The 892,423-nt window shown below is 65.7% G+C and carries 879 protein-coding genes, 10 tRNA genes, 1 other RNA gene and 4 pseudogenes (2 of these 894 only partly in view); 495 read left to right on the top strand and 399 right to left on the bottom strand.

Translation table 11 applies throughout. The features are described from left to right. The 9 genes in view from H1S04_RS07220 to H1S04_RS07180 are tightly spaced (at most 56 nt apart) and all read left to right on the top strand, a layout consistent with a single transcriptional unit that may run on beyond the window. Window positions 1-887, top strand: the 3' portion of a protein-coding gene (locus H1S04_RS07220; protein ID WP_181744830.1) for a MalY/PatB family protein. The gene continues 295 nt to the left of window position 1, outside the view; 887 of the gene's 1,182 nt are visible here — the last part of the coding sequence; its start codon lies off the left edge, out of view; its stop codon occupies window positions 885-887. After that, entirely contained in the window at window positions 887-1,468 is a 582-nt protein-coding gene (locus H1S04_RS07215; protein WP_181744829.1) for a murein L,D-transpeptidase family protein, read from the top strand. Before H1S04_RS07220 ends, H1S04_RS07215 begins: the two co-directional genes overlap by 1 nt. A 19-nt stretch (window positions 1,469-1,487) precedes the next feature. Then, window positions 1,488-1,955, top strand: coding sequence for a GNAT family N-acetyltransferase (locus H1S04_RS07210; protein WP_220185102.1), 468 nt, complete (start codon window positions 1,488-1,490; stop codon window positions 1,953-1,955). Between the two features lie 40 nt (window positions 1,956-1,995). Continuing rightward, complete coding sequence (gene pgsA, locus H1S04_RS07205) at window positions 1,996-2,619, top strand: CDP-diacylglycerol--glycerol-3-phosphate 3-phosphatidyltransferase (protein ID WP_181744828.1); 624 nt, start codon at window positions 1,996-1,998, stop codon at window positions 2,617-2,619. Next, a complete protein-coding gene (gene moaD, locus H1S04_RS07200; RefSeq protein WP_181744827.1) occupies window positions 2,616-2,867 on the top strand; it encodes a molybdopterin converting factor subunit 1 in 252 nt (83 codons plus the stop codon). Before pgsA ends, moaD begins: the two co-directional genes overlap by 4 nt. After that, window positions 2,867-3,304 carry a molybdenum cofactor biosynthesis protein MoaE gene (locus H1S04_RS07195; protein WP_181744826.1) on the top strand — a complete coding sequence of 146 codons (438 nt, stop codon included), beginning with the start codon at window positions 2,867-2,869 and terminating at the stop codon, window positions 3,302-3,304. Before moaD ends, H1S04_RS07195 begins: the two co-directional genes overlap by 1 nt. Beyond that, complete coding sequence (locus tag H1S04_RS07190; protein WP_255435471.1) at window positions 3,295-3,822, top strand: hypothetical protein; 528 nt, start codon at window positions 3,295-3,297, stop codon at window positions 3,820-3,822. Before H1S04_RS07195 ends, H1S04_RS07190 begins: the two co-directional genes overlap by 10 nt. Before the next feature lie 56 nt (window positions 3,823-3,878). Next, window positions 3,879-5,249, top strand: a complete 1,371-nt coding sequence (locus H1S04_RS07185) for a glutamate--cysteine ligase (RefSeq protein ID WP_181744825.1) — start codon at window positions 3,879-3,881, stop codon at window positions 5,247-5,249. A gap of 7 nt (window positions 5,250-5,256) precedes the next feature. After that, entirely contained in the window at window positions 5,257-5,874 is a 618-nt protein-coding gene (locus tag H1S04_RS07180; protein ID WP_181744824.1) for a hypothetical protein, read from the top strand. Here H1S04_RS07180 and H1S04_RS07175 read toward each other — a convergent pair. Beyond that, complete coding sequence (locus tag H1S04_RS07175; RefSeq protein WP_181744823.1) at window positions 5,871-6,686, bottom strand: uracil-DNA glycosylase family protein; 816 nt, start codon at window positions 6,684-6,686, stop codon at window positions 5,871-5,873. The two genes, H1S04_RS07180 and H1S04_RS07175, sit on opposite strands and share 4 nt — an antisense overlap. A gap of 99 nt (window positions 6,687-6,785) precedes the next feature. Here H1S04_RS07175 and H1S04_RS07170 point away from each other — a divergent pair, with 99 nt between their 5' ends. The 5 genes from H1S04_RS07170 (at window position 6,786) to H1S04_RS07150 (ending at window position 10,949) form a co-directional block, all read left to right on the top strand. Further along, window positions 6,786-7,751 carry an aspartate carbamoyltransferase catalytic subunit gene (locus tag H1S04_RS07170; RefSeq protein WP_181744822.1) on the top strand — a complete coding sequence of 322 codons (966 nt, stop codon included), beginning with the start codon at window positions 6,786-6,788 and terminating at the stop codon, window positions 7,749-7,751. Beyond that, complete coding sequence (locus H1S04_RS07165) at window positions 7,744-8,313, top strand: aspartate carbamoyltransferase catalytic subunit (protein ID WP_181744821.1); 570 nt, start codon at window positions 7,744-7,746, stop codon at window positions 8,311-8,313. Before H1S04_RS07170 ends, H1S04_RS07165 begins: the two co-directional genes overlap by 8 nt. Beyond that, entirely contained in the window at window positions 8,310-9,572 is a 1,263-nt protein-coding gene (gene pyrC, locus H1S04_RS07160) for a dihydroorotase (RefSeq protein ID WP_181744820.1), read from the top strand. Before H1S04_RS07165 ends, pyrC (H1S04_RS07160) begins: the two co-directional genes overlap by 4 nt. Beyond that, window positions 9,569-10,153, top strand: a complete 585-nt coding sequence (plsY, locus tag H1S04_RS07155; RefSeq protein ID WP_181744819.1) for a glycerol-3-phosphate 1-O-acyltransferase PlsY — start codon at window positions 9,569-9,571, stop codon at window positions 10,151-10,153. Before pyrC (H1S04_RS07160) ends, plsY begins: the two co-directional genes overlap by 4 nt. A gap of 61 nt (window positions 10,154-10,214) precedes the next feature. Further along, complete coding sequence (locus H1S04_RS07150) at window positions 10,215-10,949, top strand: dienelactone hydrolase family protein (protein WP_181744818.1); 735 nt, start codon at window positions 10,215-10,217, stop codon at window positions 10,947-10,949. Window positions 10,950-11,609: 660 nt separating this feature from the next. On the opposite strand, the gene H1S04_RS07145 is transcribed toward H1S04_RS07150, so the two are convergent. Together H1S04_RS07145 and H1S04_RS07140 are read right to left on the bottom strand one after the other, a co-directional pair. Further along, entirely contained in the window at window positions 11,610-12,923 is a 1,314-nt protein-coding gene (locus tag H1S04_RS07145; RefSeq protein ID WP_181744817.1) for an HlyD family type I secretion periplasmic adaptor subunit, read from the bottom strand. Further along, window positions 12,923-14,662 (bottom strand): type I secretion system permease/ATPase, encoded by a 1,740-nt coding sequence (locus tag H1S04_RS07140; RefSeq protein WP_181744816.1) that lies wholly within the window; start codon window positions 14,660-14,662, stop codon window positions 12,923-12,925. Before H1S04_RS07140 ends, H1S04_RS07145 begins: the two co-directional genes overlap by 1 nt. Window positions 14,663-14,782: 120 nt before the next feature. On the opposite strand from H1S04_RS07140, the gene H1S04_RS07135 reads away from it, so the two are divergent. Together H1S04_RS07135 and H1S04_RS07130 are read left to right on the top strand one after the other, a co-directional pair. Further along, window positions 14,783-15,526, top strand: a complete 744-nt coding sequence (locus H1S04_RS07135) for a VacJ family lipoprotein (RefSeq protein ID WP_181744815.1) — start codon at window positions 14,783-14,785, stop codon at window positions 15,524-15,526. Then, entirely contained in the window at window positions 15,498-16,112 is a 615-nt protein-coding gene (locus tag H1S04_RS07130; RefSeq protein ID WP_255435470.1) for a phospholipid-binding protein MlaC, read from the top strand. The genes H1S04_RS07135 and H1S04_RS07130 overlap by 29 nt, the downstream gene beginning before the upstream one ends. An 82-nt stretch (window positions 16,113-16,194) precedes the next feature. Here the strand turns inward: H1S04_RS07130 and H1S04_RS07125 are convergent, their stop codons facing one another. Beyond that, window positions 16,195-18,579, bottom strand: a complete 2,385-nt coding sequence (locus H1S04_RS07125; protein WP_181744813.1) for a transglycosylase domain-containing protein — start codon at window positions 18,577-18,579, stop codon at window positions 16,195-16,197. Between the two features lie 264 nt (window positions 18,580-18,843). Here H1S04_RS07125 and H1S04_RS07120 point away from each other — a divergent pair, with 264 nt between their 5' ends. Further along, window positions 18,844-20,226 (top strand): ammonium transporter, encoded by a 1,383-nt coding sequence (locus H1S04_RS07120; protein WP_181744812.1) that lies wholly within the window; start codon window positions 18,844-18,846, stop codon window positions 20,224-20,226. 63 nt (window positions 20,227-20,289) lie between these two features. Here H1S04_RS07120 and H1S04_RS07115 read toward each other — a convergent pair whose 3' ends face one another. After that, on the bottom strand, window positions 20,290-21,288 hold the full coding sequence (locus tag H1S04_RS07115; protein WP_181744811.1) for a polyprenyl synthetase family protein: 999 nt from the start codon (window positions 21,286-21,288) through the stop codon (window positions 20,290-20,292). A 71-nt stretch (window positions 21,289-21,359) separates the two neighbouring features. Here H1S04_RS07115 and H1S04_RS07110 point away from each other — a divergent pair, with 71 nt between their 5' ends. From H1S04_RS07110 to H1S04_RS07100, 3 genes are read left to right on the top strand one after another with little or no spacing between them, the layout of a single operon-like run. Beyond that, on the top strand, window positions 21,360-21,569 hold the full coding sequence (locus tag H1S04_RS07110) for a DUF2007 domain-containing protein (protein ID WP_181744810.1): 210 nt from the start codon (window positions 21,360-21,362) through the stop codon (window positions 21,567-21,569). After that, a complete protein-coding gene (locus tag H1S04_RS07105) occupies window positions 21,562-22,320 on the top strand; it encodes a tRNA1(Val) (adenine(37)-N6)-methyltransferase (protein ID WP_181744809.1) in 759 nt (252 codons plus the stop codon). Before H1S04_RS07110 ends, H1S04_RS07105 begins: the two co-directional genes overlap by 8 nt. A gap of 59 nt (window positions 22,321-22,379) precedes the next feature. Next, entirely contained in the window at window positions 22,380-22,544 is a 165-nt protein-coding gene (locus H1S04_RS07100) for a YdcH family protein (protein ID WP_181744808.1), read from the top strand. 62 nt (window positions 22,545-22,606) lie between these two features. On the opposite strand, the gene gcvA is transcribed toward H1S04_RS07100, so the two are convergent. The 4 genes from gcvA to H1S04_RS07080 form a co-directional block, all read right to left on the bottom strand. Then, a complete protein-coding gene (gcvA, locus tag H1S04_RS07095) occupies window positions 22,607-23,536 on the bottom strand; it encodes a transcriptional regulator GcvA (RefSeq protein WP_181744807.1) in 930 nt (309 codons plus the stop codon). Between the two features lie 259 nt (window positions 23,537-23,795). Further along, window positions 23,796-24,521, bottom strand: coding sequence for an acetoacetyl-CoA reductase (gene phbB, locus H1S04_RS07090; protein ID WP_181744806.1), 726 nt, complete (start codon window positions 24,519-24,521; stop codon window positions 23,796-23,798). Window positions 24,522-24,611: 90 nt separating this feature from the next. Next, complete coding sequence (locus tag H1S04_RS07085; RefSeq protein ID WP_181744805.1) at window positions 24,612-25,784, bottom strand: acetyl-CoA C-acetyltransferase; 1,173 nt, start codon at window positions 25,782-25,784, stop codon at window positions 24,612-24,614. Between the two features lie 292 nt (window positions 25,785-26,076). Continuing rightward, the gene (locus H1S04_RS07080; protein ID WP_181744804.1) at window positions 26,077-26,901 is read right to left on the bottom strand and encodes an EAL domain-containing protein; all 825 of its coding nucleotides are present in this window, start codon (window positions 26,899-26,901) and stop codon (window positions 26,077-26,079) included. 91 nt (window positions 26,902-26,992) lie between these two features. On the opposite strand from H1S04_RS07080, the gene H1S04_RS07075 reads away from it, so the two are divergent. Beyond that, window positions 26,993-27,568 carry a DNA-3-methyladenine glycosylase I gene (locus H1S04_RS07075; RefSeq protein ID WP_181744803.1) on the top strand — a complete coding sequence of 192 codons (576 nt, stop codon included), beginning with the start codon at window positions 26,993-26,995 and terminating at the stop codon, window positions 27,566-27,568. On the opposite strand, the gene H1S04_RS07070 is transcribed toward H1S04_RS07075, so the two are convergent. Beyond that, the gene (locus H1S04_RS07070) at window positions 27,546-28,088 is read right to left on the bottom strand and encodes a TlpA disulfide reductase family protein (protein WP_181744802.1); all 543 of its coding nucleotides are present in this window, start codon (window positions 28,086-28,088) and stop codon (window positions 27,546-27,548) included. The two genes, H1S04_RS07075 and H1S04_RS07070, sit on opposite strands and share 23 nt — an antisense overlap. Before the next feature lie 23 nt (window positions 28,089-28,111). On the opposite strand from H1S04_RS07070, the gene argH reads away from it, so the two are divergent. The 5 genes from argH (at window position 28,112) to H1S04_RS07045 (ending at window position 33,897) form a co-directional block, all read left to right on the top strand. Continuing rightward, window positions 28,112-29,515: an argininosuccinate lyase gene (gene argH, locus H1S04_RS07065; RefSeq protein WP_181744801.1), complete on the top strand. Its 1,404-nt coding sequence runs from the start codon at window positions 28,112-28,114 to the stop codon at window positions 29,513-29,515. Continuing rightward, window positions 29,512-29,655 (top strand): hypothetical protein, encoded by a 144-nt coding sequence (locus H1S04_RS07060; RefSeq protein ID WP_181744800.1) that lies wholly within the window; start codon window positions 29,512-29,514, stop codon window positions 29,653-29,655. Before argH ends, H1S04_RS07060 begins: the two co-directional genes overlap by 4 nt. Beyond that, window positions 29,652-29,903: a DUF2834 domain-containing protein gene (locus H1S04_RS07055; protein ID WP_298946700.1), complete on the top strand. Its 252-nt coding sequence runs from the start codon at window positions 29,652-29,654 to the stop codon at window positions 29,901-29,903. Before H1S04_RS07060 ends, H1S04_RS07055 begins: the two co-directional genes overlap by 4 nt. After that, window positions 29,903-31,171 (top strand): diaminopimelate decarboxylase, encoded by a 1,269-nt coding sequence (gene lysA / locus H1S04_RS07050; RefSeq protein ID WP_181744799.1) that lies wholly within the window; start codon window positions 29,903-29,905, stop codon window positions 31,169-31,171. Before H1S04_RS07055 ends, lysA begins: the two co-directional genes overlap by 1 nt. Window positions 31,172-31,236: 65 nt before the next feature. Continuing rightward, window positions 31,237-33,897 carry a DUF4175 domain-containing protein gene (locus H1S04_RS07045; RefSeq protein WP_181744798.1) on the top strand — a complete coding sequence of 887 codons (2,661 nt, stop codon included), beginning with the start codon at window positions 31,237-31,239 and terminating at the stop codon, window positions 33,895-33,897. A 516-nt stretch (window positions 33,898-34,413) separates the two neighbouring features. Here the strand turns inward: H1S04_RS07045 and H1S04_RS07040 are convergent. Together H1S04_RS07040 and H1S04_RS07035 are read right to left on the bottom strand one after the other, a co-directional pair. Next, window positions 34,414-35,082: a DUF2459 domain-containing protein gene (locus H1S04_RS07040; protein ID WP_181744797.1), complete on the bottom strand. Its 669-nt coding sequence runs from the start codon at window positions 35,080-35,082 to the stop codon at window positions 34,414-34,416. A 13-nt stretch (window positions 35,083-35,095) separates the two neighbouring features. Continuing rightward, window positions 35,096-35,572 carry a hypothetical protein gene (locus H1S04_RS07035; protein WP_181744796.1) on the bottom strand — a complete coding sequence of 159 codons (477 nt, stop codon included), beginning with the start codon at window positions 35,570-35,572 and terminating at the stop codon, window positions 35,096-35,098. Between the two features lie 298 nt (window positions 35,573-35,870). Between H1S04_RS07035 and mscL the strand changes: the two genes are divergently transcribed. Further along, window positions 35,871-36,311, top strand: a complete 441-nt coding sequence (gene mscL / locus H1S04_RS07030) for a large conductance mechanosensitive channel protein MscL (protein ID WP_181744795.1) — start codon at window positions 35,871-35,873, stop codon at window positions 36,309-36,311. 78 nt (window positions 36,312-36,389) lie between these two features. On the opposite strand, the gene H1S04_RS07025 is transcribed toward mscL, so the two are convergent. Then, entirely contained in the window at window positions 36,390-36,947 is a 558-nt protein-coding gene (locus H1S04_RS07025; protein WP_181744794.1) for a hypothetical protein, read from the bottom strand. 203 nt (window positions 36,948-37,150) lie between these two features. Here H1S04_RS07025 and H1S04_RS07020 point away from each other — a divergent pair, with 203 nt between their 5' ends. Continuing rightward, window positions 37,151-37,627 carry an Lrp/AsnC family transcriptional regulator gene (locus tag H1S04_RS07020; RefSeq protein ID WP_181744793.1) on the top strand — a complete coding sequence of 159 codons (477 nt, stop codon included), beginning with the start codon at window positions 37,151-37,153 and terminating at the stop codon, window positions 37,625-37,627. A 19-nt stretch (window positions 37,628-37,646) separates the two neighbouring features. On the opposite strand, the gene ald is transcribed toward H1S04_RS07020, so the two are convergent. Beyond that, window positions 37,647-38,762 carry an alanine dehydrogenase gene (gene ald / locus H1S04_RS07015; protein ID WP_181744792.1) on the bottom strand — a complete coding sequence of 372 codons (1,116 nt, stop codon included), beginning with the start codon at window positions 38,760-38,762 and terminating at the stop codon, window positions 37,647-37,649. Between the two features lie 150 nt (window positions 38,763-38,912). On the opposite strand from ald, the gene H1S04_RS07010 reads away from it, so the two are divergent. Then, the gene (locus tag H1S04_RS07010) at window positions 38,913-39,374 is read left to right on the top strand and encodes an Lrp/AsnC family transcriptional regulator (RefSeq protein ID WP_181745426.1); all 462 of its coding nucleotides are present in this window, start codon (window positions 38,913-38,915) and stop codon (window positions 39,372-39,374) included. A gap of 1 nt (window position 39,375) precedes the next feature. Here the strand turns inward: H1S04_RS07010 and H1S04_RS07005 are convergent, their stop codons facing one another. Next, entirely contained in the window at window positions 39,376-39,849 is a 474-nt protein-coding gene (locus tag H1S04_RS07005) for an META domain-containing protein (RefSeq protein WP_181744791.1), read from the bottom strand. A 280-nt stretch (window positions 39,850-40,129) separates the two neighbouring features. Between H1S04_RS07005 and H1S04_RS07000 the strand changes: the two genes are divergently transcribed. The 4 genes from H1S04_RS07000 to rnr are packed head-to-tail and all read left to right on the top strand — an operon-like array spanning window position 40,130 to window position 44,791. Further along, on the top strand, window positions 40,130-40,897 hold the full coding sequence (locus tag H1S04_RS07000) for a sulfite exporter TauE/SafE family protein (protein WP_181744790.1): 768 nt from the start codon (window positions 40,130-40,132) through the stop codon (window positions 40,895-40,897). Window positions 40,898-40,928: 31 nt separating this feature from the next. Further along, window positions 40,929-42,074 (top strand): succinyl-diaminopimelate desuccinylase, encoded by a 1,146-nt coding sequence (dapE, locus tag H1S04_RS06995; RefSeq protein ID WP_181744789.1) that lies wholly within the window; start codon window positions 40,929-40,931, stop codon window positions 42,072-42,074. Then, on the top strand, window positions 42,071-42,484 hold the full coding sequence (locus H1S04_RS06990; protein WP_181744788.1) for a GNAT family N-acetyltransferase: 414 nt from the start codon (window positions 42,071-42,073) through the stop codon (window positions 42,482-42,484). Before dapE ends, H1S04_RS06990 begins: the two co-directional genes overlap by 4 nt. A gap of 51 nt (window positions 42,485-42,535) precedes the next feature. Then, entirely contained in the window at window positions 42,536-44,791 is a 2,256-nt protein-coding gene (gene rnr / locus H1S04_RS06985; RefSeq protein ID WP_181744787.1) for a ribonuclease R, read from the top strand. A 69-nt stretch (window positions 44,792-44,860) separates the two neighbouring features. On the opposite strand, the gene H1S04_RS06980 is transcribed toward rnr, so the two are convergent. Both H1S04_RS06980 and H1S04_RS06975 read right to left on the bottom strand, forming a co-directional pair. Beyond that, entirely contained in the window at window positions 44,861-45,184 is a 324-nt protein-coding gene (locus tag H1S04_RS06980) for a VOC family protein (RefSeq protein ID WP_181744786.1), read from the bottom strand. 43 nt (window positions 45,185-45,227) lie between these two features. After that, window positions 45,228-45,632 carry a group III truncated hemoglobin gene (locus H1S04_RS06975; protein WP_181744785.1) on the bottom strand — a complete coding sequence of 135 codons (405 nt, stop codon included), beginning with the start codon at window positions 45,630-45,632 and terminating at the stop codon, window positions 45,228-45,230. Window positions 45,633-45,707: 75 nt separating this feature from the next. Between H1S04_RS06975 and H1S04_RS06970 the strand changes: the two genes are divergently transcribed. Both H1S04_RS06970 and queF read left to right on the top strand, forming a co-directional pair. Then, complete coding sequence (locus H1S04_RS06970; RefSeq protein WP_181744784.1) at window positions 45,708-46,733, top strand: SRPBCC family protein; 1,026 nt, start codon at window positions 45,708-45,710, stop codon at window positions 46,731-46,733. Between the two features lie 254 nt (window positions 46,734-46,987). Beyond that, window positions 46,988-47,449: a preQ(1) synthase gene (gene queF, locus H1S04_RS06965; RefSeq protein WP_181744783.1), complete on the top strand. Its 462-nt coding sequence runs from the start codon at window positions 46,988-46,990 to the stop codon at window positions 47,447-47,449. 24 nt (window positions 47,450-47,473) lie between these two features. Here queF and H1S04_RS06960 read toward each other — a convergent pair whose 3' ends face one another. After that, window positions 47,474-48,304 carry a DUF6635 family protein gene (locus H1S04_RS06960; protein ID WP_181744782.1) on the bottom strand — a complete coding sequence of 277 codons (831 nt, stop codon included), beginning with the start codon at window positions 48,302-48,304 and terminating at the stop codon, window positions 47,474-47,476. Between the two features lie 215 nt (window positions 48,305-48,519). Between H1S04_RS06960 and ileS the strand changes: the two genes are divergently transcribed. Both ileS and H1S04_RS06950 read left to right on the top strand, forming a co-directional pair. Continuing rightward, entirely contained in the window at window positions 48,520-51,420 is a 2,901-nt protein-coding gene (gene ileS / locus H1S04_RS06955) for an isoleucine--tRNA ligase (RefSeq protein WP_181744781.1), read from the top strand. Between the two features lie 310 nt (window positions 51,421-51,730). Then, on the top strand, window positions 51,731-51,871 hold the full coding sequence (locus H1S04_RS06950) for a hypothetical protein (protein WP_181744780.1): 141 nt from the start codon (window positions 51,731-51,733) through the stop codon (window positions 51,869-51,871). Here the strand turns inward: H1S04_RS06950 and H1S04_RS06945 are convergent. Then, entirely contained in the window at window positions 51,843-52,709 is an 867-nt protein-coding gene (locus H1S04_RS06945; RefSeq protein ID WP_366521906.1) for a hypothetical protein, read from the bottom strand. The two genes, H1S04_RS06950 and H1S04_RS06945, sit on opposite strands and share 29 nt — an antisense overlap. Before the next feature lie 34 nt (window positions 52,710-52,743). Between H1S04_RS06945 and H1S04_RS06940 the strand changes: the two genes are divergently transcribed. Continuing rightward, window positions 52,744-53,100 carry a hypothetical protein gene (locus tag H1S04_RS06940; protein WP_181745477.1) on the top strand — a complete coding sequence of 119 codons (357 nt, stop codon included), beginning with the start codon at window positions 52,744-52,746 and terminating at the stop codon, window positions 53,098-53,100. 124 nt (window positions 53,101-53,224) lie between these two features. Here the strand turns inward: H1S04_RS06940 and H1S04_RS06935 are convergent, their stop codons facing one another. Further along, window positions 53,225-55,879 (bottom strand): trypsin-like peptidase domain-containing protein, encoded by a 2,655-nt coding sequence (locus H1S04_RS06935; protein WP_181744779.1) that lies wholly within the window; start codon window positions 55,877-55,879, stop codon window positions 53,225-53,227. A 362-nt stretch (window positions 55,880-56,241) separates the two neighbouring features. Between H1S04_RS06935 and H1S04_RS06930 the strand changes: the two genes are divergently transcribed. The 4 genes from H1S04_RS06930 to H1S04_RS06915 are packed head-to-tail and all read left to right on the top strand — an operon-like array spanning window position 56,242 to window position 66,761. Next, window positions 56,242-63,552 (top strand): hypothetical protein, encoded by a 7,311-nt coding sequence (locus H1S04_RS06930; RefSeq protein ID WP_181744778.1) that lies wholly within the window; start codon window positions 56,242-56,244, stop codon window positions 63,550-63,552. Further along, entirely contained in the window at window positions 63,549-65,270 is a 1,722-nt protein-coding gene (locus tag H1S04_RS06925; RefSeq protein WP_220185100.1) for a hypothetical protein, read from the top strand. The genes H1S04_RS06930 and H1S04_RS06925 overlap by 4 nt, the downstream gene beginning before the upstream one ends. Window positions 65,271-65,274: 4 nt before the next feature. Beyond that, a complete protein-coding gene (locus H1S04_RS06920; RefSeq protein WP_181744776.1) occupies window positions 65,275-65,850 on the top strand; it encodes an SCO family protein in 576 nt (191 codons plus the stop codon). Further along, entirely contained in the window at window positions 65,847-66,761 is a 915-nt protein-coding gene (locus H1S04_RS06915; protein ID WP_181744775.1) for a cytochrome c, read from the top strand. Before H1S04_RS06920 ends, H1S04_RS06915 begins: the two co-directional genes overlap by 4 nt. Before the next feature lie 20 nt (window positions 66,762-66,781). Here the strand turns inward: H1S04_RS06915 and H1S04_RS06910 are convergent. Beyond that, window positions 66,782-66,865, bottom strand: a tRNA-Tyr gene (locus H1S04_RS06910). 131 nt (window positions 66,866-66,996) lie between these two features. Here H1S04_RS06910 and rlmB point away from each other — a divergent pair. The 3 genes from rlmB to H1S04_RS06895 all read left to right on the top strand — a co-directional run bounded on the left by rlmB (window position 66,997) and on the right by H1S04_RS06895 (window position 68,897). Then, entirely contained in the window at window positions 66,997-67,797 is an 801-nt protein-coding gene (gene rlmB, locus H1S04_RS06905; protein WP_181744774.1) for a 23S rRNA (guanosine(2251)-2'-O)-methyltransferase RlmB, read from the top strand. 74 nt (window positions 67,798-67,871) lie between these two features. Continuing rightward, window positions 67,872-68,294: a YHS domain-containing (seleno)protein gene (locus H1S04_RS06900; RefSeq protein WP_181744773.1), complete on the top strand. Its 423-nt coding sequence runs from the start codon at window positions 67,872-67,874 to the stop codon at window positions 68,292-68,294. A gap of 183 nt (window positions 68,295-68,477) precedes the next feature. After that, window positions 68,478-68,897 carry a CoA-binding protein gene (locus H1S04_RS06895; RefSeq protein WP_181744772.1) on the top strand — a complete coding sequence of 140 codons (420 nt, stop codon included), beginning with the start codon at window positions 68,478-68,480 and terminating at the stop codon, window positions 68,895-68,897. 39 nt (window positions 68,898-68,936) lie between these two features. On the opposite strand, the gene H1S04_RS06890 is transcribed toward H1S04_RS06895, so the two are convergent. After that, on the bottom strand, window positions 68,937-70,247 hold the full coding sequence (locus H1S04_RS06890) for an FAD-binding oxidoreductase (RefSeq protein ID WP_181744771.1): 1,311 nt from the start codon (window positions 70,245-70,247) through the stop codon (window positions 68,937-68,939). 251 nt (window positions 70,248-70,498) lie between these two features. Between H1S04_RS06890 and H1S04_RS06885 the strand changes: the two genes are divergently transcribed. The 4 genes and pseudogenes from H1S04_RS06885 to trpS all read left to right on the top strand — a co-directional run bounded on the left by H1S04_RS06885 (window position 70,499) and on the right by trpS (window position 75,989). After that, complete coding sequence (locus H1S04_RS06885; RefSeq protein WP_181744770.1) at window positions 70,499-71,179, top strand: hydrolase; 681 nt, start codon at window positions 70,499-70,501, stop codon at window positions 71,177-71,179. Window positions 71,180-71,348: 169 nt separating this feature from the next. Continuing rightward, window positions 71,349-72,386 carry an LLM class flavin-dependent oxidoreductase gene (locus H1S04_RS06880; protein WP_181744769.1) on the top strand — a complete coding sequence of 346 codons (1,038 nt, stop codon included), beginning with the start codon at window positions 71,349-71,351 and terminating at the stop codon, window positions 72,384-72,386. Window positions 72,387-72,517: 131 nt separating this feature from the next. After that, window positions 72,518-74,782 (top strand): FdhF/YdeP family oxidoreductase, encoded by a 2,265-nt coding sequence (locus tag H1S04_RS06875; protein ID WP_181744768.1) that lies wholly within the window; start codon window positions 72,518-72,520, stop codon window positions 74,780-74,782. A 216-nt stretch (window positions 74,783-74,998) separates the two neighbouring features. Continuing rightward, a pseudogene (trpS, locus tag H1S04_RS18895) lies at window positions 74,999-75,989 on the top strand (tryptophan--tRNA ligase). A 38-nt stretch (window positions 75,990-76,027) separates the two neighbouring features. Here the strand turns inward: trpS and H1S04_RS06865 are convergent. From H1S04_RS06865 to H1S04_RS06855, 3 genes are read right to left on the bottom strand one after another with little or no spacing between them, the layout of a single operon-like run. After that, entirely contained in the window at window positions 76,028-77,386 is a 1,359-nt protein-coding gene (locus H1S04_RS06865; protein WP_181744767.1) for a glutamine synthetase family protein, read from the bottom strand. Then, window positions 77,383-77,997, bottom strand: a complete 615-nt coding sequence (locus H1S04_RS06860) for an FMN-binding negative transcriptional regulator (RefSeq protein WP_181744766.1) — start codon at window positions 77,995-77,997, stop codon at window positions 77,383-77,385. The genes H1S04_RS06865 and H1S04_RS06860 overlap by 4 nt, the downstream gene beginning before the upstream one ends. Beyond that, entirely contained in the window at window positions 77,997-78,710 is a 714-nt protein-coding gene (locus H1S04_RS06855) for a type 1 glutamine amidotransferase (protein ID WP_181744765.1), read from the bottom strand. The genes H1S04_RS06860 and H1S04_RS06855 overlap by 1 nt, the downstream gene beginning before the upstream one ends. Window positions 78,711-78,799: 89 nt before the next feature. On the opposite strand from H1S04_RS06855, the gene H1S04_RS06850 reads away from it, so the two are divergent. The 5 genes from H1S04_RS06850 to H1S04_RS06830 are packed head-to-tail and all read left to right on the top strand — an operon-like array spanning window position 78,800 to window position 83,466. After that, window positions 78,800-79,585, top strand: a complete 786-nt coding sequence (locus tag H1S04_RS06850; RefSeq protein ID WP_181744764.1) for an ABC transporter ATP-binding protein — start codon at window positions 78,800-78,802, stop codon at window positions 79,583-79,585. 20 nt (window positions 79,586-79,605) lie between these two features. Next, a complete protein-coding gene (locus tag H1S04_RS06845) occupies window positions 79,606-80,388 on the top strand; it encodes a transporter substrate-binding domain-containing protein (RefSeq protein ID WP_181744763.1) in 783 nt (260 codons plus the stop codon). A 43-nt stretch (window positions 80,389-80,431) separates the two neighbouring features. Then, window positions 80,432-81,310: an ABC transporter permease gene (locus tag H1S04_RS06840; protein WP_181744762.1), complete on the top strand. Its 879-nt coding sequence runs from the start codon at window positions 80,432-80,434 to the stop codon at window positions 81,308-81,310. Next, window positions 81,307-82,131 (top strand): ABC transporter permease, encoded by an 825-nt coding sequence (locus tag H1S04_RS06835; RefSeq protein ID WP_181744761.1) that lies wholly within the window; start codon window positions 81,307-81,309, stop codon window positions 82,129-82,131. The genes H1S04_RS06840 and H1S04_RS06835 overlap by 4 nt, the downstream gene beginning before the upstream one ends. Window positions 82,132-82,134: 3 nt before the next feature. After that, window positions 82,135-83,466 carry a glutamine synthetase family protein gene (locus tag H1S04_RS06830; RefSeq protein ID WP_181744760.1) on the top strand — a complete coding sequence of 444 codons (1,332 nt, stop codon included), beginning with the start codon at window positions 82,135-82,137 and terminating at the stop codon, window positions 83,464-83,466. Window positions 83,467-83,669: 203 nt separating this feature from the next. Here H1S04_RS06830 and H1S04_RS06825 read toward each other — a convergent pair whose 3' ends face one another. The 4 genes from H1S04_RS06825 to H1S04_RS06810 form a co-directional block, all read right to left on the bottom strand. Further along, window positions 83,670-83,891, bottom strand: a complete 222-nt coding sequence (locus H1S04_RS06825; RefSeq protein WP_181744759.1) for a hypothetical protein — start codon at window positions 83,889-83,891, stop codon at window positions 83,670-83,672. 128 nt (window positions 83,892-84,019) lie between these two features. After that, a complete protein-coding gene (locus H1S04_RS06820) occupies window positions 84,020-84,481 on the bottom strand; it encodes a TerB family tellurite resistance protein (protein WP_181744758.1) in 462 nt (153 codons plus the stop codon). Between the two features lie 110 nt (window positions 84,482-84,591). After that, window positions 84,592-85,497, bottom strand: coding sequence for a polyphosphate kinase 2 (gene ppk2, locus H1S04_RS06815; RefSeq protein ID WP_181744757.1), 906 nt, complete (start codon window positions 85,495-85,497; stop codon window positions 84,592-84,594). Between the two features lie 175 nt (window positions 85,498-85,672). Next, window positions 85,673-86,989 (bottom strand): methyl-accepting chemotaxis protein, encoded by a 1,317-nt coding sequence (locus H1S04_RS06810; protein WP_181744756.1) that lies wholly within the window; start codon window positions 86,987-86,989, stop codon window positions 85,673-85,675. Between the two features lie 169 nt (window positions 86,990-87,158). On the opposite strand from H1S04_RS06810, the gene H1S04_RS06805 reads away from it, so the two are divergent. The 4 genes from H1S04_RS06805 (at window position 87,159) to H1S04_RS06790 (ending at window position 91,104) form a co-directional block, all read left to right on the top strand. Then, window positions 87,159-87,989: a TIGR00282 family metallophosphoesterase gene (locus tag H1S04_RS06805; RefSeq protein ID WP_181744755.1), complete on the top strand. Its 831-nt coding sequence runs from the start codon at window positions 87,159-87,161 to the stop codon at window positions 87,987-87,989. Between the two features lie 86 nt (window positions 87,990-88,075). Further along, a complete protein-coding gene (locus tag H1S04_RS06800) occupies window positions 88,076-89,854 on the top strand; it encodes an SLC13 family permease (RefSeq protein ID WP_181744754.1) in 1,779 nt (592 codons plus the stop codon). A 17-nt stretch (window positions 89,855-89,871) separates the two neighbouring features. Beyond that, entirely contained in the window at window positions 89,872-90,228 is a 357-nt protein-coding gene (locus tag H1S04_RS06795; protein ID WP_181744753.1) for a hypothetical protein, read from the top strand. Window positions 90,229-90,360: 132 nt separating this feature from the next. Further along, a complete protein-coding gene (locus H1S04_RS06790) occupies window positions 90,361-91,104 on the top strand; it encodes a YebC/PmpR family DNA-binding transcriptional regulator (RefSeq protein WP_181744752.1) in 744 nt (247 codons plus the stop codon). Here the strand turns inward: H1S04_RS06790 and H1S04_RS06785 are convergent, their stop codons facing one another. After that, window positions 91,105-91,962 carry a LysR family transcriptional regulator ArgP gene (locus H1S04_RS06785; protein ID WP_181744751.1) on the bottom strand — a complete coding sequence of 286 codons (858 nt, stop codon included), beginning with the start codon at window positions 91,960-91,962 and terminating at the stop codon, window positions 91,105-91,107. 89 nt (window positions 91,963-92,051) lie between these two features. On the opposite strand from H1S04_RS06785, the gene H1S04_RS06780 reads away from it, so the two are divergent. Further along, window positions 92,052-92,645: a LysE/ArgO family amino acid transporter gene (locus H1S04_RS06780; protein WP_181744750.1), complete on the top strand. Its 594-nt coding sequence runs from the start codon at window positions 92,052-92,054 to the stop codon at window positions 92,643-92,645. Continuing rightward, complete coding sequence (locus H1S04_RS06775) at window positions 92,642-93,538, top strand: DMT family transporter (protein WP_298946637.1); 897 nt, start codon at window positions 92,642-92,644, stop codon at window positions 93,536-93,538. Before H1S04_RS06780 ends, H1S04_RS06775 begins: the two co-directional genes overlap by 4 nt. Here the strand turns inward: H1S04_RS06775 and H1S04_RS06770 are convergent. The 4 genes from H1S04_RS06770 to choX all read right to left on the bottom strand — a co-directional run bounded on the left by H1S04_RS06770 (window position 93,520) and on the right by choX (window position 96,900). Then, complete coding sequence (locus tag H1S04_RS06770; protein WP_181744749.1) at window positions 93,520-93,762, bottom strand: hypothetical protein; 243 nt, start codon at window positions 93,760-93,762, stop codon at window positions 93,520-93,522. The genes H1S04_RS06775 and H1S04_RS06770 overlap by 19 nt on opposite strands. Window positions 93,763-94,092: 330 nt before the next feature. Further along, complete coding sequence (locus H1S04_RS06765) at window positions 94,093-95,100, bottom strand: ATP-binding cassette domain-containing protein (protein WP_181744748.1); 1,008 nt, start codon at window positions 95,098-95,100, stop codon at window positions 94,093-94,095. Next, window positions 95,097-95,945, bottom strand: a complete 849-nt coding sequence (gene choW, locus H1S04_RS06760; protein ID WP_181744747.1) for a choline ABC transporter permease subunit — start codon at window positions 95,943-95,945, stop codon at window positions 95,097-95,099. The genes H1S04_RS06765 and choW overlap by 4 nt, the downstream gene beginning before the upstream one ends. Before the next feature lie 7 nt (window positions 95,946-95,952). Continuing rightward, window positions 95,953-96,900 (bottom strand): choline ABC transporter substrate-binding protein, encoded by a 948-nt coding sequence (gene choX, locus H1S04_RS06755; protein WP_181744746.1) that lies wholly within the window; start codon window positions 96,898-96,900, stop codon window positions 95,953-95,955. 81 nt (window positions 96,901-96,981) lie between these two features. Here choX and betI point away from each other — a divergent pair, with 81 nt between their 5' ends. Both betI and H1S04_RS06745 read left to right on the top strand, forming a co-directional pair. Next, window positions 96,982-97,554: a transcriptional regulator BetI gene (gene betI / locus H1S04_RS06750; RefSeq protein ID WP_181744745.1), complete on the top strand. Its 573-nt coding sequence runs from the start codon at window positions 96,982-96,984 to the stop codon at window positions 97,552-97,554. Window positions 97,555-97,644: 90 nt separating this feature from the next. Next, window positions 97,645-97,893: a hypothetical protein gene (locus H1S04_RS06745; protein WP_181744744.1), complete on the top strand. Its 249-nt coding sequence runs from the start codon at window positions 97,645-97,647 to the stop codon at window positions 97,891-97,893. A 60-nt stretch (window positions 97,894-97,953) separates the two neighbouring features. On the opposite strand, the gene H1S04_RS06740 is transcribed toward H1S04_RS06745, so the two are convergent. Genes H1S04_RS06740 through H1S04_RS06725 form a run of 4 tightly spaced genes read right to left on the bottom strand, consistent with a single transcriptional unit; the run spans window position 97,954 to window position 102,519 of the window. Further along, window positions 97,954-99,039, bottom strand: coding sequence for a BMP family ABC transporter substrate-binding protein (locus H1S04_RS06740; RefSeq protein ID WP_181744743.1), 1,086 nt, complete (start codon window positions 99,037-99,039; stop codon window positions 97,954-97,956). A 21-nt stretch (window positions 99,040-99,060) separates the two neighbouring features. Next, window positions 99,061-99,933, bottom strand: coding sequence for an ABC transporter permease (locus H1S04_RS06735; RefSeq protein ID WP_181744742.1), 873 nt, complete (start codon window positions 99,931-99,933; stop codon window positions 99,061-99,063). Beyond that, window positions 99,930-101,006: an ABC transporter permease gene (locus H1S04_RS06730; protein WP_181744741.1), complete on the bottom strand. Its 1,077-nt coding sequence runs from the start codon at window positions 101,004-101,006 to the stop codon at window positions 99,930-99,932. The genes H1S04_RS06735 and H1S04_RS06730 overlap by 4 nt, the downstream gene beginning before the upstream one ends. Next, the gene (locus H1S04_RS06725; protein WP_255435467.1) at window positions 100,993-102,519 is read right to left on the bottom strand and encodes an ABC transporter ATP-binding protein; all 1,527 of its coding nucleotides are present in this window, start codon (window positions 102,517-102,519) and stop codon (window positions 100,993-100,995) included. Before H1S04_RS06725 ends, H1S04_RS06730 begins: the two co-directional genes overlap by 14 nt. Before the next feature lie 93 nt (window positions 102,520-102,612). Here H1S04_RS06725 and dnaE point away from each other — a divergent pair, with 93 nt between their 5' ends. Next, entirely contained in the window at window positions 102,613-106,080 is a 3,468-nt protein-coding gene (dnaE, locus tag H1S04_RS06720; RefSeq protein WP_181744740.1) for a DNA polymerase III subunit alpha, read from the top strand. Here the strand turns inward: dnaE and H1S04_RS06715 are convergent, their stop codons facing one another. Then, window positions 106,081-107,541, bottom strand: coding sequence for an MATE family efflux transporter (locus tag H1S04_RS06715; RefSeq protein WP_181744739.1), 1,461 nt, complete (start codon window positions 107,539-107,541; stop codon window positions 106,081-106,083). It lies immediately after the preceding gene. A gap of 164 nt (window positions 107,542-107,705) precedes the next feature. Between H1S04_RS06715 and H1S04_RS06710 the strand changes: the two genes are divergently transcribed. Both H1S04_RS06710 and yghU read left to right on the top strand, forming a co-directional pair. Beyond that, a complete protein-coding gene (locus H1S04_RS06710; protein ID WP_255435466.1) occupies window positions 107,706-108,623 on the top strand; it encodes a DMT family transporter in 918 nt (305 codons plus the stop codon). A 59-nt stretch (window positions 108,624-108,682) separates the two neighbouring features. Then, window positions 108,683-109,555 carry a glutathione-dependent disulfide-bond oxidoreductase gene (gene yghU, locus H1S04_RS06705; RefSeq protein ID WP_181744738.1) on the top strand — a complete coding sequence of 291 codons (873 nt, stop codon included), beginning with the start codon at window positions 108,683-108,685 and terminating at the stop codon, window positions 109,553-109,555. Window positions 109,556-109,670: 115 nt separating this feature from the next. Here the strand turns inward: yghU and H1S04_RS06700 are convergent, their stop codons facing one another. After that, window positions 109,671-110,369: a hypothetical protein gene (locus H1S04_RS06700; protein WP_181744737.1), complete on the bottom strand. Its 699-nt coding sequence runs from the start codon at window positions 110,367-110,369 to the stop codon at window positions 109,671-109,673. A gap of 315 nt (window positions 110,370-110,684) precedes the next feature. Further along, complete coding sequence (gene ilvC / locus H1S04_RS06695; RefSeq protein WP_181744736.1) at window positions 110,685-111,707, bottom strand: ketol-acid reductoisomerase; 1,023 nt, start codon at window positions 111,705-111,707, stop codon at window positions 110,685-110,687. Between the two features lie 130 nt (window positions 111,708-111,837). On the opposite strand from ilvC, the gene H1S04_RS06690 reads away from it, so the two are divergent. Both H1S04_RS06690 and H1S04_RS06685 read left to right on the top strand, forming a co-directional pair. Further along, window positions 111,838-112,293, top strand: coding sequence for an Lrp/AsnC family transcriptional regulator (locus H1S04_RS06690; protein WP_181744735.1), 456 nt, complete (start codon window positions 111,838-111,840; stop codon window positions 112,291-112,293). Further along, window positions 112,290-112,769 carry an Lrp/AsnC family transcriptional regulator gene (locus H1S04_RS06685; protein ID WP_181744734.1) on the top strand — a complete coding sequence of 160 codons (480 nt, stop codon included), beginning with the start codon at window positions 112,290-112,292 and terminating at the stop codon, window positions 112,767-112,769. Before H1S04_RS06690 ends, H1S04_RS06685 begins: the two co-directional genes overlap by 4 nt. Here H1S04_RS06685 and H1S04_RS06680 read toward each other — a convergent pair. Further along, a complete protein-coding gene (locus H1S04_RS06680) occupies window positions 112,751-113,830 on the bottom strand; it encodes a PA0069 family radical SAM protein (RefSeq protein WP_181744733.1) in 1,080 nt (359 codons plus the stop codon). The two genes, H1S04_RS06685 and H1S04_RS06680, sit on opposite strands and share 19 nt — an antisense overlap. Before the next feature lie 114 nt (window positions 113,831-113,944). On the opposite strand from H1S04_RS06680, the gene H1S04_RS06675 reads away from it, so the two are divergent. Beyond that, window positions 113,945-114,109 (top strand): hypothetical protein, encoded by a 165-nt coding sequence (locus H1S04_RS06675; protein WP_181744732.1) that lies wholly within the window; start codon window positions 113,945-113,947, stop codon window positions 114,107-114,109. A gap of 18 nt (window positions 114,110-114,127) precedes the next feature. On the opposite strand, the gene H1S04_RS06670 is transcribed toward H1S04_RS06675, so the two are convergent. After that, entirely contained in the window at window positions 114,128-114,727 is a 600-nt protein-coding gene (locus tag H1S04_RS06670) for an HNH endonuclease (RefSeq protein WP_181744731.1), read from the bottom strand. 213 nt (window positions 114,728-114,940) lie between these two features. Between H1S04_RS06670 and H1S04_RS06665 the strand changes: the two genes are divergently transcribed. Then, window positions 114,941-115,522: a hypothetical protein gene (locus H1S04_RS06665; protein WP_181744730.1), complete on the top strand. Its 582-nt coding sequence runs from the start codon at window positions 114,941-114,943 to the stop codon at window positions 115,520-115,522. A gap of 51 nt (window positions 115,523-115,573) precedes the next feature. Here H1S04_RS06665 and H1S04_RS06660 read toward each other — a convergent pair whose 3' ends face one another. Then, on the bottom strand, window positions 115,574-116,230 hold the full coding sequence (locus H1S04_RS06660) for an alpha/beta hydrolase (RefSeq protein WP_181744729.1): 657 nt from the start codon (window positions 116,228-116,230) through the stop codon (window positions 115,574-115,576). Between the two features lie 199 nt (window positions 116,231-116,429). Here H1S04_RS06660 and H1S04_RS06655 point away from each other — a divergent pair, with 199 nt between their 5' ends. Both H1S04_RS06655 and H1S04_RS06650 read left to right on the top strand, forming a co-directional pair. Continuing rightward, a complete protein-coding gene (locus H1S04_RS06655; protein WP_181744728.1) occupies window positions 116,430-116,810 on the top strand; it encodes a zf-TFIIB domain-containing protein in 381 nt (126 codons plus the stop codon). 219 nt (window positions 116,811-117,029) lie between these two features. After that, on the top strand, window positions 117,030-117,386 hold the full coding sequence (locus tag H1S04_RS06650) for a DUF4123 domain-containing protein (protein WP_181744727.1): 357 nt from the start codon (window positions 117,030-117,032) through the stop codon (window positions 117,384-117,386). A 63-nt stretch (window positions 117,387-117,449) separates the two neighbouring features. On the opposite strand, the gene H1S04_RS06645 is transcribed toward H1S04_RS06650, so the two are convergent. The 5 genes from H1S04_RS06645 to purC all read right to left on the bottom strand — a co-directional run bounded on the left by H1S04_RS06645 (window position 117,450) and on the right by purC (window position 120,550). After that, entirely contained in the window at window positions 117,450-118,289 is an 840-nt protein-coding gene (locus H1S04_RS06645) for a hypothetical protein (protein WP_181744726.1), read from the bottom strand. A gap of 2 nt (window positions 118,290-118,291) precedes the next feature. Continuing rightward, on the bottom strand, window positions 118,292-119,077 hold the full coding sequence (locus H1S04_RS06640) for a hypothetical protein (RefSeq protein WP_181744725.1): 786 nt from the start codon (window positions 119,075-119,077) through the stop codon (window positions 118,292-118,294). A 211-nt stretch (window positions 119,078-119,288) separates the two neighbouring features. Further along, window positions 119,289-119,423 (bottom strand): hypothetical protein, encoded by a 135-nt coding sequence (locus tag H1S04_RS18620; RefSeq protein ID WP_255435464.1) that lies wholly within the window; start codon window positions 119,421-119,423, stop codon window positions 119,289-119,291. 111 nt (window positions 119,424-119,534) lie between these two features. Next, window positions 119,535-119,774 (bottom strand): phosphoribosylformylglycinamidine synthase subunit PurS, encoded by a 240-nt coding sequence (gene purS, locus H1S04_RS06635; RefSeq protein WP_181744724.1) that lies wholly within the window; start codon window positions 119,772-119,774, stop codon window positions 119,535-119,537. Between the two features lie 11 nt (window positions 119,775-119,785). After that, the gene (gene purC, locus H1S04_RS06630; RefSeq protein ID WP_181744723.1) at window positions 119,786-120,550 is read right to left on the bottom strand and encodes a phosphoribosylaminoimidazolesuccinocarboxamide synthase; all 765 of its coding nucleotides are present in this window, start codon (window positions 120,548-120,550) and stop codon (window positions 119,786-119,788) included. A gap of 151 nt (window positions 120,551-120,701) precedes the next feature. Here purC and H1S04_RS06625 point away from each other — a divergent pair, with 151 nt between their 5' ends. Continuing rightward, on the top strand, window positions 120,702-121,016 hold the full coding sequence (locus tag H1S04_RS06625; protein WP_181744722.1) for a DUF1476 domain-containing protein: 315 nt from the start codon (window positions 120,702-120,704) through the stop codon (window positions 121,014-121,016). Between the two features lie 64 nt (window positions 121,017-121,080). On the opposite strand, the gene H1S04_RS06620 is transcribed toward H1S04_RS06625, so the two are convergent. The 5 genes from H1S04_RS06620 to H1S04_RS06600 all read right to left on the bottom strand — a co-directional run bounded on the left by H1S04_RS06620 (window position 121,081) and on the right by H1S04_RS06600 (window position 124,138). After that, on the bottom strand, window positions 121,081-121,362 hold the full coding sequence (locus H1S04_RS06620) for a hypothetical protein (protein WP_181744721.1): 282 nt from the start codon (window positions 121,360-121,362) through the stop codon (window positions 121,081-121,083). Between the two features lie 113 nt (window positions 121,363-121,475). Continuing rightward, the gene (locus H1S04_RS06615; RefSeq protein WP_181744720.1) at window positions 121,476-121,982 is read right to left on the bottom strand and encodes a cell wall hydrolase; all 507 of its coding nucleotides are present in this window, start codon (window positions 121,980-121,982) and stop codon (window positions 121,476-121,478) included. Between the two features lie 34 nt (window positions 121,983-122,016). Continuing rightward, window positions 122,017-123,219 carry a UbiH/UbiF family hydroxylase gene (locus H1S04_RS06610; protein WP_181744719.1) on the bottom strand — a complete coding sequence of 401 codons (1,203 nt, stop codon included), beginning with the start codon at window positions 123,217-123,219 and terminating at the stop codon, window positions 122,017-122,019. Window positions 123,220-123,223: 4 nt separating this feature from the next. Further along, on the bottom strand, window positions 123,224-123,427 hold the full coding sequence (locus H1S04_RS06605; protein WP_181744718.1) for a hypothetical protein: 204 nt from the start codon (window positions 123,425-123,427) through the stop codon (window positions 123,224-123,226). A 48-nt stretch (window positions 123,428-123,475) separates the two neighbouring features. Beyond that, entirely contained in the window at window positions 123,476-124,138 is a 663-nt protein-coding gene (locus tag H1S04_RS06600) for a pyrimidine 5'-nucleotidase (protein ID WP_181744717.1), read from the bottom strand. Between the two features lie 346 nt (window positions 124,139-124,484). Between H1S04_RS06600 and H1S04_RS06595 the strand changes: the two genes are divergently transcribed. From H1S04_RS06595 to H1S04_RS06585, 3 genes are read left to right on the top strand one after another with little or no spacing between them, the layout of a single operon-like run. Then, window positions 124,485-125,108: a GntR family transcriptional regulator gene (locus H1S04_RS06595; RefSeq protein ID WP_181744716.1), complete on the top strand. Its 624-nt coding sequence runs from the start codon at window positions 124,485-124,487 to the stop codon at window positions 125,106-125,108. Next, window positions 125,105-125,728 (top strand): DNA-3-methyladenine glycosylase, encoded by a 624-nt coding sequence (locus H1S04_RS06590; protein WP_181744715.1) that lies wholly within the window; start codon window positions 125,105-125,107, stop codon window positions 125,726-125,728. Before H1S04_RS06595 ends, H1S04_RS06590 begins: the two co-directional genes overlap by 4 nt. 4 nt (window positions 125,729-125,732) lie before the next feature. Next, on the top strand, window positions 125,733-126,305 hold the full coding sequence (locus H1S04_RS06585; RefSeq protein ID WP_366521905.1) for a GNAT family N-acetyltransferase: 573 nt from the start codon (window positions 125,733-125,735) through the stop codon (window positions 126,303-126,305). 44 nt (window positions 126,306-126,349) lie between these two features. On the opposite strand, the gene H1S04_RS06580 is transcribed toward H1S04_RS06585, so the two are convergent. Continuing rightward, on the bottom strand, window positions 126,350-128,587 hold the full coding sequence (locus H1S04_RS06580; protein WP_220185098.1) for an OmpA family protein: 2,238 nt from the start codon (window positions 128,585-128,587) through the stop codon (window positions 126,350-126,352). A gap of 161 nt (window positions 128,588-128,748) precedes the next feature. Between H1S04_RS06580 and H1S04_RS06575 the strand changes: the two genes are divergently transcribed. Beyond that, entirely contained in the window at window positions 128,749-129,957 is a 1,209-nt protein-coding gene (locus H1S04_RS06575; RefSeq protein ID WP_370470466.1) for an acyl-CoA dehydrogenase, read from the top strand. A 181-nt stretch (window positions 129,958-130,138) separates the two neighbouring features. Here the strand turns inward: H1S04_RS06575 and H1S04_RS06570 are convergent, their stop codons facing one another. The 3 genes from H1S04_RS06570 to H1S04_RS06560 form a co-directional block, all read right to left on the bottom strand. Then, the gene (locus tag H1S04_RS06570) at window positions 130,139-131,182 is read right to left on the bottom strand and encodes an acyltransferase (protein WP_181744712.1); all 1,044 of its coding nucleotides are present in this window, start codon (window positions 131,180-131,182) and stop codon (window positions 130,139-130,141) included. Window positions 131,183-131,369: 187 nt separating this feature from the next. Then, a complete protein-coding gene (locus tag H1S04_RS06565; RefSeq protein ID WP_181744711.1) occupies window positions 131,370-132,218 on the bottom strand; it encodes a ferredoxin--NADP reductase in 849 nt (282 codons plus the stop codon). Window positions 132,219-132,446: 228 nt separating this feature from the next. Then, window positions 132,447-132,911, bottom strand: coding sequence for an Rrf2 family transcriptional regulator (locus H1S04_RS06560; RefSeq protein WP_181744710.1), 465 nt, complete (start codon window positions 132,909-132,911; stop codon window positions 132,447-132,449). A 193-nt stretch (window positions 132,912-133,104) separates the two neighbouring features. On the opposite strand from H1S04_RS06560, the gene H1S04_RS06555 reads away from it, so the two are divergent. The 12 genes from H1S04_RS06555 (at window position 133,105) to H1S04_RS06500 (ending at window position 146,058) form a co-directional block, all read left to right on the top strand. Continuing rightward, window positions 133,105-133,764 (top strand): alpha/beta hydrolase, encoded by a 660-nt coding sequence (locus H1S04_RS06555; protein ID WP_181744709.1) that lies wholly within the window; start codon window positions 133,105-133,107, stop codon window positions 133,762-133,764. A gap of 236 nt (window positions 133,765-134,000) precedes the next feature. Then, the gene (locus tag H1S04_RS06550; protein ID WP_181744708.1) at window positions 134,001-134,297 is read left to right on the top strand and encodes a PepSY domain-containing protein; all 297 of its coding nucleotides are present in this window, start codon (window positions 134,001-134,003) and stop codon (window positions 134,295-134,297) included. Between the two features lie 571 nt (window positions 134,298-134,868). After that, window positions 134,869-135,186, top strand: a complete 318-nt coding sequence (locus H1S04_RS06545) for a hypothetical protein (RefSeq protein ID WP_181744707.1) — start codon at window positions 134,869-134,871, stop codon at window positions 135,184-135,186. 24 nt (window positions 135,187-135,210) lie between these two features. After that, complete coding sequence (locus tag H1S04_RS06540; RefSeq protein ID WP_181744706.1) at window positions 135,211-135,804, top strand: HD family hydrolase; 594 nt, start codon at window positions 135,211-135,213, stop codon at window positions 135,802-135,804. A gap of 293 nt (window positions 135,805-136,097) precedes the next feature. After that, the gene (locus H1S04_RS06535) at window positions 136,098-137,309 is read left to right on the top strand and encodes an NADP-dependent isocitrate dehydrogenase (RefSeq protein WP_181744705.1); all 1,212 of its coding nucleotides are present in this window, start codon (window positions 136,098-136,100) and stop codon (window positions 137,307-137,309) included. 153 nt (window positions 137,310-137,462) lie between these two features. Next, complete coding sequence (gene purQ, locus H1S04_RS06530; protein ID WP_181744704.1) at window positions 137,463-138,131, top strand: phosphoribosylformylglycinamidine synthase subunit PurQ; 669 nt, start codon at window positions 137,463-137,465, stop codon at window positions 138,129-138,131. Between the two features lie 157 nt (window positions 138,132-138,288). Beyond that, on the top strand, window positions 138,289-140,013 hold the full coding sequence (locus H1S04_RS06525; protein WP_181745420.1) for an ATP-binding protein: 1,725 nt from the start codon (window positions 138,289-138,291) through the stop codon (window positions 140,011-140,013). 16 nt (window positions 140,014-140,029) lie between these two features. Beyond that, on the top strand, window positions 140,030-141,358 hold the full coding sequence (locus H1S04_RS06520) for a sigma-54 dependent transcriptional regulator (RefSeq protein ID WP_181744703.1): 1,329 nt from the start codon (window positions 140,030-140,032) through the stop codon (window positions 141,356-141,358). A gap of 24 nt (window positions 141,359-141,382) precedes the next feature. Then, window positions 141,383-141,619: a hypothetical protein gene (locus H1S04_RS06515; RefSeq protein ID WP_181744702.1), complete on the top strand. Its 237-nt coding sequence runs from the start codon at window positions 141,383-141,385 to the stop codon at window positions 141,617-141,619. Window positions 141,620-141,638: 19 nt separating this feature from the next. Then, entirely contained in the window at window positions 141,639-142,175 is a 537-nt protein-coding gene (locus H1S04_RS06510; protein WP_181744701.1) for a hypothetical protein, read from the top strand. Window positions 142,176-142,637: 462 nt separating this feature from the next. Next, a complete protein-coding gene (locus tag H1S04_RS06505) occupies window positions 142,638-145,193 on the top strand; it encodes a ribonuclease E/G (RefSeq protein ID WP_181744700.1) in 2,556 nt (851 codons plus the stop codon). A 121-nt stretch (window positions 145,194-145,314) separates the two neighbouring features. After that, window positions 145,315-146,058 carry a cytochrome c biogenesis CcdA family protein gene (locus H1S04_RS06500; protein WP_181744699.1) on the top strand — a complete coding sequence of 248 codons (744 nt, stop codon included), beginning with the start codon at window positions 145,315-145,317 and terminating at the stop codon, window positions 146,056-146,058. Here the strand turns inward: H1S04_RS06500 and murJ are convergent. Genes murJ through H1S04_RS18615 form a run of 3 tightly spaced genes read right to left on the bottom strand, consistent with a single transcriptional unit; the run spans window position 146,055 to window position 151,553 of the window. Next, entirely contained in the window at window positions 146,055-147,581 is a 1,527-nt protein-coding gene (gene murJ, locus H1S04_RS06495; protein WP_181744698.1) for a murein biosynthesis integral membrane protein MurJ, read from the bottom strand. The genes H1S04_RS06500 and murJ overlap by 4 nt on opposite strands. A 2-nt stretch (window positions 147,582-147,583) precedes the next feature. Then, complete coding sequence (locus H1S04_RS06490) at window positions 147,584-150,343, bottom strand: [protein-PII] uridylyltransferase (protein ID WP_255435537.1); 2,760 nt, start codon at window positions 150,341-150,343, stop codon at window positions 147,584-147,586. Window positions 150,344-150,362: 19 nt separating this feature from the next. Beyond that, on the bottom strand, window positions 150,363-151,553 hold the full coding sequence (locus H1S04_RS18615) for a penicillin-binding protein activator (protein ID WP_255435463.1): 1,191 nt from the start codon (window positions 151,551-151,553) through the stop codon (window positions 150,363-150,365). Window positions 151,554-151,652: 99 nt separating this feature from the next. Here H1S04_RS18615 and rsmI point away from each other — a divergent pair, with 99 nt between their 5' ends. The 3 genes from rsmI to gshB all read left to right on the top strand — a co-directional run bounded on the left by rsmI (window position 151,653) and on the right by gshB (window position 153,999). Next, window positions 151,653-152,546: a 16S rRNA (cytidine(1402)-2'-O)-methyltransferase gene (gene rsmI / locus H1S04_RS06485; protein WP_370470467.1), complete on the top strand. Its 894-nt coding sequence runs from the start codon at window positions 151,653-151,655 to the stop codon at window positions 152,544-152,546. Further along, window positions 152,546-152,983, top strand: a complete 438-nt coding sequence (locus tag H1S04_RS06480; protein ID WP_298946582.1) for a YraN family protein — start codon at window positions 152,546-152,548, stop codon at window positions 152,981-152,983. Before rsmI ends, H1S04_RS06480 begins: the two co-directional genes overlap by 1 nt. A gap of 62 nt (window positions 152,984-153,045) precedes the next feature. After that, window positions 153,046-153,999, top strand: coding sequence for a glutathione synthase (gene gshB, locus H1S04_RS06475; protein ID WP_181744696.1), 954 nt, complete (start codon window positions 153,046-153,048; stop codon window positions 153,997-153,999). An 815-nt stretch (window positions 154,000-154,814) separates the two neighbouring features. On the opposite strand, the gene H1S04_RS06470 is transcribed toward gshB, so the two are convergent. Next, window positions 154,815-156,341: a YifB family Mg chelatase-like AAA ATPase gene (locus tag H1S04_RS06470; RefSeq protein ID WP_181744695.1), complete on the bottom strand. Its 1,527-nt coding sequence runs from the start codon at window positions 156,339-156,341 to the stop codon at window positions 154,815-154,817. Window positions 156,342-156,473: 132 nt separating this feature from the next. Between H1S04_RS06470 and H1S04_RS06465 the strand changes: the two genes are divergently transcribed. From H1S04_RS06465 to H1S04_RS06410, 12 genes are all read left to right on the top strand, one after another. After that, entirely contained in the window at window positions 156,474-157,748 is a 1,275-nt protein-coding gene (locus H1S04_RS06465) for a phosphopantothenate--cysteine ligase family flavoprotein (RefSeq protein WP_181744694.1), read from the top strand. Continuing rightward, window positions 157,745-158,785, top strand: coding sequence for a cysteine desulfurase family protein (locus H1S04_RS06460; RefSeq protein WP_181744693.1), 1,041 nt, complete (start codon window positions 157,745-157,747; stop codon window positions 158,783-158,785). The genes H1S04_RS06465 and H1S04_RS06460 overlap by 4 nt, the downstream gene beginning before the upstream one ends. 30 nt (window positions 158,786-158,815) lie before the next feature. Beyond that, on the top strand, window positions 158,816-160,336 hold the full coding sequence (sufB, locus tag H1S04_RS06455; protein ID WP_181744692.1) for a Fe-S cluster assembly protein SufB: 1,521 nt from the start codon (window positions 158,816-158,818) through the stop codon (window positions 160,334-160,336). Then, a complete protein-coding gene (locus H1S04_RS06450; RefSeq protein WP_181744691.1) occupies window positions 160,333-160,644 on the top strand; it encodes a heavy metal-binding domain-containing protein in 312 nt (103 codons plus the stop codon). Before sufB ends, H1S04_RS06450 begins: the two co-directional genes overlap by 4 nt. Window positions 160,645-160,677: 33 nt before the next feature. Continuing rightward, complete coding sequence (locus H1S04_RS06445; RefSeq protein ID WP_181744690.1) at window positions 160,678-161,025, top strand: DMT family protein; 348 nt, start codon at window positions 160,678-160,680, stop codon at window positions 161,023-161,025. Window positions 161,026-161,029: 4 nt separating this feature from the next. After that, window positions 161,030-161,902 carry an FkbM family methyltransferase gene (locus H1S04_RS06440; RefSeq protein WP_181744689.1) on the top strand — a complete coding sequence of 291 codons (873 nt, stop codon included), beginning with the start codon at window positions 161,030-161,032 and terminating at the stop codon, window positions 161,900-161,902. Between the two features lie 134 nt (window positions 161,903-162,036). Then, complete coding sequence (sufC, locus tag H1S04_RS06435) at window positions 162,037-162,795, top strand: Fe-S cluster assembly ATPase SufC (protein WP_181744688.1); 759 nt, start codon at window positions 162,037-162,039, stop codon at window positions 162,793-162,795. Beyond that, window positions 162,795-164,108 carry a SufD family Fe-S cluster assembly protein gene (locus H1S04_RS06430; RefSeq protein WP_181744687.1) on the top strand — a complete coding sequence of 438 codons (1,314 nt, stop codon included), beginning with the start codon at window positions 162,795-162,797 and terminating at the stop codon, window positions 164,106-164,108. Before sufC ends, H1S04_RS06430 begins: the two co-directional genes overlap by 1 nt. After that, the gene (locus tag H1S04_RS06425) at window positions 164,087-164,590 is read left to right on the top strand and encodes a hypothetical protein (RefSeq protein ID WP_181744686.1); all 504 of its coding nucleotides are present in this window, start codon (window positions 164,087-164,089) and stop codon (window positions 164,588-164,590) included. The genes H1S04_RS06430 and H1S04_RS06425 overlap by 22 nt, the downstream gene beginning before the upstream one ends. A 2-nt stretch (window positions 164,591-164,592) precedes the next feature. Beyond that, window positions 164,593-165,186: a Yip1 family protein gene (locus tag H1S04_RS06420; protein WP_181744685.1), complete on the top strand. Its 594-nt coding sequence runs from the start codon at window positions 164,593-164,595 to the stop codon at window positions 165,184-165,186. Then, on the top strand, window positions 165,183-166,394 hold the full coding sequence (locus H1S04_RS06415) for a cysteine desulfurase (protein WP_181744684.1): 1,212 nt from the start codon (window positions 165,183-165,185) through the stop codon (window positions 166,392-166,394). The genes H1S04_RS06420 and H1S04_RS06415 overlap by 4 nt, the downstream gene beginning before the upstream one ends. 61 nt (window positions 166,395-166,455) lie before the next feature. After that, window positions 166,456-166,532, top strand: a tRNA-Arg gene (locus tag H1S04_RS06410). A 235-nt stretch (window positions 166,533-166,767) separates the two neighbouring features. Here the strand turns inward: H1S04_RS06410 and H1S04_RS06405 are convergent. From H1S04_RS06405 to H1S04_RS06385, 5 genes are all read right to left on the bottom strand, one after another. Then, window positions 166,768-167,385, bottom strand: coding sequence for an ABC-type transport auxiliary lipoprotein family protein (locus H1S04_RS06405; RefSeq protein ID WP_181744683.1), 618 nt, complete (start codon window positions 167,383-167,385; stop codon window positions 166,768-166,770). Between the two features lie 7 nt (window positions 167,386-167,392). Further along, on the bottom strand, window positions 167,393-168,607 hold the full coding sequence (locus H1S04_RS06400; RefSeq protein WP_181744682.1) for an MlaD family protein: 1,215 nt from the start codon (window positions 168,605-168,607) through the stop codon (window positions 167,393-167,395). A gap of 4 nt (window positions 168,608-168,611) precedes the next feature. Further along, window positions 168,612-169,388 (bottom strand): ABC transporter ATP-binding protein, encoded by a 777-nt coding sequence (locus tag H1S04_RS06395; protein ID WP_181744681.1) that lies wholly within the window; start codon window positions 169,386-169,388, stop codon window positions 168,612-168,614. Continuing rightward, on the bottom strand, window positions 169,385-170,413 hold the full coding sequence (locus H1S04_RS06390; protein ID WP_370470468.1) for an MlaE family ABC transporter permease: 1,029 nt from the start codon (window positions 170,411-170,413) through the stop codon (window positions 169,385-169,387). Before H1S04_RS06390 ends, H1S04_RS06395 begins: the two co-directional genes overlap by 4 nt. Window positions 170,414-170,650: 237 nt before the next feature. Further along, window positions 170,651-172,087 carry a short-chain fatty acyl-CoA regulator family protein gene (locus H1S04_RS06385; protein ID WP_181744680.1) on the bottom strand — a complete coding sequence of 479 codons (1,437 nt, stop codon included), beginning with the start codon at window positions 172,085-172,087 and terminating at the stop codon, window positions 170,651-170,653. Window positions 172,088-172,258: 171 nt separating this feature from the next. Between H1S04_RS06385 and aceB the strand changes: the two genes are divergently transcribed. The 3 genes from aceB (at window position 172,259) to H1S04_RS06370 (ending at window position 175,980) form a co-directional block, all read left to right on the top strand. Then, the gene (aceB, locus tag H1S04_RS06380; RefSeq protein ID WP_255435462.1) at window positions 172,259-173,890 is read left to right on the top strand and encodes a malate synthase A; all 1,632 of its coding nucleotides are present in this window, start codon (window positions 172,259-172,261) and stop codon (window positions 173,888-173,890) included. Between the two features lie 67 nt (window positions 173,891-173,957). Further along, a complete protein-coding gene (locus H1S04_RS06375; protein WP_181744679.1) occupies window positions 173,958-175,577 on the top strand; it encodes an isocitrate lyase in 1,620 nt (539 codons plus the stop codon). Between the two features lie 157 nt (window positions 175,578-175,734). After that, complete coding sequence (locus H1S04_RS06370; RefSeq protein WP_181744678.1) at window positions 175,735-175,980, top strand: hypothetical protein; 246 nt, start codon at window positions 175,735-175,737, stop codon at window positions 175,978-175,980. A gap of 62 nt (window positions 175,981-176,042) precedes the next feature. Here H1S04_RS06370 and H1S04_RS06365 read toward each other — a convergent pair whose 3' ends face one another. After that, complete coding sequence (locus H1S04_RS06365) at window positions 176,043-176,621, bottom strand: alkylhydroperoxidase (RefSeq protein WP_181744677.1); 579 nt, start codon at window positions 176,619-176,621, stop codon at window positions 176,043-176,045. Between the two features lie 146 nt (window positions 176,622-176,767). On the opposite strand from H1S04_RS06365, the gene H1S04_RS06360 reads away from it, so the two are divergent. Next, the gene (locus H1S04_RS06360; protein WP_181744676.1) at window positions 176,768-177,430 is read left to right on the top strand and encodes an epoxyqueuosine reductase QueH; all 663 of its coding nucleotides are present in this window, start codon (window positions 176,768-176,770) and stop codon (window positions 177,428-177,430) included. Here the strand turns inward: H1S04_RS06360 and H1S04_RS06355 are convergent. Then, on the bottom strand, window positions 177,406-178,803 hold the full coding sequence (locus H1S04_RS06355) for a short-chain fatty acyl-CoA regulator family protein (protein WP_181744675.1): 1,398 nt from the start codon (window positions 178,801-178,803) through the stop codon (window positions 177,406-177,408). The two genes, H1S04_RS06360 and H1S04_RS06355, sit on opposite strands and share 25 nt — an antisense overlap. A 122-nt stretch (window positions 178,804-178,925) precedes the next feature. Between H1S04_RS06355 and H1S04_RS06350 the strand changes: the two genes are divergently transcribed. From H1S04_RS06350 to prpB, 4 genes are read left to right on the top strand one after another with little or no spacing between them, the layout of a single operon-like run. After that, window positions 178,926-179,312, top strand: a complete 387-nt coding sequence (locus tag H1S04_RS06350) for an acyl-CoA thioesterase (RefSeq protein ID WP_220185097.1) — start codon at window positions 178,926-178,928, stop codon at window positions 179,310-179,312. Then, window positions 179,309-180,823: an MmgE/PrpD family protein gene (locus H1S04_RS06345; protein ID WP_181744673.1), complete on the top strand. Its 1,515-nt coding sequence runs from the start codon at window positions 179,309-179,311 to the stop codon at window positions 180,821-180,823. The genes H1S04_RS06350 and H1S04_RS06345 overlap by 4 nt, the downstream gene beginning before the upstream one ends. Before the next feature lie 10 nt (window positions 180,824-180,833). Then, complete coding sequence (gene prpC / locus H1S04_RS06340) at window positions 180,834-181,970, top strand: 2-methylcitrate synthase (RefSeq protein ID WP_181744672.1); 1,137 nt, start codon at window positions 180,834-180,836, stop codon at window positions 181,968-181,970. 12 nt (window positions 181,971-181,982) lie between these two features. Next, complete coding sequence (prpB, locus tag H1S04_RS06335) at window positions 181,983-182,897, top strand: methylisocitrate lyase (RefSeq protein ID WP_181744671.1); 915 nt, start codon at window positions 181,983-181,985, stop codon at window positions 182,895-182,897. Between the two features lie 191 nt (window positions 182,898-183,088). Here prpB and H1S04_RS06330 read toward each other — a convergent pair whose 3' ends face one another. Beyond that, on the bottom strand, window positions 183,089-184,045 hold the full coding sequence (locus tag H1S04_RS06330) for a hypothetical protein (protein WP_255435461.1): 957 nt from the start codon (window positions 184,043-184,045) through the stop codon (window positions 183,089-183,091). A 108-nt stretch (window positions 184,046-184,153) separates the two neighbouring features. Between H1S04_RS06330 and dusA the strand changes: the two genes are divergently transcribed. The 3 genes from dusA to aroA are packed head-to-tail and all read left to right on the top strand — an operon-like array spanning window position 184,154 to window position 187,314. After that, on the top strand, window positions 184,154-185,170 hold the full coding sequence (gene dusA, locus H1S04_RS06325; RefSeq protein ID WP_181745415.1) for a tRNA dihydrouridine(20/20a) synthase DusA: 1,017 nt from the start codon (window positions 184,154-184,156) through the stop codon (window positions 185,168-185,170). Continuing rightward, the gene (locus H1S04_RS06320) at window positions 185,167-185,973 is read left to right on the top strand and encodes a sulfite exporter TauE/SafE family protein (RefSeq protein WP_181744670.1); all 807 of its coding nucleotides are present in this window, start codon (window positions 185,167-185,169) and stop codon (window positions 185,971-185,973) included. The genes dusA and H1S04_RS06320 overlap by 4 nt, the downstream gene beginning before the upstream one ends. A gap of 9 nt (window positions 185,974-185,982) precedes the next feature. After that, on the top strand, window positions 185,983-187,314 hold the full coding sequence (gene aroA / locus H1S04_RS06315; RefSeq protein ID WP_181744669.1) for a 3-phosphoshikimate 1-carboxyvinyltransferase: 1,332 nt from the start codon (window positions 185,983-185,985) through the stop codon (window positions 187,312-187,314). On the opposite strand, the gene H1S04_RS06310 is transcribed toward aroA, so the two are convergent. Then, entirely contained in the window at window positions 187,311-187,724 is a 414-nt protein-coding gene (locus H1S04_RS06310; protein WP_181744668.1) for a VOC family protein, read from the bottom strand. The two genes, aroA and H1S04_RS06310, sit on opposite strands and share 4 nt — an antisense overlap. A gap of 110 nt (window positions 187,725-187,834) precedes the next feature. Between H1S04_RS06310 and H1S04_RS06305 the strand changes: the two genes are divergently transcribed. Genes H1S04_RS06305 through H1S04_RS06295 form a run of 3 tightly spaced genes read left to right on the top strand, consistent with a single transcriptional unit; the run spans window position 187,835 to window position 189,059 of the window. After that, window positions 187,835-188,212: an NADH:ubiquinone oxidoreductase subunit NDUFA12 gene (locus H1S04_RS06305; RefSeq protein ID WP_181744667.1), complete on the top strand. Its 378-nt coding sequence runs from the start codon at window positions 187,835-187,837 to the stop codon at window positions 188,210-188,212. Continuing rightward, window positions 188,209-188,691: an outer membrane lipid asymmetry maintenance protein MlaD gene (locus H1S04_RS06300; protein WP_181744666.1), complete on the top strand. Its 483-nt coding sequence runs from the start codon at window positions 188,209-188,211 to the stop codon at window positions 188,689-188,691. The genes H1S04_RS06305 and H1S04_RS06300 overlap by 4 nt, the downstream gene beginning before the upstream one ends. Further along, a complete protein-coding gene (locus H1S04_RS06295; protein WP_181744665.1) occupies window positions 188,688-189,059 on the top strand; it encodes a DUF2155 domain-containing protein in 372 nt (123 codons plus the stop codon). Before H1S04_RS06300 ends, H1S04_RS06295 begins: the two co-directional genes overlap by 4 nt. Here the strand turns inward: H1S04_RS06295 and aat are convergent. From aat to hisA, 7 genes are all read right to left on the bottom strand, one after another. Then, window positions 189,023-189,634, bottom strand: coding sequence for a leucyl/phenylalanyl-tRNA--protein transferase (gene aat, locus H1S04_RS06290; RefSeq protein WP_181745414.1), 612 nt, complete (start codon window positions 189,632-189,634; stop codon window positions 189,023-189,025). The two genes, H1S04_RS06295 and aat, sit on opposite strands and share 37 nt — an antisense overlap. A gap of 14 nt (window positions 189,635-189,648) precedes the next feature. After that, the gene (gene accC / locus H1S04_RS06285; RefSeq protein WP_181744664.1) at window positions 189,649-190,998 is read right to left on the bottom strand and encodes an acetyl-CoA carboxylase biotin carboxylase subunit; all 1,350 of its coding nucleotides are present in this window, start codon (window positions 190,996-190,998) and stop codon (window positions 189,649-189,651) included. Window positions 190,999-191,005: 7 nt separating this feature from the next. Further along, entirely contained in the window at window positions 191,006-191,530 is a 525-nt protein-coding gene (gene accB / locus H1S04_RS06280) for an acetyl-CoA carboxylase biotin carboxyl carrier protein (RefSeq protein ID WP_181744663.1), read from the bottom strand. Between the two features lie 296 nt (window positions 191,531-191,826). Then, window positions 191,827-192,144 carry a phosphoribosyl-ATP diphosphatase gene (locus tag H1S04_RS06275; RefSeq protein WP_181744662.1) on the bottom strand — a complete coding sequence of 106 codons (318 nt, stop codon included), beginning with the start codon at window positions 192,142-192,144 and terminating at the stop codon, window positions 191,827-191,829. Next, entirely contained in the window at window positions 192,141-192,902 is a 762-nt protein-coding gene (hisF, locus tag H1S04_RS06270; RefSeq protein ID WP_181744661.1) for an imidazole glycerol phosphate synthase subunit HisF, read from the bottom strand. The genes H1S04_RS06275 and hisF overlap by 4 nt, the downstream gene beginning before the upstream one ends. 39 nt (window positions 192,903-192,941) lie before the next feature. Then, window positions 192,942-193,127, bottom strand: a complete 186-nt coding sequence (locus H1S04_RS06265) for a hypothetical protein (protein WP_181744660.1) — start codon at window positions 193,125-193,127, stop codon at window positions 192,942-192,944. Window positions 193,128-193,217: 90 nt separating this feature from the next. After that, the gene (gene hisA, locus H1S04_RS06260) at window positions 193,218-193,934 is read right to left on the bottom strand and encodes a 1-(5-phosphoribosyl)-5-[(5-phosphoribosylamino)methylideneamino]imidazole-4-carboxamide isomerase (RefSeq protein ID WP_181744659.1); all 717 of its coding nucleotides are present in this window, start codon (window positions 193,932-193,934) and stop codon (window positions 193,218-193,220) included. 152 nt (window positions 193,935-194,086) lie between these two features. On the opposite strand from hisA, the gene H1S04_RS06255 reads away from it, so the two are divergent. Beyond that, the gene (locus tag H1S04_RS06255; protein WP_181744658.1) at window positions 194,087-194,470 is read left to right on the top strand and encodes a DUF2147 domain-containing protein; all 384 of its coding nucleotides are present in this window, start codon (window positions 194,087-194,089) and stop codon (window positions 194,468-194,470) included. A gap of 19 nt (window positions 194,471-194,489) precedes the next feature. On the opposite strand, the gene H1S04_RS06250 is transcribed toward H1S04_RS06255, so the two are convergent. Genes H1S04_RS06250 through hisB form a run of 3 tightly spaced genes read right to left on the bottom strand, consistent with a single transcriptional unit; the run spans window position 194,490 to window position 196,087 of the window. Continuing rightward, complete coding sequence (locus H1S04_RS06250; RefSeq protein WP_181744657.1) at window positions 194,490-194,858, bottom strand: VOC family protein; 369 nt, start codon at window positions 194,856-194,858, stop codon at window positions 194,490-194,492. Window positions 194,859-194,863: 5 nt separating this feature from the next. Then, window positions 194,864-195,499: an imidazole glycerol phosphate synthase subunit HisH gene (gene hisH, locus H1S04_RS06245; RefSeq protein WP_181744656.1), complete on the bottom strand. Its 636-nt coding sequence runs from the start codon at window positions 195,497-195,499 to the stop codon at window positions 194,864-194,866. After that, window positions 195,500-196,087, bottom strand: coding sequence for an imidazoleglycerol-phosphate dehydratase HisB (gene hisB / locus H1S04_RS06240; protein WP_181744655.1), 588 nt, complete (start codon window positions 196,085-196,087; stop codon window positions 195,500-195,502). Between the two features lie 172 nt (window positions 196,088-196,259). Between hisB and H1S04_RS06235 the strand changes: the two genes are divergently transcribed. The 3 genes from H1S04_RS06235 to zapA all read left to right on the top strand — a co-directional run bounded on the left by H1S04_RS06235 (window position 196,260) and on the right by zapA (window position 198,826). Next, window positions 196,260-197,999 carry a BCCT family transporter gene (locus H1S04_RS06235; protein WP_181744654.1) on the top strand — a complete coding sequence of 580 codons (1,740 nt, stop codon included), beginning with the start codon at window positions 196,260-196,262 and terminating at the stop codon, window positions 197,997-197,999. Window positions 198,000-198,092: 93 nt separating this feature from the next. Further along, window positions 198,093-198,482 (top strand): hypothetical protein, encoded by a 390-nt coding sequence (locus tag H1S04_RS06230; protein ID WP_181744653.1) that lies wholly within the window; start codon window positions 198,093-198,095, stop codon window positions 198,480-198,482. Window positions 198,483-198,484: 2 nt separating this feature from the next. After that, window positions 198,485-198,826 carry a cell division protein ZapA gene (zapA, locus tag H1S04_RS06225; RefSeq protein WP_181744652.1) on the top strand — a complete coding sequence of 114 codons (342 nt, stop codon included), beginning with the start codon at window positions 198,485-198,487 and terminating at the stop codon, window positions 198,824-198,826. A gap of 90 nt (window positions 198,827-198,916) precedes the next feature. Here zapA and purF read toward each other — a convergent pair whose 3' ends face one another. The 3 genes from purF to radA all read right to left on the bottom strand — a co-directional run bounded on the left by purF (window position 198,917) and on the right by radA (window position 202,579). Continuing rightward, complete coding sequence (gene purF / locus H1S04_RS06220) at window positions 198,917-200,404, bottom strand: amidophosphoribosyltransferase (RefSeq protein WP_181744651.1); 1,488 nt, start codon at window positions 200,402-200,404, stop codon at window positions 198,917-198,919. Between the two features lie 112 nt (window positions 200,405-200,516). Beyond that, complete coding sequence (locus H1S04_RS06215; protein ID WP_181744650.1) at window positions 200,517-201,170, bottom strand: CvpA family protein; 654 nt, start codon at window positions 201,168-201,170, stop codon at window positions 200,517-200,519. Window positions 201,171-201,214: 44 nt separating this feature from the next. Beyond that, window positions 201,215-202,579, bottom strand: a complete 1,365-nt coding sequence (gene radA, locus H1S04_RS06210) for a DNA repair protein RadA (RefSeq protein WP_181744649.1) — start codon at window positions 202,577-202,579, stop codon at window positions 201,215-201,217. 180 nt (window positions 202,580-202,759) lie between these two features. Between radA and H1S04_RS06205 the strand changes: the two genes are divergently transcribed. Together H1S04_RS06205 and H1S04_RS06200 are read left to right on the top strand one after the other, a co-directional pair. Next, window positions 202,760-204,046 carry an ABC transporter permease gene (locus H1S04_RS06205; protein ID WP_181744648.1) on the top strand — a complete coding sequence of 429 codons (1,287 nt, stop codon included), beginning with the start codon at window positions 202,760-202,762 and terminating at the stop codon, window positions 204,044-204,046. Further along, on the top strand, window positions 204,039-204,719 hold the full coding sequence (locus H1S04_RS06200) for an ABC transporter ATP-binding protein (protein ID WP_181744647.1): 681 nt from the start codon (window positions 204,039-204,041) through the stop codon (window positions 204,717-204,719). The genes H1S04_RS06205 and H1S04_RS06200 overlap by 8 nt, the downstream gene beginning before the upstream one ends. Here H1S04_RS06200 and H1S04_RS06195 read toward each other — a convergent pair. Then, window positions 204,716-206,458 carry a chloride channel protein gene (locus H1S04_RS06195; RefSeq protein ID WP_181744646.1) on the bottom strand — a complete coding sequence of 581 codons (1,743 nt, stop codon included), beginning with the start codon at window positions 206,456-206,458 and terminating at the stop codon, window positions 204,716-204,718. The genes H1S04_RS06200 and H1S04_RS06195 overlap by 4 nt on opposite strands. A 27-nt stretch (window positions 206,459-206,485) precedes the next feature. On the opposite strand from H1S04_RS06195, the gene H1S04_RS06190 reads away from it, so the two are divergent. The 3 genes from H1S04_RS06190 (at window position 206,486) to H1S04_RS06180 (ending at window position 209,813) form a co-directional block, all read left to right on the top strand. Then, complete coding sequence (locus H1S04_RS06190; protein WP_181744645.1) at window positions 206,486-207,865, top strand: FAD-binding oxidoreductase; 1,380 nt, start codon at window positions 206,486-206,488, stop codon at window positions 207,863-207,865. 479 nt (window positions 207,866-208,344) lie between these two features. Further along, on the top strand, window positions 208,345-209,142 hold the full coding sequence (locus H1S04_RS06185) for a GH25 family lysozyme (protein WP_181744644.1): 798 nt from the start codon (window positions 208,345-208,347) through the stop codon (window positions 209,140-209,142). Then, the gene (locus H1S04_RS06180) at window positions 209,115-209,813 is read left to right on the top strand and encodes a CPBP family intramembrane glutamic endopeptidase (RefSeq protein WP_181744643.1); all 699 of its coding nucleotides are present in this window, start codon (window positions 209,115-209,117) and stop codon (window positions 209,811-209,813) included. The genes H1S04_RS06185 and H1S04_RS06180 overlap by 28 nt, the downstream gene beginning before the upstream one ends. 6 nt (window positions 209,814-209,819) lie before the next feature. On the opposite strand, the gene H1S04_RS06175 is transcribed toward H1S04_RS06180, so the two are convergent. Continuing rightward, entirely contained in the window at window positions 209,820-210,158 is a 339-nt protein-coding gene (locus H1S04_RS06175) for a DUF3147 family protein (protein WP_181744642.1), read from the bottom strand. A 118-nt stretch (window positions 210,159-210,276) separates the two neighbouring features. Between H1S04_RS06175 and aspS the strand changes: the two genes are divergently transcribed. Beyond that, window positions 210,277-212,052: an aspartate--tRNA ligase gene (gene aspS / locus H1S04_RS06170; protein WP_181744641.1), complete on the top strand. Its 1,776-nt coding sequence runs from the start codon at window positions 210,277-210,279 to the stop codon at window positions 212,050-212,052. Window positions 212,053-212,651: 599 nt separating this feature from the next. After that, window positions 212,652-213,278, top strand: a complete 627-nt coding sequence (locus tag H1S04_RS06165) for a GNAT family N-acetyltransferase (RefSeq protein ID WP_255435460.1) — start codon at window positions 212,652-212,654, stop codon at window positions 213,276-213,278. Window positions 213,279-213,444: 166 nt separating this feature from the next. On the opposite strand, the gene H1S04_RS06160 is transcribed toward H1S04_RS06165, so the two are convergent. After that, window positions 213,445-214,092 (bottom strand): response regulator, encoded by a 648-nt coding sequence (locus tag H1S04_RS06160; protein ID WP_370521472.1) that lies wholly within the window; start codon window positions 214,090-214,092, stop codon window positions 213,445-213,447. Window positions 214,093-214,356: 264 nt separating this feature from the next. On the opposite strand from H1S04_RS06160, the gene H1S04_RS06155 reads away from it, so the two are divergent. Further along, entirely contained in the window at window positions 214,357-214,626 is a 270-nt protein-coding gene (locus H1S04_RS06155; RefSeq protein ID WP_181744638.1) for a DUF1467 family protein, read from the top strand. On the opposite strand, the gene H1S04_RS06150 is transcribed toward H1S04_RS06155, so the two are convergent. Both H1S04_RS06150 and H1S04_RS06145 read right to left on the bottom strand, forming a co-directional pair. Further along, window positions 214,598-215,299 carry an EI24 domain-containing protein gene (locus H1S04_RS06150; protein WP_181744637.1) on the bottom strand — a complete coding sequence of 234 codons (702 nt, stop codon included), beginning with the start codon at window positions 215,297-215,299 and terminating at the stop codon, window positions 214,598-214,600. The two genes, H1S04_RS06155 and H1S04_RS06150, sit on opposite strands and share 29 nt — an antisense overlap. After that, window positions 215,296-215,868, bottom strand: coding sequence for a nitroreductase family protein (locus tag H1S04_RS06145; protein WP_370470474.1), 573 nt, complete (start codon window positions 215,866-215,868; stop codon window positions 215,296-215,298). The genes H1S04_RS06150 and H1S04_RS06145 overlap by 4 nt, the downstream gene beginning before the upstream one ends. Window positions 215,869-215,970: 102 nt before the next feature. On the opposite strand from H1S04_RS06145, the gene H1S04_RS06140 reads away from it, so the two are divergent. Next, entirely contained in the window at window positions 215,971-216,237 is a 267-nt protein-coding gene (locus H1S04_RS06140) for a DUF167 domain-containing protein (protein WP_181744635.1), read from the top strand. A 10-nt stretch (window positions 216,238-216,247) separates the two neighbouring features. Here the strand turns inward: H1S04_RS06140 and H1S04_RS06135 are convergent, their stop codons facing one another. Further along, on the bottom strand, window positions 216,248-216,487 hold the full coding sequence (locus H1S04_RS06135) for a hypothetical protein (RefSeq protein ID WP_181744634.1): 240 nt from the start codon (window positions 216,485-216,487) through the stop codon (window positions 216,248-216,250). A 103-nt stretch (window positions 216,488-216,590) separates the two neighbouring features. Between H1S04_RS06135 and H1S04_RS06130 the strand changes: the two genes are divergently transcribed. From H1S04_RS06130 to H1S04_RS06120, 3 genes are all read left to right on the top strand, one after another. Next, the gene (locus H1S04_RS06130; protein ID WP_181744633.1) at window positions 216,591-217,367 is read left to right on the top strand and encodes a M48 family metalloprotease; all 777 of its coding nucleotides are present in this window, start codon (window positions 216,591-216,593) and stop codon (window positions 217,365-217,367) included. A 93-nt stretch (window positions 217,368-217,460) separates the two neighbouring features. Then, complete coding sequence (locus H1S04_RS06125; protein WP_181744632.1) at window positions 217,461-217,727, top strand: hypothetical protein; 267 nt, start codon at window positions 217,461-217,463, stop codon at window positions 217,725-217,727. Beyond that, entirely contained in the window at window positions 217,724-218,083 is a 360-nt protein-coding gene (locus H1S04_RS06120; protein WP_181744631.1) for a hypothetical protein, read from the top strand. Before H1S04_RS06125 ends, H1S04_RS06120 begins: the two co-directional genes overlap by 4 nt. A gap of 37 nt (window positions 218,084-218,120) precedes the next feature. Here the strand turns inward: H1S04_RS06120 and ilvN are convergent, their stop codons facing one another. The 3 genes from ilvN to H1S04_RS06105 all read right to left on the bottom strand — a co-directional run bounded on the left by ilvN (window position 218,121) and on the right by H1S04_RS06105 (window position 221,417). Beyond that, complete coding sequence (gene ilvN, locus H1S04_RS06115; RefSeq protein ID WP_181744630.1) at window positions 218,121-218,678, bottom strand: acetolactate synthase small subunit; 558 nt, start codon at window positions 218,676-218,678, stop codon at window positions 218,121-218,123. A gap of 12 nt (window positions 218,679-218,690) precedes the next feature. Continuing rightward, window positions 218,691-220,436, bottom strand: coding sequence for an acetolactate synthase 3 large subunit (locus H1S04_RS06110; RefSeq protein WP_181744629.1), 1,746 nt, complete (start codon window positions 220,434-220,436; stop codon window positions 218,691-218,693). Between the two features lie 162 nt (window positions 220,437-220,598). Then, window positions 220,599-221,417: an arginyltransferase gene (locus H1S04_RS06105; protein ID WP_181744628.1), complete on the bottom strand. Its 819-nt coding sequence runs from the start codon at window positions 221,415-221,417 to the stop codon at window positions 220,599-220,601. A gap of 196 nt (window positions 221,418-221,613) precedes the next feature. Here H1S04_RS06105 and H1S04_RS06100 point away from each other — a divergent pair, with 196 nt between their 5' ends. Next, a complete protein-coding gene (locus tag H1S04_RS06100; protein WP_181744627.1) occupies window positions 221,614-224,421 on the top strand; it encodes a glutamine-synthetase adenylyltransferase in 2,808 nt (935 codons plus the stop codon). 425 nt (window positions 224,422-224,846) lie between these two features. Here the strand turns inward: H1S04_RS06100 and H1S04_RS06095 are convergent, their stop codons facing one another. Both H1S04_RS06095 and carA read right to left on the bottom strand, forming a co-directional pair. Next, the gene (locus H1S04_RS06095) at window positions 224,847-227,006 is read right to left on the bottom strand and encodes a glycosyltransferase (RefSeq protein WP_181744626.1); all 2,160 of its coding nucleotides are present in this window, start codon (window positions 227,004-227,006) and stop codon (window positions 224,847-224,849) included. A 63-nt stretch (window positions 227,007-227,069) separates the two neighbouring features. Beyond that, the gene (carA, locus tag H1S04_RS06090) at window positions 227,070-228,230 is read right to left on the bottom strand and encodes a glutamine-hydrolyzing carbamoyl-phosphate synthase small subunit (RefSeq protein WP_181744625.1); all 1,161 of its coding nucleotides are present in this window, start codon (window positions 228,228-228,230) and stop codon (window positions 227,070-227,072) included. Window positions 228,231-228,357: 127 nt separating this feature from the next. Here carA and H1S04_RS06085 point away from each other — a divergent pair, with 127 nt between their 5' ends. Continuing rightward, window positions 228,358-228,819 (top strand): GatB/YqeY domain-containing protein, encoded by a 462-nt coding sequence (locus H1S04_RS06085; protein ID WP_181744624.1) that lies wholly within the window; start codon window positions 228,358-228,360, stop codon window positions 228,817-228,819. Window positions 228,820-228,959: 140 nt separating this feature from the next. After that, the gene (locus tag H1S04_RS06080; RefSeq protein ID WP_181744623.1) at window positions 228,960-229,511 is read left to right on the top strand and encodes a cytochrome b; all 552 of its coding nucleotides are present in this window, start codon (window positions 228,960-228,962) and stop codon (window positions 229,509-229,511) included. Here the strand turns inward: H1S04_RS06080 and H1S04_RS06075 are convergent. From H1S04_RS06075 to H1S04_RS06055, 5 genes are all read right to left on the bottom strand, one after another. Next, window positions 229,508-230,002, bottom strand: coding sequence for a DUF2244 domain-containing protein (locus H1S04_RS06075; protein ID WP_181744622.1), 495 nt, complete (start codon window positions 230,000-230,002; stop codon window positions 229,508-229,510). The genes H1S04_RS06080 and H1S04_RS06075 overlap by 4 nt on opposite strands. Window positions 230,003-230,066: 64 nt before the next feature. Further along, window positions 230,067-231,740, bottom strand: a complete 1,674-nt coding sequence (gene ctaD / locus H1S04_RS06070; RefSeq protein ID WP_181744621.1) for a cytochrome c oxidase subunit I — start codon at window positions 231,738-231,740, stop codon at window positions 230,067-230,069. 212 nt (window positions 231,741-231,952) lie between these two features. Next, window positions 231,953-232,423 (bottom strand): cytochrome c family protein, encoded by a 471-nt coding sequence (locus tag H1S04_RS06065; protein ID WP_181744620.1) that lies wholly within the window; start codon window positions 232,421-232,423, stop codon window positions 231,953-231,955. A gap of 168 nt (window positions 232,424-232,591) precedes the next feature. Further along, window positions 232,592-233,251 carry a lipoyl(octanoyl) transferase LipB gene (gene lipB / locus H1S04_RS06060; RefSeq protein ID WP_181744619.1) on the bottom strand — a complete coding sequence of 220 codons (660 nt, stop codon included), beginning with the start codon at window positions 233,249-233,251 and terminating at the stop codon, window positions 232,592-232,594. Between the two features lie 254 nt (window positions 233,252-233,505). Beyond that, window positions 233,506-233,592, bottom strand: a tRNA-Leu gene (locus tag H1S04_RS06055). A 177-nt stretch (window positions 233,593-233,769) separates the two neighbouring features. Here H1S04_RS06055 and H1S04_RS06050 point away from each other — a divergent pair. The 4 genes from H1S04_RS06050 to H1S04_RS06035 all read left to right on the top strand — a co-directional run bounded on the left by H1S04_RS06050 (window position 233,770) and on the right by H1S04_RS06035 (window position 238,414). Beyond that, window positions 233,770-234,873, top strand: coding sequence for an ABC transporter ATP-binding protein (locus tag H1S04_RS06050; RefSeq protein ID WP_181744618.1), 1,104 nt, complete (start codon window positions 233,770-233,772; stop codon window positions 234,871-234,873). A gap of 105 nt (window positions 234,874-234,978) precedes the next feature. Then, window positions 234,979-236,052, top strand: a complete 1,074-nt coding sequence (locus tag H1S04_RS06045) for an ABC transporter substrate-binding protein (RefSeq protein WP_181744617.1) — start codon at window positions 234,979-234,981, stop codon at window positions 236,050-236,052. 87 nt (window positions 236,053-236,139) lie between these two features. Beyond that, complete coding sequence (locus H1S04_RS06040) at window positions 236,140-237,438, top strand: ABC transporter permease (RefSeq protein WP_181744616.1); 1,299 nt, start codon at window positions 236,140-236,142, stop codon at window positions 237,436-237,438. Between the two features lie 4 nt (window positions 237,439-237,442). Beyond that, on the top strand, window positions 237,443-238,414 hold the full coding sequence (locus H1S04_RS06035; protein ID WP_181744615.1) for an ABC transporter permease: 972 nt from the start codon (window positions 237,443-237,445) through the stop codon (window positions 238,412-238,414). Here the strand turns inward: H1S04_RS06035 and H1S04_RS06030 are convergent. The 6 genes and pseudogenes from H1S04_RS06030 to H1S04_RS06005 form a co-directional block, all read right to left on the bottom strand. Continuing rightward, window positions 238,411-239,352 carry an AEC family transporter gene (locus H1S04_RS06030; RefSeq protein WP_181744614.1) on the bottom strand — a complete coding sequence of 314 codons (942 nt, stop codon included), beginning with the start codon at window positions 239,350-239,352 and terminating at the stop codon, window positions 238,411-238,413. The genes H1S04_RS06035 and H1S04_RS06030 overlap by 4 nt on opposite strands. Then, window positions 239,349-240,152 (bottom strand): MBL fold metallo-hydrolase, encoded by an 804-nt coding sequence (locus H1S04_RS06025; RefSeq protein ID WP_181744613.1) that lies wholly within the window; start codon window positions 240,150-240,152, stop codon window positions 239,349-239,351. Before H1S04_RS06025 ends, H1S04_RS06030 begins: the two co-directional genes overlap by 4 nt. Further along, on the bottom strand, window positions 240,149-240,955 hold the full coding sequence (locus tag H1S04_RS06020; RefSeq protein ID WP_181744612.1) for a TatD family hydrolase: 807 nt from the start codon (window positions 240,953-240,955) through the stop codon (window positions 240,149-240,151). Before H1S04_RS06020 ends, H1S04_RS06025 begins: the two co-directional genes overlap by 4 nt. Window positions 240,956-240,958: 3 nt before the next feature. Then, the gene (locus H1S04_RS06015; protein ID WP_181744611.1) at window positions 240,959-242,050 is read right to left on the bottom strand and encodes a DNA polymerase III subunit delta'; all 1,092 of its coding nucleotides are present in this window, start codon (window positions 242,048-242,050) and stop codon (window positions 240,959-240,961) included. A gap of 290 nt (window positions 242,051-242,340) precedes the next feature. Beyond that, window positions 242,341-242,784 (bottom strand): annotated as a pseudogene (gene tmk, locus H1S04_RS06010) (dTMP kinase); the annotation flags it as partial. Between the two features lie 7 nt (window positions 242,785-242,791). Then, window positions 242,792-243,934, bottom strand: coding sequence for a D-alanyl-D-alanine carboxypeptidase family protein (locus tag H1S04_RS06005; protein ID WP_181744610.1), 1,143 nt, complete (start codon window positions 243,932-243,934; stop codon window positions 242,792-242,794). A 116-nt stretch (window positions 243,935-244,050) separates the two neighbouring features. Here H1S04_RS06005 and H1S04_RS06000 point away from each other — a divergent pair, with 116 nt between their 5' ends. Then, on the top strand, window positions 244,051-244,509 hold the full coding sequence (locus H1S04_RS06000) for an SRPBCC domain-containing protein (RefSeq protein WP_181744609.1): 459 nt from the start codon (window positions 244,051-244,053) through the stop codon (window positions 244,507-244,509). Window positions 244,510-244,621: 112 nt separating this feature from the next. Here H1S04_RS06000 and H1S04_RS05995 read toward each other — a convergent pair. Both H1S04_RS05995 and H1S04_RS05990 read right to left on the bottom strand, forming a co-directional pair. After that, window positions 244,622-244,795: pseudogene (locus H1S04_RS05995) on the bottom strand (DUF2270 domain-containing protein); the annotation flags it as partial. 95 nt (window positions 244,796-244,890) lie between these two features. Next, window positions 244,891-245,463 carry a thymidine kinase gene (locus H1S04_RS05990; RefSeq protein WP_181745413.1) on the bottom strand — a complete coding sequence of 191 codons (573 nt, stop codon included), beginning with the start codon at window positions 245,461-245,463 and terminating at the stop codon, window positions 244,891-244,893. Window positions 245,464-245,746: 283 nt separating this feature from the next. Between H1S04_RS05990 and H1S04_RS05985 the strand changes: the two genes are divergently transcribed. After that, a complete protein-coding gene (locus tag H1S04_RS05985; protein ID WP_181744608.1) occupies window positions 245,747-246,940 on the top strand; it encodes a multidrug effflux MFS transporter in 1,194 nt (397 codons plus the stop codon). 56 nt (window positions 246,941-246,996) lie between these two features. Here H1S04_RS05985 and H1S04_RS05980 read toward each other — a convergent pair whose 3' ends face one another. Both H1S04_RS05980 and dtd read right to left on the bottom strand, forming a co-directional pair. Further along, window positions 246,997-248,373, bottom strand: a complete 1,377-nt coding sequence (locus H1S04_RS05980) for a DEAD/DEAH box helicase (protein ID WP_370470469.1) — start codon at window positions 248,371-248,373, stop codon at window positions 246,997-246,999. 311 nt (window positions 248,374-248,684) lie between these two features. After that, window positions 248,685-249,134, bottom strand: a complete 450-nt coding sequence (dtd, locus tag H1S04_RS05975; RefSeq protein ID WP_181744607.1) for a D-aminoacyl-tRNA deacylase — start codon at window positions 249,132-249,134, stop codon at window positions 248,685-248,687. Between the two features lie 188 nt (window positions 249,135-249,322). Between dtd and H1S04_RS05970 the strand changes: the two genes are divergently transcribed. After that, window positions 249,323-250,222, top strand: coding sequence for a cation diffusion facilitator family transporter (locus H1S04_RS05970; RefSeq protein WP_181744606.1), 900 nt, complete (start codon window positions 249,323-249,325; stop codon window positions 250,220-250,222). Window positions 250,223-250,243: 21 nt separating this feature from the next. Here the strand turns inward: H1S04_RS05970 and H1S04_RS05965 are convergent, their stop codons facing one another. Both H1S04_RS05965 and H1S04_RS05960 read right to left on the bottom strand, forming a co-directional pair. After that, a complete protein-coding gene (locus H1S04_RS05965) occupies window positions 250,244-251,194 on the bottom strand; it encodes a 1-phosphofructokinase family hexose kinase (RefSeq protein WP_181744605.1) in 951 nt (316 codons plus the stop codon). Further along, entirely contained in the window at window positions 251,191-251,598 is a 408-nt protein-coding gene (locus H1S04_RS05960; protein WP_181744604.1) for a metallopeptidase family protein, read from the bottom strand. Before H1S04_RS05960 ends, H1S04_RS05965 begins: the two co-directional genes overlap by 4 nt. Before the next feature lie 81 nt (window positions 251,599-251,679). Here H1S04_RS05960 and gltX (H1S04_RS05955) point away from each other — a divergent pair, with 81 nt between their 5' ends. Then, window positions 251,680-253,002: a glutamate--tRNA ligase gene (gene gltX, locus H1S04_RS05955; protein WP_181744603.1), complete on the top strand. Its 1,323-nt coding sequence runs from the start codon at window positions 251,680-251,682 to the stop codon at window positions 253,000-253,002. Between the two features lie 84 nt (window positions 253,003-253,086). Further along, window positions 253,087-254,484 carry a hypothetical protein gene (locus H1S04_RS05950; protein ID WP_181744602.1) on the top strand — a complete coding sequence of 466 codons (1,398 nt, stop codon included), beginning with the start codon at window positions 253,087-253,089 and terminating at the stop codon, window positions 254,482-254,484. A gap of 80 nt (window positions 254,485-254,564) precedes the next feature. On the opposite strand, the gene H1S04_RS05945 is transcribed toward H1S04_RS05950, so the two are convergent. Beyond that, window positions 254,565-255,008 (bottom strand): hypothetical protein, encoded by a 444-nt coding sequence (locus tag H1S04_RS05945; RefSeq protein ID WP_181744601.1) that lies wholly within the window; start codon window positions 255,006-255,008, stop codon window positions 254,565-254,567. A 2-nt stretch (window positions 255,009-255,010) separates the two neighbouring features. Continuing rightward, window positions 255,011-256,117 carry an agmatine/peptidylarginine deiminase gene (locus H1S04_RS05940; RefSeq protein WP_181744600.1) on the bottom strand — a complete coding sequence of 369 codons (1,107 nt, stop codon included), beginning with the start codon at window positions 256,115-256,117 and terminating at the stop codon, window positions 255,011-255,013. 222 nt (window positions 256,118-256,339) lie between these two features. Between H1S04_RS05940 and H1S04_RS05935 the strand changes: the two genes are divergently transcribed. Both H1S04_RS05935 and H1S04_RS05930 read left to right on the top strand, forming a co-directional pair. Further along, window positions 256,340-256,416, top strand: a tRNA-Met gene (locus H1S04_RS05935). Window positions 256,417-256,572: 156 nt separating this feature from the next. After that, window positions 256,573-257,460, top strand: a complete 888-nt coding sequence (locus H1S04_RS05930) for a hypothetical protein (RefSeq protein WP_181745411.1) — start codon at window positions 256,573-256,575, stop codon at window positions 257,458-257,460. 51 nt (window positions 257,461-257,511) lie between these two features. On the opposite strand, the gene H1S04_RS05925 is transcribed toward H1S04_RS05930, so the two are convergent. After that, window positions 257,512-259,674: an esterase-like activity of phytase family protein gene (locus tag H1S04_RS05925; RefSeq protein ID WP_181744599.1), complete on the bottom strand. Its 2,163-nt coding sequence runs from the start codon at window positions 259,672-259,674 to the stop codon at window positions 257,512-257,514. Between the two features lie 343 nt (window positions 259,675-260,017). Between H1S04_RS05925 and H1S04_RS05920 the strand changes: the two genes are divergently transcribed. Then, the gene (locus H1S04_RS05920) at window positions 260,018-260,509 is read left to right on the top strand and encodes a hypothetical protein (protein WP_181744598.1); all 492 of its coding nucleotides are present in this window, start codon (window positions 260,018-260,020) and stop codon (window positions 260,507-260,509) included. A 176-nt stretch (window positions 260,510-260,685) separates the two neighbouring features. Here H1S04_RS05920 and H1S04_RS05915 read toward each other — a convergent pair whose 3' ends face one another. Then, a complete protein-coding gene (locus H1S04_RS05915) occupies window positions 260,686-262,134 on the bottom strand; it encodes an aldehyde dehydrogenase (protein WP_181744597.1) in 1,449 nt (482 codons plus the stop codon). A 164-nt stretch (window positions 262,135-262,298) separates the two neighbouring features. On the opposite strand from H1S04_RS05915, the gene H1S04_RS05910 reads away from it, so the two are divergent. Further along, window positions 262,299-262,766 (top strand): hypothetical protein, encoded by a 468-nt coding sequence (locus H1S04_RS05910; RefSeq protein ID WP_181744596.1) that lies wholly within the window; start codon window positions 262,299-262,301, stop codon window positions 262,764-262,766. Beyond that, window positions 262,748-263,185: a helix-turn-helix domain-containing protein gene (locus H1S04_RS05905; protein ID WP_181744595.1), complete on the top strand. Its 438-nt coding sequence runs from the start codon at window positions 262,748-262,750 to the stop codon at window positions 263,183-263,185. Before H1S04_RS05910 ends, H1S04_RS05905 begins: the two co-directional genes overlap by 19 nt. Before the next feature lie 6 nt (window positions 263,186-263,191). Here H1S04_RS05905 and rhaI read toward each other — a convergent pair whose 3' ends face one another. Further along, window positions 263,192-264,466: an L-rhamnose catabolism isomerase gene (gene rhaI, locus H1S04_RS05900; RefSeq protein ID WP_181744594.1), complete on the bottom strand. Its 1,275-nt coding sequence runs from the start codon at window positions 264,464-264,466 to the stop codon at window positions 263,192-263,194. After that, window positions 264,463-266,565, bottom strand: coding sequence for a bifunctional rhamnulose-1-phosphate aldolase/short-chain dehydrogenase (locus tag H1S04_RS05895; RefSeq protein ID WP_181744593.1), 2,103 nt, complete (start codon window positions 266,563-266,565; stop codon window positions 264,463-264,465). The genes rhaI and H1S04_RS05895 overlap by 4 nt, the downstream gene beginning before the upstream one ends. Window positions 266,566-266,749: 184 nt before the next feature. On the opposite strand from H1S04_RS05895, the gene H1S04_RS05890 reads away from it, so the two are divergent. From H1S04_RS05890 to H1S04_RS05860, 7 genes are read left to right on the top strand one after another with little or no spacing between them, the layout of a single operon-like run. Further along, window positions 266,750-267,556 (top strand): DeoR/GlpR family DNA-binding transcription regulator, encoded by an 807-nt coding sequence (locus tag H1S04_RS05890; RefSeq protein WP_181744592.1) that lies wholly within the window; start codon window positions 266,750-266,752, stop codon window positions 267,554-267,556. A gap of 30 nt (window positions 267,557-267,586) precedes the next feature. Then, entirely contained in the window at window positions 267,587-268,585 is a 999-nt protein-coding gene (gene rhaS, locus H1S04_RS05885; RefSeq protein ID WP_181744591.1) for a rhamnose ABC transporter substrate-binding protein, read from the top strand. A 51-nt stretch (window positions 268,586-268,636) separates the two neighbouring features. Beyond that, complete coding sequence (locus H1S04_RS05880) at window positions 268,637-270,145, top strand: sugar ABC transporter ATP-binding protein (RefSeq protein ID WP_181744590.1); 1,509 nt, start codon at window positions 268,637-268,639, stop codon at window positions 270,143-270,145. Next, window positions 270,142-271,113 carry an ABC transporter permease gene (locus H1S04_RS05875; protein WP_181744589.1) on the top strand — a complete coding sequence of 324 codons (972 nt, stop codon included), beginning with the start codon at window positions 270,142-270,144 and terminating at the stop codon, window positions 271,111-271,113. Before H1S04_RS05880 ends, H1S04_RS05875 begins: the two co-directional genes overlap by 4 nt. Continuing rightward, a complete protein-coding gene (locus tag H1S04_RS05870; RefSeq protein ID WP_181744588.1) occupies window positions 271,110-272,096 on the top strand; it encodes an ABC transporter permease in 987 nt (328 codons plus the stop codon). Before H1S04_RS05875 ends, H1S04_RS05870 begins: the two co-directional genes overlap by 4 nt. Before the next feature lie 2 nt (window positions 272,097-272,098). After that, complete coding sequence (locus tag H1S04_RS05865; RefSeq protein WP_181744587.1) at window positions 272,099-272,413, top strand: L-rhamnose mutarotase; 315 nt, start codon at window positions 272,099-272,101, stop codon at window positions 272,411-272,413. Then, window positions 272,410-273,765: an FGGY-family carbohydrate kinase gene (locus H1S04_RS05860; RefSeq protein ID WP_181744586.1), complete on the top strand. Its 1,356-nt coding sequence runs from the start codon at window positions 272,410-272,412 to the stop codon at window positions 273,763-273,765. The genes H1S04_RS05865 and H1S04_RS05860 overlap by 4 nt, the downstream gene beginning before the upstream one ends. A gap of 5 nt (window positions 273,766-273,770) precedes the next feature. Here the strand turns inward: H1S04_RS05860 and H1S04_RS05855 are convergent, their stop codons facing one another. The 3 genes from H1S04_RS05855 to H1S04_RS05845 all read right to left on the bottom strand — a co-directional run bounded on the left by H1S04_RS05855 (window position 273,771) and on the right by H1S04_RS05845 (window position 278,102). Continuing rightward, window positions 273,771-275,741: a cation:proton antiporter gene (locus tag H1S04_RS05855; protein ID WP_181744585.1), complete on the bottom strand. Its 1,971-nt coding sequence runs from the start codon at window positions 275,739-275,741 to the stop codon at window positions 273,771-273,773. Window positions 275,742-275,849: 108 nt separating this feature from the next. Continuing rightward, window positions 275,850-276,884, bottom strand: coding sequence for a DUF475 domain-containing protein (locus H1S04_RS05850; protein ID WP_181744584.1), 1,035 nt, complete (start codon window positions 276,882-276,884; stop codon window positions 275,850-275,852). A gap of 84 nt (window positions 276,885-276,968) precedes the next feature. Beyond that, window positions 276,969-278,102 carry an alpha-D-ribose 1-methylphosphonate 5-triphosphate diphosphatase gene (locus tag H1S04_RS05845; RefSeq protein WP_181744583.1) on the bottom strand — a complete coding sequence of 378 codons (1,134 nt, stop codon included), beginning with the start codon at window positions 278,100-278,102 and terminating at the stop codon, window positions 276,969-276,971. 23 nt (window positions 278,103-278,125) lie between these two features. On the opposite strand from H1S04_RS05845, the gene H1S04_RS05840 reads away from it, so the two are divergent. Next, the gene (locus tag H1S04_RS05840; protein ID WP_181744582.1) at window positions 278,126-278,800 is read left to right on the top strand and encodes a DUF1045 domain-containing protein; all 675 of its coding nucleotides are present in this window, start codon (window positions 278,126-278,128) and stop codon (window positions 278,798-278,800) included. On the opposite strand, the gene H1S04_RS05835 is transcribed toward H1S04_RS05840, so the two are convergent. From H1S04_RS05835 to H1S04_RS05785, 11 genes are all read right to left on the bottom strand, one after another. Then, window positions 278,795-279,757 carry a magnesium transporter CorA family protein gene (locus H1S04_RS05835; protein ID WP_181744581.1) on the bottom strand — a complete coding sequence of 321 codons (963 nt, stop codon included), beginning with the start codon at window positions 279,755-279,757 and terminating at the stop codon, window positions 278,795-278,797. The two genes, H1S04_RS05840 and H1S04_RS05835, sit on opposite strands and share 6 nt — an antisense overlap. Window positions 279,758-280,233: 476 nt before the next feature. After that, on the bottom strand, window positions 280,234-280,431 hold the full coding sequence (locus H1S04_RS05830) for a CsbD family protein (protein WP_181744580.1): 198 nt from the start codon (window positions 280,429-280,431) through the stop codon (window positions 280,234-280,236). Between the two features lie 83 nt (window positions 280,432-280,514). Next, entirely contained in the window at window positions 280,515-281,468 is a 954-nt protein-coding gene (locus tag H1S04_RS05825) for a D-glycerate dehydrogenase (protein ID WP_181744579.1), read from the bottom strand. Beyond that, window positions 281,468-281,803, bottom strand: a complete 336-nt coding sequence (locus H1S04_RS05820) for a tRNA-binding protein (protein ID WP_181744578.1) — start codon at window positions 281,801-281,803, stop codon at window positions 281,468-281,470. The genes H1S04_RS05825 and H1S04_RS05820 overlap by 1 nt, the downstream gene beginning before the upstream one ends. Then, window positions 281,800-282,615: a pyrroline-5-carboxylate reductase gene (gene proC / locus H1S04_RS05815; RefSeq protein WP_181744577.1), complete on the bottom strand. Its 816-nt coding sequence runs from the start codon at window positions 282,613-282,615 to the stop codon at window positions 281,800-281,802. The genes H1S04_RS05820 and proC overlap by 4 nt, the downstream gene beginning before the upstream one ends. A gap of 41 nt (window positions 282,616-282,656) precedes the next feature. After that, window positions 282,657-283,160, bottom strand: a complete 504-nt coding sequence (locus H1S04_RS05810; RefSeq protein ID WP_181744576.1) for a YbjN domain-containing protein — start codon at window positions 283,158-283,160, stop codon at window positions 282,657-282,659. Window positions 283,161-283,357: 197 nt separating this feature from the next. Next, window positions 283,358-284,371, bottom strand: a complete 1,014-nt coding sequence (locus H1S04_RS05805; RefSeq protein ID WP_181744575.1) for a sn-glycerol-3-phosphate import ATP-binding protein UgpC — start codon at window positions 284,369-284,371, stop codon at window positions 283,358-283,360. Beyond that, window positions 284,371-285,219 carry a sn-glycerol-3-phosphate ABC transporter permease UgpE gene (gene ugpE, locus H1S04_RS05800; RefSeq protein ID WP_181744574.1) on the bottom strand — a complete coding sequence of 283 codons (849 nt, stop codon included), beginning with the start codon at window positions 285,217-285,219 and terminating at the stop codon, window positions 284,371-284,373. The genes H1S04_RS05805 and ugpE overlap by 1 nt, the downstream gene beginning before the upstream one ends. Beyond that, window positions 285,219-286,097, bottom strand: coding sequence for a sn-glycerol-3-phosphate ABC transporter permease UgpA (gene ugpA / locus H1S04_RS05795; RefSeq protein WP_181744573.1), 879 nt, complete (start codon window positions 286,095-286,097; stop codon window positions 285,219-285,221). The genes ugpE and ugpA overlap by 1 nt, the downstream gene beginning before the upstream one ends. A gap of 58 nt (window positions 286,098-286,155) precedes the next feature. Beyond that, window positions 286,156-287,475 (bottom strand): sn-glycerol-3-phosphate ABC transporter substrate-binding protein UgpB, encoded by a 1,320-nt coding sequence (gene ugpB / locus H1S04_RS05790; protein WP_181744572.1) that lies wholly within the window; start codon window positions 287,473-287,475, stop codon window positions 286,156-286,158. 166 nt (window positions 287,476-287,641) lie between these two features. Then, a complete protein-coding gene (locus H1S04_RS05785) occupies window positions 287,642-288,667 on the bottom strand; it encodes a DUF808 domain-containing protein (protein ID WP_181744571.1) in 1,026 nt (341 codons plus the stop codon). A gap of 124 nt (window positions 288,668-288,791) precedes the next feature. On the opposite strand from H1S04_RS05785, the gene cobS reads away from it, so the two are divergent. The 5 genes from cobS to H1S04_RS05760 are packed head-to-tail and all read left to right on the top strand — an operon-like array spanning window position 288,792 to window position 294,571. Continuing rightward, the gene (cobS, locus tag H1S04_RS05780) at window positions 288,792-289,769 is read left to right on the top strand and encodes a cobaltochelatase subunit CobS (RefSeq protein WP_181744570.1); all 978 of its coding nucleotides are present in this window, start codon (window positions 288,792-288,794) and stop codon (window positions 289,767-289,769) included. Beyond that, window positions 289,769-290,011, top strand: a complete 243-nt coding sequence (locus tag H1S04_RS05775) for a hypothetical protein (protein WP_181744569.1) — start codon at window positions 289,769-289,771, stop codon at window positions 290,009-290,011. Before cobS ends, H1S04_RS05775 begins: the two co-directional genes overlap by 1 nt. Before the next feature lie 3 nt (window positions 290,012-290,014). Next, window positions 290,015-291,883 (top strand): cobaltochelatase subunit CobT, encoded by a 1,869-nt coding sequence (gene cobT, locus H1S04_RS05770; RefSeq protein WP_181744568.1) that lies wholly within the window; start codon window positions 290,015-290,017, stop codon window positions 291,881-291,883. Between the two features lie 2 nt (window positions 291,884-291,885). After that, window positions 291,886-292,761 (top strand): hypothetical protein, encoded by an 876-nt coding sequence (locus tag H1S04_RS05765; RefSeq protein ID WP_181744567.1) that lies wholly within the window; start codon window positions 291,886-291,888, stop codon window positions 292,759-292,761. A 19-nt stretch (window positions 292,762-292,780) separates the two neighbouring features. Next, entirely contained in the window at window positions 292,781-294,571 is a 1,791-nt protein-coding gene (locus tag H1S04_RS05760) for an aminopeptidase P family protein (protein WP_181745410.1), read from the top strand. 50 nt (window positions 294,572-294,621) lie between these two features. Here the strand turns inward: H1S04_RS05760 and H1S04_RS05755 are convergent, their stop codons facing one another. Both H1S04_RS05755 and H1S04_RS05750 read right to left on the bottom strand, forming a co-directional pair. Then, a complete protein-coding gene (locus H1S04_RS05755; protein WP_181744566.1) occupies window positions 294,622-295,935 on the bottom strand; it encodes a short-chain fatty acid transporter in 1,314 nt (437 codons plus the stop codon). A gap of 125 nt (window positions 295,936-296,060) precedes the next feature. After that, complete coding sequence (locus H1S04_RS05750; protein ID WP_181744565.1) at window positions 296,061-297,659, bottom strand: phosphoenolpyruvate carboxykinase; 1,599 nt, start codon at window positions 297,657-297,659, stop codon at window positions 296,061-296,063. 159 nt (window positions 297,660-297,818) lie between these two features. Here H1S04_RS05750 and H1S04_RS05745 point away from each other — a divergent pair, with 159 nt between their 5' ends. The 6 genes from H1S04_RS05745 to H1S04_RS05720 all read left to right on the top strand — a co-directional run bounded on the left by H1S04_RS05745 (window position 297,819) and on the right by H1S04_RS05720 (window position 301,123). Further along, window positions 297,819-298,286: an HPr kinase/phosphorylase gene (locus H1S04_RS05745; RefSeq protein ID WP_181744564.1), complete on the top strand. Its 468-nt coding sequence runs from the start codon at window positions 297,819-297,821 to the stop codon at window positions 298,284-298,286. A 20-nt stretch (window positions 298,287-298,306) separates the two neighbouring features. Further along, window positions 298,307-299,248 carry an RNase adapter RapZ gene (gene rapZ / locus H1S04_RS05740; RefSeq protein WP_255435533.1) on the top strand — a complete coding sequence of 314 codons (942 nt, stop codon included), beginning with the start codon at window positions 298,307-298,309 and terminating at the stop codon, window positions 299,246-299,248. Beyond that, window positions 299,245-299,661 (top strand): PTS sugar transporter subunit IIA, encoded by a 417-nt coding sequence (locus tag H1S04_RS05735; protein WP_181744562.1) that lies wholly within the window; start codon window positions 299,245-299,247, stop codon window positions 299,659-299,661. The genes rapZ and H1S04_RS05735 overlap by 4 nt, the downstream gene beginning before the upstream one ends. Then, on the top strand, window positions 299,658-299,936 hold the full coding sequence (locus tag H1S04_RS05730) for an HPr family phosphocarrier protein (RefSeq protein ID WP_181744561.1): 279 nt from the start codon (window positions 299,658-299,660) through the stop codon (window positions 299,934-299,936). The genes H1S04_RS05735 and H1S04_RS05730 overlap by 4 nt, the downstream gene beginning before the upstream one ends. 3 nt (window positions 299,937-299,939) lie before the next feature. Continuing rightward, a complete protein-coding gene (locus H1S04_RS05725) occupies window positions 299,940-300,554 on the top strand; it encodes a TetR/AcrR family transcriptional regulator (RefSeq protein ID WP_181744560.1) in 615 nt (204 codons plus the stop codon). Between the two features lie 152 nt (window positions 300,555-300,706). Further along, window positions 300,707-301,123 (top strand): DUF2852 domain-containing protein, encoded by a 417-nt coding sequence (locus H1S04_RS05720; RefSeq protein ID WP_181745409.1) that lies wholly within the window; start codon window positions 300,707-300,709, stop codon window positions 301,121-301,123. Window positions 301,124-301,185: 62 nt separating this feature from the next. Here H1S04_RS05720 and H1S04_RS05715 read toward each other — a convergent pair whose 3' ends face one another. From H1S04_RS05715 to H1S04_RS05690, 6 genes are all read right to left on the bottom strand, one after another. Beyond that, the gene (locus tag H1S04_RS05715) at window positions 301,186-302,061 is read right to left on the bottom strand and encodes a 3-hydroxybutyryl-CoA dehydrogenase (RefSeq protein WP_181744559.1); all 876 of its coding nucleotides are present in this window, start codon (window positions 302,059-302,061) and stop codon (window positions 301,186-301,188) included. A gap of 88 nt (window positions 302,062-302,149) precedes the next feature. Continuing rightward, window positions 302,150-302,809: an NAD(P)H-binding protein gene (locus H1S04_RS05710; RefSeq protein ID WP_181744558.1), complete on the bottom strand. Its 660-nt coding sequence runs from the start codon at window positions 302,807-302,809 to the stop codon at window positions 302,150-302,152. A 111-nt stretch (window positions 302,810-302,920) separates the two neighbouring features. Beyond that, window positions 302,921-303,847, bottom strand: a complete 927-nt coding sequence (locus tag H1S04_RS05705) for an electron transfer flavoprotein subunit alpha/FixB family protein (RefSeq protein ID WP_181744557.1) — start codon at window positions 303,845-303,847, stop codon at window positions 302,921-302,923. Next, window positions 303,847-304,605 carry an electron transfer flavoprotein subunit beta/FixA family protein gene (locus tag H1S04_RS05700; protein ID WP_181744556.1) on the bottom strand — a complete coding sequence of 253 codons (759 nt, stop codon included), beginning with the start codon at window positions 304,603-304,605 and terminating at the stop codon, window positions 303,847-303,849. Before H1S04_RS05700 ends, H1S04_RS05705 begins: the two co-directional genes overlap by 1 nt. A 120-nt stretch (window positions 304,606-304,725) precedes the next feature. Beyond that, entirely contained in the window at window positions 304,726-305,298 is a 573-nt protein-coding gene (locus tag H1S04_RS05695; RefSeq protein WP_181744555.1) for a cob(I)yrinic acid a,c-diamide adenosyltransferase, read from the bottom strand. Further along, entirely contained in the window at window positions 305,298-305,498 is a 201-nt protein-coding gene (locus H1S04_RS05690; RefSeq protein ID WP_181744554.1) for a twin transmembrane helix small protein, read from the bottom strand. The genes H1S04_RS05695 and H1S04_RS05690 overlap by 1 nt, the downstream gene beginning before the upstream one ends. A gap of 186 nt (window positions 305,499-305,684) precedes the next feature. Between H1S04_RS05690 and ftsW the strand changes: the two genes are divergently transcribed. From ftsW to murB, 5 genes are all read left to right on the top strand, one after another. Continuing rightward, window positions 305,685-306,848: a putative lipid II flippase FtsW gene (gene ftsW, locus H1S04_RS05685; protein ID WP_181744553.1), complete on the top strand. Its 1,164-nt coding sequence runs from the start codon at window positions 305,685-305,687 to the stop codon at window positions 306,846-306,848. Continuing rightward, window positions 306,848-307,930, top strand: a complete 1,083-nt coding sequence (gene murG, locus H1S04_RS05680; RefSeq protein ID WP_181744552.1) for an undecaprenyldiphospho-muramoylpentapeptide beta-N-acetylglucosaminyltransferase — start codon at window positions 306,848-306,850, stop codon at window positions 307,928-307,930. The genes ftsW and murG overlap by 1 nt, the downstream gene beginning before the upstream one ends. After that, window positions 307,927-309,354 (top strand): UDP-N-acetylmuramate--L-alanine ligase, encoded by a 1,428-nt coding sequence (murC, locus tag H1S04_RS05675; protein ID WP_181744551.1) that lies wholly within the window; start codon window positions 307,927-307,929, stop codon window positions 309,352-309,354. The genes murG and murC overlap by 4 nt, the downstream gene beginning before the upstream one ends. 249 nt (window positions 309,355-309,603) lie before the next feature. Further along, the gene (locus tag H1S04_RS05670; protein ID WP_181744550.1) at window positions 309,604-310,815 is read left to right on the top strand and encodes a DUF4344 domain-containing metallopeptidase; all 1,212 of its coding nucleotides are present in this window, start codon (window positions 309,604-309,606) and stop codon (window positions 310,813-310,815) included. A gap of 169 nt (window positions 310,816-310,984) precedes the next feature. Next, on the top strand, window positions 310,985-311,896 hold the full coding sequence (gene murB, locus H1S04_RS05665) for a UDP-N-acetylmuramate dehydrogenase (RefSeq protein WP_181745408.1): 912 nt from the start codon (window positions 310,985-310,987) through the stop codon (window positions 311,894-311,896). A gap of 57 nt (window positions 311,897-311,953) precedes the next feature. Here the strand turns inward: murB and H1S04_RS05660 are convergent, their stop codons facing one another. Continuing rightward, window positions 311,954-312,619, bottom strand: coding sequence for a MarC family protein (locus H1S04_RS05660; RefSeq protein ID WP_220185096.1), 666 nt, complete (start codon window positions 312,617-312,619; stop codon window positions 311,954-311,956). 91 nt (window positions 312,620-312,710) lie between these two features. On the opposite strand from H1S04_RS05660, the gene H1S04_RS05655 reads away from it, so the two are divergent. The 9 genes from H1S04_RS05655 to recN all read left to right on the top strand — a co-directional run bounded on the left by H1S04_RS05655 (window position 312,711) and on the right by recN (window position 323,460). After that, the gene (locus tag H1S04_RS05655; RefSeq protein WP_181744548.1) at window positions 312,711-313,544 is read left to right on the top strand and encodes a glycosyltransferase family 8 protein; all 834 of its coding nucleotides are present in this window, start codon (window positions 312,711-312,713) and stop codon (window positions 313,542-313,544) included. Beyond that, window positions 313,541-314,413, top strand: a complete 873-nt coding sequence (locus H1S04_RS05650; protein WP_181744547.1) for an NAD(P)-dependent oxidoreductase — start codon at window positions 313,541-313,543, stop codon at window positions 314,411-314,413. Before H1S04_RS05655 ends, H1S04_RS05650 begins: the two co-directional genes overlap by 4 nt. A 107-nt stretch (window positions 314,414-314,520) precedes the next feature. Beyond that, the gene (locus H1S04_RS05645; RefSeq protein ID WP_181744546.1) at window positions 314,521-315,444 is read left to right on the top strand and encodes a D-alanine--D-alanine ligase; all 924 of its coding nucleotides are present in this window, start codon (window positions 314,521-314,523) and stop codon (window positions 315,442-315,444) included. After that, the gene (locus H1S04_RS05640) at window positions 315,432-316,418 is read left to right on the top strand and encodes a cell division protein FtsQ/DivIB (protein WP_298946423.1); all 987 of its coding nucleotides are present in this window, start codon (window positions 315,432-315,434) and stop codon (window positions 316,416-316,418) included. The genes H1S04_RS05645 and H1S04_RS05640 overlap by 13 nt, the downstream gene beginning before the upstream one ends. Window positions 316,419-316,434: 16 nt before the next feature. Further along, on the top strand, window positions 316,435-317,769 hold the full coding sequence (gene ftsA, locus H1S04_RS05635; protein ID WP_181744545.1) for a cell division protein FtsA: 1,335 nt from the start codon (window positions 316,435-316,437) through the stop codon (window positions 317,767-317,769). A gap of 225 nt (window positions 317,770-317,994) precedes the next feature. After that, a complete protein-coding gene (gene ftsZ / locus H1S04_RS05630; RefSeq protein WP_181744544.1) occupies window positions 317,995-319,617 on the top strand; it encodes a cell division protein FtsZ in 1,623 nt (540 codons plus the stop codon). A gap of 233 nt (window positions 319,618-319,850) precedes the next feature. Further along, window positions 319,851-320,789: a UDP-3-O-acyl-N-acetylglucosamine deacetylase gene (gene lpxC / locus H1S04_RS05625; protein WP_181744543.1), complete on the top strand. Its 939-nt coding sequence runs from the start codon at window positions 319,851-319,853 to the stop codon at window positions 320,787-320,789. A gap of 139 nt (window positions 320,790-320,928) precedes the next feature. Continuing rightward, window positions 320,929-321,780 (top strand): outer membrane protein assembly factor BamD, encoded by an 852-nt coding sequence (locus H1S04_RS05620; RefSeq protein WP_181744542.1) that lies wholly within the window; start codon window positions 320,929-320,931, stop codon window positions 321,778-321,780. Between the two features lie 24 nt (window positions 321,781-321,804). Further along, entirely contained in the window at window positions 321,805-323,460 is a 1,656-nt protein-coding gene (gene recN / locus H1S04_RS05615) for a DNA repair protein RecN (protein ID WP_181744541.1), read from the top strand. Here recN and H1S04_RS05610 read toward each other — a convergent pair. The 5 genes from H1S04_RS05610 to H1S04_RS05590 form a co-directional block, all read right to left on the bottom strand. Beyond that, complete coding sequence (locus H1S04_RS05610) at window positions 323,457-323,753, bottom strand: hypothetical protein (RefSeq protein ID WP_181744540.1); 297 nt, start codon at window positions 323,751-323,753, stop codon at window positions 323,457-323,459. The genes recN and H1S04_RS05610 overlap by 4 nt on opposite strands. A 91-nt stretch (window positions 323,754-323,844) precedes the next feature. Beyond that, entirely contained in the window at window positions 323,845-324,804 is a 960-nt protein-coding gene (gene mmsB, locus H1S04_RS05605; protein ID WP_255435456.1) for a 3-hydroxyisobutyrate dehydrogenase, read from the bottom strand. Next, window positions 324,734-325,735: an enoyl-CoA hydratase/isomerase family protein gene (locus H1S04_RS05600; RefSeq protein ID WP_181744538.1), complete on the bottom strand. Its 1,002-nt coding sequence runs from the start codon at window positions 325,733-325,735 to the stop codon at window positions 324,734-324,736. Before H1S04_RS05600 ends, mmsB begins: the two co-directional genes overlap by 71 nt. Next, a complete protein-coding gene (locus H1S04_RS05595) occupies window positions 325,735-326,880 on the bottom strand; it encodes an acyl-CoA dehydrogenase family protein (protein WP_181744537.1) in 1,146 nt (381 codons plus the stop codon). Before H1S04_RS05595 ends, H1S04_RS05600 begins: the two co-directional genes overlap by 1 nt. Before the next feature lie 84 nt (window positions 326,881-326,964). Next, complete coding sequence (locus H1S04_RS05590) at window positions 326,965-328,464, bottom strand: CoA-acylating methylmalonate-semialdehyde dehydrogenase (protein WP_181744536.1); 1,500 nt, start codon at window positions 328,462-328,464, stop codon at window positions 326,965-326,967. Between the two features lie 103 nt (window positions 328,465-328,567). Here H1S04_RS05590 and H1S04_RS05585 point away from each other — a divergent pair, with 103 nt between their 5' ends. The 3 genes from H1S04_RS05585 (at window position 328,568) to coaD (ending at window position 330,567) form a co-directional block, all read left to right on the top strand. Beyond that, a complete protein-coding gene (locus H1S04_RS05585; protein WP_181744535.1) occupies window positions 328,568-329,485 on the top strand; it encodes a LysR family transcriptional regulator in 918 nt (305 codons plus the stop codon). 50 nt (window positions 329,486-329,535) lie between these two features. After that, on the top strand, window positions 329,536-329,979 hold the full coding sequence (locus H1S04_RS05580; protein WP_181744534.1) for a CBS domain-containing protein: 444 nt from the start codon (window positions 329,536-329,538) through the stop codon (window positions 329,977-329,979). Window positions 329,980-330,060: 81 nt separating this feature from the next. After that, window positions 330,061-330,567 (top strand): pantetheine-phosphate adenylyltransferase, encoded by a 507-nt coding sequence (coaD, locus tag H1S04_RS05575; protein WP_181744533.1) that lies wholly within the window; start codon window positions 330,061-330,063, stop codon window positions 330,565-330,567. A 295-nt stretch (window positions 330,568-330,862) separates the two neighbouring features. Here coaD and H1S04_RS05570 read toward each other — a convergent pair whose 3' ends face one another. Beyond that, entirely contained in the window at window positions 330,863-331,372 is a 510-nt protein-coding gene (locus H1S04_RS05570; RefSeq protein ID WP_181744532.1) for a polymer-forming cytoskeletal protein, read from the bottom strand. Further along, entirely contained in the window at window positions 331,362-332,612 is a 1,251-nt protein-coding gene (locus tag H1S04_RS05565; protein WP_220185094.1) for a DUF5930 domain-containing protein, read from the bottom strand. The genes H1S04_RS05570 and H1S04_RS05565 overlap by 11 nt, the downstream gene beginning before the upstream one ends. A 284-nt stretch (window positions 332,613-332,896) precedes the next feature. On the opposite strand from H1S04_RS05565, the gene H1S04_RS05560 reads away from it, so the two are divergent. Beyond that, entirely contained in the window at window positions 332,897-333,040 is a 144-nt protein-coding gene (locus H1S04_RS05560) for a hypothetical protein (protein ID WP_181745476.1), read from the top strand. Window positions 333,041-333,117: 77 nt separating this feature from the next. Continuing rightward, window positions 333,118-334,119, top strand: coding sequence for a type I glyceraldehyde-3-phosphate dehydrogenase (gene gap, locus H1S04_RS05555; RefSeq protein WP_181744531.1), 1,002 nt, complete (start codon window positions 333,118-333,120; stop codon window positions 334,117-334,119). 93 nt (window positions 334,120-334,212) lie between these two features. Here the strand turns inward: gap and H1S04_RS05550 are convergent, their stop codons facing one another. Further along, complete coding sequence (locus H1S04_RS05550; RefSeq protein ID WP_181744530.1) at window positions 334,213-334,536, bottom strand: antibiotic ABC transporter; 324 nt, start codon at window positions 334,534-334,536, stop codon at window positions 334,213-334,215. A gap of 123 nt (window positions 334,537-334,659) precedes the next feature. On the opposite strand from H1S04_RS05550, the gene pyrC (H1S04_RS05545) reads away from it, so the two are divergent. The 4 genes from pyrC (H1S04_RS05545) (at window position 334,660) to H1S04_RS05530 (ending at window position 338,552) form a co-directional block, all read left to right on the top strand. Continuing rightward, on the top strand, window positions 334,660-335,703 hold the full coding sequence (pyrC, locus tag H1S04_RS05545) for a dihydroorotase (RefSeq protein ID WP_181744529.1): 1,044 nt from the start codon (window positions 334,660-334,662) through the stop codon (window positions 335,701-335,703). After that, complete coding sequence (locus H1S04_RS05540) at window positions 335,700-336,371, top strand: orotate phosphoribosyltransferase (protein WP_181744528.1); 672 nt, start codon at window positions 335,700-335,702, stop codon at window positions 336,369-336,371. Before pyrC (H1S04_RS05545) ends, H1S04_RS05540 begins: the two co-directional genes overlap by 4 nt. A 170-nt stretch (window positions 336,372-336,541) precedes the next feature. Continuing rightward, on the top strand, window positions 336,542-338,029 hold the full coding sequence (locus H1S04_RS05535; RefSeq protein ID WP_181744527.1) for a replicative DNA helicase: 1,488 nt from the start codon (window positions 336,542-336,544) through the stop codon (window positions 338,027-338,029). Between the two features lie 349 nt (window positions 338,030-338,378). Continuing rightward, window positions 338,379-338,552 (top strand): hypothetical protein, encoded by a 174-nt coding sequence (locus H1S04_RS05530; RefSeq protein ID WP_181744526.1) that lies wholly within the window; start codon window positions 338,379-338,381, stop codon window positions 338,550-338,552. A gap of 272 nt (window positions 338,553-338,824) precedes the next feature. Here H1S04_RS05530 and H1S04_RS05525 read toward each other — a convergent pair whose 3' ends face one another. The 4 genes from H1S04_RS05525 to H1S04_RS05510 form a co-directional block, all read right to left on the bottom strand. Continuing rightward, on the bottom strand, window positions 338,825-339,871 hold the full coding sequence (locus H1S04_RS05525) for a flagellar motor switch protein FliG (protein WP_255435455.1): 1,047 nt from the start codon (window positions 339,869-339,871) through the stop codon (window positions 338,825-338,827). A gap of 63 nt (window positions 339,872-339,934) precedes the next feature. Continuing rightward, entirely contained in the window at window positions 339,935-341,242 is a 1,308-nt protein-coding gene (gene purB, locus H1S04_RS05520) for an adenylosuccinate lyase (protein ID WP_181744524.1), read from the bottom strand. Between the two features lie 27 nt (window positions 341,243-341,269). Then, complete coding sequence (locus tag H1S04_RS05515; protein ID WP_181745405.1) at window positions 341,270-341,488, bottom strand: ribbon-helix-helix domain-containing protein; 219 nt, start codon at window positions 341,486-341,488, stop codon at window positions 341,270-341,272. A 10-nt stretch (window positions 341,489-341,498) separates the two neighbouring features. Further along, window positions 341,499-341,675 (bottom strand): DUF4169 family protein, encoded by a 177-nt coding sequence (locus tag H1S04_RS05510; protein WP_181744523.1) that lies wholly within the window; start codon window positions 341,673-341,675, stop codon window positions 341,499-341,501. A gap of 95 nt (window positions 341,676-341,770) precedes the next feature. On the opposite strand from H1S04_RS05510, the gene H1S04_RS05505 reads away from it, so the two are divergent. After that, on the top strand, window positions 341,771-342,025 hold the full coding sequence (locus H1S04_RS05505) for a hypothetical protein (protein WP_181744522.1): 255 nt from the start codon (window positions 341,771-341,773) through the stop codon (window positions 342,023-342,025). Window positions 342,026-342,378: 353 nt separating this feature from the next. Here H1S04_RS05505 and fumC read toward each other — a convergent pair whose 3' ends face one another. From fumC to H1S04_RS05480, 5 genes are all read right to left on the bottom strand, one after another. Beyond that, window positions 342,379-343,773 (bottom strand): class II fumarate hydratase, encoded by a 1,395-nt coding sequence (gene fumC, locus H1S04_RS05500; RefSeq protein WP_181744521.1) that lies wholly within the window; start codon window positions 343,771-343,773, stop codon window positions 342,379-342,381. A gap of 426 nt (window positions 343,774-344,199) precedes the next feature. After that, entirely contained in the window at window positions 344,200-344,667 is a 468-nt protein-coding gene (locus H1S04_RS05495) for an SspB family protein (RefSeq protein ID WP_181744520.1), read from the bottom strand. A 79-nt stretch (window positions 344,668-344,746) separates the two neighbouring features. Then, the gene (chrA, locus tag H1S04_RS05490; RefSeq protein WP_181744519.1) at window positions 344,747-345,979 is read right to left on the bottom strand and encodes a chromate efflux transporter; all 1,233 of its coding nucleotides are present in this window, start codon (window positions 345,977-345,979) and stop codon (window positions 344,747-344,749) included. Between the two features lie 59 nt (window positions 345,980-346,038). Next, window positions 346,039-346,395: a transfer-messenger RNA gene (gene ssrA / locus H1S04_RS05485) on the bottom strand. 2 nt (window positions 346,396-346,397) lie between these two features. Beyond that, window positions 346,398-346,772, bottom strand: coding sequence for a hypothetical protein (locus H1S04_RS05480; protein WP_181744518.1), 375 nt, complete (start codon window positions 346,770-346,772; stop codon window positions 346,398-346,400). A gap of 76 nt (window positions 346,773-346,848) precedes the next feature. On the opposite strand from H1S04_RS05480, the gene H1S04_RS05475 reads away from it, so the two are divergent. The 3 genes from H1S04_RS05475 to H1S04_RS18495 all read left to right on the top strand — a co-directional run bounded on the left by H1S04_RS05475 (window position 346,849) and on the right by H1S04_RS18495 (window position 348,394). Further along, on the top strand, window positions 346,849-347,457 hold the full coding sequence (locus tag H1S04_RS05475) for a nucleoside deaminase (RefSeq protein WP_220185093.1): 609 nt from the start codon (window positions 346,849-346,851) through the stop codon (window positions 347,455-347,457). Between the two features lie 79 nt (window positions 347,458-347,536). Next, a complete protein-coding gene (locus H1S04_RS18500) occupies window positions 347,537-347,911 on the top strand; it encodes an NAD(P)H-binding protein (RefSeq protein WP_220185092.1) in 375 nt (124 codons plus the stop codon). Further along, entirely contained in the window at window positions 347,912-348,394 is a 483-nt protein-coding gene (locus H1S04_RS18495; RefSeq protein WP_220185091.1) for a hypothetical protein, read from the top strand. Here the strand turns inward: H1S04_RS18495 and H1S04_RS05465 are convergent. From H1S04_RS05465 to H1S04_RS05430, 8 genes are all read right to left on the bottom strand, one after another. Further along, the gene (locus H1S04_RS05465) at window positions 348,391-349,653 is read right to left on the bottom strand and encodes a SulP family inorganic anion transporter (protein WP_181744517.1); all 1,263 of its coding nucleotides are present in this window, start codon (window positions 349,651-349,653) and stop codon (window positions 348,391-348,393) included. The genes H1S04_RS18495 and H1S04_RS05465 overlap by 4 nt on opposite strands. Window positions 349,654-349,770: 117 nt before the next feature. Next, the gene (locus tag H1S04_RS05460) at window positions 349,771-350,811 is read right to left on the bottom strand and encodes a PotD/PotF family extracellular solute-binding protein (protein ID WP_181744516.1); all 1,041 of its coding nucleotides are present in this window, start codon (window positions 350,809-350,811) and stop codon (window positions 349,771-349,773) included. A gap of 104 nt (window positions 350,812-350,915) precedes the next feature. Beyond that, on the bottom strand, window positions 350,916-351,659 hold the full coding sequence (locus H1S04_RS05455; protein ID WP_181744515.1) for an SDR family NAD(P)-dependent oxidoreductase: 744 nt from the start codon (window positions 351,657-351,659) through the stop codon (window positions 350,916-350,918). Between the two features lie 162 nt (window positions 351,660-351,821). Next, window positions 351,822-352,271 (bottom strand): hypothetical protein, encoded by a 450-nt coding sequence (locus H1S04_RS05450; RefSeq protein ID WP_181744514.1) that lies wholly within the window; start codon window positions 352,269-352,271, stop codon window positions 351,822-351,824. Window positions 352,272-352,381: 110 nt separating this feature from the next. Then, entirely contained in the window at window positions 352,382-353,272 is an 891-nt protein-coding gene (ppk2, locus tag H1S04_RS05445) for a polyphosphate kinase 2 (RefSeq protein ID WP_181744513.1), read from the bottom strand. Window positions 353,273-353,347: 75 nt separating this feature from the next. Continuing rightward, on the bottom strand, window positions 353,348-354,271 hold the full coding sequence (metA, locus tag H1S04_RS05440; RefSeq protein ID WP_181744512.1) for a homoserine O-succinyltransferase: 924 nt from the start codon (window positions 354,269-354,271) through the stop codon (window positions 353,348-353,350). 1 nt (window position 354,272) lies between these two features. Beyond that, window positions 354,273-355,160: an ATPase gene (locus tag H1S04_RS05435; RefSeq protein WP_181744511.1), complete on the bottom strand. Its 888-nt coding sequence runs from the start codon at window positions 355,158-355,160 to the stop codon at window positions 354,273-354,275. A gap of 93 nt (window positions 355,161-355,253) precedes the next feature. Next, a complete protein-coding gene (locus tag H1S04_RS05430) occupies window positions 355,254-356,387 on the bottom strand; it encodes an OmpP1/FadL family transporter (protein WP_181744510.1) in 1,134 nt (377 codons plus the stop codon). Between the two features lie 195 nt (window positions 356,388-356,582). Here H1S04_RS05430 and H1S04_RS05425 point away from each other — a divergent pair, with 195 nt between their 5' ends. The 16 genes from H1S04_RS05425 to paaZ all read left to right on the top strand — a co-directional run bounded on the left by H1S04_RS05425 (window position 356,583) and on the right by paaZ (window position 374,325). Then, window positions 356,583-357,575 (top strand): tellurium resistance protein, encoded by a 993-nt coding sequence (locus H1S04_RS05425; protein WP_181744509.1) that lies wholly within the window; start codon window positions 356,583-356,585, stop codon window positions 357,573-357,575. A 114-nt stretch (window positions 357,576-357,689) separates the two neighbouring features. After that, a complete protein-coding gene (gene guaB / locus H1S04_RS05420; RefSeq protein WP_181744508.1) occupies window positions 357,690-359,138 on the top strand; it encodes an IMP dehydrogenase in 1,449 nt (482 codons plus the stop codon). A 359-nt stretch (window positions 359,139-359,497) separates the two neighbouring features. After that, the gene (locus tag H1S04_RS05415; RefSeq protein ID WP_181744507.1) at window positions 359,498-360,556 is read left to right on the top strand and encodes an LLM class flavin-dependent oxidoreductase; all 1,059 of its coding nucleotides are present in this window, start codon (window positions 359,498-359,500) and stop codon (window positions 360,554-360,556) included. Between the two features lie 63 nt (window positions 360,557-360,619). Next, window positions 360,620-361,261, top strand: a complete 642-nt coding sequence (locus H1S04_RS05410; protein WP_181744506.1) for a hypothetical protein — start codon at window positions 360,620-360,622, stop codon at window positions 361,259-361,261. Next, window positions 361,252-361,497, top strand: a complete 246-nt coding sequence (locus H1S04_RS05405; RefSeq protein WP_181744505.1) for a hypothetical protein — start codon at window positions 361,252-361,254, stop codon at window positions 361,495-361,497. Before H1S04_RS05410 ends, H1S04_RS05405 begins: the two co-directional genes overlap by 10 nt. Before the next feature lie 144 nt (window positions 361,498-361,641). Next, entirely contained in the window at window positions 361,642-362,043 is a 402-nt protein-coding gene (locus tag H1S04_RS05400) for a hypothetical protein (RefSeq protein WP_181744504.1), read from the top strand. Continuing rightward, on the top strand, window positions 362,040-364,892 hold the full coding sequence (locus H1S04_RS05395) for a response regulator (RefSeq protein WP_181744503.1): 2,853 nt from the start codon (window positions 362,040-362,042) through the stop codon (window positions 364,890-364,892). The genes H1S04_RS05400 and H1S04_RS05395 overlap by 4 nt, the downstream gene beginning before the upstream one ends. Then, window positions 364,889-365,803, top strand: a complete 915-nt coding sequence (locus H1S04_RS05390; protein WP_181744502.1) for a diguanylate cyclase — start codon at window positions 364,889-364,891, stop codon at window positions 365,801-365,803. The genes H1S04_RS05395 and H1S04_RS05390 overlap by 4 nt, the downstream gene beginning before the upstream one ends. Window positions 365,804-366,509: 706 nt before the next feature. Beyond that, complete coding sequence (gene pcaF, locus H1S04_RS05385) at window positions 366,510-367,715, top strand: 3-oxoadipyl-CoA thiolase (RefSeq protein WP_181744501.1); 1,206 nt, start codon at window positions 366,510-366,512, stop codon at window positions 367,713-367,715. Between the two features lie 12 nt (window positions 367,716-367,727). Beyond that, complete coding sequence (paaA, locus tag H1S04_RS05380; RefSeq protein ID WP_181744500.1) at window positions 367,728-368,711, top strand: 1,2-phenylacetyl-CoA epoxidase subunit PaaA; 984 nt, start codon at window positions 367,728-367,730, stop codon at window positions 368,709-368,711. 64 nt (window positions 368,712-368,775) lie between these two features. Continuing rightward, window positions 368,776-369,060, top strand: coding sequence for a 1,2-phenylacetyl-CoA epoxidase subunit PaaB (gene paaB / locus H1S04_RS05375; protein WP_181744499.1), 285 nt, complete (start codon window positions 368,776-368,778; stop codon window positions 369,058-369,060). Beyond that, window positions 369,060-369,905: a 1,2-phenylacetyl-CoA epoxidase subunit PaaC gene (gene paaC / locus H1S04_RS05370; protein WP_181744498.1), complete on the top strand. Its 846-nt coding sequence runs from the start codon at window positions 369,060-369,062 to the stop codon at window positions 369,903-369,905. The genes paaB and paaC overlap by 1 nt, the downstream gene beginning before the upstream one ends. A gap of 1 nt (window position 369,906) precedes the next feature. Next, entirely contained in the window at window positions 369,907-370,416 is a 510-nt protein-coding gene (gene paaD, locus H1S04_RS05365) for a 1,2-phenylacetyl-CoA epoxidase subunit PaaD (RefSeq protein ID WP_181744497.1), read from the top strand. Between the two features lie 10 nt (window positions 370,417-370,426). Then, window positions 370,427-371,503 (top strand): 1,2-phenylacetyl-CoA epoxidase subunit PaaE, encoded by a 1,077-nt coding sequence (gene paaE, locus H1S04_RS05360; RefSeq protein ID WP_181744496.1) that lies wholly within the window; start codon window positions 370,427-370,429, stop codon window positions 371,501-371,503. 9 nt (window positions 371,504-371,512) lie between these two features. After that, window positions 371,513-372,265, top strand: coding sequence for a Phenylacetic acid catabolic protein (locus tag H1S04_RS05355; RefSeq protein ID WP_181744495.1), 753 nt, complete (start codon window positions 371,513-371,515; stop codon window positions 372,263-372,265). An 11-nt stretch (window positions 372,266-372,276) separates the two neighbouring features. Then, window positions 372,277-374,325, top strand: coding sequence for a phenylacetic acid degradation bifunctional protein PaaZ (gene paaZ, locus H1S04_RS05350; RefSeq protein ID WP_181744494.1), 2,049 nt, complete (start codon window positions 372,277-372,279; stop codon window positions 374,323-374,325). Between the two features lie 16 nt (window positions 374,326-374,341). On the opposite strand, the gene H1S04_RS05345 is transcribed toward paaZ, so the two are convergent. The 3 genes from H1S04_RS05345 to H1S04_RS05335 all read right to left on the bottom strand — a co-directional run bounded on the left by H1S04_RS05345 (window position 374,342) and on the right by H1S04_RS05335 (window position 376,767). Further along, complete coding sequence (locus H1S04_RS05345) at window positions 374,342-374,947, bottom strand: alpha-ketoglutarate-dependent dioxygenase AlkB (protein ID WP_181744493.1); 606 nt, start codon at window positions 374,945-374,947, stop codon at window positions 374,342-374,344. Window positions 374,948-375,002: 55 nt separating this feature from the next. Beyond that, a complete protein-coding gene (gene hchA / locus H1S04_RS05340) occupies window positions 375,003-375,863 on the bottom strand; it encodes a glyoxalase III HchA (protein WP_181744492.1) in 861 nt (286 codons plus the stop codon). Window positions 375,864-376,008: 145 nt separating this feature from the next. Then, window positions 376,009-376,767: a Bax inhibitor-1/YccA family protein gene (locus H1S04_RS05335; protein WP_181744491.1), complete on the bottom strand. Its 759-nt coding sequence runs from the start codon at window positions 376,765-376,767 to the stop codon at window positions 376,009-376,011. A gap of 502 nt (window positions 376,768-377,269) precedes the next feature. On the opposite strand from H1S04_RS05335, the gene H1S04_RS05330 reads away from it, so the two are divergent. The 3 genes from H1S04_RS05330 (at window position 377,270) to mgtE (ending at window position 380,027) form a co-directional block, all read left to right on the top strand. Continuing rightward, entirely contained in the window at window positions 377,270-377,629 is a 360-nt protein-coding gene (locus tag H1S04_RS05330) for a helix-turn-helix domain-containing protein (RefSeq protein ID WP_181744490.1), read from the top strand. A gap of 81 nt (window positions 377,630-377,710) precedes the next feature. Continuing rightward, window positions 377,711-378,493, top strand: coding sequence for a histidinol-phosphatase (gene hisN / locus H1S04_RS05325; RefSeq protein ID WP_181744489.1), 783 nt, complete (start codon window positions 377,711-377,713; stop codon window positions 378,491-378,493). A 91-nt stretch (window positions 378,494-378,584) separates the two neighbouring features. Then, window positions 378,585-380,027 (top strand): magnesium transporter, encoded by a 1,443-nt coding sequence (gene mgtE / locus H1S04_RS05320; protein ID WP_181744488.1) that lies wholly within the window; start codon window positions 378,585-378,587, stop codon window positions 380,025-380,027. Window positions 380,028-380,231: 204 nt separating this feature from the next. Here mgtE and H1S04_RS05315 read toward each other — a convergent pair whose 3' ends face one another. Continuing rightward, window positions 380,232-382,118 (bottom strand): propionyl-CoA synthetase, encoded by a 1,887-nt coding sequence (locus H1S04_RS05315; protein ID WP_181744487.1) that lies wholly within the window; start codon window positions 382,116-382,118, stop codon window positions 380,232-380,234. A 108-nt stretch (window positions 382,119-382,226) separates the two neighbouring features. Continuing rightward, the gene (locus H1S04_RS05310) at window positions 382,227-384,506 is read right to left on the bottom strand and encodes an NADP-dependent malic enzyme (RefSeq protein WP_181744486.1); all 2,280 of its coding nucleotides are present in this window, start codon (window positions 384,504-384,506) and stop codon (window positions 382,227-382,229) included. Between the two features lie 186 nt (window positions 384,507-384,692). Here H1S04_RS05310 and H1S04_RS05305 point away from each other — a divergent pair, with 186 nt between their 5' ends. The 6 genes from H1S04_RS05305 to H1S04_RS05280 all read left to right on the top strand — a co-directional run bounded on the left by H1S04_RS05305 (window position 384,693) and on the right by H1S04_RS05280 (window position 390,537). Further along, complete coding sequence (locus H1S04_RS05305; RefSeq protein WP_366521904.1) at window positions 384,693-385,142, top strand: cytidine deaminase; 450 nt, start codon at window positions 384,693-384,695, stop codon at window positions 385,140-385,142. Beyond that, the gene (locus H1S04_RS05300; RefSeq protein ID WP_181744484.1) at window positions 385,139-386,497 is read left to right on the top strand and encodes a thymidine phosphorylase; all 1,359 of its coding nucleotides are present in this window, start codon (window positions 385,139-385,141) and stop codon (window positions 386,495-386,497) included. Before H1S04_RS05305 ends, H1S04_RS05300 begins: the two co-directional genes overlap by 4 nt. A gap of 7 nt (window positions 386,498-386,504) precedes the next feature. Beyond that, window positions 386,505-387,683, top strand: coding sequence for a phosphopentomutase (locus H1S04_RS05295; RefSeq protein WP_181744483.1), 1,179 nt, complete (start codon window positions 386,505-386,507; stop codon window positions 387,681-387,683). A gap of 33 nt (window positions 387,684-387,716) precedes the next feature. Continuing rightward, window positions 387,717-388,697 (top strand): adenosine deaminase, encoded by a 981-nt coding sequence (locus tag H1S04_RS05290; RefSeq protein WP_181744482.1) that lies wholly within the window; start codon window positions 387,717-387,719, stop codon window positions 388,695-388,697. 64 nt (window positions 388,698-388,761) lie between these two features. Then, complete coding sequence (upp, locus tag H1S04_RS05285; protein WP_181744481.1) at window positions 388,762-389,397, top strand: uracil phosphoribosyltransferase; 636 nt, start codon at window positions 388,762-388,764, stop codon at window positions 389,395-389,397. A gap of 63 nt (window positions 389,398-389,460) precedes the next feature. Then, the gene (locus H1S04_RS05280; RefSeq protein ID WP_181744480.1) at window positions 389,461-390,537 is read left to right on the top strand and encodes an SPOR domain-containing protein; all 1,077 of its coding nucleotides are present in this window, start codon (window positions 389,461-389,463) and stop codon (window positions 390,535-390,537) included. Between the two features lie 320 nt (window positions 390,538-390,857). On the opposite strand, the gene kynU is transcribed toward H1S04_RS05280, so the two are convergent. From kynU to H1S04_RS05240, 8 genes are read right to left on the bottom strand one after another with little or no spacing between them, the layout of a single operon-like run. Further along, window positions 390,858-392,048 carry a kynureninase gene (gene kynU / locus H1S04_RS05275; RefSeq protein ID WP_181744479.1) on the bottom strand — a complete coding sequence of 397 codons (1,191 nt, stop codon included), beginning with the start codon at window positions 392,046-392,048 and terminating at the stop codon, window positions 390,858-390,860. Next, window positions 392,045-392,878, bottom strand: a complete 834-nt coding sequence (gene kynA, locus H1S04_RS05270; RefSeq protein WP_181744478.1) for a tryptophan 2,3-dioxygenase — start codon at window positions 392,876-392,878, stop codon at window positions 392,045-392,047. Before kynA ends, kynU begins: the two co-directional genes overlap by 4 nt. Before the next feature lie 41 nt (window positions 392,879-392,919). Further along, entirely contained in the window at window positions 392,920-393,606 is a 687-nt protein-coding gene (locus tag H1S04_RS05265) for an ABC transporter ATP-binding protein (protein WP_181744477.1), read from the bottom strand. Further along, window positions 393,603-394,352 (bottom strand): ABC transporter ATP-binding protein, encoded by a 750-nt coding sequence (locus H1S04_RS05260; protein ID WP_181744476.1) that lies wholly within the window; start codon window positions 394,350-394,352, stop codon window positions 393,603-393,605. Before H1S04_RS05260 ends, H1S04_RS05265 begins: the two co-directional genes overlap by 4 nt. Next, window positions 394,345-395,328, bottom strand: coding sequence for a branched-chain amino acid ABC transporter permease (locus tag H1S04_RS05255; RefSeq protein WP_181744475.1), 984 nt, complete (start codon window positions 395,326-395,328; stop codon window positions 394,345-394,347). The genes H1S04_RS05260 and H1S04_RS05255 overlap by 8 nt, the downstream gene beginning before the upstream one ends. After that, on the bottom strand, window positions 395,325-396,245 hold the full coding sequence (locus tag H1S04_RS05250; protein WP_181744474.1) for a branched-chain amino acid ABC transporter permease: 921 nt from the start codon (window positions 396,243-396,245) through the stop codon (window positions 395,325-395,327). The genes H1S04_RS05255 and H1S04_RS05250 overlap by 4 nt, the downstream gene beginning before the upstream one ends. 37 nt (window positions 396,246-396,282) lie before the next feature. After that, window positions 396,283-397,413, bottom strand: coding sequence for an ABC transporter substrate-binding protein (locus H1S04_RS05245; RefSeq protein ID WP_181744473.1), 1,131 nt, complete (start codon window positions 397,411-397,413; stop codon window positions 396,283-396,285). Between the two features lie 52 nt (window positions 397,414-397,465). Beyond that, complete coding sequence (locus tag H1S04_RS05240) at window positions 397,466-399,088, bottom strand: AMP-binding protein (RefSeq protein ID WP_181744472.1); 1,623 nt, start codon at window positions 399,086-399,088, stop codon at window positions 397,466-397,468. A 189-nt stretch (window positions 399,089-399,277) separates the two neighbouring features. Here H1S04_RS05240 and H1S04_RS05235 point away from each other — a divergent pair, with 189 nt between their 5' ends. Continuing rightward, window positions 399,278-400,093 carry an alpha/beta hydrolase gene (locus H1S04_RS05235; protein WP_181744471.1) on the top strand — a complete coding sequence of 272 codons (816 nt, stop codon included), beginning with the start codon at window positions 399,278-399,280 and terminating at the stop codon, window positions 400,091-400,093. On the opposite strand, the gene H1S04_RS05230 is transcribed toward H1S04_RS05235, so the two are convergent. Genes H1S04_RS05230 through H1S04_RS05220 form a run of 3 tightly spaced genes read right to left on the bottom strand, consistent with a single transcriptional unit; the run spans window position 400,090 to window position 403,156 of the window. Continuing rightward, window positions 400,090-401,133, bottom strand: coding sequence for a hypothetical protein (locus tag H1S04_RS05230; RefSeq protein WP_181744470.1), 1,044 nt, complete (start codon window positions 401,131-401,133; stop codon window positions 400,090-400,092). The genes H1S04_RS05235 and H1S04_RS05230 overlap by 4 nt on opposite strands. Window positions 401,134-401,184: 51 nt before the next feature. After that, window positions 401,185-402,090, bottom strand: a complete 906-nt coding sequence (gene rpoH, locus H1S04_RS05225; RefSeq protein ID WP_181744469.1) for an RNA polymerase sigma factor RpoH — start codon at window positions 402,088-402,090, stop codon at window positions 401,185-401,187. A 22-nt stretch (window positions 402,091-402,112) separates the two neighbouring features. Further along, window positions 402,113-403,156 (bottom strand): RluA family pseudouridine synthase, encoded by a 1,044-nt coding sequence (locus tag H1S04_RS05220; protein ID WP_181744468.1) that lies wholly within the window; start codon window positions 403,154-403,156, stop codon window positions 402,113-402,115. On the opposite strand from H1S04_RS05220, the gene H1S04_RS05215 reads away from it, so the two are divergent. Then, window positions 403,155-403,496, top strand: a complete 342-nt coding sequence (locus tag H1S04_RS05215) for a DUF6476 family protein (protein ID WP_220185090.1) — start codon at window positions 403,155-403,157, stop codon at window positions 403,494-403,496. The two genes, H1S04_RS05220 and H1S04_RS05215, sit on opposite strands and share 2 nt — an antisense overlap. A gap of 1 nt (window position 403,497) precedes the next feature. Here H1S04_RS05215 and H1S04_RS05210 read toward each other — a convergent pair whose 3' ends face one another. Further along, window positions 403,498-403,746 (bottom strand): accessory factor UbiK family protein, encoded by a 249-nt coding sequence (locus H1S04_RS05210; RefSeq protein ID WP_181744467.1) that lies wholly within the window; start codon window positions 403,744-403,746, stop codon window positions 403,498-403,500. 110 nt (window positions 403,747-403,856) lie between these two features. On the opposite strand from H1S04_RS05210, the gene lgt reads away from it, so the two are divergent. The 3 genes from lgt to pgeF are packed head-to-tail and all read left to right on the top strand — an operon-like array spanning window position 403,857 to window position 406,542. Continuing rightward, window positions 403,857-404,720, top strand: coding sequence for a prolipoprotein diacylglyceryl transferase (lgt, locus tag H1S04_RS05205; protein WP_181744466.1), 864 nt, complete (start codon window positions 403,857-403,859; stop codon window positions 404,718-404,720). Continuing rightward, window positions 404,717-405,781, top strand: coding sequence for a class I SAM-dependent methyltransferase (locus tag H1S04_RS05200; protein ID WP_181744465.1), 1,065 nt, complete (start codon window positions 404,717-404,719; stop codon window positions 405,779-405,781). The genes lgt and H1S04_RS05200 overlap by 4 nt, the downstream gene beginning before the upstream one ends. 2 nt (window positions 405,782-405,783) lie before the next feature. Continuing rightward, window positions 405,784-406,542: a peptidoglycan editing factor PgeF gene (gene pgeF, locus H1S04_RS05195; protein WP_181745402.1), complete on the top strand. Its 759-nt coding sequence runs from the start codon at window positions 405,784-405,786 to the stop codon at window positions 406,540-406,542. Window positions 406,543-406,646: 104 nt separating this feature from the next. On the opposite strand, the gene H1S04_RS05190 is transcribed toward pgeF, so the two are convergent. Both H1S04_RS05190 and H1S04_RS05185 read right to left on the bottom strand, forming a co-directional pair. Continuing rightward, window positions 406,647-406,787 carry a hypothetical protein gene (locus H1S04_RS05190; RefSeq protein ID WP_181744464.1) on the bottom strand — a complete coding sequence of 47 codons (141 nt, stop codon included), beginning with the start codon at window positions 406,785-406,787 and terminating at the stop codon, window positions 406,647-406,649. A gap of 221 nt (window positions 406,788-407,008) precedes the next feature. Next, entirely contained in the window at window positions 407,009-407,506 is a 498-nt protein-coding gene (locus H1S04_RS05185) for an Lrp/AsnC family transcriptional regulator (protein ID WP_181744463.1), read from the bottom strand. A gap of 151 nt (window positions 407,507-407,657) precedes the next feature. On the opposite strand from H1S04_RS05185, the gene trxB reads away from it, so the two are divergent. Both trxB and H1S04_RS05175 read left to right on the top strand, forming a co-directional pair. Continuing rightward, entirely contained in the window at window positions 407,658-408,647 is a 990-nt protein-coding gene (trxB, locus tag H1S04_RS05180; RefSeq protein WP_181744462.1) for a thioredoxin-disulfide reductase, read from the top strand. A gap of 1 nt (window position 408,648) precedes the next feature. After that, on the top strand, window positions 408,649-409,152 hold the full coding sequence (locus H1S04_RS05175; protein WP_181744461.1) for a hypothetical protein: 504 nt from the start codon (window positions 408,649-408,651) through the stop codon (window positions 409,150-409,152). 3 nt (window positions 409,153-409,155) lie between these two features. Here H1S04_RS05175 and H1S04_RS05170 read toward each other — a convergent pair whose 3' ends face one another. Together H1S04_RS05170 and H1S04_RS05165 are read right to left on the bottom strand one after the other, a co-directional pair. Continuing rightward, on the bottom strand, window positions 409,156-409,455 hold the full coding sequence (locus H1S04_RS05170; protein ID WP_181744460.1) for a hypothetical protein: 300 nt from the start codon (window positions 409,453-409,455) through the stop codon (window positions 409,156-409,158). Next, on the bottom strand, window positions 409,452-410,537 hold the full coding sequence (locus H1S04_RS05165; protein ID WP_181744459.1) for a hypothetical protein: 1,086 nt from the start codon (window positions 410,535-410,537) through the stop codon (window positions 409,452-409,454). The genes H1S04_RS05170 and H1S04_RS05165 overlap by 4 nt, the downstream gene beginning before the upstream one ends. A gap of 203 nt (window positions 410,538-410,740) precedes the next feature. Between H1S04_RS05165 and H1S04_RS05160 the strand changes: the two genes are divergently transcribed. From H1S04_RS05160 to H1S04_RS05150, 3 genes are all read left to right on the top strand, one after another. Further along, complete coding sequence (locus tag H1S04_RS05160) at window positions 410,741-412,456, top strand: bifunctional sulfate adenylyltransferase/adenylylsulfate kinase (RefSeq protein ID WP_181744458.1); 1,716 nt, start codon at window positions 410,741-410,743, stop codon at window positions 412,454-412,456. A 66-nt stretch (window positions 412,457-412,522) separates the two neighbouring features. Next, window positions 412,523-413,302, top strand: coding sequence for a hypothetical protein (locus H1S04_RS05155; RefSeq protein ID WP_181744457.1), 780 nt, complete (start codon window positions 412,523-412,525; stop codon window positions 413,300-413,302). After that, the gene (locus H1S04_RS05150) at window positions 413,290-414,111 is read left to right on the top strand and encodes a glycosyltransferase family 2 protein (protein WP_255435454.1); all 822 of its coding nucleotides are present in this window, start codon (window positions 413,290-413,292) and stop codon (window positions 414,109-414,111) included. The genes H1S04_RS05155 and H1S04_RS05150 overlap by 13 nt, the downstream gene beginning before the upstream one ends. Window positions 414,112-414,377: 266 nt before the next feature. Here the strand turns inward: H1S04_RS05150 and H1S04_RS05145 are convergent, their stop codons facing one another. Together H1S04_RS05145 and H1S04_RS05140 are read right to left on the bottom strand one after the other, a co-directional pair. Then, window positions 414,378-414,605 (bottom strand): DUF1150 domain-containing protein, encoded by a 228-nt coding sequence (locus H1S04_RS05145; protein WP_181744456.1) that lies wholly within the window; start codon window positions 414,603-414,605, stop codon window positions 414,378-414,380. 12 nt (window positions 414,606-414,617) lie between these two features. Then, window positions 414,618-415,028, bottom strand: a complete 411-nt coding sequence (locus tag H1S04_RS05140; RefSeq protein ID WP_181744455.1) for an Hsp20 family protein — start codon at window positions 415,026-415,028, stop codon at window positions 414,618-414,620. Between the two features lie 168 nt (window positions 415,029-415,196). Here H1S04_RS05140 and H1S04_RS05135 point away from each other — a divergent pair, with 168 nt between their 5' ends. The 4 genes from H1S04_RS05135 (at window position 415,197) to H1S04_RS05120 (ending at window position 417,501) form a co-directional block, all read left to right on the top strand. Then, entirely contained in the window at window positions 415,197-415,415 is a 219-nt protein-coding gene (locus H1S04_RS05135; RefSeq protein ID WP_181744454.1) for a YdcH family protein, read from the top strand. An 88-nt stretch (window positions 415,416-415,503) separates the two neighbouring features. Continuing rightward, complete coding sequence (gene purE, locus H1S04_RS05130) at window positions 415,504-416,007, top strand: 5-(carboxyamino)imidazole ribonucleotide mutase (RefSeq protein ID WP_181744453.1); 504 nt, start codon at window positions 415,504-415,506, stop codon at window positions 416,005-416,007. Continuing rightward, window positions 416,000-417,049, top strand: a complete 1,050-nt coding sequence (locus tag H1S04_RS05125; protein ID WP_181744452.1) for a 5-(carboxyamino)imidazole ribonucleotide synthase — start codon at window positions 416,000-416,002, stop codon at window positions 417,047-417,049. Before purE ends, H1S04_RS05125 begins: the two co-directional genes overlap by 8 nt. Window positions 417,050-417,051: 2 nt before the next feature. Continuing rightward, window positions 417,052-417,501, top strand: a complete 450-nt coding sequence (locus H1S04_RS05120) for an NUDIX domain-containing protein (protein WP_181744451.1) — start codon at window positions 417,052-417,054, stop codon at window positions 417,499-417,501. 68 nt (window positions 417,502-417,569) lie between these two features. On the opposite strand, the gene H1S04_RS05115 is transcribed toward H1S04_RS05120, so the two are convergent. The 6 genes from H1S04_RS05115 to H1S04_RS05090 form a co-directional block, all read right to left on the bottom strand. Continuing rightward, window positions 417,570-418,745, bottom strand: a complete 1,176-nt coding sequence (locus H1S04_RS05115; RefSeq protein WP_181744450.1) for a dipeptidase — start codon at window positions 418,743-418,745, stop codon at window positions 417,570-417,572. Next, window positions 418,709-419,224 carry a GNAT family N-acetyltransferase gene (locus H1S04_RS05110; RefSeq protein WP_181744449.1) on the bottom strand — a complete coding sequence of 172 codons (516 nt, stop codon included), beginning with the start codon at window positions 419,222-419,224 and terminating at the stop codon, window positions 418,709-418,711. Before H1S04_RS05110 ends, H1S04_RS05115 begins: the two co-directional genes overlap by 37 nt. A 65-nt stretch (window positions 419,225-419,289) precedes the next feature. Continuing rightward, window positions 419,290-420,045, bottom strand: a complete 756-nt coding sequence (locus H1S04_RS05105) for a hypothetical protein (protein ID WP_181744448.1) — start codon at window positions 420,043-420,045, stop codon at window positions 419,290-419,292. Then, entirely contained in the window at window positions 420,042-421,865 is a 1,824-nt protein-coding gene (locus H1S04_RS05100; protein ID WP_181744447.1) for a M3 family oligoendopeptidase, read from the bottom strand. Before H1S04_RS05100 ends, H1S04_RS05105 begins: the two co-directional genes overlap by 4 nt. 69 nt (window positions 421,866-421,934) lie before the next feature. Continuing rightward, on the bottom strand, window positions 421,935-422,876 hold the full coding sequence (locus H1S04_RS05095) for an alpha/beta fold hydrolase (RefSeq protein ID WP_181744446.1): 942 nt from the start codon (window positions 422,874-422,876) through the stop codon (window positions 421,935-421,937). Window positions 422,877-422,942: 66 nt separating this feature from the next. Beyond that, complete coding sequence (locus H1S04_RS05090) at window positions 422,943-423,230, bottom strand: SCP2 sterol-binding domain-containing protein (protein WP_181744445.1); 288 nt, start codon at window positions 423,228-423,230, stop codon at window positions 422,943-422,945. Between the two features lie 58 nt (window positions 423,231-423,288). Here H1S04_RS05090 and H1S04_RS05085 point away from each other — a divergent pair, with 58 nt between their 5' ends. Genes H1S04_RS05085 through H1S04_RS05075 form a run of 3 tightly spaced genes read left to right on the top strand, consistent with a single transcriptional unit; the run spans window position 423,289 to window position 427,371 of the window. Next, window positions 423,289-423,840, top strand: coding sequence for a tetratricopeptide repeat protein (locus H1S04_RS05085; protein ID WP_255435453.1), 552 nt, complete (start codon window positions 423,289-423,291; stop codon window positions 423,838-423,840). 23 nt (window positions 423,841-423,863) lie between these two features. After that, window positions 423,864-426,764, top strand: coding sequence for a helicase-related protein (locus tag H1S04_RS05080; protein ID WP_181744443.1), 2,901 nt, complete (start codon window positions 423,864-423,866; stop codon window positions 426,762-426,764). Between the two features lie 4 nt (window positions 426,765-426,768). Further along, window positions 426,769-427,371, top strand: coding sequence for a pyridoxamine 5'-phosphate oxidase family protein (locus tag H1S04_RS05075; RefSeq protein ID WP_181744442.1), 603 nt, complete (start codon window positions 426,769-426,771; stop codon window positions 427,369-427,371). Between the two features lie 117 nt (window positions 427,372-427,488). Here H1S04_RS05075 and rpsD read toward each other — a convergent pair whose 3' ends face one another. Beyond that, entirely contained in the window at window positions 427,489-428,109 is a 621-nt protein-coding gene (rpsD, locus tag H1S04_RS05070) for a 30S ribosomal protein S4 (RefSeq protein WP_181744441.1), read from the bottom strand. Between the two features lie 195 nt (window positions 428,110-428,304). Between rpsD and H1S04_RS05065 the strand changes: the two genes are divergently transcribed. Next, window positions 428,305-429,102, top strand: a complete 798-nt coding sequence (locus H1S04_RS05065) for a glycosyl transferase (RefSeq protein ID WP_181744440.1) — start codon at window positions 428,305-428,307, stop codon at window positions 429,100-429,102. Between the two features lies 1 nt (window position 429,103). Here H1S04_RS05065 and H1S04_RS05060 read toward each other — a convergent pair whose 3' ends face one another. Beyond that, window positions 429,104-430,063 (bottom strand): glycosyltransferase, encoded by a 960-nt coding sequence (locus H1S04_RS05060; RefSeq protein WP_181744439.1) that lies wholly within the window; start codon window positions 430,061-430,063, stop codon window positions 429,104-429,106. 73 nt (window positions 430,064-430,136) lie between these two features. On the opposite strand from H1S04_RS05060, the gene H1S04_RS05055 reads away from it, so the two are divergent. Then, on the top strand, window positions 430,137-430,505 hold the full coding sequence (locus H1S04_RS05055; RefSeq protein ID WP_181744438.1) for a DUF4260 domain-containing protein: 369 nt from the start codon (window positions 430,137-430,139) through the stop codon (window positions 430,503-430,505). Window positions 430,506-430,569: 64 nt separating this feature from the next. Then, entirely contained in the window at window positions 430,570-431,922 is a 1,353-nt protein-coding gene (gene proS / locus H1S04_RS05050) for a proline--tRNA ligase (RefSeq protein WP_181744437.1), read from the top strand. 300 nt (window positions 431,923-432,222) lie between these two features. Here the strand turns inward: proS and hisG are convergent, their stop codons facing one another. From hisG to hisS, 3 genes are read right to left on the bottom strand one after another with little or no spacing between them, the layout of a single operon-like run. Next, window positions 432,223-432,894 (bottom strand): ATP phosphoribosyltransferase, encoded by a 672-nt coding sequence (gene hisG / locus H1S04_RS05045; RefSeq protein WP_181744436.1) that lies wholly within the window; start codon window positions 432,892-432,894, stop codon window positions 432,223-432,225. After that, window positions 432,888-433,946 carry an ATP phosphoribosyltransferase regulatory subunit gene (locus H1S04_RS05040; protein ID WP_181745400.1) on the bottom strand — a complete coding sequence of 353 codons (1,059 nt, stop codon included), beginning with the start codon at window positions 433,944-433,946 and terminating at the stop codon, window positions 432,888-432,890. Before H1S04_RS05040 ends, hisG begins: the two co-directional genes overlap by 7 nt. Then, window positions 433,943-435,430 (bottom strand): histidine--tRNA ligase, encoded by a 1,488-nt coding sequence (hisS, locus tag H1S04_RS05035; RefSeq protein WP_181744435.1) that lies wholly within the window; start codon window positions 435,428-435,430, stop codon window positions 433,943-433,945. The genes H1S04_RS05040 and hisS overlap by 4 nt, the downstream gene beginning before the upstream one ends. Window positions 435,431-435,468: 38 nt before the next feature. Here hisS and H1S04_RS05030 point away from each other — a divergent pair, with 38 nt between their 5' ends. After that, window positions 435,469-435,678: a SlyX family protein gene (locus H1S04_RS05030; protein ID WP_181744434.1), complete on the top strand. Its 210-nt coding sequence runs from the start codon at window positions 435,469-435,471 to the stop codon at window positions 435,676-435,678. 75 nt (window positions 435,679-435,753) lie between these two features. Here H1S04_RS05030 and H1S04_RS05025 read toward each other — a convergent pair whose 3' ends face one another. Continuing rightward, window positions 435,754-436,110: an SUF system Fe-S cluster assembly protein gene (locus tag H1S04_RS05025; RefSeq protein WP_181744433.1), complete on the bottom strand. Its 357-nt coding sequence runs from the start codon at window positions 436,108-436,110 to the stop codon at window positions 435,754-435,756. Between the two features lie 84 nt (window positions 436,111-436,194). Between H1S04_RS05025 and arsC the strand changes: the two genes are divergently transcribed. Further along, window positions 436,195-436,542, top strand: coding sequence for an arsenate reductase (glutaredoxin) (gene arsC, locus H1S04_RS05020; protein WP_181744432.1), 348 nt, complete (start codon window positions 436,195-436,197; stop codon window positions 436,540-436,542). 156 nt (window positions 436,543-436,698) lie between these two features. Here the strand turns inward: arsC and H1S04_RS05015 are convergent, their stop codons facing one another. From H1S04_RS05015 to H1S04_RS05000, 4 genes are read right to left on the bottom strand one after another with little or no spacing between them, the layout of a single operon-like run. Further along, window positions 436,699-438,036: a mechanosensitive ion channel domain-containing protein gene (locus tag H1S04_RS05015; RefSeq protein ID WP_298946246.1), complete on the bottom strand. Its 1,338-nt coding sequence runs from the start codon at window positions 438,034-438,036 to the stop codon at window positions 436,699-436,701. Beyond that, window positions 438,033-438,869 (bottom strand): 3-deoxy-8-phosphooctulonate synthase, encoded by an 837-nt coding sequence (kdsA, locus tag H1S04_RS05010; RefSeq protein WP_181744431.1) that lies wholly within the window; start codon window positions 438,867-438,869, stop codon window positions 438,033-438,035. The genes H1S04_RS05015 and kdsA overlap by 4 nt, the downstream gene beginning before the upstream one ends. Then, entirely contained in the window at window positions 438,866-440,554 is a 1,689-nt protein-coding gene (locus H1S04_RS05005; protein ID WP_181744430.1) for a capsule biosynthesis protein, read from the bottom strand. The genes kdsA and H1S04_RS05005 overlap by 4 nt, the downstream gene beginning before the upstream one ends. Then, window positions 440,538-441,191 (bottom strand): ABC transporter ATP-binding protein, encoded by a 654-nt coding sequence (locus tag H1S04_RS05000; RefSeq protein ID WP_181744429.1) that lies wholly within the window; start codon window positions 441,189-441,191, stop codon window positions 440,538-440,540. Before H1S04_RS05000 ends, H1S04_RS05005 begins: the two co-directional genes overlap by 17 nt. A gap of 169 nt (window positions 441,192-441,360) precedes the next feature. Here H1S04_RS05000 and H1S04_RS04995 point away from each other — a divergent pair, with 169 nt between their 5' ends. Next, window positions 441,361-441,957 carry a uracil-DNA glycosylase family protein gene (locus H1S04_RS04995; RefSeq protein ID WP_181744428.1) on the top strand — a complete coding sequence of 199 codons (597 nt, stop codon included), beginning with the start codon at window positions 441,361-441,363 and terminating at the stop codon, window positions 441,955-441,957. Beyond that, a complete protein-coding gene (locus tag H1S04_RS04990) occupies window positions 441,944-442,711 on the top strand; it encodes an SseB family protein (RefSeq protein WP_181744427.1) in 768 nt (255 codons plus the stop codon). The genes H1S04_RS04995 and H1S04_RS04990 overlap by 14 nt, the downstream gene beginning before the upstream one ends. Here H1S04_RS04990 and H1S04_RS04985 read toward each other — a convergent pair. From H1S04_RS04985 to H1S04_RS04960, 6 genes are all read right to left on the bottom strand, one after another. Further along, entirely contained in the window at window positions 442,708-443,610 is a 903-nt protein-coding gene (locus tag H1S04_RS04985) for a glyoxylate/hydroxypyruvate reductase A (protein ID WP_181744426.1), read from the bottom strand. The genes H1S04_RS04990 and H1S04_RS04985 overlap by 4 nt on opposite strands. A gap of 309 nt (window positions 443,611-443,919) precedes the next feature. Further along, the gene (rodA, locus tag H1S04_RS04980) at window positions 443,920-445,059 is read right to left on the bottom strand and encodes a rod shape-determining protein RodA (protein ID WP_181744425.1); all 1,140 of its coding nucleotides are present in this window, start codon (window positions 445,057-445,059) and stop codon (window positions 443,920-443,922) included. Beyond that, window positions 445,056-447,002, bottom strand: coding sequence for a penicillin-binding protein 2 (mrdA, locus tag H1S04_RS04975; RefSeq protein ID WP_181744424.1), 1,947 nt, complete (start codon window positions 447,000-447,002; stop codon window positions 445,056-445,058). Before mrdA ends, rodA begins: the two co-directional genes overlap by 4 nt. Continuing rightward, window positions 447,002-447,532 (bottom strand): rod shape-determining protein MreD, encoded by a 531-nt coding sequence (locus H1S04_RS04970; protein WP_181744423.1) that lies wholly within the window; start codon window positions 447,530-447,532, stop codon window positions 447,002-447,004. Before H1S04_RS04970 ends, mrdA begins: the two co-directional genes overlap by 1 nt. Before the next feature lie 10 nt (window positions 447,533-447,542). Next, window positions 447,543-448,469, bottom strand: a complete 927-nt coding sequence (gene mreC, locus H1S04_RS04965; RefSeq protein WP_181744422.1) for a rod shape-determining protein MreC — start codon at window positions 448,467-448,469, stop codon at window positions 447,543-447,545. 15 nt (window positions 448,470-448,484) lie between these two features. Continuing rightward, window positions 448,485-449,519 carry a rod shape-determining protein gene (locus H1S04_RS04960; protein ID WP_181744421.1) on the bottom strand — a complete coding sequence of 345 codons (1,035 nt, stop codon included), beginning with the start codon at window positions 449,517-449,519 and terminating at the stop codon, window positions 448,485-448,487. A gap of 278 nt (window positions 449,520-449,797) precedes the next feature. Here H1S04_RS04960 and H1S04_RS04955 point away from each other — a divergent pair, with 278 nt between their 5' ends. Then, window positions 449,798-450,640, top strand: a complete 843-nt coding sequence (locus tag H1S04_RS04955; RefSeq protein ID WP_298946225.1) for a glycosyltransferase — start codon at window positions 449,798-449,800, stop codon at window positions 450,638-450,640. A 156-nt stretch (window positions 450,641-450,796) separates the two neighbouring features. Here H1S04_RS04955 and H1S04_RS04950 read toward each other — a convergent pair whose 3' ends face one another. The 5 genes from H1S04_RS04950 to folK form a co-directional block, all read right to left on the bottom strand. Then, on the bottom strand, window positions 450,797-452,359 hold the full coding sequence (locus H1S04_RS04950) for a 2-isopropylmalate synthase (RefSeq protein WP_181744419.1): 1,563 nt from the start codon (window positions 452,357-452,359) through the stop codon (window positions 450,797-450,799). A 221-nt stretch (window positions 452,360-452,580) separates the two neighbouring features. Further along, window positions 452,581-453,237: a DUF2062 domain-containing protein gene (locus H1S04_RS04945; RefSeq protein WP_181744418.1), complete on the bottom strand. Its 657-nt coding sequence runs from the start codon at window positions 453,235-453,237 to the stop codon at window positions 452,581-452,583. Between the two features lie 49 nt (window positions 453,238-453,286). After that, on the bottom strand, window positions 453,287-455,413 hold the full coding sequence (locus H1S04_RS04940; protein WP_181744417.1) for a bifunctional (p)ppGpp synthetase/guanosine-3',5'-bis(diphosphate) 3'-pyrophosphohydrolase: 2,127 nt from the start codon (window positions 455,411-455,413) through the stop codon (window positions 453,287-453,289). 19 nt (window positions 455,414-455,432) lie between these two features. Further along, window positions 455,433-455,789: a DNA-directed RNA polymerase subunit omega gene (gene rpoZ / locus H1S04_RS04935; protein ID WP_181744416.1), complete on the bottom strand. Its 357-nt coding sequence runs from the start codon at window positions 455,787-455,789 to the stop codon at window positions 455,433-455,435. A 3-nt stretch (window positions 455,790-455,792) separates the two neighbouring features. Beyond that, window positions 455,793-456,428 carry a 2-amino-4-hydroxy-6-hydroxymethyldihydropteridine diphosphokinase gene (gene folK, locus H1S04_RS04930; RefSeq protein ID WP_181744415.1) on the bottom strand — a complete coding sequence of 212 codons (636 nt, stop codon included), beginning with the start codon at window positions 456,426-456,428 and terminating at the stop codon, window positions 455,793-455,795. Between the two features lie 76 nt (window positions 456,429-456,504). Here folK and H1S04_RS04925 point away from each other — a divergent pair, with 76 nt between their 5' ends. Continuing rightward, complete coding sequence (locus H1S04_RS04925; protein WP_181744414.1) at window positions 456,505-457,080, top strand: NYN domain-containing protein; 576 nt, start codon at window positions 456,505-456,507, stop codon at window positions 457,078-457,080. Between the two features lie 102 nt (window positions 457,081-457,182). Here the strand turns inward: H1S04_RS04925 and H1S04_RS04920 are convergent, their stop codons facing one another. Beyond that, complete coding sequence (locus H1S04_RS04920) at window positions 457,183-458,364, bottom strand: PQQ-dependent sugar dehydrogenase (protein WP_181744413.1); 1,182 nt, start codon at window positions 458,362-458,364, stop codon at window positions 457,183-457,185. 95 nt (window positions 458,365-458,459) lie between these two features. Here H1S04_RS04920 and ispH point away from each other — a divergent pair, with 95 nt between their 5' ends. From ispH to rnhA, 5 genes are read left to right on the top strand one after another with little or no spacing between them, the layout of a single operon-like run. After that, a complete protein-coding gene (gene ispH / locus H1S04_RS04915; RefSeq protein ID WP_181744412.1) occupies window positions 458,460-459,416 on the top strand; it encodes a 4-hydroxy-3-methylbut-2-enyl diphosphate reductase in 957 nt (318 codons plus the stop codon). 54 nt (window positions 459,417-459,470) lie between these two features. After that, on the top strand, window positions 459,471-460,079 hold the full coding sequence (locus tag H1S04_RS04910; protein ID WP_181744411.1) for a glutathione S-transferase family protein: 609 nt from the start codon (window positions 459,471-459,473) through the stop codon (window positions 460,077-460,079). A 27-nt stretch (window positions 460,080-460,106) separates the two neighbouring features. Further along, the gene (locus tag H1S04_RS04905; protein ID WP_181744410.1) at window positions 460,107-460,709 is read left to right on the top strand and encodes a LysE family translocator; all 603 of its coding nucleotides are present in this window, start codon (window positions 460,107-460,109) and stop codon (window positions 460,707-460,709) included. Then, on the top strand, window positions 460,706-461,161 hold the full coding sequence (locus H1S04_RS04900; RefSeq protein ID WP_181744409.1) for a hypothetical protein: 456 nt from the start codon (window positions 460,706-460,708) through the stop codon (window positions 461,159-461,161). The genes H1S04_RS04905 and H1S04_RS04900 overlap by 4 nt, the downstream gene beginning before the upstream one ends. A 10-nt stretch (window positions 461,162-461,171) precedes the next feature. After that, the gene (gene rnhA, locus H1S04_RS04895) at window positions 461,172-461,624 is read left to right on the top strand and encodes a ribonuclease HI (RefSeq protein ID WP_181744408.1); all 453 of its coding nucleotides are present in this window, start codon (window positions 461,172-461,174) and stop codon (window positions 461,622-461,624) included. On the opposite strand, the gene H1S04_RS04890 is transcribed toward rnhA, so the two are convergent. Next, the gene (locus H1S04_RS04890) at window positions 461,612-462,151 is read right to left on the bottom strand and encodes a DUF177 domain-containing protein (RefSeq protein WP_181744407.1); all 540 of its coding nucleotides are present in this window, start codon (window positions 462,149-462,151) and stop codon (window positions 461,612-461,614) included. The genes rnhA and H1S04_RS04890 overlap by 13 nt on opposite strands. A gap of 174 nt (window positions 462,152-462,325) precedes the next feature. Between H1S04_RS04890 and H1S04_RS04885 the strand changes: the two genes are divergently transcribed. The 5 genes from H1S04_RS04885 (at window position 462,326) to H1S04_RS04865 (ending at window position 465,289) form a co-directional block, all read left to right on the top strand. Beyond that, entirely contained in the window at window positions 462,326-462,712 is a 387-nt protein-coding gene (locus H1S04_RS04885) for an outer membrane protein assembly factor BamE (protein WP_370470487.1), read from the top strand. A gap of 62 nt (window positions 462,713-462,774) precedes the next feature. Then, the gene (locus H1S04_RS04880; protein WP_181744405.1) at window positions 462,775-463,914 is read left to right on the top strand and encodes an AI-2E family transporter; all 1,140 of its coding nucleotides are present in this window, start codon (window positions 462,775-462,777) and stop codon (window positions 463,912-463,914) included. 161 nt (window positions 463,915-464,075) lie between these two features. After that, window positions 464,076-464,837 carry a GNAT family N-acetyltransferase gene (locus tag H1S04_RS04875; protein ID WP_181744404.1) on the top strand — a complete coding sequence of 254 codons (762 nt, stop codon included), beginning with the start codon at window positions 464,076-464,078 and terminating at the stop codon, window positions 464,835-464,837. Beyond that, a complete protein-coding gene (locus tag H1S04_RS04870) occupies window positions 464,837-465,109 on the top strand; it encodes a hypothetical protein (RefSeq protein ID WP_181744403.1) in 273 nt (90 codons plus the stop codon). The genes H1S04_RS04875 and H1S04_RS04870 overlap by 1 nt, the downstream gene beginning before the upstream one ends. 36 nt (window positions 465,110-465,145) lie before the next feature. Further along, window positions 465,146-465,289: a hypothetical protein gene (locus tag H1S04_RS04865; protein WP_181744402.1), complete on the top strand. Its 144-nt coding sequence runs from the start codon at window positions 465,146-465,148 to the stop codon at window positions 465,287-465,289. Between the two features lie 21 nt (window positions 465,290-465,310). On the opposite strand, the gene H1S04_RS04860 is transcribed toward H1S04_RS04865, so the two are convergent. Further along, on the bottom strand, window positions 465,311-466,057 hold the full coding sequence (locus tag H1S04_RS04860) for a MipA/OmpV family protein (protein WP_255435451.1): 747 nt from the start codon (window positions 466,055-466,057) through the stop codon (window positions 465,311-465,313). Between the two features lie 185 nt (window positions 466,058-466,242). Next, window positions 466,243-468,090 (bottom strand): ABC-F family ATP-binding cassette domain-containing protein, encoded by a 1,848-nt coding sequence (locus tag H1S04_RS04855; RefSeq protein WP_181744400.1) that lies wholly within the window; start codon window positions 468,088-468,090, stop codon window positions 466,243-466,245. Window positions 468,091-468,614: 524 nt separating this feature from the next. Here H1S04_RS04855 and ndk point away from each other — a divergent pair. The 7 genes from ndk (at window position 468,615) to H1S04_RS04820 (ending at window position 474,045) form a co-directional block, all read left to right on the top strand. Then, window positions 468,615-469,037 (top strand): nucleoside-diphosphate kinase, encoded by a 423-nt coding sequence (ndk, locus tag H1S04_RS04850; RefSeq protein WP_181744399.1) that lies wholly within the window; start codon window positions 468,615-468,617, stop codon window positions 469,035-469,037. A 113-nt stretch (window positions 469,038-469,150) separates the two neighbouring features. Then, on the top strand, window positions 469,151-470,077 hold the full coding sequence (gene fabD / locus H1S04_RS04845) for an ACP S-malonyltransferase (RefSeq protein WP_181744398.1): 927 nt from the start codon (window positions 469,151-469,153) through the stop codon (window positions 470,075-470,077). Window positions 470,078-470,082: 5 nt separating this feature from the next. Then, entirely contained in the window at window positions 470,083-470,793 is a 711-nt protein-coding gene (locus H1S04_RS04840; protein ID WP_181744397.1) for an aspartate/glutamate racemase family protein, read from the top strand. Continuing rightward, window positions 470,786-471,523, top strand: a complete 738-nt coding sequence (gene fabG / locus H1S04_RS04835) for a 3-oxoacyl-[acyl-carrier-protein] reductase (protein WP_181744396.1) — start codon at window positions 470,786-470,788, stop codon at window positions 471,521-471,523. The genes H1S04_RS04840 and fabG overlap by 8 nt, the downstream gene beginning before the upstream one ends. Before the next feature lie 159 nt (window positions 471,524-471,682). Then, window positions 471,683-471,916 carry an acyl carrier protein gene (locus H1S04_RS04830; RefSeq protein ID WP_101498706.1) on the top strand — a complete coding sequence of 78 codons (234 nt, stop codon included), beginning with the start codon at window positions 471,683-471,685 and terminating at the stop codon, window positions 471,914-471,916. Between the two features lie 228 nt (window positions 471,917-472,144). After that, entirely contained in the window at window positions 472,145-472,942 is a 798-nt protein-coding gene (locus H1S04_RS04825) for a hypothetical protein (RefSeq protein ID WP_181744395.1), read from the top strand. A 233-nt stretch (window positions 472,943-473,175) separates the two neighbouring features. Further along, window positions 473,176-474,045 carry a DMT family transporter gene (locus H1S04_RS04820; protein ID WP_181744394.1) on the top strand — a complete coding sequence of 290 codons (870 nt, stop codon included), beginning with the start codon at window positions 473,176-473,178 and terminating at the stop codon, window positions 474,043-474,045. On the opposite strand, the gene H1S04_RS04815 is transcribed toward H1S04_RS04820, so the two are convergent. Continuing rightward, entirely contained in the window at window positions 474,042-474,500 is a 459-nt protein-coding gene (locus H1S04_RS04815) for an Lrp/AsnC family transcriptional regulator (protein WP_220185087.1), read from the bottom strand. The two genes, H1S04_RS04820 and H1S04_RS04815, sit on opposite strands and share 4 nt — an antisense overlap. Window positions 474,501-474,595: 95 nt before the next feature. Here H1S04_RS04815 and H1S04_RS04810 point away from each other — a divergent pair, with 95 nt between their 5' ends. Further along, window positions 474,596-475,552, top strand: coding sequence for a nucleoside recognition domain-containing protein (locus tag H1S04_RS04810; protein ID WP_181744393.1), 957 nt, complete (start codon window positions 474,596-474,598; stop codon window positions 475,550-475,552). A gap of 40 nt (window positions 475,553-475,592) precedes the next feature. Here H1S04_RS04810 and H1S04_RS04805 read toward each other — a convergent pair whose 3' ends face one another. Beyond that, window positions 475,593-476,222 (bottom strand): DUF1190 domain-containing protein, encoded by a 630-nt coding sequence (locus H1S04_RS04805; protein WP_181744392.1) that lies wholly within the window; start codon window positions 476,220-476,222, stop codon window positions 475,593-475,595. Window positions 476,223-476,224: 2 nt separating this feature from the next. Then, window positions 476,225-477,448, bottom strand: coding sequence for a glutathionylspermidine synthase family protein (locus H1S04_RS04800; RefSeq protein WP_181744391.1), 1,224 nt, complete (start codon window positions 477,446-477,448; stop codon window positions 476,225-476,227). A gap of 144 nt (window positions 477,449-477,592) precedes the next feature. On the opposite strand from H1S04_RS04800, the gene H1S04_RS18875 reads away from it, so the two are divergent. Next, window positions 477,593-479,230 carry a M10 family metallopeptidase gene (locus tag H1S04_RS18875; protein ID WP_181744390.1) on the top strand — a complete coding sequence of 546 codons (1,638 nt, stop codon included), beginning with the start codon at window positions 477,593-477,595 and terminating at the stop codon, window positions 479,228-479,230. 12 nt (window positions 479,231-479,242) lie between these two features. Here the strand turns inward: H1S04_RS18875 and H1S04_RS04790 are convergent, their stop codons facing one another. Next, the gene (locus H1S04_RS04790; RefSeq protein ID WP_181744389.1) at window positions 479,243-479,896 is read right to left on the bottom strand and encodes a TetR/AcrR family transcriptional regulator; all 654 of its coding nucleotides are present in this window, start codon (window positions 479,894-479,896) and stop codon (window positions 479,243-479,245) included. Window positions 479,897-480,241: 345 nt separating this feature from the next. Here H1S04_RS04790 and H1S04_RS04785 point away from each other — a divergent pair, with 345 nt between their 5' ends. From H1S04_RS04785 to H1S04_RS04770, 4 genes are read left to right on the top strand one after another with little or no spacing between them, the layout of a single operon-like run. Then, window positions 480,242-481,489 carry an efflux RND transporter periplasmic adaptor subunit gene (locus tag H1S04_RS04785; protein WP_220185086.1) on the top strand — a complete coding sequence of 416 codons (1,248 nt, stop codon included), beginning with the start codon at window positions 480,242-480,244 and terminating at the stop codon, window positions 481,487-481,489. Next, entirely contained in the window at window positions 481,486-484,542 is a 3,057-nt protein-coding gene (locus H1S04_RS04780; protein WP_181744388.1) for an efflux RND transporter permease subunit, read from the top strand. Before H1S04_RS04785 ends, H1S04_RS04780 begins: the two co-directional genes overlap by 4 nt. After that, window positions 484,539-485,708, top strand: a complete 1,170-nt coding sequence (locus tag H1S04_RS04775; protein WP_181744387.1) for an RsmB/NOP family class I SAM-dependent RNA methyltransferase — start codon at window positions 484,539-484,541, stop codon at window positions 485,706-485,708. The genes H1S04_RS04780 and H1S04_RS04775 overlap by 4 nt, the downstream gene beginning before the upstream one ends. Window positions 485,709-485,764: 56 nt before the next feature. Further along, the gene (locus H1S04_RS04770; protein WP_181744386.1) at window positions 485,765-487,795 is read left to right on the top strand and encodes an ATP-binding protein; all 2,031 of its coding nucleotides are present in this window, start codon (window positions 485,765-485,767) and stop codon (window positions 487,793-487,795) included. A 4-nt stretch (window positions 487,796-487,799) separates the two neighbouring features. On the opposite strand, the gene H1S04_RS04765 is transcribed toward H1S04_RS04770, so the two are convergent. After that, window positions 487,800-488,381, bottom strand: a complete 582-nt coding sequence (locus tag H1S04_RS04765; RefSeq protein WP_181744385.1) for a sulfotransferase family 2 domain-containing protein — start codon at window positions 488,379-488,381, stop codon at window positions 487,800-487,802. A gap of 202 nt (window positions 488,382-488,583) precedes the next feature. Between H1S04_RS04765 and recA the strand changes: the two genes are divergently transcribed. Next, complete coding sequence (gene recA, locus H1S04_RS04760; RefSeq protein ID WP_181744384.1) at window positions 488,584-489,642, top strand: recombinase RecA; 1,059 nt, start codon at window positions 488,584-488,586, stop codon at window positions 489,640-489,642. A 1,232-nt stretch (window positions 489,643-490,874) separates the two neighbouring features. On the opposite strand, the gene H1S04_RS04755 is transcribed toward recA, so the two are convergent. Then, window positions 490,875-491,213, bottom strand: a complete 339-nt coding sequence (locus tag H1S04_RS04755; protein ID WP_181744383.1) for a hypothetical protein — start codon at window positions 491,211-491,213, stop codon at window positions 490,875-490,877. 84 nt (window positions 491,214-491,297) lie between these two features. Continuing rightward, the gene (locus H1S04_RS04750; RefSeq protein WP_255435450.1) at window positions 491,298-493,088 is read right to left on the bottom strand and encodes an extracellular solute-binding protein; all 1,791 of its coding nucleotides are present in this window, start codon (window positions 493,086-493,088) and stop codon (window positions 491,298-491,300) included. A gap of 610 nt (window positions 493,089-493,698) precedes the next feature. Here H1S04_RS04750 and H1S04_RS04745 point away from each other — a divergent pair. After that, complete coding sequence (locus H1S04_RS04745) at window positions 493,699-494,481, top strand: 3-hydroxybutyrate dehydrogenase (protein ID WP_181744381.1); 783 nt, start codon at window positions 493,699-493,701, stop codon at window positions 494,479-494,481. 21 nt (window positions 494,482-494,502) lie between these two features. On the opposite strand, the gene H1S04_RS04740 is transcribed toward H1S04_RS04745, so the two are convergent. Beyond that, entirely contained in the window at window positions 494,503-495,411 is a 909-nt protein-coding gene (locus tag H1S04_RS04740; RefSeq protein ID WP_181744380.1) for a LysR substrate-binding domain-containing protein, read from the bottom strand. Window positions 495,412-495,617: 206 nt separating this feature from the next. Between H1S04_RS04740 and H1S04_RS04735 the strand changes: the two genes are divergently transcribed. Beyond that, a complete protein-coding gene (locus tag H1S04_RS04735) occupies window positions 495,618-495,878 on the top strand; it encodes a hypothetical protein (RefSeq protein ID WP_181744379.1) in 261 nt (86 codons plus the stop codon). 57 nt (window positions 495,879-495,935) lie between these two features. On the opposite strand, the gene H1S04_RS04730 is transcribed toward H1S04_RS04735, so the two are convergent. After that, window positions 495,936-497,144 (bottom strand): pyridoxal phosphate-dependent aminotransferase, encoded by a 1,209-nt coding sequence (locus H1S04_RS04730; RefSeq protein WP_181744378.1) that lies wholly within the window; start codon window positions 497,142-497,144, stop codon window positions 495,936-495,938. Between the two features lie 70 nt (window positions 497,145-497,214). Here H1S04_RS04730 and H1S04_RS04725 point away from each other — a divergent pair, with 70 nt between their 5' ends. Continuing rightward, entirely contained in the window at window positions 497,215-497,538 is a 324-nt protein-coding gene (locus H1S04_RS04725; protein ID WP_181744377.1) for a succinate dehydrogenase assembly factor 2, read from the top strand. Window positions 497,539-497,590: 52 nt separating this feature from the next. Continuing rightward, on the top strand, window positions 497,591-498,091 hold the full coding sequence (locus H1S04_RS04720; protein WP_181744376.1) for a MarR family winged helix-turn-helix transcriptional regulator: 501 nt from the start codon (window positions 497,591-497,593) through the stop codon (window positions 498,089-498,091). A gap of 4 nt (window positions 498,092-498,095) precedes the next feature. On the opposite strand, the gene H1S04_RS04715 is transcribed toward H1S04_RS04720, so the two are convergent. Further along, on the bottom strand, window positions 498,096-498,839 hold the full coding sequence (locus tag H1S04_RS04715) for a DUF1287 domain-containing protein (protein ID WP_181744375.1): 744 nt from the start codon (window positions 498,837-498,839) through the stop codon (window positions 498,096-498,098). A gap of 13 nt (window positions 498,840-498,852) precedes the next feature. Further along, a complete protein-coding gene (locus H1S04_RS04710; RefSeq protein ID WP_181744374.1) occupies window positions 498,853-499,278 on the bottom strand; it encodes a VOC family protein in 426 nt (141 codons plus the stop codon). A 123-nt stretch (window positions 499,279-499,401) separates the two neighbouring features. Here H1S04_RS04710 and H1S04_RS04705 point away from each other — a divergent pair, with 123 nt between their 5' ends. From H1S04_RS04705 to H1S04_RS04695, 3 genes are all read left to right on the top strand, one after another. Further along, window positions 499,402-500,235, top strand: a complete 834-nt coding sequence (locus tag H1S04_RS04705) for a thymidylate synthase (RefSeq protein ID WP_181744373.1) — start codon at window positions 499,402-499,404, stop codon at window positions 500,233-500,235. Further along, on the top strand, window positions 500,235-500,717 hold the full coding sequence (locus H1S04_RS04700; protein WP_181744372.1) for a dihydrofolate reductase: 483 nt from the start codon (window positions 500,235-500,237) through the stop codon (window positions 500,715-500,717). Before H1S04_RS04705 ends, H1S04_RS04700 begins: the two co-directional genes overlap by 1 nt. 94 nt (window positions 500,718-500,811) lie before the next feature. Next, entirely contained in the window at window positions 500,812-501,657 is an 846-nt protein-coding gene (locus H1S04_RS04695) for a sulfotransferase domain-containing protein (protein WP_181744371.1), read from the top strand. A gap of 33 nt (window positions 501,658-501,690) precedes the next feature. Here the strand turns inward: H1S04_RS04695 and H1S04_RS04690 are convergent, their stop codons facing one another. From H1S04_RS04690 to fabB, 3 genes are read right to left on the bottom strand one after another with little or no spacing between them, the layout of a single operon-like run. Next, the gene (locus tag H1S04_RS04690; protein WP_181745396.1) at window positions 501,691-502,530 is read right to left on the bottom strand and encodes an alpha/beta fold hydrolase; all 840 of its coding nucleotides are present in this window, start codon (window positions 502,528-502,530) and stop codon (window positions 501,691-501,693) included. Window positions 502,531-502,582: 52 nt separating this feature from the next. Then, on the bottom strand, window positions 502,583-503,371 hold the full coding sequence (locus tag H1S04_RS04685) for an enoyl-ACP reductase (RefSeq protein WP_181744370.1): 789 nt from the start codon (window positions 503,369-503,371) through the stop codon (window positions 502,583-502,585). Between the two features lie 5 nt (window positions 503,372-503,376). Further along, on the bottom strand, window positions 503,377-504,606 hold the full coding sequence (gene fabB / locus H1S04_RS04680; protein ID WP_181744369.1) for a beta-ketoacyl-ACP synthase I: 1,230 nt from the start codon (window positions 504,604-504,606) through the stop codon (window positions 503,377-503,379). Between the two features lie 424 nt (window positions 504,607-505,030). Here fabB and H1S04_RS04675 point away from each other — a divergent pair, with 424 nt between their 5' ends. Next, window positions 505,031-505,375 carry a RidA family protein gene (locus tag H1S04_RS04675; protein ID WP_181744368.1) on the top strand — a complete coding sequence of 115 codons (345 nt, stop codon included), beginning with the start codon at window positions 505,031-505,033 and terminating at the stop codon, window positions 505,373-505,375. A 55-nt stretch (window positions 505,376-505,430) separates the two neighbouring features. Here the strand turns inward: H1S04_RS04675 and H1S04_RS04670 are convergent, their stop codons facing one another. Together H1S04_RS04670 and H1S04_RS04665 are read right to left on the bottom strand one after the other, a co-directional pair. Next, window positions 505,431-506,348 (bottom strand): SDR family NAD(P)-dependent oxidoreductase, encoded by a 918-nt coding sequence (locus H1S04_RS04670; protein ID WP_181744367.1) that lies wholly within the window; start codon window positions 506,346-506,348, stop codon window positions 505,431-505,433. A 10-nt stretch (window positions 506,349-506,358) separates the two neighbouring features. Next, on the bottom strand, window positions 506,359-507,147 hold the full coding sequence (locus H1S04_RS04665) for an IclR family transcriptional regulator (protein WP_181744366.1): 789 nt from the start codon (window positions 507,145-507,147) through the stop codon (window positions 506,359-506,361). Between the two features lie 70 nt (window positions 507,148-507,217). On the opposite strand from H1S04_RS04665, the gene H1S04_RS04660 reads away from it, so the two are divergent. The 6 genes from H1S04_RS04660 to H1S04_RS04635 are packed head-to-tail and all read left to right on the top strand — an operon-like array spanning window position 507,218 to window position 514,043. Continuing rightward, a complete protein-coding gene (locus H1S04_RS04660) occupies window positions 507,218-508,384 on the top strand; it encodes an acyl-CoA dehydrogenase family protein (RefSeq protein WP_181744365.1) in 1,167 nt (388 codons plus the stop codon). A 1-nt stretch (window position 508,385) separates the two neighbouring features. Continuing rightward, window positions 508,386-508,832 (top strand): PaaI family thioesterase, encoded by a 447-nt coding sequence (locus H1S04_RS04655; protein ID WP_181744364.1) that lies wholly within the window; start codon window positions 508,386-508,388, stop codon window positions 508,830-508,832. 43 nt (window positions 508,833-508,875) lie between these two features. Further along, a complete protein-coding gene (locus H1S04_RS04650) occupies window positions 508,876-510,999 on the top strand; it encodes an acetate--CoA ligase family protein (RefSeq protein ID WP_181744363.1) in 2,124 nt (707 codons plus the stop codon). Continuing rightward, window positions 510,989-511,852, top strand: coding sequence for a MaoC/PaaZ C-terminal domain-containing protein (locus H1S04_RS04645; protein ID WP_181744362.1), 864 nt, complete (start codon window positions 510,989-510,991; stop codon window positions 511,850-511,852). The genes H1S04_RS04650 and H1S04_RS04645 overlap by 11 nt, the downstream gene beginning before the upstream one ends. After that, entirely contained in the window at window positions 511,849-512,610 is a 762-nt protein-coding gene (locus tag H1S04_RS04640; RefSeq protein ID WP_181744361.1) for an enoyl-CoA hydratase/isomerase family protein, read from the top strand. The genes H1S04_RS04645 and H1S04_RS04640 overlap by 4 nt, the downstream gene beginning before the upstream one ends. Further along, on the top strand, window positions 512,604-514,043 hold the full coding sequence (locus H1S04_RS04635; protein WP_181744360.1) for a hypothetical protein: 1,440 nt from the start codon (window positions 512,604-512,606) through the stop codon (window positions 514,041-514,043). The genes H1S04_RS04640 and H1S04_RS04635 overlap by 7 nt, the downstream gene beginning before the upstream one ends. Here the strand turns inward: H1S04_RS04635 and H1S04_RS04630 are convergent. Together H1S04_RS04630 and H1S04_RS04625 are read right to left on the bottom strand one after the other, a co-directional pair. After that, entirely contained in the window at window positions 514,029-515,180 is a 1,152-nt protein-coding gene (locus H1S04_RS04630; protein WP_181744359.1) for a CaiB/BaiF CoA-transferase family protein, read from the bottom strand. The two genes, H1S04_RS04635 and H1S04_RS04630, sit on opposite strands and share 15 nt — an antisense overlap. Window positions 515,181-515,282: 102 nt before the next feature. After that, window positions 515,283-516,209 carry a LysR family transcriptional regulator gene (locus H1S04_RS04625; RefSeq protein WP_181744358.1) on the bottom strand — a complete coding sequence of 309 codons (927 nt, stop codon included), beginning with the start codon at window positions 516,207-516,209 and terminating at the stop codon, window positions 515,283-515,285. A gap of 159 nt (window positions 516,210-516,368) precedes the next feature. Between H1S04_RS04625 and H1S04_RS04620 the strand changes: the two genes are divergently transcribed. From H1S04_RS04620 to H1S04_RS18605, 15 genes are all read left to right on the top strand, one after another. Beyond that, complete coding sequence (locus H1S04_RS04620; protein ID WP_181744357.1) at window positions 516,369-517,493, top strand: TAXI family TRAP transporter solute-binding subunit; 1,125 nt, start codon at window positions 516,369-516,371, stop codon at window positions 517,491-517,493. A 105-nt stretch (window positions 517,494-517,598) separates the two neighbouring features. Continuing rightward, window positions 517,599-519,614, top strand: coding sequence for a TRAP transporter fused permease subunit (locus H1S04_RS04615; protein WP_181744356.1), 2,016 nt, complete (start codon window positions 517,599-517,601; stop codon window positions 519,612-519,614). Between the two features lie 11 nt (window positions 519,615-519,625). Continuing rightward, window positions 519,626-520,291, top strand: a complete 666-nt coding sequence (locus tag H1S04_RS04610; RefSeq protein WP_181744355.1) for a CoA transferase subunit A — start codon at window positions 519,626-519,628, stop codon at window positions 520,289-520,291. Then, window positions 520,288-520,935, top strand: coding sequence for a 3-oxoacid CoA-transferase subunit B (locus H1S04_RS04605; RefSeq protein ID WP_181744354.1), 648 nt, complete (start codon window positions 520,288-520,290; stop codon window positions 520,933-520,935). The genes H1S04_RS04610 and H1S04_RS04605 overlap by 4 nt, the downstream gene beginning before the upstream one ends. 32 nt (window positions 520,936-520,967) lie before the next feature. Then, window positions 520,968-521,759, top strand: a complete 792-nt coding sequence (locus H1S04_RS04600; protein WP_181744353.1) for a citryl-CoA lyase — start codon at window positions 520,968-520,970, stop codon at window positions 521,757-521,759. An 18-nt stretch (window positions 521,760-521,777) separates the two neighbouring features. Beyond that, window positions 521,778-522,941, top strand: coding sequence for an acyl-CoA dehydrogenase family protein (locus H1S04_RS04595; RefSeq protein WP_181744352.1), 1,164 nt, complete (start codon window positions 521,778-521,780; stop codon window positions 522,939-522,941). 8 nt (window positions 522,942-522,949) lie between these two features. Next, complete coding sequence (locus H1S04_RS04590; RefSeq protein WP_181744351.1) at window positions 522,950-523,777, top strand: CoA ester lyase; 828 nt, start codon at window positions 522,950-522,952, stop codon at window positions 523,775-523,777. Beyond that, window positions 523,774-524,607: a MaoC family dehydratase N-terminal domain-containing protein gene (locus H1S04_RS04585; protein ID WP_220185085.1), complete on the top strand. Its 834-nt coding sequence runs from the start codon at window positions 523,774-523,776 to the stop codon at window positions 524,605-524,607. Before H1S04_RS04590 ends, H1S04_RS04585 begins: the two co-directional genes overlap by 4 nt. Before the next feature lie 21 nt (window positions 524,608-524,628). After that, complete coding sequence (locus H1S04_RS04580; protein WP_181744350.1) at window positions 524,629-526,350, top strand: acyl-CoA dehydrogenase family protein; 1,722 nt, start codon at window positions 524,629-524,631, stop codon at window positions 526,348-526,350. After that, window positions 526,347-527,654 (top strand): MmgE/PrpD family protein, encoded by a 1,308-nt coding sequence (locus H1S04_RS04575; RefSeq protein ID WP_181744349.1) that lies wholly within the window; start codon window positions 526,347-526,349, stop codon window positions 527,652-527,654. The genes H1S04_RS04580 and H1S04_RS04575 overlap by 4 nt, the downstream gene beginning before the upstream one ends. 178 nt (window positions 527,655-527,832) lie before the next feature. After that, a complete protein-coding gene (locus tag H1S04_RS04570) occupies window positions 527,833-528,888 on the top strand; it encodes a TRAP transporter substrate-binding protein (protein WP_181744348.1) in 1,056 nt (351 codons plus the stop codon). Beyond that, entirely contained in the window at window positions 528,888-529,394 is a 507-nt protein-coding gene (locus H1S04_RS04565) for a TRAP transporter small permease (RefSeq protein ID WP_181744347.1), read from the top strand. The genes H1S04_RS04570 and H1S04_RS04565 overlap by 1 nt, the downstream gene beginning before the upstream one ends. Continuing rightward, window positions 529,391-530,755 (top strand): TRAP transporter large permease, encoded by a 1,365-nt coding sequence (locus tag H1S04_RS04560; protein ID WP_181744346.1) that lies wholly within the window; start codon window positions 529,391-529,393, stop codon window positions 530,753-530,755. Before H1S04_RS04565 ends, H1S04_RS04560 begins: the two co-directional genes overlap by 4 nt. Window positions 530,756-531,014: 259 nt before the next feature. Continuing rightward, a complete protein-coding gene (locus H1S04_RS18610) occupies window positions 531,015-531,164 on the top strand; it encodes a thiamine pyrophosphate-dependent enzyme (RefSeq protein ID WP_370470488.1) in 150 nt (49 codons plus the stop codon). Window positions 531,165-531,170: 6 nt separating this feature from the next. Further along, the gene (locus tag H1S04_RS18605) at window positions 531,171-531,404 is read left to right on the top strand and encodes a hypothetical protein (RefSeq protein WP_255435449.1); all 234 of its coding nucleotides are present in this window, start codon (window positions 531,171-531,173) and stop codon (window positions 531,402-531,404) included. A gap of 102 nt (window positions 531,405-531,506) precedes the next feature. On the opposite strand, the gene fabA is transcribed toward H1S04_RS18605, so the two are convergent. The 3 genes from fabA to H1S04_RS04540 form a co-directional block, all read right to left on the bottom strand. Continuing rightward, complete coding sequence (gene fabA / locus H1S04_RS04550; RefSeq protein WP_181744345.1) at window positions 531,507-532,016, bottom strand: bifunctional 3-hydroxydecanoyl-ACP dehydratase/trans-2-decenoyl-ACP isomerase; 510 nt, start codon at window positions 532,014-532,016, stop codon at window positions 531,507-531,509. A gap of 144 nt (window positions 532,017-532,160) precedes the next feature. Next, window positions 532,161-533,021, bottom strand: a complete 861-nt coding sequence (locus H1S04_RS04545) for a hypothetical protein (protein WP_181744344.1) — start codon at window positions 533,019-533,021, stop codon at window positions 532,161-532,163. Continuing rightward, window positions 533,018-533,752, bottom strand: coding sequence for a hypothetical protein (locus H1S04_RS04540; protein ID WP_181744343.1), 735 nt, complete (start codon window positions 533,750-533,752; stop codon window positions 533,018-533,020). The genes H1S04_RS04545 and H1S04_RS04540 overlap by 4 nt, the downstream gene beginning before the upstream one ends. A gap of 158 nt (window positions 533,753-533,910) precedes the next feature. Between H1S04_RS04540 and infC the strand changes: the two genes are divergently transcribed. From infC to H1S04_RS04515, 5 genes are all read left to right on the top strand, one after another. Then, the gene (gene infC / locus H1S04_RS04535; RefSeq protein ID WP_366521903.1) at window positions 533,911-534,453 is read left to right on the top strand and encodes a translation initiation factor IF-3; all 543 of its coding nucleotides are present in this window, start codon (window positions 533,911-533,913) and stop codon (window positions 534,451-534,453) included. 61 nt (window positions 534,454-534,514) lie between these two features. Next, window positions 534,515-534,970 carry a dUTP diphosphatase gene (gene dut / locus H1S04_RS04530; protein WP_181744342.1) on the top strand — a complete coding sequence of 152 codons (456 nt, stop codon included), beginning with the start codon at window positions 534,515-534,517 and terminating at the stop codon, window positions 534,968-534,970. A 3-nt stretch (window positions 534,971-534,973) separates the two neighbouring features. Continuing rightward, window positions 534,974-536,092: a HesA/MoeB/ThiF family protein gene (locus tag H1S04_RS04525; protein WP_181744341.1), complete on the top strand. Its 1,119-nt coding sequence runs from the start codon at window positions 534,974-534,976 to the stop codon at window positions 536,090-536,092. A gap of 23 nt (window positions 536,093-536,115) precedes the next feature. Continuing rightward, a complete protein-coding gene (locus H1S04_RS04520; protein ID WP_181744340.1) occupies window positions 536,116-538,140 on the top strand; it encodes a M3 family metallopeptidase in 2,025 nt (674 codons plus the stop codon). A 30-nt stretch (window positions 538,141-538,170) separates the two neighbouring features. Continuing rightward, window positions 538,171-538,620 carry a hypothetical protein gene (locus tag H1S04_RS04515; RefSeq protein WP_181744339.1) on the top strand — a complete coding sequence of 150 codons (450 nt, stop codon included), beginning with the start codon at window positions 538,171-538,173 and terminating at the stop codon, window positions 538,618-538,620. A 71-nt stretch (window positions 538,621-538,691) separates the two neighbouring features. On the opposite strand, the gene selD is transcribed toward H1S04_RS04515, so the two are convergent. After that, the gene (selD, locus tag H1S04_RS04510) at window positions 538,692-539,717 is read right to left on the bottom strand and encodes a selenide, water dikinase SelD (protein ID WP_220185084.1); all 1,026 of its coding nucleotides are present in this window, start codon (window positions 539,715-539,717) and stop codon (window positions 538,692-538,694) included. A 108-nt stretch (window positions 539,718-539,825) separates the two neighbouring features. On the opposite strand from selD, the gene H1S04_RS04505 reads away from it, so the two are divergent. From H1S04_RS04505 to glmM, 5 genes are all read left to right on the top strand, one after another. Continuing rightward, window positions 539,826-542,369, top strand: a complete 2,544-nt coding sequence (locus H1S04_RS04505; RefSeq protein WP_181744338.1) for a putative PEP-binding protein — start codon at window positions 539,826-539,828, stop codon at window positions 542,367-542,369. Between the two features lie 233 nt (window positions 542,370-542,602). Continuing rightward, on the top strand, window positions 542,603-543,106 hold the full coding sequence (locus tag H1S04_RS04500; protein ID WP_181744337.1) for a cell wall hydrolase: 504 nt from the start codon (window positions 542,603-542,605) through the stop codon (window positions 543,104-543,106). A gap of 108 nt (window positions 543,107-543,214) precedes the next feature. Beyond that, window positions 543,215-543,997, top strand: coding sequence for a dihydroneopterin aldolase (locus H1S04_RS04495; protein WP_181744336.1), 783 nt, complete (start codon window positions 543,215-543,217; stop codon window positions 543,995-543,997). Next, window positions 543,994-544,974, top strand: a complete 981-nt coding sequence (gene folP / locus H1S04_RS04490; protein ID WP_181744335.1) for a dihydropteroate synthase — start codon at window positions 543,994-543,996, stop codon at window positions 544,972-544,974. The genes H1S04_RS04495 and folP overlap by 4 nt, the downstream gene beginning before the upstream one ends. Next, entirely contained in the window at window positions 544,971-546,314 is a 1,344-nt protein-coding gene (gene glmM / locus H1S04_RS04485; RefSeq protein ID WP_181744334.1) for a phosphoglucosamine mutase, read from the top strand. The genes folP and glmM overlap by 4 nt, the downstream gene beginning before the upstream one ends. 83 nt (window positions 546,315-546,397) lie before the next feature. On the opposite strand, the gene H1S04_RS04480 is transcribed toward glmM, so the two are convergent. Together H1S04_RS04480 and dksA are read right to left on the bottom strand one after the other, a co-directional pair. Next, window positions 546,398-547,525 (bottom strand): FAD-dependent oxidoreductase, encoded by a 1,128-nt coding sequence (locus tag H1S04_RS04480; RefSeq protein ID WP_181744333.1) that lies wholly within the window; start codon window positions 547,523-547,525, stop codon window positions 546,398-546,400. A gap of 61 nt (window positions 547,526-547,586) precedes the next feature. After that, on the bottom strand, window positions 547,587-548,009 hold the full coding sequence (gene dksA / locus H1S04_RS04475; protein ID WP_181744332.1) for an RNA polymerase-binding protein DksA: 423 nt from the start codon (window positions 548,007-548,009) through the stop codon (window positions 547,587-547,589). Between the two features lie 164 nt (window positions 548,010-548,173). Between dksA and H1S04_RS04470 the strand changes: the two genes are divergently transcribed. Genes H1S04_RS04470 through aroQ form a run of 3 tightly spaced genes read left to right on the top strand, consistent with a single transcriptional unit; the run spans window position 548,174 to window position 549,958 of the window. Further along, the gene (locus H1S04_RS04470) at window positions 548,174-549,013 is read left to right on the top strand and encodes a MoxR family ATPase (protein WP_181744331.1); all 840 of its coding nucleotides are present in this window, start codon (window positions 548,174-548,176) and stop codon (window positions 549,011-549,013) included. 56 nt (window positions 549,014-549,069) lie between these two features. Then, a complete protein-coding gene (locus tag H1S04_RS04465) occupies window positions 549,070-549,516 on the top strand; it encodes a GNAT family N-acetyltransferase (RefSeq protein ID WP_181744330.1) in 447 nt (148 codons plus the stop codon). A gap of 10 nt (window positions 549,517-549,526) precedes the next feature. After that, window positions 549,527-549,958 carry a type II 3-dehydroquinate dehydratase gene (gene aroQ, locus H1S04_RS04460; RefSeq protein WP_181744329.1) on the top strand — a complete coding sequence of 144 codons (432 nt, stop codon included), beginning with the start codon at window positions 549,527-549,529 and terminating at the stop codon, window positions 549,956-549,958. Window positions 549,959-550,003: 45 nt separating this feature from the next. Here aroQ and H1S04_RS04455 read toward each other — a convergent pair whose 3' ends face one another. From H1S04_RS04455 to guaA, 5 genes are all read right to left on the bottom strand, one after another. Further along, the gene (locus H1S04_RS04455; protein ID WP_181744328.1) at window positions 550,004-550,339 is read right to left on the bottom strand and encodes a putative quinol monooxygenase; all 336 of its coding nucleotides are present in this window, start codon (window positions 550,337-550,339) and stop codon (window positions 550,004-550,006) included. 813 nt (window positions 550,340-551,152) lie between these two features. Further along, window positions 551,153-551,890 carry a DUF72 domain-containing protein gene (locus tag H1S04_RS04450; RefSeq protein ID WP_181744327.1) on the bottom strand — a complete coding sequence of 246 codons (738 nt, stop codon included), beginning with the start codon at window positions 551,888-551,890 and terminating at the stop codon, window positions 551,153-551,155. Between the two features lie 392 nt (window positions 551,891-552,282). Continuing rightward, complete coding sequence (locus H1S04_RS04445) at window positions 552,283-552,705, bottom strand: helix-turn-helix domain-containing protein (protein WP_181744326.1); 423 nt, start codon at window positions 552,703-552,705, stop codon at window positions 552,283-552,285. 376 nt (window positions 552,706-553,081) lie between these two features. Next, window positions 553,082-553,816: a CDGSH iron-sulfur domain-containing protein gene (locus H1S04_RS04440; RefSeq protein WP_181744325.1), complete on the bottom strand. Its 735-nt coding sequence runs from the start codon at window positions 553,814-553,816 to the stop codon at window positions 553,082-553,084. A 311-nt stretch (window positions 553,817-554,127) separates the two neighbouring features. After that, window positions 554,128-555,690 (bottom strand): glutamine-hydrolyzing GMP synthase, encoded by a 1,563-nt coding sequence (gene guaA / locus H1S04_RS04435; RefSeq protein WP_181744324.1) that lies wholly within the window; start codon window positions 555,688-555,690, stop codon window positions 554,128-554,130. A 155-nt stretch (window positions 555,691-555,845) separates the two neighbouring features. Between guaA and H1S04_RS04430 the strand changes: the two genes are divergently transcribed. After that, complete coding sequence (locus H1S04_RS04430) at window positions 555,846-556,421, top strand: CAP domain-containing protein (RefSeq protein WP_181744323.1); 576 nt, start codon at window positions 555,846-555,848, stop codon at window positions 556,419-556,421. A 1-nt stretch (window position 556,422) separates the two neighbouring features. On the opposite strand, the gene H1S04_RS04425 is transcribed toward H1S04_RS04430, so the two are convergent. From H1S04_RS04425 to H1S04_RS04390, 8 genes are all read right to left on the bottom strand, one after another. Continuing rightward, on the bottom strand, window positions 556,423-556,962 hold the full coding sequence (locus H1S04_RS04425) for a DUF1697 domain-containing protein (protein WP_181744322.1): 540 nt from the start codon (window positions 556,960-556,962) through the stop codon (window positions 556,423-556,425). A gap of 41 nt (window positions 556,963-557,003) precedes the next feature. After that, the gene (locus H1S04_RS04420) at window positions 557,004-557,429 is read right to left on the bottom strand and encodes a VOC family protein (protein WP_181744321.1); all 426 of its coding nucleotides are present in this window, start codon (window positions 557,427-557,429) and stop codon (window positions 557,004-557,006) included. A gap of 240 nt (window positions 557,430-557,669) precedes the next feature. Then, entirely contained in the window at window positions 557,670-559,010 is a 1,341-nt protein-coding gene (locus H1S04_RS04415) for a branched-chain amino acid ABC transporter permease (RefSeq protein ID WP_181744320.1), read from the bottom strand. 12 nt (window positions 559,011-559,022) lie between these two features. Next, a complete protein-coding gene (locus H1S04_RS04410) occupies window positions 559,023-560,027 on the bottom strand; it encodes a branched-chain amino acid ABC transporter permease (RefSeq protein ID WP_181744319.1) in 1,005 nt (334 codons plus the stop codon). Continuing rightward, entirely contained in the window at window positions 560,027-560,530 is a 504-nt protein-coding gene (locus tag H1S04_RS04405; protein ID WP_181744318.1) for a hypothetical protein, read from the bottom strand. Before H1S04_RS04405 ends, H1S04_RS04410 begins: the two co-directional genes overlap by 1 nt. A gap of 1 nt (window position 560,531) precedes the next feature. After that, window positions 560,532-561,362, bottom strand: coding sequence for an ABC transporter ATP-binding protein (locus H1S04_RS04400; RefSeq protein ID WP_181744317.1), 831 nt, complete (start codon window positions 561,360-561,362; stop codon window positions 560,532-560,534). Continuing rightward, window positions 561,359-562,141: an ABC transporter ATP-binding protein gene (locus H1S04_RS04395; protein WP_181744316.1), complete on the bottom strand. Its 783-nt coding sequence runs from the start codon at window positions 562,139-562,141 to the stop codon at window positions 561,359-561,361. The genes H1S04_RS04400 and H1S04_RS04395 overlap by 4 nt, the downstream gene beginning before the upstream one ends. Window positions 562,142-562,264: 123 nt before the next feature. Next, entirely contained in the window at window positions 562,265-563,446 is a 1,182-nt protein-coding gene (locus tag H1S04_RS04390; RefSeq protein WP_181744315.1) for an ABC transporter substrate-binding protein, read from the bottom strand. Window positions 563,447-563,644: 198 nt separating this feature from the next. Between H1S04_RS04390 and H1S04_RS04385 the strand changes: the two genes are divergently transcribed. Next, window positions 563,645-565,054: a class II 3-deoxy-7-phosphoheptulonate synthase gene (locus tag H1S04_RS04385; RefSeq protein WP_181744314.1), complete on the top strand. Its 1,410-nt coding sequence runs from the start codon at window positions 563,645-563,647 to the stop codon at window positions 565,052-565,054. A 53-nt stretch (window positions 565,055-565,107) separates the two neighbouring features. Here H1S04_RS04385 and H1S04_RS04380 read toward each other — a convergent pair whose 3' ends face one another. Further along, on the bottom strand, window positions 565,108-565,737 hold the full coding sequence (locus tag H1S04_RS04380) for a thiamine phosphate synthase (RefSeq protein WP_181744313.1): 630 nt from the start codon (window positions 565,735-565,737) through the stop codon (window positions 565,108-565,110). Window positions 565,738-565,834: 97 nt separating this feature from the next. Between H1S04_RS04380 and H1S04_RS04375 the strand changes: the two genes are divergently transcribed. The 9 genes from H1S04_RS04375 to H1S04_RS04335 are packed head-to-tail and all read left to right on the top strand — an operon-like array spanning window position 565,835 to window position 572,636. After that, window positions 565,835-566,575, top strand: coding sequence for an RNA methyltransferase (locus H1S04_RS04375; protein WP_181744312.1), 741 nt, complete (start codon window positions 565,835-565,837; stop codon window positions 566,573-566,575). A gap of 32 nt (window positions 566,576-566,607) precedes the next feature. Next, the gene (locus tag H1S04_RS04370) at window positions 566,608-566,784 is read left to right on the top strand and encodes a hypothetical protein (protein ID WP_181744311.1); all 177 of its coding nucleotides are present in this window, start codon (window positions 566,608-566,610) and stop codon (window positions 566,782-566,784) included. Next, entirely contained in the window at window positions 566,784-568,067 is a 1,284-nt protein-coding gene (gene murA / locus H1S04_RS04365; protein ID WP_181744310.1) for a UDP-N-acetylglucosamine 1-carboxyvinyltransferase, read from the top strand. Before H1S04_RS04370 ends, murA begins: the two co-directional genes overlap by 1 nt. Beyond that, window positions 568,060-568,539, top strand: coding sequence for a DUF2948 family protein (locus tag H1S04_RS04360; RefSeq protein WP_181744309.1), 480 nt, complete (start codon window positions 568,060-568,062; stop codon window positions 568,537-568,539). The genes murA and H1S04_RS04360 overlap by 8 nt, the downstream gene beginning before the upstream one ends. Next, a complete protein-coding gene (locus H1S04_RS04355) occupies window positions 568,536-569,096 on the top strand; it encodes an N-acetyltransferase (protein WP_181744308.1) in 561 nt (186 codons plus the stop codon). The genes H1S04_RS04360 and H1S04_RS04355 overlap by 4 nt, the downstream gene beginning before the upstream one ends. Window positions 569,097-569,143: 47 nt before the next feature. Next, complete coding sequence (gene hisD, locus H1S04_RS04350) at window positions 569,144-570,457, top strand: histidinol dehydrogenase (protein WP_181744307.1); 1,314 nt, start codon at window positions 569,144-569,146, stop codon at window positions 570,455-570,457. Beyond that, the gene (locus H1S04_RS04345; RefSeq protein WP_181744306.1) at window positions 570,454-570,939 is read left to right on the top strand and encodes a UPF0262 family protein; all 486 of its coding nucleotides are present in this window, start codon (window positions 570,454-570,456) and stop codon (window positions 570,937-570,939) included. Before hisD ends, H1S04_RS04345 begins: the two co-directional genes overlap by 4 nt. A gap of 1 nt (window position 570,940) precedes the next feature. After that, on the top strand, window positions 570,941-571,402 hold the full coding sequence (locus H1S04_RS04340) for a low molecular weight phosphatase family protein (protein WP_181744305.1): 462 nt from the start codon (window positions 570,941-570,943) through the stop codon (window positions 571,400-571,402). A gap of 40 nt (window positions 571,403-571,442) precedes the next feature. Further along, entirely contained in the window at window positions 571,443-572,636 is a 1,194-nt protein-coding gene (locus H1S04_RS04335) for an acetyl-CoA C-acetyltransferase (RefSeq protein ID WP_181744304.1), read from the top strand. A 275-nt stretch (window positions 572,637-572,911) separates the two neighbouring features. Here the strand turns inward: H1S04_RS04335 and H1S04_RS04330 are convergent, their stop codons facing one another. The 3 genes from H1S04_RS04330 to edd form a co-directional block, all read right to left on the bottom strand. Beyond that, entirely contained in the window at window positions 572,912-573,370 is a 459-nt protein-coding gene (locus tag H1S04_RS04330; RefSeq protein ID WP_181744303.1) for a hypothetical protein, read from the bottom strand. Further along, on the bottom strand, window positions 573,367-573,651 hold the full coding sequence (locus tag H1S04_RS04325; protein WP_181744302.1) for a hypothetical protein: 285 nt from the start codon (window positions 573,649-573,651) through the stop codon (window positions 573,367-573,369). The genes H1S04_RS04330 and H1S04_RS04325 overlap by 4 nt, the downstream gene beginning before the upstream one ends. 254 nt (window positions 573,652-573,905) lie before the next feature. After that, on the bottom strand, window positions 573,906-575,708 hold the full coding sequence (gene edd, locus H1S04_RS04320; protein WP_181744301.1) for a phosphogluconate dehydratase: 1,803 nt from the start codon (window positions 575,706-575,708) through the stop codon (window positions 573,906-573,908). A 124-nt stretch (window positions 575,709-575,832) separates the two neighbouring features. On the opposite strand from edd, the gene H1S04_RS04315 reads away from it, so the two are divergent. The 5 genes from H1S04_RS04315 to pgi all read left to right on the top strand — a co-directional run bounded on the left by H1S04_RS04315 (window position 575,833) and on the right by pgi (window position 581,397). Beyond that, a complete protein-coding gene (locus tag H1S04_RS04315; protein ID WP_181744300.1) occupies window positions 575,833-577,029 on the top strand; it encodes an RSP_2647 family RNA methyltransferase in 1,197 nt (398 codons plus the stop codon). Continuing rightward, a complete protein-coding gene (locus tag H1S04_RS04310; RefSeq protein WP_181744299.1) occupies window positions 577,029-577,580 on the top strand; it encodes an RSP_2648 family PIN domain-containing protein in 552 nt (183 codons plus the stop codon). The genes H1S04_RS04315 and H1S04_RS04310 overlap by 1 nt, the downstream gene beginning before the upstream one ends. Window positions 577,581-577,671: 91 nt before the next feature. Continuing rightward, window positions 577,672-579,117, top strand: coding sequence for a glucose-6-phosphate dehydrogenase (zwf, locus tag H1S04_RS04305; protein ID WP_181744298.1), 1,446 nt, complete (start codon window positions 577,672-577,674; stop codon window positions 579,115-579,117). Then, window positions 579,114-579,785, top strand: coding sequence for a 6-phosphogluconolactonase (gene pgl, locus H1S04_RS04300; protein WP_181744297.1), 672 nt, complete (start codon window positions 579,114-579,116; stop codon window positions 579,783-579,785). Before zwf ends, pgl begins: the two co-directional genes overlap by 4 nt. Further along, window positions 579,775-581,397, top strand: coding sequence for a glucose-6-phosphate isomerase (gene pgi / locus H1S04_RS04295; protein WP_181744296.1), 1,623 nt, complete (start codon window positions 579,775-579,777; stop codon window positions 581,395-581,397). Before pgl ends, pgi begins: the two co-directional genes overlap by 11 nt. 70 nt (window positions 581,398-581,467) lie before the next feature. On the opposite strand, the gene H1S04_RS04290 is transcribed toward pgi, so the two are convergent. The 18 genes from H1S04_RS04290 to sucC all read right to left on the bottom strand — a co-directional run bounded on the left by H1S04_RS04290 (window position 581,468) and on the right by sucC (window position 597,264). Further along, window positions 581,468-582,691, bottom strand: coding sequence for an MFS transporter (locus H1S04_RS04290; protein ID WP_181744295.1), 1,224 nt, complete (start codon window positions 582,689-582,691; stop codon window positions 581,468-581,470). Between the two features lies 1 nt (window position 582,692). Continuing rightward, complete coding sequence (eda, locus tag H1S04_RS04285) at window positions 582,693-583,334, bottom strand: bifunctional 4-hydroxy-2-oxoglutarate aldolase/2-dehydro-3-deoxy-phosphogluconate aldolase (RefSeq protein ID WP_181744294.1); 642 nt, start codon at window positions 583,332-583,334, stop codon at window positions 582,693-582,695. Window positions 583,335-583,402: 68 nt separating this feature from the next. Continuing rightward, a complete protein-coding gene (locus H1S04_RS04280; protein WP_181744293.1) occupies window positions 583,403-584,422 on the bottom strand; it encodes a TAXI family TRAP transporter solute-binding subunit in 1,020 nt (339 codons plus the stop codon). Next, window positions 584,422-584,892, bottom strand: coding sequence for a lytic transglycosylase domain-containing protein (locus H1S04_RS04275; protein ID WP_181744292.1), 471 nt, complete (start codon window positions 584,890-584,892; stop codon window positions 584,422-584,424). The genes H1S04_RS04280 and H1S04_RS04275 overlap by 1 nt, the downstream gene beginning before the upstream one ends. A gap of 67 nt (window positions 584,893-584,959) precedes the next feature. Continuing rightward, window positions 584,960-586,354: a dihydrolipoyl dehydrogenase gene (gene lpdA, locus H1S04_RS04270; protein WP_181744291.1), complete on the bottom strand. Its 1,395-nt coding sequence runs from the start codon at window positions 586,352-586,354 to the stop codon at window positions 584,960-584,962. A gap of 118 nt (window positions 586,355-586,472) precedes the next feature. Beyond that, window positions 586,473-586,862, bottom strand: a complete 390-nt coding sequence (locus H1S04_RS04265) for an MAPEG family protein (protein ID WP_181744290.1) — start codon at window positions 586,860-586,862, stop codon at window positions 586,473-586,475. After that, window positions 586,859-587,410 carry a murein L,D-transpeptidase family protein gene (locus H1S04_RS04260; protein ID WP_181744289.1) on the bottom strand — a complete coding sequence of 184 codons (552 nt, stop codon included), beginning with the start codon at window positions 587,408-587,410 and terminating at the stop codon, window positions 586,859-586,861. The genes H1S04_RS04265 and H1S04_RS04260 overlap by 4 nt, the downstream gene beginning before the upstream one ends. Continuing rightward, window positions 587,410-587,664, bottom strand: a complete 255-nt coding sequence (locus H1S04_RS04255; RefSeq protein ID WP_181744288.1) for a hypothetical protein — start codon at window positions 587,662-587,664, stop codon at window positions 587,410-587,412. The genes H1S04_RS04260 and H1S04_RS04255 overlap by 1 nt, the downstream gene beginning before the upstream one ends. A 3-nt stretch (window positions 587,665-587,667) precedes the next feature. Next, the gene (locus H1S04_RS04250; protein WP_220185083.1) at window positions 587,668-588,111 is read right to left on the bottom strand and encodes an EVE domain-containing protein; all 444 of its coding nucleotides are present in this window, start codon (window positions 588,109-588,111) and stop codon (window positions 587,668-587,670) included. Beyond that, complete coding sequence (locus tag H1S04_RS04245) at window positions 588,080-588,421, bottom strand: hypothetical protein (RefSeq protein ID WP_181744287.1); 342 nt, start codon at window positions 588,419-588,421, stop codon at window positions 588,080-588,082. Before H1S04_RS04245 ends, H1S04_RS04250 begins: the two co-directional genes overlap by 32 nt. 158 nt (window positions 588,422-588,579) lie before the next feature. Further along, window positions 588,580-590,199: a 2-oxoglutarate dehydrogenase complex dihydrolipoyllysine-residue succinyltransferase gene (gene odhB / locus H1S04_RS04240; RefSeq protein ID WP_181744286.1), complete on the bottom strand. Its 1,620-nt coding sequence runs from the start codon at window positions 590,197-590,199 to the stop codon at window positions 588,580-588,582. 3 nt (window positions 590,200-590,202) lie between these two features. Then, window positions 590,203-593,169: a 2-oxoglutarate dehydrogenase E1 component gene (locus tag H1S04_RS04235; protein ID WP_181744285.1), complete on the bottom strand. Its 2,967-nt coding sequence runs from the start codon at window positions 593,167-593,169 to the stop codon at window positions 590,203-590,205. 72 nt (window positions 593,170-593,241) lie between these two features. After that, window positions 593,242-593,646 (bottom strand): hypothetical protein, encoded by a 405-nt coding sequence (locus H1S04_RS04230; protein WP_181744284.1) that lies wholly within the window; start codon window positions 593,644-593,646, stop codon window positions 593,242-593,244. A gap of 49 nt (window positions 593,647-593,695) precedes the next feature. After that, a complete protein-coding gene (gene sucD / locus H1S04_RS04225) occupies window positions 593,696-594,580 on the bottom strand; it encodes a succinate--CoA ligase subunit alpha (RefSeq protein ID WP_181744283.1) in 885 nt (294 codons plus the stop codon). A 26-nt stretch (window positions 594,581-594,606) separates the two neighbouring features. Further along, window positions 594,607-595,152: a hypothetical protein gene (locus H1S04_RS04220; RefSeq protein WP_181744282.1), complete on the bottom strand. Its 546-nt coding sequence runs from the start codon at window positions 595,150-595,152 to the stop codon at window positions 594,607-594,609. Further along, on the bottom strand, window positions 595,152-595,274 hold the full coding sequence (locus H1S04_RS18600) for a hypothetical protein (protein ID WP_255435448.1): 123 nt from the start codon (window positions 595,272-595,274) through the stop codon (window positions 595,152-595,154). Before H1S04_RS18600 ends, H1S04_RS04220 begins: the two co-directional genes overlap by 1 nt. Window positions 595,275-595,327: 53 nt before the next feature. Continuing rightward, the gene (locus H1S04_RS04215; RefSeq protein WP_181744281.1) at window positions 595,328-596,065 is read right to left on the bottom strand and encodes a hypothetical protein; all 738 of its coding nucleotides are present in this window, start codon (window positions 596,063-596,065) and stop codon (window positions 595,328-595,330) included. A 5-nt stretch (window positions 596,066-596,070) separates the two neighbouring features. Continuing rightward, window positions 596,071-597,264: an ADP-forming succinate--CoA ligase subunit beta gene (gene sucC, locus H1S04_RS04210; protein WP_181744280.1), complete on the bottom strand. Its 1,194-nt coding sequence runs from the start codon at window positions 597,262-597,264 to the stop codon at window positions 596,071-596,073. Between the two features lie 300 nt (window positions 597,265-597,564). Between sucC and H1S04_RS04205 the strand changes: the two genes are divergently transcribed. The 4 genes and pseudogenes from H1S04_RS04205 to H1S04_RS04195 all read left to right on the top strand — a co-directional run bounded on the left by H1S04_RS04205 (window position 597,565) and on the right by H1S04_RS04195 (window position 602,222). After that, window positions 597,565-597,846 carry a hypothetical protein gene (locus tag H1S04_RS04205; RefSeq protein WP_181744279.1) on the top strand — a complete coding sequence of 94 codons (282 nt, stop codon included), beginning with the start codon at window positions 597,565-597,567 and terminating at the stop codon, window positions 597,844-597,846. Between the two features lie 796 nt (window positions 597,847-598,642). Then, window positions 598,643-598,702 (top strand): annotated as a pseudogene (locus tag H1S04_RS18890) (hypothetical protein); the annotation flags it as partial. 108 nt (window positions 598,703-598,810) lie between these two features. Continuing rightward, a complete protein-coding gene (locus H1S04_RS04200; protein WP_298946040.1) occupies window positions 598,811-599,542 on the top strand; it encodes a hypothetical protein in 732 nt (243 codons plus the stop codon). A gap of 454 nt (window positions 599,543-599,996) precedes the next feature. Then, window positions 599,997-602,222, top strand: a complete 2,226-nt coding sequence (locus H1S04_RS04195) for a pre-peptidase C-terminal domain-containing protein (RefSeq protein ID WP_181744277.1) — start codon at window positions 599,997-599,999, stop codon at window positions 602,220-602,222. Window positions 602,223-602,347: 125 nt separating this feature from the next. Here the strand turns inward: H1S04_RS04195 and mdh are convergent, their stop codons facing one another. Next, the gene (mdh, locus tag H1S04_RS04190; protein ID WP_181744276.1) at window positions 602,348-603,310 is read right to left on the bottom strand and encodes a malate dehydrogenase; all 963 of its coding nucleotides are present in this window, start codon (window positions 603,308-603,310) and stop codon (window positions 602,348-602,350) included. A gap of 94 nt (window positions 603,311-603,404) precedes the next feature. Here mdh and H1S04_RS04185 point away from each other — a divergent pair, with 94 nt between their 5' ends. The 12 genes from H1S04_RS04185 (at window position 603,405) to H1S04_RS04130 (ending at window position 611,014) form a co-directional block, all read left to right on the top strand. Continuing rightward, entirely contained in the window at window positions 603,405-604,157 is a 753-nt protein-coding gene (locus H1S04_RS04185; protein ID WP_298946035.1) for a sulfite exporter TauE/SafE family protein, read from the top strand. 2 nt (window positions 604,158-604,159) lie between these two features. Continuing rightward, window positions 604,160-604,930, top strand: a complete 771-nt coding sequence (locus tag H1S04_RS04180) for a DUF3667 domain-containing protein (RefSeq protein WP_181744275.1) — start codon at window positions 604,160-604,162, stop codon at window positions 604,928-604,930. A 43-nt stretch (window positions 604,931-604,973) separates the two neighbouring features. Continuing rightward, entirely contained in the window at window positions 604,974-605,528 is a 555-nt protein-coding gene (locus H1S04_RS04175; protein WP_181744274.1) for an NnrU family protein, read from the top strand. 1 nt (window position 605,529) lies between these two features. Continuing rightward, on the top strand, window positions 605,530-605,736 hold the full coding sequence (locus H1S04_RS04170; protein ID WP_181744273.1) for a DUF1737 domain-containing protein: 207 nt from the start codon (window positions 605,530-605,532) through the stop codon (window positions 605,734-605,736). Between the two features lie 12 nt (window positions 605,737-605,748). Beyond that, window positions 605,749-606,345: a hypothetical protein gene (locus H1S04_RS04165; RefSeq protein ID WP_220185082.1), complete on the top strand. Its 597-nt coding sequence runs from the start codon at window positions 605,749-605,751 to the stop codon at window positions 606,343-606,345. A gap of 211 nt (window positions 606,346-606,556) precedes the next feature. Then, window positions 606,557-606,946, top strand: coding sequence for a succinate dehydrogenase, cytochrome b556 subunit (gene sdhC, locus H1S04_RS04160; protein WP_181744272.1), 390 nt, complete (start codon window positions 606,557-606,559; stop codon window positions 606,944-606,946). Between the two features lie 9 nt (window positions 606,947-606,955). After that, the gene (locus H1S04_RS04155; RefSeq protein WP_181744271.1) at window positions 606,956-607,345 is read left to right on the top strand and encodes a succinate dehydrogenase, hydrophobic membrane anchor protein; all 390 of its coding nucleotides are present in this window, start codon (window positions 606,956-606,958) and stop codon (window positions 607,343-607,345) included. Window positions 607,346-607,352: 7 nt separating this feature from the next. Beyond that, window positions 607,353-609,197 (top strand): succinate dehydrogenase flavoprotein subunit, encoded by a 1,845-nt coding sequence (gene sdhA / locus H1S04_RS04150; protein WP_181744270.1) that lies wholly within the window; start codon window positions 607,353-607,355, stop codon window positions 609,195-609,197. Further along, window positions 609,197-609,562 carry a hypothetical protein gene (locus H1S04_RS04145; RefSeq protein WP_181744269.1) on the top strand — a complete coding sequence of 122 codons (366 nt, stop codon included), beginning with the start codon at window positions 609,197-609,199 and terminating at the stop codon, window positions 609,560-609,562. The genes sdhA and H1S04_RS04145 overlap by 1 nt, the downstream gene beginning before the upstream one ends. Then, entirely contained in the window at window positions 609,532-609,891 is a 360-nt protein-coding gene (locus H1S04_RS04140; protein ID WP_255435446.1) for a hypothetical protein, read from the top strand. The genes H1S04_RS04145 and H1S04_RS04140 overlap by 31 nt, the downstream gene beginning before the upstream one ends. 92 nt (window positions 609,892-609,983) lie before the next feature. Next, window positions 609,984-610,763, top strand: coding sequence for a succinate dehydrogenase iron-sulfur subunit (locus H1S04_RS04135; RefSeq protein WP_181744267.1), 780 nt, complete (start codon window positions 609,984-609,986; stop codon window positions 610,761-610,763). A gap of 101 nt (window positions 610,764-610,864) precedes the next feature. Further along, entirely contained in the window at window positions 610,865-611,014 is a 150-nt protein-coding gene (locus H1S04_RS04130) for a hypothetical protein (RefSeq protein WP_181744266.1), read from the top strand. 253 nt (window positions 611,015-611,267) lie between these two features. Here H1S04_RS04130 and H1S04_RS04125 read toward each other — a convergent pair whose 3' ends face one another. After that, window positions 611,268-611,612 carry a helix-turn-helix transcriptional regulator gene (locus H1S04_RS04125; protein WP_181744265.1) on the bottom strand — a complete coding sequence of 115 codons (345 nt, stop codon included), beginning with the start codon at window positions 611,610-611,612 and terminating at the stop codon, window positions 611,268-611,270. 196 nt (window positions 611,613-611,808) lie between these two features. On the opposite strand from H1S04_RS04125, the gene H1S04_RS04120 reads away from it, so the two are divergent. The 5 genes from H1S04_RS04120 (at window position 611,809) to H1S04_RS04100 (ending at window position 614,481) form a co-directional block, all read left to right on the top strand. After that, entirely contained in the window at window positions 611,809-612,174 is a 366-nt protein-coding gene (locus H1S04_RS04120; protein ID WP_181744264.1) for an AtpZ/AtpI family protein, read from the top strand. Further along, complete coding sequence (locus H1S04_RS04115; protein ID WP_370521459.1) at window positions 612,158-612,904, top strand: F0F1 ATP synthase subunit A; 747 nt, start codon at window positions 612,158-612,160, stop codon at window positions 612,902-612,904. Before H1S04_RS04120 ends, H1S04_RS04115 begins: the two co-directional genes overlap by 17 nt. A gap of 59 nt (window positions 612,905-612,963) precedes the next feature. After that, window positions 612,964-613,188 (top strand): F0F1 ATP synthase subunit C, encoded by a 225-nt coding sequence (locus H1S04_RS04110; RefSeq protein WP_101498791.1) that lies wholly within the window; start codon window positions 612,964-612,966, stop codon window positions 613,186-613,188. 73 nt (window positions 613,189-613,261) lie between these two features. Next, window positions 613,262-613,927 (top strand): F0F1 ATP synthase subunit B', encoded by a 666-nt coding sequence (locus H1S04_RS04105; RefSeq protein WP_181744262.1) that lies wholly within the window; start codon window positions 613,262-613,264, stop codon window positions 613,925-613,927. Beyond that, the gene (locus H1S04_RS04100; protein ID WP_181744261.1) at window positions 613,927-614,481 is read left to right on the top strand and encodes a F0F1 ATP synthase subunit B; all 555 of its coding nucleotides are present in this window, start codon (window positions 613,927-613,929) and stop codon (window positions 614,479-614,481) included. The genes H1S04_RS04105 and H1S04_RS04100 overlap by 1 nt, the downstream gene beginning before the upstream one ends. Window positions 614,482-614,555: 74 nt before the next feature. On the opposite strand, the gene H1S04_RS04095 is transcribed toward H1S04_RS04100, so the two are convergent. Continuing rightward, the gene (locus H1S04_RS04095) at window positions 614,556-614,912 is read right to left on the bottom strand and encodes a helix-turn-helix domain-containing protein (protein WP_255435445.1); all 357 of its coding nucleotides are present in this window, start codon (window positions 614,910-614,912) and stop codon (window positions 614,556-614,558) included. A 120-nt stretch (window positions 614,913-615,032) separates the two neighbouring features. Here H1S04_RS04095 and H1S04_RS04090 point away from each other — a divergent pair, with 120 nt between their 5' ends. After that, window positions 615,033-615,881 (top strand): SDR family oxidoreductase, encoded by an 849-nt coding sequence (locus H1S04_RS04090; protein ID WP_181744259.1) that lies wholly within the window; start codon window positions 615,033-615,035, stop codon window positions 615,879-615,881. A gap of 66 nt (window positions 615,882-615,947) precedes the next feature. Here H1S04_RS04090 and H1S04_RS04085 read toward each other — a convergent pair whose 3' ends face one another. Then, complete coding sequence (locus H1S04_RS04085; RefSeq protein WP_181744258.1) at window positions 615,948-616,613, bottom strand: OmpA family protein; 666 nt, start codon at window positions 616,611-616,613, stop codon at window positions 615,948-615,950. Window positions 616,614-616,830: 217 nt separating this feature from the next. Between H1S04_RS04085 and nth the strand changes: the two genes are divergently transcribed. Together nth and H1S04_RS04075 are read left to right on the top strand one after the other, a co-directional pair. After that, a complete protein-coding gene (gene nth / locus H1S04_RS04080) occupies window positions 616,831-617,484 on the top strand; it encodes an endonuclease III (protein WP_181744257.1) in 654 nt (217 codons plus the stop codon). Further along, on the top strand, window positions 617,481-618,476 hold the full coding sequence (locus H1S04_RS04075; protein WP_181744256.1) for an adenosine kinase: 996 nt from the start codon (window positions 617,481-617,483) through the stop codon (window positions 618,474-618,476). Before nth ends, H1S04_RS04075 begins: the two co-directional genes overlap by 4 nt. A gap of 103 nt (window positions 618,477-618,579) precedes the next feature. Here the strand turns inward: H1S04_RS04075 and H1S04_RS04070 are convergent, their stop codons facing one another. The 3 genes from H1S04_RS04070 to H1S04_RS04060 all read right to left on the bottom strand — a co-directional run bounded on the left by H1S04_RS04070 (window position 618,580) and on the right by H1S04_RS04060 (window position 621,242). Further along, a complete protein-coding gene (locus H1S04_RS04070) occupies window positions 618,580-619,500 on the bottom strand; it encodes a prephenate/arogenate dehydrogenase family protein (RefSeq protein ID WP_181744255.1) in 921 nt (306 codons plus the stop codon). After that, on the bottom strand, window positions 619,497-620,600 hold the full coding sequence (gene hisC / locus H1S04_RS04065; RefSeq protein ID WP_181744254.1) for a histidinol-phosphate transaminase: 1,104 nt from the start codon (window positions 620,598-620,600) through the stop codon (window positions 619,497-619,499). Before hisC ends, H1S04_RS04070 begins: the two co-directional genes overlap by 4 nt. Window positions 620,601-620,693: 93 nt before the next feature. Further along, window positions 620,694-621,242 carry a nucleotidyltransferase family protein gene (locus H1S04_RS04060; RefSeq protein ID WP_181744253.1) on the bottom strand — a complete coding sequence of 183 codons (549 nt, stop codon included), beginning with the start codon at window positions 621,240-621,242 and terminating at the stop codon, window positions 620,694-620,696. Window positions 621,243-621,339: 97 nt separating this feature from the next. Here H1S04_RS04060 and H1S04_RS04055 point away from each other — a divergent pair, with 97 nt between their 5' ends. Then, on the top strand, window positions 621,340-622,626 hold the full coding sequence (locus H1S04_RS04055) for an O-acetylhomoserine aminocarboxypropyltransferase/cysteine synthase family protein (protein WP_181744252.1): 1,287 nt from the start codon (window positions 621,340-621,342) through the stop codon (window positions 622,624-622,626). A 115-nt stretch (window positions 622,627-622,741) separates the two neighbouring features. On the opposite strand, the gene H1S04_RS04050 is transcribed toward H1S04_RS04055, so the two are convergent. Further along, window positions 622,742-623,566, bottom strand: a complete 825-nt coding sequence (locus H1S04_RS04050; protein WP_181744251.1) for an SIMPL domain-containing protein — start codon at window positions 623,564-623,566, stop codon at window positions 622,742-622,744. Window positions 623,567-623,741: 175 nt separating this feature from the next. On the opposite strand from H1S04_RS04050, the gene H1S04_RS04045 reads away from it, so the two are divergent. Both H1S04_RS04045 and H1S04_RS04040 read left to right on the top strand, forming a co-directional pair. Next, on the top strand, window positions 623,742-626,828 hold the full coding sequence (locus tag H1S04_RS04045; RefSeq protein WP_181744250.1) for a hypothetical protein: 3,087 nt from the start codon (window positions 623,742-623,744) through the stop codon (window positions 626,826-626,828). 6 nt (window positions 626,829-626,834) lie between these two features. After that, window positions 626,835-628,727 (top strand): monovalent cation:proton antiporter-2 (CPA2) family protein, encoded by a 1,893-nt coding sequence (locus tag H1S04_RS04040; RefSeq protein WP_181744249.1) that lies wholly within the window; start codon window positions 626,835-626,837, stop codon window positions 628,725-628,727. A gap of 209 nt (window positions 628,728-628,936) precedes the next feature. Here H1S04_RS04040 and H1S04_RS04035 read toward each other — a convergent pair whose 3' ends face one another. From H1S04_RS04035 to H1S04_RS04015, 5 genes are all read right to left on the bottom strand, one after another. Continuing rightward, entirely contained in the window at window positions 628,937-629,446 is a 510-nt protein-coding gene (locus H1S04_RS04035; RefSeq protein ID WP_181744248.1) for a CarD family transcriptional regulator, read from the bottom strand. 324 nt (window positions 629,447-629,770) lie between these two features. Then, window positions 629,771-630,109: a ferredoxin FdxA gene (gene fdxA / locus H1S04_RS04030; RefSeq protein ID WP_181744247.1), complete on the bottom strand. Its 339-nt coding sequence runs from the start codon at window positions 630,107-630,109 to the stop codon at window positions 629,771-629,773. Window positions 630,110-630,216: 107 nt separating this feature from the next. Then, entirely contained in the window at window positions 630,217-631,059 is an 843-nt protein-coding gene (locus tag H1S04_RS04025; protein WP_181744246.1) for a 1-acyl-sn-glycerol-3-phosphate acyltransferase, read from the bottom strand. Next, the gene (locus H1S04_RS04020) at window positions 631,041-631,826 is read right to left on the bottom strand and encodes a GNAT family N-acetyltransferase (protein ID WP_181744245.1); all 786 of its coding nucleotides are present in this window, start codon (window positions 631,824-631,826) and stop codon (window positions 631,041-631,043) included. The genes H1S04_RS04025 and H1S04_RS04020 overlap by 19 nt, the downstream gene beginning before the upstream one ends. A gap of 148 nt (window positions 631,827-631,974) precedes the next feature. Next, window positions 631,975-632,154, bottom strand: coding sequence for a DUF3553 domain-containing protein (locus tag H1S04_RS04015; protein ID WP_181744244.1), 180 nt, complete (start codon window positions 632,152-632,154; stop codon window positions 631,975-631,977). Window positions 632,155-632,225: 71 nt separating this feature from the next. On the opposite strand from H1S04_RS04015, the gene H1S04_RS04010 reads away from it, so the two are divergent. Then, on the top strand, window positions 632,226-632,831 hold the full coding sequence (locus H1S04_RS04010) for a histidine phosphotransferase family protein (protein ID WP_255435444.1): 606 nt from the start codon (window positions 632,226-632,228) through the stop codon (window positions 632,829-632,831). 23 nt (window positions 632,832-632,854) lie between these two features. Here H1S04_RS04010 and H1S04_RS04005 read toward each other — a convergent pair whose 3' ends face one another. Further along, window positions 632,855-634,123 (bottom strand): glutamate-5-semialdehyde dehydrogenase, encoded by a 1,269-nt coding sequence (locus H1S04_RS04005; protein ID WP_181744242.1) that lies wholly within the window; start codon window positions 634,121-634,123, stop codon window positions 632,855-632,857. Between the two features lie 37 nt (window positions 634,124-634,160). Further along, window positions 634,161-635,360 (bottom strand): phosphoglycerate kinase, encoded by a 1,200-nt coding sequence (gene pgk, locus H1S04_RS04000; protein ID WP_181744241.1) that lies wholly within the window; start codon window positions 635,358-635,360, stop codon window positions 634,161-634,163. A gap of 152 nt (window positions 635,361-635,512) precedes the next feature. Between pgk and H1S04_RS03995 the strand changes: the two genes are divergently transcribed. Together H1S04_RS03995 and H1S04_RS03990 are read left to right on the top strand one after the other, a co-directional pair. Next, window positions 635,513-636,022 (top strand): peptidylprolyl isomerase, encoded by a 510-nt coding sequence (locus H1S04_RS03995; RefSeq protein WP_181744240.1) that lies wholly within the window; start codon window positions 635,513-635,515, stop codon window positions 636,020-636,022. Next, complete coding sequence (locus tag H1S04_RS03990) at window positions 636,012-636,605, top strand: peptidylprolyl isomerase (RefSeq protein ID WP_181744239.1); 594 nt, start codon at window positions 636,012-636,014, stop codon at window positions 636,603-636,605. The genes H1S04_RS03995 and H1S04_RS03990 overlap by 11 nt, the downstream gene beginning before the upstream one ends. 48 nt (window positions 636,606-636,653) lie before the next feature. Here H1S04_RS03990 and H1S04_RS03985 read toward each other — a convergent pair whose 3' ends face one another. Next, window positions 636,654-637,811: a 2-methylaconitate cis-trans isomerase PrpF family protein gene (locus H1S04_RS03985; RefSeq protein WP_181744238.1), complete on the bottom strand. Its 1,158-nt coding sequence runs from the start codon at window positions 637,809-637,811 to the stop codon at window positions 636,654-636,656. A 126-nt stretch (window positions 637,812-637,937) separates the two neighbouring features. Here H1S04_RS03985 and H1S04_RS03980 point away from each other — a divergent pair, with 126 nt between their 5' ends. Next, complete coding sequence (locus tag H1S04_RS03980; protein ID WP_181744237.1) at window positions 637,938-638,399, top strand: YaiI/YqxD family protein; 462 nt, start codon at window positions 637,938-637,940, stop codon at window positions 638,397-638,399. Between the two features lie 98 nt (window positions 638,400-638,497). Here H1S04_RS03980 and H1S04_RS03975 read toward each other — a convergent pair whose 3' ends face one another. The 3 genes from H1S04_RS03975 to tyrS form a co-directional block, all read right to left on the bottom strand. Beyond that, window positions 638,498-638,917 (bottom strand): GFA family protein, encoded by a 420-nt coding sequence (locus tag H1S04_RS03975; RefSeq protein ID WP_181744236.1) that lies wholly within the window; start codon window positions 638,915-638,917, stop codon window positions 638,498-638,500. Next, window positions 638,910-639,305: a cyclopropane-fatty-acyl-phospholipid synthase family protein gene (locus H1S04_RS03970; protein ID WP_298945973.1), complete on the bottom strand. Its 396-nt coding sequence runs from the start codon at window positions 639,303-639,305 to the stop codon at window positions 638,910-638,912. The genes H1S04_RS03975 and H1S04_RS03970 overlap by 8 nt, the downstream gene beginning before the upstream one ends. A 165-nt stretch (window positions 639,306-639,470) precedes the next feature. Continuing rightward, window positions 639,471-640,715: a tyrosine--tRNA ligase gene (gene tyrS / locus H1S04_RS03965; RefSeq protein WP_181744234.1), complete on the bottom strand. Its 1,245-nt coding sequence runs from the start codon at window positions 640,713-640,715 to the stop codon at window positions 639,471-639,473. 56 nt (window positions 640,716-640,771) lie between these two features. Here tyrS and H1S04_RS03960 point away from each other — a divergent pair, with 56 nt between their 5' ends. The 5 genes from H1S04_RS03960 (at window position 640,772) to H1S04_RS03940 (ending at window position 643,830) form a co-directional block, all read left to right on the top strand. Continuing rightward, on the top strand, window positions 640,772-641,899 hold the full coding sequence (locus H1S04_RS03960) for an anhydro-N-acetylmuramic acid kinase (protein ID WP_255435443.1): 1,128 nt from the start codon (window positions 640,772-640,774) through the stop codon (window positions 641,897-641,899). Beyond that, window positions 641,896-642,330 (top strand): PRC-barrel domain-containing protein, encoded by a 435-nt coding sequence (locus H1S04_RS03955; RefSeq protein WP_181744233.1) that lies wholly within the window; start codon window positions 641,896-641,898, stop codon window positions 642,328-642,330. The genes H1S04_RS03960 and H1S04_RS03955 overlap by 4 nt, the downstream gene beginning before the upstream one ends. A gap of 147 nt (window positions 642,331-642,477) precedes the next feature. Then, window positions 642,478-642,554, top strand: a tRNA-Asp gene (locus H1S04_RS03950). A gap of 24 nt (window positions 642,555-642,578) precedes the next feature. After that, window positions 642,579-642,655: transfer RNA gene (locus H1S04_RS03945), tRNA-Asp, on the top strand. 245 nt (window positions 642,656-642,900) lie between these two features. Beyond that, complete coding sequence (locus H1S04_RS03940) at window positions 642,901-643,830, top strand: class I fructose-bisphosphate aldolase (RefSeq protein ID WP_181744232.1); 930 nt, start codon at window positions 642,901-642,903, stop codon at window positions 643,828-643,830. A gap of 98 nt (window positions 643,831-643,928) precedes the next feature. Here H1S04_RS03940 and H1S04_RS03935 read toward each other — a convergent pair whose 3' ends face one another. Then, window positions 643,929-644,387 (bottom strand): isoprenylcysteine carboxylmethyltransferase family protein, encoded by a 459-nt coding sequence (locus H1S04_RS03935; protein ID WP_181744231.1) that lies wholly within the window; start codon window positions 644,385-644,387, stop codon window positions 643,929-643,931. A gap of 207 nt (window positions 644,388-644,594) precedes the next feature. On the opposite strand from H1S04_RS03935, the gene H1S04_RS03930 reads away from it, so the two are divergent. From H1S04_RS03930 to H1S04_RS03920, 3 genes are read left to right on the top strand one after another with little or no spacing between them, the layout of a single operon-like run. Continuing rightward, entirely contained in the window at window positions 644,595-645,854 is a 1,260-nt protein-coding gene (locus H1S04_RS03930; RefSeq protein ID WP_181744230.1) for an aspartate kinase, read from the top strand. 32 nt (window positions 645,855-645,886) lie between these two features. After that, on the top strand, window positions 645,887-648,130 hold the full coding sequence (ptsP, locus tag H1S04_RS03925; RefSeq protein WP_181744229.1) for a phosphoenolpyruvate--protein phosphotransferase: 2,244 nt from the start codon (window positions 645,887-645,889) through the stop codon (window positions 648,128-648,130). A 39-nt stretch (window positions 648,131-648,169) separates the two neighbouring features. Beyond that, window positions 648,170-648,868: a fumarylacetoacetate hydrolase family protein gene (locus H1S04_RS03920; protein ID WP_181744228.1), complete on the top strand. Its 699-nt coding sequence runs from the start codon at window positions 648,170-648,172 to the stop codon at window positions 648,866-648,868. 63 nt (window positions 648,869-648,931) lie between these two features. Here H1S04_RS03920 and H1S04_RS03915 read toward each other — a convergent pair whose 3' ends face one another. The 3 genes from H1S04_RS03915 to H1S04_RS03905 form a co-directional block, all read right to left on the bottom strand. Then, window positions 648,932-649,333 carry a DUF1178 family protein gene (locus H1S04_RS03915; RefSeq protein ID WP_181744227.1) on the bottom strand — a complete coding sequence of 134 codons (402 nt, stop codon included), beginning with the start codon at window positions 649,331-649,333 and terminating at the stop codon, window positions 648,932-648,934. A 13-nt stretch (window positions 649,334-649,346) separates the two neighbouring features. Continuing rightward, entirely contained in the window at window positions 649,347-650,672 is a 1,326-nt protein-coding gene (locus tag H1S04_RS03910) for a 3-deoxy-D-manno-octulosonic acid transferase (protein ID WP_298945963.1), read from the bottom strand. Then, window positions 650,639-650,712 (bottom strand) — tRNA-Cys (locus tag H1S04_RS03905). The genes H1S04_RS03910 and H1S04_RS03905 overlap by 34 nt, the downstream gene beginning before the upstream one ends. A gap of 657 nt (window positions 650,713-651,369) precedes the next feature. On the opposite strand from H1S04_RS03905, the gene H1S04_RS03900 reads away from it, so the two are divergent. The 3 genes from H1S04_RS03900 to H1S04_RS03890 are packed head-to-tail and all read left to right on the top strand — an operon-like array spanning window position 651,370 to window position 654,226. Continuing rightward, the gene (locus H1S04_RS03900; protein ID WP_181744226.1) at window positions 651,370-652,023 is read left to right on the top strand and encodes a protein-L-isoaspartate O-methyltransferase; all 654 of its coding nucleotides are present in this window, start codon (window positions 651,370-651,372) and stop codon (window positions 652,021-652,023) included. Window positions 652,024-652,034: 11 nt separating this feature from the next. Further along, window positions 652,035-653,408 (top strand): TolC family outer membrane protein, encoded by a 1,374-nt coding sequence (locus tag H1S04_RS03895; protein WP_370470456.1) that lies wholly within the window; start codon window positions 652,035-652,037, stop codon window positions 653,406-653,408. 29 nt (window positions 653,409-653,437) lie between these two features. Next, window positions 653,438-654,226, top strand: a complete 789-nt coding sequence (locus tag H1S04_RS03890) for a hypothetical protein (protein WP_181744224.1) — start codon at window positions 653,438-653,440, stop codon at window positions 654,224-654,226. A 685-nt stretch (window positions 654,227-654,911) separates the two neighbouring features. Here H1S04_RS03890 and H1S04_RS03885 read toward each other — a convergent pair. Genes H1S04_RS03885 through surE form a run of 3 tightly spaced genes read right to left on the bottom strand, consistent with a single transcriptional unit; the run spans window position 654,912 to window position 657,394 of the window. Continuing rightward, window positions 654,912-655,889 (bottom strand): M23 family metallopeptidase, encoded by a 978-nt coding sequence (locus tag H1S04_RS03885; RefSeq protein ID WP_181744223.1) that lies wholly within the window; start codon window positions 655,887-655,889, stop codon window positions 654,912-654,914. Window positions 655,890-655,949: 60 nt separating this feature from the next. Continuing rightward, window positions 655,950-656,606, bottom strand: a complete 657-nt coding sequence (locus tag H1S04_RS03880) for a protein-L-isoaspartate(D-aspartate) O-methyltransferase (protein ID WP_181744222.1) — start codon at window positions 656,604-656,606, stop codon at window positions 655,950-655,952. Further along, complete coding sequence (gene surE / locus H1S04_RS03875; protein WP_181744221.1) at window positions 656,603-657,394, bottom strand: 5'/3'-nucleotidase SurE; 792 nt, start codon at window positions 657,392-657,394, stop codon at window positions 656,603-656,605. The genes H1S04_RS03880 and surE overlap by 4 nt, the downstream gene beginning before the upstream one ends. Window positions 657,395-657,539: 145 nt before the next feature. Here surE and H1S04_RS03870 point away from each other — a divergent pair, with 145 nt between their 5' ends. From H1S04_RS03870 to H1S04_RS03845, 6 genes are all read left to right on the top strand, one after another. Beyond that, window positions 657,540-658,451, top strand: a complete 912-nt coding sequence (locus H1S04_RS03870) for a sulfite exporter TauE/SafE family protein (protein WP_181744220.1) — start codon at window positions 657,540-657,542, stop codon at window positions 658,449-658,451. Further along, window positions 658,451-659,398, top strand: a complete 948-nt coding sequence (locus H1S04_RS03865) for a TIGR02186 family protein (RefSeq protein ID WP_366521899.1) — start codon at window positions 658,451-658,453, stop codon at window positions 659,396-659,398. Before H1S04_RS03870 ends, H1S04_RS03865 begins: the two co-directional genes overlap by 1 nt. A 41-nt stretch (window positions 659,399-659,439) precedes the next feature. After that, a complete protein-coding gene (locus tag H1S04_RS03860) occupies window positions 659,440-661,179 on the top strand; it encodes an ABC transporter ATP-binding protein (protein ID WP_181744219.1) in 1,740 nt (579 codons plus the stop codon). Further along, on the top strand, window positions 661,176-661,901 hold the full coding sequence (locus tag H1S04_RS03855; protein ID WP_181744218.1) for a folate-binding protein YgfZ: 726 nt from the start codon (window positions 661,176-661,178) through the stop codon (window positions 661,899-661,901). Before H1S04_RS03860 ends, H1S04_RS03855 begins: the two co-directional genes overlap by 4 nt. Then, window positions 661,898-662,977, top strand: a complete 1,080-nt coding sequence (dinB, locus tag H1S04_RS03850; RefSeq protein WP_181744217.1) for a DNA polymerase IV — start codon at window positions 661,898-661,900, stop codon at window positions 662,975-662,977. Before H1S04_RS03855 ends, dinB begins: the two co-directional genes overlap by 4 nt. A 222-nt stretch (window positions 662,978-663,199) precedes the next feature. After that, entirely contained in the window at window positions 663,200-663,520 is a 321-nt protein-coding gene (locus H1S04_RS03845; protein WP_090524829.1) for a DUF6280 family protein, read from the top strand. Window positions 663,521-663,583: 63 nt separating this feature from the next. Here the strand turns inward: H1S04_RS03845 and H1S04_RS03840 are convergent, their stop codons facing one another. The 15 genes from H1S04_RS03840 to H1S04_RS03770 form a co-directional block, all read right to left on the bottom strand. Next, the gene (locus H1S04_RS03840) at window positions 663,584-663,748 is read right to left on the bottom strand and encodes a hypothetical protein (RefSeq protein ID WP_181744216.1); all 165 of its coding nucleotides are present in this window, start codon (window positions 663,746-663,748) and stop codon (window positions 663,584-663,586) included. After that, window positions 663,735-664,646, bottom strand: coding sequence for a carbohydrate kinase (locus H1S04_RS03835; protein WP_181744215.1), 912 nt, complete (start codon window positions 664,644-664,646; stop codon window positions 663,735-663,737). Before H1S04_RS03835 ends, H1S04_RS03840 begins: the two co-directional genes overlap by 14 nt. Next, a complete protein-coding gene (locus H1S04_RS03830; protein WP_181744214.1) occupies window positions 664,643-665,941 on the bottom strand; it encodes a zinc ribbon domain-containing protein in 1,299 nt (432 codons plus the stop codon). Before H1S04_RS03830 ends, H1S04_RS03835 begins: the two co-directional genes overlap by 4 nt. 48 nt (window positions 665,942-665,989) lie before the next feature. Continuing rightward, entirely contained in the window at window positions 665,990-667,132 is a 1,143-nt protein-coding gene (locus tag H1S04_RS03825; protein ID WP_181744213.1) for an SPFH domain-containing protein, read from the bottom strand. A 46-nt stretch (window positions 667,133-667,178) separates the two neighbouring features. Continuing rightward, window positions 667,179-667,844: a DUF4241 domain-containing protein gene (locus H1S04_RS03820; protein ID WP_181744212.1), complete on the bottom strand. Its 666-nt coding sequence runs from the start codon at window positions 667,842-667,844 to the stop codon at window positions 667,179-667,181. Further along, the gene (locus tag H1S04_RS03815; protein WP_298945941.1) at window positions 667,841-668,896 is read right to left on the bottom strand and encodes a DUF2927 domain-containing protein; all 1,056 of its coding nucleotides are present in this window, start codon (window positions 668,894-668,896) and stop codon (window positions 667,841-667,843) included. The genes H1S04_RS03820 and H1S04_RS03815 overlap by 4 nt, the downstream gene beginning before the upstream one ends. A gap of 2 nt (window positions 668,897-668,898) precedes the next feature. Next, complete coding sequence (locus H1S04_RS03810) at window positions 668,899-670,074, bottom strand: toxic anion resistance protein (RefSeq protein WP_181744210.1); 1,176 nt, start codon at window positions 670,072-670,074, stop codon at window positions 668,899-668,901. 169 nt (window positions 670,075-670,243) lie between these two features. Continuing rightward, window positions 670,244-672,430, bottom strand: coding sequence for a 3-hydroxyacyl-CoA dehydrogenase NAD-binding domain-containing protein (locus H1S04_RS03805; RefSeq protein WP_181744209.1), 2,187 nt, complete (start codon window positions 672,428-672,430; stop codon window positions 670,244-670,246). Next, window positions 672,427-672,756 carry a hypothetical protein gene (locus tag H1S04_RS03800; RefSeq protein ID WP_181744208.1) on the bottom strand — a complete coding sequence of 110 codons (330 nt, stop codon included), beginning with the start codon at window positions 672,754-672,756 and terminating at the stop codon, window positions 672,427-672,429. Before H1S04_RS03800 ends, H1S04_RS03805 begins: the two co-directional genes overlap by 4 nt. Next, window positions 672,756-673,967 (bottom strand): acetyl-CoA C-acetyltransferase, encoded by a 1,212-nt coding sequence (locus H1S04_RS03795; RefSeq protein ID WP_181744207.1) that lies wholly within the window; start codon window positions 673,965-673,967, stop codon window positions 672,756-672,758. Before H1S04_RS03795 ends, H1S04_RS03800 begins: the two co-directional genes overlap by 1 nt. An 11-nt stretch (window positions 673,968-673,978) precedes the next feature. Beyond that, complete coding sequence (locus H1S04_RS03790) at window positions 673,979-674,605, bottom strand: glutathione S-transferase family protein (protein ID WP_181744206.1); 627 nt, start codon at window positions 674,603-674,605, stop codon at window positions 673,979-673,981. Next, on the bottom strand, window positions 674,602-675,147 hold the full coding sequence (locus H1S04_RS03785) for a hypothetical protein (protein WP_181744205.1): 546 nt from the start codon (window positions 675,145-675,147) through the stop codon (window positions 674,602-674,604). The genes H1S04_RS03790 and H1S04_RS03785 overlap by 4 nt, the downstream gene beginning before the upstream one ends. Before the next feature lie 74 nt (window positions 675,148-675,221). Continuing rightward, window positions 675,222-676,997, bottom strand: coding sequence for an acyl-CoA dehydrogenase C-terminal domain-containing protein (locus tag H1S04_RS03780; RefSeq protein WP_181744204.1), 1,776 nt, complete (start codon window positions 676,995-676,997; stop codon window positions 675,222-675,224). Window positions 676,998-677,043: 46 nt separating this feature from the next. Continuing rightward, on the bottom strand, window positions 677,044-677,430 hold the full coding sequence (locus tag H1S04_RS03775; protein ID WP_181744203.1) for a MerR family DNA-binding transcriptional regulator: 387 nt from the start codon (window positions 677,428-677,430) through the stop codon (window positions 677,044-677,046). Window positions 677,431-677,570: 140 nt separating this feature from the next. Beyond that, window positions 677,571-677,918, bottom strand: coding sequence for a MerR family DNA-binding transcriptional regulator (locus H1S04_RS03770; protein WP_255435441.1), 348 nt, complete (start codon window positions 677,916-677,918; stop codon window positions 677,571-677,573). A gap of 212 nt (window positions 677,919-678,130) precedes the next feature. Between H1S04_RS03770 and H1S04_RS03765 the strand changes: the two genes are divergently transcribed. Genes H1S04_RS03765 through H1S04_RS03755 form a run of 3 tightly spaced genes read left to right on the top strand, consistent with a single transcriptional unit; the run spans window position 678,131 to window position 680,379 of the window. Beyond that, a complete protein-coding gene (locus H1S04_RS03765; protein WP_181744201.1) occupies window positions 678,131-678,571 on the top strand; it encodes a PaaI family thioesterase in 441 nt (146 codons plus the stop codon). Between the two features lies 1 nt (window position 678,572). After that, window positions 678,573-679,073, top strand: coding sequence for a PaaI family thioesterase (locus tag H1S04_RS03760; RefSeq protein WP_181744200.1), 501 nt, complete (start codon window positions 678,573-678,575; stop codon window positions 679,071-679,073). 1 nt (window position 679,074) lies between these two features. After that, window positions 679,075-680,379, top strand: coding sequence for an MATE family efflux transporter (locus H1S04_RS03755; protein ID WP_181744199.1), 1,305 nt, complete (start codon window positions 679,075-679,077; stop codon window positions 680,377-680,379). A gap of 4 nt (window positions 680,380-680,383) precedes the next feature. Here the strand turns inward: H1S04_RS03755 and hemF are convergent, their stop codons facing one another. After that, window positions 680,384-681,247, bottom strand: coding sequence for an oxygen-dependent coproporphyrinogen oxidase (hemF, locus tag H1S04_RS03750; RefSeq protein WP_181744198.1), 864 nt, complete (start codon window positions 681,245-681,247; stop codon window positions 680,384-680,386). A gap of 394 nt (window positions 681,248-681,641) precedes the next feature. On the opposite strand from hemF, the gene H1S04_RS03745 reads away from it, so the two are divergent. Next, complete coding sequence (locus H1S04_RS03745; RefSeq protein ID WP_181744197.1) at window positions 681,642-682,052, top strand: hypothetical protein; 411 nt, start codon at window positions 681,642-681,644, stop codon at window positions 682,050-682,052. Window positions 682,053-682,063: 11 nt separating this feature from the next. Here H1S04_RS03745 and H1S04_RS03740 read toward each other — a convergent pair whose 3' ends face one another. Genes H1S04_RS03740 through clpS form a run of 3 tightly spaced genes read right to left on the bottom strand, consistent with a single transcriptional unit; the run spans window position 682,064 to window position 684,174 of the window. Further along, window positions 682,064-682,867, bottom strand: coding sequence for an SDR family NAD(P)-dependent oxidoreductase (locus H1S04_RS03740; protein WP_181744196.1), 804 nt, complete (start codon window positions 682,865-682,867; stop codon window positions 682,064-682,066). Next, on the bottom strand, window positions 682,864-683,853 hold the full coding sequence (locus H1S04_RS03735; protein WP_181744195.1) for a class I SAM-dependent methyltransferase: 990 nt from the start codon (window positions 683,851-683,853) through the stop codon (window positions 682,864-682,866). The genes H1S04_RS03740 and H1S04_RS03735 overlap by 4 nt, the downstream gene beginning before the upstream one ends. Before the next feature lie 3 nt (window positions 683,854-683,856). Beyond that, entirely contained in the window at window positions 683,857-684,174 is a 318-nt protein-coding gene (gene clpS, locus H1S04_RS03730) for an ATP-dependent Clp protease adapter ClpS (protein ID WP_181744194.1), read from the bottom strand. Between the two features lie 228 nt (window positions 684,175-684,402). Here clpS and H1S04_RS03725 point away from each other — a divergent pair, with 228 nt between their 5' ends. Then, the gene (locus tag H1S04_RS03725) at window positions 684,403-686,049 is read left to right on the top strand and encodes a D-alanyl-D-alanine carboxypeptidase family protein (protein ID WP_298945907.1); all 1,647 of its coding nucleotides are present in this window, start codon (window positions 684,403-684,405) and stop codon (window positions 686,047-686,049) included. A 140-nt stretch (window positions 686,050-686,189) separates the two neighbouring features. Here H1S04_RS03725 and H1S04_RS03720 read toward each other — a convergent pair whose 3' ends face one another. Then, window positions 686,190-687,182 (bottom strand): D-glycerate dehydrogenase, encoded by a 993-nt coding sequence (locus tag H1S04_RS03720; protein WP_181744193.1) that lies wholly within the window; start codon window positions 687,180-687,182, stop codon window positions 686,190-686,192. A gap of 442 nt (window positions 687,183-687,624) precedes the next feature. Between H1S04_RS03720 and H1S04_RS03715 the strand changes: the two genes are divergently transcribed. The 9 genes from H1S04_RS03715 (at window position 687,625) to H1S04_RS03675 (ending at window position 696,261) form a co-directional block, all read left to right on the top strand. After that, window positions 687,625-688,131, top strand: a complete 507-nt coding sequence (locus tag H1S04_RS03715) for an SH3 domain-containing protein (protein WP_181745386.1) — start codon at window positions 687,625-687,627, stop codon at window positions 688,129-688,131. A 210-nt stretch (window positions 688,132-688,341) separates the two neighbouring features. After that, window positions 688,342-688,416 (top strand) — tRNA-Thr (locus tag H1S04_RS03710). 144 nt (window positions 688,417-688,560) lie between these two features. Further along, window positions 688,561-688,989, top strand: coding sequence for an ACT domain-containing protein (locus H1S04_RS03705; RefSeq protein ID WP_181744192.1), 429 nt, complete (start codon window positions 688,561-688,563; stop codon window positions 688,987-688,989). A 170-nt stretch (window positions 688,990-689,159) separates the two neighbouring features. Next, window positions 689,160-690,746, top strand: coding sequence for an ABC transporter substrate-binding protein (locus H1S04_RS03700; protein ID WP_181744191.1), 1,587 nt, complete (start codon window positions 689,160-689,162; stop codon window positions 690,744-690,746). An 84-nt stretch (window positions 690,747-690,830) separates the two neighbouring features. Further along, window positions 690,831-691,838, top strand: coding sequence for an ABC transporter permease subunit (locus H1S04_RS03695; protein WP_181744190.1), 1,008 nt, complete (start codon window positions 690,831-690,833; stop codon window positions 691,836-691,838). Window positions 691,839-691,841: 3 nt separating this feature from the next. Further along, window positions 691,842-692,753, top strand: coding sequence for an ABC transporter permease subunit (locus tag H1S04_RS03690; RefSeq protein WP_181744189.1), 912 nt, complete (start codon window positions 691,842-691,844; stop codon window positions 692,751-692,753). A gap of 3 nt (window positions 692,754-692,756) precedes the next feature. Beyond that, the gene (locus tag H1S04_RS03685) at window positions 692,757-693,746 is read left to right on the top strand and encodes an ABC transporter ATP-binding protein (protein ID WP_181744188.1); all 990 of its coding nucleotides are present in this window, start codon (window positions 692,757-692,759) and stop codon (window positions 693,744-693,746) included. Beyond that, entirely contained in the window at window positions 693,743-694,729 is a 987-nt protein-coding gene (locus H1S04_RS03680; protein WP_181744187.1) for an ABC transporter ATP-binding protein, read from the top strand. Before H1S04_RS03685 ends, H1S04_RS03680 begins: the two co-directional genes overlap by 4 nt. An 80-nt stretch (window positions 694,730-694,809) precedes the next feature. Beyond that, on the top strand, window positions 694,810-696,261 hold the full coding sequence (locus H1S04_RS03675; RefSeq protein ID WP_181744186.1) for a TrkH family potassium uptake protein: 1,452 nt from the start codon (window positions 694,810-694,812) through the stop codon (window positions 696,259-696,261). 76 nt (window positions 696,262-696,337) lie between these two features. Here the strand turns inward: H1S04_RS03675 and H1S04_RS03670 are convergent, their stop codons facing one another. Beyond that, on the bottom strand, window positions 696,338-697,798 hold the full coding sequence (locus tag H1S04_RS03670) for a peptidoglycan-binding domain-containing protein (RefSeq protein WP_181744185.1): 1,461 nt from the start codon (window positions 697,796-697,798) through the stop codon (window positions 696,338-696,340). Window positions 697,799-697,909: 111 nt separating this feature from the next. Between H1S04_RS03670 and H1S04_RS03665 the strand changes: the two genes are divergently transcribed. From H1S04_RS03665 to H1S04_RS03645, 5 genes are all read left to right on the top strand, one after another. Next, window positions 697,910-698,842 (top strand): glycine--tRNA ligase subunit alpha, encoded by a 933-nt coding sequence (locus H1S04_RS03665; protein ID WP_181744184.1) that lies wholly within the window; start codon window positions 697,910-697,912, stop codon window positions 698,840-698,842. Then, window positions 698,839-699,324 (top strand): DUF6446 family protein, encoded by a 486-nt coding sequence (locus tag H1S04_RS03660; protein ID WP_181744183.1) that lies wholly within the window; start codon window positions 698,839-698,841, stop codon window positions 699,322-699,324. The genes H1S04_RS03665 and H1S04_RS03660 overlap by 4 nt, the downstream gene beginning before the upstream one ends. Further along, entirely contained in the window at window positions 699,324-701,654 is a 2,331-nt protein-coding gene (gene glyS / locus H1S04_RS03655; protein ID WP_181744182.1) for a glycine--tRNA ligase subunit beta, read from the top strand. Before H1S04_RS03660 ends, glyS begins: the two co-directional genes overlap by 1 nt. An 84-nt stretch (window positions 701,655-701,738) precedes the next feature. Next, on the top strand, window positions 701,739-704,387 hold the full coding sequence (gene alaS, locus H1S04_RS03650; RefSeq protein WP_181744181.1) for an alanine--tRNA ligase: 2,649 nt from the start codon (window positions 701,739-701,741) through the stop codon (window positions 704,385-704,387). A gap of 116 nt (window positions 704,388-704,503) precedes the next feature. Next, a complete protein-coding gene (locus H1S04_RS03645) occupies window positions 704,504-705,295 on the top strand; it encodes a class II glutamine amidotransferase (protein ID WP_181744180.1) in 792 nt (263 codons plus the stop codon). Between the two features lie 150 nt (window positions 705,296-705,445). Here H1S04_RS03645 and H1S04_RS03640 read toward each other — a convergent pair whose 3' ends face one another. Beyond that, the gene (locus H1S04_RS03640; RefSeq protein ID WP_181744179.1) at window positions 705,446-705,676 is read right to left on the bottom strand and encodes a hypothetical protein; all 231 of its coding nucleotides are present in this window, start codon (window positions 705,674-705,676) and stop codon (window positions 705,446-705,448) included. 226 nt (window positions 705,677-705,902) lie between these two features. Here H1S04_RS03640 and H1S04_RS03635 point away from each other — a divergent pair, with 226 nt between their 5' ends. Genes H1S04_RS03635 through H1S04_RS03625 form a run of 3 tightly spaced genes read left to right on the top strand, consistent with a single transcriptional unit; the run spans window position 705,903 to window position 708,074 of the window. Further along, window positions 705,903-707,195, top strand: a complete 1,293-nt coding sequence (locus tag H1S04_RS03635) for an adenylosuccinate synthase (RefSeq protein ID WP_181744178.1) — start codon at window positions 705,903-705,905, stop codon at window positions 707,193-707,195. 4 nt (window positions 707,196-707,199) lie between these two features. Next, complete coding sequence (locus H1S04_RS03630; RefSeq protein ID WP_181744177.1) at window positions 707,200-707,415, top strand: DUF2842 domain-containing protein; 216 nt, start codon at window positions 707,200-707,202, stop codon at window positions 707,413-707,415. Then, complete coding sequence (locus tag H1S04_RS03625) at window positions 707,412-708,074, top strand: thiamine diphosphokinase (protein WP_181744176.1); 663 nt, start codon at window positions 707,412-707,414, stop codon at window positions 708,072-708,074. The genes H1S04_RS03630 and H1S04_RS03625 overlap by 4 nt, the downstream gene beginning before the upstream one ends. Here the strand turns inward: H1S04_RS03625 and H1S04_RS03620 are convergent. After that, window positions 708,071-709,120 carry a dipeptidase gene (locus H1S04_RS03620; protein WP_181744175.1) on the bottom strand — a complete coding sequence of 350 codons (1,050 nt, stop codon included), beginning with the start codon at window positions 709,118-709,120 and terminating at the stop codon, window positions 708,071-708,073. The genes H1S04_RS03625 and H1S04_RS03620 overlap by 4 nt on opposite strands. 118 nt (window positions 709,121-709,238) lie before the next feature. Between H1S04_RS03620 and H1S04_RS03615 the strand changes: the two genes are divergently transcribed. The 3 genes from H1S04_RS03615 (at window position 709,239) to H1S04_RS03605 (ending at window position 710,684) form a co-directional block, all read left to right on the top strand. Further along, on the top strand, window positions 709,239-709,562 hold the full coding sequence (locus H1S04_RS03615; RefSeq protein WP_181744174.1) for an antibiotic biosynthesis monooxygenase: 324 nt from the start codon (window positions 709,239-709,241) through the stop codon (window positions 709,560-709,562). 74 nt (window positions 709,563-709,636) lie between these two features. Beyond that, window positions 709,637-710,272 carry a ParA family partition ATPase gene (parA, locus tag H1S04_RS03610; protein ID WP_181744173.1) on the top strand — a complete coding sequence of 212 codons (636 nt, stop codon included), beginning with the start codon at window positions 709,637-709,639 and terminating at the stop codon, window positions 710,270-710,272. 106 nt (window positions 710,273-710,378) lie between these two features. Then, window positions 710,379-710,684, top strand: a complete 306-nt coding sequence (locus tag H1S04_RS03605) for an I78 family peptidase inhibitor (RefSeq protein WP_181744172.1) — start codon at window positions 710,379-710,381, stop codon at window positions 710,682-710,684. Window positions 710,685-710,724: 40 nt separating this feature from the next. Here the strand turns inward: H1S04_RS03605 and H1S04_RS03600 are convergent, their stop codons facing one another. After that, the gene (locus H1S04_RS03600) at window positions 710,725-711,036 is read right to left on the bottom strand and encodes a hypothetical protein (RefSeq protein WP_181744171.1); all 312 of its coding nucleotides are present in this window, start codon (window positions 711,034-711,036) and stop codon (window positions 710,725-710,727) included. Between the two features lie 137 nt (window positions 711,037-711,173). Between H1S04_RS03600 and H1S04_RS03595 the strand changes: the two genes are divergently transcribed. Next, a complete protein-coding gene (locus tag H1S04_RS03595) occupies window positions 711,174-711,446 on the top strand; it encodes an I78 family peptidase inhibitor (RefSeq protein ID WP_181744170.1) in 273 nt (90 codons plus the stop codon). Window positions 711,447-711,571: 125 nt separating this feature from the next. Here H1S04_RS03595 and uvrB read toward each other — a convergent pair whose 3' ends face one another. After that, on the bottom strand, window positions 711,572-713,758 hold the full coding sequence (gene uvrB / locus H1S04_RS03590) for an excinuclease ABC subunit UvrB (protein WP_181744169.1): 2,187 nt from the start codon (window positions 713,756-713,758) through the stop codon (window positions 711,572-711,574). A gap of 376 nt (window positions 713,759-714,134) precedes the next feature. Between uvrB and H1S04_RS03585 the strand changes: the two genes are divergently transcribed. The 12 genes from H1S04_RS03585 to H1S04_RS03530 all read left to right on the top strand — a co-directional run bounded on the left by H1S04_RS03585 (window position 714,135) and on the right by H1S04_RS03530 (window position 725,117). Then, window positions 714,135-714,446 (top strand): ETC complex I subunit, encoded by a 312-nt coding sequence (locus tag H1S04_RS03585; protein ID WP_181744168.1) that lies wholly within the window; start codon window positions 714,135-714,137, stop codon window positions 714,444-714,446. Window positions 714,447-714,459: 13 nt separating this feature from the next. Continuing rightward, complete coding sequence (locus H1S04_RS03580; RefSeq protein ID WP_181744167.1) at window positions 714,460-714,921, top strand: GNAT family N-acetyltransferase; 462 nt, start codon at window positions 714,460-714,462, stop codon at window positions 714,919-714,921. Window positions 714,922-715,308: 387 nt separating this feature from the next. Beyond that, window positions 715,309-716,940 carry a Hint domain-containing protein gene (locus tag H1S04_RS03575; protein ID WP_181744166.1) on the top strand — a complete coding sequence of 544 codons (1,632 nt, stop codon included), beginning with the start codon at window positions 715,309-715,311 and terminating at the stop codon, window positions 716,938-716,940. 86 nt (window positions 716,941-717,026) lie between these two features. Continuing rightward, window positions 717,027-717,103, top strand: a tRNA-Arg gene (locus H1S04_RS03570). A 287-nt stretch (window positions 717,104-717,390) separates the two neighbouring features. Further along, on the top strand, window positions 717,391-719,487 hold the full coding sequence (locus H1S04_RS03565) for a carbon starvation CstA family protein (protein ID WP_181744165.1): 2,097 nt from the start codon (window positions 717,391-717,393) through the stop codon (window positions 719,485-719,487). 11 nt (window positions 719,488-719,498) lie between these two features. Beyond that, entirely contained in the window at window positions 719,499-719,714 is a 216-nt protein-coding gene (locus H1S04_RS03560) for a CstA-like transporter-associated (seleno)protein (protein ID WP_181744164.1), read from the top strand. A 111-nt stretch (window positions 719,715-719,825) separates the two neighbouring features. Continuing rightward, the gene (locus H1S04_RS03555) at window positions 719,826-720,320 is read left to right on the top strand and encodes a peptide-methionine (S)-S-oxide reductase (protein WP_181744163.1); all 495 of its coding nucleotides are present in this window, start codon (window positions 719,826-719,828) and stop codon (window positions 720,318-720,320) included. 57 nt (window positions 720,321-720,377) lie between these two features. Next, window positions 720,378-722,684 carry a Tex family protein gene (locus H1S04_RS03550; RefSeq protein WP_181744162.1) on the top strand — a complete coding sequence of 769 codons (2,307 nt, stop codon included), beginning with the start codon at window positions 720,378-720,380 and terminating at the stop codon, window positions 722,682-722,684. A gap of 489 nt (window positions 722,685-723,173) precedes the next feature. Next, on the top strand, window positions 723,174-723,899 hold the full coding sequence (locus tag H1S04_RS03545) for an NAD(P)/FAD-dependent oxidoreductase (protein ID WP_181744161.1): 726 nt from the start codon (window positions 723,174-723,176) through the stop codon (window positions 723,897-723,899). Between the two features lie 3 nt (window positions 723,900-723,902). Beyond that, window positions 723,903-724,631: a cytochrome c3 family protein gene (locus H1S04_RS03540; RefSeq protein ID WP_181744160.1), complete on the top strand. Its 729-nt coding sequence runs from the start codon at window positions 723,903-723,905 to the stop codon at window positions 724,629-724,631. Window positions 724,632-724,647: 16 nt separating this feature from the next. After that, window positions 724,648-724,908, top strand: coding sequence for a hypothetical protein (locus tag H1S04_RS03535; protein ID WP_181744159.1), 261 nt, complete (start codon window positions 724,648-724,650; stop codon window positions 724,906-724,908). Continuing rightward, the gene (locus H1S04_RS03530; RefSeq protein ID WP_181744158.1) at window positions 724,902-725,117 is read left to right on the top strand and encodes a hypothetical protein; all 216 of its coding nucleotides are present in this window, start codon (window positions 724,902-724,904) and stop codon (window positions 725,115-725,117) included. The genes H1S04_RS03535 and H1S04_RS03530 overlap by 7 nt, the downstream gene beginning before the upstream one ends. A gap of 4 nt (window positions 725,118-725,121) precedes the next feature. Here H1S04_RS03530 and H1S04_RS03525 read toward each other — a convergent pair whose 3' ends face one another. The 11 genes from H1S04_RS03525 to H1S04_RS03475 all read right to left on the bottom strand — a co-directional run bounded on the left by H1S04_RS03525 (window position 725,122) and on the right by H1S04_RS03475 (window position 739,847). After that, window positions 725,122-727,377: a molybdopterin cofactor-binding domain-containing protein gene (locus tag H1S04_RS03525; protein WP_181744157.1), complete on the bottom strand. Its 2,256-nt coding sequence runs from the start codon at window positions 727,375-727,377 to the stop codon at window positions 725,122-725,124. A 2-nt stretch (window positions 727,378-727,379) separates the two neighbouring features. Further along, window positions 727,380-727,865: a (2Fe-2S)-binding protein gene (locus tag H1S04_RS03520; protein ID WP_181744156.1), complete on the bottom strand. Its 486-nt coding sequence runs from the start codon at window positions 727,863-727,865 to the stop codon at window positions 727,380-727,382. A gap of 3 nt (window positions 727,866-727,868) precedes the next feature. Beyond that, window positions 727,869-729,194 carry a cytochrome c gene (locus H1S04_RS03515; RefSeq protein WP_181744155.1) on the bottom strand — a complete coding sequence of 442 codons (1,326 nt, stop codon included), beginning with the start codon at window positions 729,192-729,194 and terminating at the stop codon, window positions 727,869-727,871. An 11-nt stretch (window positions 729,195-729,205) separates the two neighbouring features. Next, complete coding sequence (locus H1S04_RS03510; RefSeq protein WP_181744154.1) at window positions 729,206-730,216, bottom strand: amidohydrolase family protein; 1,011 nt, start codon at window positions 730,214-730,216, stop codon at window positions 729,206-729,208. Window positions 730,217-730,761: 545 nt separating this feature from the next. Then, window positions 730,762-731,523: a response regulator gene (locus tag H1S04_RS03505; protein WP_181744153.1), complete on the bottom strand. Its 762-nt coding sequence runs from the start codon at window positions 731,521-731,523 to the stop codon at window positions 730,762-730,764. Continuing rightward, on the bottom strand, window positions 731,516-734,224 hold the full coding sequence (locus H1S04_RS03500) for a sensor histidine kinase KdpD (RefSeq protein ID WP_181744152.1): 2,709 nt from the start codon (window positions 734,222-734,224) through the stop codon (window positions 731,516-731,518). Before H1S04_RS03500 ends, H1S04_RS03505 begins: the two co-directional genes overlap by 8 nt. A 9-nt stretch (window positions 734,225-734,233) precedes the next feature. Further along, window positions 734,234-734,782 carry a potassium-transporting ATPase subunit KdpC gene (gene kdpC / locus H1S04_RS03495; RefSeq protein ID WP_181744151.1) on the bottom strand — a complete coding sequence of 183 codons (549 nt, stop codon included), beginning with the start codon at window positions 734,780-734,782 and terminating at the stop codon, window positions 734,234-734,236. Between the two features lie 9 nt (window positions 734,783-734,791). Further along, entirely contained in the window at window positions 734,792-736,831 is a 2,040-nt protein-coding gene (kdpB, locus tag H1S04_RS03490) for a potassium-transporting ATPase subunit KdpB (RefSeq protein ID WP_181744150.1), read from the bottom strand. 8 nt (window positions 736,832-736,839) lie between these two features. After that, on the bottom strand, window positions 736,840-738,525 hold the full coding sequence (kdpA, locus tag H1S04_RS03485) for a potassium-transporting ATPase subunit KdpA (protein ID WP_181744149.1): 1,686 nt from the start codon (window positions 738,523-738,525) through the stop codon (window positions 736,840-736,842). 1 nt (window position 738,526) lies between these two features. Then, window positions 738,527-738,616, bottom strand: coding sequence for a potassium-transporting ATPase subunit F (locus tag H1S04_RS03480; RefSeq protein WP_181744148.1), 90 nt, complete (start codon window positions 738,614-738,616; stop codon window positions 738,527-738,529). Between the two features lie 340 nt (window positions 738,617-738,956). Next, on the bottom strand, window positions 738,957-739,847 hold the full coding sequence (locus tag H1S04_RS03475) for a dihydrodipicolinate synthase family protein (RefSeq protein WP_181744147.1): 891 nt from the start codon (window positions 739,845-739,847) through the stop codon (window positions 738,957-738,959). A gap of 111 nt (window positions 739,848-739,958) precedes the next feature. Between H1S04_RS03475 and H1S04_RS03470 the strand changes: the two genes are divergently transcribed. The 7 genes from H1S04_RS03470 to H1S04_RS18485 all read left to right on the top strand — a co-directional run bounded on the left by H1S04_RS03470 (window position 739,959) and on the right by H1S04_RS18485 (window position 745,512). Further along, window positions 739,959-740,672, top strand: coding sequence for an FCD domain-containing protein (locus H1S04_RS03470; RefSeq protein WP_298945846.1), 714 nt, complete (start codon window positions 739,959-739,961; stop codon window positions 740,670-740,672). Window positions 740,673-740,698: 26 nt separating this feature from the next. Then, the gene (locus H1S04_RS03465; protein ID WP_181744146.1) at window positions 740,699-741,655 is read left to right on the top strand and encodes a sialic acid TRAP transporter substrate-binding protein SiaP; all 957 of its coding nucleotides are present in this window, start codon (window positions 740,699-740,701) and stop codon (window positions 741,653-741,655) included. 34 nt (window positions 741,656-741,689) lie between these two features. After that, window positions 741,690-742,175, top strand: coding sequence for a TRAP transporter small permease (locus tag H1S04_RS03460; protein WP_181744145.1), 486 nt, complete (start codon window positions 741,690-741,692; stop codon window positions 742,173-742,175). Continuing rightward, window positions 742,172-743,446: a TRAP transporter large permease gene (locus tag H1S04_RS03455; RefSeq protein WP_181744144.1), complete on the top strand. Its 1,275-nt coding sequence runs from the start codon at window positions 742,172-742,174 to the stop codon at window positions 743,444-743,446. Before H1S04_RS03460 ends, H1S04_RS03455 begins: the two co-directional genes overlap by 4 nt. Next, entirely contained in the window at window positions 743,443-744,117 is a 675-nt protein-coding gene (locus H1S04_RS03450; protein ID WP_181744143.1) for an N-acetylmannosamine-6-phosphate 2-epimerase, read from the top strand. The genes H1S04_RS03455 and H1S04_RS03450 overlap by 4 nt, the downstream gene beginning before the upstream one ends. After that, on the top strand, window positions 744,114-744,980 hold the full coding sequence (locus H1S04_RS03445) for an ROK family protein (protein ID WP_181744142.1): 867 nt from the start codon (window positions 744,114-744,116) through the stop codon (window positions 744,978-744,980). Before H1S04_RS03450 ends, H1S04_RS03445 begins: the two co-directional genes overlap by 4 nt. A gap of 202 nt (window positions 744,981-745,182) precedes the next feature. Further along, on the top strand, window positions 745,183-745,512 hold the full coding sequence (locus H1S04_RS18485; RefSeq protein ID WP_220185080.1) for a hypothetical protein: 330 nt from the start codon (window positions 745,183-745,185) through the stop codon (window positions 745,510-745,512). A 2-nt stretch (window positions 745,513-745,514) separates the two neighbouring features. Here the strand turns inward: H1S04_RS18485 and H1S04_RS03435 are convergent, their stop codons facing one another. The 9 genes from H1S04_RS03435 to H1S04_RS03395 all read right to left on the bottom strand — a co-directional run bounded on the left by H1S04_RS03435 (window position 745,515) and on the right by H1S04_RS03395 (window position 752,061). Beyond that, window positions 745,515-746,156, bottom strand: a complete 642-nt coding sequence (locus H1S04_RS03435) for a hydrolase (protein ID WP_181744140.1) — start codon at window positions 746,154-746,156, stop codon at window positions 745,515-745,517. 194 nt (window positions 746,157-746,350) lie between these two features. After that, window positions 746,351-747,316 (bottom strand): VOC family protein, encoded by a 966-nt coding sequence (locus H1S04_RS03430; protein WP_181744139.1) that lies wholly within the window; start codon window positions 747,314-747,316, stop codon window positions 746,351-746,353. A gap of 12 nt (window positions 747,317-747,328) precedes the next feature. Beyond that, window positions 747,329-747,901 (bottom strand): NADPH-dependent FMN reductase, encoded by a 573-nt coding sequence (locus tag H1S04_RS03425; protein WP_181744138.1) that lies wholly within the window; start codon window positions 747,899-747,901, stop codon window positions 747,329-747,331. 11 nt (window positions 747,902-747,912) lie between these two features. Continuing rightward, window positions 747,913-748,710, bottom strand: coding sequence for an SDR family NAD(P)-dependent oxidoreductase (locus H1S04_RS03420; RefSeq protein WP_181744137.1), 798 nt, complete (start codon window positions 748,708-748,710; stop codon window positions 747,913-747,915). Window positions 748,711-748,741: 31 nt separating this feature from the next. Continuing rightward, window positions 748,742-749,086, bottom strand: a complete 345-nt coding sequence (locus tag H1S04_RS03415) for a DoxX family protein (RefSeq protein WP_181744136.1) — start codon at window positions 749,084-749,086, stop codon at window positions 748,742-748,744. Between the two features lie 29 nt (window positions 749,087-749,115). After that, complete coding sequence (locus H1S04_RS03410) at window positions 749,116-749,520, bottom strand: nuclear transport factor 2 family protein (protein ID WP_181744135.1); 405 nt, start codon at window positions 749,518-749,520, stop codon at window positions 749,116-749,118. Beyond that, window positions 749,517-750,419 carry a VOC family protein gene (locus tag H1S04_RS03405; protein WP_181744134.1) on the bottom strand — a complete coding sequence of 301 codons (903 nt, stop codon included), beginning with the start codon at window positions 750,417-750,419 and terminating at the stop codon, window positions 749,517-749,519. The genes H1S04_RS03410 and H1S04_RS03405 overlap by 4 nt, the downstream gene beginning before the upstream one ends. Window positions 750,420-750,446: 27 nt before the next feature. Further along, window positions 750,447-751,271 (bottom strand): fumarylacetoacetate hydrolase family protein, encoded by an 825-nt coding sequence (locus tag H1S04_RS03400; RefSeq protein ID WP_181744133.1) that lies wholly within the window; start codon window positions 751,269-751,271, stop codon window positions 750,447-750,449. Window positions 751,272-751,356: 85 nt separating this feature from the next. Further along, the gene (locus H1S04_RS03395; protein WP_220185079.1) at window positions 751,357-752,061 is read right to left on the bottom strand and encodes a GntR family transcriptional regulator; all 705 of its coding nucleotides are present in this window, start codon (window positions 752,059-752,061) and stop codon (window positions 751,357-751,359) included. A 212-nt stretch (window positions 752,062-752,273) separates the two neighbouring features. Between H1S04_RS03395 and H1S04_RS03390 the strand changes: the two genes are divergently transcribed. The 3 genes from H1S04_RS03390 (at window position 752,274) to H1S04_RS03380 (ending at window position 757,320) form a co-directional block, all read left to right on the top strand. Then, window positions 752,274-754,055 carry an FAD-dependent monooxygenase gene (locus H1S04_RS03390; RefSeq protein ID WP_181744131.1) on the top strand — a complete coding sequence of 594 codons (1,782 nt, stop codon included), beginning with the start codon at window positions 752,274-752,276 and terminating at the stop codon, window positions 754,053-754,055. A 221-nt stretch (window positions 754,056-754,276) separates the two neighbouring features. Continuing rightward, entirely contained in the window at window positions 754,277-755,323 is a 1,047-nt protein-coding gene (locus tag H1S04_RS03385) for a C4-dicarboxylate TRAP transporter substrate-binding protein (protein ID WP_181744130.1), read from the top strand. After that, complete coding sequence (locus H1S04_RS03380; protein WP_220185078.1) at window positions 755,320-757,320, top strand: TRAP transporter large permease subunit; 2,001 nt, start codon at window positions 755,320-755,322, stop codon at window positions 757,318-757,320. The genes H1S04_RS03385 and H1S04_RS03380 overlap by 4 nt, the downstream gene beginning before the upstream one ends. 99 nt (window positions 757,321-757,419) lie before the next feature. Here H1S04_RS03380 and H1S04_RS18480 read toward each other — a convergent pair whose 3' ends face one another. From H1S04_RS18480 to H1S04_RS03365, 4 genes are all read right to left on the bottom strand, one after another. Then, complete coding sequence (locus H1S04_RS18480; RefSeq protein ID WP_220185077.1) at window positions 757,420-757,560, bottom strand: hypothetical protein; 141 nt, start codon at window positions 757,558-757,560, stop codon at window positions 757,420-757,422. A 1,543-nt stretch (window positions 757,561-759,103) separates the two neighbouring features. Next, window positions 759,104-759,700 (bottom strand): NAD-binding protein, encoded by a 597-nt coding sequence (locus H1S04_RS03375; protein WP_220185076.1) that lies wholly within the window; start codon window positions 759,698-759,700, stop codon window positions 759,104-759,106. Between the two features lie 200 nt (window positions 759,701-759,900). Continuing rightward, window positions 759,901-760,341 (bottom strand): alpha/beta hydrolase, encoded by a 441-nt coding sequence (locus H1S04_RS03370; protein WP_181744129.1) that lies wholly within the window; start codon window positions 760,339-760,341, stop codon window positions 759,901-759,903. An 813-nt stretch (window positions 760,342-761,154) separates the two neighbouring features. Then, window positions 761,155-761,865 (bottom strand): FadR/GntR family transcriptional regulator, encoded by a 711-nt coding sequence (locus H1S04_RS03365; protein ID WP_181744128.1) that lies wholly within the window; start codon window positions 761,863-761,865, stop codon window positions 761,155-761,157. A gap of 156 nt (window positions 761,866-762,021) precedes the next feature. Here H1S04_RS03365 and H1S04_RS03360 point away from each other — a divergent pair, with 156 nt between their 5' ends. The 8 genes from H1S04_RS03360 (at window position 762,022) to H1S04_RS03325 (ending at window position 770,049) form a co-directional block, all read left to right on the top strand. Then, the gene (locus tag H1S04_RS03360) at window positions 762,022-762,999 is read left to right on the top strand and encodes a TRAP transporter substrate-binding protein (RefSeq protein ID WP_181744127.1); all 978 of its coding nucleotides are present in this window, start codon (window positions 762,022-762,024) and stop codon (window positions 762,997-762,999) included. A gap of 26 nt (window positions 763,000-763,025) precedes the next feature. Further along, entirely contained in the window at window positions 763,026-763,541 is a 516-nt protein-coding gene (locus H1S04_RS03355; protein ID WP_181744126.1) for a TRAP transporter small permease, read from the top strand. After that, a complete protein-coding gene (locus tag H1S04_RS03350) occupies window positions 763,538-764,830 on the top strand; it encodes a TRAP transporter large permease (protein ID WP_181744125.1) in 1,293 nt (430 codons plus the stop codon). Before H1S04_RS03355 ends, H1S04_RS03350 begins: the two co-directional genes overlap by 4 nt. A gap of 19 nt (window positions 764,831-764,849) precedes the next feature. Next, window positions 764,850-765,596 (top strand): SDR family NAD(P)-dependent oxidoreductase, encoded by a 747-nt coding sequence (locus H1S04_RS03345; protein WP_181744124.1) that lies wholly within the window; start codon window positions 764,850-764,852, stop codon window positions 765,594-765,596. A 3-nt stretch (window positions 765,597-765,599) separates the two neighbouring features. Further along, window positions 765,600-766,127 (top strand): gluconokinase, encoded by a 528-nt coding sequence (locus H1S04_RS03340; RefSeq protein ID WP_181744123.1) that lies wholly within the window; start codon window positions 765,600-765,602, stop codon window positions 766,125-766,127. Window positions 766,128-766,228: 101 nt separating this feature from the next. Then, entirely contained in the window at window positions 766,229-767,140 is a 912-nt protein-coding gene (locus H1S04_RS03335) for a LysR family transcriptional regulator (RefSeq protein ID WP_181744122.1), read from the top strand. A gap of 212 nt (window positions 767,141-767,352) precedes the next feature. Further along, window positions 767,353-768,141 carry an isochorismatase family protein gene (locus H1S04_RS03330; RefSeq protein WP_220185075.1) on the top strand — a complete coding sequence of 263 codons (789 nt, stop codon included), beginning with the start codon at window positions 767,353-767,355 and terminating at the stop codon, window positions 768,139-768,141. Window positions 768,142-768,237: 96 nt separating this feature from the next. Next, a complete protein-coding gene (locus H1S04_RS03325) occupies window positions 768,238-770,049 on the top strand; it encodes an amidohydrolase (RefSeq protein ID WP_220185074.1) in 1,812 nt (603 codons plus the stop codon). A gap of 38 nt (window positions 770,050-770,087) precedes the next feature. Here H1S04_RS03325 and H1S04_RS03320 read toward each other — a convergent pair whose 3' ends face one another. Further along, window positions 770,088-770,360 (bottom strand): hypothetical protein, encoded by a 273-nt coding sequence (locus H1S04_RS03320; protein WP_181744121.1) that lies wholly within the window; start codon window positions 770,358-770,360, stop codon window positions 770,088-770,090. Window positions 770,361-770,771: 411 nt separating this feature from the next. After that, window positions 770,772-770,846, bottom strand: a tRNA-Gln gene (locus H1S04_RS03315). A gap of 94 nt (window positions 770,847-770,940) precedes the next feature. On the opposite strand from H1S04_RS03315, the gene H1S04_RS03310 reads away from it, so the two are divergent. From H1S04_RS03310 to H1S04_RS03290, 5 genes are all read left to right on the top strand, one after another. Then, window positions 770,941-772,128, top strand: coding sequence for an NAD(P)/FAD-dependent oxidoreductase (locus H1S04_RS03310; protein ID WP_181744120.1), 1,188 nt, complete (start codon window positions 770,941-770,943; stop codon window positions 772,126-772,128). 31 nt (window positions 772,129-772,159) lie between these two features. Beyond that, window positions 772,160-773,287, top strand: a complete 1,128-nt coding sequence (gene tgt, locus H1S04_RS03305) for a tRNA guanosine(34) transglycosylase Tgt (protein ID WP_181744119.1) — start codon at window positions 772,160-772,162, stop codon at window positions 773,285-773,287. Window positions 773,288-773,338: 51 nt separating this feature from the next. Continuing rightward, a complete protein-coding gene (locus tag H1S04_RS03300; protein ID WP_181744118.1) occupies window positions 773,339-774,385 on the top strand; it encodes a glycosyltransferase in 1,047 nt (348 codons plus the stop codon). Between the two features lie 128 nt (window positions 774,386-774,513). Further along, window positions 774,514-775,692 (top strand): ribonuclease D, encoded by a 1,179-nt coding sequence (gene rnd / locus H1S04_RS03295; protein ID WP_181744117.1) that lies wholly within the window; start codon window positions 774,514-774,516, stop codon window positions 775,690-775,692. Continuing rightward, window positions 775,689-776,657 carry a GNAT family N-acetyltransferase gene (locus tag H1S04_RS03290; protein ID WP_181744116.1) on the top strand — a complete coding sequence of 323 codons (969 nt, stop codon included), beginning with the start codon at window positions 775,689-775,691 and terminating at the stop codon, window positions 776,655-776,657. Before rnd ends, H1S04_RS03290 begins: the two co-directional genes overlap by 4 nt. Here the strand turns inward: H1S04_RS03290 and H1S04_RS03285 are convergent, their stop codons facing one another. The 13 genes from H1S04_RS03285 to H1S04_RS03225 all read right to left on the bottom strand — a co-directional run bounded on the left by H1S04_RS03285 (window position 776,658) and on the right by H1S04_RS03225 (window position 790,479). Beyond that, on the bottom strand, window positions 776,658-777,617 hold the full coding sequence (locus tag H1S04_RS03285; RefSeq protein WP_181744115.1) for a beta-ketoacyl-ACP synthase III: 960 nt from the start codon (window positions 777,615-777,617) through the stop codon (window positions 776,658-776,660). Beyond that, entirely contained in the window at window positions 777,614-778,738 is a 1,125-nt protein-coding gene (plsX, locus tag H1S04_RS03280; RefSeq protein ID WP_181744114.1) for a phosphate acyltransferase PlsX, read from the bottom strand. Before plsX ends, H1S04_RS03285 begins: the two co-directional genes overlap by 4 nt. Window positions 778,739-778,753: 15 nt before the next feature. Then, a complete protein-coding gene (gene rpmF / locus H1S04_RS03275) occupies window positions 778,754-778,960 on the bottom strand; it encodes a 50S ribosomal protein L32 (RefSeq protein ID WP_181744113.1) in 207 nt (68 codons plus the stop codon). Between the two features lie 194 nt (window positions 778,961-779,154). After that, a complete protein-coding gene (gene mobA, locus H1S04_RS03270) occupies window positions 779,155-779,769 on the bottom strand; it encodes a molybdenum cofactor guanylyltransferase MobA (RefSeq protein WP_181744112.1) in 615 nt (204 codons plus the stop codon). Next, window positions 779,769-780,827 carry an Mrp/NBP35 family ATP-binding protein gene (locus H1S04_RS03265; protein ID WP_181744111.1) on the bottom strand — a complete coding sequence of 353 codons (1,059 nt, stop codon included), beginning with the start codon at window positions 780,825-780,827 and terminating at the stop codon, window positions 779,769-779,771. Before H1S04_RS03265 ends, mobA begins: the two co-directional genes overlap by 1 nt. 7 nt (window positions 780,828-780,834) lie before the next feature. After that, window positions 780,835-781,566, bottom strand: coding sequence for a triose-phosphate isomerase (tpiA, locus tag H1S04_RS03260; RefSeq protein WP_181744110.1), 732 nt, complete (start codon window positions 781,564-781,566; stop codon window positions 780,835-780,837). Window positions 781,567-781,616: 50 nt separating this feature from the next. Continuing rightward, a complete protein-coding gene (locus H1S04_RS03255) occupies window positions 781,617-781,985 on the bottom strand; it encodes an iron-sulfur cluster assembly accessory protein (RefSeq protein WP_181744109.1) in 369 nt (122 codons plus the stop codon). Between the two features lie 55 nt (window positions 781,986-782,040). Beyond that, window positions 782,041-784,218, bottom strand: a complete 2,178-nt coding sequence (gene purL, locus H1S04_RS03250; RefSeq protein ID WP_181744108.1) for a phosphoribosylformylglycinamidine synthase subunit PurL — start codon at window positions 784,216-784,218, stop codon at window positions 782,041-782,043. A 295-nt stretch (window positions 784,219-784,513) separates the two neighbouring features. Further along, complete coding sequence (locus H1S04_RS03245) at window positions 784,514-785,071, bottom strand: holin family protein (protein WP_181744107.1); 558 nt, start codon at window positions 785,069-785,071, stop codon at window positions 784,514-784,516. Beyond that, the gene (locus H1S04_RS03240) at window positions 785,062-785,673 is read right to left on the bottom strand and encodes a holin-associated N-acetylmuramidase (protein WP_181744106.1); all 612 of its coding nucleotides are present in this window, start codon (window positions 785,671-785,673) and stop codon (window positions 785,062-785,064) included. Before H1S04_RS03240 ends, H1S04_RS03245 begins: the two co-directional genes overlap by 10 nt. 79 nt (window positions 785,674-785,752) lie before the next feature. After that, window positions 785,753-786,196 (bottom strand): cytochrome c maturation protein CcmE, encoded by a 444-nt coding sequence (gene ccmE / locus H1S04_RS03235; RefSeq protein ID WP_181744105.1) that lies wholly within the window; start codon window positions 786,194-786,196, stop codon window positions 785,753-785,755. Continuing rightward, a complete protein-coding gene (gene murI, locus H1S04_RS03230) occupies window positions 786,193-787,017 on the bottom strand; it encodes a glutamate racemase (protein WP_181744104.1) in 825 nt (274 codons plus the stop codon). Before murI ends, ccmE begins: the two co-directional genes overlap by 4 nt. A gap of 63 nt (window positions 787,018-787,080) precedes the next feature. Then, complete coding sequence (locus H1S04_RS03225) at window positions 787,081-790,479, bottom strand: indolepyruvate ferredoxin oxidoreductase family protein (RefSeq protein ID WP_181744103.1); 3,399 nt, start codon at window positions 790,477-790,479, stop codon at window positions 787,081-787,083. A gap of 153 nt (window positions 790,480-790,632) precedes the next feature. On the opposite strand from H1S04_RS03225, the gene H1S04_RS03220 reads away from it, so the two are divergent. The 4 genes from H1S04_RS03220 (at window position 790,633) to H1S04_RS03205 (ending at window position 794,903) form a co-directional block, all read left to right on the top strand. Beyond that, window positions 790,633-791,532, top strand: coding sequence for a LysR family transcriptional regulator (locus H1S04_RS03220; RefSeq protein WP_181744102.1), 900 nt, complete (start codon window positions 790,633-790,635; stop codon window positions 791,530-791,532). A gap of 87 nt (window positions 791,533-791,619) precedes the next feature. Beyond that, complete coding sequence (locus tag H1S04_RS03215; protein WP_181744101.1) at window positions 791,620-793,578, top strand: heme lyase CcmF/NrfE family subunit; 1,959 nt, start codon at window positions 791,620-791,622, stop codon at window positions 793,576-793,578. Next, a complete protein-coding gene (locus H1S04_RS03210; protein WP_181744100.1) occupies window positions 793,575-794,033 on the top strand; it encodes a cytochrome c-type biogenesis protein in 459 nt (152 codons plus the stop codon). The genes H1S04_RS03215 and H1S04_RS03210 overlap by 4 nt, the downstream gene beginning before the upstream one ends. 99 nt (window positions 794,034-794,132) lie before the next feature. Beyond that, window positions 794,133-794,903, top strand: coding sequence for an enoyl-CoA hydratase-related protein (locus tag H1S04_RS03205; RefSeq protein ID WP_181744099.1), 771 nt, complete (start codon window positions 794,133-794,135; stop codon window positions 794,901-794,903). A 170-nt stretch (window positions 794,904-795,073) separates the two neighbouring features. Here H1S04_RS03205 and H1S04_RS03200 read toward each other — a convergent pair whose 3' ends face one another. The 4 genes from H1S04_RS03200 to H1S04_RS03185 all read right to left on the bottom strand — a co-directional run bounded on the left by H1S04_RS03200 (window position 795,074) and on the right by H1S04_RS03185 (window position 797,865). Then, window positions 795,074-795,700, bottom strand: a complete 627-nt coding sequence (locus tag H1S04_RS03200) for a nicotinate-nucleotide adenylyltransferase (RefSeq protein ID WP_181744098.1) — start codon at window positions 795,698-795,700, stop codon at window positions 795,074-795,076. 252 nt (window positions 795,701-795,952) lie between these two features. Next, a complete protein-coding gene (locus tag H1S04_RS03195; protein WP_181744097.1) occupies window positions 795,953-796,984 on the bottom strand; it encodes a GGDEF domain-containing protein in 1,032 nt (343 codons plus the stop codon). Further along, window positions 796,981-797,553, bottom strand: coding sequence for a heme NO-binding domain-containing protein (locus H1S04_RS03190; protein WP_181744096.1), 573 nt, complete (start codon window positions 797,551-797,553; stop codon window positions 796,981-796,983). Before H1S04_RS03190 ends, H1S04_RS03195 begins: the two co-directional genes overlap by 4 nt. A gap of 45 nt (window positions 797,554-797,598) precedes the next feature. Then, the gene (locus H1S04_RS03185; protein ID WP_181744095.1) at window positions 797,599-797,865 is read right to left on the bottom strand and encodes a DUF3572 family protein; all 267 of its coding nucleotides are present in this window, start codon (window positions 797,863-797,865) and stop codon (window positions 797,599-797,601) included. Between the two features lie 220 nt (window positions 797,866-798,085). On the opposite strand from H1S04_RS03185, the gene H1S04_RS03180 reads away from it, so the two are divergent. From H1S04_RS03180 to H1S04_RS03165, 4 genes are all read left to right on the top strand, one after another. Beyond that, window positions 798,086-799,273 (top strand): diguanylate cyclase, encoded by a 1,188-nt coding sequence (locus H1S04_RS03180; RefSeq protein ID WP_181744094.1) that lies wholly within the window; start codon window positions 798,086-798,088, stop codon window positions 799,271-799,273. Window positions 799,274-799,741: 468 nt separating this feature from the next. Then, entirely contained in the window at window positions 799,742-800,086 is a 345-nt protein-coding gene (locus H1S04_RS03175; RefSeq protein WP_370521458.1) for a DUF983 domain-containing protein, read from the top strand. Beyond that, window positions 800,083-800,778 carry an NUDIX hydrolase gene (locus H1S04_RS03170; RefSeq protein WP_181744092.1) on the top strand — a complete coding sequence of 232 codons (696 nt, stop codon included), beginning with the start codon at window positions 800,083-800,085 and terminating at the stop codon, window positions 800,776-800,778. Before H1S04_RS03175 ends, H1S04_RS03170 begins: the two co-directional genes overlap by 4 nt. Further along, window positions 800,775-802,196, top strand: coding sequence for a D-alanyl-D-alanine carboxypeptidase (locus tag H1S04_RS03165; protein ID WP_255435440.1), 1,422 nt, complete (start codon window positions 800,775-800,777; stop codon window positions 802,194-802,196). The genes H1S04_RS03170 and H1S04_RS03165 overlap by 4 nt, the downstream gene beginning before the upstream one ends. Here the strand turns inward: H1S04_RS03165 and H1S04_RS03160 are convergent. Next, window positions 802,187-802,615 carry a tellurite resistance TerB family protein gene (locus H1S04_RS03160; RefSeq protein ID WP_181744091.1) on the bottom strand — a complete coding sequence of 143 codons (429 nt, stop codon included), beginning with the start codon at window positions 802,613-802,615 and terminating at the stop codon, window positions 802,187-802,189. The two genes, H1S04_RS03165 and H1S04_RS03160, sit on opposite strands and share 10 nt — an antisense overlap. Window positions 802,616-802,701: 86 nt before the next feature. On the opposite strand from H1S04_RS03160, the gene H1S04_RS03155 reads away from it, so the two are divergent. Together H1S04_RS03155 and H1S04_RS03150 are read left to right on the top strand one after the other, a co-directional pair. Then, window positions 802,702-804,282 (top strand): lysine--tRNA ligase, encoded by a 1,581-nt coding sequence (locus tag H1S04_RS03155; protein WP_181744090.1) that lies wholly within the window; start codon window positions 802,702-802,704, stop codon window positions 804,280-804,282. 122 nt (window positions 804,283-804,404) lie between these two features. Then, on the top strand, window positions 804,405-806,699 hold the full coding sequence (locus H1S04_RS03150) for a glycosyl hydrolase family 28-related protein (RefSeq protein ID WP_181744089.1): 2,295 nt from the start codon (window positions 804,405-804,407) through the stop codon (window positions 806,697-806,699). A 36-nt stretch (window positions 806,700-806,735) separates the two neighbouring features. Here the strand turns inward: H1S04_RS03150 and H1S04_RS03145 are convergent, their stop codons facing one another. Beyond that, on the bottom strand, window positions 806,736-807,233 hold the full coding sequence (locus H1S04_RS03145; protein ID WP_181744088.1) for a pyridoxamine 5-phosphate oxidase: 498 nt from the start codon (window positions 807,231-807,233) through the stop codon (window positions 806,736-806,738). A 232-nt stretch (window positions 807,234-807,465) separates the two neighbouring features. Between H1S04_RS03145 and acs the strand changes: the two genes are divergently transcribed. The 9 genes from acs to H1S04_RS03100 all read left to right on the top strand — a co-directional run bounded on the left by acs (window position 807,466) and on the right by H1S04_RS03100 (window position 818,591). After that, complete coding sequence (acs, locus tag H1S04_RS03140; protein ID WP_181744087.1) at window positions 807,466-809,421, top strand: acetate--CoA ligase; 1,956 nt, start codon at window positions 807,466-807,468, stop codon at window positions 809,419-809,421. A gap of 213 nt (window positions 809,422-809,634) precedes the next feature. Next, window positions 809,635-809,943, top strand: coding sequence for a DUF485 domain-containing protein (locus H1S04_RS03135; RefSeq protein WP_181744086.1), 309 nt, complete (start codon window positions 809,635-809,637; stop codon window positions 809,941-809,943). Then, window positions 809,940-811,646 carry a cation acetate symporter gene (locus tag H1S04_RS03130; protein WP_181744085.1) on the top strand — a complete coding sequence of 569 codons (1,707 nt, stop codon included), beginning with the start codon at window positions 809,940-809,942 and terminating at the stop codon, window positions 811,644-811,646. The genes H1S04_RS03135 and H1S04_RS03130 overlap by 4 nt, the downstream gene beginning before the upstream one ends. Before the next feature lie 148 nt (window positions 811,647-811,794). Continuing rightward, a complete protein-coding gene (locus tag H1S04_RS03125) occupies window positions 811,795-812,052 on the top strand; it encodes a DUF4212 domain-containing protein (protein WP_181744084.1) in 258 nt (85 codons plus the stop codon). 3 nt (window positions 812,053-812,055) lie between these two features. Beyond that, window positions 812,056-813,879, top strand: coding sequence for a sodium:solute symporter family protein (locus H1S04_RS03120; protein WP_181744083.1), 1,824 nt, complete (start codon window positions 812,056-812,058; stop codon window positions 813,877-813,879). Between the two features lie 57 nt (window positions 813,880-813,936). After that, complete coding sequence (locus H1S04_RS03115) at window positions 813,937-815,751, top strand: DUF294 nucleotidyltransferase-like domain-containing protein (protein WP_181744082.1); 1,815 nt, start codon at window positions 813,937-813,939, stop codon at window positions 815,749-815,751. Continuing rightward, window positions 815,751-816,254 carry a hypothetical protein gene (locus tag H1S04_RS03110; RefSeq protein ID WP_181744081.1) on the top strand — a complete coding sequence of 168 codons (504 nt, stop codon included), beginning with the start codon at window positions 815,751-815,753 and terminating at the stop codon, window positions 816,252-816,254. The genes H1S04_RS03115 and H1S04_RS03110 overlap by 1 nt, the downstream gene beginning before the upstream one ends. A 1-nt stretch (window position 816,255) precedes the next feature. After that, window positions 816,256-816,627 carry a response regulator transcription factor gene (locus H1S04_RS03105; RefSeq protein WP_181744080.1) on the top strand — a complete coding sequence of 124 codons (372 nt, stop codon included), beginning with the start codon at window positions 816,256-816,258 and terminating at the stop codon, window positions 816,625-816,627. Then, entirely contained in the window at window positions 816,627-818,591 is a 1,965-nt protein-coding gene (locus H1S04_RS03100) for a 3'-5' exonuclease (protein ID WP_181744079.1), read from the top strand. The genes H1S04_RS03105 and H1S04_RS03100 overlap by 1 nt, the downstream gene beginning before the upstream one ends. A 63-nt stretch (window positions 818,592-818,654) precedes the next feature. Here the strand turns inward: H1S04_RS03100 and H1S04_RS03095 are convergent, their stop codons facing one another. Then, on the bottom strand, window positions 818,655-819,473 hold the full coding sequence (locus H1S04_RS03095; protein WP_181744078.1) for a sulfotransferase family protein: 819 nt from the start codon (window positions 819,471-819,473) through the stop codon (window positions 818,655-818,657). Between the two features lie 134 nt (window positions 819,474-819,607). Here H1S04_RS03095 and H1S04_RS03090 point away from each other — a divergent pair, with 134 nt between their 5' ends. Then, entirely contained in the window at window positions 819,608-821,185 is a 1,578-nt protein-coding gene (locus tag H1S04_RS03090; protein ID WP_181744077.1) for a DUF5928 domain-containing protein, read from the top strand. A gap of 20 nt (window positions 821,186-821,205) precedes the next feature. Then, on the top strand, window positions 821,206-821,589 hold the full coding sequence (locus H1S04_RS03085) for an HIT domain-containing protein (RefSeq protein WP_181744076.1): 384 nt from the start codon (window positions 821,206-821,208) through the stop codon (window positions 821,587-821,589). Between the two features lie 228 nt (window positions 821,590-821,817). Here the strand turns inward: H1S04_RS03085 and H1S04_RS03080 are convergent, their stop codons facing one another. Together H1S04_RS03080 and H1S04_RS03075 are read right to left on the bottom strand one after the other, a co-directional pair. Further along, the gene (locus tag H1S04_RS03080; protein WP_181744075.1) at window positions 821,818-822,270 is read right to left on the bottom strand and encodes a GFA family protein; all 453 of its coding nucleotides are present in this window, start codon (window positions 822,268-822,270) and stop codon (window positions 821,818-821,820) included. A 13-nt stretch (window positions 822,271-822,283) separates the two neighbouring features. Further along, window positions 822,284-823,213, bottom strand: coding sequence for an ABC transporter ATP-binding protein (locus tag H1S04_RS03075; RefSeq protein WP_181744074.1), 930 nt, complete (start codon window positions 823,211-823,213; stop codon window positions 822,284-822,286). A gap of 165 nt (window positions 823,214-823,378) precedes the next feature. On the opposite strand from H1S04_RS03075, the gene H1S04_RS03070 reads away from it, so the two are divergent. The 3 genes from H1S04_RS03070 to H1S04_RS03060 all read left to right on the top strand — a co-directional run bounded on the left by H1S04_RS03070 (window position 823,379) and on the right by H1S04_RS03060 (window position 827,425). After that, a complete protein-coding gene (locus H1S04_RS03070; RefSeq protein ID WP_255435519.1) occupies window positions 823,379-823,567 on the top strand; it encodes a zinc-finger domain-containing protein in 189 nt (62 codons plus the stop codon). Window positions 823,568-823,634: 67 nt separating this feature from the next. Next, entirely contained in the window at window positions 823,635-826,445 is a 2,811-nt protein-coding gene (gene polA, locus H1S04_RS03065; protein ID WP_181744072.1) for a DNA polymerase I, read from the top strand. Then, window positions 826,445-827,425 carry a cation diffusion facilitator family transporter gene (locus tag H1S04_RS03060; protein ID WP_181744071.1) on the top strand — a complete coding sequence of 327 codons (981 nt, stop codon included), beginning with the start codon at window positions 826,445-826,447 and terminating at the stop codon, window positions 827,423-827,425. The genes polA and H1S04_RS03060 overlap by 1 nt, the downstream gene beginning before the upstream one ends. Window positions 827,426-827,434: 9 nt before the next feature. Here the strand turns inward: H1S04_RS03060 and H1S04_RS03055 are convergent, their stop codons facing one another. After that, a complete protein-coding gene (locus H1S04_RS03055) occupies window positions 827,435-828,493 on the bottom strand; it encodes a DUF2125 domain-containing protein (RefSeq protein ID WP_181744070.1) in 1,059 nt (352 codons plus the stop codon). Between the two features lie 75 nt (window positions 828,494-828,568). On the opposite strand from H1S04_RS03055, the gene H1S04_RS03050 reads away from it, so the two are divergent. The 5 genes from H1S04_RS03050 to H1S04_RS03030 all read left to right on the top strand — a co-directional run bounded on the left by H1S04_RS03050 (window position 828,569) and on the right by H1S04_RS03030 (window position 833,888). Continuing rightward, the gene (locus H1S04_RS03050) at window positions 828,569-829,105 is read left to right on the top strand and encodes a gamma-glutamylcyclotransferase (protein ID WP_181744069.1); all 537 of its coding nucleotides are present in this window, start codon (window positions 828,569-828,571) and stop codon (window positions 829,103-829,105) included. A gap of 77 nt (window positions 829,106-829,182) precedes the next feature. Further along, on the top strand, window positions 829,183-830,610 hold the full coding sequence (locus H1S04_RS03045; RefSeq protein ID WP_255435438.1) for a hypothetical protein: 1,428 nt from the start codon (window positions 829,183-829,185) through the stop codon (window positions 830,608-830,610). After that, entirely contained in the window at window positions 830,610-832,067 is a 1,458-nt protein-coding gene (locus H1S04_RS03040; RefSeq protein ID WP_181744068.1) for a peptidoglycan -binding protein, read from the top strand. The genes H1S04_RS03045 and H1S04_RS03040 overlap by 1 nt, the downstream gene beginning before the upstream one ends. Further along, complete coding sequence (locus tag H1S04_RS03035; RefSeq protein ID WP_181744067.1) at window positions 832,067-832,810, top strand: carboxylesterase; 744 nt, start codon at window positions 832,067-832,069, stop codon at window positions 832,808-832,810. The genes H1S04_RS03040 and H1S04_RS03035 overlap by 1 nt, the downstream gene beginning before the upstream one ends. 112 nt (window positions 832,811-832,922) lie before the next feature. Further along, the gene (locus H1S04_RS03030) at window positions 832,923-833,888 is read left to right on the top strand and encodes a carboxylesterase (RefSeq protein WP_181744066.1); all 966 of its coding nucleotides are present in this window, start codon (window positions 832,923-832,925) and stop codon (window positions 833,886-833,888) included. A 177-nt stretch (window positions 833,889-834,065) separates the two neighbouring features. Here the strand turns inward: H1S04_RS03030 and typA are convergent, their stop codons facing one another. The 4 genes from typA to H1S04_RS03010 form a co-directional block, all read right to left on the bottom strand. Then, a complete protein-coding gene (typA, locus tag H1S04_RS03025) occupies window positions 834,066-835,883 on the bottom strand; it encodes a translational GTPase TypA (RefSeq protein WP_181744065.1) in 1,818 nt (605 codons plus the stop codon). A gap of 294 nt (window positions 835,884-836,177) precedes the next feature. Next, a complete protein-coding gene (locus tag H1S04_RS03020) occupies window positions 836,178-836,801 on the bottom strand; it encodes a YitT family protein (RefSeq protein ID WP_181744064.1) in 624 nt (207 codons plus the stop codon). A 196-nt stretch (window positions 836,802-836,997) separates the two neighbouring features. Next, window positions 836,998-837,432 carry a hypothetical protein gene (locus tag H1S04_RS03015; protein WP_181744063.1) on the bottom strand — a complete coding sequence of 145 codons (435 nt, stop codon included), beginning with the start codon at window positions 837,430-837,432 and terminating at the stop codon, window positions 836,998-837,000. Next, window positions 837,429-838,754 (bottom strand): aspartate aminotransferase family protein, encoded by a 1,326-nt coding sequence (locus H1S04_RS03010; RefSeq protein WP_181744062.1) that lies wholly within the window; start codon window positions 838,752-838,754, stop codon window positions 837,429-837,431. The genes H1S04_RS03015 and H1S04_RS03010 overlap by 4 nt, the downstream gene beginning before the upstream one ends. 167 nt (window positions 838,755-838,921) lie before the next feature. On the opposite strand from H1S04_RS03010, the gene H1S04_RS03005 reads away from it, so the two are divergent. The 8 genes from H1S04_RS03005 to H1S04_RS02970 all read left to right on the top strand — a co-directional run bounded on the left by H1S04_RS03005 (window position 838,922) and on the right by H1S04_RS02970 (window position 849,039). Further along, entirely contained in the window at window positions 838,922-840,850 is a 1,929-nt protein-coding gene (locus H1S04_RS03005) for a potassium transporter Kup (protein ID WP_181744061.1), read from the top strand. Between the two features lie 119 nt (window positions 840,851-840,969). Next, window positions 840,970-841,533 carry a ribosome recycling factor gene (gene frr, locus H1S04_RS03000; protein ID WP_181744060.1) on the top strand — a complete coding sequence of 188 codons (564 nt, stop codon included), beginning with the start codon at window positions 840,970-840,972 and terminating at the stop codon, window positions 841,531-841,533. 1 nt (window position 841,534) lies between these two features. After that, window positions 841,535-842,260 carry a polyprenyl diphosphate synthase gene (gene uppS / locus H1S04_RS02995; protein ID WP_181744059.1) on the top strand — a complete coding sequence of 242 codons (726 nt, stop codon included), beginning with the start codon at window positions 841,535-841,537 and terminating at the stop codon, window positions 842,258-842,260. Then, window positions 842,257-843,120: a phosphatidate cytidylyltransferase gene (locus H1S04_RS02990; protein WP_181744058.1), complete on the top strand. Its 864-nt coding sequence runs from the start codon at window positions 842,257-842,259 to the stop codon at window positions 843,118-843,120. The genes uppS and H1S04_RS02990 overlap by 4 nt, the downstream gene beginning before the upstream one ends. A gap of 4 nt (window positions 843,121-843,124) precedes the next feature. After that, a complete protein-coding gene (gene dxr / locus H1S04_RS02985) occupies window positions 843,125-844,303 on the top strand; it encodes a 1-deoxy-D-xylulose-5-phosphate reductoisomerase (RefSeq protein ID WP_181744057.1) in 1,179 nt (392 codons plus the stop codon). A 3-nt stretch (window positions 844,304-844,306) separates the two neighbouring features. Further along, window positions 844,307-845,626, top strand: a complete 1,320-nt coding sequence (rseP, locus tag H1S04_RS02980; protein WP_181744056.1) for an RIP metalloprotease RseP — start codon at window positions 844,307-844,309, stop codon at window positions 845,624-845,626. 102 nt (window positions 845,627-845,728) lie between these two features. Beyond that, window positions 845,729-848,131 (top strand): outer membrane protein assembly factor BamA, encoded by a 2,403-nt coding sequence (gene bamA / locus H1S04_RS02975; protein ID WP_181744055.1) that lies wholly within the window; start codon window positions 845,729-845,731, stop codon window positions 848,129-848,131. Next, window positions 848,131-849,039: an OmpH family outer membrane protein gene (locus tag H1S04_RS02970; protein ID WP_181744054.1), complete on the top strand. Its 909-nt coding sequence runs from the start codon at window positions 848,131-848,133 to the stop codon at window positions 849,037-849,039. Before bamA ends, H1S04_RS02970 begins: the two co-directional genes overlap by 1 nt. Before the next feature lies 1 nt (window position 849,040). On the opposite strand, the gene H1S04_RS02965 is transcribed toward H1S04_RS02970, so the two are convergent. After that, the gene (locus H1S04_RS02965; RefSeq protein ID WP_181744053.1) at window positions 849,041-849,976 is read right to left on the bottom strand and encodes a nucleoside hydrolase; all 936 of its coding nucleotides are present in this window, start codon (window positions 849,974-849,976) and stop codon (window positions 849,041-849,043) included. A gap of 283 nt (window positions 849,977-850,259) precedes the next feature. Here H1S04_RS02965 and H1S04_RS02960 point away from each other — a divergent pair, with 283 nt between their 5' ends. Then, a complete protein-coding gene (locus H1S04_RS02960) occupies window positions 850,260-852,071 on the top strand; it encodes an ABC-F family ATP-binding cassette domain-containing protein (protein ID WP_181744052.1) in 1,812 nt (603 codons plus the stop codon). A 24-nt stretch (window positions 852,072-852,095) separates the two neighbouring features. Further along, complete coding sequence (locus tag H1S04_RS02955; RefSeq protein ID WP_181744051.1) at window positions 852,096-853,760, top strand: hypothetical protein; 1,665 nt, start codon at window positions 852,096-852,098, stop codon at window positions 853,758-853,760. Here H1S04_RS02955 and H1S04_RS02950 read toward each other — a convergent pair. The 4 genes from H1S04_RS02950 to H1S04_RS02935 all read right to left on the bottom strand — a co-directional run bounded on the left by H1S04_RS02950 (window position 853,752) and on the right by H1S04_RS02935 (window position 857,920). Then, complete coding sequence (locus tag H1S04_RS02950; protein ID WP_181745379.1) at window positions 853,752-855,050, bottom strand: HlyC/CorC family transporter; 1,299 nt, start codon at window positions 855,048-855,050, stop codon at window positions 853,752-853,754. The genes H1S04_RS02955 and H1S04_RS02950 overlap by 9 nt on opposite strands. Before the next feature lie 86 nt (window positions 855,051-855,136). Then, complete coding sequence (locus H1S04_RS02945; protein ID WP_181744050.1) at window positions 855,137-856,072, bottom strand: tyrosine recombinase; 936 nt, start codon at window positions 856,070-856,072, stop codon at window positions 855,137-855,139. Next, complete coding sequence (locus H1S04_RS02940; protein ID WP_181744049.1) at window positions 856,069-857,670, bottom strand: hypothetical protein; 1,602 nt, start codon at window positions 857,668-857,670, stop codon at window positions 856,069-856,071. Before H1S04_RS02940 ends, H1S04_RS02945 begins: the two co-directional genes overlap by 4 nt. Then, window positions 857,657-857,920, bottom strand: a complete 264-nt coding sequence (locus tag H1S04_RS02935; RefSeq protein WP_181745475.1) for a hypothetical protein — start codon at window positions 857,918-857,920, stop codon at window positions 857,657-857,659. The genes H1S04_RS02940 and H1S04_RS02935 overlap by 14 nt, the downstream gene beginning before the upstream one ends. A 113-nt stretch (window positions 857,921-858,033) precedes the next feature. Between H1S04_RS02935 and H1S04_RS02930 the strand changes: the two genes are divergently transcribed. Both H1S04_RS02930 and aroB read left to right on the top strand, forming a co-directional pair. Further along, window positions 858,034-858,570, top strand: coding sequence for a shikimate kinase (locus H1S04_RS02930; protein ID WP_181744048.1), 537 nt, complete (start codon window positions 858,034-858,036; stop codon window positions 858,568-858,570). Next, entirely contained in the window at window positions 858,567-859,667 is a 1,101-nt protein-coding gene (gene aroB, locus H1S04_RS02925; protein WP_181744047.1) for a 3-dehydroquinate synthase, read from the top strand. The genes H1S04_RS02930 and aroB overlap by 4 nt, the downstream gene beginning before the upstream one ends. Window positions 859,668-859,702: 35 nt before the next feature. On the opposite strand, the gene ssb is transcribed toward aroB, so the two are convergent. Continuing rightward, complete coding sequence (gene ssb, locus H1S04_RS02920) at window positions 859,703-860,203, bottom strand: single-stranded DNA-binding protein (protein ID WP_181744046.1); 501 nt, start codon at window positions 860,201-860,203, stop codon at window positions 859,703-859,705. 184 nt (window positions 860,204-860,387) lie between these two features. Between ssb and H1S04_RS02915 the strand changes: the two genes are divergently transcribed. After that, complete coding sequence (locus tag H1S04_RS02915; protein WP_181744045.1) at window positions 860,388-861,038, top strand: lytic transglycosylase domain-containing protein; 651 nt, start codon at window positions 860,388-860,390, stop codon at window positions 861,036-861,038. Between the two features lie 98 nt (window positions 861,039-861,136). Here H1S04_RS02915 and H1S04_RS02910 read toward each other — a convergent pair whose 3' ends face one another. Then, window positions 861,137-861,733 (bottom strand): YSC84-related protein, encoded by a 597-nt coding sequence (locus H1S04_RS02910; RefSeq protein WP_181744044.1) that lies wholly within the window; start codon window positions 861,731-861,733, stop codon window positions 861,137-861,139. A 47-nt stretch (window positions 861,734-861,780) separates the two neighbouring features. Then, entirely contained in the window at window positions 861,781-862,779 is a 999-nt protein-coding gene (gene hemB, locus H1S04_RS02905) for a porphobilinogen synthase (RefSeq protein ID WP_181744043.1), read from the bottom strand. 71 nt (window positions 862,780-862,850) lie between these two features. On the opposite strand from hemB, the gene H1S04_RS02900 reads away from it, so the two are divergent. Both H1S04_RS02900 and mfd read left to right on the top strand, forming a co-directional pair. Further along, the gene (locus H1S04_RS02900) at window positions 862,851-863,420 is read left to right on the top strand and encodes a hypothetical protein (RefSeq protein ID WP_181744042.1); all 570 of its coding nucleotides are present in this window, start codon (window positions 862,851-862,853) and stop codon (window positions 863,418-863,420) included. A gap of 47 nt (window positions 863,421-863,467) precedes the next feature. Further along, window positions 863,468-866,902 carry a transcription-repair coupling factor gene (gene mfd / locus H1S04_RS02895; RefSeq protein WP_181744041.1) on the top strand — a complete coding sequence of 1,145 codons (3,435 nt, stop codon included), beginning with the start codon at window positions 863,468-863,470 and terminating at the stop codon, window positions 866,900-866,902. Window positions 866,903-868,313: 1,411 nt separating this feature from the next. Here the strand turns inward: mfd and clpA are convergent. Next, the gene (gene clpA / locus H1S04_RS02890; RefSeq protein ID WP_181744040.1) at window positions 868,314-870,635 is read right to left on the bottom strand and encodes an ATP-dependent Clp protease ATP-binding subunit ClpA; all 2,322 of its coding nucleotides are present in this window, start codon (window positions 870,633-870,635) and stop codon (window positions 868,314-868,316) included. Window positions 870,636-870,823: 188 nt separating this feature from the next. Next, the gene (gloB, locus tag H1S04_RS02885) at window positions 870,824-871,567 is read right to left on the bottom strand and encodes a hydroxyacylglutathione hydrolase (RefSeq protein WP_181744039.1); all 744 of its coding nucleotides are present in this window, start codon (window positions 871,565-871,567) and stop codon (window positions 870,824-870,826) included. 73 nt (window positions 871,568-871,640) lie between these two features. Between gloB and H1S04_RS02880 the strand changes: the two genes are divergently transcribed. The 7 genes from H1S04_RS02880 to H1S04_RS02850 all read left to right on the top strand — a co-directional run bounded on the left by H1S04_RS02880 (window position 871,641) and on the right by H1S04_RS02850 (window position 878,159). Further along, entirely contained in the window at window positions 871,641-872,486 is an 846-nt protein-coding gene (locus tag H1S04_RS02880) for a class I SAM-dependent methyltransferase (protein ID WP_181744038.1), read from the top strand. A 328-nt stretch (window positions 872,487-872,814) separates the two neighbouring features. Continuing rightward, window positions 872,815-873,381, top strand: coding sequence for a F0F1 ATP synthase subunit delta (locus H1S04_RS02875; protein WP_181744037.1), 567 nt, complete (start codon window positions 872,815-872,817; stop codon window positions 873,379-873,381). Continuing rightward, entirely contained in the window at window positions 873,381-874,916 is a 1,536-nt protein-coding gene (atpA, locus tag H1S04_RS02870) for a F0F1 ATP synthase subunit alpha (RefSeq protein WP_181744036.1), read from the top strand. Before H1S04_RS02875 ends, atpA begins: the two co-directional genes overlap by 1 nt. Before the next feature lie 12 nt (window positions 874,917-874,928). Further along, window positions 874,929-875,807 carry a F0F1 ATP synthase subunit gamma gene (locus tag H1S04_RS02865; protein WP_181744035.1) on the top strand — a complete coding sequence of 293 codons (879 nt, stop codon included), beginning with the start codon at window positions 874,929-874,931 and terminating at the stop codon, window positions 875,805-875,807. A gap of 18 nt (window positions 875,808-875,825) precedes the next feature. Beyond that, the gene (atpD, locus tag H1S04_RS02860; RefSeq protein ID WP_181744034.1) at window positions 875,826-877,256 is read left to right on the top strand and encodes a F0F1 ATP synthase subunit beta; all 1,431 of its coding nucleotides are present in this window, start codon (window positions 875,826-875,828) and stop codon (window positions 877,254-877,256) included. A gap of 9 nt (window positions 877,257-877,265) precedes the next feature. Beyond that, window positions 877,266-877,718, top strand: coding sequence for an ATP synthase F1 subunit epsilon (atpC, locus tag H1S04_RS02855; RefSeq protein ID WP_181744033.1), 453 nt, complete (start codon window positions 877,266-877,268; stop codon window positions 877,716-877,718). Window positions 877,719-877,811: 93 nt separating this feature from the next. Next, complete coding sequence (locus tag H1S04_RS02850) at window positions 877,812-878,159, top strand: H-type lectin domain-containing protein (RefSeq protein ID WP_181744032.1); 348 nt, start codon at window positions 877,812-877,814, stop codon at window positions 878,157-878,159. A gap of 63 nt (window positions 878,160-878,222) precedes the next feature. Here the strand turns inward: H1S04_RS02850 and H1S04_RS02845 are convergent, their stop codons facing one another. Further along, complete coding sequence (locus H1S04_RS02845; RefSeq protein WP_181744031.1) at window positions 878,223-878,897, bottom strand: SDR family oxidoreductase; 675 nt, start codon at window positions 878,895-878,897, stop codon at window positions 878,223-878,225. Between the two features lie 112 nt (window positions 878,898-879,009). Here H1S04_RS02845 and H1S04_RS02840 point away from each other — a divergent pair, with 112 nt between their 5' ends. Continuing rightward, entirely contained in the window at window positions 879,010-879,567 is a 558-nt protein-coding gene (locus H1S04_RS02840) for a biotin transporter BioY (RefSeq protein WP_181744030.1), read from the top strand. Window positions 879,568-879,615: 48 nt separating this feature from the next. Here H1S04_RS02840 and H1S04_RS02835 read toward each other — a convergent pair whose 3' ends face one another. The 3 genes from H1S04_RS02835 to gltX (H1S04_RS02825) are packed head-to-tail and all read right to left on the bottom strand — an operon-like array spanning window position 879,616 to window position 882,783. Continuing rightward, window positions 879,616-880,074, bottom strand: a complete 459-nt coding sequence (locus H1S04_RS02835; RefSeq protein ID WP_181744029.1) for a DUF1284 domain-containing protein — start codon at window positions 880,072-880,074, stop codon at window positions 879,616-879,618. Further along, window positions 880,052-881,344 carry a citrate synthase gene (locus H1S04_RS02830; RefSeq protein ID WP_181744028.1) on the bottom strand — a complete coding sequence of 431 codons (1,293 nt, stop codon included), beginning with the start codon at window positions 881,342-881,344 and terminating at the stop codon, window positions 880,052-880,054. Before H1S04_RS02830 ends, H1S04_RS02835 begins: the two co-directional genes overlap by 23 nt. 56 nt (window positions 881,345-881,400) lie before the next feature. Beyond that, entirely contained in the window at window positions 881,401-882,783 is a 1,383-nt protein-coding gene (gene gltX / locus H1S04_RS02825) for a glutamate--tRNA ligase (protein WP_181744027.1), read from the bottom strand. A 112-nt stretch (window positions 882,784-882,895) separates the two neighbouring features. Between gltX (H1S04_RS02825) and H1S04_RS02820 the strand changes: the two genes are divergently transcribed. Beyond that, on the top strand, window positions 882,896-885,031 hold the full coding sequence (locus tag H1S04_RS02820; RefSeq protein WP_181744026.1) for a ComEC/Rec2 family competence protein: 2,136 nt from the start codon (window positions 882,896-882,898) through the stop codon (window positions 885,029-885,031). Window positions 885,032-885,226: 195 nt separating this feature from the next. On the opposite strand, the gene H1S04_RS02815 is transcribed toward H1S04_RS02820, so the two are convergent. Further along, window positions 885,227-885,982, bottom strand: coding sequence for an NAD kinase (locus H1S04_RS02815; protein ID WP_181744025.1), 756 nt, complete (start codon window positions 885,980-885,982; stop codon window positions 885,227-885,229). A 170-nt stretch (window positions 885,983-886,152) separates the two neighbouring features. Here H1S04_RS02815 and glyA point away from each other — a divergent pair, with 170 nt between their 5' ends. Genes glyA through H1S04_RS02800 form a run of 3 tightly spaced genes read left to right on the top strand, consistent with a single transcriptional unit; the run spans window position 886,153 to window position 889,760 of the window. Beyond that, window positions 886,153-887,442, top strand: coding sequence for a serine hydroxymethyltransferase (gene glyA / locus H1S04_RS02810; protein ID WP_181744024.1), 1,290 nt, complete (start codon window positions 886,153-886,155; stop codon window positions 887,440-887,442). Further along, window positions 887,439-888,365 (top strand): DUF817 domain-containing protein, encoded by a 927-nt coding sequence (locus H1S04_RS02805; protein WP_366521896.1) that lies wholly within the window; start codon window positions 887,439-887,441, stop codon window positions 888,363-888,365. Before glyA ends, H1S04_RS02805 begins: the two co-directional genes overlap by 4 nt. A 30-nt stretch (window positions 888,366-888,395) precedes the next feature. Next, the gene (locus H1S04_RS02800) at window positions 888,396-889,760 is read left to right on the top strand and encodes an aminotransferase (RefSeq protein WP_181744023.1); all 1,365 of its coding nucleotides are present in this window, start codon (window positions 888,396-888,398) and stop codon (window positions 889,758-889,760) included. A gap of 70 nt (window positions 889,761-889,830) precedes the next feature. On the opposite strand, the gene H1S04_RS02795 is transcribed toward H1S04_RS02800, so the two are convergent. Beyond that, window positions 889,831-890,667 (bottom strand): universal stress protein, encoded by an 837-nt coding sequence (locus tag H1S04_RS02795; protein WP_181744022.1) that lies wholly within the window; start codon window positions 890,665-890,667, stop codon window positions 889,831-889,833. A gap of 239 nt (window positions 890,668-890,906) precedes the next feature. On the opposite strand from H1S04_RS02795, the gene ccoN reads away from it, so the two are divergent. Continuing rightward, a protein-coding gene (gene ccoN, locus H1S04_RS02790) for a cytochrome-c oxidase, cbb3-type subunit I (protein WP_181744021.1) crosses the window boundary here: on the top strand, window positions 890,907-892,423 show its 5' portion. 88 nt of this gene lie beyond the right edge of the window; only the first 1,517 of its 1,605 coding nucleotides appear in the window; the start codon lies at window positions 890,907-890,909; the stop codon falls past the right edge of the window.

The raw sequence follows: 892,423 nt of genomic DNA, 5'->3' as shown, positions 1-892,423 counted from the left end.
TGGTCAACGGCACGGCGCTGGCGGTACAGGCATTTACCCGTCCCGGCGACCGGGTGATCCTGATGACGCCCGTCTATCACGCCTTTTCGCGGGTTATCCGCGCGCAGGGCCGCGAGGTGGCCGAGTTTCCGCTGGCCACCGAGGATGGCCGCTATGTCATGGATTGGGACAGTTGGGCGGAACTGCTGACCGGGCGCGAGACGATGCTGATCCTGTGCAGCCCCCACAACCCCGGCGGTCGCGTGTGGACGCCGGAAGAACTGCGCCAGGTCGCGGATTTCTGCGCTCGGCACGAACTGATCCTCATCAGCGATGAGATCCACCACGATCTGGTCATGCCCGGCCACAGCCACACCGTCATGGCCAAGGCCGCACCCGAGATCGCCAACCGCCTGATCACCCTGACCGCCGCCACCAAGACCTTCAATATCGCCGGCGCCCATGTCGGCAATGCGATCATCGCCGATCCGGTTCTGCGCGCGGCCTACAAGGCGCAATTGCTGGGCCTTGGACTGTCGCCGGGGATGTTCGGCGTCGACATGGTCGCTGCCGCCTATTCGCCCGAAGGGGCGGCATGGGTCGATGCGCTCATCACCTATCTGGACGGCAACCGGCAGGTCTTCGATGCCGGGGTGAGCACCATTCCCGGCCTGCGCTCGATGCCGCTGGAGGCGACCTATCTGTCTTGGGTCGATCTGACGGGCACCGGCATGACCCCGGACGAGGTGAAGGCGCGTCTTGCGAAGGATGCGAAGATCGCTGCGAACGCGGGCGAGACCTTCGGCAAGGGCGGCGAGGGGCATATCCGCTTCAACCTCGCCACGCCGCGCGCAAATGTCGAAACTGCCGTGGCGCGGCTGCGGGCCGCTTTCGCTGACCTGCAATGATGAAAAAGCTCCTGCGCATCCTTCTGCTGCTGCTGGTCCTGTGGCTGCTGTGGTCGATGTTCGGGGGCGAACTGATCCGGCGCCCGGCCCCGCCTGTGGCGCCGGACCCGACGCCGCCGGTCGCGCGCCCGCAGCCGCCTGACCTCAGCCAGCCCTTGCGAGGCAAGATCGACCGCATCCTGATCGAAAAGGGCGCGCGCCGTCTGACCGCCTATCAGGACGGCAAGCGTGTGCGCGAATACCGCATCGCCCTGGGCTTTGCCCCCGCGGGAGACAAGGTGATGCAGGGCGACGGCAAGACGCCGGAGGGCGTATACAAGATCGACCGCCGAAACGACCGCAGCAAGTTTCACCTCTCGCTCGGCATCGACTATCCCCGGCCCGAGGATCGCGCCCGCGCGAAGAAGGGGGGCTACAACCCCGGCGGTGACATCTTCATCCACGGCCAGCCGAACCAGATCGCCGCGGGCTACCGCGTCAAGGGCGACTGGACCGAGGGCTGCGTCGCCATTGACAATCCCCAGATCGAGGAACTGTTCGCGGCGACCCCCCTCGGCACCGAGGTCGAAATCCGCCCCTGATTCCAAAAAGGCCGATGACATGGCAACAGAAGTGACATTGCGTCCCGCGACCCTCGCGGATGCCGAAGCCATGGCGGCTGTCCAGAACGCCATCTTCGCGGCCGGTCTGCGCAAGACGCCGGTCAATGCCGAACGCATGCGCGCGGTGTATCTGGCCCATCCGAACAGCATCACCACCACGCTGGCCGTGCAAGACGGCGCGGTTCTGGGTTTTCAATGGCTGGGCCATGCCTGGGCGGGCAATGAATACGGCGTGGAACCGGGCTGGGGCATGATCGGCACCCATATTCACCCGCAAGCCGGGCGCTTGGGCATCGGGCGGCGCTTGTTCGCGGAAACGCTGGCGGTGGCGCGGCGGGCGGGGCTGGCGCAGATCGATGCCTCGATCGGCGCGGATAACCCCGGCGGGCTGGCATATTATCGGGCGATGGGCTTTCGGCCCTACCGCAAAAGTGAAGGCCGCATCCCCCACCGCTTCGACCTGTGACCCCTTTCCGCCGCGCGGCTTAATCTTTAGGTTGTCAGGCATGACCTGGAACCTGCCGAATATCCTGACCATCCTGCGATTGCTGGCCGCGCCCGGCCTGCCGCTGATGTTTCTGTATTTCCACCGCCCCTGGGCCGATTGGGCAGCATTGGCCCTGTTCATTCTGGCAGCGGCGACGGACTGGTTCGACGGCTATATCGCGCGCGCCTGGAACCAGCAAAGCCGCTTTGGCGCGGCGATGGACCCGATCGCCGACAAGGCGATGGTCATCATCGCGCTGGTGGTCATCACCGGCTATTCCGGCATGAATCCGTGGCTGATCCTGCCCGTCACGGTGATCCTGTTCCGCGAGATCTTCGTCTCCGGCCTGCGGGAATCGCTGGGGGACAACGCGGCGAGACTGGCGGTGACCAAAGTGGCGAAGTGGAAAACCATGACCCAGATGGTCGCCATATCGGTGCTGTTTCTGGGCACCGGGCTGGCCTATGTCGAAAACGGCCGGCCGCCGCTGGTGGGCGAGGCCGTGCTGCCCGGCGAGCTGACCTGGTCCTCGATCGCGACCGGTCTGGGGCTGTTGCTGATCTGGATCGCGGCGGCGCTGACCGCCTGGACGGGCTGGGACTATTTCCGCAAGGCGATGCCTTATCTGCGGGGGCCGAAATGAAGATCGATGTGCTGTATTTCGCCTGGATCCGCGAACGCATCGGCGAACCGCGCGAGCGGATCGATACCGGCGCCAGCACCGTCAGGGGACTGGTGAACCAGCTGATCGCGCGCGATGAACGCTATGCCGCCGCCTTGTCGGACCTGTCGGCGATCCGCGTGGCCGCCGATCAGGTGTTGGTCGATTTCGACCACGAGCTTGAGCATGTGCGCGAAGTGGCCTTCTTCCCGCCCATGACCGGCGGCTGATGCTGATCCGCATCCAGCCCGAGCCCTTTGATCTGGGCGCCCTGCTGAACGGTTTTGGCGCGGGCGCCGGGGCGGTGGTGACGTTTTCAGGCCTCGTGCGCGACGACACCGGCACCATGCAGGCGCTGGAGCTGGAGCATTATCCCGGCATGACCGAAAAAGCCGTGGCCGCGATCGGCGCCCGCGCCAGCGACCGCTGGAACCTGACCGATCTGGCGGTGATCCACCGCTATGGCAGGCTCTCGGTGGGCGAAGCGATCATGTGCGTCGCCACCGCCGCCCGCCACCGGGCCGAGGCCTTTGAGGCCGCGGAATATCTGATGGATTACCTGAAATCCCGCGCTCCCTTCTGGAAGCGCGAGATCGGCGCGGATGGCCCCGGCGCATGGGTGGTCGCCAAGGACGCGGACGAAGACGCGCTGAGCCGATGGGACTGATCCGCCCCGAACTGGCCCGGTGGCTGGCCCCCCGGCGCGAGTTCTTCGCCGCCCTCGCGGGCATGGCCCTGGGTCTGTGGGTCGCCACGCGCGGCGGCTGGTTCCTTGGCGCCCTCGGCCTGATGCTGGGCGCGCTCTGCCTCGGCTGGGCGATCGACAGCCGGCGCCGGCTGGCATTTCGCCGCGACATCGCGGCCCCCGGTGTGCTGGACATCGATGAGGGCGAGATCCGCTATTTCGCCGCCCGCGCGCTTGGCGGCAGCGTCGCGCTGCGCGATCTGACCGAAATCCGGCTGCTCCGCCTGAACGGGCAGGACAATTGGCGGCTGAAGACCCGCGACGGGCAGGCCCTGCTGATCCCGGTCGAGGCGCGTGGCGCCGAACAGCTGGCCGATGCCTTCACCGCCCTTCCGGGGGTCGACATGGGCCGCATCACCGGCGCGCTGGCGCAGAAGGGCGGTCCGTCCCTGCGTGTCGTCTGGACCGCGCCGCAGGCTGGCCACGCAAAGCCGGGTTGACTCGGGGGCTGCGCCGCGCCACCTGTTCCCCGCGAACCGTGAAAAAGGGTCCCGAGATGTCCATTCCCCAGCAGGGCGGCGGCCCGATCGAGCGGCGCGAACAGCTTGCCGAATATATCGCCTCGGGCGAGAAGCCGCGCGAGGACTGGCGGATCGGCACCGAACACGAGAAATTCGGCTATACCAAACCCGAATATCTGCCGCTGCCCTATGACGGCGAACGCTCGATCAAGGCGATGCTGGAGGGGTTGCAGCAGCGTTTCGGCTGGGACCCGGTGTTCGAGCAGGACAAGATCATCGGCCTTCAGCGCAACGGCGCCAATGTCAGCCTGGAACCGGGCGGCCAGCTGGAGCTGTCCGGCGCGCCGCTGGAAACCATCCACCAGACCTGCGACGAGGTGAACCAGCACCTGACCGAGGTGCGCGAGATCGCCGACGGGATCGGCGCAGGGTTCATCGGGCTGGGCGCGGCCCCGATCTGGCGCGCCGACCAGATGCCGATGATGCCGAAAGGGCGGTACGCGCTGATGACGCCTTATATGCGCAAGGTCGGCACGCTGGGCACCGACATGATGTATCGGACCTGCACGGTGCAGGTGAACCTCGATTTCGCGTCCGAGGCCGACATGGTGCAGAAGCTGCGGGTGTCGCTGGCGCTGCAGCCGGTGGCGACAGCACTGTTTGCGAACTCGCCTTTCCTCGATGGCAAGGTCAACGGCTATAAAAGCTGGCGCGCCCATATCTGGCAGAATCTCGACGCGGCGCGGACGGGGATGCTGCCTTTCGTCTTCGAGGAGGGCTTCGGCTATGACCGTTGGGTCGACTATGTCCTCGATGTGCCGATGTATTTCGTCTATCGCGACGGCAAATATGTCGACGCCCTCGGGCAGAGCTTCCGCGATTTCATGAAGGGCCAACTGCCCGCGCTGCCGGGCGAGGTGCCGACCCTGTCCGACTGGGCGGATCACATGACCACGGTCTTCCCCGAGGCCCGCGTCAAGAAGTTCATCGAAATGCGCGGCGCCGATGGCGGCCCATGGCGCAGACTTTGCGCGCTGCCGGCGCTGTGGGTCGGGCTGCTTTACGATCAGTCCTCGCTGGATGCGGCGTGGGATCTGGTCAAGGGTCTGGACGCCGAAACCCGCGAGGGGCTGCGCCGCGCGGCAGCGAAGGACGGCTTGCAGGGGCAGGCGGGCGGCGTGAAGCTGCACGATCTGGCGCGCGAGGCGGTGGCGATCGCCGAGGCCGGCCTGAAGGCCCGCGCGCGGCCCGGCGCCGGCGGTCTGGTCCCGGACGAAACACATTTCCTGAACGCGCTCAAGGAAAGCGTCGAAAGCGGGCAGACCCCGGCTGACGAGCTGCTCGCGCAATATCACGGCCCATGGCACGGAGATTTGACTCGCATTTACGGCGAGTATTCGTACTGATCGCGCCATGACAGTGAATATCCGTTACCGCCTGATCCAGATCCTTGAAATCCTGTTGTGGCTGGGTGCTGTGGCCGGCATCGCCATGATCGGCCGCCGTGCCTGGGCCTTGCGCGAGGAGGGGGCTTCGGCGGTGCTGAATGCGGCCTCGCCCGGCCTTCTGGGCATTGGCGCGGTCATGGCCGCGCTGATCGTGATGATCGGGATCTATCACAATTCCCGCCGCAGCGCCGAGGCGATGGACCGCATGTCCCGCCAAAGCGCGGGCGGGATGCGCCGCCTGCCGGGCGTGGCGCGCGGCGATGTGCCCGTGCCTGTCGTCGTGCAATCGGCGCCCGTTGTCGCCGCGGCCGCCCCGGCACCGATGCCGGCTGCGGCGCCCGTGGCCGCTCCGGTGGCGCCGCCCGTCATGGTTGCCGCCCCGCCTCCGGTTGCCGCGCCCGCATCGGCGCCTGTCACGACCCCGCCACCGGTGTTCACCACCCCCGCAATGGGTGAGCCTGAACCAGCCCCGGTCATCCCGCATGTGGTCCCCGCAGCGCCGGCCGAGACCACCTTGCCCGAAAGCCGCCCCGCGCCGCAGCGCCTGCGCGCGGGGATCCGCAGGCTCGGCCCGGCGATCTAAAGCTTCAGCCGCTCGGCCAGCGACAGCAGGTCGGCCCAGGCCTCGCGCTTGGCGATGGGGTTGCGCAGCAGATAGGCCGGATGGGTCATCGGCAGGGCCGGGCGGTCAAAGGCCGTGGTCCAGGTGCCGCGCAGGCGCAGGATGCCTTCGCGGTTCAGCGCCGCCAGACATGGCGTATTGCCCATAAGGACCAGCAGTTCGGGATCGGCCAGTTCGACCTGACGGCGCAGGAAGGGCAGCGACAGCGCGATTTCGTCCGCGGTCGGGCGCCGGTTGCCGGGCGGACGCCATTTCAGCACATTGCCGATATAAATGGCGCGGGCCGCGTCGGGGGTGTCGCGCCCCATGCCGATGGCGGCGAACATCTGATCCAGCAATTGCCCGGCCCGGCCCACGAAGGGGCGCCCCTGGACGTCTTCCTCCTCGCCCGGTGCTTCGCCGATGATCATCACCCGCGCCTTGGGATTGCCGTCCGAAAAGACGAAATTCCGCGCACCGCGTTTCAGTTCGACCCCGTCGAAATCCTGCTGCGCCTCGGCCAGCTGATCCAGCGTCTGCGCGCCCGCCGCCAGCGATTCGGCATCCCTGAGGATCTCCGCATGGTCGGGCTCCGCCGCGATCATGGGCGCGGTGGCGCGGGCCGGTGGCGCGGGTCGCAGCGGTGCGGGTTTGGGCGGTGGCGGCAGGTCGGTCCGGTCCAGCGGCGCATCCAGCATCGGTTCATCGACGCCCAGCTCGCGCTGCCATTCCAACAGCGCCAACGCCGTCCAGCCGTCAATCGCGACGCCGCGCCATGTCAGATCCGATTCCATTGCCCGGAAGGTAGGCGTTGGCCGGCCTTGCGGCAAGCCCGGCCCTTGCCGCAGGGCCACCGGTTTGCGATAGAGGGCGCAGTCCGAAAGGGGTTCCCGATGACGTTCCGCGCCCGCCACCTGCTGGGGATCGAGCCCCTGTCGCCGCCCGAGATCACGGCGATTCTGGATCTGGCCGACAGCTATGTCGATCTGAACCGGCGCACGATCAAGCATTCCGATGCGCTGGAAGGCATGACCCAGATCAACATGTTCTTCGAGAACTCGACCCGCACCCAGTCCAGTTTCGAACTGGCGGGCAAACGGCTGGGGGCGGATGTGATGAACATGTCGATGCAGACCTCCAGCGTGAAGAAGGGCGAGACGCTGATCGACACCGCCTTGACGCTGAACGCCATGCGCCCCGATCTTCTGGTCGTGCGTCACCCCCATTCCGGGGCGGTCAACCTGCTGGCCGAAAAGGTGAATTGCGCGGTGCTGAACGCAGGCGACGGGCGTCACGAACACCCGACGCAGGCGCTGCTGGACGCGCTGACGATCCGGCGCGCCAAGGGGCGGCTGCACCGGCTGACGGTGGCGATCTGCGGTGACATCGCCCACAGTCGGGTGGCGCGCTCGAACCTGATCCTGCTCGGCAAGATGGAAAGCCGCATCCGCCTTGTCGGCCCGGCCACGCTGATGCCCGCCGGCGCCGCCGATTTCGGCTGCGAGGTCTACGAGGACATGCGCGAGGGCCTCGACGGGGCCGATGTGGTGATGATGCTGCGCCTTCAGAAGGAGCGCATGGATGGCGGCTTCATCCCCTCGGAACGCGAATATTATCATCGCTGGGGGCTGGACGCGGACAAGCTGGCCCATGCCAAGCCCGACGCCATCGTCATGCATCCGGGGCCGATGAACCGGGGCGTGGAAATCGACGGCACCATCGCCGACGACATCAACCGCTCGGTCATTCAGGATCAGGTGGAAATGGGTGTGGCCGTGCGCATGGCAGCGATGGACCTGCTGGCGCGCAACCTGCGCGCCGAACGCGGCCGCGCCCTGGCCGAGGGCACCTATGTCTGACGTCCCGGCAATTCCGGCCATCCCCGTGCCGCCCGGCTGGCAGGGCATTCTGGACGAAGGCGAACAGATCCTGTGGCAGGGCCAACCCGCCAAAGGCATCCGGTTCGAGGCGCCTGATCTGCGCCATATCGTACCTGCAATCTTCATCATCTGCTTCGGGCTGTTCTGGATGTCGCTGGCCGTGCAGGCCAACCTGTTCATGGCGGCCTTCGGGCTGTTTGTGGTGTCCTCGGCCCTCTGGCAGACGCTGGGGCCGATCGTGCGTCCCGCCTTCATCCGCGCGCGCAGCTTTTACACGCTGACCGATCGGCGGGCGATCATCGCCACCGACCTGCCGTATCAGGGGCGGCGGCTGACCAGCTATCCCATCGACCGTGCCACGCCGCTGGAATATCTGGCCAGCGATCCGCCCTCGATCCTGTTCGGGCCGCCGACGGGCGATAAAAGACCGCGTGCCGGTTTCAACTATATCGCCGATGCCGATCAGGTCATGGCCATGATGCGCAAGATCCAGCGCAGCCAGACACCCGACCAGCCCGCCCCAGAGGACGCCCAGCCATGATCCTGCATTTCGACAACGCCCGGCTGATCGACCCCGAGGCAGGCACCGACACCATCGGCAGCCTGACGGTTCAGGACGGCTTCATCGCCGCCCGTGACGGCGCCGCGCCCGAAGGCGCGACCGTGATCGATTGCGACGGCCGCTGTCTCGCCCCCGGCATCGTCGATTGGGGCGTGAAAGTGGGCGAGCCGGGCGAGCGGCACAAGGAATCCTATGCCAGCGCCGGGCGCGCCGCGGCGGCGGGGGGTGTCACCACCATGGTGGTGCGCCCCGATACGACGCCGCCCATTGACAGCCCCGAGAGCCTCGATTTCGTGATAAAGCGGGCGCAGGATTCGGTTGTCCGCGTGCGCCACATGGCCTCGCTGACCAAGGCCCGCGAGGGCCGCGAGATGGTCGAGATGGCCTTTCTGCGCGATGCCGGTGCGCTTGCCTTCACCGATGGCGTCCGCGTCGTCGCCGATGCCAAGCTGCTTGGGCGTTGCATGACCTATGCGCGCGGCCTGGGGGCGCTGATCGTCGGCCATCCGCAGGAGCCGGGCCTGTCGAAGGGCGCGGCGGCGACCAAGGGCAAATTCGCCTCGCTTTACGGAATCGCCGATGTCTCGCCCATCGCCGAGCTGATGGGACTGGAGCGTGATCTGGCCCTGGTCGCCATGACCGGCGGCCGCTATCACGCCGATCAGATCACCACTGCAGGTGCGCTGCCGCCCCTGCGCCGCGCACGCGCGGCCGGGCTGGACGTGACGGCGGGGATCTCGATCCACCACCTGACGCTGAACGAGTTTGACGTGGGTGGCTATCGCACCTTCTTCCGCTTCACCCCGCCGCTTCGGGCCGAGGATGACCGGCAGGCCATGGTTCAGGCCGTGGCCGATGGCGAGATCGACGTGATCGCGTCCTTCCACACCCCGCAGGACGAGGAATCGAAGCGCCTGCCCTTCACCGAGGCTGCCCCCGGCGCAGTGGGCCTGCAGACCCTGCTGCCCGCGGCGCTGCGCCTGTATCATCAGGGGGGCCTGACGCTGCCGCAACTGTTCCGCGCCATGTCGCTGAACCCGGCCCGGCGGCTGGGGCTGGATGCGGGGCGGCTGGCAGTGGATGCGCCTGCCGATCTGGTGCTGTTCGACGCCGATGCGCCTTTCGTGCTGGACCGCTTCGCGCTGCTGTCGAAATCGAAGAACACGCCCTTTGACGGCGCCCGGATGCAGGGGCGCGTGTTGGGCACATGGGTCGGCGGCGAAAGGGTGTACGGATGAGCGCGGTAATCTGGGCCGTTCTGGGCTATCTTCTGGGGTCGGTTCCCTTCGGGATCGTGATTACCCGCGCGCTCGGGTTGGGCGATCTGCGCCAGATCGGGTCGGGCAATATTGGCGCCACCAATGTGCTGCGCACCGGCCATAAGGGCGCGGCGCTGGCGACGCTGTTGCTGGACAGCGGCAAGGGCGCGATCGCGGTGCTGCTGGCCCGCTGGCTGGGCGGTGAAACGGCGGCTGTCGTAGCCGGGGCGGCAGCGCTGCTGGGCCATTGCTTCCCGGTCTGGCTGGGCTTCAGGGGCGGCAAGGGCGTGGCGACCTTTCTCGGCACGCTGATCGCCTTGTATTGGCCGCTGGGGCTGGCGGCCTGCGCAATCTGGCTGGCAACGGCGCTGGTGACGCGGATCAGTTCGCTTTCGGCGCTGGTGGCGGTGGGGACCTCGCCGCTGGTGGCGGCGCTGATGGGCAAGGGCCAGATCGCGGCGGCGGCGCTGTTCATGGCGGCGCTGATCTTCTGGCGGCACAAGGAAAACATCGCCCGCCTGCGGGCCGGGACCGAGCCGAAGATCGGCCGCAAGACCTGACCTTAGGGGAACTTTGCTGCCCCGGACCCGTTTCCTTCCGTCAGGGAAAGCGAGGTTCACCATGAGATTCATTGCAGCGACGGCGGCGATGGTGCTTTCGGGCGCGGCCTATGCCGGTGAAGCGGTAGATTACAGCGCCGGCGACCGCACCTTCGAGGGCTATGTCGCCAAGGCCGAAAACCCCAAGGGCGCGGTGGTATTGATCCACGATTGGGATGGGTTGACTGATTACGAAAAGAAGCGCGCCGACATGCTGGCCGAGCAGGGCTATAACGCCTTCGCCATCGACCTTTACGGCAAGGGCGTCCGTCCTGACACCATGGAGGGCAACCAGGCCGAGACCCAGAAGCTTTACAACGACCGCGAGACGATGCGCGCCCTGATGACCGCCGGGCTGGAGGCTGCCGCCGCCCAGGGGCTGGCCGCGCCCGTTGTCGCCGGCTATTGCTTCGGCGGTGCGGCGGCGCTGGAAATGGCCCGCGCGCAACCGCCCGAGGTGGTGGGTTATGCCATCTTCCACGGCGGGCTGGACACCCCCGAAGGCGAGGATTACAGCGCCGCCAAGGCGCCGATCCGAATCTATCACGGCGGTGCCGATACCGGCCCCGACATGACCACCTTCGCGGGCTTCATCGACCAACTGGAAGCGGCCGGGACGCCCTACAAGGCTGAGATCTATGCCGGGGCACCCCATGCCTTCACGGTCTTCGGCTCTGATCGCTATCGCGAGGAAGCAGATCAGCGCAGCTGGGCCGATTTCCTGGCCTTCCTGGGCGAGACCATGCCGGGCGTCTGATCGCACAGATGCTCGAGTCGGTCGCGCGACAGCCGCGACCGGCAAGGCGATATGCCCCTGCGATCGGGGTGACCTGCTGCCCGTGATTGGGGGGGCGGCCTTGAGCCAGATGCCCCGGCTTCCCGCATCCCCTCATCCGAGACTGCCCGCGTGATCCAGCGCGCAGATCGGCCTCCACGGCTTCGAACCTTTGGCACGCTCTCGCGGAAAGTCCGCGATACCGTCAGGGTTGCCTGCGCCGCGTCGTCGCCCCAGCGGAGAAGGCAATGCTGTCCTCCCGCGCGTTCCCGCGATTCGGATGGACGGCGAAGGCTGGGACTTGGCCCTAATGCGACGCCCTCTTGCGTTTCGCCGTTCGGCGCTGCTGTGATGGTCTCGCAGATCCGGCCCTCGCCAGTTCGGATCTGCGAGACGCGCCATCGCAATGTCCGCGGGTGCCGCACACGCGGCGTCGAGGCGCTTATTTGCCGGATCATACCAGCCGGATCATACCAGAGAGTATTCCGGCCCGTCCCACGCACCATATCTTCATTCGTCTTGCTCGGCCGTTCGGACCAAGTGGTCACGCGGCGCTCGGCGTGCCGGATGGGGCGGGGGGCCGAGATCGCTCGGGGCTCCCGCGTTCCCCCGCACCGTGCCCGGCGGGGCGCCGCCCCCCCGTCAGCTTTCGCGGAAGGCGCGGGTGAAGTAATCGGTGAAGGGCTTGATCAGATAGGCGGCGGGGCTGCGCTTGCCGGTCTGGATATAGACCTCGACCGGCATTCCCGGCACCAGCACCAATTCGCCCAGCTTGGCACGCTCCTCGGGCGGGATGGAGACCTCGGCGCGGTAATAGGAGGCGCGCGTGGCCTCGTCCACCAGCGCATCGGCCGAGACCCGGCTGAGCACGCCGTCGATTTCCGGCGTCGTGCGGCTGTTGAAGGCCGCGAAATGCAGCTTGACCGACTGGCCCGGACCGACCTCATCGATATTGATCGGCGCGATGCGGGCGGCGATCACCAGCGGGCGGTCCTGCGGAACGATATAGAGGATCGGCTCGGCCGCGCGGACGACCGAGCGGGGGGTGGTTACCTGCATCTGGTGGACGATGCCCGCGACCGGCGCGGTGATATCCAGTCGCGACAGCTGCTCGGTCAGTGAGCGGCGGCGCTCGGCCAGTTCCAGCTCGCGATAACCGAGATCGCGCAGTTCGGTCTCGGCCTGCTCGCGCCGTTCGCTTTTCTTCTGCAGCCGGGTGATGTTGATTTCGGTCTGGCGTGTCTCGGCCTGGGCGCGCATCGCCTGCAATTCGCCGATCTGCCCGTCGATGGCGGCCGCCTCGCGTTCCAGCGCCAGCACGCGCGGCGCCTGGGCCAGGCCCTTCTTCAGCAGCGAGCGCTGATCGGTCAGCTCCTGCCCGATCAGGGCGCGCTGGGATTCGGCGGCGATGGCCTGGGCGCTGATCCCGTCGATCTGGTTGTTGATCTGCTGGGTCTGCGTTGCCAGCTGGTCCAGCGATTGCTGAAGCGTGCTCCGGCGGGTCGCGAACAGGCTTTGTTGCGCGGCCATCAGCTGGCCCAGATTCTCGCGCCCCGCGGCGCTTTCCAGCAGCACTTGCGGAAAGGTGATGGTGTCGCTTTCGTCGCGCTCGGCCTCCAGCCGGCCGCGGCGGGCCAGGATTTCGTAATACTGCCCCTCGACGATGGCGAGTTCGGTGCTCAGCAGGTTGCCGTCCAGCTGGATCAGCACCTCGCCCGCGCGGACCTGCTGGCCGTCACGGACGAGGATCTTGTCGACCACGCCGCCGTCCGGGTGCTGGACGACCTGGCGGTGCTGCTCGACCTCGACCTGGCCGGGGGCGACGACGGCCCCGGCGATTCGGGTGCCGACCGCCCATGCCCCGAAGCCCGCGAACAGCACGAAAATCGCGATCAGCCCCAGCATCATCGGCGCGCGCGCCGACCAGACCTGTTCCTGTTTCGACGGACCGGCCATCAGGTCACCCCCCCTGCGCTGCGTGCGTTCTGGATCGCCTGCGCATTCTGCACCACGGATTTCAGCACTTCGTCGCGCGGCCCGAAGGCGCGCACGGCCCCGCGATCCAGCATCAGCAGCAATTCGCATTCGGCGATGGCTGCCGGACGGTGGGCCATGATGATGACCGCGCCGCCTTGCGACTTGATCCGGCGGATCGCCATGTTCAGCGCTTGCGAGCCTTCATTGTCGAGATTGGCGTTCGGTTCGTCCAGCACAAGCAGGACCGGATCGGTATAGAGCGCGCGGGCCAGTCCGATGCGCTGGATCTGCCCCCCTGAGAGCTGTCCGCCCGCCTGCGCCAGCGGCGTGTCGTAGCCCTTGGGCAGGTTCAGGATCATCTGATGGGCGGCGGCAGCGGTCGCCGCCTGCACGACGCGGCTGGAATCGGGCTGCCCGTCCAGCCGGGCGATGTTTTCGGCGACGGTGCCGTCAAACAGCGTCACCTGCTGGGGAAGATAACCGACCAGCCGGCCCAGTTCATCAAGCGGGAACTGATCCAGGGTGGCGCCCCCCAGCCGGATGCTTCCGGCGGCCGGCGGCCAGGCGCCGATCAGCGCGCGTGCCAGCGTGGATTTGCCGGCACCCGAAGCGCCGATCACCCCCAGCGCATTGCCCGGCGGCAGGGCGAAGCTGACACCGCGCAGCGTCGGCGCGCGTTCGCCCGGCGGCACCACGCTGAGCTGGCTGACATCCAGCTGCGCCGGAGGGCGGGGCAGGGCGGTGCGTTCAGCGACCTGCGGACGGCGCGCCAGCAGCGCGCCCAGTCGCCGCCAGCCGTCCTGCGCCCGCTGCACCAGCGACCACTGGCCGACAAGAACCTCGATCGGCTGCAGGGCGCGGCCCATCATGATCGAGGATGCAATCATTGCGCCCGGCGTCAGCTCCTGCCGGAGAACCAGCCAAGCCCCCGCCGCCAGCATCGCGCTTTGCAGGAACAGCCGGAAGCTGCGGGAAAACACCGTATAAAGCTGGGTGGAATCCGAACCTTCCAGCCCGGCTTCCGCGGCCTTGTTGCGCGCCCTGCTCCACCGTTCGAAAGTGGCGTTGCGCATGCCGAGCGCGCCGATCACCTCGCCCTCGTCGCGGAACATGTCGGACATGCGTTCCGCCGCCTGGCTGGCGACGGCGCTTTGCTGCAGCGCGCGCTTGCTCGATACCTGGTTCAGCACCGTGGTCAGGACCAGGATCAGGCCCCCAATCGTGGCCACGACGCCCAAGACCGGATGGAAGATATAGACCGCCGCCAGATAAAGCGGCGCGAAGGGCAGGTCGAACAGCGCCAGACTGACCGGAGAGGCGATCAGATTGCGCACCGCCTCCAGATCGCGCATGCCGCCGCGCGCCACCGCGTCAGAGCCGGTGGCAATGCCGTCTTCCAGCGAGGCGGCGAAAACCCGCCGTTCCAGCCGCTGCTGAAAGCGCAGGGCGACGCGCTGCATGATTCGGCCGCGCGCCAGATCGACGATGCCCATCACAGCAAAAAGGAACACCACCAGCAGGAACAACGCCACCAGCGTTTCGACCGAGCGCGAGCCCAGAACGCGGTCGTAGACCTGCAGCATGAACAGCGGCCCCGTGAGCATCAACAGATTGACGGCAAGGGAAAAAACCGCAACCGCCGCCAGCAGTCCGAAATTGCCGCCGCGGGCCGCGCGCAGTTCCGCAAATCCTCTGTCTTCGCTGGTCGAGCGTGCCATAGCGTTCCGATCATCTGACTGCCCGCCTTGCTGTAGCGGGCCGCATTCCTTATTCCCGTTTCGCCGGCCACCGGCAACGGGTCTCTCGAATTCGGTCTGTCTCAGGGATATACCAACGAAATGTTAGCAAAACCCTTCCGCCGCAGTTTTATTCCGGCCGTCCTGCTGCTGGCCGGCTGCGCCGCAGGCACGCCGGGGCAGATCAATGACCCCTATGAGGCGACCAACCGCCGTGTCCACGCCTTCAACAAAAGCATCGACGAGAATTTCGTCCGGCCGCTGACCTCGTCGTCGAAAGAGGGCGACGGCGCGGAGAAGCGCGAAAACGGCGTGCTGGTGGTGGTCGGAAATGTCGGCGGCAACCTCACGCTGCCCGGCAAGGTCGTCAACAGCCTGCTGCAGGGCCGCCCCGGCAAGGCCGCGCAGAATACCGGGCGCTTCCTCATCAATTCGACGCTGGGGCTGGGGGGGCTGCACGATCCCGCCGGCCGCGAATTCGGGCTGGAGGAGGTCGATACCGATTTCGGCGAGACGCTGCATGTCTGGGGCGCACCCGAAGGCGCCTATCTCGAACTGCCGCTGCTGGGACCATCGACCCAGCGCGATGCTTTCGGCAAGCTGCTCGATCTGTTCATCGACCCGCTGGATTACGTGATCGACGATCACGAGGCACTGGCGATCACTGGCGTCAAGCTGGCTTCAAAAATCGGTGACCGCGCGCGTTTTGGCGATACGGTCGATTCCATCCTGTATGACAGTGCGGATAGCTATGCGCAGACGCGGTTGTTGTATCTGAACCACCGCTGGTATGAACTTGGCATGGAAGGGGGCGAAATTGACCCTTACGATCCTTACGAAGAATAGCTCGCGCCGTGGCTTTCTGGGCCTGCTGGCCGGGGGTGCGGCCTTGGTGGGGCTGCCCGCATCTGCGCTGGATACCAATGAGGCGCGTGCGCTGATCCAGCAATCGCTGGGCGAGGTCTATGCCGTCATCAATTCCGGCCAGCCGCCCGCGCAGATGTATCAGCAGTTCGAGGCGATTTTCGCGCGCTATGCCGATGTCGACGTGATCGCGCGTTCGGCGCTTGGACCGGCGGCGCGCCAGATCAGCCCGCAGCAATTCGCCGCCTACAAGCAGGCGTTCCAGGGCTATATCGGGCGCAAATATGGGGCGCGGTTCCGGGAATTCATCGGTTCGCAGATCGAGGTGACGGGGGCCAGGCCGGTGAAATCCTTCTTCGTGGTGACCTCGGTCGCCAAGCTGAACGGGCGGGCGCCGATGCAGGTGGAATGGCATGTCTCGGATAAGTCGGGGCGCAGCAAGTATTTCAACATCGTCATCGAGGGCGTGAACATGCTCGCCTCCGAGCGCGCCGAGATCGGCGCCATGCTGGCCCAAAACAAGGGCGACGTGGCTGCGCTGACAGCAGCGCTGCAGCGCGCCGGCTGAGGTTTTCCCCACCGTCAATGAATAAGGCGCGCCCCGATCGGAGCGCGCCTTTCGCATGGGCGGGTTTCGTTGCGCGGCGGTGTCAGTTCAACCCCTCGATACCGCGCAGGACGTCGCTCAACGGGTCGCTTGCGGCTGATTCGGGGGCATTCGTGACGCCGCGCCCGTTTGAGCTGACAGTGTTGCCGGAAAAGACCGGCGGGGCGCCCGGCTGCTGGCTCTGGCCGCCGACCTGCGGGGCCGGTGCCGACTGGCCAAGCGCGGCAGACAGCGCATCGGCCAAAGGTTCGTTCGAACCGCTCACCATCGGCTGACCGGCGGGGGCGCCGGGCGAATCGCCGCCGCCCATATTGGTCAGCGCCGCGCTCAGCGCATCGGCAAGCGCGTCGTCGCCCCGGACCGACGGCGCCACGCCATCGCCGATACGCGACCCCTCGTCGCCGACGAAGCGGCCCAGCGGCTCGTTCGGCAGGCCTTCGTGGATTTCCATCATCACCGCCTGCCAGATCTCGGCCGGCAGACCGCCGCCGGTTACGCCTTTCAGCGGCGTATTGTCATCATAGCCCATCCACACGCCGGTCACGAACTGGTCGGTGAAGCCGATGAACCAGGCGTCGCGATAAGACGAAGTGGTCCCGGTCTTGCCCGCCGCCGGGCGGCCGTTCAGGCTGGCGCGCCGTCCGGTTCCGCTCTCGATCACCTGCTGCATCATGTAGATCAGGTTGGACGCCGCCTGTTGCGAGATCACCCGCTGCCCCATACCGCCGGTCTGGGCGATCATCGGGCTGTCCTCGCCTCGGATGCGCAGTTCGACCACGCCGTAGGGCCGCACGGCGCGGCCGCCATTGCGAATCCCGGCATAGGCGCCGGTCATTTCCAGCAGCGTCGAATCGAACACGCCCAGACCCAGCGAGGGCACGTTGGGCAGATCGGCGCCGACGCCGAATTCCTGGGCGATGCGACGCACCGAATCGCGGCCGGCCTTTTCCTGGATGCGGATGGTCGCTGTATTCAGCGACTGTTTCAGCGCCGTGGTCATGGTCACGTCGCCCGAGAAGCGGCGTGTATAGTTCTGCGGCGACCACGGCTTGCTGCCGCGGATATTGATGGTCAGCGGACCGTCCTGGACGATGCTGTCGGGGGTCATGCCCTGATCCAGCCCGGCCGCGAAGACGAAGGGCTTGAAGCTGGACCCGGTCTGCCGCTTGGCCTGAGTGGCGCGGTTGAACACGCCCGAAACCTTGTCGTCGCGGCCGCCGATCATCGCGCGCACCGCGCCATCGGCGGACAGAACCACCACGGCGGCCTCGGCCTTGGAGCCATCCCTGACCTTGGCGTCGAAGGTCGCCTTCAGCGCCCGTTCAGCCGCCTGCTGCACCTTCTGGTCGAAGGTTGTCAGGATGGTCACGTCTTCCGTGGTTTCGGTGGTCAGGAAGCCCGGCCCGGATTCCATCAGCCAGTCGGCGAAATAGCCGCCCGCCCGCGCTGCCGCCGCCTGCGACAGCACCGCCGGGTTGGCCTTGGCCTGTTCGAATTCCTGGTCGGTGATTCGGCCCTGTTCGTGCATCAGCGCCAGCACCACATTGGCGCGGTCCTGCGCCCGGTTGATGTTCGAGGTCGGCGCGAAATAGCTGGGCGCCTTCAGCAACCCCGCCAGCATTGCCGATTCGGCCACCGACACGTCGCTGGCATGCTTGCCGAAATACCGCTCGGCCGCGGCTTCGAACCCGCGTGCGCCGCCGCCCAGATAGGACCGGTTCATGTAGATGCCAAGGATCTCGTCCTTGGTGTATTTCAGCTCCATCGCAAAGGAGAAGGGCACTTCCTTGATCTTGCGCCAGAGCGAGGAGGTGCGGCACTCGGCCTCGTAAGCGGCCTCGTCTTCCCAGCGCGTAGGGTCGAAAGTCTCGCCCAGACAGAGCAGCTTGGAAACCTGCTGTGTGATGGTCGAGCCGCCATTGCCTTCCAGCGGGCCGCGCCCTTCGGCCATGTTGATCTTGATGGCGCTGGCGATGCCGCGCGGATCGATGCCCAGATGGCTGTAGAAACGCCTGTCTTCGGTCGCGACCACGGCGTTGCGCAGCGCAGGCGCGATCTTGTCGGGGCTGACCGAGCCGTAAGTCTCGCCCCGCCAGGCGAAGACCTTGCCTTCACGATCGAGCATTGTCACCCCGCCGCGCGCCCGGCCGTCGAACAGCGCCGAGGATTCGGGCAATTGCGAGTAGTAATAGAAAGTCGCCAGCCCGACGATGCCCACAACCGTCAGCACGGTGGCCCAGATGGTGCCGAAGATGGCGCGCCAGATCAGCCGGAAAAAGCCGCTGACCCCACGTGTGACGGCATTGCCGCGGCGCACGGGGGCGCGGCGGCCTGCCTTGCCGCGCGGCGTTTTGCCGGACGGTTGGGTCGGATTCGAATAACGCCGTTCGGCCACCACCTGGCGGCGCTTGCGGGGAGGTTCTGCCATTTGCCTGTATCCTGCGGGACCGGCTTCCCCGGCCTGATTGCGCGGCAGCATACACGAGGCGACAGCGGATGCGAAGTCCCCTGACCGGTATGTGATATGCCCACTAATTGGGCATTTGCATCAAACCCCGCCCATTTCCTGATCGCGGCACGTTTCCGCCCCCCGTCGCCCCTGCCAAAGACTTGAGCAGATGACGCCGTGCCGCCCTTCTGATGGCAAGAGCCGCCGGCGCGGTGGCGACCCAGAACGAAAAGGTGATGCCGAATGAGACAGATATTCCCCCTCGCCATCGCGCTGGCGCTTGCCGCCGGTGCTGCCCATGCGCAGGAGGCCGCCGTGCCGGTGCCCGACAAGGGCGACACCACCTGGATGCTGCTGTCGGGTATTCTGGTCATGATGATGACCATTCCCGGACTGGCGCTGTTCTATGGCGGCCTGGTGCGCGGCAAGAACGTGCTGTCGGTGCTGATGCAGGTGCTGACGACCTTCTGCGTGATGGCGCTGCTCTGGGTCGCGTTCGGCTATTCGCTGGCCTTTACCGGCGCGGGCGATGCCGCCTCGGCCGGTCCGCTGACGCCTTATATCGGCGGCCTGTCCAAGGCCTTCCTGACTGCGGTCGATGCGAATTCCATCGCCGAGACCTTTACCAAGGGCGTTTATATCCCCGAGCTGAGCTTTGTGATCTTCCAGCTGGCCTTCGCCTGCATCGCGCCGGCGCTGATCGTCGGCGCCACGGCAGAACGGCTGAAATTCTCCGCCATTCTGCTGTTCGTGGTGATCTGGTTCTTCCTCTCCTACCTGCCCATGGCGCATATGGTCTGGTGGTGGGGCGGACCGAGCGCTTATGACGCGCCCTCGGGTCTGCTGTTCGGCCACGGCGCGCTGGATTTCGCCGGTGGCACCGTCATCCACATCAATGCGGGCGTCGCGGGCCTGGTCGCTGCGTATGTCGCCGGCCCGCGCCTCGGCTACCGGCGCGAACTGATCGCCCCCCACAACCTGACCTTCACCCTGATCGGCGGCTGCCTGCTGTGGATCGGCTGGTTCGGCTTCAACGCCGGCTCCAATCTGGAATCGAATGGCGTGGCCGCGATGGCGCTGCTGAACACCGTCGTCGCCCCGGCCGCCGCAGCCCTGGGCTGGACCCTGGGCGAATGGATCCTGCGCGGCCACCCCTCGCTTCTGGGCGCCGTCTCGGGCGTGGTGGCCGGGCTGGTCGGGATCACCCCCGCGGCCGGGTTCGTCGGACCGATGGGTGCCATCGTGATCGGCTTCGTGGCGGGCATCGTCTGCCTCTGGGCGGTGGTCTGGCTGAAGGCGCGGCTGAACATCGACGACAGCCTCGATGTGTTCGGCATCCACGGTGTCGGCGGTATCGTGGGCGCGATCCTGACCGGGGTATTCGCCGCGCCGGCACTGGGCGGGGCCGGGGTCTTCGACTATGCGACCGGGCAGCCGGGCGCATTCTCGATCAGCCATCAGGTCTATGTGCAGACGCTGGGCGTGGTGATCTGCATCATCTGGTCGGGCATCGTCTCCTTCGCCGCCATCCATGTCGTGAAGGCGCTGATCGGCCTGCGGGTCGAGCAGAATGACGAACGTCAGGGCCTCGACATCACCACCCATGGCGAGAACGCCTATAACTGAGGCAGACAGGCAGAACGCAAAAGGCCCGGCGTAAGCCGGGCCTTTTCGCATCTTCCGCGCGACTCAGGCGATTCGCGACACCACGAAATCGGCCAGATCCTCCAGCATGTCGCGGATCGGCCCGGCGGGCAGGGGGGCCAGTGCCGTGCGCGCCTTTGCCGCCCAGCCGAGCGCATCGGCCCGCGCCGCCTCCAGCGCGCCATGGCGCGCCATGATCGCCAGCGCCTGTTCCAGATCGCCCTCGCGCTGATCGCCCTTTTCGATGGTGCGTTGCCAGAAGGCGCGTTCGGTCGCGTCGGCGGCGGCGATGGCCTTGATGACCGGCAGGGTCAGCTTGCGCTCGCGGAAATCGTCGCCGGTATTCTTGCCGATCACCGCGCTTGCGCCGCCGTAATCGAGGAGGTCGTCGGCGATCTGAAAGGCGATGCCAAGCGCGTCGCCGTAATCGAACAGCGCGCGGACCTGATCCTCGGGCGCGCGGGCGATCACCGCCCCCACCTCGGTCGCGGCGGAAAACAGCGCCGCCGTCTTGCCGCGCACGACCTGCAAATAGATCGATTCGTCCGTCGCCAGATCCTGCGCGGCGGTCAATTGCAGCACCTCGCCTTCGGAAATCGTGGCCGAGGCGTTCGACAGGATTTCCAGCACCCGCATGACGCCGGTATCGGTCATCAGCTGGAAGGCGCGGGCCAGCAGGTAATCGCCGACCAGAACGCTGGACTTGTTGTCCCACAGCAGGTTTGCCGTCGGGCGGCCGCGCCGCTGCTGGCTTTCGTCGACCACATCGTCATGCAGCAGGGTCGCGGTGTGAATGAACTCCACCGTCGCCGCCAGATGGATGTGATAGGGCCCGTCATATCCGCACAGTTTGGCGGCGGCCAGGGTCAGCATCGGGCGCAGGCGCTTGCCGCCGGCCTCGACCAGATGGGCGGTGACCTCGGGAATGCGCGGGGCGTGGCGCGAGGCCATGCGTTCGCGGATCAGCACATTGACCTGCGCCATTTCCGGGGCAAGTGTCTCGCCAAGGCGGTCCATCGGGGTCTGGGTAACAGCTGCGTCCATGGAATTCCCTTTCCTGGCATGCAATTGCCACGCGATGGACAGCGGTGCAACCGCCCGCTAGCGTTTGCACCATGAAAGAACTTCTGCGCACCACCGACCCGCTGCGACTGATGCGCGCCCAGGACGTCCTGCGCGCCGATGGAATCGAAAGCTTCGCGCTCGACCAGCATATGAGCGTGCTGGAAGGTTCGCTGGGAATTCTGCCGCGTCGGCTGATGGTCGCCGACCGCGACCTGTTCATGTCGCGCGCCATCCTGCGCGAGCATGGCCTGGATGACTGACACCCGAATCGATGACTTCCTGGACGGAAGGCTGCGGATCGAGCAGCCCGCGCAGGGCTATCGCGCCGGCGCCGACGCGGTGATGCTGGCCGCCGCCTGCCCGGCCCGGCCCGGCCAGTCCGTGCTGGAGCCGGGCTGCGGGGTCGGGACCGCCGCGCTGTGTCTCGCCGCGCGGGTGCCGGGCCTGCAACTGGCCGGGATCGAACGTGATCCCGGCTATGCCGCGCTTGCCCGCGCCAATGCGGTGCGCAACGCCGCCCCGCTGCAGGTGATCGAGGCCGATCTGGCGCAGCCGCCCCCTGAGCTGCGCGCCCGCAGCTTCGATCAGGTCATCATGAACCCGCCCTTCTTCCCGGATGGCACCCTGTCACCCGATGCCGGCCGCGCCGGCGCCCGGCACGAGGACACGCCGCTGGCCGCCTGGCTCGATGCCGGGCTGAAACGGTTGCAGCCGGGCGGCTGGCTGACCGTCATCCATCTGGCCCAGCGTCTGGACGGGCTGCTGGCCGGGCTGTCGGGCCGCGCCGGCGCGATCACCATCCTGCCGATTGCCGCCCGGACAGATCGCGATGCGGGCCGCGTCATCCTGCGGGCCCGCAAGGGGGCGCGGGCGCCCTTGCGGCTGCTGCCGCCCCTTGTCATGCATGACGGCCCTGCGCATACGGGCGATGCAGAAAATCTCAGCGAAAAGGCGCAGGCCATTCTGCGCCATGCTGTCGCGATACCGTTACCTGGTGCCGATAGAGGGTGACAGAATCGATCATCTGTGCTGCAATCCCCCCTGTTCGACAAGCGTACAGGAGGACGAATATGTCAGTCGATGCTCACATCGAGAAGCTCCGTGAAAAGCACGACAAAATCTCCAAAGCGGTAGAGCAGGCGCAGCGCGCGCCCGGCGTCACCGACTTTGAAATCGCCGAGATGAAAAAGGAAAAGCTGCGTCTCAAGGAAGAGATCACGCGCCTGAACGCCTGAACACCGAGTTCCGATCACGAAAGGCCCGCGGCATTTGCGCGGGCCTTTTCATATCTACCACTCTACCACGCGGTGCGGAAGATGCGCCCCTCGGTCATCGGGTCCATCTGTGCCACCTCGCCGTCCAGCCAGTCCAGGAAGGCGCGGATATGTGGCTGGGTCGCTGTCCCCGGACGCGACAGCACGCGGAACGCCGCCTTGGTGACCAGTGACAGCGGATAGGGGGCGATCAGCCGGCCCGAGGTCAGCAGGTCATGGGCGATCGACCAGCGGCCCATGATCACGCCTGCGCCGCCTATGGCCGCATCAAGCGCATGATCGTGATGGGAAAAATGCGCCCCGCCCGGCGGTGCGCTGCCCAGCTCGGCGGCGCGGAACCATCCGGCCCAATCGGGTGTGGGCTGGAGGAAATCGACATCGTGCAGATGCAGCAGCGGGGCATCGCGCAGCGCTTCGGGCGCTGGAAACCGCAGGGACAGTTCGGGCGACATCATCGGCGCATACCAGTCGCCCAGCATCAGGTCATGGCTGGTCAGATTGGCTGCGCCCGGTAGCCCGTATCGGATTGCCAGGTCGATGCCGTCTCGCTGCAGGTCCATCAGGCGCAGGCTGGCGACGAGGCGAAGCTCGATCTGTGGATGGGCGCGGGCAAAGCCGAACAGGCGCGGCGCCAGCCATTTGGCGGTGAAGGCCGGTCCCGCCGTGACCGTCAGGCTGGTCGCGGACAGGCTGCGCTGCGCCTCGCGCCAGGCGGCGCGGATCTGCTCGAAGCCGGCGCGGGCGCCGGGCAGTAGGGCCTGCCCGAGGGGCGTCAGGGACAGCTTGCGGTGTTGCCGTTGAAAGACCGGCTGGCCCAGCTGGTCCTCCAACTGCTTGATCTGGAAGGACAGGGCTGCCGGCGTCACGTGCAACTCCTCTGCGGCGCGACTGAAGGACAGGTGGCGCGCGGCCGCTTCAAAGGCGCGCAAGGCGGTCAGGGGCGGTTGGTCCATATTTTCAAGATATTCTTGAACAGAATGTCAGAGCAACTCGTTTGTCCGTTGAAGTTGAAGGGAGATATCATGACGGGGCAAGAAAAATTTAATCAAAGGTGCTTTGATGATCCAGATCCCCACCAATGCCCGCCAGCGGCTTGCCCATGCCGAGGCGCACCGCCTGCGCCGCGCCGCTTTTGCAAATCTGTTCCGCGCGCTGAAATGGAAAGGCCGGCCCCAGGACGGGACCGGCCGGAAGGCTCAGGTCCTTCCCCTATCAGGAGAAGTACTGCGCCCCGTTTGCGGAAATGGTTGAGCCGGTGATGAATCCGGACTGATCGTCCGCCAGGAAGACCACGCAGCGGGCGATTTCCTCGGGCTCGCCCAGCCGACCAACGGGGATCTGCGGGATGATCCGCTCGTTCAGCACCTTCTCGTCGATGGCGCGCACCATCTCGGTGCCGATATAGCCCGGCGCGATGGCGTTGACGGTGATGCCCGCGCGCGCGCCTTCCTGTGCCAGCGCGCGGGTGAAGCCGATATCGCCCGCCTTGGCCGCGGAATAGTTCGCCTGACCCGCCTGACCCTTCTGCCCGTTGATCGAGCTGATATTGACGATCCGCCCGAATTTGCGATCGCGCATGCCGTTCCAGACCCCATGGGTCATGTTGAACAGACCGGTCAGGTTGGTGTCGATCACCTCTTTCCACTGTTGCGGCGTCATCTTGTGGAACATCGCATCACGGGTGATGCCGGCATTGTTGACCAGAATGGCGACCGGACCCAGTTCGGCCTCGACCTGCTTGATGCCGGCCGCGCAGGCGTCGTAATCGGCGACGTCCCATTTATAGGTCTTGATACCGGTTTCGGCGGTGAAGGCCTTGGCGGCGTCGTCATTGCCGGCATAGCTTGCCGCGACGGTGTAACCTGCCTCTTTCAGCGCCTTGGAAATGGCTGCGCCGATCCCGCGCGAGCCTCCGGTGACGATGGCTACCTTTGACATGTTTCCCCCCCCCTTAACTGGAATAATCTGTGAAATATTACTAACCTTTGAAGTTGCAGCGCGCAAGATCATTGCGCGCTGCGGTGTCAATCAGCGCTCGAGGCACATGGCGACGCCCATACCGCCGCCGATGCAGAGGGTGGCGAGGCCTTTCTTGGCGTCGCGGCGCGCCATTTCGAACAGCAGCGTGTTCAGGATCCGCGCCCCCGAGGCGCCGATCGGGTGGCCAATGGCGATGGCGCCGCCGTTCACGTTCACGATCGACGGATCCCAGCCCATATCCTTGTTGACGGCGAGGGCCTGTGCGGCAAAAGCCTCGTTCGCCTCGATCAGGTCGAGGTCTTCGACCTTCCAGCCGGCCTTCTCCAGCGCGCGGCGGCTGGCCGGGATCGGGCCGGTGCCCATGATCGCCGGATCAAGCCCCGCCGTTGCGTAGGCGGCGATGCGGGCCAGCGGGGTCAGGCCGCGGCGCGCGGCCTCGTCCTCGGTCATGACCATGACGGCGGCGGCGCCGTCGTTCAGGCCCGAGGCATTGCCCGCGGTCACGGTGCCGTCTTTCATGAAGGCCGGTTTCAGCTTCTGCATCGCGTCCAGCGTGGCGCCGTCGCGGATATATTCGTCGTCGGAGATGATGACGTCACCCTTGCGGCCCTTGACCACGAAGGGGACGATCTCGTCCTTGAACCGGCCGGCCTTCTTGGCGGCTTCGGCCTTGTTCTGGCTGTTGACGGCGAATTCGTCCTGGGCTTCGCGGGTGATGCCCCAGCGTTCGGCGACGTTTTCGGCGGTCTGGCCCATGTGGTAATTGTTGAACGCGTCCCAGAGGCCGTCCTTGATCATGGTGTCGACCATCTTCATGTCGCCCATCTTCTGGCCGGCGCGCAGATGTGCCGCATGGCCCGAGAGCGACATCGATTCCTGGCCGCCCGCCAGCACCACCTGCGCGTCACCCAGCAGCACCTGCTGGGCCGCCAGCGCGACCGAGCGCAGGCCCGAGCCGCAGACCTGATTGATCAGCCAGGCGGCCGATTCCTTCGGCAGACCTGCGTTGATATGGGCCTGACGGCCGGGGTTCTGGCCCTGTCCGGCGGTCAGCACCTGGCCCAGGATGGTCTCGCTGATTTCGGCGGGGTCTACGCCCGCACGTTTGACAACCTCGGCCAGCACCGTGGCACCCAACTCGTGGGCGGGGATATTGGCGAAGGAGCCCATGAAACTGCCGACCGGCGTACGGGCGGCGGAGACGATTACGGCTTTGGTCATGAAAAGGGTCCTTTCGGGTGAGCAGGCTTGGCCGGCGCGAGGCCGTTCCGTTTACCATGCCCAACTGCAACCTAGCGTCAAGCGGCACTGGCAAGATGGAAAACCACGCAGCCGATCCGGCATGCCGTTCATCTGGGCATGCCGCCCTCTGTAGACAAGCCGCAACCGCGCATCGCCAGTCCGCAACTGCTGAGCGGCACCGTCCTGCATGACAACGCAGGCCTGATCGATTACCCTTCCGACCCCCGGCGTTCATGGCGTCTTGACGACGCGCCCGGTACTGCGCGGCCGGTCAGCGCGCCGCCGCTTTCGGCGTCTTCCAGGGGGGAGTGATCGTCGGGGCGCCGAAATAATAGCCCTGAAGGCAGTCGATCCCCATGTTGATCAGATACGCCGCCTCGTCGGCGGTCTCGACTGATTCGGCCACGGTGAACATGTCGAAATGATGCGCGATCGCCTGCAGCGCCGCCGCCAGCACCTGGTTGTCGGGCTGATGGGCGATCTTGCGGATGAACTGGCCGTCGATCTTGATCATGTCGAAATTGAATTCGCGCAGGTAACGGAACGAGGTGTGTCCGGCGCCGAAATCGTCAAGCGCGAAACTGGCGCCACGCCCCTGCAGGTCGCGCATGAAGGGAATGACCAGTTCGGGCATGGTCATGGCGGAGCTTTCCGTCACCTCAAGGATCAGCCGTTCGGCGATGCGTTCGTCGCGGGCGAGACCGCGGCGCAACGTCTCCGTCCAGACGGGATGACCGATCGAGCGCGCCGACATGTTCACCGACAGGCGCAGCGCCGAATCCTGCTGCAGGGCATGCAGCCCCAGGGCGATCGACGCGCAGTCGATCCGCCGCCCCAGTTCGGTGGTTTCGGCATCGGGCATGAAATCGCGCAGCGGAATGAAGCGCCCGGTATTGTCGACGATGCGGATCAGGCCCTCGTGGAAGGCGGAGAGGCTGGGACGGTCGGCCTGCACGATCGGCTGATAGGCCAGAACCGCGTCGCCGCGTGTCAGGGCGTCTTCGACCACCGCCATCGTCAGGCGTGTCTTGTGGTCGATTACATAATCCAGGGCCGAATCGACGCCATCATTTTCCCCGTGTCCTGCATCCGTCATGACCGAATCCTTGCTACCTACATGCATCATGGGGATGATGTCTTAACATGGGGTGAAACCCGAACATTTTCCGGGTTAAGGATTAATGACGATGACCGAGCGCTGCGGCTGGTGTGGGACCGAGCCGATCTATGTCGAATATCACGACAGCGAGTGGGGCGTGCCGGAACACGATCCGCGGGCGCTGTGGGAAAAGCTGGTGCTGGATGGGTTTCAGGCCGGGCTGAGCTGGATCACCATCCTGCGCAAGCGCGACGCCTTCCGCGCGGAATTTGAAGGCTTCGACCCCGAGCGCGTCGCCCGCTGGGACGAAAAAAATATTGAAAATGCTTTGCAAAATCCCGGAATCATCCGTCATCGCGGCAAGATCGAGGGCGCCGTCCGCAGCGCCCGGCTGTTTCTGGAGATCGAATCGGCCGAAGGCTTTGCCTCCTATCTGTGGGGCTTCGTGGGCGGCGCAGCGGTCCAGAACGGCTGGACCAGCATGGCGCAGGTGCCAACGGCCACCAAGGAATCGACTGACATGTCGAAATCGCTGAAGAAGCGGGGCTTCAATTTCTGCGGGCCGGTGATCTGTTACGCTTTCATGCAGGCGACCGGCATGGTCAATGACCACATCACCGCCTGCCATTGCCACGACCGGGTCAGGGCGCTTTCAGCTCCGTGATGACCCGTTTGGCGGCATCGGAAATCCAGTCCGCGGGACCCATCAGCCGGGCGACCTCGTTCCCCTCGGCGTCGATCAGGATCGTTGCGGGCAGGGCAACCACGCCGAATTCGCGGGCAAGTTTCTGACGCGGATCCAGAAGAACGGGCAGGGCATCGATTTCCGCTTCGGTCAGAAACTTGTCGATCGCCTTCGGCGGGTTGCGACCGGAGGCGATGGTCACCACCTCGAAATCCTCGCCGCCGAATTCCTTCTGAAGGCTGTTCAGCGCCGGCATTTCCTCGCGGCAGGGGGCGCACCAGGTGGCCCAGAAATTCACCAGCAGCGCCTTGCCTGCATAGTCGCCCAGCTTGTGCTCGCCGCCCTCGGGATCGGTGAAAACGGTCTGCGAAACCGGCTGGCCGTTGCCGCTTGCCAGTTCCAGGCCTCCGGCCTTGGCGGCGACGAAGTCGATCTCGCCCGCCAGGGCCGTGTTTGCACCGGCGGCGAGCGCCGTATAAAGGATCAGCATACGCAGCATCTTCAACCTTTCGGACCAGACGGATGACCGACGCCAAGACGCCCAGAAACACAGCAAATGCCATGTGGGGCGGGCGTTTCGCCGCTGGTCCCGACGCGATCATGACGGCGATCAACGCCTCGATCGGGTTTGACCGCAGACTTTACGCCCAGGACATCCGGGGCAGCCGGGCCCATGCCGCGATGCTCGCGGCGCAGGGCATCATCACCTCTAGCGACGCCGAGGCGATCCGGGAAGGGCTGCTCACCGTATTGTCAGAAATCGAGGCCGGCGATTTTCCCTTCAGCGAGGCGCTGGAGGATATTCACATGAATGTCGAAGCGCGCCTGAAGGATATCATAGGCGAGCCGGCGGGCCGGCTGCATACCGGCCGGTCGCGCAACGATCAGGTGGCGACCGATTTCCGGCTGTGGGTGCGCGACCAATGCGACGCGGCGATTGACGGGCTGCGGGCGCTGATCGGCGCCGCTTTGGCGCAGGCCGAGGTCGGGGCGGATTGGGTGATGCCGGGATTCACCCACCTTCAGACCGCGCAGCCGGTGACCTGGGGCCACCACATGATGGCCTATGTCGAGATGTTCGGTCGTGACCTCAGCCGCTTTCAGGATGCCCGCAAGCGGATGAACGAATCGCCCTTGGGCGCCGCCGCGCTGGCGGGCACGGGCTATCCCATCGACCGTTTCGCCACCGCTGCGGCGCTGGATTTCGACCGCCCGATGGCCAACAGCCTCGATGCCGTCAGCGACCGTGATTTCGCGCTGGAGTTCCTGTCGGCCGCCAGCATCTGCGCCGTCCACCTGTCGCGGCTGGCCGAGGAGCTGGTGATCTGGTCTTCGGCACAGTTCCGCTTCGTGTCGATGTCGGACAAATGGTCGACCGGGTCGTCGATCATGCCGCAGAAACGCAACCCCGACGCGGCCGAGCTGATCCGGGCCAAGATCGGCCGCATCCTTGGCGCGACGGTGGCGCTGTTCACGGTGATGAAGGGCCTGCCACTGGCCTATTCCAAGGACATGCAGGAAGACAAGGAACAGGTTTTTGACGCCGCCGACAGCCTGATGCTGGCGCTGGCGGCGATGACCGGGATGCTCTCCGACCTGACCGCCAACCGCGAGAAGATGGAGGCCGCGGCCTCGGCCGGCTTCTCGACCGCGACCGATCTGGCCGACTGGCTGGTGCGCGAGGCCGGGCTGCCCTTCCGTGACGCCCATCACGTCACCGGATCGCTGGTCGCCATGGCCGAAGCGAAGGGTGTCGATCTGCCCGACCTGACGCTGGAGGACATGCAGTCCGTCAATCCCGCCATCACCAATGACGTGTTCAACGTTCTGGGTGTGCATAACTCCGTCGCGTCGAGGCAAAGCTATGGCGGGACGGCCCCCGATCAGGTCCGCGCCCAGATCGCAAGGTGGAGGGATCTGCTGTGAAATACCTGCCCCTGATCGCACTTCTGGCGCTGACGGCCTGCGGGGTCGACGGGCCGCCGATCCGGCCCGAACCCGATGCGCCCAAGCCCGGCGTCACCGTCTCGGGGGACGCGCGCATCGGCATCGTGACCGCGTTGTGACCCTTGGCCTGACGCCTCTGCGCGGCTGCTGGCTGGCACTGGCGCTGATCGGCGCCTGGCTGGGCCGTCATCTGGATGCGCCCGATGCCAATGCCGTCGCGGCCCTGGCGACGCTGGCCATCTGGTGCCTGCTGGAGACCATGGTGCGCCGCAACTGGCTGGCGCTGCTGACGCTTCCGGCGATGGTGCTGGGCATCGGCTGCGCGCTGCCGCTTTATCTTTTCCTCCGCTCTCGCAGGATCGTCTGATGGACCATTTCAACTACCACAGGGGCGAGCTGTTCGCCGAAGACGTGCCGCTGTCGCGCATCGCCGCAGAGGTCGGAACCCCGGTCTATGTCTATTCCAGCGCCACCCTGACGCGACATTTCAATGTCTTCAAGGAGGCGCTGGCATGGGCGCCCGATCACCTGATCTGTTATGCGGTGAAGGCCAATTCCAACATCGCGGTGCTGAAATTGCTGGGCGATCTAGGGGCCGGAATGGATGTGGTGTCCATCGGCGAATATGCCCGCGCGCGCACCGCAGGCGTGCCGGGCGCGCGGATCGTGTTTTCCGGCGTCGGCAAGACGCGGGACGAGATGCGGCTGGCGCTGGAAGGCGGCATCCGCCAGTTCAATGTCGAGTCGGAGGCCGAACTGCGGGTCCTGTCCGAGGTCGCGGCTTCGCTGGGCGCGGTGGCCCCCATCGCCATCCGGGTCAACCCTGATGTGGACGCGAAAACCCACGAAAAGATCGCCACCGGCAAGTCCGAAAACAAATTCGGCATCCCCATCGCCCGCGCGCGCGAGGTTTACGCCGAAGCCGCCGGGCTGCCGGGGATCGAGGTCGTCGGCATCGACATGCATATCGGCAGCCAGCTGACCGATCTGGAGCCCTACCGGCAGGCCTATGCCAAGATGGCCGATCTGACCCGCGCCCTGCGCGCCGATGGCCACAATATCCGCCGGCTCGACATGGGCGGCGGCCTTGGGATTCCCTATGAGCGCAACAACTCGGCTCCGCCCCTGCCCATCGAATACGGGCAGGTGATCCGTGACGCCGTCGGCGATCTGGATTGCGAGATCGAGATCGAGCCGGGCCGCAATATCGCCGGCAATGCGGGGGTGCTGCTGAGTTCGGTGATCTATCTGAAGGAAGGCGAGGGGCGGGATTTCCTGATCCTCGATGCCGCCATGAACGACCTGATCCGGCCGGCCATGTATGGCGCCCATCACGATATCGTGCCGGTGCACGAGGGCCGGCCGGGCGCGCCGGTCAGCGCCTTCGACGTGGTCGGCCCGGTCTGCGAGACCGGCGATACCTTCGAGAAGGGCGTGGAACTGCCGGCGCTGGCGGCGGGGGATCTGGTCGCCTTCCGCTCGGCCGGGGCTTACGGGGCGGTGATGTCGTCGGAATATAACTCGCGTCCGCTGATCCCCGAGGTGTTGGTGGATGGCGACCGTTTCGCGGTAATCCGCGCGCGCCCGACCCTGCAGGAGATGCTGGCGCGCGAAGCTTTGCCGGACTGGCAGTAGAGGGCGCAGGATTAGCTTGCAGGGTCGCGCGGCGCGCCGCAGGATGGGGGCGGAAAAACGACCCGATGACCCAGGACTCCGATCTCGATAGCGAAGCGCATGACAGGGCTGACCCGGCAGATGATCTGACCGGGGCGCTGCCGCAATTGTCGCGCGCATTGCGCCTGACAGGGATCGGGCTGTGGTGGGAGGCCGTAGCCCGCGCCTTCTGGCCGGCAGCCAGCCTGCTGCTGCTGGCCCTGGCGGGGCTGAGCTTTGGGCTGCTGGACGGCTTGCCTGTCGCGCTGCGCCCCTATGCCGGGGTGGCCATTGGGCTGATCCTGCTGGGCGCGATGGTCTGGGGGGGGATCCGCTTTCGCAGACCCAGCCCCGGCGCGGCCGAGCGGCGGGTTGATGCGACGCTGGCTGGGCGGCCTTTGTCGGCGCTGCGCGATCAGCCTGCGCTCGGGGGCGACGGGGCGCTGTGGCGGGCGCATCGCGAACAGATGGCGACACGGGCCGCCACCGCGCGGGCTGTGGCTCCCGATGCCGGGCTGACCCGCCGCGATCCCTTTGGCCTGCGGCTGGCGGCGCTGACCGCCGTGGCGATGGCGCTGCTGTTCGGCAGCGCCGGCGATCTCGGGCAGGGGCTGGCGGCCTTGGCGCCGACGCGCCCGCAGTCGCGGCCCGACCAGCCGGCTGTGACCGGGCTCGGCTGGGAAGGCTGGGCGGAACCCCCGGCTTATACCCGCAAGCCCACGCTCTATCTGAACGACCAGCCCGAAGGCGCGGTGCTGGATCTGCCCGAAGGCAGCACGATCAGCCTGCGCCTTTACGGCGAGGGTGCCGTTATCGCGCAGGATATCGGCACCGCGCTGCCGGGAGATGACCCGAAAGCGCCCGAATTCCGCGTCGAGCGGGCCGGAACCCTGCAGATCGGCGCCCGCCGCTTTCAGCTTAGCGTCCAGCCGGACGAGCCGCCGCGCATCATGCTTGGCCCCGCGGCCGAGCGGCGCGCCGACGGGCGGCTGATCCAGTCCTTTTCCGCCAATGACGATTACGGCGTGACCGAGGGGCAGGCCGAGATCAACCTGGACCTTGCCAAGATCGACCGCCGCTATGGCCTCGGGGCCGACCCCGAACCACGCGAGGCGCTGACCCTGCGCCTGCCTCTGCGCGGCGCGCGCGCCCAGGTCGAAGGCCAGCTGACTGCCGATCTGAAAAAGCACGCTTGGGCAAACCTGCCGGTGCAGGTACGGCTGAACGTGCAGGACGGAATCGGCCAGCAGGGCCAGTCCGAAACGCTCGCGATGGACCTGCCGGGCCGGCGCTTCTTCGACCCGTTCGCCGCCGCCCTGATCGAGCTGCGCCGCGATCTGATGTGGTCGCGCCAGAACGCGCCCATGTCGGCGCAATGGCTGCGCGCGATCCTGTGGCAACCGGAGGGCTTCGTTGATCCGGGGGTCCTGCGCGACCTGCGCGCGGTGGTGGCGGGCCTGGAATCCGGCCCGCTGACCGACCTGCAGCGCGACGCCCTTGCCGAAGCGCTGTGGCGTGTGGCGGTCCAGCTGGAAGACGGCGGCCTCGCGGATGCGCTGGAACGGATGCAGCGCGCCCAGGAGAAGCTGGCGCAGGCGATGCGGCGCGGGGCGTCGCCCGACGAGATCCGGCAGCTGATGGATGAGTTGCGCAGGGCCACGGACGACTATCTGGAGCGGCTGGCCGAACAGGGCGAAAACAACCCCTCCGACCGGTTTGACCGCTCGCCCGCGGAGATGATGTCCGCCGACCAGATCCAGCAGATGATGGACGAGATCCAGCGCCTGATGAACGAAGGCAAGATGGCCGAGGCGCAGGCCCTGCTGGAACAGTTCAACCGGATGATGGAAAACATGCAGGTCCGGCGGAGCGAGGGGCAGGGCGAAGGGCGCGGCCAGGGCTCGACCGGGCGGCTGGCGCAGACCCTGCGCGAGCAGCAGGATCTGGCCGACCGTGCCTTCCGGCAGATGCAGGATGAATGGCTGGGGCTGGGGAACGAACCCGCACCGGAAGACAACCCGCAGGGGGCTGGTGAAGCCCAGCCCGGTGAAGATCAGCCCGGTGAAGGCCAGCCCGGTGAAGGCCAGCCCGGTGAGGGCCAGCCGGGTGAAGGCCAGCCGGGCGCGGGCCAGCCGGGCGCGGGCCAGCCGGGCGGAGGGCAGGGCGGCGATCTGGCCGATGAACAGCGGATATTGCGCGACGATCTGGGGATGCAACGCGGCCTTCTGCCCGAGCGCGGCACTGCCGAGGGCGATGCGGCGGCCGAGGCAATGGACCGCGCCGGCCGCGCCATGCAGGAGGCCGAGCAGGCCCTGCGCGAAGGCGACACCGCCGGCGCCATGGACCGCCAGGCCGAAGCGATCCAGGCCCTGCGCGACGGCATCCGCGCCCTTGGCCGTGGCGAGGATCAGCGCGCCGCCCCTTCCGAGGGCGAGCAGGGCGAAGGCCAGCAGGAAGCCGCGGGACCGGATGGCCAATCGCCCCGCGGCGAGGGGCAGGACGGCCGCATGACCCAGCGCCGCGACCCGCTTGGCCGCGCCCTGCAGGGCATGGGCGGCGGCGTCGCCACCGACGACCCGCTGGCTGAGGGCGAATCCGAGGATCATCGCGCCCGCGACCTTCAGGACGAGATCAGGCGCCGCTTGGGCGAACGCCAGCGCCCCGAGGCCGAGCGCGACTATCTGGATCGACTGATCGACCAGTTCTAGCGCCAGCCGCCGCAGATGCGGCGTCAAGACAGAAAGCTGCGGAAATCGACCAGAGCGGCGCGATGTGAAGCGCTGCACCTGCGCAGGTGGCTATCGGTGCTCCTCCTTTTGGTGAGCTGCCCGCTGGGCAGCTTCCGGGGACGCCCGCGCCGGGGGTGTCGCATCTCGGGCCGCGCATGGTCGGCCTGGGCGGGGTCTGGCCGATGCACCGAGAGCGCCAGCGGCGCGAATCATGCGCGGCGGCTGACAGGCCGGGAAGACAGACCGGTCAGGGCGATCCCGAGCGCTGTAACGGCAGCGCTGCTTTCGGTGACCGGCCCTTGAGGGTGGTGGCCGCTCTGATCCGGTTCCAATGGCATCTGCGCCGGGTCGCCCCCGAAACCGTGCCGCACGGTGCTATCGGCGACGCGTTCCGGCACCGCTGGTATCGATGGCATGGCGCGCGCCGGCTGGCGAGAGGAGTTGCATTGAGGAAGTGGCCCTGGTGTCCCGGCGGATGGATGCCGGGCGCTGTGGTCACGCGTCAGTGGCTTTCGCGCCGGGATATTGCCGCATCTCGCGTGGCGTGAGTTCGAACTGCCGCAGAGCCTGACGGATGGACCAGTTCGTGGGCGTCCAGATGGCAAAGCTGCGGTTGGCGCGCCGCAGCGCCCCGGCGATCCATTGGTTGCAGGGGTGCAGGATGTTGAAGCGCCCCTTCGCCGCGAAATAGCGGTCAGCCGGGGCCAAAAGCCCCTGGCCGACCGGCTGATCCCACAGCGTATCCGACAGGACCACCGCGCGCAGGCGCTGGTATTCCAGCCTGTCCATGGTGATCGACAGCTCGGGCACATAAGCGCCGACGGGCTCGAACCGCATCACCGCCGTATCGCCGATCAGGGCACGCAACACCGTCCCCGCCCGCAGGTCGCCATAGTCGCCGACCTGCGTGTAAAACCCGCGCGCGCCCCAGCCGACCTGCAACCACGCGGCGTCCTCGGGCAGATCAAGCCAGGCAAAATCGGCGCGGGTCTGCGGGTCCAGCGGCAGCAGGAAATCGGTATGGATGGGCCCCTGCACCAACCCGACCCGGACCGTGTCCGCCGACAGCGGCATCGACAGCCGCGGGGCCGGAAGCCGGGCGCCGGCCAACAGCGACAGGAATAGCAGCAGGCCAACCGCGCCAAGCGTCAGCAGGACCCTCATCCGTGCGGACCGTTCACGAAGACCCGCAAGCCGCCATCCGCAAACCGCGCTGCGCTGCGGGGCGGGCGAAGAAGGTCATGCAATGCCTTCCTGAACCCGCTGCGGTGGGTTCGTCCGTCGCGGCGTTATTCGCCTCGGGCGCGCGCGATCCGATGGTGGCGATGCCGGCGAGGGAGCATGTCGCGCTGCTTCGGTCGCGCCCTTCGATCTGGCGGTCCGGCATGCCCGGCAGGCGGCGGGTCTCGGCACAATGGCGTTCGCGCGGGCGGGGGGCTTCGATCTCTCGGCCGTCGAAGTGGTGGCCGAAGCCCAACTGTCCTAACATCGCCGCCACGCCGCCCATCTGCCACAGCAGCCGCCCGGTGAAGCGGTGACAGGCGCGCCCCCAGAGGGACAAAAATTTGCGGGTTTTGTCACCCAGATACAACAGGATCGCGCCGCTTCCGAAGATGCCGCTGGGGTCGCCTTTCGAACCGGCCGGATTTATCATCGCCAGGTCCCTGTTGTTGGATTCAGCGACAGGAACATAGGGTTAATCGGTCCTGCGGCCCCAAAATGCTGATCCTGTGGGCGCCACTGTCCAGCTCCGCCTGTTACAGCGCGATCGAGACCTTCCGGCCGAGCGCCGTCCTGCGCGGATGAAGTTCGATCACATCGGGGCGCACCGGTCGGCCTGCGATCTGCAGCCGGAAAATCGGAAAGCTTTGACATGATGATAAATCTTACCTGATATGCGCCGGGGATGTTATAAGCGCCCGCATCAGCGCGCGAATAAAAAGGTTATACGCATGATCAAAGAGTTCAAGGAGTTCATCGCCCGCGGCAATGTCATCGACATGGCCGTCGGTATCATCATCGGTGCGGCCTTCACGGCCATCGTGACGTCGCTGGTGTCGGACCTGATCAACCCGATCATCGGTCTGCTCACCGGGGGCACTGACTTCTCCAGCAAGTATTTCGTGATCTCGGGCACGGCGCCGGAAGGCGCCTCGCTGCAGGTGGCGCGGGATTCCGGGGCGAACGTCTTCGCCTATGGGGCGTTCTTCTCGGCCGTGATCAACTTCCTGATCATCGCCTTCGTGGTCTTCCTGCTAGTCAAGGCCGTGAACCGCGTGAAGGACGCGGCGGTCAAGCCCGCGCCCAAAGCGGAAGAAGTCCCGGCCGGTCCCACGGCCGAGCAACTGCTGGTCGAGATCCGCGACGAGCTGCGGGCGCGCCCGACCGTCTGATCAAGCCATATCGCTCTCATGGGAAAGGCGCGCCCGATCGGCGCGCCTTTTTCATGCTCATCTTGGTTTCACAGACCCTCAGGCCGGGGCCGGATCGCCGCCCTGCCGCCGCGCCGCGGCCAGAAGCGCGAAGCCGATATCAGGTTCCAGCCGCATCAGCATGGCCGCCAGCCAGCCCGGAATCCCGAAACGCCGGCCAAGCCCCAGCCGCTCGCAGAAACAGGTGATCGCCAGCAGGCTGAGGCCGCCATCGCGCGCATCGTCGCGCGTCACCGTCAGGCGGCGGCGGAAACGCAGCAGGTCGCGGGTCAGCGCTTCGATCTCGGGCCAGTGCCGCTTGGCGCGGCGGCGGCGGGCGAAGGCGGCATCGCCCTCGGTCAGGGCGGCATGGGCGCTCGCAGCGGTGGCGTGATAGCGCATTGCCTCGAACCGGCTGACGACCAGCCAGAACAGCTGACCCCGGCGGTCGATGGCGCGCCAGGCGACGATGCGGCCATCCTCGGCGGGAATGAAGTTTCCGCAATCGACGAGCGCGCCGACCCAGCGGTCGGCGCCGGGCTGGATCATGTCGGTCGCCAGCAGGATTTCCTTTTCCAGCAACGAGGTCATCGGCCGCGCCATGATGAGCCTCTCCATCCGCTGCCGGCGGTCGGGTCTTCGGCGTGCGTGCATTGGGGTCCTCCCTGGGCTGCCCGCACCGCCTGGTCGAATGCACCGGGGAAACATGGGTGGGCGGTGCAGGCAAGGACAGCATGACGCAGGACCCCGCGCGCTGTCCTTGCGTTTTTCGGCAGTCGGGATCAGGATTTTGGCACAGCGTTCCAAGGAGGGCTGTGAGAATGTCCAAACATGCCGAATTGGACGAATTCGACCGCCGAATCATCGCCGAGCTGCAGCGGGACGGCCGCATCAGCAATGTGGCCCTGGCCGGGAAGGTCGGGCTTTCGCCGTCGCCCTGCCTGCGGCGGGTGAAACTGCTGGAGGAGAGCGGGGTGATCCGCGGCTATCGTGCGGTTCTGGACCGTGTCGCGGTCGGGCTGGGCATGACGGTGTTCATCGAGATCACCATCGCCCGCCACAGCACCATCGCCGCCGAGATCCTGCAGCACCGGCTGGAGGCCCTGCCGGGCTGCGTGTCCTGCCACCTGGTTTCGGGGGCATCGGATTTCCTGGTCGAGATGGTCGTCCGCGATATGGAGGATTACGAGCGCACGATCACCACCCATCTGCTGGTCGGCCGGGAGATCGCCGCGATCCGGTCGAATTTCTCCATGCGGCACGTCCGCGTGGACGGACCGCTTTCGCTGCCCGTCTAGGCCGGGCGGCGATCCCGGATCAGGACAGCAACGCCTCGGGCAGGACGGTGGCGATGCCGAGTGCCGCCCCCACCGGGCCGGAGGTCAGCTGCCCCTCATGCGTCGACAGGCCCGCACGCAGATGCGCGTCGTCCCGCAGCGCCTGCCGCCAGCCCTTGTCGGCCAGTGCCAGCACGAAGGGCAGCGTGGCGTTGCCAAGCGCCTGGGTCGAGGTGCGCGGGACCGCGCCGGGCATGTTGGCAACGCAGTAATGCACGATGCCGTCGACCTCGTAGATCGGATCCTGATGGGTGGTCGGATGCGAGGTTTCGAAGCAGCCGCCCTGATCGATGGCGACATCGACCAGCACCGCGCCCGGTTTCATGATGCCAAGCTGGGCGCGGGTGATCAGCTTGGGCGCGGCCGCGCCGGGGATCAGCACCGCGCCGATCACCATGTCGGCGGTGGGCAGCAGATCGGCAATGGCGGCGGCGGTGGCATATTGGGTGGTCAGCCGGCCCATGAAGATGTCGTCCAAATAGGACAGCCGCGAAACGGAGCGGTCCAGCACGGTGACATGCGCGCCCATCCCGGCCGCCACGCGTGCCGCCGCTGCCCCGACCACGCCGCCGCCGATGATGACCACATTGGCCGGGCGCACGCCGGGGACGCCACCCAGCAGGACGCCTTCGCCGCCATTGGCCTTTTGCAGCGCCCAGGCGCCGGCCTGCGGGGCCAGCCGCCCCGCGACTTCCGACATCGGCGCCAGCAGCGGCAGGCCGCCGCGCGGGTCGGTGACGGTCTCATAGGCGATGGCGGTCACGCCGCTGTTCAGCAGGTCGCGGGTCTGATCGGGATCGGGGGCGAGGTGCAGATAGGTGAACAGCACCTGTCCCCGCCGCAGCATCGCGCGCTCGGCCGGCTGGGGTTCCTTCACCTTCACGATCATCTCGGCGCGGTCGAAGACAGTCTTTGCATCGGCGGCGATCTCGGCGCCGGCGGCCAGAAAATCGGCATCGGTGAAGCCTGCCCCCAGACCGGCGCCGGACTGGATCAGGACAGTGTGACCGCGATGGACAGCCTCGCGTGCGGCGCCGGGCGTCAGGCCGACGCGGTATTCCTGAGGTTTGATTTCGGTCGGGCATCCGATCAGCATGGCATCTCTCCGAGTTGGGGCGACCGCTCTGGGTCTTGCCACAAGGCTGACACGGAACCGCTGACACGTCCTGCGGAAGTTTCGCTTGCGTGGCCCAGGAATTCGAAGAAAATTGCGCGATCAGGTGCAATGATCGGAGAAAACTTCGAAATGGCGGAAATCGACGCGATGGATCGTCGTATTCTGGCGATTCTGCAGAAGGATGGCCGAATCACAAATGCCGATCTGGCGGCGGCGGTGAACCTGTCGGCCTCGGCCTGTCATCGGCGGGTGCAGCGGCTGGAGCTGGACGGGGTGATCCGCGCCTATGCGGCGCTGCTGGATCCCCGCCGGCTGGCACGGCACACCACGGTTTTCGTGGAGATCACCCTGTCCGGTCAGGCGACGGAACTGCTGGAAGCGTTCGAGCGCGCCGTTCGCGCCATCCCCGACCTGCTGGAATGTCACCTGATGGCGGGAACGGCCGATTATCTGCTGAAGCTGGCGGTCGAGGATACCGAGGATTTCGCCCGCATCCACCGCGAATATCTGACCCGCCTTCCCGGCGTGGCGCAGATGCATTCGTCCTTCGCGCTCAGGACCGTGGCGCAGACCACGGCCCTGTCGCTGTAGCTTACTGGCCGCCGGCCTTGGCGGTGTCGTTCGGGTTCAGGTTGCGCCCGATCGGGCCAGCCGGGGTCGCCAGACGGCCATATTCGAAGGTCAGCGTGTCCGGTCCGCCCGAGATGCGCAGAACGCCGTCTTCATAGCTGATCTTGTTGGCCTGACGCAGGGCGTTGAAGAACTTGGTTTCCTGCGCGCTCCAGCGGCAGGTCTGGCCTGCGGTCTGGATCTCGCCGGCGACGAATTCCGGCGGCGTGCCCGAGACCGGCATCACGAAGTTGTTGCAGCCGGTGCGGCCGGTCATCTGCGTGGGCGAGATTGTCATGGTGGTGTGGCGCACGCTGAGAACCTCGCCGCCGATATTGAACAGCACGTAATCGCCGGTCGGGATCGTCGAATAGGGATCGTTCGAGGTGGGCGTAGTCGGTTCGCAGGCAGCAAGCGCAAGCGTCGCAAGTGCGGCGGCGGTCAGTTGGCGGAACATGGCAGCGTCTCCGGGTTGACGAATCATAAACATTTCAGCGGGATTGCATCGGGGGCTTTTACCGTCAACTCACTGATATGTCAGCAAACGTGCCGCTTCGCAATGTTTCGCGTCGGCGATCGGCGTCGCCAGCGAGGATAATCAAGGCTCTGCGCGGGTTTTGCGATCCGTGATCGCGCGTGGGCCCGCGTTGCGGAATCGGCGCGCCTGTTGCGGACTTGTCACGAAATGGGGGGAAATCGGTGTTGCGGCGCCCCTGCGCGACGCTAGGCTGCGGGCCATGTTCGGCCTTGATTCCAGCACCTTCTGGTTCGTTTTCGCGGTCACGCTGTTTGCCGGCTTCGTCAAGGGTGCGGTGGGGTTCGCCATGCCGATGATCATGATGTCGGCCTTCGCATCCGTCCTGCCGCCGCAGGTCGCGCTGGCGGCGCTGATCCTGCCGACGCTGGTGACCAATGTGATGCAGGCCGGCCGGCAGGGCATGGGCGCGGCCTGGGGATCGGTGCGGCGCTATCGCTGGCATATCGCCATGGTCGGGCTGTTCATCCTGATCTCCGCGGCGTTTGTCACCGCGGTCCCGCAAAGCCTGATGTATCTGCTGCTGGGCGTCCCCATTGTTGCCTTTGCGATCTGGCAATTGTCCGGCCGCCCGCTGGTGCTGCCCATTCACCACGCCCGCCGGGCCGAGATCGTCACCGGCATCATCGGCGGCCTCTATGGCGGGATTTCGGGCATCTGGGGGCCGCCGCTGATCGTCTATCTGCTGTCCGTGGGGGCGCCCAAGGATGAACAGATGCGGGTGCAGGGCGTGGTGTTCCTGATGGGCGCGGTGGTTCTGACCTTCGCGCATCTGGGATCGGGGGTGCTGAACGCGCAGACGCTGCCTCTGTCGGCCGTGCTGGTGCTGCCCGGTGTGGTCGGCATGATCCTCGGCCTGCGCGTGCATGACCGGCTGGACGTCGCGCAGTTCCGTCGCTGGACGCTGGTGCTGCTGGTCTTCAGCGGGTTGAACCTGGTGCGGCGCGGGCTGGAACTTCTGGCGGGGTAACGATACCCCTTAACAAATCAAGGAGAAGGCGATGACCGATGCCGCAGAACTGACCGCCGAACTGATCCGCTGCCCCTCGGTCACGCCCGAGGAGGCGGGCGCGCTGACCCTGCTGGCCGACCGGCTGCTGGCGGCGGGCTTCGAGGTGGTGCGCGTCGACCGCAACGGGACCCCGAACCTGTTTGCCCGCTGGGGGGCGAAGGACGCGGCGCGCAGCTTCGGCTTCAACGGCCATACCGACGTAGTCCCGCCGGGTAATCTGGGCAGCTGGGCGCATCCGCCGTTTTCGGGCCATCTGGACGCCGACGGCATGATCTGGGGCCGGGGCGCCACCGACATGAAATCGGGGGTCGCGGCCTTCGTCGCCGCCGCCATCGATTTCGTGACCGAGACCCCGCCCGAAGACGGCGCCGTCATCCTGACCATCACCGGGGACGAGGAGGGTGATGCCCATGACGGCACGCTCGCCATCCTCGACTGGATGGCGGCCAATGGCGAGCGGATGGATGTCTGCATCGTGGGCGAGCCTTCGAACCCCGACACCTTCGGCGAGATGATGAAGATCGGGCGCCGCGGCTCGGTCACCTATCGCGTCACCGCGCATGGGGTGCAGGGCCACGTGGCCTATCCCGACCGGGTGCGCAACCCGCTCCATGCCCTGTGCTGGTTTCTGGACGAATTGGCCACGACTCCGCTGGACGAAGGGACGGAGCATTTCGGCCCGTCCAGCCTGCAGGTGACGACCATCGATTGCGGCAACAAGGCCAGCAATGTGGTGCCGGAACAGGCCACGGCGGTGTTCAACATCCGCTTCAACGACCTGCACACGCCGGAGGCGCTGGATGCCGATCTGCAGGCCCGCGCCGCCGCGATCAGCGCCGACAGCGGCGTCGCCATCGTGCTGACGCCGGACGTCTCGGGCATGGCATTCCTGACCGAGCCCGGTACGTTCGTCGATCTGGTCCGCGGCATTGTCGAAGCGGAGACCGGGATTCAGCCGGTGCTGTCAACCTCGGGCGGGACCTCGGACGCGCGCTTCGTTAAGGATCATTGCCCGGTGCTGGAATTCGGCCTTGTCGGCCGCTTCATGCACGAGGTCGACGAACGCGTTCCCGCCGATCAGGTGCACGCGCTGAAGCGCGTCTATCAGCGCGTGCTGGCCGAGTATTTCGCATGAGGGTCGAACTGACCGACGATCTGGACACCTGCCGCACCCTGCGCCGCGCCGTCTTCATCGACGAGCAGGGCGTGACCGAGGCCGAGGAATGGGACGGCCGCGACGACGAGGCTTTGCATGTTCTGGGCTGGCTGGACGGCACCCCCGTCGGCACCGCGCGGGTCTTCATCGAGGGCGATACCGGCAAGATCGGCCGTGTCTGTGTGCTCGCCTCGGCGCGCGGCACCGGGGCCGGAGCGGCGATCATGCGGGGCGCGCTCGATGCGTTGCGGGCGCGTGGCGTGGCCCGCGCCAAGCTGTCTTCGCAGACCCACGCCATCCCCTTCTATGAAAAGCTCGGCTTCCTCGCCTATGGGCCGGAATATCCCGATGCGGGGATTGCGCATCGCGACATGGTGCTGGAACTCTGATACCCCTTGGGGAAACGCGCAGTCCGGGCCCTGTCCGGTGAAAGGACCACCATGGCATTGCCGAGCAAACAGCAGATTCTGGACTGGGTGGCGGATCATCCCGACGCGGCCGCCAAGCGCGACATCGCCAAGGCCTTCGCCGTCAAGGGGGCCGAGAAGATCGAGCTGAAGCGCCTGCTGAAGGAACTGGCCGAGGAAGGCCGGCTGGAGCGCCGGCGCAAGTCCTTCCGCGATGCCGAACACCTGCCGCCGGTCACGGTGGTCGAGGTGCTGCCGCCTGACGCGCAGGGCGACCTTTTCGTCCGCCCGATGGAACTGCGGGGGGATGGCCCGGTGCCGCGCATCCTGTTCCACCCGCGCGAGGCCGATGGGGCGATGGGTGCGGGCGATCGTTTTCTGGCGCGGCTGACCGCCTCGCCCGGTGAGGATCATGACTATGTCGCTCGGCTCATCCGCCGCATTGGCGAGGCCCGGCACAAGATCGTGGGCATCTTCCGCAAGAATACCGAAGGCGGCCGGATCCTGCCTATCGACAAGGGCTCCGACCGCGAATGGCGCATCCGCGAGGGCGATACCCAAGGGGCGCAGGACGGCGAGTTGGTCGAGGCCGAACAGTTCGGCGGCAGGGGCCGACTGGGATTGCCCCAGGCGCGCATCACCGACCGGCTGGGCGATCCCTCGGCCCCGCGCGCGGTCAGCCTGATTGCCATTCACCAGCACAATATCCCCGACGATTTCCCCGATGATGTCATCGCCGAGGCCGATGCCAAGAAACCTGCCAGCATGAAGGGCCGCGAGGATCTGCGCGACCTGCCGCTGCTGACCATCGACCCCGCCGATGCGCGCGACCGCGACGATGCGGTGGCGGCGATGCCGGATACGGATCCGAACAATCCCGGCGGCATGATCCTGTGGGTGGCCATCGCCGATGTCGCCCATTACGTCACGCCCGGCAGCGCTCTGGACCGCGAGGCCCGCAAGCGCGGCAACTCGACCTATTTCCCCGACCGGGTGGTGCCGATGCTGCCCGATGTGCTGTCGGGCGATCTGTGCAGCCTGCATGAGGGCGTCGACCGTGCCGTGCTGGCGGTGCGGATGCGGCTGGACGCGCAGGGCAACAAGATCGGCCACAGCTTCCATCGCGGGATGATGCGCTCGCGCGCCAGCCTTGCTTACGAACAGGCACAGGCGGCGGCGGATGGCAACCCGGACCCGGCCACCGCACCTTGGGTGGACAACGCGATCCGGCCGCTGTGGCAGGCTTACGAACTGCTGAAGGGCGCGCGGGCGCGCCGTCAGCCGCTGGATCTGGACCTGCCGGAACGCAAGATCGTGATTGGCCCGGACGGGCGCGTCGCCTCGGTCAATTACAAGGAACGCTTCGACGCCCACAGGCTGATCGAGGAATTCATGGTGCTGGCCAACGTCGCCGCCGCCGAGGAACTGAACCGCCTGAAGCGCCCGCTGCTGTTCCGCGTCCACGAGGAGCCGACGCTGGAAAAGCTGGATGCCCTCCGCGAGGTGGCGCAGGCGTCGGGCTTCAACCTGGCCAAGGGGCAGGTGCTGCATACCAGCCACCTGAACCGGCTGCTGGCGCAGGCCGAGGGCACGGATTTCGATGAACTCATCAACATGTCCACGCTGCGCTCGATGACGCAGGCCTATTACAGCCCGGACAATTTCGGCCATTTCGGGCTGGCGCTGAAGAACTACGCCCATTTCACCAGCCCGATCCGGCGCTATTCCGACCTGATCGTGCATCGGGCGCTGATCTCGGGCCACGGCTGGGGCGATGACGGGCTGTCGGTCTGGGACATCGACAATCTGGGTGAAACCGCCACCCAGATCTCCAACACCGAACGCCGGTCGATGGAGGCCGAGCGCGACACCACCGACCGATATCTGGCCGCCTATCTGGCCGAGCGTGTGGGGTCGGAACTGACCGGGCGGATCAGCGGCGTGCAGAAATTCGGTGCCTTCGTGAAGCTGGACGAGACCGGGGCCGACGGGCTGATCCCGATCCGCGAGATCGGCCGGGAATACTTCCATTATGATCGCGATGCGCAGCAGCTGATTGGCGCGGAAACCGGCACCGAAATCGGCATTGGCCAGCGGGTGCTGGTGCGACTGGCCGAGGCGTCGCCCCTGACAGGCGGTTTGATTCTGGAACTGTTGGAACTGGAGGGCAACACCGTCGCTCAGGGTCCGAAAACCCGCGGCGGACGGGGCACGCGCCGCCGCCCCGGACAGCTGAAGTCAAAGGCGCGGGCCGATGCGAAGAAGGCCAAACGGCATCGCGCGCGGTGACGCGCCGGAGGCGGCGGACTGGGGCGCCCGTCCCGGCTGCCGCATCCGGCCGCTGCGGCTGACGAACCGTCAGGTTTCGGACCAGACGCCCATTTCGGTGCCCCCGGGCTCGCGGAACTGAAAGCGGCGGCCGCCGGGAAAGGCAAAGATCGGCCGGGTGATCTCGGCCCCGGCGGCGCTGACCCTGGCCAATGCGGCCTCCAGATCATCGGTCTTCAGGATCACCAGCGGCGGGGCCATCTCGCCCGAGGCGATGCCGCCGCCGATGCCGGCATCGGCCAGTTCCTGATAGTCGGGGCCGTAATCGTTGAAGCGCCACCCGAAAGCCTGCGCGAAGAAGGTCTTGGTGGCGGGCAGATCGGGCGAGGAAAATTCGAGATAGTCGATTTTCATGGGAACCTCCGAATGTTCCCGTCATGTTCGTCGTTCAGGCGACCTAGCGCAAGACTGGTGGACCGGGCGCGCGGTCGCGCAGATCCTCGACCCCCATGCGCAGGCCGGCGCCGATGCGATGCGCCAGCGCCGACCAGCCGGCGGCGGTTTCCGCCGGCAGCGTGCGGCGCAGGGTTTCGTCGAACAGCATCAGCCAGGGCGCGAAATGTTCGGCCATCACATCGCCCGCCTGCATATGGGCGCGCATCGGATTGCCGTCATAGCTGCGCTCGAACAGGATCGCGTTGCGCCAGAAACGGGCGATCTTTTCCTCATGCGCGGGCCAGTCGGCGACGTGGCGGGCGAAGACCGGCCCCAGCACCTCGTGCCGGCGAATGGCGGCATAGAAGACCGCGACCACATGGTCGATCTGCTCGGGCATGACATCGAAACGGGGCGGAATGCTCATGCCGCCTAGATGGCGTTGTCGCTGCGGTGCCGCAAGAGTATGCGTTGTCGCAGTTCGGTTGTTCACGAGGTCGCCATGAGCGAAGTTTCCCCGCGCCCGCCGCTGATCGGGCTGCGTGTTCTGCTGGCGTTGGCGGTCGCGGTGATCTACGGTCTCGCAATTTATGCGATAGCATGGCTGCCGCGCGGGGATGGCGCGATGGTGGTGATTTCGGGCGCGTTTCTGCTGGCGGCGGGGGTCGGCAGCCTGATGACGGTGCTGGTCGATCCGCGCGGCGAGAGATCTTTCGGGCAATTGCTGGGCTATGCCGCGGTTGCATTGCTGATCGTGGCGATCCTGACGATAATGCTGTTCATCGAAGGGATCATCTGCATCATCATGGCGATCCCGATCCTGCTGCCGGGCGTGTCGATCGGCATTGCATTCGCACAGATTGTCCTGGGGTGGTGGCAGAACCGCTATGGTGCGTTCATGATGGCGGCGCTGCCGCTTTTGGTCCTGCCGCTGGAGGTGCGGATGGACTGGCCGGATTATCAGGGCTTTGTCTCCACCGAGATCGTCATCGCCGCACCTCCCGAAACCGTCTGGGCGAATACGGTCGAGATCCGCGACATCGACCCCGCGACCCTGCGCTTCACCCCGAGCCATGGCCTGATGTTCTTCCCGCGCCCTCTTGATGCGCGTCTCGACCGCGCGGGCGCGGGCGCCACACGGTCGCTCGAATGGACCGGCGGCATCCGTTTTCGTGAGCATATCAACGTATGGGAGGAGAACCGCCGACTCGGCTGGACTTTCGGTTTCGATCCTCATTCCATCCCGGCCGAGATCGACAGCCACCTGCGCCCCGATACCGAAGCATCAGAGCTGCTGCGCGGGGATTATGTGCTGGAACCGCTGGCGGACGGCCGCACCCGGCTGGTGCTGACCACCTATTACAAGGTCTCGTTGCCGTGGAACGGCTATGGGCGCATTTGGGCGAACCGGCTGTTGACCGACTTTCACAGCGTTGTGCTGGATGTGGTCAGGCAGCGGTCAGAGGCGGCTGCGCAGGTCGCGGCAGCGCCAAGGCCGACCGCCAGAATACGATCTGGCCCTGCGTAACGCTGCCCGAGACCTCGCGCACCAGCGCCGACATGGCGGTAATCAGTAAGGCCGCAAGCAGTCGCAAGCCCACGTCGTCATAGACCGGGCGCTCCGCCATTCGCGTGTTGGAATTTTCAGCCATGCCTGACTCGGGAGTGTTCGCCTCCGTAACCGTCGACGGCGAAAGCGCTCGATCACTTTGACCTTCCCCGGCGCGGCTGCTATCCGGCCGCCACCGGTCGCAGCCCACCCGGCCAAAACAGGAGCCTGACATGAGCCACTATACAGATGGTCTGACCCAGCTTGGTCGGCCGACCCAGCAGCCAGCCCATCCCGATGAGGCAGTGCTGGAACGCGTCGCGAATCCGCAGACTGGCACGGCTTATGTCGTGCGCTTCACCCAGCCCGAATTCACCAGCCTCTGCCCGATGACCGGCCAGCCCGATTTCGCGCATCTGGTCATCGACTATGTGCCCGGCGACTGGCTGGTCGAATCGAAATCGCTGAAGCTGTTCCTGCAAAGTTTCCGCAACCACGGCGCCTTTCACGAAGACTGCACCGTCAGCATCGGCAAGCGGCTGGCGGATCTGCTGGCGCCGCGCTGGCTGCGGATCGGCGGTTACTGGTATCCGCGTGGCGGCATGCCGATCGACGTGTTCTGGCAGACCGGGGCAGCGCCAGGTGATGTCTGGATCCCCAATCAGGGTGTGCCGGGTTATCGCGGGCGCGGTTAGCTTGTCCGCCTGCGCCGCTGGCGGCTAACGCCAGACCCGCAGCAGGCTGATGGCGGCATCAAACAGGTCGCCCATGCGCGCCAGCACATGCTCGCGCGCCGGCCTGCCCGAGGCTTTGGCGTCGGGGCTGTCCAGCCGCGCCAGCATCCGCATCAAACGGCGGCGATGGGTGCCAAGGGCAAGCTGCATCGGGTCGGCAATCAGCCCTGCGAAGGTTGTGGCGAGGGATGCCAATACCGCCAGCACCACCCCGGTCGCGATCACCGTCCACGGCGACAGCGTCACCGGAAAGGCCCAATACCAGGCCCGGCCAAGGCTTTCGCCAAGCCAGAAATCCTGCACGGCGGTGGCGTGGGCGCGCAACTCGGCCAAGGGGCCGGCCAGCGAGATGATCCCCGGCGTGGCCCGGCTGAACAGAAAGAACCCGGCCGCGAGCACCAGCGCCGAGGTGGTGATCTCGGCCACCGCGTTGCGGGTCTCGGCATAGGCGGCGATCTCGTGGCGGACCACCTCGGGGGCGGCTTTGGGGCCGACGCCCTGCGCGGTCAGATCATCGGTCAGCCGGGTCAGATCGGCCTCGATCCGGCGGGCCACGTCCGAGGTCAGGAAGATCCGCCGCCCCGCCAGCCACGCGCCCGCGCGTCCGGCGCCGAGCGCGCCCAGCAGGGCGCCCGCCAGCCGCACCAGCAGAAACAGCGGCGACAGCGCCACATTGAGGGGTGCGCGCAGCAGGTCCCAGCCAAGCGCCTCGCGGTGCAGCGCCAGCGTGCCCCGCAGCCCGTAACGCGCGCGGGCGAAGCGGTTCACCGCGGTCTCGCGGGCCATATCGAAGCGGGCGGGGGCGGGTCGGGACATGCGGGCGGCTTGAAGCGGGATATTTGCCTTGCAGATAGGGCCTCGGCGCCCATCGGCAAGTGTCAAGTCCGCTTGCGGCCCCGCTTTGAGCTTTTTATATAGCGGCCAAGATGTTCAGCGCGGGCCGGATCATACGAATTATCCGCCCGGCGGCGTAGGGGTTCCGCGCCGCCGGGATTTCGCATGCCTGACCTATTCCCAAAGGACTCCCGCCGATGAGCGATACCCCCGACTACCGTGACACCGTTTTCCTGCCGCAGACCGATTTCCCGATGCGCGCGGGCCTGCCCCAGCGCGAACCTGAATGGCTGGACCGCTGGGCCCGGCTGGAGATCTATGACCGCCTGCGCGAGCGCGCCGCCGGCCGCAAGCCCTTCATCCTGCATGACGGCCCCCCCTATGCGAACGGGCATCTGCATATCGGCCACGCGCTGAACAAGGTGCTGAAGGATTTCATCACCCGGTCCCAGCAGATGATGGGCCGCGATGCGCGCTATGTCCCCGGCTGGGACTGCCACGGCCTGCCCATCGAATGGAAGATCGAGGAGCAGTATCGCCAGAAAGGCATCGACAAGGACAGCATCGACACGGTCGAATTCCGTCAGGAATGCCGCGCCTTTGCGCAGGGCTGGGTCGATATCCAGCGCGAGGAGTTCAAGCGCCTTGGCGTCACCGGCAAATGGGACGACCCCTATCTGACCATGAACTATCATGCCGAGGCGGTGATCGCGGCCGAGTTCATGAAACTTCTGATGAACGGCGCGCTTTATCAGGGGTCGAAGCCGGTGATGTGGTCGCCGGTCGAAAAGACCGCGCTGGCGGAAGCCGAGGTCGAATATCACGACCATACCAGCCATACGATCTGGGTGCGGTTTAAGCCTGTCGGCGACGCGCTGGAAGGCGCATCGGTCGTCATCTGGACGACGACGCCGTGGACGATCCCGCAGAACCGCGCGGTCGCCTATAACCCTGAAATCGCCTACGGCCTGTATGAGGTCGAGGCGCTGGCTGAGAACGCGACCGCCAAGCCCGGCGAGAAACTGGTGCTGGCCGATGCGCTGGCGGAAGGCGTCATGCAGTCGGCCAAAGTCGAAGGCTTCAAGCGGCTGCGCGACGTGCCCGTCTCGGAACTGGAAGGCGTTGTGCTGGCCCACCCCCTGCGCGGCGTGGAAGGCGGCAACGGCGAATGGGATTATGACGTTCCGCTGCTGCCCGGCGATCATGTCACCGATGATGCCGGCACCGGCTTCGTCCATACCGCGCCCAGCCACGGCGACGACGACTATCAGCTGGGGCTGAAATTCGGTCTGCCGATGACCTATAACGTCGAACCCGATGGCAGCTACCGCAAGGATCTGCCGATCTTCGGCGGCGAGGCGATCATTCAGCCCGATGGCAAGGATGGACCCGCGAATGTCAGCGTCATCAAGCAGCTGGCCTATGCCGGCGCGCTGCTGGCCAAGGGCAAGATCAAGCACAGCTATCCGCATAGCTGGCGATCCAAGGCGCCGCTGATCTATCGCAACACGCCGCAATGGTTCGCCGCCATCGACAAGGATCTGGACGATGGCATGGGCGAATATGGCAACACGATCCGGCAGCGCGCGCTGACCTCGATCGACCAGCTGGTAAAATGGACGCCGCAGACCGGGCGCAACCGCATCTTCTCGATGGTGGAAAACCGGCCCGACTGGGTGCTCTCGCGCCAGCGCGCCTGGGGCGTGCCGCTGACCACCTTCGTCAAACGGGGCGCGAAGCGCACCGATCCGGATTTCCTGCTGCGCGACAGCCGCGTCAATGACCGCATCACCGCCGCCTTCGAAAAGGACGGCGCCGATGCCTGGTATCGCCCAGGCTTCAAGGCCGAGGTTCTGGACGGGATCGTCAACCCTGACGATTACGATCAGGTAATGGATGTGCTGGATGTGTGGTTCGATTCCGGCTCGACCCATGCCTTCGTGCTGCGCGACCGCGCCGACGGCACGCCCGACGGCATCGCCGATCTGTATCTGGAAGGCACCGACCAGCATCGCGGCTGGTTCCAGTCCTCGCTGCTGCAAGCCTCGGCCACCAAGGGGCGCGCGCCTTATCGGGGCGTGCTGACGCATGGCTTCACGCTGGACGAGAAGGGCATGAAAATGTCCAAATCGCTGGGCAACACCATCGTCCCCGCCGAGGTGATCCGGCAATACGGCGCCGACATTCTGCGCCTGTGGGTGGCGCAGGCGGATTACACCGCCGATCAGCGCATCGGGCCCGAGATCCTGAAGGGCACCGCCGACAGCTATCGCCGGCTGCGCAACACGCTGCGCTTCATGCTCGGGGCGCTCGACGGCTTCACCGACGCGGAGCGCATCGACCCCGCCGAGATGCCCGAGCTGGAGCAATGGGTGCTGCAACGTCTGGCGCAGTTGGATCATCAGGTCCGGCTGGGCTATGACGCCTATGACTTCCAGGGCGTGTTCCAGGCGCTGTTCCAGTTCGCCACGGTGGATCTGTCGGCCTTCTATTTCGATATCCGCAAGGACGCGCTCTATTGCGACGGGCCGGACAGCCTGCGCCGCCGCTCGGCGCGGACGGTGCTGGACCTGCTGTTCCACCGTCTGGTGATGTGGCTGGCCCCGATCCTGCCCTTCACGATGGAGGATGTGTGGCTGTCGCGCTTCCTGTCCGACGATGACAGCGTGCATCTGCACGACTTCCCCGACACCCCGGCGGATTGGCTGAACGAGCCGCTGGCGCTCAAATGGGACGGCGTGCGCCGCGCCCGCCGGGTGGTGACGGCGGCGCTGGAGGTCAAGCGGGCCGACAAGACGATCGGCGCCAGCCTTGAAGCCGCACCCGTGGTCCATGTCGAGGAGCCGGAGGTTCTGGAGGCCTTGAAAACTGTCGATTTCGCCGATGTCTGCATCACTTCGGGGATCTCGCTGACCGCCGATCCGGCCCCGAACGAGGCGTTCCGCCTGTCCGAGGTTCTCGGCATCGGCGTGGTCTTCGAACTTGCCGATGGCGAGAAATGCGAGCGTTGCTGGAAGATCCTGCCGGACGTGGGCACCCATACGCATCCGGGCACCTGCGCGCGTTGTGATGCGGTGCTGACGGCGGCAGGGGCGTGAGCCTGCCAATCCTGATCGACAACCGCCTGCGCCGTTTCGGCGCGGCGGTGTGGGTATCTGGGGGCGGCCGCCTATGGCTGGGCCGTGACATGGGAGATCGGCGGTTGGCCAAGCAACCCGTTCAATCAGTCGAGCTGGCCGCTTATCTTGCTTCTGGCGTCGTTTGGCGCGGCTTCGGGCTGGTTGGTCATTGACCAGCTGGGCCGACCGGGCTGGAAGGGGCTATTGTGGGATATCGGCGCGGCCTTAGCGGCGCTGATGGTGACCCTGTCGGCGGCGGTCGTCGGGCTGTTCCCCCCCAATGGCACTGATGTCGATGCTGATCGTGCTGTTTGGCCTGTTCCAGCCGTTGATCGGACCGGTGACCGTCATCGGCTGCGCGATCCTGCTGGCCTATGCCCGCCTGACCGCCCCGAAAGCGCCTAAACCAACCACCAGCCCGCGCGCTTGATATCCTGCCGCAAGGCGCGTTCGCGCAGGGGCAGGTGGTCGCGGTCAATGGCCGCGCGCAGGGATTTGCGGCCGTTTTCCTGATAGATCAGGCGCGCTGCCGGTTCCCACGCTTCCAGCAGCGGCTTGATGTCGGGGGAATTGGCGGCGCGTTCCATCGCGTCAACCGCAGCATCACCTTCGCGGGCATACAGCAGCGGCAGGTTGCGCCAGTGGCAGGTGATATCGCCGTCCATCCCAGCCAGCGCCGGACCGGGACGCCCGCCGCCCAGGCTGTGGATGACCAGCGGCAGCGCGATCTGGTCCAGCCATGGGTGCAGCGATTGCGATGCCAGCGCATCGCCCGGCTCGTCCCGGATCGCCAAAGCCCAATCCAGAAAGCGCTGCCCGAAAATGGCCGGATCGGCCCCGAAGAACCAGCCGGCATTGAAATACAGATACCGCTCCCAATGCTCGTCGGGCTGCGCGAGGTCCAGGGACGAGGCGTAATCCAGCCCGAAGCGATCATAAAGGGACTTCCAGATATCGCCATAGCCCGGCCCGTAAAGCGGCGGCTCGGGCCAGGTGCCTTCGCGCCGCATCGATGCGGACGGGCGGTTGAAATCCAGCGCGATCTGATCCAGCGGCCCGGTAATCAGCGTGTCGGTGTCAAAGAAGATGAAATTCTCGTTTGGCGGCAGCAGCGAAAGCGCCTCGATCTTGTTGCCATAGGGATAAGCTGCACCGAAATGATGCGCGGTAAAAGGCAGGATTTCGGCCCCCCGCGCCTCGAGCGCGAGGCGAACCGGCGGCGACAATTGCGTCTGGTGACGGCCCCATGCGGCGTCTTCGCGTGGCACAGCGACAATCAGGCGCCCCTGCCAGCCCGGCGCGTTGCTGCGCAGCGATTCGGCGAAAAGAAGCGCCTCTTTTTCAAGCCGACCGGCCTGCGCGACAATCAGGATATTAAAGGGAATTTGTCTCGATTTGTTGTTAATGTCTGAATCCGCGCGTTTCAGCACGATTTTTGCGGGTTTTCCGCTGGCGGCTTTCGAATTTTTGCCCGCATTCGCCGTTTTTTCGCGATTTGCAAAAGTGCTCGGCGACTTTTTGCCCAATCTTGTGACGTCCGTGCGCTTTTTTGCGGCGTCCTTTTTCGGGGCATCTGGCGGCGGTGCTGCGGCGCCGCTTGCCTTTGCCGCGCGCTTGGCGCGGTTGGCGGCGTTCTTGGCGCGCCGCGCGGCCTTCTGAGCGGCGGTCAGGGCGGTTTTCGAAGGGCTGTCCTTGTCCATGGCTCCGGCCGGATCGGGGTGTTCGCGCAGGGTTTAACCTTATTACGCGCTGTGCAAAACCGCCAATTCGGCCAGTCGCATTGTTACAGGCGCTGCAGGAAGGCCCGGTCGATCAAGGCCGTCTCGATCCGCGACCATGGGCCCTGGCCGGTGCTGGGGTTGTAGATCGCGGCACGGGGAAAGGCGTTTTCGGCCAGCGTTACCGCCAGCAGATCGACCAGATCGCCGCCATAACCGGGAATACGGCTGGCGCCCGTGCGCGGGGCCAGCTGCACCCGTTCCCAGGCGGTGGGCACGGCCACGGGCGACGCCAGCGCGACGGCCTTACCGATGGGCGGTGGATTGCCCGCACGCTGCCAGATCGTCGCGGGCACCGTCCCTATCCCGGCAGCCAGGATCAGCGCGTCCCGCCGTCCGCGCGTGACCTCGGCCGCGCTCAGCGGGTCGAGCGCGGCGGCAAGCGCGCCCGCGCTGGCCGACAGGGTCGCGCCGTTGCGGTAATCGGCAATCTGGCGCTGCGCCGCCAAGGCCAGACGGCGCTCCAGCCAGGGACCCGGTTCGGCCAGAGAATTGGCGAAGCCCTGGGTGATTTCGGCGGCATCCGCCGCGATCCGCAGGGACAGGCTGCGCAATTCATCCGCGCCATAGATGATATGCAGCGGATAGATCTTGCGTGATTTCAGCACCGGAATCATCCGCGCCGCGATCCGCGCGATCATGTCGGCGCCCAGCATGGGGTCGTGGAAGATAAAGGCCAGCCGGGGGTAAGCGCGCCGCGCCTTGGCGCCGGCCAGATAGCGGGCGGTTTCCAGAATCGCCTGTTGGCCCAGACCAAAGGTGCCGCGTTCAACCACCCAGTCGCGCTCGATCTCGAGGATGTGGCCCAGAAGCGTCAGCCGACGGGGGCGGTGCAATCCGTCCTCGGCCCGATCGCCCCCCGCCAGATCAAAGCCTGACGGGGTCGAGGCCGAAAGCCGCAGCACCCAGGCGTCGATCACATTGTTGGCCCAGTCGGCATAGGACCAGATCGCGTGGCCGGGCAGCCGGTTCCAGCGCCCCCAGCCATTGCCCCAGGAATTGCGGATGATGAAGCCCTCATCGGTATAGCCCACGACCACGAAGGCATGCGCCCCCAGAAGATCCGGTGGGTCGTTGCCATCGAAGGCGATCCTCGTCATCCGGGTGGGGGTCTTGGGGCGCCAGCCTTCATGGATATGCGCCGAGACGATCACCGCGCCCGCCTCCTGCACCGCCATCTGCATATCGGGCAGGCTGGCCGCGACCCGGAAATAGGCGCCGAGCGTGGTGGTCCGCGCCTCCTCGGCGGCCTCCCTGGTCAGCAGGAATCGAGTCTCGCCGGGATGATAGGGGGCGGTCGCCGCGGCGCAGACACCGTTGTGGAAAAAGCCCTTCAGCACCGCGCGCAGGGTGGTCCCGTCCTGGGTATCGTCCAGAAACTCGTCCCGATCGCGCGCCATCGCGTCCAGCATCCGCACGCTGGCGGTCAGGGTCTGCCCATTGCGGCGCGCGGGCGGCAGCTGCATTTCGATCGCGGCGGCGACGGCGAAGGCGGCGCAACTGCCCTCGGTCCCCTGATCGCCGATCAGGCCGCCATCCTGCGGCAGCACCTGATCCTGCGGCAGCATCAGCGAAGGCGTATAGGCGCGGTCGCGGTCATCGGGCCGGTCGGGGGCGATCCCGCGGAACAACTGGCCTTCCTGTGCGGTGAAGCGCAGCCGGTCCACCACCGCCTGCAAATGGCGCCGCTCGGCCCCGCCAATATTGTCGCCGCCCTGCCAGCTGGGTTGCACGGCGCGCAAGGGCTGCGCGGGAGGCACCGCCGGCGCGGCAAGCACATGCAGCCACGCGGCCAGCCAGCCCTCATGCGCGACCGCCCACAGATCCACCGCGTCGTTGAAATCGAACCGGTCGGCCACGTCGGGGATCTGCGCGCTGCCCCAGACATGCAGACCGACCGCCGCGCCGGTATCGACATCGACCACCAGACCGCCCGAATGTCCCGGCAGTGTCGAGGCGTTATGCAGCAGCTGTCCATGGGACCGCCGGGGCAGATGCTCGCGCAGGGCATCCTCGGGGGTGGCGTTCTGCAGCAGGCTCTGCGCCAGCGGCGAGGGCGTGGTGATCTTGCCGAAAGAAAGATGGCGGATGCCCGCCCTGCGGAAGATCATGCCATCCGCATCGCCGGGAAAGCCCAGAACGGCGATAGCGCGATCGGCGACGATCTGACCGGGGTCGAGATCGGGCACCGGCGCGGCCGCCAGCCTGCCGCCGGGGTCGTCAAGGTGCAGGAAGGCAATGTCCCAGCGCGGATGGACCGCGGCATAGGCGGTGATGGCGAAGGCCTCGGCCGGGTCGCCGTCAGGGGCAAAGCTGATGGTCGCGCCCGGCAGCACCGCGCCGCCAAACCAGTTGCTGGCCGCGCCGGGCGGCAGCAGCCCGCACAGCACATGGCCCGCTGTCACCACCAGCCGGCCATCGCCCGGCACCCGCCAGCCCGTCGCAATTGCCTGTCCGCCGATATCGATGCGCCCGACATGGGGCGACCAGCGGTCCCAGACCCCCTGCAATTTCGAAAGAAGATGTTCCTGCCCGACCGGCATTTCCTGTGGCCGGTCGGCAAAAACCGGCAGCATCGAGGAAATGATGCTTTTCAGCCGGGGAACCGTCGCAGAGCCGGAACCCCGGCCCGCAGGGTCCCGGCCGGAATAAATGGGCATCGGAAAGCTCAGTCGCTGGAATGCAGGAATGCAATGCGTGCATCGATTATGCCCGAAATGTGCAATTCCAACAATAAATATTGGCTCGAATCGTTAACTTTTGTAAAGTCAAACAGGAACATCGCCGCCGCAGCAATATGCCTTCCCCGGATTGACGGGTAATCGCCGGAGGTGCGATTATGATGGTGCATTTATTCCGATTGAGTTCTGTATTCCGACTGTTTGCTTGTGTTTCTGCCTTAACGCTCGCCTGTTTGCCGGCATTATCTGCTGAGACCTCCGCCACGAACGAGGGGGACGATACGGCCGCCGACTCGGGCGGGTTCTGTGCGTCCGCTCCAGCGGATGAGAGTCGGCGGATCGTGTGCGCCGATATTGTCGCGCTGGACCAGACGCTGGTTTACAACCGCTTCGGTTCGTTCAATCCCTATGGGATGATTTTCGCGCTGGCACGGGATGTCGATCCGCTTGGCGGCGCGCAGGCGGGGGCGCCGGCCTGCGAAACCGATACCGCGACGCGCAAGCCTGGTGCGTTGCCCGGCGCGGGTGCGGCGCGGCTGCGCGATTGCAAACGCCCCCGCCCGCTGGTCCTGCGGGCGAATGTGGGCGATGTGCTGGTGGTGCGGGTCACCAACCTGCTGGCGCCCGCGCCCGGTCCCGACTTTTCCGAGGGGCTGTGCGGGGGCGCGCGCACCGCCGATCATGGCCGCGAGGCGGTGCGCAGCGCACTGTCCTCGGGCACGCGGCTCCGCGCGGGCCATGGCGAGGTGACCTGCTCCGATGGCTCTGGCAGCAGCCCCGCAGAAGCCGCCGAACCGGCCGGGGCGGACGCCAACTGGCCCCGCACCCGCAATCTGAACTTTGTGGCGCAGGGCCTGTTGCCGCTACCGGTCGATGGCGAGGTGCCGAAATTCTGCCTCGGCACCGACACCATCCCGCCGGGCGAGTCGTTCACCTGCCGTTTCCGCGTCGGGCAGGAGGGCACGCATTTCTTCGCCTCGCACGCGGCGCCTGCGGGCGGCAATGGCGATGGCGGCAGCATCACCCACGGGCTGTTCGGGGCGGTGCTGGCCGAACGCCCCGGCACGCGCTGGTATCGCAGCCAGGTTTCGGCCGCGGCGCTGGATGCGGCTTGGCCGGGCCGGTCCGATCAGCCCCGCCACGCCCGCAGCGGCATGCTGGATTACGAGGCCGCCGACCCCGTAACCGGCGTCCCCTATCTGAACCTCGCGCAGGCCGTCGACCGCCCGCAGGTCGACTTCGGCGCCGCGCGCGCGGTCGAGATCGTCCATAGCGATCTGAACGCCATTATCTTCTGCGACGATTCCCAGGTGGCCGCCAATGCCAGGCCGCCCGCAGATCCGCTTGGTTGCGCCATCCCCACGGCGACGGCGCTCGGCGATGCCGCCCCGCCGAGAACGAAAACCACCTCGACGGTGGAGCCGGACGTCCGCGCCTTCCGCGAGTTCACGGTGTTCTTCCATGACGAACTGAAGACCTTCTACACCCGCAATTTCGAAGAACTGGCCAGCTTCGGCCAATTGGCGGGCGTACGGGACGGCTTTGCCATCAATTACGGCGCCTCGGGGATGGGGACGCTGCTGCTGGCCAATCGCAAGGGGATCGGCCCCGCGGCCACCTGCGCCGAATGCCTGTATGAGGAATTTTTCCTCACCTCATGGGCCAATGGCGATCCGGCCCTGCTGGAATGGTTCGACGATGATCCGTCGAATGTGCACCACTCCTATCTGAATGACCCGGTGGTGTTTCGCAATTTCCATGCCGGGCCGAAGGAAACCCACGTCTTTCACCTGCATGCGCATCAATGGTTCGCGGGCAATGATCCGGGGCGCGGAAGCTATCTGGACAGCCAGACCGTCGCCCCCGCGCAGGGGTTCACCTATAACATCTACCACGGCGGCCGTAACGGCCAGCCCGGCAAATGGGCGACGGGCGGCTCGGGCAACCGCAACCGCACCGTTGGCGATTCCATCTTTCACTGCCATCTCTACCCGCATTTCGCCCAGGGCATGTGGGCCTTGTGGCGCGTCCATGACGTGCTGGAGGACGGCACCCGCCAGTTGCCAGACGGGCAGGCGCAGGCCGGCCTGTCCACCTATATCCGCAACCCGGACGAGGCGACGATGACCCGTCCCGGCAGCGTCGACCCGGTCACCGGTGCCTGGACCGGGGCAGAAGGCACGCCGATCCCCGCGCTGGTTCCTCTGCCGGGCGAGCCGCTGCCGCCGCTGCCGACCTACACGCCCGCCGCCAGCGCGCCCTCCGACAGCGCGGCGCTGAACCCGCCGATGCTGCGCAGATTCGCGCGCGATCTGCCCGCCCGCTTCGGCCCCCGCCGCCCCGCGCCCGAGGCCGGGCTTATGATCGCCGGCCCCGAACGCCTGCTGCGGACTCAGACCGCTGCGCCGGCGGCTGCCCCTGTGCAGGCAGTTCCTGCCGAGACACCGGCCGCTGAAGCCACCCCGGCTGGCGCCGCGCCCATCGGCATGCCGGGCTATCCGTTCTATATCGCCGGTCAGAGCGGACGGCGGCCGCCGCAAGCGCCGCTGGACATCGCCCGCGACAGCAGTGGCAAGTTGCTGTCGGGCGGGCTGGGACGCCATGTCGTGCGCTCTTCTGACCGGGCGATGGGGATCAGTCTGCCGCAGAAGGCGGCGCAGCAGGATGCGGCCATGGCTGCCACGCTGAACCCGGATCCCGCAAACCGCGATCGCGCGACGGAACGCCGTCTGGAACGGCTGCGCGCACAGATCGTCGCCAAGGCGGTCGCAATGGGCGATATGACCGCGCATCTGGAACGCGCGCATATCGAAACGCTGCCGCCCGACGGCACCCCGCTGGAACAGGCCGCGATGCGGTTTCACAATGACGGCGCGGCGCTGCAGATCCTGAACCCCTCGGGCATCGGGATCAGCCCTGCCATCGGCGGTTATGTGATGCCGCGTGCGCCGGTTCCCGCCGGGACGCCTCCGGCCGCTTACGGGTTGTATGAGGTGAACGGCTCGCCCCCCAAACCGGGCGCGCCCTTCGCCGATCCCTGTGGTGTGGCCGCGCGCGACGGTCGCGCGCCGGGCATCGATCCGCTGACCGGGCAGGGCGGATTTCTGGCCGACCGCAAGATGATCGGATTCCGCCGCTACGAGGCCTCGGCCGTGCAGCTCGATCTGGTGGTGAACAAGGCGGGATGGCACGATCCGCAGGCCCGCATCAACGTGCTGACGGCGAAATCGGATGATTACAAGAAGGGTGAGGGGATCATCTCGCCCAGGATCAGCGATCAGGACGAGCCGTTCTTTTTCCGCGCCCTGTCCGGCGAATGTCTGGAATTCCGCCATACCAACGAATTGCCGAAGGAACTGGCGCTGGATGATTTTCAGGTCCGCACCCCCACCGATACCATCGGGCAGCATATCCATCTGGTGAAATTCGATGTCACCTCCTCGGATGGGTCGGGAAATGGCTGGAACTATGAAGACGGCACCTTCGCCGCTGATGAGTTGATGTCGCGCCGCTGCGCGGCGGTCAGGCTGACCGGCTTTGGCGGCGGCGATCCCGCCCCTTGGGGCACCCGCGTGCCGGAGCCGGCGGAATGCGCGGCGCTGAACACCGGCCAGATCTGGCGGCGCCCGCTGGGCGCGGTCGGTCCGGCATTCGCGGGCAGCACGGTGACAAATCGCGACCTGTTCCAGACCACCGCGCAGCGCTGGTTTGCCGATCCCATCCTGACCAGGGACGGCGCGGGCAGGGATGTCGACCGCACGATGCGCACGGTGTTCAGCCATGACCATTTCGGTCCTTCCTCCATCCAGCAGCACGGCTTCTATACCGCGCTGCTGATCGAACCCTCGGGCGGGGACGGGATAACCCAGAAAGTCTGTTCGATGCTGCCCGAACCGAAGGGGACCTGCGCGGATCTGACCCCCGACATCGCCGGCGTGGCCAGCAGCCCCGAAGGGCTGGTCGGGGCCTCGAAGCTGATCGATATGGGCAAGCATGACCCGCTGCATCCCAATTACCGCGAATTCGCCCTCGCCATCGCAGACTTCGCGCTGCTTTACGATCCGCGCGACCGCAGCGCCGCGCCGCCCGTCGTGGGCGGCACGTGGGCAGCGGCGGATGCAGGCCTGAAAGGCCTCGGCCAGATCTATTGCGAGGCCGATTTCGGCACCCGCGGCAATGCCGCCGGGATGGAGCGGGCATGCGCCTCGGGCCTGATGCGTGACGGCAGCCGCTTCTCCGCCGCGGGCGAGGGCGTGCCACCCGCCTGGGTGGCGGCGGGCAGGCCGGGCGATTACGCGGCCCATCGCGGCGATCTGTGGGGGAACCTGTTCCTGCGGAAGGGCGAGTTGGGCGCCGACGGCCTGCCGGTGGAGCATGCCGACGCGCAGATCCTGCGTGACCGGCTGTATGATCACCGCTTTGCAGCCGCCTTCCCGACCGCGGCGGCTCGGCTCGTCGGCGCCACGCAGGCTGACCGTCTGGCGCAGCCGGTGGCGGGACCGCAGCGGCCCGAGGCGATCTCGGTCGATCACCATGATCCATATCTGGTGAATTACCGCATGGCCGCCGTGCCGCTGCGGCTGGGGACCAAGAACCGCGACGGCAGCCCGGATCAGGATTGTGCCATGTTCCCGATGTCGCCGCCCGGTCTGGCGGCCGCCGACAGCCCCGTGGTCGCGAAGCTGGCGGCGGGGGGCCTGCGCCCCTGCTCGTTCCGTTACCAGCTGGCGGGTGCGGCGGGGGACGCGGCCTTTGCCTTCAGTTCGCGCAACCCGGTCGCCGATCAGACGCAGGCGCATGCCTTCGATCCCGCTCGCGACCCCGAAACTCCGATACTCGAGGCCTATCAGAACGACCGACTGGTCTTCCGTCTGGTTCAGGGCGCGCAGGAGGTCCAGCACGTTTTCGGCGTTGCGGGACTGCCCTTCCGGCGCAATATCGACCAGATCTATCCGCAGGCGATGCGCCCGCTGGCCACCATCGCCGCGCCTGCGCGCGCCGCCTGCTTTGCCGCCCTGCGCCGCACACACCCCGAAGAATATGACGCATGGCTGGCGGGCGAGATCGCCGATCTGTCCGACCTGACGCCGGTCGAGGCCGCGGCCTATCTCGCGGGGGCTCCGGCTGCCGATCGGGCCAGGCTTGAACGCTGGCGCGCGATCGCCCAGGCGCTGGCGCGCTGCGACAATCTGGAAGGCATGGTCTATGCGCAGGAGGTCGGGATCTCCGAACATTTCGAAATGCGCGGCCGGCTGCGTCAGGATGTCGCCATTTCGCCCGAAAGGCTGATCCCGTCGCGGCCGGCGGGCGGCAGGACCGACCGGAGGTATCTGGGACGCAGCGATATTTCGGACTACCTTTACAGTTTCGGGACGCTGGATTCGCTGTGGAACGGCGATTGGGGGCTGGTTCGGATCTACCGCGACGGCAAGGTTTCCGACCCCCGGCTGCCGGCTTCGGACAGCCCGGTCCCGATCAGCAACCGTCTGCGCCCGCTGCGTCAATATGACGGCGAGTTGGCCGTGGTCCCGGCGATCGAAGACGCCGAAGCCGCCATGGCCCACATCATGCCGGGCGAGGGGACGGGAATGTCCTCGACCGGGTTGCCGACCTGCCCGATGGCGCTGCCTGGGCGTCAGCTGCGCTTCAGCACCGGCTTTGTGGTGGCCTTGCGCACGGGTGATCTGGCCGAAACACCGCAGGCCGCGAACCGGGGCACCGATTACGGCATGGGCCAGTACGACCGTGACGGGCTGATGCTGGCGCTGATGCCGGCGCTGCCGGGCGTGACGGCGGCGGCCGACCGCTGGGGCCAGATCGACCGCAACGCGGTGCTGGCTGCCGTGCGCGCGCAATATGCGCGGCCCGAGCCTTTCGTGATGCGCGTCAACGCGGGCGATTGCGTGCTGCTGCGGATCGTGAACACGCTGAGCGAGCCGGCGCCGGGGGCGGGCATCCGCGATGTGCTGGGCGATGCGCTGATGCCCCCCATCACCCCCCTGAACACCGACCCGGTTCTGGCCGCCAAACATGGCACCCGCGAGGGGCGGCTTAGCCCGGTCACGGTGCCGGAAACCGGGCTGCGCCCTTCGGCCCGGCTGGGACTGACCTTCGGATTGCCCGGCGGTGCCGCGGTCGAGGAACTGCCCTCGGGCTTTGGCCTGAACGCGCCGCCGATCGCGGCGGCTACGGCGACCATGGCGCCGATCTCGCCCGAATTCGGCTTCTATGCCGGTCGCGTGGCCTATCGCGGCTGGAAGGAGCCGGTTCTGGACTGCGTCGATCTGGAAGCCGCCCTGCCCGAGCAGATCGACGCCTGCGTCCTGCAGGCCGAAAGCGCCCGGCTGGCCGATCTGCGCACGGCGCTCGGGCTGAACGCGACCCCCGCGCTGCAGCTGCTGATGGAAAACGCCAATGCGCCGGACGCGATGGGGTTCACGTATCGCGCTGGGCCGAAAGCCAAACTGCTGGCGCTGACCGACATGAGCGCGACGCCGCCGGCGCAATGGCTGGTGCGCAACGATCTGGATGAGCCGTTCCAGCCCAAGGGTGCGGCGGCCGATCTGGCGGGGCTGCTGTGCCCGGCGGCGATGGCGGCCGGCGATTGCACGACGGCGCTGCGCAGGCTCGCGACCAGCATCGGCACTGAATCCGTGCAGGCGCATCGGGTGCTGTCGGATTCGCTGCTGCACTGGATTCCCTATGCTTACGGCCCGGTGCCGATCAAGGTGACGGGCGACATGATCTCGCAGCCCGCGCATGGGATGTTCGGAGTGATCGACGTGCTGCCGCAGCATTGGCCGCTGCCGGATGCGCAAAACCCGCTGACCGGCGCGGCCGATGATGCGGCGACGCGCGCCATCATGGCGCAACTGCACCTGCCGGTAAGCGCTGCGCAGGCCGCGAGCAGCACACGCGCGATTGCGCCGGTGCCGGGCTTCGGGCAGGGACAGGCCTATCAGGTCAGCACCTCGGCCGTTGAGGAGGGCGGCGGCGCGGCGCTGCCGATACGCGAATTCGTGCTGTTCTATCAGGACGGCCTGAACCTGCGCGACAGCCAGTCGCGGATGCGCTGGTGGCGTGACGGCGCGGGCGCCCCCCCGATGCGGTTTCAGGTCGGTCCGCCGGTGCCCGCCTGCGCGGTCTGCGACGACAGCTATGATCTGGGCGCGGCGGGCGTCAGCTATCGCTCGGCCGGGTATGTGCCGCGCCTGCGGGAAATGGGCGCTGCCGGGCTGGAGCGTCATCATGATCTGAACGCACAGGTCTTTCCGCCCGATTTCTTTCGCCTCAGCGGCGATGGCGGCCGGATGCCGCTGACGCTGCAGGCCTGTCAGGGCGAGCAGGTGGTGATCCGTGTCGTCCATCCGGGCGGTCGCGCAAGGCAGCGGGCCTTCGTGATGAACGGGCTTGGCTATGACGATCTGTTCCCCGGCTTTGGCTTCCCGAACGCCGCGCTGCTGGCGCCGGGCAAATCCGTGAGCGCCTGGCTGACGCCGCTGGAAACCCCTGTCAGCGATCAGCCGGTCAGCTATCTGTGGGGCGACGGGCCGGGCACGCTGATGGGCGGCGGCACCTGGGGTCTGCTGGAAATGCTGCCCGCAGGCTCCACCATCGGGACCGGCGCAGAGGCCCGGACGTGCGGCGGTTGATCGCAACGCTGCTGTGTCTGGGGCTGGCGCTTCCCGCCGGCGCCCAAACCGATGCGCGCCGGGCGGCCATGCAGGCGCAGGTGCGCTTTGCCGATCTGCGCGGGGGGGCACTGAACCAGGTCCTCCCCGGCCAGCCTTTCCGGGTCGAGGTGACGTTGACCTCGCTGACCGGGGGCCTGCCGCGCGGGTTGCAGCCGATGGGATGGATTCGCCCCGTGGCGCTTTCCGATCTGCCCTGCGCCGAGGCCGCCGCCGCCTTCCGCGCCACCGGGCGCGGCTCGGCTGGGACAGTCGATCTGAACGGGCTTCTGCTTGGGGTGCTGACGGAAGACGATGCGCTGACCATGCTCGATCCCGAGCGCAATCTGGGCACCGCCAATCTGATCGCCGCCGAGCGACTGCCCGAGCGGCCCGCCGCGATGGTCGCGGATAAGACAGCCGGGCGCTTCATCGTCAGCCTGCCCAAGGCGGGACAGGTGTTGGCGCTGCAACCGATGGCGGAGCCGGCGGTGCTAGGCCGGGGGCTGGATGCGCCCGGCGCGCTGGCGGCAAATCCCCTAGGTGGCACGTGGGTGATCGAGGGCGATGGCGATCTGCTGCTGCTGCAGGACGGCCCGGCCAGGCGTTTTGCGCGGGATGTGCGCGCCATGGATGCGGCGGGGGACCGGCTGGCGCTTCTCGGGCGGGACGTGATGCTGCTTGACCCCGCGGGCAAGGTGCTGATCCGTCACCCCGCCGCCTCTGCCCGCGCCGTCGCCGCATTGGCGGGGGATCAGGGGCGGGCGCTGATCTGGCTGAGTGGGCAGGATCTGGCGCTGACCTGGGAAGACGCGCCCGACCGGGTGATCCGTATTCCGCTGTGGCGCAGCCATGACGGGATCGCAGTCTCGCCAGCCGGACGGTTCGCCTTTGCCTTTGGGGGCGGGTCGGAGGTCTCGGTCGTGGATCTGGCGCTGGGGCGCGTGGTGCAGGTGGTGGGCAGCGCCTCGCCCGTGGCCGAAATCGCCTTTCTGCGGAACGCGGCGGTGATGCGCACGGCAGACGGGACTTTGGCGGGCGTCATGGACCTGCGCATGATAAAGCCGGGGACCGCACCGGTGGTGGGGCAGTTCCCGCTGGGCTCGGGACCTGCACCCTCGGCCGGGGCGCAGTTGCTGGTCCCTTTGGGGGCCGAGGATCAGGTGCTGGCCGTCCATGCCGCGGGCTTCACCGGTTTTGTGCTGAACGCCACGCATGGCACCAGCGGCAAGCCCCCGATGGAGGCGATCCCCCTGCGCGGGGGCATCCCCCGTATCGTCCGCGCGCTGGATCGCGGCCTGCGCGAAGACGCGCCGGGTCGTTTCGTCACCGTGGCGCGGCTGGATCAGGCCGCGCGCTATGAGCTTGTCATCAGCGCGGGGCTGGGCGAGGCCGCTTTCTGCGCGCCGCTGCCCATGCCGTTGCCCGCGCCATCGCCGCAGGACCTGCCCGGAACGATCAGCACCGAACCCGAGGACACCGGCATCCGTCTGCGCCTGTCGGATGCGGCAGGCCAGCCGGTTGCGCAGGCGCGGGGGCATCTGCTGGTCACCTCGCTGGTCGGCAACTGGCGCGACCGCATGGAATTTCAGACCGATTCGGATGGCCGCACGCGCGACAGCTATCCGCTTCCGGCGCCCCCCTTGGCGATCGTGGTGGAAAGCGACGCCGCGCGCTTCGATCCCCTCATTATGGAGTGATCCGATGAAGACACCGCTTTTCCTGCTGACGCTGGCCCTCGCAGCCCCGGCTTTGGCCCATGACGGGCCGCACAGCGCGCCCGCGCCGATGCAGGTCGGCCGCAGCACCGAAAAGATCGTGCTGCCCGATATCGCAGTGACCGATCAGACCGGCAAAGTGCAGGGCATCGTCAGCCGATATGCGGATGGCGCGCCGGTGATCGTGTCCTTTCTGTATACCAACTGCACCGAGGTCTGCCTGATGACCCAGGCGACGCTGAGCGTGGTGGACGAAGAACTGGCCGGGCAGAAGGCCGATCCGCTGAAGATCCTGTCGATCACCGTCGACCCCGCACGCGACACGCCCGAGGTTCTGGCCAAGGCCGCTGCGGATATCGCAGCCAGCCCCCGCTGGCACTGGCTGCGCGCAAATGCGGCCGAAACCCCGGTCCTGCTGTCGGCCTTCGGCATCGATGCAGGCCCGATCGAGACGCATGAGAACGTCTATTTCGTGGGCGACATGGCCAGCGGCGAATTCATCCGCGTGACCGGCGACGCCGACCCCGACGCGCTGATCGCGCTGGCTCGCGCCGTGCAATGATGGAACGGGCGGGGCTGCTGGCGCTGCTTGTGGCGTTGCCCTTTCCCTGCCTTGCGGATGACGGCACGGGCCGCGCGCTCTACCAGACCGGCGCGGGACTGGCGCCGGTCGTCGCCGGACGGTCGCGCCCCGCGCTGGCGGACCGCATGACCTGCGCGGGCTGTCACGGCATCGATGGGCGCGGCGGCTCCGAAGGCGGCGCCGCCCGTGCGCCCGCGATCAATTGGCAGACCCTGCGCCAACCGACGCAGACGCGCCCAGCCTATGACGCCCCGTCCTTGGCGCGGGCGATCCGGCAGGGCACCGCGCCCGACGGGCGGCTGCTGCAAATGCCGCAATTCGCCATGACCGACGCCCAGCTGGAAGCGCTCAGCGCGCATCTGCAAGACCTCGATACCAGCGCCTATCAGGGGCTTACGGCGGACAGCATCGCCGTGCAGCTGCCTGCCGATCCCGCCCAGGCCCGCGCTGCCGCCGCCGCCATCGCTGCCTTCAATGCCGAGGGCGGAAGCTTCGGGCGACAGGTGGTGGCAGACCGGGACGCCTTCGCCGATCTGGGGCCGCTGCTAGATCATCTGCGCGGCGCCCTGACCGGGGCCGAAGCGCGTCTGGCACAGTCGCGTCAGGCGGAGGGCTGGCAGGTCGATCGGCGCATCGATCCCCAGGCCTGGCTGGTCCTGCGCCGCGACGGCGCGCGCGCAATGATCGTGCCCGCACCCGCCAGCATGATCTGGGCACGGGAGAACGGCGAAAGTCTGGAGGCCGCGCGCGTGCACGCCTTGACCACGCTGATTCTGGAGGAACTGCGCCAATCCGGCCGCACCATTACCGCCAGCGCCTTCACCAACCGCGCCATGCGGATCGACCCGGCTGCGGCACTGTTCGTCTATGACGACCCGAAGGGTGAATGAACGATTATTTAACGGAGAAATGGTGGGCGACCCTGGAATCGAACCAGGCATGGGTCTCCCCGGCGGAGTTACAGTCCGCTGCCGCACCTTGCAGCACGTCGCCCGCCGAGCCTTCGGCGTGGGGCGTGGAATAAGCGGGCCGCGCGAGAGCGTCAAGCGGATTTCGGCAGAATTTCGGAGAGACTTGCGCGCAAGGGTCAGGATGGCGCAGAAGGGCAGGCAAAAGGGGATGCGCATGGCCGACAACAAAAGCCGCAAGCCGGATTGGGTAATCGCGAAGGAACGCGCGAAAAAGGCCTCGGCCGCCGAAACGATCTGGCTGTTCGGCCTGCATGCGGTGCGCGACGCCCTCGCCAACCCCGCCCGCGAAAAGCTGCGTCTGGTGGTGACCAAGAATGCGCTTGACCGGCTGGGCGATACCGCCGGAATGGAACCCGAGATCACCGATGCCCGCGTCTTCGACAAGACCGTCGGGCTGCCGCCTGACAGCGTCCATCAGGGCGCCGCGCTTGAGGTGCGGCCGCTCAATTGGGGGAAGCTGGAAGACGTGGCGATTACCGGCACGGGGCTACCGCTGATGGTCGCGCTTGACCGGGTGACCGATCCGCATAATGTCGGCGCCATCCTGCGTTCAGCCGAGGTTTTCGGTGCCCGTGCGGTGATCGCGCCCGCGCGCCATACCGCGCCCGAGACCGGGGCGCTGGCGAAAACCGCCTCGGGGGCGCTGGAACGCCAGCCTTATCTGCGCATCGGCAACCTCTCGGACGCGCTGGAAGAGTTGAAGGCGGCGGGTTTCGTCACCATCGGCCTTGCCGGCGAAACCGATGCCGAGCTGGAGGAGGTGCTGGACCTCGCCGAAGGGCGGCCCGTCTGCCTGGTGCTGGGCGCCGAGGGGCCGGGCCTGCGCGAAAAGACCCGCGAGACCTGCGATTATCTGGCCAGGATTCCCTTTGCGGGCCAGTTCGGGTCGCTGAACGTGTCGAACGCCGCGGCGGTAGCGCTCTATGCTGCAACACGTCGTTTCAAATCGGCTTGAGGCCGGGGTCCGAATCATGGACAGATCAGGGGTCGGATGCCATGTCGGTAAAACCCTGACACGACCGCCGAGCCATGATTGCAAACCGCATCAGATCCACGCTTCTTGCCCTGCTGCTGGCGCTGCCGCTGCCGACGCTGGCGGATGACTGGGCGATCGGCGGATTTGATCCGGTGGCCTATATCACCCAGGAACGCGCCGTGCCCGGTCGCGGCGACATCGTCACAACCTGGCGCGGCCGCCAATATCACTTCGCCTCCGAGGCCAACCGCGCCCTGTTCGAAGCCAATCCCCGCGCCTATACGCCCGGCTTCGACGGCCTCTGCGTGGTGGCCCTGACCGAGGGGCGGTCCGAACCGGGCGATCCCCGCCAGTTCGTGACCATCGGCCAGCGGGTCTATTTCGTCGGCAGCGAAGGCCGCCGGCGCGAGTTGCTGTCGCATCCGCGCGACACGCTGATGAAGGCCAAGGGGATGTTCCTGAAACTCAAGCCCTGACCGCGCGTCTTCACGAATACGAGAAGGGTCTTGGAATCGGCGAATCAGCGCCCATATTGGTTACACGGGCGCGTTGCCACGGAACGGCCGCGCTCAGATCACTGTCCCTCGTTCCGCGACTTGCGCCCGGTCTTCTGGACCGGGCGCTTTTTCTATGAAATGGTCGCAGCGGAGGAGAACCCCATGACCGAAGCAGAACTGTTCCGCCGCATCAAGGACGAGACCAAGGTGATCGCCATCGTCGGCCTGTCGCCGAAATCCGACCGCCCGAGCTGGGGCGTCGCGCGCTATCTGCAGGGGCTGGGCTATCGCATCATCCCCGTCAATCCCGGCCATGCGGGCGAGCAGATCCTGGGCGAGACGGTCTATGCCGATCTGGCCGGGCTTCCGGCCGACGCGCATGTGGATATGGTTGACATCTTCCGCCGCCCGGAGGCCGTCCCGGCCATTGTCGACGAGGCACTGACCTTTCTGCCCGATCTCAAGGTAATCTGGATGCAGTTGGGCGTCACCCATCCCGAGGCCGCTGCCAAGGCTGAAGCTGCCGGCAAGATCGTGGTGCAGGACCGCTGCCCGAAGATCGAGTTTCCGCGTCTGGACTGAGACCGCGCGGAGGGGCGGCCCCCGCACCCCCGGCCCGCCTCAGATGCCCAGCCGGTCGCGCAGGGCATACCAGCTCATCCCCGCGACCAGCAGCGGCCAACGCAGCATCGCGCCGCCCGGAAAGCGGGGGCTGGGCAGCGCCGCCATGGTGTCGAAACCCTGGCTCTGACCGGCGATGGCAAGGGCCATCTGCTTGCCCGCCAGTGTCGCCAGCGCCACGCCGTGGCCGGAAAAGCCGCTGGCGGACAATGTGTTGGGGGCAGGGCGGATAAAGCAGGGCAGGCGGTTCATGGTGATGGCCAGCGTGCCGCCCCAGGCGTGCGTGAAAGGAATGTCGGCCAGTTGCGGATAGATCTGTGCCAGCGGCTTGCGCACCTTGGCGGCAATATCGGCGGGAAAGCGGTAGCTGACATTTTCCCCGCCGCCGAAGATCAGCCGGCCCTCCGCGTCCAGCCGCCAGTAATTCACCACGAATTTCGTATCATGCACCGCAATGTCGCGGGTCAGCACCTGCGCAGCGCGGTCGCCCAGCGGAGCCGTCGCGACGATGAAATTGTTGATCGGCATCACCCGCGCCGCGACCTTGGCAGACAAATCGCCCAGATAGCCGTTCCCGGCGAGGATGACGTGATCGCAGATCACCCGGCCCTCATCGGTCCGAACGGTGCTTTTGCCATTGGCGGTGTCGGCATGGGAAATGCTTAGGACATGCGACATCTCGAAGATGCGCGCGCCCGCCGCCTGCGCCAGTCGCGCCATGCCGAGCGCCAGCGCCAGCGGGTTCAGGTGCCCCGCGCCGTGGTCCAATTCGCCCCCGCAATAGGCGGGCGAGGGGACAAGCGCCCGGAAGGCCTCTGCCTCGAAAGCTTCGATGCGGTTATAGCCGTAATGGCGGGCAAGGTGGTCGATATGGTGGCGCGCGGCGTCCATCTCGGCCGGTTTGCGGAAGGCATGCGCCACGCCGTCGCGGACCGGGACGCCCGCGCGGGCGGCCAGATCGCGGGTCAGCTGCTTGGCGTCTTCGGCCATCGCCCAGAGGCGCTGCGCGTCTTTGGTCCCGGCGATCCTTTCCAGATCCTCGACGTCCAGCCGCTGGCCTGATCCCAGCTGGCCGCCATTGCGCCCCGAGGCCCCGAACCCGACGCGATGCGCCTCCAGCAGGGCGACGGTGTAACCGGCCTCGGCCAGATGCAGGGCGGCGGATAGCCCAGTATAACCGCTGCCGACCACGCAGACATCGGTGCGGTATTCGCCCTGCAGCGGGGCGAAGGGCGGCAGCGGCGCGACCTGATCGGCATAGACCGAAGGCGGATAACTTCCTCGGCGGTCGTTTGAAAACAACAGGTTCATCTGGCCTTTCCTTGCTGCCTCGCGCGAAGCCAGCCTCTGTCATGCCAGAGCCGGGGCCAAAGCGCGAGATGGATTTCCGGCCGAGGGTGGCGAGGCCGGTTCCGGCGTCAAGCGCGGTTCCGAGAACTCGGTGTTCTGTATCGAAGAACAAATAACGCATTGAGCGTTCGTTGTTCTGAACTATCTTTCAAGCTGTGAAAGCGGCCGGACATGCAGATGGACGGCCAGAACACAGAAGAAAGGAACATCTCATGGTTACGCCTGCCAATTTTAACGGCGAGCTGCCGGTCATTGATCCCGATGACGCGGTGATGCTGCTGATCGACCATCAAAGCGGCCTGTTCCAGACCGTGAACGACATGCCCATGACGGCCCTGCGCCGTCACGCGGGTGCTTTGGCGTCGATGGCGACGCTGGCCAATATTCCGGTCATCACCACGGCCTCGGTGCCGCAGGGACCGAACGGCCCGCTGATCCCGGAAATCCACCAGAACGCGCCCCATGCCAAATACGTGGGTCGCAAGGGCGAGATCAACGCCTGGCATAATCCCGACTTCGTTCAGGCGGTGAAGGAGACCGGTCGGAAGACCCTGATCATTGCCGGCACCATCACCAGCGTCTGCATGGCCTTCCCGGCGATTTCGGCGATTGCCGAGGGCTACAAGGTTTTCGTGGTCATCGATGCCTCGGGCACCTATTCCAAGATGGCGCAGGAAATCACGCTGGCCCGCGTCGTGCAGGCCGGTGCGGTGCCGATGGATACGGCCGCCGTTGCCTCCGAGATCCAGAAGACCTGGCACCGCGACGATGCCGAGAAATGGGCCGAGATCTATATGCAGATCTTCCCGGAATACCGGTTGCTGGCGGAAAGCTATGCGAAGGCCCGCGAGGTCGAGCATGAGGGCGAGCAGCTGGATTCGATGCGCAGCTGATCCGCGCGGCAACCTCCATCGAACGGAAAATGCGAACCCCGGCGCCAGGTTGCGCCGGGGTTTTTGCGTCATCGCCCGATCCCTTCGCGGATGCTTGCGCCGCATGATCGAAACCTACTAGCCTTGCTGGACGGGAAACCTGCTCGTGCAGCCAATTCGTGGAGGGAAGATGGCGTCGGAAAATCTGCAGCTCGGCCTGGATACCTTCGGGGATGTGAATGCCCGGCCCGATGGCACGCTGGCGCCTTATGACGAAGTGCTGCGCAATGTGGTGGCGCAGGGCGTGCTGGCCGATCAGGTCGGCGTCGACGCCTTCGGCATTGGCGAACATCACCGTGACGACTTCGCCGTCTCCGCGCCCGACATGGTGCTGGCGACGATCGCGGCCAGGACCGACCGCATCCTGCTGGGCAGCGCGGTGACGGTGCTCAGCTCGGACGATCCGATCCGGGTCTATGAGCGCTTCGCCACGCTGGACGGCCTGTCGAACGGCCGGGCCGAGGTGACGCTGGGGCGCGGCTCGTTCACGGAATCCTTCCCGCTGTTCGGTTTTGATCTGGCCGATTACGAAACCCTGTTCAGCGAGAAGCTGGACCTGTTCGCGGCGCTGCGGGCCGAGGGCCCGGTGTCATGGTCGGGTTCGCACCGCGCACCGCTGGTGGACGCCGAGGTGTTTCCGAAAACCGCGCGGGGCACGCTGCCGGTCTGGGTCGGGGTGGGCGGATCGCCGGAATCGGTCGTGCGCGCGGCCCGCTATGGTTTTCCGCTGATGCTGGCGGTGATCGGCGGCGATCCGGCGCGGTTCCGGCCTTATGTCGATCTGTATCGCCGCTCGCTGTCGGAATTCGGGATGCCGGCGCTGCCCATCGGGGTTCACGCGCCGGGCTTTGTCGCCGATACCGACGAGGACGCGCGCGAGCAGCTTTTCCCGCATTTCAAGCGTTCCCGCGACCGGGTCGGACGGGATCGGGGCTGGGGGCCGGTCAGCAAGGAGCAGTATATCGCCGATATCGAATATGGGGCGATGCATGTCGGCGCGCCCGAGACCGTCGCCATCAAGATCGCCACCACGATGCGCACGCTGGATCTGGACCGCTTCGATCTGAAATACAGCTATGGCACCCTGCCGCATGAGATGTCGATGCGCGCAATCGAACTGTTCGGCACCAAGGTCGCGCCGCTGGTGCGCGAAATCCTCGCGGGGTGATCCGCGCTGATGCGTCGCGCATCCTTGCCAAGGCGGGACCTGCATGAGACCCTGAAACAACGGCCCCGCATATGCGGCCCTTGCCGGATCATGATCTGCCTTCCCGCATCCGATGCGCACAGGAGATACAGATGGACGATCGCAAACCGCGCTATCATCCCTATGACCATCCGGCGGGCGGATGGGGGGCGGCGGCCGCCACCGCCAAGGCACTGATGAAGCAGAGCGTGCTGGTGAAGGGCTCGCGCGCGCTGTTGTCGATGAACCAGCCGGGCGGGTTCAAATGCCCCAGTTGCGCCTTCCCCGATGCCTGCCATCGCGAGTTGCTGGAATTCTGCGAACAAGGTGCGAAGGCGCTGGCATTCGAGGCCACGCGCCACCGTGTCACCCGCGATTTCTTCGCCCGGCACACCGTCAGTGCGCTGCGCGAACAGTCCGATTACTGGCTGGAAATGCAGGGGCGCCTGACCGAGCCGATGCGCTATGACCCCGGAACCGACAGATATGTGCCGATCAGTTGGGACGATGCCTTCGCGCTGATCGGCAGGCATCTGCGCCGGCTGGAAAACCGCCGCCAGGCCGAGTTCTATACCTCGGGGCGGACGCCGAACGAGGTCGCCTTCCTGTGGTCGGTCTTCGTGCGCGAATATGGCACCAACAACTTTCCCGACTGCTCCAACATGTGCCACGAGCCGACCAGCCGGGGGCTGCCGCCCTCGATCGGGGTGGGCAAGGGCACCTGCAGGCTGGAGGATTTCGACAAGACCGAGGCGATTTTTATCTTTGGGCAGAATACCGGCAGCAACTCGCCCCGGATGATGACCAATCTGGCGCAGGCGCGGAAGCGCGGCATCCCGATCATTTCGATCAACCCCATGCCCGAACGGGCGATGATCGCCTATACCGCGCCGCAGAATATCCCGCAGATGATCACCTTCGGGCATTACGATATTGCCAGCGGCTTTCTGCATGTGAAGGCGGGCGGCGACCTGGCGGTGATGAAGGGGATGATGAAGGCGATCTTGGAACGCGAGGCGGCGGGCGAAGACGTGCTGGACCGGGCCTTCATCGACGAATACACGCTGGGCATCGATGCGGTGCGCGCCGATGCCATGGCGCAGGACTGGGCCGAGATCGTCGAAACCTCCGGCATCAGCGAGGAGCAGATCCGTCAATTCGCCGATATCTATATCCGCTCGAACGCGACGATGATCTGTTACGGCATGGGCCTGACCCAGCATCAGCGCGGCTCCGAGCTGCTGCAGCAGTTGTGCAATATCCTGTTCCTGCGTGGGAATTTCGGCAAGCCCGGCGCGGGAATCGTGCCGGTGCGCGGCCATTCCAATGTACAGGGCGACCGCACCTGCGGCATCAACGACCGCCCGCGCCAACAGATGCTGGACAACTATGAGCGTGTTTTCGGCTTTCCGGTCCCGCGCGAAGACGGCCATAACGTGCAGAAAGCCGTCGAGGCGATGATGACGGGCGAGGCGCGGATCTTCATCGGCATGGGCGGCAATTTCGTCCGCGCCGTGCCCGATACCGAGCGCAGCTATCAGGCGATGTCGCAACTTGACCTGACGGTCGGGATCAACACCAAGCTGAACCGGGGCCATGTGATCCATGGGCGCGAGGCGCTGATCCTGCCGGTCATCTCGCGGTCCGAGGTCATCCAGACCGAAAAGGGCGAACAGGCCCTGACCATCGAGGATATGGTGGCGCAGGTCACCGCCTCGCGCGGGACACTGGAGCCGGCCAGCCCCGACTGCATGGCCGAGGCCGAGATCGTCTGCCGCATCGCCATGGCGACGCTGCCGGATTCGCGCACGCCTTGGACGGAGTTCGCGCAGGATTACGCCCTGATCCGCGACTACATCGCCGATGTGTTTCCCGAGATTTACGCCGATTTCAACGAAAGGCTGAAGGCGCCGGACGGGTTCTTTCTGGATGTGCCGCCGCGCCAGCGGGTGTTCCCGACTGACACCGGCAAGGCGAATTTTCTGGTCCTCGACGGGCTGCATGCCGATGTGCCGGTCGACGACCCGCAGATGCTGCGGCTGTTGACCGTGCGCTCGCAGGATCAGTTCAACACCACGATCTACAGCACGAACGACCGCTATCGCGGGGTCTGGGGCAACCGGATGGTGCTGTTCATGAACCCCGAAGACCGCGAGGCGCGGGGGCTGCAGCAGGAACAGGTGGTCGGGCTGGAGACGATCTGTGACGATGGCCATAAGCGCATGGTCAGCGGCCTGACGGTGCTGGACTATCCGCTGCCGCGCGGGGCGGTTGCGGGTTATTATCCCGAACTAAACCCGCTGCTGCCGATCGAATTCGTCGACACGCTCAGCGGGACGCCGGCGGCGAAATCCATCCCGGTACGGGTCATTACCTGATGCGCTTGGGTCAGCGGTCATCCGGTTTCGTTTGATCCGAACGTGCGGCGAGGCTATCCTCTGCGGTCATGGAAAACCCGATGGTCCCCTCGCTACGCTTGTGGCTGGTCCCCTGACAGGGCGGCCGGATCAATTCACTTATCCATGGGGCCGCCGCTTGGGCGGCCTTTTGTTTTCCCGACCCCATGCGGCCCCTTTTTCCCAAAGGACTCGCATATGGACAAACCCGTCATCCTGACCGGCGACCGCACGACCGGCCCGCTGCATATCGGCCATTACGCCGGATCGCTGCGCAACCGGCTGCGCTTTCAGGGCGATCACGACCAGTTCCTGCTGCTGGCCGACGCGCAGGCGCTGACCGATAACGCGCATGACCCCGCCCGGCTGCGCCAGAACGTGATCGAGGTTGCGCTGGATTATCTGGCCGTGGGCATCGACCCCGACCAGACCACGATCTGCCTGCAATCGCATCTGCCGGCTCTGGCTGAACTGTCGATTTTATATCTGAATTTCGTCAGCGTGGCGCGGCTGGAGCGCAACCCGACCATCAAGGACGAGATCCGTGCCCGCGGCTTTGGCCGCGACATTCCGGCGGGCTTTCTGTGCTATCCCGCCGCGCAGGCGGCCGACATCACCGCCTTCAAGGTCACCGTGGTGCCGGTGGGCGAGGATCAGGCCCCGCTGATCGAGCAGACGAACGAGATCGTGCGCCGCATCAATGCCACCGCCGGAACCGCCATTCTGCCCGAAGCGCGCGCGGTCATTGCGGCTGCCGGGCATCGACGGCAAGGCCAAGATATCGAAGTCGGGGGGCAATGCGATTGCGCTGGATGCCTCGGCCGAGGTGATCCGGACCGCCGTCCGGGCCATGTCCACCGATCCGCAGCACCTGCATGTCAGCGATCCGGGCCGGGTCGAGGGGAACGTGGTCTTCAGCTATCTCGACACTTTCGACGATGACAAGGTCGGGCTGAACGAGATGAAGGCGCATTACCGGCGCGGCGGGTTGGGCGATGCGGTCATCAAGGCCCGGCTGGAGGGCATCTTGCAGGATCTGATCGCGCCGATCCGGGCGCGGCGGGCGGCACTGGGGAAGGATCGCGGCCATATCCTCGACGTGATCCGGCGCGGCACCGAAAGAGCGCGCGAACGGACCGAGGCGACCAGGCGCGAGGTCGTAAGGGGTCTGGGCCTGTTCACGATCTGAAAAGGAAAAGGCCCCGGCGTGAACCGGGGCCTGCATATTCAGACGTTCAGCAGCAGATGCTCGCGCTCCCATGGCGAGATGACCTGAAGGAACTCCTTGTATTCGTTGCGCTTCACGGATTCATAGACATTGATGAACTCCTCGCCCAGCACCTCGCGCATGGGGGCGCTTTCGACCATCAGATCCAGCGCATCGCCCAGCGTCAGCGGCAATTCGTCTTCCGAGATATAGGCGTCGCCGAGGCATTCCGGGCGCGGGTCTTTCCCCTCGATCAGGCCCAGATAGCCGCAGGCCAGTGACGCGGCGAGGCCCAGATAGGGGTTGCAATCCATCCCCGCCAGCCGGTTTTCGACGCGCCGCGCCTCGGGCCCGGAAATCGGCACCCGCAGACCGGTGGTGCGGTTGTCGCGGCCCCATTCAAGGTTGATGGGTGCGGCGAAATCGGGGACGTAACGGCGATAGCTGTTCACGTAAGGGGCGAGCAACGCCACGGCGGCGGGCAGGTGGTTCTGCATCCCGGCAATGAAATGCAGGAATTGCGGGGCCTCGGCGCCTTTGGGATCGGAGAAGATGTTCTGCCCCGTCGCCAGATCCACGACCGAGTGGTGGATATGCATGGCCGATCCCGGCTCGCCCTCGATCGGCTTGGCCATGAAGGTGGCATAGCAATCATGGCGCAGCGCGGCCTCGCGGATTAGGCGCTTGAAAAAGAAGATCTCGTCGGCCAGCCGCACCGGGTCGCCATGGGCGAGGTTGATCTCGATCTGGCCGGCGCCGCCTTCCTGCAGGATGCCGTCGATTTCGAATCCCTGCGCTTCGGCGAAATCATAGATGTCGTCGATGACCTTGCCATATTCATCCACCGCCGACAGCGAATAGGCCTGCTTGGCCGCCGCACGCCGGCCCGAGCGGCCCATGGGCGGGATGATCGGCTGGTTCGGGTCGATATTGCGGGCGACGAGGAAGAATTCCATCTCGGGCGCCACGATGGGCCGCCAACCCTTGGCCTCGAACAGCGAGACCACGCGTTTCAGCACGTTGCGCGGTGCGACCGGAACCGGCTGGCCCTGCTGGTCGTAAACGTCGTGGATGACCTGCAAGGTATAATCGGCGGTCCAGGGCGCGGCGGTGGTGGTGGAATAATCCGGGGTCAGGATCATGTCGGGTTCGGTGAACGCCCCCGAAGGGTTGTCAGCCCATTCCCCGGTTATCGTCTGCAGGAAGATCGAGTTCGGCAGGAAGAATTTCTCCTGACGGGCGAATTTCGATGCCGGCATCGCCTTGCCGCGGGCAACGCCCGCGATATCGGCGACGATGCATTCGATCTCGTCCAGGCGGCGCCCGGACACAAAGTTCTGCGCCGCTTTCGGGGTCTGTTCCAGCCAGTCGGGGGTCATGGGGATCCTGATGATAGGGCGGCATCGGCAAGTGCCGGATGGGTCGGGCCAAGGGCCGCGGCCATGCCGGATCGGTCGGCGGGCGCCTTGTTCTGGCCCGCCTTCCACTTGCCGCGCAGATCGGTGATGGCGATCTCCATCCCGATGATGCCGCGAAGTTGGGCATTGATATAGGTCTCCGGCGCGTCCGAGACTTGCCATGGCGCGTGCCGGTCGTTTTCCATCTGCCGGGTCAGATCATCGACCTGTCCGCGCAGCCAGCCCGCATCGGCGATCAGGCGCGGGGTGCCGCGCGCCTGCACCATCAGATAGTTCCAGGTCGGCACCACTTTGCCGCTGTCCTGCTTGGTCGGATACCATTCGGGCGAGATATAGCTTTGTTCGCCCTGAAACACGACCAGCACCGGGGCGCCGGTTTCCAGATCGCGGATCTGCGGATTGGCGCGCGCCAGATGGGCGCGCAGCCGGCCGTCTTCGGTCAGCTGCAGGGGCAGAGGATTGGCCACCGTGCCGTCCGTCCCAACCGTAATCAGCAGCCCCAGCGGATGGGCGCGGATCAGCGCGGCCAGCACCTCGGGGCGCGATTCGGCGAAGGCGGTCGGGCAATACATCAGGCCACGCCCTGCGTCCTGCTTTCCTGCCGCGCGTCTTCGGCGGCATGGAAGAAGGCGGCGATGCGGGCGGCCAGCACGTCGCTGTCGCGCTTGCCGCCCATGCGGGCATTGGCCCGGTCCAGCAGCGCATCGGGCACGATGCCGCGCGCGCGGGTGTCGATCAGGCCCTGCACGAAATCGTCGCGGAACTCGGGATGGGCCTGCACGGTGAAGGCACGTCCCGGATAGATCAGCGCCGCGTTTTCACAGAACCCGCTGGAGGCCGCGACCTCGGCACCATCGGGACGGGCGACCACCTGATCCTGATGCCAGGCATTCAGGGTCAGCTTCTCGTCGCCGAAATCATAGTCCTGCGCGCCGACCGACCAGCCGCCGTTGAATTTCTCGACCTTGCCGCCAAGGGCCTGGGCGATGATCTGATGGCCGAAACAGATGCCGACCATGGGCACGGCGGCGGCATAGGCGTCGCGGATGAAGGCCTCCAGCGGCGGGATGAAGGCATGATCCTCATAGGCGCCGTGGCGCGAGCCGGTAATCAGCCAGCCATCGGCCTCCCGGATCGAAGCGGGGAAATCCATCGCCTCGACGTGATAATTGCGGAAGCTGAAGCCCTGATTGGCCAGCAGTTGCGCGAACAGGTCCGGGTAATCGCCCAGAGCGCCCCGGATGGTTTCGGGTGCCTGCCCCGTTTGTAGAATGCCGATCTTCATGTCTCGCCATCGCTTGAGATTTGCCCAAATCTAGGCGTCGCATGAAAGCGTTGCAATCCGGCACGAAATCGCGCCACATACCGGTCACCATGAGCGACACTTCGACACCCACGCCCGTCATCGAGATCCGTGATCTGCACAAGTCCTACGGGCCGCTTGAGGTGCTGAAGGGTGTCTCGCTGACCGCCCCGCGCGGCCATGTGGTCAGCCTGATCGGATCGTCCGGGTCAGGCAAATCCACCTTGCTGCGCTGCTGCAACCTGCTGGAAAACAGTCAGCAGGGCGAGATCATGTTCATGGGCGAACCGGTGCGCTGGAAAGGACAGGGCCTGGCCCGGATGCCCGCCGACCGCGCCCAGGTCACCCGCATCCGCACCCAGCTGTCGATGGTCTTCCAGCAGTTCAACCTGTGGGCGCACATGACCATCCTGCAGAACGTGATGGAATCACCCATCACCGTGCTGGGCCAGAACCCGGCCGAGGTCGAGGCCCGCGCCCGCAAGCTGCTGGCCAAGGTGGGCATCGCCGACAAGGCCGATGCCTGGCCCGCGCAGCTGTCGGGGGGCCAGCAGCAGCGCGCCGCCATCGCCCGCGCGCTGTGCATGGAGCCGAAGGCACTGCTGTTCGACGAACCCACCAGCGCGCTGGATCCCGAATTGCAGCAGGAGGTGGTGAAGGTCATCAAGGATCTCGCCGCCGAGCATCGCACCATGATTCTGGTGACGCATGACATGCGGCTTGCCGCCGATGTCAGCGATCACGTCGTATTCCTGCATCAGGGACGGGTCGAAGAAGAAGGACCGCCCGATCAGGTATTTGGCGCCCCAAGGACGGAACGTCTGCGCCAATTCCTCAGCGCCACCATGGCGGTCTGACTTACCAACAGGAGAAAACAATGAAAAAACTCATGCTTGCAGCCGCCACTCTGGCGCTGACCGCCGGAATGGGGCTGGCCGCGCCGGTGCGGATCGCCTCGGAAGGGGCCTACCCTCCCTACAACCTCATCAATGACAAGGGCGATCTGGACGGCTTTGACATCGATGTCGGCAACGAGATCTGCAAGCGCGCCGAACTGGAATGCGTCTGGGTCAAGAATGACTGGGATTCGATCCTGCCGAACCTGAAGTCCTCGAACTATGACGCGATCATGGCCGGCATGTCGATCACCGATGAGCGCAAGCAGGAGATCGACTTTACCCAGAACTACCTGCCGCCGGCCGCTTCGGCCTATGCGGCGCTGTCGGCGGACACCAATGTCGGCGAAGGCGCGGTCGTGGCCGCCCAGACCGCGACGATCCAGGCGGCCCATGTCGCTGAATCCGGCGCTACCCTGCTGGAATTCGCCACCCCCGATGAAACCGTCGCTGCAGTCCGCAATGGCGAGGCGCAGGCCGCCTTCGCCGACAAGGACTTCCTGGAGCCGGTCGTCGCCGAATCGAATGGCGAACTGTCCTGGGTCGGCGAGGATGTGGCGCTGGGTGGTGGTCTCGGCGTCGGGATCCGCAAATCCGATACCGAATTGCGCGACAAGATGGACGCGGCGATCACCTCGATGAAGGAAGACGGCACCCTGAACGGGTTGATCGAGAAGTGGTTCAACGAGACCGGAATGTATTTCGGCCCGGACGGCACCGGCGTGCCCAAGGCCGAAGCCAAGATCACGCCTCCGGCAAGCTGATACGGCGCCCCGCCGCCGGTGACGGTGGCGGGGCGATGCAAAGATGTTCGAATATTGCGCTGATCCGAAATCGCTGGAAGGGCTGGTCTGGCTGTCATGCTATCTGACATCCGGGACGCATATGCAGTTCTACGCCAGCTTCGGCACCGTTCTTTTGCTGCTGGCGATCACCGCGCCGATCGCCCTTCTGTTCGGCTTCGGCGGCGCGCTGGCAGCGCGGTCGCAAGTGCCGCCCTTGCGCTGGTTCGGCAAGATCTACACCGCGATGGTGCGGGGCGTCCCCGATATCGTCTTCTTCATGTTCGTGCCGATCGCGCTGGATCAGCTGTTCGAATATCTGCGCAGCCGGGTCTATTGCGACACCTCGGTTCCGGTCCGGCAGGGCAGCGATTTCGTGGTCTGCGCCGCCGCCAAGCTGCCGCGCGCGACCAGCCCCGAATGGATGCATGACGCCTATGGCTTTTTCCTGGCCGTGCTGGCCTTTTCCATCGTCTTCGGCGCCTTCGCGGCCAATGTGCTCTATGGGGCGATGAACGCGGTGCCCGCCGCGCAACTGGAAACGGCCGAGGCTTACGGCATGACCCGCCGGCAGATGAACCGCCGTATTCTGATCCCGCAAATGTGGGCCTATGCGGTGCCGGGCCTGTCCAATCTGTGGATGATCCTGATCAAGGCGACGCCGCTGCTGTTCCTGCTGGGGGTCGAGGACATCGTCTACTGGGCGCGTCAGCTTGGGGCCTCGAAAACCTCGTCCTTCGCCTATCCCCATCCTGACTGGCGGCTCTATTACTTCCTGGCCATCCTGATCTTCTATCTGCTGATGACGGCGATTTCCGAGCGCGTGCTGCGCCGGCTGATGCGCCACCTGACCAAGGGGCAGGCCACGCTGGCCGGGGAAGCCATGCGAAAGGCGGCCGCATGAGCTGCGGACAAACCATCCTCGATTACGGGCTGCGTGCCATCGGCATCGGTGAAAAGCTGCTGCCCCGGACCGAGTTCGACCTGTGCACGCAGGTGACGCTGATCGGCTCGGGCCTGATCTGGAACCTGTATTTCGGCTTCTTCGCGCTGCTGTTCGGCTTCTTCCTGGCCAATGCGCTGGCGATGGCCAAGGCATCCGCCCGGCCGTGGATCCGCAAGCCGGCCGAGGGCTTCATCTTCCTGTTCCGCGGCAGCCCGCTGTTCATCCAGTTCTTCCTGGCCTACCAGCTGTTCGTACTGCTGCCCCGCGCCGGGATCGAGATCTTCGGCATCACCGTCGCCACCGGCTGGCTGACCAAGGCGTGGGCCGGCGCATTGATCGTGCTGATCCTGAACACCACCGCCTATTCGGCCGAGATCTTTTACGGCGCGCTGCAAACCGTGCCCAAGGGCGATCTGGAAGCTGCCGACGCTTACGGCATGACCGGCTGGAAGCGCTTCCGCAGGATCGTCTGGCCGACGATGATGCGGCTGGCCTGGCCGGCCTATACGAACGAGGCGATTTTCCTGTTCCACGCCACGACGCTGGTGTTCTTCTCCAGCTTCCCGGCCTTCGCGCAGCAGGGGGATGCGCTCTACTACGCGAATTACTTTGCCGACAAGACCTTCAATCCCTTTGTCGCCTATCCGATCGTGGCGGTTTATTTCATCCTGTTGACCTTGGTGCTGATCTCGCTGTTCGGACTGGTCAACAGGCGGCTGAACCGGCACCTTCCGGGGGCCGCAAAGCGGATCCGCTATCGGCCGCAACTGATCAGGTGACAAATGGACTGGCTTGCCGAACATCCCGAAGTGCGCACCATTCGCGTGGCCGCAGCCGATCTGAACGGCGTGCCGCGCGGCAAGCGTGTGCCCGCGCGCTTCGCCGGCAAACTGCAGACCGAGGGGACCAAGTTCCCCTATTCGGTCCTCAACATGGACATCTGGGGCGAGGATATCGAGAACTCGCCGCTGGTCTTCGAATCCGGTGATCCCGACGCGCTGCTGATGCCCACCGAACGCGGCTTCATGCCGATGCCGTGGCTGGACGCGCCCTCGGCGCTGCTGCCCTTGTGGATGTTCCACCCGGACGGGCGACCGTATGATGGCGATCCGCGTCAGGCACTGGCGCGCGTGGTCGACCGCTACACGGCGGCTGGTCTGACCCCGGTGGTGGCGACCGAGATGGAGTTTTTCGTCATCGACGATTCCGGCCACAAGTTGCGGGTGCCGCGCAGTCCGCGTTCCGGCAAGCGCCGCACCGGGGCCGAAACCCTCAGCCTGCGGGCGCTGGATGCCTTCGACCAGTTCTTTACCCGGCTTTACGATGCCTGCGAGCTGATGGACATTCCCGCCGATACCGCGATTTCCGAGGCCGCGCTGGGTCAGTTCGAGATCAACATGATGCACCAGCCCGACCCGCTGAAGGCGGCGGATGATGCGTGGCTTTTCAAGATGATGACCAAGGGCGTCGCGCGCGAATTCGGCTTTGCCGCAAGCTTCATGGCGAAGCCTTACGAAGTCTGGTCGGGCTCGGGGCTGCACATGCATTTCTCGATCCTCGACGCCGAGGGGCGCAATATCTTCGACAACGGGACCGAAAAGGGCTCGGACCTGCTGCGCCACGCGGTGGCGGGGCTGTTGCGGGCGATGCCCGGCTCGACCCTGATCTTCGCGCCGCATGAAAACAGCTATGACCGGCTGGTGCCCAACGCCCATGCGCCCACCGGCATCGGCTGGGCCTACGAAAACCGCACTGCCGCGATCCGCATTCCGTCCTCGCCGAATGCCGCGCGTCGGATCGAGCATCGCGTGGCCGGCGGCGACGTGAACCCCTATCTGATGATGGCCGCCATTCTGGGCGCGGCCCTGAACGGTATCGAGGACAAGCTGGACGCGCCGCCCCCCTTCGAGGGCAACGCCTATGACAAGAAGCTGGATCAACTGCCCGGCAGCTGGGGCGAGGCGATCGACGCCTTCGCCACCTGCCCCGAGATGAAGCGCATCTTCTCGCAGCACCTGATCGACAATTTCGTCATGACCAAGCGGCAGGAGCTGCATTACATGGCCGAGCTGACCGATGAGGAAACGATCGAACTGTATCTGGATACGGTCTGATTCGTGCCGACCAGGATAGAGCTGGCGTTGCGGGGACATGCCTTCTTTTTGGCAACCGCAACGCTGTCACTGGCGGCGGATCTTTGGAATTTATCAAATATAATTAAACAGATAACAGAATATCTGGAGACATCGCTTTCATGGTGGCGGTTCTGTCCTTCCTTTCGGGGCGGTATCGGTTCATCCCCGCAGCCAACCCGCGATCAGATTTCAACGCGCCGCCGGCGGCCTTTCTTCGTCCTGGTGTTGCCAAAACGGGGAATGCGAGAGTGTCCCAGAGCCCCTTCCTCGGGGCGCGGGTGTTCGACTTCCACGAATCGCGTGATCCCCTCCAGCATCGGTTCAGCGCATTCCGGCAAAAGCTGCGCGCGACCAGGCTGCAAGACCGGAAAACCTTCCACGGCCAAGCGGTCGAAACGCGCCATTTCGCCTTCCAGGCCAAGCCGGGGCCGTGCAGCCGCGATTCGCGCAGACCCCTTTCTGATGGACAACGATCCGAGAGTTGATTGGCCACTGGCGCGGGAAGATGGCTGCGGCTGCGCGCCTTCACATCCTAGCCCTGCGCCAGTCCGAGTTCCGCGATGACGCGCTGCCTGATCAGGCCGGAGTCGCGATCGTTTATGCCAAGAAGACCGGCGACCAGCCGCACCAGCGACTCCTCGTCGGGGGTGCGATTTCCATCGGCATAGGCGATTTCCCACAGCGCGGCGATAATATCGGTGCGGTCTTCCAGCGCAATGCGGTCCTTGATCAGGCGGGTGAAGCGCACCGTATCGGGGGCCTCGGCTTCGATCATCTCGGCGGCGACGCGGCGCTCGGCCGCCTCGTTCGCGTCCAGACCGCGACGTCGGGCCAGAATCTGGTCGATGCGGGCGGCCTCCTCACGGGTGTAGCGCTCATCCGCACGGGCGATGCGGACCAACAGCGCCGCCAACGCCACCTCGGCGTCCTGTCCCCTCAAGGGTGCGGACGGTGGATCCTGGCTGAAAAGGCGGGACATCAAATTTCGGAACATTCGCGGATAATACGCCATGTGCATGAAATAACAACACACTGCGCCTGTTGTTGCCCATGCGTCAAGAAAATAACTGCCGGTCCACGAAGGGCTGAAACCCGGGCGAACGTTCAGTATTTCTGCGGGACATAGAGGTCGCGCGGCAACACGTCGCGTTCGTAGTCCGGGTTGAACACGCGTTCCGGCAGGGCGATGTCCTCGTGCGGCACCTCGGTATAGGGCATCAGCGACAACAGGTGGTCGATACAGTTCAGCCGGGCGCGGCGCTTGTCATTGCCGGGAACGATATACCACGGGGCTTCGGGGATATTGGTGCGTTCGAACATCTCCTCCTTCGCCTTGGTATAGGCCTCCCAGCGGACGCGCGATTGCAGGTCCATGGGCGACAGCTTCCACTGCTTCATCGGGTCATGGATGCGCATCAGGAAGCGCATCTGCTGTTCCTCGTCGGTGACCGAAAACCAGTATTTCACCAGCCTGATGCCCGAGCGGACCAGCATGCGTTCGAATTCGGGCACGTCGTCGAAGAACTGCTCGACCTGTGGTTCAGTGGCGAAGCCCATGACCCTTTCGACCCCGGCGCGGTTGTACCAGCTGCGGTCGAACAGGACGATCTCACCGCCGGCGGGCAGGTGCGGGACATAGCGCTGGAAATACCATTGCGTCTTTTCCCGGTCGGAGGGGGCGGGCAGCGCCACCACGCGGGCCACGCGCGGGTTCAGGCGCTGGGTGATGCGCTTGATGGCGCCCCCTTTGCCGGCGCTGTCGCGGCCCTCGAAGATGACCACGACCTTTTCCTTGTAGTGGCTGACCCAATCCTGAAGCTTGATCAGTTCGGATTGCAGATGCAGGAGGTTCTTGAAATACTGCTTGCGATCCATCTGGTCGGGGTGGGTGTCACGATAGATCTGCTTGATCTCGCGGCTGAGGACGGCATCCTCGAGCTCCAGCTCGTAATCTTCGTCAAGCGAATCCTGCAGCTCTGCCTCGAGCCAGTCTTGCGGTTCGTTGGTCATGCGGCTCTCCCGGTCAGTCCAGCTGATATAGGCGCGGATTGTGACAGTTCTACAGGGGATGCACGGTTTACAGGGGGGTGCGCGGCCAAAACGCCCGATCCGGGCGTTCTGAACCCGTGGGAACAGGCAAAGCCCGCCCGACCTTTCCGGAGGGGGCGGGGCGCTGCGATATCCGTCAGGCGACCTGTCTTGGGAAGGACGTATGACCCTGAGGCACGGTTCCGGTTTCGAATTTCGCCAGCAGCTGGGTCAGTTCGTTCACCTGCGACGACAGCGATGAGGCCGCCGTCGCATAGCTTTCCGACATCGACAGATTGGCCTGGTTCACGCTGTCGAGATGCGAAAGCGCCGAAGACACCTCCTGCACGCCGGTCGACTGTTCGGCGGTGGCATGGGCAATCCCCGAGATATTGTCGACCACTCCGCGCACGGCGGTCTGGATGTTGTTCAGGGCGGAACCGGTCTGGCGCACCAGGGCCGCGCCCGACTGGACCTCGGCTTCGCTTTTGCCGATCAGCTCGGCGATGCTCTGCGAGGCCTTGCCCGATTGCTGCGCGAGGTTGCGCACCTCCTGCGCGACCACCGCGAAACCCCGGCCGACCTCGCCGGCGCGGGCCGCCTCGACGGCGGCGTTGATCGACAGCAGGTTGGTCTGGAAAGCGAAGTTCTCGATGACGCGGGTAAATTCGCCCATGCTTCTGGTGTGCTGCTCGATCCGCTCAATGGCGGCGACGGCGTCGGAGACAACGTCATTGCCGTGCTTGACGACCTTTTCAGCTTCCTGCGCGGCGCTGTTCACCTCGCGCGCGGCGGCGCTGGTCATGGTGGTGTTGCCCGAGATCTGCTCGACCGCGGCGGCCGTCTGTTCCAGCGAGGCGGCCTGGCTTTCCCCGCGGCGCGCCAGATCGTCAGCGCCTTGGGCGATCTGTGCGGCTTCCTGACGGATCATCTCGGCGCGGGCACGGATCTCGTTCACCATGGTGGCGAAATTGTCGAAGGTGCGATTCAGACATTCGCGCACGATATTGAATTCCGGCGGATAGTCCGGGCCCATGCGGAAGCCGAGCCGGCCTTCCGCCAGTTCACCCAGGCCGCGGATGATGGTTGCCCGCGCCGCCCGGTCGGCGGTGATGTCGGTCGCGATCTTCAGGACCCCCGCGACCCTGCCGTCATTGTCGAGAATTGGCATATAGCTGCCCCGGACCCACAGATTCCTGCCGGTGCGCGTGACCCGTTCGACATCGGAGCTGAAGGCCGCGCCAGCGCCGAGCTGCCGCCAGAAATCGGCATAATCGGCGCTGTTGGCAAATTCGGGCCTGGCGAAAATGCGGTGATGGCGGCCGATGATGTCTTCGCGTCGATAGTCCATCAGGTGCAGGAAGTTCTCGTTCACGTCCACGATCGTGCCATCCGGCGTAAATTCGATCATCGCCCGCGCGCGGCTGAGCGCCTTGATGCGATCACTGTCAGTCAGTCGGGTTGATTCGGTCATCGCCGTCCTCATAGCTGGTCCTGGCACGACCTATACGGCGCAAAGATTAAGAGCCGCTTGATGCCTCAGCATTTTCATTATTATTCCGAACAGGGCTGCGGCGCGGGGCGGACAGGTAGACGTGGACCCCGGCGGCCGGTTAAAGAGGCCAGATCTGAAGGGCGGTGCGATGCGGATTCTGTTTCTGGGCGACGTGATGGGGCGGGCAGGGCGCGCGGCGGTGGTTGAACGTCTGGCCCCGCTGAAGGCATCGCTGCGGGCCGATTTCTGCGTCGTGAACGGCGAAAACGCTTCGGGCGGAATGGGGCTTTCGGGTGGCCATGCCCAGCTTCTGCTGGCCGCGGGTGCCGATGTGGTGACGCTGGGCGATCACGCCTTTGACCAGAAGGACATGATCGGCTTCATCGAGAAGGAGCCGCGTGTCCTGCGCCCGATCAATTTCGCCAAGGACGCGCCGGGGCGCGGCGCAGGGGTATTCGAGGCGACGCGCGGGCGCAAGGTCATGGTCGCGCAGGTGCTGGGGAATGTTTTCATGAAGCGTGCCTTCGACGACCCGTTTTCGGCGCTGGATGGGGTTTTGCGCGCGCATCCGATGGGCGCGATGGCGGGCGTTCAGGCCGCGATGGTGGATTTCCATGCCGAGGCGAGTTCGGAGAAGATGGCGGCCGGGCATTTCTGTGACGGCCGCGCCAGCCTGGTCGTGGGCACGCATACCCATGTGCCGACGGCGGACGCGCAGATCCTCAATCGCGGCACGGCCTATCTGACCGATGCGGGGATGTGCGGCGACTATGACAGCGTCATCGGCATGGACAAGGCCGAGCCGATGCGCCGTTTCGTCACCGGCATGGCCCGCGACCGCTTCACCCCGGCCGAGGGGGCGGTGACGCTGGCGGGCGTCATGGTCGAGACCGACGACCGCACCGGCCTCGCCCGCCATGTCTGGCCCATCCGCGAGGGCGGTCGGCTGGCGCCCGCCATGCCGCCCGAGTCCATCTGAGACGCCTCCCCACCTTGCGCAGACTGTCCGGTTCGTCCAAAGATGCGCCGATTGGCCGGCGCACCGGCCGCCAGCTTGAGGACTGAATGTTCGGTATCGAACTGACCGGGAACGCCTCGGCCATCGCCACGATGTTTGTCATCGCCGGCATGCTGACCCTGTTCATCCGTGAAACCTACCCGCCCGAGGTCACCGCCATTCTGGGGGCGGTGGTGCTGATGGTGCTGGGCATCATGCCCATGGACAAAGTCAGCAGCGTTCTCGCCAACCCGGCGCCCTGGACCATTGCCTTCATGTTCATCATCGTCGGCGGCCTGGTGCGCACCGGCGCGCTCGACTGGATCGGCCAGCACGCGGCGCGTCATGCGCGCGAACGGCCCTTCGCCACCCTGGCGGGGGTGTCGGCCACGGTTCTGGCGATGTCGGCCTTCGTCAACAATACGCCTCTGGTGGTGGTGATGATGCCGATCTTCATGCAGCTCGCGCGCGAGATGAACCAGCCGCCGTCCAAGTTGCTGATGCCGCTGTCCTATCTGTCGATTCTGGGCGGCACGGTGACGATGATCGGCACCTCGACCAACCTGCTGGTCGACGGGGTGGCGCGTGCCGCCGGGCAGCCGGCCTTCGGGATCTTCGAAATCACCCCGGTCGGACTGGTGATGGCCGTTGTAGGGCTGCTGTATCTGCTGTTCGTGGCACCGCGCCTGCTGCCGTCGCGCGATTCCATGTCCTCGCTGATGTCCAACCGGTCGAAGATGAAATTCTTCACCGAGGTGGCAATCCCCGAGGATAGCGCGCTGCTCGGCAAGAAGCTGGACGAGGTCGATATCTTTACCCGCGAGAACGCCCGCGTCATCGATGTGCTGCGGGGCGATGCCTCGCTCAGGCGCGATCTGTCGGCGGTCACGCTGGAGGCCGGCGACCGCGTCGTGCTGCGCACTCCGATGTCCGAGGTTCTGGGCCTGCAGGGCAACAAGGACCTGCGCATGGTCGACAAGCTCAGCTCGGTTCAGACCTCGACGGTCGAGGTTCTGATCACGCCCGGCTGCCACATGATCGGGCGTTCGCTGGGGTCGATGCGGCTGCGGCGACGCTATGGCGTCTATGTGCTGGCCGCGCATCGCAAGAACCAGAATATCGGGCGTCAGCTGGACGATCTGGTCGTCCGCGTGGGCGATACACTGCTGCTGGAAGGCGCGCCCGCCGATATTCAGCGCCTGTCGGCCGATATGGAGATGGTCGAGGTCAGCGCGCCCTCCGACCGCGCATATCGGCGCAAACATGCGCCGATCGTGGTGGCGGTGCTGGCCGCCGTGGTGATCCTGTCGGCGCTGGATATCGCGCCGATCCTGGTCCTGTCCTTCATCGGCGTAGCGATCGTTCTGGGCACGCGCTGCATCGATGCCGACGAGGCGCTGAGCTTTGTCGACGGCCGCCTGATGGCCCTGATCTTCGCCATGCTGGCGGTGGGCGCCGGGCTGGAAAATTCCGGCGCGGTCGAACTGGTGGTGTCCTGGGTCGCCCCGTATCTGGCCGGTCTGCCCCATTGGGCGCTGGTGCTGGCGGTCTATCTGCTGGCGACGACGCTGACTGAACTGGTCACCAACAACGCAGTGGCGGTGATCGTCACCCCGGTCGCGATCAGCCTGGCGCTGTCGCTGGGGGTGGATCCGCGGCCGCTGATCATCGCGGTGATGATGGGGGCTTCGGCCAGCTTTGCCACCCCGATCGGCTATCAGACCAATACCTTGGTCTATGGCCCCGGCGGCTATCGCTTTGCCGATTTTATCCGTGTCGGGCTGCCGCTGAACCTGCTGATGGCGTTGACGGCGGCTGCGACGATCCCCATCTTCTGGCCTTTGTAGGGAGTGATATCATGGCCATGAAACAAGCAATCGCTGCCGGACTGACTGCCGCCGCTCTGGGCGGGTGCGCCATCACCCCCGAAAACGCGGTGGCTGACCGGGTGTTTCTGCTGAATGACCGCCTGACCGTGATCTTTTCCAACGGCATGCAGTGCCGGGTTGGGAATGTCTCGCAACGGCCGAGTGGTGATATGACCGGCTGCCCGGTCCCCGCACGTTACGATATCCAGATGGACCGACCCGGATACTTCCCCGATTCCCTCACCGAACCCTATGCCGATATCTATATCATCAAGCCCGATGGTTACGTGAAACGGTTCCAAAAGCCCGATTCGCGCAACTGGAAGGAAGTCTTCCACGAGCGTGAGAACTAGGGATATCAGAACGAGGGATATCGGGGCCGGGATGGTGACTTCATGGGGCGGCGCAGGCTTGCCTGACCTGCCCTCTGTGCCTATAGACACCCCGTCACGAGATATATCACGAAACTCCCCAAGGAGCACGCCATGGCTGGCCATTCCAAATGGGCGAACATCCAGCACCGCAAGGGTCGGCAGGATGCGATCCGCTCGAAGCTGTTTTCGAAGCTGGCGAAGGAAATCACCGTCGCTGCGAAGATGGGCGATCCCGATCCCGACAAGAACCCGCGGCTGCGTCTGGCGGTGAAGGAAGCGAAGTCGAACTCCGTCCCCAAGGACGTGATCGACCGCGCCATCAAGAAGGCCATCGGCGGCGACGCCGAGAACTATGACGAGATCCGCTACGAGGGCTATGGTCCGAACGGCATCGCCATCATGGTCGAGGCGATGACCGACAACCGCAACCGCACGGCGTCGAATGTGCGCAGCTATTTCACCAAGTCGGGCGGCGATATGGGCCAGACCGGCAGCGTGGCCTTCATGTTCGACCGCAAGGGCGAGATCATGTACAAGGCCAGCGTCGGTGATGCCGACAAGGTGATGATGGCCGCGATCGAAGCGGGCGCCGATGACGTGGAATCCGACGAGGAAGGCCACTGGATCTATTGCAGCGATACCGACCTGAACGAGGTCGCCGCGGCATTGGAGGCGGTTCTGGGGGAATCGGAAACCACCAAGCTGATTTGGAAGCCGCAGGCCCCGACCGAGATCACCGATCTGGATACTGCCCAGAAGCTGATGAAGCTGATCGACACGCTGGAAGACGACGATGACGTGCAGACCGTCACCGGCAATTTCGACCTGTCCGAAGACGTGGCTGCCCAGCTTTAATCACGCAATCAGCGCCGCCGCGGCGGCGCGCCGGATCGCCCGTGTCAGCGGCGCCAGCGCTGGCGCCATGATACGGGCGATCTGCCAATGCAGCCGCACGTCCAGCGGCGTGGGGTGAAGGGGCACCAACCGTCCGCAGCGCAGGTCCTCGGCGATAATCAGTTCGGCGTTCATGCCCCAGCCCATGCCCAGACGGGTTGCGGCGGCAAAGGCCTCGGCATTGGGGATCAGGTGGCAGGGCAGCGCGATATTGCGGCCGAAACGTTGGCGCACCCACAGATCCTGCAGCCCGTCCTTGCTGTTGAAAATCAGCGCGGGCGCCGTTCGCAGCGCCCTCGGCGTCACGCCATCCGGGAAGTGACGGGTGATGAAGTCGGGGCTCGCGCTGGCGACATAGCGCATCGCGCCCAGATCAAAACTGTCGCAGCCCGCCACCGGTCCGGCCTGCGCGGTAATTGCGGCGCTGACCAGCCCTGCGCGCAGCCAGCGCTCGGCATGGTCCTGATCGTCGATGACCAGATCCACCAGCCCCGGCGCCTGCGGCAGCGCTGACATTGCCCAACTGGCGAGACTGTCGCCGTTGACGGCGATGCGGACGGGAGGCAGCGCGGCAGGCGTCATCGCCAGACCCGCCTCCAGCAATTGCACCTGGCCCCAATGGGCGATCAGGCGTAGCCCGGCCTCGGTCGGGGTGACGGGGGGCCCCCGATCCAGAAGCACCTGCCCCATCTTCGCCTCCAGCGATTTGATCCGCTGGGAGACGGCGGGCTGGGTGATCCCCAAGGCCTGCGCGGCGCCCTCGAAAGAGCCGCGGCGCGCGATCTCGGCCAAGGCGGCGAGAGCGGGATAGTCGATCATTAGATATTCTTATCAGGATTAATGATAATGAATTTCCATTATGTCGCGGCGCAGGGCAAGACCTGAACCGATTTGCAGGGGCGTTGTGGATGCACACTTATCTTGTCGGGCTGGGCACGGGCCTGTCGCTGATCGTCGCCATTGGGGCGCAGAACGCGTTCGTACTGCGGCAGGGCCTGTTGCGCAGCCATGTCTTCGCGATCGGGCTGTTCTGCGCGCTGTCGGACGCGATCCTCGTCTGTCTGGGCGTCTTCGCGGCGGGCAAGCTGTCCCGGATCGCGCCCTGGTTCGCCGAGGCGATGCGCTGGTTCGGCGCTGCCTTTCTGATCCTGTACGGCCTGAAAGCCGCGCGTTCGGCGCTGGCGGGCGGCGACGCGCTGCGGGCGGCCGGGCAGGGGCAGGCCTTCTGGCCCGCCATGGGGACGGTTGCGGCGCTGACCTGGGCCAATCCGCATGTCTATCTGGATACGGTGGTGCTGCTGGGCGCGATCTCGGCCGAGTTCAGCGACAAGCAGGCCTTCGCCGCCGGGGCGATCACCGGCTCCTTCCTGTTCTTCTTCTCGCTGGGTTACGGGGCGCGGCTGCTGGCGCCGATCTTCGCCAGACCGCGTGCCTGGCAGATACTGGATATGGTCATCGCGCTGGTAATGTGGTCTATCGCGGCCAAGCTGATCTTGGGGTGACTTTGGCCGTCCAGTCGCGAAATGACCTTGCCGGCATCGCCTGGATGGTGGTGACGGGGCTGTGCTTCGTCGCCGTCAATGCGCTGGTGAAGGTCTACGGGCAGGGGCTGCCTTCAGCGCAATCGGCCTTCATCCGCTTTCTGTTCGGACTGGTCTTCCTGAGCCCGGTGCTGGTCCGCACCGCGCGGCGGGGGCTGCCGCCGGGGCTGATCGGGCCCTTCGCGCTGCGCGCGGCGCTGCATGTGCTGGCGGTGATCCTGTGGTTTTACGCCATGACCCGCCTGCCCATCGCCGAGGTGACGGCCATCGGGTTTCTGAACCCCATCGTGGCGACGCTCGGCGCGGCGGCCCTGCTGGGCGAGACGCTGTCATGGCGGCGCGGGCTGGCCATTGGCGTGGCCCTGCTGGGCGTATTGGTGGTGCTGCGTCCGGGGATGCGCGCGCTGGAGGTCGGACATCTGGCGCAGATCGGCGCGGCGGTGGCTTTCGGGCTGTCCTATCTGGTCGCGCGCCGGCTGGCGCAGCGCGCCCCCGCCGATGTGGTGGTGGCGATGATGGCGCTGACCGTTACCGTCGGGCTGGCGCCGCTGGCGTTCGCCGTCTGGGTGCCACCGAGCTGGGAGCAGGTTTTCGGCCTCGGGCTGGTCGCGGTTTTCGCGACCGCCGGGCATTACACCATGACCCGCGCTTTCGCGGTCGCGCCGCTGGCCGTTACCCAGCCGGTGACCTTCCTGCAACTGATCTGGGCCAGCCTGCTGGGGATGGCATTGTTCGCCGAACCTTTCGACCCGATGGTGCTGATCGGCGGCGGCATGATGATCGCCGCCATCAGCTATATCACCTGGCGTGAGGCGCGGCTGAACGCCGCGCCCCGTCAGCGCAGGTCCCAATAGCGCGGGCTCGGCATCTCGGGCGGCAGGCCGATATCGCGGCGCAGGTGGTCGGTCCGCGGCGCCTCGCCCAGGCGCGGGCGCGGCGCCGGCTTCAGCCCGATCCGCTTGCGGTGCAGCGCGTGCGACAGGAGCGCCAGCGCCATCCGCCGCCAGCCATAGCGGGCGACCAGCCATTCAACGTGATCTTGCGGGACGGACCGCCCCGGACGAATGATGATATTCATCGGTAACCTCTGGGCGCACCACACCGGAGGGTGCGGGCGTTGAAACAGGAAAAAATGCGCATGCGGACAGGCTGCGAAAACGGCCTTCAGCAGCGGGTCAGGTGTTGGGGATCAGTCCGAGGAACGGTTACGACGCGTGACGCGGCGAGGTTCCGATGACGTGCACCCAAAGAGCGCCTCGGCGGGCAGCGAACAGATTGGCCATATTCTCCCCCCTCCGTGCAGTATGGGTGTCACAACAAGGGCAAGCCTAGCGCAGACTGACCACCGATCAAGTCCAAAGATGGCGAAAAGTCGCATTGTGGCGCGCAGGCCACAGAAGCGGCTGGGTCACGCCGAGAGGCGCTGCAGCACCCGGTCGCGGGTGATGATGCCGCCGCTGGCGACGGGACGCGCATCCGCACCGCACAGCGCGGTCAGCACCTGTTTCAGCGGCAGATCGCCCGGCAGGGGCGGCCCGTCGGCCTGACCGGGGGCGGCCAGGTCGGATGCGGTCAGAACTTCCAGCGGGTTCAGATGGGCCACGAAATCAGCGACATAGGGGCTGGCGGGCCGGGCGAGGATCTCGCGCGCGGTCCCGGTCTGGACGATGCGGCCGCCCTCCATCAGGGCGATGCGGTTGCCCAGCTTGAAGGCCTCATCAAGGTCGTGGCTGACAAACAGGATCGTGCGGCGCGCGGCGCGCTGAAGCGCCAGCAGCTCGTCCTGCAGGCGGGTGCGGATCAGCGGATCGAGGGCGCTGAACGGCTCGTCCATCAGCAGGATCGGCGCTTCGGTCGCGAAGGCACGGGCAAGACCCACGCGCTGCTGCATGCCGCCCGACAGCTCACCCACCGGCCGGTCGGCCCAGCCGTCAAGGCCCACCATCTTCAGCTGCTGGGCGACACGGGCGCGCCGCGTCCCGGACGCGGCATGGCCCAGTTCCAGCCCCAGGCCGACATTTTCGGCAACGCTGCGCCAGGGCAGCAGGCCGAATTGCTGAAACACCATCGAGACATGGTTCAGCCGCAGCCGGCGCAGCGTTTGCGCATCGGCCTGCGGAACCGAGACCATGTGATCCCCCATCCGCACCCGCACATCCCCGCGCACGACCTTGTTCAGCCCGTTCACCGCCCGCAGCAGCGTCGACTTGCCCGAGCCGGACAGGCCCATCAGCACCACGATCTCGCCCTCGGCGACGATCAGGCTGGCGTCGTGGACACCCAGCACCTTGCCGGTTGCGCCCTCGATGGCGCCACGGTCCAGTCCCTCATCCGCGAGGCGAAGTGCATGGGCCGGCTTCTTGCCGAAGATGATCGAGCAGGCGTCGAATTCAATGGCGTTCCGGTTATCGGTCACGTTTTTCTCCTTACCCGTAAAAGCCGGTCCAGCATGACCGCCACCACGACCACCACCAGCCCGGATTCAAAGCCCAACGATGCGTTGACGGTGTTCAGGGCGCGCACCACCGGCACGCCAAGCCCGTCGGCGCCGACCAGCCCCGCGATGACGACCATCGACAGCGACAGCATGATGGTCTGGTTCAGCCCGGTCATGATCTGGGGCAGGGCGCTTGGCAGCTCGACCTTCCACAGCAATTGGCGCGGGGTGGCGCCGAAGGCCGTCGCGGCCTCGATCAGGGTGCGCGGGGTCGAGGCGATGCCGAGCTGGGTCAGCCGGATCGGCGCCGGCAGCACGAAGACCACGGTGGCGATCAGGCCCGCGACCATGCCGACGCCGAAAAAGACGATGACCGGGATCAGATAGACGTAGGTGGGCAACGTCTGCATCAGGTCCAGAAGCGGGCGCACCCATTCATAAAGGCGCGGCCGGTGCGCCAGCGCGATCCCGATGGGCACCCCGATCGCCATGCAGAAGACGCAGGCGGTCAGCACCAGCGTCAGCGATTCCATGGTCTCGGTCCAGTAACCCTGATTGAGGATGAACAGAAAGCCGGCAACGATCCCCAGCGTCGTCGGCCAGTTGCGCTGCAGCAGATGCGCCAATGCCGCAAAGGCCAGGACGATGACGAAAGGATGTGGCGTCAGCAGCACCCATTTCACCCCCTCGATCATGCCTTCCAGCCCCGAGGCCACGGCGTCGAAGAAGTCGCTGGCATGCAGCGTCAGCCAGTCGAAGGCCCGGCCCGCCTCGCGGCCGACCGGGATCTTCGTCTTGGTCACAAGATCAAGCAGTTGGTCCAAGGGACGATCAGTCTTCCAGCGCCGCGGTCAGCACCTCGACCGCGTCACGGCCGTCCTGCGCGGTCACCCCGTCCAGCCAGACCGTCGCCGCATCGGGATTGGCTTTCAGCCAGGCCTTGGCGGCATCGCCGGGATCGGCGCGGTCGTTCAGGATCGCGCCCATGATCTCGTTCTCCATCGCCAGCGTGAATTCCAGATTCTGCAGGAACTTGCCCACATTGGCGCAGTCGGCGACATAGCCCGCGCGGGTGGTCGTCTGCACCTCGGCACCGCCCAGATTGGGGCCGAAGATCTCGTCCCCGCCGGTCAGATAGGTCAGCTGAAAGGCGCTGTTCATCGGATGCGGCTCCCAGCCGAGGAAGACGATGGGCTTGTCGCCCTTGGTTTCGCGCGCGACCTGACCCAGCATCCCCTGTTCCGAGGATTCGACCACCTCGAACGTGCCCAGACCGAACTTGTCCTGCGCGATCATGTCGATCAGCAGGCGGTTGCCGTCATTGCCCGGCTCGATCCCGTAGATCTTGCCGCCGAGCGCATCCTTGTGTTCGGCGATCTTGGCGAAATCGGTGATGCCCAGATCGGCGCCGGCCTTGTTGGTGGCGAGCGTGTATTTCGCGCCGGTCAGGTTGGTGCGGACGATGTCGATGGTGCCCGAATCGCGATAGGGGGCGATATCGGCCTCCATCGTCGGCATCCAGAGGCCCAGGAACACATCCACATCGCCTTTCGCCATGGCGGTGAAGGTCACAGGCAGCGACAGCACCTTGATGTTGGACTCATAGCCGAGCGAATCAAGGATCGTCGTCGCCACCGCCGTGGTCGCGGTAATGTCGGTCCAACCCACATCCGAGAAGGTGATCTTCTTGCAGGTCGCGGGCTCCTGCGCGGCGGCGGCCAGCGGCATCAGGGGCAGGGCAAAGGCTGTGGCGGCCAGCAGCGCGGCGATACGGGTCATGTTGTCTCCTCAGTCATTTTATTGATTGACCAGTCAATCAACGCGGGTTATTAGTGGGCAAACCGACCGCGAGGTGCGCGGATGCGTAAGCGTGCCCGGCAGACTACAAGAAAATCCGAATTAATCAATGCGGCAATCCAGACGATTGCCCGCTCTGGCACGCTTGACGTGACGGTGGCCGATATCGCCCGGCAGGCGGGCATGTCACCGGCGCTGGCGCATCATTATTTCGGCTCCAAGGACCAGATGTTCCTGTCCGCCATGCGCGAGATCCTGCGCCGCTATGGGGTGACCGTGCGCGAGGCGCTGGCTGTCGCCGATGGCCCGCGCGCCCGGCTGCTGGCGGTGCTGGATTCCAGCCTCGGGCCACAGCATTTCGACGTCGAAACCATCGCAGCCTGGCTGAACTTCTATGCGCTCGCGCAGCAGAATGCGGAAGCGGCCCGGTTGCTGCGCATCTATCACCACCGGTTGCGATCGAACCTGCTGGCCGGTCTGCGGCCGCTGATCGGTGCGCGGGCCGAACGCGCGGCCGATACGCTGGGCGCGCTGATCGACGGCGTCTATCTGCGCCGCGCGCTTGAGGAGGGCGCCGGCCCCGAGCTCCTGGACCTGCCGCGCGACTATCTTCTTGCGGTGCTTGCCGAGGCGTGATCCGTTACGTCAAGGCCCGCGAGGGGCCGAGACCCGCAAGCGCCGCCGACCGGACAGGACGTCCAAGCGCATAGCCAGAGGAGCCCCCGCATGAAAAGATCCACCCGTGTCCTGATCCTTCTGGTCGTTTTCGAGGCGCTGGTGATCGGCGGCGGTTATTTCTCGATTACCCAGATCCGCTCCGGCGCATGGGATGGCGGCACCCAGCCGGAGGAATTGATCAAGGGCATCAGCGAGACGGTGACGATGCTGGTTCCGGTGATCGGCGGCATCTTCATCTTCCTGTTCCTGCTGCTGTGGACAGCCGAACGGCGCGCGCGCAAGGCCGGTTCAGAGTAAGCGCCAGCCATGAAAAAGCCGGGGCCGCGCTGACCCCGGCTTTCTGTCCTGTCGCCCGGCTTACTTCGGGATTTCAGCCGTGATGCCTTCGACGTAGAAGTTCATCTGCGATAGCTCCTCGTCGGTCGCGGTCTGACCCTCGGCCAGCCAGTCGCTGCCGTCCTGCTTCTTCAGCGGGCCGGTGAAGGGGTGGTATTCGCCCTTGGCGATCTTGTCCTTCAGGGCCTCGGCCTCGGCCTTCACCTCGGCCGGAACGGCGTCGGTGATCTCGCCGATCTCGACCTCGCCGTCGCCGATGCCCAGCCAGACGCCCTGCGATTCCCAGGTGCCGTCCAGAACCGCGCCGACGCGCTTGATGTAGTAGGGCGCCCAGTTGTCGATGATCGACGACACTCGCGGCGTGGGCTTGAAGGCCGCCATGTCCGATGCCTGACCGAAGCCGATGGCGCCCGCTTCCTGGGCCTTGGCCAGCGGCGCGGTGGAGTCGGTGTGCTGCAGGATCACGTCCACGCCCTCGGCGATCAGTGCGGCGGCGGCGTCGGCCTCTTTCGCCGGGTCGAACCAGCTATAGGCCCAGACCACCTTCATCTCGACATCCGGGTTCACCTTCTTCGCATGGATGAAGGACGAGTTGATGCCCTGAATCACCTCGGGAATCGGGAAGGAGCCGATATAGCCGATCTTGTTCGACTTGGTCATACGGCCCGCAATGGTGCCCATGACCGCGCGGCCTTCATAGAAGCGCGCGTCATAGGTCGAGACGTTGTCGGCGCGCTTGTAGCCGGTGGCGTGTTCGAATTTCACGTCGGGGAACTTGGCGGCGGTGGCCATGACCGCATCCATGAAGCCGAAGCTGGTGGCGAAGATCAGCTTGTTGCCCGCCAGCGCCAGTTGGGTCAGCGCGCGTTCGGCATCGGCGCCTTCGGGGACGCTTTCGATGAAGGTGGTTTCGATCCTGTCTCCATATTCGGCCTCGATCGCCTTGCGGCCCTGATCGTGCTGATAGGACCAGCCGCCATCGCCCACGGGGCCGACATAGATGAAGCCGACCTTCAGCTTCTCGCCGTCCTGCGCCAGTGCGGGCAGGCCCGCCAGCGACAGCGCCGAGACGGCCGCCGAGGTGATGAGGAATGTTCTGCGCTGCATGGAAGTGCTCCCTGTTATGTATCAGCTTGTTTCGTGGAAGATCTGGCCGAGCGATCCGGGCGCGGCGCTGCCGCGTCTGCGTGCCGAGATGAGGACGAGCGCCACGATGGTCGCCAGATAAGGCGCCATCGCCAGCAGTTGCACCGGCACCGCCACGCCCGCCGCCTGCAGGCGCAGTTGCAGAACGGCGACACCGCCGAACAGCCACGCGCCCGCCAGCACCCCGAAGGCGCGCCAGCCCGCGAAGACCACAAGCGCCAGCGCGATCCAGCCCGCGCCGGCGGTCATGCCCTCGGTCCATTGCAGGACGGTGGCGATGGAAATATAGGCCCCGCCGATGCCGGCCATCGCGCCGCCAAAGGCGATGGCCAACAGCCGCACGGTGCGGACCTTATGGCCAAGCGCATGGGCGGCGTGGTGGTTTTCGCCGATGCCGCGCAGGACCAGCCCCGCGCGCGTCCGGTTCAGGAACCACCACAGCAGCGGCACCATCAACAGCCCCAGCCAGACCACCCAGTTCAGCCCGAAGATGCCCGGCCCCATCGAGGGCGCTTTCACCCCCTCATAAGGTTTGCCGAACAGCGCCGTCAGCCCCAGCCCGAACAGCGTCAGCGCAAGGCCGGTGGCGACCTGATTGGTCAACAGGAACTGGGTCAGCAGCCCGAAGATCATCGACAGCGCGGCGCCCGCGACGGCCGCGACCGCAAAGCCCAAAGCCGGGCTGCCGCTGGCATGGGCGGCGGCGAAGCCCGCCAGCGCGCCGGCGATCATCATCCCCTCGACCCCGAGGTTCAGGACGCCCGCACGTTCGACGATCAGCTCGCCCAAGGCGGCGAACAGGATCGGCGTCGCGGCTGACAGGATCATCAGGATCAGGGTGGTCGGGTCGATCATGCGGTGACCCTCCGCCGGATGCGGTAGCGGGTCAGCAGATCGAAGCCCAGCAGATAGAAAAGCAGCATCCCCTGAAAGACCTGCACGGTGGCGGCGGGCATCTGCAGCATCAGTTGCGCGATGTCGCCGCCGATATAGGTCAGCGCCATCAGCAGGCCCGCCAGCACTATGCCGACCGGATGCAGGCGGCCCAGAAAGGCCACGATGATGGCGGTGAAGCCATAGCCCGATCCGAACCCGTCGGTGATCTGCCCCGCAGGGCCGGCGGCTTCGAACAGCCCGGCCATGCCCGCCAACGCCCCCGACAGGCCGAGGCAGAAGGACACCAGCGCCGCCGGGGCCACGCCAGCGAAGCGGGCGGCGCGCGGGGCCTCGCCCGCGGCGCGGATCTGCAGCCCCCGGATATGGCGCGACATCAGCACCCAGACGCCGAAGACGGCGAAGGCGGCGGCGATCACGCCCCAGTGGATACCGGTGCCGGGAAACATTTCAGGGTTCGCGGCGGAAGGATATTGGCCGAGGTTGCGCGATCCGGGCATCCCGAAACCTTCGGGGTTGCGCATCGGCCCGAAGGCCATCCATGCGGCGATCTTCTGCGCCACATAGACCAGCATCAACGAGACCAGGATCTCGGACGCGCCGAACCAGTTGCGCAGCACCGCCGGGATCATCCCCCAGACCCAGCCGCCGAAGGCGCCCGCGACGACCATGGCCGGGAAGATCCACCAGCCCTCGGCCGGATAGGCGGCAAGGGCCACGGCGGCGCCGGCGATGCCGCCCATGATGTATTGGCCCTCGGCCCCGATGTTCCAGATGCCGGCCCGGAACCCCACGGCGAGGCCGCAGGCGATCAGGATCAGCGGCCCGGCCTTGACCAGCAGTTGCGGGCGCGAATAGCCGGCCGAGGCCCCGAACAGCGGATCCCAGAAGATCGTGCGGATGGCGGCGACGGGGTCGTATCCCATCAGCCCGAACAGCAGCGCACCGGTCAGCATCGTGGCGATGACCGCCAGAACCGGGGTGGCGATCTGCCACGCCAGCGAGGCTTCGCTGCGGGTCTCAAGCCGCCACATGCGCGGCCTCCATTCCATGCGCCCCGCCCAGCAACAGGCCAATCTCATCCAGCGTTAGCCCTTCGGTGTCGCGCGGGGCAGACAGACGCCCCTCGTTCAGCGCGCTGAACCGGTCGCCCAGTTCCAGCAGCTCGTCCAGGTCCTGCGAGATGACGATGACGCCCGCCCCGGCGGCGGCAAGGTTCAGCAGCGCCTGCCGGATCGCAGCCGCAGCCCCGGCATCGACGCCCCAGGTCGGCTGGTTCACCACCAGCACGCGCGGGGCCTGCAGGACCTCGCGTCCGATCACGAATTTCTGCAGATTGCCCCCTGACAGTGCCGAAGCGGCCGTCTCTGGCCCCGGCGTGCGCACGTCGAACTGGGCGATCACCTGTCTGGTGAAATCGCGCGCCGCCCGGTGGCGGATCATGCCGCCGGGGGCCAGATCCTTCCGCACTACCGCCGTCAGCAAGGCATTGTCCGTCAAGGAAAATCCGGGGACGGCGGCATGGCCAAGCCGGTCCTCGGGCGCGCTCAGCAGGCCGGCGGCGCGGCGGGGCTGCGGGCCTTGCCGCGACAGGTCCAACCCCTCCAGAAACACCGTGCCGGGGGGCGAGGCGATCTCGCCCGACAGCGCTGACAACAGTTCCTCCTGCCCGTTTCCGGCGACGCCTCCGATGACCAGAACCTCGCCCGCGCGGACCTGCAGGCTGACGGACTTCAGCGCCGTTCCCTCCACCGATTGCGGCGCCAGGCTGAGGTTGCGCACCTCCAGCAGGGTCGCGCCCGGCTTGCGGCCCGAGCGGTCGACCAGCCGCATCTCGGTCCCGACCATCAGCGCTGCCAGCGCGCGGGCGGAATGGGCGCGGGGATCGAGATCGTCGATCACCCGGCCGCCGCGCAGGATGGTCGCGCGGTCGCAATGGGCGCGGATCTCCTCCAGTTTGTGACTGATATACAGGATCGAGGTGCCCTGCGCGGCCAGCTTGCCCAGGGTGGCGAACAGGATCTCGGCCTCCTGCGGGGTCAGCACAGACGTCGGTTCGTCCATGATCAGCAGGCGCGGATTGCCCAGCAGGGCGCGGATGATTTCCACCCGCTGCCGCTCGCCCGCCGACAGATCAGCGATACGGCGATTGGGTTTCAGCGGCAGGCCATATTCCTCGGACAGGGTGGCGATACGGGCCGACAGCTCGCGCCGGGGGGGCGGGTTGTCCAGACCGAGGGCGATATTCTCGGCCACGGTCATGGCGTCGAACAGGCTGAAATGCTGGAAGACCATGCCCACGCCCGCCGCCCGCGCGGCACTGGGGCTGGTCGGCGCGTGAGGCTGACCGGCCACCCACATCCGCCCCTCGTCGGGGCGCACCAGCCCGTAAATGGTCTTGACCAGCGTGGATTTGCCCGCGCCGTTCTCGCCCAGAAGGGCGTGGATGTCGCCCGCCTTCACCGTGAACGAAATGTCGTCATTGGCTTTGACGCCCGGATAGGTCTTGCTCAGACCCTCGGCGCGGAAAATGGCGTTATCGCTCAAGTCGCTATCCCTGTCGTTCTTGCCTGTGATTTAGACAGATTCTTGCCGGGCGGGCAATTGCGCTTTCGGACAGCAGGACATAGCTTCCGCCTCATGCCAGAAAATCAGCCACGATTCATCCACCTGCGCACCCATTCCGAGCATTCGTTGCTGGAAGGGGCGGTTCCGGTCAAGAAGCTGATCGGGCTGACCAGGGATGCGGGCATGCCCGCCGTCGCGCTGACCGACACCAATGCCATGTTCGCGGCGCTGGAATTCAGCGTCAAGGCGCTGGATGAGGGCATTCAGCCCATCATCGGCTGCCAGCTGACGCTGAATCTGGGGGGCGCCAAGGGCGGTGTGGTGGTGCTGGCGCAGAACAGGGCGGGCTGGCTGAACCTGATGGCGCTGTCCAGCTGCATGTATCTGCGCAAGGACGGTCAGCCGGTCCATGTCACGCTTGATGATCTGGCCGCGCGGTCCGAGGGGCTGATCCTGCTGACCGGAGGTGCGGAAGGCCCGGTCGGACGGCTGATCCGGGCGGGCGATACGGCCGGGGCGGAAGCGGCGCTGAAGGGCCTGTCCGCCCTTTTCGGCGACCGCCTTTATGTCGAGATCCAGCGCCACAAGGACGAATCAGGCCGGCTGATGGAGGCCGAGGCCGCCACAGAGGAGGAGATGATCCGTCTCGCCTATGCGCTGGCGCTGCCGCTGGTCGCGACCAATGATGTCTATTTCCCCAAGCCCGAGATGTTCGAGGCCCATGACGCGCTGATCTGCATCGCCGAGCGCGCCTATGTCGACCAGTCCCAGCCGCGCCGGCGCCTGACGCCCAACCATGATTTCAAATCGCCCGAGGAAATGGCGGTCCTGTTCGCGGATCTGCCCGAGGCGATCGAAAACACCGTCGAGATCGCGCGCCGCTGCGCCTTCGCGGTGTCGAAGCACAAGCCGATCCTGCCCCGCTTCGCTGATGACGAGGTGGAAGAATTGCGCCGCCAGGCCCGTGAGGGTCTGGCCGCCCGGCTGGCGATCATCCCCCATGCCGTATCGCTCGAGGAATATCAGGCGCGGCTGGATTTCGAGCTGGGCATCATCGAACAGATGGGCTTTCCGGGCTATTTCCTGATCGTTGCCGATTTCATCAAATGGGCCAAGGATCACGGGATTCCGGTCGGGCCTGGCCGTGGATCGGGCGCGGGGTCGCTGGTGGCCTATGCGCTGACCATTACCGACCTTGATCCCCTGCGCTACTCGCTGCTGTTCGAACGCTTCCTGAACCCCGAGCGCGTCAGCATGCCAGACTTCGACATCGACTTCTGTATGGACCGCCGCGAGGAGGTGATCCACTATGTGCAGGAGAAATACGGGGCCGAGAAGGTCGGCCAGATCATCACCTTCGGCGCGTTGTTGTCCAAGGCTGCCGTGCGCGATGTGGGCCGGGTACTGCAACTGCCTTTCGGGCAGGTGGACCGGTTGTCGAAAATGATCCCGCTGGACGGGGTGAAGCCGGTCAGCGTGACCAAGGCGCTCGCCGAGGAACCCCGCCTGCGCGAGGCCCGCGATGCCGAGGAAGTCGTGGCCCGCCTGCTGGATTACGCCGAGAAGGTCGAGGGGCTGTATCGCAACGCCTCGACCCATGCCGCCGGTGTGGTGATCGGCGACCGGCCGCTGGACCAGCTGGTGCCGCTCTATCGCGATCCGGCCTCGGATATGCCGGCCACGCAGTTCAACATGAAATGGGTGGAACAGGCCGGGCTGGTGAAGTTCGACTTTCTGGGCCTGAAGACGCTGACGGTGATCCAGAACGCGGTCGATCTGATCCGGGGATCGGGCCGGCATCTGCATATCGGCCCCGACGGCCGCCAGCTTTACGACCCGCCCGAAGGCGCGGTCGACGAGATCAACGCCATCCCGCTGGACGACAAGCCCAGCTATGACCTGTTCGCCAGCGCGCGCACGGTGGCGGTGTTCCAGGTCGAAAGCTCGGGCATGATGGATGCGCTGCGGCGCATGAAGCCCACCTGTATCGAGGACATCGTGGCGCTGGTGGCCCTCTATCGTCCCGGGCCGATGGAAAACATTCCCACCTATTGCGAGGTGAAGAACGGCCTGCGGGAACTGGAATCGCTTCATCCCAGCATCGATCCCATTCTGGCCGAAACGCAGGGCATCATCGTCTATCAGGAACAGGTGATGCAGATCGCGCAGGTGATGGCGGGTTACAGCCTCGGGGGGGCTGACCTGCTGCGCCGCGCCATGGGCAAGAAGATCGCCGAGGAAATGGCCAAGGAACGCCCGAAATTCGTCGAAGGTGCGATGGCGAACGGCGTCGACAAGCAGAAGGCGGGCGAGGTTTTCGACCTGCTGGAGAAGTTTGCGAATTACGGCTTCAACAAATCCCACGCCGCCGCCTATGCCGTGGTCAGCTATCAGACCGCATGGCTGAAGGCCAACCATCCGGTCGAATTCATGGCCGCCGTGATGAACTGCGATATTCACCTGACCGACAAACTCGCCGTCTATAAGCGCGAGGTCGACCGGATGGGGATCGAGGTGGTGCCGCCTTGCGTCAACCGTTCCGGCGCGACCTTCACCGTGCACGGGGGCCGCATCCATTATGCGCTCGGCGCCCTGAAAGGCGTCGGCGTCGAGGCGATGCGCGCCATCGTCGCTGCGCGCGGCGACAAGGCTTTCGTCTCGCTGGTGGATTTCGCCCGTCGCGTCGATCTGCGCCGGGTCGGCAAGCGGGCGCTGGAGATGATGGCCAAGGCCGGGGCCTTTGATCTGCTGGACGACAATCGCGCCCGCGTGCTGGCCAGCCTTGACGGGCTGGTGGCGTTTTCGGCTGCGTCCCACGATCAGGCGGCCTCGAACCAGTCCTCGCTGTTCGGCGGGGGCGAGGATCTGCCGCCGCCGCGCCCGGTTCTGGCGCCGGTCTGGCTGCCGATGGAAAAGCTGGGACAGGAGCATCAGGCCATCGGCTTCTATCTGTCGGGCCATCCCATCGACGACTACCTGCCCGCGCTGCGCCGCATCGAATGCGCGACCCTGGCCGAGATCCGCGAGGCGGCCGCCGCGGGTCCGCTGGTCACCAGCATTGCCGGCACGATTTCGTCGCGGCAGGAAAAGAAATCCGCCAAGGGCAATCGCTTCGCCTTTGTCGGGGCGTCGGACCCCACCGGCCTTTACGAGGCGGTGGTGTTCTCGGACACGCTGGAGACCAGCCGCGCCCTGCTGGAATCGGGCAATAACGTCGTCATGCAGGTGCAGGTCGAACCGCAGGGCGATGAGGTCAAGATGCTGATCCGCTCGGTCAGGTCGCTGGAGGATGCGATCGCCAATGTCGGACCCGCGGTGCTGGCGATCTCGGTCGCCAATGGGGTCGATATCGCCGGCCTGTCCCAGACGGTCGAGAGCCTGCGCGCCGAACGCAAGGGGCGCCCCGGCAAGCTGGTCCTGCGCGTCCACGAGGGCGATGAGGTTTACGACATCGAAATCTGCGCCGATGCGCCTGTCGGCCCCGCCGCCCGCCAGCGCCTGCGAGTCGTGCCGGGCGTGCTGGACGTGACCGAGGAATAGCTATTCCCGCAAGGGCGGGGCCTGACCGGCGGTGGGGGTGCCGGGCGGCCCGGCCTCGGTATAAAGCGCGGCCGCCGGGGGATGGGCTTCGGGTGCGATATCCATCGCATGGGCCCCGCGCCAATTGCCAAAGCGATACAGCAGGAACGCCATCACCATGGTGGCGATCATGGCGGCGGGGAAGCTGTACCAGATCGCGTCGCTGCCCAGATAAGGCTGCAGCCCGTAAGCAAAGCCCAGCCGGATCCCGAACAGCGAGATGAACAGGATGATCAGCGGCCAGACCACCTGACCGTTCGCGCGCACGGTGGCGAACAGCACCATGGTCATGCCGAAGGGGATGAAGCCCCAGGTCGCCAGCCGCGCGATATGGGTGCCGATTTCAATGGCGGCGGGGCTGGCGCCGAGGAAGATCTGCATCGCCTGCCGGTCGGCGAGGATCAGCAGCCCGACCAGCACGCCGGTCAGCGCGACCGCATAGATCACGCCGACCTCGGTGATGCGGGTGACCCGGTCCCAACGGCCCGCGCCGATATTCTGCGCCGCCATCGCGCTGACCGCAGCACCTAGCGCCATCGCCGGCATCTGCACATAGGTCCACAGCTGCTGGGTCGCCCCGAAGGCGGCGGTGGTATCGACGCCAAGCCCGTTGATCATTCGCATCATCGCCAGCATCGAGCCCGAGACCACGATCATCTGGATCCCCATCGGCAGCCCCTTGCGCAGCATCAAGGGCAGGATCTGGCGGTCAGGGATCAGATAGCGCAGTTCGTCCCCGCGCAGCCGCAGGGGAAGGTCGCGCGCATAGATATAGGCCAGCATCGTCGCCAAGGCTGCATAGTTGGCAACCGCCATGGCAAAGGCAGAGCCGCCGATCCCCATCGCGGGGGCGGGGCCAAGGCCCAGGATGAAGACCGGGTTCAGCGCCACATCCAGCAGCGCCGCCAGCGCCATGAAGATCAGGGGCGTGATGGCATCGCCGCTGCCCCGCAGCGCCATCATCAGCATGGTCATCAACAGGATCGCGGGCAATGCGAGGAAGGTCAGCTTCAGAAACGCACGCGCCAGCGGCACGATCGCCGGATCGGTCCCGAGCGCGGCCAGCACATGCGGGGCCAGCACCCAACCCACCAACGCGAGAATCAGCGCCACAGGGACGAAGGTGCCCACCGCCGTGCCCACCACGCGCCGCGCGGAATCGAGATCGCCACGGCCGAAGGACTGCCCGACCAGAATCGTCGCCGCCATTCCGAAGCCGAAGACGAAGGCGGTCATCAGGAACATCACCAGGTTCCCGTTGGTGGTCGCCGCCACCGCATCCGGGCCGATCAACCGCCCCACCCAGACCGTGTCGATGGAGCCGTTGGCCGATTGCAGGACGCTCGACGCCAGCGTCGGCAGCGCGAATGCCAGCAAGGTCGAGGCGATGGGCGCCGTGACGAGGTTGTTGCCGGATCTCATGCGCCTATCCTTGCTGAAGAGCCGCTCGCCGGCGGCGCGGGATGTCTTCCGATTCTTAGTGCGCTGTCCGGCGGAAGTCAGGCCCCGATGTGGCGCCCGTTTTGCGGCTGCGCATGTCCTTGCCGGCTGCTAGCCATAGGCTGTTCCCGGAATGGAGCCGCGCCATGACCCAGATCACCAGCCGTTCGATGACCGCCCGCGAATGGGCGATGCTGCTGACTCTCTCGGTCGTCTGGGGCGGGTCGTTCTTCTTCAACGAGATCGCCGTGCGGCAATTGCCGGTCTTTACCGTGGTCGTCTGCCGGGTGGCGCTGGCGGCGGTGATCCTGCTGGGGGCGCTGCGCCTGACCGGGCAGCGCCTGCCCCGCGGCGGCAGGGTTTGGCAGGCCTTCTTCGGCATGGGGATGCTGAACAATGTCATCCCGTTCTCGCTGATCGTGGCCGGGCAGCAATCCGTGGCCTCGGGTGTGGCGTCGATCCTGAACGCGGCCACGCCGCTGTTCGGGGTGATCTTCGCCCACCTGCTGACAGGGGATGAAAAGCTGACGCGCGGCAAGCTTGCCGGGGTGATCGTGGGTTTTCTGGGGGTGGCGGTGATGGTCGGACCCGATACGTTCAGCAGGCTGGGCGGTCATCCGGGTGCACAGATGATGATCCTCGCCGGTGCGGCCTCCTACGCCTTCGCGGGAATTTTCGGGCGTCGGTTCAAGGCGATGGGGGTTTCGCCCATGGCTACCGCGACGGGGCAGGTGATTGCCTCCAGCGTCATTCTGCTGCCCCTGGTGCTGATCGTCGACCGGCCATGGACGCTCCCTACACCCGGCTGGGATGCGATTGCAGCGCTGATCGGCGTGGCCGCGATTTCGACCGCCTTTGCCTATTTCCTGTATTTCCGCATCCTCGCCACCGCCGGGGCCACCAACCTGCTGCTGGTCACCTTCCTGATCCCGATCAGCGCGATCCTGCTGGGCATCGCCTTCCTGTCCGAGGCGCTGCTGCCGCGCCAGATCGCCGGCATGGTGCTGATCGGTCTGGGCCTCGCGCTGATCGACGGGCGGCTGTGGCGCGGGCCTGGGGGTTGATTTTGCGCCGGAACGGCTACAGTTCGGTGTGACACAACCGGTTATGGACAGGACACGCCATGAGCGAAGAATACATCCCTCCGAAGGTCTGGACATGGGAGGCCCCGAATGGCGGCGAGTTCGCCAGCATCAACCGCCCCATCGCCGGGGCGACCCATGACAAGGCGCTCCCCATCGGCAAGCATCCGCTTCAGCTCTATTCGCTGGCCACGCCGAACGGGCAGAAGGTCACCATCATGCTGGAGGAGTTGCTGGCGGCCGGCCATACGGGCGCCGAATACGACGGCTGGCTGATCCGCATCGGCGATGGCGACCAGTTCGGCAGCGGCTTTGTCGAGGTGAACCCGAATTCGAAGATCCCTGCGCTGATGGACCATTCGGTGAGCCCGCCGCTGCGGGTGTTCGAATCGGGTTCGATCCTGCTCTATCTGGCCGAGAAATTCGGGGCGTTTCTGCCGAAGGAACTGGCGCCGCGCACGCAGGCGCTGAACTGGCTGTTCTGGCAGATGGGCGCCGCGCCCTTTCTTGGCGGCGGCTTCGGGCATTTCTTCCATTACGCGCCGGTGAAGATCAAATACGCCATCGATCGCTATACGATGGAGGTGAAGCGTCAGCTTGACGTGCTGGACCGCCATCTGGCCGGCAACCGCTTCATGGCGGGCGCGGAATATTCCATTGCCGATATGGCGATCTTCCCGTGGTATGGCCGCATCGCCACCGGCGGCGCCTACGGCGACGCCGCGACCTTCCTGGACGGTCAGAGCTATAAAAACGTGATCCGCTGGAATGATGAGGTGGCGGCCCGCCCGGCGGTGCAGCGCGGGCTGATGGTCAACCGGACTTCGGGCGATCCGTCAGGTCAGCTGTGGGAGCGGCATGACGCGTCGGATTTTGAGCTGCGGACGCAGGATAAGGTAGAGGCAGGCGGATAGGTGCTCTCGCCCCCCGTTAAGTACAATACACCTTGTGCGATCCAGCGAGTGAAGATCACAGGGCGGAAGTGTGGACCTCACTTTCCGCCCTGTCGACAGCTGGACTGGGGCAGTTTTACGCTCCCGTCCAAAGAGCTGCGATCATTTGGCAAGCGGCTGTAAGATCTGCAATGCGGCGGGCGTTCGAGTTCGGCGCCACGAATGCTTCGCCATGTTGAATATCTATGGACATACATAGTCGGTTTGCTGGGGTCCTGTTGGACGCAATGTTTTGGTCCACATGAAGTCTTGCCAAAGTGGCGACGTATAGACCCATAGTCCTCCGTTTCTCAATTGCGGCTGATGTTGCGGCGTCATCCTGCGTCATTCTCAGGACTGCCGCGCCGATCTGATCAACACCTTTCGATACCCCATGCACCAACATGTCTGCATAGACTGACACCTCGACCCCAGAGATCACCAACTTCTCTTGCTTGTATGGCGCTGCGACGAATTCATATGTTGCCAACTGGTTATGCATGCCCTGCACAGCATGAATAACCTCAATCGACTTCTTGGCGTCATCTTGCCTAAGCGACGACTCAGCCATATCGGCAGTCCGCTGCCGAAGCATCTGCTCAGCAGAGATAAGGGGATTCACGTTCCGGCCTGGATCTGTAAGATGGCTGACTATGGCGGGTCGGGCATCTTTGTAGCGAATGATTGGTGGCGTCTGCGGGCTTTTCGCCCGCTTTACAATCCCAAGCTGACCGGTAGTTGACGACACCATGAAGAGCGCAAGGTCGTTCACAGAAATTCTGGGAGATTTCGGCATGGATGAATTCCTCGCGACAAAACAAATAGGAAACGGACGTTCCTTGCATATCGCGAGTCTTTCGCGTGGCACAATCGAAGATTGTGGAGCGGCTCACATGGGGTATGAAGGCTACTTTGTGTTTGAGGCGACGGATCTGCCTAGCCAACGTGGAATTACTATCTTGGGAAAAGCGTTGTCATTCGAGTCCGCGATGACGCTAGCGGATCTGATTGTGACTCCTTAGACCAACTTCATGATATGTCGTTGCGGTGCCGTAATATATAAAAGGCCCGGGATTTCCCCGGGCCTTCCTGATTACTCAAACCGCAGAACTCAGTTCCGCGCCTTGTCCACCATCTTGCCCTTGGAAATCCACGGCATCATCTCGCGCAGCTTGGCGCCGACCTGCTCGATCTGGTGCTCGTCATTGATGCGGCGGGTGGCCTTGAAGAAGGGCTGGCCAACGGCGTTTTCCTGCATGAAGTCGCGCACGAACTTGCCGGTCTGGATGTCGGTCAGGACTTCTTTCATGCGCTTCTTGGTCTCGTCGTAAGGCAGGACGCGCGGGCCGGACACGTATTCGCCATATTCGGCCGTGTTCGAGATCGAGTAGTTCATGTTCGCGATGCCGCCTTCATAGATCAGGTCGACGATCAGCTTCACCTCGTGCAGGCATTCGAAATAGGCCATCTCGGGTTCGTAGCCGGCTTCCACCAGTGTCTCGAAGCCGGCGCGGATCAACTCGACCAGACCGCCGCACAGCACGGCCTGCTCGCCGAACAGGTCAGTCTCGCATTCCTCGCGGAAGTTGGTCTCGATGATGCCCGAACGGCCGCCGCCGATGGCCGAGCAATAGCTGAGCGCCAGATCCATCGCCTTGCCCGAGGCGTCCTGATGGACCGCCACCAGACAGGGCACGCCGCCGCCTTTCAGATATTCGCCGCGCACGGTATGGCCCGGACCCTTGGGGGCCATCATGATGACATCGACGCCCGGCTTCGGCTCGATCAGGCCGAAATGCACGTTCAAACCGTGGGCGAACGCGATGGCGGCGCCTTCGCGCAGGTTGTCATGGACGTATTTCTTGTAGGTTTCGGCCTGCAGCTCGTCGGGCATGGTGAACATGATCAGGTCGGCCCATTTGGCGGCCTCGGCGATGTCCATGACCTTCAGGCCTTCGGCTTCGGCCTTCTTGGCCGAGGGCGAGCCTTCGCGCAGCGCCACGACGACGTTCTTGGCGCCGGAATCGCGCAGGTTCAGCGCGTGGGCATGGCCCTGAGAGCCGTAGCCGAGAATGGCGACCTTCTTGTCCTTGATCAGGTTCACGTCGGCGTCGCGGTCGTAGTAAACGCGCATATCTGCGGTCCTTTCATTGTGTCTGAGAAGGTTGATACGAAAAATTATGCGGGTGATTCGTTCAATCATCTCAGTATTTACGCTAAAGTTGAAAAAATCATGCCGAACCTAGAAATAATTTGCGATTATCATGCCCGACGCCACCGACCGCCGAATCCTGCGTCAGCTTCTGGCCGACCCCGATCAGCCCGCCGCGCGCCTTGCCGAACGCGCAGGCGTCACGCCCGCAACCCTGTGGCGACGGCTGGAAAAGCTGCGCGCCAGCGGTGCCATCGTTGCGCAGGAAGCCCGCATCGACTGGCGCAAGCTGGGTTATGAGGTCGAGGTCAGCCTGCGCTTCACCCTCGACAAGACCAATCCGCGCGCCTTCGACGAATTCACCGCCGCCGCCCGCGCGGTGCCTGAGGTCATCGAGATCCAGACATTTCTGGGCAGTGTCGATTTCCGTCTGTCGGTGATCGCGCGGGATATGGCGCATTGGCAGCAGCTGTATCGCGAACGCATCCTGACGCTGCCTCAGGTCGAGACGAGTGAGGCGCTGATGCTGGTCTCGACCATCAAGAACAGCGTCGAGTTGCCGCTATGAGCTTCACACCCGACGCGACCGATCTGGCGATCCTGCGGCTGCTGTCGCGGGACGCAACCCAAGGCGCGGCCGAGATCGGGCGGGCGCTGAACATGACCCAACCCGCGACCTGGCGGCGGATCAGGCGGATGCAGGAGGAAGGCGTCATCGCCGGGCAGCACGTGGTGCTGGACAATGCCGCTGTGGGTTTTGGGGTCACCGTGTTTCTGGGCATCCGGCTGGCGACCAAGGGCCGCACCAGCCTCGAGGAATTCGAGCGCGCGGTGACCGCCATTCCCGAGGTTCAGCTGGTTCAGCACGTCCTTGGCCAGTTTGACTATCGCCTGCGCATCGTCGCCCGCGACATTGCCGATTTCGAACGCATCCTGCGCCGCCGGATCATGACGCTGCCGGGCCTCGGGCAGGTCGAGGCCAATGTGCTGCTGTCCGAGGAGCGTCGCCCCGGACCCCTGGGCGGTCAGAACAGCGACAGCTGATCGCCCGCACGGGGCGGCGGCCCGAAGCGCGAACAGTCCAACGGCGGGGTCGTTTCGGCATAACCCAGCCGCTTCTTCGCCAGCCGGAAACGCTTGCGCAGGAGCTCGGCCTCGATCCCCTCGCCGCGCATCCGGTTGCCGAAGCGCGGATCATTGTCGCGGCCGCCGCGCATCGCCTGCACCCGGTTCATCACATGCTTTGCGGCATCGGGCCGGTGGCGGTCCAGCCAGTCGCGGAACAGGGGCGCGACCTCGTTCGGCAGGCGCAGGGGGATGGAACTTGCATGGGTCGCCCCGGCCTCGCGCGCGGCGGTCATGATGCGCTCCAGCTCGGGCTCGGTCAGGACCGGGATGACGGGGGCGACCATGACGCGGACCTGAATGCCCGCCGCCGCCATCTCGCGGATCATCCGCAGCCGGGTGGCAGGCGCGGGCGCGCGCGGTTCGAGCGCGCGCGCCAGATCCGCATCCAGCGTGGTGATGGAAACGCCCACATGGATCAGCCGGCGCGCCGCCATTTCCGCCAGAAGCGGCAGGTCGCGCAGCACCGTCTGGCCGCGCGTCACCAGACTGGCAGGGTGGTTCCAGTCCAGCAGCACCTGCCACAGGCCGGGCATGATCCGACGCTTGGCCTCGATCGGCTGATAGGGGTCGGTATTGGTGCCGAAGGCGATGGGCGCGACTTTGTAGCGCGGCTTGGCGATTTCGGCGGCCAGCAGGCGCGCCGCCTCTGGCTTGGCCGTGATCCTGGTTTCAAAATCCAGTCCCGGAGACAGGCCCCAATAGGCGTGGCTGGGCCGGGCGAAGCAGTAGATGCAGCCATGCTCGCAACCGCGATAGGGGTTGATCGAGCGGTCGAAATGCACATCGGGCGAGGTGTTGCGGGTGATGATCGTGCGCGGGGTTTCGTCTGTCACCTCGGTCCGCAGCAGGTGGGTTTCCTCGGGGATATCCCAGCCGTCATGTTCGCGGATGGTCGCCAGACGGTCGAAGCGGTTCGCCGGCCGGGTATCGGCACCGCGCGCTTTCAGGATCTCATCGGGGTTACGGGGCGGCAACATCTGGACAGGGTAGAACAAAATAGGAACGTAATCCAGTTTCCGCTTCAGGCGTCATCGAGGGGTTCCGAATCGTGTTTTGCGGTCCCATATTGGGGGTGTAAGGGGGACCGCATCATGCCACTTCCGCAATTTCTCTGGCTGATGGCCGCTGTGATCGTGGCGGCGGCCGCAACGCTTTGGGTCAGCCTGTCGAACGGGGTGCCGATCGTGGCGCTGGCGCTGGCGGCGTTGATTGCCGCAGCCGTGGTTCATTACACCCGGCACGACAGCCAGCACTGAGGCGGCTTAAAGGAGGCGTCAGCTTTCCAGCTCGGCGTCCCAATACAGAAAATCCATCCAGGTCTGGTGCAGGTGGTTTGGCGGAAAACGTCGGCCCATGCTGTGCATGTCCTGAGGCGAGGGCTGTCGCGGCGCGCGCCGCAGGCTCAGCCCCGAATGGCGCAGCGAGCGGTTGGCCTTGCGCAGATTGCAGGGCGAGCAGGCCGCAACCACATTTTCCCAGCTGGTCACCCCGCCGCGGGATCGGGGCACCACGTGATCGAAGGTCAGATCGCCCTTTGATCCGCAGTACTGGCATTCGAAACCATCCCGCAGAAAAAGATTGAAGCGCGTGAATGCCACGCGCTTCTGAGGTTTGACATAATCTTTCAGCACCACCACCGAGGGGATTCGGAACGCCTGTCGCTGACTGCGCACCTCCTCGTCATATTCGGCGAGGATACTGACCCTGTCGAGGAAGACCGCCTTGATCGCCTCCTGCCAGGGCCAGAGCGACAGCGGATAATAGGACAACGGCCGGTAATCGGCGTTCAGCACCAGCGCCGGAAAGCGCCGCAACGCCGCCGGTTCGCGCACGAACTGCGTCCGAAATTCCGCGTGATGGTGGTCGTCGAGCATTCGCAACCCCGCCCTTCCGGTGATGAACCGGTTCGCCTTCAGCCGACTATATCTCGCGGTCGGGATCAGGCAAGTCCCAGAATATGGCGAATGCCTAGCGCCAGCAGGTGACATCGGCATGACAACGCGGCGATGCGCGCGATTTTAGACATTATCTGCTCGGTGTTCCGGGGGACCGTGGCTATCGTGGGGGAGAAAGGATCGGAGGTTGCGATGACCCGCTTGGACCCGCTGACTCAGACAGTAACCCTCCCGACCGAACCAGCGCCGCCCCGCGTTACCCCAGCGCCCGACGGTGCCACCGCCCCTGCCGAAGGCATCAGCCGTTTCGTGCCCGCGATTGACCGCATGGGCGACATCAACCCGCTGGAAGCGGGCTATGCGGCGGTGCGTGTGCGGCGGCGGATGACCGGACGCATGGCCGGCCTGCAGGAGCTGGACACGCGGCTGTCGGGGGCGGCGGCCGGGCTGCGCATGTCGCCGGGTGGCGCTGGCGCGGCGGCGCCGGAGGAGGCGGCTGCGGCGGCCGCCGCCGCCGCAGCCGAGGCGCGGATGGCCGAATTGCGTGGCGCTGCGGCGGGTTTGAAGGTGGCAATCAGCGGCGCACGCGCCGATGTGGCGGCGGTGCTGCGCCAGATGCAGGCCGAACTGGTCGCCGCGATGGAGGCGCTGTCAAAGGGGCGCCCTGCCGCGTCGGACGGCAATGCCGCGGCGGCGCTGCCCGGCGCCTCCGGCCGCGGCGAGGCACTGGTCGATCAGGCCGCAGTGCTGGGCGCCCGGATTGGCCGCAACTGATCTGTCGTTTGACGGCCGTGCCGCGCGACAGGCGCGTGGCCGCTCGGAAGTTCAGGCGTTCAGGCGGTCGCGCAGGAATTGCAGGGTCGCCCCCAGCCCGTCCTGCGAAATCCCGTGACCGGTGCCCTTCATCACATAGGTGAAGACCTCGAACCCAGCGGCCGCCAGCGCATCTGCGGCGAGGGCCAGATCGGCAAAGGGCACCACCGGGTCCTCGTCGCCATGGATCAGCAGAACCGGCGGCTTGACGCGGGCCTCGGCGGCCAGAAGTTCGGGCACCAGCAACCGACCCGAGATGCCGACGATCCCCGCCACCGGCTTGTCGCGGCGGGGCAGCACATGCAGTGCCATCATTGTGCCCTGCGAGAAGCCGACCACCGCCAGCTGATCCGGCGTGATCCCCTCATCCGCGATGACCTTGTCGAGAAAGGCGTTCAGATCCTGCACCGATTGCGCCATCGAGGCCCGCGCCTGTTCCTCGCTGGAGCCGTCCAGCCAGGGGATCGGGAACCACTGGCGCCCAAATGGATTGCCGCTGCTGGGTTCCGGCGCATCAGGGGCGTAAAAGGCGGTGTCGGGCAGGTATTGGCCCAGCAGGTCGGCCAGCCCCAGCAGGTCGGCCCCATCGGCGCCATAGCCATGCAGGAAGACGACGACGCGGGCGGCTTTCTCGGGGCCTTTGCGGTCGGATTTCAGGGCGCGGGTCATGGCGGGGTCCTTTGCATCTGGGGCACGACCCCGAGTGATAAGGGTGTGGCACTCGGCCCGCAACACATTGCGGGCTATGGCCTGCGCGCCTGCACCAGCAACATCGCGCCGGCTGCGACAATTTGCCGCCGCCGCGACCTTGCCTTCGTGCCGGGGCGACCCATGTTGAGAAAGCACATGATTTGCCAAGGAGCCTGCGATGAAATGTCCGGTCGATGACGAGACCCTGCTGATGACCCAACGCGATGGGGTCGAGATCGACTATTGCCCCAAATGTCGCGGCGTATGGCTGGATCGGGGCGAACTGGACAAGATCATCGAGAAAAGCATCGGCACCGGCACCCCGGCCGTGCAGTTGACGCCGCTGGAGGCGCAGCCCGCCGCATTCAATCAGGCGCCGCCGCGGCCGCAATACCAGCAGCCGCAATATCAGGACCGGCGCGAGCCGCGTTATGACGACCGTCCCCGCTATGACGACCGTTCGCATTACGATGACCGGCGCCGTTATGACGATGACCACCATTACAAGGGCAAGCGCAAGAAGCGCGACAGCTTCCTGAGCGATCTGTTCGATTTCTGAGGACGTAGATTCCAGCGCAGCGTCTGCTATGATCATGGGAGGCCAATGCTGGTTTTCCCGCAATTAGACGTTGCTGCCCGGGCGTGAGTTCTGCCTTAATATGTTGTTTATCTTAAGAAATTTCAGGATTTCACACCGCTCACTAGTCAGTTTGGTGAAGGTGATAAGAAGTACTGTCCGGATCAGATAAGAGGTCCGCTGTTCGACAGTCCCGAGGCTATGAATGCTGAGGACTGGTATACGGCAGAGGAATCGGGCGGCGATCTGCCAAAATTTACCTATGCGGTTCTTGATGCCGCGAAGGTGCCCCACCTCATTGAAGTGTTGGAGGTCAGCAATCTCAGACACGAGTGCCTATTCTTAAATGACACCGGCGAGTCGCTGAAGGATGTGGCTCCCTTGCTGGTGGGGATTGAGGCCCAAAGCGGTTTGACCCGCCGCTTGTTTACCGGCGAGGAGGGGTTGGGTGGTCTGTGGCATCGCGAATGCGGAATATTTCTAAGAACATCAGCCACATTCGAGCAGATGTGGCGATATTTCAGAAAGTTCACTCGAATTCAGGACGAGACCGGATGAGGGTTCTATTTTCGCTTCTGGGAGTCGCGTTATATCGCGGCGAGCATTCGTGTGTTCAATGGCCTAGAAACCCCCGACCCAACCGGCCGGACGCCAATCAGGATCGTCCAGCCATATCCGGGCCGGTAGGTTTTCATATGCCGGGTCAATGCCTTCCGCTTCCCTGCGCGCCATGGCCAGAGCGCCGATCGACTTTCTCAGCTCGGCAGAAGCAACGCTGAAGCTCGCATAGATCAGGAACCGATCCTCCGCATCATCGCCGATGGGCGGGCTGAGAACGGCAGGCGGGATGAAGCTACCACTGGATTGAGAGTTGTAATGCTGAATTGTGACCTCTGCAAAGGCGGGACCGTCATTACACTCTGTCCATTGACCGACAAGCGCCTGTTTGGGTCCGGTGTCGGTGCCAAAATCTTCTGGGGTAATGGTGCCGGGAATTTTCCGGCCTGTCCGTGCCCAGCCAGCCGTATCGAAGGTGGTCACAATGTCGCGCATCATGACCTGCATTTCGTCCCATGACATCGGCTCCATTGGAAAAATCAATGAGGCGCTATCAATGACCGGTCCATACATTCCCGCCATGAACTGCCGCCCGGCGGGAAGGTCGAAACCGCAGCGCGGTGATGCATATCGAAGGATGATCGGGCCGCCGGTCATCGTGGGGCTGCGTTTTTCGTCCGAGGCAAATTCCGTCAGGTAAAATGGCGAATGATCCGTGTAATCCTCGCCGCGCGCCTGATCTCTATAATAAGCCATTGTCTGCTGCGCCAGAAATTCATTCACCGGCTGCATAATTGCGACAGAAACCACTCGCCGCTTGTTCTCAGTCATGGTTTCCCCCATCGTCTTCTGTGTGTTCAGCAGTATTACGGGTATTGCCAGCAGGAACGCGGCGCCAAACATGTTCACCATGAGCCACTTGCCCCTCCACCACCGTTCCGGCCGCCGCGCGCAGACGAATCCTGTTGCAACATCCTGCGCATGAGTCTGCCATAGTATTGAACGCGATCCTCAGGGTTAGTGATATCGAGATCGCCGATATCAACGAGCATGTCAGAATCGTGTGTACATTCCTTCGATATGGGAATGCTGGTCTGATCGCCCGGCAACATTGCCTCTCCCCGCATGAGACCATTAAAGCCTCCTGCATATTTTTCATAGACCGGCTGTACGATCTTGACCTGCTCGTATCTTGCGATGATGTCAGCCGCCGCGCCGAGTTCACCCGATTCAATATTATCCATCGCGACAAGTAGTTGACTGTCGACGGTAAAGGCACCGCTTTCGACACATTTTCTCAATTGCGCCGCTCCACATTTCTGCGCGAAACGCATCACCGGGTATATACTGGAGAAAATCGTACTGTTTGCGGCGGCTAAAGCCTCAAGCGCCGCTGGCTTGTTGATGACCCAGCGGCCCGGCGGATAGACCGAATACCATGACTGCACGCGCTGCATGGCGCAGCCGCCCTGTATGGAAACATAGCTCGCCAGTTTAACCCAAAGATTGCGCGAATCGGCCTTGGCGAGATCATTATATGCCTTAGTGATTCGCCGGTTCCGCTCCAACGGGTCGGCGCTGTCGAGGGCGCGATTGACTTCGTCCTGAACATCTTGCCAGCCGCGTTCGCAGCTGCATTCGCAACCCGCAACAGGATCGCAAGCGGCGCGTGTCGTGCTCAGATCATCCATCTGCCGTCCCGCTCTGTATCCTGCCCAGGTAATGCCGCCGCAAACGCCAGGCCTTTTCTTCCTGCGACCAAAAGCGCTTCGCCATAGCCTTACGATAATAGGGCTGATCGACCACGGCTGTACCGTGCCGCACCATGATTTCTAGATGATCAGTCAGGTGTCGCTGCGATATGACGCCTGTCTTTTCAAGGCGAAGCCGGTTCTGCGTGACCTATTCAAGCTGGTCCCCGTCGCTCACACCTTCTGAGGTGCCATAGCGCGCAGCCAAGCGTTCCACCATAAGCAGGTCAAATTGCTGACCACGGCTGGCGGTGAGGCTGTCGAGAAATTCCCTATCAAAACGCATAAACTAAACCTGTACGAACTTAAACGCATAGAGAAATTGCCGAACTAGCCCCCGCGAAGGCAGCATAAAATGATAGATCGTCGCGGCGCAAGCCGCGACGTCATGGTGTCGTTATACGATCTCGACCGAATATTTCTCGATCACCGTATTCGCCAGCAGGCTTTCGCACATGCGGGTGACCTCGGCCGTGGCGGCGTCGGGGTCAGTCGCGGTCAGGTCCAGCTCGATCACCTTGCCCTGACGGACGCCGTCCACGCCCTTGTGGCCGAGACCGGCAAGCGCATGGCGGATCGCCTCGCCCTGCGGGTCCAGAACGCCGTCCTTCAGCATGATGGTCACACGGGCTTTCATCGGACGGTCCTTCAGTTGATCAGGGTCGGTTTGTTCATCGGCGTCGCGTTTGCCGGCATCAGGCCAAGCCGGCGCGCAACCTCGGTATAGGCGTCGGTCAGGCTGCCCAGATCGCGGCGGAACACGTCCTTGTCCAGCTTCTGGCCGGTCTTGACGTCCCACAGGCGGCAGCTGTCGGGGCTGATTTCGTCGGCCACGATCAGGCGCATGAAATCGCCATCCCAGATCCGGCCGATTTCGATCTTGAAGTCGATCAGCTTGATGCCGACGCCGAAGAAGACGCCCGACAGGAAGTCGTTCACCCGCAGCGCCAGCGACACGATGTCGTCCAGATCCTGCTGCGACGCCCAGCCGAAGGCGATGATATATTCCTCGGACACCATCGGATCGCCGAGTTCGTCATTCTTGAACGAATATTCGACGATCGGGCGCGGCAGCTGGGTGCCTTCCTCCAGCCCGAGGCGCTTGGACAGCGAGCCGGCGGCGAAATTGCGCACGATCACTTCCAGCGGGATGATTTCCACCTGACGGATCAGCTGCTCGCGCATGTTGATGCGGCGGATGAAGTGATTGGGCACGCCGATATTGGTCAGCCCGTTCATGAAGAATTCCGACAGCCGGTTGTTCAGCACGCCCTTGCCTTCGATCGTCGCCTTTTTCTGGGCGTTGAAGGCAGTGGCATCATCCTTGAAATACTGGATCAGGGTGCCGGGCTCGGTGCCTTCATACAGGATCTTGGCCTTGCCTTCATAGATCTTCTTGCGCCGGGGTGCCATGGATTGCGCCGTCCTTTCAGGGCCGGATGGTTATGGAACGGCTATAGAGAAGATGCCGCCGCCCGGCAATACTGGGCAGGCGCCTCGCGATACAGGGTTGTGATATAAAGGTACTATGCTCATATTCGACACAGGGTTTCAGGAGACGTGAATGACCACCTTTGACGACCGCGAACGTTCTTACGAGGCGAAGTTTGCCCGTGACGCCGACCTGCAGTTCAAGGCCGAGGCGCGCCGCAACCGCCTGCTGGGCGAATGGGCCGCGGGCCTGCTGGGCAAATCCGGCGATGACGCCAAGTCCTATGCGCTGTCCGTCGTGACCTCGGATTTCGAAGAACCGGGTGACGAGGACGTGTTCCGCAAGATCGCCGCCGATCTGGAAGGCAAGGCCGACGAGGCCGCCATTCGCGCCAAGATGGCCGAACTGGTCGGTGTCGCCCGTCAGCAGCTGATCGACGAGCTCTGATCTGGCGGCAGCCCGGACAGGAAATGCCCGGCAGCGATGCCGGGCATTTTGTTGTCAGGACCGGTCAGCGCGGGTGGGAATAGCCCAGCACCCGCCCCGCGGCATCGACGCTGCACAGATGCCTGCGCCCGTTATCGAGCGTTTCGACTGTGGCGATGCCGCCGGTCTCGGACAGCCAGCGCGGTTCGACGGCGCTGAGCGGCTGGCCGATATGGCGGGCGATGGCGGCGCGGCACGCCGCCTCCTGCGCGGCAGCGGCAGCGGCGGTGGGGACGGGGCCGGGCGATGGCGGCGCCGCCTCCATGCAGGCGGCGAGCGGCAGCAGGGTCAGTAACGCAAGGCGCATGAGGGCGCTCCGTTCTCTGGGGGCGATGCAGCCATCATGACCCCACCGCCGGACCAGATCAATCGCGCGGTCGAGGAAACCGCGCGCGCGCCCCCTGCAGGTGCGGGCCCGGTCTACCAGCCGAAACTGCTGCTCGAGGGGGGCAGCGGATAGGGCTGCGTCACCAGATGCGGCTTGCGCTTTTCATAGAAGGCATTGCCGCCGGCGGTCACCACATAGTGCATGTTGTTGTAGCTGAAGCGATGCGTCGCGGCGTGGAAGAACTGCGCATTGCCGATCCGGGGGTGACGTTCGCCCCGCAGGACCGCGCGCGCGGCCTCCTGCACCTTGGGTGCGGTGCGCAGATCCATCTTCCTGGTCATCACGCCCGGCGCGAACTGGTTCTTCTGACCGACCACGCCACAGACGCTGTTGGGGAACTTGTCCGACTGCACCCGATTCATCACCACGCTGCCCACCGCGATCATTCCCTCGCGGCTGGAGCGGTTGGACTCGAAATACATCGCGCGCTCCATGCATTCCAATTCGGAATGCCGGCCTCCGAAACCGCAACCGGACAGGACCAGCAGGGCCGTTGCGCACAGGACCGCAACGGGTCGAAAAAGGCGGGGAAATGTCATCAATAGTCCTTCTGGATCATCGGCCCGGCGGGCGTCAATTGACGCCCAGCCCCGCCTTCATCATCAGGCGCCGCACCGGGGCGATGCCATAGATCGCGCCCAGTCCCGCCGCGCGCAGATCGCGCAAGGCACGCGGGGTAAGCATGCTGGCCCGGTTCAGCAGGTCGATGCCGGCGATGCGCAGTCGCGCCTCGCGCCAGCGGCGCCGCTGGAATGCCTCCAGCGAGGCACGGCTGCCCGGATCGTCGCGCGACAGATCCAGCAGCAGCCCAAGATCGGCGAGGCTCATGTTCAGGCCCTGCGCGCCGATGGGGGGCACGACATGGGCGGCCTCGGCGATCAGGGCGGTGCGGGGGCCGGTGAAGCGGTCGGCCAACTGGCTGATGATCGGCCAGGCGGTCAGCCGGGTGGCTGGCTTCAGATGGCCCAGAATGCGGGTCGAGCGGGCGTTCAGCGCCGCCGTGAAATCTTCGGGCGGCAGCGCCATCAGGCGCGCGACCTCGGGGCCGCGCTCCATCCACACCACGGCCGAGGAGGGCTTGCCCCCCCGATCCGGCAGCGGCACCAGCGTGAACGGGCCGCCCGAGCGGTGGATCTCGGTCGAGACATTCTCATGCGGGATCTCGTGGGTGACCGCGAAGGCAAGCGCTTTCTGACCGTAGCGGGTGGTCTTCACGCCGATTTCCAAGGCCTCGCGGATGACAGAGTTACGCCCATCCGCGCCCACCACCAGCCGCGCGGTCACCTGGGTACCGTCTGAAAGGGTGACCCGCGCCTCGTCCTCGCGCGCCGTCAGGGCGACGGTGGCGGTGCCGGGGCGAAAGGTGACATTCGGCATCTCGGCCAGCCGGGCCGCGATCTCGCGGCGCAGCAACCAGTTCTGCAGGTTCCAGCCGAAGGGCGCGTCGGAAATGTCCGAGGCATCGAAGTCGCGCACCAGCCGGGCGATCGGTTCGGCGCCGCCTGCATCGACGATCCGCATGATCTGCAAGGGGGTGGCATGGGGCGCCAGCAGGTCCCACAGCCCGGCCCGTTCCAGCAGCTGGATCGAGGGTTGCAGAAAGGCGGTGGTGCGCAGGTCCGAGCCGTCGGCGGCTTCCTCGGTCACCGGCGGGGCGGGGTCGACGCAGATCACCCGATGGCCGTCGGCCCCGAAGGCGGCCGCGGTGACAAGACCGGCGATGCCCCCGCCCGAGATCAGGATGTCGGTCTGCACCGCGCCGTCGGATGCGGCCATGGGGCTAGTTCCCCGCCATGATCGAAAGCAGCGCCGCCCAGATTACGGCAGTCCCGACCAGCCCCAGGATGCCAAGCGCGGGCAGGCCAAAGACGGCCACGATCACCGCGCATATCGCCAGCACCGCCGCCACCATCAGCAGAATGCGGGCGGCAAGGGCGTTTTCGGCGCGGGTGGCTTGCGGATCGTCGGTGAGTGCCTGGGCCATGTCACGTCTCCTGTCTGTGTTTCCCCGACTTTGCCAGAGCATGCCGGGTCAGACAAGCGAACGCAGGAAGCCCGTCAGGTCGTCGGTGCGGTGCTGGACATGCGGACCGAGAGTGAAATCGGCCGCCAACTCGTCCGGGCCGTGGCGGCCCCGGCCGACCAGAACCGTGCGCATGCCAAGCTTGGCCGGCACTTCGAGGTTGCGCGGGTCATCCTCGAACATGGCGGCCGTGGCGGGGTCGAAGCCGTGGGCGCCAATGACTGCGGCATAAGCGCGCGCATCGGGTTTGGGGTGAAAATCGACCTCCTGAATGCCATAGATAGCCTCGAACACCCGCAGGTCGCGATGGTGCAGGACGCGGTTGGCGTAAAGCGCATCGGCATTGGTGTGGATGATCTTGCGGCCGGGCAGCGCGGCGATGGCAGCGGCCAGATCGGGATCGGGGGTCAGCACCGACAGGTCGATGTCGTGGACATCATACAGATAGGCATCCGGGTCGATCCGGTGTTCGGCCATCAGCCCGGCCAGCGTCGTGCCGTATTGGCGCCAGTAATGCGCGCGCAGGCGGTCGGCCTCGGTCGCGTCCACGCCGAGCAGGTTCTGGACATGGGCGACCATGCGGGCCTCGATCTGGTCGAACAGCGCCGCCTCGGGCGGATACAGCGTGTTGTCGAGATCGAAGATCCAGGTGGTGATATGCGAGAAATCCATGCGCCCGTGATACGGGGACGGCACGTGGACCGCAACGGGCGGCGGGGTCGCGCCTTGCAACATCAGCCTGTCACGCCGAGGGGCAGGAGGGGCCGGCAGCAGCGCCTTTCGCGGCGGCGCGGCGCATGAATGGCGCATGAATCGGGCCGCTTCATGCCGGGCTTCATGCCGGGATGATCGCACCGCTGTCCCGATCTTTCCTTGGGCCTCTGCGCTGCCCCGCTTTGTCGGCGTCCGTTGCTGACGGGCCGGGATCATCATCGGACGGCCTTCCTGCGGCCGAGGGGTCGAGGCCGCCCCGGTCTTCGCGCTTGCATTCCGCGTCCGCATCGCGGCTACTGTGGCGATGAAAGACGCCTATTCCCTGATCGTCGAAGCCATTGACGACGGTATCTACAAGCCCGGTGCCCGGCTGGTCGAATCAGAACTGGCCGAACGTTTCGGCGTGTCGCGCACGCCCGTGCGCGAGGCGTTGCAGCGGCTGGAAACGCAAGCCATGGTGAAGCGCGACGGCCGCTCGTTGATCGTGGCCACCCTGGATCACAGCCAACTGGCCGAGCTTTACACCGTCCGCACCGAGTTGGAGGCGCTCGCCGCCCGCCTTGCCGCTCGCCACGCCACGCCCGAGGAGTTGCGTGTCCTGCAATCCATGATCGACGATGACCGCAAGGTGCTGGGCGATGCGCAGGCGCTGGCGCGGTCGAACTGGCGCTTTCACCGCCAGATCCATCTGGCCTCGCATAACCGCTATCTGGTGCAACAATTGAACATGGTGCACCGCAATATGGCGCTGATGGCGCGCACATCGCTGGCGGCCGAGGGGCGTGACCGCGCGGCGCTGGCGGAACATCAGGCGGTGGTCGACGCGCTCGTCTCGGGCGATGCCGGCGCGGCCGAGGCTGCGCTTCGGGCGCATATCTCGAAAGCCTTCGAGACCCGGCTGCGCGAGGATGCGCGGCGCGAGCCATGAGGATCATCGACACCCCGGAGGATCTGGCCGAAGGCCGCGCCCATCTGGCGCAGGTCTGCCCGGTCTGGGCCGGGGCGCTGCCTATGTTGGATCTGCCGCTGCGCCGGCACACGGATGGCTTCCCCGCGATCCTCGATGCGATCATCGGCCAGCAGATCTCCATCGCGGCTGCCGGCGCGATCATGGCGCGGCTGGCCGGGGCGGGCCTGACGGAGCCGGCCGCGATCCGCGGCGCGGGCGAGGAGGGGCTGCGCGCCTGCGGCGTCTCGCGGCCGAAGATCCGTTATCTTCTGGGCATCGTCGCTGCTGAGCCCGACTGGCAGGCGCTGCGCGCGGCGCCCGATGCCGAAGTCATCGCCCGGCTGACCGCGCTGCCCGGCATCGGCCAATGGACGGCCGAGATCTATCTGGCCTTCGCGCTTGGCCGGACCGATGCTTTTCCGGCCGGCGATCTGGCGCTGCAGGAATCCGCGCGGCTGCTTTACGGGCTGGCCGACCGACCGGGCCCCAAGGCGCTGTTGGAACTGGCCGAGCCGTGGCGCCCCTGGCGATCCGTCGCGGCGCGGGCGCTGTGGGCGCATTACCGGGTGGCGAAGGGGCGTGAAGGGGTGATGTCGTGAGGGGATGTCATCCGTGACATCGGCCCGTGGGAACGTGGAGGTCATGCTGCCAAGTTTCGAGACGGAGAGGCTTTTCCTGCGACCACGCATAATGGCTGATCTGAAGGCAAGCCTCGCCATGGACCGGAACGCCGAAGTCACGAGGTTCATTCCCGGTCCCTGGCAGGAGCCGGTGCAGCACGAGGCCTTCGTGCGCCAGCGGATCGAAGCGAAATATGGTAACGGACTCGGCTATTGGTCGATCTTCGCCAAGTCAGACCCGCAGCGCTTCGTGGGATGGGTGCTGCTGATCCCGCTGGATGCGGTCGGCCCCGACGTCGAGATCGGCTGGCGGTTGCAACGCTCGTCATGGGGGCGAGGCTATGCGACAGGGGCCACGGTGCGGATTGTCCGCCACGCGTTCACGACGGTACGGCTGCCCGGGATCGTGGCCGAAATCGACGCTGACAACCTGGCTTCGCGCCGCGTGGCAGAAAAGATCGGGATGGTGGTGGCCGGGCGAACCGATCATGGCGGCCGCAGCGGTCTGCGCTATCTCATGACGCAGAGCGACTATCTCGCAGTAACGAAAGAGTGACGCGCCGAAACCGACGCGCCACCCCGGTTGTTCCCCCTGTCCGTCTACCGTGCCGAGGCCAGCAGATCGGTGATCCGCCGGACCGAGGCGCGGCGGTTGTCGCGCTCCTCTCCCAGCGTGGGCACTTTCAGATATTCCTCACCGTAGCCCTGCACGACCAGGTTTTCCGGCGGCACGTCGAAATATTCAGCCAGCGCCAGCGCCACCGATTCCGCGCGTCGGTCCGACAGCGCCAGATTATAGGTCGCGCTGCCCACCGCGTCGGTATGCCCCTCGATCAGGAAGACCTCGCGCGGGTTGGCCTTGATCGCGTCCTCCAGCACCGTGCCCAGCGTCGCCAGCTGGCGCGCCTGATTGGGGTTGATGGCGGCCGATCCGGTGTCGAAGGTGATCGCATCGATATCGACCGGCGCGACGAGGTTGCGCACCTCGGGGATCGACCGGATCTGGTTCAGGGTGAAGCGGCGGCTGACGGCGGCTTCGCGCGCCAGCGCCTCGCGCAGCGCAGCCTCGGTCGTGGGCGCAGCGGTCGCGGGCTTCGGCGCCGGCGGCAGCTCCGAGACCTGCACCGGGGGCACCTCGACCGATTCGTCGATCAGCACCGTCTCGGTGCCGTTCGGGGCCACCAGCACCCGGCGCAGGACCGTCAGATCGGCGCCGCGAATGGTGATCACCTGCGAGCCGTCAGGCCTCACCACCACCGAACGCGAGGAGCCGTCGGCATAGTTTTCCGTCCGCACCTCGTTGCCGGGCTGGCGCAGCAGCATGTTGTCATCCTTCAACACCTGCTGGCTGCCGTCGCTGCGGGTGACGATCACCCGGTCACCGGTGTTCAGCGCCACTTCGCGGTTGCCCTGCAGCACCTGACCCACCGCCAGCGCGCCCAGACCCGCCAGCGCGACCTTCGCCAGATCGATGCCTCCATCGTCGCCGTCGTCGTCGTTCGAGGCTTGCGCGGCGCCGGCCTTCTTGATTGCATCGGCGATCCGGGTCTCGAAATCCTGGTCCGAACTGCGCACGCTGTTCTCGGTCACCGTCTCGGTGACCACCTTGCCCCCGGCCTTCTCCTTGTCCGACAGCGCGGCCGCGGTGGGCTTGGCGCCCTCGGCCGCTTCCTTGGCCGCAGCGGTGTTCGAGCCGCGCGCCCGCAGCTTGCCGTCCTCGCCCACCACATATTGCTGGCGCCCCAGGCCGCCGATGATGATCGTGCCCTTGTTGCTGACATTCACCGCCACGCCCTTGGGGCTGACCAGCGACGCCCCTTCGGCGCAGGGCCGAGCGGAGCCGTCGCTGCACAGCAGATCATCCGCGGTCAGCCCCCGCGCGATCTCGTCCTGAAGCACTGCGTTCAGGCCGGGCATGGTCTGGGCGCGTTCGGCATGAAGGGTCTTTGCATCGGCATCGGGGAAGCGCGGCTCATCCTTGGCGAACCGGTCCTTGACCGCGACCGGCGTGGCGGGCGGCTTCTGCGCGCCCCCCTGCGCGGCGGCGGTCAGCTGCCGGGTCAGCTCGTCCAACTGGGCGTCGTCGGTCTTGACGCCAGCCGCAGTCTTCGCATCGGCATCGGGCGTCGCTGCTGGCTTCACCTCTGCCGCACGCTTCTCCTCTGCGGCCTTTTCGGCCTCCGCTGCGCGCTTCTCCTCGGCGGCCTTTTCGGCCTCAGCCTGTTGCCTGGCCTCGGCCTTTGCCTTCGCCTCGGCGGCGGCCTTGGCCTCCCGTTCGGCCTTTTTCGCGGCTTCTTCAGCTGCGGCTTTGGCCTCCTCGCCGGCCCGGCCAGCGGCGAGCGCCGCGGCCAGAGCATCCTCGCCCTTGGCAGGTTTCGCCTTCTCGGCAGGGGCAGCCTCGCCGCCGCCGCCGCCGCCGATCAGCCGCCCAGCCTGCGCCTGCACCGCCTCCAGCCGCGCCTTGGCCAAGGGGGCATAGGCGCCATCACGCGCGGCTGGCCGGCCATCGACGATCTGGAAGGGCTGCAGGGCGGGAGGCGCCAGCACCATATCGCCGCCCTCGGACAGCTGTACCGCCACGCCGGCCGGCGTGACGAGCGGCATGTCGTCCGCGCAGGGCCGGGCCGAGCCGTCCAGGCACAGCAAGCTGCCCGCCTTCAGCCCGGCGCCGACTTCCGCCGTCAGCAGCGCATTCAATCCGGGCATCTGCTTTGCCCGCTCGGGGCGCAGGGTCGCAGCATCGTTGTTCGGCAGCACGACCTCGGCCTGCAGCGGCAGCCCGAGCCCGAGGGAGAGGAGCGCCGCAATCGCGGTCGAATTGGCAGTAAAGCGGGGCATATGATCCTCATAGCGGCTATGTCGCATTCAGGCAGGATAACGGACGGAGCGGTTCATCGTTCCATAAAACCCTGTGAAGGGACCGTGAACCGGCCGTGACGCTTGCACGCCACGGCGCGCCGTCCTATCCCCTGACAGACATGACGGAAGGGAGGCCGAAGATGGCACTGAAACCGAAGGACGCACCGGATCTGGGCCGCTTTGACTGGGAGGACCCGTTTCGCCTCGACGACCAGCTGACCGAGGAGGAGCGCGCCATCCGCGATGCCGCCCGCGCCTACGCGCAGGACCGCCTGCAGCCCCGCGTCATCGACGCCTTCCGCGAAGAGCAGACCGACCCCGAGATCTTCCGCGAAATGGGCGAGATGGGCCTGCTGGGCGTCACCATCCCCGAGGAATACGGTGGCATCGGCGCATCCTATGTGGCCTACGGTCTGGTCGCGCGCGAAGTCGAGCGCGTCGACAGCGGCTATCGCAGCATGATGTCGGTGCAGTCCTCGCTGGTGATGTATCCGATCTATGCCTATGGCTCGGAAGAGCAGCGGATGAAATACCTGCCGAAGCTGGCTTCGGGCGAATGGATCGGCTGCTTCGGCCTGACCGAACCCGATGCCGGATCAGACCCCGCCGGGATGAAGACGCGGGCGAAGAAGACCGCGAACGGCTATGTGCTGAACGGCTCGAAGATGTGGATCTCGAACTCGCCCATCGCCGATGTCTTCGTGGTCTGGGCCAAGTCCGAGGCCCATGGCGGCAAGATCCGCGGCTTCGTGCTGGAAAAGGGCATGAAGGGACTTTCGGCGCCGAAGATCGGCGGCAAGCTGTCCCTGCGCGCCTCGATCACCGGCGAGATCGTCATGGACAATGTCGAGGTGGGCGAGGACGCACTGCTGCCGAATGTCGAAGGTCTGAAAGGCCCGTTCGGCTGTCTGAACCGGGCACGCTATGGCATCAGTTGGGGCGCGCTTGGCGCGGCCGAGTTCTGCCTGCATGCCGCGCGCCAATACGGGCTGGATCGTCATCAGTTCGGCAAGCCGCTCGCGCAGACCCAGCTCCACCAGCTGAAGCTGGCCAATATGATGACCGAAATCGCGCTGGGTCTTCAAGGCAGCCTGCGGGTGGGCCGGCTGCTGGACGAGGCCGAGGCCGCGCCCGAGATGATCTCGATCATCAAGCGCAACAATTGCGGCAAGGCGCTGGAAATCGCCCGCTGGGCCCGCGACATGCATGGCGGCAACGGCATTTCCGAGGAATTCCAGGTCATGCGCCATATGGTGAACCTGGAAACGGTGAATACCTATGAGGGCACACATGACGTGCACGCCCTGATCCTCGGCCGCGCGATCACCGGGCTGCAGGCGTTCTTCTGACGACGCCCGCAAAGCCCCATGCCTGCCGACATGGCGGCCCCCAAAGCGGGGGCTGTCTGCCCCCGTCCTGCGGACTCCCCCGAGGATATTTCGGCCAGAATGAAAGCTGGCGCTTTCACTTTGGTCCAAATATCCTCGGGTGAATTGGCCGGAACGGCCAAGAGGGGCGAAGCCCCTGACTTCAGGCGGCCTGAGTGGCGGGTCTGCGTTTCCACAGGCCGATCAGCGGGCGCTCGATCAGCAGATACAGCACATAGGCGGCAAGGATGCAGATCAGCGTGGCCCACCAGACATAGGCCCAGGGATGCGCGCCCGCCGGGTCCAGCCGGGTCCAGATGATCTTGACGATGGCCAGGGTGAACGGGTGCGACAGATACAGCGTATAGGAGCTGTCGCCGCCGACCTTGGCGATGCCTTTCAGCGCGCCGCTCAGCCGGGCGGGCAGGAAGAAGATGAAGGCGCTGGCGAAGAAGGCGGCCGGGATGCCGAGGCGGATCAGCCGGCTGGGCGACGGCTGCAACAGCCAATAAGCCACGAAGGCCAGAGCGACGAAGGCGGCGAACAGGATCAGGTTGGGGCGGTGGCCGCCCTCGGTGTAAAGCCGGGCGAGAATCACGCCGATCAGGAATTCCAGGATGATCGGCCGCCCCCAGAACAGCACGGGACCGCTGGTGGTGACCGCCCAGAGCGCCACGAAGCCGAGAATCAGCGCGGCGAGGACCGCGAAGCCGAATTTGCGCGGGAATAACAGCGCGACAGCGAACAACGCGTAGAAGAACATCTCGTAGTTCAGCGTCCAGCCGAGGGCCAGGACCGGCGTATATTCCCCGATCATGTTCGGATAGGGGAAGAACAGGAAGGAGGACAGGATCATCGGCGCGCTGGCATCGGGGTTGTTCAGCTTGTCCGGCAGCAGCGCGATCGCCGCCAGCATCCCCAGCGTATACAGCCAATAGAGCGGGACGACGCGCTGGAACCGCTTCTTCAGGAAGGTGGCGGTACCGCCGGGTTGGCCGAAGAGATGCGCGCTCGACAGCCACATCACGAAGCCCGAGATGATGAAGAAGATGTCGACGCCGATGCCGAAATCGAAGGGGATATGCTCGAACCCCGCGACGGTCTGGCCGGCCTCGGCCTGGGCATGTTCGAAGACCACGGCGGCGGCGGCGATGGCGCGCAGCAGCTGCACGCTGACGAGATGCGGGGTGTGGGTCTGCGTGGACATCGGTGTCCCATCCTGAAAACAGCGCTCGGGCCTGCCGAGATTCCGGCCGGAGTGCCGGTCTGGAGGCGAGCAAAATCGTTAAAAATCTTCCGCGGCTGGTAGCAGCTTGGGCGCAAAAAGTTAACAGACCCGCCCGATCTGATCGGACGGGTCGGCCTTTCTCCGCCGAACGGGCGGATCTGCAGGTTCAGATGCCGTCGCCGACGAAGGCCTTTTCGACCACGAATTCGCGGGGTTCGGAATTGGCGCCCTCGCGCAGACCGAAGCCTTCCAGCACCGCCTTCACATCGACGTTGAAGGCCAGGCTGCCGCAGATCATGGCGCGGTCTTCCTCGGGGTTGATCGGCGGCAGGCCCAGATCGGCGAAGACCTTGCCCGAGGTCATGTTGTCGGTGATCCGGCCCATCAGGGGCGAATCCTCGCGCGTGGTGGTGGGGTAATAGAGCAGCCGGTCGGCGAATTCCGCGCCGAACATCTCGGTCAGCAGGGGGTCGTTGCGCAGGTTTTCGACCAGCTCGCGGCCATAGGTCAGCTCGTCCGCGCCGCGGCAGGTGTGCATCATGATGACCTGATCGAAGCGCTCGAAGGTTTCGGGGTCGCGCATCAGTGACGCGAAGGGCGCCAGCCCGGTGCCGGTGGCCAGAAACCACAACCGCTTGCCGGGCAGCAGCGCGTCCAGCACCAGCGTGCCCACGGGTTTCGGGCGCAGGATGATCTGATCGCCTTCCTTGATATGCTGCAGTTTCGAGGTCAGCGGGCCATCCGGCACCTTGATCGAATAGAATTCCAGTTCGTCATCCCAATTGGGCGAGGCGATGGAATAGGCGCGCAGGATCGGCTTGCCGTTATCGCCGGGCAGCCCGATCATCACGAATTCGCCCGAGCGGAAGCGCAGACTGGCCGGACGCGTCACCCGGAAGGAAAACAGCCGGTCGGTCCAATGCTTCACCGCCGTCACCGTCTGCGCATCGGGCAGGGTGGGCTTGTCGCGGTTCGGTTGGGCTTGGGTGTCGGTCACGGCGAGATCCAGTGTCATCAGAATTCCTGCAATGCTCTAGGCCAATGCGGCGCGTCGGTGAAGCCCATGCGGGGCGGCAAATTGTCCCGAGGGGGCGATTCTCGCGTTAGATTTAGAACAATTTCCGCATTTGTGGCAGGGGTGTGGGGTGGATAAGGATGTTTCCGCGTAGCACCCCTTTTGGGTAGAACTGTATTCCATGTTGGTCTGGTTGCTGCGGTCAGCGTCGGTGCTGGTCGGTGCCGATCAGGACTGATCGTCCACGACCGAGAGGAGATCGGGGACCGCCGGGCAGGGCAGCAGACGGTTATGGGCGACATCGGCCAGCGTGGCGTTGTGCAGAAACACATAGACATGAGCCGACAGGCTTTGCCACAGTCGGTTCGAAAGCGTCTGCGCGCGCGAGCCCGACACGCCCCCCGACACCCCCGCGCCCAGATGCAGGGCGCTGACGGTTTCATCGACGGCGGACAGGATTTCCGACACCCGGATCTCGGTGGCCGGGCGTGACAGCTTGTAGCCGCCGCCGGGGCCGCGCGCGGATTCGACCAGCCCCGCCCGGCGCAGCCGCACGAAAAGCTGTTCGAGATAGGGCAGCGACACGTCCTGCCGTTCGGCGATGTCGGCCAGCGAGGTCAGCGTATTGGCCGGCTGCAACGCCAGATCGACCAGTGCCACCATGCCGTAGCGGCCCTTGGTGGAAAGCTTCATGCGATAATCCTTCGCCCCAGTAACCGGCGCCCGGAAATCAGGCCGCCTTGAAATGTTGACGAGCGCGCGGGGCTTGGGCTAACTCCCCCCGTCCCGGCAGCCCTTGCGCAGGCCGTTCCCGGTCCACATCTTCTGGGCTTGGAATAGTTGTCGCCCCTGCTTGCGTCAAGAAAACCGTTTCGCGAAGGATCCCATGCCCGAACTGATCTTTGCCGGCCCCGATGGCCGTCTCGAAGGGCGCTATCACGCCCAAGCCAAACCCGATGCGCCGATTGCGATCATCCTGCATCCTCATCCCCAATATGGCGGCACGATGAACAATCGCGTCGTCTATAACCTGCATTACGCATTCCACAAGATCGGCTTCACGGTGATGCGGTTCAACTTCCGCGGCGTAGGCCGGAGCCAGGGAGAGTTCGACCAGGGCGTCGGCGAGTTGTCGGACGCGGCGGCCGCGCTGGATTATCTGCAGGCGATGAATCCCAACTCCAAGCATTGCTGGGTGGCGGGGTTCAGCTTTGGTGCCTGGATCGGCATGCAGCTGCTGATGCGGCGTCCCGAAATCACCGGCTTCATCAGCGTCTCGCCACAGGCCAATATCTATGATTTCAGCTTCCTTGCGCCGTGCCCGGCCTCGGGGCTGATCATCAACGGCTCGGCCGACCGTGTGGCGCCCCCGAAGGATACCGAGGGGTTGGTGTCGAAACTGCGCGAGCAGAAAGGTATCACCATCAGCCATGACGTGATCGAGGGCGCGGACCACTTCTTCCGCGACGACGAGGTGCATATGAACCCGATGATCGAGAAGGTGCAGACCTATGTGCGCCGGCGCCTGACCGAGGGGACGCGCTGACCTGACGCGGGACCGGCGCCCAGCAGGTGCCGGTCCGGGCGGAGGCTTGCCGATTTCGGCGCCCTCGGCCGACCGGGTCTTGGCGGGCAAGGCCCCGCCGACCCGCAGGGGTCCGGGTGGCTGCAACATGCCGAATTTGCCGCGGTTGCCATCGGTTGGCTTGTCCGTGCTGCGGCCGCGCGTTTCCTTCCGACCTGAAGCGGACCCGTGGCGGGTTCGCCAAGGCGGAGGATGCCATGACCAAGATTTCCCGAACCACGACGTTTGCCGCGGCGCTGGCGTTGATCTCGATGCCGGCGCTGGCGCAGGTGACGGCCGAGCAGGTGACCCAGTCGCTGGAAGGGCAGGGCTATACCGATATCCGGGTCTCGCCCGAGGTGGACGGCCATATCGCCACTACCGCGACCGATGCCGAAGGCGTCGAGGTGGTGATTGTCCACGACGCGAGCACCGGGCAGGTCGTTTCGGCGGCGGCAGCGGATGCGCAGCCGGCGCAAGGCGGCGCGACCCCGGCGCCGGCACCGGGCGGCTGAGATCGCGCAACCACGAGATGAGGGAGGGCGCGCGCGATCTCCCTTGTCTTGTATGTGCGGTTTGCTTGGATCGCGTGGTTGGCCGTCGCGGCGAAGCCTGTCCGGAATTGATGTGCGAAAATCCGCCGATCGTTTGGCGAAAATCCGCCCACATTGGACATTCCCGGAAAAATTTCCCTCTAAATCGCTGTAATGCGATTTGTTTTGAGAAAATTCAAAGAAAATCATATCCTTTTCCTTGGAGGCCGTCGACAAATCTGCCGGCGGTGAAAGGGGGGAGACATGCGTAGGATACCAAGTGCCGCACCAGCTGCTGTCGCGCTCGCCGTACTGGCGATGCCGGCGGGGGCAAGTGTTTCCAGCAATCAGGTCGGGAAAGCTCGGTTGGATGCCGGACACGCCCAGATCGAGCTTTCGGTCGGCGGAGACGGAGAGATCGTCATTGCCGATCGTGATCGTGCCCAGGGCGATCGCGAAGCCCGCGAGGGGCGTCGCCCCAACAGGGAAGGCAAGGCCGGAGATCGCGGCAAACGTGACCGGGATCGGGATCGCGACAAGGGCAAGAAGGGCCGTGAAGGCGGCGACCACGGCGGTGGAGACCATGGCGGCGGTGACCATGGCGGCGGCGATCCCGGCGGTGGAGACCATGGTGGCGGTGACCATGGCGGCGGTGACCATGGCGGCGGTGATCCGGGTGGTGGCGATCATGGCGGTGACGATCCCGGCGGTGGGGACCACGGGGGTGGCGATCACGGGGGTGGTGATCCGGGCGGCGACCACGGCTGACCCTTTCACAGGGCGGCAGAAGGGGGCCAGCAGGCCCCCTTCCGTTTGGCGCGCGGACCGGAAGGTTAAAACCGCGCTGGCGATCCGCGCCCGCGCAGGCTAACAGCCGGTGCAAAGGAGACCGCCGATGCCCCAGCCCGATCTCGACGCGCAACTGGCTTTTCTGGCCGAGGCGGACAAGCTGAAATCGGTCGACCGGGCCAATACGCTGAACGATCTGTCGCGGCAGGAAAACAGCGCCGAACATAGCTGGCATCTGACGCTTTACGCGATGGTTCTGGCCGGGCAGGCGGGGCCGGGGGTGGATATCGGCCGCGTCATCCGGATGCTGATCCTGCATGATCTGGTGGAAATCGACGTGGGCGATGTTCCGCTGCACTCGGCCGGCGGTCAGGCCCATGACTCGCCCGAGATCCAGCAGGCCGAGGCTGAGGCCGCGCGCCGCATCTTCGGGCTGCTGCCGCCCGCTCAGGCAGCGGAATTCCTGGCCCTCTGGCAGGAATTCGAAGCCAACCGGACCCCCGACGCCGTCTTCGCCAAATCGCTCGACCGCACGCAGCCGCTGGTCCAGAACCTCACCTCTGACGGCGCGGGCTGGGTGAAATACGGCGTCACCTACGACAATATCGTCAGCCGCGTCGGTGAGAAGGTGGCACGCGGCTTGCCCGCGGTCTGGGACGAACTGCATTGCCGCGTCCGCGCCTTCTTCGGCCTCGCCTGACCGCAGATGCCGACTCTCCGCCGATCAGCGGGCTGTCAGGTATCGGGCGACCGCGGTCCAGATCCTGCGCTGCGACAACGGCGCCCCGAGACCCTCGGCGAAGGTCAGGGGCACGGATCCGAATGGTCCGCCCCCCTTCGGTCTTCGAGGCGCTGTGCGGGCCGGTCACGAACAGGATGCAAGATCGGGAAAGGTGGCGGGCGGCGGCAGTATGCGATGGCATACCGCCTTCCTTTCCCTAGCGATAGCAGCTATACCGCCGCCAAATCGAAATCCAACTGAAGGGATGCCCCATGTCGAAGATCAAGGTAGACAACCCGGTCGTCGAGCTCGACGGCGACGAGATGACCCGGATCATCTGGGAATTCATCAAGAAAAAGCTGATCCTGCCTTACCTCGACATCGACCTGAAATATTACGACCTCGGCATCGAGGAGCGTGACCGCACCGAAGACCAGATCACCATCGACGCGGCCAATGCGATCAAGCAATACGGCGTCGGCGTGAAATGCGCGACCATCACCCCCGACGAGGCCCGCGTCGAGGAATTCGGCCTGAAGAAGATGTGGAAATCGCCCAACGGAACGATCCGCAACATCCTCGGCGGGGTGATCTTCCGCGAGCCGATCATCGCCCGAAACGTGCCGCGTCTGGTCCCGCACTGGACCAAGCCGATCATCGTCGGCCGCCATGCCTTCGGTGACCAGTACAAGGCCACCGATTTCCGCTTCCCCGGCACCGGCAAGCTGTCGATCAAATTCGTCGGCGACGACGGCCAGACCATCGAACACGAGGTCTTTCAGGCCCCCGGCGCCGGTGTCGCCATGGCGATGTATAACCTCGACGATTCGATCCGCGACTTCGCCCGCGCCTCGATGAACTATGCGCTGCAGCGCAACTATCCGCTCTATCTGTCGACCAAGAACACCATCCTGAAAGCCTATGACGGCCGTTTCAAGGATCTGTTCCAGCAGATCTTCGACGAAGAATTTGCCGACCGGTTCAAGAAGGCCGGCCTGACCTATGAACACCGCCTGATCGACGACATGGTGGCATCGTCGCTGAAATGGAACGGCGGCTATGTCTGGGCCTGCAAGAACTATGACGGCGATGTGCAGTCGGATACGGTGGCCCAGGGTTTCGGCTCGCTCGGGCTGATGACCTCGGTGCTGATGACCCCCGATGGCAAGACCGTCGAGGCCGAGGCCGCCCACGGCACCGTCACCCGCCACTACCGCGAGTATCAGAAGGGCAAGGAGACGTCGACCAACTCCATCGCCTCTATCTATGCCTGGACCGGCGGCCTGAAGCATCGCGCCAAACTGGACAATAACGAAGCGCTGATGAACTTCGCGCAGACGCTGGAACGCGTGACGGTGCAGGCGGTCGAGGACGGCTATATGACCAAGGACCTCGCCCTGCTGGTCGGCCCGGAACAGAAATGGCTGTCGACGATGGGCTATCTGGAAAAGGTCGACGAATATCTGAACAAGGCGCTCGCCTGATCCACGGACGAAAGCCGGGCCTCACCGCCCGGCTTTTTTCATTCTGGCCCAAATATCCCGGGGGAGTCCGCAGGACGGGGGCAGCGCCCCCCTTTCTTTACCGTCCGACAAGGGCTATCTGACCCCCATCCCAACCGGACCGGAGCCCGTGCCATGAAAGCCGCCGTCATCACCTTCCCCGGATCGAATTGCGACCGCGACCTGCGCGTGGCGCTGCGAGACGCGGGGGCCGAGGTCACACAGGTCTGGCACAAGGACGACGCCCTGCCGGCGGGCACCGATCTGGTCGCGGTGCCGGGCGGCTTTTCCTTCGGGGACTATCTGCGCTGCGGCGCCATTGCCGCCCAATCCCCCATCGCCCGTGCCCTCCGTGCCCATGCCGAGCGCGGCGGCTTCGTGCTGGGGGTCTGCAACGGCTTTCAGGTGCTGACCGAGCTTGGGCTGCTGCCCGGCGCGCTGATGCGCAATGCCGGCCTGACCTTCATCGCCAAGCCGGTGGCACTGGAAGTCGTCAGCGCCGACAGCGCCTTCACCAGCGGCTACAGCGTCGGTCAGATTCTGCAGATCCCCGTCGCCCATCATGACGGCAATTACCAGATCGACCCCGAGGGGCTGGCCGCGCTGCAGGCGCAGGACCGCATCGCCTTCCGCTATGCGCCGGCAATCAACGGCTCGGTCGCGGATATCGCCGGCGTGCTGTCGGAAAACCGTCGCGTGCTGGGGATGATGCCCCATCCCGAACGCGCCATCGACCCGGCCCATGGCGGCACCGATGGCAAGGCCATGTTCGCTGCTCTCGCCGGCGCGCTGCTTGCGGCGTGACGACGCGCGCCTTGGCAGAAGGCCGGGGCTTGCCTAGATTGGCGTGATCGGCAATCGCAGCGGAAACCGGCATTTGAACCTGATCACACCCGAAGACGACCGGCCCGCACACGCGGTCCGCTCGGTTGATGGCGACAAGGCCGTCAACCTGTGGGTGCTGCGCGCGGCCCTCGTCGCGCTGCTTGTGCTGGCAGGGGTGGTGCTATGGGCCACCAATACCTGGCTGTCAGAGCGGTTTTCCGAAAACACCCGCGTCCGGGCCGAACTGCGCGCCACGCTTTATTCCGGGCAGCTGCAGTCCGAACTGCAGCGCAATTCGGTCGTGCCGATGATGCTGGCGCGGGATCCGGCGCTGATCTCGGCGCTGTCTTCAGGCGATTTCGCCACTACCTCGGCGCGGCTCATCACGGCGCAGAAGGATATCGGCGCGGCCTCGATCCGGCTGCTCGATGCCTCGGGGCGCACGGTGGCGGCGACCGATCGCCAGCTTCTGGGCACGAATTACGTTGGCGCGCCCTATTTCGTCGACGCCATGCGGGCGCGCGACACGGTGTTCACCGTCGCGCCGTCGGAGCATGGCGGCTTCGAATTTGTCTATTCCCGCGTCATCGCCGACAGCACCCGCACCTTGGGCGTGATCGTGGTCGGCACCGACCTGACCCGGCTGGAGCAGAGCTGGGCGGGCATCAGCGACGCGGTCGCCGTGACCGATTCCACGGGCCAGGTGATCCTGACCACTGAAGGACGCTGGCGCAGCCTGCCTCTGGACGAGGCGCTGGCGATCCGGCCCGCGCCCTCGGCGATCGAGCGCGCCTTCCAGGTCACCACCGACTGGTCGAACACCCCCGCCGATGCCTGGGTCAAGGGCCGCGCGGTGATGCAGACCGAGACCCGCATCCCCTTCCGGGGCTGGCGGATGTACAATTTCACCACCTACGAATCCATCCGCGAACGGGTCTTCGCCGTCCTCGCTATGGAGGCCACGGTGTTCGCCGTGCTGGCCGCGGCTGTTTTCTATGTGCTGTCGCGCCGGGCGCAGCGCCGCACCGTCGCCTATATGCGCGAATCGGCGGACCTGCGGGCGCTGAATGCTCGCCTGACCCGCGAGATCGCCGAGCGCGAGCGGGTGCAGCGCGAATTGCGCGTGGCCGAGCAGACGGTGCAGCAATCCTCGAAACTGGCCGCCTTGGGCGAAATGTCGGCTGGTGTCAGCCACGAGTTGAATCAGCCGCTGGCGGCGATGAAGACCTATCTGGCGGGGGCGCGGCTGCTGCTGGATCGGGGCCGCTCGGACGAGGCGCTGTCCAGCTTCCAGCGCATCGACGACCTGGTCGACCGCATGGGCAGCATCACCCGGCAGCTGAAATCCTATGCCCGCAAGGGTGGCGAGGCGTTCGAGCCGGTGGACCTGCGCGCCGCCCTGTCCAGCGCCCTGACCATGATGGAGCCGCAGCTGCGCGCCCGCCCCGTGCGCATCATTCGCAACCTGCCCCGCAAGCCCGTCATGGTCTATTGTGACCGTATCCGGCTGGAGCAGGTGCTGATCAACCTGCTGCGCAACGCGATCGATGCCACGAAGACGGTGAAAGACCCACGGATCGAGATCGGGATCGAAACCGGCGCTCAAGCCGTTGTGACAGTACGTGACAACGGACCGGGTGTCAGCGATCTGGACAAACTCTTCGAACCGTTCTTCACCACCAAGAAGCCCGGCGAGGGCACCGGCCTGGGGCTGGCGATATCATCCGGTATCGTCGCAGATTTCGGCGGTCGACTGACCGCGCATAACGCCGAGGACGGCCCTGGCGCCGTGTTCGAGATGGCACTGCCGATTTACGATCCCGACGGTGGTCGCGCCGACGCGCCGCTGGCTGCGGAATGAGAAGGAATTGAGAAGCATGAGCAAGACGCTCCAAATCGCCATCGTCGACGACGAACCCGACATGCGCGAATCGATCAGCCAGTGGCTGGTCCTGTCGGGGTTCAACACGGTGACCTTCCCCTCGGCCGAGGATGCGCTGAAGGAAATCGGCCCCGACTGGCCGGGCGTCGTCATCAGCGACATCCGCATGCCCGGCATGGATGGCATGGCCTTCCTGAAACGCCTGATGAGTATCGACAGCGCGCTTCCGGTCATCATGATCACCGGCCATGGCGACGTGCCGATGGCGGTCGAGGCGATGCGGATGGGCGCCATGGACTTCATGGAAAAGCCCTTCAAGCCCGACCGCATGACCGAACTGGCCAAGAAGGCCACGCAGGCCCGGCGCATGACGCTGGACAATCGCGCCCTGCGCCGCGACCTGTCGGAAGGCCAGCAGGTGATGTCGAAGCTGGTCGGTCAGTCGGCGGCAATGGAGCGCCTGCGCGAGGATATTCTGGATCTGGGTCAGGCCGACGGCCACGTCCTGATCGACGGCGAGACCGGCACCGGCAAGACGCTGGTGGCCCATGCGCTGCATGCCGTGGGACCGCGCGCGTCGAAGAAATTCGTGCCCGTCGCCTGCGCCGCCTTCGATCCCGAAAAGCTGGGCGCGCGGCTGTTCGGCCCGCTGGAGGATGCCATTCCCGCGGTCGAGGAAGCGCGCGGCGGCACCCTGTGTCTTGAAGACATCGAGGCGCTGCCCGACGCCCTGCAGGCGCGGCTGCTGGGCTTCATCGCCGATCAGGGCAGCCCGGCCGAGACCCGCATCATCGCCATTTCCAATGCCCGCGGCGATGGGCGCCGCCCCGAGGATCTGCTGCGTCCCGACCTATTCTATCGCCTGTCCGCCCTGCAGATCACCGTGCCGCCCCTGCGCGCGCGCGGCGAGGATATCCTGGCCCTGTTCACCCGCATGACCGAGCAGTTCGCCGATGAATATGGCTGCGAGCCGCCGCAGGTGAATGCGCAGGAAGCGGCGCAGCTGCTGCAGGCACCGTGGCCGGGCAATGTCCGCCAGCTCATCAACGTGGCCGAGCGCGCGGTGCTGCAGAACCGGCGCGGTTCCGGCTCGATCACCTCGCTGCTGATGACCGAGGGCGACGAGGATCAGGCGCAGGCGACCACGACCGAGGGCAAGCCGCTGAAGGAATATGTCGAGAGTTTCGAGAAGATGCTGATCGACAACACCATGCGCCGGCATAAGGGCAGCATCGCGGCGGTGATGGACGAATTGTGCCTGCCGCGCCGGACCCTGAACGAGAAGATGGCGAAATACGGCCTGTCGCGGGGCGACTATCTTTAACAGGCGGCCGAGGGCGCGCGGTTGATGGATCAGCTGGAACTGGTCGTCGCGGCCCTGCGGGTGGCGGCTTGGCCGCTGCTGCTGCTCGGGCTGCTTCTGATTGGGCTGATCGCAGCATCGCGGCGGCGTTGGCGTCGTGCCGGGCTGGCATTGGCTGGGCAGACGGCGCTGCTGTTCTGGTCCTTAACCATGCCCGCTATTCACCGCCATCGCATGGGAAACCGCGCTGCAACGCGGCGGCCTGACTGGCGCCGTCCCTGAAGCGCTGCAGGGCACGCAGGTGCTGCTGTTTGGTGCCCCCGATGGGCGTCAGGACATATCGCCCTGCGCCAGTCTGTTTGGTGATGCCGGGGTGGGACGGCTGTGGCAGGCTGGCGCTTCGGGGGCTTGGACCGTGCCTGTTCAGTCGGTCATCACCGGTGTCTATGATCCCGGCGAGCCAGGTGAGATGTGCAGCATCCGCCAGCTTCAGCCGGGCGATGCGCCGCAGCCGGAATGGGCGCTGCTGCCCGAAGACCGCGGCGCTCTGCGCGGTGTCGATAACCCGGAATTTGATGCGATGATGGCGGCGCATCTGGGGAAATATGCCGCGCGCCGCGTGCGGCTAACCTATCTGTTGGCGCCGATGGATGGCGCCGGGCGGGTGCAGGCCGAACGGACCGCGCTGGTGGGCTTTCAGGCCGTGCTGAAAGACGCGCCATGGTGGTGGCCGCCCTATCTGCCCTTCCTGACCGAGGTGCTGCGCCCGGCCGAGGATCCCGCCTTGGACGGTCTGCGCAGGCTGAACTGTGGCGGGGACTGGCCCTGCGACTCCTGATGCAGGGGCGGCTGCGCGTTGCCTTGATGGTGCCGGGACGAGCCGCGTTAACCGTTTGATGATAATCCTGCGATATTCAGTTTCCCATTGAACTTTCGGCCCCGCCGCCCTTATGTTCAAAGCATGCGCGGTCATGCAACCATCGGTTGAAACGTATCTGGATGAACGCGCCATCAGTTTCGCAGCGGAGGCCGGCACACCCCGAGGTGGCCGCTGTCCGCCAAGAAAAACCGCCCTGCGGCGCTTCCCGCGCGAGGGCTGACATTCGCTGCCCCTCAGCCCATGGCGGGGGCCAAGAGGTAACAGACGCGATGCAACGCGCGCGACTCATCGGGGCGGAATTGCTGCGGGGCTCACCCTCCGCAGATGCCCCTGTCGCCGCGCCCGCGTCCCCATCAAGCCGCGTCCCGCAACGCATCCCGGCTGGAAGCCGGGGCGGGGGGCTGCGTGAAAGACATAACAATGGCAAAGAAAATGCTGATCGACGCGACGCATGCGGAAGAAACCCGCGTCGTCGTGGTGGATGGAACCAAGGTCGAGGAGTTTGATTTCGAGACCGTCAACAAGCGGCAGCTTGCTGGCAATATCTATCTGGCGAAGGTGACGCGGGTCGAACCCTCGCTTCAGGCCGCCTTCGTGGATTACGGCGGCAACCGCCACGGCTTCCTGGCCTTCGCCGAGATCCACCCGGATTACTACCAGATCCCTGCCGCCGACCGTCAGGCGCTGATGGAGGAAGAGCGCGCCTATGCCGAGGCCGTTGCCGCCGAGGAAGCCGCGCGCGAAAAATCCGGCGGCCGCAAGCCGCGTCGCCCGGCCCGTGCCGAAAAGGCCGAATCGGGCGATGTGGTGGCCGCCTCGGACGAAATTCCGGGCATGGAGGTCGTCGACCACGCCGAAGACGCCCCGGTCGAGGCGGAAGTCCTAGTCGAGGTCGAAACGGCTGCCTTTGAGGCGATGACCGAGACCGCCGATGAGGGCGCCGAGGCCGATGATAGCATCGAATCGGTCGCCGAGGAGGACGTGACCGAGGAAATCCGGGCGCCGAAAAAGCCGCGCGGCCGCCGCTACAAGATCCAGGAGGTGATCAAGGTCCGCCAGATCATGCTGGTTCAGGTCGTCAAGGAAGAACGCGGCAACAAGGGTGCGGCGCTGACCACCTATCTGTCGCTGGCAGGGCGCTATTGCGTGCTGATGCCCAACACCGCGCGCGGTGGCGGGATTTCCCGCAAGATCACCAATGCCGCCGACCGCAAGAAGCTGAAAGACATCGCCGGCGAGCTGAAGGTGCCGCAAGGCGCCGGGCTGATCATCCGCACCGCCGGCAGCCAGCGCACCCGGACCGAGATCAAGCGCGATTACGAATATCTGATGCGGCTGTGGGAGCAGATCCGCGAAGTGACCTTCGCCTCGGTCGCGCCCGCGCCGATTTATGAGGAAGGCGACCTGATCAAGCGCACGATCCGCGACCTCTACAGCCGCGAGATCGACGAGGTGCTGGTCGAGGGCGAGCGGGGTTATCGCACCGCCAAGGACTTCATGAAGATGATCATGCCGTCCCATGCCAAGAACGTGAAGCATTACACCGATCCCATGCCGCTGTTCGCGCGCTATCAGGTCGAAGGCTATCTGGGCGGCATGTTCAATCCGGTCGTGCAGCTGAAATCCGGCGGCTATATCGTCATCGGCGTGACCGAGGCGCTGGTGGCGATCGACGTGAACTCCGGCCGCGCGACCAAAGAAGGCTCGATCGAAGATACGGCGGTCAAGACCAACCTTGAAGCCTGCGACGAGGTGGCGCGCCAGCTGCGTCTGCGCGACCTCGCGGGCCTGATCGTCATCGACTTCATCGACATGGACGAGCGCAAGAACAACGCGGCCGTCGAGAAACGCCTGAAGGAAAAACTGAAAACGGATCGGGCGCGGATTCAGGTCGGCAAGATCTCGGGCTTCGGCCTGATGGAAATGAGCCGCCAGCGCCTGCGTCCGGGGATGCTGGAATCGACCACGCAGCCCTGCGCGCATTGCCATGGCACCGGTCTGATCCGGTCCGATGACAGCCTCGCGCTGACGATCCTGCGCGCGATCGAGGAGGAAGGCACCCGCAAACGCTCGCGCGAGGTGCTGGTCAAGGCGCCGATCGCGGTGGCGAACTTCCTGATGAACGCCAAGCGCGAGCATATCGCGATGATCGAGGGGCGTTACGGCATGTCGGTCCGGGTCGAGGCCGATCCGACGCTGATCTCGCCCGATTACGCGATTGAAAAGTTCAAGACCGCGACCCGTCTGGTGCCCGAGGTCGTGGCCCCGGTTCTGACCGTGGATGCGACGCTGATGGCGCAGATCGATGAGGATGACACCATCGTCGATGAGGCAGAGGACGCCGAACTGCTGATCGACCGCGAGATCGAGGCCGATGAAGCCGCCGATGCCCGCGCCGAGGACGATGCCGATGGCGAGGGCCGCGCCAAGCGCCGCCGCCGTCGCCGTCGCCGGGGCGGCAAGGATCGCGCCGAGGGACGCGATCAGAACGGCGAGGACGAGGCCGAAGACAACGACGAGGCGCCAATGATGGTCAAGACGGTCGAGGCCGAAGGAGCCGAGACCGAGGAGGCCGAGGCCGAGCCGGAGCAGCCGAAGACCCGCAGCCGTTCGCGCAGCCGCTCGCGCCGCAAGCCGGTGGAGGTCGCTGCGGCTGGGGAGATCGCCGATCCGGAGGCCGCCGACGCCTTGCTGGAAACCGAAGCCGGTCCGGTGAGCGAGGGTGACGCCGGTGAAGGCGCGGCGGATCAGGATGCGGTGCTGGCCGATGCCGCCGCTGCGGCCCGTGAGCAGGCCGATGTGCAGGCCGAAGACGCCGCTGCCGCAACCGAGGCCGCCGAAGTGGCGCCCGCGCCGGAAGTCGCGACCGCCGCAGCAACCGCTGCAACCCCAGCCCCCGCCGCCGAGGTGGTGACGGAAGTCGTGACCGAGGCCCCGGCGCGCCCCAAGCGGCGCGGCTGGTGGTCCATCGGCTGATCTGGCCGAAGGGCGATGACGAGAAAGGGCCCGCCGGACTGGCGGGCCCTTTTTCGTTCGTTTACGAGACTGTGACAGGCTGTCCTCTGGCGCGGGACGCGAAAATCTCTAGTCTCGCCGCATGTTTGGAATTGATCTGATCGACGCAGGCTTCCTGCCCGCCGCCCTTGTCGCCCTGCTGGCCGGGGTGGTGTCGTTTCTGTCGCCCTGCGTGCTGCCCATCGTGCCGCCTTATCTGGCCTATATGACCGGTGTCGGGGTGAACGGCCTGAAATCGGGCGAGCGCAGCGCCGTGCCCGCCGCCTTGATGTTCGTGCTGGGCCTGTCCACGGTGTTTCTGGTCATGGGCTTCGCGGCCTCGGCCCTGGGGCGGGCGTTTCTGGAATATCAGGTCTGGCTGGCGCGGATCGCCGGCGTCGCCGTGATTGTCATGGGCCTGCATTTCCTGCATGTCTTCCGCATTCCCCTGCTGGACCGCGAGGCGCGGCTGGACACCGGCGATCAGGGCGGATCCGCCTTTGGCGCCTACGTGCTGGGTCTGGCCTTTGCCTTTGGCTGGACGCCCTGCATCGGTCCCTTGCTCGGCACGATCCTGTCCTTGGCCGCGACCGATGCCGATGCCACGCGGGGCACCGTGCTGCTGGCGGTCTACGCCCTGGGGCTGGGCATTCCGTTCCTGCTTTCGGCCATTTTCATCAACCGCGCCATCGGCGTGATGAATCGCATCAAGCCCTATATGAAGACGATCGAGCGCGTCATGGGCGTGCTGCTGATCTTCGTCGGGCTGATGCTGATCAGCGGGCGAATGGCCGACCTGTCCTATTGGATGCTGGAAACCTTTCCCGGCCTCGCCAACCTCGGTTAACGCTTCACGTTCCGCTTCAGGTCGGCCAGCGTGATCGCGCCGGTCGCGAAGCTGAGCGCGAAATAGATCGTCGCCCCGCCAAAGACCAGCAAGGCCAGTTCGGGCAGGCGGTGCATCCCGATGCGGTCGGTCCACAGGTTGATCCCCCACAGCGCCGCCGCCATCAGCGCCGAGGACAGCGCGATCCGCGGCGCGGTCCGGCGGACCCGGGCATCGGCCCGCACCGACTGGCCCATATGGCGCGTCCCCCACCACAGTTGCCCGACCATGACCCATGCCGCGACCGAGGTCCCGATAGCGGCCGCCAGAAAGCCCAGCACGCCCATCAATCCAAAGGCCACCACGGCGTTCACAACCATGGAAATGACCGCGAAGCGGAAGGGGGTGCGGGTGTCCTCGCGGGCAAAATACAGCGGTTGCAGAATCTTTTGCAGCACGAAGGCGGGCAGGCCGAGCGCATAGACGATCAGCGCATTGGCGGTCTGGCGGGTGTCGAAGGCGGTGAACTCGCCCCGCTCGAACAGGGTCGAGACCATAGGCACCGCGATCACGCTGATCGCGAAGGCGGCGGGCAGGGTCAGGAACAGCCCGAATTCCAGCGCGCGCGAAAATGCGGCCTGCCCGCCGGCATGATCCTCGGCCCGCAGGCGTCGGGCCAGTTCAGGCAGCAGCACCACCGCCACCGCGGCGCCGACGACGCCGAGCGGCAGCTGATAGAGCCGGTCCGAATAGCTGAGCCACGCGATCGCGCCCTCGAAGAACGAGCCGACCTGACGGCCGACCAGCAGGTTGATCTGCACCACGCCGCCCGCGAACATGGCAGGCAGGGCAATGGCCAGCAGCCGCCGCAGATCCGGGGTCAGCCGGGGACGGCGGGGCCGAAAGCTCCACCCGTTGCGATGGGCGTCCCACCACACAAGGCCAAGCTGGGCAATGCCGGTCACCGGCGTGGCCCAGGCGAGTGTCAGGCCCAGATCCCAGCCGAACCAGCGGCCAAGATACATGGCGACGATGAACAGAAGGTTCAGCAGCACTGGGGCAGCAGCGGCGGCGGTGAAGCGGTGATTGGCGTTCAGCACGCCGCCGACCATCGAGGCCAGCGAGATCAGCAGGATATAGGGAAAAGTGATGCGCCCGTATTCGACGGCGAGGTCGAAACGCTCGTCGCCCACAAAACCGGCCGCCATCAGCCAGACCAGGCCCGGCATCAGGATCATGCCGAGCGCGGTAAAGACCAGCAGCACGAAGCTGAGCCCGGCGAAGGCGTCCTCGGCAAAGCCCTGCGGGTCATCGCCGCCTTCCAGCTTTTTGGAAAACATCGGGACGAAAGCGGTGTTGAAGGCACCTTCCGCGAAGAAGCGGCGGAACATATTGGGCAGCGAAAGGGCCACCAGAAACGCTTCGGCAACCGGGCCGGTGCCGAGCCAGGCGGCCATCAGGATGTCGCGGACAAAACCGGTGATGCGGGACAAAAACGTCCACAATCCGACCGAGATGAACCCGGCCACCATGGATTTCTTCATGCTTATGCTCCTGCCCGCTCGGCGCCTTCGCGGATCGCCTGACGCAGTTTCTTCTCAAGGGTCTCGCGACGGGCTGGCTGGTGCAGCTTCAGCCCGAAGGCGTCCTTGACGTAAAAGCTATCGACCACCTGCGCGCCGTAGGTGGCGATCACGGCGCTGGCGATCTGGATGTGATTGGCCGCCAGTGTCCGGGTCAGATCGTAAAGCAGACCGGGACGGTCGCGGGTGTCCACCTCGACGATGGTGTAGATTTCGGAGCCGTCATTGTCGAAGGTGATATGCGTCGGGAATTTGAAGGCGCGGTCGCGCTTCTTCATCTGGTCCTTGTCGGCGAAGGCGTCGCGGGCCACCACCTCGCCCTTCAGCGTCCGGTCGATCATCTTGGTCAGGCGCGGCAGGCGTTCGGCGTCATAGGGATGACCTTCGGAATCCTGCACCCAGAACACCGCCGTGGCATAGCCGTCCTTGGAGGTATAGGTGCGCGCATCGACCACATTGGCCCCCACCAGCGCCAATGCGCCTGCCAGCCGCGAGAAGATGCCGGGATGATCGGCCAGCACAAAGGCGGCGCGGGTGGCGTCGCGGTCGGCATCGGGATGCAGGTCGATGCGGATCTCGTTATCGGAAATACCGTTCAGCAGGCGGGCAAAGACGGCCTGCGTCTCGGTCGGCAGGCCCTGCCAGTAATTGGCGTAATGACGCGAGGTCTCGGCCCGGATCGCCTTGGCCTCCCAGCCCTGCGCGACCAGCAGATGACGCAGGGCGCGCTTGGCCTCGTCGCGGCGCTGATCGCGGTTCAGCGCCTCCATGCCGCTGTCGAGCACGGTGGCGGTCTGCTCGTAAAGCTGGCGCAGCAGCACCGCCTTCCAGTTGTTCCACGTCCCCGGCCCGACGCCGCGAATGTCGCAGACCGTCAACACCAGCAGCAGATCGAGCCTGCGGCGTGACTTCACCGCCTTGGCGAAGTCGCGGATCGTGCGTGGGTCCGAGATGTCACGCTTCTGCGCCACGTCCGACATGACAAGGTGATTCCGCACCAGCCATTCCACCGTTTCGACCTCGTCCGCCGAGAAGCCAAGCCGGGTGGTCACCCGCCGGGCGATCTGGGCGCCGATGATGGCGTGATCCTCGGGGCGGCCCTTGCCGATGTCATGCATCAGCACGGCCAGATACAGCACCCTACGGTTGATGTCGCCGGCCATGATGCGGCTGGCGATGGGCAGGTCCTCGACCTCGTGGCCCTGCTCGATCTCTGACAGGGCGACGATGCATTGAATGGTGTGCTCGTCCACCGTGTAGTGGTGGTAGACATTGAACTGCATCATCGCGACGATGGGTTCGAACTCGGGGATGAATGCGCCCAGAACACCCAGCTCGTTCATGCGGCGCAGCGCGCGTTCCGGATTGCCGTGTTTCAGCAGCAGGTCGAGGAAGATGCGCACCGCTTCGGGGTTTTCGCGCATGTCATCGTCGATCAGATCGAGGTTCGATGCGACCAGCCGCATCGCCTCGGGGTGGATAAGGACGCCGGTGCGCAGCGCTTCCTCATAGAGGCGCAGGATGTTCAGCGGGTCCTTCAGCGCCGTATCGGGGTCGGCGAAAGTCAGCCGCCCGGCGTTTTCGGCGAAACCGGGGCGCATCTTCTTGCGGCGGCGGAAGATCCGTTCCAGCAGCGGCTGCTGGAAAACGTGGCGGCTTTCCAGTGCGGTCAGGAAGACGCGGGTCAGGTCGCCCACGCGGGTGGCATGGCGGAAATAATCCTGCATGAACAGTTCCACCGCGCGTCGTCCTGGCCGGTCGTAATAGCCCATGCGCTTCGCCACCTCGACCTGCATGTCGAAGCTGAGCACGTCGACAGGCCGCCCGGCTATCAGGTGCAGATGACAGCGGACCGCCCAAAGGAAATCCTCGGCCTGCCAGAATGCCAGATGTTCCTCGCGCGAGAAGAAGCCCAGGTCGACCAGCTGCGCCGCGCGCTCGACCCGATGGATGTATTTGGCGATCCAGTAGAGCGTCTGCAGGTCGCGCAGCCCCCCCTTGCCTTCCTTGACATTGGGTTCGAGGACGTAACGCTGGCCGCCCTGACGGCTGTGGCGGCCGTCACGCTCGGCCAGCTTGGCCTCGATGAATTCGGGAACGGTGCGGTCGAACAGCTCGCCCCACAGGCGGTCGCGCAGGGTCTCGGCCAGGGTGACCTGGCCGGTGACGGGGCGATGTTCAACCAGCGAGGTGCGGATGGTCATGTCCTGCGCCGCCAGCCGCAGGCAATCATCGATGCTGCGGGTGGCGTGACCCACCTTCAGCTTCAGGTCCCACAGCATATACAGCATCGATTCGACGACGCTTTCCGCCCAGGCCGAGGTCTTGTAGGGGGTCAGGAACAGCAGGTCGACATCGGATTGCGGGGCCATTTCCGCCCGGCCATAGCCGCCAACGGCGAGAACGGCCAGCTGCTCGGCCTCGGTCGGCGAGCGGCGGGGGTGCAGATGGGTCGTCGCGACATGGTGGATGGTGATGACGGTGGCGTCGGTCAGGCTGGCGATGGCGCGCACGGTTTCGCGGGCGGCGCGGGGATGGCTGGAAAAGCCTGCAATGATGTCCTCCATGGCCGCGCTGCGTGCCGCTTGCAGCGTGGCGACCGTTTCGGCCCGGATCGCGCGGGCGTCCGGGGCGGCACGCAGCCGTGCGTCCAGTTCCGGCAGGAAGGTCGCGGGGTCGAAGATGGAATGCGCCCCGGGCAATGCCGGGGCGCTTTGGGGCAGGGTCTCGTCGGCGCTCAAGTCAGAACCCGAAGCCGCCGCCGAAGCTGCGCGGTGCCGGGTCGATGATGACCACCTTGCCGCCGTTGATCGTGGCGATCGACATGCCGCGCTCGTTGGTGCCGTTCGGGCGCAGGCGGAAGACACCATTGATGCCGGTGAAGCCGGCCGGACGGGTCAGCCCCACGGTGTTGACGGCGTTCTTGTTGCCCGAGCCGACGAGCGCCGCGATCGCCGCGACGCCGTCATAGCCCAGCGAGCCGAGGTCGTGGGGCGCCTCGCCGTAAGCGGCGCGGTAGCGGTTCATGAAATCCGCCTGCAGCGTGGTGTCGGGCAGGGCGAACCAGCCGCCCTGAACGCCCGGCAGGGACAGCCGCGCGGCGGGAATGTCCCAGCGGGTCAGCCCCATGAACTGCGTCTGGGCCGAGGTGACGCCCGCCGCGTTCAGCTTGTCAGTCAGATAGGGCAGAACAGCCTGCTGATTGGCGGTCATGAAGATGGCGTCGATGCGGCCCGATTTGGCGGCCTCGCTGACGGCCGGGATGATCGCGTCGATGCCGTCCTGCGACAGCGCGTGCTGCTGCTTGCCGGTCAGGGTGGCGCGGTTCTGGGCGATGGCGGTTTCGATCGCGCTGGCGCCGATCTGGCCGGCGGGGTCGTTTTCATAGACCATCAGGAAGCGGCGCAGCCCCTGCTTGACGCCATAGCGAACCAGCCGGTCGGCAACGTTCTGGAAGGTGTTGCCCAGCACGTATACGTTGCCGCCCGCGATTTCCGCGTTGTTCGAGAAGGACAGCACGTTGAGGTTGTTGTCCTTCATCGCATTGCCGACGGCATTGGCGGAATCGGCGAAAAGCGGGCCGAGAATGATTTTCGCCCCTTCGGCGGCGGCCTTTTCGGCGGCTTCGACGGCGGAGGCCTCGGCCGGGGTGGTGGTATAGACGCGCAGGTCGATGCGGGCGCCACGCGCATCCGCTGCCGCCATCCGCGCCGAGTTCGCGAGCGACCGGCCCAGCCAGTCGAGATCGGCATTGCCGGTGCCGCCGGGGACCAGCAGGGCCACCTGCACGGGCCGACTGGGATCGATCTGGGGTCCGATCGCGGGGCCGGACCGGCCAAGACTCGTCGGCTGGCAGGCGGCGACCGCAAGGCCCGCAGCCACGATGCCGGCCAGGGTGGCCCGGCGCGTGATTCGCTTGGCAATGGTGAACATCAGAATGATTCCCTATTGTCAGGTGGTGTGGCTTTGCGCCGCAGCCTATTCACAACACCCCGCCTTGGCAACGCGGGGTCACTTCTAAGCGAGCCTGACGTGACCGACCAAACCGATGTCCCCCGACCGCTGCCTGCCCGGATCGAGGCGCCCAGGCTCGATCCGGGCCTGTATCTGGTGGCGACGCCCATAGGAACCGCGCGCGACATCACCCTGCGCGCGCTGGATGTGCTGAATACGGCCGATGTGCTGGCCGCGGAAGACACGCGTACGCTGCGGCACTTGATGGATATCCATGGTGTGCCCCTGCGTGGCCGGCGAATCGTCGCCTATCACGATCACAACGAAGACCGGCAGGGCGTAACGCTGATCGAGGCGTTGGGCGCCGACAAATCGGTCGCCTATTGCTCGGATGCGGGAACGCCGCTCGTGGCCGATCCCGGCTTTCGGCTGGCACGCGAAACGGTCGCCGCGGGGGGCAAGGTCCATGCGGTTCCGGGCGCCTCGGCCGCGCTGGCGGCGCTGACGGTGGCGGGGCTTCCCAGCGACCGCTTCCTGTTCGCCGGATTCGCGCCGCAGGCGATGGGTGCAAGACGCACATGGCTGGCCGAGGTGGCCGCCACGGATGCCACCGCCATCATCTTCGAAAGCCCCCGGCGCGTTAAGCAAACATTGGGAATTTTGTGCGAGATTGACCCGAATCGTCTTACTGTTCTGTGCAGGGAACTGACCAAGAAGTTCGAAGAAGTCATGCGCGGCACGCCAGCTGAAATTGCCGCCCACATTCCTGATGGGGGTGTGAAGGGCGAAGTTGTCCTGCTGCTGGATCGCCCCGCTGCGCAGGCGGCTGATGCGGGCGATGTCGAAGCGGCGCTTTTGGCGTTGCTGGAGGAAATGTCGGTGCGCGATGCGGCTGCCGTGGTCGCGGACCAGTTCGGAATTGCGCGGCGGGATGCCTATCAAATGGCCCTGTCGCTGGGAAAGGATCGATAGTGCAGCTTTGTTTCGACTTTGATCGCGTCGCCGTCACGCCGGTCATCCTGCCGCAGCCGTCACCTGCCACCCCGCGTCAGATCCGTGGAAAGACCGCCTATCACGCCGGCCTCCTGGCCGAGGCTTCGGTCGCCGATCATTATCAGCGCGCAGGATACACATTGGTCGAAACCCGCTGGCGGGGAAAGGCGGGTGAAGTCGACATGATCCTGCGCAAGGGCGATCAGTATATTTTTGTCGAAGTGAAGGCGTCGAAGGATTTTTCGCGCGCTGCCGAACGGCTGTCTCGTCGGCAGATCGATCGGATCTGTCGCGCCGCCTGCGAATTTTGCGGGACGCTGCCGTCCGGGCAATTGACCGACATGCGCCTGGATGCGGCTTTGGTCGATCAATATGGCCGGATCGAGATCATCGAAAACGCCTTCTGGGAACAATGATCGTAACGGCTTGATCTGCGGCGCAGAACGTCTCACAACGCGGCAAAGCAGAGGATGCCGCCATGAGCCTTTATGTCGCCTTGCAGATGGACCCGATTGAAAATGTGGCCATCAACGCAGACAGCACTTTCCGGATCGGACTTGAGGCCGAGGCGCGGGGGCATCGGCTGTTTCAGTACACCGTGGACAGGCTGACCTATCGGGCGGGGCGTGTGTATGCGAAGGGGCGCCCGATCACGCTGCGGCGCGAGGCGGGCAATCACGTCGATTTCGGGGATTGGGCGACCGTGGATCTGCGCGAGTTTGACGTGGTCTGGCTGCGTCAGGATCCGCCTTTTGATATGGGCTATGTCACCTCGACGCATCTGCTGGACCGCGTCCGGGGCGATACGCTGGTCGTGAACGACCCCTTCTGGGTGCGCAACAGTCCCGAAAAGCTGATGGTGCTCGACTTCCCCGACCTGACGCCGGAGACGCTGATCACCCGTGACCTGGCCGAAATTCGCGCCTTCCGCGATGCGCATGGCGATATCATCATCAAGCCGCTTTACGGCAATGGTGGGGCGGGCGTCTTCCATCTGCGGCCGGACGATCCGAACCTGTCCTCGCTGATGGAGCAATTTGCAGGGATCAATCGGGAGCCGGTTATTGCGCAGCGCTATCTTCCAGCGGTTCAGAACGGCGACAAGCGGATCATTCTTGTCGATGGCGAACCGATTGGTGCGATCAATCGGGTGCCTGCCCTGGGTGAGGCGCGTTCGAACATGCATGTCGGGGGACGACCCGAAAAGACAGAGTTGACGGAACGCGAGCGTGAGATATGCGCGGCGATCGGACCGAGTCTGCGCGAAAAGGGGCTGCTGTTCACCGGGATCGACGTGATCGATGGCTGGTTGACGGAAATCAATGTGACCTCGCCTACGGGCCTGCAGGAGCTGGAGCGTTTTGACGGCGTGAACGGCGCGGCGGCGATCTGGGACGCGATCGAGCGCAGGATCACTGAACGGGTGGGTTAAACGCTCGGGTCAGATGGCCCGCGTCTCGGGCCGCAGCGAGGTGCGCAGAAGCAAGGCATCCCGGCTGGCATGGGTCGGCGGCTGACATGTCAGGAAAAGCTTTGGGGACCTGATGCTGGTCGCGCCCATCAGGCGCCCAAACGGCATTTGGTATGGATGCCGCGAACAGAATTGGTCACGGTTTTGGACTGTAAGGCCCGCTGCGGGTCAGCGCTGAAGCGCAAGTTGTCGCAATCGTCCGGGCTGGACGTTCGGTGAGGGGAGGACTTGGCGGGTCATCAGACAGATGTCTGAACCAAGCCGGAGTCATCGTCACCCTGGCAAACGGAAAACGGGAGAGAACCCGAGATCGTGGCCAGAAAAGGTGCGATTCGATAGATGCCGCGTTGAGTGCCGTGCGCAGGTAGCGGTCGGCCCCAGCCGGTCCGCGTTCCGGCGGGGCAGCTCGCGCTCTGCTTTGCATCTAGGCCGCGCACGACCGCAAAGGCCCATCCACTTCGCTTGAGGACAACGCCCCGCCTGGCCGCGATCACCTTGGGCAAACCGACTGGCAGAGCGTTCAATACAGCAGAGATGCTCTCATCGAGGCCATGTTGGGGCGTGTCTGCCGGATATGACACGCCGGCACCGTCACAATTGTGCGCCGGGTGAACGACCTCCGGAGGTCCAGCCATGTGTCTGAGAAGATCAACGTCTCTTGGTCCGCAGACGATGTTTCCAGGCGCTCGGCGAGGCGGTAATTTCAACGGCGATCTTCCGGAGAACTTCAAGCCCCTTCGGCAGCCGAACCGTATCGGCAGGTGCCTTTGCCCCGGTCATCCGCCGGCGATGAAGGGCAGGCGATAGCTGAGCGCTTCGGCGATGTGATTGGCATGGACATTGGTGCTTTCGTCCAGATCCGCGATGGTGCGGGCTGTGCGCAGCACCCGGTGATAGCCGCGTGCGGTCAGGCCCAGGCGGTCGGCGGCCCGGCGGATCAGATCGCGGCCTTCTGCATCCGGCTGGGCGACATGTTCCAGCAGGGCCGGTGGGGTTTCCGAATTGCAACGCGGGCCGCGTGGACCCGGATCGAAGCTGGCGAAACGCGCGGTCTGGCGGTCGCGGGCGTCGGCCACGCGGGCGGCGATTCGGGCCGAGCTATCGCCTGCGGGCGGCAAGTCAAGGTCGTCGAGGCTGACAGCGGGGACCTCGATCCGCAGATCGAAGCGGTCCATCAGCGGACCGGAGACCTTGCCCAGATAATCCTCTCCGCAGACCGGCACGCGGGCGCAGGCGCGGGCGGGGTCGGCCAGATGCCCGCAGCGGCAGGGATTGGCGGCGGCGACCAGCAGGAAGCGGCTGGGATAGCGGACATGGGCATTGGCGCGGGCGACGACGATCTCGCCCGTTTCGATGGGCTGGCGCAGCGTGTCCAGAACCTGCCGCGAGAATTCGGGGAACTCGTCCATGAACAGCACGCCGTTATGGGCGAGGCTGATCTCGCCCGGCTGCGCCCCGCGGCCGCCGCCGACGATTGCCGCCATCGAGGCGGTGTGATGGGGATCGCGATAGGGGACATGGCGCGGAATGCCGCCATTCTTCAGCAGTCCGGCGAGCGAATGGATCATCGAGGTTTCCAGCGCCTCGGCCGGGGTCAGGGGCGGCATCAGGCCGGGCAGGCGGGCGGCGAGCATGGATTTCCCCGCGCCCGGCGGTCCGACCATCAGCAGATGGTGACGACCGGCGGCGGCGATTTCCAGCGCGCGTTTGGCGCGTTCCTGCCCCTTCACGTCCTGCAGGTCGCCATGGCGGGGCGGGGCGGCAACCTCACCCGGCCGGGCGCGTGCCAGTGGCGTGCGCTCGGTCAGGTGGTCCAGCACCTGACGCAGGTGGGCTGCGGCGAAGACCGGGATCGCGCCGATCCAGGCGGCTTCGGCGCCGCTCACGGCGGGGCAGATCAGGGCGCGGTCATCCTCGGCCGCAGTCATCGCAGCGGGCAGGGCACCCGCAACCGGGACCAGGCGACCGTCGAGGGCCAGTTCGCCCAGAGCCACGGTCTCAGACAGCGATTCGGCGGGAACGAGTTCCAGCGCGGCAAGGACCGCCAGCGCGATGGGCAGGTCGAAATGCGAGCCCTCCTTTGGTAAGTCGGCGGGCGAGAGATTGACCGTGATGCGCTTGGACGGCAGCGCGATGGACAACGCGCCGAAGGCGGCGCGGACCCGCTCGCGCGCTTCCGAGACCGCCTTGTCGGGCAGGCCCACAATGGCAAAGCCGGGCAGACCCGCGCCCACCGAACACTGAACCTCGACCAGCCGGCCTTCGACCCCTTCGAAGGCGACCGTATAGGCAATCGCGACCATGCCCCACCCCTTTTTTCGCGGAGCGTAGGGCGGCAGGCTTAAGGAATGGTTAATGGGGCCTTTCCGGCAGGTTTCCTTGCTGTTCTGGCCCCGGTCGCATATCTGCGGAATGCAGCACTCAAGGAGGCGCCGATGCAGGGCAGCCGTATTCTTCTGGTCATCGGCGGCGGCATCGCCGCCTATAAATCGCTGACCCTGATCCGTGATCTGCGCAGGGAAGGCTATCGTGTTGTCCCGGTCCTGACCCGCGCGGCCGAGGAATTCGTGACCCCGCTCTCGGTCGCGGCGCTGGCGGCAGAGCCGGTTCATCGCGACCTGTTCGACCTGACGCGCGAGGCCGAGATGGGCCATATCCAGTTGTCGCGCGATGCCGATCTGGTCGTCGTCGCGCCCGCGACCGCCGATCTGATGGCGAAGATGGCGGGCGGCCATGCCGACGATCTCGCCTCGACCCTGCTGATGGCGACGGACAAGCGTGTGCTGATCGCGCCGGCGATGAATGTGCGCATGTGGCTGCATCCGGCGACGCAGCGCAACCTTGCGACCTTGAAACAGGACGGGGTTCTGGTCGTCGGCCCGGATGAGGGTGACATGGCCTGCGGCGAGTTCGGTCCGGGCCGCGCGGCCGAGCCGCCTGCGATCACCGCCGCGATCCGCGAGGCGCTTGCCGCGGCAGGCGGGCTTGCGCGCCCGCTGGAGATGCCGACGCCCGCGCGCCCGGCACCGCTGCGGCTGGGGCCCGAAAGCAAGGTCGGCGCGTTGAGCGGTCGGCATGTCATCGTCACCTCGGGTCCAACGCAGGAGGCGATCGATCCGGTGCGCTATATCTCGAACCGGTCTTCGGGCGCGCAGGGCGCCGCGATTGCTGCCGCGCTGCGCGATCTGGGCGCGCGGGTCAGTTTCGTCACCGGGCCGGCCAGCATGCCCGCGCCGGACGGGGTCGAGGTGATTCGGATCGAGACTGCCGACCAGATGCGCGCGGCGGTCGAGGAGGCGTTGCCGGCTGATGCCGCTGTCATGGCCGCGGCGGTGGCGGACTGGAAGATCGCCAATGCCGCCGGGACCAAGCTGAAAAAGGACGGCTCCGGCAAGATGCCAGTGCTGGAGTTTACCGAAAACCCGGACATTCTCGCCTGGGTGAGCAAGCTGAAGAAAGGCCGACCGAAGCTGGTCGTGGGCTTCGCGGCCGAGACCGAGAATGTCGTCGACAACGCCACCGCCAAGCGGAAGCGCAAGGGCAGCGACTGGATCGTGGCGAATGATGTCGGAACCGGCACCGATACCTTTGGTGGAAGTCAGAACACCGTCACGCTCATCACCGATGCTGGGGCGGAGGCTTGGCCCCGTATGGGCAAGGACGAGGTGGCGCAGAAACTCGCCACGCGGATCGCTGAGGCGTTGAAATGAGAGAATATCTGGACTGGAATGCCACCACGCCGCTTCGCCCCGAGGTCAAGGCCGCGATGATCGAGGCGATGGAGATGGCGGGCAACCCTTCCTCGGTTCACAGCGAGGGGCGCGCCGCCAAGATGGCGCTGGAACGCGCGCGCGAGCAGGTGGCGGTTGCGCTTGGCGCGGAAGGGGCGGATGTGATTTTCACCTCGGGCGCGACCGAGGCGGCGGCGATGGTATTGGCGGGGCAGGAAATTTCCTGCGCGCCGGTCGAACACAGCGCGGTCAAGGCATGGTGTGCCGAGGATCTGGCGGTGGACGGAAACGGTCTCGTCGCCGTGCCGGAACCGGCTCGGGCGAGCCTGCAACTGGCGAATAACGAAACCGGGGTGATCCAGACGCTGCCCGAAGGGCTGGCTTCCAGCGATCTGACCCAGGCATTCGGGAAAATTCCGTTTGCCTTCAACTGGCTGGGGATCACGGCCGGGTTTGTCAGCGCCCATAAACTGGGCGGCCCGAAGGGAATCGGCGCCCTGATCCTGAAGAAGGGCACCGAGATCGACGCCCGGATGCGCGGCGGTGGTCAGGAACAGGGCCGGCGCGGAGGCACCGAGAACCTGATCGGTATTCTCGGCTTCGCGGCGGCGGCCGGGGCCGCGCAGCGCGATCTGGAAGCGGGGCTTTGGGACGAGGTCGAGGCCCGGCGCGACGCGCTGGAGGCCCGGATGCTGGCCGCGGCGCCCGATGCAATAATTGCTGGAAAAGGCGCGCGCCGCTTGCCGAATACGACCTGCATTCTTACATCGGGCTGGAAGGGTGAAACGCAAGTCATGCAGATGGATCTGGCAGGGTTTGCGGTGTCAGCGGGATCTGCCTGTTCTTCGGGCAAGATCCGGGCCAGCGGCACGCTTCAGGCGATGGGTTTTGACGACAGCACCGCGCAATCGGCGATCCGCGTATCCATAAGCCCGGCTTTGGGTGACGATCAGATCAACCGATTTGCGGATGCGTGGGAAACCGCGTATTCACGCTGGCGCGGCAGGAATGGCTAGGCTGCGGCCCGGCCGAAGGAAGGACAAAGGATGAACGTGACCACCGATCTCGAGGTGCGCGAGGGTGTTGACCGTGAAACGGTCGAAACCGTCGCGAATATGGGCAGCTACAAGTATGGCTGGGACACGGAAATCGAGATGGACTACGCCCCCAAGGGCCTGTCCGAAGACATCGTCCGTCTGATCAGCCAGAAAAACGAAGAACCCGAATGGATGACCGAATGGCGTCTGGCGGCCTATCGCCGCTGGGTGACCATGGCGGAACCCAAATGGGCGATGCTGAACTATCCCGAAATCGATTTTCAGGATCAGTATTACTATGCCCGCCCGAAAAGCATGGCGGTGAAGCCGAAATCGCTGGACGAGGTCGACCCGAAGCTGCTGGCGACCTATGAAAAGCTGGGCATTCCGCTGAAGGAACAGATGATCCTCGCCGGCGTCGAAGGTGTTGGCGCAACCCCGGCCGAAGGCCGCAAGGTGGCCGTCGATGCCGTCTTCGATTCGGTCAGCGTCGGCACCACCTTCAAGGAGGAGCTGAAGAAGGCCGGCGTCATCTTCTGCTCGATCTCCGAGGCAATCCGTGAATATCCCGAGCTGGTGAAGAAATATCTCGGCTCGGTCGTGCCGCCGACCGACAATTTCTATGCGACGCTGAACAGCGCCGTCTTCTCGGATGGCAGCTTCGTCTATATCCCGCCGGGCGTCACCTGCCCGATGGAGCTGTCGACCTATTTCCGCATCAATGCGGAAAATACCGGCCAGTTCGAGCGCACGCTGATCATTGCGGACAGGAAATCCTATGTCAGCTATCTGGAAGGCTGCACCGCGCCCAAGCGCGACACGGCCCAACTGCATGCCGCCGTGGTGGAGATCGTGATTCTGGAAGATGCCGAGGTGAAATACTCGACCGTCCAGAACTGGTTCCCGGGCGACGAGGAGGGCAAGGGCGGCATCTACAACTTCGTGACCAAGCGCGCCGATTGCCGCGAGGCCCGCGCCAAGGTGATGTGGACGCAGGTGGAAACCGGCTCTGCGATCACCTGGAAATACCCCTCCTGCATCCTGCGGGGCGAGGAATCCTCGGGCGAGTTCTACTCGATCGCCATCGCCAACAATCACCAGCAGGCCGATACCGGCACCAAGATGATCCATCTGGGCAAGAACACGCGCTCGCGCATCGTCTCCAAGGGGATCTCGGCCGGCAAGGCGCAGAACACCTATCGCGGCCTTGTCAGCATGCATCCGCGCGCCACCAACAGCCGCAACTATACGCAATGCGACAGCCTGCTGATCGGCGATCAATGCGGCGCCCACACGGTGCCCTATATCGAGGTGAAGAACTCGTCCTCCCGCGTGGAACACGAGGCCACCACCTCGAAGGTGGATGACGACCAGCTGTTCTACTGCCGCCAGCGCGGCATGGACGAGGAACAGGCCGTGGCGGTCATCGTGAACGGTTTCGTGCGCGACGTGCTGCAGGCGTTGCCGATGGAGTTCGCCATGGAAGCGCAATCGCTGGTGGCGATCTCGTTGGAGGGTTCCGTCGGATGATCGTCACCACCACCCCCAGCGTCGAAGGCCGCCGGATCACCGCCTATCACGGCGTGGTGACAGGCGAGACGATCATCGGGGCGAATATCTTCCGCGATCTGTTCGCGGGAATCCGCGACATCGTCGGTGGACGGTCGGGCGCCTATGAAAAGGTGCTCGCCGAGGCCCGCGAGTCGGCGCTGCTCGAGATGCAGGACCGGGCGCGGGCCGGGGGCGGCAATGCCGTCGTCGGCGTCGATCTGGATTACGAGGTCATCAACAACATGCTGATGGTCTCGGCTTCGGGCACCTCGGTCACGGTGGAATAGGTGATGCCGTGCCCGTTTCCGATCGCGTGACCCATGGCGATCAATATGCAGGCGGTCATGCCGGTAGTGCTGCTGGCGGCGTCGAATGTCTTCATGACCTTCGCGTGGTACGGGCATCTGAAGTTCAAGTCGGCGCCCCTGTTTCTGGTCATCGTGGTCAGTTGGGGCATCGCCTTCTTCGAATACTGCCTTGCGGTCCCGGCGAACCGGATGGGCCACGGTACCTATTCGGCGGCGCAGCTGAAAACCATTCAGGAGGTCATGACACTGGCGGTATTCGTCGGGTTTTCATGGCTGTATCTGAAGGAAAGCATAAGCTGGACGACGCTGCTGGGCTTCGTCTTCATCGCCTTCGGCGCGGCATTGGTGTTCCGGGGATAGTGGCGTGGACCAGATAACCAAAACCACCGCTGCCGACCGGCTGGCCTATTTGCTTGAAGCGCTGAAGCCGGAACGGCGGACACGCGTGGTCGATATCGGGGCCAATCCGTTGACCGCACCACCCTATAAGCTGCTGATGGATCTGGATGGCTGCGATGTCTGGGGTTTCGAGCCGCAGCAAAGCGCCTATGAAGATTTGATCAAGCTGGCAGGTCCGCGTGAACATTACCTGCCACATGCGGTCGGTGATGGTGGCGACAGGGTGCTGAACGTCTGCAAGGCCTCTGGTTTCACCTCGATGTTGGAACCCAATGTGGCGGCGTTTGATTATCTGGGCCGTTTCCACCGTCAGGGGCGCGTGATACAGCGAATTCCGTTCTCGACCAGCCGCTTGGACGATCTGGACATGCCGCAGGTCGACCTGGTCAAGATCGACATTCAGGGCGGCGAACGCACGGTATTCGAGAACGGGCGTCGTATGCTGGGTGGGGCGGTCGCGGTCATCACCGAAGTGGCTGCGATCCCGCTTTACGTGGACCAGCCGCTTCTGGATGCGCAGATGGCCGAACTGCGTGAAAGCGGCTATCATCTGCACAAGTTCATGACCTTCTGGGCAAAGCCGCTCAAGAATATCGTGAGTGATGGCCGGGCACGTGCTGTGCGCAGTCAGTTGATTGACGGCGACGCCGTGTTTGTTCGGGCGCTGCTGGAACTGAATACGCAGGATACCGAGTGGTTGAAGCATCTTGCCGTGCTGTCGGACGGCGTATTCGCCAGCTTCGATCTGACGGTATTGGTGTTGCAGTTGCTTCTGGATCGCCGGGTGATCACGGAAGCTCAGCTCGATACCTATATGGCCAAGGTCGTGAACGGGTAGAAATTTCGGTCGCAGGCTTTTTGCCTGCGGTCCCATGATTGTGTCAGGTTCCGCCTCGTGGCAGTGACCGACCTAACGCAGGAACAGGATTTACCGACCGGACCGCCGGCCGGAGCCAGAATAAAGGAAACGCCATGCTGAAAATCGATAATCTCCACGCCAAGCTGGAAGACGAGGACAAGCAGATCCTCAAAGGGGTCAATCTGGAGGTTCCGGCCGGTCAGGTTCACGCGATCATGGGGCCGAACGGTTCGGGCAAGTCGACGCTGTCCTATGTGCTGTCGGGCCGCGACGGCTATGAGGTCACCGAAGGCAGCGCGTCCCTGAACGGCGACGACCTGCTGGCGCTGGAGCCTGAAGAACGCGCCGCGGCCGGCCTGTTTCTGGCCTTCCAGTATCCGGTGGAAATCCCCGGCGTCGGCAACCTGACCTTCCTGCGCACCGCGGTAAACGCGCAGCGCAAGGCGCGCGGCGAGGAGGAGCTTTCGGCCGCCGAATTCCTGAAGGTCGTCCGCGAGAAGGCGAAATCGCTGGACATCGACGCCGAGATGCTGAAGCGCCCGGTCAATGTCGGCTTCTCGGGCGGTGAGAAGAAGCGCAACGAGATCCTGCAGATGGCCATGCTGGAACCGAAGATGTGCATCATGGACGAGACCGATTCCGGTCTGGACGTGGATGCGATGCGGCTGGTCGCCAAGGGCGTGAACGCGCTCCGCGCGCCTGATCGCAGCTTCCTGGTCATCACCCATTATCAGCGCCTGCTGGACCACATCCAGCCGGACGTGGTGCATATCATGGCCGATGGCCGGATCATCCGCACCGGCGGCCCCGAACTGGCGCTGGAAGTCGAGAAGAACGGTTATGCCGACATTCTCGCGGCGGAGGTCGGCTGATGGCGGAGACTGCAGTTCTGACCCGCGAGGCGGGGGCCGCCGATCCGGGCCTCGCTGCCCGGCTCGGTGCGTTGGACCTGCCGGCGGGCGGCTTCACCGCTGCGGCCCGCAAGGCGGCACTGGCCCGGTTCGAAAAGATGGGCCTGCCGCGCGGGCGCGACGAATACTGGCGCTATACCGATCCCGCGGCCTTCAATGCCGCCGTGCCCGCGCCGCTCCAGATTGCCGATAGCGGCCCGGACGGCCCTCTGTTCGAGGATATCGACCGGTTGCGGCTGGTCTTCGTGGACGGGATTTTCGATGCCGAGGCCTCGGACGATCCGGCGCTGGAAGGCGTGCAGATCGACACGCTGGCCGCTGCCGAAGGGCAGGCGGACCACTGGGCGGCCCCGGTTTACGGCACGCTGGAGGCCGCCGGGCATGACCGCGTGGCGCGTCCCTTCGGGGCGCTGAACACGGCGGTGGCGCGGGACGGTGCGCTGATCCGGGTGAGCGGCAGGCCCGCGCGTCCCATCCATCTGATCCACCGCCGCGCCGACGACGGCGCCGATGTCTATTTCCACCATGTCATCGTGGTCGAGCCGGGGGCCGAGGTCACCGTGCTGGAAACCGGCATGACCGGCGCGCGCTCGAACTATGTGATCGAGGTGGACGTGATGGAGGGCGCGCGCTTCCACCACATCTCGGCCAAGCGCGCGGGCTATCAGAAGCTGGGCTGGGGCGGCATCTTCGCCCGCGTGGCCGCGAAGGCGCTGTTCAAATCCTTCAACCTGTCGCTGAACGGCACGCTGATGCGCCATGAGGCGGTGATCGATATCGTTGGCGACGATGCCGTGGCCCATATCGCCGGCGCGGTGCTGGGGGATGGCAAGAACGGCGATTTTGTCCATGACGACACCGTCTTCATCACCCATGGGGCCGAGCGGGGAGAGTCGCGTCAGGTCTACAAGAAGGTGCTGAAGAACGGCGCCAAGGGCGTTTTCCAGGGCAAGATTCTGGTCAAGCCGGGCGCGCAGAAGACCGACGGCTATCAGATCAGCCAGGCGCTGCTGCTGGACGAGAACAGCCAGTTTCTGGGCAAGCCCGAGCTGGAAATCTATGCCGATGACGTGAAATGCAGCCACGGCTCGACCACCGGCGCGATCGACGAGACGGTGCTGTTCTACCTGCGCTCGCGCGGGGTGCCGAAGGGGCGGGCCATCGTGCTGATGGTGCTGTCCTTCCTGGCTGACGCCCTGGCCGAGGTCGAGGATGAGGCCCTGCGCGAGCAGATCAGCGAACGTCTGGACGCATGGCTGACAAGGCACGCATAAGCGCGGGCGTCGCGCCGCGGGTGCTGGCCAGCTGGCGCCGGCCCGGTCGGGTCGTGGCTGGGCTGTCGCCAATGTCCGAAGGCGCGATGCTGGCCGTCCTGATGGGCGCGATGCTGGTCTTCCTGATCGCGCAGGCCCCCGGCCATGCGCGGGCGGCGGCGCTCGACCCCTCGGTGCCGCTGGGGGGGCGGATGGCGGGCGCGCTGACGGCGGTGCTGCTGATGATGCCGCTTCTCGCCTACGCCGTCGCCTCGCTGGTGGCGCTGGCGTCGCGGCTGACCCCGTGGCGGCTCGACGGAGAGGACTCGCGGCTGGCGCTGTTCTGGGCGCTGCTGGCGATTTCGCCCGCGATGCTGCTGGCCGGGCTGGTCGAGGGGATGATCGGTCCCAGCCCGGCGCTGAGCCTCACACGGCTGGTCGCCGGGATCGGTTTTCTGTTCATCTGGGGCGGCGGTCTCCGTGCCCTTGCAAGGCGGGGATGAGGATGGGCGATTTGGTTATCCTGACGCGAAATTCGCTGCGCGACCCCGCGCTTGCCGTGCGTCAGTTGCAAAAGCTGGACCTGCCCATGCAGGTGCGCTGGATGGCGCTGGCGCTGGTGGTGGTGCTGTCGGCCATTCTGGGCACGCTGGCGGTGAAGATCTTCCCCGAACTGGCGCAAGGCGGCCTTGGCATTCCCGAGCTGTCGCCCCTGGCCCGCGTGGCGCTGCAGACCGGCGGCATGGTGCTGACCGCGTGGCTCATCGCCGCCGTCGGCCGCGCCTTTGGCGGGCAGGGCGATTTTCCCGACGCGCTGCTGGTCGTCATCTGGCTGGAATTCCTGTTGCTGGCCGCACAGGCGGCGCAGGTGGTTCTGATGCTGGTCTTCCCCTTTCTCGGCAGCATTCTGGGCATTGCCGCGCTTGTGCTGATCGCGTGGCTCAGCGTGCAGATGATCAAGGCGCTGCACGGCTTTTCCAGCGCGGTTCTGGTTTTTCTGGGCCTGATCGGCGCCACGATGGTGACGCTGATCTTCCTGACCGTGCTGGCCGGCGCTTTCGGTCTGATGCCGGAACTTCCCGCAGAGGTGCAGCCATGAGCTTTGATGTCGAAACCGTCCGCGCCGATTTCCCGATCCTGTCGCGGCAGGTGAACAACCGCCCGCTGGTCTATCTGGACAATGGCGCCAGCGCCCAGAAGCCCAAGGTGGTGATCGACGCGATTTCCAACGCGTATGAGGGCGAATATGCCAACGTTCATCGCGGGCTGCATTACCTCTCGAATCTCGCGACCGAGAAATACGAGGGTGTGCGTGGCACCATCGCCCGCTTCCTGAACGCGCCGCACGAGGACGAGGTGATCTTCACCTCGGGCGCGACCGAGGCGATCAATCTGGTCAGCTATGGCTGGGCCGCGCCGCGCTTCCAGCCGGGCGATGAGATCGTGTTGTCGGTGCTGGAGCACCACGCGAATATCGTGCCCTGGCACTTCTTGCGCGAACGGCAGGGCGTGGTGTTGAAATGGGTCGAGCCTGAGGCCGACGGTTCGCTTCCGCCCGAAAAGGTGCTGGCGGCGGTCGGCCCGAAGACCAGGCTGATCGCGGTCACTCACATGTCGAACGTGACGGGCACCGTGGTCGATGTGGGCGCCATTGCGCGCGGCACCGATGTGCCAGTGCTGGCCGATGGCAGCCAGGCGGCGGTGCACTTGCCGGTGGATGTGGGCGCGCTCGGGGTCGATTTCTACTGCATCACCGGACACAAGCTTTACGGTCCGTCCGGCTCGGGCGCGATCTGGATTAGCCGCGAACGTCAGGCCGAGATGCGGCCTTTCATGGGCGGTGGCGACATGATCCGCACGGTGACACGCGACAGCGTGGACTATGCCGATGCGCCCCTGAAATTCGAGGCGGGGACGCCCGGCATCGTCAACCAGATCGGTCTGGGCGTGGCACTGGAATACATGATGGGTCTCGGGATGGAGAACATCGCCGCCCATGAAAAGATGCTGCGCGATTACGCGCGCGAGCGTCTGCGCGAGTTGAACTGGCTGCATATCCAGGGCGACGCGCCGGACAAGGGGGCGATCTTTTCGATGACCATGGACGGCGCCCATGCCCATGACATCGCCACCATTCTCGACAAGCGCGGCATCGCTGTGCGCGCGGGCAGCCATTGCGCCATGCCGCTGATGGATTTCTTCGGGGTGACGGCCACCGCACGGGCCAGCTTCGGCATGTATAACACCAGGGCAGAGGTCGACGCCCTGATCGACGGCCTGCAATTCAGCCGCGAGCTGTTCGCCTGAGCGCCGATTTTCGCAGCTGCCCATTGCGGGCGGCCGCGATTGCGGTTAGTCAGTCGCGCAGGCACCCGTAGCTCAGCTGGATAGAGCGCTGCCCTCCGAAGGCAGAGGCCAGAGGTTCGAATCCTCTCGGGTGCGCCAATCTTTTCAACTGCCTGTCGATATTATTCCTGCGCAATCCCTGATTTTGGCGCAGGTTCACGCACAGTTTCATGTTCCTGGCCGGTAATTTCACACAGCAATGTTGTGCGGTCGGCGTCTCTTTGACCAACCGACGGATCGATTCCATGTAAGCGTCTCGGACCTTTTTATATTCGCCGAGATTGCCCCCGGCATCGCGGCATCTGACGCGCCGGTCTGATCCTCCCTCGCAGGATCAATTGCAGCGGGCGCCGACCCGGCTGAGGGTCCAGGCGCTCATTTCCGTGATGAGTTGCAGGGCGGCGGCGTCGAAGGCCGGGATCAGGTCATTGGTCCTGGTGCTGGGCGATTCGGTCGTCACCTCGAACCGGCTGCGGCCGATGACGGCGGCGTCCATCTCGCGGACCAGCTGGGCATCGATGCTCAGCCGGATCAGCGCGCCTTTCTGCTGCAGTTCGGCGTTGAAATCGGTGATCTCGCTGATCATCGCATAGTCGCCGGCCAGTCCCAGCGGTTCACGCCCGACATGGCCGAAAGCGTCATAACTCCCCAGCGATTCGACCAGCAGGCGCTGCACGGTGGTGGGCACCGGATCGCCCCAGACGGCATCGGGCAGATATTGGGTCTGCAGTGCCGAAGGCCGGATCATGATGCGTTGCGAATCCAGCGTGCCGCGTGCTTTTGGCAGTTCCACCACCAGTTCATTCACCTTGGCGCCGCGGCATTGGCCGCCGCTGACGGGTGGGCCGCGCAGTTCGAAGACATTGCGGTTCGGTTCGCCCTGAAGGGCCGACAGCGCGCCGCAGCCGGGGATCAGCAGGATCAGCGCAAACAGGATGGCGGAACGATACATGGTGACCTCAGCGGCGGAATTCGGGGGTCGGCTGACCCCGGAGGATCTGCGAGGGGTTGCGTTTGATGGCGGTAACAAGCTGGTCCAGATTGGTGATCAGGCCGCGCGCCTCCTGCGCGAGGCGCGAATATTGGGGCAGGCCTTCGCGGGTGAAGGTCTGAAGCGGCCCGCGCGATCCGTCGAGGATCGATTCCAGCGAGGCGAAGGCGCTGGCGGCGCTGTCTGCGGCATTGCCGACATTGGTGGTGATGCGCGGCAGTTCATCGGGCAGGTTGGCGAGCGCGGTGCTGATGCTGCCAAGCGTGGTGCGCAGATCGGTGAAGACGGGGCCGACTTCGGCCACGACCGCGCGCGCCGCGTCCATGGTGCCGGTCACGGATTCCAGCGCCGCATCGGCTTTGTCCAGACTGGTCTGCGCGCGGGTGCCGAGGGTGCCCAGATCGGTTTTCAGCGTCGCGGCGGTCTGCTTCAGATCCTCGGCCATGACCTTCAGGTCGTCATTGACGAAGCCGTCGAGGCTGGCCAGCGTGGTTTCGGCCTGCGCCGATGCGCCCGAGAAATTGGTCAACGCCGTATCGGCCGTCCGGCTGAGCTGGTCCAGCTTCTCGCCGAAGGTCCCGATCGCGTCGGCGGCCTTGGACACATCGGCCATCGTCCTGTCGATATTCTGGGTCGAGCGTTCAAGATTGACCAGGATATTGCTGATCCGTTCCTGGTTCTGGTCGCCGAACAGCTGGGTCAGTTGCTGGGCCACGACATTGGCCCGGCTGAGCAGTTCGGGCGCCTGTTCGCCGATGGTCTGCAACGCGGTCTGGCTGGAGCGGATCACCGGCACCTCCTCGGTCGCGACGTCGCGCAGCAGCGGGCTGCCCGACAGGCCGGGGGTGATGGTGACCTGCGACACGCCCGTCACCGCCGATGTGTCGATTGAGGCGCGCGAATCGGTGCGGACCGGCGTTTCCTCGGCCAGTTCAAGCGTCACCCGCACCGCATCCGGGCTGTCGGGCGCCAGTTCGATGGCCGAGACGGTGCCGACATTCAGCCCCGCAAACAGCACCTGCGACGAGACGGAAAGCCCGGCGACTTCGGGGAAATAGGCCTCGTAATAAGCGAATTGCTGGTTTAGTTGCAGCCTGGCGAACCACATCAGAAATCCGAGAATCCCCAGCAGCCCGGCTATGGTGAACGCGCCGATCAGCGCATAATTCGCCTTGGTTTCCATTCGACTATGCGCCTCCCGAGGACGCCATGGCTGCGCGGGCGCGCGGACCGTGGAAATATTCGTGCACCCAAGGGTGGTCGACTTTCAACATCTCGGCCATGGTTCCGGTGGCCAGAACACGCTTTTCTGCCAGCACCGCGATGCGGTCGCAACAGGTATGCAGCGTGTCCAGATCATGGGTGACCAGAAACACCGACAGGTTCAACGCGTCCCGCAGCGTCAGGATCAGCCGATCGAAGGCGTCCGCCCCGATCGGGTCCAGCCCGGCGGTCGGCTCGTCCAGAAACAGAATCTCGGGATCCAGTGCAAGCGCGCGCGCCAGACCGGCGCGCTTGCGCATGCCCCCGGACAGATCCGAGGGGAATTTCGGGTTCGCATTGACCGGCAGCCCGGCCATCGAGACCTTCAGTCCCGCCAGTCTTTCACGGTCCTCGTCGCCGAGATGGGGCACCGCGCGCAGCGGCACCTCGACATTCTCGCGCACGGTCAGGGCGGAAAACAGCGCCCCGTCCTGAAAATTCACCCCCCAGCGGCGTTCGACCGATTCCCGCGCCGGTCCGGACAGCTTGCGGATGTCCTGCCCGAAGACACGGATTTCGCCGGCCTGCGGGGTGACGAGGCCCACGATGCTGCGCAGCAGCACCGATTTGCCGGTGCCCGAACCGCCGACCACGCCCAGAATCTCGCCCCGGCGCAGGTCCAGATCCAGATTGTCATGGACCACATGGTCGCCGAACTGGTTGCGCAGGCCGCGAACTTCGATGACGTTCTCGACGCTCATAGCCCGATCACCGAGAAGAAGACCGAGAAGAGCGCATCGGCGATGATGACGGCGAAAATCGCGTTCACCACCGATTTGGAGGTCATTTGCCCCAGCGATTCCGCGTCCTTGCCGACCCGCATCCCGCCGTGCACGCCGATGATGCCGATGATGACCGCGAAGAAGGGGGCCTTGGACAGGCCGACGATGACATGGCTGACGTCGATTTCCGACAGCCGCGTCAGGAACATCGGCGGCGAGATGCCAAGCGTGATCCAGGACATGACCGCCCCGCCCACCAGCCCGGCGACATCGGCGATCAATCCCAGGATGGGCAGCGTGATCACCAGCGCCAGCACCCGCGGCAGGGTCAGCACCATGTCGGGATCCATGCCGAAGGTGCGCATGGCGTCGATTTCCTCGCGCATCTTCATCGACCCGATCGAGGCTGTCAGCGCCGATGCGGTCCGTCCGGCCACCACGATGGCGGTCAGCAGGATCCCCAATTCGCGCAGCACGGCGATGGCGATCAGGTCAACCACGAAGACCTCGGCCCCGAAACGGCTGAGCTGGGCCGCGCCCTGAAAGGCCAGCACGACGCCGATCAGGAAGGACATGGTGAAGACGATGGGGATCGCGCGAACGCCGGTTTCCTGACAGTGGTAAACCAGCGAGGTCAGCCGGAATTGCGACGGATGGCGGATCGCCCGTATCCCGGCGGCGAGAAACCGGCCCAGATATTCGGAAAGCTCCTTGAAATACCCCAGTGCCTGCATGGTCCGCATACCGGTCCGGGTCAGAATCTGCTTCCAATGGGGCACGACCGGCGGCACCGGGTCGGGTTCGGGGATGGCGGTGGCGACGGTCTCCATCAGCTGGGCGTGATTGGGCTTCAGCCCCTCCAGCCGGGCGCCGCTGTGTTGCGCCTCGGCCAGGTACCACGCGCCTGCGGTGTCCATCTTGTCCAGCCCGGACAGGTCGATCCGGGGGGCGGCTTCGGTCGGCAGATGCGGCAGCGTCCAGACCACCAGCGCCCCGTCCAGCACCAGAAGATCACCGTCCCGCTTGCACGAGATGGTGGCCTTTTCGGGGTCGTCCTGGGCAAGCGTGTCGGTCAGATCAGCACCCGTTTCCTGCGATCAGGGCAGCCTTCTGCGGGGCAAAAACACGCGTCACCTTGACTGTCCCTTTTTGGCCCCGGTCCGTAACCGCCGGTTAATATACATATTCACATCATATTGATGCGCCGCAGGGCCAGTGTAAAGATGTCTCGTTAACGCCGGTCATTCGGCTTCAAAGCTGAACAGGGCGACGCTGCGTTCCAACTCGTTCACGGCGAGGTTGCGGTTGATCGGCGCCTGCGCGCGCGAGGCGCAGTTCTGCCGTTCGCACAGGAAGCAGTTCAGCCCGATCTCGGTCGGTTCGGTCCGCGCCTGGTCGATGGCGTCGGCATAGATCAGGCGCGGCGCGAAAGCCACATCGCAGCCCAGCCCCACCGCAAGGCGCGGGGCAGGGGACGAAAAGCTGCCCCCCGCCCGCGTCACCGTCCGCGCGACCGAGAAATAGCGCGCCCCTTCCGGCATCCGGATCAGCTGGGTCTGGATCTGGCCCGGCGTTTCAAACGCGCCGTGGATGTTCCACAGCGGGCAGGTGCCGCCGAAGCGCGAAAACGGAAAGCGCCCGGCGCTGAAGCGTTTGGAAACATTGCCCGCGCGGTCGACGCGGACGAAGAAGAAGGGGATGCCGCGCGCCTCCTGCCGTTGCAGGGTGGTCATGCGGTGGGCGGTCTGTTCGAAGCTGGTGCCGAAGCGGTGGCTGATCAGCTCGATGTCATAGCGTTCGGATTCGCAGGCCGCCAGGAAGGGGCGGTAAGGCATCAGCAGGGCGGCGGCGAAGTAATTCGCCAGGCTGACGCGGGCGAGGCTGCGGGTGGAATCGCCGTCAAAGGGCGCCTCGGCCAGCACCTGGTCGATCAGGTCTTCGTAATTCAGCCGCGCGATCAGCACCGCCATCTGGAACCGGCGGCTGGACGCGTCCAGCAGTTCCGACAGCAGCAATTCCTTGCGATGGGGGTCATAGCGGCGCAGCGATCCCCCCATGACCGACGCGGGCAGGCGGCGGACCCGGACGTTATGCGCCGCCAACAGCCCGTTCAGCGCCACATCCGAGGCATCGCGGTGGATCTTGTTCTCCTCGGCCAGCCCCTCGGCCACGCGGTCGAGCGCGTCGATATAGTTGCGGCTGTCATAGAACCAGTCGCGCACCTGTTCGACGGGCCGGGCGATCTGGGCCAGGGCCTCGACCTTGTTGCGGTCGGTCAGGGGGTTTTCCTCGGCCTGGTTGCGCATCAGCGCGTCGCCCAGGCGGCCTTGCAGCCGCACCAGCGCCGCCGCGATCCGGGGCGAGGCTTGCAGCACCGCCTCCATCTCGGCGCGGTTGACGCCCTCGACCTCCAGCGCGGGGTCTTTCAGGGCGGCTTCGAAATCGGCGGCCAGCTGGGCGTCAGTGTCGGGGGCCAGTTCCGCCACGTTCAGGTCGTAAACCTGCGCCAGCCGCATCAGCAGCTTGGCCGAAGCCGGACGCTGGTCGGATTCGATCAGCGTGATATAGCTGGCCGAAACATCCAGCTGCGCCGCCATCTGGGCCTGCGTCAGCCCCAGCGTGGTGCGCAGGATCTTCAGCCGCTGCCCGATGATCAGCTTGTCGCCGCGTGCCGCCATGATGCCCCCATTTCATTACAAACTTTACATTACAAAAGTAACGACCCTGACAAAAGTGACAGAGTGACCCCATTTATACACAAGCCTACTGCACTTGCGAGATGACATTACTAAAGTGACATTATGCAGATGCAGAATCACTGCCTGCCTTGAAGGTTGTCACGGAAGGCCATGCCCATGTCGCTCGATCAGCCCATCACCTCGCATCAGCTGCCGCTGGTTCTGCGCGCTGTCCGCGATGGCAACCGGGTGCTGACCGCCGATGCGCTTGGTTTTCTCGGCGAGTTGCAGCGCCGTTTCGGGATGAAGCTGCACGCGCTGATGGTCGCCCGCCAACGCCGGCAGGAAAAGATCGACGCCGGCCGCCTGCCCGAATATCTGGAAGACACCCGCCAGATCCGTCAAGGCATCTGGGAAGCGGCCCCGGTTCCAGAAGTCCTGTGGGATCGCCGTGTGGAAATCACCGGTCCGGTCGACCGCAAGATGATGATCAATGCGCTGAATTCCGGCGCCAAGGTCTTCATGGCGGATTTCGAAGACGCGACCGCGCCCAGCTTCCGCAACATCATTGCCGGGCACCTCAATGTCATCGACTATCGCGACGGCGCGCTGGAACATGAGGATGCGGAGAACGGCAGGTCCTACCGTGTCAGTGACCGGCCCGCCGTGCTGATCCTGCGCCCGCGCGGGCTGCACATGGCCGAGGCCAACGTGCTGATCGGCGGCCAGCCGATGTCGGCGGCGCTGTTCGATTTCGGTCTCAGCATCTTTCATTGCGGGCGGGCTTTCGCCGCCGATGGACGCGGGCCGTTCTATTACCTGCCGAAGCTGGAAAGCCACCGCGAAGCCGCCTTCTGGAACGAGGTCTTCACCTTCGCGCAGGACCGCGTGGGTCTGGCGCAGGGCACCATCAAGGCTACCGTCCTGATCGAGACCCTGCCGGCCGCCTTCGAAATGGACGAGATCGTCTGGGAACTGCGCGACCATATTGCCGGACTGAACTGCGGGCGCTGGGATTACATCTTCAGCTATATCAAGACGCTGCGCCAGCATTCGGCCTATGTCCTGCCCGACCGTGCGCAGGTCACCATGGACGAAGCGTTCCTGGCCACCTATGCCGCGCGGCTGATCAAGGTCTGCCACCGCCGGGGCATTCACGCCATGGGCGGCATGGCCGCGCAGATCCCGGTCAGGGGCGACGACGCCGCCAATGCCGAAGCCTTCGCCAAGGTCCGGGCCGACAAGCTGCGCGAGGTCAGCCTCGGCCATGACGGCACCTGGGTCGCCCATCCCGATCTGGTCCCTGTCGCGATGGAGGTTTTCGACGCCGAAATGCCCGGCCCCAACCAGATCCGCCTGCAACGCCAGACCTGCCGGATTGATCCGGCTAAGCTGCTGCAACCCCATCGCGGTCAGGTGACCGAGGCGGGCCTGCGCACCAATGTCGCGGTCGCGATCGAATATCTGGCCAACTGGCTGCAGGGCCGGGGCGCCGTCCCGATCCACAACCTGATGGAGGACGCGGCGACCGCCGAAATCAGCCGCGCCCAGATCTGGCAATGGATCCGCCACCATACCGATATCCGCCGGCCCGACGGGTCCAGCCGCCGCATGGATGCGGTCTGGCTGGGCGAGATGGTGCAGACGGAAATCGCCGCCATCCTCGACCGGCTTGGCCCGGCAGGCTTTCACCGCGGGCATTACGCCTCGGCCGCGCGCATCCTTCAGGATGCGGCGACTGCGGACACGATGCCCGATTTCATCACCACCCCCGCCTATGACGTGCTGAACGCGCTGGATTGAGGAGATCCGGCCCCGGCCCAAGGCGCGGCCCAACCAAACCTGAACCATTCTCTCGAAAGGAAAGATCATGGCAAACCGCAAAAGCTACGCCGAACTGCACGCCGAAGTTTCCAAGCGCTACCCCTCGGGTCAGACGCCGGGCGGGGTCAGTGTTGACGATATCGTCCAGCTGCGGCTGCAGAACAGCTATGACACCCATCTCGACATCGCCCGCGACATGGCGAAGGTGATGCGCGCCGACATGGCGGCCTATGACGCCGATCCGACGCTGTCGACGCAGTCGCTCGGCTGCTGGTCGGGCTTCCACGCCCAGCAGATGATCAAATCGGTGAAGCGCCTGCGCGGCACCACCAAGCGCGCTTATGTCTATCTGTCGGGCTGGATGGTTGCCGGTCTGCGCAACACCTGGGGCCACCTGCCGGACCAGTCGATGCACGAGAAAACCGCCGTCGCCGACCTGATCCGCGAGATCTATGTCTCGTTGCGTCAGGCCGACGAAGTGGCGATGAACGATCTGTTCAAGGATCTGAAGGCCGCGCGTGACGCCGGCGATGCGGCGGCCGAGAAGAAGGCGATCGAGGCCATCGACAATTTCGAAAGCCATGTCGTTCCGATCATCGCCGATATCGACGCGGGCTTCGGCAACGAACATGCGACCTATCTGCTGGCGAAGGAACTGATCCAGGCCGGCGCCTGCTGCCTGCAGATCGAGAATCAGGTCTCGGACGCGAAACAGTGCGGCCATCAGGACGGCAAGGTCACGGTCCCGCGCGAGGATTTCATCGAAAAGCTGCGCGCCTGCCGGCTGGCGCTGGAGGAACTGGGCGTTGACGAAGGCGTCATCGTCGCCCGCACCGACAGCCTTGGCGCCGGTCTGACCCAGAAGGTGCCGGTCAGCCAGCAGCCGGGCGATCTGGCCTCTGAATACATCAAATGGCTGGATACCGAGGCGATTTCGGATGCGAACCCGGTCCGCGACGGCGAACTCGCGATCATGCTGAACGGCGAATTCGTCAAGCCGAAGCGGCTGCCGAACGGGCTGTTCCCGTTCAAGAAAGGCTCGGGCCGCGCCCGCGTCGTCGAGGATTGCATCGCCAATCTGACGCAGGGCGGCGCCGACATGCTGTGGATCGAGACGGATACCCCCAACGTCTCCGAGATCGCCAGCATGGTGAACGAGGTTCGCGAGGCGGTTCCGAATGCCAAGCTGGTCTATAACAACTCGCCCTCGTTCAACTGGACCCTGAACCTGCGCAAGCAGGTCCGCGAGGAATGGCTGAAGGACGGCAAGATCGCCGCCGGCGACTACCCGGACGGCAACGAGCTGATGAAGGCGGAATACGACGCGACCGAACTCGGTCAGGAGGCCGATGCCCGTCTGCAGCGCTTCCAGCACGACATCTCGACGCTGGCGGGGGTGTTCCACAACCTGATCACGCTGCCGACCTTCCACCTGACCGCGAAGTCGATGGACGAACTGTCGCGCGGTTACTTCGGCGACGACAAGATGCTGGCTTACGTCAAGACCGTGCAGCGCGAGGAAATCCGTCGCGGCATCTCGGCGGTCAAGCACCAGCACGAGGTCGGTTCGGATCTGGGCGACACCTTCAAGGAAATGGTCGGCGGCGAGCGGGCGCTGAAAGCTGGCGGCCACGCCAACACCATGAACCAGTTCGCGGCCGAATAACGACTGCGAGCGGGCGAAGCCCGACGAACCCGGTCGCGGTCGAACAATGACCGCGAGCGGGCCAAGCCTAACGGACCGGTTCGCGGCCGATTAGCCCTGTAACCCCCCGGTTCCCGCCGCTAGAGTGGCGGGGACCGCCCAAAAGGAGGAGCGAGACATGACCGCAGATACCGAATTCCAGCGCATCGACCTTCCCGAAGGCGACCGCGAAACCCGCGCCATCCACCGTGTGGCCGAGGCCGTCCATCGCCTGAACGACGCCGTGCAGCGCGCCGTGGCCGAGGGCGTGTCGGTCGAGGTGATCCGCGTCTCGCGCATCCATAACGGCGCGGGCGCCTGGGGCGATCAGGTCGTGCCGACGATTCGCGGGACCGGCGCCAAGGCCGAAGACGCCAAGGGCTGAAACGCCTTCTCAGCACTGTCGGACGGCGGGCCCTGCGCCCGCCGTTTCGCGTTGGCGGACGCTTATTTGCGCCCGACCGCCAGCGTCGCCCGGATCTCGGGATCGTCGTCCAGAAATTCGACCTCGACCATGGCGCCCACGGCGTCGAAATAGCGGCTCATGAAGTGACGGAACGATGCCGCGAGCGCGATGTCGGCGATGTTCAGGTCGCTGAGGCCAAGGTCGCGCAGGCGCGCGATGTGGCCGGCCGTGATCTCGGACGCGTTGCGGCTGATCTGTGCGGCATAGTCCAGCATCGCCACCTGCTGATCGCTCAGTCCGGCATTGTGATAGTCGCGATGAACCGCCAGCGCCTGTGCGCGCCCGAGCATAGAGGAGAGGGCGCGGAAATAGACATGCGCGCAATAGCTGGACGGAACGAGGCGCGCGGCAACGAAGGTGATGAGCCGGAAATTCAGCAGCCCCAGCGAAAAGCCGTCCCGGATCTGGTGCAGCAGGCTTTCGACCGGCACGATGATGTCGGGTCGCGCCGACCAGCATTCCGTCGCCGCCATGACCCGCCCCATCGCGGCTATGTCCTCCGCGTAAAGTGCGGCCGTTTCGCCCGTCGCATCTTCGGGTATGACCGTCTTGACGAACATTTTTTCCTCCGCTGTCCGAACGCGGGTCAGAATATCACGCCCGCCGGCCGACACCTAAAGGATCCGGCGCCGACGCTGGCCTTTTCCCGCAGGCCGTTTCGCGCTAAAACACCTGCTTGACCCCGCATCCCGCAAGGCCGCCGCCCATGACCACCGATCTCGACCGTCCCGTTCTGACGCCGCCCAATGGCCAGAAAAAGGTGCTGCTGCATAGCTGCTGCGCCCCCTGTTCGGGCGAGGTGATGGAGGCGATGACCGCATCCGGCATCGACTACACGATCTTCTTCTACAACCCGAACATCCACCCGGAGAAGGAATATCTTCTGCGCAAGGATGAGAATATCCGCTTTGCCGAGACCCATAACGTCCCCTTCGTCGATGCCGATTACGACACCGAGAACTGGTATGCCCGTGCCAAGGGCATGGAATGGGAACCCGAACGCGGCATCCGCTGCACCATGTGCTTCGACATGCGGTTCGAGCGGACGGCGCTTTACGCCCATGAGCACGGCTTTCCGGTGATGACTTCCAGCCTCGGGATATCGCGCTGGAAGGACATGAAGCAGATCAACGGCTGCGGCGAACGCGCGGTGCGGCCCTATGACGGCCTCGAATACTGGGATTACAACTGGCGCAAGGGCGGCGGCTCCAGCCGCATGATCGAGATTTCCAAGCGCGAGGAATTCTACATGCAGGAATATTGCGGCTGCGTCTATTCGCTGCGCGACACCAACCGCCACCGCCGCGAGGTCGGCCGCGGCCAGATCGAGATCGGCACCATGTATTACGGCAAGGACTCGGACGAGTAAGGCGCGAAGCTGCTGCGCCCCGGCTCGGCCAGAACAGGGCGACCGATCATCGGGAAGGCGCGCTGCGGGCAGGCCTCGCGCTCGCACAGCTTGCAGCCGGGGCCGATGGGCGTGGCGGCTTCCGGCCCCAGCAGGTCCAATCCGCGCCCGTAGACCAGCCGGTCGGCATGGGCGATGTCGCAGCCAAGCGCCACGGCGAAATGTTTGACCGGGGTGCCGAAACCGCCGCGCCCATGGCTGACCGTGCGCGCGACCCACAGATAACGCCGCCCGTCGGGCATCTGCGCGACCTGCCGCAGGATTTCGCCCGGATGCGAAAACGCGTCATAGATCGTCCACAGGGGGCACGACCCGCCGAAGCGCGAGAAGTGGAAATCCGTCGCCGATTGCCGTTTCGAGATATTGCCGGCCCGGTCCACGCGGATGAAGAAGAACGGCACCCCCTGCGCGCCGGGGCGTTGCAGCGTCGACAGCCGGTGGCAGGCGGTTTCAAATCCCACATCGAAGCGTTGCGAAAGCAGCGCGATGTCGTACCGCTCGGTCTCGGCGGCGGTCAGGAAGGTCTCGTAGGGCAGGATCAGCGCGCCGGCATAGTAATTCGCCAGCCCGATCCGCAGCAAAGGCTGATCCTCGGGCGAAAGGCCGGATTTCCGGCACAGCCGGTTGATGGTCGCAGCTTCCTCGATCAGGCCCAGTTGCGTGCCTATCTGAAATGCCTGTTGCGATTCCGAAAGCTGGCCGTTGATGCGCAGCACCCGCGTCGCCGGATCGTATTGGCGCAGGGTGCCAGCTTCAGTCTTCGTCTCGACCCGGATCCTGTGGCGGTCGGCCAGATAGGTGGTCAGCGCGTCCGCGCGACCGATCACCGGCAGCAGCGTGCCCAGCGGTTCCGCCGCGCGGTCAAGTTCGGCAATGTGGTTGCGGCGGGTATAGAAATAATCGCGCACGGCCTCGAAGGCGGTCGGCGCCGCAGGCGCGCCCGCAGGACCCGAGATCTGCTCGGCCAGCAGATTCGCCCGTTCGGTTGCCGCCCGCAGGCGCCGGCGCATGTCCAGAATCACCTTGGCCAGTCCGGGCGAGTTGTCGGCCAGATCGTGCAGTTCCGACAGGCTCAACTGCGCGCCCTGATCGGCAAGTGCGGCCCGCAGCCGCGAGGCCAGCCGCCCGTCGCCCGCATCATGGAAGGGCTGCGCCTCGGCGCCGAACAGCTCATCAAGCTTGGCCAGCACGGCCAGCGTCAACGGCCGCTGGTTGCGTTCGATCTGGTTGAGGTAGCTGGGCGAGATCTCCAGACTGCGTGCCAGCGCCGCCTGCGTCATGGCGCGGGTTTCCCGTAACCGCTTCAGCTGTCCGCCAAGATAGGCATTCTTCATTCGCAACCCTTCGCAAGATTCGCAAAACCGCCACGGCGCTTTCGCAACTTGATGCAAGTCTGCTGTTTACCAGAGCTGCGCACGGGTGAAAACTGCCCATGCAAATCTTGCGAAGGACCGCCATGCAGGACGCCGCCATCACCGAACTGACCGAACTGGTCCTGCCTGCGCAGGCAAACCACTACGGCACCTTGTTCGCGGGGCAGGCGCTGTCGATGCTGGCGCAGGCCGCCTTTACCGCCGCCAGCCGCCACGCCCGCAGCAATGTGGTGCTGGCGGGCGTCGACAATCTGCGCTTCACCGCGCCGGTTCCGGTGGGTCAGCTGTTCATCATCCGCGCCCGCGTCACCAGCGCCGGGCGCAGCGCGATGATGATCGAGGTGGTGGCCGGGCGCGAGGATCCGCAGACCGGCGAGACGGGCCAGGTCGCGCAAGGACAGTTCCAGATGGTCGCCGTGAATGAACATGGCCGCCCGAAGAAAATCACCGCTCAGGAGATCAGCACATGAAGACCCACGACGTCCGCACCTATAAATCGGCCGAGAAGCTGGCCCGCGAAGACCAATTGGCGTGGAAAATCGCCGAGGTCGCCGCCGATCCCGTCGCGGTCGATGCCGATGTCACCGACATGATCATCAACCGGATCATCGACAATGCCTCGGTCGCGGCGGCTTCGGTGGCGCGCCGCCCGGTCGCCTCGGCCCGCGCGCAGGCGATGGCCCATCCGATGAAGCCCGGCGCGACCGTTTTCGGCGTCGACAGCGCCACCACCGTTTCGCCCGAATGGGCGGCTTACGCCAATGGCGTGGCGGTGCGCGAACTCGATTTCCACGACACCTATCTGGCGGCGGATTATTCGCATCCCGGCGACAATATCCCGCCGATCCTGGCCGTCGCCCAGCATACCGGCAAGTCGGGCGCTGACCTGATCCGGGGCCTCGCCACCGGCTATGAAATCCAGGTCGATCTGGTCACCGGCATCTGCCTGCACGAACACAAGATCGACCATATCGCCCATCTCGGCCCGTCGGCCGCCGCCGGCATCGGCACCCTGCTGGGCCTGCCGACCGAGGTGATCTATCAGGCCGTCCAGCAGGCGCTGCATGTCACCACCACCACGCGGCAGTCGCGCAAGGGCGAGATTTCCTCGTGGAAAGCCTATGCCCCCGCCTTCGCCGGCAAGATGGCGATCGAGGCAGTGGACCGGGTGATGCGCGGCGAAGGCGCGCCGTCGCCGGCATGGGAAGGCGAGGACGGCTTCATCGCCTATCTGCTGTCGGGTCCGTCCGCCCTTTACCGCGTGCCGCTGCCGGGCAAGGGCGAGGCCAAGCGTGCGATCCTCGACACCTATACCAAGGAACATTCGGCCGAATACCAGAGCCAGGCGCTGATCGACCTCGCCCGCCGCATGGGGCCGAAGATCGGTGATCTGTCCCAGATCGACAATATCGTCATCCATACCAGCCATCACACCCATTACGTGATCGGCACCGGCGCGAATGACCCGCAGAAGATGGACCCGAAGGCCTCGCGCGAGACGCTGGACCATTCGATCATGTATATCTTCGCGGTGGCGCTGGAAGACGGCGGCTGGCACCACGAGAAATCCTATGCGCCCGAGCGTGCGAACCGCCCGGAAACCGTCGCGCTCTGGCACAAGATCACCACGACCGAGGACCCGGAATGGACGCGCCGCTATCACTCGCAGGATCCCAAGGAAAAAGCCTTCGGTGGCCGCGTCGTGGTGACGCTGAAGAACGGCACCGTGATCGAGGATGAACTGGCGCTTGCCGACGCCCATCCCGATGGCGCCCGTCCCTTCGTGCGCGAGAATTACAAGCAGAAGTTCCTGACCCTGTCGGACGGCATCATCGCGCCCGCCGAACAGACCCGCTTCCTGCAGGCGGCGGAAGCCCTGGCCGATCTGAAGGCGGGCGATCTGGCGGCGCTGAACTTCGTCGTCGAACCCGGCAAGCTGGGTGGCGCGCGTCCGACGGGTATCTTCGACTTCAAGGGATAAGGAGGCCGACATGGCACCGACGCCGAAAAAATCCGTGGCCCTCTCGGGGGTCGAGGCGGGGAATACCGCGCTCTGCTCGGTCGGGCAGAGCGGGAATGACCTGCATTATCGCGGCTATGATATTCTCGACATCGCCGAGGCGGCGACCTTCGAGGAAATCGCGCATCTGCTGGTGCATGGCGAATTGCCGAACAAGGCCCAGCTTGCCACCTATGAAGCCAAGCTCGCGCGGTTGCGCGGGCTGCCGGCCCCGCTGATGGCCGCGCTGGAGCAGCTGCCGGCGGCGACCCATCCGATGGATGTGATGCGCACCGGCGTGTCGGTGCTGGGCAGTCTTCTGCCCGAAGCGCCCGACCACAACCCCGCCGGCGCGCGCGACATCACCGACCGGCTGATGGCCTCGCTGGGGTCGATGCTGCTTTACTGGTATCACTACAGCCATAATGGCCGGCGCATCGATGTCGAGGGCGATGACAGCTCGATCGCCGCGCATTTCCTGCGCCTGCTGCATGGCAAGAAGCCCTCGGCCGATCATGTCCGCGCGATGCAGACCTCGCTGATCCTCTATGCGGAACACGAGTTCAACGCGTCGACCTTCACGGCGCGGATGGTCGCGGGGACCGGCTCCGACATGTATTCGGCGGTGACGGCGGCCATCGGCGCGCTGCGCGGCCCGAAACATGGCGGCGCGAACGAGGTCGCCTATGAGATCCAGTCGCGCTATGCGACCCCGGATCAGGCGGCCGAGGATATCCGCGCCCGCGTAGCCGAAAAGCAGATCATCATCGGCTTCGGTCATCCGGTCTATACCATCGCCGATCCCCGCAACGTCGTCATCAAACGCGTCGCGAAGGAACTTTCGGATCTGGCCGGCGATACCCGGCTTTACGAAATCGCCGACCGGATCGAGACGGTGATGGACGAGGAACGCAAGATGTTCCCGAACCTCGACTGGTTCAGCGCGGTGTCCTATCACCGCATGGGGGTGCCCACCGCCATGTTCACGCCGCTTTTCGTCATCTCGCGGACCTCGGGCTGGGGCGCGCATGTGATCGAACAGCGCGAGGACGGCAAGATCATCCGCCCCTCGGCCCATTACATCGGGCCGGAGAACCGCAAATTCGTGCCGCTGGCGAAACGCGGCTAGAAAGGATCCGTCATGGTTTATCTCGTTGGGGCCGAGACCCCGGATCGTCCCGCCGGCCTGCGCTTTCAGGAACTTCTGGACGCGCCCGGCATCCTGCGTCTGCCCGGCGCGCATAACGGTCAGGCGGCGCTGCAGGCCAAGGCCGCCGGTTTCGACGCGCTGTATCTGTCCGGGGCGGCGATGACGGCCTCGATGGGGCTGCCGGATCTCGGCATCATCACCGTGGATGAGGTCGCCTTCTTCATCCGCCAGATCACCCGTGCCACCGGTCTGCCGCTGCTGGTTGATGGCGATACCGGTTATGGCGAGGCGCTGAACGTCATGCATATGGTCCGCACCTTCGAGGATGCGGGCGCGGGCGCGGTGCATCTGGAGGACCAGCTTCTGCCGAAGAAATGCGGCCACCTGAACGACAAGAAGCTGGCCACGGCGTCGGATATGGCCGCGAAGGTCGCGGCCGCTGCCAAGGCGCGCCGGCATCTGCGCATCATCGCCCGCACCGATGCCGCCGCCAGCGAGGGTCTGGAAGGCGCCATCGCCCGCGCAAAGCTCTATGTCGAGGCCGGGGCCGATGCGATCTTCCCCGAGGCGCTGACCTCGGTCGAGATGTTCAAGGAAGTGCGCGCCGCCCTCCCGGGCGTGAAGCTGCTGGCCAATATGACCGAGTTCGGCCGGACGCCGGCGCTGACCGCGCAGGAATTCGAGGATCTGGGCTATGACATGGTGATCTGGCCGGTGTCGTCGCTGCGGGTGGCGAACAAGGCGCAGGAAAAGCTGTATGCGGTGCTGGCGCGCGATGGCGCCACCACCGCCATGCTGCCCGAGATGCAGACCCGGTCCGAGCTTTACGCCACCATCGGCCTGCATGATTTCGAGGCGCTGGATGCCTCGATCGCGGCCTCGATTGCGCCCGACTGGAAGGTCTGAAAAAGCCGGATCTGCGATCACGGGGCGTCGCGGGAAGCGCGGCGCCCCGCGCGCGTGACCGGCATTCCCAAACACCCGGCGCTGCGCGATGGGCCGTCCCGGCGCCTGCGGGGGCGCCGGACTGCGTCCGGGACACCCAGCCCAGCGGGCCGAGGTATCTTTCACCGGAGGCGGCACCGGTGACAGAGGTGTCAAAGCAGTTCTTCGACCCCGGCGATTTCAAGATCGGCCGGTGCGTCGCCGGCGTCGGGCAATTCGGCTGCGTATTCGGCCAATGCCGGAGGGTTTGCGATCAACTCGCCTTCCGACAGATCGGTTGCCGCCTCGTTTCCGGGCGCGCGCCGACGTTGGCGGCGCTCCTCGGACGAGGATGGCGCGGCGGCACCCGGTCCGATCAGCGGGCCGCGCTGGCTGTCCAGCAGACCGCTCGTGCCGGGGGTGAGCAGCGCCACCCGCTCGCCGCCGATCACCGCGAGCGATCCGGGCATGCCGGTGGCCCGCGTCCCCAAGGGGGCCCCCAGCAGCATCCGCTTGTCGACGATCCGCGCCCTCCGCGACGGCTGGGGCAGCCGAGCGACCGCGCCGGGATCAGCCGAGGCGAAGCGGTTATAGGTCTCGGCCATGTCGGTCATGCCTTCAAAGCCGCCCGCGCGCAGGCCCGCACGCAATTCGTCAAACCGCGCGAGATAGCGCGTCGCATTGGCCTGCGTGCGCGAATGAAACGCCCCCGCCGCCTGACGCCAGTCTCCGGTCTCGGCATAAAGCTGGCTGACGAAGCGGGCTGCGTAACGGGCATTCGTCAGCGGATCGAACATCTCGGCGACAGAGCTGAAATTCTGACCGTGCCAGCGGTAGTTCAGCTGGAAGCACCCGATATCGAGATTGGTGCGGCCCTGGGCCAGACGCTCCTCCGCGAAGGCGAGCGCGCTGTTCGGGTCATCGAACCAGGTGCCCTGACCTTCGGAATTCGCGCTCCACGCCCAGGGGCGGACGATACCGTCGCGCCTTCTGCCGGTCTCGGTCAGGGTCAGGGCGCCGAGGATGTCGGGGGGCACGCCGGCCTCGGCCGCGGCGGTCTGGGCCGCCCATTCGCACAGCTGCGCCGGCTCCTCCGGCGCGGCATGGGCGGCGAGGGGCAGAAGCAGCATCAACAGGGCCAGCACGAATCGCATTGGCCCAGGCTAGGGACAAATGTTTAAGTCCAAGTTGACAGCGTGACTTGGTCCCCGGCTTTTGCTAGATCGCGCTGCATGTCGATGCCGCAAAACCCCATTTCGCCCGCGATCCGCGATGCTGCGCGCCTGTCCGTCGCCCCGATGATGGACTGGACCGACCGCTATTGCCGGGGCTTTCACCGCCTTCTGTCGCGGCGGGCGCTGCTGTTTACCGAGATGGTGACCGCGCCCGCGATCATCCACGGCCCCCGCGACCGGCTGCTGGGCAAGGAGACCGCCGAACATCCGGTCGCCTTGCAGATCGGCGGCTCGGACCCGGCGGAGCTGGCCCGCGCGACCGCTTTGGCCGCGCCCTTCGGCTATGACGAGATCAACCTGAATGTCGGTTGCCCCTCGGACCGGGTGCAATCGGGTTGCTTTGGTGCGGTGCTGATGAAAACGCCCGATCTGGTGGCCGATTGCGTGCGCGCGATGATCGCCGAAAGCCCGGTCGAGGTGACGGTGAAATGCCGCATCGGCGTGGACGATCAGGATCCCGAACAGGTGCTGCCCGACTTCCTGTCGCGGATGCGCGATGCGGGCGTCAGCCGCGTCACCGTTCATGCCCGCAAGGCGTGGCTGCAGGGTCTCAGCCCCAAGGACAACCGCGAGATTCCGCCGCTGGACTATCCGCTGGTTCACCGCATGAAGCGGGCCTTCCCCGATCTGCACCTGTCGATCAATGGCGGCATTCAGCCCGGCATGGTGGCCGATCAGCTTGCCCATATGGACGGGGTGATGGTCGGGCGCGCGGCCTATCACCAGCCCTGGGACGTTCTGGGTGATGCCGATGCGCTGTGGGGCCAGACCGCGCCCTTCGCGGAGCCGGCGCAGGCCGCCGAGGCGATGCGCCCGCAACTGGCCGCATGGCTGGCAGAGGGGGCGCGCATTCACCAGATCACCCGGCACATGCTGGGCCTGTTCCATGGCCGTGCCGGTGCGCGACTGTGGCGCCGGGTGCTCAGCGAAGGGGCGCACAAGGCGCAAAGCCCGGCCGAGGGGCTTGCGCTTTACGACGCCGCGTTGGATCAGGTGCGAAACGCTGTGGAGCCCGCATGACCGAGATGATCCTGCCCGCACTGACTCTCGCCCTCGTGGGGGCATTCGCCGGCATTCTGGCCGGGCTTCTGGGCGTGGGCGGCGGCATCGTCCTGGTCCCGGCCTTTTTCTATCTGTTCAGCGCGGCGGGTTACGGGTCGGACGATCTGATGCAGATCTGTCTGGCGACCTCGCTGGCGACGATCGTGGTCACCTCGGCCCGGTCGGTCATGGCGCATAACCGCAAGGGGGCGGTCGACTGGCAGATACTGAAGGATTGGGCCTTCGGCATCATGATCGGCGCGGTCTTTGGGGTGCTGACGGTGGCGCAGCTGCGCACGCAGACGCTGCAGATCATCTTCGGTGTGCTGGTGATGGTGATTGCGGCCTATATGCTGCTGGGGAAATCCAGCTGGCGGGTGGGTGACCGGATGCCGCAAGGGCCGGTGAAATATGTGCTCAGCTGGCTGACGGGGTTCATCTCGGTCCTGCTGGGGATCGGCGGCGGCTCCATCGGCGTACCGGTGATGACGCTGCACGGCGTGCCGATCCACCGGGCAGTGGCGACGGCGGCGGGGTTCGGGGGGCTGATCGCGGCGCCCTCGGCCCTGCTGTTTCTGTTCACCCCCGCCGAAGGCGCGCCGCCTTATACGGTCGGCTCCGTCAATATCCCCGCCTTCGTGATCGTGATCGCCATGACCATTCTGACCGCGCCTGTCGGGGCGGCGCTGGCGCATCGGACCGAACCGGCGCGGCTGAAGAAGATCTTTGCACTGTTTCTGGCGCTGGTGGCGCTGAACATGCTGCGCAAAACGCTGTTCTGAGGAAGTCCCATGTCGCACGCACCCGCCAAACCGATGTCTTCGCGCCGCACCGGCGCGCTGAGGGGGACGGCCTCGATCCCCGGCGACAAGTCGATCAGCCACCGGGCGCTGATCCTGGGCGCATTGGCGGTAGGACGCACGCATGTGACCGGGCTGCTGGAAGGGCAGGACGTGCTGGACACCGCCAAGGCCATGCAGGCCTTCGGTGCGACTGTCGAACGGCTTGGCCCTGGCGAATGGATCATTGACGGCGTGGGTGTCGGCGGCTTTGCCGAACCTGCGGGCGTGATCGACTGCGGCAATTCCGGGACCGGCGTGCGGCTGATCATGGGCGCGATGGCGACGACCCCGATCACCGCCACCTTCACCGGCGATGTCAGCCTTTCGCGCCGCCCGATGCGGCGCATCACCGACCCGCTGTCCCAGTTCGGGGCCGAGATCACCACCCGCGCGGGCGGCCTGCTGCCCGCGACCATCAAGGGGGCGCAGGACCCGGTGCCGGTGCGTTACCAGACGCCGGTGGCCTCGGCGCAGATCAAATCGGCGGTGCTGCTGGCGGGGCTGAACGCGCCCGGCCAGACCGTGGTGATCGAGAAGGAGCCGACCCGCGACCATTCCGAACGGATGCTGGTAGGCTTTGGCGCCACCATCACGACCGAGGAAACGCCTGAGGGCCGCGTCATCACCCTGACCGGGCGGCCGGAGCTGCGGGGACAGGCTGTGGCGGTGCCGCGCGATCCGTCCTCGGCGGCGTTTCCGGTGGCGGCGGCGCTGATCGTGCCGGGGTCTGAAATCCGGGTGCCCGGCATCAGCCGCAACCCGACGCGGGACGGCCTGTATGTGACGCTGGCCGAGATGGGCGCGGACCTGATCTGGGAAAACGATCGCGAGGAGGGGGGCGAGCCGGTGGCCGATCTGCTGGTGCGCCATTCCCGGCTGAAAGGCGTCAATGTCCCGGCCGAGCGCGCCGCCAGCATGATCGACGAATTCCCCATCCTGTCGGTGATTGCTACCATGGCCGAGGGCCCTACGGTGATGAACGGCGTGGCCGAATTGCGGGTGAAGGAATCCGATCGCATCGACGCCATGGCCAAAGGGCTGCGCGCCAACGGGGTCGAGGTGGAGGAGACCCGCGACAGCATGACCGTCCATGGCACGGGCCGCATTCCGGGTGGGGGGGAGCCGGTTGCGACGCATCTCGACCACCGGATCGCCATGTCGTTTCTGGTCGCCGGACTGACCGCAGATGCGGAGATCACCGTTGACGACGGGGCAGCGATTGCGACCTCATTCCCGGATTTTGTCGGGCTGATGCAGGGCTTGGGCGCCGATCTGGGTTAGGTCGTGATCTCGATCACCGGGGCCGAACGGGTCAGGGGGCGTTCGTCGAATTTCGCCTCGATATTGTTGCCGTCGGGGTCGAGCACGAAGGCCGCGTAATAGCCGGGGTGATAGTCGCGCAGCCCGGGCGCGCCGTAGTCGCGGCCCCCTGTCGCAAGCGCCGCCTCATAGAAGGCGTTCACCATCGCACGGTCGGCGGCCTGAAAACACAGGTGGATGCGGCTGGGCGTGTCACCCACATCCAGCTGGTCGAGGAACAGCTCATCGCAACACATCCAGTCGCGGCCGTGTTCGATATTGTCGCCCTGGCCAAGCGCCTCCAGTATGGCCTGATAGAAATCGCGCGATTTTTCGTAATTGGTGACCCGCATGTGCAGATGGTCGATCAATCGGCCCTGAAAATAACTCATCCTTCATCCTCCTCGGCTAAAACGCGCGGTTGATGCGGCAGTTCCGGTCCCACTGGACCCGGACGGCGCTTTGCGGCATAGACAAGGCGACAGACCCGAAGGAGCCGCCCATGTGGATCGTTGACCGTATTCTGACCTGGTGGAGAGGGCAGACACTGAACACGCAGGTCTGGACCGCGCTTTACGGCGAAAAGGTCGGCGAGGACGATCAGGGCAATATCTATTACCAGTCCAGGAAGGGCGACCGCCGCTGGGTCATCTATAACGGCGAATCCGAGGCGAGCCGGGTGCCGGTCGAATGGCATGGTTGGCTGCACCATACCTACAAGGAACCGCCGACCAAGGATCCCCTCCCGCGCCGGCCGTGGGAACTGCCCAGCCAGATGAACATGACCGGCACCCCGCAGGCCTATCGGCCCAAGGGTTCGATCTATCGCGCCAAGCCGGTCGAGCGCAGCGATTACGACGCGTGGCAACCCGATCAATGAGCGATGACAGCCGGGCAGAGCTGGTCGCCGGCACCGTCGTGCTGGCGGTTGCGGCGGGGTTTCTGGCTTTCGCCGCCGGTCCGCGCCTGATGCCCGGCGGCGGATATGACCTGATCGCGGCCTTTCCCAATGTGGAAGGCATCGAAAAGGGGTCCGAGATCCGCATGGCCGGCGTCCCCGTGGGCCGCGTGACCGAGATCAGCCTGAACCCCGCCACCTATCTGGCCGAGGCCCGCCTGCGCCTGCAGGACGGCGTGCTGCTGCCTGCCGATTCGGCGGCGATCATCCAGTCCGATGGCCTACTGGGGGGCGCCTATCTGGAACTTCAGCCGGGCGGCAGTCCCGAAAACCTCGCCCCCGGCGACGAGATCGAAGATGTGCAGGGCGCCGTCAGCCTGCTGTCCCTGATGATGAAGTTCGTCGATTCGCAGGCGGCCGAGACGCCCGGCGCCGACCCCGCCCCGGAGGATGCCCAATGATCCGTTACATCCTTCTGACCCTGTCGATGCTGGCGGCGACGACGCCGGTCTTGGCGCAGGACGATATCGAAACCACCCGCGGCACAGGCGCGGTGTTGCGTATGCTCGACAAGGTGTCCAGCGAGATCAGCGATGTGGAACTGGCGCCGGGCGAGTCGGCCGATATCGGCCGTTTGACGGTGCGGCTGGGCGAATGCCGCTATCCCTCCGCCGACCCAAATTCGGACGCCTTCGCGCAGATGGTCATCACCGACCGCAACAGCCGGGCGACACTGTTCGATGGCTGGATGGTGGCCTCCTCGCCGGCGCTCTCGGCGCTGGATGATGCGCGCTATGACGTCTGGGTCATGGCCTGCAAGACCGCCTGAAACGAGGGCAGCGGCCGCGCGGCGATGTCGGCCGGCCGCTGGATCGCTTCGGCCAGCCGGCGCCGGTATTCGCCGCGCGAGATGGTCTGACCACCCAATGACTGCAGGTGCGGGGTCGGATATTGGGTGTCGAACAGCGTGAAGCCGCTGGCCTTCAGATGGATCGACAGCACCAGCAGCGCGGTCTTCGATGCGTTGGTCCGGTGCGAGAACATGCTTTCGCCGAAAAACGCCGCCCCGATGGTCAGGCCGAAAACCGCGCCGACCAGCTCATCGCCGTCAAGAACCTCGATCGAATGGGCGCGGCCCATGTGGTGCAGGTCGCCATACACGCGGTGCAGATCGGCATTGATCCAGGTCTCGCTGCGTGCCGCGCAGGCCCGCACCACATCGCAGAAATGACTGTTCAGCGTCAGCCGCCAGGTGCAGCGCCGCAAATGCCGCCGCATCGAGGCCGAGGCATGGACCCCACCGACCGGCATGACGCCGCGCCGCGAGGGGTCGAGCCAATGAAGCGATGGGTCTTCGGCCGAGCCCGCCATGGGGAAAATGCCATTGGCATAGGCCCACAGCATCTGCTCGGCCGAGATCACGCCGGGACGTTCTCGCTCAGCCAGCGTTCCAGCCAGTGGATGGAATAATTGCCGTCCTGAATATCCGGCTCCTCCAGCAGGGCATCGAACAGCGGCGTGGTGGTGTCCACGCCATCGACGATCAGCTCGGACAGGGCGCGCTTCAGCCGCGCCAGCGCCTCGGGCCGGTCGCGGCCATGCACGATCAGCTTGGCGATCAGGCTGTCGTAATAGGGCGGGATGACATAGCCGTCATAAATCGCGCTGTCCATCCGCACCCCCAGCCCGCCGGGAGCGTGGAACTGGGTGATCTTGCCCGGCGAGGGGCTGAAATTCGGCAGCTTCTCGGCGTTGATGCGCACCTCGATGGCGTGGCCGTTGATCTTCAGATCCTCCTGCGCCAGCTCCATCGGCTCGTCGGCCGCGACACGGATCTGTTCGCGGACCAGATCGACGCCGTAAATCGCCTCGGTCACCGGATGCTCGACCTGCAGGCGGGTGTTCATCTCGATGAAATAGAACTCGCCGTCCTCATATAGGAACTCGATGGTGCCGGCGCCGATATAACCGAGCTTCTTCATCGCGTCGGCCGAGATCTTCCCGATCCGGGCGCGTTCTTCCTCGGTGATGGAGGGGCCGGGCGCTTCTTCCAGCACTTTCTGGTGGCGGCGTTGCAGCGAACAGTCGCGTTCGCCCAGATAGACCGCATTTCCCTTGCCGTCGCCGAAGACCTGAATTTCGATGTGGCGCGGCTTCTGCAGATATTTCTCGATATAGACATCGGGGTTGCCGAAGGCGGCCTTGGCTTCGGCACGGGCGGTGCGGAAGGCAACCTCCAGCCCCTTTTCGTCATGGGCGACCTTCATGCCGCGCCCGCCGCCGCCGGCGGTGGCCTTGATGATGACCGGATAGCCGATCTCGGCCGCGACCTTCTTGGCCTCATCCACGTCATTCACCCCGCCATCGGACCCCGGAACCACCGGGATGCCAAGCGCCTTGGCCGTGTCCTTGGCGGTGATCTTGTCGCCCATGATGCGGATATGTTCGGCCTTGGGTCCGATGAAGGTGATGCCGTGATCCTCCAGCATCTGCGCGAAATTGGCGTTTTCCGACAGGAAGCCATAGCCCGGATGAACGGCCTGCGCGCCGGTGATCTCGCAGGCGGCGATGATCGCTGCCGGGTTCAGATAGCTTTCGGACGAGGGCGGCGGCCCGATGGCGACCGATTCGTCGGCCATGCGGACATGCATTGCGTTGGCATCGGCGGTCGAGTGAACAGCCACCGTCTTGATGCCCATTTCGCGGGCGGCGCGGATGACGCGCAGCGCGATTTCGCCCCGGTTGGCAATCAGGATCTTGTCGAACATCCCGGCCTCATTCCACGATCATCAGGGGCGCGCCATATTCAACCGGGGTGCCGTCATCGACCAGGATGCGCTTGACCGTGCCCGATTTGGGCGAGGGGATGTGGTTCATGGTCTTCATCGCCTCGACGATCAGCAGCGTGTCGCCTTCGCTGACCTGCTGGCCGATGGTGACGAAGGGGGCCGCACCCGGTTCCGCGGACAGATAGGCGGTGCCGACCATGGGCGAGGTCACCGCGCCCGGCAGGTCCGCCGGATCACCCGAGGGGGCGCCGGGCGTGGCCGTCGGCGTCGACGGCGACACCGGGCCGGGCGTGGCCGCCATAGGGGCTGGCGCATAGGCGGCCGGGGCTGCAGCCTGCATGACCACCTGCTTGCCATGCTTGGACAGGCTGACGGTCAGCCGGTCGTTTTCGCCATATTCGCGCTTGACCGACAATTCGGACAGTTCGCTGCTGTTCAGAAGCTCGGCCAGCGACTGGATGAAAGCGACATCGCCGTCGTGATGCTTGCCGGATTTGGCGTCTGCGGTCATGAGGATCCTCTGCCTTGTGAAACCCGCGTCTGACGCGCGGTAGGAATTGCTGGCTTATACCGCGTCTTGTCACCCAAGGGAAAGCAATTTGCCTTGGATTTCTGCGGCTGCGCCCTCGGACTAGTCCGGTTTCATGCCCGACTATGGGGTCAAGGACCGCACAACCACAAGTAACAGCGGGGTGTGACAGATCTGTTCGGCCAGTTTCGGCGTACGGGCCGCTTCAGGGCGCGGAGGCGCGGGCGCAGGCCGCCGGAATTCCCTCCGCCAGCGGAACATTCCGGCGGGCGTGGCGGTCAGCCGCGGCTGGCCTTTTCGGCGATGCCCGACCGGCCCTCGCGCCGGGCCAGTTCGGCGGCCACATCGGCCAGCGTCAGGTCGCGCGCGGCCAGCATGACCGCAAGGTGAAAGATCGCGTCCGCCGCTTCAGAGACCAGCTTCTCGCGGTCGCCCTTCACCGCCTCGATGATGGCCTCGACGGCTTCCTCGCCGAATTTCTCAGCGCATTTTTCCGGGCCTTTGGACAGCAGCTTCGCGGTCCAGCTGGTCTCGGGATCGGCGCCCTTGCGCGCGGCGATGGTGGCGTCGAGGCGGGCGAAGGCGTCATCGCTCATGTCAACCTCACCGGGATGCCGGCGGCGGCCAGATGCGCCTTGGCCTCGCCCACCGTGAAGGTGCCGAAATGGAAGATCGAGGCGGCGAGCAGCGCGCTGGCATGGCCCTCGGTCACGCCCTCGACCAGATGGTCCAGCATGCCGACCCCGCCCGAGGCGATGACCGGAATGTCCACCGCATCGGCCACGGCGCGGGTGAGGGCGAGGTTGAAGCCGGCTTTGGTGCCGTCGCGATCCATCGAGGTCAGCAGGATTTCGCCCGCCCCCTTCGCCGCTACCAGGCCAGCGAATTCCACCGCGTCGATACCGGTGGGCTTGCGGCCGCCATGGGTGAAGATCTCCCATTTGCCGGGGGCGACGGTCTTGGCGTCGAGGGCGCAGACGATGCACTGGCTGCCGAAGCGGTCGGCGGCCTCCGACAGCACATTGGGATCGGCCACGGCGGCCGAGTTGAACGACACCTTGTCGGCCCCCGCCAGCAGCAGGGCGCGGACATCGTGATGCGTGCGCACGCCGCCGCCGACGGTCAGCGGCACGAAGCATTGCTCGGCCGTGCGGGTCACCACGTCGAACATGGTGCCGCGGTTTTCATGGGTGGCGTGGATGTCGAGAAAGCAGATTTCGTCGGCCCCGGCGGCGTCATAGGCCTTGGCGGCCTCGACCGGGTCGCCGGCATCCACCAGATCGACGAAATTCACGCCTTTCACGACCCGGCCATCGGCCACGTCAAGGCAAGGGATGATGCGAGTCTTCAGCATATGCGGGTGATAGCGCGGCCGGGCGTGCAGGGGAAGGGGTCAGCCTCGGTCCGGCCCGCGCAGGATCAGCGCATTGAACAGCACGCCGCCCGCGATCAGGAACAGGATCGCCCAGAACAGATTGCCGGTCGAGAATTCGAAGACCGCCCAGCCGAAGGGGAAGGCCGAGCAGAGGATGCGGACCCAGAGCGGGCGGAAAAACGGATGGTTGGGATCGACGATCATGTCGCCTGATAGCGCTTGGTGGCCGGTTGGGGAAGGGGGCGCTGCCCCCGGCCTTGCGGCCTCCCCCGGGATATTGGGGCCAAAGTGAAATCAGGCGAGCGCGTCGAGCGCGGCCTTAAGATCGAGCGCGCCATCATAAAGCGCCCGGCCCGAAATGGCGCCCGCGATCACGCCGGTATCGCGCAGGCGCAGAAGGTCCGCCATCGAGGAGACCCCGCCCGAGGCGATGACCGGGATGCTGACCGCGCGGGCGAGCGCCTCGGTCGCTTCGGTATTGGGGCCGGCCATGGCGCCGTCGCGGTCGATATCGGTGTAGATGATGGCGGCGACGCCCGCATCTTCGAAGCTGCGGGCGAGATCGGCGGCCTGAACGGTGGTTTCCTCGGCCCAGCCCTTGGTGGCGACGAAGCCCTTGCGGGCATCGATGCCGACCGCGACCTGACCGGGGAAGGCCGATGCGGCTTCGCGGACCAGATCCGGGTTTTCGACCGCGACGGTGCCGAGGATCACGCGTTTCAGGCCCTTCTCCAGCCACATGTCGATCGTCGCCATGTCGCGGATGCCGCCGCCGAGCTGGGCGGGGATCGAGGTGGCACGCAGGATCGCCTCGACCGCGGCGGCATTGACGGGCTGGCCGGCGAAGGCGCCGTTCAGGTCCACAAGGTGCAGCCATTCGGCGCCTGCATCCTGAAAGGCGCGGGCCTGCGCGGCCGGATCGGTGCCGAAGACGGTCGCGGCCTCCATGTCGCCGCGCAGCAGACGCACGCAATTGCCGTCCTTCAGGTCGATGGCGGGGTAGAGGATCATCCTGCGGCTCCTGACTTTTGTCCGGCTGGGCTTTGCCACAGGGGGGCGGGCGGAGCAAGCGGCGCGCTCGGCGCCGGGCGACCCCACGTCATGCTTGCGTGAATCGCGGCGCTGCCGTCAGATCGCCGCAAACGGATCTTTGGGAGGAGACCATGAAGACATTCGCACTCGCCGCCGCCTTCAGCCTGCTGGCCGGGGCCGCTTTCGCCGACCCGATCGAGGGGCTGTGGCAGACCCAGCCCGATGAGGGTGCCTTCGCCTATGTCCAGATCACCCCCTGCGGCGGGGCGTTCTGCGGCACCATCACCCGCACCTTCAAGGACAAGGCGGAATTCCAGTCGCCCAATATCGGCAAGCAGATCGTGATCGACATGACCCCGCAGGGCGATGGCAATTACAAGGGCAAGGTACTGCGCCCCGCCGATAACAAGATCTATAACGGCAAGGCGCAGGTCAGCGGCGACAGGATGCAGTTGGCGGGTTGCGTGGCCGGCGGACTGATCTGCAAGAACCAGACCTGGGCCAAGTTGCAGTAACTGACACGGCGGAGGGCCGTCATTGCGGCTCTCCGATCTCGACGATGTGGTCGTCGGGGTCGTGGAAGCGGAAGACGCGCTGCCCCCAGGGCTGACGCGAGACCGGATGGATCACCGCGACATGCGGGGCGATGCGGGCAAACGCGGCATCCAGATCCTCATCCTCGAAATAGAGCACCAGATTTGCGCGCCCGAACGGGGCGGCATAAATCGGGGTCTGGCCAAAGATCGTCTGATGCAGGTGCGCGCCGTCATGGATCGCGAAGCCATTTTGAAAGCGGATGAAGCCGCCTTCATCCTCAAGGACGACCAGCCCCATCACATCGTGGCAGAACCGGCGGGCGCGGTCCAGATCGGCCACGAAGGGCAGAGGATTGACGAAGCGCAAGGGCGTCAGGGCCGCCAGTTCAGGAAGTTCTCGATCAGGCGCAGCCCCACGGCCTGCGACTTTTCCGGGTGGAACTGGGTGCCGATGATGTTGTCGCGCCCGACGATGGCCGTCACCGGGCCGCCATAGTCGACATCGGCCAGAAGATGCGCCGGATCGGTCGGGTGGAACTGCCAGCTATGGACGAAATAGGCGTGATCGCCGCTGTTCAAACCGTCCAGAACCGGATGTGCGCCGCGCAGGCGCAGGTCGTTCCAGCCCATATGCGGCACTTTCAGGCCGGGAACCGAGGGGCGGATGGCGTCGATCTCGCCGCCGATCCAGCCGAGGCCCGGCGTGTCGCGATATTCATGCCCGAGATCGGCCAGCATCTGCATGCCGACGCAGATGCCCATGAAGGGGACGGCGCGGGTCTCGACCGCCTCGCGCAGCGCCTCGACCATACCCGGCACGGCCTCCAGCGCGGCTTTGCAGGCCGGAAAGGCGCCGTCGCCGGGCAGCACGATCCGGTCAGCGCGGGCCACCGCTTCGGGATCCGAAGTCACGATGATCTCGGCGCCGGCCTTCGCGCCCATCATCGCGAAGGCTTTCTGGGCGGAATGCAGGTTGCCGCTGTCGTAATCCACCAGCGCGACGCGCATCTAGAGCGCCCCCTTGGTCGAGGGCAGCACACCCGCCATGCGCGGGTCGGGTTCGACCGCTTCGCGCAGGGCGCGGGCGACGGATTTGAACGCGGCCTCGGCGAGGTGGTGGGAATTGAAGCCGTGCAGCGCATCGACATGCAACGTGATGCCGCCATGGGTGGACAGCGCCTGGAAGAATTCGCGCACCAGCTCGGTGTCGAATGTGCCGATCTTCTGGGTCGGGAAATCCACGTTCCAGATCAGGAAGGGACGCGCCGACAGATCCAGCGCCGTGCGCAGCTGCGCATCATCCATCGCCAGCAGGAACGACCCGTAACGCCGGATGCCCTTCTTGTCGCCAAGCGCTTGCGTCAGCGCCTGACCGAGGGCGATGCCCACATCCTCGACCGTGTGGTGATCGTCGATATGCAGGTCGCCCTTGGCGCGCACGCGGACGTCGATCAGCGAATGGCGGGCCAGCTGGTCCAGCATGTGATCGAAAAACCCGACCCCGGTCTGGTTGTCATAGACCCCGGTGCCGTCGAGATCGACGCGCACCACGATCTCGGTTTCCGCCGTCTTGCGGGTGATTTCAGCCTGCCGCATCGCTTGGACCTTTCCAGAATTCCGCCGTCTTATACGCCGCCTGCACCCAAAGCCCAATCCCCCCAGGCGACAGGTCCGGGACCCAAGGGTGGCATTCCTCGCGAGGATGTGACATAAGCGTCACCCTCAAGCCCACATCCATGGAAAACAAGCAACCCCGGAAAGGAAGCTCATGTCCCATTCGAACGATCCGCAGTCGCGGAACCCTGCGGATTCGCAGGGAAATCCGGTCGATACGGCGTTTGAAGGGCCGTCACCCGACGGCCTGCAGCAAGACGTCACGGCCAATGAGGCCGTCCCCGCCCCCGAAGGCACCACCGAAGTGATCGAGACCGATTACGAGATCGGTCAGGACAATATCAGTCACGCCATCACGCTTGAATTCGATGTCCACAAGCCAGTCTTCCTGTTTTCGTCGCTGGCGATCATCGCCTTCACATTGGCCGCGCTGATTTTCCAGCATCAGCTGGACCCGTTCTTCAACGGGCTGCGCGATTTCCTGACCGGCAAGCTGGACTGGTTCTTCCTGATCGCCGGCAACATCTTCGTGCTGCTCTGCCTCGGGCTGATCCTCTCGCCCCTGGGCGGCATCCGCCTTGGCGGACCGGAGGCCACGCCGGATTACTCGCTGTCGGGCTGGTTCGCGATGCTGTTCGCCGCCGGCATGGGCATCGGGCTGATGTTCTACGGCGTCTCCGAGCCGATGAGCCATTTCGACAGTTCGCTCGCGGGCGTGGTGATCGAGGACGGTGTGCGCACCGACTGGGCGCCGCTGCAGGGCGCCGAGGGCGACGCGCTGGCCGCGCGCCGGCTGGGCATGGCGGCGACGATCTTCCATTGGGGCCTGCACCCCTGGGCGATCTATGCAGTGGTGGCGCTGGCGCTGGCGCAGTTTTCCTTCAACAGGGGCCTGCCGCTGACGATGCGTTCGGTCTTCTACCCGATCCTCGGGGAACGTATCTGGGGCTGGCCCGGTCATGTCATCGATATCCTGGCGGTCTTCGCCACCATCTTCGGGTTGGCGACCTCGCTGGGTTTCGGGGCCGAGCAGGCCACCGCAGGGCTCAACTTCCTGTTCGACATCCCGGCCACCAACACCACCAAGATCCTGCTGATCCTGCTCATCACCGGCATCGCGACCTTCAGCGTCGTGGCGGGCGTCGACAAGGGCGTGAAGCGCCTGTCCGAGATCAACATGGTCCTCGCCTTCGGGCTGATGGTCTTCGTGATCCTGCTGGGGCCGACGATGTCGATCCTGACCGGCTTCTTCGCCAATCTGAAAGCCTACGCGCAGGAGATCATCCCGCTGTCGAACCCGTTCGGGCGCGATGACGACAATTTCCGCCATGGCTGGACGGCCTTCTACTGGGCCTGGTGGATCAGCTGGTCGCCCTTCGTGGGCATGTTCATCGCGCGGGTGTCGCGCGGGCGGACGGTGCGGCAGTTCCTGATCGCGGTGCTGGTGGTGCCGGCGCTGATCTCGGTCCTGTGGATGACCACCTTCGGAGGCACCGCGATCTCGCTGACGCAGGCGGGCTTCGCGGGCATCTCGGATGCCGCGCTGGAGTTGAAGCTGTTCCAGATGCTCTCGCAGCTGCCCTTCACCCAGATCACCAGCCTGATCGGCATTATCCTGGTGGTGGTCTTCTTCATCACCTCGTCGGATTCCGGTTCGCTGGTGATCGACACCATTGCGGCGGGGGGCAAGATCAACGCACCGACCCCGCAGCGGGTATTCTGGTGCACGTTCGAAGGGCTGGTGGCGATCGCACTCATGCTCTCGGGGGGACTGGCGGCGCTGCAGGCGATGGCGGTTTCGACCGGGCTTCCCTTCACCATCGTGTTGCTGGGCGCCTGCTGGGCCATCGTGAAGGGGCTGATGGGAGAAAGGCGCGAACTGCGCAGGCCATGATACGCTGAACGGGCGGCCCGCGCGGCCGCCCGTTCTTGTTTTTTATGACGAGTCCTGTCAGAAGACTCGTCAAGTTTCTTGTCAGGACGGCCAATGACCAGTTTTGCGGACAGTGAAAAGCGCCTGATCGCCGCCTTGGGCCGTATCGACCAAGCCCTTGATCGGGCCGCTCCGGCGGCGGATGCCGAACTTGCGGCGCTCAGGGCGGAAAACGCGGCGCTGAAACGCAGCCTCGCCGATGTCGAGGCCCAGCTGGCCCGCACCGAAACTCATGTCGCCGCGACGCAGGGCGATGCTGCGATTCGGGCCGAGCTGGACCTGCTGCGCAGCACCCGCGCGGCCGAGATCGCCGCCCTTGATGACATCATGTCCGGGCTGGAACAGCTGATCGCACGCGCGCCGCGCGCCTCGGATGCGCCCTATGCCGAAGATGTCACGCCCGCGCCGGGCGATGTGGTCGCATTTGACAAGAGCGAGGGCTGAACATGGACGTCACCTTCACCATCGGTCACAAGGAATACACGCTTCAGGCGCAGGACGGCGAGGAACGCCTGCTGCGCCGCGCCAGCGCCCTGCTGGATGAAGAAGCCCAGAAGATCATCGAGCAGGCGGGCCGGATGCCCGAACCCCGGCTGCTGCTGCTCGCCGGGCTGATGCTGGCGGATCGCCATAACAGCATGGAAGACCGCGCGCTGGCGGCGGAACGCGAACTGGCCCGGATGCGCCAGGCCGCGAGCGGGATGGTCGCCTCTGAAGTGCAGGACAGCATGGCGGAACTGGCGGCACGCGCGGAAGCACTGGCGCAGAAGGCCGAAGACAGGTCCTGATCCGGGATGGCGCGCGCTCCGCGGGGGATATTTGGTCCAGAGTGAATTTCACCCTGGTCTAAATATCCCCGCCGGAGGCTCTTTGGCGGCCTATTCGGCGGCGTGGCTCGGCGCCGATTCCGAGCCGTCCTTCATCTGGAAGCCGCGCTGCAGCTGATCGAAGGGCGCGACCGGATAATCGCCCGAGAAGCAGGCGTCGCAATATTGCGGGCAGGATTTGTTGCGGCCCTGCGCCTCGCCCGCCGCACGATACAGGCCGTCCAGCGAGACGAATGACAGGCTGTCGACCCCGATCCATTCGCGCATCTCCTCGACCGACATCTGCGCGGCCAGAAGCTTCTCGCGGTAGGGGGTGTCGACGCCGTAGAAGCAGGGCCAGGCGGTTGGCGGGCTGGCGATGCGGAAATGCACTTCCTTGGCGCCGGCATCCAGAATCATGTCCTTGATCTTGCGGCTGGTGGTCCCGCGCACGACCGAATCGTCGACCAGCACCACCCGCTTGCCGGCGATCAGCGAACGGTTGACGTTCAGCTTCAGGCGCACGCCCATGTTGCGGATCTGGTCGGTCGGTTCGATGAAGGTCCGGCCCATATACTGATTGCGAATGATCCCCATGCCGTAGGGGATGCCCGATTCCTGTGCATAGCCGATGGCGGCGGGGGTGCCCGAATCGGGAACCGGGCAGACCAGATCGGCCTCGACCGGGGCCTCGCGGGCCAGTTCCACCCCGATCTGGCGGCGGGTTTCATAGACCGAGCGGCCGCCGATGATCGAATCGGGGCGCGAGAAATAGACGTGTTCGAAGATGCAGAAGCGCGAGGGCGTCGGATGGAACGGGCGCGAGCTTTCGATATTGCCCTTGGAGATCACCACCATCTCACCCGGTTCGACCTCGCGCAGGAATTCGGCGCCGATGATGTCCAGCCCGCAGGTTTCCGAGGACAGCGCGAAGGCGCCATCGCCCAGCTTGCCGATCACCAGCGGACGCACGCCCAAGGGGTCGCGCACGCCGATCAGCTTGGTGCGGGTCATGGCGATGACCGAAAACGCGCCTTCGATCCGGCGCAGCGCGTCCTTCATCCGCTCGGGGATGTTGCGCTGGATGGACCGGGCCATCAGGTGGATGATGCATTCCGAATCGCTGCCCGACTGGAAGATGGACCCACGCTCGATCAGCTCGCGGCGCAGCGCGTCGGCATTGGTGATATTGCCGTTATGGGCCACCGCGCAGCCGCCCATCGAAAACTCGCCGAAGAAGGGCTGCACGTCGCGGATATGCGCGGCCTTGGCGCCCGCGGTGGAATAGCGGACATGCCCGATGGCCAGCGGCCCCGGCAGCGTTTCCATCAACGATTGCTTGGTGAAATTGTCGCGGACATAGCCGAAGCGATGGGCGCTGTTGAAGCCGCGCTCGGCATCGTGGCTGATGATGCCGCCGGCTTCCTGGCCGCGATGCTGCAGCGCGTGCAAGCCAAGCGCCACGAAATTCGCCGCCTCGGCGACGCCGGTCACGCCGAAGACGCCGCATTCTTCATGCAGGCGGTCGTCATCGAAGGGATGCGCGAGGAAGGGTTGCATGATGCTCACCTGCTGATCTGGGGTCGCGCAGTAGATAGGGGCTGATGCGCAGAAAGTCACGCCCTGCAAGGCAGGGCATGACGCAAAATCGTCACATCGCCGCGAACCGCGCTCAGTTCGCGGGCGGCGCGGCGGTCTCGGGGGTGGGGGCGGGCAGGTCCGTGGTCGCGGGTTCTGCGCCGGTCGGTGCGGCTTCGGGGGTGGTCACGGCGGTGCCGACGCAGCCCGAGACCAGCTCGTTATAGCGGTTGGTGATCCAGCCCGATCCGTCCTGCGGGATACGGGCGTCCAGCTGGCCGGTCATGCGGTTGAACACCTGGACCGAGCGCGAATTGTCCACCACCGCAACCGGGGTGGAGGCCATCACCCGGTCGTAGACGATGAAGGCGATGGCGACCAGCAGGATGCCGCGCGCCACCCCGAACAGAAAGCCCATGCCCTGATCGACGCCGCCAAGCGCCGAGCGCTGCACCACCGATGAAAACAGCGGCGTGATGATCGAAAACAGCACCAGCGCCAGCGCGAAGACGACGGCGAAAGCGGCGATGGTCGCCAGTTCGCAGCTTTCGCCCAGGAATTGTTCCAGCACCGGCACCTGCGCGATCATCGGCCGCACGGTGGCGGCGAACAGGAAGGCCAGCACCGCCGCCCCGATCCAGCCGAGGATCGCCAGCGATTCGCGCACGAAGCCGCGCGCATAGGCCAGGATCGCCGAGAGGATGATGACGGCGGCCACGATGCCGTCGATAATGGTGAAGCCGTCCATTGTGCCACCTTGTTCGCGGCCATTTCGGCCGCACTGTCCCATGTTCAGCCGGCGCCGAAGATCTCGCCGACAAAGCTTGTCAGGTCGGTGATGCGGTCCAGCCGCATCCCGCCTGCGCCCTCGATTTTCTGAGACGCAGGAATGATGGCCTGTGAAAAACCAAGTTTCTGCGCTTCTTTCAACCTGTTTTCGGCCTGCGCCACTGGACGAAGCGCGCCGGACAGGCTGATTTCACCAAAAGTGACGCAATCTGCGGGCAGGGCGCTGTCCTCGCGCGCGCTCAGCAGGGAGGCCGCGATCGCAAGGTCGGCAGCCGGTTCCTGCACCCGCATGCCTCCGGCGACGTTCAGGAAAACGTCCAGTCCGGCAAAGGGAATGCCGCAGCGTGCCTCCAGCACGGCCAGGATGGTGCTGACGCGCCCGCTGTCCAGTCCCACCACCGTCCGGCGCGGGCTGGCCAGCGTGGATGGCGCCACCAGCGCCTGAATTTCGGTCAGCACCGGGCGCGTGCCCTCGATCCCGGCAAAGACCGCGCTGCCGGGCGAGGGCTGGCCGCGTTCGGACAGAAACAGCGCCGAAGGGTTCGCGACTTCGGCCAGACCGCCGCCGGTCATCTCGAAGACGCCGATCTCGTCGGCGGGGCCGAAACGGTTCTTCACCGCGCGCAGGATGCGGAACTGATGGCCTCGCTCGCCTTCGAAATACAGCACCGTGTCGACCATGTGTTCGACCACCCGTGGCCCGGCGATCTGGCCGTCCTTGGTGACGTGACCCACGATCACGATGGCGACGCCGCGTTTCTTGGCAAAACTGACCAACTCATGCGCCGAGGCGCGGACCTGACTGACCGAACCGGGCGCGGCCTCGACGGTGTCCGACCACAGGGTCTGGATCGAATCGATGATGGCCAGATCGGGTTCTTCTGCATCGAGCGTGGTCAGGATGTCGCGCAGCGCGGTTTCGGCCCCCAGACGCACCGGCGCCTCGGCCAGGCCCAGCCGCTGCGCGCGCATGCGGACCTGCGCGGAAGCCTCCTCGCCCGAGATATAGATCGCATGCGAACCCTTCCGCGCGAAGGCGGCGGCGGCTTGCAGCAGCAGCGTCGATTTCCCGATGCCCGGATCGCCGCCGACCAGAATCGCCGATCCCGGCACCAGCCCGCCGCCGAGCACGCGGTCGAACTCGACCAGCCCGCAGGAGAGGCGGGGTGGCGGCGGCTCCTGCGTCGAGAGCGGCGTCAGCGGCACGGGCTTGCCCTTCGCAGCGCCCAGCCCGCGCCCCGGTCCCTGCGACAGCGGCGCTTCTTCTACGATGGTGTTCCACGCCCCGCAGGCATCGCAGCGCCCGGCCCATTTCTTGTGGGTCGCGCCGCAGTCCTGACAGATGAAACGGGTGACGGGTTTTGCCATGGCGGCCTTCATGGCAGACACGGACCGTTGCGGCAAGCATCCCGTCTTCAGCGCCCAAACCCCTTGGGGTGAGCCACGCAGGGGGAAGGTGCAGCGCCCCTCACGCAGCCTTCACAGCAAAGTCGGCTTGCGCTTTGCCCGGTTTCGCCGCAGTTTCCCGCCCGACCGGAAGGACCGCGCATGCCCAGCCCAAGACCTTTTTCCCGCTACGAATTCCTGATCGCCTGGCGCTATCTTCGCGCGCGCCGTGCCGAGGGCGGGGTGTCGGTGATGACCTGGATCAGCCTGATCGGCATCGCCCTCGGGGTGGCGGCGCTGATCGTGACGCTGGCCGTGCGCACCGGCTTTCGCGATGAGTTCGTCGATACCATCCTCGGCGCCAATGCCCATGCCTCGGTCTTCATGTCGCCGACCAGCTTCACGAATGAGCTGACCGACGAAGTCTATATGACCCCCGGCCGCATCACAGAATATACCGAGATGGCGGCGCGGCTGGCCGCCGTGCCGGGCGTCATTCGCACCGCCCCGGTGGTCAAGGGACAGGTGATGGCCACCGCCGCCGACCGCGCCAATGTGGCCGAGGTCTTCGGCACCACCGCCGAGGATTTCGCCAGGATCCCCCGCATCGCCGACCCCGCCACCGCGATCGGCGACATCGCCGATTTCGATCGCGGCATCGCCATCGGGTCGGGCATCGCGCGCGAGCTGGGCGTGGTCGTGGGCGACCGCATCCGCCTGATCGCGCCCGAAGGCGCGCAGACGGCCTTTGGCACCACGCCGCGCGTGAACGCATACGAGGTCACCTATATCTTCAGCGCCGGGCGTTATGACATCGACCGCACCCGCATCTACATGCCGCTGGCCGAGGCGCAGTCCTATTTCAACCGCGAAGGGGTGGCCGACGAGATCGAGGTCTATGTCGACGATCCCGAACGCATCGGCGACTGGACCCTGCCGCTGATCGAAGCCGCGGGCGAGGGCGCGCAGGTGTGGACCTGGAAGGACAGTTCGGGCAGCTTCCTCAGGGCGCTGGATATCGAGGATGACGTCATGTTCATCATCCTGTCGGTGCTGGTGCTGATCGCGACGATGAACATCACTTCGGGCCTCATCATGCTGGTCAAGAACAAGGGCCGCGACATCGGCATCCTGCGCACCATGGGCCTGACGCAGGGCGCCATCCTGCGGGTGTTCTTCCTGTGCGGCGCCTTCACCGGCATCATCGGCACCATCATCGGTGTGATGCTGGGGATCGTGGTGTCCCTGAATGTGGATCACATCATGGCGCTGATGAACGGGTCCTGGGACGCTTCGGTGCGCGGCATCTACGAGCTGCCGGCGAAACTGCGGCTGATCGATATTGCCAAGGCCGTGGGCCTGTCGCTGTTCCTGTCCTTCCTTGTCACCATCATCCCGGCCAGCCGGGCCGCCCGGATGAACCCTGTCGAGGCGCTGCGCTATGAGTGACATCCTGCACCTGCTAGGGATCGAGAAGGCATATAATCGCGGCCAGCCCGGTCAGATCGAGGTGCTGCGCGGGCTGGATCTGTCGGTCGCGCGTGGCGAGGTGGTGGCGCTGGTGGCGCCGTCCGGGGCGGGCAAATCAACGCTGCTGCACATCGCCGGATTGCTCGATACGCCCGACAGCGGGCATGTCACCCTGAACGGGGCGGATCTGACCGGGAAATCGGACCATCTGCGCACGACGGCGCGGCGCAACGATCTGGGCTTTGTCTATCAGTTCCATCACCTGCTGCCCGAATTCAGCGCGGCCGAGAATATCGTGCTGCCGCAACTGGCGAACGGCGTCGCGGCCCGCATGGCCAGGGCCCGCGCCGCCGATCTGCTGGACCGCGTAGGGCTGAGCGCGCGCGCCGATCACCGCCCGGCCGAGATGTCGGGGGGCGAGCAGCAGCGCGTGGCCTTCTGCCGGGCGCTCGCCAACCAACCCGCCCTGCTGCTGGCGGACGAGCCGACGGGGAACCTCGATCCCCAGACCTCGGACCGGGTCTTTGGGGTGCTGATGGATCTGGTGCGCGAGACCGGCATGTCGGCGTTGATCGCCACCCATAACCTCGATCTGGCGGCGCGCATGGACCGGGTGGTGCGGCTGGAATCCGGGCAGATCACCGCCCTTTAGGCGTGCTCCTCGGCGGCGGTGGCCGCCAGGGCCTGGTTCAGAGCCCGCAACGCATCGACGTGGTAGAGCGTGCCCAGAATCTCGGGCGGGGGCGGCGGCCCGATGGCGTCGGCGGCGCGCGGCACCGCAGGGCGGATCACCGGCAGGAAGGCCGCGCCGGTGCGCTCGAATTCCGACAGCGCCAGGCCCAACGGCGCGCCGTCCACCAGTGCCCGGCCCGACAGCGCCAGATTGCGCGCCAGATCGGGCGAGGGGGCATTTTCAGCGTCGGGCAGCCGCAGCAGCGAATTGATCCGCATCTGCTGCGGCAGCCAGACCTGCGGGCCTTCGGCGATGCGCACGCCGCGCAACTGCAGCTGGGTCAGGAAGAAACTGCGATGCAGCAGGCGCGACGCAAGCGCCGATGACATCGCCACCGCCACCATCACCGCGAGGCCGGTCTGATAGTCGCCGGTCATCTCGAACACGATCAGCGCGGTGGAAATCGGCGCGCCCAGCACCGCCGCGCCCACCGCGCCCATGCCCGCCAGCGCATAGACGGTGGTTCCGCCCGACAGGTGCGGCAGCAGCCATGTAGCGACCATCCCGAAGGCAAGCCCGGTCAGCGCCCCCAGCACCAACGCGGGCGAGAAGACCCCGCCACCCATCCGTCCGCCCAGCGTGACCGCCACCGCCACCACCTTCACCGCCGCGAAGATCAGCACCTCGTTCAGGGTGAACGCCCCGTTCAGCGCCGCGAAAGTGGTCTGATAGCCGACGCCGATGATATGCGGAAACGGGATCGCGAGGATCCCCAGCAGCGTGCCCGCCAGCATCGGGCGCATCCAGCGCGGCCAGCCGGTTCGCGCGAAGATCGCCGTCCCCGCCCCATCCGCGCGCAGGATCGCCCAGACCAGAACCGCCGCGACAAGCGCCGAGATCAGTCCCAGCACCGCGAAAGCCGGCAGCTCGGCATAGAAACCCAGGCCCGGATCATCCGTCAGCGCGAATTCGGTCGCGCCGCCGAAGGCCTGCCGGTTGATGACGGCGCCCGCCACTGCGGCGATGGCGATGGGGGCGAAGGCATGGGTGGCGAAATGGCGCAGGATGACTTCATGCGCGAACAGGGCACCGGCGATGGGGGCGTTGAAGCTGGCGGCCACCGCGCCCGCCACCGCGCAGCCCAGCAATTCGCGCCCGGCCATCGGGCTGGCATTGATGCGGTCGGAGATCCATGTCGAGATCACCCCGGCCATATGCACCACCGGCCCCTCGCGCCCGGACGATCCGCCCGTCCCCAGCGTGATCAGCGACGCGGCGGCCGAGGCCAGCCCCTCGCGCATCTCGACCCGGCCGCCCTCCAGCGCGGCGCCTTCGATCACGTCGGCGACCGTGCGAACGCGGCCATCGGGGGTGAAGCGGTTCAGGATCAGCCCCACCGCCAGCCCGCCCAGCGTCGGCACCGCGATCAGCCACCACCACGGCAGCATCCCCGCCGCGCTGGTCAGACGCTGGTCGTCGATACCGTAAGCGGCGCGTTGCAGCGCATTGATCCCAAGCCGGAAGAACAGCGCCGCCAGACCGGCGCCGATCCCGATCAGCAGGGCCAGCAGCCAGAATTGCACCTGGCTTGGCCCTTCGGCGCGGATGATCCGCAACGCGCGCCGCGCCTGCCGCCGCAACTGCTTCGGCCCTGCCACGGTCCAATGACGGGCGGGCGCGTCGTTCCGGGGCTTTCGCGGCGTTGCGGGTTGGGCCATGTTGCCATGAAGCAAAAGGGGGCGCGCATGGTCAACCACAAGCAGGCATTTGACGAAATTCGGGCGGTGATCGGGGACCGGCTGTCGCAGAAGGATGCCGATCGCGACCAGCACGGCCAGTCGGAAACCTGGCATCGCGCCCCCCCACCCGAGGCGGTCGCCTGGCCCGAAACCACCGCCGAGGTCAGCGCCATCATGGCGATCTGCAACCGCCACGGCGTGCCGGTGATCGGTTGGGGCACGGGCACCTCGCTGGAAGGGCACGCCCTTGCAACCCATGGCGGGCTGGTCATGGACCTGATGCGCATGAACCGGGTGCTGGACATCCGCCCCGAGGATCTGCTGGCCACCGTGCAGCCCGGAGTCACGCGCGAGGCGCTGAACACCGAACTGCGCGCCACCGGCCTGTTCTTCCCGATTGATCCCGGCGCGAATGCCTCGCTTGGCGGGATGGCGGCGACGCGGGCCTCCGGCACCATGGCGGTGCGCTACGGCACCATGCGCGACGCCGTTCTGGCGCTTGAGGTGGTGCTGGCCGACGGCACGGTGATCCGCACCGGCACGAAGGCGGCGAAATCCAGTGCGGGTTACGACCTGACCGCGCTGATGGTCGGGTCCGAGGGCACGCTGGGCATCATCACCGAACTGACCCTGCGTCTTTACGGTCAGCCCGAGGATGTGGCCGCCGCCGTCTGCGCCTTCGCCTCGATGGAGGATGCGGTGAACTGCGTGGCCATGACCATGCAGGCGGGTATTCCGATGGCGCGGATCGAATTCATGGACGCGGTCGCCATGCGGGCGGTGAACCTGAACTCCGGCACCTCATACCCCGAGCAGCCGCATCTGCTGGTCGAGTTCAACGGCGCGCCGGCGACTGTGTGCAACGATGCCGAGGCCTTTGGCGAGATCGCGGCCGAGCATGGCGGGCAGGGGTTCCAATGGGCATCCTCGGCTGAGGATCGCAAGAAGCTGTGGGAGGCGCGCCACGCCGCCTATTGGGCAACGCTGAAGCTGCGGCCGGGCGCGACGGGTGTCGTCACCGATGTCTGCGTGCCGATGTCGGAACTGCCCGGCGCGGTGGCGGCAGCAGCAGCGGACATGGCACAGGCTGGGATCCTCGGGAACATCGTGGGCCATGTCGGGGACGGGAATTTCCACACGCTGCTGCTGATCGAACCCGGCAATGCCGAGGAACTGGCCCGCGCGAAAGAGGTCGCCAATGCCATGGCGCGCCGGGCGATCGCGGTGGGCGGCACCGTCAGCGGCGAACATGGCATCGGCATCGGCAAGCGCGGGCTGATGGCCGAACAGCACGGGCAGGCCTGGCAGGTGATGGGGGCGATCAAGGCGGCGCTCGATCCGAACAATATCCTCAATCCGGGCAAGATGGTGCCGGACCGGAACTGAGGCTGCGCCGATGCCTTTGCGGATTGACCGGGTCGCATCGGTGCCAATCCGGGCAGCATGGCGGTGTCGTCACAGAGCTGCGTCGCCGCGCGCTAGACGATACCCGCATTGACGCGGAATTCGGCTCTCAACCGGCGGGCGTGCAAACCCGCCGCTGACGCCCGCAGTCCGCATCGTCGTCACGCGCATTCATCGTGGCCATGCCGGCTATGGTTTCATGCATGGCACCGATCGCCTTGGCGGAGGAGGGGCGCCTTAGCCGAAGGGCGGCTCCGACAAAGCGATCGTCATTATTCGGCTCTCGGTCTCTCTCGGGTTTTTCAGGGTGACACCTGTTTGGGCAATCGGCGCCACAGGCGCAACTTCGCGATGACCGGGGCCATGCGCCTGCTGTCCTGACGCCAATGTGACCAAAATGGCGTCGTGACTTTGCCACACGCCGCTGCGATAACGGCAAAAAACATAAACCGAGGGGCACCATGTCGCGCATTGTCACCATTCTTTCGGCCGTCGCCGTGCTGCTGCTGGCAGCCTGCGGCGCGCCCCGCACCGTTGTCGTGCCGAATGGCGGCGGCGGTTGGGTCGGCGGGACCGTGCCCCAGCTGGGCGACAACGCGCCCCATCAATGGGTCGGCGGCCATCCCTATGACAATCAGGTCCACGGCATCGACATTTCGCGCTGGCAGGGGATCATCGACTGGGATCGCGCCCGCACCTCGGGGATCAGCTTCGCCTTCCTGAAGGCGACCGAGGGCGCAGACCATGTCGACCCCGAATTCCGCCGCTACTGGCGCGAGGCCGGCAATGCCCGCATCCCGCGCGGGGCCTATCACTACTACTACTTCTGCCGTTCGGGCGCCGAGCAGGCCGCATGGTATATCCGCAACGTCCCGCGCGAGCCGGGCTCGCTGCCGCCGGTGCTGGACATCGAATGGACCAATTCGAAGACCTGCCCCCGCCGTCCCGGCTCGGCCGAGATCCTGCGCGAGGCCTCGAACTTCATCGCCATTCTGGAAAGCTATTACGGTCAGCGCCCGATCATCTACACCACGGTCGATTTCTACCGTGACACCGGCATCGGGCGGTTGAATGCAGAATTCTGGCTGCGTTCGGTCGCCGGCCACCCGCGCCTGGTCTATCCGGGCCAGCGTTGGACCTTCTGGCAATATACTGGCACCGGCAGTGTTCCGGGCATCCGCGGCAATGTCGATCTGAACACCTTTGCAGGCAATGCTAATGACTGGCGCGCATGGCTGAATCGCCGTCTGATCCGCTGACGCCGTCCCGCTTCACCTGGGCACAGCGCGGCCAGACCGGCCGGGCTGCGCTGGCGGTAGAATTCGCCGCGCTTTTCGTGGCCATCCCGGTTGCCATCGCGCTGTTCCTGCCGCCGACCCTGCTGTTTCCCGCGCTGTTCGCCTTTTCGGTGCTGGGCCTGATCCTGCTGTGGTGGACCGGCGGCTTCGACTTTCGCGGGCTTATCCGGGGCTGGGGCCGCTTCGACTGGCCGCTGTTCGCGGCCTTCGCGGTGCTGACGGCGCTCGTCTCCATCGCGGTGCTTTACGCCACCCGCCCCGAATCGCTGTTTTCCTTCCTGCGCCGCGACCCGCGCTTCCTGTTGCTGGTCTGGCTGCTCTACCCGCTGCTGTCGGCCCTGCCGCAGGAGCTTATCTTCCGTGTCCTGTTCTTCCACCGCTATAGCCGGCTGTTCAGCGGTCCGCGTCAGGGGGTGCTGGTGAATGCCGCGATCTTCAGCCTCGCGCATCTGATGTATTGGAACTGGATCGTCGCCATCTTCACCTTTGCGGGCGGTCTGGCCTTCTCGACCGGCTACCTGCGTCGGGGCTTCCCCTGGGCCTGGGCGCTGCACGCCATCGCCGGCAACATCCTGTTTGCGATCGGGATGGGGGTCTATTTCTACTCTGGCAACGTCGTGCGGCCGTTCTGAACGGCCTCAGCCGTTCCCTATCAGCACCACCGCCAGCAAATACAGCACCACCGTCAGCGCGCATCCTGCCCCAAGGCTGACCCAGAACCCCGCGCCCGTCCGCAGCATCACCGCGATCAGCGGAAACATCGGCAACGAGGGCAGCACATACCACAACGTCGCCTGGGCGTGATCGGCCAGCCGCTGCGGATCACCGGTATCGCGCCACAACCACATCATCCCCAGAACCGAGACCAGCGGCAGCGACGCGATCAACGCGCCAAAGCCCGCGTGACGCCGTGCAACCTCGGATGCCAGCGCAATCAGCATCCCCGAAATCGCTGCCTTCAGGATCAGATAGGCCATGGCGTCCCCCCCTTTCAGGCAGCCGTAGCTGGGCAGCGCTGTCAAGACAAATCACCGCCCCGCTTGACTTCCGCCCCCCCGCACTGTTCATGCGGAGGCTGAACGAAAGAGGTCCGCCATGCACGCCTATCGCAGCCATACCTGCGCCGATCTGACCGCCGCCCATGCCGGGGAAACCGTCCGCCTGTCGGGCTGGGTTCACCGCGTCCGTGACCACGGGGGCGTGCTGTTCGTCGATCTGCGCGATCATTACGGTATGACGCAGGTGCTGGCCGACAGCGACTCGCCGGCTTTTGCCGCGATGGAAAAGCTGAAGGCTGAAACCGTGATCCGCGTCGATGGCCGGGTGAAGCTGCGCGACCCCTCGCTGGTGAACCCCAAGCTTCCGACCGGCGAGATCGAGGTCTACGCAACCGAGATCGAGGTTCTCGGCCCGGCCGAGGAACTGCCGCTGCCGGTCTTCGGCGATCAGGAATATCCCGAGGAAACGCGCCTGACCTATCGCTTCCTCGACCTGCGCCGCGAGTCGCTGCACAACAACATCATGCTGCGGTCCAAGGTCGTGCGGTCCTTGCGCAACCGCATGTGGGACGAAGGCTTCACCGAGTTCCAGACCCCGATCATCACCGCGTCCAGCCCAGAAGGGGCGCGCGACTTTCTGGTGCCGTCGCGCCTGCATCCGGGCAAGTTCTACGCCCTGCCGCAGGCGCCGCAGCAGTTCAAGCAGCTGATCATGGTGGCGGGTTTCGACCGCTATTTCCAGATCGCACCCTGCTTCCGCGACGAGGATCCGCGCGCCGACCGCTCGCCCACGGACTTCTACCAGCTCGACATCGAGATGTCCTTCGTCGATCAGGAGGACGTGTTCAACACCGTCCAGCCAGTCATTCAGGGCCTGTTCGAGGAATTCGGCGGCGGCCGCCCGGTCGATCCGAACTGGCCGCGCATCCCTTACGCGGAATCGATGCTGAAATACGGCAGCGACAAGCCCGACCTGCGCAACCCGATCGAGATGCAGGTGGTCAGTGACCATTTCCGCGATTCCGGCTTCGCGATCTTCGCGAAACTGCTGGAACAGGACGGCACCGAGATCCGCGCCATCCCCGCGCCGACCGGCGGCAGCCGCAAATTCGCCGACCGCATGAACGCCTTCGCGCAACGCGAGGGCCTGCCGGGCATGGGCTATATCTTCTGGCGCAAGGCCGAGGATGGCTCGACCGAGGCTGCCGGCCCGATCGCCAAGGCCATCGGCCCCGAAAAGACCGAAGCCCTGCGCGTCCAGCTTGGTCTGGGCGAGGGCGACGCCGCCTTCTTCCTTGGCGGCAAGCCCGATGCCTTCGAGGCCGTGGCCGGCCGCGCGCGCAACGAGATCGGGCGCGAGCTTGGCCTGACCGACGAGAACCAGTTCAAATTCGCCTGGATCGTCGACTTCCCGATGTATGAGAAGAACGACGAGGGCCGGATCGACTTCAGCCACAACCCCTTCTCGATGCCGCAGGGCGGGTTGGAGGCGCTGTCGGGCGATCCGCTGAAGGTGAAGGGCTATCAGTATGACCTCGCCTGCAACGGCTACGAACTGGTCTCGGGGGCGATCCGCAACCACAAGCCGGAGATCATGTTCAAGGCCTTCGAACTGGCGGGCTATGGCCATGATGAGGTCGAAAAGCGTTTCGGCGGTATGGTCAAGGCGTTCAAATACGGCGCCCCCCCGCACGGCGGCTGCGCTGCCGGGATCGACCGCATCGTCATGCTGCTGGCGGATGAGCAGAATATCCGCGAGGTCATCATGTTCCCGATGAACCAGCGCGCCGAAGACCTGATGATGGGCGCGCCCAGCGAGCCGACCAACGAACAGCTCCGCGACCTGCGCCTGCGCGCGCTGCCGAAGGAATAAGGCCCCCGCCGGCCGCGCAAGCCGCCGGGCGGCGGTGTTCATTCCGGCAACCGACACTGCCTGCCGCGATTTTCCCCCTGCGGGCCGCTGCGCGGGCCTGGTCCCACGTCTCGCGCCTTCCCGCCGGCGCAACGGAGGTTTCGCCCGCGGTCTCGACCGGCTGCACCGGGCTTGAAGGCGTGGTAACGCTTCGGGCCATCGATCCTGCGCCGCAAAAACTGCGGAAGGAGGTTGTAACGCCATCCGCACGTCGAAGGGATGGTGAAAATCCCGGATTGAAACTCGATCCCGGCGAGCCGGTCCCGAAACGCCGCTGTCCGTGCAGCGCGGAACAATGCGCCAACCACCTAAGTGGCGGGTGTCGGAGAGGGATTGCACCGCGATCTGCGCCCGCTGCGACAGCCGGCCGGGTGGGTCCCGTTCCGCGCCAGCCAGTCCGGCCGCGCGGCCTCATGCGCCGGGGTTGCCGCAGGCGGTGCGCCCGATAGACTGCGGCCATGACAAACGAATTGCCCGCACACCGGCCTGGCGAACCGTTATCGGATTGGCATCCCCCGCCCCGGCCGGGCCCTGAGATCATTCCAGGCCGCTACGTCTGGTTGGAGAGACTGGATCCCGCGCGGCACGCCGATGCGATCTTTGCCGCGACCCGGCATGATCCGGCGGTCTGGGATTATATGAGCAACGGGCCCTTCGGTGATGCCGCAGCCTTGCGCGGCTGGATGGAGCAGGCGGTTGCAACGGGCGCGGTCTTTTATGCCTTTCTGCCAGCCGGGGGCGGGGATGCGTTCGGCTATGCCGCCTTCATGCGCATCGACGCCGCGAATGGCGTGGTCGAGATCGGCAATGTCGTCCTTTCACCCGCAGCGCAGCGCAGCCGGGCCGCGTCCGAGGCACTGATGGCCATGATCGACTGGGCTTTCACGGCCGGTTATCGCCGCGTCGAATGGAAGTGCAACGCGCGGAACGCGGCCTCGCGCCGTGCGGCCCGGCGCTACGGCTTCGCCTTCGAAGGCATCTTCCGCAGCCATATGATCATCAAGTCCCGCAATCGCGATACGGCCTGGTTCGCGATGATTGCCGACGAGTGGCCCGAGATCCGCGCGGCCCATCAGGCGTGGTTGGCGCCATCGAATTTCACCGAGGCCGGGCTGCAGACATTCAGCCTGTCGGCCATGACGGCCCCGATCGTCCGACGGGCCGAGGCGGTGATCCTGCACTTGTGAATCCGAAGCGTCATTGCGGGCGCGGGCTTGGGCTGCTGCGCATCGATCCATTGCGATGCCGGGGGCGGGTGCGCGGCCGACCGGCCGGTCCGCACCCCTCCCCGACAGGGGCCGGGCGACCCGCCATGGCGGAGCATTCCATGACGGGTCGCCCGGATGCGGCGGTTCATGCAGAGCCGACCGCCGTAAGACGTTCATGCAACAGGCCGCTGATCCGGGTCAGATCGGTGGCCACCGCGCGCCCGGCCTGATGGTCGCGGGCAAGCGCAGCCGCCGCTTCGGCCAGCGGGCCGTCATGCGCCGAACGGGCCACCCCGGTCAGAAAGCGGGCGATATAGTCGATGGCGGCACTGTCGCTGGCACCGGCGAGCACCTCGGCCACATGGGCCAGATCGTCGCGCAGTGCGCTGTCATCGGGGATGACGATATCATCTGGCAGCAGGCGGGGGCCGCGGGGTGCGGCCTCGGGCGGCAGTGATGACAGGATCGTCTGCTGAAACACCGCGAGGCTTTCGATCGGCTTTTCCAGAAAATCCGCCGCGCCCGCCCGCATCGCCTGATTCCGCATGTCGGGATCGCCCGAAATCGCCAGGATCATGGGTGCGCCGCTGCCCAGGGTGCGGATCTGGGCGATCAGCTCGGTTCCGCAGCCGTCGGGCAGGCCCATGTCGACGATGACCACTGTCGGGCGATAGGTCTGCAGATGCCGCATCGCCGTGCGCAGGCTGTCGGCGCGCCGGATCCGGGCGCCCGAGCGCAGGCAGAGAAGCCGCATCGCCTCGGACGCGAAGCGCGAATCCTCGACGACCAGCACGGTCAGTCCCGAAAGCGGGCGTCCCGGAAGCCGGGCCTGCCAAAAGGGCGGTGCCGATCCTGATGCGTTGGGTTCCGTCTGCATTCTTCCATCCCCTCATGGAATCACCTGATGTCCCACGCTAGAGCGCTAATGCCTAAGGGTCGGTTAATGCGCCGCCGGTTTTCCTTGGATTCTCCCCGAGAGCCGCATAAAAGGCCCGAACGTGGCGCAAATGCCTGAGGGTCGGCGCGGCGCAAGACCTCAGCAGCAGGAGTTGAACCGATGAATCTGACCGGCGGCATCGTCCTTTACGCGGTTCTGTGGTTCCTGACCCTGTTCGTGCTGCTGCCGATCGGCCAGGTCAGTCAGGCCGAGGCTGGCGAGGTGGTGCCCGGCACGCCGGCGGGGGCGCCGGCGAACCCGATGCTGGGCAGGAAAATGGCCTGGGCCACGGCGATTTCCGCCGTGCTCTGGGCCGGCTGCGCCTATCTCATTCTCGGCGGGGTGATCTCGCGCGAGGATATCATGCAGCTCGACCAGCTGGTCCGCTGAGCAGGTGGTAAAGATGGGTGAACGAGGCCACCGCCAGCACCGGCACGGCAATGTTCACCACCGGGATGGTCAGCGCGAAGGCGATCATCACCCCCAAAGCCGTTACCGTGACCGTGCGCGCGTTGCGCAGGCGCGTCGCCTCGGTTTCGGGCAGGTGGCGCCGGGCGGCCATCTGAAAGAATTCGCGCCCGAGCAGCCAGCCGTTCGCGATGTAGAACAGCACCGGCGCCAGCGGTCCCACAAAGGGCGTCAGCAACAGGCTGCAAAGTCCGACCAGTAACACCAGCCCCATCACCGCCAGCGATTCCAGCAGGCCGTCCCAGAAATCGGGCTCGGCCCCGCGGGCGTTGGGATAATGAATTTCCTCGACCCGGTTGGCCACCCGGTCGGAAAACAACCCGGCAAAAGCGGCCGCGACCGGGGCCATCAGGAAGAAGCCCAGCACTGGAAACATTGCCAGACTGCCCCAGCTGAGCGCCCCGCCGAGCGGGATCGCGCCCCAGAACGGCAGGGTGACGCTGTCGGGGCCGAACAGGCGCAGCGCCCAGAAAAGCCCGGCCTGAAGCGCCACGAAAAGCAGGATGGTCAGCGCGATGCCCAGCAGCACCAGCCTGAAGATGCGCGGACGCAGAAGGTCCGCCCAGCCCAGCAGCAGGGCGCGCGGCGCGGTCATTCCAGCACCGTGGTCTTGGCGGCGATGTCGGGCCGGGGACGGTCCGGCGGCGGGGCCTCGCGGCGATTGCCGATATGGATGAAGCCGGCGATGCGTTCGTCCCCGGTCAGGCCCAGATGGGTGCGGGCGAAGTCGGGCGCGCTGGCGACCCCGGTCAGCCAGCTAGCCCCATAGCCCGCCGCCAGCGCCGCATTGACCAGCCCCAGACTGACCGCGCCCGCCGACAGGAACTGTTCCCATTCCGGCACCTTGTCGCTGGCGACGGGGGCGAAGACGACTGCCACCACGACCGGCACGCGGAAGGCATCGCCGTGCTTCTGCGCCTTTTCGGGCGTGTTGCCTGCGGCGGCCGAAGCATCCGCGACCAGCGGGGCCAGCCGCGCCAGGGCGGCACCGCGCAGGACGATGAAGCGCCAGGGTTCCAGCTTACCATGGTCCGGCGCGCGGGCGGCGAGCGTCAGCAGCCCGGTCAGGGCGGCCTCGTCGGGTCCCGGCCCCGTCAGCAGCGCCGGCGGATGCGAGCGGCGGCCGCGCAGGAATTCAAGCGCCTCGGCATTGGCGGCTGGCAGGGGGGCACGGGTCATGGGCGTCTCCTTTGGCAGGTGATCTAATCGACCGTGGCGGGCGCGCCAAGGCTTGACGCGGACGCGGGGCAGCGTTTCAACGGTGCCATGTCGAAACCCGCCGCCGATCTGCGCCACCTGGCCTTGCCGGACACCCGCATCGAGGTGCGGGTCACGCCCAGGGCGGCGGCCAACCGCATCACGATGGACGCAGACGGCCTGATCCGCGTTTATGTCACGACCGTGCCGGAGGGCGGTAAGGCCACGGCGGCGGTGACACAGCTTCTGGCGAAGGCGATCGGGATCCCGAAAACGCGGCTGGAACTGATCCGGGGCGAGACCGCGCGCGAAAAGACCTTTCGCGTGCTCGGTTGACGACCCGCGGCTATTTCGGGCGGTCCAGCCGATAGCCGCCCTCGGGCAGGTTCAACGCCGCCCGCAATTCGTCCAGCTGCCGCAGGCTGAGCGTGATCTCGCTGTAGCGGTCGGTATCGGGTTCGTCCTGACGGACCACGACGCGGTCGTCGAAGGCGGTGATGACGATATCGCCCTGCAACGGGGCGCTTTCGGGCTCGTCGATCAGGGTGATGATGGTGGCGTCGAAATCGTGCTCGATGGTGAACATGGCATTCCCTGTCGTGATCTTGAAAACAGGGTGACCTGAAGTGGTTTGCCTCGCAAGAGGGGCTTGTCTATTCTGCGCTCCGACCCGTCAGCCGAGAGTGAACATGATCCGCAACCGCGCCCGTCTTGCCCTTCTGTCTGCAACCGCCGCGGCAGCCCTGTCAGCCTGTACGCCGGTGGTGGTGTCGGATACGCCCCGGATGCCCGAACCCACGCAGCGCACGGCGGAAACCACCGTGATCGCACCCTCGCGCACCACGCCGCTGTCGCCCCGGCAGGCGGCCAACAATTTCCTGAGCGTGATTCGCAAGATGGAGCCGGCGGTCGAGCGTGAATGCGCCGCGCGTCGGACCACGAACATCAATTGCGATTACCAGTTCGTGGTCGATGACCGGCTGGAGATGGAGCCGAACGCCTTCCAGACCCTCGACGATTCCGGGCGCCCGATCATCGGCTTCACCGTCTCGCTGATTGCGGCGGCGCAGAATGCCGACGAACTGGCCTTCGTCGTCGGTCACGAGGCCAGCCATCACATTCTGAACCATCTGGCGCGGAAGTCGAATTCCGCCACCGCCGGGGCGATCATCCTCGGCGGTCTGGCGGCCGCGGCTGGCGCCGATTCGACCACCATCAGCAGCGTTCAGCAGATGGGCGCCAGTGTCGGCTCGCGGGTCTATTCCAAGGAGTGGGAGCTGCAGGCGGATTATATGGGCGCGGTGGTGACACTGAATGCCGGATATGATCCGGTGAACGGCGCCGAGTTCTTCCGCCGCATGCCCGATCCGGGCAATCAGGTGCTCGGCTCTCACCCGTCGCGGACGGCGCGCATGGCGCAGGTGCAGAAGGCGGTGGCCGATGTGCGTGCGGGGCGCATCCGCTAGGCTTGGCTGGGCCGCGCAGCACCGCTCCAAGCCTGTACTTATATAGGTTACCCGGTATTTTTCCGAACTATTCCCGTTCGTCGGAAGGGGGAAATGGAAAATATTGTGGCATCAATGCTGCAGGACCGCAAATCCATGTTGTCGGGGCGAAACCCATTTGACTCGCCGCAGAGAAAAATGGTTCGTTTGCGCCACTGCAGGTTGAACATATTTTTTGAAATGACGTTACGTCACATTATGGAACCAAGTCATAACCTGCAAAAAATTGTCTTCCGGCAATGGGTCAATACAGTTATTAACGTTTCATATATGAACGGTGGATCAGATAAACATGATTCACTGGCGGGAGGTTGGAAATGATCGGTGTCGTGATCTGGAGCAGTGAGACCAGCCGCAAGGCTGTCATCTGGTGTGAAGATCAGGGCCCGCTGGCCTACCTCCGCGGCTGCGACAGTCTTCTGGATCAGGCGGACTGGCCGGTTCCCGGCGATCTGCTGCGGCTGGAATGCGAAACCATCGGCAATTTGCGACACGCCCGTGCGGTCAGCGTCATTGCGCCAAAGGTCTGCCCGCAACTGCCCGATGCGCTGCTGGGGCACACCAACCGCCCCGCCTCGCATCTGCATGTCGTTTCGCGTTGTGACACACCGCAAATGCGCGCCATGACCGCTGATCGCGAGGACGGTGAAGTCTATTCGCCGGCGATCAATCTTTAAGCAATATTAACGATTTGAAGGCCGCAATTGCGGGGCTTCATGCCCCGCGTGCCAGTGCAGCGACTCCGGTGCGCGCCTGATCGGACAGCCCCAGCGGGCGCATCAGATCGGCGAAAGCGTCCAGCTTTTCCGGCGTGCCTGTGATTTCGAAGACAAAGCTTTTCAGCGTCGAATCGACCACATTGGCGCGGAAGATCTCGGCGATGCGCAGGGCTTCGACGCGATGGTCGCCCGTGCCCGAGACCTTGAACAGGCCCAGTTCGCGTTCGACGCTGGGGCCTTCGGTGGTCAGGTCGTGGACCTCGTGCACGGGCACGATGCGGCCCAGCTGCGCCTTGATCTGCACGATCACCGAGGGCGTCCCGCGCGTCACGATGGTGATGCGCGAGCGATGGCCTTCGTGATCGGTTTCAGCCACGGTCAGGCTGTCGATGTTATAGCCGCGCCCCGAAAACAGTCCGATCACGCGGGCCAGCACGCCCGGCTCGTTCTCGACCAGCACGGCAAGGGTGTGGCGTTCCTCGATCTGCGCATTTGGATCGCGCAGGTCATAAGCCGAATGGCTGGTCGCGCCTTGTTGGATGTTCAGAACCATGTCGTTGCCCCCCTACACCAGCGCGCCGCCGCCGGTGAAGGCACCGGCCTCGGGCGATAGCAGCATTTCGTTATGCGGCTTGCCTGATGGGATCATCGGGAAGCAGTTTTCGTGTTTCTCGACCAGCACGTCCAGAATGAACGGCCCGTCATGATCGATCATCTCGCGGATGGCGTCGTCCAGTTCCGCCGGGTCGCTGACCTGTCGGCCCTTGCAGCCAAAGGCCTCGGCCAGCTTGACGAAATCGGGCAGGCTTTCCGACCAGCTCTGGCTATAGCGTTCGCCATGCAGCAATTGCTGCCACTGGCGCACCATGCCCAGACGTTCGTTGTTCAGGATGAACTGCTTGACCGGGGCGCGGAACTGCACCGCCGTGCCCATCTCCTGCATGTTCATCAGCCAGGACGCATCGCCAGCGACGTTGATCACCAGCGCATCCGGGTGCGCGACCTGCACGCCCACCGAGGCCGGCAGACCGTAACCCATCGTCCCCAGTCCGCCCGAGGTCATCCAGCGGTTCGGCTGGTCGAAATGCAGGAATTGCGCCGCCCACATCTGGTGCTGGCCAACCTCGGTGGTGATGTAACGGTCGCGGTCCTTGGTCAGCGCCTCCAGTCGTTCCAGCGCGTGCTGCGGTTTGATGATCGAGTCCGAATTGGTATAGGCGAGGCAGTTCGTCGCCTTCCACTGCTCGATCTGCGCCCACCATTTCCGCACCGCTTCCGCGTTCGTCTTGCGGCCCCGCGATTTCCAGATCTTCAGCAGGTCTTCCAGCACATGCCCGACATCGCCTTGGATCGGCAGGTCGACATGGATGATCTTGTTTATGCTTGACGGGTCGATGTCGATCTGCGCCTTCACAGAACCGGGGCTGAAATCGGCCACCCGCCCGGTGATGCGATCGTCGAACCGCGCGCCCACCGCAATCATCAGGTCGCAGCCATGCATGGCCAGATTGGCCTCGTAGGTGCCGTGCATCCCCAGCATTCCCAGCCATTTCTGGCCCGAGGCCGGATAGGCGCCAAGCCCCATCAGCGTCGAGGTTATCGGAAAACCCGTGGCTTCGGCCAGTTCAACCAGCAGCTGGCTGGCCGCGGGGCCTGAATTGATCACGCCGCCGCCGGTGTAGAAGATCGGGCGCTCGGCCTTCTCCATCAGTTCGGCCAGTCGGGTGATGGCGTCGATATCGCCCTTTTTCTTCGGCTGATAGGGGCTGGGGGGGATCTGCTTGGGGCCGACATATTCGGCCTCGGCGAACTGGACGTCCTTGGGGATGTCGATCAGCACCGGCCCCGGCCGCCCCGAGGTCGCGACATGAAACGCCTGGTGAATGGTCTGCGCCAGCGTGGCCGGATCCTTCACCAGCCAGTTATGCTTGGTGCAGGGGCGGGTGATGCCGATGGTATCGGCCTCCTGAAAGCCGTCGGTGCCGACAAGGAAGGTCGGCACCTGACCCGACAGAACGATCAGCGGGATCGAATCCAGCAGCGCATCTGTCAGGCCGGTGACGGCATTGGTGGCGCCCGGCCCCGAGGTCACCAGAACCACCCCCGGCTTGCCGGTCGAACGGGCATAGCCCTCGGCCATATGGACCGCGCCCTGTTCGTGACGGACCAGAATGTGCTTGATGTCGTTCTGCTGGAAAATCTCGTCATAGATCGGCAGCACCGCGCCGCCCGGATAGCCGAATACCGTATCCACACCCTGATCTTTCAGGGCTTCAACGATCATTTTCGCACCCGTCATCTTTCGGGACATCGGACCATCCTTCTACTGTAGTTGCGGCCCATGCCGCAGCGCAGGAATAACAGCGCGCTCGTGCCGCGCCGCCGCAAACTATTGGCGAGCCGCAGCAGCGTCAATGGGCGAAATTAACGAAAATGACGTAAATTTCACGCAACGCGCAATAATGTTGCGCGATCAGGGCAGGTCGATCCGCGCCACCTGTTCGACGATGGGATCAACGGCCAGCGGATGTGCCTCATCGGAATGGTCCTGCGGATTGCCGATATCCTGCCAGACCCCGCCTTTATAGATTTCCAGCGCGCCGAAGCGGGCCTTGTAATCCATCTTGCGGCTGCCGGGCACCCAATAGCCCAGATAGACATAGGGCAGCCCGGTTTCGCGCGCCAATTCGATATGGTCGAGGATGATATGCGTGCCCAGACTGCGCGCTTCCAGCCGGGGGTCGAAGAAACTGTAGACCAGCGACAGCCCGTCATCCAGCACATCGGTCAGGCAGACGGCGGCGAGGTCGGCGGTGCCATCGGTGCCGAAGATGTTTTCGCCACGGTATTCGATGACGCGGGTGCGCACCGGCGTTTCCTCGATCATGGCGGCGAATTCGAAGATATCCATATCGGCCATGCCACCATCGGCGTGCCGGCCGTCCAGATAGCGGCGGAACAGTTCGAACTGTTCTTCGGTGGCCCAGGCGCTGGTGGCTTGCCGGGTCAGGTCGGCGTTGCGGTTGCGCATCCGCCGCTGGGTGCGGCTGGGGGTAAAATCGCGCACCCGGATCCGCGCCGACATGCAGGCCACGCAGCTTTCGCAGCTGGGACGGTAAAGGACGTTCTGCGAGCGTCGGAAGCCCTGTCGCGACAGGGCATTGTTCAGCTCCTGCGCATTGCCGGGATGCAGCGCCGTGAACAGCTTGCGCTCGGCCCGGCCATGCAGATAGGGGCACGGCTGCGGTGCGGTGACATAGAATTGCGGTGCGTGCGTCAGCGTGTGCCGCATCACCGGAACCTATCCATTCCTGCGGCCGCCGCAGCGGCGCACAAGTCTATGCCCATGGTAGCAATCATGCGTTTCCGCCCGTGGCGCTCCTCAGCAGAACGGTAACAACAGAAGCTGAAAACGCCAAGCACAGAAGTTGCCCTCGCGGCGGGCTGGGCCGATTGACGCCGTGCCTGCGATGGCCCTAACTCTGCCCATGAAATTCAGCACCGCAATCACCCGCATGCCGATCCCCCACGACCCCGCCCGCGCCGCCGAGGCACGCGCGGCCTTTGCCGGTCTGGACATGGCAACGCTGGACCTGATCGGGGGCACGGCCGGGTGCAGCCCCTATCTGTGGTCGCTGATGCAGAAGGAAGCCGCCTGGCTGCCCGAGGCCCTGGCCGGTGCCGATGCCGGCCTGGTCGCAAAGGTGACGGCGGGGTTCGAGGATCTGGACGCAGAGACGCTCGGTCCCGCGCTGCGGCGCGCGAAACGGCGGGTGGCGCTGCTGGCGGGGCTGGCCGATCTGGGCGGGGTCTGGCGGCTGGAACAGGTTACCGGCGCGCTGACGGCACTGGCCGACCGGGCCACCGATCTGGCGCTGCGCGCCCATCTGCGCCCCGAGATCGCGCGCGGCAAGCTGCCCGACACTGATGCCGATGCGGGTGGCATCTTCGCCATGGCCATGGGCAAGATGGGCGCGGCAGAACTGAACTACAGCTCGGATATCGACCTGATCGTGCTCTATGACGACGAGGCCTATGCCCCCGCCGACCAGCACGAGGCCCGCGCCGCGCTGATCCGCGTCACCCGCAAGATGGCCGCGACGCTGTCGGACAACACCGATCACGGCTATGTCTTCCGCACCGATCTTCGGCTGCGCCCCGATGCCTCGGTCACGCCGGTCTGCATCTCGGCCTCGGCCGCGCTTGCCTATTACGAGGCCGAAGGCCGGACATGGGAGCGCGCCGCCTATATCAAGGCGCGGCCCTGCGCCGGGAACCTTGCGGCTGGCGAGCGTTTCCTGGCCGATCTGCGCCCCTTCGTCTGGCGCAAGCATCTGGATTTCGCCGCCATTCAGGACGCCCATGACATGCGGCTGCGTATCCGCGACCACAAGGGGCTGGGCGGCCGCATGACCATCCCCGGCCATAACATGAAGCTGGGGCAGGGCGGCATCCGCGAGATCGAATTCTTCACCCAGACCCGCCAGCTGATCGCCGGCGGCCGCGATCCCGCCCTGCGCGATCGCGGCACCGTGGCGGCCCTCGGCGCGTTGGCGCATGCGGGCTGGGTGCCCGAGGACATTGCGGCCGAACTTGCCGATCATTACCGCCAGCACCGCGAGATCGAGCATCGCATCCAGATGGTGAACGACGCCCAGACCCATGATCTGCCGAGGGACGGCGAGGGGCTTTTGAACATCGCCCAGATGATGGGCGAAAACGATCTGGACGCCTGGTCCGACCGCCTGCGCGTCCGGCTGGAACGGGTCGAGACGCTGACCGACGCCTTCTTTGCCCCTTCGGACAACGCACCCATGCCTGAGATATCGGCGCAGTCACAGGCGATCATCGACCGCTGGGACAACTATGCCGCGCTGCGGTCCAACCGGGCGCGGCAGATCTTCCAGCGCATCAAGCCCGACCTGCTGTCGCGCATGGCCCGCGCCGCCCACCCCGAGGAGGCACTATCCCGCTTCGACGGCTTTCTTCAGGGCCTGCCCGCTGGGGTGCAGCTGTTCTCGCTGTTCGAGGCGAACCCCTCGCTGATCGACCTGATCGTCGATATCTGCGCCACCGCCCCCGGCCTCGCCGCCTATCTGGGCCGCCACCCCGAGGTTCTGGACGCGGTTCTGGGCGGGTCCTTCTTCGCGCCATGGCCGGGCATGGCGGGCCTTCACGCCGACCTGGCGCAGCGTCTGGAGGCGCGGATGCAGGCCCGCGACGGCGGCTATGAACGCGCGCTCGACGATGCGCGGCGGTGGGCGCATGAATGGCAGTTCCGGGTCGGTGTTCACCATCTGCGCGGCCTGTCCGATGCGGCACAGGTCGGACAGGAATATGCCGATATCGCCGATGCGGCGATTGCCGCGCTGCTGCCGCTGGTGGTGGATCAGCTGGCCGAACGCCACGGGCCGCCTCCCGGTCGCGGCGCTGTGGTGATGGGAATGGGGTCACTGGGGGCGCGGCGGCTGAATGCGGCCTCCGATCTGGATCTGCTGGTCGTCTATGATGCGGCGGGGGTCGATGAATCCTCGGGTCGCAAGCCGCTGGCCCCGCGCGCCTGGTATGCGCGGCTGACACAGGCGCTGATTACGGCGCTGTCAGCCCAGACCTCGGCCGGGCGGCTGTTCGAGGTCGATATGCGGCTGCGCCCCTCCGGGCGGCAGGGGCCGGTGGCGACTTCGGTGCAGTCTTTCCGCGACTATCAGCTGACCGAGGCCTGGACATGGGAGCATCTGGCCCTGACCCGCGCCCGTGTCATCGCCGCCTGCGGGGCCGACGGCACCGCATTGAGCGATGAGGTCGAGGCCTTGCGGGTCAGCGTTCTGGCTGCCCGAGGCGGCGATCCGCGCGTGCTACCCGATCTGGCCGAGATGCGCGCCCGCATCTTCGCCGCCAAGGCCCCCGACGGCGCGTGGGAAGCCAAGATCGGCCGGGGTCGGTTGCAGGATATCGAGCTGCTGGCCCAAAGTTTCGCGCTGCGCGGCGCCGACCGTGCCCGCGGCCCCGAGGCGCAATTGCGCGCCGGCGCCCGCCACGGCCTGCTGCCCAAGCCCGAGGTCGAGCAGCTGCTATCGGCGCAGCGGTTCCTGTGGCGGCTGCAGGCGGCGGGGCGACTTCTCAGCGAAACGGCGCTGAACATGGAGGAATTGGGGGCCGGCGGTCAGGAATTCCTGCTGCGCGAGACGGGTTGCGCGAATTTGACCGATCTGGCCGCGCAACTGGATCGCACGATCCGCACCGCTGGCACCATTATCGACACCGTTCTGGAACAGACCCCTGCGAAGGGCGGCTGAGGGCAGCGCCTTGCGGGATCAGTGGATGCTGAAGCGGGGCTGGCCGCCAAACGCGCCCCCGCAATCCGGCATCGCCATTTGCGAGGTCTGGCGCCGCTTCGTAGGCTCACACCCGAAGCGGCAGGCCGCGGGAAACGGTGGCTGACCACTGCATGCGCTCGGCGGATCAGCCGGGTTGCCGCTGCACGCCCGCGGGCAACTCGACCAGGGCGTGGGCGGCTTGACCCACGACCGCCGCGAATAGCCTGAACCTGCCACAAGCGCTCGGCCAGAGGCGATCGGATACGGGCTGCGCGCAGAAAGCGCCCGCGCATCCGTGCTTCACCGCCGCGCCGGCCGCAAGTTTTGCCGCTGCCTTAAAGGAGGGGCTGTCCAGAAACGATTGTCCGTGTGCCAGCGGCTGTCTGCCCCACGGATTCCGGGGATCACCCCGATTGCCGCATCGTCGGGGCGGCGAATTCGACCAAGACCTGCGGGCCTTGACCCTCGGCCACCGCGAACGGGCCGGGGGTCCCGGCATCCGCCCGTCCGACGGCGATCGGATCGGGGCGGGGCTGGGCGGCCACATGGGTGCTGTCGATCCGCCCCAGCAGCGGCACCTTGGCCAGACCGGGTGCCAGCACCGGGACCGGCGGGGCCTCCTCGGCCTCGTCGAAGACGCCATGGGCGGTCTTGTCCCAATAGAAGGGATTCACGACGACCTCATAGATGGCCTTCCAGCCCGCCAGACAGCCGAGCGGATGATAGAAATGCATCAGCGGCACCCAGATTCTCAGGTGGCGGTGCTTCTCGCCGCGCACGGCCCACAGGTTCACCGTCATGCCGATCAGTTCCGAGGCGACGAAAAGGGTAAACAGGGCGGCCACTGCATTGCCATTCCAAAGCTGACCCAGCGGGTCGCGCAAAGGGTGCGGCAAGCCGAGGCTGAGCAGCCAGAAGCTCCACAGCACGGGGGCGAGCAGATATTGCGACATGGTGCCCAGAAACTGGATCTGGAAGGCGAGGAAGCGCTTCGGCCCGAGGTCACGCCACAGGGCTGCCGGATCGCGCATATGCACCGCCCAGGTCATCGCATAGCCCTTCAGCCAGCGCGAGCGCTGCTTGATCCAGGGCAGGGCGCGGCAGTTCGCCTCCTCGTCGGTGGTGGTCTCGATCAGCTCGGTCCGCCAGCCGCGACGCGTCAGGCGCACGCCCAGATCGGCGTCCTCGGTCACATTCCAGGCGTCCCAGCCGCCGAGGCTTTCCAGAATGTCGCGGCGGAAGAACAGGGTGGTGCCCCCCAGCGGCACGACCAGCCCCAGTCGGGCGATGCCGGGAAGGTTGGCGCGGAACCAGCTGGCATATTCGATGGTGAAACAACGGGCGAGCCAGTTGGTGCGCGGATTGAAATAATCCAGCTGGCCCTGCAGGCACGCCACATCAGGTGCGGCATGGGCGAAGCCGCGCGCGACCTTGTGCAACTGGTCGGGATCGGGGCGATCCTCGGCATCCCAGACGCCGACGATATCGCCACGGCAGAAATTCAGCGCATAGTTCAGCGCCCGCGGCTTGGTCTGAACCGGGCCGGGGGGCACAGTTACCACGCGGATCCAATGGGGCAGCGTCGCCCCTTCCAGCGCCGCGCGGGTGATCGGGTCGGCCGCCTCTACCACCAGCAGGATATCGGTCAGCTCGCGCGGGTAATCCAGCCGCGACAGGCGGCCGACCAGCTTGCCGGCCACATCGCTTTCGTGAAACAGCGGCACCATGACCGAGATCACCGGCAGCTGCGCCAGCATCTGCGGCGGAGTCTTCAGCCCCGCCGCGATCAGGCGCGCCTCCGCAGCTTCCTCGGTCCCCCGGCGCAGCACGGCCCGAAAGGCAGCCAGCTTCAGCACCGTTCCCGTGAGCAGCGTCAGCGCCGCCCATCCGGTCAGCAGCCCCAGCAGCAGAACCGGCGCAAGGGCCAGCCCTGCCACGGTGATGACCAGCAGCGCCAGCGCGATCTGGGTGGCACGACCCTCAATCCGGGTGCGGCAGCTGTGGGCAGCCGCGACACTGGTTTCGGCCTGCCGCGTCAGCGTGGTGCTGCGCAGCGCGATGATCGCCGTGTGGATGCTGCTTTCGCTGGCCAGCAGCATCCGCACCGGTCCGAAGGCCACCGGCAAGGCTGCGCGCAGGGCGTCGAAGTCCTCGGGGCGCGAGGTGGCCATGAAGGTGACCCCGCCGACGCGTCGCCAGGGCAGGACCGCATGTTTCAGACAGAACCCGGCGCCCAACTGGTCGATCAGCCGAGAATCGGGCGGCATCGCCACCGGGTCGACCGATGAGGTCCGCCATTGCCGGGTCAGCGCATGGGTCAGCGCGGCTTCCGTCACCCAGCCCTGCGCCAGCAGGATCTGCCCCAGCCGCACATTCTGGCGGCGGCGCATCACCGTGGCCTTCAGCAGATCGCCGTGCGTGACCGCGCCGTCTTCCAGCAGGATCTGGCCCAAGGGGCGCAGGTCGCGCGGCGCCATGGCGGGCGCGACGTCGGCCGCAGCGGAAACCCCGACGCCCGGCCGGATCGGCACCGGAGCACTTTTCGCAGCAGGCGTGGCGGTCATGGCGATTCCCCATTGGTTTCGCCATCCCTGTCACGCGGGATTTAATTTAGCGTTAATAGTGCGTTAGCCAGTTCGGCGGTTCCGCATCTGTTCCGCGAACCGCTCAAAAAGATAGGCCGAGTCCTGCGGGCCGGGGCTCGCCTCGGGGTGATATTGCACCGAAAACACCGGCCGCCCTTCCATCGCCAGCCCGCAATTGGAGCCGTCGAACAGGCTGACATGGGTTTCGCGCACGCCTTCGGGCAAGGTCTGCGCATCGACCGCAAAACCGTGGTTCATCGAGGTGATCTCGACCTTGCCGGTATCCACGTCGCGCACCGGGTGGTTGGCGCCGTGGTGGCCATGGCCCATCTTGACGGTCTTCGCGCCAAGCGCCAGCGCCAGCATCTGATGGCCAAGGCAGATCCCGAAGATCGGCAGATCGTGATCCAGCAAGGTGCGAATCATCGGCACCGCATAGCTACCGGTCGCGGCCGGGTCTCCGGGGCCGTTCGACAGGAAGACGCCCTCGGGTTCATGGGCCAGGACCTCCTCGGCGGTCGTGGTCGCGGGCAGCACGGTCACATCGGCACCGACCGCCACCAGCGATCGCAGGATGTTGCGCTTGGCGCCGTAATCCAGCGCGACGACCTTGAAGGGGCGGCCCTGCTGCTGGGGCGCGAATTCGCCCGGCCACTCCCAAAGACCGGCCTCCCAGTGATAGCTTTGGCGCGTGGTCACGTCCCTGGCCAGATCGAGACCGACCAGCCCCTTCCAGGCGCGCGCCTTGGCGACCATGGCGGGGATGTCGAAATTGCCGTCCGGGTCATGGCACAGCACCACATGCGGGCTGCCCTGCTGGCGGATCGCGCGGGTCAGGCGGCGGGTGTCGATGCCGCCCATGCCGATGCGGCCGCGGCGGGTCATCCAATCCTGCAATTCGGCGGTGGCACGCCAGTTCGACGGCTCGGTCGGATCCCATTTGACGACGATGCCGCTGGCCACCGGATCGGCGGATTCGTCGTCCTGCGCGGTCACGCCGGTATTGCCGATATGGGGGAAGGTGAAGGTCACGACCTGGCTGGCATAGCTGGGATCGGTCATGATCTCCTGATAGCCGGTCATGGCGGTGTTGAAGACCAGTTCGGCCACGACCTCGCCGGTGGCGCCAAAGCCACGGCCGGTAAAAATCGTTCCGTCTGCGAGGGCAAGGCAGGCGGTCGGCTTCGCGGCAGGCGCGGTCATGGGCTGGCTCCATCTGGTAATCGCGCGGAACCTAGTGAAACCTCGCTGCGTGGTCAAGCAAAGCCGGGCTTGATCGGGGCGTCATCGGGGCCTAGATGATGCGGCTTCTGCATCAGTGGGGATTGCCATGGACCTGAAGACGAAAATCCAGTCCGCGACCAAGGACGCCATGAAGGCGAAGGACGCCCCGCGGCTGTCGACGCTGCGCCTGATCTCGGCCGCGATCAAGGACCGCGAGATCGCCGCCCGCACCGGTGAGGGCGAAGGCGCGGGCCTGTCGGACAGCGATCTGATGGCGATATTGGCCAAGATGGTGAAGCAGCGACAGGAATCGGCCCGCGCTTACGAGGAAGGGGGCCGGCTGGAGCTGGCTGAAAAGGAAAACGCCGAGATCCTGGTGATCGAGGAGTTCCTGCCCCGCAAGATGAGCGCCGAGGAAACCCGCGCCGCCCTTGACGAGGTTGTGACCGCGCTTGGCGCGACCTCGGTGCGCGACATGGGCCGCGTCATGGCGGAACTGAAGGCCCGTTACACCGGCCAGATGGATTTCGGCGCCGTGGGCCAGATGGTCAAGGAAAAGCTGCTCTGATCGGCGGGGTGCCTGATCGCGCCCTGTCCTGACCGCGTGTTCTCATGCGGGGCGCGCGGAACCCGCACCCGTTTGGTTTCTGTTTGGATTTCATCGGCTATCAGACCTGCAGGGAGGTGCAGCAATGATAGGATAAGCCGATGCAGATCATGGACAATTCTACCCATTACGGAAGCGTTTCGAGGTTCCTTCACTGGAGTATCGCGGCGCTCGTCACCTGGCAGCTTCTCGGCATGGTCGCGAAGCGGCTTCTCGGGCGCGAATCGCTTCTGACCAGCACCATTGCCGGAAACCATACCGAGGTGGGTGCCCTGCTGTTCTTGCTGGTCTGGCTGCGTTTCGGCTGGATGCTTCTCAATCGCCGCCGTCGCCCTGCCTATCCGGCCGGCCCGCTCGGGCTTGCGGCACGGGCCGCTCATGGCGCGATGTATGCCCTGCTGCTTTTCGTCCCCACCGTCGCGGTCCTGCGCGCCATCGGCAATACGCGGGCTTTCGCTCCGTTCGGGATCGAGCTTTCGCCGGCGCGGCCCGAGGGCGCGGAGATCACTGCGCTGACCGATCTGGCCTTCCTGCATGGCGAGGCAGCCTGGCTGCTGGCGCTGCTGATCGCCGGCCATATCGCCATGGCCTTGTTTCATGGGATGGTGAAACGCGACGGCACGCTTGAGAAGATGACCCGCAGGCCGACCTAGCGGGGGTGGCGCAGGTCGGCGAGGGCGCGGTTCAGCTCCGGGGCCAGCGATTCGCGCTCCTCGGGGCTGAGAAAGGCGCCCAGCTCGATCTCGCGGCCCGACTCGTGGTCGCCGGTCAGGACCAGATACTGTTCGACCGGACCGGGGCGGATGATGGCGCGAATCCAATAGGGATTGGCGTCCCAGACCCGGTCCGCCCGGCCCGGATCGCTGCGCGTCAGGCGCAGCCGGTCGGGCGACAGCTCCAGCACCTCCTGCGTGCGGCCGCTGCGATAGCTGCGCTCGATCGCCCACCAGATCCCGGCAAGCGCCGCAAGCAGGAAGGGCAGCAGCGGCCACAGAAGCATGGTGCCGAGCAGTCCCAGAAGCGGAACCGCCAGCAGCGCGGCGGTGATGGCGATGAACCAGACGAACCCCTTGCGCGGCAATGAGCGATAGGGCCAGGCCCGCAATCGCAGCGCGCCGCTTTCCTGGTGCCAGCTGTAAGGCATCGTCTTCCCCGAGATGAAAACGGCCCCGGATTTCTCCGGGGCCGTGGGTCTTGTCAGCCCCGCGTCAGTGGCTGTGGCTGCGATCCCAGTCTTCGCGCTTGGGCAGCTGCTCGAACGTATGTTCGGGCGGCGGCGACGGCAGCGTCCATTCCAGCGTGTCGGCATATTCGTTCCAGTAGTTGTTCTCGGTCACGCGCTTGCCGAAGAACAGCGTGTAGAAGACGATGCCGATGAACAGCAGGAACGAGGCGAAGGAGATATAGGCGCCGATCGACGAGATGTTGTTCCAGTAGGCGAAGGCCTCCGGGTAGTCGATATAGCGGCGCGGCATCCCCTGACGGCCCAGGAAGTGCTGCGGGAAGAAGATCATGTTCGAACCGATGAACATCATCCAGAAATGCACCTTGCCGGCCCATTCGGGATACTGGCGGCCCGACATCTTGCCGATCCAGAAATAGACCCCGGCGAAGATGGCGAAGACGGCGCCCAGCGACATCACATAGTGGAAGTGGGCCACGACGTAATAGGTATCGTGATAGACCCGGTCCAGCGGCGCCTGCGACAGCACCACGCCGGTCACGCCGCCGACCGTGAACAGGAACAGGAAGCCGAACGCCCAGAGCATCGGCGTCTTGAACTCGATCGAGCCGCCCCACATTGTCGCGATCCACGAGAACACCTTGATGCCCGTGGGCACCGCGATGGTCATGGTGGCAAGCATGAAATAGCTCTGCTGGGTCAGCGACATGCCGACCGTATACATGTGGTGCGCCCAGACCACGAAGCCCAGGATCCCGATCGCGGCCATGGCCAGCACCATCGGCAGATAGCCGAAGATCGGCTTGCGCGCGAAGGTGGCGATGACGGCCGAAATGATGCCGAAGCCGGGCAGGATGATGATGTAGACTTCCGGGTGGCCGAAGAACCACAGGATGTGCTGATACAGGATCGGGTCGCCGCCGCCTGCCGGGTTGAAGAAGTTGGTCCCGAAGTTGCGGTCCATCAGCAGCATGGTGATGGCCCCGGCCAGCACCGGCAGTGCCAGCAGGATCAGCCAGGCGGTGATGAAGACCGACCAGGCGAACAGCGGCACCTTGAACAGCGTCATGCCGGGCGCGCGCATGTTCAGGAAGGTGGTGATGACGTTGATCGCACCCAGAATCGACGATGCGCCCGAAACGTGGACGGCGAAGATCGCCAGATCCATCGAATAGCCTTCCTCGATGGTCGACAGCGGCGGGTAGAGCACCCAGCCCACGCCCGAGCCGAAGCCCTCGCCCACCGGCGCCAGAAGCGAGCACAGCGCAAGTGCCACGCCGCAGACATACAGCCAGTAGCTGAGGTTGTTCAGCCGCGGGAAGGCCATGTCCGGCGCGCCGATCTGCAGCGGCATGAAATAGTTGCCGAAACCGCCGAACAGCGCCGGGATGACGACGAAGAACATCATCAGAATGCCATGATAGGTAATCATGACGTTCCACAGATGACCGTTCGGGGTGCATTCGCGCGTGGCGTCGGTGAAGAAACGTGCGCCTTCCATGCACATGTGCTGCACGCCGGGGAACTGAAGCTCCATCCGCATGAAGACTGTGAAGGCGACGGAAATCAGGCCGGCGATGCCGGCCGTGAACAGATAAAGGATACCAATATCCTTATGGTTGGTGGACATGAACCAGCGGGTGAAGAACCCCCGCGTGTCATGATGTCCGCCGGATTCGTGAACGGCTGCATCGGCCATTGCGCGATCTCCCTGGGTTGATCCTGAGGCAGCCGGCAGCGCCGGCAGATGGGCGCACCATAGACTCGGGCAGCGGATGCGGCAATGTGCCTCGGGCGGGAAACTGCTGGATCCGAGGCAGTTTTTCACCGAAAGACAAAGCCCCCGCAACGGTGGTCACGGGGGCTCGCGCAGGTTGTGCGACAGAATGTCGCAAGATCTTGCGGACAGGTTTACTGCGCCGGCGCCATCGGTGCGCCGTCACCCTCGGCGGGCTGAGGCGGGGCGTTGGGCGAGATCGTCAGCAGATAGGCGACCAGATCGTCCTGATTCTTGGACATCTTGAAGGTCATCTTCGATTTCGCCTTCTCGTCCCCCGAATACTGGTCGAGATAGCCGGTCGGGTTGGTGACATAGGCTTTCAGCGAGTGGATGTCCCAGACCGCGCCGGGATTAGCTGCGGCCAGTTTCAGGATGCCGTCGCCATATTTGAAGCCTTCCACACTGGCGATCGGACGGCCGACGACACCATACAGGTTGGGGCCGGTCTTGCCGCCCTTGACGATGTCGGTGCCGGCGTCGTCCTGAATCATGTGACAGGCCTTGCACTTGTTGAATTCCTTCTCGCCCTTGGCGGCGTCCTGGGCGAGCGAGGGCGAGGCGAGCGCGAACACGGTCAACGTGGCGATCAGGCTGGCTTTCATCATGTCTTCCTTTCCTACAAGGGCCGCGGCGCTTGGCAGGCCGGTGGGGACCACTAACAGTGAGACTGCAGGACTCACATGATGAAGGTCAAATCACAAGCCTGATCTGAGGAATCGATTGGCATTCCGGCGTCGGGCGCCAGTCATGGGTTGGACGCACCGCTCCGGTCACGCGCCGAAGCGTTGCGCGAAGCTGGCCTTCAGGGCGCTGTCCAGATCCTCCATCGTGACCGGGCGCCCGAGATCGACGAGGCTGGTCACCCCGTGCCCGGTGATGCCGCAGGGGACGATGCCGCTGTAATGCGTCAGGTCCGGTTCGACATTGATGGACAGGCCGTGAAAACTGATCCAGCGGCGCAGTTTGATGCCGATGGCGGCGATCTTGTCCTCGCGCATCGATCCGTCCGCCAGCGCCGGCTTTTCCGGGCGCGAGACCCAGACGCCGACCCGGCCGCAGCGCATCTCGCCCTTCACCGCGAAGCTGGCGAGCGTGTCGATGACCCAGCCCTCCAGCGATTGCACGAAGGCGCGCACATCGCGGCCGCGCCGGTTCAGGTCCAGCATGGTATAGACGACCCGCTGGCCCGGCCCGTGATAAGTATATTGGCCGCCGCGTCCGGCCGCATGGACCGGAAAGCGCGGATCCAGCAGATCCGCCGCCTGTGCCGAAGTCCCCGCCGTGTAAAGCGGCGGGTGTTCCACCAGCCACAGCCTTTCGCCCGCGCGACCGGCGGCCATGTCGGCGACATGGGCCTCCATCGCGGCGACGGCCTCGGCGTAAGGGGTCAGGCCGGGTGCGATCACCCATTCGGGCTGGGGCAGGGACATGGGGGGCCTCAAATTCTGGCGCTTCGAGGGCGAGGTAATGCCGGCCGCCCCGAAATGGAAGCCCGCCCATCGCGAAGCTGCAACCCGCGTCTGGCGGGGCCGGGCCTTGGGGCAACCCTTTTTGGCCCGACATTTCACGATCCCCCGGACCGCTCTCGGTTTGCGTCAGCGGACGGCCGAGGGTGTTGATTCGGGACAAGCGAGGATTTCGGGGTTTCGACACCGCAAGATCGCCGGGGCGTTTCGGGTGTCTTTGGTGCGGTCGAGAAGACTCGAACTTCCACTCCGGTTAAGGAACAGCGACCTCAACGCTGCGCGTCTACCAATTCCGCCACGACCGCATCGCGACAGAGGCGCAGATAACCGCTTCGGCGACGGTTGAAAAGGGGGATTCGACATGCCCGAAAATCGGGCACGCCCGCGCGGGGCATCAAGCGCACTGTTGCAATCGCGATGCGCCCCCGCTTAACCTGACCGCAGCGGAGATAACAACATAAGCCACGACAGGGGACCCGCGCGTGACGACCACGACCAGAGGCGACGGATACGTCGTCTTCGACCATGTGCAGAAAAGCTATGACGGACAGTCGCTTGTCGTCAAAGACCTGAATCTTTCCATCGGACAGGGAGAATTCCTGACCATGCTGGGGCCGTCCGGGTCCGGCAAGACCACCTGCCTGATGATGCTGGCCGGGTTCGAGACCGCGACCAGCGGCCGAATCCTGCTCGACGGACGTAACATCAACGACGTGCCGCCCCATAGTCGCGGCATCGGCATGGTGTTTCAGAATTACGCCCTGTTTCCGCATATGACCGTGGGCGAAAACCTCGCCTTCCCGCTGGAAGTGCGCGGCATCGGCAAGGCCGAACGCGAGGACCGGATCAGACGCGCGCTGGATATGGTGCAGATGGGCGCCTTCGCCAATCGCCGCCCGGCCCAGCTTTCGGGCGGCCAGCAGCAGCGCATCGCATTGGCCCGCGCGCTCGTCTTCGATCCGAAACTGGTGCTGATGGACGAACCGCTTGGCGCTTTGGACAAGCAGTTGCGCGAACATATGCAGTTTGAAATCAAGGCGCTGCACGAACGGCTCGGGGTCACGGTGGTCTATGTCACCCACGATCAGGGCGAGGCGCTGACCATGTCGGACCGCATCGCCGTATTCAACGATGGCCGCATCCAGCAGCTTGCCGTGCCGGCCGCGCTGTATGAGCGCCCCGAAAACAGCTTCGTCGCCGGGTTCATCGGTGAAAACAACGCCCTTGGCGGCACCATCGCGGCGCTGGAGGGCGACAAGGCGCAGGTGCGGCTGACGAATGGCGAGATGATCGACGCCACGGCGGTGAATGTGCGCGAGGTGGGGCAGCCGACCACCGTCTCGATCCGGCCCGAACGGATCGAGTTCAAACCCGAGATGATGCCCGAAGGCGCCCATACCCTGCCGGCCGAGGTGCTGGATGTCGTTTATATGGGCGACATCCTGCGGGCGCGGCTGAAGGTCGCCGGACAGGACGATTTCGTGATGAAATTCCGCAATACGCTGGGGCAGACACGGCTGACCCCCGGCGAACAGATCCGCGTCGGCTGGCATCCGCAGGATGCGCGGGCGCTCGATCCGGTGTGACAGGAACCGGCCCCCGCGCGCGGGACAAGCGCGACCCGACCCGGCGCGAGATCCGCGCCCAACGATAACGGCCAATGCGCCGATCAACCCCAACAGGAGATTTCGATGAAAAAGACCCTGATCCTGACTTCCGCGCTGTGCAGCCTCGGCTTTGCGGCCTCGGCGCAGGAAGTGAACCTGCTCAGCTGGGGCGGCGCCTATGGCAATTCGCATCTGGAAGCCTATGCCAAGCCCTTCACGGCCGAAACCGGCATCAAGGTGAACATCGCCGATGCCGACAACCCCGCCACCCCGATCAAGGCCATGGTCGAGGCGGGCAACGTGACCTCGGACGTGGCCTCGGTCGAATATGCCGATGCCGTGCGCCTCTGCGACGAGGGCCTGCTTGAGGAGATCGACCAGACCGTTCTGGTCGCCGCCGAGGATGGCACCGGCGCGGTCGAGGATTTCATCGAAGGCGGCGTGACCGATTGTTTCGTGGCCACCGATGTCTATTCGATGGTCGAGGTTTACGATGATTCGAAATTCCCCGACGCCAAGCCCGCGACCCCGGCCGATTTCTTCGATCTGGAGAAGTTCCCCGGCAAGCGCACCATGCGCAAGGGCGCGAAATTCAACCTCGAATTCGCGCTGATGGCCGATGGCGTGCCGGCGGCCGAGGTCTATGACGTGCTGAGCACCCCGGAAGGCGTCGACCGCGCCTTCGCCAAGCTCGACACGATCAAGAATGACGTGATCTGGTGGGAGGCCGGCGCGCAGCCGCCGCAGCTTCTGGCCGATGGCGAGGTGACGATGGCCTATGCCTTCAACGGCCGGATCTTCGATGCGGCGATGAAGGACAAGAAGCCCTTCAAGATCATCTGGGACGGCCAGATCTATGAAATGGAAGGCTGGGTGATCCCGAAAGGCGCGCCGAACATGGAACAGGCGCTGCAATTCATCGCCTTCTCGACCGCGCCCGCCAATCAGGCCCGCGCCGCCGAGTTCATCAGCTATGGCCCCCCGCGCAAATCGGCCGCCGCCATCGTCGGCAATATCGAGGGCAGCGAGGAGCCGATGGGCCCGCATCTGCCCACGACCGAGGCCAATATGGGCAATGCGCTCGGCTCGAATCTCGACTTCTGGGTCGATCACGATTCGGAGCTGAACGAGCGTTTCAACGCCTGGCTGGCAGGCTGATCCGAAGGGCACGGGCCGTCCGCGCCCCGGCAAGACACAAAGCCCGGCTGCTACGAAGGGGCGGCCGGGTGATCCAGGGACCGCAACATGGCAACACCTCTCGATCCCCATGCGGCCATCGCGACCGAGGCCACCGGCCTGCGTGATGGCGCGCTGACCACCGCCGACGGCCAGCCGCTTGGCCGGGCGCTGGCGCGCGCGTCGCGCCGGGCGCGCAGGCGGGCCTTCCTGCTGGTGCTGCCCTTGCTGGCCTTCATCCTCATCACCTTCATCCTACCCATCGGACAGATGCTCTACCGCTCTGTCTATAATGACGGGTTTTCCGCCAACATGCCCGCGATCAGCGCATGGTTCGCCGAACATCCGGCCGGGACCGACCCGGACGAAGGCGCCTTCGCGGCGCTTGCCGCCGATCTGCAGACATCGGCCGAGGACAAGACCATCGGCGTGGTCGGCACCCGCATCAACTATGCGCTGCCGGGCACGCGGTCGCTGTTCACCTCGACCGGCCGCAAGGTCCGCAGCGGGATCGAGCCGCCCTATCAGGCGGCGCTGCTGGATCTGGACCCGAAATGGGGCGATCCCCAGCTTTGGGCGGCGATGCGGGACGCCTCCTCGGCCTATACCGACAGCTTCTATCTCGCGTCGGTGGACGCGAAGCGGAATGTCGGTGGCGAAATCGAGCGGGCCGCGCCGCGCCAGCGCGTTTATGTGATGCTGTTCCTGCGCACGCTGTGGCTTTCGGCGCTGGTGACGGGACTGACCTTCCTGTTGGGCTTTCCGATCGCGCATCTGCTGGCGACGCTGCCGCTGCGAAAATCGAACCTGCTGATGATCCTGGTGCTGCTGCCCTTCTGGACCTCGCTGCTGGTGCGCACGAGCGCGTGGATGGTGCTGCTGCAACAGCAGGGCGTCGTCAACGATATCCTGATCTGGGCCGGTGTGATCGACAACGGCGGCCGGCTGAAGATGATGTATAACCAGACCGGCACCATCATCGCGATGACGCATATCCTGCTGCCCTTCATGATCCTGCCGCTTTATTCGGTGATGCGCACGATCAATCCCAGCTATGTCCGGGCCGCGCGCAGTCTTGGCGCGACGAGCTGGACCGCGTTCCGGCGCATCTATTTCCCGCAGACGCTGCCGGGGCTGGGGGCGGGGGCGCTTCTGGTGTTCATTCTCGCCGTGGGCTATTACATCACGCCCGCGCTTGTTGGCGGGGCTTCGGGTCAGCTCATCTCGAACATGATTGCCGAGCATATGACCGGCACGCTGAACTGGTCGATGGCTGCAGCCCTTGCCGCGATCCTGCTGGCGGGCGTGCTGATCCTCTACTGGGTCTATGACCGGCTGGTCGGCATCGACAATCTGAAACTGGGCTAGGACGATGGCGCTTCCGAAATACGCAACCCCGCTGGAACGCGTCTGGCACTGGACCTATCTGGCGATCTGCGCGCTGATCTTCTTCTTCCTGATCGCGCCGATCGTGGTCATCATTCCGCTCAGCTTCAACGCCGACCGCTTCTTCACCTTCACCGACGCCATGCTGTCCTTGGATCCCGAGGGCTATTCGCTGCGCTGGTACGACAGCCTGATGACCTTCGGGATGAGCCAGCCGGACGCGCCGCGCGGCACCAGCTGGCTGGCCGATATGTGGGCCAATGCGAAATGGGTGAATGCGGCGAAGAACTCGGTGATCATCGGGGTCTGCTCGACTGTGCTGGCGACCGTGCTGGGGACGCTGGCGGCGCTTGGGCTGTCGCGGCCGGAAATGCCGTTCCGCAGGCTGATCATGGCGCTGCTGATCTCGCCCATGATCGTGCCGCTGATCATCACCGCGACGGGGCTGTTCTTCTTCTATTCCTCGGCATGCGTGCCGCAGGGGTCCTGGGCGCAGGCGCTGCTGTCGCCGGTGCTGTCGAAATCGGGCTGTCTGGCGAATACCTATCTGGGGGTGATTCTGGCCCATGCGACGCTAGGCATTCCCTTCGTCATCATCACCGTGACGGCGACGCTGGTGGGGTTCGATCAGTCGCTGAACCGCGCCGCCGCCAGCCTTGGCGCCAATCCGCGGACCACGTTCTTCCGCGTAACGATGCCGCTGATCCTGCCCGGCGTGATCTCGGGCGCGCTGTTTGCCTTCGTGACCTCGTTCGACGAGGTGGTGGCGGTGCTGTTCATCGCCGGACCCGAGCAGATGACCATCCCCCGCCAGATGTGGATCGGCATCCGCGAACAGCTGAGCCCCGCCATCCTTGCGGTGGCGACGCTGCTGGTCGCCTTCTCCATCGCGCTGCTGGTCACGGTGGAACTGCTGCGCCGGCGCAGCGAGCGGATTCGCGGCGTCACCCCCGGCTAGGGCAGGATCGCCAGCCACATCGAGATGGTCAGGATCGACAGCGCCGTCGCCACCAGCACGGTCGAGGCCGCGACCCGCTTCGCCACCCCGTAGATCGAGGCGAACAGATAGGCGTTCACCCCCGGTGCCATCGCCGCCGTCAGCACCGAGGACCGCGTGGCCGCCACCTCGAGCGCAAAGAGCCGCCCAAGGCCGTATGTCACCAGCGGGTGCAGGATCAGCGCGGCGAAGCAGCACAGCAGAATGGCGCGGCTGTCCCCCTCGGGCTTGTAGCGATAGAGGATACCGCCAAGCGCGAACAAGGCCGCCGGCAGGGCCGAGCTTGCCATCATCCTGACTGCATCCCAGAACCCGCCCGGCAGCACCAGTCCGGCCTGCAGGGCGAGGTTCATGGCCAGACCGGACATGATCCCGATCACCAGCGGCGTGCGCAGCACACCGGTCAGTGCCCGGCTGGCCACCCGGCCCACCGACAGGTTCTGGCCGCGCGCGCGCGTGAACTCCATCACCGTGATCCCGAACGTATACAGCAGCGGCGAGTGGATCGAGATGATCGCCCAGTTCCCCGCCAGCGCATCGGGGCCATAAGCGCGCTCGGTGATCGGGACGCCCAGCAGCAGCGAGTTGGAAAACAGGCAGACAAAGCCGATGGCCACCGCTTCCTCAGGGGTGCGACCCAGACGGCGGGCGCCGAAGACGCCCAGGCCGAAGGCCGCGAAGGCCCCGGCATAGAAGGCGATCAACATGGGAATGTTGAATTCGGCCGAGAGGTCTAGCTTCGCGATGGACTGGAACAGCAGCACCGGAACGGCGAAATTCTGCGCGAAACGCATGACGCCATCGACGGCGGATTCCGAAAACAGACCGCGCCAGGCGACGATATAGCCAAAGCCGATGACCAGAAACACCGGCAGGACGACATCGAAAAGGGCGCTCAATCGGCGATCTCCAGAACCATGCCGTCATAGGCGGGCGTCACGTTGCCGGGCGTTTCCGCATCCGTCTTGGCGTGGTCGAGATCGATATGCATATTCGTCAGCACCCCGCGCGGCGTGCCCGAGCGCGCCAGCCATTCCAGCGTCAGCGCCAGATGGGCATGGCTGGGATGAGGGGCGTGGCGGAGAGCATCACAGATGAAGATCTCGGGGGTGCCGATGATGGGCCAGGCGTCTTCGGGGATGGTCTGCACATCGGGAAGATAGACGATGCCGCCGCCCGAGGTCGGGATCTTCAGGCCGAGCGCGTCGATCTCGCCATGGGGGACGGTGAAGGGGATGATTTCGATCGGGCCACCTGCACCCTCGATGGTGACGGGTCCGTCCAGCAGATGCAGGTCGCAGATCGGGGGATAGTTCGATCCCGGCGCGGTCTCGAACACATAGCCGAAGCGGTCGCGCAGCGAGGCGCCCGTGGCCGCGTCGGCATAGCCCTGCACGCGGGCATGGGCGTTATAGGCCATCTGGCGCAGGTCGTCGATGCCGTGGACATGATCGGCATGGGAATGCGTCCAGACCACCGCGTCGACGGTCGACACACCCGCATCCAGCATTTGCGGAACCAGATCGGGGCCGGTATCGACCAGCACGCGGGTCATGCCATCCGGGCCGATCCGGTCGATCAGGATCGCGCAGCGGCGGCGGCGGTTTTTGGGATCGGCAGGATCGCAGGCGCCCCAATTGCCGCCGATCCTCGGCACCCCCCCGGACGAGCCGGAACCGAGGATGGTGACGCGGATCATGCCCTGGCCTTCCAGAACAGTCGGTCGAAATTGGCCGAGGTCCGGGCGGCGAAATCCTTGTAATCGAGGCCGTAAAGCTCTGCCCCGACGGACGCCGTGCGGGTGACGAAGGCAGGTTCATTGCGCCGGCCGCGATGGGGCGGCGGGGCGAGATAGGGGGCGTCCGTCTCGATCAGGATGCGGTCCAGCGGCGCCGCCTTGAAAATGTCGCGCAGCTCGGTCGAACGCGGGAAGGCGGCGATCCCGGACATGGACAGATAAAACCCCAGATCCAGCGCCGCCTGCGCCAGCGCCGCGCCGGAACTGAAGCAATGCATGACGCAGGAATAAGCGCCGGCGCGGTGTTCCTCGGTCAGGATGCGGGCCATGTCCTCATCGGCGTCGCGGGCATGGATGATCAGCGGCAGCCGGGTCTGGCGCGCGGCCTCGATATGGATGCGCAGGCTGTCCTGCTGGGCGGCGGCGCTTTCAGCGGTGTAGTGGTAATCGAGGCCGGTTTCGCCGATGCCGACGAATTTCGGATGCGCGGTAAGGGCGACCAGTTCCTCGACCGTGGCCATGGGTTCTTCGGCCACGCTCATCGGGTGAGTGCCGGCGGCGTAGAAGACGCCCGGATGCGTCTCGGCGATGGCGCGGACGGCGGGCTCGCTGCGCAGGCGGGTGCAGATGGTGACCATGCGGGTCACGCCCGCCGCGCGGGCGCGTTCGATCAGGGCGTCGCGTTCGCCGTCGAAATCGGGAAAGTCGAGATGGCAATGGCTGTCCACCACGGGGGTGGCCGAACCGGCTTCGGGCAGGGGCATGGCTCAGGCTTTCGCATGTGCCGGGGCCAGCCCGGCCAGTTGGATCAGCATATCCATCACCAGCGCCGCAGGGTCAAGGTTGACCGCCCGCCCGCTGCGCGCCCGCGCCGACAGTTCCGCCTGCGCCGTGGCCCAGATCCGTGCCGCATCGTCGTCAGGGCACAGCCGCGCCATCAGTGCCGCCTCGCCCGGCGCGGCTTCGGGGATCGGTGCCCCCATCAGACCCGCGCGGGCCAGTCGGGTCAGGAAACGGTCGAGCAGCGTGATGCGCAGATCGAAGGGATCACCGTCCGCCGTCGCCCGGCCCGCCGCGGCCTCCGCCAGATCGCGAGCTTTCAGACGATCGAAACGGGGTAGGGTGGCGAACAGATCGACGATCTGCGCATAGACCTTCAGCCCGTCCTGCCCGTCCAGACGCAGGGCCTCGCCCACGGAACCGCCCGACAGCGCCGCCAGCGCATCGGCCCCGGCATCGACGCCGAGCGGTGTCAGCACGCGGGCCATATCGTCGGGTGACAGGGGCGACAGCCGCAGCTCGCGGCAGCGGGACCGGATGGTGGGCAGCAGGCGGGCGGGCTGATGCGCGATCAGCAGGATGACGCCGCCCTTGGGCGGTTCCTCCAGCATCTTCAGCAGGGCGTTGGCCGCCGCCCCATTCATGTCATCGGCGGCATCGACGATGGCAACCCGGCGCCCGCCCTCGGCGGCGCTCATGTGGAAGAAGGACAGCAGGGACCGGATGTCATCGACGCCGATTTCCGCCTTCAGCCGGCCGGTCTTTTCATCGAACCCGCGCCGGACCAGATGCAGGCGCGGCTCGGACATGGCGGCGACGCGGCGTGCCACCGGGTCGTCGCTCGGGACAGTCAGGCTGTCATCGCGACCCTCGGCCAGAAGCCAGCGCGCGATCTGCCAGGCCAGCGTCGCCTTGCCCACACCGCGCGGCCCGGTGATCAGCCAGGCATGGTGCAGCCGCTGCGCTTGGGCCGCGCTTAAAAAGTCTTCCGCCGCCGCGTCATGACCGATCACCGCTCCCGCATGACGCGGGTGGGACGCGCCGGGGACGCGATCGGATTCGGGGGTCTCGTCGGTCACAGCGCGGCCCTGACGCGGGCGGCCACATCTTTGGGCGCGCCGCTGCCGTCGATGATGCGGATGCGGGACGGATGTGCGGCGGCGAGGGCCTTGAAGCCATCCTGCAGCTTCCGCTGAAACTGCGCGCCCATCGATTCGAACCGGTCTTCAAGCTCTACCTTGGCGAGTTCCGCGTAACGCTGCGATTCAGCTACTTGCTCAGCCGCCATGACCGTGAACGACGCGGCCTCTTCGGGCGTCCTGGAGACCGCAGCCGCCGCAGCAGCAGAGGCGGCAGCGGCGGCGAACGACGCGGCAGCCCGTTCAAGAAGGCGCTTGCCCGCCGTTTTCAGGGGAATGTCGATCACAAAAGTCCGGTCAGGCTCGATTCCGATCATCAGCTTGTGCAGCGCCTCGACCGTTTCGCTCAGATCACCGCGCGTGGCGCCCTGATAGACGCGGGTGGAATCGGCGAAGCGGTCGGTGATGACGGTTTTGCCGGCCTCCAGCGCGGGCCGGATGGTGCGTTCCAGATGGTCGCGGCGGGCGGCATTGAACAGCAGGATCTCGGTTTCCGCCGACCAGCGGTCGGTGCCCCCCTCGACCAGCAGGCGCCGGATCGCCTCGGCCCCGTCCGAGCCGCCCGGCTCGCGGGTCAGCACGACATCGCGGCCCTCGGCGCGCAGCGTCTCGGCCAGAAGCCGCGCCTGGGTGGATTTTCCGCTGCCGTCGATCCCCTCGAAGCTGATGAACATGCGCCCGTCAGTTCCGCGCGGCGGTCCAGGCCTCGCCGCCCAGTCGCATCGCCGCGCCCTTCAGCCGGCCGACAAAACCCGCCGAGGCCACGTCCTCGGCCGCGACCAGCGGCACATTGGCGGGGCCGACGCCGGGGATCTGGATCTGCAGGGTGCCGACCCGCGCGCCCTTGGCCACGGGGGCCTCGATCGGGCCGGTGAAGACGGCCTCGGCGGTGACGCCCGATTCCGCGCCAATGGGCATCAGCACGTTCAGCCCGTTCTGGGTGGTCAGCGCCACCTGCGATTTCGACCCCAGCCAGACCGGAACCGAGGCTACTGTCTCGCCCTGTGGCACCACTTCCTTCATGGTGAAGTCACGAAAGGCCCAGGCGGCGATGCGTTCGGATTCCTCGGCACGGGCCTTTTCGCTGTCCAGGCCGGTGATGACGAAGATCACCCGCCGATCCCCCTGCACGGCCGAGCCGACCAGCCCGTAACCGGCCTCCTGCGTGTGGCCGGTCTTGAGGCCGTCCGCCCCGATTCCCAGTTTCAGCAGCGGGTTGCGATTGTGGCGATTGGCGGGCGCGCGGTTGTCGAAGGGGAATTCGGTGACGGCGAAATATTTGTAAAGCTCGGGGAAGTCCTTGACCAGATGCTCGGCCAGAATGCCCAGATCATGCGCCGACATGACATGGGTCGGGTCGGGCCAACCCGAGGCATTGGCGAAATGGGACTGCATCATCCCCAGCGATTTCGCGCGGTCGTTCATCTGGCGGGCGAAGGCTTCCTCGGTCCCGGCCAACCCTTCGGCGACCACCACGCAGGCGTCATTGCCCGAAAGCACGATGATGCCCTTGATGAGTTCCTCGACGGTGGGGCGGTCCCGCTCGTTAAGGAACATGGTCGAGCCCTTCATCTGGCGCGCCTTGGTCGACACCGGCAGGCGCGTGTCCATCTGCAGGCGCCCATCGCGCACGGCCTCGAACAGCATGTAGATGGTCATCAGCTTCGACATAGAGGCGGGCGGCAAGGGCTGGTCGGCGTTCTTGGCCAGCAGCACGGTGCCGGTGCCCACGTCATAGACCCAGGCCGAGCGGGCCGTGGTGTCGAAGGCGAGCGCCTGAAGGGGCAGGGCGGAAAGCAGGAGGGCGGTCAGGACTGCGCGCATGAGGGGATGCCTGTTCTTGGGCCGGGTGGCCGGATTTTGCCGAAGGAATACCGCATGACGCCGGCTGTCGCAACGATGCCATTCGCGCTAGGCTTGTCCCGCAAAGGAGAGACGCCATGACCATCACCGCCGCCGACATGGACTTCACCGTCTTCTGCATCTTCGACCACCCGGCCCCGATCGTGTTCGAGGCCGTGGCCGATCCCGACCAGCTGTCGCAGCATTTCACCATGGGCGGCGCCCGCGGCCGGATGCAGGCGGGCGCCACCGTTACCTGGGAATTTGCCGATTTTTCTGGGGCTTTCGACGTATCTGTGATCGAAGCCGCCCCCGGCCGCCGGCTCGTCTTCGACTGGCCCGACCATGCCGGGGAAGGCACGAACCGTGTCACTTTCACCTTCGACGAATTCACCCCCGGACGTACCCGCGTCGAGGTGACCGAGACAGGCTGGCAGCCTACGCCCGAGGGCCTGCAATCCGCTTACGGAAACGTGATGGGCTGGAGCTATATGCTGGCCGCGATGCGGGTGTGGCTGGACCATCATATCGCGACCCGTCCCGGCATGTTCCGCTGACGCCTCAGCCCATGCCCAGAGGGTCGCGCCGCAGCTTCGCCCGGCGCGAATCCGCCCGCGCGCTGAGGATCGAGATCGCCCCCCAGCTGAGGCACTAGACCGCGCCCATACCCAGCACCAGCGGCAGGGGCGAGGCCTGCGGCGAGGAATAGGTGATCGACAGCGCCGCCCCCAGCGTAACCACTGACCAGTTGGTGGTGGTGTCGAGCCGTGTCCGCCAGATGGTCGAGCGATAGACTTCGCCGCGATAAAGGTGCACGATGGCGCCGATCTCCGCCGGGTCCAGTCGCCGGTGACGGGTCTTCTGCCCTTCATTCTATCCCGCGTCCCCCCTGCTGATCAGAGTGACAGGGAAGGGCCAATGCGGCAAGAATTTCCGGCCTAGGCGCCGACGGCCTCGCGCCAATGACGGCGACAGAGCGACAGATAGGTCTCGTTCCCGCCGACCTGCACCTGATCGCCATCGGTGACGACGCTGCCATCGGGCGCGCGACGGATCACCATCGTGGCCTTGCGACCGCAATGGCAGATCGTGCGCACCTCGCGCAGATCGTCGGCAAGCGCCAGAAGTGCCGCCGATCCGGGGAACAGCTCGCCCCGGAAATCGACCCGCAACCCGTAGGCCATGACCGGTATGCCCAGATCGTCGGCCACGCGTGCCAGCTGCCAAACCTGATCAGGCGTGAGAAACTGCGCCTCATCCACGAATACGCAGGCCAGATCGCGCCCGTCATCCGCGATCAACGCAAACAGATCCGCCTGCGAATCGAATGCCGTGGCCGGGGCGGCGATGCCGATCCGCGATCCGATCAGCCCATGCCCTGCCCGATCATCCAGCGAGGCGATCAGCAGGAGGGTCTGCATCCCGCGCTCGCGATAGTTATAACTGGCCTGCAAAAGCAGCGTGCTTTTGCCGGCATTCATGGTCGAATAGTGGAAATACAGCTTGGCCATGCCCCGCCCGATACCAACCCGCAAAAGCCACGGCAACGCTCTTTCATTCTGGCTTGAATATCCTCGGGGGTACCAGCCGAGGCCAGTGGACCCGGTGGACGCGCAACGGGGCAGACACCCCGTTCGGGCCTGTCACTCAAATGGCACGCCTGTCGTGATCCCGCATGGCAGGGGTTGCGTCAGAATGCCGCAGATGCCAGAAGCGCCTTCTGGCGGCGGTGGCTTCATCAAACGCGCGATTCCGCGCCGTCCTTTTCCATATCCGCATATTCAGGTGATCACGATGCGTGACCCGCTGTTCCGCATGGCCCTCGTCCTGGGTCTTCTTTCCGCCGTCGGTCCGTTCGCGATCGACATGTATCTGCCCGCCCTCCCCGAGGTGGCGGCGGATCTTCACACCACCGAGGCCGGCGCCGCGCGGACACTGACCTCCTATTTCATCGTCTTCGGTTTCGCGCAGATGATCTATGGCCCCATGGCCGATGCGATCGGGCGCAAGAAGCCGCTGGTGCTGGGTGTGGCGATCTTTCTGATCGGCACGGTCGGTGCTGCAATGGCGCCCGACATCGGCTGGCTGGTCGCCGCGCGCGGCATTCAGGGTCTGGGTGCTGCCACGCTGATGGCGGTGCCGCGTGCGGTGATCCGCGACATGGCCAGCGGGCCGGAGGCAGCGAAGATGATGGCGGCAATCATGATCGTCATCGCCATCTCGCCCATGTTGGCGCCGCTTACCGGATCGTTGGTCATGGCCTGGGGGGGCTGGCGGGAAATCTTCGCCGTTCTGGGCATCGCCGCCTTCATCAGCCTTGGGTTGATCCTGTTCGTGCTGCCGGAAACGCTGCCCGTGGATCAGCGCCAGCCGGTCCGGCTGGACGTGATGCTGGCGGCCGCCCGGCGCCTGCTGGGGGATCGGCGCTTCATGGGGCTGACGATGATCGGCGGCTTCGGCATGGCCAGCTTCTTCGTCTTCCTGGCATCGGCCAGCTTTGTCTATACGCGGCAATATGGCCTCAGCGAGACGGGCTTCTCGATCGCCTTCGCCGTGAATGCCATCGGCTTCTTCACCGCCTCGCAATTCGCCGCCCGCCTGGCCGAGCGTTTCGGGATGGAGCGGGTGATCTCGCTGGCCATCACCGGCTTCGCCGGCACCATGCTGGCGCTGACCGCGATCGTCTGGGCGGGCCTCGACGGGCTGCCGGTGGTCATGGCGGGGCTGTTCGTCGGCAATGCCTTCCTGGGGCTGGTGATGCCGACGGCCATGGTGATGTCGCTGGACCCGCATCCCGATATTGCGGGGCTGGCCTCGTCCATCGGGGGCACGTTCCAGATGTTGACCGGCGGGGTGATGATCAGCGTGGTCGGGCCGTTCATGGACAATAGCGCCGCGACCATGGTGCCGGCCATTGCCCTTTGCGCGGTGCTGGCCTGGCTGGCGGCGGCGGCCTCGTTGCCACGGCTGCGGCTGAGAAGAACCTGAACGAAAAACGCCGCCGGGTTGCCCCCGGCGGCGTTCTGTCCTGTCTGATCAGATCCTCAGCCCCGCTGTTCCGCCTTCGGACGACGCGAGGGGCGGCGTGCGGCGCGCTTCTGCGGCGCGGCCTCGCCACCCTGACGGGGCTTCGGCGCACCGCGACCGCGCCCCTGCGGGGGCGCTTTGCGCTCGACCGGAGGCTCGCCACCGATCACCGGGATCTGCGCCTTCATCGCCTTTTCGATGTCGCGCAGCTCGCCGATTTCGCCCGGCGCGCAGAAGGCCACGGCGCGGCCATCGCGACCGGCGCGGGCGGTTCGCCCGATCCGGTGGACATAGTTTTCCGCGACATTCGGCAGGTCGAAGTTATAGACATGCGCGACTTCGGGGATGTCCAGACCGCGCGCGGCCACGTCGGTGGCCACCAGCACCTGCGTCTTGCCCTCGCGGAACGAGCTCAGCGCCCGTTCGCGTTGACCCTGCGACTTGTTGCCGTGGATCGCGGCGACCGAGAAGCCCCATTTCTCCAGCAGCTTCGCCAGCTTCTCCGAGCCATATTTGGTCCGGCCGAAGACGATGGCCAGTTCGCCGGGATGTTTGGACATGTATTCCGCCAGCAGCGAGGCCTTGTCGCCCTGATTGACGAAATGAACGCCCTGCGCGATCTTCTCGGCGGCGCGGCCGGGGGGGTTGGCCTGAACGCGGACCGGGTTGGTCAGATAGGTGCTGGCCAGTTCCTCCATCAGCTTCGGCATGGTGGCCGAGAACAGCAGCGTCTGGCGCGAGCGCGGCAGCGTCCGCGCGATGCGGCGCAGCGCGTGGATGAAGCCGATATCCAGCATCTGGTCGGCCTCGTCCAGCACCAAATATTCGGTCTTGGACAGGTCGACCGCGTGGCGGTCCAGAAGGTCGATCAGACGACCCGGCGTGGCGATCAGCACATCGACGCCACGTTCCAGACGGGAGATCTGCGTGTTGATCGAGGCGCCGCCGACCACGCGGAAGGCGCGGATCGGGGTGCCTTCGGCAAAGCTTTCAACCGCTGCCGCGATCTGGGTGGCCAGTTCGCGGGTCGGCGCCAGGATCAGCGCGCGGCAGCTTTTCGGATCCGGCTTGCGGCCATGGGCGATCAGCCGGGTCAGCATTGGCAACGAAAAAGCCGCCGTCTTGCCGGTTCCGGTCTGGGCGAGACCCATCAGGTCCTTGCCCTCGACGATATGCGGAATGGCCTGCGCCTGAATGGGCGTAGGTTCCGTCAGGCCCATCGGGCCAAGGTTTGCGTTGATGCGGGGATCGATCCCCATATCAAAGAAGGGGCCAACGGTCACCGGATCGCGCGCGGGCGCGCGGCGGGCGTTGACGTCGGTGGGACGGGCGGCGCGCGGCGCGCCCGGACGGGGTTTCTGACCGCGGCGCGGGCGGCGATATTCATTTTCCATTTTTCTTACACTTCATTCCGACCGCGCACCCGTATCGGGCGCGGCGCTGCGGCATCCGCCGCAAAAGGGGTGCGGGCCATGATACGGCGGCCCGGCGGTGCCCCTGCGTGTCGGTGGGAACCTGTGGTGACCCGACGCGACTGGCTGCACACGCGGCAGCACGCGAAACGGATTTGACGCTAGATGAGGGCAGATGCCTGAAAAGTCAAGTTCCATGGCCGGTTCAAAAGGGAAGATGCCGCCCAACGGCGACTGCGCGGGGCGCAGGGCCGCGCGGCAGGCATCCCGTCGCGCAGCGGGTCGCGCCGTGCTCAGCTGCGGTCGGCGCTGTCGAGCCAGATGGCGACCGGCCCGCTATTGGTCAGTGCGACCTGCATGTCGGCGCCGAATTCGCCCATGGCGACGGGAATGCCCAGATCGCCCAGGGCGCCGGCGAAGGCCTGGTAAAGCGCCTCGCCCAGTTCGGGGGCGGCGGCGCTGGAAAAGCCCGGCCGGTTGCCCGAGCGGGTATCGGCGGCGAGGGTGAACTGGCTGACCACCAATGCCTCGCCCCCGGTATCCAGAACCGATCTGTTCATTTTGCCGCCCTCGTCCCGGAAAATGCGCAGCCGCGCCACCCGCGCCGCGAGTTTTTCGGCGGTGGCCGCGTCGTCGCCCTGCATGGCGCAGACCAACACCAGCAGGCCAGGACCGATCTGGCCGGTCACTCGGCCATCGACGGTGACGGATGCGTCCGAGACGCGTTGGATTAGGGCGCGCATGGGCCGGGGCTTTCGGTCAGAAACAGGCCCGGCCTGAATGGCACGAGGGGCGCGGGCCCGCAATCTGCTTCGGGCTTCATCCGATCGGTGTGGCACCTTCAGCTTGTGGGGAAGGCAGAAGCGGGGCTGCACCCGGTCGGCGGCAAGTTTGGGCTGGCCGGGTTTTGGGACCCACGCTAAGAAGCGGCATGGAACGCTTGTCGACACAGACCCTTGCAATCGGCTCGGTCATCGTCTCGCTGCTGGTGCTGGTGCTGGCGCTGAAAATAGGGGCGTGGTGGCTGACGGGGTCGGTCGCGCTCTATTCCGATGCGCTGGAATCGCTGGTCAACGTGGTCGGCGCGCTGATCGCCTGGGTGGCGCTGCGCTATGCCCAGAAGCCGCCGGACCGCGGGCATAATTACGGGCATTACAAGGCCGAATATTTCTCGGCCGTGGCCGAGGGCAGTATGATCATCATCGCCGCCCTGCTGATCGTGGGCGCGGCGGTTTCGTCGATTTCCGACCCCGGAAAGCCCGATCTCGGCCCGGTGGGGCTGGGCGTCAACGCCATTGCCATGATCGTCAACCTGAGCTGGGCGCGGGTGCTGATCGCGGCCGCCAACAAGCGCAGCTCGCCCGCCCTGCTGGCCAGCGGCCGCCACCTGATGAGCGATGTCTGGACCTCGGCAGGCGTTCTGGTGGGGCTGGTCGCGGCCAGCCTGACCGGCTGGCTGATTCTCGACCCGATTCTGGCCATTCTGGTGGCGCTGAACATCCTGCGCGAGGGTTCGCTGGTGGTGCTGACCTCGCTGGACGGGCTGATGGACCGCGCATTGGGCCGCAGCGAGCAGGACCAGATCCGCGACATCATCCAGAAATCGCTGGACGGGGCGCTGCAGGTCCATGACCTCAAGACGCGTGCGGCCGGGCAGGCGACCTTTGTGGAGTTTCATTTGGTGGTCGACAGCGACATGACCGTGCGCCGCTCGCACGCCATCTGCGACCGGATCGAGGGCGCCATCCACGACGAATTCCCCGGCGCCACCGTCACCATCCATGTCGAGCCGGACAACAAGCTGAAGCCCACGGGGATCGTGCCGATCTGAAGGCCGATCGCAGGGTCACGGTCAGATCGGGGTCACCACCCGCGCGGCGAAAAGCCGTTCGACATCGGCGGCGCGGCACAGCTCGGTCGCGGGCGTCATGCAGGTGGCCGAGGCCATCGCCGCCCCCATTCCCAGCGCATCGGGCGTCGCCAGCCCCCGCGCCCGTCCCAGCGCGAAACCGGCGACGAAACTGTCGCCCGCACCGACCTTGCTGACCACCTCGACCTTCGCGGCCTCGGCATGCCAGGCGCCTTCGGGCGCTGCGATGATATTGCCGTCACCGCCGCGCGCCACGATCACCGACTGCGCGGCACCCGCCGCGACCAGCGAGGCCGCGAAGCGCGCGGTATCGGCGCGTTCGGCCAGGGGGCGACCGGCGAGGCCCTCGGCCTCCTCGCGGTCCATGCGCAGCAGTGCGAAACGGTGGCCGCCCGAGGCGACCGCGCGCAGCGCCGCCCCCGAGGTGTCAACGATCAGCCCGGCACCGCGCGTCGCCAGCCGCGCGCTCAGAAGGGCCGCGTAATCGTCCGGCACGCCCGGCGGGTTCGACCCCGACAGCACCACCAGCCCGTCCGACTGCACCGCCTGCAGGATATGCGCGACGGATTTGCCGACATCCGCCGATTGCCATTGCGGTCCCGGCATCACGAAGCGGTATTGCAGCTTGCTGTCACGGTCCATCACTGCCAGCGACTGCCGCGTTTCGCCCGGTGCGCGCATCTCGCGCCAGTCGAGGCCGCCGGCTTCCAGCAGTTCGGCGATGCGCCGGCCGGTGGTGCCGCCGAGCGCCACGAAAGCGGTCGACTGGCCGCCCACGATGCTGATGGCGCGGCTGACATTGATGCCCCCGCCGCCAGGATCGACCACCGGCGCGTCGCAGCGCAGCTTGATATCCGGTTCCACCTTCGCGGTGCCGGTCGAGATATCGAGCGCCGGGTTCAGCGTGACCGTCAGGATCGGCGCCTGGTTCATTCCCACCACCGATCGATGCGGGCGATGTCGTCATCGGACCAGCCGAAATGATGGGCCAGTTCGTGGACGGTCACATGCGCGACCAGATCGGGCAGCGCGACATCGCCGCGCTCGGCCCATTCGTCGATGATGGCGCGGCGGAACAACCAGATCGTGTCGGGGAAATGCTGGGGCGAGGACGGCGATTTTTCGGTCATCGGCACCCCGTCATAGATGCCGGTCAGTTCCAGCGGGTCGTCGATCTCCAACTCGTCCAGCATGGCGTCATCGGCGAAATCCTCGACCCGCAGGATCACGTCCTTCGCATGCGGCGCGAAGGCCGCGGGCAGGGTGGCGATCACCTGACGGGCAATCGCCTCGATGTCATCGTTCGATGGTGCGGCGCGGTCGGTCCAGTCGGTCATCTTCTTCCCCCGGTTACAGCCCCTGATATGGACAAAATCGCCCCCATGTGAAAGAGCAAGCGGGTCCAAAGGAACACAGCCATGACCACCACCCGCTTTGCGCCCTCGCCCACGGGGCATATCCATGTCGGCAACCTGCGCGCGGCGCTGTTCAACTATCTGATCGCGCGCAAGGCCGGGGGCACCTTCATCCTGCGCTTCGACGATACCGACCGCGAGCGCTCGAAGCAGGAATACATGGACGGGATCAAGCGCGATCTGGAATGGCTGGGCATCAGCTGGGACCGGATCGAGCAGCAGTCCAAGCGGCTGGACCGCTATGCCGCCGTGGCCGAGGATCTGCGCGGCAAGGGCAAGCTTTATGAGGTGTTCGAAAGCCCGACCGAACTGGACCTGAAGCGCAAGAAACAGCTGAACATGGGCAAGCCACCGGTTTACGACCGCGCCGGGCTGAATCTGTCCGAGGAGGACAAGGCCAAGCTGCGCGCCGAAGGGCGGGCGGGCTATTGGCGCTTCCTGCTGGATCAGAACCGGATCGAGTGGAATGACGGCATTCTGGGTCCGATCTCGATCGACGCGGCCTCGGTCAGCGATCCGGTGCTGATCAAGCATGACGGTCAGGTGCTGTATACCTTCGCTTCCTCGGTCGACGACGTTGACATGGGCGTGACGGACATCGTGCGCGGCGCCGACCACGTGACCAATACCGCGACCCAGATCCAGATCATCGAGGCGATCGGCGGCAAGGTGCCGAATTTCGCCCATCACAGCCTGCTGACCGGCGCGCAGGGCGAGGAACTGTCGAAGCGGCTCGGCTCGCTGGCGATCAAGGACCTCCGCGAGACGGGTGTCGCGCCCGAGGCGCTGGTGTCGATGATGTCGCGGCTCGGCTCGTCGCAGCCGGTGGAGCTGCTGTCGATGGACGAGATCGCCGACAGCTTCGATCTGTCCCATTTCGGCGCCTCGCCGACGAAATTCGATGCCGAAGACCTCTGGCCGCTAACCCGCCATCGCAACCAGCACCTGCCCTTCGCGGCGGTGCAGGAGCGCATCAAGGCGCTTGGCGTCCCGGACGATCAGGCCGAACGCTTCTGGCGTGTCGCCAGCCATAACATCACCAAACTGGATGATCTGGCGGGCTGGTGGGAGATTTTCAGCAAGGGCACAGAACCCGACATCGCCCCCGAGGATGCCGATTTCGTGGCTGAGGCCATGAAGCTGCTGCCGCCGCCGCCCTATACGGATGCGACCTGGGGCGAATGGACGGCTGCCGTGAAGGACGCCACTGGCCGCAAGGGCAAGGGCCTGTTCATGCCGCTGCGCAAGGCGGTGACGGGGCAGGCCTCGGGGCCGGAAATGGCCGATGTGATGCCGCTTCTGCAGGTTGTGAAGGCGCGGGGGTAGGAATTGGTGCGGCAGGTATCCTGGCTGTTTGCCCTGCTTCTGGCCGCAACACCGACGCTTGCCACCGAATATTGCGCCCGGCAGGTGCCGGTCTCGGGTGACTATATCCGCGGATCTTCCGGGCTGGCCAGCGGGTTTGAGCCGTCAGTAATTATCCCCGGTTTTGCATGGCCGCTGATTGATCTGAATGGAAACAGCATCCTGACCCTGAAAGACGGCATGCTGGTTCCTATGATGGATCCGCCACTGGATCAGCGGAACAAGCTGCAACCCCAAGTCGTGACATGGCCGGATGGCGAGATCTGGGCTTATGATCGTATCACCCCGCGCATGTCCCGCCTTGTGCCAGAGGCCGGCATTTTCGAGGGGCTGGGGATCGAAGTCCCAAATGACCTGACAGGATATTCGGCATCCGAGCCAGTCAGCCCCTTTGATGACCGCGCTGTTTCTCACCGTAACGTGCTCACTCCGCCGGTTTATGCCTATGTCGGTAAATTGAAGGACAAGCTGGTAGAGATTACCCAGCAGGGCGCGCTGCGGCCCGTGGTGCTTCCGCCGGACTGGTCGGCCGGAACGGGCTGGCCGCCGGTTGTGGCCGAAGGCATCGGGACCTTTCTGCGGGGCCAGGACGAAATCTGGTTCCGGCGCGACACTGACGCGCCGTGGATGCAGATTGCGCGCATCCAGAATCCGCGGGGCCTGATGACGCAGAAGCCGTTCGAGCGGCTGCAGGTGATCGGCAATCACGCGGGCGATCTGTGGCTGCTGCTCGCGGATCGTGTGCTGGTAGGGCATATGGGTGCGGATGATCCGGCCCCGGTCTTTGATTACCAACTGCCCGGCGACGTCATGTTTCATCGGCCGACCCGGCAGGTCCTGGTCTTCCCTGACCAACCCTTGTCGCAGGGATGGTTGGATCGGCCCCGCCGTCAACGCGTCACCGCGACCCACCACGAGGCGCGCCGGGGGGCGCCCGTCCCGCTTCGGGGTGATCAAATCGCACCGCGGCGTGTGGGCGGTGTGCAGCTGTCATATTCGCTTGCTCATGCGCCCAGCGGTCAGACATTGATCACACATGAGGACGGCCTGGCCGCCTATGACGGCCAGATGCTGCGCGATCTGCCGCAATTCGCCGTCAGCGGCGACACCGCAGTTTATATCAGTCAGGTGGGGAACAAGTATCTGGCCAGCTTCGTGCCTGGCGACGCATACGAGATCATGCCGGATCTGCAGCTGCGCCCGATCGACCTGCCGCAGGATGTCCCCATGGAGGACATCTTCTACAGCCAGGCGCTCCAGCGTTATGTGCTGTACGCCTATGGCTGGGACCGGATCTATACCAGCACAGATCTTGTCACGTTCCAGCCGGTATCGGGCGATTATGACCCAATCAGGGGCATTTCGGGCGATCTGCCCGCGCAGCAGGGCGTGTTGACGCATTCAGACGCGAGGGCCTATCTCGTGACGGCCTGTTCGGACTGATGCCGCGCCGCATCAGTCAGCGCGGCCAAACCCTGATCAGCCTGCAAAGTCATGGCGCACATTAAGGCAACTTGGGCTGGTTATCGGCAGACCAATTGCGATGTGCAGGCCAGATCCACATCCGCCAGCACCGCGGCGACGCCATCGCGCGCGCCGAGGCCGTCGGGATCGCAGAGATAGGGCAGATGGTCGTCCAGATAGCCCGCCATCGGCGCGCGCCAGTCGGGCGAGGATGCGACCATCTGCTCGGCCGTATAGAGAAGGTATTCGACATAGGCGCCGTAAGCTGCGATCTCTCTGGCGTCGGACATGGCGCAGAAATCGGCCTGAGCCAGTTCCGGTTTCTGCACGGTCAGGTTCAGGAACTCGCGATAGATCTCGCGCGCGGTCTGGTCGCGCTGGATGCGGTCGGCTTCGGCGATCTGGACCGGGATGATGATAAGGGCCGATAGTGCTGCAAAGGCCGTCGCAATGGCGCCGATGGCGCCCAGCGGTTCGGCGTTGCGCCGCAGCCAGCCCAGCATGATCAGACCTTCGGCTGTTCGTGCGTGGCGCAATGGATGCCACCCCCGACCTCGCCCACCGGGTCGATGTTCAGCATCACCACCTCGCGGTCCGGATAGAGATCGGCGAGGATGTCGGCGGCTTCGGCATCGGCTTCTTCGTCGCCGAACTCGGCCGCGATCACCGCGCCATTGCAGACATAGTAATTGACATAGGACGATACGAAATCCGGGCTGTCGATGCGGATATCGTAAGGCTCGGGCAGTTCGACAAGTTCCAGCCGCTGGCCACGGGCATCGGTGGCGGCTTCGAGAGTGTCATAGGCCTCGGCGGCCGCGACCGACCACGGATCGTCGGGATCCACTTCGTCGCCGATCTGGATCAGCACCTGTCCGGGCTTCACGAAACGGGCGAGGGCGTCGATATGGTAATCGGTGATGTCGGCCCCGATAATGCCGGGCGCCCAGATCAGCTTGTCCGCGCCCATGGTGTCGAGCAGCATCCGCTCGATCTCGGCGCGCGTGCCCCGGTTACGGTTTGGATTGATGAAGCTGCTTTCATGAGCGATCAGCGTGCCGTGGCCATCGGTCTCGACCCCGCCGGCCTCGCCCACAAGCCCCGCGTTGAAGACCTGAAGGCCCATGCGATCGGCCACGCGGGCGGCAATCTTGCCGTCATTCGGATGGATCTGCTTGTCGCCCCAGCCGTTGAAGTTGAACTGCGTCACCGCCAGGCCGCCCTTGCCGTCGATGACGAAGGACGGCCCCGAATCGCGGCACCACAGATCGTCGGTGGGGATGTCCCACAGCTCGATATTCTGGGACACCAGCTTGCGGATCGCCGGGTGATGCTCGGCGGCGGCCATCATCACCACCGGCTCGAATTCGGCGATGGCATTGGCGATGTCGGCGATGCTGCCCTGCAGATCGGTCAGGAAGGCCCGGTCGGAATGGACGCGGCGGTTGACCGGCCATTGCATGAAGGTCCGCTCATGCGGGTCGGTTTCTTCGGGATACCAGAAGCCGGCGGCCTTGGCCGAGGTGGCGTCGCCACCGGCCCAGCCGCGCCCCCCGAGGATGGACATACCACCGGCAGCGGCCGCGGACAGCAGAGAGTGGCGGCGGGTCATCATTCAGGGACCTGAGAAAAAGGGGAAATACAATGCGCCGACGCTATCGGTGCATCCCATCCGCGTCAAGTTGCCGCCCCCCGGCCGTCCGCTGCCTCAGGCGCCATGATCGCGACGCCCCGTCACGAAATCCCGCGCAGCCGGCTGCGATTTTCGTCAAAAACCGCTTGACGCCCCCGCCCGCCTCTCCTACATCGCCTGCACCCGAAGCGGGTCGCTTGGGGCGGAGTAGCTCAGCTGGTTAGAGCAGAGGAATCATAATCCTTGTGTCGGGGGTTCAAATCCCTCCTCCGCTACCATTTCCACCGAAATGAGAGATGGTCGTTTGCAGCCGGTGCGCAGGGCGTTCCGGCTTTTTATCGTTTCGATGGCCGGTGCCGGTTGACAGTCGGGGGCGCGGGAATGCCTAAAGCAACAGAGACTTGCGCCACGATCACAGAATGACCCGACCTGTAATGCCCAGACTGACCTTCTTCTATATTGTCGAGCCGCCGGACTATCAGATCATGGCCTGCACGCTGCTGGCGTCGATCCGCACCCATTTCGGCCCTGATGTCGCCGCCATTGGCTATTGTCCCGAACATCGCATGGGGGAACTGCACCCCGCGGTGTTCAAGGCACATGAGATCATGGGAGCCGAACTCCGCCCGATGAAGACCGAAGGCATGTGGGACGAGCCTTATCCGCATGGCAACAAGATCGTCGCCGCACTCCAGCCTCGTGACAGCGAATATTCGGCCTTCATCGACAGCGACGTGCTGTTCCTGCGCCCCAATACACCCGAAAACCTTGTCCGGCAGGGCCATGTGTCCTGTTCGGTCGCGGCCTCTATGGGGTGGGCGCCACGCGACATCTGGGATCAGGTCTATCGCGTGTTCGACATGCCCGTCCCGACCGAGCGGGTGCGCCTGATGCGGCAGCGACACCGCTCGATCCCCTATTACAGTGCCGGGCTGGTGGTCTTTCCCGAACAGGCGACGCCGCAGGGGCGGTTTGCCGATGTCTGGTATGACACCGCCCGGATGATCGACCGGGTCGAGACCATTCCCAATCGCCGCCCCTATCTGGATCAGCTGTCGCTGCCGGTGGCCATTCGGCGCTCGGGCCTGGACTGGTATCAGCTGCCGGACGCGCAGCATTTCATCCTCGGCGGCAAGCTGCGTGGCAAGGCATTACCCGAGGATATGGAGATCTCGACCGTCCATTACCGCAACGGCGCGGTCCTGGCAGAGGTCGGGCTGCGCGGCGTTGCCCAGCAGATGCTGTCACAGCAGACGGGTGTCCGTTTCGTTCGCCGGCTGACCGATGATCCGCCGGCGCGCAGGAACAAGGCTGCGCGCTGACGGACATGAAAGGCCCCGCGGTCGCGGGGCCTTTCCGGGCGGGGACGCGGTTCAGTCCAGCTTGACCGACCAGAGCAGCGTCTCGCCCGAGGCGTCGTCGACGCCGTCATTGTCGGTGACCAGCCAGGCGGTTCCATCGGGGGCGATGGTCATCCCCTCGACCTTGTCCTGCACGTAACCGCCCCAGCCCTTCAGGTCGGGGATCAGGTCGCGCAGAACCTCCTTCTGGACGAGCGGCAGCGGCGTGCCGAGGGGTGCCGGGGCCAGATCGGCCAGCTTGACCCGCGTGATCGCCTTCAGCCGGGCGCCCTCGCCGATCTGGTTGTCACGCTCGATCAGGTAAAGCGCATCGCCGTAGCGCGCCATCTCCGACAGCCCGACCCAGCCGTTATCGGTCGCCTCCAGCGGATAGAGCACCCCGGCCCATTCGCCGTTGGCAGGGTTCAGGCGCAGAAGCTTCGTCTGGCCGGCGGGGTCGTCGCCCCATTCGCGCTGCACCGCCAGCCACAGCATGCCGTCCACCAGCGCGATGCCTTCGAAACCGAAGCGCCGCGCATGGGGCGCCAGCGCTTCGGGCAGGGGAAATTCCTGCGTCACCTCGCCCGCGGCATCGACATGCAGGACCGCATGGGGAACGCCCTTTTCGTCGTTGCCTTCGGACACCAGCCAGAAGCCGCCCTGACCGTCTGCCGCAATCCCTTCCAGATCCAGCTTCTCGGCCGGGGCGCCGTTGCGGGTCACCACCGTCTTTGCGGTGATGCGTGCGGGCTGGCTGGTGGTGTCGATGCTGTAGATCGCCGGCGCCGCCGCATAGGCGCTGTCACTGACCGCATAAAGCTTGCCGGGGTCCGCCGCATCCATCGTCAGGCCGGACAGGGCGCCCCAGCCGATCGGGGCCTCGGCCTCGGCGGCGATCAGGGTCGGATAGGCCGCCGGCGCCTCCGTGCGCTGATAGAGCATCACATGGGCGCGGGCGCCCCCGTCCTCGCCCAGATCGGTTTCGTTGGCGGTGGCGAACAGGTCGCGCTGGGGGATCGCCACCAGTCCCTCGGGGCCGATGCCCGAAGGCAGGGTCTGCAGAAGCTTCGGCGCGGCGGGGTCGGCGACATCGAAGACAAAGACCACGCTGCCCCGCTCCGAGGCGACGAAGATCAGCGGCTGCTCGCCATAGCGCGCGGAGATCACAGCCTCGGGTTCGCCCCCCTTCTTGCCCGAGCGGCCCTCGGGGTAATGGCCGATCCGCATCAGTTCGCGGTCCAGCAGATTGCCGCTGTCGAAGACCACGCTGCCATCAGTCTTCCAGATGGTGAAGCCCCGGCTGCCGCCCTTCCAGTCGCCTTCATTGGCGGTAACGAAGTGTTCGTTGTCGATCCATGCCAGGGCGTCGGGTTCGCGTGGAACGCCGGTCAGCGTCGCATCTGCGCTGATGGCACCGTCCTTGGTGTCGTCGATCCCGGCGAGATCCACCGTCCCGGCGCTGAAATGCCGGGTCACGGTCCCGTCCGCGCCAATCAGCACGATGTGATTGTTTTCCTGCAAGGTGACCGCCAGTTCGCCCGCCGCGTTGAAGGCCAGATATTCCGGCTCGGGGTCCTCGGGCGCGATCTCGCTGAGGCCGGTCAGCTCGATCACCTGCTTGGCCGCGCAGTCGACGGCGCCGTCGGTGACCGGCAGGCGAACCACGAAGCCGGCGGGCGCCTGCGGCAACGCGCCGTCATTGACGTCTTCGTCGCGTTCATTCTCGATGGCGACGGCGATCATGTCGCCTGCGGCCGAAATCGCGACGCTGTCGGGCTGGCCGCCCAGATCGCAATCGGCGATCACCTTGCGGGTGGCCAGATCGACGCTGCGCAGCACGCCCGCCGGCGCCGCACGGCTGGGCGAGCGGTTCACCCCGACGAAGGCCATGCCGCCCTTGATGACCGTGGTGGTCGGCTCGCCCTCCATCGCGATATTGCCCAGCGGCCTGGGCTGGGCCGGATCGGTGATGTCGACCAGCCCGATCACCCCCAGCGGGCTGTCGGAATAGATCAGCATATTGCCGTCGTCCGACACCGCCATGATCTCGGCCGAGGTGGCGCGGGCGCGGTCTTCGCCCTCGGCCATGTTGGCGGCGGTGGCGAAGCTGGCGATGCGGTTGAAGGTTGGTTCGGCATGGGCGGGCAGGGCGGCGGCAAGCGCCACCAGAGAGGTCAGGGCAGTGCGGATCGACATGGGGTCCTCGGGGTCGGAAAGTGACGCGCGATCCTTCGCGGCTGATTGCGACACCGGCATGTCATTCCGGTATCAGCATGGTGACGGTTGCCGCTGCGAGGGGGCGCCGGCATCGGATCGGCAACTTCAGCCTTACAGGCTTAATCGCGTGCCGAACTGGCCAAAAGAACAGGTCGCGGGACCAAAGCATCAATTGCGAAAACTTTTGCCTGGGCTAATCTTCGCGGTAGGGAGTGTCGCAGACTCGGCCGGAATTTGGACTGAACGATCTGGTTATGATCTGGCCGACCCATCGAACTGGAACGCCGCCTGACAGCGTTCCTTTCTGTAGGAGGGTTACGTCTTGGCCATGACTGCTGCCTGCCAGTCGGCGAAGGTGATGCGAGCGGGCGGTCCCGGCGTCAGGACCGCTCTGCAAGACTTCGACACGGCTGATCTCCGCTTCGGAGGCAATGCCGACCCCGATCCGTCCCGCGCCGGCAGGCTGACCGCGTCTTGCTTTGCCCGCGGTGCCCCGATCCGCACATCTTCTGGCGATCGGCAGACCGAGGTGATCTCGGCCGACCGGATTCCGCCACAGGTGGAATATCTCCACCCGTTGCGCGCGCGACGCAGGGTGGTCATTGCCACCTGTGTGCAGGCCGAAATTCCCCATACCGGCGCCGAGGGGCCGCGTGGGATGACCACATCGGCGCAGGCTGACACGCGTGCGCCGTTCACCGACCCGAATGGCGGCGCTGACCCTGCACCGACGGCGCGCATCTTCGCGCCGGGACAGACGGGACGGCAACTGGCCCGGCGACATGCCAGCCACTGCCAGCGGCGTGCCAGGTAACGAGTGAACCGTTAGCGAGTCGTCGATGACGAGGATGCCGGGACGGTGCGCGAGCATACCGCCGGGCATGAAGGTAACAAGGGCCGGGCCCGCAACGGGTCCGGTCTTTGCTATTGTGGAACGGGGCGGCCGCAGGGTCCCAGGACACCGGCGCAGGACAGGACACCGGCGCAGGATCAGATCGGGTAATGCAGCGGGCCGTCCTGAATGGTGATCCATCGCAGTTCGGTAAATTCGGCGATCCCCCAATTGCCGCCGAACCGGCCATAGCCCGAGGATTTGACCCCACCGAACGGCATCTGCGCCTCGTCATGGACGGTCGGGCCGTTGATGTGGCAGATGCCGGATTCGATGCGCTTGGCGACATCCAGCGCCGCCATCACGTCGCGGCCGAACACCGCCGAGGACAGGCCGAAATCGCTTTCATTGGCGATGCGCACCGCCTCATCGACCGAGGCGGCGCGGATGATGGCGGCGATCGGGCCGAAACTTTCCTCGCTGTAAAGGCGCATCTCCGGGGTAACGTGGTCGAGCGCGGCGGCGTTCAGCATCGTGCCCTCGCCGCCCCCCGCGATCAGGCGTGCGCCCTTGGCGGTGGCGTCCTGCACCAGGTCGCGGACCCGATCAGCCGCGGCGCGCGACACCATCGAACCCAGCGGCTGTGCGCCCTCGGTGGGATCGCCGGCGGTCAGGCTGGCGACCTTGGCGGCAAAAGCCGCGACGAAGCGGTCGCCGGCGCTGCCCACGGGGATGATGCGTTCGGTGGACATGCAGATTTGCCCCTGATTCATATAGGCGCCGAAGGCCGCGGCCGCGACGGCGGCGTCGATATCGGCATCTTCCAGCACGATCAGCGGACCCTTGCCGCCCAGTTCCAGCAGCGCGGGCTTCAGGTGCCGTCCGGCCAGTTCGCCGATCACCTGACCCACACGGGTCGAGCCGGTGAAGTTCACCCGTCGCACCGCCGGTTGGGCGATCAGGGCCTCGACAAGGGCGGGGGCGTCGTCGGGCGCATTCGAAATGGCATTCAGCGTGCCCGCGGGGAAGCCTGCTTCGGCGATGGCTTCAACGATCAGCGCATGAACCTTCGGGCACAGTTCCGAGGTCTTCATCACCACCGTATTGCCGCAGGCGAGGGGCGTGGCGATGGCCCGCACCCCGAGGATCACCGGGGCATTCCACGGCGCCATGGCCAGCACCACGCCCGCCGGCTGGCGGACCGCGAAGGCGGTGGTGCCCGGCCGGTTCGAGGGCAGGATCTCGCCCTTGATCTGGGTCGTCAGGGCGGCGGCCTCGACCAGCATGTCGGCGGCCAGCATGATGTTGAAACGCGCCCATGCCTCGGTCGCGCCGATCTCGGCCTGCATCGCCGCCACGATTTCGTCGCCGCGCGCCTTGAGGTTCCGCGCGGCCGCCAGCAGCCGACTGCGCCGTTCGGCGGGGGTGGTGCGCGACCATGCGGGGAAGGCGCGGGCAGCGGCGTCGACGGCGCGGGTGGCATCGGCGAGCGAGGCGGCGGCGGCGCGGGTCACCACCGCGCCGCTGATCGGGTTTTCGCGCATGAAGCGGCGGTTATCCTCGGCCGGGATATGCTTGCCGTCGATATAGAGGTCCAGGTCTTCCATCAGATATGCTCCCTTCGCTGCGACCGGGCTGATGTGGGGGCACAGCCGCCCGATGCCCGGTATAGCCTAGGCCGAGGCGAAAAGGTCTGAACATGCATCCGGGCGGCGGTAATTTGCACTTTTGCTTGACCCGAACGGTCGCGCGCGGCCAGTCTGTCCCCGCCATGCCACGCGCCGCCCCACCACACCCCGACCGTCGCGCGCGGCTGCGCGTCCAGCAGATTCGCAGCCCGCTGACCCGCGTGGCCTATGTCGTTCCGCCGGGCACCGCCTGCCTGCTGCTGCTGGATGCCGGGCAGGCCCGGCTGAGGCGCGCGGACGAGGAGAGTGCCCCGCCTGGCGGTCAGGTCGTCGACGGCCCGCGCGTGCCCTGGCGCGCCGAGGGGGCGGGCATCACCCTGACCTTCGAGAGCGGGGCGCGCGGGCGTCTGCTGCTGATCCCCTCGGTGGCGCTGATCGGGTCGCTGTCGCTCGGCCCGTTGGGCGAGCAGATCCGGCGCACCCTGGGCCAGGACATGAGCTTTGCGCCCGATCCCGACGCCCGCATCATCCCCCTGATCGCCGGTCTGGAGGCCGAGCGGATGGGCGCCGAGGCCGGTGTCGAGGTGGCCGAATGGCATTACCTGTTCTGATCCTCGTGCAGCTGTGGCGGCTGGCGCGGGCGGATCTGATCGCCCATGGCCGCGCGCCACAGGGCCTGGTCGAGCGTTTTGTGCTGCTGGCCGGGCAGCATCTGCACGATCATCGTGGCATCGGCGATTATGCCGCCATGCTGGGGGTCAGCCGCGACCGGCTGGGCAGGGCGGCGCGGCGGACCACCGGTCTGTCGCCGCAGGCCTATCTGCATCAGCTGCTGATCCGCGAGGCATCAGAGCTGCTGGCCAGCACCGGGATGCAGGTCGGGCAGCTGGCCTTCCGGCTGGGCTTTTCCGAACCGGCCTATTTCACCCGCTTCTTCACCCGTCAGCGCGGCGAAAGTCCGGCGCAATTCCGCCGCGCTGCCCGTGCCCGGCGCGCACGGGGCGACCAGTCCTATGCCGACTGGCCCTGAGCGCACTCAGACGATGCCGCCACCGCCTGCGGCCGATTGCGGCCGCTGCGCCGCCATCTGCGCGCGGTAGCCCGACGCGCGATAGGTCGCCACCGGATCGATCGCCGCGTCCTGACGCGCGCGGGCCATCTGCAGGATCGGCTCGACATCGGTGCGGAAGGCGGCGCGCAGGGTCGCGGCCGCCATCAGCGCGTCATTTTCTTGCCGGAAGCCTTCCAGCGCCGCACGGTCCACCAGCGAGGCCTGAACGTAAGCGCGCTGGATCTCGCCCGTGCTGACGATCAGGCTTTCGATCGGGTCGGTGACGTTATGGCTCTGGTCGATCATATGGGCGAGGTTCAGGCCGGGGGTGTCCTCCAGCTCGACCAGTTCGTTGAAGATCAGGAACAGGCGGAACGGCTCGATGGTGCCGCTGTCCAGATCGTCGTCGCCATATTTGCTGTCGTTGAAATGAAAGCCGCCCAGCTTGCCCGCGCGGATCAGGCGAGCGACGATCATCTCGATATTCACGTTCGGCGCGTGATGGCCGAGATCGACGAGGCATTGCGCCTTCGGCCCCAGTTCCTGCGCGGTCAGCAGGCTGGTGCCCCAGTCCTGCACCACCGTCGAATAGAAGGCGGGTTCATAGATCTTGTGCTCGCTGAAGATCCGCCAATCCTCGGGCAAACCGGCATAGATGGCCTTCATCGCATCCAGATAGCGTTCGAACTGCCGCGACAGCGAAGTCTGGCCGGGAAAGTTCGACCCATCCCCGATCCAGACCGTCAGCGCTTTCGACCCGATGGCCTGACCGATCTCGATACATTCCAGATTGTGATCCACCGCCTGCTGGCGGGTGGCCGCATCGACATGCGACAGCGAGCCGTATTTATAGCTGCTGCCCTGATCCGGCTGGTCCTGAAAGGTGTTGGAGTTCATGGCGTCAAAGCCAAGCCCCACCTCCTGCGCCTTGGCCAGCAGGTCCGCCGGATCGGCCTTGTCCCACGGAATATGCAGGCTGACGCGCGGGGTGGCACGGGTCAGCTGGTGGATGACGCCGCAGTCATCCAGCTTGTCCATGATGTCGCGCGGCTCACCCGCGCCGGGAAAGCGGGCAAAGCGGGTGCCGCCGGTGCCGGTGCCCCAGCTTGGGACGGCCACGCCAAAACCCACCGCGCGGGCGGTCAACGCCTCGATATCGATGCCGCGCCGGGCCAGCCGCGCGCCGAGCGCGTCATAATCCACCGCCAGATCGGCGTTGCGGGCGGCATTCTCGCCCTCGATCAGGGAGGCGTCGATCATCGCGTGAAGGCCTGCACATTGCCGGCATCGACGTTCAGGATATTCCCGGTCGACTTGGCGCTGAGGTCGCTGGCAAAGAAATAGGCGCCTTCTGCGATGTCTTCCGGCAGTACCGACCGCTTCAGCATCGAGCGCTGGCGATACATTTCCTCCAGCCCTTCCTTGTCGGTCTTGTAGGTCGAGGCGCGCTGATCCAGCCATTCGCCTTCCCATATCTTCGAGCCGCGCAGCACCGCATCGGGGTTGACGACATTGACGCGGATGCCGGCCTCGGCGCCTTCCAGCGCCAGACAACGCGCCAGATGGATTTCGGCCGCCTTGGCGGTGCAATAGGCGCTGGCATTGGGGCTGGCGGCGAGGCCGTTCTTCGAGCCGACAAAAACCACCGCGCCGCCGATGTCCTGCACCCGGAACATCCGAAACGCTTCGCGCGAGACAAGGAAATAGCCGGTTGAGAGGATATCCATGTTCCTGTTCCACAGCGACAGCGTGGTCTCCTCGACCGGGGCCGAGGACGCGATCCCGGCATTCGAGACGAGAATGTCGAGGCCGCCGAACTCCACCGCCAGATCGGCGAAGGCCCCGATCACCTGCGCCTCGTCGGTCACGTTCATCGCCACGCTGCGGACGACATCCGCGCCGTAGCGGGCGGCAAAGCCGGCGCGGGCCTCTTCGGCCGCATTGGCGTCGATATCGGCCAGCATGACGCAGGCGCCCTCGCGCAGGAAGCGTTCGGCGGTGGCCGCGCCGATCCCGCCCGCGCCGCCGGTGACGATGGCGATGCGCCCGGCCAGCGATTTCGGCTTGGGCATGCGCGAGAGCTTCGCTTCCTCGAGCAGCCAGTATTCGATATCGAAGGCCTCCTGTTCGGGCAGGCCCTGATAGGTGCTGACGCCCGAGGCCCCGCGCATCACGTTGATGGCGTTGACATAGAACTCGCCCGAGATGCGCGCCGTGGCCTTGTCCAGTGCGAAGGTCAGCATGCCGACGCCGGGGACCAGATAGACGACCGCGTTGGGGTCGCGCAGCGCCGGGCTGTCGGGATGCTTGCTGCGCTCGTAATAGGCCGCGTAATCGTCGCGGTAAGCCGCCACGGCTTCGGGCAGGCTGGCGATGGTGGCGTCCAGATCCGGGTTGGCGGGGTCGAAATCGACGACCAGCGGGCGGATCTTGGTGCGCAGGAAATGGTCCGGGCAGGAGGTGCCGAGCGGCGCCAATTCGTCCAGCATGTTGGAGCCGACGAATTCCAGCACCGCCGGCTGATCGTCGAAATGCCCTACCTTGTAACGGTCCTTCGAGATCAGCCCGCGAATGACCGGCATCAGCTTTGCCGCCACCGCGCGGCGCTGATCGGCAGGCAGGGCCGGCAGTTTCTGACCGCCAAAGGCCGGCTTGCCTTCGGTCCGCGCCTCCAGCCAGGCGGCGGCCTTGTTGATGATGTCGAGCGTGGTCTGATAGCATTCCTCGGCCGTGTCGCCCCAAGTGAACAGCCCGTGGCTTTCCAGCACCGCGCCCTTTGCCTGCGGGTTCTCGACGGCGAATTTCTCCAGCCACAGGCCCAGTTCGAAACCGGGCCGTTTCCACGGCAGCCAGCCGATTTCATCGCCGAAGATCTCGGCCGTGAGTTCCTTCGAATTGACCGAGGCGGCGATGGCGATGATGGCGTCGGAATGGACGTGATCGACATGCTTGCGCGGGACATAGGCGTGCAGGGGGGTGTCGATACTGGCCGCGCGCGGGTTCAGCGCGAAGGTGCAATGGGGCAGCAGGTCCACCATCTCATCCTCATGCGCGAGGCCGCGATACTTGCCCTTCAGCGCCTGCAGCCGGTCCATGTACAGCGTCGCAAACCCGTCCATCTTCATCGAGCCGATATCGCCGCCCGATCCCTTGACCCACAGCACTTCGACCTGCTCGCCGGTCAGCGGATCGGTTTCCATCACCTTGGCCGAGGTATTGCCCCCGCCGTAATTCGTCACCCGCTTGTCCGAGCCCAGCAGGTTGGACCGATAGAGCAGCTTTTCCGATTCGCTCATGCCGGCGGCATGGTTGCTATTCCACAGATTTTCCAGACGATTTCCGGGGTTCGTGTCGGTCATGAATGCCTCCCGCTATGCGGCCGGCCGGGCCGCTTTCCCCATTCCGATACACGCGAGGGCGCCGCAGCGTCAATCATTTTCAATCAAAAACGCGCACTACACAGCCGCATACCGGCAGCTTGCGACTGAAAATGATTGACAATGCGTGGCCGAAAGGCGCAGTTTCGATCAAAAGAGGGATGCCATGCTGGAAACCGAACGCCATCGAATCATCCTCTCGGCCGTGCAGGCGCGGCCCGTGGTCACGGTGGCCGACCTTTGCGCGCTGACCGGCGTGTCAGAGGCGACGGTGCGCCGCGACATTGCCACCCTGCACATGGCCAAGAAGCTGCGTCGGGTGCGCGGCGGCGCCGAGGCCATCGCGCCGCCGCAATTCGTCGGCATCAACGCGCGTCCCTTCGCTGTCAACCAGACCCTGCATATCGCCGAAAAGCGCGCCATCGCGCAGGCGGCGGTGGACCTGTGCACGGATGGCGACGCGATCATCATCAACGGCGGAACCACGACCTTCCAGATGGTGCATCCGCTGGCCGCCAAGCGGCTGCAGGTCTTCACCAACAGCTTCCCGATCGCCGAACATCTGCTGAAGCAGTCGAAAAACACCGTCCTGCTGCCGGCGGGTGCGATCTATCGCGAGCAGAACATCATTCTCTCGCCCTTCGACGCGGACGGCTCGGGCCATTTCTATGCCAGGCGCATGTTCATGGGTTGCCGGGGACTCGGGCCGCTGGGGCTGATGGAGGGCGACCCCCTGCTGGTGCAGGCCGAACAGAAGCTGATCGGGCAGGCGGATGAACTGATCGTGCTGGCCGACAGCTCCAAATTCCATCAGCGGTCCAGCCTGCTGCTGTGCCCGCTCAGCCGCATTCACACCGTCATCACCGATGACGGGATCGAGGATCGTGCCGCCCAGATGCTGGAGGCTGCCGATATTCGCCTGATCGTGGCCGAGGTCGCCGCGTCGGACCGCAAAAGGCGCGCAGAGGAGTGACGCGCTTCACCGCTCATTGGGGAGGAAATGATGAGCATCTTGAAAAAGGCCCTGACTACGGCGGCGCTGGCAAGCGCGCTGCTGGCGACAACGGCGCAGGCGGAAACCATGCGCATCGCGCTGGTGGCCAAGGCGCTTGGCATCGGCTTCTTCGAGGCTGCGAACAAGGGCGCACAGGAAGCCGCCAAGGAACTCGGCGATGTCGAGATCATCTATACCGGCCCGACCGACACCACCGCCGAAGGCCAGATCGAGGTCATCAACAGCCTGATCGCCCAGAAGGTCGACGCCATCGCCGTCAGCGCCAATGACACCGACGCGCTGGTGCCGACGCTGAAAAAGGCGATGGATCGCGGCATCACCGTCATCAGCTGGGATTCCGGCGTGGCCCCGGACGGGCGGCAGATGCAACTGAACCCGTCCTCCAGCCCGCTGATCGGCAACATGATCATCAAGCTGGCCGCCGACAACCTGCCCGCCGATCCGCCGAGCGAGGTCGCGGTGCTGTCGGCCACCACCACCTCGACCAATCAGAACACCTGGATCGAGGAGATGAAGAAGGTCGAGGGTAACTATCCCAATGTGAAGGTCGTCGGCACCGTTTATGGCGACGATCTGGCCGACAAGTCCTATCGCGAGGCGCAGGGACTGATGCAGACCTATCCCGATCTGAAGGCGATCATCGCGCCGACCTCGGTAGGGATCGTCGCCGCCGCGCAGGCGGTCACCGATGCGGGCAAGATCGGGCAGGTGAATGTCACCGGCCTGGGACTGCCCTCGGAAATGGCGGGGCATGTGAAATCGGGGGCGTCGAAATCCTTCGCGATCTGGAACCCGATCGATCTGGGCTATTCCGCGACGATGATCGCCTATCACCTCGCCAAGGGCGACGCGAAAGCCGAGCCGGGGGCGAAGATCCCCACCGGCCGCATGGGCGAAGTGACGCTGGACGACAAGACCGAGGCCGCCATGGCCGACCCCTTCGTCTATGACGCCAGCAATATCGACCAGTTCAGCTCGATCTTCTGATCGTGACAGGGGCCCGGTCCGGTCGGGCCCCATCTGCTGAAGGGGGTTCTCATGCAGCATGCTGCAACGCCGGTGCTGTCCTTGCGCGGCATCGTGAAGACATTTCCCGGCGTCCGGGCGCTCGACGGGGTGCAGATGGACCTGCATCCCGGTCAGGTGACCGCGCTGATCGGTGAAAACGGTGCCGGGAAATCCACCATCGTGAAGATCCTGACCGGGATCTATCGGCCGGATGAGGGCCAGATTCTGGTGGACGGGACCGAGACCCATTTCCCGACCGCGCAGGCGGCGGGTCATGCGGGCGTCACCGCGATCCATCAGGAAACCGTGCTGTTCGACGACATGACCGTGGCCGAGAATATCTTCATCGGCCATGCCCCCCGCACCCGGCTTGGCCTGATTGACCGCGCCGCGATGCAGCGCCGGGCGCGCGATATCCTGACCGGCATCGGCGCCGATCTGAACCCCGCCGTGCGGCTGCGCGATCTGGGCATCGCCTCGAAGCATCTGGTCGCCATCGCCCGCGCGCTGTCCATCGACGCCCGCGTGGTCATCATGGACGAACCCACCGCCGCGCTGTCGCACAAGGAAATCGCCGAACTCTATGACCTGGTCGGGAAGCTGAAGGCGCAGGGCAAGGCGATCCTGTTCATCAGCCACAAATTCGATGAGATCTTCCGCATCGCCGACCGCTGGACCGTCTTCCGCGACGGCCGGTTCGTGGGCGAAGGCCTGATGACTGCGGCGACCGAGGCTGAACTGGTCCGGCTGATGGTTGGCCGGTCGGTCGACCAGATCTATCCCAAACGCCCCGCACGGATCGGCGCGCCTGCGCTGACCGTTGCCGGCTACGCCCATCCGACCGAATTCGACGACATCACCTTCACCCTGCACGAGGGCGAGATCCTTGGATTTTACGGGCTGATCGGCGCCGGGCGTAGCGAGGTGATGCAGGCGCTTTTCGGCATCACCCAGCCCTCGAAGGGCGCGACCCGCATCGGCGAGGAGGTTCGCGTCATCCGATCCACCGCGCAGGCGGTCGCGGCGGGCATCGTCTATGTGCCCGAGGATCGCGGGCGGCAAGGGGCCATCAAGGGGCTGCCGATCTTTCAGAACGTCACCCTGCCATCGCTGAAACGGACCAGCCGCGACGGCTTCCTGCGGCTGGCGCAGGAATTCGCGCTGACGCGGGACTATACGCAGAGGCTGGACCTGCGGGCGGCGAGCCTCGATCAGGATGTGGGGCTGCTGTCGGGCGGGAACCAGCAGAAGGTGGTGATCGCCAAATGGCTGGCGACCCGCCCGCGCGTCATCATTCTGGACGAACCGACCAAGGGCATCGACATCGGGTCAAAGGCCGCGGTGCATGATTTCATGTCCGAACTCGCGGCCGAAGGGCTGGCCGTCATCATGGTCAGCAGCGAAATCCCCGAGGTTCTGGGCATGTCGGACCGCGTCATCGTCATGCGGGCGGGCCGCATCGCCGCCGAATTCGCGGGCGATCAGATGACGCCGGAAAACCTTGTCCGCGCGGCGGTCGGGATCGGAGATGCCGCATGAGCATCCTGAAATCCCGCGAGGCGATTCTGGCGCTGGCGATCCTGCTGCTGCTGGCGCTGATCGCCAGCCGGTTCCCCGGTTTCGTCACCCCCGCGAACCTCGGCAAAGTGTTCACCGACACCTCGCCGCTGATCCTGCTGGCGCTGGGGCAGATGGTGGTGATCCTGACCAAATGCATCGACCTGTCGGTGGCCGCGAACCTCGCGCTGTGCGGAATGATCGCGGCGCTGATGGACGGGGCGGGGATTCCCTTGCCGGTGATCCTGCTGACGGTGATCGCGCTCGGGGCGGCGCTTGGCGCGATCAACGGGCTGCTGGTCTGGCTGCTGGGGATCCCCTCGATCGTGGTCACGCTGGGGACGATGACCATCTATCGCGGCAGCATCTTTCTGTTGACCGACGGCGCATGGATCAACGCCCATCAGATGAGCGCGGGCTTCAAGGCCTTCCCCCGCACCGTCATCGCCGGGCTGCCGGTCATGGCCTGGATCGCGATTGCGGTGATCGCGGGCTTCGCGGTGCTGGTCAATCGCACGGCCCTTGGCCGCGCCTTCTACGCCGTGGGTGGCAACCCCCATGCGGCCGTCTATACCGGCATCTCGGTCGGGCGGACGCAGTTCGCGGCTTTCGTGATCGCGGGCGCCTTGGCGGGGCTGACCGGCTATCTGTGGGTCGCGCGGTATGCGGTGGCCTATGTCGACATCGCCGGCGGGTTCGAGCTGGACGTGGTGGCCGCCTGCGTCATCGGCGGCATCGCCATCGCGGGCGGGTCCGGCACCGTGGCCGGCTGCGTCATGGGGGCGCTGTTTCTGGGCATCATCAAGAACGCGCTGCCTGTTGTCGGCATCTCGCCCTTCTGGCAGATGGCGATTTCCGGCAGCGCCATCCTGATCGCCATCGCCTTCAACGCGCGCGCCAACCGCGCGCCCGGCCGCATCATCCTCAAGCGCGCGGAGCATCGGACATGACCGAACATCTCGGGCGCCAGATCCCCGATCGGCTGACCAGCCCGCTGACCCGCGCCCTGAAAAGCTGGGAGGCGCTGCTGCTGGTCGTCGCTGTGCTGATCTTCATTGCCAATTCTCTGGCGTCGCCCTATTTCCTCGATCCCTGGAACCTGTCGGATGCCAGCTTCAACTTCACCGAAAAGGCGATGATCGCCTTCGCCGTGGCGCTGCTCATCATCTCGGGCGAGATCGATCTGTCGGTCGGCTCGATCATTGCGCTGTCGTCCACGGTGATGGGGCTGGCGATGACGGCGGGGGCCGGGACGCCGGTGCTGGTCCTTCTGGGCCTGGCCACCGGGCTGGCCTGCGGGGCGTTCAACGGCCTGCTGGTGGCGCGGTTCGGGTTGCCCTCGATTGTCGTCACCATCGGCACCATGAGCCTGTTTCGCGGCATTTCCTATATCGTGCTGGGGGACGGCGCCTTCACCGGCTATCCGGCCAGCTTCGGCTGGTTCGGGCAGGGCTATGTCTTCTGGGTGATTACGGTCGAACTGGTGATTTTCGGCTTCGCCGCGATCATCTTCGGGGTGCTTCTGCACCGCACCAATTTCGGCCGCATGGTTTACGCCATCGGCAATAACGCCGTCGCCGCCCGCTTTTCCGGCATCCGGGTCGAGCGGGTGAAATTCACCCTGTTCCTGCTGACCGGACTGATGAGCGGCATCGCCGCCATCTGCCTGACCTCGCGCCTCGGGTCCACCCGACCCAGCATCGCGGCCGGGTTCGAACTGGAGGTGGTGACCATCGTGGTGCTGGGCGGGGTCAGCATTCTGGGCGGCTCGGGGTCGATCATCGGGGTGGTGCTGGCGGCAATCTTGATGGGGCTGGTGACTTTCGGGCTGGGGTTGATGAACGTGCCGGGCATCGTCATGTCGATCATCGTGGGCCTGCTGTTGATCGCGGTAATCGCCCTGCCGCGCCTGTGGTCCATGGCACGGAGGTAATCATGCAGAAATACGCCTTTCGGATGCAGCTGAACCCCGGCATGGCCGCGGAATACCGCCGCCGCCACGACGCCCTCTGGCCCGAACTGGCGGCGCTGCTGAAAGCCGCCGGGATCAGCGACTATTCCATCCATCTCGACCCCGAGACGGATGCGCTGTTCGGGGTCCTGTGGCGTGACAACGATCACCGCATGGATGATCTGCCCAACCAGCCGCTGATGCGCGAATGGTGGGCGCATATGGCCGACATCATGGCCACCGGACCCGACGGTGCCCCGGTGGCAGTGCCGCTGATCCCGATGTTTCACCTGCCATGACCCGCATCGCCGTCATCGACATCGGCAAGACCAATGCCAAGCTGGCGCTGGTGGACGGCGCGCGCCTGTCGGAGATCGATGTGGTGACCCGCCCGAACAGAGTGTTGCCGGGGCCGCCCTGGCCGCATTTCGATCTGGAGGGGCATTGGGATTTCTTCCTGCACCATCTGGTCGATTTCCACGCCCGGCACGGGATCGACGCGATTTCCATCACCACGCATGGAGCGTCCTGCGTGCTGCTGGATCGCGCGGGGCAATTGGCGGCGCCGATGCTGGATTACGAATATCCCGGCCCCGATGCGCTGGCGGCGGAATATGACGCGCTGCGGCCCGATTTCGCGCGGACCGGCTCTCCTCGGCTCCCGATGGGGCTGAATGTCGGGGCGCAGCTGCACTGGATGTTGAAGACCCTGCCGGGGCTGGATGAGCGGCTGGACCGGGTGCTGACCTATCCGCAATATTGGGGGCTGCGGCTGACCGGGCAGATCGCCAGCGACGTGACGTCGCTGGGGTGTCATACCGACCTGTGGGATCCGTGGCAGGGCCAGTTTTCCAACCTCGTGGCCAAGCTTGGCCTGCAGGGCCGCATCGCCCCGCCGCACCGACCCGGCGAGGTGCTGGGTCGCCTTCTGCCCGAGATCGCGCGCGTCACTGGCCTGCCGCCGGACACGCCGGTGACGGTGGGCATCCATGACAGCAACGCCTCGCTTTATCCCTATATGCTGGGGCGGCCGGCGCCCTTCGCGGTGGTCTCGACCGGGACATGGGTGGTGTCGATGGCGGTGGGCGGGGATGCGGTGACACTCGACCCCGCGCGCGACCTGCTGGTGAACGTGAACGCGCTTGGCCAGCCCGTGCCTTCGGCCCGTTTCATGGGCGGCCGCGAATACGAGGTCATCCGCGCCGGGTCGACGGCCGCCCCCTCGGAGGCCGACCGGCGCGCCGTGCTCGAGGGCGGAGTGATGCTGCTGCCGGCGGTCGAGCGGGAATCAGGACCGTTTCCCGATCATGCCTTTCGCTGGCAAGGCGCGCCGCAAAGCGACGGGATGCGCATGGCCGCACTTTCCTGGTATCTGGCGCTGATGACCGATACCTGCCTTGGCCTGATCGGGGCGCGCGGGCCGACGATCATCGAAGGCCCGTTCGCGCGCAATCCCGATTACTGCGCCATGCTGGCCGCGCTACGCCCCGAAGGGGTGGAGGTGGCGGCCTCGGCCACCGGCACCTCGGTCGGGGCGGCGCTGCTGGTCCTGGACCGTGCGGCGCCGCCTGCCACCACCAAAATCCACGCGCCCCACGAGGCTGCACGGCTGCTGGATTATGCCACCCGCTGGCGGTCGGCGGTGGAATAGCCCGATCAGTCCGGCCTGGCGTCGAGGGTATCGTCCGACAGGTTGTCGGCGGCCTCGGCAGCCTGCGCCACCTCGAGCGGGGTGGTCAGCGACGGGTCGATGGGCTGGCCTGCGGCGGCGCGCGCGGCCATGATCTCGTCGCGGACGCGGCGCATGTCGGTCTCGATCTGCACGGCGGCGTCGTTGGCGGCCTTGACCATGCCCGCGTTCTGGGTGGGCGGCACGCCGGGCTGATAGGCCTCGGCCATGGCGCGCATCAGCAGCTGGTCGTTGTCGACAAAGGCGCGCGTGACCTTCTCGGCTTCGGAGCGGGTCATGCCGAGCGCCTCGAGCGTCGAACGGCCGGCGCGCACAGAACTGTCGAAAGTCTCGCGGATGATGTCATCGGCGCGCGCCTCGAACAGCTCATAGACGTGGAAGCGGTCGAAGGCGCGGGCGACGATATGCACCTTGGGATAGTTCTGCTTCACATAGCGCACGATCTCGGAGATCTGTTCCTTGTTGTCGATGGCGACGACCAGCACCCGCGCGTCGGCGATGCCGGCGGCATGGAGCAGGTCGGGCCGGGTGGCATCGCCGAAATAGGCCTGCACACCGAAGGCGCGCAGCATTTCAAGCTGCTTGGCCGAGAAATCCACCACCACCACCGGCTTGCCGAGCGCGCGCAGAATCCGCGCCACGATGCCGCCGAAACGGCCATGGCCGAGGATGATGATCTTGCCCGGCTCGTCGATGGTATCGGCCTCGCGGTCGTGCCGGCCGATGAAGCGCGGCGCGACGACGCGGTCGTAGATGATGAACAGCAAGGGCGTCAGCAGCATCGACAGCGCCACGATCAGCAGCGCGATATCGGCCACGCTTTGTGGAATCACCCTGTTGGCGACGGTGAAGGACAGCAGCACAAAACCGAACTCGCCCGCCTGCGCCAGCGCCAGCGCGAACAGCCTGCGATCGGCACCGCGAATCCTGAAGACCCATGCCAGCCCCAGCAGCACCAGCACCTTCAGCACCATCACGCCGAGGGTCAGCCCGATCACCAGCGCCGCATTGTCGAGCAGCAGGTCAAAATTGATACTGGCCCCCACGGTCATGAAGAACAGCCCCAGCAGCAGGCCCCGGAACGGGTCGATGTCGCTTTCCAGTTCGTGCCGGTATTCGCTGCCGGCCAGCACCACGCCCGCAAGGAAGGTTCCAAGCGCGGGCGACAGGCCCACCATCGACATCAGCAGCGCGATGCCCACCACGAAAGCCAGCGCTGTGGCCACGAAGATCTCGCGCAGGTTGGCCATGGCGACATAGCGAAAGACGGGGCGCGTCAGATAGGTGCCTGCCCCGATCACGGCGGCGATGGCCGCCAGCGTGATCAGCGCGGCCTGCCATTCCGGGCGCCCCTCGACGAGGCTGAAGCTGGCCTCGGCACCCTCGACCGCATGTTCGGCGACCGGTGCGGGGTCCATCAGGCCCGGCATCGCCAGCAGCGGAATGAAGGCCAGCATGGGGATGACGGCGATATCCTGAAACAGCAGCACCGCGAACGAGGCTTGTCCGCCCTCGGTTCGCAGCAGGCCCTTTTCGCCCAGCGTCTGCAGCACGATCGCGGTCGAAGACAGCGCGAACACCATCCCCAGCGTCAGCGCGATGGTCCAATACAGCCCGCAGGCGATGCCCGCTGCCCCGATCACCGCCGCGGTGACCGCCACCTGCAAGCCGCCCAGCCCCAGCAGCTTGCTGCGCATCTGCCACAGCATCTTCGGCTCCAGTTCCAGCCCGACGAGGAACAGCATCATCACCACGCCGAATTCGGCGAAATGCTGGATCGAGACGACATCGACATGCAGCCAGCGCAGGATGGGCGAGATCACGATTCCCGCCACCAGATAGCCAAGGACGGACCCCAGGCCGAAGCGGCTGGCCAGCGGAACGGCGATGACGCCCGCCAGCAGAAAGATCGTTGCGAGCAGCAGGAAACCGGTCATGGCACGCTCCGCGCTGGGGCGGACGGAAAACCTGTCCGCGATATGCAGGTTCAATCTATCGAGAGGTCCGGCCGCGTCCAGCCCCGATCTGATGCGCCCCCGCGCGATCTAGGCCAGGTTGCGCCGGTTCCACAGAAGCGAGCTGATGAAGGCGGTGCCGATGAAGCCCGCCCCCAGAAGCCCGGTCGCGACTTCGGGGATTTTCCACATGGTCTGGGCGAACATGACGACGGACAGCACCAGGATCGACCAGAAGGCGCCGTTTTCCAGATAACGGAACGCGGCCAGGGTGCCCTTTTCGACCAGCATCACCGTCATCGAGCGCACATACATCGCCCCGATCCCCAGCCCGATGGCGATCAGGAACAGGTTCTGGGTCAGCGCGAAGGCGCCGATCACCCCGTCGAAACTGAACGAGGCATCCAGCACTTCGAGATAGAGGAACCCGCCCAGGCCGGCCTGTGCGGCGCCGGTGTGGCTGGCGCCCCAGCGGTCCAGCACCGCCCCCAGTGCGTCGACCGCCAGATAGGTGACGACGCCCCAGATGGCGGCATACATGAAGGGCCGCTCGTCCTCCTCCGGCAGCAGCCAGACGAAAACCAGCACGGCCACCAGCACGAAGCCGATCTCCATTCCGCGCACCGATCCGAAGGCGCGCAGCCAGCGTTCGAAAGCGCCGATCCAGTCGACCTCCTTGGACTGGTCGAAGAAGTAATTCAGCGCCACCAGCATCAGGAAGCTGCCCCCGAAGGCTGCGATGGGCAGGTGCGCCTCATGGATCAGGCGCGCATATTCAGCCGGCTGGCGGGCGGCCAGATTGATCGCCGAGATCGGCCCGATCTTCGCGGCGATGACCACCACCAGCAGCGGAAAGATCACCCGCATCCCGAAGACGGCGATGACGATCCCCCAGGTCAGGAAGCGCCGCTGCCATTCGGGCCGCATCGTCTGCAGCTTGTTGGCGTTGACGATGGCATTGTCGAAGGACAGCGAGATTTCCAGCACCGCCAGCACGCTGGCGATCAGGAAAAAGGATATCGCCCCGGTCTGGCCATTGAAGCGCCAGCCGAGAAAGGCTGCCAGCGCCAGCCCCAGCATGGTGACGATGAAGGGCCATTTCAGGTAAGACAGGGTGCTACGCATATGTCCGGTCCGGGCAGGGGAAGCGTGGCGGCAGTAAACGATGCGCAGAAGGGCGGCGCAAGCGGTCGCTGTCATCCGCGTGGTTCAGGCGACGCGCGCGCCCCGCACCCAGGTCTGGCGCAGCGCGGGCGTGGGCCCGACCAGCCGGAAGCGGATCAGATCGGCGCGCAGCCCCGGCGTCAGACGCCCCCGGTCGCTGAGGCCCGCGGCGGCGGCGGGCGTGGCGGTCACACAGGCCATGGCACGCGGCCAGTCGCCCCAGATCGCCGCCAGCCGCGCCGCCGCCGACAACAGCGCCGAGGGCACGTAATCCGAGCTGATGATGTCCAGAAGTCCGGCCTCGGCCAGTTCGCGCGCGGCGACATTGCCGGAATGCGAGCCGTCCCGGATCAGGTTCGGCGCGCCCATGATCGTGCGGATGGAGTGGCGATGGCAGGCCTCGGCCGCTTCGCGGGTGGTGGGGAATTCAGCCAGGCGGATGCCATGGGCGGCGGACCGCGCCACCTCATCGGAGCTGGAATCGTCATGGCTGGCCAGCACCGCCCCGACGCGGCCCGCGAAGGCGACGGCCCCGGCCTCGTGCGCGGGGCCGTATTTGGCCGAGATGGCGCGCAATTCGTCGAAATAGCTGTCGATCTGGTCGTCGGTCAGCTGCACCTTGCTGCGCAGATAGGTCCGAAAGGCCGAGGTGTCGCGGAACTGCCGCTGCCCCGGCGTGTGATCCATCAGGCTGACCAGACCCACACGGTCGGCTTCGGTGAAGGCGCCCAATTCCTCCAGCAGGGTTTCAGAGCAGATTTCGGCGCGCAGATGCAGGGCGTGGCTGATGCGCAGATTGCCGCCGTCGATCTGGGCCAGCAGTTCCGAGGCCAGCTTGCGCGCATAAGGCGCGTAATCCTTGCGTGACGGGATGGAACCCACCCGCATCGCGTCGAAGACGGTGGTGATGCCGCAGCCCGCCAGCTCGGCGTCATGGGCATAGATTGCCGCCGCATGAGGCCAGTCGACGCCGGGGCGGGGCTGGATGTGGCGTTCCAGATTGTCGGTATGCAGCTCGATCAGGCCGGGGGCGATGTGATCGCCCCCGCAGTCGATGGCGCCGCGCGGGGCGGTGCCCTCGCCGATCTCGGCGATGATGCCGTCGCGGATGACGAGATGGCCTTTCATCATGCGATCGGGCAGGATCAGCATCGCATCGGCCAGAACGGTTTCTTGCATCGTCACATCCACAACAGGTTCGCATGGATCACTACCGCAGATATGCGCTGTATTACACCCCGCCGCCGGGCGAATTTGCCGATTTCGGCGCCTCCTGGCTGGGCTGGGATGCGGTCCGCGGCGCGCCGGCACCCCAGCCCGTGCTGCCGGGACTGGACATCGCCGTCCTCACCGCCGAGCCGCGCAGATACGGCTTTCATGCCACGCTGAAAGCGCCCTTCCGGCTGGCCGAAGGGCAGCGGGCAGGCGATCTGATCGAGGGCGTCGAGGCCCTCGCCGCGCAGTTGCGTCCGGTCACGCTCGACGGTCTGGCGCTGACCCGGATCGGGCCGTTCCTGGCGCTGACGCCGCGTGGGGACGAAGTCCCGCTGAACGTGCTTGCGGCACAGGTGGTCGAGAGGCTCGATCCCTTGCGCGCGCCCCTGACCGAGGCTGAACGCGCGCGGCGCAATCCCGACCGGCTGACGCCGCGTCAGCGCGCGTTGCTGGACGCTTGGGGCTATCCCTATGTGATGGACGAGTTCCGTTTTCACATGACCCTGACCGGGGCGCTGGATGCCGCCACGCTGGACACGGTGGCGGCGCTGCTTGCGCCCCGGCTGGCGGTGGTGCCGCGCCCCTTCATCCTGGATGCGCTGAGCCTGATGGGCGAGGACGCGACGGGCCGCGTGCGGCTGATCCGGCGGCTGTCGCTATAACCAGTTCTTCCAGCGCAGCAGCAGATAGGTGCCGACCACCGTCGCCACCATCAGCCCCAGCGCCCATTCATAGCCATAGGTCCATTGCAGTTCCGGCATGCGTTCGAAGTTCATCCCGTAGGTTGAAGCGATCAGCGTCGGCGGCAGGAACAGCGCCGCCACCACCGAGAGCACCCTTACGGTGTCATTCTGCTGCAGTCCGATCATGCCGATGGTCGCGTCCACCGCCAGACTGACGCGCGACGACATGGAATCGGTATGTTCCTGCAGTGCCTGCAGATCGCGCTGGTGGCCCTTCAGGATGACCTTCAGCTTGCCGCTGTCGCCCGCCCGCGATTGCTGCGTGGCGGAATAGAAGGTCAACACCCGTTCCAGCGACAACAGCGACAGTCGCACCCGCGCGATCAGGTCGGATTCGGTGCCGATCCGTTCCAATGCCCCCTGAAGCGCCGCCGGCCGCTTGCGCGGCTGCGGCGAGAAGACCTGCCGCAAGGTGGCATCCAGCACCGCGCCCGAGCCTTCCAGCAGGTCGGCCAGTCGGGCGATGATCTCCTCCACCAGGCCGAGAAACACCCGTTCGGGGCTGCGGCCGCCGCTGGCGGAGCGGTCGGCGCGTTCGGGAAAGGTATCGAACGGACGCGGCGCATGGTGGCGCACGGTCACCAGGCGGTCGGGGGTGAGGATGAAGGTGACGGGGCCGGAAATCGCTTCGCCGTCCGGCGTCAGCCCCGGCAGCACCGCCGTCATATAGACATTCCCGCCGTCCAGCAGAAGCCGCGAGGAAATCTCGATCTCGGACATGTCCTCCAGTGTCGGCACGTCGACGCCGAGGGCGTTCGTCGCGGCCACCTGTTCGGGCAGCGGGCGATAAAGGTCGATCCAGATCGCCCCGGTCAAGGGCGTGCCCGGCAGCAGCGGGGTCAGTCGGTTCCCGTCCTTGGCATAGGCGCGCAGCATGAGGCCTCCGGTCTTGTCGGGGTTTTGTGGCGAGGCGGGGCCGATCCGTCAAGCCGACATCCCACCGCCACGATCGTTACACGAGAGAAGTGCGAGGGGGCTGCGGCAGGGGCGAGGAAAATGTTCGTCCTGTCGGAATGGCTAACTCGTTGACGCTCGGGTTAACCTGCCGATGGCGGTGGATTCGCGTCGTTCCGGTGATTCGCCGCGACGTTTCCATGGGGGCTGAACAATGTTCAAATTATCGCCGGTCCAACCCCGGAGTTGAGCCATTTTGTGACCCATATCTGACGAAAAAGACAGGTCGAGGCGGCAGATTCAGGTGCTCAAAACCCCAAATGTTTGCTACGTTCACATTGTATTAACGAGTGGTTTGGTAGAGTGGCGGCTGTGTCGGAAGACACAGCCGCGGCTGCAAAAAAAAACAGGACGCCCCGAAGGGCGTCCTTTTCTTTTCTGGAACAATTTTCCGGCGATTACTTGTCGCGGAAGAATTCGTTCAGCTTCTCGTCGGCTTCCTCTTTGGTCCAGCCATAGCGCTCCTGCAACTTGCCGGCCATCTTGTCGCGGTTGCCAGCGATCTCTGTCAGTTCGTCATCGGTCAGCTTGCCCCACTGCTCCTTGACCGAGCCTTTCAGCTGACCCCATTTGCCTTCGATGATATCCCAGTTCATGGCTTTTCCTTTCGGTTTGAATTTCCGACACAGGCCTAACGCCGTTTGAAAACAATGGTTTCGTTAATCTTCGTTAAATGCCGTCAACCTACCAGATCAGGCAGGGTAGCGCCTTCGGTAAAGGCGGTCAGGTTCGCCAGTGCGCGCAGGGCCATCGCGGTACGCACCTCCTCGGCGGCGGTGCCCAGATGGGGCAGCAGCACGACGTTTTCCATCGCGCGCAGTTCGGCCGGGATCAGCGGCTCCTCTGCATAGACATCCAGCCCGGCGGCGCGGATGCGGCCGGCGGACAAGGCGGCGATCAGGGCGCCTTCGTCAATCACGTCGCCGCGCGCGATGTTGATCAGAATGCCATCGGGACCGAGCGCCGCCAGCGCTTCGCCACTGACCAGATGGCGGGTGCCCGACCCGCCCGGCACGGCGAGGATGACGAAATCGCACAAGGCCATCAATTCGGTCAGGCTGCCCATCTGCCGCGACGGGACCTGCAAGGGCGGCAGGACCGAGCGGTTGTAAAACAGGATCTCCATCCCGAAGCCGAAATGCAGCCGCTGGGCGATGGCGCGGCCGATCCGACCCATGCCGACGATGCCGGCGGTCTTGCCGGTCACATGGGTGCCCAACATCTGCGTCGGGTTCCAGCCGTCCCACTGGCCGCTGCGGGCCAGCCGTTCGCCTTCGCCCGCGCGGCGCGCGGTCATCATCAGCAGCGTCACCGCCAGATCGGCAGTCGCATCCGTGACGACGCCGGGGGTGTTGGTGACCGCGACGCCGGCCGCCGTCGCCGCCGCGATGTCGATATGGTTGAAGCCGACCCCGAAATTCGCCAGCAGCTTCGTGCGCAGCGGCGCGGCAGCGAAGGCCGGGGCGCTGAAAGCATCCCCCAGCGTCGGCATGATGAGGTCGTATTCGGCAAGCGCCGCCGCCGCCTGATCCTGCGTCAGGGGCGTATTACTGTCCCGGAAGCGGGTATCGAAGCGCCCGGCGATGGCGGCCTCCGCCGCTTGTGTCATCGGGCGGGTGACCAGCAGTTTCATCAATACATCTTCCCGCCGTTGGGGACCGGGTGATCGGGGCCGATCAGCACGACTTCGCCTTTCTGGTCGGGCAGGCCGAGCACCAGCACCTCGGACATGAACTTGCCGATCTGGCGCGGCGGGAAGTTCACCACCGCCAGCACCTGCTTGCCGATCAGTTCCTCGGGGACATAATGGACGGTGATCTGGGCCGAGCTGCGCTTCTCGCCGATCTCGGCGCCGAAATCGACCCAGAGCTTGATGGCGGGTTTGCGGGCCTCGGGGTAGGGTTCGGTCCGGGTGATGGTGCCGACGCGAATATCCACATTCTGGAAATCGTCATAGGTGATGGTCATTCGCCCAACTCCCGCGAACGGTCTGCCGCCGCCGCGACCGTGCGCGCGATCAGCGGGGGCAGGCCGGTATCGGGGTCCATCAAGATCGCCAGCCCCGCCGCCGTGGTGCCCGCTGGCGAGGTCACCGCCTCGCGCAGGGCCGCGGGCGGCGTATCATCGGCCATGGCGAGCGCACCTGCGCCCGCGACGGTCGCGCGGGCGAGTTGCAACGACAGCGCCTCGGGCAGACCCTGCGCCACGCCGGCAGCGGTCATCGCCTCGATCAAGTGGAAGACATAGGCCGGGCCGGAGCCGGAGAGCGCGGTCACGGCATCCATCTGGGTTTCGCTGTCCAGCCGCACCACCTCGCCCACCACCGACAACAGTCCCTCGGCCAGATCCAGCGCCTCTGCCCCCGCCGCGTCATTGCCGATAATGGCGGAAATGCCCTGCCCGATGGCGGCCGGGGTGTTCGGCATGGCGCGCACGATCGGGGCGCCCGGAAAGGCGCGATCATAGGTCGCCAGCGTGACGCCCGCTGCGACCGAGAGCACCAGCGTTTCGGGGCCGAGTTCCAGTTCCAGAAGCACATCGGTCATCATCTGCGGCTTGACCGCCAGCACCAGAACCGCCGGGTTCTCCGGCGGCAGCGCGTTCAGGCGCACGCCCTTGTCGGCCCAGTCTGGGCGGGCATTCGGGTCGATGACGGTGACGGCGGCAGGGTCGATCCCGTGGGCCAGCCAGCCCGTCAGCATCGCACCGCCCATGCGGCCGCAGCCGACCAGCACCAGCCCGCGTTCGTTGATGTCGGAAAAATCCCCGGAATTGCCCATCGCGTCCCCCTGCGTTCGGGGCAGCAAAGGATGCGCCCCGGCTATGCCCGTCCGTAGGCCGGACCCATGGCGATGTCCAGAGCGGCCTCGGGCGCGGTATCGCCCCAGGCGACCAGCTGGAAGGCCGGGTAGTAGCGTTCGGCCTGCTCCAGCGCGTTGCGGATCATGTGGTCGATCTGTTCGGCGCTGGCGATGGCGTCCCCGGCCAGAACGAGGCCGTAGCGCCAGACCATCATCCGCTGATGGGCCCAGAAGGTGAACGCGCCGTCCCAGACCTGATCGTTGGTCAGATTCAGCGTTTCATACAGCGCAGGCGTCCGCGCGGCGGGCGGGTCCATGTCGAAGGTGCAGATCAGGCGCAGCATCTCCTCGGGTCCCGACCAGGCCAGCGTCACTGAATAGGTGCGCCACTGGCCTTCGACGGTCATGGCGATCTGATCGTCGGCGAAGCGGTCGAATTCCCAGGCGTGATGCGTGGCCACCGTCTCGACGATGTCGATGGGGTGGATGTCGTCGGAATGGATATAGTTGTCCGCCTGCGCCATGCCTGCTGTCCCCTGCATATGGTGGTGCACCCACCTTTTCTTGCGTAGGACCACGACAGGATGTGGTTTTCCCCATCTGTCCTACAACATCAGGGTGGCCGACAGGGGCTGCGCTGTAAAGAGAATTTCCGCTGAAGGAAGCAAAATCTTGTGGATGAATCGGCGCCGACCACCAGATGCGTGAGCCGGCGCCGAGGTCAACCCTGACCGAGCCGCGCGCCGGTTTCCATCTGAAACAGGTGAATATCCTGCGGTTCCACCTTCAGGCGCAGGCTCTGCGGCAGATCGGTATCGGCGGGAAGGGTGACGGTCAGGGGCTCGCCCGCCACATGGCCGTGCACAAGACGGGTGGCGCCCAGTTCCTCGACCGCGTCGATGACCATCTCGATCTGGCCATCGGCGGCGGGGATCAGGTCCTCGGGGCGGATGCCGATCAGGCCGGCATGGCCGGTGCCGGGCAGATGCGGCACCGCACGGGCCGGAATCAGGTTCATCGCCGGGCTGCCGATGAAGCTGGCCACGAAGGCCGAGGCCGGGTTGCGATACACTTCAAGCGGGGTGCCGATCTGTTCGATCCGGCCCTTGTTCAGCACCACCAGCCGGTCGGCCAGCGTCATCGCCTCCAGCTGGTCATGCGTCACGTAAAGCGAGGTCGTCCCCAGCCGCTTCTGCAGTTCCTTGATTTCCAGCCGCATGGTGATGCGCAGCTTGGCGTCGAGGTTCGACAACGGCTCGTCGAACAGGAAGGCCGCCGGTTCGCGCACGATGGCGCGACCCATGGCGACGCGCTGGCGCTGCCCGCCCGACAACTCGCGCGGCTTGCGGTCGAGGAAACCGCCGATCTGCAGGATCTCGGCGGCTTCGGCGACGCGGCGGTCGATCTCGGATTTGGGGGTGCGGCGGTTCTTCAGTCCATAGGCGAGGTTCTGGCGCACCGTCATATGCGGATAGAGGGCATAGTTCTGGAAGACCATGGCGATATCGCGCTCGGCCGGTTCGATATCGTTCACGACGCGGCCGCCGATGCTGACCGTCCCTTCGGAAATGCTTTCCAGTCCGGCGACCATGCGCAGCAGCGTGGACTTGCCGCAGCCGGACGGCCCGACCAGCACGATGAATTCGCCGTCCTTGATGTCGATATTGATGTCTTCGACCGCGCGGGTGCCCCCCGCATAGACCTTGCCCAGTTTGTCGATGGTGATCTGCGCCATTATTTTTCTGTCTCCACGAGGCCTTTGACGAACAGCCGCTGCATGAAGATCACCACCAGAAGCGGCGGCAGCATGGCCAGGATGGCGGTCGCCATGATGTAGTTCCACTGCGGGTCGGTATCGGCCACGGTGGACATGCGCTTGATCCCGGCGACGATGGTATACATGTCGGAATCGGTCGTGATCAGCAGCGGCCAGAGATACTGGTTCCACCCATAGATGAACATGATCACGAAAAGCGCCGCGATATTGGTGCGCGACAGCGGCAGCAGGATGTCGCGGAAGAATTTCATCGGCCCGGCGCCGTCGATGCGGGCGGCCTCGGTCAGTTCGTCCGGCATCGACAGGAAGACCTGCCGGAACAGAAAGGTCGCCGTGGCCGAGGCGATCAGCGGAATGATCAGCCCCGGATAGGTGTTCAGCATCCCCAGATCGGCCACCACCTTGAAGGTGGGCACGATGCGGACCTCGACCGGCAGCATCATCGTCGAAAAGATGATCCAGAAGGCAGCCATGCGGAAGGGGAAGCGGAAATAGACGATGGCGAAGGCCGAGGTGATCGAGATGGCGATTTTGCCAAGCGCGATCCCCAGCGCCATCATCAGCGAGTTGAGCATCATCCAGCCCACCGGCGGCATCCCCGAGGTGGAGATCCCGCGGCTGAGCATCCGGCTGTAGTTCTCATACGCCTGATCGCCGAACCACATCGGCACCGTTCCCCGCAGGAAGTCGTTGGAGGCGTGGGTCGAGGCGACGAGCGCCACCCAGACCGGCAGCGCCACCACCACCACGCCGAGGATCAGCACCAGATGGGCGAGGAAGTTCAGGAAGGGGCGATTTTCAACCATCAGTAGGCCACCTTCTTTTCGACATAGCGGAACTGGATCACCGTCAGCACGATCACGATGAACATCAGGATCACCGATTGCGCCGCCGAGGAGCCGAGATTCTGGCCGACGAAACCGTCCTGATAGACCTTGTAGACAAGGATATTGGTCGATTGCGCCGGGCCGCCGAAGGTCGTGGCGTCGATCACCGCGAAGGTTTCAAACATCGCATAGACGATATTCACTACCATCAGGAAGAAGGTGGTGGGCGACAAGAGCGGCAGGGTGATGGTGAAGAAACGCTTCACCGGCCCCGCGCCGTCGATGGCGGCGGCCTCGCGCAGGCTGGCGGGGATGGATTGCAGGCCCGCGAGGAAGAACAGGAAGCTGTAGGATATGCGGCTCCAGCTGGAGGCGAGGACCACCAGGATCATCGCGTCGGTCGGGTCCGAGACATAGTTGAAGCGGATGCCAAGCTGCGCCAGCACATAGGTCAGGATGCCGATCGAGGGGTTGAAGATGAACCACCACAGGATCCCCGCGACGGCGGGGGCGATGGCATAGGGCCAGACCAGCAGCGTGGTATAGACCTTGCCGCCCCGGATCAGCCGGTCGACGGCCACCGCCATCAGCAGAGCGAAGCCCATCGTCAGCAGCGTGACCGAGATGGTGAAGATGGCCGTCACATGGAAGCTGTTCAGATATTCGGGGCTGGACCACAATTGCTTGTAATTCAGCAGCCCCACGAATTCGGTGCGCAGCCCGAAGGCATCTTCGCGCAGGAAGCTTTGCCAGACCGCCTGACCGGCGGGCCACAGAAAGAAAATCGCCGTGATGGCCAGCTGCGGGGCAAGCAGCAGCCAGGGCAACAGGCGGTTGTTGAACAGGGCGCGTTTCATCGACGGCTCCGGCAAAGGGAACGCGCCCGCAAAAGGATTTGCGGGCGCGGACCTGAGGTTACTGGTTCTGGGCGGCGAATTCTTCGATCAGCTTGTTGCCGCGCTCGACGACGCTGTCCAGTGCGGCCTGGGCGTCTTTCTTGCCGGCCAGCAGCTGCTCGAATTCCTCGTCGATGATGGTGCGGACCTGAACATAGTTGCCGAAGCGCAGACCCTTGGAGTTGGCGGTCGGCGGGTTCAGCGTGATCTGCTTGATCGCGGTATCGGCGCCGGGATTGGCCTCATAGTAGCCCTGCTCCTTCGACAGCTCGTAAGCCGCCGTGGTGATCGGCAGATAGCCCGAGAACTGGTGCCAGTCGGCCTGTACCTCGGGGCTGGACAGATAGTTGAAGAACTTCGCCACCCCTTTGTATTCCTCGGGGTCGCGGCCCTGCAGCACCCACAGCGTCGCCCCGCCGATGATCGAGTTCTGCGGCGCGCCTTCCACATCGGCATAGTAGGGCAGCATGCCGAAGCCCAGCTCGAAGTCCTTCGAGTTCTCGACCACCGCCGCGCGCGAGCCCGACGAGTTCATCATCATCGCGCATTCCTGGCTGTAGAACATCGGGGGCGCGTTGTCGCCGCCGAGCGGGCCCGCATATTTATACAGCCCCTCATCGGCCCATTTCTTCAGATTGCCCCAGTGCTTGACCTGCACGGGACCGTTCAGCTCCAGCCGGGCATCCAGACCGCCAAAGCCGTTATCCAGCGTGCCGATGGGCTGGTTGTGCCAGGCCGACAGGTTCTCGGTCTGGATCCAGCTGACCCAGCCGGTGGTGAAGCCGCATTTCGCCGCGCCCGATTCGATGATCTTCTTGGAGGCCGCCTCCATTTCCTCCCAGGTCTTCGGCGGTGCATTCGGGTCGAGGCCGGCTTTCTCGAACACGGTCTTGTTGTAATACATGATCGGGGTCGAGCTGTTGAACGGCATCGACAGCATGTTGCCCTCGGTGTCGGTATAGTAACCGGCCACGGCGGGCAGATAGGCGGCGGGATCGAAGGGTTCCCCCTGATCGGCCATCAGCTGATAGACGGGATAGACCGCGCCCTTGGCGGCGATCATGGTGCCGGTGCCGACTTCGAAGACCTGCACGATGGCGGGCTGTTGCTTGGCGCGGAAGGCGGCGATCGCGGCGGTCATCGTTTCGACATAGTTGCCCTTGTAAGAGGGCTTGATGACGTAATCGCTTTGCGACTCGTTGAAGTTCTTGGCGATTTCTTCCAGCTTCGTGCCCAGCTCGCCACCCATGGCGTGCCACCACTGGATTTCGGTCGCAGCATTGGCGGCGGTCAGCGATGCAATCAGCGCGATGGCTGATGCCGAGAAGATGCGGGTCATTGAAAAGTCCTTCCTGTTGAGGGCGTTGCCTGACTAGTCTCGGCCCGTGAAGGCCGGGTGTCGGTTCTGTGACGGAACTGTGACAGATTCCGCGGGTCGGTCAACAGGTTGAAAAAGGGCGACAAGCCCGCGCTTGCCGCCCTTTTTCCTTAATATCCAGCAGGGCCTAGCTGGCCCTGCGCCGGAACAGCGATTTCACGCCGTTGATGAGCGGCACGATGGTCACTTTCGCGACCGGCACGATCACATATTCCGACAAGGGAATCAGGATCAGGCCGAGAATCAGCCCGAAGATGCCGTCGAAGAAAGCGGTGACGAACCAGCGCACGAAGCCGGGCGCCTGTGGAACGGCGGCGGCGGCGAGTTCGGCCTGATGTTTGATCCATTCGTAGATGCTGTGATAGCCGAGTTCGTGCAGGCCATGGATGACGATATTGCCTCCGACCCAGATCATGGCGGCCGTGCCCACCACGGTCAGCACCGCCATCAGTTTCGGCATCAGCTTGACGATCCCGCGCCCGAGCGCCGCGATCGGCCCGTTGCCGCGCCGCGCCATCGCCAGACCCACATCGTCCATCTTCACGATCAGCGCCACCGCGCCGTAAACGGCGACGGTGATCAGCACGGCGACGACGAACAGGGCGGCGGCCTCCATCGCGAATTTGGCCGGGCCGTGGATGGGGCTGTCCGCCATCAGCCGGGTGACCTCATTCAGCGCGATGGTCATGATTTCCGCAGACAGGATGAAGTCCGTCTTGATCGCGCCGGCGACCTTGGATTCTTCCAGTTGCGCGGCGTCGCCCTTACCCCCTTCATATTTGTCATGCGGGTCGTTCCTGGGCGCGATGGCGTGATAGACCTTCTCGGCCCCCTCAAAGCACAGATAGGCCCCGCCCAGCATCAGCAGCGGCGCGATCGCCCAGGGCGCGAAGGCCGACAGCAGCAGCGCCACCGGCAGCAGGATGACGATCTTGTTGAACAAGGACCCGCGCGCGATCTTCCAGATGATCGGCAGTTCGCGCTTGGCGTCGAAGCCGTGCACGTATTTCGGCGTCACCGCGGCATCGTCGATGACTGCGCCCGCGGCCTTGACGCTGGCCTTGGCCGCCATGCCGGTGACATCGTCGACCGAGGCAGCCGCCACTTTGGCGATCCCGGCCACATCGTCCAAAAGGGCGATCAATCCGCTCATCCGAAATCCTTTCCTGTTCCCGTGCATAATACCGCCCGAAGGCGAAGGTTCCAGCCTGCCGATGCTTGCGCCGGGCGCGCGAATGCTTCATCAAACTTGCGACATTCTGGGAAAGGGCAAGGCCATGGCCGATCTGGACGCGAACGCGAAACCGACCGAGGAAATCGACCTGCGCGAGGTCTTCGGGCTGGACAGCGACATGAAGGTCAAGGGGTTTGCCGAACGCACCGAACGCGTGCCCGATATCGATTCGACCTACAAGTTCGATCCCGACACGACCCTGGCGATTCTGGCCGGCTTTGCCTATAACCGCCGGGTGATGATCCAGGGCTATCACGGCACCGGCAAGTCCACCCATATCGAGCAGGTGGCGGCGCGGCTGAACTGGCCCTGCGTGCGCGTGAACCTCGACAGCCATGTCAGCCGGATCGACCTGATCGGCAAGGACGCGATCAAGCTGGTCGATGGCAAGCAGGTCACGGTTTTCCACGAGGGCATCCTGCCCTGGGCGCTGCGCAACCCGACCGCCATCGTGTTCGACGAATACGATGCCGGCCGCGCCGATGTGATGTTCGTGATCCAGCGCGTGCTGGAAGCCGACGGCAAGCTGACCCTGCTGGACCAGAACGAGGTGATTACGCCGAACCCGTTTTTCCGTCTGTTTGCGACGGCGAACACAGTGGGTCTGGGTGACACGACCGGGCTTTATCACGGCACCCAGCAGATCAACCAGGGTCAGATGGACCGCTGGTCGCTGGTCTCGACGCTGAACTATCTGTCGCATGATGCCGAGGCCGCCATCGTCCTGGCCAAGAACCCGAATTACAACAATGAAAAGGGCCGCAAGATCATCAACCAGATGGTCACGCTGGCCGACCTGACCCGCACCGCCTTCATGCAGGGCGACCTCTCGACGGTCATGTCGCCGCGCACGGTGATCTCATGGGCGCAGAACGCGCGCATCTTCGACAATGTGGGCTACGCCTTCCGGCTGACCTTCCTGAACAAGTGTGACGAGCTGGAGCGCCAGACCGTGGCCGAATTCTATCAGCGCCTGTTCGACGAGGAACTGCCGGAAAGCGCTGCGGCAAAGGCGGGGTGATGGGCGGCGCGGCCATCGCCTGCAGCCTGCTGGCACTTTTCGCCAGCGCGCCGCTTGTGCGGGTCGAGGCCGCCCCTCGTTTTCAGCCGATGGAGCAGTTCGTGTTCAAGCCGCTGTATTCGGACAGCAACCGTGCCCCCGCACGAGCCGCTTGTGCCCATCGAACTGGACTGCCGCGCCGGGACCCGCTTTTGAATAGTGACGCGGACACCGGACGGAACGCGGCGAAAAGCACAGGTTGAAGCATGAACAAATCCGACAACCCCGCCGATCCCTTCAAGAAGGCACTCACCGAGGCCACCCGTGCGCTGGCGGATGAGGCCGAGCTGAACGTGACCTTCACCGCCGACCCCTCGGGCGTGTCGGGCGATACGATGCGGCTGCCTCAGGTCTCGCGCCGCATGACGCGGGATGAGATTGTGCAGGCGCGCGGCACCGCCGATGCGCTGGCGATGCGGCTGCGCCATCACGACCCGGCGACCCATGCGAAATACGCCCCCGCCGGTCCGATGGCGCGCGAGATCTTCGAGGCGGTCGAGACCGCGCGGGTCGAGGCGCGCGGCGCGCGCGACATGCCGGGCGCCCTGTCCAATATCGATGCCCGCATGGGCGCCGAGGCCGAGCGTCGCGGTTACGGTCAGGTCAAGCAGCCTGCCGATGTGCCGCTGGCGGTCGCCGCGGGCTATCTGCTGCGCGAGGCGGCGACCGGCCGCCCGCTGCCGCCCGCCGCCGCCCATGCGGCCGAATTGTGGCGCCCCTTCGTCAGCCAGCAGGCCGGCCATGTGCTGGAAGCGGCGCGCACGACGCTCGACGATCAGGCCGCCTTTGCAAGGCTGGCGCGCCAGATGATCGAGGATCTGGGCTATGGCGACCAGCTGGGCGAGGACCCGGACGCCGAACCCGAAGACGATGCCAGCGAAGACGCGGAACCCGACCCCGAATCCGGCGACAACCAGTCCCGCGATCAGGACGAAAGCGAGGACAGCGAAGCCTCGCCCGAGCGCAGTCAGGAACGCACGCAGGACGAACGTCAGGCGCAGGTGTCGATGGACGATTCGTCCGAGGAGATGATGTCGGAAGAAGCCGACATGCCCGACAGCGAGATGCCGCAGGAATTGCCGCCCCCGGTCAGCGATGCCAGCGCCGATTACAAGGTCTTCACGCAGGCCTATGACGAGGAGATCAGGGCCGAGGATCTGGCCGAGCCGGCGGAGCTGGAACGCCTGCGCGCCTATCTGGACAAGCAGCTTGAACCGTTGCGCGGCGCGGTCAGCCGGCTGGCCAACAAGTTGCAGCGGCGCCTGCAGGCCCAGCAGAACCGCAGTTGGGAATTCGACAAGGAAGAAGGCGTGCTCGATGCCGGGCGACTGGCCCGCGTGGTCGCCAATCCGACGACGCCTTTGTCCTTCAAGGTCGAAAAGGACACCGAGTTCCGCGACACCGTGGTGACGCTGCTGATCGACAACTCCGGCTCGATGCGGGGGCGGCCGATCAGCATCGCCGCGATCTGCGCCGATGTGCTGGCCCGCACGCTGGAACGGTCGCAGGTCAAGGTGGAAATCCTTGGCTTCACCACCCGCGCCTGGAAGGGCGGCCAAAGCCGCGAGCTGTGGCTGAAGGAAAACCGCCCCGCGCTGCCCGGACGCCTGAACGACCTTCGCCACATTATTTACAAAGGGGCGGATGCGCCCTGGCGGCGGGTCCGCCCCAATCTCGGGCTGATGATGAAGGAAGGCCTGCTGAAGGAAAACATCGATGGCGAGGCGCTGGAATGGGCGCATCGCCGACTGGTCAAGCGGCCAGAGGCGCGCAAGATCCTGATGGTGATTTCCGACGGGGCGCCGGTCGATGATTCGACCCTGTCGGTCAACCCGGCGAACTATCTGGAAAAGCACCTGCGGGACGTGATTGCCATGATCGAGAAGCGCCGGCAGGTCGAACTGCTGGCCATCGGCATCGGTCATGACGTGACGCGCTATTATGAACGCGCCGTCACCATCACCGATGCCGAGCAACTAGGCGGCGCGATGACCGAACAGCTTGCCGGCCTGTTCGAATCCGACCCACGCCAGCGCGCGCGGGCCATGGGGCGTTCACGCGTGGGGACGAGGTAGCCATGGCAGACAAGCCGAACGATCCGGCTGAGCGCGAGGTTGCGTTGGAAATCTCGGCCGAAGATCTGGCCTCGGCCGATCTGATCGGCCCGAAAATCGCCGCCTTCGCCCGCCTGCGCGAGGATATCGCGGCGGCGGATTTTGACGGCGGAACGGTCAATCTGCGCTATTATAGCGGCGGCCAAGTGGCGCTGGATGTCGAGGATGTGCTGGCGGTATTGCAGCAGATGGAAGACGATCAGGCGGTGAAGCACTATCTGGACCAGGCCCTGAGCGAGCCGTCCGAGGAAGCGATCTACCTGCTGCCGGTGCTGAAGGGCCCGGACTATATCGACGCCGTTCGGGCGCAATTACGCGATGCCGGGCTGCCCGACGATCAGCCGCTGCCCTTCTGGTATCAGCCGCTGCGCACCGGGCTGAACGTGATCCTGATGCAGGATTCGCCGCAGATGATGCGCTCGGTTTCCGAAGCGGAACTGGCCGAGGCCGGTCTGGACATGGACGCGGCCCGCCAGCGGGCGATGCAGGATCTCGCCCGCTATTGCCACGAGCGCGACCTTCAGATCGGGTCCATCGACGACAAGCTGTTCCAGCTGCAGCTGGACGGCAATTACGAGGCGAGCACCTATTTCCTGTCCGGTCTCTGGGACGATATTCAGGACGAATTCGGCGCGCCGCCCGCGGCGCTGTTCGCCGCCCGCAATGTGGTGATCTACGCCAATACCGCCGACGCCGAGGCGATGCGCCTGCTGGACATCCTCGCGGCCCAGGGCGGTGAGAGCCCGGCCCATGCCGTCGCGCCCCATCAGATCCTTTACTGGACAGATGATGGCTGGTCGCTTCAGCCCGCGGAAGCGGCACAGGGCGACCCGCATTAACCGACCCGACAGGATGACCATGTTTCAGACCTTCACCGAGATTGCCGATCCCGCGAAACATCCCCCGCGCCTCGCCGCGCTGCGCAAGCTTATGGCGGCCGATGGGCTGGACGCCTTTCTGATCCCGCGCGCCGACGCGCATCAGGGTGAATATGTCGCCGATGCCGATGCGCGCCTGCGCTGGCTGACCGGATTCTCGGGCAGCGCGGGGCAGGCCATCGTGACGGCCGACCGGGCCGGCGTTTTCGTCGATGGCCGCTACCGCGTGCAGGTCAAGGCCGAGGTCGATCTGGCCCATTTCACCCCTGTCCCTTTCCCCGAAGTGAAGCCCGGCGACTGGCTGGTCGAGGCGCTGCCCGATGGCGGCCGGGTGGGCTTCGACCCGTGGCTGCACACCCATCGCGAAATTTCCGATCTGCGCATGCGGCTGGACCCCGAGGGCATTGCGCTTGTGCCGGTCGAAAACCTCGTCGACCGGATCTGGACCGACCGGCCGGATTCGCCGGTGGGACAGGTGCGGCTGCATGACGATGCGCTGGCGGGCGAAACGGCGGCGCAGAAGCGCGCGCAGATTGCAGCCGCGCTGACCGATGCGGGGCAGGGCGCGGCGGTGATCACGCTGGCTGATTCGCTTGCCTGGCTTTTGAATATCCGCGGGGCGGATCTGCCCCGGAACCCGGTGGTTCTGGGCTTTGCGGTGATCGATGATTCCGGCGCGGTGCAGGTCTTTTCCGACCCGGCGAAGTTCGACGAAACGGTGCGCCGTCATCTGGGCAACGCGGTCTCGATCATCCACCCGGCGGGTTTTCCGGCCGCGCTGGCGACGCTGGATGGCACCGTCCGTGTCGATCCCGCCACCGCCCCCGAGGCGGTGTTCCAGATCCTGACCGAACAGGGCACGACGGTCATCCCCGCCGACGACCCGGTGGTGATGCCGAAGGCGCTGAAAAACGCCGCCGAAATCGAAGGGATGCGCGCAGCCCACCTGACTGATGGCGCGGTGATGGCGCGCTTCCTCGCGTGGCTGGACAGGACCGCGCCGGGTGGGCTGACTGAAATCGATGTAACCACCAGGCTGGAGGAGATGCGGCGCGAGGCCGGGATCCTCGACATCAGTTTCGACACCATCGCCGGCGTCGGCCCACACGCGGCGCTGCCCCATTACCATGTGTCCGAGGCCAGCAATCTGCCGCTGGCGAATGGTCAGGTGTTGCTGGTCGATTCGGGCGGCCAATACCCGAATGGCACCACCGACATCACCCGCACCATGGCCGTGGGCGAGATGGACCCGCAGGTTCGCGACGCCTTCACCCGCGTGCTGCAGGGCATGATCGGTGTGTCGCGCCTGCGTTTTCCAAAGGGTGTCTCGGGGCGCGATCTGGACCCGGTGGCGCGCGCGCCCTTGTGGGTGGCAGGGATGGATTACGACCATGGGACTGGTCATGGCGTGGGCGCGGCCCTGTGCGTCCATGAAGGCCCGGCGCGGATCAGCCGCGCCTCGGAAGTGCCGCTGGCGGTGGGGATGATCCTGTCGAACGAGCCGGGCTATTACCGCGAGGGTGCGTTCGGAATTCGCATCGAGAACCTGCTGGTGGTCCAGCCGGCCGAAAGCCGCGATGGTCGCTATATGCTGGGCTTCGAGACTCTGACCTTAGTGCCCATCGACCGCCGTCTGATCGAGGCCGGGATGCTGTCGGGCGAGGAGCGGGACTGGCTGAACGCCTATCACGCCGAGGTTTTCGCGCGGATCAGCCCGCTGGTCGATGCCGACACGAAGGCCTGGCTGCAGACCGCGACCGCGGCGATCTGAGACGAGCGACGAGCGGATACGCCGCGCCGTTCTGGCGCGGCGTTGTCATATCAGGCGAACAGCAGCACCGCGCCGATGATGATGCCGGTGAACAGCAGCGCCACCACGCAGAAGCCCATGATGTCACGCGGCTTCAGCCCCGCGATGCCCAGCATCGGCAGCGCCCAGAATGGCTGGAGCAGGTTCGTCCAGGCATCGCCCCAGGCCACCCCCATGATGACTTTCGGGATGTCGGCGTTCAGCGCCTGCGCGGCGGGCAGCATGATCGGCGCCTGAACCGCCCATTGCCCCCCGCCCGAGGGGATGAAGATGTTGATGATCCCGGCGGAGATGAAGCTCCAGAACGGCAGTGTCTCGGCGGTGGAGATCGCCACGAACCATTCCGACAGCGTGGCGGCAAGTCCCGATCCGGTCATGATCGCCATGATCCCCGCATAGAAGGGGAATTGCAGCACGATGCCCGCGCCGCCCCTCACGGCTTCCTCCAGCGCGGCCAGCAGGCTGCGGGCGGTGCCGTGCAGGATGATGCCCACGAACAGGAACAGGAAGTTCACAACATCCAGGTTCAACCCGCCGCCGCCGGCAAAATATTGCACCAGCCAAATGATCCCCGGAATGCCGATGGCCCACATCAGGATGCGCGAATTCTCCAGCCGCTCGGCGGGGGTGGCGTTCGCGGGCAGGGGGGCGGGGTCGGTCGTGCTGCCCAGCTTGGCCGGATCGACCAGAACGACCTCCTCCTCGCGCGGCATCATCATGTAGTTGATCAGCGGCAGGGTCGCGAAGATCAGCGCTACGATCAGCAGGTTCCACCACGAAAAGATCGTGGCCGAGGTCGGGATGATGCCGATCACGCTCTCGGTGAAATGTTCCGGCGTGGCGACCGTCAGCGGGATCGATCCCGAAATCCCGCCATGCCAGACCACGAAGCCCGAATAGGCCGAGGCCACCAGCAGCCGGTAGTCGACCTTGACCTGCCGGGCCAGCTCGCGCGCAAAGATCGCGCCGACGACCAGCCCGAAACCCCAGTTCAGCCAACTGGCCGCCAGCGAGACCAGCGTGACCATGATGATCGCGGCCCCTGCGGTTCTGGCGAATCCCGCCAGCCATTCCAGCAGCCGCTTGACCGGCGGCGAGGTCGCCAGGATGAAGCCGGTGACCAGCACCAGCAGCATCTGCATGGCGAAGCTGAGCAGCTTCCAGAACCCGTCTCCCCAGATGACGATGATATCAAGGGGGTTGGCGCCCTCGATTCCGATGGCGGCCGCCATGACCACCAGAGTCAGGATGACGACGAAAACGAATGCGTCGGGCAGCCAGCGTTCCATCAGACGGGTTGCGGGGCGCGACAGGATGCGCAGCATGAACTCCTCCTCACTTTTTATGCATTTCAAACTTGCTGCGCGGCGAAGCTGAGGGCAACCTTTTCACGCAGCCGCACATGGAAACGCCCGCCGAAAGGCGGGCGTTTGTCGTTTTGGCCGGGTGCTCAGCCGATGGCGGCCAGCCGCACCTGATCGTCGACCTTGTCGATATATTGCGCGAAATTGTCCGAGAACATCTGCACCAGCTTCGCCGCCTGCGCGTCATAGGCCGCAGCATCGGCCCAGGTCTGGCGCGGATCCATCAGCTTGTCGTCGACACCGGGAACCGAGACCGGGACCTCGAAGCCGAAATTCGGGTCCTTGCGGAACTGGGCGGCGTTCAGCGACCCATCGAGCGCGGCGGTCAGCAGCGCGCGGGTGGCCTTGATCGGCATCCGCGAGCCGGTGCCGAAGGCGCCGCCGGTCCAGCCGGTATTCACCAGCCAGCAGGTGGCGCCGGTCTCGGCGATCTTCTTCTGCAGCAGCGCGCCATAGGCCTCGGGACGGCGCGGTGTGAAGGGCGCACCGAAGCAGGTCGAGAAGGTGGGCGTCGGCTCGGTTACGCCGACCTCGGTTCCGGGGGTCTTCGAGGTGAAGCCCGACAGGAAATGATACATCGCCTGCGCCGGGGTCAGCCGCGCGATGGGCGGCATCACCCCGTAAGCATCAGAGGTCAGCATGATGACATTCTTCGGAACGCCGCCCAGGCCGGTCTCGGAGGCATTCGAGATATAGTCGAGCGGATAGGCCGCGCGCATGTTCTCGGTGATCGAGCTGTCCCGGAAATCCAATTCCAACGTGTCGGGATCGAAGACCATGTTCTCGATCACGGTGCCGAACCTGCTGGTCGTCGCGTAGATTTCCGGTTCCGCCTCGGGCGAGAGGTTGATGGTCTTGGCGTAGCAGCCGCCTTCGAAGTTGAAGACGCCCTTGTCCGACCAGCCATGTTCGTCATCGCCGATCAGTACCCGCGACGGGTCCGCCGACAGCGTTGTCTTGCCCGTGCCCGACAGGCCGAAGAAAATCGCCACGTCGTTTTCGTCGCCCTCAGCATGGTTGGCGCTGCAATGCATCGGCATCACGCCGCGCGCCGGCAGGATGTAGTTCATCAGCGTGAACACGCCCTTCTTGTTCTCGCCCGAATATTCGGTGTTGCCGATCAGGATCAGCTTCTTGTCGAAGTTCAGCGCGATCACGGTCTCGGTCCGGGTCCCGTGCCGTTCCGGGTCGGCCTTGAAGCTGGGGCAGTTGATGATGGTGAATTCAGGCACGAAACTGGCCAGTTCCGAGGCGTCGGGGCGGCGCAGCAGGTGGCGGATGAACAGATTGTGCCAGGCCAGTTCCGACACCACGCGCACGTCCAGCCGCTGTTCGGGGTCGGCGCCTGCATACAGGTCCTGCACGAAATATTCGCGGCCCTTCATATGCTCCAGCATGTCCGCATAGAGCAGGTCAAACGCCTCGGGCGCCATCGGCTTGTTGTTTTCCCACCAGATGTTGTCCTCGACATCGGGGGTGCGGACCACGAACTTGTCCTTGGGAGACCGACCGGTATGCTTTCCGGTCGACACCAGGAAGGCCCCGCCAAGGCCCAGCGTGCCTTCACCGCGGGCGACGGCGCGTTCGATCAGGGCGGGTTCCAGCAGGTTGTAATAAACCGCGCCGACGCCCTCGATTCCCTGATCTTCCAGCTTGAAATTTGGGTTTACTCGGGGCTGCGACATGGGGGGAGATCTCCGCTTGGCAAGGACAGGAGCGTCCGTCCCGGTCCCTATAACATGGAGTTTTTATGAAAACAGAGGCCATTGGCAGATGTTAGCGAAATCACTCGCAGTTAGCGCAACCAGAGGTAAAATGAAGGCCGGAGGCGACAGAAACCGACCATGGAAAACGGCCCGGAAGTGATTCGAACCGAGACCATTCATGCCAGTGCCGTGGCGCTGGACGGGCGGGGGGTGTTAATCCTCGGGCCGTCGGGCGCTGGGAAATCGTCACTCGCCCTGCAGTTGATCGGGCAGGGGGCGCAACTGGTCGGCGACGACTGGATCGTGCTGGACCGGGTAGGAGGGGATGTGGTGGCGTCCGCCCCTGCCGCGCTTGACGGCCTGATCGAGGCGCGCGGCATTGGCCTGCTGCGCGCCCCCGCCCGGCCCGCGCCCTTGCGGCTGGTGGTCGACCTGGGTCGGATCGAACAGGCGCGGCTGCCGCCAATCCGCCACACTACCGTAATGGATATATCACTCCCCCTTGCTCTTGGGCCGCTGACAGCCCATCTTTCATCAGCGATTTGCCTGTTATTGCGGGGCGGGCGCATCGATCCCGAAGAAGGGCTGTCACCGGAAACGCGATGAACGATATTTCCAACCAGCAGATGACCGCGCCAGAGCCTGGCACCGAGGAGGTGCAGACTCGGGTGGTGCTGGTCACGGGACCGTCGGGGGCAGGGCGCTCCACGGCGATCAATGTGCTGGAGGATCTCGGCTATGAGGCCATCGACAACCTGCCCCTGTCGCTGGTCCCGCGTCTGCTGGAAGGACCGCCGCGCCCCGCCCCGCTGGCCTTGGGGCTGGACGTGCGCAACCGCGATTTCTCGGCCTCGGCGGTGATCGAACTGATCGACCGGCTGACCCGCCATCCCGGTTTTCAGCCTGAAGTGCTGTATATCGAATGCGATTCGACGACGCTGGTGCGGCGCTATAACGAAACCCGCAGGCGCCACCCGATGGCCGAGGCGGGCGCGCCGCTGGACGGTATCCAGGCTGAAAAGGACCTGCTGGGACCGATCAAGGTGCGGGCGGATGTTCTGGTCAACACGTCGGACATGACGCCGCACGACCTGAAGGCGGAACTGGCGCGTTTCTTCGAAACCACCTCGGCCAACCGGCTGACGGTCTCGGTCCAGAGCTTTTCCTATAAGCGCGGCGTACCGCGTGGCATCGACATGATGTTCGACTGCCGCTTTCTGGACAACCCGTATTGGCGCAGCGAACTGCGCGCAAAGGACGGCCGCGATGCGGCCGTTCAGCATTTCGTCCAGGCCGATTCGCGCTTTGTCGAGTTCTTCGACAAGGTGCGCGACCTGATCCTTTTCGTCCTGCCAGCGCATCTGTCCGAGGGTAAAACCCATCTTGCCATCGGATTTGGCTGCACTGGCGGCCAACATCGTTCCGTCACTTTGACGGAATTGATGTCCACGGCGCTTGCTGAACAAGGCTGGCAGGTGTCTAAACGCCACAGAGAACTCGAACGCCGCGAAGCTGACGCGGCCCATCATACAGTTTCGGCTTCCACGCCTCAGGGAACGCAGATTTGATCGGAATTGTCATCGTCGCACATGGCGGTCTGGCGCGGGAATATCTCGCAGCCATGGAACATGTCGTAGGCCCACAGGCCGGTGTGCGTACCGTCACCATCGAAGATATCCACGACCGCGCGGCGAAAAGCCGTGAGATCTGTCTCGCCACCGACGAGGTCGACGAGGGCGACGGCGTCGTCGTCGTCACCGACCTGTTCGGCGGATCGCCGTCCAACCTGTCGCTGCCCGCCTGTTCGGCCCGCAACCGGGTGATTCTTTACGGCGCCAACCTGCCCATGCTGGTCAAGCTGGCCAAGCTGCGCCACCTGCCCGCCGGTCAGGCCGCAGCCATGGCCGCCGAAGCCGGGCGGAAATACATCGACAGCTACAACGTCTACGACGAGATGATCCCGCGCAAGGTCGCGCAATGACCGACCCGATCAGTCGGGTTCTGCCCATCGTCAACGAGAAGGGGCTTCACGCGCGGGCCTCGGCGAAATTCGTCGAGACGGTCGAGCGTTTTGACGCCGAGGCGCGTGTGACCCGCGACGGCATGACGGTCTCGGGCGATTCGATCATGGGGCTTCTGATGCTTGCCGCCGGGCGCGGATGCGAGATCGCTTTGCAGACCTCGGGGCGGCAGGCCACCGAACTCGCCGACGCGCTGACCGATCTGGTGGCACAGCGCTTCGGCGAGGATTCCTGAGCTTTGGCCGCCCGCCGCCCTTATCATCACGGCAATCTGCGCGAAGCCTTGGTCGAGGCCGCCATCGGCCTGATCGGCGAGACCGGCCCGCAGGGCTTCAGCCTGGCCGAAGCCGCCCGCCGCGCCGGTGTCTCGCCCGCCGCGCCTTACCGCCATTTCAAGGGGCGCGATGACCTGCTGGAAGAAATCGCCAAGCGGGGTTTCGACGAATTCGCCGAGGCCATGGAGGCCGCCTGGGACGAGGGGCGGCCGAACCCCTTGGCCGCTTTCGCCAGGCTGGGCCAGACCTATCTGGATTTCGCCCGTCAGCGCCCGGCCTATTACGTCGCAATGTTCGAAAGCGAGCTTTCGCTGGCCGACAATCCCGACCTCTGGCAGGCTTCCGAGCGCGGCTTCGCCACCCTGATACGGGCGGCCGAAGCGCTGTCGGCGCCGCTGCCCAAGGACCGCCGCCCGCCGCCCCGCATGTTCGCCAACCATATCTGGGCGCTGTCCCATGGCGTGGTCGAACTGTTCGCGCGCGGCAAGCGAGGTACGCGTTCGCCGATCTCGGCCGAGGATATGTTGAATTCGGGCGTGCTGATCTATCTGCGCGGCCTCGGCCTGATCGGCGACTGATCTCTTTTTCCCACCGCTGCGGTCCTGTCGCATTTTTCCCGCTCCCCCACTTGATTGGGGCGATCGCTGCACCACATTGATTGATGTGAATACCATTCACATCGAAAGGGAAAACAACGATGGACTATGGTTCGACCACCTCTTACCGCCCGATGAGGGAATGGCAGCCGGGGCTGATGACCCGCGCGAAGCATACGCTCATGCGGGGTCGCGACTGGCTGGATGATCGGGGCCGTCTGGCCTGGATTCTGGCCATGATCGCGGGCTTCATCTTCGTCTGGCCGGTCGGCCTGGCGCTTCTTGTCTATATGATCGGAACCAATCGCATGTTCAGCTGTGCAAATCGCCGCCAATCCTCGGCCCATACCTACGCTCGTAGTTCGGGTAATTCCGCATTCGACGCCTATCGCGCCGAAACCCTGAAACGACTGGAAGACGAACATCAGGAATTCATGGCCTTCCTGACCCGCCTGCGCGAGGCCCGCGACCGTGCAGAGTTCGAGCAGTTCATGTCGGACCGCCGCGACGCCTCGGACCGGCGCGAGGACGCGCCGCGCGACCAGAACTGATCGCCGCGAGATGAAAAGGGCCGGGAAGCACGCGCTTCCCGGCCCTTCGCTTTCTGCCGCCCTCAGCGGGTCGGCACAGGATGTTCGCCCGAATAGTCGTAGAAACCGCGCCCGGTCTTGCGGCCCAGCCATCCGGCCTCGACATATTTCACCAGCAGTGGGCAGGGGCGATACTTAGTGTCGGCCAGCCCGTCATGCAGGACGTTCATGATGGCCAGACAGGTGTCCAGCCCGATGAAATCGCCCAGTTCCAGCGGGCCCATGGGCCAGTTGGCGCCCAGCTTCATCGACTGGTCGATGGATTTCACCGAACCGACGCCCTCATACAGCGTATAGACCGCCTCGTTGATCATCGGGATGAGGATGCGGTTGACGATGAAGGCCGGGAAATCTTCGGCGGTGGCCGAGGTCTTGCCGATCCGTTCGACCACTTCCAGCATGGTCTGATAGGTGTCCTGATCGGTGGCGATGCCGCGGATCAGCTCGACCAGCTGCATGACCGGCACCGGGTTCATGAAGTGGAAGCCCATGAATTTGTGCGGCCGGTCAGTCCGGCTGGCCATCCGCGTGATCGAGATCGACGAGGTGTTCGAGGTCAGGATCGTCTCCGGTTTCAGATGCGGCAACAGCTCGGCGAAGATGGCGTTCTTGACGGCTTCCTTTTCTGTCGCGGCCTCGATGATCAGGTCGCTGGGACCCAGATCGGTCAGCGTCATGGTGGTGCGGATGCGGCCGAGGGTCGCTTGCTTGTCGGCCTCGGTGATCTTGCCGCCCTTGACCTGCCGGTCGAGGTTTTTCGTCACCGTCGCCAGCGCCTTCTTCAGCGCCTCCTCGCTGACATCGGTCAGCAGAACGTCATAGCCCGCGAGCGCGAAGACATGGGCGATCCCGTTGCCCATCTGCCCCGCACCGATCACCCCGATTGTTTGAATGGTCATGTCAAATCCCCCTCGACTATCGGGCGGACGATAGGGGGGCGGGCGATGGGGATCAATGCGGAACCGCGGCCCGTGACGCGGCGGGGGGTCAGTTTGCCAATGCGCCGACGGCCTGCGCGGCCGGGATGTCGCCATCGGTGAGTTCGATCACCCGGCGGCTGAGCCGGGGCGTCGCGATGATCTCGGCCAGCACGGTTGCGACATTGTCGCGGCTGACATCGCCGTAAGGCACGGCCGCGCCGGCGCGCACCTTGCCGGTGCCGGGCTTGTCGGTCAGCGTGCCGGGGCGCAGGATCACCCAGTCCAACCCGCTTTGGGCCGGATGGTTGTCTGCCTTGCGCTTGACCTGCATGTAATGTTCGAACCGCTCGCCTGGCGAGGCGGTGCCCCGCAACGCATCCGGGATGACAGAGACCAGTACGAAGCGGTTGATCTTGGCCGCCTGCGCGGCGCTGACGGCCTTTTCCAGCCCCACGCCATCAACTGCCGTGGTGCGGTCCGCGCCGCCCAGACCGCCCGCGCCGGCGCTGAAGACCACGGCATGATAACCCTGCATCAGCCCGGCCAGACCCGCTGCATCCAGCGCCGTCAAATCCCCGGTGACCGGCGTGACCCCGCGCGCGCGCAATGCGTCCAGCTGTTCGGGTTTGCGCGCCATCGCGCCCACACCCTGCCCGCGCCCGGCCAGCAGCGGCCCCAGCCGCCTGCCCACACCGCCCGCACCGCCGATAATGAATATGCCCGTCATGGTCGTCCTCCTTCGCCTTGACCCTGGGTAATGCGTCCTCTGACAACCCAAGAAAAAACGCCCCGGATAGTTCCGGGGCGTTCGGTGCTTCCTGCAGATAATCCGGTCGGATTACAGCTTCTCGGTCAGTTCCGGCACGAGGGTGAACAGGTCGCCCACCAGCCCGTAATCGGCGATCTGGAAGATCGGCGCTTCCTCGTCCTTGTTGATGGCGACGATGACCTTGCTGTCTTTCATCCCCGCAAGGTGCTGGATGGCGCCGGAAATGCCCACCGCGACATAAAGCTCGGGCGCCACCACCTTGCCGGTCTGCCCGACCTGCCAATCGTTCGGCGCAAAGCCCGAATCGACCGCCGCGCGCGACGCGCCGACGGCGGCGCCCAGCTTGTCGGCCAGCTTCTCGATGATCTCGAAATTTTCCTTGGAGCCGACGCCGCGGCCGCCCGAGACGACACGCCCGGCCGAGGTCAGTTCCGGCCGATCGCTCTTGGCGACCTCGTCGGCGACCCATTTCGACAGGCCCGGATCTTCCGCCGCCGCCTGATCGGCGACCGTGGCCGCGCCGCCCTGACCCGCCGCATCGTAGGACGCCGTGCGGATGGTCATGACCTTTTTCGGGTCCGAGGATTTCACCGTCTGGATTGCGTTGCCGGCATAGACCGGGCGTTCGAACGTCTCGGCATCGACGATCTTCGACACATCCGAGATCACCATCACATCCAGCAACGCTGCCACCCGCGGCATGACGTTCTTGGCATCGGTGGTCGCGGGGGCGGCGATGTGGTCATAGTCGCCGGCCAGCGACACCAGCAGCGCGGCGGTCGGCTCGGCCAGACGGTGACCATAGAGCGGGTCTTCCGCGACCAGCACCCTGGTCACGCCGTCGATCTTGGCGGCGGCCTCGCCCGCGGCCTTGGCCGAAGACCCGGCGCACAACACCGTCACATCGCCCAGCCCCTTGACCGCGTTGACGGCCTTGGCGGTCGAGTCGACGTTCAGCTCGCCATTCGTGACTTCACCCAGCAGCAGAACCGCCATCACACAACCCCCGCTTCTTTCAGTTTCGCAACCAGTTCGTCGACCGAGCCGACCTTGATGCCCGCCTTGCGGCCTTCCGGTTCGGTCGTTTTCACCACCGTCAGGCGCGGGGTCACATCGACGCCGTAATCGGCGGCGGTTTTATCATCCAGCGGCTTCTTCTTCGCCTTCATGATATTGGGCAGCGAGGCATAGCGCGGCTCGTTCAGGCGCAGGTCGGCGGTGACGATGGCGGGCAGCTTGACCTCGATGGTCTGCAGGCCGCCATCGACCTCGCGGGTCACCTGCACGGCGTCGCCGGCCAGCTCCAGCTTCGATGCGAAGGTCGCCTGACCCCAGCCAAGCAGCGCTGCCAGCATCTGGCCGGTCGCGTTCATGTCATTGTCGATGGCCTGTTTGCCCGCGATCACCAGCTTCGGCTGTTCCTGATCGACCACGGCTTTCAGGATCTTGGCGACGGCCAGCGGCTCGATGTCCTGATGCACATCATCGGCGGCGACGACCAGAATGGCGCGGTCCGCGCCCATCGCCAGCGCCGTGCGCAGCGTTTCGGCGGCTTGCTTGACGCCGATCGAGACGACGACGACTTCCTCCGCGACGCCCTTTTCCTTCAGGCGGATCGCCTCCTCGACAGCGATCTCGTCGAAAGGGTTCATCGACATTTTCACGTTCGCCAGATCGACGCCCGAGCCATCGGCCTTCACCTTGGCTTTGACGTTATAGTCGATCACGCGCTTTACCGGCACGAGAACCTTCATCGGCACTCACTCCCCTAATCGTGGCCACTAGCAATTTCGCCGCAATTGATAGCGGCCCATTTCGGGCAGGGACAGGGAAAAATCCCATGACGCAGCGTTGACGTGAACGCAAACAGGCGGTTACCGGCTGGCGCCCGGCACCCACAGAATGTCGCCGCCCGCATCCAGATTGGCGTGGCGCGCGGCCACAAACAGCCAATCCGACAGCCGGTTCAGATAGCGCAGCGCGGCTGGATTGACCGCGTCCGCGGTGGCAAGCGCTGTGACGCAGCGTTCCGCGCGCCGCGCCACCGTGCGCGACAGGTGCAGATGCGCCGACAGCGCGCTGCCGCCGGGCAGGATAAAGCTGCGCAGCGGTTCCATCTGGGTGTTCATCGCGTCGATTTCGGCTTCCAGCCGGTCCACTTGGCCCTGGATCATGCGCAGCACCGGATAGGGCAGGGCGTCATCCCCCGCCATATTCGGGCGCGAGAGATCCGCGCCCAGATCGAACAGCTCATTCTGGATCACCGCGATCTGCGCCGCCGTCACACCCTGCGCGTGCAGCCGCGCAAGGCCGAGGGTCGCGTTCAGTTCGTCCACGGTGCCGTAGGCCTCGACCCGCGCGTCATGTTTCGCCACGCGGCTGCCATCGGACAGCGCGGTATCGCCAGCGTCACCGGTGCGGGTATAGATGCGGTTCAGGACGACCATCAGCTGCCGCGCACCCAGAAGAACAGCAAGATCAGTGCGATGGCGATGGCCTGCGCAATGATCCGCCAGCGCATCATCCGGTTGCCGTTCTTGGCGTTGAAGCTGCCACCCACGCCAAAGCCGCCGATGCCCACGGCCAGAACCGCAACCACCGCGAAAAGTGCGATCAGGATCAGGATGAACAGGGGATCTTGGGTCATGTCAGGGGCCTTTCGTCAGCGCGCATCACCCTAGACCCGGCGCCCGCGCGGGTCCAGCGAATGTCGCGCGGCGGCGATGCGCCGGTCCTGCGAATCACCTGTAGCGCCACGGCTATAATCACGCTATGCTGCATGTCAGACCCGGATAACCGGGCATCATGTACAGGCAGTGACGGCGGTATTTCCATGACCGAGATGGTCTTTGGCGCCACGCCCATGCGGGCGGGCGATCCGATTCTTCCCAAATGGTGGCGCACCGTTGACCGATGGTCGCTGTTCGCGGTTCTGTGCCTGTTCGCCATCGGGCTGCTGCTGGGGCTGGCGGCCTCGGTTCCGTTGGCGGAAAAGAACAACCTGACGCCGTTCTATTACGTCACCCGGCAGGCGGTGTTCGGCGGGCTGGGATTGGGGGTGATGTTCGTCATCTCGCTGATGAACCCGCGCCAGATACGCCGTCTGGGCGTCACCGGCTTTCTGATCAGCATGATCGTCGTGGCGGCGCTGCCGGCGATCGGCACCGATTTCGGCAAGGGCGCGACCCGCTGGCTCAGCCTCGGCTTTGCCTCCGTCCAGCCGTCGGAGTTTCTGAAACCCTGTTTCATCGCCGCCGTCGCCTGGTGCATGGCGGCCAGTCAGGAGGTCGGTGGTCCGCCCGGCAAGACCATCAGCTTCGGCATCACCGTGGCGGTGGTGCTGACATTGGCGATGCAGCCCGATTTCGGGCAGGCCTCGCTGGTGCTGTTCTCCTGGGGGGTGATGTTCTTCGTCGCCGGCGCGCCCCTGGCCTTGCTGCTGGGCGTGGCGGGACTGGCAGTCGCGGGCGGCTTCTTCGCCTATGGCTCGTCCGAGCACTTTGCCCGCCGGATCGATGGCTTCCTGTCGGCCGAGATCGACCCCCGCACCCAGATCGGCTATGCCACCAACGCCATTCAGGAGGGCGGCTTCTTCGGCGTCGGCGTGGGTGAGGGCACCGTCAAATGGTCGCTGCCCGACGCACATACCGACTTCATCATCGCTGTCGCGGCCGAGGAATACGGCCTGGTCATGGTGCTGGTCATCATCGCGCTTTACGCCACCATCGTCTTCCGCTCGCTGATGCGGCTGCTGCGCGAACGCGATCCCTTCGCCCGCATCGCCGGCACCGGCCTTGCCTGCGCCTTCGGCGTGCAGGCGCTGATCAATATGGGCGTGGCGGTGCGGCTGTTGCCCGCCAAGGGGATGACGCTGCCTTTCGTCAGCTACGGCGGCTCGTCGGTGATTGCCTCGGGGATCGCCATGGGGATGCTGCTGGCGTTGACCCGTCACCGGCCGCAGGGCGAGATGTCGGACCTGATCGGGCGGGGTCGCTGATGGCGAAATATGCGCTGATCGCCGCCGGCGGGACCGGCGGCCACATGTTCCCGGCCCAGGCCCTGGCCGAGGTGCTGCTCGCCCATGGCTGGCGGGTGAAGCTGTCGACCGACGAGCGCGGCGCACGCTATGCCGGCGGCTTCCCCGAGGCGGTGACGCGCGAAATCGTGCCCTCGGCCACCACGGCGCGGGGCGGCATCATGGGCAAGCTGACGGCGCCGCTGAAGATCGCTGCCGGCGTGCTGGCCGCGCGCGGCGCGTTCCGCCGCGACCGGCCCGATGTGGTGGTGGGTTTCGGCGGTTATCCCACCATCCCTGCCATGTCGGCGGCGCTGAGCATGGGCATGCCGCGCATGATCCACGAACAGAACGGCGTCATGGGCCGGGTCAACGCCATCTTCGCGCCGCGCGTCAACCGCGTCGCCTGCGGAATCTGGCCGACAGAACTGCCCGACAGTGTGAACAGCACCCATACCGGCAATCCGGTCCGCCAGGCGGTGCTGGACCGGGCAGGCGCCGATTACACGCCGCCCGGCGACGGGCCGCTGAACCTGCTGGTGATCGGCGGCAGCCAGGGCGCACGGGTGCTGTCCGACACCGTGCCCGCTGCCGTTGCCGCGCTGCCGCGGGACCTGCGCGGCCGGCTGCATGTCGCCCATCAGGCGCGGGCCGAGGATCACGACCGCGTCGTGCAGGCCTATGCCGATGCCGGGATCGCGGCCGAGGTGCAGCCCTTCTTCGCCGATGTGCCGCAGCGCCTGCAGGATTGCCAGCTGGTCATCAGCCGGGCCGGGGCGTCCTCGGTTGCGGATATCACCGCCATCGGGCGCCCCTCGATCCTGATCCCCTATGCGGCGGCCACGGGCGATCACCAATCGGCCAATGCGCGGCCTCTTGCCGATGCCGGGGCGGCGATCATGCTGCCCGAATCCGTGCTTGACGCTGAAAGCCTGACGCGCGACATCGCCGCAATCCTTTCCGACGCCACCCGCGCAAGCGACATGGCCGAAGCGGCGCGCGCCCTTGGCCGCCCCGATGCGGCCCGGCGTCTTTATGACCTCGTGACGGAGCTTGCCCCATGAACGCAGCCACCAAACTTCCCGGCGAACTGGGCCCCATCCACTTCATCGGCATCGGCGGCATCGGCATGTCGGGCATCGCCGAGGTGCTGATGACGCTCGGCTATGACGTGCAGGGCTCGGATGCGAAGAAATCCAAGATCACCGACCGGCTGGAAAGCCTTGGCGCGCGCGTCTTCGAAGGCCAGCGGGCCGAGAATATCGGCGAAGCGGGCGTTGTGGTGATCTCCACCGCGATCAAGAAGGGCAATCCCGAACTGGAGGAAGCCCGCCGCCGCGGCCTGCCGGTCGTGCGTCGCGCCGAGATGCTGGCCGAACTGATGCGGCTGAAATCCAACGTCGCCATCGCCGGCACGCATGGCAAGACCACGACGACCACCATGGTCGCGACCCTGCTGGATGCGGGGAATTTCGACCCCACCGTCATCAATGGCGGGGTGATCCATGCCTACGGATCCAACGCGCGCGCCGGCGCCGGCGAATGGATGGTGGTCGAGGCCGACGAATCTGACGGCAGCTTCAACCGCCTGCCCGCCACCATCGCCATCGTGACCAATATCGACCCCGAGCATATGGAGCATTGGGGCGATTTCGACCGCCTCCGCAAAGGGTTTTACGATTTCGTCTCGGGCGTGCCCTTCTACGGCTTGGCCGTCTGCTGCACCGACCACCCCGAGGTGCAGGCGCTGGTCGGCAAGATCAGCGACCGCCGCGTGGTGACCTTCGGCTTCAACGCGCAGGCCGATGTGCGCGCGATCAACCTGCGCTATGAAAACGGCATCGCCCATTTCGACGTGGCGCTTCAGGGCGAGGCCGTGCTGAATGACGGCGAGATTCCGGTGATCGAGGGCTGCACCCTGCCGATGCCCGGCGATCACAACGTCTCCAACGCCCTGGCGGCGATTGCCGTCGCGCGGCATCTGGGCATGAAGCGCGCCGAAATCCGCGACGCGCTGGCGAAATTCGGCGGCGTCGGGCGCCGCTTCACCCGCGTGGGCGAAGTGAACGGCGTCACCATCATCGACGATTACGGTCATCATCCGGTCGAGATCGCAGCCGTGCTGAAAGCCGCGCGGCAGGCCACCAAGGGTCGGGTGATCGCGGTCCACCAGCCGCATCGCTATTCGCGCCTGTCGAACCTGTTCGATGATTTCTGCACCTGCTTCAACGAAGCCGATGTCGTCGCCATCGCCGAGGTCTATGCGGCAGGCGAGGACCCGATCCCCGGCGCCTCGCGCGACGATCTGGTCGCGGGCCTGATTGCCCATGGCCACCGCCATGCCCGCGCCATCATGGACGAGGCCGACCTGTCCCGTCTGGTCCGCGAGCAGGCACGCCCCGGCGATATGGTCGTCTGCCTTGGCGCGGGCACCATCTCGGCCTGGGCGAACGCGCTGCCCGAGCGGCTGACCGACAAGGCCGCCTGAACGCGGCGCGGCCTTCGGCGCGCACTGCGCTTGCCAGTTTTTATCTGCCTTTGACGGCCCCGATCATCGGGGCCGTCTTTCATTCTGGCGGCCGAGGCGCGCGCAGCTTCCCCCCCACATTCCACAACAGTCAACCGCCTGCGACTCGGCGGCTTGGCGACTTCCAGTTTATTGATGTTGGGGCTATCCAAAAGGATGTGCAGGACAGCTGCGCATTTCGGCCCCAAAGGCCCGTTCAAGGAGCTTTTCATGACCGTCACTCATATTTCCGCATTGCTCGCCGCCACCGCCTTGTCACTGTCCATGGCCCATGCTCAACCGATGCCCAAGCCTGCGGCTTCCGAAGCCACGACGGAAACCGCGACCGAGGCCGAAGCCAGCACGGAAGCCACTGCCGAGGCGAAGACTGAAGCCGATGCCGCCGAAACCATTGCTGCCGTCACCGGCAAGGGCGAGCAGAAAGAACCCCTCACACTCTCTCCCGGCGCGGCGACCGTCGGCGTCAAGGCGGGTGAGCATCGCTTCAACCTGACATTTGAACCGACAGCGGTCGAGGGTATGGGGCTGGTCCGGTCGAAATTCCTCAACGAAGGGATTTTTCAGTCGGTTCTCGACAGCTTGGCCGACAACATTGCGCTGCCGCGCGACGTGGCCGTCACCTTCAAGGATTGCGGCTTCGACAACGCCTACTGGGACCCGGATGAAAGCACTGTGAACATGTGCTGGGAGCTCATCTCGCTTTACAATCGGGGGTATGAGGAAGTCAGCGGCGAGGAATCCGCCTATCTGCGCGGCGCCGATCAGGACACGGTTCTGACCGGCACGACGGCATTCATCCTGATGCACGAACTGGGTCACGGGTTGGTCAGCCTGTTTCAGCTTCCCGTGACGGGCCGCGAGGAGGACGTGGTCGATCAGTTCGCGACCCTCGCGATGCTGAGCGCCGATGAGCCGGAAGATACATTCGAGAATCGCGACGGACGGCTGGTGCTTCTGGGCGCCTATTTCTTCCAGCAGCTTGCCAGCCAGCCCGGCGATCTGACCCGAGAGATCTTTGCCGATGAACACGCGCTTGGCCAGCAGCGGTATTACGACGTCATGTGCCTTGTTCTTGGGTCTGACCAGGATGCCTATATGCCGATCCTCGCGCCGGGCCTGTTCATGGTCGCCCGCGAAGCCGATGAAAACCCGGATAATTTCGACGATGAACGCGTCACCGACTGGCTGACAAAGACCGACGCGCTGAACATCCTGCCTTATGAGCGTGCGGTCCGCTGCGGTGACGAATACGCGAAATACTCGGCAAGCTGGGACTATCTGCTGGAGAATTTCATGATCCCGCAGGACGACCAGGCCGAGCAAGCCGATCAGCAGGCGGCGGAACCACAGGGCGCCGAGAACGAGCAGGCGAGCGAGCCCGCCCCTGAAACGCAGGACGAAGAGGCTGTGCAGCCGAACTGACGGCCCAGACCGAAGCAGGGTGGGGCGCTCTCGGCCGGGCTATGGCAAATGGGCGCCCACCACCCGGCGCTTCCGCCGCGCGCTGTTTGCGCGGCGGAAGCGGATCGTCTAGGAAGCGCGCAGCCTGACAAAGGAGCCGGGAATGGACGATCAGATGAGCGCAATTCAGATGCCCGCGATACGCGGTGCGCTGACCCCTGACCGTCCGCTTGACAGCCTGACATGGCTGCGTGTCGGCGGCCCGGCGGACTGGCTGTTCCAGCCCGCCGATCAGGCCGATCTGGCGGATTTTCTGCGCGGACTCGATCCCGGCATTGCGGTCTTTCCGATGGGCGTCGGTTCGAACCTGATCGTGCGCGATGGCGGGATTCGCGGCGTGGTGATCCGGCTTGGCCGCGGGTTCAATGGCATCGACATCGAGGGCGATGTCGTCACCGCCGGTGCGGCGGCGCTTGACGCGCATGTCGCCCGTAAAGCCGCCGATGCCGGGCTGGACCTGACCTTTCTGCGCACCATTCCCGGAAGTATCGGCGGGGCGGTCAGGATGAATGCCGGCTGCTATGGCGCTTATGTCGCCGATCACCTGATTGACGCGCAGGCGGTGACGCGGGACGGCCAACTACTGACCCTCTCGCCCGAGGATCTGCGCTTTGCCTACCGCCATGCCGAGCTTGCCGAGGGCGCCGTCCTGATCCGCGCCCGCTTCCGCGCCGATGCCGCCGCGCCGGCCACCTTGCACGCCCGGATGGAGGATCAGCTCGCCAGACGTGACGCCACTCAGCCAACGAAGGAGCGCAGCGCCGGATCGACGTTCCGCAATCCGGCCGGCTTCAGCTCGACCGGGCGGGCGGATGACACGCATGAGCTGAAGGCGTGGAAACTGATCGAGGATGCGGGCCTGCGCGGCCATCGCCTGGGCGGCGCGCAGATGTCGGAAAAGCACCCGAATTTCCTGCTGAATGCGGATCGGGCCACAGCGGCCGAACTGGAGGCGCTGGGGGAACTGGTGCGCGAACGCGTGCAGGCCAGTTCCGGCCACCTGTTGCAATGGGAAGTGATCCGCATCGGCGACCCGGCCTGAACGAAAAAGGGCGGCCCGCAAAGGCCGCCCTGTCGCATCCGCCGCAGCCTACGCGGCTTAATTGCCGCCCGACAGCATCTCGCCCGCGCCGCCGACGACGCTGGCGATGCCCATCATGTCCAGACCGCCAAGGATCGCATCGACCGCCACCGCGGCCAGCAGCATCCCCATCACCCGGCTGATGATATTGGCGCCGGTATTGCCGATATAGCGGTGCACCCGCGTCGCGGCCAGCAACAGCCCCAGCGTGATCGCCAGCACCACCAGCAGCGCCCCCGCCGTCACCATCTGATCCAGCAGCGAATTCTGGTGGTTGTCGGTCAGCACCACCACCCCCAGCATCGCGCCGGGCGAGGCGATCGACGGGATCGCCAGCGGAAAGACCGCGCCTTCCAGATGGTCGCGCTCGGCTTCCTCGATCTCGCGCTGGGGTTTGGCCTCGCCGAAGATCATGGTCATGGCGAACAGGAACAGCACGATCCCGCCCGCGATCTGGAACGAGCCAAGCCGCAGGCCCATCGCCTCCAGCACGAACTGGCCGAAGAACAGAAAGCCCAGCAGAACCATTGTGGCGACCAGCACGGCACGGATCGCAAAGCGGCGATGCAGCGCGCGCGGGACGTATTTGGTTGCAAACAGGAAGACGGGGACCGAGCCGATCGGGTCGATCACCACGAAAAGCGTCACAAATTCCCTGATTATGGCGCTGGCGTCCATCTGCATCCTTTATCGTTCGAGGTTTCGGGGGGCCGTGGTCTTGGTGTAACAATCGCGTGCGACCAATCGCAAGGCCCGTAACATACCGGAGGATCACATGTTTGAGGGTCTGCGCCCCGAATGCCCGCCCCGCAGCCGGAACGCCTACGTGACGCTCGCCACGAATGCGGATTATGCGCTCGGGGCCCTGGCGCTGCTGAACTCGATCAGGGCGACGGGCACAAAAGCCGATTGCGTGGTCCTGCATACCGCCGTGCCGGAGGACGGACTTCAGCCCCTGCGCGACGCGGGCGCGCGGCTGATCGCGGTCGATCTGCTGGACACGTCCGAAGCGTTCAACCGCACCCATGCCCGCGATGCCCTTCATGCGCGGGCCGCCTTCACCAAGGGGGTGAAGCCGCCCTTCCACACGCCTCTGGACAATTTCGCCAAGCTGCGGCTGTGGCAGCTGGTCGAATATGCCTCGGTCGTGTTCATCGATGCCGATGCGCTCATGCTGAAGAATTGCGACAAGCTGTTCGCCTATCCCGAATTCTGCGCCGCTCCCAACGTTTATGAAAGCCTGGCCGATTTTCACCGGCTGAATTCGGGCGTGTTCACGGCGCGCCCCTCGGCCGAGACATTCGCTGCCATGCTGGACCGGCTGGACCGGCCCGGCGTCTTCTGGCGGCGCACCGACCAGACCTTTCTGGAGGATTTCTTTCCCGACTGGCATGGCCTGCCGATCTTTTACAACATGCTGCAATATGTCTGGTTCTCGATGCCCGAATTATGGGAATGGGACGAGATCCACATCCTGCATTTCCAGTATGAAAAGCCGTGGCAGGACCATGACAAGGCCAGCCGGCTGCGCCCGCTGATCGATCTGTGGCGGGGCTTCGCGGGGCAGGGGCCAAGGCTGGACCCCGCCAACCTGGCGAATCCGGCATGAGGGTCGCGGTCACCGGCGGCACCGGGTTGGTGGGCCGCTTCATCGTGAACGATCTGCTGCGGCAGGGGCATGATCTGACGGTGATGACCCGCACCCCGCCGCAGCCCGGCTTTTTCCGGGGCGAGGTGACTCACCGCCCCTATGATCTGGGTGCCGGGCGTGCGGATGTGAGCGGCATGGAAGCCGTTGTCCATGCCGCCTTCGATCACCTTCCCGGCCGTTATCGCGGCGGCGAGGGTGACGACCCCGACGGGTTTCTGCGCCGCAATCTCGATGGCTCGCTGCAGTTGTTTCGGGCCGCTGACGAGGCGGGCGTGCGGGTGGTGTTCCTGTCGTCCCGCGCGGTTTACGGGCCGCAGCAGGGCATGCTGATCGAGGAGATGGAATGCCGCCCCGATACGCTTTACGGCCAGGCGAAGCTGGCGGCGGAACAGGCGCTGCTGGCATCCGGCCGGCCGGCGACGATCCTGCGCGCGACCGGCGTCTACGGCCCGCCGGGGCCGGGGCAGCGGCACAAATGGGCGGATCTGTTCGATGACTTCGCCGCCGGGCGCCGGATCGCGCCGCGCGTCGGCTCGGAAGTGCATGGCGATTGTCTGGCCGCTGCTGTCGGTCACGGGCTGGCGGGGGCCGAGGGCATCTATAACGTCTCGGACATTCTGCTGGACCGGCGTGATCTGCTGGCGGAATGGCGCGCGCTCACCGGTATTGACGGCCACCTGCCCGAACGCGCCGATGCCAGCGGCTTCAACGAGATGAGCACCGCGCGGCTGGAACGGCTGGGCCATCGGCCGGGCGGGCGCGAACGGCTGCGCGCCAGCCTGCGGGAAATGGCTGAACTGGACGGAATTTTGCCGCCCGGCGCATAAGCCTCTTTCCTGATTCGCCGTCCTCCGCTAGAGTTTCCGAACAGGCATGACCCGGATCAACCGGGCGGCAAGAAGACGGTCCGGGCAAACCGGGCGGAGAGGCGAAATTGACGGGCGAGTCGAGCAGGACAGCCCCAAAAGTCGCAGTCCTATTGGGCGGACCCTCGGCTGAGCGCGAGGTGTCGCTGTCCTCGGGGGCGGAGTGCGCCAAGGCGCTGCGGCAGGCGGGCTATGAGGTCATTGAAATAGATGCCGGGCGCGATCTGCCCGCGCGTCTGGCTGCTGCTGCACCCGATGTCGTATTCAACGCGCTGCATGGCCGTTGGGGCGAAGACGGCATCGTGCAGGGCCTGATGGACTGGCTCGGCTATCGCTATACTCATTCCGGGGTGCTGGCCTCGGCGCTGGCGATGGACAAGACGCGCTCGAAGGATGTTTTTCGTAGCGCCGGCCTGCCGGTGGTCGACAGCGTGATCGTGCCGACCGATCTGGCACGCCGCGAACATCCGATGCCGCCGCCCTATGTGGTCAAGCCCAATTCCGAAGGTTCCAGCGTCGGCATCTATATCGTGCGTGAAGGGGCAAACGGCCCCGCCGTGATTGGCGCGCAGATGCCGCCCGAAGTCATGGTCGAAACCTATGTGCCGGGGCGCGAACTGACCGTGGCCGTGCTGGGCGACCGCCCGCTGGGTGTGACCGAGATCATCACCGATGGCTGGTATGATTACGATGCCAAATACAAGCCGGGCGGCTCGCGCCATGTGGTCCCGGCCGAGGTCCCGGCCGAGATCACCGCCGCCTGTCTGGATTACGCGCTGCGCGCCCATCAGGCGCTGGGTTGCACCGGCATGAGCCGCACCGATTTCCGCTGGGACGATGCGCGCGGCCTTGCGGGCCTGTATCTGCTGGAAACCAATACCCAACCGGGCATGACACCCACCTCGCTCGCGCCAGAACAGGCGGCGGCGGTGGGCATGGATTTTCCGGCTCTGGTCAGCTGGCTGGTCGAGGACGCGTTGTGCAGGGGGTAGATCGCAACAACGATCCGGGCTTCTCGCCGCAGCCGACGCCGCCGCGCAAGGGCTGGCAGCGTCCGCAGCCGCAGGCGACGAAGCCCAAGCGCGATCCGGCGCCCTCGCGGCTGGCCTACCGGCTGCATCGGATGTGGCTGACGCCCGCTTTCCGCCGCCTGACCCGGATCGGGCTGCCGGCTTTTCTGATCGCGTTTCTGTCCTTGCTGTGGCTGTCGGACGAGAACCGCCGCGCCAGCCTCGCGGGGGGGCTGACCGGTATGGTCGAGGCGGTGCAGAACCGCGAACGCTTCATGGTCAAGGTGATGACCATCGACGGCGCTTCCGGCCCGGTCGACAAGGCGCTGCGTATGATGCTGCCGGTGGATCTGCCCGCGTCGAGCTTCGACATCGATTTGGACCAGCTGCGCAACGACATTCTGATGCTGGACGCGGTGAAGGATGTGGAACTGCGCATCAAGCCCGATGGCGTGCTGGCGGCCAAGGTGTCCGAACGCAAGCCCATGCTGCTGTGGCGCCATGCCCGCGGGATCGAGCTGCTGGACGAGACGGGGCATCGCGTGGCCTCGGTCACGGATCGGGCAGTGCGCTCGGAACTGCCGCTTATCGCGGGCGAGGGGGCGGACAAGGCCGCGCGCGAGGCCGTGCAGCTTTTTGCCGCCGCCGGGCCGCTGCTGCCGCGTGTGCGCGGGCTTCAGCGTGTGGGCGAACGGCGCTGGGATCTGGTTCTGGATCGCGGCCAGCGGATATTGCTGCCCGCCAATGCGCCGGTCGCGGCGCTCGAGCGCGCCATCGCGCTGAATCAGGCCGACGATATGCTGGGCCGCGACATCTCGGTCGTGGATCTGCGCGATGGCAGCCGGCCGGTGGTGCGGGTGGGTATCGCGGCGCAGAACCGGATCCGCGCCATTCAGGGCCGGCCGCTGCTGGGGCCGGATGGGCGCGAACTGCCAAAAGACGACAAGAAAAGCTGAGGGACGGGGACGGGCGATGAAGGACATCTATCAGCAGCAGCGCGCGATGCGGAATATGCGTCAGGCCGCCCTTCAGCGCGGGGTGATCGCGGTGCTGGATATCGGCAGCTCGAAAGTCGCCTGTTTCGTGCTGCAATTCGACGGGCCTGGCGTTTACCGCGAGACCGACGGCGTCGGGCCGATGGCAGGGCAGTCGAATTTCCGGGTGATCGGGGCGGCGACGACACGCTCGCGTGGCGTGCGTTTCGGCGAGATCGAGACCATGGCCGAGACCGAGCGCGCCATCCGCACCGCCGTGCAGGCCGCACAGAAGCTGGCGGGTGTGCGGGTGGACCACGCCATCGCCTGCATCGCCGGTGCGCGGCCCGCCTCCTACGGGCTGGCGGGCGAGTCGGCCTTGAAGAACGGCAAGGTCGGACAGGGCGACATCGCCCAGGTGCTGGCCTCCTGCGAGGTGCCCGATTTCGGGCGCGGCCGGCAGGTGCTGCACGCCCAGCCGGTGAATTTCATGGTCGACGGGCGCAGCGGGCTGATGGACCCGCGCGAGCATTCCGGGCAGGCGCTCGGCGTCGACATGCATGTGCTGACCGTGGACGGGGATGCCATCGACAACCTGATCCATGTGATCCGGCGCTGCGACATGGAACTCGCCGGGATCGCCTCGGGATCCTATATGTCGGCGCTGTCCTCGCTGGTCGAGGACGAACAGGAGCTGGGCGCCGCCTGCGTCGATATGGGCGGCGGCGCGACCGGGGTGTCGATCTTCGTGCGTAAGCACATGATCTTCGCCGATGCCGTGCCGATGGGCGGCGATCTGGTGACCCAGGACATCGCCAAGGGCCTGCGGGTGCCGATGGCCGTGGCCGAACGCCTGAAGACGCTGAATGGTGGCGTCGAGGCGACCGGCCGCGACGATCGCGAATTCATCGAACTGGGCGGCGAGACCGGCGATTGGGAAACCGACCGGCGCAGCGTCAGCCGCGCCGATCTGATCGGCATCATGCGCCCGCGGGTCGAGGAAATTCTGGAGGAGGTCGCCGCAATTCTGGATGCCGCGGGCTTCGACCACATGCCCAGCCAGCAGGTCGTGCTGACCGGCGGCGGCAGCCAGATCCCCGGCCTGGACGGGCTGGCGGCGCGGATGCTGGGGCGCAATGTGCGCATCGGGCGCCCCCTGCGCATTCATGGCCTGCCACATCAGCTGACCGGGCCGAACTTCGCCTCGGCGGTGGGCCTGGCGCTGTTTGCGGCCCATCCGCAGGACGAGTGGTGGGACTTCGAGACCCCGACAGAGACCTATCCCGCGCGCAGTCTGCGACGCGCCTATCGCTGGTTTCGCAACAATTGGTGATAGGCATCTGAAATCACTGGTGGTGGGGTAATTTGCCGTTTCCCCTATATTCAGGGGTGTCGGCAAGATACCGCCTGACACCCTTCGTTTACCCACAATATTTTGCGTTTTGCTGATGTTTTTCGGGTGACGATAGCCCGCGGCTTGAGTAAGCTTGACTGTAATGCGGGGGATTCGACCGGGCGCGAGGCATCTGGTCACAGCTCATAACAACAGGCGGAAACCATGAACCTCAATCTGATGATGAACGACGACGACGATCTGAAGCCCCGCATCACCGTGTTCGGTGTCGGCGGCGCAGGCGGCAACGCGGTCAACAACATGATCGAACAGCAGCTTGAGGGTTGCGTCTTCGTGGTCGCCAATACCGATGCGCAAGCGCTGAAGCAGTCGAAATCGGAAAGCCGCATCCAGCTGGGTCCGAAAGTGACCGAAGGTCTGGGCGCCGGCGCCAAGCCCGAGGTCGGGGCCCGCGCCGCCGAGGAAACGATCGAGGACATCGTCGATCACCTGCAGGGCGCGCATATGTGCTTCATCACCGCCGGGATGGGCGGCGGCACTGGCACCGGCGCGGCACCGATCATCGCGCAGGCCGCGCGCCAGATGGGCATCCTGACGGTCGGCGTCGTGACCAAGCCTTTCCAGTTCGAAGGCACCAAGCGGATGCGTCAGGCCGACAGCGGCGTCGCCGAGCTGCAAAAGCATGTCGACACGCTGATCATCATCCCGAACCAGAACCTGTTCCGCCTGGCGAACGAAAAGACCACCTTCACCGAAGCCTTCGCGCTGGCGGATGACGTGCTGTATCAGGGCGTCAAGGGCGTGACCGACCTGATGGTGCGTCCGGGCCTCATCAACCTCGACTTCGCCGACGTGCGCGCCGTCATGGACGAGATGGGCAAGGCGATGATGGGCACCGGCGAAGCTACCGGCGAGAACCGCGCCGTGCAGGCCGCCGAGAAGGCGATCGCCAACCCGCTGCTGGACGAGATCAGCCTGAACGGCGCCAAGGGCGTTCTCATCAACATCACCGGCGGCACCGACCTGACCCTGTTCGAACTTGACGAGGCCGCGAACATCATCCGCGACAAGGTCGACAGCGAGGCGAATATCATCGTCGGCTCGACCCTGGACCCGAACATGGAAGGCACCATCCGGGTGTCGGTCGTGGCCACGGGCATCGACGCCGCGGTCGAAGAAGCCGCGCCGCCCGCCCCGCGTCGCCGGGTGGATGCCGTCGCCCAGCAACCGGCGCCGACCCCGGCGCCCGCGCCCGCTCCGCGTGCGGAATATGCCGCGCCGCGCGGAGAATATCATGACGAGGTTCCGGCGCGCCGCACCGCGCCGGCGGCTTCGGCACGCGTCGATCTGGCCCCGCAGGCCTCGCTGGATGACGACATGCCGGCCCCGGCCTATCAGCCGAAGGAACCGGCCCGCGCGCAGGCGCCCGCCGATCCGCTGGGGGACAGCGCTGAAAACTTCGTCGCGCCGCGTGGCGCTGCCCCGCGCGGCACCCCGCCGGCCGATGTGCTGGAACGCATGCGCCGCGCCGCCGCTGCCCAACCCGGCGCTGCCGCCCGTGCGCCGGCTGCCCCGGCCCGCAAGCCCGAGCCGGAAGCCCCGGCCCGTGGCGAAAGCCGCATGGCCGGTCTGGGCCGCATGATCGAGCGGATGGCGGGCCACGGCGCCAGCGACAAACCCTCGGCCGCGTCGATCGCGGATCGCGTCAGCGAACGCCTCTCGGCCCGCCGCCAGGGCAACCTGGACACCGATTTCGACGACCTGGCCGACGATTCGCAGACCGGCAATGCCGAGATCCCGGCCTTCCTGCGCCGTCAGGCCAACTGATCACGAGGCCACGCGCCTGCAGTCACGGACGCGTGTGCAGGACTGTAACAAAGGGTCGCCCATGGCGGCCCTTTTTCGTTGAAATGCTGCAATCCACGGGAATCCCGGCGTTTTTGGCGCCCCCTATGTTACAGAGAGTCACAAAACGTTAATTGAGGCTGCAGGCCTGCGATCCTAACTGGATGATACGGGGAAGCGTTCTCTCCGGCAGACAGAAGAAGATGAGAAGCACCATGCAGGCAACCATTGCGAAAGCGGCAGAATTCCGGGGCGTCGGCCTTCATACCGGTGCGCCTGTTCGCATGGACATCTGCCCGGCCCCTGCCGGACACGGGATCATCTTCGAACGCACCGATCTGGAACCGGGCGGCAACCGCATTGCCGCACTGTGGTCCAACGTCATGCCCTCTCAGCTGTGCACGCTGATCGACAACGGCAACGGCGCTACCGTCTCGACGATAGAACATGTGATGGCTGCGCTGGCGGGCACCGGCATCCAGAATGCGGTGATCCGCATCGACGGGCCGGAAGTGCCGATCCTCGACGGTTCCTCGGCGCCCTTCGTCGCGGGCATCCTGAACATGGGCATCCGCAGCCAGAACGTACCGCTGCGGGCGATCCGGGTGAAACGCATGGTCGAATACCGCGACGGCGAGGCCTTCGCGCGCCTCAGCCCGGCGGATCATCTGGAAATCGATTTCCACATCGACTTCAGCGATGCCGCGATCGGGCGTCAGGAAAAGGTGCTGGACATGGCCAATGGCGCCTTCGTGCGCGAGCTGATGGACAGCCGCACCTTCTGCCGGCAGTCGGACGTGGATAGCATGCGCGCCAACGGGCTGGCGCTCGGCGGCACCTACATGAATGCGGTTGTGATCGACGGCGACAAGGTGCTGAGCCCCGGCGGCCTGCGCCACAAGGACGAGGCCGTGCGTCACAAGATGCTGGACGCCATGGGCGATCTGGCGCTGGCGGGTGCGCCGCTGCTGGCGCGCTATACCGGCAACCGCGCCGGCCATGCGATGACCAACAAGCTGCTCAGGGCGCTGTTCGCCGACCCGGATGCCTGGGAATGGGTAACCTGCGCGACTGATCTGGAATGCCGGCTGCCGGGCGCTGGCGTTGCCGCCTATGGCCCGGTCAATGCGCCGGCCCTGACGGCCGTTGCCTGACACTTGCGCGAGCCCGCGCAAGCTACGGTAAAATCACCACATTGCCATTTTGCGCCCCCTGATGTTCTGTGTTAGGACGGCCGGGCCGCAGCGGGGCCGACTCGTTAACCGGTGTGCAAGTTCAGACAGGCAGGTTCCGATGGTCCCCTTCGTATCGTCCAAAACTCTGATCGCCATGGCCCTGGCGGGCGCTGTTCTGGCGGCCTGTGGTCGTGATGGCGACCGCGCCAGCGAGCGTGTTCCGGTCGAGAATTTCACCGCCGAGCAGATCTACAAGCGCGGCGAGTATGAGCTGGAAAACAACCGCAGACCTAACAACGCGGTTTACTACTTCTCCGAGATCGAGCGCCTTTATCCCTATTCCGAATGGGCCAAGCGGGCACTGATCATGCAGGCCTATGGCTACCACAAGGGCAAGAAATACGAGGAGGCCCGTGGCGCCGCCCAGCGGTTCATCGACACCTATCCGGGCGATGACGACGCGGCCTATGCGAAATACCTGCTGGCGCTCAGCTATTACGACCAGATCGACGAGGTCGGTCGCGACCAGGGCCTGACCTTCCAGGCGCTGCAAAGCCTGCGCGACGTGATCGAGGAATATCCCGACAGCGAATATGCGCGCAGCGCGATCCTGAAATTCGACCTCGCCTTCGACCACCTCGCCGGCAAGGAAATGGAAATCGGTCGCTACTATCTGAAGCGCGGCCATTACACGGCGGCGGTGAATCGCTTCCGCGTCGTGGTCGAGGAGTTCCAGACCACCTCCCACACGCCCGAAGCGCTGATGCGTCTGGTCGAAGCCTATCTGGCGCTTGGTCTGACCGACGAGGCTCAGACCGCAGGGGCCATTCTGGGGCACAACTTCCAGTCCTCGCCCTTCTATCAGGACGCCTATGCGCAGTTGCGCGGCCGTGGCCTGAAGGCGACCCCGCAGGGCAAAAGCTGGCTGACCGATGTGTATCGGCAGGTCATTCAGGGCAAGTGGCTGTAAAGGTGCCTCCGGGCAGGTAACCCCATGCTGCGCGAGCTGCATATCCGCGACATCCTGCTGATCGATCGGCTCGAACTGGATTTCGGCGCCGGGCTGAACGTGCTGACCGGTGAGACTGGGGCCGGCAAGTCGATCCTGCTGGATTGTCTGGGCTTTGTGCTGGGCTGGCGCGGCCGCGCCGAACTGGTGCGCGCCGGGGCCGATCAGGGCGAGGTCACCGCCGTGTTCGATCTGCCCGCAGGCCATCCCGCCCGTGCCGTGCTGGCCGATGCCGGGATTGAGGCAGGGGGGGCTGAACTGATCCTGCGCCGCGTCAACAGCGCCGACGGCCGCAAGACCGCCTGGATCAACGACCGCCGCGCCTCGGGTGAGGTGCTGCGGGCGCTGTCCGAGACGCTGGTGGAACTGCATGGCCAGCACGACGATCGCGGGCTTCTGAACCCGCGCGGCCACCGTCAACTGCTGGACGCCTTCGCTGGCACCGATCTGGCGCCATTGCGCGAGGCGTGGACCGCCCGCCGCCGCGTGGCCAGTGCGCTGACCGAGGCCGAGGCACGGCTGGAAAAGGCCCGCGCCGAGGAGGAATTCCTGCGTCATGCGGTCAAGGAGTTGGACGATTTTGCCCCCGAGCCGGGCGAGGACGCGCGCCTCGATACCGCGCGCCGGACCATGCAGGCGGCAGAACGCATTCAGGGCGATGTCGCCCGCGCCATGCAGGCGCTGGGTCCCGACGGGGCCGAGGGGGCGATGATCGATGCCGGGCGCTGGCTGGAGGGTGCGGCCGAAAAGGCCGAGGGGCGGCTTGATGCGGCGATCTCGGCGCTGTCGCGGGCATTGATCGAATTGGGCGAGGCCTCGACCGGGGTCGAAGATGCGCTGCGCGACATGGCCTTCGACCCGCGCGAGTTGGAAACCACCGAGGAACGTCTGTTCGCCCTGCGCGCGCTGGCGCGCAAGCATGACAGCATCCCCGACGATCTGGCCGATCTGGCCGAAACGTTGCGCGCTCGGCTGACCGCGCTGGATGCCGGGGCCGAGGATCTGGCACGCCTGCGGGCCGACTTGGGCGCTGCCGAGGCCGCCTATGCTGCCGAGGCCGCGCGCGTCCACGCGGAACGTGTGGCGGCGGCGGGGCGGCTCGATGCCGCCATGGCCGCCGAGTTGGCGCCGCTGAAGATGGAGCGGGCGGTGTTCGAGACCCGCATTTCCGAAGGCGAACCGGGGCCGGAGGGGGGCGATGCGGTCACATTCACCGTGGCCACCAATCCGGGCGCCCCGGCGGGGCCGCTGGACAAGATCGCCTCGGGGGGCGAGCTGTCGCGCTTTCTACTGGCGTTGAAGGTCAGCCTCGCGCGCGGGAACGAGGCGCTGGTGCTGATCTTCGACGAGATCGACCGGGGCGTCGGTGGCGCGACGGCCGATGCGGTCGGGCGGCGGCTGGCGCGGCTGGCCGAGGACGCCCAGGTGCTGGTGGTGACGCATTCGCCGCAGGTGGCGGCACTGGGGGCCACGCATTTCCGCGTCGCCAAGCAGGTCGAGGATGGCATGACCACCAGCCGTGTCCATGCGCTGAGCCGGGCCGAACAGGTGGATGAGATCGCCCGGATGCTGTCGGGCGAGCAGATCACCGACGCGGCGCGCGAGGCGGCGCGGGCGCTGATCGGCGATCCGGCGGCTTAATCCAGAATACGGTCCACGCGGCGGATCACCGACTGGATCTCGCGCGTGTTGGGGTCGATGCGGACCAGCATCCCGTCGACCACGCCATAGATGCTGCCCGGCAGATCCGGACCAAGCCCATAACGACCGGGATGTGAAATGACATGCAGCCGGCCCGGCATCGCGGTCTCGCCCACCATGACCTCGGTGCGCGCCTCGGCGGCTTCGTTGCTGCGAAGGCCGTCGTCAACAAGCGACACGCCGATCACCGTCGCCGAGGCGACGAGGGCAAGTAGGGAGTTGCGCAATAACACAGACTGCTCGGTTTTTTCTTACCTCTATAGGCCGCAACGCCGCGTTCCGGTTTTTGGTTCCGGGACGCGGGCGGCTTTTTGCGCTGAGGCGTCAGCTGTTGCGGTGTCGTTGCGCAAATCTGGGCAGCATCGCGGAAAAGTCGCGGCCGCGGCCGTCCTCATCTTCGACGAAGCGCGCATAAAGCTGGGAGGCAAGCAAGCCCATGGGCGTATCGGCATCGGCCGACTCGGCGGCCATCTGCGCCAGCCGCAGGTCCTTCAGCATCAGTTCGGACGCAAAACCGGGCTTGTAGTCGTTATCCGCGGGCGATTGCGGCCCGACGCCCGGCACCGGGCAATAGGCGTTGACCGACCAGCTTGATCCCGACGAGGTCGAGACGACATCGAACAGTTTCTGCGGATCGAGGCCCAGCTTCTCCGCCAGGGCGAAGGCCTCGCAGGTGGCGATCATGGTCACGCCGAGGATCATGTTGTTGCAGATCTTCGCCGCCTGGCCCGCACCTGAGGGGCCGCACAGCACGGCCTTCTTTCCCATCGTCTCGAACAGCGGGCTGACCGTCGCGAAGGCGGCCTCGTCGCCGCCGACCATGAAGGTCAGCGTGCCGCCCGCCGCCCCGGCGATCCCGCCCGAGACCGGCGCATCCAGCGCCCCCAGCCCCGCGGCCCTGGCCTGTTCCGCCACCGCGCGCGCGCTGTCGACATCAACGGTGGAACAGTCGCACAGCACCGCGCCGGGCTGCATCGCGGGGATGATCTCGGCCGCGACGCGGGACAGGATCTCGCCATTGGGCAGCATGGTGATGACCACATCGGCCCCACGCGCGGCATCGGCGGCCGAGCTTGCCTGCCCCAGCGGGATTTCCGGCACCGCAACCACGTCGAAGCCGCGCACCTCATGGCCCGCGCGCGTCAGGTTCAACGCCATGGGCATGCCCATATTCCCCAGCCCGATGAAACCGATCTTCATGACCTCCCTCTCCTCATACGTCGAAATGCAGTTCATCCGCACCCAGTGGCGCGAGGATCGCGTCCACCGCAGCCGGCGAGGCATCCGCCGCCCAGTGCGGATTGCGGTCCTTGTCGATGATCTGGGCGCGCACGCCTTCCAGAAAATCGCTGTCGCGGGTGGCTCGGCTGGTAAAGCGATATTCGCGCGCCAGACTTTCCTGCATCCGCGCATCGCCACGCGCCTCACGCACCAGCCGCAGCCCCGCCGCCATGGAGAGGGGCGAATTGCGCCGGATGGGCTTCAGCATTTCCGTGTCGCCCCGTTCTTCCAGACGGGCGACGATCTCGGCCATGTCGGCGCCTTCGAAGGCTGACAGATCCAGATCGGCCAAGGGCGCCAGCGGGGGGGCCTGTCCCACCACGGTCGAAATCTCGCCGCTATCCGCCAGATGGTCGATCAGCGCCGGCCATTCGGCTTCGGGCAGGTAGTAATCGGCGAAACCCGCATAAAGCGCGTCGCCCGCGCCGATGCGGGCCGAGGTCAACGCCAGATATTCGCCCACCCGCCCCGGTGCCTGCGCCAGCAGCCAGCTGCCGCCGACATCGGGGATCAGTCCGATACCGGATTCGGGCATGGCGATCTGGGTGGTGTCGCCGACGATGCGGTGGCTGGCATGTCCGCCAACGCCCACGCCGCCGCCCATGACGAAGCCCTGCATGAAGGCCAGGATGGGTTTCGGATAATCGGCGATCGCCGCGTTCATGCGGTATTCGTCGAAAAAGAACCGCGCGCCCTCGGCGTGATTGCCGGCGCGGCCCGCGTGATAGACGGCGGCAATGTCGCCGCCCGCGCAGAATGCCCGCTCGCCGACGGCGTCGATGATGACGAGATCGACCTCCGGGTCGTTGCGCCAGTCATTGAGCGCCGCGTGGATCGCCAGCGCCATGTCATGGCTGAGCGCGTTCAGCGCCTGCGGGCGGTTGAAGGTGATGCGCCCGGCGCGGCGATCCCTGCGGATAATCAGGTCGTCCATCAGCCGCGCTCCGCCAGCAGGGTGCGGCTGACGATCAGACGCATGATCTCGTTGGTGCCTTCGAGGATCTGGTGGACACGCAGGTCGCGGACCAGCTTCTCGATCCCGTAATCGGCCAGATAGCCATAGCCGCCATGCAGCTGCAGGCAGCCATTGGCGACCTCGAAGGCGCGGTCGGTGACGTAAAGCTTGGCCATGGCGCAGAATTTCGTCGCATCGGGCGCGCCCTGATCCAGCTTCGCCGCCGCCTGTCTCAGGAAGATCCGCGCCGATTGCAGGGCGGTTTCCATGTCCGCCAGCCGGAACTGCAGCGCCTGGAACTGGTCCAGCGTCTTTCCGAAGGCCTTACGCTCGCCCATATAAGCCAGCGTCTTGTCCAGTGCCGCCTGTGCGCCCCCGAGCGCCCCGGCCGAGATGTTCAGCCGCCCGCCATCTAGGCCCGCCATCGCATAGGCGAAGCCGCGCCCGTCCTCGCCGATCTGGTTCTCCAGCGGCACCAGACAATCGTCGAACTGCACCTGTGCGGTCGGCTGCGACTTCCAGCCCATCTTGCGTTCGGGCGCCCCGAAGCTGAGGCCCTCGGCCCCGTCTTCGACGATGATCGCGCTGATGCCCTTGGGGCCGTCCTCGCCGGTGCGCACCATGGTCAGGTAGCAATCCGAATAGCCCCCGCCCGAGATGAAGGCCTTGGTGCCGTTCAGCCGGAAACCTTCATTGCCGCGCAGGGCGCGGGTGCGAAGCGCGGCGGCGTCCGACCCCGATCCCGGTTCGGTCAGGCAGTAGGAATAGATCTTCGACATGCTGCACAGGTCCGGCAGGAACTTTGCCTTCGCCGCGTCCGAGCCGAATTTCTCGATCATGCCGCCGCACATGTTGTGGATCGACAGGAAGCTGCCGACCGACGGGCAGGCCATTGCCAGCGCCTCGAAGATCAGCGTGCCGTCCAGCCGTGAAAGGCCCGCGCCGCCATATTCCTCGCTGACATAGAGGCCCCCGAAGCCTAGGTCGGCCACCCTGGCCCAGAGCGCCTTGGGGATGGTGCCCTCGGCCTCCCATTGTTCGGCATAGGGGGCGATGTGTTCGGCGCCGAAATCGCGCGCCATGTCGAAAATCGCCTGCTGTTCCTCGCTGAGTGCGAAATCCATGCTCTCCCCCTCATGTCTTTCGTGTTGGTCTGGCGCCTTTCTGCAGTCGAAAGGGGCGGGGGACAACCCCGCCCTGCAACGGTCCTAGTCCAGAGCCTTGAAGTTCAGGCTGGCCCCATCCTTGATGCCCGAGAACCAGCGCGCCGTCACGGTCTTGGTCTTGGTATAGAAGCGGAAGGCGTCGGGGCCGTATTGGTTCAGGTCGCCGAAGGCCGACTTCTTCCAGCCGCCGAAGCTGTAATAGCTGAGCGGGACCGGGATGGGGAAGTTGATGCCGACCATGCCGACATTCACCCGGTTTGCGAAATCGCGCGCGGTGTCGCCATCGGCGGTGAAGATCGAGGTGCCGTTGCCGTAATCATTGTCGATGATCAGCTGCAGCGCGTCCTCGTAGCTGTCGGCGCGGACCGTGGACAGGACCGGCCCGAAGATCTCCTCGCGGTAGATTTCCATGTCCGGGGTCACCCGGTCGAACAGCGAGGGCCCGCAGAAGAAACCGTCTTCGTAGCCCTGGATTTTCAGGTCGCGGCCGTCGACGACCAGATCGGCGCCCTGATCCACGCCCGAGGCGATCAGCCGGTTGATCCGGTCCTGCGCGGCCTTGGTGATGACCGGGCCATAATCCACGTCATCGCCGGCAGTATAGGGGCCGACCTTCAGCTTCTCGATGCGCGGGACCAGCCGTTCGATCAGCGCGTCGGCGGTCTTCTCGCCCACCGGCACCGCGACCGAGATCGCCATGCAGCGTTCGCCCGCAGCCCCGAAGCCAGCGCCGATCAGCGCATCCGCCGCCTTGTCCAGATCGGCGTCGGGCATGATGATCATGTGGTTCTTGGCGCCGCCGAAGCACTGCGCGCGCTTGCCGTTCGCCGCCGCGCGGGCATAGATGTATTGCGCAATCGGGGTCGAGCCGACAAAGCCCACCGCCTGAATGACCGGGTGATCCAGAATGCCGTCGACGGTTTCCTTGTCGCCGTTGACGACCTGCAGCACGCCATCGGGCAGCCCGGCCTCCTGCGCCAGCTTCGCCAGCGCGATCGAGGCCGAGGGCACCCTCTCGGACGGCTTGAGGATCATCGCATTGCCTGCCGCCAGCGCCGGGCCCATCTTCCACAGCGGAATCATCGCCGGGAAGTTGAAGGGCGCGATGCCCGCCACCACACCGAGCGGCTGGCGCATGGCATAGAGGTCGATGCCGGGGCCGGCGTCACCGGTATATTCGCCCTTCAGCATGGCGGGCGCACCCATGCAGACCTCGATCACCTCCAACCCGCGCTGCACGTCGCCGCGCGCATCGGGAAGGGTCTTGCCATGTTCGACGCTGACCAGCTCGGCCAGCATGTCCATATTCGCATTGATCAGTTCGCCGAATTTCATCATCACCCGCGCGCGGCGCTGCGGGTTGGTGGCGGCCCAGCCGATCTGCGCCTTGGCCGCGCTTTCGACGGCGGCGTCCAGTTCGGCGGGCGTGGCAAGCGCCACGCGGGCCTGCACTTCGCCCGTGGCGGGGTTGTAGACATCGGCAAAGCGGCCCGAAGTGCCCGCAACTTCCTTGCCGTCGATCCAGTGGCCGATTTCGCGCATTATCCTCTCCCAAGGTTGAATTTTGCAGTAGGCTATCTTGCGAAAATGCCAATTGGAAGCCAGAGTTCGGCAAAAAGGTTTTGCGGAAACGCAAGGAGTGGTGATGGATTGGGACGACCTGCGGGTGTTTCTGGCGGTGGCACGTGATGACAGCCTGTCGCGCGCCGGGCGCAGGCTGGGGATGGACCCGTCCACCGTCGGGCGGCGGGTGGCGCGGCTGGAACAGGCGCTTGGCCGGGCGCTGTTCGTGAAATCGCCGCAGGGCTATGTGCCGACGCCCGAAGGCGCGCGCCTGATTCCCCATGCCGAAGCGGCGGAGCGGGCGCTGACCGGGGCGGCCGACGCGCTCGGCCAGCCCGGCGACCTGAGCGGGCAGTTGCGCATCGGTGCGCCGGATGGCTGCGCCAATTACCTGCTTCCGCAGGTGGCGGCAGGGCTGTGCGATGCCCATCCGGGGCTGGAGATCCAGATCGTCGCGCTGCCCCGTGTCTTCAATCTTTCCAAACGCGAGGCCGATGTCGCCATTGCCGTCAGCCGGCCCGAAAGCGGCAGGCTGGTGGTGCAGCGCCTGTGCGATTACCATCTGCATCTGGCCGCCCATCGCGATTATCTGGCGGCCCAACCGCCGCTGGACAGCCTGAGCGATCTGCGCGCGCACCGGCTGATCGGCTATATCCCCGACATGATCTTTGACACCGAGCTGGACTATCTGGCGCCGCTTCTGACCCGCAGCGGGGCCGATGCGGCGCGGCTGACCTCGAATTCGGTCTCGGTCCAGATGCAGGCGATCCGGGGTGGGGCAGGGGTCGGCATCGTGCATGATTTCGCGATTCCCGGTGCGCCGGGGGTGCGGAGGGTGCTGGCCGGGGAATTCGGCCTGACGCGCAGCTTCTGGATGATCCGCCATGCCGATGATCGCCGTTCGGAAAGATTGAACAGGCTGGCCGATGAATTGGCGCAACGCCTGCGCGCCGAGGTCGCCCGGCTGGAATCGGCGGCGCTGGCCGTCGGCGGGGCTTGACGTTTGGCGTGGTTGGGACAGACTGAAGCTGCGCAACCACGGAGGGCAACATGCTGGTGATGCAGATACTTTCCCAGAAGGACGCCGGTGCGGTCGCGATCGTGACCATCGCCTCGACCGCGACGGTCGGCGAAGGGGCCAAACTGCTGGCGGAAAAGCGGATCGGTGCGCTGGTGGTCAGCGACGATGGCAAGAAGCCGGTGGGAATCCTGTCCGAGCGTGACATCGTGCGCGAGTTGGGCAAGCAGGGACCCGGCATTCTTGATATGCCGGTCAGCGATCTGATGACGCGCAAGGTCTCGACCTGCGTGACAGGGGACGAGGCGAATTCGGTGCTGGAACGCATGACGGCGGGCCGGTTCCGCCATTTGCCGGTGATTGACGCCGATGGCAACATGATCGGACTGGTCTCGATCGGGGATGCGGTTTCGGCGCGGCTGAAGGAACTCAACGCCGAGCGCGAGGCCCTGACCGGCATGATCATGGGGACCTGAGGTCCGGCGGCGTCCCAGATGCCACTTGATTTCGTTGCGCGCATCGGGTGGGTTGCGCGCAACCATTGAAAGGAATGCCCAATGCGCACAGGGCTTTATCCCGGAACATTCGATCCGATCACACTGGGCCATCTGGACATTATCCAGCGGGCCATGGCGCTGGTTGACCGGCTGGTCATCGGCGTGGCCATCAACCGCGACAAGGGCCCGCTGTTCAGCCTGGAGGAGCGTGTCGCCATGGTCGAGCGCGAATGCGCGGCTGTCGTCGCGCGCACCGGCGGCGAGATCGTCGTTTATCCGTTCGAGAACCTGCTGATCGACTGTGCCCGCGATGTCGGCGCCTCGGTGATCATCCGGGGGCTGCGGGCGGTCGCGGATTTCGAATATGAATTCCAGATGGTCGGCATGAATCGCGCGCTGGATAACAGCATCGAGACCGTCTTTCTGATGGCCGATGCGCGCCGGCAGGCCATCGCCTCCAAGCTGGTGAAGGAAATTGCGCGGCTGGGCGGTGACGTGTCGAAATTCGTGACGCCTCCGGTGAACGAGGCCTTGCGCGACCGCTATGGCCCGCTGAACGGCGCCTGACAACAACGCCGAGTAAGGGCGTTGTTGTCCGGTATCACGCTGTCCTGACCGGCCCAAAAGACCGAGAATACCCTCCTGATCGACCGCAGCTCCGGTCCGGGCGGTGATGAATACCCCGCGGGTGCGGGCTGGCGAAGCCGCGCGATCGGGCGGCCTTCCTGCCGAGGGCATTTCATCGCGTTGCCGGCGTGGGCCGCGCCGGTTGGCGCATCTGTCGCCAGTTGAGACCCCAGCCGGATCCGCGCATGAAAAAGGGGGCCATATGGCCCCCGATTCATCATGCAGCAGACAGGCTTTATTCGCCGGCTTTGCTGAAATCGGTCGCCGGCGGGGCCAGCTTCTTGGTGCCGCCCTGCGACAACGGATCGTCCTGACGCTGGACCGAGCCCTCGAAATGGGCGCCCGATTCGATGGCGATGGTCTTGTGGATGATGTCGCCTTCGACACGCGCGGTCGACGACAGGCGCACCTTCAGGCCGCGCAGGCGACCGACGACGCGGCCGTTGACGATAACCTCATCGGCCAGCACTTCGCCGCGCACGGTGGCGGTTTCGCCGATGGTCAGCTGACGGGCGCGGATATCGCCGTCGATATTGCCCTCGATCTGCACGTCACCCGCCGTTTGCAGGTCGCCCTTGATGGTCAGGTCTGCCGACAGCACCGACGGTGCGGTGCGCTGACGGGGCGCGGCCACCGGGGCCGCGGTGGCGTCAACCGCCGGGATTTCGGCGCGGGCCGGGTCCGATTCGGGGGTTGCGGGTTTGGGTTGCGCCGGAGTTTCGCTCACACGAGATTTAGAAAACATTCTGTGCCGCCTTGATAAAGCTCATGGGGTTTACGGCCTTGCCGTTGACCCGGACCTCATAGTGAAGATGCGGGCCGGTCGACCGTCCGGTATTGCCCATATCACCGATCAGGCTGCCGCGCGACACCTTCTGACCCACCTTTACGCGGATCTTGGACAAATGTGCGTAACGCGTCTCGGTGCCGAGCGCGTGCTCGATCTTGATGAGGTTGCCGTAACCGCTCTGGCGGCCGGCAAAGGTCACGACGCCGTCGCCGGGGGCAAGCACCGGTGTGCCGATCGGGCCGGCCAGGTCGACGCCCTGATGGGCGCGGCCCCAGCGGGCGCCGAAGCCCGAGGTATAGCGGAAGGCCGATTTCAGCGGCATCGCCAGCGGCAGCTTGTCGCTGGCGATGCGGTAGCGGTTCACCTGGTCCAGGCTGACGATGATTTCGCCGGCGCGGGCCTCGGTTTCGGAAATCGCGGCATTGCCGCTGGTCGAAACGGCGGCGGGGGTCAGCGGTCCGCCCTGACCGGCATAGCCTTCGTCGATTGAGGCCAGCAATTTGTCGGTGTCGAGGCCCAGCTTGTCGAACATGTCCTCGAAGGGGACGACCGAGGCGGTCACGGCGTCCTCGATCTGGGTGAACAACTCGTCATTGCGGGCGATCAGCTGCTGCTGCTCGGCCTTGGCGGCGGCGGCTTCGGCCTGGGCCAGGCGGGCCTCCTTTGCAGCCGAGTCACGGGCTTCGGCGGTGGCGCGCAGCTGGTCGTTCAGGGCCGTCAGCGCCAGTTCCTTTTCCTGCACACCGGCCGCGCCGGCTTCGGGCAGGGCGGCCATGGCGGTGCCCAGCTTCTGCTGCATCGCGTCCAGACCGGCTTCGAGCTCGTTCTTTTCCTGCTGTGCGGTCAGCAGATCCGCCTGATATTTCGCCACCTGGTCCAGGGCGACCGCGAAGCGCAGCTGCGCCTCCTGTGCCTCGGCGGCGCGAGCGTCGCGCTCGTCGGCCAGGGCTTCCAGCCGCGCTTCATAGGTGGTCTGCGCCTGCTCGGTCTGGCTTTGCTTGCCGCCCCCGATGCGGTCATAGGCCAGCAGCGCCCCGGACAGGATCGCCCAGCCAACCAGAATGGCAGTGCCCCCCATCAGGCCCAGTTGCGTCATCGGACGCAGATGAATGACGCGGGTCGAGGACTGGGTTTTCAGGAGCAGGCGTTGTTCGGGCAAGATTCGTTCAAGCGCAGAGTTCGAGCGGTTGGGCAAGGCAGCTATCCCCGGCTAATTCATTGATTTTCCCGCCCGTTCTGGGGGCGGCTGGTGTCATGCCCGAGCATTGGGCGAAAAATTCTACGCGTGGTAAACAAGACACAGCCTGCGGTTTCAACTGATTTACACGCCGGCGTTGCGGAACCGGCGTAAACCTGCCTGTCTGGGCGAAATCTCGCCGATTCCGGGTCGCCGGGGATCGGTTAAGGAACTCTTGCCGGAATTCTTGCAGGGCGGAGACAGCGCGGCTATGTCGGTATTGTTCTGACGGGAAGGCTGCCGTGACGACGGGCAATGTACTCACCATTTTCGTGCTGATCGTGATGATCTTTGCAGCCGACGCCCTGTGGTTCCACTGGGGCCTGCCGGTCTTCATCGGCAAGCAATTCGTGGCCTTCGTGGAATATCTGAGCTTCTGGCGCTAGATCGGCCGGGTGCGGGGGTTTCAAAGCCCGGCAAAAAGTCTCATAAGCAGTGCGAAATCAGTCTTCGGAGGTTCATCATGGCTGTGAAGGTGGCAATCAACGGATTCGGTCGGATCGGGCGCAACGTTCTGCGCGCCATCGTGGAATCGGGCCGCAAGGATATCGAGGTCGTCGCGATCAACGATCTGGGGCCGGTGGAAACCAATGCCCACCTGATCCGTTTCGACAGCGTGCATGGCAAGTTTCCGGGCACGGTGACCGTCGAGGGCGACACGATCGACGTGGGCCGCGGCCCGATCCGGGTGACCGCCATCCGCAACCCGGCCGACCTGCCCTGGGGTGATGTCGACGTGGTGATGGAATGCACGGGGATCTTCACCGATGCCGACAAGGCCAAGGTGCATCTGGAAAACGGCTCCAAGCGGGTGCTGGTCTCGGCCCCGTCGAAAGGCGCGTCGAAAACCATCGTCTACGGGGTGAACGACAAGACGCTGACCAAGGACGACCTGATCGTCTCGAACGCCAGCTGCACCACCAACTGCCTGTCGCCGGTCGCCAAGGTTCTGAATGACGCCATCGGCATCGAGAAGGGCTTCATGACCACCATCCACAGCTATACCGGCGACCAGCCGACGCTGGACACGATGCACAAGGACCTGTATCGCGCCCGCGCCGCGGCGATGTCGATGATCCCGACCTCGACTGGTGCCGCCAAGGCCGTGGGGCTGGTTCTGCCGGAACTGAACGGCAAGTTGGACGGTGTGTCGATCCGGGTGCCGACGCCGAACGTCTCGGTCGTCGACCTGACCTTCGAAGCCAGCCGCCCCACCACCGTGGAGGAGGTCAACAACGCCATCAAGGCCGCCGCCGATGGTCCGCTGAAGGGCATTCTGGGCTATACCGACCAGCCCAACGTCTCGATCGACTTCAACCACGACCCGCGCAGCTCGATTCTGGCGCTGGATCAGACCAAGGTGCTGGACGGCAACATGGTCCGCATCCTGACCTGGTATGACAACGAATGGGGCTTCTCGAACCGGATGAGCGATACCGCCGTTGCCATGGGCGCGCTGATCTGACCGGCGCGCCGCGGGGCGAAATGAAAAACGGCCTCCTTTCGGGGGCCGTTTTTTCTTGTCCGCCAGCAGAGACCAAAGCCCCGGGCCGCCTGTTTACTTGCGCGAAAGCCCGGTCGAGGCTCTGGTCAGCCGCCGCGCATTGGCCTTGGTGCGCCGCCGGTAAGGACGCAGGGCAGCTGCCATCACCTGATCGGCCCGCGCGCCGCGCGTCATGGCGCGCATCATGGCGGCGCCGGCTTCCTGCGCGGCGTCCATCTTTTCCTGCACCATCCGGTGCGATTCGTTCTTTTGTTGGGGCAGGAAGCCCATCATCCCGGCCATCCGCATCCCGATCACCATCTGCGATTCCATCGCGATTTGCGCGACCTGGAACCAGAGGCGGGTCGCCTCGGCCATGCCGGTGGGAAGAAAACTCATGTGCGTTTCACCTTGCATTTGGGGGAGTATGCTGCACCTGCATGAAGAAAATGACAAGTCATCCATATTGCTACCTTGCTTCTCGTCTTTTCTCGGACCGCTGCCCGGTATAATCCCATCGCCATGAACACATCGCTGACGCTTCGCCGCCCCGACGACTGGCACCTTCATCTGCGCGATGGCGCGATGCTGGCGGCCGTCGCGCCGCATTCGGCCGATTTTGGCCGAGCCATCATTATGCCCAATCTGGTCCCGCCGGTGGTAACCGGCGATCAGGCCCGCGCTTACCGGGACCGGATCCTGGCGGCGCTGCCGGAAGGCGCGGCGCTGCGCCCGCTGATGACGCTGTATCTGACCGAGACCACGGATCCAGCCGATGTCGTGGCCGCGCATCGCGATGGCGTGATCGCCGCCGTGAAGCTGTATCCGGCGGGGGCCACCACCAATTCCGCCAGCGGCGTGACCGATTTCGACCGCGTCCGCCCGGTGCTGGAGGGGATGGCCGAAGCGGGCATCCCGCTGTGCGTTCATGGCGAGGTCACCGATCCGGCCGTCGACATCTTCGACCGCGAGGCCGTGTTCATCGACCGCGTGCTCGACCCGGTGCGCCGGGCGACGCCCGGCCTGCGGGTGGTGATGGAACATATCACCACCGCGGACGGGGTAAGTTATGTTACTGAAAACGCATCGAATATGGGTGGCACCATCACCACGCATCATCTGGTCATCAACCGCAATGCCATCCTCGCCGGGGGCATCCGGCCGCATTATTATTGCCTGCCGGTGGCCAAGCGGGAATCGCACCGGCTGGCGCTGCGCAAGGCCGCGACCTCGGGGCAGGGGCCGTTCTTCCTCGGCACCGATTCCGCGCCCCATCCCGACCGCGCCAAGCTGGCCCCCTGTGGGTGCGCCGGCTGCTTCACCGCGCCCAATACCCTGTCGATCCTCGCCCAGGTGTTCGAAGAAGACAGCGCGCTCGACCGGTTGGAGGCCTTCACCTCGCTGAACGGTCCGGCCTTCTATCGCATGGCCCCGAACACGGACCTGATCCGCCTGACCCGGCAGTCCAGCCCCGCCCAATTCCCCACCGAAATCGCCGTGGGCGACGAGACCGTGACCGTCTTCGACCCCGGCTTCCCTCTGTTCTGGACATCGGAGCCCGCATGAGCCTGCCTTTCCCCTCGCCCGAGGAAATCGCCCGTCTGACCGCCCGTGCCCTGCTGGAGATCAAGGCCGTGGACTTCAACGCGGCCGAGCCCTTCACCTATGCCTCGGGCCTCAAGGGGCCGACCTATGTGGATTGCCGGCGGATCATCTCCTACCCCCGCGTGCGCGGCACGCTGATGGATTTCATGGCCGCGACCGTGCTGCGTGATGCGGGCTTCGAAGCCTTCACCAATGTCGCCGGCGGCGAAACCGCAGGCATCCCCTTCGGCGCCATGGTGGCCGAGCGGCTGGGCCTGCCGATGACCTATGTGCGCAAGAAGCCCAAGGGGTACGGCCGCAACGCCCGGATCGAAGGTCGCATGGATGAGACGGACCGGGTGCTGCTGGTCGAGGATCTGACCACCGATGGCGGCTCGAAGCTGAGCTTCGTCGATGCCATCCGCGACACCGGCGCCGCCTGCGCCCATACGGCGGTGATCTTCTATTACGGCATCTTCCCCGAGACGACCCAGCGCCTGGCCGATCACGGGGTCCGGCTGCATCACCTCTGCACCTGGTGGGACGTGCTCGCCGAAGCGCGCGCCCAGAGCGCCTTCGATGCCGCCACCCTGACCGAGGTCGAGGCGTTCCTGTCCGATCCCCGTGGCTGGCAGGCGAAGAACGGCTGATCGGACCGGCTATCGGGTTCCGCGGGCCCTGCGCGGATTCTGGCGCAGGGCAACGGCGTTATCCACAGGTCCATCCCCAGAATCGCCCACCAGATATTTTTAAGTGCAGGTTCAGAATCGGCCTGTATCGTGGCATAGAGGCAGCTTCGTAAAAACAGGCAGGAACTGCGATGACCGAGATCAGGGCCTTGCAACCGGCGGCGCCCGCCGCCGGTCCCGAAGAACAGAGCGTTCCCTTCTCGATCGAGGCCGAACAGCAATTGCTGGGCGCGCTGCTGACCAATAACGATGTGTTCGACCGCATCAGCCAGTTGCTGAAGCCCGAACATTTCTACGAACCGGTCCATAGCCGCATCTACGAAATCGCCGCCGAGCGCATCCGCAAGAACGCGCTCGCCAGCCCGGTGACGTTGAAGGCCTTCATGGAGAGCGACGCGGGGCTGAAGGATCTCGGCGGCCCGGCCTATCTGGCGCGGATCGCGGCGGCGGCGATCTCGGCCTATGCGGCGCGGGATTATGCGCAGATGATCCGCGAATTTGCCCTGCGCCGCGACCTGATCCAGCTGGGGCAGGATATTGCGGCGCGGGCCGCCTCGGTCCGGGTCGAGGACGATGCCGAAGAACAGATCAAGGCGGCCGAGCAGACCCTTTACAAGCTGGGCGAACAGGGCGTGGCTGAACGCGGCTTCCAGTCCTTCCTGAAAGCGGTGACCGGCGCGGTCGATGCGGCGGCGGCGGCGTTCCAGCGCGATGGCAACCTGTCGGGGATCTCGACCGGTCTGGTCGACCTGGACCGCAAGATGGGCGGGTTGAACAATTCCGACCTCATCATCCTGGCCGGGCGCCCGTCGATGGGGAAGACCTCGCTGGCGACCAACATCGCCTTCAACATCGCCAAGGCCTACAAATCCGGCGAGAAGCCCGACGGCACCGTGGGCGCGGTTGACGGCGGTGTGGTCGGCTTCTTCTCGCTGGAGATGTCGGCCGAGCAGTTGGCGGCGCGGATCCTGTCCGAAGCCTCCGAGGTCGGCAGCCACAATATCCGCTCGGGCGACATGACCGAGGAGGAGTTCCGGCGCTTCGTGCAGGCCGCCAATGACCTGCAGAGCTGCCCGCTTTATATCGACGACACGCCCGCGTTGCCGATCAACCAGTTGGCCGCCCGCGCGCGGAAGCTGAAGCGGACGCATGGGCTGGACCTGATCATCGTCGACTACCTGCAGCTGCTGAAGGCCGCCAGCGCCAAGGACAGCCGGGTGAACGAGGTGTCGGAGATCACGCAGGGGCTGAAGGCTATCGCCAAGGAACTGAACATCCCCGTGATCGCGCTGTCGCAGCTGTCGCGTCAGGTCGAAAATCGCGAGGACAAACGCCCGCAGCTGTCCGACCTGCGCGAATCCGGCTCGATCGAGCAGGACGCCGATATCGTGATGTTCGTCTATCGCGACGAATATTACCGCGAGCGCGAGAAACCCGCCGATCATGAACTGGAAAAGATGGCGAAATGGCAAGAGGTCATGAGCGCGGTTCATGGCAAGGCGGAAGTCATTCTCGGCAAGCAGCGCCACGGCCCCATCGGCACGGTGGAGCTGGCCTTCGAAGGCCGCTTCACCCGTTTCGGCAATCTGGAAAAATCCCGCCAGTCGGAATGGGAATGAGGCAGGCGGGGCCAGCTGCCGCCCCGCAGAATGCCCAGTCGCGCGACCCCCGCCCGCAGTCGTATCACCGTTGGGCATGCGCGTTGGGGGTGCTGCTATTTGCGGTGTTGATCGCGCTGGTGGCGATGAACCACGGGACCATGCGTGTGGCGGGGGATCGGGACGACCTCGGGCGTCCTGCTGGCGGGCCGGCAGATGCGGTGTTTTGCGCCGGGCGCGACGGGGGACGATGGGTTCGGTTGAAGGAGGCCGATCTGCGGCTAGCCGATGGGGGTGCCTTGCCCGCGTTCAATATCGGCGCCTGGCATGGTCTGACGGGCGATCCTGTCCTTGCCGGCACCGGCATTTCGTGTCCGACCCGGCGCTGAAGGTCAACCCCGCGGTCCCCGCGCCGCCCTTGCCCGCCGAGGTGGAGATCCTGCGCAGCGCCCGTTTCGAGGGGCGCGAATTGCGGTTCGATTTCGCCCGCCGTCGGGAATTCGGTCGGATTATCGCGTTGGACATGCCTGCGGCCGCCCATTAGATCCCTCCCAGCCTCCCAGCCTCCCAGCCTCCCAGCCTCCCAGCCTCCCAGCCTCCCAGCCTCCCAGCCTCCCAGCCTCCCAGCCTCCCAGCCTCCCAGCCTCCCAGCCTCCCAGCCTCCCAGCCTCCAAATATCCGGGGCCGGAACTTCACAACGGCCTGCGAATGGCGCTGCCGGCGCATCTGCGGGCGGCATTCTCTCGACCGGCGCAGAAAACCGGACCCTCACCACCTCATCGAGGCTGCATCAGCGGCGGAGCGGGGCGTCCGCCGTTACCTCGCCGGGGTATGGATGGCGATGTCGCCCGTGTCGCCCTCCTCGGCTTCTCCGGCGATCAGGAACAGATCGCCCGCCTCCTCCATCCGGCGGATGGTCGCGATGACGGCGCTCATCGCGTCTTCCAGATCCTTGGCCGAGATCCGACCGAGGGATTCCACCTCCTCGCGCAGGGCGTCCGCGGCCCGTGACGACATCGCGGACATGATGAAATCGGCGGTTGGCCGGTCGGCTTCCCTGGCCCCGGCGATCGCGCGGGTCAGCGCCAGCTGGTCGACCTCGCGGACAATGCGGGGAATGTCGCGCGGATCGATGCGCATGGGGATATTGGCCCAGGTGAAGATGGCCTTGCGAACCTGCGTGGCGAAGTCGGCGTCGTCCTGATCCAGCCCGGTCAGCACCTCGTCGCGGGTGCCGGATGGGGTGAAGTTCAGGATCGCGCCCACTTTCTCGACCGGGCCGCCGTCGAGTGCGGGGCGTGCCAGCGCCTCGGCCGCCTGCAGCAGGGCCACGCCGATCCGGCGCAGGGCCGGCGCCTCGATCCCGCCGGTCATCGACATCGCATAGGCGATCTGGCGCGCGCGTTCGGGGGGCATGATGCCGAACGCCTCGGCCGCTTTGGGCACCGGCAGCTTCGAAAACATCACCGCCGCAACCTCGGTCGCCTCGGCCAGGGCCAAGTCCGCCAGTTGCCGCGCCGGGATCGAGGAGATGCGTTCCCAGGGGTCCGAATGCCCCGCCATGGCCGCCATCCGCCGCAGCCGGTCGGTAATGTCGCGCGAGATGCTGCCGTCCAGCATGTCCAGTGTGTTGCCCAGCCCGCCTGGGAAGGTCAGCCCGACCTGTTCCAGCGATTCGCAGAATTCCGCGACAACGCGGTCGCGGGTGGTTCGGTCGACCATGCCCATCAGTGCCATTTCATGCGCCAGCGCGGCCTGCGCCGAGGGCGGCAACCCTTCCAGAGAAATCTGCTCGCCATCGCTCAGCAACAGCCGCACGATGACCGCGGCCTTCTGCCGCGGAGTCAGAGCCGGTTCCAGCATCATAGGTCGTCCCCGCATGATTCGCAGGGACGACCATCGCAAGGAAAGCTTAAGGCCCGGTTATCAGGCCTCGCCGAACACCCGCCTGAAGATCGTGTCGACATGCTTGGTGTGATAGCCGAGGTCGAATTTCTCCTCGATCTCGGCGGGGGACAGCGCCGCCGTCACCTCGGGGTCGGCCAGAAGTTCCGCTTTGAAATCCTTGCCTTCTTCCCAGACTTTCATGGCATTGCGCTGCACCAGGCGGTAAGCGTCCTCGCGCGAGACGCCGGCCTGGGTCAGCGCCAGCAGCACCCGCTGCGACATGATCAGACCCTTAAACTTGTTCATATTCCTGAGCATGTTGTCGGGATAGATCACCAGCTTGTCGATGACGCCGGCCAGCCGGTTCAGCGCGAAATCCAGCGTGATGGTGGCATCGGGCGCGATTCCGCGTTCGACCGAGCTGTGCGAGATGTCGCGTTCATGCCAAAGTGCCACGTTCTCCATCGCCGGGATCACCGTCATGCGCACCAGGCGCGCGAGGCCCGTCAGGTTTTCGGTCAGCACCGGGTTGCGCTTGTGGGGCATGGCCGAGCTGCCCTTCTGGCCGGGGCTGAAGAATTCCTCGGCCTCCAGCACCTCCGTGCGCTGCATGTGACGGATCTCGATGGCGACGTTTTCCATCGAGGACGCGATCACGCCGAGCGTGGCGAAGAACATCGCGTGGCGGTCGCGCGGGATCACCTGGGTGCTGATCGGTTCCGGGCGCAAGCCCATCTTTTCACAGACATATTCTTCGACGAACGGGTCGATATTGGCGAAGGTGCCGACCGCGCCCGAAATCGCCCCGGTCGCCACTTCCTCGCGCGCGGCCAGCAGGCGGGCGCGGTTCCGGTCCATCTCGGCGTAGAAGCGGGCGAAGGTCAGGCCCATGGTCGTCGGCTCGGCATGGATGCCGTGGCTGCGGCCGATGCGGACGGTGTCCTTGTGTTCAAACGCGCGACGCTTCAGCGCCGCCAGCACCTTGTCGAGATCGGCCAGCAGAATGTCGGCGGCGCGCACCAGCTGCACGTTCAGCGTGGTGTCCAGCACGTCCGAGGAAGTCATGCCCTGATGGACGAAACGCGCTTCCTCGGCTCCGATATGTTCGGCCAGATGGGTCAGGAAGGCGATCACGTCATGCTTGGTCACCGCCTCGATCTCGTCGATGCGGGCGACATCGAATTCGACATCCCTGGCGCGCCAGACGGCCTCGGCGTTCTCGCGCGGGATCACGCCCAGCTCGGCCTGCGCATCGCTGGCATAGGCCTCTATCTCGTACCAGATGCGGAACTTGGTTTCGGGCGACCAGATGGCGGTCATTTCGGGGCGGGCATAGCGCGGGATCATCGGAGCCTCCTGTCTGTCGAGGCTGCTTTAACGCCCGTTGCCCAGTTCTGCCAGCACGAACAGCCGACAGGCGGTCGCCAAGCCGACCTGCGTCGGGCGGGCATGGTCGATTTGCGCGATCAGCGCCGCACGGGTGGTGCCCCGCGCGCGCGCCGCTGCCTCCAGCCCGCGCCAGAATGCATTTTCCAGACTGACTGAGGTGCGGTGCCCGTCGATGGAGACCGAGCGCTTCGCCGGCACATCCATCGGCGGCAGCTCAATCGTCACGCTTCACCCCGTCGAGATGCTTTGCCGCGCGGTCCGCGTCAGACTTTTCCTTGGCCTTCTGGACCTTGGTCCGACCGAATTTGGTCGCATTGGCATCAGCCTTGGCACGCTTTTCGGCGCGGTCACGGTCCTTGCGGGCCTGTCGCAGAATGATCACGCTGGTCATTCCATTGGATTACCGCCTTTCAAAACCCCCGAAAAGATCGTTGTTACAGGGCGCTGGAAATATCCGGCGTGTAATCTTCAAGAGAGATAAGTGAAATGCGTGAATTTTTTATTGACTGGGCCGAGAAGCTGATCGCGGTTTTTGTCGTTCTGGCTGGTATTGGTGTGGTTCTGGGTGGTCTGGCCACAATGTTTTCGGGCATGCCGGGCGCGTTTTTGCAGGGTCTGTTCATCCTGTTGGGCGGCGGCATCTATCTGATCATCATGGCGGGCGTGATGTATATCGCCTTCGGCATTTATCGGAATACGCAGGAAACCAACCGCCTGCTGGGCGAGTTGCTGAAACGCTGATCCGGCATTAAGGCGCGTCGACGGCGCGCCTTTTCCACGGGAATAGAATGGCGCAAGCCATTCGCTGTCTGATCCCACCTCAGGTGATGATCGATTCCGCAAAGCCTGTCCCTGATTGACCGCTGAATGCGGTAGATATGGCCCGTGTGCGGGCCTGGGCGGCCACTCCCGGCGCGTTTGGCGGCCAGCCGATTAACCGCGCTTGCGATCAGGGGTCGGGCGGCAGGAGTGCTGGTTCGCCTTCGATCTGGCAGATCGCAGCCCGCATCCGGGCTGGCAGCCGATGGGTTTGCTGGCAGTCAAATGAAAAAGGCGCGCCAAACGGCGCGCCCTGTGATGGCCTGAAGCGGCGATCAGTCTTCCGGCCCGATCATCAGCTCCGGGCGCACCACCTTGTCGAAGGTCTCGCCATCGACGAAGCCGAGCGCGATGGCTTCCTCGCGCAGGGTGGTGCCGTTCTTATGCGCGGTCTTGGCGACCTTGGTGGCATTGTCGTAACCGATGGTCGGCGCCAGCGCCGTCACCAGCATCAGCGATTCCTTCATCAGCTTGTCGATCCGCGCCGTGTTCGCCTGCGTGCCGACGACCATGTTGTCGGTGAAGCTGCCGGCCGCGTCGCCCAGAAGCTGCATGCTCTGCAGCACGTTATAGGACATCATCGGGTTATAGACGTTCAGTTCGAAATGCCCCTGCGAGCCGGCGATGGTCACCGCCGCGTCATTGCCCATGACATGGGCGCAGACCATGGTCAGCGCCTCGGCCTGGGTCGGGTTCACCTTGCCCGGCATGATCGACGAACCGGGCTCGTTTTCCGGCAGGATCAGCTCGCCCAGACCCGAACGGGGGCCGGAGCCCAGCAGACGCAGGTCATTGGCGATCTTGAACAGGCTGGCGGCGATGGTTTTCAGCGCGCCCGAGAAGAAGACCATGGCGTCATGGGCCGCCAGCGCCTCGAACTTGTTCGGCGCGGTGACAAAGGGCAGCTTGGTGATCGCGGCGATCTCGGCCGCGATTTCCTTGTCCCAGCCCTTTTTGGTGTTCAGCCCGGTGCCGACGGCGGTGCCCCCCTGCGCCAGTTCATAGATCTGCGGCAGCGCGAGATTCACCCGCTCGATCCCCATGCGGACCTGATGGGCATAGCCGGAAAATTCCTGACCCAGCGTCAGCGGGGTCGCATCCTGCGTATGGGTGCGGCCGATCTTGATGATGTCCTTGAACTCGGCCGATTTCGCCTCCAGCGCCTCGGCCAGCTTGGTCAGGCCGGGGATCAGCACGTCGCGGGCCATCATGCCGATGGCGACATGCATCGCGGTCGGGAAGGTGTCGTTCGAGGACTGGCCCATATTCACGTGATCGTTCGGATGCACCGGCTTTTTCGAGCCGAGTTCGCCGCCCAGAATCTCGATAGCGCGGTTCGAGATCACCTCGTTCGCGTTCATGTTTGACTGCGTGCCCGACCCGGTCTGCCAGACCACCAGCGGGAAATTGTCGTCGAACTTGCCCTCGAACACTTCTGTCGCGGCCTGTTCCATGGCACCGGCGATCTCGTCGGGCAGGGCACCGTGGCGGTTGTTGATCCGCGCCGCCGCCAGCTTGATGGCGCCAAGCGCGCGGATAATGGCAACGGGCTGCTTTTCCCAGCCGATCGGGAAGTTCATGATCGAACGCTGCGTCTGCGCGCCCCAGTATTTGGAGGCATCCACCTCCAGCGGGCCGAAGCTGTCGGTTTCGGTGCGGGTCTTGGTCATCTGCGGCTCCCTCGCGATTTCGCGGCGGTTGTAGACGCAGGGGCAGGGATTCGCAAATGGTATGCGATTGTATGCGGACCTTGCATCGCGGCGCCCCGATACATGGACAGGGTTGCCGTCCATGCCGGTGGCGCAGGGGATCCTGCGCGGGAAGCGTTGCCTCGTCACGGCGCATCTTCTCGGCGATACCGAGGGGCGGGATCGCGCCACGACTCGGGGGCATTTCCTGAGCGAGGTTCACGCTGTTCACACCCTTGCCGGCGCCCACGGGGCGACTTCGCGGGACAGGGCGCATGATGCAGTGGACGCGGGATTTTCGGGATCAGGGGCCCCGGATGTCGTCGGATAACAGGCACACGCCTTGTCGTCTCGGCGTCGCCGCGTCACCAATCTTCGGGCGCGTCTGCTGCGACGCGATGGGCAGGCTTATTTCCGCCACTTGTCCAAACTGACGACCTCGCCGCTGCCCTTGGGCGGTTCGTCCTCGGGGGCGGCCTCGGTTTCGATCTCGATTTCGGCGATCTCGTCCTCGTCCTCGGCTTCCTGCGTCTCGAAGCGCAGGCCGAATTCGACCGAGGGGTCGACGAAGGTGCGCAGCGCGTCGAAGGGGATCACCAGCCTCTCTGGCGAGTTGCCGAAATTCAGCGTGATTTCAAAGCCATCACTATTAACGCGCAAGTCCTCGTACCAGTGCTGGATGACAATGGTCATCTCGGTCGGATACCGCTCGCGCAGCCAGTCGGCGATTTCGACGCCATCTTCGCGGGTGTCGAAAGTAATGAAGAAATGATGCTCTCCCGGCAGGCCGCTTTCCGCGACGCGCGACAGCACCTCGGCGATCAGCCCCTGCATCGCGCGATGCATCATTCCGCCATAGTCTATTGCGCGAGTCATCGCCGTCCTCATCTCACTCGTTCCGGTCAGCATAGGGATATGGCGCAGGATGAAAAGGGGACAACGACCGGCGTCCGGCTCAACCCGCGATCAGCAGGCCTGCCAGCGCCGATCCGGCCAGAACCGGCAGCAGACCCACGTGAAAACGCAGCAGCGCCAGGCCGGCGCCGCCGGCAATCAGCGCCGCGCGCCAATCCAGCGCGGCGGGATCGGGCAGGTGCAGGAAGGCGACCGGAACCACCCGTCCGCCGAACAGCACCTGCATGCCGAACCACAACGCGAGCGTCCCGATTACCCCGACCACGGCCGCGGTGACGCCTTCCAGCGCGGCGGCAAGGCGGGGGCGACCGGCGATCCAGTCGATCGATGGGGCGAGGGCGAAGATGAACAGAAACGAGGGCACGAAGGTCACCCACAGGCACAGCGCGGCCGCCGTCGCCGCCATGACGGTCCCCCCCTGCGCATGGCCTGCCAGCCATGCGACGAATTCGGTGACCAGAATCAGCGGCCCGGGCGTGGTTTCCGCCAGCCCAAGCGCATCGATCATCTGCCCGGTGGTCAGCCAGCCCAGATCCTTCACCACGGTCTGGGTCATATAGGTCAGCACGGCGTAGGCACCGCCAAAGGTGACGATGGCCAGCTTGGCGAAGAACAGCCCCAGTGTGGTCAGAAACTCCGCACCCGCCAGCCAGGCCAGCCCGACCGGGGCAAGCCAGATCGGTATGCCGGGTATGAACAGCCACAGACCCGCGGCGGGGCTACCTGAGGGGGTGTCCTCGCTCGATGCGGCAAGGATCAGCGCGCCAAGGGCTGCGGCCAGCAGAATCACCAGCGGAAACGGGGCGGCGAACAGCGCGATTGCGACAAAAGCCGCAGCCGCGATCAGCCGATGCGCCGGGCCTTTCAGCGCCCGACGCGAGACGCGCAAAAGCGCCTCGATCACCACGATCAGCACCGCGGCCTTGATGCCCAGGAAGGCCGCCTGCACCAGCGGCAACTGCCCCCAGCTGACATAGGCTGCCGCCAGCGCCGCGATCACCAGCGCGCCGGGCAGGATGAACAGCCCGCCCGAGATCAGGCCGCCCGGAAGGCCCCGCAATCGCCAACCGGCATAGGCGGCAAGCTGCATCGCTTCAGGGCCGGGCAGCAGCATGCACAGCGACAGCGCCCGCAGATACTGCCGCTCGGTCAGCCAGCGATGGCGGTCGACCAATTCGGCATGCATCAGCGCGATCTGCGCGGCCGGACCCCCGAAGGACAGCCAGCCGATGCGCAGGAAAACCCTGAAAATCTGACCATATCCGACCATCATCCGCCCCAGCTGCCTGTGCAGATAATCGATCTTTCTGAAGATCAGGTAAATATCGGGAAAGTGCAGGTTTCTGTTGCCAGGTACCTGCGAACCCCGCCTTACGCTGCTAGGCGCAAGGGCTTAGTTTTCGGTTACCCGAGCTGCTTACGCAGCCAGAGCGACCGGAGCACGGTTGTCGTTGGCAACTGTACGTTTCGCACCGATAACGGTGGTAGCTCACCGAGACAAAGCCATCCCCTTTAGACGTTCGTCGATCCTGTTTCGGCCCCAGATCCCCCCAACGAAGGTGAATTTGGTGGAGCCGCCGGGTACCGCCCCCGGGTCCGATCCGCTTATTACGAGCGCGTTTATGTCCATAGTCCGGGTTGCCCCGAACAGGTTGGAATATAAGCTCGGGGGCCGGAGGCCGCAAGGGCGGCTATTGGCAGACCTGCGCGCGCCGGCCCAGCAGCGAGATCAGCCGGCCGGTTTCGGCGCTCCACAGCACCTGCCAGGATTCGGTGCAGGGTCGGGCGTGCCAGGCGAAATGGGCAAGCCCGGCCTCGGGCCAGGTTTCGAAGCCCTGCGCGTTCAGTTCTGCCAGCAGATCGTCGGCCAGCGAGTGGTCGGGGAACCGCTCGCGCAGGCGGCGCTGGAATTCGGCGCTGGCGGCGGTCTCGTCGGCAGGCAGATTGCGCAGCAGAGGCGGCATCTCGGGCGGGGGCGGCCGCAGCGCCAGAAACAGCGCCAGCAGGGCGGCGCCGAGAAGGCAGAACAGGGGCAGGGCGATCAGGGCGAGGGTCCGGCGAGTCATGCCCCATGATTGCCGTGCCCCGCCGCCCGAGCGCAAGCGGCTTGTCCCCGGCGACGGGCGCGGTAAGCTGGCAACCATGAACACGCATCCCATACCCCTGACCGACACCCAACTGGCCGAGGCGCTGCTCAATGCGCTGGAAGATCATGTCCTGCCGCTGACCCGCAAGGGGGTGGCCGCCGGCAACAAGATCTTCGGTGCCGCCTTGCTGCGCAAATCCGACGGCAGCGTGGTCCTCGCCGAAACCAATAACGAAACTGAAAACCCGCTCTGGCATGGCGAGGTGCATCTGCTGAAGCGCTATCGCGAGGTGGAGGGCCTGCCACCGCCCGAAGACCTGATCTTCCTCAGCACCCATGAGCCCTGCTCGATGTGCCTGTCGGCGATCACCTGGGCGGGCTTCGACAATTTCTTCGACTTCTTCACCCATGAGGACAGCCGCGACAGTTTCGCCATCCCGCATGATCTGAAGATCCTGAAAGAGGTCTTCACGCTCGATCCCGGCGGTTACCGGCGCGCGAACGCCTATTGGACGGCACGGTCGGTGGCGGAGGTGATCCTGGGCGCGGATGCGGCGGCGCAGCAGCGTCTGCGCGCGCGCGTGGATGCCATTACCGCCGAATATGCGGCCCTGTCGGATGCCTATCAGCAAGGCAAGGCGGAGAATGCGATTCCGCTCCGTTAGGTGCATCAGGCCCTGCTGACGCGATATGTCAGGAGTGACGTGCTAATTCTCGATCATGGTTTGATCGCAGGAGGGCACGATGTTTGTTCTGATCGGAGGGACGGGGCAGGTCGGCGCGGCGGCGGCGCGTGCGCTGCTGGCGAAAGGGCACCCGGTCACCGTCATCACCCGCGACCGGACGCATGGGGCCGAACTTGAAGCCGCCGGCGCGCGGATCGCCGAAGCGGATATCCGCGATGTGGCCGCGCTGCGGGCGGTCCTGCAATCGGGCCGCCGCGCATTCCTGCTGAACCCCCCCGCCGATCCCTCCGGCGACACCGACCGGGAAGAGCGCCGGAATGTTGAGGCGATCATGGCGGCACTGGACGGCTCGGGGTTGGAGAAAGTGGTCGTGCAATCGACCTATGGCGCGTTTCATGGAACGGCATGTGGCGATCTGACCGTGCTGCATTAGATGGAGGCGCGCCTGCTGGCGCAACCCATCCCGGCGGCGATCAATCGCTGCGGCTATTACATGAGCAACGGGGCCGCCATGGCCGAAACCGTGCGCGAAACCGGAATCCTGCCCAGCTTTTTCCCCGCCGATCTCGAACTGCCGATGGTCGCGCCCGAGGATCTAGGGCAAGCGGCGGCGGCGCGGCTGCTTTCCTCCTGCGAGGATGTCGGCCTGCGCCATGTGGAAGGCCCCGAACACTATACAGCGCGCGACGTCGCGGACGCCTTTGCCGCAGTCCTTGGCCGAGCGGTCACCGTCGAAGAAATTCCGCCTGCAGCCCTTGAGCCGACGTTTCGGTCATTCGGGTTTTCGCAGCCCGCTGCCGCGTCCTATGCCCGCATGACCCGGCGGTTGATCCATGGGCAAACCGAGGCCAGCACCCCGCCGCGGCGCGGGCGAATGAGCCTTGCCGCCTATATCCGTGCGGTGGTGGCGCATTAACGATCAGGCGGGGTCCAGTCGGCCGGGGGTGCCTTGCGGCGCTGCAGGCGCAGGGCGAGGCCGATGGCGACGCCGGTGCCGATGGCGATGGTCAGGTCGGCGACCACCGTCAGCACCATGGTCAGGATCATCAGGAACTGGTCCGAACGCCGCTCGGCGAGATAGGCGCGCCAGCGATGCGGCTCGGCCATGTTCCACGCCGTCAGCATCAGCAGGCCCGCCAGCGCCGGCAGCGCCAGCCGCCCGGCCAGCGGCGCGGCGACCAGCATCACGATCAGGATCGTCAGCGCGTGGACGATGCCGGCAACCGGCGTCTTGCCGCCGGCGCGCACATTCGTCGCCGTGCGCGCGATTGCCCCGGTCGCGGGCAGCCCGCCGAACAGGGCCGAGCCGATGTTGGCCACCCCCTGCGCCATGATCTCGGCATTGGGACGGTACCGGCCGCCGATCATGCGGTCGGCGACCATAGCCGAGAGCAGCGATTCAATCCCCGCCAGAAAAGCGATGATGAGGGCCGAGGGCAAAAGCTCGGCCATGCGCGAGAGGCTGACCGGCGGCAGGCCGGGCAGTGGAAGTCCGCGCGGCAGTTCGCCGAAGCGGCCGGTGATGGTCTCGACCGGCAGCGCCATCAGCGCCGCCAGAGCCGAGGTCAGGCCGACCGCGAAGATCAGCCCCGGAAATCGCGGCGCCAGCCGGCGCAGCAGCACGATCAGCAGCACCGTGCCGAGGCCGATCGCCAGCGCCGGCAGCGACAGGCTGGCGCGGGCCTGCCACAGCGCAGCGATCTTGGGGAAGAACTCGGCCGGCAACTGATCGATGGCGAGGCCGAAGAAGTCCTTCAACTGACTGGTGGCGATAATGATGGCGATGCCGATGGTGAAACCGTTGATGACCGGCTCCGGCACCAGCCGGATCAGATTGCCGGCGCGCAACATGGCCGCCGCGATCAGGATCGCGCCGGCCATCAGTGTGGCCAGCACCAGCCCATCGAAGCCATGGCTGGCGATGACACCGTATACCACCACGATGAAGGCGCCGGTCGGGCCGCCGATCTGCACCCGGCTGCCCCCCAGCAGCGAGATCAGCAACCCCGCGACCACGGCGGTGATGATCCCGGTCTGCGGCGCCGCGCCCGAAGCGATGGCAATGGCGAGGCTGAGCGGCAGCGCCACCATCGCCACCGTTACGCCGGCGATCACGTCCGCGCGCAGGGTTGCGGCGTCATAGTCTTGCAGGGTGGTGAGGATCTTGGGTTTCATCGTGCGGCCTCGACCTTTGCAGACAAGCTGCGCAATATCCGGAAATGGCAAGCAAAAAGGCGCCCCGCCGGGGGCGCCTTGAAAGGATATGTCAGTTGTTCACAGGCGGCGCCCGCATCAGAAACCGGCCTTGATCTTCTCGAACTCGGCCAGCTGCTTTTCGCGCTGCTGGGGATCGTTCGGGGTCTGGGCAAGAACCGGGACATTGACCTGGGCCAGCCCGCTTTTCACCGCCGGCTCGTCCTTGATGGTTTCCATGCCGGCCTTGGTCGAATGACCGTAGCCGATCGTGTCCAGCAACCCCTTGGCTGCACGCGGTTCCAGCCAGGCATTGATGAAGTCATAGGCCTTTTCCTCGCTGCCGGGGCCGTCCTTCATGTTCACGAAGCCGCAGATGAAAGTCGAAGACCCTTCCTTCGGCTCGCGCTGAAAGCCGACCGGATAATTGTCGGCCTGCAGATAGGTCACGCCGTCATTCCACGACCAGGCCACATCCACCTGCCCCGAGGCCATGAGCTGCGCCTGATCCTGCGGGTCGGCCCAATAGGCGGCGACGTTCTGATGGGCCTTGCGCAGCCAGTCGGCGGCGGCGGCCAGTTGTTCGTCGGTCACCTTGGTCCAGTCGGTCACCCCGGTGGCAAGGTAAGCCAGCGCCCAGACGTCGTCCGAGCTGTCCGGCAACGAGGTCCGGCCCTGATATTTCGGGTCGATGAAGATGTTCAGGCTGGCCAGATCCTCGGCCGGAACCTTGTCCTTGTTATAGGCAATGGCGGTGGCACCCCAGTCGGTAGGGATGAACCAGACGCCTCCGTCATCGTGGAAAACCGAAGAATTGTTCACCGCCGGATCGATGTCGGCATAGGCGGGGATCTTGGACACGTCCCACGGCTCGATCAGGCCCGCATCGCGGTATTTCGACACCATCTGGCTGCAGGGATGGACGACATCGGCCTTGAAGCCCGAAGCGACCTTCTGGAAGGCTTCGTCGTCATCGCCATAGAACGCGAAGGTCGGGCTGTCGCCGTATTTGTCGATATAGCCCTGAAAGATCGAAGGCTCCTCGAATCCGGCCCAGTCGAAGACCGTCAGATCGGCATCGGCGGCAATGGCGGGAGAGGCGAATACCGCGAGGATGGCGGTCGAGCGCAGGAAGGTCATGTCCGAATGGCCTTTCGGTTGGGGTTGGCCGCCCGAGGCTAGCCCCGCCGGGCACACCGCGCAAGCCGCTTTGGCCGCCTTGCGAGCACGTGGTGGAAGTTTGATCAGCGCATGCGCAGGGCGCCGTCTATGCGGATCACCTCGCCGTTGAGGTAGCCGGATTCGATAATGTTCCCGACCAGTTGCGCGAATTCCTCGGGCTCGCCCAGACGTTTGGGGAAGGGCACGTCGGCGGCCAGACCGTCCTGCACATCCTGCGGCAGGCTGCGCAGCATGGGGGTGCCGAAAATCCCCGGCGCAATCGCCATGACCCGGATGCCGGATCGCGCCAGATCGCGGGCGATCGGCAGCGTCATGCCGGCAATTCCGGCCTTGGATGCGGCATAGGCCGCCTGTCCGGCCTGTCCGTCAAAGGCCGCGACGGAGGCGGTATTGATGATCACGCCTTTCTCGGTCCCCGCGTTTTTGGCCATTTCGGCGGCGGCAAGACGCAGCACATTGAAGCTGCCGATCAGGTTGATCTCGATGGTGCGGCGAAAGCTGTCCAGCTTGTGCGGCCCGTCGCGGCCGACGGTCTTTTCGCCGGTCACGATGCCCGCACAGTTGACGCAGGCGGTGATGCGGCCCATGGCCGCGCTTGCGGCCTCGATCGCGCGGGTGACGCTGGCTTCGTCCGTCACGTCGGTTTCGGCGAAATGGGCGCCGATGCGGGCGGCGAACTCGGCCCCGCGCGGATCGCGGTCGAGGATTGTGACCTGGGCGCCCCGCTTTCGCAGATAGCCGGCGGTCGCGGCCCCGAGACCCGAGGCGCCCCCAGTCACCACCGCGCTGGTTTCGGCTAGTTCCATGACATTCCTCCCCCGATCAGACGGGCCGAATTATGCGCCGGTCGGGATTGCGCGCAAGCCGAGAATAGGCCGACGGGCGAAAACGAACATGGCCGGCGCCGCGGGGGGCGCCGGCCATGAGAGAGGCCAGTGGGCGGGGTTTATCACACCGCCGCGTGCGCTTCAGCGCATGGCCATGGAGCCGCAGCCGCGCAGCGGCTTTTCGCCCTCAAGATAGACCGAGACGCTGCTGGTGCCGGTCTGACCGCCGGTCGAGCAGTTGCCCGGCTTGATTTCCACGGTCGCGGGCAGCATCGCCGGGGTCGCCATCACCCGACCGGACAGAACGGTCAGATCCGAGGGAGCGTCGGCCGGCTGGCCTTTGTAATCCAGCGTCCCGACCCATTGCTGGCTGTTGCCGGGGATGGTCATCTGAACCGCGTGCGACGCCTTTCCGGTGGACTGGATCTTGATGGTCCAGTCCTTGCCGCCGCCGGTGAAGGCCGCGACCGGGCTTTGCACCGAGGTCTGCTTGTCGGAAGGACGCTCGTCCATGGGAACATCATCCAGCGTGCAGCCGGCCATGACCATCATGGCGCCGGCAGCGATGGCGGTTTTCAACATAAAGCTCATTACGATATCCTCGTGTGACGGTTGCGCCATCATGCCTAGGAGCCGCGCAGACAGGGATCAACCCGCCCGCAGTCACGCTTGTGTCATGTGTTTTTAACGTCACAGCGCCCTCAATCGCGCAGGATTTCCGGGCCGCCGACGATGCTGTCATCCTTTTTTCCGATCATTTTCCGGTCCTTGCCGGCATAATCGACGGCATTCAGGATGGTCTGAATCGCCGCGATCCTGGCCCGACGCTTGTCATCCGAGCGGATCACAACCCACGGAGCGCCCTTCATGTCGGAATAGCGCAGTGTGTCGCGAATGGCGGCGGTGTATTCATCCCACTTGCCCAAGCCATCGACGTCGATCGCGGACAATTTCCACTGTTTCAGCGGGTTGCCCTCGCGTTCCAGAAAGCGGCGCAGCTGTTCGGCGCGGCCCACATTCAGCCACAGCTTGACCAGTATCAGCCCGTCCTCGACCAGCATTTCCTCGAAGCTGGGCAGTTGGCGAAAGAACTTGATGCGCTCGTCCTCTGTGGAAAAGCCAAAAACGCGTTCGACCACGCCGCGGTTATACCAGCTGCGGTCGAACAGCGCGATTTCGCCATTGGCAGGCAGCCAGTCGATATAGCGCTGGAAATACCACTGGTCGGATTCGCGTTCCGATGGCTTCGGCAGCGCCACCACATAGGCCGAGCGCGGGTTCAGGTTCTCGCGCACGCGGTCAATGGTGCCCCCCTTGCCGGCGGCGTCGCGGCCTTCGAACACCACCACCACGCGTTTGCCGGTCACCATGATGTCATGCATCATCTTGACCAGTTCCAGCTGCAGCCTTTCCATCTGCTTTTCGTATTCGCCCTTATCCATCTCAACCGGATAGGGGAACGAGGGATCGAGCATGTCATCCTCGCCGGCCTTTTCGATGGCCTTGCGGATATCCTTGGGGGCGTCATGCTTGAAATAGCGGGTGATCTTGCCGACGAAGGGCAGATCGGTGGGGGGCTGGTCCTTGGCCATCACGGTCTCCGTAAGCGTCGGCTTACTATGCGGTGGCGCGAAGCTTCTGAAAAGGGGGGCGCGGGGCACCCCCCTTCAGGTGCCGATTTTCATCAGATCGTATTCGGTGGTCTGGTAGATCTCGTTGATCCAGTTGCCGTAAAGCAGATGCGCATGGCTGCGCCAGCGGTTCGAGGGCGCCCGCGAAGGGTCGTCGTCAGGATAGTAGTTCACCGGCACCGCGATCCGCTTGCCCGCCGCCACGTCGCGGTCATATTCATCCTTGAGCGTCGTCGAATCGTATTCGAGGTGGTTGAACACATAAAGCGCCCGGTGGCCCGCGTCTTCCAGCAGGCAAGGCCCGACCTCGTCCGAGGCGACCAGCGTGGTCAGCCCCGGTCGCTCGGCCACGTCGGCGGTACGCACCTCGGTCCAGCGGCTGACCGGGATCAGCAGGTCGTCGGAAAAGCCGCGCAGATAGGGCGATGCGGGCGCGCGGTTGTCGTGGCGGAAACAGCCGAATGCCTTGTGGTCCAGGTCATGCTTGGGCAGCCCGTGGAAGTGCCAGGCCATGGCCATCGCTCCCCAGCAGACGCCGAAGGTGGAATGCACATGGCTCTGCGTCCAGTCGAAGACGCGGGTCAGTTCCTCCCAATAGGTGACCGCTTCGAAGGGCAGTTGTTCGATCGGCGCGCCGGTGATGATGAGGCCGTCGAATTTCTCGCCCGTGGCCTCGACCTCGCGGAAGGTGCGATAGAAGGACTGCATGTGATCGGCGGCGGTGTTGCGGCTTTCATGATCCGACATGCGGATCAGCTGAAAGTCGATCTGCAGGGGCGTGGCGCCGATCAGCCGGGCGAACTGGTTTTCGGTCTGGATCTTCTTCGGCATCAGATTCAGCAGCCCGATGCGCAGGGGCCGGATGTCCTGCATCGCCGCCCGGCCCGGCGACATGACCATGACGCCTTCATCCGACAGGATGTCGAAGGCGGGCAGGTCGTTGGGCAGGGTGATGGGCATCTCAGGCTTCCTTGCGGTCGGTTCGGTCTTCGGTCCGGCGGTCGATGGCGCGCGCAATCAGCGCGTCGAATCCGGCGGGGTTGCGGATTTCGGAAACTTCCTCGGCGGTGACGGTGATGCCGCGCCGGGCCATGGCTTCGTATCGCGGCTGGCGATGCGCCAGCGCGCGGGCATAGGTCCAGCGGATGAAGTCATCGGGATCGACCTGTTCCTCGATCAGGCCCTTTTCCATGCGATAGGCCAGCCACGCCTTGTCCAGAAATTCCGGCTGATAATACATGGGCTTGGGCGCGCGATCAAAGCGGCGGACCAGTTCCGCCGTATGCGCGTCCGAGCCCTTGATCCAGACCATAAGCAGGTGACGTTCCAGCGCCGACAGTACCGGATCGTTGGGATCATCGGGGTCCACCACCTCGCAGATCGAGCCGCCGCTGTCGCAGACGAAATGCGGCAGGCGATAGATTTCCTCGGACCGGGTAATGAAATGGGGCGTGTCCAGAAGCGAGGCAATTTCCGCCGCCCGATGTTCGTTCTGGCGGCGCATATAGGTGTCGAAGGGCAGCCCGCCGCGGGTTTCCGACCCCGGCTTGCCCAGATAGGTCGAGAGGGGCGACAGATTGTCGAAGGTGATGTTCGAGCCGATATAGACGCTGTCCGACAGCAGAAGCTCGCGCAGGAAGGGGACCTTCATCGCCTCGCGCTTGAAGTTGTCGGCGATCAGCTCGCCCATGTAGCGGGTGCCGATGCGGTAATCGATGCTGTAATGAAACCAGTCGTTCGACGCCCGCAGCATGTTCGACAGATAGGTCTTGCCCAGACCCGACATGCCGAACAGAAGCACCCGCTTGCGGTTGCTGCCAAGCCAATCCTGTCCGGTGCTATAGATCATGGCGTCTCCTTCGGGGCGCAATCTAGGCAGCGCCGCGCCAATAGAAAAGCCCCGCGCGGGGGCGGGGCTTTTCCGAAGTCATTGATGGCGCGATCAGAAGCGATAGCCGACGCGCAGGCCCAGGCTGACGGCGTCGTTGTCCTTCATGTCGGCGCGGGCCGCGTCCGGGGTGCCGGTTTCGGCCTTGGCATCGCCCAGCCTGGTGTAGTTGATGCCGCCGGTGAACTTCCACTTGTCCATGGTGTAGATCCCGGCAACCGTCACGCCCTTGCGGCCATTGGTGGGCGCCAGCGGCGACACCAGGTCCTTGCCGGTGGGTTCATAGGTGAAGGCCACGGTGCCCGACCACTGCTCGGTGAATTTGCGGCCCACACCCAGCGTGTAGGTGTTGGTATCTTCCAGACTGACCAGCCCGTCGGGGACATATTGGCCGAAGAAGTCCGGGGTCACGGTGAAGTCCGACCAGTAGGTGCGGCGGATCTGGCCAAAGACCAGCGTGTCCTGGGCGACGCCGGTCTGGAAATCCAGTGCCAGCATGGCCGGGGTCGTCACGTCGGTGGACCCCTGCGCGACCTTGACCGCACCCATGAACTCCTGGGTGTCGAATTCGTGGTCGATATCCGAATAATAGGTCAGCGCGACACGGGCGGCGATGTCGGGCCGTTCCCAGGACGCGCCGGCCAGCCAGCCGACCGCGGTGTCATCGGCGAGCTTCGCGCGATAGCCTGAAAGCGTCGAATAGGCCGCACCGCGCAGCCGGATGTCGCCCGAGGCTTTCGACGCCCGCAGACCGGCATGGACGGCCCAGTTCTCGTTGAACTTGTAACGCCCGATGACCGAGATCATCGCGCTTTCGACATTGGCGTTCGTGCCACCCAGCATATAGGAGCCCTTGGTCGCCGAGGTGGTGTCGACATTGGGATATTCGACATCGGCGCCATAGGGATGCTCGATGATCAGCGCAGCCGAGAACTGGTCGCTGAACTGGTGCTTGTAGCCAAAGGTCAGCACGTTGAAATCGTCCGCGACATTGCCGGTCTTGCGGCCGCCATAGATGGCCAGGTCGCGCCCGCTGACTTCCGGGTTGGTCACTTGCAGGCCGGTTTCGACGTAGTTGCCTTCTTCGAACAGGATATTGATCGACTGGGTCGAACGCTCGATCCCGGCGGCGAAAATGGGTGTGGTGCTCAGCAGCAGCGCCGCAGCGCTGATCGTGGTTTTTTTCATGATTTCCTCCCCGCTCGGCCTCTGTGGCTGTCGCTTCAACCGCAAGGCTATACGGCTGTGGAATTGAATCAATCACAGCGGCTGCATTACGTGGCGTCGGCTGGTTCCTGAGCTGCGTCACCGTGTCGCCTTTGCAACGGTTGAACCGGCTGGACCTGCGCGCGATATCCGGGAGGTCCCCGAAACGAGGCTTCCATGACCGAGCGGTTAAGATTTGCGATGCCGAAGGCCACCCCCAGAGGGCTTTGGCGACGGGTGCCTCCGGCGATTTTCGCGCCGATTCTGGGGCTGCTGACGCTCGCGCTGGCATGGCGGGCGGCGGTGGCACAATTCGCGCTGCCCGCCGGGCTGTCAGGGATGCTCGACGGGGCGGCGGTGGCGCTGTTTCTGTTCGCGGCCACGGCCTATGCGGTCAAGCTGTGCTGGCGTCCAGCCGTGCTGGCCGATGATCTGGCCGTCCTTCCCGGTCGGATGGGAACGGCGGCGGGGGTGCTGGGTGTCTATGCACTGGCCGGCGTGCTGGGGGCCTATCTGCCGCATCTGGCGCGCGGCGTGCTGGCGGCGGGGCTGGTCCTGCATCTTCTGCTGCTCGTCACGGCGCTGCGGGTGCTGGCACGCGGCGCGGGCGATGCCCGCCGGCTCGGCCCGGTCTGGCATCTGCAATGGGCAGGGGCGCTTGTCGCCGCGCGGGCGGCGCTGCCGCTGGACTGGCCGCGACTGGCCGAGATGCTGTTCTGGGGCGGCCTGCTGGCGGCAGCGGTGATCTGGGCAATCTCGCTGCGGCAATTGCGCGAAGGACGGTGGCCCGCGCCGCTGCGACCGTTGCTGGCCCTTCATCTGGCGCCGTTGGCACTGATCGGCAGCGTTCTGGTGCTGACCGGCCATCCCGTTGCGGGCGGGGTTGCTGCGGTGATGGTCGGGCTGATGCTGCTGGCCGGGGTGCTGGCGTGGCGCTGGCTGACGGTGGCAGGTTTTTCAGCGCTGTGGGGCGCCTTCGCCTTTCCGATCGCGGCGAGCGCCGACCTGTTCTGGACCCTTTACGCCGCCATCCCGTCCGAGGGGCTGCGTATCCTGAGCGGGATGCTTCTGGTGTCGGCGACGCTGACCGTCATCCCGCTGACCTTCCTGATCCTGCGTGACTGGGCGCGCGGCCGGCTGGCGGTCAGGACCAACGCCGCCGTTGCCTGAGGCGCCGGCTTGCCGCAGCCGGTTGGCAGCTATGCGCGGGTCGGGGTTTACAAACCGCCCACAAGGTGAAAAGGGGAACTGCCAAACGAACCCCCCTTATCAAGGATGGCTGCGATGCAGATTCGTGAGGCGCTCACCTTCGACGACGTTCTATTGGTTCCGGCCGCATCCAATGTGCTGCCCTCGACCGCCGATGTGACCACGCGCGTGACGCGGGGCATCAGGATGAACATCCCTCTGGTCAGTTCGGCCATGGACACGGTCACCGAAAGCCGCATGGCCATCGCCATGGCGCAGGCAGGCGGCATGGGCGTCGTCCACCGCAACCTGACCATCGAGCAGCAGGCCGACGAGGTGCGCCGGGTCAAGCGCTTCGAAAGCGGCATCGTTTATAACCCGATCACCCTGACCGCGAACCAGACGCTGGCCGATGCCAAGAAGCTGGCGGACCGCTATAACGTCACCGGCTTTCCGGTCGTGGACGAGGACGGGCGCGTCGTCGGCATCGTGACGAACCGCGACATGCGTTTCGCCAGCGACGATGCCACCCCGGTCAAGGCGATGATGACGGCGGAGAATCTCGCCATCCTGCGCGAACCCGCCGACCGGGCGCAGGCCATCGCGATGATGAAGGAACGCCGGATCGAGAAGCTGCTGGTCACCGATGGCCGCGGCCACCTGACCGGGCTGCTGACGCTCAAGGATACCGAGAAATCGGTGCTGAATCCGCTCGCCTGCAAGGACGATCTGGGCCGGCTGCGGGTCGGCGCGGCCTCGACCGTCGGCAATGAGGGCTTCGAGCGCAGCAAGGCGCTGGTGGAAGCCGGCGTCGACATGGTGGTGATCGACACCGCGCATGGCCATTCCGAAGGCGTCGCCATGGCGGTGGAACGGCTGCGCAATTTCTCGAACGAGATCCAGATCGTCGCCGGCAATATCGCCACTGCGGGCGCGGCCGAAGCGCTGATAAAGGGCGGCGCCGATGCGGTGAAGGTCGGCATCGGTCCGGGGTCGATCTGCACCACGCGGATCGTCGCCGGGGTGGGCGTGCCGCAGCTGACCGCGATCATGGATGTCGCAGCGGCGGCGGGCGATGTGCCGGTCATCGCCGATGGCGGCATCAAGTTCTCGGGTGATTTCGCCAAGGCGATCGCGGCGGGGGCCAGCTGCGCCATGGTCGGCAGCGCCATCGCCGGCACCGATGAATCGCCGGGCGAGGTGATCCTGTATCAGGGCCGCAGCTTCAAATCCTATCGCGGCATGGGCAGCCTTGGCGCCATGGCACGCGGCTCTGCCGACCGCTATTTCCAGAAGGACGCGGCCAGCGACAAGCTGGTGCCCGAAGGGATCGAGGGCCAGGTCCCCTACAAGGGTGCGGTCAGCGCGGTCATTCACCAGATGGTCGGCGGCCTGCGCGCGGCCATGGGCTATACCGGCAGCGCCACGGTCGATCAGATGCGCGGCGGCTGCCAGTTCGTGCGCATCACCGGTGCCGGCCTCAAGGAAAGCCACGTCCATGATGTGCAGATCACGCGGGAAAGCCCGAATTATCGGCTGGGATAATCGGCCAGTGCAATGCGAAGGGATGCGGCGACGCTGATGCAGCGCGCCGCATCCGCCCGCGGCGGGGCGGAAGATGGACGTGATCCGCCAAGGGGTTGGGGTTGCTGATATTTTGCGGCCAACCATCCCACCGCGTGTTCGCCGATGGCTTGTGCGGTTCGGCGGAACCGAACGCCGGGTTCGCGCCATGGGCTCTGCCCGCCCGGCGCGCCGATGCTTTTATGGTCTGCATCGGGTGTGCTGCCCTGACGGTAACGCAGTGACCCTTCCTGAAATGGCGAGCGCGCTCTGTCCGAGAGGCCGGGCGCCCCGGTCCGGTGGGCGCGTCGCAACAGCCGCACGGGCGGCAGGAGATGGACATGAGAGCTTTCGGATTTCTCAGCTTCGGCCATTACGGCAATTCCTACGGATCGCAGGCGATTACGGCCAGCGACATGATCAAACAGGCGGTCGAGATCGGCGTCGGTGCCGAGGAGCTGGGCGTGAATGGCGCCTATTTCCGCGTCCACCACTTCGCCCGCCAGCAGGCGGCACCCATTCCGCTGCTGACCGCCATCGCCGCCAAAACCCGGCGGATCGAAGTCGGTACCGGCGTCATCGACATGCGCTATGAAAACCCCCTCTATCTGGCCGAGGAGGCGGCGGCGCTGGATGTCATCGCCGATGGCCGGCTGGCGCTGGGCATCAGCCGGGGGTCGCCGGAAACCGCGTCGCGCGGCTATGAAACCTTTGGCTATACCGGATCGACCGACCCGCGCGGCGCCGATATCGCGCGGCAGAAGTTCGATCTGTTCCTGCGCGCCGTCGACGGCGAGCGTCTGGCCAAGGGCAATCCGGCGCTGGTCGGGCAGGGCCAGATGCTGCCGATCGAGCCGCGCTCGCCGGGTCTGCGCGATCATATCTGGTGGGGCTCGGCCACGCGGGACAGCGCGGAATGGACGGGGCGGCTGGGGCTGAACATGATGTCCTCGACCGCGCTGGTGGAAGATACCGGCCAGCCCTTCCACGAGCTTCAGGCCGAACAGATCCTGCGGTTCCGGGAAGCCTATCGCGCCGCCGGCCACAAGGGCGCGCCGCGTGTTTCTGTCAGCCGCAGCATCATTCCGATCATGAACGAGACCGATGCCGCCTATTTCGGCCATCGCAGCGGGGCGGAATCGCGTGACAGTTATGGGATCATGGACGGGTTCCGGTCGACCTCTGGGCGGACCTATGCCGACGAACCCGACCGCCTGATCGAACAGCTGAAGCAGGATGAGGCGATTGCCCTGGCAGATACGCTGATGCTGACCATCCCCAGCCAATTGGGGCCGGACTACAACCTGCATATTCTGGAATCCTTCGCTCGGCATGTCGCCCCGGCGCTGGGTTGGAAACCGAACTGGGAAGGCCCGGTCGAAGGCGATCCGATCGGCTGATTTCTTCTAAACGCAACGCCGGCACAGGCACGCCGGCGTTGCCGCATTGCGTGGGACGGTCCAGTGCCGCACCAACTGCACGGCGAGGAGCCGCGGCAGAAGCATGAAACCCTTCTTCAGCAGCGTCCCTCGGCAGGCGGCTGGCTGGTCGCACCCCGATTGGGGGCGCCGATCAAGCTGCCAGAGCCGGTGCCGATCAGCGCCGGCAGGTGGATCGAGGCCAGCATCGGGGCCATCAACCCGGTCAGCATGCGCCGGGCGCAGACGGCGTCGCCTGTGCTTGCGCCTTGCCGCAAGCATCCGCAGCCCGACGAAGACCAGGACGGCGGCGAAGGTGATACGCAGCGCCATGGCCGGCAACCGAGGCTCGAACCGAAGGCAGGGGGGCTGCGCCTTTATACCCATGCCCGCGCGATCCTCCGCTCGATCGACGATGCGCGCGCGGATCTGCTGGAATCGCAGCGCGCGGTCACTGGTGAGGTCGCCGTGGGACTGGTCTATTCGGCGGTGAAGGCCATCGGCACGGTGCTGGCGCGGCGGGTCCTGAAGGATCATCCGGGGCTGCGGCTGTCGCTGACGGAAAGCCTGTCGGGCACGACGCTGCTGCACCTTCAATCGGCCGATGTCGATATGGCACTGGTCTATAACCCCCGGCGACGCCGATCCTTGACCGCACCCCCTTGCTGGAGGAGAGGATGGTCCTGATCGGGCGCCCCGACATTATCGGCGGCAGCGCCGCTCCGATCACCGCGGACGAAGTGCTGCACCTGCCGATCATCGCTTCGGTGCTGCATCGCACGCTGTATCTGTGCCAGTTGACCACGCGGCCGCCCACCATCGCGCGCGAGGTGATCCACGATGTGATTGTCCAGCTGGTGCTGGAGGCCGCGGACAGCGGCGCCTGGCCGGCACGCGTGCTCTACCCGCCGCAGCGCGAGTGACCTCGCCCGTCGGTCGGAGAAAAACGCATCAAATCCTATTCAAATGCCACGTGCTTTCGGCTCGCTCGCTTACCTTTCAGTTAGGTATTCTCGCTAAGGATGAAGGGACGATGACCGACCCCGAAGCGACCAAAGTGGACAACGATGGCAGCCCTTCCTGAACATGCGCGCATGCCCGGTCTGGCGGCCGGCGCGAACGCACGCGATCCCGATTCCGACAGCCTTCGCCTCGCGGCGCTTTGGCCTGCCTTGCTGCTGGTCGCGTTGGGCTTGCCGGGGCTGGTGCTGGGAACGCTGATGACCGGCGCGGTGCCGGGCCAATATCTTATTCTGACCGCGCCCTGGCGCAGCCCGGCCCAGATCCTCGACATGGTGTGGCGCGCCGATGGCGGCATCGCGGGATTTGGCGCGCTGCCCGGCACGGCGGTCGCAATGGCCGGCCGGCCGGATTTCGCCGCAGCCTTGCGCGCGCAGGGTGCGTGGTTGGTGCTGCCCTCGCCCACGCTGCTGGGTTGTGGCGCCTTGAAGCGGAAGGACCAGCCATGATCGCCGAATTTGACGCCCTTCGTCGGCGATACGCTGTCCTTCTGGCATGGCTGCTTTGGGCGCATGTGCCGGTCATGGGATTGGCGGCGCTGTGGAACGGCGCCGTTGCGGTCCCCACGGCGGTCGCGGTCGCGACGCTGCTGGCGCTGATCTATCACCTGACTTATCTGCGCTTCGGAACAGCCCCCGTCACCCGCAATATCGCCACCGTGGTGCTGATCGGTGAACCGGCGCTTCTGCTTGTCCTCTTTGCCGGCCATCCTTGGCAGATGGACATGCACATGTATTTCTTCGCCGTGCTGGCGCTGAACATCGCCTGGTTCGACCGCAGTACGGTTTTCCTCGGCGCGGTGGTGACGGCGCTGCATCATCTGATTCTGCTGTATCTGTTGCCCTACGCCGTCTTTCCCGGCGCGGGCGATCTGGCGCGCGTGATGCTGCATGCGCTGATCGTGGTGTTTCAGATGGTGGTGCTGGTCTGGGTGGTCGACATGCTGCGCCAGACCTTCGAGCAGATGGCGACCCTCAGCGACGAATTGGTGCAGAAGGGCGCCGCGCTGGAGGAGCGGACGCGCGAGGCGGAGGCCGCCAGCCGCGCCAAAAGCATGTTCCTTGCCAATGTCAGCCACGAAATCCGCACCCCGATCAACGCGATTATCGGCTTCTCGCATCTGCTGCAGCGCGCCGCGCTCGAGCCGCGGCAGAAGGACCAGGTCGGCAAGATCAACTCGGCAGGCGTCTCGCTGCTGCGACTCATCAACGATGTGCTGGATTTCTCCAAGATCGAGGCCGGCAAGCTGGAATTCGACGAACGCGAATTCGACCCGCGGGCGGCGATCGGAAGCCAGTTGCAGATGGTCTCCGAAACCGCCCATGGGAAGGGGTTGCGGGTCGAGTTGCAGATCGACAGCAAGCTTCCCTCGGCACTGATCGGCGATGACATGCGCTTCAATCAGGTGGTGCTGAACCTGCTGAGCAACGCGATCAAGTTCACCGCCGAGGGGCGGATCGTGCTGACCGTCGAGATGGTCGAGCTGATCGATGGGGTTGCGGGCATTCTCTGCGCGGTGCGCGATACCGGCATCGGCATGACCGTGGATCAGCAGGCGATGCTGTTCAACTCCTTCGCGCAGGCCGACGCCTCGACCACGCGACGGTTTGGCGGCACCGGCCTCGGGCTGGCGATCTGCCGTCAGATCGTCGAGCAGATGAATGGCTGGATTCGGGTCGACAGCCAGCCGGCGAAGGGCAGCACCTTCACCTTCCTCGTGCGGATGCGGATCGCCGCCAGCCGCGCGCGCCGGGCGCCGGACCTCAGCCCCGAGTTGAAATGGCTGCGCGTTCTCGTCGGCGACGACAATCCCGCCGCCCGCCAGATCATCCAGGAGATATTCGCGCGGTGGAGCATGCAGGCCGACCTCGCGGCGTCGGGCGCCCGCGTGATCGAGATGCTGCAACTCGCCGAGGCCGAGGGGCGCCCTTATGACCTGTTGCTCCTCGACTGGAAGATGCCGGGTATAGACGGGTTCGAAACCCTTGAAATGATGCGTGCCTCGGCCGAGATCGCCAGCCCTCCGGTGACGGTGATGATGACCGCCTATGATCTGGATGAATGTATCCAGCAGGGCGCGGGTCAGAATGTCGGCGCGTTCATCAACAAGCCCGTCGATGCCGACCGGCTTTATGTCGCGCTGAACGAACTGTTTCCGACCCGGTCGGACGACCCCGCGACGTCGGCGCCGGCTGATGCCGCGGATGGCACCGCCCCGTTGCCCACCGCGCTGCACGGGCTGCGCGTCCTGCTCGCCGAGGATAATGAGATCAACCGAGAGATCGCCGTCGAATTGCTGCAGGATGCGGGGCTGTTGGTCGATTGCGCCGAAAACGGTCGTATCGCCTGCGAACGGCTGGAGGCGTGCGAGGTGACCTATGCGGCTGTGCTGATGGATGTGCAGATGCCGGAAATGGACGGCGTCGCCGCGACCCGCCGAATCCGCCAGACCTGGCCGGCCGAGGCCCTTCCGATCATCGCGATGACCGCCCATGCCTATGAGGAAGACCGCCTGCGCTGCCTCGAGGCGGGGATGAACGACCACGTCTCGAAACCCGTCGATCCGCCGGTCCTGCTGCAGGTGCTGGAACGCTGGCTGTCGCCACGGGCTGCAATGGCGCCGGCTCCCCTCGTTGCGGCGGCGCCGGCTGCGGGCGTGTTTCTGCCCGATGCGCTCTGGCCGTTTGACCTTCCCGCCGCGCTCGCGCGGGTGAATGGCAAGCAGGCGCTGCTGCGCAGGCTGATCCTCGGCTTCGGGCAGAACTATGCCGATGTTTGCGGGCGCATCGCCGGACTTCTCGAGGGGGGTCTGACCGAGGATGCCGCCCGGCTTGCCCATGGTCTGCGCGGGGTGGCGGCATCACTGGAACTGGCGCAGGTCGCCACCGTCGCGCGCGAGATCGAGGACAACCTGCGTTCGGGGCGCGAAAACCGGATGACGGATCTGCTTCTGGAGCTGGACGATGCCATTCGCCCCGCCATTGCTGCGGTCGACCGGCTGGGAGGTCTCGCCGTGGCGCCTGAACCGGTTACGGGCGACGCCCAGCCATCGGATCGGATCGTCGATCTGGCGACAGCGATTCATGCGCGCGACAGTTTGCGCGACCTGATCAGCCGCCAGAGCCTGTCGGCACGGCGCGGCTTTCATGACTATGCCGCGGTGATGGGCATGTCGCCCGGCGAACGTGACCTCGACCCCATCGGCGAGGCGATCCAGCGCCTGGATTATGACGCCGCCCTCGCCCTGCTGGATGCGCGGGACCCCACCCATGACGCGCGAAAGGACCTCTCGGCATGAGCGGCAGACCCATCGTCATGATCGTCGACGACGAGATTGCGAATATCGAGCTGATCGGCGCCATGCTGGAGGAGGATTACGAGATCCTGTTCGCGCGATCGGGCGAACAGGCCATCGGGATTGCGAAAAAAACGTCGCTGGACCTTATCCTGCTGGACGTGATGATGCCGGGGCTGGATGGCTATGAAACCTGCCGGCGGCTCAAGAAGGACCCGGACCTGGCGAATGTGCCGGTCATCTTCACCACCGGGCTCGATGCGACCGAAGCCGAAATCGAAGGCTTGTCCGCCGGTGCGATCGACTATGTGACCAAGCCGGTCCAGCCGGCCAGCTTGCGCCGCCGGGTCGGCAATCACATCGGCATGAAACAGATGCGCGATCAGCTGGCCAGTCTCGCGCTTGTCGATCCGCTGACCGGGCTGGGCAACCGACGAATGCTCGAAACCCTGTTCGCCGAGGAGATGACGCGGGTCGCGCGGGCGCAGGAACACCTGTCGATCATCCTGGTGGATATCGATTACTTCAAGCAATTCAACGATTTTTACGGACATCTTGAGGGTGATGACTGCCTGCGCGCGGTGGCGGCCGGGTTGGGCGGCGCGATGCGGAGGGGGGGTGATCTTTGTGCGCGCTACGGGGGCGAGGAGTTTGCCTGCGTGCTGCCCTGCACCGATCTCGACGGGGCGATGCATCTGGCCGAAATGTTGCGTGCGCGGGTCGAGGCGCTGGCGATCCCGCATCGCGGCTCGTCCTGCGCGCAGGTCGTGACCATCAGCGCCGGGGTGTGCAGCAGCCGCTGCGCGCCGGGCATGACCATGTCCCGCTGGTTCGAGGAAGCCGACAGGCTGCTTTACCAGAGCAAAAGCGCGGGTCGAAATCGTGTCAGCGGCGCGGCGTTGGACTGGGCCTGACCGGATCTGCCGACAGCCGAGGCGAGGGGTATCTGAAGCCTGAACGATCGGGCATCGGCGCCCCCGGGGTGACGGACAGGGCGATTATTGTGCCCGCCCGACGCGAGTGCTGCGCGCGCTGGGGCAAGCCCACGTGGAAAAATCGTCGGTTGCCGGTGAGATCCGCCTCTATCGCCGGTTGCCGGTGAGAGCTGCCTCGGTCGGCGATCCTTTACTGGGCCGTCTCCAAACAGGTCGGTCTTGCACCCGCGGTCGATCCTTTTTTCCCGTCATGCTGTCCGGGGCATGTGCTGACGAAGCGGTGAAATGGGGTCCGGCCACCGTTTCGCCCTGCGCCGCCGATCCACAGCAGGGGACCAAATCGGCCGGCGTTGAGCGAAGCTTGGCGAAAACACGGGGTCGGGCGCAGCATATATCCCGCTTTATATATCACGCTTTATATATCACGCTTTCCGGCTGCAGACCGATTTCCTCGCGCTTTCGCGAAGAGCCGGCAGGTGGGCCTCGGAAATGGGCGATGTTGCTGTGTAATCAGGCTCGGACTGCGGATGGTCCCTGTCCAATGCCCGAGGCGTGGGGCGACGCCGGGCCGCGTCAAAGCTACGGGCGAAATATATCGTTGCCGAAACGTCGAATCGGCGTATAAATAACCGAACGGTCGGTCAAAGAACGAGAGTTCCGCAGACCGGAAGATGAGGGGGAAGTCATGGCCGAGGCATTCATCTGTGATGCGGTCCGCACGCCGATCGGGCGCTATGCTGGCGCGCTCAGCGCCGTGCGTGCCGACGATCTGGCGGCGGTGCCGCTGGCGGCGCTGATGGCGCGCAATCCCGGCGTGAACTGGGCCGAGGTCGATGACCTGATCTATGGCTGCGCCAATCAGGCGGGCGAAGACAACCGCAATGTCGGCCGTATGGCGGCGCTGCTGGCCGGACTGCCGGTCGATCTGCCGGGGACGACGGTGAACCGGCTCTGCGGCTCGGGCATGGATGCGGTCGGCATGGCCGGGCGGGCGATCCGGGCGGGCGATTGCGACCTGATGATCGCCGGCGGGGTCGAAAGCATGACCCGCGCCCCCTTCGTGATGCCCAAGGCTGACAGCGCCTTCAGCCGCAGCAACGCGGTCTATGACACCACCATCGGCTGGCGCTTCGTGAACCCGAAGATGAAGGCGCAATACGGCATCGATTCAATGCCGCAGACCGCCGATAACGTGGCCGAGGATTTCCATATCAGCCGCGAGGATCAGGACGCCTTTGCCGCCCGCAGTCAGGCGCGCTGGGATGCGGCCCACAAAGCGGGCGTTTTCGCCGAGGAAATCGTGCCGGTGGTGATCCCGCAGAAGAAGGGCGAACCGATCACCGTCGATACCGACGAACATCCGCGCCCCGGCACGACGGCGGAACAGCTTGCACGCCTTAAGGGCGTGAATGGCCCCGATCTGAGCGTCACCGCCGGCAATGCCTCGGGCGTGAATGATGGGGCCTGCGCGCTGCTGATCGCCAATGCCGAGGCCGCCGCGAAACACGGGCTGACGCCCAGGGCCCGGATCGTCGCCATGGCGGCGGCGGGGGTGGAACCCCGCATCATGGGCATCGGGCCGGCGCCCGCCGCCAGGAAGGTTCTGGCGCGGGCCGGGCTGACCATCGACCAGATGGACGTGATCGAACTGAACGAGGCTTTTGCATCCCAGGCGCTTGCGACCTTGCGTGATCTTGGACTTCCCGACGATTCGGCCCATGTTAATCCGAACGGGGGTGCGATCGCGCTTGGCCATCCGCTGGGCATGTCGGGCGCCCGGCTGGTGACGACGGCGATGTATCAGCTGCACCGCACGGGCGGTCGCTATGCGCTTTGCGCCATGTGTGTGGGCGTGGGGCAGGGGATCGCCATCATTATCGAACGCGTCTGAGGAGGAATTGCCATGTATGCACAGCTCGTCAAATCCGAAGGCAAGTCGCAGGCCGAACTGACCCCGGAGGACATCGCCTTTCAGGAGCGTATCGACCGCGGCGAGAAGATCGAGCCGAAGGAATGGATGCCGGAAGGCTATCGCAAGACGCTGATCCGCCAGATCGGCCAGCACGCCCATTCCGAGATCGTCGGCCAATTGCCGGAAGGCAACTGGATCACCCGCGCGCCGACGCTGGAACGCAAGCAGATCCTGCTGGCCAAGGTGCAGGACGAGGCGGGGCACGGGCTTTACCTCTATTGCGCCGCCGAAACGCTGGGTGTCAGTCGCGACCAGCTGCTGGAGAAGCTGCATTCGGGGGAGATGAAATATTCCTCGATCTTCAACTACCCGACGCTGACCTGGGCTGATATGGGCGCGGTCGGCTGGCTGGTCGATGGCGCGGCGATCATGAATCAGGTGCCGCTGCAACGGACCTCCTATGGTCCCTATAGCCGGGCGATGATCCGCATCTGCAAGGAAGAAAGCTTCCACCAGCGGCAGGGCTACGCCATCATGATGAAGATGGCCACCGGCACGCCCGAGCAGAAGCGGATGGCGCAGGATGCGCTGAACCGGCTCTGGTATCCCTCGCTGATGATGTTCGGGCCGTCCGACAAGGACAGCGTGCATTCCGTGCAGTCGATGGCATGGAAGATCAAGATGAACAGCAATGACGAACTGCGCCAGAAATTCGTCGACCAGACCGTGCCGCAGGCCGAATATCTGGGCCTGACCGTCCCCGATCCGAACCTGAAATGGAACGAGGAAAAGGGTGGTTACGATTTCAGCGAACCCGATTGGGACGAGTTCTATCAGGTGCTTAAGGGCAACGGTCCCTGCAACAAGGAACGCCTCGGCGCCCGCGTGAAGGCGTGGGAGGACGGGGCCTGGTATCGCGACGCCATGGTCGCCCATGCGAAGAAAAAGGCCGCCCGCGCGGTCGCCGCCGAATAACGCGCAAAAAAGCCGGGCGGCCCGCCGTCCAGAGTTGAAGCCAGGGCAATGGGAGGAGATCCGAATGTCCAGCGAATGGCCCCTTTGGGAAGTCTTTATCCGTGGGCAGCACGGGTTGAACCACCGCCATGTCGGCAGCCTGCACGCGCCGGATGCGGATATGGCGATCAAGCACGCCCGCGACGTTTACACCCGCCGGAACGAGGGGGTCTCGATCTGGGTGGTGAAATCGGTCGACATCGCGGCGTCCAGCCCGTCGGAAAAAGGCCCGCTGTTCGAGCCCTCGAATGACAAGGTTTACCGCCACCCGACCTTCTACGACATTCCCGACGAAGTGGGGCATATGTGATGCCGTCGCTTCCCGACATGATGACCCCGGATGCCGAAGGTTTGGCCCGGCAGGCGGGGCAGGGCGGGGCGCATGCCCCCGCCGCGGACGCCGATCAGGATGCCTTCGTCGAGTTCCTGCTGCGGATGGGCGACAATGCCCTGATCCTCGGGCACCGGAATTCGGAATGGTGCGGCCATGGCCCGGTGCTGGAGGAAGACATCGCGATGTCGAATATCGCGCTGGATCTGATCGGGCAGACGGCGCTGTGGCTGGGACTGGCCGGCGAGGTCGAGGGCAAGGGCCGCTCGGCCGACGATCTGGCCTATCTGCGCGACGCCTGGGATTTCCGCAACCTGCTGCTGGTCGAACGCCCGAACGGCGATTTCGGCGCGACGCTGATGCGGCAATTCCTGTTCGACGCCTTCCATTTCCTCCAGTTGCGGGCGCTGACCGGTTCCGCCGATCCGCGCGTCGCCGAAATCGCCCAGAAGGCTTTGAAAGAGGTCAGCTATCACCTCGAACGCTCTGCCGAGCAGGTGATCGCGCTCGGCGACGGGACTGCGGAAAGCCATGCCCGGATGCAGGCGGCATTGGACGACCAATGGGGCTATGCGCAGGAGATGTTTGCCAGCGATGCCACCGATGTGACCATGGCAGCGGCGGGGATCGCGCCCGACCCGGCCAGCCTGCGCAAGCCCTGGGACGACACCGTCGATGCGGTGCTTGCGCAGGCCACGCTGAAGCGCCCCGAAAGCAGCTTTGCCCATAAGGGCGGCAAGCAGGGCACCCATACCGAGCATCTGGGCTATATCCTGGCGGAAATGCAGTTCCTGCAGCGCGCCTATCCCGGCGCGAGCTGGTAGGATGCGCCCCGCCATCGCCCAGATATGGGACTGGCTGGCCGAAGTCCCCGACCCGGAGATTCCGGTGATTTCGCTGACCGATCTGGGCATTATCCGCGATGTCGGCTGGCAGGGCAATACGCTGGTCGTCACCGTCACGCCCACCTATTCGGGCTGCCCGGCGACGGCGGTGATCAACCTCGATATAGAGAACCATCTGCGCGCCAAGGGCATCGATCAGATCCGGCTGGAACGCCGCCTGTCGCCCGCCTGGACCACCGACTGGATCAGCGATGCCGGCCGCGAGAAGCTGCGCGCCTTCGGCATCGCCCCGCCGATCGACGGCACCGGCGCCGACGGTCACGTGCTGACCCGCGTCGGCGCGCTGACCGGATCCAATCTGGTGGTGGCCTGCCCGCGCTGCCAGTCGAACGACACCCGCCGGGTCAGCCAGTTCGGATCGACCCCCTGCAAGGCCAGCTGGGTCTGCAATGCCTGTCTTGAACCCTTCGATTATTTCAAGTGCCACTAGAGGAACCGCCATGTCACGCTTCCTGCCGCTTCAGATCACCGATATCCGGCGCGACACCCGCGACGCGGTGGTGGTGACGCTTCGCCCTCGCCCGGAAGACGCGGCGGCCTTCGATTTCACCCAAGGCCAATACCTGACCTTCCGCCACAGCTTCGATGGCGAGGAGTTGCGCCGCAGCTATTCCATCTGCGCCGGGCGGGACGAAGGCTTCCTCCGCGTCGGCATCAAGCGCGTCGATGGCGGCGCCTTCTCGACCTGGGCGAATGAGGAACTGGCACCCGGCATGACCATCGAGGCGATGCCGCCGATGGGCCGCTTCTTCACCGAGATCAACCCCTCCGCCGCGCGCCAATATCTGGGCTTCGCCGGCGGCTCGGGGATCACGCCGCTGCTGTCGATCATCAAGACCACGCTGTCGCGCGAGCCGAAATCGCAGTTCACGCTGGTTTACGCCAATCGCGGCATCAACTCGATCATGTTCCGCGAGGAGCTGGAGGATCTGAAGAACAGCTATCTCGGGCGGCTCTCGGTCATTCACATTCTGGAAACCGAGGGGCAGGAGATCGACCTGTTCACCGGCCGGATCGACGCCGAAAAGATGACGGCCTTGTTCGAAAACTGGATCGACCCGGCCTCGGTCGATACAGCCTTCATCTGCGGACCCGAGCCGATGATGCTGACCATTGCCGACAGCCTGAAAAAGGCCGGTCTGGACGAGGCGCAGATCAAGTTCGAACTGTTCGCCTCGGGCCAGCCCGGCCGGGCGAAGAAAAAAGCTGTCAGCAAGGACGCGGTGCATGCCGGCGACATGACCGAGGCAGTGGTGACGCTGGACGGGGCCACCCGCGCCTTCAGGATGCCGAAACAGGGCGAAAGCCTGCTGGATGCGGCGCTCGCCGCCGATATGGATGTGCCTTACGCCTGCAAGGCCGGGGTCTGTTCGACCTGCCGCGCCAAGGTTCTGGAAGGCGAGGCCGAGATGGCCATCAACCACGCGCTGGAAGATTACGAGGTCGCGCAGGGCTATGTCCTGACCTGCCAGTGCTATCCGCTGACCGACCGCATCGTCGTCAGCTATGATGAATAGGGGACGGCGATGAACGATATGACCATCGAGGACTATCTGGCGCAGGGCGGCAAGCTGACCTCGCCCGGCAACGTGCCGCCCCGCTATCGCGGAGAATTGCTGCGGTTGATGGCGTCTTTCGTCGACAGCGAACTGGCAGGGGCGGCGGGCTTTGCCGACACCATCAACGACGCGCCCGGCATCGGGAACCGGATCGCGGCGGCGAAGATCACCGCCGAAAAGCTGGACCATGCGGGCCGGGTGCTGGCGGTGATGGGCGAATTCGGCGCCGATACCCGGCGCTATGACGACCGCCACGAATGGGCCGCGCGGGTCGCGCGTGACGCCGATCTGGCCGCCGCCCGGCGCGGCGACGACATGCGGCTGTCGGTCTTTCATTACCCCGTTCAGGGCTATGTCGATGCCGTGGTCCTGAACGTGCTGATGGGGCTGGCGACGGTCGTGCAACTGGATGAGATGAAGCGCGTCAGCTACGCCCCCCTCGCCGACACCTTCCGCGAAATCGCCCCGCGCGAGGCCCGCCATGTCGAGCTGGGCCTGAACGGGCTGCGCCAGATCGTCGCCCGCGACGACGGCCGCGCCGAGGCCGTGGCCGCCATCCAATACTGGATGCCGAAAGTCGAGGCGACCTTCGGGCAGGCGGGTTCGAAACGCTTCGATACACTGGCGCGCTTTGGGCTGCGCCATACCGAGAATGAAAAACTGCGCCAGATCTGGACGCAGCGGGTTCGTGACCTGCTGCTGCCGATGGGCCTGGCCTGAAAGGAAATGCGATGACTCTCCAGGACACGCCCCGCGTGCTGCAATCCTATGTCGGCGGCGCATGGCGCAGGGGCAGCCGCGACGGCAAGCCGCTGCTGAACGCCGCCACCGGCGAGGTGGTGGCGCTGATCGACGCATCGGGCCTCGATTACGGGGCGGCGCTGGAATACGGGCGCGAGAAGGGCGGGCCGGCCCTGCGCGCCATGACCATCCATCAGCGCGCCCTGATGCTGAAGGAAATCGGCCTGAAGCTGTTGGAGCAGAAGGAGGATTTCTACGCCGAAAGCCTGTGGACCGGGGCCACGCGCGCCGATGGCTGGGTCGATATCGAAGGCGGTATCGGCACGCTTCTGACGCTGGCCTCGAAGGCGCGGCGCGAACTGCCGAACGCGAAGATCATCCCCGACGGCGCGGTCGAGCCGCTGTCGAAGGATTCGAGCTTCTCGGGCCAGCATATCCTGACGCCCTTGCAGGGCGTGGCGATCCATATCAACGCCTTCAACTTCCCGATCTGGGGGATGCTGGAAAAGATCGCGCCGACGCTGATCGCGGGGATGCCCACCATCGTCAAGCCGGCCAGCCAGACGGCCTATCTGACCGAGCTGATGGTCCGCCGCATCGCCGCCATGGGCATCCTGCCCGAGGGGGCCTTGCAGCTGATCTCCGGCTCGGCCGGGGACATGCTGGACCATGTGACCTGTCAGGACGTGGTGACCTTCACCGGCTCCGCCGCGACCGGGCGGATGCTGAAGACCGCGCCCGCCGTGGTCGAGAACTCGGTCCGCTTCACGATGGAGGCGGACAGCCTGAACGCCTCGGTTCTGGGGCCGGATGCCGGGCCGGGGACCGAGGAATTCGATCTGTTCGTCCGCGAAATCCAGCGCGAGATCACCACCAAGGCGGGCCAGAAATGCACCGCTATCCGCCGCGCCATCGTGCCCGCCCAGCATGTGGATGCCGTGATCGCCGCGCTTGGCGAGAAGCTGGCGAAGAATGTCGCGGGCGATCCGGCGGTCGAAGGCACCCGCATGGGGCCGCTGGCCAGTCTGGAGCAGCGCGAGGAAGTCCGCGACCGCATCAAGGACCTGCAAGCCAGCGCCCGGATCGTGCTGGGCGACCCCGATGACGTGCGCGTCGCCTCGGGCGATGCCGAAAAAGGGGCGTTCATCAACCCGGTGGTGCTGCTGGCCGATGACCCGCTGAACGCGGCGGCCAATGATGTCGAGGCCTTCGGCCCGGTCGTCACCCTGATGCCTTATGACAGCGTGGATCAGGCCGTGGCGCTGACCCATCGCGGCAAAGGCTCGCTTGTGGCCTCGGTCTTCACCGATAGCCCGGAGGTCGCGCAGGAGATGGTGCTGGGCATGGCGCCCATGCATGGGCGCGTGTTGATCGGCAACCGGCGCTCGGCGAAGTCCTCGACCGGGCATGGCTCTCCGCTGGCGCCGTTGGTCCATGGCGGTCCGGGCCGCGCGGGCGGTGGCGAGGAGCTGGGCGGTATGCGCGCCGTGAAGCATTACATGCAGCGCACGGCCATCCAAGGCGCGCCGCGCCTGCTGAGCGCGGTCACCGGCATCTGGTCCGAGGGTGCTGATACCCGCGCGGGCATACACCCGTTCCGCAAATCCGTGGCGGAACTGCGCATCGGCGACCAGATCGTGACCGAGGCGCGCGAGGTGACCGAGGCGGATGTGGAACATTTCGCCCATTTCACCGGCGATACTTTCTATGCCCATATGGACAGCGAGGCCGCCAAGGCGAACCCGTTCTTCGATGACCGGGTGGCGCATGGCTATCTGATCGCGTCTTTCGCGGCGGGCCTGTTCGTCGATCCCGATCCGGGTCCGGTGCTGGCCAATTACGGCGTGGATAACCTGCGTTTCCTGACCCCGGTCTATTTTGGCGACACCCTGCGCGTGCGCCTGACCTGCAAGGAAATCAACCCGCGCGAGGGCGCGGGCCATGCCGAAGTCCGCTGGGATTGCCGCGTCACCAATCAGCGCGAGGAGGTCGTTGCCCAATATGACGTGCTGACCATGGTCGCAAAGGAATGGCCGTAACAGGCGAGGGCAGGGCTTAACCGTCCTGCCCCGGCACCTGATACTGCGCCAGATCGGCGGCCGGGTGGATTTCCAGCCCCGGCCGCAGGGTGCGGATGGTCAGGGACACGCGGGTTTCCTTGACCGGCGGCACATGATGCAGCCATTTGCTGCGCGCCGCGCCGGTCAGCGCATAGACCGACCGCCGCGCCACTGGCACGGTCAGGATCGGCTTGGCGTTCTTGGGGTTCGCGGGACGCAATTTCAGCGGCGCATCACTTTCCAGCGAGACCCCGAAAATCGCCTCGAACGGGCGCGAGTCGCGGTGCCAGGTGATCGACGCGCCGGGCGGATAGCGCGTCACCAGCAGCTCGGCCAGATCTCCGCGCGGGGTGCCGGTCAGCGCGGCCACCCGGTCCAGAACGGTGTTGAAGGCATCGGGAATCGGCGGGGCCTCGACGGCAATCTTGCGCTCGTAATCGAAATCCACGCCGAAATTGCGCACATGGCGCAGCGACGGATTGCCCTGAAAAACGAAGGGGCCGAGGTTCAGCGTCTCGATGAAAGCCAGCAGATCGGATTCCTCGGCCTCGGTCAGGGCGTCGGGGTAATAGGCGAAGCCTTCGGGCCAGTTCTCGCTCATGTCATGCTCGCGGGTAGGTCCGGGGCGCGCGCGTGTGACGGCCCCGGAGCAGGGGTTATTTTCCGGCTTCGGCCAGCAGCTCTGCCGCTGCCAATTGGCCAAGCGCATTGCCCGCCAGCGGGCTGTCGCCGGTCAGCATCTTGCGGTCCTTGTGCACGGCGCCCGAGATGTCCTTGTTCAGGATCTCGAAGCCCATCTTCTTCAGCTCCTCGCCGAATTTCCAGGTCAGGTGGCCGGGCATATAGCCGATGTCGGGCGTCTGCGCGTCCAGCGTGTCGGGGAAGGCGCAGATCTGATAGCCGCGGAAAAGATCGCTGTCCTCGCCCACCGCCAGAAACGCCGCCGGGCCGTGGCACAGCGAGATGACGAATTTGTCGTTCGCCTGCGCCCATTCCAGCGCGGCGGCCACATCCTCGCTTTCGGGCAGGCCGATCAGCGCGCCATGTCCGCCGGGGATGAAGACGCCGATATAATCGGAATCGGGGCCAAGCGTGTCGACCACATCGGCCAGTTTCAGCGGCTGCTTGATCTGGTCGCGATACTTGTCGAACAGGCCGGTGATTTCCTTGTCCTCGCGGGGCATGGCCCACAGCTCGAACTTGACCGGGTTGCCGGACAGGGTGGCGATGTCGAACTGAAAGCCCGCCTTGTCCATGTGATACATCGGCAGCAGCGTTTCGACCGGGTGGTTGCCGGTGGAAAACATCGTGCCGTTATCGGTCAGCAGGTAACGCTCGTCCGCGCCGATCACCAAGATCTTCCAACGCCCGCCGGTGTAGGCGTTCGGATAATCCGCCCCGCTGAGGTTCGACTTGGCCGAGGTGAACTGCCCCAGCGAATAGGGCGAGGGGAAGAAGGCGTTGTCCTCGGCCGGGTCGGGCTGGGGGCGCTTGTCGTCGGATTGGGGGGTGGTCATCGGATCCTCCTAAGCTGTCACAGGTCCAGCAGATCACGGCAAAGCTGCATTCACAATGAGGGTTATGACTTGCGGCGACGGACCGCCGGCCATGAAAAAGGCCCGCCAGATTGCGCTGGCGGGCCGGATGGTCATGTCCGAACGATCAGTTGTCGTTCGAGTTGCCCATGAATTGCAGCAGGAACATGAACAGGTTCAGGAAGTCCAGATACAGGTTCAGCGCACCCAGGATCGCAGTCTTGCCCAGGAATTCACGGTCGGAATGGGCCAGCTGGATATAGGTGTTCTTGATGTTCTGGGTGTCGAACGCGGTCAGGCCGGCGAAGATCAGCACCCCGATCACCGAGATCGCGAATTGCATCGCGCCCGATTGCAGGAAGATGTTCACGATCGAGGCGATAATCAGCCCGATCAGGCCCATCATCAGGAAAGACCCCATCCCCGACAGGTCACGCTTGGTGGTGTAGCCATACAGCGACAGACCGGCGAAGCCCGCGGCGGTGGCCACGAAGGTGGTGGTGATCGATACGCCGGTATAGCGCAGGAAGATCCAGCTCAGCGACGCGCCCATCAGCGCGGCGAAGCCGTAGAAAATGAAGGTCGCGGCCTGCGTGGACAGGCGGTAGACGGCGGCGCCAAAGGCGAAAACCACCAGCAGCGGCGCGAACATCAGGACCCATTTCAGCGGCGAGGTGTAAACCATGCGGCCGATCTCGGTCAGGGTTCCGTCAGGGCCGACCGCCAGCGAATGCAGACCATAGGCCGAGGCAGCAGTGACCAGCAGGCCGGTCGCCATGATGCCATAAACCTTGTTCATGTATTCGCGCAGACCCACATCAATCTGGGCGCGGGTAGCGGCACCCGTCCGGGCCTGGGCCTGACGCAGGGTGTCGTATTCAGCCATCAAACTCTCCATCAGTGGCATTGGCGGTGCGGGATGCACCGGTTGCATGACAATATTGGATCACAGACCGCCGAATACAACAACAACGCGGTAAAAATGCGACCTTTCGCGGCTGCCGGGACCCTGGGTCAGCTTCTCGCCTCAGGGGCGAAAACGTGCGGCAGACCCGGCATAGTTGCCCATACGTCACAGGTGTTAACCATGTGGAAAAAGATTAACGGCAGCCGCAACCAAGGGTTGGTTGCGGCGTTCACCTGCGCTGCGACCGCGGGGTATTTTCCCGGCTAGGATGAACGATTGATGAAATTCGAACCGATTCGCCTGAATTTCGTCCCAAAACGGGTCGAGACCGGCCGAAATCCGCCGGAAAAGCGGGTCGTACAAATTATGGTAATGCAAAAACCTGTCCTTTTGGACAACTCTAGCGTGTCGGCCAGATTTTCCCAGTCGCCACCGAAGGGACGAAGGGTGTATTACTCGCACAGATTGAGTGAGGTGTGGTATGAAGCACGAAGTTGACGTGCATGTGGGCACGCGGATCCGTCACCGCAGGTGGCTGATCGGCATGACGCAGCAACAGCTGGCAGATCAGGTCGGGATCAAGTTCCAGCAGATCCAGAAATATGAAACGGGCGCGAATCGCGTGTCGGCATCACGGCTGTGGGACATTGCCCGCGCGCTGGATGTGCCGATCAGCTTCTTCTTTGAAGGGCTGGCCGATGGGCGCGCCGATGCCGGGGTCGATGACGACATCCTGGCGAACAAGGAAGCGTTGCAGCTGATCCGCGCCTATTACGCCATGCCCGAGGCACAGCGCCGCCAGATCTTCGAACTGGCCCGCGTCCTTTCGCACGCCGCCTGACACCAGGCGGCCGGGCTGTCACGGGCAATTGTTCGCCCCGCCTGTTCCGCGCTACATATGGCGCGCAACAGGGGGCGAATGATGAATCATGATGAAATCTTTCTGACCGCGTCTGCGATGGCGGATGCCGCGCGCGGTCGGACCTTGCCGCTGTTTCGCAGCGCCGGACTGTCGCCCGACAACAAGCTGGCAACCGGATTCGACCCGGTGACCGAGGCCGACCGCGAGAGCGAGCGCGCCATGCGGGCCATTCTGGCCGAGCGTCGCCCGCAGGACGCCATCCTGGGCGAGGAATTCGGCATCCAACCCGGCACCAGCGGTCTGACCTGGGTGCTGGACCCGATTGACGGCACGCGCGCCTTCATCTCGGGCGCGCCCAGCTGGGGGACGCTGATCGGCCTGACCGACGCGGACGGCCCGGTTTACGGGGTTATCGACCAGCCCTTCACCGGTGAGCGCTTTGAAGGCGGACTGGGCCGCGCCCGTGTGACCGACCGTCAGGGCGAGAGGCCGCTGGCGGTCCGCCAAGGGGTGTCGCTGGCGCAGGCGACGCTGCTGTCCACCTTCCCCGAAATCGGCACCGAGGCGGAGCGGGCCGCCTTTCAGCGCGTGGCCAGCCGGGCGCGGCTGACGCGCTATGGGCTGGATTGCTACGGCTACGCGCTGCTGGCCCTGGGGCAGGTGGATCTGGTGATCGAGGCGGGCCTGCAGCCCTATGACATCGTGGCCCCCATCGCCGTGATCGAGGCCGCGGGCGGCGTCGTTACCGACTGGCAGGGTGGGGCGGCCCATGGCGGCGGCCAGGTGTTGGCCGCGGCGACGCCTGCGCTCCACGCCGCTGCGCTGGCGCTTCTGCGCGGCTAATCGCGTTGCCGCCGCCGGGCGGCTCGACTATGATCCGGCCGGGCGCGGATGCCCGCCATGTCGCCATCGCCAAGATCCGAAGGGGGTGTCCATGCCGGACGAACCGCAGCGTCCCGATTTGCCCGAGAACGAGCCCAAATCGCCGCGCAAGCCTGATCTGCCCGAGGTCGAGCCGGCGACGGATGACGACGATTTCGTGCCCTCACGGGCGCTGATCGATCAGATCCGCGACGCCATCGACGACGAGGATCCGGCCCGGCTAGACGCCCTGCTGGAGCCGATGCACGCCGCCGATATCGCTGACGTGATCGAAAACCTGTCACCGGCGCGGCGGCGGCGGTTCCTGTCCCTGTGGTCAGGCGAGATCGATGGCGACATCCTGTCCGAGATCGACGAATCGATCCGCGACGAGGTGGTCGAGCAGATGCCCAAGGCCGTGCTGGCCGAGGCCGTCCGCGAGATGGACAGCGACGATATCGTCGAACTGATCGAGGAACTGGACGAGCCCGAACAGCGCAAGGTTCTGGACGCGCTCGACGAATCCGACCGCGCGGCGGTCGAGCAGTCGCTGACCTATCCCGAATATTCCGCCGGCCGGATGATGCAGTCCGAGGTGGTGACCGCGCCCGAGCACTGGACCGTCGGCGAAACCATCGACTTCCTGCGCCGCGACGACGACCTGCCCGACCAGTTCTATCACGTGGTGCTGGTCGATCCGCGCCGCCGTCCGGTCGGCTATGTCGCGCTCGGCCGCTTGCTCTCCGCGCGTCGGGACACCGCGATGCGCGACCTGACCGAGGACAGCTTCCGCCCGATCAGCGCCTTCGCGGACGAGGCCGATGTCGCCTATGCCTTCAACCAGTATCATCTGATCTCCGAGCCGGTTGTGGATGAACATGACCGGCTGGTCGGCGTCATCACCATCGACGATGCGATGGAGGTTCTGGATGACGAGCACGAGGAAGATATCCTGCGTCTGGCGGGGGTCGGCGACGATTCCTCGATTTCGGACAGCGTGCTGGAAACGGTGCGGCAACGTGTGCCCTGGCTGACGATCAATATCATCACCGCGATTCTGGCGGCGAGCGTCATCTCGTTCTTCGAAGGGTCGATTGCCCGGCTGGTGGCGCTCGCCGTGCTCATGCCCATCGTCGCCTCGATGGGGGGGAATGCCGGGACGCAGACGCTGACCGTGGTGGTGCGCGGTCTTGCGACGAAAAGCCTGACGCCCTCGAACACCTGGCGCATCATCCGACGGGAGGCGGTGGTCGGGCTGATCAATGGGACCACCTTTGCGGTGATTCTGGGAGTTATTACCTATATCTGGTTCCGCGAGCCGGGACTCAGTTGGGTGATCGCGGTCGCCATGATCATCAACCTGACGGTCGCCGCCCTGGGCGGCGTGCTGGTGCCGCTGACGCTGAACCGGCTCGGCGCAGACCCGGCGCTCGCCTCGGGGACGTTTGTGACCACGGTGACGGATATGGTTGGATTTTTTGCCTTTCTCGGTCTGGCCACGCTGGTCCTGCTTTAGCCACCCACGGTCGTTAACCCAATCTTAACGAAAAATTCCTTGATTTAAGGCGATCCCTCAAGCAATTTGGGCCGCGTAGACCCACGAACACAACATCTGGTGGGAATTTCGACCACTGGGAATGAACGGGCGCAGGCAGGGATCATCTTGACAGGCCATCCCGTCCGCATCGCGCGGGCGGGATGTTCCGTTGCCGACACGTGCCTAGCCGCGCGGCAGGTCGCGCAACAGGGCAGTGATTTCGTCCAGCACAGCGGGGTCGTCAATCGTAGGGGGCAACTTGTAATCCTCGCCATCGGCGATCTTGGCCATGGTCGCGCGCAGGATCTTTCCCGACCGGGTTTTTGGCAGCCGATCCACCACAACGGCCTGCTTGAACGCCGCGACGGGGCCGATATCGTCGCGCACCATCGCCACCACCTCGCGGACGATCTGGTCGGGCGCAGTGGCGGCCCCCTTCTTAAGGCATAGAAACCCCAGCGGAGCCTGCCCTTTCAGCGCGTCGCTGACCCCGATCACCGCGCATTCGGCCACATCCGGGTGACGAGCCAGGATCTCCTCCATGGCGCCGGTGGACAGGCGATGGCCAGCCACGTTGATCACATCGTCGGTGCGCGCCATGACGTAGAGATAGCCGTCCTCGTCCAGATACCCGGCATCGCCGGTCTCGTAATAGCCGGGGAAATGCGAAAGGTAGGACTTTCGATATCGCTCCTCGGCATTCCACAGACCCGACAGGGTGCCCGGCGGTAAAGGCAGTTTGATTGCAATCGCGCCCAACGTGCCGGGCGGGACGGGCTGTCCGCTTTCGTCCAGCACCTGCACGTCATAGCCGGGCATGGGCACGGCCGGGCTGCCCAGCTTGACCGGCAATTCCTCGATTCCCAAGGGGTTCGCGGCAATCGCCCAGCCGGTTTCGGTCTGCCACCAATGGTCGATCACCGGGACGCCCAGATGCCGCTGCGCCCATTCGATGGTGTCGGGGTCGGCGCGTTCCCCGGCGAGAAACAGCGCCTGCAGGTCGTGCAGCTTGTAGCGGCGGATATATTCACCGTCGGGGTCCTCGCGCCGGATCGCGCGGATGGCGGTCGGGGCGGTGAAGAAGCTTTTGATGCGGTTGTTCTGGATCGTGCGCCAGAACACCCCGGCATGCGGGGTGCCGACGGGCTTGCCCTCGAACACCACGGTCTGCGCGCCCACGATCAGCGGACCGTAGCAGATATAGCTGTGGCCCACGACCCAACCCACATCCGATGCCGCCCAGAAGCGATCGCCCGCACCGATCTTGTAGATATTCTCCATCGACCAGGCGAGCGCCACCAGATGGCCGGCGGTCGGGCGCACCACGCCCTTGGGCTGGCCGGTCGTGCCCGACGTATAGAGGATATAGGCTGGGTGATTGCCCTCGACCGGGACGCATTCGACCGGTTCGATGCCGTATTGAAAGCCGTACCAGCTGACATCGCGGCCCTCGATCAGCTTGGCGATATCTTCGTCGCGCTGGAAGATGACGCAGAAGTCGGGCTTGTGGCGGGCAGCTTCGATCGCCTGATCGAGCAGCGGCTTGTAATGGACCACCCGGCCCGGCTCCAATCCGGCCGAGGCCGCGATGATCGCCTTGGGCTGGGCGTCGTCGATGCGGACGGCCAGCTCATTGGCGGCGAAACCGCCGAACACGACCGAGTGGATGGCGCCCAGTCGCGCGCAGGCCAGCATCGCCTCGATCGCCTGCGGGATCATCGGCATATAGATGATGACCCGGTCGCCCTTTTCGATGCCCCGCGCGCGCAAGGCGCCGGCCAGCGTGGCCACGCGCTTCTGCAGCTCGGCATAGGTGATGCCCTTGGTCGCATGGGTGATCGGGCTGTCGTGATAGATGGCGATCTGGTCGCCGCGCCCGGCCGCGACATGGCGATCGACGCAGTTCCAGCAGGTGTTCACCAAACCGTCCGAGAACCACTCATGGATGGGCGCGTTTTCGTCGAACAGTGCCTTGGAGGGCGGCCGCACCCAGTCGATGGCGTCCGCCGCCTGCATCCAGAAAGCTTCCGGATCGGCTTTCCAAGTTTCGTAAACCTCGCGGTAACCCATCTGCATTCCTCCCAACTCTCGCGCGAAGGTTAGGCGAGCAGGGTAGGTGGAGGCAATTGGGGGCGGCGGATGCGGCGAGACGCCGCATCCGCGCGCTTTACCGGCGCCTTACTGGTAATGTGCGACCGGCGTGCCGGCGATGGCCGACATGTTCAGCAGCCCGCGCGCGGTGATCGAGGGGGTGACGATATGGGCGCGGTTGCCCATGCCCATCAGGATCGGTCCGACCTCCAGCCCGTTTGCCTTGTGTTTCAGGATGTTGCGCACGCCGGATGCGGCGTCGGTGCTGGAAAAGATCAGGATATTCGCCGCCCCCTCCAGCTTCGAGGCCGGGAAGATCCTCGACCGGATTTCCGGGTCGAGCGCAGCGTCGACATGCATTTCACCGTCGAAATTGAAATCGACCTCGCGGTTTTCCAGGATCTGCATCGCGGCCCGCATCCGCCGCCCGGAATCGGTGTCGAGATTGCCGAACTGCGAATGACTGCACAGCGCCACATGCGGCACCAGCCCGAAGCGGCGGACATGGCGCGCGGCACCGATCGCCGACAGCGCGATCTGTTCCGGCGTCGGATGATTGTTCACCTGGGTGTCGGCGATGAACAGCGGCCCGTCTTCAAGGATGATCATCGACAGCGCGCCCTGCGGCGAAAGGCCATCGCGGCCCAGCACTTGCTCGATGTAATTCAGATGCCAGCTATACTGCCCGAAGGTGCCGCAGATCATGCTGTCGGCCTCGCCCCGGTGCACCATGACCGCTCCGATGGCGGTGGTATTGGTGCGCATGATGGCGCGGGCCAGATCGGGTGTCACCCCGCGCCGGGCCATCAGATCGTGATAGGTTTCCCAGTATTCGCGGTAGCGCGAGTCGCTTTCCGGGTTCACGATCTGGAAATCCTTGTCCGGCCGGATCGGCAGGCCGGCGCGTTCGGCGCGCATCTCGATCACCTCGGGACGGCCGATCAGGATCGGCTTGTCGGTGGTTTCTTCCAGCATCGCATTGGCCGCGCGCAGCACGCGTTCGTCCTCGCCCTCGGCGAAGACGATGTTGCGCGCCGCCAGCGCCGAGGCTTCGAAGACCGGCCGCATGATCAGCGCCGAGCGGAAGACCGAGCCGTCGAGCTTGCGTTTGTAGGCGTTCAGATCCTCGATCGGCCGGGTGGCGACGCCCGATTCCATCGCCGCTTTGGCAACCGCGGTCGAAACCACCCCGATCAGTCGCGGATCGAAGGGCTTCGGGATCAGGTAGTCCGGGCCAAAGGTTAGCGTCTCGCCGCGATAGGCCGCTGCCGCCTCGGCTGCCGTCGTGGCGCGGGCAAGGGCGGCGATGCCCTCGATGCAGGCCAGTTGCATCTCGTCATTGATCTGCGTGGCGCCGACATCCAGCGCGCCCCGGAAGATGAAGGGAAAACACAGGACGTTATTGACCTGATTGGGAAAATCGCTGCGCCCGGTGGCGATCACCGCATCGGGCGCGACCTCCAGCACCTCCTCGGGCATGATCTCGGGCGTGGGGTTCGCCAGCGCGAAGATCACCGGACGGGCGGCCATTCTGGCGACCATCTCTTTCTTCAGCACGCCCGGCCCGGACAGGCCAAGGAACATGTCGGCACCTTCGATCACCTGATCCAGGCTGCGCAGGTCGCTTTTCTGGGCATAGGCCGCCTTCTGCGGGTTCATATCCTCGGCCCGGCCCTCATAGACCAGCCCGTGAAGATCGCAGAGCCAGACATTCTCACGTTTCACGCCCAGCTTCAGCAGCATGTTCAGGCAGGCAATCCCCGCCGCGCCGCCGCCGGTCGAGACGATCTTGATCTCCTCGAACTTCTTGCCGACCACGCGCAGCGCATTGGTCGCGGCGGCGCCGACGACAATGGCGGTGCCGTGCTGATCGTCGTGGAACACGGGGATGTTCATCTTCTCGCGGCACAGCTTCTCGACGATGAAGCATTCCGGCGCCTTGATATCCTCCAGATTGATGGCGCCAAAGCTCGGCTCCAGGCTCTGAACGATGGCGGCCAGCTTCTCGGGGTCGGATTCGGCGATTTCCAGGTCGAAGCAGTCGATATTGGCGAATTTCTTGAACAGGACCGCCTTGCCCTCCATCACCGGTTTCGACGCCAGCGGACCGATATTGCCCAGGCCCAGCACTGCCGTGCCGTTCGAGACCACCGCCACCAGATTGCCCCGCGCAGTGTAGCGGGCGGCATCGGCGGGGTTGTTCTTGATCTCGATACAGGCCTCGGCCACGCCGGGGCTATAGGCGCGCGACAGGTCGCGGCCATTGGCCAGGGGCTTGGTGGCCCGGATCTCCAGCTTACCGGGACGCGGGAATTCGTGATATTCCAGCGCCGAGAGGCGCGCCTTGTCCTGCCGCTGTTCTTCCATCTTCGCCCCCGCTGTCCCGCGCCCCTTCCGGGCGGCCAAGGGGCGCCGCCCGTGCCGCGTCCCGCCGGCCGCAGATCGCGGCGCGCCATGGTTCAGCGTTAAACCAGTTTGCCGGGGCCATCACAAGACTGCCCGGCCTGAAGCAGTTTCTGCCCGAAGCTGATTGTCGCGGCTGCTGCGTCTTGCATCCGTGACCGGGCGCGCGCAAATTCGCCCGATCAGTTTCGGAGATCCGCCATGTCCCTTCTCGACGCCGCCCGCGAGGTCCGCGAGGCCGCCTATGCGCCCTATTCCAATTTCAAGGTGGGCGCTGCGGTGCGCGGCAAATCCGGCGCGATCTATCGCGGCTGCAACGTGGAAAACGTGGCCTATCCCGAAGGCACCTGCGCCGAAGCGGGCGCCATCGCCGCCATGGTCGCGGCGGGCGAGACGGAACTGGTCGAGGTCGCCGTAATCGCCGGATCGCCCACACCCGTGCCCCCCTGTGGCGGTTGCCGTCAGAAGCTGGCCGAATTCGGCCGGGGCGAGACGCCAGTGCTGTTGGCCACCACCGGCGGCGCCACCATGGCGACCACCATTGGCGAACTGCTGCCGGGCCGCTTCGATGCGGGCCATATGGAGGGGGCGCAGTCGTGACCCCCGACGCCGTGGGTGGGGCCCATCCTGTCGATCCGCGCCCGGTCATCGCACGGGTGCGCGATGGCGGTGGGCTGGATCAGGCCGGCGCCTCGCTGATCGCGGCCGGCCTGTCCGATGGCAGCCTGTCCGATGCGCAGGCCGGTGCTTTCGCAATGGCGGTGCTGACGCGCGGCCTGTCGACCGAGGGGCGAGCCGCGCTGACGCGCGCGATGCGCGATTCCGGTCATGTGATGCGCTGGGATCTGCCCGGCGCGGTGGTCGACAAGCACTCGACCGGCGGGATCGGTGACGTGGTGTCGCTGGTCCTCGCCCCGGTGCTGGCGGCCTGCGGGGCCTATGTGCCGATGATTTCCGGCCGCGGGCTTGGCCATACCGGCGGCACGCTGGACAAGCTGGAGGCGATCCCCGGCTATGACTGCGACCTGAGCGAGGCGCGGTTTCGCGAATTGGTGCGTGACGTCGGCTGCGCAATCGTTGCGGCCTCGGGCGATCTGGCCCCGGCCGATCGCCGCCTTTACGCCATCCGGGACGAAGCTGCCGCCGTCCAGTCGGTCGATCTGATCACCGCCTCCATCCTGTCGAAGAAACTGGCCGCCGGCCTGGATGCGCTGGTGCTGGATGTCAAATCGGGCTCGGGTGCGTTCCTGCAGTCGCAACAGGAAGCGGCGGAGCTTGGACAGGCGCTGGTGTCGACCGCCAACGCGGCCGGTTGCCGAACCTCGGCGCTGATCACCGATATGGATCAGCCGCTGGCGCGCGCCGCCGGGAACGCGCTGGAAGTGGCCGAGGCCATCGCCTGCCTGCGCGGCGCCCCGTCGGCCCTGCGCGATCTGACGCTGGCACTCGCGGCCGAAGCCTTGGGGCTGACGGGGCGGGACGATGCGCTGGCGCGTGCCGCCGAGGCGCTCGATTCCGGTCGCGCTGCGGAAATTTTCGCCCGCATGGTCGTGGGGCAAAGCGGCCCGGCCGATCTGATCGATGCGCCGCAAAAGCATCTTTCCCCGGCGCCGGTCATTCGGCCTGTTCCCGCGCCGGACGGTTTTGTGACGCGTATCGATGGCACCGCCCTTGGCAATGCGGTGATCGCGCTTGGCGGCGGTCGGGTCCGCGCTGGCGACGCCATTGACCACCGGGTCGGCCTGTCCGATCTGCGCCGCCTCACCGAGCCGACCGAGAAGGTGCTGGGCTTCGTGCATGCCGCCTCTGACAGCGATGCCGATGCCGCCATTGCCGCCGTGCAGGCGGCTTACCGGATCGCGCCCGACCGGCCGGAGGCAGGCCCGCTGCTGCGCGGCCACATTGCGCAGCCCTCCGCAGACGCGCAGAGCATGCGCCAGCAAACAAGGAGCTGAGGCCAACATGTCGCGTGCCTTTCTGGTGGTGATGGACTCCGTGGGTATCGGCGGCGCACCCGACGCCGACCGCTTTTTCAATGACGGCCGCCCCGATACCGGCAGCAACACCGTGCTGCACATGGCCGAGGCGGGTCCCCTGCACCTGCCGAACCTCGACCGCCTGGGGCTTGGTGCGGCGATCAGGCTGACCTCGGGGCGCGCGGCGCGCGGTCTCGATGCCACACCCGAAGGGCTGTGGGGCGCGGCTACTGAGATCTCGCCCGGAAAGGACACGCCTTCGGGGCATTGGGAAATCGCCGGTGTCCCGGTGCCTTGGGACTGGCACTATTTCCCCGACACCCAGCCGGCCTTTCCGCCCGAAATCACCGCCCGCGTCTGCGAACTGGCCGGAACCGAGGGCATTCTGGGCAACAAGCACGCTTCCGGCACGGTGATCCTTGACGAATTGGGCGAGGCGCATCTGCAAACGGGCTGGCCGATCTGCTATACCTCTGCCGACAGCGTCTTTCAGATCGCCGCGCATGAGGATGCCTTCGGTCTCGACCGCCTGCTGAAATTGTGCGCGGATCTCGCGCCCACGCTGCACGCCATGCGCGTGGGCCGGGTGATCGCGCGCCCCTTTATCGGCACGCCCGGCCATTTCGCCCGCACGCCCAACCGCCGCGATTACGCCATCGCCCCGCCTTCCGAGACGATCCTCGACATCGCCGCCAAGGCCGGGCGCGAGACCCATGCGATCGGCAAGATCGGCGATATCTTCAGCCATCGCGGCATCGGCACGCTGCACAAGGGCAAATCCGACGCCGATCTGGCCGAACATCTTCTGCGCCTGATCGACCATGCCGGTCCCGGCAGCCTGACCTTCGCCAATTTCGTCGAATTCGACAGCCTGTATGGCCACCGACGCGACCTTCCCGGCTATGCCCGGCAGCTGGAATGGTTCGATACCGTTGTGGGTCGGACGATCGCCCGTCTGCAACCGGGCGATCTGATCCTGTTCACCGCCGATCACGGAAATGATCCGTCCTGGACCGGAACCGATCATACGCGGGAACGTGTGCCCGTTCTGGGGGCAGGTCTGGGCGCGCGCGCCATCGGCAATGTCGGCTTTTCCGATATCGGCGCCAGCGTCGCGGCCCATCTGGGACTCGATGCGCCGAAACATGGCACCAGCTTTCTCTGACCTCCTCGCTCTGATTCGCAGGATTATCATCCGATGAAAGACTTAAAGAAGATTGAACTGCATCTGCATCTCGAAGGTGCGGCCCCGCCGGCCTTCATCCGGGGGCTGGCAGCGGAGAAGAATATTGACCTGCCTTCGATCTTCGATGCGCGGGGGCATTACGTCTACAAGGATTTCAACGACTTCCTGCGCGTCTACGAGGCTGCGACCGCGGCCATCAAGTCGCCGCAGGACTATGCCCGGCTGCTGCGCGAGGTGCTCCAGAACGGTGCCGAGCAGGGGGCGATCTATACCGAGCTTTTCGTCTCGCCCGAGTTCTGCGGCGGTGGCGACCTGTCCGCCTGGCGCGAATACCTGGCGGCGATGACCGAGGTCGCGGCCGAGATGTCGGCCGAGGGGATCCACAGCCGCGCCATCCTGACGGCGATCCGCCATTTCGGCCCCGAGCGCGCCCGCAAGACCGCGATCTGCGCGGCCGAAACCGGCAGCGCCGACGGCTCGGGCTGGGTGACGGGCTTCGGGATGGGCGGGGCCGAGGCCATGGGCCGCGCGCAGGATTATGCGTGGAGCTTCGATTGCGCGCGAGAGGCGGGGTTGGGCCTGACCTCTCACGCGGGGGAGTGGGGCGGCCCGCAATCCGTTCGCGATACTCTGACGCTCGGCGTGACGCGCCTCGGCCACGGTGTCGGCGCCATCGAGGATCCGGCGCTCATCCGCGAACTGGCCGATCGCGGCACCGTGCTGGAGGTTTGCCCCGGTTCCAATGTCGCGCTTGGCCTCTATCCCGACTGGGCCAGCCACCCGATTGCAAGGCTGGCCGATGCGGGGGTGAAGGTCACCATCTCGACCGACGATCCGCCCTTCTTCCACACCACACTGGCGCATGAATATGACCGGCTCGCCGATGCTTTTGGCTGGGCCGAACCCGAATTCGCCGAACTGAACCGGACCGCCGCCGAGGCGGCCTTCTGTGACGAAAACACCCGCGCCCGCCTGCGCGCCGCCTTTGCGTAACGGCTGGACAGGTCGGCTTCAGACCCTGTACCCCGCGGGAGACCCCAATCATCGGAGTGACGCCATGACCGCCCCGCACCTCACCATCGTCGATCACCCGCTGGTGCAGCACAAGCTGACGCTGATGCGCGACAAGAGCACCTCGACCGCCGGTTTTCGGCAGCTCCTGCGCGAGATCAGCCTGCTGCTGGCCTATGAGATCACCCGCGAATTGCCCGTGACCACCCAGCGGATCGAGACGCCGCTGCAAGCGATGGATGCCCCCGTGCTGGAGGGCAAGAAGCTGGCGCTGGTGTCGATTCTGCGCGCCGGGAACGGTCTGATGGATGGGATTCTCGAACTGATCCCTTCAGCCCGCGTGGGCTTCGTAGGACTGTATCGCGACCCCGAGACCTTGCAGCCGGTGCAGTATTATTCAAAGCTTCCCAAGGAGTTGGATGCCCGCATGACGATCGTGGTCGATCCGATGCTGGCGACGGGGAATTCCTCGGCGGCGGCGATCGACCTCATCAAGGCGGCGGGGGCCACGAATATCCGCTTCCTGTGCCTGCTGGCCTCGCCCGAGGGGGTCGCGCGTATGGCCGAGGCGCATCCCGATGTGCCGATCGTCACGGCATCGCTGGACGAAAGGCTGGATGATCACGGCTATATCGTGCCGGGTCTGGGCGATGCGGGCGACCGGATGTTCGGCACCAAGTAAGGCATTAACCGGCTGGTAAGCCGCTTTCGCTAGAACGGCCGAAACGACTGATTCGGCGGGACGATGCGACAACTGGTGCTTTTCGGGCTGTTCTGGGCAATGGGGGCGGCACTGGCTGCGGCCGCTGGCGGTCGCCCGGCTGAACTGCCCCCCGCCGATTTTCCCGGCACGCAATATATCGACAGCGCCGGCTGCGTCTTTGACCGCTCCGGGCGGGACTGGGCCGCGAAATTGGGGGATGACGGTGCCCCCCTTTGCGGCTTTCCCCCCAGCCGCTCGGCCTGGATATCGAACCAGGCGGCCGCCACCCCTGCAGCCACATTGGACGCCATCGAGCGCGATCTGACGATTTCTCTGGTAGAGGCCGGGGGCAGCGGGATCGATCTTTCAGCAGCCGCGGCGACCATTGCGGGCGCGGGCGTGACAGCGAGTGGCGCGGCACCGCAGTCGCTCGCAGCGCGTGAGGTGCCGGAAACGCCGGAAGCAGTGCCCGACCTCGGCATCGGGGCCGAAATCAGCCGCGCGCTGCGCGCCGAACCGGCGATGGCCGCCCGTATGGCAGCGTCAACCGCACCGACGGGGCGCCTTTGCGAGCTTCTCGGGCTCGGGTCTGCCGGAGCGATCGGGCGCGCGCTCGGGGCCGATCCGACGCTCGGCTATTGTGCGGGGCTGGCGGCGTCGCCTTTACCCGGCGCGCAGACGGCGCGCGGCTCCAGGCGTCGTGGCGAGGGTAGGGGGATAGCGGTGGCGCATGCCGGGAAGAGCATCGCGCCAGAATACGGTGCGCCGGCAAGGGCCCCGAATCCCGTCGAGGGGCGAGGCGTCGCGGTCCGACCGTCTGCCGGGGCGACTGCCGCTGGCCAAGGGAAAGGGGCGGATACGGCGCCCTCGGCACAGGTCGGTCAGGAACGGATTGCGGCGACGGCCCGCTATGTGCAGATCGGCCAGTTCAGCCCGGATGGCGTCACCGCCACCATCGCGGCACTTCGGGCCATGGGCTATCCGGTCGCACGCCAGACCCAGCCGGGCGAGGGCGGTCGCAGGATCATTCTCGCCGGGCCCTTCGAGACCCGAGAGCGTCTGATCGCCGCGCTGGATCGCTTGCGCAGGGCGGGTTATGCTGGTTCCTTTGCGCGTTAGGTCGCGGGCAGTCCCGATCCGGCCATGGGTTCACCTGCAAGGCGTCGTGGGCCGAAATCCGTGTTCGCTGGCGTCCCGGCAACGGGATACGGGATCCGGCTCCCATCAGATTGCTGGCGCAGGCAGTGATCCCGTGAGGGACGTTCCGAGACCCCATCGCCTCCGGCTTGGCGTCGCAGCGGGTTTCGGCGCGGGGTGACGAGCTTGCGATGGCTCATGCCGGCTGTGGTCGGCCCTTTCGGGTCAGGGGGGGCGCCGCAGGCCGGAAATTCGGCCGTGCCGGCGAAACTGGGTTGTTGGCCGGGGCGCGGGCGACGCGATCAGGTCACGCGGCCCTGGCGCCGATAGGCCGCGTCGTCCCAAAGCCGGTCGTCCATCACTTCGGCCATGACGGTGGCAGCCCGGCGGATGTCGTCTTCGTCCAGATAAAGCGGCGTGATGCCGAAGCGCATGATGTCGGGGGCACGGAAATCGCCGATCACCCCGCGTGCGATCAGCGCCTGCATCGCCGCATAGCCGTGTTCGAATGCGAAGGAGACCTGGCTGCCCCGCGCCTGCGGATCGCGCGGACTGGCGAGCGTGAGGGCCGGGCATTTCGCCTCCACCTCGGCGATGAACAGCTCGGACAGGGCGATCTGGGTGGCGCGCAGATCGGCCATGTCGACCCCGTCCCACGCCTCCAGCGCCACCTCCAGCGCCGACATCTGCAGAACGGGCGGCGTGCCGACGCGCATCCGCTCGATCCCCTGTGCGGGACGGTAACCCAGTTCGAAGGCGAAGGGCGCATCATGGCCCATCCAGCCCGACAGCGCAGGCCGGGTCTGATCGGCGAGGTCGGGGCGGATATAGATGAAGGCCGGCGCGCCGGGACCGCCATTGAGGTATTTATAGGTGCAGCCGACGGCGAATTCACAGCCCGATGCGGCCAGATCCACCGGCACTGCGCCGGCGCTGTGGGCGAGATCCCAGATCATCACCGCACCCGCCGCGTGGGCGCGGGCGGTAATGGCGGCCATGTCATGCATCCGGCCGCTGCGGTAATCGACCTGAGTGATCATCACCGCCGCGACCTCCTCGGTGATGGCGTTCTCGACCGCTTCGGGGGCAACGACGCGCAGCTCATGGCCATGGTCCAACTGACGGATCAGCCCCTCGGCCATATAGAGATCGGTCGGAAAATTGCCGCTGTCGGACAGGATCACGCGGCGGTCGGGCCGCATCGCCAGCGCCGCCGATAACGCCTGATAGACCTTGATCGACAGGGTGTCGCCCATGACGACGGACCCCTCGGGCGCGCCGACCAGCGGCGCGATCCTGTTGCCGACGCGCAGCGGCTGTTCCATCCAGCCGTCAACATTCCAGCCGGTGATCAGGTGCTGGCCCCATTCGGTGCCGATCACCCGCGCCAGATGCGGCCCGACCGCGCGCGGCAGCGGACCCAGCGAATTGCCGTCAAGATAGATCACCCCAGTGGGCAGATCGAACAGATGCTTGCGGGGGAGGGTCGTCATAGCTGACCTCGCACTTGCCAGAGTTCCGGGAAAAGCTCGACCTCGAGCATGCGGCGCAGGTAAGCCACCCCGCTGGTGCCCCCGGTGCCGCGCTTCATGCCGATGATGCGTTCGACGGTGGTGACGTGATTGAAGCGCCAGCGGCGGAAATAATCCTCCAGATCCACCAGCTTTTCGGCCAGCTCGTAAAGCGACCAGTATTCCTGCGGGTTCTGGTAAACGCGCTTCCACGCTGCCAGTACCTCGGGGTTGGTGACATGGGGCTGATCCATCGGCTGATCCGACAGGTCCAGGTTCAGCCCAGTCTGTTCGGCAAGCGCCGCCACCGCCACCCGGTAGAGCGAGGGGGTCGCGATTTCGTCCTCCAGCATCTGATGCAGTTCGGGACGGTGTTCGTGGACCTTCATCATCGCCCGGTTGCGATTGCCGAGCATGAACTCGATCAGCCGGTATTGATGCGACTGAAAGCCGGATGACGCGCCCAGATCATCGCGCAGCGCCGAATATTCGCTGGGGGTCATGGTGCGCAGCACATCCCAGGCGTTGTTCAGCTGCTCGAAGATACGAGCCACGCGGGTCAGCATCTTGAAGGCCGGTCGGAAATGGCCCTGCTGCAATTCGTGCCGGGCAGCGGCGAGTTCGAACAGCACCAGCCGCATCCACAGCTCGGAGGTCTGATGCTGGATGATGAACAGCATCTCGTCATGCGCCTTGGAAAGACGATGCTGGGCGCCCAGGATCTGATCCAGCGCCAGATAGTCGACATAGCTCATGTCCTTTTCGAAGGACATTTGCGCGCCCTCGCGGGCGGGGTCGTAAGGGTCAGTCATGGCAGGGGCCTACCAATAATGCGGCGTCGCGCGCCGGGCTATCATACACCAATCAGTCTTTCTGAAATATCGGGCGTCAGATCGGCCATCGGGCCCGCCCAGACGGTGGTTCCGCGTTGCAGCACCACGGCGCGGTCGGAAATGCCCGACAACTCCTTCAGCGATTTGTCGATCAACAGGATCGCCATGCCGGATTCGGCCTTCAGCCGGGCGATGGCGGTCCAGATCTCCTGCCGGATGATCGGGGCGAGACCCTCGGTCGCCTCATCAAGGATCAGCAGGCGCGGATTGGTCATCAGCGCCCGCCCGATGGCCAGCATCTGCTGCTCGCCCCCCGAGAGCGAGGCCGCGTTCTGCCCCCGCCGCTCGCCCAGACGCGGGAACAGCCCGGCGACGCGGCCCATGTCCCAGGGGCCGGGACGGGCGGCGACGATCAGGTTTTCGCGCACGCTCAGGTCGCGAAAACAGCGCCGGCCTTCGGGCACCAGTCCGATGCCCAGACGCGCGGCGCGGTCGCTGGACAGTCGGTGCAGGTCCTGACCGGCAAAGCGCAGCCCCCCGGCCGAGGCGATCATGCGGCAGATCGCCTTGACGGTGGTGGTCTTACCCATGCCGTTGCGACCCATCAACGCCACCACCTCGCCCTCGTTCACGGTCAGATCGACGCTGAACAGCGCCTGACTGACCCCGTAGGAGGCGGTCAGCCCCGCGATTTCCAGAATGCTCATGCCTCCTCCCCGAGATAGGCCTCGCGCACTTCGGCGCTGGCGCGGATGTCACGGGCGCTGCCGGTGGCGATGACGCGGCCATACACCAGCACGCTGATGCGGTCCGCCAGCGCAAAGACCGCGTCCATGTCGTGTTCGACCAGCAGGATCGGGGCCTCGGCACGCAACCCGTCCAGAAAGCGTGTCAACAGGGCGGATCCTTCCGCGCCGAGGCCGGCCATGGGTTCGTCCATGATGAAGGCCTTGGGGTCCAGCGTCAGCGCCACCGCGACTTCCAGCTGGCGGCGTTGGCCATGGCTGAGATTGGCGGTGCGCATGTGCATGTGGTCGGCCAGACCGACGCGGCGCAGACTGTCCTCGGCGCGGGCGCGCAGATCGGCATCGGCATGCGCCGGGCGCCAGAAGCGCCAGGGCCGTCCCGAATGGCCAAGCGCGCCCAGCATGGCGTTCTGCAGGACCGAATCCTCCATCGCCAGTGCCGAGATCTGGAACGTCCGGCCCAAGCCCGCGCGGGAGCGGGCGGCGATGCCCTCTGCGGTGACGTCGCGGCCCAGCAGACGGACGGAGCCGCTGTCGGGGCGCAATCCGCCGCAGATCTGGTGGATCAGGGTCGATTTGCCGGCGCCGTTGGGTCCGATGATGGCGTGGATTTCCCCCGGCCGCAGGTCGATCGAGATGCCGTCGCTGGCCCGCAGCGCGCCGAAGCTTTTGGTCAGGTCATGGGTGGCGAGAACGGGTTCAGTCATGGCCGACCCCCTTGGGCGCGATCAGCCCGACCACACCGCCGCGCGCGAACAGCACGATCAACAGCAGGATCACCCCCAGCCAGATCTGCCAGAACGCGGTCAGGCCGCCCAGCAGCTGTTCCAGCGCGACGAAGATCGCCGCGCCCACCACCGGCCCGATCAGCCGGCCGACGCCGCCAAGAATGACCAGCACCATCAGTTCTCCCGAAAGTTGCCAGCTGAACATGGTCGGGCTGACGAAGCGGTTGAGATCGGCGTAAAGCGCGCCCGCCAGCCCGGTGATCGCGCCCGAGATGACGAAGGCCAGCAGCTTCAGCCGCATCGGCGACAGACCGACGGTTTCCACCCGAACCGGCACCTGCCGCGCGGCGTTCAACGCCAGCCCGAACGGCGACCGTGCCAGCCGGTCGCTGAACAGCAGCACCAGACACAGGACCGCGAAGCAGATGCCGAAGAACTGGATCGGGTCCAGCATGTTCAGTCCCGGAAAGCCGTTGCGGATGTAGATGGACAGCCCGTCCTCGCCGCCATAGGCAGCCCAGGAGATGGAGAAATAGTAGAACATCTGCCCGAAAGCCAAGGTGATCATGATGAAATACACCCCGCTGGTGCGCAGCGACAAAAGCCCGATTACCAGCGCCGCCAGCGCCGAAACCGCGATGGCCGTCAGCCAGATGACCGGCATCGACTTGCTGCCGGCGATGGTCAGGGGCCCCAACTCCAGCGGGGCAAAGTTCTGCGCGTGAAAGGCGAGGATGCCCATCGCATAGCCGCCAAGCCCGAAGAAAACCGCATGGCCGAGGCTGACCAGCCCGCCGAGGCCCAGGGCGATGTTCAGCCCGGCGGCGGCGAGGGCGAGGATCACCACCTTGGTCAGCACGGTGATTGTGAAGGACTGATCGGCCAGCCGGGCAAGCAGCGCCAGCGCCAGCAGCAGCGCCAGCACGCCGAGGTTCAGATAGCGTTCCCGGATCATGCGCGCGCCCCGAAAAGCCCTGTCGGGCGCCAGATCAGCACGAGGCTCATCAGGATATAGATCGACATCGACGCCAGCGAGGCGCCGGCCGATTGCGCCGTCGCGGGATCGGTGAACAGTTTGAACAGCTCGGGCAGGAAGATGCCGCCCAGGGTGCTGGTCAGCCCAACCAGCAGGGCGCCCACGAAAGCGCCCTTGATCGACCCGATGCCACCGATGACGATGACCACGAAGGCGAGGATCAGCACCGGCTCTCCCATGCCGACCTGCACCGACTGGATGGTGCCGACAAGCGCCCCCGCCAGCCCCGCCAGAGCCGCGCCAAGCGCGAAGATCAGCGTGTAAAGCTTTGAAATGTCGATGCCGAGCGCGGCGATCATCTCGCGGTCGTTTTCGCCGGCGCGGATCTGGATGCCCAGCCGGGTACGCTCGATCAGCCACCACAGCCCCAGCCAGACCAGCAGCCCGACGGCGATCAGCGCCAGCCGGTACAGCGGATACTGGATGCCGCCGGGCAAGGCGACGGGGCCGGCCAGCCACGAAGGGATGTTCAGATAGAGCGGCAGCGAGCCGAAGATCCAGCGCGTGCCTTCCGAGAAGATCAGGATCAGCGCGAAGGTGGCGAGCACCTGATCCAGATGGTCGCGGGCGTAAAGCCTGCGGATCACCGCCATTTCGACGAGGGCCCCGGTCAGGGCGGCGGCGGCCATCGCCGCCGCCAGCGCCAGCAGGAACGAGCCGGTGGCCCCAGCCACCGTCGCGGCGGCGAAGGCGCCGATCATGTAAAGCGAGCCGTGCGCGAGGTTGATCAGCCCCATGACCCCGAAGATCAGGGTCAGACCCGCGGCCATCAGGAACAGCATGACGCCGAATTGCAGGCCGTTCAGCACCTGCTCGATGATGAGGATTGTGGACATGGCGCAGTTGCGCCCCCGGGGACGGGGGCGCCTGTGATCACATCTTGCACTCGGCCGCATAGGCGTCGGCATGGTTCTCGATCGCTGTGCCGATGATCTTGTTGGTCAGCACATCGCCTTCCTTCACCACCTCGCGGGCATAGATGGTCTGGATCGGGTGATGGTTCGGCCCGAACTTGAAAGCGCCCCGCGTGCTGTCGAATTCGGCCGCTTCCAGCGCGGCGCGGAAGGCGTCGGCATCCGAAGGCTGGGCCTTGTCCAGTGCCGAGATCAGCAGGTTGGCGGTGTCAAAGCCCTGGCTTGCGTAAAGCGAGGGCAGGCGGCCATATTCCTTCTGGAAGCTTTCGACGAAGGCCTTGTTGGTCGGATTGTCGATGTCCTTCGACCATTGCGAGGTGTTGACCGCGCCGAGTGCCGCGTCGCCCACCGCGCCCAGAATGTCCTGATCGAAGGAGAAGCCCGGCCCGATCACCGGCTTGCCGACGCCGCTGTCGGCATATTGCTTCAGGAAGGAAATCCCCATCCCGCCCGGCAGGAACAGGAACACACTGTCGGCATCGCTGGCGCGGATCTGGGCGATCTCGGCTGCGTAATCGGTCTGGCCCAGCTCGGTATAGATCTCGCCCGCCAACTCGCCCTTGTAGGTGCGTTTATAGCCGGTCAGCGCATCCTTGCCGGCCGGATAGTTTGGGGCGAGGATGAAAGTCTTCTTGTAACCGGTCTGGTTGGCCCAGGCGCCGGCGCCCTCATGCAGGTTGTCGTTCTGCCAGGCGACGTTGAAATAGTTCTTGTCGCAGCCCGCGCCCGCCAGTTGCGACGGCCCGGCATTGGGCGACAGATAGAAGACGCCCTGCGCCACCGCGCCCGGAACGACCGCCATGGCGAGGTTGGACCAGATGATGCCGGTCATTACCTCGACCTTGTCGGACTGGATCATCTTGTCGGCGATCTGCACGGCGATATCGGGCTTTTGCTGGTCGTCCTCGATCAGCACCTCGATATCGTCGCGGCCCGACTGTTTCAGCGCCAGCAGGAAGCCGTCGCGCACGTCGATGCCCAGACCCGCGCCGCCGCCCGACAGCGTGGTGATCATGCCGACCTTGACCTCGGCCGCGGCAAGGCCCGCCGACAGCGCCATCACGGCCGCAGCCATAAGCAGTTTCTTCATGGTGTTTCCTCCCAGTTTTGTTTTCTTGTTGAACAGGATGGCACGTTGCGCGTCACGCGTCATCCCGCAACCGGAAGCGCTGGATCTTGCCGGTCGAGGTCTTGGGCAGCGCCGTCACGAAGACGATCCGGCGCGGGTATTTATAGGGCGCGATGGTGGCCTTGACGTGGTCCTGCAGCAACTTGACCAGCAGATCGCCTGCCTGCGCGTCGGGGGTCAGGACGACATGGGCCTCGACGATCTGGCCGCGGGCCTCGTCGGGGGCGCCGATCACCGCGCATTCCGACACCAGCTCGTGCGCGAGCAGCGCCGCCTCGACCTCGGGTCCGGCGATGTTGTAGCCGGCGGAGAGGATGATGTCGTCGCTGCGGGCGGCGAAGTGGAAGAAACCGTCCTCGTCCTGAATGAAGCTGTCGCCGGTGATGTTCCAGCCGTCCTGCACATATTCGCCCTGCCGTTCGCCGCGCAGATAGCGGCAGCCGGTCGGGCCGCGAACCGCCAGCCTGCCGATCTGGCCGCGCGGGGCTTCGCTGCCGTCATCGGCCAGCACGCGGGCCTCGTAGCCGGTGACGGGCTTGCCGGTGCAGCCGGGGCGGTGGTCGTCGAAACGGTTCGAGATGAAGATGTGCAGCATCTCGGTCGCGCCGATCCCGTCCAGCATCGGCTTGCCGGTCCTGGCCTTCCAGGCGTCATAGATCGGGCCCGGCAGGGTTTCCCCGGCCGAGACGGCGGCGCGCAGGCTGGACAGGTCGGCGCCTTCCTCCATCGCCTGCAGCATGGCGCGGTAGGCGGTGGGGGCGGTGAAGCAGACGGTGGCGCGGTATTTCTCGATGATCTCGACCATATTGGGCGGCGAGGCGGTTTCCAGCAGCGTCGCCGCCGCGCCGAAGCGCAGCGGAAAGATCGCAAGGCCGCCCAGCCCGAAGGTGAAGGCCAGCGGCGGCGAGCCGATGAAGATGTCGTCGGGCGTGACCGACAGCACCTCGCGTGCATAGGCGTCGGCGATGATCAGCAGGTCGCGGTGGAAATGCATCGTGGCCTTGGGTTCCCCGGTCGAGCCGGAGGTGAAGGCCAGCAGCGCCACATCATCCTGCGCGGTGTCGACGGCGTCGAAGCTGACCGGCTTTTCCAGCGCCAGCCGGTCCAGTTCCGCATCGTGATTCGAGGTGCCGTCGAAGCCCACCACCTTCTTCAGGAAGCGGCTGGTCTTGGCGCAGGCGATCATTTCGTCCATCAGCCTGGTGTCGCAGAGCGCGAATTCGACTTCGGCCTTGTCGACATATTTGGCCAACTCGCCCGCGCGCAGCATCGGCATGGTGTTGATGACAACCGCACCCACCTTCGTCGCGGCCAGCCAGCAGGCGACCATGGCGGGGTTGTTGGCGGAACGAATCAGCACGCGATTACCCGGCTTTACGCCCAGATCCTCGACAAGGGCATGGGCCAGCCGGTTGGTCCAGTCGGCCAGTTCCTTATAGGTCCGGCGGCGGCCATTGCCGATCAGCGCGGTGTGATCGCCCAGGCCCTTTGCCACCATCGCATCGGTCAGTTCGACCCCCGCATTCAGGCGGTCGGGATAGGTGAAGCCGTCCAGCAGAAGATCGGGCCAGCTGTCCATGGCGGGCAGGTTGTCGCGGGTGAATGTGTCCGTGTGCCCGCTGGCGCGAAGCGTCATCTTGTTCCCTCCCAGGAATGGATCGCCGGAACAGCGTCCCCCTCGCGCGGGCTTGCCTTTTGCCCGCGACCGGCGATCTTTGGTCAGAATCGATATTTGCTCAACTGCATGAAAATTTCAATTTTGAAATTTCATACTTGAAGCTTATTTTCGGCGACCGGACGAACAGGTGATCAAAGCGGGGGAAAGATGGCGGACGCGGCAGGAATTGACTGGGAAGACGCGTTCCTGAACTCCGTTTATATCCCCGACGGTCCCGGCTATCCGGCCCGCTGGCAAGCCCGCGCGGCGGCGTTTCGGGCCGGGGCGCGGGCGCAGCTGGATATCCCTTATGGTCCCCATCCGCGTGAGCGATTCGACCTGTTCCTGCCCGAGGGGGTGCCGAAGGGGCTGGCGATCATCATCCATGGCGGCTTCTGGCTGGCCTTCGACAAGTCGGTCTGGTCCGATCTGGCGCAGGGCGCGCTGTCACAAGGGTGGGCGGTGGCCTTGCCCAGCTATAAGCTCGCGCCCGAGGAGCGGATCACCGGCATCGCCCGTCAGGTCGGGCGCGCCATCGTGGCGGCGGCCGGGCGGATCGCGGGGCCGATACGGCTGTGCGGGCACTCGGCCGGCGGGCAGATCGCCACGCGGCTGATCTGCGCCGACACCCCCCTGCCGTCCGGGATCACCACTCGGATCGAACAGGTCGTCAGCCTCAGCGGGCTGCACGACCTGCGGCCGCTGCAATTCCATTCGATGAACGACCGTCTGCGCCTTGATGCCGCGGAAGCCGCGACCGAAAGCCCGGCGCTGCTGACTCCGCTGCCGGATATCCCGGTGACGGTCTGGGTCGGCGCCGCCGAACGCCCCGAATTCCTGCGCCAGTCGGCGCTACTCTCCGAGGCTTGGGGCCGAAAGGGCCAGCAGATCCAGCTGATTGCCGAGACTGGGCGAAACCATTTCGATGTGCTCGACGGGCTGCAGGATCCCCGACACCCGCTGACCCGCGCCTTTGTCGGCTAGCCGCGATCGACGCAGATCTGCTGCAGCGCGATCCAGTCGCGCTCGGCCATGATCGGCGGATAGGGCTGAGTGCGGAACGGGTCGGCATCGGTCAGCGCGACCGGGGGAGTGGCGTTTCCGGGCAGCGTCTCGGCGTAGGGCGTGGCAGGGATGCGGGCGGCGGTGAAGCCCTGCAGCAATTGCTTGTCGGCGGGGCGCGGCGGGCTGGAGGCCAGCAGATCCTCGCCAAAGCCCTGCAGCGCATCGGGGGGCAGGGTGCCGCGGGTCAGCAGGCTCAGCACATGGGGGAAGGAGACGCGCTCCATGATCGCGCGCAGGGGATCGGTGGTCTCGGCGGTGATCCGAGCGGCCAGCAGGTGGCCGGCAAGCGCGGCCGGATCGGCCTGACCGGCGATCAGCCGGTTGTCCACGGCAATCAGGTCGCCGGGCAGCATCAGCGCCCCCTCCAGCCCGTCGCGCAGCACGGCGATGCGGGTCTTGGGCGGCAGGCCGATGCGGCGGCCAAGCCCTTGCAGCGCGGCAGCCGCTGCCGGATCGGTGCAGGGCTGGCCGGTCGAGCGCGTCATGTCGCCAAGAATCCCCAACCCGATCTGGGCGCGCTCGGCGGCGGGGGCGATGCGCACGGCATGGCTGCGCAGGGCGTCGGGCAGCCAGATGATCCCCGCCAGCACCATCGCCGCCAGCGCCGTCGCGGTCAGGCTGCCGCGCAGGCGACCCGGATGGGGGCGGCGCGCGGCGATCGCCGCCTGGACCCGGTTGATGGCGTCGATCATCCAGCGGTCGTCGATCTCCAGCGTCTCGTAGCCGGCATCTTCCGCCGTGGTGACGGGGGTATAGACCGCCGGCGTTCCACCCGGATTGACGCGTTGGATCGCCGGCAGCGACCAATGCGCCAGCGGCGCGTCGGATTTGGGATCAGACAGGATCAGCGTCGCTTCGCCGATCGAGACGACGACTTCGCGCAACTGGGCATCTGGCGCCGGGCGCCAGCTGCCCGGCGCTTCCAGCCGTTGAAACTGCCTCAGCGCGGTCGAACGCATTCCAGCCTGCCCGTGGTTTTCATCCCAGCATGGGCCGGGGCGCGGGCGTCGTCAATCGTCGGCGCCGATGCTCATGCCCTTGTCATGGGCCAGGCTGCGCATCCGGTTCTGCAGCTTCTCGAAGGCCCGGACCTCGATCTGGCGGATGCGCTCGCGCGAGACGTCGTAACGCTCGGACAGCTCCTCAAGGGTGAGGGGATCGTCGCGCAGCCGGCGCTCCATCAGGATGTCCTTCTCGCGGTCGTTCAGCGCGTCCATCGCCTGCATCAGCATGGCGCGGCGGGTGTCCATCTCCTCGGATTCGGCGTAGGCTTCGGCCTGATTGGCGTCCTCATCCTCCAGCCAGTCCTGCCATTGCGCCGTCGATTCGCCGTCCCCTGACCCGACCGTCGCATTCAGCGAGGCATCCGCGCCCGCCATCCGGCGGTTCATATCGATGACTTCCTGCTCGGTGACGTTCAGGTCATTGGCGATGCGGGCGACGTTTTCGGGGCGCAGATCGCCTTCCTCCAGCGCGCCGATGCGGTTCTTGGCCTTGCGCAGGTTGAAGAACAGCTTCTTCTGTCCCGAGGTCGTGCCCATCTTCACCAGCGACCAGGACCGCAGGATATATTCCTGGATCGAGGCGCGGATCCACCACATCGCATAGGTGGCCAGCCGGAAACCCTTTTCGGGATCGAAGCGCTTCACCGCCTGCATCAGACCTACATTGGCCTCGGAAATCACCTCGGCCTGGGGCAGGCCATAGCCGCGATAGCCCATGGCGATCTTGGCGGCCAGCCGCAGGTGACTGGTCACCATCTTATGTGCGGCCTCGGCATCCTCATGATCGACCCAGGCCTTCGCCAGCATGTATTCTTCTTCCGGCTCCAGCAGCGGGAACTTGCGGATTTCCTGCAAATAGCGATTCAGCCCCTGTTCCGGGCTGGGGGCGGGGAGGGAAGTGTAATTGGCCATTTTTCTCTGTCCTCTCGCCGGATCAACGCGGGGCCGCTGCGGCAGTTCCGCGCAGCCGGTCCAGCAATTCCTGCATATCGTCGGGAAGGGGCGATGTGAATTCCAGATGCGCCCCGCTCACGGGATGGTCAAAACCAAGGCGTGCGGCGTGAAGTGCCTGACGGGGGAAATTCTGCACCGCCAAAGCCGCATCGCCGAGCGCCTTGGCAGAGGCTTTGCGCGCCCCGCCATAGGTCTGATCGCCGATCAGTCCCAGTCCCGCATGTGCCATATGGACGCGGATCTGGTGGGTCCGGCCGGTTTCCAGCCGGCATTCGACCAGCATCGCGGCGGGCGGCGCGCCGAAGCTTTCCAGCATCCGGGCGCGGGTGACGGCATGGCGGCCGCGCTCGCCATCGAAGAACACCCCCTGCCGCTGGCGGTCGGTCGGGTGGCGATCCAGCCGCGAGGTGATCTTCATCACGCCGCCCGGTTCAAAGCTGACGCCCCGCGTGCCGCGCAGCCGCGCATCGGCGGGGTCGATCACCCCGTGGCCAAGCGCCAGATAGGCGCGGTCGGCGCTATGGGCCTCGAACTGCGCGGCGAGGCCATGATGGGCGCGGTCCGATTTCGCCGCCACCAGCAGGCCCGAGGTGTCCTTGTCGATCCGGTGCACGATGCCGGGGCGCCTCTCGCCCCCGATGCCCGACAGGCTGCCCGCACAGTGATGCAGCAGCGCGTTCACCAGCGTGCCGTCGGGCGTGCCTGGCGCGGGGTGGACGACCATGCCGGCGGATTTGTCGATGACGATCAGATCCGCGTCTTCAAAGACCACGTTCAGCGGGATGTTCTGCGGCAGCGTTTCGACCGGCTCGGGATCGGGCAGGGCGATGCGCCAGACCTGACCGGGCTGCACCCGCGTCTTGGCGCCGGTGGCCGGGCCGTCGGGGCCGATGACCGCGCCCTCGGCGATCAGCTTCGACAGCCGCGACCGCGACAGGGCCGCTTCTGCTGGCACAAGATCGGCGAGCGCCTTATCAAGGCGATCACTCACACCCTCGGGAATGGTCAGGATCAATTCACTCATGGATCGCGATGTAAAGGAAGCGCCCGCCGGGGGCGAGGGGCAACCGGGTGTCCCGACCGCGCCGGAGGTGCCGCATCTGCTGTTTCTCAAGCTGATGGTCGGGGGGCTGGCGGTGGCCATGGTGTTGGGCCTGGGCGCGATCGTCGCCATCCTGTGGCTGCGGCTGAACGCGCCGATGCTGCCCGATCTGCCCGAATCGGTGAGGCTGCCCGAAGGCAGCACCGCCGAGGCCGTGACCTTCGTCCGCGACCGGCTGATCGTGGTGACCGACCAGGGCGAGGTGCTGATCTATGGGCCGGACGGCGCGTTGCAGCAGACGGTCGCGCTGGATCAGCGCTGAATCAGCCCTGCGCTTTCGCTTCCAGCGCGTCCAGACGCGCCTTCAGTTCCGCATTCTCGGTGCGGGCCTTGATGGCCATGTCGCGGACGGCGTCGAATTCTTCGCGGGTCACAAGGTTACGCTCGGCCAACCAGCGGTCGATCCAGGAATTGAAGGCATTCTCGGCCTCGGATTTCGCGCCCTGAGCGACACCCATCGCATTTGTCATCATCCGTGACATGTCGTCGAAGAACTTGTTCTGGCTGGTCATCCTGCGCTCCTGCGGGGTTCTTTGCTCCTATATGGTGCAGTCCGGCGCGGGGTTCAATGTTGACACCGGGGCTTTGGCGGCTAGCGTGCGCGGGCAATCGAAGGACCGCCATGATCCCCTTTCCCGATATCTCGCCCGAAGTTTTCGTCATCCCCATCGGCGAGCGGGGCCTGCCGATCCGCTGGTATGCTCTCGCCTATCTGGCCGGGCTGGTGCTGGGGGCGCTGGCGATCTGGCGGATGATGAAATCCGACCGGATCTGGGGTGGCGCGGCGCCGATGCCCGCATCGAAGGTCGAGGATCTGCTGACCTGGATCGTCGGGGGCGTCATTCTGGGCGGCCGGCTGGGCTTCGTGCTGTTCTATCAGCCGGGCTATTACCTGACCCATCCGCTTGAAATTCCTATGGTCTGGCGTGGTGGCATGTCGTTCCATGGCGGCTTTCTGGGGGTGGTGCTGGCTTCCTGGTGGTGGGCGCGCAGGAACGGGGTCGCGCAGCTGCGGCTGGCCGATGCGCTGGCGGTGGTGGCGCCGATCGGGCTGTTCTTCGGCCGCATCGCGAATTTCATCAATGCCGAGCTGTGGGGCCGGCCGACCGATGCGCCCTGGGGGGTGATCTTTCCCGGCGCGGCGGCCCAGAATTGCCCCGGCGTCGAGGGGCTGTGCGCCCGCCATCCCAGCCAGCTCTACGAGGCGGGGCTGGAAGGGCTGCTGCTGGGCGTGATCATGCTGGTGCTGGTCCGGCACGGCGGTTTACGCCTGCCCGGTCTGGCGCTTGGCGTCTTCCTCGCGGGTTACGGTGCGGCGCGGATCTTCGTCGAATTCTTCCGCGTGGCCGATGCGCAATTCATCACCCCTGAAAGCCCGCTGGGCCGGGTGGCGCTCGGCCTCAGCATGGGGCAGCTTCTGTCGCTGCCGATGCTGGCGGTCGGATTCTGGTTCATCATCCGCGCGCTGCGCCAACCGGCGCGATGACGCCGCTCGCTGCCCGCATCGCCGAGGAGATCCGCGCCACCGGTCCGATCAGTCTGGCGCGCTATATGGAGCTGTGCCTGCTGCATCCGCAGCACGGCTATTACAGCACCGGCGAGCCGTTCGGTGCGGCGGGCGATTTCATAACCGCACCCGAGATCAGCCAGATCTACGGCGAGTTGCTGGGCCTGTGGCTGGCGCAGGCCTGGCTGGATCAGGGCGCGCCCGCGCCCTTCACCCTGGCCGAGGCCGGGCCGGGCCGGGGCACGCTGATGGCGGATGCGCGCCGGGCGATGAAGGTGGTGCCGGGCATGACCGATGCCGCCCGGCTGTATCTGGTCGAGGCTTCGCCCCGGCTTCGGCAGCTGCAGCGCGAACGACTGGGCGCGCTGACCCATCTCGACAGCGTCGGTGATCTGCCCGAGGGGCCGCTGTTCCTGCTGGCGAATGAATTTCTTGATGCGCTGCCCATCCAGCAGTTCCAGCGTGGCCATGATGGCTGGGCCGAGCGGCTGGTCGGCCTTCAGGACGGCAAGCTCGCCTTCGGTCTTGGGCCGCCCATGACGCTCGATCTGCCGGGTGCGGAGGGCGAGGTGATCGAGCGCTGTCCCGCCGCCCCCGCCATCGTCGCCACCATCGCACGGCGAATCGCCGCAGAGGGCGGCGTGGCGCTGTTCGTCGATTATGGCGGCTGGAACGGGCGCGGCGACACGTTTCAGGCGCTGTCGGGGCACAAGCCGGTGGACCCGCTGGCCGCGCCGGGGCAGGCCGATCTGACCGCGCATGTCGATTTCGCCCCACTTGCGGCGGCAGGGGCGGCCGCGGGTTGCGCGGTCGGCTATACCACGCAGGGGGCGCTGCTGGCGGCGCTGGGGATCGAGGCGCGCGCGGCGCGTCTGGCCGCGGCGGGTGATGGCGGAGCGCCGGGGGCGGCACGACGCTTGACCCATGCCGACGAAATGGGACAGTTGTTCAAGGCGCTGGCGCTTTGGCCGCAGGGGGCGCCCGCGCCTGCGGGGTTCGAACGGGCGACCATGACACCGACATCAGATCCGAGACCATGAAATTGACGCTGGAAATTCTGGAACATCCCTTGCTGGACGGCGTCCGGCACGGCTTCTTCACGCGCAAGGGGGGCGCCAGTTCGGGGCTTTATGCCGGGCTGAATTGCGGGCGCGGCTCGAAGGATCAGCAGGACGTGGTGGCGACCAACCGCGCCCGCGTCGCCGACGCGATGGGCGTGCCGGCCGACCGGCTGGCCGGGGTCCATCAGGTGCATTCAGCTGATGTGGTGGTCATCACCGACCCTGCGCGGATCAACGCCGCCGATCAGCCAGATGCCGATGCGCTGGTGACGGCGCTGCCGGGGGTGGCGCTGTCGGTGCTGACGGCGGATTGCCAGCCGGTGCTGTTCGCCGATGCGCAGGCGGGCGTGATCGGCGCTGCCCATGCCGGTTGGAAAGGGGCGCTGTCGGGCGTGCTGGAAGCCACGGCCGAGGCCATGCGCGATCTTGGCGCGACCCGGATCCGCGCGGTGATCGGGCCGACCATCTCGCAGCGCGCCTATGAGGTGGGCTGGGATTTCATGGAAAACTTCACCGCCGAAGACCCGGAATATCAACGCTTCTTTTCCAATGGACCGGCGGACAGGCCGATGTTCGATCTGCCCGGCTTCGGCCTGTCGCGACTGCGCGCCGCCGGGGTCGAGGCCGCCTGGATCGGCCATTGCACCTATTCCGATTCCGAGCGCTTCTTTTCCTATCGCCGCAGCACCCATCAGGGCGAACCCGATTATGGGCGCCTGATCTCGGCCATCGTGCTCTGACCTTCGCCCGGCTGCGGCGCGCGCGATCCGGGTCCGGCGGGCCATCCCGTTCGCGCCGTGTAGCAGCGGGGCGAACGCGGGCCAGTCCGGCACGCTTGGGGTGGCTATGGGTATATCCGGTTCAGCCGGACCGGCGACAGGGCTTCGAACGGTGTGAAATTGGTCAGGCCGAGATCGGCACCACGCAGGCGCGCGGGTAGCAGCGGGTGGAAGGTCAGGCCCAGGGCCACGCGGTAAGGCGTCAAGTCGTTGATGAGGCGGTTCTGCTAAGTACCCGTTCCGGTGAAGTCACCGGACGCATTGGGACCGGGACGATCACTTTCATGGCCTAGGCGACGTATGGCCACGGCGGAACAGGCGGGCACGGCCAGTGGAGTGCGGCTTCCAGCGCATTCGGACCGGCCAGACGGTCCTCGGGCGTGGTCGTGGCGGCGGGGCGGTCAGCAGGACGGGCGAGGGCAGCACCTCAGGACGCCCCCGGCTGCGGTTCGAACCCGTCGAAGGGCACGCCCGGTTCGTCCTTGGCGCAGCGGATCACCAGCGAGGTCTTGACCGAGGCGACATTCGGCGCGGCGGTCAGGTCATGGGTCAGGAAATGCTGGAAGCTGGTCAGGTCGGGGGCCACGCATTTCAGGATGAAGTCGATCTCGCCGTTCAGCATGTGGCATTCGCGGACCAGCGGCCAGCCACGGGCGCGATCCTCGAAGGCGGCGAGGTCGCGTTCGGACTGGTTCTGCAGGCGGACCATGGCGAAGACCTGCACCTCGAAACCAAGGCTGCGGGGGTCGATCTCGGCGTGGTAGCCGCGGATGAAGCCCGCTTCCTCCAGCACGCGGACGCGGCGCAGACAGGGGGGCGCTGAAATGCCCACGCGACGGGCCAGTTCGACATTGGTCATGCGACCGTCGGCCTGCAGCTCGGCCAGGATCTTGCGGTCGATCTCGTCCAGCTTGGTGCCCTGCATGTCAAATCCTTCCTTGAATGATGCATGAACGTATACATCAGGCACGATCCGCGCAATATTATTTCGTGACGGTCGGGCGACACGGCGGACGATTGAAGCGACGGCCGGCCTGCACTAGCTGTAAGACGACACGGAACTACAGGAGGCCCGGATGGCCCAGCAACACCGCAAACTTCTGATTATCGGGTCGGGCCCCGCCGGCTATACCGCCGCCATCTACGCTGCCCGCGCCATGGTTGAGCCGCTTCTGGTCCAGGGCATGCAGCCCGGCGGCCAACTGACCATCACCACCGAGGTCGAGAACTGGCCGAGCCTGATCGAGATCCAGGGCCCCGAGCTGATGGTGAAGATGGAAGAACATGCCCGCGCCATGGGGGCGGAGATCAAGTTCGACACGGTGAATAAGCTGGATCTGGGGGTGCGCCCCTTCCGCGCCACCTGCGATTCGGGCGACGTGATCACGGCGGACGCGGTGATTCTGGCCACCGGCGCCCAGGCGAAATGGCTGGGTCTGCCGTCCGAGGAGAAATTCCAGGGCTTCGGCGTCAGCGCCTGCGCGACCTGCGACGGCTTCTTCTATCGCGGCAAGCAGGTGGTGGTGATCGGCGGCGGCAACACCGCGGTCGAGGAAGCCCTGTTCCTGACCAATTTCGCCAGCAAGGTGACGCTGATCCATCGCCGCAATGAATTGCGGGCCGAAAAGATCCTGCAGCAGCGGCTGATGAAGAACCCCAAGATCGAATGCGTCTGGGACAGCGAAGTGGTCGAGGTTCTGGGCGAGGACACGCCCCTTGGCGTCACCGGCATCAAGCTGCGCAACCTGAAGACCGGCGCGGAAAGCGTGCTGGATACCTCGGGCGTGTTCGTGGCCATCGGACATTCGCCGGCCTCCGAACTGGTGAAGGACCAGCTGGAACTGCATGACGGCGGTTATGTGAAAGTCGAGCCGGGCAGCACCCGCACCTCGATCCCCGGCGTGTTCGCGGCGGGCGATCTGACCGATCACATCTATCGTCAGGCCGTCACCAGCGCCGGCATGGGCTGCATGGCGGCGCTGGATGCCGAGCGTTACCTGGCCGAGCATCACGAGGCGGGAATGCCCGCCCCTGACATGGCCCAGATCGAGCCCGCGACCGCCTGACATGGCCGGCCGAGTTGTCGTTCACGACCGGATGCAACGCGGCTATGCCTATGATCTCGTGGCCCCGTCGGGCACCGGCTTTGCAGACGGCTTCACCCCCGATCTGACCCCGGCGCAGATGTTGCATCTGGGCGTGTTCGGCGGCTGCTATCTGACCGATTGCCGGGACGAGTTTCCCGGCGATTGGTTCGCGGGCGCGAAGCTGTCGCCCGGCCGACCCGATCCGAAGCTCAATTATTTCGGCATCAAGGCCAGCCAGCCACTGTCGGAATGGCGGCGCAAGGGCTGGCTGCACCCGGACGATCCGCGCGGGTGGTTTCAGTGGTATTGCCGCTACTGGCTGGGACGGCGTCACCCGGACGACGGCCGCCAGATCGGCCGCTGGCGCGCCATGCGCCGCCATGTCGCGCAGCTGCAGCGGGCCTGCGATCCGGGTGACATCTTCTGCCATCCGCGCCAGCGTCAGGCCCTGCTGCACTGGGCCTATGACAGCCGCAAGCTGTAGGCCTCAGGGCGCCTTGTAGCCCGGAGCGTCCCAGGACTTGCCGTCGCCCGGCCGGTCGTCCTTGTCCCTGCGCAGGAACCAGGCGGCTGCGAAGATGTTGTCGCTTCTGCTGAGGCGCGGCGCGATCTCCTGCATATCCTGTGGCGAATGGATCACCTGCGCCTGCGTCAGCTGCGGCAGTGCCGTCCTTGGCAGGACATAAAGCCTGCCGCCCGAACATTGCTGCGCCAGATCCAGCGCCTGCTGTTGTTCAGGGGCCTGATCGGCCCCCTCGCCGATATAGACAAGGACAGTTTCGGTCATGCGATGGGCACCTCGTCGGGTTTGCCGGGCAGGCCAGTATAGCCCAGATGCAGGCGCGTCGCGTCGCACATCGCCCAGTCGTTCGATTGCATGATGCATTTGACCCCGCCGTCCGGCGCGCAGGTGGCGCAGTTGCGGTTGGGTTCGCCGAAATGGCCCCAGGCGCCGCTGCAATTGCAGCCCGACTGGGCGTATTCGTCGGGGGCGTTGAAGATATGACCGGTCTCATGCGCGAAGACCCGGTCGATCTGATCCGGCCCCCAGCCATCATTGTCGAAATGCATCACCAGACGCGGACCGCCCAGCCGGGCGTAGGCGAAATGGCCCAGCCGATATTTGGTGAAGAAGGCGAGATAGGCCCAGTCGGTGCCATGCTTCTGGCGCAGCGCCTCAGCATAGGCGAGCGATCCCGCCTCGTCCGGCGCATAGCCCAGCTGGGCCAGGGCCGCGTCGCGCCATGGCGCCTCGTAAGCGTCGAAATCATCGCCGGAGGTGGTTTCGGGCGCGTCGACGGTCAGGATCTCGATGTCATGAACGAAGGTGACATCCTTGCGCGGGGCCTCATTGGCCAGGAAAGACAGCCCGTTCTGCACCTCGGCCACCACAAGGGTCTGGTCCTCGGTGCTGAAGGTCAGATGCGGCTGATTGCCGCTGACGATGATGAGGCCGACCGCTACCCGCCCCGTGAGCCGGGCCGACAGCGGCGCCGTGGCCAGCGGCGCAAGCCCCAGCGGCCGATCCACGACCACCGCGTGACCGGGCGGATGGATCGGGCCGGGGCCGCCCGCCACGCCGCCCTCCCAGCTCAGGCCCTGCCACGCCCGGTCGACCTTCATCGCCTGCGCGGCGGCCGAATTGCGGCGCTCGAACGCGCGCCGGCCCAATGATTCGGTCAGCGTCAGCTCGGCGCTCGGGGTGGTTTCGGGCGCGGGGGACTGGGTCACGGTGCCGGGAAAATCGGCGATCGCCAGTCGGCCATATTGATGAAAGATCGCGGCGCGACGCAGGCTGGTATGGGCTTCGGGCGCATGGCTCTGATCAGAAAAGATCAGAATTTCATTGGTCTGAAGATCGGCCGTCATGTATTCGGCTCCTCGGGTTTGAAATGGAAGGACAGTCTAGCACGGATCGGATCGGGGGCCTGTGACAATCCCGCGACGCATGGCGGCCATCTGCTCAACCCGGTTGAAACCTTCGGAATGGAGGGCTATGGCGACCCGAGTCTGCGTCCGCCGGTAATCCTCGGGCGCGTAACGGTATTCCCATACGAGACCGAGCATCCGAGATGACCGAAGCCAACCATACCCCGATCCCTGAACTGTATGTCTCCCCCGAAGCGGCCGCCGCGCTGAAGGACGAGGCAGGCAATATGCCCAGCTGGGACCTGACCCAGCGCCAGACCTGTGACCTTGAACTGCTGATGAATGGCGGCTTCAACCCGCTGAACGGCTTCATGTCGGAGGCCGATTACAACGGCGTCGTCAACGAGATGCGCTTGGCCGATGGCACCCTGTGGCCGATGCCGATCACGCTGGACGTGTCCGAGAAATTCGCCGAAGGGATCGAGCCGGGCACCGACATCGCGCTGCGCGATCAGGAGGGCGTGATTCTGGCCGTCATGTCGGTCACCGACAAATGGGTCCCGAACAAGAAGCTGGAGGCAGAGAAGGTCTTCGGTGCAGGGGCCGATGACGTGGCGCATCCGGCGATCAACTATCTGCACAACACCGCCGGCAACGTCTATCTGGGCGGTCCGGTCAAGGGTCTGCAGACGCCGACGCATTACGATTTCCGCGGACGCCGCAATACGCCCAACGAGCTGCGCGCCATGTTCAAGAAGCTGGGCTGGCGCAAGGTCGTGGTCTTCCAGACCCGCAACCCGCTGCACCGTGCCCATCAGGAACTGACCTTCCGCGCCGCGCGCGAGGCCCAGGCGAACCTGATGATCCATCCGGTCGTCGGCATGACCAAGCCGGGCGATGTCGACCACTTCACCCGCGTCCGCTGCTATGAGGCGGTGCTGGACAAGTATCCGCAGGCCACCACTACCCTGTCGCTGCTGAACCTCGCCATGCGCATGGCCGGCCCGCGCGAGGCGGTTTGGCACGGGATCATCCGCCGCAACCACGGCGCCACGCATTTCATCGTCGGCCGCGACCATGCCGGCCCCGGCAAGAACAGCCAGGGCGTGGATTTCTACGGTCCCTATGACGCGCAGGAATTGTTCCGCAAACACGAAGACGAGATCGGCGTGAAAATGGTCGATTTCAAGCACATGGTCTATGTGCAGGAACGCGCCCAATATGAACCCGCCGACGAGATCGAGGAAGGCGTGACCGTCCTGAACATCTCGGGCACCGAACTGCGTCGCCGGCTGCGCGAAGGTCTGGAAATCCCGGAATGGTTCAGCTTCCCGGAGGTCGTGCGCGAGTTGCGCCGCAACTCGCCCCCGCGCGCGCAGCAGGGCTTCACGGTGTTCTTCACCGGCCTGTCGGGTTCGGGCAAGTCCACCATCGCCAACGCGCTGATGGTCAAGCTGATGGAGATGGGCGGCCGCCCGGTCTCGCTGCTGGACGGTGATGTGGTGCGCAAGCATCTGTCTTCCGAACTGGGCTTCAGCAAGGAGCACCGCGACATCAATATCAAGCGCATCGGCTATGTCGCGTCCGAGATCACCAAGAATGGCGGCATCGCCATCTGTGCGCCCATCGCGCCTTATACCGCGACCCGCCGCGCCGTGCGCGAAATGGTCGAGGCAGGGGGCGCCTTTGTCGAAATCCATGTGGCGACCCCGATCGAGGAATGCGAGCGCCGCGACCGCAAGGGTCTCTACAAGCTGGCGCGCGACGGCAAGATCAAGGAATTCACCGGCATTTCCGATCCCTACGAAGAACCGCAAGCACCCGAGCTGCGCGTCGATACCACCGCTATCGATGTCGACAACGCCGCCCATCAGGTGCTGCTGAAGCTGGAACAGATGGGCCTGATCGGCCTGCGCTGATCCGGCAATTGAACCAGAGCATGCGCCGGGCCATGATGGCCCGGCGTTCGCATATCCGGGGGTGGAATGGCCGAGATCGTCAACATCATCTGCATCAAATGGGGCACCATATATGGCGCCGCGGATGTGAATCGCCTGTATCGGCAGGTCCGGCGCCATTTGAACCGGCCGCACCGTTTCGTCTGCTTCACCGATGATTTCGCTGGCATCGACGCGGGCGTCGATTGCCAGCCGCTGCCCGAACTGGGGCTGCCTGAAGGCCATGGCGATACCCGCTGGCGCAAGCTGGCGCTGTTCCGGCGCGATCTGGGCGGTATGACCGGACAGGTGGCGCTGTTTCTGGACCTCGATCTGGTGGTCGTCGATGACCTTTCGCCCTTCTTCGATCTGCCGGGCGATTATTTCATCATCCGCGATGACGATCTGTTCCGCCCGAAGCCGCTGCGCAAGGTGAATGCGGCGCGCGACAGGTTCTTGCATTCGGTCGGCAATTCCTCGGTCTTCCGCTATGTCGTCGGGGATCACGCCTATATCCTTGACGCCTATCTGGCCGATCCGAAGGCCGCGACCTCGAATTACGAGATCAGCCAGCAGTTCCAGTCGGCGCAACTGGCGAAACATGGGCACCTGAATTACTGGCCCAGAGGGTGGGTGGTCAGCTTCAAGAATGACTGCGTCCCGCGGAATTTCCGCAGCTATTTCGGTGATCCGAAGCTGCCTGCGGGGGCAAAGATCGTGGCCTTCGCCGGCAATCCGAAGATGGAGGACGTCTTCGCCGGGCGGGGCGGCAAATGGTATCGTCGGATCGGCAATATCGACTGGCTGCGCACGGCATGGCAGGGATGATCGCTGAGGCCTTCCGGCGCTGGAAGCACGGCCGCCGCATCACGCAGGCGCAGGCCGAGATCGCCGGGCGCCGCTTCACGCCCGCACCCCATGATCTGGATGCGCCGCTGGTGGTCAGCCTGACCAGCTATGGCCCGCGCCTGTCCGTGGTGGGGCAGGTGATTGCGTCGCTGCTGCGCCAGACGGTGCGGCCCGACCGCGTGATCCTGTGGCTGGACGAAGCCGATCTGGCGAAGCTGCCGCCGGAGATCGCCGAAATGGGTGCGGAAATCCGCCTCTGCCCGCTCTGGAAATCCTACAAGAAGATAATCCCTACACTGCTCGAAGCCCCGGACAGCTATATCGTCACCGCCGATGACGATGTCTATTACGGGCCCGACTGGCTGGCCGGTCTGGTCTCGCGCGCCGAGGCGGGGGTGGTTTGTCACCGTGCCCATCGGGTCAGGCTGGACAGGCACGGTTGCCCGCGCCCCTATGACGACTGGGACCGTCATATCACCACGCCGGGGCATGGGCCGCTGATCTTTCCGACCGGGGTGGGCGGGGTGCTCTATGCGCCGGGGGTGTTTCATCCCGACGTGACCGATGCGGGGAAATTCATGCGCCTCGCGCCCTCGGCCGATGATATCTGGTTGTATTGGATGCACCGTCTGCGCGGCTCGAACCCGGAAAAGGTCGGCGGTCGCTTCCGGGTCGTCGAATGGCCGGGCAGTCAGGCGCAGAACCTGCGCAGCAGCAATCTGGGCACCGGCGGCAATGATCGCGCCATCGCGGCGTTGATGGCGGAATATGGGTGGCCTGCGGACTAAGGGCAGCCTTGGCTGCCTGAGATCACCATGGCCGTTTCGGCGCTGCTTGCCAACTGGCCCCTGTCCGGCTGAAGGGTGGGGATCGTCTCCAGCTGATGTGCGCGTGCCATGGCCGCGCGAAGAATTCCGTGGATGCTTTTGAACCTGTTCGGCCCAGCAAAAAGCCGCCTCATGGGCGGCAATAGGCAAACTTGCGAGGCTTCTCCCCAGAGTAAAGCGCGCCGCCCCCCGGAGCATGGAAGGGCGGCGCGGCGGGTCGGGCGTCCTTAGTGGACGCTGACCGGACTCAGGTCATTCTGGCGAGCCAGAATGAAGGCCATCTCGCGGTCCTTCACCAGCGCCAGGCGTTCCCCGTCGATCCCGTGAACAGCATAGAGGCTGTCGAGCCCCGGCGCCTGTTCGCGCACCGCGTCGGGCAGGCTGTCCATCTCGACACGACGGATATAGACAATGTTGCCGGTCGCTTCCGGCAGATCTTCAAATTTCGTATTCATGGCGATCCCCTTTCATTTGCGGCTGATCGGTATGGTTTGGACGACGCTCTGCTGCGGGCGGCGTTGAAGCGAGATGGACAGAAGTCCGTTTTCCAGGCGCGCGCCCCCCACCTCGACCCCATCGGCCAGCACGAAGCTGCGCTGAAAGGCGCGGGCGGCAATACCGCGATGCAGGAAGACGCGATCCTCGCTCGATTCGGGTTGGCGGCCACTGATGGTCAGTTGCCGGTTCTCCAGCGCCACGGTCAGATCACCTTCGGCAAAGCCGGCGACGGCGAGGGTAATGGTGAACCCGTCCGGTGCGTGATGCTCGATATTATAGGGCGGATAGCCTTCGGCGCCCTTGGCCGCGCGTTCGGCCAAACGTTCGATCTGGTCGAACCCCAGCAGGTGGGGATGCGTGGCCAGGGTGAGTTTCGTCATCTGTTTCAAGCCCTTGTGCAGCGACTCGTCCTTGGTTCAGGGCCCCGGAAGCGGCGACCCGTGACAACAATATGTGGTGGCACCCCCTCTGCCACAAGGCCCTTGATAGCAGTTAACATTCTCGGGGCGCCCGCTATAATCACCGGGCCCAGCCAGAACGAGCCCCGCATGTCCTTCCATCCCGAAATGAGCCATGATGAAATCGCGCGTGCCAAGCTGGAGGTTCTGCGGCGTGAACATCGCGACCTCGACGAAGCGATCGCTGCGCTCGCCACCCAGGTTGGGGCATCCTCGCTGACCCTGCAGCGGCTGAAGCGGCAGAAGCTGTCGCTGAAGGACCGCATCGCCCGGCTGGAAGACGAACTGACCCCCGACATCATTGCCTGAGCGCGGCCTCGGCGCCGATTTGTGGCGCCCTGCGATTGCGTCCCTTGGCGGGCCGAATATAGTGCGCACTTCCTGCAAAGGGGACGATATGGACTTGAGCGAACAAGCGGGCGTGCCGGTGGGCATCATCATGGGCAGCCAGTCGGACTGGCCGACCCTGCGCGAGGCGGCGGCGATCCTGGATGAACTGGGGATCGGCTACGAGGCGAAGATCGTCAGCGCCCATCGCACCCCCGACCGGTTATGGGCTTACGGCAAGGCGGCGGCGGATCGCGGGCTGAAGGTCATCATCGCCGGCGCCGGCGGCGCGGCCCATCTGCCGGGCATGATGGCGTCGAAGACCCGCGTGCCGGTGGTCGGCGTGCCGGTCCAGACCAAGGCGCTGTCGGGCGTCGATTCGCTCTACTCCATCGTCCAGATGCCCAAGGGTTTTCCGGTCGCGACCATGGCCATCGGGGCGGCGGGGGCGGCCAATGCCGGGCTGATGGCGGCGGCGATCCTCGCGATTTCCGATCCGGCGCTGGCGGAACGGCTGGACGCCTGGCGCGCCGCGCTGTCGGCATCTATCCCCGAGGAGCCGCGCGATGAATGAGGCTTTGCCGCAGGGCGCGGTGATCGGCATTCTGGGCGGCGGCCAGCTCGGCCGGATGCTGTCGGTGGCCGCGTCGCGGCTGGGATACCGCACCCATATCTATGAGCCGGGCGTGGCGCCTGCGGGCGACGTGGCGCATCGGGTGACCACGGCCAGCTATGACGATGCCGATGCGCTGCGCGCCTTCGCGGAATCGGTCGATGTCATCACCTATGAATTCGAGAATGTGCCGGCGGATTCGCTGGACCTGCTGGAATCGATCCGCCCGATCCGTCCGAACCGGCGCGCGCTCGCGGTCTCGCAGGATCGGCTGACCGAGAAGGAGTTTCTGGCCGGGCTGGGCCTGAAGACCGCGCCTTTCGCGAATGTCGAAACCGAGGCCGATCTGCCGGCGGCGCTGGAACGGATCGGCGCGCCCGCGATCCTGAAGACGCGGCGCATGGGCTATGACGGCAAGGGGCAGGTCCGGTTTTCCGATCCGGGGCAGCGGGACTGGACGGGGGCACCCTCGGTGCTGGAAGGGTTTGTCGATTTCTCGGGCGAGATCAGCGTGATCGTGGCGCGCGGCGCCGATGGTTCGGTGGCGGCCTATGACCCCGGCCTGAACCTGCATCAGGGCGGCATCCTGCGCACAACCACCGTTCCCAGCGGCGTGCCGCAGCGGCTGGTCACCGATGCGGTGTTGCTGGCGGCGCGGATCGTCGGCGCGCTGGATTACATCGGCGTCATGGGGGTAGAGCTGTTCGTCACCCCCTCGGGTCTGGTGGTGAACGAGATCGCGCCGCGGGTGCATAATTCCGGCCACTGGACGCAGGCGGGCTGCACGGTCGACCAGTTCGAGCAGCATATCCGCGCCATCGCCGGCCTGCCCTTGGGCGACGGAAAACGCTATGCCGATGTGGTGATGGAAAACCTGATCGGCGATGACATGGATCGGCTGCCGGACCTGCTGGCGGCGCCCGATTGCCAGATCCACCTGTATGGCAAGACCGAGGTGCGGCCGGGCCGCAAGATGGGCCATGTGAACCGGATCGTCCGGTGAAAATGGCGCGGCCCCGGCTGGCGGTCCGCGCGGCGATCCTGCATCAGGACCGGCTGCTGATGGTCAATGCCTATCCGCCGGATTACGGGTCCGACATGTGGTGCCTGCCGGGCGGCGGGGCCGAGCCGGGCCAGTCCCTGCCCGAAAACCTTCAACGCGAGGTCTGGGAGGAGACCGGCCTGCGGATCAAGGTCGGCGCCATCATCCTTGTGAACGAGTTTCAGGATTCCAAGGCCGGCTTTCATCAGGTGGATCTGATCCACCGCGCCACGCTTGACGGCGCGGACGCGGAGGCGATGGTTCTGGAAGATCCCGAAGGCGTCGTCGACCGGGCGCGCTGGGTGACGAAGGCGGAACTGGCGAAGCTGCATCACCGGCCGCGTCTGCTGGCCCGCGCGGTCTGGGGGGATCATGCGGCATGGTATGACCCGATGGAGGAAATCATCTGGTAGGAAAGGGGGCGCTGCCCCCTCGCCGCCGGGCGGCTCACCCCCGAGGTATTTCGGGCACTGATGAGGGATCAGTTTCCGGGCAAGGTTTCCGCGAGATAGCGCATCATGTTCCCGCCCATGACCTTCGCGATCTGGGCTTCGGTCAGGCCCTGATCCATCAGCGCCTGTGTCAGGGCGGGCAGGCCCGCGGTGTCGAAGGGCGCATCGACCGAGCCGTCGTAATCCGAGCCGAGCGAGACCTGATCCTCGCCCACCAGTGCGATGGCGGCGGCGATGGATTTCGCAATGTCGGCCGGGGTGGCGCCGCAGTTCACATCGCGCCAATAGCCGATGCCGATGACCCCGCCTTTCGCGGCCACCGCCTGCACCAGATCGTCGGGCAGGTTGCGCTGCGTGGCGCAATTGCCGCGAATGCCGGTATGCGAGATGATCGGGCGCGTGCCCTCGATCGCCAGCACATCGCGGACCATCTGCGGGCTGGTATGGGCGAGGTCGATGACCATGCCGCGTTCCATCAGCCCGTCCACGACCTGCCGCCCGAAATCGGTCAGCCCGGCGCCGCTTTCGCCATGCAGCGAGCCGCCGAGTTCATTGTCGAAGAAATGGGTCAGCCCCATCAGCCGGAAGCCCGCATCGTAAAGCGTTTGCAGATTGGCGATATCGCCTTCCAGCGGGTGGCCGCCCTCGGTCCCGAGGATCGCGCCGACGGTGTTCGCGCCGCCAGCCCGCGCGGCCAGCAGGGCCGCCAGATCGTCGCGGGTCAGGATGAGCTTCAGATTTTCGGGATCGCGTTCGGCCATGGCGCGCAGGCGCGCGGCCTGATCCAGCGCGCGCTCCTTCAGGCTCGACCAGGTGCGGATCGGGCGCAGCTGGCCCATCACCAGCTTGGTGATGTTGTCGGGGGCATCGGCACTGTTCTGGCCATAATTCAGACCCGAGGGGCTTTTCGTCACCGTGGTGAAAACCTGCACGGCGACATTGCCCTGTTGCAGGCGCGGGATGTCGGTATGGCCGCGATCCACTCGTTTCAGCAGGTCGCGATCCCACAGCAATGCGTCGGAATGCCAGTCGCCGATGGTCAGGCGGTCATGGAGCGCCTGCGCCTCTGCGCTGACCGGCCAACCGCCCTTGGGCGTGGTGACGGGGTTCAGCCCGCGTTCGACATAGCCGGGGGCGAAGGTGAAGAAGGCGACCGCCGCGATGACGATCAGCCCGAGCACGGCGAGGAGGATCTTGCGGAGCATATCGGCCTTTCCGAAGCGCGCAGGTCTGCCCAGAGGATATGCTGCGGTCCGCGCGATCCGCCAGTGAAGATCTCGCCCCGGTCGTGAAAACCCGCCTTGCGATAGGCGGCATAGGCGGCGGGGTTCAGCAGGTTGACGGTCAGCACCAGCCGGCGCTTGTCGGGATATTGCGTCGCCGCATAGGCGGGCAGGGCGGCCATGGCCCGCGTTCCGATGCCCCGGCCCTGACACCGCGCATCGATCAGCACGCCGCGGATGCCCAGATCCGTCGGCGCGGCGAAATCGTGACGCTCGGGGTAACGCGGGTCCAGCTTGAACATGCCGACCAGCTCGGCGCCGTCATGGATGGCGTGGAAGCTCAGCTCCGGGGTGTCGTCGAGGATCATCTGCGCGCCGTCATTGGCATATTGGCCGGGCTGCTGGCGCAGGCCGGCCAGATCGCCAAGCTGGCGCGGCGGAACGGGTGAAAGTCGGATCATATGGCTGCCCTCTTGCCGGGGCGAGGATAGGCGAGGCTGCGCGGCGATGCGACCCGAAAACCGCTTCACGGGGTCTGCGGCGGGATCAGCACGATCAGCGAGGCCGAGAAATCCTCGCCGCGTTCGGGGTCAGCACAATCGAGCCGGATCAGGGTCGGGGGTTGCGCCCCGGTCATGTCGCGGGTTCGAAAGGCGTATTCGGGGCGGCAGCCGGGGGGGAAAACCGGCTCCAGACTCAGCACATCGGCCAAAGTCATCGGGCCGAAGCGGGGATAATCCATCCGCGCGGCGAAGGCGGCGAGGCCGCGGATCGCCGCCTGTTCCAGTGCCGCAATATCGGTGTCCACCGCAGCGGCACCTTTGAAACGAATGGTCCGTTGGCCATCGGAACCGGTTTCGACCCTGCTTTCCTGCAGATCCGTTTTCCCGCTCCACTTATCCATTTCCGATGTCCAGATCGGCAGCGCGCCCTTTTCGCCGAGCCGCGCGAACAGGTCGATCCTGCCTGTCAGATCCGGTATCGAAACCGAACGGGGGGCGGAATCGTCCCCGCCCGGCTCGTTGGTCGTCCAACGGGCCGCGTAAAGCGGAAACACCGTCGGCTCGCCGGTCGTCCGGTCCAGTTCGATCAGTGCCGTGGCGCGGACCTCGGCCTCATAAAGGCCCAGATTGTCGATGCTGTTGCGCAGCACGAAGACCGTATCGGCGCTGACGGCCAGAATTTCATCGCGAATCTGGATGAAATCCGGCGGGGTTGCCTGCGCCCTCGGGGCGGCGCAGGCCAAGGCGAGCGCAAGCAGGGTTGCGCCCGGCCGGATCACGCCTCCATCGCCTCCAACTCGTCGATGAAGCCTTCGATCATCGACAGTCCCTTGTCCCAGAAGGCCGGGTCCGAGGCGTCGAGCCCGAAGGGCGCCAGCAGTTCCTTGTGATGCTTCGAGCCGCCGGCCGAAAGCATGTCGAAATATTTCTGCTGAAAGCCCTCGGGCGCGGCCTCGTAGGCGGCGTAAAGCGCGTTCACCAGCCCGTCGCCGAAGGCATAGGCATAGACGTAGAAGGGCGAATGCACGAAATGCGGGACATAGGACCAGAAGGTTTCATAGCCGGGCATGAACTCGAACACCGGGCCGAGGCTTTCGCGGGCCACATCCATCCAGATCGCGTTGATGTCGTCGGGCGTCAGCTCGCCCTCGGCGCGGGCGGCGTGCAGGCGGACCTCGAAATCATAGAAGCTGATCTGCCGCACGACCGTGTTGATCATATCCTCGACCTTGCCGGCCAGCAGCGCCTTTTTCTGCGCCGGATCAGTGGTTTCGGCCAGCAATTTGCGGAAGGTCAGCATCTCGCCGAAGACGGATGCCGTTTCCGCCAGCGTCAGGGGCGTCGAGGCCAGCAATTCCCCCTGACCCGCCGCCAGCCGCTGGTGGACGCCGTGGCCGAGTTCATGCGCCAGCGTCATCACGTCGCGCGGTTTGCCGAGATAGTTCAGCATGACATAGGGGTGCACGGTGGTCACGGTCGGATGGGCGAAGGCGCCGGGGGCCTTGCCGGGCTTCACCGCCGCGTCGATCCAGCCGAGGTTGAAGAAGGGTTCCGCCAGTTCGGCCAGTTTCGGCGAGAAACCGGCATAGGCGTCCAGCACGGTGGCCTTGGCCTCGTCCCAATCGACGGTGCGGGGCGCCTCGGTCGGCAGGGGCGCGTTGCGGTCCCAGACCTGCAGCTTGTCGAGGCCCAGCCATTTCGCCTTCAGCGCGTAATAGCGGTGCGAGATGCGGGGATAGGCCTTGGTCACGGCATCGCGCAGCGCCTCGACCACCTCGGGTTCGACATGGTTCGACAGGTGGCGCGCGGTTTGGGGCGAGGGCATCTTGCGCCATTTGTCCTCGACCGCCTTTTCCTTGGCGAGCGTGTTATGAACGCGCGAGAACAGCTTGATGTTCTTCTGGAAAACCTCCGCCAGCGCGCGGGCCGCCGCCTCGCGTTTCGCGCGGTCGTGATCGGTCAACAGGGTCAGCACCGCTTCCAGTTGCAGCACTTCGCCATCGACGATGAACTCCAGACCGGCCATGGTTTCATCGAACAGCCGGTTCCAGGCGGCGGCGCCGACGACCGAATTGTCGTGCAGGAACTTCTCCAGCTCGTCCGAGAGCTGATAGGGGCGCATGGCGCGCATCCGGTCGAAAACCGGCTTGTAGCGCGCGGGGCCGTCCGGCGCGGTGAAGACGGCGGTATATGTCTCGTCCGGAATGCGGTTGAATTCGAGGCTGAAGAACACCAGCGGGGTGGTGAAATCGGTGATCTGCGCCTGCAGGTCCGACAATTGCTTGGCGCGGGCCGCGTCGGTCGTGTTCTGGTAATAGCGCAGTCCGGCATAGGACATGATGCGCCCGGCGAGGATGTCGATCGCCTCGTAACGGCGGATCGCCTCCAGCATGGCGGCGGCGTCGAGGCTGGCGAGCTTGCCCTCGTAATCGGTGGCGAAGCTGGCGGCTTTTTCCTCCAGCGCCTTCAAATCGGCCTTCAGTTCGGGCGCGTCGGGGCTGGGGTAAAGGTCGGTCAGATCCCAGTCGGGCAGGGTGCCGAACTCGGTCTTGGTTCCCTGAAGGGTGGTATCGCGGAGAAGTTCGCGGTCAAAGCGCATCGGGGCTTCCTTTCTGTTGCCCCAGATGTGCAGGCTGCGGCGGCCGGGTTCAAGCCCTGCCGCTGCAGCTTAGCGCCCGGCGATCAGGGCAAGCAGCGCGTCCAGAAATTTCTGCCGGAGTTCCGGGGCCTCGAACATCACTTCGTGATGGCCGCCCGGAATTTCCAGCAGCCGTCCCGCCGGCCAGGCGGCTACGCGCGCCCGGACCGCCGGGGCCGAAACGACCAGTTCATGCGAGCCGAGCGAGACCAGCATCGGCAGATCGGGCGAGGGTTCGGCCGCCATGCGGCGGCATTCGGCAAGCGCCGCCGCGACCCAGCCATAGGTCGCGCCGCCCAGTGTCAGGTCGGGCCAGTGACCGGCCTCGCGGACCATGCGCGCCCAGGCATCTGGATCGCCGGTCAGCAGGTTGTTCCGGAATGGCTCGTCCAGCACATAGGTGCCGTTGCCGCCGGTGCCGAAGGCGGCCGCGCCGCCCTTGCCCAGCCGTCCCGCCACAGCCGACAGGCTGCTGGCCACGGCTTGCGGCATCGGCGCATGGTTGATGCCCCACATCGGGGCCGAGAAGGCGGCGGTTTCCACCGGCAGGCCGTTATGCAGCGCCGCCAGACCGATGGCGCCGCCCATGGAATGGCCAAGCAGATGCCAGGGCTCGGGCAGGTCCAGTGCGGCCGCGGCCTCGACCATGGCGACCACGTCCAGCTGATAGCGGGCGAAATCATCGATATGGCCGGGGCGCGGGTTGTTCAGCAGGCGGTCGGCCAGTCCCTGGCCACGCCAGTCGATGGCCAGCACGTGAAAGCCGGCCCCGGTCAGGACGGCCGCCACGGGTGCGTATTTTTCGACATATTCCGTGCGGCCGGGAAACAGCAGCACCGTCCCTGCGGCACTCTCCGCCCGCCACAGCGCCATGCGCAGGCGCACATCGTCGTCGCTGCGCAGCCAATAGGCCTCGGCCGGGGCTTCCCGGCTGTCTGCGAACTGGTGGAAAGGGGCGGGTGAAAGCTGCATTGCCGCTACTGGTAACAGAAATCCAGCCGGGGGAAAGGCGCGATTTATCCCGCGCCCCGCCTTGGGTTACGACAGCGCCGATCCCAGCTTCATCGCCAGCCCGATATTGCCGTCCACGGCCAGCTTGCCGGTCATATAGGCCATGGTCGGGTTGACCGAGCCGTCCAGCAGGCCTTCAAAGGTTTCGCGGCTGGCGGTCAGGGTGACGTCGGCCTCGTCATCGCCCGCACGCGCCCCGCCGGCATCAACCATGATCGCGCCTTCGTCCTTGATGACGAATTTCGCGGTGCCATCGCTGAAGGCACCCAGCTTTTCGTTCAGCGCCACCACGGCGCTGTCGATCACATTGCTCATCAATCTCTCCTCTGTTGACTGGCAAGCGGCCAGCTTGTCGGGTTATTAAGCCAATATGATGAGGCGTGCGTTAATTTTCCATCATGCCGTGGCGGCATTTTCCATCGCATTTTGTGCGGCCCCTGCTTTTGCCGGCAAGGCCGACCCGGCGCTGTTCGAAACTCTGGCCCGCACCGACAGCGATGCCTGGATGGAGGCGGAGACCCAGATTCTCACCGCCTGGGAGGATACCGGTTCCGATGCGTTGAACATGATCCAGATGCGCGGCGAATCGGCGCTGGATGAAGGCGACTTTCTGTCCGCCATCGGCCATCTGACGGCGCTTGTCGATCACGCGCCGGATCACGCCATGGGCTATCAGCTGCGCGGCATGGCCTATTGGCTGAATGGCGATTATGGCCCGGCAGCGGCCGATCTGGCCCGCGCGCTGGAACTGGAGCCGAAGCAGTATCTGGCCCTGACCCAGCTCGGGACCATGCTGGAGGAATTGGGCGATCCCGCCCGCGCCGCCGAGGCACTGCGCCGCAGTCTGGAAATCAACCCGCATCAGCAGGACGCCATCGATGCGAAGACGCGTCTTGAAGCGGCGGATACCGGCACCAACATCTGACGCCGGACACAGAAGGGGCAGCCATGTCACGCATCACGGCCGTGCTGGGCCCGACCAATACCGGCAAGACGCATTACGCCATCGAACGGATGCTGGCTTACCGCAGCGGTGTCATCGGCCTGCCGCTGCGCCTGCTGGCGCGCGAGGTCTACGACCGCATCGTCAAGGCGCGCGGAGCGGGGGTCGTCGCGCTGGTGACCGGCGAGGAGCGGATCGTGCCCCCCCGCGCGCAATATTGGGTCGCCACCACCGAGGCCATGCCCGAGATCGGTGCCGAATTCGTCGCCATCGACGAGATCCAGCTTTGTGCCGATCCGCAGCGCGGCCATGTCTTTACCGAACGCCTGCTGCATGCGCGCGGCAGCCATGAAACCCTGCTGCTGGGGTCTGACACCATGCGCCCGGCCATCGCGGCACTGGTGCCCGGCGTGCAGTTCATGCGGCGCGAGCGGTTTTCCACGCTCAGCTGGGCGGGGTCGAAGAAGATCAGCCGAATGCCCGCGCGTTCGGCCATCGTCGGCTTCTCGGTCGATGATGTCTATGCGATCGCGGAACTGCTGCGCCGCCAGAAGGGGGGTGCGGCGGTGGTCATGGGTGCGCTCAGCCCCCGGACCCGCAATGCCCAGGTCGAGATGTATCAGTCTGGCGAGGTCGACCATCTGGTCGCCACCGACGCCATCGGCATGGGGCTGAACCTCGACATCCGGCACGTGGCCTTCTCCTCGACCGAGAAATTCGACGGCCGCCGGATGCGGCCACTGTTCCCGCACGAGATGGGCCAGATCGCCGGCCGAGCCGGTCGCCACACCGAACCCGGCACCTTTGGCGTGACGGGCGAAGCGGCACCGCTGGACGAAGGCCTGATCGCCGCCATCGAAAACCACCGCTTCGCGCCGATCAGCCGGCTGGTCTGGCGCAATTCGGCGCTAGAATTCGGGACCATGGACCGGCTGGTCGGCAGCCTCGAAGCCGCATCCGACAGCGAATGGCTGATGCGCGGGCGCGAAGCCGACGACCTGTCGGCGCTGAAGACCCTGCGCGACATGCCCGAGATCCGCGACCGCGTCACCACGCCCTCGGATGTGCGGCTTCTGTGGGATGTCTGCCGCATTCCGGATTTCCGGTCCATCTCGCCCGCCGAACATACCAGCCTTTTGCTGAGGATTTTCAACTTCCTGCAGGAAGGCGGCATCCCCAATGACTGGCTTGCCCGCGCCATCGAACGCATCGACCGAACTCATGGGGACATTGATGCGTTGTCAAAGCGGTTGGCGTTCATTCGGACCTGGACCTATGTGGCGCAGCGCTCGGGCTGGGTGAATGACGAAACATATTGGCGCGAGGCGACGCGCACAGTAGAAGACCGACTGTCAGATGCGCTGCACGCGGCGCTCACGCAACGATTTGTGGACCGGCGCACATCTGTGCTGATGCGCCGGCTCAAGCAGAAGGAGACCCTCGTGGCCGAGGTGAACGACAAGGGTGAAGTCAGCGTCGAGGGCGAATTCGCCGGTCGGCTGGAAGGATTCCGCTTCCGCGCCGACACGACCCAGAATCCCGACGAGGCGCGGATGCTGAACCGCGCCGCCTATGAGGCGCTGCGCCCCGAATTCCATCTGCGCGCAGATCGGTTCTATAACGCGCCCGATACGGAACTGGACTTCACCGAACAGGGCGGCCTCATGTGGGGCAACGCTGCCATCGGCAAGCTGGTCAAGGGGTCCGAGCCGATGAAACCCGGCATCGAGGCCTTCGTCGACGAGGAAGCCGGCGCCGACATCGCCGAAAAGGTGAAGCGCCGCCTGCAGCATTTCATCGACCGCAAGACCGCGACCCTGTTCGAGCCGCTGCTGGCGATGAGCCGTGACGAAGCCCTCACCGGCCTCGCGCGCGGCTTCGCCTTCCGGCTGGTCGAAAACCTGGGCATCATCCGCCGCGAGGAGGTCGCCAACGAGGTCAAGGAACTGGATCAGGACGCGCGCGGCCTTCTGCGCAAGCATGGGGTCCGGTTCGGCCAGTTCACCATCTTCCTGCCCGCCGTGCTGAAGCCCGCGCCCACCCGGTTGCGGCTGGTGCTGTCGGGCCTGTGGGACGGGCTGGACGAATTTCCCGAAAGCCCGCCGCCGGGTCTGGTGACCATCCCGAACCTGCCCGACGTGCCGGTGCGCACCTATACCCTGTCGGGCTATCGCCCCGCCGGCGACCGCGCGATCCGCATCGACATGCTGGAACGTCTGGCCGACATGCTGCGGACGCAGGACACGCGCGCGGGCTTCGAGGCGAATGCCGACATGCTGTCGATCACCGGCATGACGCTGGAACAGTTTGCCAATCTGATGGAAGGCCTCGGTTATGCCGCCGAAAAAGGCGAGCGTGCGAAAACCCGCGCCGAACCCGCCCCGGCTGCCGTCGAAACCCCGGCAGCGGTCGATCACGACCATCCGCTGACCGAGGAGGAATCGGTGCTCGCGGCCGAGACCCGCGCGCAGTGGGAAGCCGAGCAGGCCGAAAAGCGCAAGGCCGAAGTCGAGGCCGAAGCCGCCAGCGAAAGCGCGGAAGCAGTGGATGCCGAAGCGGTGGCCGAAACAACCCCGGAAATGGAGGTGTTCTATACCTTCCGTTGGGCGCCGCGTCCGCGCAATCCGCGCCCGCAAGGCGCCGACCGCCGCCCGCGTCAGGATCGTGGCGCCGCCCCGCAGCAGGTCCGCGCCCCGCGTGCCGATGGCGAAGGGCAGGGCGAACGCCCACGCGGCAAGAAGCCGCAGGGCGAGTTCAAGGGCAAACCCAAGGGCGGCAAGCCGCAGCGCCGGGACGACCGCAACGACCGCGCCAAATCCTTCAGCGCCCGGCCGCCGCGCGCCGAAAAGCCGATCGACCCGGACAATCCCTTCGCCGCGCTCGCCGCGCTGATCAAGAAGGACTAGGCGGATGCACTGGCTGACCCCCGCAGATCTGTCACAGATTTACGGGACGCCAGCACCCGCCGCGACCCGCAAGGTCGCAAATCACCTGACCGACGCATACCGCGCCCATATCCAACGGGCGCGGTTCTGCATTCTGTCGACCGTCGGCCCAGAAGGCACCGATGCCAGCCCGCGCGGCGATGACGGTCCGGTGGTGCGTGAACTCGACGCGCAAAGGCTGGCGCTTCCGGACTGGCGCGGCAATGAGCGCATCGACAGCCTGAACAACATTGCCCGCGACGGGCGCGTCAGCCTGACATTCCTGATCCGCGGGTCCGGCAATGTCATCCGCGTCAACGGTCACGCCCGCATCACCGACGACGCCAATCTGCGCGCGAGCTTCGGCCGCGACGGCAAACAGCCGCGCACGGTGATCGTTATCCGTATCGCCGAGGTCTATTTCCAATGCGCCCGCGCCGTGCTCCGCGCCGGCCTCTGGTCGGGCGAGGACGACAGCAAGGGCCTGCCGACCCCCGGCCAGATCCTCGCCGGCCTGACGGAAGACGAGGTCGGCGGCGACGCCTATGATGCCGCCTGGCCGCAGCGCGCCGCGCAGACCATGTGGTGACACTCTTTCACTTTGGCTGAAATATCCCGGGGTCCGGGGCAGCGCCCCGGCCTGACTCGCCAAAAGAAAAAGGGCCGCCCCGAAGGACGGCCCCCATTCCGAAGCTTCGCGAAAGTATCAGTTCTTCGCGTAATATTCGACGACCAGGTTCGGCTCCATCACGACGGCATAGGGCACGTCGCCAAGCGCCGGGGTGCGCACGAAGGTCGCGGTCAGCTTGTTGTTGTCGACTTCCAGATAGTCGGGCACGTCGCGCTCGGCCAGGGCGATGGCTTCCAGAACGATCGCCAGCTGCTTCGAGCGGTCGCGGACAGCGATCACGTCGCCTTCCTTGACGCGATAGGACGCGATGTTCACGCGCTTGCCGTTCACGGTCACATGGCCGTGGTTCACGAACTGGCGGGCGGCGAAGATGGTCGGCACGAATTTCGCGCGATAGACGACGGCGTCCAGACGGCGCTCCAGCAGGCCGATCAGGTTTTCACCGGTATCGCCCTTGACGCGCTCGGCCTCGGTGTAGATGCGGCGGAACTGCTTCTCGGTCAGGTCGCCGTAATAGCCCTTCAGCTTCTGCTTGGCGCGCAGCTGGGTGCCGAAATCCGACAGCTTGTTCTTGCGGCGCTGACCGTGCTGCCCGGGGCCGTATTCGCGGCGGTTGACCGGCGACTTGGCGCGGCCCCAGATGTTTTCGCCCATGCGGCGGTCGATCTTGTACTTGGCAGACGTGCGTTTGGTCACGGCTGATCTCCTTTTGTGTGTTTCAAAAGGGCGTTGTCCTTTGGTCTCGATCTTTTCAGAGCGGGGCCCGACAGGGTTCCCCTTGCGGGGTCCACCAACACCAATGAAGCGGCGCTTATAGCTGCCCCGCGCCCAGAGTCAACAGCCCCCGCAAGACTCTTGCCGCGTTGCGGAAAGACCGGCAGAAAGGCGGCTATGAAACAGATCATCTGCATCAAATGGGGCACGAAATACGGGCCCGAATATGTGAACCGCTTCTATAACATGGTGGCGCGCAACATCACCCCGCCCTTCCGGGTGATCTGCTTCACCGATCGGACCGAGGGCATGGACCCGCGGATCGAGACGCGACCCCTGCCGGAGCCTGATTTCGTCATGCCGAAGAACACCCCCGGCAAATGGCCGAAATCGCAGCTCTGGGGTGATCTGGGGGACATCACCGGCACGGTGCTGTTCATGGATCTGGACATCATCATCACCGGTAACATCGACGGCTTCTTCGACTACGGCGACCCCTCGGACACGATCACCGCGAAGAATCCGAATACACCGTTCGAACGCATGGCCCAGACCTCGATCTACCGGATGCAGGTGGGCAAGCTGAAGCCGATGCAGGATCTGTTCCGCGCCGATCCGCAGACGGCGGCGGACAAATACCGATACGAGCAGCGATTCGTCACCCGTAACGCGCCGGGCGGGGTGAAGTTCTGGCCGCGCGGCTGGGTCAGCCATTTCCGGCTGAACTGCATCCCGCCTTTCCCCTTCAACTACTTCATTCCGCCGCGCATCCCGAAGGGGACCAAGGTGGTGATCTTCGCGGGCCATCTGAACCCCGATGACGCGGTGCTGGGGCAATGGTCGAAAAGCGATCCGGTGCGCACGCCCGGCGACCATCTGAAGGCAACCTTCGACGGGCGCCGCCGCGAAAGCCTGTCGAAACATCTGCGCCATTTCTATCTGCCCGCGACATGGATCGCCGATAAATGGCGCTGAATCAGGGAGTCAGAAGCGTATACTCATCCGGGAAACGGGCCAGATAATCCAGCATTGGCCCCGCTGCCAGCCACTGCTTGGCGAGGCTTTTGCGCAAATCCCCGCGGGCAGGCCAATGGCGGCGGTCGAGGGCGCCCCCGCGCGGCGCGTTGGGGAAATGGGCAGGCAGGATGCGGGCATAGCCCTCGCGCAGGCGCATCGGGATGCGGGCATCGGCGCTGTCCAGCCACGGCTTATGCGGGCCGATGAAATGGATGATGCAGGGATCGGCCATCGACATCAGATGCGCCGAGGACCAGGTGAACTGCCAGTTCCACAAGGGGCTGATCTCGGCCCAGTCGCCATAGAGCAATCCGTTCATCAGCGCCTGATCCCGGCCCAGCCCGGCCAGATGGTCGCGGGCAAAAGCCTCGGCCTTCTTGGACCAGCCGGCATCGGCCCATGTCTCGGTATCGACCATCACCACGCCGGCGTTGAAATAGGGGGCGGCGAGGCGGCCTAGCTGCCTGAACTCGCGCACCAGCTTCCTGGGGCTGCGCCATTGCCGGTTGTCGCGCACCGCCGCGACCGCGCGACCCAGCATGTCGGCGCGCAGAAGCCGCCCAGGATCGCCGCGCTCAAACACCACATCGCTGTCCAGCACCAGAATGCGCCGGTAGATGCCGCGCAGCGCGCGGGCGAAGAACAGCTCCATATAAGTGGCGATGGAGCGGCGGGCATCGGTCGGCAGTGCATCCAGGATGGCCCTGTCGACCGCCGCGACATGGCCGATCCCGGCATCGGTCAGCAGCGCGGGCAGCACCAGCGGTTCCGGGCCGCCGATCAGCACGTCATAATCGCCGCCGGCCAGTTGCAGCGCCGGGATGGCCGCATAGGGCAGGTAATTGGCATCGCAGGCGACGATCACCGCCACGTCGTGCCGGGGCGTGAAGCCGTCGGAGAATTGCGGCTGCTCGGTCATCGGTCCCCTGACAAGTTGATCCCCATGGCTCGCGACAGTAGATCGGTCACGAGCGAGAGGTAAGGGGCGCGTGATGAAATCCGAAATCATCTGGCAGCGGATCGAAGCTGCGCTGATTTTTCTGACCGGGATGTGGGTGTATTCCAGCCTTGGCGGCGACCTGTCCTGGTGGCTGCTGGTGTTGGTCTTCTTCGCGCCCGATCTCAGCTTTGCCGCCTATCTCGCGGGGCCGCGCATCGGCGCCTTCGTCTATAACTTCGTGCATCAATACGGCTTCGGGCTGGTCCTGCTGATGCTGGGCAGCGTCGGTGGCAGCAGCCTTCTGCTGCAGATCGGCGCGCTGTGGTTTGCTCATTCCGGCTTTGACCGGATGCTGGGTTACGGTCTGAAAACGCCCGAGGGCTTTCGCTTCACCCATCTGGGCCGGATCGGGCGCGACTAGCGCCCTTGCCTGAAACCGGACCATCGGATAACCGGTGCCAAACCCTGCTGATAAAGGCATTCCCATGCGTCTGTCGCGCTATTTTCTGCCCGTCCTGAAGGAAACCCCGTCCGAGGCCCAGATCGCCAGCCACCGGCTGATGCTGCGCGCCGGCATGATCAAGCAGCAATCGGCGGGGATCTATTCCTGGCTGCCGCTCGGGTTCAAGGTGCTGAACCGGATCGAGCAGATCGTGAACGAGGAACAGCAGCGCGCCGGACATATCCCGCTGCTGATGCCGACGCTGCAATCGGCGGAACTGTGGCGCGAAAGCGGCCGCTATGACGCTTACGGCGACGAGCTGCTGCGCATCACCGACCGCCACAAGCGCGAGATGCTGTATGGCCCGACGAATGAGGAGATGATCACCGACATCTTCCGCAGCCATGTGAACAGCTACAAGGACCTGCCGCTGACGCTGTATCACATCCAGTGGAAATTCCGCGACGAGATCCGCCCGCGTTTCGGCGTCATGCGCGGCCGCGAATTCCTGATGAAGGACGGCTATAACTTCGACCTGACCAAGGAAGACGCGCTTCACGCCTATAACCGGCACCTCGTCAGCTATCTGCGCACCTATGAACGCATGGGCCTGCAGGCGATCCCGATGCGCGCCGATTCCGGCCCGATCGGCGGCGACGATACCCATGAATTCCTGGTCCTCGCCGATACCGGCGAGTCCGAGGTCTTTTATGACAGTGAGATCACCGACCTGAAATTCGGCGACCGCGAGATCGATTATGACAATGTCGAACAGTTGCAGGCCGTGCTGGAGGAGTTCACCAGCCGTTACGCCCGCACCGACGAAACCCATGACGAGGCCGTCTTCGCCGAAGTTCCCGAGGAACGCCGCCGCACCGCGCGCGGCATCGAGGTGGGGCAGATCTTCTATTTCGGCACCAAATATTCGGAACCGATGGGCGCGACGGTCGTCGGCCCGGACGGCGCCCGCACGCCGGTCCATATGGGCAGCCACGGCATCGGCGTGTCCCGTCTGGTCGGCGCCATCATCGAGGCCAACCATGACGAGAAGGGGATCATCTGGCCCGAAGGCGTGACCCCGTTCCATGTCGGCATCGTGAACCTGAAACAGGGCGATCCGTCGGTCGATTCCGCCTGCGAGGCGCTGTATCGCGAGCTGACCGCCAAGGGCATGGACGTGCTTTACGACGACCGCGACGAACGCGCGGGCGCGAAATTCGCCACCATGGACCTGATCGGCCTACCCTGGCGCCTGACCGTCGGCCCGCGCGGCCTGCAGGCGAACAAGGTCGAACTGACCTCACGCCGGACCGGCGAATCCGAAGAACTGTCACCCGCCGATGCCGTCCTGCGGCTGGAGAAGATTTATCTGCCGGTTTTCGACGCGGCGAAATAAGGCCGGGGGCTGCGCGCCCCCGAACCCCGCGGGATATTTGGACCAGAATGAAAGAGCCCGCGCGTTCTGGCGCGGATTTTTCGTATCTGGGGCCGGCCGATGCTGTGTTGACCCCTGCGAACGGCACTGCTCGTGCCCTGTGCTGGAGATGCGCTTCCCGTAATGCACGATCTGTGCGCTCGCGGCCATTTGCATGACGCGCCGGCGTTTGCCTGGATCCCGCAAGCCGGCCATCGGTTCCTGTGCTGCACCCGCCGAAGATCGGACGCGCCGCAGACCGGCGCGACGCGGGGCCGGTGATCAGGCGTGCAGGCCCGCGATGAATCGGTCGATCTCGGCCTGATCGCCTTTCAGCGAGGCGAACAGCGTCGCTTGGCTGGGATGGATCAGGGCGTCGGGCAGGATCTTCAGGTGGTTGGCGCGCAGCGTCTCGCCCGAGCTGGTGATGTCGGCGATGGCTTCGGCGGTCAGGTTGGCGACGGTGCCCTCGGTCGCGCCCTGACTGTCGACAAGCTGGTAATCCGCCACCTCATGCTCGGCCAGAAAGGCGCGCACGAGCCGGTGATATTTGGTGGCGATGCGCAGACGAAAGCCGTGATCGCCCCGGAACTGGCGGGCGATGGCGGCAAAATCGTCAAGGTTTTCGCAATCGCGCCAGCAGGCGGGAACGGCCAGCACCAGGTCGGCATGGCCGAAGCCCATCAGCGCCAGCTCGCGCACGTCCGAACGCCATCCGGCCAGTTTCTCGCGCACCAGATCCGATCCGGTGACGCCAAGGTCGATCCGGCCCGAGGCAAGCTCGCGCGGGATCTCGCCCGCCGACAGCAGAACCAGCGTCAGGTCGGCGCCTTCGACGCGGCCGGCATATTCGCGGTCGGAACCGGCGCGCGACAGCCCGATGCCGCGGTCGGAGAACCAGCGGAACGTGTCCTCCATCAGCCGCCCCTTGGACGGCACGCCCAGCTTCAGCATGAGGCCTCCAGTTCGGCCAGCAGGCCGGGGCGGATGATGCCGCCGACGGCGGGGATGGCGCGGCCCGCGCCCAGTTGCGCGGTCAGCGCGTCATAGCGCCCGCCCGAGGCGACGGGCGGCCAGTCGGCGCGGTCGGCGGTGAAGGCGAAGGACATGCCGTCGTAATATTCCATGCTTTCGCGGCCATGGCTGGCTTCGAAGCGGATCGTCGCCGGGTCGATGCCACGCCCGGCGATCTGGTCGAGGCGCGAGGACAGACGCTCGACCGCCTCGGCGATGGCGGGGATGTCCTGCGCCAGCGCGCGCAACTGGCGCAGCGCCTCGGGCGCGGGGGCGTCGATGGCAAAGAGGCGCGTCAGCCGGTCGGTCCATTCCGCCGAGAGGGGCGGCAGATCGGCCTCGGCGGCGAGGGTGGCGAGGCGCGCCTCCATCTCGGGGCCGGTGCGCAGGCCGGTCCAGGGGGCGCCGCTGTCGGCCAGGTCGCGCGGGGCGACGGGGGCGGAAAACCGCGCCAGCAGCCGGGCGAAGCGGATCGGGCGCCAGACATGGTGCAGCAGGGCGGCGCGCCGCGCCTCGGACACCGGCAGGGCGCGGATGGCGTCGAGCAGAATGTCCATGTCGCCCATCGCCGCATGCAGCCCGTAAGGCTGAAGCAGGCGGTGGAACAGGGCGAAGATTTCCGCGTCGGCTTCGGCATCGCGGGCGAACAGTTCGAAGCCCGCTTGCAGATATTCGTTGTCGCGCGGATGCGCGGGGCGGGTGTCGCCATGATCCTGCTTGCGGAAGACCTCGCCCAGATAGCAATAGCGCGCCGGCTCGGCGCCGCCATCCATATGGGTCTGGACGACCGGGACGGTGAAGTCGGGGCGCAGCACCACTTCGCCCCGGACCGGATCGGTGGTGACATAGGCGCGGGCGCGGATATCCTCGCCGTAAAGGTCAAGCAGGGTGGCCGCATCCAGCAGGATGTCGGGCGCGATCTCGGCCGCGCCGGCCTCGCGGAAGGCGGCCAGAAGGCGCTGCCCGATCTCCTGCTTGGCGGATTTGGTCACCATCTGGCCAGCATCTCGCGCACCGCTTCGACCAGATTGCTGCGCGGAACCTCGGTCTGGGCGGGCTGGGATTTCCATTCCTCGTGGCTGACCTCGGAGGCGAGTTTCGCGCCGAGGATCAGGTCCTTGATCTGGACCACGCCGCGCGCCGCCTCGTCGCCGCCCTGGATGATAGCCACCGGCGAGGCGCGTTTATCGGCGTATTTCAACTGGTTGCCGAAGTTTTTCGGGTTGCCCAGATAGACCTCGGCGCGGATGCCGGCGGCGCGCAGTTCGGCGGCCATGGCGTGATAATCGGCCATGCGGTCGCGGTCCATGACGGTGACGACCACCGGGCCGCGTGCGTCCTGACCGGCCAGCCCCTTTGCGCGCAAAGCGGCCAGCAGCCGGTCGACGCCGATGGAAACGCCGGTCGCCGGCACCTTCTGACCGGTGAAGCGTTCGACCAGCCCGTCATAGCGCCCGCCGCCGGCGACCGAGCCGAATTGCCGCTTGCGGCCCTTCTCGTCAAGGATCTCGAAGGTCAGTTCGGCCTCGAAAACTGGGCCGGTGTAATAGCCCAAGCCCCGGACGATCGAGGGGTCGATAACCGCCTGATCCTCGCCCACGCCGAGCGCCGCGAGCATGTCGGCGATCTGGCGCAGCTCGTCCACACCCTCGGCCCCGATGGCGGAGGCGCCGACGGCGCGGGTCAGGTTGTCCAGCGTTTCGGTATTGCCGGCGCCTTTCGAGGTCAGGAAATCCAGCACCGGTCGGGCCTGCGTTTCGGTCAGGCCGATGCCATCGATGAAGGCGCCGCTGTCGTCCTTGCGGCCCACGGTCAGCAATTGCCGCACGCCCTCGGCGCCGATCTTGTCGAACTTGTCGATGGTGCGCAGCACATCCGCCGCGCGACCGTCCTCGACTCCGGTGGCCTCCAGCACGCCGTTCAGCACCTTGCGATTGTTGATCCGCACCAGATAATCGCCGCGCGCAATACCCACGCCTTGCAATGCCGAAACCAGCATGGCGCAGATTTCGGCATCCGCCGCCACAGAAGCACTGCCCACAGTATCCGCATCACATTGATAAAACTGGCGAAAACGCCCCGGACCCGGCTTTTCGTTGCGCCAGACCGGACCCATCGCATAGCGCCGATAGGGCGCGGGCAGATCGTTGCGGAACTGCGCCGCGACCCGCGCGAGCGGCGCGGTCAGGTCATAGCGCAGCGCCATCCAGTCGCCGCGACCGCCACCGGGCACGTCTTCCTCCTGCCAGGCGAAGACGCCGGCATTGGGGCGGTCGACATCGGGCAGGAATTTCCCAAGCGCCTCGACCGTTTCCACCGCCGAGGTCTCAAGCGGCTCGAACCCGTGCAGATGGTAAATTTCGGCGATGCGATCCAGCATCGCCTTGCGTTCGGTCACATCTGCGCCGAAATAATCGCGAAAGCCCTTCGGGGTTTCGGCCTTCGGGCGGGGCGTTTTCTTGTTGTCTTGCGGCATGGAACCTGTCTCCGGTCTCGTTGTGCGGCTTAACGGAGATGGACGGCATGGACAAGTTGCAGCCTTTGGAAGAAGGCATCGCGCATCTGACGCGCATGGTCGAGGATCTGTCGGATGTGGTCGCAGCGCAGGGGCGCGAGATCACGCGCCTGCAGGGCCGCATCGGCATGCTGATGGAACGCGAGGCTGAACGCGAAGCCGAAGGCGGCACCATCCCGCTGGCCGATCAGCGCCCGCCGCATTGGTAGGCGGCGCGAGCAACCCGCCGGAGAGGGCGTGGTCGAACATGTCCTGTGCCGGGGCTGCCGCGTTGCGGGCTGCGTTCAGATGAACCCCAGCTCCAGCCGCGCTTCTTCAGACATCATGTCCATGCCCCATTGCGGCTGGAAGGTCATTTCGACATCCACCTCACGCACGCCGGGGATGCTTTCGACGGCATCAGCGACCCAGCCCGGCATCTCGCCCGCGACCGGGCAACCGGGCGCGGTCAGCGTCATGACGACCTTGACCACTCCTTCGCCCGAGATGTCGATGGTGTAGACCAGCCCGAGATCGTAGATATTCACCGGAATTTCCGGGTCGAAGACGGTCTTGCACGCCTCGACGACCTGGTCATACAGGGGATGTTCGGTGGTCGAGGGGCGGATCAGCGGCTCGCCTTCGATCAGATTGTCGTTCATGCTGTGCGTCCTGTTCTTTGCATGAACATATAGGCCAGAAGGCGCCGCGCTTCCAGTGCTGCGGCAGCAACGGAAGGAAGACGAATGCCCGTCACGATCTATCATCTGCCGCGCTGTTCGACCTCGCGCAATGTGCTGGCCGAGATCCGGTCCCGCGGGATCGAGCCGGAGGTGATCGAATATCTGAAAACCCCGCCATTGCGCGCCGATCTGCTGCGGCTGGCCAAAGACAGCGGGCTGGGGGTGCGCGGGCTGCTGCGGCAGAAGGGCACGCCTTATTATGAACTGGGGCTGGGCGATCCCACCCTGACCGACGCGCAGTTGCTGGACGCGATCGAGGCCCATCCGGTGCTGTTGAACCGTCCTATCGTGGTCGGGCCGAGGGGCACACGGCTGATCCGCCCGATGGAGCTTCTGGACGAAGTGCTTTAATTCCCGACTGTCCGCCGGCGGCCGCTTCGGGTTTCAGCCTCTCGCGATGACAGCCGGTTTCAGGCTGCGCCGGTCGCCCGCGCATTCGGCGCGGGGCTTCAGGCGCGCGCCGCGACAGCCGGGGTCGCCGGGAAAACCGGCGGGGCTCTAGCTGACCTATTCTTGCGGCGCGTGGTTCGACAGCAGGTTTTTCTCGCCCGTCTGCTTGCCATCCTCAACCAGCTTCTCGAACGCGGCATCGGGCGTCATGTCCGGCGCGGGAGGTGGCGGGGCAGGGGCCCGGTCCGGCGACGGATGAGGCTCGGGCAGGCCCGCGGGGGGGACCTCCTCAAGCCGGACCCGGTATATCGGCTCGGGCAGACCATAGCCTGCGGCTTCCAGCGTTTCCTTGACGACGCGGATCGCCTCGCCACGGGCCTTGTTGAACTCCACCCCTTGCTGGGTGACCCAGCCGGTGAAGCGGATCACCACATCGGAATCGCCCACGTCATCCACCCAGACCGCCGGCTCGGGCGCAGGCAGCACGAAATCCAGCGCCTGCAAGGTGCGCAGGCCCAATTCGCGCACCGCTCCCAGATCCGATCCCGCATCAACCCCCAGATCAAAGCTGAAGCGGCGCTGCGGGTTGCGGGTATAGTTGGTGATCACCGCCTTGAAGACGGTCGCATTGGGGATGCGGATATGATTGCCGTCCAGCGACAGCAATGTGGTGGCGCGGCTGGTCAGGCTGAGGACACGACCGGTATTGCCCTCGATCTCGACCAGATCGTTGGGGCGGAAGGGCTGACGCAGCGACAACATGACCGAGGCGATGAAGTTTTCCACCGTGTCGCGCACCGCAAAACCAAGCGCGATGCCGATGATCCCCGCCGCGCCGAGGAACGTCCCCAGCAATGCCGTCGCGCCCAGAATATCCAGCGCCACCACGATGGCCGCGATCCAGAAACCCAGCCGGATGGCGGTGCGCAGGATCTCGGCGATGAAAGGGTTGGGCGAGATGCGGTCCCAGGGCTGGCGCAGCCGCGACAGCATCGCGCCTATCCAGACGATCAGCGCCCCCACCGCGATGGCCACGCCCAGAAGCGGCAGGAAGGCGGTCCATTGCAGCAGCCGTTCGCGGAAGCGTTGCGCCACCGGCGCAAGGCGCTTGCCGAGATTGGTCGTCTCCTGCACGCGGTTTTCGATTTCGACGACGCCGTCAACGCGCGAAACCAGCCGGTCCAACCGGTCAAGCGCCGCCCCGTCCAGCACCGTCCCGCCAAGCGTCACGATGCCGGCATCCACGCTGACGGTGACGTCGTCATAGCCCTGCAGACCCGAGAGGATGTCGCGGATCCGATCGCGGATGGCGGCGTCGGTGCGCGCGTCGGGGGTGACGGCAATGGTGCCGTCGGGCTGGCCGGGGGTTTCCTGCGCGGGCAGCGACAGCGGCGTCAGGGCCAGCAGGCCGATCACCAGCGCCGCGCGCAGGATCTCCGCCAGCCGCGGTCTCACGCGCCCATCACCGGGTCCGTTTTGGCGAGCGCGTCAAACTGCATGAGGCTGGCCACGAGCGCGGGCATCTGATCCAGACGGATCATGTTCGGGCCGTCCGAAGGCGCGTTGTCGGGGTCCTGATGGGTCTCGATGAATACGCCGGCGACCCCCAAAGCCACGGCGGCGCGCGCCATGACCGGCGCAAATTCGCGCTGACCGCCCGACGAACCGCCCTGACCGCCCGGTTGCTGGACCGAGTGGGTGGCGTCCATGATCACCGGATAGCCGGTGCGCGCCATGATCGGCAACGAGCGCATGTCGGTGACCAGCGTGTTATAGCCAAAGCTCGCGCCGCGCTCGGTCAGCAGGATTTTGTCATTGCCGGTCGAGGCGACCTTTTCCGCCACGTTGGGCATGTCCCAGGGGGCGAGGAACTGACCTTTCTTGACATTCACCACCGCGCCGCTTTCGCCTGCGGCCAGCAGCAGATCGGTCTGCCGCGACAGGAAGGCCGGTATCTGGATCACGTCCACCACCGCCCCCGCCGCGCGGGCCTGTTCGATGTCGTGGATGTCGGTGAGGACCGGCACCCCGATCCGGGCGCGCACCTCCTCCAGCATACGCAGGCCTTCATCCATGCCGATGCCGCGCTTGCCCTTCAGCGAGGTGCGGTTGGCCTTGTCGAAACTGGCCTTGAAGACATAGCCCGCGCCCGCATCGGTGCAGGCCTTGGCCATGGTGTCGGCGATCATCAGCGCATGGTCCAGCGTTTCCAGCTGGCAGGGACCTGCAATGACGGTCAGCGGAAGGTCATTGCCGGTGGTGATATTGCCGATCTGGACGTGCTTCATGTGGATACCTGTTCCCGGAGAATGGATGCCGTCAGCGACAGCATCAGATAAATCCCCATGAATATAAGGAAGGCCACCACAGTGTTCGAGAGGGCCTTGGGATAGGTGGCGTTTTCGGGTGGCACGGGCGCGACGGACAACGACAGATAGCGGACCTGCTTGTTGGCCTCGACCCGCGCGATTTCAAGCTGCTCGGCAGCCCCGGCCAGCAGCGTCTGGCGGGTGACCAGATCGGCCTCGGCGATGCGCAGCTTGCCGGTGACCTGCGCGAGCGACCCGCGGTCGCCCGATCCTTCGGTCAGTTCCGCACGCTTGACGGCAATCAGTTCCTGCAGGCGCGCGATGTCGCCGCGCACCCCTTCAACCCGGCTGGTATTGGGACTTGGGTTGGACAGAAGCTGGGCCAGCTCCAGTTCCTTCTTGATCACCTCGGACTGCATCTGCGTGACCTGGCCCATTACCAGCTGGCTTTCCGACACGGGATCGAGAACGCCCAGCTGTTCCTGCAGGTTCTGCACCGCGTCCTGCGCCTCGCGAACGCGGGCCTCGGCATCGGCATAGTTCTTCTGCGCCCCTGCCATCTGGTCGCTGCGCACCCGCGCGGTCATGTCGTCGACCATTCCCTCGGCATAGCGGATCAGCGCGGTCGAGAATTTCTCGGCCAGCATGGGGTCGGGGGCGATGACCTGCATGTTCAGCACGCCTTCGGTCGGATCATAGCCGACCTTCACCATGTTCTTGTAGGTCTTGTAGGCGTCGTCATCGGTCGCCTGCGGGTTCAGCCGCAGCAGCGGATCCAGCGACGGGTCCTGGAAGGCCTGCTTGAAGCCCACCTCCTCGTCGAGGCGCTGCATGGCGTTCTTCGAGGTCAGATAGCTCTGCACCGAGACCGAATCGGGGTTCAGCTGGATGCCGCTCAGGATCGAATTGCCGCTGGCCACCATGGCCGTATCGGCCTGCTGGATCATGAATTGCGAGTTGGTTTCGTAAAGCGGCGTCGCCACATTGAAGTAATACCACCCGGCAAGGGCGGTGGGCAGACCGACCAGCAGCAGCAGCCGGACCGCCAGCCAGAACTGGCGGATCCGCCGGCGCCGGGCGATGTCGCGCTGGATGCGGTAGATCTCGGTCGCGCGCTTTTCCTCGTTCAGCGCCTCGCGCGCCGGTAGGCGCGGCTGGCCGGCTTCCTCGGAGGGGACGACCGTGCCGACGCGGGGCTGTCGGGCGGGTGTCGGCGCTTCGGCCCGCAGCATGATCTGGCCGCCGGCAGATTGTGTCCGGTTCGCGGTCTGGCCTGTGCTGGCCACCAGTTGCGACAGCGATGAACGGTGGAAGGGATCGACCCCGCGCTCGCGCAGCAGGACTACCGCCTCCTCGTCGCTGGCGACGTCGATGCCGTGCATGGCCGCGATGCGCCGCGCCAGCCGCAACTGCCGGCCCGTCAGCCCCTCCTTCTGCACCGCCGCAACCCGCGAGGGCAGGTCGGCCGCTGATTCCTCGGGCGCTGGTTTCTCGGGCACGGGTTCTTCGGAAGCGGCCGGGGGAACGGTGGGACCGGCAGCGCCGGTGGTGCGGACGGCCGCCTGGGTGTCTTCGGCCGCTTCCCGCGCGGCGTCTTCCTGCGCGTTCAGCCCCGAATCGCGGCGCTTGGTATGATAGATGCGAACCCTAGGCGGTGTAGTCATAGTATTGTTTCGCCTCGTCCAGCGTTTCGAACATATAGAGCTTGCCGTCGCGCAGAACTGCGGCCTCGCGGCAGAATTTTTCCAGGATCTCGGGGCTGTGGGACACGATCACGACAGTCGATTTTTCCAGCCGTTCGTTCAGCACGCGTCCGGCCTTGCGGTTGAATTCGACATCGGTGGCATTGGGCATCCCCTCGTCGATCAGGTAGATGTCGAATTCCAGCGACAGCAGCAGCGCGAACACGAAGCGCTGCCGCATCCCCGCCGAATAGGTGCCGACCGGCATATCGAAATATTCCTTGATATCGGTCAGCCAGCGGGTGAAGGCGGATACATAATCCGGGTCGAGCCCATAGATCCGGGCGATGAAGCGGGCGTTTTCATTGGCGGTGTGTTTGGGAATCACCCCACCCATGAAGCCCAGCGGAAAAGAAATCCGTGAGTGGCGGCGGATAATCCCCTCATCCGGCTTTTCCAGCCCGCACATCATGTTGATCAGCGTCGTTTTGCCGGTGCCGTTCGGGGCCAGAATGCCCAGTGACCGGCCCAGTTCAACCCGGAAAGAGGCCTGGTCAAGGATTACCTTTCGTTGCGTTCCCGTCCAGAAGGATTTGGAAACATTGTCAAATTCCAGCATCAACCGTTACCAATCGCCCCCACGGATGGCTGGGGCACGCCATAACATCATTTCCCCGCCGAAATTACGCAAGCTGCGCCGCGAAGTCCATCAGTCCCTGCAGGCCTGGTTTATGCGAAGTTAATCCCCTGCCATTCAATCGGGCGCCGTCAGTCCCTAACTGGGGGAAATGACACCCGTGCTCCTGACCGATGAGATCTCCGGTTGCCACCTTTGTGCTGGCCGTTTTGCAACGACCGCGACCGCCCATGCGCCGCGCCCGGTGGTCTGGTTTCGGCCGGGCGCGCGGCTTTTGATCGTCGGGCAGGCGCCCGGCGCGCGGGTTCACGCCAGCGGGAAGCCTTTCGACGATCCATCGGGCGCGCGATTGCGGGACTGGATGGGGGTGCCGCCCGAGACATTCTATGACCGCGATCGCATCGCCATCGTGCCCATGGCCTTCTGCTTTCCCGGCTATGACGCCAAGGGCGCGGACCTGCCGCCGCCGCCGATCTGCGCGCAGACCTGGCGGGCGCGGGTGCTGGCGCAACTGAACCCGCGCCTGACGCTGCTGGTGGGCGGCCACGCGCAGCGCTGGCATCTGGGTGCGAAGGGGAGCGTAACCGGGACCGTGGCGGGCTGGCGCGACCACGCGCCGGCGGTCTTCCCCTTGCCTCATCCTTCGTGGCGCAATACCGGGTGGCTCAAGCGCAATGGCTGGTTCGCCGATGACCTGCTGCCGGCCCTGCGCGCCCGAGTGCAGGAGGTGCTGAATGACCCCGCTTGACGCGCTTTGCGCGGTGCCGTTTCACGATCTGCCTGATGCCGCGCGCGCGCGGGTGCTGAACCGGCTGGCCGATACCGAGATCTTCGTGGCGCTCGCCCGCGATCCCGAGGGCGAGCGGGTCGAGCTGCGCCTGTTCGATCTGCCCACCGGTCGCCTGGCCGTCGCCGCCGATGCCGAGGACCGTCTGGCCGCGTTCTTTGCCGAGCCTGTCGCCCATGTCGCGCTGCCCGGCCGGGCGCTGGCGGCGATGCTGGCGCGCGAAGGGATCGCGGTGATGGTCAATCCCGGCGCGGCCTCGGAAATGCTGCTGGACGCGGCGACGCTGGGCTGGCTGGCGCAGGCGCTGCAATCCGCCCCGGCCGAGGATCAGGCCGCCCCCGCCCGGCTGACCGCCCCCGCGCCTGAGATGGTCGCGGCACTGGCCGAGCCGCTGGCGGCGCGGCTGTCCGCTATGGCGGGGTTGGTGGCGGGCGCGGCGCTGGTGGCGGCGGACTGGCCGAATGGCGCGCAGGGCCACCTGATCGTGCTGTCGGGCGTTGCCGAGGACCATCGCCCGCTGGTCGCCAAGGCCCTGGCCGAGCTGATCGCCTTTCTGCCGCCGCTGCCGCAGCCCTGCGACGTGGCCTTTGACCTGCCGATCCCCGAGCGCGCGCTGCGCCTGCAACTGGAACCCGTCGCGCCCGAGCCGGCGAGGAAATCGGCCCCCCGCGCGCCCGGCAGCGACCCCGACCGGCCGCCGATCCTGCGCTTCTAATAGCCTTTCGCCCGATCGACGAGATGCAGGGGCGCGTCGCCCCGTATGACCCGGCGCAGGTTTTCGGCCACCACCGTCGCCGCAGTCTCGACCCGCGTTTCGGCGGCGATATGCGGCGTCACCACCACGCGGGGATGCGCCCAGAACGGATGCTCTGGCGGCAACGGTTCGGTCTGGAAGACATCCAGCACCGCCTGGGCGATATGGCCGCCATCCAGCGCGCTCAGCAGCGCGCTTTCGTCCAGCAGGGTGCCACGGCCGGGATTGATGATCGCGGCGCCTTTTGGCAGCAGGGCCAGTGCCTCGGCATTCAGCAGGCCGCGGGTCTGCGGCGTGTCCGGCAGAAGCAACAGCAGGATCTCGGCCCGCGCCAATGCCTGCGGCAGCTCCGGCCCGGCAAATGCGGGCACCCCCGGCACAGCACGGCCCGAGGCCGACCAGCTGACCACGTCAAAGCCCAGCCCCTTCAACGCCCCTGCCACCGCCCGGCCAAGCGCGCCGGTGCCCAGCACGGTGACCCGGCGTTGCGTGGCGAGCGGGGGCACCAGATCGTTGCGCCAGATGCCGTCCTGCGCATAGCGGTCCATCCCCAGATGCAGGCGCAACACCCAGCCCGCGCAATAGTCGATCATCCCCTGCCGCAGTCCCGGATCGACCATGCGCGCCAAGGGCTGGGTCAGGCGCGGGTCCGGCGCGATGCGTTCGACCCCGGCCCACAGGCTCTGCACCAGCCGTGCCGAAGGATAGGCCGCGAAATCGCAGCCCGGCCCGTTCGGGGCATAGATGATGGCATCGACGCTGTCGGGCCGTGCGGTTTGCAGCAGCTCTGCCTCGGGGCAGGCGGCGCGGATGGCGGGGGCCCATTTCTCCCAGCCATCGGCGGCGAACAGAACTTTCATCAGCGCTCTCCTACGGGCACGGTCAGGGGGGCGGGGCGACCGGTGGCGGGATGCCCCGATCTATGGCCGGAACGGATGCGGGGAACAATGTCGGATTTTCGCGGCGCCGCAGCGCTACACCCACAGCCGGGGGGCGGCGGAGGCATGGCCGGGATGGTCGGGACCGGCTCGACGCTGAAGCTGTCACCAGAATAGGGCGGGCTCTGCTGTCGCTGAGGCGGGCAATGGCAACGCCCGCACGCGTCCGGTCGCCATCGCGAAGCGCGTCAGGGGTCGTTTCACCCGTTGCGGTGCTGGTAAGGTGGCGGATTATCTTGGCCGATGGACATGGGCCGACTGGACCATGCCGAAGGCCATGAGCAGGATCATCATCGCCGTCCCACCATAGCTGACTAGCGGCAGCGGGACGCCCACGACCGGCAGCAGCCCCATCACCATGCCCATGTTGATGGAGAAGAACAGGAAGAAGGTGCCGGCGATCCCGATGGTCAGCAGGCTGGCAAAGCGGTCGCGATTGGTCAGCGCCGAATACAGGCAGAAGCCGATAATCAGCGCATAAAGCGCCAGCAGCGTGCCGGCACCGACAAAGCCGAACTCCTCGGCCAGGGTGGTGAAGATGAAGTCGGTCTGCTTTTCCGGCAGGAAGTTCAGCCGCGACTGGGTGCCCTGCATGAAGCCGCGCCCCGACCAACCGCCCGATCCCAGCGCGATCTGCGCCTGGGTGATGTTGTAACCCGCGCCCAGCGGATCCTGCGAGGGATCGAGAAAGGTGTCGATGCGCCGGAACTGATAGTCATGCAGCAGCTGCCAGCTTTGCCCGCGGCTTTCCAGCACCGTCCAGACCAGGCCCACGCCGGCGCCGATGACAGCGGCGAAATACCACAGGCTGACGCCGGCGGCGAACATCACGATCGCCCCTCCCATCAGCAGCAGCAGCGAGGTGCCGAGATCGGGCTGTTGCAGCACCAGCGCGGTGGGCAGCAGGATCAGCAGCACCGGGATCAGCACCCACAAGGGCCGCGAGACCTTGTTCAGGTCCAGCCAGTCGTAATAGGCGGCCAGCAGCAGCACCAGGGCGACCTTCATCAGTTCGGACGGTTGCAGCTTGATCGGACCCAGATCCAGCCAGCGTTGTGCACCCATGCCGACATGGCCGATCACATCCACTGCCACCAGCAGCAGCACGCAGACGATATAGGCGCCGACCGAGATCCCGCGCCAGAACCAGATCGGCACGAACCCGAGGCCGATCATCAGCACCATGCCGACGGCGAAACGCTCCATCTGCGGCCGCGCCCAGGTGTCGATGTTGCCGCCCGCCACCGAATACAGCATCAGGAACCCGGCAGAGGCGACCGCCGCCAGCAGGAACACCAGCGGCCAGTTCAGCGCCAGAAGCTTGCGGAACCCGCGCGGGGTCTCGGCGACCTTGTAGTCGAGATAGCTCATGCCCGCGTCCTTCCGCTGGTGTTGCCGGCCATCGGGGTGATGAGGCGCATGTTGCGGTGCATCTCCTCGATCTGGTCGCGCTGCCCTGCGGGATAGGCCGACAGCGGCGGCACGCCCCCCGAGAGCGCATAAAGCAGAATATCGCGGGCGATCGGCGCCGCCACGGCCGACCCGCCGCCGCCATGTTCGACGATGACGGAGACGGCGTATTTCGGCGCCTCATAAGGGGCGTAGCAGACGAACAGCGCGTGGTCGCGGCGGTTCCAGGGCAGCTGGTCGTTGCGGGTGACGCCGCGGGCCCGCTCGGCCGCGGTGATGTTGCGGACCTGGCTGGTGCCGGTCTTGCCGGCCATGCGCCATTGCTCGGCCACGATGCGCGACTTGCCGGCCGTCCCGCCCGGCGCGTTCATCACCGCATCCATCCCGCGTTGGGCGGTGCGCAGATTCTTGGGCGACAGGCCCAGATCGGCGAAAGGGGCCACCGAAACCGGAACGCCGTCTATCGCGCGCACGAGGCGCGGCTTGACATCGCGCCCGGTGGCCACTCGCGCGGTCATCACCGCCAGTTGCAGCGGCGAGGCCAGCACGAAACCCTGCCCGATCGAGGCGTTGAGCGAATCCCCGACCACCCAGGGCTTGTCGAAGCGTTCCTTCTTCCATGCCCGGTCGGGGGCGATGCCGGTGGCCACCGCCGACATCGGCAGGTCGTGTTCAACACCGATGCCCAGCTTGCGCGCCATCTCGGCGATGCGGTCGACGCCGATGGCGCGGGCCAGTTCGTAATAATAGACATCGCAGGACTTCATCAGGCTTTCGACGGCGCCGACGCTGCCATGACCGCCCCTGCTCCAGCAGTGGAACTTGCGGCCGGCGACATCCAACGCGCCGTTGCAGTAATAGCGGGTGCCCTCGTTGACGAGGCCCGATTCCAGCGCCGCCAGCAGCGTGACCATCTTGAAGGTCGAGCCGGGCGGATAGATGCCCTGCACCGATTTGTCGGCCAGCGGGCGATGGTCATGTTCCATCAGCGCCTTGTAGTCGGCCGCGGAAATCCCGCGCACGAACAGGTTCGGGTCAAAGCCCGGATTCGAGACGATGGACATGATGTCGCCATTGGTCACGTCGATGACCACGGCGGCGGCGGATTCCTCGCCCAGGCGCTGCACGGCATAGTTCTGCAGCCCCGCATCCAGCGTCATCTGCACGGTGGCGCCCTGCTGGCCTTCCTGTCGCGACAGTTCGCGCATTTCGCGGCCGGCGGCATTGACCTCGACCTTGCGGGTGCCGGCCTTGCCGCGCAGGATGCCTTCCAGCTTGCTTTCGGCGCCGACCTTACCGAACTGGAACTCCGGCAGCATCAGCACCGGATCGGGGTTTTCCATCTTCGACAGGTCGTAATCCGACACCCGTCCGACATAACCCAGCACGTGCGAGAAGTCGCCATTGCGCGGATAGACGCGCGACAGCACCGATTCCGGCTGCACGCCGGGCAGCGCGGGCGCGTTCACGGCGATGGAGCTGAACTCGGTCCAGCTCAGGTGATCGCCGATGCTGACCGGCGTGATGGCGCTGCGCTTGGCGATGTTTTCCAGAATCGCCGCCGCTTCGGCATCCGTCATCGGCACCAGATGGCGCAGCTTGGCGATGACCTGCTCGACATCGCCTGCCAGCTCTCGCGTGATGGTGGCGCGGTAATTCTGCTCATTGCCGGCGATGACGACGCCGTTGCGGTCATGGATCAGCCCGCGCGCCGGCGGCAGCAGCCGGATCTTGATCGAATTGCCATCCGAGAGCAGCCGGAACTCGTCCGCATGTTCGACCTGCATCGAGCGCAGGCGCATTCCCAAAGTGCCGATCACGGCCGCCTGGATCACCCCCAGCATGACCCCGCGGCGCGAGATGATCCGCGCGCTGTCGACAATGTCCTTGGGTGACTTGCGCATCAGCTTCCCATCATTTCCAGTTCCGAGGTGCTGATCCGGCGCACCCCCAACGCGCGCACGAAGGCCACCACCAGCGGATAGGCGATCACCGTCGCCAGCCATTGCAGCATGACCGGTCCCAGCGCCGACACCGGCAACAGGAACACGATCATCATCAGCCGCGCGCCGATCATCATCAAGCCCAACAGCATGGCCACCCGCAGCCATTCGAACAAGAATGGTTGATCGGCCCATCGCCAGGCGCGCGGGCGCAGCAATTCCGTCGCGATCAGCACCATCAGGCTCCACAATCCGAAGGGACGCCCGAGCAGGATATCACCAATCAGCGCCAGGGCCGCGATGATGACGGCCGGCAACTGGTCGGGACGGCGCAGCACCCAGGCGAAGGTCAGACAGAGGGTGAGGTCGGGGCCGGGCAGGCCCGGCTGGCCGGGATTGAGCGGCATCAGCTGGAAGAACAGGATCGCCAGACCGATGCCGGTATAGACGGCGGTGCCGACGATCCGGCGGCGGCGCAGAACGGCGATCATCGATGCGCCCTCACCGTGCGGCAGCCGCGGCGGATTCGGGCCGCGCAGCGGGTGCGGGGGGCAGCTGCGGGCCGATCAGGCCGGGGTCGGGCGGCAGCACCAGCGCGCCGCCATCCTCCAGCCGTTCGGCCGGGTGGCTGCGCAGCACGCGCAGGAACTCCAGCCTGCCATAATCGGCCGCCATGCGCAGCCGCAGCCGGCCATCCGAGTCCTGCGCCACCTGGCCGACCAGAATATCGGGCGGAAACACCCCGCCATCGCCCGAACTGACCACCCGGTCGCCGGGACGGACATTTTCCGGGCGCTCGATGAAGTCCAGCGTCGGCAGGGTGGAATTATCGCCGGTCAGCAGTGCGTTTTCGCCCGAAGGCTGGATCTTGACCGGTATGCGCGATGAGGGATCGGTCAGCAGGATCACCCGGCTGGTCTGTTGGCCGAGGCCGGAAATGCGACCGACCAGTCCCAGGCCGTCCATGACCGCCCAGCCGTCAACCACGCCGTCGCGCCGGCCGACATTCAGCAGCACCGACTGGCGAAACGCCGTGCCGCTGTCGGTCAGCACCATACCGGTGATCGAGGTCAGCGAGGGATCGAGCCGCACATTGTTCTGCGCCAGCAGCTTGGCGTTTTCCTGTTCCAGCTGAACAGCGGCTTCCTTCCACGCCTGCATCTTCTGCAACTCGCGGCGAAGTTCCTGATTCTGCTCGTAGATCCTTGCATAGGACTGCAGCCCGGAAACCATGCGCGTCACCTGGGTAAGCGGCGTCATCGCCCATTCGAAGCCGGGGACGAAGCGGTCGACGAATTCGGCGCGCATCGCTTCGGCCCGTGGGCTGTCGATACGCCAGAACAGGAACAAAGCCAGCAGAAACAGGCCCAGCAGCCCGATCAGGATGCGGCGGACAGGGGTGGCAAAGTCGTAACCCTTGCGCGCCATCGCGCCGATCCCGGCTTAACTGTCGTAATCGATGACGTGGCGCAGCTGCTTTTCGAACTCCAGCGCCTTGCCGGTGCCAAGCGCCACGCAGCTCATCGGCTGGTCGGCAATGGAGATCGACAGGCCGGTCTGTTCACGCAGCGCCAGATCCAGCTCGCCCAGCATCGCGCCGCCGCCGGTCAGCATCACGCCACGATCCACGATATCGGCCGCCAGATCCGGCGGCGTGGCTTCCAGCGCCACCATCACCGCCTCGCAGATCTGCTGGACGGGTTCGGCAAGCGCCTCGGCCACCATGGCCTGAGTGATTTCCAGCTCGCGCGGGATGCCGTTCAGCAGGTCGCGGCCGCGCACGGGCAGGGTGGCGCCGCGCCCGTCATCGGGCATGCGCGCGGTGCCGATTGAGGTTTTCACCCGCTCGGCCGTCTGATCGCCGATCAGCAGGTTATGGTTGCGGCGCAGATAGTTGATGATCGCCTCGTCCATGCGGTCGCCGCCGATGCGGACCGAACGCGCATAGACCACATCGCCCAGCGACAGGACCGCGACCTCGGTGGTTCCGCCGCCGATATCGACCACCATGCTGCCGGTTGGTTCCGTGATCGGCATGCCGGCGCCGATGGCCGCCGCGATGGGTTCGGCGATCAGCCCGGCGCGGCGGGCCCCCGCCGACAGCACCGACTGGCGGATGGCGCGCTTTTCCACTGGCGTCGCCCCATGGGGCACGCAGACGATGACCTTGGGTTTCGAGAAGCTGGTGCGCTTGAACACTTTCTTGATGAAGTGCTTGATCATTTCCTCGGCGCTGTCGAAATCTGCGATGACGCCTTCGCGCATCGGGCGGATCGCCTCGATCGAGCCGGGGGTGCGGCCCAGCATCAGCTTGGCATCCTCGCCCACCGCCAGGACCTGCTTCTTGCCGTCCTTCACATGATAGGCCACGACCGAGGGCTCATTCAGGATGATCCCCTTGCCCTTCACATAGACGAGCGTGTTCGCCGTCCCGAGGTCGATTGCAATATCCGTCGAAAACAGCCCGAAGAACGCCATCCTGCCTTACCCTTCGATACCGGACTTCCGCCGGCTTTGCCCAAATCCTGCCCCGCCGCCCGAGTCGCCCCGGACCGCAGGCTGTCGCCTCATATAGAGGCTGGCGCGGCCTACTGAAACCCCTGTCATTCGCAGCGTGGCGCGGATTCGCTGGCGAGAATGGCCAGCGATCGTCATCACAGGGTCAACCGGGCTGCACAGATGCCGGTCGCAGCCACGTGGCGCGCTTGACCCTCTGTCGCGGGCTGCGTAGCGTGGCGGCTAACGGGGTGTAGGTAGTGGTATTTTCCTTGGGTGAGGCAATTGTCGGCATTTGCCGGTTCTCGTTTCTCGGCTGGGACGATTGGGTCGGCGGGCGGGAACCTTGGCAGCATACACCCGCGCGGCGCGAGAAGCAGCGCCTGGCGCTATACGCCTCCGAACGGCTGGAGCGGCGCTTTCTGGCCTTTGAACAACTGCTGCTGCCATCCATCCGTGCGCAGACCGATCCTGACTTCTCGCTGTGGATGCTGACCTCTGACTCGCTGCCGCAACCCTGGATGCAGCGCCTGCACGATCTCTGCGCAGGGATTTCGCAGATCAGCATCATCGTCTCATCTGCCGAGGATGTCGGCGCGGCGTTGATGCGACCGTTGCGCAAGGCGGCCCGGGCGAATGGCGGTCCTGTCCTGCAATTCAGGATCGACGATGACGATGCGCTCAGCCGCCATTTCATCGCCCGGCTGCGGCGCGAGGCGCGGCGGCTTGCCGAACTGCCCCGCTTCGCGATCAGCTTCCCGCGCGGCCTGCTCATCCGCCGCTACGGGGCTGAGGAGGTCAGCTATTGGCGCGCGCATCTTCCCTTCATCGGCGCTGGCGCGGCGGTGCGGCTGACCGATCCCGGTCAAAGCATCTTCGCCTTCAGGCACCGCCTGATTCCGCAGGAGATTCACGCGATGACCAGCGTCGAGGGGCAGAATTTCGTCATCCTGCGCTGGAATGCTGGCGATACTGCGGCCGAGCAGCAGAAAAACTGGCCCCGGAACGCGGTCGAAATCCCGCCCGGTGAATTCCTGCGCCTTGCCGAGGACGATTTCTCATTCCTGCTGCATCAGGATCTGGGCTGCATATTCGATCCCTGATCGGGCCGGGAACAGGGGTGGTGTGCCGGAATTCAACGGCCTGCCCATGGTCGAATTCCCCTTCCTTCACGCGGCTGATCCGGACTTTGCCGAAACGAAAGGGGCGGCCCAGAGAACCGCCCCACTGCTTGGCACCGATCCTTCCGGTCCGGGCGCTTAATGCGAATACATGCTGACCTGCTTGGCGTCCGCGTCGGGGCCGACCTGTCCCCGGCGCACCCGCAACCTGTTCAGCGCGCCGACATAGGCCTTGACGCTGGCGAGGATCGTGTCGGTGTCCGAGGCCTGCCCGGTGGCGATGCGACCCTCCTCCTCCATTCGGACCGAGACGGTGGCCTGCGCGTCGGTGCCCTCGGTCACGGCATGAACCTGATAGAGCTGCAGCCGCGCGTCATGCGGATAGATCTGCCGGACCGCGTTGAAGACCGCATCCACCGGCCCGTCGCCGGTGGTCGAGGCGGTCTGGTCCTGGCCGTCCACCACCAGCGTCAGATCGGCCGACTGCCCATCGCTGCCGCAGATCACGCGCAGATGCTTGACCTGAAGGTAATCATCGCCGGTATTGGCGGCGCTGTCGGCCATGAGCGCGACGATATCGTCGTCATAGACCTCTTTCTTGCGGTCGGCCAAGGCCTTGAAGCGGACGAACAGGTCCTTCAACTGATTGTCCCCGACCTCAAATCCCAGATCGGCCAGCTTCGAACGCAACGCCGCACGGCCCGAATGCTTGCCCAGCACGATATTGTTCTCGTTCAGCCCGATATCGGCGGGGCGCATGATCTCGAAGGTCTCGACGTTTTTCAGCACGCCGTCCTGATGGATGCCGCTTTCATGCAGGAAGGCGTTCTTGCCGACGATGGCCTTGTTGAATTGCACCGGAAAGCCCGAGACCTGCGCCACCCGGCGCGAGATGCCCATGATCTTCGTGGTGTCGATGCCGGTATCATAGGGCATGATGTCATGGCGCACGCGCATGGCCATGACCACTTCCTCGAGCGCGGTATTGCCGGCGCGCTCGCCCAGACCGTTGATGGTGCATTCGATCTGGCGCGCACCGGCCTCGACGGCGGCGAGGCTGTTCGCCGTCGCCATACCCAGATCGTTATGGCAATGGGTGGCGAAAATGATCTGGTCCGCGCCCGGCACCCGTTCCAGCAGCATGCGGATCAGGTCGGCCGATTCGCGTGGCGCGGTATAGCCGACGGTATCGGGGATATTGATGGTGGTCGCACCCGCCCTGATGGCGATTTCCACCACCCGGCACAGGTAGTCATGTTCCGTCCGGGTCGCGTCCATCGGCGACCATTGCACATTGTCGCAGAGATTGCGGGCATGCGTCACCGTCTGGTGGATGCGGTCGGCCATCTGGTCCATGTCCAGATTGGGAATGGCCCGGTGCAGGGGCGAGGTGCCGATGAAGGTGTGGATACGCGGGCGGCTGGCGTGCCTGATCGCCTCCCAGCAGCGGTCGATATCGGGCAGTTGCGCGCGGGCGAGGCCGCAGATCACGCTGTTCTTCGTCTGGCGGGCGATTTCGGAGACGGCGTTGAAATCACCTTCGGAGGCCATCGGAAAGCCGGCTTCGATGATGTCGACGCCCATCTCGTCCAGCATGGCGGCGATTTCCAGCTTCTCGGCATGAGACATGGTGGCGCCGGGCGATTGCTCGCCGTCGCGCAGCGTGGTGTCGAAAATATAGACGCGGTTCTTGTCGCTCATGGTGGTGCTTCTTCTGCTTTGGGTCGATTTGTGCTGTGGGGCCGGGCGCGTGACCTGACTGAGCGGCGGCCCGGCGGGACCCGCTCAGCGCAGCGTAAGAAGCAGCAGACCGCGGAGGCTCACGGCGAAACGCGCGCCGATCTGCGCGTCGCGGGTCGTGGCTATGGGTCGAGTCCGGGTCATGTGCGGAACTATACAAGCGGCCGGGATGAAGAAAAGCCCTAATTCTCGTCCGCGGGCGGCTTTGCCGATTGGGCAGCCGCCCCGGCGCTGCGGATCTTTTCGATCCGCTGGGCCAGCTTGCGGGCGCGGCGGCGGTGATAGGCGCGGATCACCGGCACGGTCATGTAATGCGAAGCGACGCCCGCCAAGGTGCCGAGGATCACCCCGCCGACCAGATAGGGCAGATAGATATCGTGGAAGAACGAATAGAGCCGGTCCCAATGCGCCTCGCCCGGCCCGAACAGCGCGCCGATATTGTTCCAGAGCTGCGCGGTCGCGTCGGCGAAATCATTGAAGATCAGCTTGGCCGAAAGCTTCCCCTCGATCCCGAGGATCAGCCGTCCCAGCCAGGTCGCCGCATAGGCGATGAAGGGGAAGGTGATCGGGTTGCCGACGAACGTGGCCAGAAGCGCCGCCAGAATGTTGCCGCCGATCAGCCATGCGATGGCGGCGGCGATCAGGAAGTGAAAGCCGTGCAGCGGTGTGAACGAGATGAACACGCCCGCCGCCACCCCGCGTCCGATCTTGTGTGGCTGGTCGGGCAGGCGGCGGACCCGGTGCAGCACATATTGCGAGGCCCGCAGCCAGCCGCCACGGGGATAGACCATCTCGGTCGCGATCTGGGAATAGCTGCGGGGCTTTCGGCGCTTGAACATCGGGGCGGGGTCAGGTCACGACTGGTTGGGGTTGGGCGTCAACGCGCCGTCAGGGGGCAAGTTCCGGGCGCAGCAGGCGGCTGACCTGCGCCACATCCGATTCCGCCTCGAGAGCCGTCAGCAGGGCGTGCAGCTGGTCGACGCCATGCAGCTCGACCTCGATCTGCAGGCGATAGAAGTCGGGCTTGCGGTCGGCAAAGACCAGATCCGAGATATTGGCCCCCTGACTGCCGATCAGCGTGCAGATCCGGCCCAGCACGCCCGCATCGTGGCGGATGGTCACCGAGAGCGTGACCGCATAGGCCGCCGGGTGGCGGCCTTCGCGCCAATGCAGGTCGACCCAGCGGGTCAGATCTTCCTCGCTGTCCAGCTGCGCCAGCGCCGGGCAGTCTATGGAGTGGATGATGATGCCGCGCCCGCGATAGGTGATGCCGACGATGCGCTCGCCCGGCAGCGGCTGGCAGCATTCGGCGCGGCATAACGTCTGATCGGCTTCCAGCCCTGCAACCGGGCGCTTCGGATCGATGGTTTCCTTGCTGGTTTCCAGCTCGGGGTAGAGCGTCGTCAGCACGTCCTGCGCCGACATTTCGGCGCAGCCGATCCGGGCCAGCAATTCGTCCGCATCGGGCAGCGCCAGTTTCGAGGCGGCGGTGCGCAGCGCCTTGTCGGTGACGCGGCGGCCGTGATGTTCAAAGCTGATGCGCACCAGTTCGGCGCCGAGACGGATCAGCCGGGCGCGATCCTCCTCGCGCAGGGACCGCCGGATCGCGGCCTTGGCGCGGCCCGTCTGGACGATTTCCAGCCACGCCGCCTGCGGGCGCTGACCGGCGGCGGTGATGATCTCCACCAGTTGGCCGTTCTTCAGCCGTGTCCACAGCGGCACGCGGATGCCGTCGACCTTGGCGCCCACGGTGCTGTTGCCGATCCGGGTATGGATGGCATAGGCGAAATCGATCGGCGTGGCGCCCTTCGGCAACTGGATCACGTCGCCCTTCGGAGTGAAGATGAAGACCTGATCCGAATACATCTCGAGCTTGACGTGTTCGAGGAATTCGTCGTGATCCTCGCCCCCCAGCCGTTCGTTCAGTTGGGTGATCCATTCCGCCGGGTCGACCGCGAAAGGGTTGGTCGAGCGCACGCCGTCCCGATAGGACCAATGCGCGGCGACGCCGGCCTCGGCCACCTCGTGCATCTGTCGCGTGCGGATCTGCACCTCGACGCGCTTGCCGTCGCGGCCGGTCACGGTGGTGTGGATGGAGCGGTAGCCGTTGGCCTTGGGCTGGCTGATGTAATCCTTGAACCGCCCCGGCACGGCGCGCCAGCGGCGGTGGATCAGGCCAAGCGCGCGATAACATTCGCTTTCGGTGCCGACGATGACGCGGAAGCCGTAAATGTCGGACAGCCGCGAGAAGGTCAGCTGCTTTTCCTGCATCTTGCGCCAGACGCTGAACGGGCGCTTGGCGCGGCCATAGACATTGGCCTCGATCCCCTCGCGGTCGAGCTCGGCCCGGATATCGGCGGTGATCTGGGCAATCACATCTCCCGATTCCTTCTGCAGCGTCAGAAAGCGGCGGATGATGGAGTTGCGGGCCTCGGGATTGATGACCTTGAAGGCCAGATCCTCCAGCTCCTCGCGCATCCATTGCATCCCCATGCGCCCGGCCAGCGGCGCATAGATATCCATGGTTTCGCGGGCCTTCTTGACCTGCTTTTCGGGCTTCATCGCCCGGATCGTGCGCATGTTGTGCAGCCGGTCCGCCAGCTTCACCAGGATGACGCGAAGATCGCGCGTCATCGCCATGAAAAGCTTACGGAAATTCTCGGCCTGCTTGGAATGGCTGCCGGTCAGCTGAAGATTGGTCAGCTTGGTGACGCCATCGACCAGATCGGCGATCTCGCGGCCGAATTTCTCGGCCACATCGGACCAGCTGGCGCGGGTATCCTCGATCGTGTCATGCAGAAGGGCTGTCACGATGGTCGCATCGTCCAGCCGCATCTCGGTCAGGATGGCGGCGACGGCGACGGGATGGGTGAAATAGGGCTCGCCCGAGTGGCGGAACTGCCCCTCATGCATCCGCTGGCCGTATTCATAGGCCGAGCGGATCAGCTTTTCGTCGGTGCGCGGGTTGTAGTTGCGGATCAGCGCAAGAAGGTCTTCGACGTCGAATTTTTCCAATCGAAGACCTCGTTTCGCCTTAGTTCCGTTCGTTTGCTTCCAGCATCATGCGCAGCATGCGTTCTTCCGATTCCTCATCGGCGGGCTTGGGCCGGTCGACCTCGGCACCCAGCAGCAGGGCCATGGCATCTTCCTCCGGCTCGTCGACCTCGATCTGGGTCTGGCTGGATTCGATCATCCGTTCGCGCAGATCGTCGACCTGCTGGGTTTCCTCGGCGATTTCGCGCAGGGCGACGACGGGGTTCTTGTCGTTGTCGCGATCGACGCTCAGCGGGCTGCCGGTAGCAATCTCGCGGGCGCGATGTGCTGCGAGCATCACAAGGTCGAAGCGGTTCGGAACTTTGTCAACGCAATCTTCGACGGTCACGCGAGCCATGAATCACCCTTCGGTTCGAATCAGATCAGAGGCGGAACCGGTTATCTGTCGACTGGAGGGCGGTTTGTCAAGGCGAACCTTCACCGATTGCCGGTCGGCGGCGGGCAGCGCCGCCAGCATCTGCGCCACCGTCAAGCCCAGCCGGGGGTGACGCCAGCCCGGCGCGATGTCGGCAAGCGGCACCAGCACGAAGGCGCGGTCCTGCAGGCGGGGATGGGGCAGGATCAGTTCGGCCGGGGCCTCGATGCGCTGGCGTTCGGGGGGCAGGGCGCGCCAGAGATCCTGGCCGGCGGCGTCGGGCGCGACCTGATCTTCCAGCGCCAGCAGGTCCAGATCGATCCCCCGCGCCGCCCATCGCGCGCCGTTTCGGCGGCGACCCAGATCGGCCTCGATCCGGTGCAGAAGGGCCAGCAGATCGGGCCCAGGCAGGCGGCTCTGCAGCAGGGCGCAGGCATTGATATAGTCGGGGCCGCTGCCAGCCGGGAAGGCGGGCGTGGCATAGAAGCGCGAGACTGCCCGCAAGGACAGTTCCGGCTGCCGGCCAAGTGCCGCCAGCGCATGTTGCAGGGTTTCGAAAGGCGAACCTGCCGAAGAAGACAAGTTTGACCCAAGGGCAATGACGGCTATTTTGGCATCCATTCTGGTTTCGGCATTCGTTTCCAGCAGTTGCAATTAACATTTGGCGCGTCGGAGGAGGCGTGTCGAGGGAGATTACGTGTTCTACAAGGACGATCGACTGGCGTTATTCATTGATGGCGCCAACCTGTATGCGGCGGCAAAATCGCTTGGCTTCGACATCGACTACAAGCTGTTGCGTCAGGAATTCGAGCGGCGCGGCAAGCTGCTTCGAGCTTACTACTATACCGCGTTGCTGGAAAACGAGGAATATTCGCCGATCCGGCCGCTGGTCGACTGGTTGCAGTATAACGGCTTCGCGCTGGTGACCAAACCGGCCAAGGAATATACCGACGCCATGGGCCGGCGGAAGATCAAGGGCAACATGGATATCGAACTGGCGGTGGACGCGATGGAACTCGCGCCGCGGATGGATCACGCGGTGCTGTTTTCCGGCGATGGCGATTTCCGTCCGCTGGTCGAGGCGCTGCAGCGCCAGGGTGTCCGGGTCTCGGTCGTGTCCACCACGCGCAGCCAGCCGCCGATGATCGCGGATGAATTGCGCCGTCAGGCCGACAATTTCATCGAACTGGACGCCCTGCGCGACATCATCGGCCGGCCGCCGCGCGAAATGACCGTGCCGCCGCGTGCCCCCCAGGCACCTGCCGAGACCTGAGCCCCGGCAGAACCCGTTCCGCCTGATCTGCGGCGTCACGCCCGAATGGTGCTGCGAAGGTGACAACGCGCCAGAAAGGCGCGATCATAGTGCCGTTTCCCCTCAGCTATTCGGGGTCAGGCGATACAGACCGCCCCGGTCCTCGTCGGTGACCACCCAGATCGCCCCGTCCTCGGCGACCTGCACGTCGCGGATGCGCCCGATCTCGGGATCGAACCTTTCCTCGCCCACGACCTTGTCGCCGTCCAGCTTCAGCCGCACCAATCCGGGCGGGCTCATGGCCCCGATCAGCAGATCGCCCTGCCAGTCCGCGAACAGTGGCCCGTCATAGAAATCCGCCCCCGAGGGCGCGATCACCGGGTCCCAGTAATAGAGCGGCTGCTCCATCCCTTCGCGCGTGGTGATGCCTTCGTTCACCGGGGTGCCGTCGTAATTCAGCCCGTAGGAAATGACCGGCCAGCCGTAATTCTTGCCGATTTCCGGGCGGTTCACTTCGTCCCCGCCCATCGGGCCATGCTCGATCGTCCACAGCCGCCCGTCGCCGTCCAACGCCGCCGCCTGCACATTGCGCAGGCCGCTGGCATAGATCTCGGGCTGCACATCCTTCAAGCCCACGAAGGGGTTGTCGGCCGGCACCTGACCGTTCGCGTCGATGCGGATCAGCTTGCCAAGATGGTTCGCAAGATCCTGCGCTGTGTCGCGGATCGGCACGTCCGAACGCTCGCCAAGGGTGATGAACAGCGTGCCATCGGCATTCGGCACCACGCGGCTGCCGAAATGCTTGTCGCCATCATAGGTCGGCTGCTGGCGGAACAGCACCGCCACATCCTCGACCGAGGCGCCGTCATCGGCCAGTCTCATCCGCGCCACAGCGGTGCCGTTGCCGCCCTCGCGCGGTTCGGCATAGCTGAGATAGATGATACGCGAGGTCGCGAAATCGGGCGCGAGCGCCACGTCCAGCAGGCCGCCCTGACCCTTGGCTGAAACCTCGGGGATGCCCGTCACATCGGTCACGGCGCCGTCCTTGTACAGCTTCAGCCTGCCAGGGCGCTCGGTGATCAGCGCCGATCCGTCCGGCAACAGCTCGACCGCCCAGGGGTGATCCAGCCCCTCTACCAGCGGCTCGGCCTTCAGGGTGATCCCGCTTTGCATGGCGGGGGCGCGTGTCTGTTCGGGAAAGGCGGATTGGTATTGTGTATTCGGCTCGCCCTGCGGCCAAGGTTCGGCGCCGGCGGTCGTGGCGGCGAGCAGGGCGGTTGCGGCGGTGCTGAGAAGGCGTTTCATCTGGCATCTCCATTTCCGGGGTTCAGGGTCACAACGCCGCGCAGGGGGTGGCGGGTCCACTGGATTTTCCGCCGCATCCGGGTTAACTCCTCGGCATGGAACACGCCAAACCCCCGCTCATGCTCTATCTCGCCGCCCCGCGCGGCTTCTGCGCCGGGGTGGACCGGGCGATCAAGATCGTTGAAATGGCGCTGCAGAAATGGGGCGCGCCGGTCTATGTCCGCCACGAGATCGTGCACAACAAATTCGTCGTCGACGGGCTGCGCGACAAGGGTGCGGTCTTTGTCGAGGAACTGGACGAATGCCCCGATGACCGCCCGGTGATCTTTTCCGCCCATGGCGTGCCCAAGGCGGTCCCGGCCGAGGCGCGGCGGCGCGAAATGATCTTCGTCGATGCGACCTGTCCCTTGGTCAGCAAGGTCCATGTCGAGGCCGAGCGCCACCATGCCGAGGGCCTGCAGATGGTGATGATCGGTCATGCCGGGCACCCCGAGGTGCTGGGCACCATGGGCCAGTTGCCCGAGGGCGAGGTGCTGCTGGTCGAAACCGTCGAGGATGTGGCAGGCATCACCCCGCGCGATCCGGCGCGGCTGGCCTTCATCACCCAGACCACGCTGTCGGTGGATGACACCGCCGCCATCGTTGCGGCCCTGCAGGCGCGGTTCCCGGCCATCGTCGGGCCGGCCAAGGAAGACATCTGTTACGCCACCACCAACCGGCAGGCGGCGGTCAAGGCGGTGGCGCCCAAGATCGACGCGCTGCTGGTGATCGGGGCGCCGAACAGTTCCAACTCGCGCCGTCTGGTCGAGGTCGGCAAGGCCGCCGGCTGCGATTACAGCCAGCTGGTCATGCGCGCGGCCGAGATCGACTGGCGGGCGATGGCGGGCATCCGTGCCGTTGGTGTCACCGCCGGGGCCAGTGCGCCGGAAGTGCTCATCAACGAGGTCATCGACGCCTTTCGCGACCGCTTCGACGTGACCGTCGAGATCGTCGAGACGGCGCAGGAAAATGTCGAATTCAAGGTGCCCCGCGTCTTGCGCGAACCAGCCTGATCGGGCCTTATCCCCGCATCCCGCCGATCCGGCGCAACTCTTGGGGAAATCACGATGAAACTCTATTCGATGCCGTCCTCCGGCAATTCCTACAAGGTCCGGCTGCTGCTGGCGCTGCTGGGGCGCCGGGCCGAGATCGTCGATGTCGAGGACAGCTCGCCCGAACTTTCCCGCGCCAAGGTCGAGGGCCGTCTGCCCTTCGGCAAGGCTCCGGTGCTGGAACTGGACGACGGCCGCCTGCTGCCCGAATCGAACGCCATCCTGTGCTGGCTGGGCGAGGGCACCGCCTTCACCCCCGCCGATCCGTTCCAACGCGCCGAGATGCTGGCCTGGATGTTCTGGGAACAGAACCAGCATGAGGGCGTCGTCGCCGTGCGCGGCGCGCTGCAATTCTATCCAGCGCGCCGCCACCTCGCCACGCCGGAACGCATGGCGGACCTGCTGGATCGCGGCCACGCGCTTCTGCAGGTGATGGAGGATCGGCTGTCGGCCCATGACTGGCTGGTGGGCGGGGGCGTCAGCCTCGCCGATATCTGTCTCTACGGCTATACCCATTCGGCCGGGACCAAGGGCGGGTTTGACATGAGCCGCTTTCCGGGCATCAATGCGTGGATCGCGCGCATTGCCGCGCTGCCGGGCTATCGGCTCCTGAACGGCGCCTGATCCGGCCTGAACGGGGGGACCGAAGGGATGAACTGGGATTACCTGCTGACGGCTTTCATTGTCTGTCTCGCGCCGGGGATCGGCGTGGTCTATACGCTGTCGACCACGCTTGGCGGCGGGTTCCGGGCCGGGTTCTGGGCGGCGGTCGGCTGCACCATCGCCACCATCCTGCACATGGTCGTCGCCATGGCCGGCCTCGCGGCGGTGCTGCATACCAGTGCCGTGCTGTTCCAGATCATCAAATTCGCCGGCGTCGCCTATCTGCTGTGGATGGCCTGGGCGGTGCTGAAGGATCACGGCGGCCTGTCGGTCCGTCCGGCCGCCCCGGCCACGCCCGCCGAACTGGTGCGGCGCGGCATCCTTCTGAATATCCTCAACCCGAAACTGCCTTTGTTCTTCGTGGCTTTCATCCCGCAATTCATGCCGAAGGACGCGGGCACGGGCACCCTGCTGCAACTGGGCGCCGGCTTCACCGCCATGACCTTCGCGGTCTTTCTGGGCTATGCCGCGCTTGCCGCGACCGGGCGCCAGCGGCTGCTGTCCAGCGAAACCGCGATGAACTGGATGCGCCGCGCCTTCGCGGCCAGCTTCGCGCTTCTCGGCCTGAAACTCGCGGCCGAGCGGGCGTGAAGCCCGTCGCCCCCGACCGCCGCCCGCCGCTGGCGGCTTGGGGGCTGGCCGCGCTGGCATTGTCGCCGCTGGTGGTCTTCTGGGCCGGGTATCGTCAGGGCTGGGTCGGTTCGGCCGCAGAGGAGGCGCTGCTGTGGGGGCTGGTGCTGCTTGGCCTGTCCAGCGGGCTGATCGCCGCGCCGGCGGTGCTGCGCAGGCATTGGCCGCTGGCCTATGCGGCGGTCGGGGTGCCGGTTATGGGCGTCGCCGCGCTGTGGCTGGTTCAGGCCGGGGCGGGGCTTTGGATCGGATCCGCCGAACTGATGCGGGCAGAGATCCTTGGCCTGGTGGCGATTCTCGTGCCGGATCTCTGGGCGGCGCGCGTCGGGCTGGTGCCCGAATGGTGGCCGCGGCTGAAATTGGGCTTCACCATTCTTGCGGTGGCGCTTTTGCTTGCCCCCGGCTTCGGCTAGAAGCCGCCGCATGAACGATTTATTTGCATGGACCGACGGGGCCTGTTCCGGCAATCCCGGCCCCGGAGGCTGGGGCGCGCTGCTGCGCGCCATGGATGGCGACACCATCGTCAAGGAACGCGAACTGTCCGGCGGCGAGGCCGACACCACCAACAACCGGATGGAGCTGATGGCGGCGATTTCCGCGCTCGAGACGCTGACCCGGCCCTCGGCCATCACCATCACCACCGATTCGGCCTATGTGAAGAACGGCGTGACAAGCTGGATTCACGGCTGGAAACGGAACGGCTGGAAGACCGCCGACCGCAAGCCGGTGAAGAATGTCGATCTATGGCAGCGGCTGGACGCGGCGCAGGCGCGCCACAAGGTCACATGGGCGTGGATCAAGGGCCATGCTGGGCACCCGGAAAACGAACGCGCGGACGAACTCGCCCGCGCGGGCATGGCGCCCTACAAGTCCTGATCGGGCTTTTTCGCCTTCATCAGATCGGCAAGACCGGCAAAGGGGCGGCGAGGCTCGTCTTCCCCGCTGTCGTCCTGCACGTCGTCGGGCAGCTCGGCCCCCGGCGCGCGCGGATGGGTCGGCAGCGCCAGCGCCAATGCTTCCAGCGCGATGTCGCCCAGCTGAATCCACTGGCCCAGGGGCTCGACGGTTTCATCGCCCATTTCGATTTCTTCCTCGTCCGGGGTGCTGACATGGGGCGAGAAGGTCAGCGAGACATCCTCGGTCAAGGTGGTCTCCACCGGCGCCAGCGTGATCACGCAGGCCTGCACGACGGTTGCGCGCAACTGCCCCGTCAGCGCCCAGGCATCCGAACCGGAGGCGCGAATCGCCCCCTCGAAACGGAAGGCGGGCAGGTCCAGCAGGTCGAGATCATCGGCAATGGCGCGGCGTGCAGACGCATCGGGCGTCAGATCGAACGGATTGGGGCGGCTGGGCGAGAGATGAGAGACCCGCAGCCGTTCCGGCAGGGGATTCGATGTGTTCATTGCGGCTTTCCAAACGGATACGGACACTTGGCCGTGATGTTCTTGAGCGGCCCGCCCGAGTTTGCTAAGCCTCGTGAGCGGCGTCAACCGGGGCCGTGCACGAGGCGGGAATATCGACGTATGACTTCTATCCGCAGCATTGTTCTTGCGCTGACGCTGGTAATTTCCGGTTGCGTGCCGATTTATCGCCATCATGGCTATATCCCGCCCGCCGAAGACCTTGCGCAGGTGGTGGTCGGTCAGACCACGCAGATGGATCTGGAAACCCTGATCGGGCGCCCATCCTCGCAGGGTCTGCTGGCGGGATCGGGCTGGTATTACGTTGGATCGCGCTGGCGCCATTATGGACCGACGCGGCCGACCGAGGTCTCGCGCGAGGTCGTCGCCATCACCTTCACGCCAGACGGAACCGTCGCGAATGTGGAGCGCTTCGGTCTGGAGCAGGGCCGGATCGTGGTGCTGTCGCGGCGGGTGACCGATTCGAGCGTCACCTCGTTCAGTGCGATTCGCCAGATCCTCGGCAGTATCGGCAATCTCAATCCGGGCAGCGTCATCGACTGATCTGCCCGACGCAGGAAGGCGCGGCGCGACCGTCTCGCGCTGCGATCCGTCAGGAAGCGGCCATGCAGACATCATCTGAACGCCCCGATTCCGAACCCACGCCGACCGGCCATCCGGGCACCGGCCTGAGGGTCGCGCATCGGCCGGTGCCGCTGGCGACAATCCTGACGGTCTTCGCCATCGGCATCGGGCTGGTCATGGTCTGGAAACTGTCCTTCGTGCTGCTGATGGGCTTCGCCGCGGTGCTGGTGGCCATCGCGTTGCGCATGTCGGCCAATTATCTGTCGCACTGGTTGCCGATCAGCCCGACTGCGGGCGTCTTTCTGGTCATGACGCTGGTGTTCATGGCGATCATGGCGCTGATCATGAATGCCGGCCCCCAGATCACCCAGCAGATGCGCCAGCTGATCGCCGCCCTGCCGGAGGCCTGGCGGCAGGTCATGGCCTGGCTCAGCACCTCGACGCTGGGCAATCTGGTGATCGATCAGGTTTCCGAGGGCGCCCGCGCCGCCCAGTCGGGCGAGGCGGCGCGGGCCTCGGCCAGCACCTTCAACGGGCTTCTCGGCTTTCTGCGCGGAACGCTGAACGCCGCCACCGGCAGCATCGCCAATCTCGTTCTGGTCGTCACCGTGGCGATCTTCCTCGCGATCAATCCCGGCCCTTATATTCAGGGCGCGCTGCAACTGGTGCCGATCAGCCACCGGCCCCGCGCCGCCGCCATTCTCAAGGAACTGGGCGACAAGCTGTGGAGCTGGCTCGCCGGGCAATCGCTGGACATGGTGGTGGTGGCCGTCATGTCGGGTTTCGGTCTGTGGATGCTGGGAATCCCGCTGGCGCTGGCGTTGGGGATCATCGCCGGGATCACCAATGCCATCCCCTATATCGGCCCCTTCATCGGCGGCACGCCCGCGGTGCTGTTCGCGCTGACTCAGGGGCCGCGCGACGCGCTGTATGTGCTGATTCTGTTCATCGTGATCCAGCAGCTGGAGGGCAATGTGATCATGCCGCTGATCCAGCGCCGCGCCGCCGGGCTGCCGCCGGTGATGACGATCTTCGGGGTGATCGCCTTCGGCGTGCTGTTTGGCCTGCCCGGCATTCTGGTCGCAGCACCGCTGATGGTGGTCGCGATGGTGCTGGTTCAGCGTCTGTATATCGAGGACGTGCTGGGCGATCATCTGCCCCCGCACCGACCCTTGGAGTGAGACTTTCCGGGCTGCGGCCGCCGCCGAGCAGCTGGCGGCGGACAGGCGCCGGGAATTCATGACCGGGGTGCGGCGCCCGCATTGCGAAACTCTTCTGTTGCGCCATCGTTACAACAGCGGAATATGCAGAGGCGGGACCAGCACCGGCGAAGCGGGGTTAGATGCAGGCGATGATGCTCGGGAAGGGTCACCTTCAGGCCCGCGAGGCAGCGACCGAGGCCGATCTTCAGGCCGCACAACGGTTGCGCTGGCTGGCCTTCATGGGCAAGCGCGGGGCCTGCGACGACGGGGCGGCCGTCGATGCCGATGATTACGACGCCGATTGCCGCCATGTCCTCATCGAGGACCGCCGCAGCGGCCAGTTGCTGGCAACCTTCCGCTTTCTGCATCTGCAAAGCGGCGCCGAGATTGGCCGCTCCTATTCCGCGCGACATTATGATCTGGATCGGCTGCGCGATTTTCCCGGTCCGATGGTCGAGATGGGGCGCTTCTGCATCCATCCCGAACATGGCGATCCCGATATCCTGCGGCTGGCCTGGGGGGCGATGACGGGCTATGTCGACCGGCATGGGGTGCAGTTGCTGTTCGGCTGCTCCTCCTTCATCGGCACGGAAACGCAGGGTTATGCCGACGCTTTCGCGCTGCTGAAGGACCGCCATCTGGCGCCACGGCGCTGGCTGCCGCGGGTGAAGGCGCCAAAAGTGTTCCGCTTCGCGCGCGCGCTGGCGCGGTTCAAGCCCGATCTCCGGCGCGCGCAGGCGGAGCTGCCGCCGCTTCTGCGCACCTATCTGCTGATGGGCGGCTGGGTCAGCGACCATGCGGTGGTGGATGACCAGCTTGGCACGCTGCACGTCTTCACCGGGCTGGAGGTCGCCGCCATCCCGCCCGCGCGGCAGAGACTGCTGCGCGGCGTGGCGGGCTGATGGTCTGGCTGGCCGCGGTCGCGCTGATCGCCGCTTTCCTCATCCAGAATGTTGCCGAACTGCGCGGCGGCGGCCCCCCGGTTCCGGGCTTTCTGAACCGCCGCGATGCGGCCTCGCTGCAGCGGGGGAGACGCCGGGCCGTGACGATCGTCAGCGTCGCGGTGCCGCTTCTTCTAGTGGCGGGGCTTTGGCTTGGCCTCGATTGGCTGGTCCTGATGCTGGCAGGCGCACTTGCTGGCGCCGCCGTCGCGCAACTGGGCCAAAGTCTGTAGCTGGGCAGTCTGGCGCCGGGCACGATTCCGGGTCTGTTGCTGATGTTGCCGGGCGCGATCTGGCTGATCGTTCAGCTTCGTCCCGCGCCGGTCCAGATGATCTGGGTCGCCATGGGCATAGCGGCGATGATGCCGCTGCTGATGTTGGTCTGGCGGCTGGCCATACGGCGCGACATTTGACGACTGCCCCGCGCCAAATTCTCAGAAGGCGAAGTTCAGCGTCCGCACGATGCCCAGCTTGATCGAGGGCTGGTTGCGGTCCTCCACGATCGGGCTGTCGCCCGCATCGCCGATCAGGCGCGAGAATTTCACTTCGCCCATGATCGCGGTATTGGGGGCCAACTGGTAACGCCCCTCCAGGCTGATGGCGGCAGAGTTGAAACCGCCACCCGGCGTATAGGCGCTGTAATCGGTGCGCGCGGCCTCGGCATCGCTGACGCCGAAATAGGTCTCGTTATATCTGTCATTGCCGTAACCGGCTTCCAGACCGGCCCAGAAGGTCATCCGGTCGGTGGTCTCGAACCGATAGGTCGCGCCCAGTGCGCCCGTAATGCCGTGATGCCCGCCGAAGCCCTTGCGCATGGTCGCATAGGCGGTGGTCTGACCGACATTGTAGGTGGCTTTCAGACCAAGCTCATAGGCATAGCCTATCTCGTCCAGCCCCTCCAGCCGCTCATCGTCATCGGCATTGCGTTTGCCGACCAGATTGACGTTGGGCGAAATCGAGAAGCCCGAATTCTCGCCCGCACCATAGCCCCGCAGGCGCAGGTCGCGCATGATCAGCCAGGGCGTTGCCTCGAACTCATCCGAGCCCTGATAGGTCGGCTTGTAGGCCGCGCCCAGACCGATATCGACCGATATCTGGTTCGGGCCGGTGCCGATCGTGTCCTGCGCGAAAACGGGGGTCGAGGCGACAAGGGCAGCGATCAGCGGCAGGGCGAATTTCATGGGCATATCCTGAAATGGGGATCGGGGCAGGCGATCCATTTTTTGGTAACACGCATCTGCCCATCAGGAAAACAGTAATCAAGGCAAAGCCGACGACCGGGCGGCCGCGCGGTCCGAGGCGTGGCCTGCGCGCAACGGGTCGGGTCCGGCGATGGCGGCCCGGTGCCGATCCGCGTGGGGGGGCGTCAGCCCCGCTCGGCCCGGTCCAGCCGTTCCAGCGCCTCCATCCACAGGGCTTCGGCGCGGGTCATCGCCTCGGTCGCCTCGGCGTGTTTGCGGCCCCATTTCTCGACCTCGACCGGGTCGTCATAGACCCTGGGATCTGCCATCTTGACGCCCAGCCTGTCGAGCATCTCGGTCAGCTTGGTGATGCGGTCCTCGGCCCGGCGGGCTTCGGCGCGCAGTTCCAGGATCTCGTCGCGGCTGGCGCGTTTGGCGGGCTTGGGCGCCGGCATCCGCGCGGGCTTGTCGTCCGACGATGACAGCAGCATGGCACGGTAATCGTCCAGATCGCCCTGCCAGGGCGCGACACCGCCCTGATCGACCAGCCACAGCCGTTCGGCCACCAGCGACAACAGGTGCATGTCGTGGCTGACCAGCACCACGGCGCCGGTATAGTCGTTCAGCGCCTCGGTCAAAGCCTCGCGGCTTTCGATGTCGAGGTGGTTGGTCGGTTCGTCCAGCACCAGCAGATGCGGCGCGTCGATGGTGGCGATCAGCAGCGACAGTCGCGCCTTCTGGCCGCCCGAAAGCTGGCCGACCCTGGTGGTGGCCTGCGCCTCCATCAGGCCGAACCCCGCCAGTCGCGCGCGCAGCTTTGCGGGCGCCTCGCTTGGCCGCAGGCGGCGGATATGGTCGAGCGGCGTCTCGTCCAGTTCCAGCTCGTCCACCTGATGCTGGGCGAAGTAGCCGACGCGCAGTTTCGAGGACCGGGTGATCTGCCCGGCCATCGTCCCCAACCTTTCGGCCAGCAGTTTCGACAGCGTCGATTTACCCTGACCGTTGCGGCCCAGAAGCGCGATGCGGTCGTCCTGATCGATGCGCAGGTTCAGGTGGCGCAGCACGGCGCGGTCGCCATAGCCGACCGACACATCCTCCATCGCGATGATGGGGGGTGACAGCTGTTCGGGCGCCGGGAAGGTGAAGCGGTGGAACTTCGCCTCCTCGGGCGCGGTGATCGGCTCCATTTTGGCCAGCATCTTGATGCGGGCCTGCGCCTGCACGGCCTTGGATGCCTTGGCCCGGAAGCGATCGACGAAGCTTTGCAGATGCGCGCGCCGGGCTTCCTGTTTCTTCGCCTCGGAGGCCTGAAGCGCGCGCTTTTCGGCGCGGGTGCGGGCGAAGGTGTCGTAGCCGCCTGTGTAAAGCACCAGCTTGCGGTCCTCGAGATGCAGGATATGGCCCACGGCCCGGTTCAGCAGGTCGCGGTCATGGCTGATGACGATGACGGTATGCGGGTAACGCGCCAGATAGCTTTCCAGCCACAGCGCCCCTTCGAGGTCGAGATAGTTGGTCGGTTCGTCCAGCAGCAGCAGATCGGGCTGCGCGAACAGCACCCCCGCCAGCGCCACCCGCATCCGCCAGCCGCCCGAATAATCGCTGGTGGGTCGCGCCTGATCCTCGGTCGAGAAGCCAAGGCCGCGCAGAATGGTGGCGGCGCGGGCCTCGGCCGACCAGGCGTCGATATCGGCCAGCCGGGTCTGGATCTCGGCGATGCGATGGGGATCGGTGGCGGTTTCGGATTCAGTCAGCAGGGCGGCGCGCTCGGTATCGGCGTCCAGCACCGTGTCCAGCACCGAACGCCCGGTCCCCGGCGCTTCCTGCGCCACGCCGCCGATCTTGGCGCGCGAGGGCAGGCTGATCGCGCCGCCATCCAGCGCCAGCTCGCCCCGCAGCAGCTTGAACAGCGTGGTCTTGCCGGTGCCATTCGGCCCGACCAGGCCGACCTTGTGGCCCGACGGGATCGCCGCCGAGGCATGTTCGAACAGCGGGCGGCCCGCGATGGAATAGGAGATGTCATCTATACGCAGCATGGCGTTGCCATGGCGCAGCTGCGCCTTTGCGTCAATGGCTGGCGAGGGGATTGCCCCCGCAGGTAGTGTATCAGCGGCGCATTGGCGACAGTTCCGCGCTCGCCACGAACGGGTTGGCGGGCAAAGGCGGGTTGAAGGCGATGCGGGCGGGGACTGCGGCGCGCCGCGCAAGTCGGTCAGGATATGGTCCTTGGAGCGGCAACTCGCCGGCGCGGGCTGTGGCCGGCCCCGGTGACGAGGTCGCGGGCCGGGTAGGGGTGCTCCGTGATGACAGCGGGCGGCTGTGCGGGCGATATCGGCGCATCGGCCATGTCGCGGGTGTTGGATTATGGCCGCCAGATCCGCGGGCGATATCACCTGCCGGTCCGCATATGGCGTGTCCCGCCCCAACCGTGCGGGCCACAGCCTATTTCCGCCGTGCGCGCCGCCGCCGTCACGGCTTTTCAACATCAGGCCCGCATGCTATGCGCCGCCCACAAATTTCCGCGCGGGGCATCCCTGCGCCCATTCTGACGGAGTATCCCATGGCCACCGAACGCACCCTCTCGATCATCAAGCCCGACGCCACCAAGCGCAACCTGACCGGCAAGATCGTCGCCAAATTCGAAGATGCCGGCCTGCGCGTCGTCGCCTCGAAGCGCATCCACCTGTCGCCGGCCGAGGCTGGTGCCTTCTACGCCGAACACGCTGCCCGTCCGTTCTATGGCGAGCTGGTCGAGTACATGGCCTCGGAACCGGTCGTCGTGCAGGTTCTGGAAGGCGAAGGCGCCATCGCGAAAAACCGCGAAGTGATGGGCGCGACCGATCCGGCCGAAGCCGCCGCCGGCACCATCCGCAAGGAATTCGCGCTGTCGAAAGGCGAAAACTCGGTCCACGGTTCGGACAGCCCGGAATCGGCCGCGCGCGAGATCGCCTTCTTCTTCTCCGGTCTCGAACTGGTCGGCTGATTTCAACCGTCATTCGCAATGAAGGGGCGCGGGCCGAAGGGTCGGCGCCCCTTTCTGTTGCCGCCACGGCACGGGCGGGTTAGGACGGGGAAAATCTAAAAGGGGTCAAGATCATGCGTGCATTCGTTTTTCCCGGACAGGGCGCCCAGACCATCGGAATGGGTCGTGAACTGGCGGAAACCTATCCCGCCGCGATGGACGTTTTTCGCGAGGTTGATGAGGCGCTTGGCGAAAACCTCTCGAAACTGATCTGGGAAGGCGATGCCGACGAACTGACGCTGACGCGCAATGCCCAGCCGGCGCTGATGGCCACGTCCATGGCGGCCTTCCGCGCGCTGGAGGCCGAGGGCTTCGGCATCAAGGATGCCGATTATGTCGCCGGGCATTCGCTGGGAGAATATTCGGCGCTCTGCGCGGCGGGCGCGCTGAGCCTGACGGATACGGCGCGGCTTCTGCGCCTGCGCGGGCAGGCGATGCAGGATGCGGTGCCGGTCGGCGTCGGGGCGATGGCAGCGATTCTGGGCCTCGATTTCGCGACCGTAGACGAAATCGCGCGCGAGGCGGCGGGCGACGAGGTCTGTCAGGCCGCCAATGACAATGATCCGGCGCAGGTGGTGATCTCGGGTCACAAGGACGCTGTGGAACGCGCGGCGGCGCTGGCGAAGGAACGCGGGGCGAAACGGGCGCTGATGCTGCCGGTTTCCGCACCGTTTCATTCGGTGCTGATGCAGCCGGCGGCGGCGGCGATGGCCGATGCGCTGGCAGCCGTGGACATTCACCCCCCCGCCGTGCCGGTGATCGCCAATGTCCGCGCCGAGCCGGTCAGCGAACCCGGCGCCATCCGCATTCTGCTGGTCGAACAGGTCACCGGATCGGTGCGTTGGCGCGAATCGATCGAATTTCTGACCGGCGCGGGCGTGACCGAATTCTGGGAAATCGGCGCGGGCAAGGCACTCTCGGGCATGATCAAGCGCATCAGCAAGGACGCGGTCACCCGCAACATCGGAGCGCCAGCCGACATCGCCGCCCTCAAGGGCTGAGGCCGATGCGGATCATCGGGATGTTGGGCGGCATGTCCTGGGTGTCGACGGCGGGCTATTACGCCTGCCTCAACCGCCTCGCATCCGAACGGATGGGCGGCCTGCACTCGGCCCGGATCCTGCTGCATTCGGTCGATTTCGCGCCCATCACGCAGATGCAGCGGGACGGCGACTGGGCGGCGGCGGCCCACGTCCTGACCGAGGCCGCGCGCGGTCTGGAAGCAGCCGGCGCCGGGGTGATCCTGATCGCGGCCAACACCATGCATATCGTGGCCGATCAGGTGCGCGAGGCGACGGTGCTGCCCTTCATCCACATCGCCGATGCGACCGCCGACACCATCGCCGCCGCCGGGCTGAGCCGTCCCGGCCTGATCGCCACCGCCTTCACGATGGAGCTGCCCTTCTACCGCGACCGTCTGGAAGCGGCGGGCCTGACGCCGGTCATCCCCGAGCCGGCGGTGCGGGCCGAAATCCACCGCATCATCTTCGATGAACTGTGCCGGAACGAGATCCGCGCGGGCAGCCGTCGCTTCTACGAGCGGGTGGCCGCGGATCTGATCGCGGCAGGCGCGGATTGCATCATACTCGGTTGTACCGAAGTCGGCCTGCTGCTGTCGGCGGCGAATGTCGCGGCCCCGGTTTTTGATACGGTCGAAATACATTGCCGGGCGGCGCTGGAAGCCGCCTGTTTCGAGACAGGAGAGACATATGTTTGATCTGACAGGAAAACGTGCACTGGTGACGGGCGCTTCCGGCGGCATCGGGGGCGCCGTGGCCCAGGCCTTGCACGCCGCCGGCGCCACCGTCGCGCTGTCGGGCACGCGCGAGGCCCCGCTGGCCGAACTCGCCGCCACGCTGGGCGAGCGCGCCCATGTCGTCACCGCCAATCTGGGCGATGCGACGGCGGTCGAGGCGTTGCCGAAGGCCGCCGCCGAGGCCATGGGCGGCATCGACATTCTGGTCAATAACGCCGGCATCACCCGCGACAACCTGTTCATGCGCATGTCGGACGAGGAATGGGCGCAGGTGATCGAGGTCAACCTGACCTCCAGCTTCCGGCTGATGCGGGGGGTGCTGCGCGGTATGATGAAGGCGCGTTGGGGCCGGATTGTGAACATCACCAGCGTGGTGGGAACGACCGGCAATCCGGGGCAGGGGAATTATGCCGCCGCCAAGGCCGGTCTGGTCGGGATGTCGAAGTCGCTGGCCTATGAGGTCGCGAGCCGCGGCATCACCGTGAACTGCGTGGCGCCGGGCTTCATCGCCACCGCCATGACCGACAAGCTGAACGACGATCAGAAGGGCAAGATCCTGACCCAGATCCCGGCGGGCGCAATGGGCGAAGCCACCGATATCGCGGCGGCGGTGCTGTATCTGTCCAGCCCCGAGGCGGGTTACGTCACTGGTGCAACCCTGCATGTCAACGGTGGCATGGCGATGGTCTGATCCTGCCCTTCGACAGGGTTTTCGGCAGGCGAAGGGCCGCAAAAGCGGTTGCAAGGGCGGGGTTGGCTGCTATATCCCGTCTTGAGGCCAAGGGGGAAACCCCGGCGTCGCGGCATGGCCGCACATCTGGGCGATTGCCCGCGAACATGAGGAAAAGACATGAGCGATATCGCTGATCGCGTGAAGAAAATCGTTGTCGAGCATCTCGGCGTTGATGAGGACAAGGTGGTCGAAACCGCTTCGTTCATCGATGATCTGGGTGCGGACAGCCTCGACACGGTCGAGCTGGTCATGGCCTTCGAAGAAGAATTCGGCATCGAGATCCCCGACGACGCCGCCGAAACCATCCAGACCTTCGGCGATGCCGTGAACTTCATCAAGGGCGCGGTCTGATCCACCCCTGATGGAAGTCTGGACTTCAGGAATGCGGCGCCCTCGCGGCGCCGTTTTTCTGTGCCGCGATGCGTGGGCGGCTTGCCCTCGGGCGGATATATCGCGGTGCCTGTACGCGGAAAGCCATGGGCTGCGAAAATCTCGAATGTCTTGTCGTTTCCCGTCTCGACCTTCTGATGCGGTGGAGACAGGCTTGCGCATTACGGCGCAGCGGCGGCGGAGGAGCTTATGGACCATCCCGATCCCTCGGCGTCGAGCCGCGACCGCGCGGCTGTCGCGCGCAGTTGGCGCCGCTATTTCGATCCTCAGCCGGGCGACGCGGCAGAACTGCCGCTACCCGATCCCGAGGTGGATCTGGGGCCGTTCCTGCGCGACATCATCCCCGGAACGGCGCAGCGGCCATGGATGGGGCGAAACCGCGATCTCGCCGCGCATTTCGCCGGGATTGAGGTTGAATTTCTCGGCTCGCCCCGCATCGCGCATGTGCTGGCCTGCACGATCGTCTGCCTGCGCCGGGATGCGGAAAACCCGGTGGCGCGGCGGATCTTCTGGCGCATCCTGACCGAGATGGGGCCTGAGGTCGCGGTGATGCTGAACTCGCGCTGGCTGACCTCGATCTGCGACACCGTCGTCGACATCGCCGAGAACGATCTGGACCGTGCGGCGGCGCTGATGGGGACGCTGTTCATCAACACGCTGAAGATCGCCGAAACCGAGCGGCGGCTTTATCTTCCCGCCCGGCCCTGGCCCCCGCAGACGCGGCTGCGTTCCGGCGGCCATATCTATGACGGGGTGCAGACCATCTATACGGTGACGCCGGGCGATGTGGCGGGCCTGCTTGACCGGATCGAGCGAGGCTTGCAGCTCGACACGCCGCTGAGGCCGGTCCTGATCGAACTGATCCACCGCGCCATCGAAGGCGACAATTGCGTCAACCGCATCATCAGCCTGACCGGCCAGCCCAAGCGGCCGCTGGCCCCAGCCGAGGCGCTGGCGGCGGTGAAGAAGATCATGGAGAGGCTTTAGGCGCCGCGGGCGGGCCGGCGCCGCGCGCCGAATATCCGCAAGCGGGATTGAAACTCCCCGACGCCAAGGGCTATGCTGCTCCTATCGACTGAGTGGCAACTAGGGTTCCGGGCCATCCGCCGCTGGACCGAGCGTTGCAGAGACCATGGGCGTTCCGTGGCTGCACCCAAGGGATAAAAGCCCAGGGGCGGAGACGTCGAGATCAACCGCGCCCGCGCGCAAAGGGGGTCTCCATGACGCTTGTCTCGATTCTACTGGTCGTTCTCGCATCCTTCATCCATGCCAGCTGGAACCTGCTGGCCAAGCGTGCCGCTGCCGCGGGGCCGTATTTCGTCTTCGCCTATACGCTCGTCGCGGCTGTGGTCTACGGGCCATGGGTCGGCTACCTGCTGACGCGCGGGGGGCTGATCTGGACATGGGCGGGGGCGGGTTTCGTGCTGCTCAGCGCGCTGATCCATCTCGGCTACAGCCTGTTCCTGCAGCGCGGCTATCAGGTCGCGGATCTGTCGGTGGTCTATCCGGTGGCGCGGGGGACCGGGCCGATGCTGTCCTCGCTGGCGGCCTTTCTGCTGCTGGGCGAGACGCCGACGGCGGCGGGGCTGCTGGGGCTGGTGCTGGTGGTCGCGGGCATCCTGATGATTGCCACCCAGGGACGGCTGGCGGCGTTTTCGACGCCGGGCGGCCATGCGGGGCTGCGCTGGGGCACCGCCACGGGCGGCCTGATCGCCAGCTATACGGTTGTCGACGCCTATGCGGTCAAGGCGCTGGGGGTTGCCCCGGTGGTGCTGGACTGGTTCACCAATCTGCTGCGCCTCCTCATGCTGCTTCCGCTGGTCGCCAGCCGCCCCCGCCGCGCCATCGAGGCGATGCGCGGCTATTGGGGGCTGGCGCTTGGGGTGGGGGTGCTGTCGTCGCTGTCCTACATCATCGTGCTGTCGGTGCTGACGGCGGGCGCGCCGGTCAGCATCGTTGCGCCCATGCGCGAGATGTCGATGATGGTCGGTGCGCTGATGGGCATGATCATTCTGCGCGAGCCGGTCGGACCGGTCCGGCTGGCCGGTTGCGCGGTGCTGGTGCTGGGTGTGATCCTGCTGGCGGCCTAAAGCCGGATCGACAGGTCTTCCTTGGCGGTGCGGATCACCATCATCGTGTAGAAGCGCGCGACATTTGTATTATCGCGGAACAGCCGCTCGGCGAGGGCGTCGAACTCCTCCATGTCGCGCAGGTGCAGCATCAGGATCACATCGACGCTGCCGGTGACCGCATGGGCGGTGGCGACCGCCGGTTCCGCCGTGGCCAGCGACAGGAAGCGACGCATGTGCTGATCGCCATGCAGCTTCAATTCGACCGTGACCCAGGCTTTCAGGACGCGGCCGGCCTTGGCCGGGTTCAGGATGGCGACGGTGCGGTCGATGATGCCAGCCTCGCGCAGCCGGCGGATGCGGCGCAGGCAGCTGGAGGGCGACAGCCCGGCCTCGGCCGCGAGGTCGGCATTGGTGCGGGCGGCGTCGCGCTGCAACAGGTTCAAAAGCTTGCGGTCGATGCGGTCCAAGGTCACGGCTCCGGTTTGCAACAATATTGCACGAGGGCGCAATCTTTGACCACATCTGCCACCTGCCTCGGGTTACAGATCGGCGGAAGGAGAAGCCGATCATGTCCCACCCCATCCTCGACAAGACCCGCCTGACGCTGCTGCTTTATTGGGAGCTTGCGCGCATCATCATCCCGGTCACCATCGCCACCGAGATCCTGTCGCGGCTGGGCCTGATCGCGGCGGTGGCGCCGGCGTTGGCGCCGGTCATGGCGCTGTTCGGCCTGCCGCCGGAACTGGGGCTGCCCTGGCTGACGGGGATGCTGGTCGGCATCTGGGCGGCGGTGCCGATGGTGTTCGTGCTGCTGCCGATGGGTGCGCTCAGCGGGGCGGACATCACCGTCTTTTCGGCGCTGCTGCTGTTCGCCCATGCGCTGCCGATCGAGCAGAAGATCATCCAGCGCGCCGGGCCGGGCCTGATCGTCACCACGCTGCTGCGGCTGGGCGGAGGGATGCTATATGCGTTCCTGCTGCATCAGGTTCTGACGGCGACCGGCTGGCTGGCGGGGCCGATGCAGCCGGCCTGGATCCCGATGGCGGCCGATGGCGGCTGGCCCGGCTTCTTCATCGGGCTGGGCAAGACCATGGCGATGATGCTGGCGATGCTGCTGGCGCTGTCCTGGGGCATGGAGATCCTGCGCGTCACCGGGTTAATGGCCTGGCTGATGCGGCTGCTGGCACCGGTGCTGCGGCTGGCAGGCATCCGCGGCGAGGCGGCGGAGCTGACCTCGGTCGGGCTGTTCCTCGGGGTTTCCTATGGCGGCGGCCTGCTGATCCGCGAGGCGCGCTCGGGCCGGGTCTCGCCCCGGCAGGTGTTTATTTCCTGCGTTTTCATGGGGTTCGCCCACAGCGTGATCGAAGACACCGCCATCGTCATGTCGGTCGGTGCGAATATCTGGGGCGTGCTGGCGGGCCGGGTGGTCTTTGCCATCGCCGCCACCGCTCTGATTGCGCAGGTTCTGCGCACTATCCCGGACGAGCGCTTCCTGCGCTGGGGATTTCGGCCCGCGCCGCGGTAACGGCGCCCGGGTTCCCGTATGGGCAGCAGCGGCGCCTGGATCAGCCGCCGACGCTGCGCATGCCGCCGGTGCTGCGGGTGCCGCCGGTGCTGCGCGCGGTCGCCGACGCCCCGAAGCCGCCCCGTTGCGACACCTGCGCCGCCGTCATCGGCGCCTTGCCGATGGTCGCAGGCGCCTTGGTGAAGGTCGAGGTCGCGACCTTGCCGGTGCCCCGGTTCGACGCGAAGCTCTGGTTGCCCGCGGGTGTCGAGAAGCCGCCCTGCGCGGTGCGCACCATCGGCTGCGAGAAGACCCCGCGCCCGCCGCCCAGCATCGAGCCGAGCATGTAGCCCATGAACAGCGGCATGAAGACGGATCCCATGCCGGGCTGGTTTTGCGCGGTCGGATCACCACCGCAATTGCCGGCGCCATGTTCCTGTTCGCACAGCTCGCGAGATTCGTAGCGCGGGGCGGTTTCCAGATATTCCTGCTGGGCCTGCGCGAACTGGGTCTGGCAATCCTGTTCGGTGAAGAACAGCGATCCGTTCTTCGCCTCGGCAATGCAGCTTTCCAGATCGGGGAAGGCGGCGGCATCGGTCTTTTCTTCCTCGCAGGCCGCCAGTGTCATCACGGCGGCGCCGGCCAGAAACAGCGCCACATGGCGCGAGCGTTTGCGGATCGGTGCGGTCATGTTCAGCCCTCGATGTAATGCGGCTTGAAGCGCGACATGTTGTGGGTGATGCGCGAGGCATCTTCGCGCAGGCCCATGCCCACGCAGGTCTGGCCGACGATCCAGGATCCGATCACCGGGTAGAAGCCGCCGAAATCCGGCAGCCGCGCCAGCCCCTGGATGATGCGCGGGTGGTCGTCATAGGTATCGTCCGGCGCGCGTTCCGTCTCGCGTCCGGCCTCGGTGATGATAACCCCGGCGCCCTCGCGCGAGAAGATGGGCTTGGAGACATAGCCCGCCCGCAGCGTGTCCTCGGCGGCGGCGAAGGCGCGGGCCGTGGCGGGGGCGGGCTTGCCGCCGCGCAGGGCCTCGGCCACATCGGCTTCGAAAAAGGCCGGCAGCAGGTTTGGATGACCGGGAAACAGCCGCCACAGAAGCGGCAGAAGCGCCTTGTTCGACACCACCGCCTTCCACGGCGGTTCGATGAAACGCGTCCCCGACGCGGCGAGGTGGCGCGCGAAATCGTCGCGCAGCATGTCCTCCCACGGATAGAGCTTGAACAGGGTGCCGATCACCCGGTCCTCGTCATCGGCGAACTGGCCCTCCTCGGTCAGACCGATCCCGGCGAGATCGGTGAAATGCGCGCCCAGATCCGCCTCGCGAGCGGCCCAGGCGAGGGCCTCGACGGTGGCGTAATCTTCGGGATTGGTCTTGTCGGCGGCGAAATGGACATCGGTGCCGGGGGCGGCGATCTCGGCCCAGCGGGTCGCCAGCGCTTCGTGGATGGCGTTGAACTGGTCAGTGTCGGGCGACAGCACGCCCAGACGCTGCTGCTCCTCCAGCCAGAGCCACTGGAACGAGGCGGATTCGTAAAGCGAGGTCGGCGTGTCGGCGTTGTATTCCAGCAGCTTGGCCGGGCACTGACCGTCATAGGCCAGATCCATGCGGCCATAAAGCTCCGGCTCGCCGGCCTTCCAGCTGTCGGCGACGAAATCCCAATGCTCGGGCGGGATGGCCATGCGGGTCATCCATTCGTCGCTGGCAAGCGCCGTCGCCACCGCCTCGCGGACCAGACCGTGCAATTCGGTCGAGGGGTCTTCGATCGCCTCCTCGACCTCGCGCAGCGAGAAGCGATAGGCCGAGCTTTCGTCCCAATACGGCTCGCCGCCCATATCGGCGAAGGTGAAGCCCAGTTCGGCCGCGCGGTCGCGCCAGCCGGGGCGCTCGGGAAGGCTGACCTTGTCCATGATCGCTCTCTGTTGCCTGTATCTCACAGATGACGCCAGGCGAGGCCGGATGCAAGGCATGGGGGACAATTCGCCGCCGAATTCGCTGGCGAGGCGAGTGACAATCGGGCATGGGTGATGGAATATGTGCAAGGGTTGGTGAGCATGAGTAAATATACGGTTGATCAGGTTGGGAATTATCTGTCTTCGGGGTTTTGGGCGGGGCGCACGCCCGTCAATCTGGGCAGTACGATCACTGTCGACCTGTCATCGCTGACCGCTGCGAATGATTTTCTCGCCCGTGCGGCGATCAGCGCCTGGGCGGATCTTGGGCTCAATTTCTCGTTCGCGACGGGCGGTCATGCCGATATCAAGCTGCAGGATGACTTTTCGGGCGCCTATACGGATTGGACCCGTCCGCGGGATAACGGGTGGTGGTTCTCGACCTATTACCCGACGGTCAATGTCGGCCGCGATTTTACCCAGGCCTACGGTTCAAAGTATGGAGAATATCTGTCCCAGACGTGGCTGCACGAAATCGGCCATGCGCTGGGTCTGGGTCATGCGGGAAATTACAATAATCGTGCGACCTATGGCATCGACAATCATTACGCCAATGACAGCTGGCAGATGTCGGTGATGTCCTATTTCGCGCAGGACGATAATTACACGACCGGCGCATCATTCGCTTATGTGCTGACGCCGATGCCTGCCGATATCGCCGCCATTGAAAATCTGTATGATCTCCAGCCGACGGCGGGCGCAGGTGATACGACCTATTTCTGGGATACCAACGCCGGCGGGGCGCATGGACGGATCGGGCGGATGATCTCGAATGGCACGCTGGCGGATACGCCGTTCACGCTGACGATCATGGATCGCAGTGGCATCGACAGGCTGAATTTCCGGGGCGAGACCGCGGCGGTCAATATCGACCTGACGCCCGGCTCGATCAATTCGGCCTTCGGCTTGCGCGGCAACGTGCTGATCGAGCGGCGGACCGTGATCGAGAATGTCGACGGTTCGGCCGGCAATGACGTGATCAAGGGGCAGGACGCGGACAACCAGCTGATCGGACGGGGGGGCAATGACCGGCTGGAAGGCCGGGCGGGCCAAGACGACCTGGTCGGGAATGCCGGGGACGACATGCTGATCGGGGGCACCGGCGACGACCGGCTGACCGGCGGCGGCGGGCGGGATGTGCTGGACGGCGGCGCGGGCAGCGATACCGCGGTCTATATCGGCGCGACCGGTGTGCTGGTCGATCTGGCCAGACCCGAGCGCAACACCGGCGATGCCGCCGGCGACAGGCTGATCAGCATCGAGAATGTCATCGGGACCGCCGGCGAGGACACGCTGCGCGGCACCGCCTACGACAATCGCCTGGTCGGCGGTGCCGGCAATGACCAACTGGATGGGGACTGGGGCGTCGACATTCTGGAAGGCGGTGCCGGCAATGACGTCTTGCGTGGCGGCGCGGGCAGCGACCGGCTGTTCGGGGGCGACGGCGCGGACCGGATCGTGGTCGATTTCGGGCAGGACCGCGTGCGTGGCGGCGACGGCGCCGACGTATTCCTGTTTCACGGCGGCCAGATGACGCTCGTGGATTTCACCGACAACGTGGATGATCTGGTGATCTATCGCGCGGCGGTCGCCGATGCCGATCTGACCAAGGCCGAGATCCTCGACAATGCAAAAATCGTCGGTGGTGACATGCTGCTGTATCTGACGCCCAGCCGACTGATCCGGTTGGAGGGTGTCACCGATGTCTCGACGCTGGCCGACGACCTGTTCCTGATCTGATCCGCAGCCGGTCTAGCCGTTCTGCGCGGCGGCGTCGCGCAGGACCCGCTTGACCAGGCTGTCCGCCAGAACCGTGGCCGAGACCGGGGTCAGCAGTTCCAGCCGCCCCGAGGAGCGCAGCTGCGCGATCCCCTGAATGGCCGCGAAAAGCGCCGTGGTCTCGCTTTTGGCGGCCTCGGGCGACATGGCGGGGGCAACCGCGCGCAACTCGTTCGCGACCCGCGTCAGCAGATCGGCAATGGCGTTCAGATACCATTCGGGGAACAGCTCGGACCGGCGCGGGCCTTCGAACAGGGCGCGGAAGACCATCGGCTCGGCCTCGACCAGATCGAGATAGCGCGTGCACAATGCCCGCAGCCGCGTGGCAGGATCCGCGCCGGGCAGGTCGGCGAACAGCTCGGCGATGCGGGCGAAGTTGTCGCGGTTCACCTGCCACAGCACGTCCGGCAGACTCTCGAACAGGTTGTAGATTGTGCCCGGCGTATAGCCCACAGCCTGCGCCAGCCGGCGCGCGGTCAGCGCTTCGGGACCCTCATGCATGATGATCTCGCGCGCTGCTTCCAGTGTCGCCTGCCGCAATTCCTCACGCGAACGGCGCACCCGGACCCTGAGGGCGCCGGACTTGCTGGAAACGCGCGGTTTTGCCAGTTGCTGGGTCGGGGGCATGTTGCGAATAAGAATTGCGAGAAATAGATAATGCAACTTTACGCTGCATTGGCCTCAGGTCAACGGCCTGTCGCGGGATCGGGCGAAATGCCGGGCACGTCAGGGCGAAAACGCGCCGATCCGACGCTGACGGTGCGCAGATTCGGTCGCGCGGCGGAATTTCGGCCGCGCCTCGGGCAGGGGCGGCCTTTTGCTTTTGTCTGTGGCGTCCCTGCTGTAGGGTCAGCGCGACTGAACAATCGGGGCGTCCGCGCGTTGCATGGCCTGCGCGGGGGATGCGCGCGCCGAATGGGCCGCCGTTTCGGGACGCGCGCGCTGAATGCTGAATGTTGAAGGAAAAAGCCCGTGCTGCGAACCCTGATCGCCCTCGCCTTGCTGGCCATTCCGGCCCATGCCGCCGACGCGGCCGATGCCGGGGCGGCGCCCTCTGCCAGCGCGGCGCAGCCCGCAACGGTCGACACCGCCCGCGTCACCCCGGTCGAAGTGCGGGTGCCGGCATCGGGGTCGCTGGTGGCGCGGCAACCGGCGCTTGTCTATCCGCAGCTTTCTGGCGCAGAGGTCACCGAATTGCTGGCCGAGCCGGGCGATCACGTGACCCGCGGGCAGGCTCTGGCGCGGCTGTCGCAATCGGCGGTCAAGGCCCAGCTGGCCCAGGCCGAGGCCGAATTGCAGCGCAGCGAGGCTGCGGTCCGCCAGGCCCGCAACCAGATCGACAGCGCCGAGGCGACCTTCGCCCAGGCGCTGGCGGCGTTGAAACGGACCCGGCAATTGCAGGCAGGCGGTTCCGCCACGCGGGCGGCGTTGGACGATGTTGTCGCCGCCGAGGCGGCGGCGCGCGCGCAGGCGGCCTCGGCCCGCGACGGGCTGGCCGTGGCCGAGGCTGCCCGCGCCCAGGCCGCGGCGGCGGTCGACCTCGCGCAGCTGAACCTTGGCTGGACCGAGGTGACCTCGCCGGTTGACGGCGTCGTCAGCGCCCGTGCCGTCCAGCTTGGGGCGATGGGCAGCGGCGCCGGCGATCCGATGTTCACCATTATCAGCGACGGCAGCATCGAGTGGCAGGCCGAGGTGGTGGAAACCGCCCTGCAGCAGCTGAAGCTGGATGATCCCGCCATCGCCAGCGTTGCGGGCCTGGGCGAGGTCCGGGGCTATGTCCGCCGGTTGCCCGCCGCCGTTGACGCCGCGACCCGGTTGGGCGAACTGCGCATCACGCTGGAGGCGACCGCAGGGCTGCGGCCGGGGCTGTTCGCCAACGGCTGGATCATCGTCGACCGTCATGACGGGCTGACCGTGCCGCTGACGGCGGTGCTGGACGATAACGGCGGGCAGGTGGTGCAGGTGGTGTCGGACGGCCGGGTCGAGACGCGCAAGGTTCAGGCCGGCGTCATCTGGCAGGGCCGGCGCGAGATCCTCTCGGGCCTGAAGGCGGGCGAGCAGATCATCGCCCGCGCCGGCGCCTTCTTCCGCGACGGCGACCGGGTGATCCCGGTAACAGAGGATGCCGCCCCCGCAGCCGAGGCCCAGGATGGGGGCGAGGCACCCGCACCGGTGCAGGACCGCGCGCAGGACAGCGCCAGCGCCGGGGTGCAGCCATGAATCTGTCCACCTGGTCCATCCGTCACCCGGTGCCGCCCATCGCGCTGTTTCTGGTGCTGCTGCTGGCAGGTATCTACAGCTTCCGCACGCTCGCGGTGACGCAGTTTCCGAATATCGACCTGCCCATCGTGACCGTCTCGCTGGGGCAGCCCGGCGCAGCCCCCTCCGAACTGGTCACGCAGGTCGCACAGCCGCTTGAGGACGCCATCGCCTCGGTCGTGGGGGTGCGCCATACCACTGTCACCGCGTCCGACAGTTCGGTTTCCGTGGTGGTGGAATTCGAATTGGAGACCGACAGCGACCGCGCCGTCAACGACATCAAGGATGCCGTGGCCGAGGTTCGGGGCGAACTGCCCGACAGCGTGACCGAGCCGGTCGTGCGACGGCTGGACGTGACCGGCATGCCGATCCTGACCTATGCCGTGCGCGACGACGGACGCTCGATCGAGGAACTGTCGAAATTCGTTGACGACACCATCGCGCGCGAACTGGCCTCGGTCGAGGCGGTGGGCAAGGTCAGTCGCCTGGGCGGCGCAAATCGCGAGATCAAGGTCGAGCTGGACCCCGATCGCCTGCTGGCGCAGGGGCTGACGGCGGCGGGCGTCTCCGATCAGTTGCGGGTGCGCAATATCGACCTCGGCGGCGGCCGCGGCGATCTGGACGGGACGGAATTTTCAATCCGCGCGCTGGGGGCGGCCGGCACGCTCGACCAACTGGCCGCCACCCCGATCCGCATCGCCGGGGGGGCCACGATCCGGCTGGATCAGCTGGGCACCATCATCGACGGCGCCTCCGAGGTGCGCGGCTTCGCGCTATATGACGGGATGCCGGTGGTGGCCTTCGGCGTCTTCCGCGCCAGTGGTGAATCCGATCTGGTCGCGGCCGATGGCACCAAGGAAAAACTGGCCGAAATTCAGGCCCGCTACCCCTCGACCGAGATCTACCTGATCGACGACACGACGGTGTATACCGAATCCAACTTCCACCGCGCGATGGAGACGCTGTATGAAGGCGCGGCCCTCGCCATCGTGGTGGTCTTTCTGTTCCTGCGCAACTGGCGCGCCACGCTGATCGCGGCGCTGGCGCTGCCCTTGTCGATCATCCCGACCTTCTTCGTGATGGACATGCTGGGCTTCACCCTCAACACCATCAGCCTGCTGGGGATCACGCTGGTCACCGGGATTCTCGTCGACGACGCCATCGTGGAAATCGAAAACATCGTCCGCCACATCAATATGGGCGTGCCCGCCTATCAGGCCTCGGAAGAAGCCGCGACCGAGATCGGCACCACCGTCATCGCGATCAGCTTCTCCATCGTCGCGGTCTTCGCCCCGGTCAGCTTCATGTCCGGCATCGCCGGGCAGTATTTCAAGCAGTTCGGCCTGACGGTCGCGATCTCGGTGCTGCTGTCGCTGCTGGTCGCGCGGATCATCACGCCGATGCTGGCCGCCTATTTCCTGAAGGACGCCCATGTGGCCGAGGTGAAGGACGGCCCGGTGATGCGCGTCCTGATGCGGGTTTCAGGCTGGACACTGAAGCACCGGGCGCTGACGCTGCTGGCAGGGCTGGGGATCTTCGCGGGCTCGATCTATTCGGCGACGCTGCTGCCGGGCGAGTTCATGCCGCCCACCGATATCGGCCGTTCGACGGTGACGGCGGAACTGCCGCCGGGCGCCACCATCGCCGAAACCGAGGACGCGGCGCGGCGCCTGACCCGTGCGCTTGATCCCTTCCCCGAAGTGCAGTCGGTCTTCGTCGAAGGCGGCGGCAGCAATGTCGCGGTGGCGAAGCTGTTCATCAATTACGGCGCCCGAGAGGATCGCGAGCGCAGCCAGTTCGAGCTGGAGGCCGAGATCAAGCAGGCGCTTGCCGACATGCCCGACATGCGGCTGAGCTTTCAGAACGAGAACGGCGAGAACGACATTTCGATCAGCGTGCTTGGCGATACCGAGGCGGCCGCCACCGAGGCCGCGCAGATCCTCGCCGATCAGATGGCGCAAATGCCGGAACTGGAAGGTGTCATCAGCGAGGCCGATCTGCGCCGCCCCGAAATTACCATCACCCCGAAGCCGGATCTTGCCGCCGGCATGGGCGTGTCGGCGGTCGATCTGGCCACCACCCTGCGCATCGCCACCATCGGCGACAGCGAGGAAAACGTCGCGAAATACAATGCCGGAGACAGTCAGATCCCCATTGTCGTGCGCCTCAACCGCGCCGCCCGCGAGGATCTCGAGGTGCTGCGCAGTCTGCGGGTGCCGGGCGCGAACGGTCTGGTGCCGCTGGAAACCGTGGCCGTTCTTGGCTATGGTGCGGGGGCGACGGAAATCAGCCGCTATGACCGCCGTTTCCGGACCACTGTCAGCGCCAATCTGGTCGATGGCGCGCGGCTGGGGCCGGTCTCGGCCAAGGTCACGGAGATGCAGACCAGCGTGCAACTGCCTCCCGGAACCGAGATCGAATCCTCGGGCGATGCGGAAATCATGGCCGATATCTTCGAAGCCTTCGGCACCGCCATGGCTGCGGGCGTGCTGCTGGTCTATGTGGTGCTGGTGCTGCTGTTTCACAGCTTCATCACCCCGATCTCGATCCTGATGTCGTTGCCGCTGGCCATCGGCGGCGCCATTTTCGCACTGTATTTCTTCAATTATGCCATGAGCTTGCCGGTGCTGATCGGCTTTCTCATGTTGATGGGCATCGTGACCAAGAACGCCATCATGCTGGTGGAATTCGCCCTGACCGCGATGTCAGCCGGGGCGCCGAAACGGGTGGCGCTGCTGGACGCCGTCCATAAACGTGCCCGCCCGATCGTTATGACCACCATCGCCATGACTGCGGGCATGGTCCCCTCGGCGATCGGATCGGGTGCCGGGGGCGAGTTCCGCGCGCCCATGGCGGTGGCGGTGATCGGCGGCCTGCTGTTGTCGACGCTGCTGTCGCTGCTGTTCGTGCCGGCGCTGTTCTCGGTCATCGAAGGGGGGCAGGCCCGGCTGAGCCGCTGGATCCGCGCTCGGCTGGGCATCAACCGCGCCACCCATGCCGGAGAAGCGCGATGACGCCGGCTGCCCGCATCGAGGCCGCCATCGGCATCCTCGACCGGGTGCTGGCGGGCACCCCGGCCGAGGCCGCGCTGATCGGCTGGGCACGCGCCAGCCGCTTCGCCGGCTCTGGCGACCGCGCGGCCATCCGGGATCTGGTGTTCGAAGCCCTCCGCCGCCGTGACAGTCTGGCCGCATGGGGCGGCGCGCTGACCGGGCGCGGGCTGATGCTGGGCCTCATCCGCGCCCGCGCCGAGGACCCGGCCACGGTCTTCACCGGCGAGGGACATGCGCCCGCACCCCCAACCGCGGCGGAACTCGCCGGCGGCGATCCGGCACGGGCCGCAGCGCTGCCGGATCTGCCCGATTGGATATGGCCGGACTGGCAGGCCGCATTGGGCGAAGCGGCGCTGCCGCTCGCCCAGGCGATGCGTGTCCGCGCCCCGGTCTGGCTGCGCGCCAACCCGCGCCGCGCCAGCATCGAGGCCACGCGTGCAGCGCTCGCCGCCGAAGGGATCGAGACCGAGCCGCATGACAGCCTGCCCACCGCGCTGCGCGTCACCGCGGGCGAACGGCGCATCGCCGGTTCGGCGGCCTATCGCGACGGGTTGGTCGAGCTGCAGGACCTCTCGCCCCAGCTGGCCTGCGCGGCGCTGCCGCTGTCGAAAGGCGCGCGGGTGCTGGATTTCTGCGCCGGCGGCGGTGGCAAGTCGCTGGCCCTCGCCGCGCGCGAGACGGTGGAACTGACCGCCCATGATGCTGCGCCCGCCCGCATGTCCGACCTGCCCGAGCGGGCGCGCCGTGCCGGTGCGCGGATCGCGCTGTCGCCCCCCGACACGCTGGGCGGGGATTACGATCTGGTGGTGACGGATGTGCCCTGCTCCGGCTCGGGCACATGGCGGCGCACGCCCGATGCCAAATGGCGGCTCACGCGCACGGCGCTGGATGAGCTGCGCCGGACCCAGGCGCAGATCCTGTCTCAGGTCGCGCCGCTGGTTCGGCCGGGAGGGCGGATCGCCTATATGACCTGTTCGTTGCTGGATGCCGAAAATGGTAGTCAGGTTGACGGGTTTCTTTCCCGGCATCCCGATTTCCGGCATGAAATGTCACAGACCTGGTCGCCGGAAAATGCTTCGGATGGGTTCTTCCTGGCGCTGCTGCGGCGCGAAGATGATGGACGTTAATCCTTTGTTAAACTCTGAGCGCTAAGCCGATGGGGAGTTGGAAGGGAAAACGTCTCATGGCGAAATGGCTGCAACGGCTGCCGCGCAATCTCGGGCTGTGGGTGCCGGTGCTGGTTCTGCCGGTGGTGCTGGGCGAGATGTGGCTTTATGCCCATGGCGCGCGTCCCAATCCGGGGGTGACGCTGTCGCTTGGCGCGCTGATGGCCGTTCTGGGCTGGTATCTGCTGGGCGGCAGTATCGCACTTTCCCACGCCCGTGACGGGCTGGCCCAGCGTCGCCAATTGGCCCGGTTGCTGCCTCAGATGCAAACCTCCGGCCATCCCGAATGGGCGGTGACCGGGGAGGGCATGATTCTGGCCCAATCGCCCGAGGCGCTGGATCACTGGGGCGACCATGCGGGCCGGCCGCTGGCGCAGCTGTTGGCCGGGCAACTGGCAGATGCGGGCGGTGAAACCGCGCGGCTGCTTGCCCGCGCGCTGCGTCATGGGCGGGCCGGCCAGCACTTGCCCGACAGCCGCCAACTGACCGCCGAACGCGCGGGCGCCAGCCTCGTCCGGCTGTCCCTGCCGGCCGAGCCGAAGGCGCCCGCCGCCATCGAGCCGATGGATTACGATCGCCTGCCCATTGCCGTGCTGCGGCTGGCGGTGGATGGCACCGTCCTGCACGCCAACCGTGCGGCCGAGCCCTATTGCGGCGGCGATGCCACCGGGCAGCATGTCTCGAAACTGCTGGACGGGCTCGGGCGCCCCGTCGAAAACTGGCTGGCCGAGGCCCTTGCCGCCAGCGGCCCCGCCGCGCCCGAGGTGCTGCGCGCGCCCCGCGCCGGGCAGGACCGGTTCATCCAGGTTTCCCTTCACGCCGAAGAAAACGAGCCGCGCACCCTGATCGCGGTGCTGTCGGATGCCCGCGCGCTGAAGACGCTCGAGGCGCAGTTCGTGCAAAGCCAGAAGATGCAGGCGGTGGGCCAGCTGGCGGGCGGCATCGCGCATGATTTCAACAACCTGCTGACCGCGATCAGCGGGCATTGCGACCTGTTGATGCTGCGCCATGACAAGGGCGATCCCGATTACGCCGATCTCGATCAGATCAGCCAGAACGCCAACCGCGCCGCCAATCTGGTCAGCCACCTGCTGGCCTTCTCGCGCAAGCAGACGCTGAAGCCGCAGCGCGTTGATCTGCGCAACACCATCGCCGATCTCTCGCATCTGCTGAACCGGCTGGTGGGCGAGAAGATCACGGTGGAGCAGCGCCACGACCCCCGGCTGGACCCGGTGCGCGCCGACCGTGGCAAGATCGAGCAGGTGATCATGAATCTGGTAGTGAACGCGCGCGACGCCATGACCGAGGGCGGCCGTATCAGCATCACCACCCAGAATGTCGACCTGCTGAAGCCGCAGTTGCATGGCCGTTTCGCGGTGCCGCCGGGCCGCTATGTGCGGGTGGCGGTCGCCGATCAGGGCTGCGGTATTCCCGCCGACCTGATGGGCAAGATCTTCGAACCCTTCTTCACCACCAAGCGCGTGGGCGAGGGGACCGGCCTCGGCCTCTCGACCGCATACGGCATTGTCAAGCAGACCGGCGGTTACATCATGTGTGACAGCGTACCGGATGTAGGGACGACCTTCACCATCTATCTGCCGGTCCATCTGGGCGCCGATCTCGAGCCCGAGGAAGCGCCGGCGCCGACGCGGACGGTTTCGATGACCGCCCCCCCCGATCAGCGCGTGCTGCTCGTCGAGGACGAGGCGCCGGTCCGCGCCTTCGCCAGCCGGGCGCTCAAGCTGCGTGGCTATCAGGTGGTCGAGGCCGCCTCGGGCGAGGAAGCGTTGGAATTGCTGGCCGATGACCGGCTGAAAGTTGACCTGTTCGTCTCCGACGTGGTGATGCCGGGGCTCGACGGCCTCAGCTGGGTGCGCCGCGCATTGAAGGACCGGCCGGGGACGCGGGTGATCTTCATGTCGGGCTATACCGAGGATGTGTTCGCGGATGGCCGCAACCCGGTCGAGGGCGCATCTTTCCTGCAGAAACCCTTCTCGCTGACCGATCTGATCGCGGCGGTGGGCGACAAGCTGGAACGCGCCGCCTGACCGGCTAGCTGAGCGTGGCGTAAAGCCTGAAATCGGGGGCGAGCGCGAGGCGCAATTCGGCCTCGGTCGCGGACGACAGGGTCACATCGGCCGAAGGCGGCACGTTGATGCGCGGCAGGTTGATCGCGCAGTCCAGCCATTCGTCAAGGAAATGGGTGAAGGCGGCCATGTCCTCATAGCGGAAGATGCGATCGACCGGCGCGTCGCCGCCGGTCAGGAAGGCCGACTGGGTGCCGATCCCCTGGGTGACAGATTCAGGATGGGCGAGATACAGCCGGACGAAATCTTCGAAGCGGGAATTGTCGGGGGTTTCGGAATCCTGCTCGTCACGTAGATAGAAGCGATACCAGCTGCGCAGCCATTCCACCGGCTCGCGCATCAGCGCCACGGTGGTGAAATGATCCGCTGTCATTTCAGACAGCCAGGGGTGGATATGGCGGTGGAACCGCGCGGCATCGGCGTGTTTCATTTCGGGCGGGCGCTGCACGGCCAGGCTGGCCAGGGGCTCCAGCGCGACTTCGACAGCCGTTGAACCCGCTTTCGGTGTCGCCAGAAACACCAGCCTCTGATCCCAGAATATCAGCATCACGTCGCCTCGATTTGATCCGTCACGGAATTACGGCGCCGTCAGCCGCCTGTAAACCTCCGGTTAACGAATTGATGCCACGATGCCCAAGCGCGCTTGCCATATGGCGGGTGTTCACGTATTGAGAACATTAATGGAACATCAGCCAGCGCCGATTGAGCCGGGACAGGTGTTCTGACATAAGGGCAAGGAGTTTGGCAGGATGAGCGACACGAATATGGACAAGAGATCGGCCGACAAGCAGAAGGCCCTGGACAGCGCGCTGGCGCAGATCGAACGGCAGTTCGGCAAGGGCTCGATCATGAAGCTGGGCGCCGACAATCCGGTGGCCGAGATCGAGGCCACCTCGACGGGCTCGCTGGGGCTGGACATCGCGCTGGGGATCGGCGGGCTGCCGAAGGGCCGCATCATCGAGATCTACGGGCCGGAAAGCTCGGGCAAGACCACGCTGACGCTGCATTGCATCGCCGAGGAACAGAAGAAGGGCGGCGTCTGCGCCTTTGTCGATGCCGAGCACGCGCTGGATCCGCAATATGCCCGCAAGCTGGGCGTGAACCTGGACGAGCTGCTGATCTCGCAGCCCGATACCGGCGAGCAGGCGCTGGAGATCGTCGATACGCTGGTGCGCTCGGGCGCGGTCAGTCTGGTGGTGGTCGATTCGGTTGCGGCGCTGACGCCCAAGGCGGAAATCGAGGGCGACATGGGCGACCATCAGGTCGGCGCGCAGGCCCGTCTGATGAGCCAGGCGATGCGCAAGCTGACCGCCTCGATCGGGCGCAGCAATTGCATGGTGATCTTCATCAACCAGATCCGCATGAAGATCGGCGTGATGTTCGGCAACCCGGAAACGACCTCGGGCGGGAATGCGCTGAAATTCTACGCCTCGGTCCGTCTGGACATCCGCCGCACCGGCGCGATCAAGGATCGCGACGAGGTGGTGGGCAACTCGACCAAGGTGAAGGTGGTCAAGAACAAGGTTGCGCCGCCTTTCCGGCAGGTCGAATTCGACATCATGTATGGCGAAGGGATCTCCAAGACGGGCGAGCTGATCGACCTCGGCGTGAAGGCTGGCGTGGTCGAGAAATCGGGCGCGTGGTATTCCTATGGCGACGAACGGATCGGGCAGGGGCGCGAAAACGCCAAGCAGTTTCTGCGCGACAACCCGGCCATGGCCTATGATATCGAGGACAAGATCCGCGCCAGCCACGGTCTTGATTTCGCCGTCGCAGGTGGCGAGGATGATGTCCTGTCGGACGAATGAGACCGGTTTGACGCGATGAAACGCACGAGAAACCCCGCCAAAGGTCGCTTTGGCGGGTTTTTTCGTGCCGAAGGGCTGGCAGTTCGAGATCTTATCCCGGCTGGGAGGAAGCCTGCCGCAACGGCGTGGTTCAAGGGAATACCTGCTGGTGCCGCAGTTCGGCAGAGGTCGCCGCGAAAAGCGGTTTGGCCCTCAAAAGATCGGACCTCCCGCCGGATGGCGGCTCAGTCCTGAAGCAGCGGGGATCATACGGCAGGATCATGCGCGACCTTTGGTGCGCTCTCCGCCAAGCCAAGCCGGGTGCGGCAGATTCAGCTGGCGGACGCGCCTGACCTGTTCGGCCGGATCAAAGACAGCGCGCGACAGCGGAGGCATAAGGCATTGTCCTGCGCGAGATCAGAATAATCGCCCGCCCTCCCATAACCGGAAGCGGGCTTGAGATGGCAAAGGTCGCCAGACCGGAGCAGGTGAAAGGCCGGTCGTTCCGCCACTATGGCCCGAACCGCAGGCGAGGCTGGGGAGGGTTGCTTCGGGCGGCTGCCTCGCACGAGCGGGCGTTGCCGAGGCATTTTTCTTGTCCGTGACCGGCGGGGCGCGCGGCGTGGAAGATGGCCCGACCGAACGCATGCTTGGGCAGGTGGCAACGGTGCCGCGTGTGATGGGGATGCAGAGGCCGAGGCTGCGCGCCCTGGCGGGTGCGATCCGCCGATGCCGTCACCGCCATGACCGTCGATCCGTGTTGGCAAGCCAAGTTGCCGATGACCAGAAGGGCGCGGTTCCCAAGGTCGCAACCAGCCCATGTCCAGCAATTGAGATCGGTGGCCGGACGCGGGATCTGTGCCGCGAAATCCACACCGCTGCCATGGTCGCCATACCGGCCTACACCCGGACGCTTGGCCGCCGGGCCACGGACCGGGCGTGGATGGCATCCGATCGGGCATCGACGCGCGCCAAACGCGACCTCCTCATTGGCGACCAGATTGCTGGTGCGACGGGGATCTACCGATCGTATGGGCGACCCCAAGCTGCGGATCGCGAAAGGGACCTCGCGGACCGGTCGGGCAACCCGCCTCTGACCATGGCATCCAGTTGCGGAAGCCGGGCTGTTGCCACGCTGCCCATGCCACGACCGCTATGAGGTCGGATGCCGAGGCTTGCTGCCTGCGCTCGGGCTTCCCCTGGTCCCGAACGCGCCTGTATCGCACGAAGAGCAATCGCCCGCGTAGTGGCTGTCAATCGCCGTCGTCGGGCACCTCGTCATCGTCGCCGAAGCGGGCGTCGTCGTCATATTCGTCTTCGCCATCGCCGACATATTTGGCCGAATTGCGGATCGAGCGGTCGTCGTGACTTTCATCCATGACCACATCGGCCGGAATTTCGCCCGCCAGCCATTCGCGGATCTCCTCGCGCGCTTCGTCGTTCTCCAGCCCCTCGACATCGGCGATGAGGCGCAAAAACTGGCGCTGATCGCCATCGATTTCGTCCAGGTCGGATTCGTCCACGCCCGGCCAGCGGTCGATAATCGCTTCATAGAATGCGGGCCAGTTATCGGCAACGTGATGCCACTTCATGGACAGGTTCCTTCATCTTCCGACGCCATGGCGCTGTGCCGGCGTTCCTTTTGCTGAAACTGCGTCCGAGGGCGGTGGGTTCCCTTACGACGCACCGCCCTCGCGCCACCAGGTTTCGGGCAGGAATCCGGGATAATCGCCATAAATCGGCGTCGTCGCGGGAAATTTCAGCGTCTTGTCATGCGCCAGATGGCTTGCCGGTGCGAAGCCCACCGGAATCACATAGCGCCCCGCAGTGAGCACCCGGTCAAGGGCGTGGACGGCGGCCACGTAGTCCTCCCGGCTGGTGGAGTTCAGCATCGCCGCGATCATCGCCTCGGCCGCGGGCGAGTTCATCCCCATCAGGTTGCGGGTTCCCGGCTCGGTCACCCCGTTGGCGCCCCAGTAGAGCAGATGTTCATTGCCCGGCGACAGCGACAGCGCACGGTCAAACCAGGTCATGTCAAAGGCATAGGTATTGGTGCGCTGGGTATATTGGGCGCTGTCCAGCAGCGTGATGACGGGGGATATGCCAAGGCTGTGCAGCGCCTGCGCATAGATTTCCGACATCTGCCGCATCTCGGCGGCGGTGGTGATGGCGCTGCCCGACAGGTTCAGCAGGATCTCGAACCGGAAGGGCTTGCCCTCCGCATTGACCAGCTGGCCATCGCGGACGGTCCAGCCGGCTTCCGCCAGCAGTTTCGTCGCCCGCTTCAGGGCGGCGCGGTCCAGCGGCCGGTCGGTGCCCTCAGGCAGGGCATAGCCTTCGATCGTGCCGGGGGGCAGATCAGCTGCGAAAGGTTGCAGCAGCGACAGTTCGCGCCCTTCGGCGGGCGCGCCGGGGGTCATCCCCAGATCGGAATTGGCGAAATAGGAGGTGATGCGCTGATCCTTCCCGCCCGAGAGGGTGTTGTTGATGAATTGCCAGTTGAAGGCCTCGATCAGGGCCTGCCGAACCCGCCAGTCGGCGAAGATCGGATTGCGGGTATTCATCACGAAACCGGTGATGCCGGTCGGGCGATTGTTCGGAATGTCGGACAGAACCACCTGACCCGAGGTGACGGCCGGGAAGTCGAACTCGTTTTCCCAGCGGCTCGGGCTCAATTCGCGCCAGACATCCAACTCGCCCCCCTTGAAGGCCTCGAACATGGCATTGGCGTCGCCGTAATAATCGTAGGTGATGCGGTCGAGATTGTGCAGCCCCTGATTGACCGGCAGATCCTTTCCCCACCAGTCAGGGTTCTTGCGCAGGGTCAGCGAGCGGCCCGGATCAACCTTCTCGATCACATAGGGACCCGAGCCGATGGGCACCTCCAGCCCCGATTGCGCGAAATCCTTGCCCTCCCACTGGGCTTTCTTCAGCACCGGACGCATCCCCATCAAAAGCGCCAGTTCGCGATCCGGGGTGTTGAAGGTGATGCGGATCTTGTGCGGGCCGGTCTGTTCCATCTTCGCGACCTTGCCCCAGGCGGCGCGATAGCGGGGGTGCCCTTGGGTGCCCAGCGTCTCATAGGACCACATCACGTCCTCCACCGTGACGGGCGAGCCATCCGAGAAACGCGCTTCGGGGCGGAGGGCGAATTCCACCCATGTGCGGTCGGGATCGGTTTCGACGGTCTCGGCCAGCAGCCCGTAAAGCGTGAAGGGTTCGTCGAGCGAGCGCAGCATCAGCGTTTCGGCCAGAACGCCCGGCATGGTCAGCAGTGGAAAGGCCGGATTGCCCTTGAGAACCCAAGGCTTAAGCGAATCGAAGCTGCCCGATTCGGGCAGCCGAATCGAGCCGCCTTTCGCAGCGTCAGGATTGGCATATGGCAGATGCGTGAAACCCTCGGGCAGGGCCGGCTCGCCATACATGGCGATGCCATGCGCGGGGTCGGCGGCACTTGTCAGCGGCATCGCTGCAACAGTCACGAGGGTGCAGAAAGCGGCCAGAAGGGCTGGCTTGATCGCGGAATCGTTAGGGAAATTGAAGATTCGCATGCAGTCCTTCGCTTCGCTCTGGCAAATACCAGTGATTTCAATGCGCAGCCTATCCGAGGGCGTTTACCGTGACAAACAACAGCCTTGGACTCGGGCGCGGTTTCGCCTATATATAACTCACTGCTCGATAGGTTTCTTGCCTGTATGAAACCTGCCTCATGACTGGCGCCCGCTTCGTGCGGGCGCTTTTTTTACGCCGGATCGCAGGGGATCCTGGCGCGCCCCGCGCAAGAGGGCGGTCGGTGAGCCGCGGCCGGATTGGGGCACGCCCGGCGACGAATTGCCGGAAATTTAGCCAGTCGGTGGGCGGGGGCTGCCGCGGGGGGCCGTCGCGGAACCGATGCCGGGCGGTTCGGTTCGCTCGCAAGGGGCAGGGCGGCGCGCGGTGTCGCGGCATGGTCGGGCCACGGCGTTTCGCCGCGCGGACTCGATTCCTGAAAAAGGCGGGAATCGGCACGGTGGCTCGGTTGTGGTCGGCGTCCTCGGGGCGTAGACATTTTCCGACTGAAACCGAAAGGGCGAGGCCATGTTCGAGAACGTTCTGAAGGGAAAGACCGCCGTGGTGACCGGATCGAATTCGGGGATCGGGCTGGGGATTGCGCGGGCGCTTGCCGGCGCGGGCGCCAATGTCGTGCTGAACAGTTTCACCAATGACGAGGCCGATCACAAACTGGCCGCCGACATGGCCGCCGAGTTCGGCGTCGATGTCCGCTATATCCAGGCCGATATGTCGAAGGGCGCGGATTGCCGGGCGCTGATCGAAAAGGCGGGCGCCTGCGATATTCTGGTGAATAATGCGGGTATTCAGCATGTCGCGCCGATCCCGGAATTCCCGGTTGAAAAATGGGACGCGATCATCGCCATCAACCTGACCTCGGCCTTCCATTGCACGGCGGCGGCGTTGCCGGAGATGCAGAAGAAGGGTTGGGGTCGCGTCATCAACATCGCGTCGGCCCATGGTCTGACGGCCAGCCCCTACAAGTCGGCCTATGTCGCGGCCAAACACGGCGTTGTCGGCCTGACCAAGGTGACCGCGCTGGAAGAAGCCGGCAAGGGCATCACCTGCAACGCCATCTGCCCCGGCTATGTGCTGACGCCGATCGTCGAAAAGCAGATCCCCGACCAGATGAAGACCCATAACATGAGTCGCGAAGACGTGATCAAGAAGGTCATGCTGTCACGCCAGCCCTCGGGCGAGTTCGCCACCGTCGAACAGATGGGGGGCACGGCGGTCTTCCTGTGCACGCCTTTGGCTGACCAGATCACCGGCACCACGATCAGCGTGGATGGCGGCTGGACCGCGCTTTGATCCCGTATCAGGCGGGGCGCGTCAAGCCGCCCCCGCCTGATCCAGCGCCGAATCCTCGGCGGCCACTTCGTCCAGTACGAATCGCTGAAACGCCTTGATCGCGGGGCGATTGCGACGGGCGTGCGGATAGACCAGCCAATAGCTTTTCTCGCCGCGCCAGACGCTTTTAAAAGGCTGGACAAGTGTGCCGGTCGCCAATTCCAAACGGAAGAAGCGCGGGTTCAGAAGTGCGATGCCTTCCCCGGCAAGTGCCGCCCGGCCAAGATGCGACTGCGCCTCGAACTCGAGCCGGCGTGTCGGCGCACAGGCCAGCTCCGCCACGTTATTCTGGCGCAGCCAACCATCCCAGCCGCGATGCGTATTGTTCAGCCAAGGCAGGGGAATCACATCCGCCGGCCCCTTCAGCGGCCCGTATTCTTTCAGAAGCGCCGGCGACAGCATGGGCGTCAGTTCGGAGTCGAACAGCTTTTGACTGACCAGCCCGTCCCAGTCGCCGAAACCGTAACGCAGCGCGACATCGACATCCTGACGCGCGAAGTCGACGAGCTTGTCATCGGTTTCCAGCCTTACCGCCAGTTCCGGGTGCTGAAACTGAAAGCGGCCAAGCCGGTGCGACAGCCAATTGCTCGCTATGGTGATCATGGTCGAGATCGACATGGTTTCGGGATGGCCATGACGGCTGGAAAACGCCTCGCGCAGCGTGGCGAACGCGTCGGCGGTCGGGCCTGCATAGCGCTGGCCAAGCTCGGTCAGTTCCAGCCCTTTCGGCTTGCGCAGGAACAACTGGCCGCCGAGGCGTTCCTCCAGCAGCTTTATCTGATAACTGACTGCGGCCTGCGTCATGCCGAGGGTCTCGGCCGCACGGGTGAAGCTGAGTTGGCGGCTGGCCGCGTCAAAGACACGCAGAGCGGAAAGCGGCGGCAGTTCCATAAGCGGTCCTTATGCATGGTTGCAGGCGTTTTGTTGGCATTCGGTCGATGAAGGTAGCATCCTAATCCTATCGAGAGAAGCGGGAACAGGCCCTGTCGGCAAACTCCCGCGACGGATCTGAAATCGACGCCCGTTCCGGCGCCTCAGGCGGCACAAGCCCGCTTTATGAGGATCAGACAACGCGTCCGTACGGAAGGAGAAAAGAGATGACGATGATGCCGATTGAACTGTGCGAAAAAACCGACCTCGCCTCGCCGATGGCGCGGGTCCTTCAGCGGATTGCGATGTGGCACGAGCGGCGCCATCAGGCACGGGCCATGCGCATTTCCCTGGCGGAAGTACCTGAGCATCTGCGCAAGGATATCGGGTTGGACGGCGGCGCGCCCCTGCACCAGGAGGGACAGAGCGGGCGAACCTTCATCACCGCTGGCCGCCCTGATACGACGCTGAGCGATTGGCGCTGGTGACGCCCCTTGGTCCCGGTCCAATAAGCCCCCGCAACTTACGCTGCGGGGGCTTCTGAGTCATGCGGGCCGGCAGCCCTCGCAGAAGCTGCGGATCCGGGCCACGGCCTCGCGCAGGGTGTCGTCGCTGGCGGCATAGCTGACGCGGAAATGCGGCGACAGGCCGAAGGCGGCGCCGAAGACGATGGCCACGCCGGTTTCGTCCAGCAGGGCATTGGCGAAGGCCTCGTCATCGGTGATCGGGGTGCCCCCGGCCGAGACGGTGCCGATCAGCCCGGCGATCGAGGGGTAGACGTAGAAGGCCCCCTGCGGCCTCGGACACGTGATGCCGGGGCAGTCGTTCAGCCCCGCCACCACCATGTCGCGGCGGCGCTGGAAGGCGGCGCGCGACGTCTCCAGATAATCCTGCGGTCCGGTCAGCGCTGCCAGCGCCGCATATTGGCCGATCGAGCTGGGGTTCGAGGTCGATTGCGACTGCAGCTTCGCCATCGCCCGGATCAGCGCCTGTGGCCCGGCTGCATAGCCGATCCGCCAGCCGGTCATGGCATAGGCTTTGCTCGCGCCGTTCATGGTCAGGGTCCGATCCTTCAGGCGCGGCTCGACCTGGGCCGGGGTCACGAAGGTAAAGCCGTCGAAAACCAGATGTTCATAGATATCGTCGCTCAGCACCCAGACCTGCGGGAAATCCAGCAGCACTTCGGTCAGCGCCTTCATCTGCGCCGCATCGTAAGCCGCCCCCGATGGGTTCGACGGCGAGTTCAGGATCAGCCATTTGGTCTTCGGCGTGATGGCGGCACGCAGCGCCTCGGGTGTCAGGCGAAAGCCGTCCTCGGCCGGGCAGGGGACGATCACCGGCGTTCCCCCCGCCAGCGCGACGATATCGGGATAGCTGACCCAATAGGGGGCGGGAATGATGACCTCGTCGCCCGGATTGACCGTCGCCAGCAGCGCATTGAACAGGATCTGCTTGCCGCCGCTGGCGACGCTGATCTGATCGGGGGTGTAGTCCAGCCCGTTTTCCCGCGCGAACTTGTCGCAGATGGCCCGCTTCAGTTCAGCGATCCCATCGACGGTCGTGTAGCGGGTGTGGCCCGCGTCGATGGCGGCCTTGCCGGCCTCGCGGATATGTTCGGGGGTGTCGAAATCCGGCTCGCCGGCCGACAGCGCGAGGATGTCGCGACCCTCGGCCTTCAGCGCCGCCGCGCGGCCGGTCATGGCGACCGTGGGCGAGGGTTTGATTCGGTTGATCGCGTCAGAGAGGAAAGCCATCGCGCGCTCCTTGGAATTGGCACGGTTACGTCTTAGGGTGCGCGCGGTCAGGCGACAAGCGAGGCGAGCCATGGAAGATCCCGAAATCCGGCTGAAGCGGCTGCAGATGCGCAGCTGGCGGCGCGGGATGAAGGAAATGGACCTGATCCTGGGACCCTTCGCCGATTCGCAGCTGCGCGACCTGCCGAAGGGACTGATGGCCCAATACGAACAGGTCATGGGTGAAAACGATCAGGATCTTTATCGCTGGATCATGGCCTTTTCGCGCGGCGAAACGGCGGGGCCGCCAGAAATCGCCGCGATTCTTGAGGTGATCGCCCGCTTCGCATTGGAGCGGTTCCAGGGCATCCCGGCGGAGTTCACGAATCTTCCGCAGAAAAATCGGGCGGATTAACCGAAGATTCGGTATTTTGGGCCATGGTCGTCCCTAGCGAGAGGATGACCATATGAATGCTGTGCTGCCCAGATCGGACCACCGCCCGCAGGCGGACATGGTCGACAGCTATTTCCAGTGCCTGCAGATGCTGGAACGCCTGCATCGGCTGATGCTGGACCTCATCAAGGACGACTTCGAACGTGTGGGCCGGGCCGACCTGACGCCGGTGCAGGCCCTGCTGCTGTATAACCTCGGCGCGGCCGAGGTTTCGGCGGGCGAACTGCGCTCGCGCGGGATGTATCAGGGGTCGAACGTGTCGTATAACCTGAAGAAGCTGGTGGGGATGGGCTATGTCCATCACGAGCGCAGCGATCAGGACCGCCGTTCGGTCCGGGTGCGGCTGAGCGATACGGGGCAAGCGGTGCGCGACCAGATCGGGCAGCTGTTTGCGCGCCACGCCGACGACCTGGTGGCATCCGGCATTCTGGACGATCCCCCGCTGGAGGAGGTGAACCGCCAATGGCGCCGGATCGAGCGCTATTGGAACGAGCAGATCCGCTATATCTATTGACGGGTCAGTATTGCAGCTGCCCCAGCCGACGCAGTTCCGCCAGCGCGGCACCCTCGACCCGGAAATGGCCGGTATGGGGATAGGCGAACAGGGCGTCCTCCTCGCGCGTGCCGCGCCCGATATTGTGGATGACCAGTGGAATGCCGTCGGCATTGCGACGATCGCTGATCAACATGATATGCGGCAGGTTTCCCGGCAGCATCGCCGTGACAATGTCGCCAGGCCGAAAATCCGCCGGATCGTTGCCGAGGGGGCGGCGCGCGCCCACTCGGTCCAGCAGCGCGGCGAGGTTCGGGACCCGGCGGTGGTCGATATTCGGATCAGGACGCTTGAGGCCCCAGAGATCGGGATAGGCGGCGAAGTTGGCCGTCATGTCGCGGTGGACGGCCAGTTGCAGGTCGATATACGCCCCGTCGCGCAGGGCGCGAATCAGCACATCCGTGCAGACGCCACGGTCACGCGGCACATCCCCGCCGGGATAGTCGAGGCGGGCATAGGCGGGATCATAGATCGTGGTGACGCCGACCTGCGCCCGCGCGGCCGCGATGATCGCGGCGGCTTCTTCGGGTGAGCCGGGGACAGGGGGCGCGACCACCAGCGGCCGCGCGGGCGGAGGCGCCGATGCGGTCGGGCGCGGCGCGCTGTCATTGCCCCCCTGCCGCCCCTGATCCTGTCCATTCCCCCCGCCCGCGGCGACAATGGCGACCGTGATGGCGATCAGGATGGCAATGGCCGGGGCGGTTCGCATCTGGCTGGCCGTCTTACCAGTGCCCGGTATTTTCCATGCTGGCCCAGGGCTCCTGCGGGTCCAGATAACCGTCCTGCAACAGCTCGACCGAGATATTGTCCGGGCTGCGCACGAAGGCCATATGCCCGTCGCGCGGCGGCCGGTTGATGGTGACGCCCGCATCCATCAGCTTCTGGCACAGGGCATAGATGTCATCGGTGCGGTAAGCCAGATGCCCGAAATGCCGGCTGTCGGACGGCAGTCCGTCATCGCCGTCCCAATTATAGGTCAGCTCGACCGGGGCGTCCTCCTGACCGGGGGGCGCCATGAAGACCAGCGTGAAGCGGCCCTTCTCGTTTTCGGTCCGCTTGATCTCCTCCAGCCCCAGCAGCCGATAGAAGGCCATCGACTTTTCCAGATCCTTCACGCGCACCATGGTATGCAGATAGCGAAGCGTCATGTTTCGTCCTTTCAGCGATATTGCCGCCAATCTGCCACGAGCTGCGCCGGGTCACAAACCTGAATGCTGGTCGGCATGGCGCCGGGACGCTAAGAAGGGGCGACAGCAGAGCGGAGACCGGGCATGCAGCAATATCATCAGGCGTTGAGAACGATTCTCGAGCAAGGCGAGATCACCACCGACCGCACCGGCACCGGCACCATCGCCTATTTCGGCATGCAAAGCCGCTATCCGCTGTCCGAGGGCTTCCCGCTGGTCACCACCAAGAAACTGCATCTGCGCTCGATCATCCATGAGCTGCTGTGGTTCCTCTCGGGCGACACCAATATCGGCTATCTGAAGGCGAACAAGGTCTCGATCTGGGACGAATGGGCGGATGCGAATGGCGATCTCGGGCCGGTCTACGGCGCGCAATGGCGGCGCTTCCCGGCGCTGGAACCGGCGGGCGCGGCCCCGGACGGCCAGCCGCTGTTCTTCGCGCGCTCTGTCGATCAGATCGCCGAGCTGGTTGAAAACATCCGCAAGAACCCCGACAGCCGCCGCCTGATCGTCTCGGCCTGGAACCCCGGCGAGGTACCCGACATGGCGTTGCCCCCCTGCCATACGCTGTGGCAGGTCCGCATCATCGGACGCAAGATGCACCTTCAGCTTTATCAACGTTCCGCCGATATGTTTCTCGGCGTGCCGTTCAACATCGCCTCCTATGCGCTGTTGCTGGCGATGCTGGCCCATGTCACCGGCTACGAGGCGGGCGATTTCATCCACACGCTGGGCGACGCGCATATCTATTCGAACCATCTCGAGCAGGTCGAGCTGCAACTGTCCCGCACGCCCAAGCCGCTGCCGCAGTTGCGTATCACCCGCAAGGTCGATTCGATCTTCGACTTCAAATTCGAGGATTTCGAATTCCTGAACTACGATCCCGACCCGGCGATCAGGGCGCCGGTGGCCGTCTGATGCTGACCCTGATCGCAGCGCGCGCCCGCAACGGGGCCATCGGCAAGGATGGCACGCTTCCCTGGCATGTCCCGGAGGATCTGAAATTCTTCAAACGTGAGACGCTGGGGGGCGCGCTCATCATGGGGCGGCGCACCTGGGAAAGCCTGCCGTTCCGGCCGCTGAAGGACCGGCTGAACCTGGTCGTGACCTCGACGCTGGATCTGCCTGCCCATGCTGTGCCGGATCTCGACGCGGCGATGGATGCGGCCCGTGCGGCCGGCTATGCCCGTATCTACGGCATTGGCGGCGAGCGTGTCTTCCGCGATCTTCTGCCCCGCGCCGACCGGCTGCTGATCACCGAAATCGATGTCGAGGTCGCGGGGGCAGATGCCTTTTTCCCCGATTTCGACGCCGCCGGCTGGCAGGAGGTGACGCGGTTCGATTTCCCCGGCGACGGTCCACGCGCCACCCTGCGAGAGCTTGTGGTCCGCCGTCCTTGACGACACCGACAGCTGTCCTTTACGACTGAGGGAGCACCCGCCCAATCAGCTAAAGTCACGCTTCGGTTGCCGCGCCTGTTCGGAGTGATGCGCCATGAATCTCACGACCGGCATACCCCGCTATGTCTGGAAACGGGCGACGAATTCGGCGCGGCTGTTCTTCCATATCGACCGCATCGACGCCGTTCTGGCCTCCTATCCCAAATCGGGCAGGACCTGGTTCCGCTTTATCCTGTCGTCCTATCTGGTCCGCCTGTTCGGCCTGAACCCGGCGCTCGACCTGTATTCCACCTTCACGGTGATGCCGAATTTCGACCTGGATCCCGAACGCGGCCTGCCGGCCTTCGGCTTCGCGGACCACAAGCCGCCGGTGCCCCTGATCGCGGTCAGCCACCGGCCCTATTCCCGACTGTGGTTCCGCCAGCGTCCCATCATCTATATGCTGCGGGATCCCAGGGACGTGCTGGTCTCGTCCTATTTCCACGCCACGCGGCAGAAGCACCGCTTTTCGGGTGACATCGACGCCTTCCTGAACGATCCGGCGCAGGGGATCGCGGCGCTGACCGGCTATCTGAACGGATGGGCGGCCGGGCTGCGGCACAATCCCCATATCGTGCTGAGTTACGAAAAGCTCTCGCAGGACCCGATCAGTGAAACCGCCCGCGTGCTCGATTTTCTGGGGGTGGAGGTCAGGCCGGATCTGCTGGCCGACGCGGTCGAGGCCGCGCGTTTCCAGAACATGCAGAAACTGGAACTGTCGAAAGGGCTGCCCGGTCATGATTACGACCGCAGCGATGGCGAAAGCCTGCGGATGCGCAAAGGGCAGGTCGGCGGCTATGTCGACTATCTTTCGCCGGCGCAGATTGCCCTGATCGATGCCGCCTGCGATCGCCGCTTGAACGCCGAGGCCAGGGCCCTGCTGGCCCAAACCCGAAGCTGAGGGCCGGTTCCCCGAACCGACTGCGTACGCGGGTTACGGACCGGCCTGACGCACGGCCTCCAGCCAGGCGCGGATCACGCCAAGGCTTTCCGCTTCGTCCAGCCAGGGCACATGCGCCCGGTCCGGGACTTCGGCATAGATCCCATCAGGACGCCGCTTGCGCATCTCGGCATAAGCCTCGGGCGAGAGCAGATCCGAATTCGCCCCCCGGATCAACGCCACCGGCATCCCCGCGGTCGCCGCCCACAAGGGCCACAGATCGGGCGCCTCGCCCTGAAACGCCGCCAGAAACGCCTCGCGCAGGCTGGCGTCATAGCGGATGCGCAACCCCTCGGGCGTCTCCAGATAGAATTTCTCGGCATCGGCGCGCCAGCGGCCCGCGGGCACATTGGCGAAACCGGGGCTCAGCGCCGCCATCCGCTCCGCCACGGCGTCATAGGTCTTCGCCGCCGGGTTGCGGCCGACATAATCGAAGATCCGCTCCAGCCCCGCGCGCTCGATCACCGGACCGACATCGTTCAGGCACAGCCCCAGCAATCTGTCCCGTGCGACCGCCGCCAGAAACAGCCCGATCAGGCCGCCGCGGGACGTTCCCAGCACCGCCGCCTGCGGCAAGCCCAGATGATCCAGCAACTGCAGGGCGTCCTTGCCTTCGCGCGGCACGGTATAGGTGGCCGCCCCGGTATAATCCGACTGCCCGCGCCCGCGATAATCCATGCGGATCAGCCGGACGCCTGACAGATGGGGTGCCAGATAGTCGAAATCACCCATGTTCCGCGTCAGCCCGGCGAGGCACAGGACCGGAAGCCCCTCACCCTCATCCTGATAAGCGATTTTCGCGCCATCATCGGCGGTAAAGAACTGCGTGCTCATCTTCATTCTGGCCCAAATATCCTGGGGTCCGGGGTGAAACCCCGGTCCGGCGTCAAAGATTTTCGCTCTGCGGCATGCCCAGCACGTGATAGCCGCCATCGACGGTGACAATCTCGCCGGTGGTGCAGGCGGCCCAATCGCTGGTCAGCCATACGGCGGTGCCGCCGATCGCTTCCAGCGTGGCATTGGCGCGCAGGGGCGCATTGGCCTGGGTGTGCCGGAAGGTCTTGCGCGCCCCGCCAATCGCGGCGCCCGCCAGCGTCTTCATCGGGCCGGGGCTGATCGCGTTGACCCGGATTCCGTCGGGGCCGAGGTCATTGGCCAGATAGCGGACGGTCGCCTCCAGCGCGGCCTTGGCCACGCCCATGACATTGTAGAAGGGCGTCACCCGGTTCGAGCCGCCATAGGTCAGCGTCAGGATCGAGCCGCCCTCGGCCATCAGCGGATGGGCACGGCGGGCGACCTCGATGAGGGAATAACAGGAAATATCCAGCGAATTCTTGAAGTTCTCGCGGCTGGTATTCATGAATCGGCCGGTCAGCTCGTCCTTGTTCGAAAAGGCGATGGCATGGACCAGAAAATCCAGCTTGCCCCAGCGATCCCCCAGCGCCCTGAAGGCCGCGTCCAGACTGTCGTCATTGGTCACGTCAACGTCGACCAGCAGGTCCGATCCCAGCGATTCCGCCAGCGGACGGACGCGTTCGGCAAACATGTCGCCCTGATAGGTGAAGGCCAGCTCGGCGCCTTCACCCGCCAGTGCCCTGGCGATCCCCCAGGCGATGGAACGGTCATTGGCGACCCCCATCACCAGTCCGCGTTTGCCTTTCAGAAGATCGCCCATTCAGATCACCCTTGGAATTTCGACATCACCAGCGTGGCGTTGGTCCCGCCAAAGCCGAAGCTGTTGGACAGAACGGAATCGAAATCGACATTGTCGACACGCTGCAAGGCGATTTCCTCGGGTTTCACTTCGGGGTCAAGCTCGGTCACGTTCGCTGAGGCGGCGATGAAGCCGTTTTGCATCATCAGCAGCGAATAGATCGCCTCGTGCACGCCGGTGGCGCCCAGCGAATGGCCGGTCAGCGATTTGGTCGAGGAGACCAGGGGCGTCGTTCCCTCGCCGAACACCCGGCGGATCGCCTTCAGCTCGCCGATATCGCCGACCGGGGTCGAGGTTCCGTGCGAGTTGATATAGCTGATCTTGCGCCCCTCGGGCAGGGTTGCCAGCGCGACGCGCATGGCCCGTTCGCCGCCTTCGCCCGAAGGCGCGACCATGTCATAGCCGTCCGAGGTGGCGCCGTAACCGGTGACTTCGGCATAGATCCTGGCGCCGCGCGCCAGCGCATGTTCCAGTTCCTCCAGCACCACGACGCCGCCGCCGCCGGCGATGACGAAGCCGTCGCGGGTGGCATCATAGGGGCGGGAAGCGGTCTCGGGCGTGTCGTTGTATTTCGACGACATCGCGCCCATGGCGTCGAACAGACAGGACAGGGTCCAGTCCAGCTCCTCGCCGCCGCCGGCGAAGACGATGTCCTGCTTGCCCATCTGGATCTGCTCGACCCCGTTGCCGATGCAATGGGCCGAGGTCGCGCAGGCCGAGGTGATCGAATAGTTCACGCCCTTGATCTTGAACGGCGTCGCCAGACAGGCCGAGTTCGTCGACGACATGCAGCGCGTCACCATGAACGGCCCCATCCTTTTCGGCGAGCCCTTTTCGATCACGATCTGATGCGCCTCGAAGAAATTCGACGTGGACGGGCCGCCCGACCCCATGATCAGGCCGGTGCGCGGGTTGGAGACATCGCTCTCCTCCAGCCCGGAATCCTTGATCGCCTGCTCCATGGCGATGAAATTATAGGCAGCACCCGGCCCCATGAAGCGCAGGTTGCGCTTGTCGATATGGTCTTCCAGCACGATCTGCGGCATGCCGTGGACCTGGCTGCGGAAGCCGTGTTCGGCGTAGTCGGGGGCGAAAACGATGCCCGAGCGGCCGGCCTTCAGGCTTTCGGTGACTTCCTCGGCATTGTTGCCGATGGGCGAGACGATCCCCAGCCCGGTAATGACGACGCGGCGCATGCTCGCTCCTTTTCTTTCTCGTTCAAGGGCTTGCCCTCGTTGCCGTTACGATAATCATCCGCCCCCTCTCAAACAAGACGGTGAGGGTGCGACACATATCGTTACTTGCCGTGATCATAGCCGATGCATGGGGATAACCGATAGAGCAGAGCGGCGGAAAAGCGCGAAAACCGGGTGCTAGCGATTTGCCGCCGAACCTGCCTTGCCGGAAAAAGCGGGTTGCGGCGAAGGGCGCGTCGTCGATCGCGGCGCGGCGCCGGGTCAACCAGGCGGCGGATGCGGCTTCTTCGCACGCAGCGCATCTGCTGCGAGATAACGAAGCAGGCCATCGTTTGCGGCGCCGTCCCGGTTTCTTTGGGCTGGGCGCGGGGCGCGGCCTGTGCATAAACTTCCCGCAGAATCTGCAAACGGAAAGGATGCAACAATGTCGATCAAACGCCTCTCTCCCGGCCCGAGGATGAGCCAAGCCGTCATTCACGGCGATACCGTCTATCTGGCGGGGCAGGTAGGCAACCCCGGCAGCGGCATGGCCGAACAGGCGCAGGAGGCGCTGGCGGCAGTCGATTCGCTGCTGGCCGAGGCCGGAACCTCGAAGTCGAAGATCCTGTCGGTCACCGTCTGGCTGGCCGACATGGCCGATTTCGATGCCATGAACAAGGTCTATGAGGGCTGGATCGACAAGGACAATCCGCCCGCCCGCGCCACCGGCGAGGCCCGGCTGGCCACCCCCGACTATCGCGTCGAATTCATCGTCGTGGCCGCCCTGTAAGCGTCACTGAATGGAGGCCAGTCCCGGACGACCGGGGCTGGCCCCAATGTCCCCCTCAGACCGGGTCCCAGCTGAACACGTCGGCCGAGACCTCCAGCGGCACGAAGCTGCGTTTCAGCGCCGGGATGGCGTGGCTGGCGACGCTGTCGATGTCCCAGCCCTCGGCCCGATGGACGGAGCGGACCGGACGTGGCTGCGAGATCAGGAAAATCTCGTTGTTGCGCACGGCGAAGATCTGCCCGGTGATCTCCGCGGCGGCGTCCGAGGCCAGATACAGCGCCAGCGGGGCGATCTTTTCGGGCGACATCTCCTTCATGCGGTTCACGCGTTCCGCCTGCTCGGCGCTGTCGACCTTGATCGAGGAGGTCATCCGGCTCCATGCGAAGGGCGCGATGCAGTTCGAACGGATGTTCCAGCGCGCCAGATCCAGCGCGATGGATTTCGACAGCGCCGCCACGCCCAGCTTCGCGGCCGAATAATTCGCCTGCGCCAGATTGCCGATCAGCCCCGAGGTCGAGGTCATGTGAATCAGGCTGCCGCCACCCTGTTCGCGCATCACGTCGGCGGCGGCGCGGCTGACGTTGAAGCTGCCATACAGGTGGACCTTCACCACGGCGTCGAAATCCTCGAAGCGCATCTTGTGGAAGAAGGTATCGCGCAGGATACCGGCATTGTTGACCACTGCGTCCAGCCGGCCGAAGGCGTCGGTGGCGGTCTTGACCATGGCGCGGGCGCCGTCCGGGTCGGACACATCGTCGCCATTGGCGACCGCCCGGCCGCCGCCACGGCCGATCTCGGCCACCACGGCATCAGCGGCGGCACTGGAGTCGCGGCGCCCGTCCAGCGTCGCGCCAAGGTCGTTGACGACGACGCTGGCGCCGGCGCGGGCGGCCTCCATCGCGATGGCGCGACCGATGCCGCCGCCGGCGCCGGTGACAAGAATGACCTTTCCACTCAGGGCGTTGTCCGACATATCTCCTCCGTCATGTCTGCTGAAGTGATGGGGCGGCGCGGCAGAACAGGCCGCGTTCGATCTGGCCGGCGGCCTCCGACAGCGCGGCCGCCACATGGGCCAGGCTGTCGTCGTCATGCTGCCCCGAGATGGTGATGCTGCTCAGCCCCAGGCGCGGGGTATCCGCACGGTCGCAGGCCACGGCGGCGACGATGTCGAGACCGCGGAACAGTTGGCCCCGGTCACGCGCTTGGCCGGTTTCGCGCGCGGCCAGCACGTCCTGCCAATAGGCGTCGAAGCCCGGTGGGTCCTGCCAGCGCACGCCGTCATAGCCCTTGCGCGTCTGGCCCTCGTCCAGTCCGCGTCGGGCGGCATAGACGCGGCCCACGGCGCCCGCGAAGACCGGCAGGCGGCTGTTCGGTGCGATCACCGCCTGCACGATGCGGGGGGCGGTGAAATGGTCGATCAGCACCAGCCGCCGGGTGCCGGTGATCTGCCACAGCGCGATCATCACCTGGTGATCCTGGGCGATCGCATTGGCCAGCGGCCGGATCAGGTCGGCCGGATTCGCCCCCAGCAGGGGGGTCGCGAATTCCATCATCCCCATGCCGATCCGGTAGGTCTTGGTTTCGGGGTCGAAGCTCAGCAGCCCGTCATGGGCCAGCGTCCGCAGGATGTTGAATGCCGAGGAGACGTTCAGCCCCGCCTCGCGCGCGATCTGGGTCGCGCCCATGGCGGTCCCGCGCGTCGCCAGAAGCCGCAGGATCATGGTCGCATTCTGGACGGCGGGGACCGGTTTCGGGGTCTGTTCGTCGCGCATGAATATTTTCCTTGAAGAATGATATTCATCATACAGAATGAAACCCATGCTGCAAGCGAGGAGGAACGCTATGGCATCAGGTGTGGATGATGATGTTTTCGAACAACTTTTGCATGTGGTCGACCGATTCGCGCGCGAACGCCTGATCCCCGCCGAGGCACAGGTCGAGGAAGAAAACGACATTCCCGACGACATCGTCGCCGAGATGCGCGCGATGGGACTGTTCGGCCTGTCCACGCCCGAGGAATATGGCGGCATCGGGCTGAACGTCCCGCAGGAGGCCCGGCTGATCGAGGCGCTGTGCTATGCCTCGCTCAGCTTCAGGTCGCTGATCGGCACCAATGTGGGCATCGGCGCGCAGGGGATCGTCATGGACGGCACGCCCGCGCAGAGGGCCGCATGGCTGCCCGGCATCGCCAGCGGCGAGATCATCTCCTCGTTCGCGCTGACCGAACCGGACAACGGATCGGACGCGGGCGGGATCCGAACCTCGGCACGGCGCGAGGGGTCCGATTTCGTCATCAACGGCACCAAGCGCTTCATCACCAATGCCGTGCGGGCCGGCGTCTTCACCGTCTTTGCCCGCACCGATCCGGGCAGGCCCGGCGCCGATGGCGTCTCGGCCTTCATCGTGCCGGCGGACACGCCCGGCATCACCGTCTCGAGGCCCGACCGCAAGATGGGGCAGCGCGGGACGAAGACCTCGGATGTGATCTTCGACGACGTGCAGGTGCCGGAAAGCGCCATCATCGGCGGCCCGGAGAACCTGAACAAGGGGTTTCGGACAGCGATGAAAGTTCTGGACCGGGGCCGCATCCATGTCAGCGCCATGGCGGTGGGGCAAGGTCAGCGGATGCTGGACATCGCCACCGATTACGCGCTGACGCGCAAGCAGTTCGGCAAGCCCATCGGGGAACACCAGCTGGTGCAGGGGCTGCTGGCCGATGCGCAGGCCGATCTCCATGCCGCGCGCGCGCTGGTGCGCGCCACCGCCGACACCTTCGACCGCGAGGGCAAGGCGATTCTCGAAGCGTCCTGCGCCAAGTATTTCTGCACCGAGGCCGCCGGCCGGATCGCCGACCGGGCGCTGCAGATCCATGGCGGCGCGGGCTATATGGCCGAATATGACATCGAGCGGCTGTATCGCGACATCCGCCTGCTGCGCATCTATGAAGGCACCAGCCAGATTCAGCAGCTGGTGATCGCGCGGCGCACGCTGGCCGGGCGCGCGGCCTGACATGGCGGATCGTCGCCGCGCCGACCAGATGCCCCCGCAGTCGAATTTCGCCGGACTGCTGGGGATCGAGATCGTGAAGGTCACCCCCGAGGAGGTGGTCTGCCGGATGGTTGTGACCGAGGCGATGGCCAATCGCAACGGCGTCCTGCATGGCGGCGCAATGATGACGCTGGCCGACAATGCCGCCGGCAGCGCCGCCTTCATCAACAGCGATCCCGACCGGACCAATACCACGGTCGAGGCGAAGACCAACTTCATCCGGGCGGTCAGGGTTGGCGACGTGCTGACCGCGCGCTGCGTGCCGCTGCAGGCCGGGCGCCGCATTCAGGTCCTGCAGGTCACCGTGACGCGCGGCGACGGCAAGGTCGCGGCGGTGACCACCCAGACCCATCTGGTGCTGGAATGGCAGGACAGCGCGCAGACCTTCCAATCGGAGGAAGCGCAATGACCGCAGGACAGGCCATCCCGGCGCGGGGGCAGGGGGCGCATCGATGACCAGCCAGCCCCATATCGACGGGTTGATCGCCCCGCGTTCGGTCGCGGTGATCGGCGCTTCGGACGACCCGACGCGGATCGGCGGCCGGCCCATCGCCGCGATGCTGCGCGCCGGCTATGCAGGGCGGATCATGCCGGTCAATCCGAACCGCGCGCAGATTCAGGGTCTGCCCTGCTATCCCAGCGTCGACGACCTGCCCGAGGCCCCCGACTGCGCCCTGATCGCCGTTCCGGCCACGCTGATCCCCGAAACCATTTCCGCGCTTGGCCGCAAGGGGTGCAAGGCGGTGACGCTGTTTTCGGCCGGCTTTGCCGAGACCGGCGCGGCGGGCGAGGCCGCGCAGGACAGGCTGCTGGCACTTGCCCGCGACCATGGCATCCGGGTGCTGGGACCGAATACGCTGGGGGTCTATAACGCCGATCTCGGGTATTACGGGACGTTTTCGTCGTCGCTGGATACCGGCCTTCCCCGGCCCGGCAATATCGGCATCGCCAGCCAGTCGGGGGCGTTCGGCGCCCATCTGGGCGCGTTGGCACGCGACCGGGGCTTGGGATGCTCGATCCTCATCACCACCGGCAACGAGGCCGATATCACCGTGGCCGAGGCGATCCGCTGGATGGCCGAAAGCGACGGCACCGAGGTGATCTGCGCCTATATGGAGGCCGTGAACGACCCGGCCGCCCTGCTGGCGGCGCTGGATGCGGCGCGGGCGGCGGGCAAGCCGGTTTTCGCGCTGAAATCCGGGCGTTCGGCGGTGGGCGCGCGGGCGGCGGCCTCGCATACGGCGTCGCTGACCGGGGACGCGGTGGTGGCCGATGCCGTCCTGACCGCGCATGGCGCGGTGGTCCTGCGGGACCCCGAAACGATGATGGATTACGCCTATTCCGCCTCGAAGGGGATCTTTCCGTCCAGCCATTCGCTGGGGGTCATCACCGTTTCTGGCGGCGCCGGCATTGTCATCAGCGACGAGGCCGAGCGGATCGGCCTGCCCATGCCCGCCATGCCCGAGGCCGCGCAGGCACGGCTGAAGGGCGTGCTGTCCTATGCCTCGCCGGTCAATCCGCTGGATTGCACGGCGCAGGCCCTGAACGACCCCTCGCTGCTGGAGACCTTCACCCGCGCCGCGCTGGAGGATGGCGGCTATGGCGCGGTGCTGTGCTTCCTGACCTATGTCGCCGGCAGCCCCGCCATGTCGGAGTTGATCCTTCAGGCGATGACGCCGTTGCGCCACGCCTATCCCGACCGGATCATCGCGTTCTGCGCCCTCGGCCAGCCGGAGGTGCTGCGCCGCTATGACGATGCGGGCATCCTGATCTTCAGCGATCCCTGCCGCGCCGTCCGGGCGCTGGACGCGATGATGCGCCAGCGCGCCCACCTTGCCCGCGCCGTCCCGGCCGCCCCGCTGCAGGTGCCCCCGGTGATGCTGCCCGCGTCCTCCCCGGACGAGGCCGCGGCCAAGGCGCTGCTGGCGCGGGCGGGCATTGCCTCGGCCCCGGAACGGGCGGTCACCGATCCGGAGGCGGCGGTCGCGGCTGCCGAGGGGTTCGGCTATCCGGTGGTGCTGAAGATCCTGTCGCCCGACATCCTGCACAAATCCGATATCGGCGCGGTGAAGCTGAACCTTGCCGATGCCGCTGCCCTGCGCGCCGCCTATGCCGAGATCCTGCAGGCCGCGGCCACCCATGCGCCCGAGGCGCGGATCAGCGGTGTGCTGGTCGCCAAACAGCTGACGGGCGGCGTCGAATGCCTGATGGGCATCAACCGCGATCCGAGCTTTGGGCCGGTCGCCGTCTTCGGCCTCGGCGGCATCTTCGTCGAGTTGCTGAACGATGTGGCCTTGCGCGCCTGTCCCTTTGACGTGGATGCGGCGCGCGGGATGATCGGCTCGATCCGGGGCGCGGCGGTGCTGAACGGCGCGCGCGGTCAGCCGCCGGCGGATATCGAGGCGCTGGCGCAGATGCTTTCGGCGCTGTCGATCTTCGCCGCGGGCGCAGGCGAGCGGTTGGCCTCGATCGATCTCAATCCGGTGCTGGCGCTGCCCGTGGGGCAGGGCGCCTATGCACTGGATGCGGTGATCGAACTGGATGGCGCTGGCGACGGAGGCCGCCATGCCGATTGACCAAGACCATCTGATGAATTTCGATATCCCCGAAATACGCCAGAGCTATGGCCCGGCCGAAGTGGCGCTATACGCCCTCTCGGTCGGGATGGGGCAGGACCCGCGGGACCTGCGCCAGCTGGCCTATGCCGGCGGGCTGGCCCGCGACCTGCGCGTGATGCCCGCCATCGTCAATGTGCTTGGTCATCCGGGCTTCTGGCTCAGCCGGCCCGAGACCGGCGTTGATGCCCTGAAAGTGGTCCATGGCGAACAGCGCATCACCCTGCATCGGTCGATTCCCCCGCAGGCCACCATTCGCGCCAAGACCCGCGTGACCGGGCTGGTGGACAAGGGCAAAGGGCGGGGCGCGCTGATGTATTACGAAAAGCAGATCCGTGATACCGCCGATGACGCGCTGCTGGCGACCTGCACCGGCACAAGCTTCCTGCGCGGTGATGGCGGCTATGGCGGCCCCTCGGGACCGGTCAGGACGCCCCATCCGTTGCCCGAAACCACGCCCGACCATGTCTTCGACACCCCGACACGGCCCGAACAGGCGCTGTATTATCGCTGGAACGGCGATCCCAATCCGCTGCATCTGGACCCGCGCGTGGCGGCCCGCGCGGGCTTCGACCGCCCGATCCTGCATGGCATGTGCAGCTTTGGTTGCGCCGCCCATGCGCTGCTGGCCGTGCTCTGCGACTATGATGCCGACCGCTTCGGGTCGATGGCCGGCCGCTTCACCGCCCATGTCTATCCGGGCGAGACGCTGCGGACCGAGATCTGGGGCGACGGCTCGTTCCGCACCCGCGCGGTCGAGCGCGATCAGATCGTCATCGGTAATGGCCTGTTCCGGCACCGCGAGGCGCCATGACGCTGCAGCTGGACCACCGGACGGATGGTGTGCTGGTGCTGACCCTCAGCGATCCAGCGCGGCGCAACCCGATCGGGCACGCCCTGCGCCAGCGCCTGACCGAGGCCCTGTCGGAAGCCGAAAGCGATGACCACGTCACCGCCGTGGTTCTGACCGGAGCGGGGGGGCATTTCTCGGCCGGGGGCGATATCCGCGACCAGCAGCCGCGCAGCCTGGCCGCGCATCGTGAACGCTTCGCCACCATCAAGGATCTGGTCGGACGGATGGTGCGCTTTTCAAAGCCGCTGGTGGCGGCGGTCGATGGCTGGGCGGCGGGCGGCGGCTTCGGGCTGGCGCTGGCTTGTCCGACGGTCGTCGCCTCGGACCGGGCGCGGTTCGTCGCCAGCTTCACCCGGATCGGGCTGATCCCGGATATGGGGCTGCTGGCGAGTCTGCCGGCACGGATCGGGCCGGTGCGGGCGCGGCGGCTGATCCTCGACAATCGCCGGGTTGACGCGGCCGAGGCGCTGGATCTGGGCATCGTCGACCAGCTGGTCCCGGCCGATGGGCTGCTGGCGGCCGCCAGCGCCTGCGCGCTGCAGGAAGCAGCGACCGCGCCCATGGTCCGGCAACTCGTCAATGACTGGTTCGCGCGCGAGATCGGCGCGGCGCTGGATTACGAACAGCAACTGCAACCGCTCCTGCTGAACAGCGCCGATGCCGCCGAGGGCCGCGCCGCCTTCCGCGAGAAGCGCACCCCCCGGTTCCGGGGATGCTGATCGCCGGCGAGGAGGCGCCCGTCGCCGCTTCCCTGACCAATCTGCGGCGCGCGCTGCTGGCCGCCGTCATGGTCGCGGCGGCGGTGCTGATCTTCGTGCCATCCGTGGTGCTGGTGCTGGCCGGTTCGGCGGCGCTGTGCCTGTTTCTGCTGCTGGGCTGGCGGCAGTTCAGCCTTGGCACCTGGGTGCCGGTGTTGCTGTCGCTGGCGGCGCTGGGGGTGGCGCTGCGTCAGGGACTCGACCACGCCATCCTGCTGCGCGCCGCCGACCGGATGCTGTTCCTCGCGGCGCTGATTGCCATGCTGGGCACGCTGCGCGCCGCCGCCGCCATCGCCCCCGAGGTCGCCCGCGCGGGCGCGTTCCTGACCCGTCAGCCGCCCTCGCGCCGCTATCTGGCATTGTGCTTCGGCGGCCATCTGTTCGGCGTGCTGATCAATTTCGGCGGTCTCGCGCTGCTGCTGGACCTGTCGCGTCGCGCCATGGACGCCAACGACGCCGAACTGCTGCCGGCCGACGCGCGCGAGGCGCGTCTGCGCCGGATGACCCTCGCTGTCATGCGCGGCTTCGGGCTGATCTCGCTATGGTCGCCCTTCGGCTTTGCCACCAGTGCCGTCCTGATCGCGCTGCCGGGCATCAGTTATGCGCAATTCGGCCCCTTGGGCTTTGCCATGTCCTTCCTGTTCGTGGCCATCGGCTGGGCCTTCGACCGCCGCGAGGGGCGGCGCTTTCGCGGCCTGGGGCTGGCGCCGGCGTCCCCGCCGCCGGGTTCCTGGATCGGGGCGGTGTTGCTGCTGGGCCATGTGCTGGCGCTTGGTGCGGCGGTGTTCCTGCTGCACGGCACCACCGGGCTGAGCTTTCAGCAGGCGTTGATCCTGGCGGTGCCCGGCTATGCCGCACTGTGGGCGGCGGCGTCCGGCAGGCGAAGTCACGGCGGCGCCGCTGCGGGTCTGCGCCAGGCTGCCGGCGGCGTCTGGCGGCGGCTGTCCGACATGGCGCCGGAAGTGGGCGTCTTCGCCGCCGCCGGATTCCTGCCGGTGGTGCTGCTGGCACTGATCCCGGCCGACGCCCTGCGCGCGGCGATCGGCGTGTTCGGCCTCGGTGCGGTGACGATGGCGCTGGGATTGGCGCTGTCAATCGTCCTGCTGGCCTTTCTGGGGGTCAATCCGATCGTCACGGCATCGGTTCTGGGGGCGGTGGCGGCGCAGCTTGCCGTGCCCGGCCTGTCCGACACCGCCATCGCGCTGGCGATCACCGGCGGCTGGACGGCGGTGATCGGGCTGTCGCCCTTCATCACCACCATTATCATCACCGCTACCATTGTCGGCCGCCCGGTCTGGCGGGTCGGCCCGCGCTGGAACGGCGCCTACAGCCTGACCATCCTGATCGTGTGGCTGGCGCTGCTGGCCGGACTGATCGCCTCAGGCGCGGTGTGAGCGGACGGGGGCGGCGAACTCCGCCCGGATCGCCGCCCCGTGCTGGTCGAGCGCAGGCGCGGGCGCTGCGCCGATATGGCGCTGCCCATCGAAGCGCGCGGGCGGCGCGGGCAGGGGCACGGAGATGGCGCCCGGCGTGGTCACGGCGATGGTGCTCAGGTGCGGATGGGACATCAGCCCGGCCATGTCATTGACCCCGGCAAAGGCGATGTCGGCGGCTTGCAGGATCGCGCCCATCGCCGCCTTGTCATGGCGGCCGATCACGGCGGCGACCTCGGCATCGACCGCTGCGCGATGGGCGACGCGGGCCGTATTGGTGGCGAAATCCGGGTGCTGCGCCAGTGCGGGCTTTTTCAGCACCTTCGCCGCGAAAGTGGCCCATTCGCGATCGTTCTGGATCGAGATCAGCAGATCCTGTCCATCCGCCGTGGTGAACACCCCATATGGCGAGATCGAGGGATGCGCCAGGCCGATCCGCTGCGGCGGCTGGCCCGCAGCCGCATGCAGGAAGGGCACCGCCAGCCAGTCGGCGATCACGTCGAACATGGAAATCCTGATATCGCAGCCCTGCCCGGCGCGGCCCCGCGCCAGCAATGCCTCGAGAATGGCGGCCTGGGCTGCGGCGCCGGTGGCGATGTCGACGACGGAAATGCCGACGCGGGCCGGGGCCTCGGGGCCGCCGGTGACGCTGCACAGCCCGCTCTCAGCCTGGATCAGCAGATCATAGGCCTTGCGCGCGGCATAGGGTCCGGTTTCGCCATAGCCGCTGATCGCGCAGGTGATGAGACGGGGGTTGCGGGCCCGCAACGCCTCGGACCCGAGACCCTTGCGCTCCAGCGTGCCGGGTTTGAGGTTCTGGACGAAGACATCGGCGCGGTCGGTCATCGACAGAAACAGCGCCCGGTCGGCCGGCGCGCCAAGATCCAGCGCCACCGATTCCTTGCCCCGGTTCAGCCAGACGAAATAGCTGCTTTCCCCCGCCGCCGCCCGATCATAGCCGCGCGCGAAATCGCCCTCCGGACGCTCGATCTTCAGGACACGGGCACCCGCATCGGCAAGACGGCTGGTGCAATAGGGGGCGGCCACGGCCTGCTCGACCGAAACCACCAGAAGGCCTGCGAGAGGGCGATTGTCCATATCCGTTGCTCCTTGCCGCGCGTCGGGGACAGTCTAGCGCCGGACAAGACATGCCGGTATGGTGCGATCATCATTTCAGATATGCTGATCCGGCATGCCCGGTCAGAGTGTCGTGCCCGGCCATTGCCCCGCGGTGACCAGCTTGTGGACCTCGTCGGTCAGGAATTCCGCGAAGCCGCTGGTCAGCCGCGAGCCCGGACGGTTCAGCGGCGTCATCAGGACCAGCGTGCGGTCGATGCTGCGCCGGACGATGGGGCGGGCGATCAGCCGGCCGGCACGGATCTGGGCGATGACGCTGACCAGCGGCAGGATGGTGCTGCCAAGGCCGCGTTCGACGAAAGCCAGCATGGTCGGCAGGATGTCGATTTCCAGCACCACATTCAGATCGATCTTTTCGGCATGGGCGATGGCGTCGATCCGGCCGCGCAGGCCGTGTTCGGGGTTGGGCAGGATCAGCGGCTGTTGCAACGCCGCATGGGCATGGATGGGAACGCCGTCCATACCGGGCGCACCCGTCGGCGGCTGGATCAGGAAAAGCTGTTCCAGAAGAATGGGCTGTGCCTTGATGAGCGGCGACTTCTGGCCCTCGTAAGCGACCCCGAGGTCGATCTTGCCGCGCAGCAGCCAGTCCTGCACATGGCCGCTGAAGCCCGAGACGATGCGCAGCTTCACATCGGGGAACTGCGTCAGCGTGCGCTCGATCATATGGGTGGCGAGGATCTCGGCCACGGTCGGCGGCAGGCCCAGCGTCACCGTCCCCGACAGCGAGCGCGGATTGCCCGACAGGTCCCCGGCGAGATCGTCGATCTCCTCCAGAATGGCCTTGGCGCGCCGGGCCAGGCGCAGCCCCTCCTCGGTCGGCATCACGCCGCGGCCGTGGCGGCGCAGCAGGACGGTGCTCAGTTCCTCCTCCAGCGCCTTGACCTGGCGGGACAGGGCGGGCTGGGCGATGCGCAGATGGTCGGCGGCGGCGGTGATGCTGTTCAACTCGACGATCTGCACGAAGTTGCGCAGCTGGCGGATATCCATACATGCCTCCGTGGCATCACTGATATGTTGATAATGCATTTGCAACATGGCCGCCAGTCTTTCACCCTTTGGCATGAGGCACGACCTGCGTCGCCAACGCGCGATCGCATCCCGACGGAGGAGGTCGGCCGGTCTGCCCGCCAACGGGAGGATTAACGCATGACAAAGACCTATCGCGCGGCCGCTTTCGCCGCCCTGATGGCTGCCGCCCTGCCGGCTGCGGCGCAGGAGCTGCCGGGCACCATGATCTGGACATCCTATGATGTCGGCTCGGCCGGATATGCCGAAGCCTCGGCCATTGCCGATGCCTTCGGCAAGCAGTTCGGCACCCGCATCCGCATCCAGCCCTCGGGCAGCGGCATCGGCCGGTTGCAGCCGCTGTTCCAGGGCCGCGCCGATTATGCCTTCCTCGCCACCGAAGCATTTTTCGTCAATGAGGGGGCGTATGATTTCGCCGTGCCCGAATGGGGGCCGCGCAAGCTGCGCGCCATCGCCGGGCGTCCCGCCGGAATCACTCTGATCACCGCCGGCGATGCCGGGATCGAGACCATCGCCGACGCGCGCGGCAAGCGCATCGCCTTTGTCGCCGGCAACCCCTCGGTCAACGTGAAATGCGAGGCGATCCTGGCCTTTGGTGGCCTGACGCTGGCGGATGTCGAGGTGGTGACCTTCCCGACCTATGCGGCGGCGATGTCGTCGATGACCCGCAACGAAGCCGACGCCACCTGCACCACGCCGACGACCAGCCAGCTTTACGAACTTGCCGAAAGCCCGCGCGGCATCCACTATGCCCCGATCGAGGCGGACAACCCCGAAGGCTGGGAACAGCTGCTGAAGGTGCTTCCGATCATGAGTCCCTCGGACGAGGATATCGCCGCCGGCGTGCCCGAGGGCGAGATCACCAAGATGGCCGCTTATCGCTATCCGATCATCACCACCCTGCCGGAAAAGACCGACGACGAGGTCTATGCCTTCATCAAGGCGCTGGATGAGACCTTCGGTCTCTACAAGGACGGGACGGCGACGATGAAACGCTGGGCGCTCGACCAGTCGGGCAGGCCCGCCATCGACGTGCCCTTTCATGACGGCGCCATCCGCTATCTGAAGGAAAAGGGCATCTGGACGGCCGAGGACGATGCCTGGAACCAGAAGCGCATTGAACGCGAGGCCGCGCTGATCGCCGCGTGGGAGGCCTTCGTCGCCGAGAATCCCGACCTGAAAGGCGAGGAATTCACCACGGCATGGATGGCACGCCGCGCCGAGCTGTTGGCCGGGCTGGGCTAGACCCCGCACAGGGCCGGGCGCGTAAGGCCGTCCCCGGTCGTCCCGCCGCTCATGTCCTCGGCGCGCAAGGGCCGGGGGATCATTCCGCAGGTCAGGATCTCATTCATGGATTCCCAGCATCCCCCCAAAGACGTTTCCGCAGACGCGGCCGGCGCCGCAGCCGCCTCGGTGGCTGCTGGCGCGGCACCCGATCACAGCGCGGCCCTGACGACGGAAGCGGTCCTGGCCGGAGAGGCACCGCAGACCCGTCTGGTTCGCTGGCTGGTCATCGCGCTTGGCACGCTGGGCGTGGTCATGGCGATCAACCAGCAGTTTCTGCTGAACCTGTTCGGGTTCCAGCCGCTTGGAAGCGCCTATCTGTATTATCTGATCGGGATCTTCCTCGCCATCGCCTTCCTGACTCTGCCTGCGCGCACGGGACAGGCGGGGCGGATGCTGTGGCTGAACCTGCCGTTGGCGGCGGCCGCGCTGATCAGCGCCGGCTGGCTGGGGATGCACGGGCTGGAAATCCTTCAGCAGGGCTGGGAATACGATGCCCCGCCCATGGCCGACCTGATGGCCGCGATCCTCGTGGTGCTGGCGCTGGAAGGCGTGCGGCGCGCCGGGGGCACCGTGCTGCTGGCCACGGCGCTGCTGTTCGGCAGTTATCCGCTTTACGCCGATTTCATGCCGGGCTTTCTGTGGGGGACCGCCTATTCGCCGGTCGGCACCGTGCGCGCCTATGCGCTGGGGGTCGAGGGGATCATCGGCATTCCGATGCAGGTGGTCGCCGAACTGGTGATCGGCTTCGTCATCGTCGGTTCGGTGCTGGTCGTCACCAAGGGCAGCGACTTCTTCATGGTGCTGGCCTCGGCGCTGCTGGGCACCAGCCGGGGTGGGCCGGCCAAGGTGGCGGTGCTGGGGTCGGGCATTCTGGGGTCGCTGTCGGGCAGCGTGATTTCCAACATCCTGACCTCGGGGCCGTTTTCGATCCCGACCATGCGCAAGGTGGGCTATCCCGCCAGCTACGCCGCCGCGATCGAGGCCTGCGCCTCGACCGGGGCCACGCTGATGCCGCCGGTCATGGGCACGGTGGCCTTCGTCATGGCCTCGTTTCTGGGGGTCCAGTATTCCACCATCGTGGTCGCGGCGGTCATCCCGGCGCTCATGTTCTATGTCGCGCTGTTGTTTCAGGTCGACATGTTCGCCGCCCGTCGCGGCCTGCGGGGGCTGCCCCGCGACGAGATCCCGCCGATCTGGCCGGTGCTGAAATCAGGCTGGCCCTATCTGCTGAGCCTCGCGGTGCTGATCTATGTGCTGATGGGCCTCAGGATGGAGGCGCGTTCGCCCTATTTCGCCTCGGCGGTGATGCTGGTGGCGACGGCGTTCCGCAAGGACACCCGGCTGACCTTCACCCGGCTGAAGGCGCTGATCGTGGATATCGCGGTGAATGTCGCCAGCCTGGTCGCGGTGCTGGCGGGGATCGGGCTGGTCGTGGGCGGCCTGTCCTATACCGGCGTCGCTGGCGCCTTCTCGCGCGAGCTGCTGCTTTATGCGAACGGCAATACCGCGCTGATGCTGCTGGCCGGTGCGGTGACCAGTTTCGTTCTGGGCATGGGGATGACGGTCACCGCCTGCTACATCTTCCTGTCGATCCTGCTGGCGCCGGCGCTGGTGCAGGGGGGCTTGAACCCGATCGCCAGCCACCTGTTCATCCTCTATTGGGGGATGCTGTCCTATATCACCCCGCCGGTGGCGCTGGCGGCGATCACCGCCGCGAATATCGCCGGGTCCAAACCGGTCGAGACCGGCTTTCGCGCCATGCGTCTGGGGATGCCACTGTTCGTCTTGCCCTTCATCTTCGTCTACGACCCGGCGCTGATCATGGAGGGGACGGCCCTGCAGATCGTCGAGCGCGTGGCGCTGACGCTGATCGCCATCTGGGCCATCACCGCCGGCTTTGAAGGCTGGATCTACAGGGTCGGCCGCATCGGCGTGGTCAGCCGGGTGCTGTTCGGCATCGGCGGGGTGCTGATCATCTTCCCCGAACTGCTGACCAGTCTGGCCGGGGTGGCGCTGCTGGCAGGTGTGGCCGTGGCCAATCTGCTGATGAAGCGCCCGGCCACGCGGGCAAGTGCCTGAAAGGAGGGGACATGGACAAGCGACTTCCCGATCTGGCTGCGGCCGTGGCGCCGATCACCGATGGCGCGGTGGTGATGATCGGGGGCTTCGGCTCCTCGGGGATCCCCTTCGGATTGATCGCGGCGCTGCTGGAACAGGGCGCTAGCGGGCTGACCGTCATCTCGAACAATGCCGGCGCCGGCGAGACCGGCATCGCCACGCTGCTGAAGGCGGGGCGGGTGGCAAAGGTCATCTGCTCCTACCCGCGCACGCCCGGCTCGATCTGGTTCGAACGCCGGTTCGAGGCGGGCGAAATCGCGCTGGAGGTGGTGCCGCAGGGGACGCTGGCCGAACGCATTCGCGCCGCCGGCGCCGGTCTGGGCGGCTTCTTCACGCCCACCGGCTATGGCACGCTGCTGGCGCAAGGGAAGGAGACCCGGATCATCGACGGTGTGGGCCATGTGCTGGAAGCCCCTCTGCGCGCCGATTTCGCGCTGCTGCGGGCCGAGCGCGCCGACCGATGGGGCAACCTGTCCTTCCACGCCACGGCGCGCAATTTCAATCCGGTGATGGCCATGGCCGCGCGCCATGCGGTGGCCGAGGTGCGCCAGCTTTCGGACGAACCGCTGGACCCCGAACAGGTCGTCACGCCCGGCATCTTCGTTCAGGCTGTCGTCGAATATGGGGTCCGGCCATGATCTCGCTCAGCGATAACGCACTTGCGGCGCGGGTGGCGCGCGACATCCCCGACGGGTCATACGTCAATCTGGGCATCGGCAAGCCGACCCATGTTTCGGCCTTCCTGCCCGAGGGGCGCGAGGTGATCTATCACTCCGAAAACGGCATCCTCGGCGTCGGCCCGACGCCGCCTGCGGGACAGGAGGATGTCGAGCTGATCGACGCCTCGAAGCGCTTCGTGACGGCGGTGCCGGGTGCGGCCTATTTCGAACATGCCGACAGCTTCGCGATGATGCGGGGCGGCCATATCGATATCGCCGTGCTGGGCGCCTATCAGGTGGCCGAGAACGGCGATCTGGCGAATTGGGCGACGCTGGACGAGAAATATCCCCCGGCGGTGGGCGGGGCGATGGATCTGGTCGTGGGCGTCCCCACCATTCTGGTGATGATGCGGCATGTGAACCGAGATGGCAGTCCCAAGCTGCTGCGCCGCTGCACCTTTCCGCTGACCGGGCTGGGCGTGGTCAGCCGCATCTATACCGATCTCGCGGTTCTGGATGTGACGCCCGAGGGCTTCCGTCTGGTCGAGCTGACCCCCGGCAACAGCCTCTCCGAGGTGCAGGCCCTGACCGGCGCGCCGATCCTGCACCCGATGCCGACCTGAACCGACAATCCCGAAAGCAAGGACGAAGACCCATGGCCAAGCGCAAGGAAAACCTGACCTCCGACATCGGCTGGAGCACGCCCGACCGGATCACCGTGCGCGGGCTGGACCTGCCGGGCGAGATCCTCGGCCATATGAACCTGGGCGATCTGGCCTTCCTGCTGACCGCCCATCGCCAGCCCACGCCCGAGGAGTCGCGCGTCTTCAATGCCATCGTCATCACACTGGTCGAACATGGCATCACCCCCTCGGCCATCGTGGCGCGGATGACCTATCTGGGGGCGCCGGAATCGCTGCAGGGCGCGGTGGCGGCGGGGCTGTGCGGTCTGGGCACGGTCTTTGTCGGCACGATGGAGGGGGCCGCGAAGATGCTGTATGAGGCGTTGCCGCAGGACCAAGTGGGCAAGGGCGCAGATCTGGACGCCATCGCCGATGCGGTGGTCGCGGATTTCACCGCCCGCAAGGCGATCATCCCCGGCCTTGGCCATCCGCTGCACAAACCCGTCGATCCGCGCACCCCGCGCCTGTTCGAAATCGCTGCCGAAAACGGCATGGCAGGCGAATATGTCGACCTGATCCAGCGCATCCAGACCCGCGCCGAGGCCGCGCGCGGCAAGCCGCTGCCGATCAACGCCACCGGCGCCATCGGCGCGATCTGCTGCGAATTCGGTTTTCCCTGGCAGATCGTGCGCGGCTTTGGCGTCATGGCGCGCGCGATCGGGCTGGTCGGGCACCTGCTGGAGGAGCGCAGCGATCCCATGGCCTTCGAGATCTGGCAGCGCACCGAGGAAGAAATCCTGAAAAACAACGGCCCGCAGGCCTGACCGGACGGAGAGAGAGCGGTGAAAACCAGTGCCCCCGATGCCCATGACGACCTGCGCGATGCCCTGCGCGCGCTTTGCGCCGGCTTTCCGGCCGAATATCACCGCAAACACGGCGCCGAGGAAACCTATCCCGAGGAATTCATCGACGCGCTGACCAAGGCCGGTTGGCTGGCGGCCATGATCCCGGAAGAATACGGCGGCTCCGGTCTGGGGCTGACGGAAGCCTCGATCGTAATGGAGGAGATCAACCGCTCGGGCGGCAATGCCGGTCACTGCCACGGCCAGATGTACAACATGGGCACGCTGCTGCGCCACGGCTCCGAGGACCAGAAGCGCCGCTATCTGCCGCGCATCGCCAGCGGCGAGTTGCGCCTTCAATCCATGGCGGTGACCGAACCCACGACCGGAACCGACACCACCAGCCTCAGGACCACGGCGATCCGGCGCGGCGACCGCTATGTCGTCAATGGCCAGAAGGTCTGGATCAGCCGCATCCAGCATTCCGACCTGATGATCCTTCTGGCCCGCACCACGCCGCTGGCCGAGGTGGCGCGCAAATCCGATGGCATGTCGATCTTTCTGGTCGAACTGGATCAGGTCATCGGCAAGGGGCTGGAGGTCAAGCCGATCCCCAACATGGTCGGCCACGAAACCAACGAACTGTTCTTCGACAGCCTCGAAATTCCCGCCGCCGCGCTGATCGGTCAGGAGGGGAGGGGATTTCGCTATATCCTCGACGGGCTGAACGCCGAGCGCACGCTGATCGCGGCGGAATGCATCGGCGATGGCTACTGGTTCCTCGACAAGGCCACCGCCTACGCCCGCGAACGCGAGGTCTTCGGCCGCCCCATCGGCCAAAACCAGGGTATCCAGTTCCCGCTGGCCAAAGCCTATGCGCATGTGGAGGCCGCCAATCTGATGCGCTTCGAGGCCTGCCGGCGCTTCGACGCCATGGAACATGCCGGCGCGCAGGCGAACATGGCCAAGATGCTGGCTGCCGATGCCTCATGGGAGGCCGCGAATGCCTGCCTGCAAACCTTCGGCGGTTTCGGCTTCGCGCAGGAATATGATGTCGAGCGCAAGTTCCGCGAGACGCGGCTGTATCAGGTGGCGCCGATATCGACCAATCTGATCCTGTCCTACCTGGCCGAGCATGTCCTCGGCCTGCCCCGCAGCTTCTAGGTGCCGCCATGACTGCCCCCAGCCCGTCCGATTCAAGTCCGCTCAGCTTTCCGCTTTTCGTGCCGGCCGACCGGCCCGACCGTTTCGCCAAGGCCTGCGCGGCGGCGCGCGACAGTGTCGTCATCGATGTCGAGGACGCCGTCGCACCCGAAAGCAAGGCCGCCGTGCGCCGTATCCCCGAAGGCGCCCTGCCGCAGGATCGCAAGGTGCGGCTGTTCTTGCGCGTCAACGCGGCCGGCACGCCCTGGTATCGCGACGATGTGGGTTTCGCGCTGGCGGCAGGCTTCGACGGGGTGATGCTGCCCAAGACCGAAAGCGGCGCGCAGATCACCGCCCTGCGCGCCGCGCTGGCGCCGGGCATGGAGGTGATCGCCCTGGTGGAAACCGCGCTTGGGCTGTCCCGCGCCGAGGAAATCGCGGCCGCCGCCGACCGGCTGGCCTTCGGCAGCCTCGACATGGCCGAAGACCTCCGCTGTGCCCACGCCCGCCTGCCGCTGCTGATGGCGCGCGCGCGGCTGGTCATGGCCGCGCGGCTGGCCGGAAAACCCGCGCCGCTCGACGGGGTGACCGCCTCGACCGAGGATGCGGCGCTGATCACGGATGACGCGCGACATGCGGCCGAGATGGGCTTTGGCGGCAAGCTGCTGATCCATCCGCGCCAGATCGCCCCGGCGCTGGCGGGGTTCCGCCCCGACCCCGACCTGATCGATTGGGCGCGCCGTGTCGTCACCGCCTCGGCGGACGGCAGTGCGGTGTCGGTAGACGGGACGATGGTCGATGCGCCGGTGGTGGCCCGCGCCCGGCGGATCCTGAAACGTGCGGAGACGCAGCCATGACCACGCTGGCGGATATCGATTTCGACCACCTCAACACCTGGCTGGGCCGCAGCGAGATGGCTGCGGATGTGGTCACCCCGGCGCTGATCGACCGCTTCCGCGCCACTTTCGGGGACTACCTGTTCGACACCGGCGCAGCTGCGCCGCTGGGCCTGCACTGGTGTCTGGCACCGGCGGCCGCCCCGCGTGATAGGCTCGGGCCTGACGGACATCCCGCACGCGGTGGCTTCCTGCCGCCGGTGCCCTTCCAGAACCGCATGTGGGCGGGGGGCGAGGTCCGCTTTCACCGCCCGCTGATGCCGGGCGATCAGGTCACCCGAACGTCGCGCATCGCCGCCATCACCCCCAAGGACGGCCGCAGCGGGCCGCTGGTCTTCGTCACCGTCGACCATGCCTGCCATGTGGGCGGCGCGTTGCGCATCGAGGAGCGCCAGCAGATCGTCTATCGCCCGGCCGGACCTGGCCGCCCCGCGCTGGAACCGGCAGATCCCGACCCGGCCGATTTCGCGGGCGATTTCGCCGGCGATGCGGTGACGCTGTTTCGCTATTCCGCGCTGACCTTCAACGGCCATCGCATCCATTATGACTATCCCTATGTCACCGAAATCGAAGGCTATTCCGGCTTGGTCGTGCATGGTCCGCTGCAGGCCACGCTGCTGATGAACCGGGCTGCGGCGCGGGCAGGCACGGGGGCGATCCGCTTCGACTATCGCGGCCTTTCGCCGCTGATTGCGGGCCAGCCGGTGCGGTTTCAGGACGCGGCGGGCCTTGTCCGGTTGGAACGGCCCGGCGGAGCGACCACCTTCGAGGGCCGTTTCACGCCGCTCTGACCGTCCGCCGGGAGAAGGACCATGACCATCCACCGCAATATTCCCGACAGCCGGGGCCACAACGCCTATCGCGCCGATCCGGCCTTTGCGGCGCTGATGGCGGTCTATCTGCCCGCCGATCTTCAACCCGTCATCGCCCCCCGGCTGGACCAGATGGGCGCGCTCGTGGGGGGGCGGCTGGATGAACTGGCGCTGACGGCGGACCAGAACCCGCCGGTGCTTCAGATCCGTGACCGCAGCGGCGCCCCGCGCCAGCGCATCATCAAGCATCCCGCCTATCAGCAGATGGAGCGCGTGGCCTTCGGCACGTTCGGTCTGGCCGCCATGTCCCATCGCGGCGGCGTCTTCGGGCTGCGGGGTCGCCTGCATCCGCTGGCGAAATATGCCCTGGTCTATCTGTTCGTGCAGGCCGAGTTCGGCTTGTGCTGCCCGCTCAGCATGACCGACTCGCTGACGCGGACCCTGCGCAAATTCGGCTCGGAGGAATTGCAGGCGCGCTTTCTGGACCGGCTGACCAGTCAGGACATGGACCGGCTTTATCAGGGTGCCATGTTCATGACCGAACAGGCGGCCGGCTCGGATGTGGGGGCGATCGACACCGTGGCCCGGCTGCAGGACGGGGTCTGGCGGCTTTACGGCGACAAGTGGTTCTGCTCGAACCCGGACGCCGCGCTGGCGATGGTGCTCGCCCGGCCCGAGGGCGGCGCGGCGGGGACGCGGGGGCTGTCGCTGTTTCTGCTGCCCCGGCACCTGCCCGACGGGCGCGAAAACGCCTGTCGCATCCTGCGCCTGAAAGACAAGCTCGGCACCCGGTCCATGGCCTCGGGCGAGATCGCGCTGGAAGGGGCCGAGGCCTATCTGGTCGGCGATCCGGGTCAGGGCTTCCGGCAGATGACCGACATGATCAACATGTCGCGGCTGGCCAATGGTGTGCGCAGCGCCGGGATGATGCGCCGTGCCGTGGCCGAGGCGTTGTTCATCGCCCGCCACCGCACCGCCTTCGGCAGGCGGCTGATCGACATGCCCCTGATGCAGCGCCAGCTGACGAAGATGCTGGTCTGGGCCGAACAGGGCCGCAGCATGGTCTTTCACAGCGCCCGCGTACTGGACGCCGCCGACCGGGGTGACGCGCAGATGGCGCGGGTGCTGCGCATCCTGACGCCGCTGGTAAAGTTCCGCACCTGCCGCGACGCCCGCAAGGTCGCCGGCGACGCGATGGAGGTGCGCGGCGGCTGCGGCTATATTGAGGAATGGTCCGATGCCCGGCTGCTGCGCGACGCGCATCTGGGTTCGATCTGGGAAGGGACCAGCAATATCGTCGCGCTCGACGTGATCCGCGCCTGCCGCCGCGATGGGGCGCTGGCGGCGCTGCGGGATTATCTGGGCGGCTGTCTGGACGCCGCGGATCCGGCGCTTGCGGCGCGGATCGCAGGGGCGCTGGATCGCGCCGCCGATCTGACGCACGCCGCCACCGGGGCCGAGGCCGAGGCCGAAAGCCGCCGCGCCGCCTCGGCGCTGTATCATGCGGCCTCGGCGGCCATCATGGCGTGGGAAGCCGCCATGCTGGCGCGGGCCGGCCCGGAAGTCGCGGGCGACCGCGCCGCGCTCGCCCGGATGGTGCTGACCCACCGGCTGGAGCCGGTCGATCCGCTGGCGCCTCCGGCGCCGATGGATCTGTCGGGCCTGCTGGCGCGGGCGGGCATCGACGCATTCGACCCCCCTCCCGAAGGAGCTGCGAAATGACCCTTGCCGAGATGCTGGCGGCCTTTGCCACCGCGCCCGTCACCGCGGATGCGCAGATGCGCCGCTTCGTGGGCTTTTCGCTGGCCGATTGGGCGGCGGTCGGTCTGGCAGGCGTGGATGAACCCGTGGCCCGTGCCGCCCGCCAAATGGCGCAGGAGGACAGCGGCGGCCTGGGGGTGGCCGCGGTCATCGGCGGTGGGCGCGCGGCCGCGCGTGCGGCAGCCTTGGCGAACGGCGCGACCAGCCACGCGCTGGATTACGACGACACCCATTTCCTGCATATCGGCCATCCCAGCGTCGCGGTGATCCCCGCCGCGCTGGCGGTCGCCGAAGCGCAAGGTGCCAGCGGCGCGGATTTTCTGGACGCTCTGACGGTTGGGCTGGAAACAGCCTGCCGGGTGGGCGCGTGGCTTGGCCGGTCGCATTACGAGGCCGGGTTTCACCAGACCGGCACCTCGGGCGCATTCGGCGCGGCGGCGGCGGCGGGGCGCCTGCTGGGGCTGGACCGCGCCACCATGGCGCAGGCCCTGGCGCTGACAGCGACGCGGGCGGCGGGCTTGAAAAGCCAGTTCGGCACCATGGGCAAGCCCCTGAATGCGGGCTTCGCCGCCGAGACCGGCGTGACCGCCGCGCTGCTGGCGCAGGCCGGGGCGGAGTCCGCGCCCCTCGCCATCGAGGGCGCGCAGGGTTTCGGCCCGACCCATGCCGGAAGCGCCCTGGATGATGCCTTCGCGGGGCTGGGGACCGAATGGGTCTTTCCCGGCATTTCCTATAAGTTCCACGCCTGCTGTCACGGGCTGCATGCCATGCTGGAGGCCGTGGGCAGCCTGATGCCGCTGGACCCGGACCACATCTCGCGGGTGCGGATACGCACCCAGCCGCGCTGGCTGGATGTCTGCAACCAAGCCGCGCCCGAGACCGGGCTTCAGGCCAAGTTCAGCTATCGGCTGACCGCCGCCATGCGGCTGGCCGGCGTCGATACTGCCGCACTGGCATCCTACAGCGCCGAGACCGCCGCCCGGCCCGATCTGATCGCCCTGCGCGACCGGGTCGAGGTGATCGGGGATCGCGCGCTGCGCGATACCGAGGCCGTGGTGACCATCGATTCGGGCACCGGCAGCGTGACCGCGCGCCACGACCTCGCCGGGCGCCTGGCGCCGGAACTGATCGAGACGCGCCTGCGCGCAAAAGCCGTCAGCCTGCTGGGGGCGGGCAGGGCGGAGGCACTGTGGCAGGCCGCGCGCGCCTTGCCGGACGTGCCCGACATGGCACGGTTTTCGGCGCTTCTGGGCAGCCCCGGCTGACGCGCCCGCGGAAAATATCGCAGGAGGCCAGCTTTCTGCGTGATAAGTGCATTTTCTGTGCCGCAATTCCGTATAGCGTCGGGCAGGGGAGAAGGATCGGCGCCGGATCAACGTCCGCCCTCTGCCGCGGCCGGGACAGCGATCCATGTGCCGGATAACAGAAAAAGGGAGGAACATCATGCTGAAGCTGAAAACGACATTGGCCGCGGGCGCGGTCATGCTGGGGACGATCTTCACCGCCGACGCGGTGCTGGCGCAGGAATATGTCTTCAAGCTGCACCATTTCCTGGGCGCGGAATCGCCGGCGCAGAAGGACATGCTGGAACCCTGGGCCAAGCGGGTCGAGGAAAATTCCGGCGGCAAGGTGAAGATCGAGATCTACCCCTCCATGACGCTGGGCGGGCGGCCGCCCGAACTCATCAATCAGGTCCGTGACGGCGTGGTCGACCTCGTCTGGACGCTTAACGGCTATACCCCCGGCCTGTTCCCCCGGACCGAGGTGATGGAACTGCCCTTCGTCTATCTCAACGATCCGGTTGCGGCCAATCTGGCGCTGGCGGATATCTATCCCGACCAACTGGCCGAGGAATACAAGGGCGTCGAGCCGATGTTCCTGCACAGCCATGCCGGTCAGGGGATCCAGACGGTGTCGAAAGAGATCCGCACGCCCGAAGACCTCGCCGGGATGAAGCTGCGCATTCCCACCCGCACCGGCGCTTGGGTGATCGAGGCGCTCGGCGCCACCCCGGTCTCGATGCCGGTCCCCGATTTGCCGCTGGCGCTGTCCAAGGGCGTCGTCGACGGCGCGCTGATCCCGTGGGAGATCATTCCGGCGCTGAAGATCCAGGATCAGACCCAGTTCCAGATCGAGGGCGCCGACAAGACCCGCTTCGGCACCTCGATCTTCCAGGTGTCGATGAACAAGGCCCGCTGGGACAGCCTGCCCGAAGACGTGCAGAAGGCGTTCCGCGACGCCTCGGACCGCGACTGGCTGGTCGAGGTGGGCAAGATCTGGCGCGACATCGACGAGCGCGGCATCAAGATCGCGGTCGACAGTGGCAACACCCATATCACGCTGACGCCCGAAGAAACCGAGGCCTTCCGCGTCAAGCTGGAACCGGTGGTCGACCGCTGGGTCCAGGAGGTCGCGCCGCAGGGCATCGACGGCGCGGCGCTCGTCGCCACCGCGCGCGCGGCGATCGCGAAAAACGCCACGGCCGCGGCGGCGCAGTGATGTTCGCCGAGGAAGCCGGGGGCCGCAGCGGCCCTGCCGCCCTGATCGCCCGCGCGGCCACGGGCTGGGCGATCCTCGGCGGCTTCCTGCTGCTGGCGGTGGTGGCGGTCAACGCCGTCAGCGTGCTGGGCGCGCTGTTCGGGGCGTCCTTCTCGGGCGATTTCGAACTGACCGAAATGGGCGTGGCCATCGCCGTCTTCGCCTTCCTGCCCTATTGCCAGCTGACCGATGCCAATGTCACCGCCGACATCTTCACCGCCCGCGCCAGCCCGCGCGTGGTGGCCGGGTTGCGGGCGCTGGCATCGCTGGTGGCCTTCGGCTTCGGGTGCCTGCTGCTGTGGCGGATGTATCCCGGCATGGTCGATCAGCGCGATTATAACGCAAGCACGGCGATCCTGCAGATCCCGATCTGGTGGGCCTATCTGCCGATCCTCGCCTCGCTGCTGCTGCTGGTGGCGACCTCGGCGCTGACCTTCCTCGAAGATCTGCGCGAGGCCCGCGGATGAGCGATCCCGTCACCCTCGGCGTCGCCGCGCTGATCCTGCTGGTGGCGCTGATCGCCATCCGCATGCCCATCGCCTATTCGATGATCCTCGTCGGCGGTGGCGGCATCATGCTGCTGAACGGGCCGGCCCTGCTGCTGAGCCAGCTGAAGACGCTCGCCTACGGCCAGTTCTCGGTCTACGATCTGTCGATTGTGCCGATGTTCATCCTGATGGGCGAACTGGCGACGGTCGCAGGCCTCAGCCAGGCGCTGTTCCGGGGCGCCAATGCGTGGCTCGGCTGGATGCGCGGCGGCACCGCCATGGCCGCCATCGCCGGCTGCGCGGGCTTCGGCGCGGTCTGCGGGTCGTCGCTGGCCACCGCCTCGACCATGGGCAAGGTCGCCCTGCCGGAGCTGCGCCGCTACAACTACTCGCCGGCGCTGGCGACCGGTTCGCTGGCGGCGGGGGGCGTGCTGGGCATCCTGATCCCGCCCTCGGTTGTGCTGATCGTCTATGCGGTCATGGTCGAGGCGAATATCGTCACCATGTTCGCCGCCGCCCTTTTGCCGGGCATCCTCGCGGTGCTGCTGTTCATCCTGACCATCGCCATATACGTCCGCCTCCGCCCCGAGGCCGGCCCACGCGGCGGCGTCTCCAGCCGGGCGGAGTTCATCTCGGCCACGCTGGGGCTGCTGCCGGTGATGGTGATCTTCGGGCTGGTGCTGGGCGGGATCTATACGGGGCTGTTCAATCCCACCCCCGCCGCCGCCATCGGCGTGCTGCTGGTCGCCATCTATGGCGCGTTGACGCGCAGCCTGAACGGGCCTCGGCTGATCGGGGCGCTGAAGGCCACGGCGCGCTCCTCGGGGATGATCTATCTGATCCTGCTCGGGGCCGAACTGATGAAGATCTTCATGTCCCGCGTGGGTCTGCCTCAGCAGGCCGCGGCCTGGATCGCCGAAAGTGGCATGGCGCCGATGGCGGTGATGGTGGTGATCCTGATCGCGCTGATCCTGCTGGGCTGCCTGATGGACAGCCTGTCGATGATCCTGCTGGTGATCCCCTTCTTCTGGCCGATGCTGCTGGAACTGAACGGCGGCCTCTACCAGACCAGTGCCGAAGGTGCGGGCTTCGGGATGAGCACCGACGACCTGAAGATCTGGTTCGGCATTCTCGCTCTGGTGGTGGTGGAACTGGGGCTGATCACGCCCCCCGTGGGCATGAACGTCTTCATCATCTCCAGCCTCGCCAGGGATGTGCCGATGATCGAGACCTTCAAGGGCGTGCTGCCGTTCTTCGCCGCTGAACTGCTGCGGGTGGCGCTGCTGCTGGCCATCCCGGCCATCACGCTCGCCCTGCCGCATCTGCTGACGGGGGGATGAGCCGATGACCGCGACGATCACCGCCGGGGGCGCCATCTTCCCCCGCCTGAAGGCGCTTGGCGTGGACTATGTCTTTGCCAATTCCGGCACTGATTGCCCGCCGAGGGGCTGGCGGACCCCACCACCATCCGTCCGACCATGATCGCCCCGGATCGGGGCCAGATCGCCACGCTGGCGGAATGGATCGCCGAGGCCGAAGCGCTGCTCGTGGTTTCAGGAACCCCATTCCGGCGCCCTCGGCTGCTCCTTCCCGGCGGCCATGGGCGCGCAATTGGCCGACCCGGACCGGCGCTGCATCGCCACGCTCGGCGATGGCAGCTATATCTTCGTCAATCCCACCGCCTGCCATCAGGTGGCCGAGGCGCTTGGGCTGCCGGTGCTCGTCATCGTGCTGGACAATGACGAATAGGGCGCGGTGCGCCAATCGGTGGCGGCCCGCTATCCCGAAGGCGCAGCGGCGCGCGCCAACGTCATGCCGCTGACCTCGCTCGGCCCCAGCCCTGATTTCTGCGAAACCGCCGCGGCCAGCCGCGCCTTCACCGCCCGCGTCGAGCAGCCCGAGCAGCTGCGCCCGGCCCTCGATGCCGCCATTCGCGCCGCCCGGACCGAAGGCCGCGCAGCGCTGCGGAACGTCCTCATCGCGCCATGAAAAAAGGGCCGTCCGACCGGCGACCCCTTTTCATTCTGGCCCAAATATCCCGGGGGTGAGCGCCAGCGGCGCGAGGGGGCAGCGCCCCCTTGACCCGACATCTCAGCTTTCGGACAGCGCGACCTTCATGTCCTTGACCTGATAGATCACCTCGCCATCGGCCTCGACGATGCCATCGGCCACGCCCATGGTCAGCCGGCGGGTCTGCACCGCCTTGGTGAAGTCGACCTTGTAGGTCAGTAGCTTGCGGTCGGGGCGAACCATGCCGGTCAGCTTGACCTCGCCCACGCCCAGGGCATAGCCGCGGCCCTTCCATTCGCGCCAGCCGAGGTTGAAGCCGGTCAGCTGCCACAACCCGTCCAGACCCAGACAGCCCGGCATGATCGGGTTGCCGGGGAAGTGGCAGGCGAAGAACCACAGGTCGGGGGTGATGTCGAATTCGGCGACAACATGGCCCTTGCCGTGCAAGCCGCCATCCTCGGAAATCTCGGTGATGCGGTCCATCATCAGCATCGGCGGTTCGGGCAGTTGCGCATTGCCGGGACCGAACAGATCGCCGCGCGCACAGGCCAGCAGATCGTCCTTGTCGAATTGCGTCTTCTGCATCGCCATCGGTGGGGGGAACCTTCCTTGTTGCCGGGGCCGTCAGCCCGCTGAGTGATGAGGTGCGTCCGCGCGTTGACGGATGGTCACCCGGATTTCGGCCCTATCTAGACATCGCGCGGCCATCCCGCAAGCCGCGCGGCCGGGCCGGCGTCAGAACCACTGGCCGGGCTCCATCAGGCCGAGATCCATCAGCTGCTGCGCGTTCCAGCGAAACTCATGCGAGTTGCGGCAGACGAAGCTGGCGATCTCGTCGCGCGAACCGGGGTTGCGCATCAGCGCCTTGGCGACCCGGAACGAGGCGATGGCGGCGGTCAGATTATGATGCCACGGGCAGGAATAGGTGTTGTATTCCTCGACGTTGAAGCGGTGATCGGACAGCAGGCGCAGACCGGCACGGGCGCGGAACAGGGCGATGCGGTCGATCCGGCGGCGATCCTCGGGCAGGTATTCCTCGAACCGCCAGCGCAGACCGCCGTGAAAATCCAGCTGCCGGTCCAGCAGCAGGCCATCGGCATCCTTGCGTCCCAGCGCGTAATATCCGGTGCGGTCGAACATGGCATGTTCGACGCTGACCGCATCGGGGAACTGCCGCAGGTCGGGCGCATAGAGGTCGACCACATAGGCCAGCATCGAGGCGCGCCGCTCCTCGGTATGGAAGGCCAGCATTTCGCCGACGCGCCGCTGCTCGGAGAAGGGATAGAACAGGTATTCGGCGTTATAGCCATAATACAGCCAAGTCCCCGGCGGCACAGCGTCATTGACGGCATTGACGGCGTTGACATGCGCATCGGGGCGGCGCGTGTCGAAGATCAGCGGCTGAACGCGTTCGCGCGGGATCTCCAGCGCCAGCGGTTCGGGCGACAGCGCAAGCACGGTGCGGAACCCGGCCCGCAGCGCATGGTCCAGCGTCGAGGCGACCTCGACCTCATCCTCGAACAGGATCACCGCGATCGGGCCGGCCTTCAATTCCTCCGGTCGGGCGGCGAGATAGTTTCGCAGACTGGCGCTCACCTCAGCAGGTCCCTGATGCGGGCGCCCAATGCCGCCCCATCGGAGGCAGGCGCCGGCGTGGCGACCGGAGCAGGCGCAGGCGTAACGGTGGCCGGGGTGGATGTTGCGGCTTCCGGCGGCGCAGGGGCAGCGGCGGTCCCGGCTGCAGGGGCTGCGGGTATCGTCGGAGCCTCGGCCGCAGCCTCGGCCTCCGCATCCGCAAGCAGCCCGGTGATCTCGGCCGCCAGTTCGGACTGCATCCGGGCGGCCAGCGGGTCGGTCGGGACGGTCAGGCTGGCCAATGCGGCACGGATCGCGGCCGGGTCGGCCCCGGCGGCGAGCGGCGCGGCCAGAGCCTCGGACAGCCTCGCCCTGGCGGCCTGCTGGGCCTCGGCTTCGGCGCGGGCCAGGGCCTGGGCTTCGGCGCGGGCATTGGCGGCGGCGATGGCGGCTTCGGCCACGCGCTCGGTCTCGGCGGCCATGGCGCTGCCGGTTTCGGGCGGCAGCGGCGCATCCTGCGGCGACGGCGTCAGCGCCTGCGGGGGCGCCGCCGGCGCGGGAGAGGGGGCAGGAGCCGGCAGAGGCACCGCAGGGGCGGGGCGCAGCGGGGGCCGGGTCGCGGCGACTTCGGGGGCTGCGCCGGGCAGCCGCGCGCGCAGGCTGTCCGGCAGCAATTCGGGGTTGGACCAGCCCCACCACCCGGCCCCGAGCAGGGCCAGCAACGCGACGATGACGGCAATCAGCCTTGGCATGGGCGCCCCTTTGTTTCCTTCCGCCCCCTGTTGCCACAATGACGGCGTGGCGAAAACCCCGCGCGATGGCGCGAAAACCGGGGAAATCCGGTTGTATCAGCCCCCGCAACACCTTATTTTGCCCGACATTCAACCGAGTCTATCAAAGGAATCCAACCATAGCTCGTCGTCCGCATAACGCGCCGCCCCCCAACCGTGACACCGGTCCCCGTGTCAATGATCGTATTCGTGTCGCCGAGATTCGCCTGATTGGGGCGGATGGTGAAAATATCGGCGTCGTCACCCCCGCCCGTGGGCTTGAGATGGCGCAGGAGGCCGGTCTGGACCTCGTCGAGATCTCGCCCAACGCCACCCCGCCCGTTTGCAAGATCATGGATCTGGGCAAGTTCAAATACGAACAGCAGAAGCGCGAGGCCGAGGCCCGCAAGAAGCAGAAGATCATCGACATCAAGGAAGTGAAGTTCCGTCCCGGCACGGATACGCATGACTATGATGTCAAGATGCGCAACGTGATGAAGTTCCTGGAAGCGGGCGACAAGGTGAAGGTCACCCTGCGTTTCCGTGGCCGCGAGATGGCCCACCAGGATCTGGGTCTGGACCTGCTGAACCGCGTCCGCGACGATGTGGGCGAGACCGGCAAGGTCGAAAGCATGCCGAAGCTGGAAGGCCGGCAGATGGTCATGATGATCGCGCCGAAATAAGCGGCGCCTGAGGCTGACGGGGCCGCCCTCGGGCGGCCTTTTTCTTGCGGAGGAGCAGATGATGCAGCCCGAAATCCTGATCCTGAAAGATGCGGGGGCCGACGCCGATCTGCCGCTGCCCGCCTATGAAACCGCCGGTGCGGCGGGTGCCGATCTGCGCGCCGATCTGGGCGGGACCGAAATCACCCTGGCCCCGCTGGAGCGGCGTCTGATCCCGACCGGACTCAGGATGCAGATCCCGCCGGGGTTCGAGGTGCAGGTCCGCGCCCGTTCCGGCGCCGCGCTGCGCGACGGGCTGTCGCTGGTCAACGGCGTGGGCACGATCGACGCCGATTATCGCGGCCCGGTGGGGGTGATCGTCATCAACCTCTCGGATATTCCGCTGGTGATCCGTCACGGGGACCGCATCGCCCAGATCGTCGTCGCCCCGGTGGTGCAGGCGATCTTCACCCCCACCCATGCGGTGAACGAGACCGCGCGCGGCAGCGGCGGTTTCGGATCGACCGGGCGGGGCTAGGCCATGGCGCTGCTGCCCATCGCCATTCTGAGCATTCTGGGCCTGTCCTGGTGGATGGGTTGGGGGGTGCTGCGGGTTCTGGTCGCGATCTTCATCGTCTGGGTGGTGGTGCTGGCGCTGATGCTGGCCGCCCCGGCCGCCGAAATCCGCGCCGGCCTCGGGTTCGATCCGCAACTCTGGCTGGCGGGCGGGATGCTGCTGGGGCTGGCGATCGGCTATTTCGCCATCGTCGGCCGTCTGCGGGCCGAGGCCGAGCGCCGCTGGGGCACCGAAGACGCGCCGCGCTTCATGCCGGTGGCCGCACCGGATGCGCCCTCGGCCACGCCCGCGCCCTCGGCCGAGGCCCGGGCGAAGACGGAAGATCAGGCGCTCGACCGCTATGCCCGCCATATCGTGCTGCGCGAGATCGGCGGGCCGGGGCAGGCGAAGCTGCGCGATGCCCGCGTGCTGCTGATCGGGGCAGGCGGCCTTGGTGCGCCCGCCGCGCTGTATCTGGCCGGCGCGGGCGTGGGCCGGATCACACTCGCCGATCCCGATACCGTCAGCGTGTCGAACCTGCAGCGCCAGATCATCTATCGCACCGCCGATGCGGGCCGCGCCAAGGGGATGGCCGCGGCCGAGGCATTGCGGGCGCTGAACCCGCTGATCGATGTGCACGCCCTGCGCAAGCGGGTGACTGCCGAAGACATCGACCTGATCGCCCAGCATGATCTGGTGCTGGACGGCAGCGATCAGTTCGCCGATCGCGCCGCCATCAATGCCGCCTGCGCGCGGGCGGGCGTGCCGCTGATCGCCGGGTCCATCGCGCAGTGGGAAGGCCAGCTGACCACTTATGACCCGGCGCGCGGGGCGCCCTGCATGGCCTGCATTTTCCCGCAGGCGCCGGCACCCGGTCTCGCCCCCGCCTGCGCCGAAGCGGGGGTGGTCGGCCCGCTGCCCGGCGTCATCGGCGCGATGATGGCGCTGGAGGCCGTGAAGCAGATCACCGGTGCCGGCGAAGGTCTGGCCGGGCAGATGCTGATCTTTGACGGTCTTTATGGCGAGACGCGGCGCATCACCCTGCAGCGTGACCCCGACTGCCCGGTCTGTTCGGGACTGGCACAGCGCGCGCCGGAGGCCTAGGTTTCCCCCCAAAGGAGACCGCCATGAACCGCGAATTGACCGACTGGACCGGCCCGCACGGGTTGCCGCGCTTTGACCTGATTTCCGATGATGACTTCGCCCCCGCCATGCAGGCGGCGCTGGCTGACGCTGATGCCGCGATCGAGGCGATTGCCGCCGATCCCGCGCCTGCCAGCTTCGACAATACCGTCGCCGCGCTGGAAACCGCCGAGGAGGCGCTGAACAAGGTCTGCGCGGTCTTCTATACGCTGACCGGGGTTGATTCCAACGACCGGCGCGAGGCGCTGAGCCGCGAATTTGCGCCGCTTCTGGCCGCGCATGGCAGCAAGGTCGGCATGGACAAGCGGCTGTATGACCGGGTCGCGGCTGTTTGGAAGGACGCGGATGCGCTGCGGCCTGAGGATCGGCGCATCACCGAACTGGCGCTGCGCGATTTCCGCCGCGCCGGGGCCGGGCTGGAGGGGGCCGCACGCGACCGCATGGCCGAGATCCGGCAGCGGCTGGCGGTGCTGTCGAACCAGTTCGGCCAGAACGTGCTGGCGGATGAACGCGATTTCGTCATGCCCATTCCCGACGACAGGCTGGCGGGTCTGCCCGGCTGGCTGCTGTCGGCGATGCGGGCCGCCGCGAAGGAACGCGGGCTGTCGGGGCAGGTGGTGACGCTGAACCGGTCGCTGATCGTGCCTTTCCTGCAATATGCCGATGACCGCGAGTTGCGCGAGGCCGCCTGGCGGGCCTGGTCGCTGCGCGGCTCGGGGAAGGGCGCCGGCGGTGAAAAGACCGACAACCTGCCGCTGATCGCCGAAATTCTGGCGCTGCGGCACGAACGTGCGCAGCTTCTGGGCTATGCCGATTTCGCCGCCTTCAAGCTGGAACCCGAAATGGCCGGGACCGCTGACCGTGTCGAGGCCCTGCTGACCGAGGTCTGGAACGCCGCGAAGGCGCGCGCGGATGCCGACGGTGCACAGCTGTCGGCGATGATGCAGGATGAGGGGGTGAATGCCGATCTCGCCCCCTGGGACTGGCGCTATTATGCGGAGCGCAAGCGCCGGGCCGAACATGACCTCGACGAGGCCGAGGTGAAGCCCTATCTGACGCTCGACGCGATGCTGGGCGCGGTGTTCGACGTGGCGCACCGCCTGTTCGGGTTGGAATTCGAAGCCTTCGACGCGCCACTGTGGTCGCCCGATATGCGCGCCTGGCGGGTCACCCGCGACGGGCGCGAAATGGCGATTTTCCTCGGCGATTTCTTCGCCCGGCCGCCGAAACGCTCGGGTGCGTGGTGCGGGTCGCTGCAGCCGCAGCACAAGATCGGCGCCGGCCAGCGGGCCATCGTGACCAATGTGTGCAACTTCACGCCCCCCGCCACGCCGGGCGCGCCGGCCTTCCTGTCCTGGGATGACGCCCATACGCTGTTCCACGAATTCGGCCATGCGCTGCACCATATCCTGTCAGACGTGGAATGGCCGTCGATCTCGGGCACCTCGGTAGCCCGCGACTTCGTCGAGTTGCCCAGCCAGCTGTATGAACACTGGCTGGAACAGCCCGAGGTGCTGGACCGCCATGCCCGGCATTTCGAAACCGGGGCGGCGCTGCCCGCCAGCCTGCGCGACCGCATCATCGCGGCGGGCAATGCCGATCAGGGCGCGGCGACGCTGGAATATCTGCAAAGCGCGCTTGTCGATCTGGCCTTCCATCGCGGCCGGCCGCCCGCCGATCCGATGGCGCGCCAGGCCGAGGTGCTGGCGGCGCTGGGGGCGCCGGCGGCCATCCCGATGCGCCACGCGACACCGCATTTTGCCCATGTCTTCACCGGCGATGGCTACTCCTCGGGGTACTATTCCTATCTCTGGTCCGAAGTGATGGACGCAGATGCGTTCGAGGCCTTCCGCGAGGCCGGAAATATTTTTGATCACGAAATCGCGAAAAAGCTGGAAAAATCCATCCTCTCGCGTGGCGGATCGGCACCGGCGGACCAGCTTTGGATCGAATTTAGGGAACGAATGCCGGGGGTTGCGCCTTTGTTATCAGGCCGTGGGTTGATTTGACGCCTGCGGATCCCATGCAGGAGGAGTGACATGAACCGTTATACGATCCTTGGTGCCGTCGGCGCCACTTTCCTTGCCCTCGCCGGATGTACCCCCGGCGAGGAGGTCCTCACCAAGACCGAGGCCGATGTCCAACTGGACCAGACCATTCCCGCGGCCGCACCGGAAGCGGCGTCCGGGCCGGTGGAGGCCTCGAACAGTCTGAACGGCGCCTATAATCTGCGCACGACCGACTGCGGCAAGCCGGCCAGCGAAGGGGCGCTGACCGTTCAGGGCAACAAGTTCCAGTTCTACGAAAGCCAGTGCACGGCGGTGAGAAGCACGGTCGGCGCCGATTCGACCGAAACCGAGCTGTCCTGCAATGGCGAAGGCGGTCAGGGCTTCAACCGTCTGGTTAAGCTGCGCCTGTCGCCCGGCGTGATGCAGATGGAGGATAAGGGGATCAACCTGCGCTACTATCGCTGCGCGGCCCCGGCCTGAAGCGGACGGTTACTTGGTCACATCGAAAAAGGCGGCGCTCGGCGCCGCCTTTGCCATTCTGCGAACTGGGGTCAGACGACCTCAATGCCGGTGCCGTCGAAGGCGTGGCCGATGATCGCAGCCTTGGGGTGGCGCTGGCGGATGCGGGCCAGCACGCGGTCGGCGGCTTCGGGGGCGACGGCGACCAGCAGCCCGCCCGAAGTCTGCGGGTCGGTCAGCAGGGTCTGTTCGGGCGCGGTGATGCCCGCGGGCAGTGTCACCTCGGCCTTCACGGCGTCCCAGTTGCGGCTACTGGCGCCGGTCCCGTGCCCCGCGACCGCCAGTTCGGCGGCGCGATCCAGCAAAGGCAGCGCCGCGCGGTCGATCCGCAGCCCGCAGCCTGCGCTGCGCGCCATTTCCATCCCATGCCCCAGCACGCCGAATCCGGTGACATCGGTGAGGGCATGGACCTCGGGCAGGGCAGCCAGATCCTGGCCGATCCGGTTCAGCGTCGTGCAGGAGGTGATCATCTCGGCGATGTCGGCATCCGTGGCGGTGCCCTTCTTGATGGCGTTGGAATAGATGCCGACGCCGATCGGCTTGGTCAGGATCAGCGCGTCCCCCGGCCGCGTCCCGCCATTGCGGCGGACGTTCTCGGGCGCGCAAAGGCCGATCACCGCCAGCCCATAGATCGGCTCGGGCGAGTCGATGGAATGGCCGCCGGCGATGGGGATGTCGGCCTCGGCGCAGATATCGGCCCCGCCGGCCAGGATTTCGCGGATGGTGGCGGGGTCCATGCTGTTGATCGGCATGCCCAGGATCGCCAGCGCAAAGATCGGCCGCCCACCCATGGCATAGATGTCGGAAATCGCGTTGGTGGCGGCGATGCGGCCGAAATCGCGCGCATCATCGACCATCGGCATGAAGAAATCGGTGGTCGCGATCAGGCAGGTCTTGTCATCGATCTGCCAGACCGCCGCATCGTCGGATTCGGCGTTGCCGACCAGAAGCTGCGGGAAGATCTGCCCGATCGGCTGGTCTTCCAGCAGGTCGCGCAGAACGGCCGGCCCCAGCTTGCACCCGCAGCCGCCGCCATGGGCCAGTTCGGTCAATCTCATCGCCGCCTCCGTCAGGTTCTGTACAGCATCATATCTGCGCCGAAATGCCGAGAACAACAGCTATCTCGCACTTGCAGCAAAGGCCGGCCCGTGCATGATGAGCAGATTATGACACGCAGCCTTGAACCCACAGATATCGTCGAAATCACCACGGGCGCGGGGGTGGACGCGCCGGTGCATGGCTGGCGCGCCAAATGCCTGCAGCGGCTGGTGCGGATGGACCTGCCGGTGCCACGCTCGCATGCGATCTCGGCGCGGGCGGTGCGGGCCATCGCGCAGGGGGTCACCGCCGATACCGCCGCCCTGGGGGCGCTGTTTGCCGATGGCTGCGGGCTGGTCAGCGTGCGCCCCTCGGCGGTGATGCCGGAATGGGGCGGGCCGGGGACGGTGTTGAATGTGGGCGTCAACGATGCCCAGCACGCCCGTCTGGTCGAGACGCGCGGCAAGGACGCGGCCGATGCGATCTATCTGGGCTTCGTGCAGTCCTATGCGATCAATGTGGCACGGCTGGACCCGGACATGTTTTCCGAAGACGGCGAGGGGGCGCTGGAACGCGCGCTTGCCGCTTACCGCGCCGAGATGGACGAGGATTTCCCCCAGGACCCGGTGCGCCAGCTGACCGAGGTGCTGCGGTCCATGGCGCGGGCCTGGGATGCGCCGACGGCACGGCTGTTGCGGCAGGCCAAGGGCGCGCCGGAAGACGCGCCGCTGGGGCTGGTCGTGCAGCAGATGGCGCTGGCGATCGGACCGGGGCTGACCGGATCGGGCACCATCCAGATGATCGACAGCGTGACCGGGATGCGCCGGATGACCGGCCGCTTCAAGGGGCAGATGCAGGGGCGCGCGCGCGGGCAGGGGGCGGAAACGCTGTATCTGACCCGCGACGAACGCGGCCCCTCGCTGGAGGAACTGGCGCCCGAGGTTTTCGCCGATCTGGTCGGCTACTGCCTGGCCGCGCGCACCCGGTTGCGCGACGAGATGCAGATCGAATTCGTGATCTCGGACGGCGAACTGGCGATCATCGACGCGCTGCGCGTACAGCGTTCATCCCGCGCGGCTGTGCGGATCGCCGTTTCGCTGGCCGAAGACGGCATCATCCCGACCGAGGAGGCGGTGATGCGGGTCGAACCCCGCGCGCTGTCCGAACTGATGCATTACCAGATCGATCCGCGCGCCCCCCGCGACATCATCGCCCGCGGCATCGACGCCAGCCCCGGTGCTGCCACCGGCAAGATCGTCTTCACCGCCGCCGCCGCGCAGGCCTCGGCGATGCGGGGCGAGGATTGCATACTGGTCCGCCGCGAGACCGTGCCCGAAGACATCCGCGGCATGCACGCCGCCGTGGGCGTGCTGACCGAACGTGGCGGCATGACCAGCCATGCGGCGGTGATCGCGCGCGGTCTGGGCCTGCCCTGCATCGTCGGCGCCAATGGCATCAGCATCGACGCCCGCGCGCGTGAATTGCGCGTCGGTGGCCGCAGCTTCCGCGAGGGCGAGGAAATCACCATTGACGGCACCTCGGGCGAGGTGCTGGCCGGCTCGGCACAGTTGCTGGAACCGGCGCTGGATGAGAGCTTCAACAGGCTTCTCGACTGGGCCGACGCCTTCCGCGACATGGGTGTGCGCGCCAATGCCGACACGCCCGAAGACGCCCGCACCGCGCGCATGTTCAAGGCTCAGGGCATCGGGCTGTGCCGGACCGAACACATGTTCTTCGACGAAATGCGCCTGCCGATCATGCGCGAGATGATCTTCGCCGACCGCCCCGAGGATCGCAAGGTGGCGCTGGCGCGTCTGCTGCCCATCCAGCGGCAGGATTTCGTCGAACTGTTCCGCATCATGGCCGGCCTGCCGGTGACCATCCGGCTGTTCGACCCGCCGCTCCACGAGTTTCTGCCGCAGGATCGCGACGGGATGCGCGAGTTGGCCGAATCGCTGGACCTACCCTTGTCCGACGTGACCCGCCGGATCGAGGCGCTGTCGGAGTTCAACCCGATGCTGGGGATGCGCGGGGTGCGGCTGGGGATCACCGTGCCCGAGATCTACGACATGCAGGCCCGCGCCATCTTCGAGGCCACCATCGCCAGTGCCGCCGCCGGCGCGGTGGTGGTGCCTGAAATCATGATCCCGCTGGTCTCGGCTCGGCGCGAGGTGGAAATCGTCAAGACCCGCGTCGATGCCGTCGCCGCCGCGCTGCGCAACGAAACCGGCCGCGACTTCGCGTATCGGCTGGGTGTCATGGTCGAAACCCCGCGCGCGGCGCTGCGCGCCGGCGATATTGCCCGCCACGCCGCTTTCCTTTCCTTCGGCACCAACGACCTGACGCAGATGACTTACGGCCTGTCGCGCGACGATGCCGGCCGTTTCATGGGCGCCTATGTCCAGCAGCGCGTCTATGACGAAGACCCGTTCCACATCCTTGACGAGGACGGGGTGGGCGAGCTGCTGCTGACCGGAACCCAGCGCGCGCGCGCTGCGCATCCGGACATAACCATTGCCGTGTGCGGCGAACATGGCGGCAACCCGCAATCCATCGCCTTCTGCCAGCGCGCCGGACTGGACTATGTTTCGTGCTCGCCCTTCCGGGTGCCGGTGGCGCGCCTTGCTGCAGCGCAGGAATCGATTCGCAACCGGGGCGAGAAAAGCGCCTGATTCGGGACGGTTGCCGCGCAGCGCGCGGCGATGCTGCAAGCGCGAAATGGCGTGATTCCGCCAAATTTCGCAAAAGTATTCGGCGGGATCTCGCCGGAATAATGGTTAATCGGCCGGATTCGGGAACCTCACAGCCTCGCACGTGGCGGCGGCGGAAGCGCTTTGTGTAGCTTCCCCCTCAATCCGTCGGCACCCACGCGGTCCGGCGACCCCTGAGACAGGAAAACTGCTGTATGCTTGCGCTGACCCGTAAACTGGCCGCGATCGCTGTGAGTGTGTCGCTTGCGTTGCCGCTGGCCGCCCAGGCCGACCCGGCAAAAGGCCCCGAAACCGCCGTCCAGACCCGTTATGGCGGCGCCGATTCCCTGCGTTGCCTGACCGAGGCGCTGTATTTCGAAGCCCGCGGCGAGGGCCGCAGCGGCCAACGCGCGGTGGCCGAGGTCATCCTCAACCGCGTCGACAGCCGCGCCTTCCCGAATTCGGTGTGCGGCGTCGTCAATCAACGCGGCCAGTTCACTTATAATAAGGGCCGCCGCATGTCGAACGCGGCTGCCGCTGCCCGTGCCCGCCAGATCGCCGCTGACGCCCTCGCCGGTGCCCCGCGCGCATTGACCAGTGGCGCGACCTATTTCCACACCACCAGCGTCCGTCCGGGCTGGTCGAAACGGTTTACCCGCACGACCCGGATCGGCAGCCATGTCTTTTACCGTCAGGGTCGTCGCGTCGCGACCAACTGACGCCGGAACAGGTTTGGAAGGCGGCCGGCCGGAATCCACCGCCCCTTCTTTCTGTCTCGACTGGCCCTGCCCCTTGCGGTGGGGCCTTTTCTTTGGAAATTGGGGCGCATGGACGAACCTGACCAGATTCACCTGCGCGACTATGTTGTCGAAACCGAGATCGGCGCCTTTCAAAGCGAACGCGGTCTGCGCCAGCGGCTGCGTTTCGGGCTGACGGTCGATCTCGCCCAGCCGGTCATCGGCGTGGGCGACGATGTCGACCGCATCCTGTCCTATGACGTGCTGACCGACGCGGTGGCGGCGGCCTTGGCGGATGAACGTTTCAACCTGCTGGAAACGCTCGCCGAAAAGATCGCGGCCGAGGTGTTGGCCCACCCCCGCGCCGGCCGCATCCATGTCACAATCGAGAAGCTGGACCGGGTGCCCGGCGCGCTCGGCGTGACGCTTGTGCGCCGCCGGGGCCGTGTTGATGCCGAGGGCGCGGCGCTGGCACCGGTGGTGCTGTTCCACGGCACCGAAACCGCGCGGCCCGAAGGTGCGGTGATCCTGACCCCGGATGCCACCGGCCTGCCGCTGCCCCATGGCGGCAACGAGCGGCGGGTCGCGCTGCTGGCGCTGGATCAGGCGGCCTGGGCGCTTGGCGGCCGGCTTGGGCTGGACGTGGCCGACAACCGGGCCGAGCTGGACTGGGCGGTGAAGGAATCGCGCCCCATCGTCTGGGCGCCGGCGCGCATGGCCGCCGATGTGGCCGGGCTGGAGGCCGATCCCCTGACCCTCGCGGTCTGGCTGGCCGAGAAGATGCGCGCCGACCGGCTGGATCTGGCGCTGCCGCCCGGCGTCCCCATGCCCGCGCTGCGAACGCTGATCCCCCTGCGGCGGATCGGCGCATGAGCGTCTATTGGCGTCCCATCCCCGAGGAGGGCGGCGCGCTGCCGCTGGCGGGCGGCTGGCTGCGGTTCTCGCGCCTCGAACGGCTGGAGCGTGGCGGCGTTCCTGCGCGCATCCTGCCGGCCGAGGCGGCCCCGCCCGAAGTGCTGTCCGCGCTGACTGCCCTGCGCGCGCCCGTCATGGGTGTGGGGTTGGACCGGCCCTCGGTCATGGGAATCGTGAATGCGACGCCTGACAGCTTCTCCGATGGCGGCAGCTATGACGGGATCGCGCACGGACGTGAGCTGATCGCGCAAGGCGCAGATCTGCTGGATATCGGTGGCGAATCGACCCGGCCAGGTGCCGATGAGGTCGATGTGGCCGAGGAAATTGCCCGCGTGGTGCCGGTGATCGCGGCGCTGCGCGAAAGGCCGATCTCGGTCGATACACGCAAGGCTCAGGTGGCGCGGGCGGCGCTTGCGGCGGGGGCGGGGCTGATCAACGATGTCTCGGGCTTTGATTTCGACCCCGCGCTGGCGGCCCTGGCCGCAGAGAGCGGCGCGCCGGTCTGCCTGATGCATGCGCAGGGCGTGCCCGCGACGATGCAGGACGATCCGCGCTATGAGGATGTGCTGCTGGACGTCTATGACGCGCTCGCCGCCCGCATCGCGCGGGCCGAGGCGGCGGGCATCGCGCGCGCGCGCATCGTGGTCGATCCGGGCATCGGCTTTGGCAAGACGCTGGACCACAATCTGGCGATCCTGAACCGGATCAGCCTGTTTCACGGCCTTGGCTGCGGGATTTTGCTGGGCGTGTCGCGCAAGCGCTTCATCGGCGAGATCGCGGCCCAGCCCGCGCCGCGCGAAAGAATGCCGGGAACACTCGCCGTCACGCTTGCTTCGGTGGGGCAGGGGGTGCAGATGCATCGGGTACATGATGTGGCGGCCGCGGTGCAGGGACTGGCACTGTGGCGCGCTGTGACGGAAAGGACGGGACGATGACGCGGAAGCTTTTCGGGACGGACGGGGTCAGGGGCCGGGCCAATACCGACCCGATGACGGCGGAAATGGCGCTGCGGCTGGGCGCGGCGGCGGGGCGGTACTTCCGCCGCGACGGTCGCAACGGACATCGGGTGGTGATCGGCAAGGACACGCGGCTGTCGGGCTATATGCTGGAAAACGCACTGACCGCCGGGCTGACCAGCACCGGCATGAATGTGCTGCTGCTGGGGCCGGTGCCGACGCCGGCGGTGGGGTTTCTGACCCGCTCCATGCGGGCGGATCTGGGGATCATGATCTCGGCCAGCCACAACCCGGCGGATGATAACGGCATCAAGTTCTTCGGACCCGATGGCTACAAGCTGTCGGACGATGCCGAGGCCGAGATCGAGCGCATCGTCGCGGGTCAGATCCGCCCGGCCGAGCCGCAGAATATCGGCCGCGCAAGGCGTATCGACGATGCGCGCGGGCGCTACGTCGAATATGCAAAGACCACGCTGCCCGCCGGTCAGCGGCTGGACGGGTTGAAGGTGGTGATCGACTGCGCCAATGGCGCCGCTTACCGCGCCGCGCCGGATGTGCTCTATGAGCTGGGGGCCGAGGTCGTGGGCATCGGCATCGATCCTGACGGGCGCAATATCAATGATGGCGTCGGCTCGACCCATCCCGAGGCGGCGGCCCAGGCGGTGCTGGACCACCGCGCCGATCTGGGGATTTGCCTGGACGGTGATGCCGATCGGATCATGGTCATTGACGACAAGGGCCGGGTGGCCGATGGCGACCAGCTGATGGCGCTGCTGGCCGGGCGTTGGGCCGAACAGGGCCGGCTGAACGGCGGGGCGCTGGTGGCGACGGTGATGTCGAATCTGGGGCTGGAGCGTTTTCTGCAGGGTCGGGGCCTGCGTCTGGAGCGCACCAAGGTCGGCGACCGCTATGTGGTCGAACGGATGCGCGAGGGCGGCTTCAACCTCGGCGGCGAGCAATCGGGCCATATCGTGATGACCGATTACGCCACCACCGGCGACGGGCTGATCGCCGGGCTGCAATTCCTGGCGGCGATGGCCGATACCGGGCGCAGCGCGTCGGAACTGGTCCATCAGTTCGACCCGGTGCCGCAGATGCTGAAGAATGTCCGCTATGCCGCGGGCGCCGATCCGCTGGCGGCCGGCACGGTTCAGCAGGCCATTGCGGCGGGCGAGACGCGGCTGAACGGCACCGGCCGGGTGCTGATCCGCAAATCGGGCACCGAGCCGCTGATCCGGGTCATGGCCGAGGCCGAGGACGAGGTCGTCCTGCGCGAGGTCGTCGACAGCATCGTGGGCGCGGTGCAGGACGCGGTCTGAGTTCCGCGCCTTCAGGATCTGAGGCCGCGCCGACGAATCGTTCGGGCGCGGCCTTTCTGCCGGGTTTCCGACCTCGTCCGGGGTCAGGAAATCCGCTCGGCCAGCGGATCATAATCATAGATCCAGTCGAATTTCCCCAGCAGAACCCCCGGCGCCAGCCGGGAAATCGCCCGCAGCCCCGCATGGCCGATCAGCCGCTGCGGCCCCGAGAGGTGATAGTTGCGGGCATTGGCATTGGCAGCCGCGACCACGCGGGCGACGCGGGGCGCGCGCGCGGCCTGATAGCGGGCCAATGCGGCCGCCTGATCGGCGATTCGGTCCAGACATTCGGTCAGGACCCAGGCGTCCTCGATAGCCATGACCGCGCCCTGCGCCATGAAGGGCAGCGTGGGATGGACGGCATCGCCCAGAATGACGCGTCGGCCATCCTGCCAGCGCGCGGCGATCGGGTGGCGGAACAGCCCCCAGACGCCGACGCGCTGCAACTGCGCCAGCCAGCCCGGCACAGGGCCGCCGAAACGCCCGAAGGCGGCGCGCAGATGGTCGGGGTCGTCTTCATGCGACCAGCCCTCAGCCGTCCAGTCGGGGCGTTCCATCACCCCCACGATATTGCGCAGGCCCGCGCCCAGCGGATAGCTGACGAGGTGACGCCCCGGTCCCATGAAAACGCGGGCAAAGGGGTCGGCGGCGCCGTCGGGGATCAGCGCCCGCCAGGCGGTCTGGCCGGTGAAGAAAGGGGTCTGGGGACCATTCAGCGCGGCGCGGACGCGGCTGTGCAGGCCGTCGGCGCCGATCAGCAGCGGCGCATCGGGCAGGTCGGTAACCGGCGAATCAAGGGTGATTTCGGCGCCGGCATCGCGGGCAGCGCGTTCCAGCAGCTCGATCAGGCGGGCGCGGTGGATCAGGCGGAAGGCGGCATCGGGGCGGCGGCGGGCGAGCGGCATGGCGGCGACCTGCCGGCCATGGCTGTCATGCAGAACCACCCCTTCCGAGCGCACGGACACGGCATCGAGCGGCGCGGAAAGGCCCAAGGCTTCCAGCACGCGCCCGGCGTTGGGCGAAATCTGCAGCCCGGCGCCGACCTCACGCAGGGCATCCGCACGCTCCAGCACGCGGACATGCGCGCCGCGCTGCGCCAATGCGGCGGCCACGGTCAGCCCGGCCACGCCGGCGCCGATGATGGTGATGTCGCGATGCGTCAGATGGCCCATGACGACCTCTCCTTCTGAAAGGCCGGCAGGGTAGACCGGGGCCGCGCCGGCCGCGATGCGATCAGTCGTCGCGGTGGACGCGCTCGCGGCGTTCGTGCTTTTCCTGCGCGGCGACGGTCATGGTGGCGATGGGGCGCGCGTCCAGCCGCTTCAGGCTGATCGGTTCCCCGGTGACTTCACAGTAACCATATTCACCATTCACGATCCGGCGCAGCGCCGCGTCGATCTTGCCGACCAGCTTGCGCTGACGGTCGCGGGTCCGAAGTTCCAACGCGCGGTCGGTTTCTTCGGATGCGCGGTCGGCAAGGTCCGGCACGTTGCGCGCGCTGTCCTGCAAGCCTTCCAGGGTCTCGGCGGATTGCTCCAGCAGTTCGGCCTTCCAGGCCTCCAGCTTGCGGCGGAAATATTCCAGCTGACGATCGTTCATGAACGGCTCGTCTTCTGCTGGGCGATAATCATCTGGCAGGAAAATCTGCGGTTTCATGCGTCCTCCGACAGATCGGGGTGCCTGTTCCCCGGCCCGTTGCGCCCCCATTAGCGGATGCGCTGGGGGTTGTCACTACCCTGAACGCTGTTCCTTTGCGCCGAGAATTCTTGCCGCCCTGCGCCGGCCCGGATAGGGTCGCGGCGCAGATAAAGGAAGCCGGAATGCGTTTTTCATCCACCGACAGCTATGTGGCGCCGCCCGATCTGGCCATCGCCGTGAATGCCGCCGTCACCCTCGAGCGGCCCCTGCTGGTGAAGGGCGAGCCGGGGACGGGCAAGACCGAACTGGCGCGGCAGGTGGCCGCCTCGTTGGGGCTGCCGATGGTGGAATGGAACATCAAATCGACCACCAAGGCCCAGCAGGGGCTGTATGAATACGACGCCGTCAGCCGGCTGCGCGACAGCCAGCTGGGCGAGGCGCGGGTCCATGAGGTCGCCAATTACATCCGCAAGGGCAAGCTGTGGGACGCGTTCGAGGCGCCCGGCAAGGTGGTGCTGCTGATCGACGAGATCGACAAGGCCGATATCGAATTCCCGAACGACCTGTTGCAGGAACTCGACCGGATGGAGTTCCACGTCTATGAGACCGGCGAGACAGTGCGGGCGGTCCACCGGCCGGTGGTCATCATCACCTCGAACAATGAAAAGGAGCTGCCGGACGCCTTCCTGCGCCGCTGCTTCTTCCATTACATCCGATTCCCCGATGCTGCGGTGCTGAAGCAGATCGTCGAGGTCCATTACCCCGGCCTGAAGCCGCGCCTGCTGGAGGAGGCGCTGAGCCAGTTCTTCGAGGTCCGCGAGGTGCCGGGGCTGAAGAAGAAGCCCTCGACCTCCGAGCTGCTGGACTGGCTGAAGCTGATCCTGGCCGAAGATCTGTCGCCCGAGGATCTGAAGAAGGCGCCCGGCGAAATGCTGCCGAAACTGCACGGGGCGCTGCTGAAGAACGAGCAGGACGTGTCCCTGTTCGAGAAATTGGCCTTCATCGCCCGGCGGAAAGGCTGACAGGGGGCGCCGCCCCCTGACCCCCGGGATATTTGGGCCAGAGCGAAAGAGATATCATGCGGATCAGGGCGATCGAGACGGGCGACCGCGACCAGTGGCAGGGGCTTTGGGCAGGATATCAGGCATTTTATGGCTACCCCGATCGGCCCCAGGCGTTCTTTGACCTGGCGTTCGGGCGGTTGATTTCGGGGGCGGCCGGAGAGTTTCAGGGCTTTGTCGCCGATGATGACGGCCGGCTGCTGGGGCTGACGCATTACGTCTTTCACCCGAACCTGTGGCGCCCCGAGGGGGTTTGTTACCTGCAGGACCTGTTCACCTTGCCCGAGGCGCGCGGGCGCGGGGTGGCGCGGGCGCTGATCGAGGCGGTGGCCGATGCGGCGCAGGCGCGGGGGGCAGCCAATCTCTATTGGCTGACGGCCGAAGACAATTATGCCGCGCGGATGCTGTATGATCGGGTTGCGGCGCGCACGCCCTTCATCAAATATCAGCGCGATCTGGGCTGAGGGAGAGACCATGCCGACCATTCTGTTGCTGAACGGCCCGAACCTGAACCTGCTGGGGCAGCGCGAGCCGGCGGTTTACGGATACGAGACGCTGGCCGATGTCGAGGCGCTGGCGCAGGCGGCCTGCGCCTCGGGGTTCACGGTCGATGCGCGGCAGTCGAACTGGGAGGGCCAGCTGATCGACTGGATCCACGAGGCGCGCGGGAATGCGGCGGGCATTGTCATCAATCCGGGGGCCTTCACCCATACTTCGGTCGCGCTTCTGGACGCCCTGAACGCCTTTGAAGGGCCGGTGATCGAGGTTCATATCAGCCAGGTCCACAAGCGCGAACCGTTCCGCCACCATTCCTATGTCAGCAAACGCGCCGATGGCGTGATTGCCGGGCTGGGGGTGGATGGCTATGCCGCTGCGGTGGCGCGGATCTGCAGACTGGCGGGGTAAGGGGCGCAGCTGCGATGGACCGCCGGAGAGCGGGCCGTTCGCGGTTCAGCCGTCGATGCGGTGGATGTCGCGGGTCAGCGCCGCCGTTTTTTCGGCCCAGAGGCTGGCTTTGGTGCGGGCCTTGTGGGCCGCCAGTGCGGCCTCGTCGGTATACAGTTCCTCGACCCGCCAGATCAGCGGATCGTCCGATTGGGTGATGTCGAAGAACAGGCAGCCCGGCTCGGCCCGACTGGCGGCGATATGGGCGCGCAGATGGTCCAGCACGATTTTCAGCTGGTCCAGATCGGCGCAGATCAGCAGCCCCGACAGCGCGACCTGACCGGGGCGCGGGGCGGCGTAATGGCCTTTGCCGGGGGCGGCATTGCAGCAGGGACAGGTCATTCTGCGAAGGCTCCTCGGGGGTGCGCGGTGTTGTCATGTGAAGTGGTGCCGTGTGTTGCCCGCGTTGTCAAACCGTGATCGACCTCGCAGGGAATGGGGCGGCCGGATGATGGCTGGTTGAGGGGGCACGGTGAGGCGCGGTGTATGTGGCAGCGCCGTTCCGCGCGGGAAGGGCAGCCACCAGATCACGGGGAATGCGAAAACGAACAACCTGCGGAGACCGCGCCTGAAGGCGATCCGGTATTCCAGTCGGAATGGTCTGCGGCCCGACCGTAATGCTGGGCATCGCCTGTGCAGGCGCGCGGCCTTCGCGTAATGGACCCCTGTCCTGCCGCAAGCGCAGCTGACCGGAGACTCGCGCCGGGTCAGCGCAATCCGGTCATGGTCTGAAGGATATGGACAGGCCCGCGCCGAGACGAACCGCCCGCGCCGACCCGGTCGCGCGTGTCAGGAAGGGGATCCGATCATTGTCACCCCGCAGGGCGATAGGCTGCACGATGTCGACAGATCCGACATCCGCGCCCATGGATGCCCGCAGAGGTGCTTACAACCAACCGGGCGATCCGGGCCTGATCGGGCGCATGAGCGGGTCACCCCTATCCCACGCGCGTGGCGTGGGCAGAAGCGCCGCGTCGTTTTCATGATCGGAGCCAACCGCCGCGCACACGCGCATCGGGTGTCGGCAGGCGCTCCAGCCTGTTCCAGCTGCGCCTTTCCGTTGGCGGCGCGAAGGCCATGGCTCGGCCAAGGCGCTGGCGATGGTCGTGCGGGCATCCGGGCCGTCTTCGCCCGCGGGGCCGCACCGCCCGGTCTTCAGGCCAGCCGCGCGATCAGCGCTTGCGCGGCCGCCGGATTGCGCCGCTTGGTGCCCGAGATCACGTAAAGATAGAGGTCGCGGGTCCGGCCGATGGTCCGGGCATTCTCGGTCCAGCGGGCCAGCCCCGCCTCGTCATAGCCCTCCGGCAGGTCATCGGTACCCATGATGCGCAGATAGGCGAAATCGGCGGTCTCGGCGTCGATTTCCGGGAATTTGCTGTCGCCGGACCGGATCAGCGCGATATTGCGCGCGCGGCACAGATCGGCGGCGGCAGGGGTGGCGAAACTGTCATGGCGGGCCTCGATCGCGTGGCGCAGGGGGGTGCCGTCCTGTTCGTCTGGCAACAGGTTCAGAAAGGCGGCGAAATCGGCGGGGTCGAATGCCTTGGTTTCGGCGAATTGCCAGTTGATCGGGCCAAGCTTGCCCGCCAGCCGGGTGATGCCCGAACCGAGAAAGCGGCGGATGCTTTCGGCGGCTTCGGCCAGCACCCGGCGATTGGTGGCGAAGCGGCTGGCCTTGACGGCGAAGATGAAATCATCGGGCGTTTCATCGTGCCATTTCTGGAAGCTCTCGGGCTTCTGGCTGCCGTAATAGGTGGCGTTGATCTCGATGCTGGTCAGGGCGCGGCTGGCGAATTCCAGTTCGCGCCGTTGGGGCAGCCCTTCGGGGTAGAAGACGCCGTTGCGCCATTCGGGGAAATTCCAGCCGCCGATGCCGATATGGATTCTGCCCATCTCATCCTCCCTGCCGGGGGCATAGTGCGGGCGTGATGCCCGTCGCGCAACCCACGATGCGGATGTGTGGTGGCTAAATCCCGGCCGGCTTCTGCGGGATCGGGCAATGCTGCATCAGCGGGCCGGAGGTGGCGGGGCTGGTCCCGATCTGTGCCGTCTGCCGGTCCGGGCAGCAGCCTGATTGAGCGGAGGCCCGGACGCGGCGCGGATGTCGTCGGACCGGGGCGCGCGTTCGGTGACGCGGCACATGGGTCGGCGATAATCATGGGTCAGGCGCCATGCGGGCCGGGCCATGTCGCGGCGGTGCTGTTCCGCATCGGAATGCAGCCAAAATCGCCGATCGGAAGCACGCGTCGCCGGGGCACAGGACCGACACGTCAGCCGCGGGCGCGTCAGTCGCGGTGATCTTCGGCGCAGAGCCCATGATCGGCCAGCGAGGCCAGGACATAGCAATCCCCCGCCTCGCCGGTGCCGGTGCAGCCATCCGCGATGCGGGTCAGTTCGGTTTCCAGCGCCTGCAAGCGGGCGATGCGGCTGCGGACGTCGGCCAACTGGGCGCAGGCCATCTGGTTGGCCGCGAGGCAGGACCGGTCGGGGTGATTCTGCAGGTCAATCAGCGCGGCGATGGCATCGATCGAGAATCCCAGATCGCGGGCGTGGCGGATGAAGCCCAGTTTCTCCATTTCCGCCTTGCCGTAGCGGCGCTGATTGCCTTCGGTCCGTTCCGGCGCGGCCAGCAGGCCCATTCCTTCGTAATAGCGGATGGTCGGAACCTTCACGCCGGTGCGGCGCGACATCTCACCGATGGAGAACATGAAAACCTCCTGAATCTCTAGCGACTGGAGATATTAGAACCGATCCCCCGTCGGAATCAAGAGGTTTGCGGATCGGTCCCGTGGTCGTTTGCCGGCATCTGCCCGAGGCGCGAATCACGGGCGGTCGATCTGACCGGCAGGGTGCTGCTGATACGGCGGCGGAGACGGCGATAGACGGTCGTCTGCGGATGGTCGGCAATGCGCCGTTGAAACCAGCGGGGCAGGCACGCGGCGGATTGCCGAGGTGACCTGTTCTGATCGTGGTTGGCATCTTCAGCCGGCCGGGTCATCCGGCAGGCCTCGGCGGAACGATCCAGCCATCCGACGCAGATCGATGGCGTGGACCATTCCCCCCTCGTGCCGGGCATGCGAAGCCTCAGCGTTCCAGCCCGTCCTGGAACTTGATCGAGGCGTGGCTGCCGTCGCAGAAGGGCTTGTTGGACGACGCGCCACAGCGGCACAGGGTCTGGCGGTTGCGGATCTCATAGCTTTCGCCGCTGGCGCTTTGGACGCGGATGCCGCCGTCGAGGGCCAGCGGGCCGCTGCATTGTTCGACCGGATCTTCGAGCAGCGAGAGGGTCGCCGGCTGCGGCGTTTCGATGGGCTGGCGGGTGGCGTTGTCCCAGACGATCAACCGCCCCGAAGGGCAATGATGGGCCATATAGACCGCCAGTTTGACGTGCTGTTCACCCGGCATCTGCACCTCGTTCCAGATCCGGTTGCCATTGTCGCAGAAACGGGCGAAGGCGCAGTAGGCTTCGTTATCGGTCAGGCTGACGACGGGGCCGTCGATTTCCTGCGCGCCGTCCAGCATGGGGGTGAAAGGGGCGGTTTCGGTCAGGTTGACGCCTGCCTTCAGATGCGAGCCGTCGCAGTAGGGCTTGTTCCGGGAATGCCCGCAGCGGCACAGCGCAGTGCCGTTCTTGACCGCGAAGGCCTGCCCCTCGGTATAGGTCCAGGAATGGCCCGTGCTGTTGGGGGTAATCACCTCGACATGCAGCGGGGGGACGCCGTGGACGATATAGGGACCGTCCCTGGTGACCTCGATATAAATCGAGGGGTCGCTTTCGACGGTGCCGATCTGGATTTCTGGCTTGGCGTTCTCGGTCATCTGGGTCCTCTACCTGGATGGGAATTGCCATGGGGCCGAATTGGGATAGCCCCGCCAGCCATAGGAGCACTGGTCGGCGGGTCTGGCAAGGACTGTAACGCGATCCCAGCGGGCCAGGCAGTCGCGGCATCGGGTGTGGGCTTGCCGCCCCGGTGAGGGGGCGGTGCGGGCGACAGGGAAGCCGATCGCCCGCGGCGCAACGGTGATTGCGCCCTGTGCGGTATATCCGCAGTGCCGTGATCGGATAGCTGCCGGCAATGAAAAAGGGCGAAGCCATGGCCCCGCCCTTTTTCATCGCCACTCGCCTTTGATCATTCCCACTCGATCGTGCCCGGCGGCTTCGAGGTGATGTCATAGGTCACCCGGTTGATGCCCTTGACCTCATTGATGATGCGGGTCGCGGTCTCGCCAAGGAAATCATGGCTGAACGGATAGTAATCCGCCGTCATCCCGTCGACCGAGGTCACGGCGCGCAGCGCGCATGCATAATCATAGGTGCGCCCGTCGCCCATCACGCCGACCGTCTTGACCGGCAGGATGGCCACGAAGGCCTGCCAGATCTCGTCATAGAGCCCATGTTTCCGGATCTGATCGATATAGACCGCATCGGCCTTGCGCAGGATGTCCAGCTTTTCGCGGGTGACCTCGCCGGGGCTGCGGATGGCCAGACCGGGACCGGGGAAGGGGTGGCGGCGGATGAATTTTTCCGGCAGCCCCAATTCGCGGCCAAGGGCGCGAACCTCGTCCTTGAACAGTTCGCGCAGCGGCTCGACCAGTTTCAGGCCCATCTTTTCGGGCAGGCCGCCGACATTGTGGTGTGACTTGATGGTGACCGAAGGACCGCCCGAGAAGCTGACGCTTTCGATCACATCGGGATAGAGTGTGCCCTGGGCCAGAAACTCGGCGCCGTCGATCTCGTTGGCGTATTTCTGGAACACGTCGATGAACAGCTTGCCGATGGTCTTGCGCTTGATCTCGGGGTCGGTGACGCCTTCCAGCGCGGTCAGGAACAGCTCGGATTCGTCGGCATGGATCAGCGGGATGTTGTAGTGGTCGCGGAACATGGTAACGACTTCTTCGGCCTCGTTCTGGCGCAGAAGGCCGTGATCGACGAAAACGCAGGTCAGGTTGTCGCCGATGGCCTCGTGGATCAGCACCGCCGCGACCGAGCTGTCGACGCCGCCGGACAGCCCGCAGATGACCTTCTTGTCGCCGACCTGTTCGCGGATCTTGCGGATCGCTTCCTCGCGATAGGAGGACATCGTCCAGTCGCCGGTGAAACCCGCCGCGCGGACGAAGTTTTCATACAGTTTCGCGCCGTTCGGGGTGTGGTGCACCTCGGGGTGGAACTGCACCGCGTAGAAGCGGCGATCGGGGTCGGCGGTAATGGCGAAGGGCGCGCCCGGCGAGGTGCCGAAGACCTGAAAACCAGGAGCGATTTTCGACACGTGGTCGCCATGGCTCATCCAGACCTGTTCGCGATGGTCGGGATTGGCGAACCAGCCGTCCAGCAAGGGCAGGCGTTCCTCGGTCGGAGTGACGAAGGCCCGGCCGAATTCGGCGGTGCCATGGCCGCTTTCGACCAGCCCGCCCAGTTCCTGCATCATCACCTGCTGGCCATAGCAGATACCCAGAATCGGGACGCCGGCCTCGAAGGCGGCGGTCGGCGGGCGGGGCGATCCGGGGCGGGTCACGCTGTCCGGGCCGCCCGAGAAGATGATGGCTTGGGGATCGAACTCATTCAGAAACGCCTCGGTGACGTTCTGATAGGGATGGATTTCGCAATAGACGTTCAACTCGCGCAGGCGGCGCGCGATCAGTTGCGTCACCTGGGAACCGAAGTCGATGATGAGAAGGCGCTGATGCTGGGTCATGTCTGGCATTTACGGCGCGGCGCGCGGGCTGGCAAGGGTGCTGGACGGTGCCGCGCGCGCGGGAACCGCCGGATGCGCGCGCGGGAACCGTGACAGCCCGGCCCGCGTTGCGATTTCACCCGTCGAAACAATCGCTTGAATTGCAGGAGGTCCGCATGTTCCGCCCGGCATTCGCCGCATCGTCTCTGGCCGCCGCGGCGGCGGCCCTGACGCTTGGCGCCTGTTCGCCCGAAAACCTCGCCTCGGCCGGCGACAGCTCGCAGGCGGTCGGGATCGTGGCCATGGCCAACCAATCCCTCCCCGCCCCCAGCGAGGAGGCGCTGGCCCCGATCTGCGCCGCCCCCGATAACGCGCTGATCGAACAGCTGCAGCAGCAGATGAACGCCCAACGCGAAAGCCTTGGCAAGAAGCCCGTGAGGTTCAAGAAGAACCTGGCCTTCGCCGCCCAGGCCCATGCCTGCGATATGGCGACGATGGGTCGGATGTCGGTGGCGGGGTCGAACGGGTCTTCGGTCGTTCATCGGGTGCGGGCGGTGGAATACGGGGCCTGTTCCTCGGCGCAGCTGATCGGACGGGCCGGCGATGGCGCGGCGCAGGTGGCCGCGTGGATGGCCCATGATCCCGACGAGGAGATCCTCGTCCACAACAAGTTCGACGATGCGGGCGTGGGTGTGGTGCAGATGGGGGGCACCTACTGGTGGTCGGTGGTCATGGCCGACAGCTGCGGCTGAGCTAGGCTGCAGCCGCCGCCAGCTTGACCAGCGTATTCCAGTTGCGCGCGGTGCCGGGCTGACCCAACAGGCGCTCCAGCCGGGCGGGTGTCAGCTTCGACCGCCCGACGCTGTCCAGAAAATCGATATACACCTCGCGCCCATGGACCTGAACCGGCTCCGGGCCGCCATGCGCGGTCACCGCCGCGATGCGGTCGGCTGGGGGTGGATGGTCGAGAAACAGCACCAGCATGTGGTGAGGCCGGACCTGCGCGGCGGCCGGCATCGGATTCAGGGCCAGCACTTTCCGCAATTCGGGCGCGCCGCGCAGGAAGGTGGGATTGTCGAGGTCGAAGCCCGCTACTACGCGGCACAGGATCTTGGTCAGCTCGCCCTCGGGCAGCGGCGATTGGAAGACCAGATTGCCGGTGGCCAGCAGGCTGCGGACCTGGCCGAGGCCCGTGGCTTCGCAGGCCCTGCACAGCGCGGCGAGCGGCATCTTCGCATGGGTGGTGGGGCCGATGCCACGCAGAAGGCCGATCCAGTGCTGCGTGTTGGTCATGGTGATCTCCCGGTGAAAGGGCCTCATGCGAGGGGGATGGGTCAGTCGTATTCGGGAAGCAGGTCGGGGTTCCAGACGATGTCCCACAGATGCCCATCGGGGTCGCGGAAATAGCCGGCATAGCCGCCATAGAAGGTTTGCTGCGCGGGTTTGACGATCTCTGCGCCGGCCCGTGCTGCAGCTGCCATGATCTGATCGACCTCGTCCCTGCGCCCGACATTATGGCCGACGGTGAAGGCGGTAGGACTGACCGGCTGCTGCGGCAATCCGGTGTCATGGGCGATATCGGACTGCGCCCAGAGCGCCAGTTTCATCCCGCCGGACAGGTCGAAAAACACCACCGCGCCGTGGGCGAATTCCTGCCCGATGATGCCCTTTGTCGGCAGCCCGAGGCCGTCGCGGTAAAAGGCGAGCGACCGTTCCAGATCGGCAACGCCAAGCGTCAGGACGGAGATTGCGGGTTTCATGTCGTGCCCCTTTCTATCGGCCCCCGCACCGCGCCGGGACCTGGATAGTCTTGGGCCGCTGCAGGCAGCGGAAGGACCCGCGAGCCGCGGGGGCCGGGCCAACCGTCCCGAGCCTGACCTGTTTCAGACCCTGAAATGCTAGGCCAGGCACCGGGCGCAGTCAACTTCCGCGTCGCCGGGTCGGGGCGAAATGAAAAGAGGGGCCCGAAGGCCCCTCTGGCTCGGGCGCGCGCGGGGCGCCTATTTCTCGGGCACCAGCCCGCGCGGCGAGAAGCGCAGCACCAGCAGCAGGATTACCCCCATGGCAATGAAGCGCATATGGGCGGCGCTGTTCAGCAGATGCTGCTTTACGGTGCCATCGGGCAGCGGCATGGTCAGCAATCCGATCAGCTGCGGGCCCCAGACCTCGACCTTTATCCACAGGAACCAGATCAGGATGGCGCCAAGCGCCGCGCCCCAGTTGTTGCCTGACCCGCCGACGATCACCATCACCCAGATCAGGAAGGTATAGCGCAGCGGGTTATACTGGGTCGGCGCCATCAGCCCGTCATGGGTGATCATCATCGCCCCGGCCAGGCCGATCACCGCACAGCCGATCACGAAGATCTGCAGGTGGCGGCCGGTCACGTCCTTGCCCATCGCCTCGGCCGCGATCTCGTTGTCGCGGATGGCGCGCATCATCCGGCCCCAGGGCGACTTCAGCGCCAGTTCCGACAGCCAGATCAGCACCAGCAGCACCACCAGGAACAGCCCGGCATAGCACAGCTTGACCCAGATCCCCGACAGCTCGTTCACCGACATGCCCCAGCTTTGGGCGCGTTCGATGAAGGCGGGGTCCTTCTGCAGGTTGATCTCGTAGGGCACGGGGCGGGGGATGCCGGTGATGTTCTTGACGCCGCGGGCCAGCCATTCCTCGTTCTTCAGGACGGCGACGATGATCTCGCCGATGCCGAGCGTGGCGATGGCCAGATAGTCGGACCGCAGGCCGAGGGCGACCTTGCCGACGCCCCAAGCAGCGGCGGCAGCGAACAGCGCCCCCACCGGCCAGGACAGCAGCACCGGCAGGCCGAGGCCGCCAAGGTTGCCGTATTGCGCGGACTGGTTCGCCTCGATCGCCATCACGGCGGGGTCGAACAGCCAGCGATAGACGAAGAAACCGGCGATCAGCACCACCAGCAGCCCTGGCACCCGCCAGCGCTTCGGTCCCCGATGCCAGACGATGGCGGCGAAGCCCACGGTGCCGAGGCCGACCAGCAGCGCCGACATGACGCGCAGGCCCCCCGCGCTCCACGCGCCCTGCACCGGCGCGACCGAGATCAGCACCGGGGCCAGCCCGCCAAGCGCGAGGAAGCCCACCACGCCCGAGTTGAACAGGCCCGCATAGCCCCATTGCATGTTCACCCCCAGCGCCATGATGGCCGAGATCAGCCCCATGTTGAGGATCGCGAGCGAGGTGTTCCACGAACCCGAGAACAGCGCGTTGCGCGTCGTGCCCTCCAGCACGAACAGCGCCACCAGCACGGCGAAAAGGATCGGGGCGCGCCAGGGGCTCGCGGCTTCGGCTTGACGAGACGTTGCCATGTTCTGACCCCCTTAATAGGCTTTGCCGCGGAACAGGCCGGTCGGCCGGAACAGCAGCACCACGATCAGGATCACGAAGCTGACCGCGAATTTATATTCGGTGGACATCAGTTGCAGCATCGCCGAACCGGTATCAAAGCCCAGGTATTCCGCGACTTTTTTCCACGGATAGGTGATCGCCACTTCGGAAAAGGCGACGATGAAGCCGCCGGCGATGGCACCGATGGGGCTGCCCAGGCCGCCGACAATGGCGGCGGCGAAGATCGGCAGCAGGATCTGGAAATAGTTGAACGGCTTGAACGCCTTGTCGAGGCCGTAAAGCACGCCCGCGATGGTCGCCAGGGCGGCAGCGATGATCCAGGTCAGGCGCACCACCTTTTCGGGGTCGATCCCCGACAGCAGGGCGAGGTCCTCGTTATCGGAATAGGCGCGCATGGCCTTGCCTGATCGGGTGCGGTTCAGGAACCAGAACAGCACGCCAACCACCAGCACAGCCACAACGAGGGTAATCAGCTGGGTGGTGCGCAGTGCCAGTCCTTCGGTCAGGCCGCTCCATTCACGGAAGCTTCGCACGTCGATGACGAAGCGCGCACCGTCGTCGAAGCGGATCTCGTCCACGCCGATCAGCACGCGGGTCAGACCGTTCATGATGAACATGACCCCGACCGAGGCCATGACCAGGATGATCGGATCGGATTTTTTCTGTCGGTAATAGCGGTAAACCAACCGGTCGGTGGCCAGCACCATCAGCGCGGTGCCGGCGATGCCGATGGGCAGGGCCAGCAGCGCAGTCGGCAGCGGGTAGATGCTGACGCCCGCGGCCTGCAGGGCCCAGGTCGCGAAGATGGTGATGGCGGCGCCGAAGGCCATGGTGTCGCCATGGGCGAAGTTGGAAAACCGCAGGATGCCGTAGATCAGCGTCACCCCAAGCGCGCCAAGCGCCAGTTGCGCACCGTAAGCCGCCGCCGGGATGAAGACGAAATTCAGAAATGCCACGAGGGCGTTCAGGATATCCATTACTTGGAAGCCTCGCAGGTGCCCAGATAGCTGGTCGAGCTGATCGGATCAGTCTTGTGGAAGGTGAAGCGCGCTTCGCCATTGGCGGCGATGGTCAGGATCTGCTGACCCACCGGATCGTCACCGGTCGAGAAGGCCATGGTGACCGCGCCTTCCTGCTGGGCCGAAAGTGCCAGCGATTCCTTGTCGTCATCCCATTGCGCCTCGGCCATGCCGGCGCCGTCGCTGATGATCGTCAGTTTGCCGGCAAAGCTGGTTTCGGTGCATTTGGTGTCGACGCATTGGGTCTTGAAATGACAGGCCATCTTCATCGCCGTCGCATCGGGCGCGCCGCCATCGGGGGCCACGTCCGAGATCGCCGGGATCTGGTCCACCGGGGCCTGACCGCCGGGGGGCAGCTGCTCGGTGGTGGCAGGGGGCAGGGGTTCGTCCGGCGCGGCGTCCTGCGCGAAGGCGGGCAGGGCCATCATGAACGCCACGACCGTCAGTTGAAACAGCGTCATCTCAGCCTCCCAGGAAGGTGCGGCGCACCTCGTCGTTTTCCATCAGTTCCTTGCCGGTGCCGGTATGGGCGTTGCGGCCCTGAACCAGCACATAGGCCTTGTCGGCGATGTTCATCGCCTGCTTGGCATTCTGTTCGACCATCAGCACCGGCAGGCCGGTGCGGGCGATCTCGATGATGCGGTCGAACAGTTCGTCCATGACGATGGGGCTGACGCCCGCGGTCGGTTCGTCCAGCATCAGCAGGCTGGGCTGGGTCATCAGCGCCCGGCCGACTGCGACCTGCTGGCGTTGGCCGCCCGACAGTTCGCCCGCCGCCTGATGGCGCTTGTCCTTCAGGATCGGGAACAGGCCGTAGACCTGCTCCATGGTGCCGCGAAAATCGTCATTGCGGATGAAGGCGCCCATTTCCAGGTTTTCCTCGACCGACATCGAGGGGAAGATGTTGTTGACCTGCGGCACGAAACCCATGCCGGCCTTGACCCGGTCCTGCGGGTTCAGGGCGGTGATGTCCTGGCCGTTCAGCCGGACCGAGCCCTCGCGCAGGTTCAGCATCCCGAACAGTGCCTTCATTGCGGTCGATTTGCCGGCCCCGTTCGGGCCGACGATGACCGCGATCTCGCCCTTTTCGACGGCGATGGTGCAATTGTGCAGGATGTCGGGACCGCGGCCATAGCCGCCGGTCATGTTCTCGCCGATCAGGAAGGGGTCGCCCGCGGGAGCGGGGCGGACGGGGCCCGAGCGGCGGGTGCCGTCGATCTCGCCCCGGCCCTTCTTGTTCACGATGGAAGCGTCGCGGCTGCCGCGTCCGCCGAAAGTCCCGGTGTCGCTCATGCGCCGATCATCTCCTTGTTCTTCAGACCACGGCCCAGATAGGCCTCGATCACGGCCTCGTTCTGCATGATGCTGTCGGCGCTGCCCTGGGCCAGCACCTTGCCCTCGGCCATGACGATGACCGGGTCGCACAGCTTACCGATGAAATCCATGTCATGCTCGATGACGCAGAAGGTATAGCCGCGCTCCTTGTTCAGCCGCACGATGGCGTCGGCGATGGTCATCAGCAGGGTGCGGTTCACCCCGGCCCCGACCTCGTCCAGAAAGACGATCTTGGCGTCGACCATCATCGTCCGGCCCAGTTCCAGCAGCTTCTTCTGGCCGCCCGACAGGTTGCCCGCCTTCTCATCGGCGACATGGCTGATGGTCAGGAAGTCCAGCACCTCGTCGGCCTTCTGGCGCAGGGCCTTTTCTTCCTCGCGGATGCGGCCGCGCGCGAACCAGGTGTTCACCAGCGTCTCGCCGGTCTGGCGGGGTGGCACCATCATCAGGTTTTCCCGGACCGTCATCGAGCCGAATTCATGCGCCAGCTGGAAGGTGCGCAGCAGGCCCTTGTGGAACAGCTCGTGTGGCGAAAGGCCGGTAATGTCCTCGCCATCCATGATGACCCGGCCCGAGGTCGGTGTGTACACCCCGGCGATGACGTTGAACAATGTGGATTTTCCCGCGCCGTTCGGACCGATCAGCCCGGTGATGGAGCCGGTTTCGATGGTCAGATTGGCGCCATCCACGGCGGAAAAGCCGCCGAATTTCTTGTGCAGGTTCTCGACCCGGATCATCACGCCCCCTGTCGCGTCAGATCATGTATGTCCCCATGCTACCGTTATCGGTCGGTTTTGGCATGGAGTTCTTACAAAAAGGCCCGGCGCATGCAGCGCCGGGCCCGCTTTGATGTCGGGAAATCAGTGGTAGCCCACGACTTCCAGCTTGCCGTCCTTGATGGTGGTTTCGCGGAAGGACCCGGCGCTTTCGCCCGGCTCCACAAACTCCACCGAGGAGGCGCCGACATAGTCGATGTCCTGACCCGCGGCCAGCAGCTCCAGCCCCTTGGCCAGTTCGCCCGGCAGGATCTGCTCGCCCGGCGCGTTGGCGACTTCCATCACCTTCTCCTTGACGGCGGCCGGATCGGTCGATTTGGCCGCCTGCATGGCCAGCAGGATCAGGGCGGCGGCGTCATAGGATTCGGCGGCATAGGCCGAGGACCCGTCGAAGCCCTGCGCCTTGGTCAGTTCCTCGAACTTGGTGCGGCCATCGCCTTCGGCAGCCGGGTTGATCCCCAGCATGCCGTCAATGGAGGCGCCGAAACGGTCGGGGAGGGTGGCGTTGATCATCCCGTCGGGGAAGATGAACTTGGTGAAGGCGCCGGTATCCAGCGCGCCCTGGGTCACGCCCGAGCCGCCCTGGTCGACATAGCCCACAACCGCCAGCGCATCGCCGCCGGCCGCGGCCAGTGCGGCGACCTCGGCCGAATAGTCGGCCTTGCCGTCGTCATGGGCGGCGATGATGGTCACCTTGCCGCCGAGCTTTTCGAAGTTGCTCTTGATGCTGTCGGCCAGACCCTTGCCGTAGTCGTTGTTGGTGTAGGTGATGGCCATCGATTCGATTCCCTGCGCCTTGGCAAGGTCGGCGATGACTTCGCCCTGACGCGCATCCGACGGCGCGGCGCGGAAGAACAGGCCCTGATCTTCGATGCTGGTCAGCGCCGGCGAGGTGGCCGAAGGCGAGATCATCAGCACGCCGTTCGGAATCGCCACCTTTTCCAGCGTCGCGATGGTTTCGCCCGAGCACTGCCCGCCGACCATCGCCTTGACGCCGTCGGCGACCTGACGTTCCGCTGCGGCAACCGCGGCTGCGGCGTCGGTGCAGGTGGTGTCCGAACGCGAGGTCACGACCTTCGAACCATCCAGCAACTTGCCGGAATCGCTGACTTCCTTGGCGGCCAGTTCGGCCCCGGCGGCCATGTTCGGCGCCATCGATTCGAGCGGACCGGTGAAGCCCAGGTGCAGGCCCAGTTTCACGTCTTCGGCGCCCGCGGCCCCGGCGAGAAGCGCGGTGGCGGCAGAAGCGAGAAGCAGACGTTTCATATTGTTATTTCCCCTGTTGGTCTTGTTGATGAGGATGAGGTTAGCGAAGCAGCCCGTCAAAAGTAAAGTCGCTTGTCGTATACGTCTGGGGCGGGTCGGGCCTGGGTCCGGGGCGGGTCAGGTCGCCGAACGGCCGGGCTTTCGCTTGAGCGGCTTGCGGCCTATATAGATGCTCGAAACACTCAGGAGAGCCTCGCCATGACGCAGGATCAGCGCACGACCCCCGCCGCCCCCCGCAACTGGGAAAAGGCTGGCTGGCGCGCCTATCCGCGCATCCAGATGCCGGATTATCCCGATACCGCCGCGCTGAATGCGGTCGAGGCGCAACTGGCCAAATATCCGCCGCTGGTCTTCGCGGGCGAGGCGCGCCGTCTGCGCGCCCATCTGGCCGATGTGGCGGCGGGCCGTGCCTTCCTGCTGCAGGGCGGCGACTGCGCCGAGAGCTTTGCCGAATTCAGCGCCGACAACATCCGCGACACCTTCAAGGTGATGCTGCAGATGGCGGTGGTGCTGACCTGGGGCGCCCAGCTTCCGGTGGTGAAGGTCGGGCGCATGGCCGGGCAATTCGCCAAGCCGCGCAGCGCGCCCACCGAAACCGTCAGCGGGGTGGAACTGCCCAGCTATCGCGGCGACATCGTCAACGGCTTCGACTTCACCGCCGAGGCGCGCGTTCCCGATCCCCAGCGGATGCTGTCGGCCTACACCCAGGCCGCAGCATCGCTGAACCTGCTGCGGGCGTTTTCGACCGGTGGTTACGCCGATATTCACCGCGTGCAAAGCTGGATCGCCGATTTCACCTCGGGTCCCGAGGCGCAGCGCTATCGCGACATCGCCGACCGGATCAGCGATGCGATGGCCTTCATGCAGGCGGCGGGGGTGAGTTCGGCCACGTCGCACGAGCTGGGGCAGGTGGAGTTCTACACCAGCCACGAGGCGCTGCTGCTGGAATATGAAGAAGCGCTGGCGCGCACCGATTCGACAACCGGCCTGCCGGTGGCGGGGTCTGGCCACATGATCTGGATCGGCGACCGCACGCGGCAGCCGGACGGCGCCCATGTGGAATTCGCCCGCGGCGTGCAGAATCCGATCGGGCTGAAGACCGGGCCGTCGACCACGGCCGAGGATCTGAAGGTGCTGATGGCAAAGCTGAACCCGGCCAACGAGGCGGGCCGGCTGACGCTGATCGCGCGCTTCGGCGCGGGGACGGTGGGCGATCACCTGCCGCGCCTCATCAAGGCGGTGCAGGAGGAAGGTGCCAATGTCGTCTGGTCCTGCGATCCGATGCACGGCAACACCATCAAGTCGGCCTCGGGCTACAAGACCCGGCCCTTCGAATCGGTGCTGCGCGAAGTGCGCGAGTTCTTCGCCATCCACAAGGCCGAGGGTACCATCCCCGGCGGCGTGCATTTCGAGATGACCGGCAAGGACGTGACCGAATGCACCGGCGGCGTGCGCGCGGTGACGGACGAGGATCTGTCGGACCGCTACCACACCGCCTGCGACCCGCGCCTGAACGCCAGCCAGTCACTGGAGCTGGCCTTCCTGGTCGCCGAGGAACTGCGCGCGCGCCGTGTCTCGGAACCCAGCCGCCAGACCAGGGTGGGCTGAGACACAGCTGGAAACAACATGAAGAAGGGGCTTCAAGGCCCCTTTTTTGTTGGCTATTTGTCCTGACGCCAGAGATGGGACAGGGCGTCCATCGGATCGTCCTTGGCCCAGATCTCGGGGCCGATGGCGAAGAAATCGGTGATCGGGGCCAGCTTGCCGATCAGCACCGCATCGAGGCCGCCCTCGGCGACGACCGGCACCTCGATCATCTCGGACCACCAGGCGAAGATGTCCATGGGCGCCTCCTCGCCGGTGCCCAGACCGGTGGGACCGACGGGGCCGAAGCTGACATAATCGGCACCGGCCTCGGCCGCGCTCATCCCGTCATGGCGCGAGGCGGCGCTGAATGCGCCGACGATGGCGTCATCGCCCAGCTCGCGACGGGCATAGCGGACCTGCTTGGCCCCGGTGGTCAGATGCACGCCGTCGAGTCCATGGTTCTGCGCGATCTGGATGTGATCCTCGATGACCACGGCGACGTCATGGGCATGGGCGATGTCGCGCACCACATCCGCCATACGGCCAAGGCGGGCCTCGTCGCCCGCGCCGGGGATGCGCACGCAGGCGACCTGATAGCGTTCCAGCACCTCGGCCAGGCGCGGGCCGAAGGCATCCGGGTCGGCCCCGACCGGGGCGATCAGGTAAAGCTGGGGGGCGCTTGGCGCATCGGGCTGGTCGGTCATGGCGATTTCCTTAGTTTGCGAATGCAATAGCAGCGCAAGCCCCACCACGCCAGAGTTTCGCTTGCGGGATGGCCTGCCGGGCGATAACAGCCGCGCCATGTCTGACAACGCGCCCCAACCCGTCATCATCCTGACCCGCCCGCAGATGGGCGAGAATATCGGCGCCGCCGCCCGCGCCATGCTGAATTTCGGCCTGACCGAGATGCGGCTGGTCGATCCGCGCGACGGCTGGCCCAATCCGCGCGCCGTCGCCATGGCCTCGGGGGCCGCCGCGCAGGTGCTGGACCGGGCGCGGGTCTTCCCGACGCTGGCCGAGGCGATGGAGGGGGTCACCTATGCCTTGGCCACCACCGCGCGGGGCCGCGAACTGACCAAGCCGGTCTTCACCCCCGCCACCGCGACCACCCAAGCGCGCGAGGAAATCGCGGCAGGCGGCCGTGTCGCCTTCATCTTCGGGCCGGAACGCGCGGGGCTGGAAAACGACGATATCGCGCGGGCCAATGCGATCCTGACAGTGCCGGTGAACCCGGAATTTCCATCGCTCAATCTGGGGCAGGCGGTGCTTCTGCTGGGCTATGAATGGGCGCAGGGCCGTCTGCCCGCGCAGCCCATGCCGACCGGGCGGCGCCCGGCGGGCGAGGTCGCCGCCGACCGGATCGAGATCGAGAAGCTGGCCGATCATTATGAGGCGAAGCTGGACGAGGCCGGTTATTTCTTCCCGCCCGAAAAGGCCCCGCCGATGAAGCTGAACCTGCGCAACCTGTGGTCGCGCATGGCGCTGACCAGGGCGGATGTGCAGGTACTGCACGGGCTGCTGCGTCAGTTGACCCGGCGCTAGACCTTGTCCGGGCAAAGCGCTAACAGAACCCAATGAACAAGACCCGCAAACCCGATGGCAAGACCGCTGCCGGCCGCGAAGATCGGCTCGGCGCGGCGCTGAGGGCCAATCTGGCCCGGCGCAAGGCGCAGGCACGCGCGCGCGCCGATCAGGATGAGCAGCAAGAGGGCGCGCCCGCGCAGGACAGCGCCCCGGAAAGCGAGGAATAATGGATCAGATCATCGTGCAGGGCGGGGGCGCGCTTTATGGCGAGATCCCGATCACCGGGGCCAAGAATGCCTGCCTGACGCTGATGCCGGCGACGCTGCTGACCGACCAGCCGCTGACGCTGACCAATGCGCCACGGCTGTCGGACATCACCACCATGACCGACCTGCTGCAATCGCTGGGTGCCGAGGTGGTGTCGATGCAGGACGGCCAGGTGTTGGCCATGTCCAGCCATGACCTGACCAGCCAGCGCGCGGAATACGAGATCGTGCGCAAGATGCGCGCCTCGATCCTGGTGCTGGGGCCGCTGCTGGCGCGGTTCGGCGAGGCGGCGGTCTCGCTTCCCGGCGGCTGCGCGATCGGCGCCCGCCCCGTCGACCTGCACCTGAAAGCCTTCGAGGCGATGGGGGCGGAACTGGACCTGCGCGACGGCTATGTCCATGCCAAGGCCCCCGCAGGCGGCCTGCGCGGCGCGATGATCGACTTTCCGCTGGTCTCGGTCGGGGCGACGGAGAACGCGCTGATGGCGGCGACGCTGGCCCGCGGCACCACGGTCCTGAAAAACGCCGCGCGCGAGCCGGAAATCGTCGATCTGGCCGAGTGCCTGCGCCGCATGGGCGCCCAGATCGAGGGCGAGGCCACCGGCACCATCACCATTCAGGGCGTCGATACGCTGCACGGCGCCACCCATCCCGTCGTCACCGACCGGATCGAGCTGGGCACCTATATGCTGCTGCCCGCCATCTGCGGCGGCGAGATCGAATGTCTGGGCGGTCGTCTGGACCTGCTGGAGGCCTTCGCGGCCAAGCTGGACGAGGCCGGCGTGTCCGTGACCCAGACCGAACGCGGCATCAAGACCAGCCACAAGACCGGCCGCGTCCGCGCCGTCGATGTGGTGACCGAACCTTTCCCCGGCTTCCCGACCGATCTGCAGGCACAGATGATGGCGCTGATGTGCACGGCGGAAGGCACCTCGGTCCTTGAGGAAAAGATTTTCGAGAACCGCTTCATGCACGCCCCCGAACTGGCCCGCATGGGCGCGCGGATCGACGTGCATGGCGGTCATGCCACCGTCCACGGCGTCGACAAGCTGCGCGGCGCGCCGGTGATGGCGACTGATCTGCGCGCCTCGATCAGCCTGATTCTCGCCGGGCTGGCGGCGGAAGGCGAAACCGTGGTCAGCCGGGTCTATCACCTCGATCGCGGCTATGAACGCGTCGTGCGCAAGCTGCGCGGCGTCGGCGCGAACCTGAAACGCATCAAGGAGGCTCATCCCGATGAGTGACGCCAGCTTTCACGACGCCGATCAGGGGCCCCTGATGCTGCGCGCCGAAGGGCCGGAGGATGTGGCGGTCCTGTCCATGCTGGTGCAGGACGCGGTGCTGACCGGCGCCGATGTGACCTTCGACCGCAAGCGTCGCCAGCTGGCCATGCTCATCAACCGCTTCCGCTGGGAGGATGTCGATGCCGCGCAGCGCGAGGGGCGCGAGTTCGAACGGGTGCGCGCGCTGCTGGTGGTGTCCGACATTACCGGCATCCGCAGCGACGGTATCGACCGTGGCGACAGCGACGAGGTCCTGTCGCTGCTGGCCATGATCTGGGAACCGGGCACCGATGGCACTGGCCGGCTGCAACTGGATTTTGCCGGCGACGGCACCATCCAGATCGACGCCGAAGCGATCTCGATCGACCTGCGCGACGTGACCCGGCCTTATGCGGCGATTTCGGGTCACATGCCGACGCATGACGACGCATGACCGAACGGCCCTTCCGGCTGTGGCAGCTGACACCGGACCGGGCCGCGGAATGGCGCGCCATCCGGCTTGAGGCGCTGCGCCTCGCGCCCGAGGCTTTCGGATCCAGCATTGACGACTGGGACGGTCGCCCGCTGGAGGATTTCGCTGCCCGTCTCGCAGGATGCGAGGTCTGGGCGGCAGGGCCGGCCCCCGGCACCCCCCAGGCCGTCGCCAGCTGGGAGCCGGGCATCTCGCCCGCCGAACCCGATCTCGGCTGGGTGATGTCGGTCTATGTCCGCCCCGAGGCGCGCGGGCAGGGGTTGGGCGATGCGATCTTCGACCGGCTGATCGCACGCGCCGCCTCTGCGGGCATGACCCGGCTGGGCCTGCATGTCGGGCAGGCCAATGCCCGCGCGCAGGCGCTTTATGCCCGCGCGGGCTTCATCCCCACCGGCGCCGCGCCGATGTTGAACGAGCGCGGCCTGTGGGAGATCGAGATGCGCCGGATGCTGCGCCCGCCCCTGCGCCAGCGACTGCGGGCCCTGCGGGTGCCCCGCCCATCCGCTTTGCGTGCTTGAGCGTCCCGCCGCCCCCCGTTAGACAGTCTTCGCAGAAGGAGCTGTCCATGCCCGTCGAACTGACCACCGCCGCCGCCGATTTCGAAGCCGCCTTCACCCGGATGCTGTCCGCCAAGCGTGAGGATTCGACCGACGTATCCGACACCGTGGCCGCCATCATCGCCGATGTGCGCGCACGCGGCGATGCGGCGGTGATCGACTATACCAGCCGTTTCGACCAGTTGCCGCTGACCCCGGACAGGCTGCGCTTCTCCCCAGCGGAAATCGCCGAACAGATCGCCAAGGTCCCGGCCGAGGACCGCGCGGCGCTGGAACTCGCCGCTGAACGGATCCGCGCCTATCATGCGCGCCAGATGCCGCAGCATGAAAGCTGGACCGATGCGGCGGGGGCCATGCTGGGCTGGCGCTGGGGGCCGGTGGCGGCGGCGGGCCTGTATGTGCCGGGGGGACAGGCCAGCTATCCGTCTTCGGTGCTGATGAATGCGATCCCGGCCCGTGTGGCGGGCGTCAGCCGGCTGGTGGTCTGCGTGCCCACCCCGCGCGGCGAGGTCAATCCGCTGGTCCTGCTGGCCTGCGAACTGGCCGGGGTGGACGAGATCTATCGCATCGGCGGCGCGCAGGCGGTGGCCGCGCTGGCCTATGGCACCGACACGATTGCGCCGGTCGACAAGATCACCGGGCCGGGCAACGCCTATGTCGCGGCTGCCAAGCGGCAGGTCTTCGGCCGTGTCGGCATCGACATGATCGCCGGGCCGTCCGAGGTGCTGATCATTGCCGATGCCGACCAGAACCCCGACTGGCTGGCGCTGGACCTGATGGCGCAGGCTGAACATGATGCCGACGCCCAGTCGATCCTCATCACCCCCGATCCGGCCATGGCCCGCGCGGTCGCCGCCTCGGTCGAGGCGCTGATCCCGACGCTGCCGCGCGCGGAGATCGCCGGGGCCAGCTGGCGCGACTACGGCACCATCATCGTCACCGGTGATCTGGACGAGGCCGCGGCGCTGTCGGATCGCATCGCGCCCGAGCATCTGGAATTGTGCGTGGCCGATCCCGAGGCGCTGGCAGCAAAGACCCGTCACGCGGGCGCGATCTTCCTTGGCGCCTTCACGCCCGAAGCGGTGGGCGATTATGTCAGCGGCCCGAACCATGTGTTGCCGACGGCGCGCTCGGCGCGGTTTTCATCGGGGCTTTCGGTGATGGACTTCCTGAAGCGCACCACAATGGCCCGGCTGACGCCGCAGGCACTGGCCGCCATCGGGCCGGCGGCGGTCCGGCTGGCGGAATCGGAAGGGCTGCAGGCGCATGGCCGCTCGGTCTCGGCCCGGCTGGCGGCCTTGAATGACAGGAGCGGGACATGAACGCGAACAGGATTTCCCGCATCAAGATCGACGACAGCGCCATCCCGCCGGCCTCGGCGGTGGTCATTCAGGAACGCAAGGTCGCAATCTATGACCTGCTGGAGGAGAACAGTTTCGACCTGCCGGGCCGCGGCGGCCAGCCCGCCCCCGCCGGTCCCTATGCGCTGCTGCTGGCGATCCGCGATGGCCGGCTGGTCTTCGACATCTCGACCGAGGCGGACGAGAAGGTGGGCGAATTCCATTTGTCGCTGGGACCGTTCCGGCAGGTGGTGAAGGACTACTTCCAGATCTGCGCCAGCTATTACGACGCGGTAAAAACCCTCGCCCCCGCCCAGATCGAGGCGATCGACATGGCCCGGCGCGGCATTCACAACGAGGGGGCGCGCACGCTTCAGGAAAGGCTGGAGGGCAAGGCCGAAGTCGACAGCCATACCGCGCGCCGGCTGTTCACGCTGATCTGCGCCCTGATCCCGCAGAGCTGACATGGCAGGGCAGATCCCCCATTCCATCCTGTTCTGCTGCGACCACAATGCCGTCCGCTCGCCCATGGCCGAGGGGATGATGAAGAAGTTCTACGGCCACGCCGCTTATGTGCAATCGGCGGGGGTGAAGAACGATCTGGAAATCGACGGTTTCGCGGTCGCGGTCTGCCAGGAATGGGGGATCGAACTGTCGCGCCACCGCTCGCGCAGTTTCGAGGAAATGCAGAGCTGGGGCGACGACCTTGGCAGTTTCGATCTGGTGGTGGCGCTGTCGCCTGCCTCGCAGCGGCAGGCAATGGAACTGACGCGCCACGCCCATCTGGATATCGAATACTGGCCGGTCATGGACCCGACGGGCCTGGCCGAGGGCCGCGAGGCCGTGCTGCAGAAATACCGCGAGACGCGGGACATGATCCGCGTCCGCATGATCGATCGTTTCGGTCCCCCGACGGGGGCCGTCTGACGCCCGCCCCCGTGCTGGCCGCGTTTCTAGGGAGGAAACCATGCCCGATACCCGTGACCCCATCGTCATCGTCGACGCCGCCCGCACGCCGATGGGCGGCTTTCAGGGCGATTTCGCCGATGTCACCGCCCCCGAACTGGGGGCGGCCGCCATCCGTGCCGCCATCGCCCGCAGTGGCGTGGCCCCGGAGCTCGTCGAGGAAATCGTCATGGGCTGCGTGCTGCCCGCAGGTCAGGGGCAGGCGCCCGCGCGGCAGGCCGGGCTGGGCGCCGGGTTGCCGTTGGGCGCGGGCGCCACGACCATCAACAAGATGTGCGGCTCGGGGATGAAGGCGGCGATGTTCGCCCATGACCTGATTCTTGCGGGCAGCGCCGATGTGGCGGTGGCGGGCGGCATGGAGAGCATGTCCAACGCGCCTTACCTGCTGCCGAAAGCGCGCGGCGGGATGCGCATGGGGCATGGGCAGGTCATGGACCACATGTTCCTCGACGGGCTGGAGGACGCCTATGACAAGGGTCGCCTGATGGGCACCTTCGCCGAGGATTGCGCGCAAGCCTACGGCTTCACCCGCGAGGAACAGGACGCCTTCGCCATCGCCTCGCTGACCCGCGCGCAGCAGGCCATCGCGAGCGGCGCCTTCGCGGCCGAGATCGCCCCGGTGACCGTCGCGCGACGCAAGGGGGATGTGCTGGTCGAGATCGACGAACAGCCCGGAAAGGCCGACCCGGTCAAGATCGCCAGCCTGCGTCCGGCCTTCCGCAAGGACGGGACGGTGACGGCGGCCAACAGCTCCTCCATCTCGGACGGGGCGGCGGCCCTGGTGCTGATGCGGCTGAGCCAGGCCGAGAAGCTGGGCCTGACGCCGCGCGCGGTGATTGCGGGCCATGCGACGTTTGCCGGCAAGCCCAGCGATTTCCCGACCGCTCCGGTGGGTGCGATGAAGAAGCTGGCCGCGCGCACCGGCTGGGATCTGGCCGATGTCGACCTGTTCGAGATCAACGAAGCCTTCGCCGTCGTCACCATGGCTGCCATGCGCGACCTGAACCTGCCGCATGAGAAGGTGAACGTGCATGGCGGCGCCTGCGCACTTGGCCATCCGATCGGCGCTTCAGGGGCGCGGGTGCTGGTGACGCTGCTGGCGGCGCTGGAACGGTATGGGATGCAGCGCGGCGTGGCGTCCCTGTGCATCGGTGGCGGTGAGGCGACGGCAATGGCGGTTGAGCGGGTGAACTGACCGCGGCGGATAGGGTCAGCGCGCGCGGTATTGGCTAACCCCGAAGACCGTCAACCAAGCGGGCTGTATCAGGTTTGGGCCCAAACTACCGAGTGCCGCGGATTTCCTGAACTGGGGCGAAGCGTGTATTTCCGCCATTCTCGGTGAAAGTGTCGGCCCTCATCGGATATTCACGGGAAAGGCTCACTGTCATGCAGCATTCGCTAGGCACGTCATCAGAGAATCGGCGCAGAATTTTTTCCGGTAAACAGATGGGTCGCGGCGGCAATACTTAGCTACTTGGGCGTCTTGTGGTGCCAGATGTTATGAGCCTCGTATCCGAGCGAGTGAAGTTGCCCATATAATTTGTGATCTGCCGTTAGAACTTTGACATCCATGGTGGCGCATAGTTCTATGATTGCGCTGTCTGTCACTCCAAGTCGCATATAGTTTTCGGAATCTGCTATTTGCGGACTGGAGATGTAAGCCTCCCGCGCCATTTTCATAAATTGGCCAAGCAACTCCCTAACTCCAGAAATTTTATCTCCATTGTCATCAAGAAGAAGATTCCCTGCCTCAGTCACGATGTTCGGAATTGTGGCGAGGCGCTTCGGATCGGTGATGTGACTTTCGATCCAATGAAAATCTTCAGCCGTGTAGGCTTTTGCTCGCTTGAACGTACCTAACTTGCTTATGTCGCAAGCGCCTACGATCCAAACAACAAGTAGGTTGGCGTCAAGGATGATTGATTTCAATTTGAGCGCAGCATCTCAATAAAATCTCCATTATTCTGGTTTATCACAATCGTCCGGTATTCTCGAAGTGGCTCTTTGGGTTTCTCATGGAAACCTGAAGTAAGTATGCTAGAAGGTTGAGTTGTTTTGTAACGACCGGCATCAAAGCCTATGGTGATTTTCCAGCCATCGTGGTCTAAAGTCACCTCTTCCAGAAGTTTATGGCTTTGGGTTCCATGTGCTGACATAAGGTCATCGAAATATTCAAAAGCCTTTGCCACTGCTTCTTTTGCTGTGATCACTGCAATCTCGCCGTTTGGTATGGGTCAGCGCCTGAGTAGCCGATTATTGAGCGATGGCCAACTATCTTGTTGTTACGCTCTAAGCGGATTCATTCGACGGAAGCTGCCGTTGAGCCCGCACAGTTAGCATCTGATTTGCCTCGTATACCCCCCCGGCTCACAGACCCATTGCCCTTACCGTAATCAGCGAGGGCAATGCCGTTTCTAGTGCCAGCTGCCGTCGGGCTTGGGACTCCCCGGCTGCAACCTCCTGCTCAGACGATGCTGCAAGCGCCTTCGGTGGCGTCGCCTGCGGCGGCGCGGAACAGGCCGAACATCTCGCGGCCCATGCCGAAATGGTTGGGCGTCAGGTCGATGCTGACCGGGTCGCGATCGTCGAAATCCGCGGCCAGACAGTCGATGGTGCCGTTGACCGCATCCAGCCGGATCAGGTCGCCATCCCTGACGCGGGCCAGCGGTCCGGCATTGGCGGCCTCGGGCGCCAGATGGATCGCGGCGGGCACCTTGCCCGACGCGCCCGACATCCGCCCATCGGTCACCAGCGCCACCCGCAGCCCGCGATCCTGCAGCACGGCGAGGACGGGCGTCAGCGAATGCAGTTCCGGCATGCCATTGGCGCGCGGCCCCTGAAAGCGGACGACGACCACGGTGTCACTGGTGAATTCGCCCGCCTTGAAGGCGGCCTTCACCTGCTCCTGATCGCTGAAGACACGGGCCGGGGCCTCGATGATGTGCCGCTCGGGTGCGACGGCACTCGCCTTGATGACACCGCGGCCCAGATTGCCCTGCAACTGCTTCAGACCGCCGGTCTTCGCAAAGGGGTCCGAGGCCGGGCGCACGATCTTCTCGTTCAGCGATTCGCGGGGGCCGTCTTCCCATTGGATGCGGCCGTCGCGCAGCTTGGGTTCGGTGATGTACCGCTCCAACCCGCCGCCGGCGATAGTGCGGACGTCCTGATGCAGCAGGCCGGCTTCCAACAGGTGGCGGATCATGTAGCCGAGGCCGCCTGCGGCGTGGAAATGGTTCACATCGGCCAGCCCGTTCGGATAGACCCGCGCCATCAGCGGCACGGCATCGGAGATATCGCTGAAATCCTCGATATCGATCAGCACACCCGCCGCCCGCGCCATCGCGGGCAGGTGCAGCACAAGGTTGGTCGAGCCGCCGGTCGCCATCAGCCCGACGATGCCGTTGACGAAGGCGCGTTCGTCCAGAACGTCGCCCACCGGCAGGAAGTCGTTGCCCAGCCGGGTGATCGCGGCGACGCGTTCGACTGCGGCCCCGGTCAGCGCGTCGCGCATCTCGGTATTGGGGTTCACGAAGCTGGCGCCTGGCAGGTGCAGCCCCATGAATTCCATCAGCATCTGGTTGGTGTTCGCGGTGCCGTAGAAGGTGCAGGTCCCCGGCGCATGATAGGAGGCCATCTCGGCCGCCATCAGCTTGTCGCGGCCGATCTCGCCCGCGGCGAATTGCTGGCGGACCCGGGACTTTTCGTCATTGGGCAGGCCGGAGGGCATCGGCCCTGCCGGCACGAAGACCGAAGGAACATGGCCGAAGGTTGCCGCCGCGATGACCAGACCCGGCACGATCTTGTCGCAGACGCCCAGATACAGCGCCGAATCGAAGGTGTCATGCGACATCGCCACGCCGGCCGCCAGCGCGATCACGTCGCGGGAAAACAGCGACAGTTCCATCCCGGCGCGGCCTTGGGTGACGCCGTCGCACATGGCGGGCACACCGCCCGCGACCTGTGCGGTGGCGCCGTGTCGGGCCGCATATTCGCGAATCAGTCCCGGATAGCGTTCGTAGGGCTGATGGGCCGAAAGCATGTCGTTATAGGCGGTGACGATGCCGATATTAGGCTTGCGGCCATGGGCGAGTTCCTCTTTCTCGGGCATGGCGGCATAGGCATGCGCCTGATTCCCACAGGAAAGATGGGCCCGGCGCGGACCGTCCTCGGCCGCTTTGGCGATGCGTTCCAGATAGGCCGCGCGGCTGTAAAGCGATCGTTGGCGGATACGGTCGGTCACGCGGTCGATGGCGGCGTGCAGGGTCATGGCTGGCCTCCTGATATCGGGATGAACCCGGTATACACTGTTAGCGGTAACGGCGCAACGGGGCTTGGGCTCTTGTCGTGGGGGCGGGGGCGTGCCACATCGGACGCGAGTGAAAGGATACCCCATGACGAGTTTGCCCGTAATCCGCCTGCGTCCCAAGACAAAGCCACAGGCGATCCGCCACGGCTTTCCGTGGGTCTTCGCCGATGAGGTGGTGACCGACCGTCGTACCCGTGCGATCCAGCCGGGTAGCTTCGCGGTGTTGGAAGACCCCGAGCGTAAGCCGCTGGCGTTGGTGACGGTCAATCCGAATTCCAAGATCATCGGGCGGGTGATGGATGCCGATCCCGAGGCGCAGATCGACCTTGACTGGCTGCGTGCCCGACTGACCCGCGCGCTGGCGATGCGCGAGCGTCTTTATGATGCGCCGTTCTACCGGCTGGTCCATGCCGAGGCCGATGGGCTACCCGGCCTGATCGTCGACCGGTTTGGCGAAACCGCGGTGATCCAGCCCAACGCGGCGTGGTCCGACACCATGGCGCCGCAGATCGCGCAGGCGCTGCAGGATGTGACCGGCGTGACTACGGTGGTGCTGAACGGGCAGGGCCGGGCGCGCAATCTCGAGGGGCTGGACGAGCGGACCGAGGTGATCGCGGGCGCCGCCCCGGCCGCCCCGATCGAGGTGCCGATGAACGGCGCCCTCTATATGGCCGATGTCATGGGCGGCCAGAAAACCGGGCTGTTCTATGACCAGCGGCCGAATCACGCCTTCGCGCAGCGGCTGGTCGACGGCGGCCGGGTGCTGGATGTGTTCAGCCATGTCGGGGGCTTCGGCATGGCAATGCTGGCGGCGGGGGCGGATCATGTCACCTGCATCGACGGGTCCGAACCGGCGCTTGCGCTGGCGCGCAAAGGGGCCGAGGCGATGGGCAATGCCGACCGCCTGGACACCCGGCGCGAGGATGCCTTCGCGGCGCTGGAGGCGCTCGCCGCCGAGGGGGCGCAGTTCGACGTGGTGATCTGTGACCCGCCCGCCTTCGCGCCGAGCAAGCAAGCGCTCGAGGCGGGCCTGCGCGCCTATGAGCGGGTGGCCAAGCTGGCCGCGCCGCTGGTCGCGCCCGGCGGCTATCTGGGGCTGTGCTCGTGCAGCCATGCGGCCGATCTGACCAGCTTCCGCAATGCGTCGGCGCGCGGTATCGGGCGCGGCGGCCGACGTGGGCAGCTGATCCATACCGGGCAGGCCGGCCCCGACCATCCGACACTGCCGCAACTGGCCGAGACCGGCTATCTCAAGGCGCTGTTCTTCCGGCTGGACGGCTGATGACCGGCCCGGATGCGGCCGTTCTGGACGCGAATGTGCTGTTCCCGACGGTCCTGCGCGAGATCCTGGCCGATGTCGCACACGCCGGGCTGTTCCGTCCGCTCTGGTCGGCGCGCATTCTGGAAGAATGGCGCCGCGCCGCCGCCCGGCAAGGCGAGGATTTGGGCAGTATCGCCAGCGCCGAAATCGCCCTGCTGACCGAACGCTTCCCCGCGGCAGTCACCAGCGAAACCGGCACCCGCAGTGCCGGGCTGAACCTGCCAGACCCTGACGACGCCCATGTGATCGAGGCGGCGCTGAACGGCGGCGCCCGCATCATCGTCACCGTCAACCTGCGCGATTTTCCCCGCCCGGCGCTGGCGGCGGTCGGATTGCATGCCGTCCATCCCGATGCGTTCCTGACCGATCTGTGGGCACATGACCCCGATCCGGTGGCCAGGGCCGCCCATGCCGCCCATGCCAAGGCCCTGGCACTTGGCGGCCAGATGGATTTCCGCGCACTGATGAAGCGTGCGCGCCTGCCGCGATTGGCGCGGGCCCTTGCACGTTAAGCCCGGCTCGTGCACCGTTCCGGCACAGCCATCGGACTTGCTGATACCGCTAACATCGGTTAGTCACGTTGCGAATTCTCAGGAGGTGCCCATGGTGGTGCGTGTCATTCCCGTTGACGATTTCGACCTGGTGATTTTCGGCGCGACCGGCGATCTGGCCCGGCGCAAGATCTTTCCGGGTCTGTATCGTCGCTTTCTGGCGGGGCAGATGCCGCCTTCGGCACGGATCATCGGCGCCGCCAGATCGGACCTGACAGACCAGCAGTTTCGCGACGAAACCCGCGCCGCCATTGACGAATTCGCACCCGGCATCGACACCTCACAACTGGCTGCGTTTCTGGACCGGTTGCACTATGTCGCCATCGACGCCAAGGGCACCGGCGGCTGGGAAAAACTGAAAGAGATCATGCGGCCCGGCGTGGTGCGGGCGTTCTATTTCTCGGTCGCGCCGTCGCTGTTCGGGGATCTGGCGCAACGGCTGTCGGATTACGGTATCGCTGATGGCGACAGCCGCATTGTTGTGGAAAAACCCTTTGGCCGCGATCTGGAATCGGCGCGCGCGCTGAACGACGTGCTTGCGCGGCATTTCGCTGAAAAGCAGATCTACCGCATCGATCACTATCTGGGCAAGGAAACCGTCCAGAACCTGATGGCGGTGCGCTTCGCCAATATCCTGTTCGAGCCCCTGTGGAACGCCCAATACGTCGATCACGTCCAGATCACCGTGGCCGAAACCGTAGGCGTCGGCGGTCGCGGCGGCTATTACGACCAGTCGGGCGCGATGCGCGACATGGTCCAGAACCACATGATGCAGCTTCTGTGCCTGATCGCGATGGAGCCGCCCTATCACTTCGACCCCAACGCCGTCCGCGACGAAAAACTGAAGGTTATCCGCGCGTTGGAGCCGGTATCTGAAACAGAAATCGTGCGCGGCCAGTATCAGGCCGATGGCGACGACCCCAGCTATCTTCAGGATGCCGAAAACCCCGACAGCCGCACCGAAAGCTTCGTCGCGCTGAAGGTGAAGATCTCGAACTGGCGCTGGCAGGGCACGCCATTCTATCTGCGCACCGGCAAGAAGATGCGCGCGCGCACCAGCGAAATCGTCATCACCTTCAAGGAACCGCCGCATTCGATCTTTGACGAAAGCAGCCAGAAGGCGAACCAGCTTGTCATCAAGCTGCAACCCGACGAAGGCATGGTCCTGACCGTGATGATCAAGGAACCCGGCCCCGGCGGCATGCGTCTGATGCAGGTGCCGCTGGATATGTCCTTCGCCGATGCCGTCGGCCCCGAAGGCGCCGATATGCCCGACGCTTACGAACGCCTCATCATGGACGTGATCCGGGGCAACCAGACCCTGTTCATGCGCGGGGACGAGGTCGAGGCCGCCTGGGCCTGGGCCGATCCGATCATCAAATCCTGGGAGGCCGGGAAGGCCCGGCCCGAACCCTACGACCCCGGCTCCTCCGGTCCCGAAGAAGCGCTGCGGCTGATGCATCGCGACAATCGCCGCTGGCGGGAGATCCGGGCATGAGCGCCGAGATCATCACCTATCCCGATGCCGAGCTGATGGCGCTGTCGCTGGCCGACCGCATCGCCGGAGAGCTGCGGGTAAATCTGGATGCGCAGCGCCCGACCAGCCTGTGCGTGCCCGGCGGCTCGACGCCCGCGCTGATGTTCCGGGCGCTGTCGGGGCTGCCGCTGGACTGGGAAAAGGTCACCGTCTTCCTGAACGACGAACGTTGGGTGCCGGCGGACAATCCGCGCTCCAACTCGGCCATGCTGCGCAAGACGCTGCTGGTGGGACCGGCCGCGGCGGCCAATTATCTGGACCTTTATACCGGCGATCCGACGCCGGAAGGGGCCGCGCCGGCGCTGTCCGAACAGATCAGGCCGCATCTGCCGATCACCGTTCTGGTGCTGGGCATGGGCGATGACATGCACACCGCCAGCCTGTTCCCGCAGGCGCCGGGGCTGGAGGCGCTAATGGCCAGCGATGCACCCGCCGTGATGGCGGCGACGGGCGGGGGCGAACCCCGCATCACCCTGACCGCGCCCGCGCTGCAATCGGCGCTGAACATCCATATCCTGATCAAGGGGGCGCAAAAGCGCGCGGCCCTTGAAGCCGCCACCGGGGCCGATCCGATTTTGGCCCCGATTTCAGCCTTCCTTCGCAATGCGGTGGTGCATTATGCCGAATGATCTCACGCCTGTCTGGACCCGCCTCGATGCCACCCGTCCCTCGGGCGAGCGGCGCATCACCGATCTGTTCGACGCCGATCCGAACCGGGTGCCGGAATTCACCATCCGCGCCGATGGGCTGATCTTCGACTATTCCAAGACCAATATCGACAAGACCAGCCGCGAGGCGCTGCTGGACCTGGCCGCGCATGTCGCCGAAAAACGCGACGCCATGTTCGCCGGCAAGCGCATCAATGAAACCGAGGATCGCGCAGTCCTGCACACGGCGCTGCGCAATTATGACACGCCGCTGCTGGTCGACGGCACCGATGTCAGCGTCGAGGTCGCGGGCACGCTGGACCGCATGTCGGCCTTTGCCGATGCGGTGCGCGACGGCAGTTTCAGGGGGCAGGGCGGCAAGATCACCGATGTGGTCAATATCGGCATCGGCGGCTCGGACCTGGGTCCGAAGATGGCGACGATTGCGCTGGCGCCCTATCACGACGGGCCGCGTGTGCATTTCGTGTCCAATGTGGACGGCGCCGACATCTCCGACACGCTGGCCGGGTTGAACCCCGAAACCACGCTGGTCATCGTTGCCTCCAAAACCTTCACCACCATCGAGACGATGACCAATGCGCAGACCGCGCTGGATTGGATGAAGGCCTCGGTCACCGATCCGGCGACGCAATTCGCCGCACTCTCCTCGGCCACCGACAAGACCGCCGCCTGGGGCATCGACGGCGCCCGCGTCTTCGGGTTCGAGGACTGGGTCGGCGGGCGATATTCCGTCTGGGGACCGATCGGGCTGCCCCTGATGATCGCCATCGGACCCGAGAATTTCCGCGACTTCCTGCGCGGGGGCGCCAGCATGGACGCGCATTTCCGCACCGCGCCGCTGCCGCAGAACATGCCGGTGATGCTGGCGCTGGTGGGGATCTGGCACTATCAGGTCAACGGCTATCCCACCCGCGCGGTGCTGCCCTATGACAACCGCCTGTCGCGCCTGCCCGCCTATCTTCAGCAACTGGAGATGGAATCGAACGGCAAGCGGGTCGACATCGACGGCAACGACCTGCCGCGCCCCTCGGGTCCCGTGGTCTGGGGCGAGCCGGGCACCAACGGCCAGCATGCCTTCTATCAGCTGATCCATCAGGGCAAGCAGATCGTGCCCTGCGAATTCATCGCCGCCGCGCGCGGCCATGAACCGTCGCTGGATCACCATCACAAGCTGCTGCTGGCCAACTGCCTCGCCCAGTCCGGGGCGCTGATGCGCGGCCGCAGCCTCGATGTCGCGCGCGAGATGATGGCGAAGAAGGGCCTGACCGGAGAAGAGCTTGAACGTCAGGCTCGCCACCGGGTCTTCCCCGGCAACCGTCCCTCGACCACGCTGCTGATCGACCAGTTGACCCCCTTCACGCTGGGTCAGATCGTGGCACTGTATGAGCACCGGGTCTTCGTCGAAGGGGTGATCTTCGGGATCAACAGCTTCGATCAATGGGGGGTGGAGCTGGGCAAGGAACTGGCCCTGACGGTGGCCCCCCTGCTGGACGGAAAACCCGCCCCCGGCCATGATCCGTCGACGGTCGCACTGGCCCATGACATTCTGGAAATGCGTGCATCTTCCGGCTGATAAATCCCATCGCCCTGCCAGCGGATGCCACTGGTCCGGCGCCCATTGGCAACGGGCCATGTTCGGGTCCTCAGGCTTCCTTCGGGCGCAGCACCAGCCAGATCAGCGCCCCGCCGGCCAGCACCAGAAACGGCACCATCGCCAGATTGACCGCGCTCCACCCCGCGGCGGCATTGGCAACGCCCGCGCAGTTCATCAGGCCGCCTGACGACAGCGACGCCAGAAACACCCCGCCAAACACCACAAGATCGTTCAGACCCTGTATCCGGCTGCGTTCCTCGGGGGGGCTGGCGCGGGTCAGCATGGCGGTTGCACCAATGAATCCGAAGTTCCAGCCGATCCCCAGCAGGATCAGCGCCGCGAAGAATTGTCCCAGTGCGACCCCGCTCAGCGCCACGGCCCCCGAGGCGGCAAGGATCGTCAGCCCCAATCCCACGATCATCGGCGCGCCGAAACGTGCGATCAGATGGCCGGTGAAGAAGGATGGAATGAACATCGCCAGCACATGAGCCGAGACGACATTGGCGGCGTCATTGCTGCTCATCCCGCAGCCTACCATGGCCAAGGGGGTTGAGGTCATCACCAGATTCATCAGCGCATAGCTGACCATTCCGCAGATCATTGCCACCGCGATTACAGGGTCGCGCAGGATCCGGCCCGCGGGACGGTCCTGCGCCGAGGCCCGTGTCTCGGTCGCTTGCGGCTTCGGGATATCAAGGGCCATGAACAGCCACAGCCCGATCAGGTTCAGCCCGACGATCGCCAGATAGGAGGCCATGAACGGGATGGCGGTCGCGCCTGCGGTCGTGCGCACCAGGGCTGGCCCGATGATTGCCGACAGAAGCCCGCCGGCCATGACCCATGAAATCGCCTTGGCCTGAAATTCGGGCGGCGCGGTATCGGTGGCGGCAAAACGGTAAAACCCCTGCGCGGCCATATAGATACCGGTCAGCAGCGAACCGGCCATGAACAAGACAAAACTTCCCAGACCGATCCCGAGAAAGCAGATCCCGGCCCCCGACGCCCCCGCCAGCACGGCCAGCTGAAAGCCGGGGCGACGCCCATAGCGCTGCATGAAGGCCGACAGCGGCCGCGCGGTCAGCGCCGATCCCAGCACGATCATCGACAGGGGCAGGGTGGCCAGGCAGGGATTGGGGGCCAGCGACTGGCCGACCAGGCCGCCGATGATGAAGATCATCGACATCTGCGCGCCCAGAAGCGCCTGGGCGATGACCAGCACCGCCAGATTGCGCCGCGCCGACCGCATCGAATTATGGGCCGACGCGTCTGTCATCCTATCCGCGAAGCTGGAAGGCGGCGCGGGCGCGGTCCTCGATGCCGGTCCAGTCGCCTTCGGCAACGGCGTTTTGCGACGCAACCCAGCTTGACCCCACGCAGATCACATTCGGCAGCGACAGATAGGCGCTGGCATTCTGGGGGGTGATCCCGCCGGTCGGGCAGAAGGTGATATGCGGCAGCGGCCCCGCCAACGCCTTCAGCGCCGGCGCCCCGCCCGAGGTCTCGGCCGGGAAAAACTTCAGCATGTCGTAGCCATATTCATTGGCCTGCATCACCTCGGAAGCGGTCACCGCGCCCGGCAGCAGCGGCAGCGAGGCATCCTCGCAGGCGCGGATGATGGTTTCGGTCGCACCGGGCGAGACGGCGAAGGACGCCCCGGCCTCCTTGGCGCGGTAGACCTGCTCGCGGCTCAGCACGGTGCCGGCGCCGACATGGCCGCCGCTGACCCGCGACATTGCCTTGATGGCAGCAAGGGCCGCATCGGTGCGCAGCGTCACCTCCAGCACGGGCAGGCCACCGGCGACAAGCGCCTCGGCCAGACGCTCTGCCCGTGCGGCGTCGTCGATGACCAGAACCGGGATGACGGGCGCGAGAGCGCACAGCGCGCGGGTGCGTTCGGATTGCGTCTGCGGGATCATGACAGGATCTCCTTTGGAATGGGCGAAATTAGGCCCGGATAGCGCAAACATGCAAGCCCGGAAGGGGCTTACTTCAGCAGCCCGGCCTCGCGGTAATACCGTGCGGCGCCGGGATGAAGCGGGATCGCCACGCCTTTCAGCGCGTTCTCGCGCAGGATGCGGCGACCGATGGGGTGGCCATAGCTCAACTGGCGCATGGTGTTGTCATTCCACAACACACGGGTGATGGCATGGATCAGATCGTCTGGCTGATCGGCGCGGGTAACCCACAGCGCGCCCACCGACAGGGTCGCCACATCGCCATCCATCCCCCGGTAAGTCCCTTGCGGCACCGTGTCGCGGATGAAGAAGCTCTCTGCCCCCAGCAGCCGGGCGGCGACCGCATCGTCGATCGGGACCAGATTCACATCGGCCTGCCCCGCCAACTGGCTGATCGCGGGCGAGGGATAGCCGCCGACGAAGAAGAAGGCGTCCAGCTTCCCCTCGCGCATGGCAACGGCCGCGCGGGTGGCGGGCAGATGCATCACCGTCAGGTCCGCATCGCCAAGACCCGCCGCATCCAGCACCAGCCGCGCATCGACCAGCGTGCCCGATCCCGGCTCGTCCAGCGAGACGCGCTTGCCGCGCAGATCGGCGATGGTGTTGATCCCGGCATCGCGCCGGGCGACGATATGCAGCGCCTCGGGATACAGGTTGGCAATGGCGCGCAAGTTCCCGATCGGCGGCAGGCCCGAGAAATTCCCGGTGCCGGTCTGCGCCCAATAGGCCACGTCCGCCTGGGCAAAGCCCGATTCCACCGCGCCGTTTCCAACATTCTCGACATTCTCGACGGACCCGGCCGAGGCCAATGCCGAGGCCAGCAGCCCCGGCACCCCGCAGGCCCCGCCCTCGGCGCAGGACATCCCTCCGGGCGGGTTCGAGATCGCCGTCGCGATGATCCCCCCGATCGGATAATAGGTCCCTGCGGTCGAGCCGTTGCCGATGCGGAAGAACTGCACCTCGGTCCCCTGCGCGGGCGGCGCCTCCTGCGCCGCCACCGGCATGGCCAGCAGGGCGAGGGCGACCAGCAGGGCACGCCGGGTCCGCATCAGCCGCGCAGCCCCGTTTCTTCCAGCAGTCCCTTGCGTTTGGCCTCATAGTAATAGCCGCGCGCGTACCACTGGACCGCCTTGTCGGGATTGCCATCCGCGACCAGATAGGCGCCGCGCAGATAGCGGCCGCCATATTGCAGATTGGTATCGGCATCCAGCAGCCCGGCGGGCGATCCGCGATACCCCATGGTCCGCGCCGTCTGCGGCAGGATCTGCATCAGCCCGTAATAAGGCCCGTTCCGCGCCGCCGGATTATAGCCGGATTCGCGCTGCACCACCCGATGCAGAAGCGAGGCGGGGATCTGGTGCTGCGCCGCCCAGTAATTGATCTTGCCGCGCATCTCCGGTGTCTCGCCGGCGTAAAGGTTGCCCGGTGCCGGACCCGCGACCCGCCGCGCCGGGCTGCCGCCGCACGCGGCCAGCACCAGCACCCCCAGCAGCGCCCCACGCCGCGAGATACCATTCATTCTGGCCGAAATATCCCGGGGGGTGGCCGCAAGGCCGGTGGGGGGCAGCGCCCCCCTGTCCAGACTGTCAGACATGGATCGCGCCGCCACCCAGTGCCAGCGCCGCCTCGCGCACCGCTTCCGAGGTGGTCGGATGGGCGTGGCAGGTCATGGCGATATCCTCGGCCGAGGCGCCGAATTCCATCGCCACGCAGACCTCGTGGATCATTTCGCCCGCATTGGGGCCAATGATGTGGCAACCCAGAACCCGGTCGGTCTCCGCATCGGCGATCATCTTCACGAAACCGTCGCCCTGGAACATGGCCTTGGCGCGGGCATTGCCCATGAAGGGGAACTTGCCGACCTTGACCTTGCGGCCCGATTCCTTGGCTGCCGCCTCGGTCAGGCCGACGCTGGCGACTTCCGGGATGGTATAGATCACGCCCGGAATGACGTTGTAATTCACATGCCCCGCCTTGCCGGCGATCACCTCGGCGGCGGCCATGCCCTCGTCCTCGGCCTTGTGGGCCAGCATCGGGCCCGCGACCGCGTCGCCGATGGCATAGATGCCCGGCACATTGGTGCGCCAGTGATCGTCGATGGCGACCTGGCCGCGATCGGTCAGGGCGACGCCGGCGCCCTCCAGTCCCAGACCGTTCAGGAAGGGGCGCCGACCGGTGGCCAGCAGGACGACATCGGCCTGGATCTGATGTTCGCTGTCATCCTTGCGCAGCTTGTAGGTTACCGTGGCCTTTCCATCCTTGACGGAGGCCGATTGCACCGCGGCGCCCAGAACGAAGTCCAGCCCCTGCTTGGCCAGCGTGCGCTGCAGCTGCTTCTGGATCTCGGCATCCATGCCGGGCGTGATCGCATCCAGATATTCGATCACCGTCACCTTGGTGCCCAGCCGCGCATAGACCGAACCCAGTTCCAGCCCGATCACGCCCGCGCCGATCACCACCATGGTTTCGGGGATTTTCGCCAGCACCAGCGCGCCGGTCGAATCGACAATCGTGCCGCCATCATTGTCGACCTCGACTCCCTTCAGCGGGCTGGGTTCCGAGCCGGTGGCGATGACGATGTTCTTGGTGTCATAAACCGTGTCGCCGACCTTGACCTTGCCCGGCGCCTCGATCACGCCCCAGCCCTTGATCCAGTCGATCTTGTTCTTCTTGAACAGGAATTCGATGCCCTTGGTGTTGGTCTCGACCGTCTCGGCCTTGTAGCCCTGCATGACGTTCCAGTCGATCTCGGGCAACTCGCCCATCAGGCCCATCTTTTCAAAGTTGTGCCCGGCCTCGTGATACATATGCGAGGCGTGCAGCAACGCCTTGGACGGGATGCAGCCCACGTTCAGGCAGGTGCCCCCGAGCGTGCCGCGGCCCTCGACCACGGCGACCTTCTGGCCCAGCTGGGCGGCGCGGATTGCGCAGACATAGCCGCCGGGGCCGGCGCCGATAACGATGAGGTCATAGCTGGACATTCAGGTCTCCTTCAGAATTCGGCAAATGCCGCCGGGCGGCGGAAGATATACCTCCGCATACACAAGCTTGGGACTGTATTCACCCGGAAAACGCAGGCGCTGCGCGCATATCCGCCATTCAGAACAGGGCCGCGAGGATGACGGTCATCGTCGCCAGAAACCCCACCCCCCAGATCACCGATCGCCAGGGCGTCCAGCCGAAGGCATAGGCCGGAACATAGAGGATGCGTGCGCCCAGATAGACCCAGGCGGCCCAGCCCGTCAGCGCGTTCGCCTGCCCCGACAGTGTAATAACCACCGCCGCGATGGTGAAGAACGCGAGCGATTCAAAGTGGTTGTTCACCGCGCGGCGGAGGCGTCCGGTCAGCGGTGAAAACTCGGGCTGGCGGTCGCGCGGCCCCGCATTCCAGTCCGCCCCCACGTCGGAGTTCATCACGGCTGCCGCCAGCCCGATCTGAACGGCCTGCAGGATCGCGGCAAGAGCGAGGACGGTCAGTTCCGGGGTCATGTGGCGCCCCTGATCTCGATCGGGGTGCCATCGGGGACCAGCGACCAGATTTCCTGCATCTCGGCATTGGTGACGGCGATGCAGCCATCGGTCCAGTCCCGGACACGATGCAGCGCCCCCAGCCAGCCCCAGCCGTTCAGCAGCCCGTGGATCATAATGTTGTCGCCGGGGCTTTCGCCACGGGTGGCGGCCGCGTTGCTGTCGGCGGCATTGGGATAGGAGATATGCAGACTCAGATGCGCGGCCGAGCGGGGATTGCGCCAGTCGATGACATAATTGCCCTCGGGCGTCTTCTCATCGCCTTCGCGGGTCTTGTGTCCCTGCGGCGCGGCGCCGAGGCTGATCGCATAGCTGCCGATCACCTGATCCCCGCGCATCAGCCGCATCAGGCGCGCGGGCTTGTCGACGACGATCCGGTCGGCCTGTGCCGCGGTCGCGGCCATGGCGGGCGGGGTGCCATGGGCTGCCCGCATGGCGCGCGTATAGGCTGCGGCCGCGATCGGGATGGCGGCCAACAGCAGGATCGCCCCGAACAGGCGCCGTCGCATCAGGCGGTTTCAAGCAGATGTGCTTCGGCCTTGCTGACCCCGGCGAGCGAATTGAACACCCCCGCCGCACCATCCAGATAGGCGCGCGCCTTCTTGGCATCCGCGACCGAGAACAGCGCCCATGCACTGGTGTTGCTTTCCCGCCAAAGCTGCAGAAGGCTCAACGAGTTGTTGCCGCGATCCTCGGCGTCATTGTCGAAGGCGGGTTTGAATGTCGCGTAATCGGCAACCGTGTAGTGAACCAGCATCTGCATCTGTCAATCCTTCGTCATGGCGGCGCGTATGGTCTCAAAATCGGCGCCGGAGATTTCAAACAGCCCTCTGCGGGCAAGCATACCCCAGTTTCCCCGGGTGAATTCAAGCCCATGGGACAACGACTGGATAGGCGTTTCGGTTGCCGCCATCCAATCGATATCGCGCCGATACCCGGTTTGGCCGGTTGGCATCTGGGCCGGGTAGGGCTCGCTGTCGCGCAGCCAGCCGATGGCGGTGAAGGCTTTCAGCGGCGCGCCGTCGGGCCAGGCGGTCTTGGGCGAGTAATAGACCAGCCCGTCGCCGGGACTGAGCCGCAGGAGCGGCGCCAGCTTGCCGTGATTCATCATCGCAAAACCGCCCTCGACGCCGATCAGCACATGCTCGCGGCTGACCGTGCCCACCCAGTAGCGGCGATCAGCGGAAATGCCGGGCGTCGCGTTCGTCATGGGGATACCCAAGCCGGTCCGGCTTACGGTTCTTCAGCGCGTTCAGCATCAGTGTCATGGCCTGCCACACCACCGCACCGCCAGGCAGCGCCCACCAGGTCCAGCCGAACGGACCCAGAAGGTCGTTCAGTATCCACAGCGCCGCCGCCATGATCGCCACCCGCACCAGCCAGACACGGAAGATCGCCCGTGGCGTCCTGCGCAACTGATCGAGGGCTTCGCGCCCGCGGGCGCTGGAGGATGCCAGCGACAGTTGGGCATAGGTGGGGTCATCATGATTGTAATGGCTGTGCCGGGGGCAGTCGGACATTCGGAGTTCCGTCTTTGGGCATCGCTGTCAACGCATATTGCCGAGGCTAACGGCGCAATCCGACCGACACAAGGCGCGGCGAGACGGGTCGCAAGTAAACTGGCCCGGCGGAACATCCGCCGGGCCAAGGGAACGGGTCGGTTTTGCGGGCCCGACGATCAGATGTCCATCAGCAGGCGGCGGGGATCTTCCAGCGCTTCCTTGACGCGGACGAGGAAGGTCACCGCGCCCTTGCCGTCAACGATCCGGTGGTCATAGCTGAGTGCCAGATACATCATCGGGCGGATGACGATCTCGCCGCCGACAACGACCGGCCGGTCCTGGATCTTGTGCATGCCCAAGATGCCCGATTGCGGCGGGTTCAGGATGGGCGAGGACATCAGCGAGCCATAGACCCCGCCATTCGAGATGGTGAAGGTGCCCCCCTGCATCTCGTCCATGGTCAGCTTGCCGTCGCGGCCCTTCTTGCCCAGCTCGCCGATTTCCTTCTCGATCTCGGCGAAGCTTTTCTGATCGGCATTCTTGACCACCGGCACGACCAGCCCATTCGGAGTGCCGACCGCCACGCCCATGTTGACGTAGTTTTTATAGACCACGTCGGTGCCGTCGATCTCGGCATTCACTTCGGGCACTTCATGCAGCGCATGGACGCAGGCCTTCACAAAGAAGGACATGAAGCCCAGCTTCACGCCGTGCTTCTTCTCGAACACGTCCTTGTATTCGTTGCGCAGGTCCATGATGCCCTTCATGTCTGCCTCGTTATACGTGGTCAGCATGGCGGCGGTGTTCTGCGCGTCCTTCAGGCGGCGGGCGATGGTCTGGCGCAGCCGGGTCATCTTGACGCGTTCCTCGCGCGCCGCATCCTGCGGGGCGGAAGGTGCGCGGGGGGCAGCGGCGGGCGCTGGGGCAGGCGCGGGGGCTGCGGCCGGTGCGCTGCCGGCGCGGGCCACGTCTTCCTTCATCACCCGCCCGTCACGACCCGAACCCTGCACCGCATCGCGCGCGATGCCGGCTTCGGCCATGGCCTTCTTGGCCGAGGGGGCGTCTTCCACATCCTCGCGCGGCTTCACATCTTCTGGGCCGGCACCGGGGGACCCGACCTGAGCGGCCTCCTTGACCTCGGGGTCTTCGGTCTTCGGCTGCTGCGTGTTCACGGTCGCCGCGGATGCCGAAGCCGAAGCCACACCGCCTTCGGTGATGATCGCCAGCCGCGCCTTGGCGTCGACGGTCGCACCTTCGGGCGCAAGGATTTCGGCCAGCACGCCGGCGGCCGGGGCGGGCACCTCGACCGACACCTTGTCGGTTTCCAGCTCGCACAGCATCTCGTCCTGCGCCACGGCGTCGCCAACTTTCTTGAACCAGGTGGCAACGGTGGCTTCGGTCACCGATTCCCCCAGCGACGGCACCATCACGTCAACAGATTTACCGCTCATCTTCTGTCCTTCCTGAGCATTGGCCGGCGTTGTTGCGGCCTGTTCTTGTTTCGCCGCCGACTCGGCTGCTTTTTTCGGCTCGGCCGGGGCGGGGGCCGCCCCCTTGCCGGTCTCGTCGATCTGCGCCAGCAGCGCATTGGGCGAGACGGTCGCGCCTTCAGGCGCGACGATCTCGGTCAGGATGCCGGCCGCCGGGGCGGGCACCTCGACCGTGACCTTGTCGGTCTCCAGTTCGCACAGCATTTCATCAACCGCCACGGCATCACCCGGTTTCTTGAACCAGGTGGCGACGGTGGCTTCGGTGACGGATTCGCCCAGGGCGGGCACGCGGACTTCGGTCGTCATCTGTTATCCCCCGATGGTCAGCGCTTCATTCACCAGCGCCTCCTGTTCCGCCTTGTGGCGCGAGGCAAGCCCGGTCGCGACCGAAGCCGCCGCCTGACGGCCCGCATAACGCGCGCGCTTGGCCTTGTGTTCCAGCTTGTCCAGCACCCATTCCAGATTGGGCTCGACAAAGCTCCAGGCGCCCTGGTTCTTCGGCTCTTCCTGGGCCCAGACGAAATCGGCGTTCTTGAAGCGGCCCATCTCCTTCAGCAGCGATTGCTGCGGGAAGGGATAGAACTGCTCCAGACGCATCAGGTAGACATCGGTGATGCCGCGCTCATCGCGTTCCTTCAGCAGGTCGTAATAGACCTTGCCCGAGCAGATCACGACCCGGCGGATCTTGTCATCACTGACCAACTTCGTGGGCGATCCGCCGCGTTCGGCGTCGTCATGCAGCACGCGGTGGAAGGTCGAACCGGTCTGGAACTCGTCCGCCGTCGACACCGCCAGCGGATGGCGCAGCAGCGATTTCGGTGTCATGATGACCAGCGGTTTACGGAAGCTGCGATGCAGCTGCCGGCGCAGCAGGTGGAAATAGTTCGCCGGCGTGGTGACGTTGGCGACGATCCAGTTATCCTCGGCGCACATCTGCAGGAAGCGTTCCAGACGGGCGCTGGAATGTTCCGGCCCCTGACCTTCGAAACCATGGGGCAGCAGCATCACCAGACCCGACATGCGCAGCCATTTCTTCTCGCCCGAGGAGATGAACTGGTCGAACATAATCTGCGCGCCATTGGCGAAATCGCCGAATTGCGCCTCCCACAGCGTCAGCGCGTTCGGTTCGGCCAGCGAATAGCCGTATTCGAAGCCCAGCACCGCATATTCCGACAGCATCGAGTCGTGGACTTCGTAAGCCGCCTGACCCTCGCGGATATTGTTCAGCGGATAGTAGCGCTGTTCGGTCAGCTGATCGACAAAGGCCGAGTGGCGGTGGCTGAAGGTGCCGCGCGTGGAATCCTGACCCGTTAGGCGCACCGGCTTGCCTTCCAGCAACAGCGACCCGAAGGCGAGCGCCTCGCCGGTGGACCAGTCAAAGCCCTTACCGGTTTCGAACATCTCCTTCTTGGCCTCGATCAGGCGGCCAACCGTCTTGTGCAGGTTGAAGCCTTCGGGCGCGGTGGTCAGCGCACGGCCGATCTCGGCCATATCCTCGGCCGGGATGCCGGTATTGCCGGGGATATATTCCGCGCCCTCGTTGCTCAGGCCGCTCCACTTGCCGTCCAGCCAGTCGGCCTTGTTCGGCTTGAAGTTCTTGCCGACCTCGAATTCCTCATTCAGGTGCGCCTGGAAGGCGGCCTTCATGTCCTCGATCTCGCCTTCGGGGATCAGCCCGTCCTTGACCAGCCGTTCGGTGTACAGTTGCAGGGTCGTCTTGTGGCCCTTGATTTCCTTGTACATTGCCGGGTTGGTGAACATCGGCTCATCGCCTTCGTTATGGCCGAAGCGGCGATAGCAGAAGATGTCGATGACCACGTCCTTGTGGAACTGCTGGCGGAATTCGGTCGCCACCTTGGCGGCGTGAACCACCGCTTCGGGGTCGTCGCCGTTGACGTGGAAGATCGGCGCCTCGACCATCAGCGCGATATCGGTCGGATAGGGCGAGGTGCGGCTGAAATGCGGCGCAGTGGTAAAGCCGATCTGGTTGTTCACCACGATATGAATGGTGCCCCCGGTGCGGTGGCCGCGAATGCCCGACAGTTGCAGACATTCCGCCACGATGCCCTGACCGGCAAAGGCCGCGTCCCCGTGCAGCAGGATCGGCAGCACGGCGGTACGCTCGCCCCGGTCGCCCAGCTGGTCACCCTTGGCCCGCGCCTTGCCCAGCACGACCGGGTTCACCGCCTCCAGATGCGAGGGGTTCGCGGTCAGCGACAGGTGGACGGTGTTGCCGTCGAACTCGCGGTCCGACGACGCGCCGAGGTGATATTTCACGTCACCCGAGCCGTCCACGTCTTCGGGCTTGTAGCTGCCGCCCTGGAATTCGTGGAAGATGGCGCGGAAGGGCTTTGACAGCACGTTCGCCAGCACCGACAGGCGGCCCCGGTGGGGCATCCCGATCACGACTTCCTTCACGCCAAGCGCGCCGCCGCGCTTGATGATCTGTTCCATCGCCGGGATCAGCGATTCACCGCCGTCCAGACCGAAACGCTTGGTCCCCATGTATTTGACATGCAGGAATTTTTCGAAGCCCTCGGCCTCGACCAGCTTGTTCAGGATGGCGCGGCGGCCGTTCTGGGTGAACTCGATTTCCTTGCCATAACCCTCGATCCGTTCCTTCAGCCAGGCGGCTTCTTCCGGGTTCGAGATGTGCATGTATTGCAGCGCGAAGGTGCCCAGATAGGTGCGGTCCATGATCTCTTTGATCTGGCGCATCGTGGCGACTTCAAGGCCCAGCACGTTGTCGATGAAAATCGGACGGTCCATGTCGGCGGCCGTGAAGCCGAAGGTTTCGGGCAGCAGCTCGCCCGGATAGGGGACCTCGCGCAGGCCAAGCGGGTCCAGATTGGCGTGCAGGTGGCCGCGGATCCGATAGGCGCGGATCAGCATCAGCGCGCGGATCGAATCCAGCACCGCCTGGCGCATCTGCGCCGGGTCCAGCTGCTTGCCCTTTTCCGCCGCCTTGGCGGCGATCTTCTCCATCGCCGCATCGGCCTCGGCCCTGGAGGTCATCGGCCATTCGCCGGTCAGTGCCGAGATATTTTCGCCCACGGGCATCGGCGGCCAGTCGGCACGCTTCCAGCTCGGGCCTTCGGCCTCGGCCACGGCATCGGCGGCGCTGTCGCCGAGGGCGGCGAAGTAACGGTCCCAGGCGGCGTCCACGGCAGCTGGATCGCGCGCCCACTGGCCGTGAAGCTGCTCGACATAGGTGGCGTTATGCCCCTGCAGGAAGGACGAATCGTGGAAATCGACGTTTTTGGGTTGCTCGGTCATTGTTGAACCTCGAAGGGGTTGGGTCCGTTTGCGTTATTGTCAGGTCGGGGCGCGCGAAGGGTCATGCCATCCTCACGCACAGAAAATATCGATCATGCGGGTGCCGGGATCGTCGCCCGGCGCGGCCAAGGGGACGTGTTCGATCCGGTTCACGCCACGGCTTTCCAGTCGGCACAAAGCGGTTGCTGCGCGGCTGTCCGCATCGGCGGGGGCCGAGACCGGATGATAGATCAGCCGCCAGCCGAAATCGCGGCGTGCGACGGTGCGCACGGCCTCGGCGGGCAGGGTGGTCGCGAGCGGCAGGTTGGTGCGGGCGGGGACGCCGCCGCGCAGAACCTCATCTGTATTGCGCGGTCCGCAGGCGGTCAGGCACAGCGTCGCGATCAGCGCCGATGGCGCAAGCAGCCGCCCCGCACTTGCGGGGGCAGCGCCGGAACTGGCTGGGCTGGCGTCCATCATGTCCACCTTGCTGCTCATTTTTTCCGCACCCCCTATAGTTAGGGCGGGGGTGCGGTCTGTCAAATCATCAGCCCTTGATCGCTTTCAGGACAGCCTCGCCCAAGCCCGCGGGGCTGTCGGCAACGATGATTCCGGCCTTCTTCATGGCCTCGATCTTCGATTCCGCATCGCCCTTGCCGCCCGAGACGATGGCGCCCGCATGGCCCATGCGCCGGCCCGGAGGCGCCGTGCGCCCGGCGATGAAGCCGGCGGTGGGTTTCCAGACGCCCTTCTTCTTCATCTCGGCCAGGAACTCGGCCGCTTCTTCCTCGGCCGAGCCGCCGATCTCGCCGATCATGATGATCGACTCGGTTTCCGGGTCTTCAAGGAACATGCGCAGCACGTCGATATGCTCCATCCCCTTGATCGGGTCGCCGCCGATGCCGACCGCCGAAGACTGGCCCAGACCCACATCCGAGGTCTGCTTCACCGCCTCATAGGTCAGGGTGCCCGAACGCGAGACCACGCCGACCGAACCCCGCTTGAAGATCGAACCCGGCATGATGCCGATCTTGCATTCATCGGGCGTCATGATGCCGGGGCAGTTCGGCCCGATCAGGGTCGATTTCGACCCTTCCAGCGCCCGCTTGACCTTCATCATGTCCAGAACCGGGATGCCCTCGGTGATGGCGACGATCAGCGGCACCTCGGCATCGATGGCTTCGAGGATCGAATCCGCCGCAAAGGGCGGCGGCACATAGATCGCGGTCGCATTGGCGCCGGTCACCGCCACGGCCTCATGGACCGAGTTGAAGACCGGCAGGCCCAGATGCTCGGTCCCGCCTTTGCCGGGGGTCACGCCGCCGACCATCTTGGTGCCATAAGCGATCGCCTGTTCGGTGTGGAAAGTCCCCTGGGACCCGGTGATGCCCTGAGTGATGACTTTGGTGTTCTTGTCGACGAGAATGGCCATGTCTTTCCGTGTCCTTGTCGGGTGGGTTAAGGCCGCAGCAATGCGACCGAGATTTCATTGTGGCCGCGTCCCCGCGGATTGCGCAGAATGCCAATCCCTTCAGTGGGGGTGCGGCCGGTGGTCCAGATCGTTTTCAGCGAGTCGCGGGTGGCGACCGGCTGGGCTTTGGGAAACCATTGCGCGATGCGCTGCCGGATCTCGGCCTCTTGTCCGGTGCGGGCGCGGGCGTGAACACCGCAAAGGCCACCATCGTCCGAGATTTGCACCATCGGCGCCGAGGTATCCGTCACGAAACTGCGCAGGCCGTTCCGCCAGCCGCCGACGGGCACATAGCCCGCCGCGCGAAGCTGCGCGGTGCGCGCGGTGACTGACGGATCACCATCCAGACAGAAGGCCCGGAAGTTGCTCATCAGCGTTGCGCCCGATGCCAGCGGAACGATGTTCTTGGTCTTGATATTGGCCAGCTCCTGCTGCTCGGCGAAGGTGGAATCATCCCCCGTGCCAGTGCATGCCGCCACCGCGCCCAGAAGGGCAAAGGCAAGCACGCGCGGAATGACTGGCCGCAAGCGCATCAGCTTTGATCCGCTTCCTGGGTTGGTTCCGGCACATCCGCCCTGACATCGCCAGCACCGACATTCTGCCCGCCGAGGCGGATAGAATAGGGGGTCAGCGTGATGTCGTCCAGAAAAGCCATTGTCACTCCTTTGGGGTCAGATGCGCTGCAAAAAAAACCGCAGCGCACCTTTGTCATTTCAGTCGCGTCACGTTCAGATTGGTCGGCGCATCAAGCGATGACCGGCCAAGCGTGATGAAGGTCTTGCGATCAAGGATATAGCCCGCGCCGAACAGCCCGGTATCCGCCGGCGCACCGGCAGCCAAGCCACGCGAGGTCACCACGCGTTGCAACTGCCCAAGCGCGGCATCATCCGATCCCAGCCGAACGGTCAGGGTGCAAACCGAATTCGTCCCCTGACCCCAAGCCAGATCGGCCCGGCCATTCGTCAGCACCGTATCGCCCGCCGTGGATTTGAAGCCGATCGGCCCCTCCAGAACCGGGTACCGGCCTTGCGAGTCTTTCAGGCGCTCCAACGCATAATCGGTGATCGGCTGCCGATCCTGCGGGGCCACCTGCGGCGCGGTCGAATAGCCGTGGATACGGATGTTCAGGTCCTGTCCGCCCTTGGCCGTGAAGCCATTGGCCGAAGCGACATTCAGCATCTGCTGCTGCCCACCGCTTCCGTCGATGCAGGCCTGCGCGAAGATGTCGGCCAACCGGGCCAGTTCGGCCTGTGACGAAATCAACGGCAGGCGCGACTGCTTGCCCGAGCGACCGCTGGCATACTGATCGATAAGCTTTTTCTGGCTGTCGATCGGCAGGCTTTCAAAACGACTGATCGCATCGAAATGGGCCACCGCGCGGTCGTTTCCGCAGCCGGCGACAGCCAGCAACGCTACGAACGCCGAAGCAAGCAGCTTTCGCTTCATCGCAATCAGCCCTTCACCGCTTTCACGATCTTCTCGGCCGCATCCGACAGGTTGTCGGCGGGGATCACGTTCAACCCGCTTTCGCGGATGATCTTCTTGCCCTCTTCGACATTGGTGCCTTCCAGACGCACGACCAGCGGAACCTTCAGGCCCACCTCCTTGACCGCCGCGACGATGCCGTCGGCGATGATGTCGTTGCGCATGATGCCGCCGAAGATGTTGACCAGAATGCCTTTGACGTTCGGGTCCGAGGTGATGATCTTGAACGCCTCGGTCACCTTTTCCTTGGTGGCGCCGCCGCCCACGTCCAGGAAGTTCGCCGGCTCCGCCCCATAAAGCTTGATGATGTCCATGGTGGCCATCGCCAGACCCGCGCCGTTCACCATGCAGCCGATCTCGCCATCCAGCGCGATATAGTTCAGGTCGTATTTCGAGGCTTCCAGTTCCTTCGGATCTTCCTCGGTCTCGTCGCGCAGCTCCTGAATGTCGGGGTGGCGATAGAGGGCGTTGTTGTCAAAACCCATCTTCGCGTCGAGCGCCTTGAGGTTGCCTTCCGTGGTCACGATCAGCGGATTGATCTCCAGCATCTCCATGTCCTTGTCGAGGAACAGGCGATACAGATCCTTCACCAGCTTGACGCATTGCTTGACCTGACCGCCGGTCAGACCCAGCGCGAAAGCCACGCGGCGGCCGTGGAAATCCGACAGGCCGGATGCGGGATCGACGCTGAAGGAGACGATTTTCTCGGGTGTCGAGGCGGCGACTTCCTCGATATCCATGCCGCCTTCGGTCGAGGCGACGAAGCTGACGCGCGAGGTGCCGCGATCGACCAGCAGGGCCAGATAAAGCTCGCGCTCGATGTCGCTGCCGTCCTCGATATAGATGCGGTTGACCTGCTTGCCGGCCGGCCCGGTCTGGTGGGTGACCAGCGTGCGGCCCAGCATCTGGCGGGTCATTTCCTCGGCTTCCGAGGTCGACTTTGCCAGACGCACGCCGCCCTTCTCGCCGGCCTCGGCTTCCTTGAACTTGCCCTTGCCGCGGCCGCCGGCATGGATCTGGGACTTGATGACCCAGAGCGGGCCGTCAAGCTCGCCCGCGGCGCGCTTGGCGTCTTCGGCACGGGTCACGACACGGCCGTCGCTGACCGGAACGCCATAATCGCGCAGAAGCGCCTTGGCCTGGTATTCGTGAATGTTCATGGCAAACCTCGCGTTGATACGGTTTGCCGGTTCTTTTGGCACAGTCGCGGGTGGGGATGAACCGTTTTCGCACAGCGGGGTAAGGAAAGGGTGAAAAAGTCCGGCTTCGTGATCACACAGAAAAATACTGTGATCACAAATCTGCCCGCAGCCGCCGCCCCCAGGGGCGACCTCGCTCATCGACGCCAGCATTTCGTATTGTGTTGACGTTTTCGTGAGGTCGGACGCATTATCCGCACGGTAACGATTTTTCCCGGAGATTCCATTCCCGCCACCACCGCCACCACGTCCAATATCGCCGTGATCGGTGTTTTCGCCAGTGCGCTTGATGCCGCGAATGATTCAGATTGGTGGCGGCTGTCGCTGAAGGCCGGCCTGACCTATACCTTTCAGGTCGCCAACGGGACCGGCGGCAGTTTGCTCGATGCGAATGTTTCGATCCGCAATGCCGCCGCGACTGTCATCACCCCGCTGGTTGTCGGTGGTGAGACCTTGTCCCTCATGGCGAAGGCGACCGGGACCTATTATCTGGACGTGTCCAATGGCGATGCGGGGACGGGGTGGCCGAGGGCGGCTATGTGATCCACGCCAATCTCGACGACAGACTTCCGAATGATGCGACCACACCGGTTGTTCTTCGTCCCGACACTTACTTCCATACGTGGGAAAGACCCGTCAGCGGCAGGTTCGAGGGGCCGGATGATGCCGACTGGTATCGCCTCGATCTGGCCGAAGGGAGAAGCTATGGGGGCAGTGGTTATTTCACCACCTCTTCCAGTGCCAATACCCGACTGGCGCTTGTCGATGCGCGCGGGACCATCATCACCGACTCGACCGGCTGCCTCACCTCGCTGGATTTCTCGATCGCGAAGACAGGCATCTATTATCTCGTCACTTCGACAAACGGCGGCAGCGCGCCCAGCGGTGGCACCTACTATCTGCGGGCCCATAGCGGGGACGGCGCCGGCGGCGGCATCGGCACCGCGTCATCGATTTCACCCGGGCGCGCGATCGAGGCGTTCATCAACACCGAAGCTGACAGCGACTGGTACCGCCTGGATGCCCAGGCCGGACAGACCTACCACCTGCAGGTTGACGAGGGGATGGCCACCCGGGATTCGGTTGCCGCGGGGCTGTTCCTCATGGACGCTGCGGGCAATCTGATCCTGCACGTGCCGCGCCAGCTGGATGGATCGGCCGCCAAGCTCAGCTATACCGCGCTGACGGATGGACCGCTTTATGTCGTCGTAGACACGGTAGATGCACTCCTCCCTCCCGGCGCGACGAGGCTGCCGCCGGTGGCGGGCGCCCACAGGGTGAGTGTGCTGACCGATGCCGTCGAGCTGACCGGAACGGATCTCGACGACGTACTCGAAGGGTGGGACAATGGGAATGTCATGTTGGAAATGGCGGCAATGACACCCTGCTCGGAAGTTCCGGTTCTGACACGTTCTTCGGCGGAGCAGGGCTCGCTATCGCGGATTACTCTGCCTTCACCAGCTGGATCAGACTGGATTTCGGGGGTGATCTCGAATTTCGCAGCAAGGTGACTGGAGCCGAGACCATCGCGACCTTGTACGAGATCGAGGGCGCGATCGCCGGCTCGGGCGACGACCTGCTGGAATCCGGCGATCTGAGCAATTATCTGAACGCAGGCGCCGGGAAGGACAGAGTTCTGGGCGGCAGCGAAAATGACACCCTGTGCGGCAGTCATGGCAATGACACGATCATGGGCGGCTCGGGCGAGGACACGCTGATCTTCGCCTCTGGCGGTGGCCGCACGATGCGGCTGAACGTGACTGACGCGCAGCTCACCGGTGAGGGGCGCGACCTGTTCGACGAGATCGAGCACGTCATCGCCACCAACCGCAACGACGCCATCGTCGGCAATGATTCTGCCAACCGGCTGGAATGGCGCGACGGCAATGAAGTGCTGGCGGGCGGGGCCGCCAACGACACCCTGATCGGCGGCTATGGCAATGACACCCTCGCCGGGGGCGCCGGCGAGGACATGCTGATCTTCGCGAACCAGGCGGCGGGGCGCGCGGTCAATCTGTCGCTGACGGGCGCACAGGCCACCGGCGAAGACAAGGACGTCATTACCGGCATGGAAAACGTCACCGGCGGCGCGGGGAATGATTTCTTCACCGGCAATGCCGCGGGGAACCGGCTGGATGGCCGCAACGGCAACGACACGCTGCCGGGCGGGACCGGCAACGACATCCTGCGCGGCGGCGCCGGCAGCAAGCTTCGTCTTCGACAAGGGAGACGGGGTTGACGTCGTTCTCGATTTCGACGCGGCACGCGATGTGATCGTCATTCGTTCCGGTGCCAGGCCTATGCCGAGCTGGACATCCGGCAGGCTGGCGGGAATGTGACGATCGTCTATGGCGACGATCTGATAGTTTTGAATGATATCCAGCGCGGCAGCATCGACGCGTCCGATTTTCTGTTCACCTGACCCTGTGCGGGTCGCCTTGCCCGGTCGGGCAGGCGGGGCGCATGTCGTGAACCTACCCGCGCCGTTGAGGCGGGGCGGCTCTTTCGGTCCGTGATAGGTCCCTGGACAAATGCCTTTGGCCGGGGCGATTTTCACAAAAGTGTCGCGATTACGTCAACGCGCCGGAAACCGGGCGAGCTCCCCGCGAAAAAAGCCGAAACAGGAATCTGAAACTATTTGACGACGCCTGAAAGCCACGCAATATCACATCGATGTATTTTTGGGGGTAACCATGGCTGACATTCCGGGCAACACGACCACGACATCCAATATCACAGGCACGGGCGCCTATCGCAGTGATTTGGAATTCAGCGGGGATTCGGACTGGTGGCGCATGTCGCTGACCAGCGGTCTGACCTATATGTTCCGGGTCGAGAGTGGTGGTGGACCGACGCCGCTGGATGATGCCTATCTGGTCTTGCGCGATTCCAATGGCAACGAGATCAAATATGTCAACGATGGCTATAACCTGAGCTTTACGGCCGTCCAGTCGGGCACCTATTACCTTGAGGTGGTGGATTCCAGCAGCGACGGGAAGGCTGAGGGGACCTATGTCATCAACACCTGGATGGGCGATACGGTCAAGGGCAACACCACCACAACGGCCAGCATATCGGCCTCGGGCCAGACGGCGGGTCAACTGGGCGAAAGCGGGGATTCCGACTGGTATCGGTTGACCATGGTCGAGGGGCGCAGCTATTCGTTTTCGGTCGTCAGTGGTGGCGGAACGACGCCGCTGGATGATGCCTATCTGGTCTTGCGCGACGCCAATGGCAACGAGATCAAATATGTCAACGATGGCTATAACCTGATCTTCACGGCCAGCCAGACCGGTGTCTATTACCTGGACGTCCAGGATTCCTCCAGCGACGGCCAGCCCGAGGGCAACTTCATCATCAAGTCCTCGATGAAGGATACCGTCGTCGCCAACACCAGCACGACCGCAGTGATCAAGGCAGGGTATGAGACGGTCGGCGCGATCGATGCCGTGCAGGACGTCGACTGGTATCGCCTGAACACCCAGAACGGGGTCACTTATGAGGTCACCCTCAGCGGCACCGGCGCCGCCGCGCTCAGCGACAACAAGCTGATCCTGCTGGATGCCAATGGGAACGTCATTTCCTATGATTATGGCTCGTCCCGCGGTGCGGCTCTGCTGACCTTCAAGGCCACGTCGGCCGGTCCGTATTTTCTGGCCGTGCGGTCGGACAGCGATTACGACGCCGATACCGGCAGTTTCCTCCTCTCGGTCCGTTCGGATGCGAAAACGATTGTCGGCACGAGCGGCAATGACGTGCTGAGCGGGATGGACAATGACAACATCATCAATGGTGGTGCGGGCCATGACGTGCTGCGCGGCAATGGTGGAAATGACCTGCTGATCGGTGGGCTCGGCAATGACGGTCTGCTGGGTGGCCTGGGTCATGACACCGCCGATTACCGCGTCAACACCACCGTCATCGTGAACCTGGGCCTGACGGGTGGCCAGCAGACCGGGCAGGGCAAGGACAGCCTGCACTCGATCGAGGGGGTGATCAGCGGCTCGGGCAGTGACCTGCTGACGGGCAACGCGGCGAATAACACGCTGGATGCCGGCCTCGGCAATGACCGGGTGGACGGGGCGGCAGGCAATGACACGCTGATCGGCGGTCATGGCAACGACGTCATCCTCGGCGGCGCGGGCGAGGATACGCTGGCCTTTGCGGCGGGCGGCGGCCGCACTGTCAACCTCATGGTGACCACCGCTCAGGTCACGGGCGAAGGCACGGACCGGATCGTCGGGGTGGAGCATATCGCCGGTACCAACCTCAACGACAGCTTCACCGGCTCGACCGGCAATAACCGGCTGGACGGGGCGGGCGGCAATGACATGCTGAACGCCGCCGCCGGGAATGACACGCTGCTCGGCGGCCTTGGCAACGACACCATCAATGGCGGTGCCGGGGTCGACTGGCTGGTGATGACCAACAATCGCGGGACCGCCGTCGATCTGGTCAAGACCGGCGCCCAATCCACCGGCGAAGGCGTCGACATTATCCTCGGCATCGAGAATGTCGCGGGTGCGGGCGGCAATGACCGCATCTTCGGCAGCGCCCTGGCCAATACCCTGAAGGGCGGCAACGGCAACGACCTGTTGGACGGGCGTGGCGGCATCGACCGCCTGCAAGGCGATGACGGCCGCGACACATTGCGCGGCGGCACCGGCAACGATGTCCTGACCGGCGGCGACGATGAGGACGTGTTCTTCTTCGAAGCCGGCGGCGGCTTCGACCGCATCACCGATTTCGACGATGGCGACGACCTGATCGAGTTCCGTTCGGGCGCGAATGCCTATTCCGACCTGACCATTACCCAGGTCGGCGCGGATACGCACATCACCTATGGTGGCACCAACAAGGTGATCGTGGCCAAGACCTATTACTGGGACCTCGACCAGTCGGACTTCATTTTCAGCTGAGCTGAAGCGGTTCGCAACGGATACGGGCGGCGGGTCATTCCGCCGCCCGTTTTCGTTTCCGGTTGCCGGCATGAAAAAAGGCGGCAGGAGAGCCTGCCGCCTGTTCATTTCCGTTGTGCGGGCGATCAGGCCAGCGAGGGGTCGATCTGCTTGCAGGCCGCGACGAGGCCCTTCACGGCGTCGACCGACTTGTCGAACATCGCCTGTTCGTCCTTGTTCAGCTTGATGTCGATCACCTTTTCGACGCCGCCCGCGCCGATCACGGTCGGCACCCCGACATAGAGGCCGTCCAGACCATAGGCGCCCTTGACATAGGCCGCGCAGGGCAGAACGCGTTTCTGGTCTTTCAGATAGGCCTCGGCCATCTCGATGGCGCTGGTGGCCGGGGCGTAGAAGGCCGAGCCGGTCTTCAGCAGGCCGACGATTTCGGCGCCGCCATCACGGGTGCGCTGCACGATGGCGTCCAGCTTGTCCTGCGTGGTCCAGCCCATGCTGACCAGATCCGGCAGCGGGATGCCCGCGACGGTCGAATAGCGCGCCAGCGGCACCATGGTGTCGCCGTGGCCGCCCAGCACGAAGGCCGTCACGTCACGCATCGAGACGCCGAATTCCAGCGACAGGAAGTGGCGGAAGCGCGCCGAATCCAGAACGCCTGCCATGCCGACGACTTTTTCCACCGGCAGGCCCGAATATTGCTGCAGCGCCCAGACCATCGCGTCCAGCGGATTGGTGATGCAGATCACGAAGGCGTTCGGCGCGTATTGCTTGATGCCTTCGCCTACCGATTTCATCACTTTCAGGTTGATGCCCAGCAGGTCATCGCGGCTCATCCCCGGCTTGCGCGGTACGCCTGCGGTGACGATGCAGACATCGGCACCGGCGATATCGGCATAGTCATTGGCGCCCTTCATCACGGCGTCGAAACCCTCGGACGGGCCGGACTGCGCAATATCGAGCGCCTTACCCTGCGGCGTGCCCTCGGCGATGTCGAACAGGACGACGTCGCCCAGTTCCTTCATGGCCGCCAGATGGGCCAGCGTGCCGCCGATCTGGCCGGCGCCGATGAGTGCGATTTTGGGTCGAGCCATGGTTTCCTCCGGGAAATGGTCAAATGGTCGCGCATGGGTTAGTCCCATGTCGAAACGCTTTCAAGGCGCGATTCGCGTGATGCGGGGGCAGAGGGTGGAGTTATCGCAAACATCATGGCTGCTGGCGATCGTCGCAGCCATTGCGGTCGGCATGGCCAAGGGCGGGCTGAGCATGGTCGGCATGATCTCGGTGCCGCTGATGTCGCTGACCATGTCGCCGGTGACGGCGGCGGGGATCATGCTGCCGGTCTTTATCATCTCGGATGTCGGCGGACTGATCGCCTTCCGGCGCAGCTTCGATCGCCGGGTGTTGGCGACGCTGCTGCCCGGCGCGATTGCGGGGATCGGTCTGGGCTGGGCCACGGCGCATATCGTCCAGGATGACGCGGTGATGCTGATCGTCGGGCTGATCGGCGCGGTCTTCGCGCTGAACGCGCTGATCCGCCCGCGCATGGGGGAGATGCGGGGGTCGCGCTGGGGGGCGGGCACGTTCTGGGGCAGCATTGCGGGTTATACCAGCTTCGTCAGCCATTCCGGCGCGCCGCCCTATCAGATCTATGTGCAGCCGATGGGCCTGCCCACGGCGGTTTATGCGGGCACGACCACGGTTTTCTTCGCCATCGTAAATGCGGTGAAGCTGGTGCCCTATGCGATGCTGGGCCAGCTGAACCCCGACAATCTGCGCATCGCGGCCATGCTGTGCCTGCCTGCCATCTTCGGCGTCTGGCTGGGGCTGCGATTGCTGCGCATCCTCCCGCAGGCGCTGTTTTACAGCATCATCACCTGGGGCTTGCTGCTGGTCTCGGTCAAGCTGGTCTGGGACGGCGTCACCGGGCTTGCGGGGTAGCCATGGGCTGGCGCAGCACCATTCTGGGCGAGGATGAGAGCCCCTGCCAACACCCCAATCCCGGCAAATACTGCCCCGATTGCGGGCTGCTGATGGACCTGCCGCGTTTGCGGGCCGAGGATATTTTCAGCAGTTCGCCGGCCGCATGGCAGGAGAAATCCTTCCGTCGCACGCTGTCCGGGCTGATCCTGCGTCCCGGTCCCGCCATCCGTACCTATCTGTTCCAGAACCGCAGTTATCTGGTCAAACCGGCGACCTATCTGCTGCTGGCCCTCGCCTTTCGGGTCTGGGTAGACCACCTGCTCAGCGGGACCGAGACCTGCGCCGCCACTGACGGCTTCTGCCAGATGTGGGCCGAGGAGGGGACCTCGCTGCGCTTCGTCCAGATCGGGCTGTTCGCGCTGGTGTACCGGATGGCCTTCCGCAAGGCAGGGCTGAACCTGTGGGAATACGGGGTCGGCTTCTCCTATATCATCGCGCAGGCCAGCATCATCGCCGGCGTGCTGTCGCTGCTGCTTGCCTTCGCCGAGCCGCTGACGGCGGGGCTGGTCGTCCTTGCCGCCCAGAGCGTCTATATGATCCTTGCCACCATCCAGTTCCTGCAGATCCGTGGGCGTGGGTCGATCCTCGGTGCGGTGCTGCTGGGGGCCGTGACGGTCATCCTCTATGTGGCCGGTGTGATGGCTCTGGCCGATATCTGGCTGGACGACACCGCGCCCGCCGCCGCCGACAGCGCGGCGCCTGCGGCCTCTGTTGCCGCGCCGCCGCAATGATGCGAGATTGCCGCCGGAAGATCGTGCAAGAAGGAAAGCCCGGATGTTCATCCTGATCCTTGGTGTGGCCCTGTGGTCTGCGGCCCATCTGTTCAAGCGCCTCGCCCCGGACGCTCGCCGCAGGCTGGGTACCTCGGGGCGCGGCATGATCAGCGCGGCGATCATCTTCTCGGTTCTGCTGATGATCTGGGGCTATCGCAGCGCGCCCATGGGCGAGGTCTGGTGGGGTCCGACGCCGGCCATGAAAGGCATCAACAACCTGCTGGTGCTGCTGGCCTTCTACCTGTTCGCGGCGTCCGGCATGAAAACCGGCATCACCCGGCGCATCCGCCATCCGCAGCTGGTAGGCTTCGCGCTGTGGGCGGTCGCGCATCTGCTGGTGAATGGCGATCTGCCCTCGCTGGTGCTGTTCGGCGGTCTGCTGGCTTGGGCGATTGTGGAAATCATCGCGATCAACCGTGCCGAGCCGGGCTGGCAGCCCCCCGCCCATCCGATCCCGATCCGCAAGGAAGGCATGGCCGTGTTCGGCACGGCTCTGGTCTTTGGCGCGGTCGGACTGATCCATGCCTGGCTGGGCTATAACCCGTTCGGAGCGTGACATGGCGACGCTTTACCGCTTCCTGACCGAGGACGATACCTCGGCCTTCTGCCACAAGGTCAGCGCCGCACTGGCGCAGGGGTGGCAACTGCATGGCCAACCCAGCATGGCCTTCGATTCGGCGCGCGGGGTGATGCGCTGTGGGCAGGCGGTGACCAAGGATATTCACGGCGAATACCACCCCGACATGAAGTTGGGCCAGCAGTGAGGCCGCCGCGCCATGTCTGATGCCAGGCCGTTCGAGCCGAGCATCCACATGCCCGCAGCAGAGGCCGAGGCCCTGCGAGTCGCCTATCGCGCGGCGCAGGTGATCGGGGAATACGGGTCGGGCGGCTCGACCGCATTCGCGGCGACCGAATGCGCGGCGCGCGTCCTCAGCATCGAAAGCGACCGCGAATGGGCGGCGCAGCTGCGGCGCTGGATCGATGCGCAGGGCGTGCCGCCGGGACGTGTCACCGTGCAGCATTGCGATATCGGTCCGACCAGGTCCTGGGGACGGCCGACCGACAGCGACCGATGGGACAGGTTCTGGACCTATCCCTATGCGCTTTGGCAGGATCCCGGCTTTGATCCCGATCTGGTGCTGATCGACGGCCGCTTCCGCATCGCCTGCCTTGCCGCCACCATGCTTCACTGCCGCAAGCCGCTGACGGTGCTGTTCGATGACTATATCGACCGGCCCTATTACCACGTCGTCGAGGAGATCGTCCCGCGGGCCGGCATGATCGGTCGGATGGCCCGGTTCGAGATCGCGCCGGGTCAGGTCCAGTCGGGGCAATTCTCCGGGAAGGTGCCGTGGTTCTTTTCCGCCAGATGAATTGCCGCCGCATCTTGACCTTTGCGCAAGGCCCTGTGATCACACCCTTGTTTGCTGTGATCACAAATGCGGGATTTCGCCGGAAATTGTTACGGGGGTGGACAAGGCCCCGTGACAGGCGCGAAAAAAGCCGTAAGACATCTCGCAAATTCCAGCCAGCCCGCACGCCAGCTGACGCCGTGGGCCCGCACGCAATATGAAGGGGGACGACATGGCTGATGTGAACCGGGGAAACCGGCCGCTTTCACCGCATCTGCAGGTCTATCAACTGCCGCTGGCCGCCAAGACCTCGATCCTGAACCGGGCCACCGGGCAGGCGATGGTGGCGGGGCTGCTGCTGCTGGCCTTCTGGCTGCTGGGCGCGGCGGTGGGGGGGCGCACCTGGGAATGCGCCGATGCCCTCGCGCGCAGCTGGTTCGGCTTCATCGTCTTTCTCGGTTCGACCTGGGCGCTGTGGTATCACTTCCTCGCCGGGATCCGTCACTTCTTCTATGACGCCGGCCACGGGCTGGAGATCGAGACCGCCCGCAAATCCAGCATCGCCATCATCGCCGGTTCGGTCGTCATGACCGTGCTGAGCCTGCTCATCTACTGCCTGTAAGGGGAAGCCATGCGTTACATCACCCCGCGCAAAGCCGCCGTCGGCCTCGGCGCCTCGCATACCGGGACCGAGCATCACTGGTGGATGACGGTCAGTTCCGCCGCGCTGGCGCTGCTGACCCCGTCCTTCCTGATGGTCGTGGGCACTGCCCTGCAACTGCCCGGCCGGACCGAGATCCTGGCCTATTTCAGCCATCCCTATCCGGCCATCGTGATCGCCGCCTATATGACGCTGGGGATGCTGCATTTCATCAAGGGGACGCGGATCCTGATCGACGACTATCTGCAGCACACCGCCCGCAAGGTCGGGCTGGTCGTCGCCGCCGTCTTCGGCTGGGCCGTCATCGCCACCACGCTATTCGCCATGGCGCGCATGCTGCTTGCCACCGCGCAGATCTGAGGTCGACATGTCCGAACACAAGCATGAAACCCGTCGCGACGAAGCGATTGCGGCGAAATACCCCTATCAGGTCCACGACTATGATGTGGTCGTGGTGGGGGCGGGCGGCGCGGGTCTGCGCGCGACGCTGGGCATGGCCGAACAGGGGCTGCGCACCGCCTGCGTGAGCAAGGTCTTCCCGACCCGTTCCCACACCGTCGCGGCGCAGGGCGGCATCGCCGCCTCGCTGTCCAACATGGGGCCGGACAACTGGCAATGGCATATGTACGACACCGTGAAAGGGTCGGACTGGCTGGGCGATACCGATGCGATGGAATACCTCGCCCGCGAAGCGCCCAAGGCTGTGTACGAGCTGGAACATTACGGCGTGCCGTTTTCCCGCACCGAGGAGGGCAAGATCTATCAGCGCCCCTTCGGCGGCCACACCACCGAATTCGGCGAGGGACCGCCGGTGCAGCGCACCTGTGCCGCCGCTGACCGCACCGGTCACGCCATCCTGCACACCCTCTATGGCCAGAGCCTCAAGAACAACGCGGAATTCTTCATCGAGTATTTCGCGCTCGACCTGATCATCACCGATGGCAAATGCACCGGCGTCGTCTGCTGGAAGCTGGACGACGGCACCCTGCATGTCTTCAATGCGAAAATGGTCGTGCTGGCCACCGGCGGTTACGGGCGCGCCTATTTCAGCGCCACCTCGGCCCATACCTGCACCGGCGACGGCGGCGGGATGGTCGCGCGCGCAGGCTTGCCGCTGCAGGACATGGAATTCGTGCAGTTCCACCCGACCGGCATCTACGGCTCGGGCTGCCTGATCACCGAGGGTGCCCGCGGCGAAGGCGGCTATCTGACCAACTCGGAAGGCGAGCGGTTCATGGAACGCTATGCGCCGACCTACAAGGATCTGGCGTCCCGCGACGTGGTCTCGCGCTGTATGACGCTGGAAATCCGCGAAGGCCGTGGCGTCGGTCCCGAAAAGGACCACATCTTCCTGAACCTGATGCATTTGCCGCCGGAAACCCTGCATGAACGCCTGCCGGGCATCTCGGAATCAGCGCGCATCTTCGCCGGGGTCGATGTGACCCGCCAACCGATCCCTGTGCTGCCGACCGTGCATTATAACATGGGCGGCATCCCCACCAATTATTGGGGTGAGGTTCTGAACCCGACGCCGGAACATCCCGACGCGATCTTCCCCGGCCTGATGGCGGTGGGCGAGGCCGGCTGCGCATCGGTTCACGGGGCGAACCGTCTCGGCTCGAATTCGCTGATCGATCTGGTGGTGTTCGGGCGCGCCGCCGCCATCAAGGCTGGCGAGGTGGTGGACCGCGCAGCACCGATCCCGGCGACCAACGTGGCCGCCGTCGACAAGATCCTCGAACGTTTCGACCGCATCCGCAATGCCAATGGCGGCACGCCCACGGCGGTTCTGCGCAACGAGATGCAGCGTACGATGCAGGCCGATGCTGCCGTCTTCCGCACCGACAAGACTTTGGCGGAAGGTGTTGAGAAGATGGAGAAAATCGCGTCAAAGCTGGACGACCTCCACGTGACTGACCGAGGGTTGATCTGGAACACCGACCTGATGGAAACGTTGGAACTGACGAACCTCATGCCCAACGCGCTGGCGACCATCGTCGCCGCCGAGGCCCGCAAGGAATCGCGCGGCGCCCATGCGCATGAGGACTACCCGGACCGCAATGACGAGGAATGGCGCAAGCACAGCCTTGCGTGGGTTGATGGCAACAACGTGACGCTGGCCTATCGGCCCGTGCACCTTGAACCGCTGACGAAAGAATCAGAAGGTGGTATCGATCTGAAGAAGATTGCACCGAAGAAAAGGGTTTACTGATGCGTCTGATCCTCTCGCTTGGTGTCGTGTCGCTGGCCTTGGCCGGCTGCGTGGCCCCTGTCACCACTCCGCCGACTGCGCCCGTCGTCAATCCGCCGCCGGTCGCCCCGCCGACCAGCACGCTGGACAGTTCGACCCGCGCAATCGCCCGCGATGTCGTCAATCGGGAAATGGCCAAGCGCCTGCCGGGCCGCAACGTTGCGCCCTATACCGATTGCGTGGTCAACAATGCCTCGATGGCGGAAGTCGCCGACATTGCGGCGCGCGGTGTGAACGACAGCACTTCGGCGGCCTCCTCGGTGGCGGTGATCGTGCAGCGTCCCCAGACGACGCAATGCATCGCCAAGGTCGCGGCGACCGCCTGATGCGGGGCGCGGCGATCATGTCGCTGCTGATCGGCCCGGTGGCGCTCGCCGCCTGCGGGCCGATCCCCTTGCCCCAGGCCGAGCGGGTCTGCATGGAGGACGCCTATATGGCCCGTGCCCCGCGCGGGTCGGTGGGGGTGGGTATCGGCAGCGGCGGGCATAGCCGCGCCTACGGCTCATTCGAGATATCGGTCTCGTCCGATTACATCATGGGGCGCGATCCTGCCGAGGTTTACGCCACCTGCGTCAAACGCCGGTCGGGCTATCCGCCCTCGCGCCCGCTTTACGAACACCCCGGCTGGGAAGGCTATCGCCCGGCACGGAAATGAAACCGGGCTTCGGCCCAACCGTGCCGCAAGGCATGGATCTACCCTGACGTCGCCTTCCAGGTCCGCATGACCCAGAAGCAAGGAGCCTGAGCATGGTCGAATTTTCTCTGCCCAAGAACAGCCAGATCCGGGTTGGCAAGACCTGGCCGAAGCCGGAAGGCGCCACGAATCTGCGCAAGTTCAAGATCTATCGCTGGGACCCGGACACGGGCGAGAATCCGCGGCTCGACACCTATTTCGTCGATATGGACCGCTGCGGCCCGATGGTTCTGGACGCGCTCATCAAGATCAAATCCGAAATCGACCCGACGCTGAGCTTCCGGCGCTCCTGCCGCGAAGGCATCTGCGGCTCCTGCGCGATGAATATCGATGGCGGCAACCATCTGGCCTGCATCTACGGCATGGACGAGATCAAGGGCGACGTGAGCATTTATCCGCTGCCGCATATGCCGGTGGTCAAGGACCTGATCCCGGACCTGACGCATTTCTATGCCCAGCATGCCAGCATCAAGCCCTACCTGATCACCCATTCGCCCGAACCGCCGAAGGAATGGCGCCAGTCGATCGAGGATCGCAAGAAGCTGGATGGTCTGTATGAGTGTATCATGTGCGCCTCCTGCTCGACCTCTTGCCCCAGCTATTGGTGGAATGGCGACCGTTATCTTGGGCCGGCGACGCTTCTGGCGGCCTATCGCTGGATCATCGACAGCCGTGACGAGGCTACGCCCGAGCGGCTGGACGCGCTGGAAGATCCGTTCAAGCTGTATCGCTGCCACACGATCATGAACTGCACCAATACCTGCCCCAAGGGGCTGAACCCGGCCAAGGCGATTGCCGAGATCAAGCACATGCTGGTCGACCGTATCGTCTGATCCGGCCGGGCGCTTTTGCCGCAGGCGCGAATGCCGCGCCGCAGTTGAACATGCTGCGGCGCGGCATTATTTTTGCGCCCGTGGGAGGAACCATGATATCCGTGAGGTTCACGATGAAGCCCGCCAACGCCCCCGCTGCGCCCAAACGCGACGCCGACAGAACCGAGGCGCTTGCCGTTCTGGAAGTGATGTTCGGCTATTACGACCACAACCCGCTGCCGCTGGAAGCGCCGCTGGCACGCGCCGCTTGACCCAGACCGGCGCGGGGATTGCCGCGCCGGCTCTCATTTCGCCAAGCCGCCATTGCGGATGATCCTTCGCATCGCCTCATTGTCTGCGCTGTCGGCCATGATGCCGGGCGCGCGCGTCCAATCCGTCCATCAGCCGTTTCCGGGGCCGGCGATGGGAACGACTGATGACCCGGCACCGCCACATTCAGCGCCGCCGGGACACCGGGACAGCCAGCAGAAAGCGGCGGACAGGCCGTAACGGTCGCGCTGCACATCAGCCGGATGGGCCTTCTTCCAGAACCTCCTGCAGAAAGCGTTCGAAATCGTCGAGATCGACCGGATCGAACTGGCCGAAGCCCTGCATCCAGATGGAGGCGCGGCGCAGCCCGTCGGGTTCGATCTGACACCAGGTGATGCGTCCGCGTTTTTCCTGGCGGATCAGCCCGGCCGCCGCCAGCACCACAAGATGCTTGGAGACGGCGGCGAGGCTCATCTCGAACGGGGCGGCGACATCGGTGACGGCCATGTCGTCTTCCAGCAGCATCGACAGAATCCGCCGCCGGGTTGGGTCGGCAAGGGCCGAAAAGATCTGGTCCAGATGCGGCTGGGGGTCGGACATCGAAGAATAAATCGCCCTGATACTCAACTTTGCGGTTGAATTATGATCCGGTCCGGCGGTCGGCGCAACCCCGCAACGCGCCGCAGGACGAGGAAAATTGCAATGAAATTCAATGAATTGCCGTGGGGGGTGTTGTGCTTGACTCGGGGCCGTCCGCCCCCTATCACCCGGCCCTGAGATAACGGGGGTGTGAGACTTGCCCAATCGCGACCACGGCGGCCCTGATCCTGACAGGCTGCGGCGTCTGGAGGAGCGATTGGCGCAGGTGACCGCCCCCAAGACGCCCTCGCAGACGGCGATCACGCTGAATCACGCCGACACGGCGTGGCGCATGGTGATCGAGCTGGTCTCGGGACTCGGGATCGGGTTCGGGATCGGCTATGGGCTGGACTGGTATTTCGGCACCATGCCGATCTTCCTGATCCCGTTCCTGCTTGCGGGGCTGGCGGCCGGCATCAAGGTGATGCTAGGCACCGCCCAGGAAATGCAGCGCAAGGCTGCGGCGAACATGCAGGGAGACCTGCAAAAGACGAGGGATGACACACGTGGCGACGGAAGCTGACACCGGCCTTGCCTTTCACCCGATGGAACAGTTCGTGGTCAAGCCGCTGTTCGGCGACGGCCCGATCTATTGGTACACCCCGACCAACGCGACACTGTGGATGGGCCTGACCCTGCTGGCGATCATCGCGCTGCTGGTGTTCGGTACGCGCGGCCGCGCCATCATCCCCAGCCGGGTCCAGTCGATCGCGGAAATGCTGTATGGCATGGTCCACAAGATGGTCGAGGACGTGACCGGCAAGGACGGTCTGAAATATTTCCCCTTCGTGATGACGTTGTTCTGCTTCATCCTGTTCGCCAACTATCTGGGGCTGCTGCCGAAAAGCTTCTCGACCACCTCGCAGATCGCGGTCACGGGCGTGCTGGCGCTGATGGTCTTCGTCGGCGTCACCGTGCTGGGCTTCGTCAAGAACGGCACCCATTTCCTGGGTCTGTTCTGGGTCAATTCGGCGCCCCTGGCGCTGCGGCCGGTGCTGGCGGTGATCGAGCTGATCTCGTATTTCGTGCGCCCGGTCAGCCACTCCATTCGACTTGCCGGCAACGTCATGGCGGGTCACGCGGTGATCAAGGTGTTCGCGGCCTTCGCCGCCATCGCCTGGATCGCGCCGCTGGCCGTGCTGGGTATCGTCGGCGTTTATGCGCTGGAAGTGATGGTCTGCATCATCCAGGCATATGTCTTCACCATTCTGACCTGCGTCTATCTGAAGGACGCGCTGCACCCGTCGCACTGACGGGTCTGCAAGGTCGGTTCATCAATCCAACCATTCCATAGCCTCAAGGAGCAATAACAATGGAACAAATGGGTCAGTATCTCGGCGCGGGTCTCGCTTGCATCGGTATGGCGGGCGCCGCCATCGGGGTGGGCAACGTTGCCGGCAACTACCTGTCGGGCGCTCTGCGCAACCCGTCGGCTGCCGCTTCGCAGACCGCCACGCTGTTCATCGGCATGGCTTTCGCCGAAGCTCTGGGCATCTTCTCGTTCCTGGTCGCGCTGCTGCTGCTGTTCGCAGTCTGATTTCTGCCATCCTTGCGGTTGGGTGGGGGCCGTGCCCCCACCCGATTGTGACTTGAAAGGCCAGAGGTAGGACATGTTCAGCCTGTTGCAACAGGCGGCCAGCACAGCCGCCGAAACCGATACCCACGCGGCCCCCGCCAATGCCGAAGCCGCCGCCGCTGCTGCGGCCGGTCAAGGTGCCGACGCGGCCCATGCCGTTGAAGCGGCAGGCGCTGCGGCCCATGCGGGCGAAGCAGCCCAAAGCGCGGGCATGCCCCAGCTCGACGTTTCGACCTTCGGCAACCAGATCTTCTGGCTGCTGGTCACGCTGGCCGTGCTGTACTGGGTGCTGTCGAAAGTGGCGTTGCCGCGAATCGGCGCCATCATTTCGGACCGTCAGGGCGCCATCACCGGCGATCTGATGCAGGCCGAGGAATTCAAGAAAAAGGCCAAGGACGCCGAGGCGGCCTATGGCAAGGCGCTTGCCGATGCCCGGACCGAGGCCGGCAAGATCATTGCCGCCCAGAAGGCCGAGATCCAGACCGAACTGAATACCGCCATCGACAAGGCCGATGCCGAGATTTCGGCCCGCGCCGGGGAATCGGAAAAGCGCATCGCGGCGATCCGTGACAGCGCCACCGCCGATGCCCGCAGCGTCGCCCGCGAGGTCACCGCCGAACTGGTGCGCGCCTTTGGCGGCAAGGCGGATGAAGCGGCCATCGACGCGGCTGTCGATGCGCGTCTGAAAGGGGCTGCGTGATGAAGAAACTCGCCATCCTGCTGTCTCTGACGGCCTCGCCCGCGCTTGCCGCGTCGGGTCCGTTCTTCAGCCTGCGCAATACCGACTTCATCGTCACCATCGCCTTCCTGATCTTCATCGGCATTCTGGTCTACTACAAGGTGCCGCAGATCATCGGCGGCCTGCTGGACAAGCGCGCCGAGGGCATCCGTGCCGATCTGGAGGAGGCCAAGCGCCTGCGCGAAGAAGCGCAGGAGATCTATGCCTCTTACGAGCGTCGCCAGCGCGAGGTGAAGGGCCAGGCCGATGAGATCGTCGCCAATGCCAAGCGCGAGGCGCTTGCCCAGGCCGACAAGGCCAAGGCCGATCTGGAGGCTTCGATCCAGCGCCGCCTGAAAGCGGCCGAGGATCAGATCGCCTCTGCCGAAGGCGACGCCGTGCGCGCCGTGCGCGACAGCGCCGTCGCCACCGCCGTGGCTGCCGCCAGCGCCGTTCTGCGTCAGCAGGGCGTTGTGTCGGACCGCAGTGCAGACATTGACGCCGCCATCAACGAAGTGGCGCAGCGCCTGCACTGATACCGATCCCGAGGGACAGGGATCAAAGGCCCGGCCGCGCAAGCGTGCCGGGCCTTTTCGTCAGCCGCGGCGGGTTACGCCGCGCGATTCGCCCAACCCGCCGCGATCCGGGGCAGGCGGGTCTCGATCCAGTCGGCTAACAGGCGCACTTTCTCGGCCGCCTCCATGCCCAGTGGCGTCAGCCGGTAATCGACATGCGGCGGCACGACGTCATGGGCGATGCGCAGGACAAGCCCGTCGGCCTCCAGCCATTGCAGGGTCTGGGCCAGCATCCGTTCGCTGACGCCGCCGATGGCGCGCTTCAACTGGCTGAAGCGGCGGGTCTCACCATCTTCCAACGCGATCATCACCAGCACGCCCCAGCGGCTGGTCAGGTGCTTCAGCACCTCGCGCGAGGGGCATTCTGCCGCCATCAGGTCGCCTCGGCGCATTTTTTCTGACAGGGTTTCAGGCTGCTGCATCTTTTTTCCATACTTACAGAAACGTTCGTACTTACGAATTATAAGTAATGCGTCTACATCGATTTCACCAGAACCGAAAGGAATAACGATATGACCATTGCAGTGACGGGCGCGACGGGCCAGCTGGGCCGCCTTGTGATCGCCGATCTGAAAGCGAAAGTTCCAGCCAGCGACATCGTCGCGCTGGTGCGCGATCCGGCCAAGGCCGCCGATCTGGGTGTGCAGGCGCGCGCTGCCGATTACGGCGCGCCCGCGGCACTGGAGGCGGCGCTGAAGGGCGTGGAAACGCTGCTGTTGATCTCGTCGAGTGAGGTCGGGCAACGCGCGGTGCAGCATCAGAACGTCATCGACGCCGCCAAGGCGGCTGGCGTCGGGCGCATCGTCTATACCAGCCTGCTGCATGCCGATACCTCGCCCCTCAGCCTTGCGGCCGAGCATGTGCAGACCGAAGCGGCGCTGAAAGCCTCGGGCATTCCGTTCACCATTCTGCGCAATGGCTGGTATACCGAGAATTACACCGGTTCCGTCCCCGCTGCGGTGGCCCATGGGGCGCTGGCGGGCAGCGCGGGCGAAGGTCGGATCGCCTCGGCGACGCGTCAGGATTTCGCCGAGGCGGCCGTCGCGGTGCTGACCACCGAGGGGCATGACGGCAAGACCTATGAGCTGGCGGGCGATGATGCCTGGACATTGGCCGAGCTCGCAGCCGAGGTTTCGGCCCAGACCGGGCGCGACATTCCCTATCACAACCTGCCCGAAGCGGAATATGCCGCCGTGCTGACCGGGGCCGGGCTGCCGGAAGGGCTGGCGCAGGCGATTGCGGGCTGGGATGTCGGGGCGTCGAAAGGGGCACTTTACGACACCAGCGGCGATCTGAAGCGGCTGATCGGGCGCCCCACCACGCCGTTGAAAGATGCCGTTGCGGCCGCCTTGAAGGGCTGAGAGCCTTGGCAGGAAAGCAGAAAGGCCGGGCGACATGCCCGGCCTTTCGCATTCATGCCTGACCGATCACCTGGTCGGGCGGATCAGGATTTCCACGCGGCGGTTCTGGCTGCGGCCCTGCTGGGTGTCGTTGCTGGCGACCGGCTGGCTTTCGCCACGGCCGACCATGACCAAGCGCTGCGGCGACACGCCCGAGGCGGTCAGGATGCCGCCGACCGACTGCGCCCGGCGCTGCGACAGATCCAGGTTATGCGCGTCCGAGGCGGTGGAATCGGTGTGACCGTAGATTTCCACGCGGCTGTTCGGATACTGGTTCAGGCTCTGCGCCAGACCATACAGGTCGTTCTGCGCCTGGCCGGACACGGCGGCGCTGTCCGAGGCGAACAGCAGACCCGAGGGCATGATGACCTGCAGGTAGTCGCCCCGGTTGATGATCTGCACGCCCGGCGAGGTCATCACCTGACGCAGCTGCTTTTCCTGCGCCTCGAGGACGTTGCCCGCGACGGCGCCGGCGGCGGCGCCCAGCACGGCGCCCTTCAGGAAGTCCTTGCCCTGGTTGTTCTTGTCTTTATCCCGGCCTGCGGCCAACGCGCCCCCGGCCACGGCGCCGATCAGCGCGCCCTGCTGGGTCTTGCTGAGGGTCGTGCCCATCGTGCCGTCGGGGTTGGTGGCGCATGCGCCAAGCGCCATCACGCCGGCGGCGCCCAGAAGAAGGGAAACACGCATATTCATCTACTTGCCTTTCAGTCGGTTGATCGCTCGGCCCCGGCCGGGGTCTGGCTTGTTCCGCAAACGCACGCACCCTCGCACAGGTTCCCTCCATTGCCTAGGCGACAAGCGGTCAGAGCGCTGATTATCGGTCACAACTTCCTGAAAAACAGCCAGTGCCGGGCGCGCGAAATCGCGATCTGCGCTTGATCTGCCTTCCCCCTGCGGGCAAGAGGCGGCCATGGCCCGTTTGCCCATCCCCTTGCCCTATGCCCAGCAGGTCGCGATCTTCTCGCGGCTGCGCGATGCCGACCCGGCGCCGGTCACCGAATTGCACCACGAGAACGCCTTTCAGCTGCTGGTCGCGGTGGCGCTGTCGGCGCAGGCGACCGATGCGGGCGTGAACCGGGCGACCAAGGACCTGTTCGCCATCGTGAAGACCCCGCAGCAGATGCTGGATCTGGGCGAGGACGCCCTGCTGGACCACATCAAATCCATCGGCCTGTTCCGTCAGAAGGCGAAGAACGTGATGAAGCTGTCGCGGCGGCTGGTGGAGGAATACGAGGGCGAGGTCCCGTCCAGCCGGGCGGCGCTGATGTCGCTGCCGGGGGTGGGGCGCAAGACCGCCAATGTGGTCCTGAACAGCGTCTTCCACGTCCCCGCGCAGGCCGTCGACACCCATATCTTCCGCGTCGGCAACCGCACCCGCATCGCCCCCGGACGCGATGTCGCCGAGGTCGAGCGTGCCATCGAGGACAATGTCCCCGCCCCCTTTCAGCAGAACGCGCATCACTGGCTGATCCTGCACGGACGCTATGTCTGCCAGGCGCGGCGGCCGCGCTGCTCCATCTGCCCCATCAACGAACTCTGCCCATTCGAGGAGAAGACCGAATGACCGGATTCCATGTCATCGGCATCGGCAATGCCATTATCGACATCATTCAATCGACCGGGGATCAGGACCTGATCGACATGGGCGTCGAGAAGGGGATCATGCAGCTGGTCGAACGCGAGCGGTCGGAGTTTCTTTTGGCCCAGCAGGCGCGGCGCGGCAAGGCGCGGCTGGTGCCGGGCGGATCGGTGGCCAATACGCTGGCGGGCATCGGCCGGATGGGGCTGAAAACTGCCTTCATCGGCCGCGTCGCCGATGATGAGCTGGGTCAGGCTTACGCCCATGACACCGAGGCCGAGGGCACCCGTTTCATCAACCCACCCGTCTCGGGGGGCAATTTGCCGACCTCGCGCTCGATCATCTTTGTGACCCCGGACGGCGAACGCTCGATGAACACCTATCTGGGCATTTCGGCCAATCTCGGCCCCGATGATGTTGCCGAAGATGTGTTCGCGGGCAATAGATGGCTGTTCCTCGAAGGCTACCTGTTCGACAAGCCGGCGGGGAAGGCGGCGTTCCTGGCGGCGGCCAATGCCTGCCACCGCGCGGGCGGGCAAGCGGGCATTGCGCTGTCCGACCCGTTCTGCGTCGACCGTCACCGCGGTGATTTCCGCAGGCTGGTCTCCGAAACGATGGATTACGTCATCGGCAATGCCCATGAATGGGAATCGCTGTATCAGACCAACCTCGACGAGGCGCTGCAGCAGGCCACCGCCGATTGCGGCACGGTGATCTGCACGCGATCGGGCGATCCGGCGATCCTGATCCGGGGCAATCAACGCATCGAGGTGCCGGTGCACCGGATCACCCCGGTCGATGCGACGGGCGCAGGGGATCAGTTTGCCGCCGGCCTGATCTTCGGCCTCGCATCGGGGGTTGATCTGGAAACAGCCGGCCGCATGGCGGTCATGGCCGCCTCCGAGGTCATCAGCCATGTCGGCGCCCGGCCCGAGCGCAGCCTGTTGGCCGATTTCGAGGCGGCGGGCCTCATCTGAGATCACCTCTCGGGCCGCGCGGCCCGATGGATATTTGGACCAGAATGAAAGCCGCTTTCGCTTTGGTCCCAATATCCCGGGGTCCGGGGCAGAGCCCCGGCCGTCAGTCCTTCTTCGCGCCGCGCCCGAAGTCGGGGGCCGAGGTATCCTGCCCGGCCTCGATGATGCCGCGGCGGATGGCGCGGGTGCGGGTGAAATAATCGTGCAGCTGCTCGCCGTCGCCCATGCGGATGGCACGTTGCAACATGAACAGTTCCTCGGTGAAGCGCCCGAGGATATCCAGCACAGCATCCTTGTTGGTCAGGAACACATCGCGCCACATGGTCGGGTCCGAGGCGGCGATCCGGGTGAAGTCGCGAAAACCGGCGGCGGAATACTTGATGACCTCGGATTCCGTCACCCGTTTCAGGTGATCGGCGACGCCCACCATCGTATAGGCGATCAGGTGCGGGGTGTGACTGGTCACCGCCAGCACCAGATCGTGATGGGCGGGGTCCATATCCTCGACATTGGCGCCGAGCGCGCGGATGAAGCGGCGCAGGCGCGAGAGCTGTTCGGGGTCGGTGTCGGGCAGGGGCGTCAGCAGCCACCAGCGGTTCTGGAACAGTTCGGCAAAGCCGGAATAGGGGCCGGAATGTTCGGTGCCGGCCAGCGGGTGGCCGGGGATGAAGGTCACGTTCTCGGGCAGATGCGGGGTGACCTGGGCGATCACCTCCTGCTTGACCGATCCCACATCGGTGACCACCGCGCCCGGTTTCAGATGCGGCTTGATTTCCGCCATCACCTTGCCCATCGCCCCCACCGGCACGCAGAGGACCACCAGATCGGCATTGCGCACGGCGGCGGCCGCATTGTCGACGACCTCATCGACCAGCTTCAGATCGCGGGCGGCGGCGCGGGTCTTGGCGCTGCGCGAGGTGCCCGAAATCTTGCCGGCGACGCCGGCCTCGCGCGCGGCAAGCGCGATGGAGCCGGCGATCAGGCCCAGCCCGATCAGGGCGACCTTGTTGTAGATCACGCTCATGCTTGAGCCCTCTCGGTCATGAAACGGCCAATGACATCGGCGACGCGGCGGCAGGACGGCTCGTCCCCGATGGTGATGCGCAGGCAGTTGGGCAGGCCGTAGCCCGCCACCTTGCGCACGATCAGCCCGTCGGCCTTCAGCGCCTCGTCGCAGGCGTTGGCGGTTGCCTCGTCCCGGAAACGGGCGAGGAGGAAGTTGGTATGGCTCTCGTCACATTCCACGCCCAGATCCAGCAGCGCCTTGCGCAGCCAGTGCCGCCATTTGGCGTTTTCGGTCTGGCAGCGGGTGAAGTGGTCGCGGTCGCGCATCGCGGCCTCGGCTGCCGCCAGCTGGACCACGGACAGGTTGAACGGCTGGCGGACGCGGTTCATCACATCGATCAGGTCGCGCTGCGCATAGCCCCAGCCGATCCGCAATCCGCCCAGCCCGTAGATCTTGGAGAAGGTCCGGGTGGACAGCACATTCGGGAATTCGTCGGCAAGCGCGAAGTCCAGCCGGAAATCATCGCCCGCGAATTCGGTATAGGCGCCGTCATGGACCAGCAGGACATTGCCCGGCAGGCCTTCAGCCAGACGCCGCACCTCGGCTTCGGTCAGCAAGGTGCCGGTCGGGTTGCCCGGATTGGTCAGAAACACGATCCGGGTCCTGTCGGTGACCGCGTTCAGGATGGCGTCGACATCGACGCGCCGTTCGATTTCGGCGACGATCACCGGTAAAGCACCCGCCGCGCGGGCGAGGATCGGATACATCGAAAAGCCGTGTTCGGTCATGATGACCTCGTCCCCCGGCCCGGCGAAGCACTGGGCGGCGAATTGCAGCACTTCATCCGAGCCCACGCCGCAGATGATCCGGTCGGGATCGAGGCCGTGGACCTCGGCAATGGCGGCGCGCAGACTGGCGTGATCGGTATTGGGATAGCGGTGCATCTGAGGGGCGGTGCGGGCAGCGGCCTCGCGCGCCTTTTCGGAAGGCCCGTAGGGATTTTCGTTCGAGGACAGTTTGACCACGTGCTCATGCCCGGCGATCTGCGCCGCACCGCCCACATAGCGGGCGATGTCCATGATGCCGGGTTGCGGCTGGATGCGGAGGGTGTCGGTCATGGCGGGACTCCTGTCAGGCAGGGCCGTCTTATCCTTGCCGCAAGGCATTGGAAAGCGCGCGAAAGCAGGGCGGCCCGGGCTGTGGCAATCCTGTCAGGGCAGGTCCGAGGGGCGGTCGATATCGCGCAGCTGATGCGCGGGCGCGGTGACATATTGCCGGGCCGGCAGGTCCCGCAGCAGCGCGCCTGCGCCCCGGTCGCCGGTCAGCCGCTGCAGCCGGGGAAACCACGCCGCCGGGAAGACGGCAGGGGGCAGCGGAGAAGCCGCGCGCGCACAGGCGGGCAGCGTCGTCATTGCGGCCATGACGGCGCGGTGCAGGTCGGGGGTGACGAAGGGCATATCCGCAAGTGCGATCAGCAGACCGGGGGCGCTTGCGGCCCATCTTACGGCCATGCGCAGGCTGTCACTTTGCTGATCTTGACACAGGGCAATCTGGTAGCCGTTGGGTAGCAGATCGGCTTGGGCGGCATCGCGCAGCACCGCGAGGCAAGGGCCGGGGGCGGCGTCGCGCAGGGCGCGTGCCGCACGGGTCAGCACCGGCTGGCCGCCGCAATCGGCGCGCAGCTTGTCCGACCCGAACCGGGTGGAGCGGCCCGCCGCCAGCAGAACGGCGGCAATGGAAAGGGGGCTGGGGCTGGCCATCCGCGGCAGGTTAGCAGTCCCTGTCCGCGCCTGCCAGTTCGCCGTTGCGCGGGGGGCGTGGCGCGCTAAGCTCGGCCCGCATCACAGGGGAACCACCATGACCGAGACCTTAGGCTTTGACACCCGCGCCGTTCACGCCGGCAGCGCGCCCGATCCTGCGACCGGGGCGCGGCAGGTGCCGATCTACCAGACCACCGCCTATGTCTTTCGCGACGCCGATCAGGCGGCCCGGCTGTTTGGCTTGCAGGAGGTCGGCTATATCTATTCGCGCCTGACCAATCCGACCATCAGCGCCCTGCAGGCGCGCGTCGCGGATCTGGAAGGCGGTGCGGGGGCGGTATGCTGCTCATCCGGTCATGCGGCGCAGATCATGGCGCTGTTCCCGCTGATGGCGCCGGGAAAGAATATCGTGGTCTCCACGCGGCTTTACGGCGGCACGGTCACCCAGTTCAGCCAGACCATCAAGCGCTTCGGCTGGTCGGCCAAATTCGTCGATCTGGATGATCTGGAGGCCGTGCGGGGCGCCATCGACGACAATACGCAGGCGATCTTCTGCGAGTCGATCTCGAATCCCGGCGGCTATCTGACCGATATTCCGGCCATTGCGGCCATCGCCGATGCAGCGGGTCTTCCGCTGATCGTCGACAACACGCTGGCCACCCCCTATCTGTGCCGCCCGATCGAGATGGGGGCGACGCTGGTCGTCCACAGCCTGACCAAATACATGACCGGCAACGGCACCGTGACTGGCGGCGCGGTCGTGGACAGCGGCAGGTTCGACTGGTCGGCCAGCGGCAGGTTCCCATCCCTGTCGGAGCCCGAGCCCGCCTATCACGGGCTGAAATTCCAAGAGGCGCTTGGCCCCATGGCCTTCACCTTTCACGGCATCGCCATCGGGCTGCGCGATCTGGGCATGACCATGAACCCGCAGGGCGCGCATTACACGCTGCTGGGGATCGAGACCCTCGGCCTGCGGATGCCGAAGCATGTCGCCAACGCGCAGAAGATCGCGGAATGGCTGGAGACGGATCCCCGCGTGAGTTCGGTCAGCTATGGCGGGCTGGCGTCCTCGCCACGCGCGGAGGTGGCGGCCCGTGTCTATCCGAAGGGGGCTGGGGCGCTGTTCACCTTTTCACTGACGGGCGGCTATGACGCGGCGGTGAAACTGGTCGACAATCTGAAGCTGTTCAGCCATGTCGCCAATCTGGGCGATGCGCGATCGCTGGCGATCCATTCGGCCTCGACTACCCACAGCCAGTTGACCGATGCCCAGAAGATCGCGGCGGGTGCAGGCCCCGACGTGGTGCGCCTGTCCATCGGGATCGAGGATGCCGACGATCTGATCGCCGATCTGGATCAGGCGCTGGCGGCTGCCTCGGACTGAGGCATGAACCGAAAAGACCCGGCCGGGAGGATGCACCGGCCGGGTCTTCCCTTGCACGCCCCGGGGCGCGCATCGCAATTCCGCCGCGCGCCCGACAGGCGGCGGCGGAGAAGTCTCAGTTCGCCGGGGCCGTCTCGCCGTCGGGGGCGGGTGCGCCCGGGGCTGGGGCATCCGTCCGGCTCGGCATCGGCATGGGGCAGGCTTCGCCGCCTATCAAAGCATAGGTCACCTCGACATCGGCAGTGAAGGCCACTTCGCCACCCTCGACGGGGACGCTTTGTGCTGCGGCATCGGCGGTCATGGCGCGCATCATCACCGGCTCGGGGCCGGGGATGCGTTGTTCTGGCTCGCCCATGCGGATGATCGGTCCCAGTTCCAGCCCGGCGGCCTTGGCCATGACCTCGGCGCGGTGGGTGGCGTCGGCGACCGCCTTGCCAAGCGCCTCATCCTCGGTGGCCTGCGAATCCTCGCGAATGAAGCGGATGCCCTGCATCTCGTTCGCGCCGGCGGTGACGATGCTGTCCAGCACCTCGCCCACGCGGGCGATGTCGGTGACGCGCACGGTCAGCATGTTCTGTGCCATGTAGCCACTCACGGTGGCGGGTGCGTTTTCGGGATAGTTCATCATCGGGTTCAGCGTCAGCCCCGAGGTCTGCACATCCCCCCCTTCGACGCCCGCGCTCTTCAACACCTCGAGCACTGCCTGCTGCCGGGTTGAATTGTCGGTCATCGCCTGCGCCGCCGTGGGCGCCTGCGTGGTGACCCCAAGCGAGATCATCACCTGATCGGGGGCCACGCGCGATTCGCCGTGACCCGCAACCTTAAGAACGCCCGGATGCCCGCAACCGCCCATGCCCATCTCCATACCCTTGTCGCCGTGTCCGCCCGGTGCGGCGAGGGCAGGGCTGGCCAGAAGGGCAGCGACAACCGTTCCGGCCAACATTGCGCGCACGCGGCGAATTCGACGATCTGACATTCTGCAACTCCGTGTTAACTGTCCGGCGGCAACGCGCCGCTCGGGGGTTTTGTTCATTCACAAACGCGCGCGTTCTTCCCATGCGCCGCCGTTCAGGTTATTCAGAAAAAAACAACGCCGGCCGGACAAGGCACAGCATATGAACGAGCAGACGATACGCGGGGCGATTGCCCCGGCCATGGAATTTGCGCTTGGCTTTCAGCCGGACGGCGTGCAGCTTCTGCGCCGTCAGGATGGCGCATGGACAGAGTTGCGCCGGGCCGAATTCAACGGCGATCTTCGCGGCGCGCTGGGGGAGTTCGTGCAGACCCTGCGCGCGGCCCATGCGCCGGGACTGGCGCTGGTGATCCCCGAGGACCAGATCCTCTATACGGACCTGACCCTGCCGCGGGTCTCCGGCGGCACCGATGCCGCGCTGCGCAATGCGCTTGACGGTCTGACCCCCTATCGGGTCGAGGATCTGGCCTTCGACTTTGCGCCCGCCGATGCGCTGCCCGGAAATGATGTCAGGGTGGCGGCGGTGGCGCGCCAGACCCTGCAGGAGGCCGAGGATTTCGCCGTGCGCCACGGCTTCGCGCCGGATCGTTTCGTGGCCGCGCCGTTGCCGGGCCAATTCCCCCATGCACCTGATTTCGGCGCGACCGAGCTTGCCGCCGAATGGGCACGCGCTGCCGAACTGGCCGCCGATCTGGCCAGTGCCGAGGAACTGGCCGCCGAACCCCCCGCGCCGGAGGCGGCTGACGCCGGCCCCGCGCAGGCAATGGCAGCCGCCAATGCCGATGCCGCCATGCAGCCGCCGTCGTCTTCCGCCGCGCCCGTGGCCGCACCGACCGCTCCGCTCATCAGCCGAATCACGCCGCATGTCGGCAAAGACGGGGCGGTCGCGCCCGGCGCCGATCCCGCGCCTGTCTTGCCTCGCGCGCCGGCGCCGCTGGCGGAAGGCGTGGCCTCGGTCAATCTCGGCTCGATCGTGCTGCCGGATGACGCACCCGCGCCGAAACCCGCCGTGGCGCCCGTCACCGCACAGGCAACCCCCCCCGAGGCCCCCGCGGCCGAGGCCCCGGTGGCACGCCCGGCGAAAGTGCTGCCCGAGCGTGCGCGGGCCTTTCACGAGCGCGCCCATGCGGCGCGCGAATTGCGCCCGCCGTTGACGGCGCCCGCGCGCAGCGAGCCGTCCGCGCCCGGCCGGCGGTCCGGTCTGTCGGGGGCGCTCCCGATGGTGGGGCTGCTGGTGCTGGGTCTGGGGATCGTTGCCGCCATCTCGAACCGCGATCCAGCCCCGGCGCCCGCGCCGCAGGCCGTCCAGATCGAAGCACCCAGTCAGACCCAGGCGGCGACCGCGACCCCATCCGTTCAGGCGCCGGCCACGCAGACCGTGCCGGCACAGGCCGTGACAGCCGCGCCCGCGCAAACCGCCAGCGGTCCCGGCACCCCGGTGGCCGACATGCCGGATAGCGCCGCGCCAGAAATGCCGCATATCGCCGGATTGCCTGCCTTGGCCCCCGCCGCCCCGGCGCAGAGCGCCGCCCCAGTGGCCCTGCCGCAAGCGACATCGCCCGCCGCCGTGCGGGGCAACGTCACGCAGGCACCCGAGGACGCGCGGCCTGCCGTCCCGCCCCAGGAGGCGCCGCAAGCGGCCACCACCGCCGCCAGCGACACGCTGCGCCAGCCCCCGGCGTCCGCGCCAACCACATCAACCGCGCCGACCGCTGCGGCTTCGGACCCGGCGGTGCAGGCCAACCCGGCGCCTGCGGCGTCGCGCACCGCCGTTCCCGCCTCGGCCCGACCGAAATCACGCCCGGCGGGACTGGCCCGCACCAGCGCCCCGACGGCCCAGCCCACGCGCAGCACTGCGCCCGACGCGCGCACGACCAGCAGCCGCAGCCCGGCCGCGCGCCCCGCCGCGCGCGCCCAGCAGGACACAGCGGCGCGCAGCACGCCCCGCGTCAGCCCCGGCGCGCCCGACAGCAGCACGCTGCGCAGCTCGGCCCGGCCCAAGACCGCACCCTCGCGCAGTACACCAGCGCGAGCTTCTGCCACGCCGGACACGCGTCCGACCGTTCCGCGCAGCCCCCAGCCCTATGAGCGCCGCGCCCAGCCCGAGCCAACCGGCATCAGGCCACCGCCGAAACCGGCTGGATCCAGCAATCAGGGCGCCGCGCTGCATCTGCAGCCGGCGCCTGTTCGTTTGACCATGTTTACCCAGGCCGGCCATGCCGCCCTGCTGGCCCGGCTGGATCAGCCCTGGGTCGCGCCCCGCCCCGAGGCCGCCTTTCCGTTGATCCGCACCGCGCAGGCGCGGCCATCGAAGAAACCCACCCGCAGCGATGCCGTCGACGATGCGGTGGCGGCGGCCCTCGCCCCGGATCGCCCGGCGGCGCGCGCCTCGACCGCCGCCCCCGCCGAGGCCGCCCCGCGCCGGGCCGCAAGCGGAACGGGCCTCGGCAGTTCGGGCCGCCCGCATCGCCGCCCTGCAGGATTGGGCGCAGGCTCCGCCAGCACCTCGGGCCTTACGGCCGCCACCAACGCCGCCGTCGAGGAGGCCATCGCCTCGGCGGTAAGCGCGTCCACGGCGGTGCCCGGACGGGTGGCGCTGACCGCGCTCAGCAGTTCGGCCCGGCCGTTGCGCCGGGGCAATTCCGCGTCCGCGCCGGCGGATAGCGGCGGCGCGCCCAGCGGGCAGGAAGGCACGCTGGCGCCGATGCCCGAAGCGAATGGCGCGTCAAAAGCCGCCGCCGAGGCCGCGGCCCTGGCGGAACGCCGCCGTCTGGACGAGGAACTGCAACGTCAGGCCGAACAGCGCGCCCGCAACCGCGCCGCCGCCGATGCCCAGGCTGCCGCACAGGCCAAAGCTGCCGCCGAAGCCCGCGCCCGCGCGCAGGCCGAGGCCGAAGCCGCCGCCGCCGCGCGGCAGAACCAGCGCTACCGGCCGCCCGAGGTCGATAACGAACCCGAAGTCGCCTCGGCGTCCAGCGGGCATACCAACAGCACTGTCGCGGGCAGCGCCACCAATCGCGGGATCGACCTGAACGCCACCCAATTGATTGGCACAGTGGGCGCTGGCAAGGCCAGTCGCGGCCTGGTCCGGCTTCGCAATGGCAAGATCGTCACCGTCCGTCTCGGCGACAAGATCAATGGCGGCCAGATCACCCAGATCGGCAATGGCGGCCTGCAATATGTCAAGGCTGGTAGGCAATATTCGCTGCCCATCCTGAACGGGCGCTGACCCGAGATGTCCGATTTCCTGCTGCTCGCCACGGTGTATCTGGCCACGATGATCGTGGCGGTGCCGGTCTCTACCCGTCTGGGGCTGGGATCGGTGCTGGGCTATCTGATCGCAGGGATCATTATCGGCCCGGTGCTGGGCCTGTCGGGCCGCGAGATGTCCGACCTGCAGCATTTCGCCGAATTCGGTGTGGTGATGATGCTGTTCATCATCGGGCTGGAGTTGGAGCCGCGTGCCCTGTGGGGGATGCGCAAGCGACTGGTGGGCCTGGGCGGGGTGCAGATCGTCGGCACCGTGGCGCTGATCTTTCTGGCCGCGCTGGCGCTGAACCAGACCTGGCAGGTCGCGCTGGCACTGGGGATGATCCTGTCGCTCAGCTCGACCGCGATCGTGTTGCAGACGCTGTCGGAAAAGAAGCTGATGCAGACACGCGGAGGCCGCGACGCCTTCGCGGTGCTTTTGACGCAGGACATCGCGGTCATTCCGATGCTGGCGCTGATGCCGCTGCTGGCCGTCTCCTCCCTTCAGGTGACCGCGGGCCACGATTCGCTGGGAGGCGCCTTCATGGCGCGGCTTCCCGGCTGGGGGGCAGCACTTGTGACGCTGGCCGCAATCGCCATCGTGATCCTGATCGGCAACTATGCCATCCGCCCCCTGTTCCGCTTCGTCCACAGCGCCCGCCTGCGCGAGATGGACACGATCATGGCGCTGTTCATCGTCGTCGGCATCGCCTCGCTGATGAGTTTCGTGGGCCTGTCACCGGCGCTCGGAACCTTCCTTGCCGGCGTGATGCTGGCCGGATCCGAGTTCAAGCACGAGCTGGAAAGCCAGATCGAGCCGTTCAAGGGCCTGCTGCTCGGCCTGTTCTTCATCACCGTCGGCGCGGGAATGGATTTTGCGCTGTTCGCCGAAATGCCGATGATCGTCATCGCGGTGACGGCGGTTCTGATCGCCATCAAGGCTGGCGTGCTGCATGCGATTGCGCGCTTCGTGAAGATGGCCCCACGCGACCGGGCGCTGTTCACGCTGTCGCTGGCGCAGGCGGGGGAGTTCGGCTTCGTGCTGACCTCCTACGCGGTGTCGCTGAATGTGCTGGCCGACCGCACGGCGCAGGGCTTGCTGCTGGTGATCGCGCTGTCGATGCTGGTTACGCCGCTGCTGTTCATCGCCAATGACAAGATCAGCCGCCGCCTGTCCGAGGCCGCCGCCGAACAGCCCCACCGCCCCGATCATATCGAAGACCAGCAGCCCATCATCATCGCCGGCATCGGCCGCTTCGGGCAGGTGGTGAACCGGCTGGTGACACATTCCGGGCTGAAAACCACGGTGCTGGATCATGATCTCAAGCTGATCCAGCTGATGCGTCGTTATGGCTTCAAGGGCTATTTCGGTGATCCGACCAGGCCCGAGATTCTGGCCGCGGCGGGGCTCGACAAGGCGCAGATTCTGGTTGCGGCGCTGGATAATCCCGAAAGCAACGTGCAACTGGTGCGCTATGCGCGCGAACAGCGGCCCGATCTGAAGATCGTCGCCCGCGCTCGCGACCGCATCACCGTCTATCAGCTTTACGCCGCCGGTGCCGATCACATTGTCCGCGAACTGTTCGACGCCAGCTTGAGGGCTGGGCGATATGTTCTTGAAGACGCAGGGTTTTCTGAGTATGAAGCGCATGAGGCTGAATCGATCTTCTACAAGATTGACCGCGCCAGCCTGCGCGAACTGGCCGAGCTTTGGGACCCCAATATCCCGATCGAGAAAAACGAGGCCTATATCGCACGCACGGTCGAGATCAACCAGAAGCTGGAATCGGCGCTCATGGACCGCTTTGCCCATGGCCCGGCTGCAGGCCCCATCGTGCCGGATCGAGGGCCGGAACCGGAAGATCTTCTGAACCCCTGAAGCGTCATCGTCGCGGCTTGGGCGGCGCATTGCGGCCCAGATCGGCGCCGTTCGATCAGGGGATCGGGGCGCGGGGCCGCACGATTGTCCTGCACATCGGTCCGGGGAAATGGAATCGCGGCAAAGCCCACGCCGACAGGATGCGGATCGCCAGGTCAAAATGAAAGGGCCGCCAAAGGCGGCCCCATGCATATCGGACAGGTGGGAAGTCAGGCGGCGCGGGCCAGCAGGACGTCGTCGACTTTCTTCTGTGCGCCGGCGGTGTCCAGGCTGCCGACCGCCGCAACTTCGCGGGTTAGGCGGTCCAGGGCGGCCTCATACAGCTGACGCTCGGAATAGGACTGCTCGCGCTGATCGTCGCTGCGGTGCAGGTCGCGCACGACCTCGGCAATGGCCAGCAGGTCGCCCGAGTTGATCTTCTGTTCGTATTCCTGTGCCCGGCGCGACCACATGGCACGTTTGACGCGGGCCTTGCCCTTCAGAGTCGCCAGCGCCTGTTCGATCAGGTCGGGGCTGGCCAGGCTGCGCATGCCGATCTCGGTGGCGCGTGCGGTCGGCACGCGCAGGGTCATCTTGTCCTTCTCGAACGAAATCACGAACATTTCCAGCTTCATGCCGGCGACTTCCTGTTCTTCGATCGACATGATCTTACCCACACCATGGGCCGGATAGACGACGAAGTCATCAGGGCGGAATTCGGATTTCTTGGCTTTGGACATTCAACATTCCTTCCATATGGCGCCGCTGCTGCGCGAGGTTCAGCGGCACAAACGGCCTGACGGCGGGGAGACACCCCTTCCGCAGGCCGGGTTTTCTGAAGCATAACTCCATCGGGCAGACGATGGATTTCCTTTCGTTCCACACCGGGAGAGGGCGTTCGCCCGGCGGTTTGTAACAGAACTATATCACAAAATTCGGGACGAAAAAAGCCGCCTCTCCATGCCGCTTCTTCGCGGCATAGGTGGGGCGGTTCATCTCATTTTTCAAGGGTTTGTGACGCCCGTTTGCCCTGGCATCGGCGCACAGGGCGCAGAATCAGCGGCTCAGTCGCCCTCGCCGGGATTGGGGCTGAAATACTTCTCCAGCTTGCCTGCGACGCCATCCATCTCCTGATAGCCTGGCATCGGGTCCTTCTTGCGGGTGATGACCGGCCATTGTTCGGCATATTTCCGGTTGAACTCGACCCAGGGCTCCATGTCGGGTTCGGTATCCGGGCGGATGGCATCGGCCGGGCATTCGGGTTCGCACACGCCGCAATCGATGCATTCGTCAGGAGAGATCACCAGCGTGTTCTCGCCCTCGTAGAAGCAGTCCACGGGGCAGACCTCGACGCAATCGGTGTATTTGCACATGATGCAATTGTCGGTGACGACATAGGTCATTGGCGCGTCCCTTTCGGCAGTCGGCTTTCACCTAGACCGCGGCGGCGGCCCTTTCAAGGGCGTATCTGCGCCGCCCCGGACCGTAGGCAGGGCTTGGTAGTTAAAGGTCATTCGCCGTTGAAGGGCAGGGCGGCGCGGATCGCGGTCTCGGCGGCGCGCGACAGCGACTTGCGGTCGTGACCCGCGACGGGGATCGGCGGATGCAGAACCACCTCGACCCGGCCCTGACGCGGCGCGGCGAGAACCGCCAGCAGATGCGGGCCCAGATCCATCTCGCCCCACCAGCCGTAAAAACGCGGATCGGCGCCGGGCGGGGCGTGATAGATGGCGGTCAGCGGCTGAATGGCCAGCCCTTCGGGCAGTTCGGGGGCCAGAAAGCCCTGAAACAGCGTCGGCTTGAACGGCAGCACGCGGCGGCCATCGGTCGAGGTGCCCTCGGGGAAGAACAACAACCGGTGACCGGCACGAGTGCGGGTGGCGAATTCCTCGGCCTGTTCGCGGGCCAGCCGGGGATCGCGGGCGACGAAATGGGTGTCGGTCACGCCGGTCAGAATGTTGATGCCGGGCCAGCCGGCGACCTCGGCCTTGGATACGAAAAAGACCGGCATTGCGGCGTTCATGGTGAAGATATCCAGCCAGCTGGAATGGTTCGCCACCACCGCGCCGGCGCCGCGCATCGGTGTGCCGATCCGCCGCCAGCCCAGCCCGATGCAGAACAGAACCGCGCGACAGACGCCCTGGACGAAAGGCCCGCTCAACGGACGGCGGCGGCCGGTGAGGGGGCGCTCGATCAGGCGCAGCAGCATGAGCAGCGGGACGCCGATGGCCAGCACCAACAGCGCCGGGACCCCGCGCCGGATCACCCGCAGCCAGCCCATCATGCCCGGCCGCGCCAGCTTCGGCGGCGCGCTGCCCTGCCAGGTACGGGCGCTCAGCCGTTCGTCTGCCATCGTGCGGTATAGAAATCGCGATGCCGCGCCGACATGGCGGCGGTGTCCATCATCAGCAGCACATCGGTGGTGTTGAACGGCCGGTCGAGAAAGGCGCCCTCGCCGACGGTGCCGCCAAGTCGCAGATAGGCTTTGATCAGCGGCGGCATCCCCAGCATGGCCGCGCGGCGGTCCAGTTCATCCTTGCCGAGCAGGTCCATGCGCTGGAAGCCTTCGGCGCGGGCCACCGGGCGCAGATCCGCGGGCGCGAGGTGGTTGTGGTGCAGCCAGCTCAGCGGTTGGGCCAGCGGGGCCGCGTCGGTGCCATGGAACGAGGCCACGCCGAACAGAATTTCGACGCCGCGCCGCAGCACATATTCCGACAGGCCGTTCCACAGCAGGAACAGCCCGGCGCCGCCGCGATAATCGGGCAGCACGCAGGACCGCCCCAGTTCCAGCAGCGGACGTCCCGAGGCCTTCAGTCGCGACAGATCGTATTCACCGTCGCAATAGAAGCGCCCGAATTCGGCGGCGCGATCGCCCGGCAACAGGCGGTAAACCCCCACGACGTGGTCCAGCTGCGCCGCGTCACGGCGATTGTCGACCAGCAGCAGATGATCGACGACCGGGTCGAATTCGTCACGTTCCAGCCGCGCCGCGTGATCGACCATCGGGCCGTCGCCGCCCAGTTCATCGACAAAGACGCGATAGCGCAGGCGCTGCGCGGCGCGCAGATCGGTGTCATCCTTGGCCAGTCGGATGTCGAAGAAATTACTGTCCGGGGTCATGGACCTTCCTGATTGGGGACGAGAACTGTCTAGAAAAGACGCGGCGGCATTGCAACAGGAGGACGTGCTGGCGGGACGTGCCGCCGGTTGTGCGGATTGCCCGATTGACACAGCCCTGGGTTGTGTCCACCTTGCCGGAATGTCCGCTTCATTCCGTGTTCATGTCGACCAGTTCCAGCGCCACGCGCCTGCTGTCGATGACGCGTTTGCCGGCCTCGGCGAAGTTCACGGTGATGCGGTCGCCGATGCGCGATTGCACCTGGCCCAGACCCCATTCGGGGGCGTCGGGGTGGCGGACGATCATTCCTGGTTCCAGAATTTCATTCATCAGAAAGTCTCATTATGTCGGAATACGCCACGAGTTCGCGAACCGCAACGCCTCCGGCCCCGGATGCTGAATTGGCGGCGCGCATCGTGTCACTGGTCGGCTCGCGACTGTGTCACGACCTGATCTCGCCCCTGGGTGCGATCGGCAACGGGGTTGAGCTGCTGCAGATGGCCGGCGACTGGCCGGGGTTGAAGGATAGCCCCGAAATGTCGCTGATTGAGGATGCCTTGCGCGCGGCGCGCGCGCGCATCACCTGCTTCCGCATCGCCTTCGGCGGGACGGGGGGCACCCAACGGGTCAGCCCGGCCGAATTCGCGACCCTTATCGGCGAGGTGGAAAAGGCCGGCCGGATGCGCATCACGCTGGAGGTGGCGGAGGATCAGGCGCGCGGCCAGGTCAAGCTGGTGATGCTGGCGCTGATGTGTCTGGAAACCGCCATGCCCTGGGGCGCGCGCGTCATCATCCGCCATGAGGGCCGCGACTGGATCATTTCGGCCGAGGCTGAGCGCACCCGTCACGACCCGGCGTTGTGGGCGTGGCTGACCGGGCCGCGCGGCGACCAGCCTGAACCCGCCGCCTCGGAGGTGCATTTCGCGCTGCTGGGACTGGCCGCGATGGAACTGGCGCGCAACATCCGCTGGACGCTGACCGAGACCGGGGCCGAGATCAGGTTCTGATCCGGCCCCGCGCGTCCCCGCCGTCAGGGGCGGGTGGTGCCGTCGCCGGTGACCAGATATTTGAAGCTGGTCAACTGCTCGGCGCCCACCGGCCCGCGCGCATGCATCTTGCCGGTGGCGATGCCGATTTCCGCGCCCATGCCGAACTCGCCGCCGTCGGCGAACTGGGTCGAGGCGTTGCGCATCAGGATGGCGCTGTCGAGGCGCTGGAAGAAGCGGGCGGCGGCGGCGTCATTTTCCGTCAGGATCGACTCGGTATGACCTGAGCCATTCTGGCGGATATGCGCGATCGCCCCGTCCACGCCATCGACCAGCCGCGCGGAGATGATGCTGTCGAGGAATTCATGGCCGAAATCCTCCGGCCGGGCGGGGGTGGTGCCGGGGATGAGGGCCAGTTCGCCCTCGGCCCGGACCTCGACGCCCGCATCGAGCAGGTCGCGGATCAGCACCTCGCCGTGCCTGTCATAAAACGCCCGGTCGATCAGCAGGCATTCCGCCGCCCCGCACACCCCGGTGCGCCGGGTCTTGGCGTTCAGCACCACCCGGCGCGCCTTGTCCAGGTCGGCATCGCCATCGGCATAGACATGGCAGATGCCTTCCAGATGAGCGAAGACCGGCACCCGCGCCTCGCGTTGCACCAGACCAACGAGGCCCTTGCCCCCGCGCGGGATGATCACGTCGATCAGCCCCTGTGCCCGCAGCATCGCGGCCACAGCCTCGCGGTCGCGGATGGGCACGATCTGGATCGCCGCCTCGGGCAGGTTCGCGGCGCGCAGGCCGGCCACCATGCAGGCATGGATCGCGGCCGAGGAATGGATGGAATCGGTGCCGCCGCGCAGGATCACCGCATTGCCCGATTTCAGCGCCAGGGCGCCCGCATCGGCGGTGACATTCGGGCGGCTTTCATAGATGACGCCCAGGACCCCCAGCGGGGTGGCGACGCGCTGGATATGCAGGCCGTTCGGACGGTCCCATTCGGTCAGCACCCTGCCGACCGGGTCGGGCTGTTCGGCGATCATGCGCAGGCTGTCGACGATCCCGCGCAGGCGTGCGGGCGTCAACGTCAGCCGGTCGACCATCGCCGGCGACAGACCCTTTTCGGCGGCATAGGCCAGATCCTCGGCATTGGCGGCAAGGATCTCGTCCTCGCGCGCGGATACCGCATCGGCCGCCGCGATCAGCGCCGCGTGCTTGCGTTCGGCGCTGGCAAAGGCCAGTTCCGCCGCGGCCGCGCGGGCGGCTTCGCCCATGCGCGCGATCAGCGTTTCGGCTGTTTCGATAGTGCCGTCCATGGTTTCTCCTTCCGGGGCGTCTGGCCCCCAGATGGGATCAGCGGCGCGCGTCCACAAGCGCTGCGACCCCCGGCAGGTCCTTGCCTTCCATCCATTCCAGGAAGGCGCCGCCCGCGGTGGAAATGAAGGTGAAATCGTCGGCCACGCCCGCCTTGTTCAGCGCCGCGACCGTGTCGCCGCCCCCCGCGACCGATATCAGCCGGCCCTCGCGGGTCAGCCGGGCTGCGGCCTGGGCTGCGGCATTGGTGCCGGCGTCGAATGGCGGGATCTCAAAGGCGCCCAGAGGGCCATTCCAGAGCAGCGTGCGGCACGCCTCGAACACGCCGACGATGGCATCGACGGTGGCGGGGCCGGCATCGAGGATCATCACGTCAGGTGCACATTCCTCGTCCGGCAGGATCTCGAAATCGGCGTTGGCCTTGAACTCGCGCGCAACCACCACGTCGATGGGCAGATGGATCTGGCAGCCGGTCTTTTCGGCCTTGGCAAGGATTTCCAGCGCCGTGTCGGTCATGTCGGGTTCGGCCAGCGACTTGCCGATCACCGCGCCCTTGGCAAGCATGAAGGTGTTGGCCATGCCGCCGCCGATCACAAGGTGATCGACCTTCTCGACCAGATTGCCCAGCAGTTCCAGCTTGGTCGAGACCTTGGCCCCGCCCACGACGGCGACGACCGGGCGCTGCGGATCGCCGAGGGCGGCGTTCAGCGCGTCGAGTTCCGCCTCCATCAGCTTGCCCGCCGCCGAAGGCAGCAGCCGCGCGATCCCTTCGGTCGAGGCGTGGGCACGGTGCGCGGCCGAAAACGCGTCGTTGACATAAGCCTGTCCCAGCGCCGCCAGCGAGGCCGCGAAGGTCGGGTCGTTCTTTTCCTCGCCCTCGTAGAAGCGGGTGTTCTCCAGCAGGATCACGTCATCGGGCCCCATGGCCGCGACCGCGCGCTTGGCCGGACCGCCGACGGCTTCCTCGACAAAGGTGACCTTCTGGCCGAGCGCCGCTTCCAGCGCCGGCACCACCTGTTTCAGCGACATCGATTCGACGCGCTGTCCCTTCGGCCGGTCGAAATGGGCCAGCAGCACCGGCTTGCCGCCCGCGGCCTGGATAGCCTTGACGGTCGGCACGATCTTCTCGATGCGGGTGGTGTCGGTGACGGTCCCGTTTTCCATCGGCACGTTCAGGTCGACGCGGGTCAGCACGACTTTTCCGTCGATATCCAGATCTTCAATGCGGTTGAATTTCATGGCGGCCTCTGCAGATTTGTTTTGCAGGGTTTGTGGGCCATCCTCACGGCATCGTCAATGCGCGTGACGGGGACGCCCTGACGGCTTCGTGCGTTGCAGGACCTGGCAGGACGGTTTAGCTGTAGTGGCGACCGATAACAGAGGAGGCCCCCATGGCCGAGATCAAGGATCCCGAAAACACCATCATCATCCAGTTGAAGGATGGTCCGGTCACCATCGAGCTTCTGCCCGATGTCGCCCCCAAACATGCCGAGCGGATGAAGGAGCTGGCCCGCGCCGGCGCCTATGACAACGTGGCCTTCCACCGCGTGATCGACGGCTTCATGGCCCAGACCGGCGATGTCGAACACGCCAATATGGAAAAGGACTACAACCCGCGCCGCGCCGGCACCGGCGGCTCGGACCTGCCGGACCTGCCGGCCGAATTTTCGAAGCTGCCGCATGACCGTGGCACGCTGGGGGCCGCGCGGTCGCAGAACCCGAACAGCGCCAACAGCCAGTTCTTCATCAATTTCAAGGATAACCATTTCCTCAACGGCCAATACACGGTTTATGGCCGGGTCATCGACGGCATGGATCTGGTCGACAAGATCGTGCGCGGCGAGCCGCCGGCGAACCCCGACCGGATGATCTCGGTGAAGGTGGCCGCCGATGTTGCGTAATCTTCTGGTTCCCGCAATGGTGCTGGCCGCAGGCGCGGCTTCGGCGGAAGGCCTGCCGGGTGTCACCGACGGCCCCGGCCCGAATCTGGTGATCGAGGTCGCGGATGCGTCCGGCACCCCGAAAGGCACGATCACGCTGGATCTTTACGCCGACAAGGCGCCGAACCACGTTGCCCGTCTGGTCGAGCTGGCGAAATCCGGCGCCTATGATGGCGTCGTGTTCCACCGCGTGATCGACGGCTTCATGGCCCAGACCGGCGATGTCCAGCACGGCAAGCAGGGCGGCGACACCGCCATGGCCGGTATGGGCGGGTCCGAACTGCCCGACCTCGCCGCCGAGTTCAGCGACGTGTCCTTCCAGCAGGGCACCGTCGGCATGGCCCGCTCGCAGGACCCCAACAGCGCCAACAGCCAGTTCTTCATCGACCTGGCCCCGGCGCCCTTCCTGGATGGGCAATATACCGTCGTTGGCCAGCTGGTGGACGGCTGGGACGTGCTGAACGCGGTGAAAAAAGGCGACGCGGCGGCCAATGGCTCGGTCGAGGCGCCCGATTACATGCTGAAAGTGACCGTGGCCGAATAGGCCCTTGCTTGTGGATCGAGAGGCCCCGCAGGTCTGCGGGGCCTTTTTTCATGACCCTGTGGGCGACGGGGGGATGCAGACCGCGCCCTCGAACAGGCGCCGGGCAGAGCGCAGCACCGTCGCCTGAAGCACATTGATCTGGCCCTTGCGGTCCTCGGTCACGGCGTCGACGCTGATCGTGCCCGAGGGATGGGCGATGCGTATGGCGCCATCTGCGCGGACCGCGAAACCCGCGGCGATGCTGTCCGGCACCCTGATCGCCGCCGCGAGACACAGCGCGCCGGTCAGCGGAATCGCATTGTGCGGCTGGCCCGCCGACAGCGCACGGGCGGTGATATCGGCATCCCCAGCGGCGAGTTTCCGCCCCGACAGGGTTACGGCCGCCTGCGGCGGCGCGAGCATGACGATCTTCGGGATGCTGATCAGGCTCGCGGCCGCGTCCTCATCCGTGGTCAGGCCCATCATCATCGAGGCGCGGCGGCGAATCGCCTCCAATCGCGCCATCAAGGCCATATCGGCCGCGAACTCGTCGGGCATTTCCGTCCCGCTCAGCCCCAGACTGCGGGCGGCGATGAACACCATGGGATTGGCGGCATCGACCAGGCTGACCTCGACCGGGCCGATGCCAGGCAGGTCGATGCGGTCCACCGCATGGCCGGTCGGCAGAAGGGCGCCGGTCTTCGACCCACCGGGGGCCAGAAAGTCCAGCCGGATCGGTGCCGCTGTTCCGGCTACGCCATCCAGCGCGAAATCCCCCTCGGTCACGGGCAGCCCGTCCAGCACCGGGAAGCGCGCCGTAATCAGTTTACCCGTGTTGGCATTGTGGATGCGGACAATGGCCTCGCCCTGCGGTGGCGCGGGGACCAGCCCTTCCTCGACCGCGAAGGGACCGATGGCCGAGGACATGTTGCCGCAATTTCCCCCGTAATCGACGATCCCCTGGTCGATGCCGACCTGCCCGAAGGTGTAATCCACATCGGCCTGCGGATGCGTGGAGGGTCCGACGATGCAGACCTTCGACAGCGAGGACATGCCGCCCCCCATCCCGTCCAGCTGACGCATGTTCGGATCGGGAGAGCCCATCGCGGCCAGCAGAACCGCATCGCGCGTCGCGCCGGGCGGCGGCAGGTCGCGGGCATGAAAGATCAATCCCTTCGATGTGCCCCCGCGCATGAACACCGCCCGGATCCGCCGCTGCTTCGCCATCTGTCCTCCCTAAATCTGCCGCCCGAAGATGCGGCATCGGCCCTGCGCCGTCCAGCCCGCGACGGACGGTTACACTCGGCCCCGATGCCGCCTATGTTGGGGGCGCTCAGAACCGATGGAAATCCGATGACCACGCTTTACATCGACGCCGATGCCTGCCCGGTGAAGGCCGAGGCCGAACGCGTCGCCACCCGGCTGCGTCTGCCGATGGTGCTGGTCTGCAATGGCGGGCTGCGCCCGTCGCAGAACCCGCTGCTGTCGCTGAAGATCGTGCCCGATGGCCCGGACGAGGCCGATAAATGGATCGCCGATCAATGCGGGCCGGGCGATGTGGTGGTCACCGCCGATCTTCCGCTGGCCGACCGCTGCCTTAAGGCCGGCGCGCAGGTGATCCAGCATGATGGCGAGGTGCTGACCATGGCCAATATCGGCCCGCGCCTCGCCACGCGCGACCTGATGCAGGACATCCGTTCGGCCGATCCGTTTCATCAGGGCGGCGGCAAGGGGTTTTCGAAAGCCGACCGGGCGCGGTTCCTGCAGTCGCTCGACCGGGTGATGGCGGCGGCGCGGCGGGTGGGGCACGGGTAGACCGGGGCCATTCGCGGGGGCTGCTCTCGCCCGAAATCTCTCAGATCACTGGCAGGCAGAGGCCAAACAGCCTTTGTGGGCTAGCGCCGCAGCCTTCTTCAGGCGGGAACATCTCCTTCGAAGGCATCGAGTTGCCCGGGCACGCTCTCCCACGACACGCAGGATGACGCATGTATGGAGAAAGCGGGGTTGAACCGTTCCGGGTCGTCCAGCGAGCCTGGATAGAAGATGCGCAACACGTGCGCCGTGCCGGGCACGGAATAAAGACGCGTCCCGCAATTGGGGCAGAAGTGACGGATGATGCCAAGGCTGGCGTCGCTGCTGTCCTCGTAGCAGCTTGTCTGCCCTGACAGACGGACCCGGTTTTCGGTAAAGCCCAGAAACGGGGTCCGGCCCGCGCCCGACATGCGGCGACAATGCGAGCAGAAGCAGTAACCGGCAAACTCGGGTTCTCCGGTCGCCTGCCAGCGGCAGCGTCCACAAAGGCAGCCGCCTGTGAAGGTCATGCTTTCAGACATCAATCTCATCCCCTCTGATGGGACTGGCGGAATCGATGAAAAGCAGTCCGTCCGGTTTCAGGGCCGCCTTCAGCCGCGTCATGACGCGTTGACCTGCCTTCGGATGGCGGCCATCCAGTGCGCCAACACGCATGGCAAAGGCGAGATCGAACCGGCCCTCGCCAGGATCGCGCGCGAAATCCTCGATGGCCACCGTCCGAAATTCCAGATGACCTGTTTCCAGTTCCGACGCCGAACCCGCGACCGCCAGCGCGATCGCTTTGGCCGACCGATCGATGGCGACGATTCTGCCGTCCCCGATCCGGCGCGACACCTCCCGCGCGGCCACGCCGGGACCGCAGCCGATCTCCAGAACCCGGAGTCCCGGACGCAGCGGCAGCGCCTTCACATAGTCCGAGATTCGGGGTGACGATTTCGCAGGCATGATGGGGTGAGCCTATCGACAGGCGATCACCCGTCAACCCCGATGACAAGTCTGTCCAGCCAGGCGGAAATTCGGGCGGGAGAACGACGGATGCAAATCAAAAGGCCGGGGTTTCCCCCGGCCCTTCGCTTATCCGATCTGCACCATCCGGTGCTTCTTCTTCCCGACCGAGACCTTCAGGCCGTCCCCGATCACCCCGGCATCGACCGGCGTCTGCGGGTCCGAGACCAGATCGTTGTTCAGCCGCAACCCGCCCTCGGCGATCAGGCGTTTGGCCTCCTTGCCCGAGGCGGTGATGCCGGTCAGCGTCAGCAGCTGGATCACCGGCAGCCCCGCGCCAAGCGCATCGGCGCCGATCCGCACCACCTCCAGATCGCCGCCGGCGCCGCCCTGTTCGAAGACCTCGCGTGCGGTCGCCTCGGCCGAGGCAGCGGCCTCGGCGCCGTGCAGCAGCGTCGTGACCTCATTGGCGAGGATCACTTTCGCGGCGTTGATCTCGGACCCCTGCAGCGCGCCCAGACGGTCGCATTCAGCGACCGGAAGCTCGGTATACAGCTTCAGGAAACGGCCCACATCGGCATCGGTGGTGTTGCGCCAGAACTGCCAGAACTCATAGGGCGACAGCATGTCGCCGTTCAGCCAGATCGCGCCGCCCTGCGATTTGCCCATCTTGCGCCCGTCGCTGGTGGTCAGCAGCGGCGTGGTCAGGCCGAACACCTCGGCATCCAGCACCCGGCGGGTCAGATCGACGCCGTTGATGATATTGCCCCATTGGTCGGACCCGCCCATCTGCAACCGGCAGCCGTAACGGCGGAACTGCTCCAGGAAGTCATAGGCCTGAAGGATCATGTAGTTGAATTCCAGGAAGGACAGCGACTGTTCGCGGTCCAGCCGGGACTTCACCGATTCAAAGGACAGCATCCGGTTGATGCTGAAATGCCGCCCGATGTCGCGCAGGAAATCCAGATAGTTCAGCCCGTCCAGCCATTCGGCATTGTTCAGCATCACCGCCTGGCCGTCCCCGTAATCGAGGTAGCGGGCGAAGACCTTCTGAATACCGTCGATATTCGACTGGATCTGCTCGGGCCCCAGCAGCGGACGCTCGTCCGAGCGGAAGGAGGGATCGCCGATCTTGGTGGTGCCGCCGCCCATCAGCGTGATCGGCTTGTTGCCGGTCTTCTGGAACCAGCGCAGCAGCATGATGTTCAGCAGATGGCCCACATGCAGCGACGCGGCCGTCGCGTCATAGCCGATATATGCCGTGACCGGCCCGTCAATCAAAGCTTCGTCAAGCGCGGTCAGGTCGGTGCAGTCGGCAAAGAAGCCGCGCTCGATGATGATGCGCAGAAAGTCGGATTTGGGGGTCGGTGTCATCTCTTTTTCCTTTTCGATGGGCCGGATATACCGGGGGAATGAATGAAGGGAAAGCCATGACCGGGGGCATGATCCGGGTGCTGGGGATGATGTCGGGAACCTCGCTGGACGGGGTGGATGCGGCGTTGATCGACACCGACGGGGTGCGCATCTGCGGGTTCGGCCGGTCCGGCTATCGCGCCTATGGCGGAAACGAGGCCGCCATTCTGCATGACGCACTGGGCCGCTGGCCCGGTGATGCGGGCGTGGCCGAGGCGGCGGATCTGTCGGTCGCCGCCCATGCGGCGTTGGCGGCGGATTTCCCGGAAGCCGAGCTGATCGGCTATCACGGCCAGACCCTCGCCCATGATCCGGGCGGCCGGGGGACACATCAGGCCGGATCGGGCGCGGATCTGGCGCGCCGGACCGGCCGGCGTGTGGTCTGGGATTTTCGGACCGAGGATGTCCGGCAGGGCGGGCAGGGCGCGCCGCTGGCCCCATTCTTTCACTGGGCCTGCGCCGATTGGGCGCTGCGCGAGGGGCGCATGGATGCCGCCCCGGTGGTGTTTCTGAATCTCGGCGGGGTCGGCAACCTCACTTGGGTCGATCCCGGTGCCGAGGGGCCGGAAACGGGCTGCCTGGCCTTCGATACCGGCCCGGCCAATGCGCCGATCAATGACATGATGCGCGCGCGCGGGCTTGGCGCGCGGGACGAAGGCGGCGCACTGGCCGTGCAGGGCCGCGCCGATGACGGCATCGTCGCGGATTTCCTGACCCATCCCTATTTCGCGCGCAAACCGCCGAAATCGCTGGACCGCGATGCCTTTGCCAGGCTGTCCGACGCGGTGAAAAACCTGCCGGATGCCGATGCCGCCGCAACACTGGTCGCCGCACTGGCGGCTTCGGTTGCGGCTGGAACGCGCCATCTGCCCGCGCCGCCGGCGCGCCTGCTGGTCTGCGGTGGCGGTCGCCACAATGCGGCCATCATGGCGACGCTGTCCGATCGCCTCGATTGCCCGGTCGAACCGGTCGAGGCCATCGGACTTGATGGCGACATGCTGGAGGCGCAGGCCTTCGGCTGGCTGGCGGTCCGCGTGCTGCGCGGATTGCCGACCTCCGGCCCCACGACCACCGCGGCACCCGGCCCCGTCAGCGGCGGCCGTATCAGCACCCCTCGCTTCAGCGCCCGCGGAGAATGGCCATGATCTTTCGGAAACTGCCTTTTGCCGCCCTGCTGGCGGTGTCGCTTGCCGCCGTCGGACCTGTGGGGGCGCAGCAGCCCGACCTGATGGACATTTCAGCGGATCATCCCGGCATGCTGGCCTCGTGGATGCAAAGCCGCCCGGTCTATTCCAGCGCCGGGCAGGCGATCCCCGCGACGCCCCCGGCGGAACGCCCCTCGGACTGGCCCAATGTGGCGCGAATCCGTGACCTGGTGATTTCGGATCGCGGGCAATTGCTGGGGATAGTGGTAGACTCCGGCGGCGTGCTGGGCATCGGCAGCCGTCAGGTGCTGCTGCCGCCGGCCAAGCTGACCCCGATGCGCATCGGGACCGAGTCCTTCTTCGTCACGCCGCTGACGCAAGCGGAACTGCAGGCCCTGCCGGAATTCGACACCACCTTCGTGCTGCGCTGACAGGAGCCGTGCGCAACGCGGCTATGGGGGCCCGAAGGCTTTTGACGCGCCATGGGCTTTTTTTCCGATTCTCGCCTTGACGTGCCGGATGGGGCCGCGTAAATCGCCGCTACCCCAGCGGGCGAAGAAGCTGGGGTTGGTGAGCATGCGGTTGTAGCTCAGTTGGTTAGAGTACCGGCCTGTCACGCCGGGGGTCGCGGGTTCGAGCCCCGTCAACCGCGCCACCACCATTCGCCCGAAGATGATGCGCGGTTGTAGCTCAGTTGGTTAGAGTACCGGCCTGTCACGCCGGGGGTCGCGGGTTCGAGCCCCGTCAACCGCGCCATCATTTTCCAAATCCCCTTTTCAGAGACACGCAGATCCGGGCCGCGCACGGGCCGCTTCATCTGTCGCGCTCGGGTCCCATCCGGCGGTTTGGGCAAGCGCCGATGCGGGCGACCCGCGCACAGGCATTTGAACGGATTGTCTCGGCCTTTGCGGTCGCTAACATTGGATTGTTAGCGCAACCCGCCGTTGCCGCAGGGCGCCGCTCTGCTATGAGGCATGCATGCAAAATCTCTGGGGGACGCCATGAAGGCCACGAATACCGTCAAGAAAATTCTCGCCAATTACGAGGGCGAAAACCCCGGCGTGAAGGGCAATCTGTGCCGCATGCTGATGGAAGGCAAACTGGGCGGCACCGGCAAGATGATCATCCTGCCCGTCGATCAGGGTTTCGAGCATGGCCCGGCGCGCAGCTTTGCGCCCAATCCGGCAGGCTATGACCCCCATTACCACTACAAGCTGGCGATCGATGCGGGCCTGAACGCCTATGCCGCGCCGCTGGGCATGCTGGAAGCGGGCGCCGATACCTACGCGGGCCAGATCCCGACGATCCTCAAGATGAACTCGGCCAACAGCCTGATGTCGGACACGGCGGGCAAGAATCAGGCGGTGACCGCGCAGGTCGCGGATGCGCTGCGTCTGGGCTGCGCGGCCATCGGCTTCACCATCTATCCGGGGTCGGACATGGCGCTGGACATGTTCGAGGAAATCGCCGAGCTGCGCGCCGAGGCCGCCGCCGTCGGCATCCCGACCGTGATCTGGTCCTATCCGCGCGGCGAGGCGATCAGCAAGGATGGCGAGACCGCCATCGACATCGCCGCCTATGCCGCCCAGATCGCGGCGCTTCTGGGCGCGCATATCATCAAGATCAAGCTGTCCACCGACCATCTGGAAAACAAGGACGCCAAGAAGGTCTACGAGGCGCAGAAGATCGATATTTCGACCCAGGCCAAGCGGGTCGAGCATTGCATGCAGGCGGCCTTCGGCGGCCGGCGCATCGTGGTGTTTTCGGGGGGTGCGGCCAAAGGCGCCGACGCGGTCTATGACGACGCCCGCGCGATCCGCGACGGTGGCGGCAATGGCTCGATCATCGGGCGCAACAGCTTCCAGCGCTCGCGCGAGGACGCGCTGGAGATGCTGGCCAAGCTGGTCGATATCTACAAGGGCCGCGAGTAATCGGCACCGGACCGGGATTCCACCCCGGAGCCCGAGATATCTGGACACGGATGAGAGAGGAGGCCGCCTGTTTCGGGCGGCCTTCTTGCCCTTCCGGGCTACCAGCGGCGCGATCGGGCGAAGTAATCCGCGGCCTCGGCTCCGAACGCGGCGCGTAGCGCCTGTTCTTCGGCGAGGATGAAGCGGCGGGTCACCAGCAGGGGAAAGATTGCGGCGATGATCAGCCCGGCCGGGCCGCCCCACAGGAATGTGCCGCCGAAGACGGCAAGCGCCATGCCGGTATAGATCGGATTGCGGTTGATGCGGAACGGGCCTTCGACGATCAGCCGCGTGGGCGCGCCGCTGGGATAGATGGAGGTGCGCTTGCGCCGGAACCACAGCATTGCCCAGATCACCAGCGCCAAACCGCCGATCAGCAGGGCTGCGCCGAGAATGCGCCAGGCCGGCTCCTCGAAAGGGCCCGGCGGCAGCAGCCGGCCGGCCGCGATCGACAGAAGCATCAGGCCAAGCGCCCAGACGGGGGGCAGGTCGGGGAATCTGCGTTGGGTCGTGCTCATTCGTTTTTTTCCTCGTCCTGGGCGGCCCGGACTTTTCGGATGGTAGGCCATCTGCCTGCGCGGCGACATGGGCCGCGTGGGATAAACCGCCCCCTCGCGGGCTTTTTTCTGCGCCCCGGTCAGCGCGGCCTTGCGTGTATCCCGGTGTCGCCCTAGAAAGTGGCCGTTTTCAAGGCTCCCCCACTGGCTGGGGAATGGAGGGACAGCATGCCCTTGCTGGTGATGAAATTCGGCGGCACATCGGTCGCCGATCTCGACCGGATCCGCAACGCCGCCCAGAAGGTCCGGCGCGAGGTCGAACGCGGTTATGACGTCATCGTCATCGTCAGCGCCATGTCGGGCAAGACCAATGAACTGGTCGGCTGGGTCGAACAGACCTCGCCGCTGTTCGACGCCCGCGAATATGACGCAGTGGTCAGTTCGGGCGAGAATGTCACCGCCGGCCTGATGGCGCTGACCCTGCAGGAAATGGATGTGCCCGCCCGCAGCTGGCAGGGCTGGCAGGTGCCGATCAATACGACCTCGGCCCATTCGGCGGCGCGCTTCGTGTCGATCCCGCGCGACAATATTGATCGCAAGTTCACCGAAGGCATGAAGGTCGCCGTGGTCGCGGGCTTTCAGGGCGTGGCCGAGGATGGCCGCGTGACCACGCTGGGGCGCGGCGGCTCGGACACCACCGCCGTCGCCTTCGCCGCCGCCTTCGAGGCCGAGCGCTGCGATATCTATACCGATGTCGACGGGGTCTATACGACCGATCCGCGCATCACCTCCAAGGCCCGCAAGCTGGACCGCATCGCCTTCGAGGAGATGCTGGAACTCGCCAGCCTTGGGGCGAAGGTTCTGCAGACCCGCTCGGTCGAGCTGGCGATGCGCTATAATGTCCGCCTGCGGGTGCTGTCTTCCTTCGAGGATACGGACGAAAATTCCGGCACCCTGGTCTGCGATGAGGATGAAATCATGGAATCGAAAGTCGTCTCCGGCGTCGCCTTCTCGCGCGATGAAGCCAAGATCACCCTGGTTACGGTCGAGGACCGCCCCGGCATTTCCGCCGCCATCTTCGCGCCGCTCGCGGAAGGCGGCGTGAATGTGGACATGATTGTCCAGAACATCTCGGAAAAGGATTACGAGGATCACCCCGGTTCGGTGACCGACATGACCTTCTCCTGCCCGATCAATCAGGTCGAGCGGGCGAAGAAGGCCATGGAGGATGCCCGCAAGGCGGGTCATATCCAGTATGACGATCTGGTCGTGGACACCGATGTGGCCAAGGTCAGCGTCGTCGGCATCGGGATGCGGTCGCATGCCGGGGTCGCGGCGCGCATGTTCCGCGCGCTGGCTGATGAAAACATCAACATCAAGGTGATCTCGACATCCGAGATCAAGATTTCCGTCCTCATCGACCGCAAATACATGGAGTTGGCCGTGCAGGCGCTGCATGATGCGTTTGAACTGGAAAAAACCGCATAATACCGTCGCGCGGGCGACGATGGCAGGTGGCTATGGCGCTACGCAAGGACAGTGATTCAAGACGGCTGCTGCGGCGGTTGCGCGATACCCTGGCGGCCCCCGGCGGCAGCCAGGACAGGCTTGACCAGATCACCCATCACATCGCCGATTCGATGGCGACCGAGGTGTGTTCGATCTATCTGTTCCGCGATGCCGATACGCTGGAACTGTCGGCGACCGAGGGGCTGAAGGCGGCGGCGGTCCACAAGACCCGGCTGCGTCTGGGCGAGGGACTGGTGGGCCGGGTGGCGCGCACCGGCCGGCATGTGAACACCGCCAATGCCCCCGCCGAGCCCGGCTTCCGCTTCATGCCCGAGACCGGCGAGGAGGTCTATTCCAGCTTCCTCGGCGTGCCGATCCAGCGCGTCGGCGACAAGTTGGGCGTGCTGGTCGTGCAGTCGCGCGAGGCGCGGCAGTTCACCGAGGATGATGTCTACGGGCTGGAGGTCGTCGCCATGGTGCTGGCCGAAATGGCCGAGCTGGGCGCGTTTCTGGGCAATCTGGACGAGCGGATGCCGCAGGCCCATCGCTTCCCCAGCATGTTCCGTGGCACCGGCGCGCAGGAAGGCGCAGCCGAGGGCCGGGTCTGGCTGCACGAGCCGCGCGTGGTCGTGGCCAACCCGGTCGGTGACGATCCCGTACGCGAAAAGAAGCGCCTGCTGGAAGGCGTCGAAACGCTGCGCTCGCGCGTGAACAAGCTGCTGGCCGATGCCGACATGAGCGATGAGGGCGACCACGCGCAGGTTCTGGAAGCCTACCGCATGTTCGCCCATTCGCGATCCTGGCTGAAACGGATGGAGGAAGACATCGACCTTGGCCTGTCAGCCGAGGCGGCGGTCGAGAAGGAGCAGTCGCAGGCCCGCGCGCGGCTGGAAATGGCGGCCGATCCTTACCTGCGCGACCGGCTGCACGATCTCGACGATCTGTCGAACCGGCTGCTGCGGATCCTGACCGGGCAGGGCAGCGATACCGGGGCCGAGATGCCGGAAAACCCGATCCTCGTCGCGCGCAATATCGGGCCGGCGGAATTGCTGGATTACGGCCGCAAGCTGAAGGGCGTGGTGCTGGAAGAAGGCAGCGTCGGCAGCCACGCGGCGATTGTCGCCCGGGCGCTGGCGATCCCGCTGGTGATTCATGCCGGGCGCATCACCTCGGAGGCGCTGAACGGCGACGCCATTCTGGTCGATGGCGATGTGGGCGTCGTTCATCTGCGCCCCGAGGACAGCGTCGCCGCCGCCTTCCGCGACAAGATCGCCATGCAGGCCGAGGCGCAGAAGCGCTATGCCGGCCTGCGCGATCTGCCGGCGACCACGCTTTGCGGCACGAAAATCGAGCTGCACATGAATGCGGGGCTGATGGCCGATCTGCCCAGCATGGAAAGCTCGGGCGCCGAAGGGGTGGGGCTGTTCCGCACCGAATTGCAGTTCCTGACCCGGACACGGGTGCCGCGCCGGTCGGAACTCGCGGCGCTTTATACGCGCGTCATGGATGCCGCCAATGGGCGGCCGGTGGTGTTCCGCACGCTGGATATCGGCTCGGACAAGGTGCTGCCCTATATGAAGCCGCAGGACGAGCCGAACCCGGCGATGGGCTGGCGCGCGATCCGGGTCGGGCTGGACAAGCGCGGTGTGCTCCGGATGCAGCTTCAGGCGCTGATCCGCGCCGCTGTCGGCCGCCCGCTGCATGTCATGTTCCCCTTCGTCGCCGAGCCGGGCGAGTTCGAAGCGGCGCAGAAGATGCTGATGGAGGAAATCGCGCGCGAACAACGGCTGGGCCGGGGCCTGCCGCTGGATATCCGCGTTGGCACGATGCTGGAGACGCCCTCGCTGGCCTTCGCGCCGCTCAGCTTCTTCCGTGCCTGTGATTTCGTGTCCATCGGCGGCAATGACCTGAAGCAGTTCTTCTTCGCTGCCGACCGCGAGAACGAACTGGTCCGCCGCCGCTACGACACGCTGAGCGAGCCGTTCCTGTCGCTGCTGGACCAGATCATCGCCCGCTGCGCCGAGGCCGACGTGCCGCTGTCGTTCTGTGGCGAGGATGCCGGCCGCCCGGTCGAGGCGCTGACCTTTGCCGCGCTCGGCATCCGGCGGCTGTCGATGCGGCCAGCCTCGATCGGGCCGGTCAAGCATCTGATCCGCCAGATCAGCCTGGAGGAGCTGCGCGACGTGGTCGACAACGCCCGCGCCACGGCGCAGCCGGTGCGCCGCGCGGTGACGGAATTTCTGGCGCAGCTGTGACGCCCGCGTTAGGCTTCGCCGGTATCACGAGGAGCTTACATGACCGCTAATCTGTTCCCCTCGCCTCCCTGGCCGGCGCTGCCGGTGCAGGGCGAGGCCGGCCGCTATCCGATTCACCGCATCTTCTGCGTCGGCAAGAACTATGCCGCCCACGCCGCCGAGATGGGCGGCGAGGTCAATCGCGAACAGCCGATCTTCTTCACCAAATCGGCACTGGCGTTCCTGCCCTCCGGGATGGAGAGCAATTATCCGCCCGGCACCTCGGACTATCATTACGAGGTCGAGCTGTGCGTGATGGTCGGCAAACCGCTGTTCAAGGCCACCGAAGCCGAGGCCGCCGATGCCGTCTATGGCTATGCGGTGGGTCTCGATATGACCCGGCGCGATCTGCAGAATTATGCCAAGGAGAACCGGCAGCCCTGGGACATGGCCAAGGATGTCGAGGAATCGGCGATCATCGGGCCGGTGACCAAGGCGGCGGATTTCGGCCCGCTGAGCGATCGGCGCATCCGGCTGCGGCTGGACGGTGATCTGCGGCAGGATTCCGCCCTGACCGACATGGTCTGGTCGATTCCCGAACTGCTGTCGCGGCTGTCGCATCTGTATCATCTGGCGCCCGGCGACGTGGTGATGACCGGCACTCCGGCGGGGGTGGGGCCGGTGGGGCCGGGCAACCATCTGGTCGGCGATGTCGAGGGGCTGGCCCCGGTCAGCGTGACCTTCACCGATCCCGACTAGGCGCGGTTCCAACATGCAAAACGGCCGGAACGCGGGCGCTCCGGCCGTTTTGCTGGCCGTGCGTCAGTTCGTCTGCCGTTTCGGGATGAAGGGCAGGGGGGCGATGGGCACGCCGTCCTCGATCAGCGCGCGGGCATCATCGGGGCGGGCCTCGCCATAGATGGCGCGCGACTCGCTGCGGCCCTCATGCATGGCGCGGGCCTCCTCGGCAAAGCGCAGGCCGACATAGTCCGAGCTGGTCTCGATATGGTCGCGCAGTTGTTCCAGTGCGGTCTTTTCGCTGCTCTGCAGGGCAGGTTCGCGGGCGGTGACGGCCGGGGCCATCAGCGCCCGGTCGACCTGGAGGCTGCCGCAGACCGCACAGTGGACCTGCCCCGAATCGCGCTGCGATTCGAAGGCGTCGGATGAGGCGAACCAGCCGTCGAAACGGTGGGTCTTCTCGCAGGTCAGGGCGTAATGGATCACGATATCAGTCCTTTCAGGGCAATATATCGGTATCCGCTGCGGCCGCTGCAATGCTTTCAGCTGTCGGGAAATCGACCGTCTGGGCAGATAGGCCGGCCGCCGCCAGGATCGCCGCCACCAGCGGCGCCGCATCGCCGGCGCGCTTGTGCAGCAGCGCGTGGGCATTGGCGCCCATCCGCCCCGCAGCAGCAGGGTCCGCGGCCAGCCGTCCAAGCGTCGCGCCGGCATGGACGGGCAGGGTCTCTGCCCCGCCTACGGCATGAAGAAGGGCGTAATCTTCGGCGAAATTCGAAACATGGGGGCCGTGCAGGATGGCGCAGCGATGGGCCGCAGGCTCCCACGGGGTATGGCCGCCCTTGGCCACCAGCGAGCCGCCGGTGATGCAGATCGATGCCGCGTCATACCAGCGCGCCATCTCGCCCAGGGTGTCGGCCAGCAGGATCGGCGCGGTTTCATCCGCGCCCAGCGATCGCCGCGCCGGGGCAAGGCCGCGCTGCGCCATCATTCCGGCGACCTCATCGGCGCGGGCCGGGTGACGCGGGGCGATGATCAGGCGCAAGCCGCCGCCGAGCGCGCGGCGCGCCGCCATGAAGGCATCGAGGATCGCGCCCTCCTCGCCCTCATGCGTCGAGGCGGCCAGAATGGTGCGGTCGCGGGTTTCGGGCTGGGGTCCCGGCGTGCTGCGCGCCGGGGCCAGCAGCTTCAGCTGCATGCGCGGCAACAACGCGCGATCGGGCAGCCCCAGCCGGGTCAGCCGCTCCTCGCTGCCCAGATCCTGCGCCGACAGCCCGTCGATGCGGCCCAGCATCGGCCCGATCAGCCAGGGCAGCCGCGCCCATCTCCGGGCCGAGCGTTCCGACATCCGCGCCCCGATCACGATCTGCTTGACCCCCGCCGCCGCCAGCAGGGCCGAGCGGTTGGGCCAAAGTTCGTTCTCCAGGGTGACCGCCACACGCGGGCGAAAGCGCGCCAGAAAGCGGCGCAGCGATTGCGGCGTATCGAGGGGCGCGAGCCGCGCCCGCATTCCCCAGTCTTGCGCCAGCGCCCGGCCGGTGGTGGTGTTGGTGGTCAAGAGCAGCGGGCACCGGCGGACGAGCGCCTCGATCACCGGGCGCGCCGACATCAGTTCGCCCACGCTGGCACCATGCAGCCAGATCGGCGCCGCCTCATCGGGTTGCGCAGGATCAAGCACCAGCCTTTCGGCCAGATCGCCCGAGGCGAAGGGCGGCAGCAATGCGCCCGCCAGCCAGGATGCGCCGCGATACAGCAACAGGTTCCATCCGGTTCGGGGCAGGGGGGAGGCGCTGGAGGTGGGTACCGGAATCGAACCGGTCTTCACGGATTTGCAATCCGGTGCGTAACCTCTCCGCCAACCCACCGCCGGTCTGAGGTGCGATTGACCTACCCGATGCAACGCCCGCCCGCAAGGCGGGTTTCGCAGCGACGCGCCAAAATTCCCCTGGTTGCGGTTTGCCGGCAGAGGCAGGGCGCCATGCCGAGGAAAACCGGGCTGCGCGAGGCGGATCGAAGCCGCCCATCGTCGCGGAAGCCTATGTTGAGCAGCCGGGCAGTAGCGGCGCGGCCCCGCTGTCCTGATGCGCGGGGAGGCCGGGAACCTGCGACTTGCGGTCGGGCGGCATAAGGAAACGGTTGCCAGCGAATAGACCGCGAATGGACCATGGAACCCGTTTGCTGAAGGGCAGGTGCAGCGCAGGCTGTGGTGTCGCAGCCCGGCGAGACGGTAAAAGCCTGAACCGCATTGCTCTGTGGGGTGCTGGCCGGCCGCACGGGCGGGGCCCTGGTCTGCAGGACGATTTCCAGCCGCCGCGGATTGCTGTGCCAGGGCCGCAGGATCACGACAGGCGCGCGATATGCGGCCTCCGGGCCTTCTCCTTTGCCCGAGAGGGCCTGATTTCGGCGCGGGCGCGCGCACTCGGCCATGATCCACCGCCTGGCCGTTGCGCCCGGCAATCCGTGCGTTGCGCCCCGCTGCCATTCTGTGTCAAGAAAGGGCAACGCAGATCGAAGGTTATTCCATGGTCGATTTCTCTCAGGCGCGCACCATGATGGTGGACACGCAGGTTCGTCCCAATGATGTGACGAAATACCCGGTGATCGAGGCAATGCTGACCGTCCCGCGCGAAGTCTTCGTGCCCGATGCCCGTCAGGCGGTCGCCTATGTCGGCGAAAACGTGCCGCTGGGACAGGATCGCTGGCTGCTGGAACCACGCAGCTTCGGCAAGATGCTTGACGGCCTGAACATCCAGCCGACCGAACTGGTGCTGAATGTGGGCGCGGGCCTCGGCTATGACGCGGCGGTTGTGGCGCGCCTGGCGCAGGCGGTTGTGGCGCTGGAATCTCATCCCGAAATGGCCGCTCAGGCCGAGGCGACCCTGGCCGAACAGGGCGTCGACAATGTGGCGGTGGTGACCGGCGAACTGGCCGGGGGCTATCCTGGGCAGGCGCCTTACGACGTTATCCTGATCGCCGGCGGAATCGAGGAATTGCCGCAGGCGCTCGCCGATCAGCTGGCCGAAGGGGGCCGGGTCGGGGCGATCTTCGCCGAAGGCAATCTGGGCGTCGCCCGGATCGGCTACAAGATCGATGGCGAAATCACCTGGCGCTTCGCGTTCAACGGCTCGGCGCCGGTGCTGCCGGGTTTCAACAGGCGGACAGGATTCGTCTTCTGAGGAGGCCGGCAATGATGATGACCACGAAAGACGGGATCCGCAGGGTGCTCGGGCGCGCTGCCCTGGCGGTGATGCTGGGCAGCGTGGCGCTGCCGGCGGCGGCGGAAACGTTGGGCGACACGCTGGTGGCGGCCTATCGCCATTCGGCGCTGTTGGACCAGAACCGCGCCGTTCTGCGCGCCGCCGACGAAGATGTGGCGACAGCGATGTCGGCGCTGCGGCCGGTCGTTGATTGGGCGCTGAGGCACAACTTCACCGATTTCAACGGCGCCGAGGCGACGACGACGACGCTGGGACTGACCGCCACCATGACGCTCTATGATTTCGGGCGTTCGCAGGCGGCGATCGACATGGCCAAGGAAACCGTGATGTCGACCCGCTATGCGCTGCTGGCGGTCGAGCAGGACATCCTGCTGAGGGCCGTGCAGGCCTTCATGGATGTGCGCGCGGCTGCCGAGCAGGTCGAGCTGCAACAGAACTCGGTCCGGCTGTTGGGGCAGGAATTGCAGGCCGCCGAGGATCGCTTCGACGTGGGTGAAATCACCGTGACCGATGTGGCCCAGGCCAATGCGCAACTGGCCGCCGCGCGTGCGGCGCTGTCGGCGGCCCAGGGTGATCTGGAAATCGCCCGCGAAAGCTATGCTGCCGCCACCGGCGCAGCCCCGAAGGGCCTGAGCGCGCCGCCGCCTTTGCCCAAGCGTCCGGCTTCGGTCGAAGCGGCGCGAAAGGCCGCGCAGCGGAACCATCCGTCCATTCTGCAGGCCAGCCGCGAGGTTGCCGCTTCGGAACTGGCGGTCGTGGCGGCGGCGGCCGAACGCAACCCGACATTCTCGGGCACTGCGACCGCGCAGATCGACAAGGAAGACAACAAGCAGCTGGCCGTGGGTGCCGAACTGTCGCAGCGGATCTATTCCGGCGGCCGGCTGTCGGCCCAGCATCGCAAGGCGATGGCGAATCGCGATGCCGCGCGGTCGGCGCTGCTGAACACCTCGCGCTCGGTCAACGAGGCGGTGGGCAATGCCTGGGCCAATATCGACGTGGCGCGGGCCCAGATCGGGGCCATGGACGAACAGATCGCGGCGGCGCAGCAGGCTTACGACGGCGTGCGCGAGGAAGCGACGCTGGGTGCGCGGACGACGCTGGATGTGCTGGATGCCGAGCAATCGCTGCTGCAGGCGCGGGCGGATAAAATTACTGCAGAGGCCAATCTGCAGTTAGCACATTATCAACTATTGGCTGCTATGGGTGTGTTGACGGTGAAAGACCTGCAACTGGGAATACCCACTTATGACCCATCAGCCTATTACAATGCGGTGCGTGACGCCCCCTACACAAGCCGACAGGGCGAAAGCCTCGACCGGGTCCTGCGCGCGCTCAACAAGTAAGTTTGACGCCCTGCCGATCGGGGGCGGCCATGTTTGAACCGCAGGCCGCTCACCCGAACCCGCATGTCGGCGGTGCCGATATCGGTCCTGAAATCGGCGATGTCCTCGCCTCGATCCGGCGGCTGATCGCGCAGGAGGATGCCAGACCGGACTTCGCCCAGCCGGTGCGCCGGCTGGACGCCGCGGGCAAGGCGCGCAGCACCCTGCCGCTCGGCCCCAAAGCGGAAAAGCTGCGCTCGGTGATCGAGCGTGAATTGGGCGCCATCGATCTGGCCGATGACCGTCTGGTCCTGCGCGGCGACAGCCGGCTGGAGCACGCGGACGCGGCGCTGACGGACGCCCTCGTCCTTGACGGTATGGATCGCGCGCAGCTGGCGGACCGTTGTCCGGACCGGACCGACGCCCACGAGGTTACTTTCGACGAACTCGGCTATCAGCAGGCGCGCAAGCAGGGTCTCGGCAGGGCCGATGGCGCGTCTGCGCAGATCACCGCCATTCTTCCGCATATGGTCGTCGCCCCGGCGCCAGCGACCACCGCAAAGGATACGGATATGATGCTTGCCGAAAACAGCCGCGCCACCGATCTGCACAAACATGCAGTGGCCGGCCATGATGCGGCCTGCATCGACCTTTTCGCCGCCGATCTGCCCAAGGACGAGGATCAGATGGCGGGCGCTCATGCGCTGCGCAATCTGGTGCGTGATGTAATCCGTCAGGAACTGCAGGGCGAGATCGGCAGCCGCATCAGCCACAACCTGCGCCGCGCCATCCGTCAGGAAGTGACCGCCGCCATCGAGGCTGCGATGAAGGTCGCCTGACCGGCGATCCGGCGCGACCAGCGACCGGCGCAGACGGAAATCGCGGCCGCTCCCTCCGGCCGCGACGGAGAAAGCCGTCCCGAAGGGGGCGGCTTTCGAGTTTTCGGGAGGTCGGCCAGCGGCGGAATCCTGGCCTATGGGCAACAGCACGCGGCCCGGACGGCGGCCGTTTCAGGGCGTTGAGGCGGCGACGCGCCCTGCCGGAGTTCTGACGGGGCTTGCAATCGCCATCGGAGCGACAGGGCCGTCGTATCGCACAGAGCAAAGAGCTCGAGCGCAGAGAAACTGCCTCGTCAGCCGCAAGTGGCGGGAGCGGTTGAGTGTGCCCTGATTGGGAAGGGTGCCTGTGGCGCGCAACTCGTCTGACGGTCCAGACCAACGGCGCCCACATCGTCCAGGGAGGGATTCAGCTGCGGGGGAGGGAAAGTTCGGCAGCTGCGCTTGGAGCGGGGGCTCGACAGGCGCTCGCAATCATGGTCGACGCGATTGAGGCATCTAGGCGGAGCAAAGCGTTTCTGGAAACAGGAATGCGGCCCATCGGCGCCCCGCGCCGGTGGCGATGAAGCAGTTTGCGATCGTCAGGGCGCCTGTGGCGCGCCATTCGCATGAAGTCTGGGGACCGGGGCGCCCGCAGCGGTTGCAACTTGCCCGGACGCGATGCTGCGCGCCGCGTCCGGAGGATCGCTTAAAGATAGTTCTCAGGATTGACCGCGTCGAAGCCTTTGCGCACCTCGAAATGGATCGCGCCGGAATTGCCCGCTGTGCCGATTTTCTGCCCGGCCTTGACCTGATCGCCCTTCTGGACCGACAGTTGCGACATGCCGGCATAGACGGTCATCAACTCGCCCTCGTGCCGGATGACGACGATGGGGACACCATCGGTATCGCGGGTGATGGCGGCGACGCGGCCGCTGCCCGCGGCCTGCACCTCGGTCCCGGTCGGCGCCGAAATGTCGATCCCGTCATTGCTGCCCTTGTTGAAGGTGCGGGTGATCGAGCCTGCGACCGGCATCCGCATCTTGCCCGAGCCCGAGGCCGCCGTGCGGGTGGCGCCGAGATCGGGCGTTGAGGGCTTGGCCACGGGCGCGGTCGAGGGTGCGGTCTTCTCGTCCGGCAGCGGTTTTGCGGCCGAGGGGGGCATCGGCGTGGGTGTTCCCTGTCCGGGGGCGGAAGCGTCGCTGGCCGTAGCGGTGCGGCGGGCCGGAATTTTCAGCGTCTGGCCAACCTTCAGCACCATATTGGTTTCCAGATTGTTGGCCGCGGCCAGATCCTGGATCGTGATCCCGTATTTGCGCGCCACCGACCAGCCGGTCTCGCCGCTGGTAACCTGGTGGGTGGTCGCCGGCGTCACGGCAACCTGGGCCGAAGGCGTCTGGGTGGGCTTCACATTTCCCCCGCCGGGTACGTTGGGCTTGGCGACACCCTGGCCCGCATAGGGGTCGGTGACGGATGGCCCCGCGGTGGCGGCACCCCCGCCCCCTGCCGATGCGCCCATGCCGGGAATGCCCGGCATGCTGGTCGCGCCCGAGGGCTGAGGCACCCGCGCGCTGATGCCGTTGCCGATCGCGGCCATGTCCTGTTGCACTGCAGGGAATGCCTGGCAACCCGCCAGCACCACCGTCAGCGACAGCGTCACCATTCCCCTGAAGATCGTACTGCTCATCCGTCGCGTCCGTCCCTTCCGCCACGAAGCCGTCCGGGCCGCGCGGCTGGCGAAAGGGGCCTAGCTGGGACCCAAACCCTCGACCAGCGGCACAAAGCGGACCTGGCGCAGCTCGTGATAATCAAAGCCTGTTTCCGTCCGGTTCACCCGGATCAATGTCTGCACCGCGTCGGATTGTCCGACCGGCACCACCATGATACCGCCGATTTTCATCTGCGCCAAGAGAGGGCCGGGCGGATCCTCGGCGGCGGCGGTGACAATGATGCGATCAAAAGGCGCCTGTTCGGGCAGCCCATAACTGCCATCTGTCAGCCGCACGGTGATGTTCGACAGCCGCAGCCGCTGGAACAGCGCCTCGGCTTCGGTGACCAGACGGCGGTGACGCTCGACCGTATAGACACGCCGGCACAGGCCGGACAGCACCGCCGCCTGATAGCCCGACCCGGTCCCCACCTCCAGCACGGTGTCGCGCGGGCCGGGGTTCAGCGCCTGCGTCATCAAACCCACGACCGAGGGTTGGCTGATCGTCTGGCCGCACTGGATCGGCAGGGGGGTATCGTCATAGGCGCGGTCTTCGAAATGGCCGCGGACGAACTCGCCCCGGTCGATCCGCTCCATCGCGGCCAGCACGCGCGGATCGGTGACGCCGTGCGAGCGCAGCTGGAACAGGAAGCGCATCTTGCGCTCGGCCAGTTCCTCGGCACCCTCGTCGCTCATCCTTTGAAGGCCTCCTGCAAGGCCGGCAGCGAGGCATGGCAGGTCAGATCGGCGCGCATCGGCGTGACCGAGATGTAACCGTCGAGATTGGCTTCAACATCGCTGCCGGGGGTCGAGGGGCGGTCCTGCGGCGTGCCGCGCACCCACAGATAGCGTCGGCCATTGGGGGCCATGAAAGGCTCGACCCCGAAGCCGGGACCCGTGCGGCGACCCTGCGGGGTCACGCGGATGCCCTTGACCCCTGCCGACGGGGTCGGGGGAAAGTTCACATTGTAGAACAGCCGGAAATCGGCATCCGAGTTCCAGTCGGCGCGGGCCAGCAATTGCCGGATGATGTCCGCGCCGTGCTGGCGGGCGGCGGCGAACGGGTCGGGCGTGTCGCGCAGCTCGGCGCTGAAATATTGCGACAGCGCCACGGCGGGCAGGCCTTGCAGCGCAGCCTCCATCGCGCCGCCGACGGTGCCGGAATAGACGGCGTTCTCGCCTGAATTGTTGCCCGCATTCACGCCCGAGATCACCAGGTCGGGCGGCGTGTCCTTCATCACGTCATAGACGGCCGCCAGCACGCAATCGGCCGGGCTGCCTTCGGCGGCATAGCGGCGCGGGCCGAGCCGGGCCACCATGGTCGGATGCGCGTAGGAGATGCAATGCGCGACGCCCGATTGTTCAAAGGCCGGGGCGACCACCCAGACCTCGCCATCGGGGCCGGCCAGTTCGGTTGCGATCTCCTCGGCGACCTGCAGGCCGGGGGCATTGATGCCGTCGTCATTGCTGATGAGAATGCGCATGCCCTACCTTCGTCCGATCGTCCTGCTGGCCCCATGATTATCTGGCGTCCCGCGAGGCGGCAACCCGCACATTTTTTGCGAATGCGCCTTTGACGACCGGCCCCGTCATTGGCTAGATGGGCCTGACCCGAGCAGGCGCCGCGCAATGCAGATCTATCTTCCCATCGCCGAGGTTGCGGTGAACGCTTTCACGCTGATCGGCCTGGGCGGAATCGTCGGGCTGATGAGCGGCATGTTCGGCGTGGGCGGCGGCTTTCTGATCACCCCGCTGCTGTTCTTCATCGGCATTCCGCCCGCCATCGCGGTGGCCACCGGCGCCAATCAGGTGGTGGCGTCTTCGGTGTCGGGGGTGCTGGGGCATGTGAAGCGCCGGACCGTCGATTTCCGCATGGGCACGGTCCTGCTGATCGGCGGTCTGATCGGCTCGGCGCTTGGCGTGGCGGTCTTCAACCTGCTGCAGCGGCTGGGTCAGGTCGAACTGGTCGTCCAGATCAGCTATGTGGTGATGCTGGGCGTTGTCGGTTCGATGATGTTGGTCGAAAGCCTGCGCGCGCTCAGCCGGACCCGTCGCGGGGGGCGCACGACGCGGCGCGCGCATGGCTGGATCCACGCACTGCCCTTCAAGATGAAGTTCCGCACTTCGGGCCTGTATCTCAGTGTCATTCCGCCTTTGGTGGTCGGACTGCTGGTCGGGGTGCTGTCGGCGATGATGGGGGTCGGCGGCGGCTTCATCATGGTGCCGGCGATGATCTATCTGCTGGGGATGCCGACCAAGGTCGTGATCGGCACCTCGTTGTTCCAGATCACCTTCGTGACGGCCTTCACCACGCTGATGCATGCGATCAGCTATAACACCGTCGACGTGATGCTGGCGGTGCTGCTGATCGTGGGCGGGGTGACCGGGGCGCAGATCGGCACTTATCTGGGCGCGCGGCTGCGGGCCGAACAACTGCGCATCCTGCTGGCGCTGGTGGTGCTGGCGGTCTGCGTCAAGCTGGCGATGGACCTGTTCCTGACGCCGGATGATCTCTATTCGCTGACGCCGGGGATTGTGTGATGCGGGCGCTGATCCTGTGTCTGGCGGTGATGTTGGGGCAGGGTGCCCTGGCGCAGGATGCCCCGCCGTCATCCTCGCAGCCGCCGGCCCCGGCGCAGGCGACGCCCCGGCAGGAGGCCATTCCCGGACCGGCCGCCCCGGCGCCGGCCAACCCGGCTGACACCGTGCCGCCGATCATGTCCTTCCCCTCGCCGGTAACGCCGCGGGGCATGCCGGAAGCGCCGCGACCCGAGGCACCCGAGCAGGTGGTGGCGGGCATGTCCTCGGACGCGGTGTCGATCACCACCAGCTTCGACGGCTCCGAGATCCTGCTCTACGGTGCCGTCAAGCGCGAGACGCCGATCCCGGCCAGCAGCCTGTTGCAGGTGATCGCGACGGTCGAGGGGCCGTCGCGCAGCGTCACCATCCGCAAGAAGGAACGGCGTCTGGGCATCTGGGTGAATGCCGAAAGCGTGGTCGTGGGCGCGGCCCCCAGCTTCTACGCCGTCGCCACCACCGCGCCCCTGCGGCTGATCCTGGACCCGGACGAGGATGCGCGATTCCGCATTTCCATCCCGACGGCGATGCGCGCCTTCGCCCGGCCCGTCGATGTGGAAAACCCGGTCGATTTCACCGAGGCCATGATCGAGATGCGCATGGCCGAGGGCAGCTACCGGCTGGATGACGGCGCGGTCACGCTGGTCGATGACACGCTGTTCCGCGCCGACTTCCGCCTGCCTGCGAATCTGGTCGAAGGGACCTATAAGACCCGCATCTTCCTCGTGCGGGAAGGCCGGATCATCGACAGCTATTCCGCGCCCCTCGAGGTGCGCAAGGTCGGGCTGGAGCGCTGGCTGTACCGGCTGGCCTTCGATCAGCCGCTGATCTACGGGCTGATGTCGCTGCTTCTTGCGGCGGTCGCCGGCTGGGGCGCGTCCGCCGCGTTCAGGGCGTTGCAACGCGAATAGCGCCGCTTGCAGCCGACGGCCAGAGAAGGCTAGATCGGGCCATGGCCAAGACCCAGAAAACAAATCTCTTTGCACGTGTCTGGCGCGATTATCTGCGGCCCTACTGGCCGAGGATGAGCGTGGCGCTGTTCTTCATGGTGGTCGAAGGCTCGACCCTCGGCGTGCTCAGCTGGATGCTGAAGCCGCTGTTCGACCGCGTCTTCGTGGCGGGCGACAGCAACGCCATGTGGTGGGTGGGCGGCAGCATTTTCGCTCTGTTCCTGATCCGGGCAATCACCTCGGTCATCAACCGCAGCCTGCTGGTCTCGGTCCAGCAGGCGGTGGGCACCAAGATGCAGGTCGATCTGCTGGCCCATATCATGCGTCTGGACATGAGCTTCTTTCAGCGCAACCCGCCCGGTGCACTGATCGAACGCATCCAGGGCGATACCAAGGCGGTGCAGGGAATCTGGCAGACCTTCATCACCGGGGCCGGGCGCGACATCGTCTCGCTGATCGCACTGTTCTATGTGGCCGTCCGCATCGACCCGGAATGGACGGTGGCGGCGCTGATCGGGGCGCCGCTGCTGATCCTGCCGACGGTCTGGGTGCAGCGCTATGTGCGGCGCAAGACCCGCGCCTCGCGTCAGAACGCCTCCGACCGCGCCACCCGCATCGACGAGGTGCTGCACGGCATCGGCACTGTGCGCCTGAACCGGATCGAGGACCGCCAGACCGACCGTTTCGCCGCCATCGTCGACCGCATCCGCCGGACCGAGGTGAAGATCGCCGCCACCGGCGCGGTGGTGCCGGCGCTGATCGACATCGTGACCGGCCTTGGTTTCGTGGGCGTGCTGGCCCTCGGCGGCGCCGAGGTCACGCGGGGCGAACGCACGGTCGGCGATTTCATGGCCTTCTTCACCGCTTTGTCGCTGGCCTTCCAACCCCTGCGCCGTCTGGGCGGATTGGCCGGGTCCTGGCAGATCGCGGCAGCCAGCCTGGAACGCATTTACCAGATTCTCGACACCGAACCCTCGGTCAAGTCGGGTCCGCGCATGGCTCCGCCGCCCGATACCCGCATCGCGTTCGACGATGTCTTCCTCAGCTATGGCGACACGCAGGTGCTGCGTGGCCTCAGCTTCGTGGCCGAGGCCGGGCAGACGACGGCGCTTGTCGGGCCATCCGGTGCGGGCAAGACGACGGTGTTCAATCTGCTGACCCGCATGTCCGATCCCGACCGCGGCACGATTACACTGGGCGGGATCAATATCGACGAATTCAACCTTGCAGTGCTGCGGGACGAGTTCTCGGTGGTGTCGCAGGATCCGGCGCTGTTTGACGAAACCTTGCGTGAAAACATCACCTTGGGACGTGAATTTGACGAAAGCGCTCTTGCGGGTGCGACCCGGACCGCCCATGTCGCCGATTTCGCCTCGGCCATGCCTCTGGGGCTCGACAGCCCGGCCGGGCCGCGTGGATCGGCGCTGTCGGGCGGGCAGCGCCAGCGTGTGGCGATTGCACGTGCGGTTCTGCGCAACGCCCCGATCCTGCTGCTGGACGAGGCAACCTCGGCTCTGGACGCGGCCTCGGAGCGGCTGGTTCAGGAGGCGCTGGATACGCTGTCCCATGGGCGCACGACGCTGGTTATCGCGCACCGGCTGTCGACGATCCGCAATGCGGACAAGATCGTCGTGTTGGAAGCCGGCAGGGTTGTCGAGGAGGGCAGCCATGACCAACTGATGACCAAGGGCGGGGCCTATGCCGCGCTTGTCCATCTGCAATTCGGGGATACCACGCCATGACCGCCCGCCGCCTGCTGCGCCTGACCGGCCCGGATGCCGCTGAATTTCTGCAGGGTCTGGTCACCAATGACGTGCGCCGCGCCCCCATCTATACGGCGCTGCTGACACCTCAGGGCAAATATCTGGCCGATTTCTTCGTTATCCCCGATGGCGATGGCTATCTGCTGGATGTGCCGGCCGAACAGGCCGACGACCTGCTGCGCCGGCTGTCGATGTACAGGCTGCGCGCCAAGGTCGAGATCGACGAGGATCCGCGAGCCGTCGCCCGCGGCACCGGTCCCGCGCCCGCAGGCGCCATCGCCGATCCGCGCGATCCGGCGCTCGGTTGGCGCGGCTATGGTCTCGGCACAGATGATGCGACCGACTGGGACGCGATCCGGGTCGCGCATCTGATCCCCGAAGCCGGAGTGGAGCTGATCCCGAATGACAGCTTCATTCTGGAAATGGGGTTCGAGCGTCTGCACGGCGTCGATTTCCGCAAGGGCTGCTATGTCGGGCAGGAGGTGACGGCCCGGATGAAGCACAAGACCGAACTGAAGAAGGGGCTGGCCCGCGTGGCGCTGGATGCGCCGGTGCCGCCGGGCACGCCGATCCTGACCGCCGACGGGCGCGAGGCGGGGGCGGTGTTTACCCAATCCGGCGGTCGCGGCATTGCATATCTGCGCTTTGACCGCGTGGCCGAGGGGATGCACGCCGCAGGGGTGCCCGTCCGCCCGGCATGAACGGGGACGCGCCCGTCCGCCGCATCGTCCATGTCGACATGGACGCGTTCTTCGCCTCGGTGGAACAGCGCGACAATCCGCAGTTGCGCGGCAAGCCGGTGGCCGTAGGCGGCGCGTCCAAGCGCGGCGTGGTCGCGGCCGCCAGCTATGAGGCGCGGCGCTTCGGGGTCCGCTCGGCGATGCCCTCGGTCACGGCGGCGCGGCGTTGCCCGGAGCTGATCTTCGTGCGCCCCCGCTTCGACGTTTATCGCGCCGTCAGCCAGCAGATTCGCGAGATCTTCGCCCGCTACACCCCGTTGATCGAACCGCTGTCGCTGGACGAGGCCTATCTGGACCTGACCGGCCGACTTCCCCCCGGCATGACCGCATCCGCAACCGCGGCAGAAATTCGCGCGGCAATCCTGGCCGAAACCGGACTGACCGCCAGCGCCGGCATCAGCTACTGCAAGTTTCTGGCGAAAATCGCCTCGGATCAGCGCAAGCCGAACGGCCAGTTCGTCATCCCGCCCCAGCGTGGCGCCGAATTCATCGCCGCCCTGCCCATCGACAGGTTCCATGGCATCGGCCCTGCCACGGCGGCGCGGATGCGGGCGCTGGGGATCGAGACCGGAGCCGATCTGCGCGCCATGGGTCAGACCTTTCTGGAGGCGCGTTTCGGCAAGTCCGGGCGCTGGTATTGGAACATCGCGCAGGGGATCGACGATCGTGCCGTCTGCCCCGACCGGACCCGCAAATCCATCGGGGCCGAGACGACCTATTTCGACGACCTCCATGACCTTGCCGCCGGGCAGGAGGCGCTGGTGCCGCTGGCCGACAAGGTCTGGCGTCATGCGGCCCGGCTGGAGGCGCATGGACGGACCGTCACGCTGAAGGTGAAGTTCGCCAATTTTCAGCAGATCACGCGGGCGCATTCAATGAATCGGCCAGTGTCAAGTGGGGCAGAGCTGTGCACACTGGCCCAGGCCCTGCTGGCCGCGGTCATGCCGGATCCGCGCGGTGTGCGCCTGCTGGGGGTGACCTTGTCGGGGTTCGGAAGTAAGGAAAATCCGCCCGGACAGCTTGATTTGTTTGAATGAAATCCCAAATGCATACGCAACCGGCGCAGGTGCTTTGGCGTTGGACCGGAATAAGATTGCTGTATGGGCGATGAGGTATGTTACTGACGCATGGCTGACATGACGTTGGCGGTATACCGAATCAGAGGGTCATTGGGGTAGAGACATCCACCACCCAGAAGCGAGTCCGGGAAGAACGCCCAACCGGGGCGATTGGAAACATATTTGGTCAGGACGGTTAAGATGCGCGATTTCGTCGATGGATCTGCATTCAATTTTGAACAAGGTCAGCGCGCCCGCAAATTGTTCGCGGCCGTGGTGCTGGCGGCTTTGGACGACGCTATTGCTGACGACAAGAAATATGGCAACGGGCCCGAACAGATTGCCCGCTGGGCCCGTTCGCGCGACGGTCGCGAAGTGCTGTCCTGCGCGGGCATCGATCCGAACGAACGCGTTGTCAAAGGGTTGATGGAATTCGTGTCCAAGGGCGTGCGCACTTCGGTTGCGCTGTCGCGCGAGGAAAGCGAACGCCGCCAGGCCGCCGAGGATGCCGAGGCCGCATAAGCCCGGCGCTGCGATCCGCCAGGAAAAACGCCGCCCGTTGTGGCGGCGTTCTGCATTTGGGCTTCAACCCCGCGGCCCGGTTCCGAAATGCCGATAGACCAGATCCGTGGGGTCCGGTCGGTCCGAGGTCATCAGCGCCAGAAATGCCGGCCAGTCGGCGGGGGTCGCCGGGCGCAGGATCAGGCGCGCGGTGCGAAGGCTGGGGATGGCGGGTTCAGTCCAGCTCATGCCGCCAGGGCGGGTTCGCGCCCGGCCGTGAGACGGTGATGGCAGCGGCGCGGCCGGCCAGGTCGAGGGCGGCGCGCAGCAGATCCTCGGTGATGGCGTCGAGGCCGTCTTTGCTGAGCGCGCCGGTCTCGGCCAACGAGGTCAGCAGGCCCGCATTGAAGGTATCGCCCGCGCCGATGGTGTCGGCCACGGTCACCTTGCGCGCCGGATGGGTATAGCTGCCCGAGGCATGGATCGCCGTCGCGCCGTCAGCCCCATGGGTGCGCAGGATCAGTTTCGGCCCCACATCCAGCAGCCGTGTGGCGGTGTGGCCGGGATCGGCATCGGGGAACAGCCATTCGGCGTCCTCATCCGAGATCTTCACGATATCGGCGATCCGCAGCAGGCGGTTGTAACGCTCGCGGGTGGCGCGTTCGTTGCTGATGAAACCGGGGCGGATGTTCAGGTCGATCGCGATCACCCTGCCGGCCTCGGCGGCGCGGTGGGACAGTTCTTCGACGGCGCTGCCGCAGGGTTCCTGGATCAGACTGATGCCGCCGATGAACAGTGCATCCAGCGTATCGGGCAGCGGTGGCAGCGCTTCGGGCGCGAACATGCGCCCCGCGGTGCCATCGTCATAGAAGCTGTAGGTGGCATTGCCGTCGTTCAGGAACACCAGCGCCAGCGTCGTCGGCAGCCGGCTTTCCGGGCTGAGCGACAGATCCACGCCCGCCTCGGTCAGCGGGGCGCGCAGCATGGCCCCGAAGGCGTCCTGCGAGAAGGGCCACAGAAACCCGGTCGGCGCCCCGAGGCGCCCAAGTGCTACGGCGGTATTATAGACCGAGCCACCCGGCAGCGGGCGATACAGGCCGTTTTCCGGCACCATGTCGATCAGCGATTCGCCGCAGCACAGGATCATGGCCCCGACCTCCCCCCAGGCATTCGATAGCCTTCGATAATATAGTCCCGATCCGAGGGAAAGAGATCGCCCGAACCGCCGAATTCGACATAGCCCGATTGCTGCGCCGCCAGCAGGATCAGCGCCAGCAACACCAGCCCCGCAATCACCGCGCCGGCGATCTTCCAGACCGACCAAGGCCGCTCGCCCTGAACCCGGCCAGACTGGCCGTTGACAACGAAGCGATAGGATTTGCCGTTGTATTTATACGCCGCCGACCAGATCGGTAGCAGGATATGCTTGAAGGTTTCGGCGGAATAGGCGGTCTGGGCGCGGTCGATGCGCTGTTCGTCCCCGCCGATGTCGCGGCGGATGTCCATGGCGATGATCCCGGCCATTTCCTGCCGTGCGATGTCATGACCCGACTGCAGCGGGATGGTATAGCCTTCGGCCCCGAACCCGGCCAGATATTGCGGGTCATAGGGGCGCAGATGCGACAGGTCCCAGGGCGTCAGCGCGTCGGTGAATCGCCTGGGCAGCGCCGAAGAGGCCAGCACCAGCACATCATTGAAGGCGCGCCCGACGCGACCGCGCACGGCGGTCCAGCGGGTCTTGCGGATCTGCCGGGGCACACGGCGGGTCTGGCCGTTGACGGTTTCCGTCACATAGACGGTTTCGTAGTAGTAATCGCCGCGCTGCCCCGCATATTCCGAGGCGGTGTCGGCATCGAAGGTCCAGAAGGGTGAATAGACCCCGGCCATCCGGCGGCCCTTGCGGGCATAGGCGACCAGCCCCGAGGGCGCGAACCACAGCCGCCCCAGCCAGTCCTCCAGCGCCGCGCGGGCCTGATCCTCGGTTACCACGAAGGGAAGAACGCCCTGCGGTTTCAGCAGTCGCGTGGCCCCGGTATCGGTGACGACCGGGGTGGCGCAGAAGGGGCAGCTGGCCGCGTGGCCTTTGCCCTCCAACTCGAACCTCGCCCCGCAATTGGGGCAGGAGATGGTGCGGACCTCGATGGCGAGATCGCTGCCGGCATCCAGCCGCAGTCCGTTTTCCAACGGGATCTCCCGTAGTTCCGGGGCCTTACGACCGGCATCCCATTGCAGCGCGCGCCCGGTCGAGGGCTCCTCCAGCAGCGCCCGGTCGCCTTCCGCGCCTTCGCGCGGGGACCGCGCCGGGGCCTTGGCGGCGCCGGGGCTGATCTGTTGGACATGCCCGCAATAGGGGCATTTCAGCACCTGCTCGCCGGGCGAGAAGGTCAGGCTGGCCCCACAATTCTCGCAGGGATAGCGGAACGCGCTGGGTGGGGTCGGCATGATACGCTCGGGGTCGGGAAGGGGTGCGGATCCGGGGCGGCGCCGGGATCAGGGCGCTTTCGGGGCGGGCAGCGGCGGCGGAGGCGGCGCAACGGTGAACAGCTGCGCCAGCTCGGGCACCTCATCGGCGGGTTTCCAGCCGTCCTGGCCCGGTGTCCAGACCAGCGTGTCGCGGGTGAAGCTGCCGTCACGCGCCAGCCGCCCCAGATGACCGCGGCCGTAAGGCCCGTCGGTCTGGCCATCGACGGCGATATGCCAGACGGTTTCACCCCTGGCGCCGGGCAGGGGCGGCGGCAACGCGGCCGATTGCGGCTGGGCCTGCGCGGGCAGCTGGCCCCAGGGACCGCGCTGCGCGGCCATGCCCATGCCGATGGCGGCCCCCATGCCAGCGCCCATCGCGGCGCCGGCGCCGCCCGGATTGTTGGCGGCATTCAGCATCGCCTCGGCCTGGGCGTATTGGCCGAAACGGTCCAGATCGCCCACGATCCCCATCGAGGTCCGTTTGTCGAGAATCGCCTCAACTTCATCGGGCAGGCTTATGTTTTCGATGTAGAATTCCGGGATCTCCAAGCCGTATTGCATGATCGTGGGCGCGATCGCCTTGGCGACCATCTTGCCCAGTTGATCGGTATTCGCCGCCATATCCAGAACCGGGATGCCGCTGCCGGCGATCATGCGCGAAAACTCCTGCACAATGATGTTGCGCAGCTGAAAGGCGATCTCATCACGGGTGAATTCGCCATCGGTGCCGACGATTTCGGCCATGAACCTGGCCGGGTCGGTAACGCGCATCGAATAGGTGCCATAGGCGCGGATGCGGACCGGGCCGAATTCCGGGTCGCGGGCGATGATCGGATTCTTCGTGCCCCATTTCAGGTCGTTGAACCGCGTCGTGTTGACGAAGTAGATTTCCGACTTGAAGGGCGATTTGAAGCCGTGATCCCAGTGCTGAAGCGAGGTCAGGATCGGCATGTTGTTGGTTTCGAGGATATAAAGCCCCGGCCCGAACACATCGGCGATCTGGCCCTCATGGACGAAAACCGCCGCCTGCCCCTCGCGCACGGTCAGCTTGGCGCCGTATTTGATCGCGTTGCCGCGCCGTTCAAAGCGCCAGACCATGGTGTCGCGAGTATCGTCGGTCCATTCGATGACGTCGATGAACTCGCCCGAGAGGAAGTCGAACAGGGCCATGGGTTTCTCCGTGGGTTGAGCTTGCGGGTCAATCCGCGAAACGCGTTCAGGTTCCGGCGGTCTGGCAGGGCGGGGGCAGGATGAAGCCTTCGGTCTGATCGTTGCCGATGAAATCCGCGTAAAGCGCCAGCATCTTCCCCTGTGCGTCGTAAAGCGTCACGACCGGATAGGCCCCATCGCCCCAGCCCGATGAAAAGCCCGGAAACGCGCTGCCGTCTGGCAGCGTCAGCATGCGGGCGAAGACACTGTCGCCCATCTGGGCAGGATCGGCGAAATAGTCGTCGTAAAGGTTCAGGCCGCGTTGCTGGTAGTCCTGCCGCATGGCATTGAGGCTGGCAGCCGTCGCAGGGGTCAGGAAGGATGCGGTTCCGCTGTCGACCCAGATCGCGCCAGCTTCGCCGCCGCAGGCGGGGGCGGCGTTCACGAAGATCATCGCGGCGAGTGCCACACGGCCCTCGACCGGCTCCAACAGCGCGACCACCTCGACCGGGCCGGGCGGGATGGCGATGAAGTCGAACGGATAGCCCGGAGCATAGGTCAATGGATCCGCCCCGAGGATCTTGGGGCTGTCCGGGGTGAAGCGGGCCACCTGCCGGATCTCGCGCGGGGCGCCACTTTGTGCAACCAGCCAGTCGGCCACCTGTCGGGCAGATGCACCGACCGGGATCAGCCCCCACAACGCCAGCAGGGCGGCCAGCGGCCAGGATCTCATGGCAGCAGTTCGCCGGCGATGGTGCGCGCGATCGGAGCGGCCACTTCAGCAGTCATGCCGGGGGTCAGCCGGCTGTCATAGAGCATCTGCAACAGCAGCGAGTCGTGATAGGTCAGCAGGGCGAACTCTTCGTCATCATTGAAGATCGAGGGGCGCGCGGTCGGGCTGTCATTGGCCAGCCCCATGCCTTGCGCCAGTTCTTCATGGATGCATGAACTTCGCAGGCGCGGTGGCAGTTCGGCCCGGATGATCGCCACCGCTTCGGAATAAAGCGGGCTGGGACCCAGCGAATAGGCGAAGACGGTGCAGTAATTCTGCGGCGGAAGCGATTGAATCGCCTCGATATCACCGGGGGGAATGCCGGGAATGATGCGTGACAGGCGCGGTCCGATCTGGCGGCGCTCGTCTTCATTGACGAACATGACGGTGAAATTCCCCGTCGTCGGCGTGGCGGCGATGTCGTGGCCGGTCAACGCGGCCAGCCGCTCGGCAAAGGCCTGCACCTCGGCGCGGTCGCGGATACGCGTGCCCGGTGGCACCGAGGCCCCGAATTCGACCGCGATCCGCACCGGCTGTGCCCAGCGGCGCAGGCGCGAGGGGCGGGCATCGGCGATCAGATCGGCGCCCTGCCGGCTGTATTCGTCATAAAGCGCGATGTCGATGAAATCACGGGTCAGCTGCTCGGCGGAAACCGGGATGGCGCGGCCATCGTCGCGGCGCAGCTGGCCGCGTGCGACCAGCATGTCCTCGACCCCGACGAAATAGCCGTGCATGGTCTGACTGGCCGGCGTATCGGCGGCAAGGGCGGCTTGCGCGGCTTCGTCTGCGGCGCGCTTGGCCCGCGCGGCGCGCAGGGCCGCGTTGGGGCGCGGCTGTGGCGCCGGATAGGAGAGGGGATGGGCGACGGGTGCCGCCGGTCCCGGCGGGACGGGGCCGCTCGCGGGACCCTCGGCGCAGCCCGCCAGCATCAGAAGTCCGAGCAGCGCCAAAACCCCCGACGCCGAAGGGCCGGGGGGGATACGGGTAGGCAGGTACGGGGTCGCGGTGGTCACGATCAGGGGGCCTGTTGATCAATCCGGGGTTGCTGCGCGCGGGATGCGGACAGGGTTCGACGCAGTTCGTCCTCCAGCCGGATCAACTCGCCTTCGGCGGCGGCACGGCGGGCCTTGCCTTCGTCGGCGATGCGCAGGCTGTCTTCGATGGTGGCGATCAACTCCGCATTGGCGGTGCGGACGGAGTCGATGTCGAAGACGCCCCGCTCCATCTGGGTGCGGATCTGGGCATTCGCCTGCCGCAGGTTTTTCGCGTTTGCCGTCAGCAGTTCATTGGTCAGGTCGGTTGCGTCCTTGACCGCGCCTGCGGCCTGCGCCGAACGCTGGATGGTCACCGCCTGCGCCAGCTGGGTTTCCCAGAGCGGCACGGTGTTCACCAGCGTCGAGTTGATCTTGGTCACCAGCGACTTGTCGTTTTCCTGCACCAGCCGGATTGACGGCAGCGACTGCATCGTCACCTGCCGGGTCAGCTTCAGATCGTGGACGCGGCGTTCCAGATCGTCGCGCACGGTGCGCAGGTCGCGCAGCTGCTGGGCTTCCATCACCTGCCCGTCGGCAGGGCTGGCCTGCACCTCAGCCTCCTTGGCGGGGATCAGGTCTTCGTCCAGCTCGCGCAGCTTCGCCTCGCCCGCGGCGATATAAAGACCCAGTTCGTCATAGAAACTCAGCGTCCGGTCATAGAGGACATCCAGCGATTTGATATCCTTGAGCAGCCGGTGTTCATGGGTCATCAGGTCTTCGGTGATCTTGTCGATCTGGCCCTGGACCTCTTCGTAATTGGCGACGAAGCGCGCGAAGGGCGCGGCGCGGCCGGTCAGTTTTTCCCACCAGCTGCGTTCGCGGCGCACGTCCAGTTCGGTCGTGGAAAAGCCGCGAATGGTGGTGACGATATTGCGCAGCGATTCGCCCGCGGGCCCCACATCCTTGTTCTTCACGTCAGCCAGCATCTGCTGGCTGATCTCCTGCAGTTCGGTCTGGGCGCGGGTGCCGAAATGCACGATGGAGCCGGAATCGCGCAGGTCGATCTCGGCCATGCGCTTGCGGATATCCTCGGCCAGCGGTTCGGGCGCGGCATCCAGCGCGACGACTTCGGCCTGCGGCTCGGGCAAAACGACCGACGTGACTTCCTCGATCCGGGCGGTCGTGGCCTCGGCGGCGCGTTTGGTTTCGGTCGTCATCGCAGTCCTTCCTCGCGTCTCGCGCGGCGGTTGCCGGGCAGAATAGGGGTGTTTCCAGCCAGATCAACCGGATCGGCGGTGATCAGTTCCTTGAACGCAACAGGGTGATGCAAAAAGGCCCGGACGGGGGGTCCGGGCCTTTGCCATGTCGCGAAAGCGTTCACGCCGGTCAGGCGGCTTTCTTCTTTCCGCCGAAGCGGCCGTAGAAGGTCTCGCCCTTCGCCGCCATGTCGCGCAGCAGCGCCGGGGTCTTGAAGCGGTCGCCATAAGCCTCGGTCAGGTGATCGGCGATCTCGACCGCGCGGGCTGCGCCCAGCATGTCGAGCCAGCTGAACGGGCCGCCCGACCACGGCGCGAAGCCCCAGCCGAGGATGGCGCCGACATCGCCTTCGCGGATGTCTTCCAGCACGCCTTCCTCCAGCGCGCGGACGGCTTCCAGCGACTGGGCGAACATCAGGCGGTGCTGGACCTCGGTCAGTTCGGGCTGGGTGTCCGATTGCGGCCATTCGGTGCCGAGATCGGACCAGAAGCCGCCGCGCTTGCCGGCTGCGTCATATTCGTAGAAGCCGGCATTCGCCTTGCGCCCCAGACGGCCCTTGTCGGCCATGCGGAAGATCACCTCATCGACCGCGCCGTCAGGATAGGCATCGCCCATCGCTGCGCGCGTCGCCTTGGCGATCTTGACGCCGAGGTCGATCGAGGTTTCGTCGACCAGTTGCAGCGGCCCCAGCGGCATCCCCATCATCCGGGCGGCATTCTCGATCAGAGTCGGGCTGACGCCCTCGGCGACCATGCGGATGCCCTCGTTGATATAGGGGATGATGCTGCGATTAGCGTAGAAGAAACGCGCGTCATTGACCACGATCGGCGTCTTGCGGATCTGGCGCACGAAATCCAGCGCCTTCGCCACCGCGCGCGGGCCGGTCTGTTTGCCCTTGATGATCTCGACCAGCATCATCTTGTCGACGGGGCTGAAGAAGTGGATGCCGATGAACTGCTCGGGCCGGCTGCTGGCCTTGGCCAATTCGCTGATCGGCAGGGTCGAGGTGTTGGTGGCGAAGATCGCGGTCGCCGGGATCGCCGCTTCGGCCTTCTTCGTGACCTCGGCCTTGACGGCGGGGTCTTCGAACACCGCTTCCACGATCAGGTCGCAATCCGCCAGCGCCGCGTAATCGGTGGTGGCATTGATGCGGCCAAGCACTTCGGCCTTCTTCTCCTCGGTGGCTTTCTTGCGGCTGATCGCCTTGTCCAGCAGGTCCGCCGAATGCGCCTTGCCCTTGTCGGCCGCTTCCTGTCTGGCGTCGATCAGCACCACCTGAATCCCGGCCATGGCCGAGACATAGGCGATGCCCGCGCCCATCATGCCAGCACCGAGGATGCCGACCTTCTGCACCTTCTCATCAGGCACATCGGGGCGGTTCGCGCCTTTTTCCAGCGCTTCCTTGTTGATGAACAGGCTGCGGATCATCGCGCCCGAGGAGGGGTTCATCAGCACATTGGTGAACCAGCGGGCCTCGATTTTCAGGGCCTGATCGAAGGGCACCATCGCGCCCTCATAGACGGCGCTCAGCAGCGCCTTCGCCGCCGGGTAGACGCCGAGCGTCTTGCCATGGACCATCGCATTCGCGCCGACGAAGGTCATGAAACCCGAGGCGGTATAAGGCTCGCCCCCCGGCATCTTGTAGCCCTTGGCGTCCCAGGGCTTGACGATATCGGCGTCCTTGGCGTTCAGCACCCAGTCCCGCGCGGCGGCGACCGGATCCTCGACCACCTCGTCGATGACGCCGGCGGCTTTCGCCTTCTTCGGGTCGTTCAGCTTACCTTCCAGCAGTAGCGGGGCCGCGCCCATCGCGCCCAGCTTGCGGACCAGACGGGTGGTGCCGCCCGCGCCCGGAAAAATGCCGACCATGATTTCCGGCAGGCCGATCTTGGCCTTGGGATTGTCAGCGGCAAAGATGCGATGCGTGGACAAAGGCAGTTCCAGCCCGATGCCGAGCGCCGTGCCGGGCAGCGCCGCCGCAATCGGCTTGCCGCCCTTCAGGGTCTTGGGGTCCATCCCCGCACGCTCGATCTTGCGCAGGACGCCATGCAACTGCATGACCAGCCCGAAGATCGCTTCGGCGCCGCCGGTTTCCTTCATCGAACCCAGCACGTTCAGATCCATGCCGGCGGCGAAATCGGGCTTGCCCGAGGTGATGACAATGCCCTTCACGGCTTCGTCCGCCAAAGCGTCATCGACCAGCCCGTCCAGCTCGCGGATGCCGTTTTCCGACAGCACGTTCATGGACTTGTTCGGCACGTCCCAAGTAATGATGGCGACGCCGTCGGCGTCCTTCTTCATGGTGAAATCGGTCATTTGGTTTCTCCCTCGGGGCGGTCGCGCCGCTCGGTGGTGATCTGAAATCCGGGTTCTCTGCGGTTTGCGTCCGCTGTCAGGCGAGCGGAGTTGATTGCCTTGAGGATGGCATCGGTACCTCCGGCGACGATCTCGTCGTCGAGCCGAAGAAATGGATCCCCTGCATCGTCCGCCCAACGGTCGAATATCGAGCCATCCTCGCGGGCGATGAGCACCCACAGGCCGGTTCGGGAATCGCGCAGACGGACAGCCTCACCTTTGCCGCCGCCGATGAGATTCAATTCGGGATCGGCTGCCGCAACAGCGTGGAACGGATGATCTGACATCACACACGCTCGATGATAGTCGCCGCGCCCATGCCCGAGGCGACGCAGAGCGTGGCGAGACCCACGTTTTTGTCCTGACGCTCCAACTCGTCCAGCAGGGTGCCGATGATGATGGCGCCGGTGGCCCCCAGCGGGTGGCCAAGCGCGATCGCGCCGCCATTGACGTTCACCTTGCCCGGATCGACCTGGAAGGCCTGCATGAAGCGCAGGACGACGGCGGCGAAGGCCTCGTTCACCTCGAACAGGTCGATGTCGGAAATCGACATGCCGCTTTCGCGCAGGATCTTGTCGGTCACCGGCACCGGGCCGGTCAGCATGATCGTCGGATCGGTGCCGATCTTGGCATTGGCGCGGATGCGGGCGCGGGGCTTCAGGCCGAACTGCTCGCCGAATTCCTTGTTGCCGATCAGCACCGCGCCGGCGCCGTCGACGATGCCCGAGGAGTTCCCGGCATGGTGGATGTGCTCGATATGGTCGAGATGCGGGTATTTCAGCATCGCCACCTTGTCGAAACCCGGCATGACCTCGCCCATGTCCTTGAAGCTGGCCTTCAGCTTGGCCAGATCCTCGGTGGTGGTGCCGGGGCGCATGTATTCGTCGTGGTCGAGGATCACCAGCCCGTTCTGATCGCGCACCGGAACGATGGATTTGGCGAAACGGTTATCGGCCCAGGCTTCCGCCGCGCGGCGCTGGCTTTCCACCGCCAGCGCGTCGGCTTCCTCACGCGTGAAACCGTATTCGGTGGCGATGATGTCGGCGCTGATGCCCTGCGGGACGAAATAGGTCTTGAAGGCGACCGAGGGATCGACCGCGATCGCCGCCCCGTCGCTGCCCATGGCCACGCGGCCCATCATTTCGACGCCGCCGGCGATATAGCCGTTACCGCCGCCGCCCTTGACCTGATTTGCGGCGAGGTTCACCGCCTCCAGCCCCGAGGCGCAGAAGCGGTTGATCGACAGGCCGGGAATGGATTCGTCCAGATCCGAGGCCAGCACCGCCGAGCGGGCAAGGCAACCGCCCTGTTCCTTGACCTGCGTGGCATTGCCCCAGATCACGTCCTCGACCGCATGGCCTTCAAGGTTGTTGCGTTCCCTGACGGCGTTCAGCAGACCCGCCGAAAGCGTCAGCGAGGTGACTTCGTGCAGGCTGCCATCGGGGCGGCCCTTGCCGCGCGGGGTGCGCACGGCGTCATAGATATAGGCTTCGGTCATGGGTCCTCCTGTTACGCCCGGTCGGAAGGGTTGCCGGGCATCAGATCGTAGGGATGTTTCCAGCCGGGCAGGGCGGCGATGCCGTCCAGCCAGCGGTCGATATGGGGCCAATCGGCGCGATCGAAGCCGAAGGGTTCCGGGTAGAAAAGGTAGCCGCAGCAGGCCGCATCGGCGATGGTGAACGTATCGTCAGCCACCCAGTTACGTTCCGTCAGATGGTCATTCAGCGTGCGGTAGGCAAGCTTCAGCCGCGCCTTCAGAAAGTCGATCACCGGCTGGGGACGCTTCTCGGGCGGGATGAAGTTCTGCAGGAAACGCGCGGTGCCGATCTGTCCCGACAGCTTGTGATTGTCGAACATGATCCAGCGCAGCACCTCGTTGCGGTCGGTGCCGAGGAATTGGCCGGTCTTTTCGGCGACATGATACTGGATCACCGCCGATTGGGTCAGCGTCAGATCGTCCTCGCGAAAGACCGGAACCTCGCCCATCTCGTTGATGGCGCGGAATTCAGGCGTCCGGCTTTCGCCGTTGAAGAAATCGACATAGACCGGCCGCCAGTCATAGCCCGCCAATTCCATGGTCAGCGCCGCCTTATAGGCATTGCCGGATTCGCCGAAGCAGTAAAGCTGTGCGGTCATTGGTCCAGAACCTCTGTCTTGGCCTCGGGCAGGGTGATATTTTCCAGCCAAGGGAAAGCCCGGCGCAGGCTTTCCTGCTGCGTCTGGCTGCCCGCGCGCACCACGCGCCACTGGCCCTGGTCCTTCAGCGCCAGTGTGGCGCTGGTTTCGGCGATCTGCATCGGCGCCTCGCCGGGTTCCAGCGCCACCTCCAGCAGGTTGCGGGTGGGGATCAGCGCGAAAAGCGTGCCGTCGGGCAGCCGGTTCCAGCGCATTTGTGTGGCGTCGATGTCGGATTGCAGCACCTTCGAGATGGCGCCCATCTCGGTCATGCGCTGGATCATCATCACGTCGAATTCGGCCCGCGACATGCCCTGCGCTTCGGCATTCTTGTCCAGCAGCGTGGGCGGCAGGAATTGCAGGCTGGCGGCGATGTCGCCCGAGAGGGTGATCCGCTCCAGCTCATGGGCGAGCGCGGTGACGGTCGCGATGTCCTCGGCAGTCTGGGCGCGGGCGCCCACCACCGTGACAAGAAGTGCGAGCAATGCAGCAGTCGTCTTCATATGGTCCTCCCCGATGATGATGACGGTGCAATCCGGGCTGGGGCGCGGCTGGTGCTGCCGCGCCCGTCGCGGGATCAGAACTGTTCCGCGTCCAGAGCCATGACCGGGTCCGCGCCGCTTTCGATCCGCGCCAGATGGGTCGCGGTCGCCGGCAGCTGCCGCTTCATATAGTAGCGCCCGGTCGCGAGCTTGGTGTTCAGGAAGGTTGCATCGCCCGTGCCCGCATCCAGCGCCTTCTGCGCCGCCACCGCCATCTGCGCCCACATGAAGCCCAAGACGGTGTGGCCGAACAGGTGCATGAAGTCGTAAGACCCCGCCAGCGCGTGGTTCGGGTTCTTCATGCCGTTCTGCATGAAGAACATCGCCGCCGCCTGCAGATCCTTCGACGCCGCCTTCAGCGGGTCGAGGAAATCGGCCTTCAGCGCCGCGTTGCCCTCGTTCTCCTTGATGAAGGATTTCACCATCTCGAAGAAGGCCATGACCGGCTTGCCGCCATCAGCGGCCAGCTTGCGGCCGACCAGATCCAGCGCCTGAACGCCGTTCGCGCCTTCATAGATCATGGTGATCCGGGCATCGCGGACGAACTGGCTCATGCCATGTTCCTCGATATAGCCGTGGCCGCCATAGACCTGTTGGGCGTTGACCGCGGTGTCGAAGCCCTTGTCGGTCAGAAAGCCCTTGATGACCGGCGTCAGCAGCGAGATCAGCCCTTCGGCATCGGCCTGCCCGGCATGGGCGCGGTCGATCTGATGGGCGCCCCAGAAGGCCAGCATCCGGGCACCTTCCAGAAAGCTTTTCTGATCCATCAGGTTGCGGCGGATATCGGGATGCACGATCAGCGGATCGGCCGGCCCCTTCGGGTTTTCGGCCCCGGTCACGGCGCGGCCCTGCAGGCGGTCCTTGGCATAGGCGACGGCGTTCTGATAGGCGGCCTCGCCGATGGCATAGCCCTGAAGGCCGACGCCCAGACGGGCCTCGTTCATCATGGTGAACATGGCGCGCATGCCCTTGTGCAGGTCGCCCAGCAGCCAGCCCTTGGCGCCGTCATAGTTCATCACGCAGGTCGAATTGCCGTGAATCCCCATCTTTTCTTCGATATTGCCGACGCTGACCGCGTTGCGGTCGCCCAGCGAGCCGTCCTCGTTCACCAGAAATTTCGGCACGATGAACAGCGAGATGCCCTTGGTGCTTTCGCCGCCGCCGGGCGCCTTGGCCAGCACCAGATGGATGACGTTGTCGGACATGTCGTGGTCGCCGGCCGAGATGAAGATCTTCTGCCCGGTGATCAGATAGCTGCCGTCGTCCTGCGGTTCGGCCTTGGTGCGCAGCATGCCCAGATCGGTGCCGGCATGGGGCTCGGTCAGGTTCATGGTGCCGGTCCATTCGCAGCTGACCATCTTCGGCAGATAGGTCTGCTTCTGTTCGTCGGTGCCATGGGTGTGGATGGCCGAATAGGCGCCATGGGTCAGGCCCTGATACATGTTGAAGGCCATGTTGGCCGAGACGAAGATCTCGCCCGTGGCCAAGCCCATCAGATAGGGCATGCCCTGACCGCCATATTCCGGGTCGCAGTCGAGCGCGGTCCAGCCGCCTTCCTTCATCGCCTCGAAGGCGTCCTTGAAGCCCGTGGGGGTCCGCACGACGCCGTTTTCCAGCACGCAGCCCTCGATATCGCCGACCCGGTTCAGCGGCGTCAGCACATCCGTGGCCAGCTTGCCCGCAGCGTCCAGCACAGCCTCGGTGAAGTCACGGTCCAGCTCGTCATGGCCGGGCAGGCCCGATTTCGACACGTCCAGAACATCGTGAAGGATGAACTGCATGTCGCGAACGGGGGCGTTATAGATGGGCATGTCGAATCCTGTGATTGGAATGGCGAGTTACGGTTTTGGTGGCAGATCAGGCTTGCCGGCGCGCGGCCAGAAGCTGTTCGACCTCGGCGATCTGCTGGGTCAGGTCGGAAACGGCGATCTTCAGCTCGTTCTGCTGGCGCGTCATGTCGGCCAGCCGTTCGCGGGCGGCCGCGACGGTGGCGGTCAGTTGGGTGACGTTGTTGCCGCGCGGATCGTAGAGTTCCAGCAGTTGCCGGATGTCTTCCAGACTGAAGCCGAAGCGCTTGCCCTGCAGGATCAGCTTCAGCCGGGCACGGTCGCGGCGGTCATACAACCGGTGCTGGCCGCGCCGCAGCGGCGCCAGCAATTCGCGCGATTCATAGAACCGCAGGGTGCGCGGCGTCACGTCGAAGGCGTCGCACATCTGGCGGATGGTCATCATGTCGTCGGTCATGCCGGCGCCTCCCTTCTTGCTGATGCGGAATGATCCGCAACCTCCACAGAGAGGGTGCCGTAAGTTGACGCGAACGTAAACGAAAACGCTGCGTCACGAGGTGGACGGGATGGGCGGCAGCCCGGCGCTGCGCGGGGGCTTCAGTCCATCTTGCGCAGGATTTCGGCGGTTTCGTCGCGCAGCGCGCGCAGGTCCTTGATGGCGTTGTCGATATCGGCCCGCTGGCTGGCCAGCAGATCAAGCTGACGGTTGGCCTTGTCGATCCATACCTCGTATTGCTCGCGGTCGCCTTTCTGATCGTAGATCTCCAGCCATTGCCGGATTTCCTCCAGGCTGAAGCCGAAGCGGCGGCCGCGCAGGATCAGCTTCATACGGGCGACTTCACGCGGACCATAAAAGCGCGAGCGTCCGTCCTTCCGGGGCTGAAGCAGTTCAATATATTCGTAATAGCGCAGCGTCCGCGGGGTCACGTCGAAACGTGCGCACATCTCTTTGAAACTGAGTTCCTCTGAACCGGACATCGCAATCCTGCAGCTAAGCGGAGAATGTGGGTAAGCTAGACCGGATGCCGCCTTGCCGCAACCGAATGCAACCCGTACGCGCGCCTTGTCGCACGCCAGGTCCCGTGTCCCGCTTTGTGCGGTGGGCTTGCCGCGATGGGGGGCGGGGCGCTATCAGGGAAAAAACACGGCAGGATCAGATGACAAGCGAAGACCAGATCTCCACCGAGACCCGCGACCGCATCGCGCGCCAGTTCATCGAGGCGATCCCCCATGCCAGCGCGCTGGGCATGTCGCTGGACCGTCTGGGCACCGGCGAGGCCGAGATCTCGATGGCGTGGAATGCCGATTTCGTCGGTGATCCGCGCAGCGGCATCATTCATGGCGGGGTGATTTCGGCGTTGATGGACACCTGCTGCGGGGCCGCCGTTCTCAGCCATCCGACCGGACCGCGTTCGACGGCGACGATCGATCTGCGCATCGACTACATGCGTGCGGCCGCGCCGGGACAGCGCATCACCGCCCGCGCCACCTGCTATCACGTCACCCGCTCGGTCGCCTTCGTGCGCGCCCAGGCGATGGACGAGGACAGCGAAAACCCCGTCGCCACCGCCACCGGCGCCTTCACCCTGGAGCGTTGAGATGGCCGACCGCAACGAACCCCTGCCGCAGATCAAGCTGCGCCGTGACAACGCCCTGCGCCTGCTTGTCGAGGGGGTGCCCTATATCCGCTGGATGGGAATCCGTTTCGACCGCCGCGGGGACGAGTTGACGGCGATCATGCCCTTCGACCAGAAGCTGATCGGCAACCCTTTCCTGCCCGCCATCCATGGCGGCGCGACGGCGGCCTTTCTGGAGATCGCGGCGCTTGTCGAACTCAGCTGGTCGGCGATGTGGGAGGATCTGGAATCAGGCCGCATCGCGCCCGACGCGGCCATGCCCGACTCGCTGCCGCGGCTGCCGAAGACGATAGATTTCACCGTGGATTATCTGCGCTCGGGACTGCCGCGCGACGCCTATGCGCGGGCGCGGGTGGTGCGGTCGGGGCGGCGCTACGCCAGCGTCCATGTCGAGGCCTGGCAGGATAACCGCGCCAAGCTGATCGCCCAGGCCACGGCGCATTTCCTGATGCCGCAGGGCTGAGGTGTCGGATCGCGCCGTCAGTCACCGCCGGGTGCTGGCGATTGCGCTGCCCATCGTGCTGTCGAACGCCACCGTGCCGCTGCTGGGCGCCGTCGATACCGGGGTGATCGGCCAGCTGGGGCAGGCGGCGCCCATCGGAGCGGTCGGTATCGGCGCGGTGATCCTGTCCTCGATCTACTGGATCTTCGGCTTCCTGCGCATGGGCACTTCGGGGCTGGTGGCGCAGGCCCATGGCGCGGGCGACGCGCCCGAGGTCGGCGCCCACCTGGCCCGCGCCCTGACCATCGCCTTCGGCGCCGGGCTGGCGCTGATCCTGCTGCACCCCCTGCTGTTCGCGGGCGCGTTCTGGCTGGCCCCCGCCAGCCCCGAGGTCGAGGATCTCGCCAGCCGCTATCTTGCCATTCGCATCTGGGGGGCGCCCGCGACCATCGCCCTTTATGCCATCACCGGCTGGCTGATCGCGATGGAGCGGACGCGCAGCGTGCTGGTGCTGCAGGTGCTGCAGAACGGGCTTAACGTGGGCCTGGATCTGCTGTTCGTTCTGGGCCTCGGCTGGGGCGTGAGCGGGGTGGCGGCGGCCACGCTGATCGCCGAGCTGGGCGGACTGGCGCTGGGGCTGTGGTTCTGCCGCACTGCCCTGCGGCTGGTGCTGGGGCGCGCGGGAGTTTTCGCCCGCGACCGGATGATGCGCTTCTGGCGGGTCAATTCGGATATCATGCTGCGCTCGGTCCTGTTGCAGGGTTCCTTCACCACCTTCATGTTCATGGCGGCGGGGCAGGGCGACGTGACGCTGGCCGCCAATCAGGTATTGCTGCAATTCCTGCAGATCACCGCATATGGTCTGGACGGATTCGCCTTCGCCGCCGAAACGCTGGTGGGGCAGGCGGTGGGTGCGCGCCGGCCCGCCATGCTGCGGCGCGCGGCGCGCGTCACCTCGGGCTGGGCGCTTGGCGGGGCGGCGCTTCTGGCGCTGATCTTCGCGGTCTTCGGCCCGGCGCTGATCGACATCCTGACCACTGCCCCCGACGTCCGGGCCGAGGCGCGCCGCTATCTGCCATGGCTGGTCGTGGCGCCCTTGATCGGCATTGCCAGCTGGATGTTCGACGGGATCTTCATCGGCGCGACGCTGACCGGGCGGATGCGGCGCGCGATGATCGAATCGGTCGCCATCTATGCGGTGGCGCTGGCAATCCTGCCGGCGGTCTTCGGCAATGACGGCCTCTGGGCAGCGCTGATGGTGTTGAACCTCGCCCGCGCCCTGACCATGGCGCGCTTCTATCCCGAGGCCGAGGCGACGGCGGCGTGACCTTTCACACCCATTTCGCCATCGGCGGCAGGCTCATCAGCACGGCATCGGCGTTATGGCCGGTCTCCAGCCCGAATTTGGTGCCGCGGTCGTAGACGAGGTTGTATTCCGCATAAAGCCCGCGATGGACCAGTTGCGCATCCTTTTCGGCCTCGGTCCAGTCCTGCCGCATATGCGCTTGGGCGAGGGGCAGGAAAGCGGGCAGAAACGCCGCGCCCACGGCTTTGGTAAAGGCAAAATCGGCCTGCCAGTCGCCGCTGTTCAGATCGTCATAGAAAATGCCGCCAACGCCGCGCGCCCGGCCGCGATGGGGGATGAAGAAATACTCGTCCGCCCACGCCTTGAAGCGCGGGTAATAATCCGGGTCATGGGTGTTGCAGGTGGTTTCCAGCGTGGCGTGAAAATGCGCGGTATCGGCGGGATATTCGATGCAGGGGTTCAGGTCGGCCCCGCCGCCGAACCACCACGCATGCGGGGTCCAGAACATCCGGGTGTTCATATGGACCGCCGGCGCATGAGGGTTCTGCATATGCGCCACCAGACTGATCCCCGCGGCCCAGAACCGCGCGTCCTCCTCCATGCCCGGCACGCCCCGCGCCGCCATCGCGGCCTGCGCGCGGGGCGCAAGGGTTCCGTGCACCTCGGACCAGTTCACGCCGACCTTCTCGAACACCCGGCCGCCGCGCATCACCGACATGATGCCGCCGCCGCCATCGTTCTCGCGCGCGGTGGGCGTGACCTCGAACCGGCCGGGGGCGGGGGCGCCGGGGCCTTCATCCTCCAGCGCCTCGAAGGCGGCGGTGATGCGGTCACGCAGGCTGCGGAACCAGTCGGCGGCGCGGCGACGTTCGGTCTGCATCTCGGTCATGGGTCATCCGTGAAACTGTTTGCCCGTGGCAACCGCGGGCCCTGGCTGTGCTGACCTGCCATAAAGCCCGCATCCATGACCCGCAACCTCGCCCTGATTCTGATGGCTGCCGGATCGGCGCCGCCGCCGGTCCCGCCGCTGGTCCAACGCGGGCAATGGCGCCCCATCACGCATCCGCACGCGACGAAGCGCCGCAGGCAGGGGGAGGCGGGGGCAAGCGGTTGCAGTTCCCTTAGCGTGGTGTCGTTCTGCAACCCGTCGGCAAGGGGGCCTGCGTCCTGCGAGAAGCTGCCGGAACCCGCAGCCGGGTCAGGTGGTTAGGGTAGGGAAGTTGATTTGCCCGTCGCTGCCAGCCGCGCTAGGCTGAATCCGCACCCCGTTCAAAGGCCCGGCCATGTTCCGCAAACTTGCCCTTCTTCTGCCGCTGTCGCTGCTGGCCGCCTGCGGGACGCCACAGGAAAACTGCATTCGTGGCAATACCCGCGAATATCGGGTGCTGAGCAACCTTCTGGCCGAGACCGAAGCCAATCTGGCCCGTGGTTATGCCTGGAAGGAGCGGCAGGTGACGCGGACCGAGCTGGATTTCTGCCGCCGCGCGGTGCGCGACCGTAACGGCGAGATCCGCTATGTCGAATCGAGCTGCTGGCGCGATGTCGTCGATACCGAGCGTTACCGGGTGCCGATCGATCCCGCCGCCGAACGCCGCACCCGTGACTATCTGGTCGAGAAGCTGAAGACCGAAACCGCCCGCGCCGAGCAGGCGGTGAAAGCCTGCAAGATCGCCTATCCCGAAAACGCTTCCTAGCAGATCGTCGCCTAGAACATCGGCGTCTGCACCGGGTCCAGCAGGCTGCGCCCGCCATCGACATTGATGATCTGCCCGGTCACGAAACCTGCGCCGTCGCTGACCAGATACAGCACCGCATCGGCCAGTTCGTCCGACCCGGCGATGCGGCCCATCGGAGTGCCCTTGATGATATCCTCGCGCAGGCTGGGATTGTCCCGCAGCGCCGCCTTCAGTTCCGATGTCATCACCGAGCCGAAGGCCACCGAATTCACCCGGATACGGTGCGGCGCCAGCGCCAGCGCCAGCGCCCGTGTCGCCTGATCCTGCGCGGCCGAGGCGATGGAATAGGCCAGCAAGTCGGGATGAGGGCGCTGCGCCGCCAGCGTGGTCAGGTTCACGATGGCCCCTGCCATCTTGGTCGCGTCGTCCTCTGCCGCCTGCTGGATCATCCGCTTGGCGACGATCTGCGACATCCGCAGCCCCGCCAGCAGGTTCTGGCGCAGCATCTCCTCCAGGTCGGCCTCGCTGCATTCCAGCGGCTTGTTGAGCTTCAACAGACGGTGGGCATTGACGAGGATATCGACCCGGTCAAAGGCCACCAGCGTCGCAGACAGCAGGTTCGCCGTCGACAGCCGCTGCGACATGTCGGCGCTGAAGCGGCGCACACGCGGGTCGTCACCAAAGCGCGCCATCTCGTGATCCAGCGCCGATTCGTCGCAATCGGCCAGCATGACATTGGCGCCGCGTTCGTAAAGCGCGCGGGCGATCGCCAGCCCGACGCCATGGCCGGCGCCGGTGACGATGGCGGTTTTCCCTTCAAGCGTGGTGCTCATCGCGTTCTCCTGTTGCGGGCGCCCGCGCCGGTGGCGGTGAGGACCTTGAAGCGGTTGTCGCCGCCGATTTCTGCGACTTCGGCGAAGTGCCGGGCAAGCTCCGTCTCATAGGGCAGATGCCGGTTGGCGACCATCCACAGCCGGCCCGCCGTCGTCAGCAGCCCGGCGGCGGCCTGGATGAAGGCCGCGCCCAGCCCCGGATCGGCGGCGCGTCCCGTGTGAAAGGGCGGATTCATGATGACGCCGTTCACCGGTTCGGGCAGGCGGAAACTGCGCGCGTCCGCCCAGTGGAACATCGCGCGCGGGTCGGTGACATTGGCGCGGGCGCATTCCAGCGCCGCATGGTCCGCCTCCACCAGGTGCAGACGGGCAACACCGGGACGGCCCAGAATCTGCGCCGACAACCAGCCCCAGCCCGCGCCAAGATCAACGATTCGGGTGGGCAGCTTTTCCGGCAACGCCGCCGCCAGCATGGCCGATCCGGCATCGACAGATTCGGCGGAAAATACGCCGGGCACAGTGGTGAAACCCGGTGCAGGCGACAGCGGGCGCGCGGCCCAGTCGGCGGGAATACGGCTCGGATTCTCGATCCGCGCGATCTTGCCATGGGCCTTGGACTGCATATCAGAAATGCCGCCGAGCGCCTTGATTTCCTTCAGAACAGACTCGACACCATCGGTCTTCTGCCCGTCGATCCACAAGGCCCCACCCGGCGCCAGATGCGCCGCCGCCGCGGCGATGCGGGCCCGTGCGGCTTCGCGGGCGCGGGGAAGCGTGACGAGGGCGGTGTCGAAGCTTCCCTCGGCGCTTGTCGCGACCCTGAAGCCGCGTGCCTTCAGCGCGTCATGGTGCTGCGCCATGCCCTCGACGATCAGCGTCGAGGCCGGGTCGAAGGGCGACAGATCCTCGGCCCCGTCGGCGCCAAGGATGAGGGCACGCCCCGGCGCGCCCGCGGGGAAGGCCAGTTCCAGTCGCGAAATGCGCATAAGCTATTCTTTTTCCATGGTGCATTGCAGCGGATGCTGCTGGCGGCGCGCGAGTTCCAGCACCTGCGCCACCTTGGTCTCGGCGATTTCATGCGAAAAAACGCCTACGACCGCCAATCCCCTTCGGTGAACTGTCAACATGATTTCAATGGCTTGCGCGTGAGACATGGCAAAAAGCCGCTCCAGCACATGGACCACGAATTCCATCGGCGTGAAGTCGTCATTGAGCAACATCACCTTATACATCGGCGGCCGCTGGCTTTTGGCGCGGGGCTTGACGGCGAGGTCGGTCTCATCGCGGTGGACGGGATCCTGGGGCATGGCAATCAAAATCGGAACATGAGGATGAGCAGGCGAATATAGGGTGTTTTGCCCGCAATGTAACCCCGCACCGCCGTCGAAAGGGCGGCGATTTCCGGCCGAAGCCTCGCGGGAACGTGAAAATGCGTCAAAAGCTAGGTTTCCGGGTGGAAATCTCTGTGCTATTGTCAAAAAATTAACGACGGCCGCTTACAAAACAGGCCGCATCAGGCAGAAGAGATCGAGACAGTGACCATATTCCGCACGTTGTTCCGCGCAGGATTGCTGACGTTTTTCGCGTTCCTGATTCCCCTCGCCGCGCAATCCGCGCCGTTTGCCGCTTTCGTCATGGACGGGCGCACCGGCAAGCAGATTCATGCGCAGAATGCCGATACGCGGCTGCATCCGGCTTCGCTGACCAAGATGATGACCCTCTACATGGCCTTCACGGCGATTGAGCGTGGCCAGGTGCGGCTGGATACCCGGTTCACCGTCTCCTCGCGTGCCGCTGGCGAGCCTCCTTCGCGTCTGGGTCTGCGCGCCGGCCAGCAGATCGAACTGCGCTATCTGATCCGCGCCGCGGCGGTGAAATCGGCCAATGACGCGGCCACGGTGATCGCCGAGAACCTCGGCGGGTCGGTGCCGAAGTTCGCCGGGCAGATGACCGGCATGGCCCAGGCGTTGGGGATGCGCAACACCCAGTTCCGCAATGCGAACGGCCTGACCGAAGCCGGGCATTTCTCGACCGCGCGCGACATGAGCATCCTCGGGCGGCGGCTGTTCTACGATTTTCCGCAATATTACTCGATCTTCTCGCGCCGTTCGGCAGATGCGGGAATCGCTACGGTGCGGTCGACCAACCGGACCTTCCTTGACAATTATGCCGGCGCGGACGGGATCAAGACCGGCTATACCCGTGCAGCGGGCTTCAACCTGACGGCTTCGGCGCAGCGCGGGTCCAAGCGAATCATCGCCACCGTGTTCGGGGGCACCTCGACCGCGCAGCGCAATGCGGTGATGGCTCAGTTGCTCGATATGGGCTTTGGCAAGGCGCCGACCCGCGTGCGCGAAATCAAGCCCGAACCGCCGCAATACATTGTCGAGCGCAAGTCGAGCCGCAAGGTTGCCGAGACGCAGGCCAGTTCGGCCCGCCCGGCTGCCAAGGCCGACGTGCCGGAAACCGTGGTGCAAGCTTCGGTCGCCACCAAAAGCCTGAACTCGGCGTTGAACGAGGCGATGGCGCTCGCGGCCAGTGCGCCCCCCGCGCCGCAGCCGCGCGCTGAACCCGAGCGTGGTGATGCCGTCAGGCTCGCCAGCAGCGCGCGTCCGGCGGCGCGTCCGGGGCGTCTGGCCTCCGCCAGCGCCGCAGCGGATGAGGCGGTCCGCAGCGCAATGGCTGCGCCGACTTCGGACAATACAGGGGGTGGCGTGCTCAGCCAGTCGGCGCGTCCCAAGGCGGCCCCGCGCGCGCGCGCCGCGGCGCCGGTCGCCGTGGCGGCGGCCAGCACCGCAAATGTGGCGGAGTCGCTGGCGGCGGACCTGTCGCTGGAAACTTCGTCGAAGCCGCAGCCCAAATCGGGCACCGTGGTCGTGGGTGATGGCGGCGGATCGGCCCCCGAACCTCGCCCGACCGAGAAGATCGCCCGCGCCTCATCCTCCGGCGGGCAGTCCTGGGGTGTGTCGCTGGGCCGTTTCAAGTCGCGGGGCCAGGCGGATGAGCGTCTGATTCAGGTTGCGATGCAGGAGAATGCGCAGCTTGACGGGGCACTGCGTCATATCCGCGAATCCTCGAAGGGGTTTGAGGCGACCTTCGTCGGCCTGTCGAAATCTGCGGCTGCCAAGACCTGCGCCAGCCTGTCTGCGCAGGGGGAACGCTGCGATGTGACGGCGCCCTGACGGCCAGACCGGCAGAGCGCAGGACATTGAAGGCACCAACGATTGAACCGGAGCCGCCCTTGATGGGGCGGCTCTGATCTTTTGCGGGCCTTATCGGCGCGGGCCGCACGATCCCGACGCTGCCGATGTCAGCTTGAGTGTTACAGCATTTCCGGTCGCATCAGATCTGGGGGGCTGTCGCCATTGGCGAAGGTCTGGATGTTCTCGATCACCCTCTCGCCCATCTCGATCCGGCCCTCGACGGTGGCGCTGCCCATATGCGGCAACAGCACGACATTGGGCAGGTTGCGCAGGCGCGGGTTGGCCTCGTGGCCGTGTTCATAGACATCCAGTCCCGCGCCCGCGATCTCGTCCGCGCGCAGCATCCGGGTCAGCGCATTTTCGTCGATTACTTCGCCGCGCGAGGTGTTGATGACCACCGCCGAGGGTTTCAGCAGCTTCAGCCGGCGCGCGCCCAGAAGATGGAAGGTCGCCGGGCTGTGGGCGACGTGCATGCTGACGATGTCCATGTGGCTCAGCATCCAGTCGAGGCTTTCCCACCAGATCGCGCCGAGCTCGGCCTCGGTTTCCGGGCGCAGGCGGGTGCGGCTGTGGTAATGCACCTCCATTCCGAAGGCGCGGGCGCGGCGCGCCACGGCCTGGCCGATTCGGCCCATGCCGACGATGCCCAGCTTGCGCCCGCCAATGCGGCCGCCCAGAAAGGCGGTAGGCGACCACCCCTCCCAGTTGCCCGATTGCATCACGGCCAACCCCTCGGCCAGACGACGGGTCACGGCGATGATCAGGGCCAGTGTCATGTCGGCGGTGTCCTCAGTCAGCACGCCGGGGGTGTTGGTGACCGTGATCCCCAGCTGGCGGGCATGGTTCAGGTCGATGTGATCGGTGCCGGCGCCGTAATTCGCGATCAGCTTCAGGCGCGGCCCCGCCTGATCCAGCAGCGGCCCGTCAAGTCGATCCGCCAGCGAGGGCACGATGACGTCGTTGTTTTGCAGCGCCTCGACCAGTTCGTCGCGGGTCAGGTGGTGATCGTCTTCGTTCAGTGTGACATCGAAAAGTGCGGACATGCGCGCCTGCACCGGGTCGGGCAAGCGTCGCGTAACGGCCACACGCAGCCGCGAATTGGTGCCGGTCATCGCATCCTCCCTTCCAACTCGGGGCGCATTGCGGCAAGCTTCACCGCATCGGGGCGCAGGCACAAGACCCCGAACGCCGCGCAACGACGCGGCAGCGAGGCAGGCGGCGCAAGTCGCGGAACAACGGCGGCAACGACCGCTGCGAGGGCAGGTAGAGCGGATGGCACATATCTCTCCGTCATTCCGGCGGGCAATTGGCTCGGCGAAGAGATCGGGTTTCGGGCGGGGTCGGCAGGCCTCGGGTCTCGGCGCGGTTTGGCATGGGCTTGGCTGGCGGGCGAAGGCGATGCTGGGGGCAGGGGCGGCGGCATTGGTCTTCAGCGTGCTGGCCCCCGCCCATGCGCTGAGCAATCACGACGCGGCCGCCCCCCAACCGGAAAATCAGGCCGCGCCAGTGGCGATGGCACCTGCCGCGCCCGACCCGGCCGCCGCCGAGGCTGTGATGCCCGAGGTTCCCAGACCGGCGGCGCGCCCGGCGCAGCTTGCCGCCCTTCAGCCCGCACCCGCTGCGGCCGAGGTGGTGCGTGGGCCGGTCACCCGGCTGCCGGTGCCGCGCTATGTCTCGCTGAAGGGCAATGAGGGTAATGTCCGGCGCGGCCCGTCGCTGTCGCATCGCATCGACTGGGTTTTCCGCCATGCCGGGATGCCCCTGCGCGTGGTGGGCGAGTTCGGTCATTGGCGCCGGGTCGAGGACCGCGACGGCGCCGGCGGCTGGGTGCATTACCAGCTGTTGTCGGGTGTGCGCACGGCCATCGTCCAGCAGGATATGGTCGAGTTGCGGGGGCGGCCCGACCTGAATGCCGGCGTCATCGCCGTGGCCGAGGGGGGTGCGATTGTCCGGCTGGGCAAATGCGAAATCAACTGGTGCCAGATTTCTGGCGGGGGCGCGAAGGGCTGGGTCGAGAAGGCCGCCATCTGGGGCGTCGACGCGGAAGAAATTCGCGACTGATTCCTTCTGATTGGCCGGCAACGCGCGCCGCGCACCGAGGGGTTGGCGGCGTGTTTCCTTTCCGGCGGCCGGCGACGCCAACCATGGCCGCGGGGGCGCAACAGCGGCCTGCCGATCACGGCCGAAAACTGTGCGGAAAACTTGCGAAAGCCTCTTGCGCCCTCCGGCCCCCTCGTCTAAATCGCCCCCACGGTCAAAAGACCAACCGGCGCTGTGGTAGCTCAGTGGTAGAGCACTCCCTTGGTAAGGGAGAGGTCGAGAGTTCAATCCTCTCTCACAGCACCATCTTTCCCTCAGGATGATCTGATTTCCTGAATGGTATGTTCACCAGTTTTGCGGGTGCGTGTTGCGGCATGTCGTCCCTGTATGGTCAGAATATGCCATTCATTTCTCAGCCGTCATGCGGCCACGCCAAATTAGGGGGCGATCATGTCTGCAGCATCGGAGAACAGACAGAAACCGGGCGCCATGTTTTCCGGGTTGTCACCGGAACTGCGCCCCGAGGCCTATGTCTTCTGCACCACACCGTCGGCCTCGCCGGTCGGCGACAGGATCGGGCGCGCGATCGCCATCTTTCGCGAAGACGAAGGGCTGACCCTGGTGCTGCGGGTCGAGGATGCGGTTGAATACGGCTTCGACACCAGCCTGCCGATGGCGAGAATCGTGCTCAATGTCTTTTCGGCGCTGAACGGGGTGGGGCTGACGGCTGCGGTCGCCGCGGCGCTGGCGGAGGCGAATATCCCCTGCAACGTCATCGCCGCCTATCACCACGACCATCTTTTCGTCCCCGCGCATCTGGGTCCGCAGGCGCTGGCGCTGCTGGTGGCGCTGCAGCAACAGGCCGAGGGCGAGGGGTGATCCCGCGATGACGGCGAATCCGTATTTCGCCGCAGGGCGGCGCCCGATGGCAGTCAAGGCCCTGCACAGCGGGCGCAACTATCTTGCTTGCAATATTGCCCTTGTATGAGGCAACTTGTCCGCAGGAACGGTTCCGCCAGAGCGGACCATTGTCCAACAGGAGATAAAGAATGAAGAAAATTATCGCACTCAGCCTGGGCGCCATGCTGATGGGCTCGGCTGCTTCGGCTGCGAATCTGGTGTATTGTTCCGAAGGTTCACCCGAAGGTTTTGACCCGGCGCTGTACACGTCGGGGACCACGTTTGACGCCTCGGCGCGCAACGTGATGAACGGGCTGGTGGAATTCACGCATGGCGAAACCACGGTCGAGCCGGGCCTGGCCGAAAGCTGGGAGGTCAGCGATGACGGGTTGGAATACACGTTCAAGCTGCGCAAGGGCGTGAAATTCCACACCACCGACTTCTTTACCCCGACCCGTGATTTCAACGCTGATGACGTGATTTTCACGTTTGAACGCCAGGGCAAGACCGACAGCCCCTATCATCAGATGACGCCGGGCGCGAGCTACGAGTATTACAACTCGATGTCGCTGCCGGATCTGATCAAGTCGATCGAGAAGGTCGACGACTATACGGTCAAATTCGTGCTGAACCGCCCCGATGCGCCGATGATCGCCAACCTCGCGATGGCCTTCGCCTCGATCGGGTCGAAAGAATATGCCGACAAGCTGATCGAAGCCGGCACGCCCGAGCTGTTCAACCAGCAACCCATCGGCACCGGCCCGTTCAAATTCGTTGGCTATCAGAAGGACGCGGTGATCCGCTACGTGCGCAACGACGACTACTGGCAGGAGCCGGCGGCGATCGAGAACCTGATCTTCGCGATCACGCCCGACGCCTCGGTCCGGTTCCAGAAGCTGAAGGCCGGCGAATGCCAGGTCATGGCCTATCCGAACCCGGCCGATCTGGAAGCGATGAAATCCGACCCGAACATCAACGTGATGACCAAGGAAGGTCTGAACGTCGGTTATCTGGCCTATAACACCAAGCAGCCGCCGTTCGACAAGCCCGAGGTCCGCAAGGCCCTGAACCAGGCCATCGACAAGCAGGCCATCGTCGATGGTATCTTCCAGGGTGCGGGCGCAGTCGCCAAGAACCCGATCCCGCCGACCATGTGGTCCTATAACGACGCCATCGTCGATGATGTCTATGACCCGGAAGCGGCCAAGGCCGCGCTGGAAGCCGCCGGCGTCAAGGACCTGTCGATGAAGATCTGGGCGATGCCGGTGCAGCGTCCCTATAACCCGAACGCCCGCCGCATGGCGGAGATGATGCAGGCCGATCTGGCCAAGGTCGGGGTGAAGGCAGAGATCGTCTCCTACGAATGGGGCGAGTATCTGGAACGCTCGAAAGCCGAGGATCGCGACGGTGCGGTTCTGCTGGGCTGGACCGGCGACAATGGCGACCCGGACAACTTCCTGGCCGTGCTGCTGGGCTGCGACGGGGTGGGCGACGCCAACCGCGCGCAATGGTGCAACGAGGAATTCGACGGCATCATCAAGCAGGCCAAGGAAATCTCGGATCAGGATGAGCGCGCGAAGCTCTATGAACAGGCGCAGGTCATCTTCAAGGAACAGGCTCCGTGGAACACCATCGCCCATTCGGTGGTGAACGAGCCGATCAGCTCCAAGGTGCAGGGCTACAAGATCGATCCGTTCGGCGGTCACGTCTTCTACGGTGTCAGCCTGGCCGAATAAGCGCTACACTTCAGTTGAGCGGCCGGGTGGCGATACGCTGCCCGGCCGCATCGTTTTCGTATTTCGCCAAGCCCGGGGCCACCGATGCTGAGCTTTCTCACCCGTCGATTGCTGACCTTCGTGCCCACCTTCATCGGTGTCACGCTGATCGCTTTCGCCTTCATCCGCCTGTTGCCGGGCGATCCCATTCTGCTGATGGCCGGTGAACGCGGCGTCAGCGCCGAACGTTATGAACAACTGCGCGCGCAGTTCGGCTTCGACAAGCCGATGTGGCAGCAATATCTGGATTACGTCTGGGGAATTTTCCACGGCGATCTGGGCACCTCCTTCGTGACCAAGAAGCCGGTGCTGACCGAGTTCATGTCCCTGTTCCCCGCAACGGTCGAGCTGGGGCTGTGCGCCATCATCCTGGCCACGATCATCGGCATTCCGGCCGGCGTCATTGCCGCCGTCAATCGCGGCAAGTTCTTCGATCAGGCGCTGATGTCCACCGCCCTGGTCGGCTATTCGATGCCGATCTTCTGGTGGGCGCTGCTGCTCATCATCGTCTTTTCCGGCTGGCTGGGCTGGACGCCGGTTTCGGGTCGCATGGGGCTGATGTATTTCATCAATGGTCCCACCGGCTTCATGCTGATCGACAGCCTGCTGTCGGGCCAGTCGGGTGCCTTCCGCTCGGCGGTGACGCATCTGATCCTGCCGACCATCGCGCTGGCGACGATCCCGCTGGCGGTGATCGCGCGCCAGACCCGTTCGGCGATGCTGGAAGTGCTGGGCGATGATTACGTTCGCACGGCCCGCGCCAAGGGTCTGTCGCCCGCCCGCGTCAATGGCGTCCATGCGCTGCGCAACGCGCTGATCCCGGTCGTCACGGTGATCGGTCTGTCGGTCGGCACGCTGCTGGCGGGGGCGATCCTGACCGAGACGATCTTTTCCTGGCCCGGCATCGGCAAGTGGATGGTCGATTCGATCTTCCGCCGCGACTATCAGGTGGTGCAGGGCGGCCTGCTGCTGATCGCGCTGGTGGTGATGGTCGTCAACCTGATCGTCGACCTGCTCTATGGCCTGATCAACCCCAAGATTCGAAAGGGCTGAGACATGACCGATTCTGCCAGCCAACCCGTCCCGCAACAAACCTTCAAGGCGCCGCCCTCGCGGCTGCGCGAATTCTGGTCCTCGTTCCGCGAGAACCGTGGCGCGGTCATCGGGCTGTTCGTGTTCCTGGGCTTTCTGGTGGTGGCGCTGCTGGCGCCGGTGCTGGCGCCCTATGCCCCTGACGCGCAGTATCGCGACGCGCTGCTGGTGCCGCCCTTCTGGCAGGAAGGCGGATCCACCCGCTTCCTGCTGGGCACCGATGCGCTGGGTCGCGACCTGCTGTCGCGGCTTATCTTCGGCGCGCGTTACAGCTTCTTCATCGGCCTGATCGTGGTCACGCTGGCCACCACCTGCGGGGTGCTGCTGGGCGTCATCGCGGGCTTTGCGCCGACCTGGCTCGACACGCTGATCATGCGGCTGATGGACATCGTTTTGTCCTTCCCCAGCCTGCTGCTGGCGCTGGTTCTGGTCGCCATCCTCGGGCCCAGCCTGCTGAATGCGATGATCGCCATCGCCATCGTGCTGCAGCCGCATTTCGTGCGCCTGACCCGTGCCGCCGTGCTGACCGAGAGATCCAAGGATTACGTGACCGCCGCCCGCGTGGCCGGCGGCCGGAAACTGCGGATCATGTTCCGCACCGTGCTGCCGAACTGTCTGGCGCCGATCATCGTGCAGGCAGCGCTGTCCTTCTCGACCGCCGTTCTGGACACCGCGGCGCTTGGCTTTCTGGGCATGGGCGCGCAGCCGCCGACGCCGGAATGGGGCACCATGCTGGCCGAATCGCGCGAGTTCATCCTGCGCGCCTGGTGGGTCGTGACCTTCCCCGGCCTGTGCATTCTGGTCACGGTTCTGGCCATCAACCTGATGGGCGACGGTCTGCGTGACGCGCTCGACCCGAAACTGAAGCGGAGCTGAGCCATGGCCCTTCTGGAAATCCGCAATCTCTCTGTCGAATTCGCCACCCATTCGGGCAAGTTCCGGGCGGTGGACGGGGTCGACGTGACCGTCGATGAAGGCGAACTGCTGGCGATCGTGGGCGAATCCGGCTCCGGCAAGTCGGTGTCCATGCTGGCGCTGATGGGGCTTCTGCCCTGGACCGCCACCGTGACCGCCGACAAGATGGAGTTCGACGGCCACGACCTGCGCAAGATCTCGGCCCGCGCGCGGCGCCGGATCATCGGCAAGGACATCACCATGATCTTTCAGGAACCGATGTCCTCCCTGAACCCGGCCTTCACCATCGGCTGGCAGATCAAGGAAACGCTGCGCAAGCATACCGATCTGAACCGCAGCCAGCGGCAGGACCGCGCGGTCGAACTTATGCGGCAGGTGGGCATCCCGGCGCCCGAAAAACGCCTTCAGGCCTATCCGCATCAGCTGTCGGGCGGGATGAGCCAGCGCGCCATGATCGCCATGGCGCTGGCGAACAAGCCCAAGCTGCTGATCGCCGACGAACCGACGACGGCGCTCGACGTGACCATTCAGGCGCAGATACTGGAACTGCTGACCGATCTGCAGAGGGACGCGGGCATGGCGCTGGTGCTGATCACCCATGATATGGGCGTGGTGGCCGAAACCGTGCAGCGGGTGCAGGTGCAATATGCCGGCCAGCGGGTCGAGCTGCAGGAGGTGGACGGGCTGTTCGAAAACCCGCATCACCCCTATACGGCGGCGCTGCTGGCGGCGCTGCCCGAACGGGCGACGGAAAAGCGGCTGCCGACCATTCCGGGTGTCGTGCCCGGCCAGTTCGACCGCCCGCATGGCTGCCTGTTCTCGCCGCGCTGCCGATTTGCCGATGCGCGCTGCATCGCTGAACGTCCACGGCCGGCGTCCGCCGATCTTGGCTATGCGCTGTGCCACTATCCGCTGATTGATGGCCTGCCCACCGGCAAGGAGACCGCCGCATGAGCGAACCGATCCTCACCGCAACCAACCTGAAACGCCATTACGAGGTGAAGGGCGGTTTCATGAAGCCCAACGCCATTGTCCGCGCGCTCGACGGGGCCAGCTTTACGCTGACACCGGGCAAGACGCTGGCCGTGGTGGGCGAATCGGGGTCGGGCAAGTCGACGCTGGCACGTGTCGTCACCATGATCGAGGCGCCCACCGATGGCGAGCTGATCATCGGTGGCCGCAAGATCGGCCCCGAAGGCGCCAGCCGCGACCGCGACCTGCGCGCCATGGTCCAGATCGTGTTTCAGGACCCTTACGGCAGCCTGAACCCGCGGCAGACCATCGGCCAGACCCTGATGGAGCCGCTGCTGCTGAACCGCCCCGAAATCGGCGCGGCGGAACGCGAAAAGCGCGCCCGCGAGATGCTGGGCATGGTCGGCCTGCGCCCCGAACATTTCGAGCGTTATCCGCACATGTTCTCGGGCGGGCAGCGCCAGCGCGTCGCTGTGGCCCGCGCCCTGATGCTGGAGCCGAAGATTCTGGTGCTGGATGAACCCGTGTCCGCACTGGATCTGTCGATCCAGAGCCAGGTGCTGAACCTGCTGATGGATCTGCAGGAGCGGATGGACCTGGCCTATCTGTTCATCAGCCACGATCTGTCGGTGGTGCGCCACCTTGCCGACGAGGTGCTGGTCCTCTATCTGGGCCAGCCGGTCGAGATCGGCCCGAAGGAGCAGATCTTCGAGCATCCGCGCCACCCCTATACCAAGGCGCTGCTGTCGGCGACGCCGGTGGCCGATCCCCTGATGCGCAAGGAGCGGATCAAGCTGAAGGGCGAATTGCCCTCGCCGATGAACAAGCCCGAAGGCTGTTCGTTCAACCCGCGCTGCTGGCGCAGGCTGGATATCTGCACCACGGTCGAGCCGGAGCTGCAGGGGCATGGGCATTGCTATGCCTGCCACAATCCGGTGCCCGAGGACGAGACGGCTGCGGCCTGATGGACGCGGGGGGCCGGGCTATCGGGCCCGGCCATCCGCCAGCGCTTGACGCTGCCGGGGCGGCGCGGCAATCAAGTCGCATGATTGATGTCCGCCCCGTCGCCCACACCATCGGCAGGATCAGCGTGGCCCTTGGGGCGATGATGGTTTTCCCGACTCTGATCGACTATGCGGCGGGCGATCCGAACTGGATCCGCATGGCGCAATCCATGGTGCTGGTGGTGGTGATTTCGGCCATGGTGGTGGCGGCCACCGCATCGGCAGAGCGCAGCCTGACCATCGAACAGAGTTTCCTGCTGACCTCGGGCCTGTGGCTGGTGCTGCCCTTGATCGGGGCGGTGCCGATGATGATCGGCGCGCCGGGGCTGAGCTTTACCGACGCTTTCTTCGAATCCATGTCGGGGCTGACCACGACCGGCACCACCGTCATCCCGCAGCTGGATACGCTGCCGCCCGGCGCGAATATGTGGCGCGCCATCCTGCAATGGTCGGGCGGCCTCGGGATCGTGGTGGTGGCGATGGTGTTCCTGCCGGTGATGAAGGTGGGCGGGATGCAGTTCTTCCGCTCGGAAGGGTTCGATACCCTAGGCAAGGTGCTGCCCCGTGCCGGACAGATCGCGGCGGAAATGACCTGGATCTATCTGGCCATCACCGTGGCCTGCGCGGGACTGTATATGGTTACCGGCATGGGCTTCTATGACGCGGTTTTCCACGCCCTGACGACCTGTTCCACGGGCGGATTTTCCAACTACGATGCCAGCTTCGGCAAGTATATCGGGCCGGCCGAATGGGTGTCGTCGGTCTTCATGGTGCTGGCCTCGATCCCGTTCGTGCGGATGATTCAGGCCGTGCGGGGCGATCCGCTGCCGCTGTGGCGTGACACGCAGGTGCGCACCTATCTGCGCTGGATCCTCTATGCGGTGGGGGCGATCGTCATCTACCGGATGCTCTATATGGACCAGACCGCGCAGCCCTGGGACATCCTGCGCGAGACGACCTTCAACGTCATCACCATCTTTTCGGGCACCGGTTTTGCCTCGACCAATGTGCTTGACTGGGGGCATCTGCCTTTTGCGATTCTGTTCTGTGTCGCGCTGATCGGCGGCTGCACCGGCTCGACCGGCTGCTCGGTCAAGATCTTCCGCTATCAGGTGCTGTTCGAGGCCGTGCGCGCCCAGATCAAGCGGATGCAGTCGCCGCACCGTCTGTATCCCCTGCGCCTCGGCGGCAAGCGGCTGGAGCCTGACGTGATCGACTCGGTCATGGCCTTCTTCACCCTGTTCATCCTGACCTTCGGGCTGCTGATCGTGGGGCTGGCGCTGACCGGGCTGCATCCGAAAACCGCACTGACAGGCGCCTGGACCGCCATCGCCAATGTCGGACCCGCCTGGGGCCCCGAGATCACCGCGAATGGCAGCATCGAACAGTTCCCGACATCGGCCAAATGGCTGATGAGTTTCGGCATGTATCTGGGCCGGCTGGAACTGGTCAGCGTCTTCGTCCTGCTGCTGCCGCGCTTCTGGCGGGTCTGAGCCAGACATATGCAAAAAGGGCGCCTTTGCGCGCCCTTTTCGGTCTGCCATTCTTGTTTGACGCCCTGGGTCGCCGTCAGTTTGCCGGTGTCACCGCAGGGGTTTCTGCGGTCGCCCCTTCGGTCGTCCCGTCAGCGGTCCCTTCGCCGGCCACCGGGGCGGCCGTTTCCGCGTCGCGCACCGCACGCGTCGGCATGGCGCGGGCAAAGCTGTCGCGAATCTCGGCGGCGACGCGGGGGGCGTTCTGCGCATCCTCGACCGGCCAGATCAGCACCCAGCCTTCGACCTGGCCATCGGCCACGCGCGCCTCGGCCCGCCCGATATGGGTCTCGTTCTGGCCCGACAGCGTGGCCTTGCCCTTGCTGCTCACCCGCTCGGGCGCGGGCACCCAGCCAAGCGCGGTGACCAGCCCCATCATGTCCAGCATTTCCTGCTGGCCGCCGGGCTGCGAGAACAGGATCAGCGCCGCGCCCGATTCGTCCTTGGGACCATAGATCGACAGCGCGCGCTCGGTCCGCTCATGCGCGAGGCGCTGCATTGGCGCGGTCAGCGACAACCCGGTATAATCGTCCGTCAGGGGCGCCAGCCCCATCTGCCCGCGCCAGGCCTCGCGCGCCTCTGCCAGCGCGCGCATCGCCAGCGCCGGATCGGCCGAGCTGCGTTGCGACGCCACCCCGGCGGCGATGGCCGCGCGGGTCTGCGGCCCGGACTTGCCGTCCACCTCGCCATCATAGATGCCGACCCATTTCAGCAGTTCCTGCACCTCGGCCAGCGGTGGCATTTCGGGCGGCGTTTCGGGATTGGCGGGCCAATCGGGCGTGGAGCCGGGGGTGAGGTTGCTGCCCATCTCGGTCAGGGGCGAGACCAGACTATCCTCGGGGATCGCCTTGCCTTCCGCCAGCGCCTTCCGCCATTGGTCCGAGGCCGCCTCGCTCAGCGGGCCTACAGCAATGGCGAACCAACCATCGGGCAATTGCCACAGGCCGGCCTCGGGGATGGTTTCGCGCCATTTGGCGAGCGCGGTATCAGCCTCGGCACGGTCCTGAAAGGCTTCAAGGCGGATGAAACGGTCAGGCGCGGGCGGCGTTGGCGCCGCAACCGGGTCGGAAGGGGTGGCAACCCCGGCGGTCGAGGCGCCGGCCGCGGTTCCCGTGGCGGTCCCGGCGGCGGGATCGGTGACGGGTTCTGAAACGCTGGTGTTGGCGGTCCGGTCGACGCCCCCGTCGGGAAGGGCGGTGGGGGTGATCCCCTCGGCCGGGGTCAGCAGGCTGTCACCGGGGATGGTGCCGGCTGCCTTCAGGGCGGCGATGCGGGTCTCGGCCTCCTCGCGGGGCATCGGTCCAAGCGCGATCGCCGTCCAGGTGGCGTTCAGCGGAAAGACCACCGCCGGCAGATCGCCCACGCGGTCCTGCCAGCCGGCGGCGGCGGTCATCGCAGCTTCGGCGCCGCGCTTGGCCTCGATGCGGATATAGACATCCTCGGCCGCGGCCACCCCCGGAAGCGCCACGCTCAGCAGCAGAATGGCAAGTCGTTTCATCATGTATCCCGTCAGCTTGTTATCCGCACCGTGCCGGTCCGATTGACCATGGCCCGCGCCGCGCCTAGAACACGCGGGCGTTCCGGCAGACATACGAAAAAGGATGCCCCCATGACCAGCCCCAGCAGCCATGACAAGCCGCGATGTTTCCAGGATGTGATCCTGCGGCTTCAGAACCACTGGGCCAAAAGCGGCTGCGCGATCCTGCAGCCCTATGACATGGAGGTCGGTGCCGGCACCTTCCATCCCGCGACCACGCTGCGCTCGCTGGGGCCGCGGCCGTGGGCTGCGGCCTATGTCCAGCCCTCGCGCCGCCCGACTGACGGGCGCTACGGCGAGAACCCGAACCGGCTGCAGCATTACTATCAGTATCAGGTCATCATCAAACCCTCGCCGCCGGACCTGCAGGAACTGTATCTGGACAGCCTGCGCGCCATCGGCCTTGACCCGATGGCGCATGACGTGCGCTTCGTCGAGGATGACTGGGAATCCCCGACGCTCGGCGCCTGGGGGCTCGGCTGGGAGGTCTGGTGCGACGGGATGGAGGTCAGCCAGTTCACATATTTCCAGCAGGTCGCGGGCTATGACTGCAACCCGGTCTCGGGCGAGCTGACCTACGGGTTGGAGCGTCTGGCCATGTATGTGCTGGGCGTCGAGCATGTCATGGACATGCCCTTCAACGATCCTGACAGCCCGATCCCGCTGACCTATGGCGACATCTTCCGCGAGGCCGAACGTGAATACAGCCGCTGGAATTTCGAGATCGCCGATGCCGCGATGCTGTTCCAGCATTTCAGGGACGCCGAGGCCGAATGCGAACGCATCGTCAGCGCGCCGCCCGAAGACAGCGCCGGGCGGCATATCCTGATGGCCCAGCCCGCATACGATCAGGCCATCAAGGCCAGCCACCTGTTCAACCTTCTGGATGCGCGCGGCGTCATCAGCGTCACCGAGCGCGCCGACTACATCCGCCGCGTGCGCGCGCTGACCAGGAAATGCGCCGATCTGTTCATGCAGACGCCGCTGGGGCAGGGCGTGGCATGAGCGCGGGAAAAATCATGGCTTCGATGATCGTGCTGTCGGCGCTGCTGGCCGGCCTCGCGGTCTATTATCTTCAGGTCTACGGCTTCTATACGCCCGTCGACGAGGCTGCGGGGGCGGCCGAACTTCATGCCGTTGCCGACGACATGCAGCCGATCCCGCTGGCCGTGACCGAGTTTCGCGGCATCGACGCCGAAAGCTCCCCGCTGCGGTATCGGTCCTGCTTCCGCATCACCGACATGTCCGCGCTGGAAAACGCCCGCCCCTTCGACGGCGCGACGCCGCTGGTTGGACCAAACTGGTTTTCCTGCTTTTCCGCCAAGGCCCTGACCGCCGATCTGGAATCCGGGGCGGCCACGGCCTATCTCGGCCAGTCGGAAATCCACCCGGATGTGGACCGGGTGATTGCCGTCTATCCCGATGGCCGCGCCTTTGCCTGGCACCAGATCAATGACAAGACCCCCGAACGCGGAGTGATGGACTGATGGCCGACCTTCTGATCGAGCTTTTCTCGGAGGAAATTCCGGCGCGCATGCAGCCGAAGGCCCGCGAGGATCTGAAGAAGCTGGTGACCGACGGGCTGGTCGAGGCCGGGCTGACCTATGCCAGCGCCGGGGCCTTTTCGACCCCGCGCCGTCTGGCGCTGTCGGTCGAAGGGCTGACCGATGCGTCGAAAGCGGTCAAGGAGGAACGCAAGGGCCCCCGCACCGATGCGCCCGAAAAGGCGCTGGAGGGCTTCTTGCGTTCCACCGGGCTGACAAAGGACCAGCTGGAAATCCGCGACGAGAAGAAGGGGCAGGTCTATTTCGCCGTGCTGAACCGCCCCGGCCGTCCGGCAGCGGAAATCGTGGTCGAGGTGCTGGAAAAGACCATCCGCGATTTCCCGTGGCCGAAGTCGATGCGTTGGGGCAGCGGTTCGCTGCGGTGGGTGCGCCCGCTGCATTCGATCCTGTGCATCCTGTCGGATGAGGCGGGTGCGCAGGTCGTGCCGCTGGACGTGGACGGCATCAGGTCGGGCGACACGACGCGCGGGCACCGCTTCATGGCGCCCGACGCCTTCTCCGTCACGAATTTCGACGATTACGCCGCCAAGCTGCGCCGCGCCAAGGTGATGCTGGACGCGGGCGAACGCGAGGCCGCGATTGCGCAGGAAGCGGCAAATCTGGCCTTCGCGCGCGGCTGGGAGATTGTCGAGGACAAGGGTCTTTTGACCGAGGTTGCAGGTCTGGTCGAATGGCCGGTGCCGCTGATGGGCGCGATCGGGGAACGCTTTCTCGCGCTGCCGCCCGAGGTGCTGCAGACCTCGATGAAGGAGCATCAGAAATTCTTCTCGGCCCGCAACCCCAAGACCGGCCGGATCGAGGGCTATGTCACCGTCGCTAATATCGAGGCCCCCGATGACGGCGCCCTGATCCTTGCCGGCAACCAGCGTGTGCTGGCGGCGCGGCTGTCGGACGGGCTGTTTTTCTGGGAGAACGACCTGCGCGAGGCGAAATCGGGCATGACGGATTGGGCCGAGGGGCTGAAATCCGTGACTTTCCACAACAAGCTGGGTTCGCAGGCTGATCGCGTGGCCCGCATTGCGGCGCTGGCGCGCGAGATTGCGCCTTTGGTGGACGCCGATCCTGCGCAGGCCGGGGAAGCGGCAAGGCTGGCCAAGCTGGACCTGCGGTCCTCGATGGTGGGCGAGTTCCCGGAATTGCAGGGTGTGATGGGGCGATATTACGCGCTGGCGGCGCTGAAGGACCGCGAAGCGGACGAACGCACCGCTATCGCGGATGCCGCCCGCGACCATTACTCGCCGCTGGGGCCGTCGGATGACGTGCCGACCGCGCCGGTCTCGGTCGCCGTGGCGTTGGCGGACAAGATCGACACGCTGACCCGCTTCTGGGCGATTGATGAAAAGCCCACCGGGTCGAAGGACCCGTTTGCGCTGCGGCGGGCGGCGTTGGGGGTTATCCGCCTCCTAGAAAGCAATGAGCATAATATTGATCTATACGCATTTTTGGTAAAGCTGATTGGTCAATTTCTCGAGGAACCTCGCATCGGTGTTTTTCGAGATGTCATCGGTGGCTATGCAAAGATCATTGAACAAGAGCCAGGCCTTGCTGAGCAATACAGTCCGCTTGAGTTACTTGAGCAGCATCGAGGCGAGCTATCAGCATATAATCAACAGAGATATGCGGAGTATATACGCAACAACCCTATGTCGGAAATCTCGATGGATGTCGTGCTGGACCACATGGATGGGTGGCATCGCAACACAATTGACGAACTTGACCGCAAAGCGCGCGACCTCCTCTCCTTCCTCCACGACCGCCTCAAAGTCTATCTCCGCGACCAAGGCATCCGCCATGACGTGATCGACGCGGTGCTGGCGCTGCCCGGCAATGACGATCTCGTGCTGGTCACGCGCCGGGCCACGGCGCTGAACGACATGCTGGGAACCGAGGATGGCAAGAACCTGACCCAGGGGCTGAAACGCGCTGGAAACATCCTTGCGCAGGCCGAGGAGAAGGACGGCGTCGAATACTCCTTCGGCGCGGACCCGAAATTCGCCGAAACAGACGAGGAACGCGCCCTGTTCGCCGCCCTCGACGCCGCCGAACCGGGGATCCGCAAGGCCACGGCATCGGAAGACTTCCCCGCCGCCATGGCTGCCATTGCCGGGCTGCGCGCCCCCATCGACGCGTTTTTCGATACGGTGCAGGTCAATACCGACAGCCAGGTCACCCGCCGTAACCGGCTGAACCTGCTGCACCGCATCCGCGAGGCGGGCCGCCAGATCGCCGATTTCACCCGCATCGAGGGGTAACGCCTTCGCGGGGCCGTGGACTCCGGCCCCGCGCATCACTAGATCAGGGCCAAACGCCCACGGAACGCGCGCCCGAGGAACATCATGCCGACGCTTAACGACATCCGCTCGACCTATCTCGATTTCTTCAAACGCAACGGCCATCAGGTCGTGGCCTCCTCTCCGCTGGTGCCGCGGAACGATCCGACGCTGATGTTCACCAATTCGGGCATGGTGCAGTTCAAGAACCGTTTTACCGGCGTCGAGAAGGGCGATTACCAGCGCGCCACCTCGGCGCAGAAATGCGTGCGCGCGGGCGGCAAGCACAATGACCTCGACAATGTGGGCTATACCGCGCGCCACCATACCTTTTTCGAGATGCTGGGGAATTTCAGCTTCGGCGATTACTTCAAATCCGATGCGATCCCCTTCGCATGGGAATTGCTGACCAAGGATTTCGGCATCCCCAAGGACAAGCTGCTGGTCACCGTCTATCACACCGATGACGAGGCGGCGGCCCTGTGGAAGAAGGTCGCGGGCCTCAGCGACGACCGCATCATCCGCATCGCCACCGACGACAATTTCTGGCGCATGGGTCCGACCGGCCCCTGCGGTCCCTGCACCGAGATTTTCTACGACCACGGCCCGTCGATCTGGGGCGGCCCGCCCGGCAGCGCGGAAGAAGATGGCGACCGCTTCATCGAGATCTGGAACCTCGTCTTCATGCAATACGAGCAGTTCGAGGACGGCTCGATGCGCGATCTGGACATGCAGTCCATCGACACCGGCATGGGCCTGGAACGCATCGGCGCGCTGCTGCAGGGCAAGCACGACAATTATGACACCGATCTGATGCGTTCGCTGATCGAGGCTTCGGCCCATGCGACCAGTTCCGACCCCGACGGGCCGGGCAAGGTCCATCACCGGGTGATCGCGGACCATCTGCGCTCGACCAGCTTCCTGATCGCGGACGGGGTGATGCCCAGCAATGACGGGCGCGGTTATGTGCTGCGGCGCATCATGCGCCGGGCAATGCGGCACGCGCATATGCTGGGGGCGCAGGATCCGGTGATGTACAAGCTGGTGCCCTCGTTGGTGCGCCAGATGGGCGCGGCCTATCCCGAGCTGGTGCAGGCCCAGTCGCTGATCGAGGAATCGCTGCGCTCCGAGGAAACCCGGTTCCGGCAGACGCTGGACCGCGGGCTGCGGCTGCTGGACGACGAACTGGCGAAGCTGCCCGAGGGCGCGAACCTGCCCGGCGAGGCGGCGTTCAAGCTGTATGATACCTATGGTTTCCCGCTGGACCTGACGCAGGACGCGCTGCGCGAGAAGGGCCGCTCGGTCGACACCGAGGGATTCGACCTGGCCATGGACGAGCAGAAGCGCAAGGCGCGGGCCGCCTGGGCCGGCTCGGGCGAAACCAAGGACGCGGCGATCTGGTTCGAACTGGCGGAAAAGCACGGCGCGACCGAGTTCCTCGGTTACGATACCGAAACCGCCGAGGGTCAGGTTCTGTCGCTGGTCCGCGACGGCGCGGCGATCGAGGTCGCCAAGGAGGGCGAGACCGTCCAGATCGTGGTGAACCAGACGCCTTTCTATGCCGAAGCCGGCGGGCAGGTCGGCGATATGGGGGTGATCCAGACCGAATCCGGCATGGTGCGGATCTCCGACACCAAGAAATCGGGCGGCGTCTTCATTCATGTCGGTGAAGTGACCATGGGCCAGATCTCGCGCGGGCAGGCCGCCAAGCTGGAGGTCGATCACAACCGGCGCGGGGCGATCCGGGCCAACCACTCGGCCACGCATCTGCTGCACGAAGCGCTGCGCCGCACGCTGGGCGATCACGTCGCGCAGCGCGGCTCGCTGAATGCGCCGGACCGGCTGCGCTTCGATTTCAGCCATAATCATGCCGTGACCGGCGAGGAACTGGCGAAGATCGAGGGCGAGGTGAACGATTTCATCCGCCAGAACTCGCCCGTCGAGACCCGGATCATGACCCCCGACGATGCCCGCGCCATCGGCGCGCAGGCGCTGTTCGGCGAGAAATATGGCGATGAGGTTCGCGTCGTCTCGATGGGCAGGCAACTGGGTTCGGGCAAGGGTGCGGATGGTCAGACCTATTCGCTGGAACTCTGCGGTGGCACCCATGTCGGGCGTACCGGCGATATCGGCATGTTCGTGCTGCTGGGCGACAGCGCCTCGGCGGCGGGGGTGCGCAGGATCGAGGCGCTGACCGGCCAGGCGGCGCTGGATCAGCTGCGCAATTCGGACGCGCAACTGGCCGAAATCGCGGGCCTGCTGAAGGCGCAGGCGGGCGAGGTCGTCACCCGCGTCAAGGCGCTGTCGGACGAACGCAAGGCGCTGGAACGCGAGCTTGCGACGCTGAAACGCCAGATGGCGATGGGCGGCGGTGACGCGGCGAAGGATGTGGCGGGCGTCAAGTTCATCGGCCGCAAGGTCGAGGGCGTGTCCGGCAAGGAACTGGCGCCGCTGGTCGAGGAGATGAAGCAGAAGCTCGGCTCGGGCGCGGTGGTGCTTCTGGCCGAAGCCGACGGCAAGGCCACGGTCGCGGCGGGCGTGACGGGCGATCTGGTCGACCGCATCAGCGCGGTGACGCTGGTGCAGGCGGCCATCGCCGCGCTCGGCGGCAAGGGCGGCGGCGGCCGGCCCGACCGCGCGCAAGGCGGCGCACCCTCGCTGGACGCCGCCGAAGCGGCGCTGGCAGCGGCCGAAGGCGTGGTCGCCGCGGCCTGAGGCGACCGGAAATACGGCAAGTTGAACGGGTCATCTGCGGAAGCGGATGATCCGTTTCCATTTCTGTGCTAGCGATTGGAAAATGACACCGCAAAGGCGGGGATTGGGGCAGTCGCATGTGTCGTTGGGCAGCGTATATCGGGCAACCGATCTTTCTCGAGGATATCGTCTCGCGCCCCGGCCATTCGCTGGTCCATCAAAGTGTCAGCGCCATGCGCGGCCATACTCCGGTCAATGGCGACGGCTTTGGACTGTGCTGGTATGGCGAACGGGAGGAGCCGGGCCTGTACCGCGATACCATGCCCGCATGGTCGGACCCGAACCTGAAAAGCCTGGTTGGGCAGGTGAAATCGGGCCTGTTCATGGCCCATGTCCGCGCCTCGACAGGCACCGCGACCAGCCGCAACAATTGCCACCCCTTCGCCGTCGGCCGGTGGAGCTTCATGCATAACGGCCAGTTCGGCGGCTATACCGACTGGCGCCGCTCGGCCGAAATGATCATCCCCGATGCGTTCTACGCCCACAGAAAGGGCGCCACCGACAGCGAGGCGCTGTTTCTGATCGCGCTCGGCCACGGTCTGGACCGCGATCCGAAAGGCGCGATGAATCGCGCGGTGGCAGAGATGGAGGCGCTCGCCCGCGCCCGCGGCACGCTGCCGCATGTGCGGGTGACGGCGGCGTTTTCGGACGGGAACCGCCTCTACGCGCTGCGTTATGCCTCGGATGATGCGGCGCCTACGCTTTTTCACCGCTGGTCCGACACGCGCGGCGGCCGCGCCGTGGTGTCCGAGCCGCTGGAACCCGATGAATGCGACTGGCTTGAGGTTCCCCAGGGGTCGTTCTGCGTTTTCGAGGGCGATGCCGTCAGCATGACGCCCTTTGCCCCGGCCGTTGCAGCCGTGGCGTGACGCGGCCCCACAACGGCTGCGCCGCCTTCATGGCTCAAGCCGGTCCGCCGTCCATTCCGGCCGCTCTGCCGGATATGTGCGGCCCGCCAAGGGCGGACAACACCGGTTTACAGCCTGATGCGAGAGATCAGACCCGCAGCAGCGTGGCGGTCAGAGCCAGATCCGGTCGCGGAAGACGTAATAGGGGATCTGGGCGCGGGTGATGCCCAGCTTGGCCAGTTCAGCGTCGGATTTGTTTTCCAGCGCCGTCAACTGGTCGAGGCGCGAGCGCAGCTCCATGGATTGCTGCATGTTCTGACCGAGACGGTTCAGAAGTGCGCCGAGCCAGGCGCGAAAGCCGGTGCCGATGGCGGCGGGTTGGTTGGTGGTTTGAACAGACATTGGAAACCTCTGCGATTGTGCCGAATGGTTTCCTCCCTTGAGATGAAATTAGGACAGGGCGGCTGATATATCCAGAATTTTCGCTGCAATGCAGCTTTGCGTCAGGCGGGATGCTGCCAAATCAGGCATAAATCAGGCATTTGCGTCAGCGCCGAATACGCTTTCCCCCCCGCCGCGAGGCGATTATACGGGCTGCGGCATTCTTGATTGCGAAAAGGAAAGCAGCATGGCCAATGTGGTGGTTGTCGGCGCGCAGTGGGGCGACGAAGGCAAGGGCAAGATCGTCGACTGGCTGTCGGAGCGGGCCGAGATCATCGCCCGCTTTCAGGGCGGCCATAACGCGGGGCACACCCTGGTCATCGGCGGCAAGGTCTACAAGCTGAATGCGCTGCCCTCGGGCGTGGTGCGCGGTGGCAAACTGTCGGTCATCGGCAATGGCGTGGTGCTGGACCCCTGGCATCTCATCAAGGAAATCGCCGCGATCCGGGAACAGGGCGTGGACGTGTCCCCCGAAAACCTGCTGGTCGCCGAAAACACGCCGCTGATCCTGCCCTTCCATGGCGAGCTTGACCGGGCCCGCGAAGCGCAGAACAGCGTCGCGCGTATCGGGACCACCGGCCGCGGTATCGGTCCCTGCTATGAAGACAAGGTCGGCCGCCGCGTGGTGCGGGTGGCGGATCTGGCCGATGACGAGACGCTGCAGCTGCGCGTTGACCGCGCGCTGGTTCATCACAACGCATTGCGTGCCGGTCTGGGCATGGACCCCATCGACCGCGAGGTGGTGCTGGCCAGCCTGCGCGAAATCGCCCCCGAGATCCTGAAATACGCCGCTCCGGTCTGGAAAATCCTGAACGAGGCGCGTCGCGCCGGCAAGCGCATCCTGTTCGAAGGGGCGCAGGGCAGCCTTCTGGACATCGATTTCGGGACCTACCCCTATGTCACCTCGTCGAACGTCATCGCAGGGCAGGCCGCGACCGGCACTGGCTTGGGGCCGAGCGCGGTCGATTTCGTGCTGGGCATCGTCAAGGCCTATACCACCCGTGTGGGGGAAGGCCCGTTCCCGACCGAGCTGTTCGACGAGGACGGCCAGCGTCTGGGCGAGCGCGGCCATGAATTCGGCACTGTGACCGGGCGCAAGCGCCGCTGCGGCTGGTTCGATGCGGTGCTGGTGCGGCAGACCTGTGCGATCTCGGGCGTGAACGGCATTGCGCTGACCAAGCTGGACGTGCTGGACGGGTTCGAGACGCTGAAGATCTGCGTGGGCTACGAAATCGACGGCGAGACCTATGACTATCTGCCGACCGCCGCCGCCCTTCAGGCCAAGGTCACGCCCATCTACGAGGAGATGGAAGGCTGGCAGGAATCGACCGCGGGCGCGCGCAGCTGGGCCGATCTGCCGGCGGCGGCGATCAAATATGTCCGCCGCGTCGAGGAGCTGATCCAGTGCCCCGTCGCCCTGCTGTCGACCAGCCCGGAACGCGACGACACGATCCTGGTCACCGATCCGTTCGAGGATTGATCCGATGGATCTGAAGACCCGCAAAAGGCTGTCCCTGCTGATCCTGCTGCTGGGGCTTCCGGGCTATATCGTCATCGCCTGGATGCTGCTGGCCTGGATCGACGACACCTGGGGGCGGTTGCCCATCTGGGGCGAACTGCTGGTGGTTGTGGGGCTCGGGATCCTGTGGATCCTGCCCTTCAAGCGGGTTTTTTCCGGCATCGGCAAGGGCGAGGAGTGAGCGTCCCCCTGCATGTGCGGGGCGGCGTCACGCTGATCGGCGGCGGCGGCGTCACGCCCGAGGATCTGGCGCAGGCGCTGCAGCTTGCACCGGTTCTGGTTGCGGCTGACGGGGGGGCCGATGCCGCGATTGCCCTGGGGCATCTTCCCGAACTGGCGATCGGCGATTTCGATTCCATCAGCGATGCCGCCCGCGAAAGGCTGGGCCCTGACAGGCTGCGACATGTGGCCGAGCAGGACAGCACCGATTTCGCCAAGGCGTTGCGCCATATCCGCGCCGATTTCGTCATTGCCGTGGGCTTTTCCGGGCGCCGTCTGGACCATACGCTGGCCGCGGTGAATGTCATGGTCCGGCATCCGCAGCCGCCCTGCATCATGCTCGCGGCCGAGGATATCGTCTTCCTCGCCCCGCCCGAGCTGAGCCTGCCGCTGGCAGAGGGGACGCGGGTGTCGCTGTTCCCGATGGGCGCGGTGACCGGCCGGTCGGAGGGGCTGCACTGGCCCATCGACAATATCCGCTTCGCCCCCGACGGCCGCGTCGGCACCTCGAACCGCGCCACCGGCCCGGTGCGGCTGGTGCTGGACGGTCCGATGATGGTGATGCTGCCGCGCGACTGCCTGGGCGCGGCGTTGACGGCCCTGACGGCGCGCCGGGACTAGCGTTCCCAGGTCCGGCGCAGGACATCCATCCAGTTGCGCCAGCTGATCTTCTCGATCAGCGCCTCACCATAGCCGTGCTGACGCATGGCCGCGATCAGCCGGGGCAGGTCGCTGGCCTGGGCGAGGTCGTTGGGCATCTGCGCGCCATCGAAGTCGGACCCCAAAGCCACGCCATCTTCTCCCAATTTTTCAAGAAGATGATCGAGGTGCTTCAGATAGGGATCGAAGCCGTCGAAGGGCAGGCGGCGCCCATCTTCACGGGTGAATCCGGCGGCGAAATTCAGTCCGACCAGCCCTTTGGTCGCGGCGATCAGTTCCAGCTGCGCATCGGTCAGATTGCGGGTCGAGGCGCTGACGGCATGGGCGCCCGAATGGGTGCTGACCAGCGGCGCGCCGCTGATCCGGGCGATATCCTCGATCCCCTTCAGGTTCAGATGCGCCAGATCCAGCAGAATCCGCAGTCGGTCGCATTCGGCGACCAGTTCCTTCCCGGCGGCCGTCAGCCCCGGCCCGGTATCGGGACTGGCGGGGAATTCGAAGGGCACGCCATGGCCGAAGACGTTCGACCGCGACCAGACCGGCCCCAGCGAGCGCAGCCCGATTCGGTGCCACAGATGCAGCATCGCCGGATCGGAAATGCCCTCGGCGCCCTCCATGTGCAGGATGACCGCGATGCGGCCCGCAGCCTTCGCGGCCAGAATCTCGTCGACCGAACGGCAGATGGACAGGGTGCCCGTCTCCTCCAGCGCGAGCAGCGCCGAGGTCAGCCGGAACATATGGGCGATGCCGGCATCGGTCGGGACCGGGTCGGCCAGCGGCACCGCATAGGGCGGGTTTTCCTGCCGCGCCTTCCAGTCGATTCCGTCCGCATAGGCCGGCGACGGCGCCCAGAGCGCAAAGAAACCGCCGAACATGCCGCCCGCGCGCAGGCGCGGCAGGTCGATATGGCCGGTGCCGTCGCCTTCGGCCCAGACCGACAGCGGCGCAGCCCCGTCCTCGACCAAACGCTGCAGAAAATCGTTATGGCCGTCGAAAACGGGGATCATCGCGTGCTCCTTGGCAATTCGGCGCGATATTGGGCGCAGCCGCCTGCGACTGCAAGCCGCTTTGCCCGCGCCCCGATCCGTGGCAGGCTGGCCGCGAAACCATCAGAGCGAGGTCAACATGCCCCAGATTCGCCCGGATTTCACCGGCCAGACCGTCATCACCACCTTCGATGTGACCCCCGGCACCGCGCATGACCTGCTGGATGCGCTGACCGATGCCTGGGAAAAGGTGATCAGCCAGCAGCCGGGCTTTCTGGGCGGCGCGGTGCATCTGAACGATGCCCAGACCCGCGTTGCCACCTATTCCCTATGGCAGGCGCGCGGCGATTATCAGGCCATGCTGCGCACGCCCGAGATGCGCGAGCGCAACCGCGCCATCAACGCGCTGTGCCGCAGCTTTGAGCCGGTGATGTACGAGGTGCAATCGGTCTACGACACATGATCTAGATGCAGAAACCCCGTGCAAAGGCAAATATGCCTCGCTAGGATCAAATCAGCGCAGCTTGGGGGGCAGACATGGCAGGACGCATCATCACCGTCGCACAGCAGAAGGGCGGATCGGGCAAGACCACCTTGGCGGCCAATCTGGCGGTGGCGATGCGGGCGCGCGGCCTGTCCGTAGCGCTGATCGACACCGACCCGCAGGGCAGTCTCGGGCGGTGGTATATCGAGCGGCTGGGCCGCAAGGGCGAGGACGAGGAACTGGAGTTCTCGACCTCCTCGGCCTGGGGGGCGTCCTATGAAAGCGAAAAGCTGGTGAAGCGCTTCGATGTGGTCATCATCGACACGCCGCCGAAGATCGACAGCGACCTGCGCCCGGCCTTGCGGGTCGCGGATCTGGTGGTGGTGCCGGTAGCGTCGAGCCAGGTGGACCTGTGGGCGACCGAGGGCGTCCTGGACCTCGCGCGGCGCGAAAAGGCGCCGGTGCTGGTGGTGATGAACCGCGCCCGCCCCAACACCCGGCTGGGGGCCGAGGTGGCGCAGGGGGCGGCCGATCTGGGCGCGACGCTGGCAGATACCCAGATCGGCAACCGCGTGGCTTATGCCGAAACGCTGGGGCAGGGGCTGGCGGTCTGCGAACGCAGCGATGCCCGCCCCGCGCGCGAGGAGTTCGACACCCTCACCGACGAGGTCATGCGGGCGTGGAACTGACGGGGATCGCGGAACTTTTCCGCGTGCCCAAGCCTTTCCCTCATCACAGACGGCCGGTCCCGTCGGGGGCGGTCGCCGCAAAACCTGATGATGGAAGGAGAACGCCATGACCATGACCCGCAAATCCGGTCTCATGCTGTCCGTGCTGGCACCTCTGGCGCTGGCAGCCTGCACCGAAACGACCGAGGTGGTTCTGCCCGATGCCGAGGTCGTTACCGATCCGAACGACGCCTGCGGCGCCGCCGCATATCAGCAGTATGTGGGCCAGAAATCGCCCCAGATCTCGCTGGCCTCGGGGACGGTCTTCCGCCACTACCGCACCGGCGATCCGATCACCATGGACCTGCTTCCGACGCGGATCAACTTCGAATATGACCGCACCGGCACACTGGTCAAGGTCAGCTGCGGCTGAACGAACAGGGGCTGGGGCGGCAGTTGCCGCCCCTTTTCCGTTACGATCCGGCCTCGAAAGGTGCGGTCAGTTCCGCAGTCTTGGCCTGCTTGTCATAGACGCAGATCATCCGGTCGGCGCTGCCATCGGCCAGCGTCACCGTCACCAGCGCCGCGCCGTAAGACTCCGATCCGAAGGGGTTGACCTCCATTTCGGTGGTGGCATCAGCAGGTGCGTCGACCAGCTTGCCGCATTCGGCCTCGACCGCGGTGCGGAATTCGGCCCAGGCGTCTTCGGACGAGGAGAGGGCGGGGACGGCTGCGGCAATCAGCGGCAACGCAAGGGCGGCGGCGGCGATTCTTGAACGGGTCATGTCTGTTCCTGTTGGGGTTGTGAAGACGTGTGCGGATGCAACGCGCGGCACAGGTTCACGGATGCCTCACATCTGCGCAAGACGGATTGACCGCCGCCCGCGCCTGCGGTCTGCTGTTGGGGAAAGGAACGCCGATGATGCGCCTGCTTCTGCTGCCGATGCTTGCCACCAATGCACTGCTGGGCGGATGTGCCCCGCCGGGCGATACCGCGACGCCGGGCCTGCCTGATCGTTGCGGACCCGAATATGACGTGATGGTCGGGCGCAACATCGGCGAATTCACGCTGCCGCCCGGACTGCCGCACCGGATCGCCCAGCCCGGCGCGGCGCTGACCGAGGATTACAACGCGGGCCGCCTGAACGTCTTCGTCGATGACAAGGGCTGGGTGCAGACGGTGGAGTGCTGGTAGAGCCGCCGACAATCAGGACCTTGGGGCCGCGCAGGTCGCGCGCTCCATGCGGCGAATAACCGGTCGAGGCAGACTTGCCGTCAGCCAGAACCAACCGTCCGCTGCGGAGGACGGTTGCGCCAGCTTTATTGCCGCCGCTTCGACCGCTTGTTGCCGCCGCGCTGCCCGGCGCGTCCGGCGGTTGACCTACCCCGGCCGCTGACGGCTTCCTCGGCGGCGGCTTCGATGGCGGATTGGCGGGCCAGCGGGTCGTCGGCCACCGCCAGTTCCACCGCTTCCAGCCGCTTGACCTCGTCGCGCAGGCGGGCGGCCTCCTCGAATTCCAGATTCTCGGCGGCCTTGCGCATCTGCGCGCGCAAGCCGTCCAGATGCGCGGCAAGGTTTGCGCCGACCATCGGCTTGCTGACCTTGGCGGTGATCCGCGACTGATCGGTATCTCCTTGCCACAGCCCGGCCAGCACGTCGTCGACATTCTTGCGCACGGTCTGGGGCGTGATGCCATGGACCTCGTTATAGGCGATCTGTTTGGCGCGCCGCCGCTCGGTCTCGGCCATGGCGCGTTCCATGCTGCCGGTGATGTGGTCGGCATACATGATGACGCGGCCATCGGCGTTACGTGCGGCGCGCCCGATGGTCTGGATCAGCGAGGTCTCGGAGCGCAGGAAGCCTTCCTTGTCGGCGTCGAGGATGGCCACAAGCCCGCATTCAGGAATATCAAGACCTTCGCGCAACAGGTTGATGCCGACCAGCACATCGAACGCGCCCAGACGCAGGTCGCGCAGGATCTCGATCCGCTCGATCGTGTCGATATCGCTGTGCATGTAGCGGATCTTGATGCCTTGCTCGTGGAAATATTCGGTCAGATCCTCGGCCATGCGCTTGGTCAGGGTGGTCACCAGCGTGCGCAGGCCCTGTGCGGTGACGCGGCGGATTTCGTCCAGCAGGTCGTCGACCTGCATCTCGACCGGGCGGATCTCGACCTGCGGGTCCAGAAGCCCGGTCGGGCGGATCACCTGTTCGGTGAAGACGCCGCCGGTCTGGTCCAGTTCCCACTCCTTCGGCGTGGCCGAGACGAAGACCGACTGGGTGCGCATGGCGTCCCACTCCTCGAACTTCAGCGGCCGGTTGTCCATGCAGGAGGGCAGCCGGAATCCGTGCTCGGCCAGCACCATCTTGCGCCGGAAGTCGCCTCGATACATGCCGCCGATCTGCGGCACCGAGACGTGGGATTCATCCGCGAAAACAATGGCGTTATCGGGGATAAACTCGAAAAGCGTCGGCGGCGGCTCGCCCGGCGCGCGGCCGGTCAGGTAGCGGGAATAGTTCTCGATCCCGTTGCAGACGCCGGTGGCTTCCAGCATCTCCAGATCGAAATTCGTCCGCTGCTCCAGCCTTTGCGCCTCCAGCAGCTTGCCCTCGTCATTCAGCTGCGCGAGGCGCACGCGAAGTTCTTCGCGTATACCTTTGATAGCCTGTTGCATTGTCGGGCGCGGCGTGACGTAGTGGCTGTTCGCATAGATGCGGATCTGCTTGAATTCGTCGGTCTTTGCGCCGGTCAGCGGGTCGAATTCAGTGATCTTTTCCAGTTCCGGCCCGAAGAAATCGAAGCGCCAGGCGCGGTCTTCAAGGTGGGCGGGCCAGACTTCGACCACATCGCCGCGCACTCGGAACCCGCCGCGCTGGAAGGCCGCGTCGAGGCGGCGATACTGCTGGGCGACCAACTGGCCGATGAATTCGCGCTGATCGTATTTCTCGCCCACGATCATGTCCTGGGTCATCGCCGAATAGGTCTCGACCGAGCCGATGCCGTAGATGCAGGACACCGAGGCCACGATGATGACATCGTCGCGTTCCAGCAGCGCCCGCGTGGCCGAGTGGCGCATCCGGTCGATGGCCTCGTTGATCTGGGATTCCTTCTCGATATAGGTGTCCGAGCGCGCGACATAGGCCTCAGGTTGGTAATAATCGTAATAGGAAACGAAATATTCCACCGCATTATCTGGGAAGAAACCTTTGAATTCTCCGTATAATTGCGCGGCGAGGGTCTTGTTCGGGGCAAGAATGATCGCCGGACGCTGGGTCTGTTCGATGACCTTCGCCATGGTATAGGTCTTGCCGGTGCCGGTCGCGCCCAACAGCACCTGATCGCGGTCGCCGGCGTCGATCCCGGCCGACAGCTCGGCAATGGCGGTGGGCTGGTCGCCCGCCGGGGCGAAATCCGACTTCATCACGAAGCGCCGTCCGCCCTCCAGCTTGGGGCGGGTCACTTCGGGGAATCGCGCGACGGGTGCGTTGGTATTGTTATGGCCCATGGTTTCACCTTTGTTCCGGTCCCCAATCTGGCCATTCGCGGCGCATATGCAAGGGGTTGGGCGGGTCGGCGCACCGCTATTCCCGTTCCGGCGCCTGCCGGCCGATAAGGAATGGTGCCTCCGAAGTCGAAGATCAGCTCGGGCGCCGGTTGCCCTCCATCGGCGGCGCTTTCTGCGCCATGGGGGTCGTCCCTGGGGAAGGTCATGGTGCTGTTGGCGCTTATGCCCAATTGACCATCGCCTCATCACCTCAGCGCATGAGACCTGATGCAGCGGCTGTGGCAAGCGCGGGCTGCTGCGGCGCTTGGGCACTTGATCCCGCTTCGCGCATGGCTGATAAGGTTCGACAAGATCCACCTTGGGGAAACGATCCGCCATGCGCGTCCGCATCTACCAGCCCGCCCGAAACGCCATGCAGTCCGGGACCGCGCGCACGCGGCATTGGGTGCTGGAATTTCCGCAGGCGGATCAGCGCGACATCGACCCGCTGATGGGCTGGACCAGTTCGGACGATACCCAGTCGCAGGTCCGCCTGCGCTTCGCAACCCGCGCCGAGGCCGAGGATTACGCCAAGGATAACGGCCTGGACTATGTGGTGATCGACCCCCAGAAGCGCGCCGCCAATGTGCGCCCGCGCGGCTATGGCGAGAATTTCGCCACCGACCGTCACGCCCCCTGGACGCATTGAGATATTGACGACCATGGTGGTGGGGCCGGACAGCCCGCTTAACCCCGATCTCGACCTGCTGTTCGCACGGCACCAGGCGCATTGCCATGCCGACACGCCCCCCGAATCCATTCACATGTTGGATCGGTCGGCGCTGGCGACCCCGACGATCACCTTTCTGGCGCTGCGCGACGGCGACACCGCCATCGCCATGGGCGCGGTGAAGGATCTGGGCGACGGCACGGCCGAGCTGAAATCCATGCATGTCCTGGCCGAGGCGCGGGGCACCGGGGCGGCCCAGCTGATGCTGAAGGCGCTGGTGCAGGCGGCGCGCGACCGGGGCGCCCGCGCGATCTATCTGGAAACCGGCGCGCAGCCCAGCTTTGCGGCCGCGCGGGCCCTGTATCTGCGGGCCGGGTTCCGGCTTTGCCCGCCATTCGCGCATTATCGGGAAGACCCCAACAGCGCCTTCATGGCGCTGGAACTGCGCGGCTGAGGCTGCGCGCGCCGCCGGGGCCTTCGCCGGCTCCACCATGCCTTGCATTCCGAACCGAGCGTTCGATTCGACCCTCGACCCCGGCTTTCGCAGCCCGGTGGCGCGCTCGGACGTGTGTTCATCGAAGATTTCCGCGCAAGCTTCGCCTTATGCGGTGCGGGGCGCCTCGGCCGCTCATCCATAGGCGGTAAACGCCGCCGCGAAGGCGCCTTTTCGGGCGCTTTTCGTTGAGGCCCGTGCCGCGTCGGGCATACTTCACCTGTCTTTGTATGGACATCCGAACTGCCGTTTGTTCGGGCGTGTGGTGTAAGTGGTTCCCGGCTTTCCTTTCTGTCGCGCCATTCCCCCCGTCCGTCGGCGGTAGCGTGTATGAGAAAGGATTTTATGATGGCGATAGTTAGCGGCACTTCCGACGGCGAAATTCTGAATGGCACCAGTGGCGATGATACCATCAACGCCTTCGGAGGGGACGATACGATTTTCGGCTATGCCGGCAACGACACGATCTGGGCCGGTGACGGCGATGACAGGGTCGATGCGGGCGACGGCGACGACAGTGTCATCGGCGACGGGGGCAATGACTTCCTCGATGGCGGCTGTGGCAATGACACCATTATGGGCAACCACGGCGCAGATACCATCATCGGCGGTGACGGCGATGACAGCCTGCTGGGCGGCGCGGACAACGATGTCATATCCGGCGGTCTCGGCAACGATACGATCGAGGGCGGTTCCGGCGAGGACAGCATCGAGGGCGGAAGTGGCAATGATATCGCCTATGGCGGCCTGGACAACGACACCGTCCTTGGCAATGAGGGCGATGACAGGCTGTTCGGCGATGGCGGCGACGACACCATTGTCGGCGGGGCGGGCCATGATTTCGTGTCCGGTGGTCTCGGCAATGACTTGGTCTATGGCGACGATCCGGGCGGCCACCCGGACGGGTCGGGCAATGACACGCTGAAAGGCAATGAGGGAGACGACACCCTCGACGGCGGCCATGGCCGCGACCTTCTGGATGGCGGGACCGGCGCCGACCAGATGACCGGGGGTGAGGGTTTCGACACGTTCATCGCCAGCGAGGGCGCGGACACGATCCTCGATTTCAACACCGCCGCCGGCCAGGACTTCAATGACGGCGACCAGACGAATAACGACTTCATCGACCTCAGCGGTTATTACAACGACGCCAATCTGGCGCTGATCAATGCCCAGCGTGAGGAAGCCGGTCAGCCGACCTATGGCAACCCGTTGGCCTGGCTGCGCGGCGATCAGGCCGATGGGGTGCTGAACGACCTGGCTGGTCAGACCATCGGCGACTCGGTCATGCCCACGCTGGACCTGACCATCCAGAAAGACGGCGCGGCGGTGGCCGGGAAGGACCTGACCTGGGACAACACCAATGTCTGTTGCTTTGGCGCCGATACGATGATCCGCACCGCGAAGGGCGAGGTCGAGGCCCGCAGCCTGTCGGTCGGCGATCTGGTCGAGACCCGCGATGCCGGGATGCAGGCGATCCGCTGGATCGGCAGGCGAAGCTTCGACAGTGCCGATCTGACCGAACACCCCAATCTGCGTCCGATCCGCATCACCAGGGGCGCCCTGGGTTCTGGCCTGCCCGAGATGGATCTGATCATCTCGCCGCAGCACCGGATGCTGGTGCGCTCGAAGATCGCGCAGAAAATGTTCGGCGCGATGGAAGTTCTCGTCGCCGCCAAGCAGCTGTGCCAACTGGACGGGATCGACGTGGCCGAGGACCTGACCGAGGTGAGCTATGTCCACTTCCTGTTCGAGGATCACCAGATCGTGCTGGCCAATGGTGCCGAGGCGGAATCGCTGCATACCGGCGCCGAGGCGCTGAAATCGGTCGGCCCCGCCGCAGTCGAGGAGATCTTCGCGATCTTCCCCGAACTGCGCCAAGGCAGGCCGCGACCGGCGGCGCGGATGTTGCCCTCGGGCCGGCTGGGCCGCAAGCTGGTGGTGCGTCACCTGCAGAACCGCAAGCCGCTGGTGATGTAAGCGATTTGCAGCGCGACAGGCCGGGCATCACGCCCGGCCTTTTTCGTTGCGCCGGCGCGGCTTTTCCGCCATCAACAGCGCCGCGCGGCCCCGTAGCTCAACTGGATAGAGCAGGGACCTTCTAAGTCCAAGGTTGGGGGTTCGATTCCTCCCGGGGTCGCCAGAACTGCATGGCTGTCTGCCGGGTTCCGGCCCTTTCCCATCAATAGAACGATGCGTCCCCTCGCGGATGCCGCTCCTCACCGCGCATGATGCGGAGGAACGTGCTTGCCTGAGCTGAGGTCCGGTGCTCATATTCAGGCGTCGGGTGCGAAATTGCCGGGCGGGGTGGCCCGTTGGGACCGCCTTCACGACCATATCAACACCCGTCCGGGGTCCGGGCCATTTTCCGGCCCCAGTGATTCAGGACAGCAGCGGCCTTTCAGGCCGGACTGCGGAGGGGGGATTGAAATGGTCATTACATCGGCGCCACGGCGCAAAACACTGGACCACTGGCTGGTCTGGGCGATACTGGCGGTGCTCGCCGCCTATGGGCTTGCACAGGTCTCAATCGCACGGGGCGAGCATGTGAACGCCCTGTGGATGGTCGTCGCCTCGGTGTCGATCTACCTGATCGCCTATCGCTTCTACAGTCTCTATATCGCGCGCCGGGTGATGCAGCTTGACGCGAACCGGCCGACGCCCGCCCATCGCTTCAATGACGGGCTCGATTACGTTCCGACCAACCGTTATGTGCTGTTCGGGCATCATTTTGCCGCCATCGCCGGCGCAGGTCCGCTGGTCGGGCCGGTGCTTGCGGCGCAGATGGGCTATCTGCCCGGCATGTTGTGGATCCTTGCCGGCGTCGTGCTGGCGGGGGCGGTGCAGGATTTCATGGTGCTGTTCGTGTCGATGCGGCGCGACGGGCGATCGCTGGGCGATCTGGTCCGGTCCGAGCTGGGGCCGGTGCCGGGCCTGATCGCGCTGATCGGCACCTTTCTGATCATGATCATCATCCTCGCCGTGCTGGCGCTGATCGTGGTCAAGGCGCTGGCGGAAAGCCCCTGGGGCATGTTCACGGTCGCCATGACCATCCCGATCGCCGTGATCATGGGCATCTATATGCGCTTCATCCGGCCGGGCGCGGTGGGCGAGGCCTCGATCGCGGGTTTCATCGCGCTGATGCTGGCCATCGTCTTCGGCGCGAATGTCGCCGAAAGCCCGGTCTGGGGGCCGATCTTCACCTTCACGCCGACGCAGCTGTGCTGGCTGCTGATCGGCTATGGCTTCATTGCCGCGACCCTGCCGGTCTGGCTGATCCTGGCGCCGAGGGACTATCTGTCCACCTTCCTGAAAGTTGGCGCCATCGCCGCGCTGGCGCTTGGGATCGTGCTGGTCGCCCCCGACCTGAAGATGCCGGCGGTCACCCGCTTCATCGACGGATCGGGACCGGTCTGGTCGGGCAATCTGTTCCCGTTCCTGTTCATCACCATCGCCTGCGGGGCGGTGTCGGGATTTCATGCGCTGATCTCGTCCGGCACCACGCCCAAGCTGATCGACAATGAACAGGACGCCCGCTTCATCGGATTCGGCGGCATGCTGATGGAAAGCTTCGTCGCCATGATGGCGCTGGTGGCCGCCTCGATCATCGATCCGGGCGTCTATTTCACCATGAACAGCCCGGCCGCGCTGATTGGCACCACGGCAGAGAGCGCCGCGGCGCAGGTCACCGCCTGGGGCTTCCCGATCACACCCGAGACCATCCACCAGACGGCGGCGGATGTGGGCGAGCACTCGATCATCTCGCGCGCGGGGGGCGCGCCGACGCTGGCGGTGGGCATGGCGCAGATCTTCTCGAATCTGGTCGGGGGCAAGGCGATGATGGCCTTCTGGTATCACTTCGCCATCCTGTTCGAGGCCCTGTTCATCCTGACCGCCGTGGATGCCGGCACCCGCGCGGGCCGGTTCATGCTGCAGGACCTGCTGGGGGTCTTCATGCCGGCGATGCGCAATACCTCGTCGCTGGTGGGCAATGTGATCGCCACCGGTCTCTGCGTCGCGGCCTGGGGCTTTTTCCTTTATCAGGGCGTGACAGATCCGCTTGGCGGGGTGAATACGCTGTGGCCGCTGTTCGGGATCGCCAATCAGATGCTGGCGGCGATCGCGCTGATGCTGTGCACCGTCGTTCTGTTCAAGATGAAACGCGAGCGCTATGCCTTCGTCACGCTGATCCCCTCGGTTCTGCTGGTGGTGGTGACGCTGACGGCGGGCTATCAGAAGGTGTTTTCCAGCAATCCCGCTGTTGGCTTCCTTGCCCATGCCCAACGCTACCGCGAGGCGGCGGCCAATGGCGAGGTGCTGGCCCCGGCCAGGGACATCGGCCAGATGGGCCAGATCGTCTTCAACGACATGGTGGATGCGACCATGGCCTTCATCTTCGTGGCGCTGGTGCTCAGCATGATCTTCTTCAGCGTCCGCGCGGCGCTCGAAGCTTACCGGGCGCGGGGCTGGACCGCACATGAATTGCCCGAGGCCCTGAACCGGCCCCCGGCCACCCCCGCGGAATGAGGAGTGTAATCATGACCCCATCCCTGAGAGCGACGCTGACCACCTGCCGGAAACGCCTGCGCGAGGGCGCGCGGCTGATGATCGGCGTCCCCAATTATGACACCTATGTCGCCCATATGCAGGCGGCGCATCCGGGCCAGCCGATCATGACCTATGCCGAGTTCTTCCGCGAGCGGCAGTCCGCCCGCTATGGCGAGGGTTCGACCCGCGGCTTCCGCTGCTGCTGAGGGGCTTCGGGTGATAAAGTCAGGCTGCGCGGTCTGGACGCCGCGCGGCCTTGCCGCCGGACGCCGCACGTGCAAGGCCGTGTCGTGGCGTGTGGAGAGGATATCCCTGGGATGGTGCAAAGCGCGGGGTTCGGCGGCGGCTGTCACTGGTGCACCGAGGCCGTCTTCCAGTCGCTGCACGGCGTGGTCGCGGTCGATCAGGGCTTCATCGCCGCAGCAGCGCCCGATGACAGCTTTTCCGAAGCGGTCGCGGTCAGCTGGGACCCGGCCGCAATCAGCTTCGCGGATCTGATCGCGGTGCATCTCGCGACCCATTCCAGCACCTCGGCCCATAGCATGCGCGGCAAGTATCGCAGCGCCGTCTATGTCCATGACGGGACAGAGGGCGTGGCGGCACGGCGGGTTATCGACCGGATCGCCCGGCAGACAGGCAGCAGCTTCATCACCGAGATACTGCCCTTCCGCGCCTTCCGGCCGTCCGACGCGCGGTTCCGCGACTATTACGCCCGCCACCGCGACGCGCCGTTCTGCAGGGCTTATATCGAGCCGAAGCTGGCATTGCTGCGGCAGCGGTTCGCGCGCCTGCAGTCCAGGGTTGCGACCTGATATTGCTGCCAGCCTCCGCGATGGCTATCACGGGCGTCCGAGAGATGGAGAGCCGCCTTGACCGAGACCGCCCAACAGATCGACCGGGTGATCGCCCGCGAAATATCCGCCAGCCCCGCGCAGGTCAGCGCCGCGGTGGCGCTTCTGGACGGGGGCGCCACCGTGCCCTTTGTCGCGCGTTACCGCAAGGAAGTCACGGGCGGCCTCGACGACACCCAGCTGCGGACCCTCGCGGACCGGCTTGCCTATCTGCGCGAGCTGGAATCGCGTCGCGAGACGATCCTGAAATCGATTCGCGAGCAGGACAAGCTGACCGATCATCTGGCGCGGGCCATCATGCAGGCCGACACCAAATCGGCGCTGGAGGACCTGTATCTGCCCTTCAAGCCCAAGCGGCGCACCAAGGCGATGATCGCACGCGAAAACGGCCTCGCGCCGCTTCTGCGCGCCATCATGGACAACCGCGCCGCGGCGCCCGAGACGCAGGCCGAGGCCTATCTGACCGAGGCGGTGCCCAGCGTGAAGGACGCGCTTGCCGGGGCGCGCGACATCCTTGTCGAGGACCTGTCCGAACAGGCGGATCTGCTGGGCAATCTGCGCGAGTTCATGCGGCGCGAGGCCTTTGTCACCTCGAAGGTCATCGAGGGCAAGGAGCAGCAGGGGGCCAAGTTCTCGGATTATTTCGATCAGCGCGAGAAATGGTCGGACATTCCTGCGCATCGTGCCCTGGCCATCCTGCGTGCCGCGAAAGAAGAAATCGTCACCATCGAACTCGCCCCCGACGCCGAGACCGGCGTGCCGCAGGCCATCGGCAAGATCGCGGCCCATCTGGGAACGCGCGGCGACACGCCCGGCGACCGCTGGCTGCGGGATGCCGCGGGCTGGGCCTGGCGCGTCAAGTTCGCGCTGGCCCTCTATATCGATCTGCTGGGCGAACTCCGCGAACGCGCACATGAGGAAGCGATCACGGTGTTTTCGCGCAACCTCAAGGACCTGCTGTTGGCGGCGCCGGCGGGGGCCAGGGCAACGCTGGGGCTGGATCCCGGTATCCGCACCGGCGTGAAATGCGCCGTGGTCGACAAGACCGGCAAGCTTCTGGAAACGGCGACGATCTATCCCTTCCAGCCCCGAATGGACCTGACGGGCGCGCAGGCGAAGCTGGTCGAGCTGATCGCGCGCCACGGGGTCGAGCTGATCGCCATCGGCAACGGCACCGCCAGTCGCGAGACCGAAAAGCTGGTGGCCGAGACGGTGGGCCTGCTGCCGAAAGGAACGGCCATGCCGAACAGGGTCGTCGTGTCCGAGGCCGGGGCATCGGTCTATTCCGCCTCGGAAGTGGCGGCGCGAGAATTCCCCGAACTGGACGTGTCGCTGCGCGGCGCGGTCTCGATCGCGCGACGCCTGCAGGATCCCTTGGCCGAACTGGTCAAGATCACCCCGCAATCCATCGGCGTCGGCCAGTATCAGCACGATGTGGATCAGCGCCGCCTGTCGCGCGCGCTGGATGCGGTGGTCGAAGATGCGGTGAACGCGGTGGGGGTGGACCTCAACACCGCCTCGGCCCCGCTTCTGGCGCAGGTCGCCGGGGTTGGCCCGTCGCTGGCTGAAGCCATCGTGCGACACCGCGAGCAGAACGGCTCTTTCCCGTCGCGCAGGGCGCTGATGAAGGTGACGGGGCTGGGTCCGAAGGCGTTCGAGCAAGCTGCCGGGTTCCTGCGCATCCGTGACGGTGTGGAGCCGCTGGACGCCTCGGCCGTGCACCCAGAGGCCTATGATCTGGCCCGCCGGATCGTCAACGCCTGCGGCCGCGATCTGCGCCAGATCGTCGGTGCGCCCGGCGCGCTGAACGGGCTGCGTGCCGAGGATTTCGTCACCGATGCCTTCGGCCTTCCGACGGTGCGCGACATCTTCCGCGAACTGGAAAAACCCGGCCGTGATCCTCGGCCCGAATTCAGGACGGCGACCTTCACGGACGGAGTTGAGGATATCAAGGATCTGAAACCGGGCATGCGCCTTGAAGGCACCGTAACCAATGTCGCGGCCTTCGGGGCCTTTGTGGATATCGGCGTCCATCAGGACGGTCTGGTCCATGTCAGCCAGCTTGCCGACCGCTTCGTCAAGGACCCCCATGAGGTCGTCAAGGCCGGCGACGTGGTGCAGGTGCGCGTCACCGAGGTCGATATTCCGCGCAAGCGCATCGGGCTGACCATGCGAAAGGATTCCGGGGCCTCCGGCGGTCGCGCCGAGGCAGGCCAGCCTGTGCGATCTTCGGGCAAGCCGAAGGGGAAGGTGCCTAATACCCCCAAAACCGACGCGCCCGGCGGTTTCGGCGTCGCCCTGCAGGAAGCCATGAAGAAGCGCTGAGCGGGGGGCGCTTTGCCGTCGAAGCTGGGAAGAACCAGCGGCCCCCTCTGCTGTGATCGGCGCGATGGGAACGTCGCCACACATGGCCGGTGAAGGAGGCGCGGACGGTCGGGGCGCGTCCGTGTCCCGACGCGTCTCTGAGGCCGCCAGAACAGGCGATCGAAACTGGCAGTCCGAGCGAGCGAATGCGCTCTGTTCGCAGCGAGAAACCCAAAACGGTCGGGTGAGAAGGCCGGAGGTCGCGCCGCGCGCGGCGCCAGAAATCAGCGGAGGCTTTCAGCCCCGCCCTCAGGAGTTGACATCGCCCCGTTCATCCGAAATGCGCGCCCCTGCGCACCGTCGCTGCGGCGCCTGCAACAGGTTTTGGGGTCACAATCGGGCCACGACGAATCCTAGCCCGTATTCTCCTTCGATGGCGCATGTTTTCCGCCGATTTTCCGTGAGAACCATTCGGTAGTGCTCTGGATGATGAAATACAGCGACGGAATGATGAACAGACCGATCAGCGTCGCCCCCAGCATCCCGCCGATGATGGTGATGGCGCCGTCCGATCTGTGGGGGCAGGCTTTTCACGACAGCGTCGATATCTGGCAATCCGAACAGGCGATGTTCGCCTTTCATTTCGCGCTGAAAGGGGCACCCGAATATCCGCTGGCGACGGGCTGGTCGGTGACCGGGGCTGAAGCCTCGATCATGGAGCGGCCGGAAAGCATCTATCAGCTCAACCAGGATCTGGCGCGGGGCGAGATGGAGCTTGGCGATTATCCGCTGCAGATCGTTCATGCGGCGGGTTACGACCGCACGCGCGCCCCTGCCGGCTATTCGCTGCTGAAGATCGAGGGCGGGATGCCCTATGCCCTGAAGGAGGGGCCGGAGCATTGGGACGCGATCAAGGCGCAGGTCGCAGACGAGGTTCTGGACCGCTATCTGCGCTATACCCCGAACCTGACGCGCGACGATGTGTTGGCCCGCGTCATCATGAGCCCGCTGGACATCGAACGGATGAACCCGGCGATGTGGCGCGGCAGCGTGCATCATCTGGACAAGCGATGGGGCAACTTCGCGCCTTACCGGTTGCCGATACCGGGACTTTACCAGACCGGCGCCTGCACCGCGCCGGGCGGTTCGGTCACCGGCCAGCCGGGGCGCAACGCGGCCATCGCCATTCTGGAGGATGACGGCAAGAAGCTGGGCGATATTGTAGGGAAGGGCTGAGAGATGCGCGGTTCCGGTCGGGGAAATGGGGCCACGGCATGGGCTGGCCAATCGGCCATTCTGGTGGCGTTTGCGGGACTGTTCGTCGGGGCTCTGTTTCTGGGCGCGGGGGTTTCGGCGCAGGATCGCCCTCCACCGGCTGCAGCCGGGCAGGCTGATGCGGCGGGCGAGGAGACCCTTGCGGATATGCAATATCCCGACGACATCGACCCGGCCTGGTTCAACAAGCTGTTTCAGCAGGTCGCGTTGAACCCGTCGGTCGCCGCCGCGCCGGAACAGCCGCTGCCCTTCAACCATGAATGGCATGTCACCGAAGTCGGGCTTGACTGCACCAACTGTCACACCAATCCCGATCCCGGTCGGCTGATGACATTTCCCGACACCCAGACCTGCATGGACTGCCATTCCGACATCGCGACGGACAAGGAGCCGATCCAGCGACTGACCCAATACCACGACAATCAGCAATCGGTGCCCTGGGTCCGGGTCTATCAGCTTCTGCCCGGCGTGAACTGGAGCCATCGCACCCATGTCGATGCCGGAGTCGGCTGTCTGAACTGCCACGGCCCGGTGCCGGAGCTTGAGCAGATGCGCGAGGTGACGGCGGTGACCGCGATGGCCAGTTGTCAGAGCTGCCACCAGCAACAGGACGCGCAGAATGGAACGGCGTTGAATACCTGTGCCACCTGTCACACCTGGCCGGATGACAAATGGATCGAGGTCGGGCAATAGCGCCCCCGCGCGGGCTATGACGGCCAGCTCTGCCGATCCGCGCGGCGGCAGTGCTGATGCGGATTTCGATCTCGGACCCTCGGCCTCGGCCCCGGCGCAGACGATGGCGCTTCTGACCAATACCGACGGGCTGTCGACGGTCAGCTTCGCCGGCGTGGGGGCCAGGACTGGGTCCGGGTTGAGCCCCGGCGCGCTCGACGGTCTGATTGTTGCGGCTGACTTTTTCGCGCTGCATTCGGGCGACACGCTGGGATCGGTCCGGCAGGGGCGATGCTGATCGGGCGAGGGCTGGGCGATGTGATGCCGGCCCTCATCGTCGCCGTCTCGGGCGCGATCACGGCGGCGCTGTTTCTCGGCCAGCTTCTGTTGCCGCTGGTGGTGCAGCCGCTGGTCGATCTTTACGTTTGCCCGGCGATCGTCCTGATCGCCGCGATCCTGCTGCTGCCGATGGCCGTTCTGGTGGCATTGTTGCCGAGAAAATCGTGACCGCTCAGGCCTGAAGCGCGTGGCGGACGCGTTCCCGGCTGAGCGGCAGATCATGCACCCGCCGCCCGATCGTGTTGCGCAGGGCATTGCCGATGGCGCCGCAGGTCGGGCCTTGGGCGGCCTCGCCCGCGCCCAGATAGGGTTGGCCGGGGCGGTCGATGACATGGACCGCGACGCTGTCGGGCACATGCGAGAAGCGCAGGATCGGATAGCTGGACCAGTCGGTGCTGGTAATGCCGCCCTGATCGAAGGTGACCGTCTCGAACAGGGTCCAGCTCATCGATTGCAGGATGCCGCCCTCGGTCTGGTTGATGATGCCGTCGGGGCTGACCGCCTCGCCGGCATCGATCGCGGCGACGGCGCGGACCAGCCGCACATCGCCGACCGCCGGATCGACCTCGATCTCGACCGCCAGCGCCAGATATGAGGCGAGGTTCTTGTAGCGCGCATAGGCGAAGCCCACACCGCGCGTGCCGCCGGGCTCGCCGATCCCCGACCAGCCGAATTCGGTCGCCGCCCTTTCAACCACGTCGCGGGCGCGCGGGTCTTCCAGATGACGCAGCCGGAACTCGACCGGATCGGTCCCGGCCATCAGCGCCAGTTCATCCATCGCGCTTTCGACCGCGAAGACATTGGCGAAGGCGCCGAGCGCCCGCAGCGAGGAAATCCGCAGCGGTGCGGCTTCGATGAAATTCCACAGGATGCGCCGGTTCGGAATGGTATAATAGGGATTGGCGTTGCGGTCACCATTGCCGGTCGGCACGATCGACAGCTTGCCGACGAAGGGCGGATAGGGATCGGCCTTCATCTGCCCGGCCAGCAGCGCGGGCGGACCGCCGGGGCGGCCGGTATGGGTGCTGGAATAGAGATCGTAGCTCCAGGCCGAGATCATCCCGCCATCGCCCAGCTTTGCCCGAAGCTTCAGCAGCATGGGCGGGCCGTAAGGTTCGTTCGCATGTTCCTGTTCGCGCATCCAGACCAGCCGGATTGGGCGGCCGGGCAGTTTCGAAGCGATCAGCGCCGCATCCGCCGCCGCGTCATCGGCACCATTATGGCCATAGCAGCCCGCACCCTCGGCATGGATCACCCGCACCCGTGCCGGGTCCATGTTCAGCAGTTCCGCAATCGCGTCGCGGTCGGCGAAGACGCCCTGCGTATGCGACCAGACGGTCATGTCGTCACGTTCCAGCACCGCCAGCGCGCAGGACGGCCCGATTGAACCATGCATCAGATAGGGGCGGGTAAAGACCGCCTCATAGGTTTCGCCCTCGGCGGCGTCCGGGTCGCCTTCCTCGGCCACGGTGCCGGTTTCGCTGACATTGGCCTCCAGCCAGGCCGACATGGCCGTCTGGTCGGGCAGGGCGGGGCCGTCCTGCCAGTTTGCACTGGCCTGCAATACCCGCATGGCGCCGATCGCCTGAAACTCGCGCTCGGCCACGACGGCGAGAAAACTGCCGTCGCGGATGACGGCGACGACACCGGGCATGGCTTCGGCCGCGGCAATATCGGCCTCGATGAGTGTCGCGCCGGGCGACGCCGGGCGGATCACGCGGGCATGGACCATGCCTTCAGGCCGCAGGTCCTGAATGAAGGCCGCGCCGCCGGTCGCCTTCAGGGCGATGTCGGGGCGCGGCAGCGATTGGCCGATCAGCCGGAAATTCGCCGGGTCGGTCAGCGGCGATTCCGGCAGCGCCTCGACATGCAGGTCGGTCTCGGCGACCAGTTCGCCAAAGCGCAGTGTCCTGCCGTCCGGGGCGATGATCTGGCGGTTCTCGGCGCGCAACCCGTCGGGCGCGATCCCCCAACGGCGGGCGGCGGCGGCGATCAGCAGCACGCGGACCTGCGCGGCGGCGTTGCGCAGCGCGGTGCCGCTATACTGGATGGTCATGCTGCCGGCGGTGAAACCTTCGTCCGGGGTGCGCCCGGTATCGGCATTGACAAGGGTCAGCTGGTCGATGCCGATGCCCAGTTCCTCGGCCGCGATCTGCTTCAGCGGCACCTTGATGCTCTGCCCAAGCTCGGCCTTGCCCGAGAAGGCGGTGATCGCATCGTCGGGGGCGATGTGGATCCAGGCATCGAGCAGCCGCGTATCGTCGAGGCTACCGGGCAGGTGGGCCGGTTCAGGTGCTGGCGCTTCGGGCGCGGCGACCTGTGCGAAGGCCGGCAGGAAAGTATACCCGACGATCAGTCCGCCCGCCCCTGCAATGACCTGACGTCGACTGAGATCGAAGGGCTTCGCGGTTTCGGGGCGTCCGGACATCATCAACCCTCCTGAACGGGATTGGCGTCGCGATACAGTTCGGCGGCGCGGCGGATCGCCTTCATGATCCGCATATGGGTGCCGCAGCGGCAGAGATTGGTCTGGAAGGCGGCGCGGATTTCATGGTCCTGCGGATCGGGATTGTCGCGCAGCAGCGCCTCGGTCCGCATCATCATGCCGGGGATGCAATAGCCGCATTGCATCGCCTGCAACTCGATGAAGGCCCGCTGCACCGGGCCGGGGGCTTCGGCGGTGCCCAGCCCCTCGACCGTCTCGACGGCGCGGCTTCCGATGACCGAGATCGGGGTGACGCAGGACAGCACGGCGCGGCCATCGACCAGCACCGTGCAGGCCCCGCATTGGCCAAGGCCGCAGCCGTATTTCGGCCCGTTCAGCCCAAGATCGTCGCGCAGCGCGTAAAGCAGCGGTGTTTCGGGCGCAGCATCAACGCGTGTCTCGGCGCCGTTCACCTTCAGGGTCGTGGCCATGTTTCAACCTCCTGCGGCATTCACGTTTGCCGGCCCGCGCTCGATCCCGTTGGGGGGCAGCGTGGTCACCGGGTATTCGCCCGAGCGGGTATCGCGCACGATCCGGTCCAGCCCCTGCCATGCGGGCGCGGCCGAGAACCGCGCCCGCAGATAGGTCAGTAGCGTCACCATATCGGCATCATCCAGCGCATCGGCGAAAGGCGGCATGATCGGCGCTGCCTCGCCATCGGCGGGGGGCAGGCCGAACATCACCAGATTGACCAGGTTCTGCGGATGCGGCGCACTGACCGGGGTGCTTTGCGACAGCGCGACCCCGCCAAAGGACAGGGGCTTGCTGTCCTCATGGCACTGGGCGCAAATGCCGGCATAGAGTTCGGCGCCGCGATCGGCGGCAAGATCGGCACGGTCGGTCACGCGCGGCTCGCGCGTGCCCATCTGGTCCATCAGATAGACCGCCATCGCCCGGACATCGGCATCGGGCAGGAAGCGCAGATTGGCGGTCACCTCGGCCATCGGACCGGCGGCGATGCCATGCGTCTCGTTCCAGCCCTGATGCAGATACTGGTACAGGCTGTCCTCGGTCCACGGGATCGGCGCGGGGTTGGCGGCGTTCAGCGCGACGGCCTGCCAGCCCTCGGCCTCGCCGCCGTCGAAATGGCGGCTTTCGGCCAGTGCGCCGAAGGCATTGCGCGGCGTGTGGCAGCCGGAACAATGGCCCAGCCCCTCTGCCAGATAGGCGCCACGGTTCCAGTCCTCACTCTTGTCGCTCTGCACAGGCCGTTCGCCTTCGTCGAAGAAAAGGAATTTCCAGCCGGCGAGGACTGGCCGGAAACCGAGCGGGAAGATCAGCTCGTTCGGCGTATCCTCGCGGCGGATGGCGGGCCGGGTCATCAGATAGGCGTAAAGCGCCTCGATATCGGCGTCCGAGATGCGGGTATACTGGTCATAGGGAAAGGCCGGATAAAGGTGGTTGCCCTCGCGGTCGACCCCCTGCCGCATGGCGCGGCGAAAGGCATCGAGGCTCCAGTTGCCGATGCCGGTTTCGGGGTCGGGGGTGATGTTGGTGGAGAAGATGTCGCCGAAGGGGGTCGGCAGGTCAAACCCGCCGGCAAAGGCAGGCTCGCCCGGTTCGGTATGGCAGGCGACGCAATTGCCGACGGCTGCCAGATCGGCGCCGCGCGCCACCAGTTCCGGCGCAAACTCGCGCGTCGCGGCCGAGGCGTCGGGCGCGATCTCGGCCCTACGCGCCAGCAGCAGAAACGCAGCCAGCCCCAGCACCGCCAGCACCACAAGCCCCGCCAACAGTCTGAGTATCCCCTCTGCACGCATGTCAGACCCTCTCAGCCAAAGCCGGGGAACAGCCGCAGCGCATTGCCGCGCTCGACCGCTTGCAGGTCTTCGCCGGTGAAGACCGTGGCCAGCCCCTCGTTCGTCTCGATCGAGCTGCGATACGGGTAATCGGTACCATACACGATCTGGCCGATTCCCGCCATCTCGCGTGTCCCGGCAAGGGTGACAGCGTTCGAGACGGCCGCCGTGTCGTAGTAGAAGCGGCGCAACTGGGTCTCGATCTGCTCGCGGGTGAACTGGCCGGCATAGGGTGGCCGTTCGATGGACTGTTCGACGAAGCGCTCGTAGAAAGACGGGACCGACCCGCCGCCATGTGAAAAGATCCAGTTGATATTCGGGTATTTCTCGCCAAATCCGCTGAAGATCAGCGTGAAGATCGTGCGGGCCGTGTCGGTGCCGTATTCGATGAAGGCATCGTTCAGGTCGCGCACCACGTTGACGCAGCAATTGGCGTTGGTCGGATGGGTGTAGACGGTCGCGCCGCGCCGGTCGAGCTCGGCCCAGACCGGCTCGAACTCGGCATAGCCCAGCCATTTGTCGCCATAACTGGTCAGACAGCCTACCCCGTCCATCTTCAGCGTATCGAAGGCATATTCGATCTCGCGCAGGCAGGCATCGATATGGGGAAGCGGCAGCATCGCGAAGGCGCCGAAGCGGCCGGGATGATCGGTGCGCAGCCGCACCGCATATTCGTTGGATTCCCGCGACACGGTCGCGCCCTGTTCCGCGCTCAGGTTCTTCAACTGCGGCGTGGAGGGCGACACAATCGAGGTGGCAACCCCGCCCTGATCCATGTCTTCCAGCGACTGCTGCACGGACCAGCCTGCCATGGGCGGGTTCGCGGTTCCCATTTCCTCCATCGCGGCCAGGAAGGCGGGCGGGGTGATGTGGTGATGAACGTCGATCCGGTGCGCCGCCGGCTGGGCCAGCAGGCGGCCGCCCGGCAGCAGCAGCGTGGATGCCGCAGCGCCGGTGCCGATCAGCAGCCCGCGCCTCGTCATGTCAATGTCGGACGCGAAGCGGTCACAGCCGCATGCGCGGTGGTGGAGGTGATGGGAATGGAAGGAATTCATCGTTCACTTCTATCTGTGAATGGGACGTTCGCGCAGCAAAGCAGCCCGTCCTTCGGGCGACACCCGTTGATTCCGCGAGGGGCTCGGATCTTGCCAACGGGCAAAAGGCAACACTTCATCCTTCGGCCCGGCGCTTCGTCAAGGTCGGACGGTTGCCGAGCGCCTGATGACACCAGCCTGCGTGACGCAAGGACGATTCTTCAAGCGTTCATTGATGCAAGCTGTGCAAAACCGCCTGGAATATAGAGGTCATCCGAGGATCAACGGATGACGGCTGCGGCGAGAGCGATTGCCGACAGGGAGACCTTCGGGCATCTGTCGCAGCGGGTTGCGATGCGCCTCCCAACCCCCACCATGCCGAAGCATACCGCGGCAGAAACCTGTTCGAACGCGCCTTCTGCTGCCCCGAGGACGGGAGACGAAGCCCCCCGCTCGGGCAGACCCGCTCCGACAGAGTCGCGATCAGCGCCGCTTCAATCGTCGGACGCGCCGCCCTCATCATCTGGCGGACGTGATTGCGCCCCTAGCCGCGCTCCCTGCTGGGTGGCCGACGCAAAACGATAGCCGATGCCGGGCTCGGTGAAGATGAAGCGCGGGGCGTTCGCATTGTCGCCGAGCTTTTCGCGAAGATGGCCGATCGCGACCCGCAGGTAATGGCTATCGTTCTGATGGGTCTGGCCCCAGACGGTGCGCAACAGCTGTTCATGCGTCAGCAACCGCCCGGCATTCTGGATCAGCAGGGTCAGCACATCGAATTCCTTGCGCGTCAGCCGCACCGGCGTTTCGCCAAGTGTCACCATCCGCGCCGCGACATCGACGGTCAGATCATCGACCGTAATGACGGGGGCCACGTCGTCCGTGGCGCGCCGACGCGCCAACGCCCTGAGCCGCGCCAGAAGCTCGCCCGAGGCGAAGGGCTTGGTGACGTAATCATCCGCCCCCGCATCCAGCGCCGCGATGATCTCGCCCTCGTCCGAACGCACCGAGACGACCATGATCGGCACCGATGACCATTCGCGGATCGCCGCGACCACGTCCTTGCCGTCCAGATCGGGCAGCCCGAGATCGACCAGCACGACCGAGGGCGCGCCGGTGGCGGCGGCTTCGATCCCCTCGCGGCCGCGCGCGGCCTCGGCCATGGTGTAGCCCGCGCCTTCGAGGACGACGCGCAGAAAGCGGCGGATAGGGGTCTCGTCCTCGATCACCAGAATGCGGGCGGGGGCGGTGTCAGTCATCGGCATCCTCGGGGCTGGACAGATCGGCAGGCAGCAGCAGTCGGATGGCCGCACCGCGCCCGGCCGGCGGCTCGATCGCGGCGACGCTGCCGCCATTGGCTTCGACCATGCCCTTGACGATGGCAAGCCCCAAACCGGTTCCGGCAGGTTGGCCATCGCCCTGCACCGCGCGGTGGAACAGGTCGAACACGTTGCCGCGTTCGGCCGGCGGAATGCCCGGGCCTTCGTCGCTGACGGTGATGGCGACCTGCGCGCCCTCGGGCGCGGCAGTGATGCGGATGGTGCTGCCCTCGGGTGCGTATTTGCTGGCGTTTTCCAGCAGGTTCGACAGCGCCTGACCGATCAGAAGGGGATCGACCAGAACCGGCGGCGTGTCCGGCGCGACCTCGACCGCGACGGCGAACCCGTCCAGCACGCGGGCCAGATCGGCGCGGGCGGCGGCGATCAGTTCGGCCGCCTCAACCCCGCGCAAGCGCGGGACGAGCGCGCCGTGTCCCAGCCGCGTCATCCCCAGAAGATTGCCGACGAAACGGTCCAGCCGCCGCGCCTCGTCCAAAGCCTGCCCGGTCAGGGCGCGATCCTGCGCGGGCGACAAGCCGCCATCCTCCACCGCCGAAAGCGCGCCGATCACCGTGACCAAGGGCGTGCGCAGATCGTGGCTGACGCTGTTCAGCAGCGCCGCGCGCAGCTTTTCGGTTTCCGAGGTCAGCCGCGCCCGCTCCAGATCGTCGCCGACCTTGATGCGCTCGACGGCAACCGCGACCTGACCCTCGACCGCGTTCAACAACCGGCGGGTGTCGGGGTCCATCCGGCGCTTCGGGTCGGTGAAGCGCAGCCCGATCACGCCCATCGGCGCGCCCTGCGTGGCCAGCGGCAGGAACATCCAGCCAGCCGCCGGCAGCGTGTCGGTATCGCGCCCGGCGGCCTGCCCGCGTTGAAAGGCCCACAGCGCAGCCGCGTCCGAGATCGGGTCCAGATCCTCCTCGATCGACGGAAATCCCTGCACCTGCGTCAGATGCCCTTCCGATCCCGGCATCAGGATCAGCGAATGGCATTCCAGCGTGCGCGCGATATGCGCCGCCGCCGCCCACAGCACGTCATCGGTGGTCGAGGCCGAGGCGATCTTGCGGGCGAAATCATACAGCGTCTCGGTCCGCGATTGCGCGTCGCGCATGAACTCGACCTGTCGTTTCAGCCGCCCCGCCAGCGTGCCGGTGAACAGGGCCGAGATCGTGAAGACCAGCAGGGCCACAACGGATTCTTCGGCGGAGACCTTGAAGGAATAATAGGGCTCGGTGAAGAAGAAGTTATAGGTCAGGAAGCTGATGATGCTGGCCGTGATGGCCGCGGCAACACCCCGCCGCATCCCCACCGCCAGCACGCCGACCAGATAGATCACCGCCAGCGAGGCGACGGGCAGGACATGCCAGAAGGGCCAGGAGATCAGCGTGCAGAAGGCGGCAGCCGCCAGCGACTCCACAAGGATGCGGAACCAGCGCTGCCCATTGCGCGGGCGCGTTCCGCGCGGCGCGGCAAGAGCGCGGCCACCAAGCGGGGTCAGGATCGTGACCTCGAAATTCCCGGCGGCCTCGACCAGTCTTTCGGTCAGGGGCGGGAAGAACCGCGATTTCAGCCGGTCCAGCCAGCCGACGGAGGCAGGGCGGCTGACCACCAGCCGGGTCACGTTCAACTGCCGCGCAGCGTCCAGAAACGCGCCCGCCACGTCATGTTCGGCATGAAGGGTGCGCGTTTCGGCGCCCAGACGTTCGGCCAATTGCAGCGCGTCGATCATCGCGCCCGAGGCGGCGGCGCCCCGCGCCTCGATCCCCGGCGTCAGCACATGGGCCACGACCCAGGGGATGCGGGCGCGGTCGGTCATCCGCCGGCCCGCACGCACCAGCCCCTTGGCGGTCGCCGGATCGTCCAGACAGACCATCAACCGGTCCTGAACCCCGGTCCGCCCCATGCCGCGCGTCAGTGCCAGCATCTCGGCATCGACGCGGCTGGCGGCGGTGCGCAGCGCCAGTTCGCGCAACGCGGTCAGGTTCGGCTTGGAAAAGAAATTCGCCAGCGCCCGTCCGGCTTCCGCCGGCATATAGACCTTGCCGTCATGCAGCCGCTGGATCAGGTCGTCGGCCGGCAGGTCGATCAGCTTGATCTCGTCGGCCATCTGCAACACGGCGTCGGGCACAGTTTCCTGAACCTGAATGCCGGTGATCCGCGCCACCACGTCATTCAGGCTTTCGACATGCTGGATGTTCAGGGTCGTGTAAACGTCGATCCCGGCGGCGAGCACCTCCTCGACATCCTGCCAGCGCTTGGGGTGGCGCGAGCCGGGGGCATTGGTATGGGCCAGCTCGTCGATCAGGGCGACGGCGGGGCGCCGGGCCAGCAGCGCATCCAGATCCATCTCGGTCAGGCGGCGGTCGCGATAGGAAATCTCGCGCCGGGGGATCTGGTCCAGCCGGGCCAGCAACGCCGCCGTTTCAGTGCGCCCATGGGTTTCGACAAGTGCCGCCACCACATCGCTGCCCGCCTTGCTGCGGGCGGCGGCTTCTTCCAGCATGGCATAGGTCTTGCCGACGCCGGGCGAGGCGCCAAGGAAGATTTTCAACCGCCCCCGTGGCGATGCCTCTGGTGCTGCCTCGGCATTCGCTTCGGGCAGGAAGGCTTCCGGGTGGGGGCGGTTGTCATCGTTCATGGCGCGACCTTACGCGCCCGCCGCATCGAGCGCGAGGTTCGCCCGCAACACATTCACCATCGCGCCGTCGACCAAACCAAAGGCCGGCCCGGTGGTCGCGGTCCTGATCGCGGCGCGGATGCGGTCTTCGTCCAGCCCCCGCGCCGCCGCGATGCGCGGCACCTGCGCCAACGCGGATGCGAGCGAGATATGCGGATCAAGCCCCGAGGCTGAGGCCGTCGCCATGTCGGACGGCGCAGGCTGGCGGTCGAAGGCGGCGGCGCGCGTCCGCACCTGGGCCAGCAGCTCGGCCGAGGACGGCCCGAGGTTCGAGCCGCCGGAACCGGCGGCGTCGTAATCCACCGCCGAGGGACGGCTGCGCAGATATTCGGGCCGGGTGAAGTTCTGCCCGATCAGGCTTGATCCGACGATGACGCCATCGCGGGAGATCAGCGAGCCGTTGGCCTGCGCGGGCATCAGCACCTGCGCAAAGCCGGTCATGGCCAGCGGATAGGCAAGCCCGAGCATCAGCGAGAAGGCGCCAAGCAAGGTCAGCGCGGGGCGGAGTTGTGTCAGCATGGGAAAACCTCAGGCCAGATGCAGCGCGTCGACGAGAATGTCGATCAGCTTGATACCGATGAACGGGGCGATCAGGCCGCCCACGCCGTAGATCAGAAGGTTGCGCGACAGCAGCGCACCCGCCGTGGCCGGGCGGTATTTCACCCCCTTCAGCGCCAGCGGGATCAGCGCGACGATCACCAGCGCGTTGAAGATGATCGCCGACAGGATCGCCGATTGCGGCGTCCCGAGACCCATCACGTCCAGCCCCGCAAGGCCGGGATAGGCGGCCACGAACAGCGCCGGCAGGATGGCGAAATATTTCGCCACGTCATTGGCGATGCTGAAGGTGGTCAGCGCCCCGCGCGAGATCAGCAGCTGCTTGCCGACCATGACGATCTCGATCAGCTTGGTCGGGTCGCTGTCCAGATCGACGAGGTTGCCGGCCTCTTTCGCCGCCGGGGTGCCCGAATTCATGGCCACGCCCACATCCGCCTGCGCCAGCGCCGGCGCGTCGTTGCTGCCATCGCCGCACATCGCGACCAGCTTGCCCGAGGCCTGCTCGGCGCGGATCAGTTCAAGCTTCTTTTCGGGCGTGGCTTCGGCAAGGAAGTCATCCACCCCGGCCTCGGCGGCGATGGCGGCGGCGGTCAGGGGGTTGTCGCCGGTAATCATCACCGTGCGGATGCCCATACGGCGCAATTCGGCAAAGCGGTCGCGGATGCCGGGCTTCACCACATCCTTCAGGTGGATGACGCCAAGAATACGCCCGTTCCGCGCCACCACCAGCGGCGTGCCGCCCGACATGGCGATCCGGCGGACCAGCGGCTCGGCCGCCTCCGCGCCGCCTTGGGGAAAGGCCCGCGCCATGGCGTCCGAGGCGCCCTTGCGGATCTCGGTCCCATCGGCCAGATCGACGCCCGACATGCGGGTCTGGGCGGTGAAGGGCACGAACGTCGCCCCGTCGCGCAGCGTGCCTTGGGTCAGGCCGTGCAGCTTCGCGGCCAGATCGACGGTCGATTTCCCCTCGGGCGTGTCATCGGCAAGGCTGCTGGCGAATGCGGCCTCGGCCACCTCGCGCTCGGTCACGCCGGGGACGGGCAGGAAGGCGTCGGCCATGCGGTTGCCGAAGGTGATGGTGCCGGTCTTGTCCAACAACAGCACGTCGATATCGCCCGCCGCCTCGACCGCGCGGCCGGATTTGGCGATGACGTTGGCCTTGACCAGCCGGTCCATGCCGGCAATGCCGATGGCCGACAGCAAGCCCCCGATGGTCGTCGGGATCAGCGTGATGAACAGCGCGGCCAGCCAGATGACCGGAATGGTGACGCCGGACCAGCCCGCAAAGACCGGCAGCGTCGTGACCACCAGCAGAAAGACCAGCGACAGCCCGGCCAGCAGGATATCGAGCGCAATCTCGTTCGGGGTCTTGGCGCGTTTGGCGCCTTCGACCAGCGAGATCATCTTGTCGAGAAACGTCTCGCCGGGCTTCGCGGTGACGCGCATCACCAGCCAGTCGCTGACCAGCCGCGTGCCCCCGGTCAAGGATGACCGGTCGCCACCCGATTCCCGGATGACCGGGGCCGACTCCCCGGTGATGGCGCTTTCATCGACCGAGGCCACCCCCTCGATCACCTCGCCATCGGTCGGGACGATATCGCCCGCCTCGACAAGGATCAGGGCGCCGGTTTCAAGATCGGGCACGGCGATCATCTTGTAGAGTTCGCGATTGCCTTCGTTCAGCAGCGCCTTGGCCTTGGCGGTGGATTTGGTGGCGCGAAACGCATCGGCGCGCGCCTTGCCGCGCCCCTCGGCCACGGCCTCGGCGAAATTGGCGAAGATCACCGTCGCCCAAAGCCATAGGACGATCTGCACCGACAGGGCGCGGCCCGGTTCGGACCAGTTGAGCGCGGCCAGCACCGTGGTCACGGCGGCGACGGCGGCGGTGGCGAAGATCACCGGATTGCGCATTAGCTTGCGCGGGTCCAGCTTGGCGAAGGCCGCAAGCGCGGCGGGGCGCAGGATTTCGGGCGCGAACAGGCCCGGTTCGGATTTTGCGTGTTTCGACATGTTATGCCTCAGAAGCTTTGCCCGGCGGCGATCGACACATGTTCGGCGATCGGGCCAAGGGCCAGCACAGGAAGGAAGGTCAGCGCGCCGACGATCAGGATCGTGGCGACCAGAAGGATGGTGAAGGCCGTGCCATGGGTCGGGAATGTCCCCGCCGTGGCTTCGGCGCGCGGCTTGGCGGCAAGGCTGCCCGCAATGGCCAGCACCGGGATGATATAGCCCCAGCGGCCGATCATCATGGCCAGCCCGATCATGCTGTTATGCCAGACGGTATTGGCGCCGAAGCCCGCGAAGGCGCTGCCGTTATTCGCCGTGCCCGAGGTATAGGCATAGATCAGCTCGGTCAGCCCATGCGGGCCCGCGTCCTGCACCGCGCCCGCGGCGTTGCCGGTCAGGATCGAGACCGCCCCCAGCACCAGCACGCCCACGGGCATCACCAGCAGCGTCAGGGCGGCCAGCTTCATCTCGCGCGCCTCGATCTTCTTGCCCAGCCATTCGGGTGTGCGCCCGACCATCAGCCCGGCCAGGAACACGGTCAGCACGACATACAGCACCATGCCATAAAATCCCGCGCCGACGCCGCCGAAGATGACCTCGCCCACCAGCATGTTGAACAGCGGGATCATGCCGCCAAGCGCCATCAGGCTGTCATGCATGGCGTTTACCGCGCCGCAGGAGGCGACGGTGGTCGCGACCTCGAACAGCACGGTTTGGGCCAGCCCGAAGCGGACCTCCTTGCCCTCCATGCCGGTGCCCGGTTCGGTCAGGCCGGCGTAAAGCGGGTTGCCCGCGCGTTCAGCAAAATAGGCGGCCAGCAGCACGGCCACGAACATCGCCGCCATCGCGGCGAAGATCGCCCAGCCCTGACGGCGATCACCCACCATGCGGCCATAGAAGAACGGGAAGGCGGCGGGGATGACCAGAATCGCGAAGATCTGCGCGAGGTTGCTGAGCGCGGTCGGGTTCTCGTAGGGATGGGCCGCGTTGACGTTGAAAAAGCCGCCGCCATTTGTGCCCAGCATCTTGATCGCCGCCTGACTGGCCACCGGCCCTTGGGCGATCACCTGTTGCCCGCCTTCCAGCGGGGTGGCGGTGACGGACCCCACCAGCGTCTGCGGCACGCCCTGCCAGACCAGCAGAACCGCAAGGATGATCGCGCCGGGCAGCAGCAGATACAGCACCGCCCGCGTCAGATCGACCCAGAAATTGCCGAGATCCCGCGTCGACCGGGCCGCAAGCCCGCGCACCACCGCCACCGCCACCGCGATGCCGGTCGCGGCCGAAACGAAGTTCTGCACCGTCAGGCCGAACATCTGGCTGAAATGCGACAGCGTGGTCTCGCCGCCATAGCTTTGCCAGTTGGTATTGGTCATGAAGCTGATCGCGGTGTTGAAGGCCCCATCGGCGCTCATCGCGCCGAAGCCCTGCGGGTTGAAGGGCAGATAGCCCTGCAGCCGCAGCACCAGATAAAGCAGCAAAAACCCCGCCGCATTGAAGGCGAGCACGCCCGCCGCATAGCCGGTCCACCGCTGGCCCGCGCCATCGGTGCCCGCCGCGCGCAGCAGCAGCCGCTCGACGGGCGCCAGATAGCGGATCCGGCCGGTGAACACCCCGGCCATATAGGGACCAAGCGACAGCCCGGCAGCGGTCAGGGCCGCGAGGAACAGCGTTAAGAACAGAAGATCGGACAGCATCTCAGAACCTTTCCGGCGCCAGCAGCGCGCACAGGAAATAGATCAGCAGAAGCGCGGCCAGCCCGCCGCCGAGGATGAGATCGACGGTCATCTCACCGCTCCAACCGCTGGATCAGCGCAAGGGACAGCCGCGCGCCCGCGAAAAGCGCAAGGCCGGATGCCGGAAAGATCAGGTCAGGGAGTGTCATGGTATTTCGCCATTGTGGTTAGCATGGCGAAAAGGTGGCGTTTCAGCGCGTAACGGCGCCATGTGCAATTGGGCCGGACGCGTAACGCGGGCGTAAATTTTCGGGGGCAGGCTGGCAGGCGTCGGACGAAAATCCTCCGCTACGGACGGCGGTTCGGGGCGCCGCCCATTTCGTCCGGCAGGCTCTCATTGCAAGAAAGCGCGCAGCATCGCGCCTTCGCTGACCAGCCATCCCGAGGAATGGTCAGGCGACCCATTCCACGAAGTCGGGCCGCGCCATCAGCGCTGCCATGCGCGCCTCGCCGTCATCGACGCGCATCTGCATCGGCGCCCGGGTCGGGCCGGCATCGACGCCAATTGCGCGCAGCGCCGCCTTCATGCCAGGCAGCACGCCGGTTTCCAGCAGCGCCTCGACGAAGCGCGCCGAAGTGTCCTGGAGCCGCTGCGCTTTCGCCAGATCGCCGCTGCGGAACGCCTGATCCAGCGCGACGTAAAGACGACCCAGCAGATTATAGGTGGTGCCGATGCCGCCATCGGCCCCCAGAACCGCGCCCGACAGATAGATCTCGTCAAAGCCGAAGAAGATCGTCGCATCGGGCGCGCGGCGGCGCAGCATCGACAGTTTGAACATGTCGGTGGAGGTGTATTTGATCCCCGCGACATTGGGCAGATCGATGATCGCCACCAGCGTTTCCAGGCCTATGGGCCGGCCGGTGCGGATCGGCACCTCATAGACGATCAGCGGCAGGTCGGTCGCCGCCTGCAAGGCACTGTAATAGTCGAGGATCTCGGCATCGGTGAAGGGATAGGAATGCGGCGGCAGCGCCGACAGGCCCTGATAGCCCAGTTTCGCCGCGTTCTTCGCCAGCCGCACCGAATCGCGCAGGTTCGGCGCGCCGACATGGGCGATCAGCACCGTGTCCGGGGCATCGCCCGCGACGATTTCCTGCTGGGCCAGCAGCTCCTCGATATCCAGCAGCCCGGATTCGCCGCTGCTGCCGCCGACATAAAGCCCCGCCAGCCCCTGCCGCAGCACATAGGCGTTCAAGGCGCGCTGGCGATCCGGGCTGAACGCGCCGTCATCGGTCAGCCCCGTCATCAGGGCCGCATACATCCCGGCGAGTTGTCTCGTCATCCTGTCCTCCCGCGAAACATGTGGTTAGCATAGATTTTCATTATTGTTTGACAAGCAATAATTGTGGTATTACCAAAATATCAGGGAGCGACGCAGGAGGAGGAGCGGGCCGTGACCGAGATCGCCGTATCGCCACGCATGCCCGACGTTATCGCCGAGGCGCTGATCGGTGAGATCCGCAGCGGCGCGATTTCCCGCGGCCAGCCGCTGCCGCCCGAACGCGAGTTGTGCGAACGCTTCGACGCCTCGCGCCCCACCGTGCGCGAGGCGCTGGCGCTGATGCAGATGCGGGGCTTCCTTGATGCCGGTGGCGGCCGGCGCCCCCGTGCGGCACAGCCCTCGCTCGAATCCATTCTGCACTCTACCGCCGGGCATATCCGCGACCTTTTGGGCAATGCCGAAAGCGGCGCGCATCTGGAACAGATGCGCCAGTTCATCGAAACCGGCGCCGCGCGCGAGGCGGCGATCCGCGGCGACCGGATTCAGGTCGCGCGGCTGCGGGATGCGCTCGACCGCAATCAGGCGGCCATCGGCACGCCGCGCTTTGCCGAGACCGATATCGCCTTTCACCGGGTGCTGGTCTCCATCGTCGGCAACCCGGTCATGCTGGCGCTCCACGACATGTTCGTCTCGGAATTGCTGGCGCAGCGGCCGCCGGTCGAGGATCCGCGCCGGCATGACGAGATCGCCCATGACGAACATCGCGCGATCTATGACGCGGTTCTCAGCGGCGATGTGATGGCGGCCACCGAGGTCATGGACCGCCATCTGGCCCGCTCATACCGCGCGCGCCTTTTGACGGCAGGACGGACCACGCCGACCTGAAACGAAAATCAACGGAGGAGGAGAAAATGCTGAAGAGTTTTCTGATGGCCGGTGCCGCCATCATCGCGCTCGGCGCTGCGGCGGATGCACGCGAACTGACGCTCGGGATGCAGGATAACGAGGCCACGCCCGTCTATAAGGGGGCCGAGGAATTCGCCGCCAAGCTGGCCGAACTGTCGGGGGGCGAACTGACCGTGAAGCTGTTCCCTTCGGCGACGCTGGGCGATTTCAAGGCCATGGTCCAGCAGGCGCAGGCGGGCGAGCTTGATTTCGTCATCACCGGCTATCCCGACATGTCCTATACCATCCCCGAGCTGAAGCTGATCGGCGCGCCCTATGTCATCGCGGATTATGCCCAGCTGAAAGAGGTCGTGGCCGGTCCCTGGGGACAGGAGATGGCCGGCAAGTTCGAGGATCAGGGCATCCATGTGCTGGATGTCTGGTATTACGGCACCCGCCAGACCACCGCGAACAAGCCGATCAATTCGATCGAGGACATGAAGGGGCTGCGCCTGCGCACGCCGAACGTGCCCTTCCTGATCGCCTATGCCGAGGCTGTGGGGGCAGTTCCCGCGCCGGTCGCCTTCGCCGAGGTCTATCTGGCGCTGCAGACCAATCAGGTCGATGCGCAGGAAAACCCGCTGACCACCATCGATGCGCAGAAATTCTATGAGGTGCAGAAATCGGTGGCGATGACCAACCATTTCGTCGCCTCCTCGGCGGTGCTGATGGCCAAGTCGACATGGGACAGCCTGTCCGATCAGGAAAAGGAATGGGTGACGACCGCCATCAAGGACGGCGGCGCGGTGAACGACAAGCTGCTGGAGGAAGGCGAGGCCAGTCTGGTCAAGGCCTTCGAGGAGCGCGGCCTGACCGTAACCCAGCCCGATCTTGCCCCGTTCAAGGCCGCGATGCAGCCCTATTACAACACGCTCGAGGCGGAGTTCGGCGAAGGCGCAATCGCGAAAGTGACGGCGAAATAAGCGCACCGCGCGCAGGCGGAAAGGGAGGAAAGCCATGAAACCGCTTCGCAGATACGGGCCTGAAGGGATCGCCGCGACGATCCTGTTCATCGCGCTGATCGTGGTGGTGATGATTCAGGTTCTGGGCCGCACGCCCCTGTTCACCGGCCCGGTCTGGACCGAGGAAGCGGCCCGCTGGCTGTGGGTCTGGATGGCGATGATCGGCATTGCCGAGGTCGAACGGACCGACAGCCAGCTGCGCATGGGCTTCCTGGTCGAACGCCTGCGCCGGCGCGCGCGCATCGCGGTCTTCACCGCAATCGACGCGGTGTATCTGGCGGTGGTTCTGAACCTGATCTGGATCGGCTGGAAGACCATACAGCGGACCTGGACGAACGAGGCGGTGACGCTGCCGGTCAGCGATGCGGCCCTTTATGCCTCGGGCTTCGTCGCCATGATCCTGATCGCCAACCGGCTGATCCGCCGCATCCTCGGCCTCGGCCACCGCCATGACCCCGACGAAGTGGAGCCGACGCTGTGATCCTTGCCATCATTGCTATTGGCTGGCTGTTGCTGGTTCTGGTCGGGGTGCCGATCGGGATTTCGATGATCCTCGTCTCAATGGGCTATTTCTACTGGTCAGGCATCGGGCTGGCCTTCGCCATGTCGCGCATGGTCGACGGGTTGAACAGCTTTCCGATGCTGGCGGTGCCGCTGTTCATCCTTGCCGCCGCGATCCTGAACGGGGCCGGGATCACCCATCTTCTGTTCGGCTTCGCCCGCGCCCTTGTCGGCCATATCCGCGGCGGCCTCGGCCATGTCAACGTGCTGGCCAGCCTGTTCTTTTCGGGCATGTCCGGCTCGGCGCTGGCGGATGCGGGCGGCCTCGGCAAGATGGAGATCGAGGCGATGCGCAAGGCCGGCTATGACGATGACTTCTCGGGCGCAGTCACCGCTGCATCCTCGATGATCGGGCCGCTGGTGCCGCCCTCGATCACCATGGTGCTGTACGGGGTGATCGCCAATACCTCGATCGGCAAGCTGTTTCTGGGCGGCGTCGTGCCGGGCTTTCTCTGTGCGGCGGCGCTGATGGTGATGGTCTATATCATCGCGCTGCGCCGCGACTATCCGCGCGACCGCTGGCCCGGCTGGGCCGATGTCGGGCGGTTGTTCGTGCGCTCGTTTCCGGCGCTGCTGACCCCGGCTGTGATCGTCGGCGGCATCTTCAGCGGCTTGTTCTCACCGACCGAGGCGGCGGCTGTCACCGTGGTCTATGCCATCGTGATCGACCTGATCTTCTATCGCGAACTGACCTGGCGGCGGCTGTGGGATGCGCTTTATGAAACGACCGCGACCTCGGCCGGGATCGCGACGATCATCGCCGGGGTATCGCTGCTGGGCTATGTGCTGGCCCGCGAACAGGCGCCCCAGCAGATCGCCGCCATGTTCCTGAACATCGCCGACGGCCCGGTCAGCTTCCTGATCGCCGTCAACCTGATGATGTTCGTGCTGGGTATGTTCATCGAATCCTTGGTGATCCTGCTGATCGTGGTGCCGATTCTGGTGCCCATCGCGCTTGGCTTCGGCATCGACCCGATCCATTTCGGGGTGATCGTGGTCCTGAACCTGATGATCTCGATCCTGACCCCGCCGATGGGCATGGCACTGTTCGTGGTCGCGCAGGTCAGCGGTATTCCCTTCCAGAAACTGGCCCGTGCCATCCTGCCCTGGATCATCCCGCCGGTCGTGGTGCTGATCCTGGTCTGCGTCTTTCCGGTGCTGGCGACCGGGCTGCCGGGGTTGATGAAATGAACGTGCTCGAACGCCTGCGGGGCGGACTCGTCGTCTCCTGCCAGCCGGTCGATGGCGGCCCGATGGATCGGCCCGAGATCGTCGCCGCCATGGCGCAGGCGGCGGTCGCCGGGGGCGCCGCCGCGCTGCGGATCGAGGGGGTGGAGAACCTGCGCGCCACCCGGCCCGTGGTCGAGGTGCCGATCATCGGCATCGTCAAGCGCGACCTGCCGGACAGCCCGGTGCGCATCACCCCGACCATCGCCGATGCGCAGGCGCTGATCGCCGCCGGGGCCGATATCGTGGCTTATGACGGCACGGCCCGGCCGCGCCCGGATGACCGCGATGCGATCCTCGCCGCGATCCGGGCCGGCGGCGTGCTGGCGATGACCGATTGCGCGGAACCGGATGACGGCCGCGCGGCGCTGAGCGGCGGGGCCGCGATCATCGGCACCACCCTTTCGGGCTATACCGCCGAAACCGCCACCGATGATGACGCGCCCGATCTGGCGCTGATCGGGCGGTTTCAGGCGCTTGGCGGCTTCGTCATGGCCGAGGGGCGGTTCAACACGCCCGAACTCGCGCGGCAGGCAATCCTCGCGGGCGCCGATGCCGTCACTGTCGGCAGCGCCCTGACCCGGCTCGAGGTGGTCACCGGCTGGTTCGCCGATGCCATCCGGCGGCCCAGATGATCCGCGGTTTCGCCGTCGATCTGGGCGGCACCAAGACCGCCGCCGCGCGGATCAGCGACGGGCGGATCGTCGCCCGCGAACAGGCGCCGACCGATGGCAATGCTGGGTTCGACGGCCAGATCGCGGCGATGAAGGCGCTGCTCGATCGGCTCGGCTATCCGCGGGGCGAGGCCCTGGGCGTCGCGGTGGCGGGCCGGGTCGATCAGGAAGGCCGCTGGCAGGCGGTCAACGCCGCGACCCTTCCCGGCATCACCGGAGAGCCGCTGCTGACAAAGCTCCGCGCGGTTTTCGGCGATCGCGTGATCCTGCGCAACGACGCCGCCGCCGCCACCTTGGCCGAGGCGCGGCTGGGGGCAGGGCGCGGCGCCCGGCATTTCGCCTATCTGACCGTCTCGACCGGGGTAGGTGGCGGCGTCATGTTGGACGGCAGTCTGCTGCAAAGCCCGAATGGTCTGGCCGGGCATGTGGGCTTCATGTCCTCGCCCTTTGGTGACGAGCGATGTGGCTCGGGCCGCCGGGGCACCGTCGAAAGCGTGGCCTCGGGCCGCGCCATCGCCCGCGCCGCCGGCACGCCCGATGCGCGCGCCGCCTTCGCGTCGGATCAGCCGGAAGCGCAGGAAGCCATCGACCGCTCGGCGGCGGCGGTAGCCCGGCTCTGTGGCGATCTGACAGCGCTGTTCGGCCTCGACCGCATCGCGATCGGCGGCAGCGTCGGCTTGGGCGAGGGGTATCTGGCCCGCGTGCTGGCCAAGTTCGAGGAGGAGCCGCCCCTGTTCCGCGTCCCCGTCATCCCTGCGATCCTGGGTCACGACAGCGCCCTGCTGGGGGCGCTGCTGCCGGACAGCGAAATGTCCTTATCCTGAGTGGGAAGGGCGGTCGGGGTTGTCCCGCTTTCGCCGCGAACCGCCGGAGAGGTCGCAGTTGGTCTGGGCCATGCGCCACGACACGTTCCGCGGCAGGCGGAGGTAGACGCTGAAGCAGTTGCGGCGCTATGCCCAGGCGAGATGCTGCTGGCGGTGGCGGCTGCCCCGACCGAGGCTGCCGTTAGGCAGGATCAGGAGGGGAGTGGAACGCTCTCTCGTCGCCGGCGATCGGACTGCGTTTGACCGCCTGCAGCGTGATGCGAGGATGATCCGTCGGATTGGGGCGATCGTGCCGCCGATCCTCGCCGTCACCGATATGATCGCGCGGCGTGCGCCTGACCACGCCGGCGAGGCGCGGGGTGCGGCTGGCCTCGGCTTTCGATCCGGTGCGCGGCATCCGACCCGGACCGGCCGTTCGTCCCACAACCGTTATTGGCTGTTCCGTCGCGCCGATGGCAATCAGTGCGAGGGAACTTGGCTGGCGCAACGGGCCTCCGGGACCGATTTTCCCCGAGGCGTGCCGCCCGGATGATCTCACTCCTGCCGGTCATTGGCGAACTGGATGCCCGCCGTGCCACCGGTGTCGATGAACAGGTTCATGAAGGCCGGGACGGTGTCCTTGCGGGCCCAGTCACGCTGCAATTCGCAGAACAGCTGCGGCACGCTGATCATCTTGCCGCCCGCCTGTTCGATCCGGCGCAGCGCGGCCTCGTGCGCGGCCAGCGAGGTGCCCCCCACCGCATCGGTCACCACATAGACCTCATACCCTTCAGCCAGGGCATCAAGTGCCGGGAAGGTCAGGCAGGCCTCGGTCCAGAGTGCGGTCATGATCAGCTTCCTGCGGCCGGTTTCTTCAACGGCCTTGCGAAACTCGACATCCTCCCAGGAATTGATCGTGGTCCGGTCATAGGTCGGATAATCCGCCAGCGCCTTGCGCAATTGCGGGATCGGCGGCTTGTTCAGCCCGGTCTTGACGTTGACCGTCGAATGAACGATCGGCAGGCCATAAGTCACTGCCGCCTGGGCCGTGCCGACGATGTTGTTGACCATCAACTGCCGGTCCATCGAAGCGATCGAATTGACCTGCACCGGCTGGTAATCGATGACGATCAGGGCCGAATTTTCGGGCGTCAGCAGTCGATCCTGAACCGGATCGCGACGTGGTTCGCTGGTCATGATGAACTTCCTTTCGATTGCACTGGGTTGACGGGTTTCATCGGGGGTCAGTCCCGGCTGACGCTGCGCGGCAGAGGCGATGGTCAATGCCTGCCCCGCGATAAAAGTTTGAGGCTTCCGTTGACGTTTGCAACCTGCACCCCGGGCAGGCTGCACCGGTTGAGCGGTTTCTCGCCTTTCCCGGCTGACGCTGGCTAGCGCTCGTCATCGGCCTCGTAATTATGCACGAAGTCTTTCGGCATTTCCGGGCCCCACAGATAGAGCGAATCCTCGGGCGGGTAGTCGCCCGCCTCCCAGTCGTGGTCGGCGGGGATATAGTCGATATCGGCGGAATATTCCGAATAGCTGCCCCAAGGGTCGCGGACATAGTGGAAATAGTTCGAGCCCAGCACATGTCGGCCCATGCCCCAGCCCCGGCTGAATCCCTTCTCGGCCATCTGCATGGCGCCCTTGCCGACCTCGTTGATGCCACCCATGTCCCAGCTGCAATGATGCAGGCCCGGCGCCGACGATCTGGCAAAGGCGACGAGATGGTGATCCGAGCCGTGGATGCCGTGCATGAAGCAGATGCCGTCGCCGGACCGGTCCGACAGGCGCAGCCCCAATGTCCGGCTGTAGAAGTCTATCGCCCCCTGCACGTCGGGCGTGAACAGCAGGATATGGGCCAGCCGCGTCGGTCGCACCGTATCGGCCTTGGACCGCTGCGGCGCGCCCGCCACCCCGCCGGGGCAGGAACCCAGAAAGAACGGCGTCTTTTCGCTGGGCGTGGTCTTTTCTGCGATCTTCACCTCGACCAGCACGCCGAAAGGGTCGAAGAACCAGAAGCCGTTGGAATCGATCCCGCGCGGCGGGTCCATCAGGCGGACACCCTGCCCCTCGATCCGCCGGCGCATCGGTTCGAAATCCTCTTCGAACACGCCGAAGGACAGGTGGTTCAGCTTTTTCTGACCCGCTTCGGAAATGGTCATCCAGCGATGATCCAAGCCGAAGGTGTAAAGCGCCAGTTTCTCGCCTTCCTCGCGCACGTCCAGACCGAAGGCCCGATAGAAATTGTCGGCCACGGTCAGATCGGGCACCGTCATGGTGAAGGTGTCCATGGAGTGAATACCCAGTTCGCCCGGCCGTTTCGTCGGCGCGAGTTTTCCGATGATTGCGGTCATCTCCTGCTCCTCTCAGGCTGCGGCCAGACGACGGGCTTTCAGCACCGCGCCGTAATCGGCCAGAATATCAAGGGTTTCGGCGGCCGCCGCGATCTGGGTCGGGTTGCCATGAAAGCGGCCTTCCTCGTCGCGTTGCTGGGCGTAGAGCGGGCAGACGACGCCCTGCACCAGCGGCACCGCCTTCAGCGCCACGGCGACACGGCGCAGATCCTCGACCGCGCGGGCAGCGCCGGAAATGCCGCCATAGGCCACCGCGCAGACCGGCTTGCCCGCCCATTCGACGGACAGGTAGTCCAATGCGTTCTTCAGCGCCCCCGGAATGGCGTAATTATATTCCGTGGTGACAAAGACATAGGCATCGCCGCGGCTGATGATCTCGCTGAAGCGCTTCGTATGCTCGTGGGTGTACTGCTGCAGGCGGGGATGGTTGGGTTCGTCCATCAGCGGCAGGTTCAGCTCGGCCAGATCGACGCGCTCGACCTTGAAGCGGCCGTCCTTGCGGGCGATCTCCTCGAACCATTCGGCGACCGACAAGCCGCCGCGGCCCTGCCGCACGCTGCCGATGATGATCTGCAAGGTCAGCATGATCCGCCCCTTTACCGGATATTGGCGGTCAGCCCGCCATCGACGACCAGTTTCGTGCCGGTGATGTAGCCCGCCCGGTCGGAAGCGAGGAAGGCGACCGCATCGCCGATCTCCTCGACCCGGCCCCAGCGGCGGGCGAGGATGCCCTTGCTGCCGCAGAATTCCGCCAGCCAATCGTCCTTGGCCCGCTCGCCCGCCATGCCACCGGCCCAGCCCTCGCGCCATTCGGTGCCGACGATGCCGGGGACGACAGTGTTCACGGTGATGCCGCGATCCGCCAGATCTGCGGCCAGATAGCCGGTGGCATGGATCACGGCGGCATTGTTCATGCCGTAGTTCAGCGCGGGCATCCATGTCATCAGCCCCGAGGCGCCGGTGATGTTGATGATGCGGCCGCTGCCATCGCTGGCGATCATGCCTTCGAATTCGCGGATCACCCGCAGGATGCCGGTCACCTTGATCTCGATATCGGCCTGCCAGTCCTCATCGGCCCAGGTGACGGTGCGGTCCTGACGGCGGATGGCGGTGCCGACGCTGGTGGCGAGGATGTTGATCTCGGGGCTGCTCGCTCGCACCTCGGCCGCTGCCGCGCGGACCGAATCCGGGTCGCTGACATTGGCCGCGACCGGAATTGCGCGGATGCCGAATTCAGCTGCGATTGCATCGGCGGTGGCGCGCAGCGCATCGCCGTTGCGCGCCAGCAGGAACAGGTTGCAGCCCTCGGCCGCCAATGCCCGCGCGATTCCCTTGCCGATGCCCTTGCTGGCGCCGACGACGACAGCGGTGCGGTCCTTCAATCCAAGATCCATGTGGCCCTCCCTTGCCCGAAATCGGCCTCTGTCAGAACTCGCGTCCGATCAGGCGGTCGAGTGAATATTTCCCGCCGCCACGCGCGGCGATCAGCGCGAAGGCGCCGAACCAGACCGCGCCCAGCTGATAGCCATCGCCGCGCGGGATCAGGACGGCAAACAGCATCACCGTGACCAGAACGAACAGCATCACCGCCGCGGGCGCGAGGCCCAGATTCCGCATATGCTCGATGTCGCGGGCGACATCGCCCGACAGCACTTTGCCCATCCCGAACTGCATCATCATCGCGGCGGCGAGGACGCGCAGGACGGTATAGGCAAGCGGCTCCAGAGCTTCGTAAAGCCCGCGCAATTGCGGGAAGATCAGTTTCGGCATCGCAGGGCTCCTTCTTCCGGGCGACGAGGTCACGTCGCCTTGGTGGTGTCTTCGTCCCTCGGTTCTGTGGCGGGCAGGGGGGTCGGCTGATACGCGATCAGCCGCCATGCGCCACCTTCCTCGGCCCAAACGGCGAGGAAGGCATTGTCGATATGACGGTTTGCACCGGCGACCACGACATCGGCGGTCATGCGACCGCCCAGTGTCACGGCACCGGGCAGGCTTTCCATCCAATCGATCACATGGTCGATGCGGCGATAGACGAAATGGCCGGCCGCGACCTTGGCCAGATAGCTGTCCAGCGTATCGCGATCCCCCAGCGAATGGCTGTAATGCAACCGCGCCGACATCAGCTCGCGCAGCGCGTCCACGTCGCCCGCCCGCATCGCGGCATAGCGGCGATCCTCCAGCGCGGCGATATCAGGCGCGCTCATGACAGGATCGCGCAGGCGTTGAAGTGGTTCAGCCAGGCATGCGACGGCAATTGTCCCCAGCGGTTGACCACCTTGTAGTTCGACAGGTTCTCGCCCGGCTCGACGATGCGCGGCTGGAAATGCGGATCGGCGATGATCTCCATCTCGGCGGTGGTTTCGACAAGGAACCCCGCGGCATCGACGTAATAGGCGAAGATATTGTCGCCCGCGCCATGCCGCCCCGGCCCCCAGACCAGCGTGCGATCCTGCGCGTCCAGCACATCGCCCAACCGTTTGAAATCGGCGAAATCGGCGAATTCCCAGCTGTAGTGATGCAGGCCCCCGCCCTCGGGCGATTTCGCGATGCCGACGGTATGGTGCCGCCCATCGCCCGCCCGCATCCAGGCGAGTTCCCAGCCTTGGGTCCGTTCGCTGAGTTTCAGCCCCAACACCTGCATCATCGCCTGCGCCGATGTGGCGGGATCGCGGGCGGTCAGGTTCACATGGTCCAGATAGCGCGGATGGATGCCCGGCCCCGCATAGCGCGGCGCACGGTCGCGCGGCATCGGCGTATGCGCCTCGATCACATGGCCTTCCGGGAAGGCGATGCTGACGGCGCGCTCGATGACCGGCAGCGACGGGGTGTCGCTGATGATCGTCAACCCGGCGTCCTGCGCACGGCGCGCAACCTCATCGACGTTTTCGGGATGAAGCGTCTCCAGTCCGATGCAGCGTAGCGAGGAATGATCGGCGCGATGCAGGATCAGCTCGGCATGGCGTGCATTCGATGACAGCAACGCGCGGTCGGGCGCCTGCGCGACCAGTGCGGCTCCGGCGATCTGGCGGGCGTCCTCCACCGCGCCCTCCAGGTCGCTGACATTCAGGGCGATATAGCCCAGACGATGTATCAGCGGTTCCATATTTGCCTCCTCCGACAATTGGCCTTGTCAGGCCGCTTCGTCCTCCACCGGGTTGCGCAGGATGCCGATGCCCTCGATTTCGACTTCCACGACATCGCCGGGCTTCATGTAAAGCTTCGGATTGCGCGCCATGCCGATCCCGGCCGGGGTGCCGGTGACGATGACATCGCCGGGTTCCAGCGTGATCGCCTCGGAAATGATCGAGATCAGATCGGCGACGGTATAGATCATGTCGTCGGTATTGGCGTCCTGCACCACCTGACCGTTCAGCCGCGTCTGGATCCGCAGACCCTTGGCGCCTTCGGGCAATTCATCGGCCGAGACGACATGCGGGCCAAAGGCGCCGGTGCCGTCGAAATTCTTGCCGACCGTCCATTGCGGCGATTTGAACTGATAGTCGCGCAGCGAGCCGTCGTTGAAGATCGAATAGCCGGCGACGTAATCCAGCGCCTGATCCTTGGGGATATGGCGGCCGCGCTTGCCGATGATGGCGACCATTTCGCCTTCATAATCCAGATCCTGCGAGATTTGCGGCCGGATGATCGGCGCGCCATCGGCGATCAGGCTGGTGGAAAAGCGCGGGAACAGCGTCGGATAGTCGGGCTGTTCATACGGGGATTCGCTGGTGTGGTCGGCATAGTTCAGGCCGACGCAGATGATCTTGCCGGGCCGGGCGAGGGGCGGCGCGGCGTTGATGTTGCCTTCATCCAGGGCCGGGGCCGCCGCCACCTTGTCGGCATGTGCGCCCGCCAACACTTCGATCAGATCAACGGCGCCAAGATCGGCCCAGTCGGTGTCGCGCTTGACGGCAACACCCGTTGCACCATTCCGCTCGTAAGCTGTCACTCGCATCGTCGCTCCTCCGCGTGTTCGAGTCGTCCTTTAACGAGTCAAACATAGAAGAGGGTTAATCGACGATCAATAAGATTTTCGAAAATTAATCTTCTAATCCGCTTTTCTGCAGATCTTCGTCGGCCTGAATGATCTCGACCGTGCGGGCAAGATGCTGGCGGATCAGACGGTTGGCTGCTTCCGCATCGCGGGCGACGACCGCGTCGGACAGGGCGCAATGTTCCGCCAGATGGTCACGACCCGAGGAGACGTAGTGATGTGAGAGGCGCCGATAGCGGTCCGCGTGATCCGTCAGTTGCTGCCGGTAGAGCAGCAGCCGGGGCGAATCGCAGGCGGCGACAAGGCTGTCGTGGAACGTCCGGTGGCGAAGTTCCCATTCCGGGTCGATGTGGCCTTCGGCGGTCAGGCTCTGCCGCTTTCCAAGCGCGTGAATGGCGGCGACGATCGCCGATTCCCATTGGTCGTCGCCCCGTTCGATGGATCGCAGAATCGCCAGCGATTCGATTTCCTGGCGCATGAGCAGCAGATCGTTCAGATCCGAGCGCGAGATCGGCGCCACATGAAAACCACGGTTCTGTTCAAGGATCACCAGCTTTTCGGCCGCCAGCCGGGTCAGGGCCTCGCGCAGCGGCGACAGACCGACGCCGTAGCTTTCCTTCAGCTCGTCAAAGCGCAGCCGCGCACCGGGGCGCAACTCGCCATCCACGATATCCCGGCGCAGACGGTCGTAGACCGATCCCATCAAGGTCTTGCTTGCACTGTCGGCGGTTGCGCCCTGCGCCATGGTCATGATGCGGCTCCCCTGATTTCGCGCCCTGCGCTGTTGCCCTATCACATGCGTCGATAATTTTACAATTTTCGATAATAGAGGCGATCGCTTGGCCCGATCGTCCGATAAGGCGCCTCGATGATTTCCATGTCAATCGACATTTCTATTGATTTTCGAAAATTATAGAAATATACGATTTACATTGCATGTGACGGCGTGGAGGAGACCCAAGCATGGCAACGCAGATAAATACCGATGTGCTGATCGTGGGTGCCGGGCCGGCGGGTCTGGCCAGTTCGGCCTTGTTGTCGATGTATGGCATCGAGAATCTTGTCATCAACAAATATGGCTGGCTGGCGAACACGCCGCGCGCCCATATCACCAATCAGGGCACCATGCAGGTGCTGCGCGATCTCGGCGTCGAAGATCGCGCCATGGCACTGGCCAGCAAGCAGAAGCTGATGGCCAACAACGTTTTCTGTCACAGCCTCGCGGGCGAGGAATTCGGCCGGGTGCTGTCCTGGGGCAACCATCCCGCGCGCCGCGCCGATTACGAACTGGCCAGCCCGACCGAGATCTGCGACATCCCACAGACCTATCTGGAACCGCTGCTGCTGGAGGCTGCCGCCTCGAAAGGCGGCAAGATCCGGTTCAACACCGAATACCTGTCGCTTGATCAGGATCAGGATGGCGTCACCGCCCATGTCCGCGACCGCCTCTCGGGCGAGGAATTCACCATCCGCAGCAAATACATGATCGGGGCCGATGGCGCGCGCAGTCTGGTGGCAGAACAGCTTGGCCTGCCGATGACCGGCGAGATGGGCCTGTCGGGCAGCATGAACATCCTGTTCGACGCCGACCTGTCGAAATATGTCGCCCACCGACCCAGCGTGCTTTACTGGATCCTGCAACCGGGTGCGCGCACCGGCGGAATCGGGGCAGGGGTCGTGCGAATGGTGCGGCCGTGGAACGAATGGCTGGTGATCTGGGGCTATGACATCAGCCAGGGCGAGATGACGCTGACCGAGGATGAGGCGGTGAAGATCGTTCATCAGCTGATCGGCGACGACACGATCCCGGTGAAGATTCGTTCGACCTCGACCTGGACCGTCAACAACATGTGGGCGACCGAGTTTTCCAAAGGTCGCGTGTTCTGCATGGGCGATGCCGTTCACCGCCACCCGCCGCTGAACGGGCTTGGCTCGAATACCAGCATTCAGGACGCGTATAATCTGGCGTGGAAACTGGCGCTGGTGCTGAAAGGGCAGGCGGATGCGGCGCTGCTGGACAGCTATTCCGCCGAGCGGGTGCCGGTGGCGGAAACCATCGTCACGCGGGCCAACAATTCGATCAAGGACTATCCGCCGATCTTCGACGCGCTCGGCATGACCGCCAGCGACGATCCGGCGCGGGTCGGCGCGCTGATGGCCGCGCGCAAGGGCAGCGACGATGCCGCCAAGGCGCAGCGCCGGGCGCTGAACGATGCGATCCGCCGCAAGAATTACGAATTCAACACCCACGGGGTCGAGTTGGGCACGCGTTACGCCTCGGCTGCGGTGGTGCCCGATGGCACGCCCGAGCCGGAATATACCCGCGATGCGGAACTCTATTATCACCCGACCACATGGCCGGGGGCGCGGTTGCCGCATGTCTGGCTGGATCACGGCGGCAAGCGCATTTCCAGCATCGATCTGGGCGGCAAGGGGCGGTTCGTCCTGCTGACCGGGCCGGGTGGTGAAGGCTGGCGCAATGCGGCGGCGGCGCTGGCGGATCGCTTGGGGATCGCGCTGCCGGTGATCTCCATCGGTCCCGATGGCAGCGATGCGCATGATATCTATGCCGACTGGTATTACCAATGCGGGATCCAGGATGATGGCGCAATTCTGGTCAGGCCCGACAACTATGTGGCCTGGCGCAGCGACCGTCTGGCCGCCGATCCGCAGATCGCGCTTGCTGCGGCGCTGATGCAGGTGCTGGCCCGGCGCGACGAAGCCCGGTCAGTCTCTGCCGCCTGAACGGGCTCCCGACGCCCCGTGACCGTCCAAGCCGTTTGGGAGGCGGCCGCCCGGCCCCGCGCTAACCGCCTGGCTGGTCTGAATACAAGGCGGACGGCAGCCTGCTGCCCGCTGACATCAAGCCTTATCCATTCTGTTCCGCAGGTCCGGGCATTCCCCGCCTGCGGTCGGCCGACCATTGACCGGTGGCGCCGAGAGGAACGTCCAAGGAGGAGGACATCATGAAGACCACAATCATAGCATCCATCGCGCTGGCGGCGCTGAGCATGAGTGCCGCCGCCGAGGAGATTCCGCTGACCATCGCATCCAGCCACGCCATCCAGATTCCCTGGGTCGCACCCCTGCAGGAGGTGATCGTGGCCGAAGCCAACAAGCGGCTGGAGGCCATGGGGTCGGAAAACCGGATCGACTGGACCGAATCCTATGGCGGCGCGCTCTACAGTTTCAGCGACACGCTGGAGGCGGTGGGCGACGGCATCACCGATGCGGGCTGGATCGGCTCGCTGTGGGAAGAAAGCAAGATGCCCTACAGCAACCTGACCTATTTCACCCCCTTCACCACCGACGATGCCGGGCTGCAGATGCAGATCTTCAGCCAACTCTACAGTGAGATTCCGGCGCTGAAAGAGGAATGGGAAGGCAACAATGTCGTCTTTCTGGGGGCGACGGGGGCCGATACCTATCACCTTTACACCAAGTTTCCCGTCGACTCGATCGACGATCTGAAGGGCCGCAAGATCATCGCGCCGGGCCCGACCGCGCCGTGGATGGCGGCGGTCGGCGCGGTGCCGGTGAATGGCGCGCTGCCGACTTATTACAACCAGATCGAAACCGGGGTCGCCGATGGCGTCATCTCGATCGTGACCGGGGCGAACCCGCTGAAGATTCAGGAAGTCGCGCCCTATGTCACCCTGATCGGCGCGGGCGCGAATTTCGTTGGCGGATTCGCGGTCAACAAGGATGTCTGGGACGGTCTGCCGCAGGATGTGCAGCAGGTCCTGACCGAGCTTGGCCCCGAATACAGCGCCCGCAACGCGGCATTGCTGCAAGAGCGTTATGACGCGACCCTGGCGGCGCTGGAGGCCGATCCCAAGGTGACGCTGACCACGCTGCCGGCCGAGGAGCGGCAGAAATGGGTCGCGGCGCTGCCCGATCTGGCCGGGCAATGGGCCGAAAACCTGCCCGAGGGCAAGGCGATGCTGGACGCCTATATGGCCGCGATCCGCGCGGCAGGCGTGACGCCGGTGCGCGATTGGAAGGTCGAATGACCGCGACCAATTGGCCGCGCGCCGCCGGGCCCGCGCCGCAGGAGGAACCGATGCTGCAATCCGACGATCCCGCCACCGCCCCGAAAGGCGCGCTGCTGCGCGGGTTCGACCATGTCGCGGGGGCGCTGTCGGCGCTTGGGACGGTGTGGATCTTTGTCCTGATGCTGCTGATCTGTGCCGATGTGGCGGGGCTGGCCCTGTTCTCGCGGCCGATCTATGGCGTTGTCGAACTGGTCGAGCAGACCATCGTGCCGGTGGTGTTCCTGCAACTGGCGCACGCGCTTGGCCACGGCAGGCTGACCCGCGCCGATTTCCTGTTCGCGCCGCTGGCCAAGGCCGACCCTGCGGCGGCAGCGGTTCTGAATCTGGTCTTTCTGCTGACCGGCGCGGGGCTTTTCGCCGCCCTGAGTCAGGTTCTGTGGGGCGAGTTCGCCTCGGCCCTGCGGCAGGGCGATTACATCGGCTCGACCGGGGTGTTCACCATGCCGACATGGCCGTTCAAGCTGCTGACCGCCATCGGCTCGGCCGCGATGACGGTGCAGTTCCTGCTGGAGGCGCTGGAGATCGCCCGGACGCTTCCCGACCGGCTGGCCCGGCGCGGGCGCTGGCTGGTGCCGGTTCTGGCCGCTCTGGCGCTCTGCGGCCTTGCGGTCGTGCTGCTTGTCATCGGCGATGTCAGCCGGATCTGGCTGGGTCTGTGCGCGGTTCTTGCCCTGCTGATCCTGCTGATGGCGGGCATGCATGTCGCTGTGGTGCTGGCGGTGGTCGGCACCGCCGCCATCTGGCTGATCCGGGACAATCCGAACGTGGCGCTGAACGCGCTGAAAACCTCGGCCACCGGAACCATCAACAAGTTCGATTTCGGGGTGGTGCCGCTGTTCGTGCTGATGGGGCTGTTCACCGATATTTCCGACATCGGCCGGGACGCCTACCGCGTCGCGGCGTGGTGGACGCGCAAGCTGCTGGGGGGCCTCGGCATCGCCACGGTCGCGGCCAATGCGGTGTTTGCGGCGGTGACCGGCATTTCCATCGCCTCATCGGCGATCTTTTCGCGGGTCGCGGTGCCGCAGATGATCGCGCATGGCTATACGGCGAAATTCGCCACCGGCACGGTTGCCGGATCGTCGGTGCTGGGCATGCTGATCCCGCCCAGCCTGTTGCTGATCATCTATGGCTTCGTCACCGAAACCTCGGTCGGCAAGCTGTTTCTGGCGGCGATGATCCCCGGCGTGCTGATGGCGGTGATCTTCTGCGCGACCATTCTGCTGCTGGCGAAGTTCCGCCCCGATTTCGTCGGCCGCCCCGCGGGCAATGACGATCTGGAGCCGGAAACGCTGCTCAGCTCGGCGCGGCGGCTGCTGCCCATCGCCGTGCTGGTGACGATCGTGCTGGGCGGCATCTATCTGGGCTGGTTCACGCCGACGCAGGCGGGCGCGGTCGGGGCCTTCGCCACCATGATCGTGACCATCCTGCGCCGTCGCCTGACCCGCGCCGCGCTGTGGAACGTGCTGCGCGAAACCGGGCAGATCAGCGTGTCGGTCCTGTCGCTGGTCATCGGCGCCAGCGTCCTGACCAAGGCCCTGGTCATGTCCACGCTGCCCGCCGCGATGGTGCAATATGCCGCTGGTTCCGGCTTTGGCTTCTGGGGGGTGATGCTGCTGTTCCTGCTGGTGGTGATCGTGATGGGGATGTTTCTCGATTCCACCTCGATCATCGTCATCACCGTGCCGATGATCCTGCCGCTGGTGGTGAGCTTGGGCACGCCGATCATCGGCCCCGACGTGCTGATCTGGTTCGGCCTGATCACCGTGATCGCGGTCGAGATGGGGCTGCTGACACCCCCCTTCGGGATCAGCGTCTTCGTGGTGAAAAGCACGGTCGGCGATCTGTGCAGCCTGCAGGAGGTGTTTGCCGGCGTCATGCCCTATGTGCTGGCGATGGCGGTGCTGATCGCGATCTGCATGGCTTTCCCAGTCGTCGTGACCGGCATTCTTTAGCTGTCTGGGGCGTGATCGAAAGAGCGAACAGCGCAGCGGCGTCGAATTCGCGGGTGTCCATCTGACCACTGCTGCGGCACCTGCTTGGCGGGCAATGTCTCACACGGCGCAGGCAGTCCGCATCCGGCTTCTGTTGGAAGGGAGAGGCACGAAATACAACAGCAGCAAGGCCATGTTGAGCGTCAGGCAGGCGCCGACCGGGTTGGGGTCGAAATCAATACTGTTGCGCGGGATTTCCACGAAATGCGGGCGAAGGGGTTTATCGTCGTTCGAGAGGGTGCAGAATTGGGCGTTGGAGGCATCGGCACGTGGTGCACGATCGGAGATGCGCTCGAATCGACAGTATTATCGACAGTGTTACTGACCCACCTGACATCAGCTGTACTGCCCCTGTCCGTCGTGACGACGCGCGTTGGACGACATCTTGGCCCGGGCCCGATCCAAAGCCTGCTGCCACGGCGCGAAGTACTCGGCGAAGCTGGCCGCCGTCCCGAAGGTATGACCAAACATACAATCACTTCTCCCGGCTGGGGGAGGCCATTCGCCCAGTTCGACTGCTTGCCACACATACCCCCGCCCGCTCCCCGGCAAATCTTCGATACCCCCTGCCTCCGCAGGGCTCTTTGCGATGATGGCGTCGACGAGTTCCCGCGCTCTGTCGCACAGGTCCGTCGGACGATAGCCCATGTCGCGGGCCATGGCATCCCAGTGCCAGCCATGGCTTCGGACTTGCGGCGCTTGCCCGCCAGGTCCTGGGCAAAATATTGGTTCACATGATCCCAGTGGTTGCGCACGGGAGAAGTTAACGTCTTCATCCATTTGAACCGTCTGACGGGGAAGCACGAGCCGTTCGCATCCTTCAAGAACGTCTTCAACGGGGTGCGAGAGCGCACGGGCTTGCATGACCCGTGACTTCATGAACTTCGCCACACCTTCGGGTCCTGGTGGGCGCAGGCCAACGGCAACCTCATGGTGCTGAAAGAGATTATGGCACAGAGCACAATGAGGTTGCCCCCTTGGGCTTCAAGACGGTCAGGGAGCTTGCGGTCCGGGGCTGCCACGTCACCACCATTGCCGCCGCCCTCGGTATGCGCCGCAACGGATGGATGGCCAGCCGGAGGTCGAGCACGACAAGCTGGTGGCCATGCTGCATAAGCAGGCAGCGGCGGCCCAGTATGTGCCGGCGATGTTCCTGTAGAAGGCGCGCCATGGATACCGCGAGGGCGAGGCCGTTGGCGTGAGCCTGTCGGTGAACACCGGCGGCGTTCTCGTCGCCGCATCGCCAGAGCGTCGAGGACTTCCTGCGCGACAGCTCCGCCGATGCCCGCCCAATCCGTGACCCGGGCCTGATCGAGGGGCGCATCGACCCGGCAACCCGACGCGGCGACTGACTGTGATCGGGGCGCGCCTTGACGCGTACGGCAACGCGGCGACCCCGCTGCGCCGGATGAGCATTGCGATGACCCACCGAGAGCTTTCGCTGGCTGGCCAACAGCGCCGAGTCCCACAATCGTCAACTCGGTAAGCCAAGGCAGCATCGACTACATCATCTCGGCGGCCGGCGGATGGAATTACTTCGGGCTCAGCGTTAGCAACGGGCAGGCGGCGGGTCTGATGACGATCAGCAAGCCCGCAGTCTATGCGCCGTGACGGCAGAAATCCCCCCTTGGCGGTTCGGATATATCAGCCTCGGCTTCGCCCAAGAGAGCTAGACACGCGTTTCCCAGGCCTGCACTGCCCACAGCAACTGAGCTGGATCAACCGGATGTCCCCTGAACCTTCGTCAGCGGCTCGGGGACGGGAGCGGCCAGATATCGGTCGCGACCGGCCATGAAATCGCCCTGCATCTGCAGATCAAGCCGTTCGGTATCGCGGCGGCGGATGTCCGCCCACCTTTCCGACACAGCCAGTTCGGAACAGCCAAGGGCGCGTAGACCCTGCGCCCCGATGCCAACGCCGATTCCACGGTTTCCCGGATCTGGTAATCCACGTCGGCATGGATCAGTTCGATCGCATGGCCGCGATCATGGGCGCGAACCAGAACCTTGGCCTGCGGAAATTCATGGATCAGAAGGCTGGCGATCTGGGTCGCGACCTTGGGATCGTCAACACAAACCATGATCACCTCGGCCTCCTCGGCACTGGAATGGCGCAGGACGTCGAGCCTTGCACAGTCGCCGAAATAGAACCTGGCCCCCCATTTCTCGGCCTCGCGGATGCGGTCGGGATCGCTGTCGAGTATCGATACCAGCACTCCGGCAGCAAAATGCACCAGCATCGGGCCAGGCCCCAGCCGTCTGAACAGCCGCACCGCAACCACTGCCGCCGCCATAACCGGCGCCGCGGGCCCGATCACCGGACCAAGTCCCTCTGTCGCCATGTCGTCCCCCTTCTCATGTTCAACTTGAAGGGTAGTGGCTGTTTGAAGGGTAGTCGCTGTTTGGCGGCCAAGACAAGCCGGGGCGACTGCCGCCAAATGGGCAGAGGGCGGACGATGGCCTGCCCTCTGCCGACTTCGCTGTGTTCGATAGCGCGGTCTCGACCGTCACGCCGCGCTGCGCAGAAACTCGGCCAACGCGCTCATTCCTCGCGCCGGATCTGGTGGCCGCCGTCGTGATAGGAGGTGGCGAGCAACGCACCCTGCGCACGGGTCCAGTCCGCCAGCCGCTCGGTCAGCGGCCAGGGGCAGATCGGATCATTGCGCCCGGCGGTGATCAGCACCTGCCGACCCTTCAGGTCGGGCGCGGGGGCAGGTTGCCACGGGATCAGCGGGTGCAGCAGGCCCAGCCGGTCGAACAGATCGGGACGGGCGATCATCACCGAGGCGAGGATATTCGCCCCGTTGGAATAGCCGAAGCCGCGGAGGGGGCGGCCCGGATGCTGCGCCCTGAAGCCCTCGACATAGCTGGCCAGCTTGTCGGTCGCCCGCGCCAGATCGGCCATGTCATAGACGCGCTCGCCGGTGCGGCGAAAGAAGCGCGCCGCACCCATTTCCGTCACCGCGCGGCGAGACGACGCCACGGCATCGAATAGTCGCGAGGCGACAGTGACGAAGCCTCAGGAACCTGCCCGGCTTGAGCCGGGTAGGCTATCGACGCCGCGCATTGCAGGATAGAGCAGCCAACGTCCGTTTCGTAGGGACGTAGGCAGAAGGGTGCAAAACGGACTTGCAGCGTTGCAGCATCGCAGTGGCGGTAATCTGGGTGAGCGGGAGTTCGTCGCGGGTGCGTATCCTTGGCGCAAGCGGCCAGCCGTAGCATTCGCCTACCGCTTACACGCGGCTACAGGCGCGCCGGGCAACTCCAGCCCCATCCCCTTTTGGTTCCCCAAGCTCTCTCACGGGCCTTCCGGGGGTGAGGTGGAGACATGCGAATGGGATGGGTGCTCAGTGGCTCGCTACGCGGCGCTTGGCCGAACGTCGCTTTGCTTGCTTCGGCAGTATTGTCCGGTCAGAATTGCTGCGCAACGCGCAAACGGTCGGTCTGTAGAATGCCGCAGGGCGGCGCGGCGCACTCTAAAATGGCGGCAAAGCGCCGAGAGGTTACGTTGTGGTGCTTCATCTTGGCGCGTAGCGCCAAGATAGGGCTGTGGCCAGCTAAAGAATAGGTAGGTCAGGCGGGGTCAGTTGCAACGCTTACGTTGGAGCGGATGCGGGCAGCGGGTGCGACACCGATCACGGCGATCCAATTCGGGCCTGAACTGATGCGGAACTGGGCGCGCGAAAACTCGGATAGGTTCCGCAAAGTGCTGCAATGGTATTTCCCCAAACGCTTTGCGCTGATGAAAGAGGGCAGGATCGGCTGATCGCAGCAGGCGATCGGGCAAGCAGCGTGGTCAACGCCCCTCGGTCCTGACCCGGTCGATATCTGAGACCGCATTGCCGAGCAGCGTCAGCGAGGCGGCGCGGGCCAGATCCGGCTTGCCCTCGACGATGGCGCTGCACAGGTCGGCATGCTCGGCGATGGCCCGCGCCCGGTGCGAACCCTGCGCGGCGATGCTGAACATCTGCCGCAGGCTGACCGCCAGCATCTCGCCGATCGGCCAGAAGAACTCGTTGCGGGTGGCCAGATAGACGGTGCGGTGAAAGGCCAGATCGGCCTCGACCCAGGCGGCATCATCGTCGCCCGCATCGACCATGGCCTGAAAATCCGCCGCCAGCTGTGCCCGGTTCTCGGGCAGGGCGTGGCGGGCGGCGAGTGCGGCCGCCTCAGGTTCGGTGGCGCGGCGCAGGGCGAACATCTTTTCCAGATAGGTCGAGGTATCCGTGGTCTCGATCCGCCAGCGCAGCAGGTCGGGGTCGAGATGGTTCCAGTAAACTTCATCGCGCACCAGCGTCCCGCGCTTGGGGCGCGATTCCAGCAGGCCCTTGGCGATCAGCCCGCGCAGCGCCTCGCGCAGGGCGGTGCGGCTGATCCCCAACTCCTCGCAGAGCTGCATCTCGGGTGGCAGCACGGTTCCTGCCGGATAGTCGCCACGCAGGATCGCCATGCCCAGCACATCGGCCACCCGCATGTGCAGCTTCAGCGACAAGGCTTCCTTGGTCATGGCGACTCCTTCCGGGTTTTGGCCGATAAGTCGGACAATTCATCACCTCACCGCCGGGGTATCCGCAATGCGCGCCCCTTTCAACCAGCTTTCATGCGGCTTGACGCGTTTTTAAGTAATATTGTATTACAAATAAGAATCACATGGAGGAGCGTGATGAAAACCACTTTGCTTGCAAGCTCGGCGCTGTCGCTGCTGCTGGCCCAGGGGGCCGGTGCGCTGGAGGTGAAACTGGCCCATTCCAGTCAGGCGGCGTTGTCGTCGGAACTGCATATGGCCGCCTGGGCCTTCAAGAATTATCTGCAGGATTTCGGCACCGACATGACCGTCGCGATCTTCCCCAACAACCAGCTGGGGCAGGAACGCGAGGTCTATGAGGCGATGCAGCTTGGCTCGGGCGCGGATTGCGCCATCTCGGGCACGGCGATCCTGGGGAATTTCGACGCCAGACTGGGCGTGGTCGATCTGCCCTATCTCTGGGCCGATTACGACCATGTCCATCGCGTGCTGGACGGCCCGGTCGGCGACCAGCTTGCCGATGGCCTGCGCGAGGCGGGTTTCGAAGTCCTGGCCTGGCTGGACAGCTGGGGCTATCGCAACGTCGCCACCAAGACCCCGATCGCCAGCGCCGATGATCTGAAGGGGCTGAAGATCCGCACCATTCCGACCGACACCTATGTCCAGACCATCAACGCCATGGGCGCCAATGCCACGCCGATGGCCTTCGGCGAGATCTACACGGCAATGGAAACCGGGGTGTTGGACGGGCTGGAACACAGCGCGGCACTGGTTCAGGCCAACAAGTTCAACGAGGTCGCGGGCAATTACACGCTGACCCGCCACCTGTTCGGGCCGGTGGCCTTTGTCTGCTCGACCGCCTTCATGGGCCGGCTGAATGAGGAGCAGAAGGCGCAGGTGATGGCGGCGGCGGATTTCGCCCGCGATCTGGAACGCGCTCTCGCCCCCGCGCGCGAGCAGGAGGCGCTGGATGCGCTGGCGGCCGAGGGCATGACTATCACCGAGATCGACACCCAGCCGCTGCAAGACGCAACCCGCCCCGTGCAGGACAAGATCGCGGCCAGCATCGGCGCGACCGACATCCTCGAACAGATCCGCGCGGCGGCGCCCGAGTGATCGCCGCTGCCTGAAAGGGGGAAATCATGGAAGCCGAAACCGTCATGACCGAGACCGCGCCGCCCGGCGGTTTCACGGTGACGCATTATCTGCACCGGGCGGTCGAGGGGGCGGCGATCCTGCTGTTTCTCGCCATCGTGCTGGTGGCGGTGGCGCAGATCGTGAACCGCTTCTTCCTCGGCAATTCGCTGTCCTGGTCCGAGGAATTCCAGCGTTACGGCCATATCTGGCTGGTGCTGCTGGCCGTCACCATCGCCTATCGGCGCGGTGCGCATATCGGCGTCGATCTGTTGCAGGGGATGCTGCCGGGACGTCCCGCGGCCGCCTTGCGCGGGCTGATCGACGCGGCCTGGCTGCTGCTGGGCGTGCTGATCGTCTGTTCGGCGTGGAAGATCCTTGGCGTGTCCTCACGCCAGATCAGCGCCGGGCTGGGGGTGACGATGGACAAGGTCTATGCGGGCTTTCTGCTGGGCGGCGGCTATATGATCCTCGCCGCCGCCGAGCGACTGGCGCTGCGCATCACCAATGGGGGCAGGACATGACCCTTGCGCTTCTGTTCGGTGGCCTGCTCGCGCTGGTGATGCTGGGCTTTCCGGTGCTGCTGGCCATCGGCCTGACCAGTGCCGCAGGCATCTTCGTGCTGCCCGGCGTCAATTTCGCGCTGTTCGCGCAGCGGACCTTCGCGATGATCGACAGCTTCAGCCTGCTGGCACTGCCTTACTTCATCCTCGCGGGCGCCCTGATGGCCAAGGGCGGGCTGTCCCGCGCTCTGGTCGGGTTCGCCCAGACGCTGGTCGGCCATCTGCGCGGCAGCCTCGGCCATACCAGCGTCGTGGCCTGCACGGCGATGGCCAATGTCTCGGGTTCATCCGCGGCCGAGGCGGCCACGGTCGGTTCGATCCTGATCCCCGAGATGAAGCGGCAGGGCTATCCGGGCGGCCTTGCCTCGGCGATCGTCGCGGTGTCGGCGATCATCGGGCCGATCATCCCGCCCTCGATGACGATGATCGTCTATGGCGCGATGACCGGCGTGTCGATCGGTGGCCTGTTTCTGGCCGGCATCGTGCCCGGTCTGGTGCTGGCGGCGACGCTGATGCTGTTCATCCGGGTGCTGGCCGGGACCGGGCGCTATCCGGCGCTGGCGAAGCATTCGCCCCGTGCCACGGTCGGTCAGGTCCTGCGGGCCATCCGGCAGGCCTGGGTGGCGCTGCTGGCCCCCTTCATCATCCTCGGCGGCATCTTCGCCGGCATCTTCACCGCGACCGAGGCCGGGGTCGTCGCCTGTCTCTATTCCTTGCTGGTCAGCATGGTGATCTATCGCGAGATCTCCTTCCGCGACCTGCCGGGCATCGTGCTGGATGCGGCGGTAACCACGGCCATGGTCGTGGGCATCATCGCCGTCACCGGGGCGCTTGGCTGGATCCTGTCCTATCTCAGTTTCAACGACATGGTGCTGGGCTTCCTGCGCGGGGTTTCGGACAATGGTCATGTCGTCCTGCTGCTGATGCTGGCCATCGTGCTGCTGCTGACGATGTTTCTGGAAAGCCTGTCGGTGCTGATCGTCTTCGTGCCGATTGCCACCTATGTCGGGCAGGCCTACGGCTTCGACCCGCTGCAACTGGGCGTGCTGATGATCGTCGCCAACCAGATCGGCGCGGTCAGCCCGCCGGTCGCGGTCCTGCTGTTCATCACCAATGCCATCGCAAAGGTGCCCTATCTGGACACCGTTCGTGCCGCGCTGCCGTTTCTGGCGCTGCTTATTGCCTACCTGATCCTGCTGGTCTTTGTCCCGGCGCTGTCCACGACGGTGCCGGGATTGGTCCGGCCCTGACCATATTGAGGAACATGACATGTATGATGTGACTGACAAGGTTGCCCTGATCACCGGCGGCACCCGCGGCATCGGCCTCGCCATCGCCGAGGACCTGCTGAACGCGGGCGCCAAGGTGGCGCTGAACGGTCGCTCTGAAACCGCGGAAGCGGCCGAGTTGCTGACCCGCTTCGGTGCCGCGCGCGTCGCGGTGGAACTGGGCGATGTCTCGAACCCCGCCGAGGCCGAGGCCCTCGTCCGCCGCACCGCCGAGCGCTTCGGCCGGCTGGACATTCTGGTCCATTCCGCCGGAGGCCCGGCGCCGGGCACCATGCTGGAACTGGAGGAAAGCGACTGGCGCGCCGCTTTCGACATCCATGTCCACCCGGTCTTCACCCTGTTCCGCGCCGCCCATCCTTACCTTGCGCGCGAAGGCGGGGCGGTGATCCTGATCTCCTCGGTCGCGGGGATTCGCGGCTGCCCCGGCACGGTCGCCTATCAGACCGTCAAGGGCGCGCTGATCCCGATGGCCAAGGCACTGGCCTTCGACCACGCGGCGGAAAACATCCGCGTCAATGTGCTGGCACCGGGGATCATCCGCACCCGTTTCCACGACGCGATGAGCGATCAGGCCAAGGCGCATAATCTCGACAAGCGCATCCCGCTGAAGCGCGAAGGCACGCCCGAAAACGTCGCCCAGGCCGCCCGGCAGCTGATCGAGAACGATTTCGTCACCGGCGAGATGATCGTTGTCGATGGTGGCATGTCGATGCGGGTCACGGGCTGAGCGATGCGCGCCGTCATCGTCATGGGGGTCAGCGGCTGCGGAAAATCGCTGCTGGCCCAACGGCTCGCGGCGGCGCTGCACGCCTCCCTCATCGAGGCCGATGATCTGCACAGCGCCGCCAATCGGCGCAAGATGGCGGCGGGGATCGCGCTGACCGACGAAGATCGCTGGCCCTGGCTGGATGCCGTGGGCCAGCGTCTGGGCGATCTGACCCGGCGCGATGGCGTTGCGGTCGCTGCCTGCTCGGCATTGCGACAAACCTATCGCGACCGGCTGGAACAGGCGGCGGAACTGCCGATCCGCTATATCCATCTCGGCGGATCGCGTGAGGTGATTGCCGCGCGTATGGTGGCGCGATCCGGGCATTTTATGAACCCGGCGCTGCTGGAAAGCCAGATCGCCACGCTGGAGCCGCCGAGCGGTGAAAATGTTCTGGCCTGCGATGTGGTCGACGCGCCCGCGCAACTGCTGATGGCGGCGACGGACTGGTTGTCCTGCGGACGGCCTGTCATCCTCCGGACTGAACGGTGATGGAAGCAATGGTTCTCACTCTGCGATCCTTCGCAGGAGAGGAGGCCTGAGCGTGCGCTGCCTAAGGCTCAACACCACCATCACGACGACAGGAGCCAGGCATGGTCAAGACATCGTCAGAACCCGACTGGGACGACTTTCGTCTGGTCAAGGCCATCGCCGAAGCGCGCGGCATGCCGGGGGCGGCGGCAGAGCTTCAGATCAGTGCGTCAACGGTCTTTCGCCGCCTCGGGCAAATCGAGGACGCGATGGGCGTCGCATTGTTTCGCCGCCATCGCGGCGGCTATGAACTGACGCCTGCCGGGGCCGAGATCGTGGCACTGGCGCAGCGGCTGGAGTCCGAGATCACCACGTCGCTTCGCCGGGTCGCGGAACGGGAGGTGCTGCTGGTCGGCGAATTGCGCCTCGTCATCGACGAAGCGTTGCTTCATCTGTTGATGCCGGTCTTAGCCTATTTCCTTCAGCAATATCGGGACATTCGCCTGAATGTGACGACCGTCGACAAGAGGCCGGACCTTTCCGCGCATGACGCGAATGTCGTCATTTTCGCCAACGGCCAGCCCCCGGACGAGATGATTGGCCGACGCATCGCCAGAATTGCCTGGGCACTCTATGGATCGGTCCACGAAGCCGGTCAGCACGATGTCGGCGACGCGACGACGGACCGCAAAGCCGCGACGCCCGATCCCAAAGAGAAATCTGCCCCGCGCAGGGTGGCTCAGACCGGATCAGACAGGAATGTGACGGCAGACGTGGTTTACCGGACCAATACGATTCTGGGGGTTGCCGAGGCCGTGGAACGGGGGATGGGCGTGGGCCGCTTGCCCTGTTTTGTCGGCGATCTGCGGCCGGGGCTCGTGCGGCATTCCGCCCCCGAGTTCGATGCGACGACCGATCTGTGGCTGCTGACCTGCCCCGACATGGGACGGTCAGCACGGGTCCGGCTGTTCGTCGACTTCGTCGCGGCACGGATCATCCGCCATCGCCCCCTGTTCGAAGGCGAAGGGGTGTAGCCAAATCTGCAAGTTCCACTTGCGGTATTGCACGCCTTGCCGACGGATTCGCCTGCTAAGCTGAATCTTGGCGCAGCCGATATCCCAGCTTGCCGTGACATGGCTGCTGCATCCGCGCGGGCATGATCCGCAGGGACTTGGCCGATGGCCTGCGAACCGACAAGACGGCATGTCCCCGAGCGGTCCCGATTGCACATTTGATGGAGGATATTATGAGAAACACAGGATGGTGGACGGCGGGCAGTTTTGCCGTGGCGGCCATGCTGGCGATCGTCGCCCAACCGATTGCCGGTGGCGGTTACGCCTGGGCGCAGGAAGCGACCGGGCGGCCTCAGATCGAAGGCCTGTCGCGTCAGCCGAGCGAAGCGGCATATGAAGCTCTGCTTGATCCGAACGATGCGGTCCTGTTGCTGCTCGATCATCAGACCGGGCTTTTTCAGACCGTCAATGATATTCCCGTCAGCGTCTTGCGGGCCAATACCGTGGCCCTTGCCAAGATCGCCGAACATGCCGGAATGCCGATCCTCTACACCGCCTCGGAACCGGATGGTACCAACGGCCCGATCATGGAAGAACTGACCGCCGCCGCCCCGAGCGCGGTCTATGTCGGGCGAATGGGCGAGGTGAGCGCCTGGGACAATGCCGATTTCGTCGCCGCAGTGGAGGCGACGGGCCGCAAGACGCTCATCATGGCGGGGGTCTGGACCAGCGTCTGCGTCGCCTTCCCCGCACTTGAGGCGCGGGCCGACGGCTACAAGGTCTTTGCGGTGATGGACGCCTCGGGCGATGTCAGCAAGCTCGCCTCTGACGCGGCGATGCTGCGGATGGCGAATGGCGGCGTGCAACCGGTCACCACCAACACCATTCTCAGCGAGACGCACCGCACCTGGAACCGCCCGGACGCGGCGAACTGGGGCGCCCTGTATAGTGAACTGGTGCCCGAATACCGCGCGGTGACGGAAAGTTATGCGCGGGCGCAGGAAGTTGCCGGTCAGGAATAGAGAGGTCGCCGCCCGACCCCCTGGGCAACTGCACCTGGGCCGAGAACGCGGCTGCGAGGCGATCATAGCCGCTGGTTTTCCATTCTGGAGGATATCATGAGCATTGTTTTCAACGGCATTTCAATCGCGATGACGCTGGCCGCATTCACGGGGATGTCGACCGCATCGGCGCAGGACACCCAACCTGCCGATCTCATCGTCCTGAATGCTGCGGTTCACACCATCGACCCCGAGCAGCCGCAGGCGACCGCCTTTGCCGTCAGGGACGGCAAATTCGTCGCAGTCGGGGCGGACGCGGATATCGAGGCCTATCGCGGCGACGCAACCACGGTCATCGACGCCAATGGACGCACGGTCATTCCCGGCTTGAACGACGTGCATTCCCACACCATTCGTGGCGGCCGGTTCTTCAACCTCGAAACCCGGTGGGAGGGCGTTCCGTCGCTTGCCCAGGCGCTGGATCTGGTGCGTGCCGAGGCCGCCCGCGTCCCGGACGGCCAATGGGTGCGGGTCATTGGCGGCTGGTCACCCTATCAGTTCGAGGAACGGCGGATGCCGACCGTGCAGGAACTGAACGAGGCCGCGCCCGCTACCCCGACCTTCGTGCTGTTTCTCTACAGCATGGGATTTCTGAACGCGGCCGGGGTGAAGGCGATGGGTCTTACCCCCGAAACGCCGGTCCCGGACGGTGCGCGGATCGAGTTCGTGGATGGTGGGGCGATCCTTTACGCCGAGCCTAACCCCGCCATTCTTTACAAGGCCATCGCCGATCTGCCGCAATTGTCGCCTGAGGATCAGGTCAATTCGACGCTGCATTACTATCGCGACCTGAACCGCCTCGGGATGACCTCCACCTCTGACGCGGGTGGGGGCGGCCATGTGTTTCCCACGGATTACGCGGCCAGCCTCGACGTGGCGACCAATGACGGCTTGCCCCTGCGGATCAGCTATTACCTTTTCGCGCAGACGGCCGGGCAGGAGGCGTCGGATTTCGCCAGATGGATCGCGGAAAACGAGGTAGGCGTGAACGCCGATGCCCAGATCGAGCATGGCTACGAACTGGAGGGCGCCGGCGAGTTTCTGGCCCACAGCGTCGGCGATTGGGAGAATTTTCTTGCCCCGGCGCCCGATCTCGCACAGCGCAAGGCCGAGGGTCAGGACCCCGCTGGCGATCTGCACCGGGTCACGACGATGCTGGTCGAGGCCGGCTGGCCCCTGCGCCAGCATGCCACCTATGGCGACAGCATCAGCCTGATCATGGATGTGTTCGAGCAGGTGAATGAGGAACAGGGAAAATTCGTCCCGCGCTGGTTCATCGACCATGCCGAAACCATCCACGATGCCGATCTGGACCGCATCAAGGCGCTTGGCGGCGGCATCGCCATCCAGAACCGGCTGGCCTTCGGCGGCGAGTATTTCATCGAACGCTACGGGGCCGAGGTGGCTGCCCACGCGCCGCCGCTGCGCAAGATGCTGGACATGGGCATACCCGTCGGTGCCGGGACCGACGGCACCCGTGTCAGCAGCTATAACCCCTGGGCATCCCTGTATTGGCTGGTCTCGGGCAAGACGGTCGGTGGAACCCAGCAATTCGCCGAGGACAACAAATTGACCCGCGAGGAAGCGCTGGCGCTGTTCACCACCGGTTCGGCCTGGTTCTCGCAGGAGGAGGACGTCAAGGGCCGGATCGCCGACGGCATGTATGCGGATTTCGCGGTGCTGAGCGACGACTATTTCTCGGTCGCCGAGGATGAGATTCTGTCGCTGGAATCCGTCCTGACCGCGACCGGCGGCAATATCGTCTATGCCGCGCAGGAATTTGCAGATCTCGCCCCTGACGCGTTGCCCGCCGTCAGTCCTGAATGGTCTCCGGTGGTGACCTATGAGGCTGCGCTTGCCGGACAATGATTTCCTCGCATGACAACTGAAGTTCACGCGCCAATTATTCAGTTGCTGCAAAGATATAGGTGATCACAAATCACAACCTGAACAGCATCGGGTTTGTCGGAGGCTGATTTCTGCGGGGGTGGCGTGTCGTCCTTCTCGGTGCTTTCACTCTGATGCCAGCGGGCAATGGCATCGGGCAGGTTGTTCAGCTTCGCCTCGTTCCTGGTCAGCTCGGCCCAAGGACCGATCTTGTCTTCGGGCACGAGCAGGCTTCGCTTGTCGTCAAGGCTGAGGCCGTTGGGGTCGAGGTCGTAGAACCACACCTCATCCATGCCGCCGGGATTCGGTCCGCCGGAACAGAAGAATCGCCGTCAAGAACCCCGGCGTAAAGCGTTTCGGTTGAAACCTGAATCGTAGGGGATCCCCATGGAGGCTAGGTTGTTTGATCCCACGGTTTGATGGTGTGATCCTTTTTTGGAATGGAAGGATGTCAGCGTTTTGGCATTGGCCCGTCCGGTACGGGCGTCAATAGCAGTCAATCGGCCAACGACATCGGCAATGCGAGAGGAGAAGCCCCTTTTGATGGTTTTTGGGGTGTCGGATGCTGAACAGCCTGTTGTGGGCTTAGGCAAGCCCTTTCTAACAAGGGTCAGCGGGCTTCTTCGCGTCACAATGATGACATGGTGTCATCATGGCCCAAAAGGTGGGCCTAAGCGACTGGTTCAGGTCATTTTTCAGATTTATGGCTGGGGCGGTAGGATTCGAACCTACGGTACACGGTACCAAAAACCGATGCCTTACCACTTGGCCACGCCCCAACTGTGGGGGCGTATCTAGCGCCCGTTTCCGAGGGGTGCAAGGGGAGATTTGGAAAAACTTGCGGCGCTTTTGTGCAGGGCGTAGGACGCCTTCATGGAGACTGATCTGCTGATTATCGGCGCCGGGGCCGCCGGTCTTTTCTGCGCCGGCACGGCGCGCGCGCAGGGGGCGCGCGTGGTGGTGATCGACCATGCCGCCCGGCCCGGCGAGAAGATTCGCATCTCGGGCGGGGGGCGGTGCAACTTCACCAATCTCGCCACCACACGCGAACGGTTCCTGTCGGAAAACCCGCGCTTCGTCGCCTCGGCGCTGGCGGGCTATCGTCCGTCCGATTTCGTCGCGCTTGTCGATCAGGCGGGGATTGGCTGGCATGAAAAGACCCTCGGGCAACTGTTCTGCGACGGCAAGGCCACCCAGATCACCGAGATGCTGATCCGCCGGATGGCGGGGGCCGAGCTGTGGCTCGACACCACGCTGGCGGGCCTTTCCCGCGATGCGGACGGCTATGCGGCGCGGACCTCTCGGGGGGTGATCCGGGCGAAGCGGGTGGTGGTGGCCTGCGGTGCGAAGTCGATCCCGAAGATGGGGGCGACGGGGCTGGCCTATGATCTGGCGCTGCAATTCGGGTTGCGGATCGTCGAGACGCGACCCGGTCTGGTGCCGCTGACCTTCGCCGAGCAGGATCTGGCGCTGTGCAAACCCCTTGCCGGCATCGCCGTCGAGGCCGAGGTCAGCCACGGCAAGACCCGCTTTCGCGATGCGCTGCTGTTCACCCATCGCGGGCTGTCGGGGCCGGCGATCCTTCAGATATCCAGCTTCTGGCGCCCGGGCGAGGAGATCATCGTGAACCTCGCCCCTGATGCCGATCTCGCCGGGGCTTTGCGCGACCGGCGCGGGCAGGGCGGTCGCGTGGCGATCCAGACGGTGCTGGGCGCGCATCTGCCGGCGCGGCTGGCCGAGGCGATCGCCGCCGATCTGGGTCTGGAAGGCGCGCGGCTGGCCGATCAGAACAATGCCGCCATCGACCGGATCGCGGCGCGTATCCAGCGCTGGCAGGTCCGCCCGGTCGGGTCCGAGGGCTATCGCACCGCCGAGGTGACTGTGGGCGGTATCGACACCCGCGACCTCGACGCCAGCACCATGCAGGCGCGGGACGTGCCGGGTCTGTATTTCATCGGCGAATGCGTCGATGTGACCGGCTGGCTGGGCGGGTATAATTTCCAATGGGCATGGGCGTCCGCTCATGCGGCGGGGCTTTCGCTGGCGGGCGCATTGCGCTAGAACGCCGCCTTCGCGAGACAAAGGGCCGGGAATGAGCGGATTTTCCTTCACTGTGAATGCCACCGACGGGCAGGCGCGCACGGGCGTGATCGATACGCCGCGCGGCCAGATCCGCACCCCCGCCTTCATGCCGGTCGGCACCGCGGCGACGGTCAAGGCGATGCTGCCGGAATCGGTGGCCGCGACCGGCGCGGATATCCTGCTGGGCAACACCTATCACCTGATGCTGCGCCCCGGCGCGGAACGGATCGCGCGTCTTGGTGGCCTGCACGCGTTCATGAACTGGGACAAGCCGATCCTGACCGATTCGGGCGGCTTTCAGGTCATGTCGCTGGCCGAGCTGCGCAAACTGACCGAAGATGGCGTCACCTTCGCCAGCCATGTCGATGGCTCGCGCCATTTTCTCAGCCCCGAAACCAGCATGGAGATCCAGCGCCTGCTGGGATCCGACATCGTCATGGCCTTCGACGAATGCCCGGCCCTGCCCGCAACCGAGGAGCGTCAGTCCGAGGCGATGCGCCTGTCGATGCGGTGGGCGCAGCGCTCGCGCGATGCCTTCGGCGACCGGCCGGGACATGCGCTGTTCGGGATCATGCAGGGCGGCGTGATCCGCCATCTGCGCGAGGAATCGGCCGAGGCCCTGCGCGGCATCGGCTTTGACGGTTATGCCATCGGCGGCCTCGCGGTGGGCGAGGGGCAGGAGGCGATGTTCGGCGTGCTCGATTACGCGCCGGCCCTGCTGCCCGAGGACAAGCCGCGCTATCTGATGGGGGTGGGCAAGCCCGATGACATCGTCGGCGCGGTGCAGCGCGGCGTGGACATGATGGATTGCGTGCTGCCCTCGCGCTCGGGCCGCACCGGGCAGGCATGGACGCGGCGCGGTCAGGTCAACATCAAGAACGCGCGTCACGCCGATGACCCGCGTCCGCTGGACGAGCATTGCACCTGCCCGGCCTGCCGGGGTTATTCCCGTGCCTATCTGCATCACGTCTTCCGTGCAGGCGAGATGATCTCTGGCATGCTGCTGACCTGGCACAATCTGCATTACTATCAGGAGCTGATGGCGGGCCTGCGCGCAGCCATCGCGGCAGGGCGGCTGGACGATTTCGTGGCCGATTTTCATGCGAAAAGGGCCGAAGGGGATATTCCTCCGCGTTGACGAAACGGCGGGATCGGCGAAGACTGCGGCAAAAGGACCGACAGGTGCGCGATGCCCGTCCAAGCCAGCCAGGCCGCCCGGCACGGTGATGCCGTGATCTTCGCCTGCGATGCCGGGCATCTGCCTTATGCCTGGGTGGCCGCCCTGCAGATCGCCCGGCTGGAGCCGGAGCGTCATTTCGATATCGTCATCGCCTCGCCCGATACGGGGGCGATTCCGCCGCATCTCCGGGATGGCCCCGTCCGTTGGGTGCGGCTGGACGTCAGCGCAATTCCCCAGATACGTCACCCGAATGCGCGCATCACGCTGGGGACGTTCTACCGCCACCTGCTGCCCGACCTGTTGCAGGACGATTATGCCCGACTTCTGTATCTGGATACCGATACCTGGCTGCGCAGGCCGGGCATTCAGGGCCTGTTCGACCGGATCGCGGGCGACTGGCCGCTGGCCGCCAGCCTGACCTTTCTGCACCAGCCGGAATTGCGCACCCGTGCCAGCCGCAGGAATCAGGAACGCTCGCGCCGGGTGATCGGTGATCTGGGGGACCCGTCCGGGCGGTTCTTTCAATCGGGAGTGATGGTCATGCAGACCGGTCCGCATGTGGCCGCACAGATCGGGCCGAGAACGCTGGAATTCGCCGCCGAGCGCTATGACCTTCTGCAAAAGCACAAGCTGGGCGATCAGGCGGCGATGAACGGGGCGGCGGCGGCGCTGACGGCGACGCTGGACCCGCGCTGGAACTGGCATCTGGCGCGTTGGCGGCAGGGGCAGCTGATCGAGGAGTTCGATCCCTTCATCCTGCATTTCGCCGGGGCGGAAAAGCCCTGGCTGATCTCGGACGATCCGACGGTCACGGCAGTAAACCCGGCCTGGTTTGCGGATCTGGCCCGATGGGACCCGGATTTCACCCCCGCCCCGGCGCCCGGATCATTGGCCTGGCGGGCGCTGAACCCGCGCTTTGGGGTGGCGCCGATTGATAAGATTCAGCGCCGTCTGCGCGCCTGGCGGCTGGCGTGGAAACATTCACGACCGCCGCGCATGGGTGCGGAGGGGATCGCCGCCATGCGTCAGTTGATCGAGACGGCGGAAGTTCGCTGAAATTGCCCTCGGAAGTGCAGGATTTCCGATGAAAATCCGATGAGCGCGCAAGAAATTGTGGAACCATTTTGCGGTTCCTGCTAGCACCGCGCATCGGCGGATGACCCGTCCAGTTTCGAAAGCGACGAATGACCCAGTTTTTGACCATTACCACGACCGACGCCCTTGCTGCATTCTGCGAACAGGCGAAGGCGCTTCCCTATGTCACCCTCGACACCGAATTCCTGCGCGAGCGGACCTATTATTCCAGGCTCTGCCTGATCCAGATGGCCCTGCCGCCGGCATCGGGGGCGAAATCCGAAGGCGGACCCGCGGCGCTGATTGACCCGCTGGCCCCCGGCCTTTCGCTCGAACCGCTCTATGACCTGTTCCGCCACGAGGCGACGGTGAAGGTCTTCCACGCCGCCCGTCAGGATCTGGAGATCTTCTTCCATGACGCGGGCCTTTTTCCGGCACCGCTGTTCGATACCCAGATCGCCGCCATGGTCTGCGGCTTTGGCGAGCAGGTGGGCTATGAAACCCTGGTGCGGAAGATCGCGAAGGCCAGTCTGGACAAATCCTCGCGCTTCACCGACTGGTCGCAGCGGCCCCTGTCGAAGGCGCAGCAGGATTACGCCATCGCCGATGTGACCCATCTGCGCGCCATTTATGAATGGCTGCAGGCGCAGATCGACAGGACCGGCCGCGGCCCCTGGGTGGCCGAGGAAGTGGCGATCCTGCTGGACCCCGAAACCTACATCACCCGCCCCGCCGAAGCGTGGGAACGGGTGCGCACGCGGTCCTCCTCGCCGCGCTTCATGGCGATCGTGAAGGCCCTTGCCGCATTCCGCGAGGAATATGCCCAGACCCGCAACGTGCCGCGTTCGCGCGTGTTCAAGGATGATGCGCTGGTGGAGCTCGCTTCGACCAAGCCCACCACCGAGGCTGAACTGGGCAAGTCGCGCCTGCTGATGCGCGAAGGCCGCAAGCCCGAAATCGCCCAAGGCATTCTTCAGGCGGTGAAAGCCGGGATGGAAGATCCCAATCCGCCGCGCCCGCCCAAGGATGAACCGGGCGCGCCCGGCAACGCCGCGCTTGGCGAATTGCTGCGGGTGCTGCTGAAGGCCAAGGCCGATGCGGCGGGCGTGGCGCCCAAGCTGATTGCGTCTTCGGCCGATCTCGACGCGATTGCACAGGGTGCGCGCGACGTGCCGGCGCTGCATGGCTGGCGGTCCGAGGTCTTCGGTCTGGATGCGCTGCGCCTCGCCGGCGGCGAGATTGCGCTTTCCGCCGAAGGCGGCGCCGTCCGGGTCGTCGAGTTGACATGAGGGTCGGGCTGCGCGCGCCGTCGCTGGAGGACGCGCCGCTCATCTGGCGTGCGATGCAGGACCCGGACACCCTGCGCTTTCTGCCCGCCATCCCCGATCCGTTCCATCGTCAGGACGCGGTCGATTTCATCACCGAGATAGCCCGGCCCGAGGATCGTGCCATAACTGTTGATGGCGATTTCGCCGGGATGATCCGCACCGGCGGCGATCTCGGCTATTGGGTGGCGCCGGAATTTCGCGGCCGGGGCGTGCTGCGCCGGGCCGCGCAACAGGCGATCATCGCGCATTTCCGGGATAGCGACGAGCCGGTCCGGGCGTGGCATCTGGCCGACAATGGCGCGTCGCGGCGGACCCTGCTGGCCCTCGGCTTTCGCGACATGGGCGCGGACATCATCCGCCGCGCGCGGGATGGCGCCGAACTCGCCGCCCGGTCGATGCAGCTTTCCCGCGCCGATTTCACGGACGCGCTTGAAATTCGGACACCGCGATGCCGGATCACCGCGCTGGGTGACGCGGATCTGCCGGAACTGCACCGGATCTTCACCGCGCCACTGGTGGCGCGGATGCTGCTGCGGTTTCACAGTGGCATGAGCCTTGAGGAATTCGCCGCGCTGATGCGTCCTGTAATGGACCCGCTGCGGCGGCGAATGCGCATGGCGATCCGGCAGGATGGGCGGCTGATCGGCAGCATCGGGGTCCATGACGGCGAGACACCGTCGATCTATTACGCGCTTGCGCCAGAGTTCGCGGGGCAGGGGCTGGCGAGCGAGATCGTCCCCACCTTCTGCGACAACGTGCAGGACTGGTTCGGGCTTGTGACCCTGAAGGCCGAGGTGTTTCAGGACAATCCCGCGTCGCGCCGGGTGCTGGAAAAAGCCGGGTTCAGGGTCACGGGCACGGATAGCGTGGCGTCGCTGGGTCGCGCGGAAGGGCCTTCGCCGGGCTGGCTGATGGAGCGGCGCTGACTACCAGCGCAGAACCACGGCACCCCAGCTCAGGCCGCCGCCGATCGCCTCGGTCACGATCACGTCGCCCTTTGCGAATTTGCCCGCCTCATCGGCGACCGACAGCGCGAGCGGGATCGACGCGGCCGAGGTATTGCCGTGGTCGGCGACCGTCAGGATCACCTTTTCCATCGGCAGATGCATGCGCTGCGCAGTGGCCGAGATGATGCGGGCATTCGCCTGATGCGGCACCAGCCAATCGACCTGCTCGGCCGTCAGCCCCGCCTTGTCGATGGCGCGATGCGCGGTGTCGGCCAGCTTTTCGACGGCCTGACGGAACAGGACATTGCCCTGCATCCGCAGCTTGCCCGCCGTGCCGGTGGTGGCCACGCCGCCATCCACATACAGGATATCGCGATAGGAGCCGTCGCTGTTCAGATCGGTCGACAGGATGCCGCGTTCACCCTCCACGCCCTCCAGCACAACGGCGCCGGCGCCATCGCCGAACAGCACGCAGGTGCCGCGATCTTCCCAGTCCATCAGCTTGCTGAAGGTCTCGGCGCCGATGACCAGCACACGCTCGGCCTGGCCCGAGCGGATCATCGCATCGGCATTGGCAAGCCCGAAGACAAAGCCCGCGCAGACCGCCTGCACGTCGAAGGCAAAGCCGCGCGTCATGCCCAGCCCCGCCTGCACCATCGTCGCAACCGAGGGGAAGGTCAGATCCGGGGTCGAGGTGGCGACGATCACCGCATCGATCTCGTCGGCGGCGAAGCCCGCGCGGTCCAACGCCGCCTGCGCGGCGCTGATCGCCATTTGCGAGGTCGTCTCGCCCTCGGCGGCAAAATGACGCCGCTCAATCCCGGTGCGGGCGCGGATCCATTCGTCCGAGGTGTCGATCTTGTCTTCGAACCAGCTGTTCTCGACCACGCGGTCGGGCAGGTAACGGCCGGTGCCGCGAATGACGGCGCGCCGGGTCACGGTGATACCTCATCGGTCGAGGCGGCGTTCGCGGCGCGGGCTTCCTCGACATTGGCGGCAGCTTCGGCGACGCGCGCCGCCAGCCGGTCCTGAAAGCCCGATTGCGCCAGCCGGAAGGCCAGCTTGATCGCCGCCGAAACGCCGGTGGCATCGGCAGAGCCGTGCGATTTCACCACCATGCCGTTCAGTCCCAGAAACACCCCGCCATTGACGCGGCGCGGGTCGATCCGCTTCTGCAACCGCTTCAGCGAGGTCAGCGCCAGCAGCGCCGCGAATTTCGACATGAACGAATTGGCGAAAGCTTCCTTCAGGAAGTCGCCCACCAGCTTGGCGGTACCCTCGCCGGTTTTCAGCGCCACATTGCCGGTAAAGCCATCGGTGACGATCACATCGGCCCGGTCCGAGGGCAGGTCGCCGCCTTCGACGAAGCCGACATATTCGAATTTGCCGGTGTTCTGAGCGGCCAGAATCAGCTCATGCGCCTGACGCAGCTCGGCTCGGCCCTTGTGTTCTTCGGTACCCACATTCAGCAGCCCGACGCGCGGACGGTCCAGCCCCAGCCCGTTGCGCGCGTAAGCTGCGCCCATCATCGCATATTGCAGCAGATCGGGGGCATCGGCGCGAATATCGGCGCCGCAATCCAGCATGACGTTGAAGCCCTGCGCATTGCGCGACGGCCAGAGACAGGCAATGGCCGGCCGGTTCACCCCCGGCAACTTGCGCAGCCGGATCATCGACAGCGCCATCAGCGCGCCGGTATTGCCGCAGGAGACCGCCACCGAGGCTTCGCCGTTGCGCACCGATTCGACCGCCGACAGCATCGAGGTGCCTTGCGCATTGCGGATCACCTGGCCCGGTTTGTCGTTCATGGTGACCACGCCCGGCGCATCGCGAATCTCGCAGCGCTCGGACAGCCCGCGCCGACGCGCGACCAACCGCGACAGTTCAGCCTCGGGTCCGTGGACGATGAAACGGATATCAGGGTTCTTGGCCGCGCTTTCGGCCATGCCGGCGATGACCGCAACCGGACCGCGATCGCCGCCCATCGCGTCAACGGAAATGACCACGCTACCCCCGTTCGAGGAGCGGCGTGGTGTCTCGGTGTCCGCCGTCTGCGTCATGCGCGTCGCCGCCGATCAGGCCGCGTCGTCGTCCAGGTCGATTTGGGCCGACTGAGCCACGACTTCGCGATCAGCGTAATGGCCGCAGGACGGGCACACGTGATGCGGACGCTTCAGTTCGCCGCAGGAGGGGCATTCATTGGGGTTCGCCGCCGACAATGCGTCATGCGCGCGGCGCATGTTGCGTTTGGAGCGGGTCACGCGGTTCTGAGGGACAGCCATGTCACAACCTCGGGTCTGGGGCCGCGCGGGTCCATGCGGGGCCGGTGTCGAAAATAGATCAGAGCCGCGCCAATAGGCGACAACCGCACCGGAAGCAAGTGAAAACCTGTCAGCGGATTGAGGCCCGAGCGCGCGGCTCGCGAAGCCCGGAACATAGCGATCCTGTGCTGCAATGCAAGCGTCGATTGGCGATTTCAGCGCGGTGCGTCCGGTTGGCCGGAAACGGCCATGGCGGCACGGGCCAGATCATCCGGGGTGTTGATATTGAAGAAGGGATCGGGGCCGCCGAACAGCGCAATCCCCGCCTGATGTTGTGCAGCCCATTGACGCGGCCGGCGCAGGCCATCCTTCAGCGCGGCGCGCAGATCCGCGCGCAGCGCCGTCGGCCACAGACCGAAGGTCGGGTGCAGGCGGGTTGCACCGTCAGAAGCGCGATCCGCCGCGAGCGCCGGCCCTCCCGGACCCGCCGCCGCCAGCAGTTTCGCAGCCAGATCCTCCGGCGGAAAGGGGGTGTCCCCGGCAGCGGTCAGCACCGCAGATGCGCCCAGCCCCGCCGCCCAATCCATTGCCGCCAGAACCCCGGCCAGAGGTCCCGGAAAATCCGGCAGGGAATCGGCCAGCACCGGCAGTCCGAAGCGCGCGAACCGCGCCGGATCGCCATTGGCGCTGATCGCCAGCGGGCCGGCCTGCGGGGCCAGCCGCGAGATCACATGCGCGAGCATCGGCTGACCGTTCAGCGCCAGCAGCACCTTGTCGCCCCCGCCCATACGGCTGGACAGGCCGCCCGCAAGGATGACGGCGGGCAGCATCAGGCGATGCCGGCGGTGACCAGCCCCCGCGCGAGCTTGCGGAAAGCCTGTGCCGAAGCGGTTTCAGGGTTGGCGACCACGACCGGGGTGCCCGAATCGCCGGCAACGCGGACATCCATCTCCAGCGGCAGTTCGCCCAGCAGCGGCACGCCCAGCTTCTGCGCCTCGGCCGCCACACCGCCATGGCCGAAGATGTGCTCGGCATGGCCGCAATTCGTGCAGACATGGACGGCCATGTTCTCGATCAGGCCGAGGATCGGGACGTTCAGGCGCTTGAACATGTCGATGCCCTTGCGCGCGTCCAGAAGCGCGATGTCCTGCGGGGTCGAGACCATGATTGCCCCGTCGATCTGCGCCTTCTGCGACAGCGACAGCTGGACATCCCCGGTGCCCGGCGGCAGGTCGACGATCAGGCAATCGAGATCGCCCCATTGCACCTGAAACAGCATCTGCTGCAGCGCCCCCATCAGCATCGGGCCGCGCCAGATGATCGCCTCGTCCTCCTTCGTCAGCAGACCAAGCGACATCAGCTTCACGCCATGGCCTTCCATCGGAATGATGGTCTTGCCGTCGGGGCTGGCCGGACGACCGGTGACGCCCATCATGCGTGGCTGGCTGGGGCCATAGACATCGGCGTCCAGCAGGCCCACACGCCGCCCCTCGGCGGCGAGCGCCGCGGCGAGGTTCGCGGCCACGGTCGACTTGCCGACCCCGCCCTTGCCCGAGGCGATGGCGATGACGTGGCGCACGCCGGGGATGGCTTCGGGCGCATTCGGGCTTTTGGCCTTGGGCTTCAGATCCGGCGGCGCCTTGTCGCTATGCGCGGTCAGGACGCCCATGACCTTGCCGGCGCCGGGCAGGGCGCGGATCGCGGCCTCGGCCTGCGCCAGCGCGGCCTCCATCGCCTGCGCGTGGGCGGGATCGATCTCCATGACGAAGCGGACATCGCCATTCGGCTCGACGGTGATGGCGCGGGCGATGCCGGCGTCGATCAGATTGCCCATGGGGGTGGCGACGCTGCGCAGGGCGGCGGTGACGGCTTCCTTGGTCAGGCTCATGTTTTCCTCAGGCGCGGGAAAGCGCGTCGATGATCGGGTTGAAATCGCTGGCTTTCAAGCTTGCCCCGCCGACGAGCGCGCCATTCACATGCGGCACGGCGAAGATCTCGGCGGCGTTGCCGGGCTTGACGCTGCCGCCGTACAGCAGGCTGAAATCGGCGCCATCCGAAAACCGCGCGGTCAGCTTCTCGCGGATCAGCGCGTGGACTTCGGCGATCTGATCGGTGGTAGGCGTGCGGCCGGTGCCGATGGCCCAGACAGGTTCATAGGCGATCACGGTATTGGCGGCGGTGGAACCGTTGGGGACCGATCCCGCCAGCTGGCTGGCAATGATGTGCAGCGTATCGCCGGCATCGCGTTGCACCTCGGTCTCGCCGATGCAGACGATGGCGATGAGGCCGGCGTGATGAGCGGCGAGCGTCTTGGTGGCGACGATGGCATCGCTCTCGCCATGATCGGCGCGGCGTTCGGAATGGCCGGTGATGACGTGGCTCGCGCCCGCATCCTTCAGCATCGGCGCGGAAATATCGCCCGTATGCGCGCCCGAGGCATTGGCGTGACAGTCCTGGCCGCCGATCCGCACCGCGCCCGCACGGCCCGCCGCAAGGGCGATCAGGGTGAAAGGCGGGCAGATCAGCACGTCGCAGCCTTCGCCCGCGGCAAGCTGGTCAAGCTCAGCCAGCGAGGTTTTCACCCCGTTCATCTTCCAGTTTCCAGCGGCAATTTTTTTCGGGGCCATAACATCCTCCTGTCGGTTCGGGACGGGGATAGGCGCGCAGGCCCCGGTATTCAAGCGTCCGGGGTGTCGCGGTCCAGTTTGAACGACACGGATTCGCCGCAGCCGCAGGCATCGGTCACGTTCGGATTGCGGAACTTGAAGCCAGATTCCAGCAGCCCGGTTTCATAGTCGATCTGGGTTCCGAACAGGAACATCTGCGCGGTGGGCGCGATCAGGATGCGCGCGCCGTTCTGCTCGACCACCTCGTCGGCGGCATCGGCAGCGGGCACGAGATCCATGGTATATTCCATGCCCGCGCAGCCGCCCTTCTTCAGCCCGATCTTCAGGCCGTAGGCTTCTTTTCCGGCCATCAGCCGGGAAATCTGGCGTTCGGCCGCCGGGGTGATGGTCACCGGGGCCTGTCCGGGGATCGAGAACATGGCTTAACCTCTGTTGCGCCCCCGTAATTTAGGGGGCGCAGCCGGGTTTCTCAAGTCAGCCGAGCGGCGTTTCGCCGTGAATCGCATCCGAGAAGGCGCGGCGGTAGAGTGCCGACAATTCCGCCAGATCGCCGGCATCCTCGCTCATCTGCACGGCGGTGCCCCCGAACTGGCCGACTTCGCGCGCCGGAACCTGTGCCGCTTCCGCCGCGTTCAACAGCGCTTCGGCCTGTGCGGGTGAGCAGGCGACCAGATAGCGGGCCTGATCCTCGCCATAGAGCTGGGCGATATCGCCGCTTTGCAGGCGGATGCCGATGCCCGCGCCTTCGGCCATTTCGAAGGCCGCGAGCGCCAGCCCGCCATCCGACAGGTCGGTCGCGGCACGCAGGTGCTGGCGGTTGGCGCGCAGGAATTCACCGTGCTTGCGTTCGGCGGCCAGATCGACAGGGGGGGCGTCGCCCGCTTCGATCCCGAAGGCTTCGGCCGCCAGCGCCGACTGGCCCAGATGACCTTTCGTCTCACCGATCAGGATGGCCACATCGCCATCCTCGGGCAGGCCCGCGATCAATTCGTCCAGACTGGTCAGCAGCCCGACCGCGCCGATGGTCGGCGTGGGCAGGATGCCCTGACCGTCGGTCTCGTTATAGAGCGACACGTTGCCCGACACGATCGGCATATCCAGCGCCGCCACCGCCTCGCCGATGCCTTTGATGGCGCCGACGAACTGGCCCATGATCTCGGGCTTTTCGGGATTGCCGAAATTCAGGTTGTCGGTGGTCGCCAGCGGCAGCGCGCCCACGGCGGTCAGGTTGCGGTAAGCCTCGGCCACGGCCTGCTTGCCGCCCTCGAACGGGTTGGCCTTGACGTAGCGCGGGGTCACATCGCTGGTGAAGGCGAGCGCCTTTTCGGTGCCGTGCACGCGGACCACACCCGCGCCCAGACCCGGACGGCGCACGGTATCGGCGCCGACCTGGCTGTCATATTGCTCCCAAACCCATGATTTATGGGCATAGTTCGGAGAGCCGATCAGCGCGCGCAAGGCGTGCAGCGGGGTGATAGCGGGCAGGGCGGGCATGGCTACGGCGGCGGGCGTCTCGACCCATGGGCGATCATATTCCGGCGCGCTCGACGACAGTTTCGACAGCGGCAGATCGGCCTTCACCTCGTTGCCGTGCAGGATCAGGAAGCGGTCCTCGGCAATCGTCTCGCCCACGATGGCGAAATCGAGGTCCCATTTCTCGAAGATCGCCCGCGCCTCGGCCTCGCGTTCGGGCTTCAGCACCATCAGCATCCGTTCCTGCGATTCCGACAGCATCATCTCGTAAGCCGTCATATTGGTCTCGCGCTGCGGCACCTGATCGAGGTTCAGCTGGATGCCGAGACCACCCTTGTCGCCCATCTCGACCGCCGAGCAGGTCAGCCCGGCCGCGCCCATATCCTGAATCGAGATCACGCTGTCGGTCGCCATCAGCTCCAGACAGGCTTCCAGCAGGCATTTTTCGGTGAAGGGGTCGCCGACCTGCACGGTGGGGCGCTTTTCCTCGATGCTGTCGTCGAATTCGGCGCTCGCCATGGTCGCGCCGCCGACGCCGTCGCGCCCGGTCTTGGCACCCAGATAAACCACCGGCATGCCGATGCCCGAAGCGGCCGAGTAGAAGATCTTGTCGGCATCGGCCAGCCCCGCCGCGAAGGCGTTCACCAGACAGTTGCCGTCATAGGCGCGGTGAAAACGCACCTCGCCGCCGACATTCGGGACGCCGAAGGCGTTGCCATAGGCGCCGATGCCTTCAACGACGCCCTTGACCAGATGCGCGGTCTTGGGGTGTTCAGGGCGGCCGAAAGAAAGCGCGTCCATGGCGGCGATGGGGCGCGCGCCCATGGTGAAAACGTCGCGCAGGATGCCGCCGACGCCGGTCGCGGCGCCCTGATGGGGTTCGATATAGGACGGGTGGTTGTGGCTTTCCATCTTGAAGACCACGGCCTGCCCGTCGCCGATATCGACGACGCCGGCATTCTCGCCGGGGCCGCAGATGACCTGCGGGCCGGTGGTCGGCAGCGTGCGCAGCCATTTCTTCGAGGATTTATAGGAGCAATGCTCGTTCCACATCGCGCTGAAGATGCCGAGTTCGGTGAAGCTGGGCTCTCGGCCGATGATCTCGAGGATGCGCTGATATTCGTCGGGCTTCAGCCCGTGCGCCGCGATCAGATCCTCTGTGATCTCCGGTTCGTTCATGGCCGTTCCTCGCATGTCTGGATGCGCCGCCTTTTAGGGCCAGCAAAGCCGAAGGGAAAGGGGCGCGACGCGGAAGCCGGACAAAAAGGATGGGGGGCGGCGAACCGTTCGGCGCAAAAAAAAAGCCGGGCACGAAGCCCGGCCAAAGTCCAACAGGGAGGTGAAGGCTACGAGAGTTGCCTCTATCATCGCCTTCATAGCCCGATTTAGGGGCAGGGTGCCGCCCGTTCAAGCGTTAACTTGCTGCAACCGCAGCATAGCGGATATGCGCATAGGGCATGGCGGACCGCATTGTTCACGTTGGTTCCGTCGCTGGCGCGCGTCTTTCGCTGAGCCAGTCCTGCAATGCGGCGTTACCGCCGAAACCTTCTTCCCCGACTCCTGCGGAAGGGGCGGACGGATCGGCCGCTGCGCTTGGGGCAGGCAGGACGGATTTCTCGATCCGCTGGGGAAAGGTCCGGTTGCGGAAGTAATGCGCCTCGCGCGCGCCGAAATAGAAGGACACGATGGCGCCCAGAAGCCACCACAAAGGTTCCGGGACGGTTTGCAGCCCGGCCATGCGGTTGGAAAAGCCGATCGGTTCAACCATGGCATAGATGAACAGCCCGATGGTCCCCAGCGTCAGCAGGGGGCGGGGCAGGCGGTTCATGCCGTTCATCAGGTCGTCGAACCAGCCACGCCTTGCGGCGCCGAATTCGGCAGAAAGCTGGGTAATGGCCTGGCCGTAAGCCTCCTCATCCAATTCCATGCGGCGGGTGGCGTTTTCGCGGAAGATTTCGGTCACGTTGGTCGCGGCGTTGGAAATCGTCTGAGCGGCCGAGCCCATGCCGATGAAGCGGTCGATCATGCCCATTTTGCGGTCCTTTCGCGGTGCTGGCTGGCGGTCAGATGGTATTTCGGCGCGATGAAGGTCTCGGCCCGCGTAATCCAGCCGCCTTTGCCGCCCGCCCGCGTGATGGCATATTTGCGGCTGGCGGGGCGCGTGTCGGCGATGGCGTAGTAGTAGTTACGCCGCTCGATCCCGTAGGCATCGGCGATATGGCGCGGCGCGGCCTGAGCGGCGGCGGTCGCGGCGGCGATGGTGCGCGGGCCGATCACCCCGTCATCACTGGCTGGATAGCCCATGCGGGTCAGCAGCCGTTGCAGAATCTTCACCGCATTGGCACCCGCATTCACATACATGTCGAAGACGGTGGCGTGCAGGATCCCCGGCAGGCGTTCGACGCCGGGACGCCGGAAATAATGTTCCTTGAACACCGCGGCGGCCTGCGCGCGGGTCAGCGCCTTCACATCCGACACATCGACCTTGCCGTCGCGATTGAGGTCCAGCCCCAGCCGGCGCATGGTCCCGATGGTCACGCCATATTTTGTCGGACCACCCGGATCGGCAGGGTCATTCACATAACCCCCTTCGCGCGCCACGATCTCGGCGGCGATCTCGTCCACGGATCTCATTTCCGTCCCCTTTTTCAGTGAAATGGGGACCAAGCTGCTCTGGCCGTGTTAATCTTCCGTTAACCCTGCGGGCGTTGCGTCAGCTTCCCGGAGCCTGATAGACACCGGTCGCTTTCAGCGAATCCTCGACCTCGCGCGGCATGTAGTTCTCGTCATGCTTGGCGAGGATTTCGCTGGCAACGAAGGTATCGCCTTCCATCGCGCCGGTGCCGATCATGCCCTGACCTTCCTGAAACAGGTCGGGCAGGACGCCGGTGAAGCGGACCGGAACGGTATGGGCGCCGTCGGTCACGGTGAAGGTGATGGTCTCGCCCGCGCCGCGGGTCACACTGCCATCTTCGACCAGGCCGCCCAAACGGAAGACCTCGCCCGAACCGGGCGGTTCCTCGAACACCTGGGTGGGTGCGCGATAGAGGTTGATACCGTCCTGAAACCCGTAGCCGATCAGCACCACCGCCAGCCCCAAGGCCACGGCAGCGGCGATGAGGATTTGAACGCGGCGCTTTTTTTTCAATGACTTCATGGCGAAGCCTCAGCGGATTCGAAGGTGATCTTCTGGCGCAGAAACTGCGTTGCCTTGGACGACACGCGGGCCGGATCGCCCGTGGTCACGAACCTGGATTCGGTGCCGCTGCCCAGAAATTCAGGGCGGCGCTGCAGGTAATCGGCGAGGCTTTCTGCAACCAGCTGCGCCTGACTGAACACCTGCACCTGCGGCCCGAGCGCTTTCTGGAACTGCTCCTGCATCAGCGGATAATGCGTGCAGCCCAGGATCGCGGCTTCGGGATGCGGCATCCGCCGCTTCAGCGCTTCGACATGGCTGGTGACGAGCGCTTCGGCAAGGATTTCGTCGCCCTCCTCGATCGCGTCGACCACGCCGCCGCAGGGCTGGGCTTCGACATCGACGCCGATGGCGCGGAAGGCCAGTTCGCGCTGGAAGGCGCGGCTGGCGACGGTGGCGGGGGTGGCGAACAAGGCGACATGCTTGACCGCCACTTCGCGCGGGGGAGAGTTGTCGCCCCATTGCCGTTCGGTCAGTGCCTCGATCAGCGGCACGAAGACGCCCAGCACGCGCTTGTTTCTGGGCACGAATTTTTCCTGCATCCGGCGCAGCGCCGCTGCCGAGGCGGTGTTGCAGGCCAGGATGACCAGATCGCAGCCTTCGTCCCACAGCCGCTGGGTGGCCGTGCAGGTCAGGTCATAGATGTCCTCGGGGGTGCGCACGCCGTAGGGCGCATGGGCGTTGTCGCCGAAATACACCAGCGGCAGATCGGGCAGCCGTTCACGGATCGCCTTATAGACGGTCAGACCGCCCAGTCCTGAATCGAAAACTCCAACAGCCATGCGCGCCTCCGTCAGCCTGGGTGGCGACATAAGCCGCCACCCGGGGAAAGTCCATGACAGAGGTCATTCCGCCGCATGGGCCATGGGTGTGCCGCCATCGGCGAAGGCGGCCAGAAGCTCGGCGCGACGTTTGGCCGCTGCCTCGGCCGCCTTGTCCTTGATCATCCCGTAGCCCTTGACCGAAAGGGGCAGCCGCGCCAGTTCGCGCAGGATTTCGACCGTGGCCGGGGTGACCTTGGGCAACAGGCTGCGCATATCGCCCTCGAACTCGGCGATGGCGGCGCGTTCCGCGCGGCGTTCGGCCAGCCAGCCGAAAGGGTCGAACGGGGTGCCGCGCAGCCGCTTCATCTTCGCCAGCTGGCGGAAGACCGGCACGATCCACGGTCCGAATTCGCGCTTCTGCGGGCGGCCGTTTGCATCGCGGCCGGGCAGGATCGGCGGGGCCAGATGGAAGGACAGCCGGGTTTCCCCGTCGAATTCGCGCGCCACGCCATCGGCAGTTTTCAGATGCAGGCGAGCAACCTCGTATTCATCCTTGTAGGCGAGCAGCTTGAAATAGCCCTCGGCGACATCCTCGCGCAGTTCCTCGGGCGCCAACGCGACCAGGTCGCGGAAGCGCTGCGCATAGGCCTGATCCTGATAGTCGACCAGGAAATCCGCGCGATAGGTGATCGGATCGGGGCGGATCGCCGCGACCGGGGCGGTGGCGCGGGCCACGGCTTCCGGGTCGGTCATCGCCCAACGCCCGATCTGGAAAGCGCGCTGGTTTTCCGCGACCTTCGCCCCGTTCAGCTCGATCGCGGTCAGGATCGCCTGTTCGCTGAGCGGGATCAGCCCCTGCTGCCAGGCCGCCCCCAGCACCAGCATGTTCGAGTAGATCGAATCGCCAAGCGCCGTCTGTGCCAGCTTGTTGGCGTCGAAGAAGGCCACCTTGTCGCCAAGGCGCGCCTGCAACGACATCTTCAGACGGTCGGCCGGGATCTGGAAATCGCGGTTCTTGGTGAATTCGCCGGTGATGATTTCGTGATCGTTGACCACCGCGCCGGTGCGGCCATGGGTCATCAGACCGATGGTCTTGGCGCCCGCCGTCACCACCAGATCGCCGCCGATGATGCAGTCGGCCTCGCCCACCGCCACGCGAATGGCGCTGATGTCTTCGGGCTGATTGGCCAGACGCAGGTGGATATGAACCGCGCCGCCCTTCTGGGCGAGGCCGGCCATCTCCATCATGCCCGCACCCTTGCCGTCCATATGCGCGGCCTGCGCCAGCACGGCGCCGATGGTCACCACGCCAGTCCCACCCACGCCAGTGATCACAAGGTTATACGTGCCGTCGATGGTGGGCAGGGTGGGTGCGGGCAGCGCCGGCAGATCCATCGCCGCCGCCTTGGGCTTCTTCAGCTTGCCGCCCTTCACGGACACGAAACTGGGGCAGAAGCCGTTCACGCAGGAATAATCCTTGTTGCACGAGGATTGTTCAATCTGCCGCTTGCGGCCGAGTTCGGTATCCAGCGGCACAACCGAGACGCAGTTCGACTGCACGCCGCAATCGCCGCAGCCCTCGCAGACTTCGGGGTTGATCCAGATGCGGCGGTCGGGGTCGGGGAACTGGCCCTTCTTGCGGCGGCGGCGCTTTTCGGCCGCGCAGGTCTGGACATAGAGGATCGCCGAAGTTCCGCCGCGTTCGGACAGCTCCTTCTGCACCGCCATCATCTTGTCGCGGGTTTCCGTCCGCAGCCCGTTGAACTGCGCGGGGTCCACGTCCTCCTTGTCGTCGTAGACGACGACCACCGGATCGACGCCCATCGAGACCAGTTCCCGCGCGATCTGCGGCGCAGTCAGTCCACCCTCGATCGGCTGGCCGCCGGTCATGGCGACTGCGTCGTTGAACAGAATCTTGTAGGTGATGTTGGTCTTGGTCTCGACCGCGTGGCGGATTGCCAGCGACCCGGAGTGATTATAGGTCCCGTCGCCAAGGTTCTGGAAAACATGCTTTCTTTTCGAAAACGGCGCCTCGCCCGCCCAGTTCGCGCCTTCGCCGCCCATCTGGGTGAAGCCGGTCGTCTCGCGGTCCATCCACTGCACCATGTAGTGACAGCCGATGCCGGCATAGGCGCGGCTGCCCTCGGGCACCTTGGTCGAGCTGTTATGCGGGCAGCCCGAGCAGAACCACGGCGTCCGAACGGCGATTTCGGGCGCATTGTCATTGCGGCGCGCGGCGGTCAGCTTGTCCAGCCCGGCGCGGATGCCTTCGGTACCGCGGCCTTCCTCGATCAGAATGCCGCCCAGCTTCTCTGCGATCATCACCGGGTCAAGCGCGTAGCGGGTCGGGAAAACCTCCTCGCCGGTACGGTCGTGATGCCAGCCGATGACGCGGCGGCCGTGGCGGTTGTCGAAGATCGCTTCCTTGACCTGGACTTCGATCAGTTTGCGTTTTTCCTCGATCACGACGACCAGATCCAGCGGTTCGGACCATTCCTGGAAGGTCTTCATGTCCATCGGGAAGGGCTGGCCGATCTTGTAGGTCGAAATGCCCAACCGGTCGGCCTCGGTCTCGTCGATGCCCAGCAGGGCAAGCGCGTGGACCAGATCCAGCCAGTTCTTGCCGGCGGCGACAAAACCGATTTTGGCGCCGGGCTTGCCCCAGATCCTGCGGTCCATCTTGTTGGCGCGCGAAAACGCCTCGGCCGCGAAGCGCTTATAGTCGATCATCCGCGCTTCCTGCGCGACCGGGGTGTCGCCGACGCGGATGTTCAACCCGCCCTCGGGCATCTTGAAGTCGGGATTGACGAAATTCAGCCGGAACGGGTTGCCATCCACGACCGAGGTCACCTCGACCGTGTCCTTCATCGTCTTCAGTCCGGTCCACACGCCGGCAAAGCGTGACAAGGCAAAGGCATAGAGGCCGTAATCCAGAATTTCCTGAACGCCCGCGGGCGAGACGACCGGGATATAGGCGTCGACCATCGCCCAGTCCGACTGGTGCAGCACCGTCGAGGATTCGCCGGTATGGTCGTCGCCCATGGCCATGACCACGCCGCCGAATTTGGACGATCCGGCCATGTTCCCATGGCGCATCACATCGCCCGAACGGTCGATGCCGGGGCCCTTGCCATACCACAGCGCGTAGACGCCGTCATATTTGCCCTCGCCGCGCATCTCGGCCTGCTGGCTGCCCCAGATGGCGGTGGCGGCCAGATCCTCGTTCAGCCCAGCCTGAAACAGGATGTCGTTCTGCGTCAGCAGCTTGTCGGCCTTCATCATCGCCAGATCGACGCCGCCGAGCGGACTGCCGCGATAACCGGTGACGAAGCCCGCCGTGTTCAGCCCAGCCTTTTCGTCGCGGGCGTGCTGCATCAGCATGAGGCGCACTAGCGCCTGCGTGCCGTTCAGCAACACATGGGATTTCGACAGATCGAAACGATCCGCCAACGAAAACGCCTGCTCCTGCGGAACCCCCATCTGGCCCTCCTGCTCGCGGTGGTAGCCTTCAGTATACGTCAGCAATGCTGACCCACAAAGGGAATTGTGATCATTCGCATATGTTGCTCAAACGCGCGTCCCAGCGTAAGAGTTGCACAAATTGCAAGGCACCTACGACAGAAAGTCATACCTATGGATTGGGACAAGCTGCGCATCTTTCATGCGGTGGCCGACGCGGGCAGCTTGACCCACGCGGGTGATTCGCTGCGGCTGTCGCAATCGGCCGTTAGCCGCCAGATCCGCGGGCTGGAGGATCAGCTGGGCGTGCCGCTGTTTCATCGCCATGCGCGCGGGCTGATCCTGACCGAGCAGGGAGAGCTGCTTTTCGACGCCACATCGGAAATGGCGCGCAAGCTGGACATGGCCGAGGCCTATATCCGCGACACCGAAGAACATGTCATGGGCGAACTGAAGGTGACCACAGCCACCGGCTTCGGCACCCTGTGGCTGGTGCCGCGCCTGAACAAGCTTTACGCGATGTATCCCGATCTGAAGGTCAACCTGATCCTGGAAGAGCGGGTGCTGGATCTGCCCATGCGCGAGGCCGATGTCGCCATCCGCATGAAGGAACCCAGCCAGTCCGACCTGATCCGGCGGCGGCTGCTGAACATCCGCATGCGGCTTTACGCGACGCGCAGCTATCTGAGCGATGCCGGCCGGCCGACCACGCTGCCTGATCTGTCGCGGCATCGGGTCATCTGTCAGGATCCGGCCATGCCGCAGGTCTCGGCGGGCAAGCTGCTGGTCCAGCAATTGCTGGAACAGAATCCGCGCTCGCTTCTGATGGTGAATAACTATTTCGGCGTGCTTCAGGCGGTCCTGAACAATGTCGGCATTGGGGTGCTACCCGACTATCTCACCGCCGATTTCCCCGAACTGGTCCGCGTCTTCGATGATGTCGAATCCGCCGAGGTGCCGGTTTTCCTGGCCTTCCCCGAGGAATTGCGCGGCTCGCGCCGGGTCATCGCCTTCCGCGATTTCGTCGTCGACGAGATCCAAGCCTATCGAAAGTCCCAGAGCCCGATCGAGTAACAGCTGCGTCACATGGCCGCGAAACGGGCGGTCGTGCTGGCCTCGCAGCCAGGACGGCGTTAGATTGGCCGGATAATGGAGGCCGCCATGATCGCAGAACTTGGGCATTTCGCCCTCATCCTTGCCTTTGCGGTGTCGCTGTTTCAATGCAGCATCCCGCTTTACGGCGCCCACCGCGGCTGGCCCGCCTGGATGGAGGCCGCGCGCCCCGCCGCCGTCGCCCAGTTCGGACTGGTCGGCATCGCCTTCGCCGCATTGACGGTGGCCTTCGTCACCTCTGATTTCTCCGTCGTGCTGGTCTATGAGAATTCGCATTCGGCCAAGCCGATGCTCTACAAGTTCTCTGGCGTCTGGGGGAACCATGAAGGGTCGATGCTGCTCTGGGTGCTGATTCTGTCGCTGTTCGGCGCGGCCGCCGCCACCTTCGGCGCCGATCTGCCCCCCAGCCTGCGCGCCCGTGTTCTGGCGGTGCAGGCAGCCATCGGTGCGGCGTTTTATGCGTTCATCATCTTCACCTCGAACCCGTTCATGCGCTTTGATGTCGCACCGTTCGACGGTCGCGACCTGAACCCGCTGTTGCAGGACCCCGGCCTGGCTTTCCATCCGCCCTTCCTTTATCTGGGCTATGTCGGTCTCAGCATGGCGTTTTCCTTTGCCGTGGCAGCGCTGCTGGAGGGCCGTGTCGATGCCGCCTGGGCGCGTTGGGTCCGGCCCTGGACGCTGGCGGCCTGGGTGTTTCTGACCATCGGCATCGCGCTCGGGTCCTGGTGGGCCTATTACGAGCTTGGCTGGGGCGGCTTCTGGTTCTGGGATCCGGTCGAAAACGCCAGCTTCATGCCCTGGCTGCTGGCGGCGGCGCTGCTGCATTCGGCCATCGTCGTTGAAAAGCGCGAGGTGCTGAAAAGCTGGACGATCCTGCTGGCGATCATGGCCTTCGGCTTCTCGCTGATCGGGACCTTCATCGTGCGTTCGGGGGTCCTCACCTCGGTTCACAGCTTTGCCTCGGACCCGTCGCGCGGGGTGTTCATTCTGGGCATTCTGGCCGTCTTCGTGGGCGGGGCGCTGACGTTGTTCGCGGGCCGGGCCGGTTCCATGCAGGCCAAGGGTGTCTTCTCGCCCATCTCGCGCGAGGGGGCGCTGGTGGTGAACAATATCCTGCTGGCGGTCGCGGCCTTCGTCGTCTTCATCGGCACGGTCTGGCCGCTGGTCGCCGAAATGGCCTTCGGCCGGAAGCTGTCGGTGGGCGCGCCTTTCTTTGAAAAAGCCTTCACGCCCTTCATGCTGGCGCTGGCGCTGATCCTGCCGATCGGCGCGATCATCCCGTGGAAGCGCGGCCAGATTGCGCGCGCGCTGCGTCCGTTGCGCGGTGCCGTCGTGCTGAGCATTGCGGTCATGCTGCTGGTCTTCGCGGTTTCGACCGGGCGCTCGGCGCTGGCGGTGATCGGGGCGGGCCTTGGATCCTGGCTGATCTTCGGCGCCATCGCGGAACTGTGGTTCCGCACCGGCTCGGCTGGGCTGTCGCGCCTGTCGCGCCTGCCGCGCGCCGATTGGGGCAAGGCCTTCGCACATGCGGGGATGGGGGTGACCTTCATCGGCATCAGCCTGCTGATGGCCTGGCAGGTCGAAGATATCCGCACCGCGCGCATCGGCGAGCCGTTCGAGGTCGGCGGCTATCAGATAACCCTCGACGCGGTCGATGAGGTGCCGGGGCCGAACTATGTCTCGACCACGGCCACGATGACGGTGGCGCGCGATGGCCGCGTCGTCGCGCTGCTTCACCCCGAAAAGCGTGTCTATCCCGTCCAGGCGATGCCCACAACCGAGGCGGCCATCGATAACGGCTTCTTCCGCGACATCTATCTGGTGATCGGCGACCCGCAACAGGATGGAGGCTGGGCCGTGCGCAGCTATATCAAACCCTTCGCCAACTGGATCTGGGTTGGCTGCATGCTGATGGCGCTTGGCGGGTTCATCAGCCTCTCGGATCGCCGTTACCGCGTGGCCGCCGGCGCACGCCGCCGTTCCGTCGGAGTGCCCGCCGAATGAAGCGCCTGCTGCTGATCCTGATGCTGCTGGCGACCCCCAGCCTTGCCGTGCAGCCCGACGAGATGCTGCCCGACCCGGCACTGGAAACACGGGCGCGCGAGATTTCGAAACTGCTGCGCTGCCCGGTCTGTCAGGGCGAAACCATTGATGAATCCAACGCCCCGATCAGTCGCGACCTGCGGCTCTATGTGCGAGAACGGCTGGTTGCGGGCGACAGCGACGATCAGGTTCTGGATGCCGTGACCGACCGCTTCGGAGAGTTCGTCCTGTTCGAGCCACGCGCGACGGGCGGCAACCTGATCCTCTACCTCGCGGGTCCGTTGATGGCGCTGCTGGCGGCGTTTTTGGGCTGGCGTTTCCTTCTCAGCCGTAGGCCAGCCGGGCCCCAGGCGGATCCCCCCGCCCCCCTGACACCAGAGGAGCAGTCGCGGCTGGACGAGATCATGCGCCGATAGCGGCCGAAATGACGTGACTTTCCTTCGCGTCTGACGCCACGGCCGGGCTTTCCACCGGGCGACGGCCGGGCCATGCTGCCCGCCAACAGGAGGAATGTCATGGCATATGAGACCATCAGTTTTTCGACCCGCGACGGCATCGCCACGCTGATGCTGAACCGCCCGCAGGTGATGAACGCGCTGAACACCCGGATGCGCGCCGAGATCACCGAGGCGCTGAACAGCATCGGTGAGGACGTGCGCTGCGTGGTGATGACCGGGGCAGGGGCGGCCTTCTGCTCGGGGCAGGACCTGTCGGATGCGGCGGCCGCCGCCGATATCGAGGGAACGTTGCGGCGCGAATACGAGCCGATGCTGCAGGCCGTCATCAACTGCCGCGCGCCGGTGATCTGCGCCGTCAATGGCGCGGCTGCGGGGGCCGGGGCGAATCTCGCACTGGCGGCCGATGTCGTGATCGCCATCGAAAGCGCCTATTTCAGCCAGGCCTTCACTCGGATCGGGCTGATCCCGGACGCCGGCGGGACCTGGATCCTGCCGCGTCTGGTCGGCAATGCGCGCGCGATGGGGATGATGCTGTTCGCGGAAAAAATCCCCGCCGCGCAGGCAGCGGAATGGGGCATGATCTGGCAATCCGTCCCCGAGGCTGATTTCGTCGATGTGGTCGGGGCCCGCGCCCGCCAGCTTGCTACCGGTACCACCGGTGCCTACCTGAAGGTCCGCCGGGCCGTGCGCGCCTCGGGTGCCAATGATTTTGCTACCCAGTTGGAGCTGGAGGCCCAGCTGCAGGGCGAGGCGGGCCGCAGTGCAAATTTCCGCGAAGGCGTGGCGGCCTTTCTGCAAAAGCGCGCCCCGAACTTCACCGGCCGCTGACCGTCTGGTCGGGCATCAGCGATCGGTCGCCCGCCCGACGCGGCCTCGGGGTAGCGGTGGGCCTGGGGTGATCTGCCACCTGAATGCCGCTGTTGCGAGAGGGCTGCGCATTTGCCGGGCGGCAGACGCATTTGCCAAGGCGCGGAAACCTTCGCTGCGAGGCGAAGCGTTCACGCGCCTTGCCGCTTGGCGCCCATGACCTCTGCCTTGCGTGCCGCGCGGATTGCGGTAGAGGAGGCGTTCGACAGCGGCATGTCGATCATTGCCCAAGCCGGGGGCGGCGTGCTTCCCAGCAGCCGTGCATGGCTGTCGGGCAAGCGGTCCGCGGCCATGATCCGCGCCGCCTTCGACGTCCGCGCCTTCAGTCGCGAGCCGGGCCGGGCCAACACCCCGATCGGCACCCGCGCCGCGATTTCGCGCCAGCGATCCCAGTGCGGCAACTGCACCAGATTGTCCGAACCCATCAGCCAGGTAAACCGCACCTCGGGATAGCGCGCCTGCAGCGCCGTGATCGTGTCGACGGTCTTGCGGGTCTTCAGCGCTGCCTCGATCCCGGTGACGGTAACGCGCGGATCATCCATGATCTCGCGCGCATAGGCGATCCTTTCGTCCAGCGGGGCCGGGCCATGGGCTTTCAGCGGATTGCCGGGTGTCACCAGCCACCAGACCCGGTCCAGCCCGAAACGCTTCAACGCCTCCTCGGTCAGGCGCACATGCCCCTCATGCGCGGGATCGAACGACCCGCCGAGCAACCCCACCCGCTGTCCGGCGGTCGCAATCGGAAATGCCTGTCTCATAGTGATGCTCTAGGCGGTCGCGACGACATGCTCAAGCCGCGAGGGAACATCAGGGATTGACGGCGCGTCCAGACGGGCCTGCGGCGTGATCTCGCGCGCGCGACCCATGCCGATGGCCACGCACCTCCGCAGATCGGAGGCAGCTCGTCTCGGGGGCATCATATCCTTCCATTCTGCCGCTGCGAACCTGACCCCTCGCGACAACAGGCTGCGTTGCCGTGGCGGAGAGCGAGGCCTGACGGCATCTGAACCTCAGCACCTTGTTCCGGCAGGCAGCGTCGTCTCCCGGTTTACCGCGCGGTCATGCAGTCTCAGGCAGCCCCGGCCGTCATGCTTTGCCGCATAAAGTGCCTCATCTGCGTCCGAGAGAATTTGCTCGGCGGTGATATCGCCATAGCTGTCGGACAGGACCGCGCCGATGCTGGCCGAAACGCGGCATAGATGGCGTTCATACCAGACAGGCTGCTGTATCGCCGCAATGATACGCCGGCCCAGTTGTTCGAGCGCGGTCCGGGACTGCAGACCCTGCAGCAGAATCAGGAACTCGTCTCCACCGATCCGGGCGATGGTATCGTCCGCGCGGGTTTCCTGCCGCAACACTTCCGCCACGCGGCGCAGGACGGCATCGCCCGCCGCATGTCCGAAGCTGTCATTCACATCCTTGAACCAGTCCAGATCCAGCTGCATCACCGCGAATTCCTGCGCGCGGTCTGGCGGGGCGTTGCGGCTGTCGACGGCCAGGCTGAAGGCCAGTTCGAAGCCGCGGCGATTGAAAAGACCGGTAAGCGAATCGGTGAAGGCCTGCTGCTCCGCCGCTTCGCGCGCTTCCTCCAGCCGCTTTGTGTGGCGCCCCAGCTCTAACCTGATTGCCTGGTTGGACTTCTGCAGATACAGGATCTCGATCGCCAGGTCGTTGGCAGCGAAATCCGCATCGGTCAGGCCGTAGGCTGCGATCGCTTCGATCACGCCGATGCCGAGACCGAGATTGAGCAGGATGTCGCCCCCCGGCAGCCACGTCGCCTCGCCCCGCAGGGGGGGCAGGTTGCTGCCGCGCAACCCCAGAAAAACCCTTCGCCCGGATTGAGCGGCCTGAGACAGGGCAACCAGAAGCGGGGTATCGGGCGGTGCGCGGCGCAGTTCAAAGGCGGTGGCGATATTGGTGGCGCGGCCGATCATCTTGCGCAAGGTCGGCCCGCAGGATCTGATGTCGCCTGACATGTCCACCAGCAGATGCATCGGCATCAGGGTCGCCAGCCGCTCGACAGGGATCGAGGTCGAGGTCATGCTGCACCCCCGACGTCATGGGCCAAGGAAAACTGGCTGCCTTCGGCGAAGCGGTCATCGATGATGTGAACGTCGAGGTTGGCTTCGTCGCGCTCGACAATCGCCAGAACGCCATAATCATCGGCCATGCCCCGCAGAAGGCCGGCCAAGACGGGATACCAGTCCTGCGCGTCCGACACGATTTCCAGGCAATAGCGTTGGGGCGCAACCATCTGCGTCGCGATCTTTGGCAGTTCCAGGCCCGGCAGAACCACCCGAGCGCGGTCGTGGAAATCGTCGAGAGACAGTACGAAGTCTTCGAAGCAGGAGCCGCTGAACCGCATCAGGTAGCGCACGCTGTCGAGGCGCGGAATCCAGCCGCCAACGTCTTCCAGCCATTCCTCGCGTTCCATGTGCAGCACCGTGCTGGCGGAAAGGATCATGCGCTGCACCATCTCGGGCTTGTAGTTGCGCATGATCTGCGTCCCGCGCCGGTCCAGCCCGGTCGCCGCGCAGACGGCGGCCCAGGCCGCGTCGCCGTGGCGTGCGCGCAAGAACAGTTCGATTCCCCGAATAATGAAGCCGTGCATGCTACCCCCTTTGCCACGGGCTAGCATGGGAATGTTAAGATACTGTCAATCGCGTCGGGAAAGGATCCGCGACGCCATGCTGATCTGGGCCGGATCAATCCCGACCGCTTCGGCGCAGGCAAGCACGCGGTCGTCGCTCTCGGTCACGAATTCCAGGATGAATTCGTGGATTTCCGGGCCGTTAACCACTGCCGTGAGCTGTGACGGATCCATCCCACTTCGCCCCAGCAGGCTGCTGAGAAGCTCCTCATCCTGCAGGACATGCAGCAGAAGCCGGTCGGCAAGGTCACGGGCCTGTGAAGCAGCGCTCATGGATTTTTATGCCTTGGAAAGGATTTGTTAAGGTTTTGATGCGACCTTGCCCAGAACAGGACTGCGGGGCAAGGACAACATGCTGGGACGGCTGCTGGTTGTGGATGGTGACGTGACCTCGCGCTTTGCGATGAAGGCGCGGCTGAGCGCGGCCAATCATCAGGTGCTGACGGCGACCGATACGGCCGAGGCGCTTGCCCAATGCAGCCAGGTCGATGCGGTGCTGCTGCGCAACTCCCACGCCGCGCAGCTGGCGAAGGATATTGCCCAGATCCGGCCGCGGACGGCGGTCCCGGTCATCGCGATCTGCGACGGCGCGCAGCGGTCCGCTGCGTTTCGGGCGGGCGTGGATCACGTACTGGATCCCGCCTGTGCGGACGTCGTCCTGCGCGCCCGTCTGCGCAGCTGGCTGACCCAACCCGTCGATGCCGGCCCTGGTTTTGCCGACCCCGCCGCCGCCTTCGATCATCCCGACCAGATCGCGCTGGTGACGGACGAAGCCGCGATTTCCTCGGATTGGCGTCAGGCCATTGCCGAGGCCGCCGGTCGGCGTCTCCATATCGTTCCGCCTCAGGCGGTGGGGCGGATCGCCGCGAATCTGGCCGTGATTTTGATCGACTCGGGCGCTGCGGGCGGCGGTTTGCAGCATCTTGCGGACCTCCGGGCGCGGCTGGCCGCCGACGGCCGCGGAACGGCTCTGGCCCTGTTGCAGCGCAAGAGCTCGCCCGACGAGGAAGCGCAGGCGCTCGATTTCGGCGCCATCGACGTGCTGCCCGCCCGATTATCGGAGCTGGAGCGGCGCGGCGAACTGACCGCGCGCCTGAATTGGCTGCTGCGTCGGGGCATCGATGCGGAACGCCGGCAGTCGGACGCACGCTTGGCGCATCGGCTGGCGACGGTCGATCCGTTGACGGGCCTGGGGAACCGGCGCCGCATCAGCATTGAAATCAGCGCGGCGGCGCGGTCGGGGAATGGTTACTCGCTGTTGATGATCGACATCGATCGCTTCAAGGCCATCAATGATACGCATGGCCATGCGGCCGGCGACATGGTTCTGGGGGCGGTGGGCGCGCGGCTGTCCGAACTGACCGACGGGCAGGGGCAGGTCGCCCGCTTTGGCGGTGAGGAATTTCTCGTTCTGCTGCCGCACACGGATGAAACCCTGGCGGTGTCGCTGGCCGAGCGTATTCGCCACGGCCTCTCGATGGAGTCTGTCATGGCGCAGGGGCTGGCGGGGCCGGTTGAGCTGGACGTCTCGGTTTCCATCGGCGTGGCGGTCAGTGAAAATCGCTATGGCGCGCGCCAGTCGCCTGACCAGGTGCTGCGCCTGGCGGATGCGGCCCTTTTGGCGGCGAAAGCAGCGGGGCGCAACCTGGTCATGCTCTCGCGAGAGCCGCACGCGGCCTGAGGCTGCCTGTCGCAAGGAGCCGCCGGTTGAGGGAGGACATGCCGCCCCCGCGTGGCCTTGAGATTTGGCCGCAAGATGCAGTGCTGCATAGAAGCCTGGGGCGGATTGACGGGATCGGAGCGGCCAGTCATCGGTTTGCTCCGATGTGTGGACTGGCGGCAGCAGCATCGCCCGCTGCGCGCCAAAACGCTGATGCTGAGCCGAAAATGGGAAATCGGTGGCCCGTGCTGCTTGTGACAGCGGCTTGTCGAGAGAGTTCGTAGCCGTCAGGAACGGCAGAGTGGGCCAGATTGACGGCGCGCCTATTGGGTTTGCGCAAACCAATGCGACAATTCGGCGCGACTTCCGCTCTGGTCGCGTGGCGGTCGAGGCACTATCTTCAGGTGCAAAGATGACCACGGGAATCAAGAAATGAGCGATCCATTATTGAGCGACCGGCCGACCTTGCCCGCAATGCGTCGGGGCGCGATGCGGAAATGTCCCGCCTGCGGCGAGGGGGCGATGTTTGACGGCTATCTGAAGGTGCGCGAGCATTGCCCCGGTTGCGGCGAAGCATTGCACCATCAGCGCGCCGATGACGGCCCAGCCTATCTGACCATCCTGCTGGTGTCCCACCTCGGCGCGCCGCTGCTTCTGTGGGTCTTCCTGACCTATCAGCCGTCGCCGGTTTCCATGCTGATCGGCTTCTCGGTCGGGGCGGTGGTGCTGTGCCTGGCGCTGTTGCCGGTCATCAAGGGGGCCATGGTCGGGGCGCAATGGGCGCGGCGGATGCACGGCTTCGGAAATGAGCCGGTCGAGGCAACCTCGGCGTGACCGGGACGGAGCCGGCAGCTCTGCGCGATGCCGCAACGGTGATCCTTGTCCGACGCGACGGGGACCAGCCGGCGGTGCTGATGGGGATGCGCGGGGCCAATGCGGCCTTCATGCCGTCGAAATATGTCTTTCCCGGTGGCGCCGTTGACCCGGATGACGGGTTGGTCAACCTGTCGGGGTTGCCCGATGGGGACACCCTGGCGCGGCTGGAGGCCGAGATACGGCCCGAATCCGATGTGACAGCACCCCAGATGCTGGTGGCGGCGCTGCGCGAGTTGTCCGAAGAAACCGGCCTGTTGATCGGCACATCAGGCGAGAGCGATCTGGTCGGCTATGACCGGGCGGCCCTGATCCCGGACGCTTCAGCGCTCCATTACGTTTTTCGCGCGATCACCCCGCCGGGGCGGCCGCGCCGCTTCGATGCGCGCTTCTTTCTGGCGGACGCGGCTGTCGTGAACGGCGATCTCGACGATTTTTCGCGCGCCTGCGACGAGCTTTCGCATCTGCATTGGGTGCCGATGGTCGAGGCACGGGCGCTGCATTTGCCCTTCATCACCGAGGTCGTGCTGGCGGAAGCCGCGGCGATGGTTGCGGCCGCAGGGAACGGTCCGCTGCGGGCGCCGGGCAATGTGCCCTTCTTCGACAACCGTGACGCACGGTCGCGTTTCGTCCAGATCGGGGCAGACCGATGAAATCCATGGGCGCGGTCGGTCGTCGGCAGCTGCTTGGCGGTCTGCTGGGTGTCGCCTGCGCGACGCCTTTCGCGGCGCAGGCGCTCGCGCCCATGGGGCTGGCCGAACCACCACCGCCGAAACCGATACCGCGACCGGGGCGCCTGATCGCCAGTGCCCGTCTGGATGGCGAGGTCGATTACGCCGTTTTCGACATGACTGGCGCGCTGATCGAAGGGCGTGGGGCTGATCGGCCCATTGCCCCGGCGAGCACGTTGAAGGTGCTGACCACGCTGTACGCGCTGGATCGGCTGGGCGCGGAGTATCGCTTTGCGACACGGGTAATGCGCGCGGGGGATATGCTGCTCCTCGCGGGCGGCGGCGATCCGGTGCTGGATACCGATGGGCTGGCGCAACTGGCGCGACTGGCGGCCGCTGCGGGTTCGTCCCCACCGGCGCGTTTTGCCGTCTGGGGCGGTGCGCTGCCGAGCATCGAGGAAATCTCGGCCGAGCAGGCGGACCATCTGGCCTACAACCCGGCCGTTTCGGGGATTGCGTTGAATTTCAACCGCGTCCACCTGGACTGGAAAGCGGGCGGGGCCGATCCGTCCATGCAGGCGCGGGCCGCGCGCCACAGCCCCCGGGCTTATTCGGTTCAGGCTGCTGTTGTCGGGCAGGGGCCGCTTTTCGCCTGGCGCGAGGAAGGCGCCCACGAGGTCTGGGAGATCAATCGCGCCGGGCTGAAAAGCCGGGGCAGCCGCTGGTTGCCGGTGCGCCGGCCCGAGCTTTACGCGGGGGACGTGTTTCAGACGCTTTGTCGCGCCGAAGGGTTGCCGCTGCCGGCACCGGAGGTCATCAGCGATCTGCCGCCAGATCTGGTCGAAGTGGCCCGGATCGAGAGCCCGCCGCTGCGCGAAGTGTTGCGCGGGATGATGGAGTATTCCACCAATCTGACCGCCGAGATGGTGGGCCTGCACGCCAGCGGGGCATCGGATCTTGTCGCTTCTGCCCGCGCGATGCAGGTCTGGGCCGAGGCGCGGGGGATTCAGGGACTGGATCTGCGCGATCATTCCGGCATGTCGCCCGCCACCCGCGTGACCGCACGGGCCATGGCGCGGGTGATCAGTTCGCTTGGGGCGTCGGCCGATCTGCGCGGGCTGATGAAGCACGTGCCCTTGCAGGAACGCAAGGGTCGCCTGACGCCTGCGGGGCTGCGTATGGACGCCAAGACCGGCACGCTGAATTTCGTGTCGAACCTGGCCGGTTACGGCAGCATTCCGGGCCAGGGCGAGGTGATTTTCGCGATCTATATGAGCGATATGGCGCGCCGGGCCGCGACCGAGGGACAGGAACTGCCTGCCGGTGTGATCGGCTGGACCAGCCGCGCCAAGCTGCTGCAGCAGGAACTGGTCGCGGGCTGGGTCGCGCGCTATGCCTGAAGGGAGCGGTGGCGAAGCTGCGAAGACAGCTCGATCGCGGCGGCGTGCAGGCGGCTGACATCCAGTTGGTGGCGGATTTCTTGCAACATCTCGGCCTCGCTATCGGTGAGCCGGCCATCGGCGGCGGCCACGTCGCAGGCCAGGGCATAGGCGGTTTCAAACAGCCGAGATGGCAAAGCGTCGCGGACAAGGCCGAACATGGCGTCAAGGCCGTCCTCGTCCTCGAACAGCGACATCACGGTCTGCGACACCGCGCGGATGCGGTCGACATCGTAATCCGCGAAGACCGGCATGTGGTTGACCATGCGTTCGATGGCTACCAGCTCCGAGGTGCGGATATTCCCGTCCGACACCGAAACCGCGACCATGACAGAAACCAGAGCATCGCAGGCCGAGAAGGAAGGAAGGTCGATCGTCACGTTTATATCCTCTGTTTGACCCCCAAATATTGACGATTCAGCGGGGTTTCAATAAGCCGCCCTCGACCCTTTCAGGAGATATCACCATGACCACCCTGCGCGATGCCGCGATGACTTCCAAGGCCTGGCCCTTTGAAGAGGCGCGCCGGGTGCTGAAACGGTATGAGAAGAAGGATCCCGAGAAGGGGTATGTGCTGTTCGAGACCGGCTATGGCCCCTCGGGGCTGCCGCATATCGGCACTTTTGGCGAGGTCGCGCGCACGACGATGATCCGCCGCGCTTTCGAGATGATCTCGGACATTCCGACGCGGCTGTTCTGCTTCTCGGACGATATGGACGGGATGCGCAAGGTCCCCGAGAATGTGCCGCAGCAGGAATTGCTGAAGGCCAATCTGCAGAAGCCGCTGACCTCGGTGCCCGATCCGTTCGGCGAGTATCCGAGCTTCGGCGATCACAACAATGCCATGTTGCGCCGCTTTCTGGACACGTTCGGCTTCGAATACGAATTCATGTCGGCGACCGAGTATTACAAATCCGGCGCCTTCGATCCGACGCTGCTGCTCGCGGCCGAGCGTTACGACGCCATCATGGAGATCATGCTGGCCTCGCTGCGCGAGGAGCGTCAGCAGACCTATAGCTGTTTCCTGCCGATCCACCCCGAAACCGGCCGGGTGCTGTATGTGCCGATCAAGCATGTCGATGCGAAGAACGGCACCGTGACCTTCGATGACGAGGACGGGCGCGAATGGACGCTGCCGGTCACTGGCGGTCAGGTGAAGCTGCAATGGAAGCCCGATTTCGGCGCCCGCTGGGCGGCGCTGGATGTCGATTTCGAGATGTATGGCAAGGATCACAGCACCAATACGCCGATCTATGACGGCATCTGCGAGGTCTTGGGCGGCAAGAAGCCCGAGCATTTCACCTATGAGCTGTTCCTCGACGACAAGGGCCAGAAGATCAGCAAATCGAAGGGCAATGGGCTGTCGATCGATGAATGGCTGACCTATGCGGCGTCCGAAAGCCTGTCCTATTTCATGTATCAGAAGCCCAAGACCGCCAAGCGGCTGTGGTGGGACGTGATCCCCAAGGCGGTGGACGAATACCACCAGCAGTTGCGTGCCTTCCCGGATCAGGCGCCGGAACAGCAATTGGCCAACCCGGTCTGGCATATCCATCGCGGGCAGGTGCCAGCGTCGGATATGGTGGTGCCTTTCTCGATGCTGCTGAACCTCGCGTCGGTGGCGGGTGCCAAGGACAAGGACGGTCTGTGGGGCTTCATCCGCCGCTATGCGCCCGACGCGTCGCCCGAGACGCATCCGCAACTGGACGAGGCGGCGGGCTATGCCGTGCGCTATTTTAACGATTTCGTGGCGCCGGGCCGGATCTTCCGCGCGCCCACGGACAAGGAACGTGCGGCGCTGGAGGATCTGGGCGCCCGGCTGGCGGCCTGGGATGGCCCGCTGGATGCCGAGGCCCTGCAGACGATGGTTTTCGCCGTTGGAACCGAACATGGCTTCGAGCCGCTGCGCGAATGGTTCCAGGCACTGTATCAGGTGCTTTTGGGCGCCGATCAGGGGCCACGCTTCGGTGGGTTCATTGCGCTTTATGGTGTGGACGAGACCCGAGCGCTGATTGCCCGTGCGCTGAAGGGCGAACTGCTCGACTAATTCTGATGTTGCGCGGCACGCCCGCGCAACGCCCGCCGGGTTAACGGAAGGTTAACCCGGCAAAGCGATATTCCCCAACGCTTAGGGGCCGCCAGATGCGGCCGGATCAGGGGAGATCGCGCATGAACATTGCCATTACCGCCGGACTGCAACTGATGCCGCCGGGCTTCGCCGCCGGGCTTTCTGTCTGGTCGCGGGAATACGGCACTCCCGGCAGCGCGACCTGGGCAAACCAGGCCAATGCCGCCATCGTCGCCGCTGACCAGGATTTCGGGTCCTGCCTGGAAATCAACAAGGTCGAAGATACCACCCGCATCCGCTTCATGGGTGAAACCCCGATCCTACCGGGCACCTATCTGCGCATTTCTGCGCGGGTGAAGGCGATTTCGGGGCCGCGCCCGACGGTGCGTATCGGTGGGTGGGCCGGCGACGGTGTGCGCAATCATGTGACCGGGCTGGACGAACTGGGTGACAATGTGGCGCTGCCCGGCTACGGCAAAGTGGTTGAGGTCAGCGCCATTGTCGGAACGGGCAACCGCCGTGGTGTCGACATGGTTTGGGGCGCGGCCCCGATCTACGGTCATTTCGGCATCGACCTGATCGGCACCAATGGCGGGGCAGTCCGCATCGAGTCGCTGCGGATCGAGGATGTCACCTCGGTCTTCCTGCGCGAGATGATGGATATTGTCGACGTGCGCGACTATGGCGCGGTCGGCAACGGCATCACCGATGATCGCGCGGCTTTCGCGGCCGCCGACAGTGCCGCCAAGGGACGGGTGATCGTGGTGCCGGCAGGCACTTACAGGATCGGATCGGACCTGACCATCAGCGCGCCGGTTCGCTTCACCGGCAGGTTGACGATGCCGCGTGCGGCGCGGCTGACACTGATGGGCAGCTTCGATTATCCGAGCTATGCCGAGGCCTTTGGTGATGAGACCGAGGGGCTGAAGCGCGCGCTGCAGGCGCTGTTCAGCTTTACTGACCATGTCGAGCTGAACCTGCGCGGGCGTCGCGTCGACCTGACCGAGCCGCTGATCATGACCGAGATCGCCCCCGGCCTGACCGAGTTTTCGACGCGCAGGCTGATCTGCAACGGCGAGCTTCGCATCGTCGACGGCCCGGCATGGAACACCGGTGTCGCCACCTCGCAGGGCACCTATGATGTGAACCAGCCCACGACGCTCAGCAATGTCGCCAATGTTGCCAATATCGAGGTCGGCAGCCTGATCACCGGTCCCGGCGTCGGGCGCGAGGTCTATGTAAAGGCAAAGAATGTCGGCGCCAGGACCTTGACCCTGTCGCAGCCTTTCCATGGCGGGTCGGGGACGCGGGCCTATACGTTCAAGCGCTTCCGCTACATGCTCGACTTCCTCGGCATGGACGAGATGTCGCGGGTGAATATCGCCGAGATGGAATTCTCGATGGGCGGCCGGGCCAGCTTCCTGATGCTGCCGGCTAATGGCCAGATGTTCCATATCCGCGACTGTTATATCAGCGGGCCGGGTGATCGCGGCATCACCTCGGTCGGGCGCGGCTGTCAGGACATGCTGATCGATCGTTGCCAGTTCCTGTCCTCTGAAATCAGTCTGAATGCGCAGGCCCGGACCTCCGTAGCAATCAATGTGAACGCCAACGATGTGAAGATTCGCGACAGTCGCTTTGTCCGCTTCGGCACTTTTCTGGTGGCCACCGGCTCGGGCCACCTGATCGTGGGCAATCACTGGTTCCAGGGCGATGACACCGCCAGCGGAACGCGCGTGCCGGGGCTGGTGATCGCGCAGAAGAACTGCATGATGGCGATCTCGGGGAACTATATCGACAATGCGATCGTCGAATGGACCAATGAATACGACGTGTTTCCCGATTTCGGACCGAACGAGTATTCCTTCGGCGGCCTCTCGATTTCCAGCAATCACTTCACCGTCAAACAGGTGCTTGCCGATTACGCCTTCCTGTCGATCAGGCCCTATGGCCGCAATCATCATATCCACGGCCTGACCGTGTCGAACAACGTGTTTCTGGTCATTGGCCCGAAGATTCAGCGCGTGGACAAGGTTGATACGACCTTCTCCGACCTGGACTATTCGCGGATGCGGAACATCCTGTTCGATGGCAACAACTTCAACGGGGTGCTGGATTACGTCGCGAACCCGATTCAGATCACCCATACCCAATCGACGGCGCAGGCCAGCTGGGTGGTGCCGCTGACCAATTGCCTGCCCTTCGGCGCATGGGCGAAGAACGTCGATTCCCTGGTCGCGGTCTCGGTGATTCAGAATGCCGCCAACGCCCGTGTCACCGAGATGCCCTGGGTGCGGACGCAGCAAGGCGCCAACCGGCAGAACCTGCAGGTTGAATGGGCGCAGCCCGCCAAGGGCAAGGTCACCATCCGGGCCCGCATGGACGAGCCGGGCTGATCCGAGCAACCTTTGCGCGATATTGCCCCCGACCGGTCACGGCCGGGGGTTTTTGATATCGGTCGCCTGCAGCAGATAGTTTTGACCGAAGCCGGCATTCAGCAGGCCGCCTTGTGGCTCCAGACGCCAGAAATGGAAATCCGCCAGTTCCGCATAAGCGCGCGCCTTGGGGCTGTTGGCCAGCCAGCGGGCCAGCCGCGCTGCATGTTCCGGCCCCTCGGCAGGCAGTCGCCGGGCTATCACCTGAAGCGTCATCCGCGCCTGCGCCATGGCGTCGCCCTTTGCTTCCGGCTCAGCCTCGATCAGCAGCGCGGCGCGCGGCGTGGTGTTCAGCAGGCGGGTATGGGTGGCGATCTCGGACAGAAGCGCCACGGGCACGCCGTCCATATCCGCCTGCACCGCGATTCGCGACAAATGCGGATAGTCTTGGGCCGTATCGTAGACCGACAGAACCGCGTAACGGACGGATGCGATCATGTCCTGCGCCAATCTGCGGGCGCGCTGATCGAGGTCGCGGAAGGGAATTGGCTTCATGGGATTAATTTGCCGTTGGAGGCCGCAGGACGCAAGCGGGTAGGTCCGCTCACGGTGCTGTGAATGATTTACAATTCAGGATCAGTCCGCGTCAAAAAATTTACAAAATTATCCTTTGAAAAAAAAGCTTTGTGCGAATGCTATTGCGTGATTAACTGTATTCGAGCTTCAGTGGGTGAACGTCGTCGGAGGGGCGGCGCGTCCGTTGCCGATGTCAGTTGGGGGAAATGCCATGTCCGTTGAAAACGTAGCGAAACATCCGATCCCGCCGGGGTTTGAAAACGCCAATGCCGGCCCCGAGGATTATGCCCGCCTTTACGCCGAATCGATTGACGACCCCGAGGGGTTCTGGGGCCGCGAGGGCCAGCGGCTGGACTGGATCACGCCCTATACCAAGGTGAAGAACACCGATTTTACCTTTGGCGACGTGTCGATCAAATGGTTCGAGGACGGGGTGCTGAACGCCTCGGTCAACTGTATCGACCGCCATCTTGAAGCGCGCGGCGACCAGACCGCGATCATCTTCGAGCCCGACGACCCCGATGCGCCTGCGCGCCACATCACCTATCGCGAACTCAGCGACAAGGTGAACCGCATGGCCAATGTCCTGCTCAGCCAAGGCGTCATGCGCGGCGACCGCGTCATCATCTACATGCCGATGATTCCCGAGGCCGCTTACGCCATGCTGGCCTGCGCGCGGATCGGGGCCATCCACTCCATCGTCTTCGCCGGCTTTTCGCCCGACGCGCTGGCGAACCGGATCAATGACAGCGATGCCAAGCTGGTCATCACCGCCGATACCGCGCCGCGCGGAGGACGCAAGACGGCGCTGAAATCCAATGCCGATGCGGCGCTGCTGCATTGTTCGGACAAGGTGCGCTGTCTGGTGGTCAAGCATACCGGCGATCAGACCACCTGGGTCGAGGGGCGCGATGTCGACGTGCTGGCGATGATGGAGGAGGTCAGCCCCGACTGCCCGCCGCGCCCGATGGGGGCCGAGGACCCGCTGTTCATCCTTTATACCTCGGGGTCGACCGGCAAGCCGAAGGGGGTGGTTCATACCACCGGCGGCTATCTGGTCTTCGCCGCAATGACGCATGAATACGTATTTGATTACAAAGACGGCGATGTCTTCTGGTGCACCGCCGATGTCGGCTGGGTGACCGGGCACAGCTATATCATCTATGGTCCGCTGGCCAATGGCGCAACCACGCTGATGTTCGAAGGGGTGCCCACCTGGCCCGATGCCGGGCGGTTCTGGGCGGTCTGCGACAAGCATAAGGTCAACCAGTTCTATACCGCGCCGACCGCGATCCGGGCCTTGATGGGGCTGGGGTCGGAATGGGTCGAGAAATACGACCTCTCCAGCCTGCGGGTGCTGGGCACGGTGGGCGAGCCGATCAACCCCGAGGCCTGGAACTGGTACGACAAATATGTCGGCAAGGGGCGCTGCCCGATCGTCGACACATGGTGGCAGACCGAAACCGGCGGCCACATGATCACCTCGCTTCCCGGCGCGATCGAGACAAAGCCCGGTTCGGCCACGCTACCGTTCTTTGGCGTCAAGCCCGAGATCCTGAAGGCCGAGTCCGCTGAGGTCGTCCCCGGCAACCCGGCCGAGGGCGTGCTGTGCATCGCCGACAGCTGGCCCGGCCAGATGCGCACCGTCTGGGGCGATCACCAGCGCTTCATGGAGACCTATTTCCAGCAGTATCCCGGCTATTACTTCACCGGGGACGGCTGCACGCGGGATGAGGACGGCTATTACTGGATCACCGGGCGGGTGGATGACGTGATCAACGTCTCCGGCCACCGCATGGGCACGGCCGAGGTGGAATCGGCGCTCGTCGCCCATCCCAAGGTCGCCGAGGCCGCTGTCGTGGGCTATCCACACGCGATCAAGGGACAGGGCATCTATGCCTATGTCACCCTGATGAACGGCGAGGAGCCGTCGGACGAGTTGCGCCGCGAACTGGAAACCTGGGTGCGCACCGAAATCGGCCCGATCGCCAAGCCCGACCTGATCCAATGGGCGCCCGGCCTGCCCAAGACCCGGTCGGGCAAGATCATGCGCCGCATCCTTCGCAAGATAGCCGAGGACGATTTCGGCGCCCTCGGCGACACTTCGACCCTCGCCGATCCCGGCGTTGTCGACGAACTGATCGATAACCGCATGAACCGGGACTGATCGTGATGCCGCCGGGCGGGTGATCCGCCCGGCGTGATGCCCGAAGCCCGCGCCCGGCCTGTCCGGCCGTCTCGCAGCCACATCCGCGACAGCCGCGCGCGCCATCGGCCGAAAGACCGCCTCGACCCGCCGGCATGCGTCGGTGGGGCAGGAAGATCTGACCCTGCACAGACAATTTTCAACAGCCAATTTTCCAGTTGAGGAAAACCCAAGATGGAACAGTCTCTGGCAGAGAAAATCTCTGCGAACCCGGACTACCAGCGTCTGAAATCGACGCGATCCCGCTTTGGCTGGACGCTGACCATCGCCATGCTGGTGGTCTATTACGGCTATATCCTGCTGATCGCCTTCGACAAGGAATTGCTGGCGGCACGCATCGGCAATGGGGTGATGACCTGGGGTATTCCCATCGGTTTCGGGGTGATCCTGTTCACCATTCTGATCACCGGGGTCTATGTGCGCCGGGCCAACCGCGAATTCGATGCCCTGACTGAAAAGGTCCGGGCGGAGGCACTGAAATGATCCGCCGCGCATTGCTTGCGGCGGCGGGCGCGCTGCTGCCGGCCTCGGGCTGGGCGGCGGATGTGATCCAGGGCGGCGAGAAGCAGGCCACCAACTGGACCGCGATCATCATGTTCGCCGCCTTCGTGGTGATGACGCTGTTCATCACCAAATGGGCGGCCTCGCGCACGAAATCGGCGGCGGATTTCTATACTGCCGGCGGCGGCATCACCGGCTTTCAGAACGGGCTGGCGATCGCCGGTGACTATATGTCGGCGGCGTCCTTTCTGGGGATTTCGGCGGCGGTGATGACCACCGGCTATGACGGGCTGATCTATTCGATCGGCTTTCTGGTCGGATGGCCGATCCTGACCTTCCTGATGGCCGAGCGGCTGCGCAACCTCGGCAAGTTCACTTTCGCCGATGTGGCGGCCTTCCGGTTCGCCCAGGCGCCGGTGCGCATCTTCGCGGCCTCGGGCACGCTGGTCGTGGTGGCCTTCTACCTGATCGCGCAGATGGTCGGCGCGGGATCGCTGATCGAGCTGCTGTTCGGGCTGGATTACTGGATCGCGGTGGTGATCGTCGGCGCACTGATGATGATCTATGTGCTGTTCGGCGGCATGACCGCGACCACCTGGGTGCAGATCATCAAGGCCTGCCTGCTGCTGGGCGGGGCCTCCTTCATGGCCTTCATGGTGATGTGGCGCTACGGCTTCTCGCCCGAGGCGCTGTTCGCCGATGCCGTCCGCGTCAAGGCCGAGGCCGCCGCCGCGGCCGGCGACACGCCCGAGGAAGCCGCCAAGGCCGGCCAGTCGATCATGGGGCCGGGCACCTTCATCAAGGACCCGATTTCGGCGATCAGCTTCGGCATGGCGCTGATGTTCGGCACCGCCGGGCTGCCCCATATCCTGATGCGCTTCTTCACCGTGCCTTCGGCCAAGGAGGCGCGCAAATCGGTGATGTGGGCAACCAGCTGGATCGGCTATTTCTACCTGCTGACCTTCATCATCGGCTTTGGCGCCATCACCTTCGTGCTGACCAATCCCGACTTCCTGGCGGCGGATGGCAAGCTGATCGGCGGCAACAACATGGCGGCCGTGCATCTGGCCCATGCGGTCGGCGGCAACATCTTCCTGGGCTTCATCTCGGCGGTGGCATTCGCGACCATCCTTGCGGTGGTGGCGGGGCTGACGCTTTCGGGGGCATCCGCCGTCAGCCACGACCTTTATGCGACGGTCATCAAGAAGGGCAAGGCCGACAGCCTGTCGGAGCTGCGCGTCTCGCGCATCACCACGCTCTGCCTTGGCGCCATCGCGGTGGTGCTGGGGATCGCCTTCAAGAACCAGAACATCGCCTTCATGGTGTCGCTGGCCTTCGCGGTCGCGGCCTCCGCCAACTTCCCCGTGCTGTTCATGTCGGTGCTGTGGAAGGACTGCACGACCAGGGGCGCGGTTGTCGGCGGCTTCCTCGGGCTGATCTCCTCGGTGGTGCTGACGGTGCTGTCTCCCTCGGTCTGGGAGGCGACGCTCGGCCATCCCGAGGGCTCGGCCCCGTTCCCCTATACCTCGCCGGCGCTGTTTTCGATGACGCTGGCCTTCCTGGGGATCTGGCTGGTGTCGAAGATGGACAATGGCGAACGCGCGCGCATCGACCGGGCCGGCTTCCTGGCCCAGCAGGTGCGATCGGAAACCGGGATCGGTGCCTCGGCGGCATCGGATCACTGACCGGGCGGGCCACCCCGGCCCGCCAACTGACAACGGAATTGACCCCGTCGCGCGGAGGCCGTGGGGTCAGTCCCCCATCCACCCCAGCCGCCGGGATAGGGTGCTGAACGAACAGGCGGCAGAACATGTTCAAGGGAGGACGTGACACATGAGTGATAGGCAATCGTCAAACGCCTATTGGAGGGCGAATATCAGGATCATCTGGATCTGCCTGATTATCTGGGCGCTGGTATCCTACGGGTTCGGGATCATCCTGCGCCCGCTGATCAGCGGCATTCCGGTCGGCGGCTCGGATCTGGGCTTCTGGTTCGCGCAGCAGGGCTCCATCCTGATCTTCATCGCGCTGATCTTCTGGTATGCGGCGCGGATGAACCGGCTGGACCGCGAACATGGCGTGGAGGAATAAGCCATGTCGCAATTCACCCTGAACCTCATTTTCATCGGCGCCTCCTTCGCGCTGTATATCGGAATCGCCATCTGGGCCCGCGCCGGATCCACGGCCGAGTTCTACGCCGCCAATCGCGGCGTCAGCCCGGTGATGAACGGCATGGCCACCGCCGCCGACTGGATGTCGGCGGCGTCGTTCATTTCGATGGCGGGCCTGATCGCCTTCACCGGCTATGACAATTCCACTTATCTGATGGGCTGGACCGGCGGCTATGTGCTGCTGGCGCTGCTGCTGGCGCCCTATCTGCGGAAATTCGGCAAGTTCACCGTGCCGGAATTCATCGGCGACCGCTTCTACAGCCAGACGGCGCGCATCATAGGCGTGGTCTGCCTGCTCATCATCTCGATCACCTATGTGATCGGGCAGATGACAGGCGTGGGCGTCACCTTCTCGCGCTATCTGGAGGTGTCGACCTCGACCGGGTTGTGGATCGGGGCTGCCTTGGTCTTCGTCTATGCGGTGCTGGGCGGCATGAAGGGCATCACCTATACGCAGGTGGCGCAATATGTCGTGCTGATCGTCGCCTATACGATCCCGGCGGTGTTCATCGCGCTGCAACTGACGGGCAATGTCCTGCCCCAGCTGGGCCTGTTCGGCACGCATGAGGAATCGGGCGTGAAGATGCTGGCCAAGCTGGATCAGGTGGTCACCGATCTGGGCTTCAAGTCCTATACCGGGCATCACAATTCGACGCTGGACATGGTGCTGTTCACGCTGGCGCTGATGATCGGGACGGCGGGCCTGCCGCATGTCATCATCCGCTTCTTCACGGTGCCGAAAGTGTCGGATGCGCGGTCCTCGGCGGGTTGGGCGCTGGTGTTCATCGCGCTGCTTTACACGGTCGCCCCGGCCGTGGGGGCGATGGCGCGCTTCAACCTGACCGCAACCATGTGGTCGGGCGCCTCGACCGGGGCCGAGGCGGGGTCGACCTTCTCCGCCCCCGCCGTATCGCTGGAGCGGATCGAGACCGCACCGGAACTGGCCTGGATGCGCAATTGGCAGGTGACCGGCCTGCTGAACTGGGAGGACAAGAACGGCGACGGCCTGATCCAGTATTATAACGACAAGGCCGAACCGGGCGAGGCCCTCGCTACCGTCATCGCCGATCAGAACCTGCAGGGCAACGAACTGCCGGTTGTCAACAATGACATCATGGTTCTGGCCAATCCCGAAATCGCCAACCTTCCGGGCTGGGTGATCGGGATCGTCGCGGCGGGCGGCCTTGCCGCCGCGCTGTCGACGGCGGCGGGGCTGCTGCTGGCGATCTCGGGTGCGGTCAGTCACGACCTGATCAAGGGATGGCTGGCGCCCAATATCAGCGAGAAGAACGAGCTGATGGCCGCCCGCATCGCCATGGGCGTGTCGATCCTGGTGGCGACGCTGCTGGGGCTGAACCCGCCGGGCTTTGCCGCGCAGACGGTGGCGCTTGCCTTCGGGCTGGCGGCCTCGTCGATCTTCCCGGTGCTGATGATGGGGATCTTCTCGACCCGGATCAACCGGCAGGGGGCGATCTGGGGGATGCTGGCGGGGATCATCTCCACGCTGGTCTATATCTTCCTCTACAAGGGCTGGTTCTTCATCGCCGGCACCAACATGCTGGAGGATACGGCGGCGAACTGGCTGTTCGGCATCTCGCCGGCCAGCTTCGGCACCATCGGCGCGCTGATCAACTTCGCCGTCGCCTATCTGGTATCGAACGCGACCGAAGAGCCCCCGGTCGAGGTGGTCGAACTGGTTGAATCGATCCGCATCCCGCGCGGTGCGGGCGCGGCAAACGGTCACTGACGCGAAGGTCCGCGCCCCCGGACAGACCGGGGGCGCGACATCACCCAAGGAACGGATATGGACGCGACCACCACCCTCATTTCCACCCTGCATCCCTACGACTCGCTGCCGGAGGACGAGCGGGCCCGCGTGGCCCGTTCCTTCACCCGCAGCGATCTGGCCGAGGGCCAGATCGTCTATGCTCTCGGGCAGAAACTTGACGGGCTGTATCTGGTCGAAACCGGCGCGGTGGAAATCACCGATCGGAACGGCGTGCTGGTGTCGGTGCTGGAACGCGGCAACAGCTTTGGCAAACGCGGTCTGATGGCGGATGGCCGGGCGGTCACCACGGCGCGGATGGCGCGGGCGGGGGCGGTGCTGATGCTGCCAGTGGCCGAGTTTCACCGCCTGATGGCGGAAAGCCCCGCCTTTGCGCGCTTCTTCGACCGGGGGCGGCGCGAGCGTCCGCACCGCAGCGGCCCCGATTTCGCCACCCTCAAGGTCGCCGAGATCCTGACCCGCGCCCCCGTCACCACCGGCCCCGACACACCCATCGCCGAGGCCGCGCGGATGATGCGCGCGGCGCAGGTCTCGTCGCTGGGGATCACGCGGTCGGATGGGCGGCTGCTGGGGCTGGTCACCATTCGCGACATCTCCAACCGTGTCGTGGCCGAGGAGGCCGACACTTCGGCCCCTGTCTCGACCATCATGACGCCCGATCCGATCACCCTGCCGCCGGATGCGCTTGGTCTGGATGTGCTGCACGCGATGATCGAGCGCCGCATCGGGCATCTGCCGGTGGTCGACCACGGGCGGCTGATCGGCATGATTACCCAGACCGATCTGACGCGGGTGCAGTCCATTTCGACCTCGGTGCTGATCGATGACATCGCCGGGGCCGAAACGGTGGCCCAGATGGCCGCTGTCACCGCGCGCGTCCCGGATCTGCTGGTCAGCCTTGTCGCCGCCCATCAGCGGCACGAGGTCGTGACCCGCCTTATCACCGACATCACCGATGTCGTCACGCGCCGGCTGCTGACGCTCGGTCAGGCGCGGCTTGGGCCCGCGCCTGCCGCCTGGTTGTGGGCGGCCTGCGGCAGTCAGGGGCGGCAGGAACAGACCGGCATCAGCGATCAGGACAATGTGATGATCCTCGCCGATGATGCCGACCCCGGAGATCCGTGGTTCGCGGAACTGGCGCGCTTCGTCTGCGACGGGCTGAATGCCTGCGGCTATGTCTATTGCCCCGGCGACATGATGGCGACCAATCCGCGCTGGCGGCAGCCCCGCCGCGTCTGGCGCAATTATTTCGAGCACTGGATCACCCATCCCAGCCCCGAGGCGCAGATGCTGGCCTCGGTCATGTTCGATCTGCGCGCGATCGGCGGCGATGCCGCGCTGCTGGTGGGCCTGCAGGCCGAAACGCTGGCAATGGCCGCGCAGAACTCGATCTTCGTGGCGCATATGATCTCGAACTCGCTGAAGCATCAGCCCCCCCTGGGGTTGATCCGGGGCTTCGCCACCATCCGCTCGGGCCAGCATCAGGGTCATATCGACATGAAGATGAACGGCGTCGTGCCGGTGGCCGATCTGGCCCGCGTCTATGCGCTGAAGGGGCGGCTGATGCCGGTCAATACCCGCGCAAGGCTGGAAGCGGCCGAGGCGGCGGGGGTGATTTCCGGCAATGGCGCGCGTGACCTGATCGCGGCCTATGACCTTATCCAGACGATGCGGCTGCAAAATCAGGCGCATCTGGTCCGTGCCGGGCGTAAGCCCGACAATTTTCTGGCGCCGGCGGATCTTGCGGATATCGAACGCAGCCATTTGCTCGACGCCTTCGTCGTGGTGCGCGTGATGCAATCGGCCCTCGGGCAGGGCAGAGGAGTTTTGTGATGGGTGAGGCGAGCGGAATTGGCGGCGATCTTCTGGGCACGCTGGCGGTCGGCGGCGGGGCAGCGGCGTTGCTCTATGCCGTGATGCATGCGGTCCGCGCCGCGGGATGGGGGCTGCCGCGCTGGCTGCTGCCGGCGGGGATCGGTTTGGCGATGATCGCCTTCGCCACCTGGAACGAATACAGCTGGGCCGCGCGGGTGAAGGCGCAACTGCCCGACCGCGTGGCCGTCCTTGCCGAAGGTCAGTCGCGCAGCCCGCTGCGGCCATGGACCTATCTCGCGCCCCCGACAACCCGGCTGGCGCTGCTGGACCCGCAGGCGCTGACGGCCGGCGCCGAAGGCGCGCAGATTGCTCAGGTCATGCTGGTGGAGCGCTGGAAGCGCAGCGTGACGGTCGAGCAGGGGGTCGATTGTGGCGGCCGCCGGATGCGCGCGCCAGACACTGCCTGGTATCCGGCCCCGATTGGCGATCCCGTCTTCGCGGCCGTCTGTTCAGGGGGCTGAGATGGCGCGCGTCATGGTGATTGAGGACGAGGATAACATCGCCGTCGCGCTCGACTTTCTGCTGACGCGCGACGGTCATCACCACAGCCGTCTGGCCACCGGCGCCGGTGCCATCGAGGCGCTGCGCGCCAGCCGTCCCGACCTGGTGCTGCTGGATGTGATGCTGCCCGAGGTTTCGGGCTATCAGATCGTGCAGGATCTGCGCGCCGACCCCAGCCTCGACGATGTGCGGGTGCTGATGATGACCGCGCGCGGCTCGGTGACCGAGCGGCGCAAGGGGCTGGCGCTCGGCGCCGATGGATTCATCGCCAAACCGTTCGAACTGGCCGAATTGCGCGCCGAAATGGCCCGCGTGCTGGCGGGGCGGCGGTAATGTCGCACCTGTCCCTGCGCCTGCGGATCTTCCTGATCTTCGCGGCCCTCGCCGCCGGGCTGCTGACGGCCATCGGGGCGGGCATCGTCACGGCCCGGATGATGCTGCTTGACGCGGGCGCGGATGGCGCCAGCCTGACGGACCCGCTGGCCCTGCTGGCGCTGATTGCGGGCTTTTCCGCCACCGGCCTGACAGCCCTGGTCTGGTATCTGTTCGACGCCCATGTCGCCCGCCCGATCGAGACGCTTGCAGGCCATCTGCTGACCGGCGCCGCCCCCGATGCTGCCGAGGGCCGCTACCTTGCCGACCTCGCCCCGGCGACCCGCGCCGCCGTCGACCGCGCCCGCGCGCGGGCCGATCTCGACCAGGCGATCGAGGCCCATGCCGAGGTATTGGCGCATGAGACCTCGATGCTGGAAAGCATCCTTTCGGATATTGGCGCGGGGGCGGTGCTGACGGACGGAGAGGGGCGGGTGCTGTTCTACAACGCCGCGGCGGCGCAGCTGTTGCCCGGACTGGCGCTGGATCGCGATCTGGCGTCCTTCCTGCAAGGCGGCGGCCTTGCGGCCGCGCAGGCGCGGATCGCGGCGGGCGCCACCGCCACCGATCTGGCGCTGCGGGGCATGGATGGCGCAAGGCTTACCGGCAGGCTGCGCCCCATGACCGAGGAGGGCGGCGGCGCCGTGCTGATTCTGCGCCCGGCCAGGCGCGAACCGGTTCCTCCCCGCGCCGCGCTGGAAAACCTGCGCCGTCATGCCGCCGCATTGACGCCCCTGCTGGACGATCTCGCCGGCCCGCTGCCGCCGGCGCTGACCGAGGTGATCCGACAGGAGGGGCGCGGCCTCGCGAGCGCCTTGCGCGACCTCGATGCGGCGCTCGATCCCGGCCCCCCGAAGCAGCGCGGCGTGGCCGCCGAGGAACTGGCCCGTGGCCTCGGTCTGCCGCTGGGCGAGGTCGCCCCGATCACGCTGGCCGCGGATGGCTGGCAGATCGGCGGCCTGCTGGCCCAGCTGGGCCAGCGGCTGCAGGACAGCGGCCGTCCCCCCACCGCCGAGATATCGGCCGAAGGCCCCGAAGCGGTCCTGCGGCTGAGCTGGACCGGCGCGGCGCTGCCGATGGACGCCCTCGACCGCTGGCTGCAGGACGCCCCCGACCCCGATCACCCCGAACTTGCCGGCGCAGACATCCTTGCCGCCCACGGCACGAGCATCTGGGCCGAAACCGATCCCGCCGATCCCGCGACCGCGCGGCTGGTGCTGCCGCTGCGTGTTTCCGCCATCGCGCGCGAGGCGCGGCCTTCGGTCACCTATGACTTCGCGCTTGCCGGGCACGGCGCGCCCGACCTGCGGCCGCTCTCGGCGCTGACCTGCGTGGTGTTCGACACCGAGACCACGGGCCTCGCGCTGTCGGACCGGATCGTCCAGATCGCCGGCCTGCGCATCGCCGGCGGCCGGCTGACGGGCGAACAGTTCGACACGCTGGTCCATCCGGGGATGGCCATCCCGCCCACCTCGACGGCGATTCACCGCATCACCGACGCGATGGTTGCCGACGCGCCCGATGTCACGACCGCCCTGCGCGGCTTTCACCATTTCGCCGAAGGCGCGGTCCTGATCGCCCATAACGCCCCCTTCGACATGGGGCTGCTGCGCGCGGCCGAAGGCCAAACGGGGCTGCATTTTCCCAATCGGGTGATGGATACGGTGCTGCTGTCGGCGATGATCTGGGGGCAGGGCGCGCGCCACAGCCTCGACGCGATCTGCGCGCGGCTGGGCATCACCATCCCCGAACAGCTGCGCCATACCGCCATGGGCGATGCCGAGGCAACCGCCCAGGCCTATCTGCGCATGCTGCCCGCGCTCGAAGCCAAGGGCATCACCCGGTTCGATCAGGTGCTGCGACAGGCGCAGAAATACCGCCGCCTGCTCAGCGACGCCAATCTGGCCGCCGCGCATGGCGGGTGACGGCTTTCACTCTGGCCCGAATATCCCGGGGTGAGCGCCGTCAGGCGCGAGGGGCAGCGCCCCTCAGCGGCCCAGCTTGGCGTGAACCTCGTCCAGATCGACCTCGGCCAGCGGGAACTTGTTGTCCGGATTGTCGAAGTCATATTTGAACAGCTGGAAATCCTTCTTGTAGATTTCCCAGATCAGATGCCGCGACAGGTCGTCGAAATATTCGCTGACCTTGTGGGCCCGCTTGGGCCCATGCCCTTCCGATTCGTTGAAGCGCGGCACATCGGTCACATCCACCGTGACCGGCGTCACGGCGGCCTCCAACACCTTTTTCATGCCATCGTCGAACTTCTCGGTGAAAAAGATCTGATCGTAGCGCCCGCCATTCACGATGAAGGTCGAGATATGCCCCGACATCGCCGACCAGTGGATGTCCGCCTCCATCGGGCGCCGCCAGCGGATGGTATCGCGCGCGAACAGCAGAAAGCGCCGGAAAGATTTGATCTGGTCGAAGTCGAAATTGTCCTCGGGGCTGCCGACCTCGATGCCGTATTTCTGTATCAGCTGTGGCACCAGATTGCCCCGGTAACGCTTGCCGTTGCGCTGGATGCCGGCGATCTTGTCGAAGAAGGACGACAGGATCCGCGCATAGGGATTGCGGACGCAGGTGAAGGTCACCCCCTTGCGGGCGTGGACGGCCTGCTCGATCGGGCGCTGGCTCTCGTCCTGCGCCCATTTGTGCAGGCCCTGCTTGCTGTCATGGATGTCGCCATCGAAATAGCGGCCATGGTCTGAATAGAACATGATCTGCCCGATGGTCGAGCAGGCACATTTGGGCACCACCCGATAGACCATGCTTTCGCTTTCGGTCATCCATGTTCCGGGAAAGCCCATGCTTCTTCCTCTTGTTCCGCCGCCGGGTTGCGGCACCTGCCAAAATCGTTACAGACAAAAAGCAGATCAGTGCAGCGATTACAACGCCTCGCACCGGTTTGGCAGCCCGGTTACTGAACCCCCGACGGAGCGTAATGGCCAAGATCGCTTTCATCCTGCTGGCCCACAAGGACCCCAAGGGGGTCATCGCCCAGGCCGAACGGCTGACCGCAGTCGGCGATTATGTGGCGATCCATTACGACGGCCGTTCGCCGCGGGCCGAGTTCGACCAGATCCGCACGGCGCTGGCGCCGAATTCCAATGTTACCTTTTCGGGCATCCGGCACAAATGTGGCTGGGGGGCCTGGTCGCTGGTCGCAGCGACCCTCGATGCGGTGCGCGCGGCGGTGGCGGCCTTTCCTTCGGCCACGCATTTCTACATGCTTTCAGGCGATTGCATGCCGGTCAAATCGGCGGAATTCGCCCGCGCCTTCCTGGATGCCGAGCATGTCGACTATATCGAAAGTTTCGATTTCTTCTCCTCGGACTGGATCAAGACCGGGATGAAGGAGGAGCGGCTGATCTATCGGCACTGGTTCAATGAGCGCAGCCAGACCCGGCTTTTCAACGCCAGCTACAACCTGCAGAAGCGTTTTGGCCTGACGCGACGGATCCCCGAGGATCTGGAAATGATGATCGGCAGCCAATGGTGGTGCCTGCGCCGGCTGACCATCGAGAAAGTGCTGGATTTCTGCAGGCAGCGCCCTGACGTGCTGCGCTTCTTCGCGACCACCTGGATCCCGGACGAGACCTTTTTCCAGACCGTCGTGCGCCATGTCGTCCCCCGGTCCGAGATCCGCTCGCGCACGCTGACCTGTCTGATCTTCACCGATTACGGGATGCCGGTGGTCTTCTGCAACGACCACTACGACATGCTGCTGGCCCAGAACTATCTGTTCGCCCGCAAGATCAGCCCCGAAGCGCTGGAGATGAAGGAGCGGTTGGGCGCATTGTGGCAGGCACAGGGGTTGAACTTCGCCATTTCGGGCGAGGGGAAGTCGCTGTTCCGCTTTCTGACCGGACGCGGCCGGGTCGGGCGCCGCTTCGCCCCCCGTTTCTGGGAAACCGAGGCGTCGCTGGGCCGCGAGAGCCGGCTTTTCATCATCGTCGCCAAGAAATGGCATGTCGCCAAACGCCTGACCGAGGCGATACGGCGTCACACCGATATTCCCGCCGTGGATTACCTGTTCAACGAACGCGACGCCCGCCTGCCGGATCTGGGCGGGGTCGAAAAGACCGTGGCCAAGCGCGAGCGGCACCGGCGGGCGCTGATCCGGCTGCTGATGGATGAATTCGAGGATCACCGGCTGGTGATCTGCGTCGATCCTTCGGCGCTGGATTTCGTGCAGGATTTCGTCGGCGACAAGGGCCAGACCCGGATCCTGTTTCTGGATACCGGTTTCGATGACGATTACCTGCGCGGCCATGTCCGGCGGGTCGGACTGGCCAATCCCTCGACCCCGCCCGAGGTGGTGGAGCGCCTGCTGCCGATCGTGCGCAGCGATCTTGAACACGAGGCCGAGCGCCTGCGCGACATCAATATCGACCAGTATTTCGAGATCAGCGAGAAGACCGGGCCTGTCCGCAATGCTGCCGTGCTCGCCCGCTTCCTAGAGGTCGACGAGGAGCGCGCCCGCAGCATCGCCTCGACCCCGCATCTGTTTGCCGATTGACCCGTCCGAAGGAGAGCCCGATGGCCTACAGCTATGACGACAGCAATATCTTCGCCCGTATCCTGCGCGGCGAAATTCCCAACAATACCGTCGCCGAAACCGAATATACGCTGGCCTTTCGTGACATCCGTCCGCTGGCGCCCAGCCATGTGCTGGTGATCCCCAAGGGCAAATACGTGGCCATGGACGATTTCGCCGAAAACGCCTCGGCCGAAGAAATCGTCGATTTCATGCGCGTCGTGGCGCAGGTCGCCAAGGCCGAGGGCCTGTCAACCGGTGACGGCGGCAACGGATTTCGCGCCATCACCAATGCCGGCAATGACGGCGTGCAGGAGGTGCCGCACTTCCACCTGCATATCCTCGGCGGCCGGGTGATGGGCCCGATGATCCTGCTGCGCGACTGATCCCCGCGGGCTCGGGCAGCGAGGCACCCCTTTGCGCAGGGCGCGGGCGAATGGCCCGGCTCGGTGCCCACAGGATCGCGCCCGGAAGCGCGGATCATTTCTCAGCCATTGGGCCGGGGGCCGGGCCATGCTGCCGGAGCGACCGGCCGCGCCGCCAATTCGCCTGCCGCGCAGCTCGCCGCCGGGCGACCGCCCCCCCTGATCCGGGGCCTGCCACGCCCGGCAGATTTATCCGCGGCTTTGGGCGAAGGCGGCCATCAGCGGGCCGAAACTCTCTGGCGCTGGAAAGCCTTCGAAACTGTGGACGGCGCGGGTTTCGGCCCAGGGCAGCTTCTCGCTAGTCCAGCATTCGATGAAGGCAGGTTCCTGCGCGGGGCCGCCATCCAGCATGGTGCTGCGGATATTCACCATCGGCCCCATGACGGGCGCGGTGGTGAACACCCAACTGAGGCAGCTGGGGCAGAAGTGATGGCTGAGTTCGCCCCGCATGCCGCCCGGAACGGTCTCGCCTTCGATGGTCACGGCGTCCTCGGGATACATTGCGCTCAGCGAAAACGCGCTGGCGGTCATGCGCTGGCAGCCGGTGCAATGGCAGGCGAAGGTCATCAGGGGCGCGCCCCGCACGCTCAGCCGCAGTTGTCCGCAGCGGCACGAACCGGTGGTGATCTGCGTGTCGGCCATGTTGTCTCCCCTCTCAGCGTCGGGTCAGTTCGATGAACACATCTTCCAGCCTCGGCTGTTCGATCGCAATGTCGCGGATGGCCATCCCGCCGCCGCGCAGCGCGTCGATGATTCCGTCGGGCTGCACCCGCGACGGCGGATAGGACAGCGCCAGCCGCCCGTCGCCGCGCCATTCCGGGCTGACGCCGTCGGGCAAGGCGGGCAGGGCGCCCGCGTCGGTTTCGATCACCAGCGTCTTGCCATCCGTGCGCGCCAGCAGGGCGGCGGTGGTGTCCTCGACCAGCACCTCGCCGCGGTCGATGATGGCGATGCGGTCGCACATCGCCTCGGCCTCCTCAAGGTAGTGGGTGGTGAGGATGATGGTCATGCCGCGCTCGTTCAGGCGCCGCACATTGGCCCAGAGCATGTCGCGCAAGGTGATATCGACGCCCGCCGTCGGCTCGTCCAGCACCAGAACCTGCGGGCGATGGACAAGCGCCTTGGCCAGCAGCAGGCGCCGCTTCATCCCCCCCGACAGATGCCGGCTGTAACTTTCGGCCTGTTCGGTCAGTCCGACCAGATCCAGCAACTCATCCGTCCAGCGTTCGGATTTCGGCACCCCGTAAAGGCCCGCCTGCACCTCCAGACTGGCGCGGGGCGACAGGAAGGGATCGATGTTCAGTTCCTGCGGCATGACGCCGATGGCCGCGCGCGAGTTGCGCGGGCTCTCGTCCTGATCGAAGCCCCAGATCGTCACCTTGCCCGCCGTCTTGTTGACCAGCCCGGCAAGGATGTTGATGGTCGTCGATTTTCCCGCACCGTTCGGCCCCAGCAGCCCGAAGATGGACCCGGCGGGCACCCGCAGGTCGATGCCCTTCAGCGCCTCCTTTGGGGGTGCGTTGCCGGCGGCGCGATAGGTCTTGCGTAACCCGGTGATGTCGATGGCATGGGCGGTGTCGGTCATTGGGGGTCCCTGGCTTTCGGCGGGTGCCGTTCTTGCGAGGTGGCTTTCGCTGCGATATGGGTGGGGTTAGACCCGATCCAGCCCAGCCAGACAAGCAGGTCCGCCATGACTGATACCGAATTCGTCCTTCCCGAAAACCCGCTGTCGACCGGACAGGACAATCCGCTGGCGCGGCCGCCGCTGGAAACCGTGACCGTGACCAGTTGGAAGGTCGCGTGCTGGGGCGACGAATCCCGTGGCCTCGGTCATCCGAAGGTGTGGATGCAGATCTCGCCCTTCACCGGCTATGTCGATTGCGGCTATTGCGACAAGCGCTTCGTGGTCGACCGCGAGCACGTCCACGACGACCACTAGGCCCCTCGGGGGGCTTTGCCCCGCCCGGCAGCTGTGGCAGAACGTGCAGGACGAAAAGGAGCCTCGCATGTCCCACGGTTTCGGCAAGGGCCACCACCTTCACCTGATTGACGGCTCGGCCTTCATCTTCCGCGCCTATCATGCGTTGCCGCCCCTGACCCGCAAATCCGACGGTTTGCCCGTCGGTGCCGTGGCGGGTTTCAGCAACATGCTGTGGAAATATGTGCAGGACGCCAAGGGCGCGGACGCGCCGACCCATGTGGCGGTGATTTTCGATCACAGTTCCGAGACCTTCCGCAACGATATCTACCCTGATTACAAGGCCAACCGCCCGCCTCTGCCCGAGGATCTGAAGCCGCAGTTCCCGCTGACGCGCGAGGCCACGCGGGCCTTCAACATCGCCTGTGTCGAGCAGGAGAGATATGAGGCCGACGACATCATCGCCACACTGGCCTGTCAGGCGCGCGAGGCGGGCGGCCGCGTCACCATCATCAGTTCCGACAAGGACCTGATGCAGCTGATCGGCGATGGCGTGGTGATGATGGACCCGATCAAGGGCAAGGAAATCGGCCCCGACGAGGTTCACGAGAAATTCGGCGTCGGCCCCGACCGGGTGGTCGATATTCAGGCTCTGGCGGGCGATGCCATCGACAACGTCCCCGGCGCGCCGGGCATCGGCATCAAGACGGCAGCGCTGCTGATCAACGAATTCGGCGATCTGGAAACGCTTCTGGACCGCGCGGATGAGATCAAGCAGCCCAAGCGCCGCCAGACCCTGATCGACAATGCCGATCAGATCCGCATTTCCAAGAAGCTGGTGCAGCTGGACTGCGACACACCGCTGGATTTCAGCCTCGACAGTCTGGAAATCGCCGATCCCGATGCGGAAACCCTGCTGGGATTCCTGACCCAGATGGAGTTTCGGACGCTGTCCAACCGCGTGGCCGAGAAATTCCGCGTCGAGGCCCCGGTGATCGCTGACAAGCCCGCCGCCAGCACGGCCGCGCCGGCCGCCGCTGGCCCCGACTGGCCGCCCATCGACATCGCCAATTACCAGACGGTGACCACCGAGGCCGATCTGGACAGCTGGATCGCCGCGATTCACGAGGCCGGGGCGGTGGCCATCGACACCGAAACCACCGGTCTGAACGAGATGACGGCCGATCTGGTCGGCATCTCGCTTTGCACGGCTGCGGGGATGGCCTGTTATATTCCCGTCGGACACGTCTCGGGCGGGGGGGACCTGTTCAATTCGGGCGCATTGCTGGAGGGGCAGCTGGACAAGGCCATGGTCCTGGGCAAGCTGAAGCCGGTGCTGGAAGACGCCGCCATTCTGAAGATCGGCCAGAACATCAAGTATGACTGGAAGATCCTTGCCCGGAACGGCATCCGCATGGCCCCGATCGAGGATACCATGCTGATGTCCTTCGCGCTCAGCTCGGACGTGTTCAATCACGGCATGGACGGGCTGGCCGAACGCGTGCTGGGCCACAAGACCATGCCGATCAGGGACCTGATCGGGTCGGGAAAGACGCAGATCAGCTTCGATCAGGTGCCGCTCGACAAGGCCACGCCCTATGCCGGCGAGGATGCCGAGGTGACCTGGCGGCTGTGGCGGATGCTGCGCCCGCAGCTGTCGCCAAATGCCGTGACCACCGCTTACGAGACCCTCGAGCGCCCGATGGTCCCGGTTCTGGCGGATATGGAGATGACCGGCATCAAGATCGATACCGAGCATCTGGCCCGCATGTCCAATGTCTTCGCCCAGCAGATGGCCGGGCTGGAGGATGAGATCCACGGCCTCGCCGGGGGCAAGTTCAACGTCGGCAGCCCCAAGCAGCTGGGCGAGATCCTGTTCGACCAGATGGGCCTGGCGGGGGGCAAGCAGGGCAAGACCGGGGCCTATTCGACAAGCGCCGACGTGCTGGAGGATCTGGCCGCCGAAGGCTATGACCTGCCCGCCCGCGTGCTGGACTGGCGGCAGATCTCGAAACTGAAATCGACCTATACGGACGCGCTGCAGGCGCATGTGAACGCCGACACCGGCCGCGTCCATACCAGCTATTCCATCGCCGGCGCCCAGACGGGCCGACTCGCCTCGACCGAGCCGAACCTGCAGAACATCCCCGTCCGCTCCGAGGAAGGGCGTCGCATCCGCGAGGCCTTCATCGCCACACCGGGCCACAAGCTGGTCAGCCTCGATTACAGCCAGATCGAGCTGCGCGTGCTGGCCCATGTCGCCGACATCCCGGCGCTGAAACAGGCGTTCCGGGACGGCATCGACATCCACGCCATGACCGCCAGCCAGATGTTCGGGGTGCCCGTGGAGGGGATGAACCCGATGATCCGCCGTCAGGCCAAGGCGATCAATTTCGGGGTGATCTACGGGATTTCCAGCTTTGGGCTGGCGCGCAACCTGCGCATCCCCCGCGCCGATGCGCAGGCCTTCATCGACACCTATTTCGAACGCTTCCCCGAAATCCGCGCCTATATGGACAAAACGGTCGCAGACGCCAAGCGCGACGGTTTCGTGCGGACCATCTTCGGGCGCAAGATCGCCACGCCCTTCATCAACGACAAGGGGCCGGCCGCGGGCGGCGCCAAACGCGCCGCCATCAATGCCCCCATTCAGGGGGCGGCGGCCGATATCATCCGCCGCGCGATGATCCGCATGCCGGCGGCGATCAGGGATCTGCCGGCGAAGATGCTGCTGCAGGTCCATGACGAACTCGTGTTCGAGGTCGAGGAAAGCGCCGTCGATCGCCTCATCGCCAGTGCCCGCGCGGTGATGGAAAACGCGCCCGATCCGGCGGTGAAGCTTTCGGTGCCGCTGGTTGTCGACGCCGGGGCTGGCCAGAACTGGGCCGAGGCGCATTGATGGCTCACGCTCATCACAACGACCACGATCACACAGCCCACGTTCACACGGGCCACGATCACACGGGCCACGGCGCGTCCGGGCATGCCCATGCCGGGCACAGCCACGGCCACGGCTTTGAAAGCGACACCGCGATCCTGTGGGCGGTGCTGGTCAATCTGGCGCTGACCGTGGCGCAGATCCTCGGCGGCTGGTGGGCGGATTCGGTCGCGCTGATCGCTGACGGGGTGCACAACCTTTCGGATGCGATGGCGCTTGCGCTGGCTTACGGCGCCCGCCGACTGGCGCAGCGCGGCGCCTCTCCGCGGATGAGCTTTGGATGGCAGCGGTCCGAAATCATCGCGGCTTTCGTGAATTATGCCACCCTCATCGCGATCTCGATCTGGCTGGGATACGAGGCGATCCTGCGTCTTGCCGACCCGCCGCAGGTCGCGGGTGGTGTGGTCATGGCGCTCGCGGGGCTGGCTTTGGTGATCGATCTGGGGACGGCCGCATTGGTCTGGCGCAGCGCCAGGGACAGCCTGAACCTGCGCGCGGCGCTGCTGCATAACCTGACCGATGCGGGGGTCTCGGTCGCGGTGATCCTCGGCGGGTTGCTGGTCTGGGCTTTCGGCTGGAACCGGATCGACCCGATCCTGACCATCCTGATTTCCGTCGTCATCCTGATTCACGTCGCGGGCGATATCCGGCCGGTGTTGCGCATCCTGATGCTGGGCGCGCCGCCCGGCACCGACCCCGCGGCCGTGAAGACCGCGATGGAGGAACTGCCCGGCGTGATCGAGGCCCATCACCTGCACCTGTGGCAGATCGACGAAAAGCGCTCCTCGGCGGAAATGCATCTGGTGATCGAGGATCAGGTCGATTTCACCGTGGTGATCGCCGACGCCAAACGCGTGCTGGCCGAGCGGTTCAGCATCACCCACGCGACGATCGAGGTCGAGCGGCCGGCCGCGGGCTGTGCCGGGCCGACCCACGCCTGATCGCGGGGCCTACGGCGCCGCGATCATCCGGGGTGCGGGGCCGATCGCCACTGGCCCCAGCCGGACCTCGCCACCCTTCAGGATCAGCGGCAGGCGGATCTGCCCCTCCGGCGCCGGCGGCAGGGGTGGGGCGCTGTCGATATCCGCGCCGGCATCGGTGTCGGCGGGGGATGCTGCGGGCGCCGCCGCCTCGGTCTGGCTCGGAATCGGGGTTGCCGCAAGGTTGTCGATCAGGGCGCCGACCAGCATGGCGGCATTCTGCGGGACCAGCCCGGCCCGGACGGCGGCGTCCACGAACTGGCGTGCATCGGCGGTGTAGAAGGCGGCCTCGCCCTCGGCAAACCCCTGTGCGTCGGCTTGAAGACGACCGATCAGCGTCGCCTCGCTCTCGCCCAGGGTGAAGCGCAGGCCGCGCGTCTGGATTGCGGTCGGCGCCGGCGGCGGCACCCGGCCTTCCAGCATCGGTTGCCCCGGCACTTCGGTCAGCCACAGCTGCACCGGGCCGGCGATGTCCAGCCGTTCAGGCAGGCCGGCCAGCGTCGCCCCCGTTGCCGCGACCGTCATGGCATAGGCTGCGCGCGATCCCGGTGGTGCGGCGGCGCCCATATGAGTCAGATCGGCCGTCACATCCAGCGATTTCAGCATCTCGACGCCGTCGACCATGACTCCGCGTGCGGTCACGGCGGCGTCGCGAACGGCCATCTCCCGTGTGGGCGAGATGGTGGCCTGCGCCCGCCCCTGCTGCAGCGACAGCGCCACCGGCGCCCCGTCGATCCGCAACTGCATCTGTGCAGGCAGCGATACGGTCATTGTCGTGAGCGCGGTCAGCGGTGCATAGACGTCCAGGCCCGGCGCGCTCAGCCCGTTGCGCGCATCGCCGATATCGACCTCGGCCAGGCGCAGCCCGACGCGGCCCGGATCGCGCAGCGGGGTGACGCGTGCGGCTTCGACGACCGGGCTGTTGACGACCGCCTCGCGCGCCATGCCGCTCAGCCAGGTTTCGCCGCCATACCATGCCGCGCCCAGGCCGGCTGCGACCAGGGCCGTTCCGATTAGCAGATATTTCAACCGTGCCTCCACCGATGCCGATCTTGGAACCGCCCGCATGTAAGCCTAGAATATGCCGGGATGAAAGAGGCTGCCATGCGGGATCAGAACTGGCTTTTCGCTTATGGGTCGTTGATGTGGGATCCGGGATTTGCAGTGGCCGAGCGGGTGATCGCCCGGCTGCACGGATTTCACCGCAGCTTCTGCCTGCGGTCGGTGGTCTATCGTGGCACGCCGGAAAGCCCGGGGTTGGTGCTGGGCCTTGACGAAGCGCAGGGCGCATCCTGCCAGGGCGTGGCGCTGCGGGTAAGCGATGCCGAATGGCCGCAGGTGATCGCCGGCGTCCGCGAACGCGAAATGTCGACCTATGCTTACCGCGAGGCCGTCTTGCCGGTGGAACTGGCCGATGGCCGCAGGGTCGAGGCGATCACCTACGTGATGCAGCCCGACCACGATCAATATGCCGGTGGCCTTTGCGCGACCGAACAGGCCCGCATCATCGCGACCGCCATTGGCGGGCGCGGGCCAAATCGCGACTATTTATACAACACCGCCGCCCATCTGGCGGAGCTGGGTCTGCCCGATCCCGAAATGGAGGCGCTTGCCGCCGAAGTGCGCAAGTTGTCAACCTGAAAGGAAAAATCCGCTGTTGGCAGGGGCGTTCGGGCTGTTAGACTTGCCCCAAAAGCCGCCCCGCCCGGAGGACCGTGATGAGCGCCGAGACGCCGCCCGAACCCAACCCGACCGCCACCGCGTCGGAGGCGCAGGGCAAACCCGCCCCGGAACGCCGGCTGATCGGGGGCGATGAGGCGCGCCCCTCGCGTCGGCTGACCGCGCGGCGCGCGCAGGAGCGTCGGGTGGCGCAGCCGCATTTCAGTCAGCCCATCCGACAGATCGTGCTGATGCTGATCGTGACCGGGTTGACGGTGGCGGGCGGATGGTTCGCCTATGGCCGGATTCTGTCGATCTTTTCGGCAAATATCTATCTTAATGGTTTGATCCTGGCGGTTTTTATTCTGGGGGTTCTGGCCTGTTTCTGGCAGGTGGCGCAGCTGATCCAGTCGGTCAGCTGGATCGAGCGCTTCGCCGAACGCCGCCGCAATGCCGCCGAGAAAGGCGTGGCCGCCGTGGGCGAGGGCGACGATACCGCCCCCCGCCTGCTGGCGCCGCTGGCGGCGCTTCTGGGGGTGCGCGGACCGGTCGGGGGGGTGATCTCGGCCAGTTCGGCGCGCTCGATCCTCGAATCGGTGGCAACCCGTATCGACGAGGCCCGCGACATCACCCGTTACCTGTCCAACCTGCTGATCTTCCTTGGCCTTCTGGGCACGTTCTATGGCCTCGCCACCACCGTCCCGGCAGTGGTCGAGACCATCCGCGCCCTTGCCCCGCAAGAGGGCGAGACCGGCATGCAGGTCTTCGACAAGCTGATGTCGGGACTGGAGGCGCAACTGGGCGGCATGGCGGTGGCGTTTTCTTCATCGCTTCTGGGACTGGCGGGATCGCTGGTCGTGGGCCTGCTGGAACTCTTCGCCACCCACGGCCAGAACCGCTTCTACCGCGAACTGGAGGAGTGGATGTCGGGCTTCACCCGTCTCGGCATTGCGGGCGACGATGGCGACAAGCTGGATCAGGCCAGCATCATGGGCTTTCTGGACCAGATTGCCGGGCAGATGACCGATCTGCAGGCCTTCTATGCCGAGCGCGACGAGATCCGCGAACAGGAAGCCATCGAGGCCGATGAGCGGGTGCTGCTGATGGCGCGCAACGTGGAGCGGTTGGGCCAGTTCATGCTGGACGATTCCGAGGCCAATGTGACCCGTCTGGGCGAGATGTCACGGGCGATGACCCGGCTGGCCGACGGGCAGGACAAGCTGGTCCGCGCGACCGAGGCGCGTCCCGACAACATGATCGAGGTCACCCGCGCGCTGACCCGCATGGCCGAGGCGCAGGAGCGGCTGATCGAGGGCCTTTCGACCCGTCCCGTCGACGAGGAATCGCGCCAGCAACTGCGCGCCATCAACGAGGCGGTGCGCCGGCTGGCCGATGAAACCGTTGCCGCCCGTCAGCTGTCGACCGCCGATCTGCAACGCGAGCTGGTCGAACTGACCGAGGCGCTGCGCGCATTGGGACGAAACTGATGGCCCTGTCGCGCGGCAGAAACGCCAGCCGCTTCTCGGCCAATATCTGGCCGGGCTTCGTGGATGCGATGACGGCGCTGCTGATGGTGCTGATCTTTGTGATCACGATTTTCGTGGTCCTGCAGTCAGTCCTGCGCGACACCGTCGACCGGCAGGAAAGCCAGCTTGACCTGCTCGGCGATCAGGTGGCGGGGCTGTCCAGCACGCTCTCGGTCACCCAGTCCGAAAAGGACGCCGCCGAGGCTGGGCTGACCGAAGCGCAGACCCGCATCGTCGACTTCGAGACCCAGATCGCGCGGCTGGCGGCGGCGCGCGACGCCGAAGCGCAGCGTGCGGGCACCGCCGAAGCCGCCCTCGACGCCGCCCGGACCGAAATCGACGCCGCCGCCGAGGCCGCCCGCCTTGCCGCCGCCCGCCGCGAGGCGCTGGAGACTCTGGTCAAGGATCTGGAAACGCAGAACACCGCCGCCGGCCAGAAACTCACCGAGGCCGAGGCCGCCCGCCTGACCGACGCCGCCGCCGCCGAAGCGCTGCGGGCCAAGCTGAAATCCTCGGAGGCGGAGCTGACGGCGATGACCCTCTCGCTCGAGGAAAGCCGCAAGCAGGCCGAGGAGACGCTGACCCTCCTGGCTGCCGCCGAGGCCGCCAAGCGCGATCTGGCCACGCAGGCGGGCGGGGCCGTGTCCGAGGCGGAACGTCAGGCGGCCTTGCTGGCGGTGGCGCAGGAAAAGCTGGCGGGCGAGCAGAAAAGCTCGGACAAAGCGCAGCGGCGGGTGGCGCTGCTGAACCAGCAGGTGGCGACGCTCAATCAGCAGCTTGCCACCATCCAGCAGGCGTTGAATGTCACCGAAACCGACAAGCAGGCCGCGGAGGTCCAGCTGGAGGATCTCGGGGCGCAGCTGAATGCGGCGCTGCTCAGCGCCGCGCAGGAACAGCAGCGTCGCCTGACACTGGAGGAGGCCGAGCGCAAGCGGCTGGAAGTCGAGGCCGCCGATCTCGCGCGCTACCGCTCGGAGTTTTTCGGGCGTCTCAGCGAAGTGCTGCAGGGCCGCGAGGGCGTGGAGGTGGTGGGCGACCGCTTCGTCCTCCAGTCCGAGGTCCTGTTCGGCATGGGCGAGGCGACACTATCCGAGGCCGGCCGCGCCAGCATCGCCCGTGTCACGACGATGTTGCAGGACATCGCCAAAACCATCCCGCCGGAAATCGACTGGGTGATCCGCGTCGACGGCCATACCGATTCGACGCCGCTGTCCGGTCAGGGCCGTTATCGCGACAACTGGGAACTCAGTCAGGCGCGGGCCCTTGCGGTCGTGCGCTATATGGTGGACGAGTTGGGCTTTCCGGCCGACCGGCTGGCGCCCACGGGATTCGCCGAAACCCGCCCGCTGGCGCCCGACGACTCCCCGGAAAACCGCGCGAAGAACCGCCGGATCGAGCTGAAATTGACGGAACGCTGATGACCGAATTTCTGGATGGGCCGCAAGGCCGCCGCATTGCCTTTGAACGCCAGATCGGGCAGGGGCCGGGCGTGGTGTTTCTGGGCGGATTCAAATCCGACATGCGGGGCAGCAAGGCCGAATATCTGGCCCAATGGGCGGCGCGCAGCGGCCGGCCCTTCCTGCGGTTCGACTATTCCGGCCACGGGGAGTCCGGCGGCGATTTCGAAGATGGCAGCATCGGCGACTGGGCCGCCGACGCCATGGCCGCCATCACGGCGCTGACCGAAGGCCCGCAGGTTCTGGTCGGCTCGTCCATGGGCGGCTGGATTTCGCTTCTGGTGGCGCGCGCCATGCCCGAGCGCGTGGCCGGGCTGGTCGGGATCGCCGCCGCCCCCGATTTCACCGAGAACGGCTATTGGGCCGCCGCCACGCCCACGCAGCGCGAGGCCCTGCTGCGCGATGGCCGCTGGGAGCTTCCTTCGGAATATTCCGACGCGCCTTATGTCATCACCCGCCGCCTGATCGAGGAGGGGCGCGACCATCTGGTCCTGCAAAGCCCGCTGGACCTGCCCTTCCCGGTGCGCCTGCTGCAGGGCACGGCGGATGCGGATGTGCCGATGGATTGGGCGCTGAGGCTGCTGGACCATGCCCAATCCCCGGATATGCGGCTGGTGCTGGTCAAGGGCGCCGATCACCGCTTCTCGACCCCGGAATGTCTGGGGTTGATCGAAGCGGCGATTGCCGAGGTCCTTCGTGGCTAGAGCGAATGAACCGAAACAACGTCGCCCCGGCCCCCGGCAGGCCGCTGACCGCAAGCCGAAAGCGATCCCCCGCGCGGAGAGGCCGCGCGGATCGCGGACAGGGCGGCGGGTGATGGCGGTGGTCCTGACCCTCTTCGCCGTGCTGTTGGCGATTCTGCTGCTCATCTGGGCCTTCGCCCCGCGCGAGCCGGGACGCTTCGATCCGCCCGAGATCGCCGCCTTGCCGGACGATCTCGACGCCTGGCTTTATGGTCAGGAAAGCGGCATCCGCCCCGAGGTCGCCCGTCGCATCGTCTGGGCGGGGCGGACAGGGGTGAAAACACCGGTCGCCCTTGTCTATCTGCACGGCTTCTCGGCCACATCACAGGAGTTACGGCCGGTGCCGGATCTGGTTGCCGCATGGCGAGGGGCGAACCTGTATTTCGCCCGCCTTGGCGGCCATGGGCTGGACGGCGAGTCGCTGGCATCGGCGCGGGTATCGGACTGGGCGCGCGACGTGGCCGAGGCCGTCGCCATCGGCAAGCGCATCGGCGAGAAGGTGGTGGTGATCGGCACATCGACCGGGGGGACGCTGGCCGCACAGGCTGCGCGTGACCCGGTGCTGGGGCCGCAGATCGACGGGGTGGTGCTGATCTCGCCCAATTTCGGCCTGAAGGCGCGCGGTGCCTTCGTGCTGAACCTGCCGCTGGCGCGCTATTGGCTGCCGCTGATCGCCGGGCGCGAGCGGTGCATGACGCCCATCAACGACAAGCATCGCGAATACTGGACCAGCTGTTATCCGATCGTGGCCCTGCTGCCCGTCGCGGCACTGGTGGGTGAGGCCAATCGCGGCAGTTACGCCGATGCGACCCAGCCGCTGCTGGCGCTGTGGTCTGAGGCCGATCATGTCGTCGACCCCGAGGCCACCAAGCGGATCCTGTCGGAATGGGGCGGCGAGGTGACGCGGTCGCCGGTCACGGTCGGGCCGGGCGACGACGCCTCCACCCATGTGATCGCGGGCGACGTGCTGTCGCCGGGCCAGACGGCGCCGGTCGCCACCCGCATCAATGGCTGGATCACCGAGAATTTCGGGGAATGACCGCCGGCAAGGCCCACCGGGGCACTGCCCCGCACCCCGGGATATTTGGGCCAGAATGAAATGGAAAAGCCAGAATGACGGCGCGACGCCGGCCATTCTGGCCTATTCCGGGGCGAGGTGGCCGCCATTGCTTCAGGGCGGCCTGCCGGCCGGGCGCTGCGCTCCGGTCGGGGATGCCTATTCGGCGCGAGCCTGGCGCTTGCGCTCGTGCGGGTCCAGATAACGCTTGCGCAGACGGATGTTCTTGGGCGTCACTTCGACCAGTTCGTCATCGTCGATATAGGCGATGGCTTCCTCCAGCGACATCCGCACCGGCGGCGTCAGGCGAACCGCTTCATCCGTGCCGGAGGCGCGGACGTTGGTCAGCTTCTTGCCCTTCAGCGGGTTCACTTCCAGATCGTTGTCGCGGCTGTGCTCGCCGATGATCATGCCGGTATAGATCTGTTCCTGCGCGCCGATGAACATCTTGCCGCGCTCCTCCAGGTTCCACAGGGCATAGGCCACCGAGACGCCGTTCTCCATCGAGATCAGCACGCCCTGACGACGGCCCTGAATGGCGCCCTTGTAGGGGGCCCAGCCGTGGAAGATGCGGTTCAGCACGCCGTTGCCGCGGGTGTCGGTCATGAATTCACCGTGATAACCGATCAACCCGCGCGAGGGCACATGGGCGACGATGCGGGTCTTGCCATGGCCGGCCGGCCGCATGTCGACCAGATCGCCCTTGCGGTCGCCGGTCAGCTTTTCGATCACCGCGCCGGTATAGTCGTCGTCGACGTCGATGATGACTTCCTCGATCGGTTCCATCCGCTGGCCGTCTTCTTCGCGGAAGATGACGCGCGGGCGCGAGATCGACAGTTCGAACCCTTCGCGGCGCATGTTTTCGATCAGCACCCCCATCTGCAGTTCGCCGCGGCCCGAGACGATGAAAGCCTCGCCACCGGGGGTGTCCTCGACCTTGATGGCGACGTTGGATTCGGCCTCTTTCATCAGGCGTTCGCGGATGACGCGCGACTGAACTTTCTTGCCGTCCTGACCGGCCAAAGGCGAATCGTTGATGCCGAAGGTGACGCTGATGGTCGGCGGATCGATCGGCTGGGCCGGGATCGCGGCTTCGATCTCCATCGCGCAGATGGTGTCGGCGACGGTGCCTTTGGCCATGCCCGCGATCGAGACGATGTCGCCGGCGGCGGCTTCGTCGATGGGTTGCTGGTTCAGGCCCCGGAAGGCCAGCACCTTGGAGATGCGGAACTGTTCCACCCGCTCATTCTGGCGGTTCAGCACCTTCACCGTATCGCCCGCCTTGGCGCGGCCCGATTCGACGCGGCCGGTCAGAATGCGGCCCAGGAAGGGGTCGGCGCCCAGCGTGGTCGCCAGCATGCTGAACGGCGCGTCGGCTTTTTCGACCTGCTTCGGCGGCTCGACATGGGCCAGCACCATGTCGAACAGGGCCGACATGTCCTTGCGCTCGTCGTCCAGCTCGTTGACGGCCCAGCCGCCGATGCCCGAGGCATAAAGGTGGGGGAAGTCGAGCTGTTCGTCATTGGCGCCGAGATTGGCGAACAGGTCGAAGACCTCGTTCAGGGCATGTTCGGGTTCGGCGGCCGGCTTGTCGACCTTGTTCAGCACCACGATGGGTTTCAGCCCGAGCGCCAGCGCCTTCGAGGTGACGAATTTCGTCTGCGGCATCGGCCCTTCGGCGGCATCGACCAGCAGGCAGACGCCATCGACCATCGACAGGATGCGTTCGACCTCGCCCCCGAAATCGGCGTGGCCGGGGGTATCGACGATATTGATCCGCGTCCCCTTCCATTCGACCGAGGTCGCTTTGGCGAGGATGGTGATGCCGCGCTCGCGCTCGATGTCGTTGCTGTCCATGGCGCGTTCGGCGACGGCCTGGTTTTCGCGGAAGCTGCCCGACTGCTTCAGCAGCTGGTCCACCAGCGTCGTCTTGCCGTGGTCGACGTGGGCGATGATGGCGATATTGCGGATATCCATGGCGCGGCCTTATGAAAAAAGTTGCGCCCCCGTAACGCAGGGCAGCCTAAAACGCCAGAGCAATGTCCGATTGTCGCAGCGAGGGCCGGTGCGCCGCTGCGAAAAGGGCGCGAAAGCCGTGCCCTCGCGCCCTTGGTCTTTCCGGCGGCCGCTTAACGCAGGCCCAGCATCGACAGGATGAACAGCACCACGACGACAAGGCCGACGATATAGATGATCGAGTTCATTTGGGGTTCCTTCTTTCAGGGCGTCGCAATGGAACGTCCCGACATTCCAAGGGGTTCCCGGAACTTATCAAACGATATAGCGATCGCGGCGGTGGTTGATGGCGATGGTCAGGTTGGCGACGAGCGCGCCGAGGAAGGACCAGCCCACCGCCACCGGGTCGAGCAGGAGGAGCGCTATGGCAAAGATCACTGCATCGACGATCAGCTGCACCCAGCCGGCGCGGAATCCCGTCGCGTCCTGAATATACAGCCCGACGATGCCGATGCCGCCCAGGCTCGCCCCGTGGCGGAACAGCGCGATCAGCCCCGAGCCGGTAAAGACCCCGATCATCACCGCGCCCAGAAGCGGGCTGAGTTCGGCGAAGCTGATATAATGCGGCAGGATCGCCGCAAGCGCCGAGGTCAGCGTGACGGCGAACAGGCTTTTGGCGACGAAAGCCGGCCCGAAACGCTTCCAGCCGATCCAGTAGAAGGGGATGTTCACGACGAAGAAGACCCAGGCCCAGCCCCAGCCCGTCGCATAGGAGATCAGCAGCGCGATCCCGGCCGTCTGGCCGGTAACGAAACCCAGATGGGTCAGCACGACGACGGAAAGCGCCGCCATGAAGCTGCCATAGGCAAGGCCCTGGGCATCGTCGAGCGGCGTATGGGCGTTTTGCGGAGGAGCGGAGGGCGGAGAGATTTCGGGCATGGATCACGAACCTTGAGCATTTGGCGGGTCGGGTCGCCCGGAGGCATATCGATGGTATGATCTGCACCGAAGCCAGCCCGGATGGCAATGAATTGCGGGCGGAATTTTGGTGTCCGGGGCTGGTCGGATTTAGGGGCGGCGCGCCGGTTCAATGGTCGGGCGGATCTGGGGTATGCTCGCATACGGAAGGGGTTCGTCATGGCTTGCGATAGATCAGCCAGCCGAAAAATGCCCCGGTGGGCAGACTAACCATCGTTTGAGGGATGAAGAAGCCCGCCACTTGCGTGACGGCAATCTGCGCGGCCAATCCCGCGCAGAGGCCTTGCAGAATCGGTCGGGCGGCGCTGCGCTTGAAAGTCGCGGCGATCTTCCCCCCGATCCACCAGCCAAGAGCCGAGGGGATAAGCAGCATTGGGGCGCCAAGCGCGGCTGCTTTGGCGCAGAGGACAATCAGGTTCCACAGCTTCAACAGTCCCTGAGGCCAGGACGCTGATGACCACAGATCAATATCTTCGAAACTCGCCTGGCTGAAACTTAGCGGCAGGGTCACGGCCGTGAAAATGACCGTCACCAGAACCAGAAGGAAGTGAAACAGCAGGAACCGCGCTGCGTTGTCGGCATTTGGCCTCATTCCACCATTTTCAGCACGTCGCCCAGCTTGCCGACCAGCTCGTCAATCTGGGCTTCGGACACGATCAGCGGCGGAGACAGCGCGATGATGTCGCCGGTGACGCGGATCAGGATGCCCGCGTCATAGGCTTTCAGGAAGGCGTCGAAACCGCGTTTGCCGGGCTGGCCGGGAATGGTTTCCAGTTCCACCGCGCCGACCAGCCCGAGATTGCGGATGTCGATCACATGCGGCAGGCCCTTCAGCGAATGCAGCGCCGCCTCCCATTTCGGGGCCAGCGTGGCGGCGCGTTCGAACAGGCCTTCCTCGGCATAGGTGTCGAGCGTCGCCAGCCCTGCGGCCGAGGCGACCGGGTTGCCGGAATAGGTATAGCCGTGGAACAGTTCGATCGCGTGTTCGGGGCCGTTCATGAAGGCGTCGTGGATCTCGCCCGTGACCATGACGCCGCCCATCGGGATGACGCCATTGGTCAGGCCCTTGGCGCAGGTGATCATATCGGGCAGGACGTCGAAATACTGCGCCGCGAAGGGCGCGCCGAGACGCCCGAAGCCGGTGATCACCTCGTCAAAGATCAGCAGGATGCCGTGCTTCTTCGTGATGGCGCGCAGCTTTTCCAGATAGCCCTTCGGCGGCATCAGCACGCCGGTCGAGCCGGCCATGGGTTCGACGATCACGGCGGCGATGTTTTCGGCCCCGTGCAGCGTCACCAGCCCCTCGAGGCTGTCGGCGAGGTTCGCGCCATGCTCCGGCAGGCCCCTGGTGAAGGCGTTTTCCGGCAGATGGGTATGGGGCAGGTGATCGACGCCGCCAAGTGCTGTGCCGAAGAAACGGCGGTTGTTGACGATGCCGCCGACCGAGATGCCGCCGAAGCCCACGCCGTGATAGCCGCGCTCGCGCCCGATGAAGCGGGTGCGGGTGCCCTCGCCGCGGACCCGGTGATAGGCGAGCGCGATCTTCAGCGCCGTATCGACCGATTCAGACCCGGAATTGGTGAAGAAGACATGCTCCATATTCTCGGGCGCGATGTCGATGATGCGGTTGGCCAATTCGAACGCGGCCGGGTGACCCATCTGGAAGGCGGGCGCATAATCCAGCGTCGCCGCCTGTTCGGCGATGGCTCCGCTGATCTTGGGACGGCAATGACCCGCGTTGCAGCACCACAGGCCCGAGGTGCCATCCAGCACCTGCCGCCCGTCTGCGGTGGTGTAGTGCATATCCTTCGCCGCCACGAACAGGCGCGGGTTCGACTTGAACTGACGGTTCGCGGTGAACGGCATCCAGAAAGCCGAAAGGTCGTTCGGGGCGGGTTTGCGGTCGAGGGCCATGGCGGAAATCCTTGCTGTGTCGGCCGGAACGCTAGCATCTGGCGGGCTTTGGTCAAGCGTCATGACCGGCAGTCCCCCGCAGGTTAAGGGGGGACCCGGCTCACGCCGACTTGATTTCAGAACAGACTCGGCGCATATCCCGGCCCGGTTTCCTACCGGAGTGCCTCATGGCTCAGCCGAACGAAGACAGCGCATTTGCAGAAGACGCAGGCGCCGAACATCACGGCCAACATCCCGTAAATGCTGCCCTCGTCCTCGCCTGTCTGGGCGTGGTGTATGGCGATATCGGGACCTCGCCGCTCTATGCGTTGCGCGAATCGCTGGTGCACGCGCATGAGGAGGGGCTGCCCGAAACCTCCGTGATCGGCATCGTCTCGCTGCTGTTCTGGACGGTGGTGCTGATAGTCACGGTGAAATACGTCATCCTGATCCTGCGGGCCGACAATAACGGTGAAGGGGGCACCCTGTCGCTGGTCGCCAAGGCGCAGGGCGCGCTGAAGGGCGGGATGCGTTCGCGGCGCCGCAACCTGCTGATTCTGGTGGGGATTGTCGGGGTTTCGCTGTTCATCGGCGATTCGATGATCACCCCCGCCATGTCGGTCCTGTCGGCGGTCGAGGGGATGACCCTGATCCATCCCGGCTTTCAGCGCTATGTGGTGCCGATCACGCTGGCCATCGTCTTCGCGCTGTTCTGGGTGCAGCGGGGCGGCACCGACCGCATCGCCCGCCTGTTCGGTCCGATCATGCTGGTCTGGTTCAGCACCATGGCGATCCTCGGGATCAGCCACCTGGCCGACGATACCCGCATCCTGCAGGCGCTGAATCCGCTGCGCGCGCTGTATTTCATCCAGCATTACGGCTTCGCGGCGATGCCCGTCCTGGGATCGGTCTTTCTGGCCGTGACCGGGGCCGAGGCGCTTTACGCCGATATGGGCCATTTCGGCCGCCCGGCGATCCGTATCGCCTGGTCGGTCATCGTCTTTCCGGCGCTGGCGCTGTCCTATCTGGGGCAGGGCGCGATGGTGCTGGCCGATCCCGAAACGGTGACAAACCCGTTCTTCCTGATGGCGCCGGACTGGTTCCGGCTGCCGCTGGTGGTGCTGGCCACCATGGCCACGGTGATCGCCAGCCAGGCGGTGATCTCGGGCGCGTTTTCGGTCTGTGCGCAGGCGGTCCGGCTGGGTCTGCTGCCGCGTCTGGAAATCCAGCACACCTCGGACACGCAGGTCGGGCAGATCTATCTGCCGCGCGTCAACTTCATCCTGCTGGTGGGGGTGGTGGCGCTGGTGCTGGTCTTCGGGTCCTCGGCCCGGCTGGCCAATGCTTACGGGATCGCGGTGACGGGGGACATGGTCATCACCTCGATCCTGGCCATCATCGTCTTCCGCTGGGCCTGGAACTGGAGCTGGCCGATGGTCGCCATCATCATGGCACCCATTCTGGTGATGGAACTGATCTTCTTCTCGGCCAACCTGATGAAATTCGCCGATGGCGGCTATATCCCCATCGCATTCGCTGCGGTGTCGGTGGCGCTGATGGTGATCTGGACCGACGGCATGCGGCGCTTGCAGAGCAAGATCCACGCCGAGAGCGTCAGCACCGATCTGCTGGCCGGCAAACTGGCCGCCAAGCCGCCCGCCCAGGTCGAGGGCACGGCGGTCTTTCTGACCGCCGATCCGTCGGTCGCGCCGCCGGCGCTGATCCACAACCTCAAGCACAACCGCGTCCTGCACGAGCGTAATTTCATCGTCCGGGTCGAGAGCGCCAATACCCCCCGCGTCCCCGAGGAGGAGCGCATCCGCATCGAGGAAGTGGCGCCGGGCTTCTGGAAGGTCTGGCTGCGCTACGGGTATATGGAACAGCCCAATGTGCCGCGCGGCCTGGCCGCCGCCAAACGCTTCGGCCACAAGTTCGACATCATGCTGACCTCGTATTTCCTGAACCGGCGCACGTTGCGGGTGGGCAAGGGCAACCTGATGCCCCGCTGGCAGGGGCGAGTCTTCGCGGGTCTCTACCGTTCGGCGGCCGAGCCTACGAACTTCTATCGCCTGCCGTCCAACCGTGTGGTGGAACTGGGCCAGCAGATGAATGTTTGATGAATGTGTCAGGTCACGCCGTTGTCATGGACGTGATCGCGGTCGCAGGCGGGATAGGGCTTTGCCATGGGCCAAGCATCGCGCTAGAACGGCCAGAACAAGTGAATGAGAGGGACGGTATGTCCGACGATATCGAAATCGACACCGACGACCTGGAACGCCGCATGAACGGTGCGATGGAATCGTTGCGCCACGAATTCGGCAGCCTGCGGACGGGCCGCGCTTCGGCCAGCATGGTCGAACCGATCATGGTGGATGCCTACGGCTCGCCCACGCCGATCAACCAGATCGGTACCGTGAACGTGCCCGAGCCGCGCATGGTGACGATCAACATCTGGGACAAGGCGCTTGTCGGCAAGGCCGAAAAGGCGATCCGCGAATCGGGGCTGGGGATCAACCCGCAGCTGAACGGCACCATCATCATGCTGCCGATCCCCGAACTGAACGAGGAACGCCGCCGCGAGCTGACCAAGGTCGCCGCCCAATATGCGGAACATGCCCGCGTGGCCATCCGCAACGTCCGCCGCGACGGCATGGATCAGGTGAAGAAGGCCAAGGCCGCAGGGATGTCCGAAGACGACCAGAAGCTCTGGGAAGATGAGGTTCAGTCCCTGACCAACCGCATGATCGCACGCGTCGACGAGGTGCTAGAGGCCAAGCAGGCCGAAATCATGCAGGTCTGACATGGCTCTCACCGCCGCCGAGCGTCAGCAGGGGTCCGACACGCCGCGCCACGTCGCCATCATCATGGACGGCAATGGCCGCTGGGCCAAGAACCGCGGCTGGCCGCGTCTGGTGGGCCATCGGCGCGGGGCCGAAAGGGTAAAGCAGATTGTCCGCGCGGCACCCGACCTCGGCATCGGCTGGCTGACTGTCTATGCGTTCTCGACCGAGAACTGGAAGCGCTCGACCGAGGAAGTGCTGGGGCTGATGAAGATCTTCCGCCGCTATATCCTGCGCGAGGCGGACGGGCTGGCGGCGGAAGGGGTGCGGATGCGCTTCATCGGCGCGCGCGACCGGCTGGACCCCAAGCTGCAGGCGCTGATGGCCGGGATCGAGGCGCGCACCGCCGGCAATACCCGGCTGAACCTGACCGTGGCGATCAATTACGGCGGCCGGGACGAGATCCTGCGCGCCACCCGCAAACTGGCGGCACAGATCGCCGCGGGCCAGATCACCGACCCGACCGAGGCCGATTTTACCGCCTGCCTGGACACGGCGGGGCTGCCCGATCCGGATCTGGTGATCCGCACCTCGGGCGAGACCCGGACCTCGAACTTCCTGCCGTGGCAGTCGGCCTATGCCGAATATGAATTCACGCCCACGCTCTGGCCGGATTTCTCGCCCGAGCATCTGGCCGAGATCCTCGACCGCTTCGGATTGCGTGATCGGCGCTTCGGCGGCGCATGACCAAAGGCGGCGACAGAACCGGCAGTCGATGGGGGGATCTGCGCACGCGTGTGGTGTCGGGGGTCATTCTGGCCGTTCTGGGCTTTGGACTGCTGGCCTCGTCCGGTGTGGTGCTGAGGGCAGGGCTGTCGGTTCTGGTCGGACTGATGGCCTGGGAGCTGGCCCGGCTGACCGGCCATCTGGACGAGCCCGAGCGCAACGAACGCCATGCCGGTTTGACCGGGCTGGTGGCGGGGCTGGCTTCGGCCGGCGTTCTTCTGACACCCGTTCTGATGGATCGCGCGGGGCCGGCCCCCGTTTTCGCCTGGGCGGGCTTGATGGTGCCAATGGTCATCGGATGGATGGGGGCCGCGCCGCGCAACCGCTGGCTTTTCGTGCTGTTCATGCTGGGCATTTACGGCGCTGCCTTCGGAATACTGGTGACGCGCAGCAACGGTCTGGCCCTGACCTTCTGGGTTGCAGGCACGGTCGTGGTAACCGATGTGCTGGGCTATTTCGCCGGGCGCCGCTTTGGCGGCCCGAAATTCTGGCCCTCGATCAGCCCCAAGAAGACCTGGAGCGGCACCGTCGCCGGCTGGATTGGCGCGGTGATCTGGGCGCTGATCGTCGTGCTGGTCACGGGTTCCGACGCCTGGTGGATGCTGGCTGTGGGGCCGCTGATCGCCTTCGCCGGACAGGCGGGTGATATCGCCGAAAGCTGGCTTAAGCGCCGGGTCGGGGTCAAGGACAGCTCGAACCTGATTCCGGGGCATGGGGGCGTTCTGGACCGCTTCGACGCCATGGCGGGCGCCTTCCTGCTGATCGGCCTGGGGGCGCTGCTGCTTGCGCCGGGCGCTCCCTTGCCGCTGTCGGTGGGCTGATCCGATGCGCAGCATAACTGTTCTGGGGGCGACAGGGTCTGTCGGGGAAAGCGCCTTTGATCTGCTGATGCGCGCCGGCGGTGCGGATCGGTGGCGCGTTGTGGCCCTGACCGGCGGGGCGAATATCGGCCGCCTGGCGCAGATGGCCCGCGCCCTGCGCGCCGAGATCGCCGTCACCGCCTATCCCGGCCTGCTGGAGGATCTGCAGGCCGCTCTTGCCGGATCGGGCACCGCCGCTGCCGCCGGGCCTGCAGCGATTGTCGAGGCCGCCGACCGGCCCGCCGACTGGACGCTGTCGGCCATCGTCGGGGCCGCCGGGCTGCCGCCGGGGCTGCGGGTGCTGGAACGCGGTGGCACTCTGGCGCTGGCGAACAAGGAATCGCTGGTTACTGCCGGTCGTCTGGTCATGGGGACCGCCGCCCGGACAGGGGCCCGCATTCTGCCGGTCGATTCTGAACATTCCGCAATTTTTCAGGCTCTTGGTGCGGATAACCTCGATCATGTCGAGGATGTGACCATCACCGCCTCGGGCGGGGCCTTCAGGGATTGGCCGCTGGAGAAGCTGGCGACGGCGACGGTGGCGCAGGCCTCCACCCATCCCAATTGGGCGATGGGGCAGCGGATCACCATCGACAGCGCCTCAATGTTCAACAAGGCGCTGGAAGTCATTGAGACGCGGGAATTTTTCGGCGTTGCCCCGGATCGCATCAAGGTGCTGGTTCATCCGGAATCCATCGTGCACGCCTTTGTCAGCCACCGCGATGGCGGCTCCATCGCGCATCTGGGCGCGCCCGACATGCGCCACGCCATCGGTTATGCGCTGCACTGGCCGGAACGGGCGGCGCTGCCGGTGGCCAAGCTGGACCTTGCCGCGCTCGGCAGCCTGACCTTCCGCGCGCCTGATGAAATCCGCTGGCCGGCGCTGCGCCTCGCGCGCGAGGTGATGCTGGCGGGCGGCGCGGCGGGCGCGGTGCTGAATGCGGCCAAGGAACAGGCGCTGGATGATTTCATCGCCGGCCGGCTGCGCTTTCCCGACATGGCCGCCGCCGTCGAGGCGACGCTGGCGGCGCTGGCGGGGCGCGATGCCTTTACCGCCGCGCCACAGGATCTGGCGACGGTGCTCGACTGGGACCAGCAGGCCCGACAATTCGCCGCCGGATGGGCGGCCCGGAACGGAGGGTGACAGATGGATTTCCTCGCAGGTATCGGCGGGGGCGCCTGGACGCTGATCGCTTTCATCATCGCCCTGTCGATCATCGTGACGGTGCACGAATACGGCCATTACATCGTCGGCCGCTGGTCGGGCATCAGGGCCGAGGTATTCTCGCTGGGGTTCGGGCCGAAGCTGTTCGGCCGTCGCGACAGGCGGGGCACCTATTGGCAGGTGGCGGCGGTGCCCTTGGGCGGCTATGTGCTGTTTCATGGCGACGCCAATGCCGCCAGCGCCGGCAGTGGACGAGAGGTTGATCCGTCTTCGCGCCGCCAGACGCTGGAGGGCGCGCCGCTCTGGGCGCGGGCCGCGACCGTGGCGGCCGGGCCGGTCTTCAATTTCGTGCTGTCGACGCTGATCTTTGCCGGCTTCCTGCTGTTGCGCGGCGTCCCGGTCGAGACCCCGACCGTGGGCGAGCTTGCGCCGGTGCCGCCGGGGGTCGAGATGGCCCTGCAACCGGGCGACGCGATCCTCGCCATCGGTGAACATCCTGTCGCCAGCTGGGCCGACCTGTTCCGCGCCGCCGAGGCGGTGCCCCCCGCGCCGGGCCATGACTGGACCGTGCGTCGCGACGGGGCGCAGATGGTCGTGCGTGGCCCCGATCCGATGCCCGCCCGCATTGGCGGCGTGGCGCCGGGGGGTGCCGCGGCCGCCGCGGGGCTGCGACCGGGCGATGTGGTGCTGCGCGTCAACGACCAGCCCATCGCCCGCTTCGATGAGTTGCGCAGCCATGTCGAGGCGGCCGAAGGTCAGCCCCTGACCCTGCAGATCTGGCGCGACGGCGCGACCCGGCAGGTCACACTGTCGCCCAAGGAACAGGACCTGCCCCGTGCCGAGGGCGGTTTCGAAAAGCGCTGGCTGATCGGGATCACCGCCGACAACTATTTCGCCCCTGCGACCGAAGCCGTGGGGCCGTTCTCGGCGCTGTGGCAGGGGATGGTGCAGGTCTGGACCATCATCCAATCCAGCCTGACCGGGCTGTGGGCGATGGTCACCGGCCAGATCGGGGCCTGCAATCTGGGCGGGGCGATCTCCATCGCGGAAAGCACCGGGCAGGCGGCGAATGCGGGGGCGGCGAATTTCATCTGGTGGATCGCCATCCTGTCTGTTGCCATCGGATTCCTGAACCTGCTGCCGATCCCGGTGCTGGACGGCGGCCATCTGGCCTTTTACGCTTGGGAGGCCGCAACCGGCCGTCCGCCATCGGCGCGGGCGCGCGACCTTCTCAGCGGGATCGGGCTGGCGCTGGTGGTGGGGCTGATGATTTTCGGCCTCAGCAACGATCTGCGTTGCTGAAAAGATAAATGGGGTTTTGACACTGTCCCCCCTTCGCGGGTAACTTTGCCGGCAAAATAGGGCGCGTTCAGGCGCCAAGCCGGTATCGAAGGGGCAGGCAGTATGAAACTGAAACGCAGCACATGCGCGGTGGCGCTGATCGCAGGTCTGGCCGGCGCTGTCCCGGCGACCGTTCCCGCGCCCGCATGGGCCTATGTGTTCACCCAGGTCCGGATCGAAGGCAATCAGCGCATCGAGCCCGAGACCATCCTGTCCTACGCCAATATCATGCGCGGCACCAACGTGTCGGCGGGCGAAGTCAACGACGCGCTGCAACGCCTGCAGAATTCCGGCCTGTTCGAGACGGTCGAGGTGGTCCCGCAGGGCAATACGCTGGTGATCCGGGTGCGGGAGTGGCCGACGATCAATCAGGTCAGCTTCGAGGGCAACCGCCGCATCAAGGACGAACAGCTGGACGAGATCGCCGAATCCGCCCCGCGTCGGGTGTATTCGCCTGCGCAGGCGGAACGCGACGCCTCGAACATGGCGCAGGCCTATTCCTCGCAAGGACGGATTTCCGCGCGGATCACGCCCAAGATCATCCCGCGTGATGGAAACCGCGTCGATCTGGTCTTCGAGATCCGCGAAGGCGCCGTAACCGAGGTCGAGCGTATCGGCTTCACCGGCAATCGCACCTTCTCGGACCGGCGGCTGCGCAACGTGCTGGAAACCAAGCAGGCGGGGCTGCTGCGAACCTTCATCCGCTCGGACACCTACGATCCCCAGCGGCTGGCGCTGGATGAGCGGCTGCTGACCGAATTCTACCGGTCGCAGGGCTTTGCCGATTTCAAGGTGCAGGGCGTGGCCCCGGAACTGGCGCGCGAACGGGATGGATTTTTCGTTACCTATGCGATCGAGGAAGGTCCGCGCTATCGCTTCGGCCGCATCGATACCGTATCGGAAATCCCCGGCGTCGACGCCGCCCCGTTTCAGAAACAGCTGGCCGTCAAGTCCGGCAGCTATTACACGCCCGAAACCATTGATGTGACCATCCGCCGGATGGAGACCGTCGCCCTGCAGCAGGGCCTGGATTTCGTCAATATCGAGCCGCGCATCACCCGCAACATGCGCAACCAGACCCTTGATCTGACCTTTGCGCTGACGCGCGGACAACGGGTCTTCGTCGAACGCATCGACATCGAAGGCAACACCACCACGCTGGACGAGGTGATCCGCCGCCAGTTCGGCACCGTCGAAGGCGACCCCTTCAATCCGCGCGAGATCCGCAACTCGGCCGAGCGCATCCGCGCGCTTGGCTATTTCGCCGATGCGCAGGTGGAAACCCGCGAAGGCTCCAGCCCGCAGCAGGTCATCGTTGACGTGAACGTCGAGGAACAGCCGACCGGGACGCTGGAATTCGGCGCCAGCTACGGCGCCAATTCGGGCTTCGGTCTCAGCGCCGGGCTGTCGGAAAAGAACTTCCTCGGCCGCGGTCAGGAACTGGCGGTCAATATCTCGACCACCAAAGGGTCGCGCGCGGGCGCAATCACCTTTGCGGAACCTTTCTTCCTGACCCGCGACCTGCGCTTCAGCTTCTCGAGCTGGTATCGCGAGACCCAGCGCGACAACTCGAAATACAACACCCGCTCGGTCGGGCTATCGACCGGGCTGGAATTTCCGGTGTCGCAAGCGGCGCGGCTAGAGGTGCATTACAAACTGTCGAAAGACACCTTGTTCGATGTCGATCCGATCCAGCTCGATGACGACAACGATGATGACGATGACGACAACACGCCCGATCTGGACGGCTCGTCCTCGATTCTGGTGGATGAAGCGGGTGGCGTGGACCCGAATAACCCGGATCGTTCGGTGGGCCTCGGGCTGTGGACCTCGGCGGTGGGTTATGCCTACAGCTATGACAGCCGCCGGGTGGGTCTGAACCCGCGCACCGCAACCAAGCTGCGCTTTAACCAGGATTTCGCCGGTGTGGGCGGCGACGTGAAATCGGTGACCTCGGTGCTGACGGCGGGGATCGAATCGCGGGCCTGGCGGCCGAATATCGCGCTGCGCGCCGAGTTCGAGGCCGGGGCGGTGCACATGCTGGACGATCAGGTCAGCCGGGTCATCGACCGTTTCAACGGCCAGAAGATTCGCGGCTTCGAGGTCAACGGCATCGGCCCGCGCGACCTTCGCGCCCCGAACGAGGATGCGCTTGGCGGCAATTATTACTGGGTTGCCCGTGCCGAGGCGCAGTTCCCGCTGGGGCTGCCGGCGGAATACGGCATTCAGGGCGGTGTTTTTGCCGATGTCGGCTCGATCTGGGGCCTGAACAACACCACCGCGCGCGCCTATGATGGCTCCACTTACGAGATCGACGACAGCATGCATATCCGCGCCGCGATCGGGGTGTCGATCTTCTGGACCACGCCGATCGGGCCGCTGCGGATGAACCTGTCGAAAGCCGTCAAGAAAGAGGACTATGACGAGACGCAGGCCTTCGACCTGACACTCTCGACCAAGTTCTGATGGGCCGGGTGCTGCGGCTGACGGGTCTGACGTCGATGCTGATCTGGACCGGTCTTTCCGGTTTCGCGCTGGCGCAATCCACGCCACCGGCCGCGCCGATCACCGCCGACGACAGCCATCTCAGCCTGCCTACGGCCGTGACCGAGCGCGCGCCGGCGGCTGCCAGCGGCGCGCGGCCGGTCACAGCCGATGGACCCCCGGTGGAACGCCCGATGGCCGTGCTGGTGCTGGACGTGGATCAGGCCTATGAGAGTTCGGCCTGGGGGCGTCGTGCCAAGGCCGAGATCGAAGCGGCCGCGCGCGAGATCGAGGCCGATAACCGCCGGCTGGAAGCGCAGCTGACCTCGGAGGAGCAAGCGCTGACCGCCGAGCGCGTGACCCTGGCCCCCGACGCCTTCCGCCGCAAGGCCGAGGAATTCGACGCCCGCGCCCAGACCATCCGGCGCGAACGGGCACAGGTCGCGCGTGACCTGGGCAGCCGGGCCGAGGCCGACCGCAACGCCTTCCTGAATGCCTCGCTGCCGGCGGTGACCGCGCTGATGCAGGAGCATCAGGCGGCGGTGGTGCTCGACCGGGGACAGACCTTGCTGGCCGCCACCTCCATCGACATCACCACCCAACTGGTTGAACGCATGGACGCGACCGTAGGTGCGGGATCGGGGCTTCCGGGTCCCGGCGGCTCGGCCCCCGAGGATGCCGCCGCGCAGGCCAAGCCGCCCGCAAGGGATGCGGACGCAGACGGGAAGACGCCGGCCGCCGCACCGGCCCCGGATGCGCCGACGGCGGATGGCGGAACCCCCGGCGCATCCGCACCGGACGCGCCCAGCCCCAAAGTGCCGGCGCCGCAGCCGCTTGCCCCCGCAGCGCCGGCCCCGGAAACGCCGGCCCCGGAAACGCCGGCGCAATAGGCTAGTCCAGCGTCGCGATCCGTTCGGTCAGCAGGTCGAAGAACCCATCGCGGTCGATGTCGCGGATGAACAGGGCATTGGGGGCGCGTCCGCTGACCCCCCACCAGTCCGCCACGGTCATGCCGGTGGTATAACGCCCCTCGGTCTCGATCTCGACATTGATGCGGCGACCGGAAAACAGTTCTGGCCGGATCAGATAGGCGATGGTGCAGGGATCATGGAGGGGCGCGCCCGCCGATCCGTATTTCTCGCGGTCGTAGCGTTCGAAGAAATCGGTCCAGCTGGCCACGGCCTCCCCGGCGCGGGTGCCAAGCGCGCGCAATCCCGCCAGCCAGTCGGCCGAGGTCAGCGCCTTGTGCGTGACATCCAGCGGCATCATTACCAGATCGACGCCCGAGGCCAGGACCAGAGCGGCGGCTTCGGGGTCGACATAGATGTTGAATTCGGCCGCCGGCGTGACGTTGCCCCCTTCAAAATACCCCCCGCCCATCAGAACCACCTGCTGGACACGGGCGACGATGTCGGGGGCGCGTTCGAAAGCCGCGGCGATATTGGTCAGCGGTCCGATCGGGACCAGCGTGACGGTGCCCTCGGGTTCGCGGCGCAGGGTGTCGATGATGAAATCCACGCCGTCACCGGGGTTGAGCGGCACCTGCGGCACGCCCAGGTCGATCCCGTCCAGCCCGGTCTGGCCGTGCACATATTCCGCCGTCACCAGCGGGCGATTCAGCGGCCGGTCGCGACCCGCGACGATGGGCACCTCGCGCCCAGACAGCCCGACGGTCAACTGGGCATTGCGGGTGGTCAGTGCCAACGGCACGTTGCCGGCGACGGTGGTGATGCCCAATACCTCAAGCTCGGGCGAAGCGAGCGCCAGAAGGATGGCGACGGCGTCGTCCTGTCCGGGGTCGGTGTCGATGATGATCTTGCGCGTCATGGCTGCTCCGAAAAGGTTCGCCGCAGATCAGCGCAAAATGCCCGGCCGCGCAAGACGGCCGGGCAACCGAGAGCCTGCAAGAGGGGACTAGGCAGGCGACACCGCGCGAACATGAGGACCGCCCTAAAGCGGCTAGGTTGGTCGCGAAATGCTGGGACTGTTGTGGCGCGGACACAGGTCGGGGTCAATCGGCCCGGCGGTAAACACTGTGCGACGCAATGTGATGGAACCGCGCCGGTCGGGCGCGATTGACGCCGCCGGGGTCTGGCGATACGGACCGCGTATGGCGCGCGCACCGATCTTGCAACTGACCGATATCTCGCTGACCTTTGGCGGCGATCCCGTTTTCGACGGCCTTGGCCTGACCATCCAGCCCGGTGACCGGGTGGCGCTTGTCGGGCGCAACGGTTCGGGCAAGTCCACGCTGATGAAGGTGATGGCCGGGCTGGTCGAACCCGACCGGGGCGAGGTGGTCAGCCCGGCCGGGATCAGCGTCGGTTACATGGAGCAGGACCCCGACCTCTCGGGCTATGCCACCCTGGGCGACTTTGCCGCCGCCGGCCTGCCACCGGGCGAGACCTATCGGGTCGAGATGGCCGCCGAAGGGCTGAAATTCGACGCCGCGCGCCCCGTGGCCACCGCCTCGGGCGGGGAACGCCGCCGCGCGGCGCTGGCGCGTCTTCTGGCCGAGGCGCCCGACCTGATGCTGCTGGACGAGCCGACCAACCATCTGGACATCGAGGCGATCGCCTGGCTGGAGGAGCAGCTGTCGCAGACCCGCGCCGCCTTCGTGCTGATTTCCCACGACCGCGCCTTCCTGCGCAACCTGACCCGCGCCACCCTGTGGATCGACCGGGGCGAGGTGCGCCGTCAGGAACGCGGCTTCGAGGCTTTCGAGGATTGGCGCGAAACCACCTGGGCGGCCGAGGACGAAGCGCGACACAAGCTAGATCGCAAGATCAAGGCCGAGGCGCGTTGGGCCGTCGAGGGCATCAGCGCCCGGCGCAAGCGCAACATGGGCCGAGTGCGTGCGCTGCAGGCCCTGCGCGCCGAACGCGCCGGCCAGATCCGCCGGCAGGGTGCGGCGGCGATGGAACTGGACGCCGGCCTGCAATCGGGCAAGCGGGTGATAGAGGCGAAGGGGATCAGCAAATCCTTCGGCGACCGGGTGATCCTGAAGCCCTTCGATCTGCGCGTGCTGCGCGGCGACCGGGTGGCCTTCGTCGGCCCGAACGGCGTCGGCAAGACCACACTCATCAAGATGCTGACGGGCGAGATCCCGCCCGATACCGGCAGCGTCACCCATGGCACCAATCTGGAAATCGCGATCTTCGATCAGGCCCGCAGCGCCATCAACCCCGAGATCAGCCTGTGGGATGCGATGACGCAGGACCCCTCGATGGCGGTATCTGGTCGCTCCGATCAGGTCATGGTGCGCGGCCAGCCCCGGCATGTCGTGGGCTACCTCAAGGATTTCCTGTTCGATGAGGCGCAGATGCGTGCGCCGGTCGGCAGCCTCTCGGGTGGCGAAAAGGCGCGGCTTCTGCTGGCGCGGATCATGGCGCGGCATTCGAACCTGCTGGTGCTGGACGAGCCGACAAACGATCTGGATGTGGAAACGCTGGACCTGCTGCAGGACATTCTGGGCGAATATGACGGCACCGTGCTGCTGGTCAGCCATGACCGCGATTTCATCGATCGGGTGGCGACCTCGACCGTCGCGATGGAAGGCGAGGGCCGCGCGGTGATCTATCCCGGCGGGTGGAGCGATTATCAGGCCCAACGTGCCGAGACCGCCGCTCCTGCGGCCGCGAAACCTGTCGCACCCGCGCCCGAGAAACCCGCGCCCGAAAAGCCCAGGGCCGCGAAAGCCGGTCTCAGCTTCACCGAAAAGCACCGGCTGGAGGCGCTGCCCGCCGTCATAGCCCGGCTGGAGGCCGAGATCGCCAGGCTGTCGGCCTTCCTGTCCGACGCGGCCGTCTATACCGATGCCCCCGCCAAGGCGCAGAAGGCGACCGAGGCGCTTGCTGAACGGCAGGGCGCCCTTGACGCGGCCGAGGAAGAATGGCTGATCCTTGCCGAGAAGGCCGGCTGACCGGCCGGACAAGGCGAGGTGCTCATGCCCGGCGACACGGCGCGCGGCTTTATTCCTGAACTCTTGGCGCTGATGCCGCTTTCGGCCCGCGAGGTGCTGATCGCCGGCAGCGGCGATCTGGCCGAAGCCTACCGCCGCCGCAATCCCGCTGCCCGGCTGACCGGGGTGGGACCGGTCGAGATCCCCGGCTTCGACCGCTTCGTGACCGGCGATCCGGGCCGGCTGGACCGGGCGCGGCTGGCGGCCGGGCAGGGCTATGATCTGGTGGTGCTGGACGGGACGCTGGGCCGGCTGCGCGATCCGCGCGGTCTGTTGCGCCGCCTGCGCAAGTTGATGCGCCCCGGCGGTTCGCTGGTCGCAAGCTGCGCCAACCAGGCCTATTGGCCCCGTGTCGCGGGCGTGATCGGGGGGCAGGGGGGCGGTGAAGCGGGACTTGCTCAGGACGAATTTCAGGCGCTGATCGCCGATGCGGGCTTTGTCCTGCGCCGGATCCGCGCACGCCGGCCCGAGAGCGGAACGTCCGAGGCCGCAACCTGGCTCGGCGCGCTGGAACAGCTGGGGCAGGCGACCGGTCTCGATGCGGAGAGGCTGCGCCAGCGCGTCACCGCCAGTCACTTCGTGATCTCGGCCATGCAGCCGCCCGATCCCGGCAGTCCGCTGAACCTGCACCTGATGGAACTGGCGCTCGGGATGGACGTGCGTACCCGCATCCCCGCCGAAGCGCTGACCGCCGAACTGTTGCTGCATGTCACCACCAGCCGCAAGGTCCTGACCATGCCCGAAATGGGCGCGCGGGGCGGTGTCGTCGTCGTGCAGCGGCCACGGGTGTCAGACCCCGAGCGCATGCTGGATTATGTTGCCCGCTGCCAGCGGCAGGGCATCGTGGTGGTGGTCGAATACGACGACGATCCCTCGCTGGTGGCGCGGGTCATCCCGCGCGCCGACGTGCCCTCGATCTACGACCACAACATGTCGCTGGCCCATGCGATCCAGACCTCGACCCCGGCGCTGGCGGCGCAGTTCGGACGCGTGAATGCCGAGGTCGCGATCTTTGCCAATACGGCCGAGGATCTGCCGCCGCTGCGCAGCCATGCGGCCGGCCCGCTGCGCGTCCTGTTCGCGGCGCTGCACCGGACCCGGACGGCGGAAACCGCCGCTTTGTTCGGCCCGGCGATCAACGCGCTGCCGGATCTGGAATTCGATGTGGTGTTCGACCGGACCTTCTTCGACGCCCTGCCGACCGACCGCAAACGCTTCCACCAGCTGCTGCCCTATCGCGATTATCTGGCCCTGATGGGGCAGGCGGATATCGCGCTGATGCCGCTGGAAGGCCTGCCCGAGGAGCTGGGAAAATCCGACGTGAAATGGGTCGAGGCCGCCAGCCGCAGCGCCGTGGCTATCGCCTCGCCCCCGGTCTATGCCCAGACCATCCGCGACGGTGAGAACGGATTTCTGGCGCGCGCGGATGCGGATTGGCCGCGCCTGCTGACCGAACTGGGCCGCGACCCTGACCGGCGCAACCGCGTCGCGGCCACCGCCTGGGCCGAGGTGGCGGGCGCGCGGATGATGGCCTGGCAGGTGGCCGCACGTCGGGACTGGTATCTCGACCTCTATCAGCGCCGCGAGCAGCTGTTCAGCGATGCGCTGCGGCGAAGCCCGGCGCTGGCGGCGCGGATCGCCTCAATCTGAGGCGGGCGCGGCCAGCGGCCGGATACGCAGCTTGGTGATGCGGTTGTCCTTCCGGGTGACCACCTCGAAACGATAGCCGTGGAAGGAAAACACCTGGCCCTGCGCGGGGATCGACTGGGCCATGTGGATGACCAGCCCGGCGACAGTGTTGGCCTCGTCATCGGGCAGGTGCCAATCCAGCGCGCGGTTCAGATCGCGGATGGTCATCGAGCCGTCGACCAGATAATCGCCGTTCGGGCCGGGCTTCAGGTCGGGCTTGGCCTCGGTATCGTGTTCGTCGGCGATCTCGCCCACGATTTCCTCGATGATGTCTTCCAGCGTGATCAGCCCGCGCAGCGCGCCATATTCGTCGACGACAAGGGCGAAATGCACCCGGCGCTTCAGGAATTCGCGCATCTGTTCGTCTAGCGCGGTGGTGTCGGGCACGAAATAGGGCTTCATCGCCACCGACATCACGTCGAAATCGCGCACCGCATCGGCCGGGTCACCCTTGTTGTCATAGGCGGATTTGTGGATCGCGCGCAGAACGTCCTTGGCATGGATGACGCCGACGACATTCTCGCGCTCGCCCTTGTAGACGGGCAGGCGGGTATGCGGACTGCTGAGCACCTGATCGAGGATCGTGGCCGGCGGCAGGTCAGCGTCGATCATCTGGATTTCCGAGCGGTGCTTCATGATCTCGTCCACCGTCCGGTTGCCGAGTTCCAGCGCCCCCAGCAGGCGGTCGCGATCTTCCTTTTCCACCGTGCCGGTCTCGTGACCGATGGTCAGGGCGCCGGCGATTTCCTCGTGGACGGAAAACATGTTCTTGCTGGGATCGCTTTCCAGCCCGAACAGGCGCAGCAGCGCCCGCACGATTGCGCGCACCACCAGCACGATCGGCGACAGGATCCGCATCACCAGCTTCATCGGCCGGGCCACGCGCGAGGCCAGCGATTCCGGGTTGGCGATGGCATAGGATTTCGGCATCACCTCGGCGAAGATCAGCACCAGCACGGTCATCACCATGGTGGCGACCGCCACGCCCTTGGACCCCCAGAGCGCCGTGAACAGCGCCGTTGCCAGCGAGGCCGAAAGGATGTTCATCACGTTGTTGCCCAGCAGGATCGCGCCGATCAGCCGGTCGCTGTCGCGCGTCACCTCCAGCGCGGTTTCGGCGCCCTTCTCGCCGCGATCGGCGCGGCTGCGCAGCTTGGCCCGGCTGGATGCCGTCAGCGCGGTTTCCGAGGCCGAGAAGAAGGCCGACCCGACCAGCAGCACCAGGATCGCCAGCGCGAAGGTGAGAACCATGGCGCCATACCCCGTGCCCCCGGCGGAGGTGTGCGGATCGGCGGTCTGGGCGAGGGCGGCGGTCAGAAAGGATATGGGCATGGCGCTCAAACGCGGGCGAGGGGGTGATGGTTCAACACCAGATCGCGCATCCGCTGATCCAGCACATGGGTATAGATTTCGGTGGTCGACAGATCCGCATGACCCAGCAGGCTCTGGATGGCGCGCAGATCGGCGCCGCCTTCCAGCAGATGGGTCGCGAAGGCGTGGCGGATGACATGGGGGGTGACACGGGCCGGATCGATGCCGGCGGCGAGCGACAGATCGCGGATCAGGTCATTCATGCCCTTGCGCGGCATATGCCCCGCCGCGGCACCCGACGGGAACAGGAACCGGCCGCCCTTGCCCGCGATCAAGCGCCCCAGCGGGCTGTCCTTGGGGGCGTGGTCGCGGATCGCCAGCCACGCCTGCAGCGCGTCGCGCGCCGGGCCGGACAGGGGCACCATGCGCTCGCGGCCGCCCTTGCCGCGGATCAGCAGCAGTTGCGGATCGCCCCGCGTGGCCGCGACCGGCAACGAGACCAGTTCGCTCACGCGCATCCCGGTGGCGTACAGCAGCTCGATAAGGCAGCGGTTGCGGATGCGGTCCGTCTCGGTCCGGCCGGTCTGGGGAACGGCGTCGAGCAGCCGGGCGATCTCGGCCTGGGACAGCACCTTCGGCAGGCGCTGGGTCTTGCCGGGACCGGTCAGGCGAATGGCGGGATCGTCAGCGCGCCAGCCTTCTTCCAGCGCGAAACGCGTCAGCTGCCGGATCGAGGACAGCCGCCGCGCCCGCGTCGCCCGCGCCAGCCCCTGCGCGTCGCAATGGGCCAGATAGGCGGTGATGTCATCGCGCGAAACGCTGTCCAGCGTCAGGCCCTGCGCGTCCAGCCAGAGGGCGAAATCCCGGAGGTCGCGGCCATAGGCCAGCAGCGTGTTGCGCGCCGCGCCCGCCTCGGCCGCTTGCGCGTCGAGGAAGGCGGCGATGCGCGTGAGGGTGGTCACTGGATGGCACCTTTCATCAAGGGATCCAGTGCGATCTGGGTGGCGATGCGGCGGGCATCGGCGATCAGCCCCAGCTGGCGCAGCGTCTGGACGCCGCGCGCGGCGCGGGTGACATCGCCCTGAATGCCCGCATCGGCATCGGCAAGCGCGCCATAAAGCGCCGGCGCCAGCGCGATCCCGTCGGCGGGATCGGGCTCGGGCGGCAGATCGGCGGCGAAGATCGGGGCAAGCGCGCCGAGCGCGGGTGACAGCGGCGCGGGCTGGCCGCCGCTGGCAAGCGCCAGCAGCGCCTGATCCAGCGCCTCGGGCGGGGCTTTGGCCACCTCGGTCTGGCCGGCCCACAGCCGCAGCCAGAGCGCCAGTCGCCCGGCGTCACCGGGCAGCGTGTCGGGGGCGAGCCGGTCGGCGAACATGGTCGCGAAGGCGTCGCGCAGCCCGGCGCCCTCCATCCGCTGGAAGGCCAGGATCAGCGCAGGCGCGATCCGGGCCGGATCGCCGGTCGCGAGCGCCGCATCCAGCGCCTGCACCGCCGCCGCGCGTTCCCAGACCCCGCCTGAAGCCGCCGGGCTTTGCGCCGAGTAAAACTGACCCAGACTGGCGCCCGGCAGGACCCCGGCGCGGGCCAGCCGCTCGGCGGCTTCCAGCTGGGCCTTCCAGCCGGAACGTTCGTCCAGATCGGCCCAGGCATATTGCAAGGGCAGCTCGCTCGTGGGCAGCGGCTGGCCAATCGCCTCGTGCAGGCGGAAGGACAGGGGCGTCATCGGATCATGCGGCAGCACCGGCGTACTGCCATCGGTGGTGGAATCGTCCAGATAATGCGACAGCAGCTCGGCCTGATGCGGCTCGATCAGGCCGAGCTTGCCGGCGCCGGTGAAGACGGTCGCCGCCCCCGACCAGTCGCCCGACTGCGCCAGACAGAAGATCCGCGCCGCCGGACCGGTGGCGATGCCAGGGGCGGTGTTCATGCGGTTGCAGACTTCGCGCTCGCCCCCCAGCAGCAGCGACAGATCGAACAGGCGCTGGAAGGTGGCGGCGTTGTTCGGCCCCGCGCCCTGCAGCAGCACCCGCGCCGAGGGCAGCGCGCCATCGGCGATCAGCTGGTCCACGCGGGCCAGGAAGAATGCACCCACCTGATCCTCGGACGGGATCAAGGGGGGCGGCAACTGCGCCTCGATCACCCGGCGGGCGATCTGGTCCAGGGCCGGCAATGTGGGGCTGGCGCGCAGCAGCCGGACGGCGGTGTCGAGATCGGTGCCGTCCCAGAAATTCTCGGGAAGTCCCGCCTGCCGGGCCGAGATCACGCCCGCCCCGTCGGAATTGGCCGCACCCAACCGGCTGACGCCGATCGGCACCGCCGAGGCGGTCGAGGCGATCTCGCCCCGCTGTGCGCGCACCGGCGGCCGCGTGGGCCGCAGTCGTGCGGCATCCGGGGGCACCGGGTCACCGGGACGCCAGGCGCTGGAACTGGCGGGCGCATCGGATTTGCCCTTCAGCCAGTCATTGGCGGAAAGCGGCCCCTGCGCCGCCGCGCCCGAGGCGATCAGCGCCAGGCCAAGACCCAGCCCCGCCAGCCGTGATCTGCAATCAATCCAGCGCATTCGGGTCGGCCTGCTCGGGCGCTGTGTCGTCCGCGGGCGCGGTGTCGGCGGCTGTTTCGGCAGCGGTCGCAGACGCGCCTCCGGCGTGGGGGATCACGATGGGATCGGCCGGGGCTGCGGTGCCGGTCTCCAGCCGGACCGGCTTGCGCATTTCCTGCTGACGCGGTCCCATATCGCCCAGATAGGCGTATCCGGCCAAAGCCACGAACGCCAGGATGACCACCACCACCAGAATCTTCAGCAACCGCATCATCTGCCCTTTCACCGCTGCCTCGTCCGGTCTTTCGGCCGGTTTTGCCGCTTTATAACTGGCCTTTCGGGAAAGATCACGCCATTGACGGAAGGAATTGAGAAGGATCGCAAATGCAGGGCCAGATTGCGCTTGTCGGCATGATGGGGGTAGGAAAAACCGCCGTGGGGCAGGAAATCGCCCGCCAGCTGGGGGTCGCCTTCAGCGATACCGATGCCGAGATCGAACGCGCCGCCGCCATGTCGATTCCCGAAATCTTCGCCCGCGACGGCGAGGCGTTTTTCCGCGACCGCGAATCGGTGGTGCTGGCCCGTCTGCTGGAAGGGCCGCGCGGCGTTATCTCGACCGGGGGCGGGGCCTGGGTCCAGCCGCAGAACCGGGCGCTGATCCGCGCGGCGGGCATCTCGGTCTGGCTGGATGCGACGCTGGAGACACTGTGGGCGCGGGTGCGCCAGCGCCCGACCCGGCCGCTGCTGATGACCGCCGCCCCGCGCGAGACGCTGGCCGCCTTGCTGGAGGCGCGCCGGCCCGTCTATGCCCGCGCCGATCTGCATGTATCCACCGACGCCGAATCCGATATCGAGACCATGGCCCGCCGCGTGATCGCCGCGATCCGCGCCGGCCGCCCCGCCTTTCTGGAGGAAAAATGACCCGCACCGTCCACGTTCCCTTGGGCGATCGCGCCTATGATGTGCGCATCGGTCCCGGCCTGATCGGGCGCGCGGGTGCCGAGATCGCGCCCTTTCTGGGCCGTCCCCGCGTAGCCATCGTCACTGACGAAAACGTCGCCGCCCTGCACCTGCAGGCGCTGCAGGCGGCGCTTGGGGGCGAAGGAATCTCCTCCGAAGTGCTGGTGCTGCCTGCCGGTGAGGGCACGAAATCCTGGCCGCATCTGACCCGCACCGTCGAATGGCTGCTGGAACAGAAGATCGAGCGGCGCGATATCGTGGTGGCCCTTGGCGGCGGGGTGATCGGCGATCTGGTCGGCTTCGCGGCGGCGATCCTGCGGCGGGGGGTGCGTTTCGTGCAGATGCCGACCTCGCTTCTGGCACAGGTGGACAGCAGCGTCGGCGGCAAGACCGGCATCAACTCGTCCCATGGCAAGAACCTGATCGGCGCGTTCCACCAGCCGACGCTGGTGCTGGCCGATATCGCCGTGCTGGACACGCTGACACCGCGCGATTTTCTGGCCGGCTACGGCGAGGTGATGAAATACGGGCTGCTGGGCGATGCCGACTTCTTCGCCTGGCTGGAGGTCAACGCCCCCCGCCTGCGCGACGATATGGACGCGCGACTGCATGCCGTCGCCCATTCGGTCGCCATGAAGGCCGGTATCGTCGAACGCGACGAGACCGAACAGGGCGAGCGGGCGCTGCTGAACCTGGGTCATACCTTCGGGCATGCGCTGGAATCGGCCACCGGCTATTCCGACCGGCTGCTGCATGGGGAAGGCGTGGCCATCGGCTGCGCGCTGGCATTCGAGTTGTCGGCGCGGATGGGGCTGTGCAGTCAGGAAGACCCCTCGCGCGTCGGCGCCCATCTGTCGGCGATGCGAATGCCCGCGCGGCTGTCGGACGTGCCGGGCGTGTTGCCGGATGATGATGCGCTGATCGCGCTGATGGGGCAGGACAAGAAGGTCGTCGATGGCCGGCTGCGCTTCGTGCTGGCGCGGGGGATCGGTCAGGCCTTCGTCAGCGATGACGTGGCGCGGCCCGATCTGGCGGCGGTGCTGGCGGCATCACGGTAGAAAAGAAAAAGGCCCGCATCGCGCGGGCCTTCTGCTCAGAACGGGATTTCGTCGTCGAAGTCGGACCGGCTTGACCCGCCCCCCTGACCGCCGCCGCCCTGCGAGGGCGCGCCGTAATCGTCACCGTAGCCGGCATCATAGCCCCCGCGTGAGGAGCCGCCCCCCTGACCGCCGCCGCCTTCGCCGCGCCCGTCCAGCATCTGCAGGGTCGAGTTGAAGCCGCGCAGCACGATTTCCGTGGTATAGCGGTCCTGCCCCGACTGGTCCTGCCATTTGCGGGTCTCCAGCTGACCCTCGATATAGACCTTCATGCCCTTCTTCAGGTAACGCTCGACCACATTCACCAGACCTTCCGACATGATCGCAACGCGGTGCCATTCCGTGCGCTCGCGCCGCTCGCCCGAATTGCGGTCCTTCCACTGTTCCGAAGTTGCTATGCGCAGATTCGCCACCTTGCCGCCATTCTGGAAGGACCGGATTTCCGGGTCCTGGCCCAGATTGCCGATCAGGATCACCTTGTTCACAGAGCCCGCCATGTCGCACCTTTCACGATTGAGTTGCGACGGTCTAGCGCGCCTGCGACCCCCGCTTCAAGCCATTTGGCATAGGCAGAAACTCGCCGATGTTGACGCGCGAGGGAACCGAAACTGAAAGCGGCTGGCGATGCGGAGGATTTCAGGTATAGTTCACACAAAAGATAACAAGGCACGAGTGAGGGACATGGTCGGTAATGCGCTGAAAGGTCTTGGCATTTTTGCCAGAGTAGGGGTGGTGGCCGCCCTTCTGGGAAGCCTCGCGCTGCCGGCTTCGGCCGAAGGTCTGAACCTGCGGCAGGCAACCGCCAAATCGCGCGCCCAGCAATTCGACCGTCAGAAGCAGCTGATGGATTCGCGCCTGGCCAAGCAATATCAGCAGTCGAAACGCCTGCGCCCCACCGGACGGCAGGTCGTCAACGTCACCACCATCGAACTGTCGCCGACCATTTCGACCAAGGGTTATTCGGGGCGGCGCTCGGCCTATATGCCCCATGCACAGGCGATGGCGCGCAAATACGGCATCCCCGAGGCGCTGTTCCTGCGCCTGGTCAATCAGGAATCGGGCTGGAACCCGAATGCCCGCTCGCACAAGGGCGCCCTTGGTCTGGCGCAGCTGATGCCGGGCACGGCCGCCAAGCTGGGCGTCAATCCCGGCGATCCGGTGCAGAATCTGGAAGGCGGCGCGCGCTATCTGCGGATGATGTACAACCAGTTCGGCGATTGGCGGCTGGCGCTGGCTGCCTATAACGCGGGTCCCGGCGCGGTGCAGAAATATGGCGGCATCCCCCCCTATCGCGAGACGCGCAACTATGTCCGCATCATCGCCGGCGGCTGATCGCGGCGGGATCGCAAAAGGGCGGCGGGATCGCAAAAGAAAAGGGGCCGCGCGGCCCCTTTTTTCATGCCGGGCTTTTCATGCCCGGCGGCGATGCGTCAGAAGCGCGCGGCCAGGGCCGACGGGATGATGCGGGTGTATTTCGTCCCCTCGATCGCGGCGCCGGCCATGATGCCGGTCTGCCCGAAGATCATCGCCACCACGGGGTGGTTGTTGGTCACGGTATCGGCGCCGAAGGTCATCCCATCCTCGGGCAGGGCATAGAAAGCGCCCGCACCGGCGACCCAGCCGGGGGCGGCGCGGAAATCGGCAAGCGCGCGGTCGGTCTGGAAAACCAGCACATGAGCGAACTGCCGCGCCCCGGCCTGAAGCCCGATCGAGGCCTGCGCAGCGGAATAATAATCCACCGTCCTGCCGCCGACACGCAGCGCCCCCTCGCCATAGGATCCGCCGACCCCGAAACCGGCTTGGGTCATCACCGGCATGACCAGCACCCCGCGGGCATTGTCGACCAGCGGTCTGGCGTTGGGATATTTCGCGAACAGCTCGTTCAGGGTGCTGTCGACCCGGCCTTCCAGCGTCTGGGTCGCATTGGTGGCCAGCCCGTTGTTGCACCCCGCCAGCGCCAGAACCCCGGCACCGGCGCCGATCCCGGCGATGAAACCGCGACGCGTCAAGAAGTTGTATGCAGACATGCTCAAAACCCCATTATTTTGGGGTCATGTTAACCAAAACCTGACGCTCAGGCCAGTGTTTCCGCGACCTCGGGCGCGAAATAGGTCAGCACGCCGTCGCAACCGGCGCGGCGGAAAGCCAGCAGGCTTTCCAGCACCACCTCGCGCTTCAGCCAGCCCTGACGGATGGCCCCTTCGATCATCGCGTATTCGCCGCTGACCTGATAGGCGAAGGTCGGAACGTGGAACTGGTCGCGGACCTCGCGGCAGACGTCCAGATAGGGCATGCCGGGCTTGACCATGACCATATCGGCGCCCTCGGACAGGTCGCGGGCGACGCAGCGCAGCGCTTCCTCGCGGTTTGCGGGGTTGATCTGATAGGTCTTCTTGTCGCCGACCAGCCGCCCCGATGCGCCCACCGCGTCGCGGAACGGCCCATAGAAATCCGAGGCGAATTTCGCCGCATAGGACATGATCGCCACGTTCTTGTGGCCGCGTTTTTCCAGCGCCGTCCGCAGCGCGCCGATACGGCCGTCCATCATGTCGGACGGCCCGAGGATGTCGGCCCCGGCCTCGGCCTGGACAAGCCCCATATGGACGAGCGCCGCGACCGTTTCGTCATTCACGATCTCGCCATTGCGCACGATCCCGTCATGGCCATTGGCGTTATAGGGATCCAGCGCGATGTCGGTCATCACCACCAGTTCCGGCACAGCCTGCTTGATGGCGCGAATGGCCTGGTTGCCGATGTTGTCGGGGTCCCAGGCGCGCTCGCAGGTCTCGGTGCGCGAGGCCTGATCGGAATGGGGAAAGACGCATATGGCGGGAATGCCCAGCTTTGCCGCGCGTTCCGCGGCGGCCTTCACGCTGTCCACCGTATAGCGCTGCACACCGGGCATCGAGGGAATCTCTATATCGGCGCCCGGAACCTCGGTCACGAAGACCGGCCAGATCAGATTGGCGGCGCTGAGCTGGGTCTCATTCACCATGGCGCGCAGGGCCGGGGTGCGGCGCAGGCGGCGCAGGCGCGTCTGGGGGAAGGGGGCGAGGATGGGATTGGCAGACATGGCTTTCAGCTTTTCCTTGTTTGGCCCCTGTTCTAAGGTCGGCCTCGCGCCACGACAACAGGCAAGACCGCGTGTTTCCGACTGATATCCTTTCGATCCTCGATGCGAGATCCTTTTCGTCGCCCTGGTTCTGGCTGGCTCTGCTGGCCGTCTGGACATATTCCGGCCGGCGCATGGTGGGGATTCCGGTCGACGTGCTGGCCCACGCCGCCGCTGCCTTGCGCAAGAAGCCGGGGGCGGATTCGGCCGAGGTCTTCGCGCTGCTCGACTGGATGTCATTGACCGTGCCGCGCTGGCAGATCGGGGCGCGTTCGGCTGCGGTGCTGTCCGGGCTGATCTGCTTCGGTGTCAGCGCGCTGGCGGTGCTGGGCTTTCGCTATGGGCTGGAAATGGCGCAGGCGCTGACGCTGATCCTGCTGCCGCAAGCGGTGCTGCTGGCGTTGCGTTTCCGGCTTGCGGGCCAGCTTCACTGGGTGCTGGAGGCCGCACATCTGGGGCAGCCCGCCCCCGAGGCCGCGACCGAGGCGCTGCGCCGCATCAACCGCTACCGGCTCGTTTATGCCATCATCTCGGTTCTGGCGGTGGTGGCGACGACACTCTGGGCTTCGCTCTGGCTGCTGCTGCATCCGAACGGGCTGTAACCACCGCTGACCCTTGACCACGCCGCCTGCCGGGATATCTGGACGACATGGCTGACACGATCACACTTTCCGGCGCCCCCGAGGGCTATGACGCCGCGCTGCTCGCGCGCGAGGCCGAGCGTGGCCCGGTCATCCATGTCGCCCGCGACGACCGCCGGGCCGAAGCCATGCGCGAAAGCCTGCGCTTCTTTGCCCCCGACGTGACGGTGCTGGATTTTCCGGCATGGGACACCACCCCTTACGATCGCGTCTCGCCAGCGGGCGAGGTGATGGCCGCGCGGATGGCGACGCTGGCGGCGCTGGCGCATAAAGCCGTGCCCGGAAAATTCGTGCTGCTGACGACGCTCAACGCCGCGATCCAGCGCGTGCCGCCCCGCGCCACCGTCGCGGAGGCCAGCTTCACCGCCCGCGTCGGCAGCCGCATCGACGAGGCGGGGCTGCGGGCGTGGCTGGCCCGCATGGGCTTTTCGCAGGCGCCGACCGTGACCGAGCCGGGCGATTACGCGATCCGGGGCGGAATCATCGACATCTGGCCACCGGGACCGTCGGGGCCGATCCGTCTCGACCTGTTCGGCGACGTGCTGGACAGCGCCCGCCGTTTCGATCCCGACACGCAACGCAGCGCCGAGAAGCTGGACAGGCTGGAACTGGTTCCCATGTCCGAAGTCATTCTGGACGAGGAGGCGATCACCCGCTTCCGCACCACCTACCGCGCCGAATATGGCGGCGGTTCGAACGATCCGCTTTACGAAGCCGTCAGCGCGGGGCGCAAACTGGCGGGCGTGGAGCATTGGCTGCCATGGTTCCATGAACGGCTGGACAGCATCTTCGATTATCTGCCCGGCGCTTCGGTCATGCTGGACGACCGTATCCAGCAGGTGATGGATGCGCGATGGGAGATGATATCGGAACAATATTCGGCCCGGCGCGAAGCGGCGAACAAGCGCGGCGCCGAAAGCATCTATCGCCCGGTCGCGCCCGAAACGATGTTCGCGCCGGAAGCCGAATGGCAGGGCTGGTTGTCCGGGCGGCGGCAGCTTCGCCTGTCGGTCAATGCCGCGCCGCCGGGACCGGGCGTGCTGAACGCGGGCGGCAAGGTCGGGCGCAATTTCGCGCCCGAGCGTCAGTCCGAACTGCTTGACCTGTTCGGCGCGCTCGCCGCCCATCTGCGCGAATTGCGCAAGACCCATCGCGTTGTCATCGCCTCGTTCAGCGAAGGCGCGCGCGAGCGTCTGCGCGGCCTGATCGCCGATGAAGGGGTCGAGGGCGCGAAGGAAATCGCGCGGCTGTCGGACCTGCCCGATACGCCCGGCGCGCTCGGCCTTGCTGTCTGGCCACTGGAGGAAGGCTTCGTCGCCGATGGCAGCGCGGCGGGCAAGCTGGCGGTGATCTCGGAACAGGACGTGCTGGGCGACCGGCTGATCCGGGGCGCCCGCAAACGCCGCCGGGCCGAGAATTTCCTGAAGGACACCACCGCGCTGACGCCGGGCGATCTGGTTGTCCATGTCGAACACGGTATCGGGCGCTATACCGGGCTGGAAACCATCAAGGCGGCAGGTGTCCCCCACGACTGCGTGGCGCTGGAATATGCGGGCGGCGACCGGCTGTATCTGCCGGTCGAGAATATCGAGCTGCTCAGCCGCTACGGCCACGAGGAAGGGCTGCTCGACCGTCTCGGCGGCGGCGCATGGCAGGCGCGGAAAGCGCGGCTGAAGGAACGCATCCGGCTGATCGCCGACCGGCTGATGCGGGTCGCGGCCGAGCGGCTTCTGCGCACCGCGCCGGTGCTGGAACCAGAACATCACGACTGGGAAGCCTTCTCGGCCCGCTTCCCCTATACCGAAACCGACGACCAGATGGCGGCCATCGACGATGTGATGGGCGATCTGGCGGCGGGCCGGCCGATGGACCGGCTGATCGTCGGCGATGTCGGCTTCGGCAAGACCGAGGTGGCGATGCGCGCCGCCTATATCGCCGCCTCGCAGGGCAAGCAGGTGGCGGTGATCGCGCCGACGACGCTGCTGGCCCGCCAGCACGCGCGCAGCTTTGCCGAACGCTTCCGGGGGACGCCCCTGAACGTGCGCCCGCTGTCGCGTTTCGTCAGCGCCAAGGACGCGGCGGCGACGCGGGCCGGGCTGGCCGATGGCAGCGTCGATATCGTCGTGGGCACCCATGCGGTGCTGGCCAAGGCAGTGAAGTTCAAGAACCTCGGGCTGCTGGTCATCGACGAGGAACAGCATTTCGGCGTCGGCCACAAGGAGCGCCTGAAGGAGCTGCGCAGCGACGTTCATGTGCTGACCATGACCGCGACGCCGATCCCGCGCACGCTGCAACTGTCGCTGTCGGGCGTGCGCGATCTGTCGGTCATCGGCACGCCCCCCGTCGACCGTCTGGCGATCCGCACCTATGTCAGCGAATTCGACAGCGTCACCATCCGCGAGGCGCTGCTGCGCGAGAAATATCGCGGCGGGCAAAGCTTTTTCGTCGTGCCCCGCATCGCCGATCTGCCGGAAATCGAGGACTGGCTGCGCGAGAACGTCCCCGAGGTCAGCTTCATCGTGGCCCATGGCCAGTTGTCGGCGGGCGATCTCGATCAGCGGATGAATGCCTTCTATGACGGGCAGGCCGATGTGCTGCTGGCGACGACCATCGTGGAAAGCGGCCTCGATATTCCGACCGCCAACACCATGATTGTCTGGCGCGCCGACATCTATGGCCTCGCCCAGCTTTACCAGATCCGCGGTCGGGTGGGCCGGTCGCGGACGCGGGCCTATTGCTATCTGACCACCAAACCGCGCAGCCCGCTGACCCCGCAGGCCGAAAGGCGGCTGAAATTCCTCGGCAACATCGACGGGCTCGGGGCAGGCTTCAACCTCGCCTCGCAGGATCTGGATCTGCGCGGTGCGGGCAACCTGCTGGGCGAGGAGCAGTCGGGCCATATCAAGGAAGTCGGCTTCGAACTCTATCAGGCGATGCTGGAGGAGACGATCGCCAAGCTGAAATCGGGCGAGCTGGAAGGCACGCCCGAAGATGAATGGGCGCCGCAGCTGAACCTCGGCGTGCCGGTGACGATCCCGGAAAGCTATGTGGCCGATCTCGACGTGCGGCTGGGGGTGTATCGGCGGTTGGCCGATATCTCGACGAAGGTCGAGATGGAGGGCTTCGCGGCGGAGCTTCACGACCGTTTCGGCCCGGTCCCGCGCGAGGTGAACGTGCTGATGAACGTCATTCGCATCAAGGCGATGGCCAAGCGCGCCAATATCGCCAAGCTGGATGCCGGGCCGAAGGGCGCCACGGTGCAGTTCCATGACGACAAGTTTCCGAACCCGGCCGGGCTGGTCGAATTTCTGACCGATCAGCGCGGGGAGGCGAAGGTCGAGGGCAACAAGATCGTCATCCGTCGCGACTGGACCTCGGATGGGGAACGCGTCAAGGGCGCCTACGCGATTGCCCGCGATCTGGCCGCGAAGGCGAAGGGCTGAGGCGGTATTTCCAGCGTGGGAGGTTGGCGCGTGCCCAAGCCTCGGGTCACTCGGCGGGATTTCGACCCGATGCGGGTGCGGCCCAGTTTCCGTGGCGGCATCCGTCGTCGCGGCAGAACGGGATCTCATGATTGCCTTGGCGCTGAACGCGATGCTCTGCGCGCCGGCGTGCCGCCGGTTTTTTGCGGCGTGATGCTGCCAGCGACCCCAACCGCCCGCGCGCCGATGGCGCAGGAGACAGAGCGTTTTCGCGGCCCCCTGTCCATGACGGGTTGGAATTCCGCTGGCCCGGCCACCCCCGTGCAGGATATTCAGACCCTACGAGATGGTAAGAGACATGGTGGTCCCGAGAGCCGCGTCGAGGATGTTCGTGACCCGTGCCGTCACACCCCCGACCGTGTTGCCCGCCATCAAGCCGGCATTGATGGTTCCGTCCTTGACGGTATCTCCGCCTGACCGCTTGGCGGATTTCAGATCCTCGAGGGCGAGATAGCCTTCAGCTTAGGGGCAGCGATTTCGCGCAGGCACCGCGTCGTATTTGTCCGAAAACTGAACCGGGTTGCGCGCGAGGATGGCCGCGTCGCGCTGCAGGGGGGGGCGACGACGACCGGAGCGGCTCGGTTTCCGTTGGGTCGAGCGCCGGCGTTTCTGTCAGATGCCCTAACTGTTTGACTGGCGCGGCGAGGCCCCGCTGTGGCTGGGGAGCACGACCGTCACGGATGTCCACCCCACTTGCCAACCAAAGCTGACCGGTACGAAAGACACCCGGCATCTGCGGTGCCGGACGAAACTGTTGCGCAGAATGACGAAGGTAGAAAAGAAACCCAAAGTTCAGGCGCAGAGAAATGACACCGCTCATCCGCGCGGTCTGAATTCTCAAGAGGCATCCGGGTGGCGCGTGCAAAACCGTCCGAGCCTGCGCAGTTCTATTGCTCATCGCTCATGGGCTATGCAGGGGCGAGAAACTCTGCTTGGGCGCCATTTAACTGCAAAGGTTCCATTTGCTGCTGCTGGATATCAGGAGCTGCTGCAGGCGACCCCAATGTCACGGGGGAAAAACGGATTGCCGCATTTCTGCCCCCGATCCTGTAAGACCAGCTCATCCTGCTCGGGCATTATCCTCGTTGCGTCCGGAACATGGCTGGCAGGACCGAGCGTCAGAGAGATGAAGCACAGACGCTGCTGGCGGCTATGCATAAGCTGACCGGGCGCTAAGGTTTTTTCCCTCGCTGAACTGACACCGGCTGACCGGCTGTTTGGGTTACAATTTGACCGAAAACCAGAAAAATCTGACAGCCGATCGTCAGCGGCTGGCCGGGGTTCACGACTCGACCCAGCAAAAAACCGCCGCGACAATGTCGCGGCGGTTGGATTCATGGAGCCAGGGCGAATGTGCCGCGTGGCTGTCCGATCAGTCGGCGGTCAGCAGCGGCGGCTTGCTCTTGCCGCTGATGCGCGGGGCTTCGGGGCCGGTGATGTCGAAGACGGGCCTGTCGTCCTCGACCCGGACCTTCACCACGCCGCCCTTGTTCAGCCGACCGAACAGCAACTCCTCCGCCAGCGGCTTCTTGATGCTTTCCTGGATCACCCGGCCAAGCGGGCGGGCGCCCATCTTGTCGTCGTAACCCTTTTCGGCAAGCCAGTTTGCGGCTTCGGGCGAAAGCTCGATATGGACGTTGCGGTCCATCAGCTGGGCCTCCAGCTGCAGGATGAATTTCTCCACCACCTGCACGATCACCTCGCGCGAGAGGGGGGCGAAGCTGATCACCGCGTCCAGACGGTTGCGGAATTCGGGCGTGAAGGTCCGCTCGATCGCGGCGGTGTCCTCGCCCTCGCGCCGGTCGCGTCCGAAGCCGATGGCGGCCTTGGCCTGATCGGACGCACCCGCGTTCGAGGTCATGATCAGCACGACATTACGGAAATCCACCGTCCGGCCGTTATGGTCGGTCAGCTTGCCGTGATCCATGACCTGCAGCAGGATGTTGTAGACATCCGGGTGCGCCTTCTCGATCTCGTCCAGCAGCAGTACGCAATGCGGATGCTGGTCGACACCGTCGGTCAAAAGGCCGCCCTGATCGAAGCCGACATAGCCCGGAGGCGCGCCGATCAGCCGCGAAACCGCATGTTTCTCCATGTATTCCGACATGTCGAAGCGCAGGAGTTCCACGCCGAGAGTATCGGCCAATTGCTTGGCCACCTCGGTCTTGCCGACGCCCGTCGGACCCGCGAACAGGTAGTTGCCGATCGGCTTTTCAGGCTCGCGCAGGCCCGCGCGGGCCAGCTTGATCGCCGAAGCCAGCGCGTCGATGGCGCTGTCCTGACCGAAGACCACGCGCTTCAGCGAGCGATCGAGATCGCGCAGCACCTCGGCATCGTCCTTGCTGACATTCTTCGGTGGGATGCGGGCGATCTTGGCCACCACGGCCTCGATCTCCCTGGGCGAGATGGTCTTGCGCCGTTTCGATTCCGCGACCAGATGCTGCGCCGCCCCGGCCTCGTCGATCACATCGATGGCCGAATCCGGCAGCTTGCGGTCGTTGATGTAACGGGCCGCCAGTTCCACCGCCGCCTTGATCGCGTCATTGGTATAGCGCAGGTCGTGATGGGCCTCGAAATGCGGCTTCAGACCCATCAGGATCTTGATCGAATCCGGCACCGAGGGTTCATTCACGTCGATCTTCTGAAAGCGCCGCGACAGCGCGCGGTCCTTCTCGAAATGCTGGCGGAATTCCTTGTAAGTGGTCGAGCCCATGCAGCGCAGCTTGCCGCCCGAGAGCGCCGGCTTCAGCAGGTTCGACGCATCCATCGCCCCCCCCGACGTCGCACCTGCGCCGATCACCGTGTGGATTTCGTCGATGAACAGGATGGCGTCGGGATGTGCCTCCAGCTCCTTGACCACGGCTTTCAGACGTTCCTCGAAATCGCCGCGATAGCGGGTGCCGGCCAGCAGCGCGCCCATGTCGAGCGAGAAGATGGTGGCCCCGGCCAGCACGTCAGGCGTGTCGCCTTCGACGATCTTCTTGGCAAGGCCTTCGGCGATGGCGGTCTTGCCCACGCCCGGATCGCCCACCAGCAGCGGGTTGTTCTTGCGGCGGCGGCAGAGGACCTGGATGCAGCGCTCGACCTCCGCCTCGCGGCCGATCAGGGGATCGACATCGCCATCCAGCGCCTTGGCGTTCAGATCGACGCAGTATTTATCCAGCGCGGTTTCGTCCTTCTGGGACGGGGCCCCGCTCTCCTCGTCATGCGCGGATTCGGCCCCTGTCACCGGGCGCTGTTCGTTGAATTCGGCGTTCTTGGCCACGCCATGGGCGATGAAGTTCACCGCGTCATAGCGGGTCATGTCCATTTCCTGCAGGAAATAGGCGGCGTGGGATTCGCGCTCGGCGAAGATCGCGACCAGCACATTGGCGCCGGTGACTTCGGCCCGGCCCGAGGATTGGACATGGATCGCCGCGCGCTGGATCACCCGCTGGAAGGCGGCCGTCGGCACCGCTTCGGAGCCTTCGACATCGGTGATCAGCGTCGACAGATCGTCGTCGATGAAATCGACGAGACTCTGGCGCAATTCGGCCAGATCGACGTTGCAGGCGCGCATGACGCGGACTGCATCGGGTTCTTCGGTGAGCGCCAGCAGCAGATGTTCCAGCGTCGCCAGTTCGTGGCGGCGTTCATTTGCAAGCGCGAGCGCGGCATGGATGGCTTGTTCCAGCGAGGTCGTGAATGAGGGCACTTGCGTCTCCTGTCAGTCTGTCCGGCGGTTTGGACCGGAAGGCCCACCTGCACAGACTGTCATCATAATATTAAGGATTGGTGGATTCCGCCGCGATTCAAGTCACATTTTGCGCGAGGTGCGAAATCTTCCGGAAGTGGTCACAATTTGGGCGCATCCAATACAGGTTTCAAGACGGGCGTCCGGCGCTAGAAGTTGTCCTTCATCGCGCGCAGGGCGGCAAAGGCCTGTTCGGCATCGTCCAGCCCAAGTGTGGCCGCCAGCGCAGGTGCGCGCAGGAAGGGATTGGTGGCGCGCTCCTCGGCCAGGGTGACCGGGGCGCAGGGGCGAGCAGCCGTCGCCGTGGCCTGCAGCCGGTCGCGCAGATCGGCGTTGTCGGGATCAACCGTCAGCGCGAAGGCGCCGTTGCCGGCGCAATAATCGTGGCCGGAACAGATCAGCGTTTCGGCGGGCAGGGCATTCAGGCGCTGCAGGCTGGCCCACATCATCGGCGCATCGCCTTCAAAGATCCGGCCGCAGCCGATTGCCGTCAGACTGTCGCCGGTGAAGGCGGCGCGGGCATCGGGCACATAGAAGGCAATATGACCGATGGTATGGCCGGGCACGTCGATGACCTGTGCGGGCAACCCGGCGGCATCGGTGACATCGCCGGGGCGAAGGGCGCGATCCAGCGGCGGCAGCCGGTGGGCATCGGCGGCGGCGCCGGTGACGGTGGCGCCGGTGGCGGCGACCAGTTCCGGCACGGCGCCGACATGATCGTCATGGTGGTGGGTCAGCAGGATCTGGTCCAGCCGCCAGCCGCGTTCGGCGAGGGCCTGCAGGATCGGTTCCGCTTCGGGCGCGTCGAACAGCACGGTGCGGCCATTCGCGTGCAGCAGATAGGCGTAATTGTCGCGCAGACAGCGGATGGCGACGATCTCGGCCTCGGACATTGCAACCTCCTGTCATTTGCGGGCAGTCTGGACCCTGAGACCCGCCGCCGCAACCCGGACCCAAACCTCCGCCATGCACCACGATGTCATCGACCTGCGCCGTTTCTACTATACCCGCGCGCTCGGGCGGGTGGCGCAGCGTATTCTGCGCGATCGGCTGATGGCGAACTGGCCCCCCGAACTGACGACCGGGATGACGGTCGCTGGCTACGGTTTTGCGGTGCCGCTGCTGCGCCCCTATCTGGATCGCGCGCGGCGGGTAACCGGGCTGATGCCGGGGCCGCAGGGGGTGATGGCCTGGCCGGCCGGCATGGCCAATCACTCGGTCCTCAGTGACGAAACCGCCTGGCCGCTGGAGACGGGCAGCGTCGACCGGCTGGTGGTGCTGCACGGGTTGGAGACCTCGGACCACCCGGCGGCGCTTCTGGCCGAAGCCTGGCGGGTGTTGGGCCCCGGCGGCCGGGTGGTGGTGATGGTGCCCAACCGCGCCGGGCTGTGGGCGCGCACCGATACGACGCCCTTCGGCTTCGGGCGCAGCTATACCGCCGGGCAGCTGGAACGGCAGGCCGAGGCTGCCGGTTTCGTGACCGAGCGCAATGGGGCGGCGATCTATATCCCGCCGTCGGACCGGCGGTTCTGGCTGCGCAGCGCGATGTGGTGGGAACGCATGGGCGGCAAGATCGCCTCGATGCTGGTCGCGGGGGTGATCTGGGCGGAGTTCTCCAAGCAGACGCCGGCGCCGGTGGGTCCGGGGCGGCGGGTCACGGTGCCCAGCCCCCTTGACGTGCTGGAAGGCATTGCCCGGCCCCGTCCGGCCCGCGGACCCGCCGCCGAGGGCGCGGGGCAGGGGATGCGGGGTCAGCATCGTCGCGCGCCCGCCGCCGTGGGCCGCGACGGGCCTGACAGAGATTCGGATTGAGCGCGCATCAGGCTGCGACGACCTGCCGCAGGGATGGGGCCGTTTTCACCGTTGATCGACGCCCGGCACGGGCCTGCGCCGCAGAATCAGGCGGACCGGGCCGAGGCGGCGCCCCGCCTTTGGCACCCGATGCGTGCGCCATGCTGCCGATCCGGCAAAAACCCTGCGAAAGCGGCGCTCAAGGCGGTTGCGAGGGGGCGAAACAATTGCTAGAGACCACCCCGAGATAACGGGCCGGTGAGGTCCAGCCCCAAAGACCCGCGCGCCCCGCGACCGACCGCCCCCAGCAAGGACGGCCTGCCGGCGGGGCTGCGCGCAAACCGGAAGGATGACCGTGGCCAATTCCGCTTCGATTTCCGCCTCGATCGCCGGGCGCTATGCCCAGGCGTTGTTCGATATCGTCAAGGAATCCGGGGAGGTTGACCAGCTTGCGACCCAGATCAATGATCTGAATGAGGCGCTGACGACCAGCGATGCGCTGCGCGATCTGATCAACTCGCCCATCTACACCCGCCAGCAGCAGCAGGATGCGATCCGCGCGCTCGCCACGCGCATGGAACTGGCCGCGCCGCTGGCCAATACGCTGGTGCTGATGGCGCAGAACCGCCGCCTGTTCGCGCTGCCGCAGCTGATCGCGCGCCTGCAGGCGCTGATCGCCGACGAACGCGGTGAAGTGACCGCCGATGTCGTCTCGGCCGTTCCGCTGAGCGATGACCAGAAACAGCGTCTGACCGCCACGCTGGCCGAGAAATCGGGCAAGACGGTCAAGTTGAACACGCGCGTCGATGAAAGCCTCATCGGCGGCATGATTGTCAGGCTGGGCTCGCAGATGATCGACAGCTCGATCAAATCCAAGCTCGCTTCCCTTCAGAATGCTATGAAAGAGGTCGGATAATGGGAATCCAGGCTGCCGAAATTTCGGCGATCCTCAAGGATCAGATCAAGAATTTCGGCAAGGACGCCGAAGTGGCCGAAGTCGGCCAGGTGCTGTCGGTCGGTGACGGGATTGCCCGCATCTACGGTCTGGACAAGGTCCAGGCCGGCGAGATGGTTGAATTCCCCGGCGGTATCCGCGGCATGGTGCTGAACCTCGAAACCGACAACGTCGGCGTGGTGATCTTCGGCGACGACCGTTCGATCAAGGAAGGCGACACCGTCAAGCGCACCGGCGCCATCGTGGAAGTGCCGGTCGGCAAGGGCCTGCTGGGCCGCGTCGTCGACGCGCTCGGCAACCCGATCGACGGCAAGGGCCCGCTGAAAGACGTGACCATGGCCATCGCCGACGTGAAGGCGCCGGGCATCATGCCGCGCAAATCGGTGCACGAGCCGATGGCGACCGGCCTGAAATCGGTCGACGCCATGATCCCGGTCGGCCGCGGTCAGCGCGAACTGATCATCGGCGACCGCCAGACCGGCAAGACCGCCATCGCGCTCGACACCATTCTGAACCAGAAGAACTATAACGGCCGCGAAGCCGAGGGCATGAAGTCGCTCTACTGCATCTATGTCGCCATCGGGCAGAAGCGCTCGACCGTGGCGCAGCTGGTGCAGAAGCTGGAAGAGACCGGCGCGATGGAATATTCGATCGTCGTCGCCGCCACCGCTTCGGACCCGGCCCCGATGCAGTATCTGGCGCCCTATTCGGCGACCGCCATGGGCGAGTATTTCCGCGACAACGGCATGGACGCGCTGATGATCTATGACGACCTGTCGAAACAGGCCGTCGCGTATCGTCAGATGTCGCTGCTGCTGCGCCGCCCGCCGGGGCGTGAAGCCTATCCGGGCGACGTGTTCTATCTGCACTCGCGCCTGCTGGAGCGTTCGGCCAAGCTGAACGAAAACTATGGCGGTGGTTCGCTGACGGCGCTGCCGATCATCGAAACCCAGGCAGGCGACGTGTCGGCCTATATCCCGACCAACGTGATCTCGATCACCGACGGCCAGATCTTCCTGGAAACCGACCTGTTCTTCCAGGGTATCCGCCCGGCCGTGAACACCGGTCTGTCGGTCAGCCGCGTGGGTTCGGCCGCGCAGACAAAGGCGATGAAATCGGTCGCCGGCCCGGTGAAGCTGGAACTGGCGCAGTATCGCGAGATGGCGGCCTTCGCGCAATTCGGTTCCGACCTCGACGCGGCGACGCAGAAGCTGCTGAACCGCGGCGCCCGCCTGACCGAGCTGATGAAGCAGCCGCAATACCAGCCGCTGACCAATGCCGAGATCGTCATCATCATCTATGCCGGCACCAAGGGCTATGTGGATGACGTTCCGGTCCGCGACGTCGTGGCCTGGGAGCAGGGGCTGATCCAGTTCCTGCGCAACCAGAAAGCCGACCTTCTGGACGACATGACCAAGAACGACCGCAAGGTCGCTGGTGATCTGGAAGACGCGATCAAGGCTGCTCTGGACGCTTACAACAAAACCCGCGCCTGAGAGGAGGGATAGATGCCCAGCCTCAAGGATCTTAAAAACCGGATCAACAGCGTCAAATCGACGCGGAAGATCACCAAGGCGATGCAGATGGTCGCAGCCGCCAAGCTGCGCCGCGCCGAGGAAGCCGCCAAGGCGGCCCGCCCCTATGCCGACCGCATGAACGCGGTCATGGCGGGGCTGGCCAGCAAGGCTGCCGGTTCTGACAGCGCCCCCCGCCTTCTGGCGGGGACCGGCGAGGACAAGCGGTATCTGCTGGTCGTACTGACCTCGGAACGGGGTCTGGCCGGCGGCTTCAACTCGTCCATCGTGCGGCTTGCACGGCAGGAAGCGGAACGTCTGCGCGGTCAGGGCAAGGAAGTGTCCATCCTGACCGTCGGCAAGAAGGGCCGCGAGCAGCTGAAGCGCGAATATGGCAGCCTGTTCGTCAATCACGTCGATATGTCGAACGTGAAGCAACTGGCTTATGAAAACGCCCGCGAAATCGCGGACGACGTGCTGGAGCGCTTCGAGGACGGGCATTTCGACGTGGCGGTGCTGTTCTATAACCGCTTCGAATCGGTCATCAGCCAGGTGCCGACCGCACGCCGGATCATCCCCGCGCTGATCGAGGAAGGCGAGACCGCCGAAGGCGTGTCCGCCGAATACGATTACGAACCGGGCGAGGAGGTGATCCTGCGCGACCTGCTGCCGCGTGCGGTGGCGACGCAGATCTTCACGGCGCTTCTGGAAAACGCGGCCTCCGAACAGGGCGCCCGCATGACGGCCATGGATAACGCCACGCGCAACGCGGGCGACATGATCGACCGGCTGACCACGGTGTATAACCGCTCGCGTCAGGCTGCGATCACCAAGGAACTCATCGAAATCATTTCGGGCGCCGAGGCGCTCTGACCGTAAAGGGGTAGAAACATGGCAGAGGCCAAAAACAAGGGCAAGATCACCCAGGTTATCGGCGCCGTCGTCGACGTGCAGTTCGACGGTGAGCTGCCGGCCATTCTGAACGCGCTTGAAACCACCAACAATGGCAAGCGTCTGGTTCTGGAAGTCGCCCAGCACCTGGGCGAAAACACCGTCCGCACCATCGCCATGGACGCGACCGAAGGTCTGGTCCGCGGCACCGAAGTGACCGATACCGGCGCGCCGATCGAGGTGCCGGTGGGCGACGTGACGCTGGGCCGCATCCTGAACGTCGTGGGCGAGCCCGTCGACGAAGGTGCGCCGCTGAAAGTGACCGAGACCCGCGCCATCCACCAGCCGGCCCCGGACTTCGCGTCGCAGGCGACCTCGTCCGAGATCCTCGTGACCGGCATCAAGGTCATCGACCTGCTGGCGCCTTATTCGAAAGGCGGCAAGATCGGCCTGTTCGGCGGCGCCGGCGTTGGCAAGACGGTTCTGATCATGGAACTGATCAACAACATCGCCAAGGTGCACTCGGGCTATTCGGTGTTCGCGGGCGTGGGCGAGCGCACCCGTGAGGGCAATGACCTCTATCACGAGATGGTGGAATCGGGCGTCATCAAGCCGGACAATCTGGAAGAATCGCAGGTGGCACTGGTTTACGGCCAGATGAACGAGCCTCCGGGGGCGCGGATGCGCGTGGCCCTGACCGGCCTGACCATCGCCGAGGAGTTCCGCGACAAGACCGGGACCGACGTTCTGTTCTTCGTCGACAACATCTTCCGCTTCACCCAGGCTGGTTCGGAAGTGTCGGCGCTGCTGGGCCGTATCCCGTCCGCCGTGGGCTACCAGCCGACGCTGGCCACCGACATGGGCGCGATGCAGGAACGCATCACCTCGACCAAGAACGGCTCGATCACCTCGATCCAGGCCGTCTACGTTCCGGCCGACGACCTTACCGACCCGGCGCCGGCCACGACCTTCGCCCACCTCGACGCCACCACCGTGCTGTCGCGGGCGATTTCGGAACTGGGGATCTACCCGGCTGTGGACCCGCTCGACTCGACCAGCCGGATCCTCGACCCGGCGATCGTCGGCGAGGAGCACTATCAGGTCGCCCGCGACGTGCAGGGCATCCTGCAGAAATACAAGTCGCTGCAGGACATCATCGCCATTCTGGGCATGGACGAACTGTCGGAAGAAGACAAACTGACCGTGGCCCGCGCCCGGAAAATCCAGCGCTTCCTGTCGCAGCCCTTCGACGTGGCCAAGGTCTTCACCGGCTCGGACGGCGTGCAGGTTCCGCTGGAAGACACGATCAAGTCGTTCAAGGCCGTGGTTGATGGTGAATATGACCACCTGCCCGAAGCCGCCTTCTACATGGTTGGCGGGATCGAGGACGTGAAGGCCAAAGCCGCTAAACTGGCCGCGGAAGCGGCGTAAGGGGGCGAGATGGCCGACACCATGCAGTTCGACCTCGTCGCGCCGGAGCGGAATCTGATGTCCGTTCCCGTGCGCGAGGTGCGCCTGCCGGGCGAAGATGGCGATCTGTCGGCGATGCCGGGCCATGCGCCCACCATCGTCAACCTGCGTCCCGGTCTGGTGACCGTGGTCGACGCGCAGGGCGCAGAAAGCCAGTTCGCGATTTCCGGCGGCTTTGCCGAGATCAACAACGAATCCGTCTCGCTTCTGGCTGAAATCGGCCGCAAGCGTGAGGACATGACCCAGGACGTTTTTGACGAGATGATGCGCGCCGCGCATCGCAAGGCAAAAACGGCCGAGGCGAAGGCGGCCAGCACCGGGGCGGAAGGCGTGGTGGCCTCGGCCGCCAAGCTGCTGGCAGATATGGAGGCCCTGGGCACCCATATCGGACTGGATCCGAATTCGTCGAATTTCCCGGATTGATCTGAAACCGCGAATGATTTTCTGAAAAGCCCCGATGTTCGGGGCTTTTCTTTTTGACCCGAACGGCTAGGCTGCGAACGTTCGGAGGGACGAGTGAGACGGTTCAGTCATTTTGCGGTCGGCGTTGAGCAAGGCTCGGAGATCCTGTTTTCTGCCTTCGAGGATGGCAGCGAAATGTGGACCGGCGCAGGTGCGCGCGAGCTTCGCCATCCGGTCCGTTTTCAGGGGCAGTATGAAAGCGCGCCGACTGTGCATGTCGGCCTGTCGATGTGGGATATCGACATGGGCAGCAATCAGCGCGTCGACATCGCCGCCGACAATATCGCCGCGAGCGGGTTTACCATTGTCTTTCGCACCTGGGGCGATACGCGGGTGGCGCGGGTGCGCGCGGACTGGCTGGCCATTGGCCCCGCCGCCTATGACGAAGACTGGGAGGACTAGGCGCCCATCCGCCTGCGCCGCCGGCCACGATCCTGCGCGTAATCAACGCGCTATTCGGCGAACTTACAGGCCGGCCGCATTCAGGATTTCTTCGGCCTCGCCCGCGCAGGAGGACAGGGCCGCGCGATCCTCGCCGGGGAAGAAACGGCCGCGGATGGCGGTTGGCATGGGGGCGGGTCGCGGGGTCAGCACGCGGGGGCCCAGCCGGTCCGATTCTGCCCGCCAGCTGTCCACCAGCGCCATTTGCGCGGCCTTGCTGGCCCCGTAGGCGCCGAAGAATTTCTGCCCGCCGCGCGGATCGTCGGGAATGATCGCCACCCCGTTCCGGGCGCGCAAAAGCGGCTCCAACAGACCGATCAGGTTCTGGGTGGCGGTGGCGTTGACGTTCAGCGATTTCGCCCAATCCTTGCCATCAACATGGCCGGCCGGGGTCAGCGGCGCGGCATGGATCGCAGTATGGACCCAGACATCGATTCCGCCCCAGCGGCCGGCAATGGCGCTGGCAAGCTGCATCATCGCTGGCGCTTCGATCACATCCATCGGCGCCAGCGTTGCGGGCGCGCCCCCGGCGGCGCGGATACGGTCGTCCAGTTCCTCGAGCGCGCCGGTGGTGCGGGCGACCGCGATGACGTGATAGCCGCGTGCGCCAAGCGCCTCGGCCATGGCCGCGCCCAGGCCCCGCGAGGCGCCGGTGACGAGGGCGATCTTCTCGCCGGATTTTTCAACTTCCTGATCCATGGCGGTGCTGTCGCACAGGGCTGGAAAGACTGCAAGATACGGCACACAGATTGACTTTTCGGCCCGATGCGGCAAGATCGCGCGGACAGAAAATTCCTGGAAGGGCAGTAATATGACTCTCACCCAAGCGGCGTTTCCGAACCGCTCGATCCTGATGAATACGATGCTGGTGCTGGCGGGGTCGGCGCTGCTGGCCGCGTCGGCGCAGGTGTCGGTGCCGATGTTCCCGGTGCCGATGACGCTGCAGACGCTGGTGGTGTCGATGATCGGGCTGGCCTATGGCGCGCGCCTTGGCGCGGCGACGATGCTGGCCTATCTGGCCGAGGGCGCGATGGGCCTGCCGGTTTTCGCCAATTTCTCGGCCGGGATCGCGCCGCTGATGGGGCCGACCGCCGGTTTCCTGTGGGGCTTTGTCGGCATGGCATGGCTGACCGGCCGGCTGATCGAGAACAGCGATGGCCGCGCCTTCGCGCGCCTGTTCCTCGCCGCCCTGATCCCGGCGCTGCTGCTGTTCGTGCCGGGGGTGCTGGTGCTGAGGATCGTCACCGGCATGGGCTGGCAAGCGGCGGCGATGGCCGGCATGGTGCCCTTCCTGCTGGGCGCCCTGGTCAAGGCCGTGGTGGCCGCAATGGCGATCAAGGGCGGCTGGTCGGTGCTGGCTCAGCGCTGATCCGAACCGCGACCGGAACGCGAAACGCCGCCCTTCGGGGCGGCGTTTTCATTTTTGCCGAAGACGGCGCAGCGCGTCCTTGCACATGCCATATTCCAGCCACTGACAACGGGCGCAGATCCGGTCCAGATCATCAGGACGAAGGCGCATCGCACGGGCCCGCGCCTCGGCCCAGCTCATCCTCGCGCCGGGTTCGATGCCAAGCGCCGCTGCGTGATTGCGGTCCAGATCGGCGATCTTCTCGGCCGAGGCGCAGCCATGCCCACGCCGATGCGGGCAGGGGGCGCAGAGGCTGTCGGCATTTTCGGTGAACGCGACCGGCGTGTCGGGATCGGCGCGCAACCGGCCCACCACCACCGCATCCATATTGGCGCTGAAGGCGGGCGAATAGCCGCGCCCGGTCCAGCCGATGGCGCACAGGACATGATGCGGGCGCAGCAAAACGGCACCGGATTCCGGGGCCGTCCAGTTCTGGTCCTGTGGATCAGCGATCCGAGACCGGGACATAATCGCGCTTGGTCTCGCCGACATAAAGCTGGCGCGGACGGCCGATCTTGCTTTGCGGGTCCGACAGCATCTCTTTCCACTGCGAGATCCAGCCGACGGTGCGCGACAGCGCAAAGATCGGGGTGAACATCGAGGTCGGGAAGCCGATCGCCGACAGGATGATCCCGGAATAGAAGTCGACATTCGGATAGAGCTTCTTCTCGATGAAATATTCATCCTCGAGCGCGATCCGCTCCAGCTCCTTGGCGACCTGCAGGGTGGGGTTGTTGTGGATGCCCAGAAGCTCCAGCACCTCGTCGGCGGATTGCTTCATGACCTTGGCGCGCGGATCGAAGTTCTTGTAGACCCGGTGCCCGAAGCCCATCAGCTTGAACGAATCGTTCTTGTCCTTGGCGCGGGCGATATATTCCGGGATCCGGTCGACGGTCCCGATTTCCTTCAGCATTTCCAGCGCCGCCTGGTTGGCACCCCCATGCGCGGGGCCCCACAGGCAGGCAATGCCAGCGGCGATGCAGGCGAAGGGGTTCGCACCCGACGAACCAGCCAGACGCACGGTCGAGGTCGAGGCATTCTGCTCGTGATCGGCGTGGAGCGTGAAGATGCGATCCATGGCGCGCGCGATGGCCGGATTGACCTTGTATTCCTCGGCCGGGACGGCGAAGCACATATGCAGGAAGTTCGACGCGTAATCCAGATCGTTGCGCGGATAGACGAAAGGCTGGCCGATTGAATATTTATAGGCCATGGCGGCAATCGTCGGCACCTTGGCGATCAGCCGGATCGCGGCCACCTCGCGCTGCCAGGGATCGTTGATATCGGTCGAATCGTGATAGAAGGCCGACATCGCGCCGACCACGCCGACCATCGTCGCCATCGGGTGGGCGTCACGGCGGAAACCACGGAAGAAATTGTTCATCTGCTCGTGCACCATCGTATGACGGGTCACGCGGGTTTCGAAATCGGCAAGCTGATCCTTGTTCGGCAGTTCACCGTAGAGCAGCAGGTAGCAGACTTCCAGATAGTGCGAATCCTGCGCCAGCTGTTCGATCGGGTAGCCGCGATACCACAGCTCGCCCTTGTCGCCGTCGATATAGGTGATGGCCGAATCGCAGGCCGCGGTCGAGGTGAAGCCGGGATCATAGGTGAACACGTCGCCCTGACCATACAGCTTGCGGATGTCGACGCAGTCTGGCCCGGCCGTCGGCGTCAGCACGGGAAGTTCGATTTCCTTGCCGTCGACGGACAGGATAGCGGGTTTTTTGTCAGCCATTCCGGTTTCCTTCACTGGTGCCGGCGCGGCGAGGCACCGGACGTTGGGCGCGGGGGTCAGCCCGCCTGATCTTCCAGCCGCGCAAGGGCCTCGTCACGGCCGAGCGCCAGCATCATGTCGAACACGCTGGGGGTAGAGGTTTTCCCGGCCAGGGCAGCCCGCAGCGGCGCCGCAATCTTGCCGAGGCCAAGCCCATGTGCCTCTGCGACGGTCTTCGCAGCCTGCTCCAGCTCGTCGCGCGACCACGTAGCATGCTGCAGCGCGGCAGTCAATTCTTTCAGCATACCACGGGATACCGTATCCAGTGCATTGGCCGCTTTCTCATCCATTGCGACGGGCCGCCCGATCAGCGCGAAATGGCCCTGTTCCAGCAGCGCGGGCAGGGTCTTGGCCTTTTCCTTCAACACCGAAAGGATCGGGGTCAGCCGGGCGATCTGCGTTTCGGTCAGGACCGGCTGGCCGGTCGCGTCCAGGAAAGCCGCCAGTTCGGCCAGCAGGGTTGCATCGTCCATCCGGGCGATGTGCCAGCCCGAGACATGCTCCAGCTTCTTGAAATCCAGCCGGGCGGGCGCACGGCCGATGCCGGGCAGGTCGAACCATTCCCGCGCCTGCAGGTCGGTGAACAGCTCATCATCGCCATGCGCCCAGCCGAGGCGCGCCAGATAGTTGCGCATCGCCGCCGCCGGATAGCCGAGGGCCGCATATTCGTGCAGGCCGACCGCGCCATGGCGCTTCGACAGCTTCTTGCCATCGGTGCCGTGGATCAGCGGGATATGGGCGAAAACCGGGCGCTTCCAACCCATCGCGTCATAGATCTGCGCCTGCCGCGCGGCATTGGTCAGGTGGTCATCGCCCCGGATCACATGGGTAACGCCCATGTCGTGATCGTCGACCACCACCGCATGCATATAAGTGGGCGTGCCGTCGCTGCGCAGCAGCACCATGTCGTCCAGCTGGTCGTTCTGGAAGGTCACATCGCCCTGCACCGCATCCGCGATCACCGTCTGGCCTTCGCGCGGGGCGCGCAGCCGGATCACATAGGGCGCGTCGGGCTGGTGGGTGCGGTCGCGCCACGGCGACTGGAACGGCTGGTTCGGATGCGCCTCGCGCCAGGCGGCGATTTCCTCGGTCGTTTCATAGCTGCGATAGGCATGGCCATTGGCCAACATCTCGCGCGCGACCTCGGCATGGCGGCCGGCGCGTTCGAACTGGCTGATCGGTGCGCCGTCCCAATCGAGGCCCAACCATTCGAGACCTTCCAGAATCGCCTCGGTCGCCTCGGGGGTGGAACGCGCGCGGTCAGTGTCTTCGATCCGCAGCAGGAACTTGCCCCCCCGGCCACGGGCGTAAAGCCAGTTGAACAGCGCCGTGCGGGCGCCGCCGATATGCAGATAACCGGTGGGCGAGGGGGCGAAACGGGTGACGACGGCGTCGGACATGACGGGGGCCTTTCGGTCGAGGACGGGCGGCTGGACGCCGTTAACCCTTTCTCAACGGGTTTGGTTCTAGCGTTGCGCGCAGGGATAACGAAGGGGCCGGGAAGAAACAAGAATGGCGTCGGGTGCGGCCATTGATGTGCGGGGGGCTGAGCGGGCGGCGCGGCGGCGCGCCCTCGCTGCACGGCCTGCCACCGAAGGGGTCGCCGAACGCGCGGGCCTGATGCCCTGGGTGCCGGTCTGGATGGCGGCCGGGATCGGACTGTGGTTCTCGCTGCCTGCACAGCCCGGTCTTCTGGCCAATGGCGTGGCGGCCTTCGCGGGCATCTGCGGGCTCGCCTTGTGGCGACTGCGGCTTGACCGTCGCATGGGCGATGCGCTGCGCCTGACGGGACTTGCCCTGATCCTGCTGGCCCTTGGATTCGGACTGACCAGCCTGCGCGCATGGCGGGTCGAGGCGCCGGTGCTGGGGTTTCGTTATTACGGCCCGATCGAGGGGCGGGTGATCGAGATCGACCGCTCGGCCCGCGACCGCATCCGGCTGACGCTGGATCAGGTGCGGCTTGACAGGATGGCACCGGCGCGGCTGCCACGAAAGGTGCGGCTGTCCTTGCCCGAAGGCGTGACCGCGACGCCGCCGCCCGGCACGCGCGTGATGCTGACCGGACATCTGGGGCCGCCCTCCGGGCCGGCCGAACCGGGCGGCTTCGATTTTCGCCGCGCGGCATGGTTCGAAAGTCTTGGCGCCATTGGTTATACACGCGATCCGGTCATGATCGCGGCGCCACCCGCGGCAGGGGGCGCGCTGCGCCTGCACCGGCTGCGCATGCAGCTTTCCGCGGCCATGCAGGACCGCATCGACGGGCAGGCGGGGGCGGTGGCTTCGGCGCTGATGACCGGCGATCGCAGCGGCATATCCGAGGCGACCAACAGGATGATGCGCGATTCGAACCTGTTTCATATCATCTCGATCTCCGGGCTGCACATGGGCATGCTGGCCGGCTTCGTCTATGCGGCGCTGCGGATGCTGGTGGTCGCGGGGCAGGCGCTCACCGGGCGCGCTTCCGGCTTGCCGGCGCATAAGCTGGCCGCCATCGGCGCCATCGCCGCAGCGGCAGCCTATCTGTGGCTGTCAGGCGGCGGTGTCGCGACCGAGCGTGCGTTCCTGATGGTTGCGGTCATGCTGGGCGCGATTCTGGCCGATCGCCGGGCGCTTTCGTTGCGGACCGTAGCGCTGGCGGCGGCGCTGATCCTCGCGCTCGCGCCCGAGGCGCTGCTGACGCCCGGCTTCCAGATGAGCTTCGCCGCGACGGTCGCGCTGATCGTGATCTATCCGCCCTGGCTGCGGCTGGGAAAGCATCTGCCGTGGTATCTGCGGCCGCTGGCCATGCTGGTGATTTCCTCGGTCGCGGCGGGGCTGGCGACCTCGCCCATCGCGGCGGCGCATTTCAGCCGCATGGCGCATTACGGGGTGCTCGCCAATCTGCTGGTGGTGCCGGTGACCGGCGTGCTCATCATGCCGATGGGTCCGGTTGCGGCGCTGCTGGCGCCGATCGGGCTGGACGGACCGGCGCTGTGGCTGATGGGTCTCGGCACCCGCTGGATGCTGGCCGTGGGCGGCTGGATTGCGGGGCTGAACGGGGCCGTCACCTATGTCACGCAGCCCGATCCGCGGGTGCTGCCGCTGCTGGGCGCCGGCGCGGTGATCGCGATTCTGTGCTGGCGTCCCGGCCGTCCGGCCTGGCGCAACCTGCGCAGCAGCTGTGGCGTGGGACTGCTGGCCATGGGCTTTGCGCTGTGGCTGGGGACCGGGCGGCCTCTGGTGCTGATCTCGGCCCAGGGGGATGTGGCGGGGGTGATGACGGCGGACGGCAGATCCTTGTCAAAGCCGAAAGGCGGCAGCTTCACGGTCGGCGAATGGCTGGAAAAGGACGGCGATGTCGCCACCCAGCCCGAGGCCGCCTCCCGGCCGGGCTGGCAGGGTCCGATCAAGCAGCGGCTTTTCGATCTTGGCGATGTCACGCTGCTGCATCTGACCGGCAAGGGCGCGGCCGAGGCCGCGCAAGGGGCCTGTTCGGCGGGGCGGATCATCGTGACCGACCAGCCGGTCGACATGCGGGCGGATGGCTGCCTGCTGCTCGACGCGGATCGGCTGCGGCGAAGCGGGGCGATCGCCATGCATCGGGACGGCCCGGTGCTGGGCCTGACCAGCACACGCGATCTGACGGGCGACCGGCCCTGGTCTTATTGATGTGTGCGGCTGCGGGCCCCGCAGAACGTGGACCTTGGGCGGCAGCGCCCCCCTTCCGCTACAGGCGTGGCCTGGTCAGGCAGGGGACACCGGGAACGGGATGCATTGTTGTCAGGTCGGAAATCAGATCGGGGGCGCCGGAAACGACGGGCGACGGGCTGCGAAACCACCGGCTCGCCTGGGTGCGGCAGCCGATCAGACGAATTGTTCGCGGGTCAGGCGTTCCTCCAGCCCGTGTCCGGCATCGAACAGGATGCGGTGCTCGATCGCGGGCTCGGAACGGATCTCGACCCAATGCACGGAATCGACTCCGCGCGAATCGGCATCGGCCATCACCGGGCGTTTTTCCGGTTCGAGCACATCGAAGCGCACTGTGGCCGATTTCGGCAGGATTGCGCCATGCCAGCGGCGTGGCCGGAAGGCGGCGATGGCAGTCAGCGCAAGCACATCCGAACCCATAGGCAGGATCGGGCCATGGGCCGAATAGTTATAGGCCGTGGACCCTGCGGGCGTGCACAGAAGCGCGCCATCGCAGACCAGCTCCTCCATCCGCACCCGGCCGTTGACCGAGATGCGCAGCTTGGCCGCCTGCGGCCCGGCCCGCAGCAGGCTGACCTCGTTGATCGCCAGCGCCCGATGTTCCGAGCCGTCGGGCGCGCCCGCGATCATCGCCAGCGGGTTGGTCAGTGTCAGCTCGGCCCCGGCGATGCGTTCGGGCAGGTCGTCCTCGACATAATCGTTCATCAGGAAGCCGATGGTGCCCCGGTTCATCCCGTAGACAGGAAGTCCGGTGTTGCGGTGCAGCGTGGTCAGCATCAGCCCGTCGCCGCCAAGCGCCACGATCACATCGGCTTCGTCCAGATCCGTCTGACCGTAACGCGCCATCAGCCGCTGCAGCGAGTCCTGCGCGACCGGAGTTTCGCTGGCCACGAACATCATTTTCGGCGACATCTGGCATTCCCGTCTGAACGCGTCCAGATTTCCGTCTGACCGCGCCGAAGGCAAGCCCCTTCGCCATGCGCGATTGCGTCGCCTGCGCGGATTACGCGGATTAGCTGTTTATGCCGCCGCCGAGCTCGGCTAAGGAAACGCCAACCCTGCACCGATCCCGGAGACAGCCGATGACCGACCAGACCCACGAATTCTTTACCCAGGCCCTGTCCGATCGCGACCCCGCGATCGCCCGTGCGATCGGCCAGGAACTGGGCCGCCAGCGCGACGAGATCGAACTGATCGCGTCCGAAAACATCGTCAGCCGCGCGGTTCTGCAGGCGCAGGGCAGCGTTCTGACCAACAAATACGCCGAAGGCTATCCGGGCAAACGCTATTACGGCGGCTGCCAATATGTCGACATCGTTGAAAATCTTGCCATCGATCGCGCGAAGGAGCTGTTTGGCTGCGAATTCGCCAACGTCCAGCCCAACAGCGGCAGCCAGATGAACCAGGCGGTGTTTCTGGCGCTGCTGCAGCCGGGCGACACCTTCATGGGGCTGGATCTGAATTCGGGCGGCCACCTTACCCATGGTTCGCCCGTCAATATGTCGGGCAAGTGGTTCAACGTGGTCAGCTATGGCGTGCGGGCGCAGGACCAGTTGCTGGACATGGAAGACATTCGTGCCAAGGCGCTGGAACATAAGCCGAAACTGATCGTCGCGGGTGGCACGGCCTATAGCCGCGTGTGGGATTGGGAAGCCTTCCGCAAGATTGCGGATGAGGTCGGCGCCTATCTGATGGTCGACATGGCCCATATCGCCGGTCTGGTCGCGGGCGGCCAGCACCCCTCGCCGCTGCCGCATGCGCATGTGGTCACCACCACCACGCATAAATCGCTGCGCGGTCCGCGCGGTGGCATGGTGCTGACCAATGACGCCGATATCGCCAAGAAGATCAACTCGGCCGTCTTTCCCGGTCTGCAGGGCGGTCCACTGATGCATGTCATCGCGGCGAAGGCGGTGTCCTTCAAGGAGGCGCTGGATCCGTCCTTCAAGGATTACGCCGCGCAGGTGGTCACCAACGCCCGCGCCATGGCGGATGAACTGATGAAGGGCGGCATCGACATCGTGTCGGGTGGCACCGACAATCACCTGATGCTGGCCGACCTGCGCCCGAAGGGCGTGACCGGCAAAGCGACGGAGGCTGCCCTGGGCCGCGCCCATATCACCTGCAACAAGAACGGTGTGCCCTTCGACCCCGAAAAGCCCTTCGTGACCTCGGGGGTGCGTCTGGGTACGCCCGCAGGCACCACGCGCGGCTTCAAGGAGGAGGAGTTCCGCCAGATCGCCCGCTGGATCGTCGAGGTCGTCGACGGGCTGGCCGCGAATGGCGAGGCCGGCAATGCCGAAACCGAGGCGCGCGTCGCGGCCGAGGTGCAGGCGCTCTGCGCGCGCTTCCCGCTTTATGAGGGGATGTGATCCCTGACGATTCCGGCCGCAAGGCCGATCTGACGCCTGACCTGCGGGGCAATGCGACCCGCAGGCTGGAACACAGGCTGGGAGACTGGGCGCGGGCGCGACTGCCCGGCACGGTGGTCGATCTGGCGATGTTCACGCTGAAAATGGGCTGGTCGGCCCTGTTCGGCGGATTGCTTCTGATCGCGATCATCGCCAGCAAGGCCGTCTGGCAGCCGGATTGGCCGGTCGCGCGCTATGACGCGCTGTTCATCTTTGCCGTTGCGCTTCAGGCGCTGTTCCTGATCTTCCGTCTGGAAAGCTGGGCCGAGGCGCGCGTCATCCTGCTGTTCCACCTGACCGGCACCGCAATGGAGCTGTTCAAAACCCATGCGGGGTCCTGGTCCTATCCCGAAGCCGCGCTTTTCCGCATCGCCGGCGTGCCGCTGTTCTCGGGGTTCATGTATGCCTCGGTCGGGTCGTTCATGGCGCGTGCGATCCGCAATTTCGACACGCGTTTCCTGCCCTATCCGCCTTTCTGGGTGACGGTGCTGCTGGCGGTGGCGATCTATGTGAATTTCTTCGCGCACCACTTCCTGCCCGACATCCGCTGGTTCCTGTTCGCCGCCACCGTGCTGGTTTACGGCCGCACCTGGATCTGGTTTCGCCCGCGCGGCTGGTATCGGATGCCGCTGGTGCTGGCGGCCTGTCTGTCCAGCCTGTTCCTGTGGATCGCCGAGAATGTCGGCACCCGTACCGGCACCTGGCTTTACGCTGGCCAGACCGAGGCGCAGCTGGTCAGCCTCTCCAAGGTCGGGTCGTGGTATCTGCTGCTGTTCGTCAGTTTCGTCACCGTCAGCATTGCCGCTCCGCGCGCCATCATCGGCGCCCGGCGTCCCGATGAGGTCCCCGCCAGCCCCATTGCCGAGCCGCACCGGCAAGGATAGCCTGCTGCCAGATCGCAATAGGAGAAGACCATGGTCCAACCGCAAAGCTGGGAACAGCGCGCCGAAGAATATTCCATGTATGGGTTCACCGACCTGCCGAGCGTCCATGAACGCGGCACGGTCGTGCTGACCCACGGCGAGGGACCTTATGTCGTCGACACCCATGGCAAGCGCTATCTCGACGCGAATTCGGGGCTGTGGAACATGGTCGCGGGCTTCGACCATCCGGGTCTGATCGCCGCCGCCAAGGCGCAATATGAACGCTTTCCCGGCTATCACGCGTTTTTCGGGCGCATGTCCGACCAGACGGTGATGCTGTCGGAAAAGCTGGTCGAGGTGTCGCCCTTCGAACGCGGCAAGGTTTTTTACACGAACTCAGGATCGGAAGCCAATGATACCATGGTAAAAATGCTGTGGTTCCTGGGGCGTTCGGAAGGCCAGCCGCAGAAGCGCAAGATCCTGACCCGCTGGAATGCCTATCACGGGGTGACGGCGGTATCGGCCTCGATGACCGGCAAACCCTATAACGAGGTTTTCGGGCTGCCGCTGGACGGCTTCATCCACCTGACCTGTCCGCATTACTGGCGCTTCGGCCAGCCGGGCGAGAGCGAGGAGCAGTTCACCGCCCGCCTCGCACAGGAGCTTGAGGATACCATCCAGCGCGAGGGCGCCGACACCATCGCGGGCTTCTTCGCCGAGCCTGTCATGGGGGCGGGCGGGGTCATTCCGCCCTCGAAAGGGTATTTCCAGGCGATTCAGAAGGTGTTGAAGAAGCACGGCATCCCGCTGATCGCGGATGAGGTGATCTGCGGTTTCGGGCGCACCGGCAATACCTGGGGCAGCCAGACCTATGATTTCGTGCCCGATGCCATCATCTCGTCGAAGAACCTGACGGCCGGGTTCTTCCCCATGGGCGCGGTGATCCTTGGCCCGGAACTGTCGGACCGCATGGATGCTGCCGTCGAGGCGATCGAGGAGTTTCCGCATGGCTTCACCGCCTCGGGCCACCCGGTCGGCAGCGCCATCGCGCTGAAGGCCATCGATGTGGTGATGAACGAAGGGCTGGCCGATAACGTCAATCGCCTGTCGCCGCGGATGGAGGCCGGTTTGCGCGACATCATGAACCGGTCGAGCAATATCGGCGAGTTGCGCGGCATTGGCTATATGTGGGCGCTCGAGGCCTGTCTCGACCCGGCGACCAAGACCCCCTTCGACAGCAAGCTGTCGGTCTCGGAACGCATCGCCAACACCTGCACCGATAACGGTCTGATCTGTCGCCCGCTGGGACAGTCCATCGTCCTGTGCCCGCCCTTCATCATGACCGAAGGCCAGATGGACGAGATGTTCGAGAAGCTGGAAACGGCACTGAAAAAGGTCTTTGCCGAGGTCGCCTGATCCCTTGGCAAGCTGAGAAATAAAGACGCCCCCGGCATCGCGGCCGGGGGCGTCTTGTTTGGTGCGGGCCTCAGCGGGCCATCAGGATCGGCAGGCCGGTCTTGCCCAGCATGCTGCGGGTGGTGCCGCCCAGGATCGCCTCGCGGAAGCGGGAATGGCTATAGGCGCCCATGACGATCAGGTCGGCGCCGATCTCGGTCGCGCGGTGGCTGAGGATCTCGCTGATGGTCGGCATGGTCCGGGCCAGCACGGCGATGCTGGCATTGACGCCATGGCGGGTCAGCATCTGGCACAGCGCCCCGCCGGGATCCGAGCGTTCGGGCCCGTGGGGCGAGGGGTCGACAACGGTGATCTCCACGCTTTCGGCCGCCGCCAGAAGGGGCATGGCGCGGCGAACTGCGGTCATCGCCTCCTCGGTCTGGTTCCAGGCGATCATGACCTTCCCGCCGAAATCGGCGGGCAGCCCGCGATTGGGCGAGATCAGCACCGGGGCACGCCCTTCGAACAGCGCAGCCTCGGTTACCGCCTCGCCATCGGGGGGGGCGTCATCGCCATAAGGACGGCTCAGCACCACCAGGTCCGAAAACCGCGCCCGCATCCCGATCAGCGTGGTCAGCCCACCGATCTGAGCGACGGCGCTTTCGACCGACCAGCGAATATCCTCACGCTCCAGCCGCGCGCGGGCGGCTGCCTCCAGCGTCTCGGCGGCCGCCATGGCCTTGTCGATGCTGTCCTGGAACACATAGGCCGAGGCGCCGGCATAATAGTAACCGGTCTGCGAATGGTCGATGCCCAGGCAGAAGACATCCAGATGCGCGTCCTCGCGCCGCGCCATGTCGATGGCGGCGTCGAGCTGGCCCTGCTGGCCCTCCGTCGAGATGACCGTGAGTATCGTCTTGTAGCCCATGATGCAGTCCTTTGCCCTTGTCCTCGTTCCGCCTTTGCAGCGGTGGCCGTCGTGCCGAAGGCTGTGGCATTCAACCCTGGCGCGACAAGCTTATTCTTGCGTCGGGGTTCGTGATTTGACGCAGATCAAGGATAGCACATCCTGACCCGCCTAGAAGACAAGCTGTGGAGATCACCTTGCCCGCGCCAGACCGGTGCGATTCGGGCGGATTTCCCGTTTCGAATAGGGGACAGGGTATAATGTCGGATTACATCAAGCTGATCCTGCTTGGAGTGGTTGCGGTCATCGCCGCGATTGCGGCGAATTACGGGCGCGATCTGGCCTACACGGTCAACATGGCGGTCGTGATGCTGTTTGCCGCCAGCTTCTTCATCTACTATCTGCGCCGCGCGGACGAGCCGCCGGCTGTCATCAACCAGGGCGAATATGCCGATGGCGTGGTGCGCGCGGGCGTGATCGCCACGGTGTTCTGGGGCGTCGTGGGCTTTCTGGTCGGCGTCACCATCGCCGCGCAACTGGCGTGGCCGGCGCTCAACTTCTCGGACGCGCTTGGCGGCTATTCGAATTTCGGCAAGTTGCGTCCCCTGCACACCTCCGCGGTGATTTTCGCCTTTGGCGGCAATGCGCTGATCGCCACCTCGTTCTATGTCGTGCAGCGCACCTCGGCGGCGCGGCTCTGGGGCGGGAACCTCGCCTGGTTCGTCTTCTGGGGCTATCAGCTGTTCATCCTGCTGGCCGCCACGGGCTATATCTTCGGGGCGACGCAATCCAAGGAATATGCCGAGCCGGAATGGTATGTGGACTGGTGGCTGACGGCGGTCTGGGTTGCCTATCTGGCGGTCTTCCTGGGCACGATCATGAAGCGGCGCGAACCGCATATCTACGTTGCCAACTGGTTCTACCTGTCCTTCATCGTCACCATCGCCATGCTGCATATCGTCAACAATCTGGCGATCCCGGTCAGCCTGTTCGGGTCGAAATCGGTTCAGCTGTTCGCCGGCGTACAGGACGCGATGACGCAATGGTGGTACGGCCATAACGCGGTGGGCTTCTTCCTGACCGCCGGTTTCCTCGGGATGATGTATTACTTCATCCCCAAACAGGCCGAGCGGCCGGTCTACAGCTACAAGCTGTCGATCATCCACTTCTGGGCGCTGATCTTCCTGTATATCTGGGCAGGTCCGCACCACCTGCATTATACCGCGCTGCCTGACTGGGCGTCGACGCTGGGAATGGTGTTCTCGATCATCCTGTGGATGCCCAGCTGGGGCGGCATGATCAACGGGCTGATGACGCTGTCCGGCGCCTGGGACAAGATCAGGACCGATCCGATCATCCGCATGATGGTTGTCGCCGTGGGCTTTTACGGCATGGCCACCTTCGAAGGCCCGATGATGTCGATCAAGGCGGTGAACTCGCTCAGCCATTATACCGACTGGACCATCGGTCACGTTCATTCCGGCGCGCTTGGCTGGAATGGCATGATCACCTTCGGCGCGCTTTACTATCTGGTGCCGCGTCTGTGGGGCCGCACCCGGCTTTACAGCCTGCAACTGGTCAACTGGCACTTCTGGCTCGCGACGATCGGTCTGGTGCTTTACGCGGCCTCGATGTGGGTCTCGGGCATCATGGAAGGGCTGATGTGGCGCGAGGTCGACAGTCAGGGCTTCCTGGTCAACGCCTTCGCCGACACCGTGGCCGCCAAATACGCCATGAACGTGGTCCGTTTCCTGGGTGGGGCACTGTACCTGACCGG

Origin of the sequence: Paracoccus sp. S1E-3, from assembly GCF_013868135.1 — a bacterium.
GTDB lineage: Bacteria > Pseudomonadota > Alphaproteobacteria > Rhodobacterales > Rhodobacteraceae > Paracoccus.
This window is presented reverse-complemented; position numbering and strand designations above follow the sequence as displayed.

Coding starts and splice junctions, on each gene's coding strand:
- rpoH (WP_181744469.1), bottom strand. CDS start 402,090: ATGGCCAATTACACTTCCCTCCCCGCCCCCAGCCCGGAACAGGGGCTG.
- H1S04_RS06235 (WP_181744654.1), top strand. CDS start 196,260: ATGTCCCATTCGAACGATCCGCAGTCGCGGAACCCTGCGGATTCGCAG.
- H1S04_RS05905 (WP_181744595.1), top strand. CDS start 262,748: ATGGCATTACCTGTTCTGATCCTCGTGCAGCTGTGGCGGCTGGCGCGG.
- H1S04_RS04035 (WP_181744248.1), bottom strand. CDS start 629,446: ATGTCCAAAGCCAAGAAATCCGAATTCCGCCCTGATGACTTCGTCGTC.
- hisB (WP_181744655.1), bottom strand. CDS start 196,087: ATGCGGCAGGCTGAAATCACCCGCAAGACGGCGGAAACCGAGATCGTG.
- H1S04_RS03130 (WP_181744085.1), top strand. CDS start 809,940: ATGATCCGCCGCGCATTGCTTGCGGCGGCGGGCGCGCTGCTGCCGGCC.
- H1S04_RS05475 (WP_220185093.1), top strand. CDS start 346,849: ATGAACACGCATCCCATACCCCTGACCGACACCCAACTGGCCGAGGCG.
- H1S04_RS05825 (WP_181744579.1), bottom strand. CDS start 281,468: ATGAAACTGCTGGTCACCCGCCCGATGACACAAGCGGCGGAGGCCGCC.
- H1S04_RS04055 (WP_181744252.1), top strand. CDS start 621,340: ATGACCGAGACCTTAGGCTTTGACACCCGCGCCGTTCACGCCGGCAGC.
- aceB (WP_255435462.1), top strand. CDS start 172,259: ATGCCCATGTCGCTCGATCAGCCCATCACCTCGCATCAGCTGCCGCTG.
- H1S04_RS03955 (WP_181744233.1), top strand. CDS start 641,896: ATGATCTTTCGGAAACTGCCTTTTGCCGCCCTGCTGGCGGTGTCGCTT.
- H1S04_RS03885 (WP_181744223.1), bottom strand. CDS start 655,889: ATGAGCAGTACGATCTTCAGGGGAATGGTGACGCTGTCGCTGACGGTG.
- H1S04_RS03940 (WP_181744232.1), top strand. CDS start 642,901: ATGAAGGCCACGAATACCGTCAAGAAAATTCTCGCCAATTACGAGGGC.
- H1S04_RS03175 (WP_370521458.1), top strand. CDS start 799,742: ATGCGGAAATGTCCCGCCTGCGGCGAGGGGGCGATGTTTGACGGCTAT.
- zwf (WP_181744298.1), top strand. CDS start 577,672: ATGGTGGTGCGTGTCATTCCCGTTGACGATTTCGACCTGGTGATTTTC.
- H1S04_RS05915 (WP_181744597.1), bottom strand. CDS start 262,134: ATGGAAGACCTGGACCTCTATATCGACGGCAAGCATATCCCGGCCGAG.
- H1S04_RS04290 (WP_181744295.1), bottom strand. CDS start 582,691: ATGACAGACGCGTCGGCCCATAATTCGATGCGGTCGGCGCGGCGCAAT.
- H1S04_RS04450 (WP_181744327.1), bottom strand. CDS start 551,890: ATGGGCAGAATCCATATCGGCATCGGCGGCTGGAATTTCCCCGAATGG.
- rodA (WP_181744425.1), bottom strand. CDS start 445,059: ATGAGCTATCTCGACTACAAGGTCGCCGAGACCCCGCGCGGGTTCCGC.
- H1S04_RS04045 (WP_181744250.1), top strand. CDS start 623,742: ATGAACGAGCAGACGATACGCGGGGCGATTGCCCCGGCCATGGAATTT.
- H1S04_RS05200 (WP_181744465.1), top strand. CDS start 404,717: ATGACGCCGCTCGCTGCCCGCATCGCCGAGGAGATCCGCGCCACCGGT.
- H1S04_RS06805 (WP_181744755.1), top strand. CDS start 87,159: ATGCGGATTCTGTTTCTGGGCGACGTGATGGGGCGGGCAGGGCGCGCG.
- glyS (WP_181744182.1), top strand. CDS start 699,324: ATGGCCGACCTTCTGATCGAGCTTTTCTCGGAGGAAATTCCGGCGCGC.
- H1S04_RS04720 (WP_181744376.1), top strand. CDS start 497,591: ATGAATGCTGTGCTGCCCAGATCGGACCACCGCCCGCAGGCGGACATG.
- alaS (WP_181744181.1), top strand. CDS start 701,739: ATGCCGACGCTTAACGACATCCGCTCGACCTATCTCGATTTCTTCAAA.
- ugpA (WP_181744573.1), bottom strand. CDS start 286,097: ATGAAACGCGCCCTGTTCAACAACCGCCTGTTGCCCTGGCTGCTGCTT.
- H1S04_RS04425 (WP_181744322.1), bottom strand. CDS start 556,962: ATGACCAACACGCAGCACTGGATCGGCCTTCTGCGTGGCATCGGCCCC.
- H1S04_RS02865 (WP_181744035.1), top strand. CDS start 874,929: ATGCCCAGCCTCAAGGATCTTAAAAACCGGATCAACAGCGTCAAATCG.
- H1S04_RS03895 (WP_370470456.1), top strand. CDS start 652,035: ATGATGATGACCACGAAAGACGGGATCCGCAGGGTGCTCGGGCGCGCT.
- H1S04_RS05310 (WP_181744486.1), bottom strand. CDS start 384,506: ATGGAAGAACAGCGGCAGGACAAGGCGCGCCTCTCGGCGCTGGAATAT.
- H1S04_RS02845 (WP_181744031.1), bottom strand. CDS start 878,897: ATGGATCAGGAAGTTGAAAAATCCGGCGAGAAGATCGCCCTCGTCACC.
- cobT (WP_181744568.1), top strand. CDS start 290,015: ATGAACAAATCCGACAACCCCGCCGATCCCTTCAAGAAGGCACTCACC.
- hisF (WP_181744661.1), bottom strand. CDS start 192,902: ATGCTGAAGACTCGCATCATCCCTTGCCTTGACGTGGCCGATGGCCGG.
- H1S04_RS04245 (WP_181744287.1), bottom strand. CDS start 588,421: ATGTCCGACTGCCCCCGGCACAGCCATTACAATCATGATGACCCCACC.
- H1S04_RS06690 (WP_181744735.1), top strand. CDS start 111,838: ATGCCCGACGCCACCGACCGCCGAATCCTGCGTCAGCTTCTGGCCGAC.
- H1S04_RS04675 (WP_181744368.1), top strand. CDS start 505,031: ATGTCGATCAAACGCCTCTCTCCCGGCCCGAGGATGAGCCAAGCCGTC.
- H1S04_RS04420 (WP_181744321.1), bottom strand. CDS start 557,429: ATGAAACCCGCAATCTCCGTCCTGACGCTTGGCGTTGCCGATCTGGAA.
- H1S04_RS03575 (WP_181744166.1), top strand. CDS start 715,309: ATGGCGATAGTTAGCGGCACTTCCGACGGCGAAATTCTGAATGGCACC.
- H1S04_RS06885 (WP_181744770.1), top strand. CDS start 70,499: ATGGTTACGCCTGCCAATTTTAACGGCGAGCTGCCGGTCATTGATCCC.
- proS (WP_181744437.1), top strand. CDS start 430,570: ATGCGTCTGTCGCGCTATTTTCTGCCCGTCCTGAAGGAAACCCCGTCC.
- H1S04_RS05080 (WP_181744443.1), top strand. CDS start 423,864: ATGTCACGCATCACGGCCGTGCTGGGCCCGACCAATACCGGCAAGACG.
- mgtE (WP_181744488.1), top strand. CDS start 378,585: ATGCCGGACGAACCGCAGCGTCCCGATTTGCCCGAGAACGAGCCCAAA.
- H1S04_RS05090 (WP_181744445.1), bottom strand. CDS start 423,230: ATGAGCAATGTGATCGACAGCGCCGTGGTGGCGCTGAACGAAAAGCTG.
- H1S04_RS06840 (WP_181744762.1), top strand. CDS start 80,432: ATGTTCGAATATTGCGCTGATCCGAAATCGCTGGAAGGGCTGGTCTGG.
- H1S04_RS03345 (WP_181744124.1), top strand. CDS start 764,850: ATGTATGATGTGACTGACAAGGTTGCCCTGATCACCGGCGGCACCCGC.
- H1S04_RS06980 (WP_181744786.1), bottom strand. CDS start 45,184: ATGAAAATCGACTATCTCGAATTTTCCTCGCCCGATCTGCCCGCCACC.
- H1S04_RS03045 (WP_255435438.1), top strand. CDS start 829,183: ATGAGCGCCGAGACGCCGCCCGAACCCAACCCGACCGCCACCGCGTCG.
- H1S04_RS02935 (WP_181745475.1), bottom strand. CDS start 857,920: ATGCGGTTGCTGAAGATTCTGGTGGTGGTGGTCATCCTGGCGTTCGTG.
- H1S04_RS02795 (WP_181744022.1), bottom strand. CDS start 890,667: ATGGGCTACAAGACGATACTCACGGTCATCTCGACGGAGGGCCAGCAG.
- H1S04_RS03765 (WP_181744201.1), top strand. CDS start 678,131: ATGACAAGCGAAGACCAGATCTCCACCGAGACCCGCGACCGCATCGCG.
- H1S04_RS04230 (WP_181744284.1), bottom strand. CDS start 593,646: ATGAGCAGCAAGGTGGACATGATGGACGCCAGCCCAGCCAGTTCCGGC.
- lpxC (WP_181744543.1), top strand. CDS start 319,851: ATGCAGGCAACCATTGCGAAAGCGGCAGAATTCCGGGGCGTCGGCCTT.
- H1S04_RS06795 (WP_181744753.1), top strand. CDS start 89,872: ATGAAACAAGCAATCGCTGCCGGACTGACTGCCGCCGCTCTGGGCGGG.
- H1S04_RS03215 (WP_181744101.1), top strand. CDS start 791,620: ATGATCGCAGAACTTGGGCATTTCGCCCTCATCCTTGCCTTTGCGGTG.
- H1S04_RS03555 (WP_181744163.1), top strand. CDS start 719,826: ATGGTGCAAAGCGCGGGGTTCGGCGGCGGCTGTCACTGGTGCACCGAG.
- H1S04_RS04725 (WP_181744377.1), top strand. CDS start 497,215: ATGGAAGATCCCGAAATCCGGCTGAAGCGGCTGCAGATGCGCAGCTGG.
- H1S04_RS06000 (WP_181744609.1), top strand. CDS start 244,051: ATGACCATCACCGCCGCCGACATGGACTTCACCGTCTTCTGCATCTTC.
- H1S04_RS06700 (WP_181744737.1), bottom strand. CDS start 110,369: ATGCCGAAATCTCCCAGAATTTCTGTGAACGACCTTGCGCTCTTCATG.
- accB (WP_181744663.1), bottom strand. CDS start 191,530: ATGACCGCAGACGCCAAATCCGGCAAGCATCACGACGGCGATGTCGCT.
- H1S04_RS03400 (WP_181744133.1), bottom strand. CDS start 751,271: ATGCGAGTGACAGCTTACGAGCGGAATGGTGCAACGGGTGTTGCCGTC.
- H1S04_RS05120 (WP_181744451.1), top strand. CDS start 417,052: ATGGCGCGGCCCCGGCTGGCGGTCCGCGCGGCGATCCTGCATCAGGAC.
- H1S04_RS04415 (WP_181744320.1), bottom strand. CDS start 559,010: ATGGCAACGTCTCGTCAAGCCGAAGCCGCGAGCCCCTGGCGCGCCCCG.
- sufB (WP_181744692.1), top strand. CDS start 158,816: ATGAACGTGACCACCGATCTCGAGGTGCGCGAGGGTGTTGACCGTGAA.
- H1S04_RS05430 (WP_181744510.1), bottom strand. CDS start 356,387: ATGAAAAAAACCACGATCAGCGCTGCGGCGCTGCTGCTGAGCACCACA.
- H1S04_RS05185 (WP_181744463.1), bottom strand. CDS start 407,506: ATGCAGGGCACCAAGCTGGACGAGATCGACCGCAAGATCCTGGCCGAG.
- H1S04_RS05535 (WP_181744527.1), top strand. CDS start 336,542: ATGACCGAGATCAGGGCCTTGCAACCGGCGGCGCCCGCCGCCGGTCCC.
- H1S04_RS05165 (WP_181744459.1), bottom strand. CDS start 410,537: ATGACGGCCGATCTTCAGACCAATGAAATTCTGATCTTTTCTGATCAG.
- H1S04_RS06585 (WP_366521905.1), top strand. CDS start 125,733: ATGTCATCCGTGACATCGGCCCGTGGGAACGTGGAGGTCATGCTGCCA.
- H1S04_RS03505 (WP_181744153.1), bottom strand. CDS start 731,523: ATGACTGACACCGCCCCCGCCCGCATTCTGGTGATCGAGGACGAGACC.
- H1S04_RS07190 (WP_255435471.1), top strand. CDS start 3,295: ATGGGACTGATCCGCCCCGAACTGGCCCGGTGGCTGGCCCCCCGGCGC.
- H1S04_RS06305 (WP_181744667.1), top strand. CDS start 187,835: ATGTGGATCGTTGACCGTATTCTGACCTGGTGGAGAGGGCAGACACTG.
- H1S04_RS04635 (WP_181744360.1), top strand. CDS start 512,604: ATGCTGATCGCCGGCGAGGAGGCGCCCGTCGCCGCTTCCCTGACCAAT.
- purL (WP_181744108.1), bottom strand. CDS start 784,218: ATGAACGAACCGGAGATCACAGAGGATCTGATCGCGGCGCACGGGCTG.
- H1S04_RS04840 (WP_181744397.1), top strand. CDS start 470,083: ATGCGGATCATCGGGATGTTGGGCGGCATGTCCTGGGTGTCGACGGCG.
- ctaD (WP_181744621.1), bottom strand. CDS start 231,740: ATGGCCGATGCAGCCGTTCACGAATCCGGCGGACATCATGACACGCGG.
- selD (WP_220185084.1), bottom strand. CDS start 539,717: ATGAGATTGACCGAACTGGCCCATGGCGGCGGCTGCGGGTGCAAGCTG.
- H1S04_RS06460 (WP_181744693.1), top strand. CDS start 157,745: ATGAGAGAATATCTGGACTGGAATGCCACCACGCCGCTTCGCCCCGAG.
- H1S04_RS06950 (WP_181744780.1), top strand. CDS start 51,731: ATGTCGATGCTGATCGTGCTGTTTGGCCTGTTCCAGCCGTTGATCGGA.
- H1S04_RS04155 (WP_181744271.1), top strand. CDS start 606,956: ATGCGTTACATCACCCCGCGCAAAGCCGCCGTCGGCCTCGGCGCCTCG.
- aspS (WP_181744641.1), top strand. CDS start 210,277: ATGCACGCCTATCGCAGCCATACCTGCGCCGATCTGACCGCCGCCCAT.
- H1S04_RS02880 (WP_181744038.1), top strand. CDS start 871,641: ATGCACCACGATGTCATCGACCTGCGCCGTTTCTACTATACCCGCGCG.
- H1S04_RS03825 (WP_181744213.1), bottom strand. CDS start 667,132: ATGGCCCTGTTCGACTTCCTCTCGGGCGAGTTCATCGACGTCATCGAA.
- H1S04_RS03870 (WP_181744220.1), top strand. CDS start 657,540: ATGCAGATCTATCTTCCCATCGCCGAGGTTGCGGTGAACGCTTTCACG.
- accC (WP_181744664.1), bottom strand. CDS start 190,998: ATGTTCGACAAGATCCTGATTGCCAACCGGGGCGAAATCGCGCTGCGC.
- ald (WP_181744792.1), bottom strand. CDS start 38,762: ATGCTGATCGGATGCCCGACCGAAATCAAACCTCAGGAATACCGCGTC.
- H1S04_RS03415 (WP_181744136.1), bottom strand. CDS start 749,086: ATGCCGAAACTGATCTTCCCGCAATTGCGCGGGCTTTACGAAGCTCTG.
- kdpA (WP_181744149.1), bottom strand. CDS start 738,525: ATGCTGTCCGATCTTCTGTTCTTAACGCTGTTCCTCGCGGCCCTGACC.
- murA (WP_181744310.1), top strand. CDS start 566,784: ATGGATCAGATCATCGTGCAGGGCGGGGGCGCGCTTTATGGCGAGATC.
- H1S04_RS03060 (WP_181744071.1), top strand. CDS start 826,445: ATGGCTCACGCTCATCACAACGACCACGATCACACAGCCCACGTTCAC.
- H1S04_RS06835 (WP_181744761.1), top strand. CDS start 81,307: ATGAGCTGCGGACAAACCATCCTCGATTACGGGCTGCGTGCCATCGGC.
- H1S04_RS07135 (WP_181744815.1), top strand. CDS start 14,783: ATGTTAGCAAAACCCTTCCGCCGCAGTTTTATTCCGGCCGTCCTGCTG.
- H1S04_RS07020 (WP_181744793.1), top strand. CDS start 37,151: ATGTCCAAACATGCCGAATTGGACGAATTCGACCGCCGAATCATCGCC.
- H1S04_RS04645 (WP_181744362.1), top strand. CDS start 510,989: ATGCCGATTGACCAAGACCATCTGATGAATTTCGATATCCCCGAAATA.
- tgt (WP_181744119.1), top strand. CDS start 772,160: ATGAGCGGATTTTCCTTCACTGTGAATGCCACCGACGGGCAGGCGCGC.
- H1S04_RS06895 (WP_181744772.1), top strand. CDS start 68,478: ATGACCGAAGCAGAACTGTTCCGCCGCATCAAGGACGAGACCAAGGTG.
- H1S04_RS06265 (WP_181744660.1), bottom strand. CDS start 193,127: ATGATCGTCGATCCCAACCATCCGTTTTTCCGCCCGCTCTGGGTCCGC.
- H1S04_RS03150 (WP_181744089.1), top strand. CDS start 804,405: ATGAACATTGCCATTACCGCCGGACTGCAACTGATGCCGCCGGGCTTC.
- rapZ (WP_255435533.1), top strand. CDS start 298,307: ATGACCGCGCCAGAGCCTGGCACCGAGGAGGTGCAGACTCGGGTGGTG.
- H1S04_RS05945 (WP_181744601.1), bottom strand. CDS start 255,008: ATGCTGGGCTGGCTGCGGCGCAACGCCGAACCGCTGGGCGCCATCGGC.
- H1S04_RS03720 (WP_181744193.1), bottom strand. CDS start 687,182: ATGACCGGCACCAATTCGCGGCTGCGTGTGGCCGTTACGCGACGCTTG.
- H1S04_RS04780 (WP_181744388.1), top strand. CDS start 481,486: ATGAATCTGTCCACCTGGTCCATCCGTCACCCGGTGCCGCCCATCGCG.
- H1S04_RS04830 (WP_101498706.1), top strand. CDS start 471,683: ATGAGCGATATCGCTGATCGCGTGAAGAAAATCGTTGTCGAGCATCTC.
- H1S04_RS04145 (WP_181744269.1), top strand. CDS start 609,197: ATGCGTCTGATCCTCTCGCTTGGTGTCGTGTCGCTGGCCTTGGCCGGC.
- H1S04_RS05315 (WP_181744487.1), bottom strand. CDS start 382,118: ATGGGTTACCGCGAGGTTTACGAAACTTGGAAAGCCGATCCGGAAGCT.
- H1S04_RS06900 (WP_181744773.1), top strand. CDS start 67,872: ATGATTGCAAACCGCATCAGATCCACGCTTCTTGCCCTGCTGCTGGCG.
- H1S04_RS03255 (WP_181744109.1), bottom strand. CDS start 781,985: ATGTTCTCGATCCCCGGACAGGCCCCGGTGACCATCACCCCGGCGGCC.
- ppk2 (WP_181744513.1), bottom strand. CDS start 353,272: ATGGCCAAGGACCAGCCCCCCACCGATCTGCCCTTCGTCGGCAAGATC.
- H1S04_RS06855 (WP_181744765.1), bottom strand. CDS start 78,710: ATGAAGATCGGCATTCTACAAACGGGGCAGGCACCCGAAACCATCCGG.
- H1S04_RS03855 (WP_181744218.1), top strand. CDS start 661,176: ATGACCGCCCGCCGCCTGCTGCGCCTGACCGGCCCGGATGCCGCTGAA.
- H1S04_RS03030 (WP_181744066.1), top strand. CDS start 832,923: ATGGCGGTGGTCCTGACCCTCTTCGCCGTGCTGTTGGCGATTCTGCTG.
- H1S04_RS05095 (WP_181744446.1), bottom strand. CDS start 422,876: ATGCAGCTTTCACCCGCCCCTTTCCACCAGTTCGCAGACAGCCGGGAA.
- H1S04_RS04600 (WP_181744353.1), top strand. CDS start 520,968: ATGGCCAAGCGCAAGGAAAACCTGACCTCCGACATCGGCTGGAGCACG.
- bamA (WP_181744055.1), top strand. CDS start 845,729: ATGAAACTGAAACGCAGCACATGCGCGGTGGCGCTGATCGCAGGTCTG.
- phbB (WP_181744806.1), bottom strand. CDS start 24,521: ATGTCAAAGGTAGCCATCGTCACCGGAGGCTCGCGCGGGATCGGCGCA.
- H1S04_RS04790 (WP_181744389.1), bottom strand. CDS start 479,896: ATGCCCCCGACCCAGCAACTGGCAAAACCGCGCGTTTCCAGCAAGTCC.
- H1S04_RS07120 (WP_181744812.1), top strand. CDS start 18,844: ATGAGACAGATATTCCCCCTCGCCATCGCGCTGGCGCTTGCCGCCGGT.
- H1S04_RS06310 (WP_181744668.1), bottom strand. CDS start 187,724: ATGAGTTATTTTCAGGGCCGATTGATCGACCATCTGCACATGCGGGTC.
- coaD (WP_181744533.1), top strand. CDS start 330,061: ATGCGCACAGGGCTTTATCCCGGAACATTCGATCCGATCACACTGGGC.
- H1S04_RS04580 (WP_181744350.1), top strand. CDS start 524,629: ATGACCATCCACCGCAATATTCCCGACAGCCGGGGCCACAACGCCTAT.
- H1S04_RS06385 (WP_181744680.1), bottom strand. CDS start 172,087: ATGGCGGCACGCGGCGACAAGCTGATCATCGGGCAGCGGCTGAAGATC.
- purQ (WP_181744704.1), top strand. CDS start 137,463: ATGAAAGCCGCCGTCATCACCTTCCCCGGATCGAATTGCGACCGCGAC.
- H1S04_RS03450 (WP_181744143.1), top strand. CDS start 743,443: ATGAACGTGCTCGAACGCCTGCGGGGCGGACTCGTCGTCTCCTGCCAG.
- folK (WP_181744415.1), bottom strand. CDS start 456,428: ATGGATGCCAAAATAGCCGTCATTGCCCTTGGGTCAAACTTGTCTTCT.
- H1S04_RS07215 (WP_181744829.1), top strand. CDS start 887: ATGAAAAAGCTCCTGCGCATCCTTCTGCTGCTGCTGGTCCTGTGGCTG.
- H1S04_RS04515 (WP_181744339.1), top strand. CDS start 538,171: ATGAACCGTTATACGATCCTTGGTGCCGTCGGCGCCACTTTCCTTGCC.
- H1S04_RS05860 (WP_181744586.1), top strand. CDS start 272,410: ATGACCCGCATCGCCGTCATCGACATCGGCAAGACCAATGCCAAGCTG.
- H1S04_RS06520 (WP_181744703.1), top strand. CDS start 140,030: ATGAGCAAGACGCTCCAAATCGCCATCGTCGACGACGAACCCGACATG.
- H1S04_RS03670 (WP_181744185.1), bottom strand. CDS start 697,798: ATGAAACGACTTGCCATTCTGCTGCTGAGCGTGGCGCTTCCGGGGGTG.
- fabG (WP_181744396.1), top strand. CDS start 470,786: ATGTTTGATCTGACAGGAAAACGTGCACTGGTGACGGGCGCTTCCGGC.
- H1S04_RS04825 (WP_181744395.1), top strand. CDS start 472,145: ATGGACCATCCCGATCCCTCGGCGTCGAGCCGCGACCGCGCGGCTGTC.
- H1S04_RS05425 (WP_181744509.1), top strand. CDS start 356,583: ATGACCGAGCGGTTAAGATTTGCGATGCCGAAGGCCACCCCCAGAGGG.
- H1S04_RS03105 (WP_181744080.1), top strand. CDS start 816,256: ATGGCGCGCGTCATGGTGATTGAGGACGAGGATAACATCGCCGTCGCG.
- H1S04_RS03620 (WP_181744175.1), bottom strand. CDS start 709,120: ATGATCCCCGTTTTCGACGGCCATAACGATTTTCTGCAGCGTTTGGTC.
- H1S04_RS04590 (WP_181744351.1), top strand. CDS start 522,950: ATGACTGCCCCCAGCCCGTCCGATTCAAGTCCGCTCAGCTTTCCGCTT.
- H1S04_RS06555 (WP_181744709.1), top strand. CDS start 133,105: ATGCCCGAACTGATCTTTGCCGGCCCCGATGGCCGTCTCGAAGGGCGC.
- H1S04_RS06465 (WP_181744694.1), top strand. CDS start 156,474: ATGCAGGGCAGCCGTATTCTTCTGGTCATCGGCGGCGGCATCGCCGCC.
- H1S04_RS05550 (WP_181744530.1), bottom strand. CDS start 334,536: ATGAGTTTTCTTCCCACCGGCATGGCCGAGGCGACCCGCCTCTGGTTC.
- H1S04_RS06370 (WP_181744678.1), top strand. CDS start 175,735: ATGACCGCAGATACCGAATTCCAGCGCATCGACCTTCCCGAAGGCGAC.
- H1S04_RS05465 (WP_181744517.1), bottom strand. CDS start 349,653: ATGAAACCCAAGATCCTCACCACCCTGCAAGACTATGACGCCGCAACC.
- frr (WP_181744060.1), top strand. CDS start 840,970: ATGTCCGACGATATCGAAATCGACACCGACGACCTGGAACGCCGCATG.
- H1S04_RS06185 (WP_181744644.1), top strand. CDS start 208,345: ATGTCGCGCATTGTCACCATTCTTTCGGCCGTCGCCGTGCTGCTGCTG.
- H1S04_RS04575 (WP_181744349.1), top strand. CDS start 526,347: ATGACCCTTGCCGAGATGCTGGCGGCCTTTGCCACCGCGCCCGTCACC.
- H1S04_RS04060 (WP_181744253.1), bottom strand. CDS start 621,242: ATGGCCAGCCCCAGCCCCCTTTCCATTGCCGCCGTTCTGCTGGCGGCG.
- H1S04_RS06575 (WP_370470466.1), top strand. CDS start 128,749: ATGGCACTGAAACCGAAGGACGCACCGGATCTGGGCCGCTTTGACTGG.
- gshB (WP_181744696.1), top strand. CDS start 153,046: ATGAGCCTTTATGTCGCCTTGCAGATGGACCCGATTGAAAATGTGGCC.
- H1S04_RS04135 (WP_181744267.1), top strand. CDS start 609,984: ATGGTCGAATTTTCTCTGCCCAAGAACAGCCAGATCCGGGTTGGCAAG.
- H1S04_RS05890 (WP_181744592.1), top strand. CDS start 266,750: ATGCTGGAAACCGAACGCCATCGAATCATCCTCTCGGCCGTGCAGGCG.
- H1S04_RS05700 (WP_181744556.1), bottom strand. CDS start 304,605: ATGAAGGTTCTCGTGCCGGTAAAGCGCGTGATCGACTATAACGTCAAA.
- H1S04_RS03240 (WP_181744106.1), bottom strand. CDS start 785,673: ATGAGATCCGTGGACGAGATCGCCGCCGAGATCGTGGCGCGCGAAGGG.
- H1S04_RS07150 (WP_181744818.1), top strand. CDS start 10,215: ATGAGATTCATTGCAGCGACGGCGGCGATGGTGCTTTCGGGCGCGGCC.
- surE (WP_181744221.1), bottom strand. CDS start 657,394: ATGCGCATTCTCATCAGCAATGACGACGGCATCAATGCCCCCGGCCTG.
- atpC (WP_181744033.1), top strand. CDS start 877,266: ATGGCCGACACCATGCAGTTCGACCTCGTCGCGCCGGAGCGGAATCTG.
- ugpB (WP_181744572.1), bottom strand. CDS start 287,475: ATGACCCGCATCTTCTCGGCATCAGCCATCGCGCTGATTGCATCGCTG.
- ssb (WP_181744046.1), bottom strand. CDS start 860,203: ATGGCGGGCTCTGTGAACAAGGTGATCCTGATCGGCAATCTGGGCCAG.
- H1S04_RS04470 (WP_181744331.1), top strand. CDS start 548,174: ATGCGTTTTTCATCCACCGACAGCTATGTGGCGCCGCCCGATCTGGCC.
- choX (WP_181744746.1), bottom strand. CDS start 96,900: ATGACCCGTATCGCCGCGCTGCTGGCCGCCACAGCCTTTGCCCTGCCC.
- H1S04_RS06190 (WP_181744645.1), top strand. CDS start 206,486: ATGGTCAACCACAAGCAGGCATTTGACGAAATTCGGGCGGTGATCGGG.
- hemB (WP_181744043.1), bottom strand. CDS start 862,779: ATGTCTGCCAATCCCATCCTCGCCCCCTTCCCCCAGACGCGCCTGCGC.
- H1S04_RS04110 (WP_101498791.1), top strand. CDS start 612,964: ATGGAACAAATGGGTCAGTATCTCGGCGCGGGTCTCGCTTGCATCGGT.
- H1S04_RS04125 (WP_181744265.1), bottom strand. CDS start 611,612: ATGTCCGACCCCCAGCCGCATCTGGACCAGATCTTTTCGGCCCTTGCC.
- H1S04_RS03860 (WP_181744219.1), top strand. CDS start 659,440: ATGGCCAAGACCCAGAAAACAAATCTCTTTGCACGTGTCTGGCGCGAT.
- H1S04_RS05580 (WP_181744534.1), top strand. CDS start 329,536: ATGCTGGTGATGCAGATACTTTCCCAGAAGGACGCCGGTGCGGTCGCG.
- H1S04_RS06620 (WP_181744721.1), bottom strand. CDS start 121,362: ATGCGCCTTGCGTTACTGACCCTGCTGCCGCTCGCCGCCTGCATGGAG.
- H1S04_RS04455 (WP_181744328.1), bottom strand. CDS start 550,339: ATGACCTGTCCCTGCTGCAATGCCGCCCCCGGCAAAGGCCATTACGCC.
- H1S04_RS06540 (WP_181744706.1), top strand. CDS start 135,211: ATGCCCCAGCCCGATCTCGACGCGCAACTGGCTTTTCTGGCCGAGGCG.
- gap (WP_181744531.1), top strand. CDS start 333,118: ATGGCTGTGAAGGTGGCAATCAACGGATTCGGTCGGATCGGGCGCAAC.
- kynU (WP_181744479.1), bottom strand. CDS start 392,048: ATGACGACCCTCCCCCGCAAGCATCTGTTCGATCTGCCCACTGGGGTG.
- H1S04_RS06110 (WP_181744629.1), bottom strand. CDS start 220,436: ATGTCCCGAAAGATGACGGGTGCGAAAATGATCGTTGAAGCCCTGAAA.
- H1S04_RS04540 (WP_181744343.1), bottom strand. CDS start 533,752: ATGCCAAGGCTGATTGCCGTCATCGTCGCGTTGCTGGCCCTGCTCGGG.
- H1S04_RS04990 (WP_181744427.1), top strand. CDS start 441,944: ATGACCCCGCTTGACGCGCTTTGCGCGGTGCCGTTTCACGATCTGCCT.
- aroA (WP_181744669.1), top strand. CDS start 185,983: ATGTCGCACGCACCCGCCAAACCGATGTCTTCGCGCCGCACCGGCGCG.
- H1S04_RS05525 (WP_255435455.1), bottom strand. CDS start 339,871: ATGCTGGAACCGGCTCTGACTCCGCGGCAGAAGGCCGCGGTCATCGTG.
- H1S04_RS06740 (WP_181744743.1), bottom strand. CDS start 99,039: ATGCAGCGCAGAACATTCCTCATCACCTCGGCGGCCGTCTCGGCGCTG.
- dnaE (WP_181744740.1), top strand. CDS start 102,613: ATGCCAGAAAATCAGCCACGATTCATCCACCTGCGCACCCATTCCGAG.
- H1S04_RS05870 (WP_181744588.1), top strand. CDS start 271,110: ATGACCGAACATCTCGGGCGCCAGATCCCCGATCGGCTGACCAGCCCG.
- H1S04_RS06975 (WP_181744785.1), bottom strand. CDS start 45,632: ATGAGCATTCCGCCCCGTTTCGATGTCATGCCCGAGCAGATCGACCAT.
- H1S04_RS05175 (WP_181744461.1), top strand. CDS start 408,649: ATGGCCGGCCGAGTTGTCGTTCACGACCGGATGCAACGCGGCTATGCC.
- rlmB (WP_181744774.1), top strand. CDS start 66,997: ATGGCCGACAACAAAAGCCGCAAGCCGGATTGGGTAATCGCGAAGGAA.
- H1S04_RS03390 (WP_181744131.1), top strand. CDS start 752,274: ATGGCAACGCAGATAAATACCGATGTGCTGATCGTGGGTGCCGGGCCG.
- H1S04_RS02965 (WP_181744053.1), bottom strand. CDS start 849,976: ATGACGCGCAAGATCATCATCGACACCGACCCCGGACAGGACGACGCC.
- H1S04_RS02840 (WP_181744030.1), top strand. CDS start 879,010: ATGACTCTCACCCAAGCGGCGTTTCCGAACCGCTCGATCCTGATGAAT.
- H1S04_RS06850 (WP_181744764.1), top strand. CDS start 78,800: ATGAGCGACACTTCGACACCCACGCCCGTCATCGAGATCCGTGATCTG.
- H1S04_RS04860 (WP_255435451.1), bottom strand. CDS start 466,057: ATGAAATTCGCCCTGCCGCTGATCGCTGCCCTTGTCGCCTCGACCCCC.
- H1S04_RS05600 (WP_181744538.1), bottom strand. CDS start 325,735: ATGGACGACCTGATTATCCGCAGGGATCGCCGCGCCGGGCGCATCACC.
- sdhC (WP_181744272.1), top strand. CDS start 606,557: ATGGCTGATGTGAACCGGGGAAACCGGCCGCTTTCACCGCATCTGCAG.
- H1S04_RS04810 (WP_181744393.1), top strand. CDS start 474,596: ATGTCCCACCCCATCCTCGACAAGACCCGCCTGACGCTGCTGCTTTAT.
- H1S04_RS03325 (WP_220185074.1), top strand. CDS start 768,238: ATGAGCATTGTTTTCAACGGCATTTCAATCGCGATGACGCTGGCCGCA.
- H1S04_RS05570 (WP_181744532.1), bottom strand. CDS start 331,372: ATGTTTTCTAAATCTCGTGTGAGCGAAACTCCGGCGCAACCCAAACCC.
- H1S04_RS06295 (WP_181744665.1), top strand. CDS start 188,688: ATGATCCGTTACATCCTTCTGACCCTGTCGATGCTGGCGGCGACGACG.
- H1S04_RS04650 (WP_181744363.1), top strand. CDS start 508,876: ATGACCAGCCAGCCCCATATCGACGGGTTGATCGCCCCGCGTTCGGTC.
- H1S04_RS06875 (WP_181744768.1), top strand. CDS start 72,518: ATGGACGATCGCAAACCGCGCTATCATCCCTATGACCATCCGGCGGGC.
- H1S04_RS06990 (WP_181744788.1), top strand. CDS start 42,071: ATGAGGGTCGAACTGACCGACGATCTGGACACCTGCCGCACCCTGCGC.
- H1S04_RS05115 (WP_181744450.1), bottom strand. CDS start 418,745: ATGCTCCGCAAGATCCTCCTCGCCGTGCTCGGGCTGATCGTCATCGCG.
- H1S04_RS05065 (WP_181744440.1), top strand. CDS start 428,305: ATGAAACAGATCATCTGCATCAAATGGGGCACGAAATACGGGCCCGAA.
- H1S04_RS03560 (WP_181744164.1), top strand. CDS start 719,499: ATGACCCCATCCCTGAGAGCGACGCTGACCACCTGCCGGAAACGCCTG.
- H1S04_RS04880 (WP_181744405.1), top strand. CDS start 462,775: ATGCAGACATCATCTGAACGCCCCGATTCCGAACCCACGCCGACCGGC.
- H1S04_RS03760 (WP_181744200.1), top strand. CDS start 678,573: ATGGCCGACCGCAACGAACCCCTGCCGCAGATCAAGCTGCGCCGTGAC.
- H1S04_RS05810 (WP_181744576.1), bottom strand. CDS start 283,160: ATGGCGCAGGCGGACAACTATATCCATTCCGACGACATCCACCCCATC.
- yghU (WP_181744738.1), top strand. CDS start 108,683: ATGAGCGAAGAATACATCCCTCCGAAGGTCTGGACATGGGAGGCCCCG.
- lysA (WP_181744799.1), top strand. CDS start 29,903: ATGGACCATTTCAACTACCACAGGGGCGAGCTGTTCGCCGAAGACGTG.
- H1S04_RS07195 (WP_181744826.1), top strand. CDS start 2,867: ATGCTGATCCGCATCCAGCCCGAGCCCTTTGATCTGGGCGCCCTGCTG.
- H1S04_RS04855 (WP_181744400.1), bottom strand. CDS start 468,090: ATGCTGCGTATAGATGACATCTCCTATTCCATCGCGGGCCGCCCGCTG.
- H1S04_RS04315 (WP_181744300.1), top strand. CDS start 575,833: ATGACGAGTTTGCCCGTAATCCGCCTGCGTCCCAAGACAAAGCCACAG.
- H1S04_RS06105 (WP_181744628.1), bottom strand. CDS start 221,417: ATGCGGCACACGCTGACGCACGCACCGCAATTCTATGTCACCGCACCG.
- H1S04_RS03985 (WP_181744238.1), bottom strand. CDS start 637,811: ATGGCGAAGCAGCGGCGGATCCGGGCGGTGTTCATGCGCGGGGGCACA.
- fdxA (WP_181744247.1), bottom strand. CDS start 630,109: ATGACCTATGTCGTCACCGACAATTGCATCATGTGCAAATACACCGAT.
- H1S04_RS03220 (WP_181744102.1), top strand. CDS start 790,633: ATGGATTGGGACAAGCTGCGCATCTTTCATGCGGTGGCCGACGCGGGC.
- uppS (WP_181744059.1), top strand. CDS start 841,535: ATGGCTCTCACCGCCGCCGAGCGTCAGCAGGGGTCCGACACGCCGCGC.
- rpmF (WP_181744113.1), bottom strand. CDS start 778,960: ATGGCTGTCCCTCAGAACCGCGTGACCCGCTCCAAACGCAACATGCGC.
- H1S04_RS03020 (WP_181744064.1), bottom strand. CDS start 836,801: ATGCCCGAAATCTCTCCGCCCTCCGCTCCTCCGCAAAACGCCCATACG.
- sucC (WP_181744280.1), bottom strand. CDS start 597,264: ATGAACATTCACGAATACCAGGCCAAGGCGCTTCTGCGCGATTATGGC.
- H1S04_RS05805 (WP_181744575.1), bottom strand. CDS start 284,371: ATGGCGCAGATCACCATCGACAAACTGGGCAAGGTCTATGCGGGGGGC.
- H1S04_RS06915 (WP_181744775.1), top strand. CDS start 65,847: ATGATGGAACGGGCGGGGCTGCTGGCGCTGCTTGTGGCGTTGCCCTTT.
- H1S04_RS03935 (WP_181744231.1), bottom strand. CDS start 644,387: ATGAGCACGACCCAACGCAGATTCCCCGACCTGCCCCCCGTCTGGGCG.
- H1S04_RS04340 (WP_181744305.1), top strand. CDS start 570,941: ATGGCAGGGCAGATCCCCCATTCCATCCTGTTCTGCTGCGACCACAAT.
- H1S04_RS06080 (WP_181744623.1), top strand. CDS start 228,960: ATGCAGATCATGGACAATTCTACCCATTACGGAAGCGTTTCGAGGTTC.
- ptsP (WP_181744229.1), top strand. CDS start 645,887: ATGGCGCTACGCAAGGACAGTGATTCAAGACGGCTGCTGCGGCGGTTG.
- H1S04_RS06860 (WP_181744766.1), bottom strand. CDS start 77,997: ATGTATTGCCCGACCGCCTTCGCCGAATCGCGCCCCGAGGTGCTGGCC.
- H1S04_RS03740 (WP_181744196.1), bottom strand. CDS start 682,867: ATGAGCACCACGCTTGAAGGGAAAACCGCCATCGTCACCGGCGCCGGC.
- H1S04_RS05830 (WP_181744580.1), bottom strand. CDS start 280,431: ATGAACTGGGATATCATCGAAGGCAAATGGGGTCAGCTGAAAGGCTCG.
- H1S04_RS03695 (WP_181744190.1), top strand. CDS start 690,831: ATGCTGAGCTTTCTCACCCGTCGATTGCTGACCTTCGTGCCCACCTTC.
- H1S04_RS06445 (WP_181744690.1), top strand. CDS start 160,678: ATGGCGATCAATATGCAGGCGGTCATGCCGGTAGTGCTGCTGGCGGCG.
- fabD (WP_181744398.1), top strand. CDS start 469,151: ATGCGTGCATTCGTTTTTCCCGGACAGGGCGCCCAGACCATCGGAATG.
- H1S04_RS04400 (WP_181744317.1), bottom strand. CDS start 561,362: ATGAGCGACACCGGGACTTTCGGCGGACGCGGCAGCCGCGACGCTTCC.
- H1S04_RS05295 (WP_181744483.1), top strand. CDS start 386,505: ATGTCGCGTGCCTTTCTGGTGGTGATGGACTCCGTGGGTATCGGCGGC.
- H1S04_RS06675 (WP_181744732.1), top strand. CDS start 113,945: ATGCCACTTCCGCAATTTCTCTGGCTGATGGCCGCTGTGATCGTGGCG.
- H1S04_RS06660 (WP_181744729.1), bottom strand. CDS start 116,230: ATGACCCGCGCCCTGAAATCCGACCGCAAAGGCCCCGAGAAAGCCGCC.
- H1S04_RS03435 (WP_181744140.1), bottom strand. CDS start 746,156: ATGACCAGCGAACCACGTCGCGATCCGGTTCAGGATCGACTGCTGACG.
- H1S04_RS06680 (WP_181744733.1), bottom strand. CDS start 113,830: ATGTTGCCGCCCCGTAACCCCGATGAGATCCTGAAAGCGCGCGGTGCC.
- H1S04_RS03645 (WP_181744180.1), top strand. CDS start 704,504: ATGTGTCGTTGGGCAGCGTATATCGGGCAACCGATCTTTCTCGAGGAT.
- H1S04_RS04075 (WP_181744256.1), top strand. CDS start 617,481: ATGACCGGATTCCATGTCATCGGCATCGGCAATGCCATTATCGACATC.
- H1S04_RS04165 (WP_220185082.1), top strand. CDS start 605,749: ATGTCTGATGCCAGGCCGTTCGAGCCGAGCATCCACATGCCCGCAGCA.
- H1S04_RS03330 (WP_220185075.1), top strand. CDS start 767,353: ATGAGAAACACAGGATGGTGGACGGCGGGCAGTTTTGCCGTGGCGGCC.
- lgt (WP_181744466.1), top strand. CDS start 403,857: ATGATCCCCTTTCCCGATATCTCGCCCGAAGTTTTCGTCATCCCCATC.
- H1S04_RS05835 (WP_181744581.1), bottom strand. CDS start 279,757: ATGCTGCGCGCCTATGCCAAGGACGGGAACCGACTGACCCCGCTGCTG.
- H1S04_RS04095 (WP_255435445.1), bottom strand. CDS start 614,912: ATGCGCCGAGGCGACCTGATGGCGGCAGAATGCCCCTCGCGCGAGGTG.
- H1S04_RS03080 (WP_181744075.1), bottom strand. CDS start 822,270: ATGGCCGACACGCAGATCACCACCGGTTCGTGCCGCTGCGGACAACTG.
- H1S04_RS06330 (WP_255435461.1), bottom strand. CDS start 184,045: ATGCTGCTTCTGCCCCTCGCCGCCCATGCCGCGCCGGAGGAGCCGGCG.
- H1S04_RS04395 (WP_181744316.1), bottom strand. CDS start 562,141: ATGATCCGGGTCGAGAACCTGCACAAGAAATTCGGCGGCTTTTCCGCC.
- H1S04_RS04195 (WP_181744277.1), top strand. CDS start 599,997: ATGGCTGACATTCCGGGCAACACGACCACGACATCCAATATCACAGGC.
- H1S04_RS05930 (WP_181745411.1), top strand. CDS start 256,573: ATGCCCAGACTGACCTTCTTCTATATTGTCGAGCCGCCGGACTATCAG.
- H1S04_RS05960 (WP_181744604.1), bottom strand. CDS start 251,598: ATGACCGACTGGACCGACCGCGCCGCACCATCGAACGATGACATCGAG.
- H1S04_RS05840 (WP_181744582.1), top strand. CDS start 278,126: ATGGATCACTACCGCAGATATGCGCTGTATTACACCCCGCCGCCGGGC.
- H1S04_RS04775 (WP_181744387.1), top strand. CDS start 484,539: ATGACGCCGGCTGCCCGCATCGAGGCCGCCATCGGCATCCTCGACCGG.
- trxB (WP_181744462.1), top strand. CDS start 407,658: ATGGCCCAGCAACACCGCAAACTTCTGATTATCGGGTCGGGCCCCGCC.
- acs (WP_181744087.1), top strand. CDS start 807,466: ATGTCCGTTGAAAACGTAGCGAAACATCCGATCCCGCCGGGGTTTGAA.
- H1S04_RS18500 (WP_220185092.1), top strand. CDS start 347,537: ATGTTTGTTCTGATCGGAGGGACGGGGCAGGTCGGCGCGGCGGCGGCG.
- pyrC (WP_181744820.1), top strand. CDS start 8,310: ATGATCCTGCATTTCGACAACGCCCGGCTGATCGACCCCGAGGCAGGC.
- H1S04_RS06665 (WP_181744730.1), top strand. CDS start 114,941: ATGACCCGCTTGGACCCGCTGACTCAGACAGTAACCCTCCCGACCGAA.
- H1S04_RS06590 (WP_181744715.1), top strand. CDS start 125,105: ATGAGGATCATCGACACCCCGGAGGATCTGGCCGAAGGCCGCGCCCAT.
- H1S04_RS03375 (WP_220185076.1), bottom strand. CDS start 759,700: ATGGCGACAGAGGGACTTGGTCCGGTGATCGGGCCCGCGGCGCCGGTT.
- H1S04_RS05355 (WP_181744495.1), top strand. CDS start 371,513: ATGAACGATATGACCATCGAGGACTATCTGGCGCAGGGCGGCAAGCTG.
- H1S04_RS07210 (WP_220185102.1), top strand. CDS start 1,488: ATGGCAACAGAAGTGACATTGCGTCCCGCGACCCTCGCGGATGCCGAA.
- H1S04_RS06785 (WP_181744751.1), bottom strand. CDS start 91,962: ATGATCGACTATCCCGCTCTCGCCGCCTTGGCCGAGATCGCGCGCCGC.
- H1S04_RS06810 (WP_181744756.1), bottom strand. CDS start 86,989: ATGACCGAATCAACCCGACTGACTGACAGTGATCGCATCAAGGCGCTC.
- H1S04_RS04660 (WP_181744365.1), top strand. CDS start 507,218: ATGGCATCAGGTGTGGATGATGATGTTTTCGAACAACTTTTGCATGTG.
- lpdA (WP_181744291.1), bottom strand. CDS start 586,354: ATGTCCAGCTATGACCTCATCGTTATCGGCGCCGGCCCCGGCGGCTAT.
- fabB (WP_181744369.1), bottom strand. CDS start 504,606: ATGCGCCGCGTCGTCATTACCGGGCTGGGGATCGTCTCGCCCATCGGC.
- H1S04_RS04090 (WP_181744259.1), top strand. CDS start 615,033: ATGACCATTGCAGTGACGGGCGCGACGGGCCAGCTGGGCCGCCTTGTG.
- hisS (WP_181744435.1), bottom strand. CDS start 435,430: ATGCCGCAAGACAACAAGAAAACGCCCCGCCCGAAGGCCGAAACCCCG.
- H1S04_RS04985 (WP_181744426.1), bottom strand. CDS start 443,610: ATGAAAGTTCTGTTCGCCGCCGATGGCTGGGAGAAATGGGCCCCCGCC.
- H1S04_RS06670 (WP_181744731.1), bottom strand. CDS start 114,727: ATGCTCGACGACCACCATCACGCGGAATTTCGGACGCAGTTCGTGCGC.
- queF (WP_181744783.1), top strand. CDS start 46,988: ATGAGCCACTATACAGATGGTCTGACCCAGCTTGGTCGGCCGACCCAG.
- H1S04_RS05260 (WP_181744476.1), bottom strand. CDS start 394,352: ATGACTGAACCCGTTCTCGCCACCCATGACCTGACCAAAAGCTTCGGC.
- murG (WP_181744552.1), top strand. CDS start 306,848: ATGGCGAAATATGCGCTGATCGCCGCCGGCGGGACCGGCGGCCACATG.
- H1S04_RS05875 (WP_181744589.1), top strand. CDS start 270,142: ATGAGCATCCTGAAATCCCGCGAGGCGATTCTGGCGCTGGCGATCCTG.
- H1S04_RS04180 (WP_181744275.1), top strand. CDS start 604,160: ATGGGCTGGCGCAGCACCATTCTGGGCGAGGATGAGAGCCCCTGCCAA.
- H1S04_RS07175 (WP_181744823.1), bottom strand. CDS start 6,686: ATGGAATCGGATCTGACATGGCGCGGCGTCGCGATTGACGGCTGGACG.
- H1S04_RS18615 (WP_255435463.1), bottom strand. CDS start 151,553: ATGTTCACCATTGCCAAGCGAATCACGCGCCGGGCCACCCTGGCCGGC.
- sdhA (WP_181744270.1), top strand. CDS start 607,353: ATGTCCGAACACAAGCATGAAACCCGTCGCGACGAAGCGATTGCGGCG.
- H1S04_RS04070 (WP_181744255.1), bottom strand. CDS start 619,500: ATGAGCGTGATCTACAACAAGGTCGCCCTGATCGGGCTGGGCCTGATC.
- H1S04_RS03770 (WP_255435441.1), bottom strand. CDS start 677,918: ATGTGCGCACGTTTCGACGTGACCCCGCGGACGCTGCGCTATTACGAA.
- H1S04_RS06355 (WP_181744675.1), bottom strand. CDS start 178,803: ATGAAGAATGCCTATCTTGGCGGACAGCTGAAGCGGTTACGGGAAACC.
- H1S04_RS06345 (WP_181744673.1), top strand. CDS start 179,309: ATGAAGACCCACGACGTCCGCACCTATAAATCGGCCGAGAAGCTGGCC.
- H1S04_RS05025 (WP_181744433.1), bottom strand. CDS start 436,110: ATGAACGACAATCTGATCGAAGGCGAGCCGCTGATCCGCCCCTCGACC.
- H1S04_RS04695 (WP_181744371.1), top strand. CDS start 500,812: ATGAATCTCACGACCGGCATACCCCGCTATGTCTGGAAACGGGCGACG.
- H1S04_RS05865 (WP_181744587.1), top strand. CDS start 272,099: ATGCAGAAATACGCCTTTCGGATGCAGCTGAACCCCGGCATGGCCGCG.
- lipB (WP_181744619.1), bottom strand. CDS start 233,251: ATGTCCCTGCCCCAGCCCGAATGGGTGATCGCACCCGGCCTGACCCCT.
- H1S04_RS04685 (WP_181744370.1), bottom strand. CDS start 503,371: ATGGGCGATCTTCTGAAAGGCAAACGCGGACTGGTGATGGGGGTCGCC.
- H1S04_RS05395 (WP_181744503.1), top strand. CDS start 362,040: ATGATCGCCGAATTTGACGCCCTTCGTCGGCGATACGCTGTCCTTCTG.
- H1S04_RS04800 (WP_181744391.1), bottom strand. CDS start 477,448: ATGGACAAGGTCAGCCTTCCCGAGCGCCCCGGCTGGCGCGACCGCGCG.
- prpB (WP_181744671.1), top strand. CDS start 181,983: ATGGTTTATCTCGTTGGGGCCGAGACCCCGGATCGTCCCGCCGGCCTG.
- H1S04_RS03385 (WP_181744130.1), top strand. CDS start 754,277: ATGAAGACCACAATCATAGCATCCATCGCGCTGGCGGCGCTGAGCATG.
- H1S04_RS06045 (WP_181744617.1), top strand. CDS start 234,979: ATGAAAAAGACCCTGATCCTGACTTCCGCGCTGTGCAGCCTCGGCTTT.
- H1S04_RS07185 (WP_181744825.1), top strand. CDS start 3,879: ATGTCCATTCCCCAGCAGGGCGGCGGCCCGATCGAGCGGCGCGAACAG.
- H1S04_RS04445 (WP_181744326.1), bottom strand. CDS start 552,705: ATGTTCTCCATCGGTGAGATGTCGCGCCGCACCGGCGTGAAGGTTCCG.
- H1S04_RS04275 (WP_181744292.1), bottom strand. CDS start 584,892: ATGAATGGTATCTCGCGGCGTGGGGCGCTGCTGGGGGTGCTGGTGCTG.
- H1S04_RS04430 (WP_181744323.1), top strand. CDS start 555,846: ATGTTCCGCCCGGCATTCGCCGCATCGTCTCTGGCCGCCGCGGCGGCG.
- arsC (WP_181744432.1), top strand. CDS start 436,195: ATGCCCGTCACGATCTATCATCTGCCGCGCTGTTCGACCTCGCGCAAT.
- parA (WP_181744173.1), top strand. CDS start 709,637: ATGGCAGGACGCATCATCACCGTCGCACAGCAGAAGGGCGGATCGGGC.
- H1S04_RS04500 (WP_181744337.1), top strand. CDS start 542,603: ATGCTTGCGCTGACCCGTAAACTGGCCGCGATCGCTGTGAGTGTGTCG.
- H1S04_RS05505 (WP_181744522.1), top strand. CDS start 341,771: ATGCGTGAATTTTTTATTGACTGGGCCGAGAAGCTGATCGCGGTTTTT.
- H1S04_RS05400 (WP_181744504.1), top strand. CDS start 361,642: ATGGCAGCCCTTCCTGAACATGCGCGCATGCCCGGTCTGGCGGCCGGC.
- H1S04_RS03660 (WP_181744183.1), top strand. CDS start 698,839: ATGAGCGCGGGAAAAATCATGGCTTCGATGATCGTGCTGTCGGCGCTG.
- ileS (WP_181744781.1), top strand. CDS start 48,520: ATGAGCGATACCCCCGACTACCGTGACACCGTTTTCCTGCCGCAGACC.
- H1S04_RS06180 (WP_181744643.1), top strand. CDS start 209,115: ATGGCTGAATCGCCGTCTGATCCGCTGACGCCGTCCCGCTTCACCTGG.
- gcvA (WP_181744807.1), bottom strand. CDS start 23,536: ATGGACCAACCGCCCCTGACCGCCTTGCGCGCCTTTGAAGCGGCCGCG.
- H1S04_RS04265 (WP_181744290.1), bottom strand. CDS start 586,862: ATGACCCCGGAACTGACCGTCCTCGCTCTTGCCGCGATCCTGCAGGCC.
- H1S04_RS05585 (WP_181744535.1), top strand. CDS start 328,568: ATGGATTGGGACGACCTGCGGGTGTTTCTGGCGGTGGCACGTGATGAC.
- H1S04_RS05910 (WP_181744596.1), top strand. CDS start 262,299: ATGCCACGCGCCGCCCCACCACACCCCGACCGTCGCGCGCGGCTGCGC.
- H1S04_RS06085 (WP_181744624.1), top strand. CDS start 228,358: ATGGACCTGAAGACGAAAATCCAGTCCGCGACCAAGGACGCCATGAAG.
- H1S04_RS06360 (WP_181744676.1), top strand. CDS start 176,768: ATGACCACCGATCTCGACCGTCCCGTTCTGACGCCGCCCAATGGCCAG.
- H1S04_RS03525 (WP_181744157.1), bottom strand. CDS start 727,377: ATGTCCGGACGCCCCGAAACCGCGAAGCCCTTCGATCTCAGTCGACGT.
- H1S04_RS06425 (WP_181744686.1), top strand. CDS start 164,087: ATGGCTGACAAGGCACGCATAAGCGCGGGCGTCGCGCCGCGGGTGCTG.
- rnhA (WP_181744408.1), top strand. CDS start 461,172: ATGAACGATTTATTTGCATGGACCGACGGGGCCTGTTCCGGCAATCCC.
- H1S04_RS07035 (WP_181744796.1), bottom strand. CDS start 35,572: ATGATAAATCCGGCCGGTTCGAAAGGCGACCCCAGCGGCATCTTCGGA.
- H1S04_RS03335 (WP_181744122.1), top strand. CDS start 766,229: ATGGTCAAGACATCGTCAGAACCCGACTGGGACGACTTTCGTCTGGTC.
- H1S04_RS05415 (WP_181744507.1), top strand. CDS start 359,498: ATGAGAGCTTTCGGATTTCTCAGCTTCGGCCATTACGGCAATTCCTAC.
- H1S04_RS03205 (WP_181744099.1), top strand. CDS start 794,133: ATGGCATATGAGACCATCAGTTTTTCGACCCGCGACGGCATCGCCACG.
- H1S04_RS07105 (WP_181744809.1), top strand. CDS start 21,562: ATGACTGACACCCGAATCGATGACTTCCTGGACGGAAGGCTGCGGATC.
- H1S04_RS03125 (WP_181744084.1), top strand. CDS start 811,795: ATGAGTGATAGGCAATCGTCAAACGCCTATTGGAGGGCGAATATCAGG.
- H1S04_RS04945 (WP_181744418.1), bottom strand. CDS start 453,237: ATGTTCAAGCGCCGAAAGCCCCGCAGCTATTCCCAGATCGCGACCGAG.
- mrdA (WP_181744424.1), bottom strand. CDS start 447,002: ATGCGCAAGTCACCCAAGGACATTGTCGACAGCGCGCGGATCATCTCG.
- aat (WP_181745414.1), bottom strand. CDS start 189,634: ATGCTGTGGGCCTATGCCAATGGCATTTTCCCCATGGCGGGCTCGGCC.
- H1S04_RS03700 (WP_181744191.1), top strand. CDS start 689,160: ATGAAGAAAATTATCGCACTCAGCCTGGGCGCCATGCTGATGGGCTCG.
- H1S04_RS04015 (WP_181744244.1), bottom strand. CDS start 632,154: ATGAATGAAATTCTGGAACCAGGAATGATCGTCCGCCACCCCGACGCC.
- H1S04_RS04890 (WP_181744407.1), bottom strand. CDS start 462,151: ATGAACACATCGAATCCCCTGCCGGAACGGCTGCGGGTCTCTCATCTC.
- H1S04_RS06150 (WP_181744637.1), bottom strand. CDS start 215,299: ATGACCGCGCCGCGCGCCCTGCTGCTGGGCTGGGCGGACCTTCTGCGT.
- H1S04_RS05755 (WP_181744566.1), bottom strand. CDS start 295,935: ATGCTGCGCATCCTGTCGCGCCCCGCAACCCGTCTGATGGAACGCTGG.
- H1S04_RS03975 (WP_181744236.1), bottom strand. CDS start 638,917: ATGTCTGAAAGCATGACCTTCACAGGCGGCTGCCTTTGTGGACGCTGC.
- H1S04_RS04525 (WP_181744341.1), top strand. CDS start 534,974: ATGGCGCTGCTGCCCATCGCCATTCTGAGCATTCTGGGCCTGTCCTGG.
- H1S04_RS05895 (WP_181744593.1), bottom strand. CDS start 266,565: ATGACCGACACGAACCCCGGAAATCGTCTGGAAAATCTGTGGAATAGC.
- H1S04_RS06640 (WP_181744725.1), bottom strand. CDS start 119,077: ATGGATGATCTGAGCACGACACGCGCCGCTTGCGATCCTGTTGCGGGT.
- murB (WP_181745408.1), top strand. CDS start 310,985: ATGCCCGCGATACGCGGTGCGCTGACCCCTGACCGTCCGCTTGACAGC.
- H1S04_RS06320 (WP_181744670.1), top strand. CDS start 185,167: ATGACCGAGATGATCCTGCCCGCACTGACTCTCGCCCTCGTGGGGGCA.
- H1S04_RS06605 (WP_181744718.1), bottom strand. CDS start 123,427: ATGGCCCAGGCACTCACCGACGATCCGCAAGCCACCCGCGCCGAAAAC.
- H1S04_RS06020 (WP_181744612.1), bottom strand. CDS start 240,955: ATGCCCCTGCCCGAAGCCGGTTCGGCCACCCCCGTGGTGGACAGCCAT.
- H1S04_RS03735 (WP_181744195.1), bottom strand. CDS start 683,853: ATGCGCATTTCGCGACTGGAACTGGCCTTCCCCGCGGGCGCGCCGGGG.
- H1S04_RS06195 (WP_181744646.1), bottom strand. CDS start 206,458: ATGGCCCAACCCGCAACGCCGCGAAAGCCCCGGAACGACGCGCCCGCC.
- tpiA (WP_181744110.1), bottom strand. CDS start 781,566: ATGGCCCCGAAAAAAATTGCCGCTGGAAACTGGAAGATGAACGGGGTG.
- H1S04_RS04605 (WP_181744354.1), top strand. CDS start 520,288: ATGATCTCGCTCAGCGATAACGCACTTGCGGCGCGGGTGGCGCGCGAC.
- sufC (WP_181744688.1), top strand. CDS start 162,037: ATGCTGAAAATCGATAATCTCCACGCCAAGCTGGAAGACGAGGACAAG.
- ilvC (WP_181744736.1), bottom strand. CDS start 111,707: ATGCGCGTTTACTACGACCGCGACGCCGACGTGAACCTGATCAAGGAC.
- H1S04_RS04520 (WP_181744340.1), top strand. CDS start 536,116: ATGAACCGCGAATTGACCGACTGGACCGGCCCGCACGGGTTGCCGCGC.
- H1S04_RS06215 (WP_181744650.1), bottom strand. CDS start 201,170: ATGGACGGCTTCACCATTATCGACGGCATCGTGGCCGCCGTCATCATC.
- H1S04_RS03480 (WP_181744148.1), bottom strand. CDS start 738,616: ATGACCGTCGATCTCATCCTCGGCGGCGGGCTGGCCGCGCTTCTGCTG.
- rseP (WP_181744056.1), top strand. CDS start 844,307: ATGGATTTCCTCGCAGGTATCGGCGGGGGCGCCTGGACGCTGATCGCT.
- paaB (WP_181744499.1), top strand. CDS start 368,776: ATGTCCAGCGAATGGCCCCTTTGGGAAGTCTTTATCCGTGGGCAGCAC.
- H1S04_RS03190 (WP_181744096.1), bottom strand. CDS start 797,553: ATGCACGGCTTCATTATTCGGGGAATCGAACTGTTCTTGCGCGCACGC.
- H1S04_RS06120 (WP_181744631.1), top strand. CDS start 217,724: ATGATCGGTGTCGTGATCTGGAGCAGTGAGACCAGCCGCAAGGCTGTC.
- H1S04_RS06125 (WP_181744632.1), top strand. CDS start 217,461: ATGGAAAATATTGTGGCATCAATGCTGCAGGACCGCAAATCCATGTTG.
- fumC (WP_181744521.1), bottom strand. CDS start 343,773: ATGACCAAGACCCGCACCGAAACCGACAGCTTCGGCCCGCTGGAGGTG.
- H1S04_RS03225 (WP_181744103.1), bottom strand. CDS start 790,479: ATGGGGGTTCCGCAGGAGCAGGCGTTTTCGTTGGCGGATCGTTTCGAT.
- H1S04_RS03530 (WP_181744158.1), top strand. CDS start 724,902: ATGCTGATCGGGCGAGGGCTGGGCGATGTGATGCCGGCCCTCATCGTC.
- H1S04_RS03685 (WP_181744188.1), top strand. CDS start 692,757: ATGGCCCTTCTGGAAATCCGCAATCTCTCTGTCGAATTCGCCACCCAT.
- dut (WP_181744342.1), top strand. CDS start 534,515: ATGCAGCCCGAAATCCTGATCCTGAAAGATGCGGGGGCCGACGCCGAT.
- H1S04_RS06735 (WP_181744742.1), bottom strand. CDS start 99,933: ATGATCGACCCGACCACCCTGATCCTGATGATCCTGTCAGCCGCGACG.
- H1S04_RS06730 (WP_181744741.1), bottom strand. CDS start 101,006: ATGTGGCGGCTTGAGACCCGCAGCGAAGCCTCGCTGGCGTGGCAGATC.
- H1S04_RS06865 (WP_181744767.1), bottom strand. CDS start 77,386: ATGACCCCCGACTGGCTGGAACAGACCCCGAAAGCGGCGCAGAACTTT.
- hisH (WP_181744656.1), bottom strand. CDS start 195,499: ATGCGCGTCGCGCTGGTGGATTACGACAGCGGCAACCTGCATTCCGCC.
- H1S04_RS03445 (WP_181744142.1), top strand. CDS start 744,114: ATGATCCGCGGTTTCGCCGTCGATCTGGGCGGCACCAAGACCGCCGCC.
- H1S04_RS03210 (WP_181744100.1), top strand. CDS start 793,575: ATGAAGCGCCTGCTGCTGATCCTGATGCTGCTGGCGACCCCCAGCCTT.
- H1S04_RS03705 (WP_181744192.1), top strand. CDS start 688,561: ATGTCTGCAGCATCGGAGAACAGACAGAAACCGGGCGCCATGTTTTCC.
- H1S04_RS18875 (WP_181744390.1), top strand. CDS start 477,593: ATGAGTAAATATACGGTTGATCAGGTTGGGAATTATCTGTCTTCGGGG.
- H1S04_RS04100 (WP_181744261.1), top strand. CDS start 613,927: ATGAAGAAACTCGCCATCCTGCTGTCTCTGACGGCCTCGCCCGCGCTT.
- H1S04_RS03900 (WP_181744226.1), top strand. CDS start 651,370: ATGGTCGATTTCTCTCAGGCGCGCACCATGATGGTGGACACGCAGGTT.
- hemF (WP_181744198.1), bottom strand. CDS start 681,247: ATGACCGAGATGCAGACCGAACGTCGCCGCGCCGCCGACTGGTTCCGC.
- paaA (WP_181744500.1), top strand. CDS start 367,728: ATGTATGCACAGCTCGTCAAATCCGAAGGCAAGTCGCAGGCCGAACTG.
- polA (WP_181744072.1), top strand. CDS start 823,635: ATGTCCCACGGTTTCGGCAAGGGCCACCACCTTCACCTGATTGACGGC.
- H1S04_RS05970 (WP_181744606.1), top strand. CDS start 249,323: ATGGAACGCTTGTCGACACAGACCCTTGCAATCGGCTCGGTCATCGTC.
- H1S04_RS03790 (WP_181744206.1), bottom strand. CDS start 674,605: ATGACCGCACAGCTTTACTGCTTCGGCGAATCCGGCAATGCCTATAAG.
- H1S04_RS02875 (WP_181744037.1), top strand. CDS start 872,815: ATGACCGTGGCCAATTCCGCTTCGATTTCCGCCTCGATCGCCGGGCGC.
- H1S04_RS06880 (WP_181744769.1), top strand. CDS start 71,349: ATGGCGTCGGAAAATCTGCAGCTCGGCCTGGATACCTTCGGGGATGTG.
- H1S04_RS04765 (WP_181744385.1), bottom strand. CDS start 488,381: ATGCTGATATTCTGGGATCAGAGGCTGGTGTTTCTGGCGACACCGAAA.
- H1S04_RS05455 (WP_181744515.1), bottom strand. CDS start 351,659: ATGGAACTAGCCGAAACCAGCGCGGTGGTGACTGGGGGCGCCTCGGGT.
- pgl (WP_181744297.1), top strand. CDS start 579,114: ATGAGCGCCGAGATCATCACCTATCCCGATGCCGAGCTGATGGCGCTG.
- H1S04_RS05690 (WP_181744554.1), bottom strand. CDS start 305,498: ATGACCCAAGATCCCCTGTTCATCCTGATCCTGATCGCACTTTTCGCG.
- H1S04_RS06625 (WP_181744722.1), top strand. CDS start 120,702: ATGACCACCTTTGACGACCGCGAACGTTCTTACGAGGCGAAGTTTGCC.
- plsX (WP_181744114.1), bottom strand. CDS start 778,738: ATGACGCAGACGGCGGACACCGAGACACCACGCCGCTCCTCGAACGGG.
- H1S04_RS04625 (WP_181744358.1), bottom strand. CDS start 516,209: ATGGATATCCGCCAGCTGCGCAACTTCGTGCAGATCGTCGAGTTGAAC.
- H1S04_RS07140 (WP_181744816.1), bottom strand. CDS start 14,662: ATGGCACGCTCGACCAGCGAAGACAGAGGATTTGCGGAACTGCGCGCG.
- H1S04_RS04960 (WP_181744421.1), bottom strand. CDS start 449,519: ATGGCGTTCTTCGGGCTGTTTTCGACGGATATTGCAATCGACCTCGGG.
- H1S04_RS05000 (WP_181744429.1), bottom strand. CDS start 441,191: ATGCTGGAATTTGACAATGTTTCCAAATCCTTCTGGACGGGAACGCAA.
- H1S04_RS03465 (WP_181744146.1), top strand. CDS start 740,699: ATGCTGAAGAGTTTTCTGATGGCCGGTGCCGCCATCATCGCGCTCGGC.
- H1S04_RS04875 (WP_181744404.1), top strand. CDS start 464,076: ATGCAGGCGATGATGCTCGGGAAGGGTCACCTTCAGGCCCGCGAGGCA.
- H1S04_RS05335 (WP_181744491.1), bottom strand. CDS start 376,767: ATGGCTGAATACGACACCCTGCGTCAGGCCCAGGCCCGGACGGGTGCC.
- H1S04_RS03615 (WP_181744174.1), top strand. CDS start 709,239: ATGCCCCAGATTCGCCCGGATTTCACCGGCCAGACCGTCATCACCACC.
- H1S04_RS05710 (WP_181744558.1), bottom strand. CDS start 302,809: ATGACGGGCATATTCATTATCGGCGGTGCGGGCGGTGTGGGCAGGCGG.
- pgi (WP_181744296.1), top strand. CDS start 579,775: ATGCCGAATGATCTCACGCCTGTCTGGACCCGCCTCGATGCCACCCGT.
- H1S04_RS06140 (WP_181744635.1), top strand. CDS start 215,971: ATGTCGAAACCCGCCGCCGATCTGCGCCACCTGGCCTTGCCGGACACC.
- H1S04_RS03320 (WP_181744121.1), bottom strand. CDS start 770,360: ATGGATGAGGTGTGGTTCTACGACCTCGACCCCAACGGCCTCAGCCTT.
- hchA (WP_181744492.1), bottom strand. CDS start 375,863: ATGACCACCCCCCAATCCGACGACAAGCGCCCCCAGCCCGACCCGGCC.
- paaE (WP_181744496.1), top strand. CDS start 370,427: ATGTCACGCTTCCTGCCGCTTCAGATCACCGATATCCGGCGCGACACC.
- H1S04_RS07045 (WP_181744798.1), top strand. CDS start 31,237: ATGACCCAGGACTCCGATCTCGATAGCGAAGCGCATGACAGGGCTGAC.
- H1S04_RS03845 (WP_090524829.1), top strand. CDS start 663,200: ATGCGCGATTTCGTCGATGGATCTGCATTCAATTTTGAACAAGGTCAG.
- H1S04_RS03425 (WP_181744138.1), bottom strand. CDS start 747,901: ATGCTGACCTTGCAGATCATCATCGGCAGCGTGCGGCAGGGCCGCGGC.
- hisA (WP_181744659.1), bottom strand. CDS start 193,934: ATGATCCTCTACCCCGCCATCGACCTGAAGGACGGCAATTGCGTGCGT.
- rpoZ (WP_181744416.1), bottom strand. CDS start 455,789: ATGGCTCGCGTGACCGTCGAAGATTGCGTTGACAAAGTTCCGAACCGC.
- H1S04_RS03980 (WP_181744237.1), top strand. CDS start 637,938: ATGACCACGCTTTACATCGACGCCGATGCCTGCCCGGTGAAGGCCGAG.
- H1S04_RS03515 (WP_181744155.1), bottom strand. CDS start 729,194: ATGCGTGCAGAGGGGATACTCAGACTGTTGGCGGGGCTTGTGGTGCTG.
- H1S04_RS04585 (WP_220185085.1), top strand. CDS start 523,774: ATGACCACGCTGGCGGATATCGATTTCGACCACCTCAACACCTGGCTG.
- H1S04_RS05170 (WP_181744460.1), bottom strand. CDS start 409,455: ATGACCGAAACTGTCCTTGTCTATATCGGCGAGGGGGCCGATCAGGCC.
- H1S04_RS06420 (WP_181744685.1), top strand. CDS start 164,593: ATGGGCGATTTGGTTATCCTGACGCGAAATTCGCTGCGCGACCCCGCG.
- H1S04_RS06075 (WP_181744622.1), bottom strand. CDS start 230,002: ATGCCTTACAGCTGGCACCAGGAAAGCGGCGCGCTGCGATTGCGGGCC.
- H1S04_RS05965 (WP_181744605.1), bottom strand. CDS start 251,194: ATGAACCAGGCGCCGATCCTGACGGTCACGCTGAACCCGGCGCTCGAT.
- H1S04_RS03010 (WP_181744062.1), bottom strand. CDS start 838,754: ATGGCCCTCGACCGCAAACCCGCCCCGAACGACCTTTCGGCTTTCTGG.
- pyrC (WP_181744529.1), top strand. CDS start 334,660: ATGAACACATCGCTGACGCTTCGCCGCCCCGACGACTGGCACCTTCAT.
- guaA (WP_181744324.1), bottom strand. CDS start 555,690: ATGACCCAGCATCAGCGCCTTCTCATCATCGACTTCGGTTCCCAGGTG.
- H1S04_RS06275 (WP_181744662.1), bottom strand. CDS start 192,144: ATGAGCGATGACGCCTTCGCCCGCCTCGACGCCACCATCGCCGCGCGC.
- H1S04_RS03630 (WP_181744177.1), top strand. CDS start 707,200: ATGGATCTGAAGACCCGCAAAAGGCTGTCCCTGCTGATCCTGCTGCTG.
- H1S04_RS06790 (WP_181744752.1), top strand. CDS start 90,361: ATGGCTGGCCATTCCAAATGGGCGAACATCCAGCACCGCAAGGGTCGG.
- H1S04_RS04020 (WP_181744245.1), bottom strand. CDS start 631,826: ATGACCCCGGACAGTAATTTCTTCGACATCCGACTGGCCAAGGATGAC.
- pcaF (WP_181744501.1), top strand. CDS start 366,510: ATGGCCGAGGCATTCATCTGTGATGCGGTCCGCACGCCGATCGGGCGC.
- H1S04_RS06205 (WP_181744648.1), top strand. CDS start 202,760: ATGCCCAGCCCAAGACCTTTTTCCCGCTACGAATTCCTGATCGCCTGG.
- H1S04_RS05250 (WP_181744474.1), bottom strand. CDS start 396,245: ATGTCCACAATCCTCATCATCGAGCAGGTGCTGAACGGCCTGCAATTC.
- H1S04_RS07115 (WP_181744811.1), bottom strand. CDS start 21,288: ATGGACGCAGCTGTTACCCAGACCCCGATGGACCGCCTTGGCGAGACA.
- H1S04_RS03100 (WP_181744079.1), top strand. CDS start 816,627: ATGTCGCACCTGTCCCTGCGCCTGCGGATCTTCCTGATCTTCGCGGCC.
- H1S04_RS04920 (WP_181744413.1), bottom strand. CDS start 458,364: ATGAAACGCCTTCTCAGCACCGCCGCAACCGCCCTGCTCGCCGCCACG.
- moaD (WP_181744827.1), top strand. CDS start 2,616: ATGAAGATCGATGTGCTGTATTTCGCCTGGATCCGCGAACGCATCGGC.
- H1S04_RS06515 (WP_181744702.1), top strand. CDS start 141,383: ATGGATCAGCTGGAACTGGTCGTCGCGGCCCTGCGGGTGGCGGCTTGG.
- H1S04_RS04615 (WP_181744356.1), top strand. CDS start 517,599: ATGGATTCCCAGCATCCCCCCAAAGACGTTTCCGCAGACGCGGCCGGC.
- H1S04_RS06200 (WP_181744647.1), top strand. CDS start 204,039: ATGAGTGACATCCTGCACCTGCTAGGGATCGAGAAGGCATATAATCGC.
- hisN (WP_181744489.1), top strand. CDS start 377,711: ATGAATCATGATGAAATCTTTCTGACCGCGTCTGCGATGGCGGATGCC.
- H1S04_RS04705 (WP_181744373.1), top strand. CDS start 499,402: ATGCAGCAATATCATCAGGCGTTGAGAACGATTCTCGAGCAAGGCGAG.
- pgsA (WP_181744828.1), top strand. CDS start 1,996: ATGACCTGGAACCTGCCGAATATCCTGACCATCCTGCGATTGCTGGCC.
- H1S04_RS05745 (WP_181744564.1), top strand. CDS start 297,819: ATGGAAAACGGCCCGGAAGTGATTCGAACCGAGACCATTCATGCCAGT.
- H1S04_RS05435 (WP_181744511.1), bottom strand. CDS start 355,160: ATGATCTATAGCACCGGACAGGATTGGCTTGGCAGCAACCGCAAGCGG.
- H1S04_RS03890 (WP_181744224.1), top strand. CDS start 653,438: ATGTTTGAACCGCAGGCCGCTCACCCGAACCCGCATGTCGGCGGTGCC.
- paaC (WP_181744498.1), top strand. CDS start 369,060: ATGCCGTCGCTTCCCGACATGATGACCCCGGATGCCGAAGGTTTGGCC.
- mdh (WP_181744276.1), bottom strand. CDS start 603,310: ATGGCTCGACCCAAAATCGCACTCATCGGCGCCGGCCAGATCGGCGGC.
- H1S04_RS04175 (WP_181744274.1), top strand. CDS start 604,974: ATGTTCATCCTGATCCTTGGTGTGGCCCTGTGGTCTGCGGCCCATCTG.
- H1S04_RS05245 (WP_181744473.1), bottom strand. CDS start 397,413: ATGAAGAAACTGCTTATGGCTGCGGCCGTGATGGCGCTGTCGGCGGGC.
- H1S04_RS06100 (WP_181744627.1), top strand. CDS start 221,614: ATGAAATTCAGCACCGCAATCACCCGCATGCCGATCCCCCACGACCCC.
- H1S04_RS05670 (WP_181744550.1), top strand. CDS start 309,604: ATGACCGTCACTCATATTTCCGCATTGCTCGCCGCCACCGCCTTGTCA.
- eda (WP_181744294.1), bottom strand. CDS start 583,334: ATGATCCCGCAGACGCAATCCGAACGCACCCGCGCGCTGTGCGCTCTC.
- uvrB (WP_181744169.1), bottom strand. CDS start 713,758: ATGGGCCATAACAATACCAACGCACCCGTCGCGCGATTCCCCGAAGTG.
- H1S04_RS04250 (WP_220185083.1), bottom strand. CDS start 588,111: ATGACGAACGCGACGCCCGGCATTTCCGCTGATCGCCGCTACTGGGTG.
- kdpC (WP_181744151.1), bottom strand. CDS start 734,782: ATGCTGACACAACTCCGCCCCGCGCTGACCTTGCTTGGCGCCTTCTCG.
- H1S04_RS04770 (WP_181744386.1), top strand. CDS start 485,765: ATGGCGAAATGGCTGCAACGGCTGCCGCGCAATCTCGGGCTGTGGGTG.
- H1S04_RS05405 (WP_181744505.1), top strand. CDS start 361,252: ATGGTCCTGATCGGGCGCCCCGACATTATCGGCGGCAGCGCCGCTCCG.
- H1S04_RS07165 (WP_181744821.1), top strand. CDS start 7,744: ATGTCTGACGTCCCGGCAATTCCGGCCATCCCCGTGCCGCCCGGCTGG.
- H1S04_RS04495 (WP_181744336.1), top strand. CDS start 543,215: ATGGACGAACCTGACCAGATTCACCTGCGCGACTATGTTGTCGAAACC.
- H1S04_RS06825 (WP_181744759.1), bottom strand. CDS start 83,891: ATGGCGCGTTTCGACCGCTTGGCCGTGGAAGGTTTTCCGGTCTTGCAG.
- H1S04_RS06800 (WP_181744754.1), top strand. CDS start 88,076: ATGTTCGGTATCGAACTGACCGGGAACGCCTCGGCCATCGCCACGATG.
- H1S04_RS04735 (WP_181744379.1), top strand. CDS start 495,618: ATGACGATGATGCCGATTGAACTGTGCGAAAAAACCGACCTCGCCTCG.
- H1S04_RS04170 (WP_181744273.1), top strand. CDS start 605,530: ATGGCGACGCTTTACCGCTTCCTGACCGAGGACGATACCTCGGCCTTC.
- H1S04_RS18495 (WP_220185091.1), top strand. CDS start 347,912: ATGGAGGCGCGCCTGCTGGCGCAACCCATCCCGGCGGCGATCAATCGC.
- H1S04_RS03580 (WP_181744167.1), top strand. CDS start 714,460: ATGGTGGTGGGGCCGGACAGCCCGCTTAACCCCGATCTCGACCTGCTG.
- H1S04_RS06560 (WP_181744710.1), bottom strand. CDS start 132,911: ATGAAGCTTTCCACCAAGGGCCGCTACGGCATGGTGGCACTGGTCGAT.
- H1S04_RS06685 (WP_181744734.1), top strand. CDS start 112,290: ATGAGCTTCACACCCGACGCGACCGATCTGGCGATCCTGCGGCTGCTG.
- H1S04_RS05660 (WP_220185096.1), bottom strand. CDS start 312,619: ATGCAGATGGACGCCAGCGCCATAATCAGGGAATTTGTGACGCTTTTC.
- recN (WP_181744541.1), top strand. CDS start 321,805: ATGCTGCGCGAGCTGCATATCCGCGACATCCTGCTGATCGATCGGCTC.
- H1S04_RS03185 (WP_181744095.1), bottom strand. CDS start 797,865: ATGAGCGCTGCTTCACAGGCCCGTGACCTTGCCGACCGGCTTCTGCTG.
- H1S04_RS06565 (WP_181744711.1), bottom strand. CDS start 132,218: ATGACACTGGATCTCGCCGTGACCGACACCCAAGCCCAACCGAACCGC.
- H1S04_RS06780 (WP_181744750.1), top strand. CDS start 92,052: ATGCACACTTATCTTGTCGGGCTGGGCACGGGCCTGTCGCTGATCGTC.
- H1S04_RS03675 (WP_181744186.1), top strand. CDS start 694,810: ATGATTGATGTCCGCCCCGTCGCCCACACCATCGGCAGGATCAGCGTG.
- ispH (WP_181744412.1), top strand. CDS start 458,460: ATGGAACACGCCAAACCCCCGCTCATGCTCTATCTCGCCGCCCCGCGC.
- H1S04_RS06650 (WP_181744727.1), top strand. CDS start 117,030: ATGAATGCTGAGGACTGGTATACGGCAGAGGAATCGGGCGGCGATCTG.
- H1S04_RS03340 (WP_181744123.1), top strand. CDS start 765,600: ATGCGCGCCGTCATCGTCATGGGGGTCAGCGGCTGCGGAAAATCGCTG.
- H1S04_RS05155 (WP_181744457.1), top strand. CDS start 412,523: ATGGCCGAGATCGTCAACATCATCTGCATCAAATGGGGCACCATATAT.
- H1S04_RS06375 (WP_181744679.1), top strand. CDS start 173,958: ATGGCAAACCGCAAAAGCTACGCCGAACTGCACGCCGAAGTTTCCAAG.
- H1S04_RS07170 (WP_181744822.1), top strand. CDS start 6,786: ATGACGTTCCGCGCCCGCCACCTGCTGGGGATCGAGCCCCTGTCGCCG.
- ppk2 (WP_181744757.1), bottom strand. CDS start 85,497: ATGACCAACGAACCGCAAGACTGGCTCGAGGCAGAGCTGCAGGATTCG.
- H1S04_RS06500 (WP_181744699.1), top strand. CDS start 145,315: ATGTTTGGAATTGATCTGATCGACGCAGGCTTCCTGCCCGCCGCCCTT.
- mmsB (WP_255435456.1), bottom strand. CDS start 324,804: ATGCCTCGCCGGCTGCGGTGGACGCGATCCTCGCGCCACTGGGTGCGG.
- H1S04_RS05720 (WP_181745409.1), top strand. CDS start 300,707: ATGAGGGAATGGCAGCCGGGGCTGATGACCCGCGCGAAGCATACGCTC.
- H1S04_RS06095 (WP_181744626.1), bottom strand. CDS start 227,006: ATGACCGCCACGCCTGCTGCGAAAAGTGCTCCGGTGCCGATCCGGCCG.
- H1S04_RS03075 (WP_181744074.1), bottom strand. CDS start 823,213: ATGACCGACACCGCCCATGCCATCGACATCACCGGGTTACGCAAGACC.
- H1S04_RS06255 (WP_181744658.1), top strand. CDS start 194,087: ATGAAGACATTCGCACTCGCCGCCGCCTTCAGCCTGCTGGCCGGGGCC.
- H1S04_RS03430 (WP_181744139.1), bottom strand. CDS start 747,316: ATGACCGCAATCATCGGAAAACTCGCGCCGACGAAACGGCCGGGCGAA.
- fabA (WP_181744345.1), bottom strand. CDS start 532,016: ATGGCGATGCAGAAGACGCAATTCGACAAGGACGATCTGCTGGCCTGT.
- H1S04_RS04005 (WP_181744242.1), bottom strand. CDS start 634,123: ATGGACGGCACTATCGAAACAGCCGAAACGCTGATCGCGCGCATGGGC.
- H1S04_RS03355 (WP_181744126.1), top strand. CDS start 763,026: ATGGAAGCCGAAACCGTCATGACCGAGACCGCGCCGCCCGGCGGTTTC.
- H1S04_RS04740 (WP_181744380.1), bottom strand. CDS start 495,411: ATGGAACTGCCGCCGCTTTCCGCTCTGCGTGTCTTTGACGCGGCCAGC.
- H1S04_RS06175 (WP_181744642.1), bottom strand. CDS start 210,158: ATGGCCTATCTGATCCTGAAGGCAGCGATTTCGGGGATGCTGATTGCG.
- H1S04_RS04355 (WP_181744308.1), top strand. CDS start 568,536: ATGACCGAACGGCCCTTCCGGCTGTGGCAGCTGACACCGGACCGGGCC.
- H1S04_RS03585 (WP_181744168.1), top strand. CDS start 714,135: ATGCGCGTCCGCATCTACCAGCCCGCCCGAAACGCCATGCAGTCCGGG.
- pgk (WP_181744241.1), bottom strand. CDS start 635,360: ATGAAATTCAACCGCATTGAAGATCTGGATATCGACGGAAAAGTCGTG.
- H1S04_RS03960 (WP_255435443.1), top strand. CDS start 640,772: ATGACCGGGGGCATGATCCGGGTGCTGGGGATGATGTCGGGAACCTCG.
- H1S04_RS03775 (WP_181744203.1), bottom strand. CDS start 677,430: ATGACCGACGACATGATGACCATCCGCCAGATGTGCGACGCCTTCGAC.
- H1S04_RS04260 (WP_181744289.1), bottom strand. CDS start 587,410: ATGCGACGGCGCCTGTTCGGGGCGATCCTGCTGTTGGCCGCCATCCCG.
- H1S04_RS03005 (WP_181744061.1), top strand. CDS start 838,922: ATGGCTCAGCCGAACGAAGACAGCGCATTTGCAGAAGACGCAGGCGCC.
- H1S04_RS05085 (WP_255435453.1), top strand. CDS start 423,289: ATGAGGCGTGCGTTAATTTTCCATCATGCCGTGGCGGCATTTTCCATC.
- H1S04_RS02800 (WP_181744023.1), top strand. CDS start 888,396: ATGGTCCAACCGCAAAGCTGGGAACAGCGCGCCGAAGAATATTCCATG.
- odhB (WP_181744286.1), bottom strand. CDS start 590,199: ATGACGACCGAAGTCCGCGTGCCCGCCCTGGGCGAATCCGTCACCGAA.
- H1S04_RS02835 (WP_181744029.1), bottom strand. CDS start 880,074: ATGTCCCGGTCTCGGATCGCTGATCCACAGGACCAGAACTGGACGGCC.
- H1S04_RS06155 (WP_181744638.1), top strand. CDS start 214,357: ATGAATCTGACCGGCGGCATCGTCCTTTACGCGGTTCTGTGGTTCCTG.
- H1S04_RS04025 (WP_181744246.1), bottom strand. CDS start 631,059: ATGGCAGACGAACGGCTGAGCGCCCGTACCTGGCAGGGCAGCGCGCCG.
- purE (WP_181744453.1), top strand. CDS start 415,504: ATGGACTTGAGCGAACAAGCGGGCGTGCCGGTGGGCATCATCATGGGC.
- H1S04_RS03835 (WP_181744215.1), bottom strand. CDS start 664,646: ATGATCCTGTGCTGCGGCGAATCGCTGATCGACATGGTGCCGGAAAAC.
- kynA (WP_181744478.1), bottom strand. CDS start 392,878: ATGACTGACCCTTACGACCCCGCCCGCGAGGGCGCGCAAATGTCCTTC.
- H1S04_RS03995 (WP_181744240.1), top strand. CDS start 635,513: ATGGCCGAGATCAAGGATCCCGAAAACACCATCATCATCCAGTTGAAG.
- H1S04_RS03745 (WP_181744197.1), top strand. CDS start 681,642: ATGTTCCGCAAACTTGCCCTTCTTCTGCCGCTGTCGCTGCTGGCCGCC.
- H1S04_RS04730 (WP_181744378.1), bottom strand. CDS start 497,144: ATGGCTTTCCTCTCTGACGCGATCAACCGAATCAAACCCTCGCCCACG.
- H1S04_RS03380 (WP_220185078.1), top strand. CDS start 755,320: ATGACCGCGACCAATTGGCCGCGCGCCGCCGGGCCCGCGCCGCAGGAG.
- ftsZ (WP_181744544.1), top strand. CDS start 317,995: ATGAACCTCAATCTGATGATGAACGACGACGACGATCTGAAGCCCCGC.
- H1S04_RS04405 (WP_181744318.1), bottom strand. CDS start 560,530: ATGACGCTGTTTCAACTGACGGTCGTGGCGTTCATGATGGCCCTGCCC.
- H1S04_RS03395 (WP_220185079.1), bottom strand. CDS start 752,061: ATGACCATGGCGCAGGGCGCAACCGCCGACAGTGCAAGCAAGACCTTG.
- H1S04_RS03605 (WP_181744172.1), top strand. CDS start 710,379: ATGACCATGACCCGCAAATCCGGTCTCATGCTGTCCGTGCTGGCACCT.
- H1S04_RS03500 (WP_181744152.1), bottom strand. CDS start 734,224: ATGAACGATGACAACCGCCCCCACCCGGAAGCCTTCCTGCCCGAAGCG.
- H1S04_RS06365 (WP_181744677.1), bottom strand. CDS start 176,621: ATGTTCGTCAAGACGGTCATACCCGAAGATGCGACGGGCGAAACGGCC.
- murI (WP_181744104.1), bottom strand. CDS start 787,017: ATGGCTGTTGGAGTTTTCGATTCAGGACTGGGCGGTCTGACCGTCTAT.
- H1S04_RS07005 (WP_181744791.1), bottom strand. CDS start 39,849: ATGTTCCGCCAACTGACCGCCGCCGCACTTGCGACGCTTGCGCTTGCT.
- H1S04_RS06430 (WP_181744687.1), top strand. CDS start 162,795: ATGGCGGAGACTGCAGTTCTGACCCGCGAGGCGGGGGCCGCCGATCCG.
- H1S04_RS04085 (WP_181744258.1), bottom strand. CDS start 616,613: ATGAATATGCGTGTTTCCCTTCTTCTGGGCGCCGCCGGCGTGATGGCG.
- dusA (WP_181745415.1), top strand. CDS start 184,154: ATGCCGCAAAACCCCATTTCGCCCGCGATCCGCGATGCTGCGCGCCTG.
- zapA (WP_181744652.1), top strand. CDS start 198,485: ATGGACGTCACCTTCACCATCGGTCACAAGGAATACACGCTTCAGGCG.
- dxr (WP_181744057.1), top strand. CDS start 843,125: ATGCGCAGCATAACTGTTCTGGGGGCGACAGGGTCTGTCGGGGAAAGC.
- rhaI (WP_181744594.1), bottom strand. CDS start 264,466: ATGATCGACGCCTCCCTGATCGAGGGCGAGAATGCCGCCCGCAACGCC.
- H1S04_RS04390 (WP_181744315.1), bottom strand. CDS start 563,446: ATGAAACGTCTGCTTCTCGCTTCTGCCGCCACCGCGCTTCTCGCCGGG.
- H1S04_RS05510 (WP_181744523.1), bottom strand. CDS start 341,675: ATGACCAGCGTGATCATTCTGCGACAGGCCCGCAAGGACCGTGACCGC.
- H1S04_RS03110 (WP_181744081.1), top strand. CDS start 815,751: ATGGGTGAGGCGAGCGGAATTGGCGGCGATCTTCTGGGCACGCTGGCG.
- H1S04_RS04105 (WP_181744262.1), top strand. CDS start 613,262: ATGTTCAGCCTGTTGCAACAGGCGGCCAGCACAGCCGCCGAAACCGAT.
- dinB (WP_181744217.1), top strand. CDS start 661,898: ATGAACGGGGACGCGCCCGTCCGCCGCATCGTCCATGTCGACATGGAC.
- H1S04_RS05850 (WP_181744584.1), bottom strand. CDS start 276,884: ATGCGTAGCACCCTGTCTTACCTGAAATGGCCCTTCATCGTCACCATG.
- rnr (WP_181744787.1), top strand. CDS start 42,536: ATGGCATTGCCGAGCAAACAGCAGATTCTGGACTGGGTGGCGGATCAT.
- kdpB (WP_181744150.1), bottom strand. CDS start 736,831: ATGTCGAAACACGCAAAATCCGAACCGGGCCTGTTCGCGCCCGAAATC.
- H1S04_RS05940 (WP_181744600.1), bottom strand. CDS start 256,117: ATGACCCGCCGCCACTCTCTGCTGTCCGCGGCCGCTGCCGGTGGTATG.
- H1S04_RS03200 (WP_181744098.1), bottom strand. CDS start 795,700: ATGAGACAGGCATTTCCGATTGCGACCGCCGGACAGCGGGTGGGGTTG.
- ccmE (WP_181744105.1), bottom strand. CDS start 786,196: ATGAAGTCATTGAAAAAAAAGCGCCGCGTTCAAATCCTCATCGCCGCT.
- H1S04_RS05100 (WP_181744447.1), bottom strand. CDS start 421,865: ATGCGCTTTGACCGCGAACTTCTCCGCGATACCACCCTTCAGGGAACC.
- H1S04_RS05925 (WP_181744599.1), bottom strand. CDS start 259,674: ATGTCGATCCGCACTGCCCTGACCTCTCTGGTGGCGCTTGCCGCCGCC.
- H1S04_RS05220 (WP_181744468.1), bottom strand. CDS start 403,156: ATGAGTGAATTGATCCTGACCATTCCCGAGGGTGTGAGTGATCGCCTT.
- H1S04_RS06710 (WP_255435466.1), top strand. CDS start 107,706: ATGACCCAGATCACCAGCCGTTCGATGACCGCCCGCGAATGGGCGATG.
- metA (WP_181744512.1), bottom strand. CDS start 354,271: ATGCCCATCACCCTGCCCAACGACCTGCCCGCCTTCGACATCCTGTCG.
- H1S04_RS05540 (WP_181744528.1), top strand. CDS start 335,700: ATGAGCCTGCCTTTCCCCTCGCCCGAGGAAATCGCCCGTCTGACCGCC.
- mfd (WP_181744041.1), top strand. CDS start 863,468: ATGGCTGACACGATCACACTTTCCGGCGCCCCCGAGGGCTATGACGCC.
- H1S04_RS05515 (WP_181745405.1), bottom strand. CDS start 341,488: ATGGATGTGCCGGCGAAGCGCTCGGTCTCCATCGACGGGCACCGCACC.
- H1S04_RS05980 (WP_370470469.1), bottom strand. CDS start 248,373: ATGGAAAATGAATATCGCCGCCCGCGCCGCGGTCAGAAACCCCGTCCG.
- H1S04_RS05145 (WP_181744456.1), bottom strand. CDS start 414,605: ATGAATACGAAATTTGAAGATCTGCCGGAAGCGACCGGCAACATTGTC.
- argH (WP_181744801.1), top strand. CDS start 28,112: ATGACCGACGCCAAGACGCCCAGAAACACAGCAAATGCCATGTGGGGC.
- H1S04_RS05150 (WP_255435454.1), top strand. CDS start 413,290: ATGGCAGGGATGATCGCTGAGGCCTTCCGGCGCTGGAAGCACGGCCGC.
- H1S04_RS06715 (WP_181744739.1), bottom strand. CDS start 107,541: ATGAGATCCGGCAACAACCTCGTCACGGCGCCCATCGCCTCGACCTTG.
- H1S04_RS03475 (WP_181744147.1), bottom strand. CDS start 739,847: ATGACGAGACAACTCGCCGGGATGTATGCGGCCCTGATGACGGGGCTG.
- nth (WP_181744257.1), top strand. CDS start 616,831: ATGGCCCGTTTGCCCATCCCCTTGCCCTATGCCCAGCAGGTCGCGATC.
- atpA (WP_181744036.1), top strand. CDS start 873,381: ATGGGAATCCAGGCTGCCGAAATTTCGGCGATCCTCAAGGATCAGATC.
- H1S04_RS03635 (WP_181744178.1), top strand. CDS start 705,903: ATGGCCAATGTGGTGGTTGTCGGCGCGCAGTGGGGCGACGAAGGCAAG.
- hisC (WP_181744254.1), bottom strand. CDS start 620,600: ATGACCGACACCCTCCGCATCCAGCCGCAACCCGGCATCATGGACATC.
- H1S04_RS07125 (WP_181744813.1), bottom strand. CDS start 18,579: ATGGCAGAACCTCCCCGCAAGCGCCGCCAGGTGGTGGCCGAACGGCGT.
- purB (WP_181744524.1), bottom strand. CDS start 341,242: ATGATCCCGCGCTATGCCCGCCCCGAAATGACCGCCATCTGGTCGCCC.
- ftsA (WP_181744545.1), top strand. CDS start 316,435: ATGAAGGACATCTATCAGCAGCAGCGCGCGATGCGGAATATGCGTCAG.
- proC (WP_181744577.1), bottom strand. CDS start 282,615: ATGGGCAATTCCGGGGATTTTTCCGACATCAACGAACGCGGGCTGGTG.
- H1S04_RS03405 (WP_181744134.1), bottom strand. CDS start 750,419: ATGGAACCGCTGATACATCGTCTGGGCTATATCGCCCTGAATGTCAGC.
- H1S04_RS06035 (WP_181744615.1), top strand. CDS start 237,443: ATGGCGCTTCCGAAATACGCAACCCCGCTGGAACGCGTCTGGCACTGG.
- H1S04_RS07040 (WP_181744797.1), bottom strand. CDS start 35,082: ATGAGGGTCCTGCTGACGCTTGGCGCGGTTGGCCTGCTGCTATTCCTG.
- H1S04_RS03810 (WP_181744210.1), bottom strand. CDS start 670,074: ATGACGACCGAAACCAAACGCGCCGCCGAGGCCACGACCGCCCGGATC.
- H1S04_RS02910 (WP_181744044.1), bottom strand. CDS start 861,733: ATGTCTGCATACAACTTCTTGACGCGTCGCGGTTTCATCGCCGGGATC.
- H1S04_RS05255 (WP_181744475.1), bottom strand. CDS start 395,328: ATGATCCGGGAACGCTATCTGAACCTCGGCGTGCTGGCGCTGCTGCTG.
- H1S04_RS05030 (WP_181744434.1), top strand. CDS start 435,469: ATGGACGGCATGGACAAGTTGCAGCCTTTGGAAGAAGGCATCGCGCAT.
- H1S04_RS03830 (WP_181744214.1), bottom strand. CDS start 665,941: ATGCCGACCCCACCCAGCGCGTTCCGCTATCCCTGCGAGAATTGTGGG.
- H1S04_RS06960 (WP_181744782.1), bottom strand. CDS start 48,304: ATGTCCCGACCCGCCCCCGCCCGCTTCGATATGGCCCGCGAGACCGCG.
- H1S04_RS05345 (WP_181744493.1), bottom strand. CDS start 374,947: ATGAGCGAGAACTGGCCCGAAGGCTTCGCCTATTACCCCGACGCCCTG.
- H1S04_RS03565 (WP_181744165.1), top strand. CDS start 717,391: ATGGTCATTACATCGGCGCCACGGCGCAAAACACTGGACCACTGGCTG.
- H1S04_RS04370 (WP_181744311.1), top strand. CDS start 566,608: ATGAACAAGACCCGCAAACCCGATGGCAAGACCGCTGCCGGCCGCGAA.
- H1S04_RS04040 (WP_181744249.1), top strand. CDS start 626,835: ATGTCCGATTTCCTGCTGCTCGCCACGGTGTATCTGGCCACGATGATC.
- clpS (WP_181744194.1), bottom strand. CDS start 684,174: ATGCCCCAGGATCCCGTCCACCGCGATGAGACCGACCTCGCCGTCAAG.
- H1S04_RS04560 (WP_181744346.1), top strand. CDS start 529,391: ATGAGCGATCCCGTCACCCTCGGCGTCGCCGCGCTGATCCTGCTGGTG.
- H1S04_RS04360 (WP_181744309.1), top strand. CDS start 568,060: ATGAGTGACGCCAGCTTTCACGACGCCGATCAGGGGCCCCTGATGCTG.
- gltX (WP_181744603.1), top strand. CDS start 251,680: ATGACCACCACCCGCTTTGCGCCCTCGCCCACGGGGCATATCCATGTC.
- H1S04_RS06645 (WP_181744726.1), bottom strand. CDS start 118,289: ATGTTTGGCGCCGCGTTCCTGCTGGCAATACCCGTAATACTGCTGAAC.
- H1S04_RS03780 (WP_181744204.1), bottom strand. CDS start 676,997: ATGCCCATCTATAACGCCCCCGTTCGCGACATGCAGTTCATCCTTCAC.
- glmM (WP_181744334.1), top strand. CDS start 544,971: ATGACGCGGAAGCTTTTCGGGACGGACGGGGTCAGGGGCCGGGCCAAT.
- prpC (WP_181744672.1), top strand. CDS start 180,834: ATGGCACCGACGCCGAAAAAATCCGTGGCCCTCTCGGGGGTCGAGGCG.
- H1S04_RS04665 (WP_181744366.1), bottom strand. CDS start 507,147: ATGCGCGACGAACAGACCCCGAAACCGGTCCCCGCCGTCCAGAATGCG.
- glyA (WP_181744024.1), top strand. CDS start 886,153: ATGACCGACCAGACCCACGAATTCTTTACCCAGGCCCTGTCCGATCGC.
- H1S04_RS06615 (WP_181744720.1), bottom strand. CDS start 121,982: ATGACATTTCCCCGCCTTTTTCGACCCGTTGCGGTCCTGTGCGCAACG.
- H1S04_RS02815 (WP_181744025.1), bottom strand. CDS start 885,982: ATGTCGCCGAAAATGATGTTCGTGGCCAGCGAAACTCCGGTCGCGCAG.
- ftsW (WP_181744553.1), top strand. CDS start 305,685: ATGACCGAGATGGTCTTTGGCGCCACGCCCATGCGGGCGGGCGATCCG.
- H1S04_RS05705 (WP_181744557.1), bottom strand. CDS start 303,847: ATGGCGGTTCTGCTGCTGGGTGAAGTCACGAATGGCGAGCTGAACGTC.
- H1S04_RS05005 (WP_181744430.1), bottom strand. CDS start 440,554: ATGACTACACCGCCTAGGGTTCGCATCTATCATACCAAGCGCCGCGAT.
- H1S04_RS05730 (WP_181744561.1), top strand. CDS start 299,658: ATGACCGACCCGATCAGTCGGGTTCTGCCCATCGTCAACGAGAAGGGG.
- H1S04_RS05820 (WP_181744578.1), bottom strand. CDS start 281,803: ATGACCATCACCTATGACGATTTCCAGAATGTGGATATTCGCGTCGGC.
- H1S04_RS03865 (WP_366521899.1), top strand. CDS start 658,451: ATGCGGGCGCTGATCCTGTGTCTGGCGGTGATGTTGGGGCAGGGTGCC.
- H1S04_RS04505 (WP_181744338.1), top strand. CDS start 539,826: ATGACACGCAGCCTTGAACCCACAGATATCGTCGAAATCACCACGGGC.
- paaD (WP_181744497.1), top strand. CDS start 369,907: ATGCGCCCCGCCATCGCCCAGATATGGGACTGGCTGGCCGAAGTCCCC.
- ugpE (WP_181744574.1), bottom strand. CDS start 285,219: ATGGTTGAAAATCGCCCCTTCCTGAACTTCCTCGCCCATCTGGTGCTG.
- H1S04_RS05650 (WP_181744547.1), top strand. CDS start 313,541: ATGAGGGTCGCGGTCACCGGCGGCACCGGGTTGGTGGGCCGCTTCATC.
- H1S04_RS06040 (WP_181744616.1), top strand. CDS start 236,140: ATGGCAACACCTCTCGATCCCCATGCGGCCATCGCGACCGAGGCCACC.
- H1S04_RS03600 (WP_181744171.1), bottom strand. CDS start 711,036: ATGACCCGTTCAAGAATCGCCGCCGCCGCCCTTGCGTTGCCGCTGATT.
- H1S04_RS03365 (WP_181744128.1), bottom strand. CDS start 761,865: ATGACCAAGGAAGCCTTGTCGCTGAAGCTGCACATGCGGGTGGCCGAT.
- H1S04_RS04345 (WP_181744306.1), top strand. CDS start 570,454: ATGAACGCGAACAGGATTTCCCGCATCAAGATCGACGACAGCGCCATC.
- H1S04_RS06570 (WP_181744712.1), bottom strand. CDS start 131,182: ATGTCCACGCAGACCCACACCCCGCATCTCGTCAGCGTGCAGCTGCTG.
- H1S04_RS05990 (WP_181745413.1), bottom strand. CDS start 245,463: ATGGCCAAGCTGTATTTCCACTATTCGACCATGAATGCCGGCAAAAGC.
- H1S04_RS04280 (WP_181744293.1), bottom strand. CDS start 584,422: ATGCGGACCCGGCGTGCCCTGCTGGTCGCCCTCGCCCTGCTGGCCATG.
- purC (WP_181744723.1), bottom strand. CDS start 120,550: ATGGCACCCCGGCGCAAGAAGATCTATGAAGGCAAGGCCAAGATCCTG.
- H1S04_RS07070 (WP_181744802.1), bottom strand. CDS start 28,088: ATGCTGCGTATGCTGATCCTTTATACGGCGCTCGCCGCCGGTGCAAAC.
- H1S04_RS05060 (WP_181744439.1), bottom strand. CDS start 430,063: ATGACCGAGCAGCCGCAATTCTCCGACGGCTTCACGCCCCGGCACGAC.
- H1S04_RS03120 (WP_181744083.1), top strand. CDS start 812,056: ATGTCGCAATTCACCCTGAACCTCATTTTCATCGGCGCCTCCTTCGCG.
- hisG (WP_181744436.1), bottom strand. CDS start 432,894: ATGCTGAAGCTGGGCGTGCCGTCCAAGGGGCGGCTGATGGAGGACACG.
- H1S04_RS05750 (WP_181744565.1), bottom strand. CDS start 297,659: ATGTCGCAGCCCCGAGTAAACCCAAATTTCAAGCTGGAAGATCAGGGA.
- H1S04_RS03795 (WP_181744207.1), bottom strand. CDS start 673,967: ATGACCGAAGCCTATATCTATGACGCCGTGCGCACCCCGCGCGGCAAG.
- H1S04_RS03015 (WP_181744063.1), bottom strand. CDS start 837,432: ATGAGGCCAAATGCCGACAACGCAGCGCGGTTCCTGCTGTTTCACTTC.
- H1S04_RS03410 (WP_181744135.1), bottom strand. CDS start 749,520: ATGAGCGCGCCTGATATCGCCGCGCTGGAGGATCGCCGCTATGCCGCG.
- H1S04_RS04220 (WP_181744282.1), bottom strand. CDS start 595,152: ATGCGCTTGCGGCCAGTCATTCCGCGCGTGCTTGCCTTTGCCCTTCTG.
- H1S04_RS06230 (WP_181744653.1), top strand. CDS start 198,093: ATGACCAGTTTTGCGGACAGTGAAAAGCGCCTGATCGCCGCCTTGGGC.
- H1S04_RS04755 (WP_181744383.1), bottom strand. CDS start 491,213: ATGAAGTGGCATCACGTTGCCGATAACTGGCCCGCATTCTATGAAGCG.
- H1S04_RS04410 (WP_181744319.1), bottom strand. CDS start 560,027: ATGGATATCCTGAACGCCCTCGTGGCATTTCTGAATTTCGTCTTCATC.
- tyrS (WP_181744234.1), bottom strand. CDS start 640,715: ATGACACCGACCCCCAAATCCGACTTTCTGCGCATCATCATCGAGCGC.
- ilvN (WP_181744630.1), bottom strand. CDS start 218,678: ATGGTTCTGAACATCCAACAAGGCGCGACCAGCCATTCGGCTTATGAC.
- plsY (WP_181744819.1), top strand. CDS start 9,569: ATGAGCGCGGTAATCTGGGCCGTTCTGGGCTATCTTCTGGGGTCGGTT.
- H1S04_RS06580 (WP_220185098.1), bottom strand. CDS start 128,587: ATGCCCCGCTTTACTGCCAATTCGACCGCGATTGCGGCGCTCCTCTCC.
- upp (WP_181744481.1), top strand. CDS start 388,762: ATGACCGCCCCGCACCTCACCATCGTCGATCACCCGCTGGTGCAGCAC.
- H1S04_RS18600 (WP_255435448.1), bottom strand. CDS start 595,274: ATGGCTTTTCTGGACGACATCACGCTGACCCCCTATTCTATCCGCCTC.
- H1S04_RS02915 (WP_181744045.1), top strand. CDS start 860,388: ATGGTCGGTAATGCGCTGAAAGGTCTTGGCATTTTTGCCAGAGTAGGG.
- H1S04_RS03165 (WP_255435440.1), top strand. CDS start 800,775: ATGAAATCCATGGGCGCGGTCGGTCGTCGGCAGCTGCTTGGCGGTCTG.
- H1S04_RS02970 (WP_181744054.1), top strand. CDS start 848,131: ATGGGCCGGGTGCTGCGGCTGACGGGTCTGACGTCGATGCTGATCTGG.
- H1S04_RS03990 (WP_181744239.1), top strand. CDS start 636,012: ATGTTGCGTAATCTTCTGGTTCCCGCAATGGTGCTGGCCGCAGGCGCG.
- H1S04_RS05265 (WP_181744477.1), bottom strand. CDS start 393,606: ATGAGCATTCTGGAAATCGCGGGGCTGACCGCCTCCTACGGGGTCAGT.
- ndk (WP_181744399.1), top strand. CDS start 468,615: ATGGCCACCGAACGCACCCTCTCGATCATCAAGCCCGACGCCACCAAG.
- H1S04_RS04565 (WP_181744347.1), top strand. CDS start 528,888: ATGTTCGCCGAGGAAGCCGGGGGCCGCAGCGGCCCTGCCGCCCTGATC.
- H1S04_RS02830 (WP_181744028.1), bottom strand. CDS start 881,344: ATGGCTGACAAAAAACCCGCTATCCTGTCCGTCGACGGCAAGGAAATC.
- H1S04_RS05235 (WP_181744471.1), top strand. CDS start 399,278: ATGGCGGACGCGGCAGGAATTGACTGGGAAGACGCGTTCCTGAACTCC.
- H1S04_RS03460 (WP_181744145.1), top strand. CDS start 741,690: ATGAAACCGCTTCGCAGATACGGGCCTGAAGGGATCGCCGCGACGATC.
- H1S04_RS04235 (WP_181744285.1), bottom strand. CDS start 593,169: ATGACCGAGCAACCCAAAAACGTCGATTTCCACGATTCGTCCTTCCTG.
- H1S04_RS05715 (WP_181744559.1), bottom strand. CDS start 302,061: ATGACCATTCAAACAATCGGGGTGATCGGTGCGGGGCAGATGGGCAAC.
- H1S04_RS03595 (WP_181744170.1), top strand. CDS start 711,174: ATGCGCCTGCTTCTGCTGCCGATGCTTGCCACCAATGCACTGCTGGGC.
- H1S04_RS03640 (WP_181744179.1), bottom strand. CDS start 705,676: ATGTCTGTTCAAACCACCAACCAACCCGCCGCCATCGGCACCGGCTTT.
- kdsA (WP_181744431.1), bottom strand. CDS start 438,869: ATGAAGCACGTCCAGATCGGCAATATCACCACCGGCAATGACCTTCCG.
- sucD (WP_181744283.1), bottom strand. CDS start 594,580: ATGGCCATTCTCGTCGACAAGAACACCAAAGTCATCACTCAGGGCATC.
- H1S04_RS07180 (WP_181744824.1), top strand. CDS start 5,257: ATGACAGTGAATATCCGTTACCGCCTGATCCAGATCCTTGAAATCCTG.
- H1S04_RS05620 (WP_181744542.1), top strand. CDS start 320,929: ATGGTCCCCTTCGTATCGTCCAAAACTCTGATCGCCATGGCCCTGGCG.
- H1S04_RS06550 (WP_181744708.1), top strand. CDS start 134,001: ATGACCAAGATTTCCCGAACCACGACGTTTGCCGCGGCGCTGGCGTTG.
- H1S04_RS06745 (WP_181744744.1), top strand. CDS start 97,645: ATGAAAAGATCCACCCGTGTCCTGATCCTTCTGGTCGTTTTCGAGGCG.
- H1S04_RS06300 (WP_181744666.1), top strand. CDS start 188,209: ATGAGCGATGACAGCCGGGCAGAGCTGGTCGCCGGCACCGTCGTGCTG.
- H1S04_RS05390 (WP_181744502.1), top strand. CDS start 364,889: ATGAGCGGCAGACCCATCGTCATGATCGTCGACGACGAGATTGCGAAT.
- H1S04_RS03145 (WP_181744088.1), bottom strand. CDS start 807,233: ATGAAGCCAATTCCCTTCCGCGACCTCGATCAGCGCGCCCGCAGATTG.
- H1S04_RS04570 (WP_181744348.1), top strand. CDS start 527,833: ATGCTGAAGCTGAAAACGACATTGGCCGCGGGCGCGGTCATGCTGGGG.
- H1S04_RS05215 (WP_220185090.1), top strand. CDS start 403,155: ATGGATCGCGATGTAAAGGAAGCGCCCGCCGGGGGCGAGGGGCAACCG.
- H1S04_RS06065 (WP_181744620.1), bottom strand. CDS start 232,423: ATGAAAGCCAGCCTGATCGCCACGTTGACCGTGTTCGCGCTCGCCTCG.
- H1S04_RS03800 (WP_181744208.1), bottom strand. CDS start 672,756: ATGTCAGATCATCCGTTCCACGCTGTTGCGGCAGCCGATCCCGAATTG.
- betI (WP_181744745.1), top strand. CDS start 96,982: ATGCGTAAGCGTGCCCGGCAGACTACAAGAAAATCCGAATTAATCAAT.
- H1S04_RS04670 (WP_181744367.1), bottom strand. CDS start 506,348: ATGTCGGACAACGCCCTGAGTGGAAAGGTCATTCTTGTCACCGGCGCC.
- H1S04_RS03085 (WP_181744076.1), top strand. CDS start 821,206: ATGGCCTACAGCTATGACGACAGCAATATCTTCGCCCGTATCCTGCGC.
- H1S04_RS03545 (WP_181744161.1), top strand. CDS start 723,174: ATGAACAGACCGATCAGCGTCGCCCCCAGCATCCCGCCGATGATGGTG.
- H1S04_RS04820 (WP_181744394.1), top strand. CDS start 473,176: ATGACGCTTGTCTCGATTCTACTGGTCGTTCTCGCATCCTTCATCCAT.
- H1S04_RS07075 (WP_181744803.1), top strand. CDS start 26,993: ATGACCGAGCGCTGCGGCTGGTGTGGGACCGAGCCGATCTATGTCGAA.
- H1S04_RS04630 (WP_181744359.1), bottom strand. CDS start 515,180: ATGGACAATCGCCCTCTCGCAGGCCTTCTGGTGGTTTCGGTCGAGCAG.
- H1S04_RS05655 (WP_181744548.1), top strand. CDS start 312,711: ATGTTTGAGGGTCTGCGCCCCGAATGCCCGCCCCGCAGCCGGAACGCC.
- H1S04_RS05590 (WP_181744536.1), bottom strand. CDS start 328,464: ATGCGCGAAATCGGCCACTGGATCGACGGCAAGGAAGTTGCGGGCACT.
- H1S04_RS03245 (WP_181744107.1), bottom strand. CDS start 785,071: ATGGGCATGATCGACCGCTTCATCGGCATGGGCTCGGCCGCTCAGACG.
- H1S04_RS05135 (WP_181744454.1), top strand. CDS start 415,197: ATGTCCTTCCATCCCGAAATGAGCCATGATGAAATCGCGCGTGCCAAG.
- H1S04_RS05460 (WP_181744516.1), bottom strand. CDS start 350,811: ATGACCTTCCTGCGCTCGACCGCCATCCTCGCGGTATTCGCCTCTCCC.
- H1S04_RS04335 (WP_181744304.1), top strand. CDS start 571,443: ATGCCCGATACCCGTGACCCCATCGTCATCGTCGACGCCGCCCGCACG.
- H1S04_RS04710 (WP_181744374.1), bottom strand. CDS start 499,278: ATGACGCTTCGCTATCTGCATACCATGGTGCGCGTGAAGGATCTGGAA.
- H1S04_RS04690 (WP_181745396.1), bottom strand. CDS start 502,530: ATGAGCACGCAGTTCTTTACCGCCGATGATGGCGCGAAAATCGCTTAT.
- H1S04_RS03040 (WP_181744068.1), top strand. CDS start 830,610: ATGGCCCTGTCGCGCGGCAGAAACGCCAGCCGCTTCTCGGCCAATATC.
- H1S04_RS05765 (WP_181744567.1), top strand. CDS start 291,886: ATGGCAGACAAGCCGAACGATCCGGCTGAGCGCGAGGTTGCGTTGGAA.
- purS (WP_181744724.1), bottom strand. CDS start 119,774: ATGAAAGCCCGTGTGACCATCATGCTGAAGGACGGCGTTCTGGACCCG.
- H1S04_RS06415 (WP_181744684.1), top strand. CDS start 165,183: ATGAGCTTTGATGTCGAAACCGTCCGCGCCGATTTCCCGATCCTGTCG.
- H1S04_RS04970 (WP_181744423.1), bottom strand. CDS start 447,532: ATGATCGCCGTTCTGCGCCGCCGCCGGATCGTCGGCACCGCCGTCTAT.
- H1S04_RS04715 (WP_181744375.1), bottom strand. CDS start 498,839: ATGCGAACCGCCCCGGCCATTGCCATCCTGATCGCCATCACGGTCGCC.
- H1S04_RS04465 (WP_181744330.1), top strand. CDS start 549,070: ATGCGGATCAGGGCGATCGAGACGGGCGACCGCGACCAGTGGCAGGGG.
- H1S04_RS05845 (WP_181744583.1), bottom strand. CDS start 278,102: ATGCAAGAAACCGTTCTGGCCGATGCGATGCTGATCCTGCCCGATCGC.
- H1S04_RS06005 (WP_181744610.1), bottom strand. CDS start 243,934: ATGCGCGCAGTCCTGACCGCCCTCCTGCTTTCCGCCCTGCCCCTTCAG.
- H1S04_RS02990 (WP_181744058.1), top strand. CDS start 842,257: ATGACCAAAGGCGGCGACAGAACCGGCAGTCGATGGGGGGATCTGCGC.
- H1S04_RS04910 (WP_181744411.1), top strand. CDS start 459,471: ATGAAACTCTATTCGATGCCGTCCTCCGGCAATTCCTACAAGGTCCGG.
- H1S04_RS03785 (WP_181744205.1), bottom strand. CDS start 675,147: ATGAAGACGACTGCTGCATTGCTCGCACTTCTTGTCACGGTGGTGGGC.
- H1S04_RS02960 (WP_181744052.1), top strand. CDS start 850,260: ATGGCGCGCGCACCGATCTTGCAACTGACCGATATCTCGCTGACCTTT.
- H1S04_RS03095 (WP_181744078.1), bottom strand. CDS start 819,473: ATGGGCTTTCCCGGAACATGGATGACCGAAAGCGAAAGCATGGTCTAT.
- H1S04_RS02955 (WP_181744051.1), top strand. CDS start 852,096: ATGCCCGGCGACACGGCGCGCGGCTTTATTCCTGAACTCTTGGCGCTG.
- H1S04_RS04950 (WP_181744419.1), bottom strand. CDS start 452,359: ATGAGCGACAAGAACCGCGTCTATATTTTCGACACCACGCTGCGCGAC.
- H1S04_RS06610 (WP_181744719.1), bottom strand. CDS start 123,219: ATGGCCGCATCCGACGGCGCGGTGCAGACCGACATCCTGATCTCGGGC.
- edd (WP_181744301.1), bottom strand. CDS start 575,708: ATGACCCTGCACGCCGCCATCGACCGCGTGACCGACCGTATCCGCCAA.
- H1S04_RS05140 (WP_181744455.1), bottom strand. CDS start 415,028: ATGACGAAACTCACCCTGGCCACGCATCCCCACCTGCTGGGGTTCGAC.
- H1S04_RS05595 (WP_181744537.1), bottom strand. CDS start 326,880: ATGGATTTCGCACTCAGCGAGGAACAGCAGGCGATTTTCGACATGGCG.
- H1S04_RS06920 (WP_181744776.1), top strand. CDS start 65,275: ATGAAGACACCGCTTTTCCTGCTGACGCTGGCCCTCGCAGCCCCGGCT.
- H1S04_RS03805 (WP_181744209.1), bottom strand. CDS start 672,430: ATGACCGATTTCACCATGAAGAAGGACGCCGACGGCGTCGCCATCATT.
- H1S04_RS03520 (WP_181744156.1), bottom strand. CDS start 727,865: ATGGCCACGACCCTGAAGGTGAACGGCGCCGAGACACGCGTTGATGCT.
- gltX (WP_181744027.1), bottom strand. CDS start 882,783: ATGTCCGACGCCGTCGTCACCCGTTTCGCCCCCTCGCCCACCGGTTAT.
- H1S04_RS03880 (WP_181744222.1), bottom strand. CDS start 656,606: ATGAGCGACGAGGGTGCCGAGGAACTGGCCGAGCGCAAGATGCGCTTC.
- H1S04_RS03265 (WP_181744111.1), bottom strand. CDS start 780,827: ATGAGCCTGACCAAGGAAGCCGTCACCGCCGCCCTGCGCAGCGTCGCC.
- H1S04_RS06505 (WP_181744700.1), top strand. CDS start 142,638: ATGGCAAAGAAAATGCTGATCGACGCGACGCATGCGGAAGAAACCCGC.
- H1S04_RS03290 (WP_181744116.1), top strand. CDS start 775,689: ATGAGGGTCGGGCTGCGCGCGCCGTCGCTGGAGGACGCGCCGCTCATC.
- H1S04_RS05330 (WP_181744490.1), top strand. CDS start 377,270: ATGAAGCACGAAGTTGACGTGCATGTGGGCACGCGGATCCGTCACCGC.
- carA (WP_181744625.1), bottom strand. CDS start 228,230: ATGACCGCGCCTGCCGCGAAGCCGACCGCCTGCCTTGCCCTCGCAGAC.
- H1S04_RS06770 (WP_181744749.1), bottom strand. CDS start 93,762: ATGAATATCATCATTCGTCCGGGGCGGTCCGTCCCGCAAGATCACGTT.
- mobA (WP_181744112.1), bottom strand. CDS start 779,769: ATGCTGCCCGCCGTCATCCTTGCGGGCGGCCTGTCCAGCCGTATGGGC.
- H1S04_RS07000 (WP_181744790.1), top strand. CDS start 40,130: ATGTTCGGCCTTGATTCCAGCACCTTCTGGTTCGTTTTCGCGGTCACG.
- recA (WP_181744384.1), top strand. CDS start 488,584: ATGAGCGACACGAATATGGACAAGAGATCGGCCGACAAGCAGAAGGCC.
- H1S04_RS04375 (WP_181744312.1), top strand. CDS start 565,835: ATGTCTGACAACGCGCCCCAACCCGTCATCATCCTGACCCGCCCGCAG.
- H1S04_RS03350 (WP_181744125.1), top strand. CDS start 763,538: ATGACCCTTGCGCTTCTGTTCGGTGGCCTGCTCGCGCTGGTGATGCTG.
- H1S04_RS04215 (WP_181744281.1), bottom strand. CDS start 596,065: ATGAAGCGAAAGCTGCTTGCTTCGGCGTTCGTAGCGTTGCTGGCTGTC.
- H1S04_RS06970 (WP_181744784.1), top strand. CDS start 45,708: ATGAGCGAAGTTTCCCCGCGCCCGCCGCTGATCGGGCTGCGTGTTCTG.
- H1S04_RS06130 (WP_181744633.1), top strand. CDS start 216,591: ATGATCCGCAACCGCGCCCGTCTTGCCCTTCTGTCTGCAACCGCCGCG.
- H1S04_RS06595 (WP_181744716.1), top strand. CDS start 124,485: ATGAAAGACGCCTATTCCCTGATCGTCGAAGCCATTGACGACGGTATC.
- H1S04_RS06135 (WP_181744634.1), bottom strand. CDS start 216,487: ATGTTCACCATCGAGCACGATTTCGACGCCACCATCATCACCCTGATC.
- H1S04_RS03310 (WP_181744120.1), top strand. CDS start 770,941: ATGGAGACTGATCTGCTGATTATCGGCGCCGGGGCCGCCGGTCTTTTC.
- H1S04_RS03535 (WP_181744159.1), top strand. CDS start 724,648: ATGACGGCCAGCTCTGCCGATCCGCGCGGCGGCAGTGCTGATGCGGAT.
- H1S04_RS04140 (WP_255435446.1), top strand. CDS start 609,532: ATGCATCGCCAAGGTCGCGGCGACCGCCTGATGCGGGGCGCGGCGATC.
- H1S04_RS05775 (WP_181744569.1), top strand. CDS start 289,769: ATGGGCGGCGCGGCCATCGCCTGCAGCCTGCTGGCACTTTTCGCCAGC.
- H1S04_RS04805 (WP_181744392.1), bottom strand. CDS start 476,222: ATGACCGCACCGATCCGCAAACGCTCGCGCCATGTGGCGCTGTTTCTG.
- H1S04_RS05125 (WP_181744452.1), top strand. CDS start 416,000: ATGAATGAGGCTTTGCCGCAGGGCGCGGTGATCGGCATTCTGGGCGGC.
- H1S04_RS04310 (WP_181744299.1), top strand. CDS start 577,029: ATGACCGGCCCGGATGCGGCCGTTCTGGACGCGAATGTGCTGTTCCCG.
- H1S04_RS06405 (WP_181744683.1), bottom strand. CDS start 167,385: ATGTATCGTTCCGCCATCCTGTTTGCGCTGATCCTGCTGATCCCCGGC.
- H1S04_RS04870 (WP_181744403.1), top strand. CDS start 464,837: ATGGTCTGGCTGGCCGCGGTCGCGCTGATCGCCGCTTTCCTCATCCAG.
- rhaS (WP_181744591.1), top strand. CDS start 267,587: ATGAGCATCTTGAAAAAGGCCCTGACTACGGCGGCGCTGGCAAGCGCG.
- H1S04_RS05985 (WP_181744608.1), top strand. CDS start 245,747: ATGCGTGACCCGCTGTTCCGCATGGCCCTCGTCCTGGGTCTTCTTTCC.
- H1S04_RS06845 (WP_181744763.1), top strand. CDS start 79,606: ATGAAAAAACTCATGCTTGCAGCCGCCACTCTGGCGCTGACCGCCGGA.
- H1S04_RS03360 (WP_181744127.1), top strand. CDS start 762,022: ATGAAAACCACTTTGCTTGCAAGCTCGGCGCTGTCGCTGCTGCTGGCC.
- H1S04_RS05785 (WP_181744571.1), bottom strand. CDS start 288,667: ATGAGCGGATTGATCGCCCTTTTGGACGATGTGGCCGGGATCGCCAAA.
- H1S04_RS03690 (WP_181744189.1), top strand. CDS start 691,842: ATGACCGATTCTGCCAGCCAACCCGTCCCGCAACAAACCTTCAAGGCG.
- H1S04_RS06350 (WP_220185097.1), top strand. CDS start 178,926: ATGCAGGACGCCGCCATCACCGAACTGACCGAACTGGTCCTGCCTGCG.
- H1S04_RS04440 (WP_181744325.1), bottom strand. CDS start 553,816: ATGACCGAGAACGCCAAGCCAGAAATCCAGATCGGCACCGTCGAAAGC.
- hisD (WP_181744307.1), top strand. CDS start 569,144: ATGCCCGTCGAACTGACCACCGCCGCCGCCGATTTCGAAGCCGCCTTC.
- H1S04_RS06830 (WP_181744760.1), top strand. CDS start 82,135: ATGGACTGGCTTGCCGAACATCCCGAAGTGCGCACCATTCGCGTGGCC.
- H1S04_RS05230 (WP_181744470.1), bottom strand. CDS start 401,133: ATGCGTTCGACCGCGCTGAGGCAGTTTCAACGGCTGGAAGCGCCGGGC.
- H1S04_RS03135 (WP_181744086.1), top strand. CDS start 809,635: ATGGAACAGTCTCTGGCAGAGAAAATCTCTGCGAACCCGGACTACCAG.
- H1S04_RS03300 (WP_181744118.1), top strand. CDS start 773,339: ATGCCCGTCCAAGCCAGCCAGGCCGCCCGGCACGGTGATGCCGTGATC.
- H1S04_RS06600 (WP_181744717.1), bottom strand. CDS start 124,138: ATGGATTTCTCGCATATCACCACCTGGATCTTCGATCTCGACAACACG.
- H1S04_RS07025 (WP_181744794.1), bottom strand. CDS start 36,947: ATGGAGAGGCTCATCATGGCGCGGCCGATGACCTCGTTGCTGGAAAAG.
- H1S04_RS03155 (WP_181744090.1), top strand. CDS start 802,702: ATGACCACCCTGCGCGATGCCGCGATGACTTCCAAGGCCTGGCCCTTT.
- H1S04_RS07110 (WP_181744810.1), top strand. CDS start 21,360: ATGAAAGAACTTCTGCGCACCACCGACCCGCTGCGACTGATGCGCGCC.
- H1S04_RS06655 (WP_181744728.1), top strand. CDS start 116,430: ATGAAATGTCCGGTCGATGACGAGACCCTGCTGATGACCCAACGCGAT.
- dapE (WP_181744789.1), top strand. CDS start 40,929: ATGACCGATGCCGCAGAACTGACCGCCGAACTGATCCGCTGCCCCTCG.
- H1S04_RS04995 (WP_181744428.1), top strand. CDS start 441,361: ATGACACCCGTGCTCCTGACCGATGAGATCTCCGGTTGCCACCTTTGT.
- H1S04_RS05160 (WP_181744458.1), top strand. CDS start 410,741: ATGACCGAAGCCAACCATACCCCGATCCCTGAACTGTATGTCTCCCCC.
- H1S04_RS04380 (WP_181744313.1), bottom strand. CDS start 565,737: ATGACCGACCAGCCCGATGCGCCAAGCGCCCCCCAGCTTTACCTGATC.
- purF (WP_181744651.1), bottom strand. CDS start 200,404: ATGCAACCCTTCCTCGCGCATCCCTTCGATGACGACCGCCTGCATGAA.
- H1S04_RS04255 (WP_181744288.1), bottom strand. CDS start 587,664: ATGCAGATGCTGGTTCACTACACGGTTGCCGATTACGCGACATTCAAA.
- H1S04_RS03540 (WP_181744160.1), top strand. CDS start 723,903: ATGCGCGGTTCCGGTCGGGGAAATGGGGCCACGGCATGGGCTGGCCAA.
- H1S04_RS04620 (WP_181744357.1), top strand. CDS start 516,369: ATGACAAAGACCTATCGCGCGGCCGCTTTCGCCGCCCTGATGGCTGCC.
- mscL (WP_181744795.1), top strand. CDS start 35,871: ATGATCAAAGAGTTCAAGGAGTTCATCGCCCGCGGCAATGTCATCGAC.
- atpD (WP_181744034.1), top strand. CDS start 875,826: ATGGCAGAGGCCAAAAACAAGGGCAAGATCACCCAGGTTATCGGCGCC.
- H1S04_RS04750 (WP_255435450.1), bottom strand. CDS start 493,088: ATGCCGCTGACAAGTGCCGCCGACCCCGCGCATGGCATCGCCATGTAT.
- typA (WP_181744065.1), bottom strand. CDS start 835,883: ATGGATATCCGCAATATCGCCATCATCGCCCACGTCGACCACGGCAAG.
- H1S04_RS03115 (WP_181744082.1), top strand. CDS start 813,937: ATGGACGCGACCACCACCCTCATTTCCACCCTGCATCCCTACGACTCG.
- aroQ (WP_181744329.1), top strand. CDS start 549,527: ATGCCGACCATTCTGTTGCTGAACGGCCCGAACCTGAACCTGCTGGGG.
- H1S04_RS05760 (WP_181745410.1), top strand. CDS start 292,781: ATGTTTCAGACCTTCACCGAGATTGCCGATCCCGCGAAACATCCCCCG.
- H1S04_RS02950 (WP_181745379.1), bottom strand. CDS start 855,050: ATGGTTCTCACCTTCGCGCTGGCGATCCTGGTGCTGCTGGTCGGGTCG.
- H1S04_RS05855 (WP_181744585.1), bottom strand. CDS start 275,741: ATGACCGGTTTCCTGCTGCTCGCAACGATCTTTCTGCTGGCGGGCGTC.
- H1S04_RS03665 (WP_181744184.1), top strand. CDS start 697,910: ATGACCAGCCCCAGCAGCCATGACAAGCCGCGATGTTTCCAGGATGTG.
- H1S04_RS05450 (WP_181744514.1), bottom strand. CDS start 352,271: ATGAGCTTTATGTTGAAAACCGCCATCGCTGCCGGCGCCATGATGGTC.
- chrA (WP_181744519.1), bottom strand. CDS start 345,979: ATGATGGTCGGATATGGTCAGATTTTCAGGGTTTTCCTGCGCATCGGC.
- H1S04_RS05280 (WP_181744480.1), top strand. CDS start 389,461: ATGCGACAACTGGTGCTTTTCGGGCTGTTCTGGGCAATGGGGGCGGCA.
- H1S04_RS05695 (WP_181744555.1), bottom strand. CDS start 305,298: ATGGTCGTCCTGAACCGCATCTATACCCGCACCGGTGACGCTGGCGAT.
- H1S04_RS06400 (WP_181744682.1), bottom strand. CDS start 168,607: ATGGAAACCAAGGCGAATTATGCGCTGATCGGCGCGTTCACCATAGCC.
- cobS (WP_181744570.1), top strand. CDS start 288,792: ATGGCCGATCTGGACGCGAACGCGAAACCGACCGAGGAAATCGACCTG.
- H1S04_RS03195 (WP_181744097.1), bottom strand. CDS start 796,984: ATGACCTCGACCTCGATCCCTGTCGAGCGGCTGGCGACCCTGATGCCG.
- paaZ (WP_181744494.1), top strand. CDS start 372,277: ATGACTCTCCAGGACACGCCCCGCGTGCTGCAATCCTATGTCGGCGGC.
- H1S04_RS02930 (WP_181744048.1), top strand. CDS start 858,034: ATGCAGGGCCAGATTGCGCTTGTCGGCATGATGGGGGTAGGAAAAACC.
- H1S04_RS02940 (WP_181744049.1), bottom strand. CDS start 857,670: ATGCGCTGGATTGATTGCAGATCACGGCTGGCGGGGCTGGGTCTTGGC.
- H1S04_RS03420 (WP_181744137.1), bottom strand. CDS start 748,710: ATGGATCTTGGATTGAAGGACCGCACCGCTGTCGTCGTCGGCGCCAGC.
- H1S04_RS04640 (WP_181744361.1), top strand. CDS start 511,849: ATGACGCTGCAGCTGGACCACCGGACGGATGGTGTGCTGGTGCTGACC.
- H1S04_RS07085 (WP_181744805.1), bottom strand. CDS start 25,784: ATGACCAAAGCCGTAATCGTCTCCGCCGCCCGTACGCCGGTCGGCAGT.
- H1S04_RS05240 (WP_181744472.1), bottom strand. CDS start 399,088: ATGACGCTTCGCGCCAGCGGGCACACGGACACATTCACCCGCGACAAC.
- H1S04_RS18610 (WP_370470488.1), top strand. CDS start 531,015: ATGGGCGCGCAATTGGCCGACCCGGACCGGCGCTGCATCGCCACGCTC.
- H1S04_RS05495 (WP_181744520.1), bottom strand. CDS start 344,667: ATGACTCGCGCAATAGACTATGGCGGAATGATGCATCGCGCGATGCAG.
- H1S04_RS07100 (WP_181744808.1), top strand. CDS start 22,380: ATGTCAGTCGATGCTCACATCGAGAAGCTCCGTGAAAAGCACGACAAA.
- H1S04_RS06450 (WP_181744691.1), top strand. CDS start 160,333: ATGATCGTCACCACCACCCCCAGCGTCGAAGGCCGCCGGATCACCGCC.
- H1S04_RS05210 (WP_181744467.1), bottom strand. CDS start 403,746: ATGACCAGCCAGAACAAGTTCTTCGACGACATGTCACGGATGATGACA.
- H1S04_RS03840 (WP_181744216.1), bottom strand. CDS start 663,748: ATGAGCTGGACTGAACCCGCCATCCCCAGCCTTCGCACCGCGCGCCTG.
- H1S04_RS03050 (WP_181744069.1), top strand. CDS start 828,569: ATGCGGGATCAGAACTGGCTTTTCGCTTATGGGTCGTTGATGTGGGAT.
- dksA (WP_181744332.1), bottom strand. CDS start 548,009: ATGAAACCGCAGATTTTCCTGCCAGATGATTATCGCCCAGCAGAAGAC.
- H1S04_RS06935 (WP_181744779.1), bottom strand. CDS start 55,879: ATGCCCATTTATTCCGGCCGGGACCCTGCGGGCCGGGGTTCCGGCTCT.
- H1S04_RS03930 (WP_181744230.1), top strand. CDS start 644,595: ATGCCCTTGCTGGTGATGAAATTCGGCGGCACATCGGTCGCCGATCTC.
- H1S04_RS04700 (WP_181744372.1), top strand. CDS start 500,235: ATGCTGACCCTGATCGCAGCGCGCGCCCGCAACGGGGCCATCGGCAAG.
- H1S04_RS04745 (WP_181744381.1), top strand. CDS start 493,699: ATGTTCGAGAACGTTCTGAAGGGAAAGACCGCCGTGGTGACCGGATCG.
- H1S04_RS18620 (WP_255435464.1), bottom strand. CDS start 119,423: ATGCGTTTTGATAGGGAATTTCTCGACAGCCTCACCGCCAGCCGTGGT.
- H1S04_RS04385 (WP_181744314.1), top strand. CDS start 563,645: ATGACGCAGGATCAGCGCACGACCCCCGCCGCCCCCCGCAACTGGGAA.
- H1S04_RS06025 (WP_181744613.1), bottom strand. CDS start 240,152: ATGATCCGCGTCACCATCCTCGGTTCCGGCTCGTCCGGGGGGGTGCCG.
- H1S04_RS05880 (WP_181744590.1), top strand. CDS start 268,637: ATGCAGCATGCTGCAACGCCGGTGCTGTCCTTGCGCGGCATCGTGAAG.
- H1S04_RS03715 (WP_181745386.1), top strand. CDS start 687,625: ATGCCCGAGGTTCCCAGACCGGCGGCGCGCCCGGCGCAGCTTGCCGCC.
- rnd (WP_181744117.1), top strand. CDS start 774,514: ATGACCCAGTTTTTGACCATTACCACGACCGACGCCCTTGCTGCATTC.
- H1S04_RS02820 (WP_181744026.1), top strand. CDS start 882,896: ATGGCGTCGGGTGCGGCCATTGATGTGCGGGGGGCTGAGCGGGCGGCG.
- radA (WP_181744649.1), bottom strand. CDS start 202,579: ATGGCAAAACCCGTCACCCGTTTCATCTGTCAGGACTGCGGCGCGACC.
- folP (WP_181744335.1), top strand. CDS start 543,994: ATGAGCGTCTATTGGCGTCCCATCCCCGAGGAGGGCGGCGCGCTGCCG.
- H1S04_RS03090 (WP_181744077.1), top strand. CDS start 819,608: ATGGCCAAGATCGCTTTCATCCTGCTGGCCCACAAGGACCCCAAGGGG.
- H1S04_RS04480 (WP_181744333.1), bottom strand. CDS start 547,525: ATGGGCCATCTGACGCATCGCGACATCACCATCATCGGCGCCGGCGTG.
- murJ (WP_181744698.1), bottom strand. CDS start 147,581: ATGAAGAAATCCATGGTGGCCGGGTTCATCTCGGTCGGATTGTGGACG.
- H1S04_RS03820 (WP_181744212.1), bottom strand. CDS start 667,844: ATGAGATCCTGGCCGCTGGCCGCCCTGCTGGCGTTGTGGGGGCTGATC.
- H1S04_RS07080 (WP_181744804.1), bottom strand. CDS start 26,901: ATGACGGATGCAGGACACGGGGAAAATGATGGCGTCGATTCGGCCCTG.
- H1S04_RS04905 (WP_181744410.1), top strand. CDS start 460,107: ATGAACTGGGATTACCTGCTGACGGCTTTCATTGTCTGTCTCGCGCCG.
- H1S04_RS07145 (WP_181744817.1), bottom strand. CDS start 12,923: ATGGCCGGTCCGTCGAAACAGGAACAGGTCTGGTCGGCGCGCGCGCCG.
- H1S04_RS06820 (WP_181744758.1), bottom strand. CDS start 84,481: ATGTTCCGAAATTTGATGTCCCGCCTTTTCAGCCAGGATCCACCGTCC.
- H1S04_RS05290 (WP_181744482.1), top strand. CDS start 387,717: ATGAAAGACTTAAAGAAGATTGAACTGCATCTGCATCTCGAAGGTGCG.
- H1S04_RS05110 (WP_181744449.1), bottom strand. CDS start 419,224: ATGATCCGACTTTCACCCGTTCCGCCGCGCCAGCTTGGCGATCTGGCC.
- gloB (WP_181744039.1), bottom strand. CDS start 871,567: ATGTCCGAGGCCGAGATCGTCGCCATCCGCTGTCTGCGCGACAATTAC.
- H1S04_RS04655 (WP_181744364.1), top strand. CDS start 508,386: ATGGCGGATCGTCGCCGCGCCGACCAGATGCCCCCGCAGTCGAATTTC.
- H1S04_RS05055 (WP_181744438.1), top strand. CDS start 430,137: ATGAAATCCGAAATCATCTGGCAGCGGATCGAAGCTGCGCTGATTTTT.
- H1S04_RS03680 (WP_181744187.1), top strand. CDS start 693,743: ATGAGCGAACCGATCCTCACCGCAACCAACCTGAAACGCCATTACGAG.
- guaB (WP_181744508.1), top strand. CDS start 357,690: ATGCAGATTCGTGAGGCGCTCACCTTCGACGACGTTCTATTGGTTCCG.
- H1S04_RS06470 (WP_181744695.1), bottom strand. CDS start 156,341: ATGGTCGCGATTGCCTATACGGTCGCCTTCGAAGGGGTCGAAGGCCGG.
- H1S04_RS05480 (WP_181744518.1), bottom strand. CDS start 346,772: ATGACTCGCCGGACCCTCGCCCTGATCGCCCTGCCCCTGTTCTGCCTT.
- H1S04_RS03035 (WP_181744067.1), top strand. CDS start 832,067: ATGACCGAATTTCTGGATGGGCCGCAAGGCCGCCGCATTGCCTTTGAA.
- H1S04_RS06890 (WP_181744771.1), bottom strand. CDS start 70,247: ATGAACCTGTTGTTTTCAAACGACCGCCGAGGAAGTTATCCGCCTTCG.
- H1S04_RS05075 (WP_181744442.1), top strand. CDS start 426,769: ATGCACTGGCTGACCCCCGCAGATCTGTCACAGATTTACGGGACGCCA.
- mreC (WP_181744422.1), bottom strand. CDS start 448,469: ATGGCGCGCAAGGGTTACGACTTTGCCACCCCTGTCCGCCGCATCCTG.
- H1S04_RS04610 (WP_181744355.1), top strand. CDS start 519,626: ATGGACAAGCGACTTCCCGATCTGGCTGCGGCCGTGGCGCCGATCACC.
- dtd (WP_181744607.1), bottom strand. CDS start 249,134: ATGCGCGCCCTAATCCAACGCGTCTCGGACGCATCCGTCACCGTCGAT.
- murC (WP_181744551.1), top strand. CDS start 307,927: ATGAACGCAGCCACCAAACTTCCCGGCGAACTGGGCCCCATCCACTTC.
- H1S04_RS03920 (WP_181744228.1), top strand. CDS start 648,170: ATGACCGCTAATCTGTTCCCCTCGCCTCCCTGGCCGGCGCTGCCGGTG.
- H1S04_RS06395 (WP_181744681.1), bottom strand. CDS start 169,388: ATGAGCGTCGAGAACGTCATCGAAGTTCGCGGCCTGCGCAACCAGTTC.
- aroB (WP_181744047.1), top strand. CDS start 858,567: ATGACCCGCACCGTCCACGTTCCCTTGGGCGATCGCGCCTATGATGTG.
- H1S04_RS06535 (WP_181744705.1), top strand. CDS start 136,098: ATGTCGAAGATCAAGGTAGACAACCCGGTCGTCGAGCTCGACGGCGAC.
- H1S04_RS07010 (WP_181745426.1), top strand. CDS start 38,913: ATGGCGGAAATCGACGCGATGGATCGTCGTATTCTGGCGATTCTGCAG.
- H1S04_RS03510 (WP_181744154.1), bottom strand. CDS start 730,216: ATGACGAGGCGCGGGCTGCTGATCGGCACCGGCGCTGCGGCATCCACG.